The following is a 922,746-nucleotide window of genomic DNA, read 5'->3' as shown; positions in this document are numbered from 1 at the left end:
CCATCCCGGCGTTTTCGGCGATCGAACGTCCAGCAAGCCGGCAAGGCCCGTTCTGCGCATCGACCTTGATAGTCACGCCACCTCTAAAGAACAGCAGCGTGCCTGACGGCAGCATCGAGAGATGCGGCACGCCTTCGATCAGCAGATTGGCGCCGATCCATTCCGGCTTGATCTCGGCCAGCCCCATCCGCTCGGCAACGACGGCGAGTTCATCCGCTGCTACGATTGATATCTGCCGCTCGTTGCGGATTTCGGTGCCGCGCGGATACCAGGGTTCGCGACCGCCGGAACGACGGGTGGCGCCGGCGTGGAAGTCGCCGTCGATGCCTTCGAAACCGAGCTGTAATTCTTCCACCGAGCGCGTCTGAAAATGATCGAACGACGCCACGTAGAGGGCAGCGACCTTAGCGGCGAGTTTTCTTGCAGGAATGATTTCGACCGGACTTTCGGCCTCGGGGAAGAGATCCAGCATCGCCGTCTGTCCTTGAATCAAGCCCTAAATCCTGCTCTCCGGTCGCCAAAGCCGCAAGAGCAGTTCGTAGGCAGAGTCGCGTGTCGTCCAGTGCCCGCTCTCGTCTCGAAGCGGGGCGCTGTATCCCCGAATCCTTTGGGAAATCGAAAATTGCCGCGTGCACGGGCAGCTGTGATAACTGCTGAACACCGGACTATCCCTGCCTGTGGTGGAATGTCTCTCGCTTGAATGGACTCACGTCGCTCCTTACATGTTCTACAACAGGAGGGGTTTATGGTTGACAGATTCGCTCGCGAGTTCTTAAAATTTGAAGTATCGGAAACCTCTGATACCAGGGGATACTGGCTAGATCAGCCGTGGATCGAGAGCGGCCAGCGCCCAGGCTTGATTAAAGCGTCGATCCTTGCTCTTCCCCTAACCGACGGAGATGAGAAGCCCGTCTTTCCCATTGGGACTGGCGACTTTGTCGAACGGTTCCGCAACGCATTGGGCACCGAGGCGACGTTGGCTGTCGCCATACGAAATGACGAATACCAGGAACTCGCCCTCCACTCAAAAGCTTGGCGCATACCGACCCTACTCTTGACAGTTGGGGTCTTGCCAGTTGCCCTTAATATTTTCTCGAATCGGCTCGACGAACTACTGCCTGGACACAAGTCGGGTGACACAGCGGAATTAACGTTGATTGTCGAAGGCCCGAACAACAAAGCCCTAAAACTTTACTACAAAGGCGATTCTCACCAGCTAGGGCCGATGTTGAACACCGCCATCCCACGCTTCATCGAGGAACTAAATGAGCCCCAAGCCGCGCCCCATCAGGTTCATCCGCGCAAGCGGGCTCGCCACTCTGCTCACTAGCCATGTCGGCCCAGCTCAGTTCAGCCAATTTGGCTGCCCAGGTAATAGCTCACCGGGATCGGTCAAGTCGAATTTACTGGCGCGAGCTAGCCAAAAGCGCAGGAAGACCGAAGGCGATCACTAATGATCCTGAGGAAAAGAACCGGCTTTGGTTTATCGGCGCATTCATAGACGGCACGGGCCTTTATCTTGAAGCATACCGTCAGCTCAGACGAGGCCATTATCTCGACGGATGGTGCACCTTGGAGCAAGCAGAGCTAGCGTTTGCACGCCAGGAGGACAATCCGTTCGTCCCGGAGCTGTTACCTTACGTGAAGCAACGGGCAAACTTGATTGCCCTTTGGCAGTCTACTTTTCCCTATCGACACTTTATCAGCCCAGGAATGATATTGAAGCGCTGGGCATGCTCGATTTGCGGGAAGCAGAGCACGCCGGTCGAGCCATGTGGGCATACTCCCAATCGAGTTTATGCTGGAGAATTCTGCTTTCGCAAGATTCTCGAGTTCGAGCCCCAGGAGATGTCAATCGTCACCGATCCCGTCCAGAAGTACTCGGTCCTCCAGCTCGACTATGACTACAGCGTAGTTCGATATGTGCTGGATCATCTCGCCGGCCCTTTCGACGAATGGGACGGCGAATGGACGCACAAGAGGCAATCACATAAGCATTTCGAGGACCGACCACATGAAGGGCCATGTCCATGCGGCTCAAAGCTTCACTATTCGGAGTGCTGCCTGCCAACCGATGGAGTGCGCCTGCCACATTTCCAGATTAGGGTAGCACACAGAACTTCAGGTGTCGCCGAAGACCGGATCGTGCTTCGCTCGAAGCGTGACGTCACTTAGTGGTGGGTCTAACACTACAGCGTGAACGCAAGGTCCGTTCTACGCATAGGCCGCCCGAACGCCGCGTGGCGCCGGCGTGGAAGTCGCCCGCTATGCCCTCGAAGCCGAGCTGCAATGCTTCCACCGGGCGCCTCTGGAAATGATCTGACGGGGCGACGTAGAGCGCCGCCACCTTGGCGGACAGCTTCCTGGCGGGGATGATTTCGACCGGCTTCTCAGACTCCGGGAAGAGGTCCGGTGTGGCGTTCTGTTTTTGAATCATGCCCTTGGTTTTGCGCCCCGGCCGGCAGGGCCGCAAGAGCGGCTTCAGCTAGGTCGCGCAACTCTTCGACGGACGCGCCGTCCCGCGCCTGGATCGACATGCCGTTCATGACACCCGCAATATATTTGGCGAGACTTTCGGCGGAGAGCTCCTCAGGCAAATCACCTGCCGCCTTGCCGGCCACCAGCCGCGCCGCGATCGCCGCCTCGCTCGCCTTGCGATAGCCTTTAAGCTCATCGGCAATGGCTTGCGCCTGCGGCGAGGTCGCCAGCGCGCCGCTGACGAACAGGCAGCCGCCGGGCTTGCCGGGCCTGGAATAGGCCTCCGCCGCCCCCAGCAGCAGCAACCGGATCGCCTCGCCGGTCGACACCGGCGCGCTCAGCGCTTCCAGCGCAAAGCCGATCTCGGTCTGGTGGTAGCGTTCAAGCGCCTTGCGGAACAAGGTCTCCTTGTCGGTGAAGGCGTTGTAGATCTGCGGTGGCGTCAACCCCATCGCCTCGCGCAGCATCGCCAGCGACGTCGCTTCATAACCATGCTCCCAGAACAGATGCATCGCCGCATCCAGTGCCCGGCCGGGGTCGAAGGCACGTGGGCGGCCGCCGCGCGGCTTTTCCAATTTATCCATAGCGATCGATACGAAACCTGTTGACTCGTCTTTCCCTTATATCGTAACAATCGATACGAAACATGGCAAGCAGCAAATGCAAAGCCATGTGACACCAAGAAAAGGACAGCAAATGCCCATCACCGTGACCGCACCGCAAGGCGTACTGACCCAAGCCGGAGAGCGCGAGATTCTGCCGCGTCTCAGCGCCGCCCTCATCGAGGCTTCCGGAGCCACCGGCAATTCGTTCTTCACCGCGATCGTCGGCGGCACGGTCCACATCCTGCCGCCGCACCACATCTATGCCGGCGGCGCCAACCGTCGTCATGGTCGAGCTGAAACTGCCCAACATCGGCCTCGGCTCGCTCGAAGCCCGCAGGGCCTTCATCACCGCTGCCGTCGCAATCGTTGCCGATCTGTGCGTGCCCGGTCATAGGCCCGAAAACACCTGGATCAACATCGTCAATGCGCCCGACGGCGGCTGGGGCATCGGTGACAAGCAGTATACAGGTGAGGCCCTTATCGCTGCGGCCACCGCAGCGGCGCAGTAATACAGCAAACGGCACCGGCCAGGAGCAAACCGATGCGGCTCTCCCCTTCGCTGTTCTTCACCACCAACTGCGAACCGGCGTTGGCTTTCTACGAGCAATGCGGCCTTGGCCGGGGAACCATCCTGCTGCGCTGGGGCGACAACGGCATGCCGGTGCGCACCGAAGCCATGCGCGGCAAGGTGCTGCATGCGCGGTTCGAAGGTCCGGGTGTGCTGTTTCACGCTTCCGACAATGACGATGCGGAGCCGATGAAAGGCTCCGCATTGATGCTGGAGTTCGACGACCAGGCCAAAATGCGCAAGCTTTTCGACCGCATGGCCTCAGGCGGCCGGATCACCGTGCCTTTGGCGCGGCAAGTTTGGGGAACCAGTTTCGGCATGCTGGTCGACGCGTTTGGCGTACAGTGGATGTTTTCCGGCCAATGAGCGCGGATCACGATCTTCTTACCTGAAAACAGCACAGGTTCCGTATTGCGCCGCATTGCCGCCGCGACGCACCGGCTTCATGGTAGACAGTCGGTGGAGATCTCCCATGCGTCCCGGTACGGCAATCGCATTGCTCTGGCTGATCTGGGTCGTGTCCTGGTTTCTAGCCGCCTTCTGGGCCGACCCGGCGAAAAAGCGTGCCGGCATCCAGGAGGAGCTTCGCTATCGCGCTTTGTGGTTGATCGGCGCGGTGCTGCTGTTCATTCCCGCGCATGGCTATGCCGGCCGGCTGCGATTCTGGTTTCCGACCCTTGCCGAAGCGTGGATCTGCGCAGGGCTTGTTGCCGTTGGCCTGTTGTTCGCCTGGTGGGCGCGGTTGCATCTCGGCCGTCTCTGGTCGGCTTCGGTGACGGCCAAGGCCGAGCACCGTGTCGTCGACACCGGTCCCTACAGAATGGTCCGCCACCCGATCTATACCGGACTGCTTCTGGCGATGCTTGCCACAATGGCGGCCAAAGGCACGGTCTGGGGAATCGCCGGCGCGATTCTTCTCACCATCGGCATCGTCATGAAGGCAAGGCTGGAGGAACGCTTTCTGCGCGGAGAACTCGGCAACGCCTATGACGATTATGCCCGCAGCGTACCGATGCTGGTGCCGTTCATGCCGGCCTGATTACAGCATCTGCAAAAGCGCGCCGCCGATCGAATAGCCGGCGCCGAAGGCGCACAGCACGCCGAAATCGCCGGGCTTCATGTCGGCGTGGTTTTCCGACAGCGCGATGATGGCGCCGGCGCCGGCGGTGTTGCCGAGCCGCTTCAGCACCATCGGCGCGCGGTCGTGGTCGACCTCGTGGCCGAAGGCCAGTTTCAGGATCATGGCGTTCATGCGCGCATTGGCCTGATGCAGCCAGAAGCGCCTGATGGCTTGCGGCGTCAGCCCGTGCTCGGCGAGGAATTCGACAATGAATTTGTGGCCGGCGACGGTGACTTCCTTGAACACCTTGTTGCCGACCTGCTTGATCAGATTGCCTTCGAGGTTGATCATGTAAGGATCGTCCTGGGCGGTGCGGGTGTGATAGCCCAGATTGGTGCGGATATTGTTCGACATCTGCGTCCAGGTGCGCGTGTCCAGCACCTCGAAGCGCCCCGGCCGCTTCTCGCCCCTGGCCAGCCCCTCGACCACCATCGCCACCGACGCATCGCCGAAGATGAAATGCGTCTGCCGGTCGCGGAAATTGAGATGGCCGGTGATGATCTCCGGCGTGACCACCAGCACGCGTTTGTGCGCGCCCGCCCGCACCAGATTGGCCGCAATGTGCAAGGCGGCCGCGGCCGATGAACAACCAAGCCCCATATCGAAGCCGGCGCCCTTGGTGCCCAGCGCCTCCTGCATTTCGATGGCGATCGCCGGATAGGGCCGCTGCTGGTGCGAGGCCGAGCAGATCACCAGGTCGATGTCGGACGGCTTCAGGCCGGCATGGTCGAGCGCCTTCCGGGCCGCGGCCACTCCAAACTCGGCCTGCAGCGACAGCGCATCATCGGGCCGCGCCGGAATGCGCGGCGCCATGCGGGTCGGATCGAGAATGCCTTCGCGCTCGATCACATGGCGGGTCTGGACGCCCGAGGCATGGACGATGAAGGCGCTGTCGGATTTCTGCAGCAGCGTCTCATCCGTGCCTTGCCGGCGCGCATTCTCGGTGTCGACCCAGGCATTGAAGCTGGCGACCAGTTCTTCATTGGTGATCTTGGCTTCAGGGATTTCAACGCCAATGCCGCTGATGATGACGCGATGCATATCCAGTCCGTCCATGCGCAGGCGTTGTCGTTCTCATGTGAACGACGAAGGGGCGCGACACAACACTTTTCTCACCCCACCGGTTTACGCCGGCTTAAACCATAGGCTGTGGCCGGATGTCATCGGGAGTGCTAGCCGGCCCGCTTGGCGACGATGAAAATGCGCGGGAAGCGCAGCAGCACCTTGCCGTTTGCGGTCTTCGGATAGGCCTTGGCAATTTTGGCCGTGTAGCTGTCGAGGAAGATCTTGCGCTCGCCGGCGTCCAGCGGATCGAGGAAAGGCTTCAGCCCCGTCGACTTCACCCATTCGACGATCGCCTCGGCGTCGGTCAGTGGATGATTGTAGGCCGTATGCCAGATATCCACCCGGTCGGAGAGCGGCGACAAGAGATCATAATAGAACGACACCGCCGGCAGCGGTCCGCGCGCAGCACCTGCCATCTTGGCGGCGAACGGCATTTCGGCGGCCGTCTCGCGCATCACCTGATGCGACGGCTCAAGCAGATTGTCGGGCATCTGGACGGCGAGCGCGCCACCGGGGGCGAGAAAGCCCATCAGCCGCTGAAACACAGCGGGATGGGTGGGCAGCCACTGGAATACCGCGTTGGCGAAGATGACGTTGACCGGCTCGGCCGGCCGCCATGTCGAGGCATCGGCGAGGTCGAAATTGACGCTGGGCAGGCGCGCCTTCGCCTTCTCGATCATGTCGGGAGAGGTGTCGAAGCCGCTCACCTCAGCGCCCGGCCAGCGCTCGACCAGCAGCTCGGTCGAATTACCCGGGCCGCAGCCGATGTCGACCACCCGGCGCGGGAAATCCACCGGCACCTGCGCAACAAGATCGCGCGCGGGCCGCGTCCGCTCATCCTCGAATTTCAGATATTGGGCGGCGGACCAGTCGGTCATTCAAGCTTTCCTCGTATCAGTTGAGAAATTCGCCGCCCCGGTTGCTCCCTTACCGCGTCAGCCTCTTGTAGGTCATGCGGTGCGGGTTGACGGCTTCGGGCCCGAGCCGGCGGATCTTGTCCTGCTCGTAGTCCTCGAAATTGCCCTCGAACCATTCGACATGGCTGTCGCCCTCGAAGGCGAGGATGTGGGTGGCCAGGCGGTCGAGGAACATACGATCGTGCGAGATGATGACGGCGCAGCCGCCAAAGTTTTCCAGCGCGTCTTCGAGCGCCGCCAGCGTTTCCGTGTCGAGGTCGTTGGTCGGTTCGTCGAGCAGCAGCACATTGCCGCCGGTCTTCAGCATCTTGGCCAAATGGACGCGGTTGCGCTGGCCGCCGGAGAGGTTGCCAACCTTCTGCTGCTGGTCGCCGCCCCGGAAATTGAACGACGCGCAATAGGCGCGCGTGTTGGCCTCGAACTTGCCGAGCTTGACCACTTCGGCACCGCCGGAAATCTCCTCCCACACCGTCTTTGACGGATCGAGCGCATCGCGGCTCTGATCGACATAGCCGAGCTTGACCGTCTCGCCGACGCGGACAGAGCCGGCATCCGGGGTTTCCTGGCCGGTGATCATGCGGAACAGCGTCGTCTTGCCGGCGCCGTTCGGCCCGATAACGCCAACGATGCCGCCCGGCGGCAGTTTGAATTCCAGACCCTCGATCAACAGCGTGTCGCCAAAGCCCTTCGACAAGCCTTCCGCCTCGATCACCACATTGCCGAGCCGCTCGCCATGCGGAATGACGATCTGCGTATCGCTCGGACGCCGCTTGTCGGCTGCATCCAGCAGGTCCTGGAACGCCTGGATACGCGCCTTGGACTTGGTCTGGCGGGCTTTCGGGCTGGACTGGATCCACTCGCGCTCGCGGCCGATGGCGCGCTGGCGGGCGTCGTCCTCGCGACCTTCCTGCTTGAGGCGCTTGGCCTTGGCTTCGAGGTATTTGGTGTAGTTGCCCTCATAGGGAATGCCGCGGCCGCGATCGAGCTCGAGGATCCATCCCGTGACATTGTCGAGGAAGTAGCGATCGTGGGTGATGATCATCACGGCGCCCGGATAGGCGCGCAGATGCTTTTCGAGCCACGCCGTGGTTTCGGCGTCGAGATGGTTGGTCGGTTCGTCGAGCAGCAAGAGGTCGGGCTGACGCAGCAGCAGCTGGCAGAGCGCGACGCGGCGGCGCTCACCGCCCGAAAGCTTGGTGACCTCGGAATCCTTGGGCGGGCAGCCCAGCGCTTCCATCGCCATCTCGACCTGCTGTTCGAGATCCCACAAATTGAGCCGGTCCATCTCGTCCTGGAGCTTGGCGGACTCATCGGCCGTCTCGTCGGAGTAGTTCATCATCAATTCGTTGTAGCGCTCGATGATGGCGGTCTTGGCGGCGACACCTTCCATGATGTTCTCAAACACCGTCTTGTTGGCATCGAGCGCCGGCTCCTGCGCGAGATAGCCGACGGTGGCGCCTTCGGCGAGCCACGCTTCGCCGTTCCACTCCTTGTCGAGCCCGGCCATGATCTTGAGGATCGTCGACTTGCCCGAGCCGTTGGGGCCGAGGATGCCGATCTTGGCGTCGGGATAGAAGGAGAGATGGACATTCTCAAGCACCTTCTTGGTGCCATAGGCCTTGTTGAGGCCGGCCATGTGATAGATGAACTGGCGTGCCACGCGCGCTTTCCTTGATGATTGACCGAAAATGTCGGATTGAATGGAGGTTGGCCGCTATGTAGGCGATGCCGGGCCGAACGGCAATCGCTTTTGCCATTTCAAGCCGGGTGTACACCGCACGTTAAGTTTTCCGCCGGTTGTAGGGAGCGTTGAAATCCCCGGTTAACCCTTCAGCGTCAAAACAGGATCGATCGCTGGCCTGTCGCGATCGAAAGTAGAGATCGGACCGAAGGTAGTGCTGAACAGTTTCCTGCTCCTTGCCGAAGCGGTCGTCTACTTCAGCGTCATGGTCACGCTGTTCCGCTTCAGGGATCGCATCGGCCTCGGCGTCTTCGTCTGCGCGCTGGGCGCCATGCATTTCCTCGAAACCTATCTCGCCAGCGTCTTCTATGTCGCCCTGCCCTTCGGCATGGTCTCGCCAGGCTCGGCGGTGCTGTTTTCCGGCAAGCTGGTGATGCTGCTTCTCCTCTACATGAAGGAAGATGCGGCCACGGTGCGCCAGCCGATCTATGGCCTTTTGCTCGGCAACGCCTTGATGATCGGGCTGGTCCTGATCCTGCGCCTGCACGATATTTCAGCCTTTTCCGACGGCAAGCTTCCCGATATCGGTTTCATCGACCAGTTGGGCTGGCTGATGGTGTGGGGCACGACGCTGCTCTTCATCGACGCCATCCTGATCATCCTGCTTTACGAAAAGCTCGGGCGTTATCTGCGCAAGGCGCCGTTCTCCCGCATCCTGATTTGCGTCGCCTGCGTGCTCACCTTCGACCAGGCCGGATTTTTCACCGCCCTGCATTTCGTCGCCGGCGCACCGATCGCGGTCTTCTTCGGCGGCTGGTTCGCCAAGATGGGTGCCGCTTTTGCCTACAGCGCCATGCTTGTCGCCTACCTCAGATGGTTCGAAACGCGTCAGGTCGTGGCACCGCGTGGGTTGTCCGACGTCTTCGACACCTTGACCTATCGCGAGCGCTACGAAGCCCTGGTCGAACATGTCGGCCGCGACGGCCTCACCGGCCTGTTGCACAGGGGACGCTTTGACAGCGACGGCGAACGTCTGGTTGCCTTAAGCCTGCGCACGGCCCAACCGCTCAGCCTGCTTATCGTCGACGTCGACCATTTCAAGTCGATCAACGATCGCTTCGGCCATGCCGAGGGCGACAGGGTGCTGAGATCGATCGCCCAGGTGCTGACCCAGGCGGCCGGCGCGCACGATCAGGTTTTCAGGATCGGCGGCGAGGAGTTCGCCATCCTTTGCTCGCAACCGCATGCGGTCGCCAGGTTGCTCGGAGAAAACCTCCGCCAGGCCGTCAAGGCGTGCGGAAACCGCTTCGACATCAGCGTCAGCGCCGGCATCGCCACTGTCGATGAGACCGTAGGCTCGCTTGCCGATCTCTTCGCTCTTGCCGACGAGCGTCTCTACAGGGCCAAGTCCACCGGGCGTGACCGCGTCGTCGGCCAAGCGCATGACGATGCCGAAGACCTAACTGCGTGGACATTGCCCACGCGTGGTGTCAGCGGATAAGGCTGTCAGCTCCGCTTGCGCTGCTGCAACGCGCCGACCGCAACTGAAACGGCTATCAGCGCGATGGCCAGCCATTTCAGCGTGGTGATGATCGGACTGGCGTCGATGTCATAAGCGATGAACAACAGAATGCCGGGCACCAGCAGGCCGCACATGACCAGTATGATGCGGTTGATCTGCCAAGACACTTTTGCTGCCAGCGCTTCGTCACCGGCTTCGCCGACAAGACCGGCGCGCATCTCCCGGGAGATGGCTAACGCGCTCGACAGGCGCATGGAGATCGGCAAGCCGAGCCCGATTATGAGGAAGGCACACGCCGCCAGCAGAGCCGAGAATTTGAGCGCGCTGGTGTCGGCCGGCACCGGAAACAAAAGTGTCGCCAGCGGCAGGAAGACACAGACGATGCCGAGCGCGGCAATGGCGATGAAGATCGCGGCATTGACCCAAGTGAACAGCTGGTAGCGACTTGCCCCGATCGGCGCGGCAAGCACGCGCATGCGCGCCCACTCGGCATCGGTATAGGAAAAGCCCGGCCATTCCATGCGGCCGTCTTTTATGGCGGTCATCCCCCTGGCCCAGAAAGCCAGCCGCGCCAGCGCGCCTGATGTCATGCCACTCATCGCCACCCCCGCCGAATGAAACACATCCAGACCATATCACCGCGCCACTGCCAAGCGACAGACGGATATCCTACTGGAACCCGGCCGCATCGACCGAGCCCTTCGGACAGCCCGCCTTGGTCGTCGGCGCCGAGGCGAGCATGAGAGTGCTCAGCGAACTGTCGGGGCCGATCGGGCCGGTCAGGCCGAGCGTCAGCTCGCCGATCAGCCGCCTGCCGCTCGACGGATCGACCAGGCAGGAGACACGCACCCGCGCGCCCGACCCGGCGCCGAAGGCGCTGTCGAAGGCGCTGCGGATCTGGTCCGAAGTCAGCTGCTTGCCGACATTCCTGGTGAAGAGCTCGCGCACAGGCGAGGCATTCACCGCCCGCATCAGGTTCAGCGCCTCGGCAAAATACTCCTGCTGGCTCTTGCCGTAGCAGGTGCCGTGCTTGATCCATTCATGCCGTTCGAGCTTGGAGGCGGTGCCCGGCATAACCTGGTCGAGCTCGGCGCGCGTAGCGGCATCGAGGTTGACCGGCGGCAGGTCGGCCCAATGGGCCGGATTATCATTGGCCTTGTCGCTCGCCGGCACCTGGCAATAGAAATTGCCGTTCGGTTGCGGCCACAGACCATGCAAGGTGAAATGCGACGCGTCGAAACCGCCCGCCGTCTGCGCCTGGCATTCGGGCTTGCTTGCCTTGGTTTCGCAGAAGGCCGGCTGCCAACTCAGCGCGAAAACATATTCGGGTTTTCCTGAAGCCGGCGCCGCAGGCTTGCCCTGATCGGCGGGCGCGGCCGGCAGGGCGGCTGCGCTGCCGCCAGCGACGTGACCGCAGCTGATCTTGACCCAGCGACGCTCAGGATCGGCGCCCGGCACGCGGATGAGGTAATGCGTCGGCGCATCCTTGTTGCCGGCCAGGAGGTCGTAGCTCTGTCCAGCCGTTGTCGCGATATTGCCGGGGTTCTTGCCGCTCTTGATTGCCTGCGTTGCTGGACAGGCAGCATCGGCCACGAAGGATCCGCTCATCTTCACATCGGCGCGCGCTAGGCCGACACCGGCCAGCGCCACCAACACCGCACCCCATATCGCCGATATCCGCATTCCAGCACTCCTAGCGTTTCATAGCGCAAGCTAGAAACGTGTGACATGTCAGAATTACGATTTCTTTCGTCCGCCGCAAAAAACAATCGCTCGGTCGATCAGACCCCGCCCTCCTCGACCCGCTTCGTCAACATACGCAGCAGATCAAGCGCGGTCTCAAGCACGCGAGGCTCGATGCCCTCGCTGATGCGGTTGGCCCAGACATGCTGGCGCGTGCCGATATCCCTGATCGCGGCCCGGCCCGCATCGGTCATCGCCAGGAGCTTGGCGCGGCGGTGCGCCGGGTTGTCCGCATAGGCGGCGAGCCCTTCGGCGGCCAGAATGTCGGCAAGGCGCTGCACGCTCTGACGGGCAAGCCCCATGTGGCGGGCAATGTCGGCCACCGATTTTGGCTCCTTCAGCACCGCGCCCAGAACCTGCCAGCGCGCCGCCGTCAACCCGGCAGGCTCCGCCAGCCGGTCGGCCGCGTCGAGAAACCCGCCATTCAGCCGGAACACGGCAAGCACCACTTCGGTGAGCACATCTCCCGCTTCGGTCCTGCTTGTCATTTCTGGCCGGCCTCGATGGTGGAAACGAAGGTGTTGACGGCTTCCGCCACCGCCTCCGGCTCGTCAAGCATCACCCAATGGCCGGAACCGGCGACGGTTCTGTGGCCAATTCGGCTGCGCAGCCGAAACAGGGCCGCCGCATTGTCATTGGCCTCCGTGGCCAGCACGAAGATCGGCCCGTGATAGGCGTCGAGCGTCGGTTCGGGATTCCATTCCGCCAGCGCCTTGCCGACGCCTGCCCGAGCCGCCGGATCGACCACCGCCGCATCGGCGATGACCTGTTTGCGGACATCTGGGTTGGAGCCGGCGATCGAGGTGTAATAAGCGCTCAGGACATCGCCGCCGTTTGGCCCCGCCAGATCGCGCACGAACCCGTCGCGAATCTCTTTGGGCAGGGCGCGCGGATCGGTCGCCGGATCGACCAGCAGGATGCCGGCAACACGGTCGGCATGGCCGGCGGCATAGGCGAGCGCGGCCCCACTGCCGCCGCTATGTGCAACGAGGACAAACCGCTTCAGGCCGAACGCATCGGCCACCGCACCAATATCGTCGGCACGGCCGTCATAGCCGTAGTCGGCATCAGCTGCAGGCGCCGATGCGCCATGGCCGCGAAAATCGAAGGCGACCGCCTCACGGCCACCTGCGGTGAGCTGCATCACCCGGTTCCACTGTGTGGCGCGGCTGCAATCGCCATGCGCGAACAGGATCGGCAGGCCGCCGCCGGATTTGATGTCGTAGCCGGCAAGCTGGCCCTGCGGGCCGGCAATGGTTGAGGTCTTCATGGTCGTCTCCCTGGTCTGGCTGGAAGCAATGCCGGGCAGGAGCATTGCGGATGAAAGGCTCGCCAGCAGAAACGCGCGGCGACGAAACGGTCGAAACGGTTTTCATGCTCATGTTCCCGATGTAATTTGACAGCATGCTGTCATATAGCCAAATTGACAGCACACTGTCAATAGTGACGCCGGCTGATTTCGACCTCCCCTTGACGTCGGTCACGCCGTCGCCCAACAGTCGCCAAGGGAGCGAGACATGGCATTTGACAAGCAGACGACGCTGGCCTCACCGACCGGGGCCACGCTCAATCTCTATGTGAAGCACGCGGGGGGCTCTCCACGCGCGGTAGTCCAGGTCAATCACGGCCTGGCCGAACACGCCGCGCGCTATGCCCGCTTCGCCGATTACCTCAGCACCCGCGGCTTTCATGTCTACGTCCACGACCATCGCGGCCATGGCGCGACCAAGGCGCCCGATGCCCCGCTCGGCAGATTCGCCGTCACAAGCGGCCCGGCCAAGGTGATCTCCGATGTCGACGCAGTCCACGATTTGATTGCGAAGGAGCAGCCCGGCCTGCCGGTCATCCTGTTCGGCCATTCGATGGGTGCGTCGGTGGCGCTCAACTACCTGCTGGCGCACTCGCCGCGCGTCCACGCCGCGGCGATCTGGAACGGCAATTTCTCACAAGGCCTGCTTGGTCAGCTTGCACTCGCCATCCTCGCTTATGAGCGCTTCAGGCTCGGCTCCGATGTTCCCTCACGCGTCTTGCCCAAACTGACCTTCCAGGCCTGGGGCAAGGCGGTGCCCAACCACAAGACGCCGTTCGACTGGCTGTCGCGCGACGAGGCTGAAGTGGCCAAGTACATTGCCGACCCGCTGTGCGGCTGGGATGCCTCGATCTCGATGTGGCGCGATGTCGTGGAGATGGCGCAGAAAGGCGGCAAGGATGCGGGCTTTGCCGGCATCAGGCGCGACCTGCCCGTCAGCATCGTCGGCGGCGAGAAGGATCCGGCCTCCGACTATGGCAAAGGCATCGATCATCTCACCAAGCGGATGCGCGCGATGGGCTTTTCGAATCTGGTTTCAAAGGTTTACGCCGACACCCGCCACGAAAGCCTGAACGAGGTGAACCGCGACACCGTTATGGACGATTTCGCTGCCTGGGCCGATAGCGTGCTCAAAGAGTGACATCGCTGGCCTACCGCAAGGCCCGTGACAGCGGCATCCCGGGTTGATAGAGGCTGCGGTTCCGACCCGTTTTTGGTGATTTATGGCTGAACCTCCGCTGAAAGGCGTCCGCGTCGTCGAACTCGCCCGCATCCTGGCCGGCCCCTGGGCAGGACAATTGCTGGCCGATCTCGGCGCCGATGTCATCAAGGTCGAGAGCCCCGAAGGCGGCGACGATACCCGCAAATGGGGTCCGCCCTTCGTCATGAGCCATGATGGCGAGAACCTGTCGGCCGCCTATTACCATTCCTGCAATCGCGGCAAGCGTTCCATCGCCGTCGATTTCTCGACATCGGAAGGGGCCGAGACGGTGCGCCGGCTGGTTGCCACGGCCGACATTCTGATCGAGAATTTCAAGCTCGGCGGCCTGAAGAAATACGGGCTCGATTACGAGAGCCTGAAGGCGATCAATCCAAAGCTCGTCTACTGCTCGATCACCGGCTTCGGCCAGGACGGGCCTTACGCCCCACGCGCCGGCTATGATTTCATCATCCAGGCCATGGCCGGCATGATGTCGATCACCGGCGAGGTCGGGCGCGAGCCGCAAAAGGCCGGCGTCGCTATTTCCGACATCTTCACCGGCCTTTACTCTGTGATCGCCATCCAGGCAGCGCTTCGCCATGCCGAAAAGACCGGCGAAGGCCAGCATATCGACATGGCGCTGTTCGACACGCAGATTTCCGCACTCGGCAACCAGAACCTCAACTATCTCGTCTCCCGCAAGGCGCCGGTGCAGATGGGCAATGCGCATATGAACATTGCGCCCTATGAGGTTGTCCCGGTCAGGGACGGCCACATCATCCTGGCGGTCGGCAATGACGGCCAGTTCGCCAAATTCTGCGCCGCCGTCGGTCTCGACCATCTCTCAGCGAATCCCGATTTCGCCACCAATCCGGCCCGCGTCGCCAACCGGGTGAAGTTGCGCGAGCACTTGATCGAGACGCTGAAGAATTGGGATCGCGACCCGTTGCTGGCCAGGCTCGAAGCGTCAAGCGTGCCGGCGAGCCCGATCAACGACATCGGCCAGATGTTTGCCGACCCGCAGACGATCGCACGCGGCATGCGCCTCGACCTCGACGATGGCCATGGCAATCGTCTGCCCTCGGTGCGCGCGCCGATGGTGATGTCGGGCACGCCGCTCGTCTATGAGCGTCCCTCGCCTCGCCTTGGCGAACATACCGAAGAAATTCTTGCCGAACTGGAGAAGTCTGGACGATGAAGACCGGTGGACAACTGATTGTCGACGCACTCGAGGCGAACGGCACCGACCGCATCTTCTGCGTGCCTGGCGAATCCTATCTCGCTGTGCTGGACGCGCTGCATGACTCGCCCATCCGCACCATTGTCTGCCGCCAGGAAGGCGGCGCCGCCATGATGGCCGACTGCCAGGGGCGGCTGACCGGCAAGCCCGGCATCTGCTTCGTTACCCGCGGCCCCGGCGCCACCAATGCGTCGGCCGGCATTCACATTGCCATGCAGGATTCGATACCCGTCATCCTGTTCATCGGCCAGGTCGCCAGCCGCGCCAAGGAGCGGGAGGCTTTCCAGGAGGTCGACTACAAGCGCTTCTTCGGCGACATCGCCAAATGGGTGGTGGAGATCGACGATGCCGCGCGCATCCCCGAACTCGTCACCCGCGCCTTTGCTGTCGCGACATCGGGCCGCCCCGGCCCCGTCGTCGTCTCGCTGCCGGAGGACATGCTGACCAGTCTTGTCGACGCGCCCGCGGCCTTGCCGCACACGCCGGTCGAAACCCGGCCCGGCGAAGCCGAACTCGATGCTTTGGAAAAGCTTCTGGCCAAGGCCAAGCGTCCCTTCGTCATCCTCGGCGGCACACGCTGGGACGAGGAAGCGGTGGCACGTATGCGCACCATTGCCGAGGCCTGGTCGCTGCCGGTCGGCTGCTCCTTCCGCCGCCAGATGCTGTTCGACCATCTGCACCCGAACTATGCTGGCGATGTCGGCATCGGCATCAACCCGAAGCTGGCCACCGCCATCAAGCAGGCCGACCTGGTGCTGCTGATCGGCGGCCGCATGGGCGAGATGCCGTCCTCCGACTATACGCTGCTGAAGAGCCCTTACCCCGACCAGACGCTGGTCCATGTCCATGCCGACGCCGGCGAACTCGGCCGTGTCTACCGGCCGACCCTGGCGATCAACGCTGCGCCGTCAGCCTTCGTCGAAGCCTTCGCCAAGCGCAAGCCAACCTCCACGCCAGCCTGGGCGGATGAGACAGCGAAAGCACACGCTGCCTACCTCGACTGGTCGACGCCTCCTGAGACCGGCCCCGGCACGGTCCAGATGGGGCCGATCATGAACTATCTGGAAAAGATTTTGCCCGATGACGCCATTTTCACCAACGGCGCCGGCAATTACGCCACCTGGGTGCACCGCTTCCACCGCTTCCGCCGCTTCGCCACCCAAGGCGCGCCGACCTCCGGTTCGATGGGTTACGGCACCCCGGCTGCGGTCGCCGCCAAGGCGCTCCATCCCGACCGCACCGTGATCGCCTTTGCCGGCGACGGCTGCTTCCTGATGAACGGACAGGAATTCGCTACCGCCGTGCAATACGACCTGCCGATCATCGTTATCGTCGTGAACAACGGCATCTACGGCACCATCCGCATGCACCAGGAGCGCGATTATCCCGGCCGTGTCGTCGCCACCGATCTGAAGAACCCTGACTTTGCCGCTCTTGCCCGCGCCTATGGCGGCCACGGCGAGACGGTCGAGAACACGGCAGATTTTGCCCCTGCCTTCGAGCGTGCCCGCGCCAGCGGCAAGCCGGCGATCGTCGAAATCAGGCTCGACCCCGAGGCGATCACGCCGACGCGGACGATGACGCAGATCCGCGACAAGAGCTGAGAAGTTAGCAGCGAAAGCCGAGTTCCGTCACACCCCCCTCTGTCCTGCCGGACATCTCCCCCTCAAGGGCATAGGCGCTAAGATAGGTATTGCCTTGCGGAATCGGGTGTGATTCTACGCTGCGATGACACACGAATCGCTTGTTGATGACGGCTGGGCCGAGACGATTGAGCTTCTGGGCGGCGAAGAGTTGATCGCAGGAAGTGCCCGCGAGACGAAGGCGTTCCTGCGCCCGCGCGGCGTCAGGTCGGCGAGCGACCTGTTGCGCCTGACACTGGCTTACTGCCTTGGCAAGGTTGGCATGCGGGGCGTCGTGGCCTGGGCGGCGGCGAGCGGGATAGCCGACATTTCGGACGTGGCGCTGCTTGGCCGGCTGCGCAATGCAGGACCATGGCTGCAGCAGTTGATTGGGCACCTTTTGAAGCGCGAGGATGCAGGTTTGGCCAAAGGCCGACTGGTTCGCATCCTCGATGCGACAGCGGTTGCCAAGGCCGGTGCGTATGAGAAGAAGAACAATGGTCTTTGGCGCATGCACTGCGCCTTCGAGCTTGAGCGCGAGCAGTTCGACTTCATCGAGATCACCGATCAGAGCGAGGCCGAGTTGATCGACCGCGTGCCGGTGGTGCCGGGCGAGATCCGCATCGGTGACCGCGCCTATCTGCAGGCCGAGCGGATCGCAAAGGTGATGGCGCAAGGCGGCGATGTTGTTGTGCGCGCGTCGTGGAAAAACGCGCGATGGCTCGACGCCAACGGCAGGGCGTTCGATCTCATCGGCTACCTGGAGAGCTGCCGGGAGGAAGTCTGCGAAACGCCTGCCCGGCTGGCACTCAAGAAGGGCGAGCCTGTGAAGATGCGCCTGATCGCCTTGCGCAAATCCGAGGCCGCGGCACAAGAAGCGCGGCGCAAAATCAACAAGGAAGCCAGGGCCAAGGGCAACAAGGTTCAACCGCAGACGCTGATTGCGGCCGGCTTCGTCCTGCTTGTGACCTCGCTTGACCGGGAGGAGTTTCCCGCCGATACGGTCCTCAAGCTCTACCGCATGCGCTGGCGCATCGAACTCGCCTTCAAGCGCCTGAAGAGCCTGATCGGGCTGCGCTCTCCTCCCGCCAAGGACCCAAGGATCGCAAGGCCTTGGATTCTTGCACACTTCCTCATCGCGCTTGTGACCGAACCCCTCTCGCAGGAGTTGGGTGTCTCTCCCCCTTGAGCGACGGGCGCCCGCTGCTGTGGCGCGCAACCCGCCAGATCGTCGCCTCTCTGATCGCGACCATCTTTCCTCAACCTTCCTTGGCGGCCCTGCGCCAAAAACTCCATGCCTTGCGATATCGCTGGCGCGAACCACCACGAAAGCGCAAGTTTCAGTCCATGCCAAAGCTATCTTAGCGCCTATGCCCTCAAGGGGGGGAGATTGGATGTCATGTCGCCCTTCGCCAATCTGCAGCGTTGCAGACAGGGCGCTATGGTCAGAGCTGCTGATCTCCCCCCTTGAGGGGGAGATGTCCGGCAGGACAGAGGGGGGTGCTGTCCCGCCGACGCTGCCAAGGCGATCGCCCCTTTCCTGATATCTACAAGCGAGCTATCAGACCGCTGCCAGCGCCTGCGTCAGGTCGGCGATAAGATCGTCCGGATGCTCGACGCCGATCGACAGCCTGACCGTGGTCTCCAGCACGCCAATGCGCTGGCGCACGTCGAAGGGAATGCCGGAGTGCGTCATCGCCGCCGGGTGGCTGGCGAGTGACTCCGTGCCGCCGAGGCTCACCGCCAGCTTGAATATTTGCAGCCCGTTGAGAAATGCGAAGGCCGCCTTCTCTCCGCCTTTGATATCGAAAGAAAATGTCGACCCGGCGCCGCTGCATTGCGCCTTGTAGGCCCGTCCCGCTGCCGTATCCTCGCCCAGGAACGGCAGGTAATGCACCTTCTCGACCTTGGCGTGATCGCGCAGGAATTCGGCCACGAGCCGCGCATTGTCGTTGGCGCGCTCCATGCGGATGGACAGCGTCTCCAGCGAGCGGCCGAGCATCCAGCAGGAATGCGGGTCGAGTTGCGTGCCGATGGCGCCGCGCAGCGCCTTGATCGGCTTGGTCACCGCCTTGCTGCCCATCGCCGCACCGGCGATCAGGTCGGAATGGCCGCCGACATATTTGGTCAGCGAATAGACGGAGACATCCGCGCCATGTTCGATCGGTCGCTGGAACACCGGGCCGAGCAGCGTGTTGTCGCAGACGATGATCGGCGTTGATCCTTGGCTTGCGCCGATCTCGTCGGCAAACTTCCGGATCAGTGCGATGTCGACCAGGCTGTTGGTCGGATTCGACGGCGTTTCGATGAGAATGACCGAGACACGCCCCTTCGCCACCGCTGCATCAGCAGCGGCCCGCACCGCCTTGTCGTCGACGCCGTCGGCGAAGCCGACAGCGCCGATGCCGAAGCCGGACAGCGTGCGCGTCAAAAGCGTCTCGGTGCCGCCGTAAAGCGGCTGCGAATGCAGGATGACATCGCCCGGCCGGGCATAGGCGAGCAGCGTCGTGGCGATCGCCGACATGCCCGACGAGAACAGGATGCAGGCGTCCGTTCCCTCATAGACCGCCAGCCGGTCCTCGACGATCTCCGAGTTGGGATGATTGAAGCGCGAATAGACCAGGCCGGACGCCGTGCCGCTCGGCGGCTCCTTGCGGCCGGATGTGTAGTCGAAGAAGTCGCGTCCCTCCTCCGCCGATTTGAACACGAAGGTCGAGGTCAGGAACACCGGCGGCTTGACGGCGCCTTCCGACAGTTGCGGATCGAAGCCATAGCTCAACATCAACGTTTCCGGATGGAGCTTGTGGTTGCCGATGTGGGTTTTCGACGGGCGCGGCGCGGTCATGGCTTTTCCTGCGTTCTGGAGGAGTCTCGTGCAGCAATTTATGCGATCCCGGTCCACCAGTCCTTGCTATTTTCGGCCTCGCATGGCTGCATTCCGGCAACAAATTGCCGAGCGAGAGCAAAAGTGCAACAGAAGATAGCCGACGATTTCGACCGCAAGATCCTGCGCGAGCTGCAGGCCGACGCCCGCATCACCAACAATGAGCTGGCGGAGCGCATCGGCCTGTCGCCGTCGCCATGTTTGAGGAGGGTACGCCGGCTGGAGGAGGCCGGAATCATCAGGGGCTATACCGCGCTGGTCGACCCGGCCGCCTTCGGGTGGAACATGGTCGCCATCGCCACCGTCCGGCTCAGCCGCCAGAACGAGGACGAGATCGTCATGTTCGAGGACGCCATCCGCGGTTGGGAGGAGGTGCTGGAATGCCACCTCGTCACCGGGTCGCGCGACTATGTGCTGAAGGTGGTGACCGGCAGCCTCGAACAGTACGAGCGCTTCATCAAGGAAAAGATCGCGCGGCTGAAATGCGTCGCCTCGATTGAGACCAGCTTCGTCATGAACACCATAAAGGAACGGCGCCTCTGACATTTGGTCAAAGGCGCCGCTCTCGAGGTCGAAATTGCCTGGCCAGGCTTATTTGATCGCCTTGTCGGTGATGGCCGTGGTGTAGGCGCCGGTCGGCGCCTTGGTGATGATCTTCTGGTCGAGCAGCGCCTTGGCGGTGCGCTCGTAGGTCGCCGGGTCGAGCTTGCCGTCGGCATTGTCGATCAGCTTGGCGACTTCGCTCATCATCCGCTTCTGGTGGTTTTCGTCCTGGCCACCGCCGTCCATGACAATGCCCGCGGCCTCGTCATTGTTGTCGATGGCATATTTCCAGCCCTTCATCGAGGCGCGCACGAAACGCACCATCTTGTCTTCGAAAGCCGGATCCTTGAGCTTGTCTTCCGAGGCGTAGAGCCCGTCCTCCAGCAGGTCGTTGCCCATCGCCGAGTAGTTGAACACGGTCAGCTGGTCCGGCTTGTAGCCGGCATCGATCAGCTGCCAGTACTCGTTGTAGGTCATGACCGAAATGCAATCCGCCTGCTTCTGGATCAACGGCTGCACGTCGAAGCTCTGCTTCAGAACCGTGACGCCGTCCGGGCCGCCTTCGGTCTTCAGGCCGAGCTTGTTCATCCAGGCGTAGAATGGATATTCGTTGCCGAAGAACCAGACGCCGAGCGTGTGACCCTTGAAATCGGCTTCGGTCTTGATCGGGCCGTCCTTCGGGCAGACCAGCTCCATGCCGGCCTTCTTGAACGGCTGGGCGATGTTGACCAGCGGCACGCCCTTTTCGCGCGCGGCGAGTGCCCCGCCCATCCAGTCGACGATGACGTCGGCGCCACCGCCGGCGATCACCTGCTCGGGTGCGATATCGGGACCGCCCGGCTTGATGTCGACGTCGAGGCCTTCGGCTTCATAAAAACCCTTGGCCTTGGCGACATAGTAGCCGGCAAACTGCGCCTGCGTGACCCATTTCAGCTGCAACGTCACCTTGTCGGCGGCCATTGCCTGGAACGCGGCCAGCGACATCGCGCCGGCCAGCATCGGAATGATCAGTCTTTTCATGTTTTTACCCTCTGAAGTTAACACCCGAACCCACCGCCCTATCCACCACGGACAGAGGGATGCCAAAACGTGACGGCTCTCTCGACGAGAGCGACCACGCCATAAAAGACCGAACCCGCCAGTGCTGCAACTGCGATTTCGGCCCAGACCATGTCGATGTTCATCCGCCCGACCTCGGTCGAGATGCGAAAGCCCATGCCGACCACAGGCGTGCCGAAGAACTCGGCGACGATGGCGCCGATCAGCGCCAGCGTCGAGTTGATCTTGAGCGCGTTGAAGATGAAGGGCGCTGCCGCCGGCAGTCTGAGCTTCAAGAGTGTTGGCCAGTAGCCCGACGCATACGTGCGCATCAAATCGCGCTCCATATGGCCGGAGGCGGCAAGACCGGCAACCGTGTTCACCAGCATTGGGAAGAAGGTCATGATGATGACGACCGCGGCCTTGGACGGCCAGTCGAAGCCGAACCACATCACCATGATCGGCGCCACACCGATGATCGGCAGCGCCGAGACCATATTGCCGATCGGCAGCAGACCGCGGCGCAGGAACGGCACCCGGTCCGCGGCGATGGCCACCAGGAAGCCGGCGCCGCTCCCGACGATGTAGCCGAAGATCACCGCCTTGAAGATGGTCTGCCTGATATCGGCGCCGAGCACCGGCAGGGAACTGGCGATGCGCACACCGATGGCGCTCGGCGGCGGCAAAAGGATGAAGGGAATGCCGGCGCCACGCGTCACCGCTTCCCATATGATCAGGATCCAGGCGCCGAAGATCGCCGGGATGATGAGGCGCAGCGCCATCCGCGCCCCTTTTGCCATAGGCCGAAGCCCCGACAGCACCGCCACGCAGCGCCAGGCCAGCAGCCAGGCAGCCGCGAGCAGCAGGAAATAAGGCGCCATTGCCGTGCCTTCGAACCCTGTAATGCCCGAGATCAGCATCCAGGCGACAAGGTGAGCGCCGATAAACAGCACCGCAGCCTCGGCTACCGCCGAAATTCTGATCATCGAGATCAGCCCCGCCAGCACGGCCAGGCCGATCATCGGGGTCTTTATACCGAAATAGGGGTAGTCGAAACTTGCCGTCGGGTCTGCAAGGGTGGCCGCTTCCGGCTTCGACATCGCGCCGAGCGCGACGGCGACGAGGCACAGCGCAATGGCCAGCACGGCTTGCCAGGAGGGCTTCAGCCAGTTCATGCCGGCCTCCCGCCCATCGCGCGGTCAACGAGGCGCCCGGCTATGCCGACCACCATGACCAGAAGGGCCGCCACCACCGAGCCCGCCACAAGGGCGGACCAGATGTCGATGGACTGGCTGTAATAGGCGCCTGCCAAAAGCTTGGCGCCGATGCCGGCGACAGCACCGGTCGGCAGTTCGCCGACAATGGCGCCGACCAGGCTCGCCGCCACCGCCACCTTCATCGAGGTGAACAGGAACGGCACCGAGGCCGGCACCCGCAGCTTCCAGAAGGTCTGCGAGACACTGGCATTGTAGGTGTGCATCAGGTCGAGATGCATGAGTTCGGGCGAGCGCAGGCCCTTCACCATGCCCACCGTCACCGGGAAGAACGACAGGTAGGTCGAGATCATTGCCTTTGGGATCAGACCGCTGATGCCGATCGCCCCCAGCACGACGATGATCATCGGCGCCACCGCCAAAATGGGGATCGTCTGCGAGGCGATGATCCACGGCATCAGGCTGCGGTCGAGCGTCGCCACATGCACGATGCCGACCGCGATGACGATGCCGAGCGCCGTGCCGAAGGCAAAGCCGAGCAACGTCGACGACAGGGTCACCCAGGCATTGTAGACAAGGCTGCGGCTCGATGTGATGGGCCGCAGGAACGTGTTCTCGAAGAAGTTCACCGCCACCTGATGCGGCGCCGGCAGCGTCGGCTTGGGCTGCGACAGCGTCTTGCCGATGAATTCGACGGTGTCGTGGGTTTCCCCGGCGCGCCGGTCGAGGTCGCGCTGGAAGGGCGCGTTTAGGATGACGGCGAAGACATACCAGAGCACCACCACGCCCAGGAGGATGGAGGTCACGGGGATGAATTTTTCGCGGAAGGTGTCCATCTATCGCGCCTCGCCAGCGGGGCGCCCTCCTCTCCCCAACGGGGAGAGGGTGGCCGGAGCGAAGCGGAGGTCGGGTGAGGGGGTAGAAATCTTTCCGCCGAGACAAGCCAAGATCGTATCCAGGACCGCTCGGCGCTCAGCCAAAACTTCGTGATTCCAGAAGCGCAGAACCGAATAACCTTGTCCGTTCAGCCAGGCTGTCCTGGCGGGATCGGTCAGTGAATCCGCGTGTTGGCTGCCATCAAGTTCGACAATCAGCCCCTGCTCGCGGCAGACGAAGTCCGCGATGAAAGGTCCGAGCGGCACTTGCCGCACAAATTTGTAGCCGTTGAGATGACGTCCTCTCAATTCCCCCCAAAGCCGGTATTCAGCTTCGGTCTCGTCAAACCGCAGCTTTCGGGCGCGAGCGGTTGCCCCGACATTTCTCTTGGTTGGATCCGTCGGCGCCGCCCCCTCACCCGACCTCCGCTTCGCTCCGGCCACCCTCTCCCCGTTGGGGAGAGGAGCCAGCCGGTCGTTCGCCCCCTCAATCATCATAGCTGTGCCCTGCCCGCAACCCATCGCGCACGCGGGCCGCGATCGCCAAAAACTCCGGTGTCTCGCGGATGTCCAGTGGCCGCTCCTTTGGCAGCGTCGATTCGATGATGTCGGTAACCCGACCTGGGCGCGGCGACATGACGACGATGCGCGTCGACAGATACACCGCCTCGGGGATGGAATGGGTGACGAAGCAGATCGTCTTGTTGGTGCGCGCCCACAATTCCAGAAGCTGTTCATTGAGATGATCGCGCACGATCTCGTCCAGCGCGCCGAAGGGCTCGTCCATCAGCAACAGGTCGGCGTCGAAGGCGAGCGCGCGGGCGATCGAAGCGCGCTGCTGCATGCCGCCGGAAAGCTGCCAGGGGTATTTCTTCTCGAAGCCGGAGAGGTTGACGAGCTCCATCGTGCGCTTGATGCGCTCGGCCTGCTCCGCTCTCGAAAGGCCGATGATCTCCAGCGGCAGCGCCACGTTACGCTCGATCGTGCGCCACGGGAAAAGGGCTGCCGCCTGGAAGACGTAGCCATAAGCGCGTTTCTCGCGCGCCTGTTCCGGCGTCATGCCGTTGACCGAGATCGTGCCCGATGTCGGTTTTTCCAGATCGGCGATGACGCGCAGCAAGGTGGTCTTGCCGCAGCCCGATGGGCCGATGAAGGAGACGAACTCGCCCTTGCCGATGGTCAGGTCGACATTGGAGAGCGCCTCTACCGGACCGTCATTGGTCTGAAAGGTAAGGCCAAGTCTGCTTGCCGAGACGACGGCTGGCGATTGTCCCGTCATCGCTTGCTGCCTGCCTCTCGCAGCCGCCCAGGATGAAATGCCGTTGCATTCGCGTTGATGTTGCTTTCCACTCGTCCAATCCCACCCAATCGACGCCCGGAGCCTTGCCGATGTCGCCCAAACCCACTTGTCACCTTATCCGTCCTGAAAGCACTTATGAAGGCAAGCAGGGATTGACCTATTTTGCCGGCATTGCAGCCGAGACGGTCGGCTCGTCCGGCATCTGCATGCATCTGCTCACCCTGCCGCCTGGCGCCCGCGCCAAGGCGCATCTGCATGAAAGCCATGAGACGGCGATCTATGTGCTCTCGGGCGAGGTCCACACATGGTATGGCGACAGGCTCGAGAACCACATCGTCGTCAAGGCCGGCGACCTCTTCTACATCCCGGCCGGCGTACCGCATCTGCCGGCCAATCTGAGCAACGCCCCGTCCTCGGCCGTCATCGCCCGCACCGATCCCAATGAACAGGAAAGCGTCGTCCTGTTGCCGGAACTGGATGCGCTGGTGGCCTGACGCTGACGGGACTGCCGTCATTTGCACCGCGCCACTTCGCCCATGACATTGCCGTCGTCGTCGGCGACCGTCAGCTTCTTGGCGTTCTTGGCGCTGCGCTTGATGGTGAATTTGGTCGGCTCCTGTCCCTCTTCGCCTTCCGCCTCGCATGTTGCCGTCACCACCAGCGACCCATCAGCCTGCGCTTGCTTCTCCGTGAAGGTGCAGGCGCTGGCGGCGGTGACCAATGCCTCGTCGGTCAAAAGCAGCATCCGATCGGCGGCGACTTCCTGGCCGTTGCGGTTGATGCAGCCATATTTGTCCCCATAGGGTTTCGTCAGGTCGATGCCTGCCGCAAGGGCCTGACCCGCAGCCAGAACGACTATCATCGCAACAGACGGCCCCAAACCGCGCGCGCTCATTCCCCCAGCTCCAACGTCACGAACACGGTTGCAACGGCCCCATTTCTTCAAGACCGGGAATGGTCACGAAGAACCCACCCTCGCCCTTGTTGGTGACTACAACGGTTTCAGCCGTCGTCCCCGCCTCGCCTTCGGCGGAACAGGTCGCATCAAGCGATTGCGTGCCCGGCGCCCACGTCAATTGCTGCGCGAACCGGCAGCCGCTGCCATAGGTCTCGATGCCTTCGGCGGTCAGCACGATATAATCGTCCCGGCCCTGAAAACCGGCCTTTGCAAAGACACAGCCGGCATCGTTGCCCCAGGAGCCGGCCAGCCTCTCGGCCCCTGTTGCCGGACCAGCGACCACCATCGCCACGACCAGTGAAATGAGCGCCCCCGGGCTCCGCAACGTCAAACGCCTGTCGCCGGAATGCCGGTGCGTTCCACCTTGCGCGGCGCGGTAATGTCCTTCCAGGTCGACAGAGCCCGGTTGACCGCCGCGTTCGGCTCGCGGGCGACGAATTCGCCATGGCCGGGCTTGGCCTTGACCTCCGCTTCCTCGACCGACAATTCGCCGCGCGAAAAGACGAAGCGCGGCAGGCCGGTCACCTCAAAACCTTCGAAGACGTTGTAGTCGATCACCGATTGCTGCTTCTTCGAGGTGATGGTCTTCTTGGCGCTGGGGTCCCACACCACGATGTCGGCGTCCGCGCCTTCGACGATGGCGCCCTTCCTAGGATACATGTTGAGGATCTTGGCGATGTTGGTCGAAGTCACCGCGACGAACTCGTTCATCGTCAGCCGCCCGGTGTTGACGCCCGTCGTCCACAGCACGGGCAAGCGGTCTTCGAGCCCGCCGGTGCCGTTCGGGATCTTGGTGAAATCGCCGAGGCCGTTGCGCTTCTGCTTGGTGGTGAAGGCGCAGTGGTCGGTCGCCACCACCTGCAGCGATCCCGCCTGCAGGCCGGCCCACAGCGAATCCTGGTGCAGCTTGTTGCGGAAGGGCGGGCTCATGACGCGGCGCGCCGCATGGTCCCAATCCTTGTCGAAATACTCGCTCTCGTCCAGCGTCAAATGCTGGATCAGCGGCTCGCCGAAAACCCGCATGCCCTTCTGGCGGGCGCGGCGGATCGCTTCGTGGCTCTGCTCGCAGGACACATGCACGACATAGAGCGGCACGCCGGCCATGTCGGCGATCATGATGGCGCGGTTGGTCGCCTCGCCTTCCACTTCCGGCGGCCGCGAATAGGCGTGTCCCTCGGGACCATTATTGCCGGCAGCGAGCAGCTTTTGCGACAGCGCCGCAACCACGTCGCCATTCTCGGCATGAACGAGCGGCAGCGCGCCGAGATCGGCGCAGCGCTGGAACGACGCGTACATCTCGTCGTCGTCCACCATCAGCGCGCCCTTGTAGGCCATGAAATGCTTGAACGAGGTAATGCCTCTGTCGACGACGGTGGCCATCTCGTCGAACACCTGCTTGCCCCACCAGGTGATCGCCATGTGGAAGGAGTAGTCGCAGGCAGCCTTCGAGGTCTTGTTGTCCCACATCTGCAACGCTTCCAGCAGCGATTGCTGCGGCGCCGGCAGGCAGAAATCGACCACCATCGTGGTGCCACCGGAAAGGGCCGCACGCGTCCCGGACTCGAAATCGTCGGCCGAATAGGTGCCCATGAAGGGCATTTCGAGATGGGTGTGCGGATCGATGCCGCCCGGCATGACGTAACAGCCGCTGGCGTCGAACTCATGGTCGCCATGCAGGTTCGAGCCAATGGCGACGATCTTGCCGTGCTGCATCAGCACATCGGCCTTCCAGGTGCGGTCGGCGGTGACGATGGTGCCGTTTCGGATGACTTTGGTCATTGTCGTGTTCCCTTGTTCTCTTCGCGCTTCTTGTGAGCGTCGTTTTGAATACAGATCTTAGTTCACGCCACGATCCCCGCTGTCTCTACCACCGCATGGAACAGCACGTCGGCGCCGGCGCCGGCCCATTCCTTGGTGATTTCCTCAGCCTCGTTGTGTGACAACCCGTCAACGCAGGGGCACATCACCATGGCGGTCGGCGCAACGCGGTTGATCCAGCAGGCGTCGTGGCCGGCGCCGGAGACGATGTTGCGGTGGGAATAGCCGAGCCGATCGGCGGCGTCGCGGATCGCCTTGACGCAGCCGGCATCGAAGGTGACCGGATCGAAAGCGCCGACCTGCTCGACCTTGTACTGGATGTCGAGCGCCTCACAGATTGTGTCGATGCCTTCGCGTATGCGCCCATCCATCGCGTCCAGCACTTCCTTCTCGGGCGAGCGGATGTCGATAGTGAAGACGGTGCGCCCGGCGATGATGTTGCGCGAGTTCGGAAACACCTCCATGTGGCCGACCGCGCCGACGGCGTCGGGCTGGTAGTCCATGGCGATCTCGTGCACCAGTTCGATGATCCGAGCCATGCCGAGCCCGGCATTACGGCGCTTGGGCATCGGGGTCGAGCCGGTATGCGCCTCCTTGCCGGTCAGCGTTACCTGCAGCCATTTCAGGCCCTGGCCGTGGGTAACGACGCCAATGTCGATGCCTTCGTCCTCGAGGATCGGCCCCTGCTCAATATGCAGTTCGAAGAAGGCGTGGATCTTGCGATCACCGACTTTCTCGGTGCCTTTCCAGCCGATGCGCTCCAGCTCCTCGCCAAATTTCCTGCCCTGTTTATCAGTGTGCTGATACACGTCCGCCTGATCGAGCACACCGGCGAACACGCCGGACGCCATCATCGCCGGGGCAAAGCGCGAGCCTTCCTCATTGGTCCAGTTGGTAACGACGATCGGATGCCTGGTCTGGATGCCGAGATCGTTAAGCGAGCGAATAATCTCCAGCCCGCCGAGCACGCCGAGCACGCCGTCATATTTGCCGCCGGTCGGCTGCGTGTCGAGATGGCTGCCGACATAAACCGGCGGCAGGCTGGGATCAGCGCCTTCCCGGCGGGCAAACATGGTGCCCATTTCGTCGAGCCCCATTTCGAGCCCGGCCGCCTCGCACCAGCGCTTGAACAGATGCCGTCCCTCGCCGTCCTCGTCGGTCACGGTCTGGCGATTGTTGCCGCCGGCAATACCGGGGCCGATCTTCGCCATCTCCATGATGGAATCCCACAAACGGTCTGAATTGATTCGCAGATTCTCGCCCGGGGCGGCCATTCAAAGTCCTCTCATTTCATATAACCAACCGGGCGGCGGTTCCCGCCGCCGCCCGACTGGCTGGATAGATTAGTCGATCGCCTTCAGCACTTCTCTGACATGGTCGATCAATTCGTTGATCTGGCCCTTGGTGATGATCAGTGGCGGCGACAGCGCGATGATGTCGCCGGTGGTGCGGATCAGCGCGCCGCGCTCGAACGCCTTGACGAAGGCCGAGAAGGCCCGCTTGGTCGGGCTGCCGGCGATCGGCGCCAGTTCGATCGCGCCGATCAGGCCGATATTCCTGATGTCTATGACATGCGGCTCGTCCTTCAGCGAATGCAGCGCATCTTCCCAGTAGGGCGCCAGTTCCTCGCCACGGGTGAGCAGGCCCTCTTCCTTGTAGGTGTCGAGCGTGCCGAGTGCCGCGGCGCACGCAATCGGATTGCCCGAATAGGTGTAGCCGTGGAAGAACTCGATCATGTGCTCGGGGCCGGTCATGAAGGCGTCGTGGATTTCCTTCTTCACGAACACCGCGCCCATCGGGATGACGCCGTTGGAGACGCCCTTGGCGGTGGTCATGATGTCGGGCGTGACGCCGAAATAATCCGCTGCGAACGGCGCGCCGAGACGGCCGAAACCGGTGATGACCTCGTCGAAGATCAGCAAAATGCCGTGCTTGGTGCAGATCTCGCGCAGTTTCTGCAGATAGCCCTTCGGCGGCAGGATGACGCCGGTGGAGCCGGCGACCGGTTCGACGATGACGGCGGCGATGGTCGAGGCGTCATGCAGGGCAACGATGCGCTCCAGCTCGTTGGCGAGTTCCGCGCCATATTCCGGCACGCCCTTGGAGAAGGCGTTCTTTTCCGGCAGATGCGTGTGCGGCATGTGGTCGACGCCGCCGAGCAGCGTGCCGAACATCTTGCGGTTGGTGACGATGCCGCCGACCGAGATGCCGCCGAAATTGACGCCGTGATACCCGCGTTCGCGGCCGATCAGGCGGGTGCGCGCGCCCTCGCCCTTCACACGGTGATAGGCGATCGCCATCTTCAGCGCCGTTTCGACCGATTCCGAACCGGAATTGGTGAAGAAGACATGGTCCATGCCCTTGGGCGCGAGATCGACCAGGCGGTTGGCCAGCTCGAACACGATGGGGTGGCCCATCTGGAAGGCCGGCGCATAGTCGAGTTCGGCCGCCTGGTGCTGGATCGCCTCGGTGATCTTGGGACGGCAATGGCCGGCATTGACGCACCAGAGGCCGGCGGTGCCATCGAGCACCTTGCGGCCGTCGCTGGTGGTGTAGTGCATGTCCTTGGCGGACACGAACATGCGTGGCGCCTGCTTGAACTGCCGGTTTGCCGTGAACGGCATCCAGAATGCGCTGAGATCGTTCGGCGTGACTTTCAGCCGGTTGGACATGACCAAGACTTCCCCTTGTAACCTGTTTCGGTGCGGCTAACGCTTGGTCTTTCCAAAGCTTGGTCTTTGCTGCGTTTTCATGCTACGCAAATTTTTGACCGATTGGACAAACGTTAGCACCGCCCTGTCGGCGGTCAAGGGATTACTAGCGGAAATGCGGCCTGCGAAGTGCGCTCCACGGGTAAGAGAAAAACTGGTCCAGAGAATTGGTCCAGATGACCCGCGCGACCAAGGCTCGGCCACATGACCGACGCCGTGGAAGGCTCCGCCCCTCGCCGCACCCGCATCCAGCAGGAAAAGCGCGAACTGATCCTGGAGGCAGCCCTCGAAGTCTTCTCCGCCAACGGCTTTCGCGGCTCGACCATCGACCAGATCGCCGAGGCCGCGGGGATGTCGAAGCCGAACCTGCTCTATTATTTCCGCCGCAAGGAAGACATTCACGAGACACTGATGGAGCGGCTGCTGGCGACCTGGCTGGCGCCGCTGCGCGAACTCGACGATATCGGCGATCCCCTGACCGAGCTCAGGAGCTACATCAGGCGCAAGCTCGAAATGGCGCGTGATTTTCCCAGGGAGAGCCGGCTGTTCGCCAACGAGATCCTGCAAGGCGCGCCACGCATCATGCCGCTGCTGGCGGGTGAACTGAAGACACTGGTCGACGAGAAGGCCAACGTCATCAAGGGCTGGATGCGCGCGGGAAAAATCGCCCGCACCGATCCCTGGCACCTGATCTTTTCGATCTGGGCGACGACGCAGCACTATGCCGATTTCGATGTCCAGGTCCGTGCCGTGCTCGGCGCCGATCGCGGCGGCGACGGCCGCTTCGAGGATGCGGCGCGGTTTCTGGAGCAGTTGTTCATTGATGGGCTGAAGCCGAAGGGCTGACCTTTGGGCGTCAGGCGCTGCGGCGCTCCGCCGGCATCGCCTCAAGCAAATTCTGCAGCTTCTCGATCGAATTCTGTTCGGCCAGCGGCGTGTAGACGATCAGCTTCATGTCCGAGCCGTCGTCGATCGACAGGCTCATATGCTCGAACGTCATGGCGCCGGCTCTCGGATGTCGGACATGTTTCACCCCCGACAATCGGCGTGCCACGTCGCGTTGCGGCCACCAGTCGCGAAACTCCGGACTTGAGCGCGTCATAAGCACGATCAGCCGCTCGAAATCCGCATCGCCCACATAGCGGGCGCTTTCCGCCCGGAACGAGGCCAGCACGGTGCGCGCCAATTGCTCCCAGTCAACCAGCAGGCGCCGGTGATGCGGATTGGTGAACACCATGTGGACGATGTTGCGGGCGTCGCCCTCTAGCAGGCCATAATCACCGAACACCGCTACCGCCGCCGGATTCCAGGCCAGCACATCCCAGCGCCGCCCGACGACATAGGCCGGCTGCATCACCAGGCTCTCCAGCATATGCATTAGCGGGCCATCGACCTTTTCCGGCGCAGCCACGCGGTTCTCCGGTTGCTGGCGGCCTGCCAGGATGAACAGATGCCGCCTTTCAACGGCGTCGAGGCGCAGCGCTTCGCTGAGCGCCGCTAGCACCTCCACCGAGGGTCTGACCTCGCGCCCCTGCTCTAGCCATGTGTACCAGGTGGTGCCGACGCCGGCGATCATCGCCACTTCCTCGCGACGCAAGCCTGGCGTGCGTCTCCGCAGGCCGGTCGCGATGCCGGTGGCGGACGGCGTCAATCTTTCGCGGCGCGAGCGCAGGAAGGCACCAAGCTCGCGCCGGCGGCTGTCTTCAGCGGAGTGCGTGATAGCATCCATGAGAGCTATTATAGCAGTATTGATACCAGGATAAAGTTTGAACTGTTTGGGCTGCGTCAGGCGCCCCATCTTCCATCCAGAGAGATGGAGGCTCTGAATATGGATCTGAAAGACAAGACAATCCTCATCACCGGTTCGACCGATGGCGTCGGCCGTGTCGTCGCGCAAAGGCTGGGCGCCGGCGGCGCGCGCGTGCTGGTGCATGGCCGTGACGCGGCTCGCGGCAAGGCAGCCGTCGCAGAAATCGAATCCGCCGGCGGCAAAGCCGAGTTCCTCGCCGCGGACCTCGCCTGGCTAGCCGAGGTCCGCCGCCTCGCCGAGGCCGTACGCGCAAAAACCGACCGGCTCGACATCCTCATCAACAATGCCGGCATCGGCACGGCCGGCGCCAAGCGACAGCTCAGCGCCGACGGCTTCGAACTGCGCTTTGCGGTCAACTATCTCGCCGGTTTCCTGCTGACCTCGGAACTGCTGCCGCTGCTCAAGGCGAGTTCGCCGGCGCGCATCATCAACGTCGCCTCGGCCGGCCAGCAGGCGATCGATTTCGGCGATGTCATGCTGACACGTTCCTATGACGGCGTGCGCGCCTATTGCCAGAGCAAGCTGGCGCAGATCCTGTTCACCATCGACCTGGCCGGAGAGTTGAAAGGCAGCGGCGTCACCGTGAACGCTCTGCATCCGGCGAGCTACATGAACACCACCATGGTCCGCCAGGCCGGCGTGACGCCATGGAGTTCGGTCGAGACCGGCGCCGACGCCATTCTCAACCTCGCGACATCGCCCGCCCTGGAGGGCCGCAGTGGCCTCTATTTCGATGGCCAAAAGGAATCCCGCGCCAACGCACAAGCCTATGACGCCAAGGCCAGACAGCAATTGCGAACCCTGAGCCTCGACCTCGTCGGCCAAGCCTCCGCAAAATCGAAGGAACAGCATTCATGACCGGCAAGATCGAACACACGGTCGTCATCGGCGGCTCATCCGGCATCGGCTTGGCAACGGCGCGAAAACTGCTGGGCCCAGGCATGAAGGTGACCATCACCGGACGAAACCAGGACAAGCTCACCAGCGCCTGGAAGAGCCTCGGCGGCGCCGCCGAAAAAGCTGCCTTCGATGCTTCGAAGCCGGACGAAGTCCGCCAGTTCTTTGGGGAACTCGGACCGTTCGATCACCTCGTGCTGGCTGCCAGCGGCGGCAAGGGACTTGGGCGGTTCGAAACCCTCGACCTCTCAGACATCGCCGGCGGCGTCGACGAGAAAGTCAGGCCGCAGCTGTCCTGTTTGCAGGCAGCCTTACCGACGCTCAACAGATCGGGATCGGTCACTTTCATCTCGGCGGTGTCGGCACAATTGTCGGCGCCCGGCGTGGCTGGCATTGCCGCCGTCAACGGCATGCTGCTGACGGTGGTGCCGATCCTGGCGGTCGAACTGAAGCCTCTGCGCGTCAACGTCGTGGCGCCCGGCGTCATCGACACGCCATGGTGGGATTTTCTGGCCGAAGACCAGCGGCAGGCGGTGTTCAGCGAATATGCCGGCAAAACCCCGGTGGGCAGGATCGGCCGCGCCGAAGACGTCGCCGGCGCAATCGCCTTTCTCGTCTCCAACGGCTTCATGACCGGCCAGGTGCTGACCTGCGACGGCGGTTTGCGCTTCGCGGCGTGACCTTACAGCGACTGCGCGATCAGCGTGAGAAAGCCTCCGGCCAGGGCGACGTTGCCGACGAAGCCGTTGATGCGCGAGGCCCGGTCCGGGCCCTGATGGTCCCAGAAATTGTGGAACATCGGCGTCGCGACAATGAGAAACAGCACCAGCACAGCACTGGCGATCGCGGTCCACGGGCCGGCCATCACCAGCGCGCCGGCAATGGTCTGCAGGACGATGCCGGCCCACAACGCCAATCTCGCCTGCGGCACGCCGCGCGCGGCCATCAGCCCGGTCAGGAACGCCTCGTTTTGAACATTGCGCAGTCCCGCGACAACGAAGGCGCCGCCAAGCAACAGGCGGCCGAGAAACAACAGGGTCGAAGGCAAATCGACAGGCATGAAATCTTCCCCGTACTTAAGCATGAAACAGGTGGAGCGCCGCCCTTTCCACGGCGCTCCATGACTAACCGGACGGTCAGGCTGCTTTGGCAACCGGCATCGGGTGAATGGCGTGGAACGGGATGCAGAGCCGGTTCCAGGTGTTGATCATGCCGATCGCGACCGACAGCTTGACCAGTTCCTCTTCCGAGAAGTGCTCTAGCGTGCGGGCATAGAGTTCGTCCGAAACGCCATTGTTGGCGATCAGGGTCGTTGCCTCGGTCCAAGCAAGCGCCGCGCGTTCGCGCTCGGAAAACAGCGGCGATTCCTTCCAGGCCGAAACCAGATAGAGCCGTGTCTCGGTTTCGCCATCGCGCCTCGCCTCGCGGCTATGCATCTCGACGCAGTAGGAGCAGCCATTGATCTGCGAGGCGCGGAGCTTGATCAAATGCAGCAGGCTCACTTCAAGCCCGCATTCGTCGACCGCCTTGTTGAGCGCCGACACGGCTTTCATGATCTCAGGCGCCTTGGCGAAGAATTGCAGTCTCTGTTTCATCGTCTTTCCTTTCACATCTGTTTGGCGGGGGATTAAATCTGTTTGGTCGAAGCGGGTTTCTGCGGCCGCTGATGGCGCGCGACAAAGGCACAGCTGGCGGCAAACGATCGCGGATCGCCTTCGGCCTTGTAGTCAGCCACGATGTCGGACAACCGGGTTTCCGCGAGGGCCGCGCGATAGGCACGCTCGGCTTTCAGCATCGCGGCATTGATGCCGCACGGCTTCACATAGGCCGAAGCATCGATCTTGACCGGGCCGCGCTGGCGGATCTCGCCGCAGCGGAAGGCCGGCTCGCGACCCTCGACCGCAAGCACGATATCGAGCAGCGTGATGCGCTCGGCCGGACGCGCCAGCCGGTAGCCGCCCGCCGGTCCCGGCACCGATTCCAGGATGCGCGCAGCCGTCAGCTGGTTCAGATGTTTCAGCAGATAGCTCGGCGACAGGCCGAAGGACTCTGCCAAAGCAGCACCCGGTATCGTGCTGTTGCCCTCCACGCTGGCCAGTGTGGCCGCGCAATGGATGGCCGCTTCTACACCCTCGCCCAGCTTCACGATGTTGCGCTCCTATTCATGGATATCTTTTATCCTAGATAAAATTTATCTGCAATAGGAAAATGAAAAACGGCGCTCGAAAGCGCCGCTTTTTTCTTCGACCCGTCCCCTACTCCGCAGCCACCTTGGCCATCGGGTTGTTCGGGTGTGTCGTCCAATTGGCATAGACCGGCGACACCGGCTTGCCGGTGCGCTGGTCCATCACGCCGGCGGCCAGCGGCTCCATGGTGATGCAGTTCTCGACCGGGCAGACATTGACGCACAGATTGCAGCCGACGCATTCGGCCTCGATCACCTCGAAATGCCTGACGCCGTCGACCATGTTGGTGATCGCCTGGTGCGAAGTGTCCTCGCAGGCGATGTGGCAGCGGCCGCATTTGATGCAGGCGTCCTGGTCGATATGCGCCTTGGCGATGTAATTGAGGTTGAGATACTGCCAGTCGGTGACGTTGGGCGTGGCGCGGCCGACGATGTCGTCGAGCGAGGCATGGCCCTTCTCGTCCATCCAGTTTTCAAGACCGGCGATCATCTCCTGCACGATCTTGAAGCCGTAGGTCATCGCCGCCGTGCACACCTGCACATTGCCGGCGCCGAGCGCCATGAACTCGGCAGCATCCCGCCAGGTGGTGATGCCGCCAATGCCGGAGATCGGCAGGCCGTGCGTTTCGGGATCGCGGGCGATCTCGGCCACCATGTTCATGGCGATCGGCTTCACCGCCGGGCCACAATAGCCGCCATGCGAGCCCTTGCCGTCGATGGTCGGCTGCGGCGCGAAACTGTCTAGGTCGACGCCGGTGATCGAGTTGATGGTGTTGATCAGCGACACCGCGTCGGTGCCGCCGGCGTGGGCGGCGCGCGCCGGCTTGCGCACATCGGTGATGTTGGGCGTCAGCTTGGTGATGACAGGCATGCGGGTGTTGGCTTTGCACCAGCGCACCACCATTTCGATATACTCCGGCACCTGGCCGACAGCCGCGCCCATGCCACGTTCCGACATGCCGTGCGGGCAGCCGAAATTGAGCTCGATGCCGTCGGCTTCGGTCTCCTCGACCACCGGCAGGATCGCCTTCCAGCTTTCCTCGACGCATGGCACCATCAGCGAGACGACGATGGCGCGGTCGGGCCAGTCCTTCTTGACCTGTTTGATCTCGCGCAGATTGACCTGCAAATCGCGGTCGGTGATCAGCTCGATATTGTTGAGGCCGAGCAGGCGCCGGTCGGCCCCCCAAATCGCGCCATAACGCGGGCCGTTGACGTTGACCACCGGCGGACCTTCTTCGCCCAGCGTCTTCCACACGACGCCGCCCCAGCCCGCCTTGAAGGCGCGGATGACATTGTAGGCCTTGTCGGTCGGCGGCGCCGAAGCCAGCCAGAACGGATTGGGCGATTTGATGCCGACGAAATTGTTGCGGATGTCTGCCATGGGTCTTTCTCCTCTGGCCGTGGCGGGCTTACCGCCACCTTAAAGCGTTGCCTATCGGATCATTCCTCGCATCGAAGAAAAACCGATGGCGGTTCACCTTCGACCGTTACCGTGATCTGGTCCGGATCGCCCTTGCGCGCTTCCAGCCCGACCATTTTTTCATCCATGCGCACGGTCTCGTCCCCGTTGAGATAGACGCTGGCGCATGAAATCCTTGTCTCAACATGATCGCCGCTTGGCGGCCCGGATGTCCATTGGCAGATCGTGTGCTCGCTGAAGCCGACACCGGATGCCTCGACGGACATCCGCTCTTCACCCTTCGCGTCACACCATTGCGTATAGAGCCAATAGTCCGGTGAAGCCGCCGGCATTGCCGCGGTGCCGATGACGGCAGCGAGGATCGGCGCGATCATCGCAGTGCCCGGTTGATCAAGCGGGTCGGCTTTACCGAGGCCAACCAGAACGGATTGGGCGATTTGATGCCGACGAAATTGTTGCGGATGTCGGTCATAACTCTCTCCGCTAGCTACAGATCACAACAAGAGTCATCTGAACTGCTACAGGCTCACTCGAATCGTTTCGGACGACGACCTGCCACACATGGTCGCTAAACGGATAACTTGCCGATACAACCAACGCAGTAGGGTTGGCCGGCGGGATATCAAGCGCGTAACCTCCAGAGATGAGCTCCTCGTTCCCGCACCCAAGCATAGGAGAGAACGCCTCCCCTGCGCGAACGTCCGGTTGATCAAAATATCTGGTCACACGATGAGCCGCCGAGGCGTTGGCAGAAAACAGCAACAGGCTCGTGCTTAAAGCTCCAACGAACTTGACGACGTTAGGCATTCCAGCTTCCTCCAGCCAGTGCCCGGTTGATGCTCTCCGCCGCGTCGCGGCCTTGCGCGACGGCCGAGACCGTCAAATCGTCGCCGCCGAAGATGCAGTCGCCGCCGGCCCAGACATTGGCGAGCGAGGTGCGGCCTTCCGCATCGACCTTGATGCGGCCGGCTTCAAGATCGATCGAGGCGCCGCTTCCATTAAGCGCGGCCGGCACAAAGCTCTGGCCGATGGCCTTGAACACCTGGTCGGCGGTAAGCGTCAGCGTCTCGCCCGTGCCGGCAAGCCTGTCCCCGTTCATAGCGGTGTATTCGAGCTCGATGCCCGACACTTTGCCAGCCTCGGCGATGACCCGCTTCGGCTGCAGCCAGTGGCGGATGGTGACGCCGTTGGCCGCGGCCAGATCCTGCTCGAACTCGGAGGCGTTCATGTGCTCCTGGCCGCGCCGGTAGCAGATCGTCACCTCCTCGGCGCCGAGCAGCTTCGACTGCACCGCGGCATCGATCGCCGTCATGCCGCCGCCGATGACGACGACGCGCCGGCCGACCGGCAGGCTCGCGAGATCGCTGGCCTGGCGTAGCCCGGCGATGAACTCGACCGCATTGACAACGCCATCGGCGTCCTCGCCATCCGCGCGCAACGCATTCACGCCGCCTAGCCCCATGCCGAGGAAGACGGCATCGTAATTCAGGATCAGGTCCGACAGCTGGTAGTCGCGGCCGAGCGCCTTGCCGTTATGGATATCGATGCCGCCGATCCCCATGACATAGTCGACCTCGGCCTGGGCGAAATTGTCGATGCTCTTGTAGGCGGCGATGCCGTATTCGTTGAGGCCGCCGGCCTTCGGGCGGGCTTCCAGTATGGTCACCTCGTGGCCATGGCGGGCGAGCCGGTGCGCCGCGGCTAGGCCGGCCGGACCGGCGCCGACCACGGCGACCGACTTGCCGGTCGATTCAGCGCGCGAATAAAACTGCTTGTGCTCGGCCATGGCGACATCGGTGGCGTAGCGCTGCAGGCGGCCGATCTGCACCGGCTTGCCTTCCGCCACCTCGCGCACGCAGACCTCTTCGCACAGCGTCTCGGTCGGGCAGACGCGGGCGCACATGCCACCCAGTATGTTCTGGTCGAAAATCGTCTTGGCCGAACCGATCGGGTTGCCGGTCGATATCTGGCGGATGAACAGCGGAATGTCGATCGAGGTCGGGCATGCATTCATGCACGGCGCGTCGTAGCAGAAATAGCAGCGATCGGATTCGACCAGCGCTTCGTGGTGATCGAGCGGCGGATGCAGATCGGAAAAATTCTCGGCGTACTGGTCGGCGGCAAGCCGGCCGCCGGCAATGCCGTCCTTGAACTGGCCTTCTGGCATCGTCAGTTCCCCTGTTTTCGTTTTTGGAAGGCTAGCACGTTTTATTTTTTTATCAATTGGTCAATTTTCGACCCAAGCCGCTGAAAAGATTAGCTGATAATATGATTTAGTTGCTCATGTTATGAGTGACGGTTGCGTCCTCAAAGAGGGGAGCGCGACAAGCTCCAAGTCGCGGCAAGCTGTTCCAGGCCAGCGCGAAATGATAGGGCGCTTGAGCACGATGCGCGGCTTTCATTCAACGGAGAAGGCGATGACCGATGATAGGGAGACGGCTCACCGGTGGGAGCCCGTGGGAGATTTACCTCTGGCTGCCTGTCAGGTGTGGCGTCTAAAATCCGACAATAACTTTGAGCTGACCGTCGAAGGCGACTTCGGGACATCGGAACGAACTCTCAAGATCGATTTTCAAGGGGTAGTAGCCCTGGCTGCCCATGATGACATGCTGGGACTGACCAAAATCCGTGCGGACACCTCGATCCCATTGATTGGATCTGGCAGGCAAGCCTCCTACAGGTGGCCGATCCTGCGAGTGGAGAACTCGCATTGGTTGCGATCGACACTTGGCCCGACAGTAGACTGTACGCATTTTCTGCTGCTCAGTCTCGAATGCACGGTTGAGGTCATTGCTCGTGAAGCCACTCCTTCTTGGATCTGATCACCCGAGGAGCGAAACGCCTTGAAACCGCATACGCTCCGGCACAGGCCAAGATTGGTGGCTGTTCGCTACGAAGGTGCCAGCTGTAGGCTGGCATCTGAGGGGCCGCCATGAATCGACCTGATCTCGTCGGCAACCAGTTGCTGCAGCCGCCACAGATTGCGGTCGCGGATGCCGAATTCCTCGAGGTGGCTGACGGTGTTGTAGAGATATTCCGCACCCGAGCCGACATGGCCGCAGGCCCGCGCCAACACCCGCGCCACCCGATCTAGCGGCTGCCCAAGCGAGGTTCCCCTGCCCGTCACCCCGACCCAGAAGCCGAGCGCCCGTATCCGGCCCTGCTCCGTGCGCACGGGAACCCACCGGACCGAGCTGACACTCTCATGGTCGTCGATCTCGCGCCGCAACAATCTTTCGATCTGCTGCGGCTTGTCGCCGTCGGGCAGGCGGTAGATGACGCCGTCGCATCGGCCGCCGCGTTCGAGCGCCATCATCAGCCCCGGCTGCGCGACGCTGCCGCGCCAGCGCACCATGTCGAGGCAGAAGGAGCGATGCCAGCCAAACGCAGTGGCGCGCTGGCGTTCGACGGGCTCGAAAGCCGGCTTCCAGATCAGCGAGCCATAGGCGAACACCCATAACGGCCCCGCATCGGCTTCGTCGGAGAGCCGTAAGGCAAGCGTGCGAAAATCCTCATCGTTCAGCTGCGTCCAACTGCAGTCGGGTCCGGGATCGACCTCTTCGCGATGACACAGTGACACAAGCTCAGGCGTGAGCGACATAAGGCGCATGAAACGACTACCCCTCGTTTGCCCAAGGAAAGTCGAAAACCGCCGCACGTGCAAGGCGTCGGTGGGGCGAAGTGCGGAACGATGTGTCAACGCAGCCGTTGAATTTTCTCCGGTTCGCTGTCGGATTCGCGTCGCTGAAAACGTCCTTTGATGGATCGGACGACGATCTATGCATAGGTGAGGAGACCGAGAATGCCGAGATCCCCAATGCCCTTCTTCTGGTACGAGTTGATGACCAGCGACCTCGATGCGGCGCAAGCGTTCTACACCAGCGTGGTCGGCTGGCGGGCCGAGCCCTTCGACAAGGCGCCCGGCATGCCGCGCTATATCGTGGTGAACTCCGCCGAGCGTGGCGTCGGCGGGCTGATGACCCTGCCCGAGGAAGCAGCCAGGACGGGTCTGAAGCCGGCCTGGTTCGGCTATATCCACACCAGCGATACCGATGCCTCGACCGAGGCACTGAAAGCCGCCGGCGGGGCTGTTCACCGCGAACCCGACGACATTCCCGGCGTCGGCCGCTTCTCCGTCGTCGCCGACCCGCAAGGCGCCGCCTTCATGTTCCTGCAGCCCAGTGGGCCCGACCAGCCCGTCCTTCCGGCAACGACGCCGGGCCATGTCGGCTGGCACGAGCTTTATGCGGCCGACCGCCAGAAGGCCTTCGATTTCTACTCAAGCCAGTTCGGCTGGACCGATGCCGGTAGCATGGACGTCGGCGAGATGGGCATCTATCAGACCTTCTCGGCCGGCCCTGAATCCGGCGGCGGCATCATGAACAAGCCGCAACAGCTGCCGGTACCGGTCTGGCTGTTCTACTTCAATGTCGATGCCATCGACGCAGCCGCCAAACGCGTCACCGACAATGGCGGCAAGATCGTCATGGGTCCGATGCCGGTGCCGACCGGCCAATGGATTGCCCAGTTCACCGATCCGCAAGGCGCCTATTTCGCGCTGATCGCGCCGGGCCGCTGATCCCCTCCGGTACTCGCCTGCACGGAACTGCTCTCATCGCACTGCCGGTGCGATGAGAGGCGCGTCCGGGCGCGGTCACTCCGGCGCCAGCACCGCGACCTTGAGGTTCTCTTTCCTGGCGCCGCTGAGCTGGATCGTGGCTGCGCCAGGCGTCAGCTTGAAGCGCACGCTCTTGCGGATGCCGGGGCAGGTCTTCACGCCGGTGAAACCCGCTGATTTCACGGCTTGGCCATCCTGAATGACGTCGACCCAGGCCTCGTCGGACAGGCTGATCTGGAGCTCTCCTTCCGGTGGCACCGCCACGTTTGCCGTCGCGCCGAACGTGCCGGCTGCCGGCGCGCGTTGCGGTGAGACCGTGAAGCTGACCGCATCGACCGGCTCCAGCGCCATATCCGCGGCTTCGCCGAAAGCAAGAGAGGCACCGGACTGCGCGGCGGGCGCAGCCGGAAACAGTTCCTGCTCGCGTGTCACCGGCCATTTGAAGGCATCGCAGCCAGCATCAGCGGTCATGGCGAAACTGGTGCTTGCGAGAATTGCGAACAGGCTGACGGCGACTTTTTTCATGGCTAGGAACCCGTTTGGTTTGGAGTGTCTACACGCAGGCATACAACTTAAACGAGCTGTATGCAACCATAACGAGAACAAATTTTGAAGTCCAGACTGGAAGTGATTTCCAATCACCGATTGTTGATGACAGGCCACGCGAAGTGAATGGTCCAGCGCCGGGTGATAATTTATGGCCGGGCCGCAGGGTTGGAAAAATGGAGTTTAGATGAAGCTTTTTGACGGTCTCGCCAGATTTCAGCCGCAGGCACTCGGCGTCCTGCGCATCATGACGGCCCTGCAGTTCCTCGAGCATGGCTCGCAGAAACTGTTCAATTTTCCGGTCAGCGCCGAGCCTCACGCTCTTAGCGGCCTGACGGCGACGGCAGGCATCCTGGAGTTCGCCGGTGGCATCCTGCTGGCGCTCGGTCTGTTCACCCGCCCGGTCGCGTTCCTTCTGGCCGGCGAGATGGCCATCGCCTATTTCATGGCGCACTACCCGCGCGACTTCTTCCCGGTCAACAACAGCGGCGACGCGGCAATCTCCTTCTGCTTCATCTTCCTCTATCTGGTGTTTGCCGGCGCCGGCGCCTTCGCGCTCGACAACCGCCGCAGCACCTGACGCGCCTGATGCATGTCGCCCAAAAGTGCGCAGCGGTTTTGGGATAACGACTTGCACAAAACAAGACTCTGAAGCGCCTCGGCGAAGCCGAAGCGCTTCAGGCGCGCATTCGCTCGAAGTTCGCGTCAAAGAGCGGCGCTGCCTGAACGCGCGCCGCGTGGCGCTTGCCCAAAAGTTCGATCTCGAAGCCGTCGCTCTTGTCTGCGATCTCCTTCGGCACATAGCCGATGGCGACGGATTTTTTCGAGTGATGCGCATAGCCGCCTGAGGTCACCCAACCGCGCACCGCGCCACCGTACCAGATCGGCTCGTCGCCGATGACATCGGCATCGTCGGCATCGAGGATAAATGTGCGCAGCCTGAGCTTGCCGCCCTGCTTGCGCTCGGCAAGAGCGCCGGTTTTACCGATGAAATCGGCATCCTTGCCATAGGCGACGAAACGGTCGAGCCCGGCCTCCAGCGGCCCGTAGATCGGCCGGTATTCGCGCGCCCATGAGCCGTAGTTTTTCTCCAGCCGCAGCGCATTGAGCGCGCGCGAGCCGAACAGGCCGAGGCCGAATTCCGCGCCTGCCGCCATCAACGCCTGGAAGGCAGCGCGCTGATATTCCGGCGCCACCCAGATCTCGTAGCCGAGATCGCCGGTGTAGCTGACGCGGCCGACCAGGCACGGCGCCATGCCGATGTCCATTTTCGCGACGGCCATGAAGGGGAATGCTGTGTTGGCGACATCCGCGCGGCTGACCTTTGCCAGCACCTCCCTCGCCTTGGGTCCGGCGATCGCCAGACCGGTCAGTTTCTGCCCCAGCGCCTCCATGCGCACTGAGCTATCCGCAGGTAAATGCGCCTCGAACCAGCGCATATGATACTGCTCGGCGATACCGGAGCCGGCGATGAACCACTCGGTCCCGTTGGAATTGGGGGCACCGATATTGGCCAGCGTGAAATCGCCGATGAGCTTGCCGTCATCCTTCAGCATCGGCGCCAACGTCATGCGGCCTGGCTTGGGCAACTTGCAGGCAAAGATCCGGTCGAGCCAAGCGGCCGCCCCTTCTCCCGTCACCTTGTATTTGGCGAAGTTCGAAATCTCCGCCAGGCCGACGCTTTCACGAACCGTCGCGACCTCATTGGCGACATGGGAAAAATCGCTGGAACGCCGCCACGAGAATTCGTCCCTGACACCCTCGGGCGCATACCACAGCGGCACTTCCAGCCCATAGGACACACCCCATTGCGCACCCTTGGCCGACAGCAAATCGTAGATCGGCGTCGTCTTCAGCTGCCGCCCGGCGGGCAGCTCCTCATTGGGAAAGCGAATCGAGAAGCGGCGCGAATAATTCTCGCGCACCTTGGCGTTGGTGTAGGCCATCGTCGCCCAGTCGCCATAGCGCGCCACATCCATGGCCCAGATGTCGGCGCCGGGATCGCCCTCGATCATCCAGTTGGACAGCGCCAGACCGACGCCGCCGCCTTGTGAAAAGCCCGCCATGACCCCGCAGGCGACCCAGAAGCCCGGAAGGCCGCGCACCGGCCCGACCAGCGGATTGCCGTCCGGCGCGAAGGTGAAGGGGCCGTTGATGATCTGCTTGATGCCGGTCCTCTCGAAGGCCGGGAAATGCCGGAAGCCGACTTCGAGCGACGGCGCGATGCGGTCGATATCCGGCTCCAGCAGTTCATGGCCGAAATTCCACGGTGTCTGGAATTCGGACCAGACCTTGTTGGCCTTCTCATACGTGCCCATCAGCATGCCGCCGCGCTCCTGGCGCAGGTACAGCTCACCGTCGAAATCGACGGCATGGATGATTTCCGTCCCGGTCTTGGCGTTCCACGCCGCCACCTCGGGCATATCCTCGGTGATCAGGTACATGTGCTCCATTGCCAGCACCGGCAGCTCCAGCCCGACCATGCGGCCGACCTCGCGCGCCCATAACCCGCCGGCATTGACAACATGCTCGGCCACCACTTCGCCCTTGTTGGTGATGACGCGCCACATGCCGTCGGGCCGGCGCACAATGTCCTCGACCTTGGTGAAGCGCTCGACCTCGGCGCCCAGTTTCCGCGCGGCCTTGGCATAGGCATGCGTCACGCCGGAGGGATCGAGATGGCCGTCCTCCTTGTTGCGGACGGCGCCGACGAATTGTTTCGGGTCGAGCAGCGGCATCAGCTCGGCCGCTTCATTGGCCGATATTTCCTCAAGGTCGATGCCGAGGTAACGCCCCTTGGCGACGACGCCGCGCAGCCAGTCGAGCCGCGCCTCGGTCGCCGCCAGAAGTACGCCGCCGGTCAGATGCACGCCGGTCGCCTGTCCCGACAGCTCCTCGATCTCCTTGTAGAGCGAGATCGTGTATTTCTGCAGCTTGGCGACGTTGGGGTCGCCATTGATCGTGTGCATGCCGCCGGCCGCATGCCAGGTCGAGCCGGAGGTCAGCTCGTCGCGCTCCAAAAGCACGACATCGGTCCAGCCATGACGCGCCAGATGGAACAGCACGGAGCACCCGACGACGCCACCGCCAATGACCACGACCTTTGCATGCGATTTCATGAGTTTTGCTCTATTATCAATGAGTTGAGGAGATAAGGTGAATCAGAAAGGCAGCGCCGCGCGCCGACGCTGAAAAAGTCACGGCTCGCCCTGCCCGATCGCTTCCTTGCGCCTGGCCACATACTCCTCCAGCGCCTCGCGCACGGCGATATCCATCACCGGCTCGACATAGTCTTCCAGCGCCTTCTTCCACAGCCGGGTCGCGCGCGCCGTCGTGTCGAGGCCGCCGGCCTCCTGCCATGCCTCGTAATTCTGCCAGTTGGACAGCATCGGCTGGTAGAAGGCGGTGGCATAGCGTTCCAGCGTGTGCGGTTCGCCGAAGAAATGGCCGCCGGTCGGCACCGCGCCCAGCGCCTCGACAGCAAGCTCCGCCTCATCGACGACGATCGGGCGCAGGAATTCCATCATGTGCTGGATCATCTCGACATCGATGATGAGCTTTTCGAACGATGCCGTCAGCCCGCCTTCCTGCCAGCCGGCGGCATGATAGACGAGGTTGCCGTGGCCAAGCACAGCGCCCCACAGCGCCATCAGCGTCTCGTAGGCGCCTTGCGCGTCCGCCGCATTCGATGCCGACCCCGGCGTCGTGCGGTAGGGCAGAGAATAGCGCCGCGCCAATTGCCCCGAGGCGATGTTGGCCTTGGTGTTCTCCGGCGTTCCGAAGGCCGGCGCGCCCGACTTCATGTCGACGTTGGAGGTGAAGGCGCCGTACATCACCGGCGCGCCGGGGCGCACCAGTTGCGTCAGCACCACGCCGAACAGCGCCTCGGCATTCTGCTGCGCCAGGGCGCCGGCGAGCGTCACCGGGCTCATCGCGCCCATCAGCGTGAACGGCGTCACCGCCACCGACTGGCCGAACTCAGCCATGGTCATCAGCCCTTCGGCCATCATCTCGTCGAAACGCCGCGGCGAGTTGACCGAGATGATGGTGGCAATGCCGGGATCATCGCGCATCTCGTCCAGCGTCAGCCCGCGCGCGATTGCCATCATCTCGATGCCGTCCAGCGCCCGGCCTCGTCCGATCGCCGAGACATGGAACGATTTGTCGGTCAGCGTCAGATTGGTGAAATAGGTATCCATGTGCCTGGTGTTGGCCGGCAGTTCCACCGGCGCGCAGACCTGGTTACCGAGCATGTGGATGCAGTTGAAATGCTGCGCCAGCCGGGTCAGATCGGCATAGTCGTGCAAGTTTCCGGCGCGCCGGCCGCGCTCCATGTCGTGCACATTGGGCGGCCCGGCGACGAGGGTGAAATTGATCGTGTTGCCGCCGAGATGAATGGTGTTGGCGCGATTGCGCGGCGTCAGCCGATAGCTGGACTGCGTGGTCTTCAGCGCCTCGGCGACAAGGCCCCGGTCGATGCGGACGTTCGCCGTTGCATGGTCGACCTTTGCGCCCGCCTTCTCGAACAGCGCCAGCGCCCGCTGAGACATCACCTCGATGCCGAAATTTTCCAGAATATGCATCGACGCCTGGTGGATCGTTTCGACCTGGTCGACTGAGAGCATCGCCATCGGCGGATAGGGATTGGTCACCCGCCGCAGTGGAAGTTGCGGGATGGCGGCAGGCCCCCGGTTGCTGGTTCGCTCCGCGCCGCGCTTTCGTCTTGGTTCATTCATGCCTGGCATCAGAGCGCCGGCATCCGGATATCGCTGTCAGAAATCCGCCCTTCGCGGGCGTGATTTTAGCCAAGGCGGCATTTTTGAATTCGTATGGAGACAGAGGCGACGCAAAAGGTCGGAATAATGATACAGGTCCCACTCAGCGGAGCCGGGCCGGCAAGCCGTTAAGAAACGCCGCAAGATTCCCTTTATGATTTCGGCCTATCCGTCTTCCATGCGTAGTTCGAATTTGAGTAAAATTGTAGCGGTTGGCGTGCTGCTGGCTTTGCCGGCCTGCGCGACGCCGCCCAACCATATCAACAATGTCTGCGCCGTCTTCGACCAGAACGACGGCTGGTTCGACAACTGGCAGTCGGCCGCCGAGCGCGCCTCGCAGAAATACGGCGTCCCCGTCCCCGTGCTGATGGCGACGGTGCGCAAGGAATCCGGTTTCAAGAGCAATGCCAGGCCGCCGCGTACCAAACTGCTCGGCTTCATTCCGTGGAAACATGTCTCGTCAGCCACCGGTTTCTCGCAGGCGCTCGACGGCACCTGGTCGCAATATCAGAGCGAAACCGGCAGCTGGGCGGCGAGGCGGACCAAGTTTGCCGATGCCGTCGATTTCGTCGGCTGGTATCATTCCAAGACATCAGACACGTTCGGCGTCGCCCGCAACGACACCTACAATCTCTACCTCGCCTACTATCTCGGCTGGACCGCCTACGGCCGTGGCAACCGTGGTGACGCCGGCGTGCAGGGCTATGCCAGGGCGACCGAAAAGATGGCCCGCGACTATGCCGAACAGCTGCAGCAATGCGGCAGCTGACGTTGCCAAGCGGTCTTGCAGCCACGCAGTTTGCGATCGAAGCGGAACTCAGCCATTCATTCGCTTGGGATCAGGTGGAGGATCGACCTCCCTCCCTTTACCGCTGCCGTCGACAGCTTTCGGTCAAACGTCGCCAATTGGCCGTCACGCGCCTTGGCGAGTCCCAACAGATAGCTATCCGTTACCTGTGCCGGGGTGAGGATCCTGGCTGCATCGATGTCGTTGGAACCGACAAGGCTGATCTCGTCAGGCCAGAACTGATGTCCTGAAAGGGCATGCAGCTTGCCGACAATCTGCGCCACCATGGCGGGCGAACCCGGAGAATTGGGGTATTTCGGGTTGCTTACAATCCTGATGACGCCATTCTCGGTAATGGGACATGTTGCCCATGATAAATGCCCGGTGGATTGGAACCACCGATGGGCATCTTCATGCGCGACGTGAGCCGGATCGATCAACGCAATCAACACATTGACGTCGAGCAGGAAGGTCACGGCAATTCGTCGCGAAGCGCATTGACCATTTCGAGATCGACCATCGGGCCGTCGGGCCGCGATGCAAGCAAGGGGATGCCGTTGCGTTCACCGCCGGTCGGGGGCCTGCGCAGTGAGCGGCGAGCCAGATCGGAAATGACGTCGCCAACGCTGCGGTCCTGCTGTCGCGCCATGGCCTTGGCCGCAAGTAGGACATCGTCATCGATTGCAAGTGTGGTTCTCACAACATGCTCCCTACCGCGCATCAAACATCACGCATCACATAAAGCAATGGACAGCAATATTCAAGCGAACGTAGCTGTCGTTCCTTGAGCTATGGCGACGCTGCGGCAACGCGCCGCCGAGCGGCATTGCCTCTATGGCTGGTCAGCTCGGCTTCTTGCCATGCGGGCGCTTCGGCGGTTCGCCGGCGAAACCGGGGCCGATCCCATCCGGTGCGTCTTCCGGCACGCCCTCATGCGCTGCGTGTTCCCTGTCGAACTTGATCACCGGCTCCATCGTCGCCAGCACATCGTCCGACAGCCAGCACAGGCTCATATGGCCATCGCCGAGATGCTTCACCGGCGGCACCTTGGTCTCGCACAGATTGTCCGGCACCAGCCTCTTGTAGCCGCAGCGCGTCTGGAACGGGCAGCCGCTCGGCGGGTTCATCGCCGACGGGATATCGCCTTCGAGCACGATGTGCCGTTTGACCACGCTGGTGTCGGCGATCGGGATCGCCGACAGAAGCGCCTCGGTGTAGGGGTGGTAGGGCGGCGCGAAGATCTGGTCGGTCGTACCCTGCTCGACGATGTAGCCGAGATACATGACGACGACCCGGTCGGCGATGTAGCGCACGACGGACAGATCGTGACTGATGAACAGCATCGTCGTCTTGTTCTTGCGCTGGATGTCCATCAGCAGCTCGGTCACCGCCGCCTGCACCGAGACGTCGAGTGCCGACACCGGCTCGTCGGCCACCACCACCTTGGCATCGCCGGCAAAGGCACGCGCCACGCCGATGCGCTGCTTCTGGCCGCCTGAGAGCTGACGCGGCTTGCGCGTCTCGAAGGCCCGCGGCAGCTTCACCAGGTCAAGCAGCTCCAGCATGCGCTTGCGCCGCTCGGCGACATTGTTGCCGACTTTGAATTTTTCCAGCGTGCGGATGATCTGCGAACCGACGGAGTGGCTGGGATTGAGCGTATCGAACGGGTTCTGGAACACCATCTGGATCGATGACACCGTTTCGACGCTGCGCTTCTCGATGCCGGTCGACTGGATCTCCTTGTTGCCCAGCGTCACTGTGCCGGCACTTGCCGTCTCCAGCCCGAGCAGGACCTTGGCCAGCGTCGACTTTCCGCAGCCGGACTCGCCGACGATGGCGACGGTCTCGGATTCGCGGGCCATAAACGAGATCGTCTCATTGGCCTTGACGACGCGGCCTTCGCTGGAGCCGAACACTTCGCTGCCGCCGACCTTGTAGTATTTTCTCAAATCCTCGATCTTGAGCACCGGCGCGCCGGGCACAACCTTCTCATTGACCTTCTTGGCGCCGGGAGGCAGCGCTTCCCAGTCGATCTCGTTGAAGCGCACGCAGCGCGAGAAATGCCCTTCGTGACCGGCGACCTCGATCATCGGGATTTCGGCGGCATTGCAGACGCCCTCAACGAAATGGTGGCAGCGCGGGCCGAAATTGCAGCCCTTGGGCCGCTCATGCGGCAGCGGCAACTGGCCGGGGATAGAGATCAGCGGCCGCGAATTCTTGTCGGCGCCCGGCAGCGGAATCGAACGGAACAGCCCTTGCGTATAAGGATGGCGCATCCGGTCGAAGACGTCCTTGATCTTGCCGGTCTCGACCGCTTCGCCCGAGTACATCACCGTGATGCGGTCGCAGGTCTCGAGGATGAGGCCCAGATTGTGCGACACGAAGATCATCGACGTGCCGAACTTCTCGCCGAGCCCCTTGACCAGTTCGACGATGCCGGCCTCCACCGTCACGTCGAGCGCGGTCGTCGGCTCGTCGAGCAGAAGCAGCGCGGGCTTCGACAGCAGCGCCATGGCAATGACGATGCGCTGCTGCTGGCCACCGGACAGCTGGTGCGGATAGGAACGCATCATCCGTTCGGGATCGGGCAATCTCACCGAGCGCACCATTTCGAGCGCCCTTTTGTAAGCCTCTTCCTTCGACACCTTGTCGTGGATCAGCGGCACTTCCATCAATTGCTGGCCGACCTTCATCGCCGGATTGAGGCTCGCCATCGGCTCCTGGTAGATCATGGCGATCTTGTTGCCGCGGATGGAGCGCAACTCCTCGTCGGACAGCTCGCCCATGTCCTTGCCCTGGAACTTGATCTTGCCGCCAACGATCTTTCCGATGTTGGAGAGGTCGCGCATGATGCCGAGCGACACGGTCGACTTGCCGCAGCCGGACTCGCCGACGATGCCCATGGCTTCGCCCGGCATCACCGTGCAGGAAAAGTCCATGACGGCAGGGATCTCACCCTTGCGGGTGAAGAAGGAGATCGACAGGTTCTCGATCTCGATGATCGGCGCAGCGCTTGGCCCAAGGGTCGGGTTGCCGGGATTTCGAACTGCCTCATTCATGGGTCGCTCCAATCCTATTTTCATGCTCGCGGCGCCGAAACCCGCAGATCAGTCTTTCATCGATTGTTCGCGCAGCGAGTCGGCAAGCAGGTTCAAGCCCAGCACGAACGACATCAGCGCGATTGTCGGCGGCAGCGCCGGGTGGATGAAGGAGCGCAGCAGGCGGCTGGCGTCCTTGATCGCGGTGCCCCAATCCGGACTCTCCGGCGCCAGGCCCAGCCCGAAATAGCCGAGCGTGCCGAGCAGGATCGTGGTGTAGCCGATGCGCAGGCAGGCATCGACGATCAGCGGTCCGCGCGCATTGGGCAGGATCTCCCACAGCATGATGTACCAGGGCGATTCACCGCGCGTCTGCGCCGCCGCCACATAGTCGCGCGTCTTGATGTCCATCACCAGGCCGCGCACGATGCGGAATACGCCGGGGCTGGAGGCGAACACCACCGCCACGAAGATGTTGAGCTGGTTGGGATCGATGTGGATGATCTTGAACGGATCGGCGTCGAACACCAGGCCGGCATAGACCCAGCCGCCGATGATCAGCGTCAGCCCGAGCAATATATAGAGGCGGTCCGGCCGGTTCTTGTAGCGGGTCCAGAACAGCACCGAAAAGAAGATGATCGGGAACAGGAAGAACAGCCCGGCCATGGCGTAGGGGATCGGCGTATCCATGATGCCCGGCGTCACCAGCAGGTAAAACAGCAGGATCACCGGGAAGGCCAGCACCAGATTGGCTAGGAACGACAGCACGGTGTCGATCCGGCCGCCATAGTAACCGGCGGGCAGACCGAGCGTGATGCCGACCATCAGCGCGAAACCGGTCGCCGCCGGCGCGATGATCAGCACGATCTGGCTGCCATAGACCATGCGCGAAAAGACGTCGCGGGCGAGCTTGTCGCCGCCGAAATAGTAGATGAGTTTCGATACCGGCTCGAGCGCGCCCGGCAGCGCATCCTTCATGATCGGGACCTGGGCGAGCGGATCGAAGGGCGCGACGGTCGACGCGAAGATTGCCGTGAACAGCCAGAACAGGCAGATGCCGACACCGACTATGCCGACGCCGCTATCGAACAACTGGCCGTAGAGGCCGAGCCTTTTCTTGTAGGTGAAGCTCACCCCCATCACCAGGGCAAGCCCTAACCAGACCGGCCAGAAACGCCCAATCACGCCGAGCACGACATTGAAGGCACCGATATATTCGACCTGCATCTGCCCCAGCCCCCTATTGAACTCTGATACGCGGATTGAGGAACGCGTAGCCGACATCCGAGATGAGCTGCGTGATCAGCACGATGAACACCGAGACCAGTGAACAGCCAAGCAGCAGATCGATGTCGTTGTTGCCGGCGGCCTCGACCAGCGTGTAGCCAAAGCCCTGGTAGCGGAACATCACCTCGACGATGACGACGCCGGTAAGCAGCCAAGGAAATTGCAGCATGATGACGGTGAAGGGCGCGATCAGCGCATTGCGCAGCGCGTGCTTGACGACGACGCTGCCGAAGGAAAGCCCTTTCAGCCGGGCGGTGCGGATATATTGCTGCGTCATCACCTCGACCATCGAGGCGCGTGTCATGCGGGCGATGTAGCCGATGCCGTAGATCGCCAGCGTCATCACCGGCAGGGTGAAATTGTAGAAGGTGATGCCCTGGCTTGCCGAGGCGGCCGAACCGTTCAGCCAGCCGAGCCAGGAGGCGAAGATGACGGTGAAGATGACGCCGGACACATATTCGGGCGTCGCCGTCGACGCGATCGATGCGACGGACAGCGTTCGGTCCGTTCGCGAGCCCTCGCGCATGCCGGCCAGGATGCCGATCAGCAGCGAAATCGGCACCATCACCAACAGCACGCAGAGCATCAGGATACCGGTGGCGGCGAGTGCGGGGAAGAGCTTTGACGCAACGGAGGTTTTGAACTTGGTCGAGCAGCCGAAATCACCTTCCAGGATGCCGGAGAATTTCGGCTCCAGCGGATCGTTGCAGAAGGAGAAACGCTGCGTCGGCTTGCCGGTCGCCGGATCGGTCACCGGTTGCTTCGGGACGACGCCCAGCCATTGCCCGTAGCGCACGAAGAAGTTCTGCCGGTAGCCATGGTTGACCAGCCAGCTTTCGAGCTGTTCGGCCGATGTGTGCATTTCGGTCTGGCTGATCGCCAGCTTCTTCAAATTCGGCTCGAGGTTGATCAGGAAGAAGACGATCATCGTCAGGCACAGCATCGTCAATGCCATGGTGCCGAGACGCCGGATTACGAAAGAAAGCATGGCGGTCCCCTGCCGGTCTGGTTGGGGTTGGAGCCAGTTCGAAAAACCAGCTTTGCCGTTGCCGGCAGAGTTGGCCGTCAAATCGGCACTCGGATGCAATCAACCCAGTTTTATTGAACGGTCTTTCAGGAGAGTCCGCAACTTTTTGCTGCGGCGGCTTCCGGTTCTGGACGATGCAAGGCGTGACGGGAAGGAGCGAAGCGCCCCTTCCCTGACGTTCCGATCACGCCTGGTCGAGCCAGACCTTGCCGTAGTCGCGCTCGAAGGTCGGATGCATCTTGTAATTCTGCACCGCCTTGACCGAGTGGCTGTAGAGCTTGCGCCAGTATGGCTGGATCATGATGCCGGAATCCTGCAGGATCTGCTCGATGTCCTTCATCATCTCCTTGCGCTTGGCCGCATCGGCAACGGCCAATGCTGCATTGAGCTTGGCATCCCATTCGGGGTTGGAATAGGCCGACTCGTTCCAGGCCTCGCCGGTGCGATAGCCGATCGCCAGAACCTGAACGCCGAGCGGGCGCATGTTCCAGTTGGTCATCGACAGCGGGTACTTGGTCCAGTCGTTCCAGAACGTCGAGCCCGGCAGCACCGTGCGCTTTACCTTGAGGCCGGCGTCGCGCATCTGCGCGGCGATGGCGTCGCCGGTATTCTTGTGCCAGTCTTCGTCGACCGTGATCAGCTCATGCTCGAAGTCGGCCTGGCCGGCTTCCGCCATCAGCGCCTTGGCCTTGGCCGGATCGCGAGCGACTTTGGGCAGCTCGTAATATTCCGGGTGGATTTGGCAGACATGGTGGTTTTCAGCCACCGTGCCGGCATTTCCGTAGCCAAGCTGCAGAACGACATTGTTGTCGACCGCCAACTGCAGCGCGTTGCGCACTTTCTGATCGCCGTAAGGCTTGTTGTTGATGTTGGTGCGGCACACGATGGTCGACGCGGTGACGATTTCGGACTTGACCAGGTCCAGTCCGTCGAGGATCGACACATAGTCGGCCGAGGTCTCGAAATTGGTATGGACTTCGCCGGCCTCGAAGGCACTGACCATGGCTGCCGGATCGGTGCCGTAGTCGACGAATTCGATGCCGTCGAGGAACACCTCGCCGTCCCACCACTTGTTGTCCTCGCGGCGCTTGTAGACCACCTTCTGGCCGACATCGTAGGAGACGAGCTCGAACGGGCCGGTACCGATCGGGCAGGCTTTGAAGTCGCCGCCCTTCTCGTCGAAGCTCTTGTGCACGATGAGGCCGGGATAGTCGCACATGTTCGGAATGAGCGCGATGTCAGCCTTGCCGAGCTTCAGCTTGACGGTGTGGTCGTCAACCTTGGTCACGGCGCTTTCGTCGAGCTTGTCGTCCTTGACCAGCGTGCCGAGACGGCCAGGCATGGAATTGCCCTCGGCCTTCTTGTCGGCCCAGCGCTTGAGATTGAAGATGACGTCATCGGCGGTGAAGGCATCGCCATTCGACCAGGTCACACCCTTGCGCACATGCAACGTGTACTCGGTGGCGTCGTCGTTGACCTCCCAGCTCTCCAGAAGGTACGGGCGGAACGTGTATTCGCTGGTGTACTTGACCAGCGGCTCAAGCGCCTGACGCTCGGCATTGGCGATTTCCGACCAGTCGGCCTTGCGCGGATCCTTGGGATCCTTGACCCATTGCGCGACTTTAAGGATGCCGCCCTTCTTGCCCTGCACCTCTTCGGCCCTGGCTTGGGTCGGCACGGCTACGCCGAGCATGCCGTAGGCCATCGCAGTCGACGCGCCGAACACGCTCGCCATGGCGAGGAACTCGCGGCGATCGACTTTGCCTGCCTTGGCTTCTTCGGCCATGGCCAGGATGTGATCGGGAACGCGATCGCCATTACTCTTGTAATTTGTCATACCTTAACTCCCATTGTTGGCTTTCCGCCTTTTAACATTCCGCATCCCTGCCGTGATGTCAAAGACGGCATGGCTACGGAACCTGTTAGGGAATGTGCAACTTTGAAAAGGGAGCGGTTCGCGTGATAACGACAGACTTGGCGCAAAAGTGCTAGCGCGCCCAGATTCCGCCGGAATCTGCTTAGGCGAGTAATTGATACATTGGGCGGGTTGAGACAGCGCCAGTTCCGGTGGCGGTAAGGGCCAGGAACTCAATATTCCTTTTCGTAGAATATGCCGCCCTTGGCCTCACCGCCATCGTTGGCCTCGCCGCGCAGCTTGACGCCGCGTCCGACATTGAGGTCGATCGTCGCCTTGCCCGATCCTGGCCTGTCGCCTTTCTGGATCGTCACATAGGTGCGGTCATTGAGGTACTTGCCCGCCGACACGGCGGTGCCGCCCTGGTCATCGGTGGTCACATCCAGGTCATCGACGCCGATTGCACTGCGCAGGTTTTCGAGCAGCGAGGTCGAGCCGCCGACGCCGGCCAGTTGGCCGGCGGCCTCGGCCAGCTGCGCGATCTGAAGCGGCGACAGGTTCGACATAGAGCGGCCGAAAATCAGCTGCGCCAGCACCTCGTCCTCGGGCAGCGCCGGCACCGAGGAGAAGTCGAATTTCGGATTGGTCGCTTCGCCCGAGACGACGATGGTGACGGTGGCGCTGGTCGTGGTCGATGTCGCGGTCAAGTTGAGGTAGGGCACCAGCGAGCCCGAAAAGCCGACCGTGCCTTCGGTAAAGGTCAGCCGCTTGCCGAGAATCGACAGCCGCCCACGCTGCAAGGTGAAGGTGCCGACCGCCTGCGGCGAAGCCGCCGGGCCGGTCAGCCTTAGCGAACCGCCGAACTCGGCATCGACGCCCCTGCCCTGGATGAAGATCTGGTTCGGCGCATTGACCGTGACGTCGAGGACAAGCCCACTGCCGCCACCACCGCTGGCCGCCGCCGGTCGCAAGGCCTTGTCCTGCGCCCGCACGGAGGCGGGCGCGTTCTTGTGCTTGACACCGAGCGCTGCCAGCGAGCCCGGCAGCTTATCGGGAACGGTGATGACGGTCTTGGCCAGGTTGACGGTGCCCGAAATCACCGGCGCCGAGGTGAGCGGCCCCTTAATGGTCAGGTCGCCGCCGAGATTGGCTGTCACCACCCTGCCGTCGGTATAGCGGCCGTCGACCAGCTTGATCGACAAATCGGCTGGGAAACCTTGCGCCGGATTGATGCCGAGGGTGCCGGAGGCCGACAGGCTGCCGCGTGTCGACAGCGTGCCGGTCAGCCGGTTGATCCGGGCAACGCCGTTGCCGATCGAAATGTCGGCGGCAATGTCATTGACGGCAAGACCGGAACGCGCGTCGACCAGGCGGGCGCCCGACGTGCTGACCGTGCCGCCGATCACCGGCGACGCCGCCGGGCCGCGCATCTGGATATTGACGTTGGCGGTGCCGCTGAGCGACAGCCCTTGCGCCGCAAGCTTGGCGGCCAGGAAGGAAAATGGCACCTTGCCGTTGAAGTCGAGCACCAGCGCTGGTGTGCCGGCCGTCGTCACCGTACCGCCGCCCTTGAGGCCAAGCCCGGCGCCGTCGCTGATGTCGGCGTTGAAGGTGAGCTTCTTGCCGGCGAATGTTCCCGACGAAGAGATATTCATGCCGCCAAGACCGGCGCTGCGCGTCTGCGAGGTCTGCACCCCACCAGCATCGATATCGAAAGCGACAGTCGGATTGCCCGGCGCGCCGGTTACCTTGACTGTTCCCGAAATCGAACCGGCGGCCTGGAGGCCCGGCGAAAAACTGTTGGCCAGCGAAGCCGGCACCTTCGACAGCGCGGCACTGATGTCGAGTGCCTGCCCGACCTTGCCGGTCACCGTCGCCGTGCCGCCACCGAGATTGAGCACCAGCTTGTCCAGCGTCGTGGTGCCGTTGGCGATGCTGACGGTCGAGGCCTGGGCGATGGCCGCCTTGATGCCCTGCACCGTGGCCTGGCCGGAAGCGAGTTCGATGGTGGTGGTGCCGCCAGCCACCTTTACCCTGCCCGCAGCCCTCGCCGGAATGCCCTTGACGGTGGCGCCGCCGGAAAACCCGGTCCAGTCGCCGTCGCGCTTCAAATCGACATCGATGCCGCTGATGGCGGTGCCGCCGGAAATGACGCTGTCGGCGCGAATCTTGCCCGAGATGACCGGCGCGGCGAGATAGTTGGCGACCAGCGCATCGATCGACACCGTCTTCGCCTGCAGGTCGCCGCGCGTGATTGAAGCGGTCGCAGCCTTGACGGCGACGTTCGGGCCATCCGCGGTCTTGGAGAATGCAATAGTGCCGCGCACATCGCCTTCGGCCTTTTCCAGCGCCAGCGCCGCCAGCGGTCCGATATCGGGCAGGTCGAGCGCGATGGTGCCGACCGGCACGAAAGCCTCGTCGAGCGCAAGGTCGCCGGAAATCCTGTTCTTGCCGAGTGACAGCAGCAGGCCGTTGATGGCGCTCTTGCCGTCGGCAGTCGCCAGCACCGCGCTGCCTTGCAGTGCCTGCCCCGCGACATTGCCGGTCAGTTGCACATTGGCTGCCGGGTTCGCGGCATCGGCCTTGCCGGTCGCAATCAGCTTAAGTCCGGTGATTTCGCGTTCCGCCACCAGCAGGCGGTCGCTGTTGACCGTCAGCGACAGGTCCGGCGCCAGGCTGGGCCCCTGCGCGTTGAGTGCAAAGCTGATCGCGCCTTTGGCATCTTTCGACAACAGCGAGATGTCGGCCAGTGCACCCTTGATATGTGCGCTAAGCTTGTTGTCGGCGAGGCTGGCCTGACCGTCCGCGGTCAGTGCGCCCGACGCCAGCGTGACCGGATTGGCGCTGACATTGCCATTGGCATCCCGCTTCAGCGTGGCGCTGAGCTGCGTGCGCTCTGCCAGCACGCTGCGCGCCGCAGCCGGCAATGCCGCCGACAGCACGTCGGCGTTGAGGTTGAGGTCGATTGCTCCATCGGCAATGCCGACACGGCCATTGAAGGCACTGCCCAGCGCATCGCCCTGCACCGAGCCGCTGTCGATGGTAATCGCATCGGCCGCCAGGCTGCCCGCGACCTTGGCGGTGATTTTGCCGACGATCAGCGGCGCGATGGTCGGATTGTCTAGACCGATCTTGTCCGCCGTCACCGTGCCCGAGATCGGACCGGTTCGGCTTTTCATATCAAATGCATCGGAATGCAGCGCAAGCGCAATGCCCTCGACCTTGGCGTCATCCGTCGCCACCGAAGGCAGTACCGCCGAGATGTCGAGCTTGGCTTGCGCAGCCTGCCCGGCCGCCTTCACCGACAGCGCCTGCAATTCGAGCTTGATCGGGCTTTCCGCGCTGCCCAGCGTCAACGGCAGGCTCGGACCGGACGATGTCAGATCGAGCGCGAAATCGCTGGCGCCGTTCGGGTTGACGGTGCCGGCGGCCTTGCCGGAGATTTTTTGGCCCGACAGCGTCGCCTTATCCAGCACGACGCCGCCGGCCGTCGAATAGCTGCCGGCCGCATCGACATCGAGCGGTCCGAGCCCGGCCTGACGGGTCTGGCTGGTCTCGGCGCCGGCCAGTTTTGCATTAAAGCGAATGTCGGGATTTGCTGACGGCCCGGTGATTTGCGCCGTGCCGTCGAGCGTGCCCGCGGCATCGAGGCCGGGCGAAAAGCCATTGGCAAGCGCAGCCGGCAGCGCCGAGAAGGTCGCCGCCAGATCGAGCGTCTGGCCCGCCGTGCCCGACAGCGTCACCGAGCCGCCGCCGAGATCGACTACCAGCCTTTGAATGTTGGTTATGCCATCGGCAATGGTCAGGCTCGACGGCTCGGCGATCGCCACCTTGATGCCGCGCACCGTCGCCTCGCCGGACGCGATCTCGACGCTGGTCGCGCCCCCGGCAATCTTCGCCCGCCCGGCAGCTGTCGCCGGAATGCCTGATATGGTTGCGCCGCCGGTGAAATTCGTCCAGTCGCCGTCACGCTTGAGGTCGACGCCGATGCCACTGACGACGGTCGTTCCCGAGGTCACGCTCTCGGCCTTGATCGTGCCGGAGATCGCAGGGCTGTTGAGATAGTTGGCGATCAGTGCGCTGACGGTGACTGCCTTGGCTGCCACATCACCGCGCGCGATCGACACGCTGGCTGCATTGATGGTGACAGTGGGAGCCTCGCCGTCTTTGGCGAACACCACGGTGCCGCCGATATCGCCGGCCGCCGTCTGCCCGGCCAGCGACGCCAGCGGCGCGATATCGGGGGCGGAGATCGTCAGCGTCCCCAGCGGCAGGAATTTTTCATCGAGCGTGAGGTCGCCCGACACCTTGTTGTCGCCCAGCGCTACGCTGAGCCCCTTGATGGAGCGCTTGCCATCGCTCGTCACCAGCGCCGCCTTGATGGCGAGCGGCTGTTCGTCGACCGCGCCGGTCAGCGAGACATCTGCGGCCGGGCTCACAATGTCGGCCTTGCCCGATGCGGTCAGCTTGATGTCCTTGACGGTGCGGCCGGAGGCCGTCAGGCTGGCACTGTCGGCCGAAACCGAGAAATCCGGTGCGTTGCGCGCGCCGCTTGCCGTCAGCGCGAAATCGACCCCGCCGGCGATCGGCACGCCGACCAGCGAAGACAGCACCGAGACGTCGCCGAGCTTGCCCTTGATGTCGGCCTGGATATCGCTGCCTTGCGCGCTGGCGGTGCCGCTGGCGCTCAGCGAACCGGAAGTGAGTTCGATCGAGTTGGCGGCGAAAGAGCCCTGCGGATCGCGCGTCGCGGTCGCCGAGAATTTGACCCGTTCGCCAAGCAGTGAACTGATCTGCGGCGGCAGCGCCGTCGACACCGCATCGGCATTCATCTTGAGTTTCATGGCGAGGTCGGCCAGCGCCACCTTGGCCGTCAGCCCGGCATTGAGCGCATCGCTGCGCAGCGTACCCTCATCGAGCGAGATCTCATCCTTGCTGATCGAGCCGGAAAGAGAGGCCGTCAGCTTGCCGGTGACCAGCGGGGCCAGCGTCGCGACGTCGGTCTTCAGCCCGGCCGCCGCCAGCGACACGCTGACCGGGCCGCTGCGGTTCTCGATGTCGAAACCGTCGGAATGGATCTTCGCATCCAGATTGTTCACCTGAGAGCCGCCCGCCACCACCGACACCAGTGAAGCGCTGGCGTCAATCATCGGCGCCTTGCCGTCACCGAAGGCGCGCGCGGTCACATTGTTGATGGCCACCATGATCGGCTGCGCCTGGGTACCGACATTGACCGTGACCGGCTTGGCTTTGGCCACGAGTTCGACCGAAAGGTCGCTGGCGCCCTTGGGGTCGACCATGCCGGCAGCGGTACCATGAACTGCGTCGCTCTCGATCGCAGCGCGCTCGATGTCGACGCCGCCGGTCGCGGTCGCGGTGCCGGCTAGGTCGAAGCTGGTCTTGCCGGCAAACAGCGACTTGAACCGTTCCGGCAGGAAGCCTTCGAACGAACCGTCGCCCTTGGCCTCGATCCGGTTGCCCTTGTCGGTGAGCTGGTGCCGGCCGGTGAGCTGGGTAACGATCTGACCGTCGACCATGAAGGTGCCGATGCCGCTCCAGTTGGCCAGCGGCCCGGTGCCCGAGACGACGATGTTGACCGGCGGCGCGCCGGGTAGCTTGAGCAGGTTGGCGATGATGCCGCCGGCCGGCTCGGAAGCCTTGAGATCGAGGTCGAGCTTGTTTTCATCCGGCGCGAAGTGGATGTTGGCGTCGACATTGCCTTGCTTGCCGTCATGGCGGGTAACGTTGAGCACCGTCTGGATCGCCAGCGGCGACGCATCGACCTTGGCCGATCCCTTGGCCGCAAGTTCGGCAATGCCGCTGCCGGCAAGTTGCTGGCCGAGCGCGATCTCCGGCAAATCGATCGCTCTGATATCAAGCGAAACCGGCAGGCCGGTCGACCCGCTCTTGCTCGGCTCGGTGCTCGCCATAGGCAGCCGTGCCAGTTCTATCCGTTCGGCCGCTATGCGGTCGGCGCTGAAATTCTTCGACAACAGCGCCAGCGGCGACCAGTCGACGGCCACCTTGCGGGCCACCAGCCAGGCGCCCTCGCGGTCTTCCAGCACGACATGGTCGACCGTCAGCGCGCCGGACCAGATACCGTTAATGCCGCTGACCGTGACTTTGCTGTCCCCTGACGAGGCCATGTCAGAGATGATGCCGGCGAGATTTTCGCGGCCGCGCTCGGTCTTGGTCAGCACGACCAACGCGCCGATGCCCGCCGCCGCCACGATCAGCAGCGTGTAGAAAAACAGGCGAAGGATGCGTTTCAAAATCTTCATCGTCAGAACGCCTGTCCGATCCCGGCATAGATGCCGAAACGCGGGTCGCCACGGTCGCGGTTGAGCGGCACGGCGGCGTCGATGCGCAGCGGCCCGAACGGCGTGATGTAGCGCAGGCCAACGCCCGCGCCGACCTTCACGTCTGAAAAGTCCGGCGTCGCTGTGGTCGAGACAGTGCCGGCGTCGACGAACGGCACGATGCCGATCGTGTCGGTCAGAGCAATGCGCATTTCGACCGATGTTTCGAAGAAGGAAAGCCCGCCGATCGGCTGATTGTCGATGTCCTTCGGTCCGATGCCCTGATAGGCATAGCCCCGCACCGAGCCGCCACCGCCGGAATAGAAGCGCCTGTCGGCTGGAACGTTCTGAAGGCCGGTGCCGACGATCGAACCCAGCGCGACGCGTTCGGCAAGCACGAATTTCGAGGCCGTGTCGAGCGACTGATAGGCCGACCCCTCGCCCCTGAGCTTGAGGAAGGCGGCGCCGCTCAGAATGTCGTAACTCGGTTCGGCATAGGCCAGAACCCTGAAGCCGCTGGTCGGGTTGAGCCGGTTGTCCCTGTTGTCGTAGACATATTGCAGCGGAATGCTGGCGATCAGGTATTTGTGCTTGCCGAAAGCGTCGGTGATCCTGGAGTAGTCGAGCGCGATTTCAGCCGAAACCGTCTGCTTCTTGTCGATCTCATAGGACAGGCCGGTGCTGCCCTTGACCGAAAAATGGTCGTAGGCGTCGGGATGTTCGAGTACGGTCTTGACGCTGGCGATGAATTTCGAGGCCGGCCCGACCACCCCCGGCTTCTCGAACATGATGCCGGCATTGTAGTTGAGCTCGCTGAGATCGTTGCTGCCGATGCCGCTGATCTTGCCCTCGATGCGCAGCTTTTCGGCCCGGCCGAACAGATTTCGGTGGCCCCAATAGCCTTCCAGGCCTAGCCCTTCGGTGTTGGAGAAAGTGCCGCCGACGCCGAAATAGCGTGGTTTGCGCTCGCTGACCTGAACGCCGATCGGAATGTTGCCGTCGGGGTCAAGACTGTCGGCTTCCTTCAGCGTCACGCTGTTGAACACTTCGAGCCTCAGCAGCCGGTCGCGGGCATCGTCGATCTCGTCGGGCGAATATTGCCGGCCGCGTTTCAGCCCGGTCATATATTCGGTGAACTCGCGATCGACCTTCTCGGTGCCATCGACGGTGGTGTCGCCATAGCCGGCAACCGGCCCGGCGGCCACCGTCAGCGTCACGTCGAGCGTCGAGGTGGTGTGCTCGGCCACGACCTGCCGGTCGGTGATCCGGGCCAGCGGCCGGCCCTCCTGCTTCAGCGCCCGCACGATCAGCGCCTCGGCCTTGAGCACGGCGCCCGAGCCGGCATCGCCGCCGGCTATCAGGCCGAAATCGGCGCTCGCCAGCCCGGCGGCATCGCCCTCCAGCCTGATATTTCCGAGTGTGAATTTGGGCCCGCTGGCGATGCTGACCACCACCGGGATCGGCTGCGGACCAGTGAATTCGGCATCGGGCGGCAAATCGTCGAGCGCCTTGCCCTGGATGGTGATGGTGACGACGCCTTCATAGCGGGCGTCGGCATAAAGCGCGGCGACCAGCTGTTCGCGGTCGCTACGCGCCTTTGCCAAAAGGCCGAGCGAGCCGGAAACCGGGCGGTCCTCGTCGGATTTCAGCGACGAGGCGTTTTCGAGCTTCTTGATCAGGTCCTTGTCGGCATCGGGCGCTTCGATGGTCACCGCATAGCGCAGCGGGTCGACGATATCGGCGTCCTCGTCATTCGAAGAGCCCCACAATTTGATGCCGAAGAGCTCGAAGGCGGCCGCCGACCCCGATTCGGCAACGAGCACGCTCGAGCACGCCAACGCCACAATCAGCGCGCGCGAAAGCGTGCGCCGTGGCGCACTTACCTTCGACATCTGCGCTTCATACGCCGGCATCAGGACAACCTAGGTTACAAAACTAAAATTGGAATGAAGTTTTGAAGCGCTCGTAAAGGGGCCACAATCCAATTGTCTGAAATAGGCAGGGCTTGGAATTCACACCTTCTGCGTTTTCGCAAGAAAGCGTGATCCCTTTCCCGTGGATGAACTATCGGCATACCGGTCATTGGCCGGTTTGGGAACCGTTGGCGGGCGGAAACCTGCCCGTCCTCGTGTTGACAAGCTTGACTGAAGCTTGAACATGCCGCGGACGTAGCAGTGTCTGGAGGGTGTTATGGCGATGCGCGCGGCGGCTCGTGGTCTGTCGATCTTGATTCTTCTCGTTTTCGCCTGGGGGTCTGTAGCGCAAGCGGCCGAAGCCCGCCGGGTGGTGACCTCAAATAATTCCGACTATTTCGGCTTCGATCTCAGATCGGACCAGAATGTCAGCCTCGATCAGTGCAAGACGACATGCCTCGGCGACCCCGCCTGCCGCGCCTTTACTTACAACAACAAGGCCAAATGGTGCTTCCTAAAATCCGACTATAACCAGTTGAAACCCTTCAGCGGCGCGGTCGCAGGCAAGGTCGTCAATGTCGATGGCGACCCCGATATCGGCGCCCCGCCGGAACTCGCCTTCTTCCCCAACTGGATGGCCGACCAGGCCCAGCAATACCGCAACAAGCTGACCGATCCGGCCTATGACAAGCCGACCGACGGGCTGGAATCACTCCGCGCCGCCGCCGAACAGGCTGCACTGACCGGCGACCATGGCCAGGCCATGAACAAATACGAGGCCGCGGTCTCGGTCCTGCCTGACGACGGCCAGCTTTGGCTCGGTCTGGCGCGTGAAACGCTTGCCATACAGCCGGCCAGCGGCACCTCCGAATCCTACAATCTGCCGGTCAAAGGCACCTCCGCCGCCATCAACGCCTACAAGTTGCTGCGCACCACCAAGACCCGCGCCGAAGTGCTGGCGCTGCTCGGCAACGGCCTCGACCGCCGCGATCTCTACCGTCCAGCCCTGCAGGCTTATGAAGCCAGCCTCGCGCTGGTCAGTTCGCCGGCGGTCAAGGCCGAATATGAGGATCTCAAGGCCCGCAAGGGCTTCCGCGTCATCGATCACTCGATCGACGCCGACACCAGCGCGCCGCGCATTTGCGCGCAGTTTTCCGAGGAGCTTGTCAAGACCGGCGTCGACTACGCCCAGTTCGTCACCGTCGACAACCAGCCGCCCAAGGGCGTCGAGGCAAAGGACAAGCAGATCTGCGTCGAAGGCCTGGAGCACGGCCAACATTACGAAGTGACCTTCCGCGCCGGCCTGCCGGCCGCCATTGGCGAGGTCACCGCCGCTCCGGTCGTGCTGTCGATCTATGTGCAGGACCGCGCGCCGTCCGCCCGTTTCACCGGCGACAGCTTCGTGCTGCCCGCCGGCGCCCGCCGCGGCATCCCGGTCGTCACCGTCAACATGAATGCCGCACAGATGAAGCTCTACCGCATCGGCGATCGTTCGCTGGCGCAGCTTCTGTCCGGCTATCAGTTCCTGAAGCAGCTCGACGGCTATGATATCTCCAGCATTTCCGACCAGATGGGTGAGCCGGTCTGGCAGGGCCAGCTCGACATCGCCAACGACCTCAACAAGGACGTCACGACGTCGTTCCCGGTCGACGAAGCTTTGCCGCAGCGCAAGCCCGGCGTCTACGTGCTGACCGCGCAAGCGGTAAACGAAAACGACGAGGACAATTACAATTCGCTTGCCACGCAGTGGTTCGTCGTCTCCGACATCGGCCTGTCGACCTATACCGGCCAGGATGGCCTCAATGTCTTTGCCCGCTCGCTCGGAACCGCCAAGCCGATCGCCGGCGCCGAACTGACGCTGCTGGCCAGGAACAATGAAATCCTCGGCACAGCCACGTCGGACGCCGAAGGCCATGCTGTCTTCAACCCCGGCCTGACGCGCGGCGACGGCGGCATGGTGCCGGCCGTTCTGATGGCCAAGCAGGGCGACAACGATTTCGTCTTCCTCGACATGGGCCGCGCCGGCTTCGATCTGTCCGATCGCGGCGTCGCCGGACGCGCCGCACCGGGCGCGCTCGATGTCTATGCCTGGACCGAACGCGGCATCTACCGCGCCGGCGAGGATGTGCATGTCGCAGCCCTTGCCCGCGACGGCGCCTCCAAAGCGGTGGAAAACCTGCCGCTGACCTTCATCTTCACCCGTCCCGACGGCGTCGAGAACCGCCGCATCGTTGCCGATGGCGTCTCGGCCGGCGGCTATGCCGTCGACCTGCCGCTGGAAGCCAACGCCATGCGCGGCACCTGGACGGTGTCGATCTATACCGATCCCAAGCAGGCGGCCGTTTCCAGCCAGATGTTCCTGGTCGAAGACTTCGTGCCGGATCGCATCGAGTTCGACATGAAGTCCGACAAGCAGGAGATCGCCCAGGGCGAAACCGCCAACATCGACATTGACGGCCGCTTCCTCTATGGCGCGCCGGCCGCCGGCCTCGCGCTCGAAGGCGAGCTGACGCTGTCGACGGCGCGCGACTGGGACCGTTTCGCCGGCTATTCGTTCGGCCTTGCCGACGAGCAGTCGGCCGAGCCTTCGGTCACCCCGTTCACCGGTCTGCCGGTGGTCGGCGACGACGGCAAGGCGACCTTCCCGGTCACGGTCGACCAGTTGCCCGCGACCACCAAGCTGGTCGACGCCAAGGTCACGGTTCGCATGCGTGAAACCGGCGGCCGCGCCATCGAACGCTCGCTCAACATCGGCATCCGCCCGCAAGGCCACATGATCGGCATTCGTCCGGATTTCGCCGACAATGAGGTGCCGCAGGGCGGCACCGCCAAGTTCAGCCTCATCGCGGTCGACCCCGACGGCAAGCGCGAGACGCTGAAGGGCGCGCAGTGGTCGCTGGTCAAGGTCGAACGCAATTACCAGTGGTACCGCAACAACAACTCGTGGAACTACGAACCGGTCACCTTCACCAAGTCGATCGCCAACGGCCAGGTCGATCTCAGCGCCGATGCCGAGGCGACCGTGACGATGCCGGTCGACTGGGGCCAGTACCGGCTGGAGATCGAGACTGCCGATCCCGAGGGCCCGGCGACCAGCTATGAGTTCGACGCCGGCTGGTATGTCTCCTCGACCTCCACCGAAACGCCTGATGGGCTCGAGATCGCTCTCGACAAGGACAGCTATGCCGTCGGCGACGTGGCCAAGCTGAAGGTGTCGCCGCATTTTGCCGGCGAACTGCTGGTCACCATCGGCGCCGACAAGCTGCTCAAGACCGTCACGGCAACCGTGCCGGCCGGCGGCAGCACGGTCGACATCCCGGTCGGTGACGACTGGGGCGCCGGCGCCTACATCACCGCAACCCTGCTCCGGCCCGGCGATGCCCAGGAAACCCGCATGCCGGCGCGCGCCATCGGCGTAAAATGGCTGACGGTCGACCCGGGCTCGAAAAAGCTCGCGGTTACCCTGACGCCGCCGGACAAGACGATGCCGCGCCAGCAGCTGTCGATCCCGGTTTCGGTCGCCGGCGTAGCGCCGGGCAGCAATGCCTATGTCACGGTCGCTGCCGTCGATGTCGGCATTTTGAACCTCACCAACTACAAGGCGCCGGATCCGGAGGGCTGGTATTTCGGCCAGCGCATGCTCGGGCTCGAAGTCCGCGACATCTATGGCCGTCTCATCGACGGCTCGCTCGGCACCAGCGGCAAGCTCAGGACCGGCGGCGACGGCGCCTCGATGCAGCCGCAAGGCAGTCCGCCGACCGAAAAGCTGGTCGCCTTCTTCTCCGGCCCGGTCCAGCTCGACGCCGACGGCAAGGCGAGGATCGACTTCGACATCCCGCAGTTCAACGGCACCGTGCGCGTCATGGCCGTCGCCTGGACCAAGGAGGCCGTCGGCCATGCCACGACCGATGTCATCGTGCGCGATCCGGTGGTGATCACCGCCGGCCTGCCCCGTTTCCTGGCGCCTGGAGATGCAGCGATCATGCGGCTCGACGTCGCCGACACCGACGGTCCGGAGGGCGACTATGCCCTGTCGATCGCCACGACCGGCGACCTCTCGACCGGCGACAAGCCCTTGCCCGAAAAGCTGACGCTGGCCAAGGGCAAGCGCCAGACGCTGACCGTGCCGCTGATTGCACAGACGGCGGGCAATGCCTCGATCACCATCAAGCTCGCCCATGGCGACGGCACCGCCGTCGAGCAGACGCTGTATGTTCCGGTGCGTCCGGCGCAATTGCCGGTCACCACCCGTCTGGTCGTCGACCTCAAGGGCAATGGCGGCTCGCTGCGCGTCGACAAGGAGCTGCTCGCGGCAAGCCTGCTCGACGGCGCCTCGATCAGCGTCGGCGTTTCGCAGGCTGCCGCCTTCGACGTGCCGTCGCTGCTGATGACGCTCGACCGCTACCCCTATGGTTGCGCCGAGCAGACCACCAGCCGCGCCATGCCGCTTCTCTACGTCAACGATCTGGCGTCCGGCGTCGGCATGCAAAGCGATCCCGAACTGCACGACCGCGTCCAGGCGGCCATCTACAAGGTGCTGAGCTACCAGGCTTCGGCCGGCAGCTTCGGCCTGTGGGGTCCGGGCTCCGGCGATCTGTGGCTTGACTCTTACGTCACCGACTTTCTGACCCGGGCGCGCGAGCAGAACTACGACGTGCCGGCCCTGGCGATGAGCCAGGCGCTGAGCAATCTGCAAAACTCGATCGGTTACGACCAGGACGTCCAGGATCGCGGCAGCGAAATCGCCTACGCGCTCTATGTTCTGGCCCGCAACAAGAAGGCCTCGGTCGGCGATCTGCGCTACTACGCCGACACCAAGCTCGAAGCCTTCTCGAGCCCGATGGCCGTCGCCCAGTTGGCGGCGAGCCTGGCGCTCTACGGCGACGCGCAACGTTCGGAAGCAACCTTCCAGACGGCGCTGCAGCTGGCCAAGTCGACCACCGAGTACGACTACTACCGGTCCGACTATGGCTCGCGGCTGCGTGATGGCGCCGCGATCCTGGCGCTCGCCGCCGAATCGAGGCCGGTGCCGACCATCGTGCCGGAGCTGATCCGGCTGGTGGCAAGGGAACGCGCCGATGCCCGCTGGACCAGCACGCAGGACGAGTCCTGGATGCTTCTGGCGGCCCGCGCGCTGAAGTCGGGCAACGACTCGATCACGCTCTCGGTCAACGGCGCGCCGCATGCCGGTGGGTATTCCAACCACCTCAGCGGCACCGACATTGCCGACAGCCCGCTGACCATCGCCAACACCGGCGCCACGCCGCTGCAGGCGGTCGTCACCACGGTCGCCTCGCCGGTAGAGCCCTTGCCGGCCGGCGGCGACGGCTTCACCATCGACCGCACCTACTACAAGCTCGATGGCACCGAAGCCAACGTCACCGAGGCGACTCAGAACGAACGCTACGTGGTCGTGCTCAAGGTTTACGAGCAGAACCGCTGGCCTTCGCGCCTGCTGATCACCGACCTGTTGCCGGCCGGCTTCGAGATCGACAATCCGGGCCTTGTTTCCAGCGCCCAGCTGTCGAACTTCACCTGGCTGGCGCAAACCGACGCCGCCCATCTCGAATTCCGCGACGACCGTTTCGTCGCGGCATTCAATCCCAATGACGGCGATGGCGACCGCAACATCATGCTGGCCTATGTCGTGCGTGCGGTGACGCCGGGCACCTACGCCCATCCGGCGGCCACGGTGGAGGACATGTACCGGCCGCAATATTCGGCCCGCACCGCCACCGGCATGATGGAGATCAAGGCGCCGTAAGGCGCCTTGACGAAGATGAACACGCCGATGTCCGCGACCATCTCCTTCTCCCGCTATGCGGAGAGAAGGAGCCGGCAGGCGGATGAAGGACACCACCATGCTCTCCAGAAAATTTCTCCGTCGAACAGGCATCGCCGCCGCCTCCCTCGTCGGCTTTGCGGCGATCGCTGCCGCTTCTCTCTGGGAACTCGACCGCGCTTTCCCGCCGCCACTGCCCGAGAAACTCACCGTCTCCACCGAAGTCCAGGATCGTGACGGCCAGCTGTTGCGCGCCTTCGCCACGCCGGACGGTTACTGGCGGCTTGGCACTCATCTCGACCAGGTCGACAAGCAGTTCGTCGACATGCTGGTCACCTATGAAGACAAGCGTTTCTGGGATCATGAGGGCGTCGATGTGCTGGCGCTGGCGCGCGCCGCCGGCCAGTTCGCCACCACCGGCCATATCGTCTCCGGCGGCTCGACCCTGTCGATGCAGCTTGCCCGGCTGATCGAGCCACGCGAAAGCCGCAGCCTCGGCTCGAAAATCAAGCAGATGCTGCGCGCCATCCAGATCGAGCGGCGCCTGTCCAAGCAGGAGATACTGGAACGCTACCTGACCTTGGCGCCCTATGGCGGCAATCTCGAAGGCGTGCGTGCCGCCTCGCTCGCCTATTTCGGCAAAGAGCCGAAGCGGCTGACCGTCTCGGAAGCAGCCCTGCTCGTCGCCTTGCCGCAATTGCCGGAAAAGCGCCGTCCCGACCGCAATCTCACCATCGCTCATGCCGCCCGCGACCGCGTGCTGACCCGCATGGTATCAGCTGGCCTGCTCGGCGAGCGCGAAGCCGCGCGCGCCGCACTAGACGATGTCTCGGGCCTGCGCCGCAAATTGCCGGCGCTGGCGCCACACGCCGCCTACGCCATGCTGCCCAAGGCCGTCCCCGGCAAGCCGCTGCAGCTGACGATCCGCAAAAGCGTCCAGCAAGGACTGGAGCAGGTGGCGCGCGATGCCGCGATCAAACTTGGGCCGCGCCTCTCCGTCGCCATGGTGATGGCCGATGCCCGCACCGGGGACATCCTCGGCGAAGTCGGTTCGGCCGATTTCTTCGACGCCAGCCGCTCCGGCTGGATCGACATGACCAGGATCGTGCGTTCGCCCGGTTCGACGCTGAAGCCGTTCATCTATGGCCTCGCCTTCGAGCAGGGGCTGGTGGCCCAGGAAATGCTGATCGAGGACAGCCCGGTCGATTTCGGCGGCTACCGGCCGAAGAATTTCGACATGGGCTATCAGGGGGATGTCTCGATCCGCCAGGCGCTGCAGCTGTCGCTCAACGTGCCGGCAATCCGCGTGCTCGACTCTGTCGGCCCGGCACGGCTGATGGCGCGCTTCCGCCAGGCCGGCGTCAGCCCGGTGCTGCCGGTCAACGAGGCGCCGGGCCTCGCCATCGGCCTCGGAGGCGTCGGCGTGACGCTGCGCGATCTCGTCCAGCTCTATACCGGCCTGGCCAATGGCGGGAAGGCAAACACGCTGCATGACGGCACCGAGCCGGCCAATTCCGAGCGCACCACCGCCACCATCCTCGACGCCCAGGCGAACTGGCAGATCACCGACATATTGTCGGGCGTAAAGCCGCCTGAGGGCGCCTTGCAGCGCGGCATCGCCTACAAGACCGGCACGTCCTACGGCTATCGCGATGCCTGGTCGGTCGGCTTCGACGGCCGCTACGTGCTGGGTGTGTGGGTCGGCCGCGCCGATGCCGGTGCGGTGCCCGGCCTGTCCGGCTATGTCTCGGCCGCCCCCATCCTGTTCGAGGGCTTCGTCCGTTCAGGCCTCACCGCCGTCCCGTTGCCCAGCCAGCCGGCCGGCGTCGTCAAGGCCAGGCGCGAAGACCTGCCGGTGACCCTGGCGCGCTTCGGGGCCGGCGCCGACGGACTGGTGCAGGCAGGCCCGACTGAACCGGCGCCGACGATCATTTTCCCGCCCAACGGCGCCCGCGTCGATCTCGCCACCAATTCCGCCGAGGCCTCGCCGCTGGTGCTGAAACTGCAAGGCGGCCGCGCGCCGTTCCGCTGGCTGGCCAATGGCAAGCCGCTCGTCGGCATCGACCGCCGCCGCACCGCGACCTGGCTGCCCGACGGCGCCGGCTATTCGACGCTCACCGTCATCGACGCCGTGGGACGCGCGGCAAGCGTGAAGGTGTTCGTTGAATAGATGGCGCCAAGCGATTCAGGGGATTGGGCTTCTTCGCCCGAGACCCGGCGCGAGGCACCCCCCTCTGGCCTGCCGGCCAATGGCCGGCAGGCCAGAGGGGGGTGTGCCGAAGCGCTTGCATCGAGGATTGGCCTTAGCCGTATCCATGTTCGTTTCGACTTGCTCCCCCGCCGACGCCGATCCCCTGCCCGCCGGCTTCGTCCGCCTGGCCGATGTCGATCCCTCGATCCGCCAGGACATCCGCTATGCCCGCCTGGAAAATTTCCTGCATCGCAAGACCGATGGCTACGACGCCCCAATCTGCATCCTCACGAAGCAAGCTGCGCAAGCGCTGTCCGGCGTGCAGAAAGCGCTCGCCGCCGATGGCCTGACGCTGGTCGTCTTCGACTGCTACCGCCCGGCCCGCGCCGTTGCCGACATGGGCAAATGGACCAGAGAGGGCGGCCCGCCCGATCCGCAATGGTACCCTCAGGTGCAGCGCGGCGACCTTATCGCCAAGGGCTATATCGGCGAATTGTCCACCCATTCGCGCGGCTCGACCGTCGATGTCGCCATCGCCCGCAGCGACGGCAAGAACAAGTCATCCGCCGCTTGCGGCGCGGCCGGCGCCGGCACGCTCGATTTCGGCACCAGCTTCGACTGTTTCGACCCGGCAAGCGAAACCGCACATCGCCCATTGGCGGCAGAAGCGGCGGCAAACCGCAAAAGGCTGCTCGACGCCATGCGCGCCGGCGGCTTCAAGAATTATGCGCGCGAGTGGTGGCACTACACGCTTCGGGATGAGCCGTTTCCAAAGCTGCGCTTCGATTTTCCTATCACTGCGGGCTGAACCGCCCGGTGCTACACCGAGCCTTCCCTCGCTCGGCCTTGCTTCTGCGGTGTCAGCTCCTAGATAGCGTCAAACCGGCCGGATTTGGGTTAGACCAATATGAGGAAGATATTTCCTTCCGAGACCCAATATCGGCGAAAATTTCCTTCGAGCGGACAAAAAAGGCAACGTTGAATGCATCTAATTTCTATCAATTCGATAGAGTTCAGCCGTCATCAACGGAGGCGGGAATGACCAAACCTCATTTCAAGAAACTGCTCGGCGCACTGGTCGCCACATCGATCCAGTTCGGCACGCTCGGTTTCGCGTTTGCCGATACGACCATTCTGAACGTGTCCTACGACCCGACACGCGAACTCTACAAGGCCTATGACGAAGCCTTCGTCGCACACTGGAAGGCCGAGACCGGCGAGACGGTCACCATCCAGCAATCGCATGGCGGATCGGGCGCCCAGGCCCGCGCCGTGATCGACGGCCTCGATGCCGATGTGGTCACGCTGGCGCTCGAAGGCGACATCAACGCCATCGTCACCAAGTCGAAGAAGATCAACCCGGACTGGCGCAAGAAGTTCGAGAACAATTCGGCGCCTTACACCTCGACCATCATCTTCCTGGTCCGCAAGGGCAACCCGAAGGGCATCCACGACTGGAGCGATCTGGTCAAGGACGGTGTCCAGGTGATCACGCCGAACCCGAAGACGTCGGGTGGCGCCCGCTGGAACTACCTTGCCGCCTGGGCCTATGCCAACGCCAATGATGGCGGCGACGAGGCCAAGAACAAGGAATTCGTCGGCAAGCTCTACGCCAATGCTCCGGTGCTCGACACCGGTGCGCGCGGCTCGACGGTCACCTTCGCGCAAAAGGGCATCGGCGACGTGCTGATCGGCTGGGAAAACGACGCCTATCTGGCGCTCAATGAATTCGGAGCCGACAATTTCGAGATCGTCTATCCCCCGACCTCGATCCTGGCCGAGCCGCCGGTGGCGATCGTCGACGCCAATGTCGATGCCAAGGGCACCCGCAAGGTCGCCGAAGCCTATCTCGGCTGGCTCTATTCCAAGGAAGCCCAGACGATCATCGCCAAGAACCACTATCGTCCGGCCAAGCCCGAGCTGGTGGATGCGGCTGACATTCCGAAGACGCCCGAAATCAAGCTGATCTCCATCGACGATCCGCTTTTTGGCGGCTGGAAGAAGGCACAGCCTTATCATTTCGGCGATGGTGGTATATTCGACCAGATCTACAAGCCGGCCCAGTAGGATTTAGATCAGGACGACATGACCATAGCACCCGCCAAGGCGGGGTGGCGATTCAGACAGCCGAGTGTCATTCCGGGTTTCGGATTGACGCTCGGCTTCTCGCTTGCCTACCTCACGCTCATCATCCTCATCCCCCTGTCGGGCCTGATCTGGCGCTCGGCAGCCCTCGGCTGGACCGATTTCTGGGCGATCGCCACCGACCGCCGGACCATCAACGCACTCGAAATCAGCTTCGGCACAGCCTTCATCGCAGCCGCCGTCAACGTCGTCTTCGGCACGCTCGTCGCCTGGGTGCTGGTGCGCTACCGCTTCCCCGGCCGCCGCGTCGTCGACGCCATGGTCGACCTGCCCTTCGCGCTGCCGACGGCAGTGGCCGGTATCGCGCTGACCACTCTTTATGCGCCCAATGGCTGGATCGGCCATCTCCTGGCGCCGCTCGGCATCAAGGTCGCCTACACGCCGCTCGGCATTGTCGTGGCGCTTGTCTTCATCGGCCTGCCGTTTGTCGTGCGCACGGTGCAGCCGATCATGGAGGAGATCGACAAGGAAGTGGAGGAAGCCGCCGCGACGCTCGGCGCCAACCGCTTCCAGATCATCACCCGCATCCTGTTTCCCGGCCTGGCGCCGGCCATCATCACCGGCTTCTCACTCGCCTTCGCGCGCGGCGTCGGCGAATACGGCTCGGTCATCTTCATCGCCGGCAACCTTCCCTACAAGTCGGAGATCGCACCGCTTCTGATCGTCATCCGGCTCGAGGAGTACAATTACCCGGCGGCCACCGCGATCGCGGCGATCATGCTTTTGCTGTCGTTCGTGATGCTGCTGGTCATCAACCTGGCGCAGTCATGGAGTCGCAAGCGCTATGGCTGACCCCGAGATCAAATCCTACGAACCGCATCACGAGAGCCGGTCGGCGGCGGTGACCGAAAGCCGGCCGGTGCGGCTGCTGCTGATGGCGGTGGCCTTCGCCTTCCTCGCCGTCTTCCTGCTGCTGCCGCTGATCATCGTCTTCCACGAGGCGCTGGCGAAAGGCATTGGCGCCTACGCGGAATCGCTGTCCAATCCCGATACGCGCTCGGCGATCCGGCTGACGCTGCTGGTGGCGGTGATCGCCGTGCCGCTCAACGTCGTCTTCGGCATTTCGGCTGCCTGGGCGATCGCCAAGTTCGAGTTCAAGGGCAAGGCTTTTCTAACCACGCTGATCGACCTGCCCTTCTCGGTCTCGCCGGTCATTTCCGGCCTGGTCTATGTGCTTTTGTTTGGCGCTCAGGGACTGTTTGGTGAATGGCTGAAGGCGCACGGCATCCAGATCTTGTTCGCCGTGCCCGGCATCGTGCTCGCGACCATCTTCGTCACCTTCCCCTTCGTTGCCCGCGAACTGATCCCGCTGATGCAGGAACAGGGCAACGGCGACGAGGAAGCCGCGCTCTCTCTGGGCGCCAATGGCTGGCAGACCTTCTGGTACGTGACGCTGCCCAACGTCAAATGGGGATTGCTCTACGGCGTGCTTCTGTGCAACGCCCGCTCGATGGGCGAATTCGGCGCGGTCTCGGTCGTGTCGGGCCACATACGCGGGCTGACCAACACCATGCCGTTGCATGTCGAAATCCTCTACAACGAGTACAACGCCGTCGGCGCTTTTGCCGTCGCTTCGCTGCTTGCCGGCCTGGCGCTGGTCACGCTGGTCTTGAAAACACTTCTCGAGATGCGCTACGGCGCCGAGATCGCCGCGACGCGCGGACATTAGATGCATGTCGCCCAAAAGTGTGAAGCGGTTTTGGGATAACGACATGCATCCACTAAAAAGGGACATTTGATGGAAGTTCGCGTTGCCAACGTACGCAAGGAGTTTGACCGGTTTCCGGCCCTCCATGACGTATCGCTTGACATCAAGTCGGGTGAGCTGATCGCGCTGCTTGGGCCATCCGGCTCCGGCAAGACGACGCTGCTGAGGCTTATCGCCGGCCTGGAGCGGCCGACGCGCGGAAAGATCTTCTTCGGCGACGAGGACGCCTCGCACCGCTCGATCCAGGAGCGCAATGTCGGCTTCGTCTTCCAGCACTATGCGCTCTTCCGGCACATGACGGTCGCCGACAATATCGGCTTCGGCCTCAAGGTGCGGCATGGACCGTCGCGACCACCGGCGGCCGAAATCCGCCGACGCGCCTCCGAACTGCTCGATCTCGTTCAGCTTTCCGGCCTGGAAAAGCGCTATCCGGCGCAACTTTCGGGTGGCCAGCGCCAGCGCGTGGCGCTCGCCCGGGCCATGGCCATCGAGCCCAAGGTGCTGTTGCTTGACGAGCCGTTCGGCGCGCTCGATGCGCAGGTGCGCCGGGAACTGCGCCGCTGGCTGCGCGAGATCCATGACCGTACCGGCCACACCACCGTCTTCGTCACCCACGACCAGGAAGAGGCGCTCGAGCTTGCCGACCGCGTCGTGGTGATGAGCCAGGGGCGCATCGAGCAGGTCGGCTCCGCCGACGAGATCTACGACACGCCGAACTCGCCCTTCGTCTACTCCTTCATCGGCGAATCGAGCATGCTGCCGGTCAAGGTTGAGAATGGCGAGATCTGGCTCGCCGACCGTCCGATCGGCGTGTCGGCGCCGCACGCACCCGAGGGCGATGCGACGCTGTACTTCCGCCCGCACGATATCGAACTGCTCGACGGCTGCAGCGGCTGCATCGCCGGCACGGTCGCCGCCAGCCGCCGCGTCGCCGGCACAAGACGCGTCGAACTGGAAATCGGCGGCGAGCGCCAGCGCGTCGAGATCGAACTGCCTGTGGACCATCCTGCGGCGCAGAAGAGCCGGGTGGCGTTCAGGCCGAGGCGCTGGAAGCTTTTCCCGGCGGCATAGACATCGATCCGGCGCTACTCCAGCCAGTTCTCGACCGTCAGGCCCTTGATCCGACGGAACTCAGCGGTGTTGGCCGTCACCAGTGTCGTCCCCAACACACAGGCATGGGCAGCAATGAAAAGATCATTGTGGCCGATTGGCTGGCCTCTGGCCTCCAGCTCGGCACGAAGTGCTCCGTATTCGTTATCCATCGGCACATCGAGCGGCAACACAGGAACCTCGGCGAGCAATTGCTCGACCTTGGCGAGCAGCTTGGCCGATCTCGTGCGGGCGCAGCCATAACGCAGCTCCGAGGCGACAACGATGCTGGTGCACAGGGCACCGTCTCCCGCGCGAACCGCCGCACTGGCAGCCTTGCCGGTAGGGTTTCGGATCATGTCGCTGAGAATGTTGGTGTCCAGCATGAACCGCATCAAAAGATATCCTCAGGCCCCACGGGCGCATCATGGATCTCGGGAAAGTCGTCTTCAGGACCAAGCGGCGGCTCTTTCGCCCATTGGGTGAGCAAGGCGGTGAGGCCTGGTTGACGGACCGGCTCGATGATCAGCCGGTCGCCATCGCGGCTGATCAGGACCTTCTCGCCAGGCAGCTCGAATTCGACAGGGATGCGAACCGCCTGACTGCGGTTGTTGCGAAACAACTTCGCCTCCCTGGACGGTGGTATTGAGTGACGGTGCTGCGGCATGGCAGCCTCCCCTGTCTGTTCCACTTGTATATGCCATTTGTATATGCCACTCGGCCTCGAATTGCAAACCACAGAAAACCCCAACGCATCGGCATTTCGGCTGGAATGAAATTTCGCCGATAACCTGCTTCAGCGATTTCTTTTTCGCTGCAACGCCATACGTCTGCCCCGTGTGCCTCGCAGTACACCCTCCGGCCCGGCTATGTTCTGGCAACGCATTGCACATCGGAGCCTGTTTTCATGAAGCGATTTTTCCTCAGCGTCGCCACTGTCGCCGGCCTGATCCTCGCTTGTTCGCAGGCCTGGTCGGCCGACAAATTGCTCAACGCTTCCTATGATGTCGGCCGCGAATTGTTCGCCCAGGTGAACAAGGCTTTCGTCGCCGGCCATCCGGGCGTCACCGTCGACCAGTCGCACGCCGGCACCTCGGCGCAGGCGCGCGCCATTGCCGAAGGCCTCGGCGCCGATGTCGTCACCTTCAACCAGGTCACCGACATCGACTTTCTGGTCAAGAAAGGCCTCGTCGCCGCCGACTGGCAGAAGGATTTCCCCGACAACGCCTCGCCCTTCTATTCGCTCCCATCCTTTCTCGTCCGCGCGGGCAACCCCAAGCACATCAAGGACTGGAACGACCTCGTGCGCGACGACGTGCAGGTGATCTTCCCCAACCCCAAGACCTCGGGCAATGCGCGCTACACCTATCTGGCCGCAACCGCCTACGCCAAGGAAGCCTTCAAGGGAGACGACGCCAAGGTGAAGGAGTTCGTCACCAAGCTGTTCAACAACGTGCCGATCTTCGACACCGGCGGGCGCGCCGCCACCACCACCTTCGTGCAGCGCGAGATCGGCGACGTGCTGATCACCTTTGAGTCGGAAACGCGCGGCATCCGCAAGGAGTATGGCAACGACAAGTTCGAACAGGTCACGCCAACGGTCAGCCTGCTCGCCGAATTCCCGGTGGCGATCGTCGACAAGGTCGCCGACGAGCACGGCAGCCGTGACCTCGCCAAGACCTATCTCGACTTCCTCTACACGCCCGAGGGCCAGACCATCGCGGCTGAAAATGGCCTGCGTGCCCGCAACGCTGAAGTCGCGGCAAAATACAAGGCCGACTTCCCCGATGTCCGCCTGCTGACGGTGGAAGACGTCTTTGGCGGCTGGGACAAGGTACAGAAGGAGCACTTCGCCGCCGGCGGTCTGCTCGACCAGACCTATGGCAGCCGCTGATGTCAGCAGCGTTCGACCTCACCTCACAAGAAAGCCGGCGCTTTGCCGGCTTTTTCGTTTTCGCGCGCCGACAAACGGCTTCAGGCGGAATCTGTCGCGATCGGTGAAAAACGTTACAAAGAATCAACGTCTTTGTGCCCAACGTGCAATCGGGCGGCTTGTTCTACGCGAAACCGGGCTGTTCAGGCGAAACGTCATGATTTGCACACAAACAACCGCCAGATGCGGGTGGTTGGGGTTTTCATGAACTGAAGCGGGCATGCTTACCAAAAAAGGCAAATACGGCCTCAAGGCCCTCGTGCATCTTTCCGGCCTGCCGGTCGGCCAGCTTGCATTCGTCAACGACATCGCGATCGCCAACAACATCCCGAAGAAATTCCTGGATGCCATTCTGGGCGAGCTGCGCAATGCCGGTTTCGTCCTCAGTCGCAAGGGCAAGGAAGGCGGTTATCGCCTCGCCCGGCCGGCTTCCGAAATCAAGATCGGCCACGTCGTGCGCGTGCTGGACGGCCCGCTCGCTCCCATACCCTGCGCCAGCCGCACGCAATACCAGCGCTGCGAGGATTGCGACGAGGCGACCTGCCAAGTCCGGCACATGATGCTGGAAGTGCGCCAGGCGATCGCCGAAGTGCTGGACAATCGCAGCCTCGCCGCCATGCGCGACGCCGACAATGATGATTTTCCGGTCGAGCTGACATCGCAGATCTAAATTAGAGCATGGTCCCGAAAAGTGCGAACCGGTTTTCGGACAAGATCATGCTGAAATGAGAGTCTTCAGACCAGGCCGAGCTTGCCGGCCAGGCCGACGCGCTGGATTTTGCCGGTGGGACCCTTGGGTATCTCCTGGAGAAACAGGATGTGGCGCGGCACCTTGAACTCGACGATCCGGCTGCGCGCGAAATCACGAATCTGCTCGGCATCGGCGGTGGCGCCCTCGGCCAGCACGATGGCCGCACCCACCTCTTCGCCGAGCATGGCGTGCGGCACGGCGAAGGTCACCGCCTGCGCCACCAGCGGATGATCGAGCAGCACATTGTCGACCTCGAGCGGCGAGATCTTTTCGCCGCCGCGATTGATGATCTCCTTCAGCCGCCCGGTGATCTTCAGATCGCCATCCTCGTCGATGAGGCCCTGGTCGCCGGTGCGGAACCAGCCATCGCTGAAGGCAGCTTCATTGGCCACCGGATTGTCGAGATAGCCATCATGGATGTTGGCGCCGCGCACCGCGATCTCGCCCTTTTCACCCGCCGGCAGGATCGTCCCCTTGTCGTCCAGGATCGTCACCTGCGGACCCGCAGGCAGGCCGACAGAGCCTGGCTTGCGGCGTGCCGGCGGCAGGCCGTTGGATGTCATCTGGTGCGCCGCCTCGGTCATGCCATAGGCCTCGACCACCGGACAGCCGAAGACGCGCTCGAGGTCGCGGAACACGGTGTCGGGAAGCGCTGCCGAAGACGAGCGGATGAAGCGCAGCCGCGCAGCCGCGATGGTTTCGCCATTGCGGGCGGCGCGCGCCAGGATCGCCTGATGCATGGTCGGCACCGCGCTGTACCAGCTCGGCCGGAAATCGCCCAGCCAGCCGTAGAATTTGAGCGGGTTGAAGCCCGGCGTGCAGACAACAGCGCCGCCGACTGCCAGCTGTGCGCTGAGCGCCGCCATCAGCCCGTGAATGTGGAACAGCGGCATCACGTTGAGACACATATCGTTTGCCGACAGCGCCAGGGTGCTGGCGATGTTGGCCATCGATGCCTGCAGATTGCGCTGCCGCAAGCCGACGATCTTCGGTCGCGCCGTGGTTCCCGATGTGTGCAGGACAAGCGCGAAATCGTCGGGTCCGTTGAACTGCATATCGTCGAGGCGAGCCTCGCTGGCAGCCTCCACCTCGGCGTCGCCCGCCAGCAGAAACTCGCCGGCCTTGGCGCCGTCGGTCACGACGACGTCGAGCACCGCAATGCCGAGCCCCTTTGCGGCGTTGCGCGCGGCATCGCCCATGCCTTGTCCGCACAGCAGCAGCTTCACATCGAGATCGCCGAGATAGAAGCGGAATTCGTCTTCGCCGTAAGCCGGATTGAGCGGCGCCGCCGTCGCCAACGCCGAGACCGCCAGGAAACAGGCCGCCATTTCCGGGCCGTTGGGCAAGACGATGCCGACGGCCGTGCCGCGGGCAACGCCACGCCTGGCGAGATCGCCGCAGAGCTTGTCGACAAGATTGGCGAGGCCGGCAAAGCTCAGGGACGGCCGGTCCGGCGCCATCAGCGCCACCGCAGCCGGCCGCCAGGGCGCCAGTTGGGGAAGTGCTACCGATAGGGCCTGTTTCAAGTTCGAACCCTGAATGGCGTTCACCATGGCCTTGCCGGCGCCGATTGCGCGCCCGTGGCAGACGCAGTAAAGCGATTTCCGGACGCACGCAAGAACAGGTGGACACCGATCGGATGAGGCTGCCGTGGTTGGGAAAATCCCGGAAAGCCGACCGGACACCATCTTCCGCCGTCATTTATCATACGGAAATCATCGCCGACATCCTGGTGCCCGAACGCGCCGAGCATGTCCGCTTCTTCAGCCGCAAGCAGGTCCGCGCCGGCAAGTTGCGCACCTTCAACAACAGGGATCTCCGCGAGCTGCTGCTGGCCGCCTTCTACATCGGCGTCGCGGCATCGCTGCCGGTCGATTGGTGGGCCGCGGTCTGCAGCCGCGTATCGGGGCTGCGCCTCAAGCGCCATATCCGCAAGGATTTCGTGCGCTACGCCGCCGCGACGCGCGCCGTGCTCGGCAATGGCATCGATGCGCAAAGGCAGTTCAGGGCCTTGCTCTGCGCCAACCACCGCCGGCGTTTGCTGCTTGCCGCGCATCTCATCGGCCGCCGCTGGTCACCTGATATCCGGCTGGAGGGCCTGGAAGGCCTGCAAGCGGCGCTGAAGCGCGGCCACGGCGCTATCATCTGGTGCGATCAGTTCACGGCACAGACCATCATCGGCAAACGCGCTCTCCATGAGGCCGGCATCGAGACACACCAGCTCAGCGTCAGGGCTCACGGCATATCCGATTCGACCTTCGGCTTGCGCTTCCTGAACCCGCCGATGGTTCGGGTCGAGAACCGTTTCCTGAAAAGCCGGATCGTGTTCGACCGCAGCGACGCCTACCAGGTCACCGGCCGGATCCAGAAGATCCTTGGCAACAAAGGCGTCGTATTGGTGACCAACACCGTGCATGCCGGCTCGACATTCACCGAAGTCGGCCTTGGCGAGAGCGGCTGGACTCACCTCGCCTCGGCGCCGACGAATTTCGCTGCCAGAGGCAAGGCGGCGCTGTTTTCCATGTCGACCTTCGAGACCGATCCGTTCCGCCAATACCGCGCCGTCCTAAGTCCCGAACTGGTGCCGGCCCCGGCAGAGGCCGGCGAGCGCGCGGCCAGAGCCGGCGCCAAGAACATGGCGCTGCAGGCCGAGTACATATTGCTCAAGCGCGACCGCTTGCTGGAGGCGCTGAAACTCTATCCCGAGCAAATGATGGTCTGGTCCGGCGCCGACCGGTTCACCGAACGGCCGGAAACCGCCTTGCCCGACGAGGGTGGTTCATGATTTTGCGCCGGCCAGCAGGCTGGCAACGGCGGTGACGATCTCAGCCACTGGAAGTGTGGCGTCGGCCGTCAGCGCCCGCTCGTCGGCGCCAGGCGGCTCAAGGATGGCGAACTGGCTTTCGACCAGGCTTGCCGGCATGAAATGGCCCTTGCGGTTGGCGACACGCTGCTTGGCGGTTGCGGGATCGATCTTCAGATAGATGAAATCGATATCCCGGCGGAAGCCACGCAGACGATCGCGGTAGCTGCGCTTCAGCGCCGAGCAGGCGGCAACCACGCTTTGGCCGCTGCCGGTCAGGTCGGCGATCCGCTCGCCGATGGCATCGAGCCAGCCCTCACGCAGTTGATCTGTGAGCGGCTCGCCGCTCGCCATGCGGGCGACGTTTTCGGGCGGGTGCAGCCTGTCGCCTTCGACAAAGACGGCCCCTTCCTCTGCTGCCAATGCCTTGCCGACAGCCGATTTTCCGCAGCCGGCGACGCCCATCACCACAATGGCCCGAGGCACTGAGCCGGTAGCGCCCATTGGCGCCTTTGCGGTCTTTTCGTCCACGGTCAGCGGCTTGCCGGCGCGCGGCCGTAGAGCAGGAGCATGGCAACGATGACCAGGCCATAGACGATCTGCCGCCCCGCCTCCGGCATCTGCATGACCGAAAGGATGGACTGCAGGAGCGTGATCAGGATGACACCGGCGACGGTGCCGAGATAGGAGCCGCGGCCACCCAGGATCGAGGTGCCGCCCAGAACCACGGCGGCGATCGACGGCAAGAGATAGGCATCGCCCATCGATTGCGCCGCCTTGGAGGCATAGCCGGCGAGAAGCACCCCGCCAAAGGCGGACAGCCCGCCTGAGATAGCGAAGGCGATCATCACCACGCGCCTTGTATCGATGCCGGAGAGATAGGCGGCACGCTCGCGGTTGCCGATGCCGTAGACGGTGCGGCCGAAGCTGGTGCGGGACAGCACGAACACCATCGCAGCGCCAATCAGCGCCCAGATGATGACGGCGTTAGGCACGCCAGGAATGGTAAAACCTGTCGCAAGATAGCGCATGGCGCCGGTGGCCGAATCCTGTGGCGAGTAGCCGCCGGTATAAACGACCATGAGCCCTTGCGCGACAGCGTTGGTGGCGAGCGTGATGATCATCGAGGGTATGCGCAGATAGGCGACGCCAAAGCCGTTGACGATGCCGATCAGCACCCCGCAGAAGATGCCGAACGGGATGGCCAGCGCCACACCGATCGGGCCATAGGCCGCAGCCGCACACGCCATCATCGCGCCCGCCGCCACCGCCCACGGCACCGACAGGTCGATCTGGCCTAGCAGGATGACCAGCATCATGCCTGTGGCGATGACGCCGAGGAACGAGGCCACCTTGAGCTGCTGCAAGAGATATTCAGGCGACAGAAAGCTCCTGGAATAGAGGCTGCCTAGGAACAGCAACAGCACGATGCAGGCGAAGGCCGTCAGCACCGCCGGATCGGCGCGGCGGATGAATTTCGGCATGCGGCCGGCTATGCCGCCCAACGTCGTTTCGCTCACAGGAACCACTCCAGCCGGTTGCGGACCCGAAACAGTGCGAAGGCGCCGAGGCTGACCGCAACCAGCAGGATAACGCCCTGGAACAGTGGCTGCCATAGCGGGTCGAAATCGAACACGAACAACAGGTCGCCGATGGTGCGGAAGGCCAAGGCGCCGAAGATGGCGCCGATGGCGCTGCCTTTGCCGCCGAACAGCGAGACGCCGCCCAGCACCACCGCGGCAATCGAAAACAGCGTATAGGCGTTGCCGCTGGCATAGGCTGCATCGCCGGTATAGGTGAAGAAGGTCAGGAACAGTCCGCCGATCGCGGCCAACAGGCCTGCGAGCGCGTAGGCAGCGAACTTGCCGCGCCTTATCGGCACACCGGACATGTAGGCCGCCGTCTCCGAGGACCCGGCCGCATAGGCCGCGCGCCCGAGCACCGAGCGGCTGAACGGCACCCAGACCACGAGCACGACGGCGAGCAGCACGACCAGGCTCGCCGGCACCACGCCGAACAGGCGTCCGGTCAGCGCGTCGGCGAGACCTTCGTTGACCGAACCACCGGGAAACGGCCTGAGCAGCAGCGCGATGCCGAAATAGACCGCACCCGTGGCGATCGTGGCGACGATCGGCTGCAGGCGGCCGTAGATGACGATGGCGCCGTTGATCGCCCCGCAAAGGAGCCCGGTGCCGAGCACGGCGATGACGCCGAAAGCGGTCTCGAGGCCGGTGCCGATGACCACCCAGGAGGCGAGGCAATTGGTCAGCGTGAAGATCATGCCGACGGAGAGGTCGATGCCGGCGGTGATCACGACCAGTGTCTGCGCCATGGCGACGAAGGCGAGCAGCACGCCCTTGTTGGACGCCGTCTGCACGACATTGGCGGTGAAGCCCGCCGGATGGTTCGAGGTGTAGATGACGAACATGACAATGAATATGCCGAGTGCCATCAGTGTTCCGCGCTGCTCGGCCAGCCAGTAGCGCCACTCTTTCACGCGTCCGCTCCCTGTCTTGCGCCGGCATCGTCCCTTGCGCCGGCGTCATCGCCCTGGATGTTGAGCGCGCTTGCAATGAGCGCCCGCTCGGTGATCTCGGCTCCGACCAGCTCGCGCTTGACCGCGCCGTCATAGAGCACCAGCACGCGGTCGCAGCAGCCGATCAGTTCGTCATAGTCGGTTGAATAGAACAGGATCGCCGCCCCCGCATCCGCCAGCTTGCGCATCAGTTGATAGAGTTCCTGCTTGGTGCCGACGTCGATGCCGCGCGTCGGATCGTTGAGCAGGATGATACGCGGCTGGCGCATCAGCCATTTGGCGATGACCACCTTCTGCTGGTTGCCCCCCGACAGCGCACCGACCGGAATGTCGAGGCCGGCCGTCTTGATCGCCAGCAGCCCGACCATGTCGTCGATCAGCCGCTGTTCGGCGGCGCGGTCGATGATGCCGGCCTTGGACAGCCGGTCTAGGGCGGCAAAGGACAGGTTCTCCCGCACCGTCATCGGCAGCATCAGGCCTTCGGTCTTGCGGTCCTCCGGGATCAGCGCCATGCCGATGCGGTCGTCGCGCGCCGCTTGGGGGCTGGCGATCGAAACAGGCTTGCCGTCGATAAGGATCTGGCCGCCGAGGCCGCGCAGCACACCGAAAAAGGCAAGCAGCAATTCGCGCTGGCCCTGGCCGTCCAGGCCGCCAAGGCCGACGACCTCGCCTGCCCCGACCGTCAGCGAGACATTGTCCAGCCGGTCCGTCCAGGACAGCTTGCGCGCCTCCAGCACGGGAACGGCGGCGGCTGCGGTGCGCGCGGGTTTCGGCGGGAAAATATGGCTGTATTCGCGCCCGATCATCAGTTCGACGACTTCGTTGTCGCTCTTTGTGCCTGCCTTGTAGCTGGCGACATTGCGGCCGTTGCGAAACACCGTGCAGTGGTCGGCAAGCTCGGCGATCTCGTTCATGCGGTGCGAAATGTAAAGCAGCGCCAGCCCTTCCGAGCGCAACCGCTTGAGCACGCTGAATATCCTGGCGACGTCCGTCGCGGTCAGCGCCGAGGTCGCCTCGTCGAGGATCAGGATGCGCGGCTTCCTGGCCAATGCCTTGGCAATCTCGACCATCTGTCTTCTTGAAAGCGGAAGATCCTTGACCAGCGCCAATGGATGGATGTCGGCCGCACCTGCGCGTGCCAGCGCATCCTCGGCAATGCGGCGCTGCGCCTTGCGGTCGATCATGCCGAAACGCTTCGGCGGATCGGAGATGACGATGTTGTCGGCAACGCTGAGTTCGGGAACCAGCGACAGCTCCTGGAAGATGCAGACGATGCCGGACTTGTTTGCAGCAGCAGGCGAAGCGAACGTCACCTCGCTGCCGTTCAGCATCATGCGGCCTTCGTCGGGCGCGACGACGCCCGCCATGACCTTGATCAGCGTCGATTTGCCGGCGCCGTTTTCGCCGAGAATGGCGTGGATGCTACCGGACGAGACCGAAAGCTCGGCCTTTTCCAGCGCCCGCACACCACCATAGCGCTTGGATATGCCTTCCATCCGGAAGAGCGGAACCGCACCGTCCATCGGCCCTCCCGAGGCAGTTTGACTTCAAGGGATATCGAGTGGCCGGCGCCGCGGAGATCCCGCGGCGCCGGATATGCCGCCTATTGGTCAGCCCTATTGGTCAGCTTTGGTCTGACCCATAATTTCCTGCGCGGTGAAATTGATGCCGCAGGTCGGGAAGGAATTGCCGACGAAGAAATTGTCGGACTGGTCGGGGAAGAAATCCTGACCGGCCTTGAAGTTCGGATCCTCGACGATCGCCAGCGGCAGCTTCACCGCTTGCGGCACGACGTTGCCTTCGAGCGCGGCAATCGCCGTCTTGATGGCGACCGCGACCTGCGCCGGACCGGTGCCGGCCGATGAGCATTTCAGCCCGTCGCCGGCATGTGCCGCGCAGAACTTGCGGAAACCGTTCTCGGTCTCGCCGCCGAACGGCACGAAAGCATGCTTGGCATCGATCATCGCCTGCACGATGCCGGTGTCGCCGCCTTGCCCGGTGATACCGTCGAACGGACCGTTGGTGGCAATGGCGTCGGCCGTGGCCTTCTGTGCCACGCCGTCGTCCCATTTGCCGACCACCTCGGTGACGTCCCATTTCTTGCCGGAGGCATCGAGCGCTTCATGGATGCCGTTGTGACGGTCGGTGTCCACGGAAGTTCCGGCAACGCCGCGCACTTCGAGCACCTTGCCGCCATTCGGCACATGGCCGACCAGCCATTTGCCCCACAATTCGCCAAGGCCCTTCTGATCGACATTGACGTTGATGGCGTCCTTGGTATCGAGAATATTGTCGAAGGCGACGAGGATGACGCCAGCTTCCTTGGCGCGCTTGATGACCGGCCCGAAAGCGGTCGGGTTCTGGGCGTTGACGACGATCGCGTCATAGCCGGAATCGATGAAGTTGTTGATCGCCGAAATCTGAGCCGGCACGTCCTCGCCGGTCGAGACGACCTTGAATTCCTTCAGTTTCGCGGCGACCTCCGGCTGGGCCGCATAGGCCTTGGCGGTCTGCACCATCTGGATGCGCCAAGTGTTGGCGATATAGCCATTGGCGAGCGCGATGCGGTATGGGCCGTCTTTCTTGGGGAACTTGAAGAACTGCGTATCAGCCGCCCAGGGCGCAAAGCAATCCGGCTCAGCCGACGGTCCCTTGACAACTTCCGGGTCGGCCATGGCCGACGAACTCAGCATGACGAATGCAGTGGCGGCAACGATGCCACCAACAAGTGACTTGATCATAGATATTCCTCCCAGTTGTAGTTTTATTTGCGGCTGCTTGTTTATTTGATGCTGTTTGTCGTGGTGTGTTTTCCACGCCGAAGGCCCTCCAGCCTGGCCGGCGCCACGTCTCAAGGGCCCGAAGCCGGCCCGATCCCCTCCCCCTCGCCGCTTCACAGGCGAGAAACGAAACTAGCATATTATACATAATAAACAAGCATGAGCTGTTGCTTATGTATAATAAACAGGGGCGGCCTTTCATCAAAACGTCTGCCCGACGAAAATGGTAGCGCTACCATGACGTTGTGTAAAGCACCATTTGCTGAGGCAGCCAAAGCGTGTTCAGCGTGCGGTGCTCTCGCGGGGCTTGAGTTCGAAACCGAGATCGACGACCCGCTGCTCAGGCCTTCGTCCTGCGATCGCCGCCAGCGCCATGGCGACAGACCGACGGCCGATTTCATAGCGAGGGGTGCGGATACTGGTGAGCGGCGGGAACGCCGCCTGCATCATTTCGAGGTCGTTGAAGCCGACAATGCCGATTGTTTTCGGCACGTTGAGCGCGGCGCTATGGCATTCGAACAAAACGCCGAGCGCGATGTCGTCATTGTTGCAGAAGACGCCGTCGAGCGCCGGCATCTTGGCCAGCGCATCGCGAAGCAGCTCGCGGCCGAGCGTCACGCTGGACAGTAGCGGAGTGGTGGTGACGAGCCGCGGGTCGAACAGGCCGGCCTTCTCCATTGCCGCGCGATAGCCGGCAAGCCGCCGCTGCGAGCGCGGGTCCATGCGTGCGCCGATGAAGCCGATCCGCCGGCAGCCCGCCTCGATCAGATGCTCGGTCGCGGTGCGGCCGCCGTCGAAATGCGAGAAGCCGACCAGCATGTCGACCGGATCGGGCCCGGTCTCCATCACCTGCACCACCGGGCAGCCCGCGCTCTCCAGCAGCTTTCGCGAGGTCGGCGTCTGGTCGATGCCGGCCACGATCAGCGCCGCCGGGCGCTGCGGTGCGAACACCTGCAGCAGGCGCTCCTCCTCGAGGCCGGAATAATGGGTGTTGCCGAGCTGGACGCGGAACGGGCCGTCCGACAGGCTGTCATAGATGCCGCGCACCACTTCTGCGAAGACGTTGTTGGTCAGCGACGGCACCAGCACGCCGAACACATCGGCGCGCGCCGAGGCCAGTGCCCGTGCATTGGGATCCGGGACATAACCGAGTTCGTCGACGGCGGCCTGGATCTGGCGCCGCAGATCCTGGCTGACGCGTTCCGGTTCGCGCAGCGCCCGCGACACGGTAATGGCGCCGACGCCGGCCTTGCGCGCCACATCTGATAGGGTCGGGCGGCCGCCCCCGCGACGCGAGCGCGGCTTGGTCATGGACATCCTCCACGTGCCGGGCCCCGGCCGCTGCGCCCTTGCGAAACCATGTTCAGCTTTTCCACTGCCACCATGCCAACCGGCTGCTGCCGCACCCACTCGCCTGCTGGCGTCGCGCAGCCAATCGCCCTTGTCAAGCAACAGGGCAATCCTGCCTTCCTAAGCCATCAGGGCAGCACTGCGTTTTGCTTTCCACAGCAGCAGCCCGATGGCCACTATGTTCAGCAAGTTCCACGCGATCCCGTTGAGGAACGCGGCGGCGTAAGAGCCGGTCAGGTCGTAGATCCAGCCCGACATCCAGCCACCGATCGCCATGCCGAAGATGGTCGCCATCATGACGATGCCGATACGCTGGCCGGCCTCCCTGGCGGGCAGGTATTCGCGCACGATGATGGCATAGCAAGGCACGATGCCGCCTTGCGACAGGCCGAACACCAGCGACACGACATAGAGCGAGGCAAGCCCGTCGAACGGGATGTAAAACAAAAGCGACAGGCATTGCAGCACGGAACCGATAAGCAGGGTTTTCACGCCGCCGATGCGGTCGGCGACAAAGCCGGAGGCGAGCCGGCTGACGACGCCCGCCGCCATCATGATCGACAGCATGTCGGCGCCATGCGCAATGCCGTAGCCAAGATCCATGCAATAGGCGACGATGTGCACCTGCGGCATCGACATCGCCACGCAGCAGCCGAGACCGGCAACGATCAGCAGCACCTGTAACGCCGCCGGCGACAGCGAAATTGACTGCACTGGCCGGCTTCCGGGCGAACCGGCGGCAGCCGCCGCCGGAGCAGCGCGCCGCAACAACAGCACCAGTGGCACCATGGTGACCAGGCAGAAGACACCGATGCCGGCATAGGTGAAGCGCCAGCCTTCCGCCTTGATCAGTGTCGGCATGATGGTTGGCCAGAGCGCTCCGGCGAGATAGTTGCCAGCCGCCGCAGCTGTGACGGCGACGCCGCGCCGACGGTTGAACCAGTGCGAGATGTCGGCGATCAGCGGCCCGAAGATCACCGATGTGCCGACACCAATCAGCACGCCCTGGGCAAGGGTGAATTGCAGGATAGAGGTCGACAGCGCGGCGAGCAGCAGGCCGGCGGCGAGAGCCACCGAGGATAGCAGTGCCGGGATCCAATACCCCATGCGATCGACCGCGCGGCCAACCAGCACATTGCCGGCGGCGAAGCCGACCATGGTTGCGGTGTAGGGCATCGATGCCGCGGCGCGGTCAACGCCGAACTCGGCCTGCACGGCCGGCAGCACGACGACGACGGCCCACATGCCGACCGCACCGATCGTCGCCAGCAGCATGGAGATGGCAAGCCGCATCCAGGCGTAGCTGCTGTCGATGCCGGGGCTATCCGCCTGATTGGCGACGATCGGGGTCAAGGCGTTTCCTGTCTACGGTCCTGGGAAGTCGACCGTTGTGTCGCCACTATCGGCGCATTCACCGCGACGGGCAGCGCCACAGGGCCATGATCCGTGGCTCCAGCGGCCCGGCGGCTTTCTCGGGAACCGGCGGCGGCCTGCTCGAGTTTTTGCGACAGGAAGGAGTTTGTCATGACCGCGAAAAAGAAATGGTCGGCCGAGGTGACCGAGCACAGCGATGCGATGGACCTCGAGGACCACATCTTCGAAGCCGACGACGCCAGGAAGATCGCGGCCTCGCTCAAGCGCTCGGCCGAGCACAGCGACCGCCGCAAGGCCGAGCCGTTTCAGTCGGCCATGTCGATGCTGAATTTCTACATCAACCGCGCCGGCAAGAACCTGCCGCAGGCGCGCCGGAAAGTGCTCGAGGACGCCAAGGACGAACTGCGCGCGGCCTTCGGAAGGCCGCAGCAGGATTAATGCATGTCGCTCAAAAGTGGCGCCGGTTTTGAGACAACGACATGCAAAGACCTAAGCGCGTCGACTTAGTCCGTTCAAACGGGACGCGCTTTAGCGCTCCCGATTGGCTCTGCCAAATTCACCTCAACTGGACCTAGTGACAGGTCCTCTTTCCCCTCAGTTTGCCGGCCTCGGCTTTGTGTTTCCCCGAGCCCTTTGAAGTAGCGGCATGACGGTCAAGATCGGCATCAATCCCATCACCTGGAGCAATGACGATGTTCCCGCACTCGGCGGCGATACGCCGCTCGCGACATGCCTGTCGGAAACCAGGCAGGCCGGCTATCGCGGCACCGAACTCGGCGGCAAATTCCCCAGGCGAAGCGACGAGCTTGGACCGATCCTGTCTTCTTACGGACTGGAACTCGTCTCCGGCTGGTATGACGGCCGCATTCTGGACCGCACGGTCGACGAGGAATTCGCCGCCCTCACCTCGCATCTGACCCTGCTGCGCGACCTCGGCGCCAAGGTCGTCGTCTATGCCGACACCTCGCGCGGCCGTCATGACGGCATTTTCGCGCCGATCTCACAGCGTCCGCGCCTCGCTGACGGCGAATGGACCGCCTATGGCGAGAAGCTGACCGAACTCGCCGACCGCATGGCTGCCTTCGGCGTCGGCATGGCTTTCCATCACCATATGGGCACGATCGTCGAGAGCGATGACGAGGTCGACAGGCTGATGGCCGCAACCGGCAAGAGCGTCGGCCTGCTGTTCGATACCGGCCATTGTCTGTTCTCAGGCGGCGACCCGGCCTCCCTCCTGAACCGGCATCTCGACCGCATCGTGCATTTCCATTGCAAGGACGTCCGCGCGGCCGTGCTGGAGAAGGCACGGCGCGAGGACATGAGTTTCATGGCGGCAGTGATGGAAGGAATCTTCACCGTGCCCGGCGATGGCTCCGTCGATTTCCTGTCGCTGCTGCAGCCTCTGGCCAGCCATGGCTTCGAAGGCTGGATCGTCGTCGAGGCCGAGCAGGATCCGGCCAAGGCACACCCCTTGACCTATGCCACGAAAGGTTACGCTTCGCTTCTCAAAACGGCCTGCGCGGCCGGGTTCGACGTGGCAATACGAGACATGGCCTAACCACCGCCGGGGGGCTGGTGGTTGGGCCGGTTGGGCGCGCGCCTCGGTAGGGGTAGCGACGCGAAAGCGCCCGGCGATCCGCGCCGCCGCCCTCCCTTGGCGGCGCGGATCGCACAGTTCTTGGCATCGAAATTTTTGCCCCCGAGTTGCCGGCCCGGCGTTTCCAGCTTGAGGCTGGGGACGAGGCATGCCTTGATGCAGATGGAGGAGCGACATGGCATTCGAGGCGGCACTCGGCATGGAACGGCTTTGCACCATCCGTGAGATCGCCGAGAAGGCGGAACTCGGCGCGGCAACCGTTCACCGCGCGCTGAAGAACAGCCGCGAGGTCCGTCCCGAAACCAGACGGCTGGTGCTGGAGACTGTCTGCCTGCTTAACGAAGAGAAGATCGCCCGCGCCGCCAGGTTGGTCGGAGACTAGCTTGGCCGACCATATGCGCCTTTCCCTCGACATCATGTCGGTCGACCGCGGCTCGGACGAACCGATGCACCGGCAGATCTACGGCGCCTTGCGGCGCTTCATCCTCGACGGCCAGATCCAGCAGAACACGCTGCTTCCTTCGACACGCTCGCTGGCCGAGGATCTCAAGGTCGGCCGCAACACGGTGATCGCCGCCTACGACCAGCTGCTCGCCGAAGGGTTTATAGAGGCGCGCGCCGGGTCCGGCACCTGGGTGGCGCCGATCCAGCAGAAACGCCCGCCGGCCGCGCTGCGCGCCGGCCTCGCCGCCCCGCAAAAACTCTCGCGGCGCGGTCAGACCATCGTCAACGGCCCGCAGCCGCCACGCAATGCCGGCGTCATCAACTTCCATCCGGGCGTGCCGGAATCGGCATCCTTTCCCTTCACCATCTGGTCGAGCCTTCTGGTGCGCAATGCGCGCAGCCGCGATGAGAATTTGCTCGGCTATATCTCCTTTGCCGGCCATCCCGGCCTGCGCCAGGCCATCGCCTCGACCATAAGCCTGTCGCGCGGCATCAATTGCACCGCCGACCAGGTCATCATCGTCACCGGCGCGCAGGCAGCACTCGACCTCGCTTCGCGCGTGCTGATGGACGAAGGCGACCATGTCTGGATGGAGGAGCCCGGCTATCTCGGCGCCAAGAGCGCCTTTCTCGCCAGCGGCGCGCAGCTTGCGCCCTTGAAGGTCGATCGCCTTGGATGGCATCTCGCAGACCCAGAGCTGCCGCCGCCGCGCCTGATCTATGTGACGCCATCCTGCCAGTGGCCGTTCGGCACCATCATGCGCATCGAGGAACGGCTGCAGCTGCTCGACATCGCCGAGCGCCACGGCGCCTGGATCGTCGAGGATGATTATGACGGCGAGTACCGGTACCGTGGCCGGCCGGTACCGGCGCTGCGCGGCCTCGATCACGCCGACCGGGTCGTCTATATCGGCTCCTTCGGCAAGACGCTGATCCCGGCGCTCCGCATCGGCTATCTCATCGTGCCGCGCGAACTGTCGGTCCCCTTCGACCGCGCCGTCTCGATCACCGGCCAGTTCGCGCCGCTGATCCTGCAGGCGACGGTCAACGACTTCATCACGCAAGGCTATTTCGCCACGCATCTGAAGCGTATGCGCCGGCTCTATGCGCGCCGGCAGGCCAATTTCGTAAAACTGTGCCAGGAGCATCTGGCCGAATGGCTGACTGTGACCGAGAACGATTCCGGCATGCAGCTGCTGGCCAGTTTTATCCGACCCTACAAGGACAGCGACGTCGTCGCCGCTGCCGTCAAGGAGGGCCTCGACGTGCAGGGCATCTCGATCAACTACCATTCGAGCGAGCCGGAACACGGCCTGCTGCTCGGCTATGCCGCGATGGACGAACGCCAGATCCTGCGCGCAGTGCTGGCGCTGCGCGCCGCCTTTATGCGACTGGACCGGCAATAAGCCGGTCCAACGCGGCTCTTCAATTCACGCTGTCGAATTTCTGCAGGTCCACCGGTGCTGCCTTGCGCACCTCGACATCGTCCAGCGAGGCATTCTCCAGCGCCACACGGGCCGCCGCATCGATGTTATGGATCATGTCGTCGATGTCGGCGTCGCCATGCGCCGGATTCATCGCGATCATCACCGTGCGGTTGAGGATGTCGAGAGAACCCTTGCCGAGGTCGTCGGCATAGGTCAGCCGCAGGCCCTTGTTTTCCGGCAGCGTGTACGGATTGAGCGCCGGATGATGCGCGCCCTCATGCATCAGCACCTGGTCCCACTGGGTGAAATTGTGGCGGCCGGTCTTGCCGGCAATGACGCTCGGAATGGTCTTCGAAAAAGTCTGCGCCGCCTGTTCGCTGGGCAGCAGATACATTACCTGTGCCGCGCAATCGTCGTCGGGGCTGTTCATCGGCGACGGCGTCAGGCCGAGATTGCCGAGATGGCGCGTGCCGGCCAGCACCTTCTTCTTCTCCGCCCGCATCGCCTCGATGATGCCGTCCAGACGGTCGAGCTGGACATTGAGCATTGCACCCATCAGTTCCGAGGCGCGCGCCCCGATGCCGGCGAACGGCTTGATGCTGTCGCTGCGGCCCTGCCAGTAGAAGTGGCAGGGGTCGATGGCGCAGCGCGCGCGCTCGGCCACTTTCGGATCGCTGGTGGCGATGCCGCCGCCCTCGCCCGACGTGATGTTCTTGAAGTAGTTGAAGGAGTAGGCGCCGGCATGGCCGATGGAGCCGAGCTTCTTGCCCTCATAGCCGCCGCCAATGCCCTGGCAGACATCTTCCAGCACGAGCAGACCGCGTTTTTTAGCGATATCCATGATCGCGTTCATGTTGCAGGCCGCACCCCACATATGCACCGGGATGACCGCCTTGGTGCGCGGGCCGATGGCGTCGCGCAGAGCGGCCGGGTCAATGGTCAGGCTCTCGTCGATGTCGACAATGACCGGAATGGCGCCGACCGACAGCACTGCCGTTGCGGTCGCCATATAGGTGTGCGCCGGCACCAGCACCTCATCGCCCGGGCCGATGCCGAGGCCGATCAGGCCGGCGGCGAGCCCATAGGTGCCGCTGGCGGCCAGCGCAAAATGCTCGACGCCGAGATGCCTGGCATAGCGGGCCTCGAAGCGGTTGCACTCGCTGTTCTCGCCATAGCGAAACAGCGCACCCGAGCGGATCACCCTGGCAATGGCTTCGATCTCTTCTTCGCCGGCAGTGTACATGGCAAGTCTCCACATCGCTGATGGTATGAAAGCAGTACGCCTGCGGCCGCTGTTTGAAAGAACCACTCCGCTGCGATCTGACCAAGCCATCCCGGTTGCTTGATGGCCGGGTTTGACGCCGAATGTGGGCATATCGAATGAAATCGACATTTCAGAATGCAGGCCCGCGGAAAAATCGTACCCATCCGAATTCGTCGAAGTGGCCCTGTCGGAAAGCCGGCATTGGGCGTTCCATCGCGTCCAGTTGGGCAAACGGTCGGTTCCATGCAGCACGGGACACACTTTGGAAGACCCTCGAAACCGGCGTGCCGGCAAGATGGTGGCCGGCAAGACGGTGGCCATCCATGACGCGACAGCTCGTCCTGCATGAAGACGATGTCGGCATGTGCCATGGCGCCAACAGTGCCTTCCTCGAACTGACCGCACTGGGCGCCTGCAGCTCCGGCGCCGTGATGGTGCCGTGCCCATGGTTCCCTGAGATGGCCGAAGCGGCAGCCGCCGATCCCCGGCTCGATCTCGGCGTCCACCTGACGCTGAACAGCGAAAAGCAGCACTACAAATGGCGGCCGCTGACGTCGCCGTCGCGTGCGGCCGGCCTGACGGACGAGTTCGGCTATTTCTGGCCCGATGTCGCGACCACCCGCCGCAAGGCAGCACCGCAAGCGGTGGAAACCGAGCTTCGCGCCCAGATCGACACCGCCTACCGCGCCGGCATCGACGTCACTCATCTTGACGCCCATATGGGAGCAGCGCTGTCGCCCGAGTTTTGCGACGTCTACATCAAGCTCGGCCTGGAATATCGGCTGCCGGTGCTGTTGACCAAAACGCTGTCGGCCTATTCGCCCAATGACAATCTCGTCGGCGTCACCGAAGCGGCGTTCCAGCGCGGCGTCACTGAAGCCCGCGCCAAGGGCTTTGTCATCTTCGACGCCGCCATTCAGACGACCTGGGGCCGTCCACGCTCCAAGCCGATAAAGCCCGCCTACAAGGCATTGGTCGAAGGGGTGCGCGAAGGCCTGACCTTCTTTTGCCTGCACTTCAACGCGCCGGGCGAGCTCGAACTGATCGAGCCGCGCTCCGCCTATATCCGCACCGAGGAATATGAACTCTTCCGCGACCAGGCTTTTCGCGACTGGCTCGGCGCGCAGGACATCGACATCATCGGCATGAAGCCGTTGCGCGAGGAACTGCGTGCACGGCTCGGGGCATCGACACCGGCAAAGGCCCGCAAAGCGGCCACCCGGTCAGCGCCGTAAGCCGATCCGTCGGCCAACAGCGCAAAGAGGGATTTGGAACTGCAACGACAATGGGAGAATGACATGAAGACTGTTCTGAAACTGGCGCTCGGCGCGCTTGTCTCGATGAGTATGCTGGCGGGCGTCGTGCAGGCCGCGGGCCTGAAGGACCCGAAGGATGTCCGCATCACCTTCGTGGTGCATGGCTCGGCCTCCGATCCCTACTGGTCGGTGGTCAAGCGCGGCGTCGACGATGCGGCGGCGCTCACCGGCGCCAAGGTCGAATATTATGCGCCGCAAGTGTTCGACGTGGTCGAACAGGCCCGCCTGCTCGACGCGGCCATCGCCACCAATCCCGACGGCATCGCCGTCTCCATTGCCGACGCCAATGCGCTTGGTAAATCGGTCAAGGCCGGCCTTGCCGCCAACATTCCGATGGTCGTCCTGGATTCCGGCGAGAAGGAAGGCGCCGAACTCGGCACCTCTCTCTACGTCGGCACAGTCTCCGAATATGATTCCGGCAAGAAGGCGGGCGAGCGGCTGGCCAAGGAAGGCACGCTCAAGGTCGTCTGCATCAACCACGAGGTCGGCAATGTCAGCCTCGACCAGCGCTGCCAGGGGTTGAATGACGGGCTGAAGCCGTCAGGCGGCGGCACCGAGGTGCTTACCGTGTCGCCCGATCCGGCCGACATCCAGCGCCGCACCGAGGCCTATCTGTCGGCGCATCCCGACACCCAGGCGGTGTTTGCGCTCGGCGCCACCGCCGCCAATCCGCTGATCCCGTTCTTCCGGCAGAAGGAACTGTTCGGCAAGATCAAGCTCTACACCTTCGACATCAGCCCCGAAGTCCTGGATTCCGTCGTCGCCGGCGAAATGGGCTTCGGCATGGACGCCCAGCAATATCTGATGGGATACCTGCCGGTGATCTATCTGGTCGAGCATGCCACACATGGCTTCTGGCCGCAGAACAACGCCTACACCGGGCCGCTGTTCATCGACTCGCCCGACAAGGCCAAGGCGATCCTGGCGCTCGCCAAGGACGGCATCCGCTAAGGCAAGACCAAAACGGATCGGGGAGCCGCCATGCGCTCCCCGTCTCTGGTCGAGATTGCGAAGTGAGCGATTGGGGAGCCTAATGGCTGTTGTGGAAGACAAGGCGATACCTCCAGAAGCGCCGGCCCCCGGGGTACTGGGCAAGGACCGTTTCGGCATGACGTCGAAACGGGCTGCCGGCACTGACGAGCGGCTGGCCAGCACCGGCCGGCTGACGCAATGGCTGCGCCGGCCCGAAGCCGGTGCCGCCGGCGGCCTCATCGCCACCATCATCATCTTCGCCCTGCTGCCGGGTGCGTCGAACCTCTATTCGCTGCAGGGGTCGATGACCTTCCTGACGCTGGCAGCCGAACTCGGCATCATCGCCACGGCCGCAGCCCTTCTCATCATCGCCGGCGAGTTCGATCTCTCGGTCGGCTCGATGGTCGGCTTCGCTGGCGTCGTCATCGGACTGACGGTGAAATATTGGGACCTGCCGCTGTGGGGCGGCATCGCCTGCGCCTTCGCTGTCGCCATCCTCACCGGCTACGTCAACGGCCTGATCGTGGTGAAGACCCGCCTGCCCTCCTTCATCGTGACGCTGGCGTCGCTCTACATCCTGCGCGGCCTGTCGATCGGCATCACCCGCGCCGTCACCGGCCGCACGCAGATCCCCTACATCCTCGACGGCGCGCCGGACCCGGCAACCGCGGGCCTGTTCAACGGCCATCTCCTGACCGGCTTCTTCCAATGGATGGGCACGCAAGGCTGGATCGCCACCCGTACCGACGGCATTCCCTTCGTCGTCGGCATTCCGATGTCGATCGTCTGGTGGCTCGGACTGACAGCGCTTGCCGGCTATGTCTTGACCCAGACCAAATACGGCAACTGGATCTTCGCCACCGGCGGCGACCTCAATGCCGCCCGCAATGTCGGCGTGCCGGTCGACCGGGTTAAGATCGCGCTGTTCATCTACACCGCCTGTGCCGCGACCTTGCTTGCCACCATCCAGGTGATGGAGGCCGGCTCCGCCGACACCACGCGCGGCCTGCTCAAGGAATTCGAGGCGATCATCGCCGCGGTCATCGGCGGCGTGCTGCTCACCGGCGGCTACGGCACCGTCTATGGCGTGCTGTTCGGCGCGCTGATCTTCGGCCTGGTGCAGATGGGCATCTTCTACACCGGCATCGACACCGACTGGTTCAAGGTCTTCCTCGGCATCGTCATCTTGATGGCCGTGCTCGTCAACAACTACATCCGCCTCAAGGCGCTCGGACGCGGAGGTGGCAAATGACCTATCCAAACCCATCCCCGGCCATCCAGCCAGCCATGGAATTGCGTGGTGTATCGGTCAATTTCGGCTCGGTGCGCGCGCTGCAGGATATCGACATCAAGGTCTATCCCGGCGAGGTGCACTGCTTGCTGGGCGACAACGGCGCCGGCAAGTCGACGCTGATCAAGGTTCTGTCGGGCGTGCACCGGCCGACCAAGGGCGAGATTTTCGTCGACGGCAAGCCCGTCACGTTCCGCAGCCCGCGCGACGCGCAGGACCTCGGCGTCGCGACGGTCTTCCAGGACCTCGGCATGATCTCGCTGATGTCGATCACGCGCAACTTCTTCCTCGGCCGCGAGCCGACCAGAAGCCGCCTGCCCTTCTCGCGCTTCGACAAGGAGCGCGCCAACACAATTGCCCGCCAGGCGATGGCCGATATCGGCATCGACGTGCGCGACCCGACGCAGGCCGTCGGCACGCTGTCGGGCGGCGAGCGCCAGTCGGTGGCGATCGCACGCGCCGTGCATTTCGGCGCCAAGGTGCTGATTTTGGACGAACCGACCTCGGCGCTCGGCGTGCATCAGGCGGCGATGGTGCTGAAATTCATCATCGAGGCGCGCATGCGCGGCCTGGCCGTGATCTTCATCAGCCACAACATCCACCACGCCTACCCTGTCGGTGACACTTTCACGCTGCTCAACCGCGGCCGCAATCGCGGTACATACGCCAAGTCCGAGATCTCGCGCGACGAGGTGATTTCCATCATGTCGGGCGGCGAGGATTTGAAGGCGGTGGAAGCTGAGATTGCCGGGCTGTTGGCGCAGATCGGCAACCGGCCGGCCGCCGCACCCTGAGCCTGGAACACTTTTGCAGAGAGTATTAACAGCATGAGCAGGATACGCGTCGGCGTCATCGGCGCCGGCATGATTTCGCAGGTCGAGCATATTCCAAACCTGTTGCGGCTCGGCGACCTGTTCGAACTGGTCGGCGTTGCCGACCCGTCAAGGATTTCGCGGGAATATGTCAGCGAAATTCACGGCATCGCCAATTTCGAAACGCCGGAGCAACTGTTCGGCCAGAAGCTCGACGCCGTCGTCATCGGCTCGCCCGACCCGCTGCATCACGAGCAGGTACTGGCCGCACTCGGGCGCGGCCTGCATGTCTTCTGCGAAAAGCCGCTCTGCTATTCCCCGGCGGAAATCGCCGAGATCATCGCCGCGCGCGACAAGGCCGGCAAGGTCATGCAGGTCGGCTATATGAAGCGCTTCGATCCGAGCTACCGGCTGGCGCTGGCCTCGCTGCCCGGCACGGCAAAGACGTTGCGGTCCGTCTCGGTCGAGGTCAACGATCCCGATGCCTGGCCGTTCATCGCCCACCAGCGCTACAAGCGCGGCAACGACATTCCCGAGGAGCTGATTGCCGCCGCGCAAGCCAGGCAGAAACAACAGGTCGAGCGCGCCATCGGCCAGCCCATGACCGATCTGGCTTTCCGTGGGTTTACCGGCGCTTACAGCTCCGCCTTGATTCACGATGTGAATGCCGTACACGGCCTGCTCGACGCGCTCAGCGTGCCGGAGGGCGAGGTTGTCGGCGCGCAGATCTTCGCCAATGGCGATGGCGGCCAGGGCGCGGTAAAACTGCTCGACGGCCAGGCGCTGTGGACGATGACGCATCTCACCGTGCCGAAGCTCGCCGACTACAAGGAACGCATCACGCTCTTCTTCGACGATGCCAGCCTTGAGCTCGAATTCCCCTCGCCCTGGCTCAACCATCATCCGACCCGGCTGACTGTGAAGACCTCGGACGGCCACACACTGTCGACAAGGGATCTGCGTGCCGGCTACGGCGAAGCCTTCGTCGAGGAACTGCGCGGCTTCTGGGGTGCGATCGTCAATGGCGACGAGGTGGTCAACCGCCCCGAGCACGCCGCCCGCGACCAGGCGCTGCTGGTCGCGCTGACCAGGCAGCACCTGGCCACTTCGCAGGCCGGCTGAGCGCTCGCAGGATGTGTTGAGATTCAGGTCAGGCCGCGCCGAAAACGTTGGATTTCGAGAACCGGAGCGGAGCGTACTTAAGTAAGTGAGCACCGGAAGCGCAGAAAGCCGGCGTTTGCAGGCCGGCCTCACCTGAATATCAGCATATCCTACCGGGTGTTGATGACGCCGTCGGTATTGGCGAGCAGCTTGCGCACCGCGTTGCGGGCCGCCTCCGGCCGCTGCAGGCGGATGGCCTTCTCGATCGCCTCGTGCAGTTGCTGTGCATGCTGCAGATCGTCGAGTTCGCGCGTCGTATAGGTGAACAGATGATCGAAGGCGGATTCGATCAGCACGCCGAGCGGCACCAGCAGATCGTTGCCGGAGGCGCGCAGGATGGCCAGATGGAAACGCGTATCGGCGCGCGTGCGCTCCTGCAGGCTCGGCGCCTCGCCCATCTCGCGGCAGGCCTGGCTGATCTCGGCCATCTGCTCTTCGGTGCGTCGCATGGCGGCGAAGGCAGTCGCTTCCGGCTCGATGATATGGCGGAATTCCTGCACCGTCTTCAGGAACACCTCACGGTCGGGCGCGGTCGCGTACCAGGCGAGCACATCGCGATCGAGCAGGTTCCAGCGCTCCCTGGGCTCCACCCAGCTGCCGATCTTGGGGCGCGATGCCAGAAGGCTTTTGGCCATCAGCATCTTGATCGCCTCACGCACCGCCGAGCGGCTGACGTTGAAGGTTTCGGACCATTTGGCTTCATTGGGCAGGATGGTGCCCGGCGGATAGTCGCCGCGCACGATCCGAAGCCCGATTTCGCTGGCCAGTGACGCATGCACGCTGGTGCCGGGCATCCGGGTCGCGTCAGCCCGGCGAAGGGCCGCCGGGCGCTCGGCGGATGCCCCCTTTTCAGGCTTCGTTCCCTTATTCGGCTTTCCGTCCCTCATGCGTCCACAAAGTCCGGATTTCGAAAGCTGTCAAGCAGAGTGCCGGGCGCAGACGGCAAAGCCTGCGCCTGTGCACAGATCAGGTTACAACCTTGCCCCAAAGCCCAATTTGCCAGTCCTATTTGACGTATTTGCGCCAGCTGTGCTCGGGACGGAAGCCGAGCATGTCCCTGGCCTTGCGGTTGGAAAGCAGCGTTTCATATTCGCCGAGCTTCGTCTTGACCGGCACGTCGGGATAAAACCGCTTCAACAGTTCCGCTGTCGGCAGGTCGGACGAGGTGTCGTCATTGGCGGCGTTGAACACCTGGAAGCCGAGCCCGTCCGTTTCAACGGCGCGCAGCGCGATCTGGCCGAGATCGCGCGCGTCGACATAGCTCCAGGCGATGCGCTTGCGAAAGCCCGGATCGGCAAACCACTTCGGAAACAGCGAATATTCGTGCGGCTCGATGACGTTGCCGATGCGCAACGCATAGATATCGGTGCCGTTGCGCTGCGCAAAGGCGCGCGCCGTGTGCTCGTTGACGACCTTGGACAGAGCATAGCTGTCCATCGGATCGACGTCGTATTCTTCATCGAGGGGAAAATATTTGGGGTCGCGCGGTTCATTGGCGAACACCACGCCGTAGGTGGTCTCGCTGGACGCGATCACCACCTTGGGGATGCCAAGCTTCACCGCCGCCTCGATGACGTTGTAGGTGCCCATCGCATTGATGCGGAACACCTCATTGTCGGTCGTGATCATGATGCGCGGTATGGCGGCGAAGTGCACCACGGCATCGACCGGCTGCGGGCGCAGCGACGGGTCGAATTCGTGCAGACCCATATAGCTCGACAGCGCGTTGAACACCTGGCCGCTGTCGGTGATGTCGGTGATCAGCGTGCGTACCTTGGGATTGTCGAGCGGCCTGGTGTCGATGTTGAGCACCTGGCAGCCCTGTTCGACCAGATATTGCACGACATGGCGACCGGCCTTGCCGCTGCCGCCGGTGAACATGATCCGCTTCGTCATTTTCGTCTCCAATGCCTAGGATTTCCGTGTATTGTCAGACAATATGGCATTCCGCAACCACCCTCGCCCGCCAGACGGCGGCGCCCACTATCAATCATCGCAACAGGACTTCAAGACATGACCACGACCGCCGCGAGCGAAAAGATCGGCTTTATCGGCCTTGGCCTGATGGGGCACGGCATTGCCAAGAACATCGTGGACAAGGGCTATGGCCTGACCTTCCTCGGCCGCAAGAACCGCAAGCCGGCGGAAGACTTGGCTGGCCGCGGTGCGAAGGAAGTGGCCACCTCGCGTGAGGTGGCAGCGGCATCCGATATCGTCTTCATCTGCGTCACCGGCTCGCGCGAGGTCGAAGCCATCATCCGTGGCCCCGGCGGCCTCAAGGAGGGCCTGAAAAGAGGCTCGGTTGTCGTCGACTGCTCGACCGCCGATCCGGTCTCGACGGTAGCGCTGGCGGCGGAACTGAAGGAGATCGGCGTCGACTTCGTCGATGCACCGCTCAGCCGCACCCCGAAGGAAGCCTGGGAAGGCACGCTCGACGCCATGGTCGGCGCGCCCGACGCGCTGTTTGCCCGTGTGAAGCCGGTCATCGAAACCTGGGCCGGCCGCATCGTCCATATTGGCGATACCGGTGACGGCCACCGCATGAAGCTGCTCAACAACTTCATCTCGCTGGGCTATGCCGCGATCTATTCCGAGGCGCTGGCGCTGGCCGAGAAGGTCGGCATCTCGCCACCGCGTTTCGACAGCGTCATCCGCAACGGCCGCATGGATTGCGGCTTCTACCAGACCTTCATGCGCTGGACGCTGGAGGGCGACCGCGACGCGCATAAATTCACCATCGCCAACGCCTTCAAGGACCTGACCTATCTGGAATCGATGGCGGGTGCGGCCGGCATCGCCAACCCGCTCGGCAACGCCACCAAGAACTCCTTCGCCGGTGCCCATGCCACTGGCCCGGCCGAGCAATTCGTGCCGATGCTGGCGACATATATCGGCAAGGTCAACGGCGTCGACCTGATGCCCAGCAAGGATGGCAAGAAGCAGACGATTTGAGGTGGCGAAAAGCCTGTGTCAGCGCCTCGACCGGCCGATAACATCGTCGGTGTTGGCGAGCAGTTTGTGCACCGCATTGCGCGCGGCCGCAGGACGCTGCAGGCGGATGTTCTTCTCGATCGCCTCATGCAGCGCCTGCGCCCGCCGCTGATCGCTGGTCTCGCGTGTGACGAAGACAAAGAGATGATCGAGCGCCGACTCGATCAGAACGCCAAGCGGCACCAGCAGATCGTTGCCCGAGGCGCGCAATATGGCGAGGTGAAAACGCGTGTCGGCGCGGATACGCTCCTGCAGGTTCAAAGCCTCGCCCATCTCACGACAGGCTTGGCTGATCTCGTCCATCTGCTCGTCGCTGCGCCGCGTGGCGGCAAAGGCCGACGCTTCCGGCTCGATGATGTGACGGAACTCCTGCACCGTGCGCAGGAAGGCCTCCCGGTCCGGCCCGGTCGCGTACCAGGCCAGCACATCGCGGTCGAGCAGGTTCCAGCGTTCCCTGGGCTCGACCCAGCTGCCGATCTTGGGCCGTGAAGCCAGCAGGCTTTTGGCCATCAGCATCTTGATGGCTTCGCGCACCGCCGAACGACTGACATCGAAGGTCTCGGCCCATTTGGCCTCGTTGGGCAGAATCGTGCCGGGCGGATAATCGCCTCGCACGATTCTGAGGCCGATCTCGCCGGCCAGCGAGACATGGACGCTCGCTCCCGGAAAATGCGCGGCACCGGCCCTGCGCATGACAGCCGGACCGCGGCTGGCTTGTGCCTTGGCCCGCTCGGCTCGCTTCTTTGATTTCTCGTCCGGCATTCACGTTCCAATGCGTCGGCCGTCTGCGTCCGGACTGGTCCGAACCTGCACGGCGCGCCGATCTCGTTGCCGAAAATCCAAACTACAGACGCGTCAAAGCCGGAGCCTGCTGCCCCAACCGTTGCGTCCGTCCGGGAAGAGACGGGGCGCCCGTCAAAGGGCGCCCCGAAATCGAGAACCTACTTCTGGATGCAGGTGTCGACCGTGTCCTTGGTGCATTCGTCGAGGCCGGTGAACACCGGATCGGCGACGGCCTTGCCTTCGACCAGATCGATCATCACCGATGGTGCCTTGTAGCCCATTTCGAACGGCCGCTGACCAACCAGAGCAGTTACAAGGCCGTCACGGGCGATCGCCACTTCATCGCCGATCGTATCGGCGGCACCGATGACGAAGTCGTTGCTGGCGATGCGGTCCTTGAGCGGCCCGAACAGGTCGCGATAGGGCTGCGGTGCGCCAAACAGCGGCCAGCCGCCCATGATGCCGAAGGCGTCGAGCTTGGGATTGGCGGCGAGGATGTCGGTCATCGCCTGCACGCCCTTGGCGCCGTCGTCATTGGTGAACACCGGGCAACCGGCAACTTCGGTCCAGCCGCCTTCGCCGGCAAGTGCCGCCAGGCCTTCCTTGCCCGACAGCGCGTCACGCATGCCCTGCGCCCGGCGCAGGATGTTGTCGGCCGCGGGATTGCCTTCGATGGTACAGATCGTGCCGCCGTTCGGCTTGCCCTTCTTGATGTACTCGCCGATCTTGTGACCCATCAAATAGTTGTCGGTGCCGAGATAGGTCTTGCGCAGCGCGGCATCTTCCTTGCTGAGATCGGCGTCGAGCGTCATGATCGGGATCGTCGGATTGGCGGTCTTGATCGTCTGCGCGATCAGCGGCGCGTTGGATGGCGAGATCGCCATTGCCACCGTGTCGGCCTTGCTCAGCATGTCCTGAACGATCTGCGCCTCGCCCGCCTCGTCGGAAGTCGATGCCGGGCCGGTGTAGAAGCATTCATATTCCGAGCTGGCATTTTCCTTGTTCCATTTCTCGCAGCCCTGGTGGATGGCTTCGAAGAATGGATTGTCGAGACCCTTCACCACGATTACGAGCTGTTTCTTGGCCAAAGCCGGCCCGGCGCCCAGCGCCATGGCGGCGACGGCGGCGAGCAAAAGTGTTTTCCTCATGTCAGTCCTCCCTTGAAACAGACGGACACGGCGTGCCCGCCACACAGATCGACCGGATGCTTAATGACCGAGGTTCGTTTCACGAGCACTCGTGTCGCCAAGACAGATCGATAAGCATTTCCAGATGCGGCATTGGCCCGGCTCAACACATGGGTGGCGCCGCAACCTCGACCGATAAACCTCCGCCGATTCCGCCCGGCTAACCGCCAGCGACATCGGCACAATCTCCTCCGACGCTTAGCTAATATCGGCTTGCGGCCAACGTCAATGCTATTTGTCCTACAAAACGGATTTTTGGATAACCAACGCTTCAATTCGTCCGACAATTGATTGACGAGCGCCGGCTTTTGCGTAAAACAACGCTGACGCTGTTTCCGGGAGGAGATGGGGAGAGCGGGGCCAAAGCAGCGCCGGCATTCACGCCGGGAACAGCAGCGGGTCGCAAAACACGGGGAGGCAAAGACTGGTGGCGGTTCTCGAACTCACCAATATCTCGAGGCATTTCGGCGCAATCCAGGCGGTCAACGACGTATCGCTGTCGATCGAGCCCGGACAGGTGGTCGGCCTGATGGGCGACAACGGCGCCGGCAAGTCGACGCTGGTCAAGATGATCGCCGGCAATTTCCGCCCCAGCCATGGCGTCATGCGGATGGACGGCAAGGAGTTGATCCTGCACAAGCCGGCGGAAGCTCGCCAGCACGGCATCGAGATCGTCCACCAGGACCTGGCGCTGTGCAACAATCTGACCGCTGCCGCCAATGTCTATCTCGGCCGTGAATTGCGCCGCGGCCTCGGCCCTTTACGCATCCTCGACTATGCCGCCATGTACAAGCGCGCCGGCCAGCTATTCGCCGAGTTGAAGTCCGAGACCCGTCCGCGCGACCTCGTCAAGCAGATGTCGGGCGGCCAGCGTCAGGCGGTGGCGATCGCGCGCACCATGCTGTCGCAGGCCAAGATCGTGTTGATGGACGAACCGACGGCCGCGATCTCGGTGCGCCAGGTCGCCGAAGTGCTGAACCTGATCCGCCATTTGCGCGACCAGGGCATCGCAGTGGTGCTGATCAGCCACCGCATGCCTGACGTGTTCACCGTCGCCGACCGCGTCATCGTCATGCGGCGCGGCCGCAAGGTCGCCGACAAGACGATTGCGTCAAGTTCGCCCGAGGAAGTCACCGGGCTGATCACCGGCGCCATCGAACAGGTTTGATCTCAGCGAATTTCACCACGCACAGCAGATGAAGGTCGACGATGGCACTGACAATTGACCAGCCGATCGAACAAAAGCAGCAATCCTTGCCGGCAAGACTGTTTGCCAGCCAGACCTTCTGGGTGGTGATCGCGGTCATCCTGGCCTGCCTGTTCCTGTCTTTTGCCACCGACGCCTTCGCAACGTCGAAGAACCTTTACAACATCACCCGCAACATCACCTTCGTCGCCATCATCGCGCTCGGCATGACCTTCGTCATCATCACCGGTGGCATCGACCTGTCGGTCGGTTCGGTGCTCTGCCTGTCGTCAATGGTGCTGGCCGTCACCATGCATGCCGGCTACTCCATCGAGGTCGGCATCCTCGCCTCGATCGCCACCGCGCTCGCCATAGGCGCCTTCAACGGCATCATGATCGCCTATCTCGGCTTTCCACCCTTCGTGGTGACGCTCGGCATGCTGTCGATTGCGCGCAGCCTCGCCATGGTCGCCTCCAACAACACCGTCGTCTTCCAGTTCGGCCCCGATCACGACAAGCTTCTGGCGCTGGGCGGCGGCGCCTGGGTGTTCGGCATCGCCAATCCGGTGCTCTACATGATCCTTTTGGCGCTGATCACCGGCTTCACGCTGCGCTGGACCAAGTTTGGCCGCCACATCTTCGCCATTGGCGGCAATGAGCACGCCGCGACGCTGACCGGCGTTCCCGTCAAGCAGATCAAGGTCGCCGTCTATATGATCTCGGCGCTGGCGGCGGGCATTGCCGGCATCATCCAGACCGGATGGCTTGGCGCCGTCACCACCAATCTCGGAACCGGCATGGAACTGCAGGTCATCGCCGCCACCGTCATCGGCGGCGCCAATCTCGCCGGCGGCGTCGGCACCGCCTTCGGCGCCATTGTCGGTGCCGCGCTCATCGAAGTGATCCGCAACAGCCTTGGTCTGCTCGGCATCAATGCTTTCTGGCAAGGCGTGTTCATCGGCGGCGCCATCCTGCTCGCGGTGCTGTTCGACCGGATCCGCAACTTCAGGCGCAATGACTGAATGTTTTTGGACTGAATCTTCCGGCTGGAAACCGTTGCCTTGACATCGAAATCCCTGTTCGACCTCAACGGGCGGCTGGCGCTGATCACCGGCTCCGGCCAAGGCATCGGCCTGGCGCTGGCGCGCGGCCTTGCCGAGCATGGCGCAAGTGTCGTGCTCAACGGCCGCGATGCCGGCAAGGTTGCCGGTGCTGTCGCCGGCTTGCGCGACGCCGGCTTCAAAGCGCACCCCTCGACCTTCGACGTGACTGATTTTCGCGCGGTCGATGCCGATGTCGCCCGCATCGAGGCCGAGATCGGCGCCATCGACATCCTGATCAACAATGCCGGCGTGCAGTTTCGCGCCCCGCTCGAGGACTTTCCCGAGGAGCAGTGGGAGCGGCTGTTCAAGACCAATGTCTCCGGCGCCTTCCATGCCGGCAAGGCGGTCGCCCGCAACATGATCGCGCGCGGCAAAGGCAAGATCATAAACATCGGCTCGGTGCAGAGCGAACTCGCCCGGCCCAACATCGCGCCCTATACGGCGACCAAGGGCGCGATCCGCAATTTGACCCGTGGCATGTGCACCGACTGGGCGAAATACGGCTTGCAGATCAATGCCATCGCCCCCGGCTATTTCCGCACCGAGATGAACCAGGCGCTGGTCGACAACCAGGAATTCTCCGCCTGGCTGGAAAAGCGCACGCCGGCTGGCCGCTGGGGGTATGTCGACGAACTGATCGGCGCCGCCGTGTTCCTCGCCTCCGACGCCTCATCCTTCGTCAACGGCCATACGCTTTATGTCGACGGCGGCATGACGGCTTCGGTTTGACGGGAAACCCTATCGCTCAGTCTGAAAATCCACCACTACGGCCGGCAGCACACAGCGGCTTTCGCCCCGCGCCTTGACGCGAGCCCGAACTCAGCCGCACAATCCCGTTGCAGGCGAAGGGAGGCCAGTCGTCTGCGGGAGGTATAACCCATGACGGACGCGATCAGGCTCTATTGGGGCCGGTTCGGACATGTTTCTGTCCTGAATGTCGCCAGCGACTTCGTCACCCATGCGCATGTCGAGGCCCACATCATCATCTGGCTGGAGGGCACGGCCGGCGAGATGACCGTCGGCCGCGAGACGGTGCCGCTGGGTCCCGGCACCGCCGCCGGCATCAATTCCTACCAGCCACACAGCCACATTCTGTCGCACAACGGCAGGCCCGGCCTGTTCCTCGCCTTCTACATCGATCCGGATTGGGCGCGCCGGCGCCGCGACCTGCCTTCGTCGGCGCCGTTGTTTGCACAGGCTGCGATCACGCTCGAACCATGGCTGCACCAGGCCGCCGCCAACCTGCTCGATCATTTGAGCGATAATGAAAGCATCGACGACGTCGCCAATTACGAGATCGAGCGCTTCATCGATAGCGTGCTCGACGCCGCCGACGCCTCGGCGCCGCAGGAGACGCGCATCCGCGTCAACACCATGCAGGATTTCCGCGTCCGCAAGGCGATCCAGCTGATGAAGGCCAATGTCTGCGAGCGCATTTCGTTCGACGACGTCGCCCGCAGCGTCGGCCTGTCGCGGCCGCATTTCTTCGCTTTGTTCAAGGAACAGACCAATCTGACGCCCAACGTCTACTGGAACACGCTGCGCATGGAGGAAGCCGTGCGGCAGTTGCAGTGGTCGCAGGAGCCGCTGATCTCGGTCGCCTGCAATCTCGGCTTCACCACCCAGGGCAATTTCTCGCGCTTCTTCCGCGACCATGTCGGCGTGCCGCCGACGCTTTACCGCGAGGCGGCGCGGGCTATGGCCTGAGCCAAGCCGCTCGTTTTTCAGACTCCTTGATAGGGCCGCAAGACCCATTGATAAGCGCAGCACCGGCCGCCGCCCTACCCTGCTGCGTATCGAATTCGTAGGGGAATGATCATATGGCTGAAGTCACCGTCTCCAGCGTCATCGACGCGCCGGTCGAAAAGGTCTGGGCGCGCATACGCGACTTCAACGGCCTGCCGGGCTGGCATCCGCGCATGGTCAAGAGCCATATCGAAGACGGCAAGAGCACCGAAACCATCGGCTGCGTGCGTAATTTCGAGCTCGCCAGCGGCGCGCGTATCCGCGAAAAACTGCTCGACTTCTCCGACGCGAATTTCCGCGTCAGCTACTCCATCCTGGAGACGCCGCAGCCGTTGACCAATCACAAAGCGACGCTGCAATTGCGCCGCGTTACCGACGGCGACCGCACCTATGCCGAATGGACAGCAACTTTCGACGCGGCGCCCGAAGAGGCCGACAAGATCGCCGCCGGCATGGCCGCCAATGTCTTCCAGGGTGGCTTCAATGCGTTGAAGAGCCATTTTTCTGGCCAGAGCTGAGTCAGGGGAGACTGCCATGGCGCTTGCCCTCCAGACCTTTTCGGCCGTCAGGGATGCCAACGCGGCGCTGAAGGCGCCCGGCACCCGCTATCTCGGCGGCGGCACGCTGGTCGTGCGCGCCGCCAATGAAGGCGATGTCTCCGTCACCGGCCTCGTCCGCTCGACTGATCCGGCCCTCTCCGGGATCACCGTTGCCGGCGGCAAGGTCCGCATCGGAGCTTCGGTGACAATGGCGGCCATCGCCCGCCATCCCGAGCTTGCGGCGCTGTCCAGGGCTGCGCGCGCCGTCGGCGGCCCGGCGATCCGCAATATGGCGACTGTCGGCGGCAATCTGTTCGCACCCGCGCCCTACGGTGATTTCGCTGTCGCCCTGCTGGCGTTGGATGCGACGGTCGGCACCGATGATGGGGAATTGCCTATCGAGGATTTTCTGGCCAGGCGGGACGACAGCCGCGCCATCGTCACATCAGTCGCCTTCGCGTTGCCGAAGGCCGAGAATTTCCGCTTCCTGAAAGTGTCGCGGGTCAAGCCGAAGGGCGTCTCCGTGCTCAGCATCGCCGCCGTTCTCGAACAGGCCGGCGACGGCACTGTCTCCTCGGCGCGGATCGCGCTCGGCTGCATGGCAGACCGGCCGATGCGCGCCCGTGCTGCGGAAAAGGCACTGATCGGCAGCAGGCTCGAGCAGGACGGCGTCGCAGCGGCGCTGGCTGCAGCCGGTGAAGGCACCTCGCCAATCACCGACCCGATCGCCAGCGCCTGGTATCGCGCCGAGGTTCTGCCGGTCCATCTCGGCCGGCTGCTGCTTACTTAACCACCGCTTGGGGGGCGCGCGTCTGTCCGATCAACCGGGCAGGCGCGCTGGGAGGAAAACATGGCAAAGGTTCCGGTTCAGTTCACGCTCAACGGCTCGGAGAAGGCCGAATTTGTCGACAGCGGCACGACGCTGCTGCACGCGCTGCGCGACAAGATCGGCGACACCTCGCCCAAGGGCGGCTGCCACCAGGGCACCTGCGGCGCCTGTTCGGTCATCATCGACGGCGAACTCCGGCTCTCTTGCCTGACGCTGGCCGAGACCTGCGGCGGCGCCGACATTCGCACCACATCGGGCCTCGCTGAGGCCGGCGTCCTGCATCCGCTGCAGCGTGCCTTCCTCGACGCCTTCGCCACACAATGCGGCTTCTGCACGCCGGGCATGATCATGGCCGCCAAGGTGCTGCTTGACCACACGCCCAATCCGAGCCGCGAGGATGTGGTCGAGGCGCTGTCCGGCAATATCTGCCGCTGCACCGGCTACGAGCCGATCATCCAGGCGGTGCTGACCGCGGCCCGAGCCAATTCGCAGAACGCGGCCTAAGGACCAAAAGAATGGAACTGCGCAAAAACTATTTCGCCGATCAGCGCAAGGACGGCCTGCACGAGATCGGCCATGGGCGGCCTCGGCTGGATTCGCCGGGACATGTGACGGGCAAGACCGCCTATTTCGCCGACCGCAACTTCCCGAATATGCTTCACCTGAAAATGGTGCGCAGTCCGCACCACCATGCCCGCATCCGTTCGATCGACACTTCCGAAGCGGAGAAGCATCCCGGCGTGGTGAAAATCCTCACCGCCAAGGATGTGCCGCACAATGTCTACACCATCCTGATCCTGATCCAGGTCGGACCGGAAGACGAAACGGTGCTGGCCGACGGCAAGGTGCGCTGGAAGGGCGAGGCCGTGGTGGCGGTGCTGGCCGAGACCGAGCGCGCGGCTCAGGAAGCGGCAGCCAAGGTCAAGGTCGATTATGAGGTGCTGCCGGCCGTCTTCGACATGGAAGAAGCGCTGAAGCCCGGCGCGCCTTTGGTCAACGAATATCACGGCCAGAATTATTACCTCTATGACAGCGGCGAATGCCGCAAGGTGCGCTTCGGCGATGTCGAGGCGGGCTTCGCTGGCGCCGACCACATCCTGGAACAGAGCTACCAGTCCTCGCCGATCGAGCATGCGCCGACCGAGACCACGGGCTGCGTCGTGGTGCCCGAAGGCAATGACCGCTTCACCTGCTACACCAACACCCAGGCGATGTTCTTCACCCTCGACAACGCGTCGATCATCCTGCAGATGCCCGGCTCCAAACTGCATTTCGTCGGCGGCACTGTCGGCGGCGGCTTTGGCGGCAAGGTCGACGTCATCGTCGAGCCGATCGCCATTCTTGGCGCCAGGCTGACAGGACGTCCCGTCTCCTTCATCTACAGCCGCGAAGAGGAGATGCAGATCTCCTCACCCCGCGCCGCCGAAAAGATAATCATCAAGGACGGCGTGATGAACGATGGCCGCATCGTTGCGCGCAAGGTGACCGGCTATACCGATGCCGGCGCCTATTCGCGCCACTCGCCTTATGGGGCGCAGAAGGGTGCCGCGCACTATCCCGGCCCCTACACCATCCCCAATGTCTGGATCGACACCTACTGCGTCTACACCAACCGCACACCCTCCTCCGCGATGCGCGGCTTCGGCGTCACCATCGGCGACTTCGCGCTTGAGGTGCAGATGGACAAGCTGGCGCGGCTGATCGGCATGGACCCGCTCGAATTCCGCTTCATCAACGCCTATCGCGATGGCGACATGAAGGCGCATCGCCAGCCGACCGAAGGAGCGGCGCTGATCGAGTGTATGCAGGAGGCGTCGCGCGCCGCCAACTGGCCTGTGGCGGAGAAGTATATGGCGATGTCCTCCTACAAGAAGGGAGCTTGAGATGGCGCTAAGGCGCGGACGCGGCGTCGCCGCGATCAACTATCCGACGGGCATGAACCTTGGCGGCGACCCGACGCAGGCGCTGGTGCATTCGACGCCGACCGGCAATTTCATGGTGACGCTTTCCAGCGTCGATCTCGGTCAGGGCTTGAAGCAGATCATGGCGCAGATCTGCGCCGAGACCATCGGCGTGCCGACGGACCGGGTTACCATCGACACCGCCGACACCGACACCGGTCCGCACTGCATGGGCACCTTCGCCTCGCGCGGCACCCACCGCGCCGGCAACGCCGTCATCCAGGCGGCCAAGGAAGCGCGCCAGGTGATGCTGGAAGTGGCGGCGGAAGAGCTGGAGGTGAACGCCTCCGATCTCGAAACTGATGGCGAGGGCAACATTCTGGTCAAGGGCGCGCCGCAAAAGTCGATCTCGATCTTCGATGTCGCGCTGTCGGCTCATTTCAAGCGTGGCCGCTCGATCTCAGGCCGCGGCATGTTCCTGATCCCGCGCTCCTATCCGGAGAAAGAGACCGGCGCGATGAAGCCGTCGACCTGCTACGCCCATGCCTGCGCGGTGGCCGAGGTCGAGGTCGATGACGAGACGGGCGAGGTTACGGTGCTGACCGTCAAGAACGTCTTTGAGATCGGCCGCGCGCTGAACCCGAAAATGGTCGAGCAGCAACTGGTCGGCGGTTCCTGGATGGGCATCAGCCACGCGCTCTACGAAACGACCGAGCCCTATTATCCCAACCGCGACCATGGCGGCACCGACTTCAACCAGTATCTGATGCCGGGACCGGGCGATCTCGCCCAAACCGAGATCATCGTGCTGGAGCGGCCGTCGGCGGATGGTCCTTACGGTGCCAAAGGGCCAGGCGAAATGTGCGCGAACCCGCAGATCCCCGCGGTTGCCAATGCCGTCTTCGACGCCGTCGGCGTGCGCATTGACACGCTGCCGATCACGCCGGAGCGCATATTGCGCGCGCTGAAGGCGCAAGCGGCGAACTGAGGACGACATGCAGGAGCCGAACGCAGAGACTGTCGCGACCTCACCGGAGGCGGTGGCATCCCGTCTCGCCGCTTCGCGTTATCTCGCCGACGACAGCCTGGCCACCGCCATCTTCCTGGCCATACGGCTGGGCAAGCCGTTGCTGCTCGAAGGCGCGCCCGGCGTCGGCAAGACCGAAGCGGCCAAGGCGATCGCGCAGCTGCTGGGCCGCGATCTGGTGCGGCTGCAATGCTATGAAGGAATCGACGCAGCACACGCGCTCTATGAATGGAACTACCAGCGCCAGTTGCTCGCCATCCGCCATGCCGGCGAGCACGAGATCGACATCTATGACGACCGCTTTCTGATCGCGCGGCCATTGCTGCAGGTGCTGCGGGCGCCGGAGCAGCGCGTGCTGCTGGTCGACGAGATCGACCGCTCCGACCACGAATTCGAAGCGCTACTGCTGGAATTCCTCTCCGACTTCCAGATCAGCATTCCCGAACGCGGCACCATCCGCGCCGAAGCGCAGCCGATCGTCATCCTGACGTCGAACCGCACCCGCGAACTGGCGGAGGCGCTGCGTCGGCGTTGCGTCTATCACTGGATCGGCTATCCCGACGCCGAGCGCGAAGCCGCCATCATCATGCTGCGCGCCGGCAATGTCGCCGAGACCACCGCGCGCGCCGTGGCGAATGCCGTGCAGTCGATCCGCGCGCGGCCACTGGCCAAGCCGCCCGGCATCTCCGAGGCCGTCGAATGGGCCAACGCCGCCACCATACTGGAGAAAGGCGGCAGCCCATGGCCGCAAGCCTTCCGCCGCGCCATCGGCGTGCTGATCAAGGACGAGGAGGATTTGTCCGCGATCGCGCCGGAGCTTGGCCACATTGTCGAGGAGGCGCTGGGGTGAGCCGGGACTTCGGCAATGCGCAACGCCGGCGGGACAGCGCCCCCCTCTGTCCTGCCGGACATCTCCCCCTCAAGGGGGGAGATCAGCTGTCATTGTGGCTTTCGCCAATCTCCAGAGTTGCAGACCTGAGCAAGTCGCCGAAGCCGCCAATCTACCCCCTTGAGGGGGAGATGGCCGGCAGGACAGAGGGGGGCGCGAAGGAATGATGCGTCAGGGAACCCTTCCTCTCGCCTCCGCGCCCTTCCTCCACTTCGCCCGGCTGCTGCGCCGCCACGCCTTTGCCGTCGCCCCCGAGCAGGTCTCCAGCTTCATGCAGGCCATAACCCTGCTCGGCCCGCGCTCCATGGCCGACATCCGTGAGGCGGCGCTCGCAACGCTTGCCCCCCCGCCCGATCGCCGCGGCGAATTCGAGGCGCATTTTCGCAATCACTTCCATGGCGATGGCCAACCCTCGATCGAAGGCGAGGAAGACGAGGAAACCCGCATCAAGGACGATCACGGCACGCGCCAGGAGGAGAAACAGACCACGCGCCAGGAGAAAGGCGGCGAACTGTCGTCGGCAATCGAACAGCTCAGCAGCCGCGACTTCCTCCGCGACAACGATGGCCTTGGGCCCTTCCGCCGCAAGCTCGCTTCAGCCCTCCCCGCGCGCCGCTCATTCCGCACCGTGCGCACCCATTCGCGCGGCAAGCTCGATCTGCGCCGCTCGCTCAGGGAAATCGTCAGCGCCGATGGCGATATCCCCTCGCCGCAGCTCCGCCGCCGCCAAACCGTTTCGCGCAAGCTGCTGATCCTGATCGATGTTTCCGGCTCGATGAAGCTGCATACATCGGATTATCTCAAACTGGCGCACGCCGCCGTACAAGGTGCTGACCGTGCCGAAATCTTCACCTTCGGCACGCGGCTCACCCGCATCACATCCGCACTGCGTATCCGCGATCGCGACCAGGCTCTCGCCCGAGCGGCGGCACTCGTCGACGACTGGGACGGCGGCACGCGCATGGGACCGACCCTGCTCGCCTTCCTCTCGGTGCCGCGTTTCTCAGCTTTCGCCCGCGGTGCCGCTGTGATCATCCTGTCGGACGCGCTGGAGCGCGGCGACCATGCCGATCTCGAGACCGCAATGCGCCGGCTGAGCGCCCGCGCCTTTCGCCTGTCGCTGGCCACACCGCTGGCCGGTGACCCGCGTTTCCTTCCCGCCACGGCAGCACTCCGCGCCATCCTGCCTAATCTCGACGATCTCATCGACGGCTCGTCGCTCGGGAGCCTCACCGATTTCATCCTGTCGCTCGCCCGCCCCGCCCCGGCGGCGTCGGCAATCTGGAAAAGGGTATCGTGATGCAGAAAGCCATCGACGCGCATTTCCACATCTGGCGCCAGCAGGACCAGCCATGGCTGGTCGGGCCGATGGTGCCGCGCATTTTCGGCCCCTACGAACCGATCCGCCGCGACTATCCGATCGAGGAATTTCTCGCCGATCAGCAAGGCGCAGGTGTCGAGAAGGCCGTCTATGTCCAGACCAACTGGGCCAAGGAGGATTTCGAAAAAGAAGTCGCCTTCCTGCAGAAGACTGCCGACGAGACCGGCTGGCCGCACGCTATCGTCGGCTATACCGATATGACCGTCGACGATGTCCGGCCCCAGATCGATCGATTGAAAAAGTACCCGCTGCTGCGCGGCGTGCGCATGCAGATGCATTGGCACGAGACGCCGGCCTTCCGCTTCGCTGCCTCGGCCGATCAGGTCATCGACCCCAAGGTGCGGGCCAATGTCGCGCGGCTTAAAGACTATGGCCTGTCTTTCGACCTGCAGCTTTTCCCTGCCCAGATGAAGGACGGGCTGACGCTGGTCGGCGAGAACCCGCAGATCAACTTCATCCTCACCCATGCCGGCATGCTGACCGGCTTGGAGCCGGAAACCACCGAGGCCTGGAAAGCCGGCCTGAGTACGCTATCAACAGCGCCGAACTTCTACGCCAAGCTGTCGGGCCTCGGCACCTTCGCCCACCGCAACGATCCGGCGTTGATTGCCTACATCGTCGACAATGCCATCGACATTCTGGGCGCTGACCACCTGATGTTCGGCTCCAACTTCCCGATCGAAAAACTCTGGACGACCCATGCCGAACTGATCAAGGCGCACCGCGCCGCGGTAGGCAAGCATGGCGCAGCCGCCGAGGCGGATATCTTCTGGAACACGGCCGAGAAGGTTTACAGACCGGCATAGCGCACTGCTTCCCCTCTCCCACAGGGAGAAGGGAAATCCGCCCCTCACCTCACTTCAAACTCGGGATCGACCGGAATCTGCATCGCCGTCACCAGATGGTTGGTCTGCCCGGCCAGCCCGATGATCGACACCATCTCGCCATGCTGCGCATCGGTCATGCCTTTGGCGCGGGCAGCTGCCGTATGCGAGTGGACGCAGTAGGAGCAGCCATTGGCGGTCGACACCGCGATATAGATCATTTCCTTGGTCAGCGGGTCGATGGCGCTCTCCGTGGCCATCACCACCTTCACCTGTTCCCATGTCCGTTTCAGCAAGGCCGGATCGTTGGCGAGACCACGCCAGAAATTGTTGACGAAATCCGATTTGCGCGTCGCGCGGATGTCATCGAACACAGCCTTCGCAACCGGGATTTTTTCGACCTCAGCATCGCTGAGGAGTTTTGTGGCGGCCATGGCGTTTCCTTTCGTTGAATCGGTGGATCAGGTGGTTGAATCAGGTCTCGAGCAAGGGCGGCTAACCGGCTATTCCGATTCAGTTTTTGATGCTGACAGAACCATGGCGATTGGCCGAAGCATCTCAGCTTCGTCATTCACGGGCGAAGCAGGCGCGAAGCGCCGTCGCGGAGACCCGAGGATGACGAAGGCGCTGAGGCCTTCGCCAATTGGCGACGTATGCGCACCCTCAAACACCGACCAGAAACCTAATGAACCGCCGCATACATGATCTTCTCCTCCGTCGCCTCGGCGGGCGAAAACTCCTCGACCATGCGGCCCTGCCGGCACACCAGAATCCGGTCCGACAGGTTCATGATTTCCGGCAGGTAGGACGAGATAACGACGACGGCCAATCCCTCGTCGGCCAGCCGGTTGATGATCTGGTGGATCTCGGCGATGGCGCCGACATCGACGCCGCGCGTCGGCTCGTCGAAGATCACGATACGCGGCTGCTGCACCAGCCCCTTGCCGATCACCACCTTTTGCTGGTTGCCGCCGGAAAGCTCGACCACGCGGGCATTGTCGTTGATCGCCTTGATGTTCAGCGTCTTCGTCCATTCAGCGGAAAGCGTGCGCATCTCCTGCTGGTTGATCACCCAGGCCTTTTCGCGGCCCGCCGCCAGCAGCCCGCCGAACAGGTTCTCGGCAATGCCCATCGTCTCGAAAATGCCCTCGCTTTTGCGGTCCTCGGTGACGTAGACGATGCCGTCGGCGACCGCCTCACTGGGCACGAGATAGCGCACCGGCCTGTCGTCGAGTTCAATCGCGCCACCGCGCAGGAAATCGCGCTTGTAGATGCCCGACACGATCTTGAAGGTCTCGGTGCGGCCGGAGCCGATCAGCCCGAACACGCCGGTGATCTGTCCCTCGAAGATCGAGAAGGAGGTGTTGCGCACGACATTGCTCATCGAAATGTCCTGCACCGACAGCACCTTCTTGCCGGCCTTGCGCAGCCTGGCCTCGTCGCGCTGGCGATAGATCTGTCCCGACAGTGTACGCCCGACCATGGCGGCGACGATCTTGTCGCGATCGAAGGCCGATGTGTCGTCGGTTATGACCAGCTCGCCATCGCGCAGGATTGTGATGCGGTCGGCGATCATCAGCGCCTCTTCCAATGCATGGCTGATGAAGACGATCGAGACGCCGTTCGCCTTCAGCCGCCGGATCAGTGCGAAAAAGTGCCGCTTCTCCTCCGGCGTCAGCGTCGCCGTCGGCTCGTCGAAGATGATGATCTCGGCATTGTGGTGAACGGCGCGCGCGATCTCGACCATCTGACGCTTGGCCGCGCCGAGCGTTGCCACCATGGCGTTCGGGTCGACCGGGAAGTTCAGCGATTGCAAAAACTGTTGCGCCGAAATGTAGGTGCCGCGCAGCCGGTTGAGAAACTTTTCGGTGCCGAGATAGAGGTTCTGCGCCACTGTCATCGACGGCACTAGGCTGGTCTCCTGGAACACCATTGCGATGCCGGCCTCGAGCGCCGCATGCGGCGAGGCGTAGGCGATCTCGCCGCCTTTGTGGAACATCTTGCCGGAAGTGGCGTCGACGACGCCGGCAATGATCTTGGTCAGCGTCGATTTTCCGGCGCCATTCTCGCCGAGCAGCGCGTGGATTTCGCCCTTGCGCAGTTCGAAGCTGACTTGTCTGACCGCGGGCACGCCGCGATAGTTTTTGGTGACGTTTTCCAGGCGCACGATCGGTTCCATCAGAGACCTCCTGCGTCGATGGCCAGCACGCAATCGCCGCCCCTGGAGGCGATGAACAGGCGGCCGTCCGTTTCCGCCACGCTGCAGATGCCATGGCGCCTGCCGTCGGCGCGGCTGTGCAGGCTGAATTGCGGCTGCATGTTCTGATCGAGCCTGACCACCAGCCCATAGGAGCGGCTCGGCGACCAGGGCTTGTGGATGCCCATGGTGCGGATGCCGCCGCATTGCAGCGGTTCGAGGAAGCTGCGATTGGAGGCCAAAGCCGGCGCGATCCAGTAGGCCGGCGCCACCTGGTCTAGCATGTCGCGCCGATAGTGGGTTTCCTGGAGAACGAATTCGATCAGCCGGTTGCGTGGCGCGAACAGAGCCAGCCACGCGCCGCCATCGCCGGCCGGCGCGAGGCGCGCGGGATAGCCGGGCAGATGCGTCAGCACGGTCGAGCGGCTACCGGTCGCACCATCGAAGCGAACGAGCTGATGGCGCCAGCTTTCGCTGACCAGCACATCCCGCCCAATGGGATGCAGCCCATAGGGAAAGGCGATATCGCCGGCCACTTTGCGGAACTCGGCGGCGGCCGCGTCCCGCCTCCAAAGCGAACCGGACGCGCCCTTCTTCATCAGGTCGGCGGCCCATTGCGACGACGTGTGCTCAGCCGAGCCATTGGCCAGCCACAACGTGCCGTCGTCTGCATAGGCAAGCGCGGTGATGCAGCTGACGCCGGCCGGCAGCGAAACCTCCTTGCCGGCAACCAGCAGCTTGCCGCTTTCCAACCCCACCGTCAGTTCGCCCGACAGTGATAGAGCCAGCGCCGTGATGGGGGAAAGAAAGGTCCCGACAACTTTCGGCTCCACCCCTGCGGCAAGCGAATATACCGCATTGCCGCTGGAAACGAGCAGCCGGCCATCGGCAACCAGAAGATTGTCGGGCTCCGTCAAATCGGCGAACACTGGCGCCTCGTCCAGCCGCGTGTTGGGACGGAAGGCACCGTCGAGCGGTGGGATGGTCACCGCCTTGCCACGAAACAGGTCGAGCACAGGATCGAGGATCATGGCTTCGCTCCCCAGTAAGAAGCGGAGCTGGTCCAGTTCGGGTCGGCGCCCGCAATCTTGTAGCGGCCGATGCGGTTGTTAAGGATGCCGCCGACGAACAGGAAACCCTTGTGCTCGCGCATCGAGGTGACCATCGGATGCGCGCCGCCGGTGAGGTCGCCCATCGCCTCGACAATGCCGCCCTTGTCGTTGAATTTCACCACGCCGCCGGTGTTGATGTTGGGGAACAGCCACTCGTCCTGCGGCAGCCGGCGCGTCATGCGCTTGCGCATATCGGGATGGCGCAGCGACAGGTCGAAGCTCGGCGTGCGCATGCCGAGCCATGCCATCCAGTAATTGCCGTCCGACGCCCGGTTGATGTTGTCGGGATAGCCCGGCATGTCGCGGATGACGCATTCGGCGGTGCCTGCTTTCGGCCCTTCCAGCCAGTATCGATGCACACGGCAGGCCCAGCTCTCAGCGAAGAACAGCGACTTCCCGTCATGCGCCATGCACACGCCATTGGTGTAGCGGTAGCCGTCGAGCAGTGTCTTCGTCGAACCGTCCTTCGGGTCATAAACCAGCAGCCGGCCGGTGGCGCGGTTCTCGATCGAGTCCAGCGCCCAATCGTGGGCGTCATAGCGCTTGGTGGAGTCAGTGAAATAGATCCGCCCGTCCGGCGCGATGTCGCAATCGTTGGGGTCGCGCAGCCGCGCATCGTCGACGATCGAGGTCCAGGAACGCGACGTCTCCGCCGACAGGCGTTTCACATCCCGATCCGGCGAGACGGAATAGAGCCCCATGGCGCCGACGCAGCTGATCAGATTGCCCGATTTGTCGAAGGCCAGGCCCAGCGGAAAGCCGCCGATATGGGCAAACACCTCCGATTTCATATAGTCCGGCGCGAAGAAGCGGACGATCTCGCCATGGCGCGTGCCGCAATAGAGATGGTCGTCGCGGTCGAGGATGACGTCTTCCGGCCCTTCCAACTCGCCGAGCCCGATATGGTCGGCCGCCGACAGCCGGTTGTCGAGCGCGTAGGGCGTGCCTGAGCCCGGCACCGCAGACTGTGTCTCGCCCATCTTGAGATAGACCGGCGCGACATAGACTTCGTTGAGCACCTTATGGCGGTTCTTCAGCCAGCGGATGTCGATCGTCACCGCCACCGCCAGCATGATGCCCAGCACCATCTGGTTGGTGCCGGTGCCATAGCCCAGCCGGATCAGCCCGTTGGTCATGGTCAGCACGATGATGGCGCCCATCAGCCCCTTGATGACCGAGCCGCGGCCACCACCCAGGCTGACGCCGCCGACCACCGCCGCCGTCAGCGCCATGATCTCAAGGTTGAGGCCGGTGCCCGGCCCTGCCCCACTCAGGCGGCAAGCGATCAGGAAGCCGCCGATCGAGGCGCAGAAGCCGGAAAAGACATAGGTCATGAACACGGTGCGACGCACGCGAATGCCGGCATTGTGCGCCGAGCGCCTGGATCCGCCGACCGCCAGCACATGCCAGCCCGGCCGTGAGCGCGTCAGCGCGATATGGGTGACGATGGCAAGAATGATCGCCAGCCACACCGAGACCGAAAGCCCCCAGAAGGTGCTGTCGCCGATGAAGTCGAGCACATCGGATGTCGCCTGGGAAAGCTGCACGTCTGCGGCATAGGTGGTGACGAGAATATCGAACAGCGCCCGGCCAAAAATGAAGGTGACCAGCGTAGTCAGAAAGGCGCGCAGCCTGAGATAGCCGACGAGGTAGCCGTTGACGGCGCCGAAGATGAGCCCGGTGGCAAGCGATGCCGCCAGCGCCAGCCAGATAGACTGTTCGAGGATGAAGAAGACATAGACGGCGGAGAAGCAGGACAGCGCGAAGATCGAACCGACGGACAGATCGATGCCGCCGCCCAGCATCACCACCGTCATGCCGGTGACCACCATCGAGAACTCGCCGAGCTGGCGGGTCGATTCCTGCAGCGAGGTCAGCTTGAAGAAGCCGGGAATGATCGAGCCGAACACGCTGAGCGTCGCCACCAGCGCCAGGAACGGAATGGCGTTGTCGGTCCAGCGTTTTGTCAGGATCTCGCCGACCAGATGGTCGGGCACGAGATTGTAGCGCCAGGACTGGAGGCGTTCGCGAAAGGACATCGGCGGCTGCTATTCCATGAGGGAACGAGGTGACCGGATTGTCCAGTCACCTCGTTTATTTCAGTCGAAAAGCGCGGCTTACTTCGCCGCCGCTTCGGCCTGCAGCGCCTTCAGGTCCCAGCAGCTGTCGGGCTTGAGGTCGGCCTTGGTCGTAGCCTTCTCCAGCGTGTAGATGTAGGTGTGCGACGTGCCGGCCGGCTGGCCGCTCTGCAGCAGGAACTTGATGATAGCGTTCATGTCGCCGGACTGGCGGGCAAGGTCTGTCATGACAACGGCGCCATAGGTGCCGTCCTGCAGCTTGTCGCAATCGGCCGCCTTTTCACCGCCGCCGGTGGTGACCAAAAACACCTTGCCGTCGAGCTTAGCGTCGCGGATGGCGGCGGATGCGCCGGTGGCGTCGCCATCCCAGAAGTCGATGATAGAGCAGATGTCCGGGTTCTGCTGCAGCATTGTCGTCGTCACGTTGCGCGACGTCGTCGGATCCCAGTTGGAGTCGGGCTTGGCCACGACTTTGAAGTCGGGGTGCTTCTCCAGCACCTTCATGATGCCGGCATACTGGTAGAGACTGGACGAGTTGGCCTGATCACCCTGCACAAGGCCGATCTTCTTCGACGAATTCTCGCCGCAGCCCTTGATCGCCGCTTCGGCCTCGAGTTGGCCGAGCCGGTCCCAGTCACTGCCGACAAAGGCGTCGGCCGGGAAGTTGGCGGGATTGTCGACCAGTATGACGTAGGTTCCGGCAGCCTGCGCCTTCTTCATCAGCTTGGAATAGGAGTTGAGATCCGGCGCATGGATGATCAGCACGTCCGGCCTTGTGTCGGACGAGATCGCGTCGGTGATCGCCTGTGCGCCGGCATCGACGACCCAGTTCGGATCGCGTGTTTCGAAGGTGCCGCCCCAGGCCTCGACTTCCGTCTTCAGATAGTGCGACCAGCCCTGCGCAAGGTCGAAGCCCATCGCCAGCGGCACCAGCATGACGCGCTTGCCCTTGAGCGCCTGCGCGTATGCGGCCGGGCCCGGATCGTCGGCGGCGAAGGTCGGCGCGACGAAGGCGGTAGCGGCAAGCGCCGTGGCGGCCGCCATCAGTGTTCTGATCAGTTTCATGTCACATCCTCTGTTTTTCACTTATTGCCGGCCGGTCCGCATGACCCGTCGGGTACCCCTTAGATGTCGCCCTGCTGCGCGGTCTGTTCGTCGCGCGGATTGATGATGCCGTCGACGATGATGGCTCCGAGCAGGATCGCCGCCTTGATCAGGTTTTGATAGAGCAGCGGAATGTCGATGATGGTCATCGCGTTCGACAGGATGCCGATAAGTGCAGCGCCCACCAGCACATTGCGCACTCCGCCCCGCCCGCCGGACAGGCCGATGCCGCCGATCACCGCCACCAGCACGATGTCATAGAGCAGCGTCGAGTTGACGACGCGGGTGTTGATCGAGTGCAGGCTCGACGCCGTCAGCAGGCCGGCGATCAGCGCGACGAAGGCCGAAACCACATAACGCAGCACCAGCATTGGCCGCACCGGAATGCCGATGTTGCGCGCGGCGACCGGATTGTCGCCGGCGAAATAGATGTAGCGGCCCCATTTGGTGTAGCGCAGGAACAGGAAGAACAGGAAGGCGAGCCCGGCGAAGACGAACACTTCGATCGGAATGTCGAGGAAACGCAGGCCGCCGAGCAACTCCACCCAATGGCCCTGAGGCACCGGCACCGCATCCTGTGTGATCAGTTGCGAGCGGACATAGCCGAAGACGAAGGAGCCGGTCGCCAGCGTCACGAAGATCGCCGGCACGTCGGCATAAGCGACGAGAAAACCGTTGAGCAGGCCGATGGCGAGCACGCCTGCCAGCACATAGGCGAAGGCGAGCCCATCAGGCGTTCCGGCGTTGAGCAATTGTAGATACCAGGCGACCGACATCGCCATGATCGCCACCGCCGACAGGTCGATGCCCCTGCCGATTATGACGACCGCCATGCCGAGCGCCAAAATGCCCAGCACCGACACCGAGCGGACGATGGCAACGAGATTGTTGGCAGCGATGAAACCAGGCAGCCCAATGGCAGCGGCGACGAACAGCACCACGGCGATGGCAAAGACAATGCCTTCCTGATTCAGGCTCCTGACATTTGGCCAGCCAATCGTGTTCATGTCTGCATTCGCCCCGATGGCAGCTCTGCCACCCCTTCCGAGAAAGCTAATCGGCTCGGCGCCGCTTCGTCAAATGAATCCGCGCTCGGAACACCCGTTGGCAGTGATAATCTTCCAGTGGACGCACCGATTGCTAGAACTGGCGCAATCCTAGGAAAAGGCTGCGCTTTTGGCATTTGGTTGCACCATTGCGCGTATGCGCGAAGGTGCCGTTCTGAGGCGAAAGCACAAGGCGGAATTAATTGCCGCCTGAGCGGCGAAAATTGCGAATTCAGGTCCTGGACGTGTGGCCTGAAACTTCGGCGCCTGCACCGGGCGGCAGCACGAGGAACCGCAACGCCGCCGCCAGCCCGATGGCGCCGATGACCAGGAAGGCGATGCGAAAATCGACGAGGTCGAGCGCCGGCCGGTGCCTGACGATCTGCGACAGGTTCAGAATGGCAGCCGCCACCGCTACGCCGAACAGCATCGACATCTGCTGCAGCATGGACGACAAAGTTGCCGCCGAGCTGCGCTGCGCCGCATCGATATCGGCGAAGGCCAGAGTATTCAGCGCTGTGAACTGCATCGAGCGCGTCAGGCCGGCGATCAGCATCAGCGCTACCACCAGCGCCTGCGGCGTCTCCGGCGAGATCGCCGCGCAGGCCATGATCGAGGCCGAGGCGATCAGGCCGTTGACGACCATGACCGTGCGAAAACCAAAGCGCCGCAGCGTCGGCGTCGTCACCGTCTTCATGCCGAGATTGCCGAGGAAATAGGCCAGGATCATCAAGCCGGCATCGACCGGCGAAAGGCCAAAGCCGACCTGAAACAGCAGCGCCAAAAGGAACGGCGTGGCGTTGATCGCCACGCGAAAAATGGTGCCGGCGGCAAGCGTAGAGATGGCGAAGGTCTGCACCCTGAACGCGCTGAGATCGAGCAGCGGATGCGGCGCGCGCCGGAGATGCCGCACCGCCAGCCAGCCGATGACGATGCCGGCGGCAACCAGCAGCACGGCGGGCAAGGCGCCGTCTTCCGGATGTGCGATGCGCTCAAGGCCGTAGAGCAGCAGCGCGAGCCCCAGCGACGTGAGGAAAAACCCCGGCCAATCCAGCGGCTTGGGATCGGCCGCGCGGTCGCCCGGAATGAAGCGCGCGACCAGCGCCAGCCCGACGAGCCCAAGCGGGATGTTGATGAAGAAATTCCAGTGCCAGGAGAGATAGGTTGTGATGAAGCCGCCAAGCACCGGCCCGACCACGGGCGCAAACAACGCCGGCCAGGTGATCAGCGCCGTGGCGTTGAGCAGCTCCGATTTCGACGCATTGCGCAGCACCAGAATTCGCCCGACCGGCGTCATCAGCGCGCTGCCAAGGCCTTGCACGACGCGAGCGGCAACGAACTGAGGCAGACTTTGCGAGAAGCCGCAGGCCAGCGAGGCCAGCGTGAACAGTACGATCGCCAGCAGGAAGATGTTGCGCGCGCCGAAGCGGTCGGCAAGCCAGCCCGACAGCGGCACGAACACTGCCATGGTCAGCATATAGGCGGTGATGCCGATGCTCATCGCCACCGCCGGCACGCCGAAGGATTGTCCCATCTGCGGCAGCGAGGTCGAGATGATCGTCGAATCCAGCAGCTGCATGAAAAAGGCGATGGCAACGATCAACGCCACGCGCCGCGCATTGCTGGCGGTTACGGCGGAGGCCTCGGTGTCGGGAACGGCAGTCATGGCGAACCGCGTTGAACAGCATATGGCTGGCCCCGTCCAGAGCTTATCCAACAAACTTCCGTGTCGGCTCGCAGCCTGTTATGGATGGGCGGGCGGCCAAGGACATTGCATGAAGCCTATCTATATCGACTACCTCAATGGCCTCGATATCGAAGCCCTGGAGATGACCGACGGCGAAATCATTGCCGCTGTCGAAGCCGGGCTTATCGCGCAAGGCAATGGCCAGACGGTGATAGAGCCCCGCGTCCATCTCGAGCCCGATCCCTCCTTCCACGGCCACTTCAATGTGCTGCGCGGCTACGTCGCGCCGCTCGATACGGCCGGCGTGAAGATCGTCGGCGATTATGTCGACAATTATCTGCACGGCCTGCCCTCGGAATTCGGCATCCTCAATCTGTTCGATCCGCGCACCGGCACGCCGCGCGCCATTCTCGACGCCACCGTCATCACCGACATGCGCACCGGCGCCGTCACCGCCATTGGCGCCAAACATCTGGCGCGCAAGAACTCCAAGGTGCTGGCCCATATCGGCGCGCGCGGCACCGCCTATTGGAATGTGCGCCTGCTCGACCATCTCTTCGACTTCGACGAGATCCGCGTCCATTCGCGCCGCCCGGAAAGCCGCGACGGCTTCGCCGCCAAACTCTCGGCCGATCTCGGCAAGAAAGTTACCGCGGTTGCCGACTGGGAAAGCTGCATCAAGGGCGCCGACATCGTCGTCGAGGCCTCGCGGCTGCCGGAGCCGCAGCCGCTGCTCAAGACCGAATGGATCAAGCCCGGTGCGCTGGTCGTGCCCTATGGTACGATGAGCGCGGTGGAGCTGTCATTGACCGACATCATGCAGAAAATGGTCGTCGACGACTGGGGCCAGTGCAAAGGCGGCAAGTTCGGCTCGCTGCGCGCCCATGTCGAGACCGGGCGGCTGAGCGAAGCGACGCTGCACGCCGAGCTCGGCCAGATCGCTGCCGGTCTCAAGCCGGGACGCCAGAGCGACGACGAGACGATCCTGTTCTGGCATCGCGGCCTGTCGCTGTCCGACATTGCGCTGGGCAAGGCGATGCTGGCCAAGGCTGCTGATAAAGGCATCGGCCAGAGGCTGCGCTTCGCATGAGCGCGCTCGTCCTCACCGGCGCCGGCGTCAGCGTCGAGGACGTTGCGGCGGTCGCCCGCGGCGGCCGCAAGGTCGAGGTTGAACCGACAGTCATCGAGAGGCTCGACAAAGCGCGAAAAGTGCTCGATCAGGTCGCCGCGTCCGGTCAGCAAATCTATGGGCTCAACACCGGGCTCGGCGCCAATCTCGGCACATCGGTCGAGGGCGATGCCAGCGCCTTCCAGCGCCAGTTGCTGGAAGGGCGAAGCGGCGCTGTCGGCGAACCGTTGCCCCAAGAGGCGGTGCGGGCGACCATGCTTGCGCGCGCAGCGATGCTGGCAGTCGGCGGCTCCGGCATTTCGCCGGCGGCTTTCACCGCCCTTGTCGATGCGCTCAATGCAGGCGTGCATCCGGTAATGCCGCAGTTGGGCTCGATCGGCGCCGGCGATCTCGTGCTGATGGCGGCGCTCGCCCGTCTGCTGACCGGCGACGGCGAAGCTGACTATCAGGGTCGGCGCATGCCGGCGGCCAAGGCGTTGATGATGGCGCGGTTGGCTCCGATCAGCCTGGCGCCGAAAGACGGCCTGTCGCTGATCAACGCCTCGGCGGTATCAGCCGGCACTGGCGCGTTGGTACTGGCCGACGCGCTGTCGGCCTTTGCGCAACAGCAGCAGGCCGGCGCGCTGACCATGGAAGGGTTTGGCGCCAACCGCACCATCCTCGATCCGCGCCTGCATCTGGCGCGGCCGGCAGCCTGCCAGCAACTCGCGGCCAAGGGCTTGCGCTACCTGCTTGCCCGCGACGAAGAGCCGGCGCCGACCACCCTGCAGGACCCGCTGTCGATCCGCTGCATGCCGTCGATCCATGGTGCATTGATCCAGGCGATCGACCAGGCGCGGCTGGCGCTGGAGATCGAACTCAATGCCGCCGCCGACAATCCACTGGTGCTGGGCGATGACGGGCTGGTTCTGTCGACCGGCAATTTCCACACCGCATCGCTGGCGCTTGCCTTCGAGACGCTCGGCCTGGCGATCGCGCAATGTGCCGCGGCAAGCGTTGCCCGCTTCATCCAGCTCGCCGGCTCCGGCCGCAACGGTCTGCCCAGATATCTGTCGCCGGTTGGCGGCGCCTCGGCCGGTTTCGTGCCGCTGCAAAAGACGGCAACGGCAATCCTGGCCAGCATCCGCCACAAGGCCAATCCGGTGATGCTGGATTTCCTGGCCGTGTCCGAAGGCGTAGAGGACCACGCCACGCAGACGCCGCTTGCCGTGTCGAAATGCGCTGGGATGATCGCGCTGTGGCGCCGGCTGATCGCCTTCGAACTGATGGCCGCCGCGCAAGCCGTGGACCTGCGCGACGGTCTCAAGCTGGCGCCCGGCACAGCAGCGGTCCATACCGCGGTGCGCGCGCATGTAGCGATGCTGAGAGAGGACCGGCCGCTGGGAACGGATGCCGAGGTGCTCCATGCCATGCTCGCCGACGGAACATGGCAAGGTGCAGCGATGATCGGCAAGGAGGCCGAGTAGTCAGCCCTTTGCGTCCACCCGTTTCATGAACAGGCTGAGCTCGGCCGGATCCATGCGCACGACATGCCTGTCTTCCGGATAGGCGCCGCTATCGACGTCGGCAACGTACTCGGAAAACGCCGCGACGCGTTCCGCCTGCAGACGATCGTACTCGGCGGCGAAGTTGCGGTAGACCTTGGAATGGCGCGGCATGTGGCCCCGGTTCTGGCCAAGAATATCGTCGGCAAACAGATATTGCGCGTCGCAGCCGGTGCCCGCACCCATCGACAGCATGATCAGCGAGGTCCGTTCCGAGATCGCCTTCGCCACCTCGATCGGCACCACTTCGATCTCGGCGCCGAGAGCTCCAACGGCCTCATACTGCTTGACCGCCTCAAAAATCTGCATGGCGGTGTCGGCGGTCTTGCCGACGGCCTTGAAGCCGCCGGTCCAGGTGGCGCGGGACGGAATGAGGCCGACATGGCCGATGACGGGGATCGCGTCGTCGGCGAGCCGCTTCACGGTGGCGAAACCGGCGCTGCAATAAACGGCGTCGGCGCCGGCCTTGTAGAGCCGGAACGCCCAGCGCAGGAAATCGTCCGCCGTGCCGATCTCATAAAAATTCTCGCCCGGCATGGTGAACAGGCTGGGCGCCGCATCGCGATACTCAGGGTTGAGCACCAGCTCGGGCGGCACCGAGACGATATCGACCCCTGCCCGCTCGGCAGCCTCGGCCTCGTCCATGGTCAGGACGCGCAGCATGGTCAGCTGGCGCTTGCCCTTCATGGCGCGCAGATCGGCGACGGTCGGTCTCTTTCGGCTCATCGGGATGTCCCTGTTGGCTGGTTGCTTTTCCCGGTCACCTTACCGGCCCCGTAACAGGCCGGATAGAAGGCGGGTGGTTTATTCGCTACTCGGCCGCCGCCGACATATCGAGCTCGTGAAATTCACCGCGATAGGGCCGCGCCGTCGGCGGCAATTCGCGCTTGAGGAAATAATCCTCGTACCGCAGCTGCTTCAGCAGCACCGGCCAGACCTCGCGATAGGCATGCCACATGGACGGGTTCGCCGCCGGCAGGTCGTGCTTGACCAGCTCGTGCAGCCTCGGCAGCGCATGGTAGGGCACCATCGGAAACATGTGATGCTCGACGTGGTAATTCATGTTCCAGTAGATGAAGCGGCTGACCGGGTTCATGTAGACGGTGCGCGTGTTCAGCCGGTGGTCGACGACATTGTCGGCCAACCCGATATGCTGCAGCAGGCCGGTCAGAACCATGTGCCAGCTGCCATAAAAACGCGGCAGGCCGATCAGCACCAGCGGCAGCCATGAACCCAGCGCGATCGCGAGGGCGATCGTCGCAACGTACACGGCGACATGCCAGCGCGCCGCCGTGATGGCCTTGCCCTGTTCGGTCTCAGGAATGTAGCTCTTTTCGTCGTCCGACAGCTTGCCCAACGCCTGGCGCGCCAGGATCGGCAGCGAATAACGGAAATCGAGAATGCCGGTGAAGGCAAGCGCCGCCTTGACCAGATTTGGCGGCCGCATTACCGCGATCTCGGCGTCACGGCCGACGATGATCGTGTCGGTGTGATGCCGCGCATGGCTCCAGCGCCATTGCACCGGATTGCGCACCACCATGAAGCTGGCGATTTCGTAGATCGCATCGTTCATCCAGCGTGTGCGGAAGGCGGTGCCATGGCCGCATTCGTGCCAGCGCGAATCGCTCGACGATCCATAGAGCACGCCATAGACGAGCAGGAACGGCACCACCCACCACGTGCCCCAGAACCACACGATGCCGGCGGCCGAGCCCAGGATGGCTGCGATCCAGATCACCGTATCGCGGATCGCCGGCCCGTCGGAGCGCTGCATCATTTCCTTCATTGCCTTGCGCGGCACGTCGGTGTGATACCACTCGGCCGAGGCCAGCCCGGTCTCGATCGCCCGGCGGGTGCTTTCGCCGACCAGGCCGTAATCGCGCTTTGTCTTGGCCGTCGCCATCACCGTCTCGCCCTGCCCTTAGAGACCGTTGGCGCGGAATTTCCCGTCGAGGAATGTCTTTGCGCGCGGCACGTCGTCCTCTGTCAGATGCTCGATGATAACAGGGATGTTCGGGTGCTTCTCACTGAGCCGCTGCAGATAGAGATCGTAATTCAGCGATCCCAGCCCGGGCGCCGGCAGCTCGATCTCGCCGACGCCGCGGAAGGTCAGCCCCTCATGCGCGTCCGCGTCGCCGATATCGGCATGCTTCTCGGTCTTGTCGCTGCCTGAGCGCTTGACGTCCTTGGCGTGCGCGATGCGGATCTTGTCGGCCAGCGTGTCGAACACCTGGTTCAGCACCTGGTCCATGCGGTCGATATTGTGCGCCTCGAAATAATTGGTCGGATCCATCAGCAGGCCGAGGCCCGGATGGTCGACCTGCGCGAACATTTTGACCGTCTCCTCGACCGAACCGACGACATTGTTGACATAGGTTTCGAGCAGGAACACCGCGCCATGGTCGTAAGCCGTCTGGGCAAGATCCGAGATCACCTTGCGGCATTCCTCGAAGCCTTCCTCGGTCTTGTTTTTGGGATGATGCACCCAGTCGGATTCGGTGTTGTAGGTGCCGGTCTCCGAGATCACGTAGGGCGAGCCGAAGTCGCGCGCATTGCGGATGATTTCCTTGAGATAGCCGACGCGCTTCTCGCGCTCGGATTTGTCGGGATGGATGATGTTGGTGTAGCCCGAGATGCAGCAGACCGGCAGATTGTGGTCGCGAAACGTGTCGCGCACTGTCCTCGCCTTGTCCCCGGTGATCTGCCCGGCCGTGAGATCGACATCCCTGAAATGCATGTCGAGCTGCACTGTGTTGAAGCCGAGTGCACGGATGCGGCGGGCGGCCTCCGCCAGCTCATAGGGGAAATAGCCGGTGAAGATACCTGCCTGCATCATGATGTGAACTCCTCCCGGTAAGCGATTCAGCCGCCACACTATTCGGCGGCATGTTCAGTCGATCGATATCTCGGACAGTTTGACGGTGCGGCCTTGCGCCATCGAGCGGTAGCCCGCCTCGACCAGTGCCATTGTCTTGACGTTATCGGCGACGGAGAGCGCCGGCGGCGCGCCTGTCTTCACCGCATGCTGCAATTGCTCCATCACGCCGATGAAGGCATGCGGGAACCACATCGTGTCCCAGCTCGGGCTGACCCATTCGCCGCCGGTCGTCTTGGTCGACGCATAGGTCAGCGTCGAGGCCACGCCTTTCGGCCAGCCGATCGTGCCTTTGGCGACACCCTTGGTGCCGTCGACGCGCCAGTTGATGTGCTGGTCGTCCTCATAGCCCTCCTGGCGCGGTCCGGACCAGACATCCTCCAGCGACACGGCGAGCACGCCGGAGGGAAAGCGCAGCGTCGAGACGGTGATGCCGTCTGAATGGTCGAATGTCGTGCGCGGATCCTTGCGCGTCAGCGTGGTGATTTCCGAGGGATCGCCGAACAGGAAGCGCAGCACGTCCAGATGATGCACGCTCATATTGGCGAGCGTCAGCCGGTCGTAGTCCTGAAGGAAAGTCTGCCAGTGCGGGATCGCATGCATGTCGATCTGCGCAAAGACGATGTCGCCCAGCGCGCCGCTGTCGATGATCTGCTTCAGGACGCGCATCGACTGGTCGTAGCGCATGTTCTGGTTGACCGAGAGGATCTTGCCTGACTTGGCTGCCTCGTCGCGCAGCTTCACGGCTTCATCGACCGACAGCGCCAGTGGCTTCTGCGCCAGGATCGCCTTGATGTGAGGCTGCTTCAGCGCATGGCGGATCAGCGCCGGCTGCTGGTCGGGCGGAAAGGCAAGGTCGACGATCTCGACCTCAGAATCCTCGATCAGCTGTTCCGGTGTGTCGTGGACGGTCGCAATGCTCCAGCGCTTCGCCACCTTCTCGGCGCTGGTCTTGGTGCGCGAGGCGATGGCGACGACTGGGAAACCGGCCTGCGCATAGGCGGCAAGATGGCATTCGGCCATGATCATGCCGGCGCCGATGCAACCGATCCGGTATTCGCTGGTGCGAACCCTCACATCCGGCTCGAAACCCTGGCCTGCCATCCATTCCTCCCTTGGACGACAGGATATAACGCCATGGCCGGCCCATCAGCCAAGGTCCGCTCCATCAATTCCCATCAGAACCATGCCGGGGTGACGGTGCGAACTAGTTTGCGGCAATCAGCACGGTGCTTTCCGGCGACCAGCTGAGCATTACATTCTGGCCCTCGGCCAGCCGGTCACTGCCGGTATTCTGGACGATGACTTTCAACGTCTGGCCGGCACGCTCGACGAAATAGGTGCTGTTGTTGCCGGCGAAAATGCGCTTGGAGATCTGGCCCTTCAGAGCGTTGGCATTGGCCGCATCCGCAACCCCGGCATCGGTGGCGATGCGAATGCGTTCGGGACGCACGGCGCAGCTGGCCTTCGTACCGGCGGCAAGCCGATCACCCACCCCGGCGGCGATCGCCGTGCCGTCAGGCAGCCGGATGCCGTTGCCGGTCGCATCGCCGCGAAAAATGTTTGCGTCGCCAAGGAAGGTGGCGGCGAATTCGCTCTTCGGCCGGTCGTAGATTTCCTCCGGCGGCCCTTCCTGCACGAGCCTGCCGTCCCGCAATATGCCGATGCGGTCGCTCATCGTCAGCGCCTCTTCCTGGTCGTGGGTGACGAAGATGGTGGTGATGCCGATCTCGCGCTGGATGCGCTTCAGCTCGATCTGCATGTCGACGCGCAGCGCCTTGTCGAGCGCGCCGAGCGGCTCGTCGAGCAACAGCACGCGCGGCTTGGTGACGATGGCGCGCGCCAGCGCCACACGCTGGCGTTGGCCGCCGGAGAGCTGGTGCGGCCGGCGCTCGCCGAGCTTGCCGAGCTGAACCAGATCGAGCGCGCGCTGCACTTCGGTGGCGATCGTCGCTTTCGTTTCGCCGCGCACCGACAGGCCGAAGGCGACATTATCGGCGACGCTCATATTGGGAAACAGCGCATAGTTCTGGAACACCATGCCGATGCGCCGCTTTTCGACCGGCACCCGTTCGACGCTCTCGCCGCCAATGGCGATGCGGCCGGAGTCGGGAAAGTCGAAGCCGGCGATTTGCCTGAGCAGCGTGGTCTTGCCGCTGCCCGAGGGGCCAAGCAGCCCATAGAAACCGCCATCGGCGAAATCGATGGAGACGTGGTCCAGCGCCTTGTGCGCGCCAAAACTGCGGGAGACGTTCGATACCTGCACGCCGGCCATTATTTCTCTCCGCCGAATTTGAAGAAGCGCGCCGTGAACAGCATCAGCGCCATCGACACGACAATGATGATGGTCGAGACCGCGTTGATCTCGGGCGTGAACCCCTTGCGGATCGCGGCGTAGATTTCGACCGGCAGCGTCGTCTGCCCCGGCGTCGCCAGGAAGTAGGAGACGACAAACTGGTCGAACGACACGGCAAATGCGAACAAGCCGCCGGCAATGACGCCGGGCATGATCCACGGCAGCGTCACACGCGCGGTCACCTGCCACTGGTTGGCGCCGAGCGAGCGCGCCGCCTCTTCCAGCTCCGGTGCAAAAGTCTGCAGCCGGGCCGAGACGACGACGATGACATAGGGCAGCGCCAGCGCCACATGGCCGAGCAGGATGGCTAACAGGCCGCGGCCAATGCCGACGCCGAAGAAGAAGATCAGCATCGCCGTGCCGGTGATCAGCCACGGAATGGCGATCGGCGGAAACAGCAGCGCCTGCAGCACTTTCTTGCCGCGGAAGTCGTAGCGGAAGAGCGCCAGCGAAGCGGCCGAGCCAAGCACCACTGAGATGAGCGTGGTGATGACCGCGATCTCGAGGCTGTTCCAGGTCGCCGCGATCAGCTGGTCGTTCTGCCAGAGCGAGGCATACCATTCCGTCGTCCATTCGAACGGCAATTGGTAGAAGGGCGAGACGTTGAACGACATCAGCGCCATGATGATGATCGGCAGATAGAGGAAGACGAGCAGCAGTCCGATGTAGAAGCGGCCTAGTCCTTCGATTATGCGGGTCGTCATCATCAAGCAGCCCTCCGCAGCACCGGCGAGGCAACCGCCAGGATCACCAGCACCACCGCCAGCAGGATGAAGGAAAGCGCCGCCCCCAGCGGCCAGTTGAAGACGGCGACGAACTGGTCCTCGATCACCGTGCCATAGAACGTGCCGGTGCGGCCGCCGAGAATGCGCGGCTCCATGAACGAGCCGACGACCGGCACGAAGATCAGTGCCGCACCTGCCACCAGGCCGGGCATAGACAGCGGGATGATCACCCGCTTCAGCACCTGCAGCCGCGAGGCGCCCAGCGAACGTCCGGCCTCGATCAGCGAGTCGTCGATGGCCTGCAAAGTGAGGTAACAGGTCAGCACCATGTAGGGCACGTAGGAGTGCACCAGGCCGATGATGACTGCGGGGTAGGAATACATCAGGTCGATGTTGATATTGAACGGCAGCACGGCGTTGAGCGCCGTGTCGAGGATGCCGCCCTCGCGCAGCACCATCGCCCAGGAGAAGATGCGCACCAGCCCGTTCGACCAGAACGGCAGGATGACCAGCAGGAAGATCGCCTCCCGGCTGCGCCCCTTCAGCACCTTGGCCAACACATAGGCTGCGGGATAACCGATGACGACGCACCACAAAGTCACTTCGAGGCCGAGCCGCAGCGAAGCGAGCAGCAGCGTCAGGTACAGGCTCTGCGAGAAGAAGGCGGCGTAATTGCCAAGGGTCAAGGCCCACGGCTTTCCCGACAGCGGCAGGTCGGTCATGAAGGAGAAGAACACCATGGCCGAGAGCGGCAGGAAGATCGCCACCGTCAGCCAGAGATAGGCCGGCGCCAGCAGCGGCAGGGCCGATCTCAGCCCGCTGCGCGACGCGACCGCACCCTGTACCGCCATGATACCCTCCTCCCCAGGATTGAAGGGCCAGCCGGCGCCAACCGCCGGCTGGTCCGGACGTGAGCGTTACTTCACGTCGACTTTGAGCTGCTGCCACAGCGCCAGATAGGCCTCGCGCTGCGCGTCGGTGATCGGCGCCTGGAACTGGATGCGCTTGGCCACCTCGGGATCGCCCATCACCTTGCGGTTGAAGGAGTCTTCAGGCAGCGCTTCCACCGCCTTGGTGTTGGCCGACACCGGAGCGCCGACCTTGGTGACCCATTCGACATAGAATTTCGGATCGATCATCCAGTTGATGAAGGCCTGCGCACCTTCGACATTCTTCGAGCCCACCGGGATCGAGAACGCGTCGAGCCAGGCGACGGCGCCTTCCTGCGGAACGACCAGCGAGACCGGCAGCTTGAAGTGGGTCTTGGCGCGATCGGCCGAGCCGCTCCAATAGGTGCCGATGTCGATCTGGTTGGAGGCGACCATCTGGTTCCAGTCGTTCTCCGAACTCCAGAACGTCTTGATCTGCGGCATCAGCGAGGTCAGCTTCGCCTTGACCGCTTCCATATCCTTGATGTCGTTGATATTCTGACCGGTGGCGATGGCGCCGAACTGCACCGCTTCGACAGCGTCGTCGCGAATGACGACCCGGCCCTTATGCGCTGGGTCCCACATTTCGGCGATCGAGGTCGGTGGCTTGTCGAAGGACTTTTCGTTGATTGCCAGCGCCGTCAGGCCCCACACCCACGGCACGCCATAGACCTTGCCGTCATGGTCGAGCATCGGCGATTGCGCCTTGTCCTTGCTGATGTCGGCATAGTTCGGCAGCTTCGAGACATCGATCGGCTGGATCAGCTTTTCCGCCATCGCCTGATCGTTGAAGGCGGCGTTGATCATGACCACGTCATAGAGGCCCGGATTGGTGCGGATCTTGGTCAGCATTTCCTGTTCGGAATTGAAGAAGTCGTTCACGACCTTGTTGCCGGTCGCCTTTTCGAAGGCTTCGATCGCCCACGGCTCGTCGGCGCCGTAGCCCTTCCAGTTGAGCACATGCACTTCGGCGGCACTGGCGGCCAGCGTGAGCGCGGAGGTGATGACGGCGGTCGCCGTCAGCAGGGCAGTCAGTCTTGGCATGCGCATGTTCGTTCCTCTCTTGTTTTCCCGCTTGGCGGGTCAGGCTGTCTGATGGGCCTTCTGGTTCTGGCCCGGCTCGCCCGTGGCGGCATGGCTCAGGAAAGTCTGGATCTCGCTGTCGGTCGGCGCCGATGAGCCGCCATGGCGGGTGACGGAAAGTGCTGCCGCCGCATTGGCATAGCGCGCCGCCTCGAAGGGATGCACGCCGCGCGAGAGTGCACTGACGAAACCGCCGATATGGGTGTCGCCGGCGCCATTGGTGTCGATGGCATCGACCTTGAAGCCGGCAATGGTCTGCGTCTCGCCATTGACCAACCTCACGAAACAGCCCTTGGCGCCGGCGCGGATAACGACGCCTTCGGCCTTTGAGCAGTGGTCGGCGAGCAGCCGGGCGGCGAGTGCCTCGACATCGCCTTGCCCAGCGATCTCGACCGCTTCCGTCATGTTGCAGCTCAGCCATGTCGTACGGGCAAGCACCCGCGACAGGATGGGACGTGGGATATCCGCGATGACCGGCGTTGGATCGAAAACGAAGGGAATGTTTTCTGGCAGCGCCTCGATCCAGTCGGTCAGCGCGTTGTGGCTGCCGAGATAGCTCAGCGTGTAGCCTGACGTGAACACCCAATCATCAGACGCGACCACCACGGGCCTCATCATCTCGAGGCTGAGAATGCTCTCCGCACCGGGCCACGACACGAAGGTGCGCTCGGCATCGCCGGAGATCATGGCGACGCAATTGCCGCTGTCCATGACCGGCGATGGCGACGTCAGCGTTATGATGCCTTCGGCCGCAAACGCGGCGCGCAAAAAATCGCCATTCGGTCCGCTGCCGAGCTGGCCGCCGAACACCACCGTCATGCCGGTGCGGCTGGCCGCGACCATCATGTTGAAGCCGCCGCCGGCGACCTGCGCAAAGCTCGACGCGGTCTTCTCGCAGCCCGGCGCCGGCAAGGCGTCGATGCGGTAGACATAGTCGACGACGGCGCTGCCGATATGGACCAGACGCCCACTCATGCCGCGGCATCCTTGCTGGCCTTTGCCGTGCGCGCCGCGACGAGGTCTTCGGCAAGCGAGCGCACCTCCCCCATATCTATGCCGACGAGCCCGGCAATGTGTTGTTGCGGCAGTTGCGAAAAGCCGACGCAGGCGCCGGCCATGCCTGAGGCAATCGCGCCGATCGTGTCGGTGTCGCCGCCGAGATTGGCGCTGATGATTGCCGCTTGCCAGGGATCGCCCTGCGCGACTTCAAGCACGGCGAAAGCTGCCGGCACGGACTCCTGGCTGGCCACACCGGTGCCGACGAGATCGGTGATGAGCCCAATCGCATCCCGCATGGTCTTGCCGCGCACGAGCTCCTGCGCCCAGGCGATACGCGCGGCGATATCGCCACCAGTCACCCAATGTCCGAGCCGGGCGCCTCGCCGCGCGGCTGCTACCGCGCTGTCGGAAGCGGCACGCCAGTCGCCACCGGCGACGCCGTGGCTGGCGGCGGCGGCAACTGCTGCGGCCGAAGCGATGGCGATCGAGGTGTTGTGCGTCGCACGGCAGGTCTCCGCCACCTTGGCGATAAAAGCATCGAACGGTTCCAGCGGCATCATGATGCCGACCGGCGCGATGCGCATGGCCGCGCCATTGGTGTCGCCCCGGCTTCCCGCCTCTTCCGCCGGCACGCCGTCATTGATGGCGTCGATGGCGCGCTTGGTCGATGGTCCCAGCAGGTCATAGCTGCCGCGCGCCTTGACCTCGCGCTCCCAGTCGAGCAGTGCGTTCACCCAGCGCGCATGATCGAAGCGGTCGCCGGACTCGACGAGAATGCGACCAAGCAGCAGCGCCTGTTCGGTATCGTCGGTGATGGTGCCGGCAACGAGCCCCTTCGACACCGGATGATCGGCAAACGGCGCCACGAAATCCTCGACATGGCCGTATAGCTCGGCGATCCGCGCCGGCGACAGAAGCTGCGTCGGCATGCCCAGCGCATCACCGAGCGCCCCACCGACAAGCGCGCCCATGGCGCGATCGAGCGTGTCGTTGGTTCTGTCCGGCATCGCTCAAAACCTCATATGCAGCGCGAAATGCGCCGGGTTGAGCAGGCTGGTTACATATTCGATCGGCCGGTCGTCAGCCGCACGCGTCAGCCGGCGTCCGCGCAGGAACGGCGTGCCTTGCGGGCAGCCGAGAATGGCGGCGTCTTCGGGGTTGAGCATCTCGATGCCCACCCATTCCTCGCCATGGTCTGGGATGAGGCCGGCGGCGCGCAGCGTCTGGTGCAGCGAGCCTTCGCGCAGGCCACGCAGCGGCACGTCCTCCAGTTCGGGCGACAGCGGCAGGCGGCTGCGTTCGATGGAGATCGCATGGCCGTCGCTGGCATTGGTGCGCACCCGGTCGACGGCGATGAAGAACGGGCTTTCGATGCCAAGGAGCGCGGCAAGCTCGGCATCCTCGATCACTTCAAGCCGCAGCGTCCGGGTCTCGGCATTGGCGCCGGCATTGGCCAGTGCCCGCGACCAGCCGATGGCGTCGTCGACCGGCTTGCCGTCGAAGGTGACGAAGGAGCCGATGCCGACCTTGGTGGTGATCAGCCCGCGGCTGGACAGCTCCTCGAGGCCCTTGCGGACCGTGTTGCGGCTGACGGAAAAGCGCTGGACGAGTTCGTTCTCGCTTTGCAGGCGGTCGCCGAAGCCAAGCACGCCGGAGCGGATCTCATGTTCGAGAACGGTGGCGATCTGCTCGGGCTTGCCCGTGCCGGGAGAAAGTTGAACCGCGCGCCGCTTCATATGGGTACCTGTTCAGTAAACCTGTATAGTCCTGTTCGATATTGGAGTTGAAGGGCGACGTCAACGATATATTTGGATTCACGCATATGCGTTGTGCTCAGGTGCCCCAAGGCATCGTTTGTTCGCATGGCGACGCTAACCGCGCAGGGCGTCCCGTCTCCGAGACAGAGCGGGGGCAGCGCTTCCCTCAGGCGATTAGCCTTGCGCTCACACGAAGAAAAATTCCTCGATCCGTTGCTTGGCCGTCCGCAGCGCTGGCAGGATATCCCGCTCCATCGCCTCGACGGAGAGCCGCGCCGACTGCGTCGAGACGTTGATCGCCGCCACGGTCTTGCCGGCGCGGTCATAGATCGGCACCGCTATCGAGCGCAGGCCAAGTTCCAGTTCTTCATCGACGACGGCAAAGCCATCCGCCCTCGCCGCGTCGATGGCCTTGGCCAGCGCGGCGCGGCTGGTGATCGTCTTCGGCGTGCGCCGCTCGATCCTCGCCTCTGCAAGCAAGGCCTTCAGCTCATCCGCGCCCAGCCCCGCAAGCAGGACGCGCCCCATCGAGGTGCAATGCGCCGGCAGCCTGGTGCCGACATCGAGCGAAACGCTGAGGATGCGGCGGCCAGGAATGCGCGCGACATAGACGACTTCCTCGCCCGACAGCACCGCCGCGTTACAGGCCTCGTCGAACTGGCCCGCGACGTCGCGCATGATGGATGCCGCGAATGTCCACAGCGAGGCGCCGCCGAGCCAAGAGCGCACGATGGTGAGCAGGCGCGGCGATAGCGAAAACTGCCGGCCGGATTGCGTGGCATAGCCGGTGGCGGTCAGCGTCAGCAGGAAGCGACGCGCGCCGGCGCGGGTCAGCCCCGCCTCCTCCGCCATTTCGGTCAGCGTCATCCCGGCCGGATGCCGGGCCAGTATCTCCATGACTGCAAGGCCGCGCTCCAGCGAGCCGACATGGTCGCGCGTCGTTGCCTTGTCCTCCATGCGGCCTCCGCAAGACAATGCGCCGCCTTGACTCGTCTCGGCGGCGCGATGTAAAAATATCTCATACAAAACAAATGTTCGCAATACGAACTTTTTGAACTTCGGAGTTCTTGGCGATGGTCAATTTCCTGCCGCTCAAACAGGCCGTGGCGGAGAACCTGCATGATGGCGATACGGTGGCCTTCGAAGGCTTCACGCATCTGATCCCGACGGCGGCGGCGCATGAGGCCATCCGCCAGGGCTTTCGCGACCTGACGCTCATCCGCATGACCCCCGACCTGATCTACGACCAGATGATCGGCATGGGCATGGCCAAGAAGATCATCTTCTCCTATGTCGGCAATCCCGGCGTCGGCCTGCTGCGCCGCGCCCGCGACGCCATCGAGAACGGCTTCCCCCGGTCGATCGAGATCGAGGAGCACAGCCATGCCGGCATGGCCAACGCCTACGAGGCGGGAGCTGCCGGCCTGCCTTGCGCGGTGTTCCGCGGCTATCGCGGCGCCGGGCTGGCGGCAGTCAATCCCAACATCCGCTCGGTCACCTGCCCGTTCACCGGCGAGGTGCTTGCCGCCGTTCCTTCCATCCGACCGGACGTGACCTTCATCCACGCTCAGAAGGCCGACAAAAAAGGCAATGTTCTGGTCGAAGGCATTATCGGCATCCAGAAGGAAGCGGTGCTCGCGGCCAAGCGCGCCGTGGTGACGGTAGAGGAAGTCGTCGACAATTTCGACGACCTGCATCCCAACCTCACCGTGCTGCCGCGCTGGACCATCGCTGCGATCTCGGTGGTATCAGGCGGTTCGCATCCCTCCTACACGCACGGCTACTATGCCAGGGACAACGCCGCCTATCTCGAATGGGACGACATCGCCGCCGACCGTGAAAAATTCCAGACCTGGATGCAGGCCAATGTCCTCGATCGCACGGCGGACGATTTCGCCGGCCGCGTAAAGCATCTGAGGAGCGCGGGATGAGCGGCTTTACTCCCAATGAGATGATGACGATTGCCGCCAGCCGAGCCCTGAAAAACGACGATGTCTGCTTCGTCGGCATTGGCGCGCCGTCAGCCGCCTGCAACGTCGCGCGGCTGACGCATGCGCCCGACATCACGCTGATCTATGAAAGCGGCACCATCGGCACCGCGCCCGATGTTTTGCCGCTGTCGATCGGTGACGGCGAACTTTGCGATACCGCCGTCACGACCGTCTCGGTGCCGGAGATGTTTCGTTACTGGCTGCAGGGCGGCCGCATTTCGATCGGTTTCCTCGGTGCCGCCCAGCTCGACAAGTTCGGCAACATCAACACCACCATCATCGGCGACTATGCGCATCCCAAGACCCGCCTGCCCGGCGGCGGCGGCGCGCCGGAGATCGCCACCTCGTCGAAGGAGATCTACATCACCATGGCGCAGTCCAAGCGCGGCATGGTCGAGAAGATCGACTTCTTCACCTCCTTCGGCCATGGCGATGGGGGCGATCACCGCCAGCGCCTAGGCATCGACACCGCTGGACCGACGCTGCTGATCACCGACCTCGCCATCTGGAAGCCCGACCCGATGAGCAAGGAATTCACCGTGGTGTCGCTGCATCCCGGCGTGACGCGGCAGCAGGTGCAGGACAGCTGCGGCTGGATCGTAAAGTTCGCCGAGGCGCTTGACGAAACGCCGGCGCCGACGGAACTCGAGCTGACGACATTGCGTGACCTGCAGGCCCGCACCAAGGCGGCGCATGAGGGAAGCGGAAAAGAAAAGGCTGCATGACATGACCGAGGCATTCATCTGCGATTACATCCGCACCCCGATCGGCCGTTTCGGCGGCTCGCTGTCGTCGGTGCGGGCCGACGATCTCGGCGCCATTCCGCTGAAGGCGCTGGTCGAGCGCAATTCCGGCATCGACTGGCAGGCCATCGACGACGTCGTCTATGGCTGCGCCAACCAGGCCGGCGAGGACAATCGCAATGTCGCGCGCATGTCGCTCCTGCTCGCCGGATTGCCGCAGGAAGTGTCAGGCTCGACCGTCAATCGCCTCTGCGGGTCCGGCATGGACGCGCTCACCATCGCCGCCCGCGCCATCAAGGCGGGCGAAGCCGAGTTGATGATCGCCGGCGGCGTCGAATCGATGAGCCGCGCCCCCTTCGTCATGCCCAAGGCCGAGACCGCCTTTTCGCGCCATGCCGAGATCCACGACACCACCATCGGCTGGCGTTTCATCAACCCGCTGATGAAGAAACAGTATGGCGTCGATTCCATGCCGGAGACCGGCGAGAACGTCGCCGAGGATTTTTCAGTGTCGCGCGCCGACCAGGACGCCTTTGCCGTGCGCAGCCAGGACAAGGCCGTCGCGGCACAGGCCAATGGCCGGCTGGCGAAGGAGATTACCCCGGTGACGATCCCACAGAAAAAGGGCGATGCGATTATCGTATCGAAGGATGAGCATCCCCGCGCCGGCACCACGGTCGAGTCGCTAGCCAAATTGCCGACGCCGTTCCGCCAGGGCGGCACCGTCACCGCCGGCAACGCGTCCGGCGTCAATGACGGCGCGGCAGCGCTGATCATCGCCTCCGAAGCGGCTGTGAAAAAATACGGCCTGACGCCGATCGCCCGCGTCCTCGGCGGCGCTGCTGCCGGCGTGGCGCCACGCATCATGGGCATCGGCCCTGCCCCGGCGACACAAAAGCTCTGCGCCCGCCTCGGCCTGACACCGCAGCAATTCGATGTCATCGAGCTCAACGAAGCTTTCGCCTCCCAAGGCATCGCCGTGCTCCGCCAACTCGGCATCTCCGAGGACGCGGAGCACGTTAATCCGAATGGCGGCGCCATCGCGCTTGGTCATCCCTTGGGCATGTCGGGCGCGCGTATCACTGGCACCGCGGCACTGGAACTGCGCGAGCGCAGCGCCCGCTATGCGCTGGCCACCATGTGCATCGGCGTCGGCCAGGGCATCGCGGTGGCGCTCGAACGGGTTTGAGTTTGCACCGCCCTTAATAGGGCAAACCGACATAGTTTTCAGCCAGCGCGGTCGACGCCGCTTGCGAATGCACGAGATAGTCGAGCTCGGCTTCCTGGATGCGCTGGCCGAACTCGCCCGTATCGGGAAAGCGGTGCAGCATCGTCGTCATCCACCAGGAGAAGCGCACCGCCTTCCACACTCTGGCCAGCGCCTTGGCTGAATAAGCGTCGAGCCCGCTTGGTGATTTGTCCAGATAGAATTCGCGAAGCCCGGCAAAGAGATAGCGCACATCGCTGGCGGCGAGGTTGAGCCCCTTGGCGCCCGTCGGCGGCACGATATGGGCGGCGTCGCCGACCAGGAACAGCCGGCCGAAGCGCATCGGCTCGGCGACGAAGGAGCGCAGCGGCGCGATTGATTTTTCGAAGGACGGGCCGGTAACGACCGCGGCTGCGGTCTGTTCCGGCAGGCGACTGCGCAATTCGTCCCAGAAGCGACCGTCGCTCCAGGCGTCGACCTGTTCGTCAGCCGGGACCTGCACATAGTAGCGGCTGCGATGCGTCGACCGCATCGAGCACAGCGCAAAGCCCCGCTCATGGTTGGCGTAGACCAGTTCGTGATCGGCCGGCGGCACTTCGGCCAGCACGCCGAGCCAGCCGAAGGGATAGGTCCGCTCGAAGGTTTTCAGCGCCCGCCCAGGCGCCGATTTGCGGCTAACGCCGTGATAGCCGTCGCAGCCGGCGATGAAGTCGCAGTCGATGCAATGGCTGACGCCGTCCTTGTCGTAGGTGACGTAGGGCGCTTCGCCATCGAAACCATGCAGCGCGACGTTGGCCGCCTCATAGACGGTGGTCAGCCCGGCCGCCTCGCGCTTGTCCATCAGATCGTGCGTCACTTCGGTCTGACCATAGACGGTGACATGCTTGCCGCCGGTCAGTGCCGTGAGGTCGAGCCGGTGCAGGCCGCCGCCGAACGCAAGCGAGATGCCGGCATGCAGCAGGCCCTCGGCATGCAGCCTTACAGCTGCGCCCGCCTCTTCGAGCAACTCGACGGTGCCTTGTTCGAGCACCCCTGCCCGCACCCGGCCAAGCACATGCTGCCGGCTCGAACGTTCGAGGATCACCGTCTCGACACCAATGGTGCCGAGAAGCTGGCCAAGCAGCAGCCCGGACGGTCCGGAGCCGACAATGACGATCTTTGTGCGCATCAGTGTCCGAGGCTTTCGATCTGTCCGGCGAGTTCGGCGGCGAGCCGTAGCGCAGCCGCGGTCGCTATCGCCATTTGCGGCAAGAGCAGCCATTCCAGCGTCCAGGCAGCACCGGAGCGCTCCTGCTCATGCACCAGCGCCTGGTGCATGCCGGAAAGCTGGGTGGCGTTGAAGCGCGCCAGCGTCACCAGCACTTCCGCCTTCACCGGGTTCTGCTTGTGCGGCATGGCCGACGAGCCGCCACCGCCGGACAGCTTGATGTCGGTTCCACCTTGCGCCATCAACGCAACGTCCTGGCCGAATTTGCCGAGGCTGCCGGTGACAAGCGATAGCAGCCCGGCGAATTCGGCCAGCGCATCGCGCTGGCTGTGCCATTGCGGCGCATCGCCAAGGCCGAGTTTTGCGGCAAGGGCTGCGCGCACCGCAGGCCCCTTGTCGCCGAGCTTCTCCAGCGTGCCGGCAGCGCCGCCAAACTGCACCACGAGCAGACCCTTGGATTGCTCCGACAGTCTCTGCTGATGCCGTTGCAGCGGCGTGCGCCACACCGCCACGCGGTCCGACGCCTGAATTGGGATCGCCGGCTGCATGCGCGTCATCGCTGTCAATGCACGGCTGCCAAAACGTTCTTCCAGCCCCACCAGCCGCAGAATGTTTTCAGTCAGCAGCAGGTCGAGATGTTCAATGAGCCGGCGCAGCCGAAGCACCAGGCCAGTGTCGATGACGTCCTGGCTGGTTGCGCCGAAATGCACGCCGGCGTCGTGCGGCGCGCCGACCGCTGCCTTCAACTGGCGCACCAGTTCGGGCACGATCACGCCATCTTTCGCCACACCGGCCCGCAGCCGCGCGGTATCCGGCTTGTAGGACAACAGGACAGGTACAATCGCCGCGGCGGCATCCGTGCCGATAATCCCGCTTTCGGCTTCCGCTTGCGCCAGCGCGCGCTCGAAATCGAGCATGGCGGCGATTTCCGCATCCACCGAAAAATGCCGAGCCGCCTCCTCGTCGCCGAGCAGGCCGGAAAGCAGCGGATGGTCGAAGGGCGATACGGTCATGTGCTGGTTTCCTCCGTCAGCTGTCGAAGAAGACCGTTTCCTTCTCCCCCTGGAGATGGACGTCGAAAATATAGTTGTCGCCTTGCCGCTCGGCGATCAGCGTCGGCACGCGCACCTTGTGCTCGATGCGGGCCAGGATCGGATCCTCGGCATTGGCCTTGGCCTCGTCGGAGAAATAGAGCCGCGTGTGGAGGCCGATATTGATGCCGCGGGCGACGATCCACAGGCTGATATGCGGCGCCATCAGCCGGCCGTCGCCATACGGCACGCGTCCCGGCTTGATCGTCTGAAAACTGCACAGGCCGGTTTCCATGTCGGTCGGCTGACGGCCCCAGCCCTGAAAATCCGGATCGGCATCGCCGCGCAATTCGGCCGGCGAATTGTAGAAGCCATTGGCATCCGCTTGCCAGATCTCGATCAACGCATCCCTGAGCGGCGTGCCGGTGCCGTCGAGCACGCGAATGCGCAAACCGATGCGGTCGCCCTTGGCGTTGTCGTTGAGCATCGTGGCGCCCAGGTCTGTCGGGTAGACGCCGCCGATACCGCCGAAATTCGGCGTCAGCCCGATATGCACGTAGGGCCCGGCGGTCTGCGACGGGCTCTCCTTCAGCCGGGTCAGCGATTGCGCCATCAATTGCCCTCCGGACGGTTTTCGAACAGCGAGGCGCGGCGTCCGCGCAACACGATGTCGAACTTGTAGGCGCGCGCGTCGAACGGGATCGTCGCCTGCATGTCGAGCGCGGCGACCAGCGTCTCAATCGCCGCCTTGTCGCGGATACCGCGCACGATCGGGCACCGCCAGATCAGCGGGTCGCCCTCGAAATACATCTGGGTGATCAGCCGCTGTGCGAAGCCGTGGCCGAACACCGAGAAATGGATGTGCGACGGCCGCCAGTCATTGGGCCCGTTCGGCCAGGGATAGGGACCTGGCTTCACCGTGCGAAAGGCATAGCCGCCGTCGGCATCGGTGATGGTGCGGCCGCAGCCGCCGAAATTCGGATCGAGCGGCGCCAGATAGCCGTCCTTCTTGTGGCGGTAGCGGCCGCCCGCATTGGCCTGCCAGAATTCGAGCAGCGCGCCGGAGACGCCCTGGCCGCGCTCGTCGAGCACGCGGCCATAGACGATGATACGCTCGCCGATGGCGCTCTCGCCGGACTTTGCAAAATTGTGGATCAGGTCATTGTCGAGTTCGCCCAGCACGGCGTGGCCGAACACCGGACCGGTGATCTCCGACGCCGTGTTGTCGAAGGCCAGCAGCGCCTTCTGCGGCGAGCGCAGCACCGAAGTCTTGTAGTCGGGCGTCAGCGCCGGCGGGTGCCAGCCGCGGTCGCGCTGGAAGAAGGCGCCGGTCTCGGGCCTGCGGTTCGAGCCGGCATCAGCTGGCATGGCCAGCCCTGCTTCCGTCCATTTCCGAAAACACCTCCTTGGCGATCCTGAAGGCGCGGTTGGCCGCCGGCACGCCGGCATAGATCGCGACATGCAGGAACGCTTCGCAGATATCGTCGCGCGACGCACCGGTGTTGGCGGTGGCGCGCACATGCATGGCGACCTCTTCATCATGGCCAAGGGCGGCCAGCAGTGCCAGCGTCACGATCGAGCGTTCGCGCCTGCTGAAGCCCGGACGCGCCCACACAGTGCCCCATGCTGCCTCGGTGATCAGCTCCTGGAACGGCCGGTCGAAATCGGTGACGGCATCCTCGCTGCGATCGACATGAGGGTCGCCGAGCACCGAGCGCCTGACGGTCAGCCCGGTTCGGTATCTGGTTTCGTTTTTGGGCAGTTCATCCATGGGTCTGCTTTCTCAGGGGAAGCGCCGCGACGAAATCGCGGATCAGGGTGGTCAGCGCCTCGGGCTGTTCGACGCAAGGGATGTGCGCGGCGTCACGAATGATTTCGAAATGTGCGCCTGGGATCAGATCGGCCAGCCAGCGGACGAGATCCGGCGGCGTCGAGCCGTCCTGGTCGCCAACGACGCAAAGCGTGGGCACCGCGATCGCCTGCGCAGCCTCGGTAAAATCGGCATCGCGCACCGCGGCGCAGGTGCCGACATAGCCGGCGACGGCTTGCCGGGTCATCATGTTCCAGTAGCCGTCGAGCTCGGCGACACGGTCCGCGTGGAAGGCAGGCGTAAACCACATTTTGAGCACGGCATCGGCGATGGCCTGGATGCCTTTGCTTTCGACCGTTTCGATGCGGGTGTTCCAGCTGTCGGCCGTGCCGATCTTGTGGGCGGTGTCGCACAGGATGAGGCCGTCGACGATTTCGGGGCGCCGGGCATAAAACCCTTGCGCAATCAGGCCGCCCACCGACAGGCCGCACAGCACCGCATTGTTCAGTTCGAAATGATCGATCAGGCCCGACAGATCATCGACATGCTCGTCGATCGAGCTGACGCCACCAATGTCGGACAGGCCATGGCCGCGCTTGTCGTAGACCAACACAGGCATTTCGCCACCCAGTTCGGACAACACCTCGTCCCAGATGCGGAAGTCGGTGCCCAGCGAATTGATGAACACGATCGGCCGCGCATTTCCCTTCGCCTTGATATGGCGATGGTGCAGCGTGATGCCGCCAATGTTGACGAATGGCACGATTTCGATCCTCCGTGTTCACATTGCACAAGGCATTTGGTTTGGTAAAATGATATTTTACGCCGTTTCATTAACTGCTAGGTTATGAGAACATGTCCGAAAGCCGCATAAGGTTCCGTCACCTGCAGGCATTCCTTGAGGTAGCGCGGCAAGGCAGCGTGGCGAGGGCGGCCGACTTTCTCCATGTCAGCCCACCGGCCGTGACCAAGACGTTGCGCGAATTGGAGAGGCGCTTGGCATCGCTGTCGTCGAACGCGACGGCCGCGGCATCAGGGTGACGCGGCTTGGCGAAATCTTTCTCGGCCATGCCGGCACGGCGATCACGGCACTGAAGCGCGGCGTCGATTCCGTCCGCCAGGACGGCGCCATCAACCGGCATCCGATCCGCATCGGCGCGCTCCCGACAGTGTCGGCCAAGGTGATGCCACGCGCCATAAGCCTGTTCCTGAGTGAAAATACCGGTGCTGCGATCAAGATCGTCACCGGCGAGAACGCGGTCCTGCTGGAACAGTTGCGCGTCGGTGCGCTCGATCTCGTCGTCGGCCGGCTTGCGGCGCCGGAAAACATGACCGGCTTCTTCTTCGAGCATCTCTATTCCGAACCGGTGCTGTTCGTGGTGAGGGCCGGCCATCCGCTGCTGCAGCCGGGCCAGGACATCTTCGCCCGGCTCGATGAATTCCCGGTGCTGATGCCGACGCGGGAGTCGGTCATCCGCCCGTTCGTCGACCGCCTGTTCATCACCAACGGCATGACGGCGCCTGCGACCGAGATCGAGACCGTCTCGGATTCCTTCGGCCGTGCCTTCCTGCGCCAAAGCAATGCGGTCTGGATCATATCGACAGGCGTCGTCGCCAACGAACTCTCCAGCGGCGCCTTCGTCGCCTTGCCCGTCAACACCGAGGAAACCAAAGGGCCCGTCGGCCTGACGATGCGGACCGACACTGCGCCTTCGCCGGCCTTCACCATCCTGCTGCAGACCATTCGCGAGGCGGCCAGCCAGAACGCCTGAGCACCTTTCGCCAATCTGGCGCAGAGCGGGCCTTCAGCCGTATTTCCATAACCTGTTGGTTAACGAAACACCGCAAAATATCATTTTACCAAACCAAACACCTAGGGCACTGTGACGATGGGAGGATCGAAATCGTGCCGTTATCGGCATTGGCGGCGTTCCGCTGCCGCCTCAAGGCATGCCGGGGCGATCTCCGATCTTAAGAACGGGCGGCATCGATTTTGAGCAGGCCGGCGGTGACCTCCAGGTGCCGTCAGGAAAGGGAGGAATACCAGCATGACCTCAAGCAAATCCGGCGTCTCGCGGCGCCAGTTCATCGCCACATCGCTCGCCGGCGGCGCGGCACTTGCGCTCAGCCGCGGCCAGGCATTCGCGCAGGCCGCCGACACGCTGAAGGTCGGCTTTGTCAGCCCGCGCACCGGGCCGCTCGCCGGCTTCGGCCAGACCGACGGCTATGTGCTCGATCTCGCCCGCAAGGCGCTCGCCAACGGCCTCGACATCGGCGGCAAGAAATACAGTGTCGAGATCATCGACCAGGACACGCAATCCGACCCGTCGCGCGCCGGCCAGCTCGCCAAGGACCTCATCAACAACCAGGCCGTCGACCTGATGCTGGCGGTGTCGACGCCGGAGGTGATCAACCCGGTCGCCGACGCCTGCGAAGCCGCCGGCGTGCCTTGCCTCTCCACCGTCATGCCGTGGGAGGCCTGGTATTTCGGCCGCGGCGCCAAGCCCGGCGAACCCTCGCCGTTCAAATGGACCTATCATTTCGGCTTCGGCGTCGACGAGTTCTTCCGGACCTACATCTCGCAATGGAGCCTGATCGAGACCAACAAGAAGGTCGGCGTCATGTATCCCAACGACGCCGACGGCAATGCCATCCGCACCCATCTGGCGCCGTTGCTGGCAAAGCAGGGTTTCACCATCGTCGATCCCGGCGCCTACGAGACCGGCACCACCGACTATTCCTCGCAGATCGCACTGTTCAAACAGGAAGGCGTCGAGATCTTCAACTCCTTCCCGATCCCGCCGGACTTCGCCGCCTTCTGGCGCCAGGCCGCGCAGCAAGGCCTGATCAAGCAGATCAAGATCTGCCAGGTCGCCAAGACCGGGCTGTTCCCGTCCGACATCGAGGCGCTCGGCGATCTCGGCAACAAGATTTCGAGCGCCGCGTACTGGCACAAGGCCTTCCCCTACAAGTCGCCGCTGACCGGCGTTTCGGGGACCGAACTGGCCGACGGTTATGAGGCCGCCAGCGGCAAGCAGTGGACGCAGCAGCTCGGCGCTTCGATGTCGCTGCTCGACGCCGGCTTCGAAGCGCTGAAGGCCAGCGCCGACGCCAAGGACAAGGCAGCGGTCGCCAAGGCCCTGAGCACGCTCAACATCGAGACCATGATCGGCAAGGTCGACTTCACCAGCGGCCCGGTCGCCAATGTCTCGCCCGGCCCGATCATCGGCACGCAATGGGTGGCCGCCAAGGAAGGCGGCAAGTTCCCGCTCGACTATGTCGTCACCGAGAATGCCACCGACCCGAAGGTGCCGGTCGAAGCCAAGCTCCAGCCGTATAACGGCTGACGGACGGCTACGGGGATCGCATCGTGAACGGTTCAGCAAACGCCGCGATCCTCAGCGCTGCCGGCATCCAGAAACGCTTCGGCGCGCTGGTGGTGCTCGACGACATCGATTTCGCCATGAATGCCGACGAGGCCGTCGGCATCGTCGGCCCGAACGGCGCCGGCAAGACGACGCTGCTCAGCATCTTGTCAGGCGCCTTCCCGCCGAGCGCCGGCACGGTCGCCTTCAAGGGCGGCGATGTGACAGCGCTGCCGGCAACGCAGCGCTGCCGGCTCGGCCTGGTGCGCACGCACCAGGTGCCCAAGCCGTTCAGCGGCATGACCACGTTCGAGAACGCTTTTGTTGCCGCGTCGCATGGCGCCGGTCTCGCCCGCGACGAGGCCTATGAAGAGGCGCTGGAGGCGCTGAAACTGTGCGGCATGATGGGCGTGGCCAACCGGCGCGCCGAAACGCTCGGCCTGCTCGACCGCAAGCGGCTGGAACTTGCCCGCGCGCTCGCGGCAAGGCCTACGCTGCTTCTGCTCGACGAGATCGGCGGCGGACTGACCGATGGCGAGGCGAGCGAACTTGTCGATACCATCAAGGAATTGCGCCGCCGCAAGATCGGCATCGTCTGGATCGAGCACATCGTCCACATCCTGCTGCAGGTGGCAGAGCGGCTGATCTGTATGGACGCCGGCAAGATCATCGCCGATGGCGAGCCGCAAGCGGTGATGGCCGACCCGGAAGTCGTGCGCGCCTATCTCGGCGGAGGCCCGAAATGAGCCTGCTCGCAATCGAGAATCTGGTCGTCCGCCATGGCCTGTTGCAGGCGGTGCGCGGTGTGAGCTTTACGATCGAGCGCGGCGAAACGCTGGCGCTGGTCGGCGCCAACGGCGCCGGCAAGACGACGCTGCTGCGGGCGATCGCCGGCGCCCATGAGCCGACGGCCGGCCGCGTGCTGCTGAATGGCGCCGATATCACCGGCGTTCCCTCGCACAAGCGCGTCGGCATGGGCGTCGCGCTGGTGCCGGAAGGGCGAAAACTGTTCGTGCAGATGACGGTCGAGGAGAACCTCCTGCTTGGCAAGGCCGCCGGCCGTCCCGGCGACTGGAGCGTGGAACGAGTGCTCGACACGTTCCTCAATCTGAAGCCGCGCCGCCACGCCAAGACCGGGCATCTCTCCGGTGGCGAGCAGCAGGCCACCGCCATCGGCCGCGCGTTGATGAGCAATCCGGAGCTGCTGCTGCTCGACGAGGTCTCGCTCGGCCTGTCGCCGCTGGTGGTCGATCGCGTATACGCTTCGCTGCAAGGGCTGATCAGCTCCGGCACGACGATCATCCTGGTCGAACAGGACCTCAATCGCGCGCTCTCGGTCTCGGACAAGGTCATCTGCATGCTCGAAGGACGCGTCGCGCTGGAAGGCCCGAGCAAGGGCATGTCCCGCGATGAAGTGACGAAAGCCTATTTCGGCCTGCACAGGAAAAGCGCCGGGAGTGTGCCGGCATGAGCAACCAGATCGTCCAGGGCATCCTGCTCGGCGGCTACTACGCGCTGATCGCCTGCGGCCTCTCCTTCATGTTTTCGGTGATGCGCATAATCAACCTCGCGCATGGCAGCCTGGCCGTGTTTTCCGCCTACGCGCTGTGGTGGCTCGCCTCGCAATTCCATATCTCGCCCTTCGTCGGCCTGCTCATCGTGCTGCCGCTGATGGCGGCCATCGGCTGGGCGCTGCAGCGCTTCCTGCTCGAGCGCAGCGCCCGCGGCGGCGCGCTCCTGCCGATCCTGACCACGTTCGGCCTCGCCATCGTCATCGACAATGCGCTGTTCGAGCAGTTCGGCGCCGACACACGTTCGCTGGCGCCCTATATCGGCAGCCTCTCCTACGATTCCTGGGAATGGCCGGGCAGCATCTATGTCGGCAAGCTTGCCGTGATCATGTTCGCCGCCGCCGTCATATTGCTTGGCGGACTGCAGCTGTTCCTCACCCGCACCAGGCTTGGCCGCTCGATCCGCGCCACGTCGGAAGATCCCGACACGGCCGGTCTCGTCGGCGTCGATGCGCGCCGCGCCAATGCCCTCGCCGCCGCCATCGCCATGGTCACCGTTGGGCTGGCCGGCGCCTTCCTCGCCATGCGCGCCACCTTCGATCCCTATACCGGCGCACCTCAATTGCTGTTCGCTTTCGAGGCGGCGGTGATCGGCGGCGCCGGTTCGCTATGGGGCACGCTGGTCGGCGGCATCATGCTGGCGCTCGCCCAGACCCTCGGCGCGCAGATCCATCCGCAAGGTTTTCTGATCGGCGGCCATGTCGCCTTCCTGATCGTGCTGTTCATCCGGCTCTCCACCTCCGGCCTCGGCCTGCGCGGCCTGCTGCGCCTGCCCGCGAGGAAAGCATCATGAGCGCGGTTTTAAACGCCCCCGTCATCGAGCGCGGCACCTCCGCCTCGCGCATCTCGGCGATCGCGGTCGTCGTCATCATCGCGCTGCTCGCTGTTGCGCCGCATTTCCTGTCGGCCGGCGCCGTCGACCGCATGACCGCCTTGTTCATCTATGTGATCCTGGCGGCGATGTGGAACGCGCTGGCCGGCTTCGGCGGGCTGGTTTCGGTGGGACAGCAAGTGTTCTTCGGCCTCGGCGCCTATTTCACCATCCGCCTGGCCGATGCCGGCCTCAACCCGTTCGCTTCTCTGTTTGTCTCGGCGATCATTGTCGGCGCGATCTCCTGGCCAATGTCGCTATTCATGCTGAAGCTGAAGAACGGCGAGTTCGCCATCGGCATGTGGGTGATCGCGGCGCTCACCCATCTCCTGGTCAATCTCGACCGGCTGGTGCAAGGCGAGACCGGGACGTCGCTGATCTCGCTCAACGGCTATGACGCCGGCTCCAGGCGGGCAACGATCTACTGGCTGGCGTTGGCCGCGATGACGGCGCTGCTCGCCACCCTGTTTAGCCTGCTGCGTGGCAGCACGGGTGCGGCCATCCGCGCCATCAGGGACAATGAGGAGGCCGCGGCATCGGTCGGCGTGCGCGTCACCGGAACCAAGCGGCTGCTCTTCGTGCTCGCCGCCTTCGGCATCGGCATGGCCGGCGCGCTGTGGTTGGCCACGTCGATCACCTTCCAGCCGAAAACCTACTTCAACGTCCAGTGGACCGCCTACATGATCTTCATGGTGCTGGTCGGCGGCATCGGCACCTTCGAGGGCGCCATTCTGGGTGCGCTGCTGTTCTTCCTCATCGAGACCTGGTTCGGCGGCACCGGCGTCTGGTATCTGATCGGCCTCGGCGCCACGGCGGTGCTGTTCTCGCTCTTCCTGCCGCGCGGCCTGTGGGGAACGCTGGAGGAGCGCTTTGGCCTGCGCCTGCTGCCGGTCGGCTATCGCGTCAGGCTCCCGCCAAACGCCGCAGATGGCGACGCGGCGCCCTCGCCGCAACAGGCCGCAACGCATCCAGAAAAGGCGTGACCATGCTGTTCGGCAAGACCATCCTCATCACCGGTGTCGCCTCTGGTATCGGCGCTCGCACGGCCGAACTTGCCGGCCAACTGGGCGCTGACGTGATCGGCGTCGACGTGCGTGAACCTGCCGCACCGGTCGGCTTCTTCGTCAAGGCCGACATCTCGTTCAAGGCCGGCGTCGACGATCTCCTCGGGCGCCTGCCGCAGCGCATCGATGCGCTCTGCAATGTCGCCGGCCTCCCCGGCAACACCGGTGCGGTGTCGACACTGGCCGTCAACTTCTATGGCCTGCGCGCGCTCTCGGAAGGCCTCGCACCCAGACTTCGTGAAGGCGGCGCCGTGGTCAACGTCGCCTCGATCGCCGGCTATGGCTGGCGCGCCAATCTCAACCGCGCGGCATCGATGGTCGGCATCGAAGGCTTTCCCGATGTGGCGGAGGTGGTCGCCGACCATCAGGTGAAGAACGAGGAAGGCTATTCCGTTTCCAAGGAGCTGCTGCTGTTGTGGACGCAGCGCGCCGCGCATCAGGACCTGTTCAGGAGCCGCGGCATCCGCGTCAATGCAGTGAGCCCCGGCCCGGTCGAGACGCCGATCCTCAAACAGTTCCGCAATGTGCTGGGCGACGCCCGCGTCGATAGCGACATCGCCCGTGTCGGCCGCGCCGGCACATCGGGCGACATCGCGCCTGTCGTGCTGTTCCTGTGCTCGGACGGCGCACGCTGGATCAACGGCGCCAATGTGCCGGTTGACGGTGGGCTTGAAGCATCGATCAATGCCGAGGTGCTCGGCTTCTAGACCATGATCCCGAAAAGTGGGAGCCGGTGTTCGGAATCAGATCGTGGTCGATAATAGGTAGAAAAGACGCTCGACGGCGAGCGAGGGAGAGAACAATGGACATCGGACTTCTGATCGACGGCGATAAAAGGGATGCCTCCGGCTCAGCCTCTTACGAGCGCATGGACCCGTTCACCGGCAAGCTGGCGACCCGCGCTGCCGCAGCCAGCATCGCCGACGCCAATGCCGCGGTCGAAGCCGCTGCTGCCGCTTTCAAGACGTGGTCGAAGACCGGTCCGGGCGAGCGCCGCGCTTTGCTGTCCAAGGCGGCCGATGTCATGGACTCCAAGGTCGGCGAATTCACCAAATTGATGATGGAAGAAACCGGCGCGACCGGCCCCTGGGCCGGCTTCAACGTCATGCTCGCCGCCAAAATGCTGCGCGAGGCAGCCGCCATGACGACGCAGATTTCGGGCGAGGTCATTCCCTCCGACAAGCCCGGCACGCTGGCCATGGCGATCCGCCAGCCGGCCGGCGTCTGCCTCGGCATCGCGCCGTGGAATGCACCGGTCATCCTCGGAACCCGTGCCATCGCCATGCCGATCGCCTGCGGCAACACGGTTGTGCTGAAAGCTTCGGAAATGTGCCCAGGCACACACCGGCTGATCGGGCAGGTGCTGGTCGAGGCCGGCCTGCCCAAGGGCGTCATCAATGTCGTCACCAATCATCCCAACGACGCAGCGACAATCGTCGAGGCACTGGTCGCGCACCCCGCCGTAAGGCGTGTCAACTTCACCGGCTCGACCAAGGTCGGCAGGATCATTGCCGAACTCGCCGGCCGTCACTTGAAGCCGGCGCTGCTCGAACTCGGCGGCAAGGCGCCGCTGGTCGTGCTCGACGATGCCGACATCGACGCCGCGGTCAATGCCGCGACCTTCGGCGCCTACATGCATCAGGGCCAGATCTGCATGTCGACCGAGCGTCTGGTCGTCGATGAAAAGGTCGCCGACGAATTCGTCGCCAAGCTCGCCGCCCGCGCCGCGCAGCTGCCTGCCGGCGACCCGCGCGGCCATGTCGTGCTCGGTTCGCTGATCAGCGACCAAGCCGCCGACAAGATGGAAGAACTGGTTGCCGACGCCGTCGCCAAGGGCGCCAGGCTTGTGGCCGGCGGCAAGCGCACCGGAACCGTGGTCGAGGCGACATTGCTCGACCACGTGACGCCAGCGATGCGCGTCTATTCGGAAGAATCCTTCGGCCCGGTCAAGCCGGTGATCCGCGTCAAGGGCGAGGACGAAGCGGTATGTGTCGCCAACGATACCGAATACGGCCTGTCTTCAGCCGTGTTCAGCCGCGACATCCGCCGTGCCATGGCGGTTGCCGCGCGCATCGAAGCCGGTATCTGCCACATCAACGGCCCGACCGTCGGCGACGAGGCGCAAATGCCGTTCGGCGGCGTCAAGGGTTCAGGCTACGGCCGCTTCGGCGGCAAGGCCTCGATTGCCGAGTTCACCGACCTGCGCTGGCTGACCATCGAGGATCCGGGGCAGCACTATCCGTTTTGACTCCACCTTCTCTCACAGGGGAGAAGGAAAGGAGCCCTCAGGGCCGTTGCCTGGCGAGCCAACGGATTCCCGCATCAAAACCCGGCAAGGCTCGAGCCACGCGATCGGCGGCCCCTCCCGGAGTTGTAAATCGTTTAATCGTGGGTATTTTACCCCTCAAGCACATGCCGCCGGACGGCGGCAAGCGGTTTTGGGGACTACCACAAGCGCAAAGCAAAATACGCGATACGGATCGCGCCGGGGAGGAATCGTCATGCCAAACAAGACCCTGCCGCTGGTCATCAGCGCGCCGGAACCACGCACGCTCGACCTGATCTTCACCTCACCGCAGCTGGCGCGCCTCAAAGCGCATTACCGCGTCGTCGAGACGACGGCCGAGGGCGTGGCGAACTTGCCCGCCGACGTGCTTGCCGAAGCCCGCTATATTATCGGCCAGCCGCCGATCTCGCCCGAGACCTTGGACCGGATGCAGGCGCTGCGTTGCGTCTTCAATGTCGAGACCAACCTCATCAACAACATGCCCTATGAGACGCTGTTTGCGCGCGGCATCCATGTCGTCACCACCGGCCTCGTCTTCGCCGAGCCGGTGGCCGAGCTTGGCCTCGCCATGGCGCTCAACCTCGCCCGCAACATCGTCGATGCCGACCTCGCCTTCCGCAAAGGCGAAGAGCTGTGGGGCGGCGACGGCAATTTGACGGCGCGGCTTCTGTCCGGCGCCGATGTCGGCATCATCGGCTTCGGCGATCTCGGCCGTGCGCTCAACCGACTGCTGTCGGGTTTTCGCACCCGCACCAAGGTCTTCGATCCCTGGCTGCCGCCATCGATCCTGATCGACAGTGGCGTCGAGCCGGCTTCGCTGGACGAGGTGCTGTCGACCAGCGATTTCGTCTTCGTCGTCGCTTCGGTGACCTCGGAGAACCAGGGTTTTCTCGGCACCGATGCTTTTGCCAGCATGCGCAAGGGCGCCGCCTTCATCCTGCTCAGCCGCGCCGGCGTCGTCGATTTTCCGGCCTTGATGGCGGCGGTGAAGAGTGGTCACATCCTTGCCGCCAGCGATGTCTTCCCCGAAGAGCCGCTGGCGGCGGACCATCCGGTCCGTGCGATCCCCGGCTTCCTGCGCTCCGCCCACCGCGCCGGCGCGCTCGACATCGCCTTCAAGCGCATGGGCGACATGGTTCTGGAAGACATGGACCTGATCGACCGCGGCCTGCCGCCGCTGCGCTCCAAGCGCGCCGAGCGCGAGACCGTGTCAAGGATGCGTTCGAAGCCGGCGGACAGGAACTAGTTATCGCGATAAATCCGTCTGAAATGGATTTCGGAGTTGGCCAAGCCGCGTTGTCATCGTCGCTCAGGATGACCGCAAGCGCGGGAACCTTTGCACGGCGATACCCCGCCAGGCCTGGCCGGCGGGGTATTGATTTGCGGATCACGTAAAAATCTGCGTGCTATCCGGCCGCGACGCCGGCAGCTGAGCGATTGGCCAGCACCAGCCCGACCTCGCCGACGACCTGCTCGACGCGCTTCAGGATGGGTTCTGCCCGCAGCACGCCATCGGAAAAATCCTTGTCCGTGGCATAGACCCCTGTCGGCAGCGTCAGCGCCTCGAAGAAGCCGAACAGCGGCCGCAACTGGTGCTCGACGATCAACGCGTGGCGATCGTTACCGCCGGTGGCAAGCAGCACCACCGGCTTGCCGCGCAAGGAAGCGGGATCGAAGAGGTCGAAGAAGTGCTTGAACAGGCCGGTGTAGCTGCCCTTGTAGGTCGGTGACCCCACCACCAGCACATCGGCATTGACGACGCTGTCGAAGACTGCCCGGGCCTGGCCGTCGAGATCGCGCGCCCATTTGGCAGCGCCGAGCGACGGGCCGAGGTCTTCGATGTCATAGGTGCTCGCCGACAGGCCATGCTGGCGCGCAATATCCCTGACAACCTGGTCGACAAAACCACGCGTCTTGGACGGCCTGGTGAAATTGCCGGAAAACCCGACGACGGTTGGATTGGGCATATTCTGGCACCTCTTGCGCGGCGGGCAGGCCCGCCTCATACCGCATGTTTACAGGCTTGCGCCTGCAGCAAGAAGCAAGGATAGGCCCTCTAGCGCCATTGCCGGGGATTTTTTTTCCGTTTGGCCGGTGCGCTCACTCAGGCCGCGAGAAACAGAACCGTCTGCAAGAGCAGAGCGATATTGGCGGCGGCCGCGCCTCGCGCTAGGGCTTTGCCAGCACTATGTCTGATCATATCCCGCCGCGGTTCGCCGCCGCTTTGCCCAGGAGATGCTTCGTGCCCAAAGGTTCTGACCTGCTTGTTGCCGCCCTCGAGAATGAGGGCGTCGATCGCATCTTCGGCATTCCCGGCGAAGAAAACCTGGACGTCGTCGAATCCATCCGCAAATCCTCGATCCAGCTCATCCTCACCCGTCATGAGCAGGCGGCGGCGTTCATGGCCGCCACCCATGGCAGGCTCACCGGCAAGCCGGGCGTCTGCATCACCACGCTCGGGCCCGGCGCCCTGAACCTGACGACGGGTGCCGCCTATGCGCTGCTGGGCGCCATGCCGATGATCATGATCACCGGGCAGAAGGGCATCCGGTCGTCGCGCCAGGCCCGCTTCCAGATCGTCGACATCGTCGCCGCGATGAAGCCGCTGACCAAGCTGTCACGCCAGATCATCTCGGCGAAGACCATTCCCGCCGTGGTGCGCGAAGCGTTTCGGATTGCCGAAGAGGAGCGTCCGGGACCGGTGCATCTGGAACTGCCCGAAGACATCGCGGCCGAGGAGTGCGACGATGTCGCGCTGATCCCGCCGCATCCGGTCGAGCTTCCGCTGGCCAGCCCGCTTGCGCTCGACCGCGCCGCCGAGATGATCATCAAGGCGCAGCGTCCTCTGGCAATGCTGGGCGCCGCCGCATCGCGGCCGCGCTCGACGTCCGACCTCGCCCAGTTCGTGATCAGGACCGGCATTCCCTATTTCACCACGCAGATGGGCAAGGGCACGGTGCCCGGCGGCACCGAACTCTACATGGGCACCGCCGCGCTCTCCGAGCGCGACTATGTCCATGAGGCCATCGAACAGGCCGACCTCATAATCACCATCGGCCACGACACGATCGAGAAGCCGCCCTTCATTATGGGCGACAAGGGACCGAAGGTGATCCATGTCGGTTACCAGCCGGCCAATGTCGAGCAGGTCTATTTCCCGCAGACCGAAGTGGTCGGCGACATCGGCGCTTCGCTCAGGCTGCTTGCCGACCGGATCGAGGGCAAGATCCCCAACGCGCAGGCGCTACTGCCGCTGCGCGAAGGGATTTTGAGCCGCATTGCCACCCGCGCCACCGAAGACCGTTTCACGCCGCAGCGCTTGGTGCACGATGTGCGCGCGGTGATGCCGGCCGATGGCATCCTGGCGCTCGACAACGGCATGTACAAGATCTGGTTTGCGCGCAACTACCGCACGCGCGTCGCCAACACTTTGCTGCTCGACAACGCCCTGGCCACGATGGGCGCCGGCCTGCCGTCGGCGATGACGGCCGCGATGCTCTATCCCGCACGCCGCGTCATGGCGATCTGCGGCGATGGCGGCTTCATGATGAACAGCCAGGAACTGGAAACCGCCGTCAGGCTGAAGCTCAATTTGGTCGTGCTGATCATCGAGGACAATGCTTTCGGCATGATCCGCTGGAAGCAGGCGGTCGACCAGTTCCCCGATTTCGGCATGACCTTCGGCAATCCCGATTTCGTCCGCTATGCCGAGGCCTATGGCGCCAAGGGAACCAGGGTCGGCGCCGTCTCAGAAATACAATCGACGCTTGAACAGGCCTTTGCCTGCGGTGGCGTCCATCTCGTCGTCGTTCCGATCGACTATTCGGAGAACGAGCGCGTCCTGGTCGAGGAACTGCGCCACCGGTTGCCGGCGCCACCGGAGGCCTGACGGTGGAGTAGATACCGCCGCAGCAGCGCTCAGGCGGCCCGGACCTTGGCGCTCCCACGCGCCCAGGTCGGCAGCCAGTCGCCATGTGTCGCCAGCAACTCATCGACCAGCGCCCAGATCTGGTCGAGATCGAGTTCGGCCGCCGTATGCGGGTCCATCATCGCCGCGTGGTAGATGTGCTCGCGGTTTTCGGTCATCAACGCCTGCACCGTCAGTTCCTGCACATTGATGTTGGTGCGTATCAACGCGGTGAGTTGCGGCGGCAGCTCGCCAATATAGGTCGGCTGGATGCCGGAGGCGTCCACCAGACACGGCACCTCGGCGGCGCAATTGTCCGGCAGCGAGGTGATGCAGCCATTGTTGCGGACATTGCCGTAGATCACCGAAGGCTCCCCGGTCCACACCGAGTTCATGATCGAGGACGCGTATTCCTTCGATTGCTCGACCTCGATGCGGTCGGCCGAGCGATAGGCCTCGGCCTGGCCCTTCCAGCGCTCGATCTGTTCGATGCAGCGCTTGGGATATTCGTCGAGCGGAATGCCGAACTTCTCGATCAGGTCGGGGCGGCCTTCCTTGATGAAATAGGGCGTGTATTCGGCGAAATGCTCGGAGCTTTCGGTGACGAAATAGCCGAGCCGCGTCAGCATCTCGTAGCGCACCTTGTTGGGGCAGCGCGGGTTCCAGCCCGGCTTCGGCGCCCTGCCCTCGCGATAGGCGCGGACCAGGTCCGGATAGAGGTTGCGGTAAGAGCCATCCGGCTGCCGGTGCTCGAACTTCAGGTAGAAGGCCATGTGGTTGATGCCGGCCGAGCGGTAGCGTATCTCCTCGTAGGGAATGTCGAGATCGTGCGCCAGTTCCATCGCCGTGCCTTGCACCGAATGGCAGAGGCCGACCTGTTTGATCTCAGGGTATTTCTCTGAGATCGCCCAGGTGTTGATCGCCATCGGGTTGACGTATTGCAGCATGATCGCGTTTGGGCAGACGGCCAGCATGTCCTCGCAGATCTTCCACAGATGCGGCACGGTCCGGAGGCCGCGCATGATGCCGCCGACGCCGAGCGTGTCGGCAATGGTCTGGCGCAGGCCGTATTTCTTCGGCACCTCGAAATCGGTGACGGTGCAGGGCTCAAAGCCGCCGATCTGGAAGGCGACGACCACGAAGTCGGCACCGGCGAGCGCCTTGCGCTGGTCGGAATAGGTCTCGGCCTTCGCCTTCACGCCCAGCGTCGCGATCAGCTTGTTGACGACGATGGCGCTCTCTTCCAGCCGCTGCGGATTGATGTCCATCAGCGCGATCGTCGCGCCTGACAGCGATGGGCGCTGCAGCACGTCGCCGACAATGTTCTTCATGAACACGGTCGAACCCGCGCCAATGAAGGTGATCCTGGGATGTCTTGCCACTATTAAACCTCCGGCACTTTGCTACGCCACGTCGAAGGCGGCCCTGACGAGCCGTTCGGTGTAGGCGGTCTTGGGATGGGTGAGGACCTCGTCGACAGTCCCCTGTTCGACGATCTTGCCGTTCTGCATGACGATGACACGGTGGCAGAGCGCGCGCACGACCTTGAGGTCGTGCGAAATGAAGAGATAGCTAAGGCCGCGTTCGTCCTGCAGCTTGCGCAACAGGTCGATGATCTGCGCCTGCACCGAAAGGTCGAGCGCCGATGTCGGTTCGTCGAGCAGGATGAATTCGGGCTCCAGCGCGATGGCTCGGGCAATGGCGATGCGCTGCCGCTGGCCGCCGGAAAATTCGTGCGGGAACCGCGACAGGATATCGCCGGGCATGCCGGCGCTGACCAGGGCGTCGCGCACCCGACCGACCCTCTCGCGCCGTGTCGCGCCGATCCTGTTGACGACCAGCCCTTCCTCGATGATCTGGCCGATCGTCATACGCGGGTTAAGCGACGAGAACGGATCCTGAAAAACGACCTGCATGCGCGAGCGCAGCGGCCGCATCCCGGCGCGCGACAGGCCGTGGATCGGCTGGCCGTCGAAGCTGACCTCGCCGCGCTTGGCCTCGGTGAGCTTGAGCAAGGCGAGACCGAACGTGGTCTTGCCGGAGCCGGATTCGCCGACCAGCCCCAGTGTCTCGTGGCGGCAAAGCTTCAGGCCGAGATCGTCGACGGCGACCAGCTCGCGCCAGTCCGGCTTCAGGAAGCTGCCATGGCGCAGCATGAAGCAGACGCGCATATTGCGGGCCTCGAGGATGGTGCCGCTGTTTTCCGGCAGCGGCTGCGGCTTGCCGTGCGGCTCTGAAGCGAGCAGCCGCTTGGTATAGGCATGCTGCGGGTCGGCGAACAGCCGCTCGGTAACGTTGTGCTCGCACATCTCGCCATGCTGCATGACATAGACATAGTCCGAGAATTTCCGCACCACGGTGAGGTCGTGGGTGATCAGGATGACCGCCATCCTGAGTTCTTTTTGCAGATTGCGGATCAAATTGAGGATCTGCGCCTGGACCGTGACGTCGAGCGCTGTCGTTGGCTCGTCGGCGATCAGCACATCGGGGTCGTTGGCGAGCGCCATGGCGATCATCACGCGCTGGCGCTGCCCGCCCGACATCTGGTGCGGATACTGCTTGATGCGCGCTTCCGGCTCGGGGATCTGGACATGCCGCAAAAGCTCGAGCGCCCGCGCCCAGGCTTGCTTGCGGCTGACCTTTCGATGCACTCTGATCGCCTCGACGATCTGACTGCCGACCGTATAGATCGGGTTGAGCGAGCTCATCGGCTCCTGGAAGATCATCGAGATGCGATTGCCGCGCAACTTGCGCCGGGCGCTCTCGGGGAATTTCAGTATGTCCTGCCCGCAATAGTCGATGGTGGATTTCGGCGACACGGTGGCCCGCTTTGACAAGAGCCCCATGACGGCGCGCGCCGTCACCGACTTGCCGGAACCGGACTCGCCGACGATGGCGATCGTCTCCCCGCGATAGAGCTGGAACGAGACATCCTTCACCGCGTCGACGACGCCGTGCTCGACCTTGAAGGCGACCTCGATGTTGCGGGCATCGATGATGGGTTGGTCGTGGCGGCCGGCATGGTCGAGCCGGACGGCTGGTGCGAAGGTGGCTGCGAGCGCTACGGTCATCCCGGCCACCTCAATAGGGATCGACGGCATCGCGCAGGCCGTCGCCCAGCGCGTTGAAGGCAAAGACGGTGATCAGCACGAAGCCGACCGGCGACAGGATCCACGGATAGGTGCCGATGACCGAATAGGTAGCCGTGTCCTGCAGCATCAGCCCCCATGAGATCAGCGGCGGTTTCACGGCGAAGCCGAGGAAGCCGAGAAAGGCTTCGAGCAGTACCACCGTCGGGATCGCGATCGTCACGGCGACGATGACGTGGCTCATCACATTGGGGAAAATGTGCTGCATGATGATACGCATGTCGGTGGCGCCAACCGCCATGGCAGCGCGCACATAGTCGATCCGCGCCAGCGCCAGCGTCTTGCCGCGCACCTCGCGCGACATCTGCGCCCAGCCCAGCGCCGACATGACGATGATGACGAAGGCGAGGAAGACGTTGGTCGGCGCGGTCACCGGGATCAGCGTCGTCAGCGCAAGATAGAGCGGCAATTGCGGGAAGGCGAGCACCAGCTCGACAAAGCGCTGCATCCAGACGTCGAAGCGGCCGCCGAAATAGCCCGAGACCATGCCGACTGTGGTGCCGATGACGGTGATGATGAACACCACCGTCAGCGCGATCATCAGCGAGACGCGCGAGCCCTGGATGGCGCGCGACAACACATCGCGGCCGAATTTGTCGGTGCCGAGAAAATGCACCGGCTGGCCGTCGGCCGAAGCGAAGAAATGCCGGTTGGCGGGGATCAGGCCAAGCAGCCGGTAGTCGGCGCCCTTGACGAAGAAGCCGAGCAGGCGCGGATGCTCGTAATCCGGCCCGACGACCGGCTGGAAGGTGACCGGGTCGAGGTCTGCAGAATCCGCCAGCGCATAGACCCGCGGCTGGAGCACGAAATTCCCGTCTCTGTCGTGAAAACTCATCACTTGCGGCGGGGCGAAAGCGACATCGGTCACCTTGGGGTCCATCGGCGCGAAGAAATCGGCGAACAGCGCCATCAGCACCAGAAGCACGACAAGGATCAGCCCGGCCATGCCGGTCCAGGAGCGCCTCAGCCGGCGCCAGACCAGCGCCATATAGCTCTCATTGCCGCGTGGGGTCGCAATCGCGGTTGCTTCAGCCGGGGGCGGCGGCGGGGATGGGTCACGCGCCAGCATCTAGCTCTCCCTGAACTGGCGTACGCGCGGATCGAGCAGCGCGAGCAGCATGTCGGCGATGATGTTGCCGACGATCAGCGTTGCCGACAGCACCATCATGAAGGTCGCCGTGACATAAACGTCGCCGACCGCCATCGAGCCGACGATGGCGGGCCCGACCGTCGGCAGCGCAAAGATGATCGCCGTCTCGATCTCGCCGGTCAGCATGTAGGGCAGCACCACGCCTTGATACATGATGAGCGGGTGCAGTGCGTTGGGCACGGCATGGCGCATGACGACGGCGCTGCCGGTCAGGCCCTTGGCCTTGGCCGTCTCGACATATTGCGCGTTCAGCGTATCGAGCAGATTGCCGCGCATGACGCGCATATTGTAGGCGAGCCCGCCGAAGGTGGCGATCGCCACCACCGGCCAGACATGCTTGACGAGGTCGGCGAATTTCGCCCACGACCACGGCGCGCCGCCATATTGCGGCGAGAAGAAGCTGCCGATCTCCGACACGTTGAACTGGAAGACCAGGAGATAGACGATGATCAGCGCCATCAGGAAGCGCGGCACCGTCATGCCGAGGAAGGAGATGGCCGACAGCACCGAGTCGATCCATGTGTATTGCCTGGTCGCCGCCCAGATGCCGAAGGTGATGCCGAGCACCGACGCCAGCAGATGGCAGACCAATGCCAGCAGCAGCGTGCGCGGCAGCCGCTCGCCGACCACTGCGGCGACCGGCTTGTTGTAATAGAGGCTGTAGCCGAAATCGCCGCGGGTGATGATGCCGGCGACCCAGTTCAGGTACTGGACGGGCAGCGGTTTATCGAGGCCGTGCTCGACCCGATAGGCCTGCGCCTGCGCGTCGGCTTCGGCAAAAGACGCCCCGCCCTGGTTGATGAGCTGCGAACGGATATAGTCGGCATAGTCGCCCGGCGGCGCCTGGATGATGGCAAAGGTGACCAGGCTCAGGATGACCATGACCGGCACCGCCGATGCTATGCGCATGGCCAGGAATCGCAGCATCGGACCGTTTCTCCTCCTTGGATCTAATCTGTTGCCGCTGACCTTACTCCGTCCCGGCCGCGCGCGCAGCGCGGCCGGGCGTCAGCCAGGGGAGGAAACTCAGTTCGTCGGACCCTTGTCGCCGGGCTTGCCGGGAAGCTGGTCGGGAAAGAGTTCGTATTTCTGCTGCTTGTCGGCGGCGACGAAGACGCGTTCGCGCACGATCGAATCCTCGGCCCAGTTGAACATGAAGATCGGCGTTCCCTGCGGGATGTTGGAGAAGCGCTTGTTGATGATCAGGGCGCCGGGATATTCGGTCAGTCCAATATTGTAGACATGCTCCGTCGAGATCTTCTGGAACGTCTTCATCAGGCTGGCGCGCTCGTCATTGTCTGACGAGGAGACGAACTTGTTGACGATGTCGACAAGCTCCTTTTCGAACGGCATCAGGTCGACCACGCCGCTTTCGGGCGCGCGGTGATCCCAGCTGGTCTTGGGTCCGACGGGCGCGAGTTGCACGGTATTCTGCACGACGGAAGTCAGCTCCTGCTCGTTGCGCCTGATCAGCCAGTCGAAGCGGCCGGAATATTGCGAGGCATCACGCTGGGTGCCGTTGAGGCCGTTGAGCACGACCCTGATGCCAAGCTTTTCCATCTGGCCGACGACGCCTTCGGCGAGGCTCTTGTCGGTGCCGTAGTCATTGTTGACCAGCATCACGATCTCGACATTCTTGCCGCCGGCGGTCCCGGCCGGGAAGTTCACGAAGCCGTCGCCATCCGTATCCTTGAGACCAGCCTTGGCCAGTTCCGCCTTGGCGCCCTCGATGTCGAAGGGATAGTAGGCGGTCGAGTTGCGGTCATAGAAGCTGGTGCCCGAGGAAAAGCCACCGGGGTAGATGGCGGTGAACGGCCCCTTGACCAGCGAGTCGCCGAGCGCCTTGCGGTCAAGCGCCATGGTGATGCCCTTGCGGAAGTCCTCATTGCGATTGAGCTCGCGGATCGCCTGGCCGCGTTCGTCGGGATTGCCCCAGCCATTGGCGGAAAAGTTCATGCGCAGATTGTAGCCGATCAGGCGCGGGCCAAAGGCGAGCCGGGCCGGCGCGTCCTTGTCCGCCGCTCGCTTCAGCGAAGCGACGAAATTCTCCGGCTGCTCGAGGTTGGAGAAGTCGGCGGCCCCTGCCACCGCCTGCACGTCGCGGTCGGCCCAGGTCGACAGCTTGTAGTGCAGTTCGTTGAGATAGGGCAGCTGGTTGCCCTTCTCGTCGACCTTCCAGTAGTAGGGATTGCGGCGCAAGACGATGATGTCGTCGGGCCTATACTCCACCGGCACCCAGGCGCCCATCACCGGAATGTTCATATATTCCGGCGGGAACGCGTTCTTGAACTGCTCGTAGGTATTCTTCGAGTACTTCGGATGCTGCGGCTTGAGGATATGCGCCGGGCCGGGGCAGAAGGTGCCATAGGCCATGGCGTAGAGATACTGTTTGGGGAAAGCGTCCTTGAAGGTCCACTCGACGGTGTAATCGTCGACCTTCTTCAGCGTCGTGCCGACACCGAAGGTTTCCGCTGTGGCGCCGTTCAACGGCGAGACATTGGGGTCGACGACCTCATCGTCCCAGTAGAACATGACATCGTCGGCATTGAAGGCAACGCCGTCAGACCATTTGGCGCCTTCGACCAGGTGCATGGTCAGCGTGTGGCCATCCTTCGACCAGTCCCAGCTCCTGGCGAGGTTGGGCAGCGGCTCGGTGTCCTTGGCCTCGACCTGGAACAAAGGCGCGGTGCGCGTCAGGCATTCCGAAAGGCCGATGTCGATGCCGCCCCATCCTTGGGTCTGGCCGGCGCCATAATTCCAGCCTTCCGGCCGGCCGCCAATGACGTGGCGCATGGTGTCGCCATAAACGCCGATGCCGTCCGGCATGTTGCCGGTCTTGAACACCAGCGGCTCCTTCGGCAGGCGATCCTTGACCGGCGGCAGCTTGCCAGTCTTGACGTATTTCTCGGTGACCCACTCGGGCTCGTGATATTCGGGCAGCGCCTTGAACTCCAGGATGGAATCGCGGGCGACGTATTTGATCTTGCCCTCGGCGGGAAACGCCGCCGGCGCCGGCGGCGTGGTCGGCTCGGACGCGTATGCACTGCCAAGCGCCGATGCCGAGACGCTCAGCGCCAGCCCGGCGAGAATGCCAATTCTTCGCCCGGCGAGAATACCAATTCTTCGCCCGGCGAGAATGCCAATTCCACGAAAGTTCCTCATTGTGTTCCTCCCAGATGTTTCGACGTCTGCTGCTGCCCGCATCTATTCATGACGGCTGATTGGCGAACCGGCCTCCCGCTGTCCGCCTGCCAGCATTCTCAGCCGGCCTGTTTCAGGGCCGTTTTTTCGGCGCGCAGTTCCTCGATCGAGCGCACTTTGCGCCGCGCCGCACCCGCCCAGTCGCGGGTTTTCACCATCGATTTCGAAAGCCGCTCCTTGGCGGCCGGCACGGCATCGGCGTATTGCGGCAGCCAACGCGCCTGGGCGACGACCATCTCGTCGACCATCTGCCAGACCTCTTCCGGCGTCGACACCGCACCCACCAGCGGATCGTGCAGCACCGCGAGCTTGAGCAGGTCAATGTCGCCCGTAACAGCCGCATGCACCGACATGCGCTGAACGTTGATCGAAGCCATGCAGGTGGCCGCGCAGGCTTCCGGCAGCGTGATGCCTGACGCCATGTTGATGCCGAAGCGATCGACGAAACCGGGTGATTCGATGATCGCGTCCTGCGGCAGATTGGTGATGATGCCGGTGTTCTTGACGTTGAAGTGGCCGCGATAGACGCGGTTCGTCTCCAGCGCTTCGAGAATATGGCTGGCATGCTCGTTCGAGCGCTTCGATACGTCGAGCGGCTTCGACGCCGCTTCGAGGAATTGCGGATATTCCGTCTCGAACCAGTTGCGGGTTTCCGTGGAGTAGCGAAGATAGCCGCCGGTCTCGCCATGGATCCAGTCGGACATGTCGATCCAGCGGGTGATTTCGTCCGGCCGCTTGCGATACCAGGGCAGATATTCGGAGAGATGACCGTTGCTTTCGGTGGAGTAGACGCCGAAGCGCTTCAGCACGTCGATGCGCAGCTTTTCCTGCTGCGAATAGACCGGATGCGCCTCGAAGGCAGCCACCAGTTCGTCCTTGCCGATCTTGCGGCCGTTGAGCCGCAAATCGATGAACCAGGTCTGGTGGTTGATACCGGAGCAGACATAATCGAGTTCGCTGTGCGACTTGGCGCCGAGCACTTCGGCGATCTGTTCGGCGCCGTGCTGGACACCGTGGCAGAGGCCGACCGTATCGACCTTGCCATATTCGATCGCCGCCCAGGTGTTCATCGCCATCGGGTTGGCATAGTTGAGGAATTTGGCGCCTGGCTCGGCGACCTCCAATATATCCTTGCAGAAGTCGAGGATGACCGGGATGTTGCGCTGGCCGTAGAGGATGCCCCCGGCGCAAATCGTGTCACCGACGCACTGGTCGATGCCGTATTTCAAGGGAATGCGGATATCGTCGGCATAGGCTTCGAGCCCGCCCACCCGCACGCAGCTGATGACGTAGCGCGCGCCTTCCAGCGCCTTGCGGCGGTCGGTCGTCGCCGTCACCCTGGTCGGCAGCTTGTTGGCCTCGACGATGCGGTCGAGGATCGCCTTGATCATTTGCAGATTGTGTTCGCTGAGATCGGTCAGCGCGAATTCGATGTCGCTGAATTCCGGGACGCACAAAATATCGGTGAACAGCTTCTTGGTGAAGCCGACGCTGCCGGCGCCGATAATAGCGATTTTGAAACTCATCACCTCACCTCGATGCATTCGAATGCCGGGTAAGGAGCAACAGGAAAGGGAATGGCGGCTCGCCTCGGCGCGCATGCCATTCGAGCCGGAATTCCGGCTCGTTCTCCTCCCCGCCCGCTCCTCGACCGCGGGTCTTTCGCGTTCTCAGGATTTGGATTATGCCGTTATTCCAGGGCGCGGCCAGAGAACGATTATGCTTTCGAGGGTAATTTTGTGCTGCATGATCTGATCGCCAACGGACAGTTGATGCGCACCATCTCGCTGCCGCGCGGCCGCCAGCGCCTGCATGCCATGCCAACCAGCACCGGCTATGAAGTACGCGAGGGCGTGACCTATGACTGGGATGGGCGCAAGCGCGGCCAGACACCGTTCACCGTGCTGCAGCACACGATCAGCGGCACCGGCCAGCTGCGCTACGAGAACCGCAACTACCGCCTGCAGGCCAACGACACGCTGCTGGTGCTGGTGCCACACAACCATCGCTACTGGCTGGAGAAGGGCGACCGCTGGGAATATTTCTGGATCTCGATGAATGGCGAGGAGGCGCTGCGCGTCCACAAATCCATACTCAGCGTCTCCGGCCCGGTGTTTCGGCTGCAGCCGGAGACGATCGATCATCTCGCCGATTGCAGCCTGCGCCTGATCAAGGGCGGCGCTTCGCCTGGCGCTGCTTCGGCAATCGCCTATGAGGCGGCGATGGCGCTTTACGACGATGTCTTCGGCTCGCACGCCTTCACTGAGAAACAGAGCGTCATGCAGCCGGTCATCGATCATATCAACGCCAATCTCGACAAGCCCTTGCCCGTGGCCGAGCTCGTCCAGATCAGCGGCCTCAGCCGCGCCCATTTCTCGCGCTGCTTCGCCGAGAGCGAAGGCGTTCCGCCGGCCGAGTTCGTGCTGCAGCAGCGGCTGCAGCGGGCGGCGAAGCTGCTAACCAAAGCCGATTTCCTGCCGGTCAAGGAGGTCGCCATCCTGTGCGGCTTCGAGGACGCCAACTATTTCTCGAAAGTCTTCCGCCGGCTCTACGGCATCAACCCGACGCAGTTCCGCACCACCGGCATGTATGCCAGCCTGGGCAGCCTTCGATAGGATTACCCGATGCGGTTGCCGCTTGCGGGATCGAACAGATGCAGCGCCGCCGGATCGGCAGACAGCCGCACCTTATCGCCAGGCCGGATAGTGCTGCGTCCCATGACGAAGACACAAACCAGCTGGTTGGCGAGCCGGACATAGAACTGCGTCGACAGGCCGAGCGGCTCGACCACCTCGACCTCTGCCCTGAGCGGACCATCGTCGGCAAGCTGGATGTGCTCCGGCCGTAGCCCGACGGTGAGCACATCGCCATCCTTCAATGGCAAGCCATCAGGCAATCTCAGCTTCTGGCCGTCGGCCAGCACCGCGTCCACCTTGCCGGCCTTGGCCACTGTCGCCGGAAAAAAGTTCATGCCGGGCGAGCCGATGAAGCCGGCGACGAAGGTGTTGATCGGCCGATCGTAGAGTTCGAGCGGATGGCCGACCTGCTGGACGTAACCGTCATGCATGACGACGATGCGGTCGGCCATAGTCATGGCTTCGATCTGGTCGTGGGTGACATAGACCGATGTGGTCTTGAGCTGCTGGTGCAGCGCCTTGATCTCGGCGCGCATATGGACGCGCAATTTGGCGTCGAGATTGCTGAGCGGTTCGTCGAACAGGAACACTTTGGGATCACGCACGATGGCCCGGCCCATGGCGACGCGCTGGCGCTGGCCGCCGGACAGTTGCCTGGGCAGACGGCCGAGAAAATTGTCGAGGCCGAGCCGCTTTGCCGCCGCCCCTACCCTGCCGTCGATCCTCGTCTTCTCCGCCTTCTTCAACAGCAGGCTGAAGCCCATATTCGACGACACATCCATGTGCGGATAGAGCGCGTAGGACTGGAACACCATGGCAATATCGCGGTCCTTCGGCGCGACATCGTTGACCAGCCGATCGCCGATATGGATCTCGCCGCCCGACACTTCCTCCAGCCCGGCAATCATGCGCAAAAGGGTCGACTTGCCGCAGCCGGACGGGCCGACCAGAACGACGAACTCGCCGTCGGCGATCTCGAGGTCGACGCCGTGCAGGATGCGCAGCGAACCGTAGTCCTTCTCGACGTTTTGCAGCGTGACGGAAGCCATCAATTATCCTTTGACCGCGCCGGCGGTGAGGCCGGTGACGAGATAGCGTTGCAGGAAGGCGAAGAAGATACAGACCGGGATCAGCGCCAGGATCGACGCCGCCATCATCTGCCCCCAGTCGACGGCGAACTTGCCGATATAGGTGAGCAGGCCGACGGCAAACGTCTTCTGGTCGTCGCTGGAAATGAGCATCAGCGCGAACAGCAATTCGCTCCAGGCGGCGGTGAAGACGAAGCCAAGCGTGGCGCCCATGCCGGGCAAGGTCAGCGGCACGATCACCTTGCGCATCGCCTGCGCCCGCGTGCAGCCGTCGATCATCGCCGCTTCCTCCAGATCCTTCGGAATGCCGTCGAAGAAGGACTGCATCAGGAAGGTGGCGAAGGCGGTGTTGAAGGCCGTGTAGATGATGATCAGACCGACCAGGCTGTTGGTCAGGCCAAGCTCGCCCATGACGCGGTAGATCGGCGGAATGACCATCACCAGCGGAAAGGTTTGCGTGAGCAAAAGCATGATCGCCAGGGTCGCCTTGCCGCGAAAGGTGAAGCGCGACATGGCGTAGCCGGCGAGGGTGGCGATGACCGTGACGAGCGCCGCGGTCGACACCGAGACGATGACGCTGTTGAGGAAATAGCGGGGGAAGTCAGAGGCTTCCAGGACAGTGATGAAGTTGCGGAAGGTCGTCTGCGACGGCCACAGCGTGATGCCCTCGGAATAGAGCAGCCGCTCCGGCGTCACCGAAATCTTCAGCGTCCAGAAGATCGGGAACAGGGCGAAGATCATATAGGCGGCAATCGCCGCGTAGAGGCCGACGCCGCTGAAGATGCGCGAGGAGGTAGAGCGTCCGGCAATCATCAGACGTGCCTCACCAGCAACCGGCGGATGGCGATCAGCGCGATCGCATAGGCGATGAGCAGTACCAGTAGCAGCACCGCCACCGCGGAGGCATAGCCCTTGTCCAGCGACTTGAAGGCGCTGACATAGATGTAGACCGGCACCGTGCTGGTCGAGCCGGCCGGCCCGCCCTCGGTCATGACGAAGATCAGATCGGCGAAGGTCGCGATCCAGATCGTACGCAGCATGACGGTGATGACGATGGTCGGCGCCAGGAACGGCAGCGTCACCTTGGTGAAGCGCTGCCAAGGCGAAGCGCCGTCGATTGCGGCCGCCTCATGCAGTTCCGACGGGATCGACTTCAGCGCCGCCAGCAGCGTGATGGCGAAGAACGGAATGCCGAACCAGATGTTGGCGATGATCGGCCCCCACATGGCGGTCGCCGGATCGGACAGCACATTGGTCGGCTCGGCCTTCAGCCCGAGCGTGAAGAGCCAATGCGGCAGTGGTCCGATGATCGGATTGAACAGCCACGCCCAGGTCAGGCCCGACAGGAAAGATGGCACCGCCCAGGGCAGGAACACCACCGCCTGCACGAACTTGCGCCCGACAAACGGTTTGTCGAGCAGCAACGCCAGACCCAGGCCGAGGAAGAACTGGAAGAACAGGCTGGCGACGGTCCACCACAGCGTGTTGACCAGCGCCTGCCCCAGCACCTGGTCGGTCAGCATCGCCTGATACTGGCCTAGACCGACATATTCGGATTTGAAGGCGGAGAACTTCCGGAACGAATAGCTGATGCCGATGATCAGCGGCACCAGCAGCACCACGACCAGCAGAACGATCGCCGGGCTGAGATAAAGCCAGGGCTCGATTGCTGCATGCGTCAGCCGCTTCTTTCGCGGCCGGCCGGCGGATCGTATTTCGGACACGGCATAAGTCATTAGCGCTCAACAATCATGGGTGGGTGCCGACAGCGGCAACAGCACCCTTCTCCCCGTTCACGGGGAGAAGATGCCGGCAGGCAGATGAGGGGCGGCGCCAGCCTTGGGGTGCTCGCGCTGCCCCTCATCCGGGCCTGTCTGTGCATGTCGTTGTCCCAAAACCGCTACGCACTTTTGGGCGACATGCATTCGGGCCACCTTCTCCCCGTAAACGGGGAGAAGGTGGAAGAACTACTTCTTGTTCTTGGCCAGCCAGTCCTGCTGTTCCTTGGTCAGGAACGCGGCCCATTGATCGGCAACGTCCTTGGCCGACTTCTGGCCGAGCAGCACTTCCTGGAAATTCTTGATCGCCACCTGGTCGACGAAATTGCCGAGGTTCTCCAGATGTGTCGGCGGCGTCACCATTTCATATTTGGAAGTGTCGCTGAGTTCGGTGAACCAGCCTTTGAACTGCTCGGTCTTGAAGTGGCCATCCTGGTCGGCGCCATTGTGGATCGGCACGACGCCGACTTCCTTGGCCCATTCGAGATTGTCCTTGGGCGACAACAGCGTCGCCATCAGCTTCCAGGCATCGTCCTTGTGCTGCGAATTTGCGAACATCGCCCAGCCGGCATAGCCCAGCGTCGGATAGGATTTGCCGCTTGGCCCCACAGGCAGCGGCGCCACGGCAAAATCGTCGGCACTCATCTTGTCGGCAATGCCGATCAGCGCATCCGGATCCTGGTTGAGCATGGCGCAGGTGCCGGAATAGAAGCCGGTGACGGTCTCGTTAAAGCCCCAGCTCACCGCATCCTTGGGCGCCAGCCCGTCCTTGTACATGTCGGCCAGCATCTGCAGGCCTTTGACCGAGCCCTCCTCGTTGATGGTCGAGGTGCCGTCCTCGTTGAAGTAGCCGCCCTTGCCAGCGGCGATGTTCATGAACATGTGCATGCCGTTGAAGGCGCCCGGCCCACCACGCAGGCAATAGCCGTACTTGCCTGGAATGGCGGAGATCTTCTTGGAGTCGGCGATGAAGTCGTCGAGTGTCGCCGGCGGGCCGTCGAGACCGGCCTCCTTGAACAACTTCTTGTTCCAGAACAGCGCATTCACATAGTAGCCGTACGGGATCATGAACTGGGTGTTGTTGACGGTCGAGCCGAATTGCTTGGCGCGGTCGCCCAGCGTCTTGGCGTCGTCCCATTTGGCCATGTAAGGGCCGAGATCCTCGAGCTGGCCGTTGGTGGCGTACAGGCCCATCCAGCGCTCCGGCATCTCGACGATGTCGGGCGTATCGCCGGCCTGCACCATGGTGAGGAATTTCTCGAAAGCCTGCCCCCAGGGCAGCGAGACCACCTCGACCTTGACGCCGGCATTGGCGGCCTCGAACTCGGCGATCTGCTTCTTCAGGAATTCGGTGCGCTGCGGGCTGGTGATGACCTCGACCAGCTTGAGGGTGGTATCGGCCAGCGCGCCGCTGGCGGACATCGCCAGGCCGGCAGCGGTGGCAAGCATGATGCTCAGTCGTTTCATGTTCAGAACTCCCATTTTGAACCCAGTCATTTTTTTGCTTTGTCGAAGGCCTGGCCGATGTCGGCCCAGAGGTCTTCGACGCTTTCCAATCCGACATTGAAGCGGATGGTTCGGGGGCTGACGCCGAAGCGCGCCATCGAATTGAGACCCGGTGTCTGCTCGAGCGAGGCCTTTGCCGGCACGACGAGGCTTTCATGACCGCCCCAGCTGACGCCGATGCGGAAAAATTTCAGCGCATCGACGAAAGCGGGAATGTCGACATCCTCCGTCACCTCGAAGGAGAACAGCCCGGCATAGCCGGCAAGCGTCTTCTTGCCGGGATGGTTGGAATAGGCGGGATGATTGACCCGCTCGACCTTGTCATGCGCCTTCAAGCGCTCGGCGATGATGAGCCCGCTCTTCATGTGATGCGGCAGTCTCAGCGGCAGCGTGCGCAGGCCGCGCAACAGCAGCCAGCCCTCGAAGGGCGACAGCTTTGCGCCAAGCTGCGAGTAGGTCTGGTCGTTGATGTGCTTGATATGGGCGGCCGAGCCCGCCACCACACCGGCGACGGTATCGCTGTGGCCGCCGAGATATTTCGAGGCCGAGTGCAGCACCAGATCGACGCCGTGCAGGATCGGCTTCTGGAACACCGGCGTCGCCCAGGAATTGTCGATTGTGGTGACGATGCCCTGCTCTTTCGCCAGCCGCGTCAGATGTTCGAGATCCTGCAGCTCGAACATCATCGAGGTCGGGCTTTCCAGGTAGAGCAGTTTCGCACCGGGAAGTGCCGCGGCCACCGCATCCGGATCGGAGCCGTCGACATAGTCGACCTTGATATGCAGGCGCGGAAACAGCCGCTCGAACAGTCGGTAGGCGTCGCCATAGCAATTGCGCACCGCAAGGATGCGTTCGCCTGCGCCGACGAAAGCCAGCAACGTCGCGCTGATCGCAGCCATGCCGCTCGAAAAACCACGTGCGGCTTCAGCACCTTCAAGCGCTGCGACGCGCGACTCGAATTCCATCACCGTCGGATTGTCGCCGCGCGAATAGATCGGCTGTTTCCTGCGCCCGGCAAAGGTGTCGGCCATGTCGGCATAGCTGGCGAAGGTGAACAGCGAGGTCTGGTAGATCGGCGGCACCACCGCATTGCCGGGGAACGGGTCGTCATGCGCCAGAAGCGTCGCCGCCTCGGCAAGATAGTCGCTGCCGGAAATGCCTGGGTCGAAGCTGTGCTCGTTCATGTGCGGACCGAAAGTTTGAGGTTGGCGGCGCCGCGCTTCAAATCGTCCTCGACCGTGGCGATCAGCTTCAGCGCTTCGGCCCGGGCGCCTTCCGGATCGTGCGCGGCGATGCAGTCGAACATGGTGCGGTGGTAGGGAAAGCTTGCGTGGCCGAAATCGCGCACGCCGAGCGGATGTTCCCAGAAGCGGTGGAACAGTTCGTGCATGGCGGCGATAATCTGCTCGAACAGCGGATTGCCGCAGGCGCGGTAGATCGCCTGATGGAATTCCCAGTCCTCTTCCGACGACATGCCGGCGCGGCTGAGAAACTCTTCCTCCATGATGTCGAGCTTGCGCTCGATCTCGGCGAGGTCGTCCTTGTCGGCACGAATGGCGCAAAGGGCGGCGGCTTCCGCTTCCAGCGCGCGGCGGATTTCCAGCGTGCGCATCAGGCCGGTGAAATCATTGCCGCCGGCAAGCGTCAGCGGCATGTGCAGCATGTCGAGCGAGACGGCGGCCTTGAGATAGGTGCCCGAGCCCTGCCGGCGCTCGACCAGGCCAAGCCCTTCCCAGCGCGTCAGCGCCTCGCGCACCGTGTTGCGGCTGACCTTCAGACGCTCAGCGAGGATGCGTTCGGTCGGCAGCCTCTCACCGGGTTGCAGCTTCTCGCGCATGACGAAGCCGGCCAACGCCTTCAGCACCGCGTCGTCGCGGGCCGTCGTCTGGATCGGCGGAAGGCTGAATTCGGTCACCGGGGCTATTACCGAAGTGGTTCAATGGTCCAACCAATTTCTGCACAGACGAAGGGACCTGTCAACAGTGGAAACGCAGCGAGGCCGAAGGGCCAGGGGATGCACCTTCGGCCTTGCTGCTTCAGCCGTGGATGCGCGCCGGCGCAGCGGCGGCGCGAGCCTCGCGCCAGCGAGCGAAGATTGCCTCGCGAACCCGCCTCGAAGCAGAGAGGCGCTTTTTTGCCTGCGCCAGCACCGCAGGCGACGCCTCGGCGGGCGTGCCGGACCGAAAGGGGGGAGCCGGGGCGTATTCGAGCGAGAGCTGCACGATCTCGGCCTCCTCCTGTCCAAGCAGCCTCGCAACCAGCGCCAGGCCGAAGTCGATCCCCGAAGTGACGCCGCCGGCGGTGATGAGCTTGCCGTCTTCGACGATACGCTCGTCGACCGGGATCGCTCCGAACTCCTCAAGGAAATCATGCGCATACCAGTGCGTGGTCGCGCGCTTGCCCCTCAGCAGTCCGGCCGCCCCAAGCACCAGGGCACCGCTGCAAACGGAGGTGATGTAGCGCACCTGCCCCGCGCGCTCCCACACGAAATCGAGGACTGTCTGGTCCTCCAGCAGCGCGTTGACCCCGCCCCCGCCAGGAATGCACAGCACGTCGAGGGGCCGGCAATCGTCAAAGGTCGCGGTTGGCGTCAGCGAGAGGCGCGTCGATGACGTCACCGGGTTGCGATCCTTCCAGATCAGTTCCACCTCGGCATCCTTGGCCGATGCCAGGACTTCGTATGGGCCGGTGAGGTCGAGTTGTTGGACGTCGGGGAATACGAGGATGCCGAAACGAAGGGGCATGGAAATCTCCGTGGGTTGACTTCCGGCAATCTACGGCATCATGGTTTGGCACGATTGCCATTCATCCCTCGCTTCGGGCCAAACCAATGCGCCGTATCGAAGTACTTGCCTATCCCGACATCCAGCTCCTCGACGTCAGCGGACCGCTGCAGGTCTTTGCCAGCGCCAATGATTTCAAAAGGCAGGCCGGCGAACCGGCTCCTTACGAGGTCGTGGTCGTCGCCGCCTCACCGCGCATCCGGACATCGGCCGGTCTCGTGCTGGAGGCAGCAGTGCTGCCGGCGAACGGAGGTAAGATCGACACGCTGGTCGTGCCCGGCGGATGGGGCGTCAACGCGGCCTGCGACGATCCCGTGCTGATCCAGTGGATCGCCAGCCGCTCGCGCGATGCCACGCGAACCGCTTCCGTCTGCAGCGGCGCCATGCTGCTGGCGACGGCTGGCCTGCTCGACGGGCGTCGCGCGGTGACCCATTGGGGACGCTGCGCGGAGTTCGCCCGCCGCTTTCCCGCGGTCCGCCTCGAACCTGACCCGATCTTCATTCGTGACGGCAATGTCTGGACATCAGCTGGTGTAACGGCGGGGATCGATCTCGCCCTCTCCCTCGTCGAGGCCGACCTTGGCCGGCACACGGCGCTTGCCGTGGCGCGCGAATTGGTGGTCTTCCTGAAACGTCCCGGTGGCCAGGCGCAATTCAGCCAGACCCTCAAGCTGCAGCAAGGCGACGGACGCTTCGACCGGCTGCATGGCTGGATCCTCGAAAATCTGGCCGGTGACCTGTCGCTCACGCAGTTGGCCGACCACGCCAATATGAGCCCGCGCAGCTTCTCGCGGCGCTATCGCGAGGCCACCGGCCGGACACCTGCCCGCGCGATCGAGGAGATCCGGATCGAGGCGGCGCGGCGGATGCTGGAGCGGGGCCAGCCCGTCAACCAGACGGCCCGCCGCTGCGGTTTCGGCTCGGAAGAAACCATGCGGCGCGGCTTTCTGCGCGTGCTGGGCACCAACCCGCGCGCCTATCGCGAGCGTTTCTGATCGCTACGGCTTGCGCCATTAAGCCGGCGGTCGACGCCGTAGAAATAGAGCCTCTCCAGCGTTCAGGCGGGATGCTGTAGCTGGCTGAGCCCGCCATCGACGACGAGGGTCGCCGCGTTCATGAACGGGCACTCCTCAGAAATCATGAACACAGCGGCCAGCGCGATCTCGCGCGCCGAGGCGATGCGGCCGCCTGGATGCAGCGCCAGCGTCCTGGCGCGCGTGGCCGCCGGGTCGGCAAAGCTGTTCCAATAGTCGGTCGCCTTCTGCGTCTCGACATAGCCGGGCGCCAGGGCGTTCACGCGCACGCCCTGCCCGGCATATTCCAGCGCCAGCGATTTGGTCAGCCCAAGCAGCGCGTGCTTGGCCACGGGATAGGGGAAGGTATGAGGGATGATGGTGAAGCTGTGCGTCGAGGCGATGTTAAGGATGGCGCCACCGCCATTTGCGATCATTGCCGGGAGCACCGCCTTGGCGCAGTTCCAGGCGCCCTTGACGTTGACGTCGAAATTGCGGTTCCACTCCTCCTCGGTCGCCTCGAGCGGCGTCGAGAACACATTCATGCCGGCATTGTTGATCAGCGCGTTGATCGGCCCGATCGCGTCGGTCGCTTGACCGACGGCTGCGGCAATCGCGGCACCGTCGCTGATGTCGGCTGAGACATGCCCGACATGGCCCTGCGGCGCTGCTAGGCCGGCGACCGCTTTGTCCAGCAGCGCGCCGTCGCGATCAACCAGGAACAGCCTTGCCCCTTCGGCGAGGCAAGCTTCAGCGATGGCAAGCCCAATGCCTTGCGCGGCGCCGGTGAGGAAGATGCGTTTGCCGGACAGGCGCTCAGCCATGGCTGTCACTCCACTGGAAGATGGTCAGCGCCGGCCCAGTGCCGACGAACGCAGATTGTCGAGCAAAACGGCAAGCAGCAGGATCACGCCGCGCACAATGTATTGGTAGAAGGCTGGGATGTTGAGCAGGTTCATGGCGTTTTCGGCAATGCCCATGATCAGCACGCCGACGATGACGCCCGACATGGTGGCGCGGCCGCCGGCAAGCGAGACGCCGCCGAGCACGCAGGCCGAGATGACCGAGAGTTCAAGCCCGACCGCCGCATTGGGCTGGCCCGACGTGATGCGCGAGGCCAAAAGGATGCCGGCGATGCCACAGACCACGCCTTGCAGAGCAAAGATCCAGATGCGCGTCCAGTCGACATTGACGCCCGCCAGGCGCGAGGCCTCCGGGTTGCCGCCGATGGCCAGCGTGTTCTTGCCGAAGACGGTACGATTGAGGACAAAACCGAAGATGCAGAACAGCACGGCCAGGACCCAGACCGGCGTCGGAATGCCGAACAGCTTGGATAGCGCCAGCTGGTAGAAATCCGGGCTGTTGATGCCGACGGCGCGGCCATCGGATGCGATCAGCGCAAGGCCGCGCACGATCTGCATGGTGGCAAGCGTCGTGATCAGCGCGTTGATGCGGAATTTGGCGATGACGACGCCATTGATGAAGCCGACCAAGGCGCCGCAGGCGATTGCCGCGAGAAGCCCGAGCAGGATCGAACCGGCATAGTTCGACGCCATTACCGCGACCATGCCGGCGAAAGCAACGATCGAACCGACCGAGAGGTCGAAGTCGCGCGCGGCGAGGCAGAACATCATCGTGCAGGCGACGATGCCGACGGTGACCACCGATTGCAGCAGGCCGAGCATGTTGCGGTCGGTCAGAAAATTCGGCACCAGCAGCGACACCAGCACGAAGGCGACGATGAAGATGACGACGAGGCCCTGTTCGCCGAGCAGGATCTTCTTCAACTGATCGGTCATGGCAAAGATCCTCAGGATGCGATCGCGTCGGGGGTTTTCTGATCGGGAAGAGCGGCGGCCAGGATCGCTTTTTCGGCGAACTGGTCGCGCGCGAGTTCGGCGCTGATGCGCCCGCCGCACATCACCAGGATGCGGTCGCAAATGCCCATCACTTCCGGCAGTTCGGACGAGACGACGACGATCGCCATGCCGTCTTCGGCAAGCTGGTAGAGCAGTTCGTAGATTTCCGCTTTGGCGCCGACATCGATACCGCGTGTCGGCTCGTCGACGATAAGCACGCGCACGCCCTGCTCCGACAGCCAGCGGCCGAGAATGACCTTCTGCTGGTTGCCACCGGAGAGGTTGATGATGTCCTGCTTGCGCGATGGCGTGCGGACCTTGAGCTTCTTAATGAAGGTCTCGGCGGTGGCGATCTCGCTAGCGCGGTTCAGGATTCCGAAGCGTGTGTGATGACGCCGCGACGAGATGTTGATGTTCTCCTCGATCGAGCGGCCCTGGATGATGCCGTCATGCTTGCGGTCTTCCGAGCACAAAACGATCCCGGCGCGGATCGCGTCATGCGGATCGGTGGCATGCACGACCTTGCCATCAACGGTAATGGTGCCACCTGAGCGCGGGTCGGCGCCGAACACCAGCCGCATCAGTTCCGAGCGCCCCGCGCCGATCAGGCCGAAGAAGCCGACGATCTCGCCCGCCCTCGCCTCGAAGCTGGCGGGCGTCGTCAGTTTTACTCCGCAAACAGCGTCGACCTTCAGCCGGACATCGCCGGCCGGGCGTGGGCGAAACCCCCAGATATCGGAGATTTCGCGGCCGACCATTTCGGCGACGACCTGGTCGCGTGTGACGTTTTTCAGCGACGCATGGTGCGCCGCGAGCTTGCCGTCGCGCAGCACGGTCAGGCTGTCGCAGAGGCGGAACACTTCGTCCAGCCGGTGCGAGACATAGATGATGACCTTGCCCTCGCCGCGCAGGCGGTCGATCAGGGCAAACAGGATTTCGCTTTCGCGCGACGACAATGACGAGGTCGGCTCGTCCAGAGCGATGACGCGCGCGTCGAGCATGATCGCCTTGGCGATCTCGACCATCTGGCGCTCGCCGATCGACAGCGTCTTGACCTTGCGGCTGATATCGATGTCGATGCCGGCTGATTTCAGCTTGGCGCCAACATCGTCCAGCATCCTGGCACGGGCGATGATGCCGGCGTTGGCGGGGAAGCGGCCGAGGCTGAGGTTTTCGGCAACAGTGAGCTCGGGAACCAGCTGCAGTTCCTGGTGGATGACGATGACGCCATTGTCGAAGGCATCTCGCGTCGTTGCATAGGCTTGCATCTTGCCGTCGATGAGGATCTCGCCGTCATCGGCATGCTGGTCGCCGGACAGGATCTTGATCAGCGTGGATTTGCCGGCGCCGTTCTCGCCCATCAGGCCGTGCACGGCGCCCTTGTCGACGCCGAACGAGACGTCCGACAGCGCCTTGACGCCCGGATAGGTCTTGGTGATTTCCGAGAAGTCGAGAAAGGACATGGGGCGCCTATCCTTTTGCCATGCCAAACAGGCGGCTACTGTGAGCCGCCGCCTGTTTGTACAGGGAGGATTATTCGATGCCGAGACCCTTGCGGACCGTCTGGTAGTCGTCGCGCTTGGCCAGCGCACCGGCGGTCAGGATGAGCTTCTCGGGTTCCTTGTTGTTGGCGACCCAGTCATACATGTTGAGCGCAGTCTCGTAGCCGTGACGCTTCGGCGAGATGATCACCGTGCCGACGAAGCCGGTGGCGGTCGGCTTCTTGAACTCGTTGATCGCCGAATCCGCGCCGCCAATGCCGACGCCGATCACGTTTTCGGCCGGGATGCCGACGCTTTCGGAAGCGCGCACGGCGCCGAGAACGGCTTCGTCGTTGAGGCCGAAGGAGACCCACTTCTTGATGTCGGCATGGGCGTTGAGTACCACCGTCGCCGCATTGAGCGCAGCCTCGGTATCGGTCTTGGCCTGCGGCGCGTCAAAGATGTTTTCGGCCTTGAAGCCGTTGGCCTTCAGCACCGAAATGGCGCCTTCGACCCGGTCGACGGCGGTCGGCAACTGATCATAGGAGACGCGGATGGCGCCGACCTCGTCGGCCTTCCAGCCGCGCGCCTTCATTTCGTCGACGATCGCCTGGCCGACGGCCTCGCCGATCTTGGTCGCCGAAATGCCCATATGCGGCACGTCTTCCAGCGCCTTCCCGTCTGCGCCGACCAGACGGTCATCAACCGTCATCAGCTTGAGATTGTTGGCGGCGGCCTTGGCGACGATGCCGGGGCCGAGCTTAACATCAGGCGTGCAGACGATGAAGCCTTGCGCGCCCTGCGCGCCGAGATTGTCGATCGCCGACATCAGCTTCTCACCGTCCTCGGCGCCGATCTTGACCAGGGTAAAACCCTTCTCCTTGGCGGCCTGGTCGGCGAACTTCCATTCGTCCTGGAACCACGGCTCCTCGGGCTGTTTGACGATAAAACCTATCTTGGTGTCCTGAGCATATGCAGCGATGGTCGTGACGGACAGCACGGCAAGCGCGCCCGCGACGAGCGCGGTCTTCAGAAGTCGCATGATTACCTCCCAGCGATGGCCGGGCGCTCAGCCCGGATGCAGAGTCTCTAATTCTTTTTATCATACTCGTCAATTGATCTGGTATGATAATTGAGCTACATGCTCTGACCAGGGATCGCTGGCGTAAATCCTCCGCATCCGGTAAGGCCGGAGACGCGAGATCAGTGGTTTCGCCGCCTTGGAGGAGGGCTGAGGTGACCGAAACTTCGAAGAAGGCATCAGGCGACACCCGCCGCCCGCGCGTCATGCCCGATGTGACCAAGGCGCTTGCCTCAGACATCTTTTCCGGACGCTATCCCGCCGGCTCGTCCCTGCCGACCGAAAACGAACTCGGCGTCGAATATGGCGTCAGCCGCACCGTCATCCGCGAGGCGCTGAAGGTGCTGGCCGCCAAGGGGCTGGTGCTGTCGCGGCCGCGCATCGGCACGGTTGTATGTGAACAGGACAACTGGAACATCATCGACCCGCAGGTGCTGGCCTGGCACGCGCCGCATGCGCTGGACGACAAATTGTTCGACGCCATCCTCGAAACGCGCCGCGCCATCGAACCTCTGGTAGCTGAACTGGCGGCGACTCGTGCGACGCTGCAGGAGATCGCCGATCTCGAAGCCGCCTGGCGCGGCATGGCCAATGCCGGCGAGGATCTCGCCGCCTTCTCGCGCTCCGACATCACCTTCCACCAGATCGTCTATGCTGCGAGTCACAACCCGATCTTCCGCCAGATCGGCAATCTGATCGACACCGGGCTGAAATTCTCGCTCGAAGCAACGGCGACCATTTCGCTCGCCCGGCGCATGGAAGCGGTGGCGGCGCACCGTGAGGTGGTGGAGGCGCTGCGCATGCGCGATGCCGCGGCGGCGCGTGCGGCGGCAGGCCGGATCCTCGACCTTGCGGCGCGCGACCTGGTCAGCGCCAAGAAACTCAAGAACAACTGAGACCAGCATGAAAATCATCTCGCTCACCACCTACATCGTCCCGCCGCGCTGGCTGTTCCTGAAGATCGAGACGGATGCCGGCGTCACCGGCTGGGGCGAGCCTGTCGTCGAAGGCCGTGCGCTGACAGTCGAGGCAGCGGTCAAGGAACTTGGCGATTATCTGATCGGCAAGGACCCGCGCCTGATCGAGGACCATTGGACGGTGATGCATCGCGGCGGCTTCTACCGCGGCGGGCCGATCCTGATGAGCGCCATTGCCGGAATCGACCAGGCGCTGTGGGACATCAAGGGCAAGGCGCTCGGCGTGCCTGTGCATGAACTGCTCGGCGGCAAGTTGCGCGACAGCATCAAGGTCTATTCCTGGATCGGCGGCGACCGGCCGGCGGAAGTGGCTGCTGGCGCCAGGGAGGTCGTTTCGCGCGGTTTCCAGGCGCTGAAGATGAATGGCACCGAGGAACTGCAGATCGTCGACAGCCATGACAGAATAGATGCGGCTGTCGAACGAGTCGCCATGGTGCGCGAGGCCGTTGGGTCCAACATTGGCATCGCCGTCGATTTCCACGGCCGCGTCCACCGGCCGATGGCGCGCATGCTGGTCAAGGAGTTGGAACCCTACCGGCTGATGTTCATCGAGGAGCCGGTGCTCAGCGAAAACCGCGAGGCGCTGAAGGAGATCGCAGCGCTGGGCTCGACGCCGATCGCGCTCGGCGAGCGTCTTTACAGCCGCTGGGATTTCAAGTCGGTGTTCGAGCAAGGCGCCGTCGATATCATCCAGCCGGACCTGTCGCATGCCGGCGGCATCACCGAATGCCGCAAGATCGCGGCGATGGCCGAGGCCTATGACATTGCGGTGGCGCCACACTGCCCGCTCGGGCCGATCGCGCTTGCCGCCTGCCTGCAGCTCGATGCCGTCAGCTACAACTGCTTCATCCAGGAACAGAGCCTCGGCATCCACTACAACGCCGCAAACGATTTGCTCGATTATGCCGCCAACAAGGACGTCTTTCGCTACGAGGATGGCTATGTCGCAATCCCCGATGGTCCCGGCCTCGGCGTCGAGATCGACGAGGACTACGTCAAGGAAAGGGCCAAGGAAGGCCACCGCTGGCGCAACCCGGTCTGGCGTCACAAGGACGGCTCCTTCGCCGAGTGGTAGCCCGGCCGACCTTGCGGCCAGGCCTTCAGGACCTCGAGCTCAATTTCGCGGTGGCGCCAGCGTAACGCAGGCCTCTGATGTGCCGCAGCGCCGAGCACCAGCGCATGGGAACCGTCGGCGCCGGCAAGCCGCAAACGGCTGACCGCCTGGGTTGCCGCAAGCGATCGAAAGCAGTCGCTATCCATGGAACATGGCGGATGTCCTGTTCTCATCGACCTTTTCTTGGCCCGCCAGCCGCGTCACCTGCCCGCGGCGTGCCGGCCTGCGTTCCTGCCGGAGAAGATGCAGCTGCCGAGAAATGTCCCTTCCAGCGCATTGTAGCCGTGATAGCCGCCGCCACCGCCGCCGGCCACCTCGCCTGCCGCATAGAGCCCGGCAATGGGTTCGCCATTGCCGTCGAGAACCTGCGAATTGAGATTGGTGTGCAGGCCGCCAAGCGTTTTGCGCGTCAGGATGTTGAGGCGCACCGCGATCAGCGGGCCGTGCCTGGGATCGAGTATCTTGTGCGGCTTGGTCACCCGGAAGATCTTGTCGCCAATGTAGTTGCGGGCGCCGCGGACGGCTGTGACCTGCGCATCCTTGGTATAGGCATGGTCGACCTCGCGATCGCGCGCCACGATCTGCGCCTTGAGCCGGTCGTAGTCGAGCAGATTGTCGCCTGACAGCGCGTTCATGCCGGCGACCAGGTCGGCCAGGTTGTCGCGGACGACGAAGTCCTCGCCCTTTTCCAGGAACGCTGCCACCGATGGTGGCGCCTTGCCGCCGCGCCGGTTCTTCAGCACGGCCCGCCAATCCTTGGCCGTAAAGTCTAGGTTTTGCTCCGAACCCGACAGCACGAACTCCTTCGAAGCGATCGTCTTGCTCAGCACGAACCAGGAATAATCGTGTCCCGTCGACAGGATACGCTTCAAGGTGCCGAGCGAATCGAAGCTCGGGAAGAACGGCGCCTCCATGCGTTGTCCCAAAGCATCGAACCATAGCGGCGACGGCGCCGACAGGATGCGGATGCCGTGGTTCGGCCAGATCGGATTCCAGTTCTTGATGCCCTCGACATAGTGCCACATGCGGTCGGCGTTGATGACGGCCCCGCCGGCGTCCTGGGTGATCGCCACCATGCGGCCGTCGACATGGTGCGGCACGCCGGCAACCATACGCTTCGGCGCTGGCCCCAGCCGCCCGACCGGCCAGACCTTGCGAACCAACTCATGATTGCCGCCGATGCCGCCGGAGGTGACGATCACGACACCGGCCGAAAGGTCGAAATCGCCGACGGCCGTGCGGCTCGACTGCTTGCCGCGCTCGACATCGGATGCCTCCAGGATTTCGCCCGCGACGCCGGTGACCGCGCCGTTGGTCTTGATCAGCCGGCTGACCTGATGACGGAATTTCAAAGTGATCAGCCCTTTGGCGACGTGCTCGCGCACGCGCCTTTCGAACGGCGCGACCACGCCCGGCCCAGTGCCCCATGTCAGGTGGAAGCGCGGCACTGAATTGCCGTGGCCATTGGCCAGCGCGCCGCCGCGCTCGGCCCAGCCGACCACCGGCCACCAGCGCATGCCCATGGCGTAGAGCCACGGCCGCATCTCGCCGGCGGCGAAATCGACATAGGCTTCCGCCACTTTCCTTGGCCAATGGTCCTCGGGCCGGTCGAACTGGGCAGAACCCAGCCAATCCTGCCAGGCGAGGTCGCGGCTGTCCTTGATGCGCAGGCGGCGCTGCTCGGGCGTGTTGACCAAAAACAGGCCGCCGAGCGACCAGAATGCCTGGCCGCCGAGAAAACCGCCACCCTCTTGCTCGACGATGATCACGCGCTTGCCGGCATCGCCGAGTTCCGCGGCTGCGGCCAGGCCGGCCAGCCCGCCGCCAACGATGATTGCGTCCGCGTCAGCCATTGTCGTAGCTCCTGTGCCGGCTTTTGTTTTCGAGATCGGATGCTCGTTGCTAGCCGCGCAGCGCGTTCCAGATAATGCGCGGCAGCTTCATGAGGCTCGGCCGGTAGTTGAACTCGGTGATCAGGCGGCCGACCATGTGTGCCCTTTTGTGGGTCAGGAACCAGGCCGGCTTCGGCATGATGCGGAACGGCGCTTCGAGCACGCTGCGTTCCGGTCTGTCGAACAAATAGGTGTTGTGGACGACGCCGATGCCGCTCTGCACGTCGTCGAGCGTGTGGCCAGGGAAAGCACCCCAGGTCGGGCGCAGCAGCGCGAACAGAACGCCGCTCCAGGAATTGATGCCGATGCCGCCATAGCGCAGTTCGGCAATGATTTCCTCGAAGCGCTGCCGGCCGATCTCGGCGATCGTCCTGGGATGGATGAGGATGTTGGCGGCAAGCGTGCCGTGCAGCTTTTCATTGGCGTAGGCGACAGCGGCGCGCAGATAGGATTCCGCATTGCCCGCCGGCAGCCGCATGACGCTGAGCGCCGGCGCGAACACCTCGGCATTTTCGAGATAGGTATCCGTGCCCGGCCGGAACGGCACCACCACGCAGGCCGGCCCGCCGGGCCGCTCGAATTTCTGTACGCTGTCGGCATGCGCCTCGAAGGCGGCGAGGCGCTCGGTCGCGCCGGGATAATAGGCCGGGCGCGACGGGGCTTTCTGCATCACCTTTTTGAGTGCTGCCAGAAGCGCGTCGGATTTGTCCCAGCCTTCGGGCAACACGAGCATTTGGCAGGCGATACAGTTGAAACCGGAATTGTTGAGCTTCTGTGTGGCGATCAGTTCGGCATGGTAGGCGATGTCGGCATTCGACCATGGGCCGGGCACCACGATGGTCGGCGCCACGCCGCCAAGCTCAGAGGTGATACGCCGGCTGTTGCGCGGCGTGCCCGCCGCCTTGTTCTTGCGGCCCTCCTCGCCGGGACCCCAGACGATCGCGTCATGCGAGGCGGCGGCACCGGTGATGTGGATGTCGTCAACGAGATCGTGGTTGCACAGATACGCACCGACATCGGTGCCGCCGCGCACGATGCGCAGCGCGCCGAATTCGATCAGCGGCCGCAGCGCCGGCCGCAGGAAATCAACGAGGTAATCATTGACCGGGTTCATCTTGAGCAGAACCACCTGGTGCTCGACCAAAAGCTTGTGCAGGCAGTCGAGCGGCGCGATCGAGGCGACATTGCCGGCGCCGAGCACGAGGCCGATCTTGCCCTTGCGGCTGGTGCGCGGCGCGTCATAGGCCGATGCGGTGTTTGCGGCGAGGTTCGCCTTGGTCACGCCGGGCTGCATCCAGATCTCTGCCTTCAGCCCGGTGAACAGCACCTTGTCCCAAAGCGAATTCGGAACCACCGTCACCGCCACCTGTCCGCTAGGCAAGGTGCGGACCGGCAGTCTGTCGAGGAACTTCTTGCCCTCCATCAGGCTCAGCGTGTGGATGAACTGGTTGCAGCCATCCATCAGCGCCGCCGGGCCAGCCAGCCATTCCTCACCTTCCAGCGGCGAGCCGGTCGGGATGCCCTTCTTGCGCGTCGCGGTTTTGACCCACGCCTCGGCGACCTCGCGGATGTGATCCTTGACCTGCCGCAGCAAGGCGATCCGCTCGCCATTCGAGGTCTGCGCCCAGTCGTCCTTCCTGGCGTCGAGATCGGTGAGCGCGAGGTCGAGTTCGGCTGCCCATTCAGGCTGCACGGGCTGGGTTTTGACTGCTTTGGCAACCATCCTATCCTCCTCCACCTCGATCTCTTTGTTTGACGCAATTCCTGTGGGAAAACCGCTTCACACTTTTCCTGGAATTGCTCTACGAAAACGGCAGTGCGGCCCATTGCTCGACGAATTTCCCGCCGGAATAGACCTGGATCGAACCGAACTGCTGTAGCACGAATTCGCCCTGCGTCGGACGCAGGAAGGCGTAGTCGTCAGGCCCGACATTGACGTTGTCGGGCAGCGCCATGAATTGCTGATTGGTCGAAAAGCCGAACGTCTTGTCCGTCTTCATCCCCACGGGATGGACGGGCTTCGCCATCCATTTTCCGCCATAGAGAAAACAGCCGCGCCGCGGCAACAGCCCGAGCTTCTGCAGCAGCCAGGAGCGCTGGTCGAGGCCCGGCGCCTGGGAATCGACCACTTTCAGGATCGGCGTCGCGATGAATGCGGCAGGCCGCAATTGGCTGAGGCTCGGCACATCGAAATCGGTCGGCAGCATAAAAGCCGATCCGATGGACAATTCATTGGCGCCGACCCAGCTGTCATAGAGCAATGCGGTGCTGCTGCCGCCAAGATTGAGGATCTTGCGCTGGTCGGCGGCAAGGCAAGCGACATACTGGCGAAACAGGCTGATCGCCTTGACGCGCGCCTTGGCCGGTCCTCCCAGCAGTTTGGGGATATGGCCGATATGCGCCTCGTAGGCCATGACGCCTTCGCATTTCAGCCGCGGGTAATTCGCCAACGCGGAAACTGCCCGGGCCAGTGAGTCGGGATCGCTGATACCGCCGCGATGAAGGCCGACATCGACCTCGAAGCAGACGCGCAGCTCGCGGTCGAGCTCGGCGGCAAGCGAGCCATAGGCGGCCAGCCGCTCCTCGGTATCGATCAGCCAGACGATGCGCGACGTAGCTTCGCCGAGCCCGGCGAGAACGCCCTTCGTCAGCGCGTGCCTGGCGCCGGCAACCGGCATCGGCTTGCCCAACAGGAGATCGACTTGGGGAAACACTTTCAGCATCTCGGCGCTGATCGGCAGATGAAAGGTCATCAGCCTGTCGGTCGCAAACGCCGCGCGGATATAGTCGATCAGCGGCAGGCATGGCAGCGACTTGTCGACGAGGCGCAGATCGAGGCCCGTGGCGAACTTCGCCTTGATCGCAGCGATGTTGTGATCGAGCCGGTCGAGATCGAGCACCAGGCAAGGCTGAAAGATCCCGGCTGCCCTGAGCGCGCCCGACATTTCCGCGAAATAGGTGTCGGTCAGGCTCATGCCGCGACGCCGAGCAGCCTGGCAATATAGGGCGACACGAAGCGGTTGTCCGGGTCCATCTCGCGGCGGACCGCCATCGCATCGTTCCAGCGCGGATAGAGCGCGCTCAATTCCCTTGATGTCAGGCTGTGCATCTTGCCCCAATGCGGGCGGCCGCCGCGCTTCCTGAAGATCGGCTCGGCGGCGTTGAAGAACGCCATCGGATCGCGCTCGATGCCGTGATGGATGGCGATGGAACAGGTCGGGCGCTTGTAGAAGGGGCTGAGCCAGACATTGTCGGGCGCGACGACGCGCACCTCCATCGGAAAATAGACCTCTGGAAACCGCGTCTCGAGCAGCGCAATGATTTCGCTGAGTGCGGCCGCCCCTTCCTCGAACGGCAGGTGGTATTCCATTTCGTTGAACTTGACGTTGCGCTCGGAGGTGAAGACCTTCAGCCACTCCTCGATATAATCCTCGGCCGGCACCTTGGCGAAGGCCGAGCCGATGAGACGGCGGCGCAGCCAAGGGAGCCAGCTGAGATAGTCGCGCAGTTTTCTCAGCGTCGTCACCGCATCGTCGTCTTCCGTCGGCGGACGCACCGTCGCCGGCGCCTCGGTGATGTCGCTGGCAATCAGCAGCGCCTGGCCCGAAAACGGCACGTAGTAGAACTCGGCCGAACGATGCGCCGTCATGGTGCTTTCGAATTGCGCAAGCACATCGGCGATCGGCGCCGTCCAGCGGCGGTGCCGCATCCGGTAGCTCGCCACGTTGCGGATCGTCACTTCGGTGACGGCGCCGAAAGCGCCGAGCGAAGCGCCCATGGCTTCGATCATGTCGGGGCTCTTGGCACGGTCGAACTCTTTCAGCGCGCCACGCCCGTCGACGATCTGCATCGCCTCGAGCTGGGTGTGGTACGCGCCAAGCGTGATGCCCGAGCCGTGCGTGGCGGTGCCGAGCGCCCCGCCGAACGCCTGCTTGTCGATGTCGCCCATGTTCGGCAGCGCCTGGCCGACGCCGTGCAACAGCTTTGCCAGCGCGCCGATCTTGGTGCCGGCGCCGACCCGCGCCGTCAGTTTTTCGGGATCGTGCGACCTCAGGCCCTCGAAGCGGTCGAGCGACAGGATGGTGCCGTCATTCTTGACCAGCGGCGTAAAGGAATGGCCCGTGCCGACAAATCGAACTGGTCCCGGCGAGTTGCGAATGGCACCACTCAGCTCATCGAGACTCAGCGGTTCGGCAAAAGCCTGCGGCGTGGCCGTGACATAGCCCGACCAATTGCTCCACTGGCTGATAGCCTCTCCCACGATCCCTCCCTGGGGCGCCGGCTTTGCCGGTCTTTCTCCTAGCGCTAGATAATATGATACATAGTCAGCTTTTCCGGATATGATACATTGTCAGCTTTCTGTCAACCTGGCAATCGGAGGTGTCTTGCGTCCGCGCCGGCCGCATTATCTACAGCGACGCACGCTGAGCCGGCGTCGGCATTGAACGCAAGTTCGTTGCCCCTTCAAGCCAGCCCAAACGTTTCCACGGCCCGCATGATGCCGCGCAATTCGGCCAAGCCCTTCAGGCGGCCGATCAGCGAGTAGCCGGGATTGATCCTTGTCTTGCCGATATCGTCGGCGAGCAGGTGGCCATGGTCCGGCCGCATCGGGATTTGCCAGTCGGCGCGGCCCTCCTTGCGGCGGCGCGCCTCCTCCTGCATCAGCGCCAGGATGACATGCGCCATGTCGGTGCCGCCTTCGAGATGCTCGGCCTCGTAGAACGAGCCGTCATCCTCGATGGTGATGTTGCGCAGATGGGCGAAGTGGATGCGGTCGGCGAATTCCTTGACCATGGCGACGATGTCGTTGTCAGCGCGCGTGCCGTAGGACCCGGTGCAGAACGTCAGCCCATTGGCCTGGCTGTCGACGGCATTGAGAATGAAACGCGCATCCTCGGCGGTCGAAACGACGCGCGGCAGGCCGTAGAGCGAAAACGGCGGATCGTCGGGGTGGATACACATGCGCACCCCCTCCTCTTCCGCCACCGGAATGATCTCGCGCAGGAACCACGCGAGGTTGCCGCGCAACTCCTTCGGCCCGATTCCGTCATAGTCCGCAAGCGCCTCGCGAAAACTGTCGCGGTCATACTTGCGCTCTGTAGCCGGAAGGCCGGCGATCAGATTGCGCTCGATCTGGTCCATCTTCTCTGGCGACAATTCCTTCAGCCGCGCTTCCGCTTGCGCAATACGCGCCGGCGTATAGCTGTCAGCACCGTTCTTGCGCTTCAGCACGAACAGATCGTAGGCGGCGAAATCAACGGCATCAAAACGCAGGGCGTAGCCTGTCGTCGGCAGACGGTAGGCTAGATCGGTGCGGGTCCAGTCCACCACCGGCATGAAATTGTAGCAGATCGTGGCGATGCCGGCCCTGGCCAGCGCGCGGATCGAATCGCGGTAATAGCCGGCATAGCGCTCGCGTTCCTGCGCGCCGATCTTGAAGGAATTATGGACCGGAATGCTCTCGACGACCGACCAGGTCAGTCCTGCTTCCTGGATAATGCGCTTGCGCTCCAGCACTTCGGCCTCAGGCCACGCCCGGCCGTCATAGATATGGTGGAGCGCCGAGACCACGCCGGTGGCGCCCGCCTGCTTGACATGATCGAGCGTCACCGGATCATCGGGCCCATACCAGCGCCAGCATTGTTCCATTTCGGCTTTCCTTCTGCGAGAGGTTGGCAACTTATTGTTGGACCCCGATGGGAGTCGATAGAAAATGGAGGAGTTTTTAGAAATGATGGATTTCGACGGCAAGGTCGCCCTGGTGACCGGGACGACCGGAATCGGCCTGGCAACCGCCACACGCCTTGCGGCCGGTGGCGCCGCAATCATCGCCTGCGGCATCGACCGCGCCGCCAACGCGGCGATGAAGGCGCAACTGGAAAGCGCTGGAGCTGCGGTGCTGGTCATCGAAACCGATGTGTCCATCTCCGACCAGGTGCGCGACGCGGTGGCGGCTGGCGTCGCAAGGTTCGGCGGCCTGGATGTCATCGTCAATTCAGCCGCCGTCCATCCCTATGGCACCGCGACGACCACCGACTGGGAAACCTGGAACCGAACGATGACGGTCAATGTCGGCTCGATCTACCTGACCGCGCATTTCGGCATTCCGGAAATGATCAAGCGCGGTGGCGGCGCCATCGTCAATGTCGCATCGGTGCAGGGCTTTGCCTGCCAGCAGAACGTCGCCGCCTATGCCACGACCAAAGGGGCCATCCACACGCTGACGCGCTCGCTGGCGCTCGACTACGCGGCGGCAGGCATTCGGGTGAATTCGGTCAGCCCCGGCTCGATCCGCACGCCGATCCTGGAGAAGGCTGCGCGCGGTGACGGCGGCAGCGATGCCGATGTCGAAGAGGCCTACAAGCGCTTCGGCGCGGCGCATCCGCTCGGCCGTATCGGCGAACCGGAGGAAGTGGCGGAACTCATCGCCTTCCTGTGCTCGTCGAAGGCCGGCTTCTGCACCGGCGCGGACTACAGGATCGATGGCGGCCTGACGGCAGGTATCGGCGTGAAGTAGCGCTATGATGGCGTTCTGCGCGCTTGCAGGCAATCGGTGTCCGACCGCGCTACAGCTTCCACATCCGCTTGGCATTGCCCGACAGCAGTTTCGTCCTCTCCTCAGGACTGGCGCCCGCGATCAGCGCGTGTGTCGCCGCCACCCAGGTCGCAAGACCACCGCCAAGCGTGCACACCGGCCAGTCGCTACCCCACACGACGCGGTCCCAGCCGAAGCAGCCGATCGTGTGCTCGACATAGGGGCGCAAGGTCTCGACGGTCCATGAGCCGGCATCGGCATAGGCGACGACGCCGGAGATCTTGCCGATGACATTGGGACGCCGCGCGATCTCGGTCATATGCTCGCGCCACGGATGTTCCGCACTGGCCTTGATGTCGGGCACGCCGCAATGGTCGAGCACGAACTGCACATCCGGCGCCAGATCAGCGAGCGCAACCGCCCTTGGAATCTGATGCGGCAGGACGACGAGGTCGAAGGTCAGGCCTGTGCCGGCAAGCCGCTTGATGTTTTCGCGAAACAGCGCGCTGTCCGAAAGCTCGTCCGGCATGACGTGCAGCACGCGGCGGAACCCCTTGACGAAGGGATCGGCCTGCTGGCGCTCGAGATAGGCGGCGAAACCGGCCTCCTCCGGGCGGCAGGAGGCGATCGCCCCGCGCAACAGACTGCCCTTCTCCAGCGACTGCGCCTTCACATGGCTGGTCTCGGCCTGGATGTCGGCTTCATCGACATCGACCTCCATGTGCAGCGCGGCTTCAATGCCGGCGCGGCGGGCCTGGATCGCATATTCTGCGTGCGGGAAATCGCGGTTGAGCGCCGGCTCGCGGCTGAGCCAGGGATAGCGCAGCGCCGACAGGTCGATCAGGTGCAGATGAGTGTCGATGATCATGGCTGTCCTCCTCGGTGATTTCAGATCATCGCCAAATGCCTAAACCCAGCGCATGACACAAGCTTTGGCTCAGGCCCGCTTCGGGATCTCTTTGTCCTCGAGCAGCAGCGTCAGCCCCATGGCGACCAAATAGAGCGCCGCCACCCAGATGAACATCACGTTGAAGCCACTGGAGTAATGGTCGAGCACCACTTCGCGGATCGCGCCCGGCAGGCTCGATGCGAGGTGCGGCGTCAACCCGTTCAGGCCACCCGGCAGCAGGGCGGCGGCGTCTGCAGGAAGCTCGGCTGTCTGCCGGTTCAGCGCCCAGATCATCACCGCGCCGTTCAGCGCCAGACCCAGCGATGCTCCGAGCGTCCGCGCCTGGGTGATCAGCGACGTCACCGCGCCGATATCCTGCAGCGGTGCTGCCGCCTGGATCGCCACGATCAGCACCTGGAACTGCAGGCCCATGCTGATGCCGAACACTGCCATCATCGTCGCCAATACCCAGATCGGCGTATGCTGGTTGGTGAGGACGAAGCCCAGCATCAGAAACCCGCCAATAGCCATGGCGACCACCGGCATCCATTTGTAGCGTCCGGTTGCCGCGATCACCCGCCCGGCGACGATCGAGATGACCATGGACGTGAGCGACGCCGGCAGGAACAGGAAGCCTACCTCGGCCGGGCTCAGGCCCGTCAGCGTCTGCATGTAGAGGGCAAAATAGAAGAACATGCCCAGCGTCACCGTTCCGGCGACCAGCGACACGCCCGAGACGATGCTGACCGTCGAATCGCCGAACAGCCGCAGAGGTACGATCGGCTCTTCGGCCCGCCGCTCGACCATGACGAACAAGGTGATGGCGACCAGCGCCAGCAGCGGCAGCGCGAAGGTGATGAGGTCCGGTCCGCTGGGGTCGAGCACGTGGTAGCCCCAATAAACGATCGCCGTCGTGCCGGCGGCGAGCAGCACGCCGCCGAGATAGTCGATGCGGTGCCGCTTTTCGTTGAACCGGCTGCGCATGGCGAAGGCCAGCACCGCCAGCACGATGATCCCTATCGGCAAATTGACCAGGAACACCCAACGCCAGCCGAACAGGCTGGTGATGTAGCCGCCGGCCAGCGGGCCGAGCACCGACGACAGCGCGAACACCGCCGAACTGTAGCCCTGATATTTGGCGCGCTCGCGCGGCGAAAACAGTTCGCCGATCATGGCGAAGGCCGAAACCATCAACCCACCCCCGCCGATACCCTGCAGCACGCGCGCGGCGATCAGGCTCTCCATCGACCATGCCATGCCGCAGACCAGCGAGCCCAGCAGGAACAGGCCGATCGCCGTCAGCACGACATTCTTGCGGCCATACATGTCGCCAAGCTTGCCGTAGAATGGCGAGACCGCGGCGGTCGAGAGCAGGTAGGCGGCACCGACCCAGCCGAACAAATGCAGATTGCCGAGTTCGCCGGCAATGGTGGGCAAGGCGGTGACGACGATCTGCATGTCGATGGTTGCCATGAACATGGCGATCAGCGCGCCGAAATAGACGATCAAGGTCGTAAGGTCGGGCCTGACTTGGGCCTCAACGGGCCGCGCGTCCGGCAGCGTCTGCTCGACAGTCATCGGTGTCTCCGTAACTTGGGGCGCGATTTATGTGCCCACAACCAGGAGGTGTCAAATAGGCGAAAACGCCATGCCTGGAGGCATTCCGTCCGGCTAACGGGAAGAGCCTTAGCGGACCGTGCAGTCGTGGATGATGGTCGTCGCGACCAGTTCCGTGGGGTCGCGTGCAATGAGATCGACGATGCTGTCGATGAAGGCGGAGTGATCGAGCGCCAGTGTCGTCAGGCTCTCCACGCAGCCATTGCGCCGATTCTGCGAAGGCGTCTTGAGGCCAGAGTCAGAGCTTCGCCCCTGCTCGCTTGCCTCTTCTGCAATGCTCTACGAAATCGCAAATAAACCTGTGGATATTTGGTTTGTGACCGGATCGTGTCGTATCCGCCAAGTGAAGTTGGAGTAGCGTCAAGCAACTTGGCTAGGGGGACTCAATGAAGCGATTGCTATTGGGGGCGGCTGTGCTTGCCGCTGGCGTCTTCGGCGCGGATATATCTTCTCTTACTTATATTAGAGGCAGCGCAGGAACGGAGGCGTTTGCGCAGAGTACCTCGCCGGCTGCGCCAGTCAGTGGTCGGCTCGGCAATGGCGGGGCGGCGTTAGGCGGCGGCTCCTCGGCGAAGCCGCCGGTGGGCGCGCCAGGCGACGCGGCAACCGAGCCGACGACCGGCAGTCCCGATGCGGCGGCCAAGGTCGGCGCCGAGCCGGCGGACACCAAGGCTGGTGATGCGAGCGACGCCAAGGCTGCCGATACCAAAACGACCGACGCGAAGGACAAGGCCACAGAGAAGAAGGCCGATACGGAAGCAGCGCCGGAGGAACCTGCCGCGGCAGCGGCGGCAGTGGTAGCAGCCACGGCAACCGAGAGCGGCGACCCCGAAGCTATCGGCACGCCGAAGGTGGATCTGCCCAAGGCTGGCGGCAACGGCAATCTGGGCTACGACATCGGCATCGACGTGCCGGGCTTCCACGGCATCGAGCCGCAGATCGCGCTGAACTACAATTCCTCACGCAAGAGCAAGCTCGGTGGCCTCTACCAGGGCTGGCTCGGCTATGCCTGGGGTCTCGATGGGTTCGACGTCATCGAGCGGGCAACGCCTGGCTATGGCATGCCGGCCTTCGATGCCAATGACATCTATCTGCTCGACGGCCAGGCGATGGTCGCCTGCGTAACCGGCATGGTCTCGCCCTCGTGTGCGACCGGCGGTACAAATGCGACCGAGAACGAGAGCTATCGCCGCATTGCGCTGAACAGCACCACCAATGAATGGAAAGTGACGGATCGCGACGGCACCGTCTCCACCTTCCGGTCGGTGGCGGCTGTTGCCAATCTGACGCCGACCGCCGGCACGCCGGCCTATGATTTGGCGATGAGCTATCGCTGGCTGTTGACCTCGGTCACCGACACCAATGGCAATAGCGTAACCTATACCTACACCTGTCCGGCGAGCCCGGTCTGTTATCCCGACGCCGTCAGCTATAACGGTACGGTGGTCAAGTTCTACTACGAGACGCGTCCCGACCTGATCCTGATGGGCAATGGCCGCGACATCTCCGTCACCGACAAGCGCATCAAGACGATCGGCGTTACGGTGAGCGGCGTGCTACGCGGCGCTTACAGACTGACTTACGATCAGGCGCCGTTCTCCAACGCCTCGCGGCTGACCGCCGTTGCCCGCTTCGGCACCGATGCGACGGTCGCTGCGGATGGAACTGTCTCCGGCGGAACATCGAAGTCGCTCGGCCAGATGACCTACCAAGATGCCGCCTGGAATTACTCCACCGTCAACACACCGCTATACGAGCATCCCCCGACCACCGGCGGCAACCCAAGCTACGGGAATCCAAACGAGCCCCACGACCTCGATTTCGATGGCCGCGATGAATTGTGTTGCGAGTACTCTGAGACGACCACGACGTGGACAAATGGCGGCGGCGGCTCAACCGGCAACAATCCCGATACCACAACCAAATCAACGAATCACTACAAGAGAATTATCAAATTCACCAGCAACGGCACGCCGTACGACGTAAAGTCATTGTTTACCCACCACACATCGGAAACGACGACGGACTCCGGCACCGTTCCGGGGCCGACCAGCAGCTCGGGCTCGGCGCCGTTCGATCCAGCGCGCTTTCTGGCAACCAAGAATACGGCGGATTTTGTTGACTATCAGCATTCGACAAATGTCGGCTGTCACAGTACGCGAGATGGTGGCAATGTTTGCACTTACACATACTCTGCGACATCATCTCTGCTGCTGACCGACGCCAATCTGGCGATGACCAAAGTTCCTTGCAGCCCAGCGCCTGCTGGTTATGAGTCTGTATGCAGCAAGCTGCCCAGCTACAGCAATGTACCATCGCCTCCCTCCGGGGCGTCCTTCGTGGCGGATACGAATGGCGACGGAATTGACACGCTAGAATCCCAGCAATCTCAAACCGGCTCTTCCCCTGATCGCATGAGCGTTGGAGACTTTCTCGGCAACGGCAAGCAGCAGCCGATGTACATCGTGGCCGACAAGCTAAAGAAGGGCATCCTGTCCAGCGGAAAATGGCAGGCTGGCGGAACGGCATTCAACATCAATTGCAACTTTGATGTTAATACAAATCCCGGCGCCTGCGTCTTTGCAGACATCAACGGCGATGGCGCGACGGATGTCGTCAGATACAGGTCTGCGGCCGACGAAATCACGGTCTATTTGTCGACAGGCGTCGGCTTCAAAGGCTTCTCCAGTGCCAACATGGTCGGCGGCCAAGCAATTCTGCGTGACTTCGACAATGACGGCAGGATCGATGTTTTTACCCTGGCGACGGACCCCCAAGTCGCCACCACGCGGGTCATTAAAGTCAACTCACTCCAACCGTCCTCTGCTACCGCTTATAGCGCTGTGAATTTTCCACGCCCCGCCACAATTCAGCCTGTCGGAGCGGTGATCGGCGACTTCAACGGCGACGGTCTCCCGGACCTGACCGATTACGGCCACATGTTCATCTCGAATGCCGGCACCGGCAATCCGAACCTGTTGAAGCAGATCGTGACGGAACTGGGCGGCACGGTTGCGGTGGAGTACTCGCCGTCCTCGACCTGGGCGAACAATTACCTGCCGCAGGTCGTGCATGCGGTGACCAAACTGTCGGTGAGCGACGGCCGTGGCCAGACGGCGGTGAGCGCTTACGCCTATGCCGGCGGAAAATACGATCCGGCAGCGCGCAAGTTCCTGGGCTTTGCCTCGATCGTCGAGACAAAGCCGCTCGCCAATGGCGAGACGGCGTCGTCGAAGATCGAGACCACCTACCGCCAGGATCTGGCGAGCTATGGCCTGCCGTCGCTGACGGTGTGGAAGGATGGCGCGGGCACCGTGCACAAGCAGGTGGCCGAGACCTATGTCGTCAACACCGCGGCAAAACCCTACACCGTGCAGAACGCGGCGACCGATACGACGCTGACCGAAAACATCAGCCGCACCTTGCGGGTGGAGCGTGGCTTCGATGCCTATAACAACGTCATCAGCGTCAAGGATTATGGCCGCACCGATGTCAGCGGTGACGAGACATGGACGGGACGCTTCTTCTCGCCCAACACATCGTCCTACATCGTCTCGGCGCTGATCGCCGAGCGCACGCAAGCTGGTTTCGACACCAACCTTCCCTACATCAGCTACAGGCACAACTATTACGACGGCAACACAACCGATGTGTGGGCTGTGCCGGTCAAAGGCAATTTGACCTGGGTACAGACCTTCAGCGACGTCACTACGGGCAAGACCGTCAACCAGTATTTTTCGTACGATGCTTATGGAAACAAGATCGCGGCTGCCAACGGTCTCGGCCACAAGACCGAGTGGGACTATGACGCGGTCTATCACCTCTATCCGGTAACAGAGCGGGCGCCGCGCTATTTTGCGACGGGCGGACAGACGGCGGACACGCGCTTCGTCTCGACCGCTACCTACAATATCACCTGCGGGCTGCTGGCAACGAAGACCGACCTCAACGGTCTGGTCAAAACCTTCACCTATGATCCGTTCTGCCGCCTCTACCAGGTCTCACAGAGCGTCACCGGCGCCTATGCCAAGACGCGCTTCGAGAATGAGGGCAATCCGGCAACACAGGCGCTGGTGAGGTACACGCCACTGCCGAATGGAGCGAGTGGGGGCGCCAGCGAGGATTTTACCCGCTCCTATTATGACGGGCTCGGCCGGGTCTATCGCGTCGAGACTCCCGGAGAGACGACGGCCGGCGCCAGGCGCATTGCCGAGACCGACTACGATCTTCGCGGCAATGTGCTGCGCACCGCCTTCCCCCGCTTTGTCGGCGAGGCCGCGCAGTGGACCACCAACAGCTATGACTGGGCCGATCGATTGGTTCTGACGGTCAATCCGGATTCAAGCCAGCGCAGCTACCTGCCCTACCTCGCCACCGCCGAAACCATTCCGCCGCGGCTGTGGGGTACAACGCTGACTGACGAACTCGGTCACAAAACCACAACGGTCACATGGGCACATGGCGATGTCGTGGCCTTCTACCGCGACACCACGGGTCTCGGCCTGATGGAAAGCCGCAACTACGACAGGCTTGGCCGACTGATCGGCGTGACCGATCCCGGAGGCTCGGCCTGGAGCTACACGTATGACATGGCCGGCAACCGGTTGACGGCGTCCGATCCCGATCTCGGCACATGGGCTTACACCTACGATGCCGCCAACCGGCTGGTCAGCCAGACCGATGCCAGGGGCACGGTCACCACGCTCAGCTATGACCAGATGGACCGGCTGACGCTGAAGACGGCAACGGCTCCCGGCGGCAGTGCGGTGACGCAGACGCAGAACAGTTATGATCAGGCGGCTGCCGGCTATTACAACATCGGCCAACTGACCACCTCGACCAATCCGGCCGCGACGCAAGCCTACAAGTATGACGGGTTCGGCAAGGTCGCGCGTCAGGATGCCACCATCGGCACGCTGACCCACACCACGATCAGCGTCCGCGATGCCTCTGGGCAAACACTGGCGACGCAATATCTGCCGGTGCAACTCGACTTCGGCACGGTGGCCGCCCCGGTGCAATACAGCGCCGGCAACAAGCTCGTCTCCGCCCCCGGCTTCATCACCTCGACGCTCTACGAAGCTGATGGGCAGACCAGGGAGATCACCTACGCCAACGGCGTGAAGACCTCCTTTGCCTATTCGCCGACACGGCGCTGGGTGACGCGTGTCACCACATCGAAGGGCGCCACCATCCTGCTCGACGATCAGTATGCGAGGGACAATCTCGGCCGCATCACCGGCACTACAGGGCAGACGGCTGCCGACAGCTGGACCTATGGCTATGACAATGCCGACCGATTGATCTCATCCGACAATCTCGGCGACAACACGCTGGACGAAACCTTCGTCTATGCCGCCAACGACAATATGGTCTCGCGAACCCGTGTCGCCGGCACGTACATCTATCCCGCGGCGAGCGCAGCGCGTCCGCATGCGCCGGTCACGGTCGGCGCCAATGCCATGGCCTATGACGCCAATGGCAATCTGACCTCCGACGGCAGCCGCACACTCACCTGGGACGAAGCCAACCGGCTGAAGACGGTCACGCTTGCCGCCAACACCGTCAACCTGACTTATGGACCAGACGGCGCGCGGGTGAAGAAGGCTTCATCCTTCGCCACCACGTTCTATCCCGACGCTTCCGTCGAGGTCAATCCGGCAACGCCGGGTGCTGAGATCTACACCCGCTATCCGCATCCCGACATCAAGGTGACCGGCACGACAAAGGCCTTCCTGCACCGCGACCATTTGGCCTCAGTGCGCATGGTCACCGATGCCTCGGGCAATATCGCCGAAGCCACCAACTACGCCACCTATGGCGAACGCCTCAACACCGGCTTCCAGACGCAAAAGGGCTACATCGGCGAGCGCTTCGATCCCGAAACCGGGCTGCTCTATCTCAACGCACGATACATGGATCCGGCAATGGGGCGATTCATCTCGCCGGATGATTGGGATCCGACACTGCCTGGCGTTGGCACCAATCGTTACGCGTATGCGCAGAACGATCCTATCAATAAGAGCGATCCGAATGGGCACCAGTTGATAGTATCCACTCCTGATGGGTCCGGTGTAACTGGAGGAGCAATGTTGAGCAACGCTCTTCCTGGCTGCAGACCTTGCGAAAAATCGCTTGAGAAATCAGTCAGAAATTTAGGGTTACAAATGACTCATATGCCTGGCTGGCGGGCTCAGGGCCTTGGCGCATTCTTGAGAATGCTGACTGAACCGCTACCATCATATGCTAACGACGTGCCGGATGCAGGCTATCAAGATGCTGTTGACGCGGCAACGAAAGGCGCTACGGGTAAAGAAAAAATGAATCTCGGCCTTGACCCCGAGCAAGCTGACAAAAATATGGCAGCGGTTAAGGGGCTCCCGGGAGCTGAAACCAAGAATATCGAAACAGTATACGGGCCGGGAACCGCGACCGACCTCCCTGATGGCACTACAGTAGTTGATAGACCAGGATCGAAATCGAGAGGGATTAGGACGATCGAAGTTCAGAAAACAACAGAAAAAGGTAAAAAGAAAACCACACACGAAATTGGAGTAAGCCCGAAGCCCGAAAAAACTGAAAACAAAGATACAAAGGACAAATCTGACGGTTCTGACGGTTCTAAAGAACCAAACGACAAAACCCAGGAATAAGCCGCAATGAAGACCGATCTGAAAAGCCGTGAGTATGCCGGCACTAAAGTTCCTGACAATGTTAAGATTGTACCTCTTGAGCGGAATAACAATTACATAGATATCTTAAAGCATACGTATGAACGGAAGAGTGCCTCGACTCAGAGTTTCCCTAACGGCGAAATGATAATTCCAAAAATCCTCGAATATCGCTTGATTCCTGGAGATCTGGAGTTAAGAGATGAGGATGATGGGTATGGTGATGAAAGGATATTTGATGAATTCTTTGAGAAAATTGACACGGAGTGCTTCTATTGGAGCTCTTTTGGTGAAATTGACATAGACATTATATTCTTGGCTCCGTACTCGTCATCTAACAGATTATGGATGATGAATGCTAGATTTAAGGACAATGTCGGAATAACCTCTGTTGATGGTGATTTTTCAATATTAAGCGATATATTCATTAGGTATTGTATCGTCTCAGGAGGGAAAGAATTAATTAGAGAGTTAGATAAGGCTTGGGGTGGTGTCGATAAAATAAAGGCCGACTTTGTCGAATACGTGGAAAAAATGCCGAGGCCTGAAAATAGAGAATGGGCGCTAAAGTACCTCATACCATTGCTGGAAGGATACGAACTACGGTGACGGTGCACGTTTAGCTATCCGCTCCATAGCCGTGTGCTCATGATCTACCTCATGGCTCGCCTTGCTCGCATCGTCGTACCCGATCTGCCACACCACAGCACGCAGCTTCGCGGCGAGCGCTCGCCCAACAAAAAGCTGTGACTAATCCGCTCGCCGCGCTCTCGCTGATATCCGTCACACCAGCCCCTGTAATCTCAACCTAGAGGACCTCGGCTTAGAATCAGCCAGGGCGGGTGGGTCGTGGCGGGACTTGGCGCGCAATGTCTGGATTTCTGGTGGCTCGAGGAGCCGCGCTGGGCGCGGCTTTCGCCGAAGCAGAAGCAGGCGCCCACCGGCGACTGGATCGTCAGCCTCGCCGATGACCGCATTCGCGTGCGCGATGCCGGGGCGCCGGAGTTTCAGCCGATCCCGCTGGCGCTCCATGCGACCACCGACGAGATTTCCACGCCTCTCGCAGTCATGCGAACCCAACCCCCGGTCGCACCCACCCCCCACCACCAACCCTGTGGATAGACTCCAAATCCCCCCATCAATCCAAGCACTCAACCTCAGGACGTCCTAAACTAAGGCCCTTGGGGAATCGGGTGTATGTCAATCGGGTCAAGCAATCGCGTCGTATTGTGCCTGTTGCTTGCACTTGCCGGCTGCAATTCCACGCCGGGCAAGGACTTTTTCACCGAGACTATCGACAGCCTGCACGCCAAGAACTCGCCCTTGCGGGCGGGATACACCGGACCATCCACCGTCACCTCGGCCGCGAGCGCCGGGCAGCGCTTCAACGGCGCGCAGTATCAGGGGTCCGGCCAGTTCGTCTCGTCCAGCGCCCCCGTCACCCAGGTAACGACTGACGGCTCGGGCCAGTTCGAGCTCAACCTGGTCAGTGCGCCGATCGCCGATGCGGCCAAGGCGGTGCTGGGTGACGCGCTGCACCTCAACTACATCGTCGACCCGCGCGTGCAGGGCACGGTGACGCTGCAGACCTCGCAGCCGGTGTCGAAGGATGCACTGGTCGACATACTGGAATCAGCACTTGCGGTGAATGGCGCGGGCATCACCAAGCGCGCCGGCACCTACCAGGTCGTGCCGCTGTCCGAGATCATGTCCAACACACCGCCGGTCAGCGTGCCCTCGGTGTCGCCTTCGGGGCCCGGCGTCAAGGTGCAGGTGCTGCAGCTGCAATATATCGCCGCCGACGAGATGAAGACCATTCTCGAGCCGATCACCCGCCAGGGCTCGGTGCTGCGGGTCGATTCCACCCGCAACCTGATCACCGTCGCCGGCAATGACAGCGACCTCAATGCCATCCGCGAGGCGGTGTCGGTGTTCGATGTCGACTGGATGCGCGGCATGTCGGTGGCGCTGCATCCGCTGAAGACCTCGAAGCCGGAAGCCGTCGCCGCGGAACTCGATTCCATCTTCGGCACCAAGGACGGGCCGGGCGCCAAGCTCATCCAGTTCATCCCCAACGACCGGCTGAATTCGGTGCTGGTGATCACCTCGCGCCCGGCCTATCTCGCGCGCGCCGCCAGCTGGATCAACAAGCTCGACAGGCTGGCGGAGTCCAACGAGGACCAGCTCTTCGTCTACCAGATACAGAACCGCCCGGCCAAGGAACTGGCCGCTGTGCTGAGCTCGGTTCTCGGCACCTCGGTCAAGACCGAGGGCGGCGCGGACGGCTCGAACGTGTCGCCCGACCAGACGCCGATCGCCATGCAGTCGGACGGCATTACCCCGGTGCCGTTGACCGGGCCGTCGCCTTCGATGCCGCAGCAGGACGGACAGCCGCCCGCCCACGCCACCGTCGTCGCCGACATCGAAAACAACGCGCTGCTGATCCAGACCACGGCGCGCGACTATGAGCGCATCGAGCAGATCCTGACCAAGGTCGACATCTTGCCGACGCAGGTCATGCTGGAAGCGGTCATTGCCGAAGTCACGCTCAACGACGAGCTGAAATACGGCCTGCGCTGGTTCTTCGAGAATGGCGGCACGAAGGTATCGGTGACCGACGTGGCCAAGGCGGCTGCCGCCGCCACTTTGCCGGGTTTCAACTGGAGTTATGCCACCGACAACATACAGGTGACGCTGAATGCGCTGTCCTCGATCACCGATGTCAACGTCATTTCGGCGCCGACCATCATGGCGCTGAACAACCAGAAGGCGATCTTGCAGGTCGGCGACCAGGTGCCGATCCTGACCCAGCAATCGCAGGATACCGGCAGCGGCACGGCGCCGATCATCAACTCGGTGCAGATGAAGGACACCGGTGTCATCCTGACGGTGACGCCGCGCATCAACAATGCGGGCCGGGTGATGCTCGACATTCAGCAGGAGGTCAGCAACGTTGCCGAGACGAAGAGCTCCGGCATCGATTCACCGACCATACAGCAGCGCAAGATCCAGACCCGCGTGCTGGTCAATGACGGCGAAAGCCTGGCGCTGGGCGGCCTCATCCAGCAGAACAACAGTGTCGGCCGCACGCAGGTGCCAATTCTCGGCGACATCCCCATTATCGGCAACGCGTTCAAACAGAAAAACGACAAGATTGTGCGTACCGAGCTGATCATCTTCATCCGGCCGCATGTCGTGCGCGACATCAACGAGGCCCGCGAAGTGACCGACGAATTCCGCGGCAAGATCAGCCTGCAGACGCCGATCCAGAAACGCCGCGGCGGCACCAAGCTGCAGCAGGATTTGAAGAGGCTGGCCTATTGATCGCGGCTGCGCACCCATCGCTCCTGCTGGCTGCCACGTTCGCCCTGGCGGCAATTCTCGCCGCCATTTCGATCGCCGATTTCCGCCGCCAGATCATCCCGGACGGGTTGAACCTGGCGCTGGCGGCAACCGGCCTTGGCTATCAGGTGGCGGCGGACGGCCTGCCGCTGCATCTCGTGTTTGCCGCAGCGACCTTCGCCGCCGCCTGGCTGCTGCGGCGCGGGCACTTCCTGATGACCGGCCGGATCGGGCTCGGCCTCGGCGACGTCAAGATGCTGGCGGCCGCCGCATGCTGGATCGACCCTCTGCTCCTGCCGGTGTTGCTGTTCATCGCCAGCGCCACGGCGCTGCTGTTCGTCGGTGGGCAAGTGGTGGCGACCGGGCCGGCAGCCGCGCGGGCCCGCGTCGCCTTCGGTCCGTTTATCGCCATCGGCCTCGGCTCCAGCTGGGTGCTGGAACAATTCGCCGGTTTGAACATGGGACTGCTCTGATGATCACGCTGCGCTTTAAGCAAGCTTCCGAAAAGTCCTGCCGCAACCGCGACACCGGTGAAAGCGGGTTCACGCTGGTCGAGCTTCTGGTCGTTCTCGCCATCATTGCCTTGATCGCGACGCTCGCCGCACCCCAGGTGCTGCGCTATCTCGGCTCGGCGCGCACCAACGCCGCCAAGGCGCAGATCCGCAACATCGAAAGCGCACTCGAACTCTATTATGTCGACAACGCGAAATACCCGACCGACGAAGAAGGGCTCGCCGCCCTGGTCACACAGCCGGCCAGCGAAGCGCGCTGGAACGGCCCCTATCTCAAGGGCGGCCTGAAGGATCCCTGGGGCAAGCCCTATTCCTACGAGGTGAAGGCCGATGCGAGCGGCGTCGTCATCCGCACGCTTGGCAAGGACGGCAAGCCCGACGGCACCGGCGAGGACCAGGACATCACAAACTGATGGCCGTCGGCTGAAACGAGGCGGGACCCGCAGTGGGTCAGGCTCTTCAGCTCGCCGGCGACCCGGCAGTCGCCAGGTCGAGGCGGGCAAAACCTGTCGAAGAATAGGTTGCGCCGTCCCTCGCCACCGAGATGGTGAACCGCACGGCAGCAGGCAGACGCCGTGGAGCGGACCAGCTCGCCGACCATGACGGGACTTTGGCCGCATTGTCGAAATATTCGAACCTTACCGCGCTGACGTCGGCGATCAGCAGCACCGGTTGGCCTCCAGTCGATTTGGCGGCATCGCTGCCGCGTCGGATTTTCTGCACGATGGTCAGGTCACTTCCAAGCGAAACGGCGACCTCGCGCAAGGCTGAGGATTTGAAGCCGATGGCCTGAACGGCGTTGAACTCGATGCGCGCGCCGGTGCCGCTGAGATAAAGCACCATGTCGGGCGTCGACTGCGACAACGGCAGCGGCTCGGCGCTGCCGATCGCCGTTTCGAGAAACCGCGCCGCGGCATCGACCTCCATCTGCATCTCGGTCGTCTTCTGGATCCGCATCATGGTCCGCGCCTGTCCGAGAAAGACGATCATCAGCGCGGAGATGACGCCGATCATGGCTAGGCCGACCAGAACGTCGATAAGGGCGAAGCCTTCGATGGATGACGATGATTTGGGGCGCCGGTCGGTCCCGAATATTTGCTTGAGAACACGCTGCCCGGATGGCCGGCCCCCACGACGCGCATGGGCTTGGACCAGCCGCCGGATCATTGCCGATCCTTCGCGGGCACGAAGGTCAGGAACGGCTGGCCGGCGCCGTTACTCCTGCCAATGACGACGGCAACCATCTTCGTCTTCGACACCACGATCGGGCGCGTCTGCAACTGCCAGCCGGATCGCCTGCTGTCCGTTCCGGCCTCGTACTCCGACAGCATGATGCGCGCGGCCCTCGCCGCTTCGATCTGCGCCTTGGCGATGGCGATGCTGCGGCTGGCCAGCACGATCGACTGGCTGGCAATGCCGAGCACCAGCGCCAGGATCGTCATGGCGACGATCATTTCCAGGATCGAAAACCCGTCTTCGGACGAAGGCTCTGTCACGGCAATGCCCGCCATGTCGGAAGTCCGGTCAGCCAGTTGACCGCAATGCGCGCGGTCCGCCCCTTTTGCTGCAGCGAAATATCCATGCCCGACGCGCTGCCGTCGGGCAGGAAGGTCAGCACCGTTTGCCGTCCGGCGACGACTGTCTCCTGGCCGGTAACGACCGTCAGTTTGACGTCATCCGGCAATGCGAAAACATCGCGCTCGCCAAAGCGAATGGTGCGGGCGCCGAGATCGACGAGGACCTCTCTCGGCCGCGCGGTGGCGATGGCCGATGTGCGCGACAGCCGCAGCCGCATGGTGATCTCGCCGGCCAGCGTCTCCAGGCTCTTGCTGCGGTAGTGGCTGACCAGCCCCGGTGCGGCGATGGCCGCCACGAGCGCCATGATCGCCAGCACCACCAGCATTTCGACCAGGGTGAATCCGGCTTCCGCCTGCTGGTCGGCTTTCGCGGCGGCGGCGGTCATTGCAGCGCCAGATCGTTGATCGAGAGGATCGTGGTCATCACCGAAATGACCAGGCTGCCGACGAGGAAGCCAAGCGAAATCGTCAGCGCCGGCGTCAGCAGCTTCAGCACCGTGTCGATCCGCCGCGTCAGCGTCAGCTGCAGCATTTTGGCGGCGCGATCCAGCACCACCGGCAGCGCGTTCGCCTCTTCGCCCAGCGACACCAGCGACATCGTCGCATGATCGAAAATCCCCGCCTTGACGACCGCGCCATGCAGGCGCGCGCCGTTGGCGACATTGTCCTCGATCGAGGCAAAGCTTGCCGCGAGCGAGCTTTGCCTCGACACATTGGCGGCGAGCCCAAGCGCCTCGGTCATCGCCACGCCATTGCCGAGCAGCAAGGCCAGCGTTTCAAGGTAGCGCGCGATGACGGCATCCCTGACCAGCGCGCCGATCAGCGGTATCTTCAACACCGCGTGCGAAAATTGTTTTCTGGCGCCGGCAGAGCGAGACAGCACGAGATAGGACAAAAGGCCGAGCACTGCCGCCAGCGGGAAGACGAAGGGGTAGTCGCGGAACACCGTGCCGAAGACCGACAGCATCTTCATGGTGAACGGCTTGGGCGCGGATGAGCCCTCGAAGATCGGCTCCAGCGCCGGCACCAGCACGGTCGCCAGAATGACCAGCGCCCCGCTCATCACCAAAAGCAGAAAGGCCGGATAGGCCAGTGCCTCGCCGATGGCCGCGCGGCGCTTGGCGGTGGCCTCGAACGTGTCCGCCAGCCGCTGGCAGATATAGGCCATCTTGCCGCTGCGCTCACCGCTGGCGAGAAGTGCCGCGACATCGGAGGTGATGCCCGGCAGGGCGGCAAAGGCCTCGGCGATCGGCCGCCCGCCCGTGGTGAGATCGAGCACCGATTGCAGCTGCTGGCGCCGTTGGCGGTTCGCCTCGCCGGCGATGACCGCGCCCAGGGCGCGGTCGACGGTGAAGCCGGCGTTGAGCAGCACCGACAGCTCGGAGAACAGCCGGCTGAGATCGACCTTCCGGGTAAAGGTCAACGCGGTTCGCCGCGGCAGGCGCAACTGCGGTCTGTCGCTGCTTACCGGGGCGAGGTGATAGGAACGGCGCCCTTGCTGGGCCAGCTTACGGGCGGCCTCCTGTTTGGTCGAGGCATCGAGGACGCCGCTCTCCGTGCTGCCGTCGACGAGATAGGCGCGATAGGCGAAGGCTGGCATCAGCCATCCCCCGCGAGATCGATGACGCGGCGGACCTCGTCCATCGTGGTAACCCCGGAGCGGGCAAGCGCTGTGGCATGGATCGACATCGGCACCAGATCGTCTTGCGCGGCTATGCGGCCGATCTCCATTTCGCCGGCGCCCTGGTCGATCAGTTCGGCAATGCGCGGCGAAACCTGCAGCATTTCGTAGGTCACCGTGCGCCCGCTATAGCCCGACCCGTTGCAGGTGCGGCAGGGCGACCCGGCCTGCTCGACGCCGTGGCAGGCCGGACAGACATGGCGCAGCAGCCGCTGCGCGATGACGCCGCGGATCGTCGCGCCCAGCAGGTAGCCGTCGATGCCCATGTCGCGCAGCCGCGTCAACGCGCCCGCCGCGCTGTTGGTGTGCAGCGTCGAGAACACCAGATGGCCCGTCAGCGCCGCCTGCACCGCGACCTGCGCCGTCTCGCGGTCGCGGATTTCGCCGAGCAGGATGATGTCGGGGTCCTGGCGCAGGATCGACCGCAAGGCGGCGGCAAAGTCGAGGTCGATCGCCGGATTGACCTGCAGCTGGGTAATGCCGGCCATGCGGTATTCCACCGGATCCTCGACGGTGAAGATCTTGACGTCCGGCCGCGAGCGTTCGGCCAGGATCGAATAGAGCGTAGTCGTCTTGCCGCTGCCGGTCGGTCCGGTGATCAGCACGATGCCGTTGGCCGATTGCGACATGGAGCGGATCTTGGCTTGCGCAGCACTGTCGAAGCCGAGCTTCTCCAGTTTCAGCTCGACGCCTGCGCGATCAAGAATGCGGAGCACGATGGCCTCGCCATGGATGGACGGGATGACCGAGACGCGCAGGTCGATATCCCTGCCGCGCACGGCAATGCGCATGCGCCCGTCCTGCGGCAGGCGGCGTTCGGCAATGTTGAGCCGCGACAGGATTTTTATGCGCGTGGAAATACCCGACAGCATCGCGATCGAGGCGGTGTCGACCGTCGACAGCACGCCGTCATGCCGGAAGCGGATGCGGACATGATCCTCGAGCGGCTCGATGTGAATGTCGGTGGCCCTGGCGTCGACCGCCTTGTGGATGGTCTCGGCGACGAAGCGCACGATCGGTGCCTCGCGGGCGAAATCCTTCAGCCGCTCGAGGTCGTCGGGACCGAAATCCATGATCTCGCCGGTGGCACCGCCATTCGTGACAGCCGCCAGCGCCGATTGCTCGATACGGTCGATGCATTCGGCAATCACGCGCCTTGGCAGAATGCGCAGCGAAAGCGTCCGCTCATAGTGGAAGGCGAGCGCGTCGATGGTGGCCGAAGAGAACGGATCGGCGACGGCGACGACCAGCCGCTCGGTATCCATCTGCAGCGGCAGGATGGCGTTTTCCCGGAGATAGGCCAGCGGCACGCCGGCCAGCATTTCGGCGCTGACCTGCTCGGGGACCTCCACCGGCGTCGGCGCTCCGAGATAGCGGCTGAGGCTGTTGGCGAGCTCCTGTTCGCCGATCAGCCCGAGTTCGGTCATCACCGTATCGAAGGGGTGGCCGGATGTTCGCGATGCACCGAGTGCGCGCTGCGCGGCATGCGCGGTCAGCACTTTCTCGCCTTCGAGGAAGGTGAGAAACGCCTCGATCCCCTTGGCCTGCGCTGCGGCGTTCATGCGCTCCACCTCGTCAGCAACTGCGCGGCGTCAGCCCCGAACAGCATCTCGCAGCCGGCGGTGGCCGCGGCTGGCGGCTGTGCAGTGGCATCGCCGGCCGGGCTGCGCGAGACACGCGCGAATGGCACTGGGCCTGCCTGGGATTTCTCGATGATGAAGCCGGCCTCGCCTGCGATGCCGGAGCCGTCCCGCCTGACAACAATTTCAACCGTATAGGCCGATACATCGGTCGCGCCCGCAACGACCGATGCGTTGGGGCCGCCGACAAGAACAGCGCGAAGCCGGCGCGGCGCGCGGTCGGCGCTGACCGTGCCGCGCTTGGAGTTGACGGTGAAAATCCCCTGCAGGTTGCGCAGCGGGATCGCCGCAAGCGCGGAAAACTCCTGCAGTTCGGATACCGATTCGAACGGCGCCTCTTTGTCCTCAGGCGGCCCGACCGGGCTTCTGGCCTGCGGCAGGCCGGCGAACAGTTTGGCGCTGTCGCGAAACCGGATCGCGGCCTTTGCCAGTTCGTCCGCCATCTGCTGCTCGAAGCCGAGCGCGGCAAAGCCCAGCCCCAGCAGGCGGTCGTCAGCGGCATTGAGATCGATCAGCCCACCATGATCCTGGACGCGCAGGACAAAGCTGTAGCCTCCCGACCGGCACGCGGCCGGCGTCGAATCCAGCGGCAGCTTTTCCGTGACCTGCTCCGCGGTCAATTCGCTCGCCACCACATTGCCGAGCCCCTCGGCAAGCAGCGACAACCGCTCCTGCTCCAGCTCGTTGTTGGCGATCATCAGCCGCGTTTTGGCGGTGACGGCGAAGGGAACGACGATGGCCGAGACGATCAGCATGAACACCAGTACAGCAACCAGCGAAAAGCCGGCGCTGGCGCTGTCGTCCCCTACGGCTGGGAGAGCTTTGCGCTTTACGAATACCCCCGCCCTTGATCCCTCCCCACAAGGAGGAGCAGGGCAAACGCATATGGCGCTCCCCCACTCCGTCTCGGCTTCGCCGAGCCACCTCTCCCCCACATTCGTGGGGGAAGAGGAAATGCTAACCACCGAGGTCGCAGCCTCGAAAGGCTTGGGTTTCCTCTCCCCCATGGACATGGGGGAGAGGTGGCCGCGCAGCGGCCGGAGTGGGGGGCTGGCGTCGCCATACGCGATTGCCCTGCCAACCTCAGCAAACATGCGCCCGCTCATAGTTCCGGCTCAGGTGGCGGGGGCGGCGGCGGGGCCGGCGGCGGGTTCGTCCATGGCGGATGCAGCGGGATGCGCGCCACCTTGCCGTCGCGCTCCAGCACGGCCTGGTCCTTGTCGATCACTGACACCGTCCAGCCGTCGACGGTCTCGCCACTGGCATACCAGAGCGCTTCATCTTTGCCGGCGACGCGCAACAGCGCTTTTCCCGCTCCGCCCTGAATGCTGATGCCGAGCAGCGATGGCGCGGCCGCCGGCGCGACGTCCACCGGCGGAGGCGCCTGTTCGACAGGTGCCACGGCAACCTCCACCGGCAGCGGCGCTGGCGGCGGCGGTATGATCTTGCGCCGCATCGGCGTGAACAGCGGCCGCTGGAACGTCTCGCTGAAATCGCCGGCCTCGGGAAATTGCAGCGCGCCCGCAGCAGATGCCGGGCCGCCATCATGCCCCTTGCCGGAGGCAATCGGCGAGATGTCGACCGGCGTGTTGTAGAGCGCGACATTGACCAGCACGAGAACCGCGATACCCCCCGCAATCGCCAGGCCCGCAAACTTCCCGCTCATGGCTTGACCCCGCCGGGCGCAGCTTGCGTCTGCAGCGGGCCGTAAAACAGGATCTCGGCAGACAGCTCAGGGTCGCCCATCCGTCCCGCGGCAGGGCTGACATCGGTGGTGCGCAGCGTCGCCTCGCGGATGAACAGCACCGGCAGCGAGGTTTCGAGGGCGAGCACGGCGTTGTGGATGCCTTCCAGCGGCCCCGACAGATTGACCCGCAGCCCGATGAAATCGACGCCGCCTTCACTCAGCACCGGGGCGTTGCCGGCCGACAGCACGCTGACGCTATTGGCGGCAGCGATGGCGTTCAGCCACTTCTGCAGCGCACCGCGAATGATCGCCTCGCTCTCGCCGGTGAGGAATTCGGGATTGGCCGCTTCCACCGGGCCGGTGTCGCCGTCGAGGCGCTTGGCCAGCGCCGCCACGTTTTGCAGCTGGCCGAGCAGCGCGCGCTTGTCCTCGATCCCGGCCCGCGCCGAGGCGACGCTGTCCAACGCCGCGAACACCAGCCAGGCACAGAGACACGCCGCAACCGCTGCCAGCGCCAGCGCGATCAGGCGGCGCAGCGGCGGGCTGGTGTTGAGGATGGCGGAGAGCATCGTCAGAGCGCTCCGATCTTGGCCGAAATGGTGAAATGTTCGCCGTCCTGTCCGGGCACCTTAACCACGGGCGAGGCGAATTCGGGCGCCGAAAACAGCGGCGAGGCATCGATCGGCTGGATCAGTTCGGCCGCCGAGGTGGCAAAGCCGGTGATGGTCAGATCGTCGCCCTTGGCCGAGAGATCGGTGAGCCAGGCCGTGTCGGGAAGCAGATGCGTGAGTTCGGCCCAGACCCGCACCAGCGACGCCGTCGTCTTCTTCTCCTGGCGGATTTTCTCGACCCGCTCGATGCCGGCCTGGCGCTTCTGCAGCGACGCGCGTGCCGTCTTGGCCAACACCTGCGCATCCGCAATCTGCGCGTCCAGTTCGCCATCGGCCTGCCAGATCAGCCAATGCGCGTGGACGAAGGTGATCAGCAGCGCTGCCGCCAGCGCCGAACAGGCGGCGATCCAGGTGCTGCGCTTGCGCCGGTCGCGCGCCGTCGGCGGCCAGATGGCGGCCAGGCTGAGCGGATCGGCGCGCAGCGTCTCTCCGGGCTGCGCCAGCGACAGGCTGCGCACCGAACCGCCGGCGCGGCGCACCGCATCCAGCACCGCGGCAAGCGTCTTGCCCTTGACGACGTGGTAGGTGCTGTCTTGCCTGGCAGGCCTAGCCCCGGCATCCCTGGCAAACACGACATGCACCTGCGCCGGATCGAGCGGCGTCGCGGCCAGAAGGTCGAGCTCGGCCATGTCGCGCGCCTGCCGGACCGGCAGAAGCCGCGGCGCCAGCTGCCGGGTCAGGAACAGCCCCGGCTGGATCACGACATCGAAGCGCGGCCGCCTGACCCGGCCCCCGCCCTGCAGCAGCGCCAGGATCTCATCCGAAGAGGCGGTCAGCGCCAGCGGGATCGACTGAAACTCCGGCGCCCCGGCCTCGCGCACACGAATGCCGTCATCCGCCAGGCTGACGATCCAGTCGCCGCTAGAAGCTTGCTTTTTTCTAGGCGAAAGCCGCGCCCCTCGCAGCTCCTCGAGCCACCAGTCCCGGAAATCCAGACATTGCGCACTCAATGCCGCCACGCCCCACCCTGCCCCGGTTGATTCTAAGCCGAGGGTTTTCGCACTGAGATTACAGGGGCTGGTGTGACGGGGATATCAGCGAGATTGCGGAGGGCTGATTAGCCACAGCTTTTGTTGGCTTGGTGTGAACGCCGCAGGCAATCAGGGTCGGCCGGAGTCAGGATCAGATGCACATGGTTAGGCATCAGGCACCATGCCCAGATACCGACATCGGCAAGCCGGCAATGCGCCGCCCGTAGGTTCTTGTAGAGCGCATAATCTTTCGCCGTGAAAAACACCTTGGCGCACCCGTTGCCACGCTGGGTGACGTGATGCGGCAGACGACTATACGGGCAAGACGGGACATGGGGTTGACCTGAGCACAGGTGTTATCGGGTAGGCAACAAAAAGTGCACTGTCACCGTAATCCTGTCACCGTAGTTCCCGGTAATTCCTAGAGTGCGCTGTCAGCGTAATTCGCCACCTCCCTAAACAATGGTGAGCAGGGAACAGTTTACCCCCGCAGGTGAGCCATTGCTTTTATCTTTCGGTTCTTAAAACCTCATGCCGAGCGAGATACCAGCGAACGGGTTCCGTCTGGTATCCCATATCGAAAACCTGCTGCATCCGCTCCATGCAGCCCGTCTCGTCGCCCGAAACTCGGCGCAACGCGCCATCGTGGAACAGTGCAACTCCGAGCGCTAACTTGATTGAACGATTGCTATCAGCAGCCCGAAAGGCCGCAGCCAGGTTTCGCTCCTTCGTCGCACCTTCCAGCGCATCCTCGAAGGCGATCTCTCCCAGCATTTGTTTCACGGTCTGAACCGGGTAGCGGAACAGCGTCGGGCGCTTGTTGTATTTAACGTTCAGCTTGCGTAGGTATTCAAACGCGTAGTCGCGGGTGGCATCGTCACCCGTCGTCAGGGCCATGTAGTGCAGGACAAGTCCGAAGGTCGCACCACCAGCCAGGTCGGGCGCCATGCCTATTGATCGATCCACAATGCCAGCACACAGCTCACGAGTGAGCTCGATCGCCCGAGCGCGATCATCAAGACACCAATAAGCTGCGCTTATTTGTAGTTGTTGCCCTGGAGCATCCGGAGTGTTCTTCTTCTGATAGGAATCTACTTGGTATAGAAGAGGAAGCGCTGCTGTATAATCTCCTGTCCCGCAATAGGATTTTGCCAATCCATCGATCCACCCGATATCATTCGGCTCTGCAACGATTATCTCTCTAAATGCTCTGACCGCTTCGTCAAAGCGACCCGCTAAAAGGAGATCAAGTGCTGACATTAGAAATCAAACCCTCCTCGGATATTCCCGTTAGCATCATAGGTTACCGCGCGGACGGAAGACGGGTTGTAGCCCCAACGCCCCACCTGGCTGCTGAAGGCTCGCAGCCCGCTAGCGGTATTCGCCTTAATCTCGATATGCTCAAAGCCAAGCTGCTTCGCGTAGCTGGGATCAACCGACAAATCCACACCTTTCAGACCAGGAGCAGTTCGATCAATGATACCTGTCACACCCTGAGCTTCTAGTTTCCCACGCAGCATCGCTCCAACAGCGATGTGCGCCTCATCGCCAAACGGTGTTGTCCCAAACTTGAGGCCCACTGATGGAGTATAGCTCCCGATAATTGCTCCTCCTTCCCTAATCGCCAGTTTACCACCAAATACCTCGGCGCCGAGTAGTGCGCCTGCTCTGATAGGCGCACCACCCGGTATTGCCGCAAACACCTCGTCACGAGTTTCCACCTTTCCTGAAGCGCTCAATTCAGCCTGGCGCTGCACCTCATCAGCAACCCTAGGATTCAAACGTTCGTACGGATCTTTGTGGAGATCGAAGAAACCACCACGGTGCATTCTTATGGCTTCGGCACGCTTCTCAAGTGCCCTCTGCTCTGCTCTGTCCTTTGCGGCTTTGTCAGATGACGGTGTCGCGGCAACATGGCCGTTGTTGTCTGCCTTATTCACCGGATCATTCTGAGCATACGCATATCGATTGGTGCCAACACCCTCTTTCGTCGGATCCCAATCATCGGGTGAGATGAAACGCCCGAGCACCGGATCCATGTAGCGTGCGTTGAGATAGAGCAGCCCGGTCTCGGGATCGAAGCGCTCGCCGATATAGCTCTTCTGCGTCTGGAAGCCGGTGTTGAGACGCTCGCCATAGGTGGCGTAGTTGGTGGCCTCGGCGATATTGCCTGAGGCATCGGTAACCATGCGCACCGAGGCCAGGTGGTCGCGGTGCAGGAAGGCCTTTGTCGTGCCGGTCACCTTGATGTCGGGATGCGGATATCTGGTGTATATCTCTGCGCCCGGCGTCGCCGGATTGATCTCGACCGAAGCGTCGGGATAGAGCGTGGTGGCGAAGGCCGAGGCCTTCTTCACCCGCGCACCGTCGGGACCGTAGCTGAGGTTGACGGTGTTGGCGGCCAGCGTGACGGTCTTCAGCCGGTTGGCTTCGTCCCAGGTCAGCGTACGACTGCCATCGGAGGTCAGATTGCCATTGGCGTCATAGGTCATGGCATTGGCGCCGACCGTGACCGGCGCATGCGGACGAGCCGCGCTCGCCGAGGGATAGACATAGGTGCCGGCCACACGCGAGCGTGAGGTCAGATTGTCGTTGGCGGCATAGACGAATTGCTCGCTGAGCACGGCGTTGCCCAGGTTGGTGCTCCAGATCAGCCGGTCGGCATTGTCGTAGCCATAATTCCAGCTGTCGGAGGGTGTCCGCCCCGTGATGGTGGTGATGCGGCCGAGTGCGTCGCGCGCATACTGATCGTCGAGCAGGACGGTGGCGCCCTTGGACGTGGTGACGCGCGTCAGCCAGCGGCGGGTCGGCGAATAGGTGAAGGCAGTCTTCACGCCATTCGCGTAGGTGATCTCCCTGGTCTGCCCATCGGCCTCATAGAGCGTCGAGGTGATGAAGCCCGGGGCGGAGACGAGCCTGTTGCCGGCGCTGTATTGCAGGCGGTGGTCCCAGTCGCCGAACCACAGCTCGCCCGGCTTGTAATTCTTCAGGATGGTCTGGCCGGACCCGTCGTGGATATCGACCGTGGTGTGCATCAGGCCGGCAATGGTCGTGTCGTGCCAGCCGAGCTTGCCAAACCCGTCATAACTGTAGCTGTGCGTCGTTGTCGCGTTGGTCGAGGTGGTGAGCTGGCCGATATTGTACCAATAGCTTGGAGCCGCCTGGTCATAGGTGTTCTGGGTGAGCACAACTGGGCTGCCACCCGGCGCCGTTGCCGTCTTCAGCGCCAGCCGGTCCATCTGGTCGTAGCTGAGCGTCGTGACCGTGCCCCTGGCATCGGTCTGGCTGACCAGCCGGTTGGCGGCATCGTAGGTGTAGGACCATGTGCCGAGATCGGGATCGGACGCCGTCAGCCGATTGCCGACCATGTCATAGGTGTAGCTCCAGTTTGAGCCGCCGGGATCGGTGACGCCGATCAGGCGGCCGAGCACGTCGTAGGTGCGAGTTTCCGCAAGCTGAAGTCCCGCGAAGTCGCGAGCCACGCCCGCGACATCGCCGCGGGTCGACCAAGCTGTCTTGGTCTGATGACCAAGCTCGTCGGTCGTCGTCACGGCGTTCAGCCGCGGCGTCGTGGTCGCGGCGGTGGCTAGTTCGTTGAGGTAGCTGCGCTGGCTTGTGTCAGGATTGACGGTCTTCACCGGCCGGTCGGCCCAGTCGTAGCTGTTGGTGGTCCATTGCGCGGTCTCGCCGACAAAGCGCGGGAAGGCGGTGCGCAGGACATTGCCGCGCAGATCGTAGTCGGTCTCGGCAATGCGTTTGGCGCCCGCCGCCGTCTCTCCGGGGGTTTCGACACGATAGACCCGGCCGAGCCCGTCATAGTAGGAGCGGGTGAAGTCTTCGCCGGCGCCATTGGGCAACGGCGTGTATTTGACCAGCGCCTGGGTCGCCGGATTGCCCTCGTTCTCGAAGCGCGCCTTGGCATAGGCGCCGGTGACGCTCTGCGAGACCTGGTAGAGGCGACAGAACGGATCATAGGTGAAGGTTTTGACCAGGCCGTTGAAGTCGGTCTTCGTCGCCAGCAGGCCGCAGGTGGTATTGTAGGTGGCCGTCGAGACAAAGCGCGTGTCGGCTGTTTGCCCGCCCGTCGCAAAATACTTCGGCGCGCGTTCCGTTACCGGATAGAGGTGATAGGTCGCGTCGTAGTCCCACTCGGTCTTGTGGCCGAGACTGTCGGCGGCAGAGACCTTGTTGCCATAGGTATCATACGCAAAATACTGGCTGACGGTCTTGCCCGTAGTGACATCGCTGAAGGTCTGTACCCACGTCAGGTTACCTTTGGTCGGCACCGCCCAGACATCGGTGCTGCCATCATAGTAATTGTGCTTGTAGCTGACATAGGGGTCGGTGCTGGTCAGCCCGGCATGCGTGCGCTCGGCAATCAAGGCCGAGACGATATAAGCGCTGGTGTTGGGCGAAAAGAAACGCTCCGTCCAGGTCTCGTCGCCGCTGACATCGGTGCGACCATAGTCCTTCATGCTGATGATGTTGTTGTAAGCATCAAACCAGCGCTGGACCCGCAAGGTGCGGCTGATGTTCTCGGTCAGCGTCGTATCGGTCGCCGTGTTTTGCACCGTATAGGGTTTTGCCGCCGTGTTGACGACGTACGTCTCGGCCACCTGTTTGTGCACGGTGCCGGCACCATCCTTCCACACCGTCAGCGACGGCAGGCCGTAGCTCGCCAGATCCTGCCGGTAGGTGGTCTCGATCTTCGACGGCGCCGTCTCGCCATTGGCAAGCGGTTTTGTCTCGACGATCGACGCAAAGCCCAGGAACTTGCGCGCCGCCGGATCGTATTTGCCGCCGGCATAGGCGTACATGCTCACCGCCGTCTGGCCCCGGCCATCGCTGACCGACAGCTTCGTCACCGCGTGCACGACCTGCGGCAGGTAATTGTTCGCCCAGGTCGAGGAAGGCGAATACTCGACCGCAACCGTGCCGCCGAGCTCCGTCACAATCTGCTTCAGCAGGTTCGGATTGCCGGTGCCGGCATTCGAGATGAACATGCTGCTGTAGTTGGTGAAGTCCGGCAGGCCGTCGCCGTTGAAATCGCCGATGACCGTACCTGCTTTCGCTGTCGCAGGCAGCGTGAACTGTACCGGCGTCATCGCCGTCGAAGACGGGCGAAGCGAGAAAATCCTGACCGTGTCGACCCTCCACTGCTGCGGGAGGTTCAGCGCGCCGTCTATGGTGATGACATCCGTGCGCCCGTCATTGTCGAAGTCACGCAGGATGGCAGATGTTCCCGACATCGAGGAAATCGAGTAACTCTTGAAGCCGACGCCCGTCGATAGCCAGACCGCGACGCCGCTACCGCCGAAGCGGAAAACATCCGTTGCCCCGTCGCCATTGAGATCGGCAAACACACACATGCCGGAGGTTTGAGATTCCTGTGCCGGGCAGCTGATACTGAAGGATGGTCCGCTTTTCTGCCAGACGCCGCTCGAAAGCGTTCCCTTCCGTGCCGTTCCGCCGCTACCCCAAAAGAATGGCTGCTGTTTGCCGTTGCCCAGGAAGTCGCCGACACCGATTACTGTTCTGGGTTCACCGCCACCGACGTGATTGGCGGTGTCAATGCCATCGCCATCACCGTCTGCGATGACTGAGGGACGGGGTGAAGATCCGGACGGAATATCCGGGAGTCCATCGCAAACGGCCTGATAGCCTGCTGGAGGAGATGGATCGCAATTCGCCTTTGTCAACGCAAGCAGAGTATCTGTGATTCCAATCGACTGGGTGCGCGACGTGGTTACATGGCCAGTGGCTCCATTCATCGTGCTAGTCGTTATCGAAAAGCCAAAATCTTCCGTCGATTTTGTCGCAATAAAGCGACCGGGCTGAGCAAAGATGCCGACGTCATCGTCAGGACTATTCGTGATTGAATGTGCGGCTATCGTCAATGAATTCGAGCCGGCAGGAGCACCGGTAGGGCCAAAACGGTATGTGTTTTCGTAAAATGTTTTGGTTGTCGTAGTGTCGCCCTCATGTCCTCCCGAATGTCTGGTCGTCGTCTGATCAGATTCTCCGAATACTTCGTCGCGGCCATCGAAGTTCAAGTCTCCAACGCTTTGCGGATGTGATCCGGGTAATGTCTGAGATCCGTAAATTGGCGCATTGATCGTTGAATAAACGCCATCAGTGTTCTGATAAACCATTTGGCCGAGCGACTTCGACGATCCGCCAGAGATCGTGCCGTCGGGTACAACGGTCGCATCGGTGCCGTAACGGGTGACGGCGGTGAGCCGTGAGGTGTTGGAAAACGGCGCCTGGTCGTAGGTCAGCTTGTAGGCACTGCGCAGCACGTTGCTGGTCCAGACACTGATCGACTTGATGCGTAGGGTCGTCTCGGAGATGTCGCGCCCATTGCCCATCAGGATCGTATCGGGCCGCGTCTCGTAATGAAACCCGATCACCGTTCCATTGTAGGTGATCGTAGTGGGATAACAGACCGGGCTGGCACAGGCATAACTGTAGGCAACGCTGTTGCCGTTGGTGTCGGTGACCGAGGTCAGCAGCCAGCGATAGCTCATCGCCAGGTCATAGGCCGGCGTGCCGGCGGTCGGCGTCAGATTGGCAACCGCCGCCACCGAGCGGAACGTCGAGACGGTCCCGTCACGATCCGTCACCTTCCACTCGTTTGTGGTGCTGTTCAGCGCAATGCGCCGATAGCTCTCATTCTCCGTCGCATGCGTGCCACCTGTGGCGCAGGACGGCGAAATCATGCCGGCAACGCAGGCCACCATCGCCCGGCCGTCAAGCAGATAGATGTCGTTGGCGTCGAAGGCCGGCATGCCGTAACCGGGCGTTGCGCGTTCGATCACGTCGAAGCCGTCGAGGCCCCAGGCATAGCCCAACCAGCCCTGGTAGAGGTCACCGATCTTGGTCTTGCGTGAAGAGTTGTAGTTGAGCGCAATCTGCGGCTCGATGCCGTGGAAGTCCGGAACATCGATGCCGATGCCATAACCCAGATTACCGTTGCCGCCAGCCTTGGGCAGGTCCACCTTCGGCGTACCGATCGCCTCGGGATCGCCGCTGTCGGTTGCCGTGGCTGCCTCAGTAGCCGCCACGGCCGCTGCCGGCTCCTCCGGCGCTGCTTCCGTATCGGTCTCCTTGGCCGCCTTGCCTTTTGTATCGGTCGGCTTCGTATCGGCAGCCTTGGTGTCGCTCGCCTCGCCGTCGGTTGCCTTGGCATCCGCCGGCTTGGCGCCAACCTTGGCCGCCGCATCAGGGCTGCCCGTCGCCGCGTCACCTGTCGCGCCTGTCGCCGGGGCGGGCTTGGCGGAGCCGCCGCCCAGCGCGGCGCCGCCATTGCCGAAACCGCTGCTGGCTGGCGCCCCGGGCGAGGCGCTCTGCGCAAAGGCCTCTATTCCTGCGCCACCTCTAATATAAGAAAGTGAAGATATATCCGCGCCGAAGACGCCAGCGGCAAACATAGCCGCGCCAAAAAGCAACCGCTTCATTGAATCCCCCTAGCCAGTTGCTTGACGCTACTCCTGCTTGACTTGGTTTATACGACGGCGACCCGTCACAACCCAGATATCCACAGCTTTATTTTGCACGCATGGGTTGCGCATGGAGCCCCATGCGCCCCTGCCAGCGGAGCGACCGCATAACGGCGCTCCCCTCAGTGTCTTGACGTTGCCTAGCCAGGGCGGCCACCCGCATACGTCGTAAGTGTGCCTGCTCACCGTCAAGCTCTGCAGGGTCTCCCCGTCCCTCAGACCGTCTTATTCGCCCCTATATTCGCCGCCTGCTTCGCTCCCATCCCAAGCAGCAAATTGTCGTCGGAGAGTTCGTCTCCGCGCGCCTGCCGGAACAGGTTCAGCATGTCGGGCACGTCGAGGCTCTTGCGCTGGTCGCCGGCAATGTCGAACACGATGGTGCCTTCGTGCAGCATGACGGTGCGGGTGCCGTGATCGAGCGCGTCGCGCATCGAATGGGTGACCATCAGCGCCGTCAGTTTCTGCTCCTCGACGATCTTGCGTGTGAGGTCGAGCACGAAGGCCGCCGTGCGCGGATCAAGCGCTGCGGTGTGCTCGTCCAGCAGCAGGATCTTCATGCCGGTCAGCGTCGCTGACCGCCTGGCGCTGGCCGCCGGGCTTCGACGATGACGCTCAGGATGACGCTCAGGCCGCATTGGATCTTCTATTGGTCGAAGAAACCGGCGTCCTCTTCCGCCAGGTATTTCTTCGCGCCTTCGGCATCGATGTCGACGCCCAGGCCCGGAGCTTCGAGCAGGTCGATCATCGAGTCTTTCACGATCTGCCCCTTGGGCAGGCCGATGACGATGTCCTCCCACCAGGGATCGGAGGCGCTGGGATATTCGAAGGCGATGTAGTTGGCCGGCAGCGTGGCGCAGACATTGATCAGCGCGCCGAGGCCGAGCAGACCGTTCGCCGTGCCGTGCGGCGCCATCATGATCGAGTGCATATAGGCGTGCTCGGCCACCCATTTGAGCTCGGCGATGCCGCCGATATCGGCGGGGTCCGGACCGATGACACGGACCGCCTGGGTCTCGATCAGTTCCTTGAAGTTATGCCGCAGGTAGATCTGCTCGCCGGTGTGGATGGGGGTGGACGTCGATGTCGTGAGTTCGCGATAGGCTTGCGGGTTGACCCATGGCACGTAGTCGCCGGTCAGCATGTCCTCCAGCCACATCAGATTGTATTTTTCGACGGCCCGCGCGAAGCGGATGGCGTCGGGCAGGAACCAGCCGGGGCCGCAATCCAGCGCCAGCGAGACCTTGTCGCCGAGCACCTCCTTCATGGCGATGACGCATTCGATCATATGCGCCATGCCGCGCTCGCTGATCTGCCCCTGGTCCATCGCGCCGTGATAGGTCGGCGGCTGACGCACGCCGTAGTGGAAGTCGGGGACGCTGGTCTTCATGTTGGAATGAAAGCTGATGCCTTGCTTGACCATGAAGAAGTTTTCCGGCCGCTCCATCATCCATTTGACGTCGGCCGCGTAATCCTCCGGCCTGTCGCCGGTGCGCTTCTTGCGGATGGAACCGTTATAGACCCGCACCTTGTCGCGCACCTTGCCGCCGAGCAGCTTGTAGACCGGAACGCCTGCCGCCTTGCCGGCGATGTCCCACAGAGCATGCTCGATAGCGCTGACGGCGGCGCCGTAGGGCTTGAACGAGCCGCGCTGGCGGATTTTCAACATCACGCGTTCGACATCGGTCGGGTCCTCGCCGATCAGCGCGTCGCGGAAATGCAGCACCCAGGGCTTGAGATAAGACTTGGTGTACTCAACCTCGCCGAGGCCATGGAGGCCTTCGTCGGTGACGATGCGCACGATGGGATGCTTGCCGATGACGGCGCACCTGAGATCGGTGATCTTCATGATGTCCTCTATTTCACCGACGAGAAGGCGGTTGGCGCGAGAAACTGGCTGGAAATATTGGCCAGGATCGGGCCATCGCGCTCGGACTCGTCGCGGGCCTCGAGCCATGCCGGATCGGTGGTGAAGGCCTTCCATTTCACTTCGCGCTCGGCAAGGGATTCCCAGGCGATGAAATAGGTCAGTCGATTGCTGCTTTCGCCGACCACCGTGGTGAAGAACCCGGCCTGGCGAATGCCATGTCTATCCCACAGCGCCAAGGTATGGTCGTTGAAACGCTTGAGCAGCGCCGGCAGTTGGCCCGGCACGCAGTCGTAAATGCGAAGTTCGTAGATCATGGTCCATCCTTCTGTTCACCTCTCCCTCCGAGGAAAGAAGTGTAGAGTCAGCTCCAGGTGCGGTCCCAGGAATATTCGTCGTCCCAGTGATCGGTCGGTTGCCAGATGCCGGTGACGCCGGGCTGCAGGTGCTGGCTGATCACTTCGTCGACGATGTCGTCGATGCCCAGACCAGGCTTGTCGGGCACGGTGATGAAGCCGTCCTTGACCAGCGGCTTGGGCAGGCCGGTGACGATATCGTCCCACCAGTCGACTTCGACGCTGTGATATTCGAGCGCCATGAAGTTTTCCGTGGCTACAGCGACATGCGCGGCGGCCATTGCCGCGATCGGGCTTTCCGCCATGTGAATGGCCATGGCAACGCCATGCTCCTGCGCCGCGTCGCCGATCTTCTTGGTCTCGAGAATGCCGCCGGTGGTCAGCAGATCCGGATGGATGACCGAGATGCCGGCGTTGAGCAGTGGCTCGAAGCCTTCCTTGAGGTAGATGTCCTCACCCGTGCAGATCGGCACCGAGGTCGCCTGCTGCAGCTGCCGATACTGCTCGGTGTACTGCCAGGGGATCACGTCCTCGAGCCAGGCCGGCGCGTATTTCTCGATCCGCCGGGCCAGACGGATGCCGTCCTGCAGCGAGATGTGGCCGACATGGTCGATGGCGAGCGGGACCTCGTAGCCGATCACCTCGCGGACCTCGTGAATATATTGATCGAGCAGGTCGAGGCCCTTTTCGGTGAAGTGGAGGCCGGTGAAGGGATGCGGCACGTTTTGCGCGTCATAGGCGGCATTACGCGCCCGGCGCTCGTCCAGCGTGCGTGCCGGACCGCGCGCGGCATGGCTGCGGAAACCGTCGAGCACGCCGGCCGGCGCCACCACTGCGCCCGATATGTGCGAAATCTGCGCCAGACCGAGATCCATCTTGAGGAAGGTGAAACCGAGATCCATCCGCGCCTTGAGCCGCTTTCCGGTCTCGGTGCCGCTGGGCTTGTCCGCGTCGGTGTCGCAATAGACCCGCACCTTGTCGCGAAACCGTCCTCCCAGCATCTGGTAGATCGGCACGCCATACGCCTTGCCGGCGAGATCCCAAAGCGCGATCTCGATTGCCGAGACACCGCCACCTTGCCGCCCATGGCCGCCAAATTGTTTGATGCGGCGGAACAGCCGGTCGACGTCGCAAGGGTTCTCGCCCAGCAACCGGCTCTTGAGCATCAGCGCATAGGTCGCGCTGGCGCCGTCGCGCACTTCGCCCAGGCCGACAATGCCCTGGTTGGTGTAGATCTTGACCAGCGCCGAGGTGAACGGTGCGCCGACGATTTCGGCGACGCGCAGGTCGGTGATGCGCAGGTCGCTCGGCCTGGAGTTCGTATTTACCCGATTGAGCGCCTCGCCGGCGCTACCCGTCTTTGCCATGGCTTATCCTCGTTCTGACTGGTGGCGCCCCGCACGCCCGGCCGGCATGAGCGTTGCTAGCCAAGCTCTATCTCGTGGGCCTGCAGGTAGTCGCGGTTCATCTCGACGCCCAGACCCGGCTTCGACGTCAGCTTGAGGCTGCCGTTCGAAACGTCGAGCGGTCTGTCGATGAGGTGATTGTATTTATCAAGGTTCCACTCGGACGTTTCGAGCTTGTAGAAGTTGGGAACCGTCATCATCACCTGCGCTCCCGCAACCACGTTGATCGGTCCGGCGGCGTCATGGGGCGAGACCGGGATGTAATAGGCTTCGCACAGGGCGGAAATCTTCTTCAGTTCGGTAATGCCGCCGGTCCAGGTGACGTCCGGCATGATGTAGTCGGCAAGCCTGTTCTCGAGCACCGGCACGAAATCCCACTTGGTGTGGCCGCGCTCGCCCCACGAGATAGGGGCGCTGACCTTCTCGCGCACTTGCTTCAGGGCATTGAGGCTCTCGGGCGGGCAAGGCTCCTCGAACCAGTCGATCTGGCCGGCTTCCTCGAGGCTTCGGCAGAGGCGAATGGCGGTGGGGACGTCGAAGCGGCCATGCGCGTCGATGAGAATGTCGACATCGGGCCCCGCCGTTTCACGGATCAAAGCCGTTAGTTCGGCAGCCTCGCGCTCGTCCTTGCGGGTCATGCCGCCATCGAGGTAGCCGTCCCGCTGTTCGCGCGCCAAGCCATCGGCGATGCGGCCCTGGTGGGGGAAAGGATCGAACTTCAGCCCGGTGTGTCCGGATTCGACGATGTCTCGAATTTCGCGGACCACAGCCTCCTTGCTGTTAAACTTGGCCTGGTTGGGATGGGTATAGAGCGCGATTTCATCGCGCACCGGTCCGCCCAGCAGCTCGTAGATCGGCTTGCCTAGAACTTTGCCGCGAATGTCCCAGAGCGCTATGTCGATAGCGCTCACGCATTCGACTGCGGCGCCGCGGCTGCCCATATAGGTGAAGCTGCGGAAAATCTTGTGCCAGAGATGCTCGATGCGCGCCGGATCCTCACCTGTGACGGCAACACCGATCTGCCGCAGGATCGTGCACAGCGCGCGGTTGGCGAGCCTTGTGGTGGTGGTGATTTCCCCCCAGCCACTCACCCCTTCGTCGGTCGTCACCTCGACGAACAGGAACTCCCCCCAATAGGAAGCATCGGACTTGATCAGCCACGGCCGAACGCTCGTGATTTTCATCTCTCAACTACCTCTGTCTGATGGCCGGACCAATGATTTTCTGGGCTGGAAGTTCTATCCGGCCCGAGCGGCGTTGCGCGCACGCATCTGTTCGAGAACGTGCCGGCCGGAACCCTCGACATGGCGGGCAATGAGTTCGGCCGCCTCGTCGGCATTTCCGGCTTTGATATGCGCGATGAGCTCGCGGTGTTCACGCATGATGGCGGCCCGCCGCGCGAGCGTGAAATTGAAACGCCGGCTCACGGCTCGCAGCACTTCGCGATGCTTCCACCAAAGCTCGGCGGCATGGCGGTTGTAGTGGCGCTGGTACATTACGGTGTGGAAGGCGGTATCCAGTTCACTGTGCCGCAATGTGTCGGTGAAGTTGTTCTCTTCGATCAGAGCCTGGATGCGTTCGAGTTCGGCGATGTCCTCGCCGGTCGCCATGTTCACGAACCATCGCGTCAGGGCCGGCTCGATCAGGACTCCGATCTCGTAGATATCCCGGACAAAATCCTGGTCTATGGGCCGGACGCGCGCGCCACGGTTGGCGACAAAGGTGACGAAGCCCTCCCCTCGCAACAGCTGCAGCGCCTCGCGTACGGGGTTGGTCGAGGTGCCGTGACGCCGGGCGAGATCGGTAACCACAAGTCGTTCGTTGGCGGCGAGCCGTCCCTCGATGATGTCTTCCCGGATCAGTTCATAAAGCGAGGCGCCCTCGCTGGACGCCCCGATGGGATCAATCCCCACGGGTGGCTCTGCTTTGAAATCGCTTGTTTCGGCCAAAGCCGGCTCCCCCGATTAGTACATCACATGCTCGATATCATACACGGGTTTTGCAAACAATGTACGATCGGGTGCGTTGACAGGCAATCCACGATCTGAAAACGTACCAGATGATCGAAGGGATACATTGAGCAGAAGGACGCATCCCGCACGGTCGAACGAGCCCCTTGGCGCACAGCGGCATGGGAGAATCTGGGAGGATACTATGACGAGGATTACACTCGGCGGTGCCGTCCTGCGCGGCACTGTCGCCACTGCTTTGATGGCGTCGCTCATGTCGGGATCGGCGCTGGGTTCGCCGCCGGTCGATTTGAGCAAGTGGTCGCCGGAATATGTGCGCTCCATCGCCGGCACACAGGATTTCGACACGGCCGCCGATTGCGGCAAGGTCACTCCGCTCGACTACAAGGGGCGACTGACGTTCTGGTATCAGGGCGTGTTCGAGGGCGACCCCGACCTGCTGCGTCAGTACTACAAGGATTTCTTCGAGACCTTCCGCAAGACCTATCCGAACATCCAGCTCGAGGATCAGGCCCTCACCTACAACGACCTTCTCGACAAGTTCCGCACGGCGCTGCTGGGCAATGCCGCGCCGATGGCGGTCCGCCTGCAAATCCTGGGTGGAACCGAGTTCGCCTCGAAGGGTTATCTGCAGCCGCTCAAGCCGGAAGATGTGGGCTATCCCACGGAGGATTTCTGGCCCGGCGCCATGAAGGCGGTAACCTGGGATGGCGTGACCTACGGCATTCCCACCAACAATGAGACGATGGCGTTCATCTGGAACGCCGACATCTTCAAGCGTGCGGGCCTCGATCCGGACAAGGCTCCGGCGACCTGGGACGACGTCGTCAAATATTCCAAGCAGATCCATGACAAGCTCGGCATTGCCGGCTACGGCCTCGTGGCGCGAAAGAACGCCGGCAACACGCCGTACCGCTTCATGCCGCAACTATGGGCCTATGGCGGCGGTGTCTTCGACGAAGCCTCCGCGAACCCGACCTATAAGGAGGTCGAACTCAATAGCCCGCAAAGCAAGGCGGCGTTGCAAGCCTCCTACGACATGTATGTTCGCGACAAGTCGGTCCCGGTTTCGGCGCTCACCAACCAGCAGGCCGATAACCAGCCCCTGTTCGTCGCCGGCCAACTCGGCATGATGGTCTCGCACCCGTCCGACTATAACGTCATGCTCGACCTGCAGAAGAAGGCAACGGGCGCCGACAAGGAGAAGGCGCAGACCGTCATCGACAACATGCGCTACGGCCTGATCCCGACCGGCCCCGACGGCAAGCGCGCCGTCGTGTTTGGCGGCTCGAACATTCACATCCTGAAGCCCGAATATGTCGAGGGCGGCAAGGTGGACGAGCCGGCCGCAAAGGCCATCATCTGCATGTGGACGAGCCCTGAATGGTCGCTGAAGATGGCGTATGCCGGCTCGAACCCGGGCAACCTCAACGGCTTCAAGACCAAATGGATGAAGGAACGTCTGGACAACATCAAGTTCCTCGATGTCACCACCTCGATGTTGCCATACGGCATTCCGTTCCCGGCGCTGCCGCAATCCCCCGAGATCATGAATATCATCGTCCCGGACATGCTGCAGAACGCCCTGACCGGAGCGATGACCGTCGACCAGGCAGCGGACGACGCGGCCGAGAAGGTGAAAAACCTGATGGACGGACTCTAGTCCGGGCCTGACCTGCGATCCGACCGGCTGCGCCGATAGTGCGTGCAGCCGGTTTGCTCCGAACAATAAGGGCACGCCATCGTGACGATCGTGACCGGCAAGGCCGAGGCTCGCCGAAGATTGCAACCCGGTAGCTCCGGCGTGCTGCGGAATATCTGGGAGCATCGCGCCGACTACGCTTACGTGCTTCCAGCGATCGCCGTGATGCTCATCGTCATCGCCTATCCGATCTACTACACGGTCGAGCTGTCGTTCTTTAAGACGCCGCCTGGCCTGCAGCTCCGCGACAAGACCTTCATCGGATTGGACAACTACACGGCCATCCTCACCAGTCAGGTGTTCTGGAAAGTTACCCTGAACACCCTGATCTGGACGATCGCATCCACCTTCGTTGCCTTTGCCCTTGGGTTTGCCGCCGCGCTGGCGCTCCACCGCGAGTTTATCGGCCGGGGCGTCCTGCGCGCTATCCTGATCATTCCCTGGGTCATCAGCGCGGTTGCCGCCTCCTATATCTGGAAGTGGATCTACCATTCGGACTTCGGCATCATCGGCGCGGTGCTGGTCGGCCTCGGATTGGCCGACCGGCCGCCGAACTTCATCGACAACGTCAGCACGGTGCTGCCCTCCTTGATCGTCGTCAATATCTGGCGCGAGTTTCCGTTTGCCATGATCATGATGATGGCCGGCTTGCAGACGGTCCCCGACCAGTTGCTGCGCGCCGCCGAAGTCGACGGGGCCAATGCATGGCAGCGTTTCTGGCACGTCACCTTCCCGCATCTGCGCAACGTCTCGACGGTGACGATCCTGTTGCTCGCGGTGGCCAATTTCAATTCCTTCATCATCCCGTGGATCATGACCGGTGGCGGGCCGTCGAACGCGTCGCATATCTGGATCACCCACATCTATGAGCTCGCCTTCGGCCGGCAGCGATGGGGCGTCGCATCGGCCTATTCGGTACTCCTGTTCCTCATGCTGATGGTGCTGGGCTACTTCTACGTTCGTGCGCTGGCCGGCAACGAGCGCAAAGAGGGGAGCGCATGAGCACGATCGTCGAGACAGCCCCTCGAGGTCCGGCCCGGCGCCGCATGCGCATCGACGGATGGCGGTGGGCCGGGCGCATCTTCCTCGTGTTCATGCTGCTTTACACCGCGTTGCCGATGATCTGGATGCTGATCACATCGATCAAGTCCGGCTTCGCGGCGATGCAGTTCCCGCCGCAATGGTGGCCGGAAGAGCCTACCCTGGCCAGCTACCAGAAGCTGCTCGATCCGCAAAACAGCGTCGGTCAGGACTTCCTGCGTTTTTTCTGGAATAGCCTCTACGTGTCGACGGTCACCACAATCCTTTCGGTGATCGTGGCCGTTCCTGCTGCCTACGCGTTTTCGCGCTTTCGTTTCCCCGGTCGAAACTTCCTGTTCTTCACCGTGCTTTTGCGCAACATGTTCCCGGCGGTGATCTTTCTCGTGCCGCTCTTCATCCTGATGCGCGCGATCGGGCTGGTGAACACGCATGGCTCGCTCATTCTCACCTATCTCACCTTCGGCCTGCCGCTGGCGATCTGGCTGCTCAAGGGCTTTTACGACAACATTCCGGTGCAGCTCGAGCAGGCGGCGCGGATCGATGGGGCGACCCGGTTCCAGGCCTTCATCCTGATCGTGATGCCTCTCTCGACGCCCGGAATCATCGCCACCGCGATCTATTCCTTCATTGGCGCCTGGAACGAGTACATCTATGCCTACACCTTCCTTTCCAAGAACGAGCAGTTGACCCTGCCGGTCGGCATACAGCGTTTCTTCTCGGAGAATACGACGGACTTTCCGGGCCTGATGGCGGCCAGCTTCATGATGAGCGTGCCCGTCGTGGTGCTGTTCCTCCTCCTGCAACGATACTTCGTACGCGCCCTTACCGAAGGCGCGGTCAAACACTAGAGCCGGATGATGTCAGGTCTGTTCGACCTCAAATCTGAATCCCCCTCTAAATCAAAGAGATAGAGCATGATGTCGTCCGAAAACCGCTTCACACTTTTCGGCATCATGCCGTAGGGAGTTGCCGATGGCCCACGTGGACCTGAGAGATCTCGTCAAGACCTATGGCGGCTTCAAAGCTGTCAACGACGTTTCGCTGACGGTCAATGACGGCGAGTTCGTTGCGCTCGTCGGCCCTTCGGGCTGCGGCAAGACAACCACGCTCAATCTTGTCGCGGGATTGATCCCGGTCACATCGGGCGACATCGTCATCGGCGACCGCGTGGTCAACGACCTCGACCCCAAGGACCGGGACATCGCGATGGTGTTCCAGAACTACGCGCTCTACCCGCAGAAATCGGTCTACAAGAACCTGGCGTTCCCGCTGCAGATGCGCAAGCTGCCCAGGGACGAGATCGACAGGAAGGTCAAGGAAGCGGCGCGCGTGCTCGACATGACGCACCTGCTCGAGCGCAAGCCGCGCGAACTTTCAGGCGGGCAGCAGCAACGTGTCGCCTTGGGGCGCGCCCTCGTCCGCGACCCTGCCGTTTTCCTCATGGACGAGCCGCTCTCCAACCTCGACGCCAAACTGCGCGTCCAGATGCGCTCGGAGATCAAGCGCTTCCACCAGGATCTCAAGGCGACCATCATCTATGTCACGCACGACCAGCTCGAAGCCGTGACCATGGCCGACAAGATGGCGGTGATGAACGGCGGCTACCTGTTGCAATACGATTCTCCGGCGCAGGTCTTTGCCCATCCGGTGAACATGTTCGTCGCCAGCTTCATCGGCAGCCCGGCGATGAGCCTTGTTCCACTGGAGGCATCGACAGCAAACGGCAACACTGCGTTGACCGGCGCGGAGGGCTGGAGCCTTGAGCTCTCGCCGCTCAACGCCCGGAAGGTTGCGGGGGCAACGTCGAGGAAAGTCGTGCTCGGCGCACGTCACTCGACCATCAGGCTCCACAAGAGCGCGGTGCCAGGCAGCGTCCCGGCCAGGGCCTATACAGTGGAGCCGACCGGAGACGTCACCTTCGTGCAGGCGTTGCTGTCAGGCGCCATCGTCAACATCAGCGTGTCCCCCAACATCGCCGTCGCACCTGACGAGCAGATCTGGCTCGAGTTCGACCAGGAGCGGCTGCATCTGTTCGATGGCGAAACTGAACTGGCCCTCAAGGCCGGCTGAGACAAGACGGGGGTTCATTGGGAACGTTGGGGATGACTGAAAAGCTTAAGATCACCGCGATCAAGCCCTATCCTGTGTGGGTTGGAACGCGTAATCAGATGCTCGTCAAGATCGAGACCGACCAAGGCGTCTTCGGCTGGGGCGAGAGCGGCTTGAGCGGGCGCGAAAAGGCCGTTGCCGGCGCGGTCGAGCATTATCGCGAATTTCTCATCGGCCGCGATCCTATGCAGATCGGGCGGATCTGGCAGGAGGCATATCGCAGCCAGTACTTCGAAGGCGGGCGCGTTCTGCAGGCGGCGATCTCCGCCATCGACATCGCCCTGCACGACATCAAGGGCAAGGCGCTGGGGGTGCCGGTCTACGAACTGCTGGGCGGCAAGCAGCGCGATCGCATCCCCACCTTCGCCTCGACCGGAGACGAGGCCGAGGGCGATGCCGCCGTCGAACGAGCCCGGGAGCTGCGCGCACGGGGGTGGCAGGCGATCCGCTTCTTCCCCGCAGGGCAAAGCAGCAGGGACATCTTCGAACCCCGCGAGTCGATCGGCGCTACCGCAAGCATGCTGAACAAGGCGCGCGAGGCGCTGGGCGACGACGTCGTCCTCGGCATCGACTATCATCATCGGCTGTCGGTGGCAGAGGCGGCGAGCTTCTGCAACAAGCTCGGCCGCGGCGTGCTTGATTTTCTCGAGGAGCCGATCCGCGACGAGACACCTGAAGCCTACGAATCCCTGCGCAGGATGACCGACATTCCCTTTGCCATCGGCGAGGAATTTGCCAGCAAGTGGCAGTTCCTGCCCTACATCGAGCGCGGCATCCATCAGTTCAACCGTCTCGATGTCTGCAATGTCGGCGGGCTCACCGAGGCGATGAAAGTCGCCGGCTGGAGCGAGGCGCACTATGTCGACCTGATGCCGCACAATCCGCTTGGTCCGGTGTGCACGGCCGCGACCCTGCATCTCGCCGCCGCCGTACCCAACTTCGCGTGGCTCGAGACCAGGGAACCCGAGACGAAGCTGGGCTTCGACAATTCCGACTTCTTCCCCGTGCAGCCACGGCTCGACGGTGCCGACTATCCGGTCAGCGACCTGCCGGGCCTCGGCGTCGAGGTCAACGAAGCGGCGGTCCAGGCGGAGGCTTTTCGTTTCTGGGAAGCGCCTCACCTCAGGCGCCGGGACGGGTCTGTTACGAACTGGTAGTTCCATCTCAACCGGAGTCCACAATGACGCATATCCCTGACATCACGCGACCGCCCAAAGACCTCATTGACGCCCTGAGGGAAATCGGCGCCGCGACGGTCGCCGGCACGCTTGGCCATATGGGTTTCCGCAATCCTCACATGGTCGGTCCGGTGGCGCAGAACCATGGGAAGTCGATCGTCGGGCCGGCGCTGACGCTGCAGTTCCTGCCGCAGCGGCCGGACCTCTTCAGCGAGGGAGAATACGCCGACCCGGAAACGCAACTGCACCGGCACGTGCTCTATCACGCGCAGGAAGGCGATGTGGTCGTCGTCGACGCGCGCGGTGACATGAGCTCGGGCGTCTTCGGCGATATGATGTCGACCTATTTCAAGGGCAGAGGCGGCGCGGGCATCGTCATCGACGGCTGCATGCGCGACCGGCCGAATGTGGAAAAGCTCGATCTGCCGCTATGGCTGCGCGGCTGGACGCCCAACTACCATGTGCAAACCAGCATCTATCCGAACGCAGTCAACGTTCCGATCGCCTGCGGCGGTGTCACGGTGATCCCCGGCGACATCATAGTGGCGGACGACGACGGGGCGGTTGTGCTTCCCGTCGCAATGGCCGCAAAGGTGATCGAAGAATCCCAGAAGCATCACGATTGGGAAGAGTTCTCGCGAGAGAAGCTGATGCAGGGCGCACCGCTGCAGCGCTACTATCCGCTGCATGACGATGCCCGCGGCGAATATGAGGAGTGGCGCAAGGCCAACCGCCCGGCGGATTGAGATGCAACCACGCGGCACCCAATCACAGCGCCTTGGTGCTACATAAACCAGGCGCCCAGCGCGTGGGCATGATAACGCGCAGGCTATCCCCCCGAATGCTGCCGGCGAAGTTCCTGTTCAAGCTGAGCGCTTTCGGCTGGCGAGGCGGCAGACCCGACACGAGAGTCGAAGGACAACACTCGCGTCGCGTCGGTGTCGACCTCACACCGGAAGCTCACATGGTACCATCCGATCGTTGCGCGAAAGGCCGCATCCGGATCTATAACAATATTGCCCGACTTCAGCGGTCTCATTGGTAGCCACTCGGGAGAAAACTCGGCGCCCTTCAGCTCCTCGGCCAACACGTTGGCGCAAAGTGTGGCAACGCGCTCACCGCGAGACATGCCGTCGGTCGCGGTGGTGCCGAATGCATTGCCGGTAGCGCCGTGCGAGAAGAGCTCGCGGACGCCCGGAAGGCCCGAGTAAGCCCCGGCTGAGGCCACCTCCGTGGAGCTAGGCTTCCTGGCGCCTCCGCCTCCAGGCTTCGAGACCTTTGCAGGGCTGCGCTTCGGCGCGTTTTCGGGCCTGGCCTTCGGCGCCTGGGCCGATGCAGGAAGCTCGATCTCACCATCATCGCCGGGGGCAGCCAACGGCGTCGCGGCTGCCTGCTTGTCAGCATCTTGCGGCTCTTGTTTGTCTGCTCCCTGCTTGCTCGCGTCCTCGGTTGCCTGCTTCTCCTGGGTCGGCTCGGAGGCTGCGGTTGCCGGCTTCTCCTCGGTCTTGGTCGTACCCGCCGGCTCCCCGGAGTCTGGCGACGCGGCGGGTTTGCTCTCGACGTCCTTCGGCTCACCTGGCGGCTTCGTATCCTTGTCCTTGACCGGTGTCGGCGAATTATCCTGCGCGCTGGCTCCATCCAGGGATTTCCTGGGGCCGGTATCCTTGTCGCCGAACTGGAATACAGGTTTCAGCACCTCGAGCGCCGGCGGCTTTTCCGCTACAGGCTTTTCTACTTTCGGTTCCGGTTGCTTTTGCGCTTCAGGTGGTTCGGGCGGCGGCACGAGCGCGACGTTCACCGGTTGCTCCTCCTGCGGCTGCTCGGGAGGAATGGGCAGGCCGTAGACCAGGAACGCAGTGATAAGCGCGTGCAGGACCAGCGATGCGGGCAAGGCCCACAGCAAAGTCCGCCGCCGCTCGGATGTCTCGGTCTTCATCCCTTTCGATGTGGAGCGAAACTGCGGCCGCATCAAGCATGGCCACTGCATTGGCACAATTCAGCCGCAGCTCAGCAGTGAGGAGACGACGCCTGATTGCTTCTCGCCGCCGGCTCCATTCTCTGCATGCCCGCCTCCAATCTCAGCGACGCAGGCTGGCGTCGCGGGCACGCTCGCGGATCTCTTCGCGAGAAAGGCCCGCATCCGCCAATATGCTGTCCGGAAGCCGCCTCAAGCTCGCAAGCGTCTGGCGATAGGCAAGCCAGCGGGCGAAACGGTGTCGAAGTTCATGCAACATGATCGTCTCCTTGAGAGCGAAATACCTCACGCTCTTGAGTTGGTCGAAAACGCAAAGCAATCGCGCAAAGCGTATGCACGATCAAAGGATTGGACTGACTTCCTGGCCAACCGAGGTGCCTGTCATTGTCCCACCAGGGCAGGAATTTCCAGCGCCTCCAACGGCTGCATACTTGCGCATGATGTCCGCTTCGCGCTACAGCCACGGTCGCAAGGAGTTTTTCATTTCTGCAAAATGGATATTGGCTGGGACGATCTGCGGTTGTTTCTCGACGTTGCGCGGCTGGGTGGCCTGAGCGCGGCGACGGCAACCACGCGCCTCAGCGCAGCCACACTCGGACGACGCGTCACCGCGCTCGAAAAGCAGATCGGCGAAGCGCTGTTCGTACGTCAGCAGACCGGCTACCGACTAACCCCGGTCGGTGAAGAACTGCTGCGGCGCGCCGAAGACGTCGAAGCAGCAATGCAGTCGCTAACCCGCTGGCGCGAGGGAAACCTGCCCGACCGCATTGTCCGCGTCTCGGCCGGGCCATGGACCTCGGCCTTCGTTTCGGCCCATATCGGCGAAATCTGGACCGTCGATGACGGCATCAGGGTGGAACTCGTCACCACCACCGACCGGGTCGACATCGGTCGCCGCGCCGCCGATATCGGCATCCGCAGCGAGCGCCCGACCGAACAGTGGCTGGCCGGCCGTCAGAGCGGCAAGGTCGCGTATGCCATCTATTCCGGACGCCACCTGATCAACGGCATCGCCGCCGGGTTGTTCGTCGGCGTCACCGGCGAAGGGGCAAACATTGCCTCGGCGCGCTGGCTGCAAGCCCATCACGGCGACCGCATCGCCGTGCGCGGCAACAACACCCATTCAGTGCGCGAATTGGTGGCCGCAGGCGCCGGCCTTTCGATCTTTCCGTGCTTCGTCGGTGACAGCGATCCGCGGCTGGTTCGCGTCGCTCAGCCTATCCCCGAACTCGAAACCGACCAGTGGATCGTCACCCATCATGAGGAACGCCACTCCCCGCCAGTACGAAAGATTGCCGACCGGATTGCCGCTCTGATGCGGGCCCATCAGCCGTTGTTTCGCGGCAAGATGCCGATCCGCTAAGCGTCAGGCGTCGATCGGCCGCCAGATTCTCAAGGTTCTCGCGCTTGAGGCGGGCGCGTGAAGCTTGAAGGGGTTGGATCCCGGATTGTGGATTTTCGCTGGCCAGAAGCCGAGCGAATTCCGGAACATTGGACTAGACCCATTCAAAAGGTCGGCTCATTCAGGCGTATATGATACAAGTCCCACATCTTGTCTTGCCGCAAAGTTCACCCTCTGATTCCCTGTGCCAAGGCGATAGAACCTGATTCTTGCACCTGGCGTGTTCAAGCGGCGCGTTCCGGGACCTTTTGTCGATCAATTCCAAGGAGACAAGACGATGAGCACCGCGGCAAGGCCCGTCATCTCGGAAATGCGGCCGAAGATAACCGTCATTGGTGTGGGCGGTGGCGGCGGCAACGCGGTCAACAACATGATTGCCGAAAATCTGCAGGGTGCGGAGTTCATCGTCGCCAATACCGATGCCCAGGCACTGACCATGTCGAAAGCATCGCGGCTGATCCAGCTGGGCGCCCATGTCACGGAAGGCTTGGGCGCCGGGTCCCTGCCCGCGGTCGGCCGCGCGGCAGCCGAGGAATCGATCGACGAGATCAGGGACCACCTTGCGGGAACCCATATGTGCTTCGTGACCGCCGGCATGGGAGGCGGAACTGGAACCGGTGCCGCGCCCGTCATAGCGAACGCTGCACGGGCAGCCGGCATCCTGACCGTGGCCGTCGTCACCAAGCCGTTCACCTTCGAAGGGAAGCGCCGCATGCAAGCCGCCGAAGAGGGCATCGAGCAGCTTCGCGAATGCGCCGATACCGTGATCGTTATTCCGAACCAGAACCTCTTCAGGATCGCCGACGCAAAGACGACTTTCGCGGACGCCTTCGCCATGGCTGATCGCGTCCTTTATTCCGGCGTCGGCTGCATAACCGATCTCATCGTCAAGGAGGGGCTGATCAATCTCGACTTCGCCGACGTGAAGTCGGTGATGCGCGACATGGGCCGCGCAATGATGGGTACCGGGGAAGCCACGGGCGAGGACCGCGCCAGGAAGGCCGCCGAAGCGGCGATAGCAAACCCGCTTCTCGACGAAGCCTCGATGATCGGCGCCAAGGGCGTCCTGGTCTCGATCTCGGGCGGCATGGACATGACGCTGTTCGAAGTCGATGAGGCCGCTACCCGCATCCGCGAGGAGGTCGACGCCGACGCCGACATCATCGTCGGCGCCATATTCGACCGGGCACTCGCCGGAAAATTCAGGGTCTCAGTCGTGGCGACAGGATTGCGGCAGGGCCTGGCGATGCCGCAGTAAGCAGGATCCGGGCTGCTGATTTATGACTCTGGTGGACGTGGTCATGGGCTTCGCCACCGAAAAGTCGGCCCGCAAGCCGCACCATTGAACTTGCCGGTGAATTCGCGTTGCCGGCCTAGAGACCGAATTTGTTTCGAGGCAGCTGCCACGAATGCGCGAACTCGCGTCAGCGCCGCCGCGGAACCGCTCCAACTGCAACCGCGCCGCGAATGCGCTTCGACCAGGATCCCCAACAGGAGGCCATACAGATTGACCACGGCAGACATTTCGCCTGCGATATGGCCAGCATCTGCTGACCACATGATCGGCCCTTTCTGATCGGTGATGCGGGCTCGCTGGATATGGCACAATAAACCGGCATGGGTCAGGCGTCGGGAGCATCCAGTGGCGGCCAGCCTCGCAAGCACTATATCGAAGAAAAACTCAGGTCGACCCGACAGGAGCATACTCCATGGCTGACACGCCGACACCCGATGCTTCATTTCTCGCGGCCCTGACGACAGAGCATTTCGTGCAGCAGACAGCGATCAGCACGTCCATAAGTGAAATGGCGTCGCGGACGACCATCTATATTATGGCTCTGTCGAGCGCTCTGGTGGCAACGGGCTTTGTTACGCAGTCCTCCGAGTTCTTCCTGCCGTTTGTCGCGGTTGTGCTGCCATCGGTCTTTTTACTGGGTGCCTTTACCGTCTTGAGGTTGGTCGACATCGCCGCTGAGAACATGCAGGCCCATATCGGCATTGCCCGGATCAGAGCCTACTATCGAACTTTGGGCGACGAGGCTGCCTTCCAGTTTTCCAAGGAATTCGGTCGCTGGCCCGAAAATGACGCCGAACCTTCTCTTCGTACTGGGCCTCTCCTGGCCTACCTGACCACTGCAGCGACTATGATCGCATTCATAAATGCCATCGTCGCTGCGGCCGGCGTTACTCTGCTTGCGTTTCGTGTCGGTGCAGAACTATTGCTCGCGCTGTGTCTTGGTGCTGGAACAGCAATCGGCTTGATGACGATTTTCTATTTATACCAGCGCCTTCGGACGAAAGGCATGGTCCGCATTGCCAAACCCTATGGTTCTGAAAAGAGCGTGCTTTGAGCGGGTAATGAATGTGGTGTTTGTCTGAACGCCACCGGCATGGCAATTCCGATCTTATTGACGACCAATGCTCCACGCCCCTCGCAGGCTGTTCGCAATGGCGAGCCCTTTCGGGATCGAGACATTTCCGCAAACTTTTTTGCCCGGCATGCGTTGTTCCTTCTCCGAGCACAGGAGAAAGCCATGCAGACTAAGTCGCAGACTTCAGCCGAAGCCGCCAAGCAACGCCATATCCAGCGTGGTATCGACGCCAAAGACGAGACGAAGAGCAATGGCAAAATGCAACAAGCGATGCAAGCCGGCGCCCGCAAATATCCCGAGCCACCTTTTCCCGAGCAGCATCAACCCAAACCGGGGCATGAATGGGCGATCGAGCCCGCTCCGCTCTACGATGCGCCTTACTACCTCGGATCGAAAAAACTCGACGACAAGGTAGCGCTTATCACGGGTGGTGATTCCGGCATCGGCCGTTCGGTGGCAGTCTTGTTCGCCCGCGAGGGCGCCGACATTGCGATCGTATACTTGAGTGAAGACAGAGACGCCGAAGCGACCAAAAACGCCGTCGAAAAGGAAGGCCGGCGTTGCATACTGATAAAAGCCGATGTCAGTGAACGCGAGCATTGCCGCAACGCCGTGGCGCTGACGGTCGAAAAATTCGGCAGGATCGACGTGCTGGTCAACAACGCCGCTTTCCAAATCCATTCCAGTGACTTCAACGACCTGACCGAGGAACATTTCGACACGACGCTGAAGACCAATCTTTACGGCTATTTTCATATGGCGCAGGAGAGCGTGCCGCACATGGAGCCGGGCTCCGCGATCATCAATACCGGTTCGGTGACCGGCATCGACGGTTCCAAGCAACTGGTTGACTATTCGATGACCAAGGGCGGCATTCATGCCTTCACGCGAGCGCTTTCGGGCAATCTGATCGGCAAGGGCATCCGGGTAAACGCGGTCGCGCCAGGTCCGGTGTGGACGCCGCTCAACCCTTCGGACAAGGAAGCCGACGACGTCTCGAAATTCGGCGCGGATACGCCGATGAAACGGCCAGCGCAACCGGAAGAACTTGCCCCGGCTTACGTGTTCCTCGCCTCGTCGCATTGCTCGAGTTACATCACGGGAGAGATCCTGCCGGTGGTCGGTGGCTACTGAGGTCGCGGAACGTATTTCATTGCATTGGGCTACCGAGTAGACGGCACGCGACGACGTCGTCTCCAGGGAGACGCTTGCCGCGCTCGATCGCTTCAAGAAACGCGTGATCGGTGCCGTGGGCCGCCGCTGCACGGCACCCGCCACGGCTCCGGAGCAATAGCGCTCCGCGTTGGTCGAAATCCTCGCCCGCGTTTTCAGTTTTCTGAATTTCCGCTTGGAACTCTCCCGCCGGCATCCCGTTCAAACATCATTGAGCCAGGAGAACGACCATGCCACGAGGCGACAAATCGAAATACAGTGACAAACAGGAACGCAAAGCCGACCACATTGCCGCAGGCTATGAGAAGCGCGGTGTTTCCGAGAAGGAATCCGAGCGCCGGGCATGGGCGACCGTCAACAAGGACGATGGCGGCGGCAAGAAAGAAGGCGGCTCGGGTCGTGGTAAACACACCGGACACCCCGCGGCCCACAAGGGTGGGAAAAGCGGCGGCAAGGCATCGGCTTCACGGTCAGCCGCAAGCCGATGGGAATCGGCAAAGAAGGCAGCGGCAACACGCAAGCGGAATGCCGAGCACCATGCCCATTAACTGCCCCGCAACAGGTTCGGAACGCCATGAAACCCAAGCTCGCTGACCGCCTTCGCAACCGACAAGAACATCGCCGACAAGAACATCGGCAGTGCCTCTTTGACTGCGATCGGAGCGTTCGGCGCCGCCTTGATCGATCTTGATGCGTGAGGTTGGCAAGCGCCTACCCGGCTCCTTGGCCATCAAGGGCGGATGTCTCTGTGGCAGGATCCGATTCAGCGCCGGGATCGAACCGAGGGTTCACTACTGCCACTGCGATATGTGCAGACGAGCGACCGGCAGCGCGTTTGCAGTTCTTGCCTGGATGCCCTGCCAAAGCCTGACCTGGAATTCCGGAACGCCAACATATCGAAGGTCTTCGCCGATCGCGCAAAGAGGCTTCTGCCCAGAATGCGGATCGCCGCTCAGCCTTTGCTACGACGCGTCGCCAACCGAGATCGCGCTGCACGTCGGTACCTTCGATGATCCGGCTCACCTGATGCCTCGGTACAACTACGGTTCAGCGCAGCGCCTTGGTTGGGTGTGCTGCGGAATAGACCTACCGGACCGCGACACCGAGGAGCGCTGGTAGCGCCGCCTGTTGCGAATGACCTAGATTGCCGATCAGGAATGCGGCCCTTGTCGCCGTGCCCCGAAAGTGCGGTCTCGATCTGCCCGGCCTGCCGACGTGGCCAGACCGTCGACAAGCCCTAAGCGCTAGCCGGTTTTGGTCCTTTGGGGGGCCGCATTCTCTATCGCGAGGAAAATCGCTTCGAACAGATCCTCGTCGCGGAAGGGCTTGCCGAGCAAGGGCACGTCGGCCGGCCGATCGGCAATCTCCCGGGCATCGGCATAGCCCGTGATCATGACCGCTGGCCAGTCCGAGCGCAAATTGCGCGCGAAGCGGATCACGTCGACGCCGGATACGAGTGGCATGGCGAAGTCGGTGATAATGACGTCGAACTCGTCGGGAGTGCGCTCCATCATGGCCAGCGCCTCCGCCCCTCCTCCCGCGCAGGTCACCTCGAAACCACGTTGGCGAAGGGACTCGGCGGTCAATTGCCGCAAAACATGGCTGTCATCGATCAGGAGGATTGATGGGTGCTCCATCCCGGCATCGGCGAACGCTCGTTCAATGTCGGGTTCCACCACAGGATCGACCGGCTGTTCGGTCGATCGTGGCAGCCAGAGTTGCATGGTAGTTCCGCGGTTAACGACGCTTTCTATGCGAAGTGTCCCACCTGACTGCTTCATGAAGCCGTAGACCGTGCTGAGGCCGAGGCCCGTTCCCTTACCGACCGGCTTGGTGGTGAAGAACGGTTCGACGACCTTGGCGACAAGATCGGGGGGTATGCCGGATCCGGTGTCCTTGACGGCGATCATGACATAGTCGCCCGGCGGAATATCCTCTGTTGGCGTCCCGATCGATCGATTCTGCGCATGCACGGTTATTGTCCCGCCAGAGGGCATGGCGTCACGCGCGTTGAAAACCAGATTCATCAAGGCCAATTCAAGTTGGCCTGCATCGACATGCACCGGCCAGATCGTGTCATCGATCTGCCAGTCGAAACGGATCAACCCCCCCAGCACGGGCGCCACCAATCCGTTCATCGTGTCGCCCAGCGCAGCAAGGCGCACCGCTTCCGGCTTCAGGGTCTGGCGCCGCGAGAATGCCAGCATTCGCGCGACAAGGTCAGCGCCTTGTTTTGCAGAACGCCGCGTCAGGTCGAGTACCTGTTGCGCCTGATCATCCAACGTAGCCCGGCGTTCAAGCAGCCCTAACCCACTGAGAATTGCGGCGAGCAGGTTGTTGAAATCATGCGCCAGGCCGCCGGTTAGCTTGCCGATAGCGTCGATGCGCTGGGATTGAAGCAGCTGATCCTCAAGACCGCGCCGCTCCGTGATGTCAAGCAATGTGCCGATAATTTCCGGTTCACGGCCATCTGACCCGTCCGACATCACGCCCTGGTCGAGAAAAATGCGATACTCGCCATTGGCGCAATGCCAGCGGAACTCGCACGTATAGGAGCCGGTGGTTTTGGCCGCCAGCAGCGCTTGCTTCAATCGCGGCAGGTCGTCGGGATGAACGCGGTTGAGACCGAACTCCGGATCCGATGTCAGGTATTCAGGCGCAAAGCCGGTCAAGCGCTCGACGCCCTCCGTAACAAAGCGCGCCGCGAAGGGTGGCTCGGCTGCCCGAGCATGAAAGCAGACCGGCAACGAATTCAGGATGGCATCCTGCCGTTGCTCGGCGCTGCGCAGCGCGCGTTCGGCCTGAAGCTTGTCCTTGTGCGCCTGCAACGCCTGCGCCAATAGTCCCTGCTCGACCTCCGCCTTGCGCTGGATCTCGAGCGTCTTCTCGTGGAGTTCGACGAAAACCGCGACTTTCGAACGCAGCATGATCGGATCGAATGGCTTGAACACATAGTCGACCGCGCCGGCATCATAGCCGCGCAGCATATGCGCATCCTCCTTGTTGATGGCGGTCAAGAAGATGATTGGGGTGCGCTTGGATTGCTCGCGCTGGCGGATAAGTGCGGCCGTTTCATACCCGTCCAACCCTGGCATGAGGACATCCAGGAGAATGACGGCGAACTCCTCTTTCAGCAAAAAGCGCAGAGCCTCTTCGCCCGATTGGGCGCAGATGACCTCTCCGATAGTCGCGAGCACTTCGCTGATCGCCAGCAGATTGCGCTCATCGTCGTCCACCGCCAGGATACGGGCTCTTGCCGGCCCTTCGGCAAGAGCTGCCACCTCAAGTTTCCTTACCCTGTTTCTTGCCAGCTTTTGCATCGAACGGCCGTCAGTTCGCTGCCAGGAGAATTTTTTCCGGGCTCTCGACACGGGATCGGGCACGTCCGATCCAGACACGAAGCAGCGCCAGCAGGAGATCCAGATCGACGGGTTTGGCGATGTAGTCGGAAGCCCCGGCATCCAGACATTTTTGCCGATCCCCCTTCATCGCCTTTGCGGTGACGGAAATCAGCGGGATATGAGCAATCGCCGGTGTGCCGCGAATCCGCCGCATCGTCTCGTAGCCGTCCATCTCCGGCATCATGATATCGATCAATGCCACGTCGACATCGGGCGCCTGTTCAAGAAGCGCGATGCCATCACGGCCCCGCTCGGCATGCAGAACCTGTATGTCATAGGTCTCCAGAACACTCGTGAGCGAATAAATGTTACGAATGTCGTCGTCGACGATGAGAACTTTCGCCCCGGCGAGATCGGACTTGCCGTTGTGTTCAGTTCCTGCCCAGGCCTCTTGGCGACCTTCTCCCGGCAGCGTTGCCGAAATATGCAGCGCCAATTGAGCGAAGTTCTCCGCCCGCGGTGCTTCCGCCAAGGCCGGGTTCAATGCCAGTACCTGTTCAAGCGCGTCCGGGTGAGGTGTAAAGAACAGCAGCTGCGGCAAGGCTTCGCCGAATTGGCCGGTGATCTCGTCCAGCGCCTTTGCGTTGTCCTTGGCGGAGCGTCCAAAGCCGAGCACGACGGCATCATAGAAGGCGAGGCCAACGTCTTCTGCATTTGCCGCAACACGACCGATCGCGGTGACCGACGTTACGCCGTCGCGGATTGCCTCGACCAGAGCCAGACGCCGCTCCGGGTCAGGGTCCACGACCAGAACGCGGCGCTGAACGCGGAGCTTCTTCGAGTGGATATCCTGAAACACCTTCATCAGCTCGTCCGAGGAAACGGGCTTGGTGGAAATGCTGGACGCCCCCTTGCGTGCGAGACTGTCGATGTCTTCGGCACCCGAGATGACATGGATAGGAATTCCCCTCGTCTTCTGGTCATGCCGCAGCAGATCGAAAAGCACCCAGCCATCGATATCCGAAAGTCCGAGATCAAGTGTGATTGCGTCGGGAACGAGCTTGCGGGCCAATGCCAGCGTGCCGGAACCTGCAGTCGACAGAACGCCTTTCAGCCCGGCCGACCGGGCGAGGCCAAGCAGCAACCCGCCAAAGGTCGGATCGTCTTCGACGATCAACACGATCCGATCGGTGGGTAGGATTGAATCGCGGTCGTCGATCAGCTCTGCCGAGGGCGGACTGCTGAGCAGAGCTGTCGCAGCAACCGCCTCCGCCGCCGGAGCCAGGGTCGACTGTACTGTCGTCACGCGGGGGCCGTCGAACGGGATGATGAGGGTAAATGTCGACCCCTTGCCCGGCGTGCTTTCGACCCGCAATTCGCCGCCAAGCAAGCGAGCGATCTCGCGGCTGATCGAGAGCCCAAGGCCGGTGCCGCCATACTTGCGGCTGGTGGTGCCGTCGGCCTGCTGGAAGGCCTCGAAAATCAGCTTCTGTTTGTCTTCTGGAATGCCAATGCCGGTGTCGGTGACGGCGATCGCGAGAGCCTTCACCGGCTGCGTCGCGCCATTGCGGCGGCCGGCCTTTTCAACCCGGAAGTTCAGGCTGACCTCGCCTTCCGAGGTGAATTTGAATGCGTTGGAAAGCAGGTTGAGGACAATCTGCTGCAAGCGTTTCTCATCTGTGCGGACCGTGTCGGGAAGCGCCGGATCGACCTTGATGGTGAAGCCAAGTCCCTTGTCGGCTGCCAGCTGACGAAAAGTTCGTTCCATATGCTGGCGAAGATGCGTCACCGGCATATCGTTGATGTCGATGGAAACAGTGCCCGACTCGATCTTCGACAGATCGAGGATATCGTTGATGAGGCTGAGAAGATCGGTTCCTGCCGAATTGATGGTGCGGGCGAACTCTACCTGTTTTTCGTTGAGGTTGCCGTGCTGGTTGGTCGCCAGCAGGTTTGACAAAATGAGCAGCGAATTGAGCGGCGTGCGCAGTTCGTGGCTCATATTGGCCAGGAATTCGGATTTGTATTTCGACGTGAGCGCCAGTTGCTCGGCTTTTTCCTCCAGCGCGCGTCGCGCCATCTCGATTTCGAGATTCTTGTTTTCGACCTGCTTCTTTTCGTTCTCGAGCAGCTGCGCCTTTTCCTGCAGCTCCTCGTTTGTCGCATGCAGCTCTTCCTGCTTTTTTGTCAGCTCGGTTTGACGCGCTTGCAATTCCGACGTCAGCAGTTGCGACTGCTTGAGCAGGCCCTCCGTGCGCATCGTCGCAGCGATGGTGTTGAGAACGATGCCGACGGATTCCATGAGCTGGTTGAGGAACGACTGGTGTGTGTCACGAAACTCGCCGAACGAGGCGAGCTCGATGACGGCTTTGACTTCATCCTCGAACAGGGCAGGCAGGATGATGACATTGGCTGGCGAGGCGCTGCCAAGACCAGATGTGACCCGAAGGAATTCTGGCGGCACATTGTCCAGCATGATGGCGCGCTTGTCGGCGGCACTTTGCCCAACCAGGCCCTCTCGCAGATCAAGCCGCTGCTTGATGGCAGCCTTGCTCTCGGCGCCATAGGAAGCCGCCAGCTCAAGATAGGATTCCTCCTCGTCGCGATTGGTGACGTAGAACACCCCATACTGGGCGTTCACCAGAGGAGCGAGTTCGGACATGATGAGCCGCGAGACGGTGGCAAGGTCGCGCTCGCCTTGCAGCATGCGCGAAAACCGGGCGAGATTGGTCTTCAACCAGTCCTGCTCGGCATTCTTCAGCGTCTGATCCTTCAGATTGCGGATCATTTCGTTGATGTTGTCTTTCAGCGCGGCGACCTCGCCGGAGGCTTCGACGCTGATCGAACGGGTAAGATCGCCCTTGGTCACCGCCGTCGAAACCTCGGCGATGGCACGCACCTGGGTGGTCAGATTGGCAGCGAGTTGATTGACATTGTCGGTCAGGTCGCGCCAGAGGCCGGCGGCACCTGGCACACGCGCCTGACCACCGAGCTTACCCTCGATGCCCACCTCACGGGCGACGTTGGTCACCTGGTCGGCAAAGGTGGCAAGCGTCTCGATCATGCCGTTGATGGTGTCGGCCAGCAGGGCGATCTCTCCCTTCGCGTCGACCGTCAGTTTGCGCCTGAGATTGCCTTGCGCGACCGCCGTCACGACATCGGCGATGCCGCGCACCTGATTGGTCAAGTTCGTCGCCATCAGGTTGACGTTGTCGGTCAGGTCCTTCCAGGTACCGGCAACACCTTCGACGCGCGCCTGGCCACCAAGCTTGCCCTCGGTGCCAACCTCACGCGCGACTCGGGTGACCTCGCCGGCGAAGGAGTTCAACTGGTCCACCATGGTGTTGATGGTCGACTTGAGCTCCAGGATTTCGCCCTTCACATCGACGGTGATCTTCTTCGACAGGTCGCCGCGCGCCACGGCGGTCGTGACTTCGGCGATGTTGCGCACCTGGCCGGTCAGATTCTCGGCCATCGAGTTCACATTGTCTGTGAGATCCTTCCACGTGCCGGCAACGCCGCGCACCTGCGCCTGGCCTCCCAACTTGCCTTCCGTGCCGACCTCGCGTGCCACGCGCGTGACTTCCGAAGCGAAGGAATTAAGCTGGTCCACCATTGTGTTGATGGTGTCCTTCAGCTCCAGGATCTCGCCGCGGACATCGACGGTGATCTTCTTCGAAAGGTCCCCGAGCGCCACGGCGGTGGTTACCTCGGCGATGTTGCGCACCTGGCCGGTCAGGTTGGCCGCCATGGCGTTGACGTTTTCGGTCAGATCCTTCCACGTGCCGCCGATGCCGCGCACCTGGGCCTGGCCGCCGAGCTTGCCATCGGAGCCGACCTCGCGCGCCACACGTGTCACTTCCGAAGCGAAGGAATTGAGCTGGTCGACCATCGTGTTGATGACGTCCTTGATCTGCAAGATCTCGCCCAGCGCGTCGACGGTGATCTTCTGGGTCAAGTCGCCGGTCGCTATGGCCGTTGCCACCTTCGACACGTCACGCAACTGCACCGTCAAATTGCCGGCCATGGCGTTGACGTTGTCGGTCAGATCCTTCCAGGTGCCACCGACGCCTTCGACATGCGCCTGGCCACCAAGCTTGCCTTCCGATCCCACTTCGCGGGCCACACGCGTGACCTCAGAGGCGAAGGAGTTCAGTTGGTCGACCATCGTGTTGACGGTGTCCTTGAGCTCCAGGATCTCGCCTTTGACGTCGACGGTGATCTTCTTCGACAGGTCGCCGCGCGCCACGGCGGTGGTGACTTCTGCGATGTTTCGAACCTGGCCAGTCAGGTTGGCGGCCATGAGATTGACGTTGTCGGTCAAATCCTTCCATGTGCCGCCGACGCCCCTCACCTCTGCCTGGCCGCCCAGCTTGCCTTCGGTGCCGACCTCGCGTGCCACGCGCGTCACTTCCGAGGCAAAGGAGTTCAGTTGGTCGACCATCGTGTTGATGGTGTCCTTGAGTTCCAGGATTTCGCCTTGCACGGCGACCGTGATCTTCTTGGACAGATCGCCCGACGCGACCGCCGTGGTCACCTCGGCGATATTGCGCACCTGACCGGTCAGGTTCTCGGCCATCGAGTTGACGTTGTCGGTGAGGTCCTTCCAGGTGCCGGCGACGCCGCGCACCTGCGCCTGGCCGCCAAGCTTGCCTTCGGTGCCAACCTCGCGTGCCACGCGCGTGACCTCGCCCGCGAATGAATTCAGCTGGTCCACCATCGTGTTTATCGTGGATTTCAGCTCGAGAATCTCGCCCTTCACGTCCACCGTAATCTTCTTCGACAGGTCGCCCAAAGCCACCGCGGTCGTCACTTCGGCGATGTTGCGCACCTGGCCAGTCAGGTTCTCGGCCATGGAATTCACATTGTCGGTCAGATCCTTCCACGTACCACCAACACCCTCAACGCGCGCCTGGCCGCCAAGCTTGCCTTCAGTGCCGACCTCGCGCGCCACGCGCGTCACTTCCGAAGCGAAGGAATTAAGCTGGTCCACCATCGTGTTGATGGTGTTCTTCAGTTCTAGGATTTCGCCCTTGACATCGACTGTGATCTTCTTCGACAGGTCGCCCGACGCGACCGCCGTCGTAACCTCCGCGATGTTGCGCACTTGCCCGGTCAGGTTCGTGGCCATCGCGTTGACGTTGTCGGTCAGATCTTTCCACGTGCCGGCGACGCCCTTGACCCGGGCTTGGCCGCCGAGCTTGCCTTCCGTACCGACCTCGCGCGCCACGCGCGTCACCTCAGAGGCGAAGGAGGCCAACTGGCCGACCATGGTGTTGACGATCTTGCCGATGCGCAGGAATTCGCCGCGCAGCGGTCGGCCATCAATTTCGACCATCATGGTCTGCGAAAGGTCGCCCTTGGCGACGGCGCCGATAACGCGCGCAACCTCAGCCGTTGGCTGAACCATGTCTTCGATGAGATCATTGACTGAACGGACACTGGATTCCCAACTGCCGGTGGCATTGCGAACCCGGCCGCGCTCGCCTATCCGCCCCTCCTTGCCGACGACCCGGCTCAAGCGCTCGAACTCGCGCGTCACTTGGTCGTTGAGGTCAGCGATCTCATTGAAAGTCTCAGCTATCTCAGAATCGAGGCCTTCATAAACATTGTCGATGCGGACGGAGAAATCGCCGCGCCGGAAGGCTTTTAGAGAATTCAGGATGCTTCGACGGTCCAATTGCTTCTTGGATGCCTGCACGGTCACAGCGCCACTCCCAGCCCTATGGATTTATACGGATAAAGTTGCCCCCGCGGCCAATGGTGGATCGCGCCGCAAGACCCCAAACGCGGCATCTTCAATTTTGTTCCATCGTGCCGTGAATTCCAGGCCGACGGTTGCGCCTTGGTTTGAACGCCGGATTTTCATGATGCGGTTGTGGATTTATCGTGCTTCAGCCGACCACGACACGTCATAGCCGTTTGCCATTGCCAGAGAGGCATGAATTGCGTTGCGCAACTCGGAAGGCGAGGCAGCCACCCGGTGGTCGAAGCTCACGGCAATTTTCTTGCCGGACATGGCATGGACCATAAGCCCGACAATTCCTCGTCGTCGCAGCGACACTCAGGAAACTTGCGCGGATTCCATCGACCGCAAACGCCGTCGACACAATGTCGTCAGCGCGATTGCCAGCGACTAGGTTTCAAGGTCAATGACTTCGCTTTTCAGCAAATCACCCTCCCAGCGGAAGGCCGACGGCAGAGGCGCCGGATGTCTCGCAAAGATTGCTAGATGCCGGCATCGAGTCTTCGACGCTGTATCCTGTCCATTCTATGACGGTTGGCCGCGCTGTCGATAGCTCTGCAAGGCTTTGTACGCTTCCAGACACTGATTCACGCGAGCGAGCAGATCAGGCAATCGTGCCGTTCATATACGTTTTCCGGTTCACTGTAGTGCCGTCCGCCAACTGAAACAGTCCGCCCGACCAGAATGACGATTGTCGGCCCTTTCACTTGAAGCCCCCCAGATCAGCGAGTGAGTTGTGGCCAACACTCCAACACCTCCGCCATGCTGGCCGCCTCAATCTGCTCACTGAAGCGGGAATGGTAGACTTCCATCAGTGCGTCATGGGTCTGGTCGGCAGAGCTGCAGATGGCATCGGTGACGAGAATGACGCGAAAGCCACGATCGATGGCGCCAAGCACGGTCGCGAGAACGCAAACGTCGGTTTCGCCACCGGTGATCACGAGCGCACGCACGCCGGAGCCACTCAGCAGCGCGTCGAGCCGCCCCTCGGTCCAGGGCGAATAGACATGTTTGTCGACCACCGTCGCCGGCGGTACAAATCGTGCAAGTTGAGGCATCAGCTCGATCAGGCGCGGATCGATGTTGGAAAGGGTTACCTCCGCCCACCGACGATAGTAGTTTGCCCACATTCCCGGCGCCTCGCCCGGGCGGGCGGCAGGAATGAAGCGCGTGAACAGGGTACGGCTGGCATGTCTGGCGACCAGTTCTTCGATCGCCGGGACCACCTTTTCAGCCCACGGCACGGGCCAAGGTCCACCCGGCGCAAACAGGCGCTGCATGTCGACGCACAGATGCAGGCCATCGTCGCCTATTGGTCCGTGAATCAATCCTTGGGCGGCCACTGGTGGATTCCGTCGGGTTTGGGTTACTGGCCTGCCTGCCGCGCTGCATCGGCCTCAGCCACATCAACAGTGTAAAGCAATTCACCGTTTTCGTTGGATACCCTCACAAGCCAGCCGGACAGAGCGTCCGTGCCAGGCTGCAGGTCGGCGAGAAGATCGATTGCGCAGCGGATAGCTTCGGACCGGGCCGCCTCAAGGCTCGCCATCCTCGACGGCGGTATGCGTCGGCTGGTTTCGCCATCGCGATACTCAAAGACATATACGTCGCCGGCGCCGTCGCTTGCAGAGGTTATCTCGACCTGGTCGAAATTGCCGTTGCTGCTCGCGTCATATTCATTGGCTGCGAGATCAAAGGTCGCTGTCTGGACCAGGATTGCCTTTGCGCGGGCAAGCACGTCATCTTCAGCTTGTATCCCGACGTTTGCCATGTCCACCGTAACGCAGTCGCCGCCCTCGCCGCAAAATATCACCCGGCGAACCGACTGCCCGTCTGGCGCCCTGGCATTCACCACTTCGGTCCGAACGACTTGCATGACACTCTCCTGCCTGTCTGACAATGTTCATGGTGCGCTTTCGGTTCCTGCGGATGCAGGCGCCGGCCGGCAACTTAACGGCTTGCGCCGCCGCCAAAGGCCATTCCGAACCCAAGGCCAACAATGAAGAAGCCGGCGATCCGCTGCTGCCAAAGCCGCACACGAGGGCGCTTCAGGATCCAGGCGCCTATGCTGCCGGAGGCCACGGCATAGGTCCCCAACACCAACACGCCCGTCATTTTCTGAGTTGCTCCCAGCAGCAACAGTTGAAGCGTCACGGAACTCCCATGCGGATCAACGAACTGAGGCAGGAACGCTACCATAAACGTGATGGGCCACGGATTGAACAGATTGGCAATCATGCCTTCCCGTGCCGCGGCGACGGCCTTGATCGGGGCCGTATCCGGCCGGGCCTGTGTTTCCGGCTTCGTGAAGACCAGCCCTAGCCCGAGCCATACGAGATACGCCGCCCCAAGCCATTGCAGTGCTCCAAAAGCTAGTGGGGAGGTTCGCACGAGAGACGAAACACCGAACGCTATGAGAGGAAGCTGAACCATGCCGGCGCCGGCCGTCATCCCCAATACCGTGAACAGCGCAACCCTGCGTCCCTGCCCTATGCCGCGCGCCGTCACCAGCATGCTATCCGGCCCGGGCGGCATCTGCAGCAGGACGACCGTTCCCACGAATGCTATCCAGTGGGCGGGATCGATGACTTGTTCCTCTCAACAATGATGCTCTTGTTGGACTTGGAGCGGCGATATAGCCGGTCAACGCGAAGCTGCGGCGCCGAGGCCGTTGCGCAGAAGTAGCTCATGTCTGGTTCAGAATTAACTGCAGAGCCGCGACCGCCTTGCTCCACGATCATCTCGGCAATGTACTCCTTGAGGTCCCCGACTTCGTCCTGAATGTCCTCGGGGGCGATGCCTTCCTCGTCTGCATCCGCGATGCATTGGCTTGCGAGTTCCTCTGCGGCATCGACGCCCTTCCGCATGAGAGCAGGCTTTTCGATCACATGCTCCTCAATCCATACTCCGACGAAATGGACTGTACGATTTACGATGAGGTCAGCGTCTTCCGAGAGCTGCGCCTCGGTTTTCAAATCGTCCCTCGTCGACACTTTCATGGAACTCACCTCGGCAAATGGGCTCACTTCCAACGCCGACAGGTTGCCAAAAGATGCACCGTGCCGATGAAAATCGCTGTCGAGACCGACAGGATTTCCCCCTACCGGACATTCACGGTGCACCGAGCCCCCGCCGCAGGAACAATTCGAACGGAAACGCGTTGCCCTAGCTGGAAACGGGATAAGCGCAAAATGGCCGCGCCACGTGCTGCCTGGAAGGGCTTTTTGAAGGTTGGTTCGGTTACCTGCGGCGTGAAGATTGTCGGCGCAACCAGCGAAGCATCCAAGATCCATTTCAAGATTTTGAACCGCAAGGACGGTCTGCCGGTCAGGAGCGTCTACGCCGACGAGGAGACCGGAAAGCTGGTGGATGCAGCGGATCAGGTGAAGGGTTTCGAGATCGAAAAGGACGAATTTCTCCAGATCGAACCTGACGACATAAAGGCGTTGAAGCTGACGTCGAAGCACACGCTCGAAGTCGGCGAATTCGTATCGATTGACGATATCGATACGCGCTATCTCGAGAAGCCCTACTATCTGATCCCGGCCGACGGCGCCGCAATCGAAGCATACGGAGTGATCCGCGATGCCATGAAGAACAAGGGCGTGGCCGCTCGATCCTGCGTGGTGCTCTACCAGCGCGGCCGCGAAGTGCTGATTCAGCCCTATGGCAAGGGGATGGTGATGACCGAGCTTCGCAACCACAATGAAATGGTTTCGGAAAGCACTGTGTTCGATGGATTGGCCAAGCAGAAATACGACCCCGATCTGCTCGAAATCGCCGGCATGCTTATTGACAAAAAAGTGACGACCTTCGATCCCTCGAAATTTGAAGACACCTATGAAGACGCGCTGATCGCCATGATCGATGCAAAGCGCAAAGGCAAGAAGCTGCCGAAGCCCGCACCAAGGCCACAGGAGAATGTCATCAACCTCGCTGAGGTGCTGAAGAAGAGCCTCAAACAGGAAGGGCTGGCGAGATCCACAAAGAGAGCCTCACCGAAACGCAAGACAGCATAGTTGATAACTGCCCAGCCAGAAGGTCCGCACAGCAGCCCCAGCCGCCCTAAATCGCTCGGAACAATTCTCGCGGTTGCCCGTTGGCCACCAAGGACGATGCCTTGGCCGAGATCAAGAACGTCGACAGGGCAGTCCTCAAAGAGCCAGAGGCAGCGGATGCCAACATTGCGCTCAAAGGAGCCGGAACGCAGGACTCTGATCGGGCGCCGACAAGCCCCAGGACCGCTGGCCATCGGTAAAAATACATGGGGTGTGAAAAGACCCTTTCGCCTCCAGACGCGGCGACGCGCGACCGGTGGCGGGCCGAACCCCACGCCCAAGCGAAACCCGGAGAATAGATGTGCCCCCCAAACCAGAGCCAACCGAAGAGCCGCCAGTGGATGCGCCGACGTGGACGCCGGACATACGCGAGCCTGAGCCGGATCTTCTTCCCGACGAAGTGCCAGTTCCTAATCCGGACGAGAACCGTGATCCGCCAAAGCGAGGCGTGGTGACAGACTGAACAACGAGTTTGGTCCGGCATCCTCCTGCAAAGGCGTTTATCTCGCCGCCGGGTTCAAGATCGCCAGTGAAATGCGACTGGATTTGGCTGCGCCGAATGCTTGACGGATTTGGTCTCGATGGTGTGGACCTGTCGACGCCTCGCCAAGCCTCATTTTCCAAGTATCTGTTCGAACGTGCATTGCTTCGGGCTTTTGTCAGGACGCCATCGCAGAAATTTGGTGCCATGACGGAAACGATCGCCGGTGACATGATCGAACCGCACCTCCGCCACCAGTTCGGGCCGCAATGGCTCCCATTGTCCGCTTCTTTCCGTGCTCCACCGACTGGGACCGCCCGGCGCTTTTCCCGTGAAGCCAGGAGCCGATCGCAAAGCTTCAAGTTGTCGCGTAAGCTTGGCCCTGTCCTCCCGGGCGATCGTCGAAGTGAACCCGACATGGTCGAGTTGCCCCTGGTCATTGTACAGGCCAAGCAACAGGGAGCCGACTTCACGCGAATTCGCCAGGTAGCGGAACCCTCCGACGACACAATCGGCCGTGCGCAGGCGCTTGACTTTGACCATGGCGCGCTCGCCGGGCCGATATTCGTCATCGAGAAGCTTGGCAACGACCCCGTCGGTCGAACCTTGTCCGGATTGGCCAAGCCATCTGCCTGCCGCCGCCAAATCAAGCGTTGCCCGAGACAGTTCGAGATCCTTTCGCCCGGCCGACTTTACGAACAGTTCGAGTGCAGCGCGCCGAACCGAGAGCGCCTGTTGCATCAAGGCGCCCTCGGAGGTCGCCAACATGTCAAAGAGGATCAGCTTTGCCGGCGTCGCGACCGACAGTTTCCGGATCCTGCTTTCCGCCGGATGCAGCCGCATCTGCAAGGCGTCGAAAGAAAGAGAGCCTGCAATTTCGATCACGATCTCACCATCGACCACGAACTCTTTTGTTTTCAGTTCATGCAACATCGCGACGACTTCCGGGAAATACCGCCCTAACGGCTTGCCGGATTTTGCACGCAACTCCACGGCCGCGCCGGCTTTAAAGGCCAGGCAGCGGAACCCGTCCCATTTGGGTTCGTATTGCCACCGGCCAGCATCGGCCGGCAACGTGTCGGCAGCCTTTGCTTCCATCGGCGCCGTGCTCAACGCAACGCCGAAAGACGATTTTACACTCGTCGGCAGATCGCGAGTGATGGCAGATTCGCCCGTCATGAAAGTTCCGTGGACAACGATAGAGATCGACTCAACGCAGCATTGGTGCCGGCTTTGGAAAAAATCATGCTCCAACAGCGTTAGGTCATGACGAGATTTCAACCAATCTCATCATGACCTGGGACGGTCTACTCGGCAGCCTGCATGTTGATCTTGCTTTCCGCCATTTCGGTGAGCTTGCGATCGGTCGCCTGCTCTTCTTTCAGGTTCTTGGCCAATACGTTGGCGCAGTCACTGCGGCCAAGCTGCTTGGCCCAGGCGATGAGCGTGCCATATCTGGTCATCTCATAGTGTTCGACCGCCTGCGCCGACGCTATCAGCGCCGCGTCTAGAACCTCCTTGTCGTCGACGTCGCCGCTCACATCGTCGGCTTCCTCCAGAATGCCGTCTATCGCCGGGCAGTTGACCTCCTTGGCCTTGACGCCATGCAATTCGAACACCTGTTCGACGCGCTCGATATGGCCTTTGGTCTGCTCGAGGTGTTTTTCGAATCCGGCCTTCAATTGCGGATCGGTTGCCTTGCCGATCATCTTCGGCAGCGCTTTCTCGATCTGCTTTTCGGCGTAATAGATGTCGCGCAGCGTGTGCACGAAGAGATCGTCGAGTGTCTTGATGTCCTTCGAAAAGAAGCCCATGGCCTTACCTTTCATTGTGCAGAAGTTCGGGTCCGGCGGCGGCTCGCCCGCCACCCGCGGACGCCGGGAACTCGTCCCGGCTTGCTGGTCAACGCACCGGTGCCGGAGGAGTTCCTGATTCCGAGCCGGCCGTTACTCCTTTTCGGGACGCTGCGGTCCATCTCCGGAGGAGCTTTGACCCGAACACACGTTCCATGGTCCAGGCGAGGACCCTCAGGCGCACGCCGGCGCGGAAAAACTGACGGCCAGGAGAGCCGAAACGTGCTGTGCGCCGCAAGCTCTCGCAGGCGATGGCTGCTTCGGCAGATGCAATGCCAGCGCCGGGCGCGCACTATTGTCGGGAGAACTCTTGGTCAAGTATGCGAAGGCCCTCTTCATATTTGGCCGCCGACGCTCCGACCTGCCTCGACTGCCAGATGTTGTCCTTCAGATCGGCGCGTTTTACGGGGAGCGCCACTGGGTTCGACGCAGCCCGCCGGACAAAGGCGAAATACTCCTCATCCGGCCTGCGCGACATGGCATCGACCGCCGCGGTAATTGTCGGTCCGAAGCCTGCTTCTTCGAGCTTGGCGCGGGTCCAGCCCTCGCCTTTCTCCAGAACGTCATGAAGGTAGGCAACAGTCTTCTGATCGATTGTCTCGACAGCGTCGACGACACGGCGGCAATGCTCGATGTAGGGCCGCCCGGTCTTGTCGCGCTGCGACGCGTGAACCTCCTCCGCAATCTTTGCCGCCTGGTAGAAAATGCTCATCGCGCCTGTCGTTACCGTGATTGACTCTGCCTGATGAAACCTATTCGACGATATGTGGCGTGTGTCGCTTGTCCTCGGCAGGGTCGACATCGATACGGGCCTTTTCCGGATCGAAAGCGCCGTGACCTGCAATAGCCAGAGCAGCCGCATCGGGCGTTTCGTAGGCCCACATGAAATCATCGGAAGAACTGCCGACGGCGTGGACACGCCAGTAGCTTGCGGTGCCTTTGAGCGGGCACCAGGTGGTGGTGTCGGTCTTTTCGAAAAGATCGAAATAGATGTCCTCGAAGGGGATATAGAAAACGGGCTCGTGCCCGTCTTCACGCAGGACCTTCGCCCGCTCCGTAGCTGCGACGATGGCGTCGGAAAACCGCACCGTCACCGTGCCGGAAAACGGTTCTATGGCCAATCGGCCAAGGTCTTGCTGTGAAGTTGCGCCTGAAGTTTGCATCTGAATTTCTCCCTGGCGATTGCCGCAAGATCGGTCATGCCTGGAGACGAAATGCGCGGCGGCGCTTCAGGTTCCGGCATGTCCGATGAACCTGAATGGCGGGCCTGACTTAAAGCGCCTCCCGCTTGCCGTATCCAGCAGTTCTCGTTGGTAAGGCGCGGTGAAATGCTCGTCCAACCCATTCGAAGACTTTAGAAGGACGACACGGTCGTCGCTTCCATGGAGCGTCAGGGCTGGCACCGAAATGATCTTCGCCGCTACTTGCCGGCGGGCGAGTTCGTGGCTGGAGATGCTCCAGCTGTTTGGCCGTCGTCAGCTGCCGCCTCATGTACGGGCTCCAGGGCGGCCTCAGTTGCTGCCAAGTGGGCCGCAAGGTCCCTATAGACCTTGTCCCTGCCGCCATCGTGTTTAGCGATCAGGCCAAGTAGGTCATGACGGCTTAGCTTTGCAATCTTCATTAGGAATTCGAATTCGTGCTTCGGAATCGAGGCTGCTAAGCGATCGAGTTTGGCCCGCCGGGTCTCTTTGGACACATGTGCTCCTATGTATCCAGCCATGCGAGGCACGTACTCGGAGGCCCGCCATTGTCTTGATGGCGGGCCTTCGGGCGGCCGAAGCCGCTAGGTCTATCGGCTACTTGTTGCAATTTTGCACGGTCGAGGTCGTTGCGCCACTTGCAGTGTTGTTATCGATGTCATTGCCTGCGGCGTCCTTGCAACGGTCGGTCATGCCGTTCGATCTTGTAGTCGAGTTTGTGGAATTCGGATCGGTTGGCACGGTCGCATTCCCGCTGCCAGTGCCATTGCCAGCGGCGCCGCCGCTGCCAACAGTTCCAGTACCAGTTCCATTACCAGTGCCAGCCGTGCCGCCAGCACCCGTTCCATTTGTCTGCGCCAGGGCGGAACCGGCCAAGGCAATAGTTAGCACCGACGCGGCTAGAATTTTCTTCAACATTGGAGTCTCCGTGTTTGAATCGCCGAATTGCGATCGCTTTCCCAACGACAGGTTTTTCTCATTGTTCCCGGCGTAATGGATTGTGATCCGCAGCAGCCTTCGTCGAGGTGGATACTCTTGCCGGCGCACGAATTGTGATGAGACCTGACAAGGCAGGATGGGCTTTGTTCAACACCAAAGCGATATGTCGGGCGCGGCTGCATGCATCCGACGCGGATCGCGATGCGGAATGTGGGCAAGACGGGTTACAACAGAAGCGGCGATCAGAGCTGAGACCGAACCGGGCGCCTTGATGTTAATCTGACGGTTGAATCTCAAGACCATTCCGACGCGGGAGCAGAAGGCATGCCGGCTCAACCCGAAGGATTTACAATCGCTCTGGCTCACAACGGGGATGCACGAACGCAGGCGGCCGCTGCGCTCTACCGACAAAATATCGAACAAACCGGAATCGATGACCGGGCAGTGATCGGCGCGGAGCTTACCGACCCCTCGGGAAAGATCTGGGCTGGAATTCGGGCAGAACGGAACTGGGGCTCCTGTTTCTCGACATGTTCTTCTTGCCTGAAAAATTGCGTGGCCGATCCTATGGATCACAGCTTCTTATGGCGATCGAGGAGGAAGCCATTAGGCGCGGATGCAAGAGAGCCGTCGTCGAGACGAGCAGTTTCCAGGCGCCTCAATTTTACCGGCTTCATGGGTTTGAGGAATTCGGCAAAGTCGAATTCGTTATTCCAGGACAGGCCCGCATCTTCCTTCGCAAGAACCTGCAGTAATCTTTGCGGAGGCGCCATCTGCGCGAACGGCTGTTCGCCGGCAAAATGCCGGCGCCTTAGCCCTCCCGAGCCGTAGCCATCTACTCCCGAAGGTCCTTTTGCCCTTTCCATCCAGGAAGCTCGGTCATCGGGCATAGCAGCCGCGGTCGCGCCGGATCGGAGATATCGAGTTTATCCCAGGGAATGCGGTACAGGCCGTCGCGGCGGCGCAGCCGAAGCAGGTCGAGCATCGCGATGCCGATGGTCGAGGCCGACAGACGCTCGAACGCGGCGTAGATGCCAACGTGGAATTCAGTAACGACGAGCTCGTCGCCACGCTGTTCGGCGAGAATCTCTTCGATGTGACCGATGCTCTTTCCACGCTGCGAGAGCACGCGTCGCCCGGCAAGATGTTCGAGGTTGACTGTCCTCATCATCACGCTCCTGGGATGCGCCCGATGACATGATCGCGCAACCAGTCCTGCCAGGCGAAAATCGACGTCTCGCCCACCTCGATGTCACATTCGATGTCGAGCCCGTTGTCCTGCACCTTTTTCCACGCAATCCTGTGTGGCTCGGCGTGGCGTTTGCCACCCACCCTCGTCGCCAGTTGCGCCATCCATTCCCCGGGCCGCGCGCCAAGGCGGCGCGCCAAAGTGATGGAGCCGAGTTCTATCGCGACAATCCTTGGTGGTTTGCCCCGCCGCAACTCGGCCACCACTCCGTCGACCTTGCCGATCTTGACCCGCCGGCGGTCGAACACCTGCTTGTCCAGGAGATCACGCATCAATTCCATCATGTGCCTCCGAATATCTGCAGCGGAATCGTCACCACGGCGAGCACGAAGGCAAGCGCGATAATGAAGACAACGGCGGCATTCGAAATGATGCCGTTGCGATGTTCGCCGACATAGCGTTCGTCATTCAGCAGGAAGAGAAATGGAACTACCGTCAGCGGAAGGCTCGCCGCTGTTACCGCCATGGAAAAGATGGTCAGCCTCAGTGGGTCGAGGCCAAGCATGATCGGAATGGCGGCCAAAAACAATGATGCCGTATAGACGGCACTGAAGCCCGGATCATCGCGCGGCTTGCGATCCTCGCCCCACGTCCAGCCAAAGCCCTGTGCCACCAGATATGCCTGTTGCAACCCGACTTCGAGTGCGGCGCCGAAACAGGCAATGGCTAGCGAGGCAACGAATAGAACGAACCCCCAGAAGCCGAATATAGGGATCAGCATCAACGGCAGTTGGTGATAGTCGTCCACCTGGTCGATGCCGTGCGTCGCGAGAACGAGAGCAGCGACGATCAACACGCCGATCGAAATGGTCCCACCGAAGGTCATGCCCAGCCCGGCGATGGCACGATTGGCCCCAAGGTGGCTTTCATCCCACTTGTCCTCGATAGCTCCCGAGGAATAAAACATGAAAAGATAAGGCGATATCGAGGCGCCGAGAATGCTGGCCGCCATGAACCAGTAATTGATGGCATCGTGAGCCGGCAGCGAAGGCACGGCGCTGCCAGCGACCGCTGTCCAGTCGGGCTTTAACATCACCGCACCAACCACGAAGCACAGCGTCACGAGGCCGAGGACCGAAACGCCTTTCTCGATAAAGCCAAACGTGCCTTTCCACAGCAGCAACCATGCCAGCAACGCCACCGGCAGTGCCCACCACTGGAAGCCTATGCCGGTGGCAAGTTCGAGTGCGATGGCCACACCGCCGATCTCAGCGGACAGCACCATGAAATTGACGAGAAGGACGACGAGCAACGGCCATAGGAAGACGTTGAACCCAAATCTTTCACGAATGCCCTCTGAGATCGTGTGATGGCTCATCGCGGCGAACCGACCGGCCATTTCAACCAAAAAGATGATGCATATGGTGCCGAGAACTATGGCCCAGATTAGCTGGAATCCGAAGGCGGCACCCGCCTGCGCCGCCGTAGCCATCGACCCGACTTCGAGGAAACCTCCGACACTGGTGACGACGCCAAGCGATATTTCCAGAAGCTTCTTCACGGCTTTGGTCCGAAAGCGCTGGTGTAAGCGGCGGCGAGCGAGCGCATGGCCGCCCGAAGATCCTGTTGTGCGCTTTTCACCTCAGTGCGATTGTTCACCCGCAATCCCGCCTCGGCATGCGCCACCGCCACCGACAAACTGTTGACTGCTGCCGTCAGTCCTGCTCGCTCGGCTAGTTCAGCGGTCTCGGCCGATCGAATTTGCGCCTCGACATCGGCCAGCGTTTTTCCGACCGAGTGCAGTGCGGCCGTGGCATAGGCGGACGGTGCCGCTCCCTCCACCCAGGCATCCAGTACCATCGATACGGTCTGTGCCGCGGAGGCCGCTGTTCGTGATTGCTGCGCCACCTGATTGGAAGACGAGCATCCGGCCAACCCGGCTAGCATCAGAAGCAAGCACAGCCAGCCAACCGGAAAATGACGGTCGTTATGGGGTACAGCGCGCGTTGGATGCGCCACGCGGATTTCCTCCCCTGCCCGAACCAACTGCGTCCGGCATCAATGATCTAGAGCGCTCGGAGAGCTCGTCAAACGAAACCGACGACGAGCCTGTGAGGTCGGCTAGTCCAACGTAACAAAACGCTCCATCCCGGACAGCCGTTAAAAGAGGGGGCCCGCGCTTCTCTTTGGCGCGGAGAAGCGCGGGCAGATCGGGCTGAGGGGATGACCCGATCGCGCAGCATCAACATGGGAGGGCAACAACGCTGCACGGTTCGAACTTCCAACCGGGCCACTTGTTCCAACTTCAACTGATCCGTTCTGAGTACTCAATCCATGCGTTTGGGGGGCCTTTTTGAAGGTAGGCCGTGGCGAGTTCTCATGGCGTAGAACGGTTTTTGTCGCAACGGCCCATCCCTGAATGCGCGCGACGACCGCGATGACGACCGTCGCCTGACCGTCATGACAGCGCACGATCAATCCAGCCCAAACGCCGCGGAACAATTGTGCCCACTCGTGGTTCCGATGGCACGAAGATGGAGGATATGATGACGGACGCCAAACTCGCTGTGGTGACCGGCGCCTCGAGTGGCATCGGAAGGGAACTCGCAAAGCTGTGCGCTAAAGACGGCTACGACCTGATCATCGCCGCCGACGAGCCGGCTATCCGGCAGGCGGCAGAGGCACTTGAGACCCACAATGTAACGGTCGAAGCCATTGAGGCCGATCTGGCGACCGTCGAGGGCGCCGATCGGTTGATCTCCCAGATCGGCGATCGCGATATCGACCTGTTGTTTCTCAATGCGGGACGCGGGCTCGGCAACGGCTTCGTCGACCAGGACTGGCGAAAAGTCCGCCGGATCATCGACACCAATGTCACCGGAACGGTCTATCTGGCGCATGAACTCGGCGCCAAGATGGCCCGGCGAGGTCGCGGACGCATCCTGTTCACCGGGTCGATCGCCGGCTTCATGCCCGGAACATTCCAGGCCGTCTACAACGGCACGAAGGCGTTCATCGATTCCTTCTCGATCGCGCTCCGCCATGAGCTGAAAGATAGCGGCGTGACGGTCACCGTGCTGATGCCTGGCCCCACGCAGACGCGATTCTTCGAGCGCGCTGAAATGATGGATACCAAGGTCGGCACCGATGAAAAGGACAATCCGGCCGATGTCGCCAAGACGGGTTACGAGGCGATGATGGCCGGTGATGAACAGGTCGTCAGCGGTTGGAAAAACAAGCTGCAGGTCGCCGCCGCGCATGTCACGCCGGCAGCCACTTTGGCCGAACAGCACCGTAGGATGGCCGAGCCGGGGTCGGCGTCCAGCGACTGAGCCAATATTCGCGCCATCAAACGGGCTGGCATTCGCAGAGACCGCATGTGCTGCGCGACGCAATCAATCGCTGCCGCAAGGACGGCACCATCTCGGTCCCCACGGCGTCTGTGTTGGCCTGGTCGATCACATCCCGTCTGGCGCGGCGATGAATAAGAGACCGGCTTTCCGGATGGGCCAGACGCATACGCAACGCTGCCTCGAACCTCTTTTGGCCATGGTCCAGAACGGCGCAATCGATCGCTCCTTGTGATTACCCACCGGACCGATCTGAAAGCAGGGCCGGATCTCTACAAGACGTTCCGCGACAATCAGGAGGTTGTGTCAAAGTGGTGATGCCGCCTCACGGCCGAGACGGGCAAGGCGACCGACACTCACTGCAATCACAAGGGAACATTCGCGTCGACGGCCGGTTAGGTGCCACTTCCGTAACGGTCACCTGCCGTCAAAGCGAGCCCATGATGAACCACGACCAGCATGACAATGTACCAGACGCAGCGCGCAGACTTGTGGTTGGAAGCATGGGGGGAGGAATTCTCGCCGCTTATGCTTCCACGGCGTCAGCCGATACGGGAACAGTGCCTGCTAAAGCAGGCCCTGCGAGCCCGATGCTAAAACAGAATCCGGTGACGCAATATCAACAGCCGCCGTTCAAGCCACAGGAACAGAAGTGGCCGGGTTTGGCCAGCAAGATGGTGCCGCGCCCGGATCACGGCGAAACGACCTACAAAGGATCAGGCAGGCTTGCCGGCCGCAAAGCGCTGATAACCGGCGGCGATTCCGGTATTGGTCGTGCGGCGGCGATTGCATTCGCGCGCGAGCGTGCGGACGTTGCTTTCGGCTACCTCCCCGAAGAACAGGAAGACGCCGACGAACTGGTGGACCTAATAAAAGCGGCAGGTCAAAAGGCTTGCCGGCGATATCCGCAATGGAGGCCTTTGCAGAAAGCTGGTCGATGAAGCAGCAACGCCCCTCGGCGGTCTCGACGTCCTGGTCAGCAACGCTGCCCGCCTCACTAGAGTCCACGGTCCTCAAAAAGGGGCGCCAAGGCCACCGCTCCTTAGGCGTGGTGGGCTTTCAGACTGTCTACAGGAGGAACCAATGGCTGGCGATGAAATAGAAAGAAGGCGACTGCAGATGTTGATCGAACAATATCTGGAGACCCGTAAGCGACGGCACGATTTCGTGTCGATCGCGAATGCCGAACTCGCGATCAAGGCTGTCATGCCGCATTGCCCGGTGTCGAGCGCAGCGTTGGCAGAGATGATTGCCGCTGGCGCCGTCACTTACGGCCTTGGCGTCCTATTCGACGCGAGGAAAACCGAGGGCGAACTGCCCGTTGTTTGATAAGCTCACACGGCTGACCAATCGTCGCGCGGTGGCGAACTTTCGCCCAGCGCTGGAGTACGCCAGACCGCGAGCATGCCAATCGTGCCGGCCGGATCGCAGGCACTTGCCGGCGACGCCGGCTCGGGCCTGGACCCGAATGTCGTCGCATCTCTGGTGAAAAACCAGTGTCTTTGTGCAGTTATCGGGCTTCTCGTTGGGTTGGCACCGTTCCGCTGTCTTGGTGTCTTGCCAAAGCTGTCGGTTGAACACCGAGCATATTTCGCACGGCCTCGACCAGCGCGGCAGCCCACACGGGTTTTGACAGCATCTTGTGATGACGCAAATCTTGCGGGATGTCGGATGCCGTGTACCCACTGACGAAAACAAACGGAATTCCGCGTTGCGCTAGAAGAGGGACAAGGGCAGCGCTGGTCTCGCCGCCGAGACCAATGTCCAGGACCGCAGCAGATATGACTTCACTCTCGATCAGCTTTTTCGCGCGAGCAACGGACGGCACTGGCCCGGCGATGGCGAAGCCGGCCTCTTCCAGGATTGCGCGGTGCTCCTCCGCGACCAGCCATTCATCTTCGACGACAAGGATACGAGATGCAGTCACGTTTCGCTCTCCCGATGATCAAACGGAAACTCAATCCGCAAGCTCAAACCATCGGAACCGAAAGATGTTTCAAAATTTCCGCCAAGCCGATACTCAATTTCGCCCTTCACCAGCGAAAGACCAAATCCCGTCTTCTCAGGCGGACTGACAGCGGGACCGCCGCTTTCTAACCATTCGAGCTGAAAACCGTGATCCGACGCCGACCAAGTCACGGACACCACGCCGTTTGGCACGGACAAGGCGCCATATTTTCCAGCATTCGTGGCAAGTTCATGGATCACCATGCCAAGCGACAGGCCCTGCTGAGGCTTGAGCCGAATGTCCTCGCCTGTGGTGTTGATGCGTTCCAGCCCGAACGGCTCGACTTCCTGCCGCACGATTTCCTCGACCGAGACCTCTTTCCAGCTTTCGCGCGAGAGCACTCCGTAGGCCCGCGCCATGGCGCGCAGGCGACCGATGAGCGCTTCGGCGAAAGCCTCCGAAGAGGGAGCATTTTTCAGGGTCTGACTGGCAATGCTGACCGTAACAGCCAGCATGTTCTTGACCCGATGGTTGAGTTCCGAGATCAATACCCGCTGGTGGGCTTCGGCTTCAGCCATGGTCGTCACATCGACAAAGGTCACCACCACGCCCTGGATTTTCCGCGCGCTGTCGCGGTAGGGGATCAGCCGCACGAGATAGTGGATGCCGTTGCTATCGCGCGGCAGCTGGTGCTCGATCATCTCGCCGGCCCTGAAAACCTGGGCAATATGGTCGCGCAGGTGCGGATAATCGAGCCGGCTGGCAAGATCGGTAAGCGGTCTTCCGATGTCGGTCGGCAGCAAATTGAAGAACGAAGACGCCGCCGGCGTGAAGCTGCGGATAACCAGCTTGGTATCGAGAAAAACAGTCGCGATCTGTGTGCTCTCGAACAGGTTCTTCAGATCGCTGTTGGCCCGATCGAGATCCTCGATCTTGGAAACCAGTTCGGCATTGATGGTGTTCAATTCCTCATTGAGGGACTGCATTTCTTCCTTGGAAGCCTCAAGCTCCTCATTGGATGACTGGGCTTCTTCGTTGACCGAGACGAGTTCCTCATTGGAAGATTTCAACTCCTCCAATGCGGTCTCATATTCTTCGATCGTCGATTGCAGGCGCTCGCGCGTATCGCGGAGCTCGCGCTCGAAATCAGCAATCCCGGATGGCTGTCGAACCTTTAGAGCCTCCAGCCGCGGCTGCGGCTGGCCCACCGGTTCGAACAGGACGAGAAACAGCGGCTCGCCGCTGCCGCGATCAACCAAGGGCTCGATCGTCAATGTGACGAATTGGACACGATCTTCATCTTCTTCAATGGCTATCGCTTCGCGCACAACCGTGCGCCGGCCTTCGGCCGCTTCCCGCAAAGCGCCGCGCAGTTCCAGACGCAGGCCGCTGCGTGCCATTGTGAGCAATTGTCTGCTCGGCACCCCTTGCGGCGGCTCGAGATATTTGCCGGTTCTGACCGAGTAATAGACGACATCTCCATCACCATTGATGACGACATGGGCCGGAGCGTAGCGTTCGAGAACATGGGCTTCAACGGTTTGCCTTAGGGAATAAGACAACCCGCGGCGGGCATGAGTGTCATTGGCGCTGGAAAAGTTGCTTGCAGGCGCAGCATTCAACAAGATCGGCAGCCGCGGCGGCGCCGTATGTTCTCGTGCCTTGAATATCCGTTGTTTCTTGTCGACCGGTGCAAACAGATCGGCATGCTGGCTTATGCTCTCGGAGGTGCCAAGGAACAGATAGCCGCCGGGCTTCAGCGAATAGTGGAAGGTCGGAATAACCTGCTTTTGCACATCGGGGCCGAAATAGATCAGCAGGTTCCGGCACGACACCATGTCCATGCGCGAGAAGGGTGGATCACGGATGACGCTGTGCGCCGAGAAGATGCAGAGATCACGTACGCTCTTGCTCAAGATGAAACTTGTGCCGTCATTGCTGAAGAAGCGTTCGCGACGTTCAGGCGAAACGCCCGCAAGCAATGACTCCGGATAGCGCGCCGAACGTGCGATGCCCAACGCCGCGTCATCGATGTCCGTGGCGAAAATCTGGATGCGCGGCACAGCCGAAAGTGTATCCATATGCTCGCGCATCAGCATTCCGATCGAGAAGACTTCCTCGCCGGTTGCGCAGCCGGGCACCCAGACGCGGATCGTATCGTTGGCGTCCTTGCCTTCGAAAAGTTTGGGGATGACGGTCTCTTCCAGGGTCTTGAAAGCGTCCGTATCGCGGAAGAAATTTGTCACGTTGATCAGCAGATCGCGAAACAGCGACCGCACTTCCTCCGCATTTGAACGAAGCAACTCTATATAGGCATCGATCGCGGTGTTCTGCGTTATTTGCATGCGTCGCCTGACGCGACGCAAGAACGTCTTGGCCTTGTAGCCCGAGAAATCATGTCCCGAATGGCTGCGCAGGATCGCGTAGATTTCCTCCTGGCCCTTGCGGAGTTTCAAAGCACTGGCCTTGCCATCGTCAGCTTCAAGCTCGTCGAGCAGTTCAAAGCTATGGGCAAATTCCATGAGTTTCGCACCCATCTCATCGGCCGGGATGGCGATATCGATCAGACCGGAACTGATCGCGCTGCGCGGCATGTCGGGATTGCTCGGACCCGACTCGTCGGAGAGTTGCGCCAGCGTCAGGCCGCCATGCTCCTTGATTGCCTTGATGCCCAACGTACCGTCGGAATCGCCGCCCGACAGGACGACGCCGACGGCGTATTCGCCCTGATCCTCGGCCAGCGCGCTGAAAAAGATATCGATGGGCTTGCGCTCCCTGGACACGGAATTCGGTTGGCGCAGCTTTAGGCTGGAATTTTCGATGGTGAGGATCGCATTGTGCGGCATCACGTAGACGGTGTCAGGATGGATATCCATTCCATCTTCAGCGACACGAACCGGAATTCCGGTGTAAAGCGCAATCACTTCGTGCAGCAGACTTTCCCGTTCCGGGCTGAGATGCGTGACGATCACGAACGCCATCCCGCTCGAAGACGGCATCCCGCGAAAAAATCCCTCCATGGCGGCAATGCCGCCCGCAGAGGCGCCAATACCGACTATGGGGAACCTCGGCAGCTTTTGCATCAATTGTCCTGCTTCAGTGAAATGCAACGCGGCAGCGCTGATTTCGATCCAATGTGTAAACCGTTCCTACTCAAATTCCCATCCCGCACCGCCGATAGCCACGGAACCGATGGACGCGACCGCCGTTTAAAGCCCGGAGGGCTGCTATGTTATTAGGCATGCGAATTCTGCTCGTCGAGGACGAATTCTTGCTGGCAAGCGAACTTGCCTCTTATTTCAGCGATTGTGGGGCGACCGTTTTGGGGCCGGTGTCGTCAGTCAGCCGGGCTCGACGATATATCGATTCAGCGGATGGGGCGGTGCTGGACATCGACCTCAACGGTGAGACTGTTTTTCCCCTCGCCGACGAGCTGACGGACAGAGGCATCCCGTTCGTATTCTTCTCCGGAAACGATCAGATCACCCTGCCGGAGCGGTTCCGATACACCCAAAACCTCTCCAAGCCGGCCGGGTTCAGGACGGTTGCCGGGATCCTCGCCGCGCAGTCAACAGCGCTTGGTGAAGACAACGTTTTCCGCGCTCTTCCAAAACTGAGGCTGTCCGCGCGGCTGCTGCTGGGCGACCCACAGGCGGCCGATCGCCTCGTCGAACGGACATTGAAGGCGGCGCTGGAGGAGCGGTTGTCGCGACATGACCTTCCCTTGAGCGAATGGCTCAACACACTCATGGAGGAGGTGCTCAGCAACGACAGGTCTGGCATTATGAATTAAGATTGTCCGATGGTTTGCCGCAGGCCGCCCTGTCGACCGCCCCCCGCCACGGTACCCTCCCCCAAGAGCGTTTCGCTTCGTCTTGCAAATACGGCCGCATTCCTGCTAGAAATCCTCGTGGCCAAACCTCCGCAAACCAAACCTGACTCATTCCGCGATCCTGTTGAGGGCGACGCACTCGCAGCGCTGCTCGACGAAATCGCGGAAGAGGAAACACCTGAACGGCTGTTGAAGCTCGCCCTTGAGCTGCAGCAGCAACTGCTGTTGTCAAAGCAGCTGAAAAATCCCAACTGAACGGCCTGCAGCTAGGCATCTTGATTTGCCTCGAGTTCCACGATGGCGTCATCGCCTCGTTCGCCAGACCGATGCTGCTGCGGTAATCTTTCTGCGCTCGATGTGGGCGAAACCCCAGTCTCAATAGCTCAGCGGTTCCTGCGCCCAGAAGGCCCTGATCCCATCATGACGCCGATGAGACGACCAGGAAGATCAGGCCAACTTGGGTCGCAGCCCAAGGTCGATCACTGCTGCCCTGGCATCTCGGTATTTTCTTGCGGGTTCTTTTTAACGCCGGGCGCGGGTGATGTCTCGGCGGGGGCATTGCCGCCTTGGTTCTGTTCCGGGGTGCGCTTTACTGGCGATGTCTGCCACGATCCGCCTGAAAGGGGTATGAACACAAAGAAGGCTAGCAGTGCGACGAAGATCACAGCCGCAATGACGACGCCCCACCCGAGTACATTTCGGGTGCCACGCTGTTCTTCCTTCCGGGACACATGCTCCGTCATCACTGGACTCCTTTGTGTCATTCGATGAAGTACAAATTTATCGTGCAGATCGACCGCACGGTCTGCTCTTCCCCGGCGCCGGCCACCGGCACAGCTGAAGAAAGCTGAAGCTAATCTTCTCCAGCTTTTCGGCTGCCTGGTTTGGCGACCCGCTTTGGCGTTTCCGGCACTGCCGGTTTCTGCTCGGGTGCAGGCGAATTGACCGCCTCATGCGCCAAACGGGCTTTGCGCAATCGCGCCGTTTTCTCTTCCCGCGCTTTACGCTCGGCTTCCATTGCTCCTTGTGCGTAGAGGGTGGCTCGTGCGTCTCTGTCGTTTGCGGATCCACTGGCCGCCATAGTCAGCCCTCCGCCTTGTAATTTCTTGCTTCCTTCTTGGCGCCGTCTTTGCCGTGCTCGGCTGCAAGCTCTTTGGCCTGCCCGGGTGACACGTCGGTGACTTCGGCCAACTTGATTGCCTCTTTTTCAGAGAGATCACTGTCCTTTCGCGTGGGGTTCCTTGTCATCGCAGATCTCCTATCAGAGCCCAAACGACCGGACCGGCGGTGTGTTCCGTGGAACCTTCGATAGGCCACCGATTGAGGCGGGCTATCGCGCTTCCGGCAACGAGCGAAAAGTTTCTGATGCGGGCTGACAAGGTACATGATCAGCTTCAAGGCCTTTCGAACTGCTAGGCAAGCCGGGTTATGGCCGGGCTATGGCCGCGTGGGAACCCGTGACACACGGACTGATTCAGGCATCGATGCCAGGCGCTAGTTCTCGCCCGCGAGCGTGGCGAGAAATGACCGCCGCCATTCTGCTGCGTCATTGCGCGTGATGCGCTTGAGCAGTGCACTATGCCTTGCAATTCTTTGCCCAAGCGGCATCGCGAGCGCTTTTGCGATCGCGTCGGCAACCTCGTCGACCGCATACGGGTTCACGATCAAGGATTCGGCAAGTTCTTCGGCCGCACCTGCAAAACGCGACAATACCAGCACTCCGGGATCGGCTTCGTCCTGCGCGGCTATGTATTCCTTGGCGACGAGGTTCATTCCGTCACGCAGGGGCGTGACCAATCCGACCTGGCTAGCGCGCAACAGGCCAGCAAGCCGAGAGCGTGATACGGCACGGTGGATGTAGCGGATCGGGGTCCAAGCCAAATCCGCGTATCTTCCGTTGATCGCGCCGGCGGTTGCCTCAAGCTGGGCCCGGATGTCGGCATAGGCGCTGACCTCCTCGCGCGTCGGCGACGCAATCTGCAAATAGGTTGCCGCTCGCTCGTGTTCCGGATGCCTTTCCAAAAGACGAGCGAAAGCCTGCATGCGGCCGGGGAGACCCTTGGAGTAGTCCAGCCGATCGACGCCGATGATTTGCTTGAGGCCCAGAATCTGGCGGCGCATGGAATCGATCTGCACATCCTCCGCCGCCTCATTGGCCATGCGTGCGATTGAATCGACGTCGATGCCGATCGGAAAACATCTCGACAACACCGTGCGGCCGTTCATCTCAGCCGAACCATTGATATCAAAAGTAATGGAGTTGGCCGCCTGCACTGAGCGCCGGAAATTCCCCACGTCCGTTTCGGTCTGGAACCCCACGACGTCATATTGAAGCAGGTCATCGATGAGTTCTTTATGATCGGGCGTGGCTACAAACAGGTCAGGCGGCGGGAACGGTATGTGAAGAAAAAACCCGATCCGATTCCGGACTCCCAGCCGCCGCAACTGGGCGGCCAAGGGGATAAGGTGGTAGTCGTGAACCCACACCAGGTCGTCGTCGCCCGACAGCAGTCCTGCGAGCGCCTTCGCGAACCGCGCATTGATCTGCCGGTAAGCCTGTAGAAACTCTGCCCGGTGGTTCACGAGGTCCAGTCGGTAATGAAAAAGCGGCCACAGCGTGCTGTTGGCATAGCCATTGTAATAGAGCGAATACTCCTCATACGGCAGGGTAAGCGCAGCTGTCTCGATCTTTCCCACGCGTTCCAAGCGGATCAGCGGTTCGTCGCTCGCGGCGTAGTCCTGATACTCGGCGCTTGCTCCTAGCCATAGGCCTCCACGCTCGGCCAACGCATCCCCGATGCCTACAGCAAGTCCGCCGGCTTGCAGATCGCGAATGTTCCCCAGCCTGTTCGAGACGACAACCAGACGACGCGGGATGGCGCGATCGCCCGTTAGCTCAGCCTCCCCACCTACGGCGTCGCGCTCAAGGGGATCACCAACCGTTTGCGAGGCCTCGTTGAGAATTTCGTCCGGTCGCTGCAACAAGAGCAAATCCTGAGCGTGAAGATTCGCTTGGGGAACGGTCCGCGCGTGCGATTGTTCCCGACGTAAGTGTCCAGCCGGATTCGCTGGTTCTCGGCCCGCTCGGGCGCCTTTTTCAGCGGCTCTCGCAGGATCGTCGTCGGACGCACCGGTGATGAGGCCTTGATCCAGCATGCCGAGCAGCCGTGGCTTTGGCGACGGCCGGACTTACCGCTTTGGTATTCATGCTGCCGGATCTCCTGCCCTGTCATATCAACTCCCCACCTTGGCAAAAGCGTCAACTGACCAAACCGTCAGTCCACCTCGATTACCTTGCGCGTCGGCTTTCGTTGACGGGGCGGCGGCTTTACCGCTGCGGGCGCGGGCGGGGTCTGCGCTATCGATGCCTCCAATAACTGTCGCTGTTCTCTAAGCCGCGCCGTCTTGGCTTCCCTGGCATGCCGCTCCGCTTGCAACAGCAACTTGGCTTCTCGATCCGCCCTCTCGATCTTTTCCCTGTCGATGCGTCGTGTTTTCAAGGTCGCCTCCTTTGGTCAGACGGCGAACAAAGTGCGGACCTGAAAAAATGTTCCCAACAAATTAAGGCCTGACCTGCCTCAAATGATATTGACGAGCAGCCCGCCGGTTGCGCGTCTGCGGCTCTCTGACGTCCAAAGGAACTGCTTGCCGTCCGCGGCGTTACGCCACCACGCTGGCCGGAAGATTACCATGGACGACAAACCCCGAACGACGATCAGAAAACCGGCCCGGATTGATCGAGGGCGTTGCTTTTGCGGAGCCATCACAGCTGAATTCAGTGGCGATCCCTTTTGGATTTGTTTCGACCACGACGATGACTGCCGACGAGCGATCGGCAGCCCACTGACGATCTGGATTGGCTATCGTCCAGATCAGGTCCATTGGCTCGGCCCAAAACCAAAAACATTCTCGAAAACCAGGGGCGTCGTGCGCTCCTTCTGTTCGGAATGTGGCACCTCGATTGGGTACACCGATGAAGGCTTGCCAAATGAGTTCTACATCTCGATCGGATTCATGGACGCGCCCGAGAAGTTCCATCCCCAAGCTCAAGCCTATTGGGAAATGCGGCTGCCGTTTATCAGGATGGATGACGGTTTGCCTCGCGTCGAGGGCTACACCCGGGCGCGCGATCCCGCCCTGGGCAATCCCAGAGACCGGTGAGGCAGGAGGTTGGACTTTGGGCCTCGTACCTGCAAGCCAGCGCGAACCGAGGTCGTCATGCGGCGAGCTTCGCTGAACCAATCCGTTTGATGGCACTGCTGATCGACCGTTCGCCATCGTCGTAGTCAGCCCAGGCGACGGTCTTTTTCAGGTGGCCCGGGACCGTGCGAACGGTGTATTTTTTCGGATCGAGATCCGCCTTCACCTGACTCCAGGTCAGCGGCATGGATACAGTCGCGCCTTCCCTGGCGCGAGGGGAGAGAGGGGCGACGGCTGTCGCCATGCGATCATTCCTGAGATAGTCGAGAAAAATCCGGGATGTCCGCAGCTTCTTGGCCATGTTGACGAGGTAGAGATCCGGGCTATCTGCCGCCATCTGGATGCAGACGGCCTTTGCGAAGGCCTTGGCCTCGGCCCATGTCGTCTTGCTGCGTTCGGCCGCCAATGGCGTCACGACATGCAAGCCTTTGCCGCCCGTGGTTTTGCAGAAGCTCACCAAGCCCAGATCTTCGAGACGATCGCGCATTTCCTTGGCTGCCGCGACCACCTTCGCAAAAGGGACTTCCGGACCGGGGTCAAGGTCGAAGACAAGTCGGCCAGGTATTTCGGGATGACCCGGCTGGCAATTCCAGGGGTGAAGCTCAAGGCCGCCTATCTGGGCGATCGCGGCCAGACCCTCGACGCGGTCGATTTGCAGATACGGTTTGTGGTCGCCGAAGACTTTTACCAGTTCCAGCAGATTGGATGTGCCTGGCATTGCGTGGCGCTGGAAAAACTGCTCGCCGGCGTAGCCATCCGGCGCACGCACGAGTGAACAGGGACGACCTTTGATATGTCTGATCATCCAGGGGCCAACGGTCTCGAAATATTCTGCAAGATCGAGCTTGTCGACGGGCTGACCGTCGCCGGCATTCGGCCAAAGCGGCTTGTCCGGCTTGGAAATGATGACGCCCATGACAACCGGGCTTTTTCCTGTCTTGCCAGTCACCTTGGCAGGGTCGGCAATCGGCGTCTCTTGAGGATCGGCTGGACGCTCGGCCTCGACGTCTTTTGCGGGCTTGTCTTCACGCAGGCCTTTGAAGGCGGCCTGCCGGATATTGCCACCCCCGGTCCAGCCGGCGAACTCGATTTCCGCGACCAATTCCGGCTTCGTCCAGAAGACGGTTGAATTCCTTTTCGGTGCGCCATCGCCGGTAAACGGCGACGTCGCGGCTTTCATCTCCTGCAGCCTGGGCATCAGCTGCTTGACCTTTGCCTCGCTGAATCCGGTCCCCACACGGCCGATATAGGCGAAATGTTCACCGCGATTGACGCCGACGAGCAATGACCGGAATTTGCCGTTGGTCGTCGACCAGCCGCCGATGACCACCTCATGCCCGGCGCGGCATTTCGATTTGGCCCAGGTGTCGGTCCTCCCCGAAACATAGGTCGCATCGGCCTTTTTGGAGACAATCCCCTCAAGCGACAGGCGACAGGCAGAACGCAGCACCGCGTCGCCGCCATTGCTGAAGTGCTCGACATAGCGGATGAGATTTTGCTCGCCGCGATCGACTTCGCCGAGCATCTCGCTCAGACGTTCCTTCCGTTGTGAGAGAGGCATCTTTCGCAGATCGACGCCATTTGCGAAGAGCAGGTCAAAGGCAAAGTAGATCAGGTCCTTCGTCCGGCGCTCCGACAGCGCTGCCTGCAGTGCGGCAAAATCGGGCGCCCCGTTCTCGCCAAGCGCTACGATCTCGCCGTCGATGATGACATTGGGAAGGCTGGCGGCCTCCTTTGCGATGGCGCCAAATTTCTCCGTCCAGTCAAGACCCTTGCGGGTCTTAAGGGCGATGTCCTTGTCTTCCACGCGCAACTGGACGCGATAACCGTCAAACTTGATTTCGTGAACCCAGTTCGTCCCGGCCGGCGGCCGGGAGAGCGTCGCGCAAAGCTGTGGTGGGATGAAGTCGGGCATCTTCGCCGCTGAGGCAGGACCGGCTCGCTTCGGCCGCGGAGCAGGCATTGCCGACCTGGCGGCGCGCTCGTCGGCCGCATGGCCGCGCTTGCTGTCCCAAACGGCATCCGCATCGGCCAACGATGAACCTTTCATCATGAACGGCTTCGGACCTGCCCCCTTCCCCGCTGCAATCCTCTCCATGCTCCGACCCGAGGCGACGGATCGATCCTGAGCCAGCACCGCATCGCCATTGCCCTCTGTCGCGTATTTGTCGCGGTGTTTTATCAGCAGCCAGTTGGTCCGCTTCCCGCCATTGCGGTCATGCTTCATGCGCACGAGGACGAAGCTTCCATGCAGGCGCTTGCCCTGCAGCGTGAATTTCAGGTCGCCTTTTTCCAACGCCTTTTCGGGAGACATGGCGCCTTCCGGTTCCCAATATCCGCGATCCCACAACTGCACCGTGCCGCCACCATATTGTCCTTGGGGAATCGTGCCTTCGAAGTCGCCGTACTCCAGCGGGTGATCCTCAACCTCCACGGCAAGTCGTTTGTCGTGAGGATCCAGTGATGGACCTTTGGTCACAGCCCATGATTTGAAGACCCCGCCAAGCTCGAGGCGAAGATCATAGTGCAGCCGCGTGGCCGCGTGTTTTTGGATGACGAACCGGAGTCGGTTCGAACCCGCAATCGAGCTTTCGCCGCTGGGCTCTTTCGTCTTCGCGAAATCCCTTTTGGCCCGGTAGGTGGAAAGCTCGCCCGTTTTCATGGAAGTGCCCCGACTAATGACGCAACGCCGAACTCAACGCAGTGGGTGAGATTTGGTTCGGTTCATAGCCGAGACGGCGCCGATGCTGCTTTTCCGCTTCAGAGTGGCATCGCCGTCAAATGTAGGCATTCACGGAGATTACACGTGATGTCGTCACCGCTGACGTTAAGGTTCCTTGGTTTGCCCAACCATTTTTGCAAGCTCTGGAAATGGTGGGATGTCCAGTTCGCCTTGCGCGTTGTTTGCGATCTGCAGAAGCCGGATCGGGAAGCAGATCGCGTCACGGTTGGCCGGTGACATATCTTCGTAGGTCCGCTCGTCACTTGTCATGGACGCCTCTGCCTTTCGCAGGGCGGTATCGATCTCGTCAATTGACAGCAGACCTTTGTGAACGAGCAGATTGTTGATTGACGCGACCGCCATCATCAACCCTTCAAGCTGAAGATTGGCAACGTTCATGGCTTGACCGTGTTTCCGCCGCCCGGCCTCGCCGGGGCGTTCTGGCCATCGGATTGGTGCGTCTTGTCATCCACCTCATTGACTGGCCGCGTCAGACCGACCCCACTCTTGGGTTTCTTGTTGCCGGCCGCATCCTGAGAGAACGCATCCGAAGGATCAGGACCTGTTCTAGCCGGGTACTTCGTTGCGCCGGTCTCGCGATGGTTTTCATTATCAGGCATTTTTTGATCACTCCAATCGGATGACCGATAACCATTACGAGCCCGGCGAGTTCCGGCGCCGCATGGAACATTTCTGGCCGTTGGTGCAGAGACAAGCGGGCGTGTCTCGGCAATCGCGCCTCGCGCACTGGCGGCAGGTCTCGCTTTCGTTGCCGACAGCACTAGGTTGCTCGTTGAGGTAAAAGGAATTCCCCATGCGGGTGGCACGCGAAGCCTGGGTTCTTGGCAAGGAGAGCATCCTCGGATTCATCAACGACAATGCCCTCAGCCACGGTGCGGCGATGGCGTTCTATGCCGTTACGTCCCTGGCCCCGATCTTGTTGATCGTTGTTGCGATTGCTGGACTTGTCTTTGGGCATGAAGCAGCTCAACTCGCTCTGTCGGCCGAAATCGCAGGCGTGATGGGATCGCAAACCGGCGACCTTCTGCGCAGCACCATCGAAAGCGCTTCTCACAGAACCGCCGGCACTCTTGCCACCTTGGTGGGCATCGTCACCCTCTTCGTGACAGCCTCCGGGGTGTTTGGCGAAATGCAGCTTTCGCTCAACACAATCTGGAAGATTGACCCACCACCCATGTCTGTGTCGCGATTGGTGCGGGCGCGGGCGGCCAGCCTGGGTCTGGTTGCAGCGTTGGGATTTCTACTGCTTGTGTCGTTGGCGGCGAGTGCCGCCATTTCCGCGCTTGGCGCTGTCATCAACGCCCATCTGCCGTTCGGCACCATCATTCTCGCGTCGATAAACGGCATTGTATCATTCGTGCTGATTTCCGCTCTGTTTGCCGCGATCTTCAAGATCCTGCCGGACCGGTCGCTCGCTTGGCGCGATGTCGCAATTGGCGCGGCAGTGACCGCTTTGCTCTTCACCATCGGCAAGTCGCTGATTGGCTGGTATATCGGAACCAGCGCGATCGCATCCTCCTATGGCGCGGCGGGTGCACTGCTGGTCGTGCTGCTTTGGGTTTACTATTCGTCTGAGATATTCCTGCTCGGCGCCGAGTTCACGCGGGCCTATTCCGTCCGTCTCGGCAGTCGGTCCGACCTTCAACCGATAGTGGAGGCAGAGAGCCCGTCGCGACAGACATCGAACCCTGGGCCAACTATCCAACGCGAGGTGCAGGCCTGGATTGTGATCACGGGTTTGCTGACCTTCGTGGCGACACGGGTCTGGCCATCGCGGCGATCTTAGCTGCTTCCCACCAATTCTGTTTCTTTGGAACGCAACCCGGACACCGGAATTGCATAGGAACAGGAGGTTGCCCATGCCAAAATTCCGCTTTGAGACGACAGTATCCGGCCAGACTACCGCTCTCGAGGAAGAGCTAGCGAGTGCGGAGATGGCCAGTCCGAGAGCAATAGAGATGGCGCGCGTAGCGGTGGCGGCGGATCCTGGGTCAGGAACCAAGCAATCGGGATCGACTATCAAGGTCTACGATGAAGCCGGATACCTGGTCGCCACAGTCAATTTTTCCGACGTGTTGCCGAGTGATCCGGACGCCGGACAGCATGGGATTGGCGACGCGGTTGTCGAAGAACCGGGTGTGATGCGGTCTGGCTGACCCGTGGTAGATCAGGGTTTCACGTTTCGCTCACGCGATCCCCGGCAGGGCAATTTGCTGAGATCGCGAGGTCCTCGGCCATCGTCGGATGCTAGAGCTGAGATTCGATCGGGAGGTGACGGACGAAGACCGCCAGGATACGGCGAAAAAATCCGGCTTCTGGTTCATGCGTATAGTCCTGAATCTTGCCTTCGCCGCATCCATGCCAATGCAGAACATTGTGCTTCAGTTCGAGCCGATAGCTTGTTTCCGGAGATATTTCCGATTGGAATCGATGCCGCAGCTCGGCGACCAATTTCGGATCCTCAAACAGCACGCCCATTTCCGAGTTCAAGGACACTGACCGTGGATCGAAATTGAAGGAACCGACGAAGCCGATATTGTCGTCGACGGTGAAAGCTTTCGTATGCAGACTGGCGCCCTTCGAGCCAAACACCGAGATTGCGGAGCGCCGGTTGAACGGCTGAAGCTCGAAAATATTGACGCCATTCCTCAGCAGCCGCTTGCGATAGTTTGCGTAAGCGCCATGGACTGCGGCGACGTCCGTGGCGGCCAGGGAATTGGTCAGAACCGAAACGTCAACACCGGCGCCGACAAGGTCCAGCAAGATCGCTGTGCCCCTTTTGCCGGGGATGAAATAGGGCGACACAATTTCCAGACACCCGCGCGTGGATTGGATGATCGGACGCAGCTCTTTCATAAGCCAGCTGCGACGTCTCCAACCACGAACTTTCTCCGGCGGATCGGAAATGACCCGCACGCCATCCACCCAATGAACGTCGTTGCTGGCCGCAATAAACTCCGTGATCGAGCCCCGGTTGCCGATGCCGTTCAAGAATTTGGGATCGGGGCCGGTATCGCTTCCTTCAAGCCATTTGGCATGCTCATGCTCAGCCACTGATCCCAAGGTTTTGATTGGCTTGGCTTCATTGCAAGCCCAGAAGGCATCGAATATCGCCGCGGTTTGCCGTACCGCAGGCCCCAGGAGCAGCAGATCGAGGTCCCGGAAATTGGTTTCTGCCGCATCGAAATAGGCATCGCCAACATTCCGACCGCCGACAATGGCAAATTTGTCGTCAACGATCCAAGCCTTGTTGTGCATCCGTCGCGTCAATGCAAAGAGCCGCAACAGCACTTCCACACCACGCATGATCCGGCCGCGCCTGATACCGCTCGGATTGAACAACTTCAATTCGATGTTTGGATGGTTGTTCAGCGCCAGATATGCCGCATCATTTTTACGCGGATTGACGTCGTCAAGGAGCATGCGCACCCGAACACCGCGCTCAGCAGCTCGAAAAACCTCGCGAAGCAGCAAGCGGCCGGTGTGGTCATCATGCCAAAGGTAATACATCAGGTCGAGGCTGCGCTCAGCGCTCCTTGCCGCCAGCACGCGCACAGCGAAAGCGTCATAATTGTCCGAGACAAGCAGCAAGCCGCTCTTGCCGGTTTTGATGTTGTCGTCTGCGGTTCGCGAAAGTGATACGTCCATAAAAATTGCCACCTTTGGACGGTGCTCGCTGCCATCCCGCTCAAATCATAGCTAGAACCATTCTGAGGTATTCTGGTTGCATACGCAGCGTCCAATCACCCAATTGCTGGATGCAAGCAGGGCCAGCAATCAAGCGGCTGCAGAGCGGTCAGGAGGCTTGAGAGGCGTTGCCCCGACTGCTCTGCTGCCGCCGCGGAACTTGCGTCTCCTGCAGTCAGACCGCACGACCGTTGGCGGGAGCCCGATGGCGTGCGCCCCGCCGCGGCTCTTCGACGAGAATGACGTGGTCGTTGTTCTCAGTGAAGCGCAGGACCCTTTAAATTTAGATATCTCCATTATCCCGGAACCGGGTTCGGGTTTCCGAGTTAAGAAAATGCTCGCGACGGGCAATTTTCAACAGAGGAGACGGCACAATGCCCACTGCCAAGAAAGCCAATGGCAACAACAAGGACCTGGAGGACCTTTTCCTCGATGGCCTCAAAGACATCTACTATGCCGAGAAGAAAATTCTGAAAGCCTTGCCGAAGATGGCCAAAGGCGCATCCGAAGAGCAAGTTTCGGCAGCATTCGAGAAGCACCTCGCTGAAACCGAGGGGCAGGTCGAACGTCTGGAGGAGGTCTTCGAGATTCTCGGCGCGGCCGCGCGCGGCAAAACCTGCCCGGCGATCGACGGCATCCTGGAGGAAGGATCTGAAATCCTTCAGGAGTACAAGGGTTCGACTTCGCTCGATGCAGGGCTCGTCGGTGCCGCGCAAGCCGTGGAGCACTATGAGATTGCCAGGTATGGAACCCTGATTGCCTGGGCTACGACGCTCGGCAAGGATGACGTGGTTGCGCTCCTCAATGCGACACTTGAGGAGGAGAAGGCCACCGACGAGGCGCTGACTGCCCTCGGTGAAGCCGGCGTCAACGAACGAGCGGCAGAACGGAAAGCGGCTTGATTGATCGCCTACCCAACCGCCTCGGCGACCTATGTGCCGAGGCGGTCCCGGGAGATGAAGGACATGATCACGCATATCTACAAAGGACTGGAATGTTTCCTGCTTGAGTGTTCGGCCGCGCTGGTCAGGCGCCGCGCCCTTGGTGGTTCGCGCAGCGATCCTCGGCAGTTGCGAGAACAGCGCAGAGATGAGTTCAGGGCCCGCAAAGGCGCCGAATGAGCGCCAAGATGGAGAGTCGGATGGGCTTCTTTGGAAAATATTTCTCAGGACTGTTGAGCAAGAAATCGACTGACGGCAAGGGGAGCGGCGATATGCGTAAAGCTACCGGCGCGGGTCCGGCGATTGCCGCGCATTCCAAAGATGCAAAGACATCCGCTGCTTCCGGTCAAAGCACCAATGCTTCGAGCAAAAATGCAGATGGACGATGACAAAAGGCAAGATTTGGCTACCGACCCTATGTCGCATCGAAGCGGCGCAAAGACGTTAAATCATCGAGATGACCCGCATCGCAACCTTCAACGTCAATGGCGTCAACGGCCGACTGCCAGTGCTTCTCAAGTGGCTTGGCGAAACCGGCTATGACATCGTCTGCCTTCAAGAACTGAAGACCTCTGACGAAAAATATCCCGTCGATGCGATTAGAAACGCCGGCTATGGCGCAATCTGGCACGGACAGAAGTCCTACAATGGCGTGGCAATCCTCGCTCGCGGGATTGAGCCGCTGGAACGTCGTCGAGGTCTGCCGGGCGATCCCGACGATTCGCACAGCCGCTACATCGAGGCAGATGTGAATGGGCTTGTTGTCGGCTGCCTGTATTTGCCCAATGGCAATCCAGCGCCGGGGCCGAAGTTCGACTACAAACTTCGCTGGTTCCAACGTTTGATCACCTATGGCCAGGTGCTGCTCGGCGATAGCTCACCGACCATCCTGTGCGGCGACTATAACGTCGTTCCAGGCTCGATCGACGCGGCGGTGCCGGGGCGCTGGGTTGGCGATGCCGTTTACTTCCCCGAGAGCCGGAGCGCGTACGCCGAAATGCTTGCTCAGGGCTGGATCGATGCCGTCCGTCGCATTCATCCAGAAAAGGGAATTTACACCTATTGGAACTTCTCCTACCGCGGCGGGTACGATCGGAGTTCCGGGCTCCGGATGGACCATCTCTTGCTGAGTTCATCCCTATTGGATCGCCTGAAGAATGCCGGAGTAGATGCCGAAACGCGTGCATGGGACAAGCCGAGCGATCATGCGCCAGCCTGGATAGAACTTGATTGAGCTTCCTCGGCAAGGAGCCTGAAGACCTGGTGGCGCTCCTTCGTGATTAGATTTGGCCGCATGTCTATCGCCAACAATGAGGACTGCCGGCGCCAAGCGATTCAAAGGACGCAATGATGAAAAACACTCAAAAGGAAGCTGAACTGACTGCGCGCCTTGCACGCCAGCATGGCGTCACTGATGGCGCTGTCATGGCTGTCCTTGAGGCGTTGCGGCGTGGTGGTGGAACCATGGCCCAGTTCAGCCACGTCGACTTCGGAGGAATGTCACAATGGTCCTCCGGCATGACGATGGTCGGCGACATGTTCAATGACAGCCTCAAGGCGAAGCTCAACGCTATCGCGGCGGAGCTCTCGTCCCACCTGCTCGATCATCCCGCCATGGCCCACGCCGGCTCATGGTGGCCTGAGGAGTTTGGGAGCCCGTCTGCCGCTGGTTCTCAAAACAATATGCGCTACGCAGCGTTTCCTGAGCGAAGCCGCCTGGTCATCGACGATCATGGAAAGATGGAGATTTATGACACAGGCGACCATCGCATATCCGGTGTTTCGCAGAGCCAGAGCACGGACTCCACCCTGACCTTTGTCAGCCAGCACGGCGTGGTCCGCGTATCTGATCTCAAGCGCGTATCTGCGACGTAGGGCAGGCCGCTTCCATGCAGACAGTCACGCTCATCGGCTATCTCGCGACCGTCTGCTCGATGAGCAGTTTCACGCCGCAAGCCTGGAAAATCATCAGGACACGAGAGACAAGCGGCATCTCCGCACCGACGTATGCCATCACTGTGTTGGGGTTCGCCTTGTGGCTGGCCTTCGGCATCATGAAGGCAGAGTGGCCGATCATAATCACGAATGGCGTTTGTCTCCTGCTGTCAGCGTTCATTCTCACAATGACAGTCCTGCCGCAGGCTGAGAAAGAGGCGGTTGCCAAGGCTTTCGACCCCGACGACTAAATTAACGCTTCCAACTTTTCAGAAGCGGACCTTGGCTACCATATGCAGGATCCTTGCGCGGACGCCCCACCTTGGGGATGGTTGCGAGCGCATCGCTATGCTGATCCTTGCTCCTACATTCGTCATAAGTCCCAAATGGAGGATACGCGCCGACAACCAAAAAGTCATCGGATGCCGAGAGACATTGGTGCCCGGTGCCTGCCGGGAGGACCGCGACGTCGCCAGCCTTCAGCGACAGCGTTCGTCCTTTCTTGCCCCCAAACCGGACTTCAGCATTTCCGCGGGCAATGCCCAGAACCTCGTGTATTTGCGAATGATAGTGAACGTAATCATAGATGCCGTTTCGCCAGCTATCGCCCCATCCGTTTGCATCGAAAAGCACCTCCATGACGGCTGCTGGATCAAGTCCTTCGGGCAATTCGACGGCGCCGCGATAAACGACGAGCGGCCATGCTGGATGATTGGGTACAAGTCCATCATCCTTGAACCAGAACTCATTCGACTTTCGCTGCCTCACAAATCCGGCGACAGCTTGCTTGCGCGGTCTTGCGAAACCGGTGACGTTCTCGATCACTTTCTTGCTGGTTTCCAAAATGCTCATCGACGCTGCCTCTAAAGCAGAGGTTAGTTTAGCCGCTCGCTCAGAGCTCGACCTTTGCGTTGTCGCCCACATTCGGCTTGGCGCCGGTAACGGCCGCAAACACCATCGTTGCGGTAGCCATCATTAGCCCCGGGCTGTCCCACAATTCGCCTTCGTCGGGTTTGACCGTTATCAGACGAATCTCGGGATCATCGGCATTATCCCACCAGGCTGAGTCAGTTTTCTCCCAGAGCTCGGCGATCTTTTCCCTGTCATTTGTCACTGTGGCCGGGCCTGACATCGTGACGTATTTGTAGTGGCTGTTGTCACTCCAGGCCAATGTGACCTTTGGATAGGTCGACAGCTGCTTGCTCTTGGCGCTGTCGTCATTGACGAGGAAGTATATGGCGTTTTCCTCACGGACCACACGCGCAGATAGCGGACGGGCTCGATTGTACTCGCCGTCCCAGGTCACAAACATGCAGACGTCGATGTCCTCGGCGAGTTCCCAGATGCGGTCTGTTGCCTCGGCGGGCGTGAGGTCCGTCTGCTGCTCTCGGCGGTTAGCCATAAGCGTCCTCCTGCGGGTGAATATCCTCGCTTACAACTCACGTCCCGCCACGACGTTCCAACTCACTGGGTCCTTCGGCTTGCTAAAGCGGTGGAACTTTCGAAATTGCCGGAAGTTTGGATGGCAAACGCGAGGCCATGATGGCGGACAAGACGCTTCGAACATCAAGACGGACACCCGAGCAGGACGCTAAGGGTCAGTCGGAAAAGGACCACAAGGGCGGCGGAAACGATGGCGTCGCCAGCGCCGATCCGCGGGTGATCTCCGGCAAAAAAGACGGCGACGCGACATTCCCTGTCAAGGGACCGAAGAAATAGCTATGAGCCCATTAGTCGGGCATCTGGCGGTGTCATCGATGCGCGGAGACAATTGACGAACGGGCTGAAATCATTTCGCGATGACACTTTGCTACCGTCACCGACGCGGATCACCTTCAACCCTCCGGAGTTCCATGGCCGCATGACGCGCATCCGCCTCAAGGCGCTAATGGCAGCCTGGAATCACGCGACCTTTGAAAAGAGAGCGACGTCGCATCTGGCCAAACCATAGCGCCATCGGTGATCGGTTGTGGCAACCCGGCTCTGGTAGAACAGTGAAAGCTGACTGCCATCGATCATCACTGTCGAGTGGCCGTTCTCGCCCGGTTGACCTGGCTCCAACACCGGGCCGATCGAAACGTAAGGCCCGCTGACCTCGTCGGCGATGGCAAAAAACACCCGTTGCCGGTTTCCCCGAAGGCCATTCGGAAGAAAGCAAGTGGCGTTGAGAAGCACCCGGCCGTCCGGCAGCTCGATCAGTTGCGCGCCCTCAATGCCCCATTCGTAGTCGGGATCATCTCTGGTGTTATGGTGGGGAACATCGTTGTGGTCGAGGATTTTGCCGATCCGCTTCCACGGACCGAACCACGAGTCGGACTGGCTACGTGCCAGATAGATGTCGGGCTGAGGCACCCTGGTGAATTTTGGCATAGCCGAATAAACCAGGTAGCGCCCACCGCCAATGACTGCTGGATGCGGATCGTAAATGCCGTCCTCTTCCGTGTCCGGGATGGCCAGAATGGCCGGACTGAGGACTACCCAATGGAACCCGTCGTTGGAAACCGCATGCTCGCAACGGCCACCCGACTTCATGAATTCTGTCTGGATGAACATGTGGAAGACGCCGCACTCGTGGGTCACACCGGGAGCCGCAACACCAGTACCGTTGATTGGAAGTTCGATCGGCTCATGCTCGGCCCACGGCCCATAAAGATCGGGCGCCGTGGCATGCAAGATTCTCCACGTCTCGGTGGTGACCGTGCCGCTTGACCCGAAGACGTGCCAGACACGGCCATCGAAGACAGGACACGGGTCCTTGAGATCATCCACGCTTTGCGGATGAAACAGTGGAAAAACGTTGGTTTCAAAGTTGATGTTCATGTCAGCCCCGGAATTCGCCTCGGCAGTCGGAGACGCGCAGAGATACAGGCGAATCATTGATGTTAGGCACATTCTATAGCCAACGAGTTCAACGCAAATACGGCAATGCCGCTGTCCACCAGCATTCCTCGTTCAACCACGCTTTCAGTGGCGGCCGGGTTCCGACAGCCGCCCTCGCCTCCGCACCCAGATCCCGCTTCGTGCGTGGACCAAGCGGGCGACCGGGCCTTCTTCATTTCAGTTGGAACAACTCACCTGATCGAAAGTTAGGAGCTGGAACTAAGTAGTTCTCTCCATTCGCGATTAACAAATGTTAATCGTAACATAAATAGTGTCACAGAGGGAGTATGTCAATGGAAGCGGCCTTTGGCGGGGTAACCGGCAGTCAATATGTTCGTCGCGAAAATATACTGGTTTGCTTCTCCCACTTACGATGGAATTTTGTTCACCAGCGTCCGCAGCATCTCCTCACCCTTGCATCCGCTCAGCAGCGAGTGGTCTATTTTGAAGAACCCGTTTTCGAAGAATTGCCGCAGCCGCTGATGCGGACGAGCGTGGCATCGGAAAACATTCTGATTGTCACACCAGTGCTGCCGCTTGGCACGTCGGCCGCGAAAGCAGATGCCGTCCAGCGGACATTTGTGCAGCAGACCATCGCTTCTATGCCGCATAGCCGGCTGATCGCCTGGTACTACACCCCAATGGCTCTTCGCTTTACGGAATTCCTCGACCCAGACATATGCGTCTATGACTGCATGGACGAACTCTCTGCGTTCAGGAATGCGCCCCCCGAGCTGGGCCAGATGGAAAAGGCGCTTCTTCGCCGCGCGGATCTCGTTTTCACCGGTGGTCTAAGCTTGTTCGAGACCAAGCGTCACCTCCATCCCGCCATCTTTCCATTTCCGAGCAGCATCGATGTGAGGCACTTTCACACCGCAAGACAGCCAGGAAGGGACCCAGCCGACCAGGCGGGCATTCCTTCCCCGAGGGTTGGATATTTCGGCGTCATCGACGAGCGGCTGGACGTCGATCTCGTGGCGCTAGCGGCAAAGACAATGCCGGACGTGCATTTCGTCATGCTCGGTCCGGTTGTCAAGATCGACCCTGCAAGCCTGCCGCAAGCCGAAAACCTGCATTGGCTTGGCCCGAAAGCCTACTGCGATCTGCCCGACTATTTGCGCCATTGGGACGCCGGATGGATGCCGTTTGCCCTCAACGAGGCGACGCGTTTCATCAGCCCGACCAAGACGCCGGAATTTCTCGCGGCGGGTCTGCCGGTGATCTCGACGGCAATCGTCGACGTGGTTCGCAGTTACGGTGCTGCCGGGCTGGTGGAAATCGCCGACTGTGACGATCTGGAAATCAAGCTGCGCTCCGTCCTTTCGCGACCGCGTCAGATGCTCCTGCAGCAAGTCGATGCCTATCTTGCGGACATGTCCTGGGAACGGACATGGAATGCCATGGCAGCTCACATTGAGCGCGCCTATCAACGCAAGAAGGTCGTGCCCCTTCGCAGGAGTGCATAGCCATGTTCGATTGGCTGATCGTCGGCGCGGGTTTCGCCGGCAGCGTGCTTGCCGAAAGGATAGCGTCGCAGCGTCAGGAAAGCGTTTTGCTGATCGATCGCCGCAGCCATGTCGGAGGCAACGCCTATGACTGCTACAATGAAGCCGGCATCCTCATCCATCGCTACGGCCCGCACATCTTCCACACCAACAGCCAAGCCATAGTGGACTACCTTTCGCAGTTCACGCAATGGCGGCCGTACGAGCACAGGGTGTTGGCGGCCGTAGACGGGCAACTGGTTCCCATCCCGATCAATCTCGACACCATCAACCGGCTTTACGGGCTGGACCTGACCTCGGCACAGCTGGAGGATTTCTTCGCGTCGCGACGCGAAACGGTGGAGGACGTCCGAACGGCTGAGGACGTCGTCGTCAGCACCGTGGGGCGCGAGCTCTATGAAAAATTCTTCCGCGGCTACACTAGAAAGCAATGGGGCGTCGATCCCAGTCAGCTGAGCAAATCCGTCACGGCACGAGTGCCGACCAGGACCAACCGTGACGACCGCTATTTCAGCGACAGCTTCCAGAAAATGCCGGCCGGCGGGTACACGCGGATGTTCGAACGCATGCTCGATCATCCAAACATCAAGATCATGCTGCAGACCGACTTCCGTGAAATTCGTGAGAAGATACCGTTCAGGCGCATGGTTTATACCGGCCCGATCGATGAATATTTCGGCTGGCAGCTCGGGCACCTTCCGTACCGTTCGCTTCGTTTCGAGCACGTTACACTGGATTGCGAGCAACTTCAGCCGGTTGCCGTGGTCAATTATCCCCAGACGGAAGATTACACGCGCATTACCGAGTACAAACATCTGACCGGCCAGCAGAGTTCGCGGACCAGCCTGACCTACGAATACCCCACGGACATCGGGGACCCGTACTATCCCGTGCCCCGGCCCGAAAACGAAGTGCTCTATAAGCGCTATGAAGCGCTCGCGGCAAGCTGCCCAGACGTGTGGTTTGTCGGTCGGCTTGCAACTTACCGCTATTACAACATGGACCAGGTAGTCGGACAGGCTCTGGCCACTTTCGCGCGCATCCAAAAAAGCCTCCCGGTCTGGGCACGCACGGAGGAGCCGTTGTTGGCCGAGCCGAGAAGATAGTTTCTTCCAAGACGGAAGATCGGGCGGGTATCAGAAGGAGAAACTCGATGGATACAAACTTCAACTCGGAAAGCCGTGAGATATTTATCGTCGGCTTGCGCAACGCGCACGCCATGGAAAATCAAGCGCTGTCGATCATGAAGCCTCAGGTCGAGCGTATAGAGAACTATCCGGAGGTGGCCGATCGCTTGCGCCGGCACATTCAGGAAACCGAAGGCCAGATCACGAGACTCGAGTCCGTCCTGGAGGGCCTTGGTGAGGAGCACTCCACCCTCAAGGACACTGCCTTGTCGATGGTTGGCAGCGTGGCCGCCATTGGACATTCGATGGCCGGCGACGAGATCATCAAGAACAGCCTGGCGAATTTCGCATTCGAGAACTACGAGATCGCTGCCTACAATTCGCTGCTGGTACTGGCCGACGCCGGGGGCTTCCAGGATGCTGAAAGGGCCCTCAAGCAGAACCTGAACGAAGAGGAAGCCATGGCCAACTGGCTCAAGGAAAATCTGAGCGACGTTACCATGCGATATGCCAGGCTGCGCGAGGCTGGGGCGACTGCAAAAAGCTGATGCACCGCACCGGCGCGGGCGGCGTTTCGAAACAGACGCTCGCCCGCCCCTCCCTCGTTTTTAGGCCTCTTCAAGGTGTCGTGTCCGCCACGAGAAGACCTTGCTGACGGGCCAGTTCATCTGCTGTGGGTTTGCGCAGGTGTCGCCTGCCGTCAGCCTGGATGACGGAAAACAAACCGACCTCGGCATGTCGCGAATTGTCCCAGCCCGGGTAGGCCGTTATCGGGTACAGGCAAATACCCTCGATCGGCGCTCCGAGACTGATTGCGGAACGCACCTCGTCGCAGACATAGTGGAGCCAAGCCGGCCCGCCGGATCCCTCGGAACCGGTCTCCGCAATGAACATCGGCTTACCGTAGCGATGAGCAACTTCTAGCAACATTTCCGACAGGGCGCGGTACTCGTGGTGTCCCATCGGAATCGTCGGCCCGTTTACGTACCATTGATTGTGCGGGTAAAAATTCAAGCCCACGGCATCGACAACATCTTCGCTCCCGCCCAACTCAGGTTCGACGCGGCCCAGCAACATGTCGTAAGCTTCGAACTGCCCCTGTCGGGCGTTTTCGGCCCGGCGCCGTTCGCTGCGGGTCCGGTCACGAGGGGCGATATGGATAAGCGGCTCGGCCCAGACAAATCTGCAGGCGGGATCGATCTCCCGCATTGCACGAACACCCGCGATGGCGGCCTTCACGAGGTGCCGCTTGAACCATCCACGTTTGTTCGGCCCCACACGCGGGAAATAGCCGACCTCAACAGCCCATGCGAAAAAGGAGATTTCGTTGATGGGACACAACAGAGGCGATGTTCCGGTGATCGAACGGTGTACCTTGACGGCTTCTGCCGCGAACGAGGCATAGGCGTCGATGAAACGCAGCGAGCCCTGATCGACATGGTCCGGAGATCCGTAGTGAAAGATGTCCCAGATTACCTGAACACCTGCCGATCGGGCTGCCTCGACCATTGGCGCCCAACTTGACCAGTCATAGGTTCCGGGAGCGGTTTCGATCAAATGCCAACGCAGGCCGTCGCGGATGGTGCGAAGGCCGAGTTCGGCGCAGCCGCGGTAGTCGCCCAGGGCATGCAAATTATGCGAGGTCGCACGAATAAGATCGAGGCGAACGCCGTCCTTGCGCCGGTGCGAGGAGCATTCAAAGCCTGCCATGAAAAAACTGGCGAAGCGCGAAGCTTCCGGAACCGAGGCCTCCGTCTGGCGTCCCACTTCGCTCATTTTTCGAAGTCTCCTTTGGGCAATCGGCTTCGAACTCGGCCGCCTTGTCCGGACCGGGAACCGCGTTGGCGAAATACCGAATTCAGTCGGGCGCGCCCCATGTTCGTTGCTCAGTCCAGCTCGTCCTTGCGTGGCCGGGTAGTGCCGAACCCATTGGTAGAGCCTTTGTTCCGGTGGTGAACTGTCCGGGCGCCGCGTGCAAATGAGGAACAAGGAGGCCCGTCCCAAGTTCGGGGCGATGTACAGCCGCCGTCATCCACTCGAGCGGCTGCTCGGCAACAACAGAGGCATGGGATCACATGACCGTTCAGATTCGACTTTCCGAGATCGACCACGCCAGGCGCGAGGATCGTGGCGACGGCGCTTGGAGCATCGCACCGGACCTGGGTTACTTGCGGCTAGCAATCGTCAATGTCGTGTTCTTCGGCGCACCGGGCAGCGGAGATCGGAACTGGGTGCTGATCGATACCGGGTTGCCGACGTCTCGCAGCAGCATTCTAGCGGTCGCGGAAAAGCGGTTCGGCGTCAACGCACGGCCGGCTGCAATCATCCTGACCCATGGCCATTTCGACCATGTGGGAACGGTTCTAGAACTCGCAAATGGCTGGGACGTGCCTGTCTTCGCCCATCCACTCGAGCACCCCTATTTGGACGGAACCACATCCTATCCGCCACCGGATCCCTGGGTTGGGGGTGGACTGATGGCGCTGCTTTCACCGCTTTTTCCACGCGGGCCAATCGATCTTGGCAGCCGTTTGCAACCCTTGCCCGCCGATGGATCGATCCCCGGAATGCCCGGATGGCAATGGCTGCACACACCCGGACATGCCCCTGGGCATATCTCGCTCTGGCGCGAGCAAGACCGCTCGCTCATCGTAGGAGACGCTTTCATCACCACCGGTCAGGAGTCGGTCTATGAAGTCGCCATTCAGGATCTCGAGATGCACGGTCCGCCGCGCTATTTCACGCCAGACTGGGATGCAGCGGAAAGGTCCGTGAAGCATCTGGCTGCCTTGGGCCCCCAGATGGTCATCAGTGGACACGGTGCGGCTGCTGCGGGAGTGGGCATGCGTCAGGCTCTCGATAATCTGGCTGAGCGATTCAGGGTATTCGCCGTCCCGCCGAAATTGAAATTCGTGCGGGAGCCAGCGTCGCCGATAGCTAGGCCAATCGAGCCTCCATCGTTCTGAAATTGTGGTCGGATTGGCGAACGCGGGACCATCGGACAGAGTAACTCGGTCCAGCGGAACAAACCCGGCCGGCGACAGTTGGGGCACTCGCTCAGGGGGCGACACCCTGCGAAGTGCCGCGAGGTTCCGCGCCATGGGGAGGCTCAGATGGAAACCCGACGAACGCATGCCTCTAGCCCGCGTTCCCGCAAAGAGAGATTGCAGAGCCGGTGTTCTTGCCATCCAGCCCTAAGTTGACACGCCAACTGCTCTGGATCGTCGGAGGCGCATTCTTGCCCGGTTGCGCGGGGGGAGTGCTCGATCCCCAAGGACCAATTGGTGTCGGTAATCGCACGATCCTTTTGAACTCGCTGGCGGTGATGCTGGTGATCGTTGTTCCCACGCTTGTTGCACTTCTGGCATTCGCCTGGAAGTTCCGCGCCTCGAACAGCAACGCCCGCTATAACCCGGAGTTCACCTATTCGGGACGCGTGGAGTTGATCGTCTGGTCGATCCCGACGCTCACCATCCTGTTCATTGGCGGTCTGATCTACTACGGATCGTATCAGCTCGATCCGCGCAAACCGATCCCTTCTAGCCAGCCGCCGCTCGACATTCAGGTGGTGGCGCTCGACTGGAAATGGCTGTTCCTCTATCCCGAGCAGGGCGTGGGCGCTGTCAATCAACTGGTTATCCCCGCCGGTGTTCCAGTGCGTTTCAAGTTGACCTCGGCCAGCGTGATGAACACGTTCTTCGTGCCCCAGCTTGGCAGCATGGTCTACGTCATGAACGGCATGCAGACCGAATTGCATCTGCAGGCCGACCGCGAGGGCAGCTTTTTCGGCCAGTCGGCGCACTTCAGCGGCGACGGCTTCTCGGATATGAATTTCAGTGTGAGCGCGGTTTCAGCCGATGCCTTCACCCGCTGGGCGTCATCGCTGCGTGGCGGGGGCGGCGTGCTCAACGCCAACGCCTATCGCGAACTCGCCCGGCAAAGCACAAATGTGGCGCCGGCTTCCTTCGGTCATGTCCAGCCTGGGCTGTTCGAAGCGGTCGTTCAGCAGACGCTCCCACCGGGTCCGGGGCCTGCTGAGAGCGCAGCCAGCGGCGAGCCACAGGTGAGCCCAAGGGCATTACCCGCGGCGGCGGCAACGATGACCCATCATCCACAAGGCGCAGAATGACGATGCTGGGCAAGCTCGACTGGTCGGCCGTTCCTTTCGATCAACCCATCCCCCTCGGCGCAGCCCTTAGCGTCTTTCTGGCAGCAGCCGCCGTGCTTGGCTGGATAACGGTGAAGGGCTACTGGCCATATCTGTGGAGCGAGTGGATAAGCTCGGTCGACCACAAGCGCATCGGCGTGATGTACATTGTGCTGGCGATGCTCATGCTTCTTCGTGGTTTTATCGATGCTATCATGATGCGCACACAACAGGTGCTGGCGATTCACGGGCCGGGCTACCTCCCGCCGGAGCATTACGACCAGATCTTTTCCGCGCACGGCACGATCATGATCTTCTTCGCCGCGATGCCGTTCATGATCGGCCTGATGAATTTCGTCGTGCCGCTGCAGCTTGGGGTACGCGATGTCGCTTTCCCGACGCTCAATTCCGTCAGCTTCTGGCTGACGGCTTCCGGAGCCCTGCTGGTCAACATCTCGCTTGTGGTCGGCGAGTTCGCGCGCACCGGCTGGCTGCCCTATGCCCCTTTGTCGGAAACCACCTACTCGCCGGGCGTCGGTGTCGATTATTATCTGTGGGCGATCCAGATCTCCGGCGTCGGCACGCTGCTCACCGGTGTCAACCTGGTGACGACTATCCTCAAGATGCGGGCGCCGGGAATGGGCTATCTGCGAATGCCGATGTTCTGCTGGACCTCGCTCGCGTCCAACCTGCTCATTGTCGCAGCCTTCCCGATCCTTACCGCCACGCTCGCAATGCTGACGCTGGACCGGTACCTCGGCTTCCACTTCTTCACCAACGAAGCCGGTGGAAATCAGATGATGTTCGTCAACCTGATCTGGGCGTGGGGCCATCCCGAAGTATACATCCTGGTGCTTCCCGCCTTCGGAATCTTTTCCGAGATTTTCTCGACTTTTTCATCGAAGCCGCTGTTCGGATACCGTTCGATGGTCGCGGCCACGATGTTCATCTGCATCGTCTCGTTCATGGTCTGGCTGCATCACTTCTTCACCATGGGTGCCGGAGCGGACGTTAATGCCGCCTTCGGCATCGCCACGTCGGTCATTGCCGTGGGAACCGGTGTGAAAATCTACAACTGGCTCTTCACCATGTATGGCGGGCGCGTTCGTTTCGACACGCCGATGCTTTGGGCACTGGCTTTCGTGACCACCTTCACCGTCGGCGGCATGACTGGTGTGCTGCTTGCCGTCCCGCCGGCCGACTTCGTGCTACACAATTCCCTTTTCCTCGTCGCGCATTTCCATAACGTCATCATCTCGGGCGTGTTGTTTGGAGCATTCGCCGGCTTCACCTACTGGTTCCCCAAGGCGTTCGGCTTCCGTTTGCACGAAGGCTGGGGAAAAGCGGCATTTTGGGTCACCTTGGCCGGCTACATGCTGGTCTTCGTACCGCTCTATATCGTCGGTCTGCTCGGCATGACGCGGCGCCTGCAACATATCGATATGGACCTTTGGGCACCGTGGCTGGTGGTGGCCGCTTTCGGCGTGGTGGTGATGATCGCCGGCGCGGCGCTGCAGATCACACAGCTTTTCGTTTCGATCCGGCATCGCGACAAGTTTCGCGACGAAACCGGCGACCCGTGGGACGGGCGTTCGCTGGAGTGGTCGACATCTTCCCCTCCTCCTGTCTTCAATTATGCACGACTGCCTCACGTGGAAGACGAAGAGCCCTACTGGAGCATCAAGCAACGAGGGATCGAACAGAGCTCGGACGAGGAAAAGGCATATGAGCCGATCGAGATGCCTCGCAACAGCCCGACTGGCTTCGTCACCGCCTTCTTCAGCACACTGATCGGCTTCGCGCTGATCTGGCATATATGGTGGCTGGCGATCGTCGGCTTCATCGGCGCCTACGCAACCTTCGTCGTATTCGCCTGGCGCGATCATGGAGACTACGAGATCCCTGTCGACGAGGTCGCCCGCATCGACCATGACCACAAGGCAGCCCAGTTTGCCCGGTTGCGCGGGTGGGAGCGCCCGGCATGAGCGGTCACGCATTCTCCGGCGACATCAGCGCCGGCACCCAGGCACGGGACCCGTATCGGCTTAATCACACCGGTCGGCATGCGGTGCGCTCTGCGACGGGCCACGGAGAAGGCGGCCCGGCCTCAAAGTTCGTCACGGTGACCTACGGCTTCTGGATCTTTCTCCTGTCCGACATCATCATGTTCTCGGCATTTTTCGCCGCCTACGCCGTGCTCGCCAAGGCAACCGCCGGCGGACCGACAGGCAAGGATCTGTTCGAACCGACACGGGTTGCGGTCCAGACGGGCCTTCTGCTCACTTCGAGCTTCACCGGCGGCGTGGCAACACTCGCCACCCGTCGCAGATCAATGGCTGCCACGCAGTTCTGGCTTCTCGTCACGGGGTTGCTCGGGGCAGCGTTCCTGTTCCTGGAACTACAGGAGTTCGCGGCAATGATCGGCGAGCAGGCAGGCCCCTCGCGCAGCGCATTTCTTTCTGCCTTCTTTGCGCTCGTTGGCTGCCACGGTGCCCATGTCGGTCTCGGCCTGCTCTGGCTGGGAACGATGATGGCGCAGCTGTGGGTCAAGGGCTTTCGGCCCGACATTTTGCGGCGGCTCCACTGCTTCGGGCTCTTCTGGCACGCCCTCGACATCATCTGGGTTGCCATCTTCACCCTGGTCTATCTGCTGGGAGCATCGTCATGACCGAGATCGAGAGCAAGACCGGCGAGTTGCAGGACCGCCGCGATTCAGCGCCGGGCGAGGAACACATAAGCGAGCACGAAACCGCTGGGGGCCTCTCGGGCTATGTGCTCGGCTTCGGGCTGGCCATTCTGCTCACGATCGCGTCATTCCTGGCGGCGCGAACCGATCTGATTTACCAGCCCGCGGTCATCTCGGCCCTGGTGGTGCTCGCTGTTGCGCAGATGGGCGTTCATCTTGTCTTCTTTCTGCACCTGACCACCGGGCCGGACAACACCAACAACATCCTGGCCCTGGCCTTCGGCGTGCTGATCGTCGCGCTGGTGGTTCTGGGCTCTATCTGGATCATGGCCCATCTGAATGAAAACATGGCTGCCATGACACCCCATCAAGCCGGAACCATGCCTTGAACGCTCCCCGCGAACGCACGGCCGCCCGCGGCGCCATTCGCACCGATGGCCCCAGGAGACAAAAGGCTCGTCAGATCTCGTGCTTTGGCTGGGCTGCACGTAGGGCATCAAGCGCTAAGCGAACTGCATCGATGCCTGAGACGCTGGGCTGGATCGGCCTGAAAATCAGGCGGCCGTTCCGGCAGTCCAGGCCCAACGCCTTGCTGTTCCGCCATTGGGACGCCGACGGCTTGTTCCGAGGGGTGATCGCGATGGCCTCGGGACCCACATCGACTTTGCCGACGCCCAATTCCGACGCTGCTATTCGCAACCTGGTAAATTCCAGCAAAAGGGCTACTTCGCCAGGCATGTCTCCAAAGCGGTCCTCGAGCTCTTCGCTGAATGTATCGAGGTCCGGCTCCGAACGGATTCGGGAGAGCCGCGCATAGAGGCCAACGCGCACCGTAGGCTCGTCGACATAGCTCTCGGGAAAAGCCCCCTTTCCCGAGCCATTGATCTCGGCAAGTTGCTTGCCGAAGTCGGCCCCTCCGCCAGCCGCCGAGACCGCGCGCTCCAGCAAGTGCTCGTACAAGCCCACTCCGATCAGCTTCATATGCCCGGCCTGGTCTTCGCCGAAAAGATCTCCGGCGCCACGCAGGTCGAGGTCTCTTTGACTGATTGCCAGGCCGGAGCCGAGCCGATCGAGCGCAAGCATCGTCGAAAGCCGGGCCTTGGTGCCTTCGGCCAGTTCAACGCCAGGTTGGGTCAGAAGAAACGCTACGGCCTGCACCGCCCCCCTTCCGACCCGGCCCCGCAGCTGGTGCAACTGCGCCAGACCGAACCGGTCGGGGCGCCAAACGATGATGGTGTTGGCCCGCGGCACATCGAGGCCGCTCTCGATGATGTCGGTGCTCAACAAAATGTCGCCATCACCGTCGGCGAATCCGACCATGACTTCGTCCAGCTGTCTCCCCTTCATTTCACCATGCGCCGTCTTGACCCCGAGTTCCGGCACCAGTCTGTTCAGTTGGTCACAGGCCGGGGCAATATCCTCGATCCGCGGGACCACGAAAAAGCTCTGTCCACCCCGGTGGAATTCACGCAGAAGGGCCGCGCGCACCGATGCTGGATCGAACGCTGCCAAGATCGTGCGAACGGGACGTCTTTTGGCGGGCGGAGAGTTTAGAACGCTGACGTCCTGGATGCCCGACAACGCCGATTGCAGCGTCCGGGGTATCGGTGTGGCGCTCATGCTCAGCGTATGGAGGCGAGGCGTCATGGTCCGCAGGGCCCGCTTCAACTTGACCCCGAACCGGTGCTCCTCGTCGATCACCAGCAGTCCAAGATTGGCGAAGGTGACGCTCTTGGACGCCAGGGCCTGAGTACCCACAACGACCGTAACCTGGCCGCTCCGCAGACCCTCTTTTGCCGCTCTCGCCTCCGCAGCCCCGACCATCCTAGAAAGGTGGGCGACCTGCAGGCCGGTTCCTGCGAAGCGGCGGCTGAACGTCTCATAGTGCTGTCGTGCCAACACTGTTGTCGGTGCTATGATAGCAACCTGTTTCCCGCAGAGAGCGGCGGCGGCGCAAGCACGCAGGGCGACCTCTGTCTTGCCGAAGCCGACATCGCCGCAGACGAGCCGGTTCATTGTTCTTCCCGACGAAAGATCATCGAGCACAGCGCGGATGGCGGCCGCTTGGTCGGGCGTCTCCGTATAGGGAAATCTCGCCGCAAAACGGGCCAAGTCCGTGCGGGAGGGCTTCATGATCTTGGCAGGCTGGCTGGACCTGATTTTGGCAAGACTCAAGAGGCGTTTGGCCAGCCTGTCGATCTCGCGCAACGCAGCTTCGCGTCGCTTCGGCCAGCCCTCGCCGTTGAGGCGATCAAGGGACACTGCCTCCGGTTCCGAGCCGTAGCGCCATATTCGTCCAAAGTCGTCGACCGGAACCAGCAAGGAAGCCCCGCCATGATATTCCAGTCTGACGACATCCTGTTGCTGGCCAGCCAACTCGACCTGTTCGACCGCGGCGAGCACGCCCAGGCCATGGTCTTCATGGACGACGACATCGCCAACGCGCAACTCGGGTTCGAGTATGCCCGTGGTCGCGCTCCCGTTCGCCTTCAACGCGGGACCAAACAGGTCGGATGCGGCCACCACGGCGATATTGGATTGCGCGTCGACAAACCCTTCGTCGAGGACGAATTCAGCCTTGAGAAGAGAGCCCCTTGCGGCCGAAACGATTTGCGGCAAGTCGGCCGCTTCCTCTGCCCGCCGGCCTAGTCTCCTATCGAGCAGGCGATCTGCTCGCTGCAATTCAGAGGCATCGCCGGTGAACACTACTCTGACTCCGGCGCTCGTCTGCCTTGTGACGAATTCCGCGAAATCATGCCCGGGTCGGGCCTGGCGGAAGAATTTGGGAACTCCCACGGCAGAAACGGCAAGTCTCACGCAGCAGCGGTTAAGCAGAGCAGCGTCCCACTCTTCACGGGATAGGTAAAATCGTCCCGGCAAAGGTTTTTTCGTTCCGGCTGCCTCCTGCCTGGCACGACGTGCATCCTCGACCAGATCCAGAACTCTGCCGAGCGGCTGCCCGTCGGTCCCTTCAAGGAAGGAGATCGAGGCGCTGGAAGCCGCATCGAAGACGGACGGCATAGCGCCATACGATGCGACCAGGCGCTCTTCCATCGACGTCGCGCGCATCGCTGTCAGCTCAGGATGCTCACCAGCTTTAAAGATCAGCTCGGATGCCGGTCCGACCGTAACCGAGTCTCGAACCTGATCGCTGAGCTGACTGAGCGGGTCGTAGGTCTTGAGCTGGCGGATGCAGGCATCGGGACCAACGATGACGCGAACGGGGCCATCCGCGCCAGCAGGGAAAATATCGATGAGATCGCCCCGAAAGGCTATCTCACCCGGTTCGTCGACCCTCTCGTCGACAACATAGCCAATGGCTTCGGACCTGGTTCTGAAATCGTCACGGTCGAGCTTTTGTCCCACCTCCAGAATTGTGAAACCGCTAGCGATGACCGGAGCAGGCGGCACCCGCTGCAGAATGGCTTCGAGCGACATCACAGCGATGCGCGGGCGATCCGGCTTCGTTGCGATCTCACGCAACGCACGAAGCCTTCGCCCCATATTGGCGCGTGTGGGCCACACCCTGTCGTAGGGCAGGCAATCCCAGGACGGCAGCAAGATGATATCCGCGTCAGGCAGGAACTGACGCAAGGCGCCGGCGATCTCCTCGGCACTGCGTTCCGAGGGAGCTATATGGATGATGTGCTTGTCCCGACTGGTCTCCAGGCCACGGGCCAGCGCTACCGCGATTGCTGAGGATGGCGGTCCGCCGTGCCCTATCGCAGACCCGCTGTCATCCGTGTGATCGATTTGTTCGACATCCGTCCGCGAAATATGCCTGTTCACTGAAATCTCACCTTGCCACTGAGACAACGTCAGCGGAGCCACCCCGTTCCTGGTGGCGCATCAAAGAGTTCCAGGACTGGCTGCGGGTGCAGCCCTTGAAATGGGCGGAGCGACAGGGTCAAAGCTGCGCCGTGATCGGCGAACTCCTGGGGCTGGCTGCCCAGCGGGACAATTTCTAGCCGAGCCTATGTCATAGGTTAATGCATTGCTGCCTGGCTCACCTATGGCTGTCCTAAAAAACTGGTGCTTCGATCATTCCGGGATCTTCAACCACCCTCGACGCTGGCAAAACGCTCCAGGCACGGGACCATGCCGCACGGCGGCACCTTCTGCCGCCGCGCATATGTCCCCATGCCAATCGGAACTTTTGGCGCGGATAATAGTTCGATCACCAACATCAGCCAGGTAGTCAATTTGTTCCCCACCTCATCCTCGGATGTACTCATTCGCAAGCTTCAGACCATCTCGGATCTTCGAGAGGCCGACATCGGCGTTCTGAAAGGCATTCCGATCCAGGAGAAGGAATATTTGGCCAACCACGATCTGGTGCGTGAGGGCGACCGTCCTGTTTACTCGTTTGTCGTTCTTGATGGCTTGGTCGGTTCCACCAAACATACGGGCGAAGGAAAGCGACAAATCACATCATTCTTCGTCGCCGGCGACATTCCTGATCTGCATGGGCTGCATCTGTCGGTCATGGATTGTAACTTCTCGACCCTTACGCCGGCGCGAATAGGTTTCATGCGGCATGACACCCTGCGTGCCGTTTGCGACCAGCACCCTCGCATCGCCACCGCTTTTTGGCGGTCGACGTTGATAGATGCCGCGATTTATAGGGAGTGGGTCATCAATGTGGGAAGACGCGAGGCATACACCCGCATGGCTCACATCCTGTGCGAACTGATTTTTCGCTTGCGCTCCATGGGGCGCATTGAGGATCACGTGGCGGATATCCCCATTACACAGGCGGCCCTTGGCGATGCGCTGGGTTTGTCCACGGTCCACGTCAACCGGATGCTCCAGGAACTACGACGCAGAGGCCTCATTGCCACCTCGGGATCAAAAGTTCACGCACTGGACTGGGCTGGCCTCACTCACGCAGGAGATTTCGACACGACCTACCTGCACCAAAGGAACCCCGCAGATTAGCAGTGACGGAAGCTCTCCGATGGCACGATTTTTCTTCGACAGCGGCGATGGCGATCTCATCTTCGAGGACGAAATAGGTGTCGAATGCGCTGGCCTCGAAGAGGTCCGCCGCGCGGGATTCGAGGGCCTTGTCGACCTCACGAGAGAGTCACTGAAGAGCGTCGACGGGCAGCAATTGTTTATCGAAGTGCGTGATGAAAACGGCGCCAAGATTTTGCGGCTGAGCCTCTCGCTTCGGGTAAAATCGAACGTATAAATTTGCACTCTACGCGCAGCGTTAGGCGAGCGGACTGGGACTGCAAACATCCACTGGCATGTCGTGTCTCAAAACCAGGCCACTTTTGAGCGACATGCATTAACCCATAGATTGTGCCTCGATTTGTGTACAGGACAGGGAACCATCAAAGAGCCGCCGAGTTCGTCCAACGGACAAGCCCGGAATCTAACATGGAAGAAATCGGCAAGGCACAACAAAAGGTCATAGCCCGCCTCATACGGGAGTGGATTTCATCGGACGCCAATCGTCGCCAGCTTCGCCAGTTGCTGGATCTGCCGACAGACGCGGACATGCCCAGCGAGCATCGGTCATTGCTTGACGAACTCGACCGAAAGCTCAACCAATGAGCGCCCCTGCTTTCGGGAGGGCTCCCGAGTGGATGCGAGCCGGTGGCGAGGGGAAAGGAGCTGAGGTCGACATCTGGTTGAGGCCGCCGACATTTGACCCAAGCAGACGCGAACGCTTTACGCCGGACGGCGCCGATTGGCCGAAGAAGAATGTTCGGTGGTGTTCGCGGAGCCGCGGTCCGATTCCTAAAGGTGAGTTTCTGCACCTTGCTGCGCGTTTAAAAGTTGAGAAACGGCAGTTATGATCTGCGGCAGAAAAAAGGGCTTGGTGATCATTATGCTGTTGGGCACGCCTTCCGCTCCCCAGTGTACCGCGCTGTCGCCACTGATATAGACAACCGGGATGGTCGAGTTGGACCTTCGCAAGTGCCGAGCGACCTCCCACCCCGACTGTCCTGCTCCCAGACGGATGTCCGTGAGCACGGCCTTGAACTTGGTCGGATCGGGGTCGAAAGCCGCCAGCGCCTCGGCGGCACTCCGAGTGCCGACCACCTGGAAGCCGGCCTCCTCCAAAGCTGACTCGAGGTCGAGCAGGATCATTGTCTCATCTTCGACGATCAGAACAGCACCTTCGCTCATCCGGAATCTCCCCAAGCCGCCCGCTAATACGATTTCGGCGTCAACTTGGTTCCATCTGACGCGCAGCAGCCTGTTGGTTATCGAAGCTCTACGCTGCCTCGGTTGCGCGGCGGACTTGTGACGTCGGGAAGCCGCCGTGGAGAACGCCGACGCCGGCTTAGCTGCGTCCACAGCCTTGGACAACGAGGCTGATTACAGGCTGTAGCCGACGCTGAACCGTTGCCGACGAGGTCGCTTTGATCAAGCGTTCTCCTGATCTCCAGAAGCTTGCTGGATCTGCGTCATCACCTTTTGGGGATCGACATTCTCGGCGAGTTCCGGCAGCTCTTTGTCGGCCGGGGTCGAGATATTCAGACGCGCCGTCAAGGCAGCCACCATCTCGATCAGCCGCGTGGTTTCATGTTCGTTTAGAAGGCTGATCTGCAAATCCAGTTCGGCTCGGCGCTCGCTGTGGGCGGCCATTCTGTTCTGATTGATCAGCACAAAGGTAGACAGGAAGATTGCCTCAACCGAGGCGACCATGGCCAGGATCACGAAAGTCGGGTCCCAGGCTGGGACGGCTGGTATCTCGCCAAGGTTTGCGAGGACCCAGACGACAAGAATTGCAAGGTGCAGATAGACGAAAGTCATGCTTCCCGCGAAGCGCGAAACAGCGCCGGCGACCCACGCTTGAACGCCTTGGTGCTCTTCTTGCTGCCGCCTGTGCTCGACCAGCGCCTGTATGTTCTGGTGGAGCACCGACTGCATGTCGGCTGGACGTTGGTCGCTCATTTGAAAGCCCCGTTGGAGATCATTCCGTGCAAGCGGCGTCGCTTATCGCCGGTGGCTCCCGCGAGGCCGGATCTACCTTGAACTCGTCGGCACGCGACTTGGGTCGCTGCCGACGGCCCGCTTGGAACAAGGCGTGCCGCCCTGCAATAGTGTGCACCATGCCGACCACTGCTTGCGGGGCGCTCTGATGAACCATATGGCCGGCGCCCGGAACCACCTCGAGGAGAGACCCACCGACTTCCGCGTGCAAGCGTCGTGCATCGCGTTGCGCGTCGAACAAACGATCCCCGGATCCCGCCATGATGCCGGTGGGCACGGCAATGTCCCTATAGTTGGCTTTTCCCAACAGGGACGCGGCCAGCATCGATGCTGTCTCCAGAGAAACCGCCCGCAGTTGGGAAGGGCGGCTGGCGACATCTTTGGCAAGTGCGGCGAACTCGCCGGCGACGACGGCGGGTTTAAAGATCTTCTCCATTGCCCAATGCCAAGCAAGCCTTACAAGCGGCGGCAGCAAGGTGTGACGAAACGCGGTGCCGATCACAGGCAGTGCAGGGAGTGCGGCCAGTGCAAGATCCAGCCGCGGTGGCGGATAGTAGTAACCCGAGACCAGCACGATGCCGGCGACCGATGGAGAATGCCTGCGCGCCAATTCGAGGGCGATCCAAGCTCCCCAGGAATGTCCAAGCACGAGGTATTTCTCTATACCCAGCCCGCAGGCGGCGGCATGTATAAGGTCGGCTTGGTCGCGAGCGGACCAACGCCGGCCGCGCGGCCGTGAGCTTCGCCCAAAACCGGGACGATCAAATGCAAGCACCCGATAGGTCTTTGCCGCCTCATCGAAGATGCCGCTCGACTTGAAATCCTCCGCCATGGATCCATTGCCATGCAGGAGAAGCAGCGGCATGCCGGTTCCGGCTTCGATAAAATGCAGGCGCAGACCATCGATCTCCATCACACGTCCGCATGCCCGGCCGGCAATCGCACGTTTGGCGCGGATGGCGTTGTATGCCGCCAGCGCCGCCAATGAGGCCGCGAGCAACCCGGTCGCGAGTTTCGGTCCATCTCTGTCGAACGCCATGCCGTGCCTGTTGGAAACCATCTGCCGAACCCAACTCTCGGGGCGAAAGCTTGTTCCGCCAGACAAGACACGCTGTACAACCGGCTCAAGCGTCTTGGAAAGTAGGCCCATGGAGTTGGGACCGTTAAGCCTGGGCAGCGCTGCTGCCTCCCAGTTTCCAATCACCCTGCCAACGTGCGCGCACGGCAATCATCAGCATGGCCGCTTCCGTCATCCCGGTCTGGAAAAGTCTGACCAGCTCTCTCGCGATGGATTCTGCCGCGGTAGTGTCCGACGAAATCTCAAATTCCTCACACAGCGCGTCGAAAACCGACCGAAGCGTTTTCAGGTCGTCTGGATAGAGAGCGTCCGTATTCGTAAGAATGGGTCGGTCAAGCATCAAAACGTCTCCAAACGAGTGAAGTGCGGTTCGGGCACCCAGCCAGCGGGAGCTCGTCAAGTGCCCGCTGGTTTCCCCTTTATCCGCCACAGCGCGCCAAGCTGTCATTAACCTATGACCGCGGTGCGGCGTGTTCGGCTGACCGGCCCGCCAAACAAACTGCCGTCCTGCGGGGAACTCTTGGCCGCAGACTGCATTTAAGTCCGGGCAAAACGGGGGCGAAATGGGGGCCACTTCAAGCAATCCGCGATCTGAACTGCAGCGCTTCGAGCTTTTGGCAGCGCTGGGCGACCGTATTCGCGAGATTACGGATCCCGCAGAACTGGCCTACGCAGCCGCGGAACTGCTGGGGAACCATTTTGGCATCAGCCGAGCCGGATACGGCACGATCGATCTAGAGAAAGAAACGATCACCATTGACAGGGACTGGAACGCGCCAGGCATCAAAAGCCTGGCTGGGACGCTGAATTTCAGGAACTACGGCTCGTATATCGAGGATTTGAAGCGAGGCGAAACCGTTGTCTTTGAAAACGCCGAGACAGATCCGCGAACCAGCAGCCATGCGGAGGCACTCAAAGCCATCAGCGCCCAATCCGTCATCAACATGCCCGTTACCGAGCATGGCGGGCTGGTGGCGCTGTTATACCTGAACCACTCCGCGCCCAGACGCTGGGCGACGGAGGAAGTAGCCCTCATTTCGGCAGTCGCGGACCGGACGCGTACGGCGATAGAACGCCTTCGCGCCGAACTGGCCCTGCGTGAGAACGCCGAACGCCTTGCTTTTCTCGACCGCCTCGGCAGGGAGATAGCCCTCGCGGCCGACGCCGATGCTGTCATGCAGATCACCACTCGGCTCCTCGGCGAACATCTTGGCGTCTCGATTTGCGCCTATGCCGACATGGAGCAGGACCAAGACCATTTCACCATCCGCGGCGATTGGAGCGCACCTGGCTCGCCCAGCATCAGGGGATATTACAGTCTTGCCGATTTCGGTCGCCTGGCTGTCACCAACCTCAGCGCCAACAAGCCGCTTATCATCAACAACAACCTTGAGGAAATCGCTCCCGAGGAAGCGAAGACCTTTCAGGATATCGGGATAACGGCAACCATCTGTATGCCTTTGGTCAAACAAGGCCGACTGACTGCCCTGATGGCCATCCACGACAAGCAGCGCCGCGTCTGGTCGCAACGCGAATTGTCCTTGCTGACCGAGGTGACGGAGCGGTCCTGGGCTCACATCGAGCGCGTTCGCTCGGAACAGGCGGCACGGGCGAGCGAGGAGCGGCTGAGGCTTGCCACCGACGCGGCCGCTATTGGCACCTGGGATTACGATCCCATCAGCGGAGTGCTGCGTTGGGACGACCGGTGCAAAGCCCTTTTTGGTTTGCCGCCGGACGCGGAGGTGACATATGAAAGCGCCTTCCTGGCGGGCCTCCACCCGGAAGATCGCGCACGGGCCGACGAGGCCGTACGCCAGTCGCTCGCGCCGGGCACCCCCTCCCGCTACGACATCGAATACCGGACGATCGGCCTTCGGGATGGCAAGGAGCGCTGGATTGCCGCAACCGGGGAAGCACTTTTCCAGTCCGGCCGTGCGATCCGCTTCATCGGCACCGTGGTTGATGTCACCGCGCGAAAGCGGGTGGAGCATCAGCTTCAGTTGATGAACGCTACTGCGGCAGCCGTGGCGGCCGAGCTTGACGTGGAGCGAATTGTCCAGACGGTAACCGATGCCGGCGTCGTGCTGTCGGGCGCACAATTTGGAGCTTTCTTCTACAATGTGATCGACGACAAGGGCGACAGCTATGTGCTCTACGCCCTTTCGGGGGCACCTCGTTCTGCTTTCGAAAACTTTCCCATGCCGCGCAACACCGCGGTGTTCGAGCCCACTTTCCGCGGCACAAGCGTGGTGCGTTCCGACGATATCCTCACCGATCCGCGTTACGGAAAGAACTGGCCCCGCAAGGGAATGCCGGAGGGCCATCTGCCGGTGCGTTCCTATCTCGCCGTGCCGGTCGTCTCGCGTTCGGGCGAGGTCCTGGGCGGCCTCTTCCTTGGTCATTCAGAGACCGGCGTGTTCGCCGAACAGCAAGAAGCGGCCTTGCTGGGGCTTGCCGGCCATGCCGCGACGGCCATCGACAACTCCCGGCTGTTCAAGGCGCTGCAGGCACTCAACGGCACGCTCGAACAACGTGTCAAAGATGAAGTTGCGGAACGCGCCAGAGCAGAAGAGCACCTGCGCCAAGCCCAGAAGATGGAAGCTGTCGGACAGCTCACCGGTGGCATCGCGCACGACTTCAACAATATGCTGGCCGTCATCATCGGCGGCCTGAACCTTGTGCAGCGCAAGCTCAGAAACGGCGATACCAACGTCCACCAATTCGTAACCGGCGCGATCGATGGAGCACAACGTGCCGCAGAACTTACCAGGCGACTGCTCGCCTTTTCCCGCCAGCAACCACTGGCGCCGAAGCGGCTGAATCCAAATCGCCTCGTCTCCGGTATGAGCGAATTGCTGAACCGGACGCTTGGCGAGACCATCCAGATCGAGACCGTGCTCGCCGCGGGGCTATGGCATGTCGAGGCCGACGCAGGGCAATTGGAAAGCGCGCTGCTCAACCTTTGCGTCAACGCAAGGGATGCCATGCCTGCTGGCGGCAAGCTGACGATCGAGACATCAAACGCCCACGTCGACGAGCGCTATGCCAGGGAGAACGCGATCCCCTCCGGCCAGTATGTGATGATAGCGGTCACCGATACAGGAACGGGCATGACTGCTGATGTTGTCGCAAGAGCCTTCGATCCGTTCTTCACCACCAAGGGGGTCGGCAAAGGCACCGGGCTGGGACTCAGCCAAGTCTATGGGTTTGTTCGCCAGTCCGGCGGCAGTGTGAAGATCTATTCCGAGCAAGGCATCGGAACCACCTTGAAAATATATCTGCCGCGCTCGCACCACGGCGTGCTCGACAGCCAAATCGACGTCGTGGCAGGCGAGCACCCCGGCTGTGCAGACGAGATCATCATGGTTGTCGAGGATGAAGATCGCGTCCGGCTGATGGCCGCGGAAGCGCTGCGGGAACTGGGCTACTCCGTGCTGGAAATGCAAGGCCCACGCGACGCGCTGGTGGCCGTCGAAAGCGGGCAAGTGCCGTCGCTTCTGTTCACCGACGTGGTGATGCCGGAGATGTCGGGCCGGGAGCTGGTGGATCAGGTCAAGACAATGCACCCGTCGTTAAAAGTGCTCTACACCACCGGCTACACACGAAATGCGATTGTCCACAACGGCACGCTCGATTTCGGAACCGAACTTTTGACCAAGCCCTACACGATCGACGAATTGGCAGAGAAAGTCCGGAAGGTGCTGGATCGAAAGTGAACGGGCAACAGCCCGCGACGCTCGCCGTGTGACCGAACCCGGCGTTTGCCGCTAGGTGTGCAGCGAAACGGGCCGAAGGTGTCGACACCGACATCGTATTAATATGGCCCGGCTTCACTTTTCCGAGCCAGTATCCCTCCAGATTTTGTCTACCTCTTGCCCATCCGCGGCCTTGCTCATTGCCGTGATGGCGCAGCACGATCGAAATCTCGTTGCCGCCGGTCACCGGTCGGAGAAATAAATGCCGCCTCTGGCTCCCTGAGATGCTCAACACTGAAGCTGCCGTAAAAATGCTCGCTGGCCGATGGCCGGATGGAACAATCAACTTGCCGGGATGTTCGGATGATCTAACCGGAGAGATGTCCATGTTCATGCACAACAAGCGCCTGCAATACACCGTTCGCGTCTCGGAGCCGAATCCTCGCCTGGCCTGCATGATCATGGAACAGTTCGGCGGCGCCGATGGCGAGCTTGCAGCGGCCATGCGCTATTTCACGCAAGGGCTTGGCGAGGACGATCTTGGCCGTCGCGACATGTTGCTCGATATTGCGACCGAAGAACTCAGCCATCTCGAAGTGGTGGGATCAATCGTCACCATGCTCAACAAGGGGCTCAAGGCACAGCTGGCCGAGGGCCAAATGAAGGAAGCCGACCTTTACCTGATGATCGGCGCCAGCGGCACAACAGCCAAGGAATCAATTCTGTTCGGCGGCGCTCCCGCGCTGTGCGACTCAGCCGGCGTTCCCTGGACCGCGGCCTATGTCGACTCGCGCGGTGAACCTACGGTGGATTTGCGGTCGAATATCGCCGCCGAAGCCCGCGCCAAGATCGTTTACGAACGCCTCATCAACATCACCGACGACCCGGGAATCAAGGACGCGCTCGGCTTCCTGATGACCCGCGAGATCGCGCACCAGAAGTCGTTTGAGAAAGCACTCTACGCGATCGAAAACAATTTCCCTTCCGGCAAGCTCCCAGGCGTAGAGAAGTACGCCAGCATGTATGTCAACACCTCTCAAGGCGACGGCGATGTCGCTGGCCCATGGAATTCCGGCGAAGAGTGGGATCGGATCGATGACCTTGAAGAGGTGATGCCCGTCGACGGCGGAGACGGCCTGGCAACTGTCAAGCTGGGGGCCAAAGACATGAAGGTGGTGGCCAGGATGGCCGACCGTACGCTTTCCGATCCGGCTTCCGATCCGACAACAGGCGCTGATCTAGGAGCAGGCCCGGGAGCTGGCCGTACCAAGAACGCCGATTTCGGCGGCGCGGCAAGCATTCAGGAGGCCCCGGCCGTGGCAGAGGCTGCCGTCAAACGCGCACGTAGGCGTTAGCACAGAGCCGACGCGGGCATCTATGTTCCGCGATGCGGCCGGAAGCTAACACCGACGAAGGCAGGGCATCCGACCAGCAACGGACTGGCCGGAGCGCTCGCATCGACATCTGTGCTGAATGTGGGTGAAGCAACCATGGCCACCGCCGCACCACGATCAGATTCGGAGCGTGCGGGCCAGCCGGATAAGGTCCGTCCCGACGGTTGCGAGAACCGGTGCATCGTGACAATCGGAGCATCGGCCGGCGGCGTCGACGCGCTGAAGAGACTTGTCCGCGATCTTTCGCCGGACATCCCGGCGGCTCTCCTCGTCGTACAGCACGTTGGTCCCACGAGTTACCTCGGCGACATTCTCGGTCGCGCTGCCAACATGCCCGTTGCAAATGCCTCCAACGGCATGAAGGTTAAAAACGGGCACATCTTCGTTGCACCGCCCGGAGCTCACCTTCTGTTACATGACGATCATATGCTGCTGCGGCGCGGGCCGCGCGAGAACCTGGCGCGCCCCGCCATCGACCCCCTGTTTCGATCGGCGGCCTGCAGCTTTGGCGGCAGCGTGATCGGCGTCGTGCTCACAGGCAGCCTCTCCGACGGCACCGCCGGCCTGCACGCAATCAAGATGTGCGGAGGCGTCAGCGTAGTCCAGGACCCCGGCGACGCCGCAGTACCCGATATGCCGCTGAGCGCCTTGCAGAATGTGGAAATCGACCATTGCGTCCCTCTGTCCGAAATGGCTGGCCTGTTGCACAGGCTTGCTTCCGAAATCGCAGGGCCGACACCAGAAATCCCGTCCGGCATCCTCCTTGAGGCAGCGATTGCAGCTCAGGAGCACAGCACAATGGAATTGACCGAAGGCCAGCTTGGCGCCCCCTCGACATTTGTCTGCCCCGAATGTCATGGCCCCCTATGGGAGATCGATGACGGGCCGATTACCCGTTACCGCTGCCACACCGGACATGCGTTCGGAGCGGACGTTTTAATGCAGGCCCAGGCTGACGATGCGGAACAGGCTCTTTGGAGCCTTTTAAGAGCGCACCAGCAGCGGGCTGAGTTGGCGAAACGTACGGCAAAACGCGAAGCCGCGCGGGAAAGACACAGCCTGGCCAGCCAAATGGCTGCGCGGGCCGCGGAGTACGAAGCCGACGCGAAACTTATTGAAGAGATCATCCATCGTCGAACGCCGTGACAAGGCAACAGCGTTTGTCAGGGCGGGTGCGTCTGCGCCATCCCGATCGCATTTTCCTGGATCAGCCGCGTTGCCTCACCGCTTGGCCTGTGGCCACGGGTATCCAGGTCCCATGCTTTGATTGAACACCTGCACCCAAATCCAACTGCACGAATTTTATGCAAAGCAGGAACATAGAAGCATTACGCGAGTTAGGCACTGACCCATTGGACGTATCCTCGCATTCTGCGGTCTGCCTGGGTGGTCCTTGTTTTGTAAACGAATGCCAGGACAATGTATCGCTCGCAGCTTTTCGTACCTCTTTTTGGCCTGCTGTTGCTGATGGGTGGCCTGTTCCACGGGCACGAGGCCATGGCGCAGGAACCCTGTCCGGCCGATCACGATAAGCTGCTTGCAGCCCTCAAAGCCAACGTGAAGGCAAGCGGCGGACCAGCCAATGGCGGCTTTGAGACCAACGAATGGGCAGCCATCGTTGCCCGTGACGGCACTGTCTGCGCGATTGCGTTCAGCGGCCCCACCCCCGACTCGCAATGGCCGGGAAGTCGGCTCATAGCAGCGGAGAAAGCCAACACGGCCAACGGTCTCAGCCTGGCTCAGATGGCCCTCTCGACGGCCAATCTCTATGCGGGGGTGCAGCCGGGCGGGCCGCTATTTGGCCTGCAGGAGACCAATCCCGTCAACCAGGCCGCGGCCTATACGGGCGATCCCAAAACGTTCGGAAGCGCCGGCGACCCGCTCGTCGGCAAGCCGATCGGAGGCGTCGTGGTGTTTGGCGGCGGACTTGCCCTCTACGACGGCAAGAGCATTGTCGGCGGCCTCGGCGTTTCAGGCGATTCCTCATGCGCCGATCACAATGTCGCCTGGCGTATCCGCGCGGCGCTCGGCTTCGACAAGGTCCCGGCAGGCGTCAATCCAAATCGCAAGGATGCCATTGTCTACGATCTGGACCCCGGCGGCAAAAGCGCTTCGGGCTGGGGCCATCCGCTTTGTGCCGGAACGGAGGCCGACATCGCGGCCGAACTCGGCGCCGGCGTGGGAGGCTCGATCAATAAATGAAAGCTATGCCGCAGTTGGCATTAACGCGCGTTGACGTAGAACGACGTACCCGCAAATTGGCAGCCGGGAATTCCTTTGGCGCTATCCTTCTGGTGACGCTGCTCGCCTGCCTGCTGCTTCTGGGCGCTGCGTCCGATCCTCCTAAAACACCAGCGATCGTACCGCCAGCCGCAGCTTCGCCACCCGATGACGGCCAATGGACGATGCCGGCCAAGAACTACGCGTCGACGCGCTTCAGCGAACTCTCCGAGATCAATGAAGGCAACGTCAAGAACCTGCAGGTCGCGTTCACGTTCTCGACAGGCGTGAACAAGGGCCAGGAAGCAGCGCCGCTGGTCGTCGGCAACACCATGTATATCGTGACGCCCTTTCCCAACTTCGTCTATGCGCTCGATCTCTCCAAGCCCGGCGCCCCGATGAAGTGGAAGTACGAACCCAATCCCGAGCCGGCGGCACAGGGGGTGGCCTGCTGCGACGTCGTCAACCGAGGGGTGGCATTCGCCGACGGGCGCATCTTTTTCAATACGCTGGACGGCCACACGATTGCCCTTGATGCGAACACGGGCAAGCCGATCTGGAACACTCATGTCGGCAACATCAACATCGGCGAGACCATCACCATGGCGCCGCTTGTGGTGAAGGGCAAAGTGCTGGTCGGCAATTCCGGCGGCGAGATGGGCGTTCGCGGCTGGGTAAAGGCGCTCGACGCCGGCGACGGTCATGTCGTCTGGATCGCCTTTAGCACCGGGCCGGACAAGGACGTGCTGATCGGACCGGACTTCAAGCCGCACTACGACATGGACAAAGGCAAGGATCTTGGCGTCACGACGTGGCCGCCGGAAGCCTGGAAGATCGGCGGCGGCAACATGTGGGGCTGGATTTCCTATGATCCCGATCTGAACCTGATTTTCCACGGCACCGGCAATCCCGGACCATGGAATCCGGATTTGCGGCCGGGCGACAACAAGTGGACGTCTGGCATTTTCGCGCGCGATCCAGACACCGGCGCGGCGAAATGGTTCTATCAGTGGAGCCCGCACGACCTCCACGACTATGACGGCATCAACGAGCAGATCCTGCTCGACATGACCTGGCAGGGCAAGCCGCGCAAGGTGCTGATCCGGCCGGAGCGCAACGGCTATCTCTACATCCTCGACCGGACAACCGGCGAGGTGCTGTCGGCAAAACCCTTTGGTCCCGTAAACTCCAGCAAAGGTGTGGACCTGAAAACCGGTCGACTGATCGTAAATCCGGACAAGAAGACCGGCACCGGCAAGGTCGTTCGCGATATCTGTCCGACGGCGTCGGGCCTCAAGGACTGGCAGCCTTCCGCGTTCTCGCCGAAGACCGGCCTGCTCTACATCCCGCACAACAATCTGTGCATGGATGAAGAAGGCGTCGAGGTGAACTACATCGCCGGCACGCCTTACGTCGGGATGAACGTCCGCATGATACCAGGGCCCGGCGGTAATCGCGGCGCCTTCACCGCCTGGGACATCGCCGCGGAGAAACCCGCCTGGAGCCTCAAGGAGAATTTCCCGGTGTGGAGCGGCGCGGTGGTGACCGCCGGCGACGTTGTCTTCTATGGCACGATGGAAGGCTGGTTCAAGGCGGTCAGCGCCAAGACCGGAGACCTGCTTTGGCAGTTCAAGACCTCGTCCGGGATCATCGGCCAGCCTATCACCTATCGCGGTCCCGACGGGCACCAATATGTCGCCATCCTCTCAGGCGTCGGCGGCTGGGCCGGCGCAATTGTATCGGGCGATCTTGACCCGCGTGACGCCACCGCCGCGCTCGGTTTCGTCAATGCCATGAAGGATCTGAAGAACGCGACAACCTCGGGAGGCACCCTTTATGTGTTCCGGCTGCCTTGATGAATTTTACTTGACCGTAGGTCCGGCGCGAAAGGGGTGTCAACGGCTGGCGATCGGCATGGCCGCGATCACCTTCGTGTTCTTGACGGCCACAGCCGACGCGCGTGAGTTGAGGGTCTGCGCCGATCCGAACAACATGCCGTTCTCCAACGCGGCAGGTCAGGGCTTCGAAAACAGGATCGCCGAAATCGTTGCGTCCGATCTCGGCGCGAAGCTGACCTATACCTGGTGGGCGCAGCGCCGCGGCTTCATCCGAAACACGCTGAAGGCCGGTCTATGCGATCTCGTGCCGGGCACGCCGAGCAACCTCGAAATGCTGCGCACCACCACGCCCTACTACCGATCGTCCTATGTCTTCGTCACCCGCAGGGACGGCCCCGACGTAGCATCGTTCAATGATCCGCGGCTGCGCGACATGCGGATCGGTGTTCAGCTCATCGGCGACGATGGCGCCAATTCGCCTCCGGTCCAGGCGCTTGGCCGCCGCGGTATCGTCGGGCACCTCGTTGGCTATCCGGTCTATGGCGATTATTCCGCCCCCAACCCGCCGGCGCGCATCGTCGAAGCGGTGGCGAGTGGCGAGATCGACCTTGCCGTGGTCTGGGGCCCCCTCGCCGGCTACTTCGCCGCCAGGCAGAAGGTGCCGCTCCGCATCACGCCGGTTGCGCCCCGCATCGACGGACCGCAACTGCCGATGATCTACGACATCTCGATGGGCGTCCGCCGCGAAGACGATGCGCTGCGCGGGGACGTCAATGGCGCCCTGTCCAGGCACAAGGTCGAGATAGATGCCTTGCTGTCACAATATGGCGTGCCGCGCCTCGATGCCTCGGGGAGCCCGGTGCGATGAGAGCCGCTGTGGCCATGCTCCTGTTTCCAGTCCTGGCGCTCGCTGCCTGCCAGCGCGAGGAACGTGACACGCGCCCGCAATCGGCGCTCGGATCGGGCGAGCAGCCGACGCCTGTGACCACGCTGGAGCCCGGCGGACAGCGCCCCCCCGCCAGCGACAACAAGGCGGCGAGCTTCGAGGCCAACGCCTTCCACATGAGCGAAGGGAAACGGCTTTTCGGCTGGTTCAACTGTTCTGGATGCCACGCCAATGGCGGCGGCGGCATGGGGCCGGCCCTGATGGACCAGAAGTGGCTCTATGGCAGTTCGATCGAAAGCATCCATGCCACGATCCGCGACGGTCGGCCAAACGGCATGCCGAGCTTCCGCGACAAGATTCCCGACGACCAGATCTGGGAGCTTGCGGCTTTCGTGCGCTCGCTGAGCGGCAACGCGCCGTCTTCCGCCGCGCCGCAACGCAATGACGACATGATGGCGCATCCGTCGGAAAACCGCATGCCCGACGCGGCCACGCTGGGGAAGTCGCCGTGAAACGTCTCGTCTCGATGGCGTTCGCCACCGCCGGCGCTCTGTTGCTCCAGGGATGCGCGGGCTGGCAATCCGCCCTCGACCCGAAAGGTCCCGCGGCGAGCGAACTGGCATGGCTGATCTGGTTCTTCACCGCGCTCTGCGCCGTGGTGTGGGTGCTGGTGATGATCGCCCTCGTCGTGCCCTTGATGATGCGGTCGCGCGCGCAGGCGGAGCCGCTCGCGATCAAGGCCGGCGCCGACGACCGGAAGCTGCGCGCGGTGATGACCGCCGTCGGGTTGACCGCCATTGTCCTGATCGGACTGACCTTGCTGAGCTTCTTCGCCAACAGGACGCTCGCCGCGATCGGCTCGGATGCCGCACTGACCATTCGGGTCACCGGCCATCAATGGTGGTGGGAGGCGCGCTATGAGGATGCCACGCCAAGCCGCATCCTGACCACGGCGAACGAGATCCATATCCCCGCCGGGGAGCCGGTGCGGCTTCTTCTGACCTCGACCGACGTCATCCATTCCTTCTGGATCCCGAGCCTTTCGGGCAAGCTCGACCTCATTCCCGGCCACATGAACGTGCTCGACCTCAAGGCAGACAAGCCTGGTGTTTACCGAGGTCAATGCGCCGAGTTCTGCGGGGCGCAGCACGCAAACATGGGCACCTTCATCATCGCCGAGCCGCGTGCGAAGTTCGACGCCTGGTGGAACGACCAGTTGCAGCCGGCCGCTACTCCGACGGGGGACGAAGCCAAGGCCGGCCAGGATCTGTTTCTGAAGCGCCCTTGCGTGATGTGTCACAGAATAGGCGGCACGCCTGCCGGAGGAACGGTCGCCCCTGACCTCACCCATATAGCCAGCCGGCAGACGCTTGCCGCCGGGACATTGACGATGAGCCGCGGCAATCTCGCCGCCTGGATAGCCGACCCACAGGGCATCAAGCCCGGATCCCACATGCCGGTGGTGGAGCTCAGCGGCGACGAACTCAACGCCATGGTCGCCTACCTCGAGGCGCTTAAATGAGCAGCGCGGACCTCACAAGCGAACGCGACCTGCCGCCGGTGCGTGAAACCTCTACCGCGGGCGACGTCGCACCCGAGCATGACGGACCGCGCGACACCGGCATGGACGATGCCAGCCTGGATCGCTGGCTGGCGCGGACATGGCGCACGCCCCCCGGCATCATCGGCGCGCTGTCGAGCGTCGACCACAAGGTCGTCGCACGGCGCTATCTGATCACCGCCTTCGTGTTTCTGTGCCTGGGCGGGCTCAACGCTGTCGCCATGCGCATCCAGCTCTCAGGGCCGCAGCGCGGTCTGATCGGCCCGGACCTCTACAACCAGCTGTTCACGATGCATGGTGTGACCATGATGTTCCTGTTCGCCGTGCCTATCGTGCAGGCGACAGGCATCTATCTCGTCCCGCTGATGGTCGGCAGCCGCAACATCGCCTTTCCCCGCCTGAACGCGTTCAGCTACTGGATCTATGTTTCGGGCGGCATATTCGCCTGGGTGTCTTTCGCGCTCAACATGGCGCCCGACGTCGGCTGGTTTGCTTATGTGCCGCTGTCAGGCCCCGAATTCGCGCCGGGCAAGCGGGCCGACGTCTGGGCCCAGATGATCACTTATACAGAAGTTTCCTCACTCGCCGTCGCGGTGGCAACCATCGTCACCGTGTTCAAGCAGCGAGCCCCCGGCATGTCGCTGGACAGGATTCCGCTCTACGTCTGGGCAATGCTGGTTACCTCCTTCGTCGTCGTCTTCGCCATGCCCGCGGTGATGATCACCTCGACCTTCCTGATCCTCGACCGGCTGGTCGGCACACATATCTTCAACCCCGCCGAGGGCGGCGACGCACTGCTCTTCCAGCATCTGTTCTGGTTCTTTGGCCATCCCGAGGTCTACATCATCTTCCTGCCGGCGACGGGCATGGTCTCGGCGATCATCCCGGTCTTCGCCCGGCGTCCCGTGTTCGGGCATCTCGGGCTGGTCTTGTCGCTGATCGCCGTCGGTTTCCTTTCGTTCGGCCTCTGGGTCCATCACATGTTCGCGACGGGGCTACCCAAGCTCGGCGCCAGCTTCTTCACCGCGTCGAGCATGCTGATCGCCATCCCCAATGGCGTTCAGATCTTCTGCTGGCTGGCGACCTTGTGGGACGGCAGGCCGGTGATCCGCACGCCGCTGCTGTTCGTGTTCGGCTTCTTTTTCATCTTCGTCATCGGCGGCCTCACCGGCGTCATGCTCGCTTCGGTGCCGCTGGACCTCCAGGTGCACGACACCTATTTCGTCGTCGCCCATTTCCATTACGTGCTGATCGGCGGTTCGGTCTTCCCGCTGCTGGGCGCGGCCTATTTCTGGTTCCCCAAGATCAGCGGCCGCATGATGAGCGAGCGTCTCGGGCGCTGGCATTTCTGGCTGGCTTTCATCGGCTTCAACGCAGCTTTTTTTCCAATGCATCTCGTCGGGCTCTGGGGCATGCCACGAAGGGTCTACACCTATCCGGCCGAGCTTGGCTGGGGCAACATCAACCTGTTCATCAGCGCCGGCGCGGTGCTCTTTTTCCTCAGCTTCGTACTGTTCACTTTCAATCTTGTACACGGCGCGTTGAAGGGCGCGCTGGCCGGAAACAATCCCTGGGATGCCGGTACGCTCGAATGGGCGACGTCTTCGCCGCCGCCAAGCTATAATTTCGCGCGGATACCGATTGTCACGCATGTCGAGCCGCTCTGGGCCGAACGGGAGGCGCTGCCTGTGGCGACCGGACTCCGCGTCGATGTCCGTGAGTTGTTGATCTCAACCGTGGCGGAAGCCCATCCCGACATTCGCGAGAAATCGGCGACACCGTCGATCTGGCCGCTGCTGGCGGCAATCGCCGTCGGCGGTACGTTTGTCTATTCGATCTTCACGCCCTGGGCGATCGTCTGGGGCGCCGCGCCGATCGCCATCACCTTGATCGGCTGGTTCTGGCCCAAGGACGACCCGGAGGATGAGGGATGAGTGAGCGTCCCAGCTTGGATCTTTCGGACCTCCCAACCTTTGGACATGGTCCGCGCAGCCCGACCTGGTGGGGAACGCTCGGCTTCATGGCGCTGGAAGGCATGGGCTTTGCGTTGGCCGCGGGCGCTTATCTCTATCTCGCCACTTTGTGGCCCAACTGGCGTCTAAGCGCCCCGCACCCCGACCATTGGCCCGGGACGATCGTCACCATCCTGTTTATCATCAGCGTGGTGCCGAATCACATCCTCCACGGCCATGCCAAGCAATGCGCGATCGTTCCGGTGCGGATCGGGCTGGTGGTGATGTCGCTGCTCGGTCTGGCCCCGCTTGTCGTGCGCTGGTTCGAATTCCCCGCGCTGAACATCTACTGGGACACGAACGCCTACGGCTCGATGCTCTGGGTGCTGCTCGGGCTGCACACCACACACCTGATCACCGATGTCGGCGACACCATCGTTTTGACGGTGCTGATGTTCACACGCCATGGCTATAGCGGCCGGCGCTTCGGCGATGTCGGCGACAATGTCTTCTATTGGGATTTCGTGGTGCTGACCTGGATCCCGATCTATCTGCTCATCTACTGGATGCCGAGGCTAGGCTGATGCGTGCGTTGAAAATGGGAACGTCCTGGGGTGGTCTTCTGTCGGGGCCGATGGCTTGGGCAATCTCGACGCAGCTGAACTACGCACTCGTACCATGGCAGTGCAACCGCCAGGTGCCGGTGGTGCTTCCCGTGGCACTGGTGCTCGCCGTGCTTTCGCTGCTCGGCGGTGCCTTGTCATGGCGGGCGAAGCGGCAGGGCGGCGCCGCCTTCAAGCCTGAGCGCACGCGCAGCACCGAGCAGTTCGTCGCCGATCTCGGCATGCTTGCGGCATTGCTGTTTGCCCTCGTCATCATCATGCAAGGCAGCGCGGCTCTCATTCTCGACGAGTGCCTGCGATGAGCTTCGACGCGTTCTTCTCGACCTCGATCTGCTACGGCACCGGCGCGCCCGAGGCCGGATGGACGCTCGCATTTCCCATCACGTTTCCGCTGGCCGCGATTGCCTTCCTTTATGCCATCGGAGCGACTCGGTTGTGGCGCCGCAGCAGCCGAGGCCGTCCCGAGCGGATGCGGCAGGCGTTGTTGTTCGCCGCCGGTTGGGGCGTGCTGACGGCAGCACTGGTCAGCCCCATCCATGCGCTCGGCGAGCGGGTGTTTGCCGCCCATATGATCGAGCATGAACTGCTGATGGCGGTCGCGGCGCCCCTCCTTGTCGCCGCTTGCCCAGGGGCGGTCCTGCTCTGGTCCTTGCCGGCCTCACTTCGCCGCGGAACGGGCAAGCTCACGCGCGCAAAGACGCTGCAATCGGTTTGGGCCCTGGTGATCCGCCCCCTCAACGCGACGATCATTCACGGCGTCGCCATCTGGATCTGGCACATTCCGGCGTTGTTCCAGGCAGCGCTCCAGCAGGGCTTTCTTCATTATGCCCAGCATGCGAGCTTCCTCGGCACAGCCTTGCTGTTCTGGTGGGCGCTGCTACCGCGCCCCGGTCGACAGCAGACCTCTGGCAGCTCCGTCATGCATCTTTTCTTCACCTCGCTTCATACCGGCCTGCTCGGTGTCCTGCTGCTCGTCTCGCCTAAACTCTGGTATCCGGAGAATGGCGCCGGCGCGGCATTGTGGGGACTGACCGCGATCGAGGACCAGCAGCTCGCCGGGTTGGTAATGTGGGTTCCGGCCGGCTTGATCTATGGCGGCGCCGCCCTGCTGCTCGCCGGCCTGTGGATAAGCAGCAGCGCAACCAGGGAGGCAACACATGCGCTCCGACCTGGGTAGGCTGATCGGGGGCGCCCTTGCCGCAATCCTGCTGCTGACCGCGGCTGTGGCAGCGGCGACCTTGTGGTCCGACCGGCGCGACCGTGTCCGGCACGAGTCGGATGCGGCGACCGGGGGCGTAGGCGCTCGCGCCATTCCAATCATGACGGCGAATGGCTGCTCCGGCTGCCATACGATACCCGGCGTGCCGGGTGCGCAAGGCCAGGTCGGACCCCGCCTGGACGGTGGCCTTGCCGACAGGGTCTTTATCGGTGGCCTGCTGGCAAACAATCCGGAGAACATGATCCGCTGGATACGATCGGCGAGGGAAGTCAATCCGCACACGGCCATGCCGTCGACGAGGATCACCGAGCAACAGGCGCGGGACATCGCCGCTTATCTCTATGCGTTGAGGTAATTCATCCCTCGCCGCCGCGCCGGGACCACAAGCCCCGACCGGGGTCATAGCCGATGACCGCCGCGAGGAAGAAGGCGATGAGGCAGCCAAGGACCACAACCGCCGCGACAGGATCGAACCGCAGATAGAGCGCGAAGCGTATCAGCTCGACTGCCGAGCTGAACGGGTTCCAGGCGGCGATTGTTGCCAGCACCGGTCCCGCCTCGGCAAGCCGCCACAGCGGATAGAGCGCCGTCGAGGCAAAGAACACCGGAAAGATGACGAAATTCATGACACCGGCAAAGTTCTCCATCTGTGTCGAAACCGAGGAGACAAGCAGTCCGAACGCGCCAAGCATGAGGCCCGCCAGCACGAGCGCCGGAAATACCGCGACGTAGCCGAGAACGGGCGGCCGCACATCCCAGAAACGCGCGATCAACAGAAACAAGTAGACCAGCGGCACGCCAACGATCACGCTGGCCAGCAGGCGCGCCGCAAGCAGGTACCAGCGCGGCAATGGTGCGGTCAGCAACAGGCGCATGCTGCCCATCTCGCGATCGTAGACCATGGCCAGCGAACTCGCCATGGCATGGAAGAGCAGCATCATGGCCGCTAGCCCGGGCACCACATACACGTCATAGAGAACATAGGTCTGGTAGGGTGGCGTGATCGACAGACCGAGAACGGAGCGGAAGCCAGCGGCAAAGATTGCCAGCCAGACCAGCGGCCGTACCATCGCCGAGAGCAGCCGGCCGCGTTGCCGCAACGTGCGCAGCATCTCCCTGCGCAGGATGCCGTTGAGCGCGCGCACCGCGTGAGACGTTTTCATTCGGACTCCGTCAGCGACGCGAAGGCCTCGCCCGTGCTCGCTACACCGAGATCGGCAGCCAGGCGATCGGCGCGGCCGGCCCACCGGATTGTGCCTCGATGCAGCACCACCACATCGTCATCCGCCGTTAGTTCTTCCAGAAAATGTGTTGCCCACAGAACGGCAATGCCGCGCTGGCGGCAAAGCTCCCGCACGTGCCGCTCGAGCGCGCGGCGGCCCGGCACGTCGAGCCCGGTGGTCGGCTCATCCAGCAGCAAAAGGCGTGGGCTATGCATCAGAGCACGTGCGATCTCGACACGGCGACGCTGCCCCCCGGAAAGCGCTCGGGCAGGATCGTCGATCCTGTCCAGCACGTCCAGCCGGCCGAGTTCGTGGATGGAGCGCTCCTTGCTCAAGGCCTGGCTAAGCCCATGCAAGGCCGCGTGGTAACGCAGGTTCTCGCCGGCCGTCAGATCGAGGTCGAGGGTCGGCAACTGGAAGACGACGCCCATCTGCGCCAACGCGACGGACGGGTTGACATCCATCGCCTGGTCGAAGACATGCACCGAGCCGGAGCGGGCGTGATAAAGACCGGTGATCAGCGAGAACAACGTCGTCTTGCCGGCGCCATTGCGGCCTAGCAAGATGCACATCCTGCCTTGGGCCACAGAGAAAGAGACGCCGTCGAGAACCCGCCGGTTTCCGAAACTATGGCCCAGATTCTCGACCGACAAGGCGTTCATGGCCCGATCACGACGCCCCACGGCCCCCGCCCTACCGGCAGCGATTTCACCACCTCCTGGTTTTCCAGATCGATAAACGAAATATCGCCGGAATTCCCGTTTGAGCTGACCAGGCGCTTCTCGTCGCCGGAGAGCGCAACGTGCCAGGGTCGTTGACCAACAAGGTAGAGCCGACGGACCGCCAGCGTTTTCACATCGACTTCCGCAATCCTGTTGGCGGGGCCGAGCGCCACATAGACGGTCGTGCCATCGCGAGATGTCGCCATGCCGACCGCCTGCACACCCTCGCGTCGTATACCCGGCACCTCGAACTCGACTTTGCCGGTCTGCGCGCGCGTTGCCGTGTCGAAGACGGTGACAGTGCCCCGGATCTCCGAGGACACCCAGAATTGCTTCCCGTCCGACGAGAATAAAGCCGCGCGCGGCCGGGTATCGACCAGCAGATTGTCCACGAGTTCAAGCGTGCCTGCGTCGATCAGATGCACCATGCTGGTGGTCTCCGAAGTGCAGGCGACATAGCGGCCGTCGGCGCTGGCCGCCATTCCTTCCGGTTCGACGCCGACATCCACGGTGCCGATGACCTTGGCCGCGGCGATGTCCACCACCGACACCAGATTGTCATTCTCGTTGGCGACGAACAGCCGCTTGCCATCGGGATGGACTGCGAAGAATTCCGGATCGGCTCCCGAAGGCAATTCGCCGACGACCCGCCGCTTCGCGACGTCGACCACGTCGATGCGGTTGTCGTCGCCTTCCGCGACGAAAAGCATCTTGTTGTCGATCGACAGCGCCAGCCCGCGCGGACGGCGGCCGACATCGATCGTCGCCAGCAAAGTCATTGTCACGCCGTCGACGACCGCGACCGTATTATCCTGCTCATTGGAAACGTAGATGGTCTCGGCGGCGGCGGGAGCAGCAAGAGCGAACGCCGCCAACAACAGCGTCATCAGAACTTGCATGTGCTCTCCTCCAGGTCGATGCCCAGCGTGTCGAGCGGCGTGCGCTGATGCAGGAAGCCCGGTTGCGGTGAGCTGGAAATCAAGAGGCGAGGCCCGGCGATCAAAATGGGCTGGCGCATCTGTCCGTCCCAAGGACGGAAACTAAGCCCCTGCCCCTTGAAGCCAGCGAGAAGAAACGCGTCGCCGCGTATATATCTGCCGATTGCCGCGGGATCGAGACTGTGCAGGCGCGTCGCCGCTTCGCCGATACTGCGCACAGCGAGCCAGGCCGCGTAGTCGCTGGGCAACATCCAGCGCCCTGCCTGCCTGTGGAAACGGTCCTGCAGTTGCGTGGCGCCCCATTCCTCGCTGACAGCGCTCCAGCCTATGGCGACAAGCCCTTGCGTGCCGGCGACGATTCTCGGCAGCGCAGTGCGGCCCTCCAGATAGGCGCCGAATTCATCCGCCTCGTCGGCGACCACGAGCACATCATAGTCGCTGACCTGCGTGACCGCCGGTATTTCGGTCTGCAGCGTGACATGCCCTGTATCGGCACGTCCGTTGGCGGGCCTGAATGTCCACGGCTGGTCGATCGTGATCTCGGCTCCGAAGCGAGCCGCCGCCCGTCGAAAGGCCGCAGCCATCGCCTGATCCTGCGAATGCGGCCCCACAAGCAGGAACCAACGCTGCCAGCGCTTCCAGGCGAGATATTGCGCCAGCCCGTCGGCGAGCATGGCGCGGCTCGGGATCGTGTGCAGCACGTTCCGACGGCAGTCCTGCTGGCGAAGCTCGTCGTCCGGCGCCCGGCTGTTGAACAACGTCATCTGCTCGGCACCGGGCGCGGCACTGGCCTGTAGAAGCTGACGGGCGTCGAGATCTGCGATGACAAAGGCGATGCCGGCATTAGCGAATTGTCTTACAGCGTCATCCGGCGCTTCGCTTGGTTTCAATACCCTTTCCTCCAGCCGAAATTTCTGCCCGAGAAACCGGCCGGTGCTTTCGTCGTCGGCAATGCCCAGCCGAGCGCCTTGCAGGCCGCCGTCAGTGACGGTTTCATCAAGGGGTCCCAGGGGCAGAGCCGTTTTGCGCTCCTGGCCGATATACCCGATCACCATCGTCTGTTGCTCGGTGGCGCCAGGGCCGATGATCAGCAAAAGAAAGAGAAGGCCCAGCAACAGTCTCATTGTGTCGCCCCCAGCCCAAAGCGCGACGATCCCGCTTCATCGCCACCAGAGATTGCGACATCGCGCACGATGCGCGCCGGCGATCCCTCCAGAACAATAACCCGATCACTCAGCGACGAGGCATATGCGAGATCATGCGTAACCAGCAGCGTGGTAGTCCGCCGACTGGCGAAACAATCCTGCAGCAGGCGGCGCATGGCTTGCGCGGTCGCCTCGTCGAGTGAAGCGAATGGCTCGTCGAGGAGCAGGAGCGCAGGCTCCACGGCGAGCGCCCGGGCAAGCGCTACGCGCCGCGCCATACCGCCCGAGAGTCGCTGCGGATAGCTCTTCTCATTGCCTTTCAGACCGACAGCGGCAAGCCACCGGGCCGCATCGGGCGCGCGATCCGGGATGGCCAGCTCTACATTGCGCAAGGCGGTGAGCCAGGGCAGCAGCCTCGGTGTCTGGAACAGCATGCCTATCGGAAGCGGTCGTCCGCTCACGCTGCCGCGAAATTCGCGGTCGACGCCCGAAACGATCGACAGCAGCGTCGACTTGCCGACACCGGAAGGGCCGGTCAGGACGCAGACCTGTCCGTCGGCTATATCAAGCGACAGCGCGCGAAAGATCGTCCGGCGCTGGCCGTCGTCACCGGGGAAAGTCTTGTCCTCGATCCTGATCCTCAGCATCAGCGTCGCCAGGCGAACAGACGACGTTCCAACGGCACAAGCAGTCCATACTCTATGGCAAGCATCACAACGCCGAAGCTGATCGCATAGGCAAGGATGTGGGTGACGTCGAAGTTCTGAAAATAGACCTGTAGCTGGAACCCGACGCCGTTGGAGCGGCCGAGCAGTTCGGCGAGCAACACGATCTTCCACGTCAATGCCAGCCCGCTGCGCAGGGTGACGAGAAAGAACGGCGCCAATTGCGGCAGCACGACATGCCGCAGCTTTGCAGCACGCCCGAAGCGATAGAGCTCAGCCATTTCGGCAAAGTCCTTGTCCAGCCGGCTGGCGCCTTCACGAATAGTCACCACGACATTGGGGATCTTGTTGAGCGCGACCGCAAGGACAAGCGCAGTCTCGGCAAGACCAAGCCAGATATAAATTAGAATGACCGTGATCAGCGCCGGCATGTTGAGGAGTAACACGATCCAAGGCCTCATCCATATGTCGGCTCTGTGCGAGCGGCCTGCCGCGTAGCCAAGGGCCGCGCCAATGACGATTGCCGACCCGAGGCTTGCCACGACGCGCGCAAGCGAGATGCCCAAATGGTATGGCAGCTCGCCCCGAACCACTTCGTGCAGGAGAACCGAAACAACCTGGACCGGACCAGGAAACAGGCGATCGGCGCCGATCGATGATGCAATCTGCCAGACGAGCACCATGGTCAGCAATGCCGCAGTGGATTGCGAACGCTGCATTGTGATGGGGAACGCTGGGACATCGGTCATTGGCGCGAGCTCAAGCCGGTATGGCCCGGAAGACACCAGGATCGAGGCTCGTCGCCTTGCCGACCAGATCCTCGCCGCCCAATTCGGCCAGGATTGCAAACAACCGGGCCGCGCCATCACGTTCGTCTTTGCCGAACCGACGAGGGATTCCGGCTCGATAGGCGGCGCGTAACGCCGCCTGTAGGTGAGGATCGTCCGTGCCCAATTGAGGCGCGAGCACCCGCCACTCGTCGTCCGAAGAGTCGAGCAGCGACTTCGCTGCCGCGGTCGCGCTCGTGAATCGCGCGAGGGCTATCGGGTTGGCCCGCGCCCAGCTTTCATGGAAGACGTAGCCGAGCATCGGCAAGTCCACGGATACGCCAAGCCCCTGCAGGATTTGCGCGACACTGAGCAGAGGCCTTGCCCCCTCTGACTCGAGACGGGCGGCGAAGTTCCAGAACGTCAGCAGTGCATCCAGTCGCCCCGCCAGAAATTCCTGCTCCAACAAAGGCGGCGCGCCGAACACTGGCTCCACCTCTTCAGCAAGATCGCGCTTCACCTGACGGAGGCCGAGCGCGCGCAACAGGATCCAGCTTTTGTCCAGCGGACCACCTGCGATCCCCAGCCTTTTGCCCCCGAGGTCCGCAAGAGTTCGAATGGGCGAGCCTTGCGGCAGCTCCAGCGCGCCGACGGCACGAGAATAGGGATAAAAGACCAGATCGGCCCCTTCGCTGCGCTGGCGCATGACCCAAACCCAATCGGAAACGATGACGTCGACGCTGCCCGCCAGCAATGCGGTCTTACCGGCTTCGGTACCGGCAAGCCGCTGAGCCTCGATTGATACGCCGTGCACAGTGTCCAACGCATGTCGCCGCATGACGTCAACTTCCCAGGCGGCGGTGCCAAATCCCAGCACGCCAAATCGCACGAGCGGCGATGGCTGTGGCGCGGCTTCTGCGGAAGCACCCAATAGCCAGCAACAAATACCCGCAAGAGCGGCCCGCCGCGAGATGTGACCCTGATCATGCCGGGTCAGCCATTCGCCTGGAAGGGTAGCAGTCAGCACGGGCGCACCGGGTGTGAAGGAACTTTCCTAACGCCGTGGCGGCAGGAATGTTCCTCAATGGTGCATGGAACTAACGGGAAAGCACCTAAGGTCCGTTTTTCAGCTCGTATGGCAGCCCGGGGGGCTTGTTCAGGCGAACAGAAGAAGGTGTCAGGGGCTACGGTCCGCTCTTGGCATCATCGACCTCCAACGCGTCCATTACAGGTGCCGGATCGCTCGTTTCGGAGCTCGGGCTCTGCACCCCGGACCCGGCGTTCTCGATCGCTTGCACGATAGCATCTTCGATGTTTCCGAGTTCGTCCTCCCTTACTTCACGCCCATAACCAGCCACCTCGGCATCTTGCTCGAATTGCTGAGCGAGCACCGCGACGCTGACTTCCTCTCGACCAGGAAGTGTGCCGACATTCTCCTGTAGCCAGTTTTGAAAAAACTCTCTGGTCGCGCTCATCTCAGACCACCCTTTCGCCAAACTAAGCGCGACGGTGAGCCGAAGTTCCATGATGCGTTCACTTTCCCAGTGGTGCTGTACTCACAGCGTTGGGAGCCACGAGGTTTTTGCAGGCTTGATGAGGCAGTGGCCTTTCTCTTCACGACTCGATTGGAGTTCACTCTTATTGTGCAGTGTGCATCCTGATTGCGTCCATTTCGACCCTGTGGAACAAGCTCGTTGAGTTGAAGTTAGGCCCGATGCCAAGCTTTTCGGGCGAACCAAGCTTTTCGGGCGCACAAGTTTTTGACGTTGCCATCGTCGGCGGCGGCCCCGCGGGGCTCGCTGCAGCCATGTATTTAGCCAGGTTTCTGCGTTCGGTGATCTCGCTCGACGCGGGGCATGCGCGTGCCAAGCTCATCCCAAAATCCCGTAACTGTCCCGGCTTCCCCGACGGCATCAGCGGGGAAGAACTGCTCGGCCGCCTACGAGCCCAGGCACAGCTATACGGCGCGAGCCTTGTCCATGGTTGCGTAGGCCACGCCGAAAAACGCGAGGGGTTTTTTGTTCTCACGACCACCTGCGGGATTGTCCAAGCAAGGCGCGTGATTCTGGCAACGGGCATTGTGGACAAGGCACCTCCCATTGAAAGACTGGAGGAGGCGATCGCAACCGGCATTGTCAGACTGTGCCCGGTTTGCGATGCATATGAGGCCCGGGGTAGCCGCATCGGCGTTGTTGGTCCGGAGCATCTCGCCGTCAGGGAGGCTCTGTTCCTGAAGGGATATGGCAGTCAGGTCGCCTTGCTCGCCAATAACCAGGATGATGTTTCCGAAGCTGCCCGCGGCGCCGCCTTGGCAGGCGGAGTTGAAATCTGGGACGCTGTCGATGACCTGATCCCTCGACGAACCGGGTTCGATGTCGTCATGGCCGAGGGCGCCCCGATGCGTAACATCGATGTGGTATACCCTTCGATGGGCAGCGACGTACGCTCCGAACTAGCGGTTGCTCTGGGGGCTAACTGTGACGCAGAAGGCTATGTCCTGGTCAACCGACACCTTGAGACTTCAACGCCAGGACTCTATGCCATTGGCGACGTGGCCGAGGGGCTCAATCAAATTGCTGTTGCGTTCGGAGACGCCGCCAAGGCTGCAACTCACATTCATAACGACCTCCGCGATTGCGCCGAGCCGGCGACGAACTTCCGGCGAAGTTGACCTGCAGATGCGAACGCACCGTACCGGCTCACCTTTGGCTGCGTTGATGCCCGGAACCTGTTCCACCCGGCGTGAGACTACCGGCTTCGGCTTTGCTAGAGTTGTCCCAGGCGCAGCCGCTGGGTTGATGGACGGGCACGCGCTGGCGAACGGCTGGAGGAAGGAATGAAAATTCTCGTCACCGGCGCGTCAGGTCTGATTGGAGCCGCGCTTTGCGCGCGCCTGGCCGGCGAGAGTTATGAAGTGGTTCGCGTGCTTCACCACGCAGACACTGGCGTCCACCCGGAGATCCAAACCGTTTCCCTGGATATGGCGCGGGCCTTGCGACCTCAGGACTGGATCCCCTATCTCGCCGGTGTGGACGCCGTCGTAAACTGTGCCGGCGTCCTCCAGGATAGTGCCCGGGAAAACACCCGGTATGTCCATTCTACCGGCGCCTCGGCTCTCTTCACCGCGTGTGAGCACGCAGGTGTGAATAAGGTGATCCACTTTTCTGCCATCGGGGTCGATCGCCAGCAGCCGTCCGCCTTTTCCGCCAGCAAGCTCGCCGGCGATGAGGCACTGATGGCACGTAGCCTTGACTGGGTCATCCTGCGCCCCTCCGTAGTACTGGGAAGGCCGGCCTTCGGCGCAAGTGCACTTTTTCGCGGCCTCGCGGCGTTGCCGCTCTTGCCGTTGATGCCCGACACGGGCCGTCTCCAAGTCGTCCAACTCGATGACGTGATCTCCACCGTCCTGTTCTTCCTCAAACCCGGCAGCCCATCGCACCTCACGCTGGACCTGGCTGGGCCCGAGGCACTTTCGATGAGCGAGGTCGTGGGTCGCTATCGCCGCTGGTTCGGATGGAGCAGTGCTCGGGAGTTCATCTTGCCGAATTGGGCCGCAGCTATCTTGTACAGGTTCGGGGATGCCGCGGCTCAGCTGGGCTGGCGCCCGCCGATGCGCAGCAATGCAGCAAAAGAGATTGCCCGTGGCGCTGTCGGCGATCCCCAACCCTGGATGACGGCGACCGGCATTCAACCATCAAGTCTTACATCTGCACTGCGTTTAAATCCTGCGACGGTGCAGGAGCGATGGTTCGCCGGTCTTTACTTCGTCAAGCCGGCGCTCTTTGTCATCTTGCCGCTCTTCTGGATCATGACGGGCATCATTTCCCTCACTGCCGGCTGGCGCAGCGGAGTTGATTTGCTGATTGGCACTGCCGCCGGCCCCTTGGCCGAACCGGCGGTAGTCGCCGGCGCGCTGGCTGACATCGCCGTCGGGGCGCTTATCGCCTGGCGCCCAACCAGCCGGCTTGGTCTTTTCGGCGCAATCGCGGTATCGCTTTTCTATGCGATCGCTGGGAGCATTCTGCGGCCGGATCTTTGGCTTGAGCCACTCGGTCCGTTGATCAAAATCCTCCCGATCCTCGTTCTGCATTTTGCAGCGCTGGCCATTCTGGAGGAACGCTGATGACGTACTTCGTGCTTAAATACCTGCACGTGATCGGCGCTGCTGTGCTGCTCGGAACTGGTGCCGGCATTGCTTTTTTCATGCTTTTGGCACACCGGACCGGGAATGCCGCGACGATCGCAGCTGTCGCCCGAATTGTCGTGCTGGCTGATTTCCTGTTCACGGCTACGGCCGTTGTCGCACAACCTCTGACCGGACTGGGCCTCGCTAGGGTTGCGGGGTATTCGCTGTCCGAAGGATGGATCGTTCTCTCGATCCTGCTCTACATCTTAACGGGCCTGTTCTGGCTGCCTGTCGTGTGGATGCAGATCGAGATGCGAAATCTAGCCACACAGGCCGCACTCTCCAACCAACCTCCTCCCGAGCGCTACCATCAGCTGTTCAGACGCTGGTTTGTCTTCGGCTTCCCAGCTTTCGGCGCCGTGCTCGCCATTTTCTGGCTGATGATTGCGCGCCCGGCAATCGAGTGGTCATCGTTGTAGCTGCGATCGGCAAGCACTGCGTCGTGAATTCATCCGTCGCGCCTAGCTGGCTCCTGCCGGCGCGATGCACTGCGGTCGGGAACCACGGTCACTGCCGCGAGTTCTTTCGCATGGCCAATCATCCCGTCACCGGCGTGCTTACCTCAATCGGCACATTAACCTCCCGCCCCGCGGCATTCCTGATCCTGTTGGTCTACGCAATCCTTTGGATGATCTTCGAGCGACAGACCCTGGACTGGCATGGAGCGGCTACCTTGTTTACGTGGGCCATGACGCTGTTCATCCAGCGTGCCGAGCACCGCGACACTCAGGCCATTCACGCCAAACTGGATGAGATCCTGCGATCAGACCACAATGCCTCGAACATCACGCGGATCGACGATGAAGAGCCCGAGGAAATCGAAAAACACCGCCACCGCAGGCAGCAGGACGACTGATGAGCGGCGTTTTGGTTTCACGGCAGGGCGAGTAGAGGGTTTCCAGCTTTTGGCGCCTATCCGGCCGTTGCCGCCAAAACCACCACCCTGCTAATCCTCGCTCCAACTCGGCGTTACGGCGCCCGGCGTTGATCTCTCTTCCCGCCCGGTTTCGCGTCATTCAAGGTTCTCCGTGATAAGGCCGAACTCAACGGCCTCGGGCAGCAGTTCGTCGTCGCCCTTCGCGTCACTTCTCCTCCTGCGCTCAGGGCTCCGATTCTGCTCAGGCCTTCGATCCTTGCTGCGACTGTGGTTCAGCGACCGAAGGATCGGAGCCCTCTATTGTTCCACCGCATCCAGAAAAATTTGCCCGAGAACCAGGTCAGGCAAATCGGCCGGCTCGAAGTCCGTCATTCGCCCTTCTGGTTGCGCTCGACGAACTTGTTGAAACGGCTGGTTTGTCCGTCACCAGTCTTGGACTGGTAAAGAAAGGCCAGATCGTTCTCGTCGAATATGCGGAAGAACTCATCCCATTCGACCGGCTCGAATGCTTCCTCGGGTTTGCCGAAGTCGATCCGCAGGATGCCGCCCGCGCCTTTGGTGCGAACCACTGCCGGCCGTCCATCCCGCTCCTCCGCCCATTTGCGGATTTCGTCGTGATTGGTGGTCGTTTGCGACTGGGACATTGAACTCTCCTTTGATCATCGGCGTTGCCAACATCGGGCATCGTCGGGGCTGCCGGCGTCCTAACAGCACAAGGGCGGCAATGTTCCGGCACGGCGCGGCGAGCGCGATGTGGCTGCTTCCGAACGAAGCCGGCCAAAGGAACTTTGTTGAAGCCAAGGGAACAAACCTTTTGCCGAAAAGTTCGGGTCGCCAAGATTACCTGTCTGAGGAGTGGTCGTGAAACGGATATTGGTTACAGGGGGCTGCGGCTTCATTGGCCGGCATGTCGCCCAGGAACTCATCGAGCAGGATTATTCGGTTCGCATTTTGGATGTGCTGCTGGAGCAGGTGCACGCAGGCGAAACAGTCGCCCTTCCCGCCGGGGCCGAGCTGATCAAGGGCGACATTCGGGACCGGGAGGCGGTCGCCAATGCGCTGGAAGGCGTTGACGCGGTCATTCATCTGGCCGCGGAAGTCGGCGTCGGACAGTCGATGTACGAGATCGCGCGCTATGTCGGCACCAACGATCTCGGCACCGCGACGCTGCTTGAGGCGCTGATCAAACACCCGGTCGAGCGCATTGTCGTCGCCTCATCGATGAGTGTCTATGGCGAGGGCCTCTATGCTACATCGGACGGCCGGCGCATCGACAACGCCCGGCGCAAAGCGAGCGACATCAAAAACGGGCAGTGGAATCCGCTGTCGCCGGAAGGCGAACCCCTCTCCCCCCTGCCGACGGACGAGGAAAAGCCGGTCGATCTCGCCTCTATCTATGCACTGACGAAATACGCCCAGGAACGCGCCGTGCTGATCTTCGGCGAAGCCTATGGCGTCGATGCGGTGGCGCTGCGCCTGTTCAACGTCTTCGGCGCCGGCCAGGCGTTATCGAACCCCTATACCGGCGTGTTGGCCAATTTTGCTTCGCGTCTCGCCAACGGCCAACGTCCAATGATCTTCGAGGATGGCGAACAGAAACGCGATTTCGTCCATGTGGATGACGTCGCCCGCGCCTTTCGTCTTGCGCTGCAGCAACGCCAGGCAAGGGGTCACGTCATCAACATCGGCAGCGGCCGAGCCTATGCTATCAGCGACGTCGCGCGGGTACTTGCCGAGGCCATGGGAACGCCGGACCGCTCGCCAGAGTTGCTCGGCAAGGCGCGCTCCGGGGATATCCGCAACTGCTTCGCCGATATTTCCAAGGCCCGTGAGCTGCTCGGTTTCGAGCCGAGGCAACAACTGGAGAATTCGCTCGCCGATTTCGTTTCCTGGGTGCGCAACTCGTCCGCCATCGACCGCGGCGCCGACATGAAACGCGAGCTTGAAGAACGTGGGCTGGTGTCATGAATACGCGCAATCGACGCGACGCGCCCGTCGCCATTGTCGGCGGCAGCGGCTTCATAGGATCGAACCTGGCCGACAGCCTGTTGTCGGATGGCGAGCCGGTGCTGGTGATCGACAATCTCAGCCGCCCCGGCGTCGAACAGAACCTTGAATGGCTGGCGCAGAAACACGGAAGCCGCCTCATGGTCGAAACGATTGACGTGCGCGACGCCAACGCGCTTGCGCCCGTTCTGAAGAGTTCCAAGGCGATCTTCCACCTGGCCGCGCAAACCGCCGTCACAACGAGCCTGGTCCAACCGGACGAGGATTTCGACATCAACCTTCGAGGAACGTTCAATGTCCTCGAGGCGGCGCGGCTGAGCAGTGAGTTTGTTCCGGTGGTCTTCGCCAGCACCAACAAGGTCTATGGCAGCCTGCCCGACGTCGCGGTGCGCGAGGACGGCGATCGTTACCTGCCTTGCGATGGCATCATCCAAGCGAATGGCATCGACGAGACCCACGGCCTGGATTTCTGCACGCCCTATGGCTGCTCCAAAGGCGCGGCGGACCAATATGTGCTCGACTATGCCAAATCCTACGGCATGCCGACGGCGGTGCTGCGGATGAGCTGCATTTACGGGCCGCGCCAGTTCGGAACCGAGGATCAAGGCTGGGTCGCGCACTTCCTGCTGAGTGCGCTGACGGGACGTCCAATCACCATTTACGGCGACGGCAGACAAGTGCGCGACATACTGCATGTCTCCGATGCGGTCGCCGCCTACAGGGCCACGCTCGATCGTATCGAGACGACCAAAGGCCAGGCATTCAATCTTGGCGGCGGCCCCGATAATGCGATCAGCCTGCGCATGCTGTTGAGCGAGATCCGTAGCTTGACCGGCCGTGAGCTTTCGATCCGCCATGATGGCGAACGCACCGGCGATCAGCCCTTCTTCGTCGCCGACACCCGCAAGATCAAAGCGATGCTTGGCTGGAAAGCTCGTGTTTCATGGCGCGAAGGCATTCGCGATCTCGCAGACTGGCTGCAACAACACCGGCTCCAGCCTCGCCCCGAAGTCGTGAGGTACGTCGCATGAAAATCGCCCTGGTAAACCCGTTCTGGACCTACGACGACAGCATTTATTTCGGCTGCCGCCAACCACATCTCCCGCTGGAACTCGGCTATTCGAAATCCCTGCTCGAAACAGCCGGCCATGAGGTGTTGATGCTGGATGGGCAATTGCAGAAGCTCGACAACTCGGACCTCTCCGAGCGTGTGGCTGATTTCGCGCCTGCAATGACGGTCGTCAGTACCGCCCCGACTTATCTGTTCTGGCGCTGCGCACCACCCGAGTTGCGCGTGCCGGCCGATTTCCTCAACCGTCTCGCCGGGCGCGGTGGACGCACAGTCGCGGTCGGGCCGCATGGCTCGGCTACGCCCGCGCCAACCTTGCGCAAGCTTGGCGTCGACATTGTTGTGCGCGGCGAATGCGAGGAAATCGTCGCGGAACTTGCCCGGCGCGACGACTGGAGCGCGGTCCCCTCGACCGCTTACCTGCGCGACGCCAAGGTGGTTTTGAACGGCGGCGTCCACGCCAGCTCGTTTGTCGATCATCCGCCACTCCAATGGCCATCAGACTGGATCGCAGCCCATTCGCATCACCATCACAGGTTCGATGACAAGCAGGTTGGGTTCGGCGCGGAGGTCGAAGCATCGCGCGGCTGCCCCTACAATTGCAGCTTCTGCGCCAAGATCGATTTCCGCGATGCCTATCGCCGCCGCAACCACGAGGCGGTCATAGCGGAAATCGATCGGCTGATTGCCCAGGGCGTCGGCTACATTTATTTCATCGATGAAATCTTCCTGCCGCAAAAAGCGCTGCTGGAAGCGTTGATCCATCGCGACGTGAAGTTCGGTGTGCAGACCCGCATCGACCTTTGGAAGCCCGAGCTGCTGGAATTGCTTGGTGCGGCCGGCTGCGTCTCCATCGAGGCCGGTCTCGAAAGCCTGACCGTGGAAGGTCGTGCGATGCTCGCGAAGCGCTGCCGGCTGGGTACCGAGGAACTCGCCGCGCTGCTCGTCAATGCCAGGCGTCACGTTCCATTCGTACAGGCCAATCTGATCGGCGTCGTCGAGGATGACCCTGCCCTCGTCGATTACTGGCGAACGCACCTCATCGACAACGGCGTGTGGGCCAATGAACCCGTACCGCTTTATCCATATCCGAGTTCGCCAAGCTATCGCGAGCTTTGGGGCGAACCCGACGACCTCGCCTGGGAGCGCGCCCATGATCACTATCTCGCATCATTCCAGAAGTTCAGCGATATCCAGGAAAGGCGCCCGCGTCCGCTGGCGGAACTGGAGGCGACATGTTGCGGACACTGACGCCGCGCTCGCGGCGCATCCTGATGACGGTCGATGCCGTGGGCGGCGTGTGGCGCTATGCGCTCGACCTGGCCAGGGAACTTGTCAACGGCGGCGATAGCGTGGTGCTTGCCGGTCTCGGTCCGCCACCGTCCAGGCAGCAGGCCGACGAGGCGGAGGCTTTCGCGAAGCTGATCTGGCTGAACACGCCGCCGGATTGGATGACCCGCAACGGCGGTGATCTCGACGCGCTGCCGCGAGAGTTGCATGCGCCCATGCGCGACCACGCCATCGACCTTGTCCATTTCAACGCGCCTTCGCAGGCGGCGGGATTCGACGCGCCATGCCCGGTCGTGGTGGTCTCCCATTCCTGCGTGACGACTTGGTTCCATGCGGTCAGAGGACAGGCGGCGGATGGCGCATGGGCCTGGCAGAAGGAGCGCAACAGACGCGGCATGGATCGGGCCGACGCGGTCATCGCGCCGAGCCGCAGCCATGCCGACATGCTAGAGACCTGCTACGGCCCGATCGCGCGCTTGAGTGTGGTCAGAAATGGTGCCCGTCCTCTGCCGAAGGCCGAAAAGCATCAACCGCTCGTCTTCGCCGCTGCCCGCTGGTGGGACGAGGGCAAAAATGCGGCGGTGGTCGATCAGGCGGCGTCCCTGACGCGATGGCCTCTGTTTGCCGCCGGGTCGACGAACGGTCCAAACGGCGAGCATGTCAGCTTCAGCCATGCTGTTCCTCTGGGAGCAGTGCCGTCCGATGAGGTGCGTTCGTTGATGGCTCGCGCGGGTATTTTCGTATCGCCATCGCTCTACGAGCCATTCGGCCTGGCCGCGCTGGAAGCCGCCATGTCGGCTACGCCCCTGGTGCTTTCCGATATCGCCACCTATCGCGAACTATGGGACGGGGCCGCGATATTCTTTGACGCGCGCGATCCGCACGATCTCGCTGCCTGCCTCAACCGTCTCTCCAGCGATGCCGAGCTCCGGCGAGAGCTTGGCCAGACAGCCATCCGACGCAGCCGCAGGTTTAGGCTGACAAAGCAGACAGCGGCTATGCGCGGCGTCTACGACAAAGCGGCCTTAGCGATGGCGGAGCGCTGATCATGCGCTTTGTGTTTTACACCCACTCGGTCGTTTCCGACTGGAACCATGGCAATGCCCATTTCCTGCGCGGCGTGATGCGAGAGCTGGTCCAGCGCCGGCATCAGACTATTGCGCTGGAGCCGGCGAATGGCTGGAGCCGGTCGAATCTGCTGGCTGAGAAGGGGTCGTTCGCCATCGAACGCTTCCGCAAGGATTTTCCCGAACTGATGCCGGTGACCTACGACGCCGGATTTGATCACGAAGCCTGGATTGCCGAGGCCGACGTTGTGATCGTTCATGAGTGGACGGATCCGGAGCTTGTCGCACGTATTGGCCGTGCCCGGGCCGCCGGCGGCAACTTCATCCTTCTTTTTCACGACACCCACCACCGGGCCGTGTCTGCGACCGAGGCACTCTCGGCGCTCCGGCTGGAGCACTATGACGGCGTTCTCGCCTTTGGCGAAACCTTGCGCGAGAGCTATCTGCGCGCCGGCTGGGGCAAGCGCGTCTTCACTTGGCATGAAGCGGCGGACGATCGCCTGTTCAAGCCGCACCCGGAGATCCACCCCACCTCCGATCTGGTCTGGATCGGCAACTGGGGCGATGATGAGCGGACCGCCGAACTCAAGGAGTTTCTGATCGAGCCGGTGCACGATCTCGGCCTTGATGCCGCTGTTCACGGCGTACGCTACCCCAAGACCGCACTTGCGGATCTGGCCACCGCAGGACTGCGCTATGAGGGGTGGATCGCCAATGCCGACGTGCCGAAGGCCTTCGCCGCGCATCGTGTCACCGTTCACGTTCCACGGCGCCCCTATCGCGAGAGGTTGCCCGGAATCCCGACGATCCGCATGTTCGAGGCACTCGCCTGCGGCATTCCGCTGATTTCAGCGCCATGGTCCGATGTCGAGCAGCTTTTCAGGCCCGGTGTCGACTTCCTGTTTGCCGAGAATGGCTCGCAAATGCGGCAACAGCTTCGGACGGTGTTGTCCGACGAGGACTTTGCGGCCTCCCTGGTGACCTCGGGTCTCGAGACCATCCGCTCGCGGCACACCTGCCGCCACCGCGTCGACGAGTTGCTCGGCGTGCTCACGCAATGCGCGAACCGACACACCGCCGTCCCGACAGCCGCAAAGGAAGCCGTCGCATGAAGATCGCATTCTATGGATCGAGCCTTTTGTCGTCCTACTGGAACGGTGCCGCGACGTACTATCGCGGTTTGCTCAAGGCACTTTCGCAATTGGGTTACGAGATCACGTTCTACGAACCCGATGTCTACGACCGGCAGAAGAACCGCGACATCGAAGCTCCCGACTGGTGCACTGTCGTCGTTTATGAGGCGACCCAGCATGCGCTGATGCAGGTCGCGGCACGTGCCGCCGGCGCCGACATCGTCGTCAAGGCGAGTGGCGTCGGTTTCGAAGACGAGGCGCTGCTTCGCGCCGTTCTCGACCACGCCCGCAGCGACGCGCTTGTCGTATTCTGGGACGTGGATGCGCCAGCCACGCTTGCCCAGTTGCGCGACGAGCCGGACCACCCGCTCCATCGTGCACTGCAGGAGATCGACCTCGTGCTGACCTATGGTGGCGGCGATCCCGTTGTCTGGGCCTATCGTGCCATGGGCGCCAAGGAGTGCGTGCCCATCTACAATGCGCTCGATCCCGAAACGCACCATCCGGTCGCCAGCAAAGCGCGTTTTGCCTGCGACCTGGCGTTCCTCGGAAACCGGCTGCCGGACCGTGAAGCGCGTGTCGAATCGTTTTTCCTCGATCCCGCCAGCCAGCTGCCGAAACAGCGTTTCCTGCTCGGAGGCTCGGGTTGGGGCGACAAGCCGCTCCCCACCAATGTAGGCTGGCTCGGCCATGTCGGCACCCGCGATCACAACGCCTTCAATGTCACCCCAAAAGCCGTGTTGAACATCAGCCGCGACAGCATGGCCGCCAACGGTTTTTCACCGGCCACGCGAGTGTTCGAGGCGGCCGGCGCGGGCGCCTGTCTCATCACGGATGCATGGCTGGGCGTGGAACTGTTCCTGAAACCAGGCGAGGAGATCCTGGTCGCGCGTGACGGCGGCGATGTCGCCGAAATAATGCGCTCGCTGACCCCCGGGCGGGCCAAGGCAATCGGCCAAGCCGCACTTCACCGCGTGCTGGCGGACCATACCTACGCGCTTCGGGCGGATGTGGCGGATGCCGTCTTCAAACGTCATTTCGAGCACGGGGCCGTGGAGGCAGCGGAATGACCAAGAAACTGGACATCGTCTTTCTCGGCCTGTCGCTGTCCTCATCCTGGGGAAACGGCCACGCCACGACTTTCCGGGGTCTTTTGAAAGGCTTGCACGGACTCGGTCACCGGGTGACTTTTCTGGAGCGCAACGTGCCCTGGTACGCCAATCACCGCGATCTGCGCGATCCGGAGTTCTGCGCCTTGCGCTACTACGAAACCACTGCGGAGCTGCAACGCGACTACGCACAGTGCCTGGAGCAGGCCGACATCATCGTCATCGGATCCTTTGTTCCAGAAGGACGCCAGGTCATCGACATCGTCGCCTCGCTTTGCAAGGGGCAGCTCTGCTTTTACGACATCGACACCCCGGTGACCCTGGCCAAGCTTTCAGCCGACGATTGCGATTATCTGAGTTCGCGGCAAATTCCGTATTTCGATGTCTATTTCTCCTTCACTGGCGGACCAACGCTCAACCATCTGGCGCAAGACTTCGGCGCGCGTCATGCCGAACCTCTCTATTGTTCGGTCGATCCAGAACGGCATCACCCGACAGGAGATCCGATCCGCTGGGATCTCGGCTATCTCGGCACCTACAGCATGGACCGGCAGACAACGCTGAACGCTCTGCTGCTCGAGCCCGCACGGCATATGCCGAACCTCCGTTTCGTCGTGGCCGGCTCCCAATATCCATCCGACATCATCTGGCCGGACAATGTCGAACGCATCGAACATTTGCCGCCAGCCGATCACGCCGCGTTCTATAGCCGTCAGCGCTACACGCTGAATGTCACACGCAGTTCCATGATCACCGCAGGATGGTCGCCCAGCGTGCGCCTGTTCGAAGCGGCGGCTTGCGGCACGCCCATCGTCAGCGACCACTGGCCAGGGCTCGACAGCTTCTTTCCCGCATCGGCGATCCACACCGCCGCGGAGACGGACGAAGTCATCGATATCCTCGTTGGCGAGTCCGAGCGCGCACGCCTGGCCATGGCCGGCCGGGCTCGCAAACTCGTCCTCGCTTCCCACACCGGTGGGGCCAGGGCTCGCGAATTCGTGGCGGCGCTGACCCAACCAACGGCGACGGCCCTCGATCTCGACATTGGAAGTGCAGCATGAACGGCAGACAGGAGAAAACAGCGATGCGACAGACAAGAAAGGCGCACAGGGCAAAGACGGTGCTTGTTGCCGGCGGCGCGGGTTTCCTCGGTTCGCATCTTTGCGAAGTATTGCTCCGCAACGGCTGGCGCGTGATCTGCGTCGACAATTTTCTGACCGGGCGCATGGAAAACATCATCTCGATCATGGACCGGCCGGGTTTCCGGTTGATCGAGCAGGACATCTGCCGGCCATTGGATCTCGGCGAGCCCGTGGATCACATCTTCAACCTGGCCTGCGCCGCCTCACCGCCGCGTTATCAGGCCGACCCGATACACACCACGCGTACCTGCGTGATCGGAACCCTCAACCTGCTCGAACTCGCTGTCCGCAATGACGCGCGACTGCTGCAGGCCTCGACGAGCGAAGTGTATGGCGATCCGGAACAACACCCGCAAAGGGAGGATTATGTCGGCCATGTGAACTGCACCGGCCCACGCGCCTGCTACGACGAGGGCAAGCGCACCGCCGAAACGCTTTGCTTCGACTATCTAAGGGCCGGCAAGGCCGACGTCCGCGTCGCGCGCATCTTCAACACCTACGGTCCGAGAATGGATCCGGCCGACGGTCGCATCGTCTCGAATTTGATCATGCAGGCGCTCGAGAAGCGTCCGCTGACGATATTCGGCGACGGCCAGCAGACGCGATCCTTCTGCTATGTCTCCGACTTGATTGATGGATTGATGCGCCTGATGAACATCGACCCCAATCCGGGCAAGCCGGTCAATCTGGGCAATCCCGGAGAATTCACCATCGTGCGACTGGCGGCATTGGTGAAGGCGATGACCGGCACCAAGTCGGATCTGAAATTTCTGCCCCTGCCGCAAGACGATCCTCGGCGCAGGCAGCCTGATATTTCGCGTGCGAAAACGCTGCTCGGCTGGTCGCCGAGAGTGCCGCTCAACGAAGGGCTCAAGCTGACGATCGATTATTTCGCGGCGCTCGAAGGCACCGGCATCGGCGATCAGATGACAGGCCTTGCCAAAAGGAGACCCGCAGGCGGGCTGCAGAACCTTCCTGCATGACGCGGGCCGCGGACGGACCTGCCCGGAGATCGTTCGGAACATCCATCCAACCTTGTAGTTTGGCGGGAGGGACCCGATACGGAGGATCATCCTCATGCAACCCAAGCGACCCGCGAAGGATGTCGACAAGATTGCCGAACGCGAGGCGGCTGCCTATCTGCGGCGCTCCTCGATCACCTATCTCGAGTGCTGCGTCAGCCTGATGATGACGCATCTGCAGCGCGAGGAAGTGGCCGCTATTCTCGAGCAGGAAGCAGACATGCTACGAAGGCTGGATTGATCGAAACGCTACACCTGAGATTCGTCCAGGAATCGTATCAGCCCCGCCCTGTATCGGTCTCCGGTCGCGGCCAGCCTTGCTTTTTCCTGGCCATTTTCGGATTGCGCAGCCGTGCTCCAGAGCCCGATTTGGAACGCCAAATAGCAGGGTTCGAAAAAATCGATGTGGCCATTGTCAATATCGAGCCCCATCCCCTCGACCAATGTCGTCACATCGCTGTCGGACAGTCCATATTCGACACGGGCGCCGGCAATGTCCCACTCTATCGGCTGGCAGCCAATCAAATCGTGTGCCCGGCAATGGTCGACGGCATCTGTCTTGACCACCGAGCCGTCGGCACAAACGAGAAACTCCCACGCGTGAAGCTTTCCGTCGATTTCCACCGGCTGCAGAACATGCGCAGGGGTTTTTTTCGAGAGCCAGCCGCGCAACGTCGCCGCTCGGTTCTCGCCCAGAGCTTCAGATGTATTGAAAACAGCCATTTCCGTGAGTGCGAGCAATGATGCACCCGGTTCGCAGGTTCGGAGATTGAGCGCCCGCCAGGTTAGATAGCGCGCCAACTCCGCGACCAGCCTTCCTCTTGGCAGCGGCGCCTGGTCCATCGTGGTGCCGTCAATCCACCGTTCGACCAGAAAGCCGTGGCAAAGCCCGACCACTTGCGATCCGAACCCGGCTTTCCCCAACATTTCCGCGGCTCGTCTCTTACGCCGTCCGGTTTCGCCGAGGCCGGCGAATTTGACGAGCCAGCGACCACACCCCGCGGACGCCAGGAATTTACGCCGCTCGATGCCGCGCGGGCTCGGCGGCCAATGCTTTTCGTCGACGTAGTGGACGCTCCTCCATTCGCCACCAGACAGTTCGGTCAGGCGTAATTCGGGGCTGCCGACCGCCTCGGCCACCCATTCGCTAAGCGTGGGAATGTTCGAGCTTTCGGGGAAGGTGCATTCGAGCGCCGTCGCCACATGTTTCGGACAGCGCGACCATGTCTCCCTGGCCTCCCGTGACGCTTCGATGCCCGGGTCGCCAGGATGGCTGGGAAACAGGTGAATGCGGTCCATACCAATACCCAGTTCCCGCAGCCACGCGACGACGGCGTGCATCGAACTGCCGGACAGACCGGGACCTTCGTCTACAACGGCGAAGCGTGCCGATGGATTGTTCTTCCAGGAAGCGATCGAGCGCGGATCGGCATTGATGTGCCTGCGGAAAGGATGGCCGACCGGACGAACGCTGAACGGCGCCGGCGCGCCAATCGCGGCAGCCACTATGGCGGCAAGCCCCAGGCCGATGCTGCGGATGCCGATCACGCATGTGTTCGCATCGAGACCTGACTCCTGCGCCGCTCCCAAATAGCTTTCGGGATAAAGCGCGTAATGCGCGTAACCCTCGGCAGAACCGGTCAGAACCTCAGCCTCGCAATCCAACCCGTCCAGCAGTTGGAGAAGTCCCGGCTCGATGCCACCGCCCACGGCGAAACCGCTTCGCCACGACTTCGCCACCTCTGCCGCAAGACCAACCAGCAATCTGGCGCCTTGCTGTTGCCGCGGCGAAAAGATGTCGATGCCCCTGTTCTCGAAATCGACATCGGCAAGCGCGCGAACCAGTTCCGATACGCTGATGAATAGGCCGACCAACGCGGCATGGCGTCGGACGCCATGAGCCATGCGGTCCAGACTTTGAGCAATTTCGCTCGCAGCATCGCGAAGCCGTTCTGCGCTCTGCCTCCGCTTCTGGTCGCCGTAAACAATCATCGATCGGTTTTCCAATGCTTCGCCTTGCGGCAACGCAGCGAGCGCTGCTTCGATCCATGCTGTCTTGCGCAATTTTTCGGCAGGCCAAGGAACATTCCGGCACGCTGGTGGTTCGGCTGCAGGAACTTACCTTTGAACAGCATAGGGCGGCAGTTTCGTGGGATCGAAAAAGGTTCGTGTCGGTATCGTCGGGGTCGGCAATTGCGCATCCTCCCTGGTGCAGGGCCTCTCCTATTATCGTCACGCAAAAAGCAACGAACCAATCCCAGGGCTGATGCATGCCGACCTCGGCGGTTACCATGTCGACGACATCGAGATTGTCTGCGCATTCGACGTCGCCAGGAGCAAGGTTGGCCTCGACGTCGCTGAAGCAATCTACGCCGCCCCGAACAACACGTTCCGCTTTGCCGATGCGGCGGCAAACGGCGTTCGCGTCGAGCGCGGACCGACACTTGACGGCATCGGAAAATACTTGCGCGACGAAATCGAGGAGGCGCCGGAGCCGGTTGCCGACGTCAGCGAAATCCTGCGCAACAGCGGCGCCGACGTGCTGGTCTCTTACCTGCCGGTGGGCTCCGAGGAGGCGACGCGCTTCTACGCCGAATGCGCGCTCGAGGCCGGCTGCGCCTTCGTCAACTGCATACCCGTTTTCATCGCCTCACGTCCGGAATGGCGCCGGCGCTTCGAGCAGCGAGGGCTGCCGCTGGTCGGCGATGATATCAAGAGCCAGGTCGGGGCGACCATCGTTCACCGCCTGCTGGCCAATCTCTTCCGCGAGCGCGGCGTGCGCATCGATCGCACTTATCAGCTGAATTTCGGCGGCAACACCGACTTCCTCAACATGCTGGAACGCGAGCGGCTGGAATCAAAGAAGATTTCCAAGACCCAGTCCGTGGCCAGCCAGTTCGATGTTCCCCTGGAGCCGGGCAATATTCATGTCGGACCCAGCGACCACGTACCGTGGCTGACCGATCGCAAATGGGCCTATATCCGGGTGGAAGGGACGACCTTCGGCGGCGTGCCGCTCAACGCCGAACTCAAGCTGGAAGTCTGGGATTCTCCAAATTCAGCCGGCGTGGTGATCGATGCGATACGCTGCGCCAAGCTTGCGCTCGATCGTGGCATAGCGGGAGCACTGACCGGCCCCTGCAGCTATTTCATGAAGTCGCCTCCCGAACAGTTCACCGACGCCGAAGCGCGGCAGCGCACGCTCGCTTTCATCGCCGGCAAGGACGAGCCTTTGCTGGATGCCGCGGAATGACGACAACGTTCTTTTTGATCCGTCATGCAGCGCACGACAATGTCGGCTCCTATCTTGCAGGACGGATGGACGGCGTTTGCCTTGGCGAGGCTGGGAAGGCGCAGGCCGCGCATCTTGGTGGCCGCATGGCCCGGGAGCCGATTGAAGCCATCTTGTGCAGCCCGCGTGAGCGTACGCAAGAGACGGCCGTGCCGATCGCGCTTGCCTGCGGCGTCGGCGAAATCGCGATCTGCGCCGAACTCGACGAGATCGATTTCGGCGATTGGTCGGGAAAGACTTTCGACGAGTTGAATGGCGATGCCGGTTGGCGGGCGTGGAACGACCAGCGGCAGGAGGCCAGGACACCGAGCGGCGAGACCATGCTGGATGTCCAGGAGCGGATCGTCGCACTGATGAACGCAGTGCGCGAGCGGCATCCGAATCAGTGTGTCGCCCTGGTCAGCCACGCCGACGTGATCAAAGCCGCCGTCTGCAAGGTGCTTGGCTTGCCGGTCGGCGACTGCTTCCGCTTCGACATCGATCCAGCCTCGATCACGACGATCGTGTCGGGTGACTGGGGCTCCAAGCTCCTGCGAATGAACGAAGCTGCCTGACGAGGACTTTCCGGATGCAGATGGTCATTTTCGGTCTCACCGTTACATCATCATGGGGCAACGGCCATGCCACGCTCTGGCGGGGACTGATCCGCGCCCTGGGTCGGCTGGGATGGTCCATCACCTTCTTCGAACGCGATACCCCCTACTATGCCGGGACGCGTGATCTCGATCGGCTCGATGGCGGCAACGTCGTCATTTATCCGGACTGGGAAGACATCCGTCGCGTTGCGGAGCGGGCAATGAAGCAAGCGGATGTCGTCGTCGTCACTTCCTACTGTGCCGACGCCGTGGAGGCCTCGCGGCTGGCGCAGCAGACAGGTCGCGGATTGCGTGTCTTCTACGATCTCGACACTCCGGTCACGCTTGCCCGCATCGAGCAAGGCGAGCGTCCGCCCTATTTCGGACCTGAGGGTCTTGCCGATTTCGACCTCGTTTTGAGTTACACCGGCGGCTCGGCGATCGAGGCGCTTAAGTCGGTTTTAGGCGCGCGTCACGTGGTACCTCTCTATGGGCATGTCGATCCCGACCAACACCGGCCGGCAGAGAAGCGGGCCGAATTCGCCGGTGATCTGTCCTATCTCGGAACTTACGCGGCGGATCGCCAGGCCGGCGTCGAAAAGCTGCTGGTCCGCCCGGCCGCGCGCCTGCCTGACCACCGCTTCATCATTGGCGGCGCGCAATATCCGCAGGAATTCCCATGGAGCGACAACATCTTCTTTGTCAGGCATCTTCCGCCAGCCGACCATCCGGCTTTCTTCTCATCATCTCGCCTGACACTGAACGTCACCCGGGAGGCGATGGCGCAAAAGGGCTGGTGCCCGTCGGGACGGCTCTTCGAAGCGGCCGCGTGTGGGGCTGCCATCGTCACCGATGCATGGCCGGGCCTAGCCGAATTTTTCGAACCCGGCCGCGAAATATTGTTGGCGCATGACACCGATGATGTGGTCGCCGCATTGCAATTGCCGGAGTGCGAGCTCGACGGCATTCGAAGGCGTGCCCGCGACCGGGTCTTGGGCGAACACACTTCCGCACGGCGCGCGGCGGAACTGGATCGCATCCTGAACGATGCCTTTCAAAGATCTCCCGGCGAACCGATGAGGGAAGCGGTCTGATGTTGGGCATCGTACCCGCTGCCGGGCGCGGCAGCCGCATTCAGCCGCTCGGCTTCTCGAAAGAGCTGCTGCCGGTCGGTAGCCGGATCGATGGACAGACCGAGCGTCCCTGCGCCGTGAGCGAGTATCTGGTACGGCGCATGGTGCAGGCCGGCGTCGACAAGATTTGCTTCATCATCGGATCGGGTAAATCCGACATCCTTGAATACTACGCCGCCGGCTACGGTGACGCGGCGGCTCTCTTCGTGGTGCAGCCGAACCCCGTCGGTCTGTGCGATGCGATCTTCCGGGCGGCGCCCCTCGTCGCGCCCGACGAGGTCGTCCTGGTCGGCCTTCCCGATACGATCTGGTTTCCCGAGGACGGTTTCCGCCATTTGCCCGACGATCAGCTCTCATTTCTGCTTTTCCCGGTGGATCAGCCGGAATTCTTCGACGCCGTCGTCACCGACGTCCACGAGCGCGTGATCGAAATCCAGGTCAAGCGGCAGGATGCCGCCACGAACTGGGTTTGGGGTGCGTTCAAGATGCCGGGCCATATCCTGCATCAGCTTGCGGGACTCTGGCGTGAGCGGGAGCGCAGTGACGAATATATCGGCACTTTGGTCAACGCCTATATTGCGGCCGGCGGTACAGCTTTTGGTGTCAGGGCTGGGTCGGACTATGTCGATGTCGGCACTTTCAACGGCTATCGCACAGCGCTGCGGTTGCTTGAAAACGACGCCCCATCCGCGCACCGCCGGCCCACCATGATCATGCCCGGCGCGCAGTCGCATGTACCCGTCGTTCCTGGCGAAGGAGCCTGAGCCATGCTGCATTCCCATGCCGAAATCCGCCGCCGCATCGATGCGCTCGGCCCGTGGTTCCACAACATGGAACTTGCCGGCGTCGAAACCGCTCCCAACCATTTTCTGGGCAACTACCCGCTGATCAAATGGCGCAAATTTGCCAATGCCATTCCCGCTGATCTGACGGGCAAGGCGGTACTCGATATCGGCTGCAATGCAGGATTCTACTCCATCGAGATGAAACGGCGAGGTGCTGACCGTGTCCTCGGCATCGATTTCGATGACGCCTACCTGGCGCAAGCTCGCTTTGCCGCCGAGGTTGCCGATTGCGAGATCGAATTCCAGAAGCTTTCGGTCTACGACGTCGGCTCTCTGCGCGAGACATTCGATGTCGTGCTGTTCATGGGGGTGCTTTACCATTTGCGCCACCCCTTGCTCGCGCTCGACCTGATCCGCGAACATGTCGCCCGTGACCTGATGATCTTCCAGTCCATGCAGCGCGGCAGCGCGGATCTGCCCGAGTTGGAAGAAAACTATCATTTCTGGACGCATGACCTGTTCGACCAGCCGCAGTTTCCCAAGCTGCATTTTATCGAGCACCGCTATGCCGACGATCCCACCAACTGGTGGATTCCAAACCGCGCCTGCACCGAAGCGATGCTGCGCAGCGCCGGTTTCGAGATCGTTCTGCACCCCGAGCAGGAGGTCTATTTCTGCCGCGCAGCCGGGGACCCGGCCGGCGGCGGCGCCATCTACCCCTCGAAAGGACAGCTCCATGATTGAAGCCGCCATGATCTGGAACGAGCCCAACAACAAATCGCATTGGGACCCAGAGCTCGATCCCGATTGGAGCCGCTTTGCCAGGATGGCGGTCTTGTCGGCTGACGCAATCGCGTCGGAGAACCCGTCTTTGACGAAAGTACTCGGTGGCATCTCGCCGATAGATCCGAGCTTTATCACCCGCATGAAGGAATTCGGCGTGCTGGACCATGTCGATGCCGTCGCCGTGCACGGCTTTCCGCTCGACTGGAACCTGTGGCAGATCCACGAATGGCCACAGAAGATCGGCGAGATCGCGACCGTCACCAACCTTCCCATCTGGGTCAGCGAAGTCGGCGTATCGACCTTCGGCGCGGAAGAAATCCAGGTCTGGGGGCTCAAGCGCACCGCCGAGTTGCTGATCGGCAACGCACCACGCATCCAGTGGTACAGCCTCTACGATCTTCCGCGCGAATGGGAAGCAACGACGCGGCATCGCGAGGCGGAGGGCTCTTCTTACTATCGACATTTCCACATGGGGCTGCTGCGCCAGGACGGTACGCCAAAACCTGCGCTGGAGGAGTTCCTGCGCTACACGCCCGCAATGGGGCTGGTGCAGTGGTTTCATTTCGAGGACCCCCGGCTGGACGATGCCGTCGCCTGGATGAAGCGGCTGGGCGTCACCAATATGCGAACGGGGCTTTCCTGGGCAGACAGCTTCCGGCCGAACGCGCTGGACTGGTTCGACCGGCAGATGGAGGCACTCGCCGATTTCGACGTGACGGTCACCTTTTGCTTTACACCGCAGCATCGGGGAATGATGCCCCACCACACCAGCCCGCCACTGGCGCCGGAGGAGTTCGCGGAATTCTGCGCAACCATGATCCGCCGCTATGCGCCCGGCATGACGTCCGCTTCGCTCCCGACGCGGCGGGCCTCGGCAGCGTGAAAGTGTCATGCTGCCATGCATCAGACGCCTGACACATTGGACGAATTAGCGGCATCATCGCCAGGTGGTGCGGCATACGGGACCGAGGCGCAACCAGCCGCGGCGCTCACTGTCCTCAATGTCGCCTACCCTCTCGCGCCCGTCGGACCCGATGCTGTCGGCGGTGCCGAACAGGTTCTGTCGATGCTCGATCGGGCACTGGTTCGCGCCGGCCACCGCTCTATCGTCATTGGCTGCCACGGCTCCAGCGCGAGCGGTACCCTTGTGGAAATACCGGCTGAAGACGGCGTGCTCGACGAGGCGGCGAAGAGCCGCGCGCAGCAGGCTCATCGCAAAGCGATCGCCGCTGCCCGCGCCCGATGGCCGGTCGATGTGGTCCATCTGCACGGCATCGATTTCGATGCCTATCTGCCCGACGATGGCCCGACCCTGGTGAGCCTCCACCTGCCCTTGGACTGGTATCCGGCCGAGGCTCTGCGACCGACGCGCGACGACCTGTGGCTCCATGCGGTCTCGTCCACCCAGCAGCAAACGGCGCCACCAGGGGCCAGACTGGTGGCGCCGATTCCCAACGGCGTTGACATCGAATCATTGAACCTGGTGCAGCCGAAGCGAGACTTTGCCCTGGTTCTCAGCCGGGTCTGCCCGGAAAAGGGCATTCACCTGGCCCTGGACGCGGCCAAACAGGCGGGCGTGCCCCTGGTCATCGGCGGCAAGGTCTATCCCTACGAAACACATACGCGCTACTTTCGCGACGAGGTCCAATCCCGTCTTGATGCTCGCCGCCGCTTCCTGGGCCCGCTCGGTTTTAACGCCAAGAGGCGCTTTCTCAACGCAGCCCGCTGTCTGGTCATTCCAAGCCTCGCCGCCGAGACAAGCTCGCTTGTCGCCATGGAGGCCCTCGCCTGCGGTACCCCGGTGGTCGCATTCCCGAATGGTGCGCTTGCGGATGTCATCGAGCACGGCAGGACGGGCTTTCTCGTCAACACAGTCGACGAGATGGCCCAAGCCATTCTTGCGGCGCCCAGCCTGGACGCCGAGGCGTGCCGGGTGGAGGCGCGACGGCGGTTTTCGCTGGAACGGATGATCTCGTCGTATATGGCTGCCTATCAGGCGCTGGCACAACTTGGCACAGATTGCCGGCGCTTCGCTGCGGCACCGTGAGAAAAGCAGTGTTGCGCAGCGAAATCATCGATGACCCCGTAAAATTCGATGCCTTGACGCCGCACTGGTGGAAACTGTGGGAGCAGAGTTCCTCTGCGACGCCGTTCCAATCCCCCGCCTGGCTGGTGCCATGGTGGCGCGCATTCGCACCCGGTGAACTGGCGACAGTTGCGGTCTGGCGTGGCGGCGATCTGGTCGGGCTGGCGCCACTCTATCTCGAGCATGGAACGGCCGGTTCGAAGCTGCTTCCGGTCGGTATTTCGCTCAGTGATTATCTGGACATCCTGGCTGTCCGGGATATCGAGGCGGCGGTTGTCGCCACCATTGCCGAAACGATCTGCTCGGTCGGGTGGTCACAATGGATCTTGTCTGATCTGCCGCAAAACAGTGCCGGTCTTACGATCGCGCATCCCGGTTTAACGGTCGAGAGGCCGGTAATTCATGCAGCCTGTCCCGTGCTTGCTGTTGCCGGCGACGACACGTTGGCCGGCTGCGTTCCCGCTCGGCGCAGGCGCCAGTTGCGCCGGGCGCGCCAAGCGGCGTCCAGACGCGGCCGGCTCGCGTTGGCGTCAGCGCGGGGCGATCAGAACTTCCTGAACCAATTGATCCGCCTGCACCAGGCACGCTGGGTTGGACATGGAGGTGGTGTATTGGCCGACCCCGCCGTGCAGCACTTCCATGGGCTTTCACTTCCCTTGCTCGATGCTCACGGCCTGGTCCGATGCTGGTTGCTCGCGATCGATGGCACGACTGTCGCCGCCTATTACGGATTTCACCACCGCGGCCGCGCCTATGCCTATCTCGGCGGCCTAGATCCTGCATATGCCGAGGAGAGCCCAGGGGCGATCCTGATCGGCCACGCGATCGCGGAGTCGATCCGCGAGGATGCGCGCGAGTTCGACTTCCTGCGCGGCCAGGAGCCCTACAAATACGGCTGGGGCGCCGTTGACAGGTGGACGATGCGGAGGATCTGGACGCGGAGTTGATGTCATGAGTGTGCACGCGCAGCGCCGGACATCGGTCAGACGGGCGGTCGAAGATTGCATGGCCGATGGTGCCTGCGCCGAAGCTGTTCTCGTCAGGCTGGCGCTTCACCTGCCGCCCACAATTGAAGCGGCGGAATTGGCGGAGGTCGTGCTGAAAGTCCGTCCGGCGGATACCGGCGATGCTGAAAGACTGCGAAAGGTCGCTGGACTGCTGCGCCACAAACCGGGCGTCCTTGCCACTTTGCGAGCGACACGCGGCGCCGTTCGGCATGAACGCGGTAACGGCGAGACGGATATCGCCGTCGTCACGCGGCTGGCCTCGAGTTTTGATGCCGCGGCAGCAATTTCGACAGCCGCAAGTGTCCAGTTAGGATCCCTTGGCGATGACGAGCGGCTGACAGCCATGACCGACGAAATCGTTGAATGGCTCGAGGCGCGAGAATTCACCGGAATTGAACGAGACATTCTCGACATCGGTTGCGGCATCGGACGTTTCGAGCGCGCGCTGTTCAATTCCTTCAAGCGGATGGTCGGCATCGACATATCGTCGCGGATGATCTCTATCGCCTCCGAGCAATGCGCAACGCTCGGCAATGTCGAACTGCGCCAAACCTCCGGTCTCGATCTGGCCGACTTCGACGACGACAGTTTCGATTGCGTGTTGGCGGTCGACAGCTTTCCCTACCTGGTCCTGGCCGGCATGGCTGAGCGGCTTTTCGATGAAATTGCGCGCGTTCTCAAACGGCCGGGCCGGCTCGCATTGCTGAACTATTCTTATCGCGGATCGCTTTCTTTGGACCGGGCCGACATCGGCCGTCTTGCGCAAGCTCACCAATTGCGGGTCGTCATCGACGGCGAGAAGCCGTTTCGGTCATGGGATGGCGACGCCTTCCTGCTTGCTGGGTGAGACGGAACATTACAGCGCGATGCCGGTTCGGGCGTCGGCACCGATCGGTGTCCTGGATTCGAAGGAGGAGATCATGGCATCCGGCGGCAAAAAGCATTTCGGCCAAGGCAGCCAAGGCAAAGGTGCCGGCGCCGGCGCAATGACCACCTTGGACAAGGACAAGATCGAGGAAAACGCGGTTTTGTCCAACCGCGACAGGAAGCAGCATGGCCGAGAGCGCGGGCTGGACGGCAATCGAACCAAGTCCGATCAATTTCAGGATCACGCCGCAAACCGGTTGCTGAAGGACTGACGCCACCGCGCCGCGTCTTGCCGCGGCACGGAGGAAAAACTGTGCAAGGGCCGCCGGTGAGCCTCTCAGCGGCCGACAACGCCTTGTAGTGCCGAGCGCTCATCCACCAGACTTGGATCTAGGGATGCTATCAAGAGAACGTGATGTCTCATTCGAGCGACGATACCACGGATCTGCTTGTCGAGATGGCAGTGGATCGGGAGATTGCTTCCCTGCTGGCCGCCATAGAGCAGGAAAAGATACCAGACCGCCTATCCAAGCTGGCGATCGAATTGCAAAATGCTCTCGTCGGGAAGCATCGGCGAGACGTGAAGAGCTGATTATCTGCGGCTGTCGACCTCTATATCGAGCTGACCATCCGACAGCTGATTTCGCCTTTCTATCAATGTCTGCAACGAGCTCTCCCCGAGTAGCTCAAGGATGTTGGCGCGGGCACGGTTCAGCCGGCTCTTGACCGTCCCTACCGCGCAGCCGCAGATTTCGGCGGTTTCCTCGTAGCCCACTCCTAAAACGCCGATCAGCATCAGCACCTCGCGCTGATGTTCGGGCAGCTTTTGGATGGCGCCGTGAACTTCCTTGCTCTGAACGGTCCATTCCTGGGTAGCTTCCGAAATCGGTCTCGAAGACGCGCAGTCGAGAAGGCCTGGCGCTTCCCGTGCAGCGATCTTGATCCGCGTGTAGTAGGTGTTGCGCATGATGGTGAAGAGCCACGACTTCATGCGTGTACCGGGTTCGAACTTGTCGATGTTGGCGAGCCCTTTGGTCAACGTTTCCTGCACCAGATCGTCGGCATCGTCTGGAACGCGGCAGAAGGTGCGCGCGAAAGCCCGCAGGGCAGGTATCAGATCAACGATGGAAACGTCATTGGTTTGTTGGTCGGCCAAGAGATAGCCTCCGGATGACAATGGTCCAGCTCCCAGAAGAAAGAGTGAATGAACGAAGCCAGAGCTAAATGCATGGAAGTTTGGTTCGTTCCCGCCGTTGGAAACAACTCTTCGAAAATTCCACCGGGCGCGAACACGCCGACTACGGTCTTCCCCCAAACACGCCCACTTCAAAGGAACGAAACACCATGCCGAGCTTCATTCCCGGGAACCTCGCCGGTGCGTTTGGCTGTGCAGGGCATGGACCGAGTCGTGCGGCTGGTAACGCGCAAACCACTGCCTGACAAACCTATTGGCGAACCACGTGGCGAACTCGGCTACCATCGATACATAGCGATAATGGTTGGCCCGGAGGACATGTTAAAGTCGTTGATTTTATCGATTTGTCGGCGCGGGTGAAATCCAGCAATCGGTCGAAGTTGCCGGGCAGTCGGCCAACGACCATGCTCGTCCAGCACTTGCTCTATTCTGCCCTCCGATCGGGCTAAGCCGATGAAATACCGGGTTGATTCACCCTTGACGGCGTCGCCGAACGGCGTGCTGTGGCGTACAATCTGCAGCTGCTCTCCGAAGCTGGCTGTTGCGGTGCTGTGCAACTCGCTTTGGCGAAAATCACGGATGACGATCAGCGCTTGAGTGAGCGCCCGAACCGGTCCTCGATCCGCGACTGCAGGAACTCGAGCCCCATCGAGAGCAGCCAATAGATCATCGAGGCGGTGATGAGCATCTCGATGTGGCGGAACTCGGTCTGGCCCTGCGTGCGTGCGAGATACATGATCTCCCAGACCCCGACCACCGAGACCAGCGAAGAATCCTTCAGCATCGCAATGAACTGGTTGCCGGTTGGCGGCACGATGACCCGCATCGCCTGCGGCAGGATCACCAGGAACATCGTCTGGTTAGCGCTAAGGCCGAGTGCCGTAGCACCCTCGGTCTGGCCGCGCGAGATGCTTTCGATGCCGGCCCGGAAGATCTCGGTCATGTACGCGCCGTAGCAGAGCGACAGCGCCATGATACCGGCCGGCACGGCGCCGATCACATAGCCAATCTGCGGCAGGCCGAGATAGATGATGTAGATCTGCATCAGCAACGGCAAGCCACGAAACAGAGAGGTATAGAAGGTCGCCAAGCCATAGACCACGCCGTTGCGGGAAAGTTTGGCGATGGCGCCAACGAAGGCGATGAGGGTGGCAATGGCGATCGAAATGGCCGAAATGTAGAGGGTCGTCACCACACCCTTCGAGACGAGGAAGCCGATCTTCTTGGCGATGAACGCGAAGGACAAGTCGAAGGAATAGAAAAACAACATTAGCAACACGAACAGCTCTATCCAGACTGCCACAATCTGCTGTTTGCGGCTGAGATACCGCAGCGCGTTCCAGTTCGCCACCAAGATCAATGCGATCAGCACCGCCGAGACCGCCCGCCCGACGTCCGGGTTGGCGGCGAGCCACTCGACGGACCACGGAACGAGCTTGCCGAGCCAACTGGCTTTGATGCCGAGCCCATACAGGCCGGCGGCGATGGCGGCGAGCACGAAGAACACGCCAACGCGGCGCGCCGCGTCCGGGTGGTTGAGCAATAGTCGGCCGATCACGTCTTCGATCTCCCTGCGGTCAGCGGGCCCGCTCGCGCCACCAATCCTGCGCCTGCAGCTTCCAGTAGGTGAGTTGCGCAACCGCAAGTCCAGCCGGGCCGCCCGCCCAGGCAAGGCCGAAGGGTGTGAACAGCCGGTAGCGGTCCGATTGTCCCAGTATGGCTTCGGCGATCAACTTGCCGGCGATCGCCGTGGTGTTGATGCCATGGCCACCAAAAGCCGTGAGGTACCAGACGCCCGGCTGCAACGGGCCTATCTGGGGCATCATGTGCCGGGCATAAGACATGAGCCCGGACCAGGCGAGTTCGGTCTTGAGGTGTTCGAGCTGCGGATAAGTGGTGACCATCTCACGGCGCAATTGCCTCGCCAACACGCCCGATGAGGCTGCCCGGGTGGTGATGCGCCCTCCCCAGAGCAGCCGCCTGCCGTCTTCGACAACACGGTAATAATCGCCTGCGCGACGGTTATCGCCGACGGCGTCGGTCGTCGTAATCGACTTGGCGATGAGGTCAGGCGCCTCCTCGCTCACCATAACGTAAGTGGCGATCGGCAGGAATGCCCGCTGCAGCCGACCGACCAGTGGCCCCGTATATCCGCCGGTGGCAACTACGGCCTGGCGGGCGCGCACTTCGCCGCTGTCGGTACGCAAGATCTTTTCGGCGCCGTCAAGGTTGGCTTCAACGGCAGCCGTTCTCTCGTATATCCTGCCGCCCAGCCGCTCGATCTCGCCAGCAACGGCGCGCAGATAGTTAAGCGGATGCATGTGGAAGGCGCTGGGATCGCGCAGGCCTTGGTGGTAGCGATCCGAATGCAGCACCGCTCGCACCTGGTCGCGATCGAGATAGTCGAGCCGATAGTCGAAATCCCGCGCCAGTTGCTCGGCATATGCCTTGAGCGCGGCGCCACCATCGTGGCGAAGCACGCTCAATATACCGGAGCGCGGCTCTGCCGCCTTGATGTCGAGATCGCGGATCGTCTGCCGCACGAAGTCGACGCCTTCGATGGACAGGCGGTGCAGTTTTTGTGCCGCGTCGACGCCGGCCATCGCGGCGATGTTGTCGGTGCCGGTGGCGAAACCGGGATTGACGAAGCCGCCATTGCGACCGGAAGCGCCGAATCCTATCCGCTGCGCCTCAAGCACGACGACCTGCTGGCCGGCGCGAGCCAGCTGCAACGCCGTTGTCAGGCCGGCCAGTCCGCCGCCGACAACGACTGTCTCGCACTCGGAAACGCCGCTCAGCGGCGGTCTGATGGTGTTGTCGGCAAGCGTGCGTCGGTAATAGGTGTCAGGACATGTCATGATCAATATGATGAGGTGGCGGCACTAGAGCATTTTGCAGGCAGGCGGAGCCGCCCGGTGTCGTGGAAATGCGGCTGAAACAAAACAGATGGAGCGGGATGTTCAATTGAATGCATCCCGCTCAAGCTTTATCCACGACGCTCCTCAGTCGGCGCTGTAATCCTTGCCGTACCACTTGGTGGTCAGTTTCGCGAGGGTACCGTCCTTCTTCATCTCGTCGAGAATGCCGCCGATCTTGGCATTCCACTCGGCATCACCTTTTTCCGCGATCACCACCAGCGGCTCACGGAAGGCATAGCCGCCTTCCAGGACACGCAACGGGTAGCCGTTCTTTATCGCGTTCTGAGCCGTCTGTTCTGGTGCGATGACCGCGTTGAGGCGCACGCCGTCGCCAAGCCTCAAATCGTCGAACGGCAGCATTGAGTCGGCGAAAGTCCTGATCTCACCTGGCTCCAGCTTGTATTCGATGGGCGGCAGGCCGGGAGCATCGATCTCGAGTTGTCTGCGGATGAAATCCTCCGACGTGGTGGCGGTCTCGACGCCGATGATCTTACCGTTCAGGTCGGCGACCGATTTGGCCGGGCTGTCCTTGTGAACCACGTAAACGTAGGGGCTATAATAATAGATGCCTTCGAAATCGATCACCTTGGCCCGCGCTTTGGTCGGCGTCACCGAGCCGACACCCAGATCGTAGCGTCCCTGCCAATGGCCGCCCGTCATCGTCGCCCAGTCCGGCGTGTCGAAACTGACCTCCACACCGAGGCGCCTTGCGATCTCCTTCGAGACGTCGATATCGAAGCCGACCAACTGATTACTGTCGTCGAGGAAACTCTGCGGCGGCCAACCGCTGTTTGTGGCGACCACCATTGCCTTCTTCGAGGTAACCCGGTCGATGGTTTCACCCGCCGACGCCGCAGACGCGAACGCGAGCGTGGTAGTGGCCAAGGCCAGCCACGCGATCAATTTCCTCACTTGAACCTCCCTCTTCATCGTCATTCAGACATATGCTTCCCAGAGCGCGCTCCCGTAGAGAAACAGCAATTGAGAGCGCGGCATGAGATCGATCTCATATCAGCACACATATCGACGAGGGGATCAAGTCCTTTTTCAAGTAGCCAGTTGTCCTCCGGGGGCGCAAAGCATCGGCACCCGCACGGTGCGGCGGAACCGCGTTTGATGTGACGCGCGTGACTTTCAAGACAGAGGAACGAAGGTCTACTTCAACCTACACAGCATCATAGACAGATGGCGGCACAGGATGGCTTGCTGTCTACGAGTTTCCGATGTTCCGGTTAAGCATGGGTGCGCGGCACACCGGCAGCAGCACCAGCAGGATGATGGCGGAGTCGACCCAGAGGACCCTGTTCACGCCCATCGTGTCGACGATCTGACTGGTCGCTAGGGTACCCACGGAGATGGCAAGATTGAAAGTGAAGCAGTAGATGGCCGTCGCGGTCTCCGCGCTTTCTGGTGCTGCACTCAGCACCCACGTCTGCAGCGTGATGGGCGCCGCGCCATACGCGAAGCCCCACACCAGCAGCAGGATGGTTCCTGTGAGCGGCGTGACCCCGAGCAAAGGGAAGAGAGCCAGCGTGGCGCCGAGCCCAATGACGATGCAGGCCAATGTGCGACCGACGGATTTGGCGGCCCAGACGCCTGCGACGGCGTTGCCAATCATTCCGAGAATGCCATACCCCAACAGTAGCCAGCCTATGCTCCCTGCAGTGACGCCCGAGACCTCCAGCAACACCGGGCTCACGAAGGTGTAGGCACCGTAGTGAGCAGCCACCAGCAGTGCGGTCGCAACCACGCCCGCCAGAAGGGCGGGATTGCGCAATTGCGCACGCAGGGCTTTCACCTCCACAGGCTGCGCCGCCTCCAGCTTCGGAAGCACAAGCAGGGCGGCGAGCAGTATGGCAAAGCTCAGACCGGCGAGAGACCAGAACGCGCCGCGCCAGCCGACTAGATCACCGATGATCGTGCCGGCCGGCACGCCCAGCACCGCAGCGGCACTTACACCGCCGAAGACAATAGTCATGGCGCGCGGCACGGACGGTCCAGGAACAAGGCGTACTGCGATGCTCCCGGCTATCGCCCAAAAGCCACCGATGGTGATCCCGACGAGCAGCCTGGACGCGAGCAGAACGGGAAAGTTCGTTGCAAGCGCTGAAATCACGCTCGCCGCAGCCATTGCCGCGAGCAGGCCCGCCATCAGAATACGCCGGTCGAGCCTCCCCACTGCCAACGGCAAACCGATAGAAGCGAACGCCGCAATTACGCCGGGTATCGTCACCGTGAGACCGCCACTCCCAATAGAGACATTCAACTCGGAAGAAATTGCCGGAATCAGCCCCACAGGGAGTTGCTCCGCAGTGATCATCGAAAAAATACCCAGCGATACGGTGAGCACGGAGAGCCACATGCGAACAGTGGCTCCCTGTTTCTCCTGAAGGGCTGCTTTGGTCAGAGACATGATCACCTCCAGCCCGCAAGAAGGCACTCGACGCCGACGTTTCGGGCAAATGTTAGAGAGACGGATCGGGCAATTGATCCCGGCCTGGCTTCAGATAATCTGTCCACCGTGGATTGATAATGGAGGGAAATATGGATGGTGAATTCACGAAACGTGAATGAAAGAGGTGATTGCAGTTGGACCGGCTGACCAGCATGACCGTGTTTGCCAACGTCGTCGGTGAAGGCAGCTTCGCTGGAGCGGCCAAGCGGATGCGACTATCGCCAGCGGCCGTGAGCAAGCATGTCCAAATGCTGGAAGAGTGGCTTGGCGCACGCCTTCTCAACCGGACGACCCGGCGCATCAGCCTGACAGAGGTCGGCGCCTCCGTCTACGAGCGCAGTCTGCGCATAATCGAGGATGTCGAGGAAGTTCGTACGAGCGCGGCCGAGAGCAAGACACGTCCGACCGGCTCACTGCGTGTCAGCGCGCCGATCTCCTTCGGCGCGATGCACCTTGGGAGAGTCGTTGCAGAATATCTCGCGGTCTATCCGGAGGTGTCGGTTGAGTTGGTGTTGGACGACCGTGTGGTTGATATCGTGGAAGAGGGCTTGGATGTCGCGGTACGCATCGCTCCACTCACGGTTTCCAATCTGGTTGCTCGCCGAATCGCGCCCTCACGCGAGGTGGTCTGCGCTTCGCGCGACTATCTGGACAGACGCGGGCGTCCCACAAAGCCGTCGGATCTCCACGACCATGATTGTCTGGACTACGCGTTGCGCGCCAGCCGCGGAAAATGGCGGTTCGACGGACCAAAGGGGGAAGTGGCGGTAAAAATCACTGCACGGATGACGGCAACGAACGGGCAGCTCCTGCGCGATGCGGCGCTGGGTGGAGCAGGCATAGTACTTTGCCCCACTTTCCTTGTTGGAGAAGCCATTCGTTCGGGCCAGCTGGAGACAGTGATGCCCCAGTTCAAGCCGGTAAGCCGGTCGATATACGCGATGTACCCGTCAAGAAGGCATCTTTCCGCCAAAGTTCAAAGCTTCGTAACGCTTCTCGCCGCCCACTTTGGTGAGAACCCGCCTTGGGACAACTTTGGACCATGACGACTGGAATGTTGAGCCCAGAGGCCGCGCGCACTTGCACGGCCTTACTGTGCATGGGACCAGCACCCAGGGCCAAGGGGCGGTGCATATCGAGCCGTCCAGCACCTTTTCGAGACTGAAGCATCCGCTATTTGCCGACGGTCAGTCGCTGAGGCTCAATCCACCGCCCATCCTAAGCGCCGCCACAGCGCGAGTTGTAGCATCTGCGGTGTCTCTGGTTCTCTGCGGCCACCGGCGGAACGGGTTGTAAGCAGGCGCGTTCCTCCAGCGTCAAGCTTGGAGAACATACATGGATGACGAGCTGCGCCTGAAGTTACAAGAGCTGAGCCAAAGCATGCAAACGCGAGCGGCCGAACTTTCGACGCTCGGCGGCAGCGCAGACATAAGTACGGTGATGTCGGGGATCGCCGTCGCTCTGGAGGCGCTACTGGTGATTGCCGAAGAGATGAAAACGCCACGTTCCGGCCCTTCGGTCCTGCCCGACGCTACATGAACATCTCCGATCGTTTGGGAGAGGCTCCAGAGCGAGAGCGCCTACCGCTCACCAGCAAATCGCTCGCCGAGGAACTGGCTTTAATCCACATTCCGGGTTGGAGAGTGGAGAGCGCAATCTACTCAGTGGAGTACTCCAGGTGGGGTGAGCGTCGGCAGAAATGGATTTTGCACTCGACGATGCCTTTTGGGTAATCGAGGACGGCCTTAGGACGGAGGACCACGATGGCTTGGATGGCCGCAATTTGCCCTATCACAGATGAGCAGGCACTCGTTAATTCGGAGACAGTTGGCGACATCCGGGAGTTTCGCTGTCCGAGTTGCGGCGACTTCAAAATCACGAACTCGGCCACCGCGATGTTCAAAGGCCTGTCGGCAGAACAGAAGTTGGAGCGCTTCGAATACGCTAGGGCAATCGCGGGCGACAACGCGATCACAGTGACGACGGAACATGGATCTGTCGATACCGAAGATCAATAGAATACCCGCCCGACGAGCCGGGTTCCCAGCGCATCTCCTCATTGCTGCCCTGAGACCATTTGACTGCCGGTCCAGGTAATTGGGCAGTTTTGAAGGTAGAAGCTCACGTCAAGATGGCCAGACCATTTTTACACTGCCGATCTGCGCGGCCAGCAACGCCTCTCGTGAGGGGCAAGGCATGGGCATCGAACGTCGCGGACCGGTCGGCGGCGTAAGGCTGGTTGCCTATGATCCTCCTACCGGCGAATGGAACCAGATCTGCCACAGCGCGTCATAGAGACAGATCAGGTGCGATTTAACGTAAGGAGTGACATCGATGATCAGGCTCCTTCTCCTCCTCGCCATTGCACTCGCCTTCGCATGCGGCGGGACGGAGGCGGCCAAGCTGGATCTAGCCGCGGTAAATCAGGCGCAATTCTCCGCCGGCGGTCCGAAAGGGCTCGATCCTGCCGTGCTGAAGGCGCAAATTTTTTTGGATCGTGCGCGCTTCTCACCGGGGCTCATCGACGGCCGCCTTGGAGAGAACTTCGCCAAGGCGGTCAAGGCCTTCCAGGCGTCGAACGGACTGGCGCCAGATGGCAAGCTCACCCAGGCGACTTGGGACAAGCTGATGGCAACCTCCACCAGCCCAGCTCTGGTCACCTATGAACTGACCCGCAAAGATGTACGCGGCCCCTTCACCAAACGCATTCCGGGGCGCATGGAGAGGATGGCTCGCCTGAGAAGGCTTGGCTATCACGACTCGATCGAGAAGCTGGCGGAGCGCTTCCATGTGAGCGAACCATTGCTCAGGAGGCTAAACCCAGGCACCGGATTCAGGAAAGCTGGAACCACGCTGCTGGTACCAGATGTTGGCCGGGGTGAACCTCCCGCCACCATTGCCGGCGTGGAAGTCGACAAAGGCGCTCATCAGGTGCGCGTGCTCGACCCCTCCAATAAAGCGCTTGCCGTCTACCCTGCCTCGATCGGGAGCGACGAGAAGCCGGCACCAAGTGGGCAGGCAGAGATCCAAAGGGTGGTGCACAACCCGACCTATCACTACGATCCCGATTTTGCATTCAAGGGAGTCAAAACCAAGCGGCCCTTCACCATTGCTGCCGGCCCTAACAATCCCGTGGGATCAATCTGGATCGACCTCTCCATCGAAAGCTACGGCATTCACGGCACGCCCGAACCCGGCAAGATCGGGAAGACCTTCTCTCACGGCTGCATCAGGCTCACGAACTGGGATGCCGAGGACCTCGCCTCGATGGTCCAAAAACATATGAAGGTGACTTTCAAGGACGAGTGACGCAAGCCGTCGCATCCCTCGATGGTCGCCGAAACAAGATGTCCGTCTGTGCCCGTGACAATTGCATCTTGCGATCCGCTGGATCCGATCAGCGGATGCTCCGGGTTCGGGGTGTCAGGTCAAGCGGCGCCATTTGCACGGATGGCGGCGAACCAACCACCATGGCGGGGGCGCCAGATTTCTCACCACGTTGGCTCTCTACTTCGCGGCTCATACCTTGTTGAGCAGCTTGCATCTCCGGAACGGTGAAAACCGGCACCTCGCCCTTGAAACCCTGGAGCTCAAAGGCGCCCGCCTGGACGACCGGCATCGATGCTGCTGCCGCAAAGCCGGGTCCAAGCACCAGGGGGATGCCCAGCTTCTTGGTCGTCGATTCGAGCCGTGCCGCGCGGTTCACGGGGGAGCCGATCGCGGTGTAATCGAAGCGCCGTTCGGAGCCGAAATTGCCTACCGAGCAGATGCCGGTCTCGATGGCGACGCCGATTTCGATGGAGCGATGGCCATCCGCGGTGAAGGCGGCGTCTTCGCGCCTCACCCGCTCGATAAGGGCCAAGCCCGCGTCGAGCGCACGCTCACGATGATCGGGTTGATCTAGCGGTGCGTTCCAGAAGGCCAGCACCGCATCGCCCATGAACTTGTCGATGGTGCCGTCGCGCTTGAGGATCTCATCGGTCGCAATGCCGAGGAAATGGTTGACCACCTTGGCGATCTCTTGGGTGTCGAGCTGTTCGCTCATGGTCGTGAAGCCACGTATGTCGCTGATCAAAATTGTGATCTCGCGCTTCTCGCCGGACAGGATTGCCTCGGTGTCCGAGCTTGCGAGGCGCTGCACCACGGAGGGCGACAGATATTGGGAGAACTGTCGCGTCAGGGTGGACCGGCGCTGCTCGCTGCGCCTGTAGAGGACATAGCCTTCGAAGCCCGCAACCATGATGGTCGCAAGCGCCGGCTGCAGCGGGTCATAGAGTGCACCCTGCAGGCTGTACTCGAGAGCGCCGAACACGAACGGCGTGACGGCCAGCAGCGCCAGGGAGAGGGCGCCAAGCACGACACGCCCGGCGAGCACTCCGGAAATCCCGATGAAAACGACGGCACTGAGGAGAAACCAGAGCCGCTCGAGCATACGCGCGTGCGCTGGCTCTGCCAGGAAGCGCCCGGCAAGCATCTGGCCGATCGCATCGGCGTGGATCTCCGCTCCTGGTCGCGCTGGACTCGTCGGCGTGGGCAGGTACTGCGTCAGGCCCACAGCCGACAGGTCGACAATGGCGATGGCGTCCCGCAGCCGCGGATCGCCATGGCCCGAAAGGATAGTGCTGGCAGACAGGCGAGGCGTGTCGGTGGCGGTTTCCCAGAGGCGGATGCTCCCCTCCGGCTCGAGCGGCACAATGGCGCCTGCCATCCTGAGTGCGTCGAACCCGGCTGCATTCATCCGGGCTGTGTAACCGTCCTGTCCAGCGTAAAGGCGCAGGAGCTCGAGTGCGAAAGACGGCCACAGCTGCGCGCGCTGAGGGGTGTTGCGAAGCCAGAGCAGCGGCACATGGCGCAGTACGCCGTCGGGATCGGGCAAGGTGCGAATCACGCCTAGGCCTGCGGCGGCGTTCGAGAATTCGGCAAGCGACCCGGTAAGACCGGTGAAGCCGGGAAGTGTATCGGGTACTTGCCCGACGATCGACCAGCCGGCTTTGGGTTCTGCTTCTGAAACCGTCGCTTCATTGCCCAGGCTGACGGCAAGCGCCGTTCGATTTTTGGACAGCGCCGCTGCCAGGCGCTTGTCTCCGGCCATGCCCTCAGGCGAGGTGTCAGCCTCGGGGAGTACCAGCGCAAGCCCGACCACCGCCGCGCCGGATTGCGTGATGCCATTGACCAGATCGGCCAAGAGGCCACGGTTCCAGGGCCATCGCCCATGTGCCTTGAGGCTGGCGTCGTCTATCGAGACGATCACGACAGGATTGCTCGTCGCCTGACGTGGGGCGAGAAACTGATAGAAGTCATACGTCCGCTCACGCAGGCGCGACAACGGCCCGTCAAAAGCCAAATGGCAAGCGAGCAGCAGGAGCACGACCACAAGGCCGGATATTTTGCGTCTGCCGGCTTGCCGCCAATCAGCCCAGCGCCTACCGACCGAGTGGCTCATCTCGTGCAGCCAGGCCTAATCGCAGTTGTAGTAGTAGCAGCAACCCTCACCCTCACACTCGCCCCGCCGCCCCCCGCTGCCCGCAGGTGGCGTTGGGCTGTCAGGGAATTCCATGACCACTCCTGGCAGTGCGCCGTCCCTGGACCCGCAGACTTTGAGCGAGGAGCCTAGAGCCGACGCACAAATTGCGCTTACGTCCAACCCAGGACCCGGTGCGCCCGGCAGGCCGGTTCCCGCTATCCGGTCGATACTGTCCAAGATCGGGAAGGCGTCGATGCCGCCGTAGCCGGCCAGAAGCTTGCCATCGTCCGACGTGCAGGCGTAGCCCGGGTTCGTGATGACCAGCCGTTTGCCATTGATCGTGCAGGTCATGCGGCCGGCGCGCAATATGCCGACGGTCTGGCCGGCTGCCACCAGCACTTCGATGATGCCGCCTCTCGCTCCGAGCACCATGTGCGGCGTCGCAACCTGCATGACGCCCCCTTTCGAAACCTGGCCGCCATAAAAACGGGCCAGGCCGCTGTTCATCCCGATGTCGATCTTTCCCGACCCGGAGCCCGGATTGTAGACGAACTCATCGATCGTCAGGCTGGTGTTTGGACCAATTTTGGCGCTCGATTCATCCCGGAACACCAGCATTCCGAGACCGGTGGGATTGCTGCGCAACTGGTCGCCGAGTTCGACGCCGGCGCCAACGTTCATCGTCCCGCCGTTATTGCGGACGATGATGGTCTGGTAGGCCGTCATCGACCCGACCGTCTCAGCAGCGGATGGTGCCGCGAAGGCGAGGCAGGCGATAAAAATGACGATCTGATGATACCTCATCGCGGCCTCTTTCAATTGAGCGTCAACGTATAGCTCATGAGCATTTCGAACGATTTTCGGTCGCGGTTGGCGAGGGCGAAGTTGGTTTTGCGGTAGGCGAGATCGACGCTGATCTTCTGCGCTTCCGTCAGCTGAAAATCGCTTTCCGAGGCAATGCGCCAGAAGTCGCTCTTGATATTTGTGCCGATGCCGACGGACAGATCGGGAGTGTCGCTGTGGCCGGCCGATAAGGCGATCTGGTGCGACCATGCGAAAAAATCCGGTACGTTCATCAACAGGCCGCCATAGCGGACCTCGCCCGTATAGCTGCGGCTGATTTCGCCCGATCCGGAAGCGAAGTCATTCGAGCCTACAAAGCGCAAGCCGAGCGCCTGGCCATTGCGGAAGCGGTAGCTGCCGCCTGCCTCATAGAAGACCCTGCTATCCGCGAAAATGCCTTGCGAGGCGCTTAGATCGATGTAGCCGCCACCGGCGAAGAGCGTCGTCTCGACCGTCGGGCGAACGACGAAACGTCCACTGAGGCCGATACCGGTTTCGTAAATGTCGCTGTCGAAACGATCCGTAACGGTGAACGCGGAAAGCAGCAGGCGCAGCGAATCGATCCCGCTGTTGGGCAGTCCCTTGTCCCAGGTTACCGCTGCGTTGCCGTGGATAAAAGTCTTCTCGCCACCCGGAACCGACAGGTCTTCCGTGAAAAGACGCTCAGTCGCGGTCAACGACCCCGAAAGAACGAGCGCGTCGGCACTTGGCGTGCCGAGGTCCCACCGCACAAAACCTTCCGCCTGCCCGTAAGGCGAGACGAAGCTGTCGTCGTCCTGCGCCCCGCCTGGCTCAAAATCGGTGAATGCGCTGAATACGCCGCCGGTCAGGGCGAGTTCCCAGGTGACGCCACGCAACGCGCGCTCGATGCGGGCGAGCAGGCGAACAGCTTCCTGTTGCTCACTTGCGGTCAGACCTCCGACTTCGATGCCGTACTGCACCTGCCGCCGGGCCAATTCATAGGACCCGACATGATAATATAACCGGCTGGCCGCAAGCCGGGCGCGCGCATCGCGCGGGTATTGGATCAGATACTGCTCGATCGAGGAGATCGCCTGATCGTATTGCCCAGCGTTGACCGCAACCGTGACGAATTGGGCGAGCGTCCCATTGTCGGCCGGACTGGCGATGCGGGCCGCAAACGCATCGTCATAGGCCCCAAAAAGACCTTGTGCGCCGGCCGGCAACACGCCGGCACAAAGCAGCGCTGCGGCGACGCCGAAGATCGTTCGAAACGAAGATTGCATGCCGAGAACCCACCCCAAACCCGACTAGTGCGAGAGATTTAGCACGACTGCAAGAAAAAGGCGACTGAACGGTCGCCGGACTTATGCGAGTCCTCAGCAGCTGTTGCAGCTGCGCAACAAGATATCGGGTTTATTCCTATTTCGGATGCGCTGATTGTCAAAAACTCTTCTCGACATTGCTGCACGTGATTGAAGTATTTGGCCCAAGGCTTAACAAACTCAAATCTCATCAGTAGTGGATCGCACAGCCGACAAGATTAATATTGGGTGGGCGATTCTGCGTATCTGGTCACCAGGCTTCAAGGTCACCCACGGCTTCTCCAAAGGCCTTCCGTCGCGTTTCGCAAGAGGCCGGAGAGCTGCCGGAAGGTGCTTCTCACGAGGCGTGTGCGATTCGGCCCGGGTCTTGCAATTTCTTTGAACGCGAGGTCAGCTCATTGCCCGAACTCCCAGGGACGCGTCACCGCACGCAGCTTGCTAGTCTAGAGCACGAGCATGGTTGCCAGCCCCAGCATCAGGCCCATGCCTACAATATCGGTCACGGTGGTGAGGAAGATCGCCGAGGCGACCGCCGGATCGGCGCCTACCCGGCGCAGGCCCAACGGGATCAGCACGCCGGAGATGCCGGACATGAGGCACGATCCGGACATGGCAAGCAGGATCACAAGTGCCAGCATCGGCGCCTGCGCCGCCGACGCCGGTTGCCTCGAGGCATAGAACCACATCGCCGCAGCCGCAACAACGCCGACGAGCGCGCCGTTGGCGGCCGCGAGCGCGCCCTCTCTCATCACCAAGTGCAGCTTCGGTCGTTTGTCCACATCCCCCAGGGCAAGGCCGCGCAGCGTCATAGCCAGTGCCTGGCAGCCGGTGTTTCCGCTCTGCCCGGCCAAGACTGGGAGAAACGCCGCCAGGGCGACGATCTTCTCGATCGTGCCTGTGAACGAACTGACCACGAATGCGGCCATGAAGGCCGTCAGGAGATTCAACTGCAGCCACGGATGGCGCTTCAGGAAGGCTGAAAACAGCGGCGTAAAAGAGCGCTCCTCCTTCTGGAGGCCGACCATCTGGCCAGACTGGGCGGAAATCTCGATGATTTGCTGCTCGAACAAGCGCCAGCCGCGAACCTGCCCGAGCAGCCGGTTCTCCGCATCCACCACCGGATAGACAGGATAGTGACGCCGTACCGCCGCCTTGCATGCGTTACTCAAAGAGAGACCGACATCAAGAGCGAACGGCCTGGGCAGCATGATGTGATCGACAACCGCGTCCGGTTCGCTCAGCATCAGATCGCGCAGGACCGCCAGGCCAACCAGTTTATTACCCTCGTCCGTGACGTAGAGATAAGTGAGCTCGGTCGGCACTTGGGCGCCTCTGACGGCTTCCACCGCGGCAGCAACCGTCGTCCCGACAGGAACGCTGGCGGGGATCGGGTCCATCACCTCGACGAGCGACTCGGGGATCGCGAAACCCATGTCACCATCATGAGAGCTGATGGGCCGCAGATGCTGTGGCAAATGCTCGGCCACCTTACGGGCGTGCCCGTCAGGCAACAGCTTTAGTGTGTCGCGGATGAACTCGGGAGACTCTCTAGCGAGCAATTCAGCTGCGTCATCAGGTGCTCGAGCACGCAGCGTGCGCACCAACTTCTGAACGCCGGTCTCTTCGTTCATATGATATGGCCCCCCAATTGAAAGTGAAAAAGTTGTGAAGTATCGGATCGCACCGGGGCGGAAATACGACAGCTTCTTCCGGCCCCAGCAGTCCGCTTTGTGGTTGTCGCAAGCGCCGCCTGCACACTCCTAGCTTGAGAAGGCAAAGCAGACGTCTACATTTTGGGCGTGCCTTCGGTCAGGTCAGCATGGGAGTGTCCGCGCTACTTCCCTCGCTTTTCAATCTTTAGATTTGGGAGGTCGGGTCGCTTGGATACCACACCGGCCTCCTTCAAGGCTGTGTATCCAACCTTTTTGAGGAGCTTCTCTGTTTTGGCGCGCTCCTTGTCCAGAGCGGTACTACCTTTGACCTTGGGCATCCGTCCTCCATTTGGTCGTTGTCGTTCGCCGGTAAATGAGATTGCCGGAAATGTCCCGCAGTGTCGTGCTTTGACCCCCGGCCGAGGACTGAATTGAGGCGCTTTGCCGCCCGGCAGCCTTTGGCGGGAAGCGGACGGGCGGGCTATTCCTGCTGGAATTGACAGGGCCAATTTTCTGGCCTCGTCATGCCAGAAGGCAACTCGGTCCGGGCGTCTCCGCAAGCCATGTTGAGCTGCCACTGGGACAGACCCGCCGAGTTGGACAGATCGAGGCCCTCGATACGGGTCAGAAAGAAAAAAGCGCCCTCAAAGTCTATCGGTGCGGTGAACTTCGCTCCTCGGAAGTCCGCCCGCGCGAGATTGGCAAACGAAAAGTGGCTGCCGCTGATATCGGCGTCATGGAACTGCGCACGCCCCAATTCCGCCTTTGTGAAGTCAACATTGACCAGATTGGCGTCCTGGAAATTCGAGCGCTGCACTTCCGCGCCCGTAAACACGGCGCCCTGCGCGTCCATATGGCTGAAGTCGGTCCTGTACGCCTCGATTTTGTCGAACCGGGCGCCTTTGGCGGTCGAGCCGGCCAGGGAAGCGCGCACAAGCGTTGCCTTCTCAAAATTTGCAGAAAGGAGATTGCTGTTCCTGAGGTCGGTCGAAGTGAAATCAACACCGAACAGGTTTGCCCCGCTCAGGTCCTGTCCTTCTAGGATGAGAAGCTTTTTGTCACACTCCTGCCAATTGACGCCAGGCGTCGCGGCTGCGTAGCAATCTTGAGCGGCGGTGGCGTTTTGCCAAGCCAATACAGTGCAAACCGCCAGAACCAAGCCGGATCCGCCGTAAGCTCTGGTTCGTCTCCAAGTCATTGTTGCTGGACCCCTCTGCTACTCGTCGACAATCAGCCTTACCACATCTGCTGACACTCGAGCCACGGTAACGACCGCCGTCACAGTTGCGCATCAACGATCCGCCGATAGCCAGCAGCAGCTTGCGGAACTCATCGAGAGGTGGGGAAAGGCTTTGACGGCAGAGCGCTTTTTCGCGGATGCGCATGAGCGCCTCAAGTGCACGAACGAGGAGCGTGAGCAGCGCCTGGAGGAGCGTCTGACGCTCGCGAAGGAAATGACGGGGAGCGTAGATCCGTTGGATTTCATAGAAAACCTGGATATCCCCCGGCCAGAGACACCATCCAAAGTTCGGTGGTGACCCTCCCAGCGCCGGCGGGGCGGAGAGCGACAGCTGAAGCGTGAGGCCGTGACAACCATGGTGACTGTCAACGAGCGCCTTCCCGTGGTTTGAGCCATCGGTCGTGTGAACCCATCCTGTTGCACGCCGTAGCCGCCGATTGCCGCACGAATCGCTGGAAGTCTTTCGAAGCTGAAATTCTTGGGTTACGTGTGACAGGTGGCATCCCCAGAAGGTGAATCGACGAACGGACTGACGACTATGTCGATCCAAAGGCACATACTTTCGGGAAACCGCTCAATTCACAAAACAAAGAGTTCGGCTTAAGCCGTGAGTTATTGGTGGGCCCGGAGGGCGAACGGAAATTGTTGATTTTGCTGAATTTTTGGTGGGCCAAAATCTGAAAGGTTCCCGTATCATTCCGTATGCTCCCGCGACCCCCAAACTGCCGACCATAGCTGACCTCGTTTTGCAAACGTTGGGAGACAGGTCCAGAACGGCGGAAATGGGGGCGGTTGCAGATCGGCAGCTGTGGCAACAGCGCGCGACCAGCTGACGGTCTAGCGCCTCGATACGGCCGATGAGACTTGGGAAGTAACAAACAAGCGGCAGCTTGCAGGCAGTTGTAATCGGTGGAATGGATTTACGAGTCGAGGCGCCGGACCAGGACGGGCTCACTTGCCTCGAAGTTCAGCCTGTTGGAATGGCGCGGAGGGAACGAGTAGTGGTATCTAACGAGCCGGCGGCCCCTCGATGTTTGACCGCTCGTCCTGCAACTCTCGTATGTCGTCCCGCAAAGTGGTGGCGCTACCGACCTCTTCGTTCCGCATTGTTTAAACAGCGTATGAATCGTTACAGTCAAATTTTTTTCTGAGCTGCGAAAGGCCGACACTAGAACCGTCAAAAAAATTACGCTTTTGATTTTAACGGAAAATCGCCACAAGAAATATTTTGAGGTTTCACCAGCTATCGGGATCAATCGAGGGATTTTTGGACCTTGCGGCATTCGATGGCCTACCGAACCGCCTCAAAAAGTACCGTCACCTCTTCAGTTGACCCAGTCGTTGATCGGCCGTCATACGAGCCCCTATTCTGGCACGCTGGCCAGTGAAGCAGTCGTCGGCGTTTATTCGCCGGCTCAGGGATTTATGCCCACGCTTCAGGTCGAAGAAAGGCCGGGGTGTCCGTTCCAGGCTCTTGGCAAACGGGCTAAGATTATCCTGCCGATTGTAGCCGCCAACCAAGATGTTGTCGGTCACCTCGCTGAAAAAGTACACCCAGAAATAGTCAAGCCATCAGGAGAAAATAGGTCATAAGGGGGCCTTGCGGTCCTCCTTCCCGGAGCGGTTTCGCTTGCCTGTTCAAACTCGGAAGGCTGTTACCCAAAAACCGCAGTGGGTATTTTATGTGCCATTTTTGCGACATTCTATAGAATTTTGCTTGAATTTAGCGTTTTAGCGGTCACTAAATCAATAAATGCTCCCATATTTTGCAAATTTGTGAACAATCACGGTTGAGTTGTAACGCCTGGCAATAATGGCGCAGGGGAACGTTGGGGTGGGGTGAAATGAATACGACATCTATGTCGGCGATAGGCAAGCGCCTCGGCCTGCTGACGACGGTCGCCATATTGAGTTGTGGGAATGCTCACGCGCTCACTCTCCAGGAGGCGATGGCGGTTGCGGTGGAGTCCAACCCCGAAATTGGCCAGGCGATCGAAAACCGCGAAGCAATCGAATTCGAGCTACGCCAAGCGAAGGGACTTTATCTTCCCAGCGTCGATGTCGAGGCGTCGGCGGGGGTTCGTCGTCTCGACAATTCCTCCCGGCGTTCGCTGTCCATAGAGGATGACGCGCTCTATCCGGCGGAAGCCGACGTCGTTGTCACGCAGACGCTTTATGACAGCGGCGCAAGGCGGGCGGAACTGAACCGTCAGGCGTCGCGGGTCGACGGCGCATCGTTCCGGGTGCTGGAACGGTCTGAATTCATTGGACTGTCTGTCGTCCAGGACTATCTCGAATACATGCTGCAGGCTTCGATCGTTTCGGAAGCGAAGAAGAATCTGGGCTTTCACCAGGCAATCCTCGGCGATATCCGGCAAGGTATTGCAGGCGGCGCGTTGAACGAGGCTGATCGCCAGCAGGCCGAGGAGCGGCTGTTCGCTGCCAAGGCACGTATGCAGGAGGCGACCGAAGAACTGGAGGCTTCCAAGATACGGTTCTTCAAGACGGTCGGTAAGCCGCTGACCAACGCGTCAAGGCCAGGCGATGTCTCGAGCGCGCTGCCAAGGTCGCTCGACGACGCGCTAGGGCTGGCGCGACAGAACAATCCGCGCGTCCACATGGCCAACAGCGATATCGACGCCGCCGCCTCCCTGGTGGATGCGGCGCGGGCGAAATTCGGGCCCTCCGTCATCGCCGAAGGCCGCGCCCGCGGCGGCTATGACATCGACGGCGACGATGGCGACGCTAGCGACCTGCAGGCGCGGCTGGTGCTGCGCTGGAACCTCTATCGCGGCGGCATCGACAAAGCCAACGAGCAAGAGCAGGTCCGCCGCACCAGCGAGCAGCGCCTTGTGCTGCACCAGGTTCTGCGCGAGATCGAGGAAGCCGTCCGTACGTCATGGGATCGCCGCTTCCGGCAGGCCGATCTGGCAAAGACATTGAAGCTTCAGGCTGCCGCCAACGAAAGGCTGGTGGCGTCCTATCGCGAGCAGTTCAAGGTCGGACAGCGCTCGCTGCTCGACGTGCTCGACGCGCAGAACACGCGGTTCAACACAGCTACGCTTGCCGACACCGCATCCTACGCGTCGCTTTTCGCGCAGTACCGGCTGCTGGCGGCAACCGGGCAGTTGCTGAAGACCATGAATCTTCAGCCGGCAAAACAGGCCACCGCCTATGCCAAGGCCGAGTTCAATGCGCCTGAAACGGCCGACACCGAAACCTATGCGCGCACGCCGTCGGAGCAGACGAACGATCTGCCTTTCGACATCCTCGCACCGGTAAGAAAGAAGTAGGAAGGTCAAGGACGAACGATAGTCCTGCGGGCCAATCGTGAACCCACAACCCAAAATCCTCTCCCCAAAAGAGGCGTTCAAGGCCTGCTTCTCCGCTGTTGCCGGGTACCTCGGCAGGCCGAGTTCCGAGACCGTGCTGTTTGCCGGCGTGCCGCTGTCAGACACCCGCATCGATATCGACGCCATCCGGCATCTTGCCGAACGCATCGGTCTTGAAATCACGGAATTCAGCCATCGCGACTTTCTTCGCGGACGCATCGACCTTCCCGCCATTCTGTTTCGCGTCAGCCAGTTGCCGGTTGCGCTGCTTGCCCAGACCGAGGACGGTGGATTTACGACCGCTCCCCAGGAAGACGGGCGCACCACAATTAGCAAATCCGAGTTTTCCGGAAGTTATATTAGTGGCGGCGTTTCCTTCTCGATAACCTATGCCAACGCAGTAGAGGCGATGAGCGTCGGTTCGGCGGCCAAGATCGAGCGGCGACATTGGCTGACCGGCACGATGGGGCCGTTCTGGCGCACCTATTCGAAGGTCATCCTGTCGGCGGTATTCATCAATCTGCTGGCTCTTGCCTCACCGATCTTCACCATGAACGTCTACGACAGGATCTTGCCGAACAAGGCGATATCGACCCTCTGGGTGCTGTCGATCGGGATCGGCGCGGTCATTCTGTTCGACCTGCTCTTGAAGACCGCCAGAGCGTCACTGATCGACTATGCCGGGCGCAAGGCCGATCTTCGCATCTCCTATATGCTTTTCGAGAAGGTGCTGAATTCGTCCTTGTCGGCAAGGCCCGGCTCAACCGGCGAATATGCAAATCGGGTGACCCAGTACGAGTTCGTGCGTGAGTTTTTCACGTCGAACACCATCAGCGTCTTCATCGACACAGCTTTCGTCTTCGTCTTTCTTCTTGTCATCTATGCGATAGGCGGTTGGCTGGTCGTCATACCGGCCATTGCCTTTGTCGCCTCGGTGATCGTCGGGCTGATCACGCAACGGCGCATCGGCAAACGCGTTGCCGCTTCCATGAACGAGGCTTCGCAGCGCCAGGCCCTGCTGGTGGAATCCATCTCCACGCTGGAAACGATCAAATCGCTGCGGGCAGAGGCGTACCTTCTGCGAAAATGGGCGGAGCATTCCAAGAACGCATCCAACACGTCCGAGAAGATCAAACAGCTTTCGGCTGCCGCCGGCAACATAACGCAAGCCATCCAGCAGATGGTCACCGTCGCTTTGATCGTGGCCGGCGCCTATGCCTTTTCGGAAGGGCATGTCTCGACCGGCGCCATCATCGGCACCGTCATGCTGGCGGGCCGGGCGGTGGCCCCGCTTGGGCAGATTGCGATCACCTTGTCCAGACTTCGCCAGGCGATGCTGTCCCTGCGAATGGTGAATTCGATCATGGCGCAGCCTGAGGATCGGCCGGACACGGTTGGTTTCGTCAACCGCCCCATTCGCAACGGTGCAATGGCATTCAGGAATGTCGGCTTTGTCTACCCGGGTTCCGAAAACGAAGTGCTGACCGGCCTGAATTTCTCGGTGAAGCCCGGTGAGCGGATTGGCATCATCGGCCGCATAGGCTCGGGAAAGACGACCATGGGGAGGCTGATCGGCAGGCTTTTCCTGCCGACCTCCGGCGAGCTGCTGCTGGACGGGATCGACATCCGCCAATACCACCCATCGGAGGTTCGCGCCGCGGTCGGGATCGTCGCGCAAGCCAACGATCTGTTTTCGGGCACCATCAAGGAAAATCTCCTTATGGCGTGCCCGGAGGCGACCGATGAGCAGATCGTCGAGGCGGCCAAGGCTGCCGGCGTCGACGACTTCGTCTCCCGCCATCCGCGAGGCTACGACATGAATGTCGGCGAGCGCGGCACCAATCTCTCGGGCGGTCAGAGGCAGACAATGGCAATTGCCCGCCTGTTGCTGACCAAACCGAAAATCGTGTTCCTGGACGAGCCGTCCGGCTCGATGGATCTGGCTTCCGAGCGCCAGCTGATCAAGCAGCTCAAAGTGGCTTTCGATCGCAACACGACGCTGATCGTTTCGACGCACCGCTTCAGCATGCTCGAGCTGGCCGACCGCCTCATTGTCATCGAGCAGGGCAAGATCGTTGCCGATGGACCGAAAGACCAAGTGATACAAGCGCTTCAGAAAACAAGCGCCTGACGAACAGAATTATGCGTGAATACAGCACGTTGGGACGTGGTAAATGCTAGCCAGGGAAGACCGTCCGCCGCTTTTTGCGTCGGCTTCGATATTCATTATCGGAGCGCTTTTTGCGAGTTCGGTAGCCTGGGCATCCTTCGCCGAGGTCGATGAAATCGCACGCGGCGACGGCAAGATCATACCGGCGTCGAAGACCCAGATCATCCAGGCCAGCGAGCCGGGCGTGGTTCAGGAAATCGCCGTGACGATCGGTCAGGTCGTCAAGAAGAATGACCTCATCATTCGTCTCGACAACACCTTCAACACTTCCAGCCTTGGCGAGCAGCAGGCCAAGGCGCGGGCGCTGCAGACGCGCATTGCACGGCTCCAATTCGAACAGACCGGCAGCCTCGAGGGCGCGTTTCCCTGTCCGTCCGAGATCCAGAAGGTGGCGCCGGAAATCTGCGACAACGAGCAGAAGCTGCTAATCGCGCGGCGCGACAACTTCGAAGTCAAACTGTCGGTTCTAAAGTCGCGGCTCGATCAGCGTGAGAAGGAACTCGACGAAGCCAACGCCAATGCCGATCGCCTCACCAAGAACCTGGCCGTCAGCGACCAGGAGGCGAAGCTGGTCGAAGCGATGGTCAAGAAAGGCCTGATGGCGCGAACCGAGCAGCTCCGCGTCGAGCGCGAGCAGACCGAGCTCAATGGTCAGCTGACGCTTGCCGGAGAGACCATCAAGAAAGCCAGGTCTGCCATCACGGAAGCCAAGCTTCAGGTCGACGAACTTGGCCTGCAGCTGCAACAGGAAGCGCTCAGCGATCTGACGCAGGCGCTGGCCGATCTCTCGGTGGTGGACGAGACGATACGCGGTGCCACCGACAAGGTGGCGCGTACCGATATCCGTTCGCCTGTCGATGGTATCGTCAACACGCTTGACATCAACACGGTCGGCGCCTTCGTCCAGCCCGGCGCGGTCGTCGCGGGTATCGTGCCGACGTCCGAGACCCTGCTGGTCGAAGCCCGGGTCTCACCGCGGGACGTCGCCTTCATCCGGCCGGGCCAGGATGCCCTGATCAAGGTGACCGCCTATGACTTCTCGATCTTCGGCGGCATCGAAGGCAAGGTGTCGAACATCACTGCCGACAGCCTTGTCGACCAGAAGACCGGCGAACCGTACTATCAGGTGCGTGTCGCCACCGACAAATCGACCCTGACACGCGACGGCAAGACCTATTCGATCATCCCCGGCATGATCTGTTCGGTCGACATCAAGACCGGACGCAAAACGATTCTCACCTACCTTCTGAAACCAATCAACAAGGCGCGGGAGGAGGCAATGAGTGAGCGATAGTGCGATCTCCCGCCCGGTCGATCGCGACCGGCTGCTGCCACCGCTGGCGAGTGAGGATTTCGGTCTCGAGTTCCGGGTTGTGGCGCGTGGCGGCACGCGCCGCGGCATTCGTCTGGAGAGGGCGTTCTGGACTTCGCTGAAGCAGATGGCGGAAAGCCGCAAATGCACGATCGGCACACTGATCGAGGAAATTGCAGAGAGCCACGCCAACGCCGGAAACCTGACATCGGCAATCCGCGTAGCCTGCATGCGTGGACTGGCCGACCAGAACGTCACCTTGCAGAGGCTCGCGTCGATCAAGACCATCAACGCCATTCTCGTCGCCTGTCCCTCGCCGGCCTTTGCCCTGGCATCGTCGAAGAAGATCCTGACCTTCAATGCGCCGTTCCAGCAACTGGTGCGCCGGCAATTGCCGGTGGCGCCGAACGAGGACGCGCGCCAGGATCTCAAGCTGGCGCTGGACCTCAATGTCGCCGACATATTCGCCAGGCTCGACGCCAATGGCGAGACGCCGGTCGCGACCGGTTTCGTCATAGGCGCCGGCGACCGCCGCTACCGCGGTCAACTGAGCGCGGTGCGGGCGCCGGTGGTCGAGCCGGAACTGCTGATGGCGTTCGTCTTCGGCGGCTAGAGCAATTCCGGGAAAAATGTGAGCGGTTTCCGTCGAAAATTGCGTCAAACAAGAGATAGAGCGCTCAAGACTCTCTGACGGAAGCTTACGGCTGCACACCTTCACCAGGCGCGACCGTCGAAAGGCCGCCCTTGATATCGGCTATTTGAGCAGAACCGGTCTTCGCGCCATGGATCCACGCGCGATCCGTGCTGAACGAATAGAGCGGTACGTAGGTCGGCAGGTCTGTGTCGCGCGAAACGACGTTGCTCAGGCTGTCGAGAATGAAGACGCCGCTGCCGGTGCTGACCGATAGCACGGCATGAAAGAAACCGCGCTTGCGATCCTGCAAGACGACCAGCGACATGCTCTGCGCCGGGATGCCTGCATGCAGCAGCGCGGCCATTTTGAGGATGGCGAAATCCTCGCAGTCCCCTGCCCGCCGCTCAAGGATTTCCCGGGGCTTGGCCCAGTAGTCGAGCTTGCCGTAAACCACGCTGTCCTTCTTGTAGGCGATGGCGCGATTTATACTTGAGTTGACGAAGGACAACTTGTCGATGAAGCGCTTGTTCCCGGCTGCCTTGACTATCTCGGCAAAGGCGCTGTTCTTGCGTTCGCACGCGCTGCTCGCGGTACAGTCGACAATTGCCTTGTAGACCGGCGCCCAGCGCGCCGAAACCGGGAAATTGCGCATCGACAGGGCAACAGAACCGAACACGCCGGGAATGATCGCCGCCGTCTGAATCAGGTCGATCCCGGCGGCGGGCGGCGCTATCGAAGAACCACGCTTTTCATCAACGGCAACAGGACCATAGCTGCTGATAATCATGCCGATCCGGTAGGCTGAAACCGGCTGCCATGGCTGCGGCCGAGCCAGCGAAACGCCGCCGAGACTGGACGGGGTTTCGACCGCCGCCAGAACTCCAGCGGCAGCGCCGGCATTCACGGCAATTGCTTTCGCGGATGATGGCTGCGGCAGGCTTGCGATCGCCATTGCCAGCAGGAGGAGACTGAGCCCGGTTATTCCCAGGGCAGATTTTTCTTTTTTCATGACGCCCACCTCTTGACTGTGGACGGTACCAATCTTGTCTCAAATTACTGGAAAGGAAGGTGGATAAGTTTCCTTCAATCGGGAATATCTATTTTGTGTAAAACTTTATTCAAATTTATACTTCTGTTTACCAATCCAGCTCAGCCGGCGGATATCAAACGAAGCGCGGCGCGGCCAATGTATATCAGATTATATCTCCCGGGTTTACCACACGTAAAAAATGCCGAGACTTACATACCGGGATATATGAAATTGATTGCGGGACAGTTGCAAAGCAGAAGTCGTCACTGTCTCTATCCGGGAAATGCCGGAGGGGTTTGGCGATGACGACGAGTAACGATTTGGATACCGTCTCAAATTCTTGGGACGAGCACTCTTCACATGAACATGGCGGCTCGCCATCGCAGGCAGGCATCCAGGTAGCGCAGGCCGCTCAGGCGGCGCCTGCCGAGCCGGTACCGGTCGATGTCGGCAGTGGCGCACCCGTTCAGCCGGCAGCACCCGCGGAGGCGAAAGCGCCGGCGGCAGCCGCGCCGCATGAATACGTGGCCGACGCCAGCAACATCGTGAAACTTCCGGCGGACGTCTCCATCGACAACATCAAGGTCGACGGCCACAATCTGTTGCTGGAACAGGCCGACGGTTCAGTCATCCTCATCAAGGATGGCGCGCTCAACGTGCCGACCTTCATCATCGGTGATGTCGAAGTTCCGCGCGTGGCCTTGCTGGCCGCTCTTGAAGCGAGCCACGTCGATGTCGCCTTCGGTGCCGATGGTTCGATATCGGCCGGCCCCGGAGGCGCCCCAGGCAGTGCCGGCGGCGACTTCACCATTCCCCCAGGTGGTATCGGCGACGGCTTCGATCTTTCCGCATTGTTGCCGCCGACGGACCTGCAATTTGGACGGCTGGAGCCGCGTCAGCTGACGATCGGGGTCAGGGAAGAAGATACGACGCCGACAATCGACATTGGCTCCGGATTTGTCGTCAACGAGGCCGCGCTTTCCGACGGGACGGATCCGGCCAGCACCGCCGAACAGGTTTCAGGGACCTTCAACATCGTCTCGGGTGATGGCATCGGGACGCTTGTCATTGACGGTGTGGACGTGACCAACGGCGGCAGCGTTGCCGGGCAATACGGCACGCTCGTGGTCACCGGCAATCCGACGAACGGCTATAGCTGGGTTTATACCCTTGCCGACAACACACTTGATCATCACGACAACCCATCGACTGGAACGACCGAGGGGGTTTCCGACAGCTTTGCCGTCGTGGTTACAGACACAGATAATGATCCTGCCACCGCGACCCTCAATATCGGTGTGCTGGATGACGGCCCAACGCTTTCGGTCCAGGCAACCGCGCAAGCGGCACAGTTGCTTTCAGTCGAACTCGACGAGACGGTCGGCGGCGACCGCTACAATAGCGGCGAGACTGAAGATGCCGGCGGCAACGCCAACACCGATGACGGCGTTGGCCTGGCCCAGGTGACGACCGGCCTGGCGGGTGGCCTTTCTTCGCTGTTCGCCGTTGGCGGCGTCTACGGTGCAGACGGACCGGGCAGCACGACCGGGCAGTTGGCATTCACCGGCATTCCGGCCGGTGGCCTTGCCACGAATCTCACTGCCACCGACGGCGGCGCCGTTACGCTCTTCCTCGAAGGAGGAGTGATTGTCGGCCGCGACACGCAGAACAATCAGGTTCTGACCATTGCGATCACCGGTGCGCCGGGCGCCGAGCAGCTGCAGACCACGCTCTACGAAGCACTCAACCATGGCGCCGACGGCAACAAGTTCGATTCCGAGCTCAACCTGTCGCTTACCAATGGCGGCCAGGTTCAGCTGCAATATGAGGTGACGCGCCAGGATGGCGACGGCGACACCGTCATCGAGAAGGCGACCGTAGACCTGATCGACGACAAGGGTTCGGCATTCTCCTTCGACGATGACGGGCCAAGCCTTACGGTTGGCGCCCACGATGGAGCCGCTGGCCTGCTTTCCGTCGAACTCGACGAGACGGTTGGCGCGGATCGCTACAATGGCGCTATCGGCGAGACCGAAGATGCCGGCGGCAACGCCAACACGGATGATGCCGGTCCGGGCCTGGCGCAGGTCAACACCGCGGTAGCAGGCGGACTGACCAATCTGTTCACTGTCGGCGGCAGCTATGGTTCGGACGGTCCTGGTACCGTTACCGGGAATCTGAGCTTTACCGGCATTCCGGCCGGTGGCCTTGCCACGAATCTCACCGCCACCGACGGCGGCGCCGTCACGCTCTTCCTCGAAGGAGGAGTGATCGTCGGCCGCGACACGCATGGCGATCAGGTTCTGACCATCGCGATCACCGGGGCGCCTGGCGCCGAGCAGCTGCAGACCACGCTCTATGAGGCACTTAACCATGGCGCCGACGGCAACAAGTTCGATTCCGAACTCAATCTGTCGCTGACCAATGGCGGCCAGGTTCAGCTGCAATATGAGGTGACGCGCCAGGACGGCGACGGCGACACCGTCACCGAGAAGGCGACCGTCGACCTGATCGACGGCAAGGGCTCGGCATTCTCCTTCGACGATGACGGGCCGAAGGCCATTGGCACCGCCCAGATCACCGCGAATGTCGACGAGGATGGCCTGCACAACAGCCAGTCCACCGGAAATGCCGACAATCTTCAGCCTGGCGAAGTGACCGGAACAAACTCCGCGGTTGCCATCGGTGCTGCCGGCGCATTGAATGCAATCGTCGACTTCGGCTCTGACGGCCCGAATGCGACCTCGGCCTTCGGCCTTGTCACCCAAACCACCCCATCGGATTCGGGATTTGATTCGAAAGGCGGCAACGTCCTCATCGTCTCCGACGGCACGACCCTGACCGGCTATGTCGATGTAGGCGCCGGCGCCGGCTATCAGGCGGGCACGGATCGTCCCGTTTTCACCCTGACCGTCGGTGCGGACGGCTCCTATGTCTTCACCCTGATCGACCAGATCGATCATCCGACTCTGGATACGCTGCCGGGCGATAACACCGAAAATACGCTTGCCAATGGCGGTATCGATCTTTCGGCCTTCGTCATCGCCATGGACGGTGACGGCGACACCATCGGACTGGCGGCTGGTACGTTCAAGGTCCAGGTGCTCGACGACGTTCCGCAGATCGTCGCCCGGGATGCGGGCACGACAACCACAACCACGACCGAAACGATCGTCTATACGCTGCAGGCCGGCAACACCGATGTTCGCGGCATGGATGGCGCCGGCAACCACGACATCAAGCTCAGCGGCATCGACATCAACGAAGGCGACAATTCCGTCAACACCACCGGCACCAAGATCGGCGTCGGCGACGGCCAGATCATCGACGGATACGAAACCCATCCGCATTTGACCGGCCCCGAAATCGTGACGATGGACTTCGTCAATGATCTTGTGATCACACCCAACGGTCCGAATCCGCCAAGCGTCAGCGACAGCGGCTCGTACGATGTCGCCTCGGTCAAGTTCACGATCGATGTTGCGGAAGCCCAGGGTGTCGAAGCCGCCGTGATGTTCATCGGCGCCAAGGACGGTGGCACATTCGAACCGTTCACCGTGAACATTAACGGTGTGCTGACCGCCGGCACGGCTGTCTTCGAAGGCGGCGTGCAGGTGGGCTATGCCTTCGCCGGCGTGCCCGATGGTGCGACTGTCGAGGTCATCGGCAGCACCCCGTTCGACCAGCTCAATGTGGGCAACTACGACAGTTTCAAATTCGATTCCGACAATAACGGGACAACGGATACCACCTTGACCGGCGGCAACCCGTTCAAGATCTTCGGCATCGAAGCCAAGGTCACGACGGTCACCACGCAAACCGAAGTCTTCCGGGTCAGCCACGACGAGTCAGCCGGCGTCAACAACGCCGCCGACCCCAATTCCGCGGATGACACCGCGCTCCCCCCGCCCGCGCTGGTAACGGAGCCAGACGCGCTCGGCTACGCAAAGTCATCAGCCAGTGCGCTCGGCCTGTTCAATGCCTCGGTTGGCGCCGATGACGATGCGACATTCTCGTTTGCGGTTACCGATGCGAACGGCAACCCGCTGGCAAATGTCGATTCGGGCCTGAAGACACTCGACGGCTCGGCGATCATGCTCTCGACGAATTCGGACGGCGTTCTCGTTGGTTCTGCCAACGGCGTCGACGTGTTCAAGGTCTATGTCGACCCGACCGGAGCGGTGTGGATCGGGCAATATCAACCGATCGCCCACAATGTCGACGGGTCAAGCGCGGCAGCCTTTGACGACATCGCGACCGTCACCGCCGACCTGCACGTCAAGGCCACGATCACCGATTTCGATGGCGACACGAGCACCGCCGTATCCCATGTCTCCTTGAGCATCGAATTCCAGGATGACGGTCCGGTTGCGGTCAACGATCAGGACTCGGTCACCGAAGATGGGCCGCTGACTGCAGATGGCAATGTGATCACGGGGGTCGGCGGCGCCGACGCCAACGCAACCGACGGCCACGCGGATCACCTCGGCACTGACGGCCTGGGCTCGATCACCTGGGACGGTGCCGTTGCCAATCATGTAGCAGGAACCTACGGCGAGCTGACGGTGGGCGCCGACGGCAGCTACACATACGTGCTCTACACCCAGGCCCAGAACCCGGCCGGGTATGCCGCGGTACAGGCGCTGGATGCCGGCCAGACCGTGGCCGAGAGCTTCGACTATGCTGTGGCGGACGGCGACGGCGATACCGCTCTGGCGTCCCTGACCATCACCATCAACGGCACCAACGACGCGCCGCAGATCGTCGTCGACCAGGGCAACCCGGCCGGCGCGCACGACCTGGTCTATGAAGCCGGCCTTGCGGCGGGTTCGGCGGCCGGCAACGGCAGCACGGTTGCGACCGGCACCTTCACGGTATCGGACCCCGACGGCCTCGACGACGTCCAGAGCGTCACCATCGGCGGCACCACGGTTGCCATCGGCAGCCTCAACGGTTCGACCTTCCCGGGCGACCACGGCACGCTGCTGATCACCGGCTACAACGCGGTAACCGGCGTAGCGACCTACCAGTACACGCTGACCAGTCCGACCACGGACGTTCCCGCCGTCACCGAGACCGAGACCTTCTCGCTCACCGTGTCGGACGGCACCTCCTCGTCAGCCCCGGCGGCGATCGTCATCACCATCGTCGACGACGTGCCGACCGCACACGCCGATACCGACAGTGTTGCGTCCAACCAGTTCACCGCCGAGACCGGCAATGTGCTGAGCGCGGTTGGCACCACCTCGCCGGTCACCGGCATCGACGTCAAGGGCGCCGATGGCGCTGCCGTGGTCGGCGTTGCCGCCGGCAACACCAATCTCGATGTCGACAATGCCGCAACGCTCGGCACCCAGGTCCAGGGCAGCTACGGCAAGCTGACGCTCAACGCCGACGGCTCCTACTCCTATGTTCGCGATGCCGGCACGCAGGGCGGCGTCAGCGATGTCTTCACCTACACCATCAAGGACGGCGACGGCGACACCTCGCACACCACGCTGACCATCGCCATCGGCGATTCAACCCCGACCGACGCCATTCCGGCTGCCGGCGGCGCCACCACCACCGTCTATGAAGCCAGCCTGCCGGCACGCGCCGGCGAACCGGCCGGCTCCAACGAGCCTGCAACCACCGAGACCACTTCGGGCACCATCGGCTTCACCTCGCCCGACGGCCTGACCACCGTCTCGCTGGGTGGCCATGTGCTGACCGGCTCGGCCCAGACTTTTGCCGACGGCACCACAGGATCGCTGACGGCCAGCTATGTCTACAATGCAACCACCGGCATCGGCACCATCAGCTACGCCTATACGCTGATCGACAACACGCTGACCGATCCGTCGAGCACCAGCTTCGCGGTCGTCGTCACCGACGCCGACGGCGACAGCGCTCCAGCCGGCAATCTCGTCATCACCATCGTCGACGACGTGCCGACCGCACACGCCGATACCGACAGTGTTGCGTCCAACCAGTTCACCGCCGAGACCGGCAATGTGCTGAGCGCGGTTGGCACCACCTCGCCGGTCACCGGCATCGACGTCAAGGGCGCCGATGGCGCTGCCGTGGTCGGCGTTGCCGCCGGCAACACCAATCTCGATGTCGACAATGCCGCAACGCTCGGCACCCAGGTCCAGGGCAGCTACGGCAAGCTGACGCTCAACGCCGACGGCTCCTACTCCTATGTTCGCGATGCCGGCACGCAGGGCGGCGTCAGCGATGTCTTCACCTACACCATCAAGGACGGCGACGGCGACACCTCGCACACCACGCTGACCATCGCCATCGGCGATTCAACCCCGACCGACGCCATTCCGGCTGCCGGCGGCGCCACCACCACCGTCTATGAAGCCAGCCTGCCGGCACGCGCCGGCGAACCGGCCGGCTCCAACGAGCCTGCAACCACCGAGACCACTTCGGGCACCATCGGCTTCACCTCGCCCGACGGCCTGACCACCGTCTCGCTGGGTGGCCATGTGCTGACCGGCTCGGCCCAGACTTTTGCCGACGGCACCACAGGATCGCTGACGGCCAGCTATGTCTACAATGCAACCACCGGCATCGGCACCATCAGCTACGCCTATACGCTGATCGACAACACGCTGACCGATCCGTCGAGCACCAGCTTCGCGGTCGTCGTCACCGACGCCGACGGCGACAGCGCTCCAGCCGGCAATCTCGTCATCACCATCGTCGACGACGTGCCGACCGCACACGCCGATACCGACAGTGTTGCGTCCAACCAGTTCACCGCCGAGACCGGCAATGTGCTGAGCGCGGTTGGCACCACCTCGCCGGTCACCGGCATCGACGTCAAGGGCGCCGATGGCGCTGCCGTGGTCGGCGTTGCCGCCGGCAACACCAATCTCGATGTCGACAATGCCGCAACGCTCGGCACCCAGGTCCAGGGCAGCTACGGCAAGCTGACGCTCAACGCCGACGGCTCCTACTCCTATGTTCGCGATGCCGGCACGCAGGGCGGCGTCAGCGATGTCTTCACCTACACCATCAAGGACGGCGACGGCGACACCTCGCACACCACGCTGACCATCGCCATCGGCGATTCAACCCCGACCGACGCCATTCCGGCTGCCGGCGGCGCCACCACCACCGTCTATGAAGCCAGCCTGCCGGCACGCGCCGGCGAACCGGCCGGCTCCAACGAGCCTGCAACCACCGAGACCACTTCGGGCACCATCGGCTTCACCTCGCCCGACGGCCTGACCACCGTCTCGCTGGGTGGCCATGTGCTGACCGGCTCAGCCCAGACTTTTGCCGACGGCACCACAGGATCGCTGACGGCCAGCTATGTCTACAATGCAACCACCGGCATCGGCACCATCAGCTACGCCTATACGCTGATCGACAACACGCTGACCGATCCGTCGAGCACCAGCTTCGCGGTCGTCGTCACCGACGCCGACGGCGACAGCGCTCCAGCCGGCAATCTCGTCATCACCATCGTCGACGACGTGCCGACCGCACACGCCGATACCGACAGTGTTGCGTCCAACCAGTTCACCGCCGAGACCGGCAATGTGCTGAGCGCGGTTGGCACCACCTCGCCGGTCACCGGCATCGACGTCAAGGGCGCCGATGGCGCTGCCGTGGTCGGCGTTGCCGCCGGCAACACCAATCTCGATGTCGACAATGCCGCAACGCTCGGCACCCAGGTCCAGGGCAGCTACGGCAAGCTGACGCTCAACGCCGACGGCTCCTACTCCTATGTTCGCGATGCCGGCACGCAGGGCGGCGTCAGCGATGTCTTCACCTACACCATCAAGGACGGCGACGGCGACACCTCGCACACCACGCTGACCATCGCCATCGGCGATTCAACCCCGACCGACGCCATTCCGGCTGCCGGCGGCGCCACCACCACCGTCTATGAAGCCAGCCTGCCGGCACGCGCCGGCGAACCGGCCGGCTCCAACGAGCCTGCAACCACCGAGACCACTTCGGGCACCATCGGCTTCACCTCGCCCGACGGCCTGACCACCGTCTCGCTGGGTGGCCATGTGCTGACCGGCTCGGCCCAGACTTTTGCCGACGGCACCACAGGATCGCTGACGGCCAGCTATGTCTACAATGCAACCACCGGCATCGGCACCATCAGCTACGCCTATACGCTGATCGACAACACGCTGACCGATCCGTCGAGCACCAGCTTCGCGGTCGTCGTCACCGACGCCGACGGCGACAGCGCTCCAGCCGGCAATCTCGTCATCACCATCGTCGACGACGTGCCGACCGCACACGCCGATACCGACAGTGTTGCGTCCAACCAGTTCACCGCCGAGACCGGCAATGTGCTGAGCGCGGTTGGCACCACCTCGCCGGTCACCGGCATCGACGTCAAGGGCGCCGATGGCGCTGCCGTGGTCGGCGTTGCCGCCGGCAACACCAATCTCGATGTCGACAATGCCGCAACGCTCGGCACCCAGGTCCAGGGCAGCTACGGCAAGCTGACGCTCAACGCCGACGGCTCCTACTCCTATGTTCGCGATGCCGGCACGCAGGGCGGCGTCAGCGATGTCTTCACCTACACCATCAAGGACGGCGACGGCGACACCTCGCACACCACGCTGACCATCGCCATCGGCGATTCAACCCCGACCGACGCCATTCCGGCTGCCGGCGGCGCCACCACCACCGTCTATGAAGCCAGCCTGCCGGCACGCGCCGGCGAACCGGCCGGCTCCAACGAGCCTGCAACCACCGAGACCACTTCGGGCACCATCGGCTTCACCTCGCCCGACGGCCTGACCACCGTCTCGCTGGGTGGCCATGTGCTGACCGGCTCGGCCCAGACTTTTGCCGACGGCACCACAGGATCGCTGACGGCCAGCTATGTCTACAATGCAACCACCGGCATCGGCACCATCAGCTACGCCTATACGCTGATCGACAACACGCTGACCGATCCGTCGAGCACCAGCTTCGCGGTCGTCGTCACCGACGCCGACGGCGACAGCGCTCCAGCCGGCAATCTCGTCATCACCATCGTCGACGACGTGCCGACCGCACACGCCGATACCGACAGTGTTGCGTCCAACCAGTTCACCGCCGAGACCGGCAATGTGCTGAGCGCGGTTGGCACCACCTCGCCGGTCACCGGCATCGACGTCAAGGGCGCCGATGGCGCTGCCGTGGTCGGCGTTGCCGCCGGCAACACCAATCTCGATGTCGACAATGCCGCAACGCTCGGCACCCAGGTCCAGGGCAGCTACGGCAAGCTGACGCTCAACGCCGACGGCTCCTACTCCTATGTTCGCGATGCCGGCACGCAGGGCGGCGTCAGCGATGTCTTCACCTACACCATCAAGGACGGCGACGGCGACACCTCGCACACCACGCTGACCATCGCCATCGGCGATTCAACCCCGACCGACGCCATTCCGGCTGCCGGCGGCGCCACCACCACCGTCTATGAAGCCAGCCTGCCGGCACGCGCCGGCGAACCGGCCGGCTCCAACGAGCCTGCAACCACCGAGACCACTTCGGGCACCATCGGCTTCACCTCGCCCGACGGCCTGACCACCGTCTCGCTGGGTGGCCATGTGCTGACCGGCTCGGCCCAGACTTTTGCCGACGGCACCACAGGATCGCTGACGGCCAGCTATGTCTACAATGCAACCACCGGCATCGGCACCATCAGCTACGCCTATACGCTGATCGACAACACGCTGACCGATCCGTCGAGCACCAGCTTCGCGGTCGTCGTCACCGACGCCGACGGCGACAGCGCTCCAGCCGGCAATCTCGTCATCACCATCGTCGACGACGTGCCGACCGCACACGCCGATACCGACAGTGTTGCGTCCAACCAGTTCACCGCCGAGACCGGCAATGTGCTGAGCGCGGTTGGCACCACCTCGCCGGTCACCGGCATCGACGTCAAGGGCGCCGATGGCGCTGCCGTGGTCGGCGTTGCCGCCGGCAACACCAATCTCGATGTCGACAATGCCGCAACGCTCGGCACCCAGGTCCAGGGCAGCTACGGCAAGCTGACGCTCAACGCCGACGGCTCCTACTCCTATGTTCGCGATGCCGGCACGCAGGGCGGCGTCAGCGATGTCTTCACCTACACCATCAAGGACGGCGACGGCGACACCTCGCACACCACGCTGACCATCGCCATCGGCGATTCAACCCCGACCGACGCCATTCCGGCTGCCGGCGGCGCCACCACCACCGTCTATGAAGCCAGCCTGCCGGCACGCGCCGGCGAACCGGCCGGCTCCAACGAGCCTGCAACCACCGAGACCACTTCGGGCACCATCGGCTTCACCTCGCCCGACGGCCTGACCACCGTCTCGCTGGGTGGCCATGTGCTGACCGGCTCAGCCCAGACTTTTGCCGACGGCACCACAGGATCGCTGACGGCCAGCTATGTCTACAATGCAACCACCGGCATCGGCACCATCAGCTACGCCTATACGCTGATCGACAACACGCTGACCGATCCGTCGAGCACCAGCTTCGCGGTCGTCGTCACCGACGCCGACGGCGACAGCGCTCCAGCCGGCAATCTCGTCATCACCATCGTCGACGACGTGCCGACCGCACACGCCGATACCGACAGTGTTGCGTCCAACCAGTTCACCGCCGAGACCGGCAATGTGCTGAGCGCGGTTGGCACCACCTCGCCGGTCACCGGCATCGACGTCAAGGGCGCCGATGGCGCTGCCGTGGTCGGCGTTGCCGCCGGCAACACCAATCTCGATGTCGACAATGCCGCAACGCTCGGCACCCAGGTCCAGGGCAGCTACGGCAAGCTGACGCTCAACGCCGACGGCTCCTACTCCTATGTTCGCGATGCCGGCACGCAGGGCGGCGTCAGCGATGTCTTCACCTACACCATCAAGGACGGCGACGGCGACACCTCGCACACCACGCTGACCATCGCCATCGGCGATTCAACCCCGACCGACGCCATTCCGGCTGCCGGCGGCGCCACCACCACCGTCTATGAAGCCAGCCTGCCGGCACGCGCCGGCGAACCGGCCGGCTCCAACGAGCCTGCAACCACCGAGACCACTTCGGGCACCATCGGCTTCACCTCGCCCGACGGCCTGACCACCGTCTCGCTGGGTGGCCATGTGCTGACCGGCTCGGCCCAGACTTTTGCCGACGGCACCACAGGATCGCTGACGGCCAGCTATGTCTACAATGCAACCACCGGCATCGGCACCATCAGCTACGCCTATACGCTGATCGACAACACGCTGACCGATCCGTCGAGCACCAGCTTCGCGGTCGTCGTCACCGACGCCGACGGCGACAGCGCTCCAGCCGGCAATCTCGTCATCACCATCGTCGACGACGTGCCGACCGCACACGCCGATACCGACAGTGTTGCGTCCAACCAGTTCACCGCCGAGACCGGCAATGTGCTGAGCGCGGTTGGCACCACCTCGCCGGTCACCGGCATCGACGTCAAGGGCGCCGATGGCGCTGCCGTGGTCGGCGTTGCCGCCGGCAACACCAATCTCGATGTCGACAATGCCGCAACGCTCGGCACCCAGGTCCAGGGCAGCTACGGCAAGCTGACGCTCAACGCCGACGGCTCCTACTCCTATGTTCGCGATGCCGGCACGCAGGGCGGCGTCAGCGATGTCTTCACCTACACCATCAAGGACGGCGACGGCGACACCTCGCACACCACGCTGACCATCGCCATCGGCGATTCAACCCCGACCGACGCCATTCCGGCTGCCGGCGGCGCCACCACCACCGTCTATGAAGCCAGCCTGCCGGCACGCGCCGGCGAACCGGCCGGCTCCAACGAGCCTGCAACCACCGAGACCACTTCGGGCACCATCGGCTTCACCTCGCCCGACGGCCTGACCACCGTCTCGCTGGGTGGCCATGTGCTGACCGGCTCGGCCCAGACTTTTGCCGACGGCACCACAGGATCGCTGACGGCCAGCTATGTCTACAATGCAACCACCGGCATCGGCACCATCAGCTACGCCTATACGCTGATCGACAACACGCTGACCGATCCGTCGAGCACCAGCTTCGCGGTCGTCGTCACCGACGCCGACGGCGACAGCGCTCCAGCCGGCAATCTCGTCATCACCATCGTCGACGACGTGCCGACCGCACACGCCGATACCGACAGTGTTGCGTCCAACCAGTTCACCGCCGAGACCGGCAATGTGCTGAGCGCGGTTGGCACCACCTCGCCGGTCACCGGCATCGACGTCAAGGGCGCCGATGGCGCTGCCGTGGTCGGCGTTGCCGCCGGCAACACCAATCTCGATGTCGACAATGCCGCAACGCTCGGCACCCAGGTCCAGGGCAGCTACGGCAAGCTGACGCTCAACGCCGACGGCTCCTACTCCTATGTTCGCGATGCCGGCACGCAGGGCGGCGTCAGCGATGTCTTCACCTACACCATCAAGGACGGCGACGGCGACACCTCGCACACCACGCTGACCATCGCCATCGGCGATTCAACCCCGACCGACGCCATTCCGGCTGCCGGCGGCGCCACCACCACCGTCTATGAAGCCAGCCTGCCGGCACGCGCCGGCGAACCGGCCGGCTCCAACGAGCCTGCAACCACCGAGACCACTTCGGGCACCATCGGCTTCACCTCGCCCGACGGCCTGACCACCGTCTCGCTGGGTGGCCATGTGCTGACCGGCTCGGCCCAGACTTTTGCCGACGGCACCACAGGATCGCTGACGGCCAGCTATGTCTACAATGCAACCACCGGCATCGGCACCATCAGCTACGCCTATACGCTGATCGACAACACGCTGACCGATCCGTCGAGCACCAGCTTCGCGGTCGTCGTCACCGACGCCGACGGCGACAGCGCTCCAGCCGGCAATCTCGTCATCACCATCGTCGACGACGTGCCGACCGCACACGCCGATACCGACAGTGTTGCGTCCAACCAGTTCACCGCCGAGACCGGCAATGTGCTGAGCGCGGTTGGCACCACCTCGCCGGTCACCGGCATCGACGTCAAGGGCGCCGATGGCGCTGCCGTGGTCGGCGTTGCCGCCGGCAACACCAATCTCGATGTCGACAATGCCGCAACGCTCGGCACCCAGGTCCAGGGCAGCTACGGCAAGCTGACGCTCAACGCCGACGGCTCCTACTCCTATGTTCGCGATGCCGGCACGCAGGGCGGCGTCAGCGATGTCTTCACCTACACCATCAAGGACGGCGACGGCGACACCTCGCACACCACGCTGACCATCGCCATCGGCGATTCAACCCCGACCGACGCCATTCCGGCTGCCGGCGGCGCCACCACCACCGTCTATGAAGCCAGCCTGCCGGCACGCGCCGGCGAACCGGCCGGCTCCAACGAGCCTGCAACCACCGAGACCACTTCGGGCACCATCGGCTTCACCTCGCCCGACGGCCTGACCACCGTCTCGCTGGGTGGCCATGTGCTGACCGGCTCAGCCCAGACTTTTGCCGACGGCACCACAGGATCGCTGACGGCCAGCTATGTCTACAATGCAACCACCGGCATCGGCACCATCAGCTACGCCTATACGCTGATCGACAACACGCTGACCGATCCGTCGAGCACCAGCTTCGCGGTCGTCGTCACCGACGCCGACGGCGACAGCGCTCCAGCCGGCAATCTCGTCATCACCATCGTCGACGACGTGCCGACCGCACACGCCGATACCGACAGTGTTGCGTCCAACCAGTTCACCGCCGAGACCGGCAATGTGCTGAGCGCGGTTGGCACCACCTCGCCGGTCACCGGCATCGACGTCAAGGGCGCCGATGGCGCTGCCGTGGTCGGCGTTGCCGCCGGCAACACCAATCTCGATGTCGACAATGCCGCAACGCTCGGCACCCAGGTCCAGGGCAGCTACGGCAAGCTGACGCTCAACGCCGACGGCTCCTACTCCTATGTTCGCGATGCCGGCACGCAGGGCGGCGTCAGCGATGTCTTCACCTACACCATCAAGGACGGCGACGGCGACACCTCGCACACCACGCTGACCATCGCCATCGGCGATTCAACCCCGACCGACGCCATTCCGGCTGCCGGCGGCGCCACCACCACCGTCTATGAAGCCAGCCTGCCGGCACGCGCCGGCGAACCGGCCGGCTCCAACGAGCCTGCAACCACCGAGACCACTTCGGGCACCATCGGCTTCACCTCGCCCGACGGCCTGACCACCGTCTCGCTGGGTGGCCATGTGCTGACCGGCTCGGCCCAGACTTTTGCCGACGGCACCACAGGATCGCTGACGGCCAGCTATGTCTACAATGCAACCACCGGCATCGGCACCATCAGCTACGCCTATACGCTGATCGACAACACGCTGACCGATCCGTCGAGCACCAGCTTCGCGGTCGTCGTCACCGACGCCGACGGCGACAGCGCTCCAGCCGGCAATCTCGTCATCACCATCGTCGACGACGTGCCGACCGCACACGCCGATACCGACAGTGTTGCGTCCAACCAGTTCACCGCCGAGACCGGCAATGTGCTGAGCGCGGTTGGCACCACCTCGCCGGTCACCGGCATCGACGTCAAGGGCGCCGATGGCGCTGCCGTGGTCGGCGTTGCCGCCGGCAACACCAATCTCGATGTCGACAATGCCGCAACGCTCGGCACCCAGGTCCAGGGCAGCTACGGCAAGCTGACGCTCAACGCCGACGGCTCCTACTCCTATGTTCGCGATGCCGGCACGCAGGGCGGCGTCAGCGATGTCTTCACCTACACCATCAAGGACGGCGACGGCGACACCTCGCACACCACGCTGACCATCGCCATCGGCGATTCAACCCCGACCGACGCCATTCCGGCTGCCGGCGGCGCCACCACCACCGTCTATGAAGCCAGCCTGCCGGCACGCGCCGGCGAACCGGCCGGCTCCAACGAGCCTGCAACCACCGAGACCACTTCGGGCACCATCGGCTTCACCTCGCCCGACGGCCTGACCACCGTCTCGCTGGGTGGCCATGTGCTGACCGGCTCGGCCCAGACTTTTGCCGACGGCACCACAGGATCGCTGACGGCCAGCTATGTCTACAATGCAACCACCGGCATCGGCACCATCAGCTACGCCTATACGCTGATCGACAACACGCTGACCGATCCGTCGAGCACCAGCTTCGCGGTCGTCGTCACCGACGCCGACGGCGACAGCGCTCCAGCCGGCAATCTCGTCATCACCATCGTCGACGACGTGCCGACCGCGACGAATGACACCTGGGGGCCAACGATCACCGGTGCGACGGTCCTCACCGGCCTCCTGACCAACGACAAATTCGGCGCCGACGGCGTCGACACCGACAACAATCCGGTCAGCGGCCAGGTGACCGCCACCAACGGTGCTCACGGCACCGTCACCTACAACAACGATGGAACGTTCACCTACACACCGACGGGCATCTATGTCGGGTCGGACTCTTTCACCTACACGATCAAGGACGGTGACGGCGACACTTCGACGGCCACGGTGACCCTGAATGTGCAGACCAACACCGTTCCATCGGGTGGCGGGACAGCGTCGTTGACATTGAACGAAGCCGCGCTCGACACCACGCTCGATGCTTCGGCGCCTGCGGATCTCCAAGCCGGGGCCGTGACCGGCACCAACCCAGGCAGCCGCGGCGAGACGGCGCAAGCAATCAGCGGCATCACCTTCACCACGACCGGCGAAGCCATTAATGTTGCATTCGCCAACCCGACCGGCGATCCAAACTGGGTGGCGCCGACTGTTTCTGGCCTAGCCTCTGGATACACAATCAGCTGGGCGCTCGTCGGCAACCAACTCGTCGGCAGTCTGATACAAACGGCCGGCAGCGTGAACCTCGGCGCATTCGTCTATCTGGCGCTGTCAAACACAAGCGCCGGCGCCAACAGTTCGTTGACACCCGTCGTTACCGCGACACTGACCGACCAGCTCCAGCATCTTGCCGGCTCGGGCAACGTCACCATCAACGGGCTTCAGGTGGTGGCAACCGACACCAGCGGTGATCATGTTTCCGGATCGGTCAATCTGACGGTCCTGGACGACGTTCCGCTGCCATTCAAGCCGGATGGCATCTTCGTGGAAAACACCACGCATACGGTGCTGACGGAGAGCATCAATTTTGCCGCGAGCGCCGGTGCTGACGGCGTTGGCAATGTCGTGTTCAACGTGACCGAAGGCGCGGCCGTCACATCAGGCAGCACAAACATATTCCTGAATGGCGAGCAGGTCTTCTTCCACGTCGTCGATACGCATACTGTGGAGGGACGGACCTCGGCCGCGAACGGCAGCGACCTCGCTTTCACGGCGACCCTGAACCCGGCGACAGATACTTGGACATACACCCAGGCCGCGACGATGTTTGCCGGCAACCAGTTCAATACGGCGAACTTCTCGCCAAGCGGCGGCAACAACCAAGCGATTGTCCTGGACTCCATCGGCTCAACCAGCGACCTGCTTGCAACCGCCAACAGCCCCAATTTCGTGAACACCAGCACGGGCAGTTGGGGCGTCGATGGCGGAAACAGCATCAGCCCTGGTGAGAAGATCCGCTTCGATTTCGTCAGCAATGCAACCACCGACGGCACCATCGCCGGAACCCCCGCGGGCATCGGGGCGGGAACCCACTATACGGATCACTACGAGGTGGCTAGCTATACACAGGGGATTGGCAATGTCTCGGGACCGGGCCTGGTTTCGATAACGATCCGCCCGGTCAACGCCGACTATGATAACACCTACATAGGTGATGTTACCGGCGAAAGCACGGCCCTCGGCGCCTTGGTCACTGTCGTCAACGGCTCCGGCGGAGCTACTCCGACCGCAACGAACAATGGGGACGGAACGTGGACGATCACCGGTCTCGCGCAAGGCGACACCTTTACCGTGGTTGCAAATTCGGACCCGTTCAGCGCAATCGAAATTTCGGCCAATGTTGGCTCGAATGACTTCAAGCTAGGCCCGGTCACCTACACGACCGCCAACGCCGTCACACCGTTCGACATCTCGATCCCGGTCACGGCGACCGACGGTGACGGCGACCCAATTGCCGGGTCAGTGACGGCACACCTTTCGCCCGATCTCAGCACCTGGCAAGGAACTTCGGGCGTGGACACTCACACCACGACCGCGACAGAAACCACGCTGCTCGGCGAGGACGGCAACGACACCCTCAATGGACTCAATCTCCAGGCTGATATCCTCTCCGGCGGACGCGGCGATGATACCTTGTCGGGCAACTCCGGTAACGACACGCTTTACGGCGGCTCGGGAGCGGACATACTGTTCGGCGGCGACGGCAACGACCTGCTGATCGGCGGTTCCGGTCAGGACACGCTCACCGGTGGTATAGGCGTCGATACGTTCAAGCTCGAGCACCTCGACATCAAAGATCTTATCGCTGACTACAGCGGTGTCGGCGGCCATGGCGACATCATCGACCTTACCTCCTTGTTCGATACAGCCGCCGGAGGGGCCAATGTCGGCGACTTCGTGAACTACAATGCGGGAACGAACACTGTCAGCGTCGACGCCGACGGTTTGGCCAACGGCGCCAATTTCGTGGACGTGGCCACCTTGACGAATGCACCCGTCGCCAACACGATCACCCTGCTCTACGATGACGGAGTGACGCAGCATACGACAACGGCAAACGTGGTCTAGGAGCATGGTGCGGGGCCACGCGACTATGCTATGTATTAGAGATTAGGAATACAGAGGGGGATCTCATCATGAAACGTTCCGTAAGACTGTTGGTTTCCGCTGCGGCGCTGTTGCTGGCAGTCGGGTCGACGGGCTATGCCGCCGACATCATCGACGGGCCGGTGGCCGACTATTGCCGGACCGTCGGCACATCGAACCTGGTGTTGAACGACAACATCGTCGATCTCAAGGTCCAGGTGGTCAAGCTGAAGGACGAGTCGGTGGCCGTCGCCAACAGCTCGGAATGGATCAATTCGTCCCGCCCCGCCTTCGTCTGGGCGTCGGAAGCCAAGGTCGCCTGCGGCATGGCCTATGGCTACCTCAAGACGAACTACAAGGACGAGGACACGCTCAACAAGTGCGAGTGCTTCCACGACCGCATGGTCGAGTACATGAACTGACCGAAAGGGATCAAGTCGCGCCGACAGGCTGACGATGATCGCCCGTGGAAGATTGTCGAGAGCGATTGCCGGAGCGATCGCACTGGCCGTTTTTGCCCCTGAAGCCCGTGCCAACTGGCTGGAACGACCTGCCCTCGAGCAGCAAGCTCCGTCCGGCTTGACGCGGCCGGTTCGCTGCGATGTCGCTCCGGAATGGACGCGCGAGACATTCAAGGCGTTCGCGACGTGCCAGGCATCGCTCTACGGCCTGGAGCCGGTGCTGGCGCACGCGGTGATGGAGATCGAAAGCGGATTCGATCCCGATGTGCACGGCGCCGATGGTGAAGTCGGGTTGATGCAAGTGATGCCGGCGACGGCGCGAATGCTTGGCTTTCGCGGTTCGCTCGACGAACTCGCGGTCCCTGCGACCAACATCGCGCTCGGCGTCAGATATCTGGCGCAGGCAAACAGCCTTGCCGAAGGCGATCTTTGCACGACGGTCATGAAATATCGCGCCGGGCACGGTGAAACCCGGTTCTCCGAACTTTCGGTCCGCTACTGCCGGCGTGCGCGTGCAATCCTGGCGAGAGAAGGTTTTGCGGTGGCCGGGCCATTGCCGGTGGCGACGTTCGGATTCTCCGCATTCCCGACAGCAGGAGACGATGGTGCCCCTGCCCCGGCGAGGCGGATTTGTGTGCGCCGGCTGTTCGTGCCGGGCCCGCGATACATGAAATGCACGGACTATCGAAGCGCCGGGCAAGCCAGAATGATCAAGGCGCTCCGGGCAAGACTTTTCGACGGCTGAGCCATAATCCAGCAATTGCAAAGACGGCGAGGCAAGTCTGCCGTAAGATGAACGGATGAGACCGGGACAAATACCCGGCGGGATATGAGGGAGGCATCATGGATTCTGGCCGGCAGCGACACGGTTCGTGGACGTGGGCGATCGTCTTTGCGTTCGCGGGCATAGTGTCGGGCTGCCAGTCGAAAGGCAGCGTCTCGGACGCGCTCGATCCGGCGGCGATCGCCGCACCTGGAGCGCCGGTCACCGGCGCCGTTGCCGGTCCCGCCCAGGCGACGCAATCGCTCGGCACGGGATCGACGAAGGTCACGATGCTGCTGCCTTTGTCGGCCCCGGGCAACGCCGGCGAAAACGGCAGGAAGATGCTCGATGCGACCAAGCTGGCGATGGCCGACCTTGGAAATGTCCTGCTCACGGTCACGGTCGAGGACACCATGGGCGACAGCGCGCACGCCAGCGAATTGGCGGTGAAGGCTATCACCACCGGAGCCACGATCGTCATCGGCCCGGTGGAACTTGCCGCGGCTCAGCACATTGCCAAGCTGTCGGGATCGAAGCGGCCGCCGGTGCTGGCGCTGGCCGACAATTTCGCCGGCGGCCCGGGCGTCTATGCGGTGCGCCTCAACGAGGCCGACAGCGCGGCCGCGGGCGCAGCCGGCCTGGCGGCCAAAGGCAGCAAGAAGTTCGTGTTGCTCGTTGCGGCAGGAGCGAATGCCGGCGCGGTTGAAAAGCGGGTCGCCAACAGCCTCAGCATCTATGGCGCGACGCTCGCCGTCACCATTCCGTATCCGGCCGGCGATGGCGGCACCAAAGTGGTCAATGATATGGGCTCGCTGGTCGAGGCTCCCGATGCCATCATCATCGCCAGCGGCGACGACAATCCGGCGCAGATCCTTGCGGCGCTCAAAACGAAAGGCATTCCTGGAAAAGCAATTGCCGTCGTTGGAACCAACCGCTGGCTGGAACATCCGATGGAGCCGCTGTTTGAAGGCTCCTACATCGCCACGCTCGACCCAACCGAAACCGGCCCGATCGCCGACCGCTTCAAGACGACCTACAATTATCCAGCCGACGCCAATGTCGCCTACGCCTATGATATGGTCGCCCTGACAGCAGGAATTGCAAGTTCGGCCGGGCCTGACGGCTTCAGCAAGCAGGTGCTCGAGAATCGGAGCGGATTTCGCGGATCGACCGGCCTGTTCCGGTTTCGGGCGGATGGCTCCAGTGAGCGATCCATGCCCTTCTATCAGGTTCAAAAGGGTGCACTCAAGCTGGTCGCCAAATCGACATCGGGGTATTGAGGGGCAAGGAACCTTGCTTGAGTTGATGGGCTGGCTGAGGCACAATCGCTTGATAGCGCTCGGAAGCCTGCTCCTCCTGGCCGGGGTCTTGTTGATCATGCGGGCCGCCGATCTGCTTCCCATCGATCGGCCGATACCAGCGTCGCGTCAATCCATCGACGATAGCCAGCCACTGCGACCAATTGCGACCGTCGCCAATACGCCATGGCGAGGACGGGCACGCAAGATTGCTCAGGACCTTATCGCGCCGCCACAGCTTGATCCGGCGCAAATCGAACGGGTCGAGCCGCGCCCGCCGCTCAGCGACCTTGGTCTGGCTTCGCCTGCAGGGATGCGAATGCCAAAGGATTGGAAAGAGGTCCTGCTGTACCAACCGGTTGCCACCTCGTCGGCAACCTTCGAATCGATGGGGCGCAAGGTAGCCATCAGCGGGATCCAAGGCATTGACCTGGATGAGACCTGTTCCTTTCGTGGCATCGCCTGGCCTTGCGGCCAGCGTGCGCGCGCGACGTTCAATTCCTGGCTGCGCGGCCGGGCGCTGAAATGCGTCGTGCCGCCGGAAATCGATCGTTTTGCCATTGCGGCACCGTGCAGCTTGGGCAAGCAGGATGTCGGCGCCTGGCTTGTATCCAATGGCTGGGCGACGGCCCTGGCGAGTGGCATCTACGGCAAGGCGGAGGCAGTGGCCAGAGACGCGCAGATGGGGATATTCGGTCCGCCGCAATAGCCGATAATTCGGTGTCGTTGCTTTTGCCGCCGTAGCCTTGCTTTTGAAGGGCTGATTTCGGGCCGATGGTAGGTGATTGCGCCATTACTAAAATTGTATGTTTCCTCGAAACTGAAAGTGCAGCACCTTGGCCTTATGACAGCCGATCAGGCGGGAGATTGGCTAATGATGACACCAATGGCGAATAGCTCGCCCCGGCAATGGAAAGATATCGCATGGCTGACTGCCCTGGGATCGGCGGGAATTCTGCTCCTCTCGGTTGGCCTAGATTATCTGCTTCTGTTCTCGGAAGCCTTGACGCCCTTCGGCCGCAGCATGGTCACTGCGATCCTGTTGCCGGTCATCGTCGGTGGCCCACTTTTCCTGTTCATTGGACTGCAGCGGACCGAGCTCGTCCGTTATCGAAGAGAACTCAACAAGTCGGCGACCTTTGACAGCCTGACAGGCTGCCTCAACCGGACAGTCTTCACGTCGATGGTTGAAAGGAGAGCAACCAGGCCGGAATCGTCTGGTCCAAGATCTGGCGCCTTCCTGGTCATTCATCCCGAACACATCAGGTCCATCAATCTGCGCTTCGGCCTTGGCTGGGGTGACGAAGCCTTGCGGCTCATAGCCTCGACCATCCAATCATCGGTACGCAAGGAAGATCTGGTGGGCCGGATCGGAACCTCCATGTTCGGGGTCTTTCTGCCCGGTGCGACAGAAGACGACGCCAGGGAGATCGGCGAGCGTATCCGGGCGCGCGTGGCCCAAGCCTATTTCGCGCCAAAAGGAACCGCGGACACGCTGACCATCAGCGTCGGCGGCGTGGTGTTTGAAAACGAGTTGGAATTCGAGGACATGTTCCGATCGGCGGAATCGCTGTTATCCGGCGTGGAGCACCAGCCTGGACTTCAACTGTCGCACCTCCACAACTAGCTGAGACGATTCGTTGCCGGAGGAACACCGCCGCAAATATGTCTTGCCGCACGGCTGCGACAGCGATCATCTTGCCCTTGTTGCCAAACCGGACGATTGACCCATGGGGCGGTTTCAACCCGTGGGAGGTCTGGCTCCTGACGGTGCTGATGGCATCGGCCGCGCATCGCTGGCAGTATTGCCGGACCGATCAAGTTCTGGTTGCCGCTGGTTGCAGCAACCTTGATCGCCTTGATGGCCGGCTATCGGACCATGCTGCTGCCGCCGAACTCCTGACAGGTCGAGACACCCGCCGCGCGAGTAGCATCAGGTTCGGCGCTCAGGGCACGAGCGACAAAGCTTGAGGGCGCACAGATAGCAGCTGGATCCCCACGGCTCTCTCTTCATCCGTGGGGATCACAAGCACGTCGACGTCGGAACCAGCAAGGCTGATGACCTCGTCGCCTCGTCCATTCAGCTTGTGGTCGATATTAACCGCAAGCCAGCCGGCCACAGCCCCGGCCCTCTCTCACAGTTCGAAGGCGCTTTCGATTTCGCCGTTGATTTGGTCGGCAGGGATGCCAGGCTTCTCGGCCGCTGTCGTCAATTGGCTGCTAAGTCGCTGGCGGCGATCGGATCGCCCCGCGTCACAATCGCGGCGCGGAGGGGTTTTATTAGCTCCCCCTCATCTTGACGCCGGCGCCGGCTGCTCCAAAGTCTTGGGCATCGCTCGGGGAAGTATCAAAGTTGGCGACGAGGTCGCAGTCACGGCGATTGTGCGCGGCCGGGTGACGCCCGATCGCATGAGCGTGACGATCCCCTCCTACGACTTCCCGCATTCTGTTGTCGATTCGACTTGGAAGACTGTGATTGGCCAGCATATGGAATTGATCGGCCCTGTCACACGCATCGACGGGGACAAGGTAACCGTCAGCCTCCGGCCATTGGTGACTGTCGAGGCCGAGCACGTGCGCCTTGTCGAAAGACATGTGGCACTTCCACGCGGGCGAAAAAAGTCGCTGGTTGACAAGGCTTAAACTTCGTTGCCGACCCCAGGAACAGCCCACTGAAACTTTCTCCTTCACATCGGCTCTGGTCGCCTCCCGCTAGCTGCCGGCGCGTTGCGATATCGGCACAGTAGACGGGTTGGCATTTTCCGAACTTTCCGCCATGTCGTCGCGATGACGTTGGCGAAGGCGCTTCAGCAGATCGCGTGAGGCTTGGATCGCCCTGCGCGATTGATCCATGTTCTGGCGAAACGTGGCGCGTTCCTCCATGGACTTCTGCCACTTCAGCAAGGTGGCCGTAGTCGCAGTAGCGGCTTGAGCGATTTCTATGGGCGTTGCAACCATCGCATTCTCCCTAAAAAGGCAATGGTAAACGCAATCTTTATAGGCCCAACGAAACCCTTCTCCAATTAAAAACGACCATACGGCATACGGCAAAATGGCTATTCGTCGGGGCGCTCGACGGCAGCTTCGTCGACCTCGGCCTCCATCTCGTCGTTGACGGTCTTGGTCTTGCCAAAACCGTCCATCGCCACACCGTCAAAGCCCTGCAGCCACGCGTTGGCATGTTCCTGCCAGTAAGCTGGCACCTCACGCTCCTTGCCATCCTTGCGCGCTTGGGCGCCGTACATCCAGGCGTAGGTGGCGCGTTCCTGATCTTTCTTAGGCATGGCCATTTGCATCATCCTCCCGGAAATCCAGCAGCCTTGCGTGCCGCAGCTTCTCTTCGCCTTTGAGGGTCTCGACCCAGCCAACCAGTCCGGGCTTCAGCCACTCGGCCTTTTCCTTTTTATGTCCCTTCGGGACCGGGCCGCCAACCTTGCCCTGGACACGATCCCAAAGCGCTTGCCGCTCATCGGCATTGAAGTTGACGAGTGCGCCGCCTTTGTAGAGGCCCTTTTCAGCCATGATCACCTGGGTAGCTTTGCCGCGCTCGCGCTGTGCACCGTGATTTGCATTTCCTTTTCCTCAAAGCACTTGATCTTGCGCCAAGCGCTCGTTTGCCGCTGCGATATGGACTGCCCTTGAGCTTCGAGACCATGCCTTCTAGCCCGTCTCGTTGACCAGGTGGCAAACGGCGTCACCAGTGCGGCATCGCTCCGCTGAATTGAATGCGCCCGCCGGCAGGGATCATTTCGTGCAGAATCTCGCCGCGATCTTCGGTCGGCATCCCGCGCAGGTCATGATGCTTGGAACCCTGCCGGTTGCTGACCGTTCTCCGTCAATGGAAGCCCCGAACCAACAGAGCCAAACGATCCTCGTGGTTGACGGCGACGTCATCGCCCGATGCGTCATCGCGGACTATCTCCGCCACTGTGGCTACAGGGTGATTGAGGCCCATTTCGCACGTGAGGCGCAGCAAGCGTTGAACTATGCGGAGTTCGGTGTGGACACCGTCTTGTGTGACGTTGACCTGCCGGGCAACATGAACGGGTTCCAACTGTCGAAGTGGGTTCGCGAGAACAAGCCCGAGGTCAAAATAGTGCTTTCTGCCGCAGTAGAACGAACTGCGATCGCGGCGGGCGACCTTTGTCAGCAAGGCCCGCACCTTGCGAAGCCGTATGAGCCGGCCAACGTAGTGGACCATATCAGGCGACTGCAGCGTGTTTGGAGCTTACGATCCAGGAACCCTGGTGCAAAGCGCAATTGATCTCTGTCCAGACGCCGAGAGGCTCGTCTGCATACCAATGGTGATTTAGCCCTGCGAACTGGACGCCGCTCAAAGGAAGAACGGCGTATAAGCCGCAGTCCTGCGTGCGGCCGCAACAGTGGACGGTTGTCGCGCGCAGGACGGAGGAAATTCGCCCTCCTGCCGCGGGCGGTGAACGGGATACCGTAGGAGCGTCAGCATAGCGCGGGCCACAGGACGAGACGCGGCACCGACTGTCCCGTCCGGAAGTCCGGATGTTTTGGCGAGGCCGACCGGCTGAGATCGTGCGCATTTTGGTTCTCGACGGTACGGCCGCTGATCGGCGATGATGCGAGGACCGAGTTGCCCGGAAGAAATCGATCTGGTCTTGCACCTTTTTTGCTTCCTCATTCGCGGGGCAGCTTGTGATTTTCCAGCCTGACAGACCCTCCCCTGTCTATAAGAAATTTCCCGACGCATGAGCGCACGTCCAACACAGTGCGGGCTCCAATGCTCACCGGCTGCGCGAGAATGGTAACCACCTACCTTGAGGGGAGCGCCACGTGCGTATTCAACGATGCAGGCGCTGCCAACCTCGGCATCCCCGGGAATAGCAGGCTTATAAATGAATATATCGTTGATCAACGCTATCGGCGCAGCCGCCGGGAGATGGACAGACCGCGTTCCAGCTAGGGGGATCGATGTTCCAGGCTAAAGGCATTGGCATGCCCGAATTAGAAAAAAGACCTGAATCCCGTAAAGCAGCAACAAAATGCCGAAAGCTATCCAGAAGCCGGGTCGCGTAAGCAATGCCAGATCTTTTCTTAGCTGCTCCATTCAAATCAACTAACACGGCCAAGCGTCGTTCCCGTCCGCTGGGGACAAATTTCAACTAAGCTAATAGGCTTCGTCGCATAATGGCCGCGCCACTGCGGATCGAGACACCTCAGCGCCCCGCATGAGCACGCGCAACTCGATCGGAGGCGCAAGGAGAAAGTTCGGAACGGTTCCAAGAACCCCAAGCAAATTGAGCGCCGCAGCGGACGATAAGGTTCACGGATATCCCGGCGAACATCCGCACAGCAATGGTCAAATCAGCGGCAGAAGGGCGTCCGAAGGCTGCCGGCGGCTCCTGTCGTCGGAACGAAAAAAGAGAAGAAGCAGAACTTTCGTGTGCGATCGCGCACATCAGATCACGTCTGCGCTTCAGTTCGCTTGAGAAAACCGCATCTCTTCGTCACCGCCTCATCGAGAGTCACCGCTGCGGCATCCTGAATACAGGTCGGCGATCCGAAGAGCATGCATTGCGCAAGATTTTCCAGATGAACTGATGCCGAGACCGGCCCAAGCGTCCACCCTAGCCTCCAGCCGGTCATTGCATGAGACTTCGACAGGCTGTTCACAATTATCGTCCGCTCTCTCATTCCGGGAATGCTATTGAGAGGAACTCGCCGTCGAACACTGTGCTGCGGTAAACCTCATCGCTGATGATCCATAGATTGTGCCGCTCGGCAAATGTGGCAATGATCCTCCTTGCCGAATACATATCCGCCGGGATTGTTTGGGGAATTCAGCAAGATCGCCCGCGTTCGATCTCCTACCGCTGAACGGAGAATATCCTCGGATGCCTTCCGCCGCGCATTTTGCAGCGATAGTTTGACGGGTCGGACCACTGCTCCATCGGCGCGTATTGCCGCTTCGTATGGAGATACCAAGGCTCGAGGCAAAGCACCTCGTCGCCAGCTCCGGCAACGGAAGCTTAGTGTGATTGAGCGGCCAGGCGGCCGGTCCCCAATTCGTTCGAATGATGCGCTTGCCTCGCCAATGTCGCATGGTGAGTCAGCCGGCAAACCAAAACACTCAACCGCCGGTTAGGCCCGGCCGCCTGATGCGCCCCACAAGAGGCTGTGCCGGGCCGTTCGTCGGGGCTTCTGCACCTGAGCGTTAATGTGCCCAGGCAACACACCATTGACGCCAAGACGATGGCAAGAAGGGGAGCCGCGCAGTCCTCAAGAATAAGTCAGCAGGCACCTAGACCGATGTAGGGCCTTCCAATCGCAGCTCTCGGCTCCTCGCGGCGCCGGCGCCCTGGCATCGTTTGATTGAACGAAGACGCTGAGTTGAGCTCTCGATACAAAAGCATCTCAGTCCTCGTGCCTCAATGGTTCCGGGCATGCGGCTGCAGGGGATGAAGTCATGAAGTTCAGGGATTTGATCAGACGCGCCGAGGACAATGTGGAGAGGTCGTTCGACGATCTCGAAGCTGACTTGGCTAACGCTGTCGACCAGTGCCTCGATTTGGAGGATGTCGCCGACGTGCCAAACATGGCAGGCGACAACAACGAACAGGATGACAGCGTACGGAGTGAGGGCGGTGCCGGCGACGACGATGATAGCTCGCCGATACCAGCACATCGGCTGACCTCACACACGCAGAGCCGAATTGCTGCCGTGAGCTCGTTTAACGGCTTGTTCCACGATGCCAAGCTCCATTTCGAGGAGATCAACGCAAAAATCTCCGAAATTACAAGCACATGTCAACTGACGTTCGAGTTTTTTCACATCCTTCACGCGGACATTCTCCGTGCCAACGAGCTGGAGTTGGCGAATCAAAATCTGATCGCAGATCAAAGGAGCTTGTCGGAAACACTCAATGACCTGAACAGACGGTACTGTGAGCGTCAGGGCACGGTCGAGACATTGCAGCAGCGCCAGGCAAGCCTTGTTCAGGAGTGCGAAGTGCTCCGTGGCGCATTGGCCGCGGCAAGGCTGGAGCTGGTCGAAGCGGCGAACACCACCACAAAGAACGAAGCGGAATTTGGCGACCTCACGAACATGCTTGCCGCCGCAAATGTCGAGGCCGACAGGCGCTCCCGAGAGAACAAACAGCTGCGTGAAAAGAATGTGAGCCTGTCTATTGACCTGGAAAAGGCCATGAAGCGGGAGGAAGAGGCACGGCATAGGCTGGATGCCTTCTCCACGATCCATGCCAACGAAGCTGCGCGAAATTCCGAAATGCTGAGTGCGCTCGGCAAGAGCGAAAAAGAGGCAATCAAGTTGCACACCTCACTCGAGGTTGCGCAGGCGAAGCTATGGGAGGTGACCGAAGCAGCCAGGATTATGCAGGCGGACATGGATGGCGAGCTTAAACGCTGCCAGGCTGAGAACCGAGGATTGCGCTCAGAAATTCAAAGTCTCCAATCGCGCTTCGAACTCGCCTCAATCGCAAACAACGAGGCCGCGGCCGAGATCGCCAGGCTCCAGCTACAATGGAGCGACGCCCTGGCGGAAAAACAGGTGACCGACGAAAGGTTGGCCGCACTCACCGAGGAGGCCGAAACCAACAAGGTGAACCTTTCCAAGATCGCCGCAGATTTTGCACAGCTGTCCATGCAGCAGGCGTCCGATCAGATTGAACTCGATGTGAGACGGCAGGAATGCGAGGACTTGCGGGTCGAAATTGCCTCGGTCAATGCTCGGGTCAGGGAATTGCTGCCCTACAAGAGGTCGCATGGAAGCGCGAACGCCTTGCCGCATACGTCTGACGTGGCAAATGTAGCGGTGACTGCAGACCGAACGGTGCATGCCGCACGCCGTGTCCGCCGCAGGGCCCTCGCCGCGTCGTAGGAAGCAAAGAACCTCTCCTCGTGAGGCAATTGCCCATGTTGATGATCGGGTAGTGTGCTGAGAGTTCTGCAAATTCGCTGAGAGGGGGCGGTCATGGCAGGCTGGTGATTGTTCACGTCACCTGATTCCCGCGAAGGAACGCCACCATGACCAAGACTGAAGTTAAGACCGCCAGCGCTGCCGTCAAAGACATTTTGCTTTCGAACCCGGATGGATTGCACGAAGTGCTCCGTGCGGTGATGCAGGAGGTGCTTGAGGCCGAGATGGACGAGGCGCTGGGTGCCTCGAAGAGCGAGCGCACGCCCGAACGGCTTGGCTATCGCTCGGGCTATTACGGCCGTACCCTTGTGACGCGGGTCGGCAAGCTCGAGCTGCGGGTTCCGCAGGACCGGGCCGGGCGCTTCTCCACCGAGCTGTTCGAGCGCTACCAGCGTTCCGAGCGGGCCTTGGTGGCGACACTGGCCGAGATGTATGTGCAGGGCGTGTCGACCCGCAAGGTGAAGGCGATCACGGAAGAACTGTACGGCCATGCCTTCTCGGCCTCGTCGATCTCGGCCATCAACAAGCGGCTGGACGAGAGCCTCGCTGCCTTTGCCAGGCGCCCCCTTCAAGAGCCGTTTCCTTACCTCATCCTCGATGCGCGCTACGAGAAGGTGCGTGAAGCCGGTGTTGTCATGAGCCAGGCGGTGCTGATCGCGGTCGGTATCGACTGGGACGGAAGGCGCCAGATCCTGGCCGTGGAGATGGCCAATCGCGAGAGCCGCTCGGCCTGGAGGGACTTCCTCGTCGGCCTCAAGGCGCGCGACCTCAAGGGCGTCGAGTTGGTTGTGTCCGACGATCACGCCGGCCTGGTGGCAGCGATCGGCGAGGTGATCCCCGAAGCCGCCTGGCAACGCTGCTACGTGCACTTCCTCAGGAACGCGCTCGATCATCTGCCGAGGAAGCACGGCGACGACTGCCTGCAGGAATTGCGCTGGCTCTACGACCGGCGCGATCTCGCAGAGGCCAGGGCTGATCTTGCCGCATGGCTTGCCAAATGGTCGGCACGCTATCCGCGCCTGACAGGCTGGGCCGAGGATGCCATCGAACAAACCCTGACCTTCTTCAGGCTGCCGAGACAGCACCACAAGCATCTCAAATCCACCAACATGCTGGAGCGGCTCAACGAGGAAATCCGCCGGCGCACCTATGTCGTGCGCATCTTCCCCAATACCGAAAGCTGCCTGCGCCTGGTCAGGGCGTTGGCCGTCGAGACCAATGAAAACTGGATGGAGGCCAACCGATACATCAACATGGACGACCTGCGCGAGCACAAGAAGCTCGCTCTGCGCCAAGCCGCATGACCAGCATCATGGCCGCCCCTTTTTGCAGAACTTGACGCACACAACCGATGATCGTGGAACGGTATGCGCTGTTTGTTGCGCAAAAGATGACAGGACACTAACGCTGTTGTCGGGGCAGGTCCCAGACGAGCCTCGCGCGTCGGCCGCAGGCGTCACCCCTGTCGGCATCACGTCGCCTACCCTAATATGTCAGCAAGCACGCCTGCCGTGTTCCCGCGGTCGACCGCTCACAGCCGCCATGTCATTGGCGGAAAGCCCTCGACATCTGGTCGGTAAGCGGCTTCAGCAGATAAGACCAGACGCTGTGTTCGTCCGTACTTATGTGAACCTCCGCTGGCATACCGGGTTTGAGCACTTTGGCATCGGTCAGACAGGTGGACTTGTCTTCGACATTGATGCGCGCCGAGAAATAAGAAAGCTGGCGCTGTTGATCTTTTATCAGGTCCGCCGAGATGCGCTTGACAGACCCTTGGCAGGCAGGCGTGGTGCCGGCGTCGAAAGCCGGAAACCGGATCGAGACCCGCTGACCTGGACGAACGTCATCTATGCGCGACGGCGCAATCAGCGCGTCGACCACAAGGTTGCCGGTGTCAGGGACAATCATCATGAGAACCTCGCCCGCGGCAATCACGCCGCCGATCGTGTGAATGGAAGATTCCTGTACCGTTCCCGATTGCGGAGCGCGGATGGTGGTTTTGGCCAGTTCGTCCTGTGCCACAACCTTGCGCTCGCTGAGTTCGGTCTGCTTGGCTTCCGTTTCACGAAGTTCGCTCGTTACGTCACTACGCCTTTGTTCATCGAGCTGAAGTATCTGCAATTCGGTCTCGCTGATCCGGGCCTGCGCCTCGGCAACTGCCGCCGCGAGGCGCCCTGATTCTCCGTGCGCCCGGGTGGCATCCAGTCTGATGTTGCTAAGTCGCTCTTTGGACACCAGTTTCTTTGTAAAAAGCGCCTGTACATCGACAAGATCGCCATCCAGCAGGACCACGGATTGTTCTTCCGCGGTCTGTTGCGCCTTGAGGCCCTCAACTTGGCGTTCGAGTTGCTTTGAGCGGCTTTGCAACTGTGCCTTCTGCCCCTTGAGGGCCGTAGCGCGGCTGTCGAACAGCGTGCGCTCACCGTTCACCAGCGCAGCCAGCTCCGGCTCACCCATTCGCGCTTGAAGGCTGAACGGAAGCTGCATCTCCGACAGGCCTTGCCGCTCTGCCTCCAGCCGCACAAGCCGAACCGTTGCCCGATCAAGATCCTTGCTAATTATCTGCAGATTGGCGCGTGTCAGCGTGTCGTCCAATCGTGCCATCACATCGCCGGCCCGTACATGATCCCCGTCTTGCGCGAAGATGCCACCTATCGTGCCGCCCGTCAGATGCTGCACCTTCTTTATGTTGCTCTCGATCACCACGGTCGCCGGCGCAATTACCGCGCCAGCAATCTTGGTCAGTCCGAGCCAGAGCCCGCCGCCGGCAAGCAACATAACCGTGACCGCCGCACCCAGGATCAGGTTGGCCCCGATTCCATCGCGCGTGCCCGAAATCATCGCGTTGCGCCGGCTCCCATTGCCGATCGGGGCCGATGGAGCCATCGTCGCCTCAGACAAAAAAATCCTCATGCGTGACCGCTCACCCCTTTGTGCATCGCGACGGCCGCTGCCGGGCGTTCAACAGGCGCAGCAAAGGGGCGGATGACGTTGGCCAGGACCTCCTCGCGTGAGCCGAAGGCGTGAAGCATCCCATTGGACATTACGAGTACCCTGTCGATGTTGGTAAGGGCAGAAGGACGGTGCGCAACTACGATGACGATGCCTCCACGTTTGCGCACTGCCAGGATCGCGCCGGCCAAGGCGGTATCGCCATCGACGTCCAGATTTGAATTCGGCTCGTCCAGAACGACGAGAAACGGATCGCCGTAAAGTGCCCTGGCAAGCCCTACGAGTTGCCGCTGTCCAGCCGACAAGGCTGTTCCTCCCTCGCCCATGCGTGTTTGAAAACCGTTCGGCAATCGCAGGATCATTTTGTCGACGCCCGCTGCCTTGGCAGCTGCAAGCACGCCCTTGGTGTCGCCCTTCCCGCCAAATCGCGAAATGTTATCGGCAACCGTTCCATCAAACAGTTCGACGTCCTGGGGCAGGTAGCCAATATGTGCGCCAAGGTGTTCTTGGTCCCATTGGTCAAGCGAGGCGTCGTCCAGCCTCACCGTGCCGCGAAGTGGCTGCCAGACGCCCACCAGCGCGCGCACAAGCGTGCTTTTGCCAGAACCGCTCGGGCCGACAACGGCCATTCCCGTCCCTGCAGCCAGGCGGAAGCTGACATTGGCTACCGTCGGTTTTTGCTGGCCCGGTGGCGCTATAGTCAGGTCCTCGACCGCAAGCTCCGCTTGGGGGCGCGGAAGTTCCATATGTTCGTCCCGGTCAGGAAAAGCGGCCAGGGCCGTTGCCAGTTGCGAATAGCTTTGCCGGAACGCGGCGAAGCCTCGCCAGTTCGCGATAGCGGCGTCAACAGGAGCCAATGAGCGGCCCAGCAAGATGGAGGATGCGATGATCACGCCTGGCGAGGCTTCGCCTCCTATCACCAGGTAGGCACCCAGTCCAAGAACGCAGGACTGCAAGGCCAAACGCAGTGCCCTAGAGAGTGCCCCGGTGGCGCCGACGACGTCGGAAAGCCTCTCTTGGTGCCGCAGATATGCGTTATTGATCTCGCCCCAGCGGTGGGCAAGCCGTGCGGAAAGGCCCATCGCGCGTACGACTTCCGCGTTGCGGCGTCCGGATTCGGCGAGATTGCGTTGCGACACCAGCGTCTCGGACGCGCGTGTCACCGATGTGCGGCCAAGAACTTCCGCCATGACCGTGAGCAGCACGACAATGATCGCACCGCTTGTGGACAACAGACCGAGCGCAGGATGCAGGAAATAGATGATCAGCAGGTAAAATGGAATCCACGGAGCGTCGAATATAACAGTCGGCCCCATTCCGGAAAGGAAGCCGCGTAACTGATCGAGATCACGGAGGGGCTGTATCCGGTTCGCATCCTGCCCGCCAATGAGCGGCAAGGACAGCGAGAGGCCGAACACCCTCTGCTTCAAATTCCTATGGACACGATTGCCCACTCGAACCAGCAGGCGCAGGCGCACGAAATCCAGCAGCCCGTAGACCGCGTAAAGACCCAGCATTCCGATCGTGAACCCGACAAGCGTCGGAACGCTCTGCGAAGGTAAAACGCGATCGTAAATTTGCAGCATATAGACCGAGCCGGTCAGGGCGAGAAGGTTTATGACTGCCGAGAAGACGCCGACGCCTACCAGGCCAGGCACGGTCCCAAGCATTGCGCCTCGCAGATCCGACGAACTCCTTCCACCAGGGTTCATAGGTTTCGACCTCCCGTGAGAGATCGTTGCGCAAGCTCACTGGCCCCACTGGGCACCGACAATCTCTTGCTGTTCAGGAGCGTATCCCCTTAGCCTTCTAATATTACGCCCCACTAACATGCTTGGACTTTAGTCAAAATGTAGCAAAATCGTGGCGCTGACCCGAGAAACCCGGAACCCACATGTTAAATCGGGGGAAAACTGCCGTTCCATGGTATTTGGGCGGGGCTTCATGCCGGGCGAGCGGCCCAAGAAAACCGCCCCCTGCCCTTTTTCGGGGCATTTTCGCGCTTTAGCGCTTCCTCGCAACAACTACGAAGTGTTGCGCCATCTGGCCAGGAACGCAAAGCCTTCTGCAGGCCTTCTCGACAGGCTGCATCATCATTTCACAGAACCCTGGCAACAGATTTCCCGGCCGAGGCAGGTAACCGTACGGTATCGTCTGCTCGACGGTGAATCCCGAGGCAGTCAGGAGGGCCTTGAACCTCGCTGCGCTCAGCGTGTTGCGAATTGTGCGTCCAGACACTCGATTGAGCAGCCTGCACGCCAGGCCGACGGGCGACGTCGCATTCATGTGAACGTTGCACACAAGCCGCCCGCCGTCTTTCAGGTGCTCATTGATCGCCTTCAGTGCATACCATTTCAGTTCATCCTCTGCGTTCAGGAAAAAACGAAATGCCGTCACCACATCGAACGTCATACCTAACTGGTCCCTTGTCAGGTCGACGTGACGCAATCTCACATTGGGCGGTACTTGCGCGCTGTCGAGCATCGTTCTGGAAACGTCGGCGCCAACCACCTCGCTGAAGAGGCCGGCCGCTACCTCGGCGATGCGACCTGTTCCGCATGCGAAATCGAGGCAGTTTCGGCTCGCTCCGCTCAAGGGGCGAAGAACGTCGAGGATCAGGGGCTTTTCGATGTTCTCCCAAAGCGCGCCATAATAGCCGGAACTGTGCGTTTTGTTGTAATGTAGGCCGTAGCCCGGCGCGCAATGGCTGGTCCTATAGCCGTCCGACACCCAGCCGCCCTGCGCATTGCTCTCCTTGCTAGACGTAGATTCCTGCCAATTTCCGGACTCACCGGCGCGCGACCTGGACCGCACAATTCGCGCTGACGGCATATGGGAAGCATAACTTGCAGACTGCGTCATCTGATCCGCGTTCGTTGAGGGTGTCAGGGTCGCTCCCTGGTTGAAAATGCGCCTCACCTTGGATCTCCGTTCAGTTGGGTTCGCCCCCCCGATAGAACAGTAAGCTCCGCACGGACTGCGGCTGACGCCCTATTGGACCGCCACACTTTGCAGTTCACTGCTGAATCTGGCTTCGACAGTATCCCCCGGCAGCACAATGGCATCTTCGTCAGCCAACAGCTTGCGCCATTCATTGCCGATCTTGCGCACGATGGTCACCTGGGCCCGTACCGTTTCGCCGGCAATCGGCAATGGCTGTTTGGATGCTCCAGTCGGCTGCAGCTTCTCGCTGGCGGCATGGAGCCTGGCGGTGACATCCGCTAGCCGAGCGTTGGTGTCCTTCAGATCCGTCAGCAAGCCAATCCTTCTTTGATTGTCGTTGCGTTCGTGCTGTCTGACAAAGTCCTCCTGCTGGCGCCGCGCCCTCATCAGCTCGACCGAGGTTTGAAGCGCGCCGCTTGAAGACAGAAGCAACGCGCGCCTGACATCCGCGAGCCGGGTGTTGGTCAGATTGCCTGCATCGAATGCCTTCGTCACTCGCGCCAAATCTTGCTCATCCGCCTTCACGCTCTCGCCCTCGACTTGCTCGCGTTTCTGCAAAACGTCAATTTGCTCGGCAGCGTCCGTCCGGCCCTTCTCCAGAAAATCCTGTTCCTGCCGGAAATCACTCAGCGCAACCTTCAGCGCCTCTGCTTCAGCCTGTGCCATCGCGGCTACAACGCTCGGCGAAAGAGGTGATCCCTGTGGTGTCTTCTTGTCGAAATCCGCCTGGCCCTGAAGCTCGGCGCGAATGCGGGCGGCGTGAAGGTATTCTTTCGTGTAATCTCCCCAGAGCATTTCGTAATCGCGCTTGAGATCAACCGGATCAGGCCCGGCCTGGCCTGCCCGTGATCGCAAAAGACTGAAGCCGCCGGAAACGGCCAGCGCCTGCCGTACAGTCATGAGCGGACGGTAGGCCTGTTGTCCTGGGGTGAGCACATCGCCCGTTACATAGATCGGGCGATAGTCCGCTATGATTGCTGTGACATCGTCGGGCTCGACAGTAACTGTCTGCTCCCGCCCGTCAGTCAGACGCACGTGAAAAATCTTGCTTGGCAAGAGCTCTTGCATTCGCCTTTGCAATTGAGACGCCGTCAGGCCTGCGACCATGATCATCCCCGCCTCCGGAAGGGCGATATTGCCATCCATCTGGACTACGGCGCGCTGCGTCCGATCAGGGATCGGCGCTATTCCTATCTCGACCGTATCGCCAGGTGAGAGTTGATAGGGCTCGACCTCGCCTGCGCAAGCCATCGAGGTTAGCGACATCATCACGACTGCGCCAAGAACGTATCGTCTACTGAAGGTCATTTGCGACAATCTCCTTCCGGTCGAACACCGGCTTCAAAGGCCATTCAACACGAGTAACGAAATCGTATACCGGGCCACCGGGCACGCCCCAGTTGCTGGACCAGACCACCTGGGTGCCGTCTGGAGACGGAGAGGCATGCGTCTCGCTCCAGTAGTCGAAGGGCGCGTTGTGCGTGTCTGCGACACGGCGGACCTCTCCACTGCCGTCTAGACGCAGCGCAATGACTTGCTGAGCGTAAGGCGCCCAATCCGGGTGCTGCGATAGTTCGGCTGGCGTGCCGCCATAACTCAGAAACACCCAGCCGGGCCTGCCGAGCGACCTGAGTGACGCATGCATGGCCTCGCCATATTTCATCAGCGAGGTAGCCTTGCCATCAGCCAAGCGGCGCTTGATCACCTGATATTTGTCAGGATCCGATTTGCTGATCCCGACATAGATTTCGCTTCCGTCGGAATCGACCGTCATGTCGCCATGGCCTGGTCGATGGTGCTCCATCCACTTCTGGCGCAATATGCCGTCTATGGAGAAGACGAAACTCGCTTCGATTCCGTCCGGTAATTGCTGGGAACACACTATGTTGATTCCGAGTGGTGAGATTGAGCAGGAGCCGGTTGTTCCCGGGAATTCGGCAAGATCGATATCCGGGAATTTCTGCCGTAGCTTGAGATCGTAGGCAAAGACCACCGCTCGGCCGTCATTGTTCGTTGCACGCACCGCAATCCGGCTGCCGTCGCGGCTCGGATTGCCTTTGTTGGGTCCAAATTTGAGGTTGGAGTACGCTGCGGAGGCGAACACGACGTCCTCATGATCGGTACGTGGGGCCCATGTCGCAATCTGCCGGCCCCCGACGCAGATCATCAACTCGGGATCGGTGGGATGCCATTCGCATTCGGTCGCGCGGTTGCGGTGGAACAAAGGCAAGTAGGTTTGTCCGTCGAGAAAGCACAGGCCACCGCAGCCATTGGCGATCAGGAGCAGGCTCTGGTCGGCATTCCAAGCCTGTGCGCTTGAGTAACGGTGGGTGCAGTACTTCTTCCCGCATACACCCGCCCGGCCGAGAACGCCCGGTCTGGTGATCCGTGCGAAAACCATGCCAGACCAAGGATCCCTTGTTTGGCGCACATAGCCCGGCAGGTTGTTCACGGCCGCTGTGGCCGCCACCTCCGCTGCCTTGCTTTGACGGCCGCCGGCAATGTAGATGTTGGGAGATATGGCACCGGCAGCCAGCAACAGCGCCAACGCATGACGGCCGCCCAGGGTCATGTCATGTAACCCACTTCGCGCCGTACCCGGCCTTCACTAAGGCGCTCGCGCCACCACGTGATTGTTCGCTCCAGCCCATCGCGCAGGCTGGTCTGTGTCCGCCATCCAGTCTCGCGTTCAAAGCGCGAGGAGTCGGCGAGCAAGGCGCGAACTTCGGAATTTTGCGGCCTCAGGCGCCTTTCATCACGACGGACCGGCTTTTTGCAATCGGTCAACTCAAGAACAATGGCCAATACGTCCGAGACGGTCGCAGCGCGTTGGCTGCCAGCGTTGTAGGCGTGGCCGAACTCGAGCTGGGCGAGACCTGCGGTCAGGAACGCTGTCGCGGTATCTTCGACATAGGTCAGGTCGCGGATCGGGCTGGTATCCCCGATCATGATTGCAGGACATTTCGGGTCGAGGACCTGCCGGATAATGGTCGGCACGATGGCGCGTTCACTCTGGCGCGGGCCATACGTGTTGAAGGGTCGCATGATGACCACAGGGACATCGAACGACCTGGCGTAGGACTCCGCCATCATGTCAGCGCCGATTTTGGACGCCGAATACGGTGACTGTCCCTGCAGGGGGTGTGTTTCGCCGATCGGCATGGTTTGGGCAGTTCCATAGACCTCGCTCGTCGAGGTATGGATCACCCGCTCCGTCTCCCATAGGCGCGCCGCTTCGAGGACGTTCACCGTGCCTAGGATGTTGGTTTCCACATAGGATTGTGCAGCGGCGTAGGAGTATGGAATCGCAATAAGCGCAGCCAGATGAAAAACCGCGGCTTGGCCGCGCATGATCCGGTTAAGGAACGCACTGTCGCGGACGTCACCACGGACGAGCCTCAACTGGCTGCGGATGGTGTCCGGCAGATCGTCTAGCCATCCATGGCTGTCAAAGGAATTGTAAAGGGCAAGGGCTGTGACATCTGCCCCGTTGCGAACAAGCGCCTCCGTGACATGCGAACCGATGAATCCGTCCGCGCCGGTCACCAGGACTTTCTTTCCATTGTAGCTCATCACTGCGCATTCCCTTGGCTGTTTGGAACGCTTCCCTTGGATATTCAAACGTCGATCGGCGGTACCGGAACCCAACCGACCACTGCCAGCACTCCCCGCACCATCCACGCGAGGTCGGAGACGATGGTGCGTCGCGGATAATACGAGAGGTCCAGTGTTGCCTTGGCGGGGAACATGACCTCCCGGTAGAACACGATCGGATCCACGGACTGGGGGAAGTAATGTGCTTCGTGCCGAAAAACGACCTGGGCTGGACCCAGCAGGCCTGGCTTGTATTGCAGCACGGCCCTAAGCTCGCCCCGGAAACAATCGGCGAAAGCCAGGCTCTCGGGTCGTGGACCGACGATCGCCATTTCGCCTTTGAGGACATTCCACAGCTGCGGTAGTTCGTCCAGCTTCGTCGCTGCGAGAAAGCGGCCAACGGTGGTCATGCGTGTATCGCCCACGACCGTCAGCGCAAGGCCTTGAGAGCCGCAGTTCACACCGAATTTGCGAAATTTGTACATGCGAAAGGTTCGGCCGCCGGCCCCGATGCGGGTCTGAGCGAACAAGATCGAGCCACCGCCCTCGAGCAGAAGCGCTCCGGCGATCAGCAGCATCAATGGCGCCAATGCGACGGTAGCGATGCCCGCCACCGCAAGATCGATTGCGCGTCTCGCAAAGCCGTGATCAGGATTTGGAACGAACATCCGGTGAAAGGCAGGGTCTAACGCATTCATGCAGCAGTTCCTCTTTGGGCGCCTGCTTTGAGCGCGCCTGTTTTGAGCGCGGCTGCCAGGGCAGCCACGACTGATTCGGCGGCGGCGGAAGTGACCTGGGGGTGCAGCGGAATTGTGAGCTCTCGCTGAGCGAAATCCTCTGTGTGGGGCAAACTCACGCCGGGAAGGCGCTCGCGGTAAAACGTCATTTGGTGCACCGGCGGGTAGTGGATGGTGGTTTGTATGCCCTGTGTCCGCAACTCGTCGATGACATCCTGCCGGCTCACGTAGCGCGGCAGGACGATCGGCATGATGTGGTAAGCCGACGTCCGGGGTTCGCTAAATGGAATGACAATAGCTGGGCAACGGTCCGCGATCAGGCGTCGGTACAAGACAGCTATGATACGCCTGATTTCGTTCCACTCTTGCAGGTTCTGCAACTGAACCAGCCCTATTGCCGCTCGCATCTCGTCCATTCGGTAGTTGAACCCGAGCATCGTGACATCATATTGCGGCGTACGACTGTTCAGCCGCTGATGCGTCCCCGTGGTCATTCCGTGCCCGCGGGCCAGGCGAACCCTGTCGAGCAGATCGGGGTCACGTGCAATCACGGCGCCCCCTTCGGCCGTTGTCATGTTCTTATTGCCATAGAAGCTGAACGCGGCCGCGGCGCCGAAGGTCCCGACTTCCCTAAGCCCGGGCGCGTGCGCAGCGTCCTCGATGATATGCAGCCCGCGAAGCCGGGCGAACCGCTGCCATTGTTCCCGATCGGGGAGATACCCGGCGAAGTGAACGAGAATGACCGCTTTCGTGCGCGTCGTGCACCGCGCTTCGGCTTCCGCAACCGAGATCAACGGCACGTCGACGGACTCGATATCGACGAAGACCGGCGTCGCCCCTACATACAGCACCGCATTCGCCGTCGCCACGAACGTCAGCGAAGGAACCAGTACTTCGTCGCCAGGGCCGATGCCCAAAGCATGGAGGAGAAGATGGAGCGCTGCGGTGCAGGAACCAACCGCAACGCAATCTCGCGCGCCATGCATGCTGGCAAAGGCCTGTTCGAACTCTCGTACCCTGTCCCCCATCGTAAGCCAGCCGCTATCAATCACCTGCGACAGGGCTGCCTTCTCTGGCACGCCTAGGATCGGGGCGCTCACCAAGAGCATCTTGACCTCCTGAAAGCCTTGTTAGTGGCTAGACCTCTGCATCAGACTTTCATGCGGCTGCGGCGGCAGCCGCGACCTCGATTGAGGACGACTGATCTTCCCAGGCAATTGCCTGCGCATTCTGGAAGTCATCGACACGACCGATGTCGAGCCAAAGACCGTCATGCTTGTAAACATGCACGGTCGTGCCGCCCTGCATCATCTGCAGCATCAGGTCATCGAACCCAAATGGGATCCCGGACGGAATGAACCGCAGGACATCTGGGTTCATGCAGTAAATCCCCATGCTGACGAGATGGGAAAGCGTCGGCTTTTCCCGGAAGAGCTGGACGGTATTGTCGATCTCGTCGATGACCCCGAAGTCCATCTTGATATGACGGCACGCCGTGGCGATCGTAACGGGATCCCTATGCAAGCGGTGCGCGGCTACAAACCGGCTCAGGCTTAGATCTGTGAGGACATCGCCGTTCAGAACGACAAATGTTTCGTTCAGTTCATCCCTAATCAGAGAGAGAGGTCCGACGGTGCCGAGTGGCTCCATTTCCTGGGTATATTTGATCTTCAAGTTCCATTGCGATCCGTCGCCGCAGACGCTCCGGATCAAATGTCCTAGATACCCTGTCGTAATATATACCTCTTCAATGCCGTTGCGCCGCAGCCACTTCAAAAGCAACTCAAGAACAGGCCTGGCCCCTATCGGCATTAATGGTTTCGGCAGGACCGATGTAAACGGTCGAAGGCGCGTACCCATCCCACCACATTGAATCACCGCTTTCATTCGATCCTCCTGATCTGCAGTTGGCTTTGTTCGGGATCGGTGTTCCATTGTCCGGCCAGGGCACACCCTCAAATCCGGCCAAACCTCGGCGGCAATCCGAACATCATATGCGAAAAGGTATGTGACAGCCGGGGCGGCTGTCGTCGTGCATTCGAATGGTAGGGATTCAAAACGTTCAAGGTATTAGATGGCCACGAGATCAACAGCCGATAGAAGCGCGATTGGGCACTGATCATGACGCCGATAAAAACGAAAGCAGTTGCTTTCAAGAAAGCTGCGATCCGCCAGGGCCGGACCGGCCTACAGGTCCGGCGACAGCGGGTGGCGACATAACAGATGTCACATGATTACGATGGTCCTGAACAGCTGGCTTTGGACCCAGAAATGGGAAACCGGCATCGTTTTGCGGACGGGCACCGCACGCCAGGGTTAAAAATCTATGGATGAGCTTCGCAATTTAGTATTATATTAGACGTTCTGGATGTGCGTGGATGGGACGCTGCGGACATCACTGTGATGCGTTGACCAGTGGATGGCCGCCATTTTAGGACCACCACGGATTGTCGATCATAGGCGAATGGGAGGTTCCAGCGGGTTTTCTCGTCGGGAACCGAGTAACGCGTTGGGGTAGTTACATGGCTCGGATCGTCATTGCCGACGATCACGGCTTATATCGGCGTGGTCTCCGGCTGGCACTCATGGCTGGAATTCCAAGCGCCGAAATATTCGAAGCTTCGTGTTTCGATGCCGCGGTCAATCTTCTAGAGGAGCAGGCGTCCATCGATCTTGCGATCCTCGATCTGAACATGCCTGGGCTGTTCCATCAGGAAGTGCTCAGCGACTTTATGGCTGCCTATCCTGACACTCGCTTTGCGATCGTTTCCGGGGATGATTCCCGCTCGGAGATACTGACCGCGCTTTCGATCGGACTTCACGGGTACATCGTCAAATCGCAGAGCGACGAAGAAGTCGTGCTGGCTGTAAACGAAATCCTCGCTGGCCGGATCTATGTGCCATCTCTCCTATCTCGAACGTCTGCCGACCAGAGGTCGCATGCCCCCCCACCTCCGGTTCAAAATCCCAGCCGCCGGCACGAGGGCTCGGGCGACGTCGCTAGGCTGACGTCTAGACAGAAGGACGTCCTCAAGCTGATGGCAGAGGGGTACTCGAATAAGGAGATTGCCCGTAATCTGGACATTGCCGAGGCGACAACGAAAATCCATGCCGCAGCCGTGCTGCGTGAGCTTGGGGTTAGAAACCGTACCGAAGCAGCTGTGTTGCTCCAAAGCTGGCTGACGAGACAGGCGAGTTGACGTATGCCCCTCGAACCGGCCCGAGTTTGCTTGCAGGAAATCGCAGCAAAGGGCCCACACCATCGGTTAATTGGCCAATTCGGCTTCGACTTGGAGGGGCTCTATTGCAATCCAAATTCCTCAATTTCTTTGCGCGATACACGCAGCGAATATCGAAGGCCATCTTCGGTTATTTCCATATTCGGGGAATGCCCGACAAGCGGCGTGCTGTCCACACCGATTATCAGTGACCCGAACCCGCGGCGTACGACTTTTGAACTCTTCCGTCGGCCCGATTCCACCCAATCGAACACGAGGTCGTCACCTTCGTCCTCGGATGCAAATCGCCACTTAACTTCGACCTTGCCATTCGGGTCACCCAGCGCACCATGTTTCACCGAGTTTGTCGTCAACTCGTGAAGGATCATCGCCAAGCCCTCGGCGGCGCCGCTTGGCACAGTGAGGGAAGGTCCACTGATCGTAATGTCGCGTGTCTCCTTGAAGGGCTGCAATTCCCGGTCCACGAGTTCATGGAGCATCCCTGACAGGTTGGCATGACGAGAAAGGATGCGATGGGTCGCCTCCAGTGTTCGAATCCAATCGATCAACATCTCCTTGTATTTGGCAACATCATTGTCGGGAATATCGATCATGTTGACCAGAGCTCTAATCACTGGAAACACATTGCTGAACCGATGGCGCTCTTCGCGCATTATGCGCTCGCGTCTCTTTACGGCGGCGCGAAGCAAAGTTGTTTGTCGACGTTCGGTCAGATCCGCCGCCACCCCGATGCGCATTTTGCGCTCGCCGTGCTCTTCCTGCCGTCCACGCAATGCAATCCAGCGTGTGTGACCATCCACTTGCCGGACGCGAATCTCGACGTCATAGTTCAATGCCGATGAAGGCTTTGCCGAGGCGGACAGCTTCGGCCAGTCGACGGGATGGATTACGGCCGAGAGTTCTTGCAAGCGGCGGACTGGGGCCGGAGGCAGACCAAGAATGTCCCAGAACTTGCCGGAGCCGGCGACTGTCCCATCCTCAATGTCTATTTGCCATGTGCCAAGGCGCCCGGCAGATACGGCGAGATCGAGCCATTCCTTCTGAGCCCGAAGGGCCTCGCGTGCCGCTTGTCGCTCGGAAATATCGTCAACCACCGCGAATACGCTCTCATTTGGCGCCTCTTCCGGCCGCGACGAAGACAGGGCCAGGTGAGCCCAGAATGCCGTGCCATCCTTGCGCAAAACGCGGATATCCGTAGCAGACGCGGTCCCATTGCCCAAATCTTCCAGAAGTTTCCGCACAGTACCTCGATCGTCGGGGACAATGAGTTCCTCCAGCTTGAGTTGGGCAAGTTCCTTGTGCGCGTAGCCGGTCATCTCCAAAAGCCGTCTGTTCGACTGCAGCAGTTCGCCATGGCGATTGGTATTAGCAAAGCCCAAGGCGGCAGCGTCGATGGCACCGAGCCTCGCTTCCGCCACCCTGAGCGCACCATGCAGATCTTGTCGCAGGCGGTGGAACACAGCTGCGATCAGGCTACCCGAACCCAGAAGGAAGACGGCCCCGGTCCAGTCTCCACCAGTGAGGTGACCGTCCAACAGGTGTCGCATCCACAAGCCGGCGGCCGCCATCAGAAGCGTTGCTGCGATGGCAACAAAACGGCCCTCAAGATACACGATGACAACGGTTATGGGGATAAACGCAACAAGCGGCAACGGCTGGCCGCCATATACCGTACTTATCGCCTCGAATGCTATCGATGCTGCAAACACCAAAAGCGAAGCTAGATGAGCCCACGTAGTGCTCGACACATTCGATTTGAGCCAGCGCAGGTCCGAACCCATGCGCAAAGACTACAACTTTCGGTCTAGTCCGTCGAGACTAGGCCGAAGGGGTGGCACCTAATCCCAATGCCCGATTGCCATGACTTTGCCGGCGAATAAAATCATGGTGTCAGGAGCGCTCTTCAGAAAGATATATCCAAGAGACGCTGCGGAAAAACCATTCGCAGATTTCTCGCAGTATGTGGAAATTCAAGTTGAAGCAGCAACTTCATCAGATTTGATTTGCGTCAGTAGCAATGGGTTGGGTGGAAGCGATGACACTGATTGAAACGCGAAACGATGCGCTTGCAGGCAGGCAATACATTGTATTGAACGATACCCGCCACGAAAGGCCGATAAGCCTTGTGGACCGGCCGGACGCAAGGGTCGGCGGATCTCGACGACGCAGCCTGGAATCCATCACCGGCATGCTTGATCGTATGGGTTGCGGCTATCTCGTCCTGGACCGAGACAAGAAAGTAATAGAATGGAACGCTGCCGCTCGGGACACCCTCGCACGCCAGGGCGAAGCAACTGATACAGCCGTCGAGCTTGCTGCCGGGTTGAGGCGGCTGGTCGCGAATGTTCCGGTCCACCTCCAGCCGGGCTCACTCTCATGGGTAGTGATCCACAGCAGAGGCGACAGGCCGGTGACCATGAACGAGACGGGCGTCGTTACACCGGACGGGACAACCGTCGTCGCATTGCTGGACCGGGATAACAAATCGGCGGCCAACCCTCGCACGTTGCAAAGGATGTTCGGTTTGACCAGCGCGGAAACGCAGTTGGCGCTACGCCTCGCCCATGGCGACGCGCCCTTGGAGATCGCCCGTAGCTGGCATCTCAGTCGCACGACTATTCGCTCTCAGCTCGCCTCGCTGTTCGCCAAGACCGACACGAGGCGTCAGGCGGAACTAGTGGCTCTTTTGGGGCGCATTTCGGTTTTGCCATGAGAAATCGACTGCTGTCTGCATCCGCTTTGATTCAGACAGCGGCGGCCCGCATTGAGCGCGCTGTCGCGTAGATCACAAGGCCGGCGGCGCCATTTCCGATCGTTCAAGCGCTGCCGAGATGGCGCGGAACGCGGAACCTGGAAACGGGAGTGACTTGCCATGGCCGAAGCAGATTCGAAGGTCAACAAGCTGGCGGATATCGTTCACGGGCTGCAGGATGGTGCTGCGTCGACCCTTACGCACACGGGGCCGATCATCGTCACGGGCGCCGCTGGGTTCATCGGATTTCATGTTGCGTTACGCCTTTTGCGGCTCGGCGCCGAGGTCATCGGCGTCGACAACTTCACGCCTTACTACGACCTGAAGCTGAAGGAGGCGCGATCTACACGGCTCTGCGCCGAGCCGAGGTTCACGCCGATGCGCTTCGACCTGGCGGACCGGTCGTTGGTGAAAGCGCTGTTCTGCGAATTCCAGCCATCGCACTTCGTGCATCTGGCCGCCCAGGCCGGGGTACGTCATTCGCTCGTGGACCCGCATGCCTATGTGGAGTCAAACATAGTCGCATTTCTCAACGTTCTGGAGGGCTGCCGACACGCCGGCGTCAGCCATCTCGTTTATGCCTCGTCGAGCTCCGTATATGGTGCCAATCGACGCATACCCTTTTCCGAGCATCATGGTGCCAATCATCCGGTGAGCTTCTACGCCGCCACCAAGGCCGCCAACGAGTGCATGGCGCATTCCTACAGCCATCTGTTCGGCTTGCCCGCAACCGGACTGCGCTTCTTCACCGTCTATGGTCCCTGGGGCAGGCCCGACATGGCTGTCTATACTTTCACCCATGCCATCGCCGAGGGCCGAACGATCGAAATCGCCAATGCCGGGCGCGTATGGCGGGATTTCACCTATATCGACGACATCGTAGAGGGGGTTGTTCGCCTGCTCGCCAAACCACCGTGTCAGGATCCCGATTGGGACGGTCGCGCTGCCGATCCTGCCACCAGCTCGGCGCCGTATCGGCTGTACAATATCGGCAATGATCGGCCGGAAGAAATCAACCATCTGATAGCGCTCATCGAGACGGCGCTTGGTCGCCGGGCCGTTCGCGTCAACGTACCTTTACCGCCAGGTGACGTCCTGGAAACTCGCGCCGATGTCAGGGACCTGCGCCGCGCCGTTGGCTTCGCACCGGCGACAACACTGGAGGACGGCGTGCAACGTTTCGTGGAATGGTATCGGGAATTCCATGCACGCCCTGTCGGACAGGTGCGACCAGCTGGCCTTCCGGCAACGGCATTGTGAGCACAACAGCGGCATTTCCTTGGTGTGGCAGGGTCGCGGCTCGCCTTCAATCCGGCTTGGGATACGCCGGCAATGGAAGGGACCCAAGCTGCCGTCCTGTGCCGTGCCCGACCCCCAAAAGGCGCCGCGCATAGCGGGTGAGCGGCTTCTCGAACAGACGGTGGATGATAAATGCCACGCCCACGGTTATCGCCAAGGCGGAACCGATGAAGGCCCACGGGCCGAGCACAAAGATCAAGCCTGTACGCCAGAACAATATGCGCATGGCGCGGATCACGAATGGATGCATGAGGTAAAGAGCGTATGACGCATCGCCAACGCCAGCGGCCCACCTCGCCGCCAGGCTGTCATGCCTCAGTTTACCCGGGGGTGCCAAGGCAGCACTCCAAACAATTAGAGACGCCGGAATGCCATACACAACAGAGCGACCAAAGCCGGCCGAGATATCGGGAAACGCCGCCGCAAGCATCAGGGCACCCAGTCCCGTTGCGGCCATACAGGCCCTGATTGGGCCGGAAGGCCGCAGGCCTGAGGCGCACATGACCCCGATCATCGCGCCGAAAGCGAATTCGAGGATGATCGGATTGGTCCAGAAACCCCAGGGCTCAGGCAAAGGAGCCCCAAGAGCGCCCGAGAGCACCATCCCAACCAGGATCGCGAGCAGGACCGTAACTGCCCACCGCATGGGCAGCACGATCGTCGCCGTGAACAGCACGTAAAACAGCATCTCATAATTGAGCGTCCAACCCAACTCGTAGACCGGCTGAACGACGCCGTCAGGGCGACTGGCCGGAACGAATAAGTAGGATTCGACTACAAACCTGAAATCGACGTAGCTCTGGTTGAGAAGATTTGGGGCGGCCACCGCTACCGCAATGTAGAGCGAGGTGAGCGCCCAATATAGCGGGACAATTCGCGCGATCCGGCGGGAAATGAAGAGACGCGCGCCCCCGGGCTTTGCGAACAGCTGTCGCGACGTATGCACCATGATAAGCCCGGAAATCACGAAGAAAATATCGACTCCAGCGCTCCATGGTATCGGATTCCAGCTCTGAAAGGTGCGGCCGGCCTGTAATTCCAGGGTGGCCGCATCATGCTGGGCGTGTCGCAGCGCGACCGAACTAGCCGCGAGGGCGCGCAGGACCTGGACCTGGGTGAGGGTTTCGCGTTGGCTGCGCTCGACAGGCGTCGATCTCTCCGAGCGACGGCGCACTGCAGGCGCCGAGGCGCTCGCCATTCGGGCTTGTTCCATGGATGCTCCGCAGATTGTGAGCACACCGTGGTGCACCTCCGAAACTGATGCATCCTTCAAATGACGGACACCGCCCGCAAAGTATCGGCTGCCCGCGGGGAGCGGGTGTCCGGAACAGGTATACGCCGAAGCGTCTGCGCAGCCCTATGGCCTTTGTGCGATCCGGGCTTCGTGACTTCCTGCCCGAACGACGGCGATCACCGTAGCGAAAACAGTGGTCTCATTTGCTCGCCCTCAAGAACCAATGCCATTGACGGGCATCGACCGCGCTCGGCCTCATCGACAGCAAGGCAAAAACCAAGCCTGGCATGATTTTCAGTCGCTTGCGGATATAAACGGCCATGGCAATGCTCCAGATGCTCAGTGCAAGTGCCACACCCACCGCAGCGCCAAGCAGGCCGTACACCGCAACTCCGGCTGCACAGGCAATTATATTGGCCACAGCACCCGCTACCATCGTCGTTGCCGCAGCCCATTCATTTCCAGTCATGGTCAGGAGATTCTGTTGGGGCCCGCACAGCGCGACAAAGACATATCCCAAAATCAGAACCCGTGCGATCGGCGCTCCCGCGCTATAACCCTCACCGAAATAGCTCAAGAACGGCTCGACTATCACCATCATTGGGACGGCCACCAGGATGGCACCGCCAGCAGAAAGCAGGGTTGCGCGCGCGAACAGCTGTTGTAGGCCTCTGCGATCGCCTCTGACGTAGAGATCGGCTGCTGTTGGCGAAAACATGGTTGCCACGGCGATACGGGACAGGCCCACGAGCATCGCGACATTCAAGGCCAGCGCGAAAATACCCGCTTCAGCAATATGGCTTGTCCAGCCCAAAACCAGGACTCCTGCCCGACTGACGAAAACATCGAGCCCAGTGATGAGCATGAGCGGGGGGACGGCAAGCCACCATTCCCTCGAGGCATAACTTGGCTTGGCGTGTCCCAGGCCGGGTGGTTCAAACCTCCTAGCGATGATGAACACCAGCGCCGCTGTGAAAGCGGAACTCACAAGCACCGCCAGCGTCACCGAGGGCGCATCCACTGTTCGAAATCCCGACAATGCCAGGAGCGCTACCAACACGAGCAGGAGCCCGTCTCGCATGATGCGCTCCGGCAACAACGCCGAGACAACGCCGCCGAAAGCACGCACAAGCGTGGCTCCGAGAGCATAGGCCGTAACCAAGGGCACAGCCATCATGCCGAGCACGATGCTTGTCTCAAGCCCTCTTTCCGTTGGATCTGAAAGGAACAGGACGGACGCAGCGCCGATCATCCCGAACAAGGTTGCCGCTATCAGCGATCTCTGCAGCGCGAATCTTATCACGCCGCGGGCCAGATCAAGCCTGCCGCTGGCCCTATAGGCCGGGAGGAAACGCAACAATGATACATTAAAACCAAGCGTTGCCAGATAGGCGAGCACTGACGTCCAAGCCTGAACGTAGGAATAGATGCCGTAGTTGTGAGGTCCGATAAGGCGTGCAATTGCCAACTGGGCAAGACTGGTCAAACCAGCGCCACCAATATAGATCAGCAAGGCGAATATGCTTGCCCAAGCGAGCCGCGAGCCCATGTCCTTGTTGCGCGGCGGTGCGGTTGCTGAACCAGTTACGTCTGCGCGATGAGCCGGCAACTCAATTTGCTTTTCGCCGACCGCCCTATCGAAGCGCGACAATGCAGAAAGTATTTGTCTCTCAATCCGACAAATACTTTTAAAGGTCGATGGACCATCGGTGTTTTCGACGGAGATGATTTCCCGGCCAGATGTTGTCAGGAGGTCATGCATCGCTTCAAAAACGGCGAACGAGCGCATGTTCACGTTCAAGTCGGCCTCGAAAATCCGTTCCGCCGGCGGCTCAAGCTCCATCCGCCGACGAAGGCGACTTTCCACGACCGCAGCTGGCACCAAGAGCCTGACGGTGAGATCGGCCGCCGGTGCGAGGCTGAGCGCCTTTTCCAGCGCTCTGGGGTTGGTGCTCCCATTAAACATCGCAAGCGAACCAATCGCTTGAACATATCCTTGATCGAAAATTATAATTTCGGGCGATTGCTCAGCAGACTTCCAGCAACGCGAAAGGTGCAGGATGTATCGCCAGATTCGCGCGCGCCAAATTCGGTTTCTTGGCGGTATCATCCTCACCATTGCAAAGGAATTGGAAATATCATCGGCTCGCCCTGCCGAAAAAAGCAGTATTCTGGAGGTTGAAAATATCGCCGATACGATCCGTGATATGAATAGAAAGATTCCGAGGTCATATTTGGCGGCCCTGGTGCTTGGCTTGTAGCTGAGAGCGACCTTGGCGTGATAGCCTTTCCCGCGCAGCTGCTGCGCAAGCGCATGTGCGAAGGTTGTTTTGCCGGATCCTGGAGGTCCGAAAAATTCAATGATCATCGTGTAGCTGGCTCGATTTAGGGGCGCGATCGCTCCCTGGAGCTTCTGTTGAAGATCGCACACGCATCTTCAAACCCTCTCCAACAGAAGATCGGCGTTGTCTCCGAGCCTGGAGCCGGCTAGCCTCTTCAGGTTCACCCGGGTGAGCACACTCCCTACTGGAACGGTGGCGGATCCGCCGGCCCCTATTGCATCCAGAGCACCACGGGCAATGCTGCGCCTCGTCCTTGCCCAGCGAACGGCAAAAAGCACCGAATCGGCCCAGCGCTTAAGCAGCCTGGTTTCAGGCCCCCCGAGGCCCAGGGGACCGTTCATGATGACCACGTCGTAGGCCGAACGCAGCTCCTCGGTGAACTGGCATTTGTCGACGGTGGACAGAAGCGTCAGGAGATCATCGGAAGGTGCTGGAGCGGCCATGAGGTCGATACCGATTTCCGGCATCCTCGTAATTGCATCCTTCAGCACGCAACGTTCATTCACATAGTCGCCGAAGGAGTTCCGGGCCTTGTCGGTGCTGAATTCACCACGAAACCCGTTCGTGAGCCGTACATCCTTGCGATCGAGATCGAGGAAAAGCACTCTTCCTCCCAGCCGCGTTGCCGCCAGCGCCAGGCTCCATGCCAACTCGGTCTTGGCATCGTCCTGGATGCTGGACGTCACGAGAATGATATGCGGCGGCTGCCCCTTCCCCTGAGTTGGCGCCGCAGTGACGAGCAGCGAAGTCACGGCGCGGCTGAACGGCAAGTTCTGCTGGCTCAGAACCAGATGCCGCAGCTTTCTGGCATTAAGTCCCGCAACCCTGGGAAGCAGTCCTACGCACGGGACCCCAAGCTCGGCCTCGGCTTCGGCTTCACTGCGCAAGGTTTGGTTGAAACCGTTGCGGACCAGGACAATGACCGCCCCCATGAGACCAAAGACGACCATGCCGGGGGGAATCAGGAAAATCGGCGACAATGTCACGGGGGTCGACGGCGGCCAGGCGGTCGAAAGGACCGCTACGCCTGGCGAAGGAGCGGCGATGCGACGTATCAGATCCTGCTGCCGGCTCAGGAGTTCGTTGTAATGCTGCGTCACGATGGCTACCCTAGGCTCAAGGGAACGCAGCCCCGAAAGTTGGCTCGCCGTGTCGGCCACGGCCGCGTCGAGCATCGCCTTGCGACTTTCAAGAGCCGTAGCCTGAGACCGGTAGACATTTGCCTCGGCAGCGATTCGGGCAACGCTTTGCTCCATTTCGCGGGCGATCGCGTTGCGCAGATCGCCGTCGGCGGCGGCACCCGACTGGCGTGTCACCAGGTCCGTCAACACGGGCGACCCGATTTCTTCAGCGATGGCCGTGACCGGGGCGCCCGCCTTGCGCAGGTCCTCAATACGGCGAAGGCGCGCTTCCGACGCGGAAAGACTGGCTTTCGATAGGAATATCTGCCGGCCGAGTTCCGCTGTCTCACTGGCTGCGTTGTTGGCCGCAGTCTGATCGACGGCGCCATGCGTGAGCCGGTATGTCTCCAGCCGATCTGTCGCTTCGACAAGATCCCTTTGTACTTGCGGAAGGCTGGCGACTATCGAATCCAGATGAACCTGATCCGATGCCCGGCTTTTTTGTACCAGATCTTGAATGTAGACCTGGGCAAACGTGTTCGCGACAAGTGCCGCACGCGCCGGATTTGGATCGGTGAAGCCGATGGTGATGACGCGCGATCGCAGCTCTTGTCCGACCCTCATTCCGTTGCGTAGCGCCTTCAGCTCGGGCGCGTCCGCTGCGTCCGGATTTTCCGCCACCGTGTTATCCTGTCTCCAGGCCCTGTTCAGGAGATCGATGAGGAACGAGCCAGCCGCGGGCGGGACGGCATTGACGACGGTCTTTCCGTTACCGTCGACTGGTTGGGCTTTGCGCAGTGCTGCCAAGACCCGACGCAGGTGGCCTTGCGAGGAGAGCATCGTCAGATGATCATCGATGTTCGATTCCAGCGAGTCCTGGGCGGATGCCACGCCGCCCGAAGCACTGCTGCTCGGGGCATCGATAATGACCTGGGTCGTTGCCTCGAACAGCACCGGGCGGGTGAAGCCTGCCAGTCCGGCCAGGATGCCGCCCAGAAGGGCCATGGCAAGCAAGAACCATTTTCGCGTCGTCAGGATGATGACGAGCTGGTGGAAGGGTGACGATTGCGTTGGCTCGCGTGGCGGCCGCATCAAGCGCAGATTGGTTTCAAGCGTCCCAACTTCCATCTGCTTGGCGCGCGGACGCCGGGCGCGGTTGGCTATGGAACCTTCCATCTCAATCCCCTGTCAGTTCGATATGGTAAGAAGGGTGCGTGGCGACCGTCGATGGCCGCATGGCTTCGTTGCGCCACGCCTGAAACATGAGCACCGGCCACAGGTCGCGGAAATTATCTTGGCTTCCATGCAGATGATTGCGCCAGCATGCGTCGACCTTCTCACGGTCGATGACCCCGTCCCCGGAGCGGCCGATCGTGGCAATGATATCGGTAGCCCAGCCGCGCAAGGGCCCTTTCAACCAAGTCCCGACCGGAACGTCGAAACCTTGCTTGGGCCGGTCGACCAGTCGGCGTGGTACATAACGATCAAGCAGTCGGCGAAGCAACCATTTGCCCTTCCCGTTTCGGACTTTGGCACGGGCTGGCAAGCGCCAGGCGAATTCAACGACGCGATGGTCCAGGATCGGGCATCGCCCCTCGAGGCTGTTGGCCATGGTGGCTCGATCGAGCTTCACCAAAATGTCGCCCGGTAGATAGCCTGTCATGTCGGCGAATAGGAGACGCGAGAGCAGGCCGTCGAGCTTTGTCGTGTCGGTAGCTGCTGTCGACGGCTTGCGATGAACAAGGTCGTTGGCTGAAGATTTTGTCAGTTGCAGAAGGAGTTCGTCCTCATCTCGCGCCGCGAGCAGGCGGGCAAGGCGAGCCAGGCGGTCACCGCGCAAGCCATGCCGCATATTCGCCGAAAGCGGCAGATTGCCGAAGATATCTTTCTGAGAGGCCTGGGCCAGCAACCCAGCCCCCGATGCCAACAGCCGGCGAAATGACAATGGCAGCTCATGCTGCTTTGTGAGGCGGGTTGCCAGGAAGTGTCGAGAATAGCCTGCGAAGCACTCGTCGCCGCCATCGCCTGAAAGCGCCACGGTTACGTGTTGCCGCGCGAGGCGCGACACCAGCAGCGTCGGTATCTGCGATTCATCGGCAAACGGCTCGTCCCAAATCCGGGGCAGCTCCGGAACGACCTCAAGCGCGGCGGCCGGCGAGAGATGAAGTTCCGTATGATCGGTGCCCAGATGCCGAGCAACCGCGGCCGCATGGGGAGCTTCATCAAACCCACCTTCGCCGAACGCTATGGTGAACGTCCGAACGGGGTTTCGGGACTGTGCCTGCATCAGGGCGACGACAGTCGAGCTGTCGATCCCGCCCGACAGAAAGGCGCCCAGCGGCACATCTGCAACCATTCGTTCCTTGACGGCCAGTCGGAGCAGGCTGTCGAGCTCGGTCGCGAGGTCCTCGTCGCTGGCGGCTATCGGATCGCGCTGTCCCTTGCCGGCGACATCGGCCAGCGACCACCAAGGGTGAATGCGATGCGCAAGCGAACCGGTGCCTCGGGCGTTGGCGAATTGCGCCGCAGTGACCGACAGGACTGAACCAGGCGGCAACTTGAACACGCCCTGCCAAATGCAACGGTCATCCGGCACCCAGCCGTTGGAAACCATCGTCGTCGCCGCATCGACATCGAGTTCCGGGGTGAAGCCTGGGAAGCAAGTGATCGCCTTCAGCTCCGAGGCGAAGACAAGCGCGTCACGTGTCAAGGCGACATAGAGTGGCTTCTTGCCCATTCGGTCGCGGGCAAGCTGAAGCGTTCGGTTCTCCAGGTCCCACAGCCCGAAAGCAAACATGCCAGCGAAGCGCGCGAGGGCTGCATCAAGGCCCCAGCTTTCGATCGCGCACAGCATGACCTCCGTGTCGCTGGCGCCGCGGAAATGATGGCCCGCCCCTTCCAGTTCACGGCGCAGATCGCGAAAATTGTATATCTCGCCATTGAACGTGATGACATACCGACCGCTCGCGGAGAGCATTGGCTGGCGACCCGCTCCGGACAGGTCGACGATGGCCAGTCGCCGGTGGCCGAAGGCTACCCCCCCTTCACGGCTCACCCAGAAGGCCTCACCGTCAGGTCCGCGATGACGAAGCGCCGTCGCCATCGGTCCGATGGCCCTGAGCGCACTTGCATTGGGTGCATCGGGCGCCAACAAAATTCCGGCGATCCCGCACATTCTAGCATCTCCTCTGGCGAACAATCGCGGGGATCGCTTCCGGCGTCCCAGCGACAAGGCAGAGGGTCAGACAGAACCACACGATCGGATGGCGGATGACCAAATGCGGAGCACTGAAGACGGCGATCGATGCCACGAGCGCCACCAGAGCATCCAGCTTCGCCCGCCAAGCGGACAACGCAGCTGAGCCGAAGATCCACATCAGGGCTAGAACCGAAATCAGGCCGCCCTGAGTGTAGAGATCCAGGATGGTGCTGTGCGCCTCGAAGGGCCGCGGCAAAAACTGTTGATTGACCACGGGGGGACTATCTAGGTGCGGGCCCGGACCCAGTCCAAGCGATCCCGATCGTGCCCCCTTCTCCAAGGCTGCATTCCAGAGATAGAGGCGAAGCGCCGCGGTTTGGGCAGTCGCTTCCCCGCCCTTGTCTTTGGTCAGGCTCTTGGCGAAGTCTTCGGCGCTGGAGGCCTCGCTGAGGGCATAGGGCGCTATAGACAGGGCCAGCGGCAGGAAGCCAACGGCCATCAGGACGGCAAGCTGCCTTGAAAGGCTCGCCTTATTGCCGTCGCTCGTCAGCCAGGCCCGGACCCGCAGCCCGAGAAGGATCAGACAAGCCAGGACCGTGGTATAAAGGTAGGTATCGCTTTTTGTCAGCCTTCCGACGTAAACGGTGAATATGAGGCTGCATAGGGCAAGGCATCTTCCCCATTTATTGCTGGTGGTTGTGGCAAGATGCAAGGCCAGTGGACCGAGTAGGGCGCAGTAGAGCGCAAGCTGGTTCGGATTGTCGGACCACCCGCAGAAGCGGTCCCAGTACCAGGGTTCGACCCCAGCCTGATGGAGCCAGCCGAAACCAAGCCCTACCTGAATGATGAAGCCCGCATTCGCGACAGCAACCATCCACCAGGCGATACGACGCAAACGGAAAGACGCGTTGGGCTCCGCAGCGGCCAGACAGGTGACGCACGCCAACAGCACATAGGCCAGCGTGTCGTGCAACAACGGATCCAGGAACAACGTGGTTGTCAGAAAACCGATGATGTAACCCACGCCCATGGCAAGCGCCAGGATCAGCCAGAAAAGCCCAAGCTTAGCCAGTGCCGGCGTAACCTCCAGTTGGCCGCCAGCAAGGATTCGCGTCATCGACAGCATTATCCAGAGCGTGAGGCACAGTTCGCTGTAGCCGAAGGGCAGCCCTGGGATGCTGAGTTGCGCCGCGTAGGACATCGCGACGCCGAAGGCCAGAAGCGCATCACGCATCATTGCCGCGCCTCACCCAGTCGATGGGGGCTTGGCACCGCCTCTTCCCTCGGATTCGCCTGCGCAGCTTGAACAAGCCTGCTGCGATATCTGCCACCCAGTATTGTCTTATACAGGTCGCAATACTGGTCGATCACCCACGACAGCGAGAACCGCTCCCGCACGAATCCGACGGAACGGCCGCCCATCGTCTTGCCACGGGCGGGGTCGGAAAGAAGATCGACGATCCGGGAGGCCAAGCCATCCGCATCGCGCGGCGCCACGAGATAGCCGTTCCAGCCATCCTCAACCACATCGTTGCAGCCCGGCATATTCGAGGCGACGATCGGCAATCCGGACAATCCCGCCTCCAGCAGGACACGCGGAATTCCCTCGCGATATTGCGTCGGAAACGCAAAGATATCCGCCATGCCAAGGAGGGCTGGAATGTCGCGCCTTGGCCCCAATGCGACAACGTGGGGAACATGGCGCTCGATATCGGCTCTGCTGACGGCAAACGGACCTTCGGAGTCTTGCGGGCCGACAAGTACGAAACGCGCGTTGGGCCTCTCGCGGATAACGCGAGGAACCGCCTCGATGAGGGTTGGAATCCCCTTCTGCCGCGTGAGCCGGCCGACAAATATTATGACCTGGGCCGATTGTAGGCCAAGTTCCTCGCGCATCGTGGCAGCCGAAGGACCACGATACCTTGCCATCGAGAATGCATCGGGGTCGATGCCAGAACTCCGGATCAGTCGCCCTTTGCCGCGAGCCACCAGCCGGTAGCGCTCGAAGAAGGCCTGATCATCACTATTCTGGAAGACGGTCATGGCTGTCCAACGAGACGCCACCCCCTGAAGGCCGCAAAAGAAAGGACGCAATGCCAGGGCCCGCGGCTCCCGCGACGAGAATGTCCAACCAAGCCCGTTGATGGTGCGAACGACGGGAACGTGCCCGCGCACCGCCAGTGGAGTTAGGATATTGGGCTTGGTGTCGAAACTTTGAATGATGTCCGGACGCAGTTCGGACATCAGTTCACGGATCGCGCTGACAGCACCCCATTCTGCACCGCCGCTGCCAAAGCGGTCGAACCCGAATCGGCGATGGGCAATGCCATGGGGTGAAAAGGCGGCTCCGAGATCACTCGAAACGGCAGTGACTTGAAAACCCCTTTCGCGAAGCGCCAAAAGAAACGGGATTCTTAGTCTATGATCCTCGCCTCCAACGCAAACCAGATGCGGACTCATCCTGTCGCTCCTGGATGCGATACCAATCGCTTAAAACAGCTGATCCTATCCGCGGTTTCCATGGCCGGTTTCATCGCCCCTGAACACACAACAGCCAGCTCCCACGCTAGGAGGAGGCTTTCGTGCTGTCCTCGTCTGTTTGCATGAAGCAAGCTGATCAACGATGCGGCAATGCAGCCACAATCGCTGTCACCTCGGTCAGTGAGTTGGATTCATCCGGTCTGACGGTGCAATGACGGCACCTTCGCGTACGACACGGCGGGCCGGATATAAAAAAGGGCTGTGTTCGAAAGGTCCGCGCGCCGCGTTCAAAGCAACTTCCGCCCGCCTTCTCACGCCGGATCAACATCGCGCCCAGATGGTGTGATGACTCGCACCGCCAGTTCTCCCGAGCGCTTCGTCTGGAACAGGCTTTCACCCGGTCTCTGGATATGGTCGGACCACCAGCCGCCTCTTCCCGCGGATGGGCGACCGCGTTGCCATGCTCGCCGTCATTCGGACCGGCACGCCCGCCTTTCCGTTGAACCCGGTGGGATCCAGTTCAGTGCCTCTCCGCAACTGCCAGCGGCGCGCGCCTCGCATGACCTTGTGGAGTACTGCCTTGCTCATTTTGGCGCCGAGGCTTTTCACGAGGAGCATTGAGCGGCTGCAATGGGAGGGCTTCGCCAGGACGCGATTCCTTTGCGGTCTGAGCTCGAAGAAATCCTGCGGGAGCGCGCATTTGGGCGGTGGCTCAACCGAAGCGCGCATTGGCCGATTACCGCCACTGCAAACGCACAAGGCGCTCCGGCAGACGTCGCTGCAATGCTTTCGTTGCAGGCTTGAGCACCCCATACTTGGATCATCTACATACCTCTGAGCCAAGCGTAGCATCGAGGCTGTTGTGTTTTTCGGACGCTGATCAAAGATTCTATCAAGGGGCGCCGGTATTTGATTTGTCGCTAATGGATCCTTTCCCTAGGCAGGTGTGGGGCGCCTACCGAATCGGACGAAGGGTATGTCAATGACAACACTCCATTACGCCTCGGGCGGGTCGGCCTCCGAGGTCGCGAAAGCCGGATTCAATCTTGTTGATGTATCTTCCTTGGACCAGCTCAACGCCTTGCCGGCCGGCCAGAAAGGCCTAGTGTGGCTCAATGAAGCCGATGGTGCAACCTCCTCCTTTATCCAGAAGGTCACGCCCTTCATCGGCAATCCGAAAGTGTTTGGCTTCTTCCTGGTCGATGAGCCGGACCCGACCGGCAAATGGGGAACTTATGCCACCGCCGCTGATCTGAAGGCGGAGTCAGACTGGATCCACAGCCACCTGCCCGGCGCCAAGACCTTCATAACCATGATGAACATGGGGTCTTCCGCTAACCCCGACTTTTCAAACACATTCAATCCTGCCAACACGCATATCGACTATTACGGCTTGGATCCCTACCCGGTACGGACCGGAACAAGCACGATTGATTACAACATGATCGACAGGACTGTGGCGGCGGCCGTCGCCTCGGGCATCCCGCTCAGTCAGGTCGTTCCCGTGTATCAGACCTTCGGCGGCGGCGACTGGACGACCGACACGGGCGGTCGCTATGTCCTGCCCAGCGTTGCTCAGGAAAAGACCATGTTGGACCACTGGGCCAAGGTAGCGCCTTCGCCGGCCTTCGACTATGCCTATGCTTGGGGTTCTCAACAGGGCGACACGGCGCTTGAGAGCTCGCCGACGCTGCAGGCTCTGTTCCTTCAACACAACCAGAGCACCGCAAGCGGTCCTTCGGCCAGCGAACCGACGCCGCCGCCTACCAGCACAGTGCCTCCGCCCACAAGTGTCCCTCCGACCAGCACCGGCGATCACATTTTCTACGGCACGGGTAGCGCGGATGTGCTTCGCGGCACCGCTGGCGCGGACACGATGATGGGCCGCGGCTACAACGACACCTACTATGTCAACAACGCCGGCGACAAGGTGGTGGAACTGCGGCACAGCGGCAACGATAGCGTGCTGGCATCGGTCAGCTACGCGCTGTCGGCCGGCTCGCAGGTCGAGCATCTTGCGACCACCAGCAAATTGGGAACTGCCGCCATCAAGCTCACGGGAAACGAATTCGCCCAAACCATTGATGGCAATTCCGGGAGCAACACTATCAACGGCGGTGGCGGGAGAGACGTTCTGACGGGACATGGCGGCAACGACGTCTTTGTCTTCGATTCGGCTCTCAAGGTCGGCAATATCGACAAGGTCACCGATTTCAAAGTGGGCCACGACAAGATCCAACTCGACCACACTGTGTTTGCCGGCCTGCATACCGGCGCCCTTCCCTCTTCGGCGTTCTACGCCGGCAGGGCCGCGCACGACAGCGGCGATCACATCGTCTATAACAGCACGACCGGCGCGCTTTCCTTTGACAGCGACGGCTCGGGCGGCGCACATCAGATCCAATTTGCCACTCTATCGCCACATCTGGCTCTGACGGCGTCCTCGTTCATCGTGACGTGACCGTGGGAACGTCAGCCTGAGCAAGATGGTCTGACGTTCTTGAATATGGCTGACGGAACCAAGAAGCCCCGCCGAGCTTGTACTTGGTATGAGCGCGCGCGGCATCGAATTCCTGCAGAAATGGGTAGAGGATAAGATCCCACTCTACACCAAGGCCGATCCGGCTCTTGCGGCGAAACTTGCGGACCAAGCAACGGCGGATGCCATCAGAGCGGGAATCCGCCCCGAGGAAATCTCTGAGGAAGTCGGAAGCATGTTGACGACCATGCTCGAAGTGCTCGATCAGCACGATTCGACATGATTGCGCGCTTGGCGGCAGATGCTGCCCGGCTTGGCGCCAAATGCATAAATGTGTCATGGATCATAGGTCATGGGCCAGCCTAGGCAGCATGACCAACATGCTCTCCCAGAACGCGCGCGACGACCCCGTCCACGTCGTGAGGTTCAGCACCATTGACTTGTATCAACGGCCATCGGTCCTGGCGCAGGCACTCGCCGACCTCTCTTGAGATTTCGGCCTGCCTTAATCCTTTGTCCACGCCAAGTTCGAACAGCATAACCTCGAGGAGCGGTTGCTGCGCATGCCTATCCACAAGACGGCGGCGTAACGTTTCCTGGGGCGCGTCGAGTTGCACAACGAGATCCGGCCGCGGCAGGAACGCCAGGCACTCGCGGACCGCGTCGAGGCTTGGAGTTCTAGCCAGCACACCCAGCGCACACAAAGCCTGAATCATGCCCTCTTCGAAGATGAAGCAACCGGGCGACTCCCGCGCTTGGCGCCAGGACTGGCACAGTTGGGCGATGTCGACCTTCATGCGCCATGACCACACGCGGCTTCGAAGAGGGATCGATGCCAGAAGCCGGGCCGCGACACTGTCCTTTGGCAAGGTCGACAGCAAGATAGGACCGGATGTGGCAATCTTCTTGCCAATTCGCCCTATGCCGTGGCGGATTTCCGGAGCGTCATCCTGAGCCGATCCAGGTTCAATCAGGCGATACCCATTTACTGTCTTCACATTGATGCCGTGTCTCGCCAGCCCGTGGCAGAGGCCGCGAAGCAGCGTGGTTTTACCCGCGCCGGGCGGCCCAAACAACTCGATGATCATATGCTCTCGTCTCCGAACGAGCAGTCATTCCCCTACCGATCAAGCTTAGCCGGATTTCAGATCACACCAACGTTCATTTGAATGATTGTTCCAGTCAGTGAATCTGGGCACCGAGCCCGGATTCTAGCGGAGATGCCGATCGCATCCGTTCGCCTGGGCAAGCCGTCTTGCGCTCCATGGAGCTTGCAAGGAAAAACGACCGGTGCTGGACACAAATGGCAAAACATCTGAAGGACGCTCGGGAAGCGCTGGCTACGCAAGATCGAGGCATCATCCGAATGATTGATGAAAAGATCTCCGCGGCGAGCGATGTTCGACCGTCAGCTTGGCGGGGCCCTGAATGTCCTCAGTGTGTTTGCATTCGGAAGTGGCAAATCAAAACCTACAGGTGGATCTGCGACCCACCCGAAAGTGGTCAGTCGTTCCCGAATATGATCTTGACCAAGGGGGGCCAGTCTGGCGCCGTTACCGACAGATGGGTGCCAAATTTGCGGACACTCCAATCTTCGACCACCTTGGAGATGTCGTCAGGCGGTATCCTGACAAGCTCGCAATCAGCGACGGCGCGAACCGCCTGACTTTTTCTGAGCTTTTCCGGGCGGTCGAGACGCTGGCAACTCATATCGCTGCCGTCGTCCCCGAAGGGCAGGCCATCGGCATCCTGCAAGCAAACTCCGCTTGGTATCCTGTGGCGATGTTGGCGACCATGGCGGCGGGACGGCCTTCGGTTCCGCTCAACACAAGAGATCCCGCCTCTCGCATTTTCGATATAGTCAGTGCCGCGGGGCTCGGCGCGATTATAGGCGCCGAAAATGTTCGCCCGGTCGAATTGGCCCAGGAGATCGTCTGGATCGATATTGCCGCCGCCGTGGCGCCCAACGATCAACACCCAGAACAGCAGCATAAGCCCCCTATCGTTTCGGTCGATGCGCCTGCATTGGTGCTTTACACTTCAGGTAGCACCGGGCGCCCCAAGGGAATCGTCAACAGCCAACGCAGCCTGCTATGGCGGGTCCGGCAATATGTCGATGCGTGCCATATCAGTGCGGATGACGTTTTCCTGCCGCTGACCGGGCCAGCCACGATCGCCGGTTGCCGGGAAATCTTTGCGGCGCTGCTGACGGGCGCCACATTGCATCTTCTCGAGGTGGAGGCTGTTGGCCTGCGCGCTACGCGCGCTCGATTGCAGTCCGAAGGTGTGACGATCGCCTATCTTGTGCCGGCACTGCTTCGAGCCCTCCTGGCTGAGGCGCCCGCCGACGCTTCCTGGCCGCTCAGAGTGGCCCGGATCGGTGGGGAGAAAGTGTCATGGACGGACATCGCTTTGCTGCGCAAAGCCGTTTCGGACCAGTGCCTGATCCAGATCGGCTACTCATCGACTGAAACCATCGGTTCGCAATGGTTCTTGCCGCCTGACTGGCCCGAGCAAGACGCGTCGGTTCCCGTCGGCAGGCTGCTCCCTGGTATGACATTCGCTATCGTCGACGAAGCGGAGCGCAATGTAGGGCCAGGCGAAAGTGGAGAGCTTCTGATCAAAAGCCGCTATGTCCTGCTTGGTCATTGGGAGAACGGTGTGGTCGTTCCCGCGCAGCCGGACCCCGACGATCCCGAGGCTCGGCTTTTTTCGACCGGGGACCTCGTTCGGCTCGACGATGATGGCATCTTGAGGATCGTCGGCCGCAAAGGGCGCCAGATCAAGATCAATGGTCGACGCATCGAGCCCGCCGAACTCGAACGGGTCTTGCGTTGCGCGCCTTCGGTGGCGGATGCCGTGGTGATGGTAACGGCCGCGCAGGAACTCATCGCCTTCGCGGTTCCCCAGCGCTTCGCAGGCGGCGCTTTTGCAGACGACCTTCGCCAGCTCCTCAGAATGACCTTGCCGGCACCATTGCGTCCCTTGCGATTGCACACCGTTGACGCAATCCCACGCCTGTCGGGAGGTAAGGTCGATTTGGCAACACTGGCCGAGATAGATCGTTCGCACGGAAGGAGGGCGCGAGCCGCCCGGTCGTCCACTCTCGATGCTCCGCCCGCCGGAGGCGCAAAGGACACGCGTCAAATAGTGCAGCACGCGTGGACGCAGGTTCTCAACACAGGCACTGCCACGGGAAACTGGGATGATGCTGGAGGAGATTCGCTGCAGCTGCTGCACTGCGTCATGGCGATCGAAAACGCCATCGGGCAAGAGCTGGGCCTCGAAGCATTCACCGTCGGCATGAGCTTGGACGAGATGGTTGAGGCGGTCGTCTCTGCACGGTCGGGCGAAGGGCGCGCAAAGAAGCACCACCCCCCGGTTCTTTTCCTGTTTCCAGGGTCCGTTGGCTATGGTCCGAGCCTCGCTGCGTTCGCAGCCGCCATGGGGAAAGTCGCCCGTGTAAACCCGATCCGATATCCGAGCCTTGCGGCGATACTGGACGGACACAACACCCTCAGCGCCATGGCTGGCGCCGCACTCGAGCAGATAAGCCGCATCCAACCTGCGGGCCCCGTGCGACTTCTCGGCCATTCTCTGGGTGGCGCGGTTGCATTCGAGGTTGCCGCACGGCTCATGAAGGCCGGGCGAACGGTGCGGTTCCTGGGCATCCTCGACACGAGCCTTCTGGACGAGCCGAGCAACCATTGGGAGACTCTTACCCGTACGTTCTATCGTATTCGCACCAACCGCATATCCGCGCACCGGATGGCTTGCAGAGCCCTTGCGAAGATCACCGTCGCCGTGGGCGGCGAAGCGCGTCTGGCCAGGATTCTGGACAGATTTGCCAATGGAGAGTTCAACCCGACGATCTTCAGGACCAAACTGGAACTGCAGGAGGTTTTAAGGGCGAAGTCATTCTTCCAGTGGCTTGAGGCACCGAAACCGGCTCTGCCCCTCTCCGGTACCTTGTTCCGATGTCGCAGGGAGGGAATGCCGCGGGCCTTGGGCTGGGACAGCGTCTTGGCACACCTGGACGTCATTTCGATCACGGGCAGCCACATCGACCTTGTCGTCGAACCAAACCTTGCCACCAACCGTCCGCTTATCGAGACGGCCATCGTGCAGACCTATTCCCCCGCCGAATCTCGCAAAAGGGAGGACTTGTCATCGACATAATTCCGGAATTCAGCAAGGACATGCTGACGCTCGATGCCCGCGCGGAGGTCGATCGCATCGTTGACACCTTGCGCACTCAGGTTCTCGGCACCCTGCATCGTCGCGGCGTGGTTGTCGGTCTTTCCGGCGGTATCGACAGCTCCGTCGTCGCGACCTTGTGCATGCGCGCGTTCGGGAAAGACAAGGTCCTGGGACTGTTCATGCCGGAGCGGGATTCTTCCGGCGACTCCCTGAGACTTGGCCGCCGCGTCGCGGCACAGCTTGGCATTGAAAGCGTCCTTGAGGACATAGCACCGGCACTGGAGGCCATTGGGGCCTACCGCCGGCAGATCGATGCGATCCAGACCGTCGTTCCCGACTATGGGGAAGGGTGGAAATGCAAGCTGGTGATCGCGTCGGTTCTGGAGAGCAGCGGGCTCAATATAACCCGCCTCACGGTCCAGGATCCGCAGGGTAAAGTAGATACCGTGCGTCTGCCGCCAGCTGCCTATCTGCAGATCGTTGCTGCGACAAACTACAAGCAGCGCCTGCGCAAGATGACGGAATACTATCACGCCGACCGCCTCAAATACGCGGTTGTCGGCACTCCAAATCGCCTCGAGTACGACCAGGGCTTTTTCGTCAAGCAGGGCGACGGAGCCGCCGACGTGATGCCGATCGTTCACCTTTACAAAACCCAGGTTTATCAACTCGCGGAATATCTCGAGGTGGATGATGAAATCCGGCAGCGGCCACCGACCACCGACACCTTTTCCATGACCCAAAGCCAGGAAGAATTCTATTTCGCGCTGCCCTATCACCTGATGGATCTATGCCTCTACGGCCTGAACCACGGGGTCGCCAGCAATGAGCTCGCGGCGGTTGCTGGCCTCACCGAGCCCCAGCTTCAGAAAGTGTTCAAGGACATCGAAGCGAAACGAAGGGCGGCCCACTATCTTCACGCGCGGCCTTTGCTGTCCGCGGAAGGCGGAGATTGACCGAGCATGTGCGGCATCGGTGGAATCGTGGCGCTGAATGCCACAGCGGCTTCTCCTTCGCGGCAGGCGCTGATGCAGATGATGGGCGCGCTGGCGCATCGCGGGCCCGACGGGCGCGGTCTCTACCGGGACAGACGCGCGGGGCTGGCGCATGTGCGCCTGTCCATCATCGATCTTTCCGGTGGCCAGCAGCCGATGGCGGATACAGGCGATACGACGTGGATCGTGTTCAACGGCGAGATATTCAACTACGTCGAATTGCGTGAAAAACTCACGGCGCTCGGCCACCGCTTCCGAACCCGCAGCGACACGGAGGTCGCGCTGCACGCCTATCGTGAGTGGGGAGAAACGGCCTTCGAGCGGATGAACGGCCAATGGGCAATTGCAATCTGGGATTCAGTGGCCAATCGTCTCGTATTGTCGCGCGACCGCTTCGGCATTTGCCCGCTGTATTTCAGCGAGCATGCGCACCGGCTTTATTTCGCCAGCGAAGTGAAAGCCATTTTCGCGGCCGATCGAACCATCCCTCGCGCCTTTGATCCCGCCGGCATCGATCAGACGTTCACGCTCTGGACGGTCGTTCCGCCGCAAGGAGTTTTCCACGGAATCAACGAACTCGAGCCGGGTCGTGTCCGCATCTATCAGGATGGCACCTTTCGTGAGCGGATTTTTTGGCAGCCTTCCTATCCCGACAATTTCGGATCGCGGCAGGGCGAGTTCCCCGGGTCCTCCAACGACGCGGTGGACGGCGTGTCTAGCGCTCTTGAGGCCGCGACGGCGCTCAGAATGGTGCGGGCCGACGTGCCTGTCGGGTGCTACCTCTCCGGAGGGCTGGACAGTTCGCTTGTGGCCGCGCTCGCGAGGCGCTTCGCGGGCGATCGCTTCCAAACCTTCTCCTTGCGTTTTGCCGACGCCGAATATGACGAGACCCGCTTCCAGCGAATGGTTGCCGAGACGATCGGCAGTGAGCACCATGAAGTGGTCGTTTCGCGCAGAGATATCGCCGGAATCTTTCCGGAGGTAATCCAACACACCGAACGCCCGATACTGAGGACTGCCCCGGCGCCGCTCTTCCTGCTCTCGCGCCTGGTGCGCGAGCGTGGCATCAAGGTCGTGCTGACCGGCGAAGGCGCTGACGAAATGTTCGCCGGCTACGACCTGTTCCGCGAAGGCAAGGTCCGCCGCTTCTGGGGGCGCCACCCGACATCGACACGCCGCTCTCGGCTCCTGGAACGCCTTTACCCCTATCTCACCCGCTCGCCGGTGCAACAGCAGGCGATGGCGCGTCAGTTCTTCGGGCGAAATATTCAGGCTTACGACGCGCCGGGCTTTGCTCATGAAACGCGCTGGCAAACCACCAGGGCCATCAAGCGCTTGTTTACGACCGACATGCGCGCTCAAACGCAGGGCCGCGACGCCGTGTCCGAGTTGCTCGCCCGTCTGCCCGCGCAGTTTGCCCGTTGGGGCCCTCTTGCGCAGGACCAGTATCTCGAGGTCCAAACACTGATGTCGGGCTATCTGCTCTCCTCGCAAGGCGACAGGATGCTGATGGCTCACTCCGTCGAGGGCCGCTTCCCGTTCCTGGACGATGAACTTGTGAGGCTCGCGAATTCGCTGCCGCCCTCCTTCAAACTCCGCGGCCTCGATGAGAAGCACGTGCTGAAGCGCATGGCGGCACCCATCCTGCCCTCCGAGATCGTAGCCCGCAAGAAGCAGCCCTTCCGCGCGCCCAACGCGCTTTGCTTCGTCGGCGCAGACGCTCCGGATTACGCTCGCGAGGCGGTTTCGCAGGCGGCCCTGCGCGAGGCGAATGTCTTCGATCCAAAGGCGGTCACGCACCTGCTTGCCAAATGCCAGGCCAGAACTGGCGATGGCGACCTGTCCAATGCCGACAACATGGCGCTGGTCGGCGTGTTGTCGACCCAACTTCTTCATCAGCAGTTCGTCGCGGGTTGTCCCAGTGCAACGCTCGAATGCACGCTCAGCGTCGACGTCGACTGCGAACATCGGGAAGAGCGCCTGTATGTTGCATGATGCCGTACCACTGCTGCATGACTACCTCGCCCATTCCGCCGTCCGACACGGAAGTAAGGTGGCGCTGGTGTGCAACAAGCAGCGTGTCACTTACCTCGAACTCGAAACGCGAGCCAACGCGATCGCCCGGGACCTGGCCGCATGCGGAGTCGTTCGCGGTGATCGCGTGATGATCTTCGCCGACAACACCGTCGAGACGGTGGTTAGCTTCTGGGCGGTGCTAAAGGCGAATGCGGTGGTGTGCATCGTCAACCCGCTCACCAAGAGCGACAAGCTCGATTATCTGCTCAACGACTGCCGGCCGACGGCGCTCATCACGGACGGCCATCTGCACGCGATCTTCCGCGAGCCGGCGCGCGGCTGCCCGTCACTTCTGCGGGTGATCGTATCGGGACCGATCGACGATGTCGAACTCGCCCAGCTGCCGTTTGCCGTGCGCTGGGACGCCGCCCTCGCCAATGGCGCGGATACGCCGCCGGCACGGCAGTGCATCGATGTTGATCTGGCAGCCATCATCTACACGTCCGGGTCGACGGGCGAACCCAAGGGCGTGATGCTGACGCACAGAAACATGATGACCGCGTGCGCGTCTATCGCTTCCTACCTGGCGATTGCCGAGGACGAGGTGATCCTCAATGTCCTACCCCTCGCCTTCGACTATGGACTGTACCAGATGATCATGGCTTTTCGTACCGGCGCCCGGCTGGTGCTCGAACGCTCGTTCGCTTTCCCGGCACAGATCCTCGGGTTGATCAGGCAGGAGGGGGTTACGGGCTTTCCCGGCGTGCCCACAATCTTTGCCGCACTCTCCGAACTCAGGTCCCTCAAAGACCAGGATTTCTCGAGCATCCGCTACGTCACAAACACTGCGGCAGCCCTACCCCTCAAGCATATTTTCATGCTTCGCGAGCTGTTTTCGGGTGCACGCATCTATTCGATGTACGGTCTCACCGAATGCAAACGTTGCACCTATTTGCCGCCAGAGGACCTCGAGCGAAAGCCATTAAGCGTAGGGATCGCAATCCCGAATACGGAGATGTGGATCGTTGACGAGCATGACAGGCGGATAGGCCCCGGCGTTGTCGGCCAACTCGTCATTCGCGGCGCAACGGTGATGAAGGGGTATTGGGGCAAGCCCGAGGCAACGGCCAGGAAACTCAAACCCGGCCCGCTGCCTGGCGAGCAGGTCCTATACACCGGCGACTACTGCCGGATGGATACGGAGGGTTACCTCTACTTCGTCGGCCGTGGGGATGAGATCATAAAGTCGCGAGGCGAGAAGGTGGCGCCAAGGGAAGTGGAAAACGTACTCATGGACATTCCAGGAGTCCGAGAAGCGGCTGTCATCGGTGTTCCCGACGAGCTCCTCGGGCAAGCGGTGAAAGCCTTTGTGGTGATGGAGCATGGAAGAGCCATTGGCGAAAGGGAACTGCAGAAGGAGTGCCAGAAGCGTCTGGAAAACTTCATGGTCCCGAAATCCATCGTCGTTGTGGCGAACCTGCCGATGACGGACACGGGAAAACTCAAGAAAACGGCGCTGTCATGATGCGGGGCCAGAATCAAGTCGCTGATTTAATGGTGACGCCACGGAGGACGAATTCATGTTGACCATCAAGGAACGCACCGGAATCTACAGCGAGCAGATTCGTAGTTTCTTGGTTTCAAATTTCTACGTCAGCGACGTCAAGGCATTGCTGGATGACGCATCCTTGCTCGATCAAGGCATTGTCGACTCGACGGGTGTGCTTGAGATTATCGGCTTCATCGAGGAGACCTTTGGCATTACCGTCGAGGATAGCGAACTTCTGCCTGAAAACCTCGATTCCATCCAGGGGATCGAGCAATACATCATCCGCAAAATGAACTGATGAGTAAGCGTAACGCCCAGAGCAGCCCCGTATTTGGTCTGATTGTCGCAGGATTCATGCCTGCGTCTTGACTTGCCCCAGAACCACCCGGCCCTCGCCCGCTTCGTTCGAGACCGAACGGATGTTCTCGAATGCCTTGCTGCGTTCCAGCAGACCCGCTACCTGTCGGTCTTGGCCAAGCCCGACCTCGAAGAGCAGGATGCCGCCACGCCGCAGGTATCGCGGTGCGTCTTTCAGTACGCGCATATGAATGCTCAGGCCGTAAGGGCCGGCTGCGAACGCCTCGCGCGGCTCAAGCTCGATCAGATGGGCGCGGTCGCCCTCGAGCCGCTTTTCAGAAATGTAAGGCGGATTGCAGACGATTACGTCGATAGTTCCGTCTAGCCCAAGGCCGATGAGAGAGTCGAACAAGTCGCCCTGAAGCACCGAAAGACGCTCAGCCATGCCGTGATGTGAGGTGTTGCGGCGTGCCGTTTCGACGCATTCATCGGTGAGATCGCTTGCCCAGACAAGGGCGCTGGGCACATGGTAGGCGATCGCGCACGCCAGATTCCCAGTGCCGCAGCACATATCAACTATGCGCGGAGCCGGCAGGTTCATCTGATGCAACACACCAAGCGCGGTCTTGCCGAGCAACTCGGTCTCAGGTCTGGGGACGAGCGCACCGGGCGAAACCAGCAGTTCAAGTCCCATGAACATGGCGCGGCCGGCGCCATAGGCATCAGCTACACTGAACTCTTTGCTCATGGCCGACCCCATCGCTTGATCTCCCCAGTATAGATCTGCGGCGCTCATGCGCCAGCCAAACCTGCTCCGAAATCATGAATTCTCAAGCCTTTCCTTCGAAAAACTGCAGGCACAAACTCGGTGCATCGCACTTCTGACGCTCATTGACCGATTGCAATCTCAGGTCGCCCAAGATGGAGAGAGAGGTGCTGCTCATGCTTTGAAGAGCCAATGGCGCGGTACGGCGGCTTTTAGATTTTGTGGGATCGTGGAGAGGGGTAAACGCCTATCCAACTCTGATGGAGCGGAGGCGCGGACCGCAGCTCCATTGACGCGCTAATCTTCGGCTCCGGTAATTCAGCAAGTGGTCGGTGGAAGCGCCTCCGCTCCAGCATCAGCCTCACCTTGCTGCATGGAGAGGTTACCTATAGGTTTGCGGACATGTCGAAACAACTGTCCGAAGGTCTCGGATCGACATCTCATTTCCGGTCAATCGCAGAGAGGGGCCGTGAGCGAAAGCGTGAGTGTTCTGATTGTTGAGGATCAATGGCTAGTCGCGCAGGACACTGCCGCCCGGCTGCGTCGCGCCGGTTATCAGGTGGTCGGACCTGTGCCGTCGGTATCCGCCGCTCTGCGTCTTGTCGAATCGGACAAGATTGACGTGGCGTTGCTAGACATCCAGCTGAACGGTGAAACGGGTCTGCCGGTGGCGAGGATATTGCAGGCGCGAGGCATCCCCTTTGCCTTCTTGTCGGGATTTGGCCCCGCCGACGTTCCCGCGGCTTTCCGCGGCTGCAGATTCCTGCCGAAGCCGGCAACCGATGCTGTCATCCTTGCTGCTGTCAGCGAGTTGGCGTCCCTGCGCACAGCTTCGCGCTGACATTCGCTCCGCCGCATTATTACCGGAGTTGCGCCCTGGCGACCTGGTAGGCCGGACGAGGTCAGTCTCACAAAGGGCAACATTGGCGCTTTGGCCATGAGGACGGCGGACTACGACCGGCGAGGACGGAAATTCAGCGTTCAAAAAGCATCCGCCGGGGTTCCACTTCTCGGCCTGTTGGCGGCGATTTGGACTTAGGTCCGATCCCGGTCGCCAGAGGTCGGATTGCGGAACATCTGCCAAGGACCCACGTTCGGGGTTTGAGCACGGAGGTGCCGGCCGATCTCGAAGCGCAAGTTTCACGGGCAACTGTTGGGGAGTGTCGTAGTGCCGATTTCAAACGATATGGGGGACGAGTACCTGGAACTGGAATGTCCAAACTGTTCTCATGTCATCATAAAAAAGGGATCGTGGTTGAAGGTGATATCCAACTTCAACTGCACCCAATGCCATGCAAAAATCAGAATTGGTTATATGACCAAGCTCGCGCTTTTCGAGAAAAAAAGGCAAAGCATGAACCCGGCTGCGCAGTGAGCGTCCTGGCGGCCCGACAGTCGTTTGGGGTGGTGCGTTGAACCGTCGGGCCTGACCGGCCCGATGGCGGGGGAGCCAGGCCGGCTGGGTGAATCGTATACATTAGATCATGCTTATCAAGCCCAAATCCGCGGCGCGACATCGCCTGGTGGAGCAACGGTGAACCCCGCGCCCGTATACGCGCTAGCAGGAACGTCGGCGGTCAACATGCCGCTCATTCGTAGAGAGTGCGAACAGCTTCATCAAACAGCTCCACCTCGGCTTCAACCTTTTCAGCCGCTTTATCGACCTTCTCGAAACGCTTCAGCATTCGATTGTGGAGCATGGACAAGCGTGCGGCATGGTAGACCACGCTGCGCTTGTAACCTTCAGAGTCGAGTGGTTCGAACAACATTGTCATGGCAGAAATCCTCAATGTTTTTCGCCCTGCAATCCTTCCCTAGTAAACCGCCAATTAACTCTTTCGTTCCGCTGGTGATGCGAAGGCGCCCGAATGAATAACTCGTTGCGCTGTCTCCAGACTGCACGAGCGTGATTCGTCTGTCTGCGGTTGGGCCTCAAGGCTTGCGCTTGCCTCGCCTGTTCGGCTCATGCTGCGTCAGTCACGACATGGACGGCCAGCTTCAGTTCAATCGCTTTGGGCGTGAGTTGAATACCGGCGCTGCCAAGAATTGCCGAATGATCATCCTGCTGTGGTGGGACCGCCGAACCCGTCAGGAGCGACGAACCGAGCCGGCTTGGATAGTCGCCCCACCGCAAGGACGCGAGCGGATCGAAGATCACGTCGGCAGGTGCTCTGCCCTCTCTGGGAAGCCGGCGCCGCGCGCACTTACTGAAAAAACCCAAACAGAATAAGAGCGAGAAAGGCAAACAGCAGCGCTGCAGCCGCTAGCAACACACCTTTGTTGGAGCCGCGCCGAGGTTGAGGGTCAGGCACGAGTTTTTTCCGGTTTGGGAGTTCATTCATTGGACATTAATTTGCGGCTGCAAATTAGGTTCCGCTCATGCTTGAATGCCTACAATGCCGCCCCACAGCGCCCTACAGGCGCACGACCTTCGCTAGCCCTAGGCGTATCCGCTGGCCTTCTGCAAAGGACAACGCGAACGATTCCTGATTGAATGACCTGGCAATTTCCTGATCTTTCTCAACCACGCGGACGAACATTCGCCGCAGGTTTCTGTCACTTCGACGCAAGGCACGGCCTTGCGGAATGGAACCACGTTATCCATCACAGCCGACCTACGAGCAATGGCAACATCGGTCTTATAAGGCCACCGAATTCGGGATTTCAATAAAAAAGTCGGTACGTGATCATGTAATTTACGGGATCAAGTAATTAGTGAGCAGCGGATCGCATTTGAAGTCCGCTAAGATCACCTATGTGCTCACCGAAGCATTGGGGCTCGGCCGACACGGTGATTTTGAACGCCTACGGCAATTCCTTCTCGGAGAGGTCGCTGACCGGCATGATGGCGCACTGAACCAAGATGGCGGGCATGGGGCCCGGCTGCACGCTGCATGGACTTCGGAAGACGCTGGGGAAGTACCTGGCCAAGGAGGGCGCGACCTCGAAACAATCGGCAGGCATTCTCGGCCACGACGACCTGGACCACGTAGAGCTTTACAGCAAGGACGGAGCAGGAGCGGCTCGCCGTGGATGGCATTGCGAAGCTTCTGAAGCGGTTTGTCTAACCGACTGTCTAACCAGGTTGTCTACCCTCGACGCAAAGCTTTGTGCACCAAGGCGACTGGTGGGCCCGGAGGGACTCGAACCCCCAACCAAGCGGTTATGAGCCGCCGGCTCTAACCATTGAGCTACAGGCCCCACGCGCGCTGGATTAGTGTTTTTCCTTGCGCGGCACAAGGCTTTCCGGACGGGCTGGCCGAGATCGCCCAAATCAGCCCATATTCGCGCCCTAGTCGACAGGCGCGACTGGATCGCAGACCGAGGAGATTTTCATGACCAGACATATTTTGCCGCTCGCACTTACCGCCGCGATGGCTTTTCCGGCGATGGCAAGCGCTGCCGATTCGCTGCCCCCGCCCCGCATCATCGTGTCGGGTGAAGGCCAGTCGACCGTGGCGCCCGACCTGGCGCTGCTGACGCTCAGCGTCATGCGCGAGGCCAAGACCGCACGCGCGGCACTCGACGCCAACAACGACGCCATGGCCGCCGTGATCGCGGCAATGAAGTCGGCAGGGATCAAGGATCGCGACCTGCAGACCGCCGGCATCCAGATCAACCCGCGTTACAATTACACCAACAAGCCCGACGGCAGCCAGGAAGCCGAGCTTGTCGCTTACCAGGTGACCAACACACTCTCGGTGCGCATTCGCGACATCGACAAAACAGGTGAGATTCTCGACAAGGCTGTGTCGCTCGGCGTCAACCAGGGCGGCGGCATTTCGTTCTCCAACGAGGATCCGAAAGCTGCCGTCACCGAAGCCCGCAAGAAGGCGGTCGCCGATGCCATGGCCAAGGCCAAGACGCTGGCTGAAGCCGCCGGCGTCAGCATCGGCCGGGTGCTGGAAATCACCGACCAGAACGTTGCGCCGGCGCCGATGCCGATCAATGCCAAGGCCTTCGATGCGGCAGGCGCCGCGGTTCCCGTGCAGGCCGGCGAGAATGCCTACGCCGTGCAGGTAACAGTGACATTCGAGCTTAAGTAGCAGGCCGCCGGGCCGGGCGCGGTTCTGCTGAACCCGTCGGCCGGAACCGCAGATTTCCGACATGAAAAACCCCGGAGGGCTGGCCTCCGGGGTTTTTTCGAGCCGCACCTTTCCGCGGAGAGAAAGGGGCTCCTGGCTGACCCTAGAAGGGTCATGCCGCTACTCCAGGCTGATCCTCGCAGAGGGACATGCCTCCGGATCGACCTTCGCAGAAGGTCGTATCCCAGACTGATCTTCGCAGAAGATCAGTCTGGTTCTCTTAGCGATAGATAACCGGGCAGCCGCGCTCATTGGCGAACACGACCACTACGCGATCGCCATACTGGCGGCCGGCGACCTTCACCACGCGGCGATTGACATCGACGATGCGGACGCGGTGCAGGCCCATGCGCTCGGCCTTGTCGAGGGCGCGGTCCGGCGAGCAGCGGCGCCAATTGCGGTCACGGCGAAAGCCGTCCTCATCGTCGCCGGTGTAGACGCCGACGCGGCGGTCATGGTTGTTGCCGAAGCCGAGATAGATCGAGTCCGCCTGGGCGGGCACTGCGGCAAGGGTGCCGAGAGCTACGAGACCCGAAAGGGCTGCCGTCTTGAATGAGTTGAACATTGTCTTCTCTCCTTGTTGAGGGCTTGCGCCCGTCTTGGTCGAACCGATGGGGGGAGAATGCTCCTTGCAATCTGAACTCTTCGCGAACCGGCCGTTCATTTTCGGTTAATCTGCCCGACAGGTCAAAAGCAACCGCCCCTTCCACCGCTGCAAACGATCCTGACCGTCAAAAACGTCCAATGGCGCGGAACGCCCTATGGCAACGTCCGTCCCAGAATGCTCAGGGCTCGTCGTCGAGCATATAGTCGAAATAATCGTCCGGCTCGGCCAGATCGGTCTCACTGGCGCGGACGCGGCCGCGCATGGAGATGCCGGCATCATGAACGGTCTCGGCACTTCCCGACACCAGCCTGTGCCACCAATAGAGGTCGTGCCCCTCGGCAACCAGCCGGTAGGCACAGGTTTTCGGCAGCCACGTGATGGTGCGCACATTCTGCGGCGTCAGCCCGACACAGTCCGGCACGCGCGCCAGCCGGTTGGCATAGTCCGAACAGCGGCAGCTTTGCCCATCGAACAGCCGGCAGCCGACTGATGTCCAGTAGATCTCGCCGGTATCCTCGTCCTCGAGTTTAGACAGGCAGCATTTTCCGCAGCCGTCGCACAGCGATTCCCACTCGGTGGGCGTCATCGCTTCCAGCGTCTTGGTCTTCCAGAACGGCGTTTCCATTATGGGTCGAGATGTGGCCTCCGCATGCGGCAAGGTCAAGCTGTTGTGTGACTTCAAGTTCCGGCCGCACCATAGGAAAAACATGAAGTTGCCTTCAAAACGCCGGTCAATCGTCCTTGGGTGCGGGTAATGCCTGCAAACCGGAACCAATCCGGTCAAGGACAGTTTGGGCAGGGATGGGACCCCACAAGGAGAATTTAAGATGAAACGCCAACCACGGGTACTGGCAGGTACGGCACTTGGCCTGCTTATGGCATCCGCGCCGTTGGGCGCATCCCCGTTGCAGGGCAACGCCGTTTTCGGCCCCTTGCAGCACACGGCCGCGCCACTGATCCTGGTCCAGGACGACCCTGCTGCAGATGGTCAGCAGACCGACCAGGAACTGCCGCGCAAAAAGAAACGCCAGCAGGCCGAACAGGCAGCGCCGGCCGCCGAGCAGCCTGCACCGGCTGCAGAGCAACCCGCCCCTGCCGCCGAGGAACAACAGCCGCGCAGGAAGAAGCGGGATCAGCAGCAGACCGAGCAGGCCCCGGCCGAACAGGCCGCACCTGCCGCCGAGGAACAGCAGCCGCGCAAAAAGAAGCGCAATCAACAGCAGCAGATGGAGGCGGCGCCTGCGGATGAGGGCGGCGCCCAGGCAGCGCCGGCGACCGATGAGCAGCCGCTCAAGCCACGCAAGAAGAAGCGTGACCAGCAGCAGATCGAGGCAGCACCGGCTGAACAACCGGCCGAACAGGTAGCTCCGGCAAATGAAGAACAGCCGCTAAAGCCACGCAAGAAGAAGCGCGACCAACAGCAGATCGAAGCGGCGCCCGCTGAACAGCCGGCCCAGCAGCCTGCCGAGCAGGCAGCGCCCACCGAACAGGTGGCGCCGGCAAACGACAACAAGTCGGGCAAGAAAAAGCGCAAGCAGGATCAGCAGATTGAGGCCGCGCCTGCCGACAAAGCGCCAGACGTCAAAGTTGCGCCTGCCGGAGAGCCCGCGCCGCAGGCCGAGCCGATTCAGCCCCCGGCCGATCAGCAAGCGGCTCCCGCCGAAGGTGAACAGCCGAAGGATCAGGCGAAAAAGCAGGGCAAAAAAACTGTCGGCGAACAGCCGGTGACGGGCGAACAGCAGCCTGCGACCGGTGAACCACAGCCTGCGGAGCAACCGGCCAATGCCGAGCAGCCCGCGCAACGTGAGACGCCGGCGCAAGGCGAAGCCACGGCCAACCCCGACGAAGCACCCATCCTGGACAGCCAGAAGGATGCCAGGCGCAAGCACCGCAAGGACCAGGGCGGCAACAGCCAGAATGGCGACGGCCAAAATGGGAACGGCCAGAATGCTGGCGGCCAGACGGGCGAGCAGCCCGCGCAGGGCGGCACCGAGGCGCAAGCCCCGAAGCCGGCTCCGGTCGACCAGGGACCGCCGCCCACCGACGACAAGTCAGCTCAGCAGGCAATTCAGCCAGAAAAGATCGCCCCGGTGACGGAGGAAAAAGGCAAACGCGTCGAGCGTGCACCCGATGAGAACGTCCGCGACCGCCGGCGTCCGAAAGGCGTCGACGTCGTCAAGGAACTCGGCGACCGCGTCATCCTGCAGTTCAACAACCAGACGATCGTGGAAAGCAATGACGCTCCGCGCATGCACCGCGGCGCCAGGAATGTTTACTATGAGGAACTGTCGGGCGATCGCTCTCGGGAAATCGTCGAGCGCGACAATGGCATCCAGATCGTCACCATCCGCAACCGCAATGGCGACGTCATCAGGCGATCGCGCATCACGCCGGATGGGCACGAATATGTGCTGAGCTATGTCGACGAGCGCAGCTATGACGACGACAATGACTGGCGCGATCCCGGTGACGACCTGCCGCCGATGCGGCTCACCATCCCGCGCCGCGAGTACATCCTCGATTCGGAAGATGTCGAAAGCCCGGACGATTATTACGAGTTCCTCGAACAACCGCCGGTGGAGAAGGTCCAGCGCCTCTATTCCATCGACGAAGTGAAGCGTTCGGCGCGCGTGCGCGACATTGCCCGTCGCGTCGACCTCGATACATTGAACTTCGAGTTCGGCTCGGCCTCGATATCCGACACCGAAGTGCAGAAACTGGAAGGCGTCGCCACGGCCATGGAGAAACTGTTGAAGAAGAACCCGGCCGAAACCTTCCTGATCGAAGGCCACACCGATGCGGTTGGCACGCCGGAAGCAAACCTTGCTCTGTCCGACCGGCGCGCTGAGTCTGTCGCCGAAGCGCTGACCAATGCCTTCGGGATCCCGCCGGAAAACCTGACCACTCAGGGCTATGGCGAGGAATACCTGAAGGTCAACACCACGGCGCCCAACCGCGAGAACCGCCGTGTCGGCATCCGTCGCATCACCTCGCTGGTGGCACCGGTGGCGAGTAACAATTGATCTGCTTTCCAATGGCTTGAGCAGCTTTCTGGAATCAGATCGACAACAAGGACCCATCCCGGCAGATCGGGATGGGTCGAGCTGCGGACAGCAATCCCGGTTCAGCAAGAATTGTACTGGTATTAGAACCGGCTCATTGAATAGAGCGGCCGCCCTCCCCAGATTCAAGCCTGGGCGTTCCCTGCCCCGTCCCGACTCCAGCGGGATGCATTGAACCCTGCCGGCCCTCCCGGCGGGGTTTTTTTGCGTCGCAATTTGCCTTGCAAACTGCGGCAAGCTGATCGAAATACCCCAGTCGACCTCAGAAAGCTGACCGGAACCGCTGCATGAAACGTCTCGAACTCGCCATCGAATCGATCATCCTCGCCTCACGCTGGCTGCTGGTGGTTTTCTACATCGGGCTGGCCCTGGCGCTCGCCGTCTATGCGCTGTCCTTCGGCAAAAAACTCTACGAGTTCGTCATGGTCGCCTTCACACTCGACGACACCGACACCATCCTGAAGATGCTCGGCCTCATCGACGCCGCACTTGTCGCCTCGCTGGTGGTGATGGTGATCATCTCCGGCTACGAGAATTTCGTCAGCCGCTTCGACGACCAGGATGGCGGTGTGCACTGGCTGGGTACGATCGATGTCGGTTCGCTGAAGGTCAAGGTCGCCTCGACCATCGTCGCTATTTCCTCGATCCACCTGTTGCAGGTGTTCCTGAATTCGTCTTCCTATACGATCGACCAGCTGATGTGGCTGACCATCATCCACCTCGCTTTCGTCGTCTCGGCGCTGATGCTGGCCTATATCGACCGGCTGATGGGACTGAGCAAAGGCAAGAAGGGCGAGGAGTGATGAGCCCCTTTCTCCCCGTTCATGGGGAGGTGAGGCTGGTCCGCACAGCGGGCGAAAAGCCAATTGCTTGGTTTTTCGAAAAACGCCGGCAGGTGGATGAGGAAGCAGCGCCGTCGGCCCGTGATTTCCGTCAGTAGATGCTTTTGACGTTCGTCGGCGAATTGGCAAATACCGCGTCCGGCACGAAAAAGTCGCCGGCCAGCGGCCCGGTCGCGCCCGGCGCATAGACCGCGAAATCGGTCACGCCCTCGGCCCGCAGCACCTCTTCATCGATGTAGAAATTGCCTGATGTCTCGCGCGATGAGCGCATGAAGATGGCGTGTGCGGCATCGGCCATGATGTCGGGTAAGCGGCTCATCGCCGCCACCGTCGCGCCGCCGAGCAGATTGCGCACCGCAGCCGTGTCGATGGTCGAGATCGGCCACAGCGAATTGACCGCGATGCCGTCCTTGGCAAACTCGGCGCTCATCCCCAGCGTGCACATCGACATGCCGAACTTGGCCATGGTGTAGGCGACATGGTTCTTGAACCATTTGGCCTTCATGTCGAGCGGCGGCGCCAGATTCAAGATGTGAGGATTGCTTGCCAACTTCAGGTGCGGAATGCACATTTTCGACACCAGGAAGGTGCCGCGCGTGTTGATCTGGTGCATCAGATCGTAGCGCTTCATGTCCGTCTCCAGCGTGCCGGTGAGCTGGATGGCGCTGGCATTGTTGACGCAGATATCGATGCCGCCGAACTTTTCGACGGTCTTGGCAACCGCCTCAGCCACCTGCGCCTCCTCGCGGATGTCGCACAAAACAGGCAGCGCCTTGCCGCCGGCCTGCTCGATCTCCTCAGCTGCCGAGTAGATCGTGCCCGGCAGCTTCGGATGCGGCTCGGCGGTCTTGGCCGCGATCGTCACATTGGCGCCGTCGCGCGCAGCTCGCAGCGCGATCGAAAGACCGATGCCGCGCGACCCGCCGGAGATGAACAGCGTCTTTCCCTTGAGCGACATGTCTTGGCACCTCCCTTGCTACATCACTGACGCGAACCATTGCGCGGCGGCAATGCACTGCGCAAGGCCTCGGCAGCCTGCAACGGGTTACGCAACGTAGGCTCAAATGGATAAGGGGGTTAGACCAGCACCAGGCCCTGCCGCATCGCGATCGCGATGGCATCCGTGCGGTTCGCAGCACCCAGCTTGATCAGGATCGCGGCGACGTGGAACTTTGCCGTGTGCACGGAGATGTTCAGCCGCCGCGCGATCACCTTGTTGGGCGCGCCTTCGGCCAGCAGCGCCAGCACTTCGGCCTCGCGCGGCGACAGCGCCGGACGGGCGGTAGCGCCATCGTCCAACGGCTCCTCGCCGAACAGCCCGCTATGGCTTCCGCCGTTGGCGGCGCCATCGAAATCGTCGTGGCGAGCGGGCGTCGAACGCCCATCCCTGGACACCCGGTAGCCGGCCGCCGCAAGTCTGACGGCAGCCGCGATCAGATTCGCATCCGACGCCAAAGGCAGCACGGCAAGCACCCGGTTTTCCGGCCGGCCAGCGCTCGCGGATAGCAGCACCCGTGGGATTGCGCTGTTGCCACCATCGGCCCGATCGAGCCAGGCCGGACTGTTCGCAACAGCGTCATCGACGACAGCGACGTCGGCAATCCCGCTGCCGGCCACGACCGGAAGCAGATCGTCCGCCATGGCAAGCGAAGCTGACAGGCGCTCGGCACGCGCGGCATCGTGCAGCGCGATCAGCACCACGAGCTGGCGTCCGCCGCCCGCCACCTCCGGCCCACCCACCTCCGGCCCACCCGCCTCCGGCCTTGTCAGCGTGTCGCTTTCCATCGCCCCTCTCAGCTCAGCGGTTTTTCACCGACGGTCAGCGCGACGTCGCGCTGCTCGCCGCCGCGCACCACGCCGAGCGTCACCGCGGCGCCCGCGCTATCCGGCCCAAGCTTTCGGATCAGTTCGCGCGGGCCGTGCACGGCCTCGCCATTCCACGCCACGATGATGTCGCCCAGCGCAAGGCCGGCGGCCTTGGCCGGACCATTGTCGTCGAGGCTCATGACGATGGCGCCGCGCGCCGCGCCGTCACGGATCGGGTGCAGGCCGGCGCCGAGATAGCCGCGCGCGACATGGCCCTTTTCACGCAGCGTCGCCACGGCCCGCTCGATCGTCTCATAAGGCATGACCAGCGCACGACCACGTGGCCCAAACAGCAGCATGCCGATCAGCGCGCCCTTGGCGTCAAGCACCGGCCCGCCCTCGAAACGGCCGCCGGCATTGACGGCGAGATTGATGCGCCGATCGATGCTGCCGCCGCGCATCGAGCGCCAGGCGGGGCCGACCTCGCCGACCGAACCCGATACGGCCAGCGCCGAACCCTGACTACTGCCGATGGCGATGGCAAGATTGCCGGGCCGTACCGCGTCAGCCTTGGCCAGCGCAGGCGCTGCGGCAGCGCCGGCCGGCTTCAGAAGCGCTACGCCGGTCGACGGATCGCGACCGACCAGTTCGGCCTTCACCGCTTCGCCCGAAGCCAATGTCAATTCGATCTCCTCACCGGCCTCGACAGCTTCCTCGGCGGTGACGAAATAGCCGTCACGCCAGTGGAAGGCGCTGGCGGTGCGATGGTGATGGGTGGTGAAACTTGCCGTTGCCGGCGCAGCCTTGGCGGCGAGATCGGCGATGGCGTCGGAAAATGCATTAAGGTTGAAGTCACTCATGATGATCTCCTGGGTTTTCTCATGCCCCAGATATCGCTCGGCAGTGCGCCCGGAGGTACTCGTCTGACGGCTAGTTACTGGTGTGACTGGCCATCTGGTCAGGTCGCGGCAGTTCGAGCCGCTCCGCACATATAGTCATCATCGCGCCTGAAAACACGGAGCCCCGCCAATGGCCCTCGCCGCCCACAAATTCGAAACCGACGACACACTGCTCGACGCCTATTCGACGACAGTCGCCGACGCCGTCGACCGCATCGGCCCAGCCGTCTGCCGCATCGAGCGCGTCGGTGGCCAAGGTGGCCATGGCTCCGGCTTCGTCATCGCGCCGGACGGGCTGGTCGTTACCAATTTCCATGTCGTTGGCGATGCCAAAACGGTGCGCGTCTCTATGCCCGACGGCGCCTCCAGCGAAGGCCGCGTGCTAGGCCGCGACCCTGACACCGACATCGCGCTGGTGCGCGCCGATGGCAGCTTCACCGAAGTCGCGCCGCTCGGCGATTCCAAGCGGCTGCGGCGCGGCCAGATCGCCATTGCCATCGGCAATCCGCTCGGCTTCGAATGGACCGTAACGTCAGGCGTGGTCTCCGCACTTGGCCGTTCGATGCGCGCCTCGACCGGGCGGCTGATCGACGATGTCGTCCAGACCGATGCCGCGCTCAATCCCGGCAATTCCGGCGGACCGCTGGTGTCGTCGGCAGGCGAAGTCATCGGCGTCAACACCGCCATGATCCACGGCGCGCAAGGCATCGCCTTCGCGGTCGCTTCCAACACCGCCAACTTCGTCATTTCGGAGATCATCCGCTTCGGCCGCGTGCGGCGCGCCTTCATCGGCATCTCGGCCGACACCACCAGTTTGCCGCGCCGCGCAGCGCTCCTGTCGCAGGTGACCACCAGTACTGCGGTGCGGCTGCGCAGCGTCGAGAAAGACGGACCCGCGGCGAAGGCCGGCCTCAGGGAAGGCGACATCATCGCGGCGATAGACGGTCGCCCGGTCACCGGCGTCGACGACCTCGTGCGCATGCTCGACGCCGAACGCATCGGCCGCGAGACGCTATGCACAGTGGTGCGCCGCACCGGCGTCAGCCAGGTGACGGTGACGCCGGTAGCAAGGGCGAGCTGAGCCTTTATCGAGGCTTGAGCACCCGCCCGAGCAGCGACACCAGCAGTCGCGCAAGGTCACCGGTCGGGTCGAGGTCGGGATCGTAGATCGTCATGTCCAAGCCGGTGCAGCGCTGGTCCGCTGCCAGCGCCGACAGAATGGCAACGAGTTCATCGGGGTCGATGCCGGGGCTGCCGGGCGAATCCACCGCCGGCATCACCGTCTGGTCGAGCACATCGACATCGAGATGCAGCCAGTAGGGACAGCCGGCGCGCGCCAGCGTCGCTCTTGTCTTTTGCAACACTCCAGCCGCGCCGAGTTCCTGCGCGGCAAAGACGTCGATGCGCGTCACGGCGGTCGCATTGATGTCGGGCCAGGCAAAATCGGCATCGCGGCTCTCGCGTTCGCCGATCTGAACCACCGCCTCGTCGGCGACGAGCGGACCGACAACACCTGGCCATTGCGCCAGCAAAGCCTCGCCGCGTCCGGTGGCAAGTGCCAGATCCATGCCGGCAACCGAGCCGAGTGAGGCATTGACATCGTAGTTGCCGGGATGGCGGAAATCGCTGTGGCCATCGAAATGGATCAGGGCGACTGCGCCCGAGCGCCGCGCGGCGACCAGTGCGCCAAGCAGGATCGAGCAGTCGCCGCCGATGATCAGCGGGAACTCGCCTTGCCCAAGCGCACGGGTGACGATCTCGGCAAGATCGAGGTTGAAGCGGCGGATCGCCGGACCATTACGCAGCCTAGTGCCCGGTTGCGGTTCGGTACTGTAGGCGGGTCTGTCGAGATCGACCACCCGCCCCGGCGCCAGCGACTCGATCAAACCAGCTTCGCTCAGCGCCTGCGGCGCACGCCAGGTGCCGGGCACATGGCCCGGCTCCAAGGGCCGAAGGCCGAGATTGGATGGCGCACGAACAAGGCAGATGTCACGCATGCGGCAGGCCCAGCTTCAACATCACCAACATAGACCGCATGGTGCGGGTCCGGCCACAGCGGCCGGAGCCGCTGCCGACATTTGCTGCCATTGTTCAGGCGCCCGCCGCGCCCGCCGCGAATTGCGCCTGAAATTCCGGGCTGAGCGGGATCGGCTTGATGACGTCGATCAGCACGCCATTGGGATCCCTGGTGATGAAATGGCGCTGGCCGAAGGGTTCGTCGCGCAGCGGGCACAGGATCGGCAGGCCGGCCGCAACGATCCGTTCATAGACAGCATCAGGATCCCTCACCTCGAAATTGAGCAGCAGCCCCGATGTGCGGCCGCGCCCCCCCTCGGGGATCGTCTCGTGGTCGCCCTGGACGATACCGAGATTGACCCGGCGATCCTCGGCAGACTGCAGATGCACATACCAGTTGCTCGCAAACAGCGGCTTGAAGCGGAAGTGATTGATATAGAAGGCTTTTGTGCCGGCTACGTCGCCCGTCATCAGCACCGGATAATAGCTCGTCGTCTTCATCTTTCTTTCTCCCGTTAGCCAACATACAGTTTGCATGTAATTCGAAATAACATACAGGCTGCATGTATGCAACGAGAAACCCCGCGCCGCTCCAACCGCGACCGCACCGAAGCGACGCGCGCCGACCTGATCGCTGCGGCGCGCAAACTGTTCATCGAAAAGTCCTATGCCGAGACCGGCACGCCGGAGATCGTTGCGGCCGCCGGCGTCACCCGCGGCGCGCTCTATCACCACTTTGCCGACAAGCAGGCGCTGTTTGCCGCCGTGGTCGAGCAGGAGGCGGCGGCGGTGGCGCAAGAGATCGAGCGCGCCTCGCCGCCTTCTTTGTTTGCCCGCAATGCGCTGATTGCCGGCTCGGACGCCTATCTCGCCGCCATGCGCGCGCCCGGCCGCACGCGGCTTTTGCTGCTCGACGGGCCGGCCGTGCTTGGCCGCGCCGCCATGGATGCGATCGACAATCGCCACGGCAACCGGTCGCTGCGCGAAGGCCTGGTTGCGGCAATGCGCGAACAGTCGATGACCAGACTGCCGGCCGATGCGCTGACCGCTTTGCTCGCCGCTGCCTTCGACCGCGCAGCACTTGCCGTCGAGGCCGGCGCCTCGGCCGAAGACTATCGCGCCGTGCTCATGGCTCTGATCGATGGGCTGTCTCCGGCTCATCCTCAGGCAGGTCGTCCGGGTCGAACTCGTTGAAGCAGCCGAGCTGGCGTTTGAACTGGTCGATCAGCCAGGCCGCCGCCGGTTTCGGGCTGCGGTCGGCGCGGTGCATGGCATAGAGCGATGAGCGCACCTCGCTAAAGGGTTCAAGGTCGAGTTCGACCAGCCTGCCGCTGGCCAAATCGTCCGCGATCAGCCAGCGCGGCAACCCGCCCCAGCCCAGCCCCTCGCGCATCAACGTATGCTTGATACGCACATCTGTCAGCCGCCATGTACGATAGGCAAAGACGCCGAAGTCGCGTCCCTTGGTGCGTTCCGACTGGTCGCTGACAACCAGCTGGGTGTGCTCTCGCGCATCCTCGAGCGCCACCGGTTTCGGCAGCAGTGCCAGAGGGTGGGTGGGGGCGGCAGCCAGCACGATCGACATGAAGCCGATGCGCACGAGATGCACGTCGACCTCGCCCAGCAAGCCACCGATGCCAAGATCCGACTGTCCGCTGACGACATGGTCGGGGATCAGACCGAGCGTGCCGATATGCAGTCGCATCATCACGGTCGGGAACTGCGCCTCGAACGCCTTCAGCACCCGCACCAGCACCGGCGAGGGCAGCGCCGCGTCAACCGATAGCGCAACTTCAGCCTCCAGCCCCTGATGGTGACCGTCGGCACGCGAACGGATGCGCTGCAGCACGCCGACCATGCGCCGGGCGTCCTCCAGCATCGCCCGGCCGATTTCGGTCAGCTGCGGCTCGCGCGTGCCCTCGCGCTCGAACAGTTTCAGGCCAAGCTGCGCTTCAAGATTGGCGATGCCGTAGCTGATGACGGACTGCGCGCGGTTAAGCTTGCGGCCGGCGGCTGAGAAGCTGCCGGTGTCGGCGACCGCAACCAGGATCTGCAATTGGTCGAGCGTCGGATTGGGTTGCACGGCATACCTACTTTATGGATGGATCGTATAGAAAATATACCAGTTTTTTGAATGGGTCGGTAGGCCCATATCAGGCGGGAGAAATCAATTCCCACTGGAGAGAACCGCTATGTCTATCCTGCTTGTAACCTCGAGCCCGCGCGGCGCTGCCTCGCACTCGACCCGTATCGCTACCGAATTCGCTGAAAAGCTCGTCGCCGCCGACCCGTCGAATACGCTCGTCGTACGCGACCTCGTGGCCAACCCGCTGCCGCACATCGACACCGATTATGCGACCGGCATCTACACCCCCGTTGAAGCCCGCACGCCGCGCCAGGCCGAAGTCGTCGGCGTCTCCGACATCGTGCTTGACGAACTGTTCGCAGCCGACACCGTGATCCTGGCCACCGGCTTCATCAACTTCAACATCTCCTCAACCCTGAAGTCCTGGGTCGATCACATCTCCCGCTCCGGCAAGAGCTTCTCTTATGGCGAGGGTGGTCCCAAGGGCCTCGTCACCGGCAAGAAGGTCTATATCGTACTCGCCTCGGGCGGCATCTATTCCGAAGGTGCGGCCGTGCAGTTCGATCACGCCATCCCCTATCTGCGCGGCGTGCTCGGCTTTCTCGGCATGACCGATGTCGACGTCATCCGCATCGAAGGCGTCGGCATGGGCCCTGATGCCGTCACCGCCGCACTTGCCAAGGCGACCGCCAAGGTCGATGCCGTGGTGGCCAAGACCGCGAGCGCGCAAATCGCCGCGTAAGCACACCCCGTCATTCGCATTGAAAAGGCGGGCGCTTCGGCGCCTGCCTTTTTCCTTGTCAGGCGGCGCGATAGGTTGCGTGTCGAAAACGGATCTATCGCGTTACTAGATTGCCGCGCAACGCCATTGGTTATTCGGCCTGTCTGCGTTATCGGTCGCTGATGTTCCTTTCCGTCGCGACAACCCATCATCCAGCCACAGATCTCGGCTTCTTGCTGCACAAGCATCCCGAACGTCTGCACGAGACTGACCTATCCTTCGGCAAGGCCTGGCTGTTCTATCCGGAGGCGACCGATGAGCGTTGTGAGGCTGTGCTTCTGCTCGATGTCGATCCGATAGGGCTCGTTCGGGGCAAAGGCCAGGCAGAGGGCTTGCTGGATCAATATGTAAACGACCGACCTTATACGGCATCGTCATTTCTGTCTGTGGCTTTGAACAAGGTACTGCGGACAGCGATGACCGGCATCTCGAAGGAGCGCCAGCAACTGGCCGATAGCGACCTCCCGCTCGAAGCTGTGGTGACCCCGCTGCCGATGCGTGGCGGCGAGGCCCTGGTTCGAGATCTATTCGAACCGCTGGGATGGACCGTCAACCTGGCGCCGGTCGAAACTGTCGGATCTGGCGCGGGTGGACCACGATACGGTCATCTGAGGCTGACTGGCACCGGCCGCCTAAGCAGCCTGCTCAACCACCTTTATGTCCTGATCCCGGTGATGGACGACACCAAGCACTACTGGGTGGGCGAGGCCGAGATTGACAAGCTGCTGTCCAAGGGCGAGGGCTGGCTGGAAAACCACCCAGCCAAAGACCTGATCGTGCGCCGTTATCTGCGCAACCGAGGTGCGTTGGCCCGCATCGCCCTGGAGCGGCTGGCTCCGGAGACGGCCAATGAGGTCCTACCCCCCGAAGCCCGGGCTGCACCTGAGCAAGCGCTGGAGGCGCCCATCCGGCTGAACGACCTGCGCATGGACGCCGTGGTGCAAGCCATTCGGGCGACCGGAGGGGCCAGTGTTGCAGATTTGGGGTGTGGCGAAGGCAAGCTGCTCTATCGGCTCGTGCGCGAAAAATGGGTCCACAAGCTGTTCGGGCTCGACCCCGCTATTCGTGAACTGGAATGGGCCGCCAAGCGTCTCAAACTGAACGAGTTCGGGGGGCCGCCTGAAGACCGGGTCACGTTGCTGCACGGATCGCTGACATATCGCGACAGCCGATGGGCGGAAGCCGACGTCGCTGTGCTGGTCGAGGTCATCGAACATCTCGACGAAGACCGGCTGCCAATGATCGAGCGTATTATCTTCGGCGAGACAGCGCCAAAATTCGTGATCGTGACTACGCCGAACGCTGACTACAACCCCTTGTTCCCCAGTCTGGCCGCCGGCGCTTTTCGCCATCCGGATCACCGTTTCGAATGGGGCCGGGTTCGGTTTGAAGCCTGGGCGGTCAGGATCGGCGAGATCTATGGCTATAGCGCCGCCTTAAGTGGCATCGGAGCCGTGGACCCCGTGCTCGGCGCGCCGACGCAGATGGCGGTGTTCACCCGATGAGAGAGCCAGACAAGACCGACCTCACCATCCCTGACTTCGCCCTCGTCGTGCTGATCGGCTCGACGGGATCGGGCAAGTCGACCTTCGCCGCCAGGCACTTCCTGCCGACCGAAATCATCTCGTCGGATCGCTGCCGCGCGCTCGTCAGCGACAACGAGACTGATCAGGATGTCTCGGCCGACGCTTTTGATTTGGTGCGCGAAATCGCCGGCAAACGGCTCAAGCATCGAAAGCTGGCCGTCATCGACGCGACCAATGTGCGACCCGCTGATCGCAAGGCGTGGGTCGAGCTGGCGCGCAAATGGCACGCTTTGCCGGTCGCCGTGGTCATCGATCCGGGTGTTGATGTTTGCGTCGCCCGCAACGCGCTACGAGCCGATCGTCCCTTCGGCGCCGGCGTTGCCCAGCGCATGACGAACGAAATTCGCAAGGGCCTCGGCGGCCTGCAACGCGAAGGTTTCCGTCAGGTCTGGAAGCTCACCGGCGAGGCCAGTATCGACGCGGCCAAGGTCTCGCGTCAGCCATTATGGACCGACAAGCGCGACGATTGCGGTCCTTTCGACGTCATAGGTGATGTCCATGGTTGCGCCGACGAACTTCAGACCTTGTTCTGTCAGCTCGGTTACAGCATCGCCTGGTCCGACGGCCATGGTGATCGGACCGTCACTGTAACGCCGCCAGAAGGCCGCAAGATCGTCTTTGTCGGCGACCTCGTCGATCGTGGTCCCAACGTGCCCGACGTCTTGCGCATCGCCATGAGCATGGTCGCGGCGGGAACCGCCTACTGTGTCCAGGGCAATCACGAACGCAAACTCAGCCGCTGGCTGGAAGGCCGCAAGGTCACGATCGCCCACGGCCTGCAGCAAACCATCGACCAGTTGGACGCTCAGGATCGCGGCCTGCGAGAGGCTTTGCCGGCCTTCCTCGACAGCCTGCGCAGCCACGTCTGGCTGGACGGCGGACGCCTCGCCGTGGCACATGCCGGACTCAAGGAAGAGATGATCGGGCGCGGTTCCGGCGCGGTGCGCGAGTTCGCCCTCTATGGCGAAACCACGGGCGAAATCGACGAATTTGGCCTGCCCGTCCGTGCCGACTGGGCAGCCGCCTATCGGGGCAAAACCAGCGTAGTATACGGGCACACGCCGGTGCTGTCGGCGGAGTGGGTCAACAACACGCTTTGCATCGACACCGGCTGCGTGTTCGGCGGCAAGCTGACTGCCTTGCGCTGGCCGGAACGCGAACTGGTCGACGTGCCGGCAGTCGAGACCTGGTCCGAACCCGTGCGTCCCCTCGGTGGACCGGGCCTTGGCAAATCGGCACAGGCCGATGCCGACGGCGTGCTCGACTATCAGGATGTCTCTGGGCGACGCTGGATCGAGACCGAACTGAAAGGCAGGGTTGTCGTGGCCGAGGAGAACGCGTCGGCGGCACTTGAGGTGATGAGCCGCTTCGCGCTGTCGCCGCAGTGGCTGGTATATCTGCCGCCGACAATGTCGCCATCCGAGACCAGCAGCCAAGCCGGCTGGCTGGAACGCCCCGAGGAAGCTTTCAGTCATTTCCGCGAGCGTGGCGTCACCCAAATCCTGTGCGAAGAGAAGCACATGGGTTCGCGGGCAGTCATCGCTCTGTGCCGAAACGCGCAGACGGCGCGCGACCGGTTCGGGGTATCTGGCGACGAGACAGGCGCGATCTGGACCCGGACCGGACGCTCCTTTTTCAGCGACAGCGGCATGACGGAGCGCCTGCTCAATCGCCTGCGCGCCAGCGTCGACGCTGCGGATCTATGGCAGGAATTGAACAGCGACTGGTTGCTGCTGGACACCGAGATCATGCCATGGTCGGCCAAGGCAAGCAGCCTGATTGAAAGCCAGTACGCCCCAGTGGCAACGTCTGCGGCCGCTGGGCTCCAGGCCAGCCGCGAAGCGCTGGCCCGTGCGATGGCACGCGGCGTGGATACGGCCGCGCTCAAGGCTCGCATTGAGGACCGCGCCGCGCGTGCCGCCAGATACGCCACTGCCTGGGCGCCTTACGTGTGGCCGGTCTCGGGCGTCGACGACCTGAAGGTCGCGCCGTTCCACCTGCTGGCAAGTGAGGGATGCGTCTGGTACGACCAGAACCACGTTTGGCACATGACGCTTGCGGACCGTCTAGCTGCCGGGGGCGGCGTGGTAACGCGAACGCAATGGCGGATGATTGACCTGGCCGATGCCGGTTCTTGTGCGGAGGCCGTCGCCTGGTGGGAGACGCTGACCGACTCAGGCGGCGAAGGGATGGTAGTGAAGCCGCACGACTTCGTCAGCCGAAACAAGAAGGGGCTCATGCAACCGGCGCTGAAAGTGCGCGGCCAGGAGTATCTTCGCATTATCTATGGCCCCGAATACGATGCGCCGGACAATCTCGTGCGCCTGCGCGAACGAGGCTTGGGTGGCAAGCGCAGCCTGGCGCTCAGAGAGTTCGCGCTCGGTCACGAGGCACTGAAGCGGTTTGTCGCCAAGGAACCGCTGCGACGTGTTCACGAGTGTGTTTTCGGCGTCCTGGCGCTGGAGAGCGAGCCAATCGATCCGAGGCTGTAGGCTACCCGAACATCCTCTCGCCTTGCTCGTCGACCAGTTGCATGCCCTTCTTGATCGAGATGTCGACGGCGTCGCCCAGTCCGGCAAAGCGATCGGCGCGGATGAATTTGTGTTCCTTCATCACGCCGTCGACTTCCTTCGAAACCACGCCGCAGGTCTGGTATTGGCCCCCCTCCGCCTTGTAGGGCGTGGCGCTGATCAAAAATCCCTTGTGCTCAACCTGCTTTGCCGGTGCTGCGCTCTTGGGCTCGCCCCCCTCACCGCCACCACCGAAAAGACGCTTCAGAAAAGACATGGGGCTTCCTCCAACGGCAATCATCCTGCACCACGTCTCGCGGTGCAGGATGATTTTCAGTACCGTTCCTCAGTCGAACGGGCAAGCGTTCTCGCCAGGGGTCAACCGTGCGATAGCGCTTCCAGGGCTTCAGCGGCGGCTTCCAGGACTGCAATCGCTTCAGCCTGCTTTTTAGCCGGCGCGTCGACGAGATCGCCGAGAGCGGCACGCAGCCGGTGGCGCACGGCGCGGAACTCGTCGCGGGCTTCCGAGCGACCACCACGCCGTCCGCCTTCCTCGCCGTCGTCGTTCCAGCCGAACCAGTCCCGCGCTTTGGCCATCTTGCGGCCGAAGCGCTCGAGATGCTCCAGCACGCCGTCGATCATTTCGCGATTTTCGTTGAGATGCGCCTGGCCCGCCTCGGTGATCGAAAACACCTTCTTGTTGCCGTCGGCGGCTGAAGCCGCATAGCCGGCCTCTTCCAGGAAGGTCAGCGTCGGATAGACGACGCCCGGGCTCGGGCTGTAGATGCCGCTGGTGCGCTCTTCCAGCGCCTTGATGATGTCGTAGCCGTGGCGCGGCGCCTCGGCCAGCAGCGACAGCGTGATCAGCTTGAGATCGCCGTCGGCCAGCATGCGCCCGGCACGAAACATGTCGCCCGGGCCGCCGCGTCCACCGCCGCGTCCGCCGTGGCCGAACGGACCAAAGCCGCCCCCTCTGCCACCAAATTTGCCGGCCATATGCAGGAAAGCGCGCTCGGCGCGCTCGCCAAAGGGATGATGTCTGTGCATGAATTGCTCCTTGAGTTATATCTTACGATACATCTTAATTAGGCTTGCCCCGCCGATGAGTCAAGATATATCTTACGATGTATCTAAAGACGGCGCCAGAAGGTTGATTTCGCCGCCGCCGGCAGCTAGAAAGCGCGTGAGGGCCAAAACCTCTCCGTAAGCGTCTGACGTCAAGCAACGCATCCACCCCGGTCTTTCCGGGCAGTTCCGCCGGAAACCCGGCGCAATGGATGCCAAATGCGACGGACCGGATGTTCAGGAAAATCCAAAAATGACCACGACCCGTAAGCGCGGCAAGCTGCCGGCGCGCTATGCCGCGATCGTCAGCCCGCTGGTGCTGTCGCTGCTGATGACCTTCATCGTCTCGTTCATATCGACGCTGAAAAGCCTTGGACTGCAACCTGATTTGCCGGCTGTCTGGCTCACTGCCTGGGGCCTGTCCTGGCTGGTAGCGTTCCCAACGTTGCTGATGGTGCTGCCGGCGGTGCGCCGCATTGTCGGCTGGCTTTGCGAGCCGGCGTCCCGGTAACGCCCATGACGGTATGGCCCGCAGTTATCTTCGGGCCTTGCCTCGCTACCAGCGGCCCTTGCGCCGGTTCCAGGCATAGAGAAGATCGGCGAAACGATCATAGGCCAAGCGCGTCAGCGGCAGCGCGACCGGATTGCCGAAGAGCGTCGCCAGCCAGCCCTCGCCCGGCGTCGCCCGCCAGACGGCAACCGCGACATCGGCGCCGACCAGCAGCCTGCCTTCGGCATCGGTGGCATGCAGCCGGCGGCGTATGTCCTCCAGCGAGGCGCTGTAGCCAGAGAGCGCCGCCGGTTCGAGGTTGATGTCGCGGAATTCGATCCGCCCGGCCTTGATCGCCTCGATCAGCCGCCGTTTCTGCCGGGTGATGCCGCCATCGCAAACCGGGCAGCGTGTGTTGTACCAGACGGTCAGCGCAGGCTTGGACATGGCGCGACTATCACCCTGACGGCACGGCCCCGCAATATGACGCCGAGCCGCACGGACCCGCGCCCAGCGCTATCCAAGCGAAGTGACGATCTCGCGATAGGCAAATTCCGGGAAAGCCTTGAGCGTTCGCGTCTTGACGCTGCCACCCGTTGCCAGCATCAGGGCGAAACGAGCAAGCACAGCATCGTCGGGCGCCTCGATAATCGCCACCATGTCATATTCGCCCATAGTCAGGTAAAACGCCTTGAACGAGCCGCCCATGTCGGCCAGTTGCTTCTTGGCGGCATCGAGCCGCTTCGGCGACTCTCGGATATTTCTGGCGCCCTGTTCCGTCCAGTTCATCAGCAGGATGTAGGTTGTCATCACACACCTCCCTCCGGCGCCACGGAGCACGGCTGAGGACATCAGCCGGGGCGGACATCCGGTTTTTCGCCCAGAACATGCATCCGACCAGGCAAGTATCCTCCCGACGGAGATGGGCGACAAGAGCCTTCACCCGGCAACAAAAAGGGCGCCATCGGCGCCCTTTTCGACTGCTGGTCTGTTGCCGGTATCAGCTGTCGAGGAAGCTCCTCAGCTTGCGGCTCCGGCTCGGGTGCTTGAGCTTGCGCAGCGCCTTGGCTTCGATCTGGCGGATACGCTCGCGCGTCACCGAGAACTGCTGGCCGACTTCTTCCAGCGTGTGGTCGGTGTTCATGCCGATGCCGAAGCGCATGCGCAGCACCCGCTCCTCGCGCGGCGTCAGCGAGGCGAGCACCCGCGTGGTGGTCTCGCGCAGATTGGCTTGGATCGCCGCATCGATCGGCAGGATCGCCATCTTGTCCTCGATGAAATCGCCCAGATGCGAATCCTCTTCGTCACCCACAGGGGTTTCGAGCGAGATCGGCTCCTTGGCGATCTTCAACACCTTGCGCACTTTTTCGAGCGGCATTGCGAGCTTTTCTGCCAGTTCCTCCGGCGTCGGCTCGCGGCCGATTTCATGCAGCATCTGGCGCGACGTGCGCACGATCTTGTTGATCGTTTCGATCATGTGCACCGGGATGCGGATGGTGCGCGCCTGGTCGGCGATCGAACGCGTGATCGCCTGCCGGATCCACCATGTCGCGTAGGTCGAGAACTTGTAGCCGCGGCGGTATTCGAATTTGTCGACCGCCTTCATCAAGCCGATATTGCCTTCCTGGATCAGGTCGAGGAACTGCAGGCCGCGATTGGTATATTTCTTGGCGATGGAGATGACGAGGCGCAGATTGGCCTCGACCATTTCCTTCTTGGCGATCGCGGCTTCGCGCTCGCCCTTCTGCACCTGGTTGACGATCTTGCGGAATTCCAGGATTGAGATCGCCGTCTCGGTTGCGAGGTTCTGGATTTCCGAACGCAGATCCTTGATCGCGTCTTTCTCGTTCTTGGTGAATTCCTTCCAACCGCGCGAGGTCAGGTTGCCGATCGAGCGCGTCCAGTTCGGGTCGAGCTCGGAGCCCTGATATTCCTTGAGGAACTCCTCGCGGCGCACGCCATAGCTTTCGGCCAGGCGCAGCAGCTTGCCTTCGTTCTGCACCAGCCGCTTGTTGATGTCGTAGAGCTGCTCGACCAGCGCCTCGATGCGCGCCGTGTTGAGCGACAGCGACTTCACCGCCTTGATCAGCTGGTCCTTCAGCTCCTTCAGGCGGCGGTCCTGGCTTGGCGACAGCGTGCCGGTCGCGGCCAGACGGTTCTCGACCTGCTGGTCCTGCAGCTTGCGCAGCTTCTTGTAGGTGTCGGCGATGACGTCGAGCGTCTCCATCACCTGCGGGCGCAGCTCCGCTTCCATCGCCGCCAGCGACAGGCTCGCCTCGTCCTCGTCTTCCTCGTCGTCATCGACCAGGCCGCGCGTGTCGGCGCCGACATTGGTGATGTCGTCTTCCTCGTCGCGTCCACGCCTCGGCTTGTCCTCGGCCTTGGGCGCCTCCTCGATGCGCTCGACCACCGGCGCCTGCTTGGCTTCGGGGCCGGCATAGGTGGCTTCGAGGTCGATGATCTCGCGCAGCAGGATCTTGGATTCGTTGAGCTCGTCACGCCAGATGATGATGGCCTGGAAGGTCAGCGGGCTTTCGCAGAGGCCCGCGATCATCGTCTCGCGGCCGGCCTCGATGCGCTTGGCGATCGCGATTTCGCCCTCGCGCGACAGGAGCTCGACCGAGCCCATCTCGCGCAGATACATGCGCACCGGGTCATCGGTGCGGTCGGTCGGCTCTTTCTTGGTGGTCGTGGCGGCGACGGCGGTGCCGGTCTGCTCGGCCAGTTCGTTGGCGTCTTCCTCGGCGTCGGCATTGCTGTCGGCGGCCTCGGGCTCCTCGCTCTGATCGTCGTCCTCGACCACGTTGATGCCCATGTCGGACAGCATCGCATTGATGTCTTCGATGCGATCCGGATCGGTCTCTTCCGACGGCAGCACCGCGTTCAGTTCGTCGAGAGTCACATAGCCGCGCTTCTTGGCGGCCTTGATCATCTTCTTGACAGCATCATCGGAAAGGTCGAGCAGAGGCCCATCGGTGGCGCCTTCACGTTCGGTCTCGACCTCTTCCTTTTCCTTTGTCGCCATAGTCTTTATCTTCTCCTAGCGGCCGAGCATCGAAGCCGCGTAGCTGCCGCACCGGTCAAACTACATGCGCTGGTGGCGCTTAACCGGGCCGGTAACCGAATCAACTCTTTTGTTTGTTCATATCGTGCCCCCAAAACCGGTTTTCACTTTTGGGCGATATGCATTAAGTCCAGATTAACCCTGATATCTGTGGCAGGCTGACAGCCTGTCCAGTGATCAGCACCTCGCGTCAGTGCATTTCCATCGACGCCGGCGCGGGTTAAGGTTTCGAATCGTCCTGATTCCGTCATTCTGCCAGAAGGTCAAGCGCCTCTCGCATGATTCGCATCAAAAAAGCGAATCAATTACCCGACTTAGAGGCGTCGATTCGACGCGCAGCACGTACAACATTCATTCTTGCGCAGGTTTCGACCTAGATGCGCCCACCCCTGCCCGAGGATACACCGAACCCTTCGATCAGCGCTTCCGTTGCTTGTACATCACGGAATTGCGCCTGAATCTCGATGAGGTGCCGGTAGTTTTCGTCAGTGGGATCGCTGGCGAGCGCTGCTTCCGCCTGTTTCAGCTCCTTATGTAAGGTGCGCGCGCTGCGCTGCAAGTGCAGCGCCTGGTTGAAGGCGTCGCGGGCATCGTCAAGCGCTGCGGTTTCCAGCGCGGGCCATTGCCTGGCCCGTTGGATGAGCGCCACGGCGCGCCCCCAGATATCGCTGCAGCCGGCACGTTCGATGGTGGCGATCACCGCGCTACGGTCATTGGCCATGTCGTGCGCCATCGCATCGAGGATGGCGGCGTGCAGCCGCTGCAGATCGGTGTTGGCGAGATCGAGGAACTCGACATGGGCGAAGTTCTCGTCGATCAGCGCCGGATGGTTGACGAGGGCTACGATGATCGTCGCCTCGCGCACCGACATCATCTCGCCACCGCGTTTGACCATGGCGGAGCGGCCGAGGCTTTCGGTGATCGCGGCGCGCGCGCCTGCCCCGCTGCCTTTGGCGAACTGTCCGCCGGGTGCGGGCGTTTTGCCCTGCCCCGGTTTCCAGTCCTGGCGACCTTGCCGCACTTCGCGCTGGGCGCTGAAGAAGGTCAGCTCCCGCTCGCGCATCCACTGCTGGTAGTGGTAGCGCTGGCTCTCATCGCGGATGCGGCTGGTCAGTTCGCGCAGCGTCTTTGTCAGCCCCGCCCGCCGCTCCGGCGTGTCGAAGACGCCACCGGATGTCTCACGCATCCACAACAAATCAGCGAGAGGCCGCGCTTCCGCCAGCACGGCACGAAACGCGTCCGGCCCTTCTGCCTTGACCAGATCGTCGGGATCCTTGCCCTCCGGCAACAGCGCAAAGCGCACCGACCGCCCGGCCTGCACCGACGGCAGCGCGAGATCCGCGGCGCGCCACGCCGCCTTCAGCCCGGCCTGGTCGCCGTCGAAGCACAGCATCGGCTCAGGCGCCATGCGCCACAGAAGTTCGAGCTGGTTTTCGGTGAGCGCGGTGCCGAGCGGCGCCACGGCGTTCTCGAAGCCGGCCTGCGCCAGCGCGATCACGTCCATATAGCCTTCGACGGCAATCACCGTGCCGCCTTTTGCCAGCGCTTTGCGGGCGCGGGCGAAATTGTAGAGCACATTGCCCTTGTGAAAGAGCTCGGTGTCGGGGGAATTCATGTATTTGGCCAGCGCATCGGGCGCCAGTGCCCGGCCGCCGAAGGCGATGATCTTGCCGCGCGAATCCGGGATCGGGAACATGATGCGATCGCGGAACCAGTCATAGGAGACCGGGATGTCGTCGCCATGACGCACCAGCCCGCAGGCCTCGATGTCGGCCTTGGGCACACCCTTGGCGGCAAGATGTTCCTTCAGCGCATTGCGGCTGTCGGGCGCAAAGCCCAGCCGGAACGATTGCTGCGTCGCCGGCGTCAGCCCGCGATCCCTGAGATAGGCGCGGGCTTTTGCACCCTCCGGTCCTTGCAGCCGCTCCTGGAAGAAGGCAGTCGCCATCTCCATGACGTCGGTCAGACTGGCGCGTTCCTTCTCACGCTGTTCTTCCCGCTCGTCGCGCACCGGCATCGGCACGCCGGCCATGTCGGCGATCTTCTCGACCGCTTCGGGAAAGCTTAATCCGTCGAGCTCGGTCAGGAACTTGAAATGATCGCCCGACACCGAACAGCCGAAACAGTGATAGCGGCCCTTCTTGTCCTCGCAGTGGAAGGAGGGGCTCTTTTCGCCATGGAACGGACAACAGGCCCAATAGTCGCCGCGCGAGGCGTTGGTCTTCTTCCTGTCCCATGCGACGCGCTGGCCGATGACCGATGAAATCGGCACACGGTCGCGTATCTCATCGAGAAAGGCGGGCGGAAAGCGCATTGGGGAACTCGTTTGTCCCTCATATAATCATGCGCGCGGAATCCGACGACCCTTATTGCGGACCATACCCGGTTTCCACAGCCAAAAAGCCCGGTTTCTACAGCCAAAAGAAAGGCGGCCGTTTCGGGCCGCCTCCTTTCAAGTCTCTGCATTGCGCCGGCGAGGCCGGGCTTAATGCGCGGCAATGGCGCCGAAGATGATGCCGGACAGGACGCTGACCAGCACATAGTCGTTGCCGACGCGGATCCATTCCTGGCCGCGGCCGGGGCGATGCAGGCCATAGCGGCCATAATCGCGGATCGGCTGGTGCCGCTTCCAGCTGGAATATTTCCGGCCATTGCGCCAATGGCTGCGCTTGACGACCACCGTCTTCTTCACGACGCGCTTCCTGACATCGACATGCTTGCCGGGCCTCTGCCAGTCGACCTGCGTGTAATTCGACTGCGGTGCGACCGGTGCGTTCACCGGTGCGGCCTGGCCGGTAAGCGAAGTGGCGGCCAGCATCGAGAAAGCGAGGGCGGAAAGAACAATACGTTTCATAGCGGGGCTCCTTGGTTGTCGATGCCTAGGGAATAGCGCCCGAAGGATGAACCGAAACTGAACACTAGCATTACATTTACGTAATGAAATCCGGTGCTTATCCTGGATATTTGAACATCATCGCAAAGGCGATTGCCGGGAGTCCGGCAAACCGGGACGATCCGCTGCCATCACCAGGGATCCGCCATGCAACCATTTGCGCATCCGTCCATTTTCCGACACGCCCTGTCGCGCCGCGACGGCTCTTGAAATCGACAAGATTTTATTACCCGGCTAAAATATTCCGGGATATTGTTCAAGACTGTCATGACCATGATTCGCAGCCCCGTTTTCCTCCCTGCACTGCGCGCCCTCCGCGTCGCGGTCCCTGTCTGCGTGCGGGTTTCGAAATGAGCGGCTCCGTCGTCCTGCTGCATCTGGCGGGCGCGGTGGCGCTGATGTTGTTTGCCACCCGCATGGTCAAGACAGGCGTCGAGCGCGCCTATGGCGACGTGCTGCGTCACCGGCTGCGCTCCACCATGCGCAATCCGATCATGGCGGTTTTGGCCGGCTGCGGCCTGTCCATCGCGCTGCAGAGCTCGACCGCCGTCACGCTTCTCGTCGGCTCCTTCGCCGGCGCCGGCATCGTCTCGGGCATGTCGGGCCAATTGGCTGTGCGCGGCGCCGAGATCGGCTCGGCGCTGGTGGTCAAGCTCTTGACCTTCGATCTGACTCTGCTGGTGCCGATCTGCCTCGTCGCCGGCACGGTCATGTTCATGGCCACCGAGCGGCGCGACTGGCGCCAGTTCGGCCGCATCCTGGTCGGCATCGGCCTTCTGGTACTGTCGCTGGAGATGATCGGCCAGGCCTCGGAGCCGCTGCGCCAGAGCACGCTGATGCCGCTCATCATCGAATATTTCTCCAGCGACTACGTCACCGCCTATCTGCTCGCCGCGCTCGTCACCTGGCTGTTCCACTCCTCGATCGCCGCCGTGCTTTTGATGGTCACGCTGGCCGGCCGCGGCTTCATCCCGCCCGAACTCGGCATCGTGCTGGTGCTCGGCGTCAATCTCGGCTCGTCGATCATCGCGCCGCTGCTCACCCGAAGTGCCGAACCTGGCGTGCGCGTCGTGCCGATCGGCAATCTGTTGATGCGCGGCATGGGCTCGCTGGTGATGCTGATCCTGTTCATGACGCTGAAGCCACCGGTCGCCTTCCTCGGCGCCACCGTGCCCGACCAGATCGTCAACGCCCACATCCTGTTCAATGTGCTGATCCTGCTCGCCGGCCTGCCGCTTGCCAGCCTGATCTATCGTGCCTCTGAGAAGATCGTCGCAATGGGCACCAAGCCGGCGCCTGCTACAGAGCTCGATGTGGTCGAACTCTCCGCCCTCAACGACGGCGCGCTCGACGTTCCGAGCCAGGCGCTGGCCAACGCCACCCGCGAGGTGGTGCGCGTCTGCGAGACGGTCGAGATCATGCTCAAGCGCATCATCGAGCTGTATGAAAGCGCCGACGGCGACAAGATCAAGGCGCTGGCCGCCCTTGACGACCGCGTCGACAGGAAGCACGCGGCGATCAAGCTCTATCTGGCCAAATTGACCAGGAACTCGCTCACAGAGGACGAGGCGCTGCGCTGCCAGGAGCTGATAGGCGCCTGCGTCAAGCTCGAGCAGGTCGGCGACATCATCGTGCGCAACATGCTGGTGCATGTGAAGAAGAAGTTCGAGCGCGGGCTGGAGTTCACGCCCGAGGGCTGGAGCGAGCTGCTCGCCTTTCACACCTCGGTGCTGGCCAATGCCAGGCTTGCTTTCAACGTGCTGGTGTCGCGCGACCCTGAGACCGCCCGCCAGCTGGTGCTGGAAAAGGACCGGCTGCGCGACCGCGAAAAGGAAACCAGCGCCAGCCATTTCGTGCGCCTGCGCGACGGCACCGCCAAGAGCGTCGAAACAAGTTCCATCCACCTCGACACCATCCGCGACCTGAAGCAGATCAACTCGCTGCTGGCGTCGATGGCCTACCCGGTGCTGGAAGAGCGCGGGTTGCTCGGTGGGTCGCGGTTGAAGGCAAGCTGATCAAGAAAACCTAAAGCGGCGTCGATAATTTCTGCATTGCCCACGAACCCCATCCATGGTTTGAGGCGACCTTATCCGAGGATCGCTTCCGCCATGCTCCCGCTCATTGCCCTGTTCATTGCCGCCTTTGCTTTCGGCACCACCGAATTCGTCATCGCCGGTGTATTGCCGCAAGTGGCCGACGGCCTTGGCGTTTCGATCCCGACTTCCGGCTATCTCGTCTCCGGCTATGCCGGCGGCATCGCCGTTGGTGGGCCATTGCTGGCGCTCGCCACCAAGGGCATTTCCCGCAAGACGCTACTGCTTTGCCTGACCGTCGCCTTCACCATCGGCCAGGCCGCTTGCGCGGCGGCGCCCGATTTTACCTCGATGCTGCTCTTGCGCATTGCGGTCGCCGTCGCACACGGCGCCTATTTCGGCGTCGCCATGGTGGTGGCTGTCGGCCTCGTGCCCGAGGACAAGCGCGGCATGGCCGTGGCTGTGATCCTCTCCGGCCTCACCGTATCCAATGTCATCGGCGTGCCGGCCGGCACCGCAATCGGCAATCTCTGGGGCTGGCGCGCCACCTTCTGGGTGATGTGCGCGCTGGGCGTGGTGGCGTTCGCCGCCATGGCTGCGCTTTTGCCGCGCACGACAGGCGCATCAAGGCCATCCGCCAGTCTTGGCAGCGAGTTTCGCGTGCTGGCGCGCCAGCAAGTCTGGACCTCGCTGATCCTGATGCTGACGTTGATGATCGGCCAGTTCGGCCTGTTCACCTACATCACCCCGACACTGCTTGAGGTGACCCATCTCGACGAGAGCCTGATCCCCTGGGTGCTGCTGCTCAACGGCGTCGGCGCCACCGTCGGTGTGTTTCTCGGCGGCAAGCTTTCCGATTGGAAGCTGATGCCGTCGCTGATCACCATGCTTGCGCTGCAGGCGGTGATGTTGGGCGTGATCTATGCCGTCAGCCCCTACCCCGTGCCGATGGTCATCGCCATCGTTATCTGGGGTGGCCTCAACTTCGCCATAGGCACGCCGATCCAGACCCGCATACTGGGCTGGACGGCGGACGCCTCCAACCTCGCCTCCTCGCTCATCCCCTCCGGCTTCAATGTCGGCATCGCGCTCGCCGCGTCGCTGGGCGCTGCCATGCTCAATGCCGGCTACGGCTATCGCAGCCTGCCGGTTGTGGGCGCTGCCGCCATGCTGGTGGCGGTGGTGGTGGCACTTGCCTCCTACATCTGGGAGGGGCGCAGCCGGGCAGCGCCGCCGCTGCCGGCAGCGGCCGAATAGCGTCGGACTACAAATCGATCCGGAACAACAAACTCTCGGCGCCGCCATACGCGGCGTCCTTGATGAACGGACCGACCACACGGCCGCCATTGGCCAGCACCACCTTCTGCGAGGCCGGATTGTCGAGGTCGGTGGTGATCTCGACATATGGCAAACCAACAGCCCTCGCCTCGTCCAGCATCAGCCGCAGCGCCTCGGTCGCATAGCCTCGTCCGCGCTTCCACGGCACCACGGCATAGCCGATATGGCCGAGCACATGCGACGGCAGCGCGGCCGTACCCGGCTGCCAGCGAAAGCCGATCGAGCCGGCGGCCTCGCCGTCCCAGATCCAGCGCCGGAAGCCCGGCAGCCGCGGCACGGTCGTGCCGTCCGGCAAGGTAATCGGGCCTCCTTTGGCCTCGGGATCGTCGAGGCTGGCAAGGAACGCCGCGGGATCCTCGTCGATCGCCGCAAGTTGCTCGCGCGTCGCTTCCATCAGCCGGACATTGTCCGGCGACCAGCCACGCTCGAGCGCCGCCTTGTAGGAGGGCAGATGTTCGAGCGTGGGTTTGACGATTTCGATCATGGTGGGTCTCTCCGGCAGGTCAAGGCTTGCTCGCTTAAGCCGGTGCGGACCGTTTCTTGCCCAGAGGTAATGCCCCTGCTCTCCTTCGCCATTGAAGTGGTGTCGGCTCCTACTGCAGCAGGCCTTTGACGATGCCGCTAGCCTTGCCGAAATCCATCTGGCCGGCATATTTCTGCTTCAGCACAGCGATCACCTTGCCCATGTCCTTCTGGCTGGTCGCACCGGTAGCAGTGATCGCTTCGCGCGCCGCTGCAGTCACCGCCGCCTCGTCCAACTGCGTCGGCAGGAAGCCGCGGATGATCTCCATCTCGCCACGCTCCTGCGCCGCCAGTTCCGGGCGCTTGCCGTCCTCGAACGCCTTGGCCGATTCCTCGCGCTGCTTCACCATTTTGGCCAGGATCTGCAGGATCTCCTCGTCGCTGGCGGGGTCCTTGGCCGAGCCGCGATTGGCTATGTCGCGGTCGTGAATGGCGGCCTGGATGAGCCGCAGTGTCGGCAGCCGGTGCTTGTCCTGCGCCTTCATCGCGCTCTTCAGGGATTCGGCGATTTTTGCGCGCATGATGCTTTCTCCTTCGAACGGTGCGGACAATAACGGTGGCGAACTCGTAAAGCAAACACGCCAAGCCTCTGATATTGTTCGACGAAACAAATGCTCGCCGTTTTTGGCACGGGCATCATTGACCGCTCTGGCGCCTTCCCCTATGTACTCGGCCTTGCACAAGACAAAGAATTGATGCGCGCAGGCTCGAGAGATCGGCCGCGCCGTTTGCTGCGCAGATGGCCCGCCATCGAAGCGCGCAGCGTGACAGGAGCGTCGCCATGGCCGAGATGACCCCCGGACTGACCCCGCCTTGGGCAACCGAAAAGCCGACCGCCCTTCTGGTGCTGGCCGACGGCACCGTCATCGAGGGTCGCGGCCTCGGCGCCACCGGTTCCGCCGTTGCCGAAGTCTGCTTCAACACCGCGCTCACCGGCTACCAGGAAATTCTCACCGACCCGTCCTATGCCGGCCAGATCGTCACCTTCACCTTCCCGCATATCGGCAACATCGGCACCAATGACGAGGACATCGAGGACTTGAACCCGGTCGCCCGTGCCGGCGCCGTCGGCGCGGTGTTCAAGGCCGATGTCACCAACCCGTCCAACTACCGCGCCGGCACCGGGCTGGACCAGTGGCTGAAGAAGCGCGGCATCGTCGCGCTGTCGGGCATCGACACCCGGGCGCTGACCGCGCTGATCCGCGAAAAGGGCATGCCCAATGCCGTCATTGCGCACGCGCCCGACGGCATCTTCGACCTCGACGATTTGAAGCGGCGGGCCGCCGCCTGGTCGGGCCTGATCGGGCTTGACCTCGCCAAGGAAGTCACCTCCGGCCAGTCCTCGGTCTGGCGTGGAACGCCCTGGGTGTGGAACGAAGGCTTTGGCGAACAGGCCGAGCCGTCGATGCACGTCGTCGCCATCGACTACGGCGTCAAGCGTAACATCCTTCGCCTGCTTTCCGGCCTCGGCGCCAAGGTCACCGTGGTTCCGGCCGGTACCGGTTCGGAAGAAATCCTGGCCATGCAGCCCGACGGCATCTTCCTCTCCAACGGCCCCGGCGACCCGGAAGCCACCGGCGACTACGCGGTGCCGGTCATCCAGGACCTGCTCAAGACCGATATTCCGGTGTTCGGCATCTGCCTCGGCCACCAGATGCTGGCCCTGGCGCTCGGCGGCAAGACCGCCAAGATGCACCAGGGCCATCACGGCGCCAACCACCCGGTCAAGGATCATACCACCGGCAAGGTCGAGATCGTCTCGATGAACCACGGCTTTGCCGTCGATGCCGACTCCTTGCCCGAGGGCGTCGAGGAAACCCATGTCTCGCTGTTCGATGGCTCGAACTGCGGCATCGCGCTGACCGGACGTCCGGTGTTCTCGGTCCAGCACCACCCCGAGGCCTCGCCCGGCCCGCAGGACTCGCACTATCTGTTCCGCCGCTTCGTCAACCTGATCCGCGAAAAGCGCGGCGAGGAATTGCTGGCCGAGCGCGCCTGAGCCTTGCCAAGCAGAATTAAGCGATAACATCGCTTAACATAAAGCGATAAATCTGCGATATTCCTGCCGTGAAGACGATCATCCTCTCGGCGTCGGCAGCTCGCGATCTCGATAATCTGCCGGCCGATGTCCGCGAGCAGGTTACCGAGGGCTTGAACACTTATGCCATCAGCGGGCGTGGAGATGTGAAACGTCTTGCCGGCCGAGACGGTTACAGACTTCGGATCGGTCGCTACCGCGTTATCTTCGATGAAGATCGCACGACAATCCTCGCGATCTACATCGGCAAGCGCGAAACGACGACCTACAGCCGGCCATAGGACAGGACATCATGAACGCTCCGCAAATCATAAGGACTTCAACCGGGGAAGAACTGGTCGTCATCCCGAAGGCTGACTACGAGGCATTGCTGCATGCCGCCGAAGAAGCCAGAGAAGACGCTGCGGATGTGGCGATCTACGATGAGCGGAAGGCCGAGCTCAAAACGGAAAAGCCCCTGCCCGCCGAGGTGACCATGGATATTTTGCGAGGTTCCAGCCGGCTCAAGGCGCTGCGCAACTGGCGCAAGCTGACGCAAGCCGAATTGGCTGATGCCATCGGTGTCAGCCAGGGCTTCCTGTCGGACCTTGAATCTAATCGCCGCAAACCATCGGCGCAGACCAGCGCCATGCTGGCGAAGGCATTGGATGTGCCTGGCGAATGGATTGAATCCTAGTCCCTGAACCTTACGGCACCGGCCGGCCTTCGCTGGCTTCCAAAATGGCGAACCATTGCTGGCGGTCGAGCGCGATATCGAGTGCCTTGACCATGGCGGCCAGCCGCTCGGGCTTCATCGTGCCCAGCACCGGCACCAGCCGGGCCGGATGGCGCAGCAACCAGGCGATGGCGACAGCGGCGAGATCGCCGGCGCCGATCTCGGCAGCCACCGCCGCGATTGCCGCCCTGACCCGCGCCTCACGCCCTTCCTTGCCGGTGAACAGCAAGCCGCCGCCAAGCGGCGACCAGATCATCGGCGCATAGCCGAGGCGCTGCGCATGATCGAGGCTGCCATCGGTCAGCGCATTGGTTTTCAGCACCGACATCTCGATCTGATTGGTGGCCAAGGCAAATGGCAGCCGCGAAGCCAGAAGGTCGAACTGCGAGGGCGTGAAATTCGAAACGCCGACTGCCCGCACCTTTCCTGATTTGACCAGGCCGGCAAGGGCGGCCGCCGTCTCGTCGGCATCCATCAGCGGATCCGGCCGGTGCAGCAACAACAGGTCGAGATAGTCGGTGCCGAGATTGGCGAGCGAACGGTCGACCGAGGCGACGATATGGGCGGCACTGGTGTCGTAGTGCTTCAGCCGGTTCAGCGGCCGGGTTGCCGATGCCAGCATGATGTCGCATTTCGAGATCAATTCGATGCTCTCGCGCTTGCCCTTCCAGCGCGACAAGCCAGCGCCGAACGCCGCTTCGACCTCGTAATTGCCATAGATATCGGCATGGTCGAAACTGGTCAGGCCAAGGTCGACCGCGCTGCCGATCAACCGCGCGACCTGATCGGCATCCGGGCGCGCGGCGCTGTCGAGCAGGCGCCAGGCGCCGAACACCAGCCGCGAAAGCGACAAGCCGTCCTTGGTCAGCTTTATGCGGCTGTCATGGCTCATAGCTGTGCTCCATCTTCAGCGACGCCGGTGGCGGCGCTCCTCACCGCCGCCGGCCGCGCCACTTTCGTCACGAAGACGATGACTGCAAGTGTCAGGAAGCATGCCCCAACCAGATAGGGCGCGCCGCCGAATGTCACGGGCGCGTTCGGCCCGGTGAACCAGGAAAAGATCGCGGTGTAGAGCAGCGGCGAGATGATCGATGTGATCGAGAAGATCGACGTCATCGCGCCCTGCAATTCGCCTTGCGCCGATGGCGGCACCTTGGCGGCGGCGAGGCTCCTCAGCGGCGGATCGGCCAATGCTTCGAGGCAGCCGACGACGATCACCGCATAAATCATCCAGCCTTGCGAGGCGAAGGCGTAGCCGAAGGCGCTGGCCGCCGTGAATGTCAGGCCGATGACCGCCGTCCTCCATTCACCAAGTTTGGGGATCACGCGCGGCAGCACCGTCGCCATGACGATCGCCCCACACAGGCCGAAGGCGCCGAGCGAGAAGCCGATCTGCTGCTCGCTCCAGCCATAACGATAATTGGACACGAACGACCACACCGCCGGATACATCATGTGGCCGAGCGTCATTAGGAAGAAGGCGAGCCCGATCCAGCCGATGCCCTGATATTGGCGCATCTGCAGCAGCGTGCCGACCGGGTTGGCGCGTTTCCACTCGAAGCGGCGGCGGTGCTTTTCATCGAGCGTTTCAGGCAGGAAGAACATGGCGATGAGGAAGTTCACGAAGGCAAGCCCGGCGGCAAAGTAAAACGGCACTCGCGGCCCGAACGTGCCGAGCAGCCCGCCCAGCACCGGCCCAATGACGAAGCCGACGCCGAAGGCGATGCCGAGCAGACCGAAATTCTTCGCCCGGTTGTCATCGTTCGAGATGTCGGCAATGAAGGCCGACGTCGTCGAATAGCTGGCGCCCGAAATGCCGGCCAGCACGCGGCCGATGAACAGCATCGGATAGGACCAGGCGATGGCGCAGATCAGATTGTCGATCGAGAATGTAAGCACCGAGGCAAGCAGGATCGGCCGCCGCCCGAAGCGGTCGCTCAATCCACCCATGATTGGCGCGAAGAAGAACTGCATCGCCGCATAGACGAAGAACAGCCAGCCGCCTTCGATCGCCGCTTCGCTGATGCCGACGCCGGAAAGCTCCCTGAGAAAGGCCGGCAACACCGGCATGATCATGCCGAAGCCGATAATGTCGAGCAGCAGCGTGGTGAAGACGAGCGCAAGGCCCCGCCTGGCGGTTTTGGGGTCGATCATGATGGCGTCTGCTCCCTGAGACCGCCCTTGGGCGGGCGCCCGTTATAGGCGAGGCGCCACTTTGGAACAATAGGAGAACGCCTCAGGCGTTCTCCTCCTGACATCTGTTGCCGGTGGTGAATCGGCCCGCCGACGGATGCGCTTTGGACCGCGGTCGGCTGGAACTTGCGAGCGCCTCAAACCGGACCGGTCAGCGTGTTGCAATCCGACAGCTTGCCGCTCTTGTAGCCGCGCGCCAGCCAGGTCTGCCGCTGCTGCGACGTCCCGTGGTTGAAGCTTTCCGGCACGACATAGCCCTGCATCTTCTTCTGCAGCGTATCGTCGCCGATCTGCTTGGCGGCGTTGAGCGCCTCTTCGATGTCGCCCTGTTCCAGAATGCCCTTCTGCGCGGTGAAATGCGCCCAAACGCCGGCGAAGCAGTCGGCCTGCAGCTCGATGCGCACCGACATCTGGTTGGCTTCCGCCTCACCCATCGACTGCCGCATCTGGTTGAACTTGGGCAGGATGCCGGTGAGGTTCTGCACATGGTGACCGACTTCATGAGCGATCACATAGGCTTGGGCGAAATCCCCCGAGGCGCCGAACTGCTGGTCGAGCTGCTGGAAGAAGGTGGTGTCGAGGTAGACCTTGTGGTCGCCGGGACAATAGAACGGTCCGGCTGCCGTCGAGGCGGAGCCGCAGGCCGAGCGGATCTGGCCGCTGAACAGCACAAGCTTCGGGTCCTCGTATTTCAGGCCCTGCGACTGGAAGATGCCGGTCCAGGTCTCTTCGGTCTCGGCCAGCACGGTCGCCACGAACTGCTTCATCTCGTCGGAAGCAGGCGTGCCGGCGCCGTCGTCCTGGCCGCCGCTGTTGTCGGTAATCTGGCCACCGCCACCCGGCAGCACGCCGCCGCCGTCGCCGCTGCCCAGGATCTGCGACGGGTCGAAGCCGAAATACCATCCGGCCAGCACCACGAGGACGACCAGCAATATGCTGCCGCCGCCGCCGGTGCGGCCGCCGATCGGGATGCGGAACTGGCCAGGGCTGCCGCCGCCGAAACCACCACCGCCGCCGCTGTCGCTGCGCTCGTCCTCGACATTGTCACTCTGACGGCGGCCCTTCCAGAGCATGGCAACTCCCCGTATGCAAATTTCGGCTGGCTTGGCCGATGTCGTGGCCCACTCCGACCCAACAGACAATTATCGCAATGGTTGCGCCAAGTCACAGTATTTTTCGTGGCAGCGGCATCGCGTTCGCACTCTGGTCGAGGCGGCATGCGCGCTGTAGCATCCGGTTCGAACGGGGGTGTCGGGGACTTGCGGACAATCGGTCGATTTCTGCTGCTGGCGGTGGTGCTATGCCTCGGCCCGTCGCCGGCGCGCGCCGTGACGCTCGATTCCAGCGTCGCCGTAACCGATCCCGAGACATTGCAGGCGCTTGAGCGTGGCGGCCTCTCGATCAGCCGCCTGCTCGGCCCGGCGCTGGGTCTCACGCGCGAGGTCGACAATCGGGGCCTGTTTTCGGTGCGCGCGCTGACCCCTGTCCGCAACGCCGTAAAGCAGGAGATCGCCGACGAGCCTGCCAATAGCCCCGATCCTTACGTCGCGGCCATGGCCAAGTCGAAGGACACCAGCCAGAAATTCAACCCGAAATACATCGACGATGACGGCTCGACGCTCGACCTGACCGGCGTCGTCAACCGCATGGACCGCGGCTATCTCGGCCACACCGAATGCGGCGAGATCAGGCTGATCTACCGCTTCCATTATTCGGTGGCGGAGAAGCCCACGAAGGGAAAGACAGCGCAACGCATCTCGTCGCGGCTGCCGCTGACCATGAGTCTGGTCTTCAACGCCAGGCCCGGCGAGGCTCGCCCCCGCGCTTCGAGAGACCGTCCAAGCGCCACCGCCGTTTCCTGTGCCGAAATCGCCAAGCGCTGGCTCGCCGCCGGCCAGAAGAACCTTGCGCCCGAGCAACTGGCAGCCTGGCTGCGCTCCGACGAAGGGCCGCTCTCCAACGCCATGCTGAATTCGTCGCAGATCATGCGACTTGAGCTGAACATGCAGGTTCTCCGGCTGTCGGCCTCGAGCCGCCGCGACTTCGGTGGCCACGCCGAATATCTCCTCAAGATTTTCAAATGGGACCCAACGACGTCCACCTTCCAGGAATCGAAGATGGAGAACCAGATCGACCGGAAAGTGGTTCTGGCCGACCGGCCGGCCTTCGCCAAATGGCTGCTGACCGACCGCAACCTCTACGACCTCGATCGCGGCCGGCTGGTCATCGACGACAAATTCCTGGCGACCAGCGCCGTCTCGGTCGCACCCGGCGGCATGGCCAGGTCGCAAAACAATATCGCCTATGGGCTGCTCGACGATGCCGACATCGACAAGGCACTGCAGGACTATGTCGCCAAGGGCAACGAGCTGCGCAGCGTGAAATCGGTGGCCGGCTTCAATCTGCGTCTCAACGAAATGACCTGCACCGGCTGCCACCAGACGCACGGCATTGCCGGCTTCCATTACACCGGCGCCGATCCGGCCAGCGAGCCGCGCCGCAACGCCGTCTTCGTCCCCGGCTCGGCGGTGTTCTTCGCCGACCTGCCGCGCCGCCGCGCCATCGTCGAGGACTTCGCCGCCGGCGGCCATCCGGATTTCTCACGCGGCTTCGCCGCCCGTCCGGACGCCAAACTCGCCGAAGCGCTGAAAGGCACCGATCTCTACAATGGCTGGGGGTCGATCTGCTACAGTGGCGAGGATACGAGCTTCAAGGACTGGAACTGCGGCGAAAGCCTGCGCTGCGCCGGCGTCCATGAAAGCGACATCCATCCGGGCTTCGGCACCTGCGTCAGCGAGGCGGCCACCGCAGTCGGCGACCCCGTCGAGTTCGGCGAGATCAAGATGTCGAGCTGGGGCAGCGACAAATATTGCCGCCTGTCGCCGGCCACCGCAAAAGCCTGCGCCATCGATCCGGCGCGCGACAAGAAACCGGTAATCAAGCTCGCCGGCTATGGCGCGGCGCGCCAACGCTATGACAACCCCGAGCAGAAGACCGGTGGCTTTCCCGGGGGCATGCTGCGCAAGGCAAGCTGCGACAAGCTTCCCGACGAGGCGACTTGCGGCCGCCTGGCCAAGACCGGTTTCAACGACTGCATCGCGTCGGGCAAGGACCACAAATTCTGCACCAAGGAATTCACCAAGACCGCCGGCCTGCGCGCCTGCGACAAGGCGCATCCCTGCCGCGAGGACTATATCTGCACCGCCGGCTACGACGATCTGGCCGCAGCCAAGCCTGGCAAGGGCTCCTGCATTCCGCCCTATTTCATATTCCAGTTCCGCGTCGACGGCCATCCGCGCAGTTGGGTGCAGGACACCGAGGAATGAGCGGCAGGTTGCCGCTTGCGAACAGAACTCAGATCTTCTGCTTGGTGCCGGCGCTTTTGCCGTCCGAGCTTTTGGAGCGTTCCTCGAAACGCGCGGCGCCCTTTTTCAGCGCATGGCCGGTTTCGACCTCGGTCTTGCGTTCGTCCTTTGCCGCTGCCTGCCTCAAACCCTCGGCCGCCTGCTTGCCCTTCGCGGTCGGTTTTCCTCCTTGGCGCGCAACAATCACGCGCAACGTCAGGAGCAACGAGCCTGACGTGCGGAGGTTCCAGTGGTGCGGCCCCGGCACCCCTCAGCGCGGCGCGATCATCGCCTTGCGAAAGGCTTCCAGCGTCTCGGCGCTGACATGATGCTCGATGCCCTCGGCATCGATGCGCGCCGTCTCGGCGCTGACACCGAGCGAACGCAAAAACGCTTCTACCGTCTGGTGGCGGATGCGGCTCTCTTCCGCCACCTTGCGCCCGGCGTCGGTCAGGAACACACCGCGATAGGGTTTTCTGGAAACGAGCCCGTCGGCGCACAGCCTGGTCAGCATCTTGGCCACCGTCGGCTGGGCGACACCCAGCCGCGCAGCAATATCTACCTGACGCGCCTCATTGCCGTCCTCGATCAGGTCGGCGATCAGCTCGACATAATCCTCGACCAGCGCGCCGCGGCGCGCTTCGCGCTGCTGCCGGAACCCTTTCGAATGAATCTCGGCGTCCGGCAGCGGCTCCTCGCGTCCAACCGGTCTGTGCTTCAGCGCCAACACGCGCTCCTTCCTATCTTTTGACAAGAATCGGCTTTGGGCAAAGCAATCGCCCTTTGCCATTCATAGCACGGGCTTAACTGTTCCAGCCGTTTATTTCCATTCCATGGCAGGCGCAACCGGCGTTTGCGATCCCCTGCCGGCCTGCCGGTCGGCGCAACAGGAAGCACATACAATGAAATATAGCCTATTGCATAATGTTGAGCCCTGGCATAGATAGGATGACGTCAACCGATCCACCCAGTGGAAAGCCCTCCATGTCCGAAGCTGACGCTACCTTGGGATCATCCTGGCGATTTGACAGGCCGGAGGACAATCCTCCCAGCCTGCGCGAGGTGAACTCCACGATCGCGGTGCCACAGTCCGGCGTCTGGTTCCGTCGCCTGTTCGCCTTCATGGGACCGGGCTACATGGTCTCGGTCGGCTATATGGATCCGGGCAACTGGGCCACCGACCTCGCCGGCGGCGCCCAGTTCGGCTACACGCTATTGTTCATCATCATGCTGTCCAACCTGATGGCGATCCTGCTGCAGGCGCTTGCCGCCCGGCTTGGCATCGCCACCGGCCGCGACCTCGCCCAGGCCTGCCGCGCCTATTATCCGCGTCCCGTCAGTTTCGTGCTGTGGATCGCCTGCGAACTCGCCATCATCGCCTGCGACCTCGCCGAGGTGATCGGCACGGCGATCGCGCTGCAGCTTCTGTTCGGCATTCCGCTGATCGGCGGCGCGTTGCTGACGGCGCTCGACGCCTTCATCGTGCTGCTCTTGATGAACAAGGGTTTCCGCTATCTCGAAGCCTTCGTCATCGCGCTTCTGATCATCATCTTCGGCTGTTTCGCCATCCAGATCTTTGCCGCTGCCCCTCCGGTCGGCTCGATCCTGCATTCGATGTTCGTGCCGTCGACGGAGATCGTCACCAATCCGGCGATGCTATACATCGCCATCGGCATCATCGGCGCCACGGTGATGCCGCACAATCTCTACCTGCACTCCTCGATCGTACAGACACGCGCCTATGAACGGACCGAAAAAGGCAAGCGCGACGCCATTAAATGGGCGACGACGGACTCGACCATCGCGCTCGTCCTGGCGCTGTTCGTCAACGCCTCGATCCTGATCGTCTCGGCGGTGGCCTTCCATGGCACCGGCCATCAGGATGTCGCCGAGATCGGCCAAGCCTTCGAGCTCTTGTCGCCACTGCTCGGCCTCGGCATCGCCTCCATCCTGTTTGCGGTGGCGCTGCTGGCCTCCGGCCTCAACTCGACGGTTACGGCAACGCTTGCCGGCCAGATCGTCATGGAAGGCTTTTTGCGCCTGCGCATTCCGCAATGGGCGCGCCGGCTGCTGACGCGCGGCATCGCCATCGTCCCGGTGGTGGTCGTCACCGCGCTCTATGGCGAAAAGGGCACCGGCCAGTTGCTGGTCTTCAGCCAGGTGGTACTGTCGATGCAGCTGCCCTTCGCAGTCATCCCGCTGGTGCAGTTCGTCTCCGACAAGAAGAAGATGGGCAACCTTGCCATTCCCCGCGGCGTGGCGGTCCTCGCCTGGGTCGTCGCGGCGGTCATCCTGGTGCTCAACTTCAAGCTGCTCTACGACACCGTCTTCGGCGTCGGCTGAGTTTCTTCTTGAGCAGTTCGCCGTTTCGCCGAAACGGCGAACTGCTCTATCTCTTGTTTTGACGCAATTCCGGGCGGAAAGCCGCCTCACACCTTTCCTGGAATTGCTCAAGACGGCGACAAACCGGCGGCTTGCGCTATCTTACCGGCCATCATGACAAGTGTCGAAGACGCCAGGAAATTTTACGCGCAGCTGATGGCGGCCAATGCCGGCTCGGCCGATCCGCGCCTCGAAGAGGCGTTCGCCACCGTTCCGCGCGAGGCCTTTCTCGGTCCCGGACCCTGGGCGGTAGTCGCCGGCAGGGCGCTCACCACCGGCAACGGCAAGATCATGACGCCGAGCGCCGATCCTGTTCACATCTACCAGGACGTGCTGGTGGCGCTCGATGCCGACAAGGGCATCAACAATGGCGAACCCTCCCTGCACGCCATGTGGATAGGCAGGATCGCCCCCAGACTGGACGAGGCCGTCACCCATATCGGCGCCGGCACCGGCTACTACACCGCCTTGCTGGCCCGGCTGGTTGCGCCCGGCCCGGTGACCGCCTTCGAAATTGAGGCCGATCTTGCTGCCAGAGCGACAAAGAATCTCGCGACCTACGGCAATGTAAGCGTCATCCACGGCGATGCCGTCACCGGCGATCTGCCGCCGTCCGACATCATCTATGTCAATGCCGGTGTCGTCGCACCGCCGGCTGCCTGGCTGCGGGCGCTGAAACCCGGTGGCCGCATGATCTTTCCCTGGCGCCCGTCCCAGAGCGTCGGCCTGGCCGTGATGGTGACCCGCACCAAACAAGGTTTTGCCTGCGACCCCTTCATGCGCTCGTGGTTCATTCCCTGCGTCGGCGCCTCGGTCGCCGGTTCGGCGGCCAAAATCCCCGACCTCCAGAAGGCCGCGCGCAGCCGTTCGATCTGGCTGACGTCAGACAGGGCGCCGGACCGGACCGCCACCGCCATCATCGGCGACGTCTGGTTTTCGTCGCAGGCGCTTGGCGGCGGGCGCCGGCGGTAGGTACCCTTGTCGGCCGGCAGCGTTTTTTTGCCAACGCCTGTCGGGCGGCCGCCGGCCTGTCCGTCCTTAGATCGAAATCCGGCCCTGACGGCGCGGATCCTGGAAAAGGAAAATCCAATGCGAAAGATCATCGCTTCCACCTTCGTCAGCCTCGACGGCGTCATGCAGGCGCCAGGCGGCCCGGAAGAAGACCCGGTTGGCGGCTTCGAATTCGGCGGCTGGACGTTCCACTACTTCGACGAGGTGGCGGGGGTGGCCATGGAGGAATTGTTCTCCAAACCCTTCGCCCTGCTGCTCGGCCGCAGAACCTACGACATCTTCGCCGCGTACTGGCCTTACCAGAAAGATCCGATCGGAGACGTCTTCAACCCTGCGACCAAATATGTGGCCACGCATCGGCCGGACAGCCTGACCTGGGAGAACACGCAATGGCTTGGGGACGATATCGTCGCCACGTTGCGCAACCTCAAGAAGGAAGATGGAGCTGACCTGCTCATCCAGGGTTCGAGCGAGCTGATCCAGACTTTGCTCGCCAACGGTCTGATCGACGAGATCCGGTTGATGATCTTCCCGCTGCTGCTGGGCAAGGGCAAGCGGCTGTTCGATGGTGGTGCGATGCCCGCCGCTTTCAAGCTGGTCAAGTCGCAGGCTACCACCACCGGCGTCATGATGGCGACCTACGAACGCGGGGGTGAGGTCAAGGTCGGGTCGTTCGCCACGCAAGAGCCGTCAGAGGCCGAGCTCGAGCGGCGTAAGAACTGGAAGTGACAGGGACAGGCTTGGCACCTTTCCTCTCCCCCGATCGACGGGGGAGAGGAAATGCAAGTTCTGTCAAGCCGCCACAGCCCGCCGTGCCAACCCACCCCGGATATACCGCGCGAACTCCTGCGCTGCCGGCGCCGTGCCGTACTTCGGCAAATGCAGATTGATGGAAAAATTCGGCAGCGGCGGCAGCCCGGCATCAAAAGCCAGGATGTCAAGATCGGCAGGCACGGTGGAGGCCAGCCAGGCGGTGACGGCAAGGTCGGAGCGCACTGTCGCGGTCGTCGCGTCGATGTTGCCGTTCTCGAACACGGTGCGCCATTCCAGCCCGTGCTCGTTCAGCGCCGACAGCACCACCGGTCGGAAGGCGCAGGTGTCGGCGACGATCGACACCGGCAGCGGCCGCTTGGCACGGGCGACGCCGCCCTTGGCCCCCACCCAGACCAGCCGGTCAATGGCCAGGCATTCGCCGGCCGACGGGCCAACCCGTTCCTCGATGACGGCAAGATCGATAGTGCCGGCCGCAAGGGCCGCGGCAAGATCCGGCGAGGCGGCGCAGAGTAGGGATATCTCAACCTGCGGATAGGTCTCGGCATAGGCTTTCAGCACCGGCGCCAGCAAGGTGCCGACAAGGTCATAGGGAACACCGAGCCGCACCTGGCCGGCGACCTCGGTGCCCGCCATCTCGGCCCAGATCTCGTCATTGAGGCCAAGCAACCGTTTGCCCTTGCCGAACAGCCGCTCGCCGGGCCGCGTCAGCCGCAAGCCACGCCGGTCGCGCTCGAACAGGCTGCAGCCCAGCGCCTCCTCCAGCCTTTTGATCTGCTGGCTGACGGCGCCTTGCGTCAGATGCAGCGCGTTCGCCGCCGCCGTCATGCTGGCCTTGTCGGCGACAGTGACGAAGGTGCGGATCAGCGCTGTGTCGAGGTTACGGATCATGGTTGGCATTATATCTGCTAATGCCAACCATCGCAAACATTGCATTTACTGAAGTATGCAGAAGTCTACCGTAGGGCCTTCGATGGAGGACGCCTCATGTTGCAGCCCATCTTTCCGCTCATCCTGTTTGCCTTCGTGGCCACCGTCACGCCGGGAATCGCCACCACCCTGTCGACTGCTTCAGGTGCGCAGTTCGGCTTTCGCCGTTCCGTTCCCCTATTGATCGGCAGCGCTGCCGGCCTCGCCACCGTGACCGCTGCTGCCGCCGCCGGGCTCGCCGGTCTGCTGCTGGCTATGCCTTCGCTGCAACTGGCGATGAAAATCATCGGCTCGCTCTATCTCATCTGGCTGGCAATCAAGATCGGCCGCGCCGGGCCGCCTAATCTCGATGTGGCGATGGCAAAACCCAACAGCTTCTTCGGCGGCGCCGGCATTCAATGGATGAACCCGAAGGGCTGGGCGATGGGACTGGGGGCGGCGGCCTCGTTCGCAGCCCTTGCCGACGGGCCGGGACAACTCGCGCTGCTGCTCGGCTCGACCTTCGGCCTCACTGCAGCCGTCTCGCTGTCGATCTGGTGCGTGGCGGGCATGGTGCTGGCACGGCTGCTCGAGACCGAATGGCAATGGCGCGCGCTCAACATCGTGCTGGCGCTGGTGCTGGCTGCATCGATCATACCGATGTGGCGGGGAGCGTAAACGCAGAGGTCGGCGCCAGTACCCCCACCCGGACCTGCGGTCCGACCTCCCCACAAAGGGGAGGTAGGGGAGCGCGCACTTTACCCTCCCCCTTGTGGGGAGGGCCGCGAACGAAGTGAGCGGGGTGGGGGTCCTGGTTCGCGAAGCGAACCAGCTACTCTCAAGCAGCATAGCGGGCAGCAGGCTTGTCGGCGTGCAGGCTGCCGTAGAAGACTTGCCTTGCGCCGAGGAAGGTGTCGAGCTTGGTCGCATCGGCAAGTGCCGGCACGGTGACGGCTTCGCCCCTGGATAGGCCCACAAGCGCGGCATCGACCATATCGTCGGCGGACATGATGATCTCCTTCGGCAGATTGTCGACGTCGCCGCCGGCAAGCTCCCAAAAATCGGTGCGGGTCGCGCCCGGCAGCACCGCCTGCACCTTCACATTGGTGCCGGCGACTTCGCGGTGCAGCGCCTCGGTGAAGTTGACGACATAGGCCTTGGTGCCGCTGTAGATGCCGCCGAACGAGGTATCATAGGCGAGCACAGAGGCGATGTTGACGATGGCGCCGCGGTTGCGCGCAAGAAGCCCCGGCAGAACGGCGCGGGTCAGGCGGGTCAAGGCGATGACGTTGACCTTGATCATGCGCTCGGCCTCGTCGGCGTCGGCCGTTGCCACCAGGGCCTGGCCACCAATGCCGGCATTGTTGACCAGCAGCGTGACGCTGTCGTCGGCTGCGATCGCCTGCTCGACGCGGCGCACATCATTGTCGTCGGCAAGATCGGCTGATATCACGCTGACCTTGCGCTTGTAGGCATATCGCAGCTTTTCAGCCAGTTCCTCCAGCCGGTCGGCGCGCCGCGCTACCAGCACCAGATCGTAGCCCTGCCCGGCCAGCCGGTCGGCATAGACAGCACCTATGCCGGCCGATGCGCCGGTGACGACTGCGGTACCCTTGTTGTCCTGTCCACTCATTGTCCTGTTCCTTTTTTCTGCCCGGCGAGACAGGTCGATGAACCCTCGTCCCGCCCTGATCTCCAATTAGTGGCATATACCACTTTCAGGGAAGTAGGCATATACCACTATCTTGTCAACGGAGGCGGCAGAAACTATTTCTGCGGCAGGCCGGCAGCGGTTTTGTCGGCAAGGAGTCGTGATGAGCAAGACCGCGCTGCCGGGATTTAGCCTTTGCAACAACGCCACGCTGCGGCGGGCCGCGCGCAAGCTCGGCCGCTTCTATGACGATGTAATCTCGCCTTCGGGTCTGAAGGGCACGCAGTACGGCCTGCTCTACCAGATCCATGTCAGCAACGAGCCGGCGATGGGCACGATAGCCGAAGCGATGGTCATGGATCTCTCGGCGCTCGGCCACACGCTGAAGCCGCTGATCCGCGACGGCTATGTCGACACCTTCGCCGACAAGGACGATCGCCGCGTCAAGCGGGTGCGGCTGACCGACCAAGGCCTGGCCAAGCTCGAGGAGACGACGAAATTGTGGACCATTGCCCAGCAGCGCTTCGAGGCGCTGGTCGGCCCGCAACGAGCGGCAGATCTGCGCGCTATGCTGGATGAAGTCGCGGCGCTGGACTACGACGTGCCCGCGGCCGCCCCTTCAAGCTGAAAGAGCGGCCGCCAGTGATTTGCAAAGGTCTATTCCGCCGGCATGGCGACCGGCCGGGCCGCCCAGCGGCCGGCCAGCACCACGCCAAGCCCGATCAGCGGGAAGATGGCGGCGACCAGGCCGAGATCGGCCGGCACGCCGTAGCGCAGCACGGCGCCGCCGACCACAGCACCCAGCGCCACGCCAAGATAGAGCGCCGAAGCGTTGAGCGACAGCACGATCGGGGCGGCGTCGGGCGCCAGCTTGATGATGCGGCTGGCCTGCGCCGGCGGAAATGCCCAGCCAACCATGCCCCACGGCACCATCATGGCCATCAATGCCGGCCCGGCGAGATGCTGCGGCAGGAAGGTCGGGATGACCGAGAGCATCACCAGCATGACGGCGCTCAGCGCCAGCGACCAGCCGACGGTGCGCGTCGCACCAAAACGGTCGGCCGCCTGGCCGCCGGCTATGTTGCCGATGACGGCGCCGACACCGAAGGCGAGCAGCATGCCGGGCAGCGCAATCGGGCTGAGGCCGCCGCTCTGGATGGCCAGCGGTGCGATATAGGAAAACACCGAGAAGGCGCCGATCAGGGCAAGAGCGGTGGTCAACAGGATCGGCATGACCCCGGGGCGCAGCGCCGCAGCCAGCCGCCGCCTGAGCGGCAGCTTGGTACCGACAATGCCGCGCGGCAGCCGGTACCACAGGATGGCGCCGACCAGCGCGCCGAGCCCGGCAATGGCAAAGAAGGTCCCGCGCCAGCCGGCTATCGTGGCAACCAGCGCGCCGAGCGGTGCACCCAGCGCAACCGCCACCGTGGTTCCGCCGACGACGACTGCAATGGCCCGCGCCCGGTGGTGGTCATCGACCAGCGCCACCGCCGTGCCTTGAGCGGTCGCGGCAAACAGGCCTGACGACAGCGCCATGATGATGCGGGCAATGAGCAGCAGCTCGAAGGACGAGCTCAGCGCCGCCACCACATTGCCGATGACGAAGAACGCCAGCGTCCACAAGATGACGCGGCGCCGGTCCCATTCGCCGGTCAGCGTTGCCAGGATCGGCGTGCCGATGGCGTAAGCCAGCGCGAAGGCGGTGATCAGCGTGCCGGCGAGCGGAATGGAAATGCGGGCGTCGGTGGCGATGTCAGGCAGCAGGCTGGAGATGACGAAGCCTTCGGTCGAGATCGTGAACGATCCGAGCGCAAGCCAAAAGAGGCGCTTGTCCATAGGGCGTGTCCTTAGTTCAAAGGTCATTGAACAATTGGACATAACAGGGCGTGATGTCAATGAAGCCAGACGAAAATAGCTGAACCCTGCTGACAGCCCTGTGTCAGGACAGCCATTGGGCCAATCGCGAAACGGACCGTGCATGCCCGCGAAAGATCGACGCGTTGAAATCGCCACAGACTGTGCTTAGTTTCGGGCCATGACTTTGCCGCACCCCAATACGGACCAGATCAGCCTGCCCGTCGTGCTCGGCGTGCTTGGCGACCCGACCCGGCTCGCCATCGTGCGCTATCTCGCCAGCAAGGAAGGCGTGCCGTTGAACTGCAGCCGGTTCCTCGACCTCGGCTCCAAGACCAATCTCAGCTATCACCTGGCCAAACTGCGCGAAGCCGGCGTCACCCGCGCCGAAGTGGCCGGCACCAACCGGATGATCACGCTGCGCCGCGCCGACCTCGACGCCCGCTTCCCCGGCCTGCTCGACAGCGTGATTGCGGCGGCCGGAGATGACCCGGCTCTACCCATCGTCGGCGGCCACGACATCGAAATGCCGGCGTAGCTGGTGCCGAAGTCAGGCCGCTCCTAGCGCTGCCAAAAACCGATATGCGGGGCGAGGAGTTCCTCGTCCATCTCGGGGAAAGGGCCGTGGACCTCGACCGGCTTCTGCCCGGAGCCGAGGACCGTGCGCGACGAGAGGTTCATCGTCGGGTTCTCGGCGTGGTTGCCGGTCAGCGCGAGAAGCTTGGTCTCCTCGAAGCCGTAGACCAGCCGGCCGATATTCGCCCAGTACAGCGTTCCCGTGCACATCGCACAGGGCTCGCCGGTTGTGACCAGCGTGCAGGACCAGAGGAAATCCGGCGGATAGGTGTCGGCGGCACGCCGGGAGAGCTCGGTTTCGGCGTGGCGCACGGTGTTGATGTTGCCTTGCCGCATCAGGATGCGATCGTCGGGGCCGACGAGCACGCAGCCGAAAGGATGGTGCCCGTGCGCGGCAGTCTCGCGCGCGACGTCATTGGCGGCGCGAAGGTGGGCAACCATCTGGTCGCGGGTCATCGCCTGTCCTCCCCCGGATGAACTCTGGAGCGGCGTGGACGCTAGCAGATGGAGTGCTTCCGCGATAGGCGGGGCTCCCGGCTGTCTCGAACGATCTCAAGGGCTTGATAATGAAGGCAGGGGCTTGATAACGAAGACGGGCCGCAAGCCTCAACGGGCTGCACCAAGGAGCCCGCCGCATGCGCATTGCCGTTCTCGCCGACATCCATGGCAATGTGCTGGCGCTGGATGCCGTGCTCGCCGATCTAGCGCGGCGCGGCGGCGCCGATCTCACCGTCAACCTTGGCGACTGTGTCTCCGGCCCGCTCTGGCCGCGCGAGACGTTCGAGCGGCTCGAAGCGCTCGACCTGCCGACGGTGCGCGGCAACCATGACCGCCGCGTCGCCGTCGATCCGGCCGACGATACGATGTGGGCTTCTGACCGGTACGCCCAGGAGCGGCTGACGGAGACGCAGCGCGAATCCCTGCTCGCCCTGCCCTTCACGCTGGAGATTGTTCCCGGCGTGGTCGCTTTCCATGCGCGGCCCGACCATGACGAGAAATACCTGCTCGACGCGATCGTCGATGGCCAACTGGTGCGCGCGCCGCTTGCCGCTATTCAGCGGCGGTTGCAGGCGCTGGACCCGGCCTGCCGCGTCGTGCTGTGCGGCCACAGCCACCGCGCGGAACTGGTCCGTATCCCCGGCGGCCCCTTGCTCTTCAATCCCGGCAGCGTCGGCGCCCCCGCCTATGAAGATGACACGCCCCCGGCGCATGTTTCGGAGCAAGGCAGCCCGCATGCGCGCTACGGCATCCTCACCTTGGATGGCGAAGAACCCGACCGTTTTGAGACCATCGCCGTCGACTACGACCACGAAGCGGCGGCGAGACAGGCCGCACAGGCGGGCCGACCGGAATGGGCGCATGCGATGAGGACCGGCTTCATGCCCAAACCCTCTTGGCAAGGCTCCGCTTGACCGCACGGCTGCGCCCTGCTTCCGCCTCGCGGCACCAAACATCGGACGCATTTTCAGACTTACATGGCCGCGTATCGTCCCTTATAAAACCGCCTTGGCATACGGCAGGACTGCTGCCGCAAGGGTAATCGGCGCACGGCCAAATGATGAGGCGCACAATCCGAACCATTTTGCATCGACTGACTGGCGCTCCGCTCCTGCGGGCAGCCCGGTTGTTGGCGGGTCCGTTGGTGGTGGGCCCGTTGTTGGTGAGCTTGCCGGCCAATGCCGAGAACGCGCCTGCCGACATCGTTTCCATAGTGACCGAGCTCGGCCCAGGCGATCTCCTCAACATCCGCGCCACGCCGTCGCCGGTCGGCAGAACCCAAGCGCGTCTGCCGATCGGCTCGAGCGTCAGGAATTTCGGCTGCAACGAAGTGGACGGCCACCGCTGGTGCAAGGTCGAGGAGATTGACAATCCACTGGTCAAAGGCTGGGCGCCCGCGCGCTATCTTATCCCCGACAATCCGACCGTGGTCGAAGTTGAGGCCGCGCCGCCCCAGGTGACCGCCAGCGCTGAAGCCGGCGGCCCGACGCTCGCGCCCGACATGCCGACGCAGCCGGCCGACGTGGCCGCAGCGCCCCGGACGACTGCACCTGCCGCCTCTGCCGCTCCGGCTGCACCCACTCAGGCTCCACCCACCCCGGCTGCACCCGCGCCGGCTCCACTCGACCTGACGGAGCGCCTTGGCGGCACGAATCCAGGCGCGCCGAAGTCCGCCGCCGAGATCGGCAGGACCGCCATGCAGGATGCTTACGGCCTTGCCTTCGCAGCGAATGAAAGTCCGCCGACGGATGAAATCCCTGCCACGGAGGCTCCGGCAACGGAGGCCACAGGGACGCCGGAACTCGCCGCCGCCGCGTCTGCGGGAGCAGCGCCGGATACAGCGTCCGCGCCGGGGGTACTATCCCCGACGCCACGGCCAGACCAGGCCAAAGCTGCGACCGCTACGCAAACCGTTGCACGGCTGGAACCCCCGCCCGCCCTCGGCGCCACCGCCGAGATCCCCTGCGCCCGTTATGTCGGACAACCGATGACCCGCTGCGCCGTCAACATCGTCCACAATGGCGCCGACAAGGCAGACATCACCGTGACCTGGCCAGACGGCGGCACCCGCGTCATCTCCTTCTCTGCCGGCATGCCGGCCAACTCGGATTTGGGCAAGGACTTCCGCTTCACAAGGGAAGGCAGCCTCAACATGATCCGCGTCGGGGTATCCGAGCGGTTTGAGATAACGGATCAGCTCGCGCTGGGGGATTAGGTGTCAGGCAGTAGGGAATGGGCAATAGGCGCCTTAACCTCGCTCCTGCCTAATCCCCACTGCCTGATCCCTACTGCCTAATCCCTACTGCCTAGCCTCATTTTCGGGGTTACATCTCCCAAAACTCTTCCCTATAAGGCCCTCCTAGCCTGATACCAGAATCGCAAGCACAACCGGCCGGGTCTTCCCGTCCCGGTTTTTCGTGCAAGCCGCTCGCCGAACGGAACTCACAACGATGCCAAGACGCACCGACATCAAGTCGATCCTGATCATCGGGGCCGGCCCCATCGTCATCGGCCAGGCCTGTGAGTTCGATTATTCCGGCACACAGGCCTGCAAGGCGCTGAAGGAAGAGGGCTTTCGCGTCATCCTGGTCAATTCCAACCCGGCCACCATAATGACCGACCCGGAACTGGCCGACGCCACCTATATCGAGCCGATCACGCCTGAAGTCGTCGCCAAGATCATCGCCAAGGAGCGGCCCGACGCGCTGCTGCCGACCATGGGCGGCCAGACCGCGCTCAACACCGCTCTGTCGCTGCGCCGCATGGGCGTGCTCGAGCGCTACAATGTCGAGATGATCGGCGCCGACGCCACGGCAATCGACAAGGCCGAGGACCGGGCGCTGTTTCGCGAGGCGATGAAGAAGATCGGCCTCGAAACGCCGAAGTCGATGCTGGCCAATGCCACCGACGTCAAGAATGCCGACCGCAAGACGCACGAGGCCGAGCGCGCCGCCGTAAAGGCCGAGGCGCCCGCCGACCTCGATGCCGCGCTCGACGCGCTGGAAACCCGCTGGAACCTCGGCGAAGGCGACCGCAAGCAGCGCTACATCAGCCATGGCATGGCGATCGCCGCCCAGGCGCTCGACCATGTCGGCCTGCCCGCCATCATCCGCCCGTCCTTCACCATGGGCGGCACCGGCGGCGGCATCGCCTACAACCGCGCCGAATTCTACGACATTGTCCAGTCCGGCCTCGACGCCTCGCCGACCACCGAAGTGCTGATCGAGGAGAGCGTGCTCGGCTGGAAGGAATATGAGATGGAGGTCGTCCGCGACAAGGCGGACAATTGCATCATCGTCTGCTCGATCGAGAACATCGACCCGATGGGCGTACACACCGGCGACTCGATCACCGTCGCGCCCGCGCTGACCTTGACCGACAAGGAATACCAGATGATGCGCAACGCCTCGATCGCGGTGCTGCGCGAGATCGGCGTCGAGACCGGCGGCTCCAACGTGCAGTTCGCCGTCAACCCGGCCGATGGCCGCCTCGTCGTCATCGAGATGAACCCGCGCGTCTCGCGCAGTTCCGCCTTGGCTTCGAAGGCGACCGGCTTCCCCATCGCCAAGATCGCGGCCAAGCTCGCCGTCGGCTACACGCTGGACGAGCTGGAGAACGACATCACCGGCGGCGCCACGCCCGCCTCCTTCGAGCCAAGCATCGACTACGTCGTCACAAAAATCCCGCGCTTTGCCTTCGAGAAATTTCCCGGCGCCGAGCCGGTGCTTACCACCGCCATGAAGTCGGTCGGCGAAGTCATGGCCATCGGCCGCACCTTTCAGGAATCGCTGCAGAAGGCTTTGCGCGGTCTGGAAACCGGCCTCACCGGCCTAGACGAGATCGAGATCCCCGGCCTCGGCCACGGCGCCGTAGCCGCCAACCACGCCGACGACCGCAACGCCATCCGCGCCGCGCTCGGCACGCCGACGCCCGACCGGCTACGCATGGTGGCGCAGGCGATCCGCATGGGCACCTCGCTGGAAGACGTGCACGCCATGTGCAAGATCGACCCGTGGTTCCTCGAACAGATCGCCGGTATCGTCGCCATGGAAGCCCGCGTCCGCGAGCACGGCATTCCGCAAGACGCCGTCAATCTGCGCATGCTGAAAGCGATGGGCTTCTCCGATGCCCGCCTCGCCTCGCTGACGAAGACCGACGCCGAAGTGATTCAAAGGATTCGCGAAAAGCTCGACGTTCATCCGGTTTATAAGCGCATCGACACGTGCGCCGCCGAGTTCGCCTCGCCCACCGCCTACATGTACTCGACCTATGAAGTGCCCTTCGCCGGCGCGCTCGCCAACGAGGCGCAGGTGTCATCGCGAAAAAAAGTCGTCATCCTCGGCGGCGGTCCGAACCGCATCGGCCAGGGCATCGAGTTCGACTATTGTTGCTGCCATGCCGCCTTCGCGCTGCGCGACGCCGGCTATGAAGCGATCATGATCAACTGCAATCCGGAAACGGTCTCGACCGACTACGACACTTCCGACCGGCTCTACTTCGAACCGCTGACGGCGGAGGACGTGTTGGAGATCCTGCGCGCCGAACAGGCCTCGGGCGAGCTGGTCGGCGTCATCGTCCAGTTCGGCGGCCAGACGCCGCTGAAGCTGGCCGATGCGCTGGAGAAGGCCGGCATCCCGATCCTGGGCACGTCACCCGACATGATCGATCTCGCCGAGGACCGCGACCGTTTCCAGAAGCTGCTGCACAAGCTCAACCTCAGCCAGCCGAAGAACGGCATTGCCTATTCGGTCGAGCAGGCCCGCCTCGTCGCCGGCGAGCTCGGCTTCCCGCTGGTGGTGCGCCCCTCCTATGTGCTCGGCGGCCGTGCCATGCAGATCATCCATGACGAGGGCATGCTGCAATCCTATCTGCTCGACACCGTGCCCGGCCTGGTGCCGGAGGACATCAAGCAGAAATACCCCAACGACAAGACCGGCCAGATCAACACGCTCTTGGGCAAGAACCCGCTGCTGTTCGACACCTATCTCTCGGGCGCCATCGAGGTCGATGTCGACTGCCTCTGCGACGGCACGTCGACCTTCGTCTCAGGCATTCTGGAGCACATCGAGGAGGCCGGCATCCATTCGGGCGACAGTGCCTGCTCGCTCCCCGTTCACTCGCTGCCTTCCGAACTGGTCGACGAGCTGGAGCGCCAGACGGCGGCGCTTGCCCGCGCGCTCAACGTCGGCGGCCTGATGAACGTGCAGTATGCGATCAAGGACGGCACGGTCTATGTGCTGGAGGTCAACCCGCGGGCGTCACGCACCGTGCCCTTCGTTGCCAAGACCATCGGCCGTCCGATTGCGAAAATTGCCGCCCGCATCATGGCCGGCGAAAAACTGGAAGACGCCTTCGCCCATTACGGCGCCATGCCCGACCCGCGCAACCCCGGCCACATCGCGGTCAAGGAAGCCGTCTTCCCCTTCGCCCGCTTCCCCGGCGTCGACATATTGCTCGGCCCGGAAATGCGCTCGACCGGCGAGGTCATGGGCCTCGACCGCGACTTCGCGCTCGCCTTCGCCAAGAGCCAGCTCGGCGCCGGCGTTGATCTCCCCCGCTCCGGCACGCTGTTCGTCTCGGTGCGCGACGAGGACAAGGCCGGCATCCTGCCGGCGGTCAAGCGCCTCGCCGGCCAGGGTTTCAAGGTGCTCGCCACATCGGGAACCGCCCGCTTCCTCGCCGAACACGGCGTCGACGCGCAGAAGATCAACAAGGTCCTGGAAGGCCGCCCCCACATCGAAGACGCCATTCGCAACCGCCAGGTTCAGATCGTCTTCAACACGACGGACGGCCAGAAAGCGGTGTCGGACTCGAAGTCGCTGCGCAGGGCGACGCTGATGCAGAAAGTGCCGTATTACACCACGCTGTCGGGGGCGGCGGCGGTGGCCGAGGCGATTGCGGCGCTGAAGGCGGGGAGCCTCGAGGTCAGGCCGTTGCAGGAGTATTTCGCCTGACGGCATCAGACTAAGTCCTGGTCCCAGCGGCCATGAAAGTAAATATTTTATAAGTTTTAACTTTCTCCGCGTCTTTGTTATGTTCTGCTGAAATGCCTCCGGGTGATTCGCCGCGCTATGCCCAAAACTCAACGAATTCGAGATCCCCTACACGATCTCATCGAGTTTGGCATAGGTGAGTTCGATCAATTTCTTTGGAATTTGATCGACACAAGAGAATTCCAGCGTCTCCGGCGCGTGAAACAGCTTGGCTTTTCGGAGCTTGTCTACCCCGGCGCAACTCACACCCGCTTCGCCCACAGTATTGGAGTATTTCACACTGCGCGCGAGCTTGTAACATTAATCTCGGATAGAATTGGCGAAAAATTTGAACCCGAGAAGGCTGAGATCGCTCTAGCCGCCTCATTAGTTCACGACCTGGGACATGGTCCGTTCAGCCATGCATTCGAGGAGGCCATAAAGCTTCTTAATAAGGACAATGCCAAGCGTAAAGGAGAGAAAGGCCCCCCGAAGCTTAAGAAGCACGAGCAATGGACCTCTGACATTATCCTGGGAGATACCGAAGTCGGCAGTGCCCTCAGATCCCGCGGCGTTGATTTTCAAGAAGCCGTGTCGAAGCTCTTAATCGCCGATACGCCCGGCGATATCTACGCCGCAGTGGTTTCGAGTCAATTTGATGCGGACAGGTTGGACTACGTTCGCCGCGACCGACTTATGACGGGCGCCAAGCATGGCGGCTTTGATTATTCGTGGATATTGGCCAATCTGGAGGTTGGATCGATCCCCCTTGCCATTGACGATGAGACATATTCGACCGTCGATAGCCTGGTTTTAGGCCACAAGGCATTTCAAGCGGCAGAATCGTACGTTCTTGGTTTGTTCCATCTCTATTTTGCTGTATACTTCCATAAAGCGACTCGCTCAGCCGAGAAAATTCTGTCGGCTGTCCTACGTAGGGTTGGGACACTATGTGCTGAAGGAAACGCCCCGTTGACTGCGTTGAGTGAAGGAAATCCGATACTGACTTTTGTCCAGAATCGCGACCTTGATTCATATCTGAAGGCCGACGATTTCGTTGTGTGGGGCAGCCTTTCCGTCATGGCAGAGTCTAAGGATGCCATTTTAAGTGAACTCTCCCAGCGATTGCTCTCCAGAAAATTGTACAAGGCTATCGACATTTCTGACCATTTTGAAGGTCGCGGCGATGCCAATGCAGTTGCCCACTTTCGCGCTCAGCTGACTAAGGCGAAAGAGAATGGCGACTTCGATGAGGTTGAAATTTTCGAAGATCAACCGTCGAGAAATCCCTACAAACGGCGAGGTTACGGCTCTCCTGATGCGCTCTCTAAGATCCACATCATGCGCGCAGACGGATCGAGGCCCGACGATCTTAGCGACCGCTCAGATGTCGTAAGGGCATTACAAGAGAAATCGATCTATCGCGTATATGTGCGCGATGAGAAAGCAAAAGCAAAAATAGAAGACCTTATTCGGAGGATGGAAGGATGAGTGACATCGCCTCTTATGTCGCAAAGATTGTAGCATTGAACGGCGGATCAATCGTTGGAAAGACAAGATTACAAAAGTCGGCTTACTTTCTTGAAGAACTAGGCGTCGGGAATGATTCTATTTTTGAATATTACTACTATGGGCCTTATAGTGAAGAAATTTCCATAGGAACTGATGACGCAAAAGCTCTTGGCTATCTTAACATTGATTGGAAATCAACGAAGGATGGTGCCAAGTACGCTGTATTTATGTCGGACCTTAAAATAGAGGAAGAGGGGGCCGACGGTAAAAGAAAGGCTATATTGGACACACTCTCAAGGTATGATTCTATTTCTATAGAGTTGGCTGCAACTGCAGATTTCTTGTCTAAAAATGGGTTTGAGAACGACCCATGGAGAGAGACCATTAAGAGGAAGGAAGATAAATCAACGCAAGAGAGGATACAGAAAGCAAAGAAACTGCTTGGTGAATTGGAAAAGGTTTAATTCCATATGACGATTGGGGACTGCTAAACTCCTGTTCCCGCTGTGGGCAGGCGGGAGCTCATGGTGTAGTGGGGCGCATTTGCTCTCCCGCGAGCAATTCTGTCGGTGCGCCTTTCGCACCCCTTACCCCACCGCCACACACTCGATCTCGATATCGAACTCCATCGGCCATGACGCCACCGGTACAAAACTCCGCGCCGGCGGGTTGACGCTGAAATACTTCGCATAGACCCGGTTGATGGCGTTGTAGAAGCCGGAATTGACGGCGTAGATGCGCACCATCACCACGTTGTCGAGCGAGGTTCCCGCCGCTTCCAGACAGTGTTTCAGCGCCTTCAGCGACGCCTCGGTCTGGGTTTCGATGTCGCCGCGCACCATCTCGCCGGTCACCATGTCCACCGGCGGCGTCGCCGAGATGAACACGAAGCCATTGGCCCTTACTGCCGTCGAGCAAGGCAGCCCGAGCGCCCGCACCTTGGCCGACATGACGGGCACTTCGATGACTTCTTTTTTCACGGTGATGCTCCCTTTGTTTGCCAAGCTGGCGCCAAGGCCCCCTCACCCAGCCTCCGCTTCGCTCGGCTGACCTCTCCCCGAGGGGAGAGGAGCCGGTCAGCGCCAGCGCTTCCCGCGAAGCGGTCGGATGAGGGGGCCTGCGCCACCTTTGATTGTGAGGAGCTTATCCCCCCGCCCAGCGAACGCCAGCGCCGAACCATGGTCCAGCCCTCACCCCTGCCCCGGATAGGGCATGCCGTCCTTGTGCAGGAACCTGCCATCCGAACTCGGGCTCATCATGTCGATGTCGGAGCAAGTGATGAGATCATCCGGATTGCGCGAGCCGACTTCGAGATAGCGCGCCGTTGTGGACGAGCGGTTGATCATGTGGTGGCCGTTGCCGCTGTTCTTGGCAAAGGTCGCGCAGTCGCCGGCCTTGAGCAGCGTCTCGCCGCCATCCTCGACCAGCACCAGTTCGCCTTCCAGCACATAGACGAGCTCGTCCTCATGGCTGTGCCAGTGGCGCTGGCTGGACCAGCCGCCTGATGGCAATGTCATCAGGTTGACGCCGAAATCGGTGAGGCCGCCGGCATCGCCGAGGCGGTGGCGTGTGCGCTCGGCGCAAGGGGCGTCGAAGGGCGCGGGGTAGCCGGAGCCCTTGCGGACAGGCACGGTGGACAGGTCGATCTTGGGCATGGGAGCTCCATTGAATTGGTGGCGGCAATGTATGTCACTGCCGGCGCAGCCACAGAGCCACTTTGCCGCAATGCCTTGCCAACGGCAGGCATCGGCCGTCGCACTCTACGGCGCCCCCCTCTGTCCTGCCGGACATCTCCCCCGCAAGGAGGGAGATTGGCTCGCCTCAGCCTTCGCCAATTTTCACCGTCGCAAGAAAAGCACGGCGCCGACGCTGCTGATCTCCCCACTCGTGGGGGAGATGTCCGGCAGGACAGAGGGGGGCGCCGTAGAATGCTATTGCTGGCCAGTCACCAGCCCTCAACCCTGATGCGCGGCCGCGAGTTCCTTCACGTGCTTCTCGTGCATCTGCAGCGTCGGCAGCGTCTTCTTGGCGAATTCCTTCAGCGCCGGGTCGTCGCCCGAGTTGGCATAGCTGCTGAAAAGGGCAACTGCCTCCTTGTGCGCGTCCGTCTGCATCTGGATGTACTTGGCGTCAAAATCCTTGCCGCTTGCGCTCTTCAACTCGTCGAGCATTGCCTGCTCCTTCGGCTGCAGGGCCGGTCCCGCGGCTTTGGTTGAACCGGTGGTCTGGCCCTGGCTCAGCGCAGCCTTGAACTCCTTTCCGGCTTTGGTGTGGTCCTTGACCATCTGCTTGGCGAATTTCCTGACGTCAGCCGCCTTGGATTTCTCCTCGGCGAGCTTGCTCGACTGGATTTCGAATTCGTTGGAACTAGGCACGGTCTTGACGAAGGTTGGGGTATCGACCTTGCTGGCGGCCATGGCAGGCGCGACCGCAGTCGAGTTGGCCGCAAGGGCGGCAGGGGCACCGGCGAACAAGGCGACGGCGGCAATGGTGAGAAGCGTTTTCATCTGAAGTCTCCGATTTGAAAATTTCCCTCGGCTAATCAAACGCGGCATTGGCGGCAGGGTTGCGTCCGGACAACTATTCGTCAGCGACCATCTGCCGAAGAGCTGGCCCGAGCCTTGGCGGACAAACCTCGGTGACAGCACGCCTCGCCATATGCAGCTGTTCGTTCCAGTTCGGCCGACCCTCAGACGGAAATCCATTGGTTGCACATGATCTCGCAGTGCCGATGGCGCGCGGATCCTGGTCCCGATGGACGGCGCTGCATTGGGAGCCGGTTGCACTTCCCTGTATTGCGTCTGCAGGTTAGGTTTCCGAAGCTGGGGAGACACATGCAAGAGGATGAAGAGATCGATCTGCGCTGCCCGCAAGTGGTGGCCGACAATGCCGCCAAGGGGTTGAGGCTGCGCAAGCAGTTCGGCCGTGGCGGCACCGAGATCGGCGTCGCGCGGGCGACGGAACTCAAGAATCGAGAAAAGCTGGCGCCCTCGACCATCCGCCGCATGGTCAGCTATTTCGCCCGCCACGAGGTCGACAAGCGCGGCAAGAATTACGGCAATGAAAACAATCCATCGGCCGGCCATATCGCCTGGCTGCTGTGGGGCGGCGACGAGGGCCGCGCCTGGGCGATTGAGCTCAAAAAGAAGATCGGCAATGCGCCCGATATCTGACGGCTGCCGTAAAACGACTGGCGGGCCCCAAACCCCCGCCTGGGACCCGCCAAGGAGTGGCTGAACACATGCCGGTGCAGCCCCTCCACATCTGCCAGTCGTCGATCCGCCATCGGTCGAAAGGCATGGATGGTGAGGTAGCATCCGGTTGCGGCGGCCTATGTGAAGCAGTTCACAATCCGGAGGATTTCAACAGCGCTCGAGCAATTCCAGGAAAAGTGGGACGCGTAGCGTTTTCCCCAGGGAATTGCGGCAAGAAAAAAGCCCTTACCCTTCCCAGGCGACAGGCATCATTCCCAGCCGCTCGTAGAGCCGGAGCGCGGCGGCGTTCTCGACCGTGTTGGTCTTGAGGTCGACATGGGCCGCGCCTCGATCGCGAAAGGCGTTGAAAGCCTGCCACATCAGCGCTTCCCCAATGCCTTTGCCGCGCGCTTCGGGATGGACCGCGAGGTCCTTGACGAAGGCCCTCGTCCAGCACAGCGCTGCCGCCGCCAGCCGTCCCTTGGCGTCGATGACCAGGAAACACAGCGCCGGGTCGAATTCGGCATCGCTGGATATGCGCGGCCACCATTCGTCGAACGGGCCGTCAGCGCCGTCCTCGAACACCTCGGTCAAAAGCGCATGCAAGGGCTGCGCGTCACCATGTTCGAAGCAGCGCATGGTAAAGCCGTCCGGCCAGTGCGGTGCAACGAGCGTCTCGTCGAGGATCTTGCGCAGCCGGATGTCGTTTGGAGCCGGCGGGCGCGGTTCAGGCATCGCGCTCAGGCGTCGGGCTGCAGCCGGCGGCGCTTGCGGTCGACACCGAGGCCGGTCGCCTCGAGCAGGCCTTTGCGCTTGGCGTCGAAATAATAGCCGGTCTGGTAGAGCCAATCGGCCTTCTTGGCGTTGCCACCCGCCACCAGCCAGGCGCCACGCAGATATTTGACCGCGTATTTCAGATTGGTTTCGGCGTCGAACAAGCCCTTGGCCGGCCCGTCATAGCCCATGCCGCGCGCCGTCGCGTGCTTGATCTGCATCAGCCCCCAATGGCCGTTATTGTAAGCCTTGGGATTGTAGGTGCTTTCGCGGTTGACGACGTGGCGCACCAGATCGACCGGCACCTCGTAGAGAGCAGCGTATTTCTGGATCAGCCGGTCGACGTCGCCGCGCATGCCGGTCGCATGCTCTTCTTCCGGGAGACCGAGCGGCGCGGCGGGGAGCTGGCCCAAGGAAGCCGGGTTCTGCGGCACGACATAGGCTACCTGCTGCACGCCGGGCATGGCGTTCTGGCCGCCCTTGGCGGTCGCCGGCATGACAAGGCTGGCGGTCGTATATTGCGCCGCGACCGGCTGTCCGGCGTTGGCGGGCGCAGGCGCCTGCCAGGCATTGGCTGCCATCACCGCAGGCACGGCCGGGGCCGTGGGCGTCGCGCCGGCAAAGGCCGCGGTCGCGCCAACCGGCTGCGCGGCGGCGGCAAGTGCTGGTGTGGCGAGAGTTGCTTCGGCCGCCTGGACGGGTGTTATGCCCGAGGATTGCGGCAGCACCGAAACCGTATCGGGCAGCGGCACGGTGAAGCCGGCATCGCTGCCGGCGGCGGTCGCGGTTTCGGTCAGCGCAGGCGTAGCCTTCATCTGCGAGGTCGATTGGCAGCCGCTGAGGGCAGCTGCGCCGACGATCACAGAGATCGCGAAAAGGTTGAATTTTGCTGGCAAGCCGCGCGGGTCCGATTTGTCGGTTGTTAAGAAGTCCTTACACCAGCGATTCCTGGTGGGCAATCGGGACCATCTGGTGGTTTTCGGGTGGCGAGAGCCGGGCTCAGATGCCATATTGTTCTGCATATGTACCGGTCGGCATCCCGGTTTTCGCCACTTTGCGGAAAGGAGCGCATCATGGAAACGGCATCTTCGATCACAGCCGGCCACGCAGTGTTAGAAACAGTGATCGGCTTCATGGGCATCGCCTGGAGCGAAAAGGGCCTGATCCGGCTCTGCCTGCCCGAAAGGAGCCGCGAAGCGGTGGAACGCCGGCTGATGCGGCATGCCGGTGTTGCCGCCAATACGACTGCGAACATTGGGCAGCCGCAATGGGTGGTCGAGCTCATCGCCTCGATCAAGGCCTATGCCTCAGGCGAGGACGTCGATTTCTCCGGTGTGCCGGTCGATCTCGACGACGTCGACGACTTCCGTCTCGCCATCTACGACGCGGCGCGAAAACTGCATTACGGCGAAACCACCACCTATGGCGAACTGGCCAAGCGCGCCGGCCAAGCCGGCCTGCCGCGCGAAACCGGGGCAGCGCTGGGCGCCAACCCGGTGCCGCTGGTCATCCCCTGCCATCGGATACTAGCCGCGGGCGGCAAGATCGGCGGCTTCTCGGCGCCCGGCGGCTCGGCCACCAAGGAAAAGATGCTGGCCATGGAAGGCGTGCGCGTCGGCCCGCCGCCGGCGGCGCAGGTCTCGTTCGGGTTCTAAGAGCTTGAATGGTATGCCGGCTGGGTATGTTGAGATTCAGGTCAGGCCGCACCGAGAACTATGGTCTTCGAGAACCGGAGCGGAGCGTACTTAATGTACGTGGGCGCCGGAAGCGCAGAAGACCATCGTTCGCAGGCCGGCCTCACTTGAATATCAATATGCCTAATGACGGCGCAGGAAGCGGCGGTGAAAATGGTCGTTCTCGATCCGCTTGCAGAGATAGACCGGGCAGGATTCGGTATCGACGCTCGGCACATAGGCGCGCTTCCTGACCTCGCCGACATTGCAGAATTGCTGGCTCTGCACATAGCGGTCGAAGAGCGGCAGCCCCGGCACGCGCCTGGACTGATAGCGCAGGATGACCGCGCCCTGGCGGGCGATCGTGCCTTGCACCCTGTCGCAGCTCATACGAGTGGGGTCGTAGCGCGAGATCGCCTGCGCCTCGGCGGCCGCCAGCGTCAGGCAGGCGGCAAGCAGAATGGTTTTCACAACCGTTTTCATGACAGTCTCCCAAAACCGGACTAACGCCGTCGGGCGTCCCGGTCTTCCCGATTGCTCGACGCTTTCATGCGATTGGGGCGGCCTTTGGGCGGCGCCACCGCAACGCCATTTTTCGAGCCATCTTGTTTTTGGTGCGAAACCCGCCTATATCAGCTCCATTGATATTTCGGCCGATCGATCCGGGCCTCGCGATCTTCGCGTTTGCTGACGTCTATCTCCAAAATCTCGATACAAACCGGCTGAACCTCGGTTCGGTCAAACCAAAGCAAATGCGAGGACTATTCATATGGCAACTGGTACGGTCAAGTGGTTCAATGCCACCAAGGGCTTCGGCTTCATTCAGCCTGATTCGGGCGGTGCGGACGTTTTCGTTCACATCTCCGCTGTCGAGCGCGCTGGACTGTCGACCCTGGTCGAAGGCCAGAAAATCAACTTCGAGATCGAGCAGGACCGCCGCACAGGCAAGTCGTCCGCTGGTTCTCTGAGCAAGGCAGCCTGATTTTGCGATAGCGCGCGCCGGACGAGAGTTCGGGGCGCGCGGCAAGTCACGGATGTACTGACGGTCGCGCGAGAAGCGCGCTGGAGCAGAAAGACCCGACAAGCTGGATCAGCAGATAGCTGCCGGCCCGGACTTAAAGCTCCGATCAGGCTACCGAAATGGGAAGGCGGGATTTATCCCGCCTTTTTGTTTGTCTGGAATTGGACGATGGCCATGCTAGTTTCGCCCCATGACCAAGCTCGAACAGATTGAAAGATCCATCGCAGCCCTGAACACCAAAGAACTAAAGGCCTTTACCAAATGGTTCGCAGCGTATCAGGCAGAGGTGTGGGATATGCAGATCGAGGCGGACGCCAAGGCTGGCCGGCTGGATAAGTTTGCCGAGCGGGCTTTGGCTGAACTTCACGCGGGCCGAGTTCGCCCTCTTTGAATGCGCGCTACGGCCGAAGGCCGCAAGCCCAACCGGGCATCGCGCCCGGTGGCGTCCGGTCCGGAACGAGCCGCGAAGCGGCGGCAAGCGCGAGCACAAATCAGCGCCGCAGATGCAGCGGCACCACCTTGTTGTCGGCGCCAAGCAGCGCCTCGATCGACAGCGGCTCCCGGTTGAAGATCGTGCCGGCCAGCGCCGGGCGGCCGAGATGGAACCCCTGTAGCAGGTCGACGCCGCCATCCAGCGCGACGCGCAGATGCACGGATTGCTCGATGCCTTCCACCAGCACCTTGGCGCCGCGATCGTGCAGCGACGAGACGAGCGGCCGGAAGAAGCGCTCGGCGGCAGCGTGGCGGCAGAATTCGGCGAACCAGCCGCCGTCGATCTTCACAATATCCGGTTGAAGCAGGCTCATCCGCTCCGCGGTCGAGTGGCCGGTGCCGAAATCGTCGATGGCGATGCGGATGCCGTGGCGCCGCATCTCGCGCACCAGCGGGGCCAGCACATTACCGTCGGCCGCCTGTTCGGTGATCTCGCAGACCAGCATGGCGGCATGCAGGTCGAGGTCGCCGAGATGCCGCGTCATCAGCCGGATCTCGGCCAGCGCCCGCCCGAGATGATCGTTGATCATCGGGTTGTAGTTGAAGAACAGGTCGAGCCCGTCGACGCCGATGTTGCGGAAGTTTTTCAGATGCAGCATCCGGCACATCGTCTCGACAAACAGGCGGTCGCCCGGCGCGACGCTGTCGAAGAACATGGCCGGTGCAACCGGCATGGAAGCGCGCTGCGGTTCGATCAGCGCCTCGACGGCAACCGCGGCCAACGCGCCACCGCGTGGCGCAAAGATCGGCTGGTAGGCGCTCTTCAGCCGGAACGCGCCATAGACGCCGTATTCGATGCCGACCTCGTCGGCAAAGATCGCTTCGCCGATATCGCGACGCCTCTCGCGCTGCCCGGTCATGGCCCGGTCCTGCGCCCGAACACCCTGCGCGGCCGCGCCGGAGGCGCTGCAGTCGGGCCGGCAGGCGTCTTGCCAGGCTCGGCCGCCGCGACAGACGGCTGCCCATCCTTGCCGAAAGCGCGAAAGCTGGTCGGCGCCAGTTCCGGCTTTGCCAGCACGAAGCCCTGCACCATCGATGCGCCGGATTTCTCGGCCAATTCAAGCTGCCAGCCTTCCTCGATGCCTTCGAACACCGTCCGGATGCCCTGTAGTTCGAAGTTCGTCACCATGGCAGTCAGTAGGGCAAAGCCGGCGCCCGATTCCATGAGCTGCGTGATCCAGTGCGCATCGAATTTGACGATGTCGGGCTTGAGCTCCTTGATGCGGTTGATGTCGGATTCATCGGCGCCGTAATCGTCGACGGCGATGCGAAAGCCATTGGCCCGCAGCGCCTCGACAAAGCTGTAGAGCGTTTCCTGCGACGCCGACTTCTGCTCGGTCACCTCGCACACGATGCGGCGCGGATCGATCCCGGCTTCGTGCAGCACCAGCCGCATGTCGCGCAACGCGTTGTCGGCGATGGAGCGCTCGGTAAACACCGACGGATCGAAATTGACGAAGATCGAAGCCTCTTGCGGCAGGCAGGCGCCGGCATTGAGCAAATGCAGCGTGCGCGTCAGCGCCTCGATATGCAGGCGGTCGCCGGCCGGACAGGTGCGGAAGAAGTTCATCGGCGATTGCGGCTCGCTGTCACGAAACGGCCGGATCAGCCCCTCGAACGCTGCGATCGAGAGCTTGCCCTCCTTGAAGGCGAAGATCGGCTGAAAGGCGCTCTGCAGCGTGTAGGGACCCCAGACACCTGAAGCGGTGCCGTCATCGTGACGGATGATGTGGGCAAGCCCGGTGCTGCGCGACAAGGGTCCCTCGCTCCGCGAGACAGGCGAAATGGCTGGCGATCCTGCCGTCAAAGGTTTTAGCGGCCGTTGATGAATTTATTCTTGCCGGGGATAAGCCTATCGATTGCAGAGCCCGCAACGCAGAGTGAAACCGTCATGCACGCGCTCCAAAAAGCCGATCTCCACGGGTCCTTGACCCTGGCTCATCCGACAATGCTTGCACTTGCCGGGTCGATGCGACATGAGAGGCGCCGCAGCTGTTTGCGGTTGCGCCGACCCCTCTGGAGATTTCTGGCCATGGCCTTTCTTGCCGACGCCCTTGCCCGCGTAAAGCCTTCCGCCACCATCGCGGTGACGCAGAAAGCCCGCGAGCTGAAAAATGCCGGCCGCGACATTATCGGCCTCGGCGCCGGCGAACCGGATTTCGACACGCCCGACAACATCAAGAATGCGGCGATCGAGGCGATCCGCCGCGGCGAGACCAAATACCCGCCGGTTTCGGGCATCGCGCCGCTGCGCGAGGCGATCGCGAAAAAATTCAAGCGCGAGAACAATCTCGACTACAAGCCCGAGCAGACCATTGTCGGCACCGGCGGCAAGCAGATCCTGTTCAACGCCTTCATGGCGACGCTGAACCCAAGCGACGAGGTCATCATCCCCCGCCCCTATTGGGTCAGCTATCCCGAAATGGTGGCGATCTGCGGCGGCACCTCGGTGTTCGCCGACACCTCGATCGACAATGGTTTCAAGCTCACTCCCGCCGTGCTGGAAAAGGCGATCACGCCGAAGACCAAATGGCTGTTGATGAACTCGCCATCGAACCCGTCCGGCGCCGCATACACGGAAGCCGAGCTGCGCGCGCTGGCCGACGTGCTCTTGAAGCATCCGCATGTCTGGACACTGACCGACGACATGTACGAGCACCTGACCTATGGCGACTTCGTCTTCAGGACGATCGCCGAGGTCGAGCCGAAACTCTACGAGCGCACGCTGACCATGAACGGCGTCTCGAAAGCCTACGCCATGACCGGCTGGCGCATCGGCTATGCCGCGGGTCCGGTCCAGCTGATCAAGGCGATGGACATGATCCAGGGCCAGCAGACCTCGGGCGCCTGCACCATCGCGCAATGGGCCTCGGTCGAGGCGCTCAACGGCCCGCAGGATTTCGTCGCCAGGAACAAGGCGATCTTTCAGGGCCGTCGCGACCTCGTCGTGTCGATGCTCAACCAGGCGCGCGGCATAACCTGCCCGTCGCCGGAAGGCGCCTTCTACGTCTATCCGTCCTGTGCCCAGCTGATCGGCAAGAGGACCAAAGCCGGCAAGGTCATCGACACCGACGAGACTTTCTGCTCCGAATTGCTCGAAGGCGAGGGTGTCGCGGTGGTGTTCGGCTCTGCCTTCGGCCTCGGCCCCAACTTCCGCATCTCCTACGCCACGTCGGAGACGCTGCTGGAGGAAGCCTGCACGCGCATCCAGCGGTTCACGGCATCGCTGACCTGAACTGGCGGCACCGAGACATGAAACCCGGCTTCGAGCCGGGTTTCATGTCAGGAGCAGACCTCAGCCGCCATACTGCTCGCTGGTGACCGCTTCCATCCAATCGGCATGGACGCCGTCCAGCGCTTCCTGCATGGCGACGTGGGTCATTGTCGTCTTTGGACCCGCGCCGTGCCAGTGCTTCTCGCCGGGCTCGAACGAGATCACGTCGCCCGCCTTGATCTGCTGGATCGGCCCGCCCCATGTCTGCGCAAGGCCGGCGCCCGACGTGACATAGAGCGTTTGGCCGAGCGGATGCGTGTGCCAGTGGGTACGCGCGCCAGGCTCGAAGCTGACCAGCGTGGCCCGCAGCCGCGCCGGCGCTTCCTTCTCGATGATGGGCGTCTGCAGCACGCGGCCAGTGAAATACTTCTCCGGTGCGATGATGGTCGGCACGCTGCCGCAGGCAATGATCTTCATCTCTGGTGACCCCTAAGTTTGGCAGAACCTACCCTGCCCCGGTGCCGGCTACCACCCCAGCCGGGGCCAGAACAGGCCGGCACGTACGCGATAGTCCGCGTAGGCTCCGGCCAGCGGCGTGCGCGAAAATTTCTTCTCTTCGTCCAGCGCCGCAAACACATAGAGGATAGCGATCCCGGCGACCGGCACCAACGCCCAGACCGACCAGGTCGCGATCCCCCAGCCGATCCAGAAGACGATGTAGGACGTATAGAAGGGGTGGCGGACATGGCCGTAGGGGCCGTGGGTCAGCAGGCTGTGCGGATCGTCGGGTGCGAAGACGAAGCGCAGCCGCACCTTGCGCGACGTGACGATCGCCCACCAGAACAGGGCAGAGCTCGCCAGTTCGACGGCAAGTCCGGTGAGCTTTGCCGAACCCGGCTGCGATTGGATCCAAAGGGTGGCGAGAAAGAACAGCGCCGTGGCGATGACCGCCGCCGAAATCACCATGGCGCCTGGAGACATCGCCTGCGATTGGAAATGCGCCCGCATCGACCAGACATATTGGCCAAGCATCGCGATGCTGCAGATCGAGACAAGAAGATCGAGGACTGGTTCCATTGTCGGGATTCCGCGCGTGATTGCCATGGAGCCAGCGATCGTGCCGGCTATCTCTTTAGAAATCCTTTCTTAACCACATGTTTAAAGAACATATAGAGCCAGCGATGCGATGTTGGCGGTCAGGCAAATCTCAAGGTCTAATCCAGCATGAGCATCACTCACCGCACCATCCGCACGCCGCAGGCCGACTTGCGCCTCAGCCAGTCGTCTGGGTCCGGCATGCCCATCGTCATGATCCATGGCTCGGGCAGTTCGCGCGCCGTGTTTGCCCGTCAGTTCGATAGCCCGCTTGCCGACGGCCATCGGCTGATCGCCTTCGACCTTCCCGGCCACGGCGAGTCCTCCGATGCCCGCGACCCGGCGACCGCCTATACGATTACCGGCCTTGCCCAGACCACAGCCCGGCTTCTCGACGCTTTGGGCATCGGCCACGCCATCATCTTCGGCTGGTCGCTCGGCGGCCATGTGGCGGTCGAACTGGCCAGCTTTCACCATGCGGTCAGCGGCCTGGTGCTGACCGGAGCGCCGCCGGTGTCGCGAGGGCCGCTTGGCATGCTGCGCGGCTTTCACGCCAACTGGGACATGCTGCTCGCCTCCAAGAAGGTCTACTCCGAACGCGACATCGAGCGTTTTGAGGCTCTGTGCTACGGCGACACCGCCAGTCCGTCTTTCCGCGAAGCCATCAGGCGCACCGACGGTCGGCTTCGCGCCGGCGTGGCGCGCTCCATGTTTGCGGGCAAGGGCGCCGACCAGAAACAGGTGGTCGAGCACGCTCCGTTCCCCGTCGCGGTGATCAATGGCGAGCATGATCCGCTGGTGCGGCTAAGCTATTTCGAGACCGTCGCCTACAGCTCGCTGTGGGAACAGTGCCATGTCATACCAGGCGCCGGCCATGCGCCCTTCTGGGAACGTCCGGACCTGTTCAACCCGTTGCTGTCGCGCTACGCCGAGATGGTGGTGAAGCAGAGTGCAGCCGCCACGCCCACGCGCCGCACTCAGGCAAGCTGAAATCGCCCGACGGTTCTGATCCCCGGGTCTTGCCTCGGCCGCCTGACGGCGGCGCGATTTCTATTTTCCTTGCCCTCCCGGCTAACCCGTGGGACGATGGGTTGGGCAGGTGGCTAAATGAAAACAACCCCGCCCGCGACGGTCGAACAGGCCGGCCGCCGCTCACGACAGGGTGCGATCGGCGCAAAACCGTTTCCACTTTTGCTGATCGCACTCCAAGGGCAACGCCTGAGTGGAGGTCAGCCATGGGTACTCGCGCCGGAGGACGACGCACGGGACCGAAATGCATTGCCATAGTCGGTCCCTTTGCAAGCGGTAAGACGACACTTCTCGAAGCCATCCTCGCCCGTACGGGCGCCATCCCCCGCCAAAATCCCGTTTCATCGGGAAGCACCGTTTCCGATCATTCGCCCGAGGCGCGGGCGCACGCCATGAGCGTCGAGGCGACCTTTGCCACCACCGAATTCATGGGCGAGCAGATCACCTTCGTCGACTGTCCCGGATCGATCGAATTCTCCTTCGAGGCCGAGCCGGTGCTGGCAGCCTGCGATCTCGCGGTGGTCGTCGCCGAGGCCGACGAGAAGAAGATCCCAGCCTTGCAGCTCATCATGCGCAAGCTCGACGATCTCGGCGTGCCGCGCATCCTGTTCCTCAACAAGGTCGACAAGGCAATCGCCGGCGTACGCGATACGCTGAAGATGCTGCAGCCGACGAGCGCGGCGCCGCTGTTGCTGCGCCAGATTCCGCTGCGCAAGGACAATGTGGTGATCGGTTCGATCGACCTGGCGCTGGAGCGCGCCTACATCTACCGCGAATATGCCGAAAGCCAGGTTGCCGAAATTCCAACTGACGACAAGGCGCGCGAACTGGAGGCTCGCTTCTCCATGCTGGAGACGCTTGCCGACCATGACGACCAGTTGATGGAGCAGTTGCTGGAGGAGATCGAGCCGCCGAAAGACGCGGTCTTCGACGATCTGTCCGCCGACCTGCGCGCCGGCGCCATAACGCCGGTGCTGATCGGCACCGCCGAAAAAGGCAACGGCGTGCTGCGCCTTTTGAAGGCGATCCGCCATGACGCACCGGATGTCGAGGCGACGCGCAAACGGCTCGGCGTCCCCGACGGCAATCACACCGTGGTCCAGGTGATGAAGACCATCCACACCGCGCATGGCGGCAAGCTGTCCGTGTCGCGCGTACTCTCCGGCCAGATCGCCGATGCAGCCGAACTCTATTTGTCGAATGGCGAGACGGCGAAGGTCTCCGGCATCTACAAGATGCTCGGAAAGGACCAGTCCAAGCTCACCGCTGCCAAGGCCGGCGACACGGTGGCGTTGGGCAAGCTGGACGAGGTCAAGACCGGCCAGACGTTGAGCTCCACGAAGGGCGGTATCAAGCCGCTGGTCACGCTGACGCCGCCGCAGCCGGTCTTTGCCTTTGCCCTGCGGCCGAAGGAGCGCAAGGACGAGGTCAAAATGTCGGCGGCCATCCAGCGCCTGGCCGAGGAAGATCCCTCGCTCACCTTGCGCCACAATCAGGACTCGGCCGAGACCGTGCTGTCCGGCCATGGCGAGATGCATCTGCGGGTCGTGCGCGAGCGGCTGGAAGGCAAGAATCAGATTCCGGTCGAAGGCCATGCGCCTGCCGTCCCCTATCGCGAGACGATCCGAAAGACGGTGCAGCAGCGCGGCCGCCACAAGAAGCAGTCCGGCGGCCATGGCCAGTTCGGCGATGTGGTGATCGAGATCAAGCCGCTGCCGCGCGGCTCCGGCTTTCAGTTCTCGGACACCATCACCGGCGGCGTCGTGCCCAAGACCTACATCCAGTCGGTCGAAACCGGCGTGCGCGATTATCTGAAATCCGGCCCGCTCGGCTTCCCTGTGGTCGATGTCGCCGTCAACCTCTCCGACGGCTCCTACCACGCCGTCGATTCCTCCGACATGGCTTTCCAGATGGCGGCCAAGCTGGCCATGAAGGAAGGCATGGCGGCCTGCTCGCCGGTGCTGCTCGAGCCGGTCATGAAGGTCGAGATCGTCACGCCGTACGAAGCCACTTCGAAGATCATCGCGCTGATCCCGCAACGGCGCGGTCAGATCCTTGGCTACGACGCGCGGCCTGACTGGCCGGGATGGGATGTCGTGGAGGCGACCATGCCGCAGGCCGAGATCGGCGACCTGATCATCGAACTGCGCTCGGCGACCTCCGGCGTCGCCAGCTATCGTTGCGCCTTCGATCACATGGCCGAGCTGACCGGACGGTTGGCCGACGAGGCGATGAACGCCAACGGCAAGGCTGCCTGACAGGCCGAAGGATGATCCGCACAAAAAACGGCGCCCGGATGATCCGGACGCCGCTCTTATTGCGGACCGTCTTCTTGGGAGGAAAACGGCAGGTCCGCCGCACGTATCCGCCGCGCCATACGGCACTGACAGACGAATAGGTTCGGACGCGGTAGCCGCCTGAGCCCGGATCTTCCGAGTGATGCCCCCATCTCCCGGTCGAACCACACCGCGTCCTATGATCTGCTTAAACGATGAATCACGCCTGCGGCATGTTACCTGAGGTTACATGTCACTGTTACGCGGCGATTTTGCTCGATTTTTCGCTGGCTACGGCAGGCCCGGAAACAAAAAAGCCGGATCAATGAAGATCCGGCTGAGTTTGATTGGAAGTGCCTGTTAAGGCTAACCTCCAGAGGGGAACACTCGAGGGCGCTAATGGGAGGAGAACGCACCCAGGAGATGATCTATATATGTGCTGTTCATGCCCAAGAAACAAGCATCTATTTTGCAACACACGCATGCAAAAAGGTACAGGCTGTGGTCTAACCCATGTCTAGGGGCCATAGGACCACGAAAAGTTGCCAAATGAATGGCGCGACCATGCTGTTGCCTTCGCAGAACCGCAAGTCGGGCTGATTCTCGCGCTCGCGGGCAAAAAGCCGAATGACGTTGAATCGGGCACCAGGCGTTTATTTTTGCGGCAGCGGGATGGGAAGGGTCGGCCGGAAGAAGGGAGACCTGACATGCGGACACCCCAGGCGATCGCCGGCAGCGCGGTCTTCTTCATCGCCGCACCTTGTGTCGTCGCCGGGCTGGTGCCCTGGCTGCTCACGGACCGCTACCGTCTGCCGCTGTCGACGGTGCCCGGCTTCGTGCCGGCCGGCTCCATCCTGATTGTCGCGGCCATCGCCCTGCTCGTCCAGTCCTTTGCCCGCTTCGCGCTCGAAGGCCTCGGCACGCCGGCGCCTGTCGCGCCCACCGAGAGACTGGTGATCGGCGGCGTCTACCGCCATGTCCGCAACCCGATGTACGTCGCCGTGCTGTCGATCATCCTCGGCCAGGCGTTGCTGTTTTCAAGCTGGAGCGTCGCTGCCTATGCCGCCATCGGCGCGATCGTCATGGGCTCTTTCGTCAGGTTCTATGAGGAGCCGACTCTCGCCCGCCGCTACGGTGGCGAATACGAGACCTACCGCCGCAATGTTCCCGGCTGGCTGCCACGGCTGACGCCTTGGCGGGGGTGACCAGCACCTCCCAAGGGCATGTTTAAAATGACCAGCTGCGCGCTTTGGCGATGATGAAGTCGCGGAAGACGTGCAGCTTGGCCTGGTTCTTCATTGCATCGGGATAGGCGAAATAGGTGTCGAAGGACGGCACCTCGGTCTCCGGCAAAAGCTGCACCAGATCCGATTCCTTGGAGATCACATAGTCGGGCAGCATGGCGATGCCGGCGCCGCCCTGCACGGCGCGCTTGATCGACAAGATGTCGTTGATCTGCAGCGTCGGCACCCTTTGCCCACCGTCGAAATCGCCGATCGTTTCCAGCCAGTTCAGCTCCGACAGATGCGACGGCACCGGCACACCGAAAGTGACGATGCGATGGTTCTTCAGATCGGCGACCGAGGTCGGCTTGCCGTGCTTGCCGACATAGGACGGCGAGGCATAGAGGTGGAAATGCACAGTGAACAGGCGGCGCTGGATCAGGTCCGGCTGCTGCGGCTGGCGCAGACGGATCGCGCAATCCGCCTGGCGCATGGTGAGGTCGAGTTCCTCATTGGCGAGGATCAACTGCAGGCTGATTTCGGGATAGAGCTCGATGAACTCCTGCACCCGTTCGGTCAGCCAACCGGCGCCAAGCCCGACTGTCGTCGTCACCCTGAGCACGCCTGAGGGACGGTCCTTTGCCTCGGTCAGCTTCGACTTGATGGTCTCCAGCTTCATCAGCACGTCATGCGCCGTGCGGAACAGCATTTCGCCCTGCTCGGTCAGCACCAGGCCGCGGGCATGGCGATTGAACAGCGGCACCCCGACATCATGTTCAAGCGCGCTGACCTGGCGTGAAATCGCCGATTGCGACAGGTGCAAAGTCTCGGCGGCATGGGTAAACGACCCAGCCTCCGCCGCTGCGTGAAACACGCGAAGCTTGTCCCAGTCCAACGCCATTGAGTTCCCCTCGTTCTGTTTTTGGCGTCTGAATGAAAAATCAGGCTTTTGAACGGCTTGCGACGCCGTCTTGATAGATTTTATTCCGCCGCTTCGCGGTGCACCTCGATGCCGGCCAGGTATTTTTCCGCCTCGAGCGCGGCCATGCAGCCGAGCCCGGCGGCGGTCACCGCCTGACGGTAGATATCGTCGGTCACGTCACCGGCGGCGAACACGCCGGGAACGTCCGTGCGGGTCGAATTCGGCGCCGTCCACAGATAGCCGTTCGGCTTCTGCTTCAGCTTGCCGACAAACAATTCCACCGCCGGCGCATGGCCGATCGCCACGAACACGCCGTCCACCTGGAGATGGCTGACCTCGCCGGTCACCGCATTTCTGAGCTTCAGCCCTTCGACCGAAGGCGGCAGCGGCGTCTTGCCGGGCCGGCCGGTGATCTCGTCGACTATCGTGTCCCAGATGACTCGGACATTGTCCTTTTTCAACAGCCGCTCACGCAGGATGCGCTCGGCGCGGAAATCGTTGCGCCGGTGGATGACGGTCACGCTCTTCGCCAGATTGGAGAGATAGAGCGCCTCCTCCACCGCCGAATTGCCGCCGCCGATGACAGCGACATCCTTGCCGCGATAGAAAAAACCATCGCAGGTGGCGCAGGCCGACACGCCGAAGCCCATGAAGGTCTGTTCGGTGGGGATGCCCAGCCATTTCGCCTGCGCGCCGGTGGCAATGATCAGCGCGTCGGCCGTGTAGGTGGTGCCGGAATCGCCCGTGGCGCGGAACGGCCGCACATTGAGGTCAACCTCGGTGATGATGTCGTTGATGATATCGGTGCCGACATGCTCGGCCTGCTTCAGCATCTGCTCCATCAGCCACGGGCCCTGGATCGGATCGGCGAAGCCCGGATAGTTTTCGACATCGGTGGTGATCATCAGCTGCCCGCCCTGCTGCAAGCCTGCTACGAGCATCGGCTTGAGCATGGCGCGCGCGGCGTAGACTGCGGCGGTATAGCCGGCCGGGCCGGAACCGATGATAAGGACAGGCGCGTGCTTGGTGGTCATCTAAAGCCTCTGCGGGGCAGACAATCGAGTGTGCCTTGGAAAACGACGTGAAATGCTGCTGGCAATGTAAGGGTTGCCAACCACACCAGCAAGACGATCAGGCCGTCGTCCCCGGAAAGCTTCGGCCTACAGGCTTATTCGCGCAATGGCCGCTTTCGTTACGGTTGCGAAATCGCCCGACCAAAGGGCTGGCATCGACACAAAAGTCGTTTAAGGACGAGAGCGCGAAAGATTCTTGCGCTAAGCCGAGACCGCCATGCCCCTGAAAGCCGACCTCGACGCCATCGACTGGAAGATTCTGCGCGAGCTTCAGGCCGACGGGCGCATGACCAATGTCGAACTGTCGAGCCGTGTCGGCATTTCCGCCCCGCCCTGCCTGCGCCGTGTCCGGCGGCTGGAGGAAACCGGCATCATCAGAGGCTATCGCGCCTTGCTCAACGCGCCGGCGCTCGGCATGGATGTCGTCGCCTTCTGCCTGATCGGCCTGCATCACCAAGCCGACGCGGAGCTCAAAGCTTTCGCCGAGCGCACTCGCGGCTGGCCGATCGTGCGCGACGCCTGGATGGTCTCGGGCGAATCCGACTTCCTGCTGCATTGCGTGGCGAGTGATCTCGGCACCTTCCAGACCTTCGTCATCGAAGAACTGGCTTCGGCGCCGAATGTCGACACGGTGCGCACCGCGCTGACCATCCGCCGCGTCAAGGACGAAGGGCTGGTGGCGTTCAGCGCCTGATAAGCGAGATTAACTTCGAAAAAGCATGTGCGACGCCGACCAAGACATACCCCAACAGACACACTGCTACCTCTCCGACAACTGGCAAAAGAATGAAGCCCTCCCCAGGGCCGGGGCTCTCACCAGGGGACATCTCCGGCAAAGCTAAAAAGGCTAGCAAAATAGGTGAGCAAGCAAGCCAGACGAATGTGATGACATGCGGCAACCATTTGAGACGGCACATGTTTTTTGACGCGAGAACGCCGCGCCGATCACAATCATGTTGACGACGAATATGAGCCAGAAAGCGAATTCTGGCGCCGAAATCGTAGGGTATTCCGGGTCAGATTGCGTGAACATGAGCGGCCAAGGTTGAATATGCCATCCGGTTTCAGCTACGGAATCGGGAGTACTTTGACCCACCCTGCCAAGGGCAGGATCTGCTACCTGCGCTCCACCGTGAGAACAACAGGCAATCCCCAGGGCACATCTAGCGGTGCTTGAAGCAGTGAGACGTCGCCATCCGCGACCTGGGCTTCCCACTTGGCATAGTGTTTCAACCGGTAGTTCCCGGAGCGGACGCTGAGGCAGGCAACAGGCCCGCCATCGAGGTTTAGCGCCGTCTTGAGATCGAGGTCGGTCTGCAACAGGAAGTTTGCTAGCCGGTCCAGCGAGAAGAAAGCGTCCTTGGTCGAACCGACGATGATCCAGCCCTGACGATCTTCCGCGATAAAGGTGCGGTTGGCCAACCAGTTGCTCTTGGCGCGTACATTGTTGCGGCCGTCCTCACCGACAAGCAATGGATAGGAAACCATAGCGTTTTCGGCATTCTCCGTGACTGCGCGCCAGTCACGTGAATTGAGATCGACCACATGCGTGCCGGAGGCATTCACGAACCAGGCGCCGGCCTTCGCATCGTATTCATCCGGCCCGAGCCTCGCACCCATGCTGACAAAGGGCGTGTCGGCTTCGCCCTTCAGTCCGAAATAACTGCCATTGACGATCAGAACGGTGCCGCCTGTGCCTTGTGGATTGAGTGCCGCTTCCCACTGGTCGATGTCCTTGGCACCACTGGGCTCGTTACGGGCAACGAAACGGAATTCGGCTGGATCGAAACGGTTGAGATAGAGCCGGTCAATTTCACGGTCGCCCGCCATGACGGGGATTTCTCTGACCTGGAATCCAGGCTCGGTTTCATTCCATGAGCTGGCTCCAGCGGTCACATCAGGAATTTCCGATTTCAACGCAAGCTGCATGGCAGGCGAGAGACGCGCATCGTCGGGTGCAACGGCGATCCAGTAGCTTCCGCCGCGGCGAAGAAGTGCATTGAGCCCATACACGCCGTGTTTTTGCCAGACATACCCCACGGCTGAAAGCACAGCCAATATCAACAAGACAACGGCAACAGAGATTGCTTTCTTCAATGAATTCCCCTCGTTCTTCGATGGAATGACATCTGCAAATTTCTTGCTTGAATGATGTCTGATCTCTGCAGTTTTTCCGCAAAAGAGCGTGGTGCTTTCCTGGGGAATAGCGTCAAAGCAAAGAAATGGATCGGCTCGCCGTTTCTGCGAAACGGTGAAACGCTCAAGCTAACCCATTGAGATTGCGTCGCAACAGATCCGGAAAGCTAAATCAGTCTCGATCCGAGCGACTCGACAGCTCTCAAAAGCCGTTCCAGATCATCGGGGTTGCGCAGCGGCAGAACCTCGAAGCCCGGCTCATTACTTCCCTCGCCATCCACCAGCCAGCCGCGCGGCAGGCCGGCACGTTGTCCGGCCTGCATATCCGCGGCCTTGTCGCCGACTATCAGCGAGCGCTTGAGATCGAGGCCGAGACGCTGCCGGGCCTGTAGCAGCATGCCCGGATTGGGCTTGCGCATCGGATGGTCGGCGACCGCCAGTGGCCCGCTGCCCGCCTCGTGGTAGGCGCAGGCCAGAACCATGTCGACGAAGGCATCGCCGGCGGCAAGCAGCTTGAGAACCCGGCCGTTGACCGCGGCAAATTCCTTCCAGCCGAAATAGCCGCGCGCGATGCCGGACTGGTTGGTGACGATGACCACCGGGATGTTGCCCCGGTTGGCCGCCGCGATGACCGGCACGATGCCGTCGCGCAGCGCCATTTTGGCTGGATCGTCGGGATAGCCGGTGTCGACATTGATGGTGCCGTCGCGGTCGAGGAACAGCGCCGGCGCGTTGGCTGGAAACACCCGCGAACCCACCCGCTCAACCCACAGGCCGGGCTCAGCCAGCGGGTATGGACCGTAGGCCCCGGTGTCAGCCATTCGACAGACGGTCTTCCACCACCTCGCAGAGATAGTGGTAGAGGCAGAGATGTCCCTGCTGGATGATCGGCGTCGAGGTCGAGGGCACGTTGAGCAGTATGTCGGTGAGCGGCTTGAGTTTGCCACCGCTGTCGCCGGTGAGGCTGACCACCGTCATGCCCATCATCCGAGCCTGTTCGGCGGCAGCCAGAATGCTCGGCGAATTGCCGCTGGTCGAGATCGCCAGAAGCACGCCGCCGGCCGCGCCATGCGCTTCGACCTGTCGCGAAAACACGGTGTCGAAGCCATAGTCATTGCCCCAGGCGGTCAGCATGCCCGCGTTGGCCGGCAGCGCAATCACATTGTAGGCCTTGCGCTCCTTAAGGAAGCGGCCGACCAGTTCGGTGGCAATGTGGATGGCGTCGCTGGCCGAGCCGCCATTGCCGCAGACCAGCAGCGCCTTGCCCGAGGAAAGCGCGGCGACGACCACACTCACAGCACGTTCCATCTCGGCGGTCAGGTCACGCTCGACTGTCGCGGTGATCGCGGCCGCCGAGCGGACCAGATAGTCATTCAGTCCGGACATGAAATCCCTCAGTTGGTACCGCCGCCGGCGCGCAATTTGCCGATCGTGCCGGTGGTGCTCTTGCCGGCGACAAGGTCGACCAGGACGACGCGCCCGCCCGCCTTCTGCACCACATCGGCGCCGACAACGGTTTCGACCGTGTAGTCGGCGCCCTTGACCAGAATGTCGGGCAGAAGCGCCTCGATCAGCGCCAGCGGCGTATCCTCTTCGAACACCACGACCGCATCGACCGAGGCCAGGGCGGCGAGCACGCAGGCACGATCATGCTGATCGTTGACCGGGCGCCCGGCGCCTTTCAGCCGACGCACCGAGGCATCGCTGTTGAGGCCGAGCACCAGCCGGTCGCACTGACTGCGCGCCGCGTGGAGAAGACTGACATGGCCGGCATGCAATATATCGAAGCAGCCATTGGTGAAGCCGACGCTCAGGCCCTCGTCCTTCCACGCCGCCACCATGCGCGCGGCCGATGCGGCATCGAGGATGGCGTCCTTGTGGGCGGTGGGGCCGTGCGAGCGGAACAGCGCGCCGGTGAGTTCCTCCACGGTCAGCCGCGCGGTGCCGCGTTTGCCCACCACCACACCGCCGGCGGCATTGGCGATGGAGGCGGCCATGACGCGATCGGCGCCCGCGGCCAGAGCCAGCGCGAAGCTCGCGATTACCGTATCGCCGGCGCCCGAAACGTCGAACACTTCGCGCGCCTGGGTGGCGATGTGGCGCGCCTCATCCGCGCCGACGACGCTCATGCCCTTTTCGCTGCGGGTGGCGACGACGAAGTCGAAGCCATGTGCCGAAATCAGCTGGCGTGCCGCCGCGACGATCTCGTCGTCGGCGAAAACCGGCCGACCGACAGCTTCGCCAAGCTCCTTGCGGTTGGGCGTGATGGCGGTCGCGCCGGCATAGCGCGCATAGTCGCGGCCCTTGGGATCGACCAGCACCGGTTTTCCCGCCTCGCGGCAGATGGCGATCAGGTCGGCGGCGACGCCGTCGAGCAAGATGCCCTTGCCATAGTCGGACAGAATGACGATGTCGGCGCGCGTGAGTGCGGCGCGAAAATGCCGGACCAGGTCCGCCCGTTCCTTGTCGTCGAGCGGCTTGATCTCTTCCTCATCGAAGCGCAGCACCTGCTGATTGAGCGCGCTGAAGCGGCTCTTCGACGACGTCATGCGACCGCGCTCCTGCGCCATATCAGCCGTATCGGCGCCGAGTTCGCGCAGCATGCGCACCAGATTGTCGCCGGCCACATCGGTGCCGATCACCGATATGGGAATAGCGCTGGCACCCAGCGAGACGATGTTGGCGACAACGTTGCCTGCGCCGCCCATCGTCGAGGTCTCGCCGCGCCCGTGCAGCACCGGGATCGGCGCTTCCGGCGAGATGCGCTCGATGACGCCGTTGACGAAACGGTCGAGGATGAAGTCGCCGACCACCAGCACGGCAACGTCGCCAAAGCGGGCAATAGCGCGGTGCAAAGGTTCGGGCGAAGGCGGATTGTGCTTGATCATGTCACTGGCAATGCGAGGGAAAGGCCGACCTCAATCACGCTGAAAATTGTCAATTTACGGGCCGGATCGTTCATGGCGAAGCCGATATACCGCAAATCCGCGCAGCGCAACGTCAGGGCGGCCGTCAGCTCTTCTGCAACGCGACGTGGACGCCCAGTCCGACCAGCACCGCCCCGCCCGCCCGCTGCATGATGCGCTGCGCACGGCTGGAGCGCTTCAGCCGGGCGATCACCATGCCTGCCAGCAACACGCAGACAATATCTGCCGAAGAGAACATTAAATTGACGATGGTGCCCAGCACGACGAATTGCAGCCACACCGGGAACCCCGCCGAGGCATCGATGAACTGTGGCAGGAACGCCATGAAGAAGATCGCCGTCTTCGGATTGAGCACTTCGACGGTGATGCTCTCGAAAAGTGCCCGGCGCGCCGATTTGCGCTCGATCGCCGGCAGCGCCGTGTCACCGTCCCCGCGCTTGCGGAACAAGGACACGCCAAGCCAGATCAGATAGAGCGCGCCGATGAACTTGACCGCCATGTAGAGCGGCGGCACCGCATGGAAGAGCACCGACAGCCCGGCGGCAGCCGCAAAGACATGGAAATAACCGCCAAGATGGATGCCAAGTGCCGCCGTCAGCCCCGACCAGCGCCCGCGCGCCATGGTCTGCGCGGCGGCATAGAGCATGGCCGGTCCTGGAATATAGGCAAAGATCGCCGTGGTGGCGAAAAACGCAATGAGCAGTTCGGTCGACGGCATTTTTTGTCCCCTAGCTTGCGGGCCTCGATAAAGCGGGCGCTTCGCGGTCTCACTATGGCGTCGTGGTGCTTCATCGACAGCCCGGCTGCCCTCCCTTATAAGGACCGGAATCGCAAGCAACCAGAGGCCTTCATGATCATCGTCACGGGCGGGGCCGGCATGATCGGCTCCAACATCGTCGCCGCACTCAATGCCGAAGGCCATGATGACATCCTCGTCGTCGACGACCTCACCGACGGCCACAAGATCGCCAACCTGGCCGATTTGCAGATAGCCGACTATCTCGACAAGGACGAATTCTTGGCCACCTTGGAAGCCGGCGACCTAGGCCGCGTCGAGGCCGTCTTCCACCAGGGCGCCTGCTCGACCACCACGGAATGGAACGGCAAGTTCATGATGGACGTGAACTACGCCTTCTCAAAGCGCTTGCTGCATGGCTGTCTTTCGCTGCGCATACCGTTCCTCTATGCCTCCTCGGCTTCCGTCTACGGCGGCGGTTCGGAGTTTCGCGAGGACCCCGCACTTGAGCGGCCGCTCAACGTCTACGCCTATTCGAAGAAACTATTCGACGACTATGTCAGGCGCACTGTGTTCGACACCGATCATTCGCAGGTCGCCGGCCTGCGCTACTTCAACGTCTATGGCCCGCGCGAGGCGCACAAGGGCGCCATGGCCTCGGTCGCCTTCCATCTGTTCAATCAGGTCGGGCGCGGCGAAAACCCAAAGCTGTTCGGCGCCCATGACGGCTTCGGGCCTGGCGAACAGAGCCGCGACTTCATTCATGTCGGCGATGTCGCCGACGTCAATCTGTGGCTGTGGAAGCGCGGCTCGAGCGGCATCTTCAACTGCGGCACCGGCCGCGCCCAGCCGTTCCGCGCCATTGCCGAGACCGTGATCGATACGCTGGGCAAGGGCGAGATCGAGTTCATCGAATTCCCCGATCACCTCAAGGGCAGCTATCAGAGTTTTACCCAGGCTGATATGTCCCGCTTGCGCGCAGCCGGCTATAATGGGCAATTCCGCAGCGTGGAAACCGGCGTCAGAGACTATGTCGAATGGCTGAAAGCCCAACGATCCTCGTGATCGGCCCACGCTGGGTGGGCGATATGGTCATGGCGCAGTGCCTGTTTTCGGCGTTGAAGGAGCTCCATCCCAACGCCGCCATCGACGTGCTTGCCCCGGCCTGGGCGGCCCCGCTGGTCAAGCGCATGCCCGAGATTCGCCAGCAGATCGATTTCCCGCTGCAACCCGGTGCGCTCGAATTCATCATTCGCCGCCGCTTCGGCCGCCTGCTGCGCGGCCGCTACGACATGGCCTACGTCCTGCCGGGCAGCTGGAAATCGGCGCTGATCCCGTTCTTTGCCCGCATCCCCCGCCGCTTCGGCAATCTCCGGGAAATGCGCTACGGCCTGCTGACCGACATCGTGCCGCTGCCCGATGCCCTCAAACGGCGCACTGCGCAGGCCTATTTTGGCCTCGCCCAAGGCGGACATTTCCGGCCGCCGCGGCTCACCGTCGACGCCGGCAATCAGAAAGAGCTGCTCGCTCGCTTCGCAGTGCAGCCGGGAAAATTCGTCGCCATGATGCCCGGCGCCGAATTCGGTCCGGCCAAACGCTGGCCTAGCGAAAGCTATGCCGGCCTCGCCGGAGAGATGATGGCGAAAGGATTCAAGGTCGCGTTGTTCGGCTCGAAGAACGATCGCGACGTCACCGCCGAGATCGCAGCACTCGCGCCCGGTGTCGTCGATCTGGCAGGAAAGACACGGCTGGAGGACGCCATCGACCTGATAGCCGCGGCCAGGCTGGCGGTGTCCAACGACAGCGGGCTGATGCATGTCGCGGCCGCCGTCGGCACGCCGGTCGTTGCCGTCTACGGTTCGACCTCGCCGGAAAACACGCCGCCGTTGGCTGAACAGCGCGAACTGATCTGGTTGCATCTGTCCTGTTCGCCCTGCCATCGGAAGATCTGTCCGCTCGGCCACCTCAACTGCCTGAAGACGCTGGACGTTGCCCGAGTGGCAGCGGCGGCGGACAGGTTGCTGGAACTCCCGGCCGCCGCATGAAGGTGTTGATCGTCAAGACCTCCTCGATGGGCGACGTCATCCACACCTTCCCCGCCGTCGAAGATGCACGCCGCAAGCGCCCCGATATCGCCTTCGACTGGTGCGTCGAAGAGGCCTTTGCCGGCATCGTCGCGCTGCATCCGGCGATAGCAAAGATCCATACCGTCGCCATCCGGCGCTGGCGCAAGCATCTGTTCAACGCCGGCACATGGCGGGAGGCGACAAGCTTGCGCCGCGCTCTGCAAGCAGGCGAGTACGACCTCGTCATCGATGCGCAGGGGCTGCTGAAATCGGCCCTGGTGGCGAAACAGGCAGCGGCACCAATCGCAGGTTTCGACCGCGCAAGCGCGCGGGAGCCCTCGGCAACGTTGTTTTACCAGCGCAAATACGCCGTGCCGCGCAACCTGCACGCCATCGAACGCACGCGCCGGCTGTTCGGGCTGGCGCTCGGCTACGAGCCCGATCTTTCGGCGCTCGCATCCGGGATTGTGCCGCCTCCCGGCGGCCTGGCCGGCATTGACGGCAAGACGGCCTTCCTGCTGCACGGCACCAGCCGCGAGGACAAGAAATGGCCCGCCGAAGACTGGATCGAAACGGCTCGCCTGCTGGTTGGTAGCGGAATGACGCCGGTCACCACCTGGTCGAACGAGCGTGAGAAGGCGGTGGCCAAGGCGATCTCGAAAGCCGTGCCGTCAACGATCGTGGTGCCGAGATCGCCGCTGGCAGACATTGCCGCGATCCTTGGCCGCTCGACGCTGGTTATCGGCGCCGACACCGGTCTGACCCACCTCGCCAGCGCCTTCGGCCTGCCGACGGTCGCGGTGTTCCTGGCGACCGAGCCGGGTTTGACCGGCCCGCGCGGGCAATATGCCTCAACGCTGCTGGCCGCATCGGGGGAGCGCCTAACGCCGGCGAAGGTGGTGGCGGAAGCTGAGAAGCAGCTGGCGCTCAAATCACGAGCACCAGCCTAGAGCCTTTCAGAAGGATCTGAGGTGCTAGATAAATTGCACCTGGACGATCTCGTAACCCCTGGCGCCGCCGGGGGCGTTGACCTCGATGGCGTCGCCGACTTCCTTGCCGATCAGCGCGCGCGCGATCGGCGAGGAGATCGAAATACGGCCCGATTTCACATCCGCTTCCTGGTCGCCGACAATCTGGTAGGTCTTCTTTTCCTCGGTGTCCTCGTCGACCAGCACCACCGTGGCGCCGAACTTGACCTTGTCGCCGCTAAGCTTGGTGACGTCGATCACCTCGGCCCGAGCAATATAGTCTTCCAGTTCGTTGACACGGCCCTCATTGAGGCTCTGCGCCTCTTTGGCGGCATGATATTCGGCATTTTCGGACAGGTCGCCATGCGAGCGCGCTTCGGAGATCGCCTCGATGATACGCGGCCGCTCTTGCTGCTGGCGCCAGCGCAGTTCTTCCTTCAATGACGCGAACCCCTCGCCTGTCATCGGGACCTTGTTCATGATGCCTGACCTTTCCTGCCGCCACCCCCGCATTTCGGGGAAAGCCTTGTCGATGGGTATAAAAAGAAAACGGGTCCGGCAGCCTCGGGCTAACGGAACCGTTTCACCGCAATTTTCCCCAATATAGCGATCCTCGCGCGTTTTTCACGCTGAAAAAGCAGGCTTTTTGAAAAATCATGAGCCGACTTGCGCAATTGCCGTCACGGCATGTGCAGCGTGTTGCAGTTGCGACAACAAAAACCGGCTGCGATTGCTCGCAGCCGGCCCAGAGAAGCCGTTGGGGTGGGGTCAGCTTCTCATGAAATGGTAGATCTGTTCGGCCAGCATGCCGTATTCGCGCGAATCTTTGCCCGTCCGCTTCTCGATCTCGGCCAGCTGCGCCTGGGCGCCGGCCAGATCGCCGATCTGCAGATGGGCCTCGCCGAGATATTCGCGCACCAGCGTGTAATCCGGGTTGATGCGGAGCGCTTCCTCGTAATAGCCGAGGCCGACGGTGACACGGCCGGAATGGCGATGCGAATAGCCGAGATAGTTGAGGATGCGTGGATCCTGCTTGTTGGCGGCAAGGCTGAGCACGGCGATCGCCTCATCATAACGCCCGGCCATGGCCAGGTCGTGACCAGCATCGTAGATGTTGTCGTCGTCCAGCATGCCGTACTTCGGCGCGACGCATTTCTGCTTTTTCTTGTCCCAGACCTGCCCCTTCTTGCACTGGGTGGTGGTCTCGGTACCACCGCCACCGCCGCCGGCCGCAAACACCGGAACCGCAAAGAACTGCAGCGCCACAAGCGCCGCAGCCGCCTGGATCAACACTCTTTTATGCATCGAAGCCTCCTTGAGGGATAATGACGATCTTGAGGGAAAATGACGATAATGAAAAGCTAACGCCGGGATGCAGACTTTTCATCCCGGAAACCCGCAGCCGCCGAAACTATTTGTGCGGCCGTGCCTAACCTGAATTCGGTCAAAGGCGGGAGCCAGGGATCAGAACATGACGTGACGCGCGCTGCAAATCCGCTATCATTCGGGAAATGATCAGCGGGGGTGCCCGAGAGTGCAACAGCGCCGTGAGCGGGAATGGGAGCTATCGATCGGCCCGGACACCGTGCGCCTGTTCATTCTCAAGGCAAAGGGACTGAGTGCTGCCGTCAACGAAGACTATGCCGACGGTGCCGAGCATGAGGTCGAGCTCGATGGTGAATCACATGCCAATCACCACCATGACGGTCTGGCGGAGGAAAGCGCGGAAGACCTCACCGAGGAAGAGCTGCGCGAGCTGATCAACGACCTCAACGTCGACGAAGCGGCCGAGTTGATCGCGCTGGCCTGGGTCGGCCGCGGCGACTATGACGCAGCGGAATGGTCCGATGCGGTTGCCGCCGCGCGCGACCGCGCCAACAAGCGCACGGCGAAATACCTGCTCGGCATGCCGCTTTTGGCCGACTGGCTGGAAGAAGGGCTGGAAGCGATTGGCGCGTAACGACGTCGTTACCGTTCGTGATGGGCCGCAGGCAACCTCCGGGCGTTCGCGCCGTTGAGGACGATGGGGTCGCCTGTACTTTCCCGAACATCCAGGGTTGCACTGGTCATGGTCGTCACGGCTCTGCTGCTGACGCCCCTGCTGACGCAAGCCGACGCCAAACAGCGCAAGAAGCATTACACGCCGCTGTCACAGCGGTTGGAGCAGCTGTTTTCACCGCGGGTCGACTCGCATCCTAAGCCGCGCAGCAAGCACCGCCAGAAGCCCAGTCCAAAGCGGCACATCACGCCAAAGCAGGTGGAACAAAAGACCCCGGATAAAAAGCCCTCGCCCGCCGATGTTCCGGTGCAGCCCTCGCGCGTTGTCCCGCTGCCCGAGGCGCGTCCTTCAGAGGCGCCGAAGACCGGCGCGGCACCGATCGAAAAGCAAAAGGCCGAAGGTCCGAACACCCTTGGCGCGTCCGATCGATTCAACGAAGAAAAGTCCCGTTTTAAAAAGCAGGCGCGGCCCGGACCGTCAGCCCCGAAGCCGTCGACCGATAGGCAAAGCGAGCCCGAGCCGCCGGCCGCGGTGCCGATTCCGACACAAAAGCCAGACACTTCGGAACCTGAAGCTCAGCCGCCGGCCGTTGCCCCGCAACCACCTGAAAAACCCGATGCCGGCGACAAGAAGATGCTGCCCGATGCGCGCTCGGCCGATTTGCCCGATGCAAAAATGCCGGCGGCGGAAGTCGCCTGTCGCGAGCGGCTGACGGCCCTTGGTGTCGAATTCGAGGAGCATAAGGCGGAAAGCAATCCCGACATCGGCTGCTCGATCCCCTATCCCCTGGTGCTGAAGTCGCTCGGAAAATCCATCGCCATCGGACCCACGACCGAACTCAACTGCCCGATGGCCGAGGCGGCAGCCCGCTTTGCCGCCGAAATCATACAGCCGGCGGCGAAAGCCGAGTTCGGAGCCGACCTGAAATCGATCAACCAGGCATCGGCCTTTGTTTGCCGGCCGCGCAACGGCACGCGCCATCTGTCGGAACATGCCTTCGGCAACGCGCTCGATATTGCCAGCTTCACGTTGTCGGATGGCAGAAAGATCGAAGTCGGTCCAACGCCGCCCGAGAAGGACGGCAAATTCCTCAATGCGGTGCGCAAGGCCGCCTGCGGACCGTTCAAGACCGTGCTTGGACCGGGCGCGGACCCGGACCATTCCCTGCATTTCCATCTCGATCTCGAACCGCGCCGGAATGGTGGCACTTTCTGCCAGTAATGGCCCTCCAGTGATCGTCATGCCGGTGATGGTATGGCTGCCGCATTTCGGCCGCAGGCATGAACGGGAACGCTGAGTTTTCCTTTACCCTTGATCGTTAAAATCCCACCGATCAAGGACAGGATCCCGCCCATGGCCGCAATATTTCGCGCCGCGAAGGCAAAAAGCGCAGCGATACTGGCCACCGGTCTTGCGCTGGCCGCCGTTTCGGCTTGCAACACTGGCAGCGTGCTGTCGCTGCAGCCGGCCGTCGATGTCGGCTCGCAGACCGCGGCCGTGCCGCAATATGAAGGCATGCAGAAGCTCGTCCCGTCCAATCCCTATATGACTGCCGCCTATCCGCACATGGACGAGCCGATGTCGGAGTCGGAGCCGCAGCAGATGCCGGCCAGCGAAACCGATTGCCGTGGCGAACTGAAGCGCCTTCGCGTCGTCTACACCGATGTGCAGCCGATCCATGAGGGACAGTGCGGCATAGACTGGCCGGTCAAGGTCTCCGCCATCGGCGGCATCCAGATGAAGCCCGCCGCGACATTGACCTGCGACATGGCCGCAAGTTTCGCCGCCTGGACCAGCAACGAACTGGTTCCCTCCGCCCGCTGGCGCTATTTCTCGGGCGTCAAGACCATCCACCAGGGCTCAAGCTATTCCTGCCGCAACATCGCCGGCGAAGGTGTCCTGTCCGAGCACGGCAAGGGCAACGCCCTCGACGTCATGAGCATCGAGCTCAACAACGGCGACGACATCGACGTGCGCAAGCCCGGCCTGTTTGCCTTCCGCACCCGCGGCTTCCTCAACAATGTGCGTGCCGACGGCTGCCAGTATTTCACCACCGTGCTCGGTCCCGGCTACAATTACGATCACCGCAACCATTTCCATTTCGACATCAAGAACCGCAAAAGCGGCTACCGCGCCTGCCGCTAAGGCGTTTCACCGTTCAGAAATCAGTCGGGATTGGCGTTCCTGGTGGAAGCGATGATTTGCTGGGCCACCAGATCCTGGATGCGCCAAAGGTTCCTGTCGCGGATACCGCTCTCTTCCAACTTGCTGACGGTTCGGAACAGGTATTGAGCCGACGAGCCCCAATGCCCGGCAGCCCGCGCCAGCGTGTCGGCAACCTGCTCCAATGGCAGCCGGCCGGCATAGGCCCTGCCGTCTGGCGCGGCGACGAAAGCCAAGGCCCGCAACGGCCCATCCTTGGTCTTGACCTTGATCCAGCATGGCACGTTAGTCGGCGGATTGGCATCGATCTCGCGGCGCATCAACTGTCCAAGTTGCCCGACATGGTCTTCCGCGGGCAGCCGATAGACGATGCCGTTGCAGCTGCCGCCTCGATCGAGCGCCAGCATCAGCGCCGGCAAATCACGGGTTCCGCGCCAACGGGTCAGCGTCAGGCAGAACGAGCGGTGCCATCCTGGCGCCGTGGCCGGGCGCTGCTCGACATGGGCAAATTCGGGGTTCCAGATCAGCGACCCGTAGGCAAAGACCCATAGCGCTTCAGGCCGATGCTCCGACAGAAGTTGCTCGACAAGACTATCGAACTCCGCGTCTGTATGCTCGGTTGTTCCGGGCTCGGGACCCGGATCCGGTTCGACACGCTCGACCCTTGCGACAAGGTCCGCGGTCAATGCCATCGAGCTGCGACCCACCGGCTTCTTATCCATTCCTGCTCACCCCCCGCAAAAACGATGGCCGACGATAGAACGGCTGCTCGCCGCTGGCCATTGATTTCCAGGGTCCGTCAGGCACAGATACCGCACGGATCGAGCCGCTTTCATGAGCCGACGAAGCCTGCAACGACGCGCATTGACCTGGCTCGCCGCTCTTCTGGCGGTCTGGCTGGCCCTCGCCTATGTCGCTGCGCCGGAATTCTGGACGGTTCGCGACCGCGGCTTTCGCACGCAGACTTTCGAGATGGTGACACACACGCCGCAAGGCATTCCGGGCGACCCGATCAATATCGGCCTTGTCGGTACCGAAAAAGAGATGGTCCATGCCTTCGCCATGACCGGATGGGATACGGCCGATGGCGTGACGCTAAAGACCGCGATCGAAATCGGTGAGAGCGTGCTGTTCGACCATCCCTATCCTGACGCCCCGGTCAGCCGGCTGCTGTTCGAAGGCCGCGCCCAGGATCTCGCCTTCGAAAAGCCGGTCGGCGGGAGCGCCGACCGGCGCCATCATGTCCGCTTCTGGCGCAGCGATGCGACCGGCGACGACGGCCGAACGCTCTGGATGGGCTCGGCCAGCTTCGACCGCGGCGTTGGTCTCAGCCGCGATACCGGCGCCATCACCCACCATATCGCCCCTGACATCGACGCCGAGCGCGATCTCGTGATCCACGACCTGTCGGCGGCCGGCATGGTGACCTCGGCGAGCGACATCCCGGGCATCGGCGCCACCAGGACCGGACGCAACGGCGGCGGCGATCCCTATTTCACCGACGGCAAGGCTGTTGTCGGGGTGCTCAGGCAATTCCCCTGAACCACTGTCATTTTCCAAAAATCATCGCGGACTATTTTCCTGCGGCCCGCCGCAATGCTATTGAGCCCTGATGCTATACGTCGAAATCGCCACCGTGGTCGTCCTCATCTGTGTGAACGGCCTTCTGTCGATGTCCGAGCTCGCCATCGTGTCGTCGCGCCCGGCGCGGCTCAAGGCGATGATCGACCGCGGCGTCAATGGCGCCGGGCGTGCGCTGACGCTCGGCTCCAATCCCGGCAAATTCCTGTCGTCGGTGCAGATCGGCATCACTCTGGTCGGCGTGCTGTCGGGCGCCTTCTCCGGCGCCACGCTGGGCGACAGGCTTTCGGTGTACCTGGCCTCGACCGGCATGCGCGAAAACATCGCCGACCCGCTCGGCGTCGGGATCGTCGTCGCCATCATCACCTATTTCTCGCTGATCGTCGGCGAGCTGGTGCCCAAGCAGATCGCGCTGCGCGATCCCGAGCGCGTTGCCGCCCGCGCGGCGCCTGCAATGACCATCCTAGCCACCGTCTCGGCGCCGCTGGTGTTCCTGCTCGACATTTCCGGCCGCGCCATATTGTGGCTGCTTGGCCAGCGCGGCGAGAGCGAGGAGAAGGTCACCGACGAAGAGATCAAGATGCTGGTCGCCGAGGCCGAGCATCACGGCACCATCGAATCCGACGAGCGGCGCATGATCGCCGGCGTCATGCGGCTCGGCGATCGCGCCGTGCGCGCCGTGATGACGCCGCGCACCGAGGTCGACTGGATCAATTTGCAGTCCGATGAGGGCGCCATCCGCAAGCTCTTGATGGAGACCCAGCATTCGCGCCTCCCGGCCGGCGATGGCGGGGTCGACGTCATGGTTGGCGTTGTTCAGACGCGCGACGTGCTGGCCGCCCTGCTCGCCGGCCGCGCACTCGATCCGCGCAAGCATGTGCGCGCCGCCCCCATCGTCTACGACCAGGCCGACGCGCTGGATGTGCTGCAGAAGCTGAAGGAATCCGACGTGCCGATGGCGCTGGTGCATGACGAATACGGCCATTTCGAAGGGATCGTCACACCTGCCGACATTCTCGAGGCCATCACCGGCGTCTTCCGGGCCGATACCGACGCCGGCGACGAGGAAAACGCCGTCAAGCGCGAGGACGGCTCATGGCTGCTCGCGGGATACATGCAAGCCGACGAGATGGCTGACGTTCTCGGTATCGACCTGCCGGAAAATCGGGATTACGAGACCGTCGCCGGTTATGTGCTGTCGCACATGCACCATCTGCCGGCGACCGGCGAATGCGTCGACGCGCAAGGCTGGCGTTTCGAGGTCGTCGACCTCGACGGCCGCCGCATCGACAAGCTGATCGCCACCCGGCTGCCCAGCGGCCATCGCGAAGTGGTGCGTTGACGCTCTGCCGTCAAAGCGAATAGCGCGCTCAGACCGCGGCTTCGATCGGTTCGGCAAGCTTCGGATTGGAGCGCGAGGCGATCAGGCAACTGGCCACGATCAGGGCCGCTCCAGCCAGCGTGGTCCAGGTCGCCGCCTCGTCGAAGAACAGCCAGCCAAACACGATCGCCCAGATGAAGGCAGAATACTCCGTCGGGATCAGATATTGCGCTTCGGCCCGCGCGTAGGACCAGCTCATCAGGAACTGGCCGGAGAGCGACAGCGCCGTCACCCCGGCCAGCGGAAGCCAGAGATTGCCCGGCAGGGCAACCGCGAGCCAGGGAGCGGCGGGGAGAAGGACGGCGGCAACGCACAGGTTCTGGAACAGCATGATCTCGACTGGCTTGGCCACCAGCGCCTGCCGCCGCGAGAGGATCAGATTGTAGGCGTAGAACACCGTCGATGCGAGCACCGCCACCGTGCCAAGCAGGGCATCCCCGGTATAATTCCCTTGCCCGAACTGTCCGGCCATGATGATGACGACGCCGGCGATGCCCGCCAGCGACGCCCAGATCGCCTGGCGCTGTATGCGTTCGCCCAAAAGCAGCGCCGCCAGCAGGAGAGCGAACAGCGGCGCGACGAAACTAAGCCCGATCCCATCCGCCAGCGGCAATCTGGCAAGGCCCCAGAAGAACGACAGCAGAACGATGCCCACGACCACGGCGCGCAGCGCGTGTAGTCGCAGCACGGAAGGCGTGGGAAGGGAACGCGGCCCCGCCGCCCAGGCCGTGCCCGCGACCACGCTCGCAAGCATGCTTCGCCACAGCACCGTGTTGTAGACACCGACGGCGATCACCAGGATTTTCATCGCCGCATCCATGGCGGACAGAAGGAAGATCGCAAGTGCACAGACCAGCACCGGGGTCATGGGGGAAACGACGCCTGACGGGCTGGGTAACTTCACGGGGCATGCTCATGTGATGGATCGCAGCCGGATATATCAGGGGAGGACGGCCAGGCCAGATGGCAGGGCCGTGCATATGGCGGTCCAACCGATCTTCGCAGCCCCTCGATTTGAATTCGGTGCGTCGGCAGCGCCTTTCGCTATCGGCCCCAGCCTGCCCTCACCCATGATTGATCCGCTGGACGAATGGCAAAAGCAGCCAAAGCCTCTATATCGATTGTCATGGATGCATCGAACGAACACGCGCTAAACGACGAGCTTCTCCAAGATATCCAGCGCCTGTCCTTCGAGTATTTTCTCAACGAGGCCAACCCTGCCAACGGCCTAGTCGCCGACCGCAACACGCAGGCGTCGCCTGCCAGCATAGCCGCCGTCGGGCTCGCTTTGTCGTCCTATCCCGTCGGTGTCGAGCGCGGTTTCATGACGCGCGATGCCGCAATCGAGCGGACGCTCGCCACGCTTCGCTTCTTCTGGAACGCCCCGCACGGGCCGGAGCCCGATGCCACCGGCTACAAAGGTTTCTACTATCATTTCCTCGACATGAAGACCGGCCGCCGCGTCTGGAATTGCGAACTGTCCACGATCGATACCGCCCTTTTGCTTGCCGGTGTTCTGGCCGCCGGCGCTTATTTCGACGAGGACGATGAGCTCGAACTGGAAATCCGCCAGCTTGCCGATGCGCTCTACCGCCGTGCCGACTGGCGCTGGGCGCAGAACGGCGGCGCCACCGTCACCCATGGCTGGCGGCCTGGAAAAGGCTTTCTCCGCTACCGCTGGGAAGGATTTGACGAGGCGCTGATCCTGTACGTCCTGGGTCTCGGTTCGCCGACCCACTCGCTAACTCCCGAGAGCTACGCGGCCTGGCTGTCCACTTACAAATGGAAGACCATCTACGGCCGCGAGGTGGTCTATGCCGGCCCGCTTTTCATCCACCAGTTCTCGCATATCTGGATCGATTTTCGCGACATCGGCGATGCCTTCATGCGCGATCACGACCGGGACTATTTCGAAAACAGCCGCCAGGCGACGTATCTGCAGCGCGATTACGCAATCCGCAATCCGAGGGGGTTCGCGGGCTATGGCGAGAATTGCTGGGGCGTCACCGCCAGCGACGGCCCAGGTCCGATCGCGCGGCGAGCCGATGGACGCCGCTTCTTCGGTTATCTCGCCCGCGGCGCACCGTTTGGCCCCGATGACGGCACGCTGTCGCCATGGGCGGCAATCGCCTCCTTGCCTTTTGCGCCGGAAATCGTGCTGCCGGCGCTGCGCCATTTCCACGAGATGGACCTGCGCGACGGCAACCCTTACGGCTTCACCGCGAGCTTCAACCCGACGATCGCTGCCGACGACGGCCGCGCCTGCGGTTGGGTATCGCCGGACCATGTCGGCATCAACCAGGGGCCGATCGCCCTGATGATCGAGAACTACCGGTCCGACTTCCTGTGGCGATTGATGCGCCGCGTGCCGGCCATCACCACAGGACTGCGCCGGGCCGGGTTTTCCGGCGGTTGGCTGTGACAGGCGGCGATCCTTCGCGCGGGATCGTCAAGGCATCAGCGCGAGTTTGCCGGTCCGACTCCACCATCCGGCCAAGGGAGCCGAGAGCGCCTCTTCACGTGAATGAAAAAGGGCGGCGCAAACGCCGCCCTTTGGAAAAATCATCGGTCCTTGGGAGGATAAGGCTCAGGCCGCCTGGGCTTCGCCGGCAATCGCGTCGGCCTGACGCGCTGCCTTGAGCACGCGGGCCCACCAGGCAACGTCGTTGACCAGCGCCGTGGCAGCCTGGTTCAGATGCTCGATCTCCTCGAGCTTCTTCTCGCCCTGGCGCACCGCCAGGAAATCGCTCCAGGCAATGTGAACGGCGGATTTGACCGGCGCCATCTGCAATTCGACCGCGGCAAGACGCAAATGTTCGACAGCGCGCGAGCCGCCGACGCTGCCATAGCCGACGAAACCGGCCGGCTTCTTGTTCCATTCATTGGCGGCGTAATCGATGGCGTTCTTCAGCACGGCCGTCGGGCCATGGTTGTATTCGGCGGCGGTGAAGATGAAGCCGTCGAATTCGGCGACCTTCTTTTGCCAGCGCTGGGCAACTTCGTTCTGCGACGGCGCCCAGGCGGACGAGGCGACCTCGTCGAAGAAGGGCAGCGGCCAGTCGCGCAGGTCGACGGTCTCGACGTCGATGTCGGCATGGGATTTCGCGATCTTGGCGATCCACTGGGCGGGCACATCGGCGAAACGCGCGGCGCGTGTCGAACCGACGACGATGGCGATTTTGGGCTTGGACATGGGGCTCTCCATATATGCAAAAGCTGGTATCGTTTGGATACCGGCGCTATATGAGATACTGACAAATGGCAGCGCAAGGAGGCACCGTTATGTTACTGAGGCACCCGCACAACACCGAAGACTGCCGCGCCGTCTCGGAAATCCTGCAGCGCGTCGGCGACAAATGGACCGTTCTGGTCGTCGGCAAGCTGGGCGGCGGACCGCTGCGTTTCAATGAGTTGCGCGCCGCTGTCGGCGGCATTTCGCAGAAGATGCTGACCACCACCTTGCGCGGTCTTGAGCGCGACGGCTTCGTCACCCGAACCGTGTTCCCGACCATCCCGCCACGCGTCGACTATGAGCTGACGGAGCTCGGCCATGAGCTGCTGGTGCCGGTCGGCGCGCTCGGCGAATGGGCGCGGAAGAACACCTCGCGGGTCCAGGCGGCGCGTGAAAGATTCGATGGCGTGCACGCCTGAAAACCGTTGCTCAGCAATAGTTTACGGATGCTGCCGTCGACGACGCGTACCCGGGTTTAACTGGATCCGCCCTTGCATCGTTGGTCACGCCATGGCGACATAGCTGCAGCGTTTCGTTCGCCGGCGCATCATCATTTTGAGGCTGACGAGGTCTTCCGCTGACGGGCCCTCAGGCCTTTGACGCAGGGTTGCTGCAACACACTGCGCCGCACGTCTCTACCCTTGCAGACCGCTGGGCAGTCCGCTCGTTGCCAACGGTCCGGTCGTGCGTGCAGGCAACGCCTGGAAGCTCTTTCCTGATCTCGGTATAAGCGGTCGTGCCAAGCAGGCAGATCACCGCGACAAGGGCCGCCACGAGCCAGACGTTCAGCATATGTTGACGCATTGTCTTCCCTCCGCCGCCCGCAGAATCGGATGTGAAGGCAACCGTTGGATGTCGCGTAGCGCGTCGCCCGCGCGGGGGATGTTACATAAGCGCAAGCTTGGCAGAATCGACGATGTCAACTTTCGGTTGGAATCGGCTTCGGCTTGCCGTCGCTATCCAGCGCCACCATGACGAAATCGGCGTGGGTGACCTTCTCCATCAGGTCGGAGAGGTAGCGCTGCGCCCACGCCTCGACCTTGAGCGTCATGGAGGTGCGGCCGACGCGCTCGACATGGGTGTAGATGCACAGCGTGTCGCCGATCTTCATCGCTTTGGCGAAGGACATTTCCTTGACAGCCGCCGTCACCACGCGGCCCTTGGCCCGCTCGGCCGCACGGATGCCGCAGGCAAGATCCATCTGCGCCATCACCCAACCGCCAAAGATGTCGCCGGCCGCATTTGCATCGGCCGGCATGGCGAGCGTACGCAAGGTCAGATCACCGATCGGCCGTCCGTCCGCGTAATGCACCATCCGAGATTCCCCTGAAGCGATAGCCCTTGATCCCGTAGCGTCATGGACCCAAGAGGTCAACGCGACGGGCGAGGCTCCCGGCGCAATGTCGGTTCCATGGTGGCTTTTCCGACCAGGCGTCTCACGGTCGCTTTTTTCACAAGCCATGCCGGAAGCCGCAGGGGCGCGGCCAAGCCGTCGCGGATAGGCTGCGCTCAGTTTTGCGGAGCCGCCAACACCAATCATGCAGACTTATGACTTCATCATCGTCGGCTCCGGCTCGGCCGGCTCGGTTCTGGCCGACAGGCTGTCGATTTCGGGCCGCTTCTCCGTGCTGGTGCTGGAGGCCGGCGGCAGCGACCGCCGCTTTTATGTCCAGATGCCGCTCGGCTACGGCAAGACCTTCTTCGATCCGGCGGTCAACTGGAACTACAAGCCCGAGCCGGACCCCGGCCTTGCCGGCAATGTCGACCATTGGCCGCGCGGCAAGCTGCTTGGCGGCTCCAGCTCGATCAACGCCATGGTCTGGATCCGTGGCGCGCGCGAGGACTTTGACGACTGGCGCGATGCCGGAAATCCCGGCTGGGGCTATGACGATCTGTTGCCGGGCTTCAAGGCGCTCGAGGACAATGAGGCCGGCGCCGACAAATGGCGCGGCACCGGCGGGCCGCTGCATATCACCGACACGACGAACGCCGTCCATCCGCTGACCAGGCGCTATCTCGCCGCCGGCCAGCAGGCAGGGCTGCCACTCAACCCCGACTTCAACGGCGCCGCCCAGGAAGGCGTCGGCACCTACCAGATCTCGACCAGGAATGGTCGCCGCATGTCGGCCGCGCGCGCATTCCTGCGCCCGGCGATGAAGCGCAAAAACGTCCGCGTCGAGACGAATGCGCTGGCGAGCAGGATCCTGTTCGAGGGCAAGCGCGCCGTCGGCATCGAATATCTGCAGAATGGCGAGACCAAGACGGCGCGGGCCGGCCGCGAAGTCATCCTGTCCGCCGGCTCGATCAACTCGCCGCAGCTCTTGCAACTGTCCGGCGTCGGTCCCTCCGCACTGCTCAAGGGGCTTGGCATCCCGGTCGTCCACGCCAACGAAAATGTCGGCGCGCATCTGCAGGACCATGTCGGCATCAACTATACCTTCAAGGGAAACGTGCCGACGCTCAACCAAATCTTGCGGCCCTGGTGGGGCAAGCTGCTGGTTGGCATGCAGTACATCCTCACCCGCTCCGGCCCGCTGTCGCTGTCGATGAACCATGGCGGCGGCTTCTTCCGAACCGACCCGGCGTTTTCGCGCCCCAACATGCAGCTTTATTTCCAGGCTTTCTCGACCGTCATTCCGAAGAGCGGCGAGCGGCCGATCCTGACGCCAGATCCGTGGCCGGGCTTTTCCATCGGCCTCTCCAACTGCCGCCCGTCCAGCCGCGGCGAGATCATGATCCGCTCCAGCAATCCGCTGGACTATCCCAGGATCGTCGCCAACGCCTATTCCACCAACGCCGATGTCGACGAGATGCTGGCGGCGGTGAAATTCGTGCGCAAGATAGCCTCGATGCCCGCCATGGCCGAGATCATCACTGAGGAGGTTTTGCCAGGCCCATCGATCCAATCGGATGCCGACCTGATCCAGGATTTCAGGAAGCGCTCAGGCACCGTCTATCACCCGGTCTCGACCTGCCGCATGGGGCCGGATGCCGGGGCCGCCGTCGTCGACCCGCGCCTGAAAGTGCACGGGCTCGAAGGTCTGCGTGTCATCGACGCCTCGATCTTTCCCGCCAACATCACCGGCAACACCAACGCCGCCTCGGTCATGACCGGATGGAAGGGCGCCGAACTGGTTCTGGAGGACCAAAAATGAAGATCACCGACGTCAAGACCTGGGTAGTCGGCAACCCGCCGCCCGGCATCGGCGGCAAGTATTTCATCTTCGTCAAGCTGACCACCGATGGCGGCGTCGTCGGTTACGGCGAGGCCTACAACGCCACCTTCTCGGCTCACATAACAGCGAAGCTGGTCGAGGACATGGCCGAGCGTTACCTGATCGGCCACGATCCGCATGACATCGAGACCTTCTTCCGCCGCGCCTATTCCTCAGGATTTACCCAGCGCCCCGACGTTACCGGCATGGGCTGTTTCTCGGCGCTGGAAATGGCCTGCTGGGACATTGTCGGCAAGGAAGCCGACAAGCCGGTCTACAAACTGCTCGGCGGCCAGGTGCACGAGACGCTGCGCTCCTACACCTATCTCTACCCGCACACCGGCAGCGTCCATTCGGAGGACGCGCCGGACGGCAGGAACGTCTATAACGACCCTGAACTGGCGGCGGCCTGCGCGCTCGAATATGTCGAGCAGGGGTTCAACGCCGTCAAGCTTGACCCGGCCGGTCCTTACACCGCCTTCGACGGCCACCAGCCGCGCCTGATCGACATCGATGTCTCCACCCGCATGGTCAAGGCGATCCGCGAAGCCGTCGGCACCCGCGCCGATATTCTGTTCGGCACGCATGGCCAGTTCACCGCGTCGGGTGCGCTGCGGATGGCACGCGCGATCGAGCCCTACGATCCCTTGTGGTTCGAAGAGCCGGTGCCGCCCGACATGCCCGAAGTGATGGCTCAGGTGGCGCGAGGCACGTCGATCCCGATCGCCACCGGCGAGCGGCTAACGACCAAGTTCGAATTCGCCCGAATCATCGAGAACCGCGCCGCCACCATCCTGCAACCGGACCTTGGCCGTTCCGGCGGCATTCTCGAAACCAAGAAGATCGCCGCCATGGCCGAGGCATACCACATCCAGATCGCGCCGCACTGCTATTGCGGGCCGATCGTCGGCGCCGCCAACATCCAGCTGGCGGTGACGCTGCCCAATTTCCTCATCCTGGAATCGCTGAAGCAGTGGGACGGTTTCCACGCCACGCTCTTGAAGAAGAAGATCGAGTGGCAGGACGGCAATGTCATTCCGTCGAAGGAGCCCGGCCTCGGCGTCGAGCTCAACGAAGCGGTCTGCGAGGCGCATCCCTACACCGGCAAGGACCTGCATTTGCAGATGATGCAAATGCCGCTGATGCCGTGAGCGAACGCTACGCCTTCATCGGCCTTGGCCATCTCGGCGGCAACCTTGCCGCCAGCCTGTTGCGCAACGGTTTTGTCGTCATCGTCTTCGACCGCGACCCCGCCGCCGTCGAGCGCCTCGTGGCGCTCGGCGCCACGGCCGCGACCAGCCCGGCCGAAGCGGCGGCACAGGCCGGCAATGCCATTACTTGCCTGCCCTCGCCCAAGGTCAGCGAAGCGGTGCTGGCGAATGCCGGCGGCCTGCTCGAGGGTCTGCCCAGGGGCGGCTCCTGGATCGAGATGTCGACCAACGGCCGCGACGAGATCCTGCGCCTCGCCGCCCTCGCCGCGGCCAAAGGCATCGAGACGCTGGAGTGCCCGGTCACCGGCGGCGTGCATCTGGCCGCGGTCGGAAAGATCACCGCGCTTGTCGGCGGCGATGCTGCGCTTTACGAGCGCCATCGTCCCGCCATCGAAGCGATGTGCGCAAAATCGTTCCTGATGGGTCCGGTCGGCTCGGCGGCGGTGATCAAGGTGATCACCAACATGCTGGCCTTCATCCATCTCGTCGCCGCCGGCGAGGCGCTGATGTTGGCCAAGCAAGGCGGCCTCGACCTCGCGCAATCCTACCACGCCATCGTCGCCTCCTCCGGCAACAGCTTCGTCCATGAGACCGAAAGCCAGCTCATCCTCAACGGCTCCTACGACATTGGCTTCACCATGGACCTGGCACTGAAGGACCTCGGCTTTGCGCTTGCGATGGGCAGGGAGTTCAGACTGCCACTCCAACTGGCGCCGCTTGTGAGTGAGATTTTCCTGATGGGCAAACAGGAATATGGCGGCGGCGCCTGGTCGACCCAGATCGTCAAACTGCTCGAGGATGCCGTCGACATGGATCTGCGCGCGCCCGGTTTCCCAGCCAAGCTGGAAAGCTAAGCCGGGTAAATATGTCCTGCCATTTCAGGCCCTTGGCCGGTTCGCCGGAATCGCCGCTCAAACCACCTGAATCAATCCCTCAACGCCTTGATTCAATATCTCAGCGTCAGCGCTCCGGGCAGGATCTCAAACGTCGCGGGTATACGCCCCGGCGACTCGCCATCTATGTCGACCAGCGCGCCGTTCTTCTCGACATCGCCGCTAGGTTCGACCACCACTTTCCGGCCACGCAATATGGTGATGGCCGGATGGTTGCGGTGCCGGCCGCCATAGAGCAGCCGAATATCCCAGATCAGCTTCAGCTTGCCGGCCGCGCGCAGGATGACGATGTCGAACTGGCCGTCGGCGAGTTCGGCGTCCGGGGCGATCATCATGCCGCCGCCGAAGAACTTTCCGTTGGCAACCGCCACCAGCGCCATGCGCGCCTCGACCGGGGTGCCATCGTCGACGGTGATCCTGACGTCCTGGAAGCGGTAGCGGATGAACTCGACCACGGTGCGCCAGAAAAACAGCGCCTTGGCCGACATCCTGCCCTTGCGCTTGTCGGCATTGACCGCACGGTCCGTGGCGCCGGACAGGCCGAGGCTGGCGATATTGATGAAGTGCCGGCTGGCCAGCGCGCCATGGTCGTCGATGTAGCAGATGCGCCCGGCATCGACCTTGCGCGCCTTGGCTTCGGCGATCCGCTTCAACGCCGCATCCACCTCTTTCGGCAGGCCAAGTCCGCGCGCGAAATCGATGCCGGTGCCGCAAGGCAGCAAGGCAAGTTCGGTTGTCCGGCCGCTCTCATCGAATGCCTGCAGCAATCCGTCGGCCACCTCGCTGGCGGTGCCGTCGCCGCCGGCCGCGATCACCAGCCCGAAGCCGCTTGCCGCGAGGTCGAGCGCCAGCCTTTCGGCGTCGCCCTCGGCCTGCGTCTCGCGCAGCTCGAATTCGCCGAAATGCTTTTTCAGCGATGCGAAGACCTCCGGCCAATGCCGTTTCAGCCGGCCGCCGCCGGCAATCGGATTGAGCACCACCCCGACTTTCAATGCGCACCCTCCCCGCACCGAGCCGATAGGCTCGATGCTTTGCCTGCATTGAAGCCCGCGCCAGCCGGCGGAGCAAGGGGCACAGCCGATCAGGCGCCAAAAAGCCGGCGGGCTGTCTAATGCAGCTGGAGTCGAAATTCCGAGCTTTGTGGCAAACGATCCCCGATAATCCCGTTATCCACAGGCTCACGCCCATTCCCCAAAACCCTTACCCGGCGTAAGTTTAACCATCTCAGGCGGCTACCGATCGCCACGCCGAAAGGCAAAGCGAAAAGGCGGATTTCCTGAGGCCCGTACGGCCCGAAGCGAGAGCAGGCTTGCTTGTTCGAGGGACGGATGCCGAGACCTACGGGGCCGCGGAAAGCGTGCGAACGCCAACGGCGGACCGATGCTGCCATGAAGGACGGCGAAAACCTTCGATGGCGCGCCGAACGAAGCTCGCAAGGGTGGAGAACGGCGTGGTCTGGAACGGGCACTGCCTTCGGGCGGTGACTGGCAGGACCGTCAAAATCAAGGCCGGCATGGCGCGACGACTTTGCGGAAGTTGCTGCCGCGACCGTGTCCTGATCTGACAGGGAGGCGCTGGGAGAAATCCCGGCGCCGACTGTCTTTTGGGCCAAGGTCCGGTCGGCGAAGCGACGCGTAAGAAGCCGATACTTTGCTGGAACGAGATTTCGGCGCTGACGGAACCATCTTCATCACCAGGCGCGATCAGCAATTCACCGACATGATCCCGCGCCTGATCGACAGAGGCGTGTCCTTCGTCGAGATCGGTGGCAACGACGCGATCATGCTCACCGTGCTTTCGGCGGCAGACTTCGCTCCGCCCGAAGGCGCCCGGGCGCCGTTCAGCCAACCGTTCCGATCGATCCGGCCACCCGTCGCACCGGGCTGATCGTCGCCGTGCGCAAGCTGCACATCGTGCTGCCGGCGCTGTTCGAAGCAGGCGCGAGGCTGGAGCGCGTCTACAACTGAAGCCGCGCCCTGCACCGCGGCCTGCCCGGCGGGCCAAGCTACTTCTTCGGGCCGATGCCCGGGATCAAATTGAGGCCAGCGTTTATATATTCCGGCCGTATGGCGCCGCTGATGAGCGTGAAGGTGGCGAGCATGATGCTGGCCAGCGCACCGTCATGCCATGGCCTGAGGGCCAGCGCGTTGACGGCATAGGCCCAGAATGGGAAGGCGAGCATCGACATGACCATGTTGGCTCCCGGAGCCTCCGCATTGTCGGCTGAATCGCTGACCGATTTCAGATACACCGGCGTCATCGCCAGCGCGACGATCAACATGATCCATGAAATGGTCCAGACGCTGATACCGGCCATTTCAATCTTATAGATGGCTGCCTGCACCTTACCCGGAATGTCCCCCGGATTGCCTTTGGTCTCTTCCGCCACCGCATCGGTCAACGCCTTGGCAACCGGCTGCTCAGTGGCATTGACCAGGATGGAGTTGACGAAGATGAAAAATGCCACGACTTCGGCAGGCACGTACTTCGCAACCCGGTCGAGATAGCCATCGCCGCCTTTCGATCCTTGATCTTCTTGCTTGTCATCGTCGACGCCGAGCGGAGCATCGCCTGGAATACCCTCGAGCGTTGATTCCCTTTTCGGCACAGGCTCGGCGGACCGGACAATTCTTCCCATGACAAACCCCTCCTATATTGTTGTATCGCCCCGTGAGTATCGTAGTAGAAAACCGGGCCAAGAAACAGTTGTCGCGGCCATAGCCGACAAGATTTATTCAGGCTTCTTACTGCAAATGCATCACGCCCCCGCCCTATTGCTACCGGGTGTCTCGAAATCCACCTGTAGTGAGCGGTACCCAAAAACGCATCCCCCGGCTCATCGCGTGATCGCGGCCAAAATCCCGCCTTGTTCGCGCGCGATGGAAGGACTGGCTGCCGGGGGGCAATCCGAAGGACAAGACCGTGCTCAAGACCGCCCTTGTCGCCATGACCATTGTCGGCTGCGACTGCGACGCCAAGCTTTGCGAATATATCGGCGAGACGCCGGCGAAGTGGGCGACCATCGCCGACTGCGAAGCGGCGATGAAAAGCCAGATGCTGCACCAGAAGAACTTCGACTATCCGCTGGTCTCCGGCATATGCCGCAGCAAGGGGTCGGCGTCTTCTTCGCAACTGGCGGCGGCCGCATCCCGCCCGGAACTGAAGCCGGCCAGCCGGAATGTCCAAACCCCGTTGCCGCCGGAACTGAGCCATCGGTCGAGCGTTTCCGTCGGCTCCCCGACGACGGCCATGGAGGCAGCAGCGGCACGGCCGGTCGCCTACGAGCAAGTGGTCGATGGCGGAACAGGCGTGCTCTACCGCACCAGGAACGGCTACGCCGTGGTGAAGACAGATCTCGGCCGCGTCGCGTCGGCAACGGTCGGCATGGCCAAGCGGTCCGCGAACTGGCTGGCAGGCCTGGTGCCGAGCGGGTTGTGAGCGGCCTGCCGGTCGGACCGTACCACGCTGTCGCACTGCCGTGGAAAACTCCAGATAGATGCATGATGGTGTCAGCATCGACACGCAGGAGCGCCATTTCATGAAGCATGCAGTTCGAACCATGCTGTCCCTGGTGCTGGCGTTGGCGCCGATTCCGGCCGGTGCGCAGGATTCCGGCCAGGGCGGCGACAAGGTTGTAGGCGTCGCCAGGGACGATCCGGACATGGCGGCGGCCATTGCGCAGGCGCGCGCCAGCCTCGATGAATTCCTGTCCTTGTCGGATGCGCCGCCAGCCGGGACAACCAGCTACAAATTGAAAGTCGAGGTCAGGGACGGAGACGCCTCGGAGCATTTCTGGATCATCCCCTTCCACAAGACCGCGACCGGCTTTGCAGGAACATTGGCCAATGAGCCGCAAGCGGTGCACAATGTCGTGGCCGGCCAGGAACTCGAATTTAACCGGGACGATATTTCCGACTGGGGCTACACCAGAAACGGTCGCCAGGTCGGCAGCTTCACCGTCTGCGTGATGTTCAAGACGATGGCGCAAGAAGACGTCGAATATTATCGCCAGAACTACGGCTTCGACTGCTGAGGCGCGGCAGCCTGGCTAATGCATGCGCCCAAACAGGACCGCCGTTTTGGGGCAACGATATGCATGAAAACAAGACCTGAAGCGCGTCGCATGAATTCGTTTCGACGCGCGGCGCTTTAGGCCTCGCCATCCGTCGCGCCGATCTTGCGCACCAGCGCCGCGGTCGCCAAGATCGCGCCCATATCGGCGATCATCGGGGCGATGTGCTTGGTGTAATCGAGTGGCACGGAAATGGCGGGCAGTTCGAAGAAATTCTTCGGCTGCGGCAAGAGCAGGAAACCATCGCTGCCTTTAAGTGCCACCCGCGCCGGATCATCGCGCCATGTCTCGTGCAGCCATTTCAGCGCCTGCGCCAACCGGCCGCTCACCAGCGGCTGCGCGGCGGCGACATTGTCGGTGCGAAATTCGTAGTCGCCGTCGAGCAGCGGATCGCCGCTGGACAGTTCCTGCATCTTGCCGGCGAAGATGCCGCGGAAGAAACCGACCACCGCGTTGCTGCGGCGCGTCGCGACCAATATGCCGGGGAACGGCGCGATCGTCTCGAACGCAACGATGACGCCCTTGAAGACCGTCGACGAGCCTTTGCCCGACCCTTGGCGCAACTCCGCCTCGTAGAGCTCGAACGGAAAATCCTCGTAGCGGCCTGATACGATGTCGTCGAAGCTCTGCCGGTTGAAGGCGCCGACCACGGCGCGCGGCAGCCGGTCGAAGGAATTCGGCGTCACGCTGTTCTGATAGCGCACATCCCTGATGAAGCCGAAGATGATCGGCAGCAGCGTGTCACGGAACGATTGCTGCAGCCGCGTCGCCGGCCTGATCGCCAGGAAGTACAGCAGCAGCGCCGCGAAGAAACCGCCGGCATAGAGGAACACATGCGGCGTCGAGAACCATTGCTCGTTCAAGTCGGCGACCTTGTTGAACAGCCAGGCCACCAGCACGACAAAAACCAGCAGCAGCCCCAGAAACACCGGCACCCGCCAGCGCACCTGGCGGCAGGCCGAAGCCCGTCCAGCCTCATAGATCTCGATATTCTTCCTGATGCCGGCGACCACCGCTTCATCAGGCATGAACTCAGCTGCTTCCATCGCCCCCTCGCAAATTCCTATTATACCTATGATAACGGGAAAGTTGTCAGTCGCCAAAGATCGCCTTCAGCCTGGCCTGGACCTTGCCCTTCACCCGGCCAGTCAGCGCCTCGACCGGAACCAGCCGCTCATGCCCGCCTGCGCGCAGCCGCATGAAGGGATGCATCCGGTACCCGGCGATCGCACCGCGCATGCCGAGATCGGCGCTGACATCGACGACGAAAATGCCGGCGATGCGGCCGGGCCAGGGCTGCCGCGCCAGCGCCGTGCCGAGGAAGTCGCCAAGCCCGTAAGCCACGAGCGTCTTGCCGACCCATTGCACCGGCTGCACGACATGGGCGTGGTGCCCGGCAATCAGCCCGACGCCGTGACCGGCCAGCAACCTCGCCAGCGTTTGCGTTTGCGGCTGCGGAAAATGCCGGAACTCCCAGTCCCAGTGCGGCACCGCACAGGTGAGATCGATGTTCTTGTCGGCCGCGCCTCTCGGCCATGCCGCCGGATCGCCTTGCATCGAGACAAGCTCGGTGAATGGCCCGGCGTCACCATTGCGCCACAGTGTGAAGGCGGCAAAGCCGATCGTCAGCGGCCCGGCCTTGACCTGCTCGACCGGTCCTTTTTTCGCGGTGCCGATGGTGCGGATTCCAAGCCGCTTCAACGCCGCAACGGTCTCGTCGAAACCGGCGACGCCCTGGTCGAGCACATGGTTGTTGGCCAGCGACAGCACGAGCTTTTCACGCGCGATGCCTACGGCGGCAAGCGCCGCGGCAAGAAACCGCTCGCTCATCGCATGGTGCGTGCCAAGCCGCGTGCCAAACGCCACGCTCGGCCGCTCGACGACCGGACTTTCGCAATTGCCGATCACCAGATCGGCTGAGCCCAAGAGCTTTGCGATTTCCGGATCGCACTCCGGCGCACTACGGTTGGCCACCGCCGAAATATCGCCGACAAAGGCCAGCCGCACCTTCCGCCCCGGCGGCGGATCGATGATCGTCGTCGCCGCGATCGGTGCAAAATCCCTGACATCGCCGCCGAGAGACGGTTTCAGGAAGCGCGGCAGCCATGACAGTTTGTAGGAAAGCGGATAGTTCGACACGCGACGCCCAATCGTTTGCCCAATCGGTTAGCTTGTGTAGACGGTCTGCTCGGGAAGTGTCGACCGTCAGTCCTTGAAACACTGCCGCCGGCAGACACGGCGCCAAATGCGTGTAATGTCTGCGCATCGCATAGTGGAGGGATGAGATGACACGTTTTGCAGGCCTGCTGGCGTCCGCCCTCCTCCTGTTGCTGCCTTTATCTTCGGCCCGCGCCGCCGCGCCCAAAGCGGCAACCGCTTTGTTCGAGGCCAAAACGGTGACCGAGCGCAACGCCGCGCTTACCACGCTCGAGGCTGCAGCCCAGGGCGATCCGGCGTCAGCCTATGCCGCCGGGGCCGGCGAATTCTTCACCGCGCTGGAAATCCTCGCCGGCGGTCTGCACCGCCACGGGTTCGAAAGCCCGCAATCATTCATGCTGCCGCTGATGCGGCTGCCGATTCCGGACAATCCCAATCCCGAACCGCTGACCTATGAGCAGTTCCGCGCCATTCTGGTCGCCTTCCGCGACCGGCTGGAGACATCCGCGGCCACTCTGGGCTCGGTACCCGCCGATGCCGATATCGGCATGGTCGTCGACCTCACCCATGCCGGCATCGATCTCAACGAAGACGGTGCCATCGCGCCGGATGAAAGCATGGCCGCGATCATGGCCTCGCTGTCGCGCGGCGGTATCTCGTCGGACGGCGCCGCTCCCTCGCTCACATTCCGCTTCGACCGGGCCGACGGTTTCTGGCTGCAGGGCTATGCCGAATTCCTGATGGCGCAGGCCGATTTCTGGCTGGCGCATGATTTCAGGACCATGTTCGACGGCTCGTTCCACATGCTGTTCCCGCGCGCCAAACTGCCGCTGCAGGACGTTCTGGTGCCTCCCGCCGGGGACATGGGGAGCAGCATCTTCTCATCGGAATGGCGCATCGCGGATTTCATCTCCATGGTTCACCTCGTGAACTGGCCGGTGGTCGAGCCGGAGCGCCGTCAAGCGGCGCGCCGCCATCTGCTCGAAATGATCCGGCTGTCGCGCGAGGACTGGAAGGCGATCCGCGCCGAGACCGACAATGACCGCGAATGGCTGCCGGGACCGCAGCAGAAGGGCGAGAACCCGCTCACCGGGCTCGAAGTCGGCGAGGAGCAGGTCGAGGCCTGGCTCGCCACTCTGACCATGGCCGAAGACCTTTTGGAAGGCCGCAAGCTGCTGCCGCATTTCCGCATCACGGTCAGCACCGGCCAGGGCATCAACATGAAGCGTTTCTTCGAAGAACCGAAGCCTTTCGACCTGGTGCTGTCGATTACCGGCCCGGCCATCGCGCCCTACCTCGAGAGCGGTGAGATCGTGACCAGCGGCGAGTTCGACCAGATCCAGCGTCAGTTCGGTGGCGGTGGGTTTTTGACCTTCGCGCTGTGGTTCAATTGAGCAGGTGGCCCGGCTTTGCGTGACACAGCTCCTGACACCCTTGTGTCAGGAGCTTCGACCCGCTTAGCGTCCGTTGCCATTGCACTCTTTCCATTTTGGCGGACTCTGCCCATATTTGGGGCATGGCCAAACTTCCCGAGAAAAAGACACCGTCTCCGGCGGGTGACAACAGCGCTTCGCCGCCCAAGCGGCGCAGCCCGTTGACCGATTTCCTCGATGCCTCGGAGCCTCTGCACAGAGCCGGCTTTGCCGAAGCGCCGCAGGCCGACTTCACCGGCACGCCGCTGACCGGCTCGATTGCCGACTGGGCCGAGCAGATCGAGCAGGAGGCCGAGAAGGAAGGCCGTCTCACCGGTAAGGGCGATGGTAGATCGCCAAAGTCCGCGAAGAAGATCCCGGAGCGGTCCGCTGCGCCCGGCCGCAGTTCGCGCGGGACCTCGATGGGTGGCGCGGCAACGGCGCGCGAACGCACCGCCGCCGGCCTCAACCCGGTCGCCGGTCTCGACATCTCTCTGGAAGACGCCGAGACGATGGCCTCGGGCAGCGTCACCGCGACGGTCGCGGCGCTGTCGGCGCTGATCGAATCCGGCAACCCCTTGCACAAGGACGGCGTGCTGTGGACGCCGCACCGCCCTGCCCGCCCGGAAAAATCCGAAGGCGGCATCGCCATTAAGATGGTGTCGGATTTCGAGCCGGCCGGCGACCAGCCGACCGCCATCAAGGATCTTGTCGAGGGCGTCGACAACAATGACCGCACTCAGGTGCTGCTCGGCGTCACCGGCTCCGGCAAAACCTTCACCATGGCCAAGGTGATCGAGCAGACGCAGCGCCCTGCCTTGATCCTGGCGCCCAACAAAACGCTGGCCGCGCAGCTCTATTCCGAGTTCAAGAAATTCTTCCCCGACAATGCGGTCGAGTATTTCGTCTCCTATTACGACTACTACCAGCCCGAAGCCTACGTCCCGCGTACCGACACCTTCATCGAGAAGGAATCCTCGATTAACGAGCAGATCGACCGGATGCGCCATTCGGCGACCCGCTCGCTGCTCGAGCGCGACGACGTCATCATCGTCGCCTCGGTGTCTTGCATTTACGGTATCGGCTCGGTCGAGACCTATACTGCGATGACCTTCCAGATGCAGATCGGCGACCGGCTCGACCAGCGGGCTCTGCTCGCGGATCTGGTCGCCCAGCAGTACAAGCGCCAGGACATCAATTTCGTGCGCGGCTCGTTCCGCGTGCGCGGCGACACGATCGAAATCTTCCCGGCCCACCTTGAGGACCGCGCCTGGCGCATCTCGATGTTCGGCGACGAGATCGAGGCAATCACCGAATTCGATCCGCTCACCGGCCAGAAGACCGGCGAGCTGAAGAGCGTCAAGATCTACGCCAACTCGCACTACGTGACGCCGCGTCCAACGCTCAACCAGGCGATCAAGTCGATCAAGGAGGAGCTCAAGCACCGGCTGGTCGAGCTCGAGCGCGCCGGCCGCCTGCTGGAGGCACAGCGGCTCGAACAGCGCTGCCGCTTCGATCTTGAGATGCTGGAAGCCACCGGCTCCTGCGCCGGCATCGAGAACTATTCGCGCTATCTCACGGGACGCCAGCCGGGCGATCCGCCGCCGACTTTGTTCGAATATATCCCCGACAATGCGCTGGTCTTCATCGACGAAAGCCACGTCACCGTGCCGCAGATCGGCGGCATGTATCGTGGCGACTTTCGCCGCAAGGCGACACTGGCGGAGTATGGTTTTCGCTTGCCCTCCTGCATGGACAATCGCCCGTTGCGCTTCGAGGAATGGGACGCCATGCGTCCGCTCTCCGTCGCGGTTTCTGCGACACCCGGCGCCTGGGAGATGGAACAGGCCGGCGGCGTGTTCGCCGAGCAGGTCATCCGCCCGACCGGCCTGATCGATCCGCCGGTCGAAGTCCGCCCGGCGAAAAGCCAGGTCGACGATGTCGTCGGCGAAATCCGCGACACCACGGCCGCCGGCTACCGCACGCTGGTCACCGTTTTGACCAAGCGCATGGCCGAAGACCTGACCGAATATTTGCATGAGCAAGGCGTGCGCGTTCGCTACATGCACTCCGACATCGACACGCTGGAGCGCATCGAGATTCTGCGCGATCTCCGCCTCGGCGCTTTCGACGTGCTGGTCGGCATCAACCTGCTGCGCGAAGGCCTCGACATTCCTGAATGCGGTTTCGTCGCCATCCTCGACGCCGACAAGGAGGGCTTCCTGCGCTCCGAGACGTCGCTGATCCAGACCATCGGTCGCGCCGCCCGCAACGTCGACGGCAAGGTCATCCTCTATGCCGACCAGGTCACCGGCTCGATGGAGCGGGCGATGGCCGAGACCAACCGCCGCCGCGAAAAGCAGATGGAATGGAACGCGGCCAACGGCATCACCCCGGAATCGGTGAAGTCGCGCATCTCCGACATTCTGGACTCGGTCTACGAGAAGGACCATGTCCGCGCCGATATCTCGCAGTTCACCGACGGCGCCGGTGCGATGATGGGCAACAATCTCAAGGCTCATCTCGACGCCATGGAAAAGCAGATGCGCGACGCCGCCGCCAATCTCGACTTCGAGAAGGCCGCCCGCATCCGCGACGAGATCAAGCGGCTGCGCGAGATGGAACTGTCCATCTCGGAAGACCCTCTGGCCAAATACGCCGACATGGAAAGCCCGGTCTCCGGCCGCGAGAAGGGCAAGCACAACAAGGGCGTGGCCAAGCACCGTACGGCTGAGGAACAGGAGCGTTTTCGCAAGTTCGACGACGCACGCGCGGCTGAAGAGGCGGCCAGGGCTGCCCGGTCCAACCTCTTCCGCAAGCCGGCGCTCGACGAAATGGGTGCCGACGGCGCCGTGCCGGTGAAGAAACCGCTGTTTGCCAAGCCGTCGATCGACGATATGGGGCCTGGTACCGACATGCCGACACCGTCAGGCGCGGTGTCGCGCTCGTTGTTCAAGAAACAGTCGGCGCAGGAAGCGCACGGCTCCGACTTCGGCATTCCGGGTGATGCCACCAAGCCGCTGTTCAAGAAAAACTCGCTGGACGAGATGACCGTGCGGCGGACCGAAAAGCCGGTCGAAGGAAAAGTGCCGGCCAAGCCAAACCCAATCTCCCCCCAGCTGGGGGAGATGTCCGGCAGGACAGAGGGGGGCGCGAAGGATCGCGACGATTCCCCCAAGCCAATCATTCGCCAGCGTGCTGGCATCGGCTCCTACGAGGACCCAGGCGATGCGCGTCGTGATAAGCGGCGGCCGGGGAAGACGGGACGGCCGGGGAAATAGCACCTCTTTCCTTCTCCCCTTGTGGGAGAAGGGAAGAGCGCTCCACCACCGCCGCATCCGTCGCCCACTTGCCTCCACCCCCGCCTTTGGTGTAATCGCTCCACACACTCAAAGTTTTGTCTTGGAAGGAGGGCTGCGTGTCTATCGATCACCATCGTCAGCGTGGCCCGATTTCTGCCCTGCGAGTTCGCTTGCAGGGCTGACCAGGGACATCACGGGTTTTTTCCCGTTTCGATTTTTTGGTCTGCCCTTCGTGGTGCGCAAAGCTGAGCCTGACGGCCGGCAAGCACACCGTCAAAGTGCATCCGGAGTTGTCTCCGGCAAGACCAGAGAAATCGCAATGGCCCTGATCAGCCTCAAATCCCTCGGCGTCACCATGAGTGCGCCGCTGTTTTCCAATCTCGACCTCACCATGGGCGCCGGCGACCGGCTCGGCATCGTCGCCGCCAATGGCCGCGGCAAGTCGACCTTGCTTAAATGCCTGACCGGCGCGCTGGAGCCGACCTCGGGCGACATTTCTCGCACGCGCGGCCTGCGTGTCGGCCATGTCGAGCAGTCGGTTCCGCCAGCCCTTCTCAGCCGCAGCTTCCATCAGGTGGTGGCCGATGCCTTGCCGGCCGAGCAGGCCGACAGCGAGATGTGGCGCGTCGACGTGGTGCTGGATTCGCTCGACGTGCCCGAGCCGATGCGCGAACGGCCGATGCAGGCGCTGAGCGGCGGATGGCAGCGGCTGGCGCTGATCGCCCGCGTCTGGGTCACCGATCCGGATGTGCTTTTGCTCGACGAGCCGACCAATCATCTCGACCTCGCTAAGATCAGCCAGCTGGAAAGCTGGCTGAACGCCCTGCCGCGCGAAGTGCCGGTGGTCATCGCCAGTCACGACCGCGCCTTTCTCGACGCCGTCACCAACCGCACGCTGTTCTTGCGCCCGGAGGACTCGCCGGTGTTTGCACTGCCCTATTCCAGGGCGCGGCAGGCCCTGGACGAATTGGACGCCTCGACGGCGCGCCGGTTCGAGCGCGACATGAAGGTGGCGCAGCAACTGCGCAAGCAGGCCGCCAAGCTCAACAACATCGGCATCAATTCCGGCAGCGACCTTTTGACGGTGAAGACCAAGCAACTCAGGGAACGGGCGGAGAAGCTGGAAGACGCCGCGGTATCGGCGCATCGCGAGAAATCGGCCGGCGCGATCCGGCTGGCCAACCGCGGCACCCATGCCAAGGTGCTGATTACGCTGGATGACGCCGCAGTGGAAACGCCGGACGGCACGCTGCTGTTCAAGACCGGCAAGCGCCACATCTGCCAGGGCGACCGCATCGTGCTGCTCGGCCGCAACGGCGTCGGCAAGTCGCGTTTCGTCGATCTGATCCGCAACGCCATCGCCGAGCCGGACACGGTGCCGAACGTCAAGGTGACGCCGTCGACGGTGCTTGGCTACAGCGACCAGGCGCTGGCCGGCATCAGTGGCGACGACACGCCGCTGGCCCTGGTCTCGCACCGCTACGATGTCGGCGAGCAACGCGCCCGCTCGCTGCTTGCCGGCGCCGGCGTTGTCATTGAGATGCAGGAGAAGAAGATCGGCGTGCTGTCCGGCGGCCAGAAGGCGCGGCTGATGATGCTGGCGCTGAGACTCGCCAACCCCAACTTCTACCTGCTCGACGAGCCGACCAACCATCTCGACATCGACGGCCAGGAAGCGCTGGAGGAGGAACTGCTCAAGCACCAGGCGAGCTGTGTGCTCGCCTCGCACGACCGTTCCTTCATCCGCGCCATCGGCAACCGCTTCTGGCTGATCGACAAGCGGAAGCTGACCGAAGTCGAAGACCCCGAGGATTTCTTCCGCTCAGTGGCTGAAACGGCGGGCTGAGGAACTACCACCATGGGCCGCACTGTGTTGCGGCCCATGGTTTCACATCTCCCAGAATATTTTCAGCGCTCTGTCGGATCGCCTGAACCTGCTGCGTCCTTGGGATGCCGACACGATGATGCCGGCTTCATCTGAGGAGAACGCATCATGTCCATCCTGTCATCCATAGGCCGCGTCGCCGCCCGTTACGCACAGAACCGCGCCCGCTATCGCAGCGAGCGCGAGCTTCTGGCCCTGCCGATCGAACTGCGCAAGGATATCGGCTGGCCGGAAATCCTCATCGACGCGCAAAACGGCCCGCGGATCTGCAGGGCGCCCTGACCATGCGGTCGGGAAAGATCGATGCAGGCCGCCGCGGGGCGACCGTTGCTCAGTCATGCGTATCGCCCGACAGCGGCGTCGCCTGCATCGATCGACGCTTTTCGAACGCCTCGAACCAGCGCGTCAGCCGCGCCCGCGCGCGAAAGGACGGCAGCTGGCGGAACGCCATCCAGGACAGCGTGGTGGCAAGCGCTATATGGCCGACATGGAGCGGTGTCTCGTCGTCCAGCGCGCTTTCGATCCAGTCATAGCTGGCCTCGATTTTTTCCCGGTAGCCTTCGGCAAGCGCTGCATAGCGCAACTGTTCGGGCCGCCTTTCCGTCTCCCAGCGCAGGCCTATGCCCGTCTGCGCCAGGCCTTGGGCGACCGCCTGCAACCGCAACGCCTGCCAGCGCGCTTCGCCGTCCTGCGGCAGCAATTTGCGGCCGTCATGCAGCGTATCGAGATAGGCGCAGATGACATCGGAATCGAAGAGCGGCGGCGCATCCGGCCGCAGCAGCACCGGCACCTTGCCGAGCGGGTTTTCGGCGTAGACACTGGCATTGCGCAAGGTCGGGCTGGTCTCGTGATGAATGACCTCGAGCCGGTCGGCAAGCCCGACCTCATGGGCGAAGACGAGCGCTTTGCGCGCAAAGGGCGAATGGGTCTGGTAATAGAGGATCATTGTCGTCTCAGCGGGGTTAAAGGAGCAGTCCCCTTTCTAGCCTGCTGACAGCGAGCATTGCGCTCTGATTGGGCGCCGCCGACGCAAGTTCGTTTCGCCAGAAAATCGCATCAGACATGTAGGATCGCGGCCGGCTCGTTCGTCCTAGGGTTCGCAAGGCCAAACCAAATGCCCAGACCAAACCCAAAGAGGAACAAGACATGACCGACCAGACCCCCATTCAGCCGGCCGCGAAAGTTCTCGGTGGATTGACCCCCTATCTGCAGCTGGACGGCGCCTTCAAGGCCGCCGAATTCTACAAGAAGGCTTTCGGCGCCGAACAGGTGTTCTTCTATCCGCCCGATGAGCAGGGCCGCACGATGCACATCCATCTCCACATCAACGGCTCGACGCTGATGATTTCCGATTTCTACCCCGAAAACGGCATGCCTGCCGTCAAGCCGCAGGGCTATACCATGCAGCTCCATCTCGGCGCCGACGAGATCGATGGCTGGTGGAAGCGCGCGGTCGGTGCCGGCTGCGAAGTCGCAGTGCCGCTGCAGCTGATGTTCTGGGGCGACCAGTGGGGCAACATGCGCGACCCCTTCGGGGTCGAATGGGCGATGAACGCGCCGGCGAAGAAAGACTGACCACCGCTGACAAAGCTCCTCACCGGCTGACGCCGGTAAGGAGCTTTGTGAGATACTCCAAGGAGAACCTCATGTCCTATGTCGATGGTTTCGTGCTCGCCGTGCCGAAGGCAAATATCGATGACTACAAGAAGCTGGCCAACCTCGCAGGCCCGATATGGAAGGAACACGGAGCGCTCGCCTACCTCGAATGTACCGCCGACGACGTGCCCTATGGCGAGTTGACCTCGTTTCCGCGTGCCGTTCAGGCAAAAGACGACGAGATCGTCGTCTTCGCCTGGGCCGTCTATTCGTCCAGGCAAAGCCGCGACGCGGTAATGGCCAAGGTTATGGCCGATCCGCGTTTGACGCCCGATTCGGGGCCCATGCCCTTCGATATGAAGCGCATGATCTTCGGCGGCTTCCAGCCCTTCATCGAGCTTTAGCCGCTGCTCAGGCCAGCTTGTCCAGCAGCGGCTTCAACCTGTCGCCATAGCGCTTCCAGAGATCGACCGAGCCCTGATACATCGGCTGGCGCACCTGCGCGGCCGAGGCCGTGCGCACCGGGCGGTCGGTCTCGTGGAACGACAGCGCCTTGTCGTCCCAGGACAGGCCGAGATGCCCGATCAGCGCCCGCGTCTGTCCCTCCTGGTCGGCCACGAAATCCTCGTAACGCACGTCATGGACGACGCCCGGCAGAACATCGTGCCAATGCGCCATGATGTCGGTGTAGATGTTGTGGAAATCGGCGAGCTCGCCCAAATCATAGCCGTAGCGGTGGTTGTCGCCGCGGAAATGCACCTTGTAGATCGAAAGGCAGGTCGCCGCCGCATCGCGCGCGCAATGGATGATCTTGGCTTTCGGCAGCATCATATGGATGAAGCCGATGAGCAGGAAGTTGCCGGGCATCTTGTCGGTGACATGCCTGAAGTTGGGATAGCGCTCATGCAGCATGTCGAGATAGGCTTGGCCCGCCTCCGCAAACTCCGCGTCGGATACATCGACCAGTCCCCAGGGGAAACCTCCCGGCATGGTCAGCGGAAATTGCTTGCCGACCGCGGTTTTCAACATGCTGAGCTCGCCCGCGCCATAGACTTGTGGATGGCTGGCGATGATCTGTTCGACCAGCGTGGTGCCGGAGCGCGGCATGCCGACGACGAAAATCGGCGTGTCGTCGGAGATTGCACTTGGCTTGTGCTTTTCGAAAAAGCCGGCGTTGAACACCGTCTTCATCGCCTCGAATTCGGCCCGCGTCCTGACCGGATCATAATCGATGCCCTTGCGGCGGATCGCATTGCCTTCAGCGAAATAGTCGAAGGCCCTGTTGTAGTCCTTCAAATCGTCATTGGCCTTGCCGAGACCGAAGGACAGCTGCATGCGCGCCAGGCTGTCGGCCGGCGCCTTGGCATGCTGGGCCTCCATGCCGGCGAGTTCGGCGTCGCGCTCCTTCTGGCGCTTGACCTGCGTCAGCATCAGCCAGGCTTTTGCCATGCCTGGCGTGATCGCCAGCGCCTGCCGGAACAGGTCGGCCGCCTCATCGAGCTTGCCTTTTTCCATCAGCCCGACGCCGAGCCCGTGCAACAGGTCGGCATCCCTGGGCCGGATCGTCAGCGCCTCGCGAAAGGTCGCCAGCGCCTCGTCCAGACGACCGGCTTCCTGCAACGTTTCGGCAAGCCCGATGCGGGCGCGGACATGGAAGGGATTGCCCCCGATTGTGCCGCGATAGATGTCCTCCGCAGCCTCGAACTGGCCGAGCTGTTTCAACGCCGAACCCAGATTGTCGCGTGCCGCGAGCTGGTCGGGCTTGAGATCGACCGCGCCGCGGAAGAAATCGGCGGACGCGGCAACGCGGCCGAGATCGCGCATCACCGTGCCGAGATTGTTGAGGAAATCGGGATTCTTCGGCTGCAGACGCACAGACTGCTCGATCAGCTCCAGCCCTTCGGGGCTGCGCCCGGTCTGGTGCAGCAGCAGGCCCAGGAAATGCGCCGCTGCCGGGTGATTGGCCTTGCGCGCCAGCACCTGCCGGTACAGCGTCTCGGCCTCCTGCCGGCGCCCGCCCTGATGCAGCTGCAGCGCCTGCTGCACATATTGGTCGAGGCCCAGCGGCGGCTGTCCGCCAGCTCCAGCACCCGCCGCTCTTCTCTGATCTCTGTTGATGGGAAACCTGCCGTGTTTGTCCGCTTGCCGGACCTAAGGCATGGAAGAGACAGATTCAAGGGTGCCGCCGGATATCCTCTTCGGTCCGGACAAGGTGTTGCTGCGGTTGAACCCAAAGCAGCGCAGCCCGGTCAAATCAACCGGTTGCTTTCGGCGAGCCGGCGCTCCCGCCGCTGCGTGCCGTCGGTGTCGGCAATCTTGCGCCGTGCCGCTTCGTCGCTTCTTATCGTCAGGCGCACTGACATTGCCTTGGGGAAGAGGACGATTGGCTCGATTGTTGCGGTCGGACGATCCGGCGTTTTCATGATTCTCATATATTTTGCCCTTTCGTAAAAAATAATCTTAGGCACTGGAATAATTATTCCGATGCTCTCTAAATAAGAAACTGGTTGATATTGTTCCAGGATAGCAGATTTATTAGAGGTTTATACGAGAAATTTTTATATCGGTCGAGCCGTGGCGGAAATCAGCTTGAATAATCAGCAATTTCGGATTATTGGTCTGAGATCGTTTTTTGGGCCAAGCTTGGCATATAGCGGCGTCGGAGATACTCGACCCGCCAAACTCATTCCAATCGCCGATGGTTGAGTTCCCTGTTGATGCCGGAAAGCATCGACGAACCAGAGCCAAGCCAATGCCGGATCGCACCACCCGTTCCATCGCCCATTTCGCGGCACCCTTCGTGCTTGGCGGGCTGGAAGGGCAACTGCCGGCCGGCGACTATGACATCGATCACGACGAAGAGCTGATCGAGGGCATGTCGCGGCTTGCCTGGCGTCGCGTCGCCACCTTCATCCATTTGCCGGCAAGGGCGGTGAAGAACCCGGCCACCAGCCAGCTTGTCGCCATCGACTACCTCGAACTCGAAACAGCGCTGAGGCGCGACCAGGAGAACGCAGCATGATCCGCTTCCAGCAGAATGCGCGTCCGCGCACCGACACGCCCTCGCACCTCTTCGCCATCGGCCAGACCGTGCGCATGAAGAGCCGCAGCGGGCTCGCCCAGAAGACCGCCGAGCTGTTTCAGATCAAGAGCAGATTGCCGGTCAAGGATGGCTCGCCGCAATATCGCATCCGCAGCGAGCAGGAGACCTATGAGCGGGTCACCACGGAAGACAACCTCGAAGTGGCGGACGCCCCGGCTGTCCCCGACAGCCCGGCCGTCTGACACCGCACCCACCCAGCACGTACGAAGGAGCAGACAGATGGCCAAGGGTCAGCAGCGCAGCAATCGCGAAACTCGCAAGCCCAAGAAAGACAAGGTGGTGGCCAAGGCCGCCTCCCGTTCGGTTCCTCGGTCAAGCAAGCCGAGAGCAGCCTGAAGCCGAAGTCGAAGGGCTGACAAGGCAGGGGCGCGCCTGGCGTACCTGCCAGCAATGGACTGACGATCTCGCGCAAAACTCTGCAACGGAGGCTTGCTTGACGTTCTTCGTCGAGCCGCTCGCGCGACGTCGACGAAGCCACGCTCGACAAGGTATCCTTCTTCCCTTGGAGGTGAGAAGCCGGTCCGCGCAGCAGACGAAAAGCCAATTGTTGGCTTTTCGAGTTTCGAACGCCCTGAGCCTGCGAAGGACCAAGGGTGGTCCGGTCCACCCGCCCGGTCCCCGCTGCTTCGCAGGGTCCCGGCATTCGCCGCCTTTTTTGTCGTGCCAGTGGGACGGTGAATTCGCCTCCGGCGGACTCACCCGACAGGGGAGAAGGAAAAATCAGCAGGGGCCGTCCTCGACGACGCGGTAATCGGCGGCACGGGCCTCGCAGGCGTTGGGAAAGGTGCGCAGCTCGCCATGGCGGCGGGCGCAGACCGGGGCGTATTCGCGCGTGCAGAATGTCGGCTCTTCGCCGCCACCACCGCCACCACCGCCGCCGTCGCGGCAAGGGCCGTCGCGAACGATGCGGTAGCCTTCCCGTTCGGCAAGGCAGGCATTGGCGAAGGTCTGGCGGTCACCGCCGCGCCGCGCGCAGACCGGCTCGTATTGCCTGGTGCAGAATTCCGGTTCCGGCCGTGGCGGGCGCGGACGTGGTCCCGGCCCGTCATCGACGACGACGGTGCAGGCCGCAAGAAGACCCGACAGGAAGAGAATAGTAAAACCCTGGCGCGAGAAGATCGTCGCAAGAAATCTCATGAATATGCCTCCCTCGAGACCCCCGTCCCCGGCGCAAAACGCGCCTGTCGATCCTCGCCATTCCCTTGCCAAATGCAACCCCCGTTTGCGGCGCGGGAGCCATGCGATGCCCGGCCCGCGCATTGGTTTGGCCCTGGACCAGACCGCTGGACCATGCGTGGCCGGGCTCTGGCTGATGAACTCTTAAGAACCCAGGTTTATCGAAGCGCCTTCGTTGGGATGCGTCGATGGACGCGGTCCGCGGCGCTATCTTGCAACGATCACGTTTCCGTGCGATAAATTTTGTGTTCGGGCATTTGCGACCCGGAGAGCGGAACGTTTTGGACGACCTTTCCCCGATACTGTGAATCTCTGACGGCCCCATTTTCGGCGGGGGGTTTTACCATGCGCAAATGCAGGACTGCCGAAGCAACCACCGGGACTTGCCCACGATGCCAGGCGGCGGGCAAACCATAAGACTGACACGGGTGAAGGAGTTTCCCCAATGGCCCAGACCGGCACCGTTAAATTCTTCAACGCGACCAAAGGCTTCGGCTTCATCACGCCCGACGGCGGCGCCAAGGATGTGTTCGTCCACATTTCCGCGATCGAGGCCTCGGGCCTGCGTACCCTCGTCGACGGCCAGAAGGTCACCTTCGACGTTGAACCCGACCGCATGGGCAAGGGTCCGAAGGCGGTCAACCTCCGCGCGGCCTGAACCGGCGGTGCCCGCGCGCCCGTCAGGGCGCTCGAAAAAGCACCTAAAGCGTGTTTGAACCGGCTTTGTCAGCCGTCCAGAGTTTCGAAGGCGCGACATTTCCCGTTGCGCCTTTTTCATGACCGCCGTCGCCGGAGGCAAAGGACGCTTTATCGGTCAATGCCGTGGCTGATCGCCGGAGCAATCGTCTGGCGCGAATTGCCTTCGGTGCCACGATCTATTTGAGCAGCCTTCAGCGTTGCCGCCGTCGCCAAAACTTTCTCTTGCCGATAGCGCTAAAATAAGGGACAAATTTCCCTTCGGGCATTTGCCGGCCCGAAACTGGACTTTATGGGATCAAAGGGAGCTTCCCATGCCGCAGACCGGCACCGTCAAATTCTTCAATCATGCCAAAGGCTTCGGCTTCATTACGCCCGACGACGGGCAGAAGGATGTCTTCGTTCATATTTCGGCCGTGCAGGCTTCGGGTCTTTCCGGTCTGGAGGATGGACAAAAAGTGACATTCGACACCGAGCCGGACAAGCGCGGCAAGGGTCCAAAGGCCGTCAACCTGTCGGTCGGCTAAGCCGGCTCAAGACAGTCCGGACGGAGATTGACGAGGCGGAGCGCCTTGCGTACGCGCTTGGTTTTGCCGCAAGAACTGGATCGTATCAGCCAATTCCGTTCAGCCCCCGTTCAGCCACGGTCTTCTATTAATCGTCCCCTAGGCTGGACCGCATCCCCGAAAACTATCCGGGCCGGCACGAAGGAGACCAAAATGAATCGCATTTTCAAGACCGCCATCCTGGGCGCCGCTCTCGCCGCGACCACCCTCGCCACCTTGCCTGCCGCCAATGCCAAGGACTGGAACCGCTGGCATCATGGCCATGGTCGTCATCATAATGGCGACGCGCTTGCGGCCGGTGTCGTCGGCCTTGCGGCCGGCGCTCTGATCGCCGGTGCGCTGAGCAACCCGCAGCCGCGCTACAGCAGCTATGATGACGATTACGACTACCGCGAAGTGCGGCCGGCGCCGGTGCGCCGTTACTATGCCGAACCGCGGGTCGTCTATGCCGACCGCTATGCCGAGCCGTGGACCCGCGACTGGTACGAATACTGCTCGGACCGCTACCGGAGCTTCAATGCCCGCAGCGGCACGTTCACCGGCAATGACGGTGAGCAGCATTTCTGCGTCGCGAATTGAGCTTCCCTGTCCCACAAAAAGCGCTGACCGCAAGGCCAGCGCTTTTTTTTGGCAGAAAGACATCGCTAAGTCAGGAAGGGATTGGTCCGCCTCTCCTCGCCAAAGCGGCCACCCGGGCCGTGGCCGCAGATGAAGCCGATCTCGTCACCGAGCGGCAAAAGCTTGTTCTTAATCGAGGCGATCAGCGCCGCATGGTCGCCGCCCGGCAGGTCGGTGCGCCCGACCGAGCCGCGAAACAGCACGTCGCCGACATGAGCGAACTTCGCCGCGCGATTGTAGTATACGACATGGCCGGGCGCATGGCCGGGGCAGTGCAGCACCTCGAACATATGTGAGCCGAACGAAACCGTCTCGCCCTCTGCGAGAAACCGGTCGGGGACGCAGTTGCGCACCCCGGTAATGCCGTAGCGCTGGCCCTGGTTCTCGAGATTGTCGAGCAATAGCTTGTCGGCTTCGTGCGGGCCGACGATCTCGATGCCGAGTGCTTCCTTCAGCTCCATGGCGCCACCGGCGTGATCGATGTGGCCATGGGTGATCCAGATCGCAGCGGCGGTGATCGCATTGTCCTTCAGCACCGCCAGCACCTTGTCGATGTCGCCGCCCGGATCGACGACGACGCCATGCTTGTCATCCATGTCGAACAGGATGGTGCAGTTCTGCTGGAAAGGCGTGACCGGCACGATGCCGGCATTGAGCTGACCCATGATTGTCCTTTCGCTGTTCCAGCGTGATGTAGAGGCGTGGGCGAAGGCCGTCCACTGCTGAAAGGCAAACAGTCCGTCCCAAAACAGAAATGGGCGGCCCAACGGCCGCCCATTTGACGAAGCCTGAGTCTCGGGCAATTCCAGGAAAAGTGTAAAGCGGTCTTCCGTCCGGAATTGCGTGAAACAACAAACTAGATCATTCGCCGTGAAACGGCGAATGATCTAGAGGCTTACTTCTTCATCGCGCCCATGACCGCACCGATGATGCCGGTCAGGATGGCGCCGCCGCCGGCGCCGCCGAGCAGGTTTTTGAGGTTCAGCGTATCGCTCAATCCGCCCGCTGCCGTTGCAGCCGCTGCCGGGTCGGCCGTGCCGCCGAGCAGGCTGCCGAGGATCGCCGCCCCGCCAACGCCGCCAACCGCGCCGCCGAGGATTTTGGTCAACTGGCCCATCGCCGCATTCTTCAGCGCAACGCCGACCGCCTGACCACCGACAACACCTGCAATTACCTGTACAACGAGCGCAATGAGCGTATTCGTATCCATGTACCTAGTCCCTCCATAGCTGCCAGCCTCCCGGGCCGACACCATCATGAGACGCTGAATTGTACGAAAGTCAAATGCACAGATGCTGAAATAAAGGGGCCGGCCTCAAAACCGCCCCTGCTTGCGAAAAAAGCTGTGACTTTCGTTATTCTGCGGCTATCGCATGCTTAGGTTGCACCGCAGCAGAATAGTCGTTCATCAAAGTCTTGGCGATCTCGCCGACCTCGAATCGGTACGGACCGATCTCGGAGACCGGCGTCACTTCCGCTGCCGTTCCGGTGAGGAAGCACTGTTCGAAGCCTGCGAGTTCCTCAGGCATGATGGCGCGCTCGACGACTTCAAGGCCGCGGTCCTTGGCGAGGCCGATGACGGTGCGGCGGGTGATGCCGTCGAGGAAGCAATCGGGCTTCGGCGTGTGGATCTTGCCATCCTTGACGAAGAAGATGTTGGCGCCCGTTGCTTCGGCGACCTGGCCGCGCCAGTCGAGCATCATGGCATCGGCATAGCCCTTGGCCTCGGCGGCATGCTTGGACATGGTGCAGATCATGTAGAGGCCGGCGGCTTTCGACTTCGACGGCGCGGTGCGCGGATCGGGCCGGCGCCATTCCGCCAGATCGAGACGGATGCCCTTGAGCTTCTGCGCCGGGTCGAAATAGCTCGGCCATTGCCAGATGGCGATGGCGCAGTTGATGCGGCTGTTCTGCGCCGACACCCCCATCTGTTCGCTGCCGCGCCAGGCGATCGGCCTGACATAGGCGTCCTGGAAACCCTGCTTCTTCAGAAGCGTGGTCGAGGCGTCATTGAGCTCGGCCACGGAATAGGGAATATTGAAGCCGAGCAGGCGCGCCGATTCATGCAGACGCTCGGTGTGCTCGTTGAGCTTGAAGATGGCGCCGCCATAGGCGCGCTCGCCCTCGAAGACGGCGCTGGCATAGTGCAGGCCGTGGGTCAGCACGTGGATCTTGGCATCGGCCCATTTGACGAACTCGCCGTTGATCCAGATGAAGCCGTCCAGTTGGTCGAAGGGAACGGATGCCATGGAAACCTCCCGCGGGCGGCGACCCGCACATCATTAGTGTTGTTCTTGTTGCGCGACAGCCGCGTCGGGCGGCCCTTGAAGCGTAAGCGGAGAATCGAACTCTGGCAAACTCAGGAAGTTCCGGAAAAACCGCACTCCCTTGCCTTTTCGTTCGCATTCAGCCGAAAAGCTTGTCAAAAATTACCATTGCGGGGAAATTACGTCAATAGTACTGACATAATTTCCCTCTATGGACGGAGAAATGATGACGGATCGAAGCCCAGCTGCCGGAAAACCGATCAAGACGCCGATCACCGACGAGGACGGCATCGACTTCGCCATCATCGAACTGTTCTTCTTTGCGTATCGCGATTTCACTTCCGATCCGGACCAGATCCTGGCCGATTACGGCTTTGGCCGCGCCCATCACCGGGTGCTGCATTTCGTCAACCGCCGGCCGGGACTGACGGTCGCTGAACTGCTCGACGTGCTCAAGATCACCAAGCAGAGCCTGGCGCGGGTGCTCAAGCAGTTGATCGACACCGACCATATCGTGCAATTGCAGGGTCCGCGCGACCGCCGCCAGCGGGAGCTCTATCCGACAGCCAAGGGGCGCGCCCTGGCGCTGGCCCTGGCGCGGCCACAGTCACGCCGCATCCGTGCTGCATTGGAAGATTCCGGAGCCAGCGAGCGTCCCTTGATCGAACGATTCCTGGAAGCCATGGTCAATCCGGAACTAAGGGCGCAGATCGACATTGTGCCTGCAAACATGTCAGGGAAAAGCCATGGAGACCATTGAGAGGGTGGACCAGCCGACGGCGCCGGACGATGACGCGCCGCATCTGCTTGTGGTCGACGACGACACCCGCATTCGCAATTTGCTCAAGCAGTATCTGACCGAAAATGGTTTTCGCGTCACAGTCGCCGGAAATGCCGGCGAGGCCAGGCGAAAGCTTGCAGGACTCGACTTCGACCTCCTTGTCCTCGACGTCATGATGCCCGGAGAGACCGGCGTCGACCTCACCAAGGCGCTGCGGGCGGAGAAGAACGTACCGATCCTGATGCTCACCGCGCTATCGGAAACCGACAGCCGCATCACTGGGCTCGAGGCCGGCGCCGACGACTATCTGCCCAAGCCCTTCGACCCGCGCGAACTGATCCTGCGCATCAATAACATTCTGCGCCGCGGCGGCCCGGCGACGACGCCCAAGGTCGAGCAGCTGGTCTTCGGCCCCTACACCTTCCAGATCGCCAGGCGCGAGCTGAAGCGGGGCGGCGAGGCGCTGAAGCTGACCGACCGCGAGCAGGAGATCTTGGCGATCTTTGCCGCGCGGGCCGGCGAAACGATCCCGCGTCACGAGCTTGTCGGCGACGATTCGGAAGTCGGCGAGCGCACCATCGACGTCCAGATCAACCGCCTGCGCCGCAAGATCGAGCGCGATCCGTCCAATCCGGTCTGGCTGCAGACGGTGCGCGGTATTGGGTATCGGCTCAGCGTGGAATAGAATGCCGCTGACGGCCGCCCTTGGCCATAGATGTGTGGCCATCGACCAGCGGCATCGACCAGCGGCCATTGACCCAGCGAAAGGACAAATGGCGACCACGCAACTGGAACGGCCGGAACAGGGCGGCTTTGGCGCGCGCGTATCACGCGCGCTGAAAGCAATGCCGCGTGCCTGGAAGCGGTTCTGGCGGCTGGTTGCGTTCTATATGCCCAAGCGGCTTTATGCCCGCTCGCTGATCATCGTCATCGCGCCGATGATCCTTCTGCAGTCGGTCGTCGCCTTCGACTTCATGGAACGCCACTGGGCAACCGTGACGCAGCGCCTGTCGCAGGCCACCGTGCGCGACATCGCCGCGATCATCGACATGATCGAGACCTATCCGCACGATGGCGACTACGCGAACATCATCCGCATCGCCCAGGACCGCATGCAGTTGAAGGTCGACCTCTTGCCGCCCGACCCGTTGCCGGCGCCTGGACCCAAGCCCTTCTTCTCGATCCTTGACGACGTCCTTTCCACCGAGATCACCCGCCAGATCAACCGCCCGTTCTGGATCGACACGGTCGGCAATTCCAACATCGTCGAGGTCCGCATCCAGCTCGAGGGCAAGGTGCTGCGCGTCTTCGTGCGCCGCAGCCAGGCCTATGCCTCCAACACCCACATCTTCCTGATCTGGATGGTCGGGACGTCACTGGTGCTGCTGACGATTGCCATCCCCTTCCTTCGCAACCAGATCCGGCCGATCCTGTCTCTGGCCGAGGCCGCCGAAAGCTTCGGCAAGGGCCGGCCGATGCCGCGCGATTTCCGCCCACGCGGCGCCGAGGAGGTTCGCCGGGCCGGCTTTGCCTTCATCCAGATGCGCGAGCGCATCGAACGCCAGCTGGAACAGCGCACCGCCATGCTGACCGGCGTCAGCCACGATCTCAGAACCATCCTCACCCGCTTCAAGCTGCAGCTGGCGCTGGCCGGCGGCAAGCCCGAGACCAAGGCCGCGCTCAACCAGGACATCGACGACATGCAGTCGATGCTGGAAGGCTATATCGCTTTTGCCCGCGGCGAAGCGTCGGAAGATGCCGGCCATTTCGATCTCGAGGCCTATTTCCAAAAGCTCGGCGAGGAGGCGTCGCTGCACAAGCGCAAGCTATCGACCGTGCTTGCCGGTGATCCGGACGTGCATGTGCGCCCGCACGCTTTCGCCCGGCTGTTGTCCAATGTCGCCGGCAATGCCTTGCGCTATGCCAAGACGGTGGAGATCAGCGCCGATCACGGCCGCGGCTCACTCGTCGTCACCATCGACGATGACGGTCCGGGCATCCCGCCGGAAAAGCGCGAGGACGTGTTCAAACCGTTCGTGCGGCTCGACGAGGCGCGCAACCTCGACGCCAGCGGCACCGGCCTTGGTCTCTCTATCGCCCGCGATATTGCCCGCAGCCATGGCGGCGACATCATGCTGGAAGACAGCCCGCTCGGCGGCCTGCGGGCGGTGATCAAAGTGCCCGCCTGACCAAAGCATGATCTGGAAGTCGGGCTCGGCCAAAAACCACCTTCATCCGCGCGTCATGAAACCATGGTCAAGAGCGCGCATGAAGCGCGCGACCTCAGTTGATTCGGCTCAGCCGCCTTACTTCGACCTCGTGCCTGCCCGGGTGCGGTGGAGCGAAGCGAGGGCAGCCGGGCCGTACCGCTATCGCATCAAGGCAACCGTCGACCCGAGCAAAGGACCGCCATGCGCATCCTGATGGTCACCGACGCCTGGCGGCCGCAAGTCAACGGCGTCGTCCACACGCTGGAGCGGCTCACCGAAACGCTGAAAACCTTCGACGTTGCGGTCGACTTCCTGACCCCGAACATCTTTCGCACCTTGCCGTTGCCGACCTACCCCGACATCAGGCTGGCGCTGACCACGCCCGGCCATGTCGCGCGGCTGATCGAGGCTCGCAAGGCCGACCATATCCATATCGTCACCGAAGGCCCGCTCGGCATCATGGCGCGGCGCTATTGCCGCAATGCCGGCCGTCCCTTCACCACCAGCTATCACACCCGCTTTCCCGAATATCTCAGCGCCCGCCTGCCGGTGCCGGAGAGCTGGGCCTATCGCTGGCTGCGTGATTTCCACAATTCCGGACAAGGCACGCTGGTCGCCACCCAGTCGCTGGCGGAGGACCTTGCGTCGCGAGGCTTCACCAAGCTCAGGCCGTGGACGCGGGGCGTCGACACCGATCACTTCCGCCCCGACAAGAAGAAGGACCTCGGCTTCCCTGGCCCGGTATTCCTGTGCGTCGGCCGCGTCGCCATCGAGAAGAACCTGAGCGCCTTCCTCGATCTCGACTTGCCCGGCAGCAAGGTGATCGTCGGCGAAGGACCGGAACTGGCCAGGCTCAGGGCGAAGTACCCGCAGGCGCATTTCCTCGGCCATCGCCCGAACGATGAGCTGGCCGAGATCTACGCCTCGGCTGATGTTTTCGTCTTCCCCAGCCGCACCGACACGTTCGGCAACGTCATCATCGAGGCGCTGGCCAGCGGCACGCCGGTGGCCGCCTATCCGGTCACCGGACCGATCGACATTGTCGGCGACGGCATCGGCGGCGCGGTGTCGACCGATCTGCGCGAGGCCTCGCTCGCCGCGCTCAATGTCGACCGCGCCGAGGCGCGCGAACGCGCCATGCGCTACAGTTGGAAAGCCTGCGCCGAAATGTTCATGGACACGGTCGAAGAGGCGCTGAGCACAAGGCGCAAGCTGGCCGCCTGACGCAATCTTCCTAAAACAACCTGCCGCCGTCCGGCACCTTGCGCTCGATGGCGCCAAGGACCACGGCGCCTTCCTCATCAGGGAAGCCGAGCGTGAGCACTTCGGACATGAACGGACCGATCTGGCGCGGCGGGAAATTCACCACCGCAAACACCTGCCGTCCCACCAGCGTTTCCGGCGCATAGTATTTCGTGATCTGTGCCGAGGATTTCTTCACGCCGATCTCAGGGCCGAAATCGATCTTCAGCTTGAAGGCGGGTTTGCGCGCCTCGGGGAAAGGCTCGGCCTCGACGATCGTGCCGGCACGGATGTCGACACGATCAAAATCGGCAAAGCTGATCTCGGGCTTGCGCGCGCTGCTCGAACTCATGGAAGCTCAAGCGTTGCCATAGGTCTCGAACAGGACACCGGCCAGCGCATCCTTGGCCGAGGTTCCCGACCAGACAACGAACTGGAAGGCCTGGAAATAGCATTCGCAGGCTTCAAGCGCCGACGACAAAAGCACCTCGACCTGCTGGCTCGACGGTTCGACCCCGCCGGCAAGCAGCAGCGACTGGCGAAACATGATCGCGCCCTCCTGCTCCCAGAGATCGAAATGGCCAAACAGCATCTGCTCGTTGATCAGCGACAACAGCCGCATCACTTCCAGCGCGCGGGCTTCCGGCACCTTGATGTCGAAAGCACAGGCCAGATGCAGCGCCTCGAAATCCTCCATCCATGAGAAGGAGACGTGATAGTCGGTCCAGCTGCCGGCAACCGAGATCGAGATTTCGTCATCGCCGGCCCGTTCGAAGGACCAGTCATTGTTATGGGCGACCTGCTCGATGACATCCACCGGATGGATTTCGCGGGAGAATTCGAGTTCGAGAAGTTCCATGGAATGCTTCCTGTGTTCAGGGGAGCGCCACACGCTCCGCGGGGCACACACGACGAACAATTTGTCTTGAACTCGGACGGCCAGGACTTCACGACACAAAGACCCCGGACCGGACCCCACCGCCCGGCCGCATGACCCTGCTCCGAATCATGCAACAAATTCAGTCTATTGATCGGGAGTCGCGTGAACAGCCTAATTTTTCGCACTGCGTCATCAGCATGTGGAAAGGCGCTGTCACAAAGATTCATGCATTGCCGGTAAACGATTCACGGCAAAGCACTTTTTCGGATTGTGCTTTGTGGAAAAGTTTAAATTTTATTTTTTTGCTTTGGGCTTTGCCGCAGCCGCAGGTGCGGCCTGTCCGGTCAATTCGGCAAGCCTGGCCTCGAGCGCGTCGATGCGGGCGGCCAGCCTGGTGTTTTCTTCGCGGGCCTTGGCAGCCATGTCGCGGGCAGCCTCGAACTCCTCGCGCTGCACCACATCCATGGTGTTGAGGATGCGCTCGGCCTGCCCCTTGAAGGCAGTCTCCACCTCGCGGCGCACGCCTTGTGCGGCACCCGCAGCATCGGTCATCAGCTTGGCGAATTCATCGAGAATGCGGTTCGGTCCGGTTGACATGGCAAATCCTCGCTTGCTCGAATTGACGTAGTGGCACTGCCTGCGGAATGCAAGAACGTTGAAGCTGGTGCGGCTTCATGTCGGACGCGATTTGGCTCACGGTCCGGCCGACAGATTGCTATTATCGCAAATGGATTCTTGGAACGACGGTTGCCGTGACGGACAGTGCGGACTTGGAGAAGCGCTTTGCAGCACTCGATGCAGCACTCGCAAAGGGCATTTCGGATGCCGATGCGGGCCGGGTCAAGCCTGGCGACGAGGTGCTGGACAGGCTTGAAGCCAAATACAGGGCAATGGCAGAGAGAACCAAGTGAAGTTACTGGTCTTCGCAGACCAGCGGCCTAGTTTTCCTCACGACTTGCTCAGGCAAGAGTCACTCTCATTCAGGATCAACCAATGGCAACGCCCCCGCGCCGACCGACCAATCCGATGGAAGCCGCTGAAGCGGCCTTCAAGCCGGTCAAGAAACCCGCGCCTCCCATTCGCGAACCCTCCGCCGCACCAAACGTTCGCGAGCTTGTCTCGATCAGGATCGATCGCGCCGTGCTCGACCATTTCCAGGAAGATGGCCCCGGCTGGCAAGACAGGATCAACGATGCGCTCAGGCAATTGGTCGCCGGCAAGCCGCAGGGTTGAGCCCATTATCTCTGACGATCAGGCTGTCGTCACCTTGCCTTGACCCAGCCAAAACCCTGCCGCATGGTCCGCGCCCTAACGCGAGCCCTCCCAGGAGATCCTGTTGAACGACTATTTCCCGCTGCCGATGGCGTCGCTGTCCTTCCCCAACATCGACCCGATCCTGGTTCAGATCGGCCCGCTGGCTGTGCACTGGTACGGCATCGGCTATATCGTCGGCATCCTGTTCGCCTGGTGGTACGCCAAGCGGCTCGTCACCAACACAAGGCTGTGGCCTGATGGCGTCTTGCCGATGAAGCCGATCGACCTCGACGATTTCATCGTCTGGGCCGCCGTCGGCGTCGTGCTCGGCGGACGCACCGGCTATGTGCTTTTCTACGATTTAAAGCGCTATATCGACCACCCGCTCGACATCTTCGCCGTCTGGCAGGGCGGCATGTCGTTCCATGGCGGCCTGCTTGGCGTCATCCTCGCCATGACGCTGTTTTCCCTCAAGCGCGGCATCCGCACCTGGACGCTGTTCGACGTGGTGGCAGCCGGCGTGCCGGTCGGGCTCGGCCTCGTCCGCATCGCGAACTTCGTCAATGCCGAACTCTGGGGTCGCGTGACCGACGTGTCGTGGGGCGTCGTCTTCTGCAACGAGCGTCTCCAGCAGACCGTGGCGGGTTGTGTCGCGGGCCTGGAGCCTCGCCATCCGAGCCAGCTCTACGAAGCGCTGCTCGAGGGCGCGGTGCTGTTCCTGGTCCTGCGCTTCCTCACCCATTCGCGGCTGAAGCTGAAGACGCCGCGCTTTGTCGGCGGCGCCTTCATTTGCGGCTACGGCCTGTCACGCATCTTCGTCGAGTTCTTCCGCGAGCCCGACCAGCAGCTCGGCTACCTCCTCGGCGGCTGGCTCACCATGGGCATGGTGCTGTCGCTGCCGATGGTGCTGGCCGGCATCTGGGCGATGGCCACAGCCAAACCGGCGCCGCAACCACAGCCGGCATGACACGGCTGAAGACCCGCATCGTCGACCTGATCGGCGCGCTCGGCCCCCTCCCGGTCAACGAGTACATGGCGCTCTGCCTGTTCGATCCCAGCGACGGCTACTACACCACGCGCGAGCCGTTCGGCGCCGCCGGCGACTTCGTCACCGCACCCGAGATCAGCCAAATGTTCGGCGAACTCGTCGCCGTCTGGCTCTATCAGGCCTGGCTGGCGATCGGCCGACTCCTGCCGGTCACCATCGCGGAGATCGGGCCTGGCCGCGGCACGCTGATGAAGGACATGCTTCGCACCCTGACGCGGCTCGATCCGGCTATCGCCGCCGGAGCATCCTTCGCTCTGGTCGAGACCAGTCCGCGGCTGACTGAAATCCAGAAGCAGACGCTTGCCGAAACTTCGGTTGAGCTCGGCTGGCACGAAACCATCGCCACACTACCGCAGGCGCCGTTGCTGATTGTCGGCAACGAATTGTTCGACGCTGTGCCGATCCGCCAGTTCATCCGCGCCGGCGCCGGCTGGCGCGAACGGGTGATCGGCCTCGATGTCTCAGACGAGTTGAGCTTCTTCGCCGGCGCCGGCTCGGTCGAGGCGACGCTGCTGCCGGAAGACGCCGCCGAGGCGCCACAAGGCTCTATTTTCGAAATAGCACCGGCCCGCGCGGCACTGATGGCGACCATTGCCGAACGCATAGCCGACCACGGCGGCGCCGGGCTGTTCCCCGATTACGGCCATCTCCAGCCCGGTTTCGGCGACACATTGCAGGCCGTGCGCAGGCACGCCCCCGAAGATGTGCTGGCCAATCCCGGCGAAGCCGATCTCACCGCCCATGTCGACTTCGCTGCACTGGCCGCCGTCGTGCGGGCGCATGGCCTCGATGTGGAATTGGCGACGCAGGGCGACTTTCTGCTTGGCACGGGATTGCTTGAGCGAGCTGGCCAGTTGGGCAGCCAGGCAAGCCAAGAGGCACGACAAACCATTGCCGATGCCGTCGAGCGCCTGGCCGGCCCCGACGGCATGGGCACGCTGTTCAAAATCCTGAAAATCCTGCCGCATCAGCCAGTCTGACCCTCAGAGATCGTTACAAGCCGTCTCGCCATGTCGCTTGTGGTCGCATGCCTGCTTTTGGCCAATGCAAAGTCGACGCGGCAGCACTGTCGCAATCACTCGGCCGAACTTCGCCTTGACGAAAACGCCGGCGCGGACAACAAACCCATCCATGCTGAATCAGACCAAACCGGATCCTGTTCGCTCGCCGCTGCTGGAAGCGGCCAAGCCGCGAGGTATCCGCCATGGCTATTTCACCCGTATCGGCGGCGTCTCCGGCGGCATCTATCAGGGACTTAACATCGGCACCGGCTCGGATGACGATCAGATGCTGGTCGCCGAGAACCGCCGCCGCGTCGCTGCCTGGATGGGTGTGCCGGCCAGCCATCTCCTGACCGCGCATCAGGTCCACTCGCCCGATGTCGTTATTGCCAGGGAACCCTTTCCCGGCCCGCGGCCCAAGGCCGACGCCATCGTCACCGAACGGCCGGGCATCGCCATCGGCGCCTCGACGGCCGATTGCGGCCCGGTGCTGTTCGCCGATGCTCAAGCGCGCATCATTGGCGCTGCACACGCCGGCTGGAAGGGCGCTTTCACCGGTGTGCTTGAAAACACCATTGCCGCGATGGAAAGCCTCGGCGCCCGCCGTGAGCGCATCATTGCGGTTCTCGGTCCTTCGATCGGCCCCGACAATTACGAGGTCGGGCCGGAATTCGTCTCCCGTTTCGTCGAAGCCGATGCCGAAAACATCGGCTATTTCGCGCCTTCGGCCAATCCGGCGCATGCAATGTTCGATCTCAACCTCTATACGGTCGACCGGCTGAAGAAGGCTGGCGTGACCGCCGAGGGGCTTGGCCGCTGCACCTATGCCGAGGAGGATCTCTTCTTTTCCTACCGGCGCGCGACGCATCGCAAGGAACCGGACTACGGTCGGCAGGTTTCGGCAATTGTTTTGGAGAACGGATAATGGCGCTGCATTTCGAACGGTCGGAATTTGACGCCCGGCGTGACCGGTTGATGATCGAGATGACGGAAAAGAAGCTCGATGCTGTACTGCTTTTCGCCCAGGAGAGCATGTACTGGCTAACCGGCTACGACACGTTCGGCTTCTGTTTCTTCCAGTGCCTGGTTGTGAAGGCTGACGGCTCGATGGTGCTGCTCACCCGCTCGGCCGATTTGCGCCAGGCGCGCCACACCTCGATCATCGACAACATCGTGCTGTGGACCGACCGCGACGGCGCCAACCCGGCGATCGACCTGCGCAACCTGCTCAACGACCTCAATCTCCTTGGCGCCCGCATCGGCGTCGAATACGACACCCATGGCCTGACCGCCTTCAATGGCCGCCGCGTCGACGAGCAGCTGCAGACCTTCGGCCAGATCGCCGACGCCTCCGGTATTGTCGGCCGTCTGCGCCTGTTCAAGAGCCCGGCTGAAATCGCCAAGGCCGAAAAGGCGGCCAACCTTTCCGACGACGCGCTCGACGCGGCCCTGCCGCTGATCAAGCAGGGCGGCGACGAAGCGCTGATCCTTGCCGCCATGCAAGGCGCGGTGTTTGCCGGCGGCGGCGACTATCCGGCCAATGAATTCATCATCGGCTCGGGCATCGACGCGCTGCTCTGCCGCTACAAGGCCGGGCGCCGCAAGCTGACCAAGAACGATCAGCTGACGCTCGAATGGGCCGGCGTGTTCCATCACTATCACGCGCCGATGATGCGCACCGTGCTGACCGGCAAGGCGTCGAAGCGCCATCAGGAGCTGTTCGACGCCGCCCGCGCGGCTCTTCTGGCGGTCGAGAAGGCGATGACGCCCGGCAACACCTTCGGCGACGTCTTCGACGCGCATGCCCGCACGCTGGAGGCGCACAGCCTGACCAAGCATCGGTTGAACGCCTGCGGCTATTCCGTCGGCGCCCGCTTCACCCCGTCCTGGATGGATATGCCGATGTTCTACCAGGGCAATCCCGAGCCGATCGCGCCCAACATGACATTGTTCGCGCACATGATCATCATGGACTCCGAAACCGAGACGGCGATGACGCTTGGCCGCACCTACCTGACCACCGAATCCCAGCCGAAGCCGCTTTCACGCCATGATCTCGACTTGATCGTACAGTGAATCCATAATGGTTGGTCCACGCGGGGGCGTTCGCGACTAAGGAGTTTTCGGGCAGATGAGACGATCGCATGTGACGACCGTGTCATTGCTCGCAGCGCTTGTGCTGGCCGCTTGCACCAATGCCAAGGACGTCCTTGAGCCGTCCGCCATCACGCCGCCGGCAGCCTCGGCCCAACCGGCTCAGCCCTTGGCTGCCCCGGGCATCGCGCCCGCCGCCACACCAGCGCCGGCCGTCGGCGCCACGACACCCGCCAACCCCGCGCAGAGCGCCGCCGCTTTGTCGAAGACCCGGCTGCAGATCGCGCCGATCGTCGGCGCCTCCGTGGAAGCGGCAACGCCGCTGACGGCCGAACTGCAGACACGCGCCAAGCAGCGCGGCATCACCCTTGCCGGCAGCGCCGACCAGGCCGCCACCCATGTGCTGAAGGGCTACTTCTCGACCATGACGGAAGGCAAGGATACCACCGTTATCTATGTCTGGGACGTCTATGACCCCGCTGGCAACCGGCTACACCGCATCAATGGCCAGCAGAAGGCGCCCTCGGTCAATGCCGCCGAAGGCTGGCCCGCGGTTGCACCCGCTACCATGCAGGCGATCGCCGACCAGACGATCGACCAGTTCGCGGCCTGGCTCGGCGGCAGCGCCGGCTGATCCCCCTGTTACCGGCTTCCGTTCACTGTTGACGTTTTTGAGATTAGCCGGCGGATTCCCGTCAACGAGGCTTGCAATACCGGCACGGCTCGCTACAAGCCCGATTAAGAGGACCTCCCCATCCTTCGCCAGGAACGGTGCATGAAGCTTTTCGCGGGCAATTCCAACCGGGTGCTGGCCGAAGCGGTCGCCCGCTATCTCAATGTCCCGCTGGGCAAGGCCAGCGTCAGACGCTTCGCCGATCAGGAAATCTTCGTCGAAATCCAGGAAAACGTGCGCGGCGAGGATGTCTTCATCCTGCAGTCGACCTCGTTCCCGACCAACGATCATCTGATGGAACTGCTCATCATGATCGATGCCTTCATGCGCTCCTCGGCCAAGCGCATCACCGCGGTCATCCCCTATTTCGGTTACGCCAGGCAGGATCGCCGGGCCTCGGGCCGCACACCGATCTCGGCCAAGCTGGTCGCCAACATGATCACCCGCGCTGGCGTCGACCGCGTTTTGACGCTCGACCTCCATGCCGGCCAGATCCAGGGTTTTTTCGACATTCCGACCGACAATCTGTTCTCGGTGCCGGTGATGGCCCGCGACGTGAAGGCAAAATACAAACAGCTTGCCAATGTCGTCGTCGTCTCGCCCGATATTGGCGGCGTGGTGCGCGCCCGCGCGCTCGCCAAACGCTTCGACGCACAACTGGCCATCGTCGACAAGCGCCGCGAACGTCCCGGTGAATCCGAAGTGATGAACATCATCGGCGCGGTCGCCGGCAAGGATTGCCTGCTGATCGACGACATCGTCGATTCCGGAGGCACGCTGTGCAACGCCGCCGATGCGCTGCTCGCCAACGGCGCTACCAGCGTCACCGCCTATATCACCCACGGCGTGCTGTCGGGCGGTGCGGTCGCCCGGATCAGCGGCTCGAAGCTGCAGGAACTGGTGATCACCGATTCCATCCAGCCGACGCAAGGCGTGCTCGACGCCCCGAATATCCGCGTCATCTCCATCGCCGACCTGATGGGCGAGGCGATTTCGCGCACAGCGACCGAAGAGTCCGTGTCGAGCCTGTTCGATTAATCCATGTTGCCCAAAAGCGTGCCCACGGGCCTGGCTCGGGGGTAATCTCCTTTTTGGAATCTGCCCCAAACCGTCGTGAAAGGAGCCAGCTGATGCGCAATCGAATCAAGGCTGCAGGCATCGCAGGAATGCTTCTCGCAATCGGCATCGCCAGCGCGGCCTATGCGCCGACAATCGCTCCGGTTTCGACCGCGCAGGCGCAAACGGAATATCTTCCCACCGAAAAGGATTTCATCGGCAAATGGAGCATCGCAGGGTCCGCAATCCGGCCACCGCGTGATCTGAAAGAGCCGGCGAAGCCCGACCAGGAAGCGTCTGCGACCGAATTTCAGCAGACTGTGACCGCCTTTTATGGCGCCTTCGACTATCTGGAGATCACGGCGGACGGCCGCTACAATTTTCACCAACCGGGTGACCCGGCATCGGGGCCTTGCGTCTGGTGCGGGACATGGTCGTTCAAGAACGATTCCCTGTGGCTCGAACTGGACACGGCGCCCAGGCTCGACATCTACGCCGAGGGCGGCGACATGCAGATGACCTACACGGCCGAGCCTGAAGAGACGTCACGATACAAATGGCTTGTTTTCAGCTGGACCAAGGCTGATTGAACTGAGGGGTGAGGCGTTCTCGCGCACGCCAACCGAAGCATCGGTGTCAAGCCCGATCTCCTGAGGCGGGCAGTCAGTCCATGGTTGCATTGTGCGAGGAGTTCACCATGGCCATACTGCCCCTCCAATCAACGGAGGAGTAGCAGATGCGGCGTAGGACTTTGCTCGGGCTCGCGGTTTCCATCGCAGCCACCCTTTCAGCACCGGCGGCCTGGGCCGCCGATTTTCCGGACCGGACCATCACCATGGTTGTCCCCTTTTCCGCCGGTGGCTCGACGGATCTGGTCGCGCGCCTGGTCGCCAACAAGATGTCCGAAAAGCTGGGCCAGCAGATTGTCGTCGAAAATGTCGGCGGCGCCGGGGGCAGCATCGGCGCTGCCCAGGTCGCCCGAGCCGAACCGGACGGCTACACGATCCTGATGGGCACGGTCGCAACCCACGCGCTCAACCCGCTGATCCTGAAGACAAAGCCCTACGATGCGGAGAAGGATTTTGCGCCGATATCGTTGCTCGTGCTGGTGCCAAACGTCCTGGTCGTAAACCCTGAATTCCCCGCCAAGGACGTCAAGGAACTGATCGAGATGCTGAAGAAGGACCCGGACAAATATGCCTACGCCTCATCAGGCAATGGCACCCCGCTGCATCTCTCCGGCGAGCTTTTCAAGACGATGGCCGGCGTCAGTATGCAGCACATTCCCTACAAGGGCGCCGGACCGGCCTTGAACGACGTTATCGGCAATCAGGTGCCGATGATGTTCGACAACCTCCCCTCTTCATCGGGCCATATCAAGAGCGGGACGCTGAGAGCGCTTGGCGTCACCACCAAGGAGCGCGTTCCCTCCTTCCCCGACATACCGGCCATTGCCGAAACCATTCCCGGCTATGAAACCTACAGCTGGAACGCTCTGTTCGCGCCCGCAGGCACGCCGCCGGAGGTCGTCGCCGTTCTTCAGAAGGCGGCAGTTGAAGCCCTGAAAGACCCTGATGTGATCGCCCGCATGGCCCAGTTCAGCGCCTCGATAGTGGCCTCCACCCCGGAAGAGCTTGGAGCGCATGTGAAGGCCGAACTCGCCAAATGGGAACCGATCGTCAAGGCCAGCGGCGTTCAGCTGGACTAGGGCCTACGACAAAGTGCTGCGGGCTTTTTCCTGGCGCTACGGCGCCGGGGCCTCAAGTCGAGGCTGAGCCCGCCGCATGCCTTCGTCGCGGGCGCCGCGCATATAGCCGCGCGGCGAGGCCCCGAGCATGCGCTTGAACATGGTTATGAAAGCCGGCACGCTGTCATAACCGAGGTCGAGCGCCACCCTGGTGATCGGCTCGCCATCGGCGAGCCTGGGAAGTGCCGCAAACAGGCAGGCCTGCTGGCGCCAAGTCGACAAGGACAGTCCGGTCTGGCGCTGGAAGGCGCGGGTGAAGGAGCGCCGGCTCATCCCCGCGGCATCGGCCCACTCGTCGATCGTGGCATGCGGCGACGGTGCCGCCACGAAGCGTCGGCAGAGCGCCGCCAGCCTGGGATCAGACGGGAACGGCAGGCCGAGCGGCCGTTCCGGCAAGGTCGGGATCTCGTGCAGCAACAGGTTCATGATCAACCCGCCGCGGCCTTCCAGTTCGCCACCTTGCGGCAGCTTTTCCGATTCGACGATCAGGCTGTGCATCAGCTCGGTGACGCCGACGACACGCAAGCCTTCCGGCAGGCCGGGGATAGCGCCCGGCATGACATAGACCGAGCGCATCGAGACGTCGCCCAGCATTTCGACAGAATGCTCGGTGCCGGCCGGTATCCACATTGCGTGGTCGGGCGGCACCATCCAGCGCCCGTACCTGGTCGTCACCAGCACGACACCGACCAGCGCATGCAGCAGTTGGCTGCGGCTGTGGCGGTGTTGCGGCACGAGGTAACCGTCCGGATATTCGGTCGGCAAAGCCACCGCCGGCCCGGAAACCTCCTCCAGCCACTGCCAGCGGCTTTCGTGCAATCGGCCGAGATCGGCATTGCCGGCGCGGAAGATGTCCCTGCCATGTGGCATCGGCTATGGCCCACTTGCGAAACTATTGGACCAAACCACGAAAGAAGTCGCCTCGCAAGCGGCTTATAAGGCAGCCATCCCCAAGGCGCTCCGCAGGGGCGTCGCCCAAGCGCTTCAGACGAGCGTCCTTAAGGCGGTCCGCGGGAGCGGCCGCCAAGCCTGCCCGCGGGCAAACACCCGCCAAAAAGACCTCGGAGCCTGCCTTGACCGATACGACAGCCACCAGCATTGCACCGCAGCCAAGCGCCAGCCTCCCTTCAGCCCAGGCGACCGCCTTCACCGTCATTCTGGCGGTGAGCTTTTGCCACGGCATCAACGACATCATGCAATCGCTGCTGCCGGCGATCTATCCGCTGCTGAAAGAGAATTACGGTCTCGATTTCTGGCAGATCGGTCTTCTGACCTTCACCTTCCAGGTCACGGCGTCGCTGCTGCAGCCGGTCATCGGCATGATCACCGACAAGCGGCCAATGCCCTATTCGCTGCCCTACGGCATGGCGTCCTCGCTGATTGGCCTGATCGTTCTGGCCTATGCCGGCCACTATGCGCTGCTTCTGGTCGGCGCCTCGCTGATCGGAATCGGCTCGGCGATCTTCCATCCGGAATCCTCGCGCATTGCCCGCTTTGCCTCCGGCGGCCGCTTTGGCCTGGCGCAATCTTTGTTCCAGGTCGGCGGCAATTTCGGCCAGTCGATGGGGCCGCTGCTCGCTGCCTTCATCGTTGTGCCCTTCGGCCAGACCAGCATTTCATGGTTCGCCGTCGGGTCTCTGATCGGCATCATCGTTTTGTCGCGGGTCGGCGGCTGGTACAGCCGGATGCGCGCCGCGCAGGGCAATCGCAAGGCGGCAAGCTTCGTCTCCCCCTTCCCGCGCAAGAAGGTGATGGGAGCGCTGGCGGTGCTGACGCTGCTGGTGCTGACCAAGAACGCCTACATCGCCTCGCTCTCCAGCTACTACACCTTTTATTCCATCCATAAGTTCGGCGTGTCGGTGCAGATGAGCCAGGTCATGCTGTTCCTGTTCCTCGGCGCCTCGGCGCTGGGCATCCTGCTCGGCGGACCGTTCGGCGACCGCTACGGCCAGAAGGCGATGATCTGGTTCTCGATCGTCGGCGTGCTGCCGTTCACGCTGGCGCTGCCCTACGCCAATTTCGAATGGACGATGGTGCTGACGGTGCTGATCGGCCTGATCCTGTCCTCGGCCTTCTCCAACATCGTCGTGTTTGCGCAGGAGTTGGTGCCGGGACGTGTCGGCACCATCGCCGGGATCTTCTTCGGCTTCGCCTTCGGCATGGGCGGCATTGCAGCCGCCGTGCTCGGCGTCGTCGCCGACATGAAGGGCATCGATTTCGTCTTCCAGATCTGCTCGTATCTGCCGCTGCTCGGCCTGCTGACGGTGTTCCTGCCCAACATGAAGGAAGCCAGGAAGGCGCAAGCGGCGGCCAGATAAAAACCGGTCGATTTTGCGGATTTGACGCAGGGCGCGGCATTGCTGCGCCCTCTGTGATTCTTTCACCATGCGCTGGTTGAAAAGCCTGCTAGAGATAGTCATCAACGAAGGCTTGGGGCCTTCGACGTCTCTGGGGGATGACATGCGCAAGATCGTATTGGCCGTATTGGGTGTGCTTCTTGTTACCTTGCCGGCGACGGCACGCATCGTTCCCTTTCCGCCGGGTTTCAAGACGCAGTCCGTCGGAACCAACGGCACCAAACTCTATGTGCGCGTTGGCGGCAAGGGTCCCGCCGTCGTGCTGCTGCACGGCTTTGCCGATACCGGAGACATGTGGGGCGCCGCGGCCATCGCCCTCGCAAAGGACCACACCGTCATCGTGCCGGACCTGCGCGGCATGGGTCTGTCGGCCCACCCGGAAGCGGGCTACGCCAAGAAGAACCAGGCCGTCGACATCGCCGGCGTGTTGGATGCCCTGAAGATCGACAAGGCAGATCTCGTCACCCACGACATCGGCAACATGGTCGGCTATGCGCTCGCCGCTCAGTATCCCAAGCGCATCACCAAATGGGTTATCATCGACGCGCCGCTGCCCGGCATAGGCGACTGGGAAAAGATCAAGCAAAGCCCGCTGCTTTGGCACTTCAACTTCCGCGGCCCGGATATGGAGCGGCTGGTCGCGGGGCGCGAGCGCATCTATCTCGACCGCTTCTACAACGAGTTGTCGGCTGACCCCAAGAAGATCGACGAGGCGACGCGCAGGCACTACGCCAAACTCTATGCCCGCCCGCATGCGATGCATGACGCCTTCGAGCAGTTCAAGGCGTTTGACCAGGACGCGATCGACAACCAGGCGATGCTTGCCGCCGGCGGCAAACTGACCATGCCGGTACTGGCTGTCGGCGGTGAAAAATCCGCTGGCACCACGCAGGCCGATCTCCTGCGGCTTGTTGCGACCGATGTCACGGGCGGCATCGTGCCCGCTTCCGGACACTGGATCATGGAGGAAAACCCCGACGACACCGTCAAACTGATCACTGGTTTTCTCGATAAATAGGCACTGTCCCGCTGACATTTCGACGAAAGCAAATGCACCCGCCCGGCGGCGGGTGCCTTGCCTATCCAACTGGACGATGTCTATTCAACTGAACGATTCTACGCCTTGAAGAACGCCAGCAGGTCGGCGTTGATCACATCGGCGTGGGTGGTCGCCATGCCGTGCGGAAAACCCTTGTAGACCTTGAGCTCGCCCTTCTTGAGGAGCTTGACAGCCAGCAGCGCGGAGTCGGTGATCGGAACGATCTGGTCGTCGTCGCCATGCATGACCAGCACCGGCACCTCGATGGCCTTCAGATCGTCGGTGAAGTCGGTTTCCGAGAACGTCTTGATGCAATCATAATGCGCCTTGGTGCCGCCCATCATGCCCTGGCGCCACCAATTCTCGACGACAGCCTGCGATACCTGGGCGCCGGGGCGGTTGAAGCCGTAGAACGGGCCGGCCGCGACGTCGTGGAAAAACTGGGCGCGGTTGGCTGCCTGGGCGGAGCGGAAACCGTCGAACACCTCGATCGGCAGGCCGCCGGGATTGGACGCCGTCTTCAGCATGATCGGCGGCACCGCGCCGAGCAATGCGGCCTTGGCGACACGGCCGCCGGAGCCGTACTTCGCGACATAACGGGCCACTTCGCCGCCACCGGTGGAATGGCCGACATGGATCGCGTCCTTGAGGTCGAGATGCGCTGCAAGCTCCGCAACATCGGCGGCGTAGGTGTCCATCTCGTTGCCGGTATCGGTCTGGGTGGAGCGGCCATGGCCGCGCCGGTCATGGGCAATGACGCGATAGCCCTTGGACAGGAAGAACAGCATCTGGGCGTCCCAGTCGTCGCTGCTCAGCGGCCAGCCGTGATGGAAGACGATGGGTTGTCCCGTTCCCCAATCCTTGTAGAAAATTTCGGTGCCGTCCTTGGTGGTGATCGTGCTGCTGCCGGGCTTGGTCATTTCGCTCTCCATTGATTGCTCCCGCGATAATCAATATCGCGATAACCATACGACTAGCGCAGGTCCAAATCCATGTCTACAGAAAATATGTATCGCGATATCATTTTTCGTGGTACATATTGATGTGCTCAGTCGGCAAAGGAATGCCTCTTGCCTCTCCCGTTAGACAACCAGCTCTGTTTCACGCTTTACGCCACCAGCATGGCAATCAACCGCACCTACAAGCCCATGCTGGACGAGATGGGCATCACCTATCCGCAATATCTCGTGCTGAACGCACTTGCCGAAGCCGGCGGGATGTCGGTCGGCTCGATTGCGCACAGGCTCGCTTTGGAATCGAGCACCATCACGCCGCTGGTGAAGCGCATGGAACAGGCCGGTCTCGTCACCCGCCAGCGCAGCCAGACGGACGAGCGCCAAGTGCAGGTCGACCTGACTCCTGCCGGCCGCGCGCTGCTCGTCCAGTGCAACTGCCTGAACGAAACCCTGATCGAACGCTCGGGCATGACGATGGCTGATCTCGATGCCTTGAATCGGCGGATCCAGGCGCTGCGCGATGCGTTGAGCAGCAAGCCGGACTAGCTGCCCTACAAACACGCCAGGCTTAATCCTTGCCGGCCAGCCAGCGCATGATGTTGGCCATCAATTTGCCGTAGAGCGGCCATCCCAAAAAATCCTGCGACAGCCAGTGCGGGCCGATGTCTGTCGCCCACGCGACGGTGCGGCCACGGCCATGCTCACGAACCGCCAGCAGCGGCCAGTCGGTGCCACGATAATGGCAGGTCGCCAGAAGCTGGGACGAGCCATCGCGCCTGAAATCGAGTTTGTTCATGCCGAGGATCGGCGGCAACGGGCCCGCGACACCGGCAAGGATTGGATGCGACGCCTGAAGGATCGACGGCTGCAGGCCTTGCGGCACTTCCAGCCCGTCCGAGAATGGCAGGCAGCGCACGGGCAGCACGTCCTCGACCGGGGTGTCGTGGAAACGCGCCGTGCCGAACATGCCCTGAAACCCCATATAGCCGCCGGCCAGCATCAGCCCGCCGCCGCCTTCGACATAGGCCTTGAGGACGTCGAGGCGGTTGACGCCGATGCGCCCGGCGCGGGCCTCCGGCGTGACCAGCAAGGTCAGCGCGCCGACATCGGAGATCACCACCGCCTGGTATTCGGCCAGCGCGTCGAGGTCATACGGAAATTCGGCCGCACAGCGATCGCCACCGATCTGCGTCACCGCTATGCGCTCTGCGGCAAGGGCGGCATTGAAGGCCGTCGCGCCATTCACCCATGTCGCACTTGTCAGAACGTCGCCGCCGGCAGCGACCGACGTCGTCGCCGCGAAGGTCTCGCCTGCCAGCAAGAGTTTCATCGTCGCCCTCACGCTTTTCGACTGACAATTGAACGAGCGGGCGCCGGCTTGAACCGGCGCCCGCCGGGCCTTGGGAGGCTTAGAACTTAAACTCGGCCAGGTTTTCCGGCGTCACGATCTTGGCCGGGCCAAGGATCAGTTCGCCGCTGGCGCCGATCGTGTACTCGCCGAGCCTGCCTGCCGTGAACTTCTCACCTTCCTTGCCGGTGATCTTGCACTGCGCCAGCGCCTGGGCCGCCTGATAGGTCAGGTAGCCGAGATCGGTGACATTCCACCAGATATCCTGGGCAGCGCCATCCTTGATGTATTTCGAAATCAAAGTGGCCGGCGCAAGGCCGGTCAGCTTGACCTTGCCGATCATACCGGCTTCCTCGAGTGCGCGCGCGGCCGCCGGAAGGCCTATGCCTGCCGGCACGATGATCACCTTGAGATCCGGAAACGCCTGCACCAGCGCCAAGGCCTGCTGCTGGTTGACCTGCTCGCTCTCCTCGCCATAGGCGACCTGCACCAGTTTCATCTTGGCGTATTTCGGCTCTGCCGCCATCTTCGCCTTCATGAAGTCGATCCAGGCGTTCTGGTTGGTCGCCGTCGGCGTCGACGACAGGATGGCGAACTCGCCTTCGCCGCCGCTGAGGTTGAATGCGCTTTCCAGCATCATTTCGGCCAGACTGTCGCCCTTCACCTGGTTCACGAACACCGCGCGCGCATCGGCCGCGACGTCGGAATCGTACGATATCACCCGGACGCCTTGCTGAACGGCGCGCTTCAGCGCAGGCGCAACCGCATTGGCGTCGTTGCCGGCGATAGCGATGACGCCGACCTTCTGCGACACAAGGCTGTTGATGAATTCGATCTGTGCCTCGGCCGTCGCCTGCGACGGGGCGACCTGGGTGGCGGTGCCGCCAATTTCCTTCGCAGCCTCCTCGGCGCCGCCGAAAGCCACCTTGAAGTAGGGATCGGTGTCGAGCTTGGGCAGGAAGCCGACGGTCACCGGTTCCTTGGCGCATTCCTGGCTGTAGGCCAGCGAGGCCGGCGCAAGCAGAACCGCGGATGCGAGCAGGGCTATTCTAAACGCTTTCATTGTGTCTCCTCCGTCAGAATTCGGGCTTGAAGAAAGGGGCCCGAGATCACCCCTTGGTTTCGCGCAGGACGCGCGATCTTGACAGCCGCTCCTCCAGGGAGCGCCAGTAATTGCCGACCAGCAGCGAGCCGATCAGAAGCAGGCCGATGATCATGCCTTGAGCGTCGCCGCCGATCTGGTTGAGCGCCAGCACATTTCGGATGATGGCGATCAACAGCAGCGCCAGCATGACCCCCGTGAGCCGCCCCTTACCACCGAAGACGCTGACGCCGCCGAGCAGCACGATGGTGATGACATCGAGCTCCATGCCGAGCGCATTGTTGGCGCGGGCGTTGGAGAGGCGCGCGGTATAGACGATGCCGGCGATGGCTGCGACCATGCCCGAAACGACGAACAGCTTCAGCACCATTTTGCGCGTATCGATGCCGGAATAACGCGCCACTTCGGGGCTGCCGCCGAGCGCATAGATGCGCTTGCCGGTCGGCGTCTTCTGCAGCACCACCGCGAAGATCGGCGCCAGCAGCAGGAACGGCACGATGGTCCACGGGATTTGTGTGCCCGGCAGATTGCTGATGCCGAAATCGACGACCGCCGGCGGCAATATGTTGACCGAACCGGTGCCGAGCAGGATGTAGCCAATGCCCCGATAGAGCGCCATGGTGCCGAGCGTCACCACCAGCGACTGCAGCCCCAGCCCTGAAACCAGATAGCCATTGAAGGCGCCGAGCAGGCCGCCGAAGACCAGCGTCAGCGGAATGGCCGCCAGCGTCGGCACGCCGCCCTGGACGAGCAGGCCAAACACCACGGATGTCAGCGCCAGCACCGAGGCGATCGACAGGTCGATCTCGCGGGTGATGATGAGCAGCGTCATCGGCAGGATCAGCAACGCCTTTTCCGAGGCGCTTGCGGCCAATTGCGAGAGGTTGAAGCCGGAGACGAAATTCGGCACGAAGACCGCCGCATAGATAAAGACGGCGAGGCAGGCGGTCGCCAGCAGCAGATCCCAGAAGTCGATCGAGCGGATAAACTTTCTCATCTCGCCCTCGCCTGTCTCGCCTGTTCGGCGCGCCGCACGATGAAGGTGTCGATGCCGATGGCAACCAGGATCACCAGGCCATAGACGCCCTGCAGCCAGAGCGGATCGACGCGCACCAGCGTCAGCCCGTTCTTGATGACCAAGAGCGTGAGCGCGCCAAGGATGATGCCGAGCAGCGTGCCCGAGCCGCCGCGGATGGCGACGCCGCCGACCACCGCAGAGGCGATCACCGTGAGTTCGAAGCCGAGCGCGACGCGGGCATCGATGGTGGCGTAGCGCGAAGCCCACAGGGCGCCGCACAGGCCGCCTAGCAGGCCGGCCATGCCGAAGGCCAGCAGGATGCGCCGGTCGACCGGAATGCCGATCAGCCTTGCGCCGTCCGGGTTGGAACCGGTGGCAAACAGCTCGCGCCCGGTTGCGGTGCGATAGAGCAGCACATAGCCGGCGCACAGGATGACAATAGCGATGATGACGATCAGCGGCACGCCTGCGATCTTCAGCCCGGTCATGTCGAGCCAGGCTTGCGTGACTTCGTCGGCGCTGACCTGGTCGCCCGCCGCCCAGATCGAGTTGAAACCGCGGAAGATCGACATCGAAGCCAGCGTAACGACGATGGCCGGGATCTTTCCCCTGGTAACGACAAGGCCGTTGAGCAGTCCGGCAAAGCCGCCGACCGCGCAGGCGGTGATCAGGCCGATGCCAATGTCCAATCCGGGATAGGCCTGAACCATGCTGGCCGCCATATAGGCGGAGAGGCCGATCACAGCTGCGATCGACAGGTCGATGTTGCGGGTGATCAGCACCAGCATCTGCGCCAGTGCGGCGACAATCAGCAAGGCCGCGTCCATCGACACAGCGGTGAGGTTCGCCGCGCTCACCATGCGCGGGTTGATGATGGTGACCGGAATGGCGACGGCGAGCATCGCCGCAAGCAGGCCGAATTCCCGCCGCTTCAGAAAATCGAACGGTCCTTTTGCCTTTTCCTCCTCGGCGGCGCGTTCTATCTGCGCTGCCTGGCCGGCACGTTCATCGGTCCTGGTCGCCGCTTCCAGTACCTTTTCCTGCGTGGCTTGTCCGCGCGAAAACTCAGCAGTCTGGCGGCCTTCGCGCAGCACGATAATGCGGTCGCACATGCCGATCAGCTCGGGCATCTCTGACGAGATCAGCAGGATCGCCATGCCTTGCGCGGCAAGGTCAGCGATCATTGCATGCACTTCCGCCTTGGTACCGACATCGATGCCTTGCGTCGGCTCGTCGAGGATGAGCACGCGCGGCTCGGTGCGCAGCCATTTGGCCAGCACCACCTTCTGCTGGTTGCCGCCGGATAACTCTTTCACCGGCTGCCCATAACCGGAAAAGCGCAGCTTCATGCGCTTCAGCCAGTCCGCCACCAGACCGATGGCGCGGTCGGTGCCGTAGAGACCGCGTTGTGCGGCCTTGTCGAGAACAGGTAGCACCGCATTGTCGAGGATGGAGAAATCCATCACCAGGCTCTGGCCCATGCGATCTTCCGACACATAGGCGATGCTCGCATCCATGGCGTCGCGCGCCGAGGCGAACTGCACGGGCTTGCCGTCGATCAGGATTTCGCCGGCGTCGGGCCGGTCGATACCGAACAGCACGCGCGCAATCTCGGTGCGTCCGCTGCCGACCAGGCCGCCAAGCCCCAGCACCTCGCCGGCGTGAAGCTTGAGGTCGATGCCGGTAAAGCCGCCGGCGCGCGAAAGTCCCTTCCCCTCCAGCACCAGCGCGCCTGAGGCATGGCGCCGTTCGGGATAGAGGTCGGTGACTTCGCGGCCGACCATCATGCTGATGGCGGCAGCGCGGCCAAGCTCGGCTTTCGGCTTGACGCCGATCAGGCGCCCGTCACGCAGCACCGCGATGCGGTCGGCGATGCGGAAGATTTCATCCATGCGGTGGCCGACGAACATCATCGCCACGCCGTGCAGCCTGAGATCGGCAACGACGGAAAACAGCCGCTCGACCTCGCGTTGCGACAATGCGGCCGTGGGTTCGTCCATGATCAGCACGCGGGCATCCAGCGACAGCGCGCGGGCGATCTCGACCAGTTGTTGTTCAGAGGTACGCAGTGTTCCCAGCCGCGTTGCCGCCGGCACATCGAGCCCGACGGTGGCCAGCACCTTGCGGGCGCCGGCCAGCATGGCGGCATTGTCGATGCCGCCAAAGCGGTCGCGCGGCATGTGGCCGAGATAGATGTTCTCCGCCACCGACAGATCGGGAAACAGGCCAGGATGCTGGTGCATGACCGCAATGCCGGCCGCCTGCGCGTCATGCGGCGAATGGAAGACGGCTGATTTGCCGTCAACCTCGACATGACCGCTGGTGGGAGAATGCACACCGGCCAGAAGCTTCACGCAGGTGCTCTTGCCGGCGCCGTTTTCGCCAAGCAGCGCCAGCACCTCGCCGGAGCGCAATTCGAAGGAGGCGTCCTTGAGCGCAATCGTGCCGCCGAAAGCCTTCGTCGCCTGAACCAGGGCAACAGGAACAGCCCGCACCACCGCAGCGTCGGCTTCGCTTTGTGTGCCCGAGTGCAGCACGTCTCCTCCCTGACTAGTTATTTTTTCAATTTGCTATATTAAATAGCGCAAAGGCGCAACGGCAAAATTGACTTCCATGGTTCTGACGCGCACTGTCGCCTCTCGCACAGGCATCGCAGGATGCTTCGGCCGAAGGTGGTTTCGGCCTCTTGCGGTAAGACGGCGACATTTGAGGAGACGAGGGTTTTGTCAGGGAAAGGCAGCAATTCTGTCAAAGTTCGCCACTACAACGAGCGTTTCGTGCTCGACGCCATCCGTCGCCTCAAGGAAGCCTCCAAGTCCGATCTGGCGCGCGCGGCAAGCCTGACGCCGGCGGCGGTCGCTGCGATCGTCGACGGCCTGGAATCCTCCGGTTTCGTGAAGCAAGTGGGAAAAAGGTTCGGGCAACGCGGATCGCCCTCCACGCTGTACCGGCTGACACCGGAACGCATCTACAGCGTCGGCATCAAGATCGGCCGGCGTGCGCTGGAAGCCGTTCTGGTCGACTTCGCCGGTGAAATCCGAGCAAGAGAGTCGCACGAATACCGCTTCCCCGATCCTGATCTGGTGCTGAAGGCCGGCAACATGGCGCTGGCCACCTTCGAAAAGCTGGTGGATGGGCTTGGCGATGCCAGCATCGTCGGCGTCGGCATTGCCTCACCCTATTTCCTCGGCGGCTGGAGCGAGGAACTCGGCTTTCCCGACGATCTCGGCAGCCGCTGGGAAGCGATCGACCTGACGACTTGCTTTGCCACGCCGGCGAAGACGCCGGTGTTCGTGGAAAACGACGCCACGTCGGCGGCGCTGGCCGAACTTGTCCAGGGCGCCGGCGCCCGCTTCCGCGATTTCATGCACATCTCGATCGACACTTTTGTCGGCGGCGGCCTGGTGCAAGGCGGCAGGGTCCACACCGGGCCGCATGGCAACAGCGCTGCCCTCGGACCCTTGCCGGTCTCGCCCTCAAGCCTCGATTCGGTGGCGGCGAAGCCTGCGCGCTACCAGAGCCTGCTGCATCGCGCCTCGATCTATGTGCTGGTCAATCACCTGAGGTCGCGCGGCGTGGTGATCAATCGTGTGCGGGAACTCGATCCGTTGCCACCCGAAGCGCGCTTGCCGCTGTTCGAATGGATCGACGATTGCGCGAGCGCGCTGGTCGAGGCGATCATCGCCATCACCTCCATCATCGACATCGAGGCCATCGTTCTCGACTCGATCCTGCCCAGGCTGATCCATCTCGAACTGCTGGCAAGGGTGCAGACCCAGTTCAACCAGGCCAGCGCAATCGGCATCGTCGCGCCGGAGATCGTGTCGGGGCAATTCGGCCCTGAGGCCTCCTCGATCGGCGCTGCCATGCTGCCGTTCTCGGCGCTGCTGGCGCCCGACAGCGGCGTGCTGATGATCGGCAAGGACCGGACTAAACTGCTGAGCGCGCTGTCCACGCTGGGCGGCGCCAAGGGAAACGGATCAAATCCGCCCGCCGACCTGCCGGCCTGAGCGCAATGCGGCGCCCAACGCAGGATCGGCCGCCCTTGCCCGCCGTGGCTTGCACCCTTTCCCGCCTTCCGCTATAGAGCCGCCACCCGCGTAGACACCCTTGGAGGCAACGCGGCGGAAGGCTGCCTTCCCTTGTGATCCCGAACAAAGTTCCGCGTATGCGGTTTCTGGCATTCGGACATCCAGGCCTGGCGGCTTTCGACGTTTACGGTCCAGGCACACTGCCACCGCAAACGCTCCATAAAACGCGAAAGGAAATGCCATGAGCCACGATACTTACGAGCTCAAGGCCGAAGCGCGCGAACAGGTCGGTAAGGGGTCCGCCCGTGCAGTTCGCCGCAACGGTAAAGTGCCTGCAGTTATTTACGGCGACAGACAGCCTCCCCTGGCGATTGCGCTGAACTACAAGGACGTCTTCTACAAAATCCATGGCGGCGGGTTTTTGACCACGATCGCCACGATCGATGTCGACGGCAAGAAAATCCAGGTTCTGCCCAAGGATTTCCAGCTCGACCCGGTCAAGGATTTCCCGGTCCATGTCGACTTCCTGCGCATCGGCAAGGACACCGAGGTCAACGTCGACGTGCCTGTCCACTTCATCAATGAAGACAAGTCGCCCGGCATCAAACGCGGCGGCGTGCTCAACATCGTGCGTCACGAAGTCGAGTTCCACTGCCCGGCCAATGCGATCCCGGAATTCATCACCGTCGATCTCACCGGCGCCGACATTGGCGATTCGATCCACATCTCGGCGGTTACCTTGCCGGCCGGCGTCAAGCCGGTGATCTCCGATCGCGATTTCACCATCGCGACCATTGCCGGCTCCTCGGCGATGAAGCCGGAGACGGAAGAGACGGCGGAAGCGGCAGCCCCCGAAGCGGCGGCTCCTGCTGCCGAAGAGAAGTAATTTTCGGGCCCGGAGTTCACGATGCTTGTCTTTGCAGGCCTCGGCAATCCGGGCGCGAAATACGCTGATAACCGGCACAATGTCGGCTTCATGGCGGCGGACGCAATTGCCCGCCGCCATTCGTTTTCGCCCTGGTCGAAGAAGTTCCAGGGCCTGATCGCCGAAGGCACGATTGCCGGCGAAAAGATTCTTCTGATCAAGCCGCAGACCTTCATGAACCTGTCGGGACAGCCGGTCGGCGAAGCCCTGCGCTTCTACAAGCTCGGCCCCGAGGCGCTGACCGTCTTTTACGACGAGATCGACCTGCCGGCCGGCAAATTGCGGGTCAAGGTCGGCGGTGGCGCCGGCGGACACAACGGCATCCGTTCGCTCGACCAGCATGTCGGCAAGAACTTTCGCCGCGTGCGCATCGGCGTCGGCCATCCCGGCGTCCGGGAAATGGTGCAGTCCCATGTGCTCGGCGATTTCGCCAAGGCCGACCGCGAATGGCTGGACGTGCTGCTCGACACCATCGCCGACGATGCCGGGCTGCTGGCCAAGGGCGACGACAGTTCCTTCATGAACCGCATTACTCTGGCCCTGCGTGACAAGCTGGTGCCGACCAGCGACGACGACCGGCCGCCGCCCAAGGCGCCGAAGGCTGAAGGTCCAAAGGCTCAAAGCCACATCCGCCAAGCACGGCCACAGCAGGCGCCGGCCAAGCTGCCGGAAAGCGGCCCGATGGCCGCCATGCTGAAGAAACTGTTCGGCAAGAAGGACTGAGCGTCGATAGGATCGGGACCGCGGGGCTTGACGTTGCTCACCCCTATCGCCCATAGCCCTCATCAAATTTCTAGTTTCCCGATAGGACCGGACACATGGGTTTCAAATGCGGCATCGTTGGCTTGCCCAACGTCGGCAAGTCGACGCTTTTCAACGCATTGACCAGGACGGCGGCGGCGCAGGCCGCCAACTATCCGTTCTGCACCATCGAACCGAACACCGGCGAGGTGGCGGTGCCTGATCCGCGGCTGCAGAAGATCGCCGCAATCGCCAAGTCTAAGGAGATCATCCCGACCCGCATCTCCTTCGTCGACATCGCCGGCCTGGTGCGCGGCGCCTCCAAGGGCGAAGGGCTGGGCAACCAGTTCCTCGCCAACATCCGTGAGGTCGACGCCATCGTGCATGTGCTGCGCTGTTTCGAGGATGACGACATCACCCATGTCGAGGGCAAGATCGACCCTGTCGCCGACGCCGATACGGTCGAGACCGAGCTGATGCTCGCCGACCTCGACAGCCTCGAGCGCCGCATCGTGCAGATCCGCAAGCGCGCCGGCAGCAAGGACAAGGAAGCAACCACCGTGCTGCCGATGATGGAGGCCGCACTCGAGCTCCTCCAGGCCGGCAAGCCGACCCGCATCCTGCTCAACGGCATTTCAGCGGAAGACCTGCGCATCCTGCAGGGACTGAACCTCTTGACCTCGCACCCCGTGCTCTATGTCTGCAACGTCGCCGAAGCCGACGCCGCCACCGGCAACGAGCACACCAGGGCCGTGGAAAAGATGGCGACCGCGCAGGGCGCCGGCACCGTGGTGATCTCAGCCGCGATCGAAGCCGAAGTCGCCCAGCTCTCCGACGAGGAAGAGATGGAGTTCCTGTCCTCGCTCGGCCTCGACGAACCTGGCCTCAACAAGGTCATCCGCGCCGGCTACGATCTGTTGCATCTCATCACCTATTTCACCGCCGGGCCGAAGGAGACGCGCGCCTGGACGATCCACAAGGGCGACAAGGCCCCGCAGGCGGCCGGCGTCATCCACACCGATTTCGAGCGCGGCTTCATCCGCGCCCAGACCATCGCCTATAACGACTACGTCACACTGGGCGGCGAAGTGGCGGCCAAGGAAGCCGGCAAGGCGCGCGACGAAGGCAAGGAATATGTCGTCCAGGACGGCGATGTCCTGCTGTTCAAGTTCAATACCTGAGGCGCCGCGGCTGGCGCGCTGACCGCGGCCGATCACGGCTGCGTCAAGTGGAGGAGCCGGCATGCCGCTTCGCTTGACTGCCCTTGGCACCGGGTCTATGGCCGTTTGCATGCGACTTGGCCGTCCCCGTGGGAGCGGCGGCGCGTGCAAGACCCATCGCTATCAAACGAAACCTCTTGGGCTCAACCAACGGAGATTCGGCGATGATCAAGGCCTTCGTCGTCGACAATGATCGCCTGCGCCTCGCCGACGATCTCGTGGCCAATGGCGATCACGTCGTCTGGGCCGACCTTCTCAACCCGACCAAGGAAGAAGAAACAACGATCGAGACCTGGCTCGGTGTTGCCATCCCGACGCGCGAGGAGATGGAGGAGATCGAGATTTCGAGCCGCCTCTACATCGAGGACGGCGCCTACTTCATGACCGCCACCTTGCCGGCGCAGACCGAAATCGATGATCCCTTGATGTCACCGGTTACCTTTGTGCTTGCCGGCCCGAGACTGGTCACCATCCGCTATCATGAGCCGAAGGCGTTCAAGACCTTTCCCCTGCGCGCCGAGAAGGTGGCGACAGGCTGCACCACCGGCAACACCATTCTGATCGGCCTGCTGGAGGCGATTGTCGATCGTCTTGCCGACATTCTCGAACGCGCCGGCCGTGACATCGAAACGATCTCGCGCGATATTTTCGAAGCGCGCTCGACCAAGGTGAACAAGCGCAATCGCGACTTCCAGGAACTGCTCAAGGCCATCGGCCGCAAGGAGGACATCGCCTCCTCGATCCGTGACAGCCTGATCTCGTTGCAGCGCCTCACCGGCTTCCTTGCCCACGTCGCGACCCAGATCAAGATGAGCAAGGACGTCCGCGCCCGCATCAAGACCGTATCGCGCGACGTGCTGTCGCTCGCCGACCATGCCACCTTCCTGTCGCAGAAGATCTCGTTCCTGCTCGACGCGACGCTCGGCATGATCTCGATCGAGCAGAACGCCATCATCAAGATCTTCTCGGTCGCCGCCGTCATCTTCCTGCCGCCGACGCTGGTGGCTTCGATCTACGGCATGAATTTCGACGTCATCCCGGAGCTGAAATGGGAGCTCGGCTATCCCTTCGCCATCGGCCTGATGATCCTGTCGGCGATCCTGCCGTTCTGGTATTTCCGCCGCCGCGGCTGGTTGTAGGCCCAATAGAATTCGCTTGACCAAACGCCGCCCGGACGGCATCCGGATGCCCGGTGATCGTACAACCGGATTGGGATCATGACCGCAAAAAGCTGGGCCTACGAGGATTTCACCGAGGGCGCATCGATCGACCTCGGCGCCAAGCAGGTGAGTGCGGCCGAAATCATCGGATTCGCCACCGAATTCGACCCGCAGCCGATGCATCTCGACGAAGCCGCCGGCAAGGCCAGCATCCTTGGCGGCTTGGCCGCCTCCGGCTGGCACACCTGCGCGATCTTCATGCGCATGCTGTGCGACGCCTTCCTGCTCGACTCGACCGCGCAAGGCGCGCCCGGCATCGACCAGGTCAAATGGAAGAAGCCGGTGCTGGCCGGCGACACACTGGCCGGCAGCACCAGCGTGCTTGCCAGGCGCCTGTCGAAATCCAGGCCTCAGCTCGGCCTCGTCACCTTGCGCAGCGAACTGTTCAACCAGCGCGGTGAAAGCGTCTTCGAACTTGAGAACACTGTCATGTTCTTGACCCGCGAGACCGGCGCATGAGCCTCGACGCGTTCTTCCGCATCGGCGATACCATCAACCTCGGTTCGCACACATTCGAAGCCGAGGCGATCAAGGCGTTCGCCCGCAAGTACGATCCACAGGTCTTTCATGTCGACGAGGAGGCGGCGAAGAAAAGCGTGTTCGGCCGCCTCTGCGCCTCAGGCTGGCACACCGCGGCCACCTGGATGAAGCTCAATCTCAAAAATCCTATGGACGCTTCTCAATGGACCGGACCCGGCCCGGTACCAGAATTCGGCCCCTCGCCCGGCTTCAGGAATCTGAAATGGACAAAGCCGGTCTATGCCGGCGAAACCGTCACCTTCATGCGCACGGCCGTCTCCCACCGCCCGCTCGCCAATCGCCCCGGCTGGCGGCTGCTCGCGCTGCGCTCGGAAGGATTCGATTCGACGGGCGACAAGGTGCTGGAGTTCGACAGCGCCGTGCTGGTGAAGGCTGGGTAGGGGGTAGGTTTTAGGCAGTAGGGATTAGGCAGCAGTGGGTGCTGCGCCTTGCACGGAATGCGGAGCTTCCCTCCCTACTCCCTACTCCCTACTCCCTACTCCCTAATGCCCCTCAAACCCGATCAACGTCCGTACCGGCACGCCCAGCGCTTCGAGCTTCGCCCGTCCGCCGAGATCCGGCAGGTCGATGACGAAGCACGCGGCAAGAATATCGGCGCCGATCTGCCTTAGCAGCTTGACCGCCGCCTCCGCCGTGCCGCCGGTCGCGATCAGGTCGTCAACCAGGATCACCTTCTCGCCCGGCGCAACGCCGTCCTTGTGCATCTCCATCTCGTCCAGCCCGTATTCCAGGCTGTAGGCGACGCGTACCGTCTCGTAAGGCAGCTTGCCCTTCTTCCGGATCGGCACGAAACCGGCCGAAAGCTGGTGCGCGACCGCACCGCCGAGGATGAAGCCGCGTGCCTCGATGCCGGCGATCTTGTCGATCTTCTGGCCGGCATAGGGATGCACCAGCTCGTCGATGGCGCGGCGGAAGGCGCGCGCATTGCCGAGCAAAGTGGTGATGTCGCGAAACAGGATGCCGGCCTTGGGGTAGTCCGGAATGGTGCGGATCGCGGCGAGCAGCGTGTCTTCGAGCGAGGATTTCATGGGTCGAGATTACCTGAAACGGAGGTTGTTGCGCGACAATTGTTCGATCGAACTGCAGCCCATCAGCTTCATGCCGCGCTCGATCTCGACCCGCATCTGCTCCAGCGCCCGCTCTACGCCCGGCTGGCCGGCCGCCGCTAGCGGGAACAGATAATAGCGGCCGACGCCAACAGCCTTGGCGCCGAGCGACAGCGCCTTCAGCACATGGGTGCCGCGCTGCACGCCGCCATCCATGATGACGTCTATTCTGTCGCCGACGGCATCGACGATCTCGGCCAGTTGGTCGAACGCCGCCCGCGAGCCGTCCAGCTGCCGGCCGCCATGGTTGGACAGCACAATGCCGCTGCAGCCGATCTCGACGGCGCGCTTGGCATCCTCCACCGACATGACGCCCTTGAGACAGAACGGACCTCCCCACAGTCTGACCATCTCGGCAACATCGTCCCAGGTCATCGACGGATCGAGCATCTCGGTGAAGTAGCGGCTGATCGACATCGTGCCGCCGCCCATGTCGACATGCTCGTCGAGCTGCGGCAGCTTGAACCCCTCATGGGTGAAATAGTTGATCGCCCAGCCCGGCTTCAGCGCGAACTGCAGCATGCCGGCAAGGTTGAGCTTGAAGGGGATGGCAAAGCCGGTGCGCTTGTCGCGCTCGCGGTTGCCTCCGGTGATGCTGTCGACGGTCAGCATCATCACTTCGACTCCAACCGCTTTCGCCCGCTGCATCATCGCCCGGTTGAGGCCGCGATCCCGGTGGAAATAGAACTGGTAGACCTGCGGGCTGCTGCTGATCTTGCGCGCTTCCTCAAGACTGACAGTGCCGAGCGAGGACACGCCGAACATCGTGCGGAATTTGGCCGAAGCCTTGGCCACCGCGCGCTCGCCTTGATGATGGAACAGCCGCTGCAAGGCGGTCGGCGAGCAATAGACGGGCATGGCCAGCTTCTGGCCCATCACCGTCACCGACATGTCGATCTCGCTTACCCCGCGCAGCACGTTGGGAACGAGGTCGCAGCGCTCGAAGCTCTCGGTGTTGCGGCGATAGGTGACCTCGTCGTCGGCCGCGCCATCGATGTAGTTGAAGATTGGCCCAGGCAACCGCTGCTGGGCCATGCGCCGGAAATCGGAAAAGTTGTGACAGTCGCGTAGCCGCATCATCGATTCCCAGGTGTCTTATCGCCGGCAATCCTTCATCACCGGTCGCGCGTGCATACCAATCACATGGCGCCCTGCCAACGGACTTGTTCGACCAGGCGGGTGGTTGCACCCAAGGCGACAGCCCCCTGCCCGCTTCGGCAAGCAAAAAGGGCGCCCGAAGACGCCCTTTCCGATTTCACAGGGGTAGCGGCGGTTAGTGGGCCACGCCTTCCCATACCTTGCGCTTGGTCAGATACATCAGTGCCCCAAACAGAAGCAGAAACACCAGCACGCGGAAGCCGGTCTTCTTGCGGTCTTCCATATGCGGCTCGGCCGCCCACATCAGGAACGCCGAGACGTCGCGCGAATACTGGTCGATCGTCTGCGGCGAACCGTCATCGTAGGTGACCTGGCCGTCGGAGAGCGGCTTGGGCATCTTCAGCGACACGCCGGACATGAAGTATGGATTATAGTGGGTGCCTTCGGGGATCACCATGCCGGCAGGTGGCGTCTCGTCGTAGCCGGTCAGCAACGAATGGATGTAGTCCGGGCCGCCCTGCGCATATTGCGTGAATATGTCGAAGACGAAGCGCGGGAAGCCGCGCTCGACGCCGCGGGCCTTGGCCAGCAGCGACATATCCGGTGGGGCAGCGCCGCCGTTGGAAGCGGCAGCCGCCTCCTCATTGGCGAACGGCGCCGGGAAATGGTCGGACGGCTTGCCCGGCCGGTCGAACATGTCGCCGGCATCGTTGGGTCCATCATGGATGGTGTACTCAGCCGACAGGGACTTGATCTGCGCTTCCGAATAGCCGAGGTCCTCCAGCGTGCGGAACGCCACCAAATTCATCGAGTGGCAGGCCGAGCAGACTTCCTTGTAGACCTTCAAGCCACGCTGCAGCTGCGCCTTGTCGTAGGTGCCGAACGGACCGGCAAAAGTCCAGTCCATCTCCTTCGGCTCGTGGATCGGGAAATGCGTCGGTGCCGCCGCGTTGTGCGCCTCTTCAGCGGCGATCGCCACACTGCCGACGGCTCCGATGCCAGCGGCAAACACGCCTAGCAGGGCGAGCGAGGTGAGAATCTTTTTCATGCCAAATCCCCTTAGATTCTCACTCAGCCTTTGGTTTCCGGCGCCGCGGTCGCACCGGCCGGATGTCCCCCTCCGGCACCCTTGTTCTTCTCCAGCACCGCCTCGGTGATCGAATTCGGCAGTCTGCGTGGCGTCTCGATCAGGCCAAGCACCGGCAGGATGACGAGGAAGAAGGCGAAGTAGAACAGTGTCGCCGCTTGAGCGTAGCCAACGTAGTTGCCCGAGACCTCACCTATCAGGAGGGTCAACAGACCGCCGCCTTCCGCCGGCTGCGAGCCAAGCCAGCCAAGCAGGACAGCGTCGGCGACGAACAGCCAGAAGAACAGCTTGTACCAGGGCCGGTAGACCGCCGAGCGCACCTTGGAGGTGTCGAGCCACGGCACCAGGAACAGCATGACGATGGCGCCGAACATGCACAGCACGCCACCGAGCTTGGAGTTGATCGGCCCGATGTTGAAGGTGATCGCGCGCAGGATCGCGTAGAACGGCAGGAAGTACCATTCCGGCACGATGTGGGCCGGCGTCTTCAGCGGGTTGGCGATCGTGTAATTGTCCGGATGGCCGAGAAAGTTCGGCAGGTAGAAGACGAAATAGGCAAAGAAGAACAGGAACACGATCATGCCGAATGCATCCTTGATGGTCGCATAGGGCGTAAAGGCAACGGTGTCGGTCTTCGATTTCACCTCGATGCCGGTCGGGTTCGACTGGCCGACCACATGCAGCGCCCAGACGTGCAGCACGACGACGCCGGCAATCATGAACGGCAGCAAATAGTGCAGCGCAAAGAAGCGGTTGAGCGTCGGGTTGTCGACGGCGAAACCGCCGAGCAGCAGTTCCTGGATCCAGTTTCCGACCAGCGGAATGGCGCTGAAGAAGCCGGTGATGACGGTGGCGCCCCAGAAGCTCATCTGACCCCAGGGCAGCACATAGCCCATGAAGCCGGTCGCCATCATCAGCAGATAGATGATGCAGCCGAGGATCCACAGCAGCTCACGCGGCGCCTTGTAGGAGCCGTAATAAAGCCCGCGGAAGATGTGGATGTAGACAGCGACGAAGAAGAACGAGGCGCCGTTGGAATGCATGTAGCGCAACAGCCAGCCCGAATTGACGTCGCGCATGATCTTCTCGACCGAATTGAAGGCGAGGTTGGTGTCGGCGGTATAGTGCATGGCCAGCACGATACCGGTCAGGATCTGCGCCACCAGCATGATCGTGAGGATGCCGCCGAAGGTCCACGCATAGTTAAGGTTGCGCGGCACCGGATAGGCGATGAAGCTGTCATATACCATGCGCGGCAGCGGCATGCGGGCGTCGAACCAGCGTTCGATACCGGTCTTGGGCGTATAGGTCGAGTGTCCCTCGCTCATCGAATTATCCCCTGCCTCAACCGATGAGGATTTTGGTATCGGAAATGAACTTGAATACCGGCACGGCCATATTTTCCGGCGCCGGGCCTTTGCGGATGCGGCCGGCGGTATCGTACACCGAACCGTGGCACGGGCAGAACCAGCCGCCGAAATCGCCTTCCTGGCCAAGCGGAATGCAGCCCAGATGCGTGCAAACCTGCACCATCACCATCCAGGCTTCCTTGCCGGGCGTGGTGCGGTTGGCGTCGGTCGCCGGCGCATCGGCGGGCAGATTGGCGTTGCGGGCGATAGGATCCTTGAGGTCGGCAAGGTTCACGGCTTCGCCGTCCTTCATCTCCTGCTCGGTGCGATTGCGCACCACGACCGGCTTGCCGCGCCATTTGACAATCAGCGACATGCCAGGCGTCAGCGAGGCGACATCAACCTCGACCGAGGCGAGCGCCAGCGTCGAGGCATCGGGGCGCATCTGGTCGATGAACGGCCAGGCAACGGCGCCTGCGCCAACGACTGCGGCCATGCCGGTGGCGACGTAGAGAAAATCACGACGGTTGGGATCCTGGGTGTCGGTTGCGCTCACGGGTGCCTGATCCTTTCGCCTCTTCCGAGCCGGCGGCCGAGCTTTGTCCCCGCTCCATCGCGCCGGCCCGACAGCGCATGGCGAACAAGCTAGCGAATTCCTCCGGCATTTGGATTTCGGTTTATGCGTGAAGCCCGTTTTTGTCCAGCGGGCTGAAGCCACAAGGGCAGATTGTCGCGGGCGTTCCGCACGAAGAGAAATTTGACGAGCTTGGCCGAATGTAGCAATATGTCTACATCTTCCGGATGGAGGTGTTGATATGAATATCTCGACGAAGACGATAACCATCATGTCGAGCCGTGAATTCAACCAGGACACGGCGCATGCCAAAAGGGCAGCCAAGAACGGGCCGGTCATCATTACCGACCGCGGCAAGCCCTCCCATGTGCTGATGTCGATGGAGGAATATGAGCGTTTAGGGAAGAAGCCGAGAAGCCTCGCGGACGCGATTGCCGATGATCGCCCCGAAGCAGATTTCGACTGGGAACCACCTCGCCTGGAAGGACCGTTTTTCAAGATTCCCGAACTCGACTGATGTTCATTCTTGACACCAATGTCGTTTCGAATCTGCGTCGTCGGGACAAGGCCGATCGCAACGTTTTGGCCTGGTCAGAGACCCACGACATCGCCAGCTTTTTCATGTCGGTCATTTCGATCCTGGAACTCGAAATCGGAACATTGCTCTTGTCGAGGAAGGATACTCGCCAGGCCACCATGTACCGTGAGTGGTTGGATCAGACACTCATTCCACAGTTTGACGACCGGATATTGAGCATAGACACGGCTGTTGTCGTGCGTTGCGCAAACCTCCACGTTCCCGATCCAAAGCCGGAGCGCGACGCCCTCATAGCCGCTACCGCGCTCGTCAAAAACTTGACAGTCGTGACCCGCAACACCAAGGATTTTGAAGGCACCGGCGTGAAGCTTTTCAACCCCTGGATACCGACGAAGGGTTAGAGGCTATGGCACACATCATCGACCGCGAGACCTGGACCAGGACGCCCGGCCGCTGGCAGGGCGAACTGCAATGCGGCGCCTACGACTCCAACTCCTGCCTGATTTTCAACTATCAGGAAGAGATTGGCGGCGGCCCGCGCCTGCACACGCATCCCTATTGTGAAATCTTCATCATCCGGCAAGGCACCGGCCTGTTCACGATCGGCGACCAGCAGATAGAGGCCACGGCCGGCCAGATCCTGATCGTGCCGCCCGATACGCCGCACAAATTCACCAATCTTGGCCCAGGCCCGCTCGAAACGACCGACATCCACGAAAACGGCAGCTTCATCACCGAATGGCTGGAATGATTGTTGCCGGCTGGTGACCTCTAGCTTGCACCGAGCCTGACCAGCACGGCCCTTGGGATATCGTATTCGCGGATGGCCGACTCATGCCGGCGCAGGCCGCAGAGTTCACGCTGGATGAAATAGGCGTGCACCGCCGCGGCAGCCTCCTTGAGCAGCCGCGGTCGCTGCTCCTCGTCGCCGTTGTTCTGACGGAGCTTGGCCAGCGTTTCCTCGACCCGTTGGCCGGCACGGCCGAGCGCTGCGGCCTTTTCAGCCAGTATCTCATGGCCGAGGGCGTCGAACGCGGCTTCGGCAGCCGAGGCGCCTAGGGATGGCGGACGCAGTGACATCTCAGCCTCCTTTTATGTCTTGAGAGAGCATCATGCGGTGCGTGACGAATTCTTCGCTCACCACCGGCTGGAAACCAAGCCGTTCATAGAACCCAAAGGCTTATTGTGGCGCGCGGGTGTTCAGCACGGCAAAATGCTGACGTGCCCTGTCAATGACGGTCTCGACCAGCATGCGGCCAATGCCGCTGCGGCGATGACGCGCGCTGACGAACAGGTGCCTGACCCGGCCGTGGTCCCTGCCTTCGAAATAAGGGTCGATGTTCAACCCGCACACACCAGCGAGTTCTCGGCCATGCCATGCACCAAACAGCGCCTCGCCTCGTTTCAGGAACTTGTTGCGGCCGCCCGCCCAGCCATCCGCCAGCCGCACCAGCATCCAGTAGCCTTCCAGCCGGCTCTCCTCCTTCAGCGCATCGAAGGCCGGCGCGGTTGGCCGCAGCCGCTTGAGGACGTAGCCGACATCAGGCGACGCTGCCATGCCCTACTCCGCCGGCCGTGTCTCTTCCAGCACGCTTTCCTCGTGGTAGAGGAAGCCGCCGGACTGCCGCTTCCACAGCCGCGCATAGAGCCCGTCGAGCGCCACCAGCTCGTCATGCGTGCCCTGTTCGACGATGCGGCCTCCGTCCAGCACCACAAGACGGTCGAGCGCGGCGATGGTCGACAGCCGGTGCGCTATGGCGATGACCGTCTTGTTCTCCATCAGCCTGGCCAGATTCTCCTGGATCGCCGCCTCGATGTCGGAATCGAGCGCCGAGGTCGCCTCGTCGAGGATCAGGATCGGCGCATCCTTGAGGAAGACGCGGGCGATCGCGACGCGCTGGCGCTGGCCGCCCGACAGTTTCACGCCGCGCTCGCCGACAAAAGCCTCGTAGCCGGTACGGTCCCGGTTGTCGCGCAGGCCCAATATGAACTCGTGCGCCTCGGCCTTCTTCGCCGCCGCGATCACCTCGGCGTCAGTTGCATCCGGCATGCCGAGCTTGATGTTGTCGCGTAGCGAGCGGTGGAACAGCGCCGTGTCCTGGCTGACCACGCCGATATTGGCGCGCAGCGAGTTCTGCGTCACCTCGGCGACGTCTTGCCCGTCGATCAGGATTTTGCCGCTCTCGAGGTCGTAGAGGCGCAAGATGAGGTTGGCGAGCGTCGTCTTGCCCGCGCCGGACGGCCCGACCAGCCCGACCTTCTCGCCAGGCTTGACCACAAGGTCGATGCCATTCAGCACGCCAAAACCCTTGCCGTAGTGGAACTCGACATTCTTCACCTCGATGCGGCCGCCGGCGACGACAAGCTCTTTCGCATCCGGCGCATCGACAAGGCCAAGCGGCTGCGAGATCAGCGCCTTGGAGTTTTCCAGGACGCCGAGATTTCGCAATATGCCGTTGAGCTGCATCATCACGCGCCCGAGCAGCATGTTGAGCCGCAAGACCAGCGACAGCGTGAACGCGACGGCGCCGACGGTGATCGACCCTTCGACCCAGAGATAGACGGCAAAGCAGCCAATTGCGGTGATCATGATGCCCGACAGCGTCGTCAGCGCCATGCGCACGCCGGTCAGCCGGCGGGTGAAGGGCCGTAGTGCATCGAGATAGATGTCGAAGCCGTTCTTGATGTAGCGGTCGTCGCCGTCGGCCGAGAATAGCTTCAGCGTCTGCACGTTGGAATAGGAATCGATGATGCGCCCATTGATCATCGAGCCAGCTTCAGCCGTGGCTCGGCATGCCTGCGGATCGAGGGCAGATAGAGCTTGGCCAGCCAGGCGAACGCGAGGATCCAGATCACCACCAGCACGGCCAGGCGCAGATCCAGCCCGGCGACCAGCGCCAAGGTCGTCACCGTATAGATGAGCATGAACCAGATGACCTCGATGAAGCTCTCCATCAGGTCGCCAGTCGCCTGCCCCGCCTGCCAGACTTTTGTCGCGATACGGCCGGCGAAATCGTTCTGGAAGAAGGTGTAGGACTGGCGCGATACGTGCCGGTGCGCCTGCCAGCGCACCAGATTGTAGAACCCCGGCGTGATCGTCTGTTCGTTGACCAGCGCCGACAGGCCGACGACGATGGTGCGGATGACCAGCACCACTGCGATCATGAAGACAAGCTCAGGCCCGGCGGCGGTCCACAGGGCGTCCCAGCTGCGCTCGCCGGGAAGCTGATCGAGAATATCGACCAGCCGCCCGACGAAGTAGAAAAGCCCGGCCTCGATCAGCGGCGCGATGCCGCCGATGACCAGCATGGCGAAGAAGGCGAACTTCGCCTGGCCGACATAGTGCCAGAGGAAGCCGCCGACGCTTGGCGGTGGCCGAAGGTCCGCCGGCTCCCTGAACGGATAGACCCAGTCCTCGAACCAGCGATAGACGGCTGTCATCATGCTGACGTCATCACTCTGCGGCTTCACCCTTCACGCCGATGTCGTTGGCAACAGCGTCATTGGCGGCATCGACCGGACCGTCATCGAGCAGGAACCCGCCCGACTGGCGCTGCCAGAGCTGCGCGTAGAGCCCGCCGCTGGCGACGAGTTCCTCGTGCGACCCCTCCTCGATGACACGGCCCTTGTCGAGGACGACGAGCCTGTCCATCGCCGCGATGGTCGACAGCCGGTGCGCAATGGCGATGACGGTCTTGCCTTGCATGAGCTTGTAGAGATTCTCCTGGATGGCGGCCTCGGCTTCGGAATCCAGCGCCGACGTCGCTTCGTCAAGGATAAGTATCGGTGCGTCCTTCAACATAACGCGAGCAATGGCGATGCGTTGCCGCTGGCCGCCGGACAATTTGACGCCGCGGTCGCCGACATGAGCGTCGAGCCCTTTACGTCCGGTGTGATCCGAAAGCCTGCCGATAAACTCCAGCGCCTCGGCCCGCCCGGCTGCCTCGACAACCATTTCCTCCGTCGCATCGGGCCGCCCGTAAAGGATATTGTCGCGCACAGAACGATGCAGCAGCGAAGTGTCCTGCGTCACCATGCCGATCTGCGCGCGCAGCGAATCCTGCGTCACCGAAGCGATCTCCTGGCCGTCGATCAGGATCCGGCCGTTCTCGAGGTCGTAGAACCGCAACAGGAGATTGACCAGCGTCGACTTGCCCGCGCCCGAGCGCCCGACAATGCCGACTTTCTCGCCGGGCTTCACCGTCAGCGACAGGTTCTCGATGACGCCCTTCTGCTTGCCATAGTGGAAACGAATGTCGTCGAAGCGGATCTCGCCCTTGGTGACGGCAATGTCCTTCGCCCCCGGCCGGTCTTCGACCAGGCGCGGCAGCGAGATCGAGGCGATACCGTCTTGCACCGTGCCGATGTTCTCGAACAGGCTCGACATTTCCCACATGATCCACTGCGACATGCCCCACATACGGAGCACGAGGCCGATGACCACGGCGACGGCGCCGATCGTCACCGCCTGGCCGAGCCACAGCCACAGCGCCGTCGCCGTCACCGAAAACAGGAGCAGCGCGTTGAGGATATAGAGCAGGCCGTAAAGCACCGTCACCAGCCGCATCGACCGGTAGACCGTGTCGAGGAAGCCTGCCATGCCTTCTTTGGCGAACGTTGCTTCGCGCCGTGCATGGGAAAACAACTTGACCGTCTGGATGTTGGTGTAGCTGTCAACGACGCGGCCGGTCATAGTCGAGCGCGCATTGGCCTGCGCCTCGCCGACCTTGCCCAGCTTCGGGATGATATAGCGCAACAACCCGATATAGCCGAGCAGCCAGACGCCGAGAGGTGCCGCCAGCCGCAAGTCGGCCGAGCCGACGATGAACAGCATGCCGAGGAAATAGACGATGACGTAATTGAGCACCTCGATCACCTTGATGACGCATTCGCGCACGGCGAGTGCCGTCTGCATCAGCTTGGTGGCGATGCGGCCGGCAAATTCGTCCTGGTAGAAGCTCATCGACTGCTTCAAGAGATAACGATGCACCTGCCATCGGATGCGCATGGGGTAGTTGCCCATCAGCGTCTGCTGGTTGAGCAAAGAATGCAGCCATACCGTACCCGGCAGCGCGAACAGCACGACGAAGGCCATGCCGGCAAGCTTCCAGCTCTCGGTCTGCAGGAAGGTTTCGCGGTTCTGCCCGGACAGCCAGTCGACGATGTGGCCCATGAAGCCGAACATCCACACTTCCGCGATGGCAATCGCCGTCACCAGCACCGCGTCGACGATGATGTATGGCCAGGCGCCGCGCGTATAATGCACGCAGAAGGCAACCAGCGTCTTCGGCGGCTCGACCGGTTCCGCTGCGGGGAACGGATCGAGCCTTCTTTCAAACCAGCTAAACATAGTGATGCTCACAAAACTGTTGTCCGCTCATGCGGCGCGGGAAAAATCCCCGGGGCGCTCCGCGTCCCCAGACCGTACGTCGGCGGGGACTGACGGCCCGGAATCACCCGGGCCATCGGTCCTGCTTCGCGCAATATAGGGACTTGCGGGCTTTTCACCGACAGAAGCCTTCGACTGAGCTGACGGCACGCCGCCGCCAGTCCGGTTTTTCGCGCCCGGCCGGATCAGCCGGATGATCCGGCGCACCAGCGACGGCCGGCTGTGGTCGGGAACCGCACGCGAGAAATCGACATCCGGCAACATGCCGCGATGCGGACGCCGGCGCGTCTCGGCATGAACCGCCGACGAATAGGTCTCGCCGACTAGCAACGCCCAGGTCGCCGTCTTGCGTTCGTGCAGGCTTCTTGAACCAGGTATCTTATAGGGATCGAACATCGGTCCGTCCTCCGTGTGAAAATAGACATAAAAAGGCGAAGCAATGTCGTGCGCCGGCCTTCGGCCGGAGGCACGGATTGCATCCGTCGGGACACGAGGATAGGCCTCGGTCGCGACATGCTCAGCTGGGGCGCTTGGCCCCTTTGACCGTTTGAAAAACATCGCAGGATTCCTTCGAGAGCCGAAAATTGGGTTCGGCGGGAATCGGTGCGATCAGATCTAAGAGATCAGGTAAATCGTCGTACCGAAACCGCCAGCAGGCAGGTAAGCCCACGGGAGGGGCGCTGGATGTGCATGGTCATCATGAAATACCCCTCCATCGGTTCGGGTTGACAATGCGTGCGGTATAATCGACTTCGCAGAAAATGGCCACCCGCAGGTCCAGCAATTTCCAAAACCAGCCACCCGCTGTGGCCGATCTGCCACTTATTAGAAAGACGCGGAAATGAACCACCGTCTCCGCATCGCCCTCTACCAGCCTGACATCGCCGGCAACACCGGAACAATCCTGCGCTTCGCCGCCTGCCTCGGCCTTGGCGTCGACATTATCGAACCAGCCGGCTTTCCGCTCTCCGACAAAGCGCTCAAGCGCGCCGGGATGGACTACCTCGAAATGGCTGCCCTGACCCGGCATGTCGACTGGAACGCCTTCGAGGATTGGCGCAAGGGCCAAGCCTGCCGGCTGGTGCTGCTCACCACCAAAGCCGCGACCCCCTATACGGGCTTCAGCTTCGCCCAAGGCGACATCCTGCTGTTCGGCCGCGAATCCGCCGGCGTGCCGGATCCTGTCCATCAGGCGGCGGATGCGCGGCTGACGATCCCGATGCAGCCGGGCACGCGCAGCATCAACGTCGCGCTGTCCGTCGCCATGGTCGCCGGTGAAGCCATCCGGCAACTCGGCTAGAACCTTCAACGCGTTGTCGTCATCGCCAACGGCCCTTGCGTCTTGCATCATTCTCACCCAGGCGCACATCGCCTTCTCCTCAATTGCCCTATCGACATTTCCTGGCTACAAGCTCAACTTAAGTTGAGGTCAAGCGGAAAATCGAGATGGCTCCGGTAAAGGAATTGACGGTCGGCCAGTTGGCCATGCGCAGCGGCGTGGCGGTGTCGGCGCTGCATTTCTACGAGGCGCGCGGGCTGATCCGCAGCCACCGCACGTCGGGCAACCAGCGGCGCTATGGCCGCGACGTGCTGCGGCGGGTGGCGATCATCCGGATCGCCCAGGAGGTCGGCATCTCGCTGGCCGAGATCGGCGCCGCACTTGAATCGCTGCCAGAAGGCCGTACCCCGACGCGCGAGGACTGGAACCTGTTGTCGACCGGCTGGCGCGACGACCTCGATCGCAAGATCACTCAGCTAAAGAAGCTGCGCGACGGCCTTACCGACTGCATCGGCTGCGGCTGCATGTCGATCGACAAATGCCCGCTGCGAAACAGGGAAGATCGCTTGAGTGCGCAAGGGCCGGGCGCAAGGCGACTGCTTGTGGAATCCTAATCCGCCGCGGGCAGCCGCCGTATGGTGAATTCGATTACGTCGCCCGGCCGCTCGAACCAGCTTTCGATCTCGGTCCAGTAGGCCTGCTTGGGAAAACGCTCGAACCATTCCTTGGCCTTGAGCCGCGCATCCGGGCGCGGCAGGACGAAGGTCTCGCGCAAAAACCCGTCACGCGGCATGCGCTCGCGCTCGGCGCGTGAACGATCGAGCCTTTTCTTCAGGCCATGCAGCGGCGGTCTTGCCGGCGTGCGCATGAAAGAACTCCTGGGCCGAACCAGATGACACTTGACCCTTGCCCCTAAGAGATTAGGGATCGCGCCCGGAAAAGGCTAGTGGTCCGATTCCAACATTCGCCTCCCTAATCCCCAGGCGCCGTTGCGAATGTTGGAATCACAAGGACCACTAGCAAGTTTATGTTTCTGGTGGAGTTTTCGAATTTGACATTTGCATCGTGCCCTGCGCCACGCTGTGTGCAAATGTCAAATTCACTCCACTAGGTCCTTTGTCGGCCGCGACCGGAGACAGCATTTTGGAACGACCAGAAATACCGGCAGGCCTGCCACCCGACATCGAACAGAAGAAAATGAAGGCTAGGCTCTGGTTCGAGACGCTGCGCGAGCGCATTTGCACAACCTTCGAGCAGATCGAACAGGAACTGCAGGGACCACTGGCCGAATGGTCGCCCGGCAGCTTCGAGAAGACGCCGTGGGAACGCGACAATGGAAAGGGCGGCGGCGGCGCCATGGCGATGATGCGCGGCCGCGTCTTCGAGAAGGTCGGCGTCCATACTTCGACCGTCTATGGCGAATTCTCGCCCGAATTCAGGAAGCAGATGCCCGGCGCCGAGGAAGACCCGAGCTTCTGGGCATCAGGCATTTCGTTGATCGCGCATCCCTGGAACCCCAACGTGCCGGCCGTGCACATGAACACCCGCATGGTCGTGACGTCGCGCCACTGGTTTGGCGGCGGCGCCGATCTGACGCCGGTGCTCGACCGCAACCGCACGGAAGATCACCCCGACACGGTCGCCTTCCATCGAGCCATGCAGTTCGCCTGCGAGAAGAACGCTGCGATCGCCGACCACCCCAAATTCAAGGCCTGGTGCGACGAGTATTTCTATCTGCCGCACCGCCACGAGCCGCGCGGCGTCGGCGGCATCTTTTTCGACTGGCTGCATTCGGGGGAGGAGAAAGGCGGCTGGAATGCCGATTTGAACTTCGTCCAGGATGTCGGGCGTTCTTTCCTTGTCGTCTACGGACACCTGGTTCGCGCCCATTTCAACGAGAACTGGACCGACGACGACCGCGACGAGCAGCTCATTCGCCGCGGCCGTTACGTCGAATTCAACCTTCTTCACGATCGCGGCACCATCTTCGGCCTGAAGACCGGCGGCAATGTCGCTTCGATCCTGTCCAGCCTGCCGCCGGAGGTCAGGTGGCCGTAAAAAATCGGTGAGCGAAACGTGAGCCGCATTGACGTCCCATTCGCCGAATCTGGGCAGCCAATGTGGCATCGCCATTATCTTTTTCGTCTAATAGGCGATTGAAATAAAACGACTATTTGTCGTTTCGGGCCGGGAAGCGCCGGCGGTTCAGTCCCGAACCGCGACACGACGCTACCGGACGGCCCTGAACAAGGCGGAGCATTTTCCAAACGGATGCCCGCATTTCCAGGAGTATTACATGCGAAAGCTCATTGTTTCGGCAGCCGCCGCTGCCCTTCTCGCTTCCGGCTCGATTGCCTCTGCCGCGGTCAAGCACACCACGGGCACGGTCAAGACCTATGATGGCACGGCCATGAGCCTCGTTCTGGACGATGGATCGACCTTTACGCTGCCCAAGACCTTCAAGGATCCTGGCCTGAAGGCCGGCGAAAAGGTCCGCGTTTCCTGGGACATGAGCGGCAAGAACAAGGTTGCCGAGTCCGTCAAGATCGTGAAGTGACCGGGACAAGACCGAACGGTCTCGCCTTTGGCTTAGCCTGACAAGAGGGGCGGAGCAGCGCTGCTCCGCCTTTTTCGCACCACGGCAACCAAAATGGTCGAACCGTGTTATGCTAGCTCCCCCGTGCGTGCCCCCGAAACCGACTGCTGTGACAGGGCGCGGAACAGAGATGGCGGAGCTTCGTGTGCCATGAGAGGCACAGGCTCCAAGGAGGAAAGGAGAAAATCCCATGAAGGAATTCCATTGCGGCTCGCTGGTTCCCGGCTGTGAGTGGCACACGCGTGCCGGTGAGGAAGCCGAGGTCATGCGCCGCGCCGTCGACCATATGCGCGAGACACATGGCGAAACGGTCATTCGCGAGACGATGATCGAGGCGATCCGCTCGCGCATCGAGAAAGTTCGCGACGCGGCCTGAGCAGTCCTATCTGGCCTTCAAGGCTTCCGCGGCGCGCTCCAGCAGCGCGTCGCGATCGAGCGCAAAGCCGGACCCGATCCATTCCTTTTCCAGGTTTTTCAGGATCGCACCGAGTATTGGCCCCGGCGACGCGCCAAGCGCCGTCAGATCGCCGCCCTTGACTGGGAACACCGGTTTTTCCCATTTCAGCGCAAAAGCGAGCAGGCGCGAAAACCCGCCGGCCTGAACCAGCGCGTCATTGTCCTCGAGAGCCCGCGCTCGCGCCGACGCCAGCGACAGCCGCAGGCGATCGAGAAAACCCTGGCGCTCGCCGGAATAGAGTTTCTTGGCCAGTTCCGCTTCGCTTGTCTTGGGCTCGACGGCAGCCGTCAGCGCCCAGTGGCGCAGGCGCTCCGCCTCAGTGGTCGAAAGTTTCAGCCGCTCGGCCAGTGTCTTCATCCTCGCCGCATCGGGCGGCACGATCGCCTCCAGCCTGAGCAGCGGGTCCGGCGCCCAGCCCAGATCCTTTTCTGTCTTGGTCAGCCCATGAATGGCATCGATGCCCCATTTCTCGCTTTCCGGCAGGGCGCTGGTGAGCACGCCGGCCTGGCGCATCCACAGCAAGGCGCGCGACGGATCTGGGGCCGATAACAACTTCTTCAGCTCGGACCAGATGCGTTCGGCCGAGAGATGGGCGAGACCGTCCTTGAGCCGGGCGCAGGCCTTCAATCCCTCGGCATCGGGCCGACCCTCGCCATACCAGGCGAAAAAGCGGAAGAAACGCAGGATGCGCAGATAGTCTTCGCGGATCCGCTGCTCGGCATCGCCAATGAAGCGCAGCCTTCGTGCCTCGATATCGCCGACGCCGCCGACCAGGTCGACCACCGTCCCGTCAGCCTCCGCATAGAGCGCGTTGATGGTGAAATCGCGCCGTTCGGCGTCGGCCTTCCAGTCGCGGCCGAACGACACTTTGGCGCGGCGGCCATCGGTCTCGATGTCGGCGCGCAGCGTGGTGACCTCATAGGGCGCGCCGCCGGCAATCACCGTGATCGTGCCGTGCTCGATGCCGGTCGGCACCGCCTTGAAGCCCGCCGCCTCCGCGCGGCGAACGGTTTCCTCGGGCAGGCAAGTGGTAGCAACGTCGATATCGGCGACCAGCTGCCCAATCAGCGCATTGCGCACCGCGCCGCCCGCGATGCGGGCTTCCTCGCCGCCCTGCGCCAGCACGGCAAGCAGCCGCTGCAGATGCTTTTCACCCAGCCAGTCGGCTCTGCCCGCCAGCGATATCGGATCACTCAAGCATAGAGCCTTTCATAGAGCGTGCGGATGATGCCGGCGGTGACGCCCCAGATGCGCTGGCCGCCATAGGGCATATCGTAGAAGAACCATTCCAGGTCGTTCCACATGCGGCTGTCCCTGGTGTGGTTGGCCGGATCCATCAGGAACGAAAGCGGCACTTCGAAGGCGGCGTCGACCTCGTCGGAATTGAGCGACAGCGTAAAACCGGGCTCGACGATCGCCAGCACCGGCGCGATGCGATAGCCGCTGCCGGCGACATAATCGGGCATGCGGCCGATGATCTCGATGCGGTCATGGCCGAGGCCGATCTCCTCGAAGGTCTCGCGCAAGGCCGCTGCTTCCGGGGTCGCATCGGTGGGATCAATGGTGCCGCCAGGAAAAGCCACCTGCCCGGAATGGCTGCGCAGTTTTTCCGCCCGCTTGGTCAAAAGCACGGTCGCATCGCGTCCATGATCGACGACCGGGATCAGCACCGCGGCGTCGCGCAGCGCTTTGAGCTGCGTCAACCGTGGATGGCCGGGGTTGAAGCGATGATCGCCATAATCGTCGCCGGCATGGGCTTCAGCTTGCGCGGCGACCCGCGCGCGAAAATCCGCTGTGGAAAACGGCGGCGGCCTCACCTGATCCATCATGCGCTCAGCCGCTTCAGTTTTTCCGCCGGCATGATCGGATAGATTTCGCCTTTCGAGCGCACGGCAAACATCGTCTTGCCGCCAATATCGATCTCCTCGCCATGCTCGACCAGTTCGTACATCACCGGCCGCGCCACCAGCGCTTCCAGCCTCCCGCGCACCAGCACATAGGGCTTCAGGCCGCCGGTCTCGTTCTCGTCGACGAAGCGCAGCGGATGGCCAGGTCCGGCCTCGACGACATCGCCGACATTGGTGCGGAAAGTGATGGTCTGCTCGGCGCCGGCGCCGGAAACATCCATTTCAACCGCGATGAAAGGCGCGTCCACGACGCGGATGCCGACCCGTTCGACCGGCGTCACCAGATAGGTCCTGCCATCCTCGTCCTTGCGCAGCACGCTGGAAAACAGCTGCACCAGCGGCATGCGGCCGATCGGCGTGCCGAGATAGAACCACGTTCCGTCTTGTTTGATCTCCATGTCTAGATCGCCGCAAAAGTCGGGATTCCAGCGCTCCACCGGCGCCGCGCCCTTGCCGGCGCGAGCCGCACGCGAGATCAACGCTTCGAGACCGCGCGCCTCGGTTGCGGCAGTAAGGCTGTGCTCGCGATGTTCGGAGCGTTCCGTCATGGTCACGAAATAGTCACTGTTGTTCCGCTTGTCAGCCTAAGTCTGTGATTTAAATTCATTCGTAGGCGCCAGGCGAAGCCGAATCGCGGCATTCTAAGGCACTACAGTGCAAGCCGGTACTTCCAGCACAAGGATCGATGCGGCATGAGCGTAATGGTCAAGGAAAGCCCAATCAACGAAAAGGACATGATCGCCCAGGCCGAGACGGCGCTGGCCGATATTTCCAGGGTGCGCGACGGCGTCGGCCGCGTCATTTTCGGCCAGGAAGTGGTGGTCGAGCGCACGCTGGTGGCGCTGCTTGCCGGCGGCCATGCGCTGCTGGTCGGCGTGCCCGGCCTTGCCAAGACCAAGCTGGTCGAAACGCTCGGTGTCGTGCTCGGCCTCGATTCGCGCCGCATCCAGTTCACGCCCGACCTGATGCCGTCCGACATTCTCGGCTCCGAAGTGATGGAGCAGGACGAGGCGGGAAAGCGCTCCTTCCGCTTCATCTCCGGCCCGATCTTCGCGCAATTGCTGATGGCCGACGAGATCAACCGCGCCTCGCCGCGCACCCAGTCGGCGCTGCTGCAGGCAATGCAGGAATATCACGTCACCATCGCCGGCATTCGCCATGACCTGCCCGCACCCTTCCATGTACTGGCGACGCAAAACCCGCTGGAGCAGGAAGGCACCTATCCCCTGCCCGAAGCGCAGCTCGACCGCTTCCTGATGCAGGTCGACATCCTTTATCCCGAAATCGAGGCCGAGCGGCGCATTCTGCTGGAGACCACCGGCATCGAGGACGCCAAGGCGCAAAACGTGCTGCAGCCGGCGCGGCTGAGGGAAATCCAGACGCTGATCCGCCGTATGCCGGTGCCCGAAAGTGTCGTCGACGCCATCCTCAAACTGGTGCGTTCGGCGCGTCCCGGCCAGGGCAATGCCGAGACCGACAAGCATGTCGCCTGGGGTCCCGGCCCGCGCGCCAGCCAGGCGCTGACGCTGTGCGCCCGTGCGCGCGCGCTTTATGACGGGCGGCTGGCGCCGTCGGTGGACGACATCCGCGCGCTGGCCGAACCGGTGCTGCAGCACCGCATGGCGCTGACCTTTGCCGCCCGCGCCGAGGGCACGACCGTGCGCGACGTGGTAGCGAAACTGGCCAAAGGAATCTGATGGCGCGTATCGGCGAAGTCCAGGCACCGGCAGCGACGCGCGACGCGCTCGCCAGGGGCCGCTTGCGGGCTTCGCTGGTGCCGGACCTGCTGGTCGAGGCGCGCCGTATCGTCAATACGGTAATTGCCGGCTGGCATGGCCGCCGCAAGCGCGGCATCGGCGAGAATTTCTGGCAGTTCCGCCCCTATGTCGAAGGCGATTCCTCGCGCATCGACTGGCGCCGTTCGGCCCGTGACGACCACACCTATGTGCGCGACCGCGAATGGGAAGCAGCCCACACGGTGTGGCTTTGGGCCGACCCATCGCCCTCCATGCTCTACAAATCGACTGGCGCCAGCGTTTCCAAGGAATCGCGCGCGCTGGTGCTGGCACTGGCCATGGCCGAATTGCTATCTCGCAGCGGCGAGCGCATCGCCTGGCCCGGCCTGACCGATCCGTTCACCGCCCGCAACGGCGCCGAGCGCATCGCGGCGCAATTGATGCACGCCACCGACCCGCCGGCAAAGCCTGACCTGTCCGCCATCCGCCGCTTCTGCGACATCGTCGTCGTCAGCGATTTCCTCGACCCGGTCGAGGAGACCATGGAATGGCTCGATGTGCTGGCGCGGCATGGCGTGCGTGCGCATCTGATCGAGGTTGCCGATCCGGCGGAGGAGACCTTTCCCTATGCCGGCCGCACCGAATTCACCGATCCCGAGACCGGCGACAAGCTGACCGCCGGCCGCGCCGAAATGCTCGGCGACGAATACCGCCTGCTCTACACCGCCCGCCGCCAGGAGTTGGCCAGCTGGTGCAAGCGCCTCGGCTGGAGCTACACCGTCAACCACACCGACCGCCTCGCTTCCGAGGCGTTGGTGCGCATCCACATGGCGATGACCGCCGATGGCGCATTCGTGGGAAAGGCCGGCGCATGAACTGGCTGCCGCTCTCCTTTGGCGCTCCCATGGTGTTGTGGGGCCTGCTCGCGCTGCCGGTGATCTGGTGGCTGCTCAGGCTCACACCGCCCAAGCCGCAGTCCGAAATGTTTCCGCCGCTGAAGATCCTCGCTCGCGTGCTGAAGCGCGAGGAAACGCCGCAGCAGAGCCCGTGGTGGCTGACGCTGCTGCGGCTGTTGATGGCAGCCCTTGTCGTCGCGGCATTAGCCGAACCCGTTTTCAATCCGCGCGAAAAATTGCCGGCCGAGGGCGCCGCCCTGGCGCTCGTCATCGACAATGACTGGGCGAGTGCCGCCGACTGGGGCAAGCGCGTCGCCACCGCCCAGCGGCTGATCGCCGATGCCGGTTCGAACGGCGTACCGGTCGTCATCGCCTTCACCGCCGAAAAGCCGAACGCCGAGATCGGCCCCTTCGATGCCGCGGCTGCCCTCGACCGGCTGCGCGCCGCCAAGCCGAGGCCGATCCCAACCGACCGACCCGCCGTCTATGCCCGCGTCGCCGGCGTGCTGGAAACCTTGCCCGGCGCCAGCGTTGCCGTTCTCGCCGACGGCCTTGCGGCAAAGGGCGACGAGGCCGCCTTCAACACACTGCTGTCGAAAAATGCCGCCCGTGTCGTCTGGGCCAATTCCGACCGGCTGGCGCTGACTGGGCTCACTGGCGCCGAAAATCAGGTCGACGGCTTCGCCCTGACCGCCATCCGCGCGCCCGGCGACCCGGCGCCGGCACAAGTCACCGCCGGCGCCTTCGACGACAAGGGCCGCCGCATCGCCGACGCGACGCTGACCTTCGCGCCGGGTGAGACTACCGCCAGCGGCACGATGGCGGTGCCGTTCGAACTGCGCAACGACTTCGCCTCGATCGCGCTCGACGGCGAACGCCAGGCAGGTGCGGTGCGCGTGCTCGACGAAAGCTCCAAGCGCCGCCGCGTCGGACTTTTATCGCAGGCCGAGGCCGACCAGGCGCAGCCGCTTCTGTCGCCGCTCTATTACATCAGGCGCGCGCTGCAGCCTTTCGCCGATCTGGTCGAACCGTCGAGCGTCGATCTCGCCGACGCCATCCCGCAGCTTCTCGACCAGAAGCCGGCGATGATCGTCATGGCCGATATCGGTACCATTCCGCCGCAGGTCCATCAGCGGCTGGTCGACTGGGTCGACAATGGCGGCACGCTGGTGCGCTTTGCCGGTTCGCGGCTGGCCGCCGCCGGCAATGACGATGATCTGTTGCCGGTCAGGCTGCGCACCGGCGAGCGCTCGCTTGGCGGCGCGCTGTCATGGACGACGCCGCAGGCGGTGACCGAATTCCCGAAGAACGGCCCGTTCGCCGACCTCGCACCGCCGGCCGAGGTCACGGTGAGCCGGCAGGTGCTGGCCGAACCGACGCCGGACATCGTCGAACGCACCTGGGCAACCCTTGCCGATGGCACCCCGCTGGTGACCGGGTTGAAGAAGGGCAAGGGCACGCTGGTTCTGTTCCACATCACCCCGGAAGCGACATGGTCGACGCTGCCGATCTCCGGCAGCTTCGTCGAGATGCTGCGGCGCATCGTGCAGCTGTCGCGCAACCAGGGTGCGGCGGTTGCCAACGCCGAAGCCGCTGCTACGTCGCTGGCACCTTATCGCATGATAGCCGCCGACGGCACTTTGGTGCCGCCGACGCCGGACGCGCGACCGCTGGTCCCCGGCGCCGGCACGCTGCCGGTGACGTTCGAGAACCCGCCCGGCCTCTACGGCTCGGAAACCGGCGTTTTCGCCCACAATCTGCTCGAACCGGCCACCGCCTTCGCGCCGCTGGTGCGCCCGCAATTCACAGTGCCGGTGACCAATATCCAGTACGCTTTCGATGAATCGCGCGACCTCAAGGGATCGCTGGTCACAGCGGCACTTGCGCTTATGCTGCTCGACACGCTGGCGGTGTTCTGGATGGGCGGGCTGATGTCGCGCCGACCGCGCCGCGGCCGATCGGCCGCAGCAACGACGGCTGCGCTGCTGCTTGGCCTCGGCATGCTGTTTGGCCATGCCGACCTCGCCCACGCCGACGACGCCAAGCCCGGCGATGCCGCGGCAATCGAGGATATTGCCAAGACCCGCATCGCCTATGTGCTGACCGGTGTGCCCGGTGACGATTCGATCAGCCGCGCCGGGCTCGAAGGCCTGACCCGCTTCCTGATCGAGAAGACCGCGCTCGAGCCGGGCGCGCCGGCGGGCGTCGATATCTCGAAGGACGAGCTTTCCTTCTATCCGCTGATCTACTGGCCGATCGATCCTTCCGCGCCGATGCCGAGCCAAGCCGCGATCGCCCGCATCGACGCCTATATGCAGCAGGGCGGCACGGTGCTGTTCGACACGCGCGACCAGTTCGCCAACGGCATCGGTGCGGATTCGGCGAGCCCGGCGACGGAACGGTTGCGCGACATTCTCGGCAATCTCAACGTGCCGCCGCTGGAGCCGGTGCCCGCCGACCATGTGCTGACCAAATCCTTCTTCATCCTGCCCGAATTTCCCGGCCGCTTCTCCGGCAGCCCGCTCTGGGTGGAAGCCTCGCTCGAGGCCAGCAATGCCGAGAATCGGCCGGTACGCGTCGGCGACGGCGTCTCGCCGATCCTGATCACCGCCAATGATTTTGCCGGCGCCTGGGCCGTCGACGGGAATGGTGACCCGCTTTTGCCGACCGTGCCATCGGATCCGATGCAGCGCATCTATGCGCTGCGCGCCGGCGTCAACATCATGATGTACATGCTGACCGGCAACTACAAATCCGACCAGGTGCACGTGCCCATCCTGCTCGAACGGTTGGGGCAATAGGATGGCAGTATTGGCTAATTTCGTCTCGATCCTGTCTGGCGCCGGCGGCGCAGCCTCACCCTCACCCTCCCCCTTTTGGGGAGGCTCGGCTCGCTGTCGCAGCGAAGCGAAGACAGTGGGCCGGGGTGGGGGTGCAGCCAGCGCTCTGTCGCCTACCCCCACCCCGCTCCGCTACGCGGATCGACCCTCCCCACAAGAGGGAGGGTAAACGATGAACTGGTCGATTTCGTTCGAACCGCTGCTGTCCTGGCCCTTGCTGGCTTTGGTGCTCGCACCGCTGCTGGTGCTGGCCGCTGTCGGCTTGTGGTTTCGCCAGCGCGGCGCGATCTTCCGCTTCGCGGCGCTGATTGCGCTGGGCGCAGCACTCCTCAATCCGGTCTTCCTCGATGAGGAGCGCGAGGCGCTGAAGAGCGTCGTTGCCGTCATCGTCGACCGCAGCCAGAGCCAGGATATCGGCGACCGGACCAAACAGACCGACGAAGCGCTTGCCGGTTTGCAGCAGCGCCTTGGCCGCTTCAAGCAGTTCGACGTCCGCGTCGTCGAGGCCGGCAAGTCGGAAGCCGCCGACGAGCGCACCGAGACCAAGCTTTTTGCAGCGCTTGAAGGCGCCTTCCGCGACGTGCCGCCCTCGCGCATCGGTGGCGCCATCATGATCACCGATGGCGAGGTGCATGACGCACCGGCCGCCCCCGACTTCAATGCGCCGCTGCACGCGCTGATCACCGGCAACGAGCACGAGAAGGACCGCCGCATCCGCTTCGAGAACGCGCCGCGCTTCGGCCTCGTCGGCAAGCCGCTCGACATGACCTACCGCGTCATCGCCACCGACGGCGAAACCGGCCCGGTCGATGTCCGCGTCTCGGTAAATGGCGAGCAGGTCGCGGTCGAAGAGGCGACCATCGGCCAGGCGATGCCGCTGCAGGTGACCATCCCCGGCGCCGGCCGCAACATCGTCGAACTCTCCATCGACCGCGAGCCGGGTGAACTGACCGACGCCAACAACCGCGCCATCGCGCTGATCGACGGCATCCGCGAGAACTTGCGCGTGCTTTTGGTTTCCGGCGAACCGCATGCCGGCGAGCGCACGTGGCGCAATCTGCTGAAATCCGACGCCTCGGTCGATCTCGTCCATTTCACTATTTTGCGGCCGCCGGAAAAGCAGGACGGCACGCCGATCAACGAACTGTCGCTGATCGCCTTCCCGACCCGCGAGTTGTTCGTCGAGAAGATCAAGGATTTCGATCTCATCATCTTCGACCGCTACCAGCACCGCGACGTGCTGCCGATCCTCTATTACGACTACATCTCCGAATATGTCGAAAAGGGCGGCGCGCTGCTGATCGCCGCCGGGCCGGAATATGCCGGCGACGCCTCGATCGCCCGCACCCCGCTAATGTCGTCGCTGCCGGCAATGCCGACCGGCGAAGTCATCGACAAGGCCTTCTATCCGCGCCTCACCGATCTCGGCCAGCGCCATCCGGTGACGCGCGGCCTCGACGGCTCGGCGACCGAGCCGCCGCGCTGGAGCCGCTGGTTCCGCACCATCGGCGTACAGAACCCCGAAGGCGAAGTGGTGATGAAGGGCGCCGACAACCGCCCGCTGCTTCTGCTCGATCATAAGGGCGAAGGCCGCGTCGGCATGCTTCTGTCCGATCAGGGCTGGCTATGGGCGCGCGGCTTCGAGGGTGGCGGCCCGCATGTCCAGCTTTACCGCCGCATCGCCCACTGGCTGATGAAGGAACCTGAACTCGAGGAAGAGCGGCTGACTGCCGACGGCCGCGGCATGATGCTGGAAATCCGCCGCCAGACGATGAGCGACGATCCCGGCCCGGCGCAGGTGATCACCCCTTCGGGCAAGGCGCTGATCGTCAAGCTGGAGAAGTCCGAACCCGGCGTTTTCCTGGGCAGCATCGAGACCAAGGAGATCGGCCTCTACCAGATCGGCAATGGTGACCTGACCGCACTCGCCCATGTCGGCCCGGTCAACGCGCCGGAATTCTCCGACGTCGTCTCCACCGAGGACCGGTTGAAGGCTCCGACTGAGGCCACCGGCGGCAGCGTGCGCCGGCTGGCGGCCTCCTCCACCCTTGGCCAGATCACCGGCAGTGTCGCCCTGCCCTCCATCGTCCCGGTCCGCGCCTCCGGTGCGGCCTCGGGCGCAGACTGGATCGGCCTGCGCAGCACCGACGACAGCGTGCTCAAAGCCGTCTCGCGCGTACCCCTGTTCGGCGGCTTCCTCGGCCTTTGCCTGCTGCTGCTGGCCATGGGCGCGATGTGGTACAGAGAGGGACGGTAGCACCGCTTATCCTTCTCCCGGCTCACGGAGAGAAGGTGCCCGAAGGGCGGATGAGGGGCAGCGCGAGCCTGAGGTTGTTGGCAATCTCCTCGGCCCGCGCAAGCGAACTGTCATCGACCTCGGCGCTGCCCCTCATTGTCCTGCCGGACATTTCTCCCCGTATAGTGACGGGGAGAAAGACGCTCAACCTACTCCTCCGGCTCCGTCGTAAACAGCAGCGGGTACCCCTTGGCCTTGGCCGCGTCGATGGCCCGTGTCGCCTTGGTCTCGGCCACATCCCTGGTGAAGACGGCAACGACGCAAACGCCGAGCCGGTGCGCGGTGATCATCACCCGGTTCGCCTGGTCTTCGCTGAGCTTGAACTCGCCCTTCAGCACCGTCACCACGAATTCGCGCGGCGTAAAATCGTCATTGATGAGGATGACCTTGTAGAGCTTCGGTCGCTCGGTCTGCGGCTTGGTCTTGGTCCGGGGTTTGGAGCTGATTTCAGGCATCGGGAACCGGTATCGCGCGAGGGGTCGCTCTCACTTTGTCATGGGGGAAAGCCGTCGTCCATTTTGATCGGCGCGCCAAACCGGCTTCCCGGAAGTGCTGCCGTTCACAAATTTAGGAACTGTGCGCTGCGGTTCAACGGCCCTGGCGGTCGGCGACGCGACGAGCCTGGAATTGCCGTGCGCTGGATGCCGCATCGGGCCTTGATCCGGCCGCCTTGTATTCGACCCAGGCGACCGCGAGCCAGCCGAAGAAGCAGGCCAGCGCCGCGCCGGTGATCACGGTCAGCAGCAGGCTTTGCCATGGTGTGATGTATTGCCAGCTGCTGGAGATTGCCGGTGCAAACAGCGACGGCTCCGTGCGCCCGCTCACCGGATCGGGCACCGGGCTGGCGGTGAACTGGATCAGCACCCTGACCATGGCCGAGGCCACAAGGCCGCCGATGGCCATCGAGCGCAGAATGGATGAAAGCCGCTTCTTCATGCGGGCTATCCTACCGGACCGGCATTGCAAACGGGTTAAAGTCCTGGGTGGCCGGCACCCATCAACGGGTAATCATGCTCTCACACGACAAGGCCGCTCCAGCCGGGGGGTGCTGGAGCGGCCTTGTTACAGACAAACCTGTTGGCTGTCTGGATCAGGCCTTCGGGGCGTCCGTCTTGACGACCTTCTTCGCCTTCTTGTGCTTCTTGACGGGCTTCTTGGCGACGACCTTCTTCACCGGGGGCTTGGCGGTCGTGGTCGCCGGAGCGGTGGTCGTGGAAGCAGCCGGAGCAGCGGTCGTGGTGGCAGCAGCATTGCCCAGAGCCGGCATTGCGAAAGCGAGAGCGACGGCGAGACCGGTGGCGGAGAGGATGGACTTTTTCATGGCTTCATTTCCTTCTTTGTGCGGGTCGAGTTTCGAGTGTCACTGAACCGGGTCGATCGGTGTCACTCCAAGCAGCTTCAAAGCGTTCGCGAGCATCCGGATACCCTGTGCCTGTTTCTTGTTGGCGCAGAACCGGTTTCCCTTTCTTTGCAGTGCTTTCGCCGCGGTGACCTGCGTTGCCGCGGCATGGGTTTCGAGGGCTTCGTCTACCTGGCGATTGAGATCGATGCAGCGCTCGCTCCTTGTGATCGGCGTCACCTTTGCGGTTGTGGCTCCGATCGCGGCTGTGACGAGCGGAATGCTGAGCAGCGCACCCATCAAGCTGATCGTGAACCTGTGCATCGGTAATGTCCGTTACTCCGGAGACTTAGCGTCGCAGCCGATGTCCTGACCGCCACGGCACCCTTTATGCCCTTGATTCTTTTCGGGAGTTTTTCCGGACTATAGAATTTTGTTTCTGGACTGTTTCTGGCAAATCGGCTTTGCGGGCGATCATCGCCGCTCGCCAACATGTGGCCAGAATTCTATCGTGTGGGTGACGCCACAGAAGCAGACTCAGAAGGCAGCCGCCGACGGGCCGCCAGCAATGACAGGATCGCCGTGAAATCCGATGCGCACATACTGATCGTCGACGACGACAAGGGCATTCGCGACCTGCTTCAGGAATTCTTCCAGAAGCGCGGCCTGCGCACCACGGTTGCCGCCGACGGCGTCGAGATGGAAGACATACTGCGCCGCACGCAGGTAGACCTGATCGTGCTTGATGTGATGCTGCCAGGAAAGAGCGGGCTGGAGCTCTGCCGCGACCTGCGCGCCAGCTACTCGACGCCGATCATCATGCTGACGGCGGTGACCGAGACCACCGACCGCGTCGTCGGCCTGGAGATGGGCGCCGACGACTATGTGCCCAAACCCTTCGATCCGCGCGAGCTGCTGGCCCGCATCCGCGCCGTTTTGAGGCGCAATGGTGCTGCTGAGCCGAAGCGCGCCACCACCAAGCAAATCTACCATTTCGCCGGCTGGACGATGGACTGCTCGCGCCGGCGGCTGATGGCGCCGGGCGATGTCAGGGTCGAGCTGACGATGGCGGAGTTCAACCTGTTGCAGACCTTCGTCAAAAGCGCGCAGCGCGTGCTCACCCGCGACCAGCTCATCGAGCTTTCCGGCGGTGACAGCGACTATTCCTTCGATCGCAGTATCGACATCCTGGTCAGCCGTCTCAGGCGCAAGATGGAAGACGACCCCAAGACGCCGAAACTGATCCTGACCGTGCGCAGCGGCGGCTACCAGTTCCTGCCCGAGACCACCTCCGAATGAGACGGTTCCTGCCGCAAACCCTGCCGGTCTGGGTTTTGCTCATCGTCATTGCCGGCCTGCTGATCAGCCAGGTCGCTACGCTCTATATCGTCTCGCGCGATCGCGCCGTCGCCAATGACGAGGTCGATCTCTACCGGCTTAACGACCGCGCCTATTCGCTGGTGCAGCTGATGCATGACGACACGCCGGAGCAGCGCAAGCTGACGGCCTCCGGTCTGTTCAACGCCACCTATGCGCTGACCGTGTCGGACACGCCCGCGGTCACCTCGTCGATCGCCGGCGACGACGAACTGGCCGAACTCGAGGACATCCTGGTCGGGCGGCTGTCGAAATTCGGCATCACCGACGCCCGCGTCCGGCGCGATCCGGCAACCCAGGCAGCCAACGCGCCTGGCGGTGTGGCCGTGACCAAGGATGTCGGCGCGGTGGAGCGTGACCTGTTATCGCTGGCGGCCAGCTTCGCCCAGAGCGACAAGCTGACGGCATCTGTCCGCTTCGCCGACGGCCAATGGCTGAATTTCACCGAGCCCAACACGCCGGTCGGACCGATATTGAGCTTCGACAGCCTGCCGCTCTATTCGCTGATCGCGGCCCTGGTGGTGATCATGTCGATCTGGTCGCTGCGCCGGCTGACGGCGCCCTATCGGATGATGGAAACGGCGGTCAACCGGATCGGCACGGATCTGAAGAGCCCGCCGATCGCCGAGACCGGCAGCCGCGAAATCCGCGCCGCGGCCAAAGCCGTCAACGCCATGCAGGTCCGGCTGCGCGACTATGTCGAGGACCGCGAACATCTGGCCGCCGCGCTCGCCCACGATCTGCGCACGCCGCTGACCCGCATGCGGCTGCGCCTCGAACTGTTGCGCAGATCGACGGCGCGCGAGGCGCTGGCCCACGACCTCGCCGACATCGAGAGCATCGCCAGCTCCGTCATCGACTTCGCCACCTTCGAAGTCACCGAGGAGAAGAGCGAGCGGATCGATTTCTGGTCGCTGGTGGAATCGATCGCCGACAGTTTCGAGGACGTCACGTTCGACCATGACGGTGCAAGGCCCCGCGGCATGATCTGCATGGCGCGGCCGGTGGCGCTCAAGCGCTGCGTCAACAATCTGGTCCAGAATGCCGTGACCTACGGCAAGAAAGCCCATGTCAGCCTGCGGCAGTCGGACGGCACGGTCACGCTGGTCATCCGCGACGAGGGGCCGGGCATACCGCAGGCGCAGCTCGACCAGGTGTTCGGTTCCTTCGTCCGGCTGGAGCAATCGCGCAACCGCCAGACCGGCGGTCTCGGCCTCGGCCTGACCATTGCCCGCAACATTGCGCGTGCCGCCGGCGGCGATGTCAACCTGTCCAACCATCCCCGTGGCGGCCTGCTGACGGAACTCAGCCTGCCGCTGGCGGCATAAGGCAGCAGACTAGCGTCTCGATGGGCTTCCGGGCTGGATCAGCCAACCCAACCTTGCAATAGTGCGGCCGCTTGAACAGGAGGAGATCGCCGCATGTTTTACGCCATCCTGGCCTATCACGTCGAACAGACCATCCAGTCCTTGACGCCGCAGCAGGATGCGGCGCTGATGCACGACCTGCTCGAGGTCAATGCCAGGCTGACCCGCGAAGGCAAGCTTGGGCCGGCGGCAAGACTGGCCGCCACCGCCGAGGCCGTCACGCTGCGTGGTCCGGGCGACGGCATCGTCATCGACGGGCCGTTTGCCGAGACCAAGGAACAATTGCTGGGTCTTTATGTCCTCGACTGCGCCACGCAGGAGGCGGCGATTGCAGCTGCGCGCGACTTGCGCCGCGTGAACCCCTCGGCGGTGTACGAGATCCGGCCGATCACATTTTACCTTCCCGGCGTGACGTTTCCCGCTACGGAGGGCGATTTAAAGGAGGCCGCCAGCGGCTGAGAACTACCCCATGGCCGGTCAGGCAGAAGCGATCTCGTTGCCCAGGCGGACCGTTTCGGCGACGAGAAGGTCGAGATCCTCGCGCCGGGTCCGGTGGTTGTTGATCGCCACCCTGAGGCAATGCCGGCCTTGCACCGTGGTATCGGAAATGGCGGCGGTTCCGTCTTCCTGCAGCCTCAGCATGATCTCGGTGTTGAGCGCTTTCGCGCGCTCGCCATCGAGACCATCCGCGCGATAGCGGAAGCAGACGATGTTGATGCTGGTCGGCGCCGTCAGTTCGAGCGCTGGTTCGGCCGCGATCAGCCCTGAGAGATACTGCCCCTGCGCAATGTTCTGGTCGATCAGGCGGCCGAATTTTTCGACGCCGTGTTCTCGCAACGCCATCCACACTTTGAGTGCCTTGAAGCCACGTGTCGTCTGCAGGCCATAGTCGTGCAGCCATTGGCCGGAGGCCAACCCGCGCGGTGTCGATTCCAGATATTCCGGCGTCACCGCGAAGGTCTTGCGATGCGCCGAGGCATCCCTGACCAACGCGCAGCCTGCCTCGAACGGCGCATGCAGCCATTTGTGCGGATCGAGCGCGATGGAATCGGCCCATTCGATGCCGGCGACGCGATACGCATTCTCAGGCGCGATCGCGATCAGCGCGCCGATGCAGCCGTCGACATGGAACCAGAGATCCTCCTCATGCGCCAGCTTGGCCAGCGCCTGCAGATCGTCGATGGCGCCGGTGTTGACAGTGCCGGCATTGCCGATGATGCAGGCCGGCTTGAACCCGGCCGCGCGATCTTCCGATATCGCCGCCCGCAAAGGTTCGATGTCGATGCGAAGTCCGGCGTCGCTGGCAATGCGCCGCAGCGCCTTGTTGCCGAGGCCGAGCGCTTCCATCCCCTTGCGGTGACAGGAATGGACCTGGTCCGAGCCATAGAAACGCAACGGCTTTTCGATGGCGGCAACGCCGTGCTCGCGCACGTCGATGCCGGCCTTGGTGTTGCGCGCCACGGTCAGCCCGATGATGTTGGCCATCGAACCGCCGCTGACCAGCGTGCCGCTGGCCGAAGCCGGCATGCCGGTCATCTGCTTGCACCAGTCGACCACCTGGCCGTCCATCAGGGCGGCGGCATGGTTGCCGCCGCCTAGATTGGAGCCCTGGATTGCCGCCAGGAAATCGCCGAGCGCGCCGGTAAAATTGCTCGATCCCATGTACCAGGACCAGAAGCGCGGGTGGATATTGCCCATCGGGTAGGGCATCACCTTATCCACGACATCGCCATAGATGTCGTCAAGCGGCGTTCGCGATTGCGGCAGCGACGTGGTGAAGAAATGCCTCACATCTCCAGGCATCTCCTGCCACACCGGCCGTTGCCTGACATCGCGCAGGTAAGCGACGGCATCGTCAACGATCCGATGCGACAGGCTTTGCACATCGGCCCAGTCCGAGGGGTCAAGCGTTTCCTCGGTACTGGTAGCCGAGTGTCCAGGCATCGCGTCCATGCAGATTGCTCCCGCGTCATCATGCCGGGAACTGGCAGCCGGGCGTGGAGCGCGACAGAGCGAGCTCTTCCGCATTCATCTCGGCCTCGATGCCGTCGAACAAAGGCGTGGTCATGTAGCGTTCACCGGTATCGGGAAGCATGCACAGGACCACCGATCCGGCCGGCGCCGTGCCGGCGATCTGGCGTGCAACGGCAAAGGCCGAACCGCCGGAAATGCCGGTGAAGATGCCTTCCTGCTGCGCCAGCGCCTTGGCCCATTTCATGCCCTCCGGCCCGGCGATCGGCATCACCTCGTCATAGAAGTTGCCATCGATGGCCTCCTGCAGGACGCTGGGAATGAAATCCGGCGTCCAACCCTGGATCGGGTGCGGTTCGAAAGCCGGATGGCTGGCGGCCGGCGCTCCGCCGGCGCCACGCATCTGCGGCTTGCCGCTGCCGACAAGCTGCGCATTAACCGGTTCGGTGAGCACGATCCGAGTCTCAGGCCGCTCGCGGCGCAGCACCCGCGCCACGCCGGCGACGGTGCCGCCGGTGCCGTAGCCGGTGACGAAATAGTCGAGCCGCGAGCCGACGAAATCGTTGACGATCTCGCGTCCCGTGGTTGCTTCATGGATGTCGGCGTTGGCCTTGGTCTCGAACTGGCGGGCCAGGAACCAGCCATTGGCTTCGGCCAGTTCCACCGCCTTCTTGTACATGCCGAAGCCTTTCTCGGCGCGCGGCGTCAGCACCACCTTGGCGCCCAGCATCCGCATCAGCTTGCGGCGCTCGACCGAGAAACTGTCGGCCATCGTCACCACCAGCTTGTAGCCCTTCTGCGCACAGACCATGGCAAGACCGATGCCCGTGTTGCCGCTGGTCGCCTCGACGATGGTCTGTCCCGGCTTGAGCGCGCCGGTGCGTTCACCTTCCTCGATGATGTTGAGCGCCAGCCGGTCCTTCACCGACGCAGCCGGATTGAAGAACTCGGCCTTGACGTAGATGGTCGCATGCGCCGGGCCGAGATTGTTGACGCGGATGACCGGCGTGTCGCCGACCGTATCGAGAATGCTGTCGAAAAGGCGGCCGCGGCCTGCCGTGGTTCTGATTTTCTGCTGATGCAACATGGGTAAACTCCTGGTTCTTGCTCACGGGCCGGTTACACACCGGCGGTTTGGGCGACGAGGTTTCGACACCTTGCCGCACTACAGGTCTTTGAAGTGCCACAATGTGGAAAGCACCACATTCGGCACACAATCTGCGAGCCGGGTGTGCACTTTGTCGCGTTCGGTGATAAAACAAGGTCCGGTGGGCAAGCGTGGGAAAAGGCGTGGAAACAGGCGTGGAATCGAGCCAGGCAAGCAGCCGGAAAGGCCTGTCTCTGCGGCTTTTCGGCCCGCTGGCGATTGTGCGCGACGCCGCTCCGGTGGCCTTGCCGGCATCGCGCAAGCTGCGCGCGCTGCTGGCCTATCTGGCGCTGGCGCCCCATCCGGTCGGACGTGGCAAGCTCTGCGAGTTGCTGTGGGACGTTCCAAATGATCCCAGGGGTGAGCTTCGCTGGTGCCTGAGCAAGCTGCGGGCCGCGCTCGACGAACCGGGCCGCGGCCGGATCGTAACCGTGCATGATACGATCGTGCTTGATCTCGACGGTATCTCGGTCGACGTGCTGGATGTTGGCGCGGCAACTGCCGCAGGCATCGAAACGCTCGAGCCGACGCGACTGCAGTTGCTCTCCGACCTGTTCGTCGGCGACTTCCTCGAAGGGCTGGAGATCGACCGCAGCCCTCTCTTCAACAGCTGGCTGACCGCGCAGCGCCGCCGTTTCGGTTCCTGCCAAGCTGCTATACTGGAACATCTGGTCAAGACGCTGCCGGCCGATTCCGAAGACGTCTCCGCCCATCTCGAAAAATGGCTGGAATTGACCCCGTTCGACAGCAGCGCCCATGTCGCACTCCTGGTGAGGCTGGCGCGGCGCGGCCAGTTCGGTGCCTGCGAGGACCATCTTGCCGCAGCAGCATCGCTCTTCCAATCGGAAGAGCTGGATTTTGGCCCTGTGCGCCAGGCGTGGCTTGCCATTCGCGCGGAACGTCACTGCGCGACTTTGCCGGCACAGCCTGCGGTAGCGCCGGTGGCGGGCCACAGCCCGATCGCGCGTGCCCCCACCGAAGCCGCGGCGCCCCACAAAGCTTCGCTTGCCGTGATGCCATTTGCCGAAGATGCCGGCGGCGTTTGTGGTGGGCTGGCCGACGGCTTGACCCACGACATCATTACCCGCCTCGCCAAGCTCAGGGACTTCTTTGTAATCGCCCGGGGCTCGGTCTTTGCGCTGGCAGAAAAGAACATCGCGCCGGAAGATGCCGGCCGCAGGCTGGATGTCGACTATGTCGCCACCGGCACGGTGCGCAGCCTGACCGGCCGCCTGATCGTCACCGTCGAGCTTGTCGAGGTGCGCACGGCCAGGATCGTCTGGGCCGAGACCTTCGAGCGCAAGCCCGAGGACATCTTCATTGTCCTCGACGATATCGGCAACAGCATCGTGGCCTTCATCTCATCCGAGATAGAGATGGTCGAGCGCAACCGCGCCATGCTGAAGGCGCCCAATTCGCTCAATGCCTGGGAGGCCTACCATCGAGGACTCTGGCATATGTATCGCTTCACCCGCAGCGAAAACGAGCAGGCCAGGCATTTCTTCGGCATCGCACTGCAGCAGGATCCGACCTTTACCCGCGCCTATGCCGGCCTGTCCTTCACCCATTGGCAGAGCGCCTTCCAGCGCTGGGGCGACCGCGACCAGGACAGCGCGCTTGCCTTTGAGGCGGCCGGCCAGAGCGTTTTGGTCGACGATCATAATCCCGCCGCGCACTGGGCGATGGGCCGGGCGCTGTGGCTGCGCGGCGAGGGTGATGCGTCCGTGCTAGAACTGCAAAGAGCCGTCGACCTCAGCCCGAACTTCGCGCTTGGCCACTATGCGCTGTCCTTCGTGCATTCGCAGTCGGGCGACCCGCACGCGGCGATCGGATCGTCGGATCATTCGCGCCATCTGTCGCCGTTCGACCCGATGCTGTTCGGCATGCTGGGCGCACGCGCCATGGCGCATGTCCGCCTCGGCCAGTTCGACGAGGCAGCCGATTGGGCACTGAAGGCGGCCGCCCGCCCCAACGCACATGTCATCATCCTGTCGATCGCCGCTCACTGCCTGGCGTTGGCTGGGCGGCTGGACGAGGCGAAAAACTTCGCCGCCGCCATCCGCAAGACGCTTCCGGATTACCGAGCCGACGACTTCATCGACACCTTCCGCTTCGACCGGGATGCCACAGCCCTGTTCAAGCTCGGCGCCACGCGCATCGGTCTGGCTTAGAGCATGATCCCAAAAAGTGGGTACCGGTTTTTGGAAAAGATCATGCTCCAACAAAGGGTTAGATCATGATGAGATTTCAACCAAATCTCATCATGATCTAGCGCCGCAACACCGCGCTCAGCACATCGCGTATCCCGATCGCGCCGACAAAGCGCGACTGGTCGTCGAACAGCGCCACGGGTGCCGTCTGCGAGCGGTGCATGGCCAGCATCACCGTCTTCAGCGAGGTCCCGGGGTTGGCCCAGAACACTTGCGCCGTCTCCTCCGGCTGCGCCTCGACATCGGCGCACGACACCCATACCGCCGGTTTGCCGTCGCGCTCGGCCGCCGCCACCAGCCCGTGCTCGTCGATCTTGAAACGCGTCGTCTTGCGCCGGTCGAGCCACACCCAGCCATTATCGCCGTGCTCGAGGTCGCGGCTGTCGCGCATGACGTTCCAGGCGGTCAGCACCGACAACGGATTCACATTGGCGATGAAGTCGCGGACATAGTCGTTGGCGGGCTTGAGCACGATGTCTTCCGGCGCCCCGGTCTGCACGATGCGCCCGCCTTCCATGATGGTGATGTGGGTGCCGATCTTCAGCGCCTCTTCCAGATCATGGCTGACGAAGATGATGGTCTTCTTCAGCTCCGCCTGCAGCTGCAGCAATTCGTCCTGCAGCTTGGTGCGGATCAGCGGATCGAGCGCCGAGAACGGCTCGTCCATCAGCAGGATCGGCGCCTCGGTGGCGAAGGCACGGGCCAGGCCGACGCGCTGCTGCATGCCGCCTGACAGCTCATGCGCGTATTTCTTCGACCACTGGTCGAGATTGACCAGTTTCAGCTGGCGTTGCACGCGCTCCTTGCGCTCTTGCTCCGGCACGCCGGCGAGTTCGAGACCGAGGCCGACATTCTCCTCCACCGTACGCCAAGGCAGCAGGCCGAACTGCTGGAACACCATCGCCACCTGCTTCTGCCGCAGCCGCCGCAGCGTCGCCTGATCGCAGGTCACGACATCGACGATATTGTCGCCGTCCTTGACCAGCACCTGGCCGCGCGACACCACGTTGAGCCGGTTGACCGCCCGCAGCAGCGTCGACTTGCCGGAGCCGGACAGGCCCATCAGCACCGAGATTTCGCCCTCATGCACGGTCAGGCTGGCGCCGGCGCAACCCAGCACATTGCCGGTCTTTTCAAGGATTTCGGCGCGCGTGGCGCCGCCGTCGATCAGAGCCAGCGAACCCGCCTGATCGGAGCCGAAGACGATATCGACATTTTTGAAATCGACGGCGACGGTCATTTCTTGCCTCCAACGCCGATACGCGTCATCCGGTCGAGCACGATGGCGAGTACGACAATCGCCAGGCCCGCCTCGAGCCCGAGATCGATGCGGCGCGAGCCGAGCGCGCGGTTGATTTCAGTGCCGAGGCCGCCGGCGCCGATCAGTGCTGCAAACACCACCATCGACAGCGACAGCATGATCGATTGCGTCAGCCCGGCCATGATGGTCGGCAAGGCCGAGGGCAGCTCGACCTTCCACAGCAGCTGCTGCTTGGTGGCGCCGAACGCCTCGCCGGCCTCGATGATCGACTTCGGCACCGAGACGACGCCGAGATGGGTGAGCCGGACCGCGGTCGGGATGACAAAGATGATGGTGACGATGAGGCCGGGCGCGTTGCCGAGACCGAACAGGGTCAGGACCGGGATCAGGTAGACGAAGGTCGGCAGCGTCTGCATCAGGTCGAGCACCGGCAGCATGATGCGGTAGACCTTCGGCTTGTGCGCGGCCCAGATGCCGAGCGGCACGCCGATGGCCATCGCCATGGCGGCGGCGGCCACGACCAGCACCAGCGTCTGCACCGTCTGCTTCCAGAGATTCTGGTTGATGATGAAGATCAGGCCGAGAAAGACGCCTATGGCCAGCGGCCGAGAGCGCTGCAGCAGCCAGGCGATGATGGCGATGATCAGCGCCAGCAGCACCGGCGGCACCATCAAAAGGATGCCAACCAGCCCGTCGAGCAAGAAATTGAGGCCATTCGAGAAGGCCCTGAACACGGTGTCGAAATTGTCGGTGAGGAAACCGAAGAACGCCTTTCCCCAGGCGCCGATCGGTATCTTGTGATCGACCATGAATTTCGAAATCGGATCCATATCGCCCCTCTCATGCGAGAGACCGCCTGCTTCCGGCCTCCGCTGTCGTTAGGTCATCTTCTCACAGGATATGAAAAAGGGCAGCCTTTTCTAGATTGGCTGCCCTTCCTGGTTCGGCTTTGCCGAATTCAGTCGGCTCAGCTTCCGAGCGCGGTCTTGACCGCCGCTGCCGCATCACCGCCATCGAAGGTGGTGACGCCGGCAATCCACGGCGCAACCGCGTCAGGGTGCTTCTTCAGCCAGTCGGCAGCGACCGTGTTGGCGTCGCCGCCCTTCAGGATCGCGTCCATCATCTCGCCTTCCATGTCCAGGTTGAACTTCAGGTTGGCGATGAACTTGCCGGCGTTCGGGCATTCGGTGGTGTAGCCCTTGCGCACATTGGTGTAGACGGTGGCGGCGCCGAAGCCGCTGTCGCCCATGCCGTCGAGATAGGTGAGCTTCATGGCGCCCATCACCGGATGCGGCGTCCAGCCGAGGAACGCGATCCACTCATTGTTCTTGATCGACTGCTCGGCCTGCGTCAGCATGCCGGCTTCCGAGGACTCGACCAGCTCGAAGCCTTCGAGATTGTCCTTCGGGTTCTTGATCATGTCGAGGATGATGCGGTTGCCGTCATTGCCCGCCTCGATGCCGTAAATCTTGCCGTTGAACTTGTCCTTGAACTTGCCGATGTCGGTCAGCGACTTGACGCCGGCCTCCGCGACATAGGTCGGTACGACGATGCCGTAGCCGGCGCCGGTCAGGTTGGTGCCGATCGTCTCGACCGAACCATCGGCGGTGTAGTCCTTGATGTCGTTGGTCATCGACGGCATCCAGTTGCCGAGGAAGACGTCGAGATCCTTGTTTTTCAGCGACGCCATGGTCACCGGTACCGATAGCTGGATCGTCTGCGGCTCGTAGCCGAGCGCGGTGAGCAGCACCGAAGCGACGCCGGTGGTTGCCTGGATGTCGGTCCAGCCGACATCGGAAAGGCGCACCGCCTTGCAGCTCTCCGGATCGCCGGCAAGTGCAGCGCTCGTGGACAGAAAAGTCGCCAGGCCGAGGCCGGCGACGAAGGTGTTCATACGCGACATTGGCAGTCTCCCATTGTGATTCTTTGGCGAAGCGTAGTTACGGTTTCTCTGCCCGCCTTGTTTCGTCAGCCAAACACCATTCTGGTGTGGTTTCAAGCGCTAAGACAATCACGATCAACGGCGCGGACTGGCCAAACAGCGACACGCCCGCCGCTTTTTCGATTGCAGACGGCTTTTCCCATCAAATGCAGCGGTGCCCTCTCCCCGCGCCGCGCCAACTCGGCTTAAAAGGACGGCATGGCCAAGCTCTACTTCCACTATGCGACGATGAATGCCGGCAAAACGACAATGCTGCTGCAGGCGTCCTACAATTATCGCGAACGCGGTATGACGACGATGCTGTTCGTCGCCGGCCACTACAGAAAGGGCGACACCGGGCTGATCTCGTCGCGCATCGGCCTGGAGACGGAGGCCGAGATGTTCCGCGACGGCGACGATCTCTACGCTCGCGTCGCCGAGCATCACGAACATACGACGGTGCATTGCATCTTTGTCGACGAGGCGCAATTTCTCGAGGAAGAGCAGGTCTGGCAGCTCGCCCGTATCGCCGACCGGCTGAACATCCCGGTGATGTGCTACGGCCTGCGCACCGATTTCCAGGGCAATCTGTTTTCCGGTTCGCGAGCGCTTCTCGCCATCGCAGACGATCTGCGCGAAGTGCGCACCATCTGCCGCTGCGGCCGCAAGGCGACGATGGTCGTGCGTCTCGGCGCTGACGGCAAGGTGGCCAGACAAGGCGAACAGGTGGCGATCGGCAAGGACGTCTATATCTCGCTCTGCCGCCGCCACTGGGAAGAGGAAATGGGCCGCGCCGCGCCTGACGATTTCATTGGCTTCACCAGAGGCTGAACGGCCGGGACAACATGAAAATTCTGCAGTTCACAGTCGATTGCCCGTTTCCGCCGGTCTCCGGCGGAGAGATCCGGAACGCCGCCAATGCACGCGCCCTGGCATCGATGGGCGAGGTCCTGACGGTAAGCCTGACTGGCGCCCCGGCACCCTCCACACCGCCGAACATCCGTCACCGGATCATCGAGGCAGCGCGCGGCAGGGCGCCGTGGGGCAGGCGCGGCCCGCACCCGACCGTGCATATGATGCCGGACGACGAGCTGGCCGAGGCCGACGCCATCTGGAGGGAATTCGCGCCCGATCTCGTGGTAATCGAGGAGATCGTGCTTTCGCAGCTGCTGACGCTGGCGCCGAAGCATCGCGCGCGCACCGTCCTTGACCAGCACAACATTGATTCCCGGACGGTGTCCGACCGGATCGCCGGCCTGACGCTGTGGCAGCAAATTCGAGACTGGCGCCAAAACAGGCGAAGGAAGGCAGAGGCGCGCGAAGCCGACAGGTGTGCGGCTGCCCTGGCCGACCAGGTCTGGGTTTGTTCGCGGGCCGACGAAGCGCTTCTGTCCGCTCTCGGCCCCGTCAACGACGTCAGGTTCGTCGCCAACCCCATTCCAGACGAGAGCGTGCTTTCCCTGCCGATTGCTGCCGAGCGCTTCAGTGAACTCAGCCTGTGTTTCATAGGCCATCTCGGCTATTTCCCCAACATCGATGCCGTCAAGCAGATCGGCCGCGCGATGGCGCCGCGCCTCGCCGCCTCCGGCCGGCCCTGGTCGATCACCGTCGCCGGCAGAAACCCGCGCGATGTCGTGCGCGGTCTATGCACCAGGCATGGTCTGCGGTTGATCGAGAACCCGCCGCATCTGCCGGAATTGCTTGGCCGCGCCGGCTATGCGCCGATCCCGCTGCACTTCGGCGGCGGAACCCGCATCAAGGTGCTGGAGGCAATGGCGGCGGGCCTTGTCGTCGCCGCTACCGAAAAGGCCGTCGAAGGGCTTGGCCTGCAGGCGGGCAGGCATTTCCTGTCCAGCGACGATGCCGGCAAGTTGGCATTGAAAATCATCGATCTCGCGACACGCCCGCAAGCGGCCGCCGAGATGGCGGAGATCGGCCGCGCTTTCGTGCGCGACAATCATTCGTCGGCGGCGATTGAAAAGCAGGTCAAGCAGGCGGTCGCGGCGATCCCGCGCACGGATTGAGCCCGGCTGCTATCCACCGGCATACGGCGTTTGTTAAGGCCTGCAGCCTATTTTGCCCTCAGCCAGAGCCAGCCGGGAACCGCCATGCTTCGAGCCATTTCATCAGCCCTTGTCATTTACTTGGCCGGTATCCTCGCCGCGCTGGCCGACGGCGATGCAGCACTTGGCAAGAAAGTGTTCTACCGCTGCATGGCCTGTCACGAGGCGGCAAGCGACCGCGACAAGGTCGGCCCGCATCTCCTCGGTATCGTCGGCCGCACCGCCGGCACCGCCCAGAATTTCAACTATTCGCAGGCCATGAAGGACGCCGGCGCGGCCGGCCTGGTCTGGGACGAAGCCAACCTCAAAGCCTATCTTGGCGCTCCCAAGCTGAAAGTACCCGGCAACAGGATGGGCTTCTCCGGCCTGAGCAGCGACGAGGACATCGCCAACGTCATCGCCTATCTGAAGGCCGATCCGAAGCCTTGAACGGCGCGATGCGTAGCGTGATCTCGCGCTTGCAACTCATTGGGCCCTCTATCGAATTCGGGACACCTACACTGTCCGAGATCGACTGCTTCGCAGACGCCAAAGTTCAATGACGGTTGAACGACACTTGGCCGGCTGGTTAATCACGCCATGACCCCGCCTTCATTGCCTTTCAAGACGCCCGCGTATGTTTTTGTTTTCGGGGCGGGTCTTGTCTTGCGTCTTTCAATCCCCTGATACCCCACATATATTCGCCGCTGTTCGCAGCCAGCGACCGGAAGCCGAAGCGGGAGGCCCCTATGGCGACATTGCAGAATTTCGATGCCGAAATTGCCAAGACCAGGCAGGTCGTGCAGGACATGCGCTCCAAGATCGAGCAGTCCGGCACCGTGCTTGATACGCTGGCCACCGCCGACAAGAAGATCGGAGACGCCAATTTCGACATCGAGAATGCCCGCATCGAGGACGTGCTGAAGCAGCAGAAGGTGATGGAAGGCAACATCGCCGACCTGATCATCGGGCTGGAAGACGCCACCAACGTCTTCGGCACTGAATTCGAGAGCATGAAGAACTACACCGGCTGGGAAAGCTTCGTCGGTGTCTTCTCGGCGCAACGCAAGCAGCGCATGCGCACCGACCGCGTCCGCAACATGTCGCTGGCCGGCAATCTGCAGGAGCTTCTGGTCAAGTCCGACACCATCGTCGGCATCCTGAAAGCGCAGAAAGAGGTCCTCGACCAGCGCTACAAGACCTCGGAAAACAGCCTGTCGCAGGTGATCGAGCGCCGCAAGGTCACCATGACCAACCTCGAGGCGGTGCAGAAGCGCATCGAGGAGGTCAATCCGCTGCTGCTCGACATCGAAAACAAGATCGCCGCTTCTACCAGTCAGAAGGAGCGCACGCAGCTTGAGGGCGAGCGCTCGAAACTGGCGACCGAATACAATGAAAAGCAAGCCAAGGAGCAGGAGCTTCTGGCCGAGAGCCAGACGCTGGAACGCTACACCTCGATGTTCCAGACCTTCGTCGATTCGCTTAACAATCAGATCGCAGCCCAGTCGACGCTTATCAACAAGCTGACCATCGATACCGAGCAGCGCATCGTGCTCTACAAGGCACTGGAAGATTCCTTGAAGACCGCCGCCCAGCAGGATGTCGCCCACAAGATCAACACGCTGGGCAGCCAGGTTGACAACACCGCCGAAGAGACCATGGCCGGCATTGGCGCCGCCTCGCAAAAGCACATCGGCGATCTTCTCGAAATGCACGAGAAGAACATGGTCGCCAGCTCCGACATCCAGCGCCGCAAGAAGCTCGCCGACGACGCCTTCGCCCGCCGTTTCGACGACGTGATGAAGAAGCACAATTCGGCCAACTACGTGCAGTCGTAGGAGCGGCTGCACGCGGGCACACCGGCATGACTCCCGAAAACGAAGCGGCGGCGCGCTATTTTTCCGCCATCACGGCGGCACTCAGCGGCCTCGAAGTGTTCATGCGCGACGACCGCTCGCCGCTTTACCGGCACGGCATCGTCGCCAAGATTGTCGCCGAATACATTGCCCGGCTGGACAAATCGTTTTCCTGCTGGCGCAACCGGCTCGGCTTCATGGACACGTTCCGCATTTCGCGCGCCGACAGCGGCTATCCCGTCTTCCAGAACCTGCTCGAACTGGAAAACGACCGCCGCCAGGCCGAGGCGCGGCTGGCCAACATTCCGCTGGCCGGCGAATTGCGCGAGGAAATGGCCGACTTCATCCTGCGCCACAAGGAATTCCCCGAAGCGCTGCAGAAGTCGATGGCCGAGCGGCTCTATCTCGAGGACGTCAAGAGCGAACAGACTTTTGGCCCGTTCTCGCTGGCGCAGACGGCCAAGGTCTCGGTCAATCCAAAGACCGGGCGCCCCTATTACCTCGTGCACTGGGCGAGCTTCGACGGCAGCGCCAACCTGCCGCTGGTCTACATGGTGACGGTGGAGGATTCCTCCGAAAGCATGATCCGGCAGCTCGTTGACAGCAGCGGCAAGCTCAATGAACGGGTCGACATCCCGCTGCCGGTGGACGGCCTGCTCAACCCCGAACTCGCCCATCGCTTCGACGATTTCACCGAGAAGAATTCCGCCTACACGCTTTCGCCCGCAACGATTGCGGTCAATCTCGACAAGGATTTCGAGCCGCTGCACCCTAAGCAGCTGCGCCGCGTCGTGCTCGGCCCCTTTTATTCCGCAGGCATTACGGACAACAATTCGACCGTGACCGAGGTGCTGGCCAAGGTGCGCAAACCGGAAAATGCCTGGCTGCTCACCTGGACCATCCAGGAGGTCTACTCCAAGGGCGAGAAACCCGGCCGCAAGGGCCTGTTTTCGAGCGATAAGACGACGCAGGAATTCTTTATCAACACCGACGATCTCGAAGCCGCGCGCCAGGGTGTGTCGAGCTACGAGAACCACGCCCTGATCCCGCACGAAGCCTATCAAGCACTCTACGCCGCCGGCGAAGCTCAAAAGATCTTTTCCGGCTACAAGGTTCACATCCTGTCAAATGGGCAGGTGATTTCAGATGTCTGACCGTCACATCGCGGAGCATCCTTCATGGACACCGGCCTGACCACCATTCCGGAAGCGGCTATCGAAAAGCACCGCGCAACCGCGCAAAGCTTCATCACTCGCCTCGTCGTGCTGGAAGACCCTGCGCGCGAATCCGGCACAGCACTTGCCGGCACCAATCGCCGCTTTGTCTCGACAGTCTCGGTCGGATCGGTGCGCCGTACCCGCGAGGTCGAGCTTACCAAGACCGTCGCCGCGATCCATCCCGACGACCAGTTGATGAGCATCCCGCAGCACACGCTTTTGTTTCGCGCCCGCCGCGGCCTGGCGATTGCGCTCGCCATTTCCGATGTCTTCGCCGAAGGCTCCGACCTTGAAAGCCTGCAGGCCAAGAACACCCGCGCACCGCTCGAAGGCGATGAAGCCGCGACCTTCAAGAAGCTTCTGTCAGCCTCTGCTTACGTTTCGGCCTTCAGCCTTGCCTCCTATCTGTTCCAGCTGATCGACAGCGATGGCGAGGCGCCCAACGATATCCCCGAACCCGACTTCCTGTTCGACACGCCGCAGGACGCGGTGAAGTCGATCGTGGCTGGGTTGGACAAGGCGATCACCGGGTCGAAGGACGATGGCGACCTGACGACCCGGGCGCGTGCTTTCGCCCGTGTTGCCATTGACGGGCTCTTGGCCCGTAAAGGCCGCTTCGACGGCATCGGCCCGTTCGAGAACGCCCATATCCGCATCGACGCCGACGATTTCACCCTCGACGGCTTCGACGTCGCGCCCGGCAAGCGCTCCAAGCCGCTGGTGATGACCTTCAAGAAGCCGGAAGAGGTCGTCGGCAACCACATTGCCAAATACCAGTCGGTCAAGCTCGCCAAGATGCTGATGGCCTATGATTTCGAGCGCGAGTTGAACCCGTTCGTCGAACTCGGGGGCTTCCTCTTCACCTTCATCGGCGACGGCGCGCCGGGCACCGGCAAGACGACGCTGATCCAGATGATCGCCGGCCTCGTCAACAATTATTGCCAGGTTGCCGGCTATCCCTTCGCCTATGAGAATTTCGGCGTCGACCAGATCTCGTCCTACCAGGGCAAATCCGGCCAGAATTGCCGCCAGTTCATCAACAATGTCTTGAACCCACGCGTCATCGGTTTCGGCACCGTCGACGACATCGACCAGGTGGCGGCCCGCCGCTCCGACGACCGCGCCTCGGCCGGCCAACAGGAAATCACCGGCGTCTTGATGGACGCCTTTGCCGGCGCCGGCACGGTGGTGCGCGGCAATTGCTCGTTCGGCATGTTTTCCAACTATCCCGAAAATGTCGACGATGCGCTGCGCCAGCGCGCCGGGGCCCGCTGGCTGGTCGACGGCCCACAGAGCCGCGACGACTATATCGACATCTTCGTCCTGCTTGCCGGCAAGAACCACAAGATCCCACTCGGCGACCACAAGCTCTACGCCGCGCAGGAGATCCAGCGCGCGGTGACCGAAGCCTATGAGGAGCACGAGAAGCCTCAGGAAGACGGGCTGATGAAGGTCTATGAGCGCTACATGAAGGAGAATGGCGCGCCGAAATCGATGGCCGACATCGGCACTTATCTGCACCTGATCAAGGATGCCGAGCCGCGCTTCACCGGCCGAGCCATCAAGAACGTCACCGACGCCATCAAGATGCGCGCCATGGACATCGAGCTGCCCGACGACTGGTTCGAGAAGCCGGAAGTCTTCATGCACAAGGGCTACGACGAAAAGAAGGCCATGATCGAGGAACTGCGGGGGCCGTTCTCGATGGACATGGTCATGCAGGAGATCAACCGCTACGCCGACTCGGAGTTCCGCTATTCCGACAAATCCGACGACGCCGCGGTGGAGAAGCTGCTGCGCGACGCACGCCTGCGCGAACGGGCGGGGCGCGAGATGGAGGAGATGAAGAAGAAGGGGCTCTGGAATGCGTGAACTTCCTTCGCTGCCCGCGGGTGCTGAAAGGCTTGGCGCTAACGCTGACGCCCCCCTCTCCCCGTCCTTCACGCGGCGAGGGCAAGGGTGAGGGGCGGCGCATGCGTGGACCAGAGATCGCTACGACCATACTGGCAGCTATCGAACAGCGCCTCGATCGGGACATCCGGACCAATGATCTTCGATTTATTGACGCCAAAGGCCATGGGGAGACATGTCCTTGAATGCTAGCGCTGCCCCTCAACCTTACCCTCTCCCCGTGAAGAACGGGGAGAGGGAGGCGTCAGCGTTGGCGCTTCGCCACAACAGGCAACGCCGCTCGGAACGTTCTGCATGAGCCACGCCAAAAAACCCGACCTTCTCCGCGACAATGAGCTGATCTACGGCCGCTTGCTCACCGTCGACGAGTCGCACCTCATCCAGCGCTACAACAAGGCGCTTGTTGCCTTCGGCCTCAAGCCCACCAAGCTGAAGAGCTTCCAGATCGACCGCACCGGCTTCTCGCCCGAAGTGGCCGAGGAATGCGGCGATTACGATTATCTCGACCCCAATGAGGTCAACCGCCGCTTCATCATCCTGACGCCGTCGCAGATCGATCTGCCGGTGGTGCACACCGCCTTTTCCAACACCTCGCAGCTGATGTTCGAGTTCATGTCCAAGAACCAGCGCGCCATCGATGCGCTGACCATCAAGGATGTCATCTACGGCGAGATCGAGGATTCCGTTCCCCTGGTCAACGACATCGAGGATCTGCTGTCGATCAGCCAGGTCGAGTTCAGGGTGCTTTCGGCCGAGGACGTGCTGGGCAAGGCCGCCGAACTCGGCAAGCTGGTCGACCGGCTGAAGCAGGAGCCCGATGCCTGGCGCGACAACACCATGCTGAGCCGTATGGTGGAGCTGGCGAAGGTCTGCGGCGATATCCGTGAGAATGCGCTGGTGCCCGACCAGGTGATCTTCCGCCACAACGCCTACTGGACCAGCCATTTCGGCGGCGTCTACGTCTTCGTCGATCCTGATATGACTACCGTCATCGGCGACCCGGCCGCCCCCGGCTTTCGCCGTTCGCGGCCTTGGCAGGTCAGCTATCTCTCGATCAACGATGCCGACAAGGTGTTCAAGTTCCTGGCCAGCACCGGCCGCATCGAATTGCCGCGCGCGTCATGGGTCGAAAGCTCGGGCTATCTCGAGCATCGCGCCGAGATGGTGGTGCGCTCTCTCATCCGCGACACAGAGCCGAACCGCAATTTGACCGAGGTCGACAAGGTCTGGCTGCAGACCTGGATCCATGGCCATGCCGATCTGATCACCAAGGACGGCAATTTCCCCTTTCTCAACGCCGCCAAGCGTGAGATCGCCCAGCTCGGCCATCTCAAGATCGAGGATGTGTTTCCGCAACAGCGCTTCCTGGTCGTGCGTGGCAAGCCCGACCATCCCGACGCCTGGCTGACCAACCAGCTGATCTCGGATTTCGTGCCGCAGGACTTTGTCTCGCGTTACGTCTTCAACAAGCCGGGCTTCTACAAGGACTATGACGGCTACAGCGACGCCTGGCGGTCGCATGTTGTGGACGTTCTGAAAACCACATATTTGAAAGACAAAGTGGCGTTTCGCACGCGCCTTTACGGCCTGACTGACTGAGGGGTGAACGAGAGCCATGCTTGATCCGATCGTGAATTTCTTCACCCGCATCTTCCAATGGATAGGCCGCGGCATCGGCCTCGTCATTGGCGCGATCCTGTGGCCGTTCCTCTGGGCTGGGCGCTGGTATACGCAGCGCGGCTGGATCCTGAAGGCTGTGGTCGGCCTCGCGCTTCTGGTGTTGATCGGTCTCTACGCCAATTTCTTCTACGCCACCCAGTGGTGGAACAAGTTCGATCCCAACTACGTCGACAAATACACCTTCGAGAACCGCAACATTTCCGCCGGCGAACAGGTCGCGGCCGGCGCCGGCACCGACACCGCCAAGACCTGCGGCAATTCGGGCATCGCCCAGGTGGCGGCCGACCTGACGGACTTCAACGTCAACCAGAATGCCTGGATCTCGTCGATGATCCTCTACAAACTCGGCCTGTTCGGCATCGACTGGGACAACACGCCGTTCATGGACAACAAGGCCTCGTTCCAGCGCGGCATCAACCAGGCGGTGCGGCGCACCGCCACCGAGCTTGCCGACAATCTCGGGCGTGTTCGCACCACATCGCAGATCGACGGCGACCTGCAGGATGCGCGCGGCAATCTGCAGTTCGACGAGGAGACCTGGTATTTCGGCCTCAACCCGTTCGGCCCCAAGACGCCGACGCCGAGCTATTATCGCGATGCCGTCACCAAGCTGCGCTCCTTCAACGCCCGCCTCGGCAGCTGCCAGGCGACGTTCGATGCCCGCGCCGACAATCTGAAGCAGTATATCGACCGCATCTCCTCCGACATCGGTTCCACCTCCGCGATCCTCAAGGAGCGCGCCGAAAACCATAACAATGGCTGGTTCGACTTCCGCGCCGACGACCGCTTCTGGTTCGCCTATGGCCAGCTCTATGCCTATTACGGCCTGATGAAGGGCGCCCAGGCCGACTTCGAGGACGTCATCAAGGAAAAGCATCTCGGCAATCTGTGGGACACGATGGATGCGCAATTCGTCTCGGCCCTGCGCATCCAGCCCTTCATCATCGCCAATGGCCGCGAGGATGGCTGGATCATGCCGACGCACCTGACGACGATGGGTTTCTACGTGCTTCGCGTGCGCTCCAACATGGTCGAGATCAGCAACGTCCTGACTCAGTAGCGTCCACAGCTTTCCCGGCGAGCGATGGCGAATTTGCGCCGTCGCCTCTGTCGCATTCCGTGCATTGGGCGGCTGTTTTGAGACGGCGGAACGTCGCGTCCTCTGGCTTCTATACGGCGCGGCAACGGAGCCAGGAAGAACCGGCGACAGGTCGGCCGGCCGCGGAGACACTTTCTTCATAGGAAACATAGTTGCATGCAAGTTGACGCCGCGGGAGCGACAGGGTTAGAACATGCCCGCGCCCGGGTTCAACATGCCTGCGAGTGAGATCAAACCCGTCCCCTCCACCGTCCAATCCGAAGGAAAGCCGTCATGGCCGAAGTGAAGTCCGACATCGAGATCGCGCGCGGCGCCAAGAAAAAGCAGATCCAGGAGATCGGCCAGAAGATCGGCATCCCGACCGAGCACCTTTTGCCCTACGGCCACGACAAGGCGAAGATTTCGGCCGAATTCATCAAATCGGTGAAGGGCAACAAGGACGGCAAGCTGATCCTCGTCACCGCCATCAACCCGACGCCGGCCGGCGAAGGCAAGACGACCACCACCGTCGGCCTTGGTGACGGTCTGAACCGCATCGGCAAGAAGGCGATCGTCTGCATCCGCGAGGCTTCGCTCGGCCCGAATTTCGGCGTCAAGGGCGGTGCTGCCGGCGGCGGCTACGCGCAGGTCGTGCCGATGGAGGACATGAACCTCCACTTCACCGGCGACTTCCACGCCATCACCACGGCGCACAACCTTCTGTCGGCGCTGATCGACAACCACATCTACTGGGGCAATGAGCTCGGCATCGACACCCGCCGCGTCGCCTGGCGCCGCGTCATGGACATGAACGACCGGGCGCTGCGCGAAATCATCTGCTCGCTCGGCGGCGTCGCCAACGGCTATCCGCGCGAGGCCGGCTTCGACATCACCGTCGCCTCGGAAGTCATGGCTATCCTGTGCCTTTCCACCGACCTCAAGGATCTGGAAAAGCGCCTTGGCGACATCATCGTCGCCTACCGCCGCGACAAGACGCCGGTCTATGCCCGCGACCTCAAGGCCGACGGCGCCATGGCGGTGCTGCTGAAGGACGCCATGCAGCCAAACCTGGTGCAGACGCTGGAAAACAACCCGGCCTTCGTCCATGGCGGTCCGTTCGCCAACATCGCGCATGGCTGCAACTCGGTGGTCGCCACCACCACGGCGCTGAAGCTCGCCGACTACGTCGTCACCGAAGCCGGCTTCGGCGCCGACCTCGGAGCCGAAAAATTCTTCGACATCAAGTGCCGCAAGGCGGGTTTGAAGCCGGCGGCTGCCGTCATCGTCGCCACCGTGCGCGCCATGAAGATGAATGGCGGCGTCAAGAAGGAAGACCTCGGCAAGGAAAACGTCGAGGCGGTGAAGAAGGGCTGCGCCAACCTTGGCCGCCACATCGAGAACATCCGTCAGTTCGGCGTGCCGGCGGTGGTTGCGATCAACCACTTCTATTCCGACACCGACGCCGAGATCCAGGCGATGAAGGACTATGTCGCCTCGATGGGCGAGGAGGCGATTCTGTGCAAGCACTGGGCCAATGGCTCCGCGGGCATCGAGGAGCTCGCCAACAAGGTGGTGGCGCTGGCTGAATCCGGGGCGTCGCAGTTCGCGCCGCTCTATCCCGATGACATGCCGCTGTTTGAGAAGATCAACACCATCGTCCAGCGCATCTATCGCGGCTCGGAGGCGATCGCCGACAAGTCGGTGCGCGACCAGCTCAGGGCCTGGGAAGACGCCGGCTACGGCAAGTTGCCGGTCTGCATGGCCAAGACCCAGTATTCCTTCTCGACCGACCCGAACCTGCGCGGCGCGCCGACCGGCCACACCGTGCCGGTGCGCGAGGTCAGGCTTTCGGCGGGCGCCGGCTTCGTCGTCGTCATCTGCGGTGAGGTCATGACCATGCCCGGCCTGCCCAAGGCGCCGTCCTCGGAAAAAATCTTCCTCAACGAGATCGGCCAGATCGAAGGCCTGTTCTAAAAGCCTGCCGCGAAATCATCGCGAGAATTCATTGCAGATCAGGCCTTCGCCTGATCTGCTCCGACTTTCCCCATAGCGGTGACTGAAAGAGAGACAAAGCGGTCCAGCATGGCAAAGAAGACATCCAGGCTGAACCCGAAAATAAACGCCAGACTGAACAGACCAAATCCGACGCTGGCGATCTGACTGCCAACAGTCGTATCCGGCAGCCAGAACCAAGCTAGGATCATGCCGGCCAGGGAGCCGAGAACAACTCTATGAATAATCCTAAATGCTGCCGGATTCGGCAGCAAAGGATTGAGAAACATCCTCAGGTGGAAGATCAATGCACCCAGAGCACCATAAATCCCCGGGAGAATCCAGAACGCATATGGATCCAAAATCTTCTCAAGGCGAACCTTAAGCTCATCAAGTCGAGGTGTCCCGTTGGGAAGAAAGTAAAAATGCTCATAGCACGACAGATACGCTAGTGAAAAATTATAATCTTTGGTCAAATCGGCGAATTTGTCCAGCTTCAATTCACTTTTGAGCATTCCAATTCTGCGACCGATTTCGTCAATCGATTGGTCGTTATTTTTGCAAGAATAGTTATTGACATAGTCGGCTCCGCCACCTGCGGCGTCAATCTCAACGGAGCTACCCGCGCTGTCCTTTGGCTTAGCTGCCGGCGACTTAGCTTCCGGCGCTCCAGCCGGCGCTTCGTTCGCCTTTGGCGCAACAGCACCGGTCGCCACCCGAACTTGCTCCTGCGACTTACCAGTCGCCGCAGGCTGGTCTGCGACCTTGTCTTTTTTTTCTGACTGAACCTCCTCAAACCGCTTATAGGATTCCAAGTCTCGATCTCGAGAACTTAGAAATGAATAGACTTCGGCATTGCCTAGACCTAGGCGCTTGAGAGAACGATAGTAGTAATACTTTAGAGTCTCCATTCCAAATATGGGATAAAGTGTATCTATCTCATATTCTTGAATACGTGTTTGGATGAATTGGAGCTTTCGATCCAGCTCGCGCAGATCATCATAAATTTGAAAGTAAGCTTGCTGCTCTAATACGTTATTCTTCGTACCCCCAGCATCTGCTGGGTTGTCAGCTATTTCTCTCATGGCTACAAAAAGTTGTCGGGCCAATTGCCCAAAGTGACGCTCTGGCTCTGAGGCCTGCAAGACGCGCAAGTCCGACGCGAGAGCGCTCCCTCGGTTGTACATCTGCGTCAGATTGGCGGCCAATATCATGAGGGCAATTGATACTAAAATCATGAACCCTATTGTTTTTGTTGGCTTTCCTTCCGAAGATCCGGAGCCACCATATTGCAACTCCGACATAATTGAGGAAGGAACTGTCCTTGATACGACGTTTATTTCTTTTAGCAAGCCAGAAATCTGGTCTGCAGTAACGTTTTCTGGCTTTGTATTCTCTATAGAATTTATTGTAACAGCAAGATTCCCGCTATCGAACGCTCCGGTCCGTTGCCCATACTTTGCGATGATCGTCGCGTCGGCCAGAAGCCCTTTGATGTAAAGCAGCGATTCTTCAGCCATTATAACTTGTGGACCTTCTTGAAAAAGACCTAGCTATCAACCGAGCCATCCTGCGGCGTAACCGTTTGGCGTAGGACAGCCACACGGGTATCCAGGTGGTCCAGGCGGCTGCGCCCAACACCAGAAGTATGGCGTGTAACAAATTGTACCTGGGGCGTGCGGAGGGACCTGAGCGAAAGCAGGCCACGGTAAAATTGCTACGATACCGACAAACGCGGCAGCAACCGCAGTTCGTGCAACCCGCGCTTTCAATTGCTAGCCCCCACAATCTACCAAAGCACTTGGATCAAAACCCAAATTACACTCTCTGGCAAGTCGAACCTGACGTCTGTGAAATGCGTCACTCTTGTCGTATTCTGCTTTTGCTCATGGATGGCGGCGGAATCGGCGCACGAGTGGCACGTTATTTTGAACAACGAACGGCGCAAAGAGGAGATTTTCAACGACACGCTCCAGACCGTGGATCGGTTTGGACAACACTCATAGAGGGTGCAAACAAAAAGGGCCCTACGTCACCGCAGCGCCCTTTGATTTTGCCGGAAGCCCTTGCCTACGCCGCGTTGCGCGCCAGCGCCCGCTGGTTGGAGGCATAGATCGTGTCGCGCTTGGGCAGAGCGCCCGTCTTCAGGCAATCGATCCATTCGGCGGTGTCGAGCACGGCCGCAAAGCGCGACTGCAGGATGATCGTCACCACGCGGTGGATCTCCTCGGCTGAGGCATAGCCGGCGCTGTTGGCATAAGGCACCGAGCCGGTGGCATCGGACAGGAACTCGACCGCAAAGCCGACATGCGCGGCATGGATGATGGTCGACAGGTCGCAATTATGCGTCATGTAGCCGATCACCGTTATCGTATCGATGGTATTGGCGCGCAGCCACGCCTCGAGGTCGGTGCCGGCAAAGGCGCTAGGCAGTGACTTCTCGACATAGTGGTCGCGGCTTCGCCGGGCGATCTCGGGATGCAGTTCGCCGCCATGGCTGCCCTTGGCGAAGACTGGCGAGGTCTCGGGCGCCATCTGCTTGACGACCACCACCTTCACGCCGGCCGCAGCGGCGGCATCCATAGCGCGCGCGACATTGACGACGCTGTCGCGGAACGGCGGATACTGGATGGCGAGGTTGCCGCCATCATAATCGTTCTGGACATCGATGACGATGAGTGCGCGGCGCGGCGTGATATTGGCGGACATGGTGTTCTCCTTCGGGCTTGAATGGGACAGGTCGAAAATAGACGGATCGCCCGACTGCCAAAAGTGGCCCGATTGACATCATTCGAAAGAATTGGGACAATTCGCTTTTCGCTTGCTGGAAACACGCATGGCCGACCCGATCATTGCCGTTCTCGCCTTTGACGGCATCAGCCCGTTCCACCTCTCCGTGCCGTGCGTGGTGTTCGGCACCGACCGCACCAAGCTTGGCTTGCCGCGTTTCGACTTTCGCGTCTGCGCGCTCGACGATGGAGCGATCCACACCGATGCCGGGCTGACCATCGCGGTGCCGTATGGCCTTTCCGCATTCGACGATGCCGACATCGTCATCATTCCGAGCTGGAAGGATCTCGAGGCCCCACTTCCGCCGCCGCTCCTGGCAGCGCTCACCCACGCGCACCGGCGCGGTGCGCTGATCGTCGGCCTCTGTCTCGGCACCTTCGCCATTGCCGCCGCCGGGCTGCTTGCGGGCCGGCGTGCGACGACACATTGGGCCTCCACCGACCGGCTGCAAACATTATACCCGGACATCGAAGTCGACGCCGACGTGCTCTATGTCGACGACGGCGACATCGTCACCTCGGCCGGCGTCGCCGCCGGGCTCGATTGCTGCCTGCACATTGTGCGCGCCCGCTATGGCGCAGAGGTAGCGCTGCGGCTGGCAAGGCACATCGTGCTGTCGCCGCACCGGCAGGGTGGGCAGGCGCAATTCATCGAACGCCCGCTGGCGAAAACCCCGGCCACCGACCGCTTCACCCTGGCGCTGGACACGGTCCGGGCAACGCTCGGACAAACGCACAACCTCGACCGCGTCGCGGAGGCCGCGGGCCTGACCCGGCGCACTTTCACCCGCCGTTTCCAGAAATCGATCGGCACCAGCTTTGGCGAATGGTTGGCCGGCCAACGCATCGAACTGGCGCAACGGCTGCTGGAGGCGACGGAAAAATCGATGGACATGGTGGCCTTCGAAGCCGGCTTCGGCAGCGCCACGTCGCTGCGCCAGCATTTCGCCGCACGGCTCAAGACGTCACCGGCCCAATACCGGCGTGAATTCTCGCGGCGAGCCGGTCCGGACGAGCGCATGGCACGCACGGCTTCACGCTGACCGCCCACGAAGTGTCAGCCCCGCTTGACCGCCCGCGCCGGATTACCGACCACCGTGGTGTTGTCAGGCACGTCGCGCGTCACCACCGCGCCGGCGCCGACTATGACGCCATTGCCGATGCTGATGCCGCCGAGGATGATGGCGCTGCCGCCGATCCAGGCGTCATTGCCGATGGTGACCGGCCGGGCAATCTCCAGTCCCGACTGACGGCCCGCGGCCTCCTTGTGGTGCTCGGCGCAGTAGATCTGCACATTGGGGCCGAGAAGCGTCCGGCTTCCGATACGCACCGGCGCGGTGTCGAGGATGGTGCAGCCGGCATTGAGGAAGGCGCCGTCGCCGAGATGGATGTTGAAACCGTAGGCGCAGTGGAACGGCGCCTCGATGCGGCCGCCCTCGCCCGTGCTGCCGAGCAGCACCGATAGCGCTGGACCGATATTGCCGCGTTGCTGGGGCGGCATCGTATTATGCTCGAACACCGCATCGCGCGCGATCACCCGCAGCGCCTCCAGTTCGTCGTCGATGCAGGTATACCATTCGCCTGCAATCATCCTTGTGCGTTCGCTATCGGCCATCACAGCGACTCCGTCCCTTCGTCGTGTTCGACTGTTTACCAAAGTACAATGCTCACTGATGGAAGAAGCACCATCGCCTACTCTGGTCAAACGCAGGACCTATGCTAGCTTGCCCTCGTGGGCCAGTCCCGGGCCTGCTTTCGAGGGGATCGACATGCTCTATTTGCTTGCACTTCTGATCGGCGTCATTGCCGGTCTTCGCGCCATGACCGCGCCGGCCGCGATCGCCTGGGGCGCTTATGTCGGCTGGCTGCCGGTGGCCGACACCTGGGCAAGTTTCATGGGCCATTGGGCCGCCGTCGGCATCTTCACCATCCTCGCCATCGTTGAACTGGTCACCGACCAGCTGCCCTCGACGCCGAGCCGCAAGGTGCCGCAGCAATTCGGCGCCCGCATCCTGCTTGGCGCCTTCAGCGGCGCGGTGATCGGCGCCACTGCCGGTTCCACCATTGGCGGCCTGATTGCCGGCGCCATCGGTGCCGTCATCGGCACCTATGGCGGCGCCGAAGCGCGCGGCCGGTTGGCCGCCGCCTTCGGCAAGGATTTGCCTGCCGCCCTCATCGAGGACGCGGTGGCGATCATCGGCGGCCTGCTGATCGTGGCGGCGGTGGTATGACTGCCCAAGCCTCAGACGCCAAGACATACGACGCCATCATCATCGGCGCCGGACAGGCCGGCCCTCCTCTCGCCGGCCGGCTGACGTCAGCCGGCATGAGCGTGGCGCTGATCGAGCGCAAGCTGGTCGGCGGCACCTGCGTCAACACCGGCTGCATGCCGACCAAGACCATGGTCGCCAGCGCCTACGCCGCGCATCTGGCGCGGCGTGCCGCGGACTACGGCGTGACGTTCTCAGGCCCTGTCGGCGTGGACTACAAGAGGATCAAGGCGCGCAAGGACAAGGTCACCAACGACTCCCGCAGCAATCTGGAGACGTGGATCGCCGGCATGAAGGGCTGCACGCTTTATCGCGGCCATGCCCGCTTCGAATCCGCCAACACGGTGCGCGTCGGCGACGAGCTTCTGACTGCCGAAAAGATCTTCCTCAACACCGGCGGCCGCGCCTCGGTGCCCGACCTGCCCGGCGTCAACGACGTCGACTACCTCACCAACTCCTCAATGATGGACCTCGAAATTCTGCCGCGCCACCTCGTCATCGTCGGCGGCAGCTATATCTCGCTCGAATTCGCGCAGATGTTCCGCCGCTTCGGTTCGGAAGTCACCGTCATCGAGAAGAGCCCGCGCCTGACCGGCCGCGAGGACGAGGACGTCTCAGCGGCCATCCTGTCGGTCCTCGAGAATGAAGGCGTAGCGGTCCATGTCGGCGCCGACAACATCGGCTTTGCCCAACAGGGCGAGGACATCGCCGTGACCTTCTCGAACGGCAAGCCGCCGGCTGTCGGCTCGCACGTGCTCCTGGCGCTCGGCCGCACCCCCAACACCGACGATCTCGGTCTCGACAAGGCCGGTGTCGCGGTCGACCTGCGCGGCTTCGTCACCGTCGACGACCAGTTGCGCACCAGCGTGCCCGGCGTCTGGGCGATGGGCGACTGCAACGGCAAGGGCGCCTTCACCCACACCTCCTACAACGATTACGAGATCGTCGCCGCCAATCTGCTCGACGACGATCCGCGCAAGGTCAGCGACCGCATCGAGGCCTATGCGCTCTACATCGATCCGCCGCTCGGCCGCTGCGGCATGACCGAGGCTGCGGTGAAGAAATCCGGCCGCAAGGCGCTGGTCGGCCAGCGGCCAATGACCCGCGTCGGCCGCGCCATCGAAAAGGGCGAGACGCAAGGTTTCATGAAGATCCTGGTCGATGCCGACACCAGGCAAATCCTCGGCTGCTCCGTGCTCGGCCCCGGCGGCGACGAGGCAGTGCACTGCGTGCTCGACCTGATGTACGCCAAGGCGCCGGTCGATACGCTGGCGCGCGCCGTGCATATCCACCCCAACGTCTCGGAGCTGTTGCCAACCATCGCCCAGGAGCTGAAGCCGCTCGCCTGACATAGCCCCGCGTCAAGCTCAGCGCTTTCTGCATTGGTGCGTTGCAGCAATGTGCATTGCGCGCGGCAAGGCTTCTCGTTCAGTCTGAATTGAACCGATTCAGTCTGGATTTTCCATGCCTTTGCCGATCCTTGCGCTTGCCATTGCGTCCTTCTGCATCGGCACCACCGAATTCGTCATCATGGGCCTGTTGCCGGAGGTTGCGGCCGATCTCGGCGTGTCGATCCCCTCGGCCGGCCTGCTGGTCACCGGCTATGCGCTGGGCGTCGTCTTCGGCGCACCCATCGTCGCCATGGCCACCGCGCATCTGCCGCGCAAGCCGGTGCTGGTCGCGCTGACGGCGATGTTCGTCGTCGGCAATCTGCTCTGCGCCATTGCGCCCAATTACTGGCTTCTGATGGCCGCGCGCGTCTTCACCGCGTTCGGTCATGGCGCCTTTTTCGGCATTGGTTCCGTCGTTGCCGCCAGCCTGGTGCCGCGCAACAAGCGCGCCAGCGCCATGGCGACGATGTTCGCGGGATTGACGCTCTCCAACATTCTCGGCGTTCCTGCCGGCACCGCGCTTGGCGAAGCCTTCGGCTGGCGCTCCACCTTCCTTGCCGTCGTCGGCATCGGCCTGATCTCTGTTGCCGCCATCGCCTGGCTGGTGCCATCCAATGTCGTCGAACCGAGCGGCGGCGGCCTGCGCAGCGAACTGCGCGTGCTGGGCAAGCTGCAGGTCTGGCTCGCCATGCTGATCGCCTCGCTGGCCTCGGCCAGCCTGTTTGCCGTCTTCACCTACATCAAGCCCTACCTTACCGATGTCTCCGGCCTGTCGACCTCCGCGGTCACCTGGGTCCTGCTGCTGTTCGGCGCCGGCATGACCATAGGCAACATCATCGGCGGCCGGCTGGCCGACTGGAAATTGATGCCGACGGTCATCGGCACGCTGCTTTTGATGGCAGTTCTGTTTGTCGGCTTCATGCAGTTCGGCGCTATCGCCAGCGTCGCCATCGGCGTCGTCTTCTTGTGGGGACTGCTGATCTTCGTCGTCGTGCCGCCGCTGCAGATCCGCGTCGTCGAAGCGGCTTCGGAAGGGCCGAACCTCGCCGCCACGCTCAACCAGGGCGCATTCAATGTCGGCAATGCCAGCGGCGCCTGGATCGGCGGCGTGGCTCTGTCGGCCGGCGTTTCCTATGCTCATTTGCCGCTGGTCGGCGCGGCGCTGGCCCTGCTGGCGGTCAGCGTCGCCGTCGTCTCGCAGGCGCTCGAAGGATCGGCGCCGATAGCGACGGTTCCGGCCGCCGCCGAATAATTCCATTGCGCCCATGGCGGCTCGAACTGGACCAATCGACAGCCCTTCGGCAAACGTGCATGTGTTCTGCCTCTTATCCTGGAGGCATCCCATGCAGAAATCGATCGAACGCATCGCCAGCGATACCGAAGGCGTTTCCTACGAATTCCCGGTGTTCCGCTTCGCCGGCGCCGACGCGGCAGCACCTTCGGCCTATCTGCAGGCAGCACTCCACGCCGGTGAATTGCCTGGTGTCGTCGCCATCGACGCCTTGATGCCGGCGCTGAACAAGGCCGAAGCCGAAGGCCGCATCAAGGGCAACATCACGGTCGTGCCCTGGGCCAATCCGGTCGGCCGCGCGCAATATCATTTCGGCGAGCACCAGGGCCGCTTCCATCTCGGCACCCGCAACAATTTCAACCGCGGCTTTCCACTGCTCGCCGCGCCCGACGCCAAGCTATTGCCCGACACCACGCTTGGCACCCCCGACCAGCGATTGAAGACCCGTCTGGTGCAGCTGTCGCTCGGCCACGACATCGTGCTCGACCTGCATTGCGACGACGAGGGCCTTGCCTATCTCTACGTCCACGCCAGCCTGTGGCCGGCAATGGCCGATTGCGCCGCCGCCATGGGTATCGACGCCGTGGTGTTGTGGAGCGAGGACACGGACGGCACCTTCGAGGGCGCCACGATCATGCCCTACCAGAACGTCCCCGCCAACGTGGCGAAGCTCGACCGCCGCGTTGCCACCACGGTAGAATACCGTGGCATGCTGGATGTCGACGGCACGCTGGCAAATTCCGATGCCGCAGGCCTCTACCGGCTGCTGGTGGCGCGCGGCGTCATCGCCGACACCGCCCTTCCCCCGCCCAGCCCGTTCAAGGGCCTCGTCGCGCCGCTCGAAAACATCGACATGATGCCGGCGCCCAGGGCCGGCGCCATCCTCTACGACGTCAAGCCCGGTGACCGCGTCGCGAAGGGCGCGCGCCTCGCCACCATCGTCCACACACCGGGCGAGGCCGGCGGCCGCACCGAGGTGCTGGCACCGCAGGACGGCGTCATCCTGACCCGCCGCTCGCGCCGCATCATCCGCGCCGGCGAGGATCTCTTGAAGCTGGTCGGCGACAAGAAGAGCGCCGACGCGAGGTCAGGCACGCTGGAGGACTGAGCTAACCCGAAATCGCCAGCCGCGCCTTGGCCTCGAGCCATTCGGCCATCTGCCGGTACGGCACCGGGCCGTGGCTGACACGGGCGACACCAAGCTCGGCCAGGCGCTGGCGCGGCGGCACATGCGCCAGCGCGATGATGTTGACCGGCAGCACGGTGGCCTTGCACAGCGCCTCGATCAGACCCTCGTCGCCGAGCCCCGGCGCAAAGAAGCCGCTCGCTCCTGCCTTTTCATAAGCGTGCGCCCGCTCGATGGCCTGGTCGAGCAGCACGCTGTCATGCACATCCGGCTTGGCCTTGAGGAAAATGTCGGTACGGGCGTTGATAAAGGCGGGAATGCCGGAAGCCTTCACCGCCGCCGCTGCCGCCTCGATGCGCTTCACCTGTATGGCGATGTCGTGCAGACCGGCGCCGCCGACGATCTGGTCCTCGAAATTGAAACCGATGGCGCCGGCCTGCAGGGCACGTGTCACCGTCTGGGCGACAGTCACCGGCTCGACGCCGTAGCCGCCTTCGAGGTCCATGGTCACCGGCAGGTCGACTGCCGCCACGATGCGCTTGATGTTGTCCAGCGCCAGCTCCAGCGGAATTTTCTCGCCATCGGCATAACCAAAAGCAGCCGCGACCGGCCAGCTTCCGGTGGCGATCGCCTTGGCGCCCGCCTTCTCGACGATCTTGGCCGAGCCCGGATCCCAGGCATTGTAGAGAACGATCGGGTTGCCCCTGACGTGGAGCGCATGGAACCTGCGTGCGCGCTCGATCTGCTCGGTCATTGCTTTCTTCCCGTCTTTCCGATGTTGGACGAACAGTCTAGGCAGGACCCCAAGCCTTGGCGATGTGCCATGGGCTGCGGAAGCGGCGGCCACAAACAGGCCTTTCAAACCTGTTGCGCATCCGGCTTTTCGCCGCTATGGATTTCGCCCATGAACATGCGCTCGATCAAGACCATTTGGTGGTGGGCTCGCTGACAGCGGCCTGTTCGAACGCGTGCGCGTGAAAATAGAGGGTGGCCGCAACGGAATGTCCGGGCGGCCATTTGTTTTTTCAAAGCCATTCCCGGGTCCGTTGCCCCAACAAGCCATATGGAGACGGCAATGACGATGACGGCTCTGGAAAACGGCGCGGAAAGCTTCGTGACCGCAGGTGGTGTCACCATCACCCGCGAATGCCACGACAAGCCTTACGCCGGTGCGATCGATGCTTATGTCGACGGCTTGAACTCGCGCCGTGGTGCGGTGTTTTCCTCGAATTACGAATATCCGGGCCGCTACACACGCTGGGATACGGCCATCATCGATCCGCCGCTGGTGATTTCCGCGCGTGGCCGCGCCATGCGCATCGAGGCGCTGAATGGCCGTGGCGAAGTGCTGCTGCCGGTGATCGGCAAGACGCTGGCCGGCATTGCCGAGGTGACGATTGCTGAAACCTCGAAAAAGCTGATCCGCCTCGATGTCGCCAAGCCCGGCCGCGTCTTCACCGAGGAAGAGCGCAGCCGCGTCCCCTCTGTGTTTACTGTGCTGCGCGCCATCACCGCTTTGTTCAAGACCGATGAAGACGCCAATCTCGGCCTTTACGGCGCCTTCGGTTACGACCTCGCCTTCCAGTTCGATCCGGTCGACTACAAGCTCGAGCGCAAACAGAGCCAGCGCGATCTCGTGCTGTTCCTGCCTGACGAGATCCTGGTCGTCGACCATTATTCGACCAAGGCCTGGACCGACCGCTACGACTATTCCGGCGACGGTTTTTCAACCGAGGGGCTGCCGCGGGACGAAATTGCCGAACCGTTCAAGACCGCCGACCGCATCCCGCCGCGCGGCGACCATGAGCCGGGCGAATATGCCAATCTGGTGCGCAAGGCGATGGACAGTTTCAAGCGCGGCGACCTGTTCGAGGTCGTGCCCGGGCAGATGTTCTACGAACGCTGCGAGACGCAGCCTTCCGAAATCTCGCGCAAGCTGAAGTCGATCAACCCGTCGCCCTATTCCTTCTTCATCAATCTCGGCGAAAACGAGTATCTGATCGGCGCCTCGCCCGAAATGTTCGTGCGCGTCAACGGCCGCCGCGTAGAGACCTGCCCGATCTCCGGCACCATCAAGCGCGGCGACGACGCCATTTCCGACAGCGAGCAGATCCTGAAGCTGCTCAATTCCAAGAAGGATGAATCCGAGCTGACCATGTGCTCGGACGTCGACCGCAACGACAAGTCCAGGGTCTGCGATCCGGGCTCGGTGCGCGTCATCGGCCGCCGCCAGATCGAGATGTATTCACGCCTGATCCACACCGTCGATCACATCGAAGGGCGCCTGCGCGAAGGCATGGATGCCTTCGACGCCTTCCTGTCGCATGCCTGGGCGGTCACCGTCACCGGCGCGCCGAAACTGTGGGCCATGCGCTTCATCGAGCAGAACGAAAAGAGCCCGCGAGCCTGGTATGGCGGCGCCATCGGCATGGTCAATTTCAACGGCGACATGAACACCGGCCTGACGCTCCGCACCATCCGCATCAAGGACGGCATTGCCGAGGTGCGAGCAGGCGCCACGTTGCTCTTCGACAGCATCCCCGAGGAAGAAGAAGCCGAAACCGAACTGAAGGCATCCGCCATGCTCTCCGCCATTCGCGACGCCAAATTGGGCAATGCCGCAGGCGCCGAACGCACCACCGCGCGCGTCGGCGACGGCGTCAACATCCTGCTCGTCGACCACGAAGACTCCTTTGTCCACACACTGGCCAACTATTTCCGCCAGACCGGTGCCAATGTCTCGACCGTGCGTTCGCCGGTGCCGGAAGAAGTCTTCGAACGGCTGAAGCCCGATCTCGTCGTGCTGTCGCCCGGACCGGGCACGCCGAAGGATTTCGACTGCGCCGCGACCATCAAGAACGCCCGTGCCCGCGACCTGCCGATCTTCGGCGTCTGCCTTGGCCTGCAGGCGCTGGCCGAGGCCTATGGCGGCGAGCTCCGGCAATTGCATGTGCCCATGCACGGCAAGCCATCGCGCATCCGCGTCTCCAAGCCCGGCATCATCTTCTCCGGCCTGCCCAAGGAAGTCACCGTCGGACGCTACCACTCGATCTTTGCCGATCCGGTGCGGTTGCCTGACGATTTCATCGTCACCGCCGAGACCGAGGATGGCATCATCATGGCCTTCGAACACCGCAAGGAGCCGATCGCCGCTGTGCAGTTCCATCCGGAATCGATCATGACGCTCGGCCACAATGCCGGTATGCGCATCATCGAGAATATCGTTGCGCATTTGCCGCGCAAAGCCAAGGAAAAGGCCGCTTAACGACGATGGCGGCGACGGACAACATGGCGGCGATCGCAGCGAAGGCAGCGGCCAGGCAAAGGATCGCCAGCCTTGCCTTCTGGTCGATTGTCATCGCCTGCGTGGTGCTCGCGCTCAAGCTTGCCGCATGGTACGTCACCGGCTCCGTTGCGCTCTATTCGGATGCGCTGGAGTCGATCGTCAACGTCATAGCCTCGGCCGCCGCCTATTGGGCGGTCCTGGTCAGCTACAAGCCGGCCGACCAGGACCATCCGTTCGGCCACCACAAGGCCGAGTATTTTTCGGCGGTGCTGGAAGGCGTGCTGATCGTGCTCGCCGCGCTTTTGATCCTCAACGAGGTCTGGCGCTCCTGGCAGACGCCGACCCCGCTCGAACAACCCTGGGAGGGCTTGGCGATCAACGGCGTCGCCACCGTCATCAACGCCTTCTGGGCCTGGACGCTGATCCGCGCCGGGCGCAGCGCAAAATCACCGGCGCTGGTCGCCGACGGCCGGCACATCATGACCGATGTCGTGACCTCGGTCGGCGTCTTCGGCGGCCTCGTCGGCGCTATCCTGACCGGTTGGCAGATCCTTGATCCGGCGCTTGCCGTCATCGTCGCGCTCAACATCCTGTGGCAGGGCTGGCACGTCATCGGCTCGTCGATGAACGGGCTGATGGACCGCGCAGTGGACACGACCGAACACATGCACATTCGCGACATCATCTCGGCCAATTGCAAGGGCGCGCTGGAGGTTCATGACCTCAAGACCCGCATCGCCGGCCGCGCCACGTTCATCGAGTTCCACCTGGTCGTCGACGCCGACATGACGGTCGGCGCCAGCCACGTCATTTGCGACCGCATCGAGGACGCGCTGAAGGCCGAAATCCCCTCGGTGCGCGTCACCATCCATGTCGAACCGGACGACGAGGCGAAGCTGCCGAAAGGCACGACGGCGGTGCCGTTCGCGTGAGACGAGTTACCACGTTTCGATAGTGAGATCTTTGATCCGCTCGAATTCCCGGATATTGCGGGTTATCAGCGTGAGGTCCCGAGCACGTGCCTGCCCGCCAATCAGCGCATCGTAGGGACCAATCGGGGTTCCCAGTGCCGCAAGCCCAGCACGAATCTCACCGGCATGTCTCGCGTCGTCTCGGTCGAATTCAAGTACCGGGAACTGCAAGGCGTCGATGCGCGCCAGATTTTGGACCTTTCGCTGGCTCTTTTCAGCGCCGTAGTACAGCTCATGCAAAACGACCGCCGAGAGAGCAAAGTCTTGTGGTGCATGCCGTTTGAGCAAAGCCAGCAGACCCTCGTCGCCCGCGATGACCGCTATGACGGCATTGGTGTCGAGCAGGTAGGTCACTTAAAGAGGTCATCCAAAGCAGGTCGATCCTGACCATCCTGACGCTCCAGCGCTCCCTGGGCGAAATCGTCGTCAACCGGTCCGATGACCTGGTCGAGCCATGCCCAATCCTGCGCAAGCGGCTCCAAGATGACAGTTTGCCCATGACGACGGATCGAAACCTCGTCTGCCTCGAACCGAAACTCCTTAGGCAAGCGCACAGCTTGTGACCGGCCTGACCAGAACACCTTTGCCTTGTCCATGTGCTATCCTCAAATGAGATATAGCAAAGATATATACCATGGTAGCGTCATAGACAAGATCGAACTCAACGAGTGCAGGCCGACTGCGGCATAGCCTCCAACCGGTAGACCTTGTCATCGGACTTGGTCTTGCCATCCGCCGAGCACAAATCGACGATCGCCAGGCTGCTATTGGGGTTGGCCAGCATAAGGGTGCCGTTGGCGCCGCGCTTGAGGAAGATTTCCTTTTGCGCGATATCGCAGGAAAAGTTGCTCATCTTCGAACTGGCCGCGCAGCGCCATTGATCCGCTTCACCCTGGCAGGAATAGGTCTGCGTGACCTTCGTCCCGTTCTTCCTGGTGGTCACCGAAACGGCGACATCGGAGCCGTCGGGCCAGTTGGCGACATCGCCTGAGGCAAAGGAGGCGAGTTCGACCGGCCCGCGGAAGACCCGGATCGACTGCGTCACCTGGTCGGGATGCGAGGAGAGATGCGCGGCATCGTAGTCTCGCCCGAAACAGAAAGGCTGGTCCGGCTTCAGTCGCTCGCGCAAGGGAGCCCCAAGCGCCGGATCGATCGGGTCGATCTTGGCGAATTCAGCCTGGCAGGTTGCGGCCGGCATCGGGTCGAGGCGGAAATTATTGTCCTCCGAGCCCAGAGCCTGCCGGTCATATTCGGCTTCGCCCAGTTCGTCTTCCGATCCGGCGTCGAGATAGAGATCGGACGAGACGTCGGTGAGGATCAGGCGGCCTTTGTCATCGAGCTTCAGCGACGCCATGGTGCGGTCGCAGTCCATGCCGCAGCGGATCGGACCTGACTTGCCGTCCTCGGACTCGTGATTGCACCAGCCGCCGGCCCATTGCGGCGCCTTGGCGCCGCGCACCGTGGTGGTGAGAAAACCGTTGTAGGAGGTGTCGGCGTTTGCCATCGGCTCTTCGTTCGGATGGCTCACCGGATCATGGCCATAGAGGAAGAAGATCCGCGCCACCTTCTGCTTTGGATGCGCCTTGAGGTGCGCCGCATCATAGACGCGGCCGAAACACGCATCGGCGCCATTCGGGCTGAGTTCGGGTAATTTAAGCGCATCGCCGGCAAGGGCCGAACTTGCAAGCGCGCCGAGCAGCACGCAGCCAAATCCAGCGCTGGCAACAACCTTCCACTTCCTGAACGCCATGTGACCCCCTCCTCGCATCGACAGGACGTAACGTGAATTTATGCTAGTATCATGGCCGCAGCCACGCAATTTGCGGGGAGCGCCAAGCCGAGAGGATGCCATGCGTCGACGCGACATGTTCCGGGCCAGCCTTGCCGGTGCCGCCGGCCTGTTCGGGCTGAGCCGGGCCGCCGCCGTTGAAGACAGACCGAAGGTCGCCTATCACCTCAGCGACCTCGATAAGGTCAACTTCGTGCTCGGCAACATCAAGAACCACTATGAAGGCACCGGCGGCAATGTCGACATCGTGTTGGTCGTGCATGGTCCGGCCCTCGCCGGCTTCAAGTCGAAAGGCATATCGGCGGCGATCTCGGGACGCTTTGCCGGCCTTGTCCAACAGGGCCTTGAGCCGCATGCCTGCGGCAACACCATGCAAGGCATGGAGATCACGCTTGCCGACCTGCTCGAGGGCTTCCACGCCGCCGACAAGGGCGGCGTCGTCAAGCTCGCCGAACTGCAGCGCCAGGGCTACGCCTATCTCCGGCCCTGAGCCGCCACGGGCTTGAACGTGAAGGCCATGAGAGCCTACGAAGGGTGGCCAAACAGCCCGAAGGAAAGTGCTCATGACCGCGACCACCCTCGTCATCCCCGATCTTGCCGGCAAAGCGGTGCTGGTCACCGGCGCTTCGACTGGCATCGGTGCCGCCCTTGCACTGGCCTACGCCGGCCAGAAATGCCGGGTCGCCCTGCACTACAATTCGAGCCGCGAAGCGGCCGAAACGCTGGCCAAGACCATCCGCGACAGCGGCGGTGAGGTGTTCCTGACACAGGGCGACTTCTCACAGGCAGCCGATGTCGAGCGGGTAGTCGAGGAGAGCGCCGAAACATTCGGGCGGCTCGACGGGCTGATCAACAATGCCGGCGGCATGCTCGGCCGCGTGCCCTATGCGGAGCAGACCGAGGCGCACTACGACGCGGTGATGGACCTCAACGCCCGCTCGGTGCTGACGGCCTCGCGCAAGGCGATGCCATGGCTGAAGAAGCAGGGCGGCTTCATCGTCAACACCTCGTCGATCGCGGCGCGCAACGGCGCCGGCGGCGGCGCCGGGCTGTACGGTTCGGCCAAGGCCTTTGTCTCCAATGTGACGCGCGGCATGGCCAAGGAACTGATCGGCTTCGGCATCCGCGTCAACGCGGTGGCGCCGGGCACCATCGCGACACCCTTCCATGAGCGCTATTCCACCGACGAGCAGATGAAGGGCATGGTCGCCACCATTCCTCAAGGGCGTGCCGGCACGGCCGAAGACTGCGTCGGCGCTTATCTGTTTCTGTCCTCCGATCTTTTGAGCGGCTACATCACCGGTCAGGTCATCGAGGTGAACGGTGGCCAGTTGATGCCGTGAGCCGGCAATTGCATACTGCGTCTCGCAACCATGCATGTCGTGCGCACGTTTGCTGAGGTTGGAAGAAAGGGGAGAGGCAATGTACGGATTGATCGGAAAGATGCGGGCGGCGCGCGGCCAGCGCGACGCGATCATGGATGTGCTGCTCGCCTCGACCGGCGCCATGCCGGGTTGCCTGAGTTATGTCATCGCCCGCGACCCGGCCGATGCCGACGCGATCTGGGTGACCGAAGTGTGGACCGACGCCGCAAGCCACAAGGCTTCGCTGCAGCTGCCGGAGGTCCAGGCAGCGATCGCCAAGGCCCGGCCGATCATCGCCGGCTTCGAATTCCAGGTCGAGACCCATCCGGCCGGCGGTTTCGGCCTGCCCGCCATCAAGAACGAGTGACATCCCAACGCGGGGTCGGGGTCGTGAATTTCGTCCGAGACAGCGTTCGCATTTTTCTCTTCCAGGTCTAAGACCCAAACATGGACTCTTCGCCAGACCAACCGGCCGTCGAACGCATGGCGCGCATGCGTCCGGTTCGGCAGTGGCTGGTGCTGCTGATCGTCTCGCTGCTGTTCGCCGGCGCGCTGGAATACGCCGCACTGCCGGCGGCGCTGCTGATCGGCCCGATGCTGGCGGCGATCCTTGCCGGCACCAATGGCGCCACGGTGCGCGTGCCGCGGCCGCTGTTCGCCGCCGCCCAGGCCTTGGTCGGCTGTCTGGTCGCGGCGTCGATCTCCACCGACATTTTTTCGGTGTTCTACAAGGAATGGCCGCTGGTCCTTGTCGTGGTGCTGGCGACCCTTGCGGCGTCCAGCCTGCTTGGCTGGTTGATCAGCCGCTGGCGCATCCTGCCCGGCACCACCGCGGTCTGGGGCTCGTCGCCGGGTGCTGCCACTGCCATGGTGCTGATGGCCGGTGCCTTCGGCGCCGATCAGCGCCTCGTCGCCTTCATGCAGTATCTGCGCGTCATCTTCGTCTCGATGACGGCGGCGCTCGTCGCCAAGATGTGGGTCGACACTTCCGGCATCGAGGTACCAGCCATCGTCTGGTTCCCGCCGATCGAACCGGCAGCCTTTGCCGCCACGCTCGGCGTGGCGCTGGTCGGCGGCCTGCTCGGCCGGTTGTGCCGGCTGCCGTCACCCTTCTTCCTCGGCACCTTCATCATCGGCACCATCGTCCATCTCGGCTTCGGCGTGGCGATGCAATTGCCGCCATGGCTGCTGGCGCTCTCCTATGCGATGGTCGGCTGGTCGATAGGGCTGAATTTTACCCGGGCGATCCTGCGTCATGCGACACGGGCGCTGCCGCAGATCGTCGGCTCTATCGTCGTGCTGATCGCCTTTTGCGGCGGGCTAGCCTGGCTGATCAGCCACGTCCTTGGTATCGATCCGCTGACCGCCTATCTCGCGACCAGCCCCGGCGGCATGGACAGCGTCGCCATCATTGCCGCCGCCGCGCAGAACGTCGACATATCCTTCGTCATGGCCTTGCAGTCGACCCGCTTCCTGGTCGTGCTCATCGCCGGGCCGAGCATAGCGCGGCTGGTGGCGAGAGCCGTCAGGGACTGAGATTCAAATATCCAGGGAAGAGGAAAAGTGCCCATGAAACGTCGTGTGAATGCCGTCGATCTCTCAGGCCGGGTCGCCGTGGTGACCGGCGGCGCGCAAGGCATCGGCCTTGCCGTCGCCCGGCGACTGCTGTCATCGGGTGCCAGCGTCGCCATCTGGGATGTGGACGAGACCGCCATGGCGAAGGCCGTTTCCGAACTCGCCCCGCTCGGCCGGGTCGAGGGTTTGCTGTGCGATCAATCGCTGATGGAGGCCGTCGACAGCGCCGCGACCGAAACCGAGCGCTCGCTTGGTCCGGTCGATCTGCTGGTAAACAATGCCGGCATCGCCGGACCGGCAGCGACGGTGGCGGATTATGATCCTGCCGCCTGGCGCCAGATAATCGACATCGACCTCAACGGCGTCTTCTACTGCTGCAAGCGCCTGGTGCCCGGCATGATCGCGCGCAGCTACGGCCGCATCGTCAACATCGCCTCGGTCGCAGGCAAGGAAGGCAATCCGAATGCCGCCGCCTATTCCGCCGCCAAGGCCGGCGTGCTCGCGCTGACAAAATCGCTCGGTAAGGAGTTGGCTGGCCACGACATCGCCGTCAACGCGCTGACCCCATCGCCCGCCCGCACCCGCATCCTCGAACAGCTCACTGAGGCCCAGGTCGCCTACATGCTGGGCAAGGTGCCGCGAGGCCGGTTCGTCGAAGTCGAAGAGGCGGCTGCGATGATCGCCTTCATGCTATCGGACGAAAATTCCTTCACCACCGGCGCAACGTTCGATCTCTCCGGCGGCCGCGCCACCTACTGAGAAGCGCCGCTGTTCCTTGCTGTCGCCGTCGCTGTCGGCCGCGAAGGACTAATTCAAGAGCCGCTCAGCGTCGCGGCAAGCCGGTCGGGAAGAAAGTCGACGAAGGCGCGAACCTTTGGCGACAAATGGCGATTGGACGGCCAAAGCAACCGGAACTGGCCGCGGCCGTCGACATGATCGTCCAGCACCGTGCGCAGCAGGCCGTCACGCAGCGCCTCGCGGACCAGGAAATCGGGCATCGAGCTGATGCCGAGCCCGGCCATCGTGGCGCCCTTCAGCGCCTCCGTGTTGTTGCAGGTCAGCATCGAGCGGACCTGCGGCTCGGCGCTGCCGCCGATGAACGGCCAGCCTTGCAGCTTGCCGCTGTTGGGAAAGCGGAAGCGGATGCCGTAATGGTTCACGAGATCGTCCGGGCGGCTCGGGTTGCCGTGCTGCTCGATATAGGAGGGTGCCGCACACAACAGCAGCCGGAAGGGTGCAAGCGGCCGCGCCACCAGGCGCGAATCCGGCAGGTCGCCGCTGCGGATCGCGATGTCGACGCCTTCGTCGATGAGGTCGACGATGCGGTCGTTAAAGTCGATGTCGAGTTCGATTTCGGGATAGCGCGCCATGAACTCGGACAGCACCGGGAACAGCAAATGATAGGTCACGATCGGCGTCGAAACGCGCAGCCGCCCATGCGGTGTTTCGCGGCTCCGCGACAGCATCGCCTCGGCATCGTCGATGTCGTCGAGGATGCGCCGCACCCGCTCGTTGAACAGCTTGCCCTCTTCGGTCAGGCCGATGCGGCGCGTGCTGCGCTGAAGCAACCTGACGCCGAGATCCTGCTCGAGCCTGGCGACGCTCTTGCCGACGGCCGATGCCGAGATGCCGAGCGTGCGGCCCGCAGCGATGAAGCTGCCGAACTCAGCCGTGCGGGCAAAGGCCAGGAGCCCATTGAGGCGTTCCATCGCATCTCTCCATTCGAGCGTTTCAGTCCGGTATATCTGGAGATTTAACACTATTTTTCTCGAAGTGTCGCGAGCCTATCTTCCCGTTACGACCGGCGCAGCAAGCTTGCGGCAGGCCGGCGGATCCTGGTTCAGATAGGAAATCCATGACCTCGAAGACCACAAACGGCGCGGTCGCGCCATGGCTTGTCCTGTTGTCGGTATGCCTTGCCGCCATGACAATGCCCTTGACCTTCACCGGCCCGGCCGTCGCGCTTTCCCGCATTGCGGCCGACCTCGGCGGCAGCCCGATCGCGCTCAACTGGGTGACCAACGCCTTCATGCTGACCTTCGCCGCCACCTTGATGGCATCAGGCGCGCTGGCCGACAATCATGGCCGCAAGCGGCTCTTCCTTGTTGGCCTCGCCACCTATGTGCTGGCATCGCTGGGATCGATGTTTGCCCCTGATATCGTCTGGTTCGATGTGCTCAGGGCTGCGCAAGGGCTCGGCAGTGCCGCCGCCTTTGCCGGCGGCGCCTCCGCTCTTGCCCAGGAATTCGATGGGCCATTGCGGCTGCGCGCCTTCTCCTTCCTCGGCACCAGTTTCGGCATCGGCCTCGCTTTTGGGCCGATCGCGTCGGGCCTGCTCATAGATGCTTTCGGCTGGCGATCGATCTTCGTCTTGGTGGCAGTGCTCGCGATTGCAGCCGCTTTGCTCGGCCTGCGCACCATCAGGGAATCGCGCGATCCGGATGCGACCGGCCTCGACTGGGCGGGAGCCGGCACCTTTACGATCGCGCTGGCATCGCTGACCTACGGCGTGCTGCAAGCGCCGCAGAGCGGCTGGACCGATCCCCTGGTGATCGGGCTTCTCGTGGCGGCCGCCCTTTGCTTTGCCGCTTTCGTCGTCGTCGAGCGGCGCGTGCGCCGGCCGATGCTCGATCTCTCGCTGTTCCGCTTTCCCCGCTTCGTCGGCGTCCAGTTCCTGGCGGCCGCTCCCGCCTATGGCTTCGTCGTCCTGCTGGTGCTGTTGCCTATCCGCTTCATCGGCATCGAGGGGATGAGCGAGATCAAGGCGGGGCAGTTGATGATCTGCCTGTCGGGACCGCTGTTGATCCTGCCACTGCTCGCCGGCCAGGTAGCGCGCTGGATCGCTCCGGCAACGATCTGCGGTGTCGGCCTGCTTGTGGCCGCCGGCGGCCTTGTCTGGCTGAGCCTGACACCGCCTGTCGTCGCAGCGCTGGTGGCGCCGCTGATCCTCATCGGCGTCGGCATCGCCTTGCCCTGGGGGCTGATGGACGGACTTGCCGTCGGCGTCGTGCCGAAAGAGCGTGCCGGCATGGCGGTCGGCATCTTCAACACCACCCGCGTCGCTTGCGAAGGCGTGGCGCTGGCGATCGTCATGGCAGTCCTGTCAGGTTTCACGGCAGCCCAACTGGCGGCTCAGGGAACGGCGTCTTCCCTGGATGCAACCGCCGCCGCGCAGCTGCTGGTGACCGGCAACATCGGCGAAGCGGCAGCCCGCTTGCCGGGTGCCGGAGCCACGGTCCTGGTCCAAGCCTATGAGATCGCGTTCGACAGGCTGCTGATCGTGCTGGCGGCAATCACCATCGTCACCGCCCTTGTCGTCTTTCTCGGCTTGCGCCGTGGATCGGCGGTGGAACACGAGACCATTGCTCTGCCGGTTTGCCAGGAAGGGTAGCTGAGCCGCGTCAGGAGATGACGAGGCTCGCTATGCGGTGGCCGTCCAGCACGAAGGTCATGTCACCCTCGCCGTTGAGGCCATTGCCTTTCACGGCAATGCGGACGCGGTAGCTGCCCTCGACCTCGGCGATGCGGACAATGCGAAGATTGGACTTCACGCCGATATTGTCCGACTGGTTCCAGCGCGCGATCTGCTGGCGGCCTTGGAAGGACCGCCCCCAGTCGGTCAGGGACGCGTCGGCTGTGAACGTGTGGAGAACGGCTTCGCTATCACCCGCATTGGTGGCCTCGATAAAGCGGCGGATAGGTTCGGGTGTGGTCATCAATCGAGCCGGTGCATCAGATCATCATCCAGCCAGCGGCCGAAGAAATAGACCAGTTGCTTGTGCCACCATGGCCAGTCATGACTGACATCGCCGCCCCAATAGTCGACCCAGGCGGGAATGGATTTGTCGCGCAGGATCTGTTCCAGCCTGCGGGTCTCGACCAGCATCCGCTCTTCCCAGGCGCCCTGCCCGCAGCAGAAGATCATCCTCAGCGCCTTCAGCCGGGCAAGCAGTTTTGGGTCTACGATGCCGGGCAGATAGTCGAGCGGTGAATTGTAGAAGATATCACCTTCCAGCGCCTTGCCGAAGAAGTCGCCCGCCGAATAGACGCCCGACAGCGCGATGACGCCGCTGGCGAGTTCGGGAAAGCGAAAGACGAAGTTCGTGGAATGATAACCGCCCATCGAACAGCCGGTGAACAGCGGCTTTAATTTGCGCCCGCCATTGGCTTGCTCGGCGGTCGCCAGAAACTCCGGCAGCGCCTCCTCGCGCACATATCGGAAATAAGCCTCGTGGCGACCGATACGGTGGGCGGCGCCGGCATGCTTGTTGAAGAACGATTCCGAATCGACGCCGTCGACCGCAAACAGCTGGATGCGGCCGGTATCGATGAATTCGGCCAGCGCTCCAACCCCTCCGGAATCCTCGAATTGGTAGAACCGCCCCTGCGACGTCGGGAACACCACCACCGGCCGGCCGGCATGGCCGTAGCGCTTGTATTCCATGTCGCGGCCGAGATTGCCGGAGAAATGCTTGTGATAGGAGATGTCCATCGCGTTCAAGCCTTTTCCGCGTGGATGTAGGCGACGGCCGCGCGCAGTGCTGCTTCGTCCTTCGAGCGCATCTGGTAGGCGTAATTTCCCATGGCGCGGCTGAAAACCTTTTCTATCGGCTGATGATGGACGATCTTGTCGCGATGCGCGGCTAGCACGTCCTCATGGCTGTGCAAATAGTGGAGGTGCTGCTTGCGGCTGGCATAAGCGGTGAAATATTTGCCCTCGTAAGGCCCGCCGGCGGCATCCTTCACCACCATGTCCGCCCAGGCCGCGTAGACGTCGATGTCGAACGTGTAGTTGATCGCATCGGTCATCCAGGCGCCGGGCGGCCGCATGTTGACCTCAAGCGCGATGACGCGGTCGTCCTTGGTTTCGAACAGCTCGATGTGGAAGAAGCGCTCGCGCACGTCGAACGCTTTGAGGATCTTGCGGCCGGCTTCTTCGATCGCCGGTCGGACCTTGGGAAAGCAGGTGTAGCTCATGTGGCGGTCCTTGTTGACCACTTCCATGATGCTCTGGTCGTAGCGGTGGCTGGCCGCCAGCACCACCTCGCCGTCACGGTTGACCAGCCCATCGAAGGTCACCACGAGCCCCTCGATGAACTGCTCCATGACGAAGGTCACGTCCTCGGGCTTGTCTCTGAAAAACTGGTCAAGCTCCCTGGCGTTGGAAATCTTGAAGGTGTTCGAGGCGCCGGACCCGGAATCGGGCTTCACCACCACGGGATAGCCGACGCGGCGGATGAAGGTCATGGCGCCGGCCCGGTCGGAGCATTTGCGCTGGGCGATGGTGTCGACGCCGCTCTTGCGGAAGAATGCACGCATGCGGCTCTTGCGCTTCAAATTCTTCACGAAATCGAGCTTGGTGCCGTAGATGTTGAAGTCGGTGCGGATGTTGGCTTCCAGCTCCAGCCAATGCTCGTTGAGTGACTCGAAGCGCTCGATCCGGCCCCATTTGTGGATGAAATGACCCATGGCCCGGAACACCGGATCGTAGTCCTCCATGTCGGCGATGCGGTAATATTCCGACAGGGCCACCTTCAGCTTCCCGTCCAGCGCCTCATAAGGCGCATCGCCAATGCCCAGCACCGTAGCGCCGGCCTTTTTCAGCCGGTCGCAGAAATCGGCGCCGTTGGCGGGAAAATGCGGCGAGAAGAAAACAAAATTCACGGATGATCCCTCCGACGGCGAAGCATTGCGGCCTCGGCTACACGCAAGTCTGGCGCATTTGCCGCGCATGGGGAAGAGTGCTCGCGAGTGGTGGAATGGCAGCCCACTTGCCTGTCCATGGCGGCTCCTGTATGAACCCCGCCATGAACACGCGCGTCTCCTCCGTCGCTTCCCGTCCGACCGGCTTTGCCGGCGAGACCGTGCGCGCGCTGGCATCGACCCTGCTTCTTCTCGGCCTTATCGGCGATCGCCGGGTTCGCTGAAGGAGCGCCCGGCGGTCGAACCGCCGCTTACGCGCACGCTCCTTGGCCAGTTCAGAAATTGGCAATTCACATCAAGCGAACGAAAATCTGATAAGGCGCTGCTCGCCCTGGAATCCGTCCGAAGACCGATCCGCGAGCCGCCGGGAGAACAAGACGATGAACGCACGAGAAGACATCCGCGCCGGCGAAGCCGAAAGCGTAAAACGCGCGACCGGCCACATGCCGGGTGCGGCCCGAAAATACCAGCCCTACCCGACGGTCGGTCTCACCGACCGCACCTGGCCCAACAAGGTCATCGACAAGGCACCGGTCTGGTGCTCGGTCGATTTGCGCGACGGCAACCAGGCGCTGATCGATCCGATGGGTCATGAGCGCAAGGCGCGCATGTTCGCCCTGCTGCTCGACATGGGTTTCAAGGAGATCGAGATCGGTTTCCCCTCGGCCTCGCAGACCGATTTCGATTTCGCCCGCTGGTGCATCGAGGAAGGCAATGTGCCGGCCGATGTCTCGCTGCAGGTGCTGGTGCAGTGCCGTCCCGAACTGATCACCCGCACCTTCGAGGCGCTGAAGGGCGCTACCAATCCGATCGTGCATTTCTACAATTCGACCAGCGAGTTGCAGCGTCGCGTCGTCTTCGAGAAGGATGTCGGCGGTATCAAGCGCATCGCCACCGACGCGGCCAAGATGATCACCGACATGGCGGCCAAGGCCGGCGGCGGTTATCGCTTCGAATATTCGCCCGAAAGCTTTACCGGCACCGAGCTCGAAGTCGCGCTGGAGATATGCAACGCCGTCACCGAGATCGTGAAGCCGACAGCCGACAACAGACTGATCATCAACCTGCCGTCGACGGTCGAGATGTCGACGCCCAACATCTATGCCGACCGGATCGAATGGATGTGCCGCAACCTGGACGACCGCGAGAACCTGCTGATCTCGCTGCACCCCCACAACGATCGCGGCACCGGCATCGCCACCACCGAGCTCGGCCTGATGGCGGGTGCGGACCGCGTCGAAGGCACGCTGTTCGGCAATGGCGAGCGCACCGGAAATGTCGACATCGTGACGCTGGCGCTCAACATGTACACGCAAGGCGTCGATCCCCATCTGGATTGCTCCGACATCAACCGGATGAAGGACGTCTACGAATATTCCAACCAGCTGAAGATCTCCGAGCGCCATCCCTATGTCGGCGAACTCGTCTACACCGCCTTTTCCGGCTCGCACCAGGACGCCATCAACAAGGGCATGAAGGCCTTGAAGAAGGCCAACACGCCGGTCTGGGAAGTGCCCTATCTGCCGATCGATCCGGCCGATGTCGGGCGCAGCTACGAGGCGATCATCCGCATCAACTCGCAGTCGGGCAAAGGCGGCATCGCCTATGTACTGCAGGCCGATTACGGCCTCAATCTGCCGCGCAACCTGCAGATCGAGTTCAGCCAGGAGATCCAGGCGATCACCGACGCCGAAGGCAAGGAAGTGCCGGCAAAACGCATCCATGACCGCTTTATCGAAACCTATGTCGACCAGCCCGGCGCACGACTGAAGTTCCTCGACCATCACACCTATCCCGATACCGAGAAAAAGGGCCGGCGCGTGGTCGAGGCGGTGATCCTCGACAACGGCAAGGAGACGACCATCGCCGGCTCCGGCACCGGCCCGATCGACGGCTTCGTCGATGCGCTGTCGCGTCATGTTGGCGTCGACATGTCGGTGCTTGATTATTCCGAACATTCGCTCCAGCGCGGCTCGAACGCCTCGGCGATTTCCTATGTCGAGATGGAATATCCCGGCGGCAAGCTGTTCGGCGCCGGCATCAACACCAACATCGTCGCCGCCTCGCTGGAAGCCGTTGTTTCGGCCGCCAACCGGATAATCGGCCGCAAGGCCGGCTGATATTTTCCCGGGCGCCGAATGTCCGCGGCGCCCGGAAATCCCCCATTTGCCGAGGGAAATTCCGGTCTTTTGTGTCAACCACCGGCAACTATCCGGTGTGTTACGCGATCGCATAACATAAGCATGCTTGTATGGAAGTGCAGGCTCTATATGATTGCGCCTCAACCTGTGCCGACTTCGAGAGGATCGACACTTGCAGCATGCCACGCCTGCCGCCCCCGCAGTGCGCGAGACACTGGAGCGACTGCTCGCCAGCGAAACGTTCGGACGTTCCGAGCGCGCGCGCAAGTTGCTGCGCTATCTTGTTGAGCGCGAGCAGGCCGGCGAAGCCGACAGGCTCAAGGGTTTCTCCATCGCCATGGACGTCTTCGGCAAGGACGGCGATTTCGATTCGTCGACCGACGCCGTTGTCCGGGTGCAGGCAGGCCGGCTGCGCGAACTTCTCCAGCATTATTTCGCCAATGAAGGCATAGCCGAACCGGTTCGCATTGCCATTCCGCGCGGCGGCTACGTGCCGTCCTATGAGCTCAACGCCATACGCCTGCCGGTTGGGCAGGAGCCGCTTGCGGCGGCGGTAGCCGCCTTGCCCGGATCGCCCGACCAGGCGGCTCTTGACGCCGTTCCCGCTGCCGCGACAGCTTCGGGGGTTACAGAACCTGGGCCTTCGCTGGCGCGCCATCTCCAGTTCTTCTGGGTCGCCATGACGCTGGTCATTCTCATGCTGGGCGTGCTCATCCTGCGCCAGGGCAGCGGCGCATTGCTTGCCAGCAGCGATCCTACCGCGGTGGTCGAGACCGCGGGCGTAACGAGCAGCATCGCATCGCCGTCGATGGAGGCCCTGCCCCTCGTCTACATCGCGGTGAAGGCCACCGGCCCCGAGGCCGGCCGCGTCGCCGCTTCGCTGCGCGCCGGCCTTGCCGGTTTCGACACGATCGACTTCATCGGCCGCGACGCCGACAGCAAGCGCGATCCGAGCACCGACCCGACCAGCTTCGTTTTCGATGTCCTGCCGGGACCAATGGCAGGTGACGTGACGCTCGAACTGCAGAGCGTGGCGACCGGCCGCGTGCTTTTGTCCCGCAGTCTGACGGCCGCCGACAGCGCACCTGGCACCGTCGAGGATCGTATCGCCGCCATCCTCAGCTCGACCATTCCCGCCTCCGGCCCGCTCTACAGCTACATCGAACAGAACGGCATTCAGACCGGGCTGACGAGCTGCCTGATCCTCAACGACAGATACTATCTCGACCAGAGCACCAGGACGCACGAGGCCGCCTATCGCTGCCTGGACAACCTCGCCGGCCAGGGTGCGAAATCGTCGTTGGTCTATTCGGAACTGGCCTCCCTGACCCTTGAGGCAGCCACCGATCATTACGCCTATCCGCCTGGCGCGACGGTCGAACAGGCAATGTCTTTCGCCCATCGCGCCATCCAGATGGGACCGACCAGCCCCTATGCGCACCGCGCCTATGGCTACCTCAACTCGCGCCTCGGCAACACCGAGGAATCGATCCGCTGGATGCGCAAGGCCTATGAGCTCAACCCCTACGACCTCGGCATGGCTGCCGCTTACGGCTATGGCCTGATCTTTGCCGGCAAATATGCCGAGGGAACACCGATCCTGACCCATGCCGTCGAGACGTTCAGCGGCCATCCGACATGGTGGGATTTTGGGCTTTTCGCCGGACAGTTCATGCTGGGCGACATGAACAAGGCCGCGATAGCCAGCGAGTCGCTGCGCACGACGGCGATGAAATCGCATTATCTGGCGGCGCGGCTGATCGGCGCCAAGGCTGCCGGCCGCGAACAGCTGGCAGCCAAGCTTCTGGATGAGCTGACCACCAAATTCCCGAAATTCGCCGCCGATCCGCGCGCGGCCTTCGCCGAGCGCAAATATCCCGCCGATCTGACCGACCGGCTGGTTGAGGCGCTGCGCGCCGCGGGCCTCGGCAACGCCAGCTAGTCTTTCCGGATCGCGAAAACTTTACTGGCCATCGGTCTGGACTGGGAGCAATCCAGCCTCGATTCGAATTTCCTCTCCAGTCTTGCAATAATCGCACATTTTCATGGTCTCATCCCTCTATGTTGCCGAGCGGGGCGCCGGGCCGAAGACGGTCGTCCTGCTGCATGGCTTCGGTGGTTGCCATGATATCTGGCGCGAGGTGACCGCGTCGCTAGGGCCCGATATCAGGACTTTGGCCTACGATCTTCCGGGACACGGACTGTCTCTCGAATTCCCTGGCAGCGGCCCGGCCAAAACAGCGGCGCGAGCGGTTCTCGCGGATATCGCCGCACGGGGGATAGCAAGGGTGCATGTCGCCGGTCATTCGATGGGCGGTGCGGTCGCCTCCCTGATGGCGCTTGCCGAGCCTGACAGGATAGGCTCGCTGACGCTTCTGGCGCCGGGCGGTGCTGGGTCAGAGATCAACGGACCGCTGTTGCGCCGCTACGCCGCGGCCGCCGACAGACGGGAAATCCGCGCCTGCCTTGCCGCCATGTCGGGACCGCGAAGCCCGCCGCCCGAACGCATCGTTGGCGTCCTGGCGGACCTACGCCGTCGCCCCGGCCAGTTGCGCAAGCTGATTGAGATATCGGCCGTCATGACCAGGAACGAGCGGCAGGGGGTCATACCCCGCGAACAGCTGGACACCCTCGACATGCCGGTGATGGTGGTTTGGGGAACGGACGATCCGGTGCTGCCCTTTACCCAGGCTGATTGTCTGCCGGCGCATTTTCATATTCATCACGTGCTCGATGCCGGCCATATGCTGGTCGAGGAAGTGCCTGATGTGGTCGCCCAGGCCGTGCGCCGAAACATGGCACGCCGCGGCAGGCGCCTGCGTCCGACATTCGAGGCCGCGGCGAGCTAACTTACTTGCGCCCCGCATCTCGCCAGTGCATTTTGCCGCCGCCTGTGTTAACTCGCAATTAACCATATCAGCGAGGCGACGCCGATGAAGGACACTGGCGAAAACATCACCCCCATCGACACCTCCCGCAAACTGTCCGACGTCGTTCGCGATGTGAAAAATGCCTTCGCCGATCGCGACGATGTCGTGGTCGACATGCGCGAGGCGCACCGGATGCGGCTTGATCTGCTCGCCGCCGAGCTCGCCCCGGTCTTTGCCGACGTGCCCGCCGACATGGACAATTTCGACTTCGTCGTCTCCTCCGGCCTGCAGCCCCGCCTGTGGATCGACGCCGTCAGCCATGTCGCCATGGGGCGCGACCGCCGCACCTACCGCTTTCTCAGGGATACCCGCATCGGCCGCGTCGTGCTCGCCGAATCGACCGATATGAAACCGGTCGCCGATCAGGTCACGCGCTATGTGGCGGAGCGTATCGTCGAGCGCCAGCGCATGATGGAGGGCGGTGTCGAGCCGGCCGTCGCCGACCTGAAACGCGCCGCCGTGCCGGAAGCTGAGCCGCCCTTGCAAGCAGCCGTGCCCCGCAAGGGCTGGTCGACGTTCCTTTCCGGTCTCGGCTTGGTCGCCGCCGGCGCGCTTGTTGGCCTGGCGGTGGCGGCCGCGCTGTTTTGGGATCGCCTGATGGCGATGAAGATCAGCTTCTGATCAACGATCTGGAGGCCTCGGTGTCTGCGCGCCGAGTTCAATGACCTGCAGGTCCGATGGCGGCAAGGCCGGCCCGGTCAGGCCGCGCCGCGTCAGGCGAATCAGCCAATTGCCCTTCTCCCCGTCAATATCGAGCAGATTGTACTGTGCCGCCGGGTTCTTGCTGCCTGGCGACTGCCCGGCGGCGGCGACGCCGACGACCGGAATCCTGGCGCCGCGCCCGCCAATGAAGAACAGCGACGGCAGATGCGAATGGCCGTGCAGCACGAGTTCGGCGCCATGCCTATGAACGGTCTTGTGGAAGCGGGAGATGCCGAACAGGCGCTTTTGCTGGGCGACGGCGCCGCGCACCGGCGGATGATGGATCATGATCACCCGCAACAGGCCGCGTTTGTTCGTTGCGTCGAGCACTGTCGCCAGCCTTTGCGCCTGACCTTCGAGGAAGAAGCCGTTGGCCATGAACGGCGCCGTGGCGCGCGCCGTCGAAACGCCGATCAGCGCGACATTGCCGCGTACGCGCAGATAGGGAAAAGCGTTGCGGTCGATCGGCGCAGTCACGCCGTCGCCGCTCATCCACGCCGCCCAGGAGCGGCAGACCTTGTCGAAGGCGCCCGGCACATAGGCGTCGTGGTTGCCCGGCACCACCGAGACATCCTCCGGCGAACCCAGCGTCTCAAGCCAGTGCTTGGCCATCTCGATCTCGCCGTCGAGCGCCAGATTGACCAGATCGCCGGTAACGGTGAGGTGGTCGGGTGTGCTCGCCTTCATGTCGGCGACGATGGTGTCGATGACGGCATCGTGCATATGGCGGCGGCGGTTGCGCTGCCAGTTGACGTAGCCGACGACGCGCTTGGACGCGAGTTCGCGATAGGTTACACCGGGAAGCGGCCCCAGATGGACATCGGAAATATGCGCGAGCCTGAACATCCTTCCTTCATAGGCGACGCGCTCCCCGCTTTCCACTCACTGTTTCCTGCCCATCCACGGTTTCGCTAGTCATGGCTATATCGGACCCGGAGCAGGCGTTTCGCCAGACCGGCTGGGCAGGCCTCAGGGCAAGGCTGTTCCATCTCTATTTCCTGCTGCGGCGGCCGATGACGCTGGGCGTGCGCGGCCTGATCCACGATCGCGCCTCGAACACCGTCTTCCTCATCCGCCACACCTATGTCCCCGGCTGGCAATTGCCGGGCGGCGGCGTCGAGGTCGGCGAAACGCTTGGCGAAGCGCTGGCGCGGGAACTGGCCGAGGAAGGCAATATCGCGCTCACCGCCCCGCCGGTGCTGAAGTCGATGCATTTCAACCGCCGCTCCAGCCGCCGCGACCATGTCGGCCTCTATCTCGTCGAAACCTTCAACCAGACCGCGCCGAAACTGCCGGACCACGAGATCGCCGAAGCAGGCTTCTTTCCGCTCGACCGCTTGCCGCATGGCACGACGCCGGCGACGCTGCGGCGGCTTGCCGAGGTTTTTGAAGGCGAGCCGGTATCGCCGTACTGGTAGGCTGTCAATCCGATGCTCACGCCGCCTGCCTGAACCGCGCCCGGTCGTGCGGCGCGCCATAGTCGAGCCCAGGCCCGACCGGCACGATGCGCGTCGGGTTGATGCTCTCGTGGCTGCCGTAATAGTGCATTTTGATGTGGTGCAGGTTCACCGTGCCGGCGATACCGGGCACCTGGTAGAGGTCGCGCAGATAGTTCGAAAGGTTCGGATAGTCGGCGATGCGGCGCAGATTGCATTTGAAATGGCCGACATAGACCGGGTCGAAACGCACCAGCGTGGTGAACAGCCGCCAATCGGCCTCGGTGACACGCTCGCCAGTGAGATAGCGCTGTTTTGACAGTCGGCCCTCCAGCGTGTCGAGCGCCGCGAACAGCTCGCCGAACGCCTCTTCATAGGCCGCTTGCGTGGTGGCAAAGCCGGCGCGGTAGACGCCGTTGTTTACGGCGGGAAAGACCAGCGCATTGACCTTGTCGATCTCGCCGCGCAGGCCTGGCGGATAGGAATCGAGAGCGGCATCGCCCCACTCGTCGAAGGCCGAATTGAGCATGCGGATGATTTCGGCGGATTCGTTGGAGACGATGGTCTCTTCCTTCTTGTCCCACAGCACCGGCACCGAAACCCGGCCCGAATAGGCTGGATCGGCCTTGGTGTAGATTTGGTGCAGGAAGTCGAGGCCGTAGAGCGTGTCGCCGGTGGCGCCATCCTCGGCCAAAAACGTCCAGCCCTCAGCACCGAGGAAATGATGCACGACTGAAACCGGGATGATGTCTTCTAGCTTCTTCAGCGCGCGAAAGATCAGCGTGCGGTGCGCCCACGGACAGGCGAGCGAGACATAAAGATGGTAGCGTCCGGGCTCGGCCTTGAAGCCGCGCGTACGACCTTGCGCCGGCGCGCCGTCGCGCGTGATCCAGTCACGCCACTGCGTCTCGGCGCGGATGAACCTGCCGCTGCTATCGACATTGGCCGGACGGTCCTGCCATTTGCCTTCGACCAGCAATCCCATACGAAATCTCCTTGCGTGCCTTGGCCAATGTAGTCGCAAGGCGGCAATGCCGAAGCCGTCATCTGCTGAACAGAGCGTCACTCGTATGAAACGCCGGATGAAAACAGCCGATTGCAGCCGCCGGAAATTGATGCTAGCGGACACTCCGCATGTTCGATCTTGGCTTGATCCGGTTTGACCGACGACGAAAGGGCGCCCGCGCTTAGAAAGCGCTGACTGGCGAACGCTGCCGCTTGCAGCAACCTTTCCTCTTTATCGGACCGCGAAGACCATGAGCCTTGCCGACGTGAAATACCTGCCGGAAACTCCGGCGCATGATCCCGAAATCGAAGCCATCAACGACGAAGCCTTTGGCCCCGGCCGTTTCGTGCTGGCCGCCTACAAGATTCGCGAGACCGGCGGCCACGAGCGCTCGCTATCCTTTGTCGCCATGGATGGCGACATCGTCGTTGCTTCGGTGCGCATGACCCGCATCGCCGCCGGCGCCGGACGCGCGCTGATGCTCGGGCCGCTCGCCGTGCGGCCCGCCTTCAAGAATCTCGGTATCGGCCGCCGGCTCGTGGCGATCGCGCTGGAGGCGGCCGCCAAGGCCGGCGCGCCGGCGGTGATCCTTGTCGGCGACGAGCCTTATTACGGCCCGCTCGGCTTCAGAAAGATCCCCCGCGGCCAGATCTCCATGCCGCGCCCGGTCGACCTCGACCGGCTGCTGTCGCACGAGATCGTGCCCGGTGCCGTGGCGCGGCTCTCCGGCGAGGTCGGCCATGCCAGCCTTGCCAGGATCGCGGAGCAGGCACCAGTGATGGCCTGAGCTCCAGGATCGGTCGCGGCACCGGTCGCGATGGATCCCCATTGGTCAGGTTGCACCATGGCGGCGACCTCCGTAGCATGACCCGGAACAGCACGGAGCATGCAGCATGAACCCGAACGGCCAGATTGCGATCGTAACCGGCGGCGGCTCCGGCCTCGGCGAGGCAACCGCCCGCGCGCTGGCCGACAAGGGCGCGCGCGTCGCCATTTTCGATATCGGCATCGACCGGGCATCGAAGGTGGCGGGCGACATTGGCGGCGCCGCCATCCAGTGCGATGTGAGCAGCGCCGACAGCGGTGCGGCCGCGGTCGCCGAGGTGGAAAAGAGACTTGGGCCAGCGCGCATCCTGGTCAATTGCGCGGGCATTGCCATCGGCGTGAAGACGATCGGCAAGGATGGTCCACATCCGCTCGACCAGTACCGCAAGGTGATCGAGATCAATTTGATCGGCACCTTCAACATGATCCGCCTCGTCGCCGACCGTGCCGCCAAACTCGAACCGCTGCAGGGCGGCGAGCGCGGCGTCATCGTCAACACCGCGTCGGTGGCCGCCTATGATGGCCAGATCGGCCAGGCCGCCTATGCCGCATCCAAGGGCGGCGTCGTCGGCATGACGCTGCCGGTTGCCCGCGACCTGGCGCGCTCCGGCATTCGCGTCTGCACCATCGCGCCCGGCATCTTCAAGACGCCAATGATGGCCGGCATGCCGCAGGAGGTGCAGGATTCGCTCGGCGCGGCCGTGCCCTTCCCGTCCCGCCTCGGCGAGCCGTCCGAATATGCCGCGCTCGCCCTGCATATCGTCGAAAACCAGATGCTGAACGGCGAAACCATCCGCCTCGATGGGGCAATCCGCATGGCGCCGAAATAGACGGCCATGGCGGCCGGCGCAGTGAAGACCGGTCCGCTGGCCGGCCTGAAAGTCATCGAGATGGCTGGGCTCGGCCCGGTGCCTCTGGCCGGGCTGATGCTGTCGGAGATGGGCGCCGAGGTGCTGCGCATCGAGCGCACCGGTTCGGACCAACCCCTGCTGCCGCTCTCCGATGCGTACAATCTCGACCGTCACGGCCGCTCCATCCTGCGCGTCGACCTCAAGCAGGCCAAAGGAACGGAACTGCTGCTGCGCCTTGCCGAAAAGGCCGATCTGTTTGTCGAAGGCTTTCGCCCCGGTGTGATGGAGCGGCTTGGTCTCGGCCCGGATGCTGCATTGGCGCGCAATCCGGCGCTGATTTACGGCCGCATGACCGGCTTCGGCCAGGACGGGCCGCTCGCAGGTCGTGCCGGCCACGACATCACCTACCTCGCCTATTCGGGTGTGTTGCATGCCATCGGCCGGGAGGAAGGTCGGCCGGTGCCGCCGCTGAATCTGATCGCCGACAATGGCGGCGGCGCCATGATGCTGATCGCCGGGGTGCTTGCAGCGCTGTTCGAGCGCTCGCGCTCCGGCAAAGGCCAGGTGATCGACGCGGCGATGGTCGAGGGCGCTTCGATGCTGGCGGCCCCCATACACGCCTTCATGTCGGCAGGTCTGTGGAGCGACCGGCGCGGCGCCAACCTGCTCGATTCCGGTGCGCCCTTCTACGACACCTATGAGACGGCGGACGCACGCCACGTTGCGGTCGGCTGCCTTGAGCCGTGCTTCTTCGCCGCATTCGCAAGGCTGCTGCCGCTCGGCGAGGATTTTGTCCGCGGCCAATACGACAAGGCGTTGTGGCCGGACATGCGCGCGGCCATTGCCGACCGGTTCCGGCAGAAGACACGCGACGACTGGGACGCGCTGTTTGCCGCAAGCGATGCCTGCGTGGCGCCGGTTCTGTCGCTGGCCGAAGCCAGGGATCATCCGCACAACCGGGCGCGTCACGCATTTGTGAAGGCCGGTGCGCTCGAGCGCCCCGCGCCCGCGCCACGCTTCTCGGCCTCGCAGCCGGCGCTTGCCGGCATGTCTGAAGATGACGATCAGCTGCCCCAGACTGTGCTGGCGCGCTTCGGCTTTTCGACAGCCGAGATCAAAGCGCTTGTCAAAGCCGGCATGATTGGCCAATAACTGGATTTAGAAAATCAACTTACCTGGAGGGCATTTTGGACCAGCCGAAGAAGGTCGTCATTCGCGCGACGGACGCCGAGGCGATCAGGCTGGCCGCAACGCTGATCCGCAGCGCCCGTTTCGGCGCCCTCGCGGTGATCGAGCCGTCGACCGGCGCACCGCTGGCCTCCAGGGTCGGAGTCGCCACCGACATCGATGGCACGCCTCTGATCCTTGTCTCGGCGCTGTCAGCCCATACCGGCGCCATCCTTGCCGAGCCGCGCTGCTCGCTGCTTGTCGGCGAACCCGGCAAGGGCGATCCGCTGGCGCATCCCAGGATAACGCTGGTCTGCCGGGCGCAGCCGCTGGAACGCGGGTCGAGCGCGCATGCCCGCGCCGAGCGGCGCTATCTCAACCGCAATCCCAAGGCAAAGCTCTATGCCGGGCTCGGCGATTTCTCGATCTTTCGCCTCGAGCCGGAGCGCGCCAGCCTGAATGGCGGCTTCGGCAAGGCCTACCTGCTCGACCGTGCCGATCTCATCACCGAGGGGTTGATCGTCGACGAGCTGGCCGCCAGCGAACAATCCGCTCTCGACCACATGAATGCCGACCATCTCGACGCCATCGCCGTCTATGCCCATCATTTCGCCAGGGTTGAAGGTGATGGTTGGACCATGACCGGCTTCGATGCCGAGGGCATGGACCTGGCATCGGGCGACACCGTTTGCAGGGTCTATTTTCCGCAGCCATTGAAGACCGCGCGCGACCTGCGGCCGGTTCTGGTCGACATGGCCAAAGGCGGTCGTGCGCCAGCTACGCAAGGATAATCGTCATGAATCAAAAGCACGTCTTGAGATTTGGGCGAAATGATCTACGATTCAGGCGACGCTGAATCAGCAGCGTGATCCATAGCTGAATTATAGCAGCCAACGCTATTTGCCCCCATAGCGTTTGGATGAGCAGGAAAACATGGGGCATCGATGGTCTCGACCAAACTAATCGCCAATGCCGAATCGGCGGCGACATTTCTGACCCTTATGGGCAACGAAAAGCGGCTCTTGATCATGAGCTATCTGGCCGACGGTGAAATGTCGGTCGGCGCCATCGCCGAAAAGGTGATGCTCAGCCAGTCCGCTTTGTCGCAACATCTGGCCAAGCTCAGGGCGCTCGATCTTGTCGAGACCCGCCGCGACCGGCAGATGATCTACTATTCCTGCAAGTCCGAAGCGGTGCGCGAACTGTTGCGCATGCTGGACGGCATTTTCGGGATAGGCGACTTGTCCCAGATGGCAACGCGTCTGCGCCGCGCCGGGACTTGACCTGCAGGGCTTGACTGGCGGCTCCGATCGCTCCTTACCTCGCTGACGATTTTTCGCCGGCCGAGGTATTGATGGATCCGATCCAGATCGACGACGCGCGCGATCCGCGGGTCGCCGCCTATCTCGACATCCGCGAGCGCGATCTCACCGGCCGCCATGGCCGGTTCGTTGCCGAAGGCAAGGTGGTGCTGGACGTCCTGCTGTCAGCCGGACGCTTTGCTGCGGAGTCGGTCCTGGTCCTCGAAAACCGGCTGGCCGGGCTCGACGACATCCTGCGCAAGGCCCCTGCCGACCTGCCGGTCTACGTTGCGGCAAGCGCCGTCATGGACAGGATCGCCGGCTTCCACATGCATCGCGGTATATTGGCGATCGGCAGCAAGGGCACGCCACAGCCCGCCGAGGCCTTGCTCGACACCTTGCCTGCCGAAGCGTTGATCGTCGTTCTCATCGGCATCGCCAACCATGACAATATCGGATCGATCTTCCGCAATGCCGCCGCCTTCGGCGCCGATGCCGTCTTCGTCGACGCCACCTGTTGCGACCCACTGTATCGCAAGGCGATCCGCGTCTCCGTCGGCGCCGCGTTGAAGGTGCCCTTTGCGTCCTTCGGCGACACTGAAGCTTTCATCGCGAAGCTCGGCGAGTTGGGCTTCGGCCAGGTCGCTTTGTCGCCGCGTGGTGAGGCTGACATTCGTGATGCCGCGCGACCGAAACGACTGGCGCTCTATCTCGGCACCGAAGGCGAGGGCCTCCCGGAGAGCCTGCTTGCCCGCCTGCGGACGGTGCGGATCGCGATGTCGGAAGGGTTCGACAGCCTGAATGTTGCTGCCGCGTCAGCCATTGCGCTGCACCATTTTTCGCCCTGATAGGCGTAGTCAGGCAATTCCAAGCCGGGGCTTGAAACTCAGCTCGGCAAATCTGCCTTCTGCAACGCCCGCACGCGATCGGCCAGGCTGGTGGTTCCCGACCGCGTTTCCTGCGGCGCCGCCAGCGCCTTGGCGATCGGTGAATCGGGTCCTTCGAGCTTGGCCGTCAAATGGACGACCTCAGCCGCCAGATTGTTCATCTGTTCGCGCAAGGCAGAACCGGTATCATTGCCATTGCCGGGGCCATTCCCGGGCTTCGCGGATCCAGAACCGCCAAGCTCCGCCTTCATCCGCTTGTTTTCGCGGGCCAGCGTCGTCAGCCTGGCTTCGAGCCGCTCTCGGTCGCCTTCGAGCTTGGCGAGCGTCTTGTCGATGTCCTCGTTCCTGGCGCGGGCACTGTCTTGCGCACCAACCAGGCCAGCAGCCACGGCGCCTCCCGCAGCCTCGCCCTTCACCCGCTCGCGAAGCCGGGCCAGTTCCTTTTCGCGGCGATCGAGCTTGTCCTCGCGATCGGCAAGCGTGGCGAGCAGGCGCTCGAGCTTTCTGTCGAGGTCGGCGGTTCTTTTCTTTTCGGCCTTCAAGGCATCGCGCGTGGCCTTGCCTTCGGCGACGACTTCCTGATGGCGCCTGTCGGCCTCCTTCCGCTGGCCGCGCAGCACTGAAATGTCGTTGGCAAGTTTTTCCAGCTCGGATTCGCGAGCCACCAGTTCGATCTGACGATTGCTGGAGGAGAAGGACGCGTCGTCGTACATATGTTCGAGCTTTTCCAGCTCGAGCGCGCGCTTTTCCATCATGCGCTCTGTTTGTGCAAGCCTGTCCGACAGCTGTTGTATCTGCTGCTCGCGATGCAGCAGCAATTCGTTTTTTTCCCCGAGCTCCGAAAGCGCCTGCTTCTTGTCCTTGCGCTCGACCGCCAGGCCCTTCAGCGCCTCGCGGCCGCGATTGATTTCGACGAGTTGCTCATTCGCCTGCTCACGCAGCGTCTTGATGCTGATTTCGAGCCGGCGCGTCGTCATGGCGAACTCGGCCCGCAAGCTGTCCTTGTCGGCCTGGATCTCGGCCAGCGTTCGCGGCACCGACGCCTCGACACGCTTGCGTGTCAGCGCGACCGCCCGCCGCCAGATGGCCGGCGCGACCAGCAGCGCCAGAAAGCCTGCGCACAGAAAGCCGAGGGCGAAGAACAGGATCGACTGAACCAAGGTGACTACCCGTTACGGGCGGGCCGCTATCCGGCAACCGCCAAGTCTGGACTTTGCCATGTTCGCATGACGCAAATCCAGCGCTGCGGCAAGGGTTTGCCGCAGCTGCACCGGGTCAGAATCTGTTGATCGGGTCGAAGTGTGGTCGGAATCGCTCAGAAAGGATTCCAGGTCGGCCTTTGCGTCAGCTTCAGATAGCCGAGATTGACGCCAAGCCGCGCGCCGACGCCGGTGCGGATCGGCACCAGCAGCACCCTGTTGTTCTGCAGCACGTTGAAGCCGACGCCGGCCACGACATAGGCCGAACCGGCAACGCCGCCGAACCGATTGTAGAGATTGCTGACGTCGTCGAGGTTATAGACGAGCATCATCACCCGCGATCCCTCGCCGCCGAAATCCCAGCCGAGCGAAGGCCCTTGCCAGAACACCTTATGGTCGCCGGCATTCTTGGTGTAGAGCGTGCCTTCGCCATAGGTCAGGCCGCCGATCAGCGCGCCGGAGCCCTCTTCGCCGAGCAGATAGCCATTGGGCAGGCCGTAGGAGGCAAAAATCTTCTCGACGACGGTTGCGAGACCGCCCGACGTCGCGCCGAAGAACTTGTGACCGGAATCGACGATCTCCTGAGCGGTGTATTCCTGTGCCCGCGACGCAGAGGTTGAGAAAGCGAGAGCGCCCATGAGGGCAATCGCCATGAAGAAGACGCGGACAAACGTCCGGTCGTAGAATCGGGAAACCATGCTTCCAATCTCCGTCAGGGAGCACTTTCGCCGACGCCTCGCACCCCGTCCGGCTCTTTAGGCGGCCGTTAAGGATGACTGTTACGGGCAAACTATGCCGTAATCCTTTTTCAACCATTAACCTCCCACATGAACATGGCGGTTCGAAGGCTGTTTCTGACTGTCTGCACGGGCTCCCATCCTGTGCAAAGATGCCGTTTTTCTCACAAGAATTGTGGATTGTTGCTGCACGCTCGGGCGCTGTGTATTCAGAATGCCTGGGGGGAGAGAGCGTGATTCGGGTGGTGAGCGTGGCTGTCGGCCGCGCGGCCACCAGGATGTGAATTTTAGCAGGGATTTTTCGCCGATGGCTGAGCTTTTCTCTCTCTCCGCACCCGATCTCGCAGCGTTGTTGTGCAGCCGAGTCTGCCACGACATCATTTCGCCGGTCGGCGCCATCAACAACGGCCTCGAACTCCTGGACGAGGGCGGCGCCGACGAAGACGCCATGAAACTGATCCGGCAGAGCGCCAGAAACGCTTCGGCCCGCCTGCAATTCGCCCGCATCGCCTTCGGTGCCGCCGGTTCGGCGGGCATGATGATCGACACCGGCGATGCCGAGTCCGTCGCCATCGCCTTCCTGAAGAACGAGAAGCCGGAATTGATCTGGAACGGGGTTCGCGCCCTGCTGCCCAAGAACAAGGTCAAGCTGCTGCTCAATTTGCTGCTCGTCGCCAATGCCGCCATCCCGCGCGGTGGCAGATTGGTGGTCACGCTGGAAAACCTCGACACCGAGCCGCGCTTTGCGCTTGCCGCAAGCGGCCCGATGCTGCGCGTGCCGCCGAAATTCCTCGAACTCCATTCCGGCAACAAGCCCGAGGAGCCAATCGACGCCCATACCGTCCAGCCTTACTACACGCTGCTGCTGGCGCGTGAGGCCAACATGACGATCTCGATTCATGCGACCGCCGAAGAGATCGTGCTGTCCGCGGCTTGAGCGAAGCCGTTCGGCAGGACGTCCGAGCATCAAGAACAATCAAGTATCTTTTCCCGCTGATATTTGCGGCAATTCAGAACAGGAAAGTTTCATTGCCGGCAATGCCCCTGCCGAATGGGGCTGCAGACGACATGTTTGTAAAAACTTTACCTAACGGCTTTTCTACTTCTTTACCAGATCGGCCTAGTGTGCATCCCGATACCCGGATGCCGCCGGTTCGCCCCATGGCAAAGAGGAACCCGGAAATGAAGCGCTGCATGTTTGTCGACGATTCGAGCGTCATCAGAAAGGTTGCAAAACGGATTCTTGGCGGCTCCGACATGGTGGTGATCGAAGCGGCAACTGGACTTGATGCTGTCGAGATGTGCGCTGCCGAGATGCCTGATGTGATTGTCGTCGACGGCGCCCTGCCGGACATGCAAGCGGTCGACGTCATTCGCCAGGTTCGCGCCATGGAGAGCACGATCAAACCGCAGATTCTGATCTCACTGGTCGAGGTCGATGTTGCCTCGATCATGAAGGCAAAGCGCGCCGGCGCCCAGGGTTATCTGTTGAAGCCGTTCAACCGGCCGCAACTGCTCGAACGTTTTCGTACCTTGAAGGTTGCCGCCTGACTCGGCACGCCTCGGCCAAGAAGGACAGCAAAAAACCCGGCCTGAGCCGGGTTTTCTCATTAAATTCAATCGGATGGTGTTCGCTCAGGCGCTGACGCGGATGTCTTCCGGCTCGCGCAGCACATAGCCGCGACCCCAGACCGTCTCGATGTAGTTCTGCCCACCGGATGCTGCGTCGAGCTTCTTGCGCAGCTTGCAAATGAAGACGTCGATGATCTTCAGTTCCGGTTCGTCCATGCCGCCATAAAGGTGGTTGAGGAACATTTCCTTGGTCAGCGTGGTGCCCTTGCGCAGCGAGAGCAACTCCAGCATCTGGTATTCCTTGCCGGTCAGATGCACGCGCTGGCCGCCGACTTCGACGGTCTTGGCGTCGAGATTGACCACCAGGTCGCCGGTGGTGATGACCGACTGGGCATGGCCCTTGGAACGGCGCACGATGGCATGAATGCGGGCGACCAGTTCGTCCTTGTGGAACGGCTTGGTCATATAGTCGTCGGCGCCGAAGCCCAGGCCGCGCACCTTGTCCTCTATACCGGCCATGCCGGACAGGATCAGGATCGGCGTCTTCACCTTGGACAGGCGAAGTGTCCGCAAGACTTCGTAGCCGGACATATCGGGAAGGTTGAGGTCGAGAAGAATGATATCGTAATCATAAAGTTTACCGAGATCGACACCTTCTTCGCCGAGGTCGGTCGTGTAAACATTAAAACTTTCAGATTTGAGCATCAGCTCGATGCTCTGAGCGGTTGCACTGTCGTCTTCTATCAGCAGAACGCGCATTTCATTCCCCTTTTCTGCCGCCGGACCATGTCACGACCCATCCGGGACCGGAGCAGTGATTGCCTGAACAGAGGCTGCCATCGAATGGTTAACAAAACCTAATTCCGCACCAAGGACGGTACCAGATTTTTTAACCCCTTTCTACACCCTCTTGAATCTAATGATGAATCACAGAACCAAATCGCTAATGCTACACATTAATAAGTCGGACTAAGTGACTCTAGGGACTCGCTGGCCGGCTTCCGTATCGGGAGCCGGAATTTTTACCCGGCCTTAAGTCCTCGCCCTTATGATTAACAATGCGCGTAAACGAATGGTTACCGCCGGCAAAAAACTTTAGGGATTTGTTTCCCATAGTTCGGGGAATGCCGGTGGATACGGGCGGCGCCAGGCCCTGGCGGGCGGATTGGACGATATGTGCAGGTGTGCGTTTCCGGGAGTACCGAATCATGAAGTCACGTGAAAACCTCGTTCGGCTGAAGCAATTTCAGGTGAATGAGAAGCGGCGGCAGCTGCTGCAGCTCGACATGATGATCGCCGAGTTCGAGCGCATGGCCGTTGAACTGGAGCTTCAGATCACCGCCGAGGAGAAGAAGGCCGGCATCACCGACATCAATCATTTTGCCTATCCGACCTTCGCCAAGGCGGCGCGTCTGCGCCGTGATAACCTCAGAAACTCTCAAAGCGACCTCGCCCAGCAGCGAAGCGCTGCCGAATCATTACTCGGCGAAGCTGAAGCGGAGCTTTCCAAGGCCGAGATGCTGGAATCGCGCGACACCAAGATCCGCGACGCGGAACTCGGCGGTCGCAGCGCCATGATCGGCTGACGGCAGGGTTTTAACCCGACCGGCGCCGCCTGACGCCGCGCTTTGCTTTGCGTGTAGCGCGCCAAAAGGCTCCGGCGCTGCTGATCCGGCCCGTAAGGCGGCCGCAGCTTCAGGCCCGTGCCAAATCCCTGTCCAGGTTCGCCGCTGCCCTCGCCCGCGCTTGCTTGATGTCAGGCACATGCTCTTCCGACCAGGACCGTATCTGGGTGAGCAGCCCCGCCAGGTTCTGGCCAAGTTCGGTCAATTCATATTCGACCCGCGGCGGGATCACCGGAAAGATTTCGCGCCGCACAAGCCCGTCGCGCTCGAGGACGCGCAGCGTCTGCGTCAGCATTTTAGGCGTGATGCCTTCGAGCTTACGCGCCAGTTCGCCGTTGCGCATCCGGCCACGGCGCAGCGCACAAACCGTCAGATAGACCCATTTGCTGGCCAGCATCTCGAGCACGGCGTGCGAAGGACACGTCCGCTGGAAGGCGTCATAGCCGGAGCCGCAATCATTATCACTATCCATGAGGTGCCTATATATGGAAAAGGTACATACTGGACAAGGGAATATTACTATCCAAATGATAGTGGCACAGAAACCCCAGCAGGAGCCTCCCATGCGTGCCGTTGTCCAGAATTCAGTCGGCGGACCCGACGTCCTCGTCATCGCCGATCGCCCCGCGCCCTCGCCCAAGTCAGGCGAAGTGCTCGTGCGCGTGCATGCCGCCGGCATCAATCCGGTCGATGGCTCGGTGCGCGCCGGTTACTATCCTTTGCTGGGCGAACCGCCCTTCACTTTGGGCTGGGATATTTCAGGCACGGTCGAGGCGGTGGGCCCAGGCGTCGATGGCGGCCTCAAGGTCGGTGACGCCGTGTTCGGCATGCCGCATTTTCCCAAGCAGGCCGCGGCCTATGCGGAACTCGCTGTCACCCCGGCTGATGAAATCGCACCGAAGCCGCAAGGCATCGATCACTTTCATGCAGGCGCGCTGCCGCTGGCCGGCCTGACCGGCTGGCAAGGCCTTGTCCGCCATGGCGGCCTGAAGCGCGGCCAGCGCGTGCTGATCCATGCCGCGGCCGGCGGCGTCGGGCATCTGGCGGTGCAGATCGCCAAGGCGCGCGGCGCTTATGTCATCGCCACCGCCAGCCCGAAGAAACTCGATTTCGTCCGCTCGCTCGGCGCCGATGAAGTGATCGACTACACCAAGGGAGATTTCACCGTCGAGGTCAGCGACGTCGACCTGGTGCTGGAGCCGATGGGCGGCGACCATGCCGACCAATCGCTGACAGTCCTGAAGGACGGTGGGGTCCTGGTGTCGCTGCTCAATGTCCACGACGCCACCCGAGCCAAGGCTGCTGCGCGTGGGATCCACGTCGAGCGCATGTCCGTCGTGCCCGACCGTGAAGGCCTCGTCGAACTTGGCAAACTGGTCGATGCGGGAAAGCTTGCGGTCCATGTGGCAAAGAGCTTTCCGCTCGAACAGGCGGGCGCCGCGCACGCTTTTCTCGCCACCCGGCCGATCGGCAAGGTGGTGCTGACGGTCTGAAGCAGGCATTACCGACAGGCAAAAGGGCGCGGTTACCGCGCCCTTTTCTGTTGTGGTCCTGGCTCTAGTGCCGGTATTGCTGGATGCGCGTCGTGCGCAGCCCGGCAAGGCCGTATTCGTCGATCGACGCTTGCCAGGACAGGAATTCCTCGGTGGTCAGCTTGTAGCGCTGGCATGCCTCGTCGAGGCTCAAAAGCCCGCCGCGCACCGCAGCAACCACTTCCGCCTTGCGCCGGATAACCCAGCGACGTGTATTCGTCGGCGGAAGATCGGCAATCGTAAGAGGGCTGCCGTCAGGCCCAATAACATATTTGACTCGCGGTCTAACAAGATCGGTCATCGTACTCTCTACTAAAAACTCAAAGACCCAATCCCCACCACATTACCGCCACAGCTTTAAAAATTGCCTAAGCGAACCCTAATGAGTAGGTAAGGATCATGAACGCCGCGTTAGTCTTTTCGTCGGCATTTGAGGCAACGGCGGACAGACGCGCAATTTTCCCGCAAAATCGGCACCGCCGCAAAAGCTGGCGCTGCTGGTGTGGTTGACCTATATTCGCGCCACTGCCATTGAAGCGCCGCAGAACGAAAGAACCATGAACAGCCTCGACCTTCCCGCCAGCCCGCAAAACACCCGCATCGTCGTCGCCATGTCGGGCGGTGTGGATTCGTCTGTCGTTGCAGGCCTTTTGAAGCGCGAAGGCTATGATGTCGTCGGCGTGACGCTGCAGCTCTACGACTATGGCGCGGCAACGCACCGGGCCGGGTCGTGCTGCGCCGGCCAAGACATTGACGATGCCCGCCGCGTTTCCGAGACATTGGGCATTCCGCATTACGTGCTCGACTATGAGGAGCGCTTCCGCAAGGCGGTCATCGACCCGTTTGCCGAGAGCTACGTTGCCGGCGAAACGCCCATTCCGTGCGTCTCTTGCAATCAGACGGTGAAGTTCGCCGACCTTTTGGCCACCGCCAAGGACCTTGGCGCCGATGCGCTCGCCACCGGCCATTATATCCGCTCCGGGGCCAATGGCGCCCACCGCGCGCTATTCCGGCCCGTCGATGCCGACCGCGACCAGAGCTATTTCCTGTTTGCCACCACGCAGGCGCAGATCGACTATCTGCGCTTTCCGCTGGGTGGGCTGTCCAAGCCTGCGGTGCGGGCCATCGCCGAAGATATGGGGCTGACCGTTGCCGCCAAGCAGGACAGTCAGGACATCTGCTTCGTGCCGCAGGGCAAATATTCCGACATCATCGCCAAGCTGAAGCCGGCTGCCGCCAACCCAGGCGACATCGTCCATATCGACGGCCGCGTGCTCGGTCGCCATGACGGCATCCTGCGCTATACGATCGGCCAGCGCCGCGGCATCGGCATCGCCTCGGGCGAGCCGCTTTACGTCGTCCATCTCGACGCCGACCGGGCCCGCGTCATCGTCGGTCCGCGCGAGGCGCTGGAGACGCACAAGATCTATCTGCGCAACATGAATTGGCTGGGCGATCGCGCGCTGTCCGACATTCCGGCCGCCGGCATGGAGCTGTTCGCCAAGGTGCGCTCGACGCGGCCGCCGCGCCCGGCCGTGCTGCATCACCGCGCCGGCAGCACCTTTGTCGAACTGGTCGACGGCGAGTCCGGCATCGCGCCCGGACAGGCCTGCGTGCTCTATTCCGACGACGGCAACGAAGCCCGCGTCTTCGGCGGCGGCTTCATCGAGCGCTCCGAGCGCGGCGCCGAGGCCGAAGCCATGCTCAGCCGGCTCGCAGCCAGGCCGGCGCAGATTCCCGCTGAGTAAACACTACCCTCTCGGAGACAGTTTTAGTTTCGATCTGCCTTAAGGGCAGAGTTTCGAAACGGTCTCAGGACTTTGTGTGCGTGACTGTACCCGCCGTCAGGATGCGCAGCACCCTGATGGCTTCCTCGCCGCTGGTGCGCGGCTCGGCCCGCGTCTCGATACACTGGATAAAGTGCTCGAGCTCGCGCGTCAGCGGCATCCCCTGGCCGACCGCGACATAGGACGGCTCGTTGGTGGTGAAGGCCCACTGGCCGCTGTCCTGCCACACCGCGTGGCGGTAGACGGCCAGCTTGCGCTCCCAGGGCTCGACATCGTCGAACACCGCCATTGCCTTGGTGCCGACCACGGTCAGCCGCCGCTCGCGATAGGGATTGAGCCGCGAGGTGAAGAGATGGCTGCGCAGCCCGTTGGGAAAACGCATGTGCAGATGCGCGAAATCGCTGAGATTGTCGAGGAGTGCCGCTCCCTCGCCCCTGACCTCGATCGGCTCGGTGCCGGTGATGGCCAGGATCATCGACAAATCGTGCGGCGCCAGATCCCACAGTGCGTCGTTCTCGGTGTGGAATTTGCCGAGGCCGAGCCGGTGCGAGTGGATGTAGCGGACCTCGCCGAGCTCGCCATTGTCGATCAGCGCCTTCAGCGTCTCGAAGGCGGGATGGAAGCGCAAGACATGGCCGACCATGAACACGCGGCCATTGTCCTTGGCCGCCTGCACGGCGCGCTCGGCGTCGGGCACGGTCAACGCAATCGGCTTTTCCACCAGCACGTCCTTGCCGGCCTCAGCGGCGCGCACGGCAAGATCGGCATGGAACTGCGGCGGCAGCGCCATGACGATGGCGTCGATATCATCACGCACGAACAGCTGGTCGGGCTCGATCGCCAGGCAGTCCTGCTCGCTGGCAAAGCCTTCGGCCCGCGCCCGATTGGCATCGGAAACCGCATGCAGCGCGCCGAGCGCCTTGAGGGTGCGGATGTGGTTGCTGCCCCAGTATCCGCAACCGAGGACTGCAATGCGCGGCTTCATCAGCTTCAAACTCTAATTTCTTGGCCGAGACATAGCGGCGTGCCCCGTCGAACTCAACCCCGGTGGCTTACCGGAGATGCCAGCCCGGCAAAGCTTTTACCGGCGACAATATGCCGGCGCCCCTCGCGCATCGATGCTTGACAGGCTCGCCCTCCCAACCTTATATCCGCGCGACCTTGGCGAACGCCTCGAAATGCCTTTCGATTTAAGGCGGATTTCGGGCCTTTCGCCGCCCTGGCGGGGTAGCTCAGTTGGTTAGAGCACGGGAATCATAATCCTGGGGTCGGGGGTTCAAGTCCCTCTCCCGCTACCACCATTCCCCCCGCTCCTTTGACGCCGTGGGGGAAGGCACCCTCGCCCAAGAGTGCCGTTAACCGCCCAGCGATTTCGACTTCGACGCCGCCGATCCTCGATGGATCTCGAAACACCGTGACGGTTTCGACCAAGTCGCGCATTGCCTCTGCACATTCGGAATCGCCAAAAGCAATGCCCTTAGCAAGCCCGGTCCGAAGTTGGTTTAGTTGTTCCTCGTAGCGAGCGAGCACCGCAGGGTGCAGCGCGATCACTGCCGTAGCGGCGGGCACCCGATCCAACTCGGCTAGAATGCCCTTACGCTCTTCATTCAGCGTTGTTGATTGCGGTCCCAGCACGGCTGGGTCGCCATAGCCCTTGGCAATGGCGTTGACCAGGCGCTCGATCTCCCGAGTTAGTTCTTCAAGCCGTCGCTCCAAACGGCTGCGCCTGGCATCGGTGTCGGCTGCCAAGCGCTTCCGTTCTTCGTGGTAGGTCTGGACGTACTGGGCAATCACTTCGGGATGGCGCAACTCGGCGGAAAGGCCGTTCAGAACTGCAGCTTCGATCGTATCCAAATAGAAGGTCTTGGGAGCGGCGCATGTTCCGCTTTCAGTCGCGGCGGAACAGCGGATGCGAATGCGCTTGGACTTGTCCACGCCTTTCGACGACATTCCCGCACCACAGGCACCACACCTCAGGAGCCCCGTCAACATGTGCCGTGGTCGGCGCTGGTGGCTTGGATGAGTGGTTGCACGCGCCTTCTTGCGTGCTTGTGCTGCGTCGAACAGGTCGGACCGAACAATAGCGAGGTCGGGCACTGCGACTACTCGCCAGTCACCCTTGGGATTTGGGCGCGAGACACGTTTCCCCGTGTCAGGATCCTTGATCATTCTGACCCTGTTCCAGATCAGGCGGCCAGCATAAAGCTCATTGTGAAGCAGCCCCGTCCCTCTCTGCACATTTCCATTGATGGTGGAGGCATTCCAGGCACGACCGCGAGGCGGCGGTATGCGGTCTGTGTTTAGATCGTGAGCGATATCGCGCGGGGTTTGCCCTGCGACATACTCTCGAAAGACACGACGCACGATTTCCGCTTCATCCTCTGCGATCATCCGCTTCCCGGGATCGCCTAGCACGTACGAATAGCCATAGGTCAGACCGCCGGCGTGAAGCCCTTTGTTGACTCGGCCGGCTTGGCCCCTGCGGACTTTGTGAGCGATGTCCTCTCGGTATAGCTGGCCAACGAGACCGCGCAGGCCGACCAAGACCGTGTTCACCACGCCTTCGTGAACGGCACGAATTTCGATGCCGAGAAATGAAAGGCGTTTGTGAATGCCCGCAAGGTCTTCCATGTCGCGCGAGAGCCGATCAAGTGCCTCTACGACGAGCACGTCGAATTCGTGCTCACGCGCTTTGTCCATGAGCTGAAGTAATCCGTCACGGCCCAGGACGGAGCCACCGGAGCGTGCTCGGTCGTCAAACGTTGCGACAACGTTCAACCCCTCACGTTCTGCATATGCTCGGCACAAAGCGAGTTGATCGTCGATTGATCGCTCATTTTGGAGGTCGGTTGAGAAGCGTGCGTAGATCGCGGTTCGAGTCATGATAAGTTTTCTCGGCCTGTTCACGCTCGTGGTCTTCGCGAGCCGCTTGGCGCGCAAGTGCTTTTGCAAGGCGCAGAATCGCTCTGTCAGGCGCTCGGAACAAGGCCCTTTTTTGGTACCTCACAACCATTGCGAGTAGCGCTCGCTACGGATCGGCTGGGCTTCTGCTGAAAATAACAGTCCGCAGAATGCGCGGCTTGGTTCAATCCTGCCGAGATCATGATCTTGGTCCATGTCTCCCAGATGCGCGCATGCAGGAGATGAGAAAAGCCATCAAATTGATTAGTCGCAGAATTGGATAGCAAGGCGTGCTTTTCGGAAATCCGCAAGTCCCAACCTCAAGCCGCAAGCTATTCCGGGCGGCTCTGGAGAAGCTCTCAGGCATGTCTGGCGGGATCGCCTGACTACACCCACCGCCGTCTTTCCGAGGTTGTAGGCAACAAGTGGCGCGGGCCCTCACGACCTCCTCAACCTCGTTTCTAATACTCGTCTGGGCATTGCACAGGATCGATTCCCTTTCCCAATTCAAAGAGCAGAGACGACACGCGGTTGCGCACACGCGGGGGGAGTCGCATCAGCCTTTCGATCAAGCGTCTGCCTTCCGCGCTGGCGATGAAGCCCAGGCGTTCGTCTACGGGCAGGAGCGGAGCGGTTGCCTCGCCATTGCCCGGCAGACCATCGAAGAAGCGGCTGACAGGAACATCCAGCGAGCGGGCGATTTCGTAGAGCGTGGAAGCGCTGACGCGGTTGCGCGCGCTTTCGTATTTCTGGAGCTGTTGAAAGCTGATGCGGATCGCACGGGCCAGTTGCGCCTGCGAGACGTCCGACTGGACTCGCAGAGTCGCGATCTGCCTGCCGACGTGACGGTCGGCCGGATGGGGACCGACCTCACCGTTAGGTGCCACACCGCTTTGAAAACGATCCAAGATTTTCATCAAGGCTTCACCTGCTCTGTGAGTTTTGCTGCTTTTCTGAGCTTGGGTTCGTCGCAGCGTCTAAACGGTGAAGACGGATGAGGTCATGCAGTACCGATCGGATGTGCGGCCAGGGAAAATCGTCTGGATGTTCCCAGTGCTCACCGTCACGCAGGATGACCTTGAGCTTGGCCAAAATGCCTTCGATGGACGTGGCCGCTGTCTGCGGTAGATCATCCAGAAGTGCCCCTTCGACTGTTTCCGATTGCCGGATCAGTTCGTCTGTTCTCGAATAGCCGATCTCAGCATCAGCAGCGTCCCAGCGCGCCTGGTGTGCCACGAAATCCGCAAGCGCCCTGCCCCATTCGACTTCATTTTCAGGAGAGTGGGCATCGTTCAGGCTCTGGATGGAATGGAGCGTCACGTCCGTACCATCGGCAAGCCGCACCTTGGCGCAGGGAAAGCCAACTATCCTGGCGAGGTGTGTCTCCAACCGCCGCTGTTCGCGGCACAGCGCCAGTGTCTCATCATGGATTCTTTGCCAGCTCCCACACAGACGAAGAGCAGGATCGGCCGCGCTGCCGTCCGTCAGTTCGCCAGCCAGCGATTTTGCCTGGAAGGGCCATGCCGCCGCGCCCGTGGCCGTTCCCGTCAGCAAGCGCCGCCGGGTGATGAAAAACAAATTTATGCTATCGTCGGAATCATCCATGATCCGAGCTCCAAACAGCTTTGCATGGTTGGTGATACAGCCAAACGCTTTGGCGGCCTCAGCTAAATATCTGAATTTAAGATAACTGAAAATCAGATATAAAGGAAGCCCCCATCTGAGTTCAGATGAGGTGATAAGTGGTCGATACACTCGGTACGAATCGGCACAAAGCTTTGATCGCGCTGCTGATCAAAAACCGTGAAGCGGCAGGCCTTACGCAATTTGAGTTGGCAACCAGGCTCGGCCAATACCAATCGTTCGTAGCTCGACTAGAAAGCGGACAGAGACGTGTTGATGTCGTGGAGTTTATAAACCTCGCCGAGATTCTCGGTTTTAGCGCTCCGTCAGCCATCAAGAAGCTATCGGAAGTAACAGGTTGAGCGATGGGAGCGTGTGACCGCGCTAGTGCAAATTGACAATTTTGCAGAACCGGCAAGGAAGCCCCCAAGTTGTTGCACCTACCCGTTCAATCGAACCTCTTCACCTCAGCCTTCGACCCCCATCGAATGGGATCCTCAACCCAGCGGTTGATCTCGGATTCATGCCACCCGGCGCCATTGGTGCTGATCCTCAGTTGAGCCGGGAACGTGCCGTCGGCGATCTTGCGATAGATTGTCGAGCGGGACAGGCCGGTCCTGGCGAGGACTGTTTTGAGACGAACGATACGATCCGGCTCGGACATAGCTTGCGTCCACCTGAATGGTTGTTGCTGATTTCTGTTGGGACAGACAGGACGAACCCATGCCGGAGGCAATCCGATTTTTCGCTTCATCCGCCTGTAGCGTGAAAACGGCGGCAAATCGGAGGGGTGTCAGAGCCCAAGGCCCCGCCCCTTTCCGATGCCATGGCTGAATGCCAGTTCCACACCCAGACGCCGGCCGGATTCGACCTCGATGCCAAGCGCCTTCTTATGATTGGCAAGCATGGATTCAAGCTGCGGATCGCGTTCAAGGCTCTTGGCCATATCGGACATGGCCGAACGCGTTGACTTGTAGCCGGACATGTCGCCGGCCTGATATTGCTCCCGTCCCGTCCGATCGAGCTTTTGCCAGCGTTCGACGAAACGGTCGGCGCGGCGGCCTGGATCGATGTCTATCCCGGTGCGGATTTCCGTCTCAAGCTGGAGAGCAAGCACGATGCGGCGGACGCGGCCAGCCCCCGCCTCGTGGACAAGTTCGGGATTTTTCACATAAGCCGCTTCGGCATCGCGCCAGCCAAAGGGCCGCACCTTCTCGAAGGCCCTACGGGCATCCCTCAACTCGCGCATCTGCTCGGGACTGCCCAGCCCATCCGCATCTCCGTTGTGCGATATCGCGTCGATAGCGCGCGCGTGACGAACAAGCGCCTTCGTACGAGCGCTGCGCAACGCCGCTTCCGCGTCCACCGGCACATTCGCGCCGCGTGGCACTCCGGTGGCGAGATTTTCTCTGCCGGGCGTCGGGTCCGCATCTCCGATCCGTACCTCTACACTCTCCCTTCCCGGCCCAGGTCCACGTTCCTGCATGGGCACGGCGTCTGCAGGCGAGCGCAACCCGTCGAGCAGTCCGCCTATCCTGTCGCGCAGCTTCTCCGGGACGATCCGGCGCACGATCTCGATCACGCGCTCGCGGAATGTGATGCCGCGCCGCTCGGCATAGTGTTGTGCCGGGTCGACCTGCCCGTAATCCAACGCCATGTCCTTGGCGCGGTCCCGTGACAGCGTCCGGACGAGGCGTTCGCGGGTCGTAAAGTCATCGCTGCCGTAGTGCAGGTCCATTCCGTCTCGATGCCGCGACAGTGCGACGTAGCTGCCATGCGCATCCATGCCCGGTGTAGCGAGCACATGGGTCCGGTCAACCGTCATGCCCTGCGCCTTGTGAATGGTTGCGGCATAACCGTGGTCGATGTGGGAATAATCTTTCAGGTCGAAGCGAACCGACCTGTCGTCATCGGTGCGCACGGTCATGCTCTGTGTGCTGACTTCCTCTACAATGCCAAGCGTGCCGTTCTTGACCCCAAGCCCGCGCTCGTTGCGCAGGAACATGACCCGGTCGCCGCTGGTGAAGGCTCTTGGGCCGCGTTCGACATCCACCTGAACCTCGTCGCCGAGATCGCCGGCAGCGCGCATGCGCTCGCGCGCTGCCTGGTTCAGGGCGCGCACCTCGTCGTTTGTGTGGGTGAGGATGATCCGGCTTGCCTCTGGATGCGCCTGCCTGTCGCGATCCCAGCGCTCGACGAGTTCACCTCGCGCCTCATTGCGCGTTGCAGCCTGATGCACCATCCCTTGCACGTCGTAGGCGCCGATCGCGGCGCCGATCCTGCCGGTTGCCAGATCGCGCGTAGCGTCACGCTGCCAGTCCTCGCGCTGCCGGCGCACCTGGCCGATTTCGACGCCGCCATGACGCTCATGGATGGCGCGGAATGCAGCGCCGGCTTCGATTGCTTGCAACTGCTGCGGATCGCCGACGAAGACAACTTTTGCGCCAACGTCGGCGGCATGGGAAAGCACGCGCTCCAACTGGCGCGTGCCGACCATGCCGGCCTCATCAATCACCAGGACATCGCGAGCTGTGAGCAGATCGCGGCCCTGTCCCCAGCTATGCTCCATACTGGCGATGGTGCGTGATGAGATGCCTGATCCGCCTTCCAGATTCTCGGCGGCAATGCCGGAGAGTGCCGCGCCTCGAACCTCGTAGCCCGCCGCTGCCCATGCCTGGCGGGCAACCCCCAGCATGGCGCTCTTGCCCGTTCCGGCAAAACCGACAACGACACCAAGACCGCGACCATCGGTGATATGTGCAAGCGCATCGCTCTGCTCGTCTGAAAGGATAAGCCCGCGTTGCGCAGCCCGCGCCAGTGCTGCCTCGCGATGTGCGTCACTCACCGCATGACGCTCGTCCAAATCCATGCGTTCCGCAGCGCGGTGAAGGCGCTGTTCGGTCTCGATCATCTGCCGGGTTGTGAAACGGTCTTCGCCGCGCCTGTCTTTGCCGAGCTCGATCAGATCGGGTGCGTTGCTGATGGCTGCCACCACCGCGTTGAACTGCTCTACTCCATCGCTGTGGCGATGCGCAAACTTCGCAATTTCTTTTCGGGTGAAGGTCGATTGCTGATGGGTGATGGCGTCGAGCGCCAACGATGGATCGGCAATGATGCGCGCACCATTGTTGCGCGCGATCTCGCGATGCAGTTCGGCGCGATCTGCTTCATCGTGGCCAGCAGCAAGGCCACTGCGCTCGATGCGTTGAGCCGGGGCGCCGATCTGAGTTTGCGGCTCCAGCGCAATGCCTTGCGCTTCCAGACTGCGATGATCGATGCGGGCGTCGATGTCGAGTTCGGCCAGGCGTTCATTGGCCAGCTCCGCCCACCGCTCGCGCCAGCGCTCGACCAGCTGGGTAGCATTCCAGTCTCGAACCTTGGCACCAAAACCATTCTCCTCCACGGACCGCATGGTGAGCATGACATGAGCATGTGGCTTGGGACTGCCATCCTCCGCCCTGTCCCAATGCACGTTAAGATCGGCGACCATGCCCTTGCTGACAAACTCGACTTGTACAAAGTCACGCGCCAACTCGATGCCTTGCGCCTGGCTGAGTTCACGCGGGAGCGCAAACTCGACCTCGCGGGCAAGTTGCGCATCCTTCCTCACCTCGAACGCCTCGACATCGTTCCAAAGCCGTTCGCGGTCGCGCCAGGCCTCCGGTGCATGCTCTGGCAGCATCACCTCGGAATGAACAACACCGCGCTTGGCGGAGAAATCGTGGCTTCGTTCAATCCGCTCGTCGCGCAGCCGCGAAGCCGAGCGGTAGGCAGCGGACGCCACAGCGCTTGAGCCTGCCTTGCGGCCAATGACCTTGACATGAAGATGATAGATCGCCATCGCGACCAGATCATTTGCACGTCAAAGCGTACGTCGGCACGACGTATAAGCGCGCCCTCCCTCGAAAAAATCTCGGGATGGACCAGCCCGTCCCGGGCTGTCTCGGCAACCCTGAAGCCTTCCGGCAGCCGCTCGCCTATCATTGCCACACCGACAATCAATGGAGATAGCCATGCGCAAGCCACGTGACTTCGACGCCGAACTAAAGGCGCTTGAAGAAAAAGCGCGAGAGCTCAAAACGCGAAAGGTGCAGCAACTTGGCGAACTGGTGATCGCCACCGGCGCCGATCAGCTCAGCACCGACGAACTGGCCGGCGCACTGGTAGCCATCGCCGAGACGAAAGACACGGCAAAGCGTGAGGCATGGGCCAAGCGTGGGGTGATGTTTTTCGAGAGCAGGTCCCGGCGAACTGCTTCGGCATCTCAGCGCAACCCTCGCGGCGCTCCAGCGCAACCGGGCAGCGCGCAATCGCCGGCAGGCGGCACAGGCTCGCAATGACATGAGAACATGGCAGGTGGAGCGTCGCAAACGCACCCGACAGCTGATCGAGCTTGGCGGTCTCGTCGTCAAGGCAGGCATTGTCGAGCTCACCAATGACGATCGCGCAATCATCTACGGCGCGATGCTCTGGATCGCCGCGAAGCTGCAGGGCCATGACGGTAAGCATGCGCGGGAGCTTTTGGCCGCGAAGGGAAAGCAGGCATTCGATGGTGAACGGCGTGAAGAGCAGATGGACTGGCGAACATAGCCACAGTTGGCGCGAGCAGCGGCCAGTCCGAAGTCGGAACAGCAAACTTCCGCCGGTGTGCCAGCGCCGCAGTCAAGCGCTTGCGCAGGAAGCTTTCGCGATCTCCTCGCGACCGCCGACAATCTTCTCTCGCGAGCCTTGATCCTGGTGATATAGAGCGCAAGGCTCGCGTTGGCGACGCTCGTCAAAGCGGGCGCTGCCCTATGAGCGAACTTCAAAATCCAGATCGTGCCCTCGAAACCTCCCACGCCCTCCAGATTCGATCATGCACACTGCGCATTGATACAAACTCTATAGCCAGGGCGAGAGCCAGCGGCACGGCTTTGCACAGCTGGAACGGGCGGAAAAGCCAGGGAAGCTCCTCGCTTCGGCAAAGGCATCCCAGCCGATACAAAAAGGGAAATTATATGACCGCTGCTCTCGAGCAAGGCAACAAACTGGATACCGTGTCGATAACGGCTGACATTGTCGCCGCCTATGTATCGAACAATCCAGTACCGGTTGGCGAGTTGCCGAAACTCATCGGCGACATTCATGCCGCCCTGAATGAATGGCATCGGCACGCCGGCGGTAGAACCTGTGGTAAAACAGGACCCGGCAGTTTCGATCAAGAAATCGGTGACACCTGACTTCATCATCTGTCTGGAAGACGGAAGGAAATTCAAATCGCTCAAGCGGCACCTTCAGCACTTCAACCTGACCCCCGACGAATACCGGCAGAAATGGAACCTGCCGTCCGACTATCCGATGGTGGCGCCGAACTACGCGGCTACCCTGTCGGCTCTGGCGAAATCAATAGGGCTCGGGCGCAAGGCGGCGACGCCCACGTCTGCCGCGGCGGAAAAACCAAAACGGGCTACTCGTGCGGCGGCAGCGGCGACGACTGCGGCGGCCATGAAGTCGCCGCTGAAGAAGGTCCGCAAGGCGCCGGCCAAAGCGTAACGCGCTGCACCTAGCGGACGTGCCAAGTTGTATAGGACCTGAACATGGCAAAGCCCCGCCTTGCGGCGGGGCTTCGTGTTTTGTCGGGTCACTCTGCGGCGCGGCGTGACCAGATGAGCGAGAACTCACCCTCGGTGTCGGTCTCGACCAGGCTCGCATAGATCGGAGCGGGGAAGCTGGGATCGTCGAGCTTGACCGAGTGGTAGTCGCGTCCCTCGCGCGAGGTCTTCTTCCATGCCGCCCCGAACTCGGTGGCGCCAGCGAAGATGCGGAAGTCGGGACCCTTTTCATTTTCGCCATCCGTCGGAGCGAACGTTACCGTCTTGACGTTGAGATTGAGGGTCTTGACCGAGCCGGAGAAGCCGTTCGCGGTGCGGGAGAAAGTGCCGATCGTAGCCATGGTGATGTTCCTTTGTGTTTTCTCGGGCCGCGCCCAAGGCGGCCTCGATGGTGGACGTGAGACCGGAAACGATCGGTCTGCATCCCGAAGGGGCTGAAACGAAGTGGAAGACGGCGACGCGAGGCTTTCTTGGACCGTGAGGAATGGACGCGCAGCGGACAGGGGAAGAAAACGCAGCGCCGACGTTGCGAGAAGACGATCGAGACGGAGTGAAACGAAGACGGTCTTCGGTCAGACCCAATCCATTCGAGGACGCCTTGGGCGTGGCCTGGAAAGAATACCCGGAAGGAACGCCACATTGGCTAAGATCCAGTCAGGGCCATTGTAGCTTGCGCCCTGCGCTTCTGAATTTCGGTCACAGACCTTCCTCACGCGCCAGGGCGGTGTTGGTCCTACTCCTAACCGGTGAAGAAGGGACGTCCGATTTCCCTAATCTTTGGGCTGAATCGTCATCGCGTTCGGGGCGGCTCCGAAGGCGACCAATTGATTGCTGAGGGCAGCACTTCTAAGCCGACAGATGCCGACGATTTCCTATAGATGCGTCACACCTGATCCTCCACCGCATGGCCGAATGTTCCCGCTGCGGTCACGCCGACGCGCGGTGAGGCATTGCTGGAAGGTCGGATTCACGCCGGGCGTCTGACGCCGAGGTGATGCGCTGCGTGACTTTCCCGATAAGAGTGGTGGAAATTCCCGGTTCGACCATTGGTTTGGAGGTGCATCCCGAGCATCTGCCGAAGCGCTTGATGATCCACAAGCCGATGAAGATCGACGGCAAGGTCGTCTGGCACACAGAGATTTCGAGGGTGGGACATGGCCAGGTCGAAAGGTTCGCAGCAATTATCACAGGCTGAAATTGAGCGCTTTGTGACGGCAGCGGAGGCACTGCACTTAAGTATCATCAAGCCGTTTATATCGCCCGATAGCGACCACTTACCGGCAGACGCGCGTCCTGCATGAGGTGCTGTTGAAAGCCGTGCGGGAAGTCACCGGGAAGGAAGTGGCGTTCATCCAGTGGAACGGGACAGGGCCGTCCAAGCCGTAGCGTGGCTCTAGCCGTTTTCGCAGCCGATCCCATCGCCGTCGCGGTCCAGATCATAGATATCCCTGCCGACAACAGTGACCGGGCCGCGTACATAGGCGGACCATTGCCCTTTCCGGAGGAGCAATCGACGTCGCTGGCGATTGGAACGCAGGCTGCCGCGTAGTTTGGGGCGCACGCGTCTTCGGCATGAGCGCAGCCGATGAAAGATGCCACACCAAAAGCGACCGCGCCTACACGACGGGAAGCCGCCGGCTGGATCCTATCCGAATCAGCGCTGTATCTCAGTCGTCTATCTCTTCGCCTTCATCGTCTTCGTTCGAACCGCGAGACGAGTCTTCGACGAAGGTTTGGCAGCCCTCATTAAATGGTTGGCTGTTTGAGCTGCAGTCGCTGTCGTTGGAAATCTGATTTTGCTCAGCCCAGTCGTAGCCAGCTTTATGCCCGGAACAATCTTCGGTGCAGTCATTTCCTCCGAAAGTCCCCTGCGCATGACATGGCGTGGCTGATGCCGCCGCAAGCATCAATGTGCCCAAGTGGAACAGCCTTCGAATTCTCATCTGCGCCCCCCCATGGTGAGCAACGCTGCTATCTAGGCGCCGCGAATATGCCTACTCGCACGAACCCAAATCACGCAATTTGGTCCTGATATCAGTGGCAGTGATACTCGCCAGTCTTGTGGTTGGTATGGCATCCATTGGCATCGGTGCCGCCGCCGTGTGCGAAGGTATCCATCGAAAATGCGAACATGGTCAAAGCCGCCATGGCGGCAAGGAAGCCCTCCCATGGCGAGCGACGGGCTTAGACGCCCAATTGCGCGGCCATCATTTGCGTGGCCGCCGTCGTCCGGTCAATGCCGCTGGTGATCGACAGCAGATGTCGTTTCGTCAAAAGAAATTCGGAGTCGCTGCAATCGGCCACAGCGCGCTTGAACAGGGCTCGCATGGCGAATCAGCGCGACCTCGCCGCTACCAGATCACAGACCAGCGAGGCATCTGTCGGCGCAAGTTGATTTGCGACGGCCTTTCGGATCGCAAAGCTTCGCGAACTCGGCTTTCTCAAAGCGGGTCAACGGCGCGGCGGCGGAAAATCAGGGGATTTCGGATTGGTCTTGGCCATGACTTCTGTACACGATTCAAAAATCATTCTTCGCCGCAAAAAATTGCCGCATGCCGCATCTGTGGTCGCTCGTCGACACGCAACCGACATGTCCCTCCGTCGCGCAGTCGCTGTGGTAATGGGGGTGCCACCGCCACGGCGCCACAACGGCCTGTGGCGAGTGTCGATCAGCCTGGCTGACTCATAGCAGCCCGAATGCCATTGCGGTGAGAAAGGCCACCACTAGCACCACCAGGACCCCAATAATCAGCCAGACGGCGCTCTTGGCGTCCATTTAGACCCTCAACTGTCGGTTCCATTGATCACATAGCGCGACGCGAAGACGCTCACCAGTCACTGTGACTCCAGCGGATACGCGTCCTGGGCGAACTGACGGGCGTTTGTGGATAGGGACTACTGTGGGAGCGTGGGTTCGAAAAGTGGGAATATTCGCGCGCAAAAGGCCGGCCGGCTTACCGGCCTGTCGCGCGGTCAGTCTCAACTGGTTGCCGGCTTGGATGTAGGCGGCTCACGGCGAGCGAGCAGCTTGTCGATCCGCCTTCCATCCATATCGAGGATCTCGAAGCGCCAGCCCTCGTAGTCAAAGTGCTCACCGGCTTCCGGCAAGTGCCCAAGGCTGGACAAGGCGAACCCAGCGATCGTGTGAAAATCCCCTTCGGCAGACCCCGATCGGAATCCTAGGCGAGCGAACGCATCGTGCGCCAGCATCATTCCGTCGATGAGCAAGGACCCGTCATCGCGCTCGATGACATCAGGGTCCTCATTGTCCAGGTCAGGAAGGTCCCCTGCGATGGCTTCGAGCAGATCGGTCTGGGTGACGATCCCCTCCAGAGCGCCATATTCGTCGATGACGATCGCCAGACGCACCGGCGTCCGCTTGAACTGATCGAGTACACGGAAAATCGGCGTTGCCTCGTGAACGATCAAAGGTTCTCGGATGACCGCCATCGGGTCAAGCGTTTTGCCGTCGAGCACCTGGTCGAGAAGGTCCTTCTTCAGAATCATGCCAAGCGGTTCGTCTATCCCCCCACGGCCGACCAGAAGCTGCTCATGGCGACATTGCCGGATGGTGCGCAGAATCTCGTCAGGGATGTCGTCGGTATCGATCCAGTCGATATCGCGTCGCGGTGTCATGATGTCGGCAATGCGCCGATCGCCGATGTTGAAGACACGCTCGACCAGTTCCTGTTGCGTCTGATGAAGGAGCCCTGCCTCCTGGCTTGCCGCCACGAGCAGCTTCAGCTCTTCGGGCGAATGCAAGGACTCCTCGCCTGTGCCCGGACGCAGACCGCACAGACGCAGCACCAGATTGCCGAGACCGTTGAGAACAAGAATCGCCGGCCTGAGCAGGAACAGGAACAGACCGAGAGGGCGGACGACCCGAAGTGCCGTGCTCTCGCTGCGCTGGAGCGCCAGACTTTTCGGCGCTAGTTCACCCAGGACAATGTGTAGCGCGGTTATGATGATGAAGGCGATTGCGACGGCAATGGTGTGCGAAGCTGCCGTGGCCAGCGACCCCATCACTCCCAAGAGGAGTGGCTCGATCAGATGAGCGAGTGCAGGCTCGCCGACCCAACCGAGCGCCAGCGATGAGATGGTGATGCCGAGCTGAGTTGCTGCAAGGTTCGCATCGAGATTCACCAAAGCCCGTTGAAGGAGGCTGGCGTTCGAGCGTCCAGCTGTAGCCAATTCGTCGACGCGGCTTCGTCTAACCGCGACCAGCGCAAATTCGGCGGCGACAAAGAAACCGTTGGCGCCTACGAGTAGGAGAACCAACAGAATTCCAAGAATGTCGCGTAGACTACCATCGTCCGCAGGCATGATATCCTCTTTATGAAACAGCCACTCTCATCTCTCAAGCGCGTATGCCGCCGTCGTGGAACCGCCGTTGGCCATCATTGCGGAGCGATCACCGCAGCTCCGCCTCTGACAATCAGGGGCAAGATAGCCAAATCCGCGCTGAGTATCCTACCCCCGCAAAAAATCCGCCGGCGCGAACCGGCGGGCCAGAAATCGGATAGAAAAAGAACCGGTCATGCCGGCCGAACTAAATGTGGCATCTGGGTAGTCGAAGTCAATGGACCCGCCGCGTAGAGATCGCCTTTGATCCAGTGATTTAGCAATATCACCCCGATGCCGGCGAGGATCGCCAGCGCTATCATCCAAATGATCTTCTGACGGTCGCTCAATGTTCTAAACCCAAACCCGAACCGCGCGTGCCGGCACTTAATGGCACGACGTCGTTAATTGCAATGTGATCCCTATGAGAATCGCTGTGGCCTTGGCGGTCGGTCAAACTTTCTCATTTCGACGAGATTTGCCAGACAGCCACGCCAGTAAGAATAAGGCCGGCGGTACCTTCGATAGTTCGCGATATCACATCGAACAGGCGCGGCCGACGGTCGAAGAAATGCACCAGCCGTTCCCGAAACAGGATCGACAGAACTGCCACGCAAGACAACGTCAGTGCCACGCCGGCCATCATGGTGATTGCAAAGAGTATGCCCGCGACCGGAACACCTCTTGAGATCGCGAAGGTCATCGCGAAGAGCGTCAATGGACATGGGATCAGGCCGGCCATGACGCCCACAACCTCGCCTTCATGCTGATGGTGTTGACCGTGGCTGAGCGCCCGCCAAAGCATCCACAGACCAATTAACCCGAGCAGGCCACGACTGACATCCTCCAAAAGCGGCGCCCGGCCGACGCTGCCCAGCGCAATCGAGACCAATGGCAACGAGAGGGCTGCAATCACAACGGCAATCGTGACATGGGTGAAGGAGAGTGTCAGCGACACCAGTAGGCCGCGACGGATGCTGGCATCCGATCCGGCCAAATAGGTAGCCAGCACGGCTTTGCTGTGTCCGGGTGTCAAAGCATGCGCAGCTCCGAACAGGACACCCATCGGCAGGAAGGCAGTGAACGCCAGCCAGTCGCCCCCGGCTGACAGCAATTTGATCTGTTCGGCGAGCGCCAAGTATATCGTGCGTTGAAACTCGACCAGGGTTTGGAAAAACACGTTCTATCCGTTCCGCCGCTTCAACTGCACGTCAATTCAAGGCGTGTCGCGAATATCTTGCCGAGATCGGTTCCGGTCGGATCGCTGAAGAAGGCATCCGTCAATTTCGTCTGATTCTGTGCGATTGCGGTATTCGGATCGGGGCGGACGACGGCCCTCGTGCAATCTTTCGGTAGGCCAGCCACGGCGATCTTATCGTCATCGGTGAAATCGATCGCGGTGTAGAAGGTCGGATCGTAGACGCCGATGCTCACCTTGCCGGCGAGCGCCAACGTGTCTTTCGGCTGCGTCTCGAATTGGATGATGAGTTGATTGTTCTCGTAGCTAGTGACCAGCCTCGCCGGCGGCGTCATCGCCACGTCCTTGCCTTCCACAGTGACCATTTGGAAATAATTGTATTCTTCCAGTGAGGCATGGATGGTGAGGGCGGCGGCGTCGAGTTCTTCGGCGTCGAGAGTAAGGTCGGAATTCTTGTCGAACTCCATCAGCACCGTCGAGGAGAAGAGCTCGTCGAACCGCCAGAGATGCTTGAGCGACTTGACCGACTTGTCAGCGCCAACCGTTAGGTCCAAACGGGCTTCCGCGAAGACATGAGGATGAGCGCCGACCGCGACGGTGGAGGCGAGCAGGAGCGCCATGCCAAAAATCGTGCTGGTCAGTCGCATTTGCGCTCGCTTTCTCGTCATTGCGCGCCAACCGAGTGATCTGGCAGCGCAAGCAGGCTAAATTGGGACGCGGCCCGCGAAGCCTTTTCAATCATCGACGATCGAACTTGCTATGATGGCGTTCGCTGTGCCCCGAACGGCTGGCGACGTCAAATGCACGAGCTGCTTGCGATTGCCCGCGATCAGTATGAACAGCCGGGAAACCTGCCTGCCCTTCCTCTCCTCGCCGATTTTTTCGGCGTCGGTGCGGTGGAAGAACCGTTTTTCAAACTCGGCGCGGTCGACATCGAAAAGCTTGAGCGAGCAGGTCTGGACGGACCTGCCGTCCATGGTCGCCCTGGTCACCGCGACCATCGTTCCGGCCGGAAGGTCGTCGCCGGTGACCTGCCATCCGCGGAACGCCTTCATGGCATCCACAGGAGCAAGTGCCGCGCCGTCGACGAGCGGCGTCCATCCGCGCGTCTTTGCCAATGTCGCGGTTCGCTCGAAGTCGGGGCCGTGCGCCAGGCATGTCGCGTGGAAGGCATCCAGCGCCCGGTCGACGCCATCGGCATGCGCAAGCGGTGATGCCAACCATGCGGCCGCAAGCGTCAAGGACAAGTAGGTCTTGGGCATTCGGTAGACTCGCGTATCGAAGCAGGCCGGGATAGCCAATCGGCAAGATAGCGCCGCGGCGGCTACGCACGCAATGCAGCGCGGCCCGCGACTACCGGCCCGCGCGTCTTCCTGGCGGCGGCGCGCCCGGTCCGGTCGCCGCGGCATGCGGCGCTCAGGCAGGCAGGATCTTGTCCGTGGTCGCGCGCACATAATCGAGGTTCATGGTCCCGACGGCGCCGGTATCGTCGACCCTGAAGCCTGTCTCGACCAGTAGAGTTCCGACCGCATTCATGTCGATATGCCCGTGCCGATGGAGCCTCGGCAATCTGGATTCGTGCAGCGGCCTTCGGAAGTCGATCAGCAGCAGTCGGCCTCCCGGCTTCAGAACCCGCTCCGCTTCACGGAAGAAGGTCGATCGGTCGGGTTTCGGCAGGTGATGCAGCATGAGCGTACCGATCACGATGTCGAATTGGCCATCCTCGAAGGGAAGTTCCTGGGCCGTCGCCTGGACGAAGGTAAGATCAACGCCGGCTCGCGTAGCCTTGACGCGCGCCCTCTCGACCATTTGGACCGATGCGTCGACGCCCGTGACGCGTCCGACCGCTCCGACCAACCGTCTCGCGGCTATGGCAAGCGTGCCCGTACCGCAGGCGACATCGAGCATCGCCTCGCCGGGCTGGAGCCTTGCCAGACGCAGCATGAATTCACGGAACCGGTCCTCGCGGCCCCAAGTCAGGACGCGCGCAAGCAGGTCATAGCCGACCGCCCTATGCAGGACGATGCCGATGCCCCTTTCGCCGGCGCCATGCGCGCCGGCAGTCCGCATGTGATGGAAGCCGCCCCAGAGTGCGAATGCCGCGACCGCAGCGAGGATGAGGCCGTGGACTGCAGCCGTCCAAGCACCGGCATTGAGATAGCCGTCCCCGAAATGAAGCATTAGCAGAAAACCGGCGACCAGCGACAGTTTGACGAGCACAGCAAGCATAATAACACCCTTTCGCGAATGCTGTCCGTTTCCAGCCCGATGACCAAATTGGTGCATTTCCTTTTGCCTCCTCGTCCGTTTCCGGAGTGCTCAAGGCATTCTTGAGCTTCTGGACTCGGCGTATCATACTGGACAGATTGTCCATTAGCGCTGTTGCTGGACAACGGACCGCTGAACGTCCCAAACCGCACGGTGGAAAGAGCAATGACCATTAAAATCGAGCGGCCCGACGACAGGGGTACGATCGACCGTCGTGTCGCGCGCACGCGCGCATGCTGCAGGACGCGCTGATTGCTCTGATCCCAGAGTGCGGCTATGCGGCTCTCACCGTGGAAGACATCTGCCAGAAAGCTGATGTCGGCAGGTCGACCTTCTATACGCACTATGCCGGCAAGGACGAATTGCGCAGCGCGGCCCTTGAGGCGCATCTGCTGTCGCTGAGCAGGCGCGTGTCGGCAGACGAAAAGACAGGCAATCGCCTGTTCGAATTCAGCCTGCCGATGTTCGAGCACGCGCGGGCGTTCCGGTCGCTTCACAAAGCGCTACTTGCGAGCAGCGGCGACACGATCCACGATCAATTGCGTGAACGCATACGGCGCGCAGTGCGAACCGAACTGTCTGGCAAGCGGATCGGCGACGCGGGCGTGCCGCTGGAATTCGTCGTCCAGTTCATATCGGGAGCCTTTCTCTCGGTGCTTGCCTGGTGGATCGCCGAGGACTCCAGCCTATCGCCGGCCCAGGTCGACGACCTGTTCCAGCGGATGGCGGGTTCAGCTCTTCCGGGGCGGTCACCCTAGCAAGACCTTCCAAATCCAGATCTCGCGCCGGTTGAGGCTAACGTTCCTCGGGCGGCCGAATCTTGCGAAACGTCATGAGCAAAGGATTTCGTAGATGGTGTTCAAGCCACCGGCGACGAGAATTGGTCAGCCGAAACCGGAAACGGCAAGCAGGGGTCCGGCGACCGTCGGACTGACCGCCGAACCGCGTTCGGCCAGAGCCCCACTCGGACCGCCAATCTTCGTCGATTCAAAATCGCATGGCAACGAGTCGAGCTATTTCGGCCGGCGCTTGATCGGGGATGGCAAAGACCGAGCTGACGTTGATCTCACAAAGCGCATACGTGTCTTCACCTGACACAGTCCGTGGTCCGTAGACAAAATCGGCATCCCAAATGATCGGCAGCGACCTGGCATCGACGCCTAGCACAGCCATCATTTGCGGCGTCCACCCGGTTTCCATATTGGTCCGCAGCGACTGAAACGGTTCGGCCGTGGCGGGATGCATTATCCGCGGCCCTGGTTGCGCAGCCTCGGAATCTGGCCCTTCAGGAGGTGGTGGGATTAGGGCCTTGATGAACTGGTGGCCAAAGCCGACCACCTTGTCGGCGCCCATGTAACAGCGGATCATCCCGTCGGGTAAACGCGGTTGGAATGGCTGATCCACGATGCAGCCATCGGGTGTCAAATACACCTCGCAGCGCGCCATGAAATCCGGCAGTGCGAGTTCTTCCGGCATACTGCCGCGTCGCGCGTGCAGCACCCGAACCGCCGGCTCTCCGCCAGGAAGCGAACCGATCAGCTCGACCTTCCATACTCCCTGGCCGCCATTGCCGCGGTTCTGCTTCAGCACCCGTGGACCGGCCGTCCGAAGCCGCTCCGGAAACGCCTCGCGAAAAGCCTCGGCGGAGCCGTAGAGGTAAGTATCGGTTCCCCATCCGAGATGCTTCGTACGGTGCAGAACTTCCTTCACGCCCATTTTCAGGATCACGTCTGGATGTGCACTCACCCAGGGGCCGCGTGCCGCCACGTCGCGCAGCAGCGGGTCGAGCACCGCACGGGTTTTTCCCTCGTGCAAGGGATCGACCCAGACCAGCACGCCGTCCGTCGCCAGGAGCTGGGTCCGAACCTCCTCGGCAAACTCTTCGTCATAAACGGCCGGTTCGGCGTGAACACCGATCGCAGCGAGTTCCTCGAACACGCGATGAAACCGGTTGTTCTGCGGTGTCGCCGTGCGACGCGCCTCCCGGTCACCGCGCCAGACCACAGCCACTCGCCTCGTGCCCATTATACCTCGCCTCCTACTTGCTCGCCCATCAGGCAGCCCCGATACGAAATAGACTGCGATGCTCGCATCCGAGCAGAAAGATCGCCCTAGACCGAGCCCGCCGCGACGCCGAAAAGCACGCCCAGGATCGAACATGCCGCTAGCACCGGGATCACGCCGACCTTGAAGCGGAATACCGCCAGCATCGCACCGACGGTCAGTACGAGAGACGGAATGTTGAGGGAACCGAGGACTGGCACGTCGAGCCTCATGCCCAGCAAGCCGATCTCATGCAAATCGCGAAACAGGACATGAAGCGCGAACCACACCGCGAGGTTCAGGATCACTCCAACCACCGCTGCCGTGATGGTCGACAGTGCGGCTGACAGGGCCTTGTTGCTGCGCATCGTCTCTATGTACGGCGCGCCGAGAAATATCCACAGGAAGCACGGGACGAAGGTCACCCACGTCGTCAGAAGGCCGCCGAGCGTTCCAGCGACCAACGCGTTAAGAACCCCCGGCTCCCGGAATGCTCCCATGAAACCAACGAATTGAGTGACCATGATCAGCGGACCCGGCGTCGTTTCGGCCATGCCGAGGCCATCCAGCATTTCTCCAGGCTTCAGCCAGCCATAGTGCTCGACTCCTTGCTGGGCGACATAGGCAAGCACCGCATAGGCCCCGCCGAACGTCACCACCGCCATCTTGGAAAAGAAGATGGCGATGTCGGTGAAGACATTGCCTTGCCCAAGAAACAGCAACAAGAAAAGGACCGGAACGAACCATAGCAGCAGAAACACCGCCGCAATCTTCAGCGACCATTCGATGGATGGCCGGGCATGCGCCGGCATCCCTTCGCCAAGCGCCGAGTCGACATCATCGACCTGCTTGCCACCAAGCTTGCCATGTCCATTGCCTGGCTGGAATGCGGCCCAACCCATCTTGCCCCCGACGTAGCCGATCACGGCCGCAACCAGGATGACCAGCGGGAACGGTGCATGGAAGAAGAACAGGGCGATGAAGGCTGCCGCAGCGAGGCCGACCATCACATTGTTCCTGAGCGCCCTCCTGCCGATCCGCAGGACCGCTTCGAGCACGATGGCCAGAACCGCCGCCTTCAGGCCGAAGAAGAGCGCCTGGATAGCGCCAACGTTGCCGAAGATGGCGTAGATCCAGCTCAGGACCATGATGGCGACCGCGCCTGGCAGCACGAACAGGATTCCCGCGACGAGGCCGCCTTTGGTCTTGTGCATGAGCCAGCCAATATAGATGGCCAATTGCTGCGCCTCCGGACCTGGCAGCAGCGTGCAGTAGTTGAGCGCATGCAGGAATCTCGTCTCGCCGATCCAGCGCTTTTCCTCAACGACGATCCGATGCATCATGGCGATCTGGCCGGCCGGGCCGCCGAAGCTGAGCATTGCAACGCGAGCCCATACTCGCATGGCGTCCGCAAACGAAATGTCATGGTCGTGGGTTTCGGCCAGAGATGGCGGCGTCGTGACGGACTGCTCCAGATTGGCCATAGTTTGAGTCCCTGCGGTCATCCGCGTTTCTTGCGGAAATACTGATAGAGGTTGTCGAAGACAGGAGCGCCCTGCGCGATCCGCTGTTCGTCGCTCTCGTTCGCCATGGCGATGCCTGCAATCAGACTGGCAATCCCAGTCGCCTCCTCGCGACCGAACTTGTTGTCCTTGAGGTCGATGTCATGGACGATCTCGGCGATGGCCTGGAGTGCCGGATCATTGATGCCGGCGCGGGTAAGCAGAACTTCGAAGCTGCAGCGATCGCCCTCATGGGTGATTTCGCCTTCGAACATGTCGAAGCGCAATTCCCCCTCCTTTGGCACGTATCCCTTGCCCGCTACGAAGCGGATGATCGCGTCAGCATCGATGAACCGGCGGATCAGCCAACTGCAGGCGATGCGGTCGACATGCACGTCCCGGCGCGTGACCCAGATTCGGCCCTTGAGCTCGCTCGGCTCGGCGGCCTTCTTCGGTTCCTTGGTCATGGCCTTGTCCTCTGTAAGCTGTGTTTCAAGTTCGGCGATCAGTCCCTCGATCGTGAGGCGACCGCTGGCACCAAAAAAGTCGATCATCACCACTTCAGTGAGCCGCTTGCGCAAGCGACCAAGTTGCGGACGCGCTTCTGCGTGTTTTTCCGATGTCGCGTCGGCCCCAATCGCTGCAGCCAGCTCGCGCGCTTCCCCAGCGATCTCCGCATAGTCGGCATCACGGGCCGCGTCGAACATCGCCCGTACCTGCGCGTCCGACAGACCGTCGACAAGGCGCGCCTCGCAAATCATGGCCTCGCCGCCGCCGGCGACGATCTCCTTCAGAAGCCATTCGAAATCCTCCTGCATCTCGGCATTGGCCGGCAGGGCGTAAACGGTGCTTTTGACTGCGACCGCGCCGATGCCTTGCAACCGTCGCCAGATCTTCACCCGGAAATAGGCGGGCTTGCTTGGCAGCTGATAAATCAGGAGCAGCCAGCGCTGCTCCTGCGATTGCCCCTCACTCATAAGTGAACCGTATCATGGACTGAATTAGATGCAACACTTGTATCATGGCTCATGCGCAAACCATATGCGGGCGAAGCTCATCGTCGGTTGTCGAAGCGCCCCAGCGCACTTCCGGGCGAAGAAAGAAAGCTCATGTGGCGCCCCTCGAACGTCGTCCGGCAGGAATGGAGGCCCCGGAAGTAATGGCGACGGCACCTTCGTGTACACAGTCACGGACAATCGCATCACACGCCTCGCCATCAAGGCTGGTGTCACCGACAACGGTCGCGTCGAGGTGACCGCGGGCCTTTCGGAAGCGACATCGGTGGTGGCAACCACCCAAGGCGTGCCGCCCCTGAGGACTGCGGTTCAGCCGCAGATGGTTCGCTCCTCGTCCTTGGTGGAATACCCGGCGCAGCTGGGATCGATTCCCTCTCGCCCATAAGTGACCCGTATCAAACGCCTGAGCAAGATGCAACACTTGTATCATTTCTCGTTTGGGCATAACGTGCGCCTGCTCACGGATGGGCCGTGCCGCCGAGCGAGGAAATCCAATGCCGCACCAGATCATGCCGCTGCCGTTCAAGCCGCCCAGGCTCGTCGGACTGTCCGAACGCCTGCTGGCCAGCCATTATGAAAACAATTACGGCGGTGCGGTTCGCCGCCTCAACGCTATCGAACAGCGGCTCGATGAACTCGACTGGGGCGCAGCACCCGTCTTCGACATCAACGGGTTGAAGCGCGAAGAGCTGGTCGCGGCAAATTCGGCGATCCTGCACGAGATCTATTTCGATGGGCTCGGTGGTTCCGGCGATGCCGGAGGCGATCTTGCCGCAGCACTGGAGCGCGACTTCGGCAGCGTGGCGGCATGGCGCGCCAAGTTCATGGCTTGTGCTAAGGCGCAGGCCGGAGGCTCGGGATGGACGCTGCTGACCTGGTCGGAGCGCCGCGATCGGCTGACGATTCAATGGGCGGCGGATCACACCAATTGTCTCGCCGGCGGCATGCCGATCCTCGCGCTCGACATGTACGAACATGCCTACCACCTCGATTTTGGCGCCAAGGCTGGCGCCTATGTCGACGCGTTCATGAAGAACATCCATTGGGAGCGGGTTGCCGCCCGCCACCGGCGGGCTGTCGCGCAGCGCGATCCTTCAACAGGACCTGCATCGGACAATAAGGTTCCAACTGTTGCGCCAGAGGAACTGCGGGCCCGACTCGACCAGGGCGAAGATCTGGTCGTGCTCGACGTCTGCCTGGCCGACGATCTGGCAAAACGCAGCGATATGCTGCCGGGCGCCAAGCTCCGCGCTCCCGAGACCATTGCCGATTGGGCCGATGAACTGCCGAGGGACAGGCCTGTCATCGTCTATTGCGTGTACGGCTTCCAGGTCAGCGGCGACGCAGTCGCCGAACTGCGTCGCCGCGGCGTCGATGCAACGGCGCTCTCAGGCGGCATCGCCGCCTGGCACGCCATCGGCGCGCCAACCGTCCCTCTGGTGATGAGCGAAGAAAGGATTGCGTCATGAAATGGGTTACCCGTGAACGCCCGGTCATCGACCGCATCGCCTGCCCCTGGCTGATTGCACGCTTCATCGACAAGGAACCTGATTTCCTGTTCGCGGCACCTGATCAGGTGATCCGTGTTGCCCAGGAAGCGGGCGCGACACCCTACGACGTGCCCGGCGTCGAATTCACCCATGTCGGCGACGGTTGCAGCTTCGACACCTTCGTCTCGAAATTCGGCCTCGATCGCGACCCGGCGATCGTGACCATTGCCGCGATCGTGCGCGGCGCCGACACGGATCGGCACGATCTCACGCCACAGTCTGCAGGACTGCTCGCGATCTCCATGGGGCTGCGGGACGTGACGCCCGACGACCACGAGATCCTGAAGCACGGCTTCGTCATTTACGATGCGCTTTATGCCTGGGCCTCACGACGCAAGGCGGAGACCCATAGCTGGCCACCCGTCACGAAGCCGGCGGCGGCCTGAAGTAGCGGGCAACGAGGGCAGATCAAGTGGGCACTCAAATCACCGGCCGCCGCTCGCCGTCGGCAAGGTGGCAGGCCGCGACCCCGCCATGCGGCACCGAGCGCAACATCGGCTCCTCGGTCCGGCAGACATCGATCGCCACAGGACAGCGGGTGTTGAAGCGGCATCCCGGTGGCGGCGCGCTGGGGCTTGGAGGGTCGCCCGCGAGGATGATTCGGCGACGGCCGGCCTCGATACGAGGATCCGGCGAAGGAACCGCCGAAAGCAGTGCCTGGCTGTAGGGATGGGCCGGCTCGCGAAACAGCGGCCGCGTCACGCCGGCTTCCGCGATGCGGCCAAGATACATCACCGTCACGTTTGAGCAGACCTCGCGCACGATCGCCAGGTCATGCGCAACGATGACGATGGTAAGGCCAAGCTGTTTCTGCAATGATGTGAACAGGTTGACGATCTGCGCCCGGATCGAAACGTCAAGCGCGCTGAGCGGTTCGTCGCAAACCAGGATCGATGGCTTCAGCGCAAGCGCGCGAGCGATCGAAACGCGCTGGCGCTGGCCGCCGGAAAGCGAACGCGGCAGGCGGTCGAGCACGGTCGCTGGCAGCGCCACCAGATCCAGCAGCTCGCCGATACGGCGCCGGCGCTCGGCCGGAGATCCGAGGCGATGGATCTGCAGCGGCTCTTCCAGCGTCTGGTAGACGGTCTGGCGACGGCTCATCGAGCCCAGCGGATCCTGGAAGACGAACTGGACCTCGCGGCTGAACGATTTGCGGTCCGACTTCAGCCACTGGGCGCGATCCCGCCCCGAGATCAGCACCGTACCCTCAGTCTCCTTCTGCAGGCCGACGACGCTGCGAGCCAGCGTGGTCTTGCCACAACCGGATTCGCCAACGATGCCATGGAAGGCACCACGCGGAATGGTCAGGTCGATGCCGTCGACCGCCCGCACGGCGCCTGTGCCGGAGCGGTTGGCGAAATGGACCTTCAGGCCCTTGACCTCAATCGCCGCAATGTCAGCCATGGATTGCTATCCCTTCCCGCCTCAGCACCACCGGGCATCCCACCTTGTGCGGCGTCCCGCCCGTCGAGATCGTCTGGAGCGGCGGCCGATGCACGCGGCATTCGGGCTCAACCAGTTCGCAGCGGGCAGCGAAACGGCAGCCCGGCTCCAGCCTGATCTGGTTCGGCGGCAAACCTGGTATTTCCTTGGTCGCGGCGCGTTCGTCGGCGCGGAAATCCGGTACAGAGGCAAGCAGCCCGCGTGTATAGGGATGCGTCGGCCGCGTCAGCACATCCATCGCGATCCCCTCCTCCGCCACCTGCCCGGCATAGAGCACCATGACCCGGTCCGCGACCGAGGCGACGACGCCGATGTCATGCGTGATCAGCACGACCGCGATGCCTTCCTCGCGCTGGATCTGGCGGATGAGCTCCAGGATCTGCGCCTGCACCGTGGCGTCGAGCGCAGTGGTCGGCTCGTCGGCGATCAGCACGCGCGGCCGGCTTGCCAGGGCCAGTGCGATCATGGCGCGCTGCAGCATGCCGCCAGACATTTCATGCGGATAGCGATCGTAGCGGTCTTCCGGGTCAGGGATGCCGGTGCGGGCGAGCAGCGAGACCGCTTCCTTGCGGGCATCCGCATGCGAGAGATTGGCAAAGCGGCGCGCCTGGCGCGCCAGTTGCGGTCCGATCTTCAGCATCGGGTTCAGCGCGCTCATCGGGTCCTGGAAAATGACGCCGAAATAGCGGCCGCGAAGGTCAGACAAGCGCCTGGACTCCATTCCGACCAGTTCGCTCGCTTCGGCTCGCGCCGATCCCTTGATATCGACGGTGACGCCCTCGGGCAGCAGCCCGAGCGGCCCAAGCGTCATGACGGTCTTGCCCGAACCGCTCTCGCCGACGACGGCGACTGTCTCGCCGGGACGGACGTTGAACGACACCCCATCGACCGCGCGCACGGAAACGGTCGTGGCGTAGAGATCAATGACCATGTTTTCTATGGAGTAGATCGGCTCGTCGCTCATGGCGCGGCTGTTCCCGTTTCGACGGCGTTCCGCTCCGCTTCCTCAAGGGCGCGCGCCTTGCGACGCTTGCGCAGCAAACCGCCGCGCACCGGCCTCGGCACCTTTTGCAACGCGAAGGTCTCGCCCAGCAGATTGAAGCTGACCACCACCAAAGTGAGCGCAAGGCCCGGAAGGACGACCAGCCTTGGGTATTCCTCGATGTAGCTCATGCCGTCGACCAGCATCTGGCCCCATTCCGGCGCCGGCGGCGCGACGCCCAGGCCGAGGAAGCTCAGCGTCGCGATGGCCAGGACAAGGGCGCCGGCATCGGCGCTGGCATAGACCACGACGAGGGCCAGGACATGCGGCAGGATATGGCGCACAAAGATCCACAGATGGCTGGCGCCCATCACCCTTGCCGCTTCGATATAGGGCTGTTGCAATTCGGCGGTGACCACGGCGCGGCTCATGCGGGCATAGTTCGCCCACCACGCCAGCGTCAGCGCCGTGATCATCGACCAGTAGCCGGTGCCGAGAATGCCGATCAGCGCCAGCGCGATCACCAGGCTTGGCAGCGCCAGCGCGATGTCGATGAGGCTGATCAACACCAGCTCGACGCGCCCGCCGACATAACCGGCAAACGAACCGATGCTGACGCCGATGGCAAGTGCAGCCACCAGCACGATCACCATCGCCACCAGCGATATGCGGGCGCCGCCGATGATGCGGCTCAGAATATCGCGGCCGAGATAGTCGGTGCCCAGCCAGTGAGCCCAGCTCGGTCCCGCAAGCGTGAGGTCGTAGTCTTGCGCGCCGGGATCGTAAGGCATGATCGAGGGACCGAGCACACCGACCGCGACAAAGAAGACGACTGGCAGCAGCACCAGCCAGGGCCAGTCCTTCATGCTCCTGAACAAGGACATGTTCATCGGATCAAGCTCCTCTCGCCCTACGCATGCGCGGGTCGACAAACATGCAGATCACGTCAACCATCAGGTTGACGACAACGAAGAACACCACGAACAGCAACAGAACCGACTGCATGCCGACGAAGTCGCGGAAGCGGATTGCATCGATAAAGAAGGCGCCGACGCCGCGCAGCGCAAACACCGTTTCAACCACGATCGAACCGATGATCATCAGCGTGAACTGGGCGCCGAAGGTGGTCAGGAACGGGATGGCGATGTTGGGCAGAGCCTCGCGCATCAGCACCTGTGTCCTCGTGTAGCCCTTCGCGAAGCCCGTCGTGGCGAAGGGTCGCGACATGGCCTCCTGGAGGTTGACGCGGACGACGCGGCTCAGCACCGATGCCGGAAACAGGGCGATTGTCACCCACGGCAAGAGCCACGAGGTGAAGCCGCTGACGCCGAAGGTGGGCAGCCAGCCCAGCATCACCGAAAAGACGATGACCAGCAGCGCCGCCACGAAGAAGTTCGGCGTCGAGGCGCCGACCAGCGAGAAGGCGTGGAGGAACCGGTCCAACGCGCCACCATTGCTGACCGCACCGGCAACGCCGAGCGCCAGCGACAGGAAAAAGGCGAGAATGCCGCCGCCCGCAAGCAGCGCCGCTGTCATCGGGATTCTGGCGGCGAATTCCTGCGCGATCGGTTTGCCGGTGCGCAGCGAGACGCCGAGATCGCCGGTGATGGCGCTGAAAAGCCATCGGCCGTAGCGGACCGGCAGCGGATCATCGAGCCCGAGGTCCTCGCCGATCTTCTTGATCATTTCGGCATCCGCGCCCGGGCCTGCCGCACGCTCGGCCATGAGCGCGGCGACGTTGCCCGGCGCCGCGGCAACCAGAGTAAAGGTCAATGCCGATGCCGCCACGACAAGCAGACAGGCAAGCAACATCCTTCGCAGAATCGTGCGTCTCATCGGAACTCCCCCAGGAGGTTCGAGGCGTTCAGGCCTTCAGCGTGATCGCCTTGAACGGCAGGTCGTAGTCCGTCGCGGGAAGCGCGAAGTTCTCGACGCGAGGATTGTGCGCCCACAGCCGCTGGCTGACGACGAGCGGGCAGATCGCCCGGTTGTCGTGCAGCCAGTCGTAGAGCGCCTGCATCTTGGCTTCGCGTTCGTCGCCGCTCGCTTCGAGCGCGGCCTTGACCACGCCATCAAGCTCCGGGGAAACATAGATCTTGCCGTCCGGCCCGCTGTCGGCGGTGGATACGAACGCGTTGCCGAGCGTGCCGTGCGGATCATAGGGCGCGCCATAGGTGGTGAAGAAGGCAAGATCATATTCGAACGCCGGGCGACGGTCGTGCATGGTGGCGTTGTCGACTGACGAGACCTGAACCTGGAAGCCGACCTCGGACAGCTGACCCTGGATCATCTCGGCGATGCGGCGCGAACCCGGCAGCGATTCCTCCGATACGAGGAAATCGATCGCCAGCGGCGCGCCTTCCTTGCTCCAGGCGCCTCCGCTTTCGCTCCAACCGCCATCGGCAAGGATTTTCCTGGCCGCGGCGACGTCGCGTACCGGCACGTTATGCCGCTTGCCCGAGGAAGGCACGTTGGCCGGAAAGAGATCCGCCGCCGGATCTGCGTAGCCTTCGAACAACACCTTGGCGATCGCGGCGCGGTCGACCGAGACATAGATGGCCTCGCGCACGGCCTTGTCGGCCATCATCTTGGCCTTCGGCGAATAACCGAGCAGCATGGTTGCGGTGCCGGCCTCGGCCACCACTTTCATGCCGTCCTTTTCAAGCGCGCGGGCGCGGCGCGGCGACAGCGTCGCCACCCAGTCGCCGCCGATCACGTCGAGGTCGCCGGAACGCAGCGCGTTGGCGCGGGCGAGTTCGTCGGGAACCACCTTCAGTTCCATGCGAGCAAACAGTGGCTTCTCGCCCCAGTATTTGTCGTTGCGCACCAGCACGGTGCCGGAGGAATCGTAGCTTTCGACGATCCACGGTCCGGTGCCGACCGGAGCGGTCTGCTTGCCGCCGGCGTCGGCCGCCTTCGGCGACAGGAAGCGCACCGGACGCACTATGGTGAGCTCCAGCAAGGCGGCGGGCACCGGACGCTTTAGCTTGATCGTCAACTTGCTGGGTCCATCGGTGACGATGCTGTCGAATGCGTCGGACACACCGATCCATGAGAAATCCGCGACGCCCAGCCAGCGTTTGAGATTCCATTCGGCGGCGGTCGAATCGAAGGGCGTGCCGTCACTGAAGGCAACACCTTCGCGCAGGTCGAAGGCGATCGAAAGCTGGTCGTCGGCGACAGCCCACTTGGTGGCGAGCCCGGGCTCGAGCGCGCCGTCCTGGCCATAGTGTATGAGGGCGTCGAACACGACCGTGTAGGAACTCAGGGTGGAGACGTTTTGCAGCAGGTCGAGATCGCCGGTTTCGGCGGCAATGGCGACCTTCAACGTTTCATGCCCCTCCGAGTACGCGGCGCGCGGAAACGCGGCAATGAAGGCCAGGCCGGCTGTGGAGGCCAGGAAATTGCGGCGGTCGAGAGTCATCATGTTAGTTCCCCTTTTTGTTTGATTGGCAACGATCATGTGCACGCTTGCTAATTTGTATAGACATAAGACATAAAGTCGGAAAACCGTTTGAGAGTTTTACCCCAGCGACCCACTTGGTCGCGGTTGCGGCCTACAGCCAGTTCAGCACCGCCGCCGAGAGCGCGAGATAGCGGCCGGCTTTCGCCATCGTGACGATCGCAACGAAGCTCCAGAGCGGCTCGCGCAGAACACCGGCCATCATCGTCAGCGGATCGCCGATGACGGGAACCCAGCTCAGCAACAGGCTCCATCGTCCGTAACGGCGGTAGCGCGCCGCGGCGCGATCGAGCGCAGTGGGCTTGACCGGAAACCATCTGCGGTCGCGAAAGCGGTCGATGCAGCGGCCGAGCAGCCAGTTGACAACCGAACCAAGCACGTTGCCGATCGTCGCGACCAGGATCAGCGCCGCCGGTGACTGGCTTCCGGCCAGCAGCAGGCCGGCCAGCACCGCCTCTGACTGCAGCGGCAGAATTGTCGCTGCGGCGAACGCGGTGAGGAACAGCGCGCCGAAGGCACCAACATCTCCCAGCATTGGGGCCGCTCAGCTCGCTTTCGGCCATTTTGGGTGCCTATCGTTAACGACATAACCATGCGCATGCTCGAAGCCTGCTTCGGTCCAGACGGCGTCCTCGAGGTGCGAATGCCCGTCAGACAGATCGTCATGGGCGTGGCTGAGAACGTCGGGATCGTGACGCGGCCACAACCACATCGCGGCAAAGAGTGCCGCGGCGCCAATGACGCCAAGCAGGATAAAGGTGAAGGGCAGGCCCATCGCCGCGCCGACGAGTCCGGCGATCGGATAGGTGATGAGCCAGCAGGCGTGCGAAAGCGCGAATTGCGCGGCAAACAATGCCGGCCGGTCGACGGGATCGGCCGAGCGCTTGATCAGCCGCCCAGACGGGGTCTGCGCCAGCGAATAGCCCAGCCCGAGCACGAACCAGAGCGGCAAGAGCAGCTGATAGCTGATGGCGAACGGCCCTGCGAACACGCCGGCAACCAGCAGGCCGGCGCCTGACAACATCGCAACCCGATCCGGGATGCTGTCCAGCAGCCGCGGCAGGACCAGCGCCGCGATCATCGAGCCGCCACCGAAGGTGGCAAGGGCAAGTGCCGTGTCGCTCTGGGAAAGGCCGAATTTTGCCTGAACCAGCACGACCGTGTTGACGATCACCATGGCACTGGCGGCGGCGACAGCGAGGTTGAGCGCCAGCAGGCCGCGCAATCTCGGCGTCGCCAGATAGATACGGATGCCGCGTGTGGTGCGCTCGTAAACGCCGCGCGGCTCAGAGGGTTTCGGGCTCGGCAGAACCACCGACACCACCAGCGCGGCCGACGCCAGGAAGCCGATGACCGTGCCTGCGAACAGGCTATGGAAGCTGATGACGGAAAGCAGTGCCGCCGCCAGTATCGGACTGACCACGCTCTCCAGATCGTAGGCAAGCCGCGACAGCGACAGCGCCCGCGTGTAGTCCTTTTCCTTGGGCAGCACGTCAGGGATCGATGCCTGGAAGGTTGGGGTGAAGCCGGCCGAGGCCGCCTGCAGGATGAAAATCAGGACATAGACCTGCCAGACCTCGGTGACGAAGGGCAGGAAGACGGCGACCGCTGCCCGCACGAGGTCGAGCGAAACAAGCATGGTGCGGCGCGGCAGGCGCTCGGCGAAGGCCGCCGCCACGGGCGCCACGCCGACATAGGCGATCATCTTGATGGCGAGCGCGGTGCCGAGCACGGCGCCCGCATTGGCGCCGGCAAGATCGTAAGCCAGCAGCCCCAGCGCCACTGTGGCAAGGCCGGTGCCGATGAGCGCGATGACCTGCGCCAGGAACAGGTGCCGATAGGTGCGGTCGGCAAGGACTTCCAGCATGATGTCTGTCTTCTCGGAATGCGTGGGCGGCGTAAGGTGCCGCGCCAGTCGTGAGATCAGTGATGGTGGCCTTCCGGCTCGACCATCTTGAATGGCAGGATCTGTTCCCTGTCCTTCACGGTCAGGATCAGCTTTGCCTCGAACTCGTGCGGCTCGGCCGGGGCAACACTGCTTTCGAGGCGGTGGTGATCGCCCGCGACAGGTCCCAGAGGCAGCGTCTCGGGTCCCTCGTGCCGTTCGATGATCACTGTCGCCTCGAGATCGTCGGCGTGGCTGTCGATGGTGAGGCGCATGCGCTCGCCGGCGGGCGTGTCGACGATTTCCAGCGTCCCCGACGCCAGATCGCAAGCGACCTTGAACGGATCGGGCGCGTGGTGAGCGTGTCCGGAACCTGCCACCACGGGTCCGCCTTCGCCCTCCAGGCGGATATTTGCCTCCGAAAGCGCCGGCAGGTGATCGAACAGTTCCCCTCTCAGCGCTTCGGTTATGCCGAGCACGTCCTTCGCCGTCGCGCTGTCGGCCACCTTGATGGCGACATCGGCATGCAGGCGATGGCCGATCCAGCGCGCCTGGGCCTGGGCGACCTGCTCGATGCCCCGCACATGCTCGGCCGCATGATGGATTTCCTCGACAATGCCGGGCTCTACGCCGTCCAGCATGCGCGTCAGAACCGCCTTCGATGACTGCCAGACGATGGCGAAAATCGCGATCGTGATCAGAAGGCCGATGATCGGGTCGGCGAGCGGAAAGCCGAGCCAAACGCCGATTGCCCCAAGCACCACCGCGAGACTGGTGAAGCCGTCGGTACGGGCATGGTAGCCGTCAGCGATCAATGCGGCGCTGTTGATCTCGCGGCCCACGCGGATGCGGAACACGGCGACCGCCTCGTTGCCAAGGAAGCCGATCAGGCCGGCGATCGCGACCCAGCCGAGAAACGCGATGGGTTTCGGATGGATCAGCCTGTCGATCGCTTCGTAGCCGGCGACAATGGCGCTGAAAAGAATGATGAGAACGATTATGATCCCGGCCAGGTCTTCAACCCGGCCCAGGCCGTAGGTGAACGTCTTGCTCGGCTTGCGGCGGGCCAGCACGAATGCGACCCACAACGGAATAGCTGTGACCGCGTCGCCGACATTGTGGATTGTATCGGCCAGCAGCGCCACACTGCCTGAGAGGAACACGACCACCAGCTGAAGCACCGCAGTGATGGCCAACAAGACGAACGACCATTTGATTGCCCAGATGCCACGTGTCGTAGTCGCGATCGTCGGATCGATGACGCCGTGCGTGTGGCCATGGCCACCCTCGCCATGGTCATGGCCGTGCCCGCCCAAACCCTGTGACATCGGGCCGAAGCCGAACCAATCGCGTATCTTGTCCATGACGACGTCTCTCACAGGTACTTGGTGATATCTTTGAACTCGTCGATCGAGCGGCGCTGCTCGAGCGCCAGCGGTCCGACGACGTCCTCAAGGCAGTGGTTGAGGTGGTCTTGGATCAGCGTCTTCTTCGCCTGGGCGATGGCCTTCTCCACGGCATGAAGTTGCTGGGCGATGTCGAGGCACGGTCGGCCGGCCTCGATCATCTCCACGATCCCGCGCAGATGGCCGTCGGCGCGCTTCAGCCGCTTGATGATGGCAGGATGGGTTTCGTGGACGTGGGGACGCTCATTCATGCCTTGATGCTATCCCCCCAGAGAGGATATTCCAAGCCTCAAAGTGGCCTCGATTCTGGTGCACGCAACCATTCGTTAGGATTTTAGAGAATAATCGTTAAGCATGCCGAATTGGATCCATAGCGCAGCCTTTCGCCTCGTCATCGCTTTCGCGATGACGCTCGGCGTGCTGCTGTCCCCAATGGGTAGTTCGGCCTCGCATAATCCGACTGCGCTCGCTGCCGCCGAGGCAGCGCGTCACGCAGAGCTGGCAGCACAGATCGAAAAGCACGGCCACAGCCATGACGATGGCGAAGCCGATGAGCAGAGCTTTGGTCATACCCACGGCCACAATCCGGCCGACCACACCCATGAGACGGCGAGCACGCTTCCGGGCTTCGCGCAGCCATCACCGCCTATAGGCCGGAGTTGGCTGGTTTACCCGCCTTCGTTTGCCGATCTCGAAATCCGTTTCCGGCTTGAGCGCCCTCCCAGGCAGATCGTCATCGTATGATCGCGGCCGCAAGCGCGGCCATCCTCAACGACGACGATTGGAATTCTCATGCAAGGATCCTTCTACGAGGGTCCGCCACGCACGCCTTGCGCGCGCTGGCGGTTGGCCCTTCCTATGCTTATTGCTCTCCTGACCCTCCCACTTCTTGCCGGGGCTGCTTTCGCCCATGCCGTGGCAGAAGGCGACAAGGGCTATATCCAGGAAATCACGGGCATCAATCTGCTGCCCTTCATCTATCTCGGCGCCAAGCACATGGTGACGGGATACGACCACATCCTGTTCCTGTTCGGCGTGATCTTCTTCCTTTACCGGATGAAGCACATCGGCATCTATGTGAGCCTTTTCGCGCTCGGCCATTCCACGACGATGCTGCTCGGCGTCTATTTCAACGTTGGCATCAACAGCTACATCATCGACGCGATCATCGGCCTGTCGGTCGTCTACAAGGCGCTCGACAATATGGGTGCCTTTCAGAGGTGGCTCGGCTTCCAGCCGAACACCAAAATCGCGACGCTGATCTTCGGCTTTTTCCACGGCTTCGGCCTGTCGACGAAGATCATCGAATACAACATCTCGCCCGACGGGCTCGTGCCCAACCTACTTGCCTTCAACGTCGGCGTTGAGGTCGGTCAGCTTCTGGCGCTCGCTGCTATCCTTATCGTCATGGGCTACTGGCGCCGGACCGACAGTTTCTGGCGCCACGCATACACCGCCAACACCATCATGATGACCGCCGGGTTTGTCCTGATCGGCTATCAGCTCACCGGCTGGGTCGTCTCCTGAACCTCCAAGTAAAGATCAAAAAAGGAATTCTCCCATGTACAACACAGACATCCCGACCCGCGCTGAACTGCCGACATCCATGCAGCTCCTCCGATCTACCCTCATCGCCATTGTCGCGGCAGCGGCCATCCTGGTGACCATCGTACTGCCGGCCGAATACGCCATCGATCCCACCGGCATTGGGCGAGCGCTCGAGCTCACCGAGATGGGCGAGATCAAGACACAACTCGCCGAAGAGGCCGAGCAAGACCGCCGTCGCGAATTGCAAAACGGCACGCCGACCGCAGTGCCAGGCCAAGATCAGCAGTCGAGTCTTCTGGAGCGCGTCTTCGCTGAACTGGTGATTGGTTCCGCCTCTGCCCAGGAACTGCGGACGGACGAAATGTCGGTCACCCTCAAGCCCGGCGAAGGAGCTGAGATCAAGCTCGTCATGGCCAAGGGCGCAAAGGCAAACTACTCTTGGACAGCCAATGGCGCGGCGGTGAACTTCGACACGCATGGTGACGGCGGCGGCGAAAACATCTCATACGAGAAGGGACGCGGGGCTGCAGAGGACGAGGGCGTACTTGAGGCAGCCTTTGACGGCAATCACGGTTGGTTCTGGCGCAACCGCACCGGTGCCGACGTCACCGTGACGCTGAAGACGAATGGCGCGTACACCGACATCAAACGCTTGATGTGATCGATACGGCACGTCTTATCCGGCGCCGTTTGGCGCCGGGGGAGATCAAGCAGGTGAAATAGCCAACTCGGACCAACACAGTTTGATAATATCCAACCTGTGTTGGTCCCCTTCGGACGTCGTTGGCGTTAGAATCAGCTCGCAATGATGTAACAGGAGAGTCGCGCTAGCTTCCCCAAAGCGTAATCACGCCGCATTGGCAGCGAGCGCGATCAAAACCCCTTGCGGCAAAGGGCTTCAAGATCCGTCTTTGTCATTTTCTCGATGCCGAGCGCAGGAAGAATGTCATTATCTCCCTTGAGGTCGCGGCCATAAGCCGCCGACAAGATGGAAATTCCGGATTCATGGAGTGTCGCCGGATTTCCGCTGATCTTCCCCAGAACGGCGGTCGGTAGCAGGCCGAACGGAACATCCTCGAGAATATAGCGGCTCTCGATGGTTGTCGGGCCAAACCCGCCGCGACCTTGACGATCCATCTCCTGGTTCATTTCCGAAACAGTGCTCATGGGTACGTGGAACGATAATGAAAAATGTTCCTGGACCGTACGAACCGCGATGCCGAAATGGGCAGCGATGGCCAACCGTTCTGCATCCAGAGCCTCGATCAAGCGACCAACGGCAGGTGTGACATTTCCCCCTTGGCTCCACTGCTCGGCCTTTTCCATGCGTGTGAGATTGAGAAGGGCAATTCCCAGATGGTTCTGCGGATTGAGGTTGCTGAGCGCAATCGCCAGCAGACCATCCCGCTTGACGAAACGATCGCCGAACAAGGCCGTGCAAAGCTCGTACCCTTGGTCGAGCGCATCGAAAGGCAGCGTCGCAACATCAAGCTTCCGGCGAATGGAAGTGACATTGACTTCGCTTGATCCGAGCTGGCGGCCAGTCAGTAGCGTTGTGCCCCAAACGACGATCGGCAACCTGATCTTGCGCTCGGCCAACCGCTTCCAGAGATACAGAGCCCCGAACGAACTATGCGAACTGATGATGACCGGAATTCCATCTGCCAGATGAGGGACGGCGGCGTCCATCACCATCTTGTGGCCGTAAGCCGGAAGCGCGATCACCACCACGTCCGCGTGGTCGATAGCATCTCTACAATCCTTGGCAATGCGCACCGGCACCGTCGCCTCGATATCCCCCGTCGCCTTCAACAATTCGCCAGTAGCCAACGTTCTGGTGCGGCGTCCCGACGGTGACCAAAGCGTTGGCGAGTGTCCCGATTGTGCCAAATAGGCCGCAAGGCCATAGGCAATTGCTCCGGCGCCCAGAATACTCACGCGCATAACATTCCTCCTGTTGCAGGCTTTATGGTTCGAGAATCCTTGCAGTCCCGGCCTACAAGTTTTTCATCACGAGGTTTCGAATTGCATGCACGTCGGGTGCCCCCAGCGTTTCGATCAAGGGCTCCGGCTCTGAGCCGGCAAGCGCCGCTGCGAACATTAGTTTCCGCTTGACATATATCAAAAATGAATGAGACGATGTCAATCATACGGATTTCACATGTAGGGAGAATATGGAAACTCGGGACCTTCAGACCTTCCTTGCGGTTGCTGCCAGCGGCAGCATTACCAAGGCGGCTGACATGCTCGGGCGTTCCCAACCTGCGGTGACACGCACCATTCAGGATCTTGAGGGCGAACTTGGCTTCGAATTGCTGCACCGGGTCGGCCGACGGGTGCAGCTATCTGAAGAGGGTGTCGCATTTGAAGAAGAAGCGCGGCGACTGCTGATGTCCTTCACCGAACTCGCGGCGCGGGCCAAGATGATCGCCGCCGGCCGGGGTCGGATCCTGCAGATTGTTACAACCTCCGCGATCGGCACTGGCCTGATCCCGACGGCCATGGCCGAGCTCAAGGGTATCGAGCTTCCGCACGAGACACATCTCGGACAGTTTCTTCCCTCCATCGTCGCCCAGGAAGTGCGCAGCGGTCGTGCCGAGATCGGCTTTTCAAGCCTGCCGCTCGATACGCCCGGCCTGGATGTCCTGCGGCTCTATTCGGCGCCCGATGTTGCTGCTGTGCGCGAGGACGATCCGCTGGCAGAACTCGACGTCATACCGCTTTCGGCCTTTGCCGGCCGTCGCGTCGCTACCTTGCTCAACCCGCTGCGTTTCCAACTGCATGTCTCCAAGGCATTGGCCGCCAGGGGTATCGACACCGGGCCAGTGATCCGGACGAATACTGCCTATGGCGCGTTGCAGCTTGTGCGCCGGACCGGCGTAGCCGCTGTCATCGATCCCCTCACCGCTTATGGCGTGGCCTTGCCTGGGGTCGCCATCCGCCCGATTGACGCGACCGTCCTTTTTTATTGGGGCGTTGTTGCTGCCGAAAAACGCCCCCTTCGTCCAGTCGCGCAGGCGTTGATGGATGCGGTCGAGGCGGTGGCTGAACGGTCGATCGTCGGCTTCAAGAAACTCGATCCGGCCCTGGCCGGCCAATTGGTGAGCGATCCTGCATCCGGCACAAATCACGGAACGGGAATATGAAGCATACTCCCACCGCGCCAACGTCGACAGGTCTTGCCGCGCTCGAAGCACAGCTCGCACAGGATCTTGAGTTTCTCGAACTGCCCGCCAAGCCATGGGTTCCCGCGCGTTCGCACGACGGCGTGCCGGTCCGTGATGTCGTTGTCATCGGCGCCGGCATGTGCGGACTTGCCGCCGCGGCAAAGCTGGTGCTGAACGGGATAACCAATGTCGTGGCCTATGATGCGGCTTCGGCCGGGTTCGAAGGACCTTGGGTGACCTTTGCCCGCATGCAGACGCTTCGGTCGCCGAAGACCCTGCACGGTCCGTCTCTCGGCCTGCCGCAATTGACGTTCCGCGCCTGGTTCACTGCGCAATGGGGCGTTGAGGCATGGCGGTCGCTGGACAAAATCCCGAAGGGCCAATGGATGGACTACCTGGTCTGGTATCGCAAGGTTCTCGGCCTGCCGGTCCGCAACAGCGTGCGGATGACCGGACTGGCACCTGTTGGAGATCTGATTGCGATCGATATCGAAGGCGCGGAAACCGGCCGGGTTCTCACCCGTCGTCTCGTTCTGGCCACCGGTCGGTCCGGTTTGGGCGGTTTTGCCGTGCCCGATTTCCTCAGCGGCGTCGATCGCGCCTATTGGGCCCATTCCGCCGACGACATCCACTTCGATACACTGAAAGGCAAGCGTGTCGCTGTCATCGGCGCTGGTGCCTCGTCCATGGACAATGCCGCAACGGCGCTCGAGGCGGGAGCCGGCTCTGTTGACATGTTGATCAGGCGCAAGGAAATGCCGCGCATCAACAAGCTGACCGGCATTGGCAGCCCGGGTGTTGTACTCGGAATGCATCACTTGCCCGATGCCTGGAAGTGGAAATTCTTCGATTATACCGCCTCGACCCAGACGCCGCCGCCGCGTTCATCGACACTTCGCGTGTCTCGGCACCCCAATGCTCGGTTCTTTCTCGACTGCGGCATAGTTGCGGTGAAGCAGGAAGCAGGGACCTTGCTGGTGGAAACCACGCAGGGGCCGATGCGCTACGATTTCCTGATCGCGGCAACCGGCTTTTCAAATGATTTCAGCGGCCGCCCGGAATTTGCGGCGATCGCCCCACATATCCGTACCTGGTCGGATGGCCGATATAGGCCGGATATGGGCCCGGCTCGTGCAGGCATGTCCGACGCACCGGACCTAGGTCCCGCCTTCGAGTTTCGTGAGCGCGTCCCCGGCTCCTGCCCGATGCTGTCGCATATCCACTGCTTCAACGACGCCGCCATGCTGACGCACGGCAAGGTCTCCGGTGATATCCCAGCCGTCAGCGCGGGTGCCGACCGTTTGGTCCGCGGCATTGCCGCATCGCTGTTTGCCGAAGATGTCGAAACCCACTTCGCCAACCTGATCGCTTACGACACGCCCGAACTTCTGGGCGACGAATGGGTCGATTCAACACCCTTGTTGGAGAAGGAGGCCGCGCTGTGATCGACGCAATGGACAAGGCCGCCGGTCTATCACCGGACGATGCGCTTTTCAGCGCGCGTCGGTTTCGGCCTGAATTCGTGCTGGGGGCCGAGGAATGTCGCCTCTCCGTCCTGCAGCCAGCAAACGACCAAGGGCTTGCGCCTAATTTGCGGGTTGCTCTGGCCCGTCGCATGGCCGCTCTGAATGCCGATCCGGTCCTGATGGCCGAATATGATGAGCAGCTGGCTCAGCTCGATCCGACTGAGCAGCTTTTGGCCTTAGCCCAGGGGGAAACGGATTTGGAAGAGCCATTGGCGACCATCGCACGCCATGTGGACCTGATTACGCTGACACCGAAAAAGGCGGAAGCGGGCTACATCGCCCTGCTCGCCCAAGCTGGATTGAACAATCCTCAGATCGTCGCCCTTTCCGAGCTCATCGCCTTCGTCAATTTCCAGACGCGGGTGGCAACCGGCCTGCGATTGTTGAGGACGGTATGATTTCCGCGGTGCGCCTGAAGCCATTGAATTGGCATCCGTACATAGCGCCGGTCGAGCTATCCGAGGCCACGCCGGAACAGCTTGAAGCGATGAAGGTCACGCCATCAGCCAAGAAAGTTTCGGAATATGTGCGCACCCTTGCGCATGACCCTGAGAGCTACCTTGCTCGCACCGTCTTGTTCAACGCAATCATGTATGTCGAAGGCGGGCTTGCCCGCCCTGACCGCGAGCTGGGTGCATTAGGTGCGTCCATCGTCAATGGCTGCAAATTCTGCGCCGTTGTTCACGCCCGCAGGCATGCAGAGCTGACCAAGAACGACGAAGTGGTCACCGCGCTCTATCTCGATAAACCTGAAGCGCTCGGCCCACGCGATGCGGCAATCTACAGTTTTGCCCGCCGCCTGTCGGCGGCCCCGTCGGAAGCGACGGCAGACGATATCGCCGCGCTTCGATCAGTCGGCATGGACGACCGCGAGATTATCGACCTGATCCACTCCATATCGATCTTCGGCTGGGCAAACCGGCTGATGCACGTTCTCGGCCATGCAGAGAGCGGGTGATGATGTCGCATGCGGTCGAAGCAGTCCGTCTCACACTTTCCGAAGGGCCAACCAGAAATGCTTGAACTCAAAGCTGTAAAGCTGTCTTACGGAAGCACGCAGGTTCTGAACGGCGTCAATCTCTCGGTAAAGCGGGGTGACGTGGTTTCGATCATCGGCCCCAGCGGCACCGGCAAGACCACGTTGCTGAAATGCATCAACTACCTGGCCAAGCCGTCGTCAGGAACCATCGCGTTCGATCAGATCCGGATGGATTACCAGCGTGCCGACAAGGTCGCTGTCCAGGCGATCCGGTTGCGAACGGCGATGGTCTTTCAACAATTCAACGTCTTCAAGAACATGACGGTCCTGCAGAACGTGATGGATCCACTGGTCGTCGTGCAGCGCAAGTCCGCGGACGAGGCGCGGGAGATCGCCTTGCGGGAGCTCGAGCGGGTCGGCCTCACCCCGAAGCGAGACAGCTATCCCTCCCAACTGTCGGGCGGCCAGCTCCAGCGCACCGGCATTGCGCGCGCCCTGGCGGTTCGTCCCGACGTGATACTCTTCGATGAGCCTACGTCATCGCTGGATCCAGAACTCGTCGGTGAAGTCCTGAAGGTGATCAAGGACGTCACCTCGTCAGGGATCACTTCGCTGCTTGTGACCCACGAGATGCAATTTGCAAGGAACATCTCCAACCGGATCGTCTTCATGGACCGTGGCGTGGTCGCCGCCGATGGCAGCCCGGCTGATATCTTCGACGCGCCTTCCAGCCCACGACTTGCTCAATTCCTGCAGTCAGAACTCGCTTTTCAATAATCCAACAACAAGGGAACCAAGACATGTCTGCAATCACATCCAATTTCTCTCGCCGCTATGCCCTGGCCATCGCCGGCGGCATCGCGATTGCCCTTGCAACGGCGGGGGTCAGCTATGGCCAGACCGTTCGCACGATCAAGATCGCTACGTCTGCCGAATCCAAGCCGCTGGCATGGGGCGCGATCGGCGTCGAGCCGCAAGGCTATGAGCCCGACCTTCTGAAGGCGATCAACGCAAAGCTGCCCCAATACAAGTTCGAAATGGAAGGCGTCTCCGACATTGCCCAGGAAACCGGTCTCGCTACGGGCAAGTACGACATTGCGGTGGGTGGCTACTACAAGTCGCCCGAGCGCTCCAAGCAGTTCTTCATTCCGGAAAATCCTATGGGCGCCAGCCTGATGAAGATCTACAGCAAGAAAGACAGCGGCATCAAGGAAATGAAAGACCTGGTCGGCAAGAGGATCGTTCCGACAACGGCCGGCGGTGGAACCTACAAGTTCATCATGAACTGGCAGAAAGAAAACCCGCAATACAAGCTCGATGTCACGGCATCGAGTGCAGGCATTCCCTACCCGAACCGGCTGGACGAAGTTCAGAACGGCAAGTTCGACGCTCTCGTCTTGCCGTCCAATCTCGGTGAGCAGACCGTCATCGAGCAAAAGAAACTCGATATCGTAGCGTCCGGACCAGTGTTCAGCAACAACACCTACATGCTGATCCACAAATCAGACGAGAACAAGGTTCTGGCTGACGATGTGAACAAGGTTCTCAAGGAATTGAAAGACGACGGCACGATCGAGAAGCTCTCGCAGAAGTGGTTTGGCGAGGGCATCGTCCAGTACATGAAATAGCACGGCCGTCGAGGGCCATATTCGCTAGTCAGCGGCAAGGTTGAATTGCAAGAAGGAGCGTTTCAAAGTGGATGTATCTGCTATGATTCCCGAGTTGCTCTCGGCACTGCCGCTGACGCTCGCCATCACGTTTACGGCCCTCATTTCCGGGTTCTGTCTGGCTCTCATCGCGACAACACTCCGGGTTCGCAGGGTGCCACTGATCAGTCACCTGGTGGACCTCTACGTGTCCTATGCCCGGAGTGTTCCTGTCGTCCTGCAGCTGTTCGTCGCGTTTTATGGGCTTCCGCTGTTGGTGATCCTGTTCGGCGCCAAAGATTTTATTTCGCCGACGATGGCTGCCATGGTGGGGTTGAGCCTCTACCATGGAGGATATCTGTCGGAAGTCATGCGGCCTGCATATCTTGCCGTCGATCGCGGCCAGCACGATGCGGCCGATAGCCTTGGATATACGTTCCGGCAGAAAATTACTCGCGTCGTCGGCCCGCAAGCGGTGCACTTCGCACTACCGGGCTACGGGAACTCCGTCATCTATCTGATCCATAACGTTGCGCTGGTCATGTACATCGGCGCCGCCGACGTCATGGCGACTGCGCATTTGATCATGGAGCGCGACTACAACCAGTTCCAGTTCGAAACCTACCTCGTTCTGGCGGTCATCTATTCGCTGATGTGCCTGGTCGCATGGCTCATCGTGCGCTTCTTCGAGCTTCGATCACCGATGCAAGCGCCAGAGGCAACGACAACAACTCCGATCAAGAACGAGCTCCTCGCGAGCGTCTGACGTAAGGGTATTCAACCATGTTTGATACCGATATTTTGCTCCAGGACACGCAGGAAATTCTGAGTGCCGTACCCGTGACCGTTGGAATGGCACTCTTGATTTTCGTCCTGTCGACGATAGTCGGCAGCATATTCGCGCTGATCGAATACAGACGGGTGCCGGTTCTGCGAGAGCTCATCATGACTTACAAGATCGTCTTCAAGGGCGTTCCAATGGTCATCGTGATTTTCCTCGCCTATTTCGGTCTGCCGCCCGCATTCCAGTTCCTGTTCTCGTTGCTCGGGATCAACTTCAACGCTCACGAAACCCCCAATTGGGTCATTCTTGTCGTTGCGATTACCGGCTGTGTCGCCGCGTTCCAATCAGAGATTATCAAGGGAGCCCTGAATGCATTCGACACCGGTCAGTCGGACGCGGCCCATTCGCTCGGCTATACGGGCGGCCAATTGTTTCGACGTATCCTGTTTCCCCAGGTGGCCCTCACCGCAATTCCCGACCTGACGACTTCGATGATGGTCATCATGAAGGCGCTTTCTCTCGGATTCGCCATCGAGGTCGTCGATATCTTCGCCCAGTCCCAGCTGACCGCCGCCCTGAACTACTACTACCTCGAAGCCTTCGTGATTGCCGTCGTGATCTACATGGTGATTGCCTATATCGTCACACAGATTGCCGACAGGCTGGAGCAGGCGCTGAGGGTGCGGACGTAAGGCGGATGTGGGATAGAATCGTCAAGCTTCGGATATCGAGCCGCACCTGGGAGGCAATTCTTTCGGGGATGAAAAGCTTAAGGAGAAACCCAAGTAGCCGATGTCTATACCGTTGAGTTTCATGCGTTTGGTTGATAAGCATCGTTTGTCGCTGCTGACTGGCTTCATGCCGACTGAAGCACCGATCGCGCCGGACGCGCCAAACCTCAATCCTGGCTGGGCCGCGTCGGAACATGTCTAGCAAAAAGCCTGCGATCCTTGTGCGCCAATGAAGCCCGCGACCGGACAGCCCTCTACCTTGCGGGGTGGGATGTTTACCTCGGCTTTTTGTTGCGACCAGACGCGGTGGTTCCGCCCGACGTCTAAACCGATGTTTTCTTCAGGATGGAGCCGATGGCCAATGATATGATCCGCCCCGCGGTCAATGCGGAATTGCCGTCCGGATCTTTCGACGGAACAAATTCCACGGCCGCGATGCTGCATATCGTTGCTTTCGCCGCAACACCTTTCATCAGATCCACGACCTCCCAGTACAACACCCCGCCCGGCGGGAACAAAATTCAGCAGGCATGATTGATGGGTCGAGCCCGTCGAAGTCGAGGTTTATGTGGACATTAGACTCCGAAGGAATGGCATCCAGGATCGGCTGAATGCCTTTTTGACGGACGGTCTGCGCCGAAAAGAACCTTACGCCCCAAGCTTTTGCATCGGCGATTTCCTGGGGTCCGGCCGAACTTCGTCGCGGCGTGTAACAATCTCGAGGACCTTGATGCCGATTGTTGTTCTCGGAATCCCATGCGCTACGCCGTATCCGGGCGCCGTCGAATACACCCACGCAAATCTGGATGCACCGCGCGATGGAGGCGGCGGTGTTTCCCGACGTACGAGCCAATCCGGTCCTGAGAGGCGCCATCGCGGATGGATCGGCGCGATCCCGATATCCGTTGAGGAAGTCGTAATCCCACAATATGCCCTTCTGATGCGCGCCATGAAGCCGATCGTCTTGCCGGTGTCCAGCGCCGACCCGCCGCCGAACGCGACTACACCGTCATGCTTCCCACCTCGAAACATGCGCACACCGTCCTCCACGTGCTTGTCCCGGGGGGTCGTCCCTGCATGCGTCTTCTCATAGGGCAGGAAAACGCCATTGGTCATACCGTGATGTGTGTCGTAGAGCGCGCCGACCGGATGCGAGAGTGCGTGGACGGCGCCCATCCCTTTCGGAAAGGCGACAGCACCCATCGCAGCAGCGCTGATCAGGTCACCATGGGCCTCGACGTCATTCGGATTCGAATACGCCTTCGGAAGGTTTTCGAAGATCAAGCGCACACCTTCGATGGCGATCGCGTCGCACATCGGATGATAGTAGGCGCTCGACAACGCCTCGATGCAGTGCGCGAGCGCGTCCATCCCAGTTCCGACAGTGATGAGCGGAGGCATGCCTACGATCAGTTCGGGGTCCCCGACGACAACCTTGGCCTCATCAGGTGATGGAACACCACGTTCTTGGTGTGCGTGGCCTCGTCGGTGATTATCGCACCGCGTCCCACATCGAAGCCCGTTCCGGCCGTGGTCGGGACGGTGACGAACGGCGTATTGCGGGGCCTCGGCTTGCGCCGAGCATGCGTCTTCCGTCCATCGTAGCGGGCCCGCCATTGGCCGGCGGAAGGCCTATGCGGCTAATGCTCTTCCCCCCGCCTGATCGCAAGATCATCGTGGTGCGTCCAATAATAAACGGCAGCTGACATTGCTACGATGCCCAACGCAAAGCCGATCGCCAACCCCAAATAAAACATCTCTGCCTCACGGCGATAACCATGCTTGGCGAAGGCATACACCAATTACAAATTCTGAGTAAAGGGATCAGCAAATATGACCAAATTCTTCGTCGACGCGGATGGCGTCTATCTCGGCGGCTTTGACGGTGCAGACGTCAAGTTGCCTGAAAATGGCACCGAGATGCCAGAAGCACCGGAAGATGCGCGCCAGGTCTGGGGCGGCAAGGCGTGGAGTGCCGTTCCTTCCGTGCGTCGCATGGTCCTGGAATCGGTTGTACAGGCTCGCATCATCGACGCGGGCAAGATGGCGCAGGCCTATGCCGCGCTGACGGGCAATCCAATCTATTTTGCCCGCTGGTCCGCGCCGGATCGGCCAGAAGTCTATAGTGACGATCCTGACGCTGTCGGACTAGTCCATGCTCTTGGGCTCGATCCTGCGGTCATCCTCGCGCCTTGAGTTTTTGACGAATGATGTCCACCGGCGTCCGCCACATTCGATATCGGCCAGCCTCGACGATTTGCCGTGCAACGGGCTCAGCAGCGTATGCATAGAAGAAGCGATGTACACGAGATTCTGCGAACGCCTTCTTCCCTCGTGTATTATAGTCCCTGATCTTGAGCTTATGCGGGCTGATCGTCCGCCCCCCCAAGGACAAGGCTATGCCGATGCAGAACTGCTCCGCAGCGTCAATTTTCGATATCTGATGGACAGCAAGCATCGGTGGATACGCGTCCATCAGAGCGGGAAGATTGTCTCGATGCAATCCGAGGATGCCGCTTTGCCACATAGGTTCGCGGCCCGTGATAACATGTTCGCCGATCCTAAGGCCTTCCCCTTCCAGCACAGGCGTCCATTTGTGGGGTTTCTCTAGGCGTCGCATCACTGAATGCTTAGGCGAAATGCCTTCGGAGGCATGAGATAGAAATCCCGCTGGGTAGTGGTCTGAGTCCATAAAAATGAGGCGGTCGGTCATCCTCAGGAGTTTGATCAACGCCCGGGCCTTGATGCCAAAATGATATTGACCGCTGAAGGACCAAGCCTCTTTCTGCATGTCAGTCAGAAGCAACGTCTCCATGGGATAGTCGACAAACAATTCGGGCCTGTCCGTCGCAACAATGATCTTTGCTTCTGGACAATGATACAAAAGCTTGAGTGCGCTCAGCAACGCGCCGCGATGGTACAATTCGTTTTCGCCATACGCGATGTAACCGAAGATGTCCCTCATCGAGTGGCGTGCTTTGCGATGAAAGTCTCGATCGGACCGCTGAGAGTAGCTGCCTCGCTCTTGATCTTATCGTCGTCCCACAACCACCACTGTATTTCCAGCAATTGCGCAACGGTATCAGCAGGGAACCGGCTGCGGATAACTTGCGCGCGATTGCCGGCCACTATCGCATAGGGCTCGACAGACTTGGTGACGACGGAGCCGGCACCCACAACAGCGCCGTCGCCGACTGTCACGCCTGGCAATATAATGGCACCGTGGCCAATCCAAACATCGTTGCCGATCGTGATGCCCCCAGGCTTGCCAGCGTTGGGTAAAGGCTCAGGCTGCTTCAGGACGCGGCTATAGATCGGGAATGAAGTGGCACTCTTCGTCTGGTGTTGGCCGGTGCACATGAACAGCACTTGGCCAGCAACAGAGCAGAAGCTACCCACATTTAGAGGGGCTTCATTAGTCGGAAAAAGCACCTTCCGCCAAGTGACGCCATAAGTGTGGCGGCCAACCGACACATTATCGGGCAGTTTCGCGCGCGCGTCTTTGAACCATTTAGAGAATACAGACATTAGACATCCCGCCCTGGCCGCAAAATAGCGGTTACCTTCTTTCAAATGCAACCTCAAGAGGCTTACACATGGACCGCAATTTCGTGCGGGCGCTCGCGCTCGTTCTCAAATCGGAAGGGCTCTGGTCGGACAATCCGGCCGATCCTGGCGGCGCCACCACGAAAGGCGTGGCGCTGGAGACCTTCCGCGCCTATATCAAGCCCAGCGGCACCAAGGCCGACCTGAAGGCTATCACCGATACCCAGCTTGCAACGGTCTATCGCCGCCAGTTTTGGGATGCGGTGCACGGCTCGGAGCTTCCGGCCGGCGTCGACTATCCCGCCTTCGATTTCGCGCTCAATTCGGGTCCAAAGCGAGCCGCAGAATACCTCCAGCGCGTGGCCGGCGCGAGGGTCGACGGCCGACTAGGACCGGACAGCCTCAAGGCGATCGGCGCCAAGCCTGCCGGCGTCATCATCGACGCCTATTGTGATGCGCGTCTCGGCTTCATGAGGCGGGCCAAGAACAAGAGACCGGCAAGCTCCTTTGGCTGACCTTTGGCAAGGGCTGGACGGCCCGCATGGCAGCCGTGCGTCGCGATGCCATGCTGATCTCCGCACTGCCTGCATCGCCGCCGCAGATCAGGGTTGAGGTGCCGGTGGAGGTGCCGAAGCCTGTTGTTCCCGATAGGGTGGCGCAGAAGGTCAAGGAGAAATCCGGCTTCCTGTCCTGGTTGACCGGCCTCTTCGGTTCCGGCGCGCTTGGGCTTGGCTGGCTTGCCGGCATGACTGGAAGGCCGTTCTGCGGGCGGCGGCGTCCTCATCGTCTTCATCCTGATCTTGCTCTTGCTGCGCTCCCAGATCGTCGCGGCGGTGCGCCAGATCAAGGCGGAGGTTGCTGAGTGATGGAAGGCTTTCGCGAACTGCTCATCCCGGCGTTCGATCGCCTGCTGCGCACCGTCGGCGCTATCAGCCTGGTCCTCAGCGCCGGGTTTGCCGTCCGGTTCTGGTGGCCGCTATGAGCGCGGTCATCGCATGGCTCCTGAACAACCCAACCGTGCTTGCCTTTGGCGCGACCATCATCGGCGCGCTTGGCTTCGGCTTTCAACAGCGGCTTGCCGGCGCCAAGGCCGAACGCAACAAGCAGGCGGCGGCCAACGTGATCGCCGCAACCCAAGCCGACGAGATCGATGATGCCGTCGCCGGTCGCGCGCCGGACGACAACCGGGGGAGGCTGGGCAAATGGTCACCAAAGCAATAGCCCTTGCGGTGCTCGTCGCGATTGCCGGCTGCACGACGATAGGCGGCTCGTTTTGCGCGGTCGAGCACCCGATCCGCCTGTCCGCCGAAGCAATCGCGGCGCTTTCAGACGGCGAGGTGAGCCAGGTCTTGGCCCAAACGAAAAGGGCGCCAAGCTGTGCGCATGGAAAGCCTGACATGCCAACATCGGCGACGAAGAGCCTGGAGATGATGGTAGGCGGCCTCGTCGCCGCTTTGGAGGGTGTCCAGCGGGACGTCACCGAAATCCGGCGCGATATCAAAGATAGCGACGCCCGGGCCGCGCTGAGCTACGAGCAATCCGAACAGCGCGCCGCCGCCAGCCGATCGAAGATGTACGCCAAGACCGACGAGTTGGTGGAGCGTCTTTCCCAGACCGAAGGCGCAGTGAAATCCCTCAGTGAAGACATGACTGAGGTGAAGGCCGTGACAGCGGAGGTCACCCGGTGGAAACTGATGGGGCTCGGTGCTCTCGGCGTAACAGGCATGGCTGCGGCGGCGCTAGCCTCCCTTGTCACCGCGTACTGGTCTGATATCTGGTGGGCGCTGCGCGGCGGCTGATTGGCGACGACATGAAACCAACTATCCGACTTCGCCCCGGCGCCTCACGGTGTCCGGGGCTTTTCGCTTTTCTGGTCCCAACCGATGCCAAATTGAGTGCTGAGGTTGTTATTGGGGGCTACTTGTTCCATTCGTTCATTCTGTATAAGCGCGAGCCTAGCAGCAACCGGAAGCAAGTATTTGAGCAAGTCGAATTTCCGGCCTGAGATCCAGGGGCTGCGTGCTATCGCTGTCTGCTCAGTCGCTTTGTTCCATGTCTGGCCGTGGCTGGCCCCCGGCGGCTATGTCGGCGTTGACGTGTTTTTTGTCATTTCTGGTTTCTTGATCACCGGCGTCCTGCTGCGGGAGGTGGAGGACACCGGAAGAATGGACCTACTTGGTTTCTATGTTCGCCGGGCGCGGCGCCTCTTGCCTGCCGCGATGCTTGTCCTTCTGCTGGTGGGCTTGGCGACCCCGCTCTATCTACCCTCCGCGCTATGGAGGGACGGCACGAATGAACTGGTGCACAGCGCCTTTCAATTGGAGAACTGGCGGCTCGCAGCGAAGGCGATTGATTACCTGGCGATGACGAGCGCGCCGAGCCCGGTCCAACATTACTGGTCGCTGTCGATCGAAGAACAATTCTACGTTGTCTGGCCGGGGCTGATCATCGGCCTCCTGTGGCTTTCACGAAAAGTCCACAGGCCTTGGCGACCCTTGCTGGCCGCCGTGCTAGGCGCAATCTTCATCGCCTCGCTTGCCACCTCCGTATGGCTCACGCTTGTTGACCCGGCGCGGGCGTATTTCGTCACTCACACCCGCATGTGGGAGCTGGCGCTCGGCGCTCTGCTGTGTGCCATGGTGCCGGAGTCAGCCGACACACGGATCGGGGTACGAGCGCGGCGATTGCTTGGGTTTGCCGGCGTCGGCTCGATTCTCGCAGCCGCCTTTCTGTTCTCGACCAAGACACCCTTCCCCGGCTATGCGGCGCTGTTGCCGACCGTTGGGACCGCGTTGGTGATCGTCTCTGGTCAAAGCCAGTCGTCGTTCAGCGCCTTTGCTTTGCTCAAGTCACGACCGTTCCAATTCCTCGGCGACATCTCTTACTCGCTCTATCTTTGGCATTGGCCAATCATCGTTTTTTTCACCCAGCAAAGTGGCGAAGCGATCGGCCTTTGGGGCGGCCTGGCCATCCTTGCAGCAAGCGTCGGTCTAGCCGCCATCACCAAGGTTCATGTCGAGGACCGTTTCCGCCACCGCGCATCGTTGCGATCACGCCCCCGACTGGTCGAGTGGCTGGCCGTTTTTGCCCCGGTTCCTTTGGTGCCTCTAATCGCATTTTGCGCTGTCTCGATAGAAATCGCCCGGCAACAAGCATTGATCTCGGACAACCCGAATGACTATCCAGGGGCTAGGTCCTTGTTCACCAACAGGCCGGTGCCGACCGTAGCGGCCTATGCTCCTTCGCTGCCGACAATAAAGCAGGATAAGCCACAAACGGACAGCTGCCGCCCGCCTCGCGAAAACGGCGAACCTGTCGGTTGCCAGGTTGGCGATCCAAATGGGCGGCTCAAGGTGTTCCTGGTTGGCGATTCGCACGCAGAGCACTGGCTTCCGGCGTTTCAGGTGGCGGCGTCGGATCGAGGTTGGAATGCGGAGAGTTTTACCAAGCCCGGATGCCCGCTATTTCCTACCATGATCATGATGTCTGACAGCGACCGTCCGTTTCCAGATTGCCTGACCTGGGGTCAGCATATGCTGCGAATTATTCGACAACAAAGGCCAGACATCATCATTTTCGGGCAGAGAGACGTTTTACGTGCTTATCCCGACGACGGAAGCCAAGTGCCCGTGAGCGATACGTTGGTGCAGCTATGGCGCAGCATTGAGGCATTGGGCATTAAGGTGGTGGTAATAGCCGACACACCAGCTTGGGGAACGAACCCGGAGCGGTGCATGGCTCGGGACGGCCACTGCTCTGTTCCATATAAATCGGCACGTGATCGGGATCCCGTGGTAGTTGCCCAGCGCCTCTACCCGCATGTGCCGCTCGTCGACTTCAGCGACATTGTATGCCCGGGCAACATTTGCCCTGCGGTCATCGGCAATGTTTTTGTCTGGCGCGACACCGATCACCTGACCGCCACGTATTCCCGCTCAATGGCCGACATTTTCGGCAAACGCATCGACGCGGCAATCAATTAGCTGAGGGCGGCCGGCGCTCATTGGTCGAATTCTAGCGGCAGGTGATCCGGTTTCTCGTGCCACATCACCTGCCGGGAATGAGATCGTTCTTACAGGCGAACGAACTTGTCGAGATGCAGGCGTATCCGTTGGCCTTCTGCGAAGGACAGCGCGAATGATTCAATCACGAATGATCGGGTAATTTCCTGGTCTTCCTCGGCCACACGAACGGACCATTCGCCGCAGGCTTCGACGACTTCCACGCAAGGCAATACTTTGCGGATTGGTATCACGTTATCCATCACAGCCTCCCTACAAAAAGCAATGGTAACGTCGAGTTTTATACGCCCGCCGAAAGCGGGTTTTCAATAACAAAGATGGTCCGGGTTCATACCGTTGGGGTCAGCGGATCGCGGCTGGGTAACTCAGTGCCGCGACGTGATGGCGGATGGATGTGCTCGAACAGGAGATGACCGATCTGCTGCATCGCCGTCATATCCGGGTAAGCGGCTAGAACGGAGCCTTCACCGCCGACGCTGCCGAGCATCGGTATCAACACAAAGCTGTGAAAGTTCTGCTTCTTTTCCATTTTCGTACCTGCGATGGAGAGGCCGTTTGGTCTCATGGGGCGCTTTTTTGTTAGCGGCTCGTGCCCATCGGGCGACGCTTGTCGCCAGCGCACGCGTTCTTCCCGCTCAAGCAGGGCAATTTCGCAATCGCTTTCGCAGCATCGAGCGGCAGCCGAGAATATAACCCTGTTGCTTCTCATCCTCGTTCAGAGCGACATCCAGGTACTGCTTCATGTCCACGGAACCGGAGATGAGAGCGCATTTGCACTCGCCGCAAACTCCGTTTCTGCAGTCCGAAGGACAGTAGTGCCCGGTGCGCATCGCCGCTTCGAGAATTGTTTCGCCGTCTAGTACGGCGATCTCGTCCGCAAATTGCTGCACGATCAGTTTGTAGGACATCTCCACGATCCAGTATTGGCAGGCAGATTCAATTCGTAGGGACGCGCAACAAACTCTGCGCCCCTGCTGAGCAAGAGCCGACGTCGCGACTGAACGCAATTTGAACAATGCGAAGCAAGGTTTCGCTTTAACCGATGCAGGCTTGCGCCGGCGCAGATGACTGAGCGGTCGCAACACGTGACAGGACTTTTTGCCCGAACTTGATCAAGCTGTCGGCCTGCCGGTACTCGGGTCTTTCAAGGAGCGACGTGGCCCAGCCCTTCAGTGCCGAAACCAAATATTGGTTCGCACAATCATGATGGCCTGCCGGCAAGAGGTCGCGACATTCGTATACGTCCGCGATGACCCGGCAAAAGGCCGGATGCCCATCTCGGTCGATGACGACAGGAGAAATTTCCAATGCCCAAAGCTCAAGTTGTTCGGATAGACACCATGGCCCCCGGAGGTCATGCACTTTGCTGACTTGGAGTTGGGGCCACCCGGCCGTGGAGAAGTGACCATTCGGCAGATTGCCATAGGCTTCAATTTTATCGATATATCGCAACGCAAGGGCATAGCGCGCTTCTCTTGAATACTGGCCTGGGACATGAGGCAGTGGGAGTGGTTGAGGATCTGGATTCCTCAGTAGAGGAGTTCAAGATCGGCGATCGGGTCGCATATATGAGCGCGGGCACAGGAGCCTACGCGACATTCAGGACCGTCAACGCCGAGAAGCTGGTTGCCGTTCCCGATGGTCTTTCGGACGAAGTGATCGCCGCCCACTTCTTCAAAGGTCTGACGGCGCAGTATCTGATACAAAAGACGTTCCCCGTGGAATGGGCATCTGGTGCTCCTGCGCCCCTCCCGGCGGTGTCGGCTCCATCCTGGCGAGTTGGGCCAGTAAGCTAGCGGCAACCGTCATTGGGGCGGTCGGATCGGACGAGAAATGTTCGTTGGCGAAAGCCAACGGATGTGCGTTCGCTGTCAACTATTCCAGAAAAGGCTGGGAGGACGAAATTGTCGAATGGACCGGAGGTACCAAGGTCGACGCAGTTTTGGATTCAATAGGCAAAGACACATTCCTGTCTTCGCTGGATCTGGCCACCCCTTTCGGAACTGTCATTGTCTTGGCATGGCATCCGGACCGGCTCCGGCGATCGATCCGGAACTCTTGAACCGCAGAGGCCGTCTCTTCCTGACGAGGCCTTCCATTTTTCCGCACAACGCGGCAGCGGCGCAATTTCGGGAGAACGCCGCCAACCTGTTTAAGGCCATGTCGGACGGAATGTCCGATACCAATTCCTACTCCCGGTTCGAGTGGACCCAGGTTCAAGACCTGCATCGGGCCCTCGAAGCGCGCGAGCTATCCGGTCCTGCTGTGATTATTCCCCAAATCCCCTAAGTATGCATCACGGACGGTCGCTGACATCGGCCTGGAAGATCGTGTTGCCGTTCGATCCTGGGATTGTATGACACGCTGGCGCACTGCGGCGAGGCGTTGTTCCTTTGCTCGATGATCCTCCAGGGCGGGCTCCAAATGGTCGTATGGCGGGAGCACATGCCTCGCCATGGTCGCCTCGCGCCACGATGAGCTCGGCGACGCGGTCGAGCGCTCGCTCAAAACCGCTGTGCTGTGGCTGGTCGAGGCGTGTGCAGTTTTGCACACGATCTCCCGTATTATTTGATTTTGCTCAACTGTCCGTCCGGTCCATCATTGAGACAAGTCGTGGTTTTCAACGTCGTGACGCTCGACACCGACTTGCCGTCACCCTGGCTGACGATAGCAAAGAGCGCCCCCCTCAGTAGTAGGTCTTGCGATGTCCCGCTACCACTTCAACCCCGCTATCGTACGCAATGGCCCGATTGTGGCGGCCGCCCAATGCGGTGTCTGTGCAATAGCGGCTATATTTTGCCCTTCCTATGGCGAGTAGAAGCCTTCCGCGACCTAGAGCATCTCGCTCAAGTCACGCCAATGCCGCTAACGATGCCCTCAGACATTCTCGCCGTCACCCACGCGTATCGACTTCACCCCTCGGGAGTTTCGCGCACGCCTGTCGGGCTTCGCCTTCGATCTCGATCTTGCTCCGCGCTTGAAGATCGAAGCGCACCGTTACGGTGCGCATGCGTGCATGCAGCACATCGTCCAGCGTGCCGCGCATTTCATGCAGATAGGTCAGCGACGACTTCCCAAGCTTTTCTATAACGGTGCGAACGGTGATCAGAGTTCCCACCTCGGTTTCGTGCACGTAGTCGATCTCCATCCTCACATCCGCCCAGCCGAGCGTCGGCGTCAAACGGGGATCGGCGATCCTGCCAAGCAGCTGGAAACTGGCGTCGTCGAACATAGCGACGTAGTGACGGACGTTGAGATGGCCCATCGCGTCACACATCCAAGGATGGACGACGCCGACATAGGTTTCAATCGGGGGCGTCAAAACCCGACCTCGTTTCCGCCCTTGAGATCCAGCAACTGGCGGGCTTCGTCGGGGGTTGCGATTTCAAGCGACAGTTCGCCAAGGATGCGCTTGATCTTGGCGACCTGCTCGGCATTGCTCTTGGCAAGCGCGCCCTTGCCGATATAGAGACTGTCTTCCAGCCCGACACGCACATTGCCACCCATGATCGCACCCATCGTGCAGAGGTTCATCTGGTGCTTGCCGGCGGCAAGGATCGACCAGAGATAGTCGTCTCCGAACAGCCTGTCCGCCGTCCTGCGCATGTGCATCATGTCTTCGGCGTCGGCGCCGATTCCGCCCAGAAGTCCGAAGATCGTCTGGACGAAAAGCGGCGGCTTCAGCAGCTTGCGGTCGAGAAAGTGCGCCAGCGTGTAGAGGTGACTGACATCATAGCACTCGAACTCGAACTTGGTGCCATAGGCCTGGCCGACCTCGACAATGATGCGCTCGATCTGCTCGAACGTGTTGGAGACGATGCCCTTCTTGGTATCTTCCAGGTAGCCCTTCTCCCAGTCGTGCTTCCAGTCGGTGTATTTCGGCGCGATGTGATGCAAGGCGAAATTCATCGACCCCATGTTGAGCGAGCAGAGTTCGGGCTTGGCGGCATGGGCGGCTTCGAGACGCTCGTCGAGCGTCATCTTGAGGCCGCCGCCGGTAGAGATGTTCATCACGGCGTTGGTCTGCTGTTTGATGCGCGGCAGGAAGTCCATGAAGAGCTTAGGATCGGGGGTCGGCTTGCCCGTCTCGGGGTCGCGGGCATGCAGATGGATCACCGAGGCGCCAGCTTCGGCTGCGCCGACAGCCGCGTCGACGATCTCGGTAGGCGTTATCGGCAGATAGGGGCTCATGGTCGGCGTGTGAATCGATCCGGTGACCGCACAGGTGATGACGACTTTCGGCGATTTCTTCATGATCGGGTCTCCCTTGTCTGCCTTTTGGTGTTATCGATCGAGCGCGAGGCAATCCTCGCGGCCACAGCCCAGCCGGATCGCCGTACCCGGATCGAGCTTCGGCTGAGACGACGAAGTAGCAAGCTTGACGATGAATTTCTGGCCGCTCGCGGTCGCGGCGACGAGCCGGACATGATCGCCGACGTAGATTGATTGAACGACCGTCGCCGGAATCTCGTTGAGCGCCGTGACGCCGTCCTGCAGAACGGACAGGCGCTCGGGCCTTATCGACAGCGTCACCCTGACACCCGCAGAAAGCGCAGCACCGCAGGACATGGCGTTCAACACAACGTCGCCGTCGTCGAGACGGACGTATACGCCGCCATCCTCGCTTCCGGCCAGCACGGCGCCGAACATGCGGTTGTTCTCACCGATGAAGCTTGCGACAAAGCTCGCCGCGGGACGCTCGTACAGTTCGCGCGGCGTCGACAGTTGCTCGATGCGGCCGGCGCTGAACACCGCGATGCGGTCCGACATGGTTAGCGCTTCAGTCTGGTCGTGCGTGACGTAGACGAAGGTCACGCCCAGCCGGGCGTGAATATCCTTGATCTCGAACTGCATCTGCTCGCGCAGCTGCTTGTCGAGGGCGCCAAGCGGTTCGTCCATCAAGACAAGATGCGGTTCGAAAATCAGGGCGCGGGCAACCGCCACACGTTGTTGCTGCCCGCCCGAAAGCTGCGCTGGCCGCCGATTGCCGAATTCGGGCAACTGGACCATGTCGAGAACGTTCCCGACACGTCGCCTGACCTCCTCGCGGCCAAGTTTGCGGACCTCGAGCGGGAAAGCCAGATTTTCGGCGACCGTCATGTGCGGGAAAAGCGCGTAGTTCTGGAACACCATGCCGATGCCGCGACGATTGGCGGGAACGTTGTCGATGCGCTGACCGTCAATGAGAATTTCGCCCTCGGTCGTATCTTCGAATCCTGCCAGCATCATCAACGCCGTCGTCTTGCCGGACCCGGAAGGGCCTAGCAGCGTCAGGAATTCGCCGCGCACGATTTCCAGGTCGAGCTGGCGCACCGCCTGGACCGCATGCCCGTAGCGCTTGCTGACGCCGCGAAACTCGACGTGAACCGGCCCACGCGGAGATCCGCCCATCACCGCGCCTGCGCCTTCGGATCACGGCGCACCGAAGTCGGGCGCTTTCGAGCAGGCTGCGCCTCAGCCGCCGCCGCGGCGCGAAGAATGATGTCGGCGGCCTCGCGCAGATCGGCTACCAGGGCCTTGCGCGCAGCCGCGCCATCGGCGCGACGCAGCGCCGCGAGCATTTCGTCGTGATGGTCCAGGCCCAGACCGTAGGTCACGTCCGAGCGGACGATGTTCAAGAACGGTCCTGCCTGCAGCCACAATTTCTCGATGATCTGCTGGATGAGAGGTGACCGCGCGGCATGGTACATCGTGAAATGGAAGCGCCTGTTCAGGCCGAGATAGTTAGCCATGACGTTGCTCTCGACGCACTCGCGCATCAGGCTGTTCAGCTTCGCCAATTCATCGAGTTCTTCGGGCGTGATGGTCGTCGCAGCCCATTCGGCCGCCGTCCCTTCGACGCTGCAGCGCACACGCACGAGATCCGAAATACGCGCCACCGTGGCCTCGGGGACGATGACGCCCCGGTTTGGGTGGTCGAACATCGCCTCGTCGCTGACGAGTTGCCGCAAGGCCTCGCGCACCGGCATGGCGCTGGTCCGGTACTGTTCGGCAAGCTGTCGCACGACCAGTCTTTGGCCGGGCAGGAAGTCACCGTTCATCAGTGCTTCCTTCAAGCCCGTATGGACACGAACATGAGCTGTCTTTTGCGCGGCCGAGCCGGCGGTGGCATCCTTGCGATCGAGCATCAGTTTGTCCGGCGGGGCAGTATTTTGAGGTTGCTCGACAGGAAATCGTCGAATGCGGCGGCGAAGCCGTCGAGTTCGGCGTCGCCAAATGGCAGTGACAACGCCAGCATGCCGCGCGGCGTCACGTAATACCCTCGCAACAGCATCTCGATATGCCACAGCGCAATCACCGATGGATCGGCATCGTCGAGCCGCGCCGGCGTGTCCACCGGCCCCCTGACGAAATGCAGGTTCATCAACGACCCGCGCCCTATGACGATGCCCTCGACGCCATGTCGTTCAAGTGAGACGTTCATCGCTTCACGCAAGCGATCGCCGCGCGCATTGATGGCGCGGCTCGCCTCTTGCGTCAGCACCTGCGTCAGACCGGTGAAACCAGCAGCCATGCTGAGAATATTGTTGTTGAACGTCCCGCCATGCGAGAACGCACCAGGCAAAGCCGGATCGAAGCGGTCGACGAGGTCGGCGCGTCCACCGAATGCGCCAAAACTCGCACCGCCGCCGATGTACTTTCCGAGCGTCACGAAATCGGGAAAAATTCCGTGCGCGCCATGGAGCGCTCGATAGTCGAGGCGCGAGGTCATGACCTCGTCGAAGATCAGCAGCGCGCCGGTCTCCTTCGTCGCTGTGCGCAGCGCCTGCAGGAACTCGCGGGTCGCCGGGATGCAGCCGCCGCCGCCCATCATCGGTTCGACGATGACGGCGGCAAGCTCGTCGCCCTGTTCCTTGATGAGCGCCACGGCGTCTGCACTATCGTTGTAGTCGGCGAAGACAAAGGGGAAAGGCAAATTGAGCGGTGAGCCGCCATGCGCAAAAGTCAGTACGCCGCCGTGATAGCCTTCCCGGAAGGCGAGTATCTTCGAACGCTTCGTGATGGCGCGAGCGGCGGAAATCGCCATGATGTTCGCCTCGGTGCCCGAGTTGCAGAAGCGCACGCGCTCGATGGCTGGAAAACGCTCGACCACCGCCGCTGCCAGGCGCGCCTCGTAGCGGTTGGGTGCACCCAGCATGATGCCGCCCTGTATGACGTCCACAAGGGCCGCCGAAATCGCCTTGTCGGAGTGGCCGTAGAAGCCGGCGCTGTATTCCGAGACCAGATCGACATAGGTATGGCCGTCGAGATCGGTGACCCTGCAGCCCTCGCCGGAGACGAACGAAACAGGGAATGGCGGGTACCAAAGTACAGCCCTCGTATTGCCGCCCGGCAACGATGCCGCGGCCTCGTTCTGGCGCGCCAGGCTGTTCGGGTTGGCGTCAGCGAAACACTGTCGCGCCTCGTCCAGAACAGCAGCGAGACTGACATTGGCGCGCACGTCTCTAGTGCCTTGCAGCATTCGATCAAATTCCCTTGTCTTTTTAACTTTCTTGCACCCTATCGCAAATTCCTGTTGCAAATCAATCCATTTTGCGTTTGAAATTTGATCAAATCCACAACGACAAGAAAGGGGAACTGCGATGAGGACTTATCTGCAAGCCGTATCTGCCGCCGCGATCTGCCTCGCGACCTCCACTTTTGCCGCGTCCGCGGCCGATCCCGTCACGGTGGTCGGCTGGGGTGGTACATGGGACAAGGCCTACAAGGATGGAGTCTGGGACAAGTATACCGAAAAGACGGGCGTCCCGATCATCATGGAAGAGTGGGGCGGCGAGGTCGCCAAGGTGCGTGCCCAGGTGCAGGCGGGCAACATTACCTACGACGTCGTCTCGGTGGAAGCGCCCGCCATGGAAGTCGGCTGCGCCGAAGGCCTGTTCGTCCCGCTGACGCCCGAGATCACCGGCGACGCGGCGAATTATCTCCCAGGCACCCTGCATGAATGCGGTGTCGCGTCCGACACATGGGCAACGGTTCTTGCCTACAACACGGATGTCTATAAGGGCGACGCCGCGCCAAAGAGTTGGGCGGACTTCTGGAACGTCGAGAAATTTCCAGGAAAGCGCGGCCTCTACCAGCAAGCGCAGTTCACACTGGAAAATGCGCTGATGGCCGACGGCGTGAAACGCGAGGACATGTACAAGGTGCTGGCCACGCCGGAAGGCGTCGACCGGGCTTTCGCCATGCTCGACAAGATCAAGCCGAACGTCGTCTGGTGGTCCACCACGACGCAGGGCATCCAGAACCTGGACAGCGGCGAAGTGACGCTCAGCGACGCGTTCAATGCACGCATCACCAACGAAGCCATCAACGAGAAGAAGCCTTACGCCATCGCATGGGACGCCGGCTTCTTCTACGGCACCGACTACTGGGCCGTGGTGAAGGGCGCACCGCACCAGCAAGGCGGGCTGGATCTCCTCAAGTGGTTCTCCATCCCTGAAAATCAGGCCGGCTTCTCCAAGCTCTATGCCTATGGCACCGGTCGCAAGGAAGCCGCCGACCTCATTCCCGCGGACTGGAAGGCCAACCTGCCGACGTCGCCGGAGCACCTCCAGTACGGCGCCGCCTATGACAACGACTTCTGGACCGAGCACAAGGAAGCGCTGGAAGAACGCTTCAAGGCCTGGCTCGCGAAGTAACTTGGGCATGCTGGTCGGGACAAAACCGGCTATGAAGCGACGCCAACGGGGCGGCATGCTCGCCCTGTTGGCGGCTCCGCTTATATTATTCGTCGTCATTCTGTTTCTGTGGCCGCTGGCGCGCTTCCTGGCTCTGGCCGTCGACAACTCGGATTTCTCGAACAACCTGCCGCGCACCATTGCCGCTCTGGCCGGCTGGAAAGCAGAGAGCGGCCTGCCTGGCGAACCCGTCTTTGCAGCACTCGTCGAGGACCTGGCCGACGCGCGGCGCGCCGGGAAGGAAGGCGTCCTGGCGCAACTCGTGAACCAGCGCGTTGTCGGTAGCCGTTTCCTCGTCATCAAGACGGCAAAGGATGCGGCCGACGGCAAGCTCGGCATGCGCCCCGTGCGCGACGAGGTGCTCGCCAAACAGGCCGGCTGGAAAAACATCGATCTCTGGCAGGTCATAGCGCGTCAGCAAAGCGCGCGAACGGACTATTATCTGCTTGCGAGCCTCGACCTGAAGCGCGGCGCGGACAATTCGATCGAAGCCGTTTCGGCCGACCGCGCCATCTTCGTCGACGCGCTGCTGCGTACGATCTGGATCAGCATGGTGGTGACGGTCATCTGCGCGGTGCTCGCCGTGCCGCTGGCGCAGGCGATCGTCAGCGCGCCGCCTGCCTGGTCGAAGCTGATGTTCGCGCTGATCCTGTTTCCGCTCTGGACATCGCTGCTGGTGCGCACCGTCATCTGGATCATCGTGCTGCAGAAGAACGGTCCCGTGAATTCCACACTGCTCGGATTGGGTATCGTCAGCGAACCCCTCGACCTCATCTACACCCGCTTTTCGCTGTATCTGGCGATGGTTCAGGTTCTGCTGCCCATGATGGTCCTCTCCGTCGTCGCCGTCATGCGGCGGGTTCCGACCACCTACATGCGCGCGGCGCTGTCGTTGGGTGCGCCGTGGCTCACGGCGTGGCGCCGCGTGCAGTTGCCGTTGATCCTGCCCGGGATCCTGTCCGGCGGGGCGATCGTTTTTGTCTTCGCGCTCGGCTATTACATCACCCCGACGCTTGTCGGCGGGCCGACAGACCAGATGATTTCCGGCTACATAGCCTTCTACACCAATAGCACGCTGAACTGGGGCATGGGCGCAGCGCTTTCCCTGCAACTGCTGATGATCCTCGTGTTGTTTGCGTTCCTGTTCTGGACGGCATCCGTCCTCTTCCGCAGCAAGGCGCATGTCGCATGAGCGTCGACCGCTTCAGGAAATGGCTGATGTATGCCTATGCGGCGACGTTGCTGGCTTTCATCATCCTGCCCCTGTTGATCGTGGTCCCCATGTCGCTGACCTCGAGCAATTCGCTGGCGTTCCCGACGCCGGGCTGGTCGCTGCGCTGGTATGCCGAACTGTGGGTCGACCAGCGCTGGCCGAACGCGCTGTGGAACTCGGTCGTCGTCGGGCTATCCACCACGGTTCTGGCTTTGCTGCTCGGCATACCGGCGGCAATCGGGCTCGCCTGGGGCGATTTTGCCGGCAAGCGAATCCTCTACGCAATCATCGCCGCGCCCTTGGTGACGCCAGTCGTCATCGTCGGCGTCGCGGCCTTTTCATTCTTCGCCACGCTCGGACTCGTTGGCAACAAGCTATCGATCATTCTGGTGCATACGGCGATGGCCGTGCCTGTGATGCTGACGACCGTCGTCGCCAGCCTTTCGACCTTCGACCGGACGTTGGTTCGTGCGGCGGCATCACTGGGCGCCGGCGCCATGCGCACCTTCTTCAAGGTGGTGCTGCCGCTGATAGCGCCGGGCGTCGTTACAGGGGCCATCATCGCCTTCATCATTTCTTTCGACGAAGTCGTCGTCGCAAGCTTCCTCTCGACGGGCGCGGAGCGAACCTTGCCCCGCATGATATTCTCCGGGGTGCGCGAGTCCATCAGCCCTGCCATCGCGGCCGTCGCCGTGCTGCTGATCGCTTTCTCGGCGATCCTGCTTGGGGTCATCGCCATCCTGCAGAGCCGCTCGCAAGCTCTCCGCGCAAAGGCATCGGCATGAAACTGGTTCCGTCGGTGCAGCAACTCGAGACCGAGATGACGGCGTGGCGGCGGCATCTCCATGCCAATCCCGAGCTCGGTTTCGAAGAGTTCGAGACGGCCCGTTTCGTGGCGGACAAACTGCGCGCGTGGGGCATCGAGGCGACCGAAGGCGTCGGACGCACAGGTGTCGTCGGCACGCTCAGGGGCAGGCTCGGCGCTGGTCGCAGCCTTGGCATCCGCGCCGACATGGATGCCCTGCCGATGACTGAGGCACGGCCGCTGGCGCATGCGTCCCGCACCCCCGGGCGGATGCATGGCTGCGGCCATGACGGCCATACCACTATGCTGCTCGGCGCAGCCTCGGCGCTTGTTCGCTCGCCCGACTTCGCCGGCACGGTGCATTTCATCTTCCAGCCGGCCGAGGAGGGTCGAGGTGGGGCGCTTGCCATGCTGAACGAGGGCCTTTTCGAGCGTTTCCCCTGCGATGAAGTCTACGCGCTGCACAATTGCGAACGGCCGCTCGGCGAGATCGCCGTCCACCGCGGAACGGTGGCCGCGGCGGCCGATCGCTTCGAGATCGTCGTCCACGGAAGGGGCGGCCATGCGGCGATGCCGCATCTGGCGATCAATCCACTCCCCATCGCCGCGCGCATCCTGCTGGCAATCGAAGCCCTGCCCGGCCGCGTCACCGATGTGCATTCTCCCGCAATCGTCACCGTTGGCAGCCTGCGTGCAGGCGAAGCCTTCAACACCATCCCCGATACGGCGTTTCTGACCGGCACCGTGCGCACCTTCGGCCACGAGGTTCAAAAGACGCTGGAGTCGGCAATCCGCCGCATCGCGAAAAACGAAGCTGAAGCTTTTGGCGCCGGCGTCGACATCCGCTACGAAACGCCCTTCGCACCGACGATAAACACTGCCGCGCAAGCCGACGCGATGATCGCGATTGTGAACGAGGTGATGGGACCGGCAAGTCTCGTCATCGATCCGCCTCCCGAGATGGGTTCTGAAGATTTCTGCTACATGCTGGAACAGCGGCCCGGCTGCTATTTCCTGCTCGGCCAGGCCGACGATGCGCACCAGGCCGCGGCTCACGACACCAACTACGATTTCAACGACGCAATCCTGCCGATTGGCGCGAGCCTTTGGGTCAGGCTCGTGGAGCGCCGCCTATCAGCCAGAGGCGCATCGTGATGCAACTGACGGAAAAGGACATCGTCTGGCGAAGCCATTGGCTGCGGCAGGCCCTGCCCGAGGACCCAGACCTTGCGCCTCCGCTCGAAGAGGCGACCCAGGCTGACATCTGCATCGTCGGCGGCGGCTATCTGGGCTTGTGGACCGCTATACGCCTCAAGGAGCACAATCCCGCCTTCGATGTTGTCATCGTCGAGCGTGACATTTGCGGCGGTGGCCCGAGCGGCCGCAACTCCGGCATGGTGCTCTCGGCATGGACGAAATACAGCGCGCTCGCCGCGCTGCGCGACGGAAACGATGCACTTTCGATCATCAAGGCATCCGAAGCCGCAATCGGCGGCATCGAGGCTTTCTGCAAGGCCGAGGGAATAGACAGCTGGTTTGATCGGATCGGCTGGATCTGGGGTGCGACGTGCGAAGCCCAGCTTGGCGCCTGGGACGACGCGTTGAACAAGCTGGCGGCGCATGGCTACGTGCCGGCGCGACGAGTTTCGCGCGACGAGATCGCAGCGATGGCCGGCACGACGAGCCACCTCGGCGGCGCGTTCGATGCGTCGTCGGCAACCGTGCATCCCGGTTTCCTCGTGCGCGGCCTGCGCCGGGCAGCACTAACACGCGGCGTGCGCATCTATGAAAAGTCGCCGATGACGCGGTTTTCGCGCGACGGCACGCTCAAGGTGGAGACGGGGAGAGGCACTGTGTCTTGCGGCAAGATCGTGCTTGCCATGAATGCATGGTCCGGCGCCATTCGAGAACTGGCGCCGGCAATCTTCAACATCTCCAGCGACGACGCCATGTCAAAACCCATTCCAGACCTTCTCGACAAGATTGGCTACCGCCGCGCGCCGCTGATGATCGATTCCCGCGTTTTCGTCGGCGGTTGGTCACCGACGCGCGATGGTCGGCTGTCTGTCGGCGTCAGTGGGGGCGTCATCGGCCTCGGCGGCATCGTCGACAGGCGGTTTCATGGTCTATCGCCACGGGTCGCCGACATGCGCCGCGCGTTGCGGGACGGTCACCCGGCGCTCGCCGACTTTCCGCTCGATACATCATGGAACGGCCCGATCGATCGGACCGTCAGCGGCGTGCCACTGTTCGGCGCCCTGCCCGCCAACCGCGACATCGTCTACGGCTACGGCTTCTCCGGCAACGGCACGACGATGGCCTATCTCGGCGGCAAGATCCTGGCCGGCCTGTTGACCGGCGGCGAATCCGAGCTCACCCATTCGGCGCTCGTGCGCCCAGTGACGCGAGGCTTCCCATCCGAACCATTCCGGTTCGTCGGCGCGCATTTCGTTCGCGGCGCGGTGCGGCGGCGCGACGATCTCGAACATGCCGGCCGAAAACCCGACCTCTTGACCAGATGGCTCGCGGGACTGGCCCCGTCCGGCGTCACCCCTTCGAAAGCCAACCTCCGCGCAAGGAAAGGATAAACGGTGTCCAAGGCCAAGATCTTCAAGCGCAGCGAATTGACCCTGAAGCCGTCCATCACACCGACCGGCACATCCTCGATTGCCCGCGTCATCAATGCCGATATCAGTCGGACCATGGGCGGCGGCATCGAGTATCTCGAGAACGCCTCGATCGACTGGACCGTGACCTACGACGAGGTGCTGTTCATCCACGAGGGCACCCTGACGATCGAACTCGACGACGGTCGCCATGAGTGCAATCCCGGCGATATCGTCTGGCTGCCAAACGGCACCCACCTGAAATACATCGCCACCGAGCGTACCGGCTATTTCTATTGCCTTTACCCGTTCGACTGGGCAGCGCGGCAGGGAACGGCAGAACCCTGAACTGACCGGCACTCCTTTTCCATGCGTTTGGCCATCCGCAGCGCAGTTCCGAACCCGGGGCGTCCACCGCGCATGTCTGGCGGCAGATTGCAGCGACACAGCTCAGCCGCAGCACCTAAGCAGGAACCGGTAGTTCGACGAGTGGGGGGAAAGGCGGTAGCGCTCTCCCGCTACCACTTCCAACCCACTATCGTACGTAACGGCAGCGTTGAAGCGGCTGCCTAGTCCGGTGGGCTTTTCGGTATACCGTGCATTGGGAAATGCGGCCCCGCCTATAAGGGCGGCAAGCTTGCCCTTGACCTCGATTTCGAAGCCCTCACGTGCCCGCTTGGGGTGCACGGTGACACTATGAACAAGTCCTCGAAGGTTTTGGATCAGCGGGCCACGGTCGTCAGCAGCAGTTGCGTGGTCGGCCAACGCCTTTGAAAGGCCGTCGACGGTTTCGATGTAACGCTGCAAGGTCGCAGGGTGGATAGCTACGGGTGACGGTGGCTCATCGAGACCGGAGAGCTGTGCCTCTACCTCGGAGAGCTGCGTCTTGAGTTCTGCAATACGCTGCTTGGCATCCTCTTCAGCAATGACGCTCCTGATCACAAGATCGATCGTGCGCTGCCGTTCGCCTTCTATCCGATCGCGCTTGCCTTGCAGCGCTGTGCGCATCGCATTCGCCTGTGCGGACAATTCTCGGCGCTCTTGGTTGTATCTGCGGATGTATGCCTCGATGAGGTCGGGGGCTTTCAGTTGGTCGCGCATGCCATCAAGGACCGCCTTTTCGATCTCGGGCAGATAGATGATGCGCCGATTGGAGCAGCTCCCGCTTTCTCGCACTGCCGAGCACCGAATACGCGTCTTGCCTGTCTTATCACGATCGTGAACCGACAGACCTGAACCGCAAACGCCGCAGCGGAGCAGACCGGACAACAGGTGAGCTGGCCGACGCTTGACATGAGAGGTTGCGTGCACCCTCACTGCTTTGCGAGCCTGCGCCTTGTGCCAAGTTTCGTCTTCGATGATGCGCAAATGCGCAACTTCTTTCGTCTGCCATTGGTCCTTTGGATTTGGCCTGGAGACACGCTTGCCAGTATCGGGGTTCTTCACCATTCGGACCTTGTTCCAGACGATCCGACCGACATAGAGCTCGTTGAAGAGCAGACCTACGCCGCGCTGTGCATTTCCGTTGATGGTGGAACCGTTCCACCGTATCCCCCGCGGTGGCGCTATCCCATCCCGGTTGAGGTCACCGGCTAGGTCACGTGGAGCGCGACCGACCGAATAAGCGGCAAAAATACGCCGGATAACGTCTGCCTCCTCTTGGACGATCTCGAGTTCGCCAGGATGGCCCAAGACCGGTCGATAGCCATAGGCCCGGCCTCCGGCATGACGTCCATCACGGACGACTCCAGCCATACCCCTACGGACTTTCTTTGCGCCATCCTCCCTCTGCATCTGACCGACAAGTCCACGAATACCAATGAGAACCGCATCGGCGATACCGTCATGAACAGCCTGGATTTCAATGTCGAGAAAAGAGAGACGTTTGTGAAGACCTGCGAGATCCGCCATGTCGCGCGATAGGCGATCGAGCGCCTCGACGACGACGATGTCGAACGCGTTCTGGCCCGCAGCTTCCATCAGGCGCATCAGCGCGTCGCGACCCAATATGGATGAGCCGGAGCGCGCCTTGTCCTCGTAGACCGCAACGATAGCCAGACCGTTGCGCGCTGCGTAAGCACGGCACAGCGCAATCTGGTCTTCAGTGGATTTTTCGTTCTGCAGCTCGGTCGAAAAGCGTGTGTAGACAGCGGCCCGCCTCATGTGTCGGAAGCCTTCTTCTTGCAGCGATCTGCATCCATGGCAGCTTTTCGGCCAGCCGAAGCGCCGACGGATTTGAGATGATCGCCTCTGGCATCGGCGATGGCGAGTGCTTCGACAAACTTAAGCATGGCTGTGCGAAGCTCCTCCGGCGCTACCGCTGGGACGGTTTCGCGCAGCAATCCACCATCGCGTCTGTGTCGTGCCGACTTCACGAAGCCGAGCATCACTAACACGACCGGCGATAAAAGGGGCACACCCCTTCGATCGTGCACTTAGGACCCTTTGGCGCGGAAATCGGATGGTCGCCGAACTGGCGAATCTAGATCGCACGGGCTGCAGCCGTGCTGCTGGGAAGCCTATGGCAGGAACCTGGGATGCGTTCGGAAGCTTTTTCATGCAACGCTCCCATCATCGCCATAGGCAACGACAGGGCCACTTTCTCCCTGCCTGCGGCGATGTAGCCGTTGTCGAGGTCTCTTCGGGAAACACTCGCTCGACCATCCCCTCCTTGGCGGTGCGGATCGACGCGACAGCGCGAACTTCGCCATGCCAGCCGTCGAAGGGAACTCGTTGAGCTTTGCCATAACTGCCGGTCAAGCCGGCCTGCATTCGACCGGCACGGGTTCGCTGGACCTAGCGCTCTCCTGCTTTGGGTCGATGACTGCCAGTTCCTCTCCTAATGCTGCGATTAAAGACGACACCCGACCTCGCACTCGCGGATGGAGATGAACAAGCCTTTCAATCAGGCGTCGACCTTCCGCGCTGGCAATAAAATTGATGCGTTCGTCGACCGGCAGCGGAGCCTCGCGATCGGTCTCATTGCCCGGCAGGCCTTCGAAGAAGCGGCCGACCGGAACACCTAGTGAACTAGCGATCTCGTAGAGCATGGACGCGCTCACGCGATTTCTCGCGTTCTCATATTTCTGAAGCTGCTGGAAACTGATGCCTATGGATCGGGCAAGCTGGGCCTGCGATACATCCGACTGTACGCGAACTGCGGCGATCTGCCTGCCCACATATTGATCAGCAGGGTGCGGGCCACTCTCGATTCCATGGTTTTCCGGCGCGTTGAAGACGCTCCGGCGCCCTGGCTCCGCAAACGCTTTTCGGAACTGCATCAGTCGCTCCATTGTAGAGAGTTTGTCTCGGTAAGCCCCCGCGAAAATCACCAAACCGACGAATGATCGCGATTCCGATACCTTAGTGCCGAAGTTCAGCTCGAGACTTTCTGCTCGCTAATCCGAGCTATATCGTCTAAGGCCGAGCGGATCTGTGGCCACGGGGGCTCACTGTCATGTAGCGAATACTCCCCTTCCCTAAGCGCTGCATTTAGCTTGGCGGCTATACCGGCGAGCGACGTTGCAGGAACTTGGGATAAGGCTTCGAGTAATTTCTTCGCCCGCTCGCCAGCTTCACGCTCAGCAAGTAAGGCTGTCGAATAACCAATCTCTCTAGCGGCGGCATCCCAGCGCGCCTGATTGGCTACGATTTCAGCTTCAGCTTGGGTGCGGGCCACTGTGTTAGCCGGACGAACACCGAGCAATTCCTGGAGGGCTTCAACGGAGTGAACTGTCAGGCTCTCGCCGTCGGACAAGATAACTGTCGTGCAAGGGAAGCCAACGGTCTCGACAAGTACCTTCTCCAGCCGCTGCTGCTGATCGCAAAGCCGTTCAGCCTCTTCCCAAGCCGCCTGCCATCGTCTCCACACCGCCACCGCAGGATCAATGGCGTCGTCACCCTCCAAGTCGATGAGAGCAAACGATGTAGCCTGCGTCGTCGCCGTTGCGGTTGCTGTTCCCGAAAGCACCTTCCTGCGGGTGACGAAAGGCAAAGTCGTGTTATTGTCGGAATCAGCCATGATCCGAGCTCCGCAAAGCGTGGGCGTGGTTAGACTGTTGGAAGCGGGGAACCACTTCCAACAGCCGTTTCCTAAAATAAGCATATTTGCACTTTTTGTGCAACAGGGCATTTGAATAATGAAGGTAAGTGCGGCCCAAGTTCGCGCGGCCCGTGGGCTTCTCGACATTTCTCAACAGGAACTGGCGGACCTATCCAAGGTAAGTTTGAGGACGATCGTGCAGTTCGAACGTGGTTCGAAACCAGCATCTGAATCAATCCTGCAAGCGCTGAAGCTATCGCTCGAAGCAGCCGGAATAGAATTCATTCCAGAGAATGGCGGTGGCCCCGGTGTGCGCTTGTCTCGCGGTGCCGCGAACACTTAGACGAAGGCGGCATACCTGTTTCATCACTCCTGATCTTGGCGACGGCAGTCCGATAGTTCTTGGTGCCATTACCTTCTGAAGCAGTGCCGGCTGATCGCGCAGCATTCGCTATGACGAGCGCGGCAATCGTTAGGTCCCGCCTCCCGTGCCGGCAGAAGCAAATTGCGTTCGCGCAAGGTGGGATCGTCTCGTCCTTGTCGCGAATGAATAATGGCCAGAGGCCAATGCCTAAGCGAATTGAGACGGAGCACTCAACGCCTAAGACAATAAAGACGGGTGGATAGCGGCTCTAGAATCTTATTAACGAACCATTCCGTTCGTTTCGGCGAGTTTCAACGTTGTGCTGATAAGGTCGTAGTCGATGTCGTGGCGTTCTTTCAGGCCCGCGTAGCGGAGCTCTTGGCCGGCGAGCACAATGCTCCGGTCCCGATAGGTCTTCTCTTTCGCGTCCAATTGCAGGGATAGGGTCGCAAGCGTCGTGCTGGCGTCGGCCATCGCTGTCAATGCGTCCATTTTTTGATCTAGCAACACCTCTCGCTTGTCGATCGCGTCCATCAGGACATCTTGGGCTTTAAGCACCTTGTCTCGCGCATCCGCGAGCGCTCCATACATTTCGTAGCGCGCCTTATTGTAAGTTTCCTTTGCCTGGATATCAGCGCATTGGGCGTAAGGAAGGCCGCCGCACTGAAGGCGCAGCTCCTGGAAGGCCTCCTTCAATTTAGCCAGATCATCGCGTGCCAATTCCACTGCCGCGCGGTTGGAAACAATCAGATCGCTATTCGCCTTTAGGTCGCTTGCGGCCGTATCGGCAATTGTTCGCTCTTCGGAGAGCCGACGTTCCAAGTTTGCCGCCGTGGCATGTCCAGCGTCAATATCGGTTTGAAGGGCTCGAAGCGCACCTATCTCAGCGTCAAGATTGGTACGAAGCGCCGCCAGGCCGTTCTTTTCCGATTCCAGTTGCTGATGAAGCTTGCGAAGTGCGGGCAGTATCTCCTCGGCGTGTTGGTGGCGCGATAGCGCGAATGACGCGTGGGACATGTCCACAGCGGTCTTGCTTCGGACAGCAGCGGCGAAGAAGCTGGCTGTTTCGGCCGCAACCGTACCGGTCGTCCGCCAATTTTTGACGGCACCTTCATATCCCGAATAATAGGGAAGCAGCCAACGCGTTCCAACTCTCCCGCAGTCCACTCCATCGACGAATTCGTCGGTCTTCCCTGAGCAAAACGCGGCGTAGTCCTCGCTCGTCAACGGGCGAACGGATGGAATTCGGCGATCTACTGACTGGAAGAGAGACACGGCGTCCTGATAAAACGCCAAAGCCTCGAATTGCACGACCAGCTTTCGGCGCATGTCATAAAACCACATCGCGATCAGCGAAATGCGGCAACGGCTTGGCTCAAACGCCAGAATAAGGGAATCCTCATAGGATGGCCATGCATTTGCCATGCCCGCATGCGCTGCTAGATCGGTCACCGCATCGCGCCGGCTTTCCAATGACGCCAGAGCAGAACCCACCAAGCTAAGCCTTGAGATCTGTGCATCAAGTTTTGTCAAATGATCCCTGTGACCAGAGACGCCGCCGATCTCGGCTTGCAGTGTCCACCGGACCTGCTCTAGGCTGCTGGCGGGAAAATCGATATCGATAGCATCCAGGCCGGCGGGGCTGTTGTCAGGCTTTGCCCGCACGAGGGCGTCGGTGGCCGCGTCAACCCGTGTTGCAAGGCCCTGATCGGGAACATTCGCAACGACCCTAATCGGACGGGTGAGACCCTCCGAAACCATCGATCTCAAGTCTTTGTAGCAGTAGAGTTGTGCTTCTGTCTTACGAGGCAAGGGCAACACACGATCGCGGTTTCGACCCAGCAGCCTGTCGAGGCTCACGCCGCCGTCGTTGCCATCGGGTTGGATCTCGCCGTCTTGCGCCATCGCCAGCGGTGCGGTGAGTAGCAGGCAACACAGTGCCGTCGAAAGGAAGCCCGCTGTTCGCACTATGCGTTTCCTGTCCGCTGAAAGGAGCGCCGCATCCTCTCGCGATCGGCTGCATTTTCCTGCCTGTGGAGATCCGCACGCGACTCGTATGCTTCCCGCCAGTATTGCTTGATGTCAGCCAAGAGAACCGTACGAACGTCAGCGTGCCTGTTGACGTGCTCGTCTACCCGGGCCGCCAGGCTTCGTTCCTGCTCGAGCTTCTGGTTGTAAAAGGAGGTATTTGATCTCTCTGTGGCCTGCAATTGCGAAGCTCGTGTTTGGGCTTGAGGCAGACGCGTGGAGGTGATGTTGTTGCTGCGGTCCAGTGGACCAAAGTACCGGAGACGCTTTAGATCGACGTGACCGCAGGCATCAAATGAGTTGCCGTTGGGGCAGATCGCCGCCCAATTCGCACGGGCGTTGTTAGCACTGGTCGTAAGCTGAGCCGCTTCGGATCGAAGACTGGCGACCTGGCTGTTCGCCTGCCTCACCTCGTCTCTCAAAGAATCGAGCGCGTCGCGCAAATCCTGGATATCCATCCTCAGGGCCTGCAACAAAGCCTGTTCATTGCTGATCTGGGTCTGGTCCTGGTCGAGTTCGTGGCTGCGTGTGTCAAGCTCTGCCTTCTTTTTCTCAAGCTCATGGGCTTTATCCGCGAGTCGGTTCAACTCCTGGTCTAGAAGGGCCAGGAGACCTGTCTGTAGGCCTTGCAAAAGCGTTCGGCGCTGGGCTATCGCAGTCTCCAGCTTGTCCGTTTTGGCGGAAACTATACCCTCGATTTCGCTCAGCTTGCGGCTGTTCTCGTAGGCTTCGAGGCCATTGAGACCGAGTGCCTCCGCAGCTTCGAGAAAAGGGAACTTACCCATCGCGTCAAATAGGATATCCCCAATCTTCTGCGTCATCTCATGCTGCTTTGTCAGTCTCCTTGCGAGATTCCGTGCCTCGGTCCGCCCTTCGAAGGAATCGGTTACCTCCATGCAGGCATCCGTAAACAGCATGACGCGCGACGTCAGATCGTTGCGCGTTGCGTCGAACGAGCTCATCTCGAGCGAATCCAAAGTCGGGAGCGGCGCCGCGAAAGTCGCGAACTGGATAGTTTCCGCCATCGCGCGCACCTGGCCGATTTTACGTCCAATCACAAGGGCCGACAGGCTCGTCGGAAATGGGGCGGATGGCACTTTGGGGTCGATACGATGCGCGAAATCCAGGGTGTCGAAACCCCAGGTGGTCACCTGATCGAGCGTAATATAAATCTCCGCTATGACCGCAACCGCTTGGAGAGAAGCTCGCGCCGGCGCGGATTGTGAGACAAGTGCAAAAGGCCCAACAAAGAACGACAGAGGAACGGAAATTCTCGGAGCCGCCGCAAGAACGCTCGGCAACCCTAATAAGAGATCACGCCGCTTCATTTACAACCCCCCCGAGCCCTAGCAGCATAGTACTCTATTTGCGGAGGACGCCAAGTCTTGTCGTGATTTATTTCTAAACTTGGCTTGCTTTCGCTCTGTTGAGCGCAAGCACCAAGTGCCAATCCGGGCACCAAATTGTCTGTTAGGGAAGGCCTCTGCAGGTCATATGCCTTTCGCCGATTTGATGGAAGTGTGCGCTGCTGGCTGCATACCGTGCTGAACGGCTGGTGTTCGCGAATGCGCGGCAACGTTGTGGGATTGACGACCGGCGCCGTCCGCGCGCCGTGCACCAGCCCTGCTCACAGATTGGACCCACGACAGCCCACCAGCCTTGCTCGGCCGCGGACCATTTGGAACGATGCGGGAAAGCACCAACAGAATTGCCAACAAGCGGTCCGGTCCGGCTCGGGCAGATGGTGAAAGTAACGAAGGGCGGCGTTTCAAGGTCAGCCAGCGCCGTCATCACGGGTCGGAGCGGCGTGGGATTGCCGCTGGCGTCGAGGGAGTTGCAGCACATAGTGCCTTTCGCAGCATGAAGAGGTTGATGGCCTATTCAGTGCAAACTGGATCAAGCTCGTACTCTATGATGCAAACTGGCGGTCTCTGGCTGTCGCAATGTTCAAGTGGCCGATATCCGCGTATGCAGGGGTGGGTGGTTACGGGTCCTTCTGGGCTGTCAGGATCGTCCGCACTGTCCGGGTCGTCACTTTGAAACGGACTAACAATCGGGTCTTGACTTCCTGGTATAGGGCAGTCTGGATCGTACATAGGAAGCTCCGCAAGCCGCGTTTTTTTGGCATGAAATCCTCGCCTATAAATGTCGAGATTTCTGCGATAATCCTTCATTATGTTCTGCCTCGCAGTCAAAATTGATTGGATATCTCGGCTCCTCGGCACCTGGCTAAACTGTAGCTGGCGTTGCCATTCAGAATGCAGGCGGATCTTCTCTAAGTTCATATTTGTAAGCGGACCAACGAGGAATTTCATGGTGCCCGTCGGAGATTTTTGATTTTGCAGGATCGCAAATAACTGCCCTGCCTGTCCGCAATATATCGGTTCTGCACTGGCGTGGAGACCGCCGGCAAATAACCAAATCAACGTGCAAAAGAAGATTTTCACTAGAGCCGTCCCCCACATTTAACCCAATATGATCACCAACTCGATGTCTCCGCAATCGGCCAATTTGGCGGCGGTCCGCCTGATATGCGCGCCGGTGTAGTTACCGTCGAGAAGGCCGCCGACGGGGTGCTGATCGGCATGGTGCGCGGCGCACTGTCAGGGTGTGCGGCGATCCTGTCGGAAAGAGGGTTTCTGCGGCGCGCGGCCGGGCAAGCACTTAGGCTGCTCGAACCGACATCTTTTTCCTCTCGCATTGTCGCCTCCACGAAGGGTCCGATTTCAGGGTGAATGGCCCGGCTCGACTGGCTGCATGGTTGTCCACTCCCATGCTCACTAAAGTCCTTGGTGAATTCGGCGACCGTGACGATGCTATCGATGTCCGGCGCGCGGGCATCATCAAATGGAAACCAATCTCTGGGTACTGTTCACGGCTTTTCGGACCGGATCATACTATCGGCGATGCAGTCTGTTGAGTGGGATACTCGACGCGGGCGACCCCTTTTTTGCTCACGGATAGAGGGGATGCTCTATGGCTGGGAAACATCCTGACAGGTGGCATCCGACCACCTTTGGCTGGCACGCAAAGACGGCGATAGAGAAAAAGCTGCAAAAGAGCGGTAGGCTCGCTCACTCTACTGGCGGCTCATTCTGAAATGTTGTTCTGGGAGCTCGCAGTGCGGCCTGGGATGCCACGCTGCTTCTCTTGTGGCCCCGGTCAGCGCGACCGAATCTGGTTCCCATCGGGCTGGTGCGAGGTGGAAGCTCACGGAGCGAACCGAACCTGCATTTCGCGGCGCGGCAGAGGGTTTCGCGGCCTTAACGCATCGAGGACCATCCTTACCCGTGAGGCGCGCCTCTATCGGCACGAACTGAAGGTCTGCTTTTGAATATCCAAACACAAAAGCCGCCAGTCTTCTTTCGGCCCCGCTGCGGTAATTGCCGTCGGCATTCCCGGATTCAGACATCTATTCATGATCGAGACGATGCGAAACACGGCGTAGCGTTGCTCTTGCGGCGGCCGAATTCTACAAATGCGCAAACAGCAACGCGCGAGCCCCCGCCATCTTCATCCAACAGGCGGTCCGTGCCTCGCCCGCAGTTCCCGGCCCCCTTTGAGCGGGTCGAGGATGTAGGACGAAAAGACAAGATCGCGGTATCCCATCGAGTAACGCCACTGGCGAGCATCGAGCGCTGCCAGTTGGTCGGCGGCAATGGACCTCGGGCCGAGATAGGCGGTGAGATCGGCGGTTTGGAATTCAGGCCCGAGCCAGAAGGATAGGCTGTCGTCGTTCGTGACGATCCGACCGGTCCTCAGTACGTTGATCAGTTCGTGCGCTTGCCGGATCGGGTGCCCGTTCAAACTAGCTCCGTGAAACACCCGGTTTGCAATGACGATGCCGGTGTGAACCGCGCACGGCGAACCGACTTCCCAGCCAAGCCTTCGGAAGAGTTGCGCCTGGTTCGCCGGCTCGGCGAGAATTTCCCGCCGCTTATCGAGCTGCTTCCTGGCGCTACGGATATGGTCCCAACTGTTCCGCATCTCGTGAACAGACACGGGATGATAGGCGTTTTTGCATTCGAAAAGGAAGAGCGACCCGTCGCGCCGCGCGACGATATCCAACTCCAACTGCTCCCCCGCAACCTTCGCCTTGAAGTCGCTTTCCACCTCCAAGCCTGCAGAGCGGAGCGCCTCGGTGACAGAGTGGACCATGCGGTCCTTGGGACCGATCGCGGCTGACCTGAGGCGGTTAGCGACGATAGTGTTGCGCACGAGGTTGGAGACGGCCACCACGTGCGGGGCAATCACGTAATAGCCACCGACATTTATGAACGGGCGGTACTGGAGATCGAGATGCGGACCTCCGGGATCCATTGTCAAAAGCCCGATGATCTCGCGGCCCTTGTCCTCATCGCCGTAGATCAGCCGCATCTGCTCGACCATCGCATCGTGCGGTACGACCAGGAGTGTCGAAGTTAGGGTCAACGCTCCGCGCTCGGCCGAATCCTTGAGGTCCGCCAGGCGGCGCTGGTAAGCGCAGCTGATGAAGTTGAAGTAGCGCTGCACCTTGAACAGATCCATCGATGAGATGCGGTTGGTGATGGGGAAGATGAGGTCGTCGAACGTTCCGAAGTTGTCGACGTCCAGCGCCAGTAGCATCTGGATTTCGTCGCGGAACAGCTCGTCCCGCGCGAAGAGGGTATCGAATACCTCCGGGACCGCAGGCAAACGCATGACGAGGCGTCTTACGATCTGATCGTTGATCTCAAGTAGCTGGTCGAAACTGCCGTTATCAAAGCCCCCGTCTGTTACGGCCCGGATGGAGATCGCTGGATCCGCTTCCTGTAGGTGGATCTGCCGGATGATCGCCTGGGTCTGCTGCTGTATGAACCCAAGGCGAACCGCACGCTCGACGTCGGGGTCGATCGAGGAAACCGTGACCGTCTTCCCTTCAAAGTCTGCGCGGTATGGCAACCCGTCGATGAACAACTCCGCCTCCCTGAACTTCGTAAGCCGAATCGCGGCCACCAACAGCCGCTCGTAGACGAGCGCGTTATTCTCGACGGCCTCGGCATCGACATGGGCGAAGGAGAGGGCGTCGATCGGGAACATCGACACGTAGGTATGTAATACGAGCGACGCGGCCTCGGCGTACTCCTCGGACGAGTAACGCCTCCCATCCAGGGAACTGGCTTCCCGGTCGTTGGACCATTGATGATAGAATAGGCTATTGACCATGACGAAAACGGTCTTCAGCACCACGGATCGCTTCGCCCGCACCGTCGCCTCGACCTCCAACTTCAACGCTAGGGCGTTCCCCGCGACGCGCGACAGCGCTTCGACCGATTCAAGGTAGGCGATCCGATCCGGCGACGTGGCCAGCAGGTCGCGGACGCTGAGCACGGCTTTGGCGATCCTGCCGATCAGGGATCCCCTGTATCCGTATCGCGACGCACGGAGCACCCCATCGCGCCGCATGCAGGAGATGGCGTGGTCGGAGTCAAGGAAGATCATCGCAAAAGCGGTCGCGATAGCCTCGTGCGGCCGCTCTCCAGTCAAGTACCCCGCAAGCAACGAGACGTGCGCCTTGACTTCCGCCGAACGCTCCTTGCTCGCGGGTGGGCGTGCTTCCGCGCGGAGCAACGACACCATGGACGCCTGGGTCTTGACGGAAAGCAGGCGGGCTACGAGGTCGGAGACTGGCGTCGACTGAGTCAAATCACTCTCTTTTTGTTTAGGCCAGCGCGGCAGACCATATAATGCGGAAGACTATTGCTCATTAGTTCCCTCGGGGGATGCCGAAGGGATTTCCGGAACGAGCGTCCGCTTCTACCATGTGAGTTTCCGAAAGTGGACGGGCAGGTTCCGGCCCCATTCCCAGTCGTTGAACTTACATCAGAGAGGACTGTTCAACGATGGGCGCAACGTGCCACTCCACCGCCACTAGTCTAGTCGTTGGTCTTTCGTGATGCACTGGTGTGCCATGAGACAGGATCAGCGACCCACCGATTGATGTCCGACTCCCTCCATCCCGCACCGTTTAAGCTGATCTTGACCTGGGCGGGGAACGTGCCTTCGCCGATTTTTCGGTACATCGTCGAGCGGGATAAGCCGGTCCGCGCGAGGACGGTCTTAAGGCGAATGATACGATCCAGTTCAGGCATGGCTGCCTTACCTTTCACTGAGAGCATTTGGCACCTGCTGGAACCAGACAGGACAACCCAAGGTCGCCGCGCAATCAGTTTTGTGATCGCGTCGATCTGGGGCGTGGGAACGGCGGCAAATCGGAGGGTTAGATTCCTATGCCACGGCCGCTACCAATGCCGTGGCTAAACGCGAGTTCCACACCCAGACGCCGGCCGGATTCGACCTCGATGCCAAGCGCCTTCTTATGATTGGCAAGCAGGGATTCAAGTTGAGGGTCGCGTTCAAGGCTCTTGGCCATATCGGACATGGCCGAACGCGTTGACTTGTAGCCGGACATGTCGCCGGTCTGATATTGCTCCCGTCCCTTCCGATCGAGTTTTTGCCAGCGTTCGACGAAACGGTCGGCGCGGCGGCCGGGATCGATGTCCATCCCGGTGCGGATTTCCGTTTCAAGCTGGAGAGCAAGCACGATTCGATTGACGCGGCCGGCACCCGCTTCACGAACCAGCTCGGGATTTTTCACATAAGCCGCTTCGGCATCGCGCCAGCCATTCGGCCGCACCTTCTCGAAAGCGCTACGGGCATCCCTCAACTCGCGCATCTGCTCAGGACTGCCCAGTCCATCCGCATCTCCGTTGTGCGATATCGCGTCGAGAGCGCGCGCGTGACGAACAAGCGCCTTCGTACGAGCGCTGCGCAACGCCGCTTCCGCGTCCACCGGCACATTCGCGTTGCGTGGCACTCCGGTGGCGAGATGTTCTCTGCCGGGCGTCGGGTCTGCATCTCCGATCCGCACCCCAACACTCTCCCTTCCCGGCCCAGGTCCACGTTCCTGCATGGGCTCGCCGTCTGCGGGCGAGCGCAACCCGTCCAGCAATCCGCCGATCCTGTCGCGCAGCTTCTCCGGAACGATCCGGCGCACAATCTCGACCACGCGCTCGCGGAACGTGATACCGCGCCGCTCGGCATAGCTCTGCGCCGGGTCGATCTGCTTGTAATCCAACGCCACGTCCTTGGCGCGGTCCCTTGACAGCGTGCGGTCCAGCCGGTCCCGCGTACTGAAGTCGTCGCCGCCATAATGCAGTTCCATGCTGTCTCGATGCCGCGACAGTGCGACGTAGCTGCCATGCGCATCCATACCCTGCGTGGCGAGCACATGGGTCCGATCGACGGTCATGCCCTGCGCCTTGTGAATGGTTGCGGCATAGCCGTGGTCGATGTGCGCGTAGTCTTTCAGGTCGAACCGCACCGACCTGCCGTCATCGGTGCGCACGGTCATGCCTTGTATGCTGACTTCTTCCACAATGCCGAGCGTGCCGTTCTTGACGCCAAGCCCGCGCTCGTTGCGCAAGAACATGACCCGGTCGCCGCTGGCGAAGGCCCTTGCACCGCGTTCCACATCCACGTGGACATCGTCGCCAAGATCGCCGGCAGCGCGCATGCGCTCTCGCGCTGCCTGGTTCAGGGCATGAACCTCGTCGTTTGTGTGGGTGAGCATTATCCGGCTTGCCTCTGGATGCGCCTGCCTGTCGCGATCCCAGCGCTCGACGAGTTCACCCCGCGCCTCATTGCGCGTTGCAGCCTGATGCACCATGCCTTGTGCGTCGTAGGCGTTGATCGCAGCGCCGATCCTGCCGGTTGCCAGATCGCGCGTGGCATCGCGCTGCCAGCCCTCGCGCTGCCGACGCACCTGGCCGATTTCGACGCCGCCATGACGCTCATGTATGGAACGGAATGCAGCGCCGGCTTCGATTGCCTGCAACTGCTGCGGATCGCCGACGAGGACGACCTTTGCGCCAACGTCCGCCGCATGGGAAAGCACACGCTCCAACTGGCGCGTGCCGACCACTCCGGACTCATCGATCACCAGGACGTCGCGCGTGGTGAGCAGATCCCTGCCCTGTCCCCAGCTATGCTCCATACTGGCGATGGTGCGTGACGAGATGCCTGATCCGCATTCAAGATTCTCGGCGGCAATGCCGGAGAGTGCCGCGCCTCGAACCTCGTAGCCCGCCGCTGCCCAGGCCTGGCGCGCAACGCCCAGCATGGCGCTCTTGCCCGTTCCGGCAAAGCCGACAACGACACCAAGACCGTGACCATCGGTGATATGCGCCAGCGCATCGCTCTGCTCGCCCGAAAGAATAAGCCCGCGTTGCGCAGCCCGCGCCAGCGCTGTCTGACGATGTACGTTACTCACCGCATGACGCTCCTCCCCGGCCATGCGTTCCGCAGCGCGGTGAAGGCGCTGTTCGGTCTCGATCATCCGCGTTGTGGTCAAACGGTCTTCGCCGCGCCGATCCTTGCCGAGTTCGACCAGATCGGGTGCATTGCTGATGGCTGCCACCACCGCGTCGAACTGCTCCATTCCGTCGCTATGCCGATCCGCAAACTTCGCAATGTCTTTTCGGGTGAAAGTCGACTGCTGATGCGTGATGGCATCGAGCGCCACGGATGGATCGGCAATGATGCGCGCGCCATTGTTGCGTGCGATCTCGCGATGCAGTTCGGCGCGATCTGCTTCAATGTTGCCAGCAGCAACGCCACTGCCCTCGATGCGTTGAGCCGGTGCACCAATCTGGGTTTGCGGCTCCAGGGCAATGCCCTGCGCTTCCAGACTGCGATGATCAATGCGTGCGTCGATATCGAGTTCGGTCAGGCGTTCATTGGCCAGCTCCGCCCATCGCTCGCGCCAGCGCTCAACCAGTTGGGTAGCATTCCAGTCTCGAACCTTCGCGCCAAAACCGTTCTCGTCTACGGACCGCAGGGTCAGCATGACATGAGCGTGCGGCTTGGAACTGCCATCCTCCGCCCTGTCCCAATGCACATTGAGATCGGCGACCATGCCCTTGCTGACAAACTCGGTCTGAACGAAGTCGCGCGCCAGTTCGATGCCTTGCGCCTGGCTGAGTTCGCGCGGCAGCGCAAACTCGACCTCGCGGGCAAGCTGCGCATCTTTGCGAACCTCGAACGCCTCGACATCGTTCCACAGCCGTTCGCGGTCGCGCCAGGCCTCCGGTGCGTTCTCCGGCAGCATCACCTCGGAATGAACGACACCGCGCTTGGCCGAAAAATCGTGGCTGCGCTCGATCCGCTCGTCACGCAATCGCGAGGCAGAGCGATAGGCGGCTGACGCGACAGCGCTTGAGCCTGCCTTGCGGCCAATGACCTTGACGTGAAGATGATAGATCGCCATCGCGACAGGATCATTTGCACGTCAAAGCCTGCGTCGGCACGACGTATAAGCGCGCCCTCCCTCGAAAAATTCTCGGGATGGACCAGCCCGTCCCGGGCTGTCTCGGCAACCCTGAAGCCTTCCGGCGGACGCTCCCCTATGATCATCCGATCGACAACCGGATGGAGAAAGCACATGCGCAAACCACGGGACTTTGACGCGGAACTAAAGGCGCTGGAGGACAAAGCCAAAGAACTGAAAACCCGTAAGGTGCAGCAGCTTGGCGACCTGGTCATCGCCACCGGCGCCGATCAACTCAGCAGCGACGAACTGGCCGGCGCACTGGTCGCAATTGCCGAGACGAAAGACACCTCAAGGCGTGAGGCGTGGGCCAAGCGTGGGGTGATGTTTTTCGAAAACAGGTCCCGGCGAATTGCTCCGGCATCTCAGCGCAACCCTCGCGGCGCTCCAGCACAACCGGGCAGCCCACAATCGCCGGCAGGCGGCACAGGCTCGCAGTGACATGCGCACCTGGCAGGTCGAGCGTCGCAAGCGCACACGGGAGCTCATCGAACTTGGCGGTCTCGTCGTCAAGGCAGGCATCGTCGAGCTCACCAATGACGATCGCGCTGCGATCTACGGCGCACTGCTCTGGATCGCCGCCAAGCTGCAGAGCGATGAAGGCAAGCATGCGCGGGACCTATGGTTTGCGAAGGGAACGCAGGCGTTCAATGCGGAAAGGCATGAACGGCGAAAATATCAGCGAACTTAGCACCTGTGGCGCGAGCGGCGGGCCAGCAAAATCTCCAACGGGCTAGGCGGACCAACAAGAAGATCGTGGCGGGCGCGCCCCGTACGCAGCGAGCGAGGTGGAGCCGAGGGAGTGAGAATTGTGGGACGGCGATTTTGTTGTTACAGGGGTGCTTGGGGGCGGAGCCCTGTAACCCTTTTCGCTAAGAAAACAGCCGGCGGCCCCGCATCTCGGGCAAGGATCGTCACCCGGCGGGTGAAGACGTGCAGTGGCTTCGGGCGCGTGCGCCTAAAGCCCGATCCTGCGCAGCAGGATGACCAATATAGACCAGTTCCGAGGCCCTCGCCTCGCGTCAACTTCCCGGCCGCGTTACGCGAGAAGCGCGGATACCGCGGGCACCCGTCCCTGCGCCTCACGCAATACCGCCAGAGCCTCCGCCACAAGGGTTCCGTCTCTTTCCCAGGTATCTGGTCCGCCCTGAAACTTTTCGCCATGAACGTAGCTGTTTCTTACGCGGCAAACTCCCTGCACGATGAGCTGGTGGATATTGCCAAGGGGTGCGGGATATTCCGGCTGCCATGTCAGGCCTTCACGCATCAACCTTCGTGGCGGGTCACCGATGAGGGTAGAGGCAACTCCTGCATTCACAATGTCAGCAAAGAACGTTGGACCAAGCGCCTGGGCAAAAGCATCCCAATCGGCTTGAGCGTCGGGTCTGTTCTTCAAGAATCCGGTGCGCTTAAGAGCGTGCTCAAAACGACCAAAAAGCCGGGCAAGCTCTCTCCCGTCATCATAAGGATCAGGCATCGGATTGCTCCACGTTGAGAGGATCGCCGGTCGGTAAAACAAGTCTTGGAATGCTCAGCACGACGCCATCAATCGCAGCGCTAAAATCTGTTGCCGATATCACGATCTCAACATCGCCATAGTGAACATGGCGATGATGATTGGCGCAAAGTGTCATGATGTTCGACGCGCCAAGTACCCCCTTCTGCCGTGACGACACCGGCATGACGTGATGTGCCTCGACATAGTGATCGCCATTACGCTTTCGGAATCCGAGCGGAGCATGATTCATCGCCTCGCAGAGCTGGCATTTATAGCCATTGGCCTTCTTAACCGCAGCGCCGACCCGCCCTCGCTCAATCGACTTGCTCACGCGGAGCTTCACTTCCGTGCTGGCGTTTTGATAACGCTCTTCCAGTTCCGCCACGACATCCATCGTATTGGCGACTGCTGGAGCAGGCGATGAAACAAATCCTCGTCTACATGAAGCAAATCGAGGACGAAGCGAAAGTCATCTGCAGGAATGGGGAATGAGGCCGCTTGCAATCCATTCAGAAGATTGGGAGACATGTCCGGCTTTACCGCTCGAAGCCTTTCAAGGGTCAAGGGTGCATCGGCGTAAGTTTGCAGGTAGCGAATTTGCACCGTGGGCCAGCCCGGCGCGCGGCCACTGCCTTCTGCCCAAAATGAATCATTGGCGCCTGTCCCTGGCTGCGCCGTGCTCTCTACCTCGCACGGGCGTAGATGCCGGGCTCCAGCGGTGGTCGCCCGTCGCGCTCGGCCGTACTGCGCCGGTCGACGCCGACCCGCACAATGCCAAGTTGGCCTGGCGCAAACGAATGCTGATCCGATGGCCGGACACCCCAAGTGTCGTATGTAATTCCGCTCTCAAAGAAGCGGTCGATTGCCCATTTGGCGGGATTGCAGACAAGCACCCAATAGGGCGCTTCCTCTTGAGTGATTGGCCCTGCGTCCCGTTCCAGTGTCTCGACGGTAGCGCGTGGCACCTCTGCATTGCTTTGGCCTACGCCTTTCGCACGGCGAGGCGGTCGGTCTTCATCATTCGGCAAGCCGAGCGTGCGGCGCGCATACCATGCGGCGCGCAGGGAAAACTCAGCCGGGTGATCGAGAATGATTTGTTCGTAGGAGAGATCTTGCGGATCCTCGTCCTTGAGCACCTGAAACCCTTGGGTGGGCTTTGCTTTTGCGACGGCCGTTTCGGCCGCTTCAATTAACCCCCTGTTTCGCAGTTGAAGAAATGTTCGCGTAGCTTCCTTGCCCTGGTGCTTCATGACCCCGACGTAAGCGCTGACGGCTTCTACGATCCGTTCCTGGGCAGGCGTCAGCCTCGACAAATCAAGGCCCGTCCTTTCTGCGACGAGCGTCCGGCCAAGGTAAGCCGAGCGCTGATTGATCGGCTGGGCCACTTCGTCGTTGAAGGCATTCTGTCGGCGAATATTGGCTTCGAGTTGGGCGAGGTGCTCAAAGTCTTCGATGCCACTCAGTGCGCGCGTAATTCGCTCGTCCATTCAAAATTCCTCCCAGGGAGAGCATTGCGAGATTCAACAATTTGCGGAAAGGACTATTTCAGACGAACGTCCGAAAGCAATCCAAGCCGGCTACGACCGCGCATGCCCTTGGACATTAAGCTAGGGATTGTCACCCAATGGGCGGAGACGATCAGCGGCTTTGTGTTGCGTAGACGCAAGGCGCAGCAGGACGACCGTATTCAAGCGATTGCTTGACAACCAACGTTCTGTCCCATGAATTGATACTTTGTTTTATTCATTCGCTGTAGAAAATGACCCGAACGGTCCGCCAAACCAACTTACCCTATGACAAATCCGACGAAGCGCGCCCTCGCCGTTTTTCGGATTTCGAAAGCGAGCCCAACATTGTTCTGCTGGGCGATCCCGGTGCCGGCAAATCGCATCTCTTTCGAGAAACGGCCAAAGCCGAAGGCGCTAGGCTCATCACCGCCCGCGCCTTTCTTGCGACGCCCGCGAACAAGCTCTCCAGTCAGGCGCTTTTCATTGACGGGCTTGATGAGAAACGCTCCGGGCGCGGCGACCGGGACACGGTTGATGCCCTTGTAGAAAAATTGTTCGAGGTCAACCCAGCGAAAGTCCGGATTTCATGCCGGGTAGCGGATTGGCTCGGGGAAAGTGACCTGACCGCGCTTCATCCCTACTTTGAACAGACGGGCACGCCACCGGTCCTCCTGCTTCAAAAGCTTTCACCAAAGGAACAACTTAGGGTTCTTACCGACCAAGGCCTGCGGCCAAACGAAGCGGTCGCGTTTCTTACCAAAGCTAGAACCCGCGGGCTCGACGACTTTCTGGAAAACCCGCAAAACCTCATCATGCTGTGGCGCGCGGTGCAAACTGGTTCATGGCCCGCGACACGCAGGGAGGTTTTCGAGCTGTCGACTGGGCTCATGCTTCAGGAATTTGACGCGAACCATGCGCGTAAGGGCAGCGGCGTCTATTCGGCGGCGGAACTGCGGCAGGCCGCTGGCGCGGTCTGTGCAGCTCGACTGATCGCCGACGTTGAAGCGATTAGCCTGACCGAACAGGAGGGTATTCCAGAAATTCCAGGCTATCGTTCCCTAACGTTCCTTGATGCGGCAAAGACCCAGGCGGCCCTCTGTCGAAGGGTATTTGTCGCAGGCCCGGAGCCAGAAACAGTCGACTATGCCCACCGCACCACGGCTGAGTATCTGGCTGCGGCCTTTCTGGCGAAGCAAGTGCGCGATGGGTTGCCGTTCGGCCGGGTCACGGCCTTGATAGGCGTTGACGGGCATCCCGCATCCGAATTGCGGGGCCTTCATGCGTGGCTTGCTGTGCATCTTCCCGAGCATGCCGACTCGTTGATCGATACGGACCCTTACGGCGTTCTCACCTATGGTGATGCAGCATCACTGGCGCCCTCATCATGCGTGGCGCTCCTGCGTGCACTTGGTCGCCTATCCAAGTCTGACCCTTGGTTTCGGTCCGGAAACAGGGATGCGCCTCCAATTGGCGCCCTCTCTCGCGGTGACATGGCTGAAGAATTTCGCGCGATCTTGAAAGACCCAAACGCGGGCTTCGGGGTGCGCTCGGTTGTGATTGATGCACTCCGCTTGGGTACGCCACTCCCCGAGATGCGGCCCGACCTTGTCGCAGTGCTTTCACAAGATGCACCCTACGAAGAGCGTTTGCATGCCCTGCTGGCCCTGCTTCGGCTCGGTGATGAAGGGAAAGCTGCAATCGTCGCGGCCTTCAAGGCTGACCTTGGTAACACGGCCAACGATCTTCGGCTCCGTGCCGAAATTATCGAGCAGCTTTACGGGCATCCTTTTGGTCATCCTGACGTCGTCCGGCTCGTCAACGACACGTTGCACAGCGACGAGGATTTCCTTGCGACAGGAACGCTGTGGGGACTGGCGGACCACATACCGCTTGCCGATTTGTCATCGGTGCTCGACGGCATTGCTACCCTCCGGCAGAACGAGTACGGCGAACATAATCGCAGGCACAGCGAGGTGGGCAGGTTCTTCGCCCATACTCTCGTGCGCGCATGGAGCGAAACCCGCGCGTTCGACCCGGAACGCGCGTTGTGCTGGCTTGGTAAGCGGCTAGCATTCGGCGACGATAGCCAAATTGAGGAGTTGCGCAACGCAATCAGCGAAGCACCCAAAAAACTGGAGGCTCTTGCAAGTCACTTCTTCAGCACGCTAGTCGCGGACAACGACCGCTGGCAAATATATTCGATATTCCAGCGGAGCACCTTGCAAGCGCTCTCGGTCGGAACCCTGCTTCGTATCGTTGTCGATCAACTCAATGCTGCGGATGAAGGCAGCGCGAGACGGTCCTTTTTTTACGAGCTCGCTTTCAGTCTGTGTTTTAAGGTGGAACAGCCCCGGGCCGATGAAATGTTCGGGGCTTTGTATGAATTGGCCGACCTGGAAGCCGGTCTCAAGCCGGTGCGAGCCGACGCGGTCAAGTCGACCTTGTATGACGGCTACTTCAAGGGACGAAAGGACCGGCAAGTTGAAAACAATGCCGCGCGCGAACGCCAGCGCGAGGAGTTTGCGCAAAAAGTCGAGCGCATCCGCAGCGGTGCGGATCTCGGGTGGCTAAACCATCTCGGGAAGATTTACTTTGCGTTGTACAGCGACGTTGACCAGAGCCTTGAGCCCCGTGACAGGGTTGCGGCATGGGTAGGTGACGATCTAATCGAGATTGCCCTTGCCGGGTTGCGTGCGGCGCTGTTGCGCAATGATCTGCCAACCTTTGCAGATGTCATGGCTCTCATGGCGAAACACAGGCGCTATGACTGGTGGCACGCGCTCGTCGCCGGGCTGAACGAGCGCTGGGCCACAGGCAAAGGGTTTGCCGGCCTGACGGATGATTTCTTGAAAGCACTGCTGGCTTTCGATGTCACGAATCCGGTTTCCATCAAGCGGAACAAAACCATCACCTGGCTTACACATCCCTGGCGGGACGCGTTGCTGCAACAGCGCCCTGAACTGGCGCGCGACGTTTTTCTTGCAATCGCACGGCTTCGCTTGTCCGCTGGCGATCAAGGGATTGATGGGCTGCGCGAGCTTTTGACCGCAGAGGCATTCGAGCCCTATCGCAAGGATATTGTGCTTGAACTGTTGCGTGATTTCCCGAACGCAAACCTGTTTCGCCTCGGTGACATGCTGGATGCGGCAACCAAATTACCGGATGCCCGTGCGGAGTTTCTGGCGCTCGCTGAGGATGTGCTTGCGGGAACTGCGGCTAACAACGAGCCACAGTATGAAATGTGGCTGGCGACGGCCTACCTTTTATCGCCGGCCCAGTTTGCCGATCGGGTCGAGGATTTCGCGCAGAAGCGACCAGATATCATTTTTCAGCTCCGTGACCGAAGCGGTTTTGCTTCACGCGGACAGCCCGTCGAAACGGCGCTCGCGCTCCCGCAACTTGAGCTTCTGGCGCGTTTGACCGGCACGTTTTTTCCGGATGCGTCCTTTCCCGCAGGTGGATGGAGCGGTGATAGGAATGCGTGGGACGCGGCGGAATATTGCCGCAGGCTTTTCGATACGATCTCAACATTGCCGACAGCAGCCGCGACCTATGCCCTTGAAAGGCTCGTGGCAAACGGTGATTTGGCGTCCTATAGCCCTCATATTCGTCACGCCCTTGCGAACCAGCGTAAGCGCCGGCGAGATGTGGAATATGACCGCCCGGACTGGCCGAGAGCGGTAGCCGCGCTATCGAACGGGCCACCTGCTACTGTTGCCGATCTTCACGCGCTGGTCGTTGCCCAGCTGCTCGACTTGAAGAGACGCATCGAGCGCGAGAATACCGATATCTACAAGCAGTTTTGGAATATCGACTCTTCCGCAAAGCCGATAAATCCGCGCCCTGAAGAGGCATGCCGGGATGACCTGCTTACATTGATGCGGCCGCCCCTTCAGGCCCTCGGTGTCGCTGCCGAGCCAGAAGGGCATATGGCAAGAGACAAACGCGCGGATATCGCCGTCTCGATTGCCGGCCACAAGATTCTTTGCGAGCTGAAGCGTGATAGCAATGCGGAGCTATGGACGGCTCCCATGGGGCAACTAGATCGCTTCTACACACCGGACCCAGGCGCGAAAGGTTTCGGCATCTATTGTGTCTTCTGGTTTGGCGATAAAAGGACAGGAACAATTTCCGCGCCGCCTAAAGGCGTGACCCGCCCGACCTCGGCGGGTGAGCTGGAAAAGACACTCACGGAATTGTTGCCGGAAAGTGCAAAAAGCCGCATTACGGTTATTGTTGTTGATGTGTCAGGAGCGGTTTAGGAACGCCCTGGAAGAGCTTCCGAAACGCATGCCAAAATAAATCATCCAGTGGGCGCGTTAAAAACCTTTGACGTGGCGGACCACAACCTTCTTCGACGCAAAGGGCTGCGATTGGCCTCTATTGAGATTTTCATTGGCGACCCCATAGAACACGCCTCAGAGCGGGCCACCCTTGTGCGTGCCGTTGAATTTCTGACGGCGCAAGGCATCCCGGCGGTTATTCTCGCCAATGTAAATTTCGGCGGCAGGCAGATTGACCTCGTTATCGGCCTCGACCGGCGCGTCCTCGTGGTCGAATCCAAGGGATTCACCTCACCCGTGCGCGGCGGTGAAAGCGGCATCTGGCATGTGCGACTTGCGTCCGGCCAGTGGAAAGAAATTCCCAATCTCTACACGCAGACCCTTGGCGAAAAAAACGCCCTCCGCGACGCGATGACCGCATTCGCAGGGGGAGTGGTCCCCTACCCCGACGCCGCCCTGGTCTTCGTTCCAACAATTCCGGCGGGCTCGACAGTTCCGGGCGGCGATTTCAAAGTTTCGGTTGGCGGCCTCGATGTGCTGCCCGGGCTAATCGCTACGGCGGCGAACCGCGGCTGGTCGTTAGATCAGTGGCGCGACTTTGCGGTCCATCACCGATTGACTCCGGTCTCTTCGCTCGATGCGGCCTTAAGACCGGAACTGCTCGGCGCAGGGCAGCTTCTGTTGGCATATGGGGAAGCATTCACCCGCACCTATGGCCCGCTGGCGTCCGCCATGGTCCCGGTGCAGTGTATCGTTGACGGCGAAACGGTTTCTTCGGAAGCTGTTGTTGAACGGGCTATCGCTGACGGCAACGTTCTGCTGAAGGGCGCTTCTGGCTGCGCCAAAACCCTTCTCTCCTACAAGGCCGCTCTCTTCGCGCTCGGCCATGGTTGCGTGCCGATCGTTATTCCGGCGAAGGATTTTGAAGGCAACTTGCGAGATGTAGCAAACCGCGAGGCAACGCTGTTGGATGCGCGATCGGCGGCTGCGTTGATCTCGGCTGCGCGGCTTTCGGACCGGCGTCTCGTGCTTCTGGTCGATGGCTACAACGAGTGCACCCCTTCGGAACGGCAACGCCTGACCCGAAGCATCGCAGCGGCCATCCGGCGCTATGATGCCATTGCGATTGTGTCGAGCAGCATAGAGCTTGAACGTCACGATCTGCTGCCTGCGCATTGGTATGTTGTGCAAGCGCCTGACATGGCCATCAAGCAAGCTATTGCCCGGAACGCAGCAGGCGGCGCATCAGTGGAAGTGTTTTCCGACCTGCTTGGGACGGTGGGAAGCGGCCTTGAAGCCAGAATTGTTGGGCAGCTCGGGCAGAGCCTGCCGGCTGGAACTACAAAATATGGTTTGTTCGATGCCTATGTGCGTGAGCGGCTTGGGCCGGCCGCCTCGGATGGTATTCGCGCCTTATCTCGCGTCGCAGGAATGATGACCGACCGGGTAAGCTTCGGCCTGTCGGTTCGTGAACTTGACCGCTTGTCAGATCGTGAAGGTGTTGCCGGCGCCTTACTGCAGACGCTTCAGGCCGCAAACCTCCTCGACAAGCGCGGCGACCGGGTGAGTTTCAGCCATGAAATGTTCCTGAACGTCTTTGCCGCCGAGGCGATCTTACGCCGCGCAGGTGAAAACCCGGATGCAGTGGTTGCGGCGTTGCGCCAGCCGCAGCATCTGGAGATGAAGCCGTTTGTGCTGGGCGCCATCGACGATGACCACTTGCGCAGGCGCGTATTATCCGACCTGTCCGATACGTGGGTCGTAAGCGGATGCCTTGCCGGCAATTTCGGCAGAGACGCCGCGCGCTGGGCGAATGTACGCTGCGATGAGGTGCTTGCACGGGTCGAGCAAGAAATCGGTACCGTCCGGTTTGACCTATCAAAGCATTTTTCCTGGAACGTTCAGGCAAGGCCTGAGACGTTGCAGGAATGGACGTCGCACGATCGGGCGGTGCTTGCGGCCATCGGGCAAGACCTTGTGAGGGGGCAACGCCTCGATCACGTTCTGGATTTGATTGGAAAGATGGATAAGCGGCTGGCCGAAGAGCACGGCAGGCTGCTTGATGAGGCCAGGAAACAAAAGCTGGGTCTGCGTAGCGGCCTCTATGCGATGAGCTACACCGGTTTTGCGGGGCGCGAAATTGGCCTCGCGCAGATTTGCAGCCCCGCGCATAGCGGCCACCTCTATCAGGGACCGAAAATCGCAGCCGAGGTTAATCTGCACGAGCGCTTGCACTCCGAAAATTTGAGTCCAGGCCAGGTCGGTCTGCTGATCGAACTCGATAAATATTCCGAGCGGGGCGCCCCTTCAATCGGCACGTTTTTACCCGCCATCCTAACGCGCATCTGGCCAAAAGCAGCGCATCACCTGCGGCTGGCAACTCATGCACGCAGCCGGTATGAGCGCCCATGCGCTCAATGACGATGAGCGTCAGGCCTTGATTGACGTCATCCACGAATTGATGCCCACGAACAATGGTTTCGATTCAACAGGGATGATCGATGCGCTGAAATTCCTTGGTGCATTGGACGACGACCAGGAGGAACATGCAGCAAGCGTCAAAAGCCAGATCGAAGCTGTTCTGGCCAACCGTGACGAACCCATCATGGTGGAGGCCGCCGCAGGCTTGTGGAGCGCGCAATTCGACCATCCCTATGATGGGGCTTATTGCCAAGTCTGGAACGAGTTGCCGTCTGACGACCGCAAAGTGCTGCTGATGATGGCCGCGCAGGACGTTGACCGCAATTCCATGTTCTCGGCTCCATTGCTTGGGGAAGTGGCATCGTGCGGCGACCCGGCTGCCGGCCATACCATCGCACCATGGACGGCCCTGCCGCCGAAAAAAGAAGTCATGATGCAGGACGCTATTCGTACCTTCGAAATGGCGCATGCGGCACTTGCGCGGCTGCATTTTCCATTGCCTGATCGCTCGGCGGAAGCAGTGTCCCCAGCGGACCACGCACTTCTGGCCTGTGGTGCGATCGTTTATTGGCTGAACCGCGATGATCTTTCGAAGGCCGAGCGGAGGCTCAATTGCGCTGCGCCGCTCGCGACATTGGCACGGCATGAACAGGGTGTGGCCGCAGCCATTATCGGTGAATTTTCCGGTGCCGGCCACCTGTTTGAGGAAAGCGCCCAGCGGCTTCCTGGGTCGGAGCCGGTGGTCACATCGTTCGCCCCGGAATTTCCCGATGAAATCGCCGCGATTTACCGCGCGGCGCTGGAACAGCCGACCCGGCAGACAGGATATTTCGAGTTTTTCCTAGCGGATGAACTGATGAAGAAAGCGCTGGCCAAGCTGGGCCAATTCGGCAACGCCGGCGACATTTCATTGCTGCGGCTCTGGTCGGTTCACCCGAGCTATGGGCATGTAGCCGTGCAGGCAATTAAGAAGCTTGAAGAGGCCCCGCAACGGCAGGCGGCTTCGGGTATTTGATCATACGATTATTGTATCGACATTATGCGCTACGATCACTGAAGTGGCGGAACACCACTAGATCCCCGCGCGTGCATTCGCATCCCGAACCCTCGCGATCAAATCGTTGAAATTTTCCCCCAGAGCCGCGGCCCGCAAGCTGTCACGGACTCTGGGGAAATCACGATGAATGACCCGACGGAATGCACCTCTGCGCACCTGGCGAAGAGCCAATTTCACAACGTCATCAAAACCCTCGCGTACGCATGCCCCTAAGGTACGGAGGGCAACCGGGCTATCGTCCGGGACGCCTTGGTTGGTGCGCATGGCGCGATATATCTGCGCGGGCAGGCCGAAGATATATGCAAATTCCGGGATAATTCTGAGAACGAACTCTCGCGCCGCCGCGCATTTCCCGAGCCTGGCTTCCGCCGTGCCAAACGCTCGTTCGATCTCGGCCAAGGAAGAGCCCGCCATCCAAAGTTCCAGAAGGCGAAAAAGCAAAACCGCAACGTAGCGGCCACGTAACTCGTCAGTTTCGAGCGCTTTGTAAGGTGCGCCAAAAAGCCCGTCAAGGCTTTCACGGCGTATCAACTGAGGTAGCAAATGCGGGCGGGCGATCAGCCACGCTTTCAGCCACTCGCGCCACTCGGTAACCGTTGCATCATGGCGAGCCCCTCCTGCCAGCAGTTGCCCAAGGTCGCGAACAACCGACACCGGAACGCCTGCGAGGCCGCCAGTCGATCTTGCCAGCTGAGGATGTCAGGCACCTCTGGGTCAGACGCACGAAGCCTTAGCGCGGCAGCAAGACGCGTTTCTAGCCATGCTGCATCGCCCCGCGTCCGGGCGCGAAAGGCGGCAAATGATCGACCAATGAGAGCCCGTGCTGGCGCATCCCCCGCGCTTGCATCAACTGGCAAGCGCTTGATGAAATAGCGCGCTGTCGGCGATGGCGCTGCCATGTCATGTATCTGATCGAGCAGACCGGTCATAGGATCGTCGATTTCTAGACACTGGTCGCTCTGAGAGAAGATGGCCCGAAGGGAGGTCCAGTGGTTGTGAATGGCACTCGTGGTATCATCGAAGTCAACAACCTTGCTGGGCACCACCAGGACAAATCCGTTTGATGCTTCACCAGCCCTGCCCGCACGACCGGCGGCGTTGAGAAGTTCATAGGCCTCAAGCTGCTCCATGCGGTTTGATGTGTCATCGAAGCGGCTATCGCCTCCAATGATGACAACCTCACTTGGCAGGTTCATGCCCTGAGCAAGGGTCGAAGTAGCTACAAGAACGTTGATGCCATCGGGTCTTTTGAAGAGGGACTCGTGGAGATGCCTCTCTGCCGGTAGAAGAAGGCCGTGATGGCAAGCGCAGGATGCCTGCAACACGCCTGCTGCATCCACACTGACATAAACATGGGCAGGACTGCCCATCTCGTCGACCGCCGCGTCGTACTGCTGTTTCTCTTCCGGTGTGAGTCTAACGTTCGCGTCGCCAAGAGCCTCGACGACGGCCACGCTCGCGCTGTCGGCAAGCGGAATTGTTTGTACAAACACCAGCGTTTTGAGGCCGCTCTTGCCTGTGGCTGCAGCGAGTGTGGCAGCAACTTTGTTTCCGTTCGGCGTGAGATACCAACTCCGGTTCCCTCTTCTTGTCCCCGTTGAAAGGAGCACCTGGCTGTCTAGAAGCGGAAGCAATGCATAATCACGTCGTGCTTGAGATTGCCAAGTCTGGTGAAGGCAGATAAATCCGAAGGGCTTCGCTGTCAGAGTTTGCTTAAGGGAAGTAGGAGGATTGATATTCGAGACCGTGCGGCGGACTTGCACCAGCTGCGTATTGAGGCCGACGATTTCCGCCTTGCTGTAGACAACACAGCCGCGGACCTGCCGCGTTGGCTTCCATGTAAGCGCCAGAGAAAGGCAATGCCGGCCGGTCAATTCTTGCAACCACGCAGCGATCTCGCCGCCATTAGCCATCATCGCCGAAAGCAACAGCAAGTCTGCGTCAGCCACCAGCGCTGTGAAATTGAGGATGCACAACATGGCATCAATGGCACGACGGCTGCGGTCTGTATCGCGCGGATGCATGAGGTGGCATTCATCGAAGATGAGCAGGCCAACGTCTGTGAAGACCTCACTATCGAAGCTCAGCATGGCCAGACAACGCTCTGGCGTCATCACCGATATGGAGGGAAGAGCTTCATCGTCAAAGTCAAAGAGCGTTTCTTCCGCCCGTTCTCGCTGGACCTCGGCATTAGGAAATGTTTTCGCGAGCGACCGTGCGGTCTGATCGACAAGGGCCAATGTCGGTGCGAGGAATAAGACTTTCAATCCCCGCTGGAGAGCAACTGCCACCTTAAGTTCGGCAATCGTGGACTTCCCGGCGCCGGTTGGGAAGCTAATTACTGCGGAGACCCCAGGCTCAAAATAGCCGGCGTCGATTGCGTCACGGTGGTTTCGCCAAAGATAGGGCCTACGGGAGGCGATATCACGCATCATTGCCGACCAGCGGCTTGCATTCACACCTTGCGGCGGAAGAACATTGGCCAGTGCTGTGTCCGCAAGGGCTCGCGTTGCGGACAAGAGGAGTGAAGCGAGATGGGATGGTCCCGGGAAAATGCTGAGGGCTGGGGTCATCTCCCCGAAAAACACCCCGGTAACGGGCTCGACGCTCAATGCAATGACGCGGTTGAACAACGTCTCCGGATCCCTTGTCAGCAGCGGCACTTCCGCACTCCCCAGCAAGCGCGCGGCCAAGGCGCGGAGGCCGTGGAAAATTAAATAATAAAGCGCACGGGTTGCCCGCTGCGTGTCGTCCGTTGCGAGAAAGGCTGCCGGCAAGGGCTGGGAAAGTGCAAGAATATCTGGAAGCCGTCCATTTGCTAAATGGATAATCGCATGCAGTACAGATGTCTCTACGAAATCTTCCGTTTGAACTATATTGTCTTCGCCATCTCGGCAGCATCCGCGCTAGCTTCAGCGATCAGGAAAAGAAGCGTAGCCGACACTTCAGGAGAAATTTCCTGCGGGCCAAGCAGCGTTGGTCGGGCAGCAGACGGCCCCACCCTGTCAGCCAACAATGTGACGTGATGAGCAGCACCAGCCACGAAAGCTGCGCCAGCACGATTTTCACGCTCCGGTGAAACTCCCACTAAGGCCTCGTGGGAAAAGGCAAGGCGTCTCATCTCTTTAACAATGGCCTCGACCGCTTCAGGCAACGCTCTGCCTGCAGCCGCGCGTTGCCGTAGTCGAATCCGTGCAGAGACAATTTCTGCAAATGCGTCGGTGAGACGTCGCGGCAGGTCCGCTAGGTCCAAACCCTCAAGGCGCGGCGCCGACGCCATCAGCGCAACAGTGTCGGCGTCAAACATTCAGTTGCTCCCGCGAACGGACGACGGCTATGGCTTTTTGGGCCAACTGTTCCATCCAAGGGCGCAGATTTTGGATGACTAACGTCTCTCCGCGCCGCCTCCCCACATGACCCGGTGCTATATCATTGTAACCCTCGAATAACCGGCCACGGCCTTCCGCTGTCGCATGAGCTTCGCCGATCGTTATGCAGACGCGATAGCGGCGCGTCTCTTTCCAGATGATTGTCTCGACTGCAGCGTCAGCATCAATCCCAGGTCTCGTGCGCAAAAGCGCTGTCAGATCAGCGACAAGGACGTTCTCCCGGTCGCCTGCCTCAAGCGCTTTAAAGTCCGTCCAGACATCGTCGCGAATCGTATCGCGGGGGTTCGAGGTGGCCTTATCTTCGAAAACGATTGCAGCGGTCACGCGACCTGTCGCGGGATCGTATTCAATCTGCAGGCCATCAAACCCCTTGTGCGCTTGGATGAGGTGGGGAAAGCTTATAACCCCACCCGGCGTTGCGCGGTGCGCGGCAATCCACGACATCGCTTGGAACATCCAGCCATCGCGGTGCCAAGGGTCGGCCCCTTGCACAGCCAAAAGGCCCGGCGAGCTTGCATCCCCGCAACAGCTTCACGAGCTGGCGGAAGAATATCGCAAGGCGGCACACTTGCTCCTTCAACAAGGCCGGACCGGCAAACCGTTGACACGCGCGCCGTTCAGATTGTCGGCCATCCATGCGATCGAACTCTATCTGACCGCGCTTTGCTCCACGTGGGCACAATCCAAATCAGATCCGCAAAATGCAGCACGACCTGTCGGCGCGAACAGAACACACGCTGGAAGTCGGGCTGCGCCTTCGCACGAAAACCGCCACTCATCTTCAGTCTCTCAGCCAGAACCGGGAGTATCTCGTCACCCGTTGCGGCCCGGAATTGGCGGCTACCGCCTCGCAGATAAACCGCCTTACCGCCACCCTCGAAGAGGTCGCGGCAAAGGTCACGGTATTGATCGCGCTACCCCCCAAGAACGCCGCGGCAATCCGAGCTTGCAGCAGGCGGCGAGGTTCAAGACCGGGATTCAGCCGTCACCGTGTCCGCGATGGGTGCTATCTATGCGGAGGCGCTAGATTGTGCAAAGCGCCCCATGCATCGGGTTTGAGCACTGTGGCATGTCGGATCATAAGCCTTGGTCCGTTTTCCGTCTGAAGGACGACGACGTGGACGCTCGAGATCGTCGCACTTTCGATGATGGCGCGTGCAGCCGTCGATCGTCCATGCACCGACTTTGGATCATAGCGGAAACAATTGCGCAATCCCATCGCGATGGAGACAGGGCTAGGCCGGCGGCTGGGCGGCCGGCCGTGTACCCTGGATCGCTGCATACCCGCCGCCCTCCATCGGAAAGCCTTCGTCCGCTCAAGTTCTCTCGGCGCGCATGAGATCGTCAGGCTTCTCGGAAACGCATGCTTGCGTGCGCCAACCGAGTCGTTCGACTCGCTTCGGTTCGTGCTCTTCTGAGAAGGTAGCTACACGACGAGCCCTGCGAAGGCCTGTCGATCGAGCATTTCCTTCGAGGCGGGGACGTAAAATGGGTCCGACCACGACGAGTCTTCTTTTAAAGCCAGGACGGTGTTGAGTGACTTGCCAGATTTTTTAGCTTCCTCCTCTTTCTGGGCTCGCTTGTAGCGAAACCAGTAGTGTTCGAACATCCGCATAAACTCCGTGGCATAAATGTCCATGATGGCGGTATCGCCCCGAACAATCAGACTGTTGGAATCATTGATCCTGGTCGAATTGTTCGAAAAATTGGCGGAGCCAGTAACCAGTATCGGCTCTATGCCAAACGGGTCGGCGGCAATGATTTTGGAATGGATGTGCACGCCAGCATGATGAAAGCCTTCCGAGTGTTCCAGCAGCCGACCTTGATAGTCGTTCAGTGGTGTGTCCAGCACGGTAGCTACCGCGGCAGCATTGCCGGGATCGCCCTCCATGATTTCAATTTCGCCCTTCGTGCCAAACGACCCCTCTTTGTCGGCCATGAGAAACCGGAGAGTGCCGGGCGCAGCCTGCTTAAGAACCTTGCGAATTTCCGGGTGAAGCGCAAACGGTGCCGATACCAGCAAGACTTTGGCCCTCTGGCAGATCTCGGCGTAAAGCTTGATCATGTCGATACTGCTTTGAGGAGAGAAAATCGGAGTGATGCCGTGCTCGAGTTTGTCGACGCCTGATGGAACCGGCGTAAGCTCCTCCAATGCCAAACGTGATTTCGTCGCCGACAGGTCTTGGGAAAGAAGCTGAAAATAGGCCTCGTATTTCTCGGCGATGGCAGCGTCGTAGATTGCATGTCCAACATTGAGCTGGCCGTAGATCCCGCCATCAGTCCAGTTTGTCGAGCCAGTCCAAACGGCAATAGGCTGTAGCACACCTCCACCATCTTTTCGCAGGAGAACGACGAACTTGTTGTGCATTATTGCTCCCTGGGGGTCGGCCTCCCGGGGCTTGGCAAAGGTCATCTTGGAACTGGCGATCGCCGCTTCATTTTTTTCGCGGGTTTTATCCTCGCCCCCTTTGTCACGGGCATGATAGATCACCTTCACATCAACCCCGCGCTTACTTGCCTGTTGAAGCCCATCTAGAAGGTTTGGCTTCTGAAACTCATATACTGCTGCATGCATGGCAAACTGTCCGTCGACCGCCTTTGCGAGAAACGCGAGAATTGCCTCCTCCAATCCTCTGGACAGCCAGATTAGTGCTTCAGGAATTTTGGAGGGATCGTTGTCACCGAACTTGCGCACGTAAGCTTCGCTGGCCGCTGCTCCGCGATTGAAAAAAACGGCCGTGTGATCTTCGCGAGAGTTCTCGGCCTTGACTTCGACAATGGCGCCACCAGAGATGACATCGAAAGCGCCGGGTTTCTCTGCGCCGATGCCCTCATGAAGGATATCCGTAGCTCGCCCATATCGTGCTACGGCGCGATAACGGTACCGTTTGCCTGGCTCGATCGTGTAATCGCCCCATCGAAATTTCTGGAGCGGAGCGCGAGCAGTAGTTATCCACTTCGGGTCCGGATCGGAGGGAAATTGCAGCATGTTTGGGAGCCAGCGGCGATCTCCAGTGTCCAGGTCAGTGCGTTCGATAGAGAAGCCAAGACAATTGTCGCGCTTTGAATCGCTCAGATCCATTGCGAGCAAGGCATTATTGGTACCAGTAATGACGCGTAGGGTTAGACCATCCTTCGACGCTTTTGCACGCATGCCGACCCCCTTTGCCAATTCAGGATTTGGTGATTAGCGCTTTTCAGAAGATAGCGAGTTCACATGAGCGGCGGTTCATTGGCCCGAATAAGACCAGTTATGATCGGGGCTCACCTTGAATATCACATTCGAATTTTCTGTCATGCGCAAGCATTTCTTGTAACCAGTATTTTGCGCCCATGTATAATAATAGACACCTCCATGGATCCGTCGCGCCCTATTGAACCTCGTTTACTGGCTATTCCTGGCGAAGTTTCCGCACTTTCAGTGGCCGGAACACCAGGCAGTGTAATCTTCTTCAATGCTGTCGCGAGCGGCCCCGACTGCGTCGCGAAGCCAGCCGTCGGGCAATAAATCCAGATTGGCGCGAACGGCATTTGTCTGCGCTGTGCTAGCCGCATGGATCGAGCCCAATTCGAAGCCCATTGCTTCGATAGCCATCAGGTCGAGTTCCTTTCCGGCATTCTCGCCGAGGTCCAGTTTTCGGGAATCCACGGCAATTCGACGAACGATGAATTTCTCCTCTGCTCGCAGAAAAGGGTCTGGCGAACGAAATTCCCCAGATGACAGATCGTGGGCGGATGATATGTCAGTCGCCACGCCGTGGGCCCAATACCAGGCAGACGGCACCGACGCTTTCGCTTCCCGAATAACCTGTCCCCCTTGCCAGTTCGCGATGGCCACGAACCGGGCCTTACCCAGCCCGCCGCCGCCTTTCCTGCGCGATGCAAACCGTTGGAGAAGCGCGGTCGCAGGCAAGCTTGACTGAAGAATTCTCCTGGCGTCGGCTGGCGGCTCGACCGTTGGGTACGATTGAACCTCCTCCCAGAATTTCGTGCAGTCCGAATCGGTGCACATCACAAACCGCCGCATCCAAACGGCCCGCTCGTCGACCAGTGTTGGTCGTGGTCCTCGAAGACCGCTGCGATATCCGGTTGTGATTGCGTCCGATGTATCGTGGCCGCTGAGCCCGATCCCCGGAGCAAGCTGGACACTCGTTGCCAGTCTCACGAGATCAAACGGATATGGCATGATCGCCGCTTCATCAAAATCATTCACGCCCCAGACCAGGCGCGCATCCGCATCACGCCAGGTTCCGAAGTTTTCGGTATGGGTATCGCCAACGCTGAGGACGGACGGCGCATTGGCCAGTTCAGGACAGATCTTCGCGATCTCCCTGGCCCAGCGGAAAAACGTCGCCCTCAAGAATGTGAAAGGATTCTTCCTCATCCGCTCATGCTTGTATTCAAGATCGGTCTCGATGACGTCGCATTGAGTGCGAAGCCATGTTTCGTATGCGCTGTTGCAATCCTGGAAGCTGTTCAACGACCTGACGCCCCTGACTGGCAGTATTTCCTGCCCGCCAGGTTTGCGGGCAGCACTATCTATGTTGATCGGTACCTATACCCAATCCGGTTTCACACTACCTGGACATCCGCTGCGCCGTCTGCCGAACGTGTTCCACAGACCACGCTCGGTAGCTGCGGGTTGATAACCGAAAGCCGTTCCCGGCATAGACTTCCGAGTCTGGAATGGTGACGCCCAAGTTGAAGTGACCGATGACGTATCTGACGGCGTCGGCGAGGAACTTGTTGGCGGCCGAGATGCGCTCCTGCGGATCCGACACGCCGTAACCGATTTCGATCTTGATCTGGTGGCCGTTGATGCCGCCGGCTGCGTTGATGTTGGCTGCCGCCTACTCTGCGCCCTCCTGCAGCTGCGCTCTGAAAGGGGCGTTCGGGCGGGTGATGGGGCCGTCGACCCCGTTCAAGATGTCAGCCCACGCACTGCGGCTGATCGTGACAAGCGCGGTCAAGGCGACGGCAGACACAAGTGACTTTCTGATAGTATTCATCGAAGTCTCCTCTCCGCAAAGAACGTTCAAAATGCAATACTTTGGCGCCACGGTGAGTGGAGATTCAAATCCTCCGACCCCCGCGCGCTAGATCGAAAAGCCACCATAGTCGGCGACCGCCTCATCGGTATCGTGGTCGAAAGTCAATCGCGAGTCTGCCTTTCCCTGCTTGATATTCCAGCCTTTAAACGTCTTTGACCCGCCCCAGCCGGTAGACATCGCCAGCCATGCATATTGTACTCTCCCGTGCCCAGCCAACCACGCACAGGCATTGCCAGAGCCGTACACTCCTATTGAGTAGGCCGGGTGACTTGAACTTATCGCAGAGAATCCATCCTTTACGCCGCGGAAATAATCATTAACGGGTCCAGAAATACCTTCACTGTCACAGTCAAAATCCACCGCAAAATAGATGGGGGTTTCCGATGGCTGCCCGGCTAACATTGCCTGCTTGTAGGCAGAGGTCCCCTCTGCAACACCGGTAGAATGAGAAAAATGCGAAAGATGATCAGAATCGCTTTCCCAAACTGTCACGATTTTCAATCCGGCTCCGGATAGAGCCTGTGCCTCCTTCGCGGTGAGCGGAGCCCACTTGGAGGAAGCTGACCGATAGTACCTCGCAACAAAAATCTTCCCTGCCCCAGCGATCTGAATCGCCCGCTTGGAACAATCCGTTGCGCAATCGATCCCACTTCCAGCAACCGGTGCGGAATGGCCTGCGTCACCTTTTCCGTCAGTGGCAGCCACTGCCGGTGCTCTTGGCACTGCCTCCGAAGCATCGAGATGAGCCGCAACTGCTGCCTTGCGTAGCTTTCCAACCGCCTTGTTGAGTTTGTCGAGGTAGACAGCCACCGGATCTTGTCCGCTTGCGTTGACAACGGCGAGCAGTGCGGCGGAGGCAGCAGCGACGCGGTCAGCAGCGGCAGCGAGCTCAATTTCATTCACTCTTGCCAGCAGTCCGACGAGGATGTTCGCCGATGCGAGAAGATCAGCTTTTTCTGCATCAGAAGGGCCTGCATCCAGTTTCGCCTCTACTGCATACATCGCCGAAACGATTGACTGCTGAAGCGCGCTCGGCATGTTGAAATCCTCCTATCGATGATTGAGGGATGCGAAAGCTGCGCGGGCCGCTTTGGCATCGGCAGCAAGATTGCCACTCGCCTCGGCCACCGCTGCCAGACTGACGGAATTGCTGGGCCGTGAGTAAGCGTCGACCATCTGATTAAAGTTCGCCTCCAGGCGGTCAACCAGTACGACATAGTTCGCAACCTTGGTTCTTGCTGCGTCTATGTCTGCCTTTCGTTCCACCCTCGTTCGAGCGCCAACTCCCGGCTGATCCTGGAAAACCAGCGTCTGAAAGATCTGGTCGCTCGCGCTCTTGAGCTCGCCCAGGAGAACGAGCATCGGTTTCCGGCCTTCCAATACCAGCTTTCGAGCTTCAGCATTGCTATGTGCGACCAGTAGTTGATTGATGAATTGATCAAGCGCTGTTGCCGCAGCAGAAAACTGGGAGAATCGCGCGAGGGCAGCAACGTTTGACGCAATGCCCTGCACCTGCGCCTTCCATTCAGCCACGCTTGAGCCGTCCACAAGAGCAGTCAGCAGCGCCGCATAAGACTGGATGACGCCGAAGGCCAACCGAATCTTTGTCGTATTTGGGCCTTCGCCAATGCTGGCGTAGTAATATGCGTCAATTGGATCAAAATTCGATACATCTGAGGGGTTTATGGCTGCGTCGCTTTGAAGTTTTATAATAGCCCGTCGCACGCTTGGGTCTCTTTCGATTGCGGCTCACGGCCCGGTACGAGGATGTCATCAGGCGACCTCCGACGGCTTCTCGGGCTGACGAAGGAATGGAAGCTGGGCTCCGCGCCGGACGAGCAGAGAATTGGTGATGCGAAGTATCTTGCGGACGCTCTCAAGTGCCGCGCCATTTACTTCGATATACGTGACGATGTACCACTCACCGTTTTCTTCCCTTGCCATGCCCATCGGCTCGGCCCGCCATTTGAGCGCGCCATGGTGCGGCATGAAGTAGGTTTCCTGGATGCCCCCGACAGCGCTGAGGCCCTCGTCGACAGCGTATTCCATCACGGCGCAGCAAAGTTGCGTCAGCGTGCCCCGCAGTCCGGTAGAGCGCTTGTCAGGAACAACGAAGGTGCGTGTCCACTCGGCCCAATCCGGGCGCTTCGGGACCCCTGATATCTCGCACATGTGAGGAAAGACTTCCGAGACCATATGCGGTTCGCTGGTCGGGATCAGCCGCGCCGAGGTCACAACCCGGTCGTCTTCGATACCCAGGAGATACGTCGCAGCATCGGTATCGAACTGGTCTAGTTCGCGACCATCCGGGCTTGGCGGCCGCCACCACTTCTGGTGCACAAAAAAATCGTGCCGACGGCGTAGAAATTCGTCGAACTCATTTTCATAGAGATGTCTGTTCTGCGCATTGACGACATGAGCCGCAATCATGGCGCGATCCCCCGATCGTTATAGGGGGATAGTTGCAGTCGTCCTAAAGTACGTCACCTGTCCGATCGGACAGTTGACGCGTTTAGGGATGGATCAAACGTCGCCGCACCGCCTCAACGACAGCTTGCGTTGTGGTGCCGACGCCAAATGCTTCCCGGGCCCTTGTGGCATGCCATTTGACGGTGCGCTCGGCGAGGCCAAGTATCTGGGATGTTTCCGAAGAGGTCTTGCCGGCTGCGGCCCACAAAAGCACCTCCCTTTCCCGATCCGTCAGAAGACCTTCGTCATCTTCATCGTCATTCGACAAAGCCTGGATGGACATGCCGGCATAAACCGCCATCGTCACCAGTTGCACCTGATGGCGCGGCGAGAGCGTGCAGGACTTCGTGGAAGACGCAAACGACAGCACGGACTGCCAATGGTGAACGCTCAGCATCGGCACGGCGAAACCGCTGCAAATGCCGAACTCCGTCGCTTCGCCCGCAACACGTCGCGAACCTTCCGTGTCGGACCATTTTGCCGGGACATCGGCCCATAGAAATGGCTTCAGCGTTTTTGCTGAATAAATGCAAACGCCGTCAACAGCCGCATGCTCGGCTTCAATATAGCGTTCGAACCAGCCCGCCGGCCAGCCATTCAGTTCCACCATCGGCGCAAGCTTCTGTCCGCCAAGGGGGACGCCGCTCAGGATAAGATGTTCGAAGCCGAGGGTTCGCACGGTCTCAAGCAGATCGGCCAGCAGCGGCCCCGTAGCGGTGTGCTTCCTGCAGCGTTCGACAAAGTCGAACACGTCTGAATCGATCATGCCAGAGACCCCCGCCTCTTTGCCGCGATGGAAGTGTACGCCAATTTAGAAACTCGGAATATTCTATAAAAACGTGCACCGTTTTGCCAGCGACAAAGAGGACTTAATTGCGTCAACTGATGAATTTGTTGTGACTGCAGCGGGAGGCGTATAGGCTGGATGGTTCGTTGATTCATTCCCAAGCACGCTTCAGCGCAGGTGCGTGGCAACGACATCGCCTTTGCCCTGGATCTCACCGATGGCTTCGAGGCTGGCGCCACAAATCGCCGGCAATGGCCATGTCTGCGACCATCTGCAGGAAAAGGATCGCGGAAACGCAGCGTCGTCATACCGCCGAAGCGAAGCCCGCAAGATCCAGCATCCCGACGACGCCCACCTCTACACGGAGCGCAACGTCATCGAACGTTTCTCCAACTCAAGCAGTTCCGCTGCGCCAATACACACCACGACAACGATATGCTGACGTAAGGATCCATGCTTTTGGCAGCAGGACTATCTACTCGTGATCTGCTGCCTTAGCCCGCGCCTCTGTTCTGTCGAGTGTGTCAGGTACAAGCCGTTCGGAGAAACCGGCGAGAAATGACCAGACAAGGAGTTTTGCAAGATCGACAGTCGGACCCAGGACTGTCAAGCCGCTTGGATCCATCAACCTGCTATGCGTGGTGGATGGGGAAATACCCGTCTCGGATGCCTGCCAGACAATGTGCTCTCCAACCGAGATGTTTGCCAGTTCTGGAAACGCAGATCCACCAATAATGCCACTTCGCAAGAGGAAATAGAAAACGAATGCGCCTATCATGCCATATAGAAGACGCACATATAGCATCCGTGGCTGGTATTCAGTCATGACGTCCTCAAACCCGAATGTCTGGATGTTCATCTGGAACCTCATCACTCTACTGAAATAGGCGCCGAGGATGCCAAACGCAGAAACCATCCCGAGACCGAAAAGTGGGTTGGAGGAGAATAGCTTATATCCTTTTGCGACATCGCCCGGCGCCATGCTGGTTCCGTCAAATTTTAACGAGAAGATGAGGAAGTACAGAAGGAAAGGCAGTATCGAAATCCCCATCACGCACAGCCCGAAACGGAAAAGGCGTGAAGCCGTCTCGCTGCGCAGCCTTCTGCTAAACCGCTGATTGATAAACCATCTCTGTAGATCGTCGAGTAGTGCTGTATACGCGGCACGTTTGCGCCGCATGGCAGCATCGCTTTCGTCCGGTGGATCAAATAATTTGGCGTTGTTCTCGTGCGCCGCCAGGTTTGTTAACTTGCGCGCTCTAGCCAGTTCTATCAGTATCAGGAATTCGGTAGTAAGTTGCGGCTCAAAAAGCACCAGGCCGATCGCCTGCTCTGCGGCGTTTAACTCGTGCCATTCCTCAGCCCCAGACTTCCATACCAAAGATTTAGGGAAAAGGCCGTCTAGCGCTGCCACGCTCGCGGGATCAGTTACATTCGGTCGAGTAGCCTCCCAGATCGTCTTAAGCGACAGCCATTCGTGGGCGAGGACCTCGTTCTTCTCGTCGGGCGGTCCAGCCCGAAGCATGTATCCCAGGCTGCGCAAAGATTGAAAGCTTGTTGACATCCGAATACCCCCTGTGATGAACACCCTTGGGCTGACCTGCCGCGCCCACCTTGCCGTTACCTGTGTTCTGATTTCTTCAGCTGGCGATCGGGCTGTCGCAACACGGAAAATCAAATCCTGGCGTGCGGCAAACCGTTCTCAGCTGGCTACAATCCAAGCCCACCCGCTAAACCGAAATGTCAAAATAGAGATCCGAACACGCGATACCCTCAATTGGCTCTGCTGGCGCTTCGTCGATACGCACGACACCTACCTTTGCTGTGGCTTTCAGCGCCTCTAGCAGCGCAGGGAGCGGCATGTTGCCCCAGTTTTTATCAAGTGCCATCTGATGGTTGACCGGGATTGCCGCGACTCGCAGGTTCTTCATGAGGTCGAGGCCTTTCTCGCGCAGTGTAGCGTTGTGGCTGCCGTGATGGCCGACCTTGTAAAAGATTGTGCGCGCCAGCAGATCCGGGCCTGTAACCCGTTTCCCGTCCACGTTCCATGAGAGGTCCTGCCACGACAGCCAATTGCCCACTTGGGCGTCCGCGACGAACAGAAGCACTTCGCCATTGGCAACGAACTCGATAGCCAGCACCAGGCTTGTGTTGTTCGTGGCGCTGTCAAGTGCCAGCGCCAGTCCCGGGGCGCCGTCCAGCCAGGCTGTGTCGACCATGCGCCACGCCGGTGCGTCCTCGCCCGGCCCCCAATAGCGCCGGCGAAAGAAATCCATGCCCCTGGCACTTGCAAACGGGATGGGGCGCAGGCCGTCGAAAGGCGAATTGCCGTCTTCGGCGGAGAGCGCGCTCGCCACGTCGGCGGCCGGCAGATGCGCAGAAACGCCATAGGTCTCGGGGTTTCTGGTCGACGGCAGGGTGCGACGGATCTGCCTGGCGTCGGGCGGTGGGCCAAGGATGTATAGCCGAACGTCAGGATCGGAAAGATGAACTGGATCGTCAGCCGGGCGGCAATAGCGCACATCGGCCTTCGCCATAGCTATTTTCAGGGCATCCTCGGTCGAATGGCCTCCCGCAGCCCCAAAAAAGCCCACCAACGCATCGATCTCGGCGGCCCCGCCGGAGTCTTCCGCCATGGTCATGGCCGATCCGGCCAGTCTTAGGGCGCTGACGGCCCTCCTGCGCTCATCCCGGAGCTCGTTGGCGAGGCCGTCACTGGGATCTTCTGTCCATGCGACCCAGACCTTGTCGACGTTCAGCTTTGCAAAAGAGTCTTCTGCCTGGATGAAGCCGGACAGATGATCCCAGTGCTGGTGTGTCGCCACTAGCAGATCAATGTGGGAACCGGTCTCCTTAAGCACGTTGTCCATCACCTGCGTCATGATCTCTCCTGCCCTTTTGGTGCCGAGTATCACCCCGCAATCGATGAGAATCCGGTAGGGGTCGCCATGCTGTCTCGGCAGCGTCACGAGAAAGCAGTCTCCGAGACCCTGCCGATACATGCGAATTTTTGCCCGCGCAGCGGTCGGCAATCCCGCCGCATCGACCCCCTTGGGCGCGGCGGCACTGAGCTTTGTGGTCGATTTCCGTGCCATGTCGCGCCCCTAGGTCATGCCGTGAAGGAAGGCGAACGGCTCCCTGCCCGCCGGTGGCCCACCGAAATAGCAAGCCCGCAGGTTCTCGTTCATGCGGCTGCGATAGTCGCGTTGGGTCGCGATCCGGCCGGCGCCCATGAGTTTCTTGGTAACGACGTAGCGGACCGTAGTGGACTTGAGGTCGATAAGCAGCGTGCAGCCTCCGCGATAGCTGGTGCCATCGGGAATGGCTGGACGCCAGGTCTGGGTGATCTCGACGACAAGGTCGGTCTGGCTCTGTCCGTCTGGTCCGACACGGCGTGCCGGTCGTACCGAATGCACCTCGATGCCACCGATGGTGCCGTCAATTGAGATGCCGTCAGGAAGCAGGATGGATTTGGGACCAGTCTCGCGAACGAAACCGAGCGCCGTCAGTTGTTCATCCGAGACGTGCTCGCGGGAAACAAGCCAGGCGTGGAAGATCGCGGCGTTATGTTGCGATGCTTCATAGGCTTTCTCGCGGTCACCGTCCAAATTCCAGGTGAGTTCCATCTTGCCGAGCACGCTCGCAAGATTGTCAAGGCCCAGCACGGGCGGGTCCCATACCAGGTTGGCGGGGGATAGATGGCGAACGCCAGGTGGCAGAATCCCCCGGTCGCGGAAGGCAGCTGCGAAGGCCGTGCGGTATCCGCGCGGGTCGTCGGGTACCAGGTCGCGGTCGGCGGTTATGAGCGCCCTTAGGTAATCGCCGAAGGTGATGTCTACCGGCGGGCAATAATCGAGCGCCCGAACACACATAGCTAAAACCTGCCCGGCGACCTTGCTAGCCTCGTCGGCCATCCGGTCGGCAAGATCGACCGGAATTTCGCCAGGCGGCAGGATACCGGTGCCACTGGTTGCGAGGCGAATCAGGTCGGCTGTGCGTCCCTGATAGATGGAAAGAAAAGCGGCAAAAACTGCCGAAACCAGCACCGAACCGAGCGCGTGCGGCTCCTTGTCTGGATCGTAGTCGCTGCGCATGACCTTGGCGGGATTCCATTTGCCGTGCTTGTCAGTTCTACCGATTGCATCGCGCAACGCCCCATAATTGCCATTCATGGCCTGGCCGAACTCTACGGCAAGCTGACTCAGCAGACTTTCCTGCGACAGGTCACCCGCGGTCTTGCGAATTTGATGCTTCAGGGCCTCAGGCAGGTTGAAATGCTGGAACAGTGCGACGATGTCGGCGAACGCCTCATGAAAGGCCAGGACATCCGAATTGGTCGGCTCTCGAAACCGCCGGTGCAGACCATCGAGCAGAGCGTGAGTGGTTTCGTGTGCGATGACATCATGCGACAGCGCTGCGAAGTAGACTCCGTGTGGCAAGCCAAGGCCGGCGCTGTCGCCCGCCGCTGTAAAATAGCCAAGCAGCAGCGCCTTGCGATCTGGACTATAGAATGCGTTCGCGGCGCGGATGGCATGCGGATAGATCCGTAGTCGCTGGATGTAGCTGTCCTTCATGCCCTTTGTTTCGCCCGGTTGCGGCGCCCATAGGGCAGAGCGACCCAGCGCCCGCTCGAAACGCTCGACCGTCCGCATGGCGACTGCGTACGTCATCTGCTGGTGAAATTGTGGATCGCCCTCGGAGGGCGTCAGCCCGTCCTGCATCAAAAGGTAAGGGTGGTTGAGGTCAATCGGCGCGTATGCGCAGCGGCTCGCCGGATCGACATCGACTACTTCGATATATTCGCCCACCGGTCCCGGCAGCAGGTCTTTCTCCCATCGTACATCGATTACTGCGCGATTGATCGCTGCGGTGCCCATATCGGTGGCGAGCGACGGATCGACGGCAAATACTTGCAACCGACGGCGATCTGGCGGTCGGACCACAGGCGCCATTGCCGTCTCGAGTCGTTTCCTCGCGATCGCATCGCCGGGCGTTGGAGACGAGATTGGAGCGACGAGGGATACCGGTATTGACGTCCTGCCGCCGTTCTTCAGTGCCGTGCAAAGTGCCTTGGAGACACCCGGCTGCGCCATCAACGCGTCGGCAATGTTCAACTTGTCCCTCGGCGTCAGCGAACGCGGATCCACGGCGGGATCCGGGAGTAGGACCTCGACCGCGGCGGACTGCGAGAGTTGAAGAGCCTCGAGCTCCAGCATCCGGCGGCCGTGTGGGGGCACGGCACCGAAATCGCCGCCGGTAAGAACGTCCAAGAACGGGAAATTCGCACTGTCGGACGGCACCTTGACCAGGTCGGCAGGCCTCGGTGGCGCGACGCTTAATGCCGCAAGGGCCTTGAGTTCGCCGCGTCCTAGCCGAGCGGCATCCGGGCTGCCGGCAGCGGAACGAAACAAGGCCTGCCGCACCGCTTCTGCGCGCATCCAGTCTTGGCCATAGGCCGCCAGCTTGGCTGCATTCAACTGTATCCAGAGGGCAGCGGCCGCAGCAATTTGCGGCGTGGCCGAAGACGTGCCGTTCCCATCGAAATCGACGATTTCCGGACAGCCACGTCGGGCCCACGTGGTATTTGGCGTGCAGGCGGCGATGGCCGTTCCCATCTTGGAGGGCGGTCCGTAATTGCCAGCCATCAGACTTAGCGCCAGGTCGGCGTAGGCCCGGTGGTCCGCCATCACCCCGCAGGCGGCGACGACGCGGCCAAAGCGAGCCGGATAGACGATGTTGCGCGTAGGCAAGTTGGCGTAGTTGTTGCCGGCCGCGGTGACGATGAATACGCCTTGCTCATACAGGGCATTGACCGCCTCGGCCCAGGCTTGGGAAGCGAGCCCGCCCATGCTCATAGTGATGACGTGGACGAAGGTGGCTGGATTCGCCGACAGGCCGTGCACGTAGTCCAACGCTTGTGCGATGGCGCTATTGTAGAATAGCAGCACACTGTTGGCGACGCGGATCGGCACCACCTCAACCTCCGGTGCGCCGCCGAGGACAGAGAACGCACCGAACGCCTTGCCCGCGAGTAAGCCAAGTGTGCCGGTGCCGTGGCCTGGATTGGCGAGGCCCCCGCTAGTGCCACGATCGGTAGCGTCATTGGGCAGGTCTGAGTCGACGAAGTTGTGTTGGAGGGCAAGGTTCATATGTGCGGGGAGCGAATGATGGTCAGGGTCGTAGCCTGTATCGAGGTGGGCGACGCGTACGCGCCCGGCAGCGGCCGAGCCCACTTTCGCGAAGGCGTCATCGAACTGCGAAAACGCCCGCTTCCGCAACCAAAAGTTGTCAACACTGGTCGGGTAGGACGTGTCCTGCTTGGTCGCGTTGCTGCAGCCTCCAGCGAGCGCGAGCCCCGTTGCTTTTTGGTCCCCGGCTAGCCACCGCTGCTGCAGATCCGGTTCCGCGAACTCAATACCGGCAGCCAGACCGAACTCATCCGAAAGTAGTTGGTGGCAGGCGTCCCACGGATTGTCGCCGCGATCATCCGAAGACAGAACATGCCATGCGACGCCTGCAGCTATTCCTTGGCCGGTCTGAGATCCAATGTTACGAAATAGCGGTACAGCTTGGTATTTCCGCTGCGCAAGAGTCAGTGTCTGTCCGGCAATCGTGGAGTTCGCCTTAACCAACAGTCGCAGCATTGCCAGCTCCATCCTGTCTGGATACCCTCAATCGCGATCCACAAGTTGGGACGGTCCAGACAACTGCTGAATCGCAATTGTTAGACTTCGCTCCTAGCTCCATACAACGAAGTCCTTCCCCGCGTAGTTCCGGACTCGCTCCAACGCCTCGTAGCCGTTGGAACTGCCATTATCATTCGAGTTCCCCTCACAGGTATTGAAGGTTGTATCGCCAGCATCAGAGACAATGCCCATGTGCGACCAGTGCGACGGATTCGCCCGAACGAGAAAGAAACTGCCTGGGCGAATCCTCGCCTTGCCGGCTGTGGTTTTTGCATCCTTTTCGCTCAGAAAGTTTCCTGCAGCCTTGGCACGGTCAACGACCGTATCTACGCCGACGGCACTCTTCATCGGCGCCTTCTGCTTGAGCAGATAACTCGCCTGATACAGTATGAAGAAGCTGAAACCCGCACACCAGAGCCACTCTGGGCCCTCCTCACCATCCATGTACATTCGAACCCAAGGACCACTATTTGGGCCGCCGACTTCGACCGGATCTTGCCGGATATGCTGGCGTGCCACAGCTACCGTTAGTGCTCCGAGCTTGCGATCCACGGAGCCCGAAGCCGGCCAAACAGAGGCGCTCCTGAACCCACCTCGCCTGCTTCTTTGGACCGCCAAGCCCGATCGGCGCCGCAAGGTCAAGTTCGACGGCGAGATTGCCCGGCAGATAAGCGCCCGGTGCGAGGCTCTTTGGAGCAGTCATGATTTTCAACCTCTGGTGCGCTATTCGAATTCCCTTGGGCAGTAGACGAAGCCGCGCCGCCGACCGCTGTCACCTAACCTCGGAAGGTATCGCTCAGACCGCGTGTCAGTTTGTTCTGTACTCTCGCTGCCGCTTCGCCCTTAGTCACGGTACCATCTTTGTTGCTGTCCAGACCCTTGTTTTGCTTGTACTGGACCGTCGGCACCTTGAACATTACAAAAGCTTCGGCCTTGCCAACGGCTGCCGGCCAGAGGATCGCCATGTACACGTCGGATAATGTCTTGAGCCTGCCTTTTTGCGGCTTAAAATACTGCGCCACATAGTCGAGTTGACCGACTTCGGTCATCGCTGCAAGTTTGCCGGTAGTTGTGCCCAACCCCTTTGCCGTGCTGGGCATGAACTGGATCAATCCGGTCGCGCCGCTCACTTTGTTTACGGTGTTCGAGCGAAAGCGTTCGCCTGTCTCGAAGGCCATACACGCCATCAAAAAGCTCGCGTCACAGCCCAGCTCATCACAGATCGTGATCACCTTGTCCTTAAATGCGGCGCTGACTTTCTTTCCGAAGGCTATCTCGGTCATGTTCTCCTCCCCATTTCGGCCTTCTCAACAAACGGCAGCTGCGTCCCTCGCCGCAAGAGAAGTGAGTGATTGATCCCGAGGATCTTTCGGACACTGGCCAGCGCCGCCTCATTCACTTCGATATAAGCCACGATGTACCACTCACCGTTTTCTTCCCTTGCCATGCCCATCGGCTCGGCCCGCCATTTGAGCGCGCCATGGTGCGGCATGAAGTAGGTTTCCTGGATGCCCCCGACAGCGCTGAGGCCCTCATCGACAGCGTATTCCATCACGGCGCAGCAAAGTTGCGTCAGCGTGCCCCGCAGTCCGGTAGAGCGCTTGTCAGGAACAACGAAGGTGCGTGTCCACTCGGCCCAATCCGGGCGCTTCGGGACCCCTGATATCTCGCACATGTGAGGAAAGACTTCCGAGACCATATGCGGTTCGCTGGTCGGGATCAGCCGCGCCGAGGTCACAACCCGGTCGTCTTCGATACCCAGGAGATACGTCGCAGCATCGGTATCGAACTGGTCTAGTTCGCGACCATCCGGGCTTGGCGGCCGCCACCGCTTCTGGTGCACAAAAAAATCGTGCCGACGGCGTAGAAATTCGTCGAACTCATTTTCATAGAGATGTCTGTTCTGCGCATTGACGACATGAGCCGCAATCATGGCGCGATCCCCCGATCGTTATAGGGGGATAGTTGCAGTCGTCCTAAAGTACGTCACCTGTCCGATCGGACAGTTGACGCGTTTAGGGATGGATCAAACGTCGCCGCACCGCCTCAACGACAGCTTGCCCCCGCGCACCCGGGCAGTTCGCCACGACCTGCTTTCGACCATCGCTCTGCTTCAGAGGCCGGCCTTGCCGGCTATCGAGACATTTTCACTTTTGGGGCTGCCTTTGTTCGAGAATCCGCTTCTCGTAGTTCACAACGTATGGATTAGCGGTCGCACACCGATGCCCGAGAGCGGGGCAGTTCCCAACTTCCGCAGAATCCATCCGAAACACGCTAAAATTGCGCGACGCTACGATACCGTGGTTCATCAGTTCTGCCCCCGTTGCTTGGCCCGCTCTCGCGCCTCCAAGCGCGAACAACCTGGACACCAAAAGCAATTTGTCCTTCCGGGATGTCATGAGTACCACGCGGTCCGAGACCCCAAGCGCACCCGGCAGTAAAGTTCGAAAGACGTCCACGTCTACGTCCGGTGAGGCCAGGATCACTGTCCCCACCCGCCCGGCTGGTTTGCCTCGCACCTCGCCTTCCATTTTCAACCGGTTTAGAGCCTCAAGCACAATCCAATTGCCCATGCTGTGCGCCATGAGATCAACCGGGCGCGACAAATGTGAATCCAAAATGCTCCTAAGAAGATTAAAGTACGCGCCTCGTGCGAACGACGCACTGTCCAGATCATATGAGTGAGCGAACATGCTTCCCTTGGAAGGCCATGAAAAAAGAATCGGAATAGTCTTCAAGCACCCATCCAGATAGAAGTATCCAACCCTAAATGCAGACTCCTGAAAATCTTCATTGAATCCATGCGTATATAGAAGAACAGAGCGGTTGCGCGCACGCGCCTTAACTTCTTGCAAAAAATCAGCCGAATCCTTGTATGTGATGAGAGAAGCTATCTTAAAGTCGCTGGTAATGGTACCAAAACTGCGCTTACGGGTCGTCGGAAGATCCAGCCTAACCATCCCATAGGTAAGCCGATCTGACCGCGAGCTATCAGGCAGCACCTCGGGTGCACCGGCCGCGATCCCTCTGTCAGTCACGAAAAACAGATCGACCTGCGCGGTATCAGACTCTGGCACACACGAAAGATCGGCTACCTTAGGCAGCCCTGCAGCGCATCCAACCGAACTCAGCACAATCCAGCACAGAAACACAAAGCGCCACATCATGGGCGCACTACCCTGATTGGGCTTGGAGGAGATGGCTGACTGCATCCAGCACGGGAGTCGCGAGCGCCGGAGCGGCCACAGTCAGAATAGCGGTTACCGACGCAACTGGGGCGAATACGAGTCCTTGCTTGGCAAGATACTCTTGGCGTTCGGACTGCGTACCCTCAGGTAGGCTGATCTCTGAGAACGCTGATACGTCGCGGGTCCAGCTGAAGAAGGGCGGCAAGAAGGCCGCGAGCATGACCCCTGTCGAACTAGCACCCCAATAGTTCGCCAGAGATGTGGCTAGCGGCAGCAGAGCCTTCCGACCATCGCTGGAGAGAAAGTCGAGCTGCCATTGGATTAGGGTTCTTGTAATTACCACTGTTAATACCAGAACCACCGCCACAACAATCATGAGTGCCTTGAAGTCATAAAGCCGCCGACGGAGAACTGGAGCAACCAATTCGTCGGCGGCCGCTTGGACGGATAGAACCGACAGCGCAACCACAACGACTATCGTGGAAAAAATCCCCGCGCCGACATTCCATTGTATGATTCCGAGAGCAAGTGATCTTACGGACTCTGAAAGAAGGCTCTCCTTCACCAATTCATCGATGATTGGTCTCACGATTATCTCACGAGTGCCTTCCTCGTGCCTGAGACCGTACACGAGCAGCAGTCCAGGAAGGGCGCCGAGAAGGTATAGGCACACGTTTAATGGAAACTGGGCCCTTCGACTGATGACGATAAACGACAGTATGGCCGCGATTATTGCAATGAAGAGAAGAAGGGCACTTGGAATGGTAAAATCAAGACGACCGGAGAGGTCCAGGGCCTTGGCAGTAAGTTTCATCGAGTCTGCAGAGGCACTTCCATCAGGTGGGAAGTAGTCAGACGATAGCAACGCATGCGTAATCGTCAAAGGCTGCATGGACGTTGCGGGCGCGAGACTCGTCGTCTGCCCTGATGCGTCTCCTGGAATGTGAGCGAATTCATAGCGCACCAAGGGACGCACGACAGTCTTAAAGATGCCAAAGTAAAAGATTGGAGGCAGGAGGAGACAAGCCAAGGCGGGCCAAAAGCGAACAATCCAACTTGTTCGGCTTGACACGCGCGTCCGCGCATCGGGCGCGTAGCCAAACCGCTTTGTGGAACACATGGTCTGCCCCCGCTGACGTTCCCTATGAATTGTGCATCAAAATTGATCGGTGCGCTAGTAGATTGCCGAACTCATGCATCCTTGTGGAGATTTCCCATGACCTCGGGGTTGTGGGAGTCTTCGGGATCCGTACAGCATCACAGTCTGTTTAAGCCATCATCGATGCTTGAAACAGCCTCCAGAAGCAGGTCTGGCGCGTCTGGATTGTGCTAGCGACGGCGACGAGCGGGGTACCGCTCAGTCGAGATTCATGTCAGGAAAACTGCCGGCGCGGATCGCTAGACCAGCAGAAGATGCTATCGGGCGTGGCGCGGCTGAGCATTGCACCCTCGCGAGACCGAACGCAGCTGATGGGCAGTTGTCAAAATATTGGATCAGGGGTTAGCGCGTAAGATCGACAACTTTCAACAGCCCGCTAGGAGCGCACTTGCGAATATGCTAATATTCGGAAAGCTAGTGGGAGGAAAGCATGTCAAGACAATACTTTTCACTCTCTTGCCTGCTTCTGTTAATTTACACAATTAACGCGAGCGCGGAGGACAAGTGCCGGGCTACTGACATATTGCGGCCAAATGTGGTCAAATATGATACATCTATCCTGACTTTTCTTGCGTATAACAATATTGTCGATCAGTTGGTTAAGAGGGGTCAATCGGCCGGAGTTGGGGTCCGGTATGACGGTCATGATCTCGTCTTATAGCGATGCACAGAACATCGCGTCCATGTATAGCTCTCGCACCAACACCGCTTTGTCCCAAGACGCTAGTGTTTCTCTGATATCCTCGGAGATTCCGACGAATGCGCGCAAGGCGTTTCGCGATTGCATTGGCGCCGCTGCTAGTGACATCGAAATAGTTTTAAAGCCAGTCGCCTATAACAAACAGTCTTTCCAAGGCACAATCGAATGGCATCCAACTTATACGGTCGAGATCACAGAAGCAGAAAAGAATGAGAGAGAGGTAAGTATAGTCACAACAAACGGTACCGTTGGGTACGGCAAGAAGGTTAAATTGCGACCAAATCAGAATACTCTGTTTCAAATTGAGCGATTGAACCTTGACTTACCTTTCTATATGACAGCCTACATCGATAAGCGGTCGAGCGAGGAGTTGGAGCTTCCTGCGCGACCAAAGTCAACGATTGCTATTGAATTGAGGACGCTCACTACGGACCTCTTCCGAAACGGCCCCGAAGCGGCAAATTGGGGACCGTTCTGCGTTTATCCGCAGAAGGGAGGAATGCTGCTGCCATCGACTGCGGTTCCGACGAAGTCTGGTGCAGGATACGATTTTGATCGACGAACTAAAGTTAAGATTTCATCCATCCGTGCGCTCGAAGCGTGTATAATTGTGCACTCGGACGGCGTGCCCGACTCCGTAGAGAAATATGAGCGCCAAGTTCAAGGCACTCTCTCAGTTGCCGAGGCCTTTGTACAGGAACTCAAATATTGATGGAAGCGTCGGAATGTTCTGGAGCCTCCAGGTTGTTCTGCCCTAGTCCATAACGGAGTTTTACCTGAAGGTCCTCCAGGGGCATCGAGGGCAAGACACCGGCGACCTCTGTCCAACGGGTAGCTGATACAAGACCCGTTATGAGCTCGTTGGCTGGACACATGAGGTACGCGGCTGGTGCCCAGGTAGGTGCACCAACTTGGACTCGCGGGGAAGACAATCGACTTAAGCAACTGAAATATAACGTGTTGACCTCTTTTCTCCGGTTCGATTTGACAAACTTGTCCGGCATCAGGAGTCTCATCCGGGTTCCGAACCCCGTGGAGCGTGACGTGCCAATCGGCAAGATGGTTCACGCCATCGTCGACAACCAGGCCACTCACAAGCACACCAAGGTGATGGCTGGGCGGCGTCCGCGCTGGAGCTTTAATTTCACTCCCACCTCGGCCAGTTGCCGCAACGCCGTGACGCCTTCTTCGCCATCCTCACCAGCGGTGCCCCAAGCGCGACGTCGTCGATCTCCAGGCCGGCATCAATCGCGCCGTCGGCAGCAAAGCCTTCGCCCGGATCGCCGATGTAGACCAAATACTCGCCGCCACCAATCGTGGGCATCAAGTGCCAGATCCAATCCACCAAGAACGAGCATTTCTAGCCGGAAGTATCCGTCGCACTGGTAAGTCTACCGCTATCTAAGACGACCTATCCCATCGAAGGATTAAAGGGGTTCGGCATAGGCGCTCGCCCAATCTCCATGGACCGCGAGCTTCAAGGCTAGGGACGGCAGCAATTTGGAGGAGTTGCCTGCGGGACCACATCGTTGCGTGCGTAAGGAAAGGTGCGCCGCGCATGTCCTTCCTTCGTAATCGCCCAACATCCTTGGAGAATCTTGCCCTTCGAAGAGCCGCTTTTGTGTTGTATTGGAATGTGCATGCAGACGGTCGGTCACCACCGCGCAACGTTCGCGAGCAGTCGAATCTCCAACGCCGGCTTTTTGGCGGTCGTTGCGATCTGCGCAGTTTCCCTGCTTACCTTCGGGTTTTTGGTGGCAGAGATGCGTCTCGACCAGATTGCAGAAGTTGACAAGCGTCTCCTGCTCTCGCTGCGGAACCCTTCTGACCTGTCTAATCCTCTGGGACCGGTTTGGTTCGGGGAGATGGTGCGAGATTTCACGGCGCTCGGCAGTACCGGCGTCCTTGTCTTCGTCACTGCAGCCGGAATTGGTTATATGTACGCGCAAGGCATGGTAAAGGAAGGCGTATATCTCCTGCTCGTCGTCGCAAGCGGTAGAGTCACAGACATACTGTTGAAGTATTTTGTGGCCCGCCCTCGACCAGCCATCGTACCTCATATAGTGACAGAAACCACAACGAGCTTCCCTAGTTCTCACGCAATGATGTCTGCTGTTGTTTATTTGTCAATTGCAGTAATAGTTATCTCTGACACAAATGCAAGGAAATTCGCCAAGGTATACTTCCTTTCCGTCGCCATTCTCCTTACGTCTGTGATTGGCGCTAGCAGGGTATATCTTGGTGTTCATTGGCCGAGTGACGTGCTAGCGGGATGGTCAGTCGGGGTGTTTTGGGTAACCGCTTGTTGGATTTTGAAGCTCCTGGTCCCACGTTCGATGCAACGGCAAAAGGAACGCTCATGACCTGCTGTCCATCCCCGAGGCCGGCCTGTTAAGGCTAGGCAGTCTCTAGGCCAGGTAATCTTTCGCCTCAGTGCCATTCGCCGTTCGACAGAAGGCCGCGAAGATGCAAAGGGCCGAACACAATCACGCCAAAGGAATACATCGGCTTCAATGCCGCGCGGAACCAAGATCGCTATTTAGCCTCCCCCTCGCAGTAGGCTATAAGGAACAACAGGAAATCGCCCTAATAATGAGGCGCTAAGAAGGGCGAGGCTGCATGTTTGATTTCGGGACGTTGCGCTTACTCGCTTACCCTGAACGCCGAAAGTTGAAAGCGGTTCTTCAATGCGGGCCTCACGATGTAGCGATCCTCCGCCGCGAACCCCGACAGGCTGGCAAACGCGACCCCTAGCTAGGTGGATTTTGCTTTAATGAGCTCCTCGGGTCATTTTACCGAGGAAGCTAACGTGAATCAGAGCTCTTCCCATAGCGGATTACTGATCCAGACCTCCTCTACAAGCGCCGCAATTCGGCTGGAGGCGCGAGACAGAAAGTTCGAAAAGCTTCCAGGAACCCCAGTCAATATGCTCCGGCCCATGACCGCCGGGTTCGGTCAAAAGACTTGGCCGATCCGGTCATTCTCGCGTCGACACCGGATGGTGGCTATTTCTCGACCTTGCCGCGAGCCCTGAGGCCACCAACGGAAGGCTACGGAACGCAGGGAAAGCCGGAAGACGTCATCGGTATCGACGACCGGGTCCAAGTTGCCGATACATCGGTGATTCCGTGGCGCTGCATCTGCCACCTCGAAATCACCTATCAATCTAGCCAAGTGGGTTTCGGCACTGGATGGTTTGCCGGTCCACGCACGATCATTACCGCCGCCCACTGCCTGTTCACACGCGGTGAAGGCGGGCAGACGGCCGACCAGATTAGAATCGTTCTAGGACGCAACGGCCGGCTCGCCCCTTACGGCTATGCGCTGGCGACGCAGTTCAAATGGGCACCGGGCTGGGAGAAAGCCAAGACTGACCGGGACGCTGCCGCCCACGACTACGGCGCCATCTTTATCGACAAAGATTCCGACGTCAACGGCGCGCCTTTCGGCGACCGCATCGGCTATTTCGGTATGCGATGGTATGCCTCTGACGAGGAGGCCCAACTCGACATGTCAATTGTCAATACTGCGGGCTACCCGCATGAAGCGACCAAACCCTACGGAACGATGTGGTTCAACGCAGGGCGAGTTCGGATACAGAAGACTGGCAAGCCAGCCCCGCAATTCCTCGAATACATGGTCGACACCACCGGCGGCCAGAGTGGCAGCCCGGTCTTCGTCCTCGACTCTAAGAACAACCAGCGTCTTGTCGTTGCGATCCATACGACGGGAAACTTCGTCAACCGTGGCGTCAGGCTGACCAAAGAAGTGTTCGAAACACTGTCTTCCTGGGTCGGTCCAGTGGGGTGACTGGCGAGTAGGCAAAGAAAAATAGGGCAGAAGGCGCGCGACAGATCCTCCTAGTCGCGACTTATCCTGTCCAGAGGCTCAAATTCTCGTGGGACCCAAGACCTCGATGATTGCCTCCAACACTCCGCTGCCACCGCAACTGCACAGAGGCGGCGCGCAACAAGGACAGCCCGAATGAATGTCTGAAATTGGGTCCGGAGCCTGTCTGTCTGCTTTTAAACGCGAAAGCAGCTGAAGCGGAGATCCCAATCGACGGTTCCCCTGTCAAACTCCGACCCAACCCGGAGATGCTAGGTGCTCCGCGCATTTCCCAGAACTTGACGTTCAGCACCGACGAATTGACCACTGCGCCTGAGGGACGGCTTCTACATCGGTTAATCTCGGAAACCACTGTTCCTGGTGATCGCGACTTAGTGTAGGCTCGTTCGCCAAGTGCAACCGTGGGGGGGGCGGGTGAGCCAGCGTTCCGAGCGCGACAAATTAACTCTTGGCGCCGCGTGGGCCGACCGCCCGCCGCTTCGGCAATGGGGGTTCATTGGCTGGAGCGTCAGCGTCGTCTGGGCGTTCGCGGGTTTCACGATCCTGTTGCCGGCCTGCGCATCTGCGCAAGCCCGGCCATCTTTCTGCGACCAGGTTCCCGATTCCATGCTCACCGGCCTCCAGGCACCGTACGAGGTGCGTGCTGACAATGCGGGAAAGCCCTACTGCGAGGGCTTGCTGGTCAAGCCGATCGCCTTGGTCGCGCCGAGGGTTGTCTCGGTGAAACAGGCGCAGCCCGGCCCCAATCTGTTTCCCCGCAAAGCGACAGCGACCCTCAGTTGGTGCGACAAGTCCGGAATGGCGGTACATCTGAGCTTGCGCTCCACCGTCGTGCCCTTCTTTGGACTCGACGCCATGGAACAAGACCCATTCACTTGGTCGACTGACGTCATCGCAATTTGGCAACCGGATTGGACTCGGCTCTCAGCGCTGGCCACGCGAATCGATACACAACAAGGGCAAACCTACACAGTCTCGATACCGCTGAGAGTGGGCCCGGGCTACGACAACTCCTATGCTTTCTTAATCCACTCGCAGCTCCCAACCTCGTTCAACAAGGCCCTCATTGAGCCCGTCTCGCCCGCAGGGCCACCAACGCTCGTGGATATCGTGATGTCGGGGGGGCCGTCCCAGGACACGTCCGCGGTGTCCCTGACCTTCGCCGACTACGCCGCTGGCATCTATCGCGTCACGTTCGAACAGACCGCAGTCGGCGCGGGCCTTACCACACAGCCTATTCTTCTGCTGCACCAAGACTGCGGGACCCATGGATAGTTCACCGTCCGGCAACACGTCGCGAGACCGCTCGCGCGCCGCGCTCGACGCACTGCGCCGGGCCAGAGCCGACCTGATTGGAAAGCTGCGGCAACAAGTTACGAGCGGTGAGGCGCCATCGCCAACGAGCCTCGCACGGCTCACCCACCTCGACGAGGTCTCCAAGGCGCTAAAATCGCTAGAGCCCAATCGAAAACGGGCCACGGACCTGGTCGCCCTCGGCGTGGCCACGCTAGTGCTCCTAGCGCTATGCCTCATTCGACTGCCGCACGCCCCTCTCGATGTCACGCTGCGCGCCACGTCCCTCAAGTTCGATCTTCTGCCAACCACGACCACGACGCTCCTCCCGGGAGAGGCGGGGCAGACCCTCTCGCTCGGACAGGCCGTCGTATCGGGCGTTGAAGACGCCTCTCCGGGCGACGCCGCGCCTGGCGGACGGCTCGAACTCAACGCGGAGACGGTGGACGGCGACAAGACGGCCGGCGCCAAGCTCGACCCGTCCGTCCGCCTCTATGCAATCCAGCTGTCACCCGACGCGAAGTTCTCCGTCCATACGAGGATTGCCTACTCCGGAGACACGCGAGGCCTCGATATCGCCGCCGAAGGCGCCTCTCCAATCGAGGCGGACTTCGGGCGGCTGATTCGCGTAGGCGCACCCGGTCAGCCACTGACCGTGAGCAACAGTGCCATTCAGCAGGTCTCCGTTCGCGGTAAAACGCTGCGGTTTGCGCTCTACCCCGCCGAAAAGCAGAGCGACCTTGCCGTCTTTCGCAACACAGCGATCTCAAGCGTCTCTTTTGAGGAGGCCGGCGATCCCACGATCCTGAGCGGAGTGGCTGACGTTGGCGACGGCGGGCAGAATTTCCAGCTGCGCCCCAGCGACCTACTGACCGTGCGTAGTGCCAAGCCAATGATCGTGCGCGCGCTGAGCCTCCAAGACGGCCAGTTGAACTTTATTATGTCGGCGCCAGAAGCGACCGTCCTCCGCCTCGGCCGCGATTCCCCAAAAGACCTTCGCCCGAGCTTGCTGCAATGGCTGCTCTTTCATTGGCCCAACGAGCTCTACGCGACCGTCTCAGCGGCGGTCGCCGCATGGCTTGCCGTTCGACGGTGGTGGGAAACCTGACGATGTCGTTGCGACCCCTCACGCTCATCCTCTGCGCCGGTTGGCTTGTTTTACAGCCCGCCGCCCCAAGCCTCGCGCAGAAGCTCGCGTCTGAAGCGCGAGGCTCGGCGCTTTCGCAAATCGTCATGGTGACACCCGAAGGTGGCGGCTGTGGATCGGGGATCATCATCGGCTTCGACGAGAAGACCATCTACGTGGCTACCGCCGATCATGTGGTCATCGATCCCTCGACCGGCGCGCAGGTCAACATCTCAGCCAAATTCCTCGGCGTTTCAGATCCGCGACCGGCGACGACCTTCAAGACCAGCGAGCCAAGAGGTTCCGGCGACCTCGCCGTCATCATGGTGCCGCGCGACGCCATCCTCGATAAATACCTCAACGGACTGAACTTCTCGATGCTGCCGAGCTCGGCCTCGCCCGCCGTGAACGGGGCGGTGAACAGCATCGGCTGCTGGGGCGGATCGTCCTGGGCGTCTGGGTCGGACGAAGTGCTATTCGCCGCCACGCAGGACAACCTCCGCGTCCATTCGACCGTCAATGAGGGCCAGTCTGGCGGCGGGCTCTTCAGTGCGGCGTGGGAGCTGATTGGCATGCCACTCGACGTGAGTGTCAACGAGATGGTCGCGCGGCCAATCGATTCGATCCTTCGCGATGTCCGCACCTGGGGCGTTCCCGTGGCGCTCAAGCCTCGATCGGCGAAGGATCGCGTCATGGGCGCGGACGACCTAGCACAACTAGTCCTGCGGCGTGAACGCTCCCAGACCCTCGCAACCCAGTCCAACTCCATGCGCGCCGCCAATCCGATGCGCGCCCTCATCATCGGCGCCGAGGCGGTCAACCAAACCCGCGCGGATGGGTTCGTCCTCGCGCCAGCGCGAGAAGCCTTGACGGGCGCTCAGCTGGGCATCGGCGGCTTCGGCTTCGCCGGAGGCGACGGGGAGCTTGATCCCGTCGTGATAGATTCGAGCGAGAAGCTATTGGCGACGGCGTCCGACACCGGTGCCATTCGAATTTGGAAACTGGCCGGCGGGGCGCCGCCGGAATTCGTCAAGGTGCTACAAAAACTCGATCGATCAGGTTTTACCGACCTGGCCTTCGACAAGAGTTCGACGCAGATCATCGCCCTAACTCGGGACCCAAACACCTCCGCGGGGTCTGTCTGGTCCTGGCCACTGGACACGCCAGACCGCGAGCCACAGCCACAGGTCACCCCCCTGTCCGCGATTGCTGGGGCCGCCACCGCCATTGGCGTTTCCGCCTCGGGTGATACACTCGCGGTCGCGGACGCCCGCGGGTCTGTAAGCCTCTTCGCCTTCGCCAACGGTCCGTTGAAGCCGGCCTTCCGCACGCTCCAAATTCCTCCAGGCCATCTCGTCGATCACCTCCGGTTTTCCCGCGACGGCGCCGTCCTCATGGCCAGCTCCACCAAGGCCTGGGCCCTCATCTGGAACTTGGCGGCGGCGGCGCCGGCACCCGTGGCCGCATTCGACACCGGTCACACGCGCCCCGCTTTCGGCCCGCCCGACCTCGACTTGCTCGATCTCACCGATGATCACGCCTTGCTCCTGACCGGCAGCTCAGTTTGGTTGCCGGACTCCTCCGTCGCCGACCCAGTGTTAAGGGTCTGGACGCTGGACCACCTCGCGCCGAGCGGTGCGCCGCTGGCGCTCGACCAGGCCGGGCCGTCAGATCCGAACAAGGCGCTACAGAACGCTTTCTTCCTCCCGAACCAACATGCCGCAGTGGTCGTCACGCTGAGCGGCCACATCAAGACGTGGGATTTCTCAAACCAGCCAACGGCCGCGCTGAGCCCGACCTTCCAAGTCAAGCTGCCGGGCATTGCGTACTCAAGCAGCCTGACAGCCGACCGGCAGTTCCTCGCAATCAGCCAAGGCGCGACGGTTTCTGTCGTCCGGGTCGCCGATCTCCAACGGTCGGCCACTCCCGCGTTTGCGACCTTCCGCGGCTTCGACAATCAAGCCGGAAATGTGCGCCTCAGCTTATCGGGCCGGTATTTGTTCGCCTCCGGGATCGGCCGTGACGATCGGCTCTGGGACCTCACCAAGATCGACCCCCTCGCACCGTCGGCGTCGATCGCACCAAGCCCCTACGCTGAAGTGCAAGCCCTGAGGCTGTCCGACAGTGGCAGGCTTGTGGCCGTCGCTAGAGGCGAGTCGCTCGAACTCTGGAGCATCGCCGACCCTGAGCGACCCGCCCGCCTGTATACGCTCAAAGTCGATCCGAAGATTCTCAAGACAGGCTCTGAGGGCGACTGTCCCGGGTGCCACGTCATGATGTCGCCGGATGACAAGTGGCTCGTCGTTCAAGCCTCAGAAGGCAAGCAATGGCTGGCAATTGAAATTGCGCCGGCGCACGGCGGTCGACGGCAGTTCACTCTTCCAATGCCTATTTTGTCGAGCTCTGTTTCCTTTAGCCCGGACGGACGATTGCTGGTCATCGACGGCGAGAACGACACAAACATCGCCTACGACCTCCACGCCTCGAAGCTATCGCCGATCGTGGTCAACAAGCCGAACTATTTCGGATCGCCCGCCTTCTCCCCAGACGGGCGCTGGATCAGTTTCTATCGCGACGCCGAATCCAGCGCCTACGCCCGCAGCAACGAGGTGGGTTTCATTGCGCCGGTCGATGCGCTGGGCGACCCCTCGAAGCGCATCAAGTTTACGGGATTCCGGGGCGGCGTCGGGGCCGTCGTGTTCTCACCCGATAGCCAGTGGGTCGCGATTGCAGGTGCCGCCAAGACGCTCGCCCACGAACAGGACGACTGCACGGTCCAGGTCTTCCGAGCCGACGGCGCGACTTGGCGCAAAGTCGCAGACCTGACGCCCCTCGAATATTCCGCGCTCCGGCTAGAGTTCAGCAAGGACGGCCGATGGCTGTTCACGGGCTCGGCTGATGTGACGCTCGGCGATCACAACGTGTCGTCCCGGATCTGGGATTTGCGAGGGCCCCTGACCCCCGACTCCGGCCAGACGCTCGATGGGCTCATCTGGAACGACAAACTCGCCGCCTTCAGCCCCGACTCCCAGTGGCTAGTGACAGTCTCGGGCGCGGAATCATACGGCCGGTTGTGGAGCCTGAAGGACGGCAAGCTTCAGATGGCCACCAAGCTGACCGGCCCGAAGCCCGACCTAAACAACCATTGGAACGTCGCCTTTAGCGCCGACGCAAAGGCGCTCGTGCTTTGGACCATTGATGATACGACGCCCTTCCTGTGGACTCTCACAGACGCGGAGCCCGCGGAACTGGGCACGGCGCTTCCAAACGGCGACCTATCGATTGAAGATGTTCGTTTTTCGCCAACCGGCCGCGCGCTCACCATCTTGAACTCGAACCTGTTCGGCACGCCGGGTGCGGAATCCGCGCACGTGACTTTTGTGGACTTGAAGGCCTTTCCTGAGGAGGACGCTTACGCCGTGCTCCCGGCCAGTTCCGGCGGGCCGTCCTACAGCTACCGGGAGGACCTCGGTCTCGTAGTCTCCTTGGGCGACAAGGTCGTCGTCGCTCCCACCGACCTTGAGGCGCAGTTAGACCGCGCCAGCCTCGTCGCGGGCCGCAACCTCACCTGGGAGGAATGGGTCAAGTCACCGCTGCGAGGCGCCTACCATCCGACCTTCGCTGCGCTACCGGTCGGCGCCGATGTTCTCAAGGCGCTTTCTCCGGATGTCGGAAACCTGATCGCCAGCGGCCGTCCGACCGAGGCAACTCAGCTCGAACGGGATCTGGTCGGGTGGGCTCTTTCGCTGGACGACGCCGAGGCCTGCAATGGCCTAGCCTGGGACCTCGCCGCAGTGAAGGACATCGCCGACGCGACGATGCTCTCAAATTGCGCTCTGAGACAGGTGCCCAACGACCCCAACTACCGCGATACACATGGTCTCGTGCTCGCGCTCTCAGGCCAGCGCGAGGCCGCCATCGAGGAATTCAACTACTTCATCGCACACACCCGAGGTGTTGAACGTTTCGCTCACGCGATTGCCATCCGCCAAGCCTGGATAGTGGCCTTGCGATCCGGACAAGACCCCTTCGCGGACAACCCACACTAGGCCGCGCCCGAGGCGACTGCCCCAAGGCGGGCTAGGGAGCGTGATCTTTTTCAGTGTGCGGCCGACCCAAGCAGCCTCTCCGGCCCGATCGGACAAAACAGTTAGAAGGCGAGGGAGATCCTGCGCGACTGGAGTGGTGCGGTCAGCGCCCAAGTCCCCTGAGGCGCGACCCAGAAAGTTCGAAAAGCTTCCAGGAACCCCAGGCAAATTAGACGCCGCATCGGACAATAAGGATCACGGACATCACAGCGAACGTTCGCAATGGAACGGTCAATCTCGTCGGCAGAAGAGCGTCCGAAAAGGGCTGTCGACGGCTCAATCGTGGGAACGAAAAAGCAAGAGAAGCAGAACTTTCGTGTGCGATTTTTGCACACGGCATCTCGTAACTGGCTGATTTTATTTATATATCCATCCAGTCCGTCATTGCCGAGGTTCGTGATTTTCGACGCTCGGAAATTGATTGCCGCTTACTCACGCTGAACGTCGCCGATAGCAAAAGAACGCTTCCTCAATAGTGGGTCTAACGATGTAGCGGTCTCCCGCTACCAGCCTACCTAAGCTGCTGAAATCATAGTAAAAACGCCGACCTATGGTAGCGCCCTGTCCGAAAAAATCTTCAATGATTCTCAGGACCTAGCCTGCTACCGTTGTGACGCCAACGAACGTGTTGCAACGCTTCGCAGACGACAAACTGCGCCTCGAGAGACGTGATTTGCGGGAATTGAAGTCTGCACCTGCGGACCCATTCGGTCCCAATTCCGAGGCGCAATCGACGCGGATTTTCGAATGGCGCGCCCATGTCGCACGCCAGCCCTCAACGCTCGGCGGCTTATGCCCAAGTTATCCAGCTAAATTAAGCAGTCTCATCGGGCGGGCGCTCTGGATTCGCCGACGCCAATCCGCGTGAGCGTACGCGGATCGTCTGACAGATACGATCAGCGAGAGAAGCGAGCGCGCCCTGCACAGTGCGTGCCCCAAGAACGGATTGGAGGGTAACGGCCTGTGTTGCAAACCTATGTTTGAAGGCCTCTCCGCCACAGAGGAAATCGACCAATCCTAAGCCGTGATCAAACGACCACTGTATATACTCCGTAATCAGGACCGCACCCGGCGACGCTCGGCTAAAGTCAGGGTCGTAGGTGGTAACGAATGCCATCATGACGTTGTGCTGGACGATGTTGATGGAAACCGCGACCATCGCACCATTGCATTCAAGTACGAAAATGCGCAGCACACCGGCGCGTGACAGCGCGTCCACCAGGGCGGCAAGAACCGGCTCGCCCTCTTCGAAAAGGTCGGATTCACGCGTGTGCTTTTCCAGCCATCTGCGCTTCAGCGCCGACAGTCGCTCCAGCAATGGCTGCAGCGGCTCGTCGGCCGACAGGAGGCGGAATTTCACTTCGCCTGTTTCTTCCAGTATCTTGATGCCGCGCCGATAGTTCTGGCGCATCTTTTTCGGCTGGTCCGCCAGCCATGCTGCTCCGCTGGCCCACTGTCCAGCGACGCGATAACTGACTTCCTCCCGGTGATTGGCGCGAAGCTTGACGCCGCTGGAAGAGCCCGGTGTAAAAATCCTGCGGGCTGCCGCATCCGGCGACAGACGATTGATAAAAGCAAGATCGAAGCCACCCGCCGAACAGATCCGGTTCCAGAGGTTCTGGAGGGCCGATAGGGAGCATTCCGGCGCGACAAGAATATCACCATAGTCCGTATAGCTATTGGCGGCCCATTCGAGGAGCCGAAGTCCTTTTCGTCTGCCGATCGCCAGGGGAATGACAGCGACCAGCCTGTCATCGCTCCATACCAGGCCGATCCGCAGCGAGCGCCGGTCGCGGTCACGCACGGTGCTCCACCATGCCGAAACCCAGGCATGGCTCTGAAAGATCAGTGCATGGGTACGATGCCATAGGTCTACCCATTCGGCTTCGATGGCGGCCAGGCGATCCGTCGAACTGACGATTTCCAGTCGCTCCGCACCAACAGCGTCAATCGAAGCCATTTTGTTCATGGTTGGAGACGGTCCTGCGGCTGCGCGACATCGATGCGCTTTTGAAAAAGTCGCATGATATGGTTTGCCATTTTCTTGAGCGGCAGCACGTAAAGTCCGAAAAGCGACTGATAGTCGCGTACGTCGCGATCTATCAGTCCAAACTTGAGGTCTTCGTCCGGATCCGGGATGAACTGCGTTCCGAATATGCGATCCCAGAATGAAAAAAGCAGCCCGAAATTCTTGTCGTAGTGGCGAGGGTCGACACTGTGATGCACCTGGTGCCAGTGCGGACACAAGATGACGCCGTTCAACCGGCCGAAGGAAATCTTCAGATGCGTGTGGCGAACAAAGTCCATCATGAGAATGTTGCGAATGACATAGACGTTGATGCCAAATATGGCGATCTCGACCGGATCAAGCGCAATCAGGCTCCACAAGCCGAAACTGATCCCCGGTATGACGCCGTCCCAGATCCGGTTCATCAGATCGTCCAGGGGGTGAACCCGGTCCTTGGTGATCCCAACCATCACTTCGGCCGAATGATGCACCTTGTGCAATTCCCACAGGAACGGGAAACGGTGCTGGGCAACGTGATATAGGTAGTAGGAGATATCGTAAGCAACGAGCATGGTTGCGGTGAAGAGGATGATCGTCACTGGGCCGGCGGGGCCGGGTATCAGCGGTTGCGAGATGCTGAAGAGCCAGCCGACTGCCTGGTTTGTTGCATATCCCGTGGCGGCAACGAAGGTGACACCGGCGGGAATGAGCAGGAAGGGCATCACCAGCCTTTTCGTGATCCAGAACAATGCGTCCGCTCGCGCCGATGGGTGCATGATGACTTCCGCGGGAAAGGCGAAGTCGAAAAAGTCCCGGAAGGATTTCTGTTCGACCGTTCGCCAGTAGGCGACCACCGCGCTCCCCAGCGCCGTGAGCAACAGGAGACCGAGTGTCAGCAGATCGATGTGTGAGAGTTTTTCCACGATCACTCTGGCGAATTCCGAAAACATCGATGCAGTGGCTCCTAGGTGGTGAAATGGTGATCCGGCTCGTCGCGAAGCACATATTGCCAGGCCTATCATATGCTGCCCGCAACTGTGTATCGGGATGCGACTGGCAGAACAATCATGGCCAAATTAGCAGATCAACGGTGTCAAAACCGCTAAATATCTGAACGTAATTAATGTCGAACGCTGCGCCTGCAACCTGCCCGTTATCGGGTCTGCGGCGGACTTGGCGCGAGCCGGATGACTACTCCCTTTTCGCCTACTTGGCCACGCCATGCGAGGCGTTCGGCTGGCTGCCTTGCACCAAAACGCGGCGAAACCCAGCCGCCCTGGCCCGGTGTGTCGCCGCCGGAACGGATGTGGATCGCTGCGTCTGGAAAGTGGATAGTCATCAAAGGTTCAGCGCCGCGCAATATCGTGACAATGTTTCCATCCCTGTTGGCGTGGAGGTCGGCGGCGAGTTGGAAGACGATCTCAGCGACGCGGCTGCCGCCGAGCAGTTGGTCGGTCACGAGGATGCCGTCGCCATCGCGTGTCACGGCGCGTTGATGCACAACGCCGAAGCGGCCTTTGTACCCGTCATGTCGGGCACACAGCCTCCAGTGCGGCCCCGGCTCGCTCTCCACCAATGTCGCAACCGCCTTGTGCGACCAGTTGAACGCCCCGGAGATGATGCTTTGGCTTTTACCCTCTAGGTTCAGCGTGTTGTGCGCCGGCGTCGAGCGGAACCAGTCGCGCCAGCCTCCCCCCGAACCATAGAGCCATGTGCCGGGGTCGACCAGCACCGGATCGCCGTCAATGCACAGGGTGAGCGACAGCGCGTCGGCATGACCGTGCGCCGCTATCGAAAGGTAGCCCAGCGGGCCGTGGTCGTATGTCAGATGGACGTTGCGACCATTCATCTCGCCGCGCCAGACGGAGAGCCCGCCTTGCGTGAATGTATGCAATCCATTCGGCACCGGCGCCGGCCGCGGTGGCGCGCCGAAGAAAAGCGCACGAAAATCGCCAGGCTCCGGTGCGCTGCCCGGCATCCGTAGAAAACCACGGATGGCGGCCGCGACCGATCCGACATAATCGGTTTCGCCCCCCAGCGTGATCACGCGGCCTTCATCATTGTCGCCGAAGCCGCTGGTTTTCGGCGGGAGCCAGCCTGCGAAATTGGCGAAAGCGGCCAAACGCGCTTCGACGGGCTGGGGAAAAGGCAGTCCGGCCTGGCGCGCCGCCGCAGCGCACAGCAGGAAAAGTTCGGCACTGAAGGCGGCGTAGGTCGGGGTCTGCTCGGCCCCGGCGCCATCGGCCAGGATCTGTTTGAGCACCTCAGCCAGGAGCGACTCGCGAGCCACCTCGGCCCCGAAAGCCAGACCGATCAAATATTCGCCAGCCAATTCCGCGACGAGATGGTTGTTGGCGGACGAAAAACGGGAGGGAAACCGCGGCAGCCAATAGGCGCTTGCCGCCAGTATTTCACCGACTTTTTCTCGCGTCGCCGCGCCAAGCCGGTCGCCGACGAGGTCGAGCGTGACAATCAGGCTGATGGCTCGTAGCGCGACCTCGATGCCCGAGGCCCAGCCAACGCCCCGAAATGGTGGGTTGGCGAAATGCCAGCTCTCGATCGCCGCCTCGATGGCCGCACGGGATTGATCATCGCCGGTGAGAAGCAGATGGGCAGCCAGTGGCGGCAGTTGCTGCAGCCGGTTGATTTCCCAGACATATTTTACATCGCCACGGCCGGTGGCATGGCGAAAATCGATATCGAAAGTATGGGTCTTGGGGCCTGGCCAAAGCCGGCCGGTCACCGGATCAAGGCGCCAGAGCTCGGGTGGAAAGAGAGTATAGGGGTCTCGCTGTGGCCAGGTCTGCCCAAGTGCTGAAAACTGGCCCCGAAGAGTGTTTTGCGCAGCCGCCTCGATAGCTTGCCGCTGGGCTGGTGTCGCAGCGGCCGGCACAGCATTCCGCAATCCGTGCAGCACCGGGTGCAACTGCGGCGACGCATAGCGCTGCCAGCCGTTGTCGCGGCGGCGCGAAACGGTCCTCCGGCGCTGCTCGTCCAACCGATGCAATATCTCGGCCAACTCCATGCTGCGCAATCGGTTGAAATACCACCCGACCCTCATCCGCGCTCCGCCAAGATTTTGATCCTCATACACCATCCCGTCGAAAAAGCGTGTGGCGGCATCCTCTTTTCCGTTCCCGCGGTTAATATCTTCGGCCATGACGCGGAGTTTTGCGATGAGAAAAGTTGTCTACGTCATAGCGTGCGCGCTTGGCATGGCTTTGTCAGCCGAGGCGGCGCCGATCCCGCTTGAGCGCGGCGTTGGCGTCCATGAATGGCTCAACTGGTCGCCGGTGGAGAAAGATGGTTCCTACAAATGGCCGCCCTATCGCAGCGAGAAGGAATGGCTTGCGGGCGGCAGGCCGCTCACCGATTGGCCGGACGGCGACCAGTTTGGTCGCATTCGATCCATGGGCTTCGACTTTGTCCGGCTGAGTGTCGACCCTGGCCCTCTGCTTGCCAGCGAGGGCGCCAAACGACAACAGGCGCTGGACATGCTTGCCGCTGCGGTGCAGCGGGTGGTTTCAAGCGGGCTCAAGGTGGTTTTCGATCTGCATGGCGTCAGCCAGGTTCCGGCCTACAGCATGGAAATGATCCATGGCGGGGCCGACAGCGAGGGTGTTGCCCGCTATCGCAAAATGGTAGTGGCGGTGGCTGCCATGCTGATCAAAATTGGCGCCGACAAGGTCGCCCTCGAGCCCTATAACGAGCCCGCCTACTACCCTTGCGATTCAAGCGGCAGCGATGACTGGCAGCGGATCATGGCAGGCACGGTTCGCGATATTCGCGCCGTCAGCAGCGAACTCACCATCGTCGCGACCGGCGCCTGCGGCGGGAGCATCGCGGGACTGGTCAACCTGGACCCCAACTTCGACGACCCCAACGTCTATTACAGCTTCCACATGTATGATCCGCACAGCTTCACGCACCAGCGGGCCGATGACAAGAACGCTTTCTCCTCCGGCCTTCCCTGGCCTGCCGACGCCAGCACGCCCGAAGTGGTCGCCGAAACCCTCAAGGCGCAGATGGACGCCGCCGGCTTGAGCCAGATCGAAGAGGTGATGAACATGGCCTCGGCGCGTGAAACGATCGCCCGATACTTTGAGCAGAATTGGGGGCAGAGCCAGCTCGAAGCGGGTTTCCGTCAGGCGGTCGACTGGGCTGAAGCCCATGGCATAGCGAGCAGACGCCTGTTCGTGGGCGAATTCGGCGTTATCCTGATGTCTGCGGATGGCCGCATGGGAGCTTTCGATGCTGATCGCCTGCGCTATCTCATGGCAGTGCGCAGAGAGGCGGAACGCTTCGCGATGCCGTGGTCGGCCTGGGAATTCTCCAATCCTTACGGAATGAGTGTTATCCAACCCAAGGGGCCTGCGATCCCGGACCGGGAGATGTTGCGGGCACTGGGCCTGCCATAACTCGTCATCGGGTCAGGATCGGTTCGAGCGGTCTGCCTGGTTGCTGGCGATCAATCGCGTGAAACCCAAGGACTGTCGTCTCCAGTTGCAGCCGAGAGGGCCTGATCGAACCAAATCAGGCTCAGTTTTAAAATCACTCCACCGAGCAGCTATTTAATATATTCGCTGTAGATTGGTGTCCTCGATCATACGCAAACAAGGGAAAGAGGGCCAAGGGAAAGAATGTGCGGAATTGCCGGCTGGATTGGGCGCAGGGTCGAGAAGCCACAAGATCGGGCCGCCGGGATGTCGAATGCCTTGCAGCATCGTGGTCCCGATGCCGAAGGCATCGAACTCCTGGACCTGAACACAGGCGAGGACCAGTTGGCATTGGTGCATCGCCGCCTGGCGATTATTGACTTAAACGCCGATTCAAATCAGCCGATGCAGACCGAGGACGGACGGCTCCGGATTATTTTCAACGGCGAAATATACAACTACATCGAGTTGCGTGAGGAGTTGATCGGTCTCGGCCACCGTTTTCGCACACGCTCCGACACGGAAGTGCTGCTCAGGGCTTATGACCAGTGGCGCCTGGCCATGTTCGACCGATTGAGCGGGATGTTCGCTTTTGCGCTGTGGGACGCTCAACGGCGCGAATTGATCCTCGCTCGCGACCCCTTTGGAAAAAAACCCCTTTACCTCATGCAAGGCAGAAATTTGCTGTCGTTTGCCTCGGAGATCAGCGCGTTGTTGTCTGCGCAGCCAGATGGCCAGCAGCTCGATCTGGATGGAGTGCGCGAGTATCTGACCTGGCGTTACGTGCCTGGACCGCGGACGCTTTTCAAACAGATCCGCAAGCTCAACCCGGGAAGCTACGCTGTGTGGTCGCAAGGGGAAGTAACGGAAACGCGCTACTATGCGCCCCCGGATCAGACCGATCTGACAGCGGATATCGATCCAGGAACCGCCAAGCGGCGATTTCTGGAATTGCTCGACCGTTCTGTCGAGATCAGGATGCGCAGTGATGCGCCGTTTGGCGCCTTTCTGTCCGGGGGCCTCGACTCGTCGGCAATCGTTGCCCTGATGACCAGGCACAGCGACAACCCCATTCGTACGTTTTCGGTCGGTTTCAGCGAACAGGCTTACAGCGAGCTTCCATTCGCCCGGCGCGTCGCCGATCATTTCAAGACCGATCATTGCGAAATCGTCATCCAGGCGGATGACCTGATGAATCATCTGCCCAAGATGGTCCGCCATCGGGGGGCACCTGTTTCACAAAGTACGGACATTCCAATTTACCTGATGTCGGTTCGAGCCTCGCAGGACGTCAAGATGGTGCTTACGGGCGAAGGTGCGGACGAGATACTCGGCGGCTACCCCAAACATCGCGCAGAGTCTCTGGCGGGTGTCTACCGGTCACTTGTTCCAGCGTCGCTTCACAACAATCTCCTCGCCCCTTTGATGCGCGCATTGCCCGGCGCATCGGCCAAGTTCGATACATTTGCCCGAAGCGCGGGTGAACGGGACTTTGCCACCCGGATGATCTCCTGGTTTGGAGCCATGACGGCGCGGGAACGCGATTCGCTCCTCGGTGGGTTGGCCACTTGCGGCCATGACTGCAACGATTTCCCGTTCTCTTCGAGTGTGACGGAATCTCATCTGCGCCGTGTGTTGTTTTTTGATCAGACATCGTGGTTGCCCGACAACCTCTTGGAACGGGGCGACCGAGTGATGATGGCCGGTTCAATCGAGGGGCGAATGCCATTCCTTGATCGCGATCTGGTTTCCTTCGTCAGCCAACTGCCCGATCGTTACAGGCTGGGCTTCCTGCACAGCAAACAGATCCTGCGCGACTGCATGGCCGGCATGGTTCCCGACGAGGTCCTCAACCGCCCAAAGATCGGCTTCAAGGTGCCCGTCGCCGAATGGTTCCGCGGGCCGATGAGCGATTATGTACGGGACCATCTGTGTTCGTCCCATTCGGTCATCCGTAGCTATTTGAGCGCCAAGAAGCTGGACCAGATTGTCAGGGAGCACGCCGAGCGCGCCGCGGACCACGAAAAACTGATATGGGCGCTTTTGAACCTGGAGATATTCCACCGCGAATTCGCGCTTGGCCCGCCGCAGTGACGACAATGAAGGACAGCGTCAGCGCTTGACCGATCGCGCCTCGGACGCGACCGATCTCCAGACATCGCAGATCGCGTCGACAAACGGTGCAAGCTCAAGCCTTTCCCGGTGCACCGCCATGGCGGCGGCGCCAAGCCGCGCGCGCAGCGCCGTATCCTCGACCAGCCGAGTTAACGCCTCGGTCAACGCCGCCACATCGCCGGGCGGCACCAACAGACCGGATTGTTCGTGGGTGATGATGTCCTCGACCGCGCCAACCGGGGTGGCCACGACAGCCAGGCCGGCCGCCATGCCTTCGATCACCGACATTGGCAGATTTTCGGCGAACGAGGGGAGCACCAGAATATCGGCCGAAGCGATCAGTGATGCGACCTCGTCAGGTCCCACCCAGCCCGGAAAAGCAATACGGTCGGCAATCCCTAGAGCGACCGACCTCGCTCGTGCCGGCTCGACCTCACCATCGCCGGCGATCGTGGCACGCCAACCCCTGAGATGTTTCATCCGCTCCAGCGCCTCGCCCAACTGCGGCACGCCCTTTCGCTCGCCGATGCGGCCGAGGAACAGGATGTGCACGTGATCGCCTCCGCCGACATGCGCCAGGGAAGGAACTGCCGTGGCGTTGGGAACGATGACAATATTGCCGCCGTTCGCCGGTGCCCGGCTGGCGACGAAATCGCGCCAAAGCCCCCCCAGGACAATCACCCGGCCGGCATGCTCGAACAGAGCCCTGATACGGCGGCTCATGAAACTATGATCATCTTTCCAGAATGTCTGATACTGCGCCCCATGCAGATGAAGGACATACGGTATCGACAACAGCCTGGCGCAGGCGGCGATAATCATCTTCCGATAGGTGCTGCCGGAGACCGATATATTGATGTGAATGACGTCGGCGCGTCTGTCGAGGCGGGCCGCAAGCATCCGCGCGCAAAAACCAAGCATGTAGAAGATCGAAAGCCCGACATGTCCCGGGCCACGGCTGGAAAGAAAGCGCAGATCGATGTCGGCGATCTCTTGCCGTTCGAACTCCTGCTTCAGCGCCCCCATGATCCGGTCGATGCCGCCTTGTCCCGAAACGCCCGAGGGCGTTGCGACCAGGACATGTATTTTTCTATTGTGGGCGAGACGCTGCAACATGACACCATTTGGATTGCGGATGCCGGGTGACCGTAAAGCAAAGGTTCCAAAAAAGATTTACGACAAATCTTTTGGTTCAAACTGTATCCGTTCACCCTTTGCCGTCATCGTGCTGGAATTCCCGTCGGTCAACGGTTAATCGACGGCAAATTTTCCGGGAACAACCCTTTGCTGCTCCGTTCCACACTCATCTATGGCCCAGCTATTCTGCTGACGCGGGTTTCCGCTCTGCTCCTGCTGGTCGTCATGACGCGGCTGATCGACCAGACGGAGTATGGCCTGCTGACCCTGGTGGTCACCGTGGGCGAAATGACGGATGTTGCCGTTACCAACTGGCTGCGCATTGCCTTGTTGCGGCTTGGCGGAAAAGGCGACGTCAGCCGTGGCAGCCTGATGCTTGCCGGACAGGTATTGCTTGTCACCACGGTGCTGGCCCTGATCATATCCGTGATCGCCTCGGCGGTGATCGTGCCGGAGCGCTGGATCGAATTTGCAATCGCCGTCTGCAGCTATCTGATTGCCGGCTCCATGAGCCGGTTCGCGTTGACGGTGCTGCAAATGCAGCAGCGTCATTCCCTCTATTCGATGCTTGAATATCTGCGCGGCCTGCTGCAACTCGCCTTGCCGATCGCCGCCATCCTTATCTTCCAACGCTCGTTTCTGACGGTATCGCTCGGCTCGAGCCTCGCCGTGCTGATTGCCGGCATCGTGGCGTGCGTGGTGGCATCCGGGCGCGTTATTGGCGGCCCGCCGCGCTTCACCCACAAGGAGTTTTTTGCCCTCGGCGTGCCCCTGGTCATCATGGCGCTGGTCGGTTTCGGTCTCAACAGCGCTGAACGCGTCTTCCTCAAGCTCTACTACGATGCCGGCGCGGTGGCCGTCTTCGCAGCCGCCTACGCATTGGCTCGGCAGCCGATCGATATGGTCGCCAACGCAATCAACATGGGCGCATTTCCAGAAGTGGTCAGCCGCTTCGACGAAGAGGGATCCGAGGCGTCCGGGCGGTTGTTGTCGCAACTCATGGCCTTGATGATACGCCTTTGCCTGCCGGTCGCAGCAATGCTTATCGCGCTCAGCGGCGACATCACGCGACTCCTGCTGCCCGCGGAATATCATGGTCGCTTCGGCCTGCTGTTCCCGATCATCGCCTTCAGCGTTCTTTGTGCCAATCTCACAAGCTTCGTTTATGGCGTCGTGGTGCACGCACATAAGCGGCCGTGGTTGCTGATCATCGCCAATTCCTTCGGCTCGGTGGCAACGATTTCACTGTCTTTTCTGTTGATTCCCACCATGGCGGAGGTTGGCGCGGCGTTGGCGTTGGCGGGCGGATCGCTGGCAGGTCTTGCAGCCTGCATCGTCATCGCCGAGAGGCTCACGCCGGTGCCGGTGCCCTGGCGCGACATCGCTGTCTCAATCATAATTTCTATCTGCACCGGATTGGCCGCCAGCCTCGCCAGCACTGCGCTGGGCTATATGCCGGCGATCTTTCCGCTCGCGGCGGGCGGCGTCGCCGGCGCTGCGGCTTTCCTGGGACTGACCTGGTTGTTTCACCCCGCGGCCGTGACGCATTTCATCGGCAAGCTAAGGGCACGGCTCCGGATCGCATAAATCCCGCGCTATGAGGCATGCTTGTCTGAAAGTCGCGAGCTTACGGATTGACGTTTCGGCGTCCCCGGCGAGACCAGAACTCACGCCACAGCAGCAGTGCATAGGCGGTGTTGGTATCGTAGTAGCGGCGCCACAAGCGTCGCGGCTCCTGCGCCACGCGGAACAGCCACTCCAGGCCGGCCGCCTGAACCAGTTTCGGTGCCCGGGCGACCTTTCCACCATAGACGTCGAAGCTGCCGCCCACGCCCATGACGAAACTCGGAGCGAGTACGTCGCGATAGCGCTTGAGAAAGCGCTCCTTGCTCGGCGTCGGCATCGCCACAAACAGGCAGTCGGCACCTGAAGCGTTGATGGCCTCGACGATCGCGGCCTCTTCCTCCGCCTTGAAATACCCATTGCGCCGGCCGGCAATGGCCAGGCTCGGATGATCTCTGGCAAGTCGGCTTTCAACTGCGTCGAGAATGTGCTGTTCAGCGCCCAGAAGGTAGGGGCGATAGCCACGCTTGACGCACAGCGCAAGCAGGTTGATCATGACGTCGACGCCGGTCACACGCTCCGGCAACTCGACGCCGCAGAGCCGCGCGCCCCAAAGCACGCCTTTGCCGTCGACATTGACCATATCCGCCCCGACGACATCCTCGAGCAGTTCGGCATTCTTGCGCATGTTCACAAGCTTGGCGACGTTCACGACAACATGATGAAGCGGTCGCCGCGTCGCCATCGCCTCGTCTGCGATGGCCAGCGTCTCGGCCATGGTCAGCGCATGGATGGTCGCACCGAGAAACTCGCGGCGGCGTGATGCCAATAGAGAGTGTTGCGCCCATGCCGGGTCATGCGAGTTCATGCCGCTTCTCCGGTGCGAGCGAGAGACTGCGAGCGTTCCATTTCGGATTTCTTGCCTTCGATGCGGGCGTCGGGCTTGCGCGCCTTGCGCCAGGTCCACAGGCCCCGTGTGTCGACGAGCTTCTTGTCCTTGAGCGCTTCGGGATCGATCAGATTGAATTGTCGATGGTCGACCAGCAGGACGACGATATCGGATTGGTCAATAGCGGAAAGTGCATCGGTGAACATCACGCCGCTGCCCTCGAGCTCGTGTGGCAACTTACGCGCATTGGGCTCGGCAGCGACGATCTTGATATTGGGAATCTTGGACAGAAGCTTAACAACCTCGACAGCCGGGCTCTCGCGCATATCGTCGATATTGGGTTTGAAGCTGAGGCCAAGACAGGCGATCGTCTGCTTGCGGGTCGGATCGAGCAATGCCTCGATGTCCCTGACCACCGACAAGGGTCGCTCGGAATTGATGCGCCGCGCCGAACTGATCAGCCGCGTATTGTTCGGTGCGGCGTCGATGATAAAATACGGATCGATCGCAATGCAGTGGCCGCCCACGCCCGGGCTCGGCTGCAGGATGTTCACGCGAGGATGCCGGTTGGCGAGATCGATTACCTCCCAGACATTGAGCGACAGATCCTGGCACACCGCCGCAAGCTCATTGGCGAACGCGATATTGACATCGCGGAACGCATTTTCGGTCAGCTTAACCAGTTCCGCACTTTCGGCCTGGGTTATGAACAGGTCGCCGGCGACGAAGCTTGAATAGAGTGCCGCTGTCCGCTCCGAAGACTTTCGGGACAGTCCGCCGATCGAGCGATCATTGTTGATCAGCTCGGTCAGCACCTTTCCCGGCAGCACGCGCTCGGGAGAGTAGGCGACCAGGACGTCAGCTTCCTCGCCATGCGCGACGGGAAATTTGAGATCGGGTCGCAGTTCCGCGAGCAGCGCTGTCATGACGCGCGTCGTGCCGACCGGCGATGTTGATTCCAGCACCACCAGGTCGTCCCGTTTTAGCACCGGAGCGATGCTTCGCGCTGCCGCAAGCACGTAGCTGACATCCGGCTTGCGGTCCGGGGTGATCGGAGTTGGAACGGCGATAATATAGGCATCGGCCGGCTGAGGCGTGCTGAATGCCTTGAGCTTGCCATTGGCGACGACTTTCTGGATCAAACCATCCAGGTCCGGTTCGATGATGTGAATTTCGCCGCGGTTGACCTTCGCGACCACCGCCTCGTTGACATCGACACCGATGACATCGAGTCCGCGGCTGGCAAAAATGGCGCAGGTCGGCAGGCCGATATAGCCCATGCCGATAACGGAAACGGTTTTGATTTCAGCCATGATTCAGCAATTCCTCAACGATCCGGGTCGCAGCTCGGCCATCGCCGTATGGGTTGTGCCTCTCCGCCATGCCGCGATAGACGCTCTCATCATCGAGCAGGCTATTGGCATTGGCCAGAATTTTTTCGATATCGGTACCGACCAGCCGGGCAGTACCAGCGGCGATCCCTTCGGGTCGCTCCGTGTTTTCCCGCATCACCAGCACCGGCTTGCCGAGTGAAGGCGCCTCTTCCTGCACGCCGCCGCTGTCGGTCAACACCAGGTAGCTCTGTTTCTGCAGGTACAGGAACGGCAAATAGTCCTGCGGGTCGATCAGGTGGATGTTCGGCACCGTCCCGATTTCGGCGTCGACCACGGAGCGCACATTCGGGTTGGGATGGACCGGGTAGATGATCTGCACATCCCTGCGCGCCGACAATGCCTTCAGCGCGGTGCAGATTCTCTGGATGCCGCCATCGAAATTCTCACGGCGATGACCGGTGACGAGGATCATTTTCTTGGTCGGATCGATGAAGGGGAAACGAGCGGCGAGCTTGGCGTTCATCAGCTCGTCGGCATCGATCTCGCTGGAGAAATGCAGCAGCGTGTCGATCACGGTATTGCCGGTTACGAAGATGGTGTTCGCAGCCTTTCCTTCGGCGATGAGATTGTCGCGCGCCTCGGTGGTCGGCGCAAAATGCCAGGTGGCGATGTTGCCGGCAATCTTGCGGTTCAGTTCCTCCGGAAAGGGAGAGTTGATGTTGTGGCTGCGCAATCCCGCCTCGATATGGGCCACCGGAATGCGCTTGTAGAAGGCAGCTAGAGCCGCGGTCATCGCGGTGGTTGTGTCGCCCTGGACGATGACGATGTCCGGCTTCGCCTTCTCCAGCACCCCCGCCATTCCGAGGAGCACGCGCGAGGTCACGTCGAACAACGTCTGACCTGGCTGCATGATGTTGAGATCGTAGTGCACCGGCAGGCCCGTCAGTTCAATGACCTGATCGACCATCTCGCGATGCTGGCCCGTCACACATATTTCCGTGGTGAAGCCTGGATGGGCGAGCGCGGCGCGCGCCACCGGAAAACATTTGAGCGCCTCCGGCCTCGTGCCGAACACGATCAGCAGTTTTCGCCTCGAGGGCAAGTTCGGATGTGAAACGGCGTTCATGGTTGACCCTGGTCACCGAAAGCGTGGGCGCCCGGCTGACATGTGCTTTCAGCCTAACAATAGCGCCCTGAACCGCCTTCGTATTCAAAAAAATTAACGTATGATTAACGCTAGAGTCCGCAGCCCCCCTTGGGCAACCCTTGCCAGGAACTGTGGGGAAAGATACCAGAGCAAAGCCATTTTTTGCTTTAACGAGAATAACTTGGGTTGACTAATATTTTAATCATCGGCCACGCCGTCGCATCCCGGCGCTGGGAAAATGAGCTTTTCATGCGGTTGGGTGCGGCAGGTTATGTGGTCTCGAGTTGCCACGCGCCGGCGCCGGCGCCAACCGCTCGGGGGCTGGACACTGTCTTGGCGATCGAGAGCCGGCGTTTCGGTCCCTCGCTGGCGGGCCGGTCCGAGCCGTTGCCGCCCATCGATCGCGGCCCTCCGGACCTCGTCATAGATCTCACTGCCAGCGCAACGGGGCAAGACGCGCCAGTCCTGAGGCTCGAATTTTGCGGTCGCAACAGCTTTCCAGCCGGCGTTGCCGCAATGTTGGCGAGCGGACAATTGCCTGAACTTGGCGCTCGCCTCGATGGCGTTGTCGTGGCCCAGGCTAGACCGATGCTGGCAGACAGGCTCTGGCTATCTCGAAGCTGCAACGACCTGCTCGCCGGCGCCATGTCGCTGATCATGCAAACCGTCGCCCGCTTCTTTGCGGGCAAGCTTGTGCCGGTAAGCGACAACCCGGTGCCGATCCTGAAGAACGACAGTTTTGTTCGACACTATGTGCCCCTTTTCGGCAGGGCTTTGATCGATCGCGCCGTGCAAAAAATCAGGCGGGGACGACGCCCCTTCTATTGGCAGGTTGCCTATCGGGTGATCGACGGACCAGGCATCGCCGAAACCGGGCAACTCGACGGCAAACCGTTCACAGTCCTGCCGGACGATGGCCAACGCTTCTATGCCGACCCGTTCGTCTTCGAGGCCGACCGCCGCCATCATCTGTTTGTCGAGGAATTCCCCTACGCGACGAGTCGCGGCGTGATTTCCGTCGCCGAGCTCGGTGACGATGGCACTTTCGGTGTTCCAAGGGTTGTATTGGAGGAAGCGCACCACCTGTCGTATCCGCAGGTGTTCGCACACGATGGCGAGATTTTCATGATCCCCGAAAGTGGTTCGGCTCGCGAACTTGTGCTCTATCGCGCGGCGCAGTTTCCCGACCGCTGGGTCCGCGACACGGTGCTGATGACGGACAGGGATTTCAACGACGCGACGCTGCTCGAATCCGACGGTCGCTTCTGGCTGGTTGGAACGGAGCGGTTCGGCTACGGCAGCGCATCGGACACGATGGCGGTCTATTGCGCGCCCTCGCTGCGCGGGCCATGGGTCGCCCATCCGCTCAATCCCATTGCCGTCGATCATTCGGCCACCCGGCCGGGCGGCGCCTTTATCCGCCAGGACGATGCCCTGGTGCTGCCGGTGCAGAACGGATCGAGGGCCTATGGCGGTGGTCTGGGGCTGATGCGGCTTGAGCGACTCGACGCGTCCGATGTCCGTTTTGCCTCGCCCCGGCCGATCGGCGCGGGTCCGGCATGGGCACGCACGGGCATTCATACGCTTAACCGCGCCGGCAATGTCGAGGTCGTGGACAGCGCGGGCTGACTGAAGCGCTGAAAGCCGTGAGCGTCCCGTTGCGTGCCTGCTTATTTGTTCTCCGTGGCAATATGAGGAAGCGGTGTGTTTCTCGTCTTCCTTCTGCCGTTCAGGGTCTGAAGAATCGGCTTCTCGATCGTCTCGTAAATCACCAGACTGACGAGGCAGGCTGCCACGATGCTGACCACCGACACCAACAATACCGTTGTCGGATGCTCGTATCCGACGGTGCGTCTGGCCAGGTACGCCACAGCGCCGATCACGAAGATATGCGACAGATAAAGCGCGTAGGAAGCGTCGCCCAACTGCTCGAGAAGGCTCCAGTGCATGAGTTTCGGCTCCAGAATGAGGCTGAGATGAAGCATGCCCGCCGCCCACATTGCTTGTCCCGCGAAGCTGATCTGACCCAAGAGCGGCGTACCGTCATCGACGAATGAAAGCACCACGCCTGCAGCGGTCATTACGCCGAATATCCAGGCATGGCGTATGTCGGAAGTGAAATCACCGTCCAAATAGCGCCGCCCTATCCACATGCCGATTACGAATGCCACCGGAGAAGGGTTGAGATAGAACTGGATAACAGGGTTGGTGGGAGCCAACCACAGCCCGGCTATCCACATCGCAATGAAAAAGACCGTCAGCACAAATACGCGCGAGGTCACGGACAGGAATGCGAACACCGCAAAAGCGATATAGAAAAATACCTCGTAATTGAGCGTCCAGCCGAGTGAGAGGATTGGACTGGCGCTATCCCGTCCAGGCGCTTCGTGAACAATGAAGAGGAGCGACTGGAGATAGTGGGGCCATGTAAAGACGGTCTTCTGGAAGAGACTTGGCGCGAGCGCCGCCAGAACCGCGGCGAGGCTGGTGAAAAGCCAGTAAAGGGGGATGATCCGGATTGCTCGGCGTTTCAGGAAGGTGGCAGCGGAAAACGGACCATCTCCCGTGATATGGACCATTATGAAACCGCTGATGACAAAGAACAGAACGACGCCCAGGCGGCCCGCCGTCACAATAATCAGATTGTCCACGCCAATCTGATAGGAAAAGGCGTGTGCGAACAGAACCAGCAAGGCGGCGCAGGCGCGAAGATACTGAATCGAATAGAATTTCTTCACCTTGATCTCCTGCGCTTTGCCGGCGCCTGATGCCATTGTGCCGTCCACAGGCAGCGCGTCGGGCGCCGTGCAAAGCATCGCCATCAATACGACCGGCCAATTAAGTGTGGGTTACCGAGTTCACGAAATAGCGTAAATCCGGCTGCCGATGCATGTCGCGCAAGTGCATTGCGTGCATTCGTTCCCACGCGGCGCACTTTGGTGAGATTTCAATGAGCGGTGTCCGGCTTTTCGGCAAAGCTGACATGTGGCGGCCCATGCCCGGCATCGCCACTGTTAAGATCGGGTTATCCATATTCCTTTACGTTCGTGCAGGAAAATGTACCCGGGGTGCGTTCGTCCCCTGCCATCTCAATCGCAAGCCGCAACGCTGGTCAGATAATCGTGAGTGTCACCCCCACAGAGCAACAGTTCGTGACCGCGCAGGCCAGCCGCCAAGACGCCCTCACACTCCTGTTCTTTCTCCTCGCGGCCTTCGCTTTCCTGCTCCGCTCGACCATCTCTCCGCAGTTGATGAATATGGTGATGTCCTATTCGACGGAGGGGGGGTCGTTTCCCGAAAAGCTGCATATCGGGACCTATGCGATCTTTCTGCTGCTTGTCGTCATCGCCACGACCCGGCCAATTCGGCTCGAAGGCGATGAAGTCAGGCTGTTCAAGGCGACATTGTTATATTCGGTGCTGCTGTTGTGGCTGGTGCCTTATCTCTTCGTGATAGGCCGTGCCGGCTCGGCCGGCTTCATAATCGATTCCTATCTGGTCTCTTGTGCCGCGGCGATGATCATGCTTGCCCTGGGTGACCATGTGCGCAGGGCGCTTGGCAATGTCATCGTCGGCATGATCGTCCTCAGCGCCATCATCGGAACGATCGAGGCCGTCACCCAGCATCGATTCCTGCCCTATCCCCTCGTTGAGCTGGACTTTCGGCCGATCGGACTGTCGGCCCATCCGCTGGCGCTGGGCGCGCTTTGCACCACCGCCATAGGTTTCGTTGCATTGACGCGGTGGCGTATCTGGGTGTGCGCGCTTTGCATCTTCATTCTCTTCATCGGCACGGCCGCTTCGGGCGCGCGCACCGCCCTGCTGCTCGCTTGCGGCGAGATCCTGTTCCTGCTCGTGTTCCTGCCTTGGCCGGACTTGTCACCCAGACATCAACGCCAGGCCAAACTCCTGGTGCTGATGCTGACGCTGGCCGGTGGCGCCATACTGATTGCGATACTCTTTTCGGCGGGGCTGCTGAACCGCTTCAGCAACACGCTCTTTGATCAAAATTACGACGCGCGCGTCAAGATCTACGATGTATTCAAGTTTGTTGAATGGAGGGACATCCTGCTTGGCATGAATCCCAACGAGTTGTTGAAGATCGTCAACGAAAAGCTCAACCTCCCCTTCATCGAAAGCACGCCGGTCGTTCTTACGCTTTTGTTCGGCCTGCCGATCGCCCTGCTCTTCGCGTTTGCTTTCTTCCGGTTCCTTTTCAAGCTCCTGCGCAATACGCCTCGGGCCGCCCATATCGCAGCGGCCGCGTCCATTCTCGCGGCATTGTCAAACAATGCTCTCTCTTCGAAGGCGCCGGATATCATGCTGCTCGTCATCTTGTTGCTCGCTTATCGAAAGCCGGATGGGCGCCAAACCGGCGCGCCCCTTCAAGGCCAACCAGCATCAACAGCGACATGACGCCAAAGCCCGCTCCTTGTGGATGCCCTCGCAACGACCTCTTGCATCTTCCATTTGAAACGCCTGCGCGCTTTGCCAGGCTACGACGGGCGTGGCAGAATACCGACCAAGGGTGGATAGATCGCTGTTCCAGAACGCGCCTGACACGCCTGGAAAATGAAATGTTAACGATGTTTCCGTAAAGCAGGCTGTGCGTATTGAATATTAAAGGGTTAGCATGATGTCCGCCGCTTCCGGTCCTCCTCCAGCCGCGGCCGCCGCCGGCATTAGCCCCTATGAACGGATCGAAAATGCGCGGCGCGCCAGCAGGCCAAAGCCGCAACAAACCGCGCCGATCATGGCACATGCGGCGGCACCCGCTGTAACGTCGGCCCCTGTAACGTCGGCCCCTGTAACGTCGGCCCCTGTAACGTCGGCCCCTGTGTCGCCTGCACCCGTGGCGCCGCCTGTAGCCGAGCCCGTCACGACGGTGACGCTCAACAAGATCGGAACCTTTCTCGAACTCGATTTCGGGCGTCTGTTTGTCTGGCTGCGCGCCGGCCTTGCTCTGGTATGCCTGCTGGCAATCGCCGGCGGGATCATCGGCGGTGCCTACGCTCTGCTGAGCAAGCAGCGCTACACCGTGACCACGGACATCCTCATCAATCCCGCCAATCTTCAGGTTGTTCCGAACGATCTTTACCCGCAATCGGCCCAGGTCGATGGACAGCTGCTCAGCGCGCGCAGCAAAGAGCGCATCTTGACCTCGGGCAGCGTGCTTTCACGTGTTGTAGACGATCTTGACCTGGCCAGTGACCCGGAGTTCTTCGACGCGGACCGAAGCCGCACAGGGACGGACGGCGCCAAACCCGACCCAAAGCTTACCGCCCTGAAGAACCTGGCGGAACGGGTTAGCAGCATCGCGGATGAAAAGTCGTTTGTCACGACCTTGATGGTATCGGCGGAAACCCCCGCTAAGGCGATCCTGATTTCGCAGGATATCGTCAAGACTTTCCAGGAAGAGCTGGCCAGCGCCGAGGCTTCCGGCGCCAGCCGTGCCGCGGCCGCGCTGGACGGGCGGCTGGGCCAGCTCAAGAGCGATGTGCAGGCGGCCGAAGAGAAGGTCGAGGCCTATAGGCGCAGCCACAATCTGGCCACCAGCAATGGGCAGCTTGTTTCCTCGCAAACCATGACCCAGCTCAACGGCCAGATCGTGGAGACGCAATCGCGCGTCATCGCCGCGCAGGCAAGTTACGACGCCCTGCTTGCCGCCGGCGCAAACGGCACCAATTCCGGTCCCGCCACGTCGGAGGCGCTTGTGGCGCTGCGCGCAACGGCCAACGGCCTGCGCCAGCAGATCGATTCGCAGTCGATGACCTTTGGCCCCCGTCATCCGTCGATCGTCAGGCTTAAGACGGAGTACAACACGGTCAGCGCGCAACTCAGCGCCGAATACGCGCGCACCCTGCGCTTGGCGAAGGTCAATCTCGATGCCGCCAAAACCTCGTCGGCCTCCCTCAATGCCAAGATGAATGACTTGAAGGGCAACGTGTTCTCGGATAGCGATTCCGAGGTCGCCTTGCGTGAGCTTGAACGTGACGCCGCGTCGAAGACGGCTATCTATGAGAGCTTCCTGTCGCGGGCACGCCAGATAACCGAGCGCGAACAGATCGACAGCACCAATGTGCAGGTGATTTCCACCGCAGTGCCGCCAAAGGGCCGTTCATGGCCCCCGCGCACCGTCCTGATGATCGGCCTGGGGGCCATTGGCGGCATGATCCTCGGCATGTTGCTCGCCATTACCCTGGGTATCGTGCGCGACATGCGGCTTCCGCCGAACCGCCCGGATGTCATTGCCAGCCGCGCCTGAAATGGCGAAGCGGATTGTCTTTCACATTGCCAGCCTCAGGGGCGGCGGCGCCGAGCGTGTGTTCGTCCTGATAGCCAACGAGCTGGCATCGCGCGGCCACAACGTCACGCTTTTTACCTGGAACGCGCAGGGGCCCAATGCCGCCCTGCTTTCGCCTGCCGTGCATCTGGTCGATTTCGGCCTCGCCATTCGCGGCGAGGGTTATGGCAAGTGGGCGACATTGAAAGGCATCGTGCGAAGCGCGGGCCTGCTTGGCCGCCTTTCTCCCGACGCGATCTACAGCGCCCCGGAATTCGCCAATCTGGTCGTGGCGCTGGCGCTTTCCCTCGCGCGAAGCAGGGCGCGGTTCTTCCCGAGTTTCCACGCCGCCGCCTCATTGCCTTCCGGCAGCCTTGGCGCGAAAATGGCGGTCTGGCTTTCGGCCCTGGTTGCGGCCCGCGCCACCAGGGCCATCGCGGTTTCTGAGGGTGTCGGCGGCGATCTTGTGGCCCGAGGCTTCCCGAAATCCAAGGTCGTGGTCATCAACAACCCGCTGCCGCCGGCTGCGGGATCCCAGCAACGCTCCTACGCCTGGCAGGCAGAGCTCGCGGCGATGGGCGACGGCCCCGTCATCATCACCGCCGGACGCCTGGTGCCGGTTAAGGATCATTGGACGTTGCTGCGGGCCTTCGCTGTGCTGCGCGCCGGCCGCCGGGCCCGGCTTGTCATCTTCGGCGAGGGTCCGCTGGCCGACGAGCTGCGCGCCTATGCCGAAGAATCCGGTATCGGCGCAGACGTTCTGTTTGCGGGCTATGTCAATGATCCGGCGGCCTGCTACGCAGTAGCTGACTTGTTCGTCCTATCATCGACCAGCGAGGGCTTCGGCAATGTTCTGGTCGAGGCCATGGCAGCGGGGATTCCGGTGGTCTCCACGGACGCGCCGCACGGCCCGCGCGAAATACTTGATGACGGCCGCTTCGGCGCCCTGGTGCCGGTCGGCGATGCCGCGGCTCTGGCAGTGGCGATGGCCAGAATGCTCGACCAGCCGACAACCGCCGCGATCCTGAAAAGCAGGGCGGCGGATTTCGAAATTGAAAAGATCGGAGACCGGTACGAGGCGTTGCTCTGAATTAGCGCATGGATCGGCTTGCGGCGGCACAGGAATTCGCCATTGATGGGACAGGACGCCGCCAACATAGGCCGGTTACTCCCAATCCAATCATGATCTTTAACATCAATTTACCCGGAGTTGGTAACAACAGGGAACCCGCGTTTTATCCTCAGGATAGGGATTTTCCTTGCCGCAGCATCACAGCCTTCCTGCCGGCCGTGCAAACGATCTCAATTGGCCGCGATTGCACCGCTTCATGCGGGTTGAGCTGGAACTCGCGCCTGACGTCCTGGTGCCGCGAGCCGAAACGGAACTGCTTGGCCGGACGGCCGCGGCCATTCTTGGCGAACAGGCGCACGAAACGATCCTGATCGACATGTGCTGCGGCAGCGGCAATCTTGCCGTGGGCATCGTCAGCGGATGTCCTCGGGCTCGGGCATGGGCGGCGGACCTGACCGACAGCACGGTTTCGCTTGCCCGCCGCAATGTTGTGCGCCTCGCCCGGCAGGACAGGATCAAGGTCCGGCAAGGCGACCTATTTGCCGCGATCGAGGGTGACGGCCTCCGCGGCGCTGCCGACATGGTTGTGTGCAACCCGCCCTATATTTCCTCATCCCGTCTCGATAGCGAAAGCGCGCATCTGTTGGAGAACGAACCTCGGGAAGCTTTCGACGGCGGCCCTTACGGCATTTCGATCCTCCAAAGGCTGGTCCGGGATGCCGCAGCTTTCCTCAAGCCAGGCGGATGGCTGCTATTTGAGTTCGGCGAAGGTCAAGATCGGCAGATAGCAACCCTTTTATCGAGAACGAAATCCTACGAAACCCCAACCTTTGCCGTGACGGCCGACGGCCAGCCCCGTGTCGCCATGGCGCGCAAACATGGTGGCCGGGTTCCCGGAACCGGGAGCCCGGCGTGAGCGTCGTCCGCGCCCTCGATCAGGCCGACCTTGCGGCCGTCGCGGGCATGTTTCAACGCATGCTGCGCAAGAAGCGGGGGCCAGCGCCGGCCTCCCTCGTCGATTACATGAGGCGGTTTTATCTGGACGCACCCGACTGGGGCAGCGGGCTCCGTTCGCTTGTCCATGTCAATGACGCCGGCCAGGTTTCCGGGTTCGTCGGCGTTCATGCGCTGCCAATGAAATTCAACGGCCGGCAGCTCTACGCTGCCATCTGCAGCTCGCTGATGGTCGAGGATCACGAGACCGATCCGATGGCCGGTGCCCGCCTGTTGAAGGCCTTCCTCGATGGTCCGCAGGACATCTCCTTCAGCGAAACCGCCAATGATACGTCCGTGAAACTGTGGACGCGGCTTCGCGGCGTTGTGCTGCCGCAATACAGCCTTGACTGGGTTCGCGTGATGCGGCCGGCGACCTTCATGCTCAGCCTTTTTGCCAATCACATGAAGCTTGCCTGGATGTTCAACCCGCTCGCCCGGATCGTCGACCGGCTCTACCTTCGCAAAATGAAGGGCAGTCAACGACGCTGGACCGGCGTCGTCGCCAACGCATCGAGCCGGGGGGCATTTCGGACCTCCGAGATCGACAGCGGCAGCTTTGCGGGGCTGCTGGAGCCGCTTTGCGCCCAATTTCCGCTACGTCCGCAGTGGGCGGAAGGTCAGCTCAACCACATTCTGGGCGATGCGGCGCAAAAGCCGGATTTCGGAGAGCTTGTCTACGTGTCGGTGGCATCGCCGAACGGCGCCAATGTCGGCGCTTTCGCCTATTACGCGCGACCGGACGGGATCGGCCGCGTGCTGCAGGTCCTCGCTCTTCCCGGCCAGGCCGGGCCGGTGATCGATTGCCTGGTCGAGCATGCCGCCCGGCGCGGTGTCTCCGGCTTGCGCGGCCGCGTCCAGCCCGCGCTTCTGGACGCCATGCTTGTAAGACGCATAGCCTTCATACCGGTCGCCTCGACCGTCGTGCATTCACGCGATCCCGAGCTTCTCGATGCCATGAAGAACGCGCAGGTCTTTCTGAACGGGCTTGCGGGCGAGCAGTGGAGCCAGTTGATCGGCGGCCGCTTCACCTGAAGCGTTCCGCCTACAGCAATTCCAGGAAAGGGTGCGCGGCTTTCCGTCCGGAATTGCGTAAAGACAAGAGCTTAGTATTTCTTTCATGCATGTCGTATCGCAAGACCGGATCACTTTTGCTCGATATGCATAGGTCAGGAGCCGACTTCGTCCACGCCGTCAACGAGCTGCGGGCGCAGGTGCAGATAGCGCGTTGCCTTTCGCTTGGCGGCGATGTCGGCCCAGACGCGTTCGATCTGTGAGGCGGTCAATCCCGCCGCTTGCCCTACCACCTCGGCGGACACGCCGTTGTTGAGGCCGTAGAGACACAGATCCATCCGATCGTAAGGCAGGGAGAAGTAGAATTCTTCCTGCGTCTGCGCCAGCGAGTAGGTGTCGGTGGTCGGCGGCCGGTTGCGGACCTCTTCCGGAATGCCGAGATAGGCGGCTAGCGCATAGACCTGCGTCTTGTAGAGATGCGCGATCGGCTTGACGTCGGCGGCGCCGTCGCCGTTCTTGACGAAGAACCCCTGATCGTATTCCAGCCGGTTCGGTGTGCCGAGCACGGCGAAGTTCAGCCGGTCGGCATGATAATATTCGATCTGCTTGCGGGTGCGCTGCTTCATGTTGGTGGCGGCAACGATGCCGAGATAGACCGCCACCGGCATCCGCAGTTTCGTCTGCTTGCCTTGCGGGTCCTGCACCACCAGCGAGGAGATGTTGTAGCCCTCGCCTTCGAGCACGTTCGCGATCACGATCTTTGAGGCCCAGCCCTTGCCATAGTCCGGGACCATTTCGCGGATGAAGGCGTCGCGGCGTTCATAGCAGCCCATTGCCCGCAGGGTCGGCCCGATATCCTCCACAACGGCCTCGACGCCGAAAGTGTCGGCGACCAGATGGCCGAGTCGCAGGCTTTCGGGGTCGGAATCGCTTTCCGGCATGAGCACGCACAGCACATTCTGGTGGCCGACGGCACGCGCGGCCAATGCAGCCGAAACGCTGGAATCTATACCGCCCGAAAGACCGAGCACGAGGCCGCGCTTGCGAATGCCGCGCAACTGCTCGCGCAGGGCCGCCACGATCCTGTCCGTTTCGGCGGCGGGATCGATGACCAGGGCTTGCGTGAAGGCCGGCGCATCCTGGGTTGAGCCGATGTTCATTGCTCGGCCTCCATCATCTCAGCCGCGAGCCGGCGGCTGACCTTGCCCGACTCCGTCTTCGGTAATTCGCTGCGGAACTCTATGATTTTGGGGACCATGAAATCCTCCAGGTGCCGCGCGCAGTGACGAATGATGTCCTTTCCGCCAAGCGCCGGATCGGACCGCACGACGAGCGCGCCAATCGCATGCCCCAGCACCGGATCCGGCACGCCGACGACCACCGCTTCCGCGATACCTGGATGGGCGTGGAGCACTGCCTCCACTTCCTTGGGGGCGACCTTCTCGCCACGCGTCTTGATGATATCGTCCTTACGCCCGACAAAATAGAGAAAGCCGTCCTCGTCGGTCTGGAACAGGTCGCCCGTATAGAGCACCTTTTCCCAAGGGTTAGGCCCCGGCCGGAGCGCTCGTTCCGTCGCGGCCTGGTTGCGCCAATAGCCCTGCATGACGTGCGGACCGCGGATAACGAGCTCACCTGCCACGCCCGCCGGCACGCGTTGTCCAAGGTCGTCGACGACAAAGGCTTCCGTGTTGGGGATGGCTATGCCGACCGACCCTGGCCGGCGGTCAAGTTCCTCGGGTGGCAAATAGGTGCAGCGCTTGCATTCGGTCAGCCCATACATCGAATAGATCCGGACGCCGGGCAGCAGCGAGCGCAGGCGTTCTATGTGGGCTGGCGGCAAGGCGGCCGCGGTGTTGGAAATATAGCGGAGGCTGGGCAGGAAACCCGGCGCCAGATCACGCATCTGCAGGATCATCGCCGCCATGGTAGGCACCAGCGGAAGGCCGGTGACGCCCTCTTTGCGGATGCGTTCGAAGATCTCGTGCGGGAAGGCGAAGGACTTCTCGAGCACCAGCGTGGCCCCGAGCCTGACTGCCATCAGCAACTGATAGAGGCCATAGTCGAAGGCAAGCGGGAGGACGTTCAGGATGATGTCGTCCGGCGCGTTGCGCAGATAGGTGGCGATCGACCCCGCGGCAGCGTCGCAATTGCGATGCGTCATCATCACACCCTTGGGCCGGCCGGTCGAACCTGACGTGTAGATCAGCATCGCAAGGTCGACGTCGATGCCGCGATGGTTTACCTCCGCGCTATCGAACGTCAGGCAGTCAGTCAGGGACGCGGCCCCTGCCGGGCATTGCCCATCGGCCTCAGGGGTGGAAGCCACGAAGATGCCGGTCTTGCCGTGCGATGCGCAGGCTTCGGTGACCACGGGCATCAGCTTCGCCTGCGTCAGGACCGCCCTGGCGTCGCAATCGGCGATGATGTAACCGAGCTTGTCGGCCTTTGTGGAGGGGTTGATCGGACTGAAGGTCGCACCTGCCTTGAGTGCGGCAAAGATCAATACGGCGGCCTCCCAGCAATTGTCCATGAAGATCAGGACGCGGTCGTCGCGCCTGATGCCATTCATGAAGAGAGCGGTGGCCAGCCGGCTCGAAAGGTCGTCGAGTTCTTCGTAGCTCAGCCTTTTGCCCCTGGTGACCAATGCCGTCTTGGCCGGGTTGGCAGCAGCCTTCGCCACCAGAAAATGCTCGATCCGCACGGGACGTTCCTCGCCGTTGGCGCTTACGCTGCCAGCGTTTGTGCTCTCGCCTCGATGAAGGACGAGATGCGGTCAAGCGAGTCCAGGTTGGCCGGAACGATGTCGGCATCCACCATCGCGATGCCGAAATTGTCCTCGATGAAGGCCACCAGCTCAAGTACCGCAGTCGAGTCGATAATGTCGTTCTCGATCAGCGAGGCTGAATCCGACAGTTTGTAGGAGGTGTCGCCGAACAGGAAGTTGTCGACGATAAAGCTTCTGACCCTGTCCTTGATTGCCGTCATCATGTCTTTCCTTTTCCTCGCCGTCTCAGGCCGCTCTTGCCGCGCCGACCGCTTGGCCGGCGAAATTCTTCTGCCACAACTGCGTCGACAGAATGCCGACGAAGGCGGCGTTGTCGCGAAATCCGGTCGCGGTCTCCATGCGGCATTTCTCGTGGAGCTTGGCCACCGCCTTGGCGTTGAACAGGCCGCCGGCGGTAATGCTCGCCTCGCCCAGGCAGTCACGAACATAGTCTAGTTCCTCCGCCCCGACGAAGGAGCGGGCCTCCGGGGCGCGGTAAGGTTGCTTGGTGCGTTTACCGATCGCCGCCGGAAGGTGGTGCCTGGCCACCTTGCGCAATATGTGCTTCTCCATCAAGCCTTTCAGTTTCATCTCCGGCGGAAGTCTTGCCGCGAACTCTACCACGCGATGATCCAGGAAAGGAAACCGCCCTTCGATGCCGTGCGCCATGGCCATCCGATCGCCTTGGCTGGAGAGGATGTAGCCGGGCAGGAGGAAGCGGGTTTCGAGATATTGCGCCTGATGCAGCGGATGCCATAGGGAAAACGCCTCGGGTAGGCGGCTGGTCAGCTCTTCAGCTGCGTCATAACCCTTCAACGTCGCGCGCAGGTCGCCGGAAAAGAAGATTTTCGCCGCCGCCGTGGTCTTGAAGCGTGGCCGATGCGAGAACAGCGGATCGTCGAGGGCAGCGTTGCTGGTGCCGAAGAAGGCAGCCAGATACTCCACCGATTGCTGTTGCAGGCCCGGCAGATACGGGTAAAGCCGGCGGAACAGCTGCGGCCTCATGCGCGATGTGGGCTGCCGCCCGCAGAACCGGCGGACACGCGCCTCCTTGAAGACGTCGTAGCCGGCGAAGACCTCGTCGGCGCCTTCACCCGTCAGCACCACCTTCAGGCCGGCCTGGCGAACCAGGGCGGATAATTTGTAGAGTGGCGCTGGCGCCGTGCGGATGATCGGCCGCTCGGCAAAGCGGACGACCTCAGGAAAGACGCTGGCGATATCGCGGGCGCCGCATTCTATGGCGTGGTGGCGCGTGCCGAGCGCCGAGGCCATTTCGATCTGAAAGGCGCTTTCGTCATGCTCGGCGCTGTCGAAGGTTACGGAAAATGTCTCCAGTCTCCGAGGAGTCATGCCGGCGGCAAGCGCCGAAACAAGCGAGGAATCGAGCCCTCCGGAAAGATAGGAGCCGACCGGCACGTCGGCCCGCATGCGAAGCCTCACCGCATCGGTCAGAAGGGCTTGCAATTCCTCTGCCGCGTGGTCCTCGTTCGTGATCTTCGACGGCTCATCACGATGCGGATAGTCCAGGTGCCAGTACCGTTTGACCGTGACCTGCCCCTGCGTCGCGATCATCACACTTGCCGGTTCCAACTCGTGGATATTGCGGAACGCCGTGCGCGGAGCGATCGGCGCCCACAGCGTAAAGATCTGATCCAGCGCAATCGGATCAATTTCAGCGGAGACCCCCGGGACCTTCAACAGGGCTTTGATCTCCGAGGCAAAGTAAAGCACCCCGTCCTTACTTGTGTAGAAGAGCGGCCGGACACCCATCCGGTCTCGTGCAAGCACCATTCGTCGCTGCCGATTGTCCCATATCGCCAAGGCGAAATCACCGTTCAGGAGAGACAAGCAGTCTTCGCCCATCTCCTCATAGAGCTGAAGGATGACCTCTGTGTCGCTCGACGTCCGAAAGTGCCGGCCCTTGGCGATCAGCCCTTCGCGCAGTTCTATGTAGTTGAAAATCTCGCCGTTGAACGCAATCGTCAAATTGCCGGCCTCGTCGGACATCGGTTGCTGGCCATCGCCGATGCCGATCACCGACAGCCGCGCATGCCCGAGCCCGGCATCGGGTGCTACGAATTTCCCTTGCTCATCCGGCCCACGATGGGCAATTGCGGCTACCATGTGCGTGAGCAAAGCTTCCGCATCCCGGATTGACCCGAAATAACCCCCGAATCCACACATCCCTTGAACTCATATTGAACGCTAAGGTACGGAACATAACCTCGATAGTGGCATCTGAGGTTAATCCGATATTTTCACCGAGCATGTGGTTAACAAGAAGTTTGCCACGATGTGGTGTTCGTGGCTAGGACGCGATGGCTCTCCATCACCTCGCGGTTGCGGCCGTAATAGCCGGAACGATAGCCCAGGCTCGCTCTAGGCCTTTTGTCCGGGTTGGCATGGCTGGACACGGGCGGCTAAGGCTGGAAATGTGATTGCACGTCTTCGCTGCCGGGGGGCTGGCCGGAGGACGAGGAGGATGGCGCTGAATTTCGAATATATTGCCGGCCATCCGGCGCTGCACCGTCATGTCGAGGCGCAGTCGAAGGCGCTGCTGCATATCTATGAAACGAGCCCACGCCTGGCCGCCGTGTTCGCCACGCAACAGCGCTGGTTGCTGGCTCACACCGGCCTAGCCCTGCATTTCGCCCGCGACCCGCGCGATCCCCGCACGGAACTGACACTGGCCCGCTTCATCGATGCCGTGCTTCACTATTCCGTCGCTAGCCGCAACACGGCCGAAGCCTTCATCAAGGAGATGCTGCACTATCACATCATCGAATACCTGCCGCACACCGGTGACGGACGATCCCACCCGTTTCAGGTGACGGCAGCGACGCTGAAGGAATTCGACGGCTGGGTGGTTGCGCATCTGCGCACGCTCGACGGTCTCGACAGCGGCAGCCGCCTCGCCGCGTTTCTCGAGCAGCACGGCATGATTTCCAGGCTGCAGCCGCTGGTGGCGGAAGGCCTGCTCTCCTCCAACCCTGTGCGTGAGCCCAAGCAGACGTTTTCGCTGTTCATCTGGCTCAACAATGGCGGCATCGTCATGGATTGGCTGATGTCCGGCATCGATCCCGACAATGCCGCCCTCGACCGGATCCCGACCAGCGTGGTTTCGATCGGCGAATTCGCCAGTTGGCTAAAACTCTCGCGCACCCATCTTGCGCGCAAATTGCGCGACGCCGAAAAGCTCGGCAGCGTCGGCTGGCTGGGCCGGCGCGGGCATTCCGTAATGTGGGTCTCGAACAGCTTCTACCAGGAATACATGACCGTCCAGGCCGCCAAGCTTGCCGTTATCGATGCCGCGTTCGAGGCCTGCCGACCGGCGTCGCCGCACGCTGGCTGAACGTTCGGCGCAGACGCTGTTGCGCAGCCGGTCGTGCCGACCGCGAGGACCCGTCCGGGCGCATGGCCGAGGTGGCCTTTCCGCCGTCGGGATACGGACATCTGGACAGCGGGGGCGAAGCCTGAAAGCGGAACGATCCGCGCGAGCGGCAGCGATCCGCCCGACGGGTTCGGGTGGATCAACTGGTCAAAAGCCGGGCGCAGCATCTCAATCGATGTCGAATGACACGCCCTGCGCCAGCGGCAGCGCCTTGGAATAGTTCACCGTGTTGGTGGCGCGGCGCATATAGGCCTTCCAGGCATCGGAGCCGCTCTCGCGGCCGCCGCCGGTTTCCTTCTCGCCGCCGAACGCGCCGCCGATCTCGGCGCCCGACGTGCCGATGTTGACGTTGGCGATGCCGCAATCCGAACCATCGACGCCGAGGAAGCGCTCGGATTCCTGCAGGTCGCGGGTGAATATCGACGACGACAGTCCGGCGCCGACCGCATTGTGCTCGTCGAGCACGGCATCGAAATCGGAGTACTTCATCACATAGAGGATCGGCGCGAAGGTTTCTTCGGTGACGGGAGCCACCTGCTTCGGCATTTCGACCAGCGCCGGATGCACGTAATAGGCATCGGGATGGCCATTCTCGACCCGCGAACCGCCGGTCAGCTTGCCGCCGTGAGCGGTGGCTTCCTTGAGCGCCTTCTGCATGGCGTCGAACGCCCCCTTGTCGATCAGCGGCCCGACGAGCGAAGACGTCTCCAGCGGGTTGCCGACCGAGACGCTCTCATAGGCCTTCTTCAGCCGCGGCAGCAGCGTGTCATAGACGCTGTCATGCACGAACAGGCGCCGCAGCGTCGTGCAGCGCTGGCCCGCGGTGCCCATGGCGCCAAAGGCGATGGCGCGCAGCGCCATGTCGAGATCGGCGGTCGGGCAGACGATGCCGGCATTGTTGCCGCCGAGTTCGAGCACGGCGCGGGCAAAGCGCTTGGCCAGCCGCGGGCCGACATCCCGGCCCATGCGGGTCGAGCCGGTGGCAGAAACCAGCGCCACCTTCGGGTGGTCGACCAGGATCTCGCCGACGGAGCGGTCGCCAATCAGCACCGGTGCCAGGCCCTGCGGCGCATCCGCGCCGAAGCGCTTGACCGCGCCGGCAAAAATCGCCTCGCAGGCGAGCGCCGTCAGCGGCGTCTTTTCCGAGGGCTTCCACACCACGGCGTCGCCGCAGACCAGCGCGAGCGCCGCGTTCCACGACCACACCGCGACCGGGAAGTTGAAGGCCGAAATGACGCCGACGACGCCGAGCGGATGCCAGGTCTCCATCATGCGATGTCCCGGACGCTCGGTGGCGATGGTTAGACCGTAGAGTTGGCGGGAAAGGCCGACGGCGAAATCGCAGATGTCGATCATTTCCTGAACTTCGCCGAGGCCTTCCGACGGGATCTTGCCGACCTCGATCGACACCAGCCGGCCAAGCTCGGTTTTGTGCGCGCGCAACTCCTCGCCGAGCAACCGCACCAGTTCGCCGCGCCGGGGACCCGGCACCATCCGCCAGGCCTGGAACGCCGTGTGCGCGGCATCGATGGTCTTGGCCGCATCGGCCGGCGAAATCGTCTTCAGCGCCGCGATCTGTTCACCCGTCACCGGGCTGCGCACGACGAGGTCGCCGCCGGTCAGCGCGTCCTTGGCCACACCCAGTTTCGCCAGAAGTTCGGCCGTTTCCTTCGCTATCGTCATTTTCATCCCTTTCAGATCCGCTCGCCATCATAGGGCGGCGGTCGAGCCTTGGCGCCATTATCGCCCGCATGCCGCAGGCGCTGTCATGGCGTGCCATTACTCGTTTCAGGGGAAAATCGCCACCCCGGCATGGTCCAAGCCGGGATTGCACGATTGAGCCACAGGAGGAACAGGTTTAGTGCGCTGTCTTCGCCGGCGCCTTCACGGCTCCGTCTCGCATCAGCCGGTCGATATGCATGCGGATATGGGCGGCTTCCGCTGCCGTGTTGGCCAACGCAATGGCGCGATCGAAGGCGACACGCGCCTCTTCGCCACGGCCGAGCTGCATCAACAGACCGCCCTTGAGGCCGAAGAAGTGGAAATAGCCGGACAGCCTCTCGCCAAGCGGCTCGATCATGGCAAGGGCAGCTTCCGGCCCGCGCACCTTGGCGACCGCAACCGCACGGTTCAGCGTCACCACCGGCGAAGGTTGCATCGCCTCCAGCAGGCTGTAGAGCAGGTCGATCTCTGTCCAGTCGGTCTCCTCGGGGGTTGCCGCCCGCGCATGAAGGGCGGCGATCGCCGCCTGCACCTGGTAGGGTCCGGGCTTCTGGTGGCGCAGGGCCTTGTCGACCAGCGCCAGGCCTTCGTCGATCATCTTGCGGCTCCACAGCGAGCGGTCCTGGTCGTCGAGCAGCACGATCTCGCCATTCTCGTCGAAGCGGGCCGGCGCGCGCGCATGCTGCAGCAAAAGCAATGCCGTCAGGCCCATGATCTCCGGCTCGGTCTGGAACAGCCGCAGCAACAGGCGAGCCAGCCGGATCGCTTCCTCGCAAAGCGGCGCACGCGCCGGCGCCTCGCCGCTGTTGGTGGAATAACCTTCGTTGAAGATCAGATAGACCATGGCGGCGACGGCGGCGAGCCGCTCCGAGCGTTCGACCGCGCCGGGCGTCTCGAACGGCACGCCGGCATCGGCAATGCGCGCCTTGGCGCGCGTGATGCGCTGTTCCATGGCGCTTTCGCCGACCAGGAACGCACGCGCGATCTGCTTGACGGTGAGACCGGAGACGATGCGCAGCGCCACCGCGATCTGCTGCGTAGGCGGCAGATCCGGATGGCAGCAGATGAACAAGAGCCGCAATATGTCATCGCGGTAGTGCGCGCCGTCCAGCCGTTCGGCGATATCGCTCTCGGCATCTTCCAGGTCCGAGATCTGGTCCTCTTCCGGCATCGGCGCCTGCTTGGCGCGCTTGCGCACCGCGTCGATGCCGGTGTTGCGGCCGACAAAGATCAGCCAGGCCGCAGGATCGCGCGGCGGCCCGTTCTGCGGCCAGTTCTTGAGTGCCCTCAGGCACGCGTCCTGGAAAGCTTCCTCCGCCGTATCGAGATTGCGGAAATAGCGCAGCAGCGCACCCATAGCCTGCGGGCGGGCAGCGCTGATCGCCGAGCTTATCCAGGCGAGGTCTGTCATGTGGCTACTCTGGTTGGGTTGAAGACGGAAACCGGTCGGATCTCATAGGATCCGCCGCTGGGATTGACCTCGGAAAGCTCGCGCGCGAAGTCGACGGCCTCGTCGAGATCGGCGCATTCCAGCGTGTAGAAGCCGAGGAACTGTTCCTTGGTCTCGGCAAACGGGCCGTCGATGACGACCGATTCGCCCTTGACCTTGCGCAGCGTCGTCGCGGCGGTGGTGGGCAAAAGCCGCGCCACCGGCCCAAGCCGGCCGGCTTGAGCGTATTTTTCCTGCACATGCATGAGCTTTGCCATGACCTCGTCATCCTGTGCCTTGCTCCAGGAGGAGACGACATCTTCGGAGGCATAGCAGAGGATAGCGTAGAGCATGGGACGTCCTTTTCTGTCTCAAAGGACGAAACAGTAGGGCCTATGCCGACATGGCGTCGACAAAAAAGTTACGCCATTTTTGTCAGCCTTCGCTTGCCTTCAACCATCTCAGCACAAGAGCCTCTTCATCATCGAGACCGTCTATCGATCGCTTGCGCTTGTTGGCCTCGGTCATTTCGCTAAGCAGCCGCCCTTCCACCCAGGCTTCGAAAACCTGTGGATGGATGTAGCATTTGCGGCAGACGGCGCGTGTGTTGCCGAGCCGCTCGGCCACCTTGTCGATGACGGCGTTCATTACACGCTTGGTCTGCGCCTGGCTTTCGGGAAGCTCCGTCCGCGCAAACAGCGACGCGGCATGGATGGTGCCGCCCCAGGTGCGGAAATGCTTGGAGCTGAAATTGGCGCCGATCGCGTCGCGGATATAGCGGTTGACATCGTCGGAGCGCACTCCATGCCTCTCGCCATCCTCGTCGAGATATTGGAACAGTTGCTGCCCCGGAATATCCTGCGCGCCGCGCACGACCCGGGCGATGCGGCGGTCGACCAGCTTCAATTTCCATTCCTTGCCGGACTTGCCCTTGAAGGCAAAGCGCAGGCTCGATCCCTTGATGTCGACGTGGCGGTCGCGTAGCGTCGTCAGCCCAAAGCTCTTGTTGTCGCGGGCATAGGCGGCATTGCCGACCCGGATCATCGTGTTGTCGAGCAGCCAGACAATTGCCGCCACGACGCGCTCGGCCGGCAGGCCACGGCGGCGCAGATCGGCATCGATCCGGCGGCGCAGCTCCGGCAGGCTTTCGGCAAAGGCGACAAGGCTGGAGTATTTGGCGCCGTCGCGCTCGGCGGCCCACAGCGGATGGTAGCGGTACTGTTTGCGCCCGCGCTGGTCGCGGCCGGTCGCCTGGATGTGGCCGGCGGGATCGGGCGAGATCCACACATCCGTCCATGCCGGCGGAATGGCCAGCGCCTTGATGCGGGCAATGGCTGCCGCGCCGAGGGCCTGTCCTTTCGCGCCCTTGTAGGAAAAGCCTTCGCCCGCCTTCAGGCGCCGGATCCCCGGCTCGCTGTCGCTGATATAGGTGAGCGAGGCCTGTTCGGCAGCGGTCTGCGCGCCGTTCTTCGGCGCTCCATCGTCCCCCCGTCCGGCAGCCGACCGGCCGGATGGCGTCCCAGATTTGTCAAGCATGCCCGCTCCACGAAATTTTTCTCGTAGATAAGCGCCAAGCCGACTGCTGGTTCCACCCCGTTGCTATGGAATGTGGTCGGGTCCACCAATGGTGGCACCAGCCGGCACGGCCATCCAGAGGCCGCCATCGTCGACGTGAGGCGGATGGTAGTCGCGCCCGGGCGGAATCTGTTCGAACACGGCCCCTGCCTCATCGGCAAGGTAGTCATAGCCCACATCCTGCAGGAGCCCCTTTGGATCAAGGTGGTGGTAGAGATTGCGGCGGGCGATCCGCCGCTTCGGCTCCATCATCTTTAAATGATAGAGGTTGAGCCCGCTGTTGCGGGCCTTGAAACCAAGATCGGGAGGATACCAGAGCCCGTGCAGGTCCTCTGGTCGGTACTTCGCCGGATCGTAGGCTCTGAACAGACGATACTGGAACTTTTCGGCCCACAGCCCGTCGACCCGGTACTCGGTCGGCGAATACAATTCGCGGAGCCGGAACCCCCAGGCCATGCGCCTGTAATCCCCCGTCAGCTGTCCGATCCGCTCCGCGGTACCGCGTTCCAGCCGCTCATCGGGATCAATAGCCAGGATCCAGTCGGCGGCAGCTTCATGCGCTGCGTCGAGTAAGATCCGCCGCCGCTGCGGCTCGCTGCTGAACACGCCGGTCGCCCCGCGATCGTCATAGGCAATCCAGCCGTCAACGACCGGATCGATATTGGTGATCAGATCGGCAACCAGATGCGCGTCATAACGATAGCTGAAAACTGCGACCGTTCTCTGGCGCGTCCAGAACAGTCGGCTCCGTCGCCAGCGTCGAGGCTTGATTTGGCTCGTTATCATTTTCTTGTTGCCGCTTTCACGCGATTTCGCACGCCAATATAGACACCCACGGATTTGACCAGCAGGGCAAGCCAGACAATTGGCATCGACATCATCGCGAAAGTTCGATCCCGATCGGAAAGCCCGATCTTCGCCAGCTTGCGGGCATTCCGCCGATCGCGAAACGTGTCGCGAAAACACCGAAACGGAGTGTTCAGCGCAGACGCTGCGAGGTAATCGCCGCGGCGACAGCCGCGCCTGTACTGATCGGCAAGCAATCTGGACAGCCGGGTTTCGTTGCGATGAACGGTTTGCACCTTAGGCTCCCACACCGGCTGCAGTTCCTGCGGCAGCCGCCCCAGGAATTCGGTGTCTTCGGCAGCAGGCATGGTTTCATCGAACAAGCCAAATTCATCGAACAGCCGCCGATCAAACGACACGCCGTAACGCAGCGCACGATCCGACGGCAGACCGGGAAGCCGTCGCATGAACATGATCAGATGAGCCGCACAGGCGATCAGATTGCGCGGATGGCTATTCACCATCGCGCTCGCCACGGCGCGGTCGCCAGCCAGATGCCGCTGCATCCGTGCCTCGGCCCAGCCCGAACAGGCGAGGCAATCATCGGCAAGAAAGGCAACGAAAGGCGCTTTGGTGGCCGCAATGCCGAGATTGCGGGCTGCGCCTACAAACAGCCTTCGACCGACCTCGATCACTGGCACCTTGACCCCGGCGCCGGTCAGCAGCGCCATGACCTCGCCTCCGCCCGAGTTGACCACCATGATCTCGAGCGGCTCATCCTGATCCAGCAGGGATGTCACCGCCTCGACGATTTGAGCCGGCGCGCGATAGCCGATGACAATGACGGCAAGCTGCGGCGGGGCTGATTCAGGCACGTTGCAACTGGACGCGCGGAGAGGAAAACCAGCGCCGCAGCGCCAGCTTCAGCTGGTAGCGCCTGCAGCGCCAGGTGTTCGACCGCACCTTCGGCGCCGCCGCCGCGATCCTCAGGAACCGCGCCGCCGTCTCCAGATCACCGCGCGCATAGTGAACCCGGGCGATCTTGAGGGCGACCAGCCCCTCCCTGGTCTTTAGCGACGACAGTGGGATGCCACAGTCAGTCAGCTCGCGCAGCGCCAGCCGCCAGTCGAGAAAGCGGCGCACCGGCCTGGTGATGAAGCGATCATCAGAACGCACTGCCGAAACGTGGTAGATCATGACGGGATGCACGATCAGGGCAAGCGACGCCCTGCCCATCAGCCTGGACCAGAACAGCGTGTCCTCGTCATAGGCAAGCCCGGTCGGGAAGCGCGTGTCGCCGACGACCCGCCGGGAAACCAGCGCACTGCCCACGGCGATCGAGCGAATGTGACCTTCCAGATAGGCCGAGGCATTGGCTATACCGTCTTCTATGTAGCCGGCTGGAAGCTTGAGGTTCCGGTTCTCGCCATCGGTGCGCCGACGGTAGGCGCCGATCACCATGTCGGCGGCCGGTTGCTCCCCCGCCCGGACCAGCATCGACCGCAGCCCGCCCTCCAGATGCAAGTCGTCGGCGTCGATCAGGTAGATCCAGGAGCATTGCGCCTGCGCCAGCGCCACATTGCGGGAGCCGCCCGCGTCCCGGCAGCTGCTCTTGAGCACGCGCAACGGCAACGAGAATTGCGTGGCGGCATTCAGCGCGGCTTCTGCCGTCCCGTCCGAGGAGGAATCGTCGACCAGCAGCACCTCGCCGATAACCTCGGCTTCGGAACGAAGCGAGGCCAGCGTGGCCGCAATGGTTGCCGCCGCATTGTGCGCCGGGATGATGACACTGATTGCCGTCAATACCGAACTCCGCATCAGCATGCCTGCCGACCGATCCTCCCCGAAGTTTCGACCGAGCATAGCGGGCATGGCCGTTGTTGAGAAGCTGTGCTTCGAGGCTGTCAGGCCTTCTCGAGCGCGACCGGGATGACGTCGACGGCCTGGTCGCCGACCTGGCCGCCGGTGGTTTTCAGCACGCCGACGATCGGAGCCACGTCGGAATAGTCGCGGCCATAGCCAACGGTGATGTGGTCGTTGCTGGCCCGCATGCCATTGGTCGGGTCGAATTCCTGCCAGCCGGCATCGCGCCCACACCACACCTTGACCCAGGCATGCATGGCATCGGCGCCTTCGAGCCGCGGCTTCCCTTTCGGTGGAATGGTGCGCAGGAAGCCGCTGACATAACCCGCAGGAATACCTAGACCGCGCAGGCCGGCGATCATGATGTGGGAGAAGTCCTGGCACACGCCCCGCTTCAAACGGAAGGCATCGCTGGCCCCGGTACGCACCGTGGTCGCTTCCCCGTCATAGGTGAAGTCGCGGTGGATGCGGTTGCACAGATCGATGGCCATGCCGACCGTCGAGCCGCCGGCGCTGTCGCGAGCATAGGCGGTGATCGCCGCATCGATGCCGGCATGATCGCTGGCGGCGAGAAAGTGATGCGGTGCATCCGGCGCCAGTGACCGTACGGCGCCGAGTTCTTCCCGCAGGCGCTGCAGATCGGGCGACACGTCGAGCCCAGGCTCCGGCCGTGACACCGACACGCGCGCGCTCATTCTGATGTCGAGCCCGTCATGGACGTCGCGAAAGGCGATCGCGGTGACATTGTTGCCGAAGAAATCGGCAAAATCCGTGCGCTCCGATGGGGTCGGCACAAACGAAAGCGAGGCCGCGATCACGCGCTGCACGCCGGCAATGGTCGGCGGCAATACACGCACCTGATGCCGGCTGCCGCCGGCCGCGGCGTCATAATCGTAGCTGAGATGAAGCCTGATATCGTACAGCATGTTAACCGAAATACGCTTTAGCCAGGCTGCTGTAGAGGTTGCCGATCTCAGTTGCGAGATCGTCCAGCACCTCCGCCGACATCTCCGATGGCTCCATGACGGCAATTGCCGTGTTGAGCTGCAGGATTTCCTTGGCCGCGACCGACATATGCCCCTCCGGCCCAACCGATGGCAACAGGCCGATCTCCGCCTTCAGCCGTTCGAGCTGGAACAGGATCGAGCGCGGGTTGAGTGGGTCGAGCGCCAAGAGGTCGATCACCGTGCGCCGTCCGGCCCGCACCGGATATTGCCGGCGGTGGGTCATGACGCTGTCACCGATCTCCAGCATCATGTCGAGCGAGCCGTCCGGCGCACCGGACCTTGTCAGTCGGGCTAGCGTACGGGCGATCTGGATGCCGCGCTCGATCCGCCGGCCGATCTCGAGGAAACGCCAGCCGGTGAAACGGTACATATTCTCGTGCAACAGGCCGGAAAAGCCGGCCAACTTGCGCAGCATGACCGTCATCGCCCGTGTCGCGTCGTCACCCGGCGCCACCGTGGTGGCGAACTGATGAATGGTCTTCGACAGGTCCTTCAGCGCCAGCCAGCCATCGGGTGAAAAGCGGTCGCGGATCTGTCCGGCGCTGTAGACGGCGCTGTCCAGCGTGCCGATCAATCCGGGCGGAATGGCCGCTTCGAGATCGATGCCGAAGGGTTCGAGATAGTCCCTTATATCGGCGAGCAGCAGCATGTCAGGATCGGACGTCTCGGCCAGCCGCACATGATAGGCGCGCAGGATACGCACCGTATCTTCCGAACGCTCGATATAGCGGCCGAGCCAGGTCAGGTTTTCCGCCGCGCGGCTGGGCAGGCTGCCCGGCATGGTGCGGACGAAGCTGTCATGCTCCTGCGGCAGCAGCGTCTCGCGCTCGACCGACCGGTCGCTGACCACCCAGACGTCGGCCGCCTGGCCGCCGCGCTGCATGGCGATGGCCGTCGGGTCGAGCGATAGGCCGACACGGGCGAAACCGCCCGGCATTACCGTCCAGCCATCGGGCGTGCGCGCCAGATAAACGCGCAGGCTTGCCGGTCGCGGTTCCAGCCAGCCGCCGACATAGACCGGCGTCGTTGACAGCGTCACCGCTTCCTGGCCGACGAAACCGCTGCCATCGCTCTCGATGCGCGCGATCAGCGCGATGCGTTCCTCCGGCGTCAGTGCCGAACCGAGCCTGGTCTGGCCGTCATCCTCGAAGGCCAGCCGCGTCGACAGCGCCGGACCGATCACCATGCGATCGATATTGGCAAGCACATGGGCCCGTTCGGTTGCTTGCCCGCACCACCAGGTGGCGACGCTTGGCAACAGAAGTTCTTCGCCGCGCAATGCGCGCGAAATCTTCGGCAGGAAAGCGAGCAGCGCCCGGGTTTCCATCAAGCCCGACCCCAGCGCATTGACCGTAGACACGGTGCCGCGGCGGATCGCCTCGACCAGCCCCGGCGTGCCGATATGCGAGTCCGACCTCAGTTCCAGCGGATCGGCAAAGGCGGCATCGAGCCGCCGCCACAGCACGCTGATCGGCATCAGCCCGGAAACCGTGCGCACCATCAGCTTGCCGCCGGAGACGGTCAGATCCTCGCCCTCGAGCAGCATGATGCCGAGATAGCGGGCGATATAGGCGTGCTCATAATAGGTCTCGTTGAGCGGCCCCGGCGTCAGAATGGCGACGCGGCCGTCATTCTCCTTCGCCATGCCGATCAGAGCATCGCGAAAGCGACGGAAGAAACCGGCCAGGCGATGCACATGCATCTCGCCATAGATGTCGGACAAAGCCCGCGTCGTGGCGACGCGGTTTTCCAGCGCAAAGCCGGCGCCCGACGGCGCCTGCGTGCGGTCGCCCAGCACCCACCAGCTTCCATCCGGCCCACGGCCGAGCTCGAAGGCGCAAAAATGCAGGAAATGACCGCTGGCCGGCATGGTGCCGACGACGGGGCGCAAATATTCGGGGCTCGCCGCAATCAGGCCTGCCGGCAGGATTCCCTTCTCGATCAGCCGGTTCGGCCCGTAAATATCAGCGACTATCTCCTCGAAAAGCTCGGCGCGCTGGACGAGACCGGCGCTGATCCCGGCCCATTCCTTGTCTTCGATCAGCAGCGGGATATGCGCCAGTGGCCATTCGCGCTCGTTGGCGCCGGCCTTGTCGTAGACGCGATAATAAACGCCGGCGTCGCGCAGATACTGGTCGGCGCGGGCAAAGCGCTGGCCCAGCTTTTCGGGACCCAGCTCCTCCAGCGCCTCGATGAAGGGCGCCCAGGCCGGACGCGGATGGCCCGAAGCATCGACCATCTCGTCGACGACGCCGTCAATCGGCTGATAGTGCTCCAGCAGACTGTGCCTCAGCGGCTTGCCGCGGACCTTTTTCTGATTCCCCTTTGCCATCGCTGATCAGAGTCTTGCTGGCCGCCTGAGGTCAAGGGTCATGGGGAAGTATTCAGAGGCTTCTTCATTGCGCACCACATAGGCCGACGGCGTATGGCCGCGCGGCTCGAAGCGGGCGAGACGCCGCGCCTCAGCCTCATTGCCGTTGACCGGGAAGGTGTCGTAGCTGCGCCCACCTGGATGCGCGACATGGTAGACGCAGCCGCCCACCGCCCGCCCCGACCAACGGTCGTAAATGTCGAAAACCAAAGGCGTGTTGACCGGCAGCGCCGGATGCAGGCCCGACGAAGGCTGCCAGGCCTTGAAGCGCACACCGGCCACCGCGACCTCGCGATTGTCGGTGACCTTCATCGGCACGATTCGGCCATTGCAGACAATGGCATGACGTTCCGGGTTGAGGCCTTCGGTCCTGACCTGCAGCCGTTCGACCGAGGAGTCGACGAAACGCACAGTGCCGCCGATTGCGCCTTGCTCGCCCATGACATGCCACGGCTCCAGCGCCTGCCGCAGTTCCAGCTTGATGCCGGCATGCTGGACTTCGCCGCAGAACGGAAAGCGGAACTCCAGCTGGGCATCGAACCATTCCGGCCGGAATTCGAACCCGTTGAGCTTGAGGTCGTCGAGCACGTCGAGGAAATCCGCCCAGACATAGTGCGGCAGCATGAAACGGTCATGGAGCGAGGTGCCCCAGCGCACGAAGCGGCCATCAAGCGGGTTGTTCCACGCACGGGCGATGATGGCGCGTACCAGCAATTGCTGCGCCAGCGACATGCGCGCATTGGGCGGCATCTCGAAACCGCGGAACTCAACAAGCCCAAGCCGGCCGGTCGGGCCATCGGGCGAAAACAGCTTGTCGATGCAGATTTCCGAGCGGTGCGTATTGCCGGTGACATCGGTCAACAGGTTGCGAAACAGTCGGTCGACCAGCCAAGGCAGCGGTGGGTTGCCCTGGCCCGGGTGCGGCACCTGCGCCATCGCGATCTCGAGTTCGTAAAGCGAATCGTGCCGCGCCTCGTCGAAGCGCGGCGCCTGGCTGGTCGGGCCGATGAACAGGCCGGAGAATAGATAGGACAGCGACGGGCGCCGCTGCCATTGCAGCACCAGGCTCTTCAACAGATCGGGCCGGCGCAGGAACGGGCTGTCATTGGGCGTCGCGCCGCCGACGACGACATGGTTGCCCCCGCCGGTACCGGTGTGGCGGCCGTCGATCATGAACTTGTCGGCGCCAAGCCGCGTCTGCCGTGCTTCCTCGTAGATCGCCGTCGTCGTCGCCACGCAGTCCTGCCAGTTGGCAGCCGGATGGATGTTGACCTCGATGACGCCGGGATCGGGTGCCACCCTGATGACGTTGAGGCGCGGATCGTGCGGCGGTCCATAGCCTTCGATATGGACGGGAAGGCCGATCGCCTTGGCCGCGTTTTCGGCGGCTGCGACGAGTTCGAGATAGTCTTCCAGCGCCTCGACCGGCGGCATGAACACGCACAGCCGCCCGTCGCGTGGCTCGACCGAAAGTGCTGTACGCACCGCGCCGCCGATCTCGGTGATCTCCTGTTCGACCCTATCCTGCTGGCCGGTCGTCGCCGTGAAAGAAATCGCCTGCTGGCGTCGTGCCATCTCGTCGGCGCCTTCCAGCTCGGCCGGAGCCGGTTCTGGCAGTATGGCTTCCCGCGCCGGCAGCGGTCCACGCGGCAGCGACGGATCGACCGGCACAATATAGGGGAACTGCGCCGGCGGCACATAGGGCAGCGTGCCCAGCGGCAGGCGGTAACCGACAGGGGAATCGCCCGGCACCAGGAACAGCCGCCCGCGCCGGGTCTTCCACTTCTCCGAGCGCCAGCGCGGGTCCGAAGCCTGGCTGTTCCAGCGCTGCACCGGCAGCACGTAGCCCGACGGCTTGGTCAGCCCGCGCTCGAACACTTTCGCCATGCGGCTGCGCTCTTCCGGGTCTTCCAGCTTGGAGTTGGACGGATCGACATTGTCGGGCAGCTTGCCTTCTTTCAGCAGCCATTCGGCCGGGTCCTCATAGGCCTCGCTGACCATCGCCTTGTCGATGCCGAGTTCGCCGGCGATTGCCGTCAGCAAGCTCTCGGCCTGCTGCGGCCCCACCTTTGCGTCGCTCTTTTCGCGTGCGATCAGCGACGGATCGCTCCACACCGGCTGGCCGTCGGTGCGCCAATAGAGCGAAAAGGTCCAGCGCGGCAGGCTTTCGCCCGGATACCATTTGCCCTGGCCGTAGTGGAGGAAGCCGCCCGGCGCGAAGCGTTCGCGCAATTTACGGATCAGCGCATCGGCCTTTTCGCGCTTGGTCGGGCCGACGGCGGCGGTGTTCCACTCGGCGGACTCGAAATCGTCGATGGAGACAAAGGTCGGCTCGCCGCCCATGGTCAGCCTGACGTCGCCCGCTTGAAGTGCGGCGTCGACCTTGTTGCCCAGCGCATCCAGCGCCTGCCAGCTTTCGTCCGAGAATGGCTTGGTGATGCGCGGATGTTCGGCGATGCGGTCGACACGCATGTCGAAGCCGAATTCGACATTGGCGAAGCTCGCCATGCCGGAAATGGGCGCGGCGTTGCGGAAATGCGGCGTGGCCGCCAGCGGCACATGGCTTTCGCCGGTGAGCAGGCCCGACGTCGGATCGAAGCCGATCCAGCCGGCGCCCGGCAGATAGACCTCGCACCAGGCGTGCAGGTCGGTGAAGTCGACGGCGGTTCCGGCTGGGCCATCGAGCGCGACCAGATCGGGCTTCAGCTGGATCAGATAGCCTGAGACGAAACGCGCGGCGAGGCCGAGATTCCTGAGGATTTGCACCAGCAGCCAGCTCGAATCCCGGCACGATCCCTTTTTCGCGGCCAGCGTTTCCTCCGGCGAGAACACGCCGGTTTCCATCCGCACGATATAGGCGATCTCCCGCTGCAGCCGCGCATTGAGGTCGACGACGAAATTGACGGTGTTGGTGGCGCTACGGTCGATGGTTGCGAGGAAAGCAGACAGCAGCGGCCCCGCCGGCTCCGGCGTGCGGTAGATGGCGAGATCGTCCCTGATGTCTTCGGGGTACTCGAACGGGAGGGTCTCGGCCGATGGCTCGACGAAGAAATCGAACGGATTGTAGACCGTCATGTCGGCGACGAGGTCGACCTCGATCTTCAATTCCGTCACCGGCTCCGGGAAGACGAAGCGGGCCAGGAAATTGCCGTAGGGGTCCTGCTGCAGATTGACGAAGTGGTTCGCCGGCCCGACCTTCAGCGAATGGCTGAGCACCTTGGTGCGGGAATGCGGTGCCGGCTGCAGCCTGATGACCTGGGGCCCGAGAACCACCGGCCGGTCATATTTGTAATGGGTCAGGTGGTAGACGGCTGCCAGTATTGCCATGGGGCCCCGGAGATCGGCGTTTCTTCAGCCGAACCCTGACACATCTATTGGCCATTCTCCAAGCAGAGATGTTGCGCTGCACCTAAATTAAGCAGCCGAAGCCGGCTACGCTGTGTCGAGATTCAGGTCAGGCCGAGTCGAAAATGGCTGATACCGAGAACCGGCGCAGAGCGTACTTTTGGTACGCGAGCACCGGAAGCGCAGACATCGGCCATTTGCAGGCCGGCCTCACCTGAACATCGGCACAGCTTTAGAAAAACGCCTGTATCCCCGTCTGAGCCCTGCCAAGGATCAGCGCATGCACGTCATGCGTGCCTTCATAGGTGTTGACCGTCTCCAGGTTCTGCGCGTGGCGCATGACGTGGTAGCCGATCTGGATGCCGTTGCCGCCATGCATGTCGCGGGCCTGGCGGGCGATGTCGAGCGCCTTGCCGCAATTGTTGCGCTTGACGATCGAGATCATCTCCGGTGCCATCTTGCCCTCGTCCATCAGCCTTCCGACCCGCAAGCTGGCCTGCAGGCCCAGCGCGATCTCGGTCTGCATGTCGGCGAGCTTCTTCTGGAACAGCTGCGTGCCGGCGAGCGGCTTGCCGAACTGCTTGCGGTCGAGTCCATACTGCCGGGCCCGGTGCCAGCAATCCTCGGCGGCGCCCATCGCGCCCCAGGAAATGCCGTAGCGGGCCCGGTTGAGGCAGCCGAATGGGCCGCCGAGGCCCCTGGCGTTGGGCAGCAGCGCGTCTTCGCCGACTTCGACGCCTTCCATCACCACCTCGCCGGTGATCGAGGCCCTAAGGCTGAGCTTGCCGCCGATCTTCGGCGCCGACAGCCCCTTCATGCCCTTCTCCAGCACGAAACCGCGGATTTCGTCCTTGCCGTTGTCGCCCTTCAGCTTCGCCCAGACCACGAACACGTCGGCGATCGGCGCGTTGGATATCCACATTTTCGAGCCGGAAATCTTGTAGCCGTTCGCCGTCTTCTCGGCCCGCGTCTTCATGCCGCCCGGATCGGAACCGGCATCCGGCTCGGTCAGGCCGAAACAGCCGATCCATTCGCCCGAAGCCAGCTTCGGCAGGTATCTCTTGCGCTGCTCTTCCGTGCCATAGGCATGGATGGGATACATCACCAGCGACGACTGCACGGACATCATCGACCGGTAGCCGGAATCGACCCGCTCGACCTCGCGCGCCACCAACCCGTAGGTGACGTAATTGGCGCCGAGCCCGCCATATTCCTCGGGAATGGTGATGCCGAGCAGGCCGGCCTCGCCCATCTCGCGAAAAATGCCGGCGTCGGTCTTTTCCTCGAGATAGGCCTCCTCGATGCGCGGCGCGAGCTTGTCTGCGGCAAAGGCGGCCGCGCCATCGCGCACCATGCGCTCATCCTCGGAAAGCTGGTTCTCGATCAGGAAGGGGTCTTCCCAGACGAACGCGTTCTTGTCGGCGGCCATGGCTTCGCTCTCTCCCAAAATCTTGAAGTGCTCGGGCTTATCCACCTCCGCTTCGGAAAAATCAAACAAAATTGCATCACAGATCAATGAGGTTTAGTAATGGATCATGAACGTCCAACGACGGCTTTTACCCAGCACCAGCGCCCTTGCCGCCTTCGAGGCCGTGGCCCGCCTTGGCTCCTTCACCGCTGCCGCCCAGGAACTCGATTTGACCCAAGGGGCCGTCAGCCGCCAGATAGCACTTCTGGAGGAACAGTTCGGCCGCCGGCTGTTCGAGCGCGACAGCCGCAATGTTCGGCTGTCCACGGCGGGCGAAATCTATGCCGAAGCCGTGCGGGCGGCACTCGGGCAATTGCGCGACGCCGCGCTCGGATTGATGAGCAATCGGCATAGCGGCATGCTGAACCTCGCCATACTGCCGACCTTCGGCACGCGCTGGCTGATGCCGCTGATCCCGGATTTCGTCGCAGAAAACCCTGACATCACCATCAACTTCGTCACCCGCCTCGGCCGCTTCGACTTCGCCCGCGAACGCCTCGACGCCGCTATCCATCATGGCCAGCCGGACTGGCCGGACGCCGATTCCACATTGTTGATGCGCGAAACCGTGATGCCGGTGGTTTCGCCCGACTTCCTTGCCAGCCGCGATATCACCACGGCGGCCGACATCAGCCGCCTGCCGCTGCTGCACATGGCGACGCGCCCTGGCGCCTGGGGCGAATGGTTCGAGGAACAGGGCTTGAGCGCACCGATCGGACCCGGCATGCAGTTCGAGCAATTCGGCACCGTTGCCCAAGCCTGCATGGCGGGGCTTGGCGTCGCGCTCCTGCCGCAAGTTCTTATCGCCGGCGAATTGCAGCGCGGTCAGCTCGTGCCGGCGCCGGGACAGCCGATGCAAAGCCGCAGCGCCTACTACCTCGTCGTCCCGAACGACAAGCGCGGCCACCCGCCCGTCGTCAGCTTTCGCGACTGGCTGCTGGGCCAGGTTGAGAAGGAACCGGCTGTTCTGGCCTGGTAGCTACTTCCGCTTCATCGGCTCGGTTTCCGGCTGGAAGCGCAGCGTTTTTGCGACTTGCGTTCGGCAACTTTCGCATCGAGCTTGCTTTTGATCCGGGCGAAAGCCTGGTCTCCATCGACCGAACTGCCACTCGCCATGCCCTCGTCCCAAAGACGCCCCAACTCTTGGACACTCACTTTCTCGAAACTTGCCATATCGCGCGTATCTCCACACAAGGATGGTAGATAACGCTCTAGCGATTGCAAGGAACCATTCGAGGCTACTTCCGCTTCAAGGCATCGGCCAGTGCTGCGCCAAACGCGCCTTGCTGTGCCGGTCGTTCCGGCTGACGCTGCGGCATCGGCGAAGGTTGCGCCGGCTTGCCGCCGCCATTGTCGCGCGGCCCCTTCGGCGTCCCGCCCTCGCCGCCGTCCTTGCGCATGGACAGCGCGATGCGCTTGCGCTTGATGTCGACATCGACGACCCGCACCTTCACCACGTCGCCGGCCTTCACCACCTCATGCGCGTCCTTGATGAAACGATCGGCCAGTTGCGAGACATGCACCAGCCCGTCCTGGTGCACGCCGATATCGACGAAGGCGCCGAAGGCAGCGACATTGGTGACGGTGCCTTCCAGAAGCATGCCGGGCTTCAGATCCTTGATGTCGTCGACGCCGTCGGCAAAGGTCGCGGTCTCGAAGCCGGGGCGCGGGTCGCGGCCGGGCTTTTCCAGTTCGGCAATGATGTCGCGCACCGTCGGCAGGCCGAAGCGTTCGTCGACGAAGACTCGCGGATCGAGCGCCTTGAGCGCTGCGCTGTCGCCCATCAGCGAGCGCACATCGCGGCCGCAGGCAGCGACGATCTTCTTGGCCACGCCATAGGCTTCCGGATGGACCGACGAGGCGTCGAGCGGCTCGCTGCCATTGGCAATGCGCAGGAAGCCTGCGGATTGTTCGAACGCGCGCGGTCCAAGCCGCGCCACCTTGAGCAGTTCCTTGCGGCTGGCGAACGGCCCGGTCGCATCGCGATGCGCGACAATGGCATCGGCAAGCGACGCGCCTAGGCCTGACACGCGGGCCAAAAGCGGTGCCGAGGCGGTGTTGAGATCGACGCCGACAGCATTCACCGCGTCCTCCACCACCGCCTCCAGCGAGCGGCCGAGCCGGTACTGGTCGACATCATGCTGGTACTGGCCAACGCCGATCGATTTCGGCTCGATCTTGACCAGTTCGGCGAGCGGGTCCTGCAGGCGCCTGGCGATCGACACCGCACCGCGCAGCGACACGTCGAGCCCGGGAAACTCAGCCGCCGCTGTCGCGGAGGCCGAATAGACCGAGGCGCCGGCTTCGCTGACGATCACCTTGAGCGGCTTTGGCCCACCATCCGAAGGCATGTCGGACAGCATGTCGGCGACCAGCTTTTCAGTCTCGCGGCTGCCGGTGCCGTTGCCAATCGAGATCAGCTCGACCTTGTGCAGGCGGATGAGCTTGGCGAGTTCCGCCTGTGTGCCGCGCACATCGTTCCGCGGCGGAAATGGATAGACCGTCGTCGTCGCCAGCACCTTGCCGGTGCCATCTACCACCGCGACCTTGACGCCGGTGCGGATGCCGGGATCGAGCCCCATGGTCGGCCGCGATCCGGCGGGCGCTGCCAGCAGCAAATCCTTGAGGTTGCGTGCAAAGACATGGATCGCCTCTTCCTCCGCCCGCTCGCGCAGGTCACGCATCAAATCGAGCGTCAGGTGCAGCGAAAGCTTGATCCGCCAGGTCCAGCCGGCAACTTCCATCAGCCAGCGGTCGCCCGGCAGGCTGCCGCCGATGGCGTAGGCATTGGCGATCATCCGCTCGACCGGCTTCACCGGCGAGGCATGGTCGGCATCGACCTCGATGTCGAGCGACAACACCTCTTCGTTGCGGCCGCGCAGCATGGCCAGCGCACGGTGGCTCGGAACATTTGCCCAACGCTCGACATGGTCGAAATAGTCGGAGAATTTCGCCCCGGCCTCCTGCTTGCCGTCGACGACACGGGCACGCATGAAAGCGCGCTCCTTCATGTAGGTTCGCAATTTGCCGACCAGATCGGCATTTTCCGCAAACTGTTCCGACAGGATGTCGCGTGCGCCTTCCAGTGCGGCCTTGGCGTCGGCCACATCCTCGGTCACATAAGCCAGCGCCGCCTCGGCGGGCACCAACGACCGGTTGGCCAAAATAGCCTCCGCCAATGGCCCCAGCCCGCGCTCCCGGGCGATCTCGGCCTTGGTGCGGCGCTTGGGCTTGTAGGGCAGGTAGATGTCTTCCAGTTCAGCCTTAGTGGCGGCAGCCACAATTTTGGCCTCAAGTTCGTCGGTCAGCTTGCCCTGCTCGCGAATCGAACCAAGGATCGTATCGCGCCGCGCATCGAGCTCGCGCAGATAGGCCAGCCGCTCGGCAAGGTCGCGCAATTGCGTGTCGTCGAGCCCGCCGGTGACCTCCTTGCGGTAGCGCGCCACGAACGGCACCGTCGCGCCCTCATCGAGCAGCCCTATAGCTGCTGATGCCTGCTCCGACCGCGCCCCGATCTCTTCCGCGATGATGGATGCGATGCGTTTGCTGTCTGCTGCCATGCTGGTCCCTGTCGCAAAGAGCGGCGACCATAGGCGCTGATGTCCGTCCCGCCAACCGCAGTGTTCTCAAGCGTCAAAGAGGTCCACAGGAAAGCGCCTTGCTTTGGCTCGTCCTCAGACCATCCCGCTCAGCGCCTCGAAAAAGGCAACGATCTCGCGTTCGAGCGGATAATCTTCAGGCACCGGCTGCGACCCCATTTTTGCAATCACCACTTCCATCTTCGGATCGACGTAGAGCCATTGGCCGTGGATGCCGATGCCGCAGAAAGCACCGTTTGCCGCACCCGTCTGGTACCATTTGTTGCGATAGCGGCCCTTCGGGAACAGATGCGCCATCGTGCCGCGCTGCCAGGCCTCCGCGCTGCCGCCGGCAACGGTCGTATCGCGCACCCAGCCTTCCGGCACGATGCCGCGGCCATTGGCCGTGCCGCCCTGCCGCATCATCTCGCCGATACGCGCCAGGTCGCGCGGCGTCACCGAAATGCCGCCGGCGGTGCGCGCCGTACCTTCCATGTCGACGCCGATCGAAGCCTCGCTGACAGCACCCAGGGGTAGCCACAGTTTCTCGCGCATCAGGTCCGGGAAGCGCAGGCCGGAAGCTCGTTCGAGCAGCAGGCCGAGCAGATCGGAATTGGGCGAACGGTAGCGGAAGGTTTTGCCGTGCGGTTCTTCGAGCCGCTGCAAGGTCAGAATGAATTCGCGCAAGCTTTCAGTGCCGCCGCCCGGATTCCACAGCGTCGCGCGGCGGTAACGGGCAAAGGCGCTTTCGGGATCGAGATAGGCCTCCTCGAAATCGAGGCTGACGCTCATGTCGAGCACATGCCGGCAGCTTGCATCGGCATAGGCCGAGCCGGCGGCTTCCGGAATGTACTGGGTCACCGGCGCTTCCGGGTCGAACACGCCCTCGCCTTCCAGTATTCCGGCGATGATCGCGGTGACCGATTTGCTGATCGAAAAGATGATGTGACGGGCGCCGAAATCCATATTGGGCGCGAACCAGTCGCCGATGACCTTGCCAGCCTTCATCACCGTCAGCGCGTCGCTGCTCGAACGTGTGAGGAATTCGGCCACCGTCTCCGGCGCGCCGGCGACGGAGACGTTTTCGCCGAGCAGGCCGCTCAGGTCCCGCACCGGTGCCTCGACGCTTCCCGGCGTCGCCGCCACGGGGGCGGTAGGCACCAGCTCGCCAAGGTTCTGGAACGACCAGCGGTTGAACGGGCTTTCGCGCCAGTTGGAGAGCAGCACCTCATTGCGGGCAAAGCCGTAGCGGGTCTCGAACGCGGTCTTGCCGGTCATGAACGTTTCCTCAGAGGGTGATTTGTTGTGGGTCAACCAAGCGCCATGGCGATGGTGTGCACCGCCTTCAGCGTTGCCACCGAATAGGCGACATTGCTGAAATCCGGATAGGTCGAAAGCTTGACCACGACCATGCCGGTGTCCCAGTCGATATGGATCATCTGCCCGAACACGCCCCGGCACATCAGCGCGCGTGAGCGCGGGTTCTCGATCCAGAACTGGTTGCGATAGCTGCCTTCGGGCAGGCTCGGATTGAAGTCCGGCCCATGCCTGCCGTTGCGCGTCGCCTCGACCCAGTCGGCCGGCACGATGCCGCGGCCCTTGTCGAGGATCAGCTGGCCGAAGCGGGCGTAATCGCGCAGCGTCGCGTTGAAGCCGCCATCGGCCAGCGCATAGCCGGCGCTGTCGACCGTGAAGCAAGCGCTTTCGTCGGCGCCGAGCTTTTGCCACAGCTCCTCGGACACCAGCTGCGCCAGCCGTTTACCGGTGACCCGCTCCATGATGAAGGCAAGCACGTCGGTCTCGATCGAGCGGTACTCGAACGCGGCGCCATGCGGCCGCACCTTGTCCTTCAGCTGCAGGATCAACTCGAACAGATGCGGCGGCCATTGGAAATCCGGATCGCTGTCCGGCGGCACCGGCTTCCAGCCCGTGGCGACATCAACCTGGCCGATGTCGGAGTAACGGTCGGTGTATTCCTCGGAAAAGCGCACGCCGGTGGTCATATCGAGCACATGCTGCACGCTGGCGCCGTCCCAGCCGGTCGCGCCGAGCTCCGGCAGATAGGCGGTCACCGGTTTGGCCGGGTCGATCAAGCCGCGCCCAACCAGAATACCGAACACGGTGCCTGTTACCGACTTCGCCATCGACTGCGACAGATGCAGCGTGCGCTCGGCCATGCCGTTGAAATAGCGCTCATAGGCGACCTTGCCGTCTTTGAGCACCAGGAAGCCGTCCGTGTAGGTCTCGTCGAGCAGGCCAACGAGCGTCGTCGGACGGCCCTTGCTGTCTTCCACCGGCAGCGCGTCGAGATCGGTCTCTGCGCGCTCAAGACGATGGCGATGGCCATTACCGCGCCAGACCTCGATGGTCGGCAGGAATTCGCGGATGTGCTGAAAGGCCCAGCGATTCCATGGCGGCCGGTCCCAGTCGAGCTTCGGCAGCACCATTTGAGGCGGCGAGCCCTGCATGATCGACGGCCGCGGATCGCTGTTGCGATAGGAGTCCATGAAAGCCATTCCGGAAAAGAAAAGACCCGGCGGCGCATGCCGCCGGGTCTGTCAGACTGCGGTTATTTCTGCAGTTCGGTCCAGATCTTGGTGTAGATGTCCTGGATCTCAGGCGCGCACATCTTCTGGAATTCGCCTTGTGCCTTCGCAGCCTCCGGAATGACGACTTCCGGGGCATCCTTCATATCGGCCGGCATGTACTTGTCCGAGCCGGTAATGGCGTTTGCGTAGCGATGGAAGGCCGAGAGGCCGGCCGCGTTTTCCGGATCCATGATGAAGTTCTGGAACAGCTTGGCGTTCTCGACATTTTTGGCTTCCTTGAGAACGACGACGTTATCGCTCCACAGGCCGTAGCCTTCCTTCGGATAATTGTAATGGATGGCCGGATTGGCCAGCCGCTGACGCAGCGCCGAACCGTTCCAGTCGCTGGTCGCCTTGAAGTCGCCGGCGCCCATCTTTTCGATGGTGTTGTATTCCATGGCGATCCAGTTCGGCTTGGCCGCGACAAGCGTGTCGCGCACCTTCTTCAGCACCGTCTTGTCGTCGGTGCACTGCTGGCCGCCGACATATTTGATCGCCGCGAAGATAACGTCATTCATCTCGGGAACGACATTGGTCTTGCCCTTCAGCTCGTCCGGCGTGTTGAAGATGATGCCCCAGCTGTCGGCTGGTCCCTTGTAGGCATCGGTGTTGACGACGACGCCGACGGTGCCCAGCGCCCACGGCACGGAATATTTGCGGCCGGGGTCGAAGTCTGGATTGGCCCATTCCGGCGCCACGTTCTTGAAGTTCTCCATCTTGCCCGGATCGGTCTCCTGCACGAGGCCCTCCTTGATCCAGATCGGCACGTAGGTTTGCGACGGAACGGCGATGTCGAAGCCGGTGCCGCCCTGGCGTACCTTGGCGAGCGCCGTATCGTTGGAATCGTAATCGGTGATCGTCACCTTGACGTTGTATTTGGCTTCGAACTTTTTGATCACATCGGGGCTGGTATAGTTGCCCCAATTGTAAATGTTCAGCTCGCCATCGGCGCGGGCCAGGCTCGTCGTTGCGAGCAGCGCCAACCCGATGGCGGCTGTCGTTGTTTTCCAGTTCATGGTTTTAGCTCCCATTTGTCGGTTCAGTCTCTTTTCCTGCTGACGAAGAAAAACAACGTGACGATCGCGACCGAAAGCAGCAGGAAGGCGGTCGATATCGCGTTGATCTCAGGCGTGATGCCGCGGCGGATCTGGCCGAGCATGTAGGTGGGCAGCGTATCCTGGCCGCCCGATTTGACAAACTCGGTGATGACGACGTCATCGAGCGAGATGACGAAGGCCAGCATCAGTCCGGCCAGTATGCCGGGCCACAAAAGCGGCAGCGTGATGCGGCGGAAGGTCTTCCAAGGCGTCGCGTACAGATCGGCGGCCGCGCGCTCCAGCGTCAGGTCCATGTTTTCCAGGCGCGCCCGGATCGGCAGATAGGCGAACGGGATGCAGAACGCCGTGTGCGCGGCGATCAGATAGCCAATGCCGGAATAGCCGGTGAAGATCTTGATGCGCGAGAAGAAGATCAGCAGCGCCACGCCGGTGACGATCTCGGGCACCATCAGCGGCTGGTTGATCGCCGCATATTTGAAGGTGAGGCCCGGATAGGACGCGGTGCGCGTGGTGGCGAGCGCGGCCATGGTGGCAAAGATTGTCGACAGCACCGCAGCGACGGCGCCGATCTGGAACGAGCGTAGCGTCGCGTCGATAACTTGCACGTTCTGCCAAGCCGACTGGAACCAGCGCATCGAAAAGCCGCCCCATTCGGACGTCGAGTTCGCCGCGTTGAAGGCATAGGCGACCAGCACGATGATCGGCAGATAGAGCACGATAAAACAGGTCGCAGCGATCACCGTGAAGCCGGTCTGGTGCTTGATGGAAAAGTTCTTAGCCATGCCGCGCCCCCGACTTGCCGGCATTGCGCACATAGGCAAGCAGCGCCACCATGACGATGATCATCACCGTGATCGACAGCGCCGAGCCGAGCGGCCAGTTGCGGCCTTGGCCGAACTGCAATTCGATCAGGTTGGACAGCATCATATTCTTGCCGCCGCCAAGCACGCTCGGCGTCACATAGGCGCCAAGGGCTGGAATGAAGACCAGGATGGAGCCGGCAATGACGCCGGGTTTGACCAGCGGGAAAATGATCTTCCGCAATACCTTGAATCGGGTCGCGTAGAGGTCGTAGCCCGCCTCGACGAGGCGAAAATCAAGCTTCTCCATGCTGGCATAGATCGGCAGCACCATCAGCGGCAGATAGACATAGGCCATGCCGATCAGAATCGCCGTGTCGGTGAAGAGGATCTGCACCGGCGCTGAAACGATACCAAGCTTGATAAGGATGGTGTTGATGATGCCTTCGTTGCGGATGATCTGCAGCACGGCGAAGGTGCGGATCAGAAGGTTGGTCCAGAACGGAATGGTGATCAGGAACAGCCAGAGATCCCTGGTTTTCTCGCTGCGCGTCGCCATGAAATAGGCGGTTGGAAACCCCAATGCCAAAGTGGCGATCGTCGTTATCACCGCCAGCTTGATCGAGCGCCAGAAGATGGTGACATGCGCTGCCGCAAGCGAAAGCGTATCGTCGAAAATGTCGCGTTCCATGAACACCGACAGCCAGGCATCGGGCGAAAACTGCCACTTCACATCGCCATAGGGGCCAGGCGTCAGGAACGAGTAGATCAGCACGATCAGCAAGGGGCCGGTCGCGGCGAGGAAGATCACCAGCAAGGCTGGCGCTGACAGCAGCCACCGGTCGCGCACATCGCGTCGCTCCGCTGCCTTGGCGACTTGTTCCGCGGTCGCCATGATCAGTCCTTCAGCACTTGCGCGGCGTCGTTGCCGATCATGATGCCGATCTGGCCGCCCTGCACGAAGCCGTCACCGGCGCCGCGGCTGTTCTGACGCCGCACGATGAACGGCTCGCCACCGGCAAGGCGCAGATGGAAGTGCGTGTCGGTGCCGAGATAGACGATGTTTTCGACGGTACCGGACAGCGAAGCGCTCGGGCTGGCCGTGCCCAACTGCGCATGCTCTGGACGCACGACGATGGTGACCTTGCCGCTGGGGCTGAAGCCTTCCGGCAGCGAGGCTGGGATTTCCACACCAGACGGCAGCTTCACCGTCGCCCGGCCACCAGTCGCGCTAACCACATCCGCCTTGAGGAAGTTCGACTCGCCGATGAAGTCGGCGACGAAACGCTCGGCCGGCCGGTCGTAGATGTCGCGCGGCGAGCCGACCTGCAGGATTTTGCCCGACGACATCACCGCGATGCGGTCCGACATGGTCAGCGCTTCCTCCTGGTCGTGGGTGACGAAGATGAAGGTAATGCCGGTCTCGTGCTGCAGCCGCTTCAATTCGATCTGCATTTCCTTGCGCAGCTTGTAGTCGAGCGCCGAGAGCGGTTCGTCGAGCAGGAGCACCTTGGGCTGCGGCGCCAGCGCCCGGGCGAGCGCCACGCGCTGCTGCTGGCCGCCGGAGATCTGGCTGGTTCGGCGACCCGCCAGCGCCTCCATCTTCACCAGTTTCAGCATCTCGGCGACGCGCGCCTTGATCTCGGCCTTCGGCTTGCCCAGCATTTCCAGGCCAAAGCCGATATTGTCGGCGACCGTCATATGCGGGAACAGCGCGTAGGATTGGAAGACGGTGTTGACCGGCCGCTTGAAGGGCGGCAACGGCGCGATGTCCTGGCCGTAGAGGAGGATTTCGCCGGCGGTTGGAAAGTCGAAGCCGGCAATCAGCCGCAGCAACGTGGTCTTGCCGCAGCCGGATGGTCCCAGCAGGGTGAAGAACTCATTCTCGCGGATGGATACCGAGACCGTATCGAGGGCAGCAACCTGCCCCTCACCCGATCCGAAAATTTTACTGACGTTTACGACTTCAATTGCATTCCGATCCGGTTTTTCCGGCACGATACGCCTCACTGTTGACCCCGCTCTTGCTGGCGGAGTTTTTCCCCTGTTCGATGTGACCACACGGCCGGTAGGTTGGCAAGTCCGGCATTGAATCACAGTTCAGTCGGTCATTTCGTCTTGCAAGCGGCAAGCTGTGCAAGCCGCATGCCATTGTCAGGCCTGGTAGATGACCTTGCCACCGCAGACCGTCGTCACCGGCCGCAGCTTGTGTAGATCGGCCGGCGCCGTCTTCTCGATATCGGCCGACAAAACCACCAGATCCGCCATATAGCCGGGTTTCAGAACGCCTTTGCGATGCTCGGCGAATTCGGCATAGGCGCCCTCGACCGTGTAGGCGGCAATCGCTTCCTGCAGCGAGAAACTCTGGTCAGGATCGCCTTCTGCCCATGGTTTGCGCTGCACTGCCGCCTGAATGCTCAGGATCGGGTCGATCGCCGCCACCGGCCAGTCCGAGGCGAACACGACATGGGCGCCGGCGCTTTTCAGGGTGCGCCAGGCATAGCTCAGCGGCCAGCGGGCCGGCCCGATGCGTGACACCGTCGGCTCCAGCGGAAAATCCATGGCGCCGGGCGGATGCGACGGCTGCATCGAGGCGATGACGCCGAGTTCGGCAAAACGCGGCACGTCGGCTGCTGTGGTGACCTCGATGTGCTCAACCCTGTGCCGGCTGTCGCGCTTGCCATTGACCTTCTGCGCCGCCTCGTAACCGTCGAGCACTGCGCGCACCGCGCCGTCACCGATCGAGTGCACGGCGATCTGCAGCCCGCGTTTGTCGATAGCCACGGCGAGATCGATAAATTGCTGCGGCGTGAACAGCGGCTCGCCGACCCAGTCGGGACGATCCGCATAGGGTTCGACCATAACAGCGGTCCAGGAATCGAGCACGCCGTCATAGAACACCTTGACCATGCCCGATGACAGCCACTCACTGTGGTAGCGCTCGGCCATGACGGACGCCTTCTCGAGCATGTCGAGTGTCATGAAATTCTTGTAGTGGAACGGGATCTTGACGCGGCAGGGCAATCCCTCCTCGGCCTCGATCTCGGAAAGCAGTTCGAGCTGGTAGAGATTGCCGTCCATGTTCTGGATCGAGGTGATGCCGTGGCGCGCGCACCATGCAAGCCCGCGCCGCATGATGTCACGGTCAGCGGCCCGCTCGGCGGCCGACGGCATTGGGTCGGGCTCACCGCCGGTCGACAGCCCCAGCCGCACCCGGCTTTCGCCGGCAAGGTCGAGCACCGGACCGAAGGCCTCGCCCTCGCGCAATTCGCCCGCGGCCAGGCCGTCGCCACCCATCACGATCTCGTTGCCCGGACCGAGCGTGCGTCCCTTCAGGATGCCGGCTATCTCCAACGCCTTGGTGTTGGCCCACATCGTATGGTGGTCGGGCGCTGCCATGCAGAAGGGGCGGTCGGGCAGGATGGCGTCGAGATGATGGCGTGTCACCCGCTCGTCGCCGAGCACGGTGTAGTCGACGCCCTGTCCCACAAGCATTTTCGCCTCGGGCCGCGTCGTTGCGTAGTCGCGGATGGCGCTTTGAAGCGCCTCGAATCCATGGATACCGCCGAGTTGAAGATGCGCGAGCTCGGCCCCTCCCGAGAACAGATGCATGTGGGCTTCGATGAAACCGGGCAGGACCGAACCGCCCTTGGCGTCGATCACCTCTGTGGTCGTTCCCTTGAGTTTTTCGATGGCGGCGTGGTTGCCTATGGCGATGATGGCGCCGTCCTTGACGGCAATCGCCTGGGCGGCGGGATTGTCATCGTCCATGGTCCGCACGCGACCATTGATGACGATCAGATCAGCATTTTGACCCGCACCCGTGACAGACATCGCGACTCCGCGCTTTTGACGACTGGCTGAGACCGACAACCCTCTTGTCCGACAAGCTGCCACTCCGCTGGAGCGGCGTTATCGGACGAAAACTGATGCCAGTGCGCTGTTTCGAAATTCCCCTTGTGATCTCTCAAAACAGCGTGGATAAAAGAATGCGACTAATTATTCGCGTTTGTCAACGTGCCGAATTTCGAATGTATTGTGGACAACACACCACGCCAATGTTGAGACCGGGACCTGTGTTGAAACCGGCTGGGAACGAAGGCATCAATCCGTGAAGCGCAGTCTCAGCCGCGAAACCAGGATGGCGCTCGAACCGCGCAAGCAGCCGCGGCAGGAACGGTCGAGCAAGGTGGTCGACAGGATACTCGACGCTGCGCTGATCCTAACGCGGGAGCAAGGAACCAAGACGCCGACGACGCTCGCCATTGCCCGGCGCGCGGGCCTGTCGGTCGGTTCAGTCTACCAGTACTTTCCCAACAAGGAAGCCATTCTCCTCGACCTCGCCCGGCGCTGGCTGTCGTCCTTTCCCGAGGTGATCGCCAGGCGCATCGAGGTCACCCCACCCACCAACCGCGACGAATTTCGGCAGGAGGTGCGCAAGCTCTTCATCGATACCTCCAGAATATATCTCGAAAACGCCACCCTGATGCCGGTGATCGAGGCGATATCCGGCAATGCCGACCTCAGGCCGATCCAGGACGAATATGACGAGCAGATCATCGCGCTTTACGCCGCGTGGCTGCAGCATGTGAACCCGGCCCTTGAAGACAAGATCGCCAGCCGGCTCGGCGTGCTGATGATGGATGTCGGGCACGCCTGCCGGCTTGTGGGGTTGAAGCGGGATCGCAAGACATACGACCTCATCGAGGACGATGTGGAAAGAATGTGGCTCGCTTTGGTCACCCCCTATCTCAACCTTGACTGATTTCGCTATTTCGAGAGGAAATTCATGAAGACTGTCTATTCGCCGCTTCATGCCGGCCATGCCGGCCAGATGGAACTGGTCACGTCGGCAATCGTGCCGGGTTTCGAAAAGCCGTCGCGGGCCGAGTTCATCAAGGCGCGGGTCGAGAGCGAGAAGCTGGGGCCGATCATCGGACCGGTCGAGCACGATCTCACAGCCGCCAAGCGCATCCACAAGGCCGACTATATCGACTTCCTGCCGACCGTCTGGCCGGCGTGGAAGGCCGCCGGCTTCGAGGGCACGGCGATGCCCTTCACCTGGCCGACGCGCGGCCTGCGCGGCGACGTGCCACCCAAGCGCGTCGACGCCTTGCTCGGCTACTATTCCTTCGACGCCGGCGCCACCTTCGTCGAAGGCACATGGACCGCGATCAAATCGTCCTATGACGTGGCGCTGACGGCGGCGGCCTTGGTCAAGGGTGGCGAGCGGTCGGCCTTCGCGCTCTGCCGCCCGCCCGGCCATCACGCCGGTGCCGGGTTCATGGGCGGCTACTGCTACATCAACAATGCCGCGGTCGCCGCGCAGTGGTTCCTCGATCAGGGCGCAAAACGCGTCTCGATCCTCGACGTCGACTATCACCACGGCAATGGCACGCAGGAGATCTTCTATGAACGCGCCGACGTGCAGGTTCTCAACCTGCATGGCGATCCCATGGTGGAGTATCCGTTCTTCCTCGGCCATGCCGATGAACGCGGCGCCAGCGCCGGCGAAGGTTTCAACGTCAATTATCCCATGCCCTTCGGCACCAATTGGGACGCCTGGAACGCCTCGCTGGAGGATGCCTGCGCCAAGCTCGCCGCCTACGCCCCCGATATCGTCATCGTGTCGCTCGGCGTCGACACCTTCGAGAAGGACCCGATCAGCCAGTTCAAGCTGAAAAGCCCGGACTATCCGAAGATCGGCCATCGCATCGCCAAGCTCGGCCTGCCGACGCTGTTCGTGATGGAAGGCGGCTACGCCGTCGAGGAGATCGGCATCAACGCCGTCGGCGTGCTCACCGGCTTCGAGGACAAATAGGAAAGCAATTCCAGGATAAGTGTGAGGCGGTTTTCCGGCCGGAATTGCGCCAAAGAGATATGGGGCGGCTCCGGCCGCCCCGACCTCTATCTAGGCGGCCGCCGCCGGGTTGGGCACAACCACCGGAACGGCTGGCCTTCGCGACCGACCGATGCGGTAGACAATCACCGCCGCAATCACGCCTGCCGCCAGGATGGCCACCGCCAGCAACGGCCGGTACCAGAACCAGGCAATCGCAATCGTCACCGTGCCGACCAGGATCGCCAGGACGAAGGCGATAATGCCGGTACCCATCCGCGCCATGCTGCCGAGGAAGGGTATGACATCGAGGATCACCCCGATCGGGCTGAGGAACAGCGCAAAGCCTATGGTCAGCAACAGCAAGCCGGCGCCGCGCAGCAGCCAGGTGATCAGCGTGTTGGCGCTGACGGCGTCGGCGAACATCTTTTCGGCCGGGACGTTGCCGGTGTCGACCATCAGCAGCGCATCGCCGGCTTGCGTCTGGTAGGGCTCGAAGCGGCTGCCGGCCTGGCGCGCGATGATACTGATCACGCCCAGCGGCGCCAGTTCGTAGCCGATGCGATAGTCGCCCAAAGCGGGCTTCGTGTTGTCATTGCCGAGATAAATCTTGCCATCGACGATGCTGAGCGGTTTCGTTCCGGTATAGGCAGCCTTTATCGCCGCCGACTGGTCGGCTGACAGGGAATAGTCCTTGTCACCCTCGATGCGGTCCAGCACCGGCGTATCGAGATCGAAGGCGACAAGCTTGCCCTCAGGAATCTGGAAGGTCCGGCCGTGGATTTCCATCGGCGGAGTCTGGTGGCCGTCCGGCTTCTTGAAATCGGAGGAGTCGATCTGGCTGTCGTCCCACACCTTGGAATAGCTGTAGGTGGTCACCGTCTCTTCGCCACCGCCGAGCTTCTTCGTCGTCTCCGACTTGGACTCTTCCTTCCACTGATACATCTCGACGCTGCGCGACAGCCGCAGCCCTTGCGCCGCAATGCCGAAATCCGGATCCGCCAGACCGCTGTCCGCCGTCACCAGCCCGCTGACATGAACCAGCTTGCCGTCATTGGCGGTATCGACGCTGTCGGCGCCGACCGAAACCACCGCTCCAGAACCTTCGGCCAGCGAGCGCGCCGTCTGCACGGCGCGGCCTTCGTTCCAGAACAGCCCGATCACCATCAGCACGATCAGGATAAGGCCGAAGATGACCCCGCCGACCGCGCGCTTGATCCGCCCGAACCACGAGACGGACGTTACTTCCCGAAATGAATCGCTCATCGTTTCCCCCGAAACAAAGTTATCCCAAAATTACAACGCGGCCGGCGGCTGCGCGTTTAGCCCGTCAATCGGCGTGGATCTGCGCGCCGCAATCCCTGTCGCCGGCGCAGGCGTGCACCGCGCGTGTCGTGCCGCCATCGCCAACCCGCCACGGCGAGGCAGACAGCGGCGCCCGGCGATTGCCCCCGAGAAGATCGAGCGCCCGCATCGCCGTGTCTTCGCCAGCCTCGTCACGCTTGACGATCTCGACGTCCTTGAGGCCGATCGCGGCAAGCTGCGGCATCACCACATCGGGGTCGCCCGCTACCACGATCAGCGACGGATCGAGCGACGCCAGGGCCAGCGCCTGTTTCTGAACCGCATCGAGCGTCAGCTTTGTGCGCGCCGCCATGCGGGTTTGCTGGTCCTCCAGCGTCGATCCGCTGCCAACCGCGCCAATCAGCGAGGAGAACAGACCAGCCGACGTCTCGGCCGATCCAGCCAGCGCCCGGCGATAGACGGTCACCGTGCGGTCGACCTCGTCCTGCGCTACCGGCAAGGTTGTCAGGCCGGCAAATCCTTTCAGGATTTCGGTAATCGCCGGACCGGTGTTGGCGCGCTCGACGGTGGTTGCCACGACCAATCCCGAGCCGGCCTTCATCGGGCTCATCAGATAGCTCGACACGCCATAGGAATAGCCCTTCTCCTCGCGGATCACCGAATTCAGCCGGCTGGAGAAATCGGCGCCAAGCAGGTTGGAGACCGCGGTCGATTCGGCGCGCTCGCTCTCGTCGGTGCCGGGCGCCGGCCGCGCCACGAACAGTGCCGACTGGCTGGCGCCGGGTTCGGGCACCAGCAGCACTTTCTGTCCCCCGTTGAAATGCGCTGCCGGCGACGGCTCGACGGCATAGCCGGCGGTGTCGCTTGTCCACGCGCCGAATGCTTTTTCAAGGCTGGCGGCGACGGTCGCGACCGGCATCGGGCCGACGCTATAGAAGGTCACCGCCTTCGGCGTGAACTCCGCCTTGAATGCGTCCCTCGCCTCGTCGAGCGAGATCGAGGCCAGCGCCTTTGCCGACCAGTCCACCGCTGCCTTGCCCGGCACCTGCGGGATCAGCGTCGCCTTTGCCATGCGGCCGGCAACGCCGGGCAGATCCGCCTCGCGGCCGTTTAGCCAGTCGACCGTCTGCGCCATCAGCACCGTCCATTCGGTCTTGTCGAAACGAGGCTTCAGCACCGCGTCGGCGAGCAGGCCAATACCCTGGTCGAGCTTTTCCGGCGGTACGCCAAGCGTCATCATCGTGGTCAGCGTTCCGGCCTGGTGGCCGACGCCGGCGCCGATGTCGCTGGCCGCCTTGGCGAAATCAGCCGAGCCGCGATCGGCGGCCCCGCGTGTCGCCATGCTTGCTGCAAGCTCCAGCAATCCCTCCTTGCCTTCCGGCACGCTGTTCCAGCCGCCGGCGGCACTGGCCGCGACATAGACCATCGGCGCTTCCGGCATTGTGTAGTGGACGAGTTTGATGCCATTCGAGAGCGTCGCCGTTTCCATGGCGGGCAGTGTTGCCGAAGGCGCTTGCCCGGCCGCATGCTTCGGAATGTCGATCGCCGCTCGCTCCGGCGCGGTGAACGGCTGCGGTGTGCCGGACGACCCGATCAGTGCATCGGGATAGCCGCCGCGCGGGCCGGGCTTCAGCACCAGTATGCTGGCGTCTTCCGGTTTCAACAGCCGCTTCATCGTTGCCTCGACGCCCGCCACGCTGGCGTCCTTCACCCGCGGGTCGTCCACCAGCGCGCTCTGCGCATCGCCGAGCACGTCGGCATTGTAGGAGACGACGCCGGCGCGATCCTTCAGTGCTTCGCTGCCGAGCCGCGCTGCCTGCAAGATGCCGGTGCGCGCACGCTCGACATCGACCGGATCGAGCGGGGTCTTCAGGAAATCCGCAAACGCCGTTTTCATCGCGCTTTCCAGCGCTTCCGGCGCCACACCTTCGGCGGCACCCGCCTCGAAGGTAAAGCGGCCACCGAGCAGACCGCCGGTCCAGCTCGCGCTGGCATAGGTGGCAATGCCCAACTGCGAAACCAGCCGGTTGCGCAAAAACCCATATTCGCCGTTGCCGAGCAGTTCGGCGGCAATGCTGAGCGCACCATTGTCGGGCGACTGCGCCACCGGGCCACTGAAGCCGACCACGACGATGGAGCTTGGCACACGATCCTCGAGCACCAGCTTGAGCCGGGCCTGCGTCGGTGCCGGCACGGCGGGCCGCGCCACATCGGCGCCGCGCGCCACGCGGCCGAACGTGTCGGCAATCAGCGCCTTGGTGTCGTCGATCTCCAAGTCGCCGACCAGCACCAGCACCGCATTGTTGGGCAGATAGTAGCTGTTGAAGAAACCCCTGACATCGTCGAGCGTCGCCGCATCGAGATCGGCGACCGAGCCGATAACCATGCGGCTATAGGGATGCGGCTTCGGGAACAGCCCGGACCAGAAAGCTTCCCAGCCGGATGCGCCGGCCTTGTCGAGCACGTTCTGGCGCATCTCGTTCTTGACCACCGAGCGCTGCAGATCGAGCTTGGCCTGAGTCACCGAGCGGCCGAGATTGGCCATGCGGTCGGCCTCCAGCGACAGGATCATCGGCAGTGACGACGACAGCCCGTCGACGTAATAGACCGTGCCGTCTTCGGTGGTCCAGGCATTGATCTCGTTGCCGAGCGCGGCATGCGCACCGAACACGTTCGGCCAGGCCGGCGTGCCGGAAAACATCAGATGTTCGAACAGATGCGCAAAGCCCGAGCGTCCCGCGGGTTCATTCATCGACCCGACGCGGTAGCGCAGGTTCATCACCACCTTCGGCACGCGATGGTCGGGCACCAGCACCACCTGCAGCCCGTTTTCGAGCGCATAGGTAACGGTCGGCTCAGCCTTGGCGGGCGCTGCCATGCCGGCAAGAACCGCAAGCACCACCTTGAACGCCAGGAAAACCTGCTTCATCATGACCCCCGATGCTGATGGCCGCGAGCAAGCGCCGCCAAATCCGCCGTATGACCGAAGGGATGCCCACCCCTCCCGGCTGCCGAGACCCTATCGGAATCGATCGGCCCTCGATACGGCAGTATCGCAACACCCTCTGGCTTTTTCGTGTCGGCGTTTCAGGCCTTTTGCGGCGGCAAAGGCCGCGAAAGCCGCCCCTGAGTCGCTTGAGTCCAATAATATTGATTTTGTCAAATCGCGTTTGATGTCGGATTCATCTGCGGGTAGATTAGACCCGAATCAGCCGGTCCTTGGGGGGCGCGGCGACCACCCAAAGTCTCAAGTTCCGGCCAATGACCGGCACCAGACGCGGACGGCTTCGCGTTCCCTGAATGGATTCGGCGATCAGCGCGACCGCCGCGCCGTGTGAGTGCTTCGTAAACGTGATGCGTCTTCAAGTTCGGCCGCTGCCAACCCCAGCGTCCGGGCTCAAGAAAAGACTCCGGCCATGACATACAACCAAAGCATCCAATGAGCAGTTCCGCCGCGCTTCTCCAATCCGATACGTTAGGCTCGCGCCTTGAATCGCGCGGCGATCTCACCTCCTTTTTCATGCAGCTTGCCGCCGAGATCGGCGCCGACAGCTACATGCTCGTCGCCATCGTCCACGACCAGGATCGTAACGACGCCCGCATCGTCTCATCCAACTGGATCTTCGACGCCATTGAACTGATCGGCAAGCGGCTGATCGCCGGCCTTGCCCAGGGACCGCTGACCGTTGCACCTGGCATCCGCCCGAGGCCGCTGGTCGCCGCCGCGGCGCCCGACGCCGGCGGACTGCTCACAGGCGAAGAGGCGCGCCTGCTCGACGTGCTTGGACATGCCGAAGTCTATTCACTGCGGCTCAATGTCGGCCGCCAGCGGCTGTTTGCGCTTTTCTCGGCGGCCGAGGCCGGCAGTATCGACCAGCCGGCGCTGATGAAGGCTCAGTTGAAGTGCTGTTACGCGCTGTCCGCCATCCCGCAATTGATCGCCGCCGTCGCCATGCAGGACCCGCTGTCCGACCGCGAGCGCGAATGCCTGTTCTGGGTGTCTGAAGGCAAAACCACCGATGAGGTCGCAGTGATCCTCGGGGTCTCGTCCAACACCGTCAACAGCTACATCACCCACGCCATCCAGAAATTCGCGGCGTCGAACCGCGCGATGGCCATCGCCACGGCGATCAGGAGCGGCATCATTTGAAACATGCTGACATCAAGGCGGCGGCCGAAGCCCTTTTCAACGAGCAGCGCAATCCGTTCGGCGCCTTCTCCATCGGTTCCGAGACGCACCATGCCGTTACCATCCCGGACGCGGTGCGCCGCTGCCGCTGGATCGCCGTCGACATCAACGCGTCGGCGTTTGGCCTCTACTTCGTCAGCCCCTCGCCGGAACGGGCGCGCCTGGTGCCGAGCTTCGATTCCGACTATCCCGCCACCGCGGTGACAACCAAATTCATTGCCGGCGCCAACGGTGAGGAGATGGTTCGCCACAGCGGCGCCTCGACAGCGCCGCGCTGGTGGGCCGATGACGGCATCGCCGGCTCGGACGCCGTCTTCAAGAACCTCGCCTGGGCGGAGCGGACGGAGCCGCTGGCGCCGGGCACCAACGGCATTGGCTTTCCCGTCCATGCCGATCGCGGCCATTGCGGGCTGGTGGTGTTCCTCGGCTCGACGATCGCTTTGCCGGAGGACACGCTCTACGAAATCCACGCCCGCTGTTTTTCGCTGTTCGCCGCCGTCGCCCGCATTCGTCCGAACGATGCCGGCCGGATGCGGTCGATCTCCAAGCGTGAACTGGAGTGCCTGAAGCTGACCGCCAACGGCAACACCAGCGAAGAGATCGCCAGGCTGTTGAAGCTGTCGGTCCACACCGCCAACCAGTATCTCACCCAGTCGACGCAGAAGCTCAACGCGGTCAACCGCAACCAGGCGGTGGCCAAGGCGCTGCGGCTGGGGCTGATCGAGTGATCGCGTCTGGCAGTTGGAGTAAGACAAAAGATCAGCGATAGGCGAGCGGCTCGGTCCTGCGGATTCGCGCCTCTTCGATCACCGTCTCCAGCAAAGCGGTGTTGTGCTCGGGGTCTTCCCCGGGCTTTTCGAACGACACATAGTTGACCGCGACCGAAGACCTCTCCTCGCTCAGCGTCAGCTGGAAATAGACGGTGACGCCCGGCGGCCGAAGCTCGAGATCGAGCACGATGCGCGGGCTGCCGCTCCAGTCGACATGTGCCTCTCCGCCATGGCCGAGCCTGAGCGTGCCTGGGAGGAAAAAAAGCTCCACAGCCGAATCCACCAGATCCGACAGGCAAGCGAAATGCTCGAGCCGGATGAAGGCGATGTAGTCGGCGACGTCGATCAGCCGCAACTCGTCGACCACCTGCTCGATGGCCTTGGCGACGATGAGTTCGCGGGATTTTGCGTGCGGTTGGCGGTTCATGAAATTTGTCTCCGCTCAGCCTTTTTGGAGTAGACGATCCGCACCAGTTCGGCGACGGCCTGGTAGAATTGCGACGGGATCACGCTATCAACCGAAACTTGCTTGTACATGGAGCGGGCGAGCGCCACGTCCTCGAAGATCGGGATGTTGTGCTCCTTGGCAATCTCGCGAATCTTGAGCGCCACAAGGTCCTGGCCCTTGGCCAGCACCATGGGTGCTGAATCCTCGTCGCGGACATATCTGAGCGCGATGGAAAAGTGCGTCGGATTGGCGATGATCAGCGTCGCGCGCGGCACCGCCGTCATCATCCGCTTGCGCGCCCGGTCGCGCGCCAGCGAGCGCAGCCGCGACTTGATGATCGGGTCGCCCTCGGACTGCTTGAACTCGTCCTTGACCTCCTGCTTGGTCATCCGCAGATCCTGCTTCCAGTGGAAGCGCGACCAGACGACGTCGACCGCCGCGATCAGCCCCATGACGAAGACGATCGCCACCAATATGTCGACGGTGATGCTTTTGATGACGAGGCCGAAAGCGACGGGGTTGGTGATCATGCCGGCCAGGAGCTGGCGGTAGTCCTGCGATAGCGTGAAGTAGAGCACGATGCTGGCGAAGCCGAGCTTGCCCAGCGATTTCAGGAACTCGACCCAGCCCTGAATGCCGAACATCCTGGTCCAGCCTTTGGCTATCGAGATGCGCGACAGTTGCGGCCGGATCCGCTCGCCGACGACTTGCGGCATGTTCTGCAGCACCGAGGCGCCGATGCCGGCCACCACCAGCAGCACCAGCAGGCTGACGACGGCGTTGCCTATTTCCATCATCACGGTCTTGTAGAGCGCGATGACGTCGGTCTCGGTGTCCATCGGCCACGCCTCGGGCTTTTCCAGGAACATCGACAGGAACATGCCGAGATCAACGACCGCGTCCTTGGCGTAGAAGACGGTGAACACCAGTATGGCGATGAAGGACGCCAGAAGTGCGGCCTCTCGCGAATGGGGCAGCTTGCCCTGTTCGACGGTGTCGCGGATCTTCTTTTCGGTCGCGTCTTCGGTTTTGGAGTCTTTGTCCGCCGCTTCAGCCATTCAGCGCTCGGCGTTAAGCCGCTTCGCTCTGCTGCGATGAGGGCAGTTCGAAAGCCCCCTCGCGCGAAAGCCGGATTGTCGCCACCGCGATGTTCTTGCGCGCCGTCATGATGTCGGCAAGCTGAATGCCTTCCGAGCCCTGGCCGAGCTCGGACTCGATCATGCGCCGCGACCGTGCGCCGATCGCCGACAGCACCGATTCCGTCAATGCGGGCGCCGCACCGCGCAGCGCCAGCGTGATCAGTTCGGTCGACAGCCCGTCGAAAAGGAGTACCCTCGCCTTCTGCGTCAAAAGCGGCAGATCGTCGAAGGCAAACAACCTGGAGCGAACACCGCCGAGGTCCGGCGTGCCGGCCTCTTCCAGATCCTGCATGACCTCTTCCAACTGAGGCTTGTCCATCTCGTTGAGCATACTGGCGACGCGCGCCTGTCCCGCCGAGATATCCTTGGTCGCGGTCTGCGCCAGCACGCTGGCGCGCAGCTGGTTCTCGATGATCCTGGTGGCCGCGTCCGGAATGGTCGCCATCGTCACCATGCGCTTGATGATCTCGCTGCGCATCGGCTTTTCCATGGTCAGCAAAATGTTGGCGGCGGCTTGCGGCGCAAGCTTCGACAGCACCATGGCCGCGGTCTGGGGATGCTCGGCGGCAAGGAATGTGCCCAGACGCGTCGGTTCGAGCTTTTCCAGCTCCGGCCAGATCGGCGGTGGCCCTTCCGGCGCAACCTCGAAGCGCTTGTCGCCCATGATGGCGCTCATCTCTTCGGGCGACAGCGATTCATTGAGGATCGTGTCCATCCGGTCGGCGGAATCGAGCAGGCCCGCACCTTCGGTGAACTCGGCCTCGAATTCGGCAACGATGCGTTCGAGGTCGCTTTGCGGAATGGTGCGCAGCAGCCGCGCCCCTTCGATCAGTGCCTTCAGTTCTTCTTGCTTGAAGAATTTCAGCAGCCGGCTGGCCGAAGGTTTGCCCATCGCCACCAGGATGGCGGCGGCCTTTTGCGGGCGCGTGAGCGTCACCGGCGTCGTCATGGCATCCGCTCCTGCTGAGACCGCATGTCATTCATTGCTCAAGCGCCCTTGGTCGCCGCGATAATTTCGGTCAGCCTGATGCCAAAGCGCGACGGATCGCTTTCCAGCACGGTGATCTCGCCGCGCGCGATCTTGCGGCCGTTGACCACGACATCGACCGGTTCGCCGATGCGCCGGTTGAGCGCCACCGTCGAGCCCTTCTGCAGCGCCATCAGGTCCGACACCGGCATTTCCGTACTGCCGAGGATGATCTGCACATCGACCGGGATGCTCATGATGATGTTGGAATTGGCGCCGGACGTGGCAGCCCGCAAGGCGGCGTCGGGGCGCTTTTCCTCCTCCTGGAGGACGCCGCGCAATTCCTCGATGGCGCGGTCGAGCTGTTCGTCCGGCTGGTCGATATTGGCTTCCACCTTGGTCTTGGCCATCAGTCGTCTCCAAATGCTTGGGCTTGCCCGGCGTCAGCCCGGCATGAGCCCATCGATAAAATCCTGACCGGCATCGTAAGGATGCCTGATCCGGACGGTGTAGTTCTGCCCGAGTTTACCGAACTCGCAGACAAACAGCGTCTTGTCGCGCGCGCTCAGCTTGGCCTGCGACTGCGCGGTTTCCTCGAACTCGATGACCTGGCCTGGCTCGAAACCGGCGAGATCGCCGAGCGTCAGGCGGGCCAGCGGCATGGTCGCTTCGAGCGTCACCGTCGAGCGCATCACTTCTTCGGAAAAACGTGCCCGCCAGTCGGAGGTCGTGCCTTCGCTGTCGTGGACATCGGCGATACCGCGTGTGGCAAGCAGAATGCGCTGCGGGATCATCACCGTGACCGTTCCGCTGTCGGTCGGCGTCGAGATGCCGAAGACGATGCGCACCGCCGCGCCATCGCGCAGCACGCGACGCTTGGCTTCGCTGCCCGAAAGCGCCCGCGGCACCGGCAGCCGCAGCTCGAGCGAGCGCCGGCCCGATCCGTTCAACGCCTGCGCAACTTCCTGGAAGACCGTGGTCGCGACATCGGTCTCGATCTGCGACAGAGCGCGCTCGATCGGCGAAACCGGCTGATCCGGATCGCCGCCGAACAGCGCGCACACCATCACGGCGATGGCCGGCGCATCAGCCACCAGCGTCATCGCATCCGAAGACGTCGGCGATGCTATGATGGCCATGGCAAAGGCATCGCCGGCATTCGTGCGGGCATCGGGAACACGGCTGATCTCGACCGCGCGCAGGTCGACGGTGACCGGTGCGCCGAGTTCGCCGGCCAGGCTCTTCTGCAGCAGCGGCAGGGCGCGCTCGCCCATCGAGCGCCCGGTGCCGATGACATGAGCGGCCTCACCGCTGTCACCGACCAGACGCTCAATGATCAGCGAGCGGGCTTGCGAGGGGCTGCCAGGACTTGTCATGACGGCGTGCGGTCCTGTCTGTCGTCATGCATGGCTCAAGCCGCTTTCTTCTCGGCGGAAGCTGTGTTCATCGTGCTTTGCTCGACGGCATCGATCGTCGGCCGCTCATAGGACGAGATGGTCTTGCGACCGAACTCGATCGCCACCTGCGGCAGGGCGCCGTTCATGTAGGCAAGCAGCGTCTGCTTGACGATGATATAGAGGCGGTTCTTCTTCTCGCGCACCGTCTTGATCTTGGTGGCGACCGGCCCGACCACCGCATAGGACAGGAAGATGCCGAGGAAGGTTCCGACAAGGGCAGCGCCGATCAGGCCGCCGAGGATTTCGGGCGACTGGTCGAGCGCGCCCATCGCCTTGACCACGCCGAGCACGGCGGCGACGATGCCGAGCGCCGGCAGACCATCGCCCACCGCCACCAGCGCATGGTAAGCCTTCATCTTGTCGGACTTGATGGTCTGGATTTCCTCGTCCATCAGCGCCTCGATCTCATGCGAGCGGGCATTGCCGATGATGATGATGCGGCAGTAGTCGCAGATGAAATTCGTCAGGTCGTGGTTCTTGAGCACGGTCGGGAACGCCTGGAAGATTGCCGACTCCTCCGGATTGTCGATATGCGCCTCGACCTCGCTGCGCGACTTCGAGCGCAGTTCGCGCATCAGGCTGTGCAGCACGCCCAGCGTCTCCAGATAGTCGCGCTCTTTCGGCACCGCCTGCTTGAACGCTTCGAGGATACCCCTGCCGGTGTCCTTGACCGTCTTCATCGGGTTGGCGACGAGAAAGGTTCCAAGTGCGGCGCCACAGATGACCACCGCTTCCCAAGGCTGCATCAGCACATGCAGATGGCCGCCCATCGCCATGAAGCCGCCGAGAACACAGCCGAGCGTCACCACAAGTCCGATCAGAATGCCCACGCCAGATCCTTCCGCATCACGTCAGGCCTAACCGATAGCCCCCGTGCCTTGTGTGAGGCTTGAATCATGCAAGGTGAGGCGATTCAGCCTCGCGCAAGCAAGTCCGCATAGTCTTGCTTTTGAAGCTGCGACCGGAGGCATGTCGTGTTGAGCACTTTTACCAGCTACCAGCTCATCGCCAGGGACATCCCCAAGGCGATCGACCGCATCGAGGCGGAGCCGATCACCAAGCGCGACACCGACTACTATCTCGCGAACATCGGCAGCGTGAAATCGATCGACGATTTCGTCAAGAACGACCGGCTGTTCAAATATGCCATGAAAGCCTTCGGTCTCGGCGACATGGCTTACGCCAAGGCCTTCATGGTCAAAGCCCTGAAGGAAGGGGTGTCGGATTCCGACAGCTTCGCCAACAAACTGAGCGACAAGCGTTATGCCGAGTTCGTGTCGGCCTTCAATTTCGCCGCACTTGGCGCTAATGCCACGAGCTACAATTCGGCACAGCAGGGCGTGACCAACAATTATGGTCTCCAGGTCTCGGTCGGCCCTTCGCAGAACGGCTTCACCTACTACAAGGGCGAAACCTCGTACTACCTGAGCAACATTTCCAACGTAAAATCGATCGACGACCTGATGGGCAACGATCGCCTGCTCACCTATGCGATGGCCGCGTTCGGCCTGGACGCCGACGCCGAGCCGGCTGCGACCGTGCGGGCCATGCTGGAAGGCGGCGTCACCGACCCGAACAGCCCCGCAAACACGTCGACAAACAAGGGCTATGCGGCTTTCGTCGCGGCTTTCGACTTTGCCCAATATGGCGACCAGGCTACGGCGCGCGACGCCGTCCAGCAGGCGGTGCCGAAGGCTGTGATCGGCGGAACCGGACTGTTGCTCGTCAAGCCGACCGCGCAATACATCAAGGGCGAGGCCGACTACTACGCAGCCAACATCTCCAAGGTGAAGTCCATCGAAGACCTGCTGAAGGACAAGCGCCTGCTGACCTTCGCCATGGCTGCCTATGGGCTTGATGCATCGACCCAGACGACGAAGCAGATCCGCACCATGGTCAATGGCGGCGTCACCGATCCGTTGAGTCCCGCCAACCTGTTGACCGACAAGAGCTACGCCAACTTCGTCAGCGCCTTTGATTTTGCCCAGTATGGCGATCAGACGATCACGCGCGACGCGGTGCTGAAGACCACGCCGAAGCTCTACACGACCGAGTCCAGTCTTGGCCTCATCAAGCCGAATGCGGACGCCGTCCAGGCCGAGACCAGCTACTACCTCGCCAACATCACCAAGGTGAAATCGGTCGACGACCTGATGGCCGACAGCCGCCTTTATAACTATGCTCTGTCCGCAAGCGGGCTCGATCCGGCGACCACCAACAAGGATCTCGTCCGTGATGTCCTTGAGGGCGGTGTCCGCGATCCCGCCAGTGTCGCCAACAAGCTCTCCAACAAGGCCTATGCCAGGCTCGCCACCTCGTTGAATTTCGAGGCCTACGGCGAAGCGGCAACGACCCGCAGCCCGTCGCAGCAGCCGGTGGTCGACAAATACATGCGCCAGACCCTGGAAGAAGACGCCGGCAAGACCAATGAGGGCGTGCGGTTGGCGCTCTATTTCGAGCGCAAGGCCTCGACCATCACCAACTGGTACGACGTGCTGGCCGACACGGCCCTGGCCAGCGTGGTACGCACCGCCATCGGCCTGCCCGATTCCTTCGCTGCCGCAGATATCGACAAGCAGGCGCAGGCCTTCGACGCAAAGCTCGACCTCACCGATTTCACCGACCCGGCCAAGCTCGAGAAATTCCTCACCCGCTTCACCAGCCTTTGGGAAATCAATCATCCGACCTCGACCGCCCAGACATCGATCAGTGTGCTGTTTGCGCAGCCGACCACCGTCGGCATCTCGACCGATCTGATGATGGCCATGCAGAAACTGAGATTCTGAGAACACCATGCAGGACAGCCTTTACGTCGCCCTTTCCTCGCAGATCGCGCTTGAGCGCCGTCTCGACACCATCGCCGATAATGTCGCCAACGCCTCGACCATCGGCTTTCGCGCCACCGGCGTGAAGTTCGAGGATGTCGTCTCCGGCAGCGGCCCCAAATCGGTGTCCTTCGCCTCCTCCGGCAAGACCTATTTGTCCGGCGCGCATGGCGCGATGACGCAGACCGGCAACCCGTTCGACTTCGCCGTCCAGGGCGATGCCTGGTTCGGCATCGACACCCCGGCCGGCACCGTGATGACGCGCGACGGACGCTTTTCGATGAACGAGAACGGCGAGTTGATGTCGCTCGAAGGCCATCCGGTGCTCGACGCCGGCGGTGCGCCGATCCAGCTCGACCCGCGCGACGGCCCACCCAAGGCGGGCGCCGACGGCTCGCTGCGCCAGGGCGACAAGCTCGTCGGCGCCATCGGCCTGTTCAATTTCGATCCCGGCCCGAATTTCGTCCGCTACGGCAATTCTGGCATCGTGCCCGCGCGTGCGCCGGAGCCGGTCACCGACCGTTCCGATCTCGGCGTCGCGCAGGGCTATGTCGAGGAATCCAACGTCAATCCGGTGCTGGAGATGACGCGCCTGATCATGGTCCAGCGCGCCTTCGAGAACACGGCGGCGCTGATGCGCCAGACCGATGCCTCGACCGACGACGCCATCAAGACGCTCGGCTCCAAGTCGTAGCAGCATGTCGAGCAGCAAATCATCGATACGCGCGCTTGAACGGCAACCGGAGACAGCACCGGAAAACCGGCTGGCTGCGCTGGAGCGGATCTGGCGCCGCTTCGATGACACCGAGACGTTGCTGCGGCGCGGCGGCCGTGTTTCGGAGGTTTCGCCAACGCATTACAAGGTGCGCGGCCTGTCTGAAGTCGCCAGGCTTGGCGACCTCGTCGAACAGCGCGGCAATGCCGGCACGCGCCGCGGCGAGATCGTCAGGATCGGCCGCGACGAAGTCGTCATCGCCCCTTTCGAACGCAGCGCCGACGCCGGCATCGGCGACGCCGTGTTTCGCCGCGGCCCGCTGACGGTAACGCCGCATGCTTCGTGGCGTGGGCGCGCCATCGACGCGCTGACCCGCGTCATCGACGGCGGCCCGCCGCTGATCAGGATCGGCGAGGCTGCGAGCGGCGACGGCACAACGCCCGGCGCCATGGCGCGGCAGCGCGTCGGCACCGCCTTCACGACCGGGGTCAAGGTCATCGACATCTTCACGCCGCTCTGCCTCGGCCAGCGCCTCGGCGTCTTTGCCGGTTCCGGCGTCGGCAAGTCGACGCTGCTCGCCATGCTGGCCGGCGCCGACGCCTTCGACACCGTGGTCGTGGCGCTGATCGGCGAGCGCGGCCGCGAGGTACGCGAATTCCTCGAAGACACGATCGGCGCAGAGAGCATGGCCAAGACGGTCGCCGTCGTCGCTACCAGCGACGAGAGCGCCATGATGCGCCGGCGCGCGCCGGATACCGCCATGCGCGTTGCCGAACATTTTCGCGACCAGGGCCATCGCGTGCTGCTGGTGCTGGATTCGATTACCCGCTTTGCCCATGCGCTGCGCGAGGTAGCGACCGGCACCGGCGAGCCGCCGGTCGCCCGCGGCTATCCCGCTTCGGTTTTCACCGACCTGCCCAAGCTGCTCGAACGCGCTGGCCCGGGCGCTGAAGGCCCCGGTATCAAAGGACAGGGATCAATCACTGCCATCATCTCGGTGCTGGTCGACGGCGACGACCACAACGACCCGGTCGCCGATTCGGTACGCGGCATTCTCGACGGCCATGTCGTGCTCGACCGCGCCATTGCCGAACAGGGCCGCTACCCCCCGGTCAATCCGCTGTCGTCGATCTCGCGCCTCGCCGACAAGGCATGGAGCCCCGAGCAACGCATGCTGGTGACCAGGCTGAAGTCGATGATCTCGCGCTTCGAGGACACGCGCGACATCCGCCTGCTCGGCGCCTATCAGGGCGGCGCCGATGCCGAGCTCGATATTGCCGTGCGCCAGGTGCCGCTGATCTACGAGGCGCTGACGCAGTCGCCCAGGGATCGCGCCTCGAGCGACGCATTCTCCGACCTCGCCCGTCATCTGAAAGGCAAGCAAAGTGTCGATGCAGGAGACTGAGCTTCAGTACACCGAGCGGCTTTTGCGCGAGATGATCGCAGAGGCCAGTGCCGCCGAGGAAGCCCGGGCCAACGAAGCGAGAGCTGTCAGGGCAAAGGCCGATCTCGACAAGGCCGCCAAGGCTGAGGCCATTCTGGCCAGGGCCGCCAGGCCATTCTTGCCCAGGGTAGCCAGCGTAGTCGAGTCCACTGTGCCTCGCTTGGCCGAGCCTGCCTTGCCCAGCGTCGTCAAGCCTGAATTGCCAAGGACCCCTCGCGCCGGCCCCAAAGAAGCGATCGAGACCAGTCGTGACTCGCTTCTCGACGGGCTGTTCCCGGTCACCGAATGGCCGCAGCCGCCAAGGCCGCAATATCCCAGGCTCGACAAGAAATCCGACCGCCGCAGCGATATCGTCTTTGCCGCGCTCGGCATCACGCTTGGCCTGATCTGCGCGCTGTTTCCCTGGTATATCTTCTTCAATCAGGACCAGTTCGGCGTGCAGGCGATCAAGTTCGGCGGCAGCGGCACCAATGCAGGGCGGGTCAGCGGCGGCTCGCAGATGGAGAACAGCGGTCAGCCGCTGACGGCAAACGATGTTCCCGATGTCGACCTGTTCGCCACCGGCACGCTGCAGGACCCCGAGGACAAGACCCAGCCTCCCGGCGTCGACGAGCAGCCCTTCCCGGCGGACGCCAAATTTCGCATGGTTCATGTCGCCAATGGCCGCGCCATGATCGAGGACGATGCCGGCCTGTGGATCGTCCAGCGCGGCTCGAAGCTGCCCGATACCAGCGTCGTCTCGTCGATCGAGCAACGGGGCGGCAAGTGGGTCATGGTCACCAGCACCGACCAGGTGATCGAACTCTCCAAATAGCGGCACACCGGATTTACCCCCGAGCCGCGCAAGGTCCGCGCAAGACTGGCAGCCTAGTCTTGTACGTACCAGCCCGGAGATCCCCATGGAGCCCGTCAATCTTTTCGATCTCGCCGCCAAGCAGTCGCAATGGCTGTCGGTGCGCCAGTCGGCCATTGCCGGCAACATCGCCAACGTCAACACGCCGGGCTACACCGCCGGCGATGTCGAGCCGTTTGAGAAGGTGCTCGACCGCACGGCAGTGTCGCTGACCGCCACCCAGGCAGGCCACCTCGGCACTGCCGCCACTAATGCCGGCTTCACGGTCAAGCCAGAAGAGACGACCGGCGCCATCATGCCCTCGAAGAACACGGTCGTGGTCGAGAACGAACTGATGAAGGCCGGCGAGGTCCGCCGCTCGTTTGAACTCAACACCGCGATCGTCAAGGCCTTCCATTCGATGATGATGATGGCGGTGAAGAGCTGACCATGGACGCCTTGACCTCAGCCCTCAAGATCGCCGCGTCCGGCCTCAGCGCCCAGTCGGACCGCTTGCGCGTCGTCTCGGAAAATCTCGCCAACGCGCAGTCGACCGGCAACACCCCGGGCGCTGACCCCTATCGCCGCAAGACCATCAGTTTCGTCTCGGAACTCGACCGTGCCTCCGGTGGCACGACAGTTGAGGTCAACTCCATCGACCGCGACCCCAGCGACTTTCCCGTCGAATTCCAGCCCGGCAACGAGGCCGCCGACGACAAGGGCTACGTCAAGATGCCCAATGTCAACGTGCTGGTCGAGATGGCCGACATGAGCGAGGCCAACCGCTCCTACGAAGCCAACCTTCAGGTCATCAAGCAGGCGCGTGATCTGATCTCCATGACCATCGACCTGATGAGGAACCAGTAATGATCAGCGGCATTGGCGGTATCGGATCGCTTCCCCTCAAGCCGGAGATCGGTGGCGCCGATACCACGACCGACCTGTTCCAGGGCACCAGGGCGCCGATGGCCGGCAGCGAAATCGGCGCCACCTTCGCCGAAGCGCTGAGCCAGGCTGCTTCAAAGACCGTCAACACCTTGCACAACGCCGAGCAGGTCTCGATCCAGGCGCTCAAGGGCGACGCCGATACCCGTCAGGTCGTCGACGCCGTCATGAGCGCCCAGCAGGCCCTGCAGACCACGATCGCCATCCGCGACAAGGTCGTCTCCGCCTATCTCGAAATCAGCCGTATGGGCATCTGAGGAGACTTGCCGTGAAAGCACTCGCCATCGCAGCGACCGGCATGAATGCCCAGCAGACCAATCTGGAAGTGATCGCCAACAACATCGCCAACATCAACACCACCGGCTACAAGCGCGCGCGCGCCGAATTCTCCGACCTGCTCTACCAGGTCGACCGCACGCAGGGCGTGCCCAACCGCTCCAATTCATCGCTGGTGCCGGAAGGCGTGTCGATTGGCCTTGGTGTCAAGACGACGGCGGTGCGCAACGTCCATACCCAGGGCGAACTGACCTCGACCGGCAACAGTTTCGACATGGCGCTGACCGGCCGAGGCTGGTTCCAGATCGAGGGCGCCGACGGCGGCACACTCTACAGCCGCGCCGGCGCCTTCAACACCAACGCCACCGGCCAGCTGGTGACCGTCGACGGCGCCAATGTCATCCCGGCCATCACCGTGCCGACCGATGCCATCGAAGTCGTGGTCAACAAGACCGGCCAGGTCTTTGCCCGCATCGACGGCCAGACCGACCTCCAGCTGCTCGGCCAGCTGCAACTCGCCAACTTCGCCAATGAAGCCGGCCTGGCGCCGCTCGGCGATAATCTGTTCCAGGAAACGCCGGCCTCGGGCCCGGCCAATGTCGGCGTGCCCGGCGATCCCGGCTTCGCCTCGGTCGAGCAGGGTTATCTCGAGGCCTCCAACGTCGATCCTGTCAAGGAAATCACCGAGCTGATCTCGGCGCAGCGCGCCTATGAGATGAACTCCAAGGTCATCCAGGCCGCCGACGACATGGCCTCCGTCGTGTCCAAGAACATCAGGTAAGGTTTGATGCTCTCTCCGGCCTCCCGCTCCGCGCTTTGCCGCACCGCGCTGATGCTCGCGCTGGTAGCCGGCGGTGTGCCGGCGTTTGCCCAGGAGAGCGCAGACCAGCAGACCAGCACCCACGTCGCGAGCAGTCAGGCAACCGGCGAGATCGTTCTGATCCCCAACCGGGTCATTTATCCCGGCGAGATGATCGACACCGGCGTGCTGAAACCGGTGACGCTGCTCCCCGGAAAGCACAGGCCGGATGCGGTCGCCACGCAGGCCATGGAACTCCAGGGCAAGGTCGCCAAGCGCACGCTGCTGCCCGGCCGCTACATCCCGGCCGCCGCCATCCGCGACGCCTGGCTGGTCGAACAGGGCGCCGCCGTGCAGGTCTATTTCATCGCCGGCGACCTCACCATTTCGGCTACGGCGGTGTCGCTGCAGCCGGGTGCCGCCGGCGATTTGATCAAGGTCCGCAACACAGACAGCGGCAAGATCTTTTCCGGCACGGTGATGGCGGACGGCACCGTCCGGGTCAGCGCGTCATGAGACGCGGAGCTGCCCTTCTGCTCGCGACCGTTGTCGGCCTGCAGCCGGCGCTGGCCGACGGTCTTACGCCGAAGCAAAAGCGCGATCTTGCCGGCCAGAATGGCGGCGCCTTTGTCGATCCCGAATATGATCCGGCCACCACCAACCGCATGTTCAGGGTCTCCAACGGCCCAAGCTCTCTGCCACCCGGCCAGGTCGCATCGCGCATCAAGGACATTGCGCAGCTGCAGGCTTCGCGCGACAACCAGCTCGTCGGCTACGGCCTCGTCATCGGCCTCGCCGGATCGGGCGACAGCCTGCGCAATTCGCCCTTCACCGAACAGTCGATCCGCGCCATGCTCGAAAATCTCGGCATCGCCACCGAAGGTGGCAGCGCGCGGGCCAAGAACGTCGCCGCCGTCATCGTCACCGCCAACATGCCGCCTTACGTGCAGTCGGGCGCCCGCATCGACATCGACGTCTCCTCCATGGGCGACGCCACATCGCTTGCCGGCGGCACGCTGATAATGACGCCACTGAAGGCGGCCGATGGCGAGATCTATGCTGTCGGGCAAGGCTCGGTCATCGTTTCCGGCTTCACTGCCCAAGGCGATGCCGAAAAGCTGACGCAGGGCGTGCCGACGGCCGGCCGCGTGCCCAACGGCGCCATCGTCGAGCGCACGGTGCGCGCCGAATTCGAGGACCAGGCGCTGCTCACCTTGCAATTGCGCAACCCCGATTTCTCCACTGCCGTTCGCATCGCCGACGCCATCAACGGCTACACCTCGCAACGCTTCGGCATGCGCGTGGCGGCGGAGCGCGATGCACGTACCGTGCAGATCAGGCGGCCGAAGAATATTTCGGCGGCGCGCTTCTACGCCGAGATCGAGAATTTGGTGGTCGAGACCGACACGCCGGCACGCGTCGTCATCGACGAACGCACCGGCACCATCGTCATCGGCAACGAGGTCAAGATCTCGCGGGTGGCGATCAGCCACGGCACGCTCACCGTGCGCATCACCGAACAGCCGAAGATCGTCCAGCCGGAACCGTTCTCCAAGGGCGTGACAGCGGAGGAACCCTTCACCACCATCGATGCCACGCGGCCTGACGCCCGCGTCAATGTGCTCGACGGACCGAACCTCGAAACGCTGGTGTCGGGCCTCAACCGTCTCGGCGTCAAGCCGGACGGCATCATTGCCATTTTGCAAGGCATCAAGTCGGCCGGCGCTTTGCAGGCCGATCTGGTTCTCCAATAGGCCATACCGATGATCGATTTCTTTTCCCAAAAGCAGCACCGCCGAAGCGCAGCCTTGGCGGCTTGCGTCATCGCCGCCACCGTCCTTGCCGGCGGCACTGTTCGCGCGGAAGAAGCGGTGCGGCAGGTTCTTCCTGGCGGGCAACAGCCGGCGGCAGTGCAGCAGCTGGTCCGCGAGAAGGTGCCCGATGAAAGCGAGATCCAGCGCTTCTGCTCCAACATCGCCGACGCCGCCCGCGACCGCCGTTACGCGCTGCAGGCCGACGAGTTGAAGCAGTTGCAGGCTGGCATCGACCAGCGCATGAAGGCGCTGGACGACAAGCGCGCCGAATACGAGCAATGGCTGAAGCGGCGTGAAGTTTTCCTGGCCCGCGCCGAGGATGGCGTCGTCAAGATCTATGCCGGCATGAAACCGGATGCCGCGGCCGAGCGCCTGGCCATGGTCAACACCGATCTCGCCGCCGCCATCCTGATGAAACTCGATTCGCGCAAGGCCGGCGTCATTCTCAACGAAATGGACCAGAAGGCGGCAGCCACGCTCACCGGCATTATGGCCAGCGCGGCGCGAAGGGTAGACCCGTCATGAAGTCGCATATACTCGCCCTGGTCGCCACCGCTTCACTTGCCGGCTGCGCCTCCGACCCCAGGGAGATCGGCAGGGAGCCGGCGCTGTCGCCGGTTGGCGCCGGCATTACCGGCAGCGTCAATGCGCCCTACTCCTATCCCGAAACGCCACCCGCGCCAGTGAAGAAATTCTCGCTGTGGGATGATCGCCAGAGCCGGTTGTTCACCGACCCACGCGCGCTGCGCGATGGCGACATCCTCACCGTCAGGATCAAGCTCAACGACAAGGCCAACTTCAAGAACCAGAACGACCGCAGCCGCACCGCCGGGCGCAAGCTCGGCTATGACGTCAACCTCGGATGGGAAGGTGCCACCACCAGCGGCAAGGGCGACGCGGGGCTGAGCTCCACCACCGAAACCAATGCGGACGGCGAAATCAAGCGCTCGGAGAACCTCGAGCTCAACGTCGCCGCCGTCGTCACCGAAGTCCTGCCCAACGGCAATCTGATGATCCGGGGCTCACAGGAGGTGCGCGTCAATTACGAGCTCAGGGTGCTGACCATCGCCGGCATGGTGCGTCCATCCGATATCGGCGCTGAAAACACCATCTCTTATGAACGCATCGCCGAGGCGCGCATCTCCTATGGCGGCCGCGGCCGCGTCAGCGAAATCCAGCAGCCCGCTTACGGTCAGCAGATCCTCGACCAAGTCCTCCCCTTTTAGGACTGGAGAACGGCGCCGTGGCAAATGTCGAACAGGTTCAGCAAAAAAAGGGCCCGTCGCTTGTCATCCAGCTTGCGATGCTGCTGGCGATGACGGGCGCCGCGATCGGCATGGGCTGGATGTCCGGCGGCTATCTGAAGGGCGTCGGGGGACCGGTGCCGGTGCCCGCCGCGCCCGAGAACCAGTCCAACGCCGAGCAACCGAGCAAGGCGGCCGAACATGCGCCCGGCACCGGGCCGACGCTTGTCCAGCTGGCGCCGATCACCACCAATCTGGCTTCGCCTGCCGACACCTGGATAAGGCTGGAAGCGTCGGTGGTCTACGATGCGCCGCAGCCGCCGGAACTTACCGAAAGCATTCACCAGGACCTGCTTGCCATGGTCCGCACCCTGAAGATGCATCAGATCGAAGGCGCCAGCGGCTACCAGCATTTGAAAGCCGACCTCGAGGAGCGCGCCGCAATCCGCAGCGGTGGCCATGCCAAACAGGTTCTGATCAGGACATTGCTGCTCGAATGAGAAAACTCGTCCTCGCCGCCGCGATCGTCGTCGCCGCCACCTCTGTCGCCGCCGCCCAGCAGCTCGATCTCGGCGGCATCGGCAAGGCCGACGGCGCCACCGTCGGCTATATCATCCAGATGTTCGGTCTGCTCACCGTGCTGTCGGTGGCGCCGGGCCTGTTGATCATGGTGACGAGCTTCACCCGCTTCGTCATCGCCTTCTCGATCCTGCGCGCCGGCATCGGCCTGCAGTCGACGCCGGCCAATCTGATCCTGATCTCGCTGTCGCTGTTCATGACCTTCTACGTCATGGCGCCGACCTTCGATCAGGCCTGGAACACCGGCGTCAAGCCGCTGATGGACAACCAGATCAGCCAGACCGAGGCGTTCGAAAAGATTTCGGACCCGTTCCGCACCTTCATGCTGCACAATGTCCGCGACAAGGACTTCGACCTGTTCGCCGACCTCGCCCGCGAGCGCGGCCAGGTGGTTGCCAGGGACACCGTCGACCTGCGCATCCTGGTGCCGGCCTTCATGATCTCCGAAATCCGCCGCGGCTTCGAGATCGGCTTCCTGATCGTGCTGCCGTTCCTCGTCATCGACCTGATCGTCGCCACCATCACCATGGCCATGGGCATGATGATGCTGCCGCCGACCGTCGTTTCGCTGCCCTTCAAGATCCTGTTCTTCGTCCTCATCGACGGCTGGAACCTGCTTGTCGGCAGCCTGGTGCGCTCCTTCACCTGACCGTCCGCGCGCCGTTGGCGCCTTGCTAAAGTTTTAAGCAATATATTTCCGGTTAACCGTCCCGTTTAGCCCTTTGGTAGGGACTTGCCCGCATATTGCTCGCAGATGGCGGGTGATCGGGTCTCACGATCATTGGCATGATGCCGCTCCGTCATACCGGAAAAGCCGGTATGTCAAAAACACCCTGTAAAAATCAAGGTACGAGTAGCCATGTCCAGTATCATGACGAACGCCTCGGCGCTGACCGCGCTGCAGAGCCTGAACAACACCAACAAATCCCTCGAGCAGACGCAGGCCCGCATCTCGACCGGCTACCGCGTTGCCACCGCTTCCGACAACGCCGCTTACTGGTCGATCGCGACCTCGATGAAGTCCGACAACAAGGCCAACTCTGCCGTGCAGGACGCCCTCGGCCTCGGCGCCGGCAAGGTTGACACCGCCTACACCGCCATCAACGACGTCAAGGACCAGGTCGACCTGATCAAGACCAAGCTGGTCACTGCCCGCAGCGCCTCGAAGGAAGACCAGCAGAAGATCGCGACCGAAATCAACGCCATCCAGGCGCAGATCAAGTCCTCGGTCGCCAACGCCAACTTCGCCGGCTCGAACCTGCTGCAGAACGACGCTGCCGCTGCGTCCGACCTGAAGATCGTTGCGGCTTACAACCGTACCGGCGCGACCGTCACCATCGACACCATCGACGTCAAGGCTGCCGATACGCAGGTTCTCGATGTCGCCGGCACGGGCGGCATCGTCGGCGGCCTGCTCGCCGCTGCCTTCTTCGACCCGAGCACCACGGCGGTTACCCCCGCCGCCATCGACACCGCGCTCGGCACTGTTGAAACCGCGCTTGCCAAGCTGTCCACCGGCGCTGCCTCGCTCGGCGCTGCCAAGTCGCGCATTGACACCCAGAAGAGCTTCCTGTCGAACCTGTCGGACTCGATCGACAAGGGCGTCGGCGCTCTGGTCGACGCCGACATGAACAAGGAATCGACCCGTCTGCAGGCCCTCCAGGTCCAGCAGCAGCTCGGCATCCAGGCGCTGTCGATCGCCAACGGCAACTCGCAGTCGATCCTGTCGCTCTTCCGCGGCTGATCTCTCGACATTACGACTGACACCATCCGTCGGGCCGCGCCAACAGCGCGGCCCGATTTCTTTTTGCGGCTGTTGATTTTCTTGCTAAATGGCTGCCGATTTTTGCTCTTGGCCAGCGCCCTGAATGGCTTGGTTTAACAGGCCGTTAACCATATCCCGGTAGTCATGGTTAACCATTCCATGGCGGGCAGACCATACGGTCGATGGGCTTATGCCTACCCCCTTGATGAAGTTGATCCGGCGTGTTCGGGACACGCCAGTGTTTGAAAAGGGGTAAATATCTTGGCTAGCATCATGACGAACGCTTCGGCTCTGACCGCGCTGCAGAGCCTGAACAACACCAACAAGCAGCTTGAAACCACCCAGTCACGCATTTCGACCGGCTACCGCGTTGCCACCGCCAGCGACAACGCCGCCTACTGGTCGATCGCCACCACGATGAAGTCCGACAACAAGGCGCTTTCGGCCGTTCAGGACGCGCTTGGCCTCGGCGCCGGCAAGGTCGATACCGCCTACACCGCCATCACCGACATCAAGGACCAGGTCGACCTGATCAAGGCCAAGCTGGTCACTGCACGCAGCGCCAGCAAGGACGACCAGCAGAAGATCGCGACCGAAATCAAGGCCATCCAGGACCAGATCAAGTCGTCGGTCACCAACGCCTCCTATGCCGGCTCGAACCTGCTGCAGAACGACGCTGCTGCGACCTCCGACCTGAAGATCGTCGCGTCCTATAACCGCACCGGCACGACCGTCGCCATCGACACCATCGACGTCAAGGCGGCCGACACGCAGGTCCTCGATCTTCCCGGCACCGGCGGCATCGTCGGCGCTCTGCTGGCGACGACCTTCTTCGATCCCAGCACAACCCAGGTCCTTCCGGCAGCCATCGACACCGCACTTGGCGCCGTTGAAACGGCGCTTGCCAAGCTGTCCACGGGCGCTGCCTATCTCGGCGCCGCCAAGTCGCGCATCGATACCCAGAAGAGCTTCCTGTCGAACCTGTCGGACTCGATCGACAAGGGCGTCGGCGCGCTGGTCGACGCCGACATGAACAAGGAATCGACGCGGCTGCAGGCCCTACAGGTCCAGCAGCAGCTCGGCATCCAGTCGCTGTCGATCGCCAACGGCAACTCGCAGTCGATCCTGGCGCTGTTCAAGCAGTAAGCCTGACCCGGCTTTCTCCTTCTTGAATTGAAGGGCCGCGCCGACAGCGCGGCCCTTTCGCTTTGTGGCTGTGTTTTGACGCATGTCGTTGACCCGGAACCGCTGCACTTCCGGGCGACATGCTCTATCATCTTCGCACAAGCTTCGCGGTCTAGTGTTCCCACGGAATATCATGCTGGGAGCGCTTGAATCGTGCCGCAACAGATCCAGAGCATCATCTCGAATCTCAGGGCATTTGGCGTCAGGCGCCTTGCCATGCTGGCCGGCATTGCCGCATTGGTGATGGCCGTCATCGGCATCGGCTCGGTCTATCTCAACCGCCCTGCCTATGAGACGCTCTATGTCGGGCTCGATCGCTCCGACGTGAACCAGATCGGCCTGGTGCTCGGCGAGGCCGGCATCGGCTTCGACGTCGGCTCCGACGGCACCTCCGTGCTGGTGCCGGCCGGCACCACCGCGCAGGCGCGCATGCTGCTCGCCGAAAAGGGCCTGCCGACCAGCGCCAATGCCGGCTACGAACTGTTCGACAATGTCGGCTCGCTCGGGCTGACCTCCTTCATGCAGCAGATCACCCGCGTGCGCGCCCTGGAAGGCGAGATCGCCCGCACCATCCAGTCGATATCCGGCATCAAGGCGGCCCGCGTTCACATCGTCATGTCCGAGCGCGCCAATTTCCGCCGCGACGAACAGCAGCCCTCCGCCTCGGTGGTCATCCGCTACTCCGGCATCGATGCTGAAAAGAGCGCCATGTCGATCCGCCATCTCGTCGCCGCCGCCGTGCCGGGCCTGTCGGCCGACAAGGTTACCGTGCTCGATTCCAACGGCAATCTTCTCGCCGCCGGCGACGATCCCTCCAACACAAGTGCTGCCCGCACGCTCGGCGTCGAGCAGACCGTCGAGGCGCAGATCGGCGACAACATCCGCCGCGCGCTGACGCCTTATCTCGGCCCCGACAATTTCCGCGCCAGCGTCAAAGCCGACGTCAATACCGACACCCGCCAGACCGAAGAGACGATCTTCGATCCGGAGTCGCGCGTGGAGCGTTCCGTGCAGTCGGTGCGCGCCAACGAGAACAGCAACCAGAGGCAGGCCTCGACCCCGGCCACCGTCGAGCAGAACCTGCCCGAGACCCAGGCGACCAGCACCGATGGTCCGCAGACGTCATCGGCGAACGACCGCAAGGAGGAGATCACCAATTACGAGATCAACTCCAAGAAGATCGCCACAGTCTCGAACGGCTATTCCGTCACCAAGATGTCGATCGCCGTCGTCGTCAATCAGCAGCGGCTGATGACCATCCTCGGCAAGGACGCAACGCCCGAGCAGATCGCCAAGCGCGTTGCCGACATCCAGAAGATGGTGGCTTCGGCCACTGGCTTCGACGACAAGCGTGGAGACATCATCGATGTCTCGGCCGTCGAGTTCATCGACGGGCTCGACGGCGAGGCGGTCGAACAGCCGGGCATAATGGCGTCGATCGGAACCCATGCCGGTACGATGATCAACGCCGGCGCTTTCATCGTCGTGGTGTTCCTGGTCGCCTTCTTCGGCCTGAGGCCGATGGCCACCGCGCTGAGCGCGCGGCCGACGCCGGCACTTGCCGGTCCGAGCTTCGACGACGTCCAGCGTTCACTGCCGACACCCGAAGCCGCCAGCGCCGAACAGGCGCCGGCTGCCTTGCCCGGCAGCCGCCCCGGCCCGACTCCACTCGATGATCTTCGCCAGAAGATCAGGCCGGCGCCACAGGAGCGGCTTGCCCGCATGGTCGACATCAATGAGGAGCGCACCGCGCAGATCCTGCGCAAATGGGCGGCCCAGGAAGCAGCGGTATAGACCATGGCCTCGGCAGCGCTTTTCGACCTTTTGCCGGATTTCGGCGCACGCAGCCAGCGTGCCGGCCAGCCCTCGCTCGCGGCCATGGCCGAGCCAAGGCCGGAGACGTCGGCGCCGCAGGCCGACATCGGCGCGCTGATCGCCGAAGCGGTCATCGATGCCGAAGCCGCCCTTGAAGCCCGCCTTGCCATCGCCCACCAGGCAGCGCTCGAGGCGCAGAGACAGGCCAACGCCGATGAAGCAAAGGCCTTTCTGGAAAGTTTCGGCGGCGATCTCGGCGCGGTCGTCACTGCCCGTATCGAGATCATGGAGGCCAAGGTCAGCGACCTCGTCGGCGCCACCATTGCGCGCATCATTGGCGGCCTTGTCAGCGACGATCTGCAGAAGCGTTCGCTGGAAGCCCTTGCCGGCACGATCCGCGAAGCCGTCGGCGACAGCGAGGCGGTGCGCATCGCCGTGCGCGGACCGCTGTCATTGTTCGAGACGCTGAAGGCTTCGCTCGGCCCACGCGCGGCCAATCTCGATTTCGTCGAGGCGCCCGGCTTCGACCTTACCGTCGCCATTGACGAGGCGGTGTTCGAAACCCGCATTGCCGAATGGTCGGCCGCCTTGTCGGAGGCCCTGTCATGAGCGAGGGCCCTCTTACGAACGAGTGGACGTCATGAGCGTTGTCGAGGCCGCAGACGCCAGGCATGAGATCATCATCGTGCGGCGCAACCACGACGACCACGACGACGCTCACCATGGCGGCGTCTGGAAGATCGCCTTTGCCGATTTCATGACTGCCATGATGTGCTTCTTCCTCGTCATGTGGCTGATCAACGCCGCCAACGAGCAGACCAAGGCAGCCGTCGCCAGCTACTTCAATCCGGTCAAGCTGGTCGATCGCAACGCCAGCCGCAAGGGCCTCGAAGACCTCGGCGATGGCCCGAGCAAGGTCGGGCTGACGGCGGACGACCCGCGGGACAAGACCAGCAAGGCCGGACAGGACGGCGTCGGCGGCGCCGGCACCTCGGACAAGAAGCAATCGAAGGAATCGGCGCCGAAGACCGATCTTTCCGACGAGCATCTGTTTGCCGATCCCTATGCGGTGCTGTCGGAAATCGCCACCGACACCGGCGTCATGCAAAATGTCAGCGAGAAGGGCGATGGCGGCGCGCAGGCGTCCGGCCCGGCTACCGGCGCATCCGGTGGCCAATCCTACCGCGACCCGTTCGCGCCGGATTTCTGGTCGCAGCAGGTGGCTGCACCAGGCGCCGAAGCCACCGCCGAACGCACCAAGATCGAAGGCGATCCCCTGAAGCCGGGTGACAAGGCGGCACAGACGCAAGTGGCGGAGGTGAAGGCCGTGCCGGCCGCGCCGCCAGTGGCCGCGGCGCCGCTCGAGCCGCTGGCGAAATCCGTTTCCGATAAGCCGCTGACCAAGGCTGAAGCCAAAGCAGAGGCCAAGGCTGAAGCAGCGAAGGCCGAAATTGCAAAGGCCGAAGCCGCCGAAGCACAACCCGCACCCAAACCCGAAGCCGCGGAAAAGGCGCCGACGGCCGCCACTGTTAGAGCCGCGGCGCAGGTCAAGCAGGAACTGGCCGAGGCCTTCAAGCCAGGCGACAAATTGCATAATGGTGTCTCCGTCGAAGCCACCGACAAGGGTGTCGTCATTTCGATCACGGACCAGTTCGATTTCGGCATGTTCGAGATCGGATCGGCGGTGCCTAGGCGTGAACTGGTGCTGGCGATGGAAAAGATCGGCCGCATCGTCAACGAGCAGAAAGGCACGATCAGCATCAACGGCCACACCGACGCGCGGCCGTTCCGCAGCGACACTTACGACAATTGGCGGCTGTCCACGGCGCGCGCCCATTCCGCCTACTACATGCTGGTGCGCGGCGGCGTCGACGAGCGCCGCATCACCGAGGTCGCCGGCTTCGCCGATCGCGAGCCGAAAATTGCAGCCGACCCGATGGCGGCCGCCAACCGCCGCATCGAGATTCTGATGGCGACCGACGGATGAGGCGCTCCGCCATCATCGGCCGCGCCGTCGGCCTGCTGCTGCTGAGCGCTGTCCATTCGCCGGCAGCTTTTGCCGAGGACGCATTGCAGCCCTATCAGCTGGTGCGCTCGCTGCAGCTTGTGCAGGACCGCATAGCCGCCGGCGATCACGCCGCGCTGCCGATGCAGGCCAAGCTGCTCGAAATGGCCGACACAAGGCTGCGCGCGGCCGACGCAGATGATTTCAGCGACCCGAAGAATTTTCGCGCCTTGCTGGTCTATGGCATGAGTGGCGGCAACCCCGTCACCGTCGAGGCGGCGGTGTCGCGCGCCAAGACCGACCCGCAAAGCCTGACCATCGCCAAGGGCATTGTCGATTATCTGAACGGCCGGCAGGCGGCTGCGATCGAGGCGCTGAAACCGATCGATCCGATGACCCTGCCCCCCGATGTCGGTGCCTTTCTGGCGCTGGTCAAGGGCTCGCTTCTCTCCACCGAGCAACCGGTCAGCGCGCTTGCGCTGCTCGACGATGCTCGCCTGCTCAGCCCCGGCACGCTGGTCGAGGAAGCAGCGCTGCGCCGCTCGGTCGGCATCGCCGCCGCGCAAGGCGACGGTGCGCGTTTCGCGCTTGCCTCAACCCAATATGTCGAAGACTACCTCTATTCGCCCTATGCCAGCCAGTTCGCCGACGCATTCGTCTCCGGCGTCATCACGCTGCACATGGCAATCAGCCAGGACAAGCTCGCCGACATCACCGCAATGATGGATCCCGAGCGCGAGAAGGTGATCTATCTGCGCATCGCCCGCCGCGCCGCGATCGACGGTTTTGCCGATCTCTCCGCCTTTGCCTCGGCCAGGGCTGAACGGGGCCGCGACGGCATCCACAATCAGGACGATCCGCGCGCCCAGCTCTATTCCAGCCTGTCCACGGTAACGTCCGGCACCATCGGCGAGGTCCGCGCCAAGCTGGACAAGATCGATCGCAACCAGCTTTCGCAAAGCGACCGCGACCTGCTCGATGCCGCGCAGGCCGTGGCGGGTGAAGTCATCGCCCCGCCGGCGCCGCTGCCTGCCGAAAAGCCCGCACCTGCCGCGGCCAGGCAGGAGCCGGTCAAGACCGCGGCAGTGGAAAGACCCGACGAGCCAGAGCTGCCGCCGGTCGAAGGCGCGATGCCGGAACAGCCAGCCGCCACAACGTCGAGTGAACAGCCCGCAACCGACCAACCGAAGGCGGCAAGTGAGCCGGCCGCGCAGGCACCGAGCACGCCAGAGGCAAAGGCGGCGGAAACGCCTGCAGTCGCCTCGGCCAGCGATGCGGCTCCGGTCGTGCCGGCATCGGTGCCGGCCCCCGCCGCAGTAGAGCCTACCGATCCCACCGACGCCGCCATGGCGAGGACGCGTCGCCAGCTCGATTTGATCGACCAGATGCTTGGAGCAGCCCCGAAATGACCACCAATGTTGGCCAGGCCCTGCCGGCTCCCGCGCACGCCGGATCGAAGCAGTCGGCCTCAAACGCCAAAGGTGGCGACAAAAGCTTCGGCGACATGGTGCGCGGCGACGACGATGCGCCGACACCGATAGGCCAGGGAGCAATTGAGGCCGCGTCGCACGAGCTGCGTTGGGCCAAACGCAGCCCTGCCGGTCCCGGCAAAAGCGAAATCCCACACACCCAGTCTGGCAAAACGGGGACGAAATCCGCTGCCGGCAAGGCCGCAAAAGAACATGCCGATAGTGGCCCGGACAAACCATCCAAGGACGCTGAGGTGGCCGGACGAGACGCGGATGCAGGATCGCTGCAGGATCATTTGCCACTGGTGCTGGCGCTGCACGATATCAGGCATTTCTCAACGGTCCGGACAAGCGGGAACGGCATCGCGACGAATGGACAGACTGGGCAACCGGCGCCCGCTGGCGAGGCCATTTCTGCACAGACGTCGCCTCTGAAGAGACACCGCGCAGCGTCCGGCATTGACAACAGACTCGACACGACGACGCGATCGGAACGGGCCAAGCCCGGTACCAGCGTTTCCGCACAGGACCAGGGGCAAAAGCTGCCCGCGATCGGGCTCCAGTCCGGCAAACTGCCGCACCAGGATGGTCCGACGCCTCCTCTACCGGCGGACCAGACGGCAAGCGACGTTTCGGCACCCGAGGCAAAACGGTCCGCGCCGTCGGCGAAGTCCGTCGATGGAGCCCATTCCGCGGCATCGTCCACACAGGGAAAACAGCCGCCATTCGCTGCGCGCGTCGACATTGTCGCCGAACAGAGCTTCCCCGCGCCGGCGCATAGTCCGATAAACCAAACGACTTCGGCGCTTATCGACGCGCTGGCTTCGGATAACGGCCTGCGGCAAGCGGTTTCGACGCCGTCGACGACCGCCCAGACGGCCGGTTCTGTTGCCGTTCCGACACATATATTGAAGATCGAGCTTCACCCGGCAGAGCTCGGCATGGTCACCGCCAGTCTCAGGCTTTCCGGAGAACAACTTTCGATAGAATTGAAGCCCGAAACCCATGAGGCTTACCGCCGTCTCGCCACCGACAGCGACGCCATCGTGAAGTCGTTGCGCGGGCTCGGCTTCGATGTCGACAAGGTCACCATCTTGCAACCCTCGATAGCGATCCACGCAGCGGCCCGCAGCGATGCAGCGAACTCGCATCCAATGCCGCAAGGCCGCGACCAGTCCGCTTTTCAGCCCGGAAACTCGAGCGGCAACAATACGGGTTCGGGCGGCCAGCAGTCGGGAAGAAACCGCAATGACGATGCCCAGGAATTCGGCCGCGCTGGCGCGCCTGCTCGCGAGCGCGCTGGCGACGATATGTTTATCTAGCCTCGCCACCAAGCCGGCCACCGCCGCCACCAACCCTTGCGAGCCCGAGATTTTGCGTGCCGCCGACCGCTATGGCGTGCCCACCGGCATCCTCTATGCGGTCGGGCTGACCGAGACCGGCAAGAAGGGTAGCTTGCAACCTAATGCGCTGAATATACAGGGGAAAGCGGTATTTCCAAGGAACCGCACCGAGGCCATAGCCACCTTCGAAGCAGCCCGGCGCGAGGGCAAGACACTCATCGATCTCGGCTGCATGCAGATCAACCATCACTATCACGCCGCGCATTTCCGCAGCGTCGACGACATGCTGGACCCGCGCCAGAATGTCGACTATGCCGCGCGCTTCCTGGCCAGCCTGCATGCGCGTCATGTCAGCTGGTCGATGGCCGTCGCCCGCTACCACGCCGGCCCCGACAATGACCCGCGCAGAAATTCTATGTCTGCCGCGTCATCGCCAATATGGTCGCCACCGGCTTCGGCAAATGGACCCCGAACGCCCGCAACTTTTGCAACCATTAGGTGAATCATCTCTTGCGAACGGTTGCAAATCCACGCCCGGCGGGTGACGTGCCACGTCACCCGTTCGGCAACCAACGATACAACCTCCTGATTGCGGTTATTTCGAAACTCGAAATAACTCCCAAGAAAATAGCTACAAGAAATGATGGTTGTTCAGGATTCCCGGCACCGGTTACGGCTCTTCCCACGGGGCAGATGATCTGATTCGGAGGCGGGGCCGATGATTGTAATCGTTGACGAGCGTGAGCTCGTAACTGAAGGCTATAATTCACTTTTCGATCGTGAGGGCGTCGCCTGTGCAGGCTTCGCGTCCGGTGAATTCGGCGAGTGGGTGACATCGGCCGCCGACACGGATTTGCGATCGGTCCGAGCCTTCCTCATCGGCGACTGCCGCGAAGGCGCCATCTCGCCACGCCAGATCCGCGACCGCACCGGCGCTCCGGTCATTGCGCTGAGCGAACAGCACTCGCTCGAGAATACGCTGCGGCTGTTCGAGAGCGGTGTCGACGACGTCATCCGCAAGCCGGTCCACATCCGGGAGATCCTGGCCCGCATCACCGCCATCCGCCGCCGCGCCCATGAGGACGTCAGCTACACCGAGATCGGCGCCATGCGCATCTTCATGGATGGCCGCGATCCCGAGATCGATGGCCAGCCGCTGCCTCTGCCGCGCCGCGAACGCCGCATCCTCGAATATCTGGCGAGCAACCGCGGACGCCGCGTCACCAAGACCCAGGTCTTCAACGCCATCTACGGCATCTTCGACGAAGAGGTCGAGGAGAACGTGGTCGAGAGCCACATCTCCAAATTGCGCAAGAAACTGCGCGAAAAGCTTGGCCAGGACCCGATAGATTCCAAGCGCTTCCTCGGCTACCGGCTGGTGTTCTGATGCCGGTCTGCGCCAGCCTCGCGCAAGACAAAAATTATATCCTCGCGACCACAGACATGGGCCCAACGATGTTAGGCATTGAGGAGACGTTTCGATGAGCCTTTACGGAATGATGCGGACCGGCGTTTCCGGCATGAACGCGCAGGCTAACCGCCTTTCGGCGACAGCCGACAACATCGCCAATTCCGACACCACCGGCTACAAGCGATCCTCGGCCGAGTTTTCGACGCTGATCATGCCGCAGGTCGGCGGCGCCTATAATTCCGGCGGAGTCAACACCACCATCCGCTCGGCCATCAGCGCCCAGGGCGTGCTGCAGTACACGACTTCGGTTTCCGACCTTGCGGTGAACGGCAACGGTTTCTTCGTCGTCCAGGACCCCAGCGGGACGCCCTTCCTCACCCGCGCCGGCGCATTCGTTCCCGACGCTCAGGGCAGACTTGTCAACGCCGCCGGCTACCAGCTGATGGCCTACAGCTACGCCAACGGCACACCGGCTGCCACCGCCAACGGTTTCGAAGGGCTGGTGCCGGTCCAGATCTCCGACCAGGAAATGACCGCGACGCCCAGCACCACGGGCAATTTCAACGCCAATCTGCCGGCTGGCGCCACGCCGCCCGCCGGTCCGCTGCCTTCCACCAACAGCCCGACCGCGGAATACACGTCGAAGTCCTCGATGGTCACCTACGACAATCTCGGCAACAAGAAGCTGCTCGACGTCTATTTCACCAACACCGGCACCGGCACCTGGTCGGTCTCTGTGTTCGACCAGTCCCAGGCGACGCCGGGCACATCCTTCCCCTATACGGGCGGTGCGCTGGCCACGGCCGACTTGACCTTCGACACCACCACCGGCAAACTCACCGGCGCCGTCGACTCAATCACCATCCCCGTGCCGGGCGGTGCGTCGCTCGATCTCGATCTGTCCAAGCTGACCCAGCTCGGCACCGGCTTCACGGTCTCCGAAGCCAAGGTCAACGGCAACGCGCCCAGCACGATCGAAAAGATCCAGATCGGTGAGGACGGCGTCATCTACGCCCAGTATCAGGACGGCTCGACCAAGCCGCTGTTCAAGATCCCGCTGGCTGACGTCCAGAGCGCCGATAACCTCACCGCACTGCCGGGCAATGTCTATGCACAGTCCACCGACTCCGGGACCGTGCGCATCGGCTTCGCCAATGAAGGCAAGCTCGGCAGCATCATCTCCGGCGCGTTGGAAAATTCCAACGTCGATATCGCCGAGGAATTGACCAACATGATCGCGGCGCAGCGCAGCTACACCGCTAACTCGAAAGTGTTCCAGACCGGTTCCGACCTCATGGATGTCCTTGTCAACCTGAAGAGATAAACGACGGGCGCCAGGGGAATGAACCCAAACCAGAGCAGCGCGGTGCGCGGATTTCGAATTCAAGGCCACACCGGCAAACCGGCCGGGGTGGTCTGGGATTGCAGGTTTCCGAACGCCGACGCCGCCGACAGGGCAGAGACGTCATCCCCTCCCCACTGGCCTCGTGAAAGACCCGCATGTCGCTGACTTCCGCATTGACCATAGCCCAACAGTCGCTTCAGACCACATCGAAGCAGACCAGCGTCCTTTCCCGCAATATTGCCGACGCCAGCAACCCCGACTATGCCCGCCGCACGGCGGTCGTCGTCAGCAGCGCGCCCGGCGCCCGCTCGGTCGAGATCCAGCGCGCCACCAACGCCCTGCTGTTTCGCCAGAACCTTAGCGCGCAATCGGCATGGAGCGGCCAGAGCACGCTTTACAGCGGAATTGACCGCCTCGCCGTTGCCGTCAACGGCGTCGACAACGCCTCCTCTGCCTCGACCGCGATCGGCAAGCTGCAGAACGCGCTGCAGCTTTACGCCGCTACGCCATCCAACCAGAACCTCGGCTCCAGCGTCATCGACGCGGCCCAGCAGGTGGTGCGCGCTCTGAACGACGGCACCAACGCGATCCAGGATTTCCGCACCCAGGCCGATGGCGAGATATCAACGGCGGTTAACGATCTCAACTCGCTGCTTAGTCAGTTCCAGGACGCCAACAAGGCGGTCATCTCCGCAACCCGTTCGGGTACCGACGCATCCGACGCGCTCGACCAGCGCGACGCTTTGCTGAAGAAGATCGCGGACTATGTGCCGGTGTCGACCTTCACGCGTGGCGACAACGACATGGTCATCACCACCAAGGATGGCACGACACTGTTCGAGACCATTCCGCGCTCGGTAAGTTTCACCCCGTCGGCGGGCTACACGGCCGGCACACCAGGCAACACCATCTACATCGACAATGTGCCGGTCAGCGCCGGGGCTGGCGGCAACACCAGCGCCGACGGCAAGCTCGCCGGGCTCATCACCTTGCGCGACGGCGTCGCGGCGACGATGCAGAGCCAGCTCGACGAAGTGGCGCGCGGCCTCATCACCGCCTTTGCCGAAACAGCACCTTCGCAGCCCGACCGAACCGGCCTGTTCACCTGGTCGGGTGCGCCCGCCATTCCGGCCGCCGGCACGCTGATCGACGGGCTTGCCGGCTCGATCAAGGTCAACGCCGCAATGGACTCGAGCGTCGGCGGCAATCCGGTGCTGCTGCGCGACGGCGGCGCCAATGGTGCGGCCTATATCGCCAACACTGCCGGCAACGCCTCCTATTCGCAGCTCTTGATCGGCTATGGCGACAAGCTCGACAAGCCGATGCCTTTCGACGCTGCGGCCGGCATCACCGTCACGTCCAGCGTGTCCGACTACGCCGCCAATGCCATTGGCTGGTTCGAAGGCCAGCGCCAGCAGGCCTCGAGCAACGCCGACGCCAAGGAAGCGCTGGCATCGCGCACCGCCGAGGCGCTGTCCAACGACACCGGCGTCAATGTCGACCAGGAGATGTCGCTGCTGCTCGACCTCGAACACACCTATCAGGCCTCGGCGCGCATGATGAAAACCGTCGACGACATGCTGTCGGCCCTGCTCGATGCCGTAGGATAAGCCATGAAAGCCACATCCGTCTCATCAGCCGCCCTCTCCAACGCCGCGCGCTATCAGCAGATGCGCATGCAGGCCGAACTGGTCAAAGCCACCAAGGAATCGACGACCGGCACCGTCGCCGATGTCGGTCTGGCGCTCGGCGCGCGCACCTCGCAGGCGGTCACCTTCTCGCGCGACCTCGACCGGTTGAACGTCATCATCGATTCCAATTCGCTGGTCACCGCGCGGCTGTCCTCGACGCAGGCTGCGCTTGGCCAGCTTTCCGACACTGCGCAGAATTTGCTGACCGCGCTGACCGCCGCCGGCAATTCCTCGAGCACCATCACGCAGCAAGCCGGCAAGGCCGCCGTGCAGCAGATGACCTCTATCCTCAACGCCAGCGTCAACGGCGAATATCTGTTTGCCGGCACCAACACCGACGTCAAGCCGATCGACGATTTCACCGCCGCGGGCTCGCCGGCCAAGGCGGCGTTCGACGCTTCCTTCTCGTCGTATTTCGGCTTCACGCAGGCCGATCCGCTCGCTGCCAACATCACCGCCGCCCAGATGGACGGCTTCATCACCAGCAATGTCTTGCCGCAGTTCATGGGCTCCGGCTGGCAGGCCAACTGGTCGAACGCCACCGACCAGCAGATCGTCAGCCGCATTTCGCTGGGCGAAACCACCCAAACCTCGGCCAGCGCCAATGACGACAGCATCCGCAAGCTCGCCATGGCTTCCGCCCTGATCACCGGCCTGCTGTCCGGCAATATCAGCCAGGCGGCGAAGACCACCGTTGTCGGCCGCGCCCAGGCGATGGTCGGCGAGGCGCTGGGCGGGCTAGGGCAACTGCAGGCCGAGACCGGCCTTGCCGAGAAGCGGGTCTCCGACGCCAGCGACCGCATGAAGACGCAGGTCGACCTGTTCGAGCGCCATATCCTTGATCTGGAAGGCGTCGACCCCGCCGAGGCAGCCACCCGCGTCGCGGATCTGACGCAGCATATCGAGACGTCCTTCGCGCTGACCGCGCGCCTGCAGCAGATGAGCCTGCTGAACTACCTGACCTGACAATCTCAACCGCAACGGTAGAGCCAAACGATGTACCAATTCTCCTACGCCGACATCCAGACCGACTCCGTTGCCGATGCGAAAGATCGCGAGCGGCAGCTTTTGACCCGCTCGATCGAAATGCTGGCGGCGGCGGCGGCGGTCGGCCACACCTCGATGGAGGCGGTCGAAGCGCTGCACTTCACCAACCGGGTCTGGACCACCTTCGTCGAGGATCTCGGTTCCAGCGACAATGTCCTGCCCAAGGAACTGCGCGCCAACCTCATCTCCATCGGCCTGTGGCTGCTGCGCGAGGCCGAGGACATCCGCCAGGGCCGCACCGACAATTTCGAAGGGCTGATCGAAGTGTCCCAGATCATCCGGGACGGCATTCAATGACCAACACGCTGAAGATATCGCTGAAGCCGAACGAGAAGATCTACATCAACGGCGCCGTCATCCGCGTCGACCGCAAGGTCACCGTCGAGCTGATGAACGACGTACAGTTCCTGCTCGAGAACCATGTCATCCAGGCCGACGATGCCTTGACGCCGCTCAAGCAGCTCTATTTCATCCTGCAGGTGATGCTGATGAACCCGGCCGGCGCCATCGAGGCGCGCGCCATGTTCCGCCGCTCGCTGCCCTTGCTTTTGGCAAGCTTCGAGGATGAGCAGATCAGTGGCGCGCTGAAGCAGATCGACCGCATGGTCGGCGAAGACCATATCTATGAAGCGCTGAAGGCTATCCGTGCGCTTTATCCGCTCGAACGCCGCGCACTTGGCGGCAATGACGATGTTCAGGGTGCGAAGCGCCCGCTGGCCGTGGGAGCACAATACTGATGAATGTGGACATGACGACGACGATCCCCACGGGCGCCAACCAGGGCACCCAGCAGACGTCGAAGACAGCGGTCGACTACCAGTCGTTCCTGAAGCTGTTGATCGCCGAGATGAAGAACCAGGATCCGACGAAACCGATGGATTCGACGCAGTATGTCGCCCAGCTCGCCACCTTCTCGCAGGTAGAGCAATCGGTGCAGACCAACACCAAGCTCGACCAGATCATGCAGTCCTCGGCGCTGTCGCAGGCCGATGCCTTGATCGGCCGCTCGATCACCTCGGCCGACGGCAAGACGACCGGCGTCGTGGCCTCGGTCAAGCTTGCAAGCAACGGCGTGATCGCCGTGTTGCAGAACGGCACCGAAGTGCCGGTCGGCGCGGGCGTTTCGATAAAGCCGGCCAGCTAGACAGTTCCATAGAGGCGCGCTCACATGAACGAGGCCGACGCACTCGACATCGTCCAGTACGCGGTATGGACGGTGCTTGTTGCTTCCGCGCCGGTGGTGCTGGTCGCCATGGTGGTCGGCATCGGCATTGCCCTGATCCAGGCCCTGACCCAGATCCAGGAAATCACCCTGACCTTCGTGCCCAAGATCGTCGCCATCATGCTGGTCGTGGCGCTGACCGGTCCGTTCATCGGCAGCCAGATCTCGGCCTTCACCAACGTCATTTTCGAGCGCATTGAAAACGGGTTCTAGGCAGCGCTTGCAGGCGGCTGTGTTCCGGCTAGATTGCAGGCCATGACTCAGGCAGAACTCACCGGCAGGCCATGTGCGGAATAGCCGGCGTCTGGCGCAAACGAAACCCGATCGACGCCAACGACCTGTCGGATGTCGCCAGCATGATGCAGGCGTTGGTACATCGCGGCCCCGACGATCATGACAGCTGGCACAACAATCGGCTGGCGCTCGGTCACCGCCGACTTACCATCATCGATCCCTCGCCCGCCGCCCGTGAGCCGATGCTGACTTCTTCCGGCGATGGCGTTCTCGTCTACAATGGCGAGGTCTACAATTACCGCTCGCTGCGCGAAACGCTGCAGGCGCAAGGCGTCGTCTTTCGAACCATCTGCGATGCCGAAGTGGTTCTCGAAGCCTTGCATCACTGGGGCCCCGAAAAAGCCGTGCCGCTGTTCGACGGGATGTTTTCCTTCGCCTATTTCGACGCTCGCAGCAGTGCGCTGTGGCTTGCGCGTGACCGTCTTGGAATCAAGCCGATGTCGGTGGCCGACACGCCGGAGCGAATCCTGTTCGCCTCGGAGGACAAGGCGATCCTCGCCTGCGACGGTTTTCCGCGCGACATCGACAGCCGCGAGATCACCTTGCGGCTTGCCTGGCAGAGCCGCGATTCCAGCTACAGCCTGTTCGACCGCATCGAGCGCCTGCCGCCCGCCGGCCTGTGGAAGATCACCGATGGCGTTATCGAGAAGCGCCGCTTCTGGCATGTGCTGGACGTGCTGGAGACCGCGCGCATTACCGGCGATGCATCCGCTGATGCTGAACACATGGCGACGCTCGAGGCGTTGCTCAAGGACAGCGTCGGACTTCACTGCATCGCCGATACCAGCGTTGCCACCGCCTGCAGCAGCGGTGTCGATTCCGGCCTGATAACGGCGCTGGCAAAGCGGTTCAGGCCGGAAGTCCACGGTTATGTCGTCGACCCGCAGCTCGGCAACAGCGAGGCCGAAGACGCCGAACGCACCGGCCGCCATGTCGGCGTGCCCTTGCGCCGGGTGCCGGTCGACAGGAACCGGTTTTTCGAACTTTGGCCAAGGGTAATCTGGCATCTTGAAAGCGATGGCTGGCACGCCAGCCATGTCGCACTGCTGGCGCTTGCCGAACGATGCCGGGCCGATGGCGTCAAGGTGCTGCTCACCGGCGAAGGCGCAGACGAATTGTTTGGCGGCTACCCCTTGCAGGCCTTGAGCATGAAGAAGTGGCGTTCCTGGTCGTGGCCCCGGCGCCTGGTCCATTCGAAGCGCTCGCTCGACCGGAGATTCGAGCAACAGCGTCATGCCCCCTACAAGGTCTCGGCTGGAAGCCACTCACAAATGGATCGCAGCATGGTCCTGCGTGCTTTGTCGCCGGAGCTGAATTTTCTGCAAACCGAGATCTTCGACCGCCTGGAGCCGGTTATGCCGCCCGCGGATCGCGCCTTTCTCGGTAGTTGCCTCTACGACCTCTATTCGCATCTGCAGGACATCCTGCACCGGCACGACCGGCTGAGCATGGCGGCGTCCGTGGAACTGCGGGTCCCGTTCCTGGAAAACCGCCTGATCGACTTCGCCATCCATTTGCCGAGGCGGCAGAAATACCGCGACAAAACAGGAAAATGGCTTTTGCGAAAGGTCGCTGAAAAGCATATTCCGCGCCAGAACGTCCAGGCGCGCAAGATCGGCTTCGAGATGTCGTCGCAATTTTCGGCCGGCACGGAGACTTTGCTACGCGGCGGTTTCCTGCGCGATGCCTTGAAATGGCCCGCCGCGAATTTGGAGGACATGGTCCAGTTGGCGCGGCGCGAGCAACCGTCCAGGCTGCGGCTTGTCGGCATGGAGCTTTTCCTGCGCCTTCACGCCGGCGGCGAGACGACAGGCACGCTGACCGAAGCCTTGCATACCGCTGCCCGGGACAGAAGCTGACTTCGCGCGCGGCCGACAGCCCCGCGCAGTGGACCAATGAGAACATCGCTCTGGGTAGCGGACCATTCCCGGCTGACGTATTTTCGCCTTGCTATCCTGTTGTTGGACCATGATCTTTTTCGAAGACGCGTTCGCCCTTTTGGATGTCGTGCTCTATTTCAAACGGATGCCATGATTGTCGTCCCCGCGGACGAAACCAGCACGTTAAGGTGGGACAGGTCTGATGATCGATGACGAGCCGGACAGCGAACGCGTTTCGGCGCTGGCGCCGTTCCGGCACGGCATCTTCCGCGCCGTCTGGTCGGCCAGCCTGGTGTCGAATTTCGGTGGCCTGATCCAGGGCGTCGGCGCCGCCTGGATGATGACCACCATCGCCACGTCGCCCTATCAGGTGGCGCTGGTCCAGGCCTCGGCCACTCTGCCGATCATGCTGTTTGCACTCGTCGCCGGCGCCATCGCCGACAGCTTCAACCGGCGCAAGGTGATGCTGATCGCCCAAATCTTCATGCTGGTCGTCTCTGCACTTCTAACGCTGTTCACCTGGAACGGCTGGATGACGCCGTGGACGCTGCTTGCCTTCACCTTCCTAATCGACAGCGGCACGGCGCTCAACAACCCGTCCTGGCAGGCATCGGTCGGCGACATGGTGCCGCGCAACAAGCTGCCGGCCGCGGTTGCACTCAATTCACTGGGCTTCAACCTGACACGCAGCGTCGGCCCGGCGATCGGCGGCATCATCGTTGCCGCCGCTGGTGCGGCTGCTGCGTTCGCCGCCAATGCGCTGAGCTATATAGGTCTCATCATCGTGCTCTTCCGCTGGAAGCCGGAGCTGCCGGTCTCGACGCTGCCGCGCGAGACGCTGGGCGCCGCCATGGGCGCCGGCCTGCGCTATGTCGCCATGTCGCCCAACATCGGCAAGGTGCTGGTCAGGGGCTCCGCCTTCGGCTTCAGCGCCGGCGCGGTTTTGGCGCTGCTGCCGCTGGTGGCGCGCGACGTCGTCAAGGGCGATGCCTTGACCTACGGCATCATGCTCGGCGCCTTCGGCATCGGCGCCGTCGGCGGCGCGCTGATAAGCGTGCGTCTCAGACAATTGCTGTCCAGCGAGACGATGGTGCGGATGGCCTTCGCCGGCTTTGCCGTCTGCGCCTTCAATGCCGCCATCAGCCTCAATGCCTGGCAGACTGCGGCGGGTTTGCTCATCGGCGGCGCCTGCTGGGTGATCGCGCTGTCGCATTTCAACGTCACGGTGCAGATGTCGACGCCGCGCTGGGTCGTCGGCCGGGTGCTGTCGGTCTACCAGACGGCGACCTTCGGCGGCATTGCGCTGGGCAGCTGGATCTGGGGCGTCGTTGCCGATGCGCATGGCGCCGAAACCGCGCTGATTGCGGCGGCCATCGCGATGCTTGTTGGCGGCGCCATCGGCCTGTTCCTGCCGCTGCCGCAGCAGACGACTCTCAACCTCGACCCGCTCAACCGCTTCAAGGAGCCGCATCTCGGCCTCGACCTGAAGCCGCGCAGCGGCCCCATCGCCATCATGATAGAGTACATTATCCGCGACGAAGATGTACCCGAATTCCTCGCCACCATGGCCGAGCGCGGGCGCATCCGCCGCCGCGACGGCGCCCGCAACTGGACGCTGGCTCGGGACCTAGAAAATCCCGCAGTCTGGATCGAACACTACCACACGCCGACCTGGCTGGAATACATCCGCCACAACCGGCGCGCCACCCATGCCGACGCCGTCGTCGGCGAGCGGGTGCGGGCGCTGCACAGCGGCGACGAACCGCCGCGCGTGCGCCGCCTGATCGAGCGCCCGACGACCGCCGGCACCGCGCTGGTCTCGCCGAAGGGGCCGATCGATCACTGAGCTCGCCATAGCCGTAGCGCCGGTCAGCCGGCGCTCTGGATCATGTAGAGCTTGCGCGTGGTCTCGCGTATCAGCCACTCGCCCTTCCAGCCCTGCGGCAGGACGAGGAGATCGACCGGACCGAGTTCCCGCACCTCGCCATCGATGCGGCTCAGTTCCACGCGCCCCGAAATGATGTGGCAGATCTCCGACGAGTCCGAACGATCGGCGGTGAAGCGGCCGGGCGTGCATTCCCAGATGCCGACATCGACAGTCCCGTCAGGCGATTGAAAGAACGAGCGCACGGCCTCGACCTGATCGCCTTCAATCGAGCTTGGCTTAGGAGAGAACGCGCCGATCTCGGCCTTGGCGAGATCGTGGAAGGTCGAAAGATCGATCAAGTCTAGCTCCATGGATAAGAGCAATTCCAGGAAAGGGGTCTGCCCCGGAATTGCGTGAGAACAAATGGCTTTAGTGGCCGGTGATGCTGTCGGCCAACGCGGCCAGCTTCGAGGTGCGCGCAAGCCCTGCCGCCTCGCGGCCATCGGCAATGCGATAAAGCTGGTACATCGAATGCACGCCCAGCCAGCGGAAGGGCTCCGGTTCCCATGGCCTGACCTTGCGGTTGACCCAGGGCAGCTTCGTCAGCTCGGTGTTTGCCCCGAGAACAAGGTCAGCCAGCGTGCGCCCCGAAAGGTTGGAGCTGGACACGCCGAGGCCGACATAGCCGCCGGCCCAGCCGATGCGGGTCGCGGGATCGAGGCCGACCGTGGTGCACCAGTCGCGCGGCACGCCGAGCACGCCGCACCAGGCGTGATCGATGCGGCATCCCTTGGTCTGCGGCAAGAGCGTCGTCAGGATCGTGTGCAGCTGGTCGATCGTGGCCTGCTGCGTCTGGCCGTTGACGTCGGTGCGCGAGCCGTAGCGATAAGGCACGCCGCGTCCGCCCATCGTGATGCGTCCCTCACGCGTGCGCTGGGCATAGCAATAGGCATGCGCCGCATTGCCGAGCAGTTCGTGCCCTTCCCAACCGATGTCGCGCCACAGGTCGGGCGGCAGCGGCTCAGTCACGATCTGCGCGCTGTTGAGCGCCAGCCAGGTCCGCTCCTCGCCGGGGATGCCTGATGTAAAACCCTCGGTCGCGCGGATGATCGTCTCCGCCTGCACCGTACCGCGGTCTGTCGTCACGCTGCCCTTGGCGATGCTTGTCACCGTCGTCTTCTCATAGATCGGCACGCCCAGCCGCTCGACGGCATCGGCAAGCCCACGCACCAGCTTGGCCGGCTGCACCCGCGCCTGGCCATGGACGACGAAGCCGCCCATGACGTTACGGATGTTGATGCGCGTGCGCGTTGAGGCGGCGTCCAGCATCTCGACGCGGTTCGGGTCGACATCCCAGGAACGGATCGTCTCGCATTCTTCGCGCACGCGCTCCAACTGCGCTGCGTTGGTGGCCACCGTCAGGTTGTCGACGCGGCGAATGTCGGCGTCGATGCCTTCCTCGGTCGCGACCCGGATCACTTCATCAACGCAGCCTGCCATCGCCGCCTGCATCGCCATCACGCCTTGGCGGCTCGATGTCTTGAGATATTTTTCGCGCGACCAGCTGAAGCCGCCCGACAGCCAGCCGCCATTGCGCCCCGAAGCGCCGAAGCCGGCAATTTCGCGCTCGACGATCACGACGCGCAGCGATGGCTTCGCCTTTTTCAGATAGTAGGCGGTCCACAGGCCGGTATAGCCGGCGCCGACAATGGCGACATCGGCCTCGATGTTTCCAGGCAAGGGCGGGCGCGGAACGGGAACCGCCCCCAGATCCGCATACCAGAACGATATGTCGCCGTTGCGCTTGGCTTGCATGGAATGACTTTCAGATGGGATCAGGCCAGATGGGATCAGGCCAGATGGAATCAGGTGAGTGTGGTCTCGGCGCTTGCGTCGTCCGCCAGCAGCTTGGCGTCGCTGCCGTCGAAGCAGAGCTCGACCTTGTCGCCGAGGCCAAAACTCTCGCCGGTCACCGGTGAGCGCACGATCGCGGCCGAGCCGTCGGCGAGCTTAACTTCGTATTTCGATTCCGAGCCGAGATAGATGGCTTCCGCGATCGTCCCCGACAGGCGGTTGGCGCCATTGGCAGGACTTTGGCCGGCTCTTCGGATCGCGAGCTTTTCGGGACGCAGCAGCATCACCGGGCTGGCTTCCCCCGACAGCTTACGCGGTACCGTCACCGTCTCGCCGGCGATGCTCAGCGCGGTGCTGTTGCCATCGCTGCGCGCCTTGCCGCGCAGCACGGTGGAATCGCCGATGAAGCGGCCGACGAACAGCGTTGCCGGCTCGTCATAGAGCTGGCGGCCGGTGCCGACCTGCTCGATGCGCCCGCGGTTGAACACGGCGATGCGGTCCGATAGCACCAGCGCCTCTTCCTGATCGTGCGTGACATAGACGAATGTGGTGCCGAGTTCGCGATGGATGCGCTTGATCTCGAGCTGAAGCCATTCGCGCAGCTTCTTGTCGAGCGCGCCGAGCGGCTCGTCCATCAGGAGCAGCGGCGGGTCGAAGACGATGGCGCGTGCCAACGCCACGCGCTGCTGCTGGCCGCCCGACAATTCGCTGGGATAGCGATGCGCGAAATCGCCCATCTTGACCATGTCGAGCGCCCTTGCCACGCGTGTCTGCCTCGTCGCCTGGTCGACGCCGCGAAGCGTCAGCGGATAGGCGACGTTGCGGCCGACGCTCATATGCGGGAACAGCGCGTAATGCTGGAAGACGACGCCGATGTTGCGCTTGTGCGCCGGCACGCCGACGACGCTTTTTTCCCCGACCAGAAGCTTGCCGCTGGTGACATCGGTGAAACCGGCAATCACGTTGAGCGTCGTCGTCTTGCCCGAGCCGCTGGGGCCGAGCAGCGTCATGAACTCGCCGGGCTCGATGCGCAGCGACACGCCGTCCAGCGCCTTGAAGCCGCCATAGGCCTTGCTGATCGCTTCGAGATCGATCGCCGCGCCCTTGCTTGTCGGCTTCGGATTCATTGGCGTCCTTTCCCCTCGCGGCCAAGAAGGAGCATGCCGCCGCCGATCAGGATCGTGGTCGCGAAAAGCAGGATCGTGCCGACAGCCGCCACCGTCGGATCGGCGTCGCGCGTGATCGAGGCAAAAATTTGCACCGGCAATGTCTTGAGATAGGGGTTCGTGATGAACAGCGACACGACAATCTCGTCGAACGAGGTGGCGAAGGCGAACAGCAGGCCGGAGAGCACGCCCGGCGCGATCAGCGGCAGCGTCACCGTGCGAAACGTGGTCAGTGCGCCGGCGCCCAGGCTCGCGGCGGCTGTCTCCAGCCGGCGGTCGAACACTTCGAGACTGGCCGAGACCGCGATCAGCACGAAGGGCAGCGCAAGGATGGTGTGGGCCAGCACGAAGCCGAGCAGCGTGCCGACGAGCTGCGTGTCGAGATAGACGGCATAGATGCCGATCGCCAGCACCACGCCCGGCACCACCATCGGCGTCAGCATCAGCATACGCAAAAGGTTCGCCGGCCGCGCCTTCATGCGGTCGAGGCCGAAGGCGGCAAGCGTGCCGAGCACCGTCGCCAGCACCGCCACGATCGAGGCGACCTTCAGCGAATTCAGGAAGCTGTTCGACCAGTCCGGATTGGTGGCGAAATTCTGGTACCACTGCCAGGAAAAGCCTTGCGGCGGAAACGCCAGCGATTTGTTTTCGTTGAACGACATCGGCACCACGACCAGCGTCGGCGCCACCAGCCATATCGCCACCAGCAGGCAGACGAGCCCGAGAAGAACGCGGGTGAGCGGCTTCATCTCCATCAGCGCCGCCCCGCTTCCCGATGACTGGACCGCATCACAGGTGCTGCCAGCGCCAGCAGCACGAAGGTGGTGACCAGCAGAACGACGCCCATGGCGCCGCCCCTGCCCCATTGCAGCAGGCTGAGCACCTGCGTCTGCACCAGCGTCGACAGCATGGTCGAGCGCGGGCCGCCGAGCAAAGCAGGCGTGATGTAGAAGCCGAGCGACAGGATGAAGACGATGATCGCGCCGGCATAGACGCCGGGCAGCGACAGCGGCAGATAGACGGTGAAGAACGCGCGCGACGGCCGCGCACCGAGGCTTTGCGCCGCACGCATCAGCCTGAGGTCGATGCCTTGCATCACGGAATAGAGCGGCAGGATCATGAACGGCAACAGCACCTGCGCCATGCCGATGACCACGCCGGTCTGGGTGCGGATCAGCTTGACGCCGCCGAACCCGACCGAGCGCAGCAACGAATTGATGACGCCCGAATCCTGCAGCAGGATCACCCAGGACAGCGTGCGCACCACACCACTCACCCAGAACGGGATCAGCACGCAAAGCACAAGCACCAGCCGGACGCGCGGCCCGACCGCGGTCATCAGATAGGCATAGGGATAGGCCGCGATGACGCAGACCAGCGTCACCCAGGCCGAAATGACGAAAGTCCGCTGCAGCACTGTCAGGTTGACCGGCGCGCCGAAGAACCAGGCATAGTTCTGCAGCCCCCACTCAGGTTCCGACAGGCTGCGCAGCACGATGGTGAGCAGCGGATACCCGATCACCGCGACGAGCAGGATGAGCGCCGGCGCCGTGAGCGCGAACGGCCGCCATGCCCGACCCGACCGCGCATGGGCGGCGGGTTGGGCGATGGGTTCGGACGCGCTCACGGCCTGGCTCTCACTTGGCTGTTCAGTTGCCGGCCATCAGCGCCGACCACTTCTCCTGCGCCACCGGGAAGTTCTCGACCCAGAACTTGATGTTCTGCTTGTAACCCTGCTTCTGGCGCTCGGGCGTGTTGGTCAGGAAGGCGGCGACCGACGCATCGACCTTGGGCTGCGCGTCATTGTTGATCGGCGTATAGGAGGTCTGCTGCGCCAGGATCTCCTGCGCCCCCTTGCCGAGATAGGCATTGAGCAGCGCATAAGCCGCATCCGTATCCTTGACGCCGACCGGAATGGTCATCTGGTCCATCACCACCAGCCAGTCCTGCCAGGCCGGCGCATATTTGGCGCCGTTCTTCACCGCCGTCATGGCACGTCCGGTCCACATCATCAGCATGTCGGCTTCGCCAGATTCGGCAAGCTGCTGCGATTCAGCGCCGGTCTTCCAATAGATCGTGTCGGGACCGAGCTTGCGGATGACATCGATGGCCTTGTCGATGTCGGCCACCGTCATCGCCTTCGGGTCGCCGCCAGACGCCTTCAACGCCTGCTCCAGCAGGCCGCCCGTCGGGTCGCCCGAACCGTCGAGCGCGCGCGTGCCGGGGAATTTTGCCGTGTCGAAGAAATCGGCCCAGTTCTTGGGCGGGTTATCCCCATACTTCTCCTTGTTGTACATCAGCACGACGCCGTAGTTCATGGCCGGCACCGAGCATTCGCCGACCTGGCCCTCGGGCACCTTGGAGACGTCGAGCTTGCTGAAATCAAGCTTCTGGAACAGCTTGCCGCAATAGACGTAAGGCGGCAGGTCGGCGGTGTCGACGACGTCCCAGGTGACGTTGCCGGATTCGACCTGCGCCTGCAGCTTGGCGATCTCTGTCGGCCCGTCATTGAGCAGCGTGGCGCCGGACTTTTCGACGAACTCCTTGAGCGCGGCGGCCTGGCCGTCCTGGTAGATGCCGCCATAGGAGACGAGCGTCAGCGTCTTGCCCTTGAGCGAGCCTTCCTTGACCTCACCCGCGACAGGCTTTTCCTGCGCGAACGCTGCGGTTGCCAGAACGCCGAGCGCCAGCACGGCGCCAAGGCCAAGATGTCTTGTTTTCAGCATGATTATTGTTCTCCCATTTGACCCGCATGGATTGAACCTACCTGGCTGCGAGCGGTTTCCAGGCCCTGTATTGATCGAGTTCGGCGCGCACCGAAGTCGGTGGCGCAATGATCCACATCACCTCGGCTCGGCCACTGCCGATGTTCTCTGAGCGATGTGCTGTCGATGTCGCGTATTCGATGCTGTCGCCCTCTTCCAGCACATGCCTGACATCGCCGAGCGAAACCTCGACGATGCCGCGCAGCACGACGAGCATCTCGTGCGCGTCGCCATGGGTGTAGAGCGCTGGGCCGGTCGAGCCGCCGATTTCGAACTCGCCGACATAGACTTCCATGTCGCTTAAAGGGGGACGCGAGAGCAGCATCTTGCGGCAGCCGTCGCTGGGCGGCAGGCTCGGCCGCTCGCTGCGCAGCAAGACCCCGCGCTGCCCGGCGGCACTATCCTCGAACAGCATCGCCACGCTCACCCCAAGCGCCGAGGCCATCTGGTTGAGCGAGGCGGTGCTGGCGCCGGTCAGGCCGCGCTCGAGCTGGCTGATGAAGCTGGCGCTGGTCCCGGTCAGCTCGGCGAGTTCGCGCAGCGAAAGCCGCCGGCCGAGACGCAGGCTCTTCAGCCGCTGGCCCAGCATCTGATGGGCATGCGTCGCCGTCGAGGCGACGCCATTCTTGACCGGAGCCTGGTCGGTGCTCATCCCGTCTTTTTCTCCCACTGAACAATTTGTACA

Annotated in this window: 847 protein-coding genes, 2 tRNA genes and 10 pseudogenes (2 of these 859 cut by a window edge); 421 read left to right on the top strand and 438 right to left on the bottom strand. The window is 62.0% G+C overall.

Annotated features, from left to right (window positions below; translation table 11 throughout):
* Positions 1-472, bottom strand: the 5' portion of a protein-coding gene (locus NLY43_RS29170) for an MOSC domain-containing protein (RefSeq protein ID WP_023712418.1). 146 nt of this gene lie to the left of the window's left edge; 472 of the gene's 618 nt are visible here — the first part of the coding sequence; it begins with the start codon at positions 470-472; its stop codon lies beyond the left edge, outside the window.
* 273 nt (positions 473-745) lie between these two features.
* On the opposite strand from NLY43_RS29170, the gene NLY43_RS29165 reads away from it, so the two are divergent.
* Positions 746-1,330: a hypothetical protein gene (locus NLY43_RS29165; protein WP_023712417.1), complete on the top strand. Its 585-nt coding sequence runs from the start codon at positions 746-748 to the stop codon at positions 1,328-1,330.
* 2 nt (positions 1,331-1,332) lie between these two features.
* Complete coding sequence (locus NLY43_RS29160) at positions 1,333-2,175, top strand: SEC-C domain-containing protein (RefSeq protein WP_023712416.1); 843 nt, start codon at positions 1,333-1,335, stop codon at positions 2,173-2,175.
* Between the two features lie 49 nt (positions 2,176-2,224).
* Here NLY43_RS29160 and NLY43_RS29155 read toward each other — a convergent pair.
* From NLY43_RS29155 to NLY43_RS29145, 3 genes and pseudogenes are all read right to left on the bottom strand, one after another.
* Positions 2,225-2,437: pseudogene (locus tag NLY43_RS29155) on the bottom strand (MOSC domain-containing protein); the annotation flags it as partial.
* Positions 2,391-3,062 (bottom strand): TetR/AcrR family transcriptional regulator, encoded by a 672-nt coding sequence (locus NLY43_RS29150; RefSeq protein ID WP_286459164.1) that lies wholly within the window; start codon positions 3,060-3,062, stop codon positions 2,391-2,393. The gene NLY43_RS29150 and the pseudogene NLY43_RS29155, both read right to left, overlap by 47 nt.
* Positions 3,055-3,369 carry a hypothetical protein gene (locus tag NLY43_RS29145; protein WP_245264045.1) on the bottom strand — a complete coding sequence of 105 codons (315 nt, stop codon included), beginning with the start codon at positions 3,367-3,369 and terminating at the stop codon, positions 3,055-3,057. Before NLY43_RS29145 ends, NLY43_RS29150 begins: the two co-directional genes overlap by 8 nt.
* Between NLY43_RS29145 and NLY43_RS29140 the strand changes: the two genes are divergently transcribed.
* From NLY43_RS29140 to NLY43_RS29130, 3 genes are all read left to right on the top strand, one after another.
* Complete coding sequence (locus NLY43_RS29140) at positions 3,368-3,592, top strand: tautomerase family protein (RefSeq protein ID WP_245264044.1); 225 nt, start codon at positions 3,368-3,370, stop codon at positions 3,590-3,592. The two genes, NLY43_RS29145 and NLY43_RS29140, sit on opposite strands and share 2 nt — an antisense overlap.
* A 32-nt stretch (positions 3,593-3,624) precedes the next feature.
* Positions 3,625-4,017 carry a VOC family protein gene (locus NLY43_RS29135; RefSeq protein ID WP_023712415.1) on the top strand — a complete coding sequence of 131 codons (393 nt, stop codon included), beginning with the start codon at positions 3,625-3,627 and terminating at the stop codon, positions 4,015-4,017.
* Between the two features lie 106 nt (positions 4,018-4,123).
* Positions 4,124-4,690 (top strand): methyltransferase family protein, encoded by a 567-nt coding sequence (locus NLY43_RS29130; protein ID WP_023668240.1) that lies wholly within the window; start codon positions 4,124-4,126, stop codon positions 4,688-4,690.
* Here the strand turns inward: NLY43_RS29130 and NLY43_RS29125 are convergent, their stop codons facing one another.
* From NLY43_RS29125 to ettA, 3 genes are all read right to left on the bottom strand, one after another.
* Positions 4,691-5,812: a beta-ketoacyl-ACP synthase III gene (locus NLY43_RS29125; RefSeq protein WP_023712414.1), complete on the bottom strand. Its 1,122-nt coding sequence runs from the start codon at positions 5,810-5,812 to the stop codon at positions 4,691-4,693. It abuts the gene before it with no gap.
* Between the two features lie 131 nt (positions 5,813-5,943).
* On the bottom strand, positions 5,944-6,714 hold the full coding sequence (gene tam / locus NLY43_RS29120; RefSeq protein ID WP_023712413.1) for a trans-aconitate 2-methyltransferase: 771 nt from the start codon (positions 6,712-6,714) through the stop codon (positions 5,944-5,946).
* 49 nt (positions 6,715-6,763) lie between these two features.
* On the bottom strand, positions 6,764-8,413 hold the full coding sequence (ettA, locus tag NLY43_RS29115; RefSeq protein ID WP_023668235.1) for an energy-dependent translational throttle protein EttA: 1,650 nt from the start codon (positions 8,411-8,413) through the stop codon (positions 6,764-6,766).
* 235 nt (positions 8,414-8,648) lie between these two features.
* On the opposite strand from ettA, the gene NLY43_RS29110 reads away from it, so the two are divergent.
* Entirely contained in the window at positions 8,649-9,935 is a 1,287-nt protein-coding gene (locus NLY43_RS29110) for a GGDEF domain-containing protein (protein ID WP_023712412.1), read from the top strand.
* Between the two features lie 5 nt (positions 9,936-9,940).
* Here NLY43_RS29110 and NLY43_RS29105 read toward each other — a convergent pair whose 3' ends face one another.
* The 4 genes from NLY43_RS29105 to NLY43_RS29090 all read right to left on the bottom strand — a co-directional run bounded on the left by NLY43_RS29105 (position 9,941) and on the right by NLY43_RS29090 (position 12,969).
* Positions 9,941-10,555 (bottom strand): hypothetical protein, encoded by a 615-nt coding sequence (locus NLY43_RS29105; protein ID WP_156935575.1) that lies wholly within the window; start codon positions 10,553-10,555, stop codon positions 9,941-9,943.
* A 70-nt stretch (positions 10,556-10,625) separates the two neighbouring features.
* A complete protein-coding gene (locus NLY43_RS29100; RefSeq protein WP_023712410.1) occupies positions 10,626-11,639 on the bottom strand; it encodes a ribonuclease T2 family protein in 1,014 nt (337 codons plus the stop codon).
* A gap of 98 nt (positions 11,640-11,737) precedes the next feature.
* Positions 11,738-12,187: a MarR family winged helix-turn-helix transcriptional regulator gene (locus NLY43_RS29095; protein WP_023712409.1), complete on the bottom strand. Its 450-nt coding sequence runs from the start codon at positions 12,185-12,187 to the stop codon at positions 11,738-11,740.
* Complete coding sequence (locus tag NLY43_RS29090) at positions 12,184-12,969, bottom strand: alpha/beta fold hydrolase (RefSeq protein WP_198025532.1); 786 nt, start codon at positions 12,967-12,969, stop codon at positions 12,184-12,186. Before NLY43_RS29090 ends, NLY43_RS29095 begins: the two co-directional genes overlap by 4 nt.
* A gap of 247 nt (positions 12,970-13,216) precedes the next feature.
* Between NLY43_RS29090 and NLY43_RS29085 the strand changes: the two genes are divergently transcribed.
* From NLY43_RS29085 to NLY43_RS29070, 4 genes are all read left to right on the top strand, one after another.
* Positions 13,217-14,149 carry an alpha/beta fold hydrolase gene (locus tag NLY43_RS29085; RefSeq protein WP_023712407.1) on the top strand — a complete coding sequence of 311 codons (933 nt, stop codon included), beginning with the start codon at positions 13,217-13,219 and terminating at the stop codon, positions 14,147-14,149.
* An 82-nt stretch (positions 14,150-14,231) separates the two neighbouring features.
* Positions 14,232-15,407, top strand: coding sequence for a CaiB/BaiF CoA transferase family protein (locus NLY43_RS29080; RefSeq protein WP_023712406.1), 1,176 nt, complete (start codon positions 14,232-14,234; stop codon positions 15,405-15,407).
* Positions 15,404-17,053, top strand: coding sequence for a thiamine pyrophosphate-binding protein (locus NLY43_RS29075; RefSeq protein WP_023712405.1), 1,650 nt, complete (start codon positions 15,404-15,406; stop codon positions 17,051-17,053). The genes NLY43_RS29080 and NLY43_RS29075 overlap by 4 nt, the downstream gene beginning before the upstream one ends.
* Positions 17,054-17,177: 124 nt before the next feature.
* Entirely contained in the window at positions 17,178-18,260 is a 1,083-nt protein-coding gene (locus tag NLY43_RS29070) for a transposase (protein ID WP_286459149.1), read from the top strand.
* A 372-nt stretch (positions 18,261-18,632) separates the two neighbouring features.
* On the opposite strand, the gene NLY43_RS29065 is transcribed toward NLY43_RS29070, so the two are convergent.
* Positions 18,633-19,916, bottom strand: coding sequence for a cystathionine gamma-synthase family protein (locus NLY43_RS29065; protein ID WP_023668225.1), 1,284 nt, complete (start codon positions 19,914-19,916; stop codon positions 18,633-18,635).
* Positions 19,917-20,039: 123 nt separating this feature from the next.
* Here NLY43_RS29065 and NLY43_RS29060 point away from each other — a divergent pair, with 123 nt between their 5' ends.
* Positions 20,040-20,498, top strand: a complete 459-nt coding sequence (locus tag NLY43_RS29060) for an Lrp/AsnC family transcriptional regulator (protein ID WP_023712051.1) — start codon at positions 20,040-20,042, stop codon at positions 20,496-20,498.
* Positions 20,499-20,546: 48 nt separating this feature from the next.
* Here NLY43_RS29060 and NLY43_RS29055 read toward each other — a convergent pair whose 3' ends face one another.
* Genes NLY43_RS29055 through NLY43_RS29035 form a run of 5 tightly spaced genes read right to left on the bottom strand, consistent with a single transcriptional unit; the run spans position 20,547 to position 24,904 of the window.
* Entirely contained in the window at positions 20,547-21,518 is a 972-nt protein-coding gene (locus NLY43_RS29055) for an ABC transporter substrate-binding protein (RefSeq protein ID WP_023682178.1), read from the bottom strand.
* A 38-nt stretch (positions 21,519-21,556) separates the two neighbouring features.
* Positions 21,557-22,711 carry an ABC transporter permease gene (locus NLY43_RS29050; protein WP_023712052.1) on the bottom strand — a complete coding sequence of 385 codons (1,155 nt, stop codon included), beginning with the start codon at positions 22,709-22,711 and terminating at the stop codon, positions 21,557-21,559.
* The gene (locus tag NLY43_RS29045) at positions 22,708-23,586 is read right to left on the bottom strand and encodes an ABC transporter permease (RefSeq protein WP_023690837.1); all 879 of its coding nucleotides are present in this window, start codon (positions 23,584-23,586) and stop codon (positions 22,708-22,710) included. The genes NLY43_RS29050 and NLY43_RS29045 overlap by 4 nt, the downstream gene beginning before the upstream one ends.
* Positions 23,587-24,120 carry an endonuclease domain-containing protein gene (locus NLY43_RS29040; RefSeq protein WP_502882181.1) on the bottom strand — a complete coding sequence of 178 codons (534 nt, stop codon included), beginning with the start codon at positions 24,118-24,120 and terminating at the stop codon, positions 23,587-23,589.
* Positions 24,113-24,904: an ABC transporter ATP-binding protein gene (locus NLY43_RS29035; RefSeq protein ID WP_023687997.1), complete on the bottom strand. Its 792-nt coding sequence runs from the start codon at positions 24,902-24,904 to the stop codon at positions 24,113-24,115. The genes NLY43_RS29040 and NLY43_RS29035 overlap by 8 nt, the downstream gene beginning before the upstream one ends.
* A 110-nt stretch (positions 24,905-25,014) precedes the next feature.
* On the opposite strand from NLY43_RS29035, the gene NLY43_RS29030 reads away from it, so the two are divergent.
* Complete coding sequence (locus tag NLY43_RS29030; protein WP_031193071.1) at positions 25,015-25,419, top strand: cupin domain-containing protein; 405 nt, start codon at positions 25,015-25,017, stop codon at positions 25,417-25,419.
* 17 nt (positions 25,420-25,436) lie between these two features.
* Here NLY43_RS29030 and NLY43_RS29025 read toward each other — a convergent pair whose 3' ends face one another.
* The 5 genes from NLY43_RS29025 to aptA all read right to left on the bottom strand — a co-directional run bounded on the left by NLY43_RS29025 (position 25,437) and on the right by aptA (position 30,373).
* Entirely contained in the window at positions 25,437-25,820 is a 384-nt protein-coding gene (locus NLY43_RS29025; protein WP_027050643.1) for a hypothetical protein, read from the bottom strand.
* Positions 25,821-25,836: 16 nt separating this feature from the next.
* The gene (locus NLY43_RS29020) at positions 25,837-26,214 is read right to left on the bottom strand and encodes a hypothetical protein (protein WP_023668216.1); all 378 of its coding nucleotides are present in this window, start codon (positions 26,212-26,214) and stop codon (positions 25,837-25,839) included.
* The gene (gene hydA / locus NLY43_RS29015) at positions 26,211-27,662 is read right to left on the bottom strand and encodes a dihydropyrimidinase (RefSeq protein WP_023712057.1); all 1,452 of its coding nucleotides are present in this window, start codon (positions 27,660-27,662) and stop codon (positions 26,211-26,213) included. The genes NLY43_RS29020 and hydA overlap by 4 nt, the downstream gene beginning before the upstream one ends.
* A 62-nt stretch (positions 27,663-27,724) precedes the next feature.
* On the bottom strand, positions 27,725-28,975 hold the full coding sequence (locus NLY43_RS29010) for a Zn-dependent hydrolase (protein WP_023712058.1): 1,251 nt from the start codon (positions 28,973-28,975) through the stop codon (positions 27,725-27,727).
* Between the two features lie 69 nt (positions 28,976-29,044).
* Positions 29,045-30,373, bottom strand: a complete 1,329-nt coding sequence (gene aptA / locus NLY43_RS29005; protein WP_023712059.1) for an omega-aminotransferase AptA — start codon at positions 30,371-30,373, stop codon at positions 29,045-29,047.
* A 243-nt stretch (positions 30,374-30,616) separates the two neighbouring features.
* Here aptA and NLY43_RS29000 point away from each other — a divergent pair, with 243 nt between their 5' ends.
* The gene (locus NLY43_RS29000; RefSeq protein ID WP_023712060.1) at positions 30,617-31,258 is read left to right on the top strand and encodes a TetR family transcriptional regulator C-terminal domain-containing protein; all 642 of its coding nucleotides are present in this window, start codon (positions 30,617-30,619) and stop codon (positions 31,256-31,258) included.
* Positions 31,259-31,268: 10 nt separating this feature from the next.
* Here the strand turns inward: NLY43_RS29000 and NLY43_RS28995 are convergent, their stop codons facing one another.
* Positions 31,269-32,141 carry a helix-turn-helix transcriptional regulator gene (locus tag NLY43_RS28995; protein ID WP_023712061.1) on the bottom strand — a complete coding sequence of 291 codons (873 nt, stop codon included), beginning with the start codon at positions 32,139-32,141 and terminating at the stop codon, positions 31,269-31,271.
* A 99-nt stretch (positions 32,142-32,240) separates the two neighbouring features.
* Between NLY43_RS28995 and NLY43_RS28990 the strand changes: the two genes are divergently transcribed.
* Entirely contained in the window at positions 32,241-33,080 is an 840-nt protein-coding gene (locus NLY43_RS28990; protein WP_023712062.1) for an SDR family oxidoreductase, read from the top strand.
* Positions 33,077-33,799: an SDR family oxidoreductase gene (locus tag NLY43_RS28985; RefSeq protein WP_023712063.1), complete on the top strand. Its 723-nt coding sequence runs from the start codon at positions 33,077-33,079 to the stop codon at positions 33,797-33,799. Before NLY43_RS28990 ends, NLY43_RS28985 begins: the two co-directional genes overlap by 4 nt.
* 2 nt (positions 33,800-33,801) lie before the next feature.
* On the opposite strand, the gene NLY43_RS28980 is transcribed toward NLY43_RS28985, so the two are convergent.
* From NLY43_RS28980 to NLY43_RS28955, 7 genes are all read right to left on the bottom strand, one after another.
* Entirely contained in the window at positions 33,802-34,179 is a 378-nt protein-coding gene (locus tag NLY43_RS28980) for a DoxX family protein (RefSeq protein WP_023712064.1), read from the bottom strand.
* 76 nt (positions 34,180-34,255) lie between these two features.
* Positions 34,256-34,714: a carboxymuconolactone decarboxylase family protein gene (locus NLY43_RS28975; protein WP_023712065.1), complete on the bottom strand. Its 459-nt coding sequence runs from the start codon at positions 34,712-34,714 to the stop codon at positions 34,256-34,258.
* A 32-nt stretch (positions 34,715-34,746) separates the two neighbouring features.
* Positions 34,747-35,265 (bottom strand): RrF2 family transcriptional regulator, encoded by a 519-nt coding sequence (locus NLY43_RS28970; RefSeq protein WP_023668205.1) that lies wholly within the window; start codon positions 35,263-35,265, stop codon positions 34,747-34,749.
* A 109-nt stretch (positions 35,266-35,374) separates the two neighbouring features.
* Positions 35,375-36,688 carry an NAD-dependent dihydropyrimidine dehydrogenase subunit PreA gene (gene preA / locus NLY43_RS28965; protein WP_023712066.1) on the bottom strand — a complete coding sequence of 438 codons (1,314 nt, stop codon included), beginning with the start codon at positions 36,686-36,688 and terminating at the stop codon, positions 35,375-35,377.
* 59 nt (positions 36,689-36,747) lie between these two features.
* Complete coding sequence (locus NLY43_RS28960; protein WP_023668203.1) at positions 36,748-37,101, bottom strand: hypothetical protein; 354 nt, start codon at positions 37,099-37,101, stop codon at positions 36,748-36,750.
* Between the two features lie 109 nt (positions 37,102-37,210).
* Positions 37,211-37,534, bottom strand: coding sequence for a hypothetical protein (locus tag NLY43_RS32845; RefSeq protein WP_023712067.1), 324 nt, complete (start codon positions 37,532-37,534; stop codon positions 37,211-37,213).
* Complete coding sequence (locus NLY43_RS28955) at positions 37,527-38,894, bottom strand: NAD(P)-dependent oxidoreductase (RefSeq protein WP_023712068.1); 1,368 nt, start codon at positions 38,892-38,894, stop codon at positions 37,527-37,529. The genes NLY43_RS32845 and NLY43_RS28955 overlap by 8 nt, the downstream gene beginning before the upstream one ends.
* 211 nt (positions 38,895-39,105) lie before the next feature.
* On the opposite strand from NLY43_RS28955, the gene NLY43_RS28950 reads away from it, so the two are divergent.
* On the top strand, positions 39,106-39,549 hold the full coding sequence (locus NLY43_RS28950; protein ID WP_156935548.1) for a hypothetical protein: 444 nt from the start codon (positions 39,106-39,108) through the stop codon (positions 39,547-39,549).
* 68 nt (positions 39,550-39,617) lie between these two features.
* Here NLY43_RS28950 and NLY43_RS28945 read toward each other — a convergent pair whose 3' ends face one another.
* Entirely contained in the window at positions 39,618-40,337 is a 720-nt protein-coding gene (locus NLY43_RS28945) for a gamma-glutamylcyclotransferase (RefSeq protein ID WP_023668199.1), read from the bottom strand.
* Positions 40,338-40,529: 192 nt separating this feature from the next.
* Between NLY43_RS28945 and NLY43_RS28940 the strand changes: the two genes are divergently transcribed.
* The gene (locus NLY43_RS28940) at positions 40,530-41,306 is read left to right on the top strand and encodes a VOC family protein (RefSeq protein WP_023823190.1); all 777 of its coding nucleotides are present in this window, start codon (positions 40,530-40,532) and stop codon (positions 41,304-41,306) included.
* A gap of 75 nt (positions 41,307-41,381) precedes the next feature.
* On the opposite strand, the gene NLY43_RS28935 is transcribed toward NLY43_RS28940, so the two are convergent.
* Positions 41,382-41,870 carry a hypothetical protein gene (locus tag NLY43_RS28935; protein ID WP_023705593.1) on the bottom strand — a complete coding sequence of 163 codons (489 nt, stop codon included), beginning with the start codon at positions 41,868-41,870 and terminating at the stop codon, positions 41,382-41,384.
* A 208-nt stretch (positions 41,871-42,078) separates the two neighbouring features.
* On the opposite strand from NLY43_RS28935, the gene NLY43_RS28930 reads away from it, so the two are divergent.
* Positions 42,079-42,471, top strand: coding sequence for a DoxX family protein (locus NLY43_RS28930; RefSeq protein ID WP_023707718.1), 393 nt, complete (start codon positions 42,079-42,081; stop codon positions 42,469-42,471).
* Between the two features lie 97 nt (positions 42,472-42,568).
* Here the strand turns inward: NLY43_RS28930 and NLY43_RS28925 are convergent, their stop codons facing one another.
* On the bottom strand, positions 42,569-45,010 hold the full coding sequence (locus NLY43_RS28925; protein ID WP_023712071.1) for a GcvT family protein: 2,442 nt from the start codon (positions 45,008-45,010) through the stop codon (positions 42,569-42,571).
* 78 nt (positions 45,011-45,088) lie between these two features.
* Positions 45,089-46,627: a trimethylamine methyltransferase family protein gene (locus NLY43_RS28920; RefSeq protein ID WP_031199489.1), complete on the bottom strand. Its 1,539-nt coding sequence runs from the start codon at positions 46,625-46,627 to the stop codon at positions 45,089-45,091.
* Positions 46,628-46,844: 217 nt separating this feature from the next.
* Between NLY43_RS28920 and NLY43_RS28915 the strand changes: the two genes are divergently transcribed.
* Complete coding sequence (locus tag NLY43_RS28915; protein WP_023682203.1) at positions 46,845-47,435, top strand: transglycosylase SLT domain-containing protein; 591 nt, start codon at positions 46,845-46,847, stop codon at positions 47,433-47,435.
* A 56-nt stretch (positions 47,436-47,491) separates the two neighbouring features.
* On the opposite strand, the gene NLY43_RS28910 is transcribed toward NLY43_RS28915, so the two are convergent.
* The 8 genes from NLY43_RS28910 to NLY43_RS28875 all read right to left on the bottom strand — a co-directional run bounded on the left by NLY43_RS28910 (position 47,492) and on the right by NLY43_RS28875 (position 62,872).
* Entirely contained in the window at positions 47,492-47,929 is a 438-nt protein-coding gene (locus NLY43_RS28910) for a TA system VapC family ribonuclease toxin (RefSeq protein WP_023699649.1), read from the bottom strand.
* Entirely contained in the window at positions 47,926-48,153 is a 228-nt protein-coding gene (locus tag NLY43_RS28905) for a hypothetical protein (protein ID WP_023668191.1), read from the bottom strand. The genes NLY43_RS28910 and NLY43_RS28905 overlap by 4 nt, the downstream gene beginning before the upstream one ends.
* Positions 48,154-48,295: 142 nt before the next feature.
* Positions 48,296-50,512: a dipeptide ABC transporter ATP-binding protein gene (locus NLY43_RS28900; protein ID WP_023668190.1), complete on the bottom strand. Its 2,217-nt coding sequence runs from the start codon at positions 50,510-50,512 to the stop codon at positions 48,296-48,298.
* Between the two features lie 48 nt (positions 50,513-50,560).
* A complete protein-coding gene (locus NLY43_RS28895) occupies positions 50,561-51,718 on the bottom strand; it encodes an ABC transporter permease (RefSeq protein WP_023690814.1) in 1,158 nt (385 codons plus the stop codon).
* A gap of 13 nt (positions 51,719-51,731) precedes the next feature.
* On the bottom strand, positions 51,732-52,766 hold the full coding sequence (locus NLY43_RS28890; RefSeq protein WP_023668188.1) for an ABC transporter permease: 1,035 nt from the start codon (positions 52,764-52,766) through the stop codon (positions 51,732-51,734).
* A 223-nt stretch (positions 52,767-52,989) separates the two neighbouring features.
* Positions 52,990-54,642 carry an ABC transporter substrate-binding protein gene (locus NLY43_RS28885; protein ID WP_023668187.1) on the bottom strand — a complete coding sequence of 551 codons (1,653 nt, stop codon included), beginning with the start codon at positions 54,640-54,642 and terminating at the stop codon, positions 52,990-52,992.
* Between the two features lie 251 nt (positions 54,643-54,893).
* Entirely contained in the window at positions 54,894-60,941 is a 6,048-nt protein-coding gene (locus NLY43_RS28880) for a translocation/assembly module TamB domain-containing protein (RefSeq protein WP_023712075.1), read from the bottom strand.
* 2 nt (positions 60,942-60,943) lie between these two features.
* A complete protein-coding gene (locus tag NLY43_RS28875; RefSeq protein WP_031199490.1) occupies positions 60,944-62,872 on the bottom strand; it encodes an autotransporter assembly complex protein TamA in 1,929 nt (642 codons plus the stop codon).
* A gap of 277 nt (positions 62,873-63,149) precedes the next feature.
* Between NLY43_RS28875 and NLY43_RS28870 the strand changes: the two genes are divergently transcribed.
* The 7 genes from NLY43_RS28870 (at position 63,150) to NLY43_RS28840 (ending at position 75,769) form a co-directional block, all read left to right on the top strand.
* Entirely contained in the window at positions 63,150-68,636 is a 5,487-nt protein-coding gene (locus NLY43_RS28870; protein ID WP_286459131.1) for an alpha-2-macroglobulin family protein, read from the top strand.
* Positions 68,637-68,718: 82 nt separating this feature from the next.
* Positions 68,719-70,824: a penicillin-binding protein 1C gene (pbpC, locus tag NLY43_RS28865; protein WP_023712078.1), complete on the top strand. Its 2,106-nt coding sequence runs from the start codon at positions 68,719-68,721 to the stop codon at positions 70,822-70,824.
* 145 nt (positions 70,825-70,969) lie between these two features.
* Positions 70,970-71,653 carry a M15 family metallopeptidase gene (locus NLY43_RS28860; protein WP_023696185.1) on the top strand — a complete coding sequence of 228 codons (684 nt, stop codon included), beginning with the start codon at positions 70,970-70,972 and terminating at the stop codon, positions 71,651-71,653.
* 230 nt (positions 71,654-71,883) lie between these two features.
* The gene (locus tag NLY43_RS28855) at positions 71,884-72,912 is read left to right on the top strand and encodes a sulfate ABC transporter substrate-binding protein (RefSeq protein WP_023673082.1); all 1,029 of its coding nucleotides are present in this window, start codon (positions 71,884-71,886) and stop codon (positions 72,910-72,912) included.
* A gap of 18 nt (positions 72,913-72,930) precedes the next feature.
* Positions 72,931-73,782 carry a sulfate ABC transporter permease subunit CysT gene (cysT, locus tag NLY43_RS28850; protein ID WP_023687973.1) on the top strand — a complete coding sequence of 284 codons (852 nt, stop codon included), beginning with the start codon at positions 72,931-72,933 and terminating at the stop codon, positions 73,780-73,782.
* Positions 73,775-74,659 carry a sulfate ABC transporter permease subunit CysW gene (gene cysW / locus NLY43_RS28845; RefSeq protein ID WP_023682211.1) on the top strand — a complete coding sequence of 295 codons (885 nt, stop codon included), beginning with the start codon at positions 73,775-73,777 and terminating at the stop codon, positions 74,657-74,659. The genes cysT and cysW overlap by 8 nt, the downstream gene beginning before the upstream one ends.
* Before the next feature lie 69 nt (positions 74,660-74,728).
* Complete coding sequence (locus NLY43_RS28840; protein WP_023673079.1) at positions 74,729-75,769, top strand: sulfate/molybdate ABC transporter ATP-binding protein; 1,041 nt, start codon at positions 74,729-74,731, stop codon at positions 75,767-75,769.
* Between the two features lie 14 nt (positions 75,770-75,783).
* Here the strand turns inward: NLY43_RS28840 and NLY43_RS28835 are convergent, their stop codons facing one another.
* Both NLY43_RS28835 and NLY43_RS28830 read right to left on the bottom strand, forming a co-directional pair.
* Positions 75,784-76,182, bottom strand: a complete 399-nt coding sequence (locus NLY43_RS28835) for a type II toxin-antitoxin system VapC family toxin (RefSeq protein ID WP_023712079.1) — start codon at positions 76,180-76,182, stop codon at positions 75,784-75,786.
* Positions 76,182-76,454, bottom strand: a complete 273-nt coding sequence (locus NLY43_RS28830; protein WP_023690806.1) for an AbrB/MazE/SpoVT family DNA-binding domain-containing protein — start codon at positions 76,452-76,454, stop codon at positions 76,182-76,184. Before NLY43_RS28830 ends, NLY43_RS28835 begins: the two co-directional genes overlap by 1 nt.
* A 240-nt stretch (positions 76,455-76,694) precedes the next feature.
* On the opposite strand from NLY43_RS28830, the gene NLY43_RS28825 reads away from it, so the two are divergent.
* Both NLY43_RS28825 and NLY43_RS28820 read left to right on the top strand, forming a co-directional pair.
* The gene (locus NLY43_RS28825) at positions 76,695-77,681 is read left to right on the top strand and encodes a sulfate ABC transporter substrate-binding protein (protein ID WP_023690805.1); all 987 of its coding nucleotides are present in this window, start codon (positions 76,695-76,697) and stop codon (positions 77,679-77,681) included.
* Between the two features lie 259 nt (positions 77,682-77,940).
* Positions 77,941-78,390 carry an RrF2 family transcriptional regulator gene (locus NLY43_RS28820; protein WP_023673075.1) on the top strand — a complete coding sequence of 150 codons (450 nt, stop codon included), beginning with the start codon at positions 77,941-77,943 and terminating at the stop codon, positions 78,388-78,390.
* Positions 78,391-78,455: 65 nt separating this feature from the next.
* On the opposite strand, the gene NLY43_RS28815 is transcribed toward NLY43_RS28820, so the two are convergent.
* On the bottom strand, positions 78,456-79,997 hold the full coding sequence (locus NLY43_RS28815; protein WP_050587033.1) for an acyl--CoA ligase: 1,542 nt from the start codon (positions 79,995-79,997) through the stop codon (positions 78,456-78,458).
* 113 nt (positions 79,998-80,110) lie between these two features.
* On the opposite strand from NLY43_RS28815, the gene NLY43_RS28810 reads away from it, so the two are divergent.
* On the top strand, positions 80,111-81,256 hold the full coding sequence (locus NLY43_RS28810) for a hypothetical protein (RefSeq protein ID WP_023699660.1): 1,146 nt from the start codon (positions 80,111-80,113) through the stop codon (positions 81,254-81,256).
* Here NLY43_RS28810 and NLY43_RS28805 read toward each other — a convergent pair.
* The 7 genes from NLY43_RS28805 to NLY43_RS28775 form a co-directional block, all read right to left on the bottom strand.
* A complete protein-coding gene (locus NLY43_RS28805) occupies positions 81,251-81,805 on the bottom strand; it encodes a gluconokinase (protein WP_023673072.1) in 555 nt (184 codons plus the stop codon). The genes NLY43_RS28810 and NLY43_RS28805 overlap by 6 nt on opposite strands.
* 2 nt (positions 81,806-81,807) lie before the next feature.
* Positions 81,808-82,794: an ABC transporter permease gene (locus NLY43_RS28800; protein ID WP_023673071.1), complete on the bottom strand. Its 987-nt coding sequence runs from the start codon at positions 82,792-82,794 to the stop codon at positions 81,808-81,810.
* Positions 82,791-83,771 (bottom strand): ABC transporter permease, encoded by a 981-nt coding sequence (locus tag NLY43_RS28795; protein WP_023712083.1) that lies wholly within the window; start codon positions 83,769-83,771, stop codon positions 82,791-82,793. The genes NLY43_RS28800 and NLY43_RS28795 overlap by 4 nt, the downstream gene beginning before the upstream one ends.
* Positions 83,768-85,333: a sugar ABC transporter ATP-binding protein gene (locus tag NLY43_RS28790; protein ID WP_023712084.1), complete on the bottom strand. Its 1,566-nt coding sequence runs from the start codon at positions 85,331-85,333 to the stop codon at positions 83,768-83,770. The genes NLY43_RS28795 and NLY43_RS28790 overlap by 4 nt, the downstream gene beginning before the upstream one ends.
* A gap of 93 nt (positions 85,334-85,426) precedes the next feature.
* Positions 85,427-86,551: a sugar ABC transporter substrate-binding protein gene (locus NLY43_RS28785; RefSeq protein WP_023682221.1), complete on the bottom strand. Its 1,125-nt coding sequence runs from the start codon at positions 86,549-86,551 to the stop codon at positions 85,427-85,429.
* A 321-nt stretch (positions 86,552-86,872) separates the two neighbouring features.
* Positions 86,873-87,901: an HTH-type transcriptional regulator GntR gene (gene gntR / locus NLY43_RS28780; protein WP_023712085.1), complete on the bottom strand. Its 1,029-nt coding sequence runs from the start codon at positions 87,899-87,901 to the stop codon at positions 86,873-86,875.
* A 159-nt stretch (positions 87,902-88,060) separates the two neighbouring features.
* A complete protein-coding gene (locus NLY43_RS28775) occupies positions 88,061-89,233 on the bottom strand; it encodes an MFS transporter (RefSeq protein WP_050587434.1) in 1,173 nt (390 codons plus the stop codon).
* 231 nt (positions 89,234-89,464) lie between these two features.
* Here NLY43_RS28775 and NLY43_RS28770 point away from each other — a divergent pair, with 231 nt between their 5' ends.
* From NLY43_RS28770 to mocR, 4 genes are all read left to right on the top strand, one after another.
* Positions 89,465-89,752: a DUF3175 domain-containing protein gene (locus tag NLY43_RS28770; RefSeq protein WP_023673065.1), complete on the top strand. Its 288-nt coding sequence runs from the start codon at positions 89,465-89,467 to the stop codon at positions 89,750-89,752.
* A 208-nt stretch (positions 89,753-89,960) separates the two neighbouring features.
* Positions 89,961-90,872, top strand: a complete 912-nt coding sequence (iolE, locus tag NLY43_RS28765; protein ID WP_023673064.1) for a myo-inosose-2 dehydratase — start codon at positions 89,961-89,963, stop codon at positions 90,870-90,872.
* Between the two features lie 214 nt (positions 90,873-91,086).
* The gene (locus NLY43_RS28760) at positions 91,087-91,293 is read left to right on the top strand and encodes a LacI family DNA-binding transcriptional regulator (RefSeq protein ID WP_023673063.1); all 207 of its coding nucleotides are present in this window, start codon (positions 91,087-91,089) and stop codon (positions 91,291-91,293) included.
* 1 nt (position 91,294) lies between these two features.
* Positions 91,295-92,761 carry a rhizopine catabolism transcriptional regulator MocR gene (gene mocR / locus NLY43_RS28755; protein WP_023673062.1) on the top strand — a complete coding sequence of 489 codons (1,467 nt, stop codon included), beginning with the start codon at positions 91,295-91,297 and terminating at the stop codon, positions 92,759-92,761.
* Positions 92,762-92,780: 19 nt separating this feature from the next.
* On the opposite strand, the gene NLY43_RS28750 is transcribed toward mocR, so the two are convergent.
* Positions 92,781-94,025, bottom strand: coding sequence for a DegT/DnrJ/EryC1/StrS family aminotransferase (locus NLY43_RS28750; protein ID WP_023673061.1), 1,245 nt, complete (start codon positions 94,023-94,025; stop codon positions 92,781-92,783).
* 344 nt (positions 94,026-94,369) lie between these two features.
* Between NLY43_RS28750 and NLY43_RS28745 the strand changes: the two genes are divergently transcribed.
* The 5 genes from NLY43_RS28745 to NLY43_RS28725 all read left to right on the top strand — a co-directional run bounded on the left by NLY43_RS28745 (position 94,370) and on the right by NLY43_RS28725 (position 99,559).
* Positions 94,370-95,281, top strand: a complete 912-nt coding sequence (locus tag NLY43_RS28745) for a polysaccharide deacetylase family protein (protein ID WP_023712086.1) — start codon at positions 94,370-94,372, stop codon at positions 95,279-95,281.
* Positions 95,282-95,344: 63 nt separating this feature from the next.
* Positions 95,345-96,313 (top strand): rhizopine catabolism ABC transporter substrate-binding protein, encoded by a 969-nt coding sequence (locus NLY43_RS28740; protein WP_023687959.1) that lies wholly within the window; start codon positions 95,345-95,347, stop codon positions 96,311-96,313.
* Between the two features lie 157 nt (positions 96,314-96,470).
* Positions 96,471-97,586: an ABC transporter permease gene (locus tag NLY43_RS28735; protein WP_031199492.1), complete on the top strand. Its 1,116-nt coding sequence runs from the start codon at positions 96,471-96,473 to the stop codon at positions 97,584-97,586.
* On the top strand, positions 97,583-98,419 hold the full coding sequence (locus NLY43_RS28730; RefSeq protein WP_023712088.1) for an ATP-binding cassette domain-containing protein: 837 nt from the start codon (positions 97,583-97,585) through the stop codon (positions 98,417-98,419). The genes NLY43_RS28735 and NLY43_RS28730 overlap by 4 nt, the downstream gene beginning before the upstream one ends.
* A 33-nt stretch (positions 98,420-98,452) precedes the next feature.
* Complete coding sequence (locus NLY43_RS28725) at positions 98,453-99,559, top strand: Gfo/Idh/MocA family protein (RefSeq protein ID WP_023673056.1); 1,107 nt, start codon at positions 98,453-98,455, stop codon at positions 99,557-99,559.
* A 149-nt stretch (positions 99,560-99,708) separates the two neighbouring features.
* Here the strand turns inward: NLY43_RS28725 and NLY43_RS28720 are convergent, their stop codons facing one another.
* A complete protein-coding gene (locus NLY43_RS28720; protein WP_023725423.1) occupies positions 99,709-100,485 on the bottom strand; it encodes a FadR/GntR family transcriptional regulator in 777 nt (258 codons plus the stop codon).
* A 118-nt stretch (positions 100,486-100,603) separates the two neighbouring features.
* Positions 100,604-101,494 (bottom strand): NAD-dependent epimerase/dehydratase family protein, encoded by an 891-nt coding sequence (locus tag NLY43_RS28715; RefSeq protein WP_023712090.1) that lies wholly within the window; start codon positions 101,492-101,494, stop codon positions 100,604-100,606.
* Positions 101,495-101,611: 117 nt separating this feature from the next.
* Between NLY43_RS28715 and NLY43_RS28710 the strand changes: the two genes are divergently transcribed.
* Positions 101,612-102,550, top strand: coding sequence for an NAD(P)-dependent oxidoreductase (locus tag NLY43_RS28710; protein ID WP_023682235.1), 939 nt, complete (start codon positions 101,612-101,614; stop codon positions 102,548-102,550).
* An 18-nt stretch (positions 102,551-102,568) separates the two neighbouring features.
* Here NLY43_RS28710 and NLY43_RS28705 read toward each other — a convergent pair whose 3' ends face one another.
* Both NLY43_RS28705 and NLY43_RS28700 read right to left on the bottom strand, forming a co-directional pair.
* Positions 102,569-103,351 (bottom strand): FadR/GntR family transcriptional regulator, encoded by a 783-nt coding sequence (locus NLY43_RS28705; protein WP_023712091.1) that lies wholly within the window; start codon positions 103,349-103,351, stop codon positions 102,569-102,571.
* Positions 103,352-103,530: 179 nt separating this feature from the next.
* Positions 103,531-104,520, bottom strand: coding sequence for a sugar-binding protein (locus NLY43_RS28700; RefSeq protein ID WP_023673050.1), 990 nt, complete (start codon positions 104,518-104,520; stop codon positions 103,531-103,533).
* Positions 104,521-104,986: 466 nt separating this feature from the next.
* Here NLY43_RS28700 and NLY43_RS28695 point away from each other — a divergent pair, with 466 nt between their 5' ends.
* From NLY43_RS28695 to NLY43_RS28640, 12 genes are all read left to right on the top strand, one after another.
* Positions 104,987-105,727, top strand: coding sequence for an ATP-binding cassette domain-containing protein (locus NLY43_RS28695; protein ID WP_023682237.1), 741 nt, complete (start codon positions 104,987-104,989; stop codon positions 105,725-105,727).
* Between the two features lie 41 nt (positions 105,728-105,768).
* A complete protein-coding gene (locus NLY43_RS28690; RefSeq protein ID WP_023673048.1) occupies positions 105,769-106,767 on the top strand; it encodes an ABC transporter permease in 999 nt (332 codons plus the stop codon).
* A gap of 39 nt (positions 106,768-106,806) precedes the next feature.
* Positions 106,807-107,577 carry an SDR family oxidoreductase gene (locus NLY43_RS28685; RefSeq protein ID WP_023712093.1) on the top strand — a complete coding sequence of 257 codons (771 nt, stop codon included), beginning with the start codon at positions 106,807-106,809 and terminating at the stop codon, positions 107,575-107,577.
* Positions 107,578-107,727: 150 nt separating this feature from the next.
* The gene (locus NLY43_RS28680; RefSeq protein ID WP_023712094.1) at positions 107,728-108,555 is read left to right on the top strand and encodes an AraC family transcriptional regulator; all 828 of its coding nucleotides are present in this window, start codon (positions 107,728-107,730) and stop codon (positions 108,553-108,555) included.
* A 113-nt stretch (positions 108,556-108,668) separates the two neighbouring features.
* Entirely contained in the window at positions 108,669-109,112 is a 444-nt protein-coding gene (locus NLY43_RS28675; protein WP_023712095.1) for an SRPBCC family protein, read from the top strand.
* Between the two features lie 16 nt (positions 109,113-109,128).
* Complete coding sequence (locus NLY43_RS28670) at positions 109,129-109,923, top strand: FAD binding domain-containing protein (RefSeq protein ID WP_023673044.1); 795 nt, start codon at positions 109,129-109,131, stop codon at positions 109,921-109,923.
* 60 nt (positions 109,924-109,983) lie between these two features.
* Positions 109,984-110,466: a (2Fe-2S)-binding protein gene (locus tag NLY43_RS28665; protein ID WP_023673043.1), complete on the top strand. Its 483-nt coding sequence runs from the start codon at positions 109,984-109,986 to the stop codon at positions 110,464-110,466.
* An 11-nt stretch (positions 110,467-110,477) separates the two neighbouring features.
* The gene (locus NLY43_RS28660) at positions 110,478-111,845 is read left to right on the top strand and encodes a xanthine dehydrogenase family protein molybdopterin-binding subunit (protein WP_023673042.1); all 1,368 of its coding nucleotides are present in this window, start codon (positions 110,478-110,480) and stop codon (positions 111,843-111,845) included.
* Between the two features lies 1 nt (position 111,846).
* Positions 111,847-112,851, top strand: coding sequence for a xanthine dehydrogenase family protein molybdopterin-binding subunit (locus tag NLY43_RS28655; RefSeq protein ID WP_023673041.1), 1,005 nt, complete (start codon positions 111,847-111,849; stop codon positions 112,849-112,851).
* Between the two features lie 7 nt (positions 112,852-112,858).
* The gene (locus tag NLY43_RS28650; protein ID WP_023712096.1) at positions 112,859-113,740 is read left to right on the top strand and encodes an AAA family ATPase; all 882 of its coding nucleotides are present in this window, start codon (positions 112,859-112,861) and stop codon (positions 113,738-113,740) included.
* Between the two features lie 202 nt (positions 113,741-113,942).
* Positions 113,943-115,079, top strand: a complete 1,137-nt coding sequence (locus NLY43_RS28645; protein ID WP_023712097.1) for a vWA domain-containing protein — start codon at positions 113,943-113,945, stop codon at positions 115,077-115,079.
* Complete coding sequence (locus NLY43_RS28640; protein WP_023682245.1) at positions 115,079-115,966, top strand: amidohydrolase family protein; 888 nt, start codon at positions 115,079-115,081, stop codon at positions 115,964-115,966. Before NLY43_RS28645 ends, NLY43_RS28640 begins: the two co-directional genes overlap by 1 nt.
* A gap of 44 nt (positions 115,967-116,010) precedes the next feature.
* Here the strand turns inward: NLY43_RS28640 and NLY43_RS28635 are convergent, their stop codons facing one another.
* The 7 genes from NLY43_RS28635 to NLY43_RS28605 form a co-directional block, all read right to left on the bottom strand.
* Positions 116,011-116,418, bottom strand: a complete 408-nt coding sequence (locus NLY43_RS28635; RefSeq protein ID WP_023668181.1) for a carboxymuconolactone decarboxylase family protein — start codon at positions 116,416-116,418, stop codon at positions 116,011-116,013.
* Between the two features lie 248 nt (positions 116,419-116,666).
* Entirely contained in the window at positions 116,667-118,163 is a 1,497-nt protein-coding gene (locus NLY43_RS28630; RefSeq protein ID WP_023690778.1) for a sugar ABC transporter ATP-binding protein, read from the bottom strand.
* Complete coding sequence (locus NLY43_RS28625; RefSeq protein ID WP_023690777.1) at positions 118,163-119,212, bottom strand: NHL repeat-containing protein; 1,050 nt, start codon at positions 119,210-119,212, stop codon at positions 118,163-118,165. The genes NLY43_RS28630 and NLY43_RS28625 overlap by 1 nt, the downstream gene beginning before the upstream one ends.
* Positions 119,209-121,332 carry an ABC transporter permease gene (locus NLY43_RS28620; RefSeq protein ID WP_023690776.1) on the bottom strand — a complete coding sequence of 708 codons (2,124 nt, stop codon included), beginning with the start codon at positions 121,330-121,332 and terminating at the stop codon, positions 119,209-119,211. Before NLY43_RS28620 ends, NLY43_RS28625 begins: the two co-directional genes overlap by 4 nt.
* Before the next feature lie 78 nt (positions 121,333-121,410).
* On the bottom strand, positions 121,411-122,436 hold the full coding sequence (locus tag NLY43_RS28615; protein ID WP_023668177.1) for a sugar ABC transporter substrate-binding protein: 1,026 nt from the start codon (positions 122,434-122,436) through the stop codon (positions 121,411-121,413).
* Positions 122,437-122,495: 59 nt separating this feature from the next.
* Positions 122,496-123,482 (bottom strand): ABC transporter permease, encoded by a 987-nt coding sequence (locus tag NLY43_RS28610; RefSeq protein WP_023668176.1) that lies wholly within the window; start codon positions 123,480-123,482, stop codon positions 122,496-122,498.
* A 271-nt stretch (positions 123,483-123,753) separates the two neighbouring features.
* Complete coding sequence (locus tag NLY43_RS28605; protein ID WP_023712098.1) at positions 123,754-125,187, bottom strand: DHA2 family efflux MFS transporter permease subunit; 1,434 nt, start codon at positions 125,185-125,187, stop codon at positions 123,754-123,756.
* 109 nt (positions 125,188-125,296) lie between these two features.
* Between NLY43_RS28605 and NLY43_RS28600 the strand changes: the two genes are divergently transcribed.
* Positions 125,297-126,298: an ornithine cyclodeaminase family protein gene (locus NLY43_RS28600; protein ID WP_023712099.1), complete on the top strand. Its 1,002-nt coding sequence runs from the start codon at positions 125,297-125,299 to the stop codon at positions 126,296-126,298.
* Positions 126,295-127,803, top strand: coding sequence for an HAL/PAL/TAL family ammonia-lyase (locus tag NLY43_RS28595; RefSeq protein ID WP_023712100.1), 1,509 nt, complete (start codon positions 126,295-126,297; stop codon positions 127,801-127,803). The genes NLY43_RS28600 and NLY43_RS28595 overlap by 4 nt, the downstream gene beginning before the upstream one ends.
* Here NLY43_RS28595 and NLY43_RS28590 read toward each other — a convergent pair whose 3' ends face one another.
* The 12 genes from NLY43_RS28590 to NLY43_RS28535 all read right to left on the bottom strand — a co-directional run bounded on the left by NLY43_RS28590 (position 127,804) and on the right by NLY43_RS28535 (position 139,562).
* The gene (locus tag NLY43_RS28590) at positions 127,804-128,607 is read right to left on the bottom strand and encodes a 3-methyl-2-oxobutanoate hydroxymethyltransferase (RefSeq protein ID WP_023682254.1); all 804 of its coding nucleotides are present in this window, start codon (positions 128,605-128,607) and stop codon (positions 127,804-127,806) included.
* Between the two features lie 85 nt (positions 128,608-128,692).
* Positions 128,693-129,784, bottom strand: a complete 1,092-nt coding sequence (locus NLY43_RS28585; protein WP_023712101.1) for a fatty acid desaturase family protein — start codon at positions 129,782-129,784, stop codon at positions 128,693-128,695.
* A gap of 18 nt (positions 129,785-129,802) precedes the next feature.
* Positions 129,803-130,717: a sugar phosphate isomerase/epimerase family protein gene (locus tag NLY43_RS28580; protein WP_023705643.1), complete on the bottom strand. Its 915-nt coding sequence runs from the start codon at positions 130,715-130,717 to the stop codon at positions 129,803-129,805.
* 54 nt (positions 130,718-130,771) lie between these two features.
* Positions 130,772-131,860, bottom strand: coding sequence for a Gfo/Idh/MocA family protein (locus tag NLY43_RS28575; protein WP_023712102.1), 1,089 nt, complete (start codon positions 131,858-131,860; stop codon positions 130,772-130,774).
* A 103-nt stretch (positions 131,861-131,963) separates the two neighbouring features.
* A complete protein-coding gene (locus tag NLY43_RS28570; RefSeq protein ID WP_023712103.1) occupies positions 131,964-133,031 on the bottom strand; it encodes an ABC transporter ATP-binding protein in 1,068 nt (355 codons plus the stop codon).
* Positions 133,031-133,819 (bottom strand): ABC transporter permease, encoded by a 789-nt coding sequence (locus tag NLY43_RS28565; protein WP_023712104.1) that lies wholly within the window; start codon positions 133,817-133,819, stop codon positions 133,031-133,033. Before NLY43_RS28565 ends, NLY43_RS28570 begins: the two co-directional genes overlap by 1 nt.
* On the bottom strand, positions 133,819-134,688 hold the full coding sequence (locus NLY43_RS28560; RefSeq protein ID WP_023712105.1) for an ABC transporter permease: 870 nt from the start codon (positions 134,686-134,688) through the stop codon (positions 133,819-133,821). The genes NLY43_RS28565 and NLY43_RS28560 overlap by 1 nt, the downstream gene beginning before the upstream one ends.
* Positions 134,689-134,754: 66 nt before the next feature.
* The gene (locus NLY43_RS28555) at positions 134,755-135,816 is read right to left on the bottom strand and encodes an ABC transporter substrate-binding protein (protein ID WP_023687931.1); all 1,062 of its coding nucleotides are present in this window, start codon (positions 135,814-135,816) and stop codon (positions 134,755-134,757) included.
* 33 nt (positions 135,817-135,849) lie between these two features.
* Complete coding sequence (locus NLY43_RS28550; RefSeq protein WP_023712106.1) at positions 135,850-136,824, bottom strand: PfkB family carbohydrate kinase; 975 nt, start codon at positions 136,822-136,824, stop codon at positions 135,850-135,852.
* Complete coding sequence (locus NLY43_RS28545) at positions 136,821-137,855, bottom strand: ADP-ribosylglycohydrolase family protein (RefSeq protein WP_023712107.1); 1,035 nt, start codon at positions 137,853-137,855, stop codon at positions 136,821-136,823. Before NLY43_RS28545 ends, NLY43_RS28550 begins: the two co-directional genes overlap by 4 nt.
* A 3-nt stretch (positions 137,856-137,858) precedes the next feature.
* Complete coding sequence (locus NLY43_RS28540; protein ID WP_023712108.1) at positions 137,859-138,584, bottom strand: GntR family transcriptional regulator; 726 nt, start codon at positions 138,582-138,584, stop codon at positions 137,859-137,861.
* A 207-nt stretch (positions 138,585-138,791) separates the two neighbouring features.
* Positions 138,792-139,562, bottom strand: a complete 771-nt coding sequence (locus NLY43_RS28535; protein WP_023702155.1) for an IclR family transcriptional regulator domain-containing protein — start codon at positions 139,560-139,562, stop codon at positions 138,792-138,794.
* Between the two features lie 116 nt (positions 139,563-139,678).
* On the opposite strand from NLY43_RS28535, the gene NLY43_RS28530 reads away from it, so the two are divergent.
* Genes NLY43_RS28530 through pcaF form a run of 3 tightly spaced genes read left to right on the top strand, consistent with a single transcriptional unit; the run spans position 139,679 to position 142,528 of the window.
* Complete coding sequence (locus NLY43_RS28530) at positions 139,679-140,536, top strand: CoA transferase subunit A (protein WP_023696235.1); 858 nt, start codon at positions 139,679-139,681, stop codon at positions 140,534-140,536.
* Positions 140,533-141,321, top strand: coding sequence for a CoA-transferase subunit beta (locus tag NLY43_RS28525; RefSeq protein ID WP_023690761.1), 789 nt, complete (start codon positions 140,533-140,535; stop codon positions 141,319-141,321). The genes NLY43_RS28530 and NLY43_RS28525 overlap by 4 nt, the downstream gene beginning before the upstream one ends.
* Position 141,322: 1 nt before the next feature.
* On the top strand, positions 141,323-142,528 hold the full coding sequence (pcaF, locus tag NLY43_RS28520; protein ID WP_023712109.1) for a 3-oxoadipyl-CoA thiolase: 1,206 nt from the start codon (positions 141,323-141,325) through the stop codon (positions 142,526-142,528).
* Positions 142,529-142,541: 13 nt separating this feature from the next.
* Here the strand turns inward: pcaF and pobA are convergent, their stop codons facing one another.
* The 6 genes from pobA to pcaD are packed head-to-tail and all read right to left on the bottom strand — an operon-like array spanning position 142,542 to position 147,357.
* A complete protein-coding gene (gene pobA / locus NLY43_RS28515; protein ID WP_023712110.1) occupies positions 142,542-143,714 on the bottom strand; it encodes a 4-hydroxybenzoate 3-monooxygenase in 1,173 nt (390 codons plus the stop codon).
* Positions 143,714-144,766, bottom strand: a complete 1,053-nt coding sequence (locus NLY43_RS28510) for a 3-carboxy-cis,cis-muconate cycloisomerase (protein WP_023712111.1) — start codon at positions 144,764-144,766, stop codon at positions 143,714-143,716. Before NLY43_RS28510 ends, pobA begins: the two co-directional genes overlap by 1 nt.
* A 16-nt stretch (positions 144,767-144,782) precedes the next feature.
* On the bottom strand, positions 144,783-145,397 hold the full coding sequence (gene pcaG, locus NLY43_RS28505) for a protocatechuate 3,4-dioxygenase subunit alpha (RefSeq protein ID WP_023712112.1): 615 nt from the start codon (positions 145,395-145,397) through the stop codon (positions 144,783-144,785).
* Positions 145,397-146,152, bottom strand: coding sequence for a protocatechuate 3,4-dioxygenase subunit beta (gene pcaH / locus NLY43_RS28500; protein ID WP_023704676.1), 756 nt, complete (start codon positions 146,150-146,152; stop codon positions 145,397-145,399). Before pcaH ends, pcaG begins: the two co-directional genes overlap by 1 nt.
* Positions 146,142-146,555 carry a 4-carboxymuconolactone decarboxylase gene (gene pcaC, locus NLY43_RS28495; RefSeq protein WP_023668153.1) on the bottom strand — a complete coding sequence of 138 codons (414 nt, stop codon included), beginning with the start codon at positions 146,553-146,555 and terminating at the stop codon, positions 146,142-146,144. The genes pcaH and pcaC overlap by 11 nt, the downstream gene beginning before the upstream one ends.
* Positions 146,548-147,357, bottom strand: coding sequence for a 3-oxoadipate enol-lactonase (pcaD, locus tag NLY43_RS28490; protein WP_023712113.1), 810 nt, complete (start codon positions 147,355-147,357; stop codon positions 146,548-146,550). The genes pcaC and pcaD overlap by 8 nt, the downstream gene beginning before the upstream one ends.
* Before the next feature lie 92 nt (positions 147,358-147,449).
* Here pcaD and pcaQ point away from each other — a divergent pair.
* The 9 genes and pseudogenes from pcaQ to NLY43_RS28445 all read left to right on the top strand — a co-directional run bounded on the left by pcaQ (position 147,450) and on the right by NLY43_RS28445 (position 156,998).
* A pseudogene (gene pcaQ / locus NLY43_RS28485) lies at positions 147,450-148,366 on the top strand (pca operon transcription factor PcaQ).
* Positions 148,367-148,642: 276 nt separating this feature from the next.
* Positions 148,643-149,941: an ABC transporter substrate-binding protein gene (locus NLY43_RS28480; protein ID WP_023712116.1), complete on the top strand. Its 1,299-nt coding sequence runs from the start codon at positions 148,643-148,645 to the stop codon at positions 149,939-149,941.
* A 23-nt stretch (positions 149,942-149,964) separates the two neighbouring features.
* Complete coding sequence (locus tag NLY43_RS28475; protein ID WP_023712117.1) at positions 149,965-150,705, top strand: ABC transporter ATP-binding protein; 741 nt, start codon at positions 149,965-149,967, stop codon at positions 150,703-150,705.
* On the top strand, positions 150,702-151,430 hold the full coding sequence (locus NLY43_RS28470) for an ABC transporter ATP-binding protein (RefSeq protein WP_023712118.1): 729 nt from the start codon (positions 150,702-150,704) through the stop codon (positions 151,428-151,430). Before NLY43_RS28475 ends, NLY43_RS28470 begins: the two co-directional genes overlap by 4 nt.
* Positions 151,427-152,323 carry a branched-chain amino acid ABC transporter permease gene (locus NLY43_RS28465; RefSeq protein ID WP_023712119.1) on the top strand — a complete coding sequence of 299 codons (897 nt, stop codon included), beginning with the start codon at positions 151,427-151,429 and terminating at the stop codon, positions 152,321-152,323. Before NLY43_RS28470 ends, NLY43_RS28465 begins: the two co-directional genes overlap by 4 nt.
* A complete protein-coding gene (locus NLY43_RS28460; protein ID WP_023712120.1) occupies positions 152,320-153,384 on the top strand; it encodes a branched-chain amino acid ABC transporter permease in 1,065 nt (354 codons plus the stop codon). The genes NLY43_RS28465 and NLY43_RS28460 overlap by 4 nt, the downstream gene beginning before the upstream one ends.
* Before the next feature lie 2 nt (positions 153,385-153,386).
* A complete protein-coding gene (locus NLY43_RS28455; RefSeq protein WP_031199494.1) occupies positions 153,387-154,172 on the top strand; it encodes a coniferyl-alcohol dehydrogenase in 786 nt (261 codons plus the stop codon).
* A 95-nt stretch (positions 154,173-154,267) separates the two neighbouring features.
* Positions 154,268-155,713: an aldehyde dehydrogenase gene (locus tag NLY43_RS28450; protein WP_023712122.1), complete on the top strand. Its 1,446-nt coding sequence runs from the start codon at positions 154,268-154,270 to the stop codon at positions 155,711-155,713.
* 253 nt (positions 155,714-155,966) lie between these two features.
* Positions 155,967-156,998, top strand: a complete 1,032-nt coding sequence (locus NLY43_RS28445; protein ID WP_023712123.1) for a hydroxyacid dehydrogenase — start codon at positions 155,967-155,969, stop codon at positions 156,996-156,998.
* Positions 156,999-157,158: 160 nt separating this feature from the next.
* Here NLY43_RS28445 and msuE read toward each other — a convergent pair whose 3' ends face one another.
* On the bottom strand, positions 157,159-157,719 hold the full coding sequence (gene msuE / locus NLY43_RS28440) for an FMN reductase (protein ID WP_023712124.1): 561 nt from the start codon (positions 157,717-157,719) through the stop codon (positions 157,159-157,161).
* Positions 157,720-157,994: 275 nt separating this feature from the next.
* On the opposite strand from msuE, the gene NLY43_RS28435 reads away from it, so the two are divergent.
* A complete protein-coding gene (locus NLY43_RS28435) occupies positions 157,995-159,641 on the top strand; it encodes an acetolactate synthase large subunit (RefSeq protein WP_023712125.1) in 1,647 nt (548 codons plus the stop codon).
* Positions 159,642-159,670: 29 nt separating this feature from the next.
* On the opposite strand, the gene NLY43_RS28430 is transcribed toward NLY43_RS28435, so the two are convergent.
* From NLY43_RS28430 to NLY43_RS28405, 6 genes are all read right to left on the bottom strand, one after another.
* Complete coding sequence (locus tag NLY43_RS28430) at positions 159,671-161,041, bottom strand: alpha-glucosidase/alpha-galactosidase (RefSeq protein ID WP_023712126.1); 1,371 nt, start codon at positions 161,039-161,041, stop codon at positions 159,671-159,673.
* Between the two features lie 21 nt (positions 161,042-161,062).
* Positions 161,063-162,730 carry an ABC transporter ATP-binding protein gene (locus tag NLY43_RS28425; RefSeq protein ID WP_023704663.1) on the bottom strand — a complete coding sequence of 556 codons (1,668 nt, stop codon included), beginning with the start codon at positions 162,728-162,730 and terminating at the stop codon, positions 161,063-161,065.
* A gap of 10 nt (positions 162,731-162,740) precedes the next feature.
* Positions 162,741-163,877: an ABC transporter permease gene (locus NLY43_RS28420; RefSeq protein WP_023687914.1), complete on the bottom strand. Its 1,137-nt coding sequence runs from the start codon at positions 163,875-163,877 to the stop codon at positions 162,741-162,743.
* The gene (locus NLY43_RS28415) at positions 163,878-164,885 is read right to left on the bottom strand and encodes an ABC transporter permease (RefSeq protein ID WP_023668135.1); all 1,008 of its coding nucleotides are present in this window, start codon (positions 164,883-164,885) and stop codon (positions 163,878-163,880) included.
* A gap of 99 nt (positions 164,886-164,984) precedes the next feature.
* Complete coding sequence (locus NLY43_RS28410; protein ID WP_023712129.1) at positions 164,985-167,120, bottom strand: ABC transporter substrate-binding protein; 2,136 nt, start codon at positions 167,118-167,120, stop codon at positions 164,985-164,987.
* A gap of 98 nt (positions 167,121-167,218) precedes the next feature.
* A complete protein-coding gene (locus tag NLY43_RS28405) occupies positions 167,219-168,685 on the bottom strand; it encodes an alpha-glucosidase/alpha-galactosidase (protein WP_023687911.1) in 1,467 nt (488 codons plus the stop codon).
* A 246-nt stretch (positions 168,686-168,931) separates the two neighbouring features.
* On the opposite strand from NLY43_RS28405, the gene NLY43_RS28400 reads away from it, so the two are divergent.
* Positions 168,932-169,774 (top strand): AraC family ligand binding domain-containing protein, encoded by an 843-nt coding sequence (locus tag NLY43_RS28400; RefSeq protein WP_081725414.1) that lies wholly within the window; start codon positions 168,932-168,934, stop codon positions 169,772-169,774.
* A 2-nt stretch (positions 169,775-169,776) separates the two neighbouring features.
* Here the strand turns inward: NLY43_RS28400 and NLY43_RS28395 are convergent, their stop codons facing one another.
* From NLY43_RS28395 to NLY43_RS28365, 7 genes are all read right to left on the bottom strand, one after another.
* Entirely contained in the window at positions 169,777-170,844 is a 1,068-nt protein-coding gene (locus tag NLY43_RS28395; RefSeq protein WP_023712130.1) for an ABC transporter ATP-binding protein, read from the bottom strand.
* Between the two features lie 3 nt (positions 170,845-170,847).
* Positions 170,848-171,696, bottom strand: a complete 849-nt coding sequence (locus tag NLY43_RS28390; protein ID WP_023691354.1) for a carbohydrate ABC transporter permease — start codon at positions 171,694-171,696, stop codon at positions 170,848-170,850.
* Complete coding sequence (locus tag NLY43_RS28385) at positions 171,696-172,619, bottom strand: carbohydrate ABC transporter permease (protein ID WP_023685296.1); 924 nt, start codon at positions 172,617-172,619, stop codon at positions 171,696-171,698. Before NLY43_RS28385 ends, NLY43_RS28390 begins: the two co-directional genes overlap by 1 nt.
* 231 nt (positions 172,620-172,850) lie before the next feature.
* A complete protein-coding gene (locus NLY43_RS28380; RefSeq protein ID WP_023712131.1) occupies positions 172,851-174,128 on the bottom strand; it encodes an ABC transporter substrate-binding protein in 1,278 nt (425 codons plus the stop codon).
* A gap of 26 nt (positions 174,129-174,154) precedes the next feature.
* A complete protein-coding gene (locus NLY43_RS28375) occupies positions 174,155-175,351 on the bottom strand; it encodes a PLP-dependent transferase (protein ID WP_023712132.1) in 1,197 nt (398 codons plus the stop codon).
* Entirely contained in the window at positions 175,348-176,082 is a 735-nt protein-coding gene (locus NLY43_RS28370; protein ID WP_023712133.1) for a FadR/GntR family transcriptional regulator, read from the bottom strand. Before NLY43_RS28370 ends, NLY43_RS28375 begins: the two co-directional genes overlap by 4 nt.
* 121 nt (positions 176,083-176,203) lie before the next feature.
* Complete coding sequence (locus NLY43_RS28365) at positions 176,204-176,911, bottom strand: DJ-1/PfpI family protein (protein WP_023702130.1); 708 nt, start codon at positions 176,909-176,911, stop codon at positions 176,204-176,206.
* Positions 176,912-176,997: 86 nt separating this feature from the next.
* On the opposite strand from NLY43_RS28365, the gene NLY43_RS28360 reads away from it, so the two are divergent.
* On the top strand, positions 176,998-177,945 hold the full coding sequence (locus NLY43_RS28360; protein WP_023712134.1) for a GlxA family transcriptional regulator: 948 nt from the start codon (positions 176,998-177,000) through the stop codon (positions 177,943-177,945).
* A gap of 62 nt (positions 177,946-178,007) precedes the next feature.
* On the opposite strand, the gene NLY43_RS28355 is transcribed toward NLY43_RS28360, so the two are convergent.
* The 4 genes from NLY43_RS28355 to NLY43_RS28340 all read right to left on the bottom strand — a co-directional run bounded on the left by NLY43_RS28355 (position 178,008) and on the right by NLY43_RS28340 (position 182,345).
* Positions 178,008-178,787, bottom strand: a complete 780-nt coding sequence (locus NLY43_RS28355; RefSeq protein ID WP_023712135.1) for an SDR family oxidoreductase — start codon at positions 178,785-178,787, stop codon at positions 178,008-178,010.
* Between the two features lie 24 nt (positions 178,788-178,811).
* Positions 178,812-179,762 carry an L-arabinose ABC transporter permease AraH gene (gene araH / locus NLY43_RS28350; RefSeq protein WP_023712136.1) on the bottom strand — a complete coding sequence of 317 codons (951 nt, stop codon included), beginning with the start codon at positions 179,760-179,762 and terminating at the stop codon, positions 178,812-178,814.
* 11 nt (positions 179,763-179,773) lie between these two features.
* Positions 179,774-181,285, bottom strand: coding sequence for an L-arabinose ABC transporter ATP-binding protein AraG (araG, locus tag NLY43_RS28345; protein ID WP_023712137.1), 1,512 nt, complete (start codon positions 181,283-181,285; stop codon positions 179,774-179,776).
* A gap of 70 nt (positions 181,286-181,355) precedes the next feature.
* Positions 181,356-182,345 (bottom strand): arabinose ABC transporter substrate-binding protein, encoded by a 990-nt coding sequence (locus tag NLY43_RS28340; RefSeq protein ID WP_023668118.1) that lies wholly within the window; start codon positions 182,343-182,345, stop codon positions 181,356-181,358.
* A 245-nt stretch (positions 182,346-182,590) separates the two neighbouring features.
* Here NLY43_RS28340 and NLY43_RS28335 point away from each other — a divergent pair, with 245 nt between their 5' ends.
* Entirely contained in the window at positions 182,591-183,280 is a 690-nt protein-coding gene (locus NLY43_RS28335; protein ID WP_245259915.1) for a FadR/GntR family transcriptional regulator, read from the top strand.
* A 7-nt stretch (positions 183,281-183,287) separates the two neighbouring features.
* A complete protein-coding gene (gene dgoD, locus NLY43_RS28330; protein ID WP_023668116.1) occupies positions 183,288-184,436 on the top strand; it encodes a galactonate dehydratase in 1,149 nt (382 codons plus the stop codon).
* A 239-nt stretch (positions 184,437-184,675) separates the two neighbouring features.
* Here dgoD and NLY43_RS28325 read toward each other — a convergent pair whose 3' ends face one another.
* The 5 genes from NLY43_RS28325 to uxuA all read right to left on the bottom strand — a co-directional run bounded on the left by NLY43_RS28325 (position 184,676) and on the right by uxuA (position 192,016).
* Positions 184,676-186,328 (bottom strand): FAD-binding dehydrogenase, encoded by a 1,653-nt coding sequence (locus NLY43_RS28325; protein ID WP_023687896.1) that lies wholly within the window; start codon positions 186,326-186,328, stop codon positions 184,676-184,678.
* A 49-nt stretch (positions 186,329-186,377) separates the two neighbouring features.
* Positions 186,378-188,090: an aldehyde dehydrogenase family protein gene (locus NLY43_RS28320; protein WP_023712139.1), complete on the bottom strand. Its 1,713-nt coding sequence runs from the start codon at positions 188,088-188,090 to the stop codon at positions 186,378-186,380.
* 79 nt (positions 188,091-188,169) lie between these two features.
* Positions 188,170-189,342, bottom strand: a complete 1,173-nt coding sequence (locus NLY43_RS28315) for an alanine racemase (protein WP_023712140.1) — start codon at positions 189,340-189,342, stop codon at positions 188,170-188,172.
* A complete protein-coding gene (locus NLY43_RS28310) occupies positions 189,339-190,628 on the bottom strand; it encodes a D-arabinono-1,4-lactone oxidase (RefSeq protein WP_023712141.1) in 1,290 nt (429 codons plus the stop codon). Before NLY43_RS28310 ends, NLY43_RS28315 begins: the two co-directional genes overlap by 4 nt.
* Before the next feature lie 203 nt (positions 190,629-190,831).
* Positions 190,832-192,016: a mannonate dehydratase gene (uxuA, locus tag NLY43_RS28305; RefSeq protein ID WP_023712142.1), complete on the bottom strand. Its 1,185-nt coding sequence runs from the start codon at positions 192,014-192,016 to the stop codon at positions 190,832-190,834.
* An 82-nt stretch (positions 192,017-192,098) separates the two neighbouring features.
* On the opposite strand from uxuA, the gene NLY43_RS28300 reads away from it, so the two are divergent.
* Positions 192,099-192,884 (top strand): SDR family NAD(P)-dependent oxidoreductase, encoded by a 786-nt coding sequence (locus NLY43_RS28300; RefSeq protein ID WP_023712143.1) that lies wholly within the window; start codon positions 192,099-192,101, stop codon positions 192,882-192,884.
* Between the two features lie 49 nt (positions 192,885-192,933).
* Here NLY43_RS28300 and NLY43_RS28295 read toward each other — a convergent pair whose 3' ends face one another.
* The 3 genes from NLY43_RS28295 to NLY43_RS28285 form a co-directional block, all read right to left on the bottom strand.
* Positions 192,934-193,770 carry an amidohydrolase family protein gene (locus NLY43_RS28295; protein ID WP_023712144.1) on the bottom strand — a complete coding sequence of 279 codons (837 nt, stop codon included), beginning with the start codon at positions 193,768-193,770 and terminating at the stop codon, positions 192,934-192,936.
* Between the two features lie 69 nt (positions 193,771-193,839).
* On the bottom strand, positions 193,840-195,369 hold the full coding sequence (locus NLY43_RS28290) for an MDR family MFS transporter (RefSeq protein ID WP_286459086.1): 1,530 nt from the start codon (positions 195,367-195,369) through the stop codon (positions 193,840-193,842).
* Positions 195,370-195,477: 108 nt separating this feature from the next.
* Entirely contained in the window at positions 195,478-195,603 is a 126-nt protein-coding gene (locus tag NLY43_RS28285) for a hypothetical protein (RefSeq protein ID WP_023712146.1), read from the bottom strand.
* A 191-nt stretch (positions 195,604-195,794) separates the two neighbouring features.
* Between NLY43_RS28285 and NLY43_RS28280 the strand changes: the two genes are divergently transcribed.
* The 6 genes from NLY43_RS28280 (at position 195,795) to gspG (ending at position 206,346) form a co-directional block, all read left to right on the top strand.
* Positions 195,795-202,061, top strand: coding sequence for an RHS repeat-associated core domain-containing protein (locus NLY43_RS28280; RefSeq protein WP_286459084.1), 6,267 nt, complete (start codon positions 195,795-195,797; stop codon positions 202,059-202,061).
* 6 nt (positions 202,062-202,067) lie between these two features.
* Positions 202,068-202,688, top strand: a complete 621-nt coding sequence (locus tag NLY43_RS28275) for a hypothetical protein (RefSeq protein WP_023712148.1) — start codon at positions 202,068-202,070, stop codon at positions 202,686-202,688.
* 240 nt (positions 202,689-202,928) lie between these two features.
* The gene (locus NLY43_RS28270) at positions 202,929-203,201 is read left to right on the top strand and encodes a hypothetical protein (protein ID WP_023712149.1); all 273 of its coding nucleotides are present in this window, start codon (positions 202,929-202,931) and stop codon (positions 203,199-203,201) included.
* 75 nt (positions 203,202-203,276) lie between these two features.
* Positions 203,277-205,403 carry a type II secretion system secretin GspD gene (gspD, locus tag NLY43_RS28265; RefSeq protein ID WP_023687885.1) on the top strand — a complete coding sequence of 709 codons (2,127 nt, stop codon included), beginning with the start codon at positions 203,277-203,279 and terminating at the stop codon, positions 205,401-205,403.
* The gene (locus NLY43_RS28260; protein WP_023712151.1) at positions 205,400-205,894 is read left to right on the top strand and encodes a prepilin peptidase; all 495 of its coding nucleotides are present in this window, start codon (positions 205,400-205,402) and stop codon (positions 205,892-205,894) included. The genes gspD and NLY43_RS28260 overlap by 4 nt, the downstream gene beginning before the upstream one ends.
* On the top strand, positions 205,894-206,346 hold the full coding sequence (gspG, locus tag NLY43_RS28255; protein ID WP_023712152.1) for a type II secretion system major pseudopilin GspG: 453 nt from the start codon (positions 205,894-205,896) through the stop codon (positions 206,344-206,346). The genes NLY43_RS28260 and gspG overlap by 1 nt, the downstream gene beginning before the upstream one ends.
* Before the next feature lie 46 nt (positions 206,347-206,392).
* Here the strand turns inward: gspG and NLY43_RS28250 are convergent, their stop codons facing one another.
* The 17 genes and pseudogenes from NLY43_RS28250 to NLY43_RS28170 all read right to left on the bottom strand — a co-directional run bounded on the left by NLY43_RS28250 (position 206,393) and on the right by NLY43_RS28170 (position 227,234).
* Positions 206,393-206,947: a type II secretion system protein GspJ gene (locus NLY43_RS28250; RefSeq protein WP_245264006.1), complete on the bottom strand. Its 555-nt coding sequence runs from the start codon at positions 206,945-206,947 to the stop codon at positions 206,393-206,395.
* A gap of 149 nt (positions 206,948-207,096) precedes the next feature.
* Positions 207,097-207,444 (bottom strand): PulJ/GspJ family protein, encoded by a 348-nt coding sequence (locus NLY43_RS28245; protein WP_023687881.1) that lies wholly within the window; start codon positions 207,442-207,444, stop codon positions 207,097-207,099.
* Positions 207,426-207,896, bottom strand: a complete 471-nt coding sequence (locus NLY43_RS28240) for a GspH/FimT family pseudopilin (RefSeq protein ID WP_023712154.1) — start codon at positions 207,894-207,896, stop codon at positions 207,426-207,428. Before NLY43_RS28240 ends, NLY43_RS28245 begins: the two co-directional genes overlap by 19 nt.
* Complete coding sequence (locus NLY43_RS28235; protein WP_023712155.1) at positions 207,893-209,110, bottom strand: type II secretion system F family protein; 1,218 nt, start codon at positions 209,108-209,110, stop codon at positions 207,893-207,895. The genes NLY43_RS28240 and NLY43_RS28235 overlap by 4 nt, the downstream gene beginning before the upstream one ends.
* Complete coding sequence (locus tag NLY43_RS28230) at positions 209,110-210,753, bottom strand: GspE/PulE family protein (RefSeq protein WP_023712156.1); 1,644 nt, start codon at positions 210,751-210,753, stop codon at positions 209,110-209,112. The genes NLY43_RS28235 and NLY43_RS28230 overlap by 1 nt, the downstream gene beginning before the upstream one ends.
* Positions 210,750-211,937 (bottom strand): general secretion pathway protein GspK, encoded by a 1,188-nt coding sequence (locus tag NLY43_RS28225; protein ID WP_245262582.1) that lies wholly within the window; start codon positions 211,935-211,937, stop codon positions 210,750-210,752. The genes NLY43_RS28230 and NLY43_RS28225 overlap by 4 nt, the downstream gene beginning before the upstream one ends.
* Positions 211,934-212,497 (bottom strand): hypothetical protein, encoded by a 564-nt coding sequence (locus NLY43_RS28220; RefSeq protein WP_023687876.1) that lies wholly within the window; start codon positions 212,495-212,497, stop codon positions 211,934-211,936. Before NLY43_RS28220 ends, NLY43_RS28225 begins: the two co-directional genes overlap by 4 nt.
* Positions 212,494-213,087, bottom strand: coding sequence for a type II secretion system protein GspM (gene gspM / locus NLY43_RS28215; RefSeq protein WP_023712158.1), 594 nt, complete (start codon positions 213,085-213,087; stop codon positions 212,494-212,496). Before gspM ends, NLY43_RS28220 begins: the two co-directional genes overlap by 4 nt.
* Before the next feature lie 2 nt (positions 213,088-213,089).
* On the bottom strand, positions 213,090-214,148 hold the full coding sequence (locus tag NLY43_RS28210) for a PilN domain-containing protein (RefSeq protein ID WP_023687874.1): 1,059 nt from the start codon (positions 214,146-214,148) through the stop codon (positions 213,090-213,092).
* Positions 214,149-214,667: 519 nt separating this feature from the next.
* Entirely contained in the window at positions 214,668-215,420 is a 753-nt protein-coding gene (locus NLY43_RS28205) for a tetratricopeptide repeat protein (protein WP_023696285.1), read from the bottom strand.
* Positions 215,420-221,617, bottom strand: coding sequence for an RHS repeat-associated core domain-containing protein (locus NLY43_RS28200; RefSeq protein WP_286459070.1), 6,198 nt, complete (start codon positions 221,615-221,617; stop codon positions 215,420-215,422). The genes NLY43_RS28205 and NLY43_RS28200 overlap by 1 nt, the downstream gene beginning before the upstream one ends.
* 257 nt (positions 221,618-221,874) lie before the next feature.
* A pseudogene (locus NLY43_RS28195) lies at positions 221,875-222,231 on the bottom strand (ATP-binding cassette domain-containing protein); the annotation flags it as partial.
* A gap of 71 nt (positions 222,232-222,302) precedes the next feature.
* The gene (locus NLY43_RS28190) at positions 222,303-223,505 is read right to left on the bottom strand and encodes a mandelate racemase/muconate lactonizing enzyme family protein (protein ID WP_023712162.1); all 1,203 of its coding nucleotides are present in this window, start codon (positions 223,503-223,505) and stop codon (positions 222,303-222,305) included.
* Between the two features lie 8 nt (positions 223,506-223,513).
* A complete protein-coding gene (locus NLY43_RS28185; RefSeq protein WP_023712163.1) occupies positions 223,514-223,840 on the bottom strand; it encodes an NIPSNAP family protein in 327 nt (108 codons plus the stop codon).
* A gap of 47 nt (positions 223,841-223,887) precedes the next feature.
* Complete coding sequence (locus tag NLY43_RS28180) at positions 223,888-225,246, bottom strand: mandelate racemase/muconate lactonizing enzyme family protein (RefSeq protein ID WP_023712164.1); 1,359 nt, start codon at positions 225,244-225,246, stop codon at positions 223,888-223,890.
* A gap of 56 nt (positions 225,247-225,302) precedes the next feature.
* Complete coding sequence (locus NLY43_RS28175) at positions 225,303-226,469, bottom strand: mandelate racemase/muconate lactonizing enzyme family protein (protein WP_023712165.1); 1,167 nt, start codon at positions 226,467-226,469, stop codon at positions 225,303-225,305.
* A 54-nt stretch (positions 226,470-226,523) separates the two neighbouring features.
* Positions 226,524-227,234 carry a GntR family transcriptional regulator gene (locus tag NLY43_RS28170; protein ID WP_023681193.1) on the bottom strand — a complete coding sequence of 237 codons (711 nt, stop codon included), beginning with the start codon at positions 227,232-227,234 and terminating at the stop codon, positions 226,524-226,526.
* A 205-nt stretch (positions 227,235-227,439) separates the two neighbouring features.
* Between NLY43_RS28170 and NLY43_RS28165 the strand changes: the two genes are divergently transcribed.
* From NLY43_RS28165 to NLY43_RS28140, 6 genes are all read left to right on the top strand, one after another.
* A complete protein-coding gene (locus NLY43_RS28165; protein WP_023712166.1) occupies positions 227,440-228,918 on the top strand; it encodes an ABC transporter substrate-binding protein in 1,479 nt (492 codons plus the stop codon).
* Between the two features lie 81 nt (positions 228,919-228,999).
* Complete coding sequence (locus tag NLY43_RS28160; protein ID WP_023681191.1) at positions 229,000-229,959, top strand: carbohydrate ABC transporter permease; 960 nt, start codon at positions 229,000-229,002, stop codon at positions 229,957-229,959.
* Positions 229,956-230,846 carry a carbohydrate ABC transporter permease gene (locus NLY43_RS28155; RefSeq protein WP_023681190.1) on the top strand — a complete coding sequence of 297 codons (891 nt, stop codon included), beginning with the start codon at positions 229,956-229,958 and terminating at the stop codon, positions 230,844-230,846. The genes NLY43_RS28160 and NLY43_RS28155 overlap by 4 nt, the downstream gene beginning before the upstream one ends.
* Positions 230,847-230,970: 124 nt before the next feature.
* Positions 230,971-232,068, top strand: coding sequence for an ABC transporter ATP-binding protein (locus NLY43_RS28150; RefSeq protein ID WP_023681188.1), 1,098 nt, complete (start codon positions 230,971-230,973; stop codon positions 232,066-232,068).
* A gap of 32 nt (positions 232,069-232,100) precedes the next feature.
* Positions 232,101-233,264, top strand: coding sequence for a mandelate racemase/muconate lactonizing enzyme family protein (locus NLY43_RS28145; protein WP_023712168.1), 1,164 nt, complete (start codon positions 232,101-232,103; stop codon positions 233,262-233,264).
* A gap of 23 nt (positions 233,265-233,287) precedes the next feature.
* Entirely contained in the window at positions 233,288-234,031 is a 744-nt protein-coding gene (locus tag NLY43_RS28140) for a ribonuclease activity regulator RraA (RefSeq protein ID WP_023712169.1), read from the top strand.
* A gap of 83 nt (positions 234,032-234,114) precedes the next feature.
* Here NLY43_RS28140 and NLY43_RS28135 read toward each other — a convergent pair whose 3' ends face one another.
* Together NLY43_RS28135 and NLY43_RS28130 are read right to left on the bottom strand one after the other, a co-directional pair.
* Complete coding sequence (locus tag NLY43_RS28135; protein WP_023712170.1) at positions 234,115-235,221, bottom strand: DUF930 domain-containing protein; 1,107 nt, start codon at positions 235,219-235,221, stop codon at positions 234,115-234,117.
* Positions 235,222-235,363: 142 nt separating this feature from the next.
* Positions 235,364-235,519 carry a YjiS-like domain-containing protein gene (locus NLY43_RS28130; protein ID WP_023712171.1) on the bottom strand — a complete coding sequence of 52 codons (156 nt, stop codon included), beginning with the start codon at positions 235,517-235,519 and terminating at the stop codon, positions 235,364-235,366.
* Between the two features lie 234 nt (positions 235,520-235,753).
* On the opposite strand from NLY43_RS28130, the gene NLY43_RS28125 reads away from it, so the two are divergent.
* From NLY43_RS28125 to NLY43_RS28100, 6 genes are all read left to right on the top strand, one after another.
* Entirely contained in the window at positions 235,754-236,623 is an 870-nt protein-coding gene (locus tag NLY43_RS28125) for a LysR family transcriptional regulator (RefSeq protein WP_023712172.1), read from the top strand.
* Between the two features lie 316 nt (positions 236,624-236,939).
* Positions 236,940-237,920 carry a cell division protein FtsZ gene (ftsZ, locus tag NLY43_RS28120; protein WP_023712173.1) on the top strand — a complete coding sequence of 327 codons (981 nt, stop codon included), beginning with the start codon at positions 236,940-236,942 and terminating at the stop codon, positions 237,918-237,920.
* Between the two features lie 451 nt (positions 237,921-238,371).
* Positions 238,372-239,013 (top strand): hypothetical protein, encoded by a 642-nt coding sequence (locus NLY43_RS28115; protein ID WP_023691383.1) that lies wholly within the window; start codon positions 238,372-238,374, stop codon positions 239,011-239,013.
* 183 nt (positions 239,014-239,196) lie between these two features.
* Positions 239,197-240,168: an SDR family oxidoreductase gene (locus tag NLY43_RS28110; protein WP_023687856.1), complete on the top strand. Its 972-nt coding sequence runs from the start codon at positions 239,197-239,199 to the stop codon at positions 240,166-240,168.
* 269 nt (positions 240,169-240,437) lie between these two features.
* Positions 240,438-240,755, top strand: coding sequence for a hypothetical protein (locus NLY43_RS28105; RefSeq protein ID WP_023712175.1), 318 nt, complete (start codon positions 240,438-240,440; stop codon positions 240,753-240,755).
* Positions 240,756-240,897: 142 nt separating this feature from the next.
* Positions 240,898-241,326 carry a GFA family protein gene (locus tag NLY43_RS28100; RefSeq protein ID WP_081726065.1) on the top strand — a complete coding sequence of 143 codons (429 nt, stop codon included), beginning with the start codon at positions 240,898-240,900 and terminating at the stop codon, positions 241,324-241,326.
* A 125-nt stretch (positions 241,327-241,451) separates the two neighbouring features.
* Here the strand turns inward: NLY43_RS28100 and NLY43_RS28095 are convergent, their stop codons facing one another.
* The 6 genes from NLY43_RS28095 to NLY43_RS28070 all read right to left on the bottom strand — a co-directional run bounded on the left by NLY43_RS28095 (position 241,452) and on the right by NLY43_RS28070 (position 251,853).
* Positions 241,452-243,527, bottom strand: a complete 2,076-nt coding sequence (locus NLY43_RS28095) for a PAS domain-containing hybrid sensor histidine kinase/response regulator (RefSeq protein ID WP_023712176.1) — start codon at positions 243,525-243,527, stop codon at positions 241,452-241,454.
* A gap of 10 nt (positions 243,528-243,537) precedes the next feature.
* On the bottom strand, positions 243,538-249,249 hold the full coding sequence (locus NLY43_RS28090) for a HAMP domain-containing protein (protein WP_031195793.1): 5,712 nt from the start codon (positions 249,247-249,249) through the stop codon (positions 243,538-243,540).
* A 183-nt stretch (positions 249,250-249,432) separates the two neighbouring features.
* On the bottom strand, positions 249,433-249,567 hold the full coding sequence (locus tag NLY43_RS28085) for a hypothetical protein (RefSeq protein ID WP_280790991.1): 135 nt from the start codon (positions 249,565-249,567) through the stop codon (positions 249,433-249,435).
* Between the two features lie 449 nt (positions 249,568-250,016).
* Entirely contained in the window at positions 250,017-250,637 is a 621-nt protein-coding gene (locus NLY43_RS28080; protein WP_023687850.1) for a cysteine hydrolase family protein, read from the bottom strand.
* Positions 250,638-250,660: 23 nt separating this feature from the next.
* On the bottom strand, positions 250,661-251,146 hold the full coding sequence (locus NLY43_RS28075) for a DUF6894 family protein (protein ID WP_156933725.1): 486 nt from the start codon (positions 251,144-251,146) through the stop codon (positions 250,661-250,663).
* A gap of 98 nt (positions 251,147-251,244) precedes the next feature.
* A complete protein-coding gene (locus NLY43_RS28070; RefSeq protein ID WP_023712178.1) occupies positions 251,245-251,853 on the bottom strand; it encodes a LysE family translocator in 609 nt (202 codons plus the stop codon).
* A gap of 167 nt (positions 251,854-252,020) precedes the next feature.
* Between NLY43_RS28070 and ku the strand changes: the two genes are divergently transcribed.
* Positions 252,021-253,313 (top strand): non-homologous end joining protein Ku, encoded by a 1,293-nt coding sequence (ku, locus tag NLY43_RS32660; protein WP_348529095.1) that lies wholly within the window; start codon positions 252,021-252,023, stop codon positions 253,311-253,313.
* A 652-nt stretch (positions 253,314-253,965) separates the two neighbouring features.
* On the opposite strand, the gene NLY43_RS28060 is transcribed toward ku, so the two are convergent.
* The 5 genes from NLY43_RS28060 to NLY43_RS28040 all read right to left on the bottom strand — a co-directional run bounded on the left by NLY43_RS28060 (position 253,966) and on the right by NLY43_RS28040 (position 257,803).
* Complete coding sequence (locus NLY43_RS28060) at positions 253,966-255,012, bottom strand: ATP-dependent DNA ligase (protein ID WP_023712180.1); 1,047 nt, start codon at positions 255,010-255,012, stop codon at positions 253,966-253,968.
* 128 nt (positions 255,013-255,140) lie between these two features.
* On the bottom strand, positions 255,141-255,647 hold the full coding sequence (locus NLY43_RS28055; protein ID WP_023668075.1) for a YciE/YciF ferroxidase family protein: 507 nt from the start codon (positions 255,645-255,647) through the stop codon (positions 255,141-255,143).
* Between the two features lie 331 nt (positions 255,648-255,978).
* Positions 255,979-256,398 carry an HD domain-containing protein gene (locus NLY43_RS28050; RefSeq protein WP_023696314.1) on the bottom strand — a complete coding sequence of 140 codons (420 nt, stop codon included), beginning with the start codon at positions 256,396-256,398 and terminating at the stop codon, positions 255,979-255,981.
* 40 nt (positions 256,399-256,438) lie between these two features.
* Entirely contained in the window at positions 256,439-256,849 is a 411-nt protein-coding gene (locus NLY43_RS28045; RefSeq protein ID WP_031199506.1) for a DUF427 domain-containing protein, read from the bottom strand.
* A gap of 633 nt (positions 256,850-257,482) precedes the next feature.
* Positions 257,483-257,803 carry a hypothetical protein gene (locus NLY43_RS28040; protein ID WP_084561182.1) on the bottom strand — a complete coding sequence of 107 codons (321 nt, stop codon included), beginning with the start codon at positions 257,801-257,803 and terminating at the stop codon, positions 257,483-257,485.
* A 551-nt stretch (positions 257,804-258,354) separates the two neighbouring features.
* Between NLY43_RS28040 and NLY43_RS28035 the strand changes: the two genes are divergently transcribed.
* Complete coding sequence (locus NLY43_RS28035) at positions 258,355-258,579, top strand: GNAT family N-acetyltransferase (protein WP_245264005.1); 225 nt, start codon at positions 258,355-258,357, stop codon at positions 258,577-258,579.
* An 80-nt stretch (positions 258,580-258,659) separates the two neighbouring features.
* On the opposite strand, the gene NLY43_RS28030 is transcribed toward NLY43_RS28035, so the two are convergent.
* Genes NLY43_RS28030 through NLY43_RS28015 form a run of 4 tightly spaced genes read right to left on the bottom strand, consistent with a single transcriptional unit; the run spans position 258,660 to position 261,032 of the window.
* A complete protein-coding gene (locus tag NLY43_RS28030; RefSeq protein ID WP_023736049.1) occupies positions 258,660-258,992 on the bottom strand; it encodes a hypothetical protein in 333 nt (110 codons plus the stop codon).
* A gap of 2 nt (positions 258,993-258,994) precedes the next feature.
* Positions 258,995-259,357 (bottom strand): hypothetical protein, encoded by a 363-nt coding sequence (locus tag NLY43_RS28025; RefSeq protein WP_245260251.1) that lies wholly within the window; start codon positions 259,355-259,357, stop codon positions 258,995-258,997.
* Entirely contained in the window at positions 259,354-260,574 is a 1,221-nt protein-coding gene (locus NLY43_RS28020; protein ID WP_023712183.1) for an NRAMP family divalent metal transporter, read from the bottom strand. The genes NLY43_RS28025 and NLY43_RS28020 overlap by 4 nt, the downstream gene beginning before the upstream one ends.
* Positions 260,571-261,032, bottom strand: coding sequence for a hypothetical protein (locus NLY43_RS28015; protein WP_245264003.1), 462 nt, complete (start codon positions 261,030-261,032; stop codon positions 260,571-260,573). The genes NLY43_RS28020 and NLY43_RS28015 overlap by 4 nt, the downstream gene beginning before the upstream one ends.
* A gap of 527 nt (positions 261,033-261,559) precedes the next feature.
* Here NLY43_RS28015 and NLY43_RS28010 point away from each other — a divergent pair.
* The 3 genes and pseudogenes from NLY43_RS28010 (at position 261,560) to NLY43_RS28000 (ending at position 263,692) form a co-directional block, all read left to right on the top strand.
* Entirely contained in the window at positions 261,560-262,345 is a 786-nt protein-coding gene (locus tag NLY43_RS28010) for an SDR family NAD(P)-dependent oxidoreductase (RefSeq protein ID WP_031199512.1), read from the top strand.
* 608 nt (positions 262,346-262,953) lie between these two features.
* A pseudogene (locus NLY43_RS28005) lies at positions 262,954-263,356 on the top strand (SDR family NAD(P)-dependent oxidoreductase); the annotation flags it as partial.
* Between the two features lie 90 nt (positions 263,357-263,446).
* The gene (locus NLY43_RS28000; protein WP_023712187.1) at positions 263,447-263,692 is read left to right on the top strand and encodes a hypothetical protein; all 246 of its coding nucleotides are present in this window, start codon (positions 263,447-263,449) and stop codon (positions 263,690-263,692) included.
* Positions 263,693-263,873: 181 nt separating this feature from the next.
* Here the strand turns inward: NLY43_RS28000 and NLY43_RS27995 are convergent, their stop codons facing one another.
* Positions 263,874-264,290 carry a response regulator gene (locus NLY43_RS27995; protein WP_023700039.1) on the bottom strand — a complete coding sequence of 139 codons (417 nt, stop codon included), beginning with the start codon at positions 264,288-264,290 and terminating at the stop codon, positions 263,874-263,876.
* Positions 264,287-267,394 carry a CheR family methyltransferase gene (locus tag NLY43_RS27990; protein ID WP_031199513.1) on the bottom strand — a complete coding sequence of 1,036 codons (3,108 nt, stop codon included), beginning with the start codon at positions 267,392-267,394 and terminating at the stop codon, positions 264,287-264,289. Before NLY43_RS27990 ends, NLY43_RS27995 begins: the two co-directional genes overlap by 4 nt.
* Before the next feature lie 146 nt (positions 267,395-267,540).
* Here NLY43_RS27990 and NLY43_RS27985 point away from each other — a divergent pair, with 146 nt between their 5' ends.
* The gene (locus NLY43_RS27985; RefSeq protein ID WP_023712189.1) at positions 267,541-268,104 is read left to right on the top strand and encodes a response regulator; all 564 of its coding nucleotides are present in this window, start codon (positions 267,541-267,543) and stop codon (positions 268,102-268,104) included.
* A 117-nt stretch (positions 268,105-268,221) separates the two neighbouring features.
* Complete coding sequence (locus NLY43_RS27980) at positions 268,222-268,398, top strand: hypothetical protein (RefSeq protein WP_023681160.1); 177 nt, start codon at positions 268,222-268,224, stop codon at positions 268,396-268,398.
* A 224-nt stretch (positions 268,399-268,622) separates the two neighbouring features.
* On the opposite strand, the gene NLY43_RS27975 is transcribed toward NLY43_RS27980, so the two are convergent.
* The 3 genes from NLY43_RS27975 to NLY43_RS27965 all read right to left on the bottom strand — a co-directional run bounded on the left by NLY43_RS27975 (position 268,623) and on the right by NLY43_RS27965 (position 271,643).
* On the bottom strand, positions 268,623-268,886 hold the full coding sequence (locus tag NLY43_RS27975; protein ID WP_023681159.1) for a hypothetical protein: 264 nt from the start codon (positions 268,884-268,886) through the stop codon (positions 268,623-268,625).
* Between the two features lie 751 nt (positions 268,887-269,637).
* A complete protein-coding gene (locus tag NLY43_RS27970; protein WP_023712191.1) occupies positions 269,638-271,128 on the bottom strand; it encodes an alpha,alpha-trehalose-phosphate synthase (UDP-forming) in 1,491 nt (496 codons plus the stop codon).
* Between the two features lie 290 nt (positions 271,129-271,418).
* Positions 271,419-271,643 carry a hypothetical protein gene (locus NLY43_RS27965; RefSeq protein ID WP_023712192.1) on the bottom strand — a complete coding sequence of 75 codons (225 nt, stop codon included), beginning with the start codon at positions 271,641-271,643 and terminating at the stop codon, positions 271,419-271,421.
* A gap of 190 nt (positions 271,644-271,833) precedes the next feature.
* Here NLY43_RS27965 and NLY43_RS27960 point away from each other — a divergent pair, with 190 nt between their 5' ends.
* Positions 271,834-272,304, top strand: a complete 471-nt coding sequence (locus tag NLY43_RS27960) for a GFA family protein (protein WP_050589761.1) — start codon at positions 271,834-271,836, stop codon at positions 272,302-272,304.
* Positions 272,305-272,359: 55 nt separating this feature from the next.
* Here NLY43_RS27960 and ligD read toward each other — a convergent pair whose 3' ends face one another.
* From ligD to NLY43_RS27945, 3 genes are all read right to left on the bottom strand, one after another.
* Positions 272,360-275,005 carry a DNA ligase D gene (gene ligD, locus NLY43_RS27955; protein ID WP_023712195.1) on the bottom strand — a complete coding sequence of 882 codons (2,646 nt, stop codon included), beginning with the start codon at positions 275,003-275,005 and terminating at the stop codon, positions 272,360-272,362.
* Between the two features lie 165 nt (positions 275,006-275,170).
* A complete protein-coding gene (locus NLY43_RS27950; RefSeq protein WP_023681153.1) occupies positions 275,171-275,464 on the bottom strand; it encodes a hypothetical protein in 294 nt (97 codons plus the stop codon).
* Positions 275,461-275,685 (bottom strand): hypothetical protein, encoded by a 225-nt coding sequence (locus NLY43_RS27945; protein WP_156933724.1) that lies wholly within the window; start codon positions 275,683-275,685, stop codon positions 275,461-275,463. Before NLY43_RS27945 ends, NLY43_RS27950 begins: the two co-directional genes overlap by 4 nt.
* Positions 275,686-275,879: 194 nt before the next feature.
* Between NLY43_RS27945 and NLY43_RS27940 the strand changes: the two genes are divergently transcribed.
* Positions 275,880-276,872 carry a YihY/virulence factor BrkB family protein gene (locus NLY43_RS27940; protein ID WP_023681152.1) on the top strand — a complete coding sequence of 331 codons (993 nt, stop codon included), beginning with the start codon at positions 275,880-275,882 and terminating at the stop codon, positions 276,870-276,872.
* A 73-nt stretch (positions 276,873-276,945) separates the two neighbouring features.
* Positions 276,946-277,242 (top strand): hypothetical protein, encoded by a 297-nt coding sequence (locus NLY43_RS27935; RefSeq protein ID WP_023668045.1) that lies wholly within the window; start codon positions 276,946-276,948, stop codon positions 277,240-277,242.
* A gap of 91 nt (positions 277,243-277,333) precedes the next feature.
* Here the strand turns inward: NLY43_RS27935 and NLY43_RS27930 are convergent, their stop codons facing one another.
* Entirely contained in the window at positions 277,334-278,734 is a 1,401-nt protein-coding gene (locus tag NLY43_RS27930) for a phospholipase D family protein (RefSeq protein ID WP_023700029.1), read from the bottom strand.
* Positions 278,735-279,147: 413 nt separating this feature from the next.
* Between NLY43_RS27930 and NLY43_RS27925 the strand changes: the two genes are divergently transcribed.
* The 6 genes from NLY43_RS27925 (at position 279,148) to NLY43_RS27900 (ending at position 281,900) form a co-directional block, all read left to right on the top strand.
* Positions 279,148-279,675: a YciE/YciF ferroxidase family protein gene (locus NLY43_RS27925; protein ID WP_023681150.1), complete on the top strand. Its 528-nt coding sequence runs from the start codon at positions 279,148-279,150 to the stop codon at positions 279,673-279,675.
* Positions 279,676-279,738: 63 nt separating this feature from the next.
* Positions 279,739-279,894 carry a hypothetical protein gene (locus NLY43_RS27920; RefSeq protein WP_155929676.1) on the top strand — a complete coding sequence of 52 codons (156 nt, stop codon included), beginning with the start codon at positions 279,739-279,741 and terminating at the stop codon, positions 279,892-279,894.
* Positions 279,891-280,103, top strand: coding sequence for a hypothetical protein (locus NLY43_RS27915; protein ID WP_245259911.1), 213 nt, complete (start codon positions 279,891-279,893; stop codon positions 280,101-280,103). The genes NLY43_RS27920 and NLY43_RS27915 overlap by 4 nt, the downstream gene beginning before the upstream one ends.
* A gap of 68 nt (positions 280,104-280,171) precedes the next feature.
* Entirely contained in the window at positions 280,172-280,948 is a 777-nt protein-coding gene (gene xth / locus NLY43_RS27910; protein WP_023700027.1) for an exodeoxyribonuclease III, read from the top strand.
* 116 nt (positions 280,949-281,064) lie between these two features.
* Positions 281,065-281,589 carry a hypothetical protein gene (locus NLY43_RS27905; protein WP_032996795.1) on the top strand — a complete coding sequence of 175 codons (525 nt, stop codon included), beginning with the start codon at positions 281,065-281,067 and terminating at the stop codon, positions 281,587-281,589.
* Between the two features lie 14 nt (positions 281,590-281,603).
* Positions 281,604-281,900 (top strand): SemiSWEET family sugar transporter, encoded by a 297-nt coding sequence (locus tag NLY43_RS27900; protein WP_023712197.1) that lies wholly within the window; start codon positions 281,604-281,606, stop codon positions 281,898-281,900.
* A gap of 1 nt (position 281,901) precedes the next feature.
* Here NLY43_RS27900 and NLY43_RS27895 read toward each other — a convergent pair whose 3' ends face one another.
* Together NLY43_RS27895 and NLY43_RS27890 are read right to left on the bottom strand one after the other, a co-directional pair.
* Positions 281,902-282,501, bottom strand: a complete 600-nt coding sequence (locus tag NLY43_RS27895; RefSeq protein ID WP_023668038.1) for a cupin — start codon at positions 282,499-282,501, stop codon at positions 281,902-281,904.
* A 40-nt stretch (positions 282,502-282,541) separates the two neighbouring features.
* On the bottom strand, positions 282,542-283,051 hold the full coding sequence (locus NLY43_RS27890) for a pyridoxamine 5'-phosphate oxidase family protein (RefSeq protein ID WP_023712198.1): 510 nt from the start codon (positions 283,049-283,051) through the stop codon (positions 282,542-282,544).
* A gap of 140 nt (positions 283,052-283,191) precedes the next feature.
* On the opposite strand from NLY43_RS27890, the gene NLY43_RS27885 reads away from it, so the two are divergent.
* Complete coding sequence (locus NLY43_RS27885) at positions 283,192-283,368, top strand: hypothetical protein (protein WP_155922451.1); 177 nt, start codon at positions 283,192-283,194, stop codon at positions 283,366-283,368.
* Positions 283,369-283,551: 183 nt separating this feature from the next.
* Here the strand turns inward: NLY43_RS27885 and NLY43_RS27880 are convergent, their stop codons facing one another.
* Positions 283,552-284,469, bottom strand: a complete 918-nt coding sequence (locus NLY43_RS27880; protein ID WP_023700021.1) for a glycoside hydrolase family protein — start codon at positions 284,467-284,469, stop codon at positions 283,552-283,554.
* Positions 284,470-284,822: 353 nt separating this feature from the next.
* On the opposite strand from NLY43_RS27880, the gene NLY43_RS27875 reads away from it, so the two are divergent.
* From NLY43_RS27875 to NLY43_RS27865, 3 genes are read left to right on the top strand one after another with little or no spacing between them, the layout of a single operon-like run.
* On the top strand, positions 284,823-285,995 hold the full coding sequence (locus NLY43_RS27875; RefSeq protein WP_031199521.1) for a glycosyltransferase family protein: 1,173 nt from the start codon (positions 284,823-284,825) through the stop codon (positions 285,993-285,995).
* Positions 285,996-285,997: 2 nt separating this feature from the next.
* The gene (glf, locus tag NLY43_RS27870; protein ID WP_023712201.1) at positions 285,998-287,140 is read left to right on the top strand and encodes a UDP-galactopyranose mutase; all 1,143 of its coding nucleotides are present in this window, start codon (positions 285,998-286,000) and stop codon (positions 287,138-287,140) included.
* Positions 287,141-287,187: 47 nt separating this feature from the next.
* On the top strand, positions 287,188-287,709 hold the full coding sequence (locus NLY43_RS27865) for a ferritin-like domain-containing protein (protein ID WP_023687824.1): 522 nt from the start codon (positions 287,188-287,190) through the stop codon (positions 287,707-287,709).
* Positions 287,710-287,779: 70 nt separating this feature from the next.
* Here NLY43_RS27865 and NLY43_RS27860 read toward each other — a convergent pair whose 3' ends face one another.
* The gene (locus NLY43_RS27860; RefSeq protein WP_023712202.1) at positions 287,780-288,937 is read right to left on the bottom strand and encodes a glycoside hydrolase family 26 protein; all 1,158 of its coding nucleotides are present in this window, start codon (positions 288,935-288,937) and stop codon (positions 287,780-287,782) included.
* Between the two features lie 299 nt (positions 288,938-289,236).
* Here NLY43_RS27860 and NLY43_RS27855 point away from each other — a divergent pair, with 299 nt between their 5' ends.
* The 5 genes from NLY43_RS27855 to cyoD all read left to right on the top strand — a co-directional run bounded on the left by NLY43_RS27855 (position 289,237) and on the right by cyoD (position 294,383).
* Positions 289,237-290,127, top strand: coding sequence for an MBL fold metallo-hydrolase (locus NLY43_RS27855; RefSeq protein ID WP_023668030.1), 891 nt, complete (start codon positions 289,237-289,239; stop codon positions 290,125-290,127).
* A gap of 197 nt (positions 290,128-290,324) precedes the next feature.
* Entirely contained in the window at positions 290,325-291,290 is a 966-nt protein-coding gene (gene cyoA, locus NLY43_RS27850) for a ubiquinol oxidase subunit II (RefSeq protein WP_081726068.1), read from the top strand.
* A 2-nt stretch (positions 291,291-291,292) separates the two neighbouring features.
* Complete coding sequence (cyoB, locus tag NLY43_RS27845) at positions 291,293-293,293, top strand: cytochrome o ubiquinol oxidase subunit I (RefSeq protein WP_032996790.1); 2,001 nt, start codon at positions 291,293-291,295, stop codon at positions 293,291-293,293.
* The gene (locus tag NLY43_RS27840) at positions 293,290-293,976 is read left to right on the top strand and encodes a cytochrome (ubi)quinol oxidase subunit III (RefSeq protein ID WP_023712205.1); all 687 of its coding nucleotides are present in this window, start codon (positions 293,290-293,292) and stop codon (positions 293,974-293,976) included. The genes cyoB and NLY43_RS27840 overlap by 4 nt, the downstream gene beginning before the upstream one ends.
* Entirely contained in the window at positions 293,973-294,383 is a 411-nt protein-coding gene (gene cyoD / locus NLY43_RS27835; RefSeq protein WP_023712206.1) for a cytochrome o ubiquinol oxidase subunit IV, read from the top strand. Before NLY43_RS27840 ends, cyoD begins: the two co-directional genes overlap by 4 nt.
* A 70-nt stretch (positions 294,384-294,453) precedes the next feature.
* Here the strand turns inward: cyoD and NLY43_RS27830 are convergent, their stop codons facing one another.
* Positions 294,454-297,783, bottom strand: coding sequence for a DEAD/DEAH box helicase (locus NLY43_RS27830; protein ID WP_023712207.1), 3,330 nt, complete (start codon positions 297,781-297,783; stop codon positions 294,454-294,456).
* A 309-nt stretch (positions 297,784-298,092) separates the two neighbouring features.
* Between NLY43_RS27830 and NLY43_RS27825 the strand changes: the two genes are divergently transcribed.
* The 3 genes from NLY43_RS27825 to NLY43_RS27815 all read left to right on the top strand — a co-directional run bounded on the left by NLY43_RS27825 (position 298,093) and on the right by NLY43_RS27815 (position 299,556).
* On the top strand, positions 298,093-298,932 hold the full coding sequence (locus NLY43_RS27825; RefSeq protein WP_023712208.1) for a Crp/Fnr family transcriptional regulator: 840 nt from the start codon (positions 298,093-298,095) through the stop codon (positions 298,930-298,932).
* Between the two features lie 19 nt (positions 298,933-298,951).
* Positions 298,952-299,188 (top strand): DUF6894 family protein, encoded by a 237-nt coding sequence (locus tag NLY43_RS27820; protein ID WP_023668023.1) that lies wholly within the window; start codon positions 298,952-298,954, stop codon positions 299,186-299,188.
* Between the two features lie 191 nt (positions 299,189-299,379).
* Positions 299,380-299,556, top strand: a complete 177-nt coding sequence (locus NLY43_RS27815; protein ID WP_023687819.1) for a hypothetical protein — start codon at positions 299,380-299,382, stop codon at positions 299,554-299,556.
* A gap of 186 nt (positions 299,557-299,742) precedes the next feature.
* Here NLY43_RS27815 and NLY43_RS27810 read toward each other — a convergent pair whose 3' ends face one another.
* From NLY43_RS27810 to NLY43_RS27795, 4 genes are all read right to left on the bottom strand, one after another.
* Positions 299,743-300,135, bottom strand: coding sequence for a response regulator (locus NLY43_RS27810; RefSeq protein ID WP_023687818.1), 393 nt, complete (start codon positions 300,133-300,135; stop codon positions 299,743-299,745).
* A 240-nt stretch (positions 300,136-300,375) separates the two neighbouring features.
* Positions 300,376-300,906 carry a DUF1003 domain-containing protein gene (locus NLY43_RS27805; RefSeq protein WP_023687817.1) on the bottom strand — a complete coding sequence of 177 codons (531 nt, stop codon included), beginning with the start codon at positions 300,904-300,906 and terminating at the stop codon, positions 300,376-300,378.
* A gap of 19 nt (positions 300,907-300,925) precedes the next feature.
* A complete protein-coding gene (locus tag NLY43_RS27800; protein WP_245261362.1) occupies positions 300,926-302,095 on the bottom strand; it encodes an alpha/beta fold hydrolase in 1,170 nt (389 codons plus the stop codon).
* 13 nt (positions 302,096-302,108) lie between these two features.
* Positions 302,109-302,363 carry a hypothetical protein gene (locus NLY43_RS27795; RefSeq protein ID WP_023696347.1) on the bottom strand — a complete coding sequence of 85 codons (255 nt, stop codon included), beginning with the start codon at positions 302,361-302,363 and terminating at the stop codon, positions 302,109-302,111.
* Between the two features lie 223 nt (positions 302,364-302,586).
* On the opposite strand from NLY43_RS27795, the gene NLY43_RS27790 reads away from it, so the two are divergent.
* The 13 genes from NLY43_RS27790 (at position 302,587) to NLY43_RS27730 (ending at position 317,766) form a co-directional block, all read left to right on the top strand.
* Positions 302,587-305,739, top strand: coding sequence for a GAF domain-containing hybrid sensor histidine kinase/response regulator (locus tag NLY43_RS27790; RefSeq protein WP_023696348.1), 3,153 nt, complete (start codon positions 302,587-302,589; stop codon positions 305,737-305,739).
* A gap of 365 nt (positions 305,740-306,104) precedes the next feature.
* Complete coding sequence (locus NLY43_RS27785) at positions 306,105-307,073, top strand: manganese catalase family protein (protein ID WP_023681124.1); 969 nt, start codon at positions 306,105-306,107, stop codon at positions 307,071-307,073.
* Positions 307,074-307,208: 135 nt separating this feature from the next.
* Positions 307,209-308,258 (top strand): chemotaxis protein CheB, encoded by a 1,050-nt coding sequence (locus NLY43_RS27780; RefSeq protein WP_023696349.1) that lies wholly within the window; start codon positions 307,209-307,211, stop codon positions 308,256-308,258.
* Between the two features lie 273 nt (positions 308,259-308,531).
* Positions 308,532-309,314, top strand: coding sequence for a heme-binding protein (locus NLY43_RS27775; RefSeq protein WP_023712209.1), 783 nt, complete (start codon positions 308,532-308,534; stop codon positions 309,312-309,314).
* Positions 309,311-311,188, top strand: coding sequence for a methanol/ethanol family PQQ-dependent dehydrogenase (locus NLY43_RS27770; protein WP_031199525.1), 1,878 nt, complete (start codon positions 309,311-309,313; stop codon positions 311,186-311,188). The genes NLY43_RS27775 and NLY43_RS27770 overlap by 4 nt, the downstream gene beginning before the upstream one ends.
* Positions 311,189-311,246: 58 nt before the next feature.
* Positions 311,247-312,038, top strand: coding sequence for a substrate-binding domain-containing protein (locus tag NLY43_RS27765; RefSeq protein ID WP_023712211.1), 792 nt, complete (start codon positions 311,247-311,249; stop codon positions 312,036-312,038).
* The gene (locus tag NLY43_RS27760; protein ID WP_023681119.1) at positions 312,035-312,568 is read left to right on the top strand and encodes a c-type cytochrome; all 534 of its coding nucleotides are present in this window, start codon (positions 312,035-312,037) and stop codon (positions 312,566-312,568) included. Before NLY43_RS27765 ends, NLY43_RS27760 begins: the two co-directional genes overlap by 4 nt.
* Positions 312,565-313,578: a cytochrome c oxidase subunit II gene (coxB, locus tag NLY43_RS27755; RefSeq protein WP_023815902.1), complete on the top strand. Its 1,014-nt coding sequence runs from the start codon at positions 312,565-312,567 to the stop codon at positions 313,576-313,578. The genes NLY43_RS27760 and coxB overlap by 4 nt, the downstream gene beginning before the upstream one ends.
* Positions 313,575-315,551, top strand: a complete 1,977-nt coding sequence (gene ctaD, locus NLY43_RS27750) for a cytochrome c oxidase subunit I (RefSeq protein WP_023712214.1) — start codon at positions 313,575-313,577, stop codon at positions 315,549-315,551. Before coxB ends, ctaD begins: the two co-directional genes overlap by 4 nt.
* Entirely contained in the window at positions 315,548-316,153 is a 606-nt protein-coding gene (locus tag NLY43_RS27745) for a cytochrome c oxidase subunit 3 (RefSeq protein WP_023712215.1), read from the top strand. Before ctaD ends, NLY43_RS27745 begins: the two co-directional genes overlap by 4 nt.
* Positions 316,153-316,494: a hypothetical protein gene (locus tag NLY43_RS27740; protein ID WP_023681115.1), complete on the top strand. Its 342-nt coding sequence runs from the start codon at positions 316,153-316,155 to the stop codon at positions 316,492-316,494. Before NLY43_RS27745 ends, NLY43_RS27740 begins: the two co-directional genes overlap by 1 nt.
* Positions 316,491-317,369 (top strand): cytochrome c oxidase assembly protein, encoded by an 879-nt coding sequence (locus NLY43_RS27735; protein ID WP_023712216.1) that lies wholly within the window; start codon positions 316,491-316,493, stop codon positions 317,367-317,369. The genes NLY43_RS27740 and NLY43_RS27735 overlap by 4 nt, the downstream gene beginning before the upstream one ends.
* A complete protein-coding gene (locus tag NLY43_RS27730; RefSeq protein WP_023712217.1) occupies positions 317,350-317,766 on the top strand; it encodes a c-type cytochrome in 417 nt (138 codons plus the stop codon). The genes NLY43_RS27735 and NLY43_RS27730 overlap by 20 nt, the downstream gene beginning before the upstream one ends.
* A 1-nt stretch (position 317,767) precedes the next feature.
* On the opposite strand, the gene NLY43_RS27725 is transcribed toward NLY43_RS27730, so the two are convergent.
* The 8 genes from NLY43_RS27725 to NLY43_RS27690 form a co-directional block, all read right to left on the bottom strand.
* On the bottom strand, positions 317,768-318,574 hold the full coding sequence (locus tag NLY43_RS27725) for a lanthanide ABC transporter permease protein PedC (RefSeq protein WP_023713344.1): 807 nt from the start codon (positions 318,572-318,574) through the stop codon (positions 317,768-317,770).
* Complete coding sequence (locus tag NLY43_RS27720) at positions 318,571-319,296, bottom strand: lanthanide ABC transporter ATP-binding protein PedB/LutE (RefSeq protein WP_023712219.1); 726 nt, start codon at positions 319,294-319,296, stop codon at positions 318,571-318,573. The genes NLY43_RS27725 and NLY43_RS27720 overlap by 4 nt, the downstream gene beginning before the upstream one ends.
* Positions 319,293-320,255 (bottom strand): PQQ-dependent catabolism-associated beta-propeller protein, encoded by a 963-nt coding sequence (locus NLY43_RS27715; RefSeq protein ID WP_031199528.1) that lies wholly within the window; start codon positions 320,253-320,255, stop codon positions 319,293-319,295. Before NLY43_RS27715 ends, NLY43_RS27720 begins: the two co-directional genes overlap by 4 nt.
* On the bottom strand, positions 320,243-321,418 hold the full coding sequence (locus NLY43_RS27710) for a lanthanide ABC transporter ABC transporter substrate-binding protein PedA1 (RefSeq protein WP_023712221.1): 1,176 nt from the start codon (positions 321,416-321,418) through the stop codon (positions 320,243-320,245). The genes NLY43_RS27715 and NLY43_RS27710 overlap by 13 nt, the downstream gene beginning before the upstream one ends.
* On the bottom strand, positions 321,415-322,086 hold the full coding sequence (locus NLY43_RS27705; RefSeq protein WP_023712222.1) for an ABC transporter ATP-binding protein: 672 nt from the start codon (positions 322,084-322,086) through the stop codon (positions 321,415-321,417). Before NLY43_RS27705 ends, NLY43_RS27710 begins: the two co-directional genes overlap by 4 nt.
* Positions 322,086-322,853, bottom strand: a complete 768-nt coding sequence (locus NLY43_RS27700; RefSeq protein ID WP_023712223.1) for an ABC transporter permease — start codon at positions 322,851-322,853, stop codon at positions 322,086-322,088. The genes NLY43_RS27705 and NLY43_RS27700 overlap by 1 nt, the downstream gene beginning before the upstream one ends.
* Before the next feature lie 10 nt (positions 322,854-322,863).
* Positions 322,864-323,898: an ABC transporter substrate-binding protein gene (locus NLY43_RS27695; RefSeq protein ID WP_031199530.1), complete on the bottom strand. Its 1,035-nt coding sequence runs from the start codon at positions 323,896-323,898 to the stop codon at positions 322,864-322,866.
* A gap of 157 nt (positions 323,899-324,055) precedes the next feature.
* The gene (locus tag NLY43_RS27690; RefSeq protein ID WP_023712225.1) at positions 324,056-324,397 is read right to left on the bottom strand and encodes a DUF768 domain-containing protein; all 342 of its coding nucleotides are present in this window, start codon (positions 324,395-324,397) and stop codon (positions 324,056-324,058) included.
* Positions 324,398-324,585: 188 nt separating this feature from the next.
* Between NLY43_RS27690 and NLY43_RS27685 the strand changes: the two genes are divergently transcribed.
* The 4 genes from NLY43_RS27685 (at position 324,586) to NLY43_RS27670 (ending at position 327,913) form a co-directional block, all read left to right on the top strand.
* Complete coding sequence (locus NLY43_RS27685; protein WP_031202187.1) at positions 324,586-325,542, top strand: NAD(P)/FAD-dependent oxidoreductase; 957 nt, start codon at positions 324,586-324,588, stop codon at positions 325,540-325,542.
* 165 nt (positions 325,543-325,707) lie between these two features.
* A complete protein-coding gene (locus NLY43_RS27680; protein WP_023712227.1) occupies positions 325,708-326,994 on the top strand; it encodes an SDR family oxidoreductase in 1,287 nt (428 codons plus the stop codon).
* Positions 326,994-327,476 (top strand): DUF2269 family protein, encoded by a 483-nt coding sequence (locus tag NLY43_RS27675; protein WP_023691442.1) that lies wholly within the window; start codon positions 326,994-326,996, stop codon positions 327,474-327,476. Before NLY43_RS27680 ends, NLY43_RS27675 begins: the two co-directional genes overlap by 1 nt.
* Before the next feature lie 110 nt (positions 327,477-327,586).
* Complete coding sequence (locus NLY43_RS27670) at positions 327,587-327,913, top strand: low affinity iron permease family protein (protein ID WP_023681103.1); 327 nt, start codon at positions 327,587-327,589, stop codon at positions 327,911-327,913.
* A gap of 389 nt (positions 327,914-328,302) precedes the next feature.
* Here NLY43_RS27670 and NLY43_RS27665 read toward each other — a convergent pair whose 3' ends face one another.
* Positions 328,303-328,578 (bottom strand): hypothetical protein, encoded by a 276-nt coding sequence (locus NLY43_RS27665; RefSeq protein WP_023667991.1) that lies wholly within the window; start codon positions 328,576-328,578, stop codon positions 328,303-328,305.
* Positions 328,579-328,795: 217 nt separating this feature from the next.
* On the opposite strand from NLY43_RS27665, the gene NLY43_RS27660 reads away from it, so the two are divergent.
* The 9 genes from NLY43_RS27660 to NLY43_RS27620 all read left to right on the top strand — a co-directional run bounded on the left by NLY43_RS27660 (position 328,796) and on the right by NLY43_RS27620 (position 338,014).
* Positions 328,796-329,902 (top strand): NAD-dependent epimerase/dehydratase family protein, encoded by a 1,107-nt coding sequence (locus tag NLY43_RS27660; RefSeq protein ID WP_023729530.1) that lies wholly within the window; start codon positions 328,796-328,798, stop codon positions 329,900-329,902.
* Positions 329,899-330,972, top strand: a complete 1,074-nt coding sequence (locus tag NLY43_RS27655) for a GDP-mannose 4,6-dehydratase (RefSeq protein WP_023691444.1) — start codon at positions 329,899-329,901, stop codon at positions 330,970-330,972. Before NLY43_RS27660 ends, NLY43_RS27655 begins: the two co-directional genes overlap by 4 nt.
* Entirely contained in the window at positions 330,969-332,261 is a 1,293-nt protein-coding gene (locus tag NLY43_RS27650) for a TIGR04295 family B12-binding domain-containing radical SAM protein (RefSeq protein WP_023712229.1), read from the top strand. The genes NLY43_RS27655 and NLY43_RS27650 overlap by 4 nt, the downstream gene beginning before the upstream one ends.
* On the top strand, positions 332,246-333,346 hold the full coding sequence (locus tag NLY43_RS27645) for a glycosyltransferase family 4 protein (RefSeq protein ID WP_023712230.1): 1,101 nt from the start codon (positions 332,246-332,248) through the stop codon (positions 333,344-333,346). Before NLY43_RS27650 ends, NLY43_RS27645 begins: the two co-directional genes overlap by 16 nt.
* A 2-nt stretch (positions 333,347-333,348) precedes the next feature.
* Positions 333,349-334,479 carry a CgeB family protein gene (locus tag NLY43_RS27640; protein ID WP_023681098.1) on the top strand — a complete coding sequence of 377 codons (1,131 nt, stop codon included), beginning with the start codon at positions 333,349-333,351 and terminating at the stop codon, positions 334,477-334,479.
* Complete coding sequence (locus tag NLY43_RS27635) at positions 334,476-335,570, top strand: CgeB family protein (RefSeq protein WP_023667985.1); 1,095 nt, start codon at positions 334,476-334,478, stop codon at positions 335,568-335,570. Before NLY43_RS27640 ends, NLY43_RS27635 begins: the two co-directional genes overlap by 4 nt.
* On the top strand, positions 335,567-336,670 hold the full coding sequence (locus NLY43_RS27630) for a CgeB family protein (RefSeq protein ID WP_023681097.1): 1,104 nt from the start codon (positions 335,567-335,569) through the stop codon (positions 336,668-336,670). The genes NLY43_RS27635 and NLY43_RS27630 overlap by 4 nt, the downstream gene beginning before the upstream one ends.
* Before the next feature lie 23 nt (positions 336,671-336,693).
* A complete protein-coding gene (locus tag NLY43_RS27625) occupies positions 336,694-337,734 on the top strand; it encodes a UDP-glucuronic acid decarboxylase family protein (protein ID WP_023681096.1) in 1,041 nt (346 codons plus the stop codon).
* A gap of 94 nt (positions 337,735-337,828) precedes the next feature.
* Positions 337,829-338,014, top strand: coding sequence for a hypothetical protein (locus NLY43_RS27620; RefSeq protein ID WP_023667982.1), 186 nt, complete (start codon positions 337,829-337,831; stop codon positions 338,012-338,014).
* 8 nt (positions 338,015-338,022) lie between these two features.
* Here the strand turns inward: NLY43_RS27620 and NLY43_RS27615 are convergent, their stop codons facing one another.
* Positions 338,023-339,837 (bottom strand): hypothetical protein, encoded by a 1,815-nt coding sequence (locus NLY43_RS27615; RefSeq protein ID WP_245262557.1) that lies wholly within the window; start codon positions 339,835-339,837, stop codon positions 338,023-338,025.
* Between the two features lie 85 nt (positions 339,838-339,922).
* On the opposite strand from NLY43_RS27615, the gene NLY43_RS27610 reads away from it, so the two are divergent.
* The 11 genes from NLY43_RS27610 (at position 339,923) to NLY43_RS27560 (ending at position 348,896) form a co-directional block, all read left to right on the top strand.
* Positions 339,923-341,026 carry an inositol-3-phosphate synthase gene (locus NLY43_RS27610; protein WP_023681094.1) on the top strand — a complete coding sequence of 368 codons (1,104 nt, stop codon included), beginning with the start codon at positions 339,923-339,925 and terminating at the stop codon, positions 341,024-341,026.
* Positions 341,023-341,619 (top strand): histidine phosphatase family protein, encoded by a 597-nt coding sequence (locus tag NLY43_RS27605; protein ID WP_023667978.1) that lies wholly within the window; start codon positions 341,023-341,025, stop codon positions 341,617-341,619. Before NLY43_RS27610 ends, NLY43_RS27605 begins: the two co-directional genes overlap by 4 nt.
* 14 nt (positions 341,620-341,633) lie before the next feature.
* Complete coding sequence (locus NLY43_RS27600; protein ID WP_023687793.1) at positions 341,634-342,734, top strand: CgeB family protein; 1,101 nt, start codon at positions 341,634-341,636, stop codon at positions 342,732-342,734.
* Positions 342,734-343,537 carry a sugar phosphate nucleotidyltransferase gene (locus NLY43_RS27595; RefSeq protein ID WP_023712232.1) on the top strand — a complete coding sequence of 268 codons (804 nt, stop codon included), beginning with the start codon at positions 342,734-342,736 and terminating at the stop codon, positions 343,535-343,537. Before NLY43_RS27600 ends, NLY43_RS27595 begins: the two co-directional genes overlap by 1 nt.
* A 3-nt stretch (positions 343,538-343,540) precedes the next feature.
* Entirely contained in the window at positions 343,541-344,302 is a 762-nt protein-coding gene (locus NLY43_RS27590; RefSeq protein ID WP_023687791.1) for a TIGR04290 family methyltransferase, read from the top strand.
* Positions 344,295-345,227, top strand: a complete 933-nt coding sequence (locus NLY43_RS27585; protein WP_023712233.1) for a glycoside hydrolase 5 family protein — start codon at positions 344,295-344,297, stop codon at positions 345,225-345,227. Before NLY43_RS27590 ends, NLY43_RS27585 begins: the two co-directional genes overlap by 8 nt.
* 36 nt (positions 345,228-345,263) lie before the next feature.
* Positions 345,264-346,391, top strand: a complete 1,128-nt coding sequence (locus NLY43_RS27580; protein WP_031199535.1) for a glycosyltransferase family 4 protein — start codon at positions 345,264-345,266, stop codon at positions 346,389-346,391.
* Positions 346,392-346,399: 8 nt separating this feature from the next.
* Entirely contained in the window at positions 346,400-347,377 is a 978-nt protein-coding gene (locus NLY43_RS27575; RefSeq protein ID WP_023712235.1) for a GNAT family N-acetyltransferase, read from the top strand.
* Positions 347,277-348,284 (top strand): class I SAM-dependent methyltransferase, encoded by a 1,008-nt coding sequence (locus NLY43_RS27570; RefSeq protein WP_245267885.1) that lies wholly within the window; start codon positions 347,277-347,279, stop codon positions 348,282-348,284. The genes NLY43_RS27575 and NLY43_RS27570 overlap by 101 nt, the downstream gene beginning before the upstream one ends.
* Positions 348,285-348,357: 73 nt before the next feature.
* Positions 348,358-348,576 (top strand): hypothetical protein, encoded by a 219-nt coding sequence (locus NLY43_RS27565; protein ID WP_023741848.1) that lies wholly within the window; start codon positions 348,358-348,360, stop codon positions 348,574-348,576.
* Between the two features lie 143 nt (positions 348,577-348,719).
* On the top strand, positions 348,720-348,896 hold the full coding sequence (locus tag NLY43_RS27560) for a hypothetical protein (protein ID WP_023712238.1): 177 nt from the start codon (positions 348,720-348,722) through the stop codon (positions 348,894-348,896).
* Here the strand turns inward: NLY43_RS27560 and NLY43_RS27555 are convergent, their stop codons facing one another.
* The 5 genes from NLY43_RS27555 to NLY43_RS27535 all read right to left on the bottom strand — a co-directional run bounded on the left by NLY43_RS27555 (position 348,897) and on the right by NLY43_RS27535 (position 354,830).
* Entirely contained in the window at positions 348,897-349,460 is a 564-nt protein-coding gene (locus tag NLY43_RS27555) for a sigma-70 family RNA polymerase sigma factor (RefSeq protein ID WP_023667968.1), read from the bottom strand.
* 625 nt (positions 349,461-350,085) lie between these two features.
* Complete coding sequence (locus NLY43_RS27550; RefSeq protein WP_023712239.1) at positions 350,086-351,057, bottom strand: amino acid ABC transporter permease; 972 nt, start codon at positions 351,055-351,057, stop codon at positions 350,086-350,088.
* A gap of 19 nt (positions 351,058-351,076) precedes the next feature.
* Positions 351,077-352,357 carry an NAD(P)/FAD-dependent oxidoreductase gene (locus NLY43_RS27545; protein ID WP_023667966.1) on the bottom strand — a complete coding sequence of 427 codons (1,281 nt, stop codon included), beginning with the start codon at positions 352,355-352,357 and terminating at the stop codon, positions 351,077-351,079.
* A 144-nt stretch (positions 352,358-352,501) separates the two neighbouring features.
* A complete protein-coding gene (locus tag NLY43_RS27540) occupies positions 352,502-353,329 on the bottom strand; it encodes a transporter substrate-binding domain-containing protein (protein ID WP_023736090.1) in 828 nt (275 codons plus the stop codon).
* A 298-nt stretch (positions 353,330-353,627) separates the two neighbouring features.
* Positions 353,628-354,830: an MFS transporter gene (locus NLY43_RS27535; RefSeq protein WP_023712240.1), complete on the bottom strand. Its 1,203-nt coding sequence runs from the start codon at positions 354,828-354,830 to the stop codon at positions 353,628-353,630.
* Between the two features lie 176 nt (positions 354,831-355,006).
* Here NLY43_RS27535 and NLY43_RS27530 point away from each other — a divergent pair, with 176 nt between their 5' ends.
* The 4 genes from NLY43_RS27530 (at position 355,007) to NLY43_RS27515 (ending at position 358,181) form a co-directional block, all read left to right on the top strand.
* On the top strand, positions 355,007-355,918 hold the full coding sequence (locus NLY43_RS27530) for a LysR family transcriptional regulator (protein WP_031199539.1): 912 nt from the start codon (positions 355,007-355,009) through the stop codon (positions 355,916-355,918).
* 289 nt (positions 355,919-356,207) lie between these two features.
* Positions 356,208-356,411: a hypothetical protein gene (locus NLY43_RS27525; protein ID WP_023667962.1), complete on the top strand. Its 204-nt coding sequence runs from the start codon at positions 356,208-356,210 to the stop codon at positions 356,409-356,411.
* A gap of 224 nt (positions 356,412-356,635) precedes the next feature.
* Entirely contained in the window at positions 356,636-356,890 is a 255-nt protein-coding gene (locus NLY43_RS27520) for a hypothetical protein (RefSeq protein ID WP_023712242.1), read from the top strand.
* 316 nt (positions 356,891-357,206) lie between these two features.
* A complete protein-coding gene (locus NLY43_RS27515) occupies positions 357,207-358,181 on the top strand; it encodes a L,D-transpeptidase family protein (protein ID WP_023712243.1) in 975 nt (324 codons plus the stop codon).
* An 88-nt stretch (positions 358,182-358,269) separates the two neighbouring features.
* On the opposite strand, the gene NLY43_RS27510 is transcribed toward NLY43_RS27515, so the two are convergent.
* The 5 genes from NLY43_RS27510 to NLY43_RS27490 form a co-directional block, all read right to left on the bottom strand.
* Complete coding sequence (locus NLY43_RS27510) at positions 358,270-360,240, bottom strand: CHASE2 domain-containing protein (protein ID WP_198025512.1); 1,971 nt, start codon at positions 360,238-360,240, stop codon at positions 358,270-358,272.
* A gap of 90 nt (positions 360,241-360,330) precedes the next feature.
* A complete protein-coding gene (locus NLY43_RS27505; protein ID WP_023687780.1) occupies positions 360,331-361,155 on the bottom strand; it encodes a FecR family protein in 825 nt (274 codons plus the stop codon).
* On the bottom strand, positions 361,152-362,369 hold the full coding sequence (locus NLY43_RS27500; RefSeq protein WP_196814982.1) for a tetratricopeptide repeat protein: 1,218 nt from the start codon (positions 362,367-362,369) through the stop codon (positions 361,152-361,154). The genes NLY43_RS27505 and NLY43_RS27500 overlap by 4 nt, the downstream gene beginning before the upstream one ends.
* 539 nt (positions 362,370-362,908) lie before the next feature.
* Positions 362,909-364,096, bottom strand: a complete 1,188-nt coding sequence (locus NLY43_RS27495) for a magnesium transporter (RefSeq protein WP_031199541.1) — start codon at positions 364,094-364,096, stop codon at positions 362,909-362,911.
* A gap of 502 nt (positions 364,097-364,598) precedes the next feature.
* Positions 364,599-365,315 (bottom strand): pentapeptide repeat-containing protein, encoded by a 717-nt coding sequence (locus NLY43_RS27490; protein ID WP_023723497.1) that lies wholly within the window; start codon positions 365,313-365,315, stop codon positions 364,599-364,601.
* A 1,236-nt stretch (positions 365,316-366,551) separates the two neighbouring features.
* On the opposite strand from NLY43_RS27490, the gene NLY43_RS27485 reads away from it, so the two are divergent.
* From NLY43_RS27485 to NLY43_RS27465, 5 genes are all read left to right on the top strand, one after another.
* Positions 366,552-366,950, top strand: a complete 399-nt coding sequence (locus tag NLY43_RS27485) for a hypothetical protein (protein ID WP_156935546.1) — start codon at positions 366,552-366,554, stop codon at positions 366,948-366,950.
* A gap of 251 nt (positions 366,951-367,201) precedes the next feature.
* A complete protein-coding gene (locus NLY43_RS27480; protein ID WP_023681072.1) occupies positions 367,202-368,650 on the top strand; it encodes a TolC family protein in 1,449 nt (482 codons plus the stop codon).
* 37 nt (positions 368,651-368,687) lie between these two features.
* Complete coding sequence (locus NLY43_RS27475; RefSeq protein ID WP_023691465.1) at positions 368,688-370,820, top strand: type I secretion system permease/ATPase; 2,133 nt, start codon at positions 368,688-368,690, stop codon at positions 370,818-370,820.
* 43 nt (positions 370,821-370,863) lie between these two features.
* The gene (locus NLY43_RS27470) at positions 370,864-372,153 is read left to right on the top strand and encodes an HlyD family type I secretion periplasmic adaptor subunit (protein ID WP_023667951.1); all 1,290 of its coding nucleotides are present in this window, start codon (positions 370,864-370,866) and stop codon (positions 372,151-372,153) included.
* Positions 372,143-372,784, top strand: coding sequence for a ribbon-helix-helix domain-containing protein (locus tag NLY43_RS27465; protein WP_023712249.1), 642 nt, complete (start codon positions 372,143-372,145; stop codon positions 372,782-372,784). The genes NLY43_RS27470 and NLY43_RS27465 overlap by 11 nt, the downstream gene beginning before the upstream one ends.
* Positions 372,785-372,869: 85 nt before the next feature.
* Here NLY43_RS27465 and NLY43_RS27460 read toward each other — a convergent pair whose 3' ends face one another.
* Complete coding sequence (locus NLY43_RS27460; protein ID WP_031199543.1) at positions 372,870-373,814, bottom strand: transglutaminase-like cysteine peptidase; 945 nt, start codon at positions 373,812-373,814, stop codon at positions 372,870-372,872.
* Between the two features lie 323 nt (positions 373,815-374,137).
* Between NLY43_RS27460 and NLY43_RS27455 the strand changes: the two genes are divergently transcribed.
* The 7 genes from NLY43_RS27455 to NLY43_RS27425 all read left to right on the top strand — a co-directional run bounded on the left by NLY43_RS27455 (position 374,138) and on the right by NLY43_RS27425 (position 396,648).
* Entirely contained in the window at positions 374,138-391,465 is a 17,328-nt protein-coding gene (locus tag NLY43_RS27455) for a cadherin-like domain-containing protein (RefSeq protein ID WP_286458990.1), read from the top strand.
* Positions 391,466-391,533: 68 nt separating this feature from the next.
* Positions 391,534-391,905: a hypothetical protein gene (locus tag NLY43_RS27450; protein WP_031199545.1), complete on the top strand. Its 372-nt coding sequence runs from the start codon at positions 391,534-391,536 to the stop codon at positions 391,903-391,905.
* Between the two features lie 34 nt (positions 391,906-391,939).
* Positions 391,940-392,689 carry a lytic transglycosylase domain-containing protein gene (locus NLY43_RS27445; RefSeq protein ID WP_023687768.1) on the top strand — a complete coding sequence of 250 codons (750 nt, stop codon included), beginning with the start codon at positions 391,940-391,942 and terminating at the stop codon, positions 392,687-392,689.
* Between the two features lie 98 nt (positions 392,690-392,787).
* On the top strand, positions 392,788-393,987 hold the full coding sequence (locus NLY43_RS27440) for an ABC transporter substrate-binding protein (protein WP_023712255.1): 1,200 nt from the start codon (positions 392,788-392,790) through the stop codon (positions 393,985-393,987).
* A gap of 13 nt (positions 393,988-394,000) precedes the next feature.
* A complete protein-coding gene (locus NLY43_RS27435) occupies positions 394,001-394,714 on the top strand; it encodes a thermonuclease family protein (protein WP_245264002.1) in 714 nt (237 codons plus the stop codon).
* 165 nt (positions 394,715-394,879) lie between these two features.
* Entirely contained in the window at positions 394,880-395,632 is a 753-nt protein-coding gene (locus tag NLY43_RS27430; RefSeq protein WP_031199547.1) for a GGDEF domain-containing protein, read from the top strand.
* 782 nt (positions 395,633-396,414) lie between these two features.
* Entirely contained in the window at positions 396,415-396,648 is a 234-nt protein-coding gene (locus tag NLY43_RS27425; RefSeq protein WP_348524906.1) for a hypothetical protein, read from the top strand.
* Positions 396,649-396,717: 69 nt separating this feature from the next.
* Here the strand turns inward: NLY43_RS27425 and NLY43_RS27420 are convergent, their stop codons facing one another.
* The 3 genes from NLY43_RS27420 to NLY43_RS27410 all read right to left on the bottom strand — a co-directional run bounded on the left by NLY43_RS27420 (position 396,718) and on the right by NLY43_RS27410 (position 397,527).
* Positions 396,718-396,963 (bottom strand): hypothetical protein, encoded by a 246-nt coding sequence (locus NLY43_RS27420; protein ID WP_023670916.1) that lies wholly within the window; start codon positions 396,961-396,963, stop codon positions 396,718-396,720.
* Positions 396,964-397,061: 98 nt separating this feature from the next.
* On the bottom strand, positions 397,062-397,289 hold the full coding sequence (locus NLY43_RS27415; protein WP_286458983.1) for a hypothetical protein: 228 nt from the start codon (positions 397,287-397,289) through the stop codon (positions 397,062-397,064).
* Complete coding sequence (locus NLY43_RS27410) at positions 397,282-397,527, bottom strand: hypothetical protein (RefSeq protein ID WP_023729558.1); 246 nt, start codon at positions 397,525-397,527, stop codon at positions 397,282-397,284. The genes NLY43_RS27415 and NLY43_RS27410 overlap by 8 nt, the downstream gene beginning before the upstream one ends.
* Before the next feature lie 229 nt (positions 397,528-397,756).
* On the opposite strand from NLY43_RS27410, the gene NLY43_RS27405 reads away from it, so the two are divergent.
* Positions 397,757-398,269: a response regulator gene (locus tag NLY43_RS27405; RefSeq protein ID WP_023713845.1), complete on the top strand. Its 513-nt coding sequence runs from the start codon at positions 397,757-397,759 to the stop codon at positions 398,267-398,269.
* 1,172 nt (positions 398,270-399,441) lie between these two features.
* On the opposite strand, the gene NLY43_RS32655 is transcribed toward NLY43_RS27405, so the two are convergent.
* The gene (locus NLY43_RS32655) at positions 399,442-399,672 is read right to left on the bottom strand and encodes an aminotransferase class I/II-fold pyridoxal phosphate-dependent enzyme (protein ID WP_084026284.1); all 231 of its coding nucleotides are present in this window, start codon (positions 399,670-399,672) and stop codon (positions 399,442-399,444) included.
* Positions 399,673-400,444: 772 nt separating this feature from the next.
* Between NLY43_RS32655 and NLY43_RS27400 the strand changes: the two genes are divergently transcribed.
* Both NLY43_RS27400 and NLY43_RS27395 read left to right on the top strand, forming a co-directional pair.
* Positions 400,445-401,875, top strand: a complete 1,431-nt coding sequence (locus tag NLY43_RS27400; RefSeq protein ID WP_023713168.1) for a coiled-coil domain-containing protein — start codon at positions 400,445-400,447, stop codon at positions 401,873-401,875.
* Between the two features lie 146 nt (positions 401,876-402,021).
* Positions 402,022-403,218, top strand: a complete 1,197-nt coding sequence (locus NLY43_RS27395; protein WP_286458977.1) for an IS256 family transposase — start codon at positions 402,022-402,024, stop codon at positions 403,216-403,218.
* A 241-nt stretch (positions 403,219-403,459) separates the two neighbouring features.
* Here NLY43_RS27395 and NLY43_RS27390 read toward each other — a convergent pair whose 3' ends face one another.
* From NLY43_RS27390 to NLY43_RS27350, 9 genes are all read right to left on the bottom strand, one after another.
* Entirely contained in the window at positions 403,460-404,755 is a 1,296-nt protein-coding gene (locus NLY43_RS27390) for an HlyD family type I secretion periplasmic adaptor subunit (protein ID WP_348529083.1), read from the bottom strand.
* Positions 404,756-404,823: 68 nt separating this feature from the next.
* A complete protein-coding gene (locus NLY43_RS27385; RefSeq protein ID WP_023711230.1) occupies positions 404,824-406,536 on the bottom strand; it encodes a type I secretion system permease/ATPase in 1,713 nt (570 codons plus the stop codon).
* Positions 406,537-406,870: 334 nt separating this feature from the next.
* The gene (locus NLY43_RS27380) at positions 406,871-407,785 is read right to left on the bottom strand and encodes a class I SAM-dependent methyltransferase (protein ID WP_023711229.1); all 915 of its coding nucleotides are present in this window, start codon (positions 407,783-407,785) and stop codon (positions 406,871-406,873) included.
* A 72-nt stretch (positions 407,786-407,857) separates the two neighbouring features.
* Entirely contained in the window at positions 407,858-409,117 is a 1,260-nt protein-coding gene (locus NLY43_RS27375; protein WP_023711228.1) for a polysaccharide biosynthesis/export family protein, read from the bottom strand.
* On the bottom strand, positions 409,104-410,381 hold the full coding sequence (locus NLY43_RS27370) for a hypothetical protein (RefSeq protein WP_023711227.1): 1,278 nt from the start codon (positions 410,379-410,381) through the stop codon (positions 409,104-409,106). Before NLY43_RS27370 ends, NLY43_RS27375 begins: the two co-directional genes overlap by 14 nt.
* Positions 410,378-411,382, bottom strand: a complete 1,005-nt coding sequence (locus NLY43_RS27365; RefSeq protein WP_023711226.1) for an SDR family NAD(P)-dependent oxidoreductase — start codon at positions 411,380-411,382, stop codon at positions 410,378-410,380. The genes NLY43_RS27370 and NLY43_RS27365 overlap by 4 nt, the downstream gene beginning before the upstream one ends.
* Positions 411,383-411,426: 44 nt before the next feature.
* Positions 411,427-412,101 (bottom strand): sugar transferase, encoded by a 675-nt coding sequence (locus tag NLY43_RS27360; RefSeq protein WP_023681043.1) that lies wholly within the window; start codon positions 412,099-412,101, stop codon positions 411,427-411,429.
* Complete coding sequence (locus NLY43_RS27355; protein WP_023711225.1) at positions 412,098-413,249, bottom strand: DegT/DnrJ/EryC1/StrS family aminotransferase; 1,152 nt, start codon at positions 413,247-413,249, stop codon at positions 412,098-412,100. The genes NLY43_RS27360 and NLY43_RS27355 overlap by 4 nt, the downstream gene beginning before the upstream one ends.
* Positions 413,250-413,298: 49 nt before the next feature.
* On the bottom strand, positions 413,299-414,027 hold the full coding sequence (locus NLY43_RS27350; RefSeq protein WP_023681041.1) for a nucleotidyltransferase family protein: 729 nt from the start codon (positions 414,025-414,027) through the stop codon (positions 413,299-413,301).
* 635 nt (positions 414,028-414,662) lie between these two features.
* Between NLY43_RS27350 and NLY43_RS27345 the strand changes: the two genes are divergently transcribed.
* Positions 414,663-415,340, top strand: a complete 678-nt coding sequence (locus tag NLY43_RS27345; RefSeq protein WP_023670902.1) for a LuxR C-terminal-related transcriptional regulator — start codon at positions 414,663-414,665, stop codon at positions 415,338-415,340.
* Positions 415,341-415,441: 101 nt separating this feature from the next.
* Here NLY43_RS27345 and NLY43_RS27340 read toward each other — a convergent pair whose 3' ends face one another.
* Positions 415,442-417,160 (bottom strand): PAS domain S-box protein, encoded by a 1,719-nt coding sequence (locus NLY43_RS27340; protein ID WP_023711224.1) that lies wholly within the window; start codon positions 417,158-417,160, stop codon positions 415,442-415,444.
* Positions 417,161-417,414: 254 nt separating this feature from the next.
* Between NLY43_RS27340 and NLY43_RS27335 the strand changes: the two genes are divergently transcribed.
* Together NLY43_RS27335 and NLY43_RS27330 are read left to right on the top strand one after the other, a co-directional pair.
* Positions 417,415-418,092, top strand: coding sequence for a helix-turn-helix transcriptional regulator (locus NLY43_RS27335; RefSeq protein WP_023689781.1), 678 nt, complete (start codon positions 417,415-417,417; stop codon positions 418,090-418,092).
* Between the two features lie 159 nt (positions 418,093-418,251).
* The gene (locus NLY43_RS27330; protein WP_084561117.1) at positions 418,252-419,391 is read left to right on the top strand and encodes an NAD-dependent epimerase/dehydratase family protein; all 1,140 of its coding nucleotides are present in this window, start codon (positions 418,252-418,254) and stop codon (positions 419,389-419,391) included.
* 46 nt (positions 419,392-419,437) lie between these two features.
* On the opposite strand, the gene NLY43_RS27325 is transcribed toward NLY43_RS27330, so the two are convergent.
* The 6 genes from NLY43_RS27325 to NLY43_RS27300 form a co-directional block, all read right to left on the bottom strand.
* The gene (locus tag NLY43_RS27325; protein ID WP_084561115.1) at positions 419,438-420,643 is read right to left on the bottom strand and encodes an acyltransferase family protein; all 1,206 of its coding nucleotides are present in this window, start codon (positions 420,641-420,643) and stop codon (positions 419,438-419,440) included.
* 220 nt (positions 420,644-420,863) lie between these two features.
* Entirely contained in the window at positions 420,864-423,032 is a 2,169-nt protein-coding gene (locus NLY43_RS27320) for a polysaccharide biosynthesis C-terminal domain-containing protein (RefSeq protein ID WP_027048988.1), read from the bottom strand.
* Positions 423,033-423,101: 69 nt separating this feature from the next.
* Positions 423,102-425,303 (bottom strand): GumC family protein, encoded by a 2,202-nt coding sequence (locus NLY43_RS27315; protein ID WP_023681033.1) that lies wholly within the window; start codon positions 425,301-425,303, stop codon positions 423,102-423,104.
* A gap of 1 nt (position 425,304) precedes the next feature.
* On the bottom strand, positions 425,305-427,302 hold the full coding sequence (asnB, locus tag NLY43_RS27310; protein ID WP_023711220.1) for an asparagine synthase (glutamine-hydrolyzing): 1,998 nt from the start codon (positions 427,300-427,302) through the stop codon (positions 425,305-425,307).
* 1 nt (position 427,303) lies between these two features.
* Positions 427,304-428,563 carry an O-antigen ligase family protein gene (locus tag NLY43_RS27305; RefSeq protein ID WP_023701112.1) on the bottom strand — a complete coding sequence of 420 codons (1,260 nt, stop codon included), beginning with the start codon at positions 428,561-428,563 and terminating at the stop codon, positions 427,304-427,306.
* On the bottom strand, positions 428,560-429,786 hold the full coding sequence (locus tag NLY43_RS27300; protein WP_023701113.1) for a glycosyltransferase family 4 protein: 1,227 nt from the start codon (positions 429,784-429,786) through the stop codon (positions 428,560-428,562). Before NLY43_RS27300 ends, NLY43_RS27305 begins: the two co-directional genes overlap by 4 nt.
* A gap of 1,003 nt (positions 429,787-430,789) precedes the next feature.
* Here NLY43_RS27300 and NLY43_RS27295 point away from each other — a divergent pair.
* Both NLY43_RS27295 and NLY43_RS27290 read left to right on the top strand, forming a co-directional pair.
* Complete coding sequence (locus tag NLY43_RS27295) at positions 430,790-432,268, top strand: M10 family metallopeptidase C-terminal domain-containing protein (protein ID WP_023701115.1); 1,479 nt, start codon at positions 430,790-430,792, stop codon at positions 432,266-432,268.
* An 88-nt stretch (positions 432,269-432,356) separates the two neighbouring features.
* Entirely contained in the window at positions 432,357-432,569 is a 213-nt protein-coding gene (locus tag NLY43_RS27290) for a DUF768 domain-containing protein (RefSeq protein WP_023670889.1), read from the top strand.
* 79 nt (positions 432,570-432,648) lie between these two features.
* Here the strand turns inward: NLY43_RS27290 and NLY43_RS27285 are convergent, their stop codons facing one another.
* Positions 432,649-433,374: an AAA family ATPase gene (locus NLY43_RS27285; RefSeq protein WP_023711218.1), complete on the bottom strand. Its 726-nt coding sequence runs from the start codon at positions 433,372-433,374 to the stop codon at positions 432,649-432,651.
* A 340-nt stretch (positions 433,375-433,714) separates the two neighbouring features.
* Between NLY43_RS27285 and NLY43_RS27280 the strand changes: the two genes are divergently transcribed.
* From NLY43_RS27280 to NLY43_RS27260, 5 genes are read left to right on the top strand one after another with little or no spacing between them, the layout of a single operon-like run.
* Positions 433,715-436,465: a non-ribosomal peptide synthetase gene (locus NLY43_RS27280; protein WP_023711217.1), complete on the top strand. Its 2,751-nt coding sequence runs from the start codon at positions 433,715-433,717 to the stop codon at positions 436,463-436,465.
* Entirely contained in the window at positions 436,462-437,442 is a 981-nt protein-coding gene (gene nadE / locus NLY43_RS27275) for an NAD(+) synthase (protein WP_280790677.1), read from the top strand. Before NLY43_RS27280 ends, nadE (NLY43_RS27275) begins: the two co-directional genes overlap by 4 nt.
* A 6-nt stretch (positions 437,443-437,448) precedes the next feature.
* The gene (gene asnB / locus NLY43_RS27270; RefSeq protein WP_023711216.1) at positions 437,449-439,476 is read left to right on the top strand and encodes an asparagine synthase (glutamine-hydrolyzing); all 2,028 of its coding nucleotides are present in this window, start codon (positions 437,449-437,451) and stop codon (positions 439,474-439,476) included.
* Positions 439,466-441,022: a class I adenylate-forming enzyme family protein gene (locus NLY43_RS27265; RefSeq protein ID WP_031199243.1), complete on the top strand. Its 1,557-nt coding sequence runs from the start codon at positions 439,466-439,468 to the stop codon at positions 441,020-441,022. Before asnB (NLY43_RS27270) ends, NLY43_RS27265 begins: the two co-directional genes overlap by 11 nt.
* A gap of 55 nt (positions 441,023-441,077) precedes the next feature.
* Entirely contained in the window at positions 441,078-441,344 is a 267-nt protein-coding gene (locus NLY43_RS27260) for an acyl carrier protein (RefSeq protein WP_023670883.1), read from the top strand.
* A gap of 54 nt (positions 441,345-441,398) precedes the next feature.
* On the opposite strand, the gene NLY43_RS27255 is transcribed toward NLY43_RS27260, so the two are convergent.
* Positions 441,399-442,091, bottom strand: a complete 693-nt coding sequence (locus NLY43_RS27255; protein WP_023689767.1) for a N5-glutamine methyltransferase family protein — start codon at positions 442,089-442,091, stop codon at positions 441,399-441,401.
* 487 nt (positions 442,092-442,578) lie between these two features.
* On the opposite strand from NLY43_RS27255, the gene NLY43_RS27250 reads away from it, so the two are divergent.
* Both NLY43_RS27250 and NLY43_RS27245 read left to right on the top strand, forming a co-directional pair.
* Entirely contained in the window at positions 442,579-442,950 is a 372-nt protein-coding gene (locus NLY43_RS27250) for a response regulator (protein WP_023711215.1), read from the top strand.
* 371 nt (positions 442,951-443,321) lie between these two features.
* Positions 443,322-443,525, top strand: coding sequence for a hypothetical protein (locus NLY43_RS27245; protein ID WP_155921622.1), 204 nt, complete (start codon positions 443,322-443,324; stop codon positions 443,523-443,525).
* Between the two features lie 173 nt (positions 443,526-443,698).
* Here NLY43_RS27245 and NLY43_RS27240 read toward each other — a convergent pair whose 3' ends face one another.
* From NLY43_RS27240 to NLY43_RS27230, 3 genes are all read right to left on the bottom strand, one after another.
* Positions 443,699-443,884, bottom strand: coding sequence for a hypothetical protein (locus tag NLY43_RS27240; RefSeq protein WP_023697125.1), 186 nt, complete (start codon positions 443,882-443,884; stop codon positions 443,699-443,701).
* Positions 443,885-444,072: 188 nt separating this feature from the next.
* Positions 444,073-444,267, bottom strand: a complete 195-nt coding sequence (locus NLY43_RS27235) for a hypothetical protein (RefSeq protein WP_023701119.1) — start codon at positions 444,265-444,267, stop codon at positions 444,073-444,075.
* A 967-nt stretch (positions 444,268-445,234) separates the two neighbouring features.
* Positions 445,235-445,310: transfer RNA gene (locus NLY43_RS27230), tRNA-Ile, on the bottom strand.
* A gap of 134 nt (positions 445,311-445,444) precedes the next feature.
* On the opposite strand from NLY43_RS27230, the gene NLY43_RS27225 reads away from it, so the two are divergent.
* Entirely contained in the window at positions 445,445-446,155 is a 711-nt protein-coding gene (locus NLY43_RS27225; protein ID WP_023711213.1) for an SIMPL domain-containing protein, read from the top strand.
* A gap of 259 nt (positions 446,156-446,414) precedes the next feature.
* Here NLY43_RS27225 and NLY43_RS27220 read toward each other — a convergent pair whose 3' ends face one another.
* Together NLY43_RS27220 and NLY43_RS27215 are read right to left on the bottom strand one after the other, a co-directional pair.
* Positions 446,415-446,759 (bottom strand): hypothetical protein, encoded by a 345-nt coding sequence (locus tag NLY43_RS27220; protein ID WP_023672466.1) that lies wholly within the window; start codon positions 446,757-446,759, stop codon positions 446,415-446,417.
* Positions 446,760-446,979: 220 nt separating this feature from the next.
* Positions 446,980-447,426 carry a YcgN family cysteine cluster protein gene (locus NLY43_RS27215; protein ID WP_023672465.1) on the bottom strand — a complete coding sequence of 149 codons (447 nt, stop codon included), beginning with the start codon at positions 447,424-447,426 and terminating at the stop codon, positions 446,980-446,982.
* A gap of 202 nt (positions 447,427-447,628) precedes the next feature.
* Here NLY43_RS27215 and NLY43_RS27210 point away from each other — a divergent pair, with 202 nt between their 5' ends.
* The gene (locus tag NLY43_RS27210) at positions 447,629-449,824 is read left to right on the top strand and encodes an OmpA family protein (RefSeq protein WP_023711212.1); all 2,196 of its coding nucleotides are present in this window, start codon (positions 447,629-447,631) and stop codon (positions 449,822-449,824) included.
* Between the two features lie 326 nt (positions 449,825-450,150).
* The gene (locus tag NLY43_RS27205; RefSeq protein ID WP_023672463.1) at positions 450,151-450,666 is read left to right on the top strand and encodes a TIGR00645 family protein; all 516 of its coding nucleotides are present in this window, start codon (positions 450,151-450,153) and stop codon (positions 450,664-450,666) included.
* A gap of 130 nt (positions 450,667-450,796) precedes the next feature.
* On the opposite strand, the gene NLY43_RS27200 is transcribed toward NLY43_RS27205, so the two are convergent.
* The 3 genes from NLY43_RS27200 to NLY43_RS27190 all read right to left on the bottom strand — a co-directional run bounded on the left by NLY43_RS27200 (position 450,797) and on the right by NLY43_RS27190 (position 453,371).
* On the bottom strand, positions 450,797-451,663 hold the full coding sequence (locus tag NLY43_RS27200; protein WP_023672462.1) for an SDR family oxidoreductase: 867 nt from the start codon (positions 451,661-451,663) through the stop codon (positions 450,797-450,799).
* A 119-nt stretch (positions 451,664-451,782) separates the two neighbouring features.
* Positions 451,783-452,490, bottom strand: coding sequence for a helix-turn-helix transcriptional regulator (locus tag NLY43_RS27195; protein ID WP_155922376.1), 708 nt, complete (start codon positions 452,488-452,490; stop codon positions 451,783-451,785).
* An 8-nt stretch (positions 452,491-452,498) separates the two neighbouring features.
* Complete coding sequence (locus tag NLY43_RS27190) at positions 452,499-453,371, bottom strand: S1C family serine protease (RefSeq protein WP_023689760.1); 873 nt, start codon at positions 453,369-453,371, stop codon at positions 452,499-452,501.
* Positions 453,372-453,540: 169 nt separating this feature from the next.
* Between NLY43_RS27190 and NLY43_RS27185 the strand changes: the two genes are divergently transcribed.
* A complete protein-coding gene (locus NLY43_RS27185) occupies positions 453,541-454,491 on the top strand; it encodes a S1C family serine protease (RefSeq protein WP_023689759.1) in 951 nt (316 codons plus the stop codon).
* A 4-nt stretch (positions 454,492-454,495) separates the two neighbouring features.
* Here the strand turns inward: NLY43_RS27185 and NLY43_RS27180 are convergent, their stop codons facing one another.
* Both NLY43_RS27180 and NLY43_RS27175 read right to left on the bottom strand, forming a co-directional pair.
* Positions 454,496-455,407 carry an arginase family protein gene (locus NLY43_RS27180; protein WP_023711211.1) on the bottom strand — a complete coding sequence of 304 codons (912 nt, stop codon included), beginning with the start codon at positions 455,405-455,407 and terminating at the stop codon, positions 454,496-454,498.
* A 94-nt stretch (positions 455,408-455,501) separates the two neighbouring features.
* Positions 455,502-455,927 (bottom strand): VOC family protein, encoded by a 426-nt coding sequence (locus NLY43_RS27175; protein WP_023711210.1) that lies wholly within the window; start codon positions 455,925-455,927, stop codon positions 455,502-455,504.
* Positions 455,928-455,993: 66 nt separating this feature from the next.
* Between NLY43_RS27175 and NLY43_RS27170 the strand changes: the two genes are divergently transcribed.
* The gene (locus NLY43_RS27170) at positions 455,994-456,620 is read left to right on the top strand and encodes a TetR/AcrR family transcriptional regulator (RefSeq protein ID WP_023672456.1); all 627 of its coding nucleotides are present in this window, start codon (positions 455,994-455,996) and stop codon (positions 456,618-456,620) included.
* Here NLY43_RS27170 and NLY43_RS27165 read toward each other — a convergent pair.
* Entirely contained in the window at positions 456,553-457,509 is a 957-nt protein-coding gene (locus tag NLY43_RS27165; protein ID WP_023683802.1) for a LysR family transcriptional regulator, read from the bottom strand. The two genes, NLY43_RS27170 and NLY43_RS27165, sit on opposite strands and share 68 nt — an antisense overlap.
* Before the next feature lie 109 nt (positions 457,510-457,618).
* Between NLY43_RS27165 and NLY43_RS27160 the strand changes: the two genes are divergently transcribed.
* From NLY43_RS27160 to NLY43_RS27150, 3 genes are all read left to right on the top strand, one after another.
* A complete protein-coding gene (locus NLY43_RS27160; protein WP_023689756.1) occupies positions 457,619-458,254 on the top strand; it encodes an FMN-dependent NADH-azoreductase in 636 nt (211 codons plus the stop codon).
* A gap of 110 nt (positions 458,255-458,364) precedes the next feature.
* Positions 458,365-459,798 (top strand): 3' terminal RNA ribose 2'-O-methyltransferase Hen1, encoded by a 1,434-nt coding sequence (locus NLY43_RS27155; protein WP_245260957.1) that lies wholly within the window; start codon positions 458,365-458,367, stop codon positions 459,796-459,798.
* On the top strand, positions 459,795-462,371 hold the full coding sequence (locus tag NLY43_RS27150; RefSeq protein ID WP_023711209.1) for a polynucleotide kinase-phosphatase: 2,577 nt from the start codon (positions 459,795-459,797) through the stop codon (positions 462,369-462,371). The genes NLY43_RS27155 and NLY43_RS27150 overlap by 4 nt, the downstream gene beginning before the upstream one ends.
* A gap of 1 nt (position 462,372) precedes the next feature.
* Here the strand turns inward: NLY43_RS27150 and NLY43_RS27145 are convergent, their stop codons facing one another.
* Together NLY43_RS27145 and NLY43_RS27140 are read right to left on the bottom strand one after the other, a co-directional pair.
* A complete protein-coding gene (locus NLY43_RS27145; RefSeq protein ID WP_023701148.1) occupies positions 462,373-462,666 on the bottom strand; it encodes an HlyU family transcriptional regulator in 294 nt (97 codons plus the stop codon).
* A gap of 101 nt (positions 462,667-462,767) precedes the next feature.
* Positions 462,768-463,436: a PadR family transcriptional regulator gene (locus tag NLY43_RS27140; RefSeq protein ID WP_023711208.1), complete on the bottom strand. Its 669-nt coding sequence runs from the start codon at positions 463,434-463,436 to the stop codon at positions 462,768-462,770.
* Between the two features lie 271 nt (positions 463,437-463,707).
* Between NLY43_RS27140 and NLY43_RS27135 the strand changes: the two genes are divergently transcribed.
* Positions 463,708-463,965: a DUF2798 domain-containing protein gene (locus NLY43_RS27135; RefSeq protein WP_023672449.1), complete on the top strand. Its 258-nt coding sequence runs from the start codon at positions 463,708-463,710 to the stop codon at positions 463,963-463,965.
* A gap of 45 nt (positions 463,966-464,010) precedes the next feature.
* Here the strand turns inward: NLY43_RS27135 and NLY43_RS27130 are convergent, their stop codons facing one another.
* From NLY43_RS27130 to NLY43_RS27110, 5 genes are all read right to left on the bottom strand, one after another.
* The gene (locus NLY43_RS27130; protein ID WP_023697082.1) at positions 464,011-464,391 is read right to left on the bottom strand and encodes a thiol-disulfide oxidoreductase DCC family protein; all 381 of its coding nucleotides are present in this window, start codon (positions 464,389-464,391) and stop codon (positions 464,011-464,013) included.
* A gap of 69 nt (positions 464,392-464,460) precedes the next feature.
* On the bottom strand, positions 464,461-464,754 hold the full coding sequence (locus NLY43_RS27125; RefSeq protein WP_023672447.1) for a GYD domain-containing protein: 294 nt from the start codon (positions 464,752-464,754) through the stop codon (positions 464,461-464,463).
* A 190-nt stretch (positions 464,755-464,944) separates the two neighbouring features.
* Positions 464,945-466,969, bottom strand: coding sequence for an RNA polymerase sigma factor RpoD (rpoD, locus tag NLY43_RS27120; protein ID WP_023672446.1), 2,025 nt, complete (start codon positions 466,967-466,969; stop codon positions 464,945-464,947).
* 412 nt (positions 466,970-467,381) lie between these two features.
* Positions 467,382-469,322, bottom strand: coding sequence for a DNA primase (dnaG, locus tag NLY43_RS27115; protein ID WP_023711207.1), 1,941 nt, complete (start codon positions 469,320-469,322; stop codon positions 467,382-467,384).
* A gap of 171 nt (positions 469,323-469,493) precedes the next feature.
* Positions 469,494-469,862 (bottom strand): RcnB family protein, encoded by a 369-nt coding sequence (locus NLY43_RS27110; protein ID WP_023683794.1) that lies wholly within the window; start codon positions 469,860-469,862, stop codon positions 469,494-469,496.
* Between the two features lie 389 nt (positions 469,863-470,251).
* On the opposite strand from NLY43_RS27110, the gene NLY43_RS27105 reads away from it, so the two are divergent.
* Positions 470,252-471,916, top strand: a complete 1,665-nt coding sequence (locus NLY43_RS27105; RefSeq protein ID WP_023672443.1) for a Na/Pi cotransporter family protein — start codon at positions 470,252-470,254, stop codon at positions 471,914-471,916.
* 93 nt (positions 471,917-472,009) lie between these two features.
* On the top strand, positions 472,010-473,191 hold the full coding sequence (locus NLY43_RS27100) for an MFS transporter (RefSeq protein ID WP_023711206.1): 1,182 nt from the start codon (positions 472,010-472,012) through the stop codon (positions 473,189-473,191).
* A gap of 7 nt (positions 473,192-473,198) precedes the next feature.
* Here the strand turns inward: NLY43_RS27100 and NLY43_RS27095 are convergent, their stop codons facing one another.
* Both NLY43_RS27095 and NLY43_RS27090 read right to left on the bottom strand, forming a co-directional pair.
* Positions 473,199-473,756 carry a GNAT family N-acetyltransferase gene (locus NLY43_RS27095; RefSeq protein WP_023683792.1) on the bottom strand — a complete coding sequence of 186 codons (558 nt, stop codon included), beginning with the start codon at positions 473,754-473,756 and terminating at the stop codon, positions 473,199-473,201.
* A 109-nt stretch (positions 473,757-473,865) separates the two neighbouring features.
* Complete coding sequence (locus tag NLY43_RS27090) at positions 473,866-474,315, bottom strand: GatB/YqeY domain-containing protein (RefSeq protein WP_031197556.1); 450 nt, start codon at positions 474,313-474,315, stop codon at positions 473,866-473,868.
* Between the two features lie 260 nt (positions 474,316-474,575).
* On the opposite strand from NLY43_RS27090, the gene carA reads away from it, so the two are divergent.
* The 3 genes from carA (at position 474,576) to NLY43_RS27075 (ending at position 476,508) form a co-directional block, all read left to right on the top strand.
* A complete protein-coding gene (gene carA, locus NLY43_RS27085; protein ID WP_031199239.1) occupies positions 474,576-475,793 on the top strand; it encodes a glutamine-hydrolyzing carbamoyl-phosphate synthase small subunit in 1,218 nt (405 codons plus the stop codon).
* A 68-nt stretch (positions 475,794-475,861) separates the two neighbouring features.
* Entirely contained in the window at positions 475,862-476,113 is a 252-nt protein-coding gene (locus NLY43_RS27080) for a type II toxin-antitoxin system RelE family toxin (protein ID WP_023711204.1), read from the top strand.
* An 11-nt stretch (positions 476,114-476,124) separates the two neighbouring features.
* Positions 476,125-476,508, top strand: a complete 384-nt coding sequence (locus NLY43_RS27075; RefSeq protein WP_023711203.1) for a helix-turn-helix domain-containing protein — start codon at positions 476,125-476,127, stop codon at positions 476,506-476,508.
* A 10-nt stretch (positions 476,509-476,518) separates the two neighbouring features.
* On the opposite strand, the gene NLY43_RS27070 is transcribed toward NLY43_RS27075, so the two are convergent.
* The 3 genes from NLY43_RS27070 to ypfJ form a co-directional block, all read right to left on the bottom strand.
* The gene (locus NLY43_RS27070; RefSeq protein WP_023711202.1) at positions 476,519-477,439 is read right to left on the bottom strand and encodes an aldo/keto reductase; all 921 of its coding nucleotides are present in this window, start codon (positions 477,437-477,439) and stop codon (positions 476,519-476,521) included.
* Entirely contained in the window at positions 477,436-478,701 is a 1,266-nt protein-coding gene (locus NLY43_RS27065; RefSeq protein WP_023711201.1) for a TCR/Tet family MFS transporter, read from the bottom strand. The genes NLY43_RS27070 and NLY43_RS27065 overlap by 4 nt, the downstream gene beginning before the upstream one ends.
* A 176-nt stretch (positions 478,702-478,877) precedes the next feature.
* Entirely contained in the window at positions 478,878-479,813 is a 936-nt protein-coding gene (gene ypfJ, locus NLY43_RS27060) for a KPN_02809 family neutral zinc metallopeptidase (protein ID WP_023672436.1), read from the bottom strand.
* Positions 479,814-479,999: 186 nt separating this feature from the next.
* On the opposite strand from ypfJ, the gene NLY43_RS27055 reads away from it, so the two are divergent.
* The gene (locus tag NLY43_RS27055; protein WP_031199238.1) at positions 480,000-482,066 is read left to right on the top strand and encodes a hypothetical protein; all 2,067 of its coding nucleotides are present in this window, start codon (positions 480,000-480,002) and stop codon (positions 482,064-482,066) included.
* 28 nt (positions 482,067-482,094) lie between these two features.
* Here the strand turns inward: NLY43_RS27055 and NLY43_RS27050 are convergent, their stop codons facing one another.
* Complete coding sequence (locus NLY43_RS27050; RefSeq protein WP_031199236.1) at positions 482,095-482,289, bottom strand: hypothetical protein; 195 nt, start codon at positions 482,287-482,289, stop codon at positions 482,095-482,097.
* 66 nt (positions 482,290-482,355) lie between these two features.
* Positions 482,356-482,811, bottom strand: a complete 456-nt coding sequence (mntR, locus tag NLY43_RS27045) for a manganese-binding transcriptional regulator MntR (RefSeq protein WP_023672433.1) — start codon at positions 482,809-482,811, stop codon at positions 482,356-482,358.
* A gap of 257 nt (positions 482,812-483,068) precedes the next feature.
* Between mntR and NLY43_RS27040 the strand changes: the two genes are divergently transcribed.
* From NLY43_RS27040 to NLY43_RS27030, 3 genes are all read left to right on the top strand, one after another.
* Positions 483,069-484,427, top strand: a complete 1,359-nt coding sequence (locus tag NLY43_RS27040; protein WP_023672432.1) for an Nramp family divalent metal transporter — start codon at positions 483,069-483,071, stop codon at positions 484,425-484,427.
* A gap of 153 nt (positions 484,428-484,580) precedes the next feature.
* A complete protein-coding gene (locus tag NLY43_RS27035) occupies positions 484,581-485,438 on the top strand; it encodes a protein-L-isoaspartate O-methyltransferase family protein (protein ID WP_023711198.1) in 858 nt (285 codons plus the stop codon).
* Between the two features lie 117 nt (positions 485,439-485,555).
* On the top strand, positions 485,556-486,206 hold the full coding sequence (locus NLY43_RS27030; protein ID WP_023711197.1) for a dihydrofolate reductase family protein: 651 nt from the start codon (positions 485,556-485,558) through the stop codon (positions 486,204-486,206).
* Between the two features lie 63 nt (positions 486,207-486,269).
* Here the strand turns inward: NLY43_RS27030 and NLY43_RS27025 are convergent, their stop codons facing one another.
* The gene (locus NLY43_RS27025; protein WP_373420136.1) at positions 486,270-487,148 is read right to left on the bottom strand and encodes a LysR family transcriptional regulator; all 879 of its coding nucleotides are present in this window, start codon (positions 487,146-487,148) and stop codon (positions 486,270-486,272) included.
* An 87-nt stretch (positions 487,149-487,235) separates the two neighbouring features.
* Between NLY43_RS27025 and NLY43_RS27020 the strand changes: the two genes are divergently transcribed.
* The gene (locus NLY43_RS27020; protein ID WP_023672428.1) at positions 487,236-487,835 is read left to right on the top strand and encodes a LysE family translocator; all 600 of its coding nucleotides are present in this window, start codon (positions 487,236-487,238) and stop codon (positions 487,833-487,835) included.
* 160 nt (positions 487,836-487,995) lie between these two features.
* Here NLY43_RS27020 and NLY43_RS27015 read toward each other — a convergent pair whose 3' ends face one another.
* Entirely contained in the window at positions 487,996-488,790 is a 795-nt protein-coding gene (locus tag NLY43_RS27015) for an SDR family NAD(P)-dependent oxidoreductase (RefSeq protein ID WP_023711196.1), read from the bottom strand.
* Between the two features lie 181 nt (positions 488,791-488,971).
* Here NLY43_RS27015 and NLY43_RS27010 point away from each other — a divergent pair, with 181 nt between their 5' ends.
* Complete coding sequence (locus tag NLY43_RS27010; RefSeq protein ID WP_023672426.1) at positions 488,972-489,436, top strand: MarR family winged helix-turn-helix transcriptional regulator; 465 nt, start codon at positions 488,972-488,974, stop codon at positions 489,434-489,436.
* Between the two features lie 29 nt (positions 489,437-489,465).
* On the opposite strand, the gene NLY43_RS27005 is transcribed toward NLY43_RS27010, so the two are convergent.
* Positions 489,466-490,644, bottom strand: coding sequence for an MFS transporter (locus NLY43_RS27005; RefSeq protein WP_023683782.1), 1,179 nt, complete (start codon positions 490,642-490,644; stop codon positions 489,466-489,468).
* Between the two features lie 199 nt (positions 490,645-490,843).
* On the opposite strand from NLY43_RS27005, the gene NLY43_RS27000 reads away from it, so the two are divergent.
* The gene (locus tag NLY43_RS27000; protein WP_023683780.1) at positions 490,844-491,200 is read left to right on the top strand and encodes an ArsR/SmtB family transcription factor; all 357 of its coding nucleotides are present in this window, start codon (positions 490,844-490,846) and stop codon (positions 491,198-491,200) included.
* A gap of 23 nt (positions 491,201-491,223) precedes the next feature.
* Here NLY43_RS27000 and NLY43_RS26995 read toward each other — a convergent pair whose 3' ends face one another.
* Positions 491,224-491,694: a nucleoside deaminase gene (locus NLY43_RS26995; protein ID WP_023672423.1), complete on the bottom strand. Its 471-nt coding sequence runs from the start codon at positions 491,692-491,694 to the stop codon at positions 491,224-491,226.
* 179 nt (positions 491,695-491,873) lie between these two features.
* On the opposite strand from NLY43_RS26995, the gene NLY43_RS26990 reads away from it, so the two are divergent.
* The 5 genes from NLY43_RS26990 (at position 491,874) to NLY43_RS26970 (ending at position 499,684) form a co-directional block, all read left to right on the top strand.
* Positions 491,874-492,650, top strand: a complete 777-nt coding sequence (locus NLY43_RS26990) for a metallophosphoesterase family protein (protein ID WP_023711195.1) — start codon at positions 491,874-491,876, stop codon at positions 492,648-492,650.
* Positions 492,651-492,898: 248 nt separating this feature from the next.
* Positions 492,899-493,951: an SH3 domain-containing protein gene (locus NLY43_RS26985; protein ID WP_245263977.1), complete on the top strand. Its 1,053-nt coding sequence runs from the start codon at positions 492,899-492,901 to the stop codon at positions 493,949-493,951.
* Between the two features lie 235 nt (positions 493,952-494,186).
* Complete coding sequence (gene carB, locus NLY43_RS26980) at positions 494,187-497,690, top strand: carbamoyl-phosphate synthase large subunit (protein ID WP_023711193.1); 3,504 nt, start codon at positions 494,187-494,189, stop codon at positions 497,688-497,690.
* Positions 497,691-497,807: 117 nt separating this feature from the next.
* Entirely contained in the window at positions 497,808-499,199 is a 1,392-nt protein-coding gene (locus NLY43_RS26975; protein WP_023711192.1) for an HD domain-containing protein, read from the top strand.
* Positions 499,196-499,684 carry a hypothetical protein gene (locus NLY43_RS26970; RefSeq protein ID WP_023711191.1) on the top strand — a complete coding sequence of 163 codons (489 nt, stop codon included), beginning with the start codon at positions 499,196-499,198 and terminating at the stop codon, positions 499,682-499,684. The genes NLY43_RS26975 and NLY43_RS26970 overlap by 4 nt, the downstream gene beginning before the upstream one ends.
* Before the next feature lie 123 nt (positions 499,685-499,807).
* Here the strand turns inward: NLY43_RS26970 and NLY43_RS26965 are convergent, their stop codons facing one another.
* From NLY43_RS26965 to NLY43_RS26955, 3 genes are all read right to left on the bottom strand, one after another.
* Complete coding sequence (locus tag NLY43_RS26965; RefSeq protein ID WP_023711190.1) at positions 499,808-500,200, bottom strand: RidA family protein; 393 nt, start codon at positions 500,198-500,200, stop codon at positions 499,808-499,810.
* 210 nt (positions 500,201-500,410) lie between these two features.
* Positions 500,411-500,875 (bottom strand): cupin domain-containing protein, encoded by a 465-nt coding sequence (locus NLY43_RS26960; protein WP_023672418.1) that lies wholly within the window; start codon positions 500,873-500,875, stop codon positions 500,411-500,413.
* Between the two features lie 300 nt (positions 500,876-501,175).
* Positions 501,176-501,727, bottom strand: coding sequence for a DUF4142 domain-containing protein (locus NLY43_RS26955; protein ID WP_023711189.1), 552 nt, complete (start codon positions 501,725-501,727; stop codon positions 501,176-501,178).
* Between the two features lie 327 nt (positions 501,728-502,054).
* Here NLY43_RS26955 and NLY43_RS26950 point away from each other — a divergent pair, with 327 nt between their 5' ends.
* Positions 502,055-502,393 (top strand): hypothetical protein, encoded by a 339-nt coding sequence (locus NLY43_RS26950; RefSeq protein WP_023711188.1) that lies wholly within the window; start codon positions 502,055-502,057, stop codon positions 502,391-502,393.
* A 267-nt stretch (positions 502,394-502,660) separates the two neighbouring features.
* Here the strand turns inward: NLY43_RS26950 and NLY43_RS26945 are convergent, their stop codons facing one another.
* A complete protein-coding gene (locus tag NLY43_RS26945) occupies positions 502,661-503,149 on the bottom strand; it encodes a GNAT family N-acetyltransferase (protein ID WP_023711187.1) in 489 nt (162 codons plus the stop codon).
* A 5-nt stretch (positions 503,150-503,154) separates the two neighbouring features.
* A complete protein-coding gene (locus tag NLY43_RS26940; protein WP_023711186.1) occupies positions 503,155-504,084 on the bottom strand; it encodes a lytic transglycosylase domain-containing protein in 930 nt (309 codons plus the stop codon).
* Positions 504,085-504,261: 177 nt separating this feature from the next.
* Between NLY43_RS26940 and NLY43_RS26935 the strand changes: the two genes are divergently transcribed.
* Positions 504,262-504,843 carry a methylated-DNA--[protein]-cysteine S-methyltransferase gene (locus NLY43_RS26935; RefSeq protein ID WP_023711185.1) on the top strand — a complete coding sequence of 194 codons (582 nt, stop codon included), beginning with the start codon at positions 504,262-504,264 and terminating at the stop codon, positions 504,841-504,843.
* Between the two features lie 162 nt (positions 504,844-505,005).
* Here NLY43_RS26935 and NLY43_RS26930 read toward each other — a convergent pair whose 3' ends face one another.
* On the bottom strand, positions 505,006-505,332 hold the full coding sequence (locus tag NLY43_RS26930) for a hypothetical protein (RefSeq protein ID WP_023683768.1): 327 nt from the start codon (positions 505,330-505,332) through the stop codon (positions 505,006-505,008).
* Between the two features lie 298 nt (positions 505,333-505,630).
* Here NLY43_RS26930 and NLY43_RS26925 point away from each other — a divergent pair, with 298 nt between their 5' ends.
* Positions 505,631-505,843, top strand: coding sequence for a cold-shock protein (locus tag NLY43_RS26925; protein ID WP_015316174.1), 213 nt, complete (start codon positions 505,631-505,633; stop codon positions 505,841-505,843).
* 229 nt (positions 505,844-506,072) lie between these two features.
* Complete coding sequence (locus tag NLY43_RS26920; protein WP_023711184.1) at positions 506,073-506,273, top strand: hypothetical protein; 201 nt, start codon at positions 506,073-506,075, stop codon at positions 506,271-506,273.
* Positions 506,274-506,373: 100 nt separating this feature from the next.
* Here the strand turns inward: NLY43_RS26920 and NLY43_RS26915 are convergent, their stop codons facing one another.
* Both NLY43_RS26915 and NLY43_RS26910 read right to left on the bottom strand, forming a co-directional pair.
* Positions 506,374-507,234: an EAL domain-containing protein gene (locus NLY43_RS26915; protein WP_023711183.1), complete on the bottom strand. Its 861-nt coding sequence runs from the start codon at positions 507,232-507,234 to the stop codon at positions 506,374-506,376.
* A complete protein-coding gene (locus NLY43_RS26910; protein WP_023711182.1) occupies positions 507,231-508,130 on the bottom strand; it encodes an EAL domain-containing protein in 900 nt (299 codons plus the stop codon). Before NLY43_RS26910 ends, NLY43_RS26915 begins: the two co-directional genes overlap by 4 nt.
* 276 nt (positions 508,131-508,406) lie before the next feature.
* Here NLY43_RS26910 and NLY43_RS26905 point away from each other — a divergent pair, with 276 nt between their 5' ends.
* Positions 508,407-509,609: a pyridoxal phosphate-dependent aminotransferase gene (locus NLY43_RS26905; RefSeq protein ID WP_023711181.1), complete on the top strand. Its 1,203-nt coding sequence runs from the start codon at positions 508,407-508,409 to the stop codon at positions 509,607-509,609.
* A 60-nt stretch (positions 509,610-509,669) separates the two neighbouring features.
* On the opposite strand, the gene NLY43_RS26900 is transcribed toward NLY43_RS26905, so the two are convergent.
* Positions 509,670-510,065 (bottom strand): (R)-mandelonitrile lyase, encoded by a 396-nt coding sequence (locus tag NLY43_RS26900; RefSeq protein WP_023711180.1) that lies wholly within the window; start codon positions 510,063-510,065, stop codon positions 509,670-509,672.
* A 48-nt stretch (positions 510,066-510,113) separates the two neighbouring features.
* The gene (locus NLY43_RS26895; protein ID WP_023683763.1) at positions 510,114-510,665 is read right to left on the bottom strand and encodes a methyltransferase family protein; all 552 of its coding nucleotides are present in this window, start codon (positions 510,663-510,665) and stop codon (positions 510,114-510,116) included.
* A gap of 147 nt (positions 510,666-510,812) precedes the next feature.
* Between NLY43_RS26895 and NLY43_RS26890 the strand changes: the two genes are divergently transcribed.
* The 3 genes from NLY43_RS26890 (at position 510,813) to NLY43_RS26880 (ending at position 515,193) form a co-directional block, all read left to right on the top strand.
* Complete coding sequence (locus tag NLY43_RS26890; protein WP_023711179.1) at positions 510,813-511,673, top strand: alpha/beta fold hydrolase; 861 nt, start codon at positions 510,813-510,815, stop codon at positions 511,671-511,673.
* A 245-nt stretch (positions 511,674-511,918) separates the two neighbouring features.
* The gene (locus NLY43_RS26885; protein ID WP_023711178.1) at positions 511,919-513,970 is read left to right on the top strand and encodes an elongation factor G; all 2,052 of its coding nucleotides are present in this window, start codon (positions 511,919-511,921) and stop codon (positions 513,968-513,970) included.
* A gap of 725 nt (positions 513,971-514,695) precedes the next feature.
* Positions 514,696-515,193, top strand: a complete 498-nt coding sequence (locus tag NLY43_RS26880; RefSeq protein ID WP_023711177.1) for a methyltransferase family protein — start codon at positions 514,696-514,698, stop codon at positions 515,191-515,193.
* Between the two features lie 22 nt (positions 515,194-515,215).
* On the opposite strand, the gene NLY43_RS26875 is transcribed toward NLY43_RS26880, so the two are convergent.
* Positions 515,216-516,112 (bottom strand): LysR family transcriptional regulator, encoded by an 897-nt coding sequence (locus NLY43_RS26875; protein WP_023671970.1) that lies wholly within the window; start codon positions 516,110-516,112, stop codon positions 515,216-515,218.
* 80 nt (positions 516,113-516,192) lie between these two features.
* Entirely contained in the window at positions 516,193-517,167 is a 975-nt protein-coding gene (gene trxB / locus NLY43_RS26870) for a thioredoxin-disulfide reductase (protein ID WP_023711176.1), read from the bottom strand.
* Between the two features lie 256 nt (positions 517,168-517,423).
* On the opposite strand from trxB, the gene NLY43_RS26865 reads away from it, so the two are divergent.
* Positions 517,424-517,900, top strand: a complete 477-nt coding sequence (locus NLY43_RS26865; RefSeq protein ID WP_023689719.1) for an Lrp/AsnC family transcriptional regulator — start codon at positions 517,424-517,426, stop codon at positions 517,898-517,900.
* 422 nt (positions 517,901-518,322) lie between these two features.
* Here NLY43_RS26865 and NLY43_RS26860 read toward each other — a convergent pair whose 3' ends face one another.
* The 5 genes from NLY43_RS26860 to NLY43_RS26840 form a co-directional block, all read right to left on the bottom strand.
* A complete protein-coding gene (locus NLY43_RS26860) occupies positions 518,323-519,303 on the bottom strand; it encodes a phosphodiester glycosidase family protein (RefSeq protein WP_245263978.1) in 981 nt (326 codons plus the stop codon).
* A 206-nt stretch (positions 519,304-519,509) separates the two neighbouring features.
* The gene (locus tag NLY43_RS26855; RefSeq protein ID WP_023671974.1) at positions 519,510-520,163 is read right to left on the bottom strand and encodes a D-glycero-alpha-D-manno-heptose-1,7-bisphosphate 7-phosphatase; all 654 of its coding nucleotides are present in this window, start codon (positions 520,161-520,163) and stop codon (positions 519,510-519,512) included.
* Positions 520,156-520,728, bottom strand: a complete 573-nt coding sequence (locus tag NLY43_RS26850; RefSeq protein ID WP_023711174.1) for a D-sedoheptulose-7-phosphate isomerase — start codon at positions 520,726-520,728, stop codon at positions 520,156-520,158. Before NLY43_RS26850 ends, NLY43_RS26855 begins: the two co-directional genes overlap by 8 nt.
* An 8-nt stretch (positions 520,729-520,736) precedes the next feature.
* Entirely contained in the window at positions 520,737-522,230 is a 1,494-nt protein-coding gene (rfaE1, locus tag NLY43_RS26845) for a D-glycero-beta-D-manno-heptose-7-phosphate kinase (protein WP_023671976.1), read from the bottom strand.
* Between the two features lie 124 nt (positions 522,231-522,354).
* Positions 522,355-522,987 carry a LysE family translocator gene (locus NLY43_RS26840; protein ID WP_023711173.1) on the bottom strand — a complete coding sequence of 211 codons (633 nt, stop codon included), beginning with the start codon at positions 522,985-522,987 and terminating at the stop codon, positions 522,355-522,357.
* Positions 522,988-523,119: 132 nt separating this feature from the next.
* On the opposite strand from NLY43_RS26840, the gene rfaD reads away from it, so the two are divergent.
* The 3 genes from rfaD to waaC are packed head-to-tail and all read left to right on the top strand — an operon-like array spanning position 523,120 to position 526,021.
* Complete coding sequence (gene rfaD / locus NLY43_RS26835) at positions 523,120-524,070, top strand: ADP-glyceromanno-heptose 6-epimerase (RefSeq protein ID WP_023691545.1); 951 nt, start codon at positions 523,120-523,122, stop codon at positions 524,068-524,070.
* Positions 524,043-525,050, top strand: a complete 1,008-nt coding sequence (gene waaF / locus NLY43_RS26830; protein WP_023711172.1) for a lipopolysaccharide heptosyltransferase II — start codon at positions 524,043-524,045, stop codon at positions 525,048-525,050. The genes rfaD and waaF overlap by 28 nt, the downstream gene beginning before the upstream one ends.
* A complete protein-coding gene (gene waaC, locus NLY43_RS26825; protein WP_023711171.1) occupies positions 525,047-526,021 on the top strand; it encodes a lipopolysaccharide heptosyltransferase I in 975 nt (324 codons plus the stop codon). The genes waaF and waaC overlap by 4 nt, the downstream gene beginning before the upstream one ends.
* A 24-nt stretch (positions 526,022-526,045) precedes the next feature.
* On the opposite strand, the gene greA is transcribed toward waaC, so the two are convergent.
* On the bottom strand, positions 526,046-526,519 hold the full coding sequence (gene greA, locus NLY43_RS26820; RefSeq protein WP_023683753.1) for a transcription elongation factor GreA: 474 nt from the start codon (positions 526,517-526,519) through the stop codon (positions 526,046-526,048).
* A 288-nt stretch (positions 526,520-526,807) separates the two neighbouring features.
* Entirely contained in the window at positions 526,808-527,344 is a 537-nt protein-coding gene (locus NLY43_RS26815) for a tetratricopeptide repeat protein (RefSeq protein ID WP_023683752.1), read from the bottom strand.
* Between the two features lie 229 nt (positions 527,345-527,573).
* Between NLY43_RS26815 and NLY43_RS26810 the strand changes: the two genes are divergently transcribed.
* The 3 genes from NLY43_RS26810 to NLY43_RS26800 all read left to right on the top strand — a co-directional run bounded on the left by NLY43_RS26810 (position 527,574) and on the right by NLY43_RS26800 (position 530,183).
* Positions 527,574-527,999, top strand: a complete 426-nt coding sequence (locus NLY43_RS26810) for a DUF3775 domain-containing protein (RefSeq protein WP_023683751.1) — start codon at positions 527,574-527,576, stop codon at positions 527,997-527,999.
* A gap of 198 nt (positions 528,000-528,197) precedes the next feature.
* The gene (locus NLY43_RS26805) at positions 528,198-529,259 is read left to right on the top strand and encodes an extensin-like domain-containing protein (protein WP_023711170.1); all 1,062 of its coding nucleotides are present in this window, start codon (positions 528,198-528,200) and stop codon (positions 529,257-529,259) included.
* 132 nt (positions 529,260-529,391) lie between these two features.
* A complete protein-coding gene (locus NLY43_RS26800; protein ID WP_023701608.1) occupies positions 529,392-530,183 on the top strand; it encodes an extensin-like domain-containing protein in 792 nt (263 codons plus the stop codon).
* 20 nt (positions 530,184-530,203) lie between these two features.
* Here NLY43_RS26800 and NLY43_RS26795 read toward each other — a convergent pair whose 3' ends face one another.
* Positions 530,204-530,923 (bottom strand): gamma-glutamylcyclotransferase, encoded by a 720-nt coding sequence (locus NLY43_RS26795; RefSeq protein WP_023705875.1) that lies wholly within the window; start codon positions 530,921-530,923, stop codon positions 530,204-530,206.
* Positions 530,924-531,035: 112 nt separating this feature from the next.
* Here NLY43_RS26795 and NLY43_RS26790 point away from each other — a divergent pair, with 112 nt between their 5' ends.
* Together NLY43_RS26790 and NLY43_RS26785 are read left to right on the top strand one after the other, a co-directional pair.
* A complete protein-coding gene (locus NLY43_RS26790) occupies positions 531,036-531,743 on the top strand; it encodes an LssY C-terminal domain-containing protein (RefSeq protein ID WP_023711169.1) in 708 nt (235 codons plus the stop codon).
* Positions 531,744-531,813: 70 nt separating this feature from the next.
* Complete coding sequence (locus NLY43_RS26785) at positions 531,814-533,124, top strand: hemolysin family protein (RefSeq protein WP_023683747.1); 1,311 nt, start codon at positions 531,814-531,816, stop codon at positions 533,122-533,124.
* Between the two features lie 28 nt (positions 533,125-533,152).
* Here NLY43_RS26785 and NLY43_RS26780 read toward each other — a convergent pair whose 3' ends face one another.
* Positions 533,153-534,031, bottom strand: coding sequence for a DMT family transporter (locus tag NLY43_RS26780; protein ID WP_050588054.1), 879 nt, complete (start codon positions 534,029-534,031; stop codon positions 533,153-533,155).
* 258 nt (positions 534,032-534,289) lie between these two features.
* Here NLY43_RS26780 and NLY43_RS26775 point away from each other — a divergent pair, with 258 nt between their 5' ends.
* On the top strand, positions 534,290-535,585 hold the full coding sequence (locus NLY43_RS26775) for a glucoamylase family protein (RefSeq protein WP_023711167.1): 1,296 nt from the start codon (positions 534,290-534,292) through the stop codon (positions 535,583-535,585).
* A gap of 165 nt (positions 535,586-535,750) precedes the next feature.
* Here NLY43_RS26775 and NLY43_RS26770 read toward each other — a convergent pair whose 3' ends face one another.
* Positions 535,751-536,356, bottom strand: a complete 606-nt coding sequence (locus NLY43_RS26770) for an NADPH-dependent FMN reductase (protein ID WP_023671992.1) — start codon at positions 536,354-536,356, stop codon at positions 535,751-535,753.
* An 89-nt stretch (positions 536,357-536,445) separates the two neighbouring features.
* Here NLY43_RS26770 and NLY43_RS26765 point away from each other — a divergent pair, with 89 nt between their 5' ends.
* A complete protein-coding gene (locus NLY43_RS26765) occupies positions 536,446-536,814 on the top strand; it encodes a winged helix-turn-helix transcriptional regulator (RefSeq protein ID WP_023683744.1) in 369 nt (122 codons plus the stop codon).
* Between the two features lie 500 nt (positions 536,815-537,314).
* Here the strand turns inward: NLY43_RS26765 and NLY43_RS26760 are convergent, their stop codons facing one another.
* Positions 537,315-537,710: an acyl-CoA thioesterase gene (locus tag NLY43_RS26760; protein ID WP_023671995.1), complete on the bottom strand. Its 396-nt coding sequence runs from the start codon at positions 537,708-537,710 to the stop codon at positions 537,315-537,317.
* A 223-nt stretch (positions 537,711-537,933) separates the two neighbouring features.
* On the opposite strand from NLY43_RS26760, the gene NLY43_RS26755 reads away from it, so the two are divergent.
* From NLY43_RS26755 to NLY43_RS26745, 3 genes are read left to right on the top strand one after another with little or no spacing between them, the layout of a single operon-like run.
* Positions 537,934-539,550, top strand: a complete 1,617-nt coding sequence (locus NLY43_RS26755) for a GMC family oxidoreductase (RefSeq protein ID WP_023823427.1) — start codon at positions 537,934-537,936, stop codon at positions 539,548-539,550.
* Positions 539,547-540,761: a mandelate racemase/muconate lactonizing enzyme family protein gene (locus tag NLY43_RS26750; RefSeq protein WP_023711165.1), complete on the top strand. Its 1,215-nt coding sequence runs from the start codon at positions 539,547-539,549 to the stop codon at positions 540,759-540,761. Before NLY43_RS26755 ends, NLY43_RS26750 begins: the two co-directional genes overlap by 4 nt.
* The gene (locus NLY43_RS26745) at positions 540,758-541,675 is read left to right on the top strand and encodes an NAD(P)-dependent oxidoreductase (RefSeq protein ID WP_023683741.1); all 918 of its coding nucleotides are present in this window, start codon (positions 540,758-540,760) and stop codon (positions 541,673-541,675) included. Before NLY43_RS26750 ends, NLY43_RS26745 begins: the two co-directional genes overlap by 4 nt.
* 92 nt (positions 541,676-541,767) lie before the next feature.
* Here NLY43_RS26745 and NLY43_RS26740 read toward each other — a convergent pair whose 3' ends face one another.
* Positions 541,768-542,706 (bottom strand): diacylglycerol/lipid kinase family protein, encoded by a 939-nt coding sequence (locus tag NLY43_RS26740; protein ID WP_023695774.1) that lies wholly within the window; start codon positions 542,704-542,706, stop codon positions 541,768-541,770.
* A gap of 658 nt (positions 542,707-543,364) precedes the next feature.
* Here NLY43_RS26740 and NLY43_RS26735 point away from each other — a divergent pair.
* Positions 543,365-543,601: a hypothetical protein gene (locus NLY43_RS26735; RefSeq protein WP_023711164.1), complete on the top strand. Its 237-nt coding sequence runs from the start codon at positions 543,365-543,367 to the stop codon at positions 543,599-543,601.
* 118 nt (positions 543,602-543,719) lie between these two features.
* On the opposite strand, the gene NLY43_RS26730 is transcribed toward NLY43_RS26735, so the two are convergent.
* Complete coding sequence (locus NLY43_RS26730; RefSeq protein WP_031215742.1) at positions 543,720-544,352, bottom strand: hypothetical protein; 633 nt, start codon at positions 544,350-544,352, stop codon at positions 543,720-543,722.
* 284 nt (positions 544,353-544,636) lie between these two features.
* Between NLY43_RS26730 and NLY43_RS26725 the strand changes: the two genes are divergently transcribed.
* On the top strand, positions 544,637-545,152 hold the full coding sequence (locus tag NLY43_RS26725) for a hypothetical protein (RefSeq protein ID WP_023695777.1): 516 nt from the start codon (positions 544,637-544,639) through the stop codon (positions 545,150-545,152).
* Positions 545,153-545,252: 100 nt separating this feature from the next.
* Positions 545,253-545,747, top strand: a complete 495-nt coding sequence (locus tag NLY43_RS26720) for a YegJ family protein (protein ID WP_023683736.1) — start codon at positions 545,253-545,255, stop codon at positions 545,745-545,747.
* Between the two features lie 116 nt (positions 545,748-545,863).
* On the opposite strand, the gene NLY43_RS26715 is transcribed toward NLY43_RS26720, so the two are convergent.
* Both NLY43_RS26715 and NLY43_RS26710 read right to left on the bottom strand, forming a co-directional pair.
* The gene (locus NLY43_RS26715) at positions 545,864-546,832 is read right to left on the bottom strand and encodes a DUF3137 domain-containing protein (RefSeq protein WP_023711163.1); all 969 of its coding nucleotides are present in this window, start codon (positions 546,830-546,832) and stop codon (positions 545,864-545,866) included.
* A 46-nt stretch (positions 546,833-546,878) separates the two neighbouring features.
* Complete coding sequence (locus NLY43_RS26710; protein ID WP_023711162.1) at positions 546,879-547,925, bottom strand: CapA family protein; 1,047 nt, start codon at positions 547,923-547,925, stop codon at positions 546,879-546,881.
* A gap of 146 nt (positions 547,926-548,071) precedes the next feature.
* Here NLY43_RS26710 and NLY43_RS26705 point away from each other — a divergent pair, with 146 nt between their 5' ends.
* The 4 genes from NLY43_RS26705 to NLY43_RS26690 all read left to right on the top strand — a co-directional run bounded on the left by NLY43_RS26705 (position 548,072) and on the right by NLY43_RS26690 (position 554,824).
* On the top strand, positions 548,072-549,337 hold the full coding sequence (locus NLY43_RS26705) for a hypothetical protein (protein ID WP_023711161.1): 1,266 nt from the start codon (positions 548,072-548,074) through the stop codon (positions 549,335-549,337).
* A gap of 122 nt (positions 549,338-549,459) precedes the next feature.
* Positions 549,460-552,636: an excinuclease ABC subunit UvrB gene (gene uvrB / locus NLY43_RS26700; protein ID WP_023711160.1), complete on the top strand. Its 3,177-nt coding sequence runs from the start codon at positions 549,460-549,462 to the stop codon at positions 552,634-552,636.
* Between the two features lie 340 nt (positions 552,637-552,976).
* Positions 552,977-554,503 (top strand): ABC-F family ATP-binding cassette domain-containing protein, encoded by a 1,527-nt coding sequence (locus tag NLY43_RS26695; RefSeq protein ID WP_023711159.1) that lies wholly within the window; start codon positions 552,977-552,979, stop codon positions 554,501-554,503.
* Positions 554,504-554,650: 147 nt separating this feature from the next.
* The gene (locus tag NLY43_RS26690) at positions 554,651-554,824 is read left to right on the top strand and encodes a hypothetical protein (RefSeq protein ID WP_023672009.1); all 174 of its coding nucleotides are present in this window, start codon (positions 554,651-554,653) and stop codon (positions 554,822-554,824) included.
* Positions 554,825-554,873: 49 nt separating this feature from the next.
* Here the strand turns inward: NLY43_RS26690 and NLY43_RS26685 are convergent, their stop codons facing one another.
* Complete coding sequence (locus NLY43_RS26685) at positions 554,874-555,488, bottom strand: glutathione S-transferase family protein (protein WP_023672010.1); 615 nt, start codon at positions 555,486-555,488, stop codon at positions 554,874-554,876.
* Positions 555,489-555,688: 200 nt separating this feature from the next.
* Between NLY43_RS26685 and NLY43_RS26680 the strand changes: the two genes are divergently transcribed.
* Entirely contained in the window at positions 555,689-556,117 is a 429-nt protein-coding gene (locus NLY43_RS26680) for a VOC family protein (protein WP_023691563.1), read from the top strand.
* Positions 556,118-556,188: 71 nt separating this feature from the next.
* Positions 556,189-556,542, top strand: coding sequence for a DUF1428 domain-containing protein (locus NLY43_RS26675; protein WP_023711158.1), 354 nt, complete (start codon positions 556,189-556,191; stop codon positions 556,540-556,542).
* 7 nt (positions 556,543-556,549) lie between these two features.
* On the opposite strand, the gene NLY43_RS26670 is transcribed toward NLY43_RS26675, so the two are convergent.
* Positions 556,550-558,184, bottom strand: a complete 1,635-nt coding sequence (locus NLY43_RS26670; protein WP_023711157.1) for a tetratricopeptide repeat-containing sulfotransferase family protein — start codon at positions 558,182-558,184, stop codon at positions 556,550-556,552.
* Between the two features lie 203 nt (positions 558,185-558,387).
* Entirely contained in the window at positions 558,388-558,606 is a 219-nt protein-coding gene (locus NLY43_RS26665) for a hypothetical protein (protein ID WP_245263979.1), read from the bottom strand.
* 284 nt (positions 558,607-558,890) lie between these two features.
* On the opposite strand from NLY43_RS26665, the gene NLY43_RS26660 reads away from it, so the two are divergent.
* Together NLY43_RS26660 and NLY43_RS26655 are read left to right on the top strand one after the other, a co-directional pair.
* The gene (locus NLY43_RS26660; RefSeq protein ID WP_023672014.1) at positions 558,891-559,160 is read left to right on the top strand and encodes a hypothetical protein; all 270 of its coding nucleotides are present in this window, start codon (positions 558,891-558,893) and stop codon (positions 559,158-559,160) included.
* Entirely contained in the window at positions 559,157-559,423 is a 267-nt protein-coding gene (locus NLY43_RS26655) for a hypothetical protein (RefSeq protein ID WP_023711156.1), read from the top strand. Before NLY43_RS26660 ends, NLY43_RS26655 begins: the two co-directional genes overlap by 4 nt.
* Before the next feature lie 538 nt (positions 559,424-559,961).
* On the opposite strand, the gene NLY43_RS26650 is transcribed toward NLY43_RS26655, so the two are convergent.
* Positions 559,962-560,378 carry a Kazal-type serine protease inhibitor domain-containing protein gene (locus NLY43_RS26650; protein ID WP_023711155.1) on the bottom strand — a complete coding sequence of 139 codons (417 nt, stop codon included), beginning with the start codon at positions 560,376-560,378 and terminating at the stop codon, positions 559,962-559,964.
* Between the two features lie 484 nt (positions 560,379-560,862).
* On the opposite strand from NLY43_RS26650, the gene NLY43_RS26645 reads away from it, so the two are divergent.
* The 3 genes from NLY43_RS26645 to NLY43_RS26635 all read left to right on the top strand — a co-directional run bounded on the left by NLY43_RS26645 (position 560,863) and on the right by NLY43_RS26635 (position 562,258).
* Complete coding sequence (locus NLY43_RS26645; RefSeq protein ID WP_006202520.1) at positions 560,863-561,075, top strand: cold-shock protein; 213 nt, start codon at positions 560,863-560,865, stop codon at positions 561,073-561,075.
* 352 nt (positions 561,076-561,427) lie between these two features.
* A complete protein-coding gene (locus NLY43_RS26640; RefSeq protein WP_023672019.1) occupies positions 561,428-561,640 on the top strand; it encodes a cold-shock protein in 213 nt (70 codons plus the stop codon).
* A gap of 192 nt (positions 561,641-561,832) precedes the next feature.
* Positions 561,833-562,258, top strand: a complete 426-nt coding sequence (locus NLY43_RS26635) for a BA14K family protein (protein WP_023672020.1) — start codon at positions 561,833-561,835, stop codon at positions 562,256-562,258.
* 65 nt (positions 562,259-562,323) lie between these two features.
* Here the strand turns inward: NLY43_RS26635 and NLY43_RS26630 are convergent, their stop codons facing one another.
* The 3 genes from NLY43_RS26630 to NLY43_RS26620 all read right to left on the bottom strand — a co-directional run bounded on the left by NLY43_RS26630 (position 562,324) and on the right by NLY43_RS26620 (position 564,546).
* Positions 562,324-562,962, bottom strand: coding sequence for an MBL fold metallo-hydrolase (locus NLY43_RS26630; protein ID WP_023711154.1), 639 nt, complete (start codon positions 562,960-562,962; stop codon positions 562,324-562,326).
* A 230-nt stretch (positions 562,963-563,192) separates the two neighbouring features.
* The gene (locus tag NLY43_RS26625; protein ID WP_023711153.1) at positions 563,193-563,507 is read right to left on the bottom strand and encodes a hypothetical protein; all 315 of its coding nucleotides are present in this window, start codon (positions 563,505-563,507) and stop codon (positions 563,193-563,195) included.
* Between the two features lie 145 nt (positions 563,508-563,652).
* Positions 563,653-564,546, bottom strand: coding sequence for a branched-chain amino acid aminotransferase (locus NLY43_RS26620; RefSeq protein WP_023691566.1), 894 nt, complete (start codon positions 564,544-564,546; stop codon positions 563,653-563,655).
* Between the two features lie 244 nt (positions 564,547-564,790).
* On the opposite strand from NLY43_RS26620, the gene NLY43_RS26615 reads away from it, so the two are divergent.
* From NLY43_RS26615 to NLY43_RS26600, 4 genes are all read left to right on the top strand, one after another.
* A complete protein-coding gene (locus tag NLY43_RS26615; protein WP_023683723.1) occupies positions 564,791-565,324 on the top strand; it encodes a MarR family winged helix-turn-helix transcriptional regulator in 534 nt (177 codons plus the stop codon).
* The gene (locus tag NLY43_RS26610) at positions 565,311-566,030 is read left to right on the top strand and encodes a response regulator (protein ID WP_023672025.1); all 720 of its coding nucleotides are present in this window, start codon (positions 565,311-565,313) and stop codon (positions 566,028-566,030) included. Before NLY43_RS26615 ends, NLY43_RS26610 begins: the two co-directional genes overlap by 14 nt.
* An 88-nt stretch (positions 566,031-566,118) precedes the next feature.
* Positions 566,119-567,534 carry an ATP-binding protein gene (locus NLY43_RS26605; protein WP_023672026.1) on the top strand — a complete coding sequence of 472 codons (1,416 nt, stop codon included), beginning with the start codon at positions 566,119-566,121 and terminating at the stop codon, positions 567,532-567,534.
* Positions 567,535-567,756: 222 nt separating this feature from the next.
* The gene (locus NLY43_RS26600; protein WP_023683722.1) at positions 567,757-568,779 is read left to right on the top strand and encodes a glycosyltransferase family 4 protein; all 1,023 of its coding nucleotides are present in this window, start codon (positions 567,757-567,759) and stop codon (positions 568,777-568,779) included.
* A gap of 10 nt (positions 568,780-568,789) precedes the next feature.
* Here NLY43_RS26600 and NLY43_RS26595 read toward each other — a convergent pair whose 3' ends face one another.
* From NLY43_RS26595 to NLY43_RS26585, 3 genes are all read right to left on the bottom strand, one after another.
* The gene (locus NLY43_RS26595) at positions 568,790-569,149 is read right to left on the bottom strand and encodes a tRNA-binding protein (RefSeq protein ID WP_023672028.1); all 360 of its coding nucleotides are present in this window, start codon (positions 569,147-569,149) and stop codon (positions 568,790-568,792) included.
* A gap of 6 nt (positions 569,150-569,155) precedes the next feature.
* Positions 569,156-569,656: a type III secretion system chaperone family protein gene (locus tag NLY43_RS26590; RefSeq protein WP_006202532.1), complete on the bottom strand. Its 501-nt coding sequence runs from the start codon at positions 569,654-569,656 to the stop codon at positions 569,156-569,158.
* A gap of 315 nt (positions 569,657-569,971) precedes the next feature.
* Entirely contained in the window at positions 569,972-570,274 is a 303-nt protein-coding gene (locus NLY43_RS26585) for an accessory factor UbiK family protein (RefSeq protein ID WP_023711152.1), read from the bottom strand.
* A gap of 155 nt (positions 570,275-570,429) precedes the next feature.
* Between NLY43_RS26585 and NLY43_RS26580 the strand changes: the two genes are divergently transcribed.
* From NLY43_RS26580 to NLY43_RS26535, 10 genes are all read left to right on the top strand, one after another.
* On the top strand, positions 570,430-570,588 hold the full coding sequence (locus NLY43_RS26580) for a hypothetical protein (protein WP_245259839.1): 159 nt from the start codon (positions 570,430-570,432) through the stop codon (positions 570,586-570,588).
* An 82-nt stretch (positions 570,589-570,670) separates the two neighbouring features.
* Positions 570,671-570,910, top strand: a complete 240-nt coding sequence (locus NLY43_RS26575; RefSeq protein WP_023683720.1) for a BrnA antitoxin family protein — start codon at positions 570,671-570,673, stop codon at positions 570,908-570,910.
* A gap of 103 nt (positions 570,911-571,013) precedes the next feature.
* Entirely contained in the window at positions 571,014-571,898 is an 885-nt protein-coding gene (gene lgt / locus NLY43_RS26570; RefSeq protein WP_023672032.1) for a prolipoprotein diacylglyceryl transferase, read from the top strand.
* Positions 571,895-572,959 (top strand): class I SAM-dependent methyltransferase, encoded by a 1,065-nt coding sequence (locus NLY43_RS26565; RefSeq protein WP_023711151.1) that lies wholly within the window; start codon positions 571,895-571,897, stop codon positions 572,957-572,959. The genes lgt and NLY43_RS26565 overlap by 4 nt, the downstream gene beginning before the upstream one ends.
* 151 nt (positions 572,960-573,110) lie before the next feature.
* On the top strand, positions 573,111-573,905 hold the full coding sequence (gene pgeF / locus NLY43_RS26560) for a peptidoglycan editing factor PgeF (RefSeq protein ID WP_023711150.1): 795 nt from the start codon (positions 573,111-573,113) through the stop codon (positions 573,903-573,905).
* Complete coding sequence (locus NLY43_RS26555; RefSeq protein WP_023672036.1) at positions 573,905-575,056, top strand: M24 family metallopeptidase; 1,152 nt, start codon at positions 573,905-573,907, stop codon at positions 575,054-575,056. The genes pgeF and NLY43_RS26555 overlap by 1 nt, the downstream gene beginning before the upstream one ends.
* A gap of 55 nt (positions 575,057-575,111) precedes the next feature.
* Complete coding sequence (locus NLY43_RS26550; RefSeq protein WP_023686118.1) at positions 575,112-575,708, top strand: hypothetical protein; 597 nt, start codon at positions 575,112-575,114, stop codon at positions 575,706-575,708.
* 141 nt (positions 575,709-575,849) lie between these two features.
* Positions 575,850-576,785 carry a ribose-phosphate pyrophosphokinase gene (locus NLY43_RS26545; RefSeq protein WP_023686119.1) on the top strand — a complete coding sequence of 312 codons (936 nt, stop codon included), beginning with the start codon at positions 575,850-575,852 and terminating at the stop codon, positions 576,783-576,785.
* A 92-nt stretch (positions 576,786-576,877) separates the two neighbouring features.
* Positions 576,878-577,393 carry a hypothetical protein gene (locus NLY43_RS26540; RefSeq protein ID WP_023686120.1) on the top strand — a complete coding sequence of 172 codons (516 nt, stop codon included), beginning with the start codon at positions 576,878-576,880 and terminating at the stop codon, positions 577,391-577,393.
* 146 nt (positions 577,394-577,539) lie between these two features.
* Entirely contained in the window at positions 577,540-578,511 is a 972-nt protein-coding gene (locus NLY43_RS26535) for a Bug family tripartite tricarboxylate transporter substrate binding protein (protein WP_023691573.1), read from the top strand.
* A 36-nt stretch (positions 578,512-578,547) separates the two neighbouring features.
* Here NLY43_RS26535 and NLY43_RS26530 read toward each other — a convergent pair whose 3' ends face one another.
* On the bottom strand, positions 578,548-579,420 hold the full coding sequence (locus tag NLY43_RS26530) for an AraC family transcriptional regulator (protein ID WP_023711149.1): 873 nt from the start codon (positions 579,418-579,420) through the stop codon (positions 578,548-578,550).
* Between the two features lie 203 nt (positions 579,421-579,623).
* On the opposite strand from NLY43_RS26530, the gene NLY43_RS26525 reads away from it, so the two are divergent.
* A complete protein-coding gene (locus tag NLY43_RS26525) occupies positions 579,624-580,868 on the top strand; it encodes an MFS transporter (protein WP_023670046.1) in 1,245 nt (414 codons plus the stop codon).
* A gap of 142 nt (positions 580,869-581,010) precedes the next feature.
* Positions 581,011-581,925 carry an alpha/beta fold hydrolase gene (locus tag NLY43_RS26520; RefSeq protein ID WP_023711148.1) on the top strand — a complete coding sequence of 305 codons (915 nt, stop codon included), beginning with the start codon at positions 581,011-581,013 and terminating at the stop codon, positions 581,923-581,925.
* Between the two features lie 98 nt (positions 581,926-582,023).
* Here NLY43_RS26520 and NLY43_RS26515 read toward each other — a convergent pair whose 3' ends face one another.
* Positions 582,024-582,866, bottom strand: a complete 843-nt coding sequence (locus NLY43_RS26515) for an alpha/beta fold hydrolase (RefSeq protein WP_156935506.1) — start codon at positions 582,864-582,866, stop codon at positions 582,024-582,026.
* Positions 582,867-583,016: 150 nt separating this feature from the next.
* On the opposite strand from NLY43_RS26515, the gene NLY43_RS26510 reads away from it, so the two are divergent.
* Entirely contained in the window at positions 583,017-583,448 is a 432-nt protein-coding gene (locus tag NLY43_RS26510) for a MarR family winged helix-turn-helix transcriptional regulator (protein WP_023711146.1), read from the top strand.
* Positions 583,449-583,470: 22 nt separating this feature from the next.
* On the opposite strand, the gene NLY43_RS26505 is transcribed toward NLY43_RS26510, so the two are convergent.
* The 4 genes from NLY43_RS26505 to NLY43_RS26490 all read right to left on the bottom strand — a co-directional run bounded on the left by NLY43_RS26505 (position 583,471) and on the right by NLY43_RS26490 (position 588,907).
* Complete coding sequence (locus tag NLY43_RS26505) at positions 583,471-584,232, bottom strand: glutamine amidotransferase (RefSeq protein ID WP_023711145.1); 762 nt, start codon at positions 584,230-584,232, stop codon at positions 583,471-583,473.
* Positions 584,233-584,311: 79 nt separating this feature from the next.
* Positions 584,312-585,313, bottom strand: a complete 1,002-nt coding sequence (locus NLY43_RS26500; RefSeq protein ID WP_023701576.1) for a rhamnose ABC transporter substrate-binding protein — start codon at positions 585,311-585,313, stop codon at positions 584,312-584,314.
* Between the two features lie 46 nt (positions 585,314-585,359).
* Positions 585,360-586,349, bottom strand: coding sequence for an ABC transporter permease (locus NLY43_RS26495; protein WP_023670040.1), 990 nt, complete (start codon positions 586,347-586,349; stop codon positions 585,360-585,362).
* Positions 586,346-588,907 carry an ATP-binding cassette domain-containing protein gene (locus NLY43_RS26490; RefSeq protein ID WP_023711144.1) on the bottom strand — a complete coding sequence of 854 codons (2,562 nt, stop codon included), beginning with the start codon at positions 588,905-588,907 and terminating at the stop codon, positions 586,346-586,348. The genes NLY43_RS26495 and NLY43_RS26490 overlap by 4 nt, the downstream gene beginning before the upstream one ends.
* 186 nt (positions 588,908-589,093) lie before the next feature.
* Between NLY43_RS26490 and NLY43_RS26485 the strand changes: the two genes are divergently transcribed.
* The 7 genes from NLY43_RS26485 (at position 589,094) to NLY43_RS26455 (ending at position 595,427) form a co-directional block, all read left to right on the top strand.
* On the top strand, positions 589,094-590,380 hold the full coding sequence (locus tag NLY43_RS26485; protein WP_023711143.1) for an ROK family transcriptional regulator: 1,287 nt from the start codon (positions 589,094-589,096) through the stop codon (positions 590,378-590,380).
* A 262-nt stretch (positions 590,381-590,642) separates the two neighbouring features.
* On the top strand, positions 590,643-591,287 hold the full coding sequence (locus tag NLY43_RS26480) for a 50S ribosomal protein L25/general stress protein Ctc (protein WP_023686131.1): 645 nt from the start codon (positions 590,643-590,645) through the stop codon (positions 591,285-591,287).
* A 21-nt stretch (positions 591,288-591,308) separates the two neighbouring features.
* Positions 591,309-592,049 (top strand): aminoacyl-tRNA hydrolase, encoded by a 741-nt coding sequence (pth, locus tag NLY43_RS26475; RefSeq protein ID WP_023711142.1) that lies wholly within the window; start codon positions 591,309-591,311, stop codon positions 592,047-592,049.
* A 95-nt stretch (positions 592,050-592,144) separates the two neighbouring features.
* A complete protein-coding gene (gene ychF, locus NLY43_RS26470; RefSeq protein WP_023686133.1) occupies positions 592,145-593,248 on the top strand; it encodes a redox-regulated ATPase YchF in 1,104 nt (367 codons plus the stop codon).
* A 203-nt stretch (positions 593,249-593,451) separates the two neighbouring features.
* Complete coding sequence (gene corA, locus NLY43_RS26465) at positions 593,452-594,426, top strand: magnesium/cobalt transporter CorA (RefSeq protein WP_023711141.1); 975 nt, start codon at positions 593,452-593,454, stop codon at positions 594,424-594,426.
* Positions 594,427-594,504: 78 nt separating this feature from the next.
* The gene (locus tag NLY43_RS26460) at positions 594,505-594,966 is read left to right on the top strand and encodes a MaoC family dehydratase (protein ID WP_023711140.1); all 462 of its coding nucleotides are present in this window, start codon (positions 594,505-594,507) and stop codon (positions 594,964-594,966) included.
* A complete protein-coding gene (locus NLY43_RS26455) occupies positions 594,963-595,427 on the top strand; it encodes a MaoC family dehydratase (RefSeq protein ID WP_023711139.1) in 465 nt (154 codons plus the stop codon). The genes NLY43_RS26460 and NLY43_RS26455 overlap by 4 nt, the downstream gene beginning before the upstream one ends.
* Positions 595,428-595,529: 102 nt before the next feature.
* Here NLY43_RS26455 and NLY43_RS26450 read toward each other — a convergent pair whose 3' ends face one another.
* The 5 genes from NLY43_RS26450 to petA all read right to left on the bottom strand — a co-directional run bounded on the left by NLY43_RS26450 (position 595,530) and on the right by petA (position 600,243).
* Positions 595,530-596,075 carry an adenine phosphoribosyltransferase gene (locus NLY43_RS26450; protein WP_023711138.1) on the bottom strand — a complete coding sequence of 182 codons (546 nt, stop codon included), beginning with the start codon at positions 596,073-596,075 and terminating at the stop codon, positions 595,530-595,532.
* A 9-nt stretch (positions 596,076-596,084) separates the two neighbouring features.
* Positions 596,085-597,230 (bottom strand): alpha-hydroxy acid oxidase, encoded by a 1,146-nt coding sequence (locus NLY43_RS26445; protein WP_023711137.1) that lies wholly within the window; start codon positions 597,228-597,230, stop codon positions 596,085-596,087.
* Between the two features lie 196 nt (positions 597,231-597,426).
* Entirely contained in the window at positions 597,427-598,299 is an 873-nt protein-coding gene (locus NLY43_RS26440; RefSeq protein WP_023670029.1) for a cytochrome c1, read from the bottom strand.
* Between the two features lie 23 nt (positions 598,300-598,322).
* Positions 598,323-599,666 (bottom strand): cytochrome b, encoded by a 1,344-nt coding sequence (locus tag NLY43_RS26435; RefSeq protein ID WP_023670028.1) that lies wholly within the window; start codon positions 599,664-599,666, stop codon positions 598,323-598,325.
* A gap of 16 nt (positions 599,667-599,682) precedes the next feature.
* A complete protein-coding gene (gene petA / locus NLY43_RS26430) occupies positions 599,683-600,243 on the bottom strand; it encodes a ubiquinol-cytochrome c reductase iron-sulfur subunit (protein ID WP_023670027.1) in 561 nt (186 codons plus the stop codon).
* Between the two features lie 259 nt (positions 600,244-600,502).
* Here petA and NLY43_RS26425 point away from each other — a divergent pair, with 259 nt between their 5' ends.
* The 3 genes from NLY43_RS26425 to NLY43_RS26415 are packed head-to-tail and all read left to right on the top strand — an operon-like array spanning position 600,503 to position 601,550.
* The gene (locus NLY43_RS26425; RefSeq protein WP_031199226.1) at positions 600,503-600,778 is read left to right on the top strand and encodes a type II toxin-antitoxin system Phd/YefM family antitoxin; all 276 of its coding nucleotides are present in this window, start codon (positions 600,503-600,505) and stop codon (positions 600,776-600,778) included.
* Positions 600,778-601,200: a type II toxin-antitoxin system VapC family toxin gene (locus NLY43_RS26420; protein WP_023670025.1), complete on the top strand. Its 423-nt coding sequence runs from the start codon at positions 600,778-600,780 to the stop codon at positions 601,198-601,200. Before NLY43_RS26425 ends, NLY43_RS26420 begins: the two co-directional genes overlap by 1 nt.
* Positions 601,201-601,205: 5 nt before the next feature.
* A complete protein-coding gene (locus NLY43_RS26415; RefSeq protein WP_023683696.1) occupies positions 601,206-601,550 on the top strand; it encodes a cupin domain-containing protein in 345 nt (114 codons plus the stop codon).
* A gap of 20 nt (positions 601,551-601,570) precedes the next feature.
* Here the strand turns inward: NLY43_RS26415 and NLY43_RS26410 are convergent, their stop codons facing one another.
* From NLY43_RS26410 to NLY43_RS26390, 5 genes and pseudogenes are all read right to left on the bottom strand, one after another.
* Entirely contained in the window at positions 601,571-601,879 is a 309-nt protein-coding gene (locus NLY43_RS26410; RefSeq protein ID WP_023670023.1) for a DUF6665 family protein, read from the bottom strand.
* Positions 601,880-601,979: 100 nt separating this feature from the next.
* The gene (locus NLY43_RS26405; RefSeq protein ID WP_245263980.1) at positions 601,980-602,357 is read right to left on the bottom strand and encodes a GNAT family N-acetyltransferase; all 378 of its coding nucleotides are present in this window, start codon (positions 602,355-602,357) and stop codon (positions 601,980-601,982) included.
* A gap of 3 nt (positions 602,358-602,360) precedes the next feature.
* Positions 602,361-604,243, bottom strand: a pseudogene (locus tag NLY43_RS26400) (ABC transporter ATP-binding protein).
* A gap of 10 nt (positions 604,244-604,253) precedes the next feature.
* Positions 604,254-606,149, bottom strand: a complete 1,896-nt coding sequence (locus NLY43_RS26395) for an ABC transporter ATP-binding protein (protein ID WP_023711135.1) — start codon at positions 606,147-606,149, stop codon at positions 604,254-604,256.
* A gap of 27 nt (positions 606,150-606,176) precedes the next feature.
* Complete coding sequence (locus NLY43_RS26390; RefSeq protein ID WP_023705916.1) at positions 606,177-606,584, bottom strand: hypothetical protein; 408 nt, start codon at positions 606,582-606,584, stop codon at positions 606,177-606,179.
* Positions 606,585-607,029: 445 nt separating this feature from the next.
* On the opposite strand from NLY43_RS26390, the gene NLY43_RS26385 reads away from it, so the two are divergent.
* Both NLY43_RS26385 and soxR read left to right on the top strand, forming a co-directional pair.
* Entirely contained in the window at positions 607,030-607,488 is a 459-nt protein-coding gene (locus NLY43_RS26385; RefSeq protein WP_023670018.1) for a tRNA (cytidine(34)-2'-O)-methyltransferase, read from the top strand.
* A 146-nt stretch (positions 607,489-607,634) separates the two neighbouring features.
* Positions 607,635-608,081 carry a redox-sensitive transcriptional activator SoxR gene (gene soxR / locus NLY43_RS26380; protein WP_023691595.1) on the top strand — a complete coding sequence of 149 codons (447 nt, stop codon included), beginning with the start codon at positions 607,635-607,637 and terminating at the stop codon, positions 608,079-608,081.
* Here the strand turns inward: soxR and NLY43_RS26375 are convergent.
* The gene (locus tag NLY43_RS26375; protein WP_023683688.1) at positions 608,078-608,335 is read right to left on the bottom strand and encodes a hypothetical protein; all 258 of its coding nucleotides are present in this window, start codon (positions 608,333-608,335) and stop codon (positions 608,078-608,080) included. The genes soxR and NLY43_RS26375 overlap by 4 nt on opposite strands.
* Positions 608,336-608,610: 275 nt before the next feature.
* Between NLY43_RS26375 and hemF the strand changes: the two genes are divergently transcribed.
* From hemF to NLY43_RS26360, 3 genes are all read left to right on the top strand, one after another.
* Positions 608,611-609,525: an oxygen-dependent coproporphyrinogen oxidase gene (hemF, locus tag NLY43_RS26370; RefSeq protein WP_023695814.1), complete on the top strand. Its 915-nt coding sequence runs from the start codon at positions 608,611-608,613 to the stop codon at positions 609,523-609,525.
* A gap of 238 nt (positions 609,526-609,763) precedes the next feature.
* The gene (locus NLY43_RS26365; protein ID WP_023705918.1) at positions 609,764-610,024 is read left to right on the top strand and encodes a DUF1344 domain-containing protein; all 261 of its coding nucleotides are present in this window, start codon (positions 609,764-609,766) and stop codon (positions 610,022-610,024) included.
* A gap of 229 nt (positions 610,025-610,253) precedes the next feature.
* Positions 610,254-610,439 carry a DUF1059 domain-containing protein gene (locus tag NLY43_RS26360; RefSeq protein WP_023670013.1) on the top strand — a complete coding sequence of 62 codons (186 nt, stop codon included), beginning with the start codon at positions 610,254-610,256 and terminating at the stop codon, positions 610,437-610,439.
* A gap of 6 nt (positions 610,440-610,445) precedes the next feature.
* Here the strand turns inward: NLY43_RS26360 and NLY43_RS26355 are convergent, their stop codons facing one another.
* Genes NLY43_RS26355 through NLY43_RS26345 form a run of 3 tightly spaced genes read right to left on the bottom strand, consistent with a single transcriptional unit; the run spans position 610,446 to position 612,975 of the window.
* Complete coding sequence (locus NLY43_RS26355; RefSeq protein WP_031199225.1) at positions 610,446-611,717, bottom strand: CCA tRNA nucleotidyltransferase; 1,272 nt, start codon at positions 611,715-611,717, stop codon at positions 610,446-610,448.
* Positions 611,714-612,346, bottom strand: coding sequence for a CoA pyrophosphatase (locus NLY43_RS26350; RefSeq protein ID WP_023683684.1), 633 nt, complete (start codon positions 612,344-612,346; stop codon positions 611,714-611,716). Before NLY43_RS26350 ends, NLY43_RS26355 begins: the two co-directional genes overlap by 4 nt.
* Positions 612,346-612,975: a DUF1285 domain-containing protein gene (locus NLY43_RS26345; RefSeq protein WP_023686147.1), complete on the bottom strand. Its 630-nt coding sequence runs from the start codon at positions 612,973-612,975 to the stop codon at positions 612,346-612,348. The genes NLY43_RS26350 and NLY43_RS26345 overlap by 1 nt, the downstream gene beginning before the upstream one ends.
* A 144-nt stretch (positions 612,976-613,119) precedes the next feature.
* Here NLY43_RS26345 and NLY43_RS26340 point away from each other — a divergent pair, with 144 nt between their 5' ends.
* From NLY43_RS26340 to NLY43_RS26325, 4 genes are all read left to right on the top strand, one after another.
* Positions 613,120-614,124 carry an AAA family ATPase gene (locus NLY43_RS26340; RefSeq protein ID WP_023711133.1) on the top strand — a complete coding sequence of 335 codons (1,005 nt, stop codon included), beginning with the start codon at positions 613,120-613,122 and terminating at the stop codon, positions 614,122-614,124.
* The gene (locus NLY43_RS26335; RefSeq protein ID WP_023711132.1) at positions 614,124-615,038 is read left to right on the top strand and encodes a DUF58 domain-containing protein; all 915 of its coding nucleotides are present in this window, start codon (positions 614,124-614,126) and stop codon (positions 615,036-615,038) included. Before NLY43_RS26340 ends, NLY43_RS26335 begins: the two co-directional genes overlap by 1 nt.
* Entirely contained in the window at positions 615,035-617,860 is a 2,826-nt protein-coding gene (locus NLY43_RS26330) for a DUF4159 domain-containing protein (RefSeq protein ID WP_023711131.1), read from the top strand. The genes NLY43_RS26335 and NLY43_RS26330 overlap by 4 nt, the downstream gene beginning before the upstream one ends.
* A 211-nt stretch (positions 617,861-618,071) precedes the next feature.
* Positions 618,072-620,156, top strand: coding sequence for a membrane protein (locus tag NLY43_RS26325; RefSeq protein WP_023748150.1), 2,085 nt, complete (start codon positions 618,072-618,074; stop codon positions 620,154-620,156).
* 188 nt (positions 620,157-620,344) lie between these two features.
* Here the strand turns inward: NLY43_RS26325 and clpS are convergent, their stop codons facing one another.
* The 4 genes from clpS to NLY43_RS26305 all read right to left on the bottom strand — a co-directional run bounded on the left by clpS (position 620,345) and on the right by NLY43_RS26305 (position 621,858).
* Entirely contained in the window at positions 620,345-620,650 is a 306-nt protein-coding gene (gene clpS / locus NLY43_RS26320) for an ATP-dependent Clp protease adapter ClpS (RefSeq protein WP_023683679.1), read from the bottom strand.
* A 133-nt stretch (positions 620,651-620,783) separates the two neighbouring features.
* Positions 620,784-621,131, bottom strand: coding sequence for a hypothetical protein (locus tag NLY43_RS26315; RefSeq protein ID WP_023705924.1), 348 nt, complete (start codon positions 621,129-621,131; stop codon positions 620,784-620,786).
* Between the two features lie 154 nt (positions 621,132-621,285).
* Entirely contained in the window at positions 621,286-621,516 is a 231-nt protein-coding gene (locus NLY43_RS26310) for a hypothetical protein (RefSeq protein ID WP_023670004.1), read from the bottom strand.
* 39 nt (positions 621,517-621,555) lie between these two features.
* Positions 621,556-621,858 carry a hypothetical protein gene (locus tag NLY43_RS26305; RefSeq protein ID WP_023705925.1) on the bottom strand — a complete coding sequence of 101 codons (303 nt, stop codon included), beginning with the start codon at positions 621,856-621,858 and terminating at the stop codon, positions 621,556-621,558.
* A gap of 258 nt (positions 621,859-622,116) precedes the next feature.
* Here NLY43_RS26305 and NLY43_RS26300 point away from each other — a divergent pair, with 258 nt between their 5' ends.
* From NLY43_RS26300 to NLY43_RS26290, 3 genes are all read left to right on the top strand, one after another.
* Complete coding sequence (locus NLY43_RS26300) at positions 622,117-622,833, top strand: response regulator (RefSeq protein WP_023670002.1); 717 nt, start codon at positions 622,117-622,119, stop codon at positions 622,831-622,833.
* Positions 622,830-624,239: an ATP-binding protein gene (locus NLY43_RS26295; protein WP_023670001.1), complete on the top strand. Its 1,410-nt coding sequence runs from the start codon at positions 622,830-622,832 to the stop codon at positions 624,237-624,239. The genes NLY43_RS26300 and NLY43_RS26295 overlap by 4 nt, the downstream gene beginning before the upstream one ends.
* Positions 624,240-624,332: 93 nt before the next feature.
* Positions 624,333-624,737, top strand: a complete 405-nt coding sequence (locus tag NLY43_RS26290) for a YciI family protein (protein ID WP_023711129.1) — start codon at positions 624,333-624,335, stop codon at positions 624,735-624,737.
* An 18-nt stretch (positions 624,738-624,755) separates the two neighbouring features.
* Here NLY43_RS26290 and NLY43_RS26285 read toward each other — a convergent pair whose 3' ends face one another.
* A complete protein-coding gene (locus NLY43_RS26285) occupies positions 624,756-626,231 on the bottom strand; it encodes a pyridoxal phosphate-dependent decarboxylase family protein (RefSeq protein ID WP_023711128.1) in 1,476 nt (491 codons plus the stop codon).
* A gap of 19 nt (positions 626,232-626,250) precedes the next feature.
* Complete coding sequence (locus NLY43_RS26280; RefSeq protein WP_023711127.1) at positions 626,251-627,336, bottom strand: PLP-dependent cysteine synthase family protein; 1,086 nt, start codon at positions 627,334-627,336, stop codon at positions 626,251-626,253.
* A gap of 215 nt (positions 627,337-627,551) precedes the next feature.
* Here NLY43_RS26280 and NLY43_RS26275 point away from each other — a divergent pair, with 215 nt between their 5' ends.
* A complete protein-coding gene (locus tag NLY43_RS26275) occupies positions 627,552-629,567 on the top strand; it encodes a transcriptional regulator (RefSeq protein WP_031199223.1) in 2,016 nt (671 codons plus the stop codon).
* Positions 629,568-629,664: 97 nt separating this feature from the next.
* On the opposite strand, the gene choV is transcribed toward NLY43_RS26275, so the two are convergent.
* The 3 genes from choV to NLY43_RS26260 form a co-directional block, all read right to left on the bottom strand.
* Positions 629,665-630,846: a choline ABC transporter ATP-binding protein gene (gene choV, locus NLY43_RS26270; RefSeq protein WP_023669996.1), complete on the bottom strand. Its 1,182-nt coding sequence runs from the start codon at positions 630,844-630,846 to the stop codon at positions 629,665-629,667.
* On the bottom strand, positions 630,843-631,697 hold the full coding sequence (choW, locus tag NLY43_RS26265; protein WP_023669995.1) for a choline ABC transporter permease subunit: 855 nt from the start codon (positions 631,695-631,697) through the stop codon (positions 630,843-630,845). The genes choV and choW overlap by 4 nt, the downstream gene beginning before the upstream one ends.
* Positions 631,698-631,834: 137 nt before the next feature.
* Positions 631,835-632,770, bottom strand: coding sequence for a choline ABC transporter substrate-binding protein (locus NLY43_RS26260; RefSeq protein ID WP_023686157.1), 936 nt, complete (start codon positions 632,768-632,770; stop codon positions 631,835-631,837).
* A 237-nt stretch (positions 632,771-633,007) separates the two neighbouring features.
* On the opposite strand from NLY43_RS26260, the gene NLY43_RS26255 reads away from it, so the two are divergent.
* The 6 genes from NLY43_RS26255 to NLY43_RS26230 all read left to right on the top strand — a co-directional run bounded on the left by NLY43_RS26255 (position 633,008) and on the right by NLY43_RS26230 (position 639,775).
* Positions 633,008-633,619 carry a thymidine kinase gene (locus tag NLY43_RS26255; protein ID WP_023683669.1) on the top strand — a complete coding sequence of 204 codons (612 nt, stop codon included), beginning with the start codon at positions 633,008-633,010 and terminating at the stop codon, positions 633,617-633,619.
* A gap of 14 nt (positions 633,620-633,633) precedes the next feature.
* Positions 633,634-634,812 carry a glycosyltransferase gene (locus NLY43_RS26250; protein ID WP_023695820.1) on the top strand — a complete coding sequence of 393 codons (1,179 nt, stop codon included), beginning with the start codon at positions 633,634-633,636 and terminating at the stop codon, positions 634,810-634,812.
* Positions 634,813-634,896: 84 nt separating this feature from the next.
* Positions 634,897-635,280 carry a c-type cytochrome gene (locus NLY43_RS26245; protein WP_023686160.1) on the top strand — a complete coding sequence of 128 codons (384 nt, stop codon included), beginning with the start codon at positions 634,897-634,899 and terminating at the stop codon, positions 635,278-635,280.
* 299 nt (positions 635,281-635,579) lie between these two features.
* A complete protein-coding gene (locus tag NLY43_RS26240; protein ID WP_023669990.1) occupies positions 635,580-636,668 on the top strand; it encodes a hypothetical protein in 1,089 nt (362 codons plus the stop codon).
* Positions 636,669-636,694: 26 nt separating this feature from the next.
* Positions 636,695-637,840, top strand: coding sequence for a hypothetical protein (locus tag NLY43_RS26235; RefSeq protein ID WP_023686161.1), 1,146 nt, complete (start codon positions 636,695-636,697; stop codon positions 637,838-637,840).
* 24 nt (positions 637,841-637,864) lie between these two features.
* Positions 637,865-639,775, top strand: coding sequence for an ATP-binding protein (locus NLY43_RS26230; protein WP_023711125.1), 1,911 nt, complete (start codon positions 637,865-637,867; stop codon positions 639,773-639,775).
* A gap of 68 nt (positions 639,776-639,843) precedes the next feature.
* Here the strand turns inward: NLY43_RS26230 and NLY43_RS26225 are convergent, their stop codons facing one another.
* Positions 639,844-639,981 carry a hypothetical protein gene (locus tag NLY43_RS26225; protein ID WP_023701543.1) on the bottom strand — a complete coding sequence of 46 codons (138 nt, stop codon included), beginning with the start codon at positions 639,979-639,981 and terminating at the stop codon, positions 639,844-639,846.
* Positions 639,982-640,108: 127 nt separating this feature from the next.
* Between NLY43_RS26225 and NLY43_RS26220 the strand changes: the two genes are divergently transcribed.
* From NLY43_RS26220 to NLY43_RS26210, 3 genes are all read left to right on the top strand, one after another.
* Entirely contained in the window at positions 640,109-641,413 is a 1,305-nt protein-coding gene (locus tag NLY43_RS26220; RefSeq protein WP_023683664.1) for a DUF6638 family protein, read from the top strand.
* Positions 641,414-641,429: 16 nt separating this feature from the next.
* Positions 641,430-642,554 (top strand): DUF2333 family protein, encoded by a 1,125-nt coding sequence (locus tag NLY43_RS26215; RefSeq protein ID WP_023686165.1) that lies wholly within the window; start codon positions 641,430-641,432, stop codon positions 642,552-642,554.
* A gap of 312 nt (positions 642,555-642,866) precedes the next feature.
* Positions 642,867-644,546 carry a formate--tetrahydrofolate ligase gene (locus NLY43_RS26210; RefSeq protein WP_023711124.1) on the top strand — a complete coding sequence of 560 codons (1,680 nt, stop codon included), beginning with the start codon at positions 642,867-642,869 and terminating at the stop codon, positions 644,544-644,546.
* A gap of 38 nt (positions 644,547-644,584) precedes the next feature.
* Here the strand turns inward: NLY43_RS26210 and NLY43_RS26205 are convergent, their stop codons facing one another.
* Positions 644,585-646,084, bottom strand: a complete 1,500-nt coding sequence (locus NLY43_RS26205) for a hypothetical protein (RefSeq protein WP_023713291.1) — start codon at positions 646,082-646,084, stop codon at positions 644,585-644,587.
* Positions 646,085-646,634: 550 nt separating this feature from the next.
* Positions 646,635-647,273: a cysteine hydrolase family protein gene (locus tag NLY43_RS26200; protein WP_023711122.1), complete on the bottom strand. Its 639-nt coding sequence runs from the start codon at positions 647,271-647,273 to the stop codon at positions 646,635-646,637.
* Positions 647,274-647,400: 127 nt separating this feature from the next.
* On the opposite strand from NLY43_RS26200, the gene NLY43_RS26195 reads away from it, so the two are divergent.
* Entirely contained in the window at positions 647,401-648,396 is a 996-nt protein-coding gene (locus NLY43_RS26195; RefSeq protein ID WP_286458882.1) for a helix-turn-helix domain-containing protein, read from the top strand.
* 14 nt (positions 648,397-648,410) lie between these two features.
* Here the strand turns inward: NLY43_RS26195 and NLY43_RS26190 are convergent, their stop codons facing one another.
* The gene (locus NLY43_RS26190) at positions 648,411-648,968 is read right to left on the bottom strand and encodes a sugar O-acetyltransferase (protein WP_023711120.1); all 558 of its coding nucleotides are present in this window, start codon (positions 648,966-648,968) and stop codon (positions 648,411-648,413) included.
* A gap of 154 nt (positions 648,969-649,122) precedes the next feature.
* Here NLY43_RS26190 and NLY43_RS26185 point away from each other — a divergent pair, with 154 nt between their 5' ends.
* From NLY43_RS26185 to NLY43_RS26170, 4 genes are all read left to right on the top strand, one after another.
* Entirely contained in the window at positions 649,123-649,584 is a 462-nt protein-coding gene (locus NLY43_RS26185; protein WP_023711119.1) for a membrane protein, read from the top strand.
* Complete coding sequence (locus NLY43_RS26180) at positions 649,581-650,972, top strand: FAD-containing oxidoreductase (protein ID WP_023711118.1); 1,392 nt, start codon at positions 649,581-649,583, stop codon at positions 650,970-650,972. Before NLY43_RS26185 ends, NLY43_RS26180 begins: the two co-directional genes overlap by 4 nt.
* A gap of 115 nt (positions 650,973-651,087) precedes the next feature.
* Entirely contained in the window at positions 651,088-652,266 is a 1,179-nt protein-coding gene (locus NLY43_RS26175) for an MFS transporter (RefSeq protein WP_023711117.1), read from the top strand.
* A gap of 91 nt (positions 652,267-652,357) precedes the next feature.
* Positions 652,358-653,413, top strand: coding sequence for a succinylglutamate desuccinylase/aspartoacylase family protein (locus NLY43_RS26170; RefSeq protein WP_023711116.1), 1,056 nt, complete (start codon positions 652,358-652,360; stop codon positions 653,411-653,413).
* Between the two features lies 1 nt (position 653,414).
* Here the strand turns inward: NLY43_RS26170 and NLY43_RS26165 are convergent, their stop codons facing one another.
* Positions 653,415-654,185 carry an isocitrate lyase/PEP mutase family protein gene (locus NLY43_RS26165; protein WP_023695831.1) on the bottom strand — a complete coding sequence of 257 codons (771 nt, stop codon included), beginning with the start codon at positions 654,183-654,185 and terminating at the stop codon, positions 653,415-653,417.
* A gap of 321 nt (positions 654,186-654,506) precedes the next feature.
* Here NLY43_RS26165 and NLY43_RS26160 point away from each other — a divergent pair, with 321 nt between their 5' ends.
* Together NLY43_RS26160 and NLY43_RS26155 are read left to right on the top strand one after the other, a co-directional pair.
* Complete coding sequence (locus NLY43_RS26160; RefSeq protein WP_023711115.1) at positions 654,507-656,696, top strand: anthranilate synthase; 2,190 nt, start codon at positions 654,507-654,509, stop codon at positions 656,694-656,696.
* Between the two features lie 23 nt (positions 656,697-656,719).
* A complete protein-coding gene (locus NLY43_RS26155) occupies positions 656,720-657,649 on the top strand; it encodes a cation diffusion facilitator family transporter (protein ID WP_196813681.1) in 930 nt (309 codons plus the stop codon).
* A 6-nt stretch (positions 657,650-657,655) separates the two neighbouring features.
* Here the strand turns inward: NLY43_RS26155 and NLY43_RS26150 are convergent, their stop codons facing one another.
* The 3 genes from NLY43_RS26150 to NLY43_RS26140 all read right to left on the bottom strand — a co-directional run bounded on the left by NLY43_RS26150 (position 657,656) and on the right by NLY43_RS26140 (position 659,438).
* The gene (locus tag NLY43_RS26150; RefSeq protein WP_023711114.1) at positions 657,656-658,042 is read right to left on the bottom strand and encodes a type II toxin-antitoxin system VapC family toxin; all 387 of its coding nucleotides are present in this window, start codon (positions 658,040-658,042) and stop codon (positions 657,656-657,658) included.
* Positions 658,039-658,284: an antitoxin gene (locus tag NLY43_RS26145; RefSeq protein ID WP_023711113.1), complete on the bottom strand. Its 246-nt coding sequence runs from the start codon at positions 658,282-658,284 to the stop codon at positions 658,039-658,041. The genes NLY43_RS26150 and NLY43_RS26145 overlap by 4 nt, the downstream gene beginning before the upstream one ends.
* A gap of 65 nt (positions 658,285-658,349) precedes the next feature.
* A complete protein-coding gene (locus NLY43_RS26140) occupies positions 658,350-659,438 on the bottom strand; it encodes a hypothetical protein (RefSeq protein ID WP_023711112.1) in 1,089 nt (362 codons plus the stop codon).
* A 100-nt stretch (positions 659,439-659,538) separates the two neighbouring features.
* Between NLY43_RS26140 and NLY43_RS26135 the strand changes: the two genes are divergently transcribed.
* The 5 genes from NLY43_RS26135 to NLY43_RS26115 all read left to right on the top strand — a co-directional run bounded on the left by NLY43_RS26135 (position 659,539) and on the right by NLY43_RS26115 (position 663,175).
* Positions 659,539-659,967: a DsrE family protein gene (locus tag NLY43_RS26135; RefSeq protein WP_023711111.1), complete on the top strand. Its 429-nt coding sequence runs from the start codon at positions 659,539-659,541 to the stop codon at positions 659,965-659,967.
* 73 nt (positions 659,968-660,040) lie between these two features.
* Positions 660,041-660,820, top strand: a complete 780-nt coding sequence (locus NLY43_RS26130; RefSeq protein ID WP_023711110.1) for an SDR family NAD(P)-dependent oxidoreductase — start codon at positions 660,041-660,043, stop codon at positions 660,818-660,820.
* Positions 660,821-660,899: 79 nt separating this feature from the next.
* Entirely contained in the window at positions 660,900-661,208 is a 309-nt protein-coding gene (locus NLY43_RS26125; RefSeq protein WP_023691624.1) for a putative quinol monooxygenase, read from the top strand.
* Between the two features lie 80 nt (positions 661,209-661,288).
* Positions 661,289-662,377 (top strand): AbrB family transcriptional regulator, encoded by a 1,089-nt coding sequence (locus NLY43_RS26120; RefSeq protein ID WP_023711109.1) that lies wholly within the window; start codon positions 661,289-661,291, stop codon positions 662,375-662,377.
* A 45-nt stretch (positions 662,378-662,422) separates the two neighbouring features.
* On the top strand, positions 662,423-663,175 hold the full coding sequence (locus NLY43_RS26115; protein WP_023669968.1) for an SDR family NAD(P)-dependent oxidoreductase: 753 nt from the start codon (positions 662,423-662,425) through the stop codon (positions 663,173-663,175).
* Between the two features lie 53 nt (positions 663,176-663,228).
* On the opposite strand, the gene NLY43_RS26110 is transcribed toward NLY43_RS26115, so the two are convergent.
* Positions 663,229-664,125 (bottom strand): LysR family transcriptional regulator, encoded by an 897-nt coding sequence (locus NLY43_RS26110; protein ID WP_023669967.1) that lies wholly within the window; start codon positions 664,123-664,125, stop codon positions 663,229-663,231.
* A gap of 146 nt (positions 664,126-664,271) precedes the next feature.
* Between NLY43_RS26110 and NLY43_RS26105 the strand changes: the two genes are divergently transcribed.
* Complete coding sequence (locus NLY43_RS26105; protein WP_023686183.1) at positions 664,272-665,807, top strand: MFS transporter; 1,536 nt, start codon at positions 664,272-664,274, stop codon at positions 665,805-665,807.
* A 10-nt stretch (positions 665,808-665,817) separates the two neighbouring features.
* Here NLY43_RS26105 and NLY43_RS26100 read toward each other — a convergent pair whose 3' ends face one another.
* Genes NLY43_RS26100 through NLY43_RS26090 form a run of 3 tightly spaced genes read right to left on the bottom strand, consistent with a single transcriptional unit; the run spans position 665,818 to position 668,080 of the window.
* On the bottom strand, positions 665,818-666,132 hold the full coding sequence (locus NLY43_RS26100) for a nuclear transport factor 2 family protein (protein ID WP_031199220.1): 315 nt from the start codon (positions 666,130-666,132) through the stop codon (positions 665,818-665,820).
* On the bottom strand, positions 666,132-666,908 hold the full coding sequence (locus NLY43_RS26095) for an esterase family protein (RefSeq protein WP_023748138.1): 777 nt from the start codon (positions 666,906-666,908) through the stop codon (positions 666,132-666,134). Before NLY43_RS26095 ends, NLY43_RS26100 begins: the two co-directional genes overlap by 1 nt.
* A 5-nt stretch (positions 666,909-666,913) precedes the next feature.
* Positions 666,914-668,080 (bottom strand): ATP-grasp domain-containing protein, encoded by a 1,167-nt coding sequence (locus NLY43_RS26090; protein WP_023711108.1) that lies wholly within the window; start codon positions 668,078-668,080, stop codon positions 666,914-666,916.
* A gap of 482 nt (positions 668,081-668,562) precedes the next feature.
* Between NLY43_RS26090 and leuA the strand changes: the two genes are divergently transcribed.
* The 4 genes from leuA (at position 668,563) to NLY43_RS26070 (ending at position 673,811) form a co-directional block, all read left to right on the top strand.
* Complete coding sequence (gene leuA, locus NLY43_RS26085) at positions 668,563-670,239, top strand: 2-isopropylmalate synthase (protein WP_023711107.1); 1,677 nt, start codon at positions 668,563-668,565, stop codon at positions 670,237-670,239.
* Positions 670,240-670,432: 193 nt separating this feature from the next.
* Complete coding sequence (locus NLY43_RS26080) at positions 670,433-672,202, top strand: tetratricopeptide repeat protein (protein WP_023711106.1); 1,770 nt, start codon at positions 670,433-670,435, stop codon at positions 672,200-672,202.
* 103 nt (positions 672,203-672,305) lie between these two features.
* On the top strand, positions 672,306-673,109 hold the full coding sequence (locus NLY43_RS26075; protein WP_023711105.1) for an alpha/beta fold hydrolase: 804 nt from the start codon (positions 672,306-672,308) through the stop codon (positions 673,107-673,109).
* Positions 673,110-673,193: 84 nt separating this feature from the next.
* The gene (locus NLY43_RS26070) at positions 673,194-673,811 is read left to right on the top strand and encodes a hypothetical protein (protein WP_023711104.1); all 618 of its coding nucleotides are present in this window, start codon (positions 673,194-673,196) and stop codon (positions 673,809-673,811) included.
* On the opposite strand, the gene NLY43_RS26065 is transcribed toward NLY43_RS26070, so the two are convergent.
* On the bottom strand, positions 673,812-674,738 hold the full coding sequence (locus NLY43_RS26065; protein WP_023683636.1) for a metallophosphoesterase family protein: 927 nt from the start codon (positions 674,736-674,738) through the stop codon (positions 673,812-673,814). It lies immediately after the preceding gene.
* A 71-nt stretch (positions 674,739-674,809) separates the two neighbouring features.
* Between NLY43_RS26065 and NLY43_RS26060 the strand changes: the two genes are divergently transcribed.
* On the top strand, positions 674,810-675,310 hold the full coding sequence (locus tag NLY43_RS26060; protein WP_031199217.1) for an NUDIX domain-containing protein: 501 nt from the start codon (positions 674,810-674,812) through the stop codon (positions 675,308-675,310).
* Positions 675,311-675,326: 16 nt separating this feature from the next.
* Here the strand turns inward: NLY43_RS26060 and NLY43_RS26055 are convergent, their stop codons facing one another.
* On the bottom strand, positions 675,327-676,313 hold the full coding sequence (locus NLY43_RS26055) for a glutathione S-transferase family protein (protein ID WP_023699707.1): 987 nt from the start codon (positions 676,311-676,313) through the stop codon (positions 675,327-675,329).
* A 271-nt stretch (positions 676,314-676,584) separates the two neighbouring features.
* Between NLY43_RS26055 and NLY43_RS26050 the strand changes: the two genes are divergently transcribed.
* The 6 genes from NLY43_RS26050 to NLY43_RS26025 all read left to right on the top strand — a co-directional run bounded on the left by NLY43_RS26050 (position 676,585) and on the right by NLY43_RS26025 (position 681,326).
* Positions 676,585-677,121, top strand: coding sequence for a GNAT family N-acetyltransferase (locus tag NLY43_RS26050; protein WP_023686191.1), 537 nt, complete (start codon positions 676,585-676,587; stop codon positions 677,119-677,121).
* 106 nt (positions 677,122-677,227) lie between these two features.
* Positions 677,228-677,989, top strand: coding sequence for a 3-hydroxyacyl-CoA dehydrogenase (locus tag NLY43_RS26045; protein WP_023683632.1), 762 nt, complete (start codon positions 677,228-677,230; stop codon positions 677,987-677,989).
* A gap of 6 nt (positions 677,990-677,995) precedes the next feature.
* Positions 677,996-679,162 (top strand): CaiB/BaiF CoA transferase family protein, encoded by a 1,167-nt coding sequence (locus tag NLY43_RS26040; protein WP_023711102.1) that lies wholly within the window; start codon positions 677,996-677,998, stop codon positions 679,160-679,162.
* Positions 679,163-679,197: 35 nt separating this feature from the next.
* Complete coding sequence (locus NLY43_RS26035; RefSeq protein WP_023711101.1) at positions 679,198-679,968, top strand: HugZ family pyridoxamine 5'-phosphate oxidase; 771 nt, start codon at positions 679,198-679,200, stop codon at positions 679,966-679,968.
* 153 nt (positions 679,969-680,121) lie between these two features.
* Positions 680,122-680,460, top strand: a complete 339-nt coding sequence (locus tag NLY43_RS26030) for an ArsR/SmtB family transcription factor (RefSeq protein ID WP_023669951.1) — start codon at positions 680,122-680,124, stop codon at positions 680,458-680,460.
* 71 nt (positions 680,461-680,531) lie between these two features.
* Positions 680,532-681,326 (top strand): TrmH family RNA methyltransferase, encoded by a 795-nt coding sequence (locus tag NLY43_RS26025; protein ID WP_023683629.1) that lies wholly within the window; start codon positions 680,532-680,534, stop codon positions 681,324-681,326.
* 38 nt (positions 681,327-681,364) lie between these two features.
* Here the strand turns inward: NLY43_RS26025 and NLY43_RS26020 are convergent, their stop codons facing one another.
* Together NLY43_RS26020 and NLY43_RS26015 are read right to left on the bottom strand one after the other, a co-directional pair.
* Complete coding sequence (locus NLY43_RS26020; protein ID WP_023711100.1) at positions 681,365-682,525, bottom strand: coiled-coil domain-containing protein; 1,161 nt, start codon at positions 682,523-682,525, stop codon at positions 681,365-681,367.
* 155 nt (positions 682,526-682,680) lie between these two features.
* The gene (locus NLY43_RS26015; protein WP_245259859.1) at positions 682,681-683,217 is read right to left on the bottom strand and encodes a DUF1134 domain-containing protein; all 537 of its coding nucleotides are present in this window, start codon (positions 683,215-683,217) and stop codon (positions 682,681-682,683) included.
* 391 nt (positions 683,218-683,608) lie between these two features.
* Between NLY43_RS26015 and chpT the strand changes: the two genes are divergently transcribed.
* Together chpT and NLY43_RS26005 are read left to right on the top strand one after the other, a co-directional pair.
* Positions 683,609-684,238, top strand: coding sequence for a histidine phosphotransferase ChpT (gene chpT / locus NLY43_RS26010; protein WP_023669947.1), 630 nt, complete (start codon positions 683,609-683,611; stop codon positions 684,236-684,238).
* Between the two features lie 245 nt (positions 684,239-684,483).
* Positions 684,484-684,852, top strand: coding sequence for a response regulator transcription factor (locus tag NLY43_RS26005; RefSeq protein WP_023669946.1), 369 nt, complete (start codon positions 684,484-684,486; stop codon positions 684,850-684,852).
* Between the two features lie 84 nt (positions 684,853-684,936).
* On the opposite strand, the gene ctrA is transcribed toward NLY43_RS26005, so the two are convergent.
* Entirely contained in the window at positions 684,937-685,632 is a 696-nt protein-coding gene (gene ctrA, locus NLY43_RS26000) for a response regulator transcription factor CtrA (protein WP_006203583.1), read from the bottom strand.
* A gap of 449 nt (positions 685,633-686,081) precedes the next feature.
* Here ctrA and NLY43_RS25995 point away from each other — a divergent pair, with 449 nt between their 5' ends.
* Positions 686,082-686,459, top strand: coding sequence for a flagellar export protein FliJ (locus NLY43_RS25995; protein WP_023669945.1), 378 nt, complete (start codon positions 686,082-686,084; stop codon positions 686,457-686,459).
* Positions 686,460-686,568: 109 nt separating this feature from the next.
* On the opposite strand, the gene NLY43_RS25990 is transcribed toward NLY43_RS25995, so the two are convergent.
* The gene (locus NLY43_RS25990; protein ID WP_023691645.1) at positions 686,569-686,970 is read right to left on the bottom strand and encodes a winged helix-turn-helix transcriptional regulator; all 402 of its coding nucleotides are present in this window, start codon (positions 686,968-686,970) and stop codon (positions 686,569-686,571) included.
* Positions 686,971-687,061: 91 nt separating this feature from the next.
* Between NLY43_RS25990 and NLY43_RS25985 the strand changes: the two genes are divergently transcribed.
* Positions 687,062-687,991, top strand: a complete 930-nt coding sequence (locus tag NLY43_RS25985; protein ID WP_023711099.1) for an NADP-dependent oxidoreductase — start codon at positions 687,062-687,064, stop codon at positions 687,989-687,991.
* 64 nt (positions 687,992-688,055) lie between these two features.
* Here the strand turns inward: NLY43_RS25985 and sciP are convergent, their stop codons facing one another.
* A complete protein-coding gene (gene sciP / locus NLY43_RS25980; RefSeq protein WP_013529904.1) occupies positions 688,056-688,331 on the bottom strand; it encodes a CtrA inhibitor SciP in 276 nt (91 codons plus the stop codon).
* A 256-nt stretch (positions 688,332-688,587) separates the two neighbouring features.
* Here sciP and mnmA point away from each other — a divergent pair, with 256 nt between their 5' ends.
* Positions 688,588-689,778 (top strand): tRNA 2-thiouridine(34) synthase MnmA, encoded by a 1,191-nt coding sequence (mnmA, locus tag NLY43_RS25975; protein ID WP_023711098.1) that lies wholly within the window; start codon positions 688,588-688,590, stop codon positions 689,776-689,778.
* Positions 689,779-689,842: 64 nt separating this feature from the next.
* Here mnmA and NLY43_RS25970 read toward each other — a convergent pair whose 3' ends face one another.
* Positions 689,843-690,802 (bottom strand): Gfo/Idh/MocA family protein, encoded by a 960-nt coding sequence (locus NLY43_RS25970; protein ID WP_023683623.1) that lies wholly within the window; start codon positions 690,800-690,802, stop codon positions 689,843-689,845.
* A gap of 236 nt (positions 690,803-691,038) precedes the next feature.
* Here NLY43_RS25970 and NLY43_RS25965 point away from each other — a divergent pair.
* A tRNA-Met gene (locus tag NLY43_RS25965) sits at positions 691,039-691,115 on the top strand.
* Here the strand turns inward: NLY43_RS25965 and NLY43_RS25960 are convergent.
* From NLY43_RS25960 to NLY43_RS25950, 3 genes are all read right to left on the bottom strand, one after another.
* The gene (locus NLY43_RS25960; RefSeq protein ID WP_084561122.1) at positions 691,072-692,700 is read right to left on the bottom strand and encodes a recombinase family protein; all 1,629 of its coding nucleotides are present in this window, start codon (positions 692,698-692,700) and stop codon (positions 691,072-691,074) included. The two genes, NLY43_RS25965 and NLY43_RS25960, sit on opposite strands and share 44 nt — an antisense overlap.
* Before the next feature lie 479 nt (positions 692,701-693,179).
* Positions 693,180-693,635, bottom strand: coding sequence for a helix-turn-helix domain-containing protein (locus tag NLY43_RS25955; RefSeq protein WP_023711097.1), 456 nt, complete (start codon positions 693,633-693,635; stop codon positions 693,180-693,182).
* A 7-nt stretch (positions 693,636-693,642) separates the two neighbouring features.
* Positions 693,643-694,323: a hypothetical protein gene (locus NLY43_RS25950; protein ID WP_023711096.1), complete on the bottom strand. Its 681-nt coding sequence runs from the start codon at positions 694,321-694,323 to the stop codon at positions 693,643-693,645.
* A 137-nt stretch (positions 694,324-694,460) separates the two neighbouring features.
* Here NLY43_RS25950 and NLY43_RS25945 point away from each other — a divergent pair, with 137 nt between their 5' ends.
* A complete protein-coding gene (locus NLY43_RS25945) occupies positions 694,461-694,703 on the top strand; it encodes a helix-turn-helix domain-containing protein (RefSeq protein ID WP_031199210.1) in 243 nt (80 codons plus the stop codon).
* Positions 694,704-694,789: 86 nt separating this feature from the next.
* On the opposite strand, the gene NLY43_RS25940 is transcribed toward NLY43_RS25945, so the two are convergent.
* Both NLY43_RS25940 and traA (NLY43_RS25935) read right to left on the bottom strand, forming a co-directional pair.
* The gene (locus NLY43_RS25940; RefSeq protein ID WP_023711095.1) at positions 694,790-695,005 is read right to left on the bottom strand and encodes a helix-turn-helix transcriptional regulator; all 216 of its coding nucleotides are present in this window, start codon (positions 695,003-695,005) and stop codon (positions 694,790-694,792) included.
* Between the two features lie 129 nt (positions 695,006-695,134).
* Complete coding sequence (gene traA, locus NLY43_RS25935) at positions 695,135-698,182, bottom strand: Ti-type conjugative transfer relaxase TraA (RefSeq protein ID WP_286458867.1); 3,048 nt, start codon at positions 698,180-698,182, stop codon at positions 695,135-695,137.
* Positions 698,183-698,354: 172 nt separating this feature from the next.
* Between traA (NLY43_RS25935) and NLY43_RS25930 the strand changes: the two genes are divergently transcribed.
* The 3 genes and pseudogenes from NLY43_RS25930 (at position 698,355) to NLY43_RS25920 (ending at position 699,873) form a co-directional block, all read left to right on the top strand.
* The gene (locus tag NLY43_RS25930; protein ID WP_023711093.1) at positions 698,355-698,681 is read left to right on the top strand and encodes a conjugal transfer protein TraD; all 327 of its coding nucleotides are present in this window, start codon (positions 698,355-698,357) and stop codon (positions 698,679-698,681) included.
* 1 nt (position 698,682) lies between these two features.
* Positions 698,683-698,931, top strand: coding sequence for a conjugal transfer protein TraD (locus NLY43_RS25925; RefSeq protein WP_023711092.1), 249 nt, complete (start codon positions 698,683-698,685; stop codon positions 698,929-698,931).
* 407 nt (positions 698,932-699,338) lie between these two features.
* A pseudogene (locus NLY43_RS25920) lies at positions 699,339-699,873 on the top strand (Ros/MucR family transcriptional regulator).
* 88 nt (positions 699,874-699,961) lie between these two features.
* Here NLY43_RS25920 and NLY43_RS25915 read toward each other — a convergent pair.
* Positions 699,962-700,273, bottom strand: a complete 312-nt coding sequence (locus NLY43_RS25915; protein WP_023669902.1) for a DUF736 domain-containing protein — start codon at positions 700,271-700,273, stop codon at positions 699,962-699,964.
* Between the two features lie 662 nt (positions 700,274-700,935).
* On the opposite strand from NLY43_RS25915, the gene NLY43_RS25910 reads away from it, so the two are divergent.
* A complete protein-coding gene (locus tag NLY43_RS25910) occupies positions 700,936-701,127 on the top strand; it encodes a hypothetical protein (RefSeq protein WP_155929562.1) in 192 nt (63 codons plus the stop codon).
* Positions 701,087-701,318, top strand: a pseudogene (locus NLY43_RS25905) (hypothetical protein). The gene NLY43_RS25910 and the pseudogene NLY43_RS25905 overlap by 41 nt, the downstream one beginning before the upstream one ends.
* Before the next feature lie 281 nt (positions 701,319-701,599).
* On the opposite strand, the gene NLY43_RS25900 reads toward NLY43_RS25905, so the two are convergent.
* The 8 genes from NLY43_RS25900 to NLY43_RS25870 all read right to left on the bottom strand — a co-directional run bounded on the left by NLY43_RS25900 (position 701,600) and on the right by NLY43_RS25870 (position 707,700).
* Complete coding sequence (locus NLY43_RS25900; protein ID WP_245263983.1) at positions 701,600-701,851, bottom strand: hypothetical protein; 252 nt, start codon at positions 701,849-701,851, stop codon at positions 701,600-701,602.
* 115 nt (positions 701,852-701,966) lie between these two features.
* The gene (locus NLY43_RS32650) at positions 701,967-702,050 is read right to left on the bottom strand and encodes a YHYH domain-containing protein (RefSeq protein WP_348529716.1); all 84 of its coding nucleotides are present in this window, start codon (positions 702,048-702,050) and stop codon (positions 701,967-701,969) included.
* A 66-nt stretch (positions 702,051-702,116) separates the two neighbouring features.
* Positions 702,117-702,260, bottom strand: a complete 144-nt coding sequence (locus NLY43_RS25895; RefSeq protein WP_023711090.1) for a hypothetical protein — start codon at positions 702,258-702,260, stop codon at positions 702,117-702,119.
* A gap of 651 nt (positions 702,261-702,911) precedes the next feature.
* Positions 702,912-704,255 (bottom strand): hemolysin family protein, encoded by a 1,344-nt coding sequence (locus NLY43_RS25890; protein WP_023669895.1) that lies wholly within the window; start codon positions 704,253-704,255, stop codon positions 702,912-702,914.
* Between the two features lie 481 nt (positions 704,256-704,736).
* Positions 704,737-705,453, bottom strand: coding sequence for a nickel/cobalt transporter (locus tag NLY43_RS25885; RefSeq protein ID WP_023711089.1), 717 nt, complete (start codon positions 705,451-705,453; stop codon positions 704,737-704,739).
* A gap of 20 nt (positions 705,454-705,473) precedes the next feature.
* Positions 705,474-706,118 carry a DUF1007 family protein gene (locus NLY43_RS25880; protein ID WP_156935507.1) on the bottom strand — a complete coding sequence of 215 codons (645 nt, stop codon included), beginning with the start codon at positions 706,116-706,118 and terminating at the stop codon, positions 705,474-705,476.
* An 87-nt stretch (positions 706,119-706,205) separates the two neighbouring features.
* Positions 706,206-706,733, bottom strand: coding sequence for a hypothetical protein (locus tag NLY43_RS25875; protein ID WP_023685957.1), 528 nt, complete (start codon positions 706,731-706,733; stop codon positions 706,206-706,208).
* 154 nt (positions 706,734-706,887) lie between these two features.
* Complete coding sequence (locus tag NLY43_RS25870) at positions 706,888-707,700, bottom strand: class I SAM-dependent methyltransferase (RefSeq protein ID WP_023711087.1); 813 nt, start codon at positions 707,698-707,700, stop codon at positions 706,888-706,890.
* Between the two features lie 272 nt (positions 707,701-707,972).
* Here NLY43_RS25870 and NLY43_RS25865 point away from each other — a divergent pair, with 272 nt between their 5' ends.
* On the top strand, positions 707,973-708,497 hold the full coding sequence (locus NLY43_RS25865) for a TetR/AcrR family transcriptional regulator (RefSeq protein ID WP_023711086.1): 525 nt from the start codon (positions 707,973-707,975) through the stop codon (positions 708,495-708,497).
* 229 nt (positions 708,498-708,726) lie between these two features.
* Here the strand turns inward: NLY43_RS25865 and NLY43_RS25860 are convergent, their stop codons facing one another.
* The 3 genes from NLY43_RS25860 to NLY43_RS25850 form a co-directional block, all read right to left on the bottom strand.
* On the bottom strand, positions 708,727-709,764 hold the full coding sequence (locus NLY43_RS25860) for a Cj0069 family protein (protein WP_031202125.1): 1,038 nt from the start codon (positions 709,762-709,764) through the stop codon (positions 708,727-708,729).
* Between the two features lie 86 nt (positions 709,765-709,850).
* Positions 709,851-711,266 (bottom strand): chromate efflux transporter, encoded by a 1,416-nt coding sequence (chrA, locus tag NLY43_RS25855; RefSeq protein ID WP_031199206.1) that lies wholly within the window; start codon positions 711,264-711,266, stop codon positions 709,851-709,853.
* A 17-nt stretch (positions 711,267-711,283) separates the two neighbouring features.
* Positions 711,284-712,261, bottom strand: coding sequence for a chromate resistance protein ChrB domain-containing protein (locus tag NLY43_RS25850; RefSeq protein WP_023669887.1), 978 nt, complete (start codon positions 712,259-712,261; stop codon positions 711,284-711,286).
* 533 nt (positions 712,262-712,794) lie between these two features.
* Here NLY43_RS25850 and NLY43_RS32645 point away from each other — a divergent pair.
* Together NLY43_RS32645 and NLY43_RS25840 are read left to right on the top strand one after the other, a co-directional pair.
* Entirely contained in the window at positions 712,795-713,769 is a 975-nt protein-coding gene (locus NLY43_RS32645; RefSeq protein WP_023669886.1) for a Fe-Mn family superoxide dismutase, read from the top strand.
* Positions 713,766-714,236, top strand: coding sequence for a chromate resistance protein ChrB domain-containing protein (locus NLY43_RS25840; protein WP_023669885.1), 471 nt, complete (start codon positions 713,766-713,768; stop codon positions 714,234-714,236). Before NLY43_RS32645 ends, NLY43_RS25840 begins: the two co-directional genes overlap by 4 nt.
* A 34-nt stretch (positions 714,237-714,270) precedes the next feature.
* Here the strand turns inward: NLY43_RS25840 and NLY43_RS25835 are convergent, their stop codons facing one another.
* From NLY43_RS25835 to NLY43_RS25795, 9 genes are all read right to left on the bottom strand, one after another.
* Positions 714,271-715,254 carry an ABC transporter ATP-binding protein gene (locus NLY43_RS25835; protein WP_023686257.1) on the bottom strand — a complete coding sequence of 328 codons (984 nt, stop codon included), beginning with the start codon at positions 715,252-715,254 and terminating at the stop codon, positions 714,271-714,273.
* Positions 715,247-716,257 (bottom strand): ABC transporter ATP-binding protein, encoded by a 1,011-nt coding sequence (locus NLY43_RS25830; RefSeq protein ID WP_023711083.1) that lies wholly within the window; start codon positions 716,255-716,257, stop codon positions 715,247-715,249. The genes NLY43_RS25835 and NLY43_RS25830 overlap by 8 nt, the downstream gene beginning before the upstream one ends.
* On the bottom strand, positions 716,254-717,165 hold the full coding sequence (locus tag NLY43_RS25825; RefSeq protein WP_023711082.1) for an ABC transporter permease: 912 nt from the start codon (positions 717,163-717,165) through the stop codon (positions 716,254-716,256). Before NLY43_RS25825 ends, NLY43_RS25830 begins: the two co-directional genes overlap by 4 nt.
* Positions 717,166-717,169: 4 nt before the next feature.
* Positions 717,170-718,111, bottom strand: a complete 942-nt coding sequence (locus NLY43_RS25820; RefSeq protein WP_023711081.1) for an ABC transporter permease — start codon at positions 718,109-718,111, stop codon at positions 717,170-717,172.
* Between the two features lie 28 nt (positions 718,112-718,139).
* Positions 718,140-719,702 (bottom strand): ABC transporter substrate-binding protein, encoded by a 1,563-nt coding sequence (locus NLY43_RS25815; RefSeq protein ID WP_023711080.1) that lies wholly within the window; start codon positions 719,700-719,702, stop codon positions 718,140-718,142.
* A 130-nt stretch (positions 719,703-719,832) separates the two neighbouring features.
* On the bottom strand, positions 719,833-720,273 hold the full coding sequence (locus NLY43_RS25810; protein WP_031199202.1) for a YqaA family protein: 441 nt from the start codon (positions 720,271-720,273) through the stop codon (positions 719,833-719,835).
* A 9-nt stretch (positions 720,274-720,282) separates the two neighbouring features.
* Entirely contained in the window at positions 720,283-721,605 is a 1,323-nt protein-coding gene (locus NLY43_RS25805) for an MFS transporter (protein WP_023711078.1), read from the bottom strand.
* Between the two features lie 56 nt (positions 721,606-721,661).
* Positions 721,662-722,987 (bottom strand): cation diffusion facilitator family transporter, encoded by a 1,326-nt coding sequence (locus tag NLY43_RS25800; protein ID WP_023711077.1) that lies wholly within the window; start codon positions 722,985-722,987, stop codon positions 721,662-721,664.
* A gap of 11 nt (positions 722,988-722,998) precedes the next feature.
* Positions 722,999-723,280, bottom strand: a complete 282-nt coding sequence (locus NLY43_RS25795; RefSeq protein ID WP_023669876.1) for a metal-sensing transcriptional repressor — start codon at positions 723,278-723,280, stop codon at positions 722,999-723,001.
* A gap of 103 nt (positions 723,281-723,383) precedes the next feature.
* Here NLY43_RS25795 and NLY43_RS25790 point away from each other — a divergent pair, with 103 nt between their 5' ends.
* The 3 genes from NLY43_RS25790 (at position 723,384) to NLY43_RS25780 (ending at position 725,238) form a co-directional block, all read left to right on the top strand.
* Positions 723,384-723,773, top strand: coding sequence for a hypothetical protein (locus NLY43_RS25790; protein ID WP_032910829.1), 390 nt, complete (start codon positions 723,384-723,386; stop codon positions 723,771-723,773).
* A gap of 114 nt (positions 723,774-723,887) precedes the next feature.
* Positions 723,888-724,556, top strand: coding sequence for a HupE/UreJ family protein (locus NLY43_RS25785; protein ID WP_050588606.1), 669 nt, complete (start codon positions 723,888-723,890; stop codon positions 724,554-724,556).
* 34 nt (positions 724,557-724,590) lie between these two features.
* Positions 724,591-725,238 (top strand): hypothetical protein, encoded by a 648-nt coding sequence (locus NLY43_RS25780; RefSeq protein ID WP_023711074.1) that lies wholly within the window; start codon positions 724,591-724,593, stop codon positions 725,236-725,238.
* Between the two features lie 212 nt (positions 725,239-725,450).
* Here NLY43_RS25780 and NLY43_RS25775 read toward each other — a convergent pair whose 3' ends face one another.
* On the bottom strand, positions 725,451-726,521 hold the full coding sequence (locus NLY43_RS25775) for an NAD/NADP octopine/nopaline dehydrogenase family protein (protein ID WP_023711073.1): 1,071 nt from the start codon (positions 726,519-726,521) through the stop codon (positions 725,451-725,453).
* Positions 726,522-726,751: 230 nt separating this feature from the next.
* Between NLY43_RS25775 and NLY43_RS25770 the strand changes: the two genes are divergently transcribed.
* The 9 genes from NLY43_RS25770 to NLY43_RS25730 all read left to right on the top strand — a co-directional run bounded on the left by NLY43_RS25770 (position 726,752) and on the right by NLY43_RS25730 (position 733,944).
* A complete protein-coding gene (locus NLY43_RS25770) occupies positions 726,752-727,723 on the top strand; it encodes a LysR family transcriptional regulator (protein ID WP_023711071.1) in 972 nt (323 codons plus the stop codon).
* Complete coding sequence (locus NLY43_RS25765) at positions 727,720-729,189, top strand: NAD(P)-binding domain-containing protein (protein WP_023711070.1); 1,470 nt, start codon at positions 727,720-727,722, stop codon at positions 729,187-729,189. Before NLY43_RS25770 ends, NLY43_RS25765 begins: the two co-directional genes overlap by 4 nt.
* Positions 729,186-729,668, top strand: a complete 483-nt coding sequence (locus NLY43_RS25760; protein ID WP_023711069.1) for a CMD domain-containing protein — start codon at positions 729,186-729,188, stop codon at positions 729,666-729,668. The genes NLY43_RS25765 and NLY43_RS25760 overlap by 4 nt, the downstream gene beginning before the upstream one ends.
* Entirely contained in the window at positions 729,665-730,228 is a 564-nt protein-coding gene (locus NLY43_RS25755; protein ID WP_023711068.1) for a peroxidase-related enzyme, read from the top strand. The genes NLY43_RS25760 and NLY43_RS25755 overlap by 4 nt, the downstream gene beginning before the upstream one ends.
* 57 nt (positions 730,229-730,285) lie before the next feature.
* A complete protein-coding gene (locus NLY43_RS25750) occupies positions 730,286-731,026 on the top strand; it encodes an amino acid ABC transporter ATP-binding protein (RefSeq protein WP_023711067.1) in 741 nt (246 codons plus the stop codon).
* A gap of 23 nt (positions 731,027-731,049) precedes the next feature.
* Complete coding sequence (locus NLY43_RS25745) at positions 731,050-731,877, top strand: transporter substrate-binding domain-containing protein (RefSeq protein WP_023711066.1); 828 nt, start codon at positions 731,050-731,052, stop codon at positions 731,875-731,877.
* Positions 731,878-731,944: 67 nt separating this feature from the next.
* A complete protein-coding gene (locus NLY43_RS25740) occupies positions 731,945-732,661 on the top strand; it encodes an amino acid ABC transporter permease (RefSeq protein ID WP_023703916.1) in 717 nt (238 codons plus the stop codon).
* A 17-nt stretch (positions 732,662-732,678) separates the two neighbouring features.
* Positions 732,679-733,371: an amino acid ABC transporter permease gene (locus NLY43_RS25735; protein ID WP_023669865.1), complete on the top strand. Its 693-nt coding sequence runs from the start codon at positions 732,679-732,681 to the stop codon at positions 733,369-733,371.
* 393 nt (positions 733,372-733,764) lie between these two features.
* Positions 733,765-733,944, top strand: a complete 180-nt coding sequence (locus NLY43_RS25730; protein WP_198025470.1) for a hypothetical protein — start codon at positions 733,765-733,767, stop codon at positions 733,942-733,944.
* Here the strand turns inward: NLY43_RS25730 and NLY43_RS32640 are convergent.
* The 3 genes and pseudogenes from NLY43_RS32640 to NLY43_RS25720 all read right to left on the bottom strand — a co-directional run.
* Entirely contained in the window at positions 733,883-734,086 is a 204-nt protein-coding gene (locus NLY43_RS32640) for an arginase family protein (protein WP_352757875.1), read from the bottom strand. The two genes, NLY43_RS25730 and NLY43_RS32640, sit on opposite strands and share 62 nt — an antisense overlap.
* The gene (locus NLY43_RS25725; RefSeq protein WP_348529084.1) at positions 734,059-734,526 is read right to left on the bottom strand and encodes an iron-containing alcohol dehydrogenase; all 468 of its coding nucleotides are present in this window, start codon (positions 734,524-734,526) and stop codon (positions 734,059-734,061) included. Before NLY43_RS25725 ends, NLY43_RS32640 begins: the two co-directional genes overlap by 28 nt.
* Positions 734,500-734,963, bottom strand: a pseudogene (locus tag NLY43_RS25720) (iron-containing alcohol dehydrogenase); the annotation flags it as partial. The gene NLY43_RS25725 and the pseudogene NLY43_RS25720, both read right to left, overlap by 27 nt.
* A 280-nt stretch (positions 734,964-735,243) precedes the next feature.
* On the opposite strand from NLY43_RS25720, the gene NLY43_RS25715 reads away from it, so the two are divergent.
* Complete coding sequence (locus NLY43_RS25715; RefSeq protein ID WP_023711061.1) at positions 735,244-735,606, top strand: hypothetical protein; 363 nt, start codon at positions 735,244-735,246, stop codon at positions 735,604-735,606.
* On the opposite strand, the gene NLY43_RS25710 is transcribed toward NLY43_RS25715, so the two are convergent.
* Complete coding sequence (locus tag NLY43_RS25710; protein WP_023711060.1) at positions 735,590-736,375, bottom strand: hypothetical protein; 786 nt, start codon at positions 736,373-736,375, stop codon at positions 735,590-735,592. The two genes, NLY43_RS25715 and NLY43_RS25710, sit on opposite strands and share 17 nt — an antisense overlap.
* The gene (locus NLY43_RS32840) at positions 736,372-736,938 is read right to left on the bottom strand and encodes a CatB-related O-acetyltransferase (RefSeq protein WP_023711059.1); all 567 of its coding nucleotides are present in this window, start codon (positions 736,936-736,938) and stop codon (positions 736,372-736,374) included. The genes NLY43_RS25710 and NLY43_RS32840 overlap by 4 nt, the downstream gene beginning before the upstream one ends.
* Positions 736,939-737,006: 68 nt before the next feature.
* On the opposite strand from NLY43_RS32840, the gene NLY43_RS32630 reads away from it, so the two are divergent.
* The 5 genes from NLY43_RS32630 to NLY43_RS25685 all read left to right on the top strand — a co-directional run bounded on the left by NLY43_RS32630 (position 737,007) and on the right by NLY43_RS25685 (position 740,939).
* Positions 737,007-737,471, top strand: a complete 465-nt coding sequence (locus NLY43_RS32630; protein ID WP_050588605.1) for a glycosyl hydrolase 108 family protein — start codon at positions 737,007-737,009, stop codon at positions 737,469-737,471.
* Positions 737,472-737,521: 50 nt separating this feature from the next.
* On the top strand, positions 737,522-737,818 hold the full coding sequence (locus NLY43_RS32625; RefSeq protein ID WP_348529715.1) for a hypothetical protein: 297 nt from the start codon (positions 737,522-737,524) through the stop codon (positions 737,816-737,818).
* Between the two features lie 116 nt (positions 737,819-737,934).
* Entirely contained in the window at positions 737,935-738,177 is a 243-nt protein-coding gene (locus NLY43_RS25695; protein ID WP_023711057.1) for a hypothetical protein, read from the top strand.
* Entirely contained in the window at positions 738,159-738,755 is a 597-nt protein-coding gene (locus NLY43_RS25690) for a DUF1515 family protein (protein ID WP_245263986.1), read from the top strand. Before NLY43_RS25695 ends, NLY43_RS25690 begins: the two co-directional genes overlap by 19 nt.
* A 180-nt stretch (positions 738,756-738,935) precedes the next feature.
* On the top strand, positions 738,936-740,939 hold the full coding sequence (locus tag NLY43_RS25685; RefSeq protein WP_023711055.1) for an acyltransferase family protein: 2,004 nt from the start codon (positions 738,936-738,938) through the stop codon (positions 740,937-740,939).
* A gap of 89 nt (positions 740,940-741,028) precedes the next feature.
* Here the strand turns inward: NLY43_RS25685 and NLY43_RS25680 are convergent, their stop codons facing one another.
* The 3 genes from NLY43_RS25680 to NLY43_RS25670 form a co-directional block, all read right to left on the bottom strand.
* Entirely contained in the window at positions 741,029-741,220 is a 192-nt protein-coding gene (locus tag NLY43_RS25680; RefSeq protein ID WP_031192958.1) for a hypothetical protein, read from the bottom strand.
* Positions 741,221-741,306: 86 nt separating this feature from the next.
* The gene (locus NLY43_RS25675) at positions 741,307-741,507 is read right to left on the bottom strand and encodes a hypothetical protein (protein WP_023711053.1); all 201 of its coding nucleotides are present in this window, start codon (positions 741,505-741,507) and stop codon (positions 741,307-741,309) included.
* Between the two features lie 106 nt (positions 741,508-741,613).
* Positions 741,614-741,886, bottom strand: a complete 273-nt coding sequence (locus NLY43_RS25670; protein ID WP_031199198.1) for a 2Fe-2S iron-sulfur cluster-binding protein — start codon at positions 741,884-741,886, stop codon at positions 741,614-741,616.
* Positions 741,887-742,486: 600 nt separating this feature from the next.
* Here NLY43_RS25670 and NLY43_RS25665 point away from each other — a divergent pair.
* Together NLY43_RS25665 and NLY43_RS32620 are read left to right on the top strand one after the other, a co-directional pair.
* Positions 742,487-742,774 carry an MDR/zinc-dependent alcohol dehydrogenase-like family protein gene (locus NLY43_RS25665; protein WP_023711051.1) on the top strand — a complete coding sequence of 96 codons (288 nt, stop codon included), beginning with the start codon at positions 742,487-742,489 and terminating at the stop codon, positions 742,772-742,774.
* A complete protein-coding gene (locus NLY43_RS32620; protein WP_196813676.1) occupies positions 742,702-743,040 on the top strand; it encodes a zinc-binding dehydrogenase in 339 nt (112 codons plus the stop codon). The genes NLY43_RS25665 and NLY43_RS32620 overlap by 73 nt, the downstream gene beginning before the upstream one ends.
* 831 nt (positions 743,041-743,871) lie before the next feature.
* On the opposite strand, the gene NLY43_RS25660 is transcribed toward NLY43_RS32620, so the two are convergent.
* The 5 genes from NLY43_RS25660 to NLY43_RS25640 are packed head-to-tail and all read right to left on the bottom strand — an operon-like array spanning position 743,872 to position 748,440.
* The gene (locus NLY43_RS25660; protein ID WP_081740607.1) at positions 743,872-744,255 is read right to left on the bottom strand and encodes an acyl-CoA thioesterase; all 384 of its coding nucleotides are present in this window, start codon (positions 744,253-744,255) and stop codon (positions 743,872-743,874) included.
* 41 nt (positions 744,256-744,296) lie between these two features.
* Complete coding sequence (gene kce / locus NLY43_RS25655) at positions 744,297-745,232, bottom strand: 3,5-dioxohexanoate:acetyl-CoA acetone transferase (RefSeq protein WP_023711047.1); 936 nt, start codon at positions 745,230-745,232, stop codon at positions 744,297-744,299.
* A gap of 30 nt (positions 745,233-745,262) precedes the next feature.
* A complete protein-coding gene (locus NLY43_RS25650) occupies positions 745,263-746,369 on the bottom strand; it encodes an ABC transporter ATP-binding protein (RefSeq protein WP_031192955.1) in 1,107 nt (368 codons plus the stop codon).
* A complete protein-coding gene (locus NLY43_RS25645) occupies positions 746,369-747,106 on the bottom strand; it encodes a GntR family transcriptional regulator (RefSeq protein WP_023696853.1) in 738 nt (245 codons plus the stop codon). The genes NLY43_RS25650 and NLY43_RS25645 overlap by 1 nt, the downstream gene beginning before the upstream one ends.
* Positions 747,106-748,440, bottom strand: coding sequence for an aspartate aminotransferase family protein (locus NLY43_RS25640; protein WP_023711045.1), 1,335 nt, complete (start codon positions 748,438-748,440; stop codon positions 747,106-747,108). Before NLY43_RS25640 ends, NLY43_RS25645 begins: the two co-directional genes overlap by 1 nt.
* Positions 748,441-748,561: 121 nt before the next feature.
* Between NLY43_RS25640 and NLY43_RS25635 the strand changes: the two genes are divergently transcribed.
* The 6 genes from NLY43_RS25635 to NLY43_RS25610 are packed head-to-tail and all read left to right on the top strand — an operon-like array spanning position 748,562 to position 754,628.
* Positions 748,562-749,617, top strand: a complete 1,056-nt coding sequence (locus NLY43_RS25635; protein WP_023696855.1) for an ABC transporter substrate-binding protein — start codon at positions 748,562-748,564, stop codon at positions 749,615-749,617.
* Between the two features lie 31 nt (positions 749,618-749,648).
* The gene (locus NLY43_RS25630) at positions 749,649-750,848 is read left to right on the top strand and encodes an ABC transporter permease (RefSeq protein WP_023713302.1); all 1,200 of its coding nucleotides are present in this window, start codon (positions 749,649-749,651) and stop codon (positions 750,846-750,848) included.
* Entirely contained in the window at positions 750,845-751,654 is an 810-nt protein-coding gene (locus NLY43_RS25625; protein ID WP_050589740.1) for an ABC transporter permease, read from the top strand. The genes NLY43_RS25630 and NLY43_RS25625 overlap by 4 nt, the downstream gene beginning before the upstream one ends.
* Positions 751,651-752,829 (top strand): M20 aminoacylase family protein, encoded by a 1,179-nt coding sequence (locus NLY43_RS25620; RefSeq protein WP_023711042.1) that lies wholly within the window; start codon positions 751,651-751,653, stop codon positions 752,827-752,829. The genes NLY43_RS25625 and NLY43_RS25620 overlap by 4 nt, the downstream gene beginning before the upstream one ends.
* The gene (locus NLY43_RS25615) at positions 752,829-754,262 is read left to right on the top strand and encodes an NAD(P)/FAD-dependent oxidoreductase (protein WP_023711041.1); all 1,434 of its coding nucleotides are present in this window, start codon (positions 752,829-752,831) and stop codon (positions 754,260-754,262) included. The genes NLY43_RS25620 and NLY43_RS25615 overlap by 1 nt, the downstream gene beginning before the upstream one ends.
* A 3-nt stretch (positions 754,263-754,265) precedes the next feature.
* The gene (locus NLY43_RS25610) at positions 754,266-754,628 is read left to right on the top strand and encodes a EutQ-related cupin domain-containing protein (protein WP_023711040.1); all 363 of its coding nucleotides are present in this window, start codon (positions 754,266-754,268) and stop codon (positions 754,626-754,628) included.
* A 102-nt stretch (positions 754,629-754,730) separates the two neighbouring features.
* Here the strand turns inward: NLY43_RS25610 and NLY43_RS25605 are convergent, their stop codons facing one another.
* The 4 genes from NLY43_RS25605 to NLY43_RS25590 all read right to left on the bottom strand — a co-directional run bounded on the left by NLY43_RS25605 (position 754,731) and on the right by NLY43_RS25590 (position 758,301).
* Positions 754,731-756,443 (bottom strand): recombinase family protein, encoded by a 1,713-nt coding sequence (locus tag NLY43_RS25605; protein WP_023711039.1) that lies wholly within the window; start codon positions 756,441-756,443, stop codon positions 754,731-754,733.
* On the bottom strand, positions 756,440-756,667 hold the full coding sequence (locus tag NLY43_RS25600; protein ID WP_023713303.1) for a hypothetical protein: 228 nt from the start codon (positions 756,665-756,667) through the stop codon (positions 756,440-756,442). Before NLY43_RS25600 ends, NLY43_RS25605 begins: the two co-directional genes overlap by 4 nt.
* Positions 756,668-757,036: 369 nt before the next feature.
* Positions 757,037-757,561 (bottom strand): helix-turn-helix domain-containing protein, encoded by a 525-nt coding sequence (locus tag NLY43_RS25595; protein WP_023711037.1) that lies wholly within the window; start codon positions 757,559-757,561, stop codon positions 757,037-757,039.
* Positions 757,562-757,656: 95 nt separating this feature from the next.
* A complete protein-coding gene (locus NLY43_RS25590) occupies positions 757,657-758,301 on the bottom strand; it encodes a hypothetical protein (RefSeq protein ID WP_023711036.1) in 645 nt (214 codons plus the stop codon).
* A 118-nt stretch (positions 758,302-758,419) separates the two neighbouring features.
* Here NLY43_RS25590 and NLY43_RS25585 point away from each other — a divergent pair, with 118 nt between their 5' ends.
* Complete coding sequence (locus NLY43_RS25585; RefSeq protein ID WP_023711035.1) at positions 758,420-758,665, top strand: helix-turn-helix domain-containing protein; 246 nt, start codon at positions 758,420-758,422, stop codon at positions 758,663-758,665.
* Between the two features lie 300 nt (positions 758,666-758,965).
* Here NLY43_RS25585 and NLY43_RS25580 read toward each other — a convergent pair whose 3' ends face one another.
* The 5 genes from NLY43_RS25580 to traA (NLY43_RS25560) all read right to left on the bottom strand — a co-directional run bounded on the left by NLY43_RS25580 (position 758,966) and on the right by traA (NLY43_RS25560) (position 770,000).
* Positions 758,966-760,654, bottom strand: coding sequence for a hypothetical protein (locus NLY43_RS25580; protein ID WP_023711034.1), 1,689 nt, complete (start codon positions 760,652-760,654; stop codon positions 758,966-758,968).
* Positions 760,654-762,042 carry a coiled-coil domain-containing protein gene (locus tag NLY43_RS25575; RefSeq protein WP_023713305.1) on the bottom strand — a complete coding sequence of 463 codons (1,389 nt, stop codon included), beginning with the start codon at positions 762,040-762,042 and terminating at the stop codon, positions 760,654-760,656. The genes NLY43_RS25580 and NLY43_RS25575 overlap by 1 nt, the downstream gene beginning before the upstream one ends.
* 2,185 nt (positions 762,043-764,227) lie before the next feature.
* Positions 764,228-766,378 carry a hypothetical protein gene (locus tag NLY43_RS25570; RefSeq protein WP_031199188.1) on the bottom strand — a complete coding sequence of 717 codons (2,151 nt, stop codon included), beginning with the start codon at positions 766,376-766,378 and terminating at the stop codon, positions 764,228-764,230.
* A gap of 230 nt (positions 766,379-766,608) precedes the next feature.
* A complete protein-coding gene (locus tag NLY43_RS25565; protein ID WP_023711031.1) occupies positions 766,609-766,824 on the bottom strand; it encodes a helix-turn-helix transcriptional regulator in 216 nt (71 codons plus the stop codon).
* A 128-nt stretch (positions 766,825-766,952) separates the two neighbouring features.
* Positions 766,953-770,000: a Ti-type conjugative transfer relaxase TraA gene (traA, locus tag NLY43_RS25560; protein WP_023711030.1), complete on the bottom strand. Its 3,048-nt coding sequence runs from the start codon at positions 769,998-770,000 to the stop codon at positions 766,953-766,955.
* Between the two features lie 174 nt (positions 770,001-770,174).
* On the opposite strand from traA (NLY43_RS25560), the gene NLY43_RS25555 reads away from it, so the two are divergent.
* Entirely contained in the window at positions 770,175-770,501 is a 327-nt protein-coding gene (locus NLY43_RS25555) for a conjugal transfer protein TraD (RefSeq protein WP_023711029.1), read from the top strand.
* Position 770,502: 1 nt separating this feature from the next.
* Positions 770,503-770,751 carry a conjugal transfer protein TraD gene (locus NLY43_RS25550; protein ID WP_023711028.1) on the top strand — a complete coding sequence of 83 codons (249 nt, stop codon included), beginning with the start codon at positions 770,503-770,505 and terminating at the stop codon, positions 770,749-770,751.
* Positions 770,752-771,099: 348 nt separating this feature from the next.
* Here the strand turns inward: NLY43_RS25550 and NLY43_RS25545 are convergent, their stop codons facing one another.
* The 3 genes from NLY43_RS25545 to NLY43_RS25535 form a co-directional block, all read right to left on the bottom strand.
* Positions 771,100-771,537 carry a hypothetical protein gene (locus NLY43_RS25545; protein WP_023711027.1) on the bottom strand — a complete coding sequence of 146 codons (438 nt, stop codon included), beginning with the start codon at positions 771,535-771,537 and terminating at the stop codon, positions 771,100-771,102.
* Positions 771,530-771,943: an HNH endonuclease gene (locus NLY43_RS25540; protein WP_156935510.1), complete on the bottom strand. Its 414-nt coding sequence runs from the start codon at positions 771,941-771,943 to the stop codon at positions 771,530-771,532. Before NLY43_RS25540 ends, NLY43_RS25545 begins: the two co-directional genes overlap by 8 nt.
* A 298-nt stretch (positions 771,944-772,241) precedes the next feature.
* Positions 772,242-773,045 carry a hypothetical protein gene (locus NLY43_RS25535; RefSeq protein WP_023711025.1) on the bottom strand — a complete coding sequence of 268 codons (804 nt, stop codon included), beginning with the start codon at positions 773,043-773,045 and terminating at the stop codon, positions 772,242-772,244.
* A gap of 272 nt (positions 773,046-773,317) precedes the next feature.
* Here NLY43_RS25535 and eruA point away from each other — a divergent pair, with 272 nt between their 5' ends.
* From eruA to NLY43_RS25520, 3 genes are read left to right on the top strand one after another with little or no spacing between them, the layout of a single operon-like run.
* A complete protein-coding gene (gene eruA, locus NLY43_RS25530; protein WP_023711023.1) occupies positions 773,318-777,328 on the top strand; it encodes an NACHT domain-containing antiphage protein EruA in 4,011 nt (1,336 codons plus the stop codon).
* Positions 777,329-777,376: 48 nt separating this feature from the next.
* Positions 777,377-779,770: a nuclease-related domain-containing protein gene (locus NLY43_RS25525; RefSeq protein WP_023711022.1), complete on the top strand. Its 2,394-nt coding sequence runs from the start codon at positions 777,377-777,379 to the stop codon at positions 779,768-779,770.
* A complete protein-coding gene (locus NLY43_RS25520) occupies positions 779,748-780,785 on the top strand; it encodes a hypothetical protein (protein ID WP_023711021.1) in 1,038 nt (345 codons plus the stop codon). The genes NLY43_RS25525 and NLY43_RS25520 overlap by 23 nt, the downstream gene beginning before the upstream one ends.
* Positions 780,786-780,842: 57 nt before the next feature.
* Here the strand turns inward: NLY43_RS25520 and NLY43_RS25515 are convergent, their stop codons facing one another.
* From NLY43_RS25515 to NLY43_RS25465, 11 genes and pseudogenes are all read right to left on the bottom strand, one after another.
* Positions 780,843-781,481, bottom strand: coding sequence for a hypothetical protein (locus tag NLY43_RS25515; RefSeq protein ID WP_156935511.1), 639 nt, complete (start codon positions 781,479-781,481; stop codon positions 780,843-780,845).
* On the bottom strand, positions 781,397-783,604 hold the full coding sequence (locus NLY43_RS25510; protein WP_156936168.1) for a DEAD/DEAH box helicase: 2,208 nt from the start codon (positions 783,602-783,604) through the stop codon (positions 781,397-781,399). The genes NLY43_RS25515 and NLY43_RS25510 overlap by 85 nt, the downstream gene beginning before the upstream one ends.
* Positions 783,605-783,699: 95 nt before the next feature.
* Entirely contained in the window at positions 783,700-784,134 is a 435-nt protein-coding gene (locus NLY43_RS25505; RefSeq protein WP_156935513.1) for a hypothetical protein, read from the bottom strand.
* Positions 784,127-784,672 (bottom strand): hypothetical protein, encoded by a 546-nt coding sequence (locus NLY43_RS25500; RefSeq protein ID WP_050589739.1) that lies wholly within the window; start codon positions 784,670-784,672, stop codon positions 784,127-784,129. The genes NLY43_RS25505 and NLY43_RS25500 overlap by 8 nt, the downstream gene beginning before the upstream one ends.
* Before the next feature lie 970 nt (positions 784,673-785,642).
* Entirely contained in the window at positions 785,643-787,370 is a 1,728-nt protein-coding gene (locus NLY43_RS25495) for a phospholipase D-like domain-containing protein (protein WP_023711019.1), read from the bottom strand.
* Between the two features lie 264 nt (positions 787,371-787,634).
* On the bottom strand, positions 787,635-788,696 hold the full coding sequence (locus NLY43_RS25490) for a DUF2252 family protein (protein ID WP_023711018.1): 1,062 nt from the start codon (positions 788,694-788,696) through the stop codon (positions 787,635-787,637).
* 126 nt (positions 788,697-788,822) lie between these two features.
* Positions 788,823-789,216: pseudogene (locus tag NLY43_RS25485) on the bottom strand (ABC transporter substrate-binding protein); the annotation flags it as partial.
* Positions 789,217-789,312: 96 nt separating this feature from the next.
* Positions 789,313-790,305, bottom strand: a complete 993-nt coding sequence (locus NLY43_RS25480) for a DUF1906 domain-containing protein (RefSeq protein ID WP_023711015.1) — start codon at positions 790,303-790,305, stop codon at positions 789,313-789,315.
* Between the two features lie 12 nt (positions 790,306-790,317).
* A complete protein-coding gene (locus NLY43_RS25475; protein WP_156935515.1) occupies positions 790,318-790,992 on the bottom strand; it encodes a hypothetical protein in 675 nt (224 codons plus the stop codon).
* 48 nt (positions 790,993-791,040) lie between these two features.
* Positions 791,041-791,697 carry an acyl-homoserine-lactone synthase gene (locus tag NLY43_RS25470; RefSeq protein WP_286458802.1) on the bottom strand — a complete coding sequence of 219 codons (657 nt, stop codon included), beginning with the start codon at positions 791,695-791,697 and terminating at the stop codon, positions 791,041-791,043.
* A gap of 82 nt (positions 791,698-791,779) precedes the next feature.
* A complete protein-coding gene (locus tag NLY43_RS25465; RefSeq protein ID WP_023713136.1) occupies positions 791,780-792,502 on the bottom strand; it encodes a LuxR family transcriptional regulator in 723 nt (240 codons plus the stop codon).
* A 238-nt stretch (positions 792,503-792,740) separates the two neighbouring features.
* Between NLY43_RS25465 and NLY43_RS25460 the strand changes: the two genes are divergently transcribed.
* Positions 792,741-792,965, top strand: coding sequence for a hypothetical protein (locus NLY43_RS25460; RefSeq protein ID WP_023713135.1), 225 nt, complete (start codon positions 792,741-792,743; stop codon positions 792,963-792,965).
* A gap of 33 nt (positions 792,966-792,998) precedes the next feature.
* Here the strand turns inward: NLY43_RS25460 and NLY43_RS25455 are convergent, their stop codons facing one another.
* The 8 genes from NLY43_RS25455 to NLY43_RS25420 all read right to left on the bottom strand — a co-directional run bounded on the left by NLY43_RS25455 (position 792,999) and on the right by NLY43_RS25420 (position 803,211).
* Entirely contained in the window at positions 792,999-794,087 is a 1,089-nt protein-coding gene (locus NLY43_RS25455; protein WP_156935516.1) for a hypothetical protein, read from the bottom strand.
* A 166-nt stretch (positions 794,088-794,253) separates the two neighbouring features.
* On the bottom strand, positions 794,254-795,618 hold the full coding sequence (locus NLY43_RS25450; protein ID WP_156935517.1) for a hypothetical protein: 1,365 nt from the start codon (positions 795,616-795,618) through the stop codon (positions 794,254-794,256).
* Positions 795,619-795,627: 9 nt separating this feature from the next.
* Positions 795,628-799,167: a S8 family serine peptidase gene (locus tag NLY43_RS25445; protein WP_050589774.1), complete on the bottom strand. Its 3,540-nt coding sequence runs from the start codon at positions 799,165-799,167 to the stop codon at positions 795,628-795,630.
* A gap of 93 nt (positions 799,168-799,260) precedes the next feature.
* Positions 799,261-799,761, bottom strand: a complete 501-nt coding sequence (locus NLY43_RS25440; RefSeq protein WP_156935518.1) for a protein with peptidoglycan-binding domain protein — start codon at positions 799,759-799,761, stop codon at positions 799,261-799,263.
* Between the two features lie 224 nt (positions 799,762-799,985).
* Positions 799,986-800,492: a lysozyme family protein gene (locus NLY43_RS25435; RefSeq protein ID WP_023713129.1), complete on the bottom strand. Its 507-nt coding sequence runs from the start codon at positions 800,490-800,492 to the stop codon at positions 799,986-799,988.
* Positions 800,489-801,142: an acyl-homoserine-lactone synthase gene (locus tag NLY43_RS25430; protein ID WP_286458799.1), complete on the bottom strand. Its 654-nt coding sequence runs from the start codon at positions 801,140-801,142 to the stop codon at positions 800,489-800,491. The genes NLY43_RS25435 and NLY43_RS25430 overlap by 4 nt, the downstream gene beginning before the upstream one ends.
* Positions 801,143-801,356: 214 nt before the next feature.
* The gene (locus NLY43_RS25425; protein WP_023711013.1) at positions 801,357-802,376 is read right to left on the bottom strand and encodes an alpha/beta hydrolase; all 1,020 of its coding nucleotides are present in this window, start codon (positions 802,374-802,376) and stop codon (positions 801,357-801,359) included.
* A 7-nt stretch (positions 802,377-802,383) separates the two neighbouring features.
* On the bottom strand, positions 802,384-803,211 hold the full coding sequence (locus tag NLY43_RS25420) for a hypothetical protein (RefSeq protein WP_023711012.1): 828 nt from the start codon (positions 803,209-803,211) through the stop codon (positions 802,384-802,386).
* A 980-nt stretch (positions 803,212-804,191) separates the two neighbouring features.
* Between NLY43_RS25420 and NLY43_RS25415 the strand changes: the two genes are divergently transcribed.
* Complete coding sequence (locus tag NLY43_RS25415; RefSeq protein ID WP_023711011.1) at positions 804,192-804,968, top strand: hypothetical protein; 777 nt, start codon at positions 804,192-804,194, stop codon at positions 804,966-804,968.
* A gap of 432 nt (positions 804,969-805,400) precedes the next feature.
* On the opposite strand, the gene NLY43_RS25405 is transcribed toward NLY43_RS25415, so the two are convergent.
* On the bottom strand, positions 805,401-805,580 hold the full coding sequence (locus NLY43_RS25405) for a hypothetical protein (protein WP_023713310.1): 180 nt from the start codon (positions 805,578-805,580) through the stop codon (positions 805,401-805,403).
* 316 nt (positions 805,581-805,896) lie between these two features.
* Between NLY43_RS25405 and NLY43_RS25400 the strand changes: the two genes are divergently transcribed.
* The 5 genes from NLY43_RS25400 (at position 805,897) to NLY43_RS25380 (ending at position 814,573) form a co-directional block, all read left to right on the top strand.
* Entirely contained in the window at positions 805,897-806,619 is a 723-nt protein-coding gene (locus NLY43_RS25400) for a phosphatase PAP2 family protein (protein ID WP_198025503.1), read from the top strand.
* A 601-nt stretch (positions 806,620-807,220) separates the two neighbouring features.
* The gene (locus NLY43_RS25395) at positions 807,221-808,066 is read left to right on the top strand and encodes a trypsin-like serine peptidase (protein ID WP_023711008.1); all 846 of its coding nucleotides are present in this window, start codon (positions 807,221-807,223) and stop codon (positions 808,064-808,066) included.
* Positions 808,067-808,519: 453 nt separating this feature from the next.
* Entirely contained in the window at positions 808,520-809,380 is an 861-nt protein-coding gene (locus NLY43_RS25390; protein WP_023711007.1) for a hypothetical protein, read from the top strand.
* Positions 809,373-810,506: a hypothetical protein gene (locus NLY43_RS25385; RefSeq protein WP_023711006.1), complete on the top strand. Its 1,134-nt coding sequence runs from the start codon at positions 809,373-809,375 to the stop codon at positions 810,504-810,506. Before NLY43_RS25390 ends, NLY43_RS25385 begins: the two co-directional genes overlap by 8 nt.
* 2 nt (positions 810,507-810,508) lie before the next feature.
* On the top strand, positions 810,509-814,573 hold the full coding sequence (locus NLY43_RS25380) for a trypsin-like peptidase domain-containing protein (RefSeq protein ID WP_023711005.1): 4,065 nt from the start codon (positions 810,509-810,511) through the stop codon (positions 814,571-814,573).
* 853 nt (positions 814,574-815,426) lie between these two features.
* Here NLY43_RS25380 and NLY43_RS25375 read toward each other — a convergent pair.
* The 3 genes from NLY43_RS25375 to NLY43_RS25365 all read right to left on the bottom strand — a co-directional run bounded on the left by NLY43_RS25375 (position 815,427) and on the right by NLY43_RS25365 (position 819,780).
* Complete coding sequence (locus NLY43_RS25375) at positions 815,427-816,581, bottom strand: GNAT family N-acetyltransferase (RefSeq protein ID WP_023696861.1); 1,155 nt, start codon at positions 816,579-816,581, stop codon at positions 815,427-815,429.
* A complete protein-coding gene (locus NLY43_RS25370; protein WP_023686296.1) occupies positions 816,578-817,570 on the bottom strand; it encodes a sterol desaturase family protein in 993 nt (330 codons plus the stop codon). Before NLY43_RS25370 ends, NLY43_RS25375 begins: the two co-directional genes overlap by 4 nt.
* Before the next feature lie 203 nt (positions 817,571-817,773).
* On the bottom strand, positions 817,774-819,780 hold the full coding sequence (locus tag NLY43_RS25365) for a heparinase II/III family protein (RefSeq protein WP_023671805.1): 2,007 nt from the start codon (positions 819,778-819,780) through the stop codon (positions 817,774-817,776).
* Positions 819,781-819,796: 16 nt separating this feature from the next.
* Between NLY43_RS25365 and NLY43_RS25360 the strand changes: the two genes are divergently transcribed.
* On the top strand, positions 819,797-821,038 hold the full coding sequence (locus tag NLY43_RS25360) for a glycoside hydrolase family 5 protein (protein ID WP_031192949.1): 1,242 nt from the start codon (positions 819,797-819,799) through the stop codon (positions 821,036-821,038).
* 222 nt (positions 821,039-821,260) lie between these two features.
* Positions 821,261-823,150, top strand: a complete 1,890-nt coding sequence (asnB, locus tag NLY43_RS25355; RefSeq protein ID WP_023703936.1) for an asparagine synthase (glutamine-hydrolyzing) — start codon at positions 821,261-821,263, stop codon at positions 823,148-823,150.
* Positions 823,151-823,168: 18 nt separating this feature from the next.
* Here asnB (NLY43_RS25355) and NLY43_RS25350 read toward each other — a convergent pair whose 3' ends face one another.
* Complete coding sequence (locus tag NLY43_RS25350) at positions 823,169-824,287, bottom strand: glycosyltransferase family 4 protein (protein ID WP_023711004.1); 1,119 nt, start codon at positions 824,285-824,287, stop codon at positions 823,169-823,171.
* 168 nt (positions 824,288-824,455) lie between these two features.
* Here NLY43_RS25350 and NLY43_RS25345 point away from each other — a divergent pair, with 168 nt between their 5' ends.
* Positions 824,456-825,895 (top strand): lipopolysaccharide biosynthesis protein, encoded by a 1,440-nt coding sequence (locus NLY43_RS25345; protein ID WP_023711003.1) that lies wholly within the window; start codon positions 824,456-824,458, stop codon positions 825,893-825,895.
* A 40-nt stretch (positions 825,896-825,935) separates the two neighbouring features.
* On the opposite strand, the gene NLY43_RS25340 is transcribed toward NLY43_RS25345, so the two are convergent.
* The 3 genes from NLY43_RS25340 to wecB are packed head-to-tail and all read right to left on the bottom strand — an operon-like array spanning position 825,936 to position 829,220.
* On the bottom strand, positions 825,936-826,739 hold the full coding sequence (locus NLY43_RS25340; protein ID WP_023711002.1) for a WecB/TagA/CpsF family glycosyltransferase: 804 nt from the start codon (positions 826,737-826,739) through the stop codon (positions 825,936-825,938).
* Positions 826,736-828,073 (bottom strand): UDP-N-acetyl-D-mannosamine dehydrogenase, encoded by a 1,338-nt coding sequence (gene wecC / locus NLY43_RS25335; protein WP_023711001.1) that lies wholly within the window; start codon positions 828,071-828,073, stop codon positions 826,736-826,738. Before wecC ends, NLY43_RS25340 begins: the two co-directional genes overlap by 4 nt.
* Positions 828,066-829,220: a non-hydrolyzing UDP-N-acetylglucosamine 2-epimerase gene (gene wecB, locus NLY43_RS25330; protein WP_023711000.1), complete on the bottom strand. Its 1,155-nt coding sequence runs from the start codon at positions 829,218-829,220 to the stop codon at positions 828,066-828,068. The genes wecC and wecB overlap by 8 nt, the downstream gene beginning before the upstream one ends.
* Positions 829,221-829,829: 609 nt before the next feature.
* Here wecB and NLY43_RS25325 point away from each other — a divergent pair.
* Entirely contained in the window at positions 829,830-830,870 is a 1,041-nt protein-coding gene (locus NLY43_RS25325) for a glucosamine inositolphosphorylceramide transferase family protein (protein ID WP_023710999.1), read from the top strand.
* Positions 830,871-830,911: 41 nt separating this feature from the next.
* On the opposite strand, the gene NLY43_RS25320 is transcribed toward NLY43_RS25325, so the two are convergent.
* The gene (locus NLY43_RS25320) at positions 830,912-832,015 is read right to left on the bottom strand and encodes an acyltransferase family protein (RefSeq protein WP_198025501.1); all 1,104 of its coding nucleotides are present in this window, start codon (positions 832,013-832,015) and stop codon (positions 830,912-830,914) included.
* Positions 832,016-832,393: 378 nt separating this feature from the next.
* On the opposite strand from NLY43_RS25320, the gene NLY43_RS25315 reads away from it, so the two are divergent.
* From NLY43_RS25315 to NLY43_RS25295, 5 genes are all read left to right on the top strand, one after another.
* The gene (locus NLY43_RS25315) at positions 832,394-833,656 is read left to right on the top strand and encodes a VpsF family polysaccharide biosynthesis protein (protein WP_023710997.1); all 1,263 of its coding nucleotides are present in this window, start codon (positions 832,394-832,396) and stop codon (positions 833,654-833,656) included.
* Between the two features lie 469 nt (positions 833,657-834,125).
* The gene (locus NLY43_RS25310; protein ID WP_245263994.1) at positions 834,126-835,505 is read left to right on the top strand and encodes a GumC family protein; all 1,380 of its coding nucleotides are present in this window, start codon (positions 834,126-834,128) and stop codon (positions 835,503-835,505) included.
* Position 835,506: 1 nt separating this feature from the next.
* Positions 835,507-836,613, top strand: coding sequence for a glycosyltransferase (locus NLY43_RS25305; protein ID WP_023710995.1), 1,107 nt, complete (start codon positions 835,507-835,509; stop codon positions 836,611-836,613).
* A 169-nt stretch (positions 836,614-836,782) separates the two neighbouring features.
* Entirely contained in the window at positions 836,783-837,511 is a 729-nt protein-coding gene (locus NLY43_RS25300) for a N5-glutamine methyltransferase family protein (RefSeq protein WP_023710994.1), read from the top strand.
* Positions 837,508-838,623, top strand: coding sequence for a hypothetical protein (locus tag NLY43_RS25295; RefSeq protein WP_023696870.1), 1,116 nt, complete (start codon positions 837,508-837,510; stop codon positions 838,621-838,623). The genes NLY43_RS25300 and NLY43_RS25295 overlap by 4 nt, the downstream gene beginning before the upstream one ends.
* 134 nt (positions 838,624-838,757) lie before the next feature.
* Here the strand turns inward: NLY43_RS25295 and nadE (NLY43_RS25290) are convergent, their stop codons facing one another.
* Genes nadE (NLY43_RS25290) through asnB (NLY43_RS25275) form a run of 4 tightly spaced genes read right to left on the bottom strand, consistent with a single transcriptional unit; the run spans position 838,758 to position 843,553 of the window.
* Positions 838,758-839,762, bottom strand: a complete 1,005-nt coding sequence (gene nadE / locus NLY43_RS25290; RefSeq protein WP_023710993.1) for an NAD(+) synthase — start codon at positions 839,760-839,762, stop codon at positions 838,758-838,760.
* Positions 839,759-841,306: a class I adenylate-forming enzyme family protein gene (locus NLY43_RS25285; RefSeq protein ID WP_023710992.1), complete on the bottom strand. Its 1,548-nt coding sequence runs from the start codon at positions 841,304-841,306 to the stop codon at positions 839,759-839,761. The genes nadE (NLY43_RS25290) and NLY43_RS25285 overlap by 4 nt, the downstream gene beginning before the upstream one ends.
* Positions 841,307-841,329: 23 nt before the next feature.
* Positions 841,330-841,593: an acyl carrier protein gene (locus NLY43_RS25280; RefSeq protein WP_023671787.1), complete on the bottom strand. Its 264-nt coding sequence runs from the start codon at positions 841,591-841,593 to the stop codon at positions 841,330-841,332.
* 22 nt (positions 841,594-841,615) lie between these two features.
* Entirely contained in the window at positions 841,616-843,553 is a 1,938-nt protein-coding gene (gene asnB / locus NLY43_RS25275) for an asparagine synthase (glutamine-hydrolyzing) (protein ID WP_023710991.1), read from the bottom strand.
* Positions 843,554-843,851: 298 nt separating this feature from the next.
* Between asnB (NLY43_RS25275) and NLY43_RS25270 the strand changes: the two genes are divergently transcribed.
* The gene (locus NLY43_RS25270) at positions 843,852-844,721 is read left to right on the top strand and encodes a hypothetical protein (RefSeq protein WP_023710990.1); all 870 of its coding nucleotides are present in this window, start codon (positions 843,852-843,854) and stop codon (positions 844,719-844,721) included.
* A 207-nt stretch (positions 844,722-844,928) separates the two neighbouring features.
* On the opposite strand, the gene amaB is transcribed toward NLY43_RS25270, so the two are convergent.
* The 11 genes from amaB to NLY43_RS25215 form a co-directional block, all read right to left on the bottom strand.
* Positions 844,929-846,443: an L-piperidine-6-carboxylate dehydrogenase gene (amaB, locus tag NLY43_RS25265; RefSeq protein WP_023710989.1), complete on the bottom strand. Its 1,515-nt coding sequence runs from the start codon at positions 846,441-846,443 to the stop codon at positions 844,929-844,931.
* Positions 846,444-846,618: 175 nt separating this feature from the next.
* On the bottom strand, positions 846,619-847,893 hold the full coding sequence (locus NLY43_RS25260; RefSeq protein WP_023707663.1) for an RNA polymerase sigma factor: 1,275 nt from the start codon (positions 847,891-847,893) through the stop codon (positions 846,619-846,621).
* The gene (locus NLY43_RS25255) at positions 847,890-848,264 is read right to left on the bottom strand and encodes a YciI family protein (protein ID WP_023671781.1); all 375 of its coding nucleotides are present in this window, start codon (positions 848,262-848,264) and stop codon (positions 847,890-847,892) included. The genes NLY43_RS25260 and NLY43_RS25255 overlap by 4 nt, the downstream gene beginning before the upstream one ends.
* Before the next feature lie 82 nt (positions 848,265-848,346).
* Complete coding sequence (locus tag NLY43_RS25250; RefSeq protein ID WP_023710988.1) at positions 848,347-849,447, bottom strand: DNA topoisomerase IB; 1,101 nt, start codon at positions 849,445-849,447, stop codon at positions 848,347-848,349.
* Between the two features lie 63 nt (positions 849,448-849,510).
* The gene (locus tag NLY43_RS25245) at positions 849,511-850,272 is read right to left on the bottom strand and encodes a hypothetical protein (protein ID WP_023686315.1); all 762 of its coding nucleotides are present in this window, start codon (positions 850,270-850,272) and stop codon (positions 849,511-849,513) included.
* A complete protein-coding gene (locus NLY43_RS25240; protein WP_023725134.1) occupies positions 850,269-851,147 on the bottom strand; it encodes a glycosyltransferase family 2 protein in 879 nt (292 codons plus the stop codon). The genes NLY43_RS25245 and NLY43_RS25240 overlap by 4 nt, the downstream gene beginning before the upstream one ends.
* Entirely contained in the window at positions 851,140-852,075 is a 936-nt protein-coding gene (locus tag NLY43_RS25235) for a glycosyltransferase family 2 protein (RefSeq protein WP_023686317.1), read from the bottom strand. Before NLY43_RS25235 ends, NLY43_RS25240 begins: the two co-directional genes overlap by 8 nt.
* A 101-nt stretch (positions 852,076-852,176) precedes the next feature.
* Positions 852,177-853,061, bottom strand: a complete 885-nt coding sequence (locus NLY43_RS25230) for a transglutaminase family protein (protein WP_023683456.1) — start codon at positions 853,059-853,061, stop codon at positions 852,177-852,179.
* A gap of 1 nt (position 853,062) precedes the next feature.
* Positions 853,063-855,474, bottom strand: a complete 2,412-nt coding sequence (locus NLY43_RS25225) for a circularly permuted type 2 ATP-grasp protein (protein WP_023703955.1) — start codon at positions 855,472-855,474, stop codon at positions 853,063-853,065.
* 6 nt (positions 855,475-855,480) lie between these two features.
* The gene (locus NLY43_RS25220; protein WP_023710986.1) at positions 855,481-858,840 is read right to left on the bottom strand and encodes a transglutaminase family protein; all 3,360 of its coding nucleotides are present in this window, start codon (positions 858,838-858,840) and stop codon (positions 855,481-855,483) included.
* Positions 858,841-859,090: 250 nt separating this feature from the next.
* Positions 859,091-860,287, bottom strand: a complete 1,197-nt coding sequence (locus NLY43_RS25215; protein WP_023691708.1) for an acyl-CoA dehydrogenase — start codon at positions 860,285-860,287, stop codon at positions 859,091-859,093.
* A gap of 106 nt (positions 860,288-860,393) precedes the next feature.
* Between NLY43_RS25215 and NLY43_RS25210 the strand changes: the two genes are divergently transcribed.
* Positions 860,394-861,305 carry a LysR family transcriptional regulator gene (locus NLY43_RS25210; protein ID WP_023710985.1) on the top strand — a complete coding sequence of 304 codons (912 nt, stop codon included), beginning with the start codon at positions 860,394-860,396 and terminating at the stop codon, positions 861,303-861,305.
* An 11-nt stretch (positions 861,306-861,316) separates the two neighbouring features.
* Here the strand turns inward: NLY43_RS25210 and NLY43_RS25205 are convergent, their stop codons facing one another.
* From NLY43_RS25205 to NLY43_RS25165, 9 genes are all read right to left on the bottom strand, one after another.
* A complete protein-coding gene (locus NLY43_RS25205) occupies positions 861,317-861,499 on the bottom strand; it encodes a hypothetical protein (protein WP_023671771.1) in 183 nt (60 codons plus the stop codon).
* Between the two features lie 65 nt (positions 861,500-861,564).
* On the bottom strand, positions 861,565-863,886 hold the full coding sequence (locus tag NLY43_RS25200; RefSeq protein ID WP_023710984.1) for a Tex family protein: 2,322 nt from the start codon (positions 863,884-863,886) through the stop codon (positions 861,565-861,567).
* Positions 863,887-864,000: 114 nt separating this feature from the next.
* Positions 864,001-865,182 carry a serine hydrolase domain-containing protein gene (locus NLY43_RS25195; RefSeq protein WP_023710983.1) on the bottom strand — a complete coding sequence of 394 codons (1,182 nt, stop codon included), beginning with the start codon at positions 865,180-865,182 and terminating at the stop codon, positions 864,001-864,003.
* A gap of 32 nt (positions 865,183-865,214) precedes the next feature.
* Complete coding sequence (locus tag NLY43_RS25190; protein WP_023710982.1) at positions 865,215-866,411, bottom strand: serine hydrolase domain-containing protein; 1,197 nt, start codon at positions 866,409-866,411, stop codon at positions 865,215-865,217.
* A gap of 62 nt (positions 866,412-866,473) precedes the next feature.
* Positions 866,474-867,508, bottom strand: coding sequence for an ABC transporter substrate-binding protein (locus tag NLY43_RS25185; RefSeq protein WP_023671767.1), 1,035 nt, complete (start codon positions 867,506-867,508; stop codon positions 866,474-866,476).
* Between the two features lie 23 nt (positions 867,509-867,531).
* Positions 867,532-868,332: an ABC transporter permease gene (locus NLY43_RS25180; RefSeq protein ID WP_023671766.1), complete on the bottom strand. Its 801-nt coding sequence runs from the start codon at positions 868,330-868,332 to the stop codon at positions 867,532-867,534.
* A complete protein-coding gene (locus NLY43_RS25175) occupies positions 868,325-869,245 on the bottom strand; it encodes an ABC transporter permease (RefSeq protein ID WP_023691712.1) in 921 nt (306 codons plus the stop codon). Before NLY43_RS25175 ends, NLY43_RS25180 begins: the two co-directional genes overlap by 8 nt.
* Before the next feature lie 2 nt (positions 869,246-869,247).
* A complete protein-coding gene (locus tag NLY43_RS25170) occupies positions 869,248-870,348 on the bottom strand; it encodes an ABC transporter ATP-binding protein (protein ID WP_023691713.1) in 1,101 nt (366 codons plus the stop codon).
* Positions 870,349-870,504: 156 nt separating this feature from the next.
* Positions 870,505-872,184, bottom strand: a complete 1,680-nt coding sequence (locus tag NLY43_RS25165) for an amidohydrolase (protein ID WP_023710981.1) — start codon at positions 872,182-872,184, stop codon at positions 870,505-870,507.
* 277 nt (positions 872,185-872,461) lie between these two features.
* Between NLY43_RS25165 and NLY43_RS25160 the strand changes: the two genes are divergently transcribed.
* Together NLY43_RS25160 and NLY43_RS25155 are read left to right on the top strand one after the other, a co-directional pair.
* Positions 872,462-873,115 carry a TetR/AcrR family transcriptional regulator gene (locus NLY43_RS25160; protein WP_023686329.1) on the top strand — a complete coding sequence of 218 codons (654 nt, stop codon included), beginning with the start codon at positions 872,462-872,464 and terminating at the stop codon, positions 873,113-873,115.
* Between the two features lie 24 nt (positions 873,116-873,139).
* Positions 873,140-874,171 (top strand): histone deacetylase family protein, encoded by a 1,032-nt coding sequence (locus NLY43_RS25155; protein ID WP_023671761.1) that lies wholly within the window; start codon positions 873,140-873,142, stop codon positions 874,169-874,171.
* A gap of 90 nt (positions 874,172-874,261) precedes the next feature.
* Here the strand turns inward: NLY43_RS25155 and NLY43_RS25150 are convergent, their stop codons facing one another.
* The gene (locus NLY43_RS25150) at positions 874,262-875,455 is read right to left on the bottom strand and encodes a TMEM43 family protein (RefSeq protein WP_023710980.1); all 1,194 of its coding nucleotides are present in this window, start codon (positions 875,453-875,455) and stop codon (positions 874,262-874,264) included.
* Between the two features lie 64 nt (positions 875,456-875,519).
* Positions 875,520-878,426 carry a M16 family metallopeptidase gene (locus tag NLY43_RS25145; RefSeq protein WP_023713317.1) on the bottom strand — a complete coding sequence of 969 codons (2,907 nt, stop codon included), beginning with the start codon at positions 878,424-878,426 and terminating at the stop codon, positions 875,520-875,522.
* A 507-nt stretch (positions 878,427-878,933) separates the two neighbouring features.
* Here NLY43_RS25145 and NLY43_RS25140 point away from each other — a divergent pair.
* Positions 878,934-879,644, top strand: coding sequence for a helix-turn-helix transcriptional regulator (locus NLY43_RS25140; RefSeq protein WP_023683473.1), 711 nt, complete (start codon positions 878,934-878,936; stop codon positions 879,642-879,644).
* Complete coding sequence (locus NLY43_RS25135; RefSeq protein ID WP_023683474.1) at positions 879,641-880,411, top strand: helix-turn-helix transcriptional regulator; 771 nt, start codon at positions 879,641-879,643, stop codon at positions 880,409-880,411. Before NLY43_RS25140 ends, NLY43_RS25135 begins: the two co-directional genes overlap by 4 nt.
* A gap of 31 nt (positions 880,412-880,442) precedes the next feature.
* On the opposite strand, the gene NLY43_RS25130 is transcribed toward NLY43_RS25135, so the two are convergent.
* Genes NLY43_RS25130 through motA form a run of 6 tightly spaced genes read right to left on the bottom strand, consistent with a single transcriptional unit; the run spans position 880,443 to position 885,294 of the window.
* Positions 880,443-880,880: a BspJ family T4SS effector nucleomodulin gene (locus tag NLY43_RS25130; RefSeq protein WP_023671756.1), complete on the bottom strand. Its 438-nt coding sequence runs from the start codon at positions 880,878-880,880 to the stop codon at positions 880,443-880,445.
* On the bottom strand, positions 880,877-881,959 hold the full coding sequence (flhB, locus tag NLY43_RS25125) for a flagellar biosynthesis protein FlhB (RefSeq protein ID WP_023683475.1): 1,083 nt from the start codon (positions 881,957-881,959) through the stop codon (positions 880,877-880,879). Before flhB ends, NLY43_RS25130 begins: the two co-directional genes overlap by 4 nt.
* A 13-nt stretch (positions 881,960-881,972) precedes the next feature.
* Positions 881,973-882,989, bottom strand: coding sequence for a flagellar motor switch protein FliG (locus NLY43_RS25120; protein ID WP_023683476.1), 1,017 nt, complete (start codon positions 882,987-882,989; stop codon positions 881,973-881,975).
* Between the two features lie 38 nt (positions 882,990-883,027).
* On the bottom strand, positions 883,028-883,417 hold the full coding sequence (gene fliN, locus NLY43_RS25115; protein ID WP_023683477.1) for a flagellar motor switch protein FliN: 390 nt from the start codon (positions 883,415-883,417) through the stop codon (positions 883,028-883,030).
* A gap of 33 nt (positions 883,418-883,450) precedes the next feature.
* The gene (locus NLY43_RS25110; protein ID WP_023683478.1) at positions 883,451-884,383 is read right to left on the bottom strand and encodes a FliM/FliN family flagellar motor switch protein; all 933 of its coding nucleotides are present in this window, start codon (positions 884,381-884,383) and stop codon (positions 883,451-883,453) included.
* Between the two features lie 35 nt (positions 884,384-884,418).
* Positions 884,419-885,294 carry a flagellar motor stator protein MotA gene (motA, locus tag NLY43_RS25105; protein WP_023671751.1) on the bottom strand — a complete coding sequence of 292 codons (876 nt, stop codon included), beginning with the start codon at positions 885,292-885,294 and terminating at the stop codon, positions 884,419-884,421.
* Between the two features lie 144 nt (positions 885,295-885,438).
* On the opposite strand from motA, the gene NLY43_RS25100 reads away from it, so the two are divergent.
* The 32 genes and pseudogenes from NLY43_RS25100 (at position 885,439) to NLY43_RS24945 (ending at position 916,255) form a co-directional block, all read left to right on the top strand.
* On the top strand, positions 885,439-887,250 hold the full coding sequence (locus tag NLY43_RS25100; RefSeq protein ID WP_023710977.1) for a DUF1217 domain-containing protein: 1,812 nt from the start codon (positions 885,439-885,441) through the stop codon (positions 887,248-887,250).
* A gap of 7 nt (positions 887,251-887,257) precedes the next feature.
* Complete coding sequence (gene flgF / locus NLY43_RS25095) at positions 887,258-887,983, top strand: flagellar basal-body rod protein FlgF (RefSeq protein ID WP_023671749.1); 726 nt, start codon at positions 887,258-887,260, stop codon at positions 887,981-887,983.
* Positions 887,984-887,987: 4 nt separating this feature from the next.
* A complete protein-coding gene (gene fliI, locus NLY43_RS25090; protein WP_023710976.1) occupies positions 887,988-889,409 on the top strand; it encodes a flagellar protein export ATPase FliI in 1,422 nt (473 codons plus the stop codon).
* The gene (locus NLY43_RS25085) at positions 889,396-890,262 is read left to right on the top strand and encodes a hypothetical protein (protein WP_023673646.1); all 867 of its coding nucleotides are present in this window, start codon (positions 889,396-889,398) and stop codon (positions 890,260-890,262) included. Before fliI ends, NLY43_RS25085 begins: the two co-directional genes overlap by 14 nt.
* 85 nt (positions 890,263-890,347) lie before the next feature.
* Complete coding sequence (gene flgB / locus NLY43_RS25080) at positions 890,348-890,728, top strand: flagellar basal body rod protein FlgB (RefSeq protein WP_023683310.1); 381 nt, start codon at positions 890,348-890,350, stop codon at positions 890,726-890,728.
* A gap of 2 nt (positions 890,729-890,730) precedes the next feature.
* Positions 890,731-891,147, top strand: a complete 417-nt coding sequence (gene flgC / locus NLY43_RS25075) for a flagellar basal body rod protein FlgC (RefSeq protein WP_023686341.1) — start codon at positions 890,731-890,733, stop codon at positions 891,145-891,147.
* Positions 891,147-891,482 carry a flagellar hook-basal body complex protein FliE gene (fliE, locus tag NLY43_RS25070; protein WP_023686342.1) on the top strand — a complete coding sequence of 112 codons (336 nt, stop codon included), beginning with the start codon at positions 891,147-891,149 and terminating at the stop codon, positions 891,480-891,482. The genes flgC and fliE overlap by 1 nt, the downstream gene beginning before the upstream one ends.
* Before the next feature lie 11 nt (positions 891,483-891,493).
* Complete coding sequence (gene flgG / locus NLY43_RS25065; RefSeq protein WP_023686343.1) at positions 891,494-892,282, top strand: flagellar basal-body rod protein FlgG; 789 nt, start codon at positions 891,494-891,496, stop codon at positions 892,280-892,282.
* 6 nt (positions 892,283-892,288) lie between these two features.
* Complete coding sequence (gene flgA, locus NLY43_RS25060; protein ID WP_023686344.1) at positions 892,289-892,816, top strand: flagellar basal body P-ring formation chaperone FlgA; 528 nt, start codon at positions 892,289-892,291, stop codon at positions 892,814-892,816.
* Positions 892,813-894,054: a flagellar basal body P-ring protein FlgI gene (locus NLY43_RS25055; RefSeq protein ID WP_023710975.1), complete on the top strand. Its 1,242-nt coding sequence runs from the start codon at positions 892,813-892,815 to the stop codon at positions 894,052-894,054. Before flgA ends, NLY43_RS25055 begins: the two co-directional genes overlap by 4 nt.
* A gap of 9 nt (positions 894,055-894,063) precedes the next feature.
* Positions 894,064-894,639, top strand: coding sequence for a MotE family protein (locus tag NLY43_RS25050; protein WP_023710974.1), 576 nt, complete (start codon positions 894,064-894,066; stop codon positions 894,637-894,639).
* Positions 894,636-895,340 (top strand): flagellar basal body L-ring protein FlgH, encoded by a 705-nt coding sequence (flgH, locus tag NLY43_RS25045; protein ID WP_023686346.1) that lies wholly within the window; start codon positions 894,636-894,638, stop codon positions 895,338-895,340. Before NLY43_RS25050 ends, flgH begins: the two co-directional genes overlap by 4 nt.
* Positions 895,341-895,357: 17 nt before the next feature.
* Positions 895,358-895,858, top strand: coding sequence for a flagellar basal body-associated FliL family protein (locus tag NLY43_RS25040; protein WP_023686347.1), 501 nt, complete (start codon positions 895,358-895,360; stop codon positions 895,856-895,858).
* Positions 895,855-896,586, top strand: a complete 732-nt coding sequence (fliP, locus tag NLY43_RS25035) for a flagellar type III secretion system pore protein FliP (RefSeq protein ID WP_023710973.1) — start codon at positions 895,855-895,857, stop codon at positions 896,584-896,586. Before NLY43_RS25040 ends, fliP begins: the two co-directional genes overlap by 4 nt.
* A gap of 210 nt (positions 896,587-896,796) precedes the next feature.
* A complete protein-coding gene (locus NLY43_RS25030) occupies positions 896,797-897,681 on the top strand; it encodes a flagellin N-terminal helical domain-containing protein (protein ID WP_023683303.1) in 885 nt (294 codons plus the stop codon).
* Positions 897,682-897,963: 282 nt separating this feature from the next.
* A complete protein-coding gene (locus tag NLY43_RS25025; RefSeq protein WP_023683302.1) occupies positions 897,964-898,848 on the top strand; it encodes a flagellin N-terminal helical domain-containing protein in 885 nt (294 codons plus the stop codon).
* A 192-nt stretch (positions 898,849-899,040) separates the two neighbouring features.
* Entirely contained in the window at positions 899,041-900,681 is a 1,641-nt protein-coding gene (fliF, locus tag NLY43_RS25020) for a flagellar basal-body MS-ring/collar protein FliF (protein WP_023710972.1), read from the top strand.
* A gap of 3 nt (positions 900,682-900,684) precedes the next feature.
* On the top strand, positions 900,685-901,311 hold the full coding sequence (locus tag NLY43_RS25015; protein ID WP_023710971.1) for a hypothetical protein: 627 nt from the start codon (positions 900,685-900,687) through the stop codon (positions 901,309-901,311).
* Between the two features lie 31 nt (positions 901,312-901,342).
* A complete protein-coding gene (locus NLY43_RS25010) occupies positions 901,343-902,689 on the top strand; it encodes a MotB family protein (RefSeq protein ID WP_023686352.1) in 1,347 nt (448 codons plus the stop codon).
* Entirely contained in the window at positions 902,686-904,116 is a 1,431-nt protein-coding gene (locus NLY43_RS25005) for a MotC family chemotaxis protein (RefSeq protein ID WP_023710970.1), read from the top strand. Before NLY43_RS25010 ends, NLY43_RS25005 begins: the two co-directional genes overlap by 4 nt.
* 95 nt (positions 904,117-904,211) lie before the next feature.
* The gene (fliK, locus tag NLY43_RS25000) at positions 904,212-905,498 is read left to right on the top strand and encodes a flagellar hook-length control protein FliK (RefSeq protein ID WP_286458768.1); all 1,287 of its coding nucleotides are present in this window, start codon (positions 904,212-904,214) and stop codon (positions 905,496-905,498) included.
* A pseudogene (locus NLY43_RS24995) lies at positions 905,431-906,017 on the top strand (transglycosylase SLT domain-containing protein). The gene fliK and the pseudogene NLY43_RS24995 overlap by 68 nt, the downstream one beginning before the upstream one ends.
* Positions 906,018-906,237: 220 nt before the next feature.
* Positions 906,238-906,906 carry a response regulator transcription factor gene (locus tag NLY43_RS24990; protein WP_023683295.1) on the top strand — a complete coding sequence of 223 codons (669 nt, stop codon included), beginning with the start codon at positions 906,238-906,240 and terminating at the stop codon, positions 906,904-906,906.
* 94 nt (positions 906,907-907,000) lie between these two features.
* Positions 907,001-908,254 carry a flagellar hook protein FlgE gene (locus NLY43_RS24985; RefSeq protein WP_023710967.1) on the top strand — a complete coding sequence of 418 codons (1,254 nt, stop codon included), beginning with the start codon at positions 907,001-907,003 and terminating at the stop codon, positions 908,252-908,254.
* A gap of 176 nt (positions 908,255-908,430) precedes the next feature.
* Entirely contained in the window at positions 908,431-909,885 is a 1,455-nt protein-coding gene (gene flgK, locus NLY43_RS24980) for a flagellar hook-associated protein FlgK (RefSeq protein ID WP_023686357.1), read from the top strand.
* Positions 909,886-909,888: 3 nt separating this feature from the next.
* Entirely contained in the window at positions 909,889-910,932 is a 1,044-nt protein-coding gene (locus NLY43_RS24975; protein ID WP_023671892.1) for a flagellar hook-associated family protein, read from the top strand.
* A gap of 30 nt (positions 910,933-910,962) precedes the next feature.
* Entirely contained in the window at positions 910,963-911,310 is a 348-nt protein-coding gene (gene flaF, locus NLY43_RS24970) for a flagellar biosynthesis regulator FlaF (RefSeq protein ID WP_023671893.1), read from the top strand.
* A complete protein-coding gene (flbT, locus tag NLY43_RS24965) occupies positions 911,307-911,750 on the top strand; it encodes a flagellar biosynthesis repressor FlbT (protein WP_023671894.1) in 444 nt (147 codons plus the stop codon). Before flaF ends, flbT begins: the two co-directional genes overlap by 4 nt.
* Positions 911,750-912,157 carry a flagellar hook assembly protein FlgD gene (gene flgD, locus NLY43_RS24960; RefSeq protein ID WP_023671895.1) on the top strand — a complete coding sequence of 136 codons (408 nt, stop codon included), beginning with the start codon at positions 911,750-911,752 and terminating at the stop codon, positions 912,155-912,157. Before flbT ends, flgD begins: the two co-directional genes overlap by 1 nt.
* A 24-nt stretch (positions 912,158-912,181) precedes the next feature.
* A complete protein-coding gene (gene fliQ / locus NLY43_RS24955) occupies positions 912,182-912,448 on the top strand; it encodes a flagellar biosynthesis protein FliQ (RefSeq protein ID WP_023671896.1) in 267 nt (88 codons plus the stop codon).
* Positions 912,449-912,519: 71 nt separating this feature from the next.
* Entirely contained in the window at positions 912,520-914,388 is a 1,869-nt protein-coding gene (asnB, locus tag NLY43_RS24950; RefSeq protein WP_023691732.1) for an asparagine synthase (glutamine-hydrolyzing), read from the top strand.
* A gap of 223 nt (positions 914,389-914,611) precedes the next feature.
* Entirely contained in the window at positions 914,612-916,255 is a 1,644-nt protein-coding gene (locus NLY43_RS24945; RefSeq protein ID WP_023671898.1) for an MFS transporter, read from the top strand.
* Between the two features lie 23 nt (positions 916,256-916,278).
* On the opposite strand, the gene NLY43_RS24940 is transcribed toward NLY43_RS24945, so the two are convergent.
* The 8 genes in view from NLY43_RS24940 to NLY43_RS24905 are tightly spaced (at most 58 nt apart) and all read right to left on the bottom strand, a layout consistent with a single transcriptional unit that may run on beyond the window.
* A complete protein-coding gene (locus NLY43_RS24940) occupies positions 916,279-916,647 on the bottom strand; it encodes a cupin domain-containing protein (RefSeq protein ID WP_084561088.1) in 369 nt (122 codons plus the stop codon).
* 58 nt (positions 916,648-916,705) lie between these two features.
* Positions 916,706-918,091 (bottom strand): NAD(P)/FAD-dependent oxidoreductase, encoded by a 1,386-nt coding sequence (locus NLY43_RS24935; RefSeq protein WP_023710965.1) that lies wholly within the window; start codon positions 918,089-918,091, stop codon positions 916,706-916,708.
* A gap of 50 nt (positions 918,092-918,141) precedes the next feature.
* Entirely contained in the window at positions 918,142-919,257 is a 1,116-nt protein-coding gene (locus NLY43_RS24930) for an ABC transporter ATP-binding protein (RefSeq protein ID WP_023710964.1), read from the bottom strand.
* The gene (locus tag NLY43_RS24925; RefSeq protein WP_023710963.1) at positions 919,254-920,051 is read right to left on the bottom strand and encodes an ABC transporter permease; all 798 of its coding nucleotides are present in this window, start codon (positions 920,049-920,051) and stop codon (positions 919,254-919,256) included. The genes NLY43_RS24930 and NLY43_RS24925 overlap by 4 nt, the downstream gene beginning before the upstream one ends.
* A complete protein-coding gene (locus NLY43_RS24920) occupies positions 920,051-920,923 on the bottom strand; it encodes an ABC transporter permease (protein ID WP_023710962.1) in 873 nt (290 codons plus the stop codon). Before NLY43_RS24920 ends, NLY43_RS24925 begins: the two co-directional genes overlap by 1 nt.
* A 22-nt stretch (positions 920,924-920,945) precedes the next feature.
* A complete protein-coding gene (locus NLY43_RS24915; protein ID WP_023686368.1) occupies positions 920,946-922,022 on the bottom strand; it encodes an extracellular solute-binding protein in 1,077 nt (358 codons plus the stop codon).
* A gap of 37 nt (positions 922,023-922,059) precedes the next feature.
* A complete protein-coding gene (locus tag NLY43_RS24910) occupies positions 922,060-922,713 on the bottom strand; it encodes a helix-turn-helix domain-containing protein (RefSeq protein ID WP_027049833.1) in 654 nt (217 codons plus the stop codon).
* On the bottom strand, positions 922,710-922,746 hold the end of the coding sequence (locus tag NLY43_RS24905) for a hypothetical protein (protein ID WP_245260023.1). 320 nt of this gene lie beyond the right edge of the window; only the last 37 of its 357 coding nucleotides appear in the window; the start codon falls outside the window, past its right edge; it ends in the stop codon at positions 922,710-922,712. The genes NLY43_RS24910 and NLY43_RS24905 overlap by 4 nt, the downstream gene beginning before the upstream one ends.

Source organism: Mesorhizobium sp. C416B, assembly GCF_030323165.1.
Classification (GTDB): Bacteria; Pseudomonadota; Alphaproteobacteria; order Rhizobiales; family Rhizobiaceae; genus Mesorhizobium.
This window is presented reverse-complemented; position numbering and strand designations above follow the sequence as displayed.

Coding starts and splice junctions, on each gene's coding strand:
- NLY43_RS29165 (WP_023712417.1), top strand. CDS start 746: ATGGTTGACAGATTCGCTCGCGAGTTCTTAAAATTTGAAGTATCGGAA.
- NLY43_RS29160 (WP_023712416.1), top strand. CDS start 1,333: ATGTCGGCCCAGCTCAGTTCAGCCAATTTGGCTGCCCAGGTAATAGCT.
- NLY43_RS29150 (WP_286459164.1), bottom strand. CDS start 3,062: ATGGATAAATTGGAAAAGCCGCGCGGCGGCCGCCCACGTGCCTTCGAC.
- NLY43_RS29140 (WP_245264044.1), top strand. CDS start 3,368: ATGGTCGAGCTGAAACTGCCCAACATCGGCCTCGGCTCGCTCGAAGCC.
- NLY43_RS29145 (WP_245264045.1), bottom strand. CDS start 3,369: ATGACGACGGTTGGCGCCGCCGGCATAGATGTGGTGCGGCGGCAGGAT.
- NLY43_RS29135 (WP_023712415.1), top strand. CDS start 3,625: ATGCGGCTCTCCCCTTCGCTGTTCTTCACCACCAACTGCGAACCGGCG.
- NLY43_RS29130 (WP_023668240.1), top strand. CDS start 4,124: ATGCGTCCCGGTACGGCAATCGCATTGCTCTGGCTGATCTGGGTCGTG.
- NLY43_RS29125 (WP_023712414.1), bottom strand. CDS start 5,812: ATGCATCGCGTCATCATCAGCGGCATTGGCGTTGAAATCCCTGAAGCC.
- tam (WP_023712413.1), bottom strand. CDS start 6,714: ATGACCGACTGGTCCGCCGCCCAATATCTGAAATTCGAGGATGAGCGG.
- NLY43_RS29105 (WP_156935575.1), bottom strand. CDS start 10,555: ATGAGTGGCATGACATCAGGCGCGCTGGCGCGGCTGGCTTTCTGGGCC.
- NLY43_RS29100 (WP_023712410.1), bottom strand. CDS start 11,639: ATGCGGATATCGGCGATATGGGGTGCGGTGTTGGTGGCGCTGGCCGGT.
- NLY43_RS29095 (WP_023712409.1), bottom strand. CDS start 12,187: ATGACAAGCAGGACCGAAGCGGGAGATGTGCTCACCGAAGTGGTGCTT.
- NLY43_RS29090 (WP_198025532.1), bottom strand. CDS start 12,969: ATGAAGACCTCAACCATTGCCGGCCCGCAGGGCCAGCTTGCCGGCTAC.
- NLY43_RS29085 (WP_023712407.1), top strand. CDS start 13,217: ATGGCATTTGACAAGCAGACGACGCTGGCCTCACCGACCGGGGCCACG.
- NLY43_RS29080 (WP_023712406.1), top strand. CDS start 14,232: ATGGCTGAACCTCCGCTGAAAGGCGTCCGCGTCGTCGAACTCGCCCGC.
- NLY43_RS29075 (WP_023712405.1), top strand. CDS start 15,404: ATGAAGACCGGTGGACAACTGATTGTCGACGCACTCGAGGCGAACGGC.
- NLY43_RS29070 (WP_286459149.1), top strand. CDS start 17,178: ATGACACACGAATCGCTTGTTGATGACGGCTGGGCCGAGACGATTGAG.
- NLY43_RS29065 (WP_023668225.1), bottom strand. CDS start 19,916: ATGACCGCGCCGCGCCCGTCGAAAACCCACATCGGCAACCACAAGCTC.
- NLY43_RS29055 (WP_023682178.1), bottom strand. CDS start 21,518: ATGAAAAGACTGATCATTCCGATGCTGGCCGGCGCGATGTCGCTGGCC.
- NLY43_RS29050 (WP_023712052.1), bottom strand. CDS start 22,711: ATGAACTGGCTGAAGCCCTCCTGGCAAGCCGTGCTGGCCATTGCGCTG.
- NLY43_RS29045 (WP_023690837.1), bottom strand. CDS start 23,586: ATGGACACCTTCCGCGAAAAATTCATCCCCGTGACCTCCATCCTCCTG.
- NLY43_RS29040 (WP_502882181.1), bottom strand. CDS start 24,120: ATGATTGAGGGGGCGAACGACCGGCTGGCTCCTCTCCCCAACGGGGAG.
- NLY43_RS29035 (WP_023687997.1), bottom strand. CDS start 24,904: ATGACGGGACAATCGCCAGCCGTCGTCTCGGCAAGCAGACTTGGCCTT.
- NLY43_RS29030 (WP_031193071.1), top strand. CDS start 25,015: ATGTCGCCCAAACCCACTTGTCACCTTATCCGTCCTGAAAGCACTTAT.
- NLY43_RS29025 (WP_027050643.1), bottom strand. CDS start 25,820: ATGAGCGCGCGCGGTTTGGGGCCGTCTGTTGCGATGATAGTCGTTCTG.
- hydA (WP_023712057.1), bottom strand. CDS start 27,662: ATGACCAAAGTCATCCGAAACGGCACCATCGTCACCGCCGACCGCACC.
- NLY43_RS29010 (WP_023712058.1), bottom strand. CDS start 28,975: ATGGCCGCCCCGGGCGAGAATCTGCGAATCAATTCAGACCGTTTGTGG.
- aptA (WP_023712059.1), bottom strand. CDS start 30,373: ATGTCCAACCGGCTGAAAGTCACGCCGAACGATCTCAGCGCATTCTGG.
- NLY43_RS29000 (WP_023712060.1), top strand. CDS start 30,617: ATGACCGACGCCGTGGAAGGCTCCGCCCCTCGCCGCACCCGCATCCAG.
- NLY43_RS28995 (WP_023712061.1), bottom strand. CDS start 32,141: ATGGATGCTATCACGCACTCCGCTGAAGACAGCCGCCGGCGCGAGCTT.
- NLY43_RS28990 (WP_023712062.1), top strand. CDS start 32,241: ATGGATCTGAAAGACAAGACAATCCTCATCACCGGTTCGACCGATGGC.
- NLY43_RS28985 (WP_023712063.1), top strand. CDS start 33,077: ATGACCGGCAAGATCGAACACACGGTCGTCATCGGCGGCTCATCCGGC.
- NLY43_RS28980 (WP_023712064.1), bottom strand. CDS start 34,179: ATGCCTGTCGATTTGCCTTCGACCCTGTTGTTTCTCGGCCGCCTGTTG.
- NLY43_RS28975 (WP_023712065.1), bottom strand. CDS start 34,714: ATGAAACAGAGACTGCAATTCTTCGCCAAGGCGCCTGAGATCATGAAA.
- preA (WP_023712066.1), bottom strand. CDS start 36,688: ATGGCAGACATCCGCAACAATTTCGTCGGCATCAAATCGCCCAATCCG.
- NLY43_RS28960 (WP_023668203.1), bottom strand. CDS start 37,101: ATGATCGCGCCGATCCTCGCTGCCGTCATCGGCACCGCGGCAATGCCG.
- NLY43_RS32845 (WP_023712067.1), bottom strand. CDS start 37,534: ATGCCTAACGTCGTCAAGTTCGTTGGAGCTTTAAGCACGAGCCTGTTG.
- NLY43_RS28955 (WP_023712068.1), bottom strand. CDS start 38,894: ATGCCAGAAGGCCAGTTCAAGGACGGCATTGCCGGCGGCCGGCTTGCC.
- NLY43_RS28945 (WP_023668199.1), bottom strand. CDS start 40,337: ATGCGCCTTATGTCGCTCACGCCTGAGCTTGTGTCACTGTGTCATCGC.
- NLY43_RS28940 (WP_023823190.1), top strand. CDS start 40,530: ATGCCGAGATCCCCAATGCCCTTCTTCTGGTACGAGTTGATGACCAGC.
- NLY43_RS28935 (WP_023705593.1), bottom strand. CDS start 41,870: ATGAAAAAAGTCGCCGTCAGCCTGTTCGCAATTCTCGCAAGCACCAGT.
- NLY43_RS28930 (WP_023707718.1), top strand. CDS start 42,079: ATGAAGCTTTTTGACGGTCTCGCCAGATTTCAGCCGCAGGCACTCGGC.
- NLY43_RS28925 (WP_023712071.1), bottom strand. CDS start 45,010: ATGAAATCGCATGCAAAGGTCGTGGTCATTGGCGGTGGCGTCGTCGGG.
- NLY43_RS28920 (WP_031199489.1), bottom strand. CDS start 46,627: ATGAATGAACCAAGACGAAAGCGCGGCGCGGAGCGAACCAGCAACCGG.
- NLY43_RS28915 (WP_023682203.1), top strand. CDS start 46,845: ATGCGTAGTTCGAATTTGAGTAAAATTGTAGCGGTTGGCGTGCTGCTG.
- NLY43_RS28900 (WP_023668190.1), bottom strand. CDS start 50,512: ATGAATGAGGCAGTTCGAAATCCCGGCAACCCGACCCTTGGGCCAAGC.
- NLY43_RS28895 (WP_023690814.1), bottom strand. CDS start 51,718: ATGCAGGTCGAATATATCGGTGCCTTCAATGTCGTGCTCGGCGTGATT.
- NLY43_RS28890 (WP_023668188.1), bottom strand. CDS start 52,766: ATGCTTTCTTTCGTAATCCGGCGTCTCGGCACCATGGCATTGACGATG.
- NLY43_RS28885 (WP_023668187.1), bottom strand. CDS start 54,642: ATGACAAATTACAAGAGTAATGGCGATCGCGTTCCCGATCACATCCTG.
- NLY43_RS28880 (WP_023712075.1), bottom strand. CDS start 60,941: ATGAAGATTTTGAAACGCATCCTTCGCCTGTTTTTCTACACGCTGCTG.
- NLY43_RS28875 (WP_031199490.1), bottom strand. CDS start 62,872: ATGCCGGCGTATGAAGCGCAGATGTCGAAGGTAAGTGCGCCACGGCGC.
- NLY43_RS28870 (WP_286459131.1), top strand. CDS start 63,150: ATGGCGATGCGCGCGGCGGCTCGTGGTCTGTCGATCTTGATTCTTCTC.
- pbpC (WP_023712078.1), top strand. CDS start 68,719: ATGAAGGACACCACCATGCTCTCCAGAAAATTTCTCCGTCGAACAGGC.
- NLY43_RS28860 (WP_023696185.1), top strand. CDS start 70,970: ATGTTCGTTTCGACTTGCTCCCCCGCCGACGCCGATCCCCTGCCCGCC.
- NLY43_RS28855 (WP_023673082.1), top strand. CDS start 71,884: ATGACCAAACCTCATTTCAAGAAACTGCTCGGCGCACTGGTCGCCACA.
- cysT (WP_023687973.1), top strand. CDS start 72,931: ATGACCATAGCACCCGCCAAGGCGGGGTGGCGATTCAGACAGCCGAGT.
- cysW (WP_023682211.1), top strand. CDS start 73,775: ATGGCTGACCCCGAGATCAAATCCTACGAACCGCATCACGAGAGCCGG.
- NLY43_RS28840 (WP_023673079.1), top strand. CDS start 74,729: ATGGAAGTTCGCGTTGCCAACGTACGCAAGGAGTTTGACCGGTTTCCG.
- NLY43_RS28835 (WP_023712079.1), bottom strand. CDS start 76,182: ATGCGGTTCATGCTGGACACCAACATTCTCAGCGACATGATCCGAAAC.
- NLY43_RS28830 (WP_023690806.1), bottom strand. CDS start 76,454: ATGCCGCAGCACCGTCACTCAATACCACCGTCCAGGGAGGCGAAGTTG.
- NLY43_RS28825 (WP_023690805.1), top strand. CDS start 76,695: ATGAAGCGATTTTTCCTCAGCGTCGCCACTGTCGCCGGCCTGATCCTC.
- NLY43_RS28820 (WP_023673075.1), top strand. CDS start 77,941: ATGCTTACCAAAAAAGGCAAATACGGCCTCAAGGCCCTCGTGCATCTT.
- NLY43_RS28810 (WP_023699660.1), top strand. CDS start 80,111: ATGAGGCTGCCGTGGTTGGGAAAATCCCGGAAAGCCGACCGGACACCA.
- NLY43_RS28790 (WP_023712084.1), bottom strand. CDS start 85,333: ATGGACGGTGCGGTTCCGCTCTTCCGGATGGAAGGCATATCCAAGCGC.
- NLY43_RS28785 (WP_023682221.1), bottom strand. CDS start 86,551: ATGATCAAGTCACTTGTTGGTGGCATCGTTGCCGCCACTGCATTCGTC.
- gntR (WP_023712085.1), bottom strand. CDS start 87,901: ATGACCAAGCCGCGCTCGCGTCGCGGGGGCGGCCGCCCGACCCTATCA.
- NLY43_RS28775 (WP_050587434.1), bottom strand. CDS start 89,233: ATGCGGCTTGCCATCTCCATGCTGCTGGCGACGATCGGTGCGGTCGGC.
- NLY43_RS28770 (WP_023673065.1), top strand. CDS start 89,465: ATGACCGCGAAAAAGAAATGGTCGGCCGAGGTGACCGAGCACAGCGAT.
- iolE (WP_023673064.1), top strand. CDS start 89,961: ATGACGGTCAAGATCGGCATCAATCCCATCACCTGGAGCAATGACGAT.
- NLY43_RS28760 (WP_023673063.1), top strand. CDS start 91,087: ATGGCATTCGAGGCGGCACTCGGCATGGAACGGCTTTGCACCATCCGT.
- NLY43_RS28750 (WP_023673061.1), bottom strand. CDS start 94,025: ATGTACACTGCCGGCGAAGAAGAGATCGAAGCCATTGCCAGGGTGATC.
- NLY43_RS28745 (WP_023712086.1), top strand. CDS start 94,370: ATGACGCGACAGCTCGTCCTGCATGAAGACGATGTCGGCATGTGCCAT.
- NLY43_RS28740 (WP_023687959.1), top strand. CDS start 95,345: ATGAAGACTGTTCTGAAACTGGCGCTCGGCGCGCTTGTCTCGATGAGT.
- NLY43_RS28735 (WP_031199492.1), top strand. CDS start 96,471: ATGACGTCGAAACGGGCTGCCGGCACTGACGAGCGGCTGGCCAGCACC.
- NLY43_RS28730 (WP_023712088.1), top strand. CDS start 97,583: ATGACCTATCCAAACCCATCCCCGGCCATCCAGCCAGCCATGGAATTG.
- NLY43_RS28725 (WP_023673056.1), top strand. CDS start 98,453: ATGAGCAGGATACGCGTCGGCGTCATCGGCGCCGGCATGATTTCGCAG.
- NLY43_RS28720 (WP_023725423.1), bottom strand. CDS start 100,485: ATGAGGGACGGAAAGCCGAATAAGGGAACGAAGCCTGAAAAGGGGGCA.
- NLY43_RS28715 (WP_023712090.1), bottom strand. CDS start 101,494: ATGACGAAGCGGATCATGTTCACCGGCGGCAGCGGCAAGGCCGGTCGC.
- NLY43_RS28710 (WP_023682235.1), top strand. CDS start 101,612: ATGACCACGACCGCCGCGAGCGAAAAGATCGGCTTTATCGGCCTTGGC.
- NLY43_RS28705 (WP_023712091.1), bottom strand. CDS start 103,351: ATGCCGGACGAGAAATCAAAGAAGCGAGCCGAGCGGGCCAAGGCACAA.
- NLY43_RS28700 (WP_023673050.1), bottom strand. CDS start 104,520: ATGAGGAAAACACTTTTGCTCGCCGCCGTCGCCGCCATGGCGCTGGGC.
- NLY43_RS28690 (WP_023673048.1), top strand. CDS start 105,769: ATGGCACTGACAATTGACCAGCCGATCGAACAAAAGCAGCAATCCTTG.
- NLY43_RS28680 (WP_023712094.1), top strand. CDS start 107,728: ATGACGGACGCGATCAGGCTCTATTGGGGCCGGTTCGGACATGTTTCT.
- NLY43_RS28675 (WP_023712095.1), top strand. CDS start 108,669: ATGGCTGAAGTCACCGTCTCCAGCGTCATCGACGCGCCGGTCGAAAAG.
- NLY43_RS28670 (WP_023673044.1), top strand. CDS start 109,129: ATGGCGCTTGCCCTCCAGACCTTTTCGGCCGTCAGGGATGCCAACGCG.
- NLY43_RS28665 (WP_023673043.1), top strand. CDS start 109,984: ATGGCAAAGGTTCCGGTTCAGTTCACGCTCAACGGCTCGGAGAAGGCC.
- NLY43_RS28660 (WP_023673042.1), top strand. CDS start 110,478: ATGGAACTGCGCAAAAACTATTTCGCCGATCAGCGCAAGGACGGCCTG.
- NLY43_RS28655 (WP_023673041.1), top strand. CDS start 111,847: ATGGCGCTAAGGCGCGGACGCGGCGTCGCCGCGATCAACTATCCGACG.
- NLY43_RS28650 (WP_023712096.1), top strand. CDS start 112,859: ATGCAGGAGCCGAACGCAGAGACTGTCGCGACCTCACCGGAGGCGGTG.
- NLY43_RS28645 (WP_023712097.1), top strand. CDS start 113,943: ATGATGCGTCAGGGAACCCTTCCTCTCGCCTCCGCGCCCTTCCTCCAC.
- NLY43_RS28640 (WP_023682245.1), top strand. CDS start 115,079: ATGCAGAAAGCCATCGACGCGCATTTCCACATCTGGCGCCAGCAGGAC.
- NLY43_RS28635 (WP_023668181.1), bottom strand. CDS start 116,418: ATGGCCGCCACAAAACTCCTCAGCGATGCTGAGGTCGAAAAAATCCCG.
- NLY43_RS28630 (WP_023690778.1), bottom strand. CDS start 118,163: ATGGAACCGATCGTGCGCCTGGAAAACGTCACCAAAAACTATCGCGGC.
- NLY43_RS28625 (WP_023690777.1), bottom strand. CDS start 119,212: ATGATCCTCGATCCTGTGCTCGACCTGTTTCGTGGCAAGGCGGTGACC.
- NLY43_RS28620 (WP_023690776.1), bottom strand. CDS start 121,332: ATGTCCTTTCGCGAACGCCTCCAGTCCTGGCGCTACAATCTCGTGCCC.
- NLY43_RS28615 (WP_023668177.1), bottom strand. CDS start 122,436: ATGAAACTGATCAGAACACTGATGGCGGCCGCCACGGCGCTTGCCGCT.
- NLY43_RS28610 (WP_023668176.1), bottom strand. CDS start 123,482: ATGAACACGATTGGCTGGCCAAATGTCAGGAGCCTGAATCAGGAAGGC.
- NLY43_RS28605 (WP_023712098.1), bottom strand. CDS start 125,187: ATGACTGCCGTTCCCGACACCGAGGCCTCCGCCGTAACCGCCAGCAAT.
- NLY43_RS28600 (WP_023712099.1), top strand. CDS start 125,297: ATGAAGCCTATCTATATCGACTACCTCAATGGCCTCGATATCGAAGCC.
- NLY43_RS28595 (WP_023712100.1), top strand. CDS start 126,295: ATGAGCGCGCTCGTCCTCACCGGCGCCGGCGTCAGCGTCGAGGACGTT.
- NLY43_RS28590 (WP_023682254.1), bottom strand. CDS start 128,607: ATGAGCCGAAAGAGACCGACCGTCGCCGATCTGCGCGCCATGAAGGGC.
- NLY43_RS28585 (WP_023712101.1), bottom strand. CDS start 129,784: ATGGCGACGGCCAAGACAAAGCGCGATTACGGCCTGGTCGGCGAAAGC.
- NLY43_RS28580 (WP_023705643.1), bottom strand. CDS start 130,717: ATGATGCAGGCAGGTATCTTCACCGGCTATTTCCCCTATGAGCTGGCG.
- NLY43_RS28575 (WP_023712102.1), bottom strand. CDS start 131,860: ATGGCAGGCCAGGGTTTCGAGCCGGATGTGAGGGTTCGCACCAGCGAA.
- NLY43_RS28570 (WP_023712103.1), bottom strand. CDS start 133,031: ATGGCCGGCGTGCAGGTATCGAACGTCTCCCGCAGTTTTGGCGCGCAC.
- NLY43_RS28565 (WP_023712104.1), bottom strand. CDS start 133,819: ATGATGACGACCCGCATAATCGAAGGACTAGGCCGCTTCTACATCGGA.
- NLY43_RS28560 (WP_023712105.1), bottom strand. CDS start 134,688: ATGGCGGTACAGGGTGCGGTCGCGTCGCGCAGCGGGCTGAGATCGGCC.
- NLY43_RS28555 (WP_023687931.1), bottom strand. CDS start 135,816: ATGCGCATGCCAAGACTGACTGCCCTGCTGACGGCGACCGCCGTCATC.
- NLY43_RS28550 (WP_023712106.1), bottom strand. CDS start 136,824: ATGAGTGGGCGTCTGGTCCATATCGGCAGCGCCGTCGTCGACTATGTC.
- NLY43_RS28545 (WP_023712107.1), bottom strand. CDS start 137,855: ATGCCGGACAGAACCAACGACACGCTCGATCGCGCCATGGGCGCGCTT.
- NLY43_RS28540 (WP_023712108.1), bottom strand. CDS start 138,584: ATGAAGCGGCGCGCGGTTCAACTTTCTCCCGGCACGGGCAAGCCCGAG.
- NLY43_RS28535 (WP_023702155.1), bottom strand. CDS start 139,562: ATGGAGGACAAGGCAACGACGCGCGACCATGTCGGCTCGCTGGAGCGC.
- NLY43_RS28530 (WP_023696235.1), top strand. CDS start 139,679: ATGGTCAATTTCCTGCCGCTCAAACAGGCCGTGGCGGAGAACCTGCAT.
- NLY43_RS28525 (WP_023690761.1), top strand. CDS start 140,533: ATGAGCGGCTTTACTCCCAATGAGATGATGACGATTGCCGCCAGCCGA.
- pcaF (WP_023712109.1), top strand. CDS start 141,323: ATGACCGAGGCATTCATCTGCGATTACATCCGCACCCCGATCGGCCGT.
- pobA (WP_023712110.1), bottom strand. CDS start 143,714: ATGCGCACAAAGATCGTCATTGTCGGCTCCGGACCGTCCGGGCTGCTG.
- NLY43_RS28510 (WP_023712111.1), bottom strand. CDS start 144,766: ATGACCGTATCGCCCTTCGACCATCCGCTGCTTTCCGGCCTGCTCGGC.
- pcaG (WP_023712112.1), bottom strand. CDS start 145,397: ATGGCGCAATCGCTGACCCGGCTGAAGGAGAGCCCGTCGCAGACCGCC.
- pcaH (WP_023704676.1), bottom strand. CDS start 146,152: ATGCCAGCTGATGCCGGCTCGAACCGCAGGCCCGAGACCGGCGCCTTC.
- pcaC (WP_023668153.1), bottom strand. CDS start 146,555: ATGGATGAACTGCCCAAAAACGAAACCAGATACCGAACCGGGCTGACC.
- NLY43_RS28480 (WP_023712116.1), top strand. CDS start 148,643: ATGACCTCAAGCAAATCCGGCGTCTCGCGGCGCCAGTTCATCGCCACA.
- NLY43_RS28470 (WP_023712118.1), top strand. CDS start 150,702: ATGAGCCTGCTCGCAATCGAGAATCTGGTCGTCCGCCATGGCCTGTTG.
- NLY43_RS28465 (WP_023712119.1), top strand. CDS start 151,427: ATGAGCAACCAGATCGTCCAGGGCATCCTGCTCGGCGGCTACTACGCG.
- NLY43_RS28460 (WP_023712120.1), top strand. CDS start 152,320: ATGAGCGCGGTTTTAAACGCCCCCGTCATCGAGCGCGGCACCTCCGCC.
- NLY43_RS28455 (WP_031199494.1), top strand. CDS start 153,387: ATGCTGTTCGGCAAGACCATCCTCATCACCGGTGTCGCCTCTGGTATC.
- NLY43_RS28450 (WP_023712122.1), top strand. CDS start 154,268: ATGGACATCGGACTTCTGATCGACGGCGATAAAAGGGATGCCTCCGGC.
- NLY43_RS28445 (WP_023712123.1), top strand. CDS start 155,967: ATGCCAAACAAGACCCTGCCGCTGGTCATCAGCGCGCCGGAACCACGC.
- msuE (WP_023712124.1), bottom strand. CDS start 157,719: ATGCCCAATCCAACCGTCGTCGGGTTTTCCGGCAATTTCACCAGGCCG.
- NLY43_RS28425 (WP_023704663.1), bottom strand. CDS start 162,730: ATGACCGTAGCGCTCGCAGCCACCTTCGCACCAGCCGTCCGGCTCGAC.
- NLY43_RS28420 (WP_023687914.1), bottom strand. CDS start 163,877: ATGCTGGCGCGTGACCCATCCCCGCCGCCGCCCCCGGCTGAAGCAACC.
- NLY43_RS28415 (WP_023668135.1), bottom strand. CDS start 164,885: ATGCTGCGATTCCTGGCCATGCGCATAGCATCGGCGGTGCCGGTCATG.
- NLY43_RS28410 (WP_023712129.1), bottom strand. CDS start 167,120: ATGAGGAACTTTCGTGGAATTGGCATTCTCGCCGGGCGAAGAATTGGT.
- NLY43_RS28405 (WP_023687911.1), bottom strand. CDS start 168,685: ATGAGTTTCAAAATCGCTATTATCGGCGCCGGCAGCGTCGGCTTCACC.
- NLY43_RS28400 (WP_081725414.1), top strand. CDS start 168,932: ATGCGCACCATCTCGCTGCCGCGCGGCCGCCAGCGCCTGCATGCCATG.
- NLY43_RS28395 (WP_023712130.1), bottom strand. CDS start 170,844: ATGGCTTCCGTCACGCTGCAAAACGTCGAGAAGGACTACGGTTCGCTG.
- NLY43_RS28390 (WP_023691354.1), bottom strand. CDS start 171,696: ATGATTGCCGGACGCTCTACCTCCTCGCGCATCTTCAGCGGCGTCGGC.
- NLY43_RS28385 (WP_023685296.1), bottom strand. CDS start 172,619: ATGACTTATGCCGTGTCCGAAATACGATCCGCCGGCCGGCCGCGAAAG.
- NLY43_RS28380 (WP_023712131.1), bottom strand. CDS start 174,128: ATGAAACGACTGAGCATCATGCTTGCCACCGCTGCCGGCCTGGCGATG.
- NLY43_RS28375 (WP_023712132.1), bottom strand. CDS start 175,351: ATGAACGAGCACAGCTTCGACCCAGGCATTTCCGGCAGCGACTATCTT.
- NLY43_RS28365 (WP_023702130.1), bottom strand. CDS start 176,911: ATGCCCCTTCGTTTCGGCATCCTCGTATTCCCCGACGTCCAACAACTC.
- NLY43_RS28360 (WP_023712134.1), top strand. CDS start 176,998: ATGCGCCGTATCGAAGTACTTGCCTATCCCGACATCCAGCTCCTCGAC.
- NLY43_RS28355 (WP_023712135.1), bottom strand. CDS start 178,787: ATGGCTGAGCGCCTGTCCGGCAAACGCATCTTCCTCACCGGCGCCGCG.
- araH (WP_023712136.1), bottom strand. CDS start 179,762: ATGACCGATCAGTTGAAGAAGATCCTGCTCGGCGAACAGGGCCTCGTC.
- araG (WP_023712137.1), bottom strand. CDS start 181,285: ATGTCCTTTCTCGACTTCTCGGAAATCACCAAGACCTATCCGGGCGTC.
- NLY43_RS28340 (WP_023668118.1), bottom strand. CDS start 182,345: ATGCGACTTCTGAAGACCGCGCTCGTCGCGGGCGCGCTTGCCGTGCTG.
- NLY43_RS28335 (WP_245259915.1), top strand. CDS start 182,591: ATGCCCGATGTGACCAAGGCGCTTGCCTCAGACATCTTTTCCGGACGC.
- dgoD (WP_023668116.1), top strand. CDS start 183,288: ATGAAAATCATCTCGCTCACCACCTACATCGTCCCGCCGCGCTGGCTG.
- NLY43_RS28325 (WP_023687896.1), bottom strand. CDS start 186,328: ATGGCTGACGCGGACGCAATCATCGTTGGCGGCGGGCTGGCCGGCCTG.
- NLY43_RS28320 (WP_023712139.1), bottom strand. CDS start 188,090: ATGGTTGCCAAAGCAGTCAAAACCCAGCCCGTGCAGCCTGAATGGGCA.
- NLY43_RS28315 (WP_023712140.1), bottom strand. CDS start 189,342: ATGAGCCTGACCGACACCTATTTCGCGGAAATGTCGGGCGCGCTCAGG.
- uxuA (WP_023712142.1), bottom strand. CDS start 192,016: ATGGAACAATGCTGGCGCTGGTATGGGCCCGATGATCCGGTGACGCTC.
- NLY43_RS28300 (WP_023712143.1), top strand. CDS start 192,099: ATGATGGATTTCGACGGCAAGGTCGCCCTGGTGACCGGGACGACCGGA.
- NLY43_RS28295 (WP_023712144.1), bottom strand. CDS start 193,770: ATGATCATCGACACTCATCTGCACCTGATCGACCTGTCGGCGCTGCGC.
- NLY43_RS28290 (WP_286459086.1), bottom strand. CDS start 195,369: ATGACTGTCGAGCAGACGCTGCCGGACGCGCGGCCCGTTGAGGCCCAA.
- NLY43_RS28280 (WP_286459084.1), top strand. CDS start 195,795: ATGAAGCGATTGCTATTGGGGGCGGCTGTGCTTGCCGCTGGCGTCTTC.
- NLY43_RS28275 (WP_023712148.1), top strand. CDS start 202,068: ATGAAGACCGATCTGAAAAGCCGTGAGTATGCCGGCACTAAAGTTCCT.
- gspD (WP_023687885.1), top strand. CDS start 203,277: ATGTCAATCGGGTCAAGCAATCGCGTCGTATTGTGCCTGTTGCTTGCA.
- gspG (WP_023712152.1), top strand. CDS start 205,894: ATGATCACGCTGCGCTTTAAGCAAGCTTCCGAAAAGTCCTGCCGCAAC.
- NLY43_RS28250 (WP_245264006.1), bottom strand. CDS start 206,947: ATGATCGGCGTCATCTCCGCGCTGATGATCGTCTTTCTCGGACAGGCG.
- NLY43_RS28245 (WP_023687881.1), bottom strand. CDS start 207,444: ATGGCGGGCATTGCCGTGACAGAGCCTTCGTCCGAAGACGGGTTTTCG.
- NLY43_RS28240 (WP_023712154.1), bottom strand. CDS start 207,896: ATGACCGCCGCCGCCGCGAAAGCCGACCAGCAGGCGGAAGCCGGATTC.
- NLY43_RS28235 (WP_023712155.1), bottom strand. CDS start 209,110: ATGCCAGCCTTCGCCTATCGCGCCTATCTCGTCGACGGCAGCACGGAG.
- NLY43_RS28230 (WP_023712156.1), bottom strand. CDS start 210,753: ATGAACGCCGCAGCGCAGGCCAAGGGGATCGAGGCGTTTCTCACCTTC.
- NLY43_RS28225 (WP_245262582.1), bottom strand. CDS start 211,937: ATGAGCGGGCGCATGTTTGCTGAGGTTGGCAGGGCAATCGCGTATGGC.
- NLY43_RS28220 (WP_023687876.1), bottom strand. CDS start 212,497: ATGAGCGGGAAGTTTGCGGGCCTGGCGATTGCGGGGGGTATCGCGGTT.
- gspM (WP_023712158.1), bottom strand. CDS start 213,087: ATGCTCTCCGCCATCCTCAACACCAGCCCGCCGCTGCGCCGCCTGATC.
- NLY43_RS28205 (WP_023696285.1), bottom strand. CDS start 215,420: ATGTCAGCACTTGATCTCCTTTTAGCGGGTCGCTTTGACGAAGCGGTC.
- NLY43_RS28200 (WP_286459070.1), bottom strand. CDS start 221,617: ATGAAGCGGTTGCTTTTTGGCGCGGCTATGTTTGCCGCTGGCGTCTTC.
- NLY43_RS28190 (WP_023712162.1), bottom strand. CDS start 223,505: ATGAAGATCACCGATCTCAGGTGCGCCGTCATCGGCAAGCATCCCATC.
- NLY43_RS28185 (WP_023712163.1), bottom strand. CDS start 223,840: ATGATCTACGAACTTCGCATTTACGACTGCGTGCCGGGCCAACTGCCG.
- NLY43_RS28180 (WP_023712164.1), bottom strand. CDS start 225,246: ATGGCAAAGACGGGTAGCGCCGGCGAGGCGCTCAATCGGGTAAATACG.
- NLY43_RS28175 (WP_023712165.1), bottom strand. CDS start 226,469: ATGAAAATCACGAGCGTTCGGCCGTGGCTGATCAAGTCCGATGCTTCC.
- NLY43_RS28165 (WP_023712166.1), top strand. CDS start 227,440: ATGACGAGGATTACACTCGGCGGTGCCGTCCTGCGCGGCACTGTCGCC.
- NLY43_RS28155 (WP_023681190.1), top strand. CDS start 229,956: ATGAGCACGATCGTCGAGACAGCCCCTCGAGGTCCGGCCCGGCGCCGC.
- NLY43_RS28150 (WP_023681188.1), top strand. CDS start 230,971: ATGGCCCACGTGGACCTGAGAGATCTCGTCAAGACCTATGGCGGCTTC.
- NLY43_RS28145 (WP_023712168.1), top strand. CDS start 232,101: ATGACTGAAAAGCTTAAGATCACCGCGATCAAGCCCTATCCTGTGTGG.
- NLY43_RS28140 (WP_023712169.1), top strand. CDS start 233,288: ATGACGCATATCCCTGACATCACGCGACCGCCCAAAGACCTCATTGAC.
- NLY43_RS28135 (WP_023712170.1), bottom strand. CDS start 235,221: ATGAAGACCGAGACATCCGAGCGGCGGCGGACTTTGCTGTGGGCCTTG.
- NLY43_RS28130 (WP_023712171.1), bottom strand. CDS start 235,519: ATGTTGCATGAACTTCGACACCGTTTCGCCCGCTGGCTTGCCTATCGC.
- NLY43_RS28125 (WP_023712172.1), top strand. CDS start 235,754: ATGGATATTGGCTGGGACGATCTGCGGTTGTTTCTCGACGTTGCGCGG.
- ftsZ (WP_023712173.1), top strand. CDS start 236,940: ATGAGCACCGCGGCAAGGCCCGTCATCTCGGAAATGCGGCCGAAGATA.
- NLY43_RS28115 (WP_023691383.1), top strand. CDS start 238,372: ATGGCTGACACGCCGACACCCGATGCTTCATTTCTCGCGGCCCTGACG.
- NLY43_RS28110 (WP_023687856.1), top strand. CDS start 239,197: ATGCAGACTAAGTCGCAGACTTCAGCCGAAGCCGCCAAGCAACGCCAT.
- NLY43_RS28105 (WP_023712175.1), top strand. CDS start 240,438: ATGCCACGAGGCGACAAATCGAAATACAGTGACAAACAGGAACGCAAA.
- NLY43_RS28100 (WP_081726065.1), top strand. CDS start 240,898: ATGCGTGAGGTTGGCAAGCGCCTACCCGGCTCCTTGGCCATCAAGGGC.
- NLY43_RS28095 (WP_023712176.1), bottom strand. CDS start 243,527: ATGCAAAAGCTGGCAAGAAACAGGGTAAGGAAACTTGAGGTGGCAGCT.
- NLY43_RS28085 (WP_280790991.1), bottom strand. CDS start 249,567: ATGTCCGGCAAGAAAATTGCCGTGAGCTTCGACCACCGGGTGGCTGCC.
- NLY43_RS28060 (WP_023712180.1), bottom strand. CDS start 255,012: ATGACGGGCGAATCTGCCATCACTCGCGATCTGCCGACGAGTGTAAAA.
- NLY43_RS28055 (WP_023668075.1), bottom strand. CDS start 255,647: ATGGGCTTCTTTTCGAAGGACATCAAGACACTCGACGATCTCTTCGTG.
- NLY43_RS28050 (WP_023696314.1), bottom strand. CDS start 256,398: ATGAGCATTTTCTACCAGGCGGCAAAGATTGCGGAGGAGGTTCACGCG.
- NLY43_RS28045 (WP_031199506.1), bottom strand. CDS start 256,849: ATGCAAACTTCAGGCGCAACTTCACAGCAAGACCTTGGCCGATTGGCC.
- NLY43_RS28040 (WP_084561182.1), bottom strand. CDS start 257,803: ATGTTGAAGAAAATTCTAGCCGCGTCGGTGCTAACTATTGCCTTGGCC.
- NLY43_RS28035 (WP_245264005.1), top strand. CDS start 258,355: ATGTTCTTCTTGCCTGAAAAATTGCGTGGCCGATCCTATGGATCACAG.
- NLY43_RS28030 (WP_023736049.1), bottom strand. CDS start 258,992: ATGAGGACAGTCAACCTCGAACATCTTGCCGGGCGACGCGTGCTCTCG.
- NLY43_RS28025 (WP_245260251.1), bottom strand. CDS start 259,357: ATGATGGAATTGATGCGTGATCTCCTGGACAAGCAGGTGTTCGACCGC.
- NLY43_RS28010 (WP_031199512.1), top strand. CDS start 261,560: ATGACGGACGCCAAACTCGCTGTGGTGACCGGCGCCTCGAGTGGCATC.
- NLY43_RS28000 (WP_023712187.1), top strand. CDS start 263,447: ATGGCTGGCGATGAAATAGAAAGAAGGCGACTGCAGATGTTGATCGAA.
- NLY43_RS27990 (WP_031199513.1), bottom strand. CDS start 267,394: ATGCAAAAGCTGCCGAGGTTCCCCATAGTCGGTATTGGCGCCTCTGCG.
- NLY43_RS27985 (WP_023712189.1), top strand. CDS start 267,541: ATGTTATTAGGCATGCGAATTCTGCTCGTCGAGGACGAATTCTTGCTG.
- NLY43_RS27975 (WP_023681159.1), bottom strand. CDS start 268,886: ATGACGGAGCATGTGTCCCGGAAGGAAGAACAGCGTGGCACCCGAAAT.
- NLY43_RS27960 (WP_050589761.1), top strand. CDS start 271,834: ATGGACGACAAACCCCGAACGACGATCAGAAAACCGGCCCGGATTGAT.
- ligD (WP_023712195.1), bottom strand. CDS start 275,005: ATGAAAACGGGCGAGCTTTCCACCTACCGGGCCAAAAGGGATTTCGCG.
- NLY43_RS27950 (WP_023681153.1), bottom strand. CDS start 275,464: ATGAACGTTGCCAATCTTCAGCTTGAAGGGTTGATGATGGCGGTCGCG.
- NLY43_RS27945 (WP_156933724.1), bottom strand. CDS start 275,685: ATGCCTGATAATGAAAACCATCGCGAGACCGGCGCAACGAAGTACCCG.
- NLY43_RS27940 (WP_023681152.1), top strand. CDS start 275,880: ATGCGGGTGGCACGCGAAGCCTGGGTTCTTGGCAAGGAGAGCATCCTC.
- NLY43_RS27935 (WP_023668045.1), top strand. CDS start 276,946: ATGCCAAAATTCCGCTTTGAGACGACAGTATCCGGCCAGACTACCGCT.
- NLY43_RS27930 (WP_023700029.1), bottom strand. CDS start 278,734: ATGGACGTATCACTTTCGCGAACCGCAGACGACAACATCAAAACCGGC.
- NLY43_RS27925 (WP_023681150.1), top strand. CDS start 279,148: ATGCCCACTGCCAAGAAAGCCAATGGCAACAACAAGGACCTGGAGGAC.
- NLY43_RS27920 (WP_155929676.1), top strand. CDS start 279,739: ATGATCACGCATATCTACAAAGGACTGGAATGTTTCCTGCTTGAGTGT.
- NLY43_RS27915 (WP_245259911.1), top strand. CDS start 279,891: ATGAGCGCCAAGATGGAGAGTCGGATGGGCTTCTTTGGAAAATATTTC.
- xth (WP_023700027.1), top strand. CDS start 280,172: ATGACCCGCATCGCAACCTTCAACGTCAATGGCGTCAACGGCCGACTG.
- NLY43_RS27905 (WP_032996795.1), top strand. CDS start 281,065: ATGAAAAACACTCAAAAGGAAGCTGAACTGACTGCGCGCCTTGCACGC.
- NLY43_RS27900 (WP_023712197.1), top strand. CDS start 281,604: ATGCAGACAGTCACGCTCATCGGCTATCTCGCGACCGTCTGCTCGATG.
- NLY43_RS27895 (WP_023668038.1), bottom strand. CDS start 282,501: ATGAGCATTTTGGAAACCAGCAAGAAAGTGATCGAGAACGTCACCGGT.
- NLY43_RS27890 (WP_023712198.1), bottom strand. CDS start 283,051: ATGGCTAACCGCCGAGAGCAGCAGACGGACCTCACGCCCGCCGAGGCA.
- NLY43_RS27885 (WP_155922451.1), top strand. CDS start 283,192: ATGGCGGACAAGACGCTTCGAACATCAAGACGGACACCCGAGCAGGAC.
- NLY43_RS27880 (WP_023700021.1), bottom strand. CDS start 284,469: ATGAACATCAACTTTGAAACCAACGTTTTTCCACTGTTTCATCCGCAA.
- NLY43_RS27875 (WP_031199521.1), top strand. CDS start 284,823: ATGGAAGCGGCCTTTGGCGGGGTAACCGGCAGTCAATATGTTCGTCGC.
- glf (WP_023712201.1), top strand. CDS start 285,998: ATGTTCGATTGGCTGATCGTCGGCGCGGGTTTCGCCGGCAGCGTGCTT.
- NLY43_RS27865 (WP_023687824.1), top strand. CDS start 287,188: ATGGATACAAACTTCAACTCGGAAAGCCGTGAGATATTTATCGTCGGC.
- NLY43_RS27860 (WP_023712202.1), bottom strand. CDS start 288,937: ATGAGCGAAGTGGGACGCCAGACGGAGGCCTCGGTTCCGGAAGCTTCG.
- NLY43_RS27855 (WP_023668030.1), top strand. CDS start 289,237: ATGACCGTTCAGATTCGACTTTCCGAGATCGACCACGCCAGGCGCGAG.
- cyoB (WP_032996790.1), top strand. CDS start 291,293: ATGCTGGGCAAGCTCGACTGGTCGGCCGTTCCTTTCGATCAACCCATC.
- NLY43_RS27840 (WP_023712205.1), top strand. CDS start 293,290: ATGAGCGGTCACGCATTCTCCGGCGACATCAGCGCCGGCACCCAGGCA.
- cyoD (WP_023712206.1), top strand. CDS start 293,973: ATGACCGAGATCGAGAGCAAGACCGGCGAGTTGCAGGACCGCCGCGAT.
- NLY43_RS27825 (WP_023712208.1), top strand. CDS start 298,093: ATGCCGCACGGCGGCACCTTCTGCCGCCGCGCATATGTCCCCATGCCA.
- NLY43_RS27820 (WP_023668023.1), top strand. CDS start 298,952: ATGGCACGATTTTTCTTCGACAGCGGCGATGGCGATCTCATCTTCGAG.
- NLY43_RS27815 (WP_023687819.1), top strand. CDS start 299,380: ATGGAAGAAATCGGCAAGGCACAACAAAAGGTCATAGCCCGCCTCATA.
- NLY43_RS27810 (WP_023687818.1), bottom strand. CDS start 300,135: ATGAGCGAAGGTGCTGTTCTGATCGTCGAAGATGAGACAATGATCCTG.
- NLY43_RS27805 (WP_023687817.1), bottom strand. CDS start 300,906: ATGAGCGACCAACGTCCAGCCGACATGCAGTCGGTGCTCCACCAGAAC.
- NLY43_RS27800 (WP_245261362.1), bottom strand. CDS start 302,095: ATGGGCCTACTTTCCAAGACGCTTGAGCCGGTTGTACAGCGTGTCTTG.
- NLY43_RS27795 (WP_023696347.1), bottom strand. CDS start 302,363: ATGCTTGACCGACCCATTCTTACGAATACGGACGCTCTCTATCCAGAC.
- NLY43_RS27790 (WP_023696348.1), top strand. CDS start 302,587: ATGGGGGCCACTTCAAGCAATCCGCGATCTGAACTGCAGCGCTTCGAG.
- NLY43_RS27785 (WP_023681124.1), top strand. CDS start 306,105: ATGTTCATGCACAACAAGCGCCTGCAATACACCGTTCGCGTCTCGGAG.
- NLY43_RS27780 (WP_023696349.1), top strand. CDS start 307,209: ATGGCCACCGCCGCACCACGATCAGATTCGGAGCGTGCGGGCCAGCCG.
- NLY43_RS27775 (WP_023712209.1), top strand. CDS start 308,532: ATGTATCGCTCGCAGCTTTTCGTACCTCTTTTTGGCCTGCTGTTGCTG.
- NLY43_RS27770 (WP_031199525.1), top strand. CDS start 309,311: ATGAAAGCTATGCCGCAGTTGGCATTAACGCGCGTTGACGTAGAACGA.
- NLY43_RS27765 (WP_023712211.1), top strand. CDS start 311,247: ATGGCCGCGATCACCTTCGTGTTCTTGACGGCCACAGCCGACGCGCGT.
- NLY43_RS27760 (WP_023681119.1), top strand. CDS start 312,035: ATGAGAGCCGCTGTGGCCATGCTCCTGTTTCCAGTCCTGGCGCTCGCT.
- ctaD (WP_023712214.1), top strand. CDS start 313,575: ATGAGCAGCGCGGACCTCACAAGCGAACGCGACCTGCCGCCGGTGCGT.
- NLY43_RS27745 (WP_023712215.1), top strand. CDS start 315,548: ATGAGTGAGCGTCCCAGCTTGGATCTTTCGGACCTCCCAACCTTTGGA.
- NLY43_RS27740 (WP_023681115.1), top strand. CDS start 316,153: ATGCGTGCGTTGAAAATGGGAACGTCCTGGGGTGGTCTTCTGTCGGGG.
- NLY43_RS27735 (WP_023712216.1), top strand. CDS start 316,491: ATGAGCTTCGACGCGTTCTTCTCGACCTCGATCTGCTACGGCACCGGC.
- NLY43_RS27730 (WP_023712217.1), top strand. CDS start 317,350: ATGCGCTCCGACCTGGGTAGGCTGATCGGGGGCGCCCTTGCCGCAATC.
- NLY43_RS27725 (WP_023713344.1), bottom strand. CDS start 318,574: ATGAAAACGTCTCACGCGGTGCGCGCGCTCAACGGCATCCTGCGCAGG.
- NLY43_RS27720 (WP_023712219.1), bottom strand. CDS start 319,296: ATGAACGCCTTGTCGGTCGAGAATCTGGGCCATAGTTTCGGAAACCGG.
- NLY43_RS27715 (WP_031199528.1), bottom strand. CDS start 320,255: ATGCAAGTTCTGATGACGCTGTTGTTGGCGGCGTTCGCTCTTGCTGCT.
- NLY43_RS27710 (WP_023712221.1), bottom strand. CDS start 321,418: ATGAGACTGTTGCTGGGCCTTCTCTTTCTTTTGCTGATCATCGGCCCT.
- NLY43_RS27705 (WP_023712222.1), bottom strand. CDS start 322,086: ATGCTGAGGATCAGGATCGAGGACAAGACTTTCCCCGGTGACGACGGC.
- NLY43_RS27700 (WP_023712223.1), bottom strand. CDS start 322,853: ATGACCGATGTCCCAGCGTTCCCCATCACAATGCAGCGTTCGCAATCC.
- NLY43_RS27690 (WP_023712225.1), bottom strand. CDS start 324,397: ATGGAACTTCGGCTCACCGTCGCGCTTAGTTTGGCGAAAGGGTGGTCT.
- NLY43_RS27685 (WP_031202187.1), top strand. CDS start 324,586: ATGCCAAGCTTTTCGGGCGAACCAAGCTTTTCGGGCGCACAAGTTTTT.
- NLY43_RS27680 (WP_023712227.1), top strand. CDS start 325,708: ATGAAAATTCTCGTCACCGGCGCGTCAGGTCTGATTGGAGCCGCGCTT.
- NLY43_RS27675 (WP_023691442.1), top strand. CDS start 326,994: ATGACGTACTTCGTGCTTAAATACCTGCACGTGATCGGCGCTGCTGTG.
- NLY43_RS27670 (WP_023681103.1), top strand. CDS start 327,587: ATGGCCAATCATCCCGTCACCGGCGTGCTTACCTCAATCGGCACATTA.
- NLY43_RS27665 (WP_023667991.1), bottom strand. CDS start 328,578: ATGTCCCAGTCGCAAACGACCACCAATCACGACGAAATCCGCAAATGG.
- NLY43_RS27655 (WP_023691444.1), top strand. CDS start 329,899: ATGAATACGCGCAATCGACGCGACGCGCCCGTCGCCATTGTCGGCGGC.
- NLY43_RS27650 (WP_023712229.1), top strand. CDS start 330,969: ATGAAAATCGCCCTGGTAAACCCGTTCTGGACCTACGACGACAGCATT.
- NLY43_RS27645 (WP_023712230.1), top strand. CDS start 332,246: ATGTTGCGGACACTGACGCCGCGCTCGCGGCGCATCCTGATGACGGTC.
- NLY43_RS27640 (WP_023681098.1), top strand. CDS start 333,349: ATGCGCTTTGTGTTTTACACCCACTCGGTCGTTTCCGACTGGAACCAT.
- NLY43_RS27635 (WP_023667985.1), top strand. CDS start 334,476: ATGAAGATCGCATTCTATGGATCGAGCCTTTTGTCGTCCTACTGGAAC.
- NLY43_RS27630 (WP_023681097.1), top strand. CDS start 335,567: ATGACCAAGAAACTGGACATCGTCTTTCTCGGCCTGTCGCTGTCCTCA.
- NLY43_RS27625 (WP_023681096.1), top strand. CDS start 336,694: ATGCGACAGACAAGAAAGGCGCACAGGGCAAAGACGGTGCTTGTTGCC.
- NLY43_RS27620 (WP_023667982.1), top strand. CDS start 337,829: ATGCAACCCAAGCGACCCGCGAAGGATGTCGACAAGATTGCCGAACGC.
- NLY43_RS27605 (WP_023667978.1), top strand. CDS start 341,023: ATGACGACAACGTTCTTTTTGATCCGTCATGCAGCGCACGACAATGTC.
- NLY43_RS27600 (WP_023687793.1), top strand. CDS start 341,634: ATGCAGATGGTCATTTTCGGTCTCACCGTTACATCATCATGGGGCAAC.
- NLY43_RS27595 (WP_023712232.1), top strand. CDS start 342,734: ATGTTGGGCATCGTACCCGCTGCCGGGCGCGGCAGCCGCATTCAGCCG.
- NLY43_RS27590 (WP_023687791.1), top strand. CDS start 343,541: ATGCTGCATTCCCATGCCGAAATCCGCCGCCGCATCGATGCGCTCGGC.
- NLY43_RS27585 (WP_023712233.1), top strand. CDS start 344,295: ATGATTGAAGCCGCCATGATCTGGAACGAGCCCAACAACAAATCGCAT.
- NLY43_RS27570 (WP_245267885.1), top strand. CDS start 347,277: ATGCGCGCGAGTTCGACTTCCTGCGCGGCCAGGAGCCCTACAAATACG.
- NLY43_RS27565 (WP_023741848.1), top strand. CDS start 348,358: ATGGCATCCGGCGGCAAAAAGCATTTCGGCCAAGGCAGCCAAGGCAAA.
- NLY43_RS27560 (WP_023712238.1), top strand. CDS start 348,720: ATGTCTCATTCGAGCGACGATACCACGGATCTGCTTGTCGAGATGGCA.
- NLY43_RS27545 (WP_023667966.1), bottom strand. CDS start 352,357: ATGACATGTCCTGACACCTATTACCGACGCACGCTTGCCGACAACACC.
- NLY43_RS27535 (WP_023712240.1), bottom strand. CDS start 354,830: ATGTCTCTGACCAAAGCAGCCCTTCAGGAGAAACAGGGAGCCACTGTT.
- NLY43_RS27525 (WP_023667962.1), top strand. CDS start 356,208: ATGGATGACGAGCTGCGCCTGAAGTTACAAGAGCTGAGCCAAAGCATG.
- NLY43_RS27520 (WP_023712242.1), top strand. CDS start 356,636: ATGGCTTGGATGGCCGCAATTTGCCCTATCACAGATGAGCAGGCACTC.
- NLY43_RS27515 (WP_023712243.1), top strand. CDS start 357,207: ATGATCAGGCTCCTTCTCCTCCTCGCCATTGCACTCGCCTTCGCATGC.
- NLY43_RS27495 (WP_031199541.1), bottom strand. CDS start 364,096: ATGAACGAAGAGACCGGCGTTCAGAAGTTGGTGCGCACGCTGCGTGCT.
- NLY43_RS27490 (WP_023723497.1), bottom strand. CDS start 365,315: ATGACTTGGAGACGAACCAGAGCTTACGGCGGATCCGGCTTGGTTCTG.
- NLY43_RS27480 (WP_023681072.1), top strand. CDS start 367,202: ATGAATACGACATCTATGTCGGCGATAGGCAAGCGCCTCGGCCTGCTG.
- NLY43_RS27470 (WP_023667951.1), top strand. CDS start 370,864: ATGCTAGCCAGGGAAGACCGTCCGCCGCTTTTTGCGTCGGCTTCGATA.
- NLY43_RS27460 (WP_031199543.1), bottom strand. CDS start 373,814: ATGAAAAAAGAAAAATCTGCCCTGGGAATAACCGGGCTCAGTCTCCTC.
- NLY43_RS27455 (WP_286458990.1), top strand. CDS start 374,138: ATGACGACGAGTAACGATTTGGATACCGTCTCAAATTCTTGGGACGAG.
- NLY43_RS27450 (WP_031199545.1), top strand. CDS start 391,534: ATGAAACGTTCCGTAAGACTGTTGGTTTCCGCTGCGGCGCTGTTGCTG.
- NLY43_RS27445 (WP_023687768.1), top strand. CDS start 391,940: ATGATCGCCCGTGGAAGATTGTCGAGAGCGATTGCCGGAGCGATCGCA.
- NLY43_RS27440 (WP_023712255.1), top strand. CDS start 392,788: ATGGATTCTGGCCGGCAGCGACACGGTTCGTGGACGTGGGCGATCGTC.
- NLY43_RS27430 (WP_031199547.1), top strand. CDS start 394,880: ATGATGACACCAATGGCGAATAGCTCGCCCCGGCAATGGAAAGATATC.
- NLY43_RS27425 (WP_348524906.1), top strand. CDS start 396,415: ATGAGCGTGACGATCCCCTCCTACGACTTCCCGCATTCTGTTGTCGAT.
- NLY43_RS27420 (WP_023670916.1), bottom strand. CDS start 396,963: ATGGTTGCAACGCCCATAGAAATCGCTCAAGCCGCTACTGCGACTACG.
- NLY43_RS27415 (WP_286458983.1), bottom strand. CDS start 397,289: ATGCCTAAGAAAGATCAGGAACGCGCCACCTACGCCTGGATGTACGGC.
- NLY43_RS27410 (WP_023729558.1), bottom strand. CDS start 397,527: ATGGCTGAAAAGGGCCTCTACAAAGGCGGCGCACTCGTCAACTTCAAT.
- NLY43_RS32655 (WP_084026284.1), bottom strand. CDS start 399,672: ATGAGAGAGCGGACGATAATTGTGAACAGCCTGTCGAAGTCTCATGCA.
- NLY43_RS27400 (WP_023713168.1), top strand. CDS start 400,445: ATGAAGTTCAGGGATTTGATCAGACGCGCCGAGGACAATGTGGAGAGG.
- NLY43_RS27395 (WP_286458977.1), top strand. CDS start 402,022: ATGACCAAGACTGAAGTTAAGACCGCCAGCGCTGCCGTCAAAGACATT.
- NLY43_RS27390 (WP_348529083.1), bottom strand. CDS start 404,755: ATGATTTCGGGCACGCGCGATGGAATCGGGGCCAACCTGATCCTGGGT.
- NLY43_RS27385 (WP_023711230.1), bottom strand. CDS start 406,536: ATGCTTGGGACCGTGCCTGGCCTGGTAGGCGTCGGCGTCTTCTCGGCA.
- NLY43_RS27375 (WP_023711228.1), bottom strand. CDS start 409,117: ATGACCTTCAGTAGACGATACGTTCTTGGCGCAGTCGTGATGATGTCG.
- NLY43_RS27370 (WP_023711227.1), bottom strand. CDS start 410,381: ATGACCCTGGGCGGCCGTCATGCGTTGGCGCTGTTGCTGGCTGCCGGT.
- NLY43_RS27365 (WP_023711226.1), bottom strand. CDS start 411,382: ATGAGCTACAATGGAAAGAAAGTCCTGGTGACCGGCGCGGACGGATTC.
- NLY43_RS27360 (WP_023681043.1), bottom strand. CDS start 412,101: ATGAATGCGTTAGACCCTGCCTTTCACCGGATGTTCGTTCCAAATCCT.
- NLY43_RS27355 (WP_023711225.1), bottom strand. CDS start 413,249: ATGCTCTTGGTGAGCGCCCCGATCCTAGGCGTGCCAGAGAAGGCAGCC.
- NLY43_RS27350 (WP_023681041.1), bottom strand. CDS start 414,027: ATGAAAGCGGTGATTCAATGTGGTGGGATGGGTACGCGCCTTCGACCG.
- NLY43_RS27345 (WP_023670902.1), top strand. CDS start 414,663: ATGGCTCGGATCGTCATTGCCGACGATCACGGCTTATATCGGCGTGGT.
- NLY43_RS27340 (WP_023711224.1), bottom strand. CDS start 417,160: ATGGGTTCGGACCTGCGCTGGCTCAAATCGAATGTGTCGAGCACTACG.
- NLY43_RS27335 (WP_023689781.1), top strand. CDS start 417,415: ATGACACTGATTGAAACGCGAAACGATGCGCTTGCAGGCAGGCAATAC.
- NLY43_RS27330 (WP_084561117.1), top strand. CDS start 418,252: ATGGCCGAAGCAGATTCGAAGGTCAACAAGCTGGCGGATATCGTTCAC.
- NLY43_RS27325 (WP_084561115.1), bottom strand. CDS start 420,643: ATGGAACAAGCCCGAATGGCGAGCGCCTCGGCGCCTGCAGTGCGCCGT.
- NLY43_RS27320 (WP_027048988.1), bottom strand. CDS start 423,032: ATGATCATTGAATTTTTCGGACCTCCAGGATCCGGCAAAACAACCTTC.
- NLY43_RS27315 (WP_023681033.1), bottom strand. CDS start 425,303: ATGGAAGGTTCCATAGCCAACCGCGCCCGGCGTCCGCGCGCCAAGCAG.
- asnB (WP_023711220.1), bottom strand. CDS start 427,302: ATGTGCGGGATCGCCGGAATTTTGTTGGCGCCCGATGCACCCAATGCA.
- NLY43_RS27305 (WP_023701112.1), bottom strand. CDS start 428,563: ATGATGCGTGATGCGCTTCTGGCCTTCGGCGTCGCGATGTCCTACGCG.
- NLY43_RS27300 (WP_023701113.1), bottom strand. CDS start 429,786: ATGAGTCCGCATCTGGTTTGCGTTGGAGGCGAGGATCATAGACTAAGA.
- NLY43_RS27295 (WP_023701115.1), top strand. CDS start 430,790: ATGACAACACTCCATTACGCCTCGGGCGGGTCGGCCTCCGAGGTCGCG.
- NLY43_RS27290 (WP_023670889.1), top strand. CDS start 432,357: ATGAGCGCGCGCGGCATCGAATTCCTGCAGAAATGGGTAGAGGATAAG.
- NLY43_RS27285 (WP_023711218.1), bottom strand. CDS start 433,374: ATGATCATCGAGTTGTTTGGGCCGCCCGGCGCGGGTAAAACCACGCTG.
- NLY43_RS27280 (WP_023711217.1), top strand. CDS start 433,715: ATGTCCTCAGTGTGTTTGCATTCGGAAGTGGCAAATCAAAACCTACAG.
- asnB (WP_023711216.1), top strand. CDS start 437,449: ATGTGCGGCATCGGTGGAATCGTGGCGCTGAATGCCACAGCGGCTTCT.
- NLY43_RS27265 (WP_031199243.1), top strand. CDS start 439,466: ATGTTGCATGATGCCGTACCACTGCTGCATGACTACCTCGCCCATTCC.
- NLY43_RS27260 (WP_023670883.1), top strand. CDS start 441,078: ATGTTGACCATCAAGGAACGCACCGGAATCTACAGCGAGCAGATTCGT.
- NLY43_RS27255 (WP_023689767.1), bottom strand. CDS start 442,091: ATGAGCAAAGAGTTCAGTGTAGCTGATGCCTATGGCGCCGGCCGCGCC.
- NLY43_RS27245 (WP_155921622.1), top strand. CDS start 443,322: ATGTCCAAACTGTTCTCATGTCATCATAAAAAAGGGATCGTGGTTGAA.
- NLY43_RS27240 (WP_023697125.1), bottom strand. CDS start 443,884: ATGACAATGTTGTTCGAACCACTCGACTCTGAAGGTTACAAGCGCAGC.
- NLY43_RS27225 (WP_023711213.1), top strand. CDS start 445,445: ATGACCAGACATATTTTGCCGCTCGCACTTACCGCCGCGATGGCTTTT.
- NLY43_RS27220 (WP_023672466.1), bottom strand. CDS start 446,759: ATGTTCAACTCATTCAAGACGGCAGCCCTTTCGGGTCTCGTAGCTCTC.
- NLY43_RS27215 (WP_023672465.1), bottom strand. CDS start 447,426: ATGGAAACGCCGTTCTGGAAGACCAAGACGCTGGAAGCGATGACGCCC.
- NLY43_RS27210 (WP_023711212.1), top strand. CDS start 447,629: ATGAAACGCCAACCACGGGTACTGGCAGGTACGGCACTTGGCCTGCTT.
- NLY43_RS27205 (WP_023672463.1), top strand. CDS start 450,151: ATGAAACGTCTCGAACTCGCCATCGAATCGATCATCCTCGCCTCACGC.
- NLY43_RS27200 (WP_023672462.1), bottom strand. CDS start 451,663: ATGTCGCTCAAGGGAAAGACGCTGTTCATCTCCGGCGGGTCGCGCGGC.
- NLY43_RS27195 (WP_155922376.1), bottom strand. CDS start 452,490: ATGGAAAGCGACACGCTGACAAGGCCGGAGGCGGGTGGGCCGGAGGTG.
- NLY43_RS27190 (WP_023689760.1), bottom strand. CDS start 453,371: ATGAGTGACTTCAACCTTAATGCATTTTCCGACGCCATCGCCGATCTC.
- NLY43_RS27185 (WP_023689759.1), top strand. CDS start 453,541: ATGGCCCTCGCCGCCCACAAATTCGAAACCGACGACACACTGCTCGAC.
- NLY43_RS27180 (WP_023711211.1), bottom strand. CDS start 455,407: ATGCGTGACATCTGCCTTGTTCGTGCGCCATCCAATCTCGGCCTTCGG.
- NLY43_RS27175 (WP_023711210.1), bottom strand. CDS start 455,927: ATGAAGACGACGAGCTATTATCCGGTGCTGATGACGGGCGACGTAGCC.
- NLY43_RS27170 (WP_023672456.1), top strand. CDS start 455,994: ATGCAACGAGAAACCCCGCGCCGCTCCAACCGCGACCGCACCGAAGCG.
- NLY43_RS27160 (WP_023689756.1), top strand. CDS start 457,619: ATGTCTATCCTGCTTGTAACCTCGAGCCCGCGCGGCGCTGCCTCGCAC.
- NLY43_RS27150 (WP_023711209.1), top strand. CDS start 459,795: ATGAGAGAGCCAGACAAGACCGACCTCACCATCCCTGACTTCGCCCTC.
- NLY43_RS27145 (WP_023701148.1), bottom strand. CDS start 462,666: ATGTCTTTTCTGAAGCGTCTTTTCGGTGGTGGCGGTGAGGGGGGCGAG.
- NLY43_RS27140 (WP_023711208.1), bottom strand. CDS start 463,436: ATGCACAGACATCATCCCTTTGGCGAGCGCGCCGAGCGCGCTTTCCTG.
- NLY43_RS27135 (WP_023672449.1), top strand. CDS start 463,708: ATGACCACGACCCGTAAGCGCGGCAAGCTGCCGGCGCGCTATGCCGCG.
- NLY43_RS27130 (WP_023697082.1), bottom strand. CDS start 464,391: ATGTCCAAGCCTGCGCTGACCGTCTGGTACAACACACGCTGCCCGGTT.
- NLY43_RS27125 (WP_023672447.1), bottom strand. CDS start 464,754: ATGACAACCTACATCCTGCTGATGAACTGGACGGAACAGGGCGCCAGA.
- rpoD (WP_023672446.1), bottom strand. CDS start 466,969: ATGGCGACAAAGGAAAAGGAAGAGGTCGAGACCGAACGTGAAGGCGCC.
- dnaG (WP_023711207.1), bottom strand. CDS start 469,322: ATGCGCTTTCCGCCCGCCTTTCTCGATGAGATACGCGACCGTGTGCCG.
- NLY43_RS27110 (WP_023683794.1), bottom strand. CDS start 469,862: ATGAAACGTATTGTTCTTTCCGCCCTCGCTTTCTCGATGCTGGCCGCC.
- NLY43_RS27105 (WP_023672443.1), top strand. CDS start 470,252: ATGAGCGGCTCCGTCGTCCTGCTGCATCTGGCGGGCGCGGTGGCGCTG.
- NLY43_RS27100 (WP_023711206.1), top strand. CDS start 472,010: ATGCTCCCGCTCATTGCCCTGTTCATTGCCGCCTTTGCTTTCGGCACC.
- NLY43_RS27095 (WP_023683792.1), bottom strand. CDS start 473,756: ATGATCGAAATCGTCAAACCCACGCTCGAACATCTGCCCTCCTACAAG.
- NLY43_RS27090 (WP_031197556.1), bottom strand. CDS start 474,315: ATGCGCGCAAAAATCGCCGAATCCCTGAAGAGCGCGATGAAGGCGCAG.
- carA (WP_031199239.1), top strand. CDS start 474,576: ATGGCCGAGATGACCCCCGGACTGACCCCGCCTTGGGCAACCGAAAAG.
- NLY43_RS27075 (WP_023711203.1), top strand. CDS start 476,125: ATGAACGCTCCGCAAATCATAAGGACTTCAACCGGGGAAGAACTGGTC.
- NLY43_RS27070 (WP_023711202.1), bottom strand. CDS start 477,439: ATGAGCCATGACAGCCGCATAAAGCTGACCAAGGACGGCTTGTCGCTT.
- NLY43_RS27065 (WP_023711201.1), bottom strand. CDS start 478,701: ATGATCGACCCCAAAACCGCCAGGCGGGGCCTTGCGCTCGTCTTCACC.
- ypfJ (WP_023672436.1), bottom strand. CDS start 479,813: ATGCTCTGGAAGGGCCGCCGTCAGAGTGACAATGTCGAGGACGAGCGC.
- NLY43_RS27040 (WP_023672432.1), top strand. CDS start 483,069: ATGTCCGAAGCTGACGCTACCTTGGGATCATCCTGGCGATTTGACAGG.
- NLY43_RS27035 (WP_023711198.1), top strand. CDS start 484,581: ATGACAAGTGTCGAAGACGCCAGGAAATTTTACGCGCAGCTGATGGCG.
- NLY43_RS27030 (WP_023711197.1), top strand. CDS start 485,556: ATGCGAAAGATCATCGCTTCCACCTTCGTCAGCCTCGACGGCGTCATG.
- NLY43_RS27025 (WP_373420136.1), bottom strand. CDS start 487,148: ATGCCAACCATGATCCGTAACCTCGACACAGCGCTGATCCGCACCTTC.
- NLY43_RS27020 (WP_023672428.1), top strand. CDS start 487,236: ATGTTGCAGCCCATCTTTCCGCTCATCCTGTTTGCCTTCGTGGCCACC.
- NLY43_RS27015 (WP_023711196.1), bottom strand. CDS start 488,790: ATGAGTGGACAGGACAACAAGGGTACCGCAGTCGTCACCGGCGCATCG.
- NLY43_RS27010 (WP_023672426.1), top strand. CDS start 488,972: ATGAGCAAGACCGCGCTGCCGGGATTTAGCCTTTGCAACAACGCCACG.
- NLY43_RS27005 (WP_023683782.1), bottom strand. CDS start 490,644: ATGGACAAGCGCCTCTTTTGGCTTGCGCTCGGATCGTTCACGATCTCG.
- NLY43_RS27000 (WP_023683780.1), top strand. CDS start 490,844: ATGACTTTGCCGCACCCCAATACGGACCAGATCAGCCTGCCCGTCGTG.
- NLY43_RS26995 (WP_023672423.1), bottom strand. CDS start 491,694: ATGACCCGCGACCAGATGGTTGCCCACCTTCGCGCCGCCAATGACGTC.
- NLY43_RS26990 (WP_023711195.1), top strand. CDS start 491,874: ATGCGCATTGCCGTTCTCGCCGACATCCATGGCAATGTGCTGGCGCTG.
- carB (WP_023711193.1), top strand. CDS start 494,187: ATGCCAAGACGCACCGACATCAAGTCGATCCTGATCATCGGGGCCGGC.
- NLY43_RS26975 (WP_023711192.1), top strand. CDS start 497,808: ATGCCCAAAACTCAACGAATTCGAGATCCCCTACACGATCTCATCGAG.
- NLY43_RS26970 (WP_023711191.1), top strand. CDS start 499,196: ATGAGTGACATCGCCTCTTATGTCGCAAAGATTGTAGCATTGAACGGC.
- NLY43_RS26960 (WP_023672418.1), bottom strand. CDS start 500,875: ATGCCCAAGATCGACCTGTCCACCGTGCCTGTCCGCAAGGGCTCCGGC.
- NLY43_RS26955 (WP_023711189.1), bottom strand. CDS start 501,727: ATGAAAACGCTTCTCACCATTGCCGCCGTCGCCTTGTTCGCCGGTGCC.
- NLY43_RS26950 (WP_023711188.1), top strand. CDS start 502,055: ATGCAAGAGGATGAAGAGATCGATCTGCGCTGCCCGCAAGTGGTGGCC.
- NLY43_RS26945 (WP_023711187.1), bottom strand. CDS start 503,149: ATGCCTGAACCGCGCCCGCCGGCTCCAAACGACATCCGGCTGCGCAAG.
- NLY43_RS26935 (WP_023711185.1), top strand. CDS start 504,262: ATGGAAACGGCATCTTCGATCACAGCCGGCCACGCAGTGTTAGAAACA.
- NLY43_RS26925 (WP_015316174.1), top strand. CDS start 505,631: ATGGCAACTGGTACGGTCAAGTGGTTCAATGCCACCAAGGGCTTCGGC.
- NLY43_RS26920 (WP_023711184.1), top strand. CDS start 506,073: ATGACCAAGCTCGAACAGATTGAAAGATCCATCGCAGCCCTGAACACC.
- NLY43_RS26915 (WP_023711183.1), bottom strand. CDS start 507,234: ATGACCGGGCAGCGCGAGAGGCGTCGCGATATCGGCGAAGCGATCTTT.
- NLY43_RS26905 (WP_023711181.1), top strand. CDS start 508,407: ATGGCCTTTCTTGCCGACGCCCTTGCCCGCGTAAAGCCTTCCGCCACC.
- NLY43_RS26900 (WP_023711180.1), bottom strand. CDS start 510,065: ATGAAGATCATTGCCTGCGGCAGCGTGCCGACCATCATCGCACCGGAG.
- NLY43_RS26895 (WP_023683763.1), bottom strand. CDS start 510,665: ATGGAACCAGTCCTCGATCTTCTTGTCTCGATCTGCAGCATCGCGATG.
- NLY43_RS26890 (WP_023711179.1), top strand. CDS start 510,813: ATGAGCATCACTCACCGCACCATCCGCACGCCGCAGGCCGACTTGCGC.
- NLY43_RS26885 (WP_023711178.1), top strand. CDS start 511,919: ATGGGTACTCGCGCCGGAGGACGACGCACGGGACCGAAATGCATTGCC.
- NLY43_RS26880 (WP_023711177.1), top strand. CDS start 514,696: ATGCGGACACCCCAGGCGATCGCCGGCAGCGCGGTCTTCTTCATCGCC.
- NLY43_RS26875 (WP_023671970.1), bottom strand. CDS start 516,112: ATGGCGTTGGACTGGGACAAGCTTCGCGTGTTTCACGCAGCGGCGGAG.
- trxB (WP_023711176.1), bottom strand. CDS start 517,167: ATGACCACCAAGCACGCGCCTGTCCTTATCATCGGTTCCGGCCCGGCC.
- NLY43_RS26865 (WP_023689719.1), top strand. CDS start 517,424: ATGCCCCTGAAAGCCGACCTCGACGCCATCGACTGGAAGATTCTGCGC.
- NLY43_RS26855 (WP_023671974.1), bottom strand. CDS start 520,163: ATGGCTGACACCGGGGCCTACGGTCCATACCCGCTGGCTGAGCCCGGC.
- NLY43_RS26850 (WP_023711174.1), bottom strand. CDS start 520,728: ATGTCCGGACTGAATGACTATCTGGTCCGCTCGGCGGCCGCGATCACC.
- rfaE1 (WP_023671976.1), bottom strand. CDS start 522,230: ATGATCAAGCACAATCCGCCTTCGCCCGAACCTTTGCACCGCGCTATT.
- NLY43_RS26840 (WP_023711173.1), bottom strand. CDS start 522,987: ATGCCGTCGACCGAACTGCTCATTGCGTTTTTCGCCACCACGGCGATC.
- rfaD (WP_023691545.1), top strand. CDS start 523,120: ATGATCATCGTCACGGGCGGGGCCGGCATGATCGGCTCCAACATCGTC.
- waaF (WP_023711172.1), top strand. CDS start 524,043: ATGGCTGAAAGCCCAACGATCCTCGTGATCGGCCCACGCTGGGTGGGC.
- waaC (WP_023711171.1), top strand. CDS start 525,047: ATGAAGGTGTTGATCGTCAAGACCTCCTCGATGGGCGACGTCATCCAC.
- greA (WP_023683753.1), bottom strand. CDS start 526,519: ATGAACAAGGTCCCGATGACAGGCGAGGGGTTCGCGTCATTGAAGGAA.
- NLY43_RS26815 (WP_023683752.1), bottom strand. CDS start 527,344: ATGCATAAAAGAGTGTTGATCCAGGCGGCTGCGGCGCTTGTGGCGCTG.
- NLY43_RS26800 (WP_023701608.1), top strand. CDS start 529,392: ATGGCCGCAATATTTCGCGCCGCGAAGGCAAAAAGCGCAGCGATACTG.
- NLY43_RS26795 (WP_023705875.1), bottom strand. CDS start 530,923: ATGGATAAGAAGCCGGTGGGTCGCAGCTCGATGGCATTGACCGCGGAC.
- NLY43_RS26790 (WP_023711169.1), top strand. CDS start 531,036: ATGAGCCGACGAAGCCTGCAACGACGCGCATTGACCTGGCTCGCCGCT.
- NLY43_RS26785 (WP_023683747.1), top strand. CDS start 531,814: ATGCTATACGTCGAAATCGCCACCGTGGTCGTCCTCATCTGTGTGAAC.
- NLY43_RS26780 (WP_050588054.1), bottom strand. CDS start 534,031: ATGACCCCGGTGCTGGTCTGTGCACTTGCGATCTTCCTTCTGTCCGCC.
- NLY43_RS26775 (WP_023711167.1), top strand. CDS start 534,290: ATGGATGCATCGAACGAACACGCGCTAAACGACGAGCTTCTCCAAGAT.
- NLY43_RS26770 (WP_023671992.1), bottom strand. CDS start 536,356: ATGTCCAAGCCCAAAATCGCCATCGTCGTCGGTTCGACACGCGCCGCG.
- NLY43_RS26765 (WP_023683744.1), top strand. CDS start 536,446: ATGTTACTGAGGCACCCGCACAACACCGAAGACTGCCGCGCCGTCTCG.
- NLY43_RS26760 (WP_023671995.1), bottom strand. CDS start 537,710: ATGGTGCATTACGCGGACGGACGGCCGATCGGTGATCTGACCTTGCGT.
- NLY43_RS26755 (WP_023823427.1), top strand. CDS start 537,934: ATGCAGACTTATGACTTCATCATCGTCGGCTCCGGCTCGGCCGGCTCG.
- NLY43_RS26750 (WP_023711165.1), top strand. CDS start 539,547: ATGAAGATCACCGACGTCAAGACCTGGGTAGTCGGCAACCCGCCGCCC.
- NLY43_RS26730 (WP_031215742.1), bottom strand. CDS start 544,352: ATGGGAAGAATTGTCCGGTCCGCCGAGCCTGTGCCGAAAAGGGAATCA.
- NLY43_RS26720 (WP_023683736.1), top strand. CDS start 545,253: ATGAAGCATGCAGTTCGAACCATGCTGTCCCTGGTGCTGGCGTTGGCG.
- NLY43_RS26715 (WP_023711163.1), bottom strand. CDS start 546,832: ATGGAAGCAGCTGAGTTCATGCCTGATGAAGCGGTGGTCGCCGGCATC.
- NLY43_RS26705 (WP_023711161.1), top strand. CDS start 548,072: ATGACACGTTTTGCAGGCCTGCTGGCGTCCGCCCTCCTCCTGTTGCTG.
- uvrB (WP_023711160.1), top strand. CDS start 549,460: ATGGCCAAACTTCCCGAGAAAAAGACACCGTCTCCGGCGGGTGACAAC.
- NLY43_RS26695 (WP_023711159.1), top strand. CDS start 552,977: ATGGCCCTGATCAGCCTCAAATCCCTCGGCGTCACCATGAGTGCGCCG.
- NLY43_RS26690 (WP_023672009.1), top strand. CDS start 554,651: ATGTCCATCCTGTCATCCATAGGCCGCGTCGCCGCCCGTTACGCACAG.
- NLY43_RS26685 (WP_023672010.1), bottom strand. CDS start 555,488: ATGATCCTCTATTACCAGACCCATTCGCCCTTTGCGCGCAAAGCGCTC.
- NLY43_RS26680 (WP_023691563.1), top strand. CDS start 555,689: ATGACCGACCAGACCCCCATTCAGCCGGCCGCGAAAGTTCTCGGTGGA.
- NLY43_RS26675 (WP_023711158.1), top strand. CDS start 556,189: ATGTCCTATGTCGATGGTTTCGTGCTCGCCGTGCCGAAGGCAAATATC.
- NLY43_RS26660 (WP_023672014.1), top strand. CDS start 558,891: ATGCCGGATCGCACCACCCGTTCCATCGCCCATTTCGCGGCACCCTTC.
- NLY43_RS26655 (WP_023711156.1), top strand. CDS start 559,157: ATGATCCGCTTCCAGCAGAATGCGCGTCCGCGCACCGACACGCCCTCG.
- NLY43_RS26650 (WP_023711155.1), bottom strand. CDS start 560,378: ATGAGATTTCTTGCGACGATCTTCTCGCGCCAGGGTTTTACTATTCTC.
- NLY43_RS26645 (WP_006202520.1), top strand. CDS start 560,863: ATGGCCCAGACCGGCACCGTTAAATTCTTCAACGCGACCAAAGGCTTC.
- NLY43_RS26640 (WP_023672019.1), top strand. CDS start 561,428: ATGCCGCAGACCGGCACCGTCAAATTCTTCAATCATGCCAAAGGCTTC.
- NLY43_RS26635 (WP_023672020.1), top strand. CDS start 561,833: ATGAATCGCATTTTCAAGACCGCCATCCTGGGCGCCGCTCTCGCCGCG.
- NLY43_RS26630 (WP_023711154.1), bottom strand. CDS start 562,962: ATGGGTCAGCTCAATGCCGGCATCGTGCCGGTCACGCCTTTCCAGCAG.
- NLY43_RS26625 (WP_023711153.1), bottom strand. CDS start 563,507: ATGGATACGAATACGCTCATTGCGCTCGTTGTACAGGTAATTGCAGGT.
- NLY43_RS26620 (WP_023691566.1), bottom strand. CDS start 564,546: ATGGCATCCGTTCCCTTCGACCAACTGGACGGCTTCATCTGGATCAAC.
- NLY43_RS26615 (WP_023683723.1), top strand. CDS start 564,791: ATGACGGATCGAAGCCCAGCTGCCGGAAAACCGATCAAGACGCCGATC.
- NLY43_RS26610 (WP_023672025.1), top strand. CDS start 565,311: ATGGAGACCATTGAGAGGGTGGACCAGCCGACGGCGCCGGACGATGAC.
- NLY43_RS26605 (WP_023672026.1), top strand. CDS start 566,119: ATGGCGACCACGCAACTGGAACGGCCGGAACAGGGCGGCTTTGGCGCG.
- NLY43_RS26600 (WP_023683722.1), top strand. CDS start 567,757: ATGCGCATCCTGATGGTCACCGACGCCTGGCGGCCGCAAGTCAACGGC.
- NLY43_RS26595 (WP_023672028.1), bottom strand. CDS start 569,149: ATGAGTTCGAGCAGCGCGCGCAAGCCCGAGATCAGCTTTGCCGATTTT.
- NLY43_RS26590 (WP_006202532.1), bottom strand. CDS start 569,656: ATGGAACTTCTCGAACTCGAATTCTCCCGCGAAATCCATCCGGTGGAT.
- NLY43_RS26585 (WP_023711152.1), bottom strand. CDS start 570,274: ATGTCAACCGGACCGAACCGCATTCTCGATGAATTCGCCAAGCTGATG.
- NLY43_RS26575 (WP_023683720.1), top strand. CDS start 570,671: ATGGCAACGCCCCCGCGCCGACCGACCAATCCGATGGAAGCCGCTGAA.
- NLY43_RS26565 (WP_023711151.1), top strand. CDS start 571,895: ATGACACGGCTGAAGACCCGCATCGTCGACCTGATCGGCGCGCTCGGC.
- pgeF (WP_023711150.1), top strand. CDS start 573,111: ATGCTGAATCAGACCAAACCGGATCCTGTTCGCTCGCCGCTGCTGGAA.
- NLY43_RS26555 (WP_023672036.1), top strand. CDS start 573,905: ATGGCGCTGCATTTCGAACGGTCGGAATTTGACGCCCGGCGTGACCGG.
- NLY43_RS26550 (WP_023686118.1), top strand. CDS start 575,112: ATGAGACGATCGCATGTGACGACCGTGTCATTGCTCGCAGCGCTTGTG.
- NLY43_RS26545 (WP_023686119.1), top strand. CDS start 575,850: ATGAAGCTTTTCGCGGGCAATTCCAACCGGGTGCTGGCCGAAGCGGTC.
- NLY43_RS26540 (WP_023686120.1), top strand. CDS start 576,878: ATGCGCAATCGAATCAAGGCTGCAGGCATCGCAGGAATGCTTCTCGCA.
- NLY43_RS26535 (WP_023691573.1), top strand. CDS start 577,540: ATGCGGCGTAGGACTTTGCTCGGGCTCGCGGTTTCCATCGCAGCCACC.
- NLY43_RS26530 (WP_023711149.1), bottom strand. CDS start 579,420: ATGCCACATGGCAGGGACATCTTCCGCGCCGGCAATGCCGATCTCGGC.
- NLY43_RS26520 (WP_023711148.1), top strand. CDS start 581,011: ATGCGCAAGATCGTATTGGCCGTATTGGGTGTGCTTCTTGTTACCTTG.
- NLY43_RS26515 (WP_156935506.1), bottom strand. CDS start 582,866: ATGACCAAGCCCGGCAGCAGCACGATCACCACCAAGGACGGCACCGAA.
- NLY43_RS26505 (WP_023711145.1), bottom strand. CDS start 584,232: ATGAAACTCTTGCTGGCAGGCGAGACCTTCGCGGCGACGACGTCGGTC.
- NLY43_RS26500 (WP_023701576.1), bottom strand. CDS start 585,313: ATGAAAGCGTTTAGAATAGCCCTGCTCGCATCCGCGGTTCTGCTTGCG.
- NLY43_RS26495 (WP_023670040.1), bottom strand. CDS start 586,349: ATGAGAAAGTTTATCCGCTCGATCGACTTCTGGGATCTGCTGCTGGCG.
- NLY43_RS26480 (WP_023686131.1), top strand. CDS start 590,643: ATGAGCCACGATACTTACGAGCTCAAGGCCGAAGCGCGCGAACAGGTC.
- pth (WP_023711142.1), top strand. CDS start 591,309: ATGCTTGTCTTTGCAGGCCTCGGCAATCCGGGCGCGAAATACGCTGAT.
- ychF (WP_023686133.1), top strand. CDS start 592,145: ATGGGTTTCAAATGCGGCATCGTTGGCTTGCCCAACGTCGGCAAGTCG.
- corA (WP_023711141.1), top strand. CDS start 593,452: ATGATCAAGGCCTTCGTCGTCGACAATGATCGCCTGCGCCTCGCCGAC.
- NLY43_RS26460 (WP_023711140.1), top strand. CDS start 594,505: ATGACCGCAAAAAGCTGGGCCTACGAGGATTTCACCGAGGGCGCATCG.
- NLY43_RS26455 (WP_023711139.1), top strand. CDS start 594,963: ATGAGCCTCGACGCGTTCTTCCGCATCGGCGATACCATCAACCTCGGT.
- NLY43_RS26450 (WP_023711138.1), bottom strand. CDS start 596,075: ATGAAATCCTCGCTCGAAGACACGCTGCTCGCCGCGATCCGCACCATT.
- NLY43_RS26445 (WP_023711137.1), bottom strand. CDS start 597,230: ATGCGGCTACGCGACTGTCACAACTTTTCCGATTTCCGGCGCATGGCC.
- NLY43_RS26440 (WP_023670029.1), bottom strand. CDS start 598,299: ATGAAAAAGATTCTCACCTCGCTCGCCCTGCTAGGCGTGTTTGCCGCT.
- NLY43_RS26435 (WP_023670028.1), bottom strand. CDS start 599,666: ATGAGCGAGGGACACTCGACCTATACGCCCAAGACCGGTATCGAACGC.
- NLY43_RS26425 (WP_031199226.1), top strand. CDS start 600,503: ATGAATATCTCGACGAAGACGATAACCATCATGTCGAGCCGTGAATTC.
- NLY43_RS26420 (WP_023670025.1), top strand. CDS start 600,778: ATGTTCATTCTTGACACCAATGTCGTTTCGAATCTGCGTCGTCGGGAC.
- NLY43_RS26415 (WP_023683696.1), top strand. CDS start 601,206: ATGGCACACATCATCGACCGCGAGACCTGGACCAGGACGCCCGGCCGC.
- NLY43_RS26410 (WP_023670023.1), bottom strand. CDS start 601,879: ATGTCACTGCGTCCGCCATCCCTAGGCGCCTCGGCTGCCGAAGCCGCG.
- NLY43_RS26405 (WP_245263980.1), bottom strand. CDS start 602,357: ATGGCAGCGTCGCCTGATGTCGGCTACGTCCTCAAGCGGCTGCGGCCA.
- NLY43_RS26395 (WP_023711135.1), bottom strand. CDS start 606,149: ATGTTTAGCTGGTTTGAAAGAAGGCTCGATCCGTTCCCCGCAGCGGAA.
- NLY43_RS26390 (WP_023705916.1), bottom strand. CDS start 606,584: ATGTTCGATCCCTATAAGATACCTGGTTCAAGAAGCCTGCACGAACGC.
- NLY43_RS26385 (WP_023670018.1), top strand. CDS start 607,030: ATGAACCACCGTCTCCGCATCGCCCTCTACCAGCCTGACATCGCCGGC.
- soxR (WP_023691595.1), top strand. CDS start 607,635: ATGGCTCCGGTAAAGGAATTGACGGTCGGCCAGTTGGCCATGCGCAGC.
- NLY43_RS26375 (WP_023683688.1), bottom strand. CDS start 608,335: ATGCGCACGCCGGCAAGACCGCCGCTGCATGGCCTGAAGAAAAGGCTC.
- NLY43_RS26365 (WP_023705918.1), top strand. CDS start 609,764: ATGCGAAAGCTCATTGTTTCGGCAGCCGCCGCTGCCCTTCTCGCTTCC.
- NLY43_RS26360 (WP_023670013.1), top strand. CDS start 610,254: ATGAAGGAATTCCATTGCGGCTCGCTGGTTCCCGGCTGTGAGTGGCAC.
- NLY43_RS26350 (WP_023683684.1), bottom strand. CDS start 612,346: ATGGATCAGGTGAGGCCGCCGCCGTTTTCCACAGCGGATTTTCGCGCG.
- NLY43_RS26345 (WP_023686147.1), bottom strand. CDS start 612,975: ATGACGGAACGCTCCGAACATCGCGAGCACAGCCTTACTGCCGCAACC.
- NLY43_RS26340 (WP_023711133.1), top strand. CDS start 613,120: ATGAGCGTAATGGTCAAGGAAAGCCCAATCAACGAAAAGGACATGATC.
- NLY43_RS26335 (WP_023711132.1), top strand. CDS start 614,124: ATGGCGCGTATCGGCGAAGTCCAGGCACCGGCAGCGACGCGCGACGCG.
- NLY43_RS26330 (WP_023711131.1), top strand. CDS start 615,035: ATGAACTGGCTGCCGCTCTCCTTTGGCGCTCCCATGGTGTTGTGGGGC.
- NLY43_RS26325 (WP_023748150.1), top strand. CDS start 618,072: ATGAACTGGTCGATTTCGTTCGAACCGCTGCTGTCCTGGCCCTTGCTG.
- clpS (WP_023683679.1), bottom strand. CDS start 620,650: ATGCCTGAAATCAGCTCCAAACCCCGGACCAAGACCAAGCCGCAGACC.
- NLY43_RS26315 (WP_023705924.1), bottom strand. CDS start 621,131: ATGAAGAAGCGGCTTTCATCCATTCTGCGCTCGATGGCCATCGGCGGC.
- NLY43_RS26310 (WP_023670004.1), bottom strand. CDS start 621,516: ATGAAAAAGTCCATCCTCTCCGCCACCGGTCTCGCCGTCGCTCTCGCT.
- NLY43_RS26305 (WP_023705925.1), bottom strand. CDS start 621,858: ATGCACAGGTTCACGATCAGCTTGATGGGTGCGCTGCTCAGCATTCCG.
- NLY43_RS26295 (WP_023670001.1), top strand. CDS start 622,830: ATGAGACGGTTCCTGCCGCAAACCCTGCCGGTCTGGGTTTTGCTCATC.
- NLY43_RS26290 (WP_023711129.1), top strand. CDS start 624,333: ATGTTTTACGCCATCCTGGCCTATCACGTCGAACAGACCATCCAGTCC.
- NLY43_RS26285 (WP_023711128.1), bottom strand. CDS start 626,231: ATGGACGCGATGCCTGGACACTCGGCTACCAGTACCGAGGAAACGCTT.
- NLY43_RS26280 (WP_023711127.1), bottom strand. CDS start 627,336: ATGTTGCATCAGCAGAAAATCAGAACCACGGCAGGCCGCGGCCGCCTT.
- choV (WP_023669996.1), bottom strand. CDS start 630,846: ATGACCGTCGCCGTCGATTTCAAAAATGTCGATATCGTCTTCGGCTCC.
- choW (WP_023669995.1), bottom strand. CDS start 631,697: ATGGATCCGATTTCGAAATTCATGGTCGATCACAAGATACCGATCGGC.
- NLY43_RS26260 (WP_023686157.1), bottom strand. CDS start 632,770: ATGTCGCGTATGAACACCTTCGTCGCCGGCCTCGGCCTGGCGACTTTT.
- NLY43_RS26255 (WP_023683669.1), top strand. CDS start 633,008: ATGGCCAAGCTCTACTTCCACTATGCGACGATGAATGCCGGCAAAACG.
- NLY43_RS26250 (WP_023695820.1), top strand. CDS start 633,634: ATGAAAATTCTGCAGTTCACAGTCGATTGCCCGTTTCCGCCGGTCTCC.
- NLY43_RS26245 (WP_023686160.1), top strand. CDS start 634,897: ATGCTTCGAGCCATTTCATCAGCCCTTGTCATTTACTTGGCCGGTATC.
- NLY43_RS26240 (WP_023669990.1), top strand. CDS start 635,580: ATGGCGACATTGCAGAATTTCGATGCCGAAATTGCCAAGACCAGGCAG.
- NLY43_RS26235 (WP_023686161.1), top strand. CDS start 636,695: ATGACTCCCGAAAACGAAGCGGCGGCGCGCTATTTTTCCGCCATCACG.
- NLY43_RS26230 (WP_023711125.1), top strand. CDS start 637,865: ATGGACACCGGCCTGACCACCATTCCGGAAGCGGCTATCGAAAAGCAC.
- NLY43_RS26225 (WP_023701543.1), bottom strand. CDS start 639,981: ATGGCCTTTGGCGTCAATAAATCGAAGATCATTGGTCCGGATGTCCCG.
- NLY43_RS26220 (WP_023683664.1), top strand. CDS start 640,109: ATGAGCCACGCCAAAAAACCCGACCTTCTCCGCGACAATGAGCTGATC.
- NLY43_RS26215 (WP_023686165.1), top strand. CDS start 641,430: ATGCTTGATCCGATCGTGAATTTCTTCACCCGCATCTTCCAATGGATA.
- NLY43_RS26210 (WP_023711124.1), top strand. CDS start 642,867: ATGGCCGAAGTGAAGTCCGACATCGAGATCGCGCGCGGCGCCAAGAAA.
- NLY43_RS26205 (WP_023713291.1), bottom strand. CDS start 646,084: ATGGCTGAAGAATCGCTGCTTTACATCAAAGGGCTTCTGGCCGACGCG.
- NLY43_RS26200 (WP_023711122.1), bottom strand. CDS start 647,273: ATGTCCGCCAATATCACGCCGCGCCGCGCACTCATCGTCATCGATGTC.
- NLY43_RS26195 (WP_286458882.1), top strand. CDS start 647,401: ATGGCCGACCCGATCATTGCCGTTCTCGCCTTTGACGGCATCAGCCCG.
- NLY43_RS26190 (WP_023711120.1), bottom strand. CDS start 648,968: ATGGCCGATAGCGAACGCACAAGGATGATTGCAGGCGAATGGTATACC.
- NLY43_RS26185 (WP_023711119.1), top strand. CDS start 649,123: ATGCTCTATTTGCTTGCACTTCTGATCGGCGTCATTGCCGGTCTTCGC.
- NLY43_RS26180 (WP_023711118.1), top strand. CDS start 649,581: ATGACTGCCCAAGCCTCAGACGCCAAGACATACGACGCCATCATCATC.
- NLY43_RS26175 (WP_023711117.1), top strand. CDS start 651,088: ATGCCTTTGCCGATCCTTGCGCTTGCCATTGCGTCCTTCTGCATCGGC.
- NLY43_RS26170 (WP_023711116.1), top strand. CDS start 652,358: ATGCAGAAATCGATCGAACGCATCGCCAGCGATACCGAAGGCGTTTCC.
- NLY43_RS26165 (WP_023695831.1), bottom strand. CDS start 654,185: ATGACCGAGCAGATCGAGCGCGCACGCAGGTTCCATGCGCTCCACGTC.
- NLY43_RS26160 (WP_023711115.1), top strand. CDS start 654,507: ATGACGATGACGGCTCTGGAAAACGGCGCGGAAAGCTTCGTGACCGCA.
- NLY43_RS26155 (WP_196813681.1), top strand. CDS start 656,720: ATGGCGGCGATCGCAGCGAAGGCAGCGGCCAGGCAAAGGATCGCCAGC.
- NLY43_RS26145 (WP_023711113.1), bottom strand. CDS start 658,284: ATGGACAAGGCAAAGGTGTTCTGGTCAGGCCGGTCACAAGCTGTGCGC.
- NLY43_RS26140 (WP_023711112.1), bottom strand. CDS start 659,438: ATGGCGTTCAGGAAGTGGAAGGTTGTTGCCAGCGCTGGATTTGGCTGC.
- NLY43_RS26135 (WP_023711111.1), top strand. CDS start 659,539: ATGCGTCGACGCGACATGTTCCGGGCCAGCCTTGCCGGTGCCGCCGGC.
- NLY43_RS26130 (WP_023711110.1), top strand. CDS start 660,041: ATGACCGCGACCACCCTCGTCATCCCCGATCTTGCCGGCAAAGCGGTG.
- NLY43_RS26125 (WP_023691624.1), top strand. CDS start 660,900: ATGTACGGATTGATCGGAAAGATGCGGGCGGCGCGCGGCCAGCGCGAC.
- NLY43_RS26120 (WP_023711109.1), top strand. CDS start 661,289: ATGGACTCTTCGCCAGACCAACCGGCCGTCGAACGCATGGCGCGCATG.
- NLY43_RS26110 (WP_023669967.1), bottom strand. CDS start 664,125: ATGGAACGCCTCAATGGGCTCCTGGCCTTTGCCCGCACGGCTGAGTTC.
- NLY43_RS26105 (WP_023686183.1), top strand. CDS start 664,272: ATGACCTCGAAGACCACAAACGGCGCGGTCGCGCCATGGCTTGTCCTG.
- NLY43_RS26100 (WP_031199220.1), bottom strand. CDS start 666,132: ATGACCACACCCGAACCTATCCGCCGCTTTATCGAGGCCACCAATGCG.
- NLY43_RS26095 (WP_023748138.1), bottom strand. CDS start 666,908: ATGGACATCTCCTATCACAAGCATTTCTCCGGCAATCTCGGCCGCGAC.
- leuA (WP_023711107.1), top strand. CDS start 668,563: ATGCCGGGTGCGGCCCGAAAATACCAGCCCTACCCGACGGTCGGTCTC.
- NLY43_RS26075 (WP_023711105.1), top strand. CDS start 672,306: ATGGTCTCATCCCTCTATGTTGCCGAGCGGGGCGCCGGGCCGAAGACG.
- NLY43_RS26070 (WP_023711104.1), top strand. CDS start 673,194: ATGAAGGACACTGGCGAAAACATCACCCCCATCGACACCTCCCGCAAA.
- NLY43_RS26065 (WP_023683636.1), bottom strand. CDS start 674,738: ATGTTCAGGCTCGCGCATATTTCCGATGTCCATCTGGGGCCGCTTCCC.
- NLY43_RS26060 (WP_031199217.1), top strand. CDS start 674,810: ATGGCTATATCGGACCCGGAGCAGGCGTTTCGCCAGACCGGCTGGGCA.
- NLY43_RS26055 (WP_023699707.1), bottom strand. CDS start 676,313: ATGGGATTGCTGGTCGAAGGCAAATGGCAGGACCGTCCGGCCAATGTC.
- NLY43_RS26050 (WP_023686191.1), top strand. CDS start 676,585: ATGAGCCTTGCCGACGTGAAATACCTGCCGGAAACTCCGGCGCATGAT.
- NLY43_RS26045 (WP_023683632.1), top strand. CDS start 677,228: ATGAACCCGAACGGCCAGATTGCGATCGTAACCGGCGGCGGCTCCGGC.
- NLY43_RS26040 (WP_023711102.1), top strand. CDS start 677,996: ATGGCGGCCGGCGCAGTGAAGACCGGTCCGCTGGCCGGCCTGAAAGTC.
- NLY43_RS26030 (WP_023669951.1), top strand. CDS start 680,122: ATGGTCTCGACCAAACTAATCGCCAATGCCGAATCGGCGGCGACATTT.
- NLY43_RS26025 (WP_023683629.1), top strand. CDS start 680,532: ATGGATCCGATCCAGATCGACGACGCGCGCGATCCGCGGGTCGCCGCC.
- NLY43_RS26015 (WP_245259859.1), bottom strand. CDS start 683,217: ATGGCGATTGCCCTCATGGGCGCTCTCGCTTTCTCAACCTCTGCGTCG.
- chpT (WP_023669947.1), top strand. CDS start 683,609: ATGGCTGAGCTTTTCTCTCTCTCCGCACCCGATCTCGCAGCGTTGTTG.
- NLY43_RS26005 (WP_023669946.1), top strand. CDS start 684,484: ATGAAGCGCTGCATGTTTGTCGACGATTCGAGCGTCATCAGAAAGGTT.
- ctrA (WP_006203583.1), bottom strand. CDS start 685,632: ATGCGCGTTCTGCTGATAGAAGACGACAGTGCAACCGCTCAGAGCATC.
- NLY43_RS25995 (WP_023669945.1), top strand. CDS start 686,082: ATGAAGTCACGTGAAAACCTCGTTCGGCTGAAGCAATTTCAGGTGAAT.
- NLY43_RS25990 (WP_023691645.1), bottom strand. CDS start 686,970: ATGGATAGTGATAATGATTGCGGCTCCGGCTATGACGCCTTCCAGCGG.
- NLY43_RS25985 (WP_023711099.1), top strand. CDS start 687,062: ATGCGTGCCGTTGTCCAGAATTCAGTCGGCGGACCCGACGTCCTCGTC.
- sciP (WP_013529904.1), bottom strand. CDS start 688,331: ATGACCGATCTTGTTAGACCGCGAGTCAAATATGTTATTGGGCCTGAC.
- mnmA (WP_023711098.1), top strand. CDS start 688,588: ATGAACAGCCTCGACCTTCCCGCCAGCCCGCAAAACACCCGCATCGTC.
- NLY43_RS25970 (WP_023683623.1), bottom strand. CDS start 690,802: ATGAAGCCGCGCATTGCAGTCCTCGGTTGCGGATACTGGGGCAGCAAC.
- NLY43_RS25960 (WP_084561122.1), bottom strand. CDS start 692,700: ATGACTCGAACCGCGATCTACGCACGCTTCTCAACCGACCTCCAAAAT.
- NLY43_RS25955 (WP_023711097.1), bottom strand. CDS start 693,635: ATGAAAATCTTGGATCGTTTTCAAAGCGGTGTGGCACCTAACGGTGAG.
- NLY43_RS25950 (WP_023711096.1), bottom strand. CDS start 694,323: ATGGATGATTCCGACGATAGCATAAATTTGTTTTTCATCACCCGGCGG.
- NLY43_RS25940 (WP_023711095.1), bottom strand. CDS start 695,005: ATGTCCGAGCCGGATCGTATCGTTCGTCTCAAAACAGTCCTCGCCAGG.
- traA (WP_286458867.1), bottom strand. CDS start 698,182: ATGGCGATCTATCATCTTCATGTCAAGGTCATTGGCCGCAAGGCAGGC.
- NLY43_RS25930 (WP_023711093.1), top strand. CDS start 698,355: ATGCGCAAGCCACGTGACTTCGACGCCGAACTAAAGGCGCTTGAAGAA.
- NLY43_RS25925 (WP_023711092.1), top strand. CDS start 698,683: ATGAGAACATGGCAGGTGGAGCGTCGCAAACGCACCCGACAGCTGATC.
- NLY43_RS25915 (WP_023669902.1), bottom strand. CDS start 700,273: ATGGCTACGATCGGCACTTTCTCCCGCACCGCGAACGGCTTCTCCGGC.
- NLY43_RS32650 (WP_348529716.1), bottom strand. CDS start 702,050: ATGGATACCTTCGCACACGGCGGCGGCACCGATGCCAATGGATGCCAT.
- NLY43_RS25895 (WP_023711090.1), bottom strand. CDS start 702,260: ATGCGAGCCCTGTTCAAGCGCGCTGTGGCCGATTGCAGCGACTCCGAA.
- NLY43_RS25890 (WP_023669895.1), bottom strand. CDS start 704,255: ATGCCTGCGGACGATGGTAGTCTACGCGACATTCTTGGAATTCTGTTG.
- NLY43_RS25880 (WP_156935507.1), bottom strand. CDS start 706,118: ATGCGACTGACCAGCACGATTTTTGGCATGGCGCTCCTGCTCGCCTCC.
- NLY43_RS25875 (WP_023685957.1), bottom strand. CDS start 706,733: ATGCCCAAGACCTACTTGTCCTTGACGCTTGCGGCCGCATGGTTGGCA.
- NLY43_RS25870 (WP_023711087.1), bottom strand. CDS start 707,700: ATGCTTGCTGTGCTCGTCAAACTGTCGCTGGTCGCCGGTTTTCTGCTA.
- NLY43_RS25865 (WP_023711086.1), top strand. CDS start 707,973: ATGCTGCAGGACGCGCTGATTGCTCTGATCCCAGAGTGCGGCTATGCG.
- NLY43_RS25860 (WP_031202125.1), bottom strand. CDS start 709,764: ATGGGCACGAGGCGAGTGGCTGTGGTCTGGCGCGGTGACCGGGAGGCG.
- chrA (WP_031199206.1), bottom strand. CDS start 711,266: ATGGCCAATCTGGAGCAGTCCGTCACGACGCCGCCATCTCTGGCCGAA.
- NLY43_RS25850 (WP_023669887.1), bottom strand. CDS start 712,261: ATGAGTGAGGGGCAATCGCAGGAGCAGCGCTGGCTGCTCCTGATTTAT.
- NLY43_RS32645 (WP_023669886.1), top strand. CDS start 712,795: ATGCCGCACCAGATCATGCCGCTGCCGTTCAAGCCGCCCAGGCTCGTC.
- NLY43_RS25840 (WP_023669885.1), top strand. CDS start 713,766: ATGAAATGGGTTACCCGTGAACGCCCGGTCATCGACCGCATCGCCTGC.
- NLY43_RS25835 (WP_023686257.1), bottom strand. CDS start 715,254: ATGGCTGACATTGCGGCGATTGAGGTCAAGGGCCTGAAGGTCCATTTC.
- NLY43_RS25830 (WP_023711083.1), bottom strand. CDS start 716,257: ATGAGCGACGAGCCGATCTACTCCATAGAAAACATGGTCATTGATCTC.
- NLY43_RS25825 (WP_023711082.1), bottom strand. CDS start 717,165: ATGAACATGTCCTTGTTCAGGAGCATGAAGGACTGGCCCTGGCTGGTG.
- NLY43_RS25820 (WP_023711081.1), bottom strand. CDS start 718,111: ATGAGACGCACGATTCTGCGAAGGATGTTGCTTGCCTGTCTGCTTGTC.
- NLY43_RS25815 (WP_023711080.1), bottom strand. CDS start 719,702: ATGATGACTCTCGACCGCCGCAATTTCCTGGCCTCCACAGCCGGCCTG.
- NLY43_RS25810 (WP_031199202.1), bottom strand. CDS start 720,273: ATGCTGGGAGATGTTGGTGCCTTCGGCGCGCTGTTCCTCACCGCGTTC.
- NLY43_RS25805 (WP_023711078.1), bottom strand. CDS start 721,605: ATGCTGGAAGTCCTTGCCGACCGCACCTATCGGCACCTGTTCCTGGCG.
- NLY43_RS25800 (WP_023711077.1), bottom strand. CDS start 722,987: ATGGACAAGATACGCGATTGGTTCGGCTTCGGCCCGATGTCACAGGGT.
- NLY43_RS25795 (WP_023669876.1), bottom strand. CDS start 723,280: ATGAATGAGCGTCCCCACGTCCACGAAACCCATCCTGCCATCATCAAG.
- NLY43_RS25790 (WP_032910829.1), top strand. CDS start 723,384: ATGCCGAATTGGATCCATAGCGCAGCCTTTCGCCTCGTCATCGCTTTC.
- NLY43_RS25785 (WP_050588606.1), top strand. CDS start 723,888: ATGCTTATTGCTCTCCTGACCCTCCCACTTCTTGCCGGGGCTGCTTTC.
- NLY43_RS25780 (WP_023711074.1), top strand. CDS start 724,591: ATGTACAACACAGACATCCCGACCCGCGCTGAACTGCCGACATCCATG.
- NLY43_RS25775 (WP_023711073.1), bottom strand. CDS start 726,521: ATGCGCGTGAGTATTCTGGGCGCCGGAGCAATTGCCTATGGCCTTGCG.
- NLY43_RS25770 (WP_023711071.1), top strand. CDS start 726,752: ATGGAAACTCGGGACCTTCAGACCTTCCTTGCGGTTGCTGCCAGCGGC.
- NLY43_RS25765 (WP_023711070.1), top strand. CDS start 727,720: ATGAAGCATACTCCCACCGCGCCAACGTCGACAGGTCTTGCCGCGCTC.
- NLY43_RS25755 (WP_023711068.1), top strand. CDS start 729,665: ATGATTTCCGCGGTGCGCCTGAAGCCATTGAATTGGCATCCGTACATA.
- NLY43_RS25750 (WP_023711067.1), top strand. CDS start 730,286: ATGCTTGAACTCAAAGCTGTAAAGCTGTCTTACGGAAGCACGCAGGTT.
- NLY43_RS25745 (WP_023711066.1), top strand. CDS start 731,050: ATGTCTGCAATCACATCCAATTTCTCTCGCCGCTATGCCCTGGCCATC.
- NLY43_RS25735 (WP_023669865.1), top strand. CDS start 732,679: ATGTTTGATACCGATATTTTGCTCCAGGACACGCAGGAAATTCTGAGT.
- NLY43_RS25730 (WP_198025470.1), top strand. CDS start 733,765: ATGGCCAATGATATGATCCGCCCCGCGGTCAATGCGGAATTGCCGTCC.
- NLY43_RS25725 (WP_348529084.1), bottom strand. CDS start 734,526: ATGACCAATGGCGTTTTCCTGCCCTATGAGAAGACGCATGCAGGGACG.
- NLY43_RS25715 (WP_023711061.1), top strand. CDS start 735,244: ATGACCAAATTCTTCGTCGACGCGGATGGCGTCTATCTCGGCGGCTTT.
- NLY43_RS25710 (WP_023711060.1), bottom strand. CDS start 736,375: ATGAGGGACATCTTCGGTTACATCGCGTATGGCGAAAACGAATTGTAC.
- NLY43_RS32840 (WP_023711059.1), bottom strand. CDS start 736,938: ATGTCTGTATTCTCTAAATGGTTCAAAGACGCGCGCGCGAAACTGCCC.
- NLY43_RS32630 (WP_050588605.1), top strand. CDS start 737,007: ATGGACCGCAATTTCGTGCGGGCGCTCGCGCTCGTTCTCAAATCGGAA.
- NLY43_RS32625 (WP_348529715.1), top strand. CDS start 737,522: ATGCTGATCTCCGCACTGCCTGCATCGCCGCCGCAGATCAGGGTTGAG.
- NLY43_RS25695 (WP_023711057.1), top strand. CDS start 737,935: ATGAGCGCGGTCATCGCATGGCTCCTGAACAACCCAACCGTGCTTGCC.
- NLY43_RS25690 (WP_245263986.1), top strand. CDS start 738,159: ATGGTCACCAAAGCAATAGCCCTTGCGGTGCTCGTCGCGATTGCCGGC.
- NLY43_RS25680 (WP_031192958.1), bottom strand. CDS start 741,220: ATGGATAACGTGATACCAATCCGCAAAGTATTGCCTTGCGTGGAAGTC.
- NLY43_RS25675 (WP_023711053.1), bottom strand. CDS start 741,507: ATGGAAAAGAAGCAGAACTTTCACAGCTTTGTGTTGATACCGATGCTC.
- NLY43_RS25670 (WP_031199198.1), bottom strand. CDS start 741,886: ATGTCCTACAAACTGATCGTGCAGCAATTTGCGGACGAGATCGCCGTA.
- NLY43_RS32620 (WP_196813676.1), top strand. CDS start 742,702: ATGGGCATCTGGTGCTCCTGCGCCCCTCCCGGCGGTGTCGGCTCCATC.
- NLY43_RS25660 (WP_081740607.1), bottom strand. CDS start 744,255: ATGTGTGACGCGATGGGCCATCTCAACGTCCGTCACTACGTCGCTATG.
- kce (WP_023711047.1), bottom strand. CDS start 745,232: ATGAAGAAATCGCCGAAAGTCGTCATCACCTGTGCGGTCACCGGATCG.
- NLY43_RS25650 (WP_031192955.1), bottom strand. CDS start 746,369: ATGGGCGGATCTCCGCGTGGGCCGGTTCACGTCGAGTTTCGCGGCGTC.
- NLY43_RS25645 (WP_023696853.1), bottom strand. CDS start 747,106: ATGCTCGATCGCAAGGATGCCACCGCCGGCTCGGCCGCGCAAAAGACA.
- NLY43_RS25640 (WP_023711045.1), bottom strand. CDS start 748,440: ATGCTGCAAGGCACTAGAGACGTGCGCGCCAATGTCAGTCTCGCTGCT.
- NLY43_RS25635 (WP_023696855.1), top strand. CDS start 748,562: ATGAGGACTTATCTGCAAGCCGTATCTGCCGCCGCGATCTGCCTCGCG.
- NLY43_RS25630 (WP_023713302.1), top strand. CDS start 749,649: ATGAAGCGACGCCAACGGGGCGGCATGCTCGCCCTGTTGGCGGCTCCG.
- NLY43_RS25625 (WP_050589740.1), top strand. CDS start 750,845: ATGAGCGTCGACCGCTTCAGGAAATGGCTGATGTATGCCTATGCGGCG.
- NLY43_RS25620 (WP_023711042.1), top strand. CDS start 751,651: ATGAAACTGGTTCCGTCGGTGCAGCAACTCGAGACCGAGATGACGGCG.
- NLY43_RS25615 (WP_023711041.1), top strand. CDS start 752,829: ATGCAACTGACGGAAAAGGACATCGTCTGGCGAAGCCATTGGCTGCGG.
- NLY43_RS25605 (WP_023711039.1), bottom strand. CDS start 756,443: ATGAGGCGGGCCGCTGTCTACACACGCTTTTCGACCGAGCTGCAGAAC.
- NLY43_RS25600 (WP_023713303.1), bottom strand. CDS start 756,667: ATGCTCGGCTTCGTGAAGTCGGCACGACACAGACGCGATGGTGGATTG.
- NLY43_RS25595 (WP_023711037.1), bottom strand. CDS start 757,561: ATGCAGTTCCGAAAAGCGTTTGCGGAGCCAGGGCGCCGGAGCGTCTTC.
- NLY43_RS25590 (WP_023711036.1), bottom strand. CDS start 758,301: ATGGCTGATTCCGACAATAACACGACTTTGCCTTTCGTCACCCGCAGG.
- NLY43_RS25585 (WP_023711035.1), top strand. CDS start 758,420: ATGAAGGTAAGTGCGGCCCAAGTTCGCGCGGCCCGTGGGCTTCTCGAC.
- NLY43_RS25575 (WP_023713305.1), bottom strand. CDS start 762,042: ATGAAGCGGCGTGATCTCTTATTAGGGTTGCCGAGCGTTCTTGCGGCG.
- NLY43_RS25565 (WP_023711031.1), bottom strand. CDS start 766,824: ATGCCTGAACTGGATCGTATCATTCGCCTTAAGACCGTCCTCGCGCGG.
- traA (WP_023711030.1), bottom strand. CDS start 770,000: ATGGCGATCTATCATCTTCACGTCAAGGTCATTGGCCGCAAGGCAGGC.
- NLY43_RS25555 (WP_023711029.1), top strand. CDS start 770,175: ATGCGCAAACCACGGGACTTTGACGCGGAACTAAAGGCGCTGGAGGAC.
- NLY43_RS25550 (WP_023711028.1), top strand. CDS start 770,503: ATGCGCACCTGGCAGGTCGAGCGTCGCAAGCGCACACGGGAGCTCATC.
- NLY43_RS25545 (WP_023711027.1), bottom strand. CDS start 771,537: ATGCCTGATCCTTATGATGACGGGAGAGAGCTTGCCCGGCTTTTTGGT.
- NLY43_RS25535 (WP_023711025.1), bottom strand. CDS start 773,045: ATGGACGAGCGAATTACGCGCGCACTGAGTGGCATCGAAGACTTTGAG.
- eruA (WP_023711023.1), top strand. CDS start 773,318: ATGACCCGAACGGTCCGCCAAACCAACTTACCCTATGACAAATCCGAC.
- NLY43_RS25520 (WP_023711021.1), top strand. CDS start 779,748: ATGAGCGCCCATGCGCTCAATGACGATGAGCGTCAGGCCTTGATTGAC.
- NLY43_RS25505 (WP_156935513.1), bottom strand. CDS start 784,134: ATGTTTGACGCCGACACTGTTGCGCTGATGGCGTCGGCGCCGCGCCTT.
- NLY43_RS25500 (WP_050589739.1), bottom strand. CDS start 784,672: ATGTTCCAAGCGATGTCGTGGATTGCCGCGCACCGCGCAACGCCGGGT.
- NLY43_RS25495 (WP_023711019.1), bottom strand. CDS start 787,370: ATGCGTGCAAAAGCGTCGAAGGATGGTCTAACCCTACGCGTCATTACT.
- NLY43_RS25480 (WP_023711015.1), bottom strand. CDS start 790,305: ATGCCGAGCGCGCTTCAGCAGTCAATCGTTTCGGCGATGTATGCAGTA.
- NLY43_RS25470 (WP_286458802.1), bottom strand. CDS start 791,697: ATGATTGCGGCTCATGTCGTCAATGCGCAGAACAGACATCTCTATGAA.
- NLY43_RS25465 (WP_023713136.1), bottom strand. CDS start 792,502: ATGATCGATTCAGACGTGTTCGACTTTGTCGAACGCTGCAGGAAGCAC.
- NLY43_RS25460 (WP_023713135.1), top strand. CDS start 792,741: ATGGCTTCGAGGCTGGCGCCACAAATCGCCGGCAATGGCCATGTCTGC.
- NLY43_RS25455 (WP_156935516.1), bottom strand. CDS start 794,087: ATGTCAACAAGCTTTCAATCTTTGCGCAGCCTGGGATACATGCTTCGG.
- NLY43_RS25450 (WP_156935517.1), bottom strand. CDS start 795,618: ATGGCACGGAAATCGACCACAAAGCTCAGTGCCGCCGCGCCCAAGGGG.
- NLY43_RS25445 (WP_050589774.1), bottom strand. CDS start 799,167: ATGCTGCGACTGTTGGTTAAGGCGAACTCCACGATTGCCGGACAGACA.
- NLY43_RS25435 (WP_023713129.1), bottom strand. CDS start 800,492: ATGACCGAGATAGCCTTCGGAAAGAAAGTCAGCGCCGCATTTAAGGAC.
- NLY43_RS25430 (WP_286458799.1), bottom strand. CDS start 801,142: ATGATTGCGGCTCATGTCGTCAATGCGCAGAACAGACATCTCTATGAA.
- NLY43_RS25425 (WP_023711013.1), bottom strand. CDS start 802,376: ATGATGTGGCGCTTTGTGTTTCTGTGCTGGATTGTGCTGAGTTCGGTT.
- NLY43_RS25420 (WP_023711012.1), bottom strand. CDS start 803,211: ATGAAACTTACTGCCAAGGCCCTGGACCTCTCCGGTCGTCTTGATTTT.
- NLY43_RS25415 (WP_023711011.1), top strand. CDS start 804,192: ATGACGGTCATGATCTCGTCTTATAGCGATGCACAGAACATCGCGTCC.
- NLY43_RS25405 (WP_023713310.1), bottom strand. CDS start 805,580: ATGCCCACGATTGGTGGCGGCGAGTATTTGGTCTACATCGGCGATCCG.
- NLY43_RS25400 (WP_198025503.1), top strand. CDS start 805,897: ATGCAGACGGTCGGTCACCACCGCGCAACGTTCGCGAGCAGTCGAATC.
- NLY43_RS25385 (WP_023711006.1), top strand. CDS start 809,373: ATGGATAGTTCACCGTCCGGCAACACGTCGCGAGACCGCTCGCGCGCC.
- NLY43_RS25380 (WP_023711005.1), top strand. CDS start 810,509: ATGTCGTTGCGACCCCTCACGCTCATCCTCTGCGCCGGTTGGCTTGTT.
- NLY43_RS25375 (WP_023696861.1), bottom strand. CDS start 816,581: ATGAACAAAATGGCTTCGATTGACGCTGTTGGTGCGGAGCGACTGGAA.
- NLY43_RS25370 (WP_023686296.1), bottom strand. CDS start 817,570: ATGTTTTCGGAATTCGCCAGAGTGATCGTGGAAAAACTCTCACACATC.
- NLY43_RS25365 (WP_023671805.1), bottom strand. CDS start 819,780: ATGGCCGAAGATATTAACCGCGGGAACGGAAAAGAGGATGCCGCCACA.
- NLY43_RS25360 (WP_031192949.1), top strand. CDS start 819,797: ATGAGAAAAGTTGTCTACGTCATAGCGTGCGCGCTTGGCATGGCTTTG.
- asnB (WP_023703936.1), top strand. CDS start 821,261: ATGTGCGGAATTGCCGGCTGGATTGGGCGCAGGGTCGAGAAGCCACAA.
- NLY43_RS25350 (WP_023711004.1), bottom strand. CDS start 824,287: ATGTTGCAGCGTCTCGCCCACAATAGAAAAATACATGTCCTGGTCGCA.
- NLY43_RS25340 (WP_023711002.1), bottom strand. CDS start 826,739: ATGAACTCGCATGACCCGGCATGGGCGCAACACTCTCTATTGGCATCA.
- wecC (WP_023711001.1), bottom strand. CDS start 828,073: ATGGCTGAAATCAAAACCGTTTCCGTTATCGGCATGGGCTATATCGGC.
- wecB (WP_023711000.1), bottom strand. CDS start 829,220: ATGAACGCCGTTTCACATCCGAACTTGCCCTCGAGGCGAAAACTGCTG.
- NLY43_RS25325 (WP_023710999.1), top strand. CDS start 829,830: ATGCTGGCAGACAGGCTCTGGCTATCTCGAAGCTGCAACGACCTGCTC.
- NLY43_RS25320 (WP_198025501.1), bottom strand. CDS start 832,015: ATGGCATCAGGCGCCGGCAAAGCGCAGGAGATCAAGGTGAAGAAATTC.
- NLY43_RS25305 (WP_023710995.1), top strand. CDS start 835,507: ATGGCGAAGCGGATTGTCTTTCACATTGCCAGCCTCAGGGGCGGCGGC.
- nadE (WP_023710993.1), bottom strand. CDS start 839,762: ATGAACATCGGCTCAACCCAGGATGCGCCGGCCTTCACGCAAGCCCTG.
- NLY43_RS25280 (WP_023671787.1), bottom strand. CDS start 841,593: ATGATGACGGCAATCAAGGACAGGGTCAGAAGCTTTATCGTCGACAAC.
- asnB (WP_023710991.1), bottom strand. CDS start 843,553: ATGTGTGGATTCGGGGGTTATTTCGGGTCAATCCGGGATGCGGAAGCT.
- NLY43_RS25270 (WP_023710990.1), top strand. CDS start 843,852: ATGGCGCTGAATTTCGAATATATTGCCGGCCATCCGGCGCTGCACCGT.
- amaB (WP_023710989.1), bottom strand. CDS start 846,443: ATGACGATAGCGAAGGAAACGGCCGAACTTCTGGCGAAACTGGGTGTG.
- NLY43_RS25260 (WP_023707663.1), bottom strand. CDS start 847,893: ATGACAGACCTCGCCTGGATAAGCTCGGCGATCAGCGCTGCCCGCCCG.
- NLY43_RS25255 (WP_023671781.1), bottom strand. CDS start 848,264: ATGCTCTACGCTATCCTCTGCTATGCCTCCGAAGATGTCGTCTCCTCC.
- NLY43_RS25250 (WP_023710988.1), bottom strand. CDS start 849,447: ATGCTTGACAAATCTGGGACGCCATCCGGCCGGTCGGCTGCCGGACGG.
- NLY43_RS25245 (WP_023686315.1), bottom strand. CDS start 850,272: ATGATAACGAGCCAAATCAAGCCTCGACGCTGGCGACGGAGCCGACTG.
- NLY43_RS25230 (WP_023683456.1), bottom strand. CDS start 853,061: ATGCTGTACGATATCAGGCTTCATCTCAGCTACGATTATGACGCCGCG.
- NLY43_RS25225 (WP_023703955.1), bottom strand. CDS start 855,474: ATGGCAAAGGGGAATCAGAAAAAGGTCCGCGGCAAGCCGCTGAGGCAC.
- NLY43_RS25220 (WP_023710986.1), bottom strand. CDS start 858,840: ATGGCAATACTGGCAGCCGTCTACCACCTGACCCATTACAAATATGAC.
- NLY43_RS25215 (WP_023691708.1), bottom strand. CDS start 860,287: ATGGCCGCCGACAAGAACGCGTTCGTCTGGGAAGACCCCTTCCTGATC.
- NLY43_RS25210 (WP_023710985.1), top strand. CDS start 860,394: ATGAACGTCCAACGACGGCTTTTACCCAGCACCAGCGCCCTTGCCGCC.
- NLY43_RS25205 (WP_023671771.1), bottom strand. CDS start 861,499: ATGGCAAGTTTCGAGAAAGTGAGTGTCCAAGAGTTGGGGCGTCTTTGG.
- NLY43_RS25200 (WP_023710984.1), bottom strand. CDS start 863,886: ATGGCAGCAGACAGCAAACGCATCGCATCCATCATCGCGGAAGAGATC.
- NLY43_RS25195 (WP_023710983.1), bottom strand. CDS start 865,182: ATGACCGGCAAGACCGCGTTCGAGACCCGCTACGGCTTTGCCCGCAAT.
- NLY43_RS25190 (WP_023710982.1), bottom strand. CDS start 866,411: ATGGACTCCTATCGCAACAGCGATCCGCGGCCGTCGATCATGCAGGGC.
- NLY43_RS25185 (WP_023671767.1), bottom strand. CDS start 867,508: ATGAACTGGAAAACAACGACAGCCGCCATCGGGTTGGCGCTGCTCGCA.
- NLY43_RS25180 (WP_023671766.1), bottom strand. CDS start 868,332: ATGGCTAAGAACTTTTCCATCAAGCACCAGACCGGCTTCACGGTGATC.
- NLY43_RS25175 (WP_023691712.1), bottom strand. CDS start 869,245: ATGGCGACCGCGGAACAAGTCGCCAAGGCAGCGGAGCGACGCGATGTG.
- NLY43_RS25165 (WP_023710981.1), bottom strand. CDS start 872,184: ATGTCTGTCACGGGTGCGGGTCAAAATGCTGATCTGATCGTCATCAAT.
- NLY43_RS25155 (WP_023671761.1), top strand. CDS start 873,140: ATGAAGACTGTCTATTCGCCGCTTCATGCCGGCCATGCCGGCCAGATG.
- NLY43_RS25150 (WP_023710980.1), bottom strand. CDS start 875,455: ATGAGCGATTCATTTCGGGAAGTAACGTCCGTCTCGTGGTTCGGGCGG.
- NLY43_RS25145 (WP_023713317.1), bottom strand. CDS start 878,426: ATGATGAAGCAGGTTTTCCTGGCGTTCAAGGTGGTGCTTGCGGTTCTT.
- NLY43_RS25140 (WP_023683473.1), top strand. CDS start 878,934: ATGAGCAGTTCCGCCGCGCTTCTCCAATCCGATACGTTAGGCTCGCGC.
- NLY43_RS25130 (WP_023671756.1), bottom strand. CDS start 880,880: ATGAACCGCCAACCGCACGCAAAATCCCGCGAACTCATCGTCGCCAAG.
- flhB (WP_023683475.1), bottom strand. CDS start 881,959: ATGGCTGAAGCGGCGGACAAAGACTCCAAAACCGAAGACGCGACCGAA.
- NLY43_RS25120 (WP_023683476.1), bottom strand. CDS start 882,989: ATGACGACGCCGGTGACGCTCACGCGCCCGCAAAAGGCCGCCGCCATC.
- fliN (WP_023683477.1), bottom strand. CDS start 883,417: ATGGCCAAGACCAAGGTGGAAGCCAATATCGACCAGCCGGACGAACAG.
- NLY43_RS25110 (WP_023683478.1), bottom strand. CDS start 884,383: ATGACAAGTCCTGGCAGCCCCTCGCAAGCCCGCTCGCTGATCATTGAG.
- flgF (WP_023671749.1), top strand. CDS start 887,258: ATGCAGGACAGCCTTTACGTCGCCCTTTCCTCGCAGATCGCGCTTGAG.
- fliI (WP_023710976.1), top strand. CDS start 887,988: ATGTCGAGCAGCAAATCATCGATACGCGCGCTTGAACGGCAACCGGAG.
- NLY43_RS25085 (WP_023673646.1), top strand. CDS start 889,396: ATGCAGGAGACTGAGCTTCAGTACACCGAGCGGCTTTTGCGCGAGATG.
- flgB (WP_023683310.1), top strand. CDS start 890,348: ATGGAGCCCGTCAATCTTTTCGATCTCGCCGCCAAGCAGTCGCAATGG.
- flgC (WP_023686341.1), top strand. CDS start 890,731: ATGGACGCCTTGACCTCAGCCCTCAAGATCGCCGCGTCCGGCCTCAGC.
- fliE (WP_023686342.1), top strand. CDS start 891,147: ATGATCAGCGGCATTGGCGGTATCGGATCGCTTCCCCTCAAGCCGGAG.
- flgA (WP_023686344.1), top strand. CDS start 892,289: ATGCTCTCTCCGGCCTCCCGCTCCGCGCTTTGCCGCACCGCGCTGATG.
- NLY43_RS25055 (WP_023710975.1), top strand. CDS start 892,813: ATGAGACGCGGAGCTGCCCTTCTGCTCGCGACCGTTGTCGGCCTGCAG.
- NLY43_RS25050 (WP_023710974.1), top strand. CDS start 894,064: ATGATCGATTTCTTTTCCCAAAAGCAGCACCGCCGAAGCGCAGCCTTG.
- flgH (WP_023686346.1), top strand. CDS start 894,636: ATGAAGTCGCATATACTCGCCCTGGTCGCCACCGCTTCACTTGCCGGC.
- fliP (WP_023710973.1), top strand. CDS start 895,855: ATGAGAAAACTCGTCCTCGCCGCCGCGATCGTCGTCGCCGCCACCTCT.
- NLY43_RS25030 (WP_023683303.1), top strand. CDS start 896,797: ATGTCCAGTATCATGACGAACGCCTCGGCGCTGACCGCGCTGCAGAGC.
- NLY43_RS25015 (WP_023710971.1), top strand. CDS start 900,685: ATGGCCTCGGCAGCGCTTTTCGACCTTTTGCCGGATTTCGGCGCACGC.
- NLY43_RS25010 (WP_023686352.1), top strand. CDS start 901,343: ATGAGCGTTGTCGAGGCCGCAGACGCCAGGCATGAGATCATCATCGTG.
- NLY43_RS25005 (WP_023710970.1), top strand. CDS start 902,686: ATGAGGCGCTCCGCCATCATCGGCCGCGCCGTCGGCCTGCTGCTGCTG.
- fliK (WP_286458768.1), top strand. CDS start 904,212: ATGGTGCGCGGCGACGACGATGCGCCGACACCGATAGGCCAGGGAGCA.
- NLY43_RS24990 (WP_023683295.1), top strand. CDS start 906,238: ATGATTGTAATCGTTGACGAGCGTGAGCTCGTAACTGAAGGCTATAAT.
- NLY43_RS24985 (WP_023710967.1), top strand. CDS start 907,001: ATGAGCCTTTACGGAATGATGCGGACCGGCGTTTCCGGCATGAACGCG.
- flgK (WP_023686357.1), top strand. CDS start 908,431: ATGTCGCTGACTTCCGCATTGACCATAGCCCAACAGTCGCTTCAGACC.
- NLY43_RS24975 (WP_023671892.1), top strand. CDS start 909,889: ATGAAAGCCACATCCGTCTCATCAGCCGCCCTCTCCAACGCCGCGCGC.
- flaF (WP_023671893.1), top strand. CDS start 910,963: ATGTACCAATTCTCCTACGCCGACATCCAGACCGACTCCGTTGCCGAT.
- flbT (WP_023671894.1), top strand. CDS start 911,307: ATGACCAACACGCTGAAGATATCGCTGAAGCCGAACGAGAAGATCTAC.
- flgD (WP_023671895.1), top strand. CDS start 911,750: ATGAATGTGGACATGACGACGACGATCCCCACGGGCGCCAACCAGGGC.
- fliQ (WP_023671896.1), top strand. CDS start 912,182: ATGAACGAGGCCGACGCACTCGACATCGTCCAGTACGCGGTATGGACG.
- asnB (WP_023691732.1), top strand. CDS start 912,520: ATGTGCGGAATAGCCGGCGTCTGGCGCAAACGAAACCCGATCGACGCC.
- NLY43_RS24945 (WP_023671898.1), top strand. CDS start 914,612: ATGATCGATGACGAGCCGGACAGCGAACGCGTTTCGGCGCTGGCGCCG.
- NLY43_RS24940 (WP_084561088.1), bottom strand. CDS start 916,647: ATGGAGCTAGACTTGATCGATCTTTCGACCTTCCACGATCTCGCCAAG.
- NLY43_RS24935 (WP_023710965.1), bottom strand. CDS start 918,091: ATGCAAGCCAAGCGCAACGGCGACATATCGTTCTGGTATGCGGATCTG.
- NLY43_RS24930 (WP_023710964.1), bottom strand. CDS start 919,257: ATGAATCCGAAGCCGACAAGCAAGGGCGCGGCGATCGATCTCGAAGCG.
- NLY43_RS24925 (WP_023710963.1), bottom strand. CDS start 920,051: ATGGAGATGAAGCCGCTCACCCGCGTTCTTCTCGGGCTCGTCTGCCTG.
- NLY43_RS24915 (WP_023686368.1), bottom strand. CDS start 922,022: ATGCTGAAAACAAGACATCTTGGCCTTGGCGCCGTGCTGGCGCTCGGC.
- NLY43_RS24910 (WP_027049833.1), bottom strand. CDS start 922,713: ATGAGCACCGACCAGGCTCCGGTCAAGAATGGCGTCGCCTCGACGGCG.